This is a genomic window from Chitinophaga sp. 30R24, from assembly GCF_049056765.1.
In the GTDB taxonomy this organism is placed as follows: Bacteria; Bacteroidota; Bacteroidia; order Chitinophagales; family Chitinophagaceae; genus Chitinophaga.
This window is the reverse complement of record NZ_JBJGXX010000001.1, coordinates 230,686-1,153,431: the sequence shown is the minus strand read 5'-3', so window position 1 is coordinate 1,153,431 and position 922,746 is coordinate 230,686. Positions and strand designations below refer to the sequence as shown.

General features: G+C 43.9%; 760 protein-coding genes, 10 tRNA genes, 2 pseudogenes and 1 riboswitch (2 of these 773 cut by a window edge). Of the genes and pseudogenes, 389 read left to right on the top strand and 383 right to left on the bottom strand.

Going from position 1 to position 922,746, the window contains the following annotated elements; translation table 11 throughout:
• The 10 genes from ACDQ55_RS04835 to ACDQ55_RS04790 form a co-directional block, all read left to right on the top strand.
• Positions 1–315 carry the 3' portion of a DUF6600 domain-containing protein gene (locus tag ACDQ55_RS04835; RefSeq protein ID WP_420980031.1) on the top strand. Its footprint begins 654 nt before the window's first position, so the window shows 315 of its 969 coding nt (coding positions 655–969); the start codon falls outside the window, past its left edge; the stop codon is at positions 313–315.
• A 111-nt stretch (positions 316–426) separates the two neighbouring features.
• A complete protein-coding gene (gene trmB, locus ACDQ55_RS04830; RefSeq protein ID WP_420980030.1) occupies positions 427–1,134 on the top strand; it encodes a tRNA (guanosine(46)-N7)-methyltransferase TrmB in 708 nt (235 codons plus the stop codon).
• Positions 1,106–1,309 carry a DUF5522 domain-containing protein gene (locus ACDQ55_RS04825; RefSeq protein ID WP_420980029.1) on the top strand — a complete coding sequence of 68 codons (204 nt, stop codon included), beginning with the start codon at positions 1,106–1,108 and terminating at the stop codon, positions 1,307–1,309. Before trmB ends, ACDQ55_RS04825 begins: the two co-directional genes overlap by 29 nt.
• Positions 1,236–1,661, top strand: a complete 426-nt coding sequence (locus ACDQ55_RS04820) for an MGMT family protein (protein ID WP_420980028.1) — start codon at positions 1,236–1,238, stop codon at positions 1,659–1,661. The genes ACDQ55_RS04825 and ACDQ55_RS04820 overlap by 74 nt, the downstream gene beginning before the upstream one ends.
• 40 nt (positions 1,662–1,701) lie before the next feature.
• On the top strand, positions 1,702–2,145 hold the full coding sequence (locus ACDQ55_RS04815; RefSeq protein ID WP_420980027.1) for an IPExxxVDY family protein: 444 nt from the start codon (positions 1,702–1,704) through the stop codon (positions 2,143–2,145).
• 89 nt (positions 2,146–2,234) lie between these two features.
• Positions 2,235–2,465 (top strand): 4a-hydroxytetrahydrobiopterin dehydratase, encoded by a 231-nt coding sequence (locus ACDQ55_RS04810; protein WP_420980026.1) that lies wholly within the window; start codon positions 2,235–2,237, stop codon positions 2,463–2,465.
• Positions 2,466–2,486: 21 nt separating this feature from the next.
• Positions 2,487–4,568 (top strand): histidine kinase, encoded by a 2,082-nt coding sequence (locus ACDQ55_RS04805; protein WP_420980024.1) that lies wholly within the window; start codon positions 2,487–2,489, stop codon positions 4,566–4,568.
• A gap of 28 nt (positions 4,569–4,596) precedes the next feature.
• A complete protein-coding gene (locus ACDQ55_RS04800; protein WP_420980022.1) occupies positions 4,597–5,349 on the top strand; it encodes a LytR/AlgR family response regulator transcription factor in 753 nt (250 codons plus the stop codon).
• A 260-nt stretch (positions 5,350–5,609) separates the two neighbouring features.
• Complete coding sequence (locus ACDQ55_RS04795) at positions 5,610–6,236, top strand: TetR/AcrR family transcriptional regulator (protein WP_420980021.1); 627 nt, start codon at positions 5,610–5,612, stop codon at positions 6,234–6,236.
• Positions 6,237–6,309: 73 nt separating this feature from the next.
• The gene (locus ACDQ55_RS04790; protein ID WP_420980020.1) at positions 6,310–6,912 is read left to right on the top strand and encodes an outer membrane beta-barrel protein; all 603 of its coding nucleotides are present in this window, start codon (positions 6,310–6,312) and stop codon (positions 6,910–6,912) included.
• 153 nt (positions 6,913–7,065) lie between these two features.
• On the opposite strand, the gene rho is transcribed toward ACDQ55_RS04790, so the two are convergent.
• Positions 7,066–8,751 carry a transcription termination factor Rho gene (gene rho / locus ACDQ55_RS04785; RefSeq protein ID WP_420980432.1) on the bottom strand — a complete coding sequence of 562 codons (1,686 nt, stop codon included), beginning with the start codon at positions 8,749–8,751 and terminating at the stop codon, positions 7,066–7,068.
• 472 nt (positions 8,752–9,223) lie between these two features.
• Between rho and asnS the strand changes: the two genes are divergently transcribed.
• From asnS to chrA, 4 genes are all read left to right on the top strand, one after another.
• Positions 9,224–10,663 (top strand): asparagine--tRNA ligase, encoded by a 1,440-nt coding sequence (gene asnS, locus ACDQ55_RS04780; RefSeq protein WP_420980019.1) that lies wholly within the window; start codon positions 9,224–9,226, stop codon positions 10,661–10,663.
• Between the two features lie 203 nt (positions 10,664–10,866).
• On the top strand, positions 10,867–11,388 hold the full coding sequence (locus tag ACDQ55_RS04775) for an ExbD/TolR family protein (protein WP_420980017.1): 522 nt from the start codon (positions 10,867–10,869) through the stop codon (positions 11,386–11,388).
• A 134-nt stretch (positions 11,389–11,522) separates the two neighbouring features.
• Positions 11,523–12,479 (top strand): isopenicillin N synthase family dioxygenase, encoded by a 957-nt coding sequence (locus ACDQ55_RS04770; RefSeq protein WP_420980016.1) that lies wholly within the window; start codon positions 11,523–11,525, stop codon positions 12,477–12,479.
• Between the two features lie 331 nt (positions 12,480–12,810).
• Positions 12,811–14,004, top strand: a complete 1,194-nt coding sequence (chrA, locus tag ACDQ55_RS04765; protein WP_420980015.1) for a chromate efflux transporter — start codon at positions 12,811–12,813, stop codon at positions 14,002–14,004.
• On the opposite strand, the gene ACDQ55_RS04760 is transcribed toward chrA, so the two are convergent.
• The 4 genes from ACDQ55_RS04760 to ACDQ55_RS04745 all read right to left on the bottom strand — a co-directional run bounded on the left by ACDQ55_RS04760 (position 13,999) and on the right by ACDQ55_RS04745 (position 18,713).
• Positions 13,999–15,345, bottom strand: coding sequence for a sigma-54-dependent transcriptional regulator (locus ACDQ55_RS04760; protein ID WP_420980014.1), 1,347 nt, complete (start codon positions 15,343–15,345; stop codon positions 13,999–14,001). The genes chrA and ACDQ55_RS04760 overlap by 6 nt on opposite strands.
• A 58-nt stretch (positions 15,346–15,403) precedes the next feature.
• Positions 15,404–17,239 carry a DNA ligase D gene (gene ligD / locus ACDQ55_RS04755; protein ID WP_420980013.1) on the bottom strand — a complete coding sequence of 612 codons (1,836 nt, stop codon included), beginning with the start codon at positions 17,237–17,239 and terminating at the stop codon, positions 15,404–15,406.
• A 98-nt stretch (positions 17,240–17,337) separates the two neighbouring features.
• Positions 17,338–17,934: a DNA polymerase ligase N-terminal domain-containing protein gene (locus tag ACDQ55_RS04750; RefSeq protein WP_420980011.1), complete on the bottom strand. Its 597-nt coding sequence runs from the start codon at positions 17,932–17,934 to the stop codon at positions 17,338–17,340.
• A complete protein-coding gene (locus ACDQ55_RS04745) occupies positions 17,931–18,713 on the bottom strand; it encodes a Ku protein (protein WP_420980010.1) in 783 nt (260 codons plus the stop codon). Before ACDQ55_RS04745 ends, ACDQ55_RS04750 begins: the two co-directional genes overlap by 4 nt.
• A 126-nt stretch (positions 18,714–18,839) precedes the next feature.
• Between ACDQ55_RS04745 and ACDQ55_RS04740 the strand changes: the two genes are divergently transcribed.
• Complete coding sequence (locus ACDQ55_RS04740; protein WP_420980009.1) at positions 18,840–19,169, top strand: hypothetical protein; 330 nt, start codon at positions 18,840–18,842, stop codon at positions 19,167–19,169.
• 87 nt (positions 19,170–19,256) lie between these two features.
• Here the strand turns inward: ACDQ55_RS04740 and ACDQ55_RS04735 are convergent, their stop codons facing one another.
• Both ACDQ55_RS04735 and ACDQ55_RS04730 read right to left on the bottom strand, forming a co-directional pair.
• A complete protein-coding gene (locus ACDQ55_RS04735; RefSeq protein ID WP_420980008.1) occupies positions 19,257–19,808 on the bottom strand; it encodes a ferritin-like domain-containing protein in 552 nt (183 codons plus the stop codon).
• A 50-nt stretch (positions 19,809–19,858) separates the two neighbouring features.
• On the bottom strand, positions 19,859–20,050 hold the full coding sequence (locus ACDQ55_RS04730) for a hypothetical protein (RefSeq protein WP_420980007.1): 192 nt from the start codon (positions 20,048–20,050) through the stop codon (positions 19,859–19,861).
• A 312-nt stretch (positions 20,051–20,362) separates the two neighbouring features.
• Here ACDQ55_RS04730 and ACDQ55_RS04725 point away from each other — a divergent pair, with 312 nt between their 5' ends.
• Both ACDQ55_RS04725 and ACDQ55_RS04720 read left to right on the top strand, forming a co-directional pair.
• Entirely contained in the window at positions 20,363–21,802 is a 1,440-nt protein-coding gene (locus tag ACDQ55_RS04725) for a sensor histidine kinase (RefSeq protein ID WP_420980006.1), read from the top strand.
• Positions 21,803–21,862: 60 nt separating this feature from the next.
• Positions 21,863–23,302 (top strand): ATP-binding protein, encoded by a 1,440-nt coding sequence (locus ACDQ55_RS04720; RefSeq protein ID WP_420980005.1) that lies wholly within the window; start codon positions 21,863–21,865, stop codon positions 23,300–23,302.
• Between the two features lie 48 nt (positions 23,303–23,350).
• Here the strand turns inward: ACDQ55_RS04720 and ACDQ55_RS04715 are convergent, their stop codons facing one another.
• The 3 genes from ACDQ55_RS04715 to ACDQ55_RS04705 all read right to left on the bottom strand — a co-directional run bounded on the left by ACDQ55_RS04715 (position 23,351) and on the right by ACDQ55_RS04705 (position 27,500).
• Positions 23,351–24,784 (bottom strand): sigma-54-dependent transcriptional regulator, encoded by a 1,434-nt coding sequence (locus ACDQ55_RS04715; RefSeq protein WP_420980003.1) that lies wholly within the window; start codon positions 24,782–24,784, stop codon positions 23,351–23,353.
• Between the two features lie 69 nt (positions 24,785–24,853).
• Positions 24,854–25,279, bottom strand: coding sequence for a response regulator (locus ACDQ55_RS04710; protein ID WP_420980002.1), 426 nt, complete (start codon positions 25,277–25,279; stop codon positions 24,854–24,856).
• Positions 25,227–27,500 (bottom strand): glycosyltransferase, encoded by a 2,274-nt coding sequence (locus ACDQ55_RS04705; protein ID WP_420980001.1) that lies wholly within the window; start codon positions 27,498–27,500, stop codon positions 25,227–25,229. The genes ACDQ55_RS04710 and ACDQ55_RS04705 overlap by 53 nt, the downstream gene beginning before the upstream one ends.
• Positions 27,501–27,919: 419 nt before the next feature.
• Here ACDQ55_RS04705 and ACDQ55_RS04700 point away from each other — a divergent pair, with 419 nt between their 5' ends.
• Entirely contained in the window at positions 27,920–28,198 is a 279-nt protein-coding gene (locus ACDQ55_RS04700; protein ID WP_420979999.1) for a hypothetical protein, read from the top strand.
• 103 nt (positions 28,199–28,301) lie between these two features.
• Here ACDQ55_RS04700 and ACDQ55_RS04695 read toward each other — a convergent pair whose 3' ends face one another.
• From ACDQ55_RS04695 to ACDQ55_RS04670, 6 genes are all read right to left on the bottom strand, one after another.
• Positions 28,302–29,324, bottom strand: a complete 1,023-nt coding sequence (locus ACDQ55_RS04695; protein WP_420979998.1) for an NAD(P)H-dependent glycerol-3-phosphate dehydrogenase — start codon at positions 29,322–29,324, stop codon at positions 28,302–28,304.
• Between the two features lie 53 nt (positions 29,325–29,377).
• Entirely contained in the window at positions 29,378–30,757 is a 1,380-nt protein-coding gene (locus ACDQ55_RS04690; RefSeq protein WP_420979996.1) for an efflux RND transporter periplasmic adaptor subunit, read from the bottom strand.
• A 22-nt stretch (positions 30,758–30,779) separates the two neighbouring features.
• Entirely contained in the window at positions 30,780–32,213 is a 1,434-nt protein-coding gene (locus ACDQ55_RS04685; protein ID WP_420979995.1) for a TolC family protein, read from the bottom strand.
• 244 nt (positions 32,214–32,457) lie between these two features.
• Complete coding sequence (locus tag ACDQ55_RS04680; RefSeq protein WP_420979994.1) at positions 32,458–32,895, bottom strand: ABC transporter ATP-binding protein; 438 nt, start codon at positions 32,893–32,895, stop codon at positions 32,458–32,460.
• Between the two features lie 169 nt (positions 32,896–33,064).
• On the bottom strand, positions 33,065–33,754 hold the full coding sequence (locus ACDQ55_RS04675) for an ABC transporter ATP-binding protein (protein WP_420979993.1): 690 nt from the start codon (positions 33,752–33,754) through the stop codon (positions 33,065–33,067).
• A gap of 44 nt (positions 33,755–33,798) precedes the next feature.
• On the bottom strand, positions 33,799–35,046 hold the full coding sequence (locus tag ACDQ55_RS04670) for an efflux RND transporter periplasmic adaptor subunit (protein ID WP_420979992.1): 1,248 nt from the start codon (positions 35,044–35,046) through the stop codon (positions 33,799–33,801).
• A 218-nt stretch (positions 35,047–35,264) separates the two neighbouring features.
• Here ACDQ55_RS04670 and ACDQ55_RS04665 point away from each other — a divergent pair, with 218 nt between their 5' ends.
• The 5 genes from ACDQ55_RS04665 to ACDQ55_RS04645 all read left to right on the top strand — a co-directional run bounded on the left by ACDQ55_RS04665 (position 35,265) and on the right by ACDQ55_RS04645 (position 41,333).
• On the top strand, positions 35,265–36,620 hold the full coding sequence (locus tag ACDQ55_RS04665) for a sigma-54-dependent transcriptional regulator (protein WP_420979990.1): 1,356 nt from the start codon (positions 35,265–35,267) through the stop codon (positions 36,618–36,620).
• 9 nt (positions 36,621–36,629) lie between these two features.
• A complete protein-coding gene (locus ACDQ55_RS04660; protein ID WP_420979988.1) occupies positions 36,630–37,979 on the top strand; it encodes a sensor histidine kinase in 1,350 nt (449 codons plus the stop codon).
• Between the two features lie 71 nt (positions 37,980–38,050).
• Positions 38,051–38,728 (top strand): lysoplasmalogenase, encoded by a 678-nt coding sequence (locus tag ACDQ55_RS04655; protein ID WP_420979987.1) that lies wholly within the window; start codon positions 38,051–38,053, stop codon positions 38,726–38,728.
• A gap of 96 nt (positions 38,729–38,824) precedes the next feature.
• Positions 38,825–40,423 carry an L-aspartate oxidase gene (gene nadB / locus ACDQ55_RS04650; protein ID WP_420979986.1) on the top strand — a complete coding sequence of 533 codons (1,599 nt, stop codon included), beginning with the start codon at positions 38,825–38,827 and terminating at the stop codon, positions 40,421–40,423.
• 52 nt (positions 40,424–40,475) lie between these two features.
• Positions 40,476–41,333, top strand: a complete 858-nt coding sequence (locus ACDQ55_RS04645; protein ID WP_420979985.1) for a lysophospholipid acyltransferase family protein — start codon at positions 40,476–40,478, stop codon at positions 41,331–41,333.
• Positions 41,334–41,436: 103 nt separating this feature from the next.
• Here ACDQ55_RS04645 and ACDQ55_RS04640 read toward each other — a convergent pair whose 3' ends face one another.
• The 4 genes from ACDQ55_RS04640 to ACDQ55_RS04625 all read right to left on the bottom strand — a co-directional run bounded on the left by ACDQ55_RS04640 (position 41,437) and on the right by ACDQ55_RS04625 (position 44,899).
• Complete coding sequence (locus tag ACDQ55_RS04640) at positions 41,437–42,840, bottom strand: MBL fold metallo-hydrolase (protein WP_420979984.1); 1,404 nt, start codon at positions 42,838–42,840, stop codon at positions 41,437–41,439.
• A 133-nt stretch (positions 42,841–42,973) separates the two neighbouring features.
• On the bottom strand, positions 42,974–43,333 hold the full coding sequence (locus ACDQ55_RS04635; protein WP_012788619.1) for an ArsR/SmtB family transcription factor: 360 nt from the start codon (positions 43,331–43,333) through the stop codon (positions 42,974–42,976).
• Between the two features lie 214 nt (positions 43,334–43,547).
• Positions 43,548–44,225 carry a tRNA (adenosine(37)-N6)-threonylcarbamoyltransferase complex dimerization subunit type 1 TsaB gene (tsaB, locus tag ACDQ55_RS04630; RefSeq protein ID WP_420979983.1) on the bottom strand — a complete coding sequence of 226 codons (678 nt, stop codon included), beginning with the start codon at positions 44,223–44,225 and terminating at the stop codon, positions 43,548–43,550.
• 8 nt (positions 44,226–44,233) lie between these two features.
• The gene (locus ACDQ55_RS04625) at positions 44,234–44,899 is read right to left on the bottom strand and encodes a 3-hydroxyacyl-CoA dehydrogenase family protein (RefSeq protein WP_420979981.1); all 666 of its coding nucleotides are present in this window, start codon (positions 44,897–44,899) and stop codon (positions 44,234–44,236) included.
• An 82-nt stretch (positions 44,900–44,981) separates the two neighbouring features.
• On the opposite strand from ACDQ55_RS04625, the gene ACDQ55_RS04620 reads away from it, so the two are divergent.
• Entirely contained in the window at positions 44,982–45,362 is a 381-nt protein-coding gene (locus ACDQ55_RS04620; RefSeq protein WP_420979980.1) for a RidA family protein, read from the top strand.
• A 33-nt stretch (positions 45,363–45,395) separates the two neighbouring features.
• Here the strand turns inward: ACDQ55_RS04620 and ACDQ55_RS04615 are convergent, their stop codons facing one another.
• The 4 genes from ACDQ55_RS04615 to ACDQ55_RS04600 all read right to left on the bottom strand — a co-directional run bounded on the left by ACDQ55_RS04615 (position 45,396) and on the right by ACDQ55_RS04600 (position 50,424).
• Positions 45,396–47,078, bottom strand: coding sequence for a L,D-transpeptidase family protein (locus ACDQ55_RS04615; protein ID WP_420979978.1), 1,683 nt, complete (start codon positions 47,076–47,078; stop codon positions 45,396–45,398).
• A 186-nt stretch (positions 47,079–47,264) separates the two neighbouring features.
• Positions 47,265–48,815 (bottom strand): Rne/Rng family ribonuclease, encoded by a 1,551-nt coding sequence (locus tag ACDQ55_RS04610; protein WP_420979976.1) that lies wholly within the window; start codon positions 48,813–48,815, stop codon positions 47,265–47,267.
• Positions 48,816–49,269: 454 nt separating this feature from the next.
• Complete coding sequence (locus ACDQ55_RS04605; protein WP_420979974.1) at positions 49,270–50,112, bottom strand: tetratricopeptide repeat protein; 843 nt, start codon at positions 50,110–50,112, stop codon at positions 49,270–49,272.
• A gap of 24 nt (positions 50,113–50,136) precedes the next feature.
• Positions 50,137–50,424 carry an HU family DNA-binding protein gene (locus ACDQ55_RS04600; RefSeq protein WP_073084475.1) on the bottom strand — a complete coding sequence of 96 codons (288 nt, stop codon included), beginning with the start codon at positions 50,422–50,424 and terminating at the stop codon, positions 50,137–50,139.
• A 221-nt stretch (positions 50,425–50,645) separates the two neighbouring features.
• On the opposite strand from ACDQ55_RS04600, the gene mutY reads away from it, so the two are divergent.
• The 6 genes from mutY (at position 50,646) to ACDQ55_RS04570 (ending at position 56,609) form a co-directional block, all read left to right on the top strand.
• Positions 50,646–51,719, top strand: a complete 1,074-nt coding sequence (mutY, locus tag ACDQ55_RS04595; protein ID WP_420979973.1) for an A/G-specific adenine glycosylase — start codon at positions 50,646–50,648, stop codon at positions 51,717–51,719.
• Positions 51,720–51,916: 197 nt separating this feature from the next.
• The gene (locus ACDQ55_RS04590) at positions 51,917–52,375 is read left to right on the top strand and encodes a single-stranded DNA-binding protein (protein ID WP_420979971.1); all 459 of its coding nucleotides are present in this window, start codon (positions 51,917–51,919) and stop codon (positions 52,373–52,375) included.
• Positions 52,376–52,515: 140 nt separating this feature from the next.
• Positions 52,516–53,844 carry a gliding motility-associated protein GldE gene (gene gldE, locus ACDQ55_RS04585; protein WP_420979970.1) on the top strand — a complete coding sequence of 443 codons (1,329 nt, stop codon included), beginning with the start codon at positions 52,516–52,518 and terminating at the stop codon, positions 53,842–53,844.
• Positions 53,845–53,865: 21 nt separating this feature from the next.
• Positions 53,866–54,465 carry a hypothetical protein gene (locus ACDQ55_RS04580; RefSeq protein ID WP_420979969.1) on the top strand — a complete coding sequence of 200 codons (600 nt, stop codon included), beginning with the start codon at positions 53,866–53,868 and terminating at the stop codon, positions 54,463–54,465.
• Between the two features lie 69 nt (positions 54,466–54,534).
• On the top strand, positions 54,535–55,104 hold the full coding sequence (locus ACDQ55_RS04575; RefSeq protein WP_420979968.1) for a DUF3109 family protein: 570 nt from the start codon (positions 54,535–54,537) through the stop codon (positions 55,102–55,104).
• Between the two features lie 128 nt (positions 55,105–55,232).
• Complete coding sequence (locus ACDQ55_RS04570; RefSeq protein ID WP_420979967.1) at positions 55,233–56,609, top strand: LutB/LldF family L-lactate oxidation iron-sulfur protein; 1,377 nt, start codon at positions 55,233–55,235, stop codon at positions 56,607–56,609.
• A gap of 10 nt (positions 56,610–56,619) precedes the next feature.
• On the opposite strand, the gene ACDQ55_RS04565 is transcribed toward ACDQ55_RS04570, so the two are convergent.
• The 3 genes from ACDQ55_RS04565 to purH form a co-directional block, all read right to left on the bottom strand.
• The gene (locus tag ACDQ55_RS04565; protein ID WP_420979966.1) at positions 56,620–57,729 is read right to left on the bottom strand and encodes an energy transducer TonB; all 1,110 of its coding nucleotides are present in this window, start codon (positions 57,727–57,729) and stop codon (positions 56,620–56,622) included.
• Positions 57,722–58,300 carry an RNA polymerase sigma factor gene (locus tag ACDQ55_RS04560; RefSeq protein ID WP_420979965.1) on the bottom strand — a complete coding sequence of 193 codons (579 nt, stop codon included), beginning with the start codon at positions 58,298–58,300 and terminating at the stop codon, positions 57,722–57,724. The genes ACDQ55_RS04565 and ACDQ55_RS04560 overlap by 8 nt, the downstream gene beginning before the upstream one ends.
• 151 nt (positions 58,301–58,451) lie before the next feature.
• The gene (purH, locus tag ACDQ55_RS04555; protein WP_420979964.1) at positions 58,452–59,966 is read right to left on the bottom strand and encodes a bifunctional phosphoribosylaminoimidazolecarboxamide formyltransferase/IMP cyclohydrolase; all 1,515 of its coding nucleotides are present in this window, start codon (positions 59,964–59,966) and stop codon (positions 58,452–58,454) included.
• 214 nt (positions 59,967–60,180) lie between these two features.
• Here purH and ACDQ55_RS04550 point away from each other — a divergent pair, with 214 nt between their 5' ends.
• Positions 60,181–61,020 carry a hypothetical protein gene (locus ACDQ55_RS04550; protein ID WP_420979963.1) on the top strand — a complete coding sequence of 280 codons (840 nt, stop codon included), beginning with the start codon at positions 60,181–60,183 and terminating at the stop codon, positions 61,018–61,020.
• A gap of 127 nt (positions 61,021–61,147) precedes the next feature.
• On the opposite strand, the gene ACDQ55_RS04545 is transcribed toward ACDQ55_RS04550, so the two are convergent.
• The 4 genes from ACDQ55_RS04545 to ACDQ55_RS04530 all read right to left on the bottom strand — a co-directional run bounded on the left by ACDQ55_RS04545 (position 61,148) and on the right by ACDQ55_RS04530 (position 68,666).
• A complete protein-coding gene (locus ACDQ55_RS04545; protein WP_420979962.1) occupies positions 61,148–63,247 on the bottom strand; it encodes a ComEC/Rec2 family competence protein in 2,100 nt (699 codons plus the stop codon).
• 442 nt (positions 63,248–63,689) lie between these two features.
• Entirely contained in the window at positions 63,690–66,506 is a 2,817-nt protein-coding gene (gene carB, locus ACDQ55_RS04540) for a carbamoyl-phosphate synthase large subunit (protein ID WP_420979961.1), read from the bottom strand.
• A gap of 235 nt (positions 66,507–66,741) precedes the next feature.
• The gene (locus ACDQ55_RS04535) at positions 66,742–67,896 is read right to left on the bottom strand and encodes an MFS transporter (protein ID WP_420979960.1); all 1,155 of its coding nucleotides are present in this window, start codon (positions 67,894–67,896) and stop codon (positions 66,742–66,744) included.
• Positions 67,897–67,919: 23 nt separating this feature from the next.
• The gene (locus ACDQ55_RS04530) at positions 67,920–68,666 is read right to left on the bottom strand and encodes a DeoR/GlpR family DNA-binding transcription regulator (RefSeq protein WP_420979959.1); all 747 of its coding nucleotides are present in this window, start codon (positions 68,664–68,666) and stop codon (positions 67,920–67,922) included.
• Positions 68,667–68,748: 82 nt separating this feature from the next.
• Here ACDQ55_RS04530 and ACDQ55_RS04525 point away from each other — a divergent pair, with 82 nt between their 5' ends.
• Positions 68,749–69,285 (top strand): 5' nucleotidase, NT5C type, encoded by a 537-nt coding sequence (locus tag ACDQ55_RS04525; RefSeq protein WP_420979958.1) that lies wholly within the window; start codon positions 68,749–68,751, stop codon positions 69,283–69,285.
• A gap of 10 nt (positions 69,286–69,295) precedes the next feature.
• Here the strand turns inward: ACDQ55_RS04525 and ACDQ55_RS04520 are convergent, their stop codons facing one another.
• On the bottom strand, positions 69,296–69,835 hold the full coding sequence (locus tag ACDQ55_RS04520) for a helix-turn-helix domain-containing protein (protein ID WP_420979957.1): 540 nt from the start codon (positions 69,833–69,835) through the stop codon (positions 69,296–69,298).
• Between the two features lie 156 nt (positions 69,836–69,991).
• Positions 69,992–70,594 (bottom strand): helix-turn-helix domain-containing protein, encoded by a 603-nt coding sequence (locus ACDQ55_RS04515; RefSeq protein ID WP_420979956.1) that lies wholly within the window; start codon positions 70,592–70,594, stop codon positions 69,992–69,994.
• Between the two features lie 506 nt (positions 70,595–71,100).
• Here ACDQ55_RS04515 and ACDQ55_RS04510 point away from each other — a divergent pair.
• From ACDQ55_RS04510 to ACDQ55_RS04500, 3 genes are all read left to right on the top strand, one after another.
• A complete protein-coding gene (locus ACDQ55_RS04510) occupies positions 71,101–71,373 on the top strand; it encodes a hypothetical protein (RefSeq protein WP_420979955.1) in 273 nt (90 codons plus the stop codon).
• A gap of 448 nt (positions 71,374–71,821) precedes the next feature.
• Complete coding sequence (acs, locus tag ACDQ55_RS04505; protein ID WP_420979954.1) at positions 71,822–73,735, top strand: acetate--CoA ligase; 1,914 nt, start codon at positions 71,822–71,824, stop codon at positions 73,733–73,735.
• A gap of 79 nt (positions 73,736–73,814) precedes the next feature.
• On the top strand, positions 73,815–74,753 hold the full coding sequence (locus ACDQ55_RS04500; protein WP_420979953.1) for an alpha/beta hydrolase: 939 nt from the start codon (positions 73,815–73,817) through the stop codon (positions 74,751–74,753).
• 182 nt (positions 74,754–74,935) lie between these two features.
• On the opposite strand, the gene ACDQ55_RS04495 is transcribed toward ACDQ55_RS04500, so the two are convergent.
• The 6 genes from ACDQ55_RS04495 to ACDQ55_RS04470 form a co-directional block, all read right to left on the bottom strand.
• Positions 74,936–75,502 (bottom strand): L,D-transpeptidase family protein, encoded by a 567-nt coding sequence (locus ACDQ55_RS04495; RefSeq protein WP_420979952.1) that lies wholly within the window; start codon positions 75,500–75,502, stop codon positions 74,936–74,938.
• Positions 75,503–75,631: 129 nt separating this feature from the next.
• Positions 75,632–78,571, bottom strand: a complete 2,940-nt coding sequence (locus ACDQ55_RS04490) for a M16 family metallopeptidase (RefSeq protein ID WP_420979951.1) — start codon at positions 78,569–78,571, stop codon at positions 75,632–75,634.
• A 159-nt stretch (positions 78,572–78,730) separates the two neighbouring features.
• A complete protein-coding gene (locus tag ACDQ55_RS04485) occupies positions 78,731–79,066 on the bottom strand; it encodes a hypothetical protein (RefSeq protein ID WP_420979950.1) in 336 nt (111 codons plus the stop codon).
• A 26-nt stretch (positions 79,067–79,092) separates the two neighbouring features.
• A complete protein-coding gene (locus tag ACDQ55_RS04480; protein ID WP_420979949.1) occupies positions 79,093–80,028 on the bottom strand; it encodes an outer membrane beta-barrel protein in 936 nt (311 codons plus the stop codon).
• Positions 80,029–80,044: 16 nt separating this feature from the next.
• Positions 80,045–81,136 (bottom strand): hypothetical protein, encoded by a 1,092-nt coding sequence (locus ACDQ55_RS04475; RefSeq protein WP_420979948.1) that lies wholly within the window; start codon positions 81,134–81,136, stop codon positions 80,045–80,047.
• A gap of 41 nt (positions 81,137–81,177) precedes the next feature.
• Entirely contained in the window at positions 81,178–81,663 is a 486-nt protein-coding gene (locus ACDQ55_RS04470; protein WP_420979947.1) for an RNA polymerase sigma factor, read from the bottom strand.
• A gap of 377 nt (positions 81,664–82,040) precedes the next feature.
• Here ACDQ55_RS04470 and kbl point away from each other — a divergent pair, with 377 nt between their 5' ends.
• The 4 genes from kbl (at position 82,041) to ACDQ55_RS04450 (ending at position 86,375) form a co-directional block, all read left to right on the top strand.
• The gene (gene kbl, locus ACDQ55_RS04465) at positions 82,041–83,228 is read left to right on the top strand and encodes a glycine C-acetyltransferase (protein ID WP_420979946.1); all 1,188 of its coding nucleotides are present in this window, start codon (positions 82,041–82,043) and stop codon (positions 83,226–83,228) included.
• A gap of 183 nt (positions 83,229–83,411) precedes the next feature.
• Positions 83,412–84,221 carry a class D beta-lactamase gene (gene blaOXA, locus ACDQ55_RS04460; protein ID WP_420979945.1) on the top strand — a complete coding sequence of 270 codons (810 nt, stop codon included), beginning with the start codon at positions 83,412–83,414 and terminating at the stop codon, positions 84,219–84,221.
• A gap of 294 nt (positions 84,222–84,515) precedes the next feature.
• The gene (locus tag ACDQ55_RS04455) at positions 84,516–85,535 is read left to right on the top strand and encodes a VWA domain-containing protein (protein WP_420979944.1); all 1,020 of its coding nucleotides are present in this window, start codon (positions 84,516–84,518) and stop codon (positions 85,533–85,535) included.
• Between the two features lie 15 nt (positions 85,536–85,550).
• Positions 85,551–86,375: a tetratricopeptide repeat protein gene (locus ACDQ55_RS04450; protein WP_420979943.1), complete on the top strand. Its 825-nt coding sequence runs from the start codon at positions 85,551–85,553 to the stop codon at positions 86,373–86,375.
• A gap of 426 nt (positions 86,376–86,801) precedes the next feature.
• Here ACDQ55_RS04450 and ACDQ55_RS04445 read toward each other — a convergent pair whose 3' ends face one another.
• The 4 genes from ACDQ55_RS04445 to ACDQ55_RS04430 form a co-directional block, all read right to left on the bottom strand.
• Entirely contained in the window at positions 86,802–87,926 is a 1,125-nt protein-coding gene (locus ACDQ55_RS04445) for an efflux RND transporter periplasmic adaptor subunit (RefSeq protein ID WP_420979942.1), read from the bottom strand.
• A gap of 51 nt (positions 87,927–87,977) precedes the next feature.
• On the bottom strand, positions 87,978–91,220 hold the full coding sequence (locus ACDQ55_RS04440; RefSeq protein WP_420979940.1) for an efflux RND transporter permease subunit: 3,243 nt from the start codon (positions 91,218–91,220) through the stop codon (positions 87,978–87,980).
• A gap of 55 nt (positions 91,221–91,275) precedes the next feature.
• Entirely contained in the window at positions 91,276–92,691 is a 1,416-nt protein-coding gene (locus ACDQ55_RS04435) for a TolC family protein (RefSeq protein WP_420979939.1), read from the bottom strand.
• A 118-nt stretch (positions 92,692–92,809) separates the two neighbouring features.
• On the bottom strand, positions 92,810–93,670 hold the full coding sequence (locus ACDQ55_RS04430; RefSeq protein WP_420979938.1) for a helix-turn-helix domain-containing protein: 861 nt from the start codon (positions 93,668–93,670) through the stop codon (positions 92,810–92,812).
• A 174-nt stretch (positions 93,671–93,844) separates the two neighbouring features.
• Here ACDQ55_RS04430 and ispG point away from each other — a divergent pair, with 174 nt between their 5' ends.
• The 3 genes from ispG (at position 93,845) to ACDQ55_RS04415 (ending at position 97,235) form a co-directional block, all read left to right on the top strand.
• Positions 93,845–95,806, top strand: a complete 1,962-nt coding sequence (gene ispG, locus ACDQ55_RS04425) for a (E)-4-hydroxy-3-methylbut-2-enyl-diphosphate synthase (protein ID WP_420979937.1) — start codon at positions 93,845–93,847, stop codon at positions 95,804–95,806.
• A gap of 81 nt (positions 95,807–95,887) precedes the next feature.
• Entirely contained in the window at positions 95,888–96,184 is a 297-nt protein-coding gene (locus ACDQ55_RS04420; RefSeq protein WP_420979936.1) for a hypothetical protein, read from the top strand.
• Between the two features lie 157 nt (positions 96,185–96,341).
• Entirely contained in the window at positions 96,342–97,235 is an 894-nt protein-coding gene (locus ACDQ55_RS04415) for a LysR substrate-binding domain-containing protein (RefSeq protein ID WP_420979935.1), read from the top strand.
• Positions 97,236–97,253: 18 nt separating this feature from the next.
• On the opposite strand, the gene ACDQ55_RS04410 is transcribed toward ACDQ55_RS04415, so the two are convergent.
• The 6 genes from ACDQ55_RS04410 to ACDQ55_RS04385 all read right to left on the bottom strand — a co-directional run bounded on the left by ACDQ55_RS04410 (position 97,254) and on the right by ACDQ55_RS04385 (position 100,882).
• Positions 97,254–97,769, bottom strand: coding sequence for a GNAT family N-acetyltransferase (locus ACDQ55_RS04410; RefSeq protein WP_420979934.1), 516 nt, complete (start codon positions 97,767–97,769; stop codon positions 97,254–97,256).
• 15 nt (positions 97,770–97,784) lie between these two features.
• Positions 97,785–98,534, bottom strand: a complete 750-nt coding sequence (locus ACDQ55_RS04405; RefSeq protein ID WP_420979933.1) for a metal-dependent hydrolase — start codon at positions 98,532–98,534, stop codon at positions 97,785–97,787.
• 129 nt (positions 98,535–98,663) lie between these two features.
• Positions 98,664–99,155 carry a hypothetical protein gene (locus ACDQ55_RS04400; protein ID WP_420979932.1) on the bottom strand — a complete coding sequence of 164 codons (492 nt, stop codon included), beginning with the start codon at positions 99,153–99,155 and terminating at the stop codon, positions 98,664–98,666.
• Between the two features lie 120 nt (positions 99,156–99,275).
• Entirely contained in the window at positions 99,276–99,776 is a 501-nt protein-coding gene (locus ACDQ55_RS04395; protein ID WP_420979931.1) for a hypothetical protein, read from the bottom strand.
• A gap of 141 nt (positions 99,777–99,917) precedes the next feature.
• Positions 99,918–100,391 (bottom strand): hypothetical protein, encoded by a 474-nt coding sequence (locus ACDQ55_RS04390; RefSeq protein ID WP_420979930.1) that lies wholly within the window; start codon positions 100,389–100,391, stop codon positions 99,918–99,920.
• Positions 100,382–100,882, bottom strand: a complete 501-nt coding sequence (locus tag ACDQ55_RS04385) for an RNA polymerase sigma factor (RefSeq protein ID WP_420979928.1) — start codon at positions 100,880–100,882, stop codon at positions 100,382–100,384. The genes ACDQ55_RS04390 and ACDQ55_RS04385 overlap by 10 nt, the downstream gene beginning before the upstream one ends.
• Before the next feature lie 449 nt (positions 100,883–101,331).
• Here ACDQ55_RS04385 and ACDQ55_RS04380 point away from each other — a divergent pair, with 449 nt between their 5' ends.
• Together ACDQ55_RS04380 and ACDQ55_RS04375 are read left to right on the top strand one after the other, a co-directional pair.
• Positions 101,332–102,345 (top strand): lipid A-modifier LpxR family protein, encoded by a 1,014-nt coding sequence (locus ACDQ55_RS04380; RefSeq protein ID WP_420979927.1) that lies wholly within the window; start codon positions 101,332–101,334, stop codon positions 102,343–102,345.
• A 20-nt stretch (positions 102,346–102,365) separates the two neighbouring features.
• Positions 102,366–102,902 (top strand): hypothetical protein, encoded by a 537-nt coding sequence (locus ACDQ55_RS04375; protein ID WP_420979926.1) that lies wholly within the window; start codon positions 102,366–102,368, stop codon positions 102,900–102,902.
• Between the two features lie 19 nt (positions 102,903–102,921).
• Here ACDQ55_RS04375 and ACDQ55_RS04370 read toward each other — a convergent pair whose 3' ends face one another.
• Positions 102,922–103,383 (bottom strand): SRPBCC family protein, encoded by a 462-nt coding sequence (locus ACDQ55_RS04370; protein ID WP_420979925.1) that lies wholly within the window; start codon positions 103,381–103,383, stop codon positions 102,922–102,924.
• Positions 103,384–103,518: 135 nt separating this feature from the next.
• On the opposite strand from ACDQ55_RS04370, the gene ACDQ55_RS04365 reads away from it, so the two are divergent.
• Positions 103,519–105,003 carry an Ig-like domain-containing protein gene (locus ACDQ55_RS04365; RefSeq protein WP_420979924.1) on the top strand — a complete coding sequence of 495 codons (1,485 nt, stop codon included), beginning with the start codon at positions 103,519–103,521 and terminating at the stop codon, positions 105,001–105,003.
• Positions 105,004–105,065: 62 nt separating this feature from the next.
• Positions 105,066–105,683, top strand: a complete 618-nt coding sequence (gene recR, locus ACDQ55_RS04360; protein ID WP_420979923.1) for a recombination mediator RecR — start codon at positions 105,066–105,068, stop codon at positions 105,681–105,683.
• A gap of 84 nt (positions 105,684–105,767) precedes the next feature.
• Here recR and ACDQ55_RS04355 read toward each other — a convergent pair whose 3' ends face one another.
• Positions 105,768–105,992, bottom strand: coding sequence for a hypothetical protein (locus ACDQ55_RS04355; RefSeq protein ID WP_420979921.1), 225 nt, complete (start codon positions 105,990–105,992; stop codon positions 105,768–105,770).
• Between the two features lie 397 nt (positions 105,993–106,389).
• Between ACDQ55_RS04355 and ACDQ55_RS04350 the strand changes: the two genes are divergently transcribed.
• From ACDQ55_RS04350 to ACDQ55_RS04325, 6 genes are all read left to right on the top strand, one after another.
• Positions 106,390–107,406 carry a homocysteine S-methyltransferase family protein gene (locus tag ACDQ55_RS04350; RefSeq protein ID WP_420979919.1) on the top strand — a complete coding sequence of 339 codons (1,017 nt, stop codon included), beginning with the start codon at positions 106,390–106,392 and terminating at the stop codon, positions 107,404–107,406.
• Positions 107,407–107,451: 45 nt separating this feature from the next.
• Positions 107,452–110,223 carry a methionine synthase gene (gene metH / locus ACDQ55_RS04345; protein ID WP_420979918.1) on the top strand — a complete coding sequence of 924 codons (2,772 nt, stop codon included), beginning with the start codon at positions 107,452–107,454 and terminating at the stop codon, positions 110,221–110,223.
• 61 nt (positions 110,224–110,284) lie between these two features.
• Positions 110,285–111,049: an exodeoxyribonuclease III gene (locus tag ACDQ55_RS04340; protein WP_420979917.1), complete on the top strand. Its 765-nt coding sequence runs from the start codon at positions 110,285–110,287 to the stop codon at positions 111,047–111,049.
• A 150-nt stretch (positions 111,050–111,199) separates the two neighbouring features.
• Positions 111,200–111,502, top strand: coding sequence for a DUF4286 family protein (locus ACDQ55_RS04335; RefSeq protein ID WP_420979916.1), 303 nt, complete (start codon positions 111,200–111,202; stop codon positions 111,500–111,502).
• Positions 111,503–111,818: 316 nt separating this feature from the next.
• The gene (locus ACDQ55_RS04330) at positions 111,819–112,088 is read left to right on the top strand and encodes an HU family DNA-binding protein (protein ID WP_012788562.1); all 270 of its coding nucleotides are present in this window, start codon (positions 111,819–111,821) and stop codon (positions 112,086–112,088) included.
• Positions 112,089–112,237: 149 nt separating this feature from the next.
• Complete coding sequence (locus ACDQ55_RS04325; RefSeq protein WP_420979915.1) at positions 112,238–112,357, top strand: 30S ribosomal protein THX; 120 nt, start codon at positions 112,238–112,240, stop codon at positions 112,355–112,357.
• 106 nt (positions 112,358–112,463) lie between these two features.
• On the opposite strand, the gene pdxH is transcribed toward ACDQ55_RS04325, so the two are convergent.
• Positions 112,464–113,111 (bottom strand): pyridoxamine 5'-phosphate oxidase, encoded by a 648-nt coding sequence (pdxH, locus tag ACDQ55_RS04320; RefSeq protein ID WP_420979914.1) that lies wholly within the window; start codon positions 113,109–113,111, stop codon positions 112,464–112,466.
• Positions 113,112–113,197: 86 nt separating this feature from the next.
• Here pdxH and ACDQ55_RS04315 point away from each other — a divergent pair, with 86 nt between their 5' ends.
• A complete protein-coding gene (locus tag ACDQ55_RS04315; protein WP_420979913.1) occupies positions 113,198–114,316 on the top strand; it encodes a DUF3298 domain-containing protein in 1,119 nt (372 codons plus the stop codon).
• Between the two features lie 95 nt (positions 114,317–114,411).
• On the opposite strand, the gene pyrH is transcribed toward ACDQ55_RS04315, so the two are convergent.
• From pyrH to ACDQ55_RS04285, 6 genes are all read right to left on the bottom strand, one after another.
• Positions 114,412–115,125, bottom strand: coding sequence for a UMP kinase (gene pyrH, locus ACDQ55_RS04310; protein ID WP_420979912.1), 714 nt, complete (start codon positions 115,123–115,125; stop codon positions 114,412–114,414).
• Positions 115,126–115,324: 199 nt separating this feature from the next.
• Entirely contained in the window at positions 115,325–116,149 is an 825-nt protein-coding gene (gene tsf / locus ACDQ55_RS04305) for a translation elongation factor Ts (protein WP_420979911.1), read from the bottom strand.
• Between the two features lie 132 nt (positions 116,150–116,281).
• Positions 116,282–117,277: a 30S ribosomal protein S2 gene (gene rpsB, locus ACDQ55_RS04300; protein ID WP_420979910.1), complete on the bottom strand. Its 996-nt coding sequence runs from the start codon at positions 117,275–117,277 to the stop codon at positions 116,282–116,284.
• Between the two features lie 94 nt (positions 117,278–117,371).
• Positions 117,372–117,761, bottom strand: coding sequence for a 30S ribosomal protein S9 (rpsI, locus tag ACDQ55_RS04295; protein WP_420979909.1), 390 nt, complete (start codon positions 117,759–117,761; stop codon positions 117,372–117,374).
• 14 nt (positions 117,762–117,775) lie between these two features.
• Complete coding sequence (gene rplM / locus ACDQ55_RS04290; RefSeq protein ID WP_420979907.1) at positions 117,776–118,219, bottom strand: 50S ribosomal protein L13; 444 nt, start codon at positions 118,217–118,219, stop codon at positions 117,776–117,778.
• Positions 118,220–118,504: 285 nt separating this feature from the next.
• Complete coding sequence (locus ACDQ55_RS04285; protein WP_420979906.1) at positions 118,505–119,194, bottom strand: zinc metallopeptidase; 690 nt, start codon at positions 119,192–119,194, stop codon at positions 118,505–118,507.
• A gap of 559 nt (positions 119,195–119,753) precedes the next feature.
• Here ACDQ55_RS04285 and radA point away from each other — a divergent pair.
• The 6 genes from radA (at position 119,754) to ACDQ55_RS04255 (ending at position 125,962) form a co-directional block, all read left to right on the top strand.
• Positions 119,754–121,130 (top strand): DNA repair protein RadA, encoded by a 1,377-nt coding sequence (radA, locus tag ACDQ55_RS04280; protein WP_420979905.1) that lies wholly within the window; start codon positions 119,754–119,756, stop codon positions 121,128–121,130.
• Positions 121,131–121,145: 15 nt separating this feature from the next.
• Complete coding sequence (locus ACDQ55_RS04275) at positions 121,146–121,838, top strand: ComF family protein (RefSeq protein WP_420979903.1); 693 nt, start codon at positions 121,146–121,148, stop codon at positions 121,836–121,838.
• Positions 121,839–121,961: 123 nt separating this feature from the next.
• A complete protein-coding gene (locus ACDQ55_RS04270; RefSeq protein ID WP_420979902.1) occupies positions 121,962–122,483 on the top strand; it encodes a glutathione peroxidase in 522 nt (173 codons plus the stop codon).
• 114 nt (positions 122,484–122,597) lie between these two features.
• Positions 122,598–123,158, top strand: coding sequence for a hypothetical protein (locus tag ACDQ55_RS04265; protein ID WP_420979900.1), 561 nt, complete (start codon positions 122,598–122,600; stop codon positions 123,156–123,158).
• Between the two features lie 32 nt (positions 123,159–123,190).
• Positions 123,191–124,330, top strand: coding sequence for an ATP-binding protein (locus ACDQ55_RS04260; protein WP_420979898.1), 1,140 nt, complete (start codon positions 123,191–123,193; stop codon positions 124,328–124,330).
• A 147-nt stretch (positions 124,331–124,477) separates the two neighbouring features.
• On the top strand, positions 124,478–125,962 hold the full coding sequence (locus tag ACDQ55_RS04255; RefSeq protein WP_420979897.1) for a PSP1 domain-containing protein: 1,485 nt from the start codon (positions 124,478–124,480) through the stop codon (positions 125,960–125,962).
• Positions 125,963–126,155: 193 nt separating this feature from the next.
• Here the strand turns inward: ACDQ55_RS04255 and ACDQ55_RS04250 are convergent, their stop codons facing one another.
• From ACDQ55_RS04250 to lptB, 4 genes are all read right to left on the bottom strand, one after another.
• Complete coding sequence (locus tag ACDQ55_RS04250) at positions 126,156–127,208, bottom strand: nucleoid-associated protein (protein WP_420979896.1); 1,053 nt, start codon at positions 127,206–127,208, stop codon at positions 126,156–126,158.
• Positions 127,209–127,498: 290 nt separating this feature from the next.
• Complete coding sequence (gene fabG / locus ACDQ55_RS04245) at positions 127,499–128,248, bottom strand: 3-oxoacyl-[acyl-carrier-protein] reductase (protein WP_420979895.1); 750 nt, start codon at positions 128,246–128,248, stop codon at positions 127,499–127,501.
• A gap of 17 nt (positions 128,249–128,265) precedes the next feature.
• The gene (locus ACDQ55_RS04240) at positions 128,266–129,798 is read right to left on the bottom strand and encodes a GH3 auxin-responsive promoter family protein (protein WP_420979894.1); all 1,533 of its coding nucleotides are present in this window, start codon (positions 129,796–129,798) and stop codon (positions 128,266–128,268) included.
• A gap of 24 nt (positions 129,799–129,822) precedes the next feature.
• Positions 129,823–130,587 carry an LPS export ABC transporter ATP-binding protein gene (gene lptB / locus ACDQ55_RS04235; RefSeq protein WP_420979893.1) on the bottom strand — a complete coding sequence of 255 codons (765 nt, stop codon included), beginning with the start codon at positions 130,585–130,587 and terminating at the stop codon, positions 129,823–129,825.
• Between the two features lie 167 nt (positions 130,588–130,754).
• Between lptB and metF the strand changes: the two genes are divergently transcribed.
• Complete coding sequence (metF, locus tag ACDQ55_RS04230) at positions 130,755–131,708, top strand: methylenetetrahydrofolate reductase [NAD(P)H] (protein WP_420979892.1); 954 nt, start codon at positions 130,755–130,757, stop codon at positions 131,706–131,708.
• A gap of 274 nt (positions 131,709–131,982) precedes the next feature.
• On the opposite strand, the gene ACDQ55_RS04225 is transcribed toward metF, so the two are convergent.
• On the bottom strand, positions 131,983–132,666 hold the full coding sequence (locus ACDQ55_RS04225; protein ID WP_420979891.1) for an outer membrane beta-barrel protein: 684 nt from the start codon (positions 132,664–132,666) through the stop codon (positions 131,983–131,985).
• Positions 132,667–133,001: 335 nt separating this feature from the next.
• Positions 133,002–134,411: a thioredoxin-like domain-containing protein gene (locus ACDQ55_RS04220; protein ID WP_420979890.1), complete on the bottom strand. Its 1,410-nt coding sequence runs from the start codon at positions 134,409–134,411 to the stop codon at positions 133,002–133,004.
• 120 nt (positions 134,412–134,531) lie between these two features.
• Here ACDQ55_RS04220 and rlmD point away from each other — a divergent pair, with 120 nt between their 5' ends.
• The 10 genes from rlmD to ACDQ55_RS04170 all read left to right on the top strand — a co-directional run bounded on the left by rlmD (position 134,532) and on the right by ACDQ55_RS04170 (position 145,317).
• The gene (rlmD, locus tag ACDQ55_RS04215; RefSeq protein WP_420979889.1) at positions 134,532–135,947 is read left to right on the top strand and encodes a 23S rRNA (uracil(1939)-C(5))-methyltransferase RlmD; all 1,416 of its coding nucleotides are present in this window, start codon (positions 134,532–134,534) and stop codon (positions 135,945–135,947) included.
• A 7-nt stretch (positions 135,948–135,954) separates the two neighbouring features.
• Positions 135,955–136,779, top strand: coding sequence for a rhomboid family intramembrane serine protease (locus ACDQ55_RS04210; protein WP_420979888.1), 825 nt, complete (start codon positions 135,955–135,957; stop codon positions 136,777–136,779).
• Between the two features lie 46 nt (positions 136,780–136,825).
• A complete protein-coding gene (locus ACDQ55_RS04205) occupies positions 136,826–137,755 on the top strand; it encodes a rhomboid family intramembrane serine protease (RefSeq protein ID WP_420979887.1) in 930 nt (309 codons plus the stop codon).
• Positions 137,756–138,008: 253 nt separating this feature from the next.
• Positions 138,009–139,097: an endonuclease/exonuclease/phosphatase family protein gene (locus ACDQ55_RS04200; RefSeq protein WP_420979886.1), complete on the top strand. Its 1,089-nt coding sequence runs from the start codon at positions 138,009–138,011 to the stop codon at positions 139,095–139,097.
• A gap of 163 nt (positions 139,098–139,260) precedes the next feature.
• Positions 139,261–140,757 carry a cysteine--tRNA ligase gene (gene cysS, locus ACDQ55_RS04195; RefSeq protein WP_420979884.1) on the top strand — a complete coding sequence of 499 codons (1,497 nt, stop codon included), beginning with the start codon at positions 139,261–139,263 and terminating at the stop codon, positions 140,755–140,757.
• Positions 140,758–140,776: 19 nt separating this feature from the next.
• Positions 140,777–141,769: a M28 family peptidase gene (locus ACDQ55_RS04190; protein WP_420979883.1), complete on the top strand. Its 993-nt coding sequence runs from the start codon at positions 140,777–140,779 to the stop codon at positions 141,767–141,769.
• Between the two features lie 55 nt (positions 141,770–141,824).
• Positions 141,825–142,466 carry a DNA-3-methyladenine glycosylase family protein gene (locus tag ACDQ55_RS04185; protein ID WP_420979882.1) on the top strand — a complete coding sequence of 214 codons (642 nt, stop codon included), beginning with the start codon at positions 141,825–141,827 and terminating at the stop codon, positions 142,464–142,466.
• A 44-nt stretch (positions 142,467–142,510) separates the two neighbouring features.
• On the top strand, positions 142,511–143,128 hold the full coding sequence (locus ACDQ55_RS04180; protein ID WP_420979881.1) for an alpha-ketoglutarate-dependent dioxygenase AlkB family protein: 618 nt from the start codon (positions 142,511–142,513) through the stop codon (positions 143,126–143,128).
• 15 nt (positions 143,129–143,143) lie between these two features.
• The gene (locus tag ACDQ55_RS04175) at positions 143,144–144,040 is read left to right on the top strand and encodes a hypothetical protein (RefSeq protein WP_420979879.1); all 897 of its coding nucleotides are present in this window, start codon (positions 143,144–143,146) and stop codon (positions 144,038–144,040) included.
• Positions 144,041–144,144: 104 nt separating this feature from the next.
• On the top strand, positions 144,145–145,317 hold the full coding sequence (locus ACDQ55_RS04170; RefSeq protein WP_420979878.1) for an META domain-containing protein: 1,173 nt from the start codon (positions 144,145–144,147) through the stop codon (positions 145,315–145,317).
• A gap of 95 nt (positions 145,318–145,412) precedes the next feature.
• Here ACDQ55_RS04170 and ACDQ55_RS04165 read toward each other — a convergent pair whose 3' ends face one another.
• Entirely contained in the window at positions 145,413–145,760 is a 348-nt protein-coding gene (locus ACDQ55_RS04165; RefSeq protein WP_420979877.1) for an IPT/TIG domain-containing protein, read from the bottom strand.
• Positions 145,761–146,099: 339 nt separating this feature from the next.
• Positions 146,100–148,262 (bottom strand): S46 family peptidase, encoded by a 2,163-nt coding sequence (locus tag ACDQ55_RS04160; protein WP_420979875.1) that lies wholly within the window; start codon positions 148,260–148,262, stop codon positions 146,100–146,102.
• A gap of 201 nt (positions 148,263–148,463) precedes the next feature.
• On the opposite strand from ACDQ55_RS04160, the gene ACDQ55_RS04155 reads away from it, so the two are divergent.
• The 5 genes from ACDQ55_RS04155 (at position 148,464) to recA (ending at position 153,476) form a co-directional block, all read left to right on the top strand.
• Positions 148,464–148,901 (top strand): hypothetical protein, encoded by a 438-nt coding sequence (locus ACDQ55_RS04155; RefSeq protein ID WP_420979874.1) that lies wholly within the window; start codon positions 148,464–148,466, stop codon positions 148,899–148,901.
• A 90-nt stretch (positions 148,902–148,991) separates the two neighbouring features.
• Positions 148,992–149,597 (top strand): ribonuclease HII, encoded by a 606-nt coding sequence (locus ACDQ55_RS04150; protein WP_420979873.1) that lies wholly within the window; start codon positions 148,992–148,994, stop codon positions 149,595–149,597.
• 55 nt (positions 149,598–149,652) lie between these two features.
• A complete protein-coding gene (gene rpoN, locus ACDQ55_RS04145; protein ID WP_420979872.1) occupies positions 149,653–151,140 on the top strand; it encodes an RNA polymerase factor sigma-54 in 1,488 nt (495 codons plus the stop codon).
• 13 nt (positions 151,141–151,153) lie between these two features.
• The gene (locus ACDQ55_RS04140; RefSeq protein WP_420979871.1) at positions 151,154–151,849 is read left to right on the top strand and encodes a phosphatase PAP2 family protein; all 696 of its coding nucleotides are present in this window, start codon (positions 151,154–151,156) and stop codon (positions 151,847–151,849) included.
• Between the two features lie 616 nt (positions 151,850–152,465).
• On the top strand, positions 152,466–153,476 hold the full coding sequence (gene recA, locus ACDQ55_RS04135) for a recombinase RecA (RefSeq protein ID WP_420979870.1): 1,011 nt from the start codon (positions 152,466–152,468) through the stop codon (positions 153,474–153,476).
• A gap of 261 nt (positions 153,477–153,737) precedes the next feature.
• Here the strand turns inward: recA and typA are convergent, their stop codons facing one another.
• Positions 153,738–155,546, bottom strand: coding sequence for a translational GTPase TypA (gene typA / locus ACDQ55_RS04130; RefSeq protein WP_420979869.1), 1,809 nt, complete (start codon positions 155,544–155,546; stop codon positions 153,738–153,740).
• A gap of 347 nt (positions 155,547–155,893) precedes the next feature.
• On the opposite strand from typA, the gene ACDQ55_RS04125 reads away from it, so the two are divergent.
• On the top strand, positions 155,894–156,892 hold the full coding sequence (locus ACDQ55_RS04125) for an alpha/beta fold hydrolase (RefSeq protein ID WP_420979868.1): 999 nt from the start codon (positions 155,894–155,896) through the stop codon (positions 156,890–156,892).
• A gap of 6 nt (positions 156,893–156,898) precedes the next feature.
• Here ACDQ55_RS04125 and ACDQ55_RS04120 read toward each other — a convergent pair whose 3' ends face one another.
• Positions 156,899–159,130 carry a patatin-like phospholipase family protein gene (locus ACDQ55_RS04120; RefSeq protein WP_420979867.1) on the bottom strand — a complete coding sequence of 744 codons (2,232 nt, stop codon included), beginning with the start codon at positions 159,128–159,130 and terminating at the stop codon, positions 156,899–156,901.
• 68 nt (positions 159,131–159,198) lie between these two features.
• Complete coding sequence (locus ACDQ55_RS04115; RefSeq protein ID WP_420979865.1) at positions 159,199–160,254, bottom strand: COX15/CtaA family protein; 1,056 nt, start codon at positions 160,252–160,254, stop codon at positions 159,199–159,201.
• A 185-nt stretch (positions 160,255–160,439) separates the two neighbouring features.
• Between ACDQ55_RS04115 and ACDQ55_RS04110 the strand changes: the two genes are divergently transcribed.
• A complete protein-coding gene (locus tag ACDQ55_RS04110; RefSeq protein WP_420979864.1) occupies positions 160,440–160,892 on the top strand; it encodes a hypothetical protein in 453 nt (150 codons plus the stop codon).
• A gap of 95 nt (positions 160,893–160,987) precedes the next feature.
• Here the strand turns inward: ACDQ55_RS04110 and ACDQ55_RS04105 are convergent, their stop codons facing one another.
• The gene (locus ACDQ55_RS04105) at positions 160,988–163,966 is read right to left on the bottom strand and encodes a glycoside hydrolase family 3 N-terminal domain-containing protein (protein WP_420979863.1); all 2,979 of its coding nucleotides are present in this window, start codon (positions 163,964–163,966) and stop codon (positions 160,988–160,990) included.
• Positions 163,967–164,247: 281 nt separating this feature from the next.
• On the opposite strand from ACDQ55_RS04105, the gene ACDQ55_RS04100 reads away from it, so the two are divergent.
• The 3 genes from ACDQ55_RS04100 (at position 164,248) to ACDQ55_RS04090 (ending at position 166,771) form a co-directional block, all read left to right on the top strand.
• Positions 164,248–164,835 (top strand): adenylate kinase, encoded by a 588-nt coding sequence (locus ACDQ55_RS04100; RefSeq protein WP_420979862.1) that lies wholly within the window; start codon positions 164,248–164,250, stop codon positions 164,833–164,835.
• A gap of 144 nt (positions 164,836–164,979) precedes the next feature.
• Positions 164,980–166,005 (top strand): GTPase ObgE, encoded by a 1,026-nt coding sequence (obgE, locus tag ACDQ55_RS04095; protein ID WP_420979860.1) that lies wholly within the window; start codon positions 164,980–164,982, stop codon positions 166,003–166,005.
• 67 nt (positions 166,006–166,072) lie between these two features.
• Entirely contained in the window at positions 166,073–166,771 is a 699-nt protein-coding gene (locus ACDQ55_RS04090) for a hypothetical protein (protein ID WP_420979858.1), read from the top strand.
• Between the two features lie 29 nt (positions 166,772–166,800).
• Here ACDQ55_RS04090 and ACDQ55_RS04085 read toward each other — a convergent pair whose 3' ends face one another.
• From ACDQ55_RS04085 to ACDQ55_RS04075, 3 genes are all read right to left on the bottom strand, one after another.
• The gene (locus tag ACDQ55_RS04085; protein ID WP_420979856.1) at positions 166,801–167,346 is read right to left on the bottom strand and encodes a GNAT family N-acetyltransferase; all 546 of its coding nucleotides are present in this window, start codon (positions 167,344–167,346) and stop codon (positions 166,801–166,803) included.
• Positions 167,333–167,698, bottom strand: coding sequence for a DUF7674 family protein (locus ACDQ55_RS04080; RefSeq protein ID WP_420979855.1), 366 nt, complete (start codon positions 167,696–167,698; stop codon positions 167,333–167,335). Before ACDQ55_RS04080 ends, ACDQ55_RS04085 begins: the two co-directional genes overlap by 14 nt.
• A gap of 234 nt (positions 167,699–167,932) precedes the next feature.
• On the bottom strand, positions 167,933–168,235 hold the full coding sequence (locus ACDQ55_RS04075; protein ID WP_420979854.1) for a YbaB/EbfC family nucleoid-associated protein: 303 nt from the start codon (positions 168,233–168,235) through the stop codon (positions 167,933–167,935).
• A 166-nt stretch (positions 168,236–168,401) separates the two neighbouring features.
• On the opposite strand from ACDQ55_RS04075, the gene ACDQ55_RS04070 reads away from it, so the two are divergent.
• The 3 genes from ACDQ55_RS04070 (at position 168,402) to ACDQ55_RS04060 (ending at position 172,518) form a co-directional block, all read left to right on the top strand.
• Entirely contained in the window at positions 168,402–169,637 is a 1,236-nt protein-coding gene (locus ACDQ55_RS04070; protein WP_420979852.1) for an NAD(P)/FAD-dependent oxidoreductase, read from the top strand.
• A gap of 61 nt (positions 169,638–169,698) precedes the next feature.
• Positions 169,699–169,890, top strand: coding sequence for a DUF2891 family protein (locus ACDQ55_RS04065; protein ID WP_420979851.1), 192 nt, complete (start codon positions 169,699–169,701; stop codon positions 169,888–169,890).
• 69 nt (positions 169,891–169,959) lie between these two features.
• Positions 169,960–172,518 (top strand): DUF3857 domain-containing protein, encoded by a 2,559-nt coding sequence (locus ACDQ55_RS04060; protein WP_420979850.1) that lies wholly within the window; start codon positions 169,960–169,962, stop codon positions 172,516–172,518.
• Here the strand turns inward: ACDQ55_RS04060 and ACDQ55_RS04055 are convergent.
• From ACDQ55_RS04055 to ACDQ55_RS04045, 3 genes are all read right to left on the bottom strand, one after another.
• Complete coding sequence (locus ACDQ55_RS04055; protein WP_420979849.1) at positions 172,515–173,708, bottom strand: hypothetical protein; 1,194 nt, start codon at positions 173,706–173,708, stop codon at positions 172,515–172,517. The genes ACDQ55_RS04060 and ACDQ55_RS04055 overlap by 4 nt on opposite strands.
• A gap of 9 nt (positions 173,709–173,717) precedes the next feature.
• Positions 173,718–174,368 (bottom strand): ATP-binding cassette domain-containing protein, encoded by a 651-nt coding sequence (locus ACDQ55_RS04050; RefSeq protein WP_420979848.1) that lies wholly within the window; start codon positions 174,366–174,368, stop codon positions 173,718–173,720.
• 137 nt (positions 174,369–174,505) lie between these two features.
• The gene (locus ACDQ55_RS04045; RefSeq protein ID WP_420979847.1) at positions 174,506–176,269 is read right to left on the bottom strand and encodes a DUF4836 family protein; all 1,764 of its coding nucleotides are present in this window, start codon (positions 176,267–176,269) and stop codon (positions 174,506–174,508) included.
• 232 nt (positions 176,270–176,501) lie between these two features.
• Between ACDQ55_RS04045 and ACDQ55_RS04040 the strand changes: the two genes are divergently transcribed.
• A complete protein-coding gene (locus ACDQ55_RS04040) occupies positions 176,502–176,768 on the top strand; it encodes a YciI family protein (protein WP_420979846.1) in 267 nt (88 codons plus the stop codon).
• A gap of 51 nt (positions 176,769–176,819) precedes the next feature.
• Here the strand turns inward: ACDQ55_RS04040 and ACDQ55_RS04035 are convergent, their stop codons facing one another.
• The gene (locus ACDQ55_RS04035) at positions 176,820–177,836 is read right to left on the bottom strand and encodes an SRPBCC family protein (RefSeq protein WP_420979845.1); all 1,017 of its coding nucleotides are present in this window, start codon (positions 177,834–177,836) and stop codon (positions 176,820–176,822) included.
• Between the two features lie 89 nt (positions 177,837–177,925).
• Positions 177,926–178,411 carry a peptide-methionine (R)-S-oxide reductase MsrB gene (gene msrB / locus ACDQ55_RS04030; RefSeq protein WP_420979844.1) on the bottom strand — a complete coding sequence of 162 codons (486 nt, stop codon included), beginning with the start codon at positions 178,409–178,411 and terminating at the stop codon, positions 177,926–177,928.
• 324 nt (positions 178,412–178,735) lie between these two features.
• Between msrB and mutL the strand changes: the two genes are divergently transcribed.
• Positions 178,736–180,643, top strand: coding sequence for a DNA mismatch repair endonuclease MutL (gene mutL / locus ACDQ55_RS04025; protein ID WP_420979843.1), 1,908 nt, complete (start codon positions 178,736–178,738; stop codon positions 180,641–180,643).
• A gap of 81 nt (positions 180,644–180,724) precedes the next feature.
• Here the strand turns inward: mutL and ACDQ55_RS04020 are convergent, their stop codons facing one another.
• Complete coding sequence (locus tag ACDQ55_RS04020; RefSeq protein ID WP_420979841.1) at positions 180,725–182,197, bottom strand: gluconokinase; 1,473 nt, start codon at positions 182,195–182,197, stop codon at positions 180,725–180,727.
• An 82-nt stretch (positions 182,198–182,279) separates the two neighbouring features.
• Here ACDQ55_RS04020 and ACDQ55_RS04015 point away from each other — a divergent pair, with 82 nt between their 5' ends.
• From ACDQ55_RS04015 to ACDQ55_RS04005, 3 genes are all read left to right on the top strand, one after another.
• Positions 182,280–184,019 (top strand): GMC family oxidoreductase, encoded by a 1,740-nt coding sequence (locus ACDQ55_RS04015; RefSeq protein WP_420979840.1) that lies wholly within the window; start codon positions 182,280–182,282, stop codon positions 184,017–184,019.
• Between the two features lie 65 nt (positions 184,020–184,084).
• The gene (locus ACDQ55_RS04010) at positions 184,085–184,777 is read left to right on the top strand and encodes a gluconate 2-dehydrogenase subunit 3 family protein (RefSeq protein WP_420979839.1); all 693 of its coding nucleotides are present in this window, start codon (positions 184,085–184,087) and stop codon (positions 184,775–184,777) included.
• A 48-nt stretch (positions 184,778–184,825) separates the two neighbouring features.
• A complete protein-coding gene (locus tag ACDQ55_RS04005; protein ID WP_420979838.1) occupies positions 184,826–186,280 on the top strand; it encodes a Gfo/Idh/MocA family protein in 1,455 nt (484 codons plus the stop codon).
• Positions 186,281–186,431: 151 nt separating this feature from the next.
• Here ACDQ55_RS04005 and ACDQ55_RS04000 read toward each other — a convergent pair whose 3' ends face one another.
• Together ACDQ55_RS04000 and ACDQ55_RS03995 are read right to left on the bottom strand one after the other, a co-directional pair.
• The gene (locus ACDQ55_RS04000) at positions 186,432–188,177 is read right to left on the bottom strand and encodes a RagB/SusD family nutrient uptake outer membrane protein (protein WP_420979836.1); all 1,746 of its coding nucleotides are present in this window, start codon (positions 188,175–188,177) and stop codon (positions 186,432–186,434) included.
• A 10-nt stretch (positions 188,178–188,187) separates the two neighbouring features.
• Positions 188,188–191,256, bottom strand: a complete 3,069-nt coding sequence (locus ACDQ55_RS03995; RefSeq protein WP_420979834.1) for a SusC/RagA family TonB-linked outer membrane protein — start codon at positions 191,254–191,256, stop codon at positions 188,188–188,190.
• Between the two features lie 251 nt (positions 191,257–191,507).
• Between ACDQ55_RS03995 and ACDQ55_RS03990 the strand changes: the two genes are divergently transcribed.
• The gene (locus ACDQ55_RS03990) at positions 191,508–193,268 is read left to right on the top strand and encodes a hypothetical protein (protein WP_420979832.1); all 1,761 of its coding nucleotides are present in this window, start codon (positions 191,508–191,510) and stop codon (positions 193,266–193,268) included.
• Positions 193,269–193,372: 104 nt separating this feature from the next.
• On the top strand, positions 193,373–194,032 hold the full coding sequence (locus ACDQ55_RS03985) for a hypothetical protein (protein WP_420979831.1): 660 nt from the start codon (positions 193,373–193,375) through the stop codon (positions 194,030–194,032).
• Here ACDQ55_RS03985 and ACDQ55_RS03980 read toward each other — a convergent pair whose 3' ends face one another.
• The 3 genes from ACDQ55_RS03980 to ACDQ55_RS03970 all read right to left on the bottom strand — a co-directional run bounded on the left by ACDQ55_RS03980 (position 194,033) and on the right by ACDQ55_RS03970 (position 197,743).
• A complete protein-coding gene (locus tag ACDQ55_RS03980) occupies positions 194,033–195,325 on the bottom strand; it encodes a D-alanyl-D-alanine carboxypeptidase/D-alanyl-D-alanine-endopeptidase (protein WP_420979830.1) in 1,293 nt (430 codons plus the stop codon).
• A gap of 82 nt (positions 195,326–195,407) precedes the next feature.
• Positions 195,408–196,742, bottom strand: coding sequence for a Gfo/Idh/MocA family protein (locus ACDQ55_RS03975; RefSeq protein WP_420979829.1), 1,335 nt, complete (start codon positions 196,740–196,742; stop codon positions 195,408–195,410).
• 38 nt (positions 196,743–196,780) lie between these two features.
• Complete coding sequence (locus ACDQ55_RS03970; RefSeq protein ID WP_420979827.1) at positions 196,781–197,743, bottom strand: formylglycine-generating enzyme family protein; 963 nt, start codon at positions 197,741–197,743, stop codon at positions 196,781–196,783.
• Between the two features lie 156 nt (positions 197,744–197,899).
• Between ACDQ55_RS03970 and ACDQ55_RS03965 the strand changes: the two genes are divergently transcribed.
• The 4 genes from ACDQ55_RS03965 to ACDQ55_RS03950 all read left to right on the top strand — a co-directional run bounded on the left by ACDQ55_RS03965 (position 197,900) and on the right by ACDQ55_RS03950 (position 201,691).
• Entirely contained in the window at positions 197,900–198,868 is a 969-nt protein-coding gene (locus ACDQ55_RS03965; RefSeq protein WP_420979826.1) for a hydroxypyruvate isomerase family protein, read from the top strand.
• A 248-nt stretch (positions 198,869–199,116) separates the two neighbouring features.
• Positions 199,117–199,467: a phage holin family protein gene (locus ACDQ55_RS03960; RefSeq protein ID WP_420979825.1), complete on the top strand. Its 351-nt coding sequence runs from the start codon at positions 199,117–199,119 to the stop codon at positions 199,465–199,467.
• A gap of 36 nt (positions 199,468–199,503) precedes the next feature.
• The gene (locus tag ACDQ55_RS03955; protein WP_420979823.1) at positions 199,504–201,477 is read left to right on the top strand and encodes an alpha-ketoacid dehydrogenase subunit alpha/beta; all 1,974 of its coding nucleotides are present in this window, start codon (positions 199,504–199,506) and stop codon (positions 201,475–201,477) included.
• Positions 201,478–201,547: 70 nt separating this feature from the next.
• A complete protein-coding gene (locus tag ACDQ55_RS03950; RefSeq protein WP_420979822.1) occupies positions 201,548–201,691 on the top strand; it encodes a hypothetical protein in 144 nt (47 codons plus the stop codon).
• Between the two features lie 151 nt (positions 201,692–201,842).
• Here the strand turns inward: ACDQ55_RS03950 and ACDQ55_RS03945 are convergent, their stop codons facing one another.
• The 3 genes from ACDQ55_RS03945 to ACDQ55_RS03935 all read right to left on the bottom strand — a co-directional run bounded on the left by ACDQ55_RS03945 (position 201,843) and on the right by ACDQ55_RS03935 (position 203,706).
• Positions 201,843–202,385 carry an O-acetyl-ADP-ribose deacetylase gene (locus tag ACDQ55_RS03945; protein WP_420979820.1) on the bottom strand — a complete coding sequence of 181 codons (543 nt, stop codon included), beginning with the start codon at positions 202,383–202,385 and terminating at the stop codon, positions 201,843–201,845.
• Positions 202,386–202,388: 3 nt separating this feature from the next.
• Complete coding sequence (locus ACDQ55_RS03940) at positions 202,389–203,138, bottom strand: NYN domain-containing protein (protein ID WP_420979818.1); 750 nt, start codon at positions 203,136–203,138, stop codon at positions 202,389–202,391.
• Positions 203,139–203,235: 97 nt separating this feature from the next.
• The gene (locus ACDQ55_RS03935) at positions 203,236–203,706 is read right to left on the bottom strand and encodes a Dps family protein (RefSeq protein WP_420979816.1); all 471 of its coding nucleotides are present in this window, start codon (positions 203,704–203,706) and stop codon (positions 203,236–203,238) included.
• A gap of 173 nt (positions 203,707–203,879) precedes the next feature.
• On the opposite strand from ACDQ55_RS03935, the gene ACDQ55_RS03930 reads away from it, so the two are divergent.
• Positions 203,880–205,073: an MFS transporter gene (locus tag ACDQ55_RS03930; RefSeq protein ID WP_420979815.1), complete on the top strand. Its 1,194-nt coding sequence runs from the start codon at positions 203,880–203,882 to the stop codon at positions 205,071–205,073.
• On the opposite strand, the gene rmuC is transcribed toward ACDQ55_RS03930, so the two are convergent.
• From rmuC to ACDQ55_RS03910, 4 genes are all read right to left on the bottom strand, one after another.
• A complete protein-coding gene (gene rmuC / locus ACDQ55_RS03925) occupies positions 205,074–206,504 on the bottom strand; it encodes a DNA recombination protein RmuC (protein WP_420979814.1) in 1,431 nt (476 codons plus the stop codon).
• Positions 206,505–206,658: 154 nt separating this feature from the next.
• On the bottom strand, positions 206,659–207,735 hold the full coding sequence (locus ACDQ55_RS03920; RefSeq protein ID WP_420979813.1) for an iron-containing alcohol dehydrogenase family protein: 1,077 nt from the start codon (positions 207,733–207,735) through the stop codon (positions 206,659–206,661).
• Between the two features lie 21 nt (positions 207,736–207,756).
• On the bottom strand, positions 207,757–208,482 hold the full coding sequence (gene kdsB / locus ACDQ55_RS03915) for a 3-deoxy-manno-octulosonate cytidylyltransferase (RefSeq protein WP_420979812.1): 726 nt from the start codon (positions 208,480–208,482) through the stop codon (positions 207,757–207,759).
• Positions 208,483–208,522: 40 nt separating this feature from the next.
• Positions 208,523–209,713 carry a DegT/DnrJ/EryC1/StrS family aminotransferase gene (locus ACDQ55_RS03910; protein WP_420979811.1) on the bottom strand — a complete coding sequence of 397 codons (1,191 nt, stop codon included), beginning with the start codon at positions 209,711–209,713 and terminating at the stop codon, positions 208,523–208,525.
• A gap of 118 nt (positions 209,714–209,831) precedes the next feature.
• On the opposite strand from ACDQ55_RS03910, the gene ACDQ55_RS03905 reads away from it, so the two are divergent.
• Positions 209,832–210,260, top strand: coding sequence for a YybH family protein (locus ACDQ55_RS03905; protein ID WP_420979810.1), 429 nt, complete (start codon positions 209,832–209,834; stop codon positions 210,258–210,260).
• A gap of 154 nt (positions 210,261–210,414) precedes the next feature.
• Here the strand turns inward: ACDQ55_RS03905 and ACDQ55_RS03900 are convergent, their stop codons facing one another.
• Positions 210,415–210,624 carry a hypothetical protein gene (locus ACDQ55_RS03900; protein WP_420979809.1) on the bottom strand — a complete coding sequence of 70 codons (210 nt, stop codon included), beginning with the start codon at positions 210,622–210,624 and terminating at the stop codon, positions 210,415–210,417.
• Positions 210,625–211,010: 386 nt separating this feature from the next.
• On the opposite strand from ACDQ55_RS03900, the gene ACDQ55_RS03895 reads away from it, so the two are divergent.
• The gene (locus ACDQ55_RS03895; RefSeq protein WP_420979808.1) at positions 211,011–211,565 is read left to right on the top strand and encodes a CAP domain-containing protein; all 555 of its coding nucleotides are present in this window, start codon (positions 211,011–211,013) and stop codon (positions 211,563–211,565) included.
• Here the strand turns inward: ACDQ55_RS03895 and ACDQ55_RS03890 are convergent, their stop codons facing one another.
• Both ACDQ55_RS03890 and ACDQ55_RS03885 read right to left on the bottom strand, forming a co-directional pair.
• On the bottom strand, positions 211,566–211,871 hold the full coding sequence (locus ACDQ55_RS03890) for a hypothetical protein (protein WP_420979807.1): 306 nt from the start codon (positions 211,869–211,871) through the stop codon (positions 211,566–211,568).
• A 21-nt stretch (positions 211,872–211,892) separates the two neighbouring features.
• Positions 211,893–212,633 (bottom strand): glycoside hydrolase family 25 protein, encoded by a 741-nt coding sequence (locus ACDQ55_RS03885; RefSeq protein ID WP_420979805.1) that lies wholly within the window; start codon positions 212,631–212,633, stop codon positions 211,893–211,895.
• A gap of 130 nt (positions 212,634–212,763) precedes the next feature.
• Between ACDQ55_RS03885 and ACDQ55_RS03880 the strand changes: the two genes are divergently transcribed.
• Complete coding sequence (locus ACDQ55_RS03880) at positions 212,764–213,789, top strand: SPASM domain-containing protein (RefSeq protein WP_420979803.1); 1,026 nt, start codon at positions 212,764–212,766, stop codon at positions 213,787–213,789.
• A 108-nt stretch (positions 213,790–213,897) separates the two neighbouring features.
• On the opposite strand, the gene ACDQ55_RS03875 is transcribed toward ACDQ55_RS03880, so the two are convergent.
• Genes ACDQ55_RS03875 through ACDQ55_RS03865 form a run of 3 tightly spaced genes read right to left on the bottom strand, consistent with a single transcriptional unit; the run spans position 213,898 to position 214,939 of the window.
• A complete protein-coding gene (locus ACDQ55_RS03875; RefSeq protein WP_420979802.1) occupies positions 213,898–214,251 on the bottom strand; it encodes a hypothetical protein in 354 nt (117 codons plus the stop codon).
• Positions 214,252–214,271: 20 nt separating this feature from the next.
• Positions 214,272–214,721, bottom strand: a complete 450-nt coding sequence (locus ACDQ55_RS03870; protein WP_420979800.1) for a hypothetical protein — start codon at positions 214,719–214,721, stop codon at positions 214,272–214,274.
• Positions 214,722–214,744: 23 nt separating this feature from the next.
• A complete protein-coding gene (locus ACDQ55_RS03865; RefSeq protein ID WP_420979799.1) occupies positions 214,745–214,939 on the bottom strand; it encodes a hypothetical protein in 195 nt (64 codons plus the stop codon).
• Between the two features lie 215 nt (positions 214,940–215,154).
• On the opposite strand from ACDQ55_RS03865, the gene ACDQ55_RS03860 reads away from it, so the two are divergent.
• A complete protein-coding gene (locus ACDQ55_RS03860) occupies positions 215,155–216,186 on the top strand; it encodes an AI-2E family transporter (protein WP_420979798.1) in 1,032 nt (343 codons plus the stop codon).
• Positions 216,187–216,202: 16 nt separating this feature from the next.
• Here ACDQ55_RS03860 and nadD read toward each other — a convergent pair whose 3' ends face one another.
• From nadD to paaA, 5 genes are all read right to left on the bottom strand, one after another.
• Positions 216,203–216,772: a nicotinate (nicotinamide) nucleotide adenylyltransferase gene (gene nadD, locus ACDQ55_RS03855; RefSeq protein ID WP_420979797.1), complete on the bottom strand. Its 570-nt coding sequence runs from the start codon at positions 216,770–216,772 to the stop codon at positions 216,203–216,205.
• Between the two features lie 83 nt (positions 216,773–216,855).
• Positions 216,856–217,374 carry a 1,2-phenylacetyl-CoA epoxidase subunit PaaD gene (gene paaD / locus ACDQ55_RS03850; RefSeq protein ID WP_420979796.1) on the bottom strand — a complete coding sequence of 173 codons (519 nt, stop codon included), beginning with the start codon at positions 217,372–217,374 and terminating at the stop codon, positions 216,856–216,858.
• Entirely contained in the window at positions 217,349–218,116 is a 768-nt protein-coding gene (gene paaC, locus ACDQ55_RS03845) for a 1,2-phenylacetyl-CoA epoxidase subunit PaaC (protein WP_420979795.1), read from the bottom strand. Before paaC ends, paaD begins: the two co-directional genes overlap by 26 nt.
• Complete coding sequence (locus ACDQ55_RS03840; RefSeq protein WP_420979793.1) at positions 218,113–218,481, bottom strand: hypothetical protein; 369 nt, start codon at positions 218,479–218,481, stop codon at positions 218,113–218,115. Before ACDQ55_RS03840 ends, paaC begins: the two co-directional genes overlap by 4 nt.
• A 40-nt stretch (positions 218,482–218,521) precedes the next feature.
• The gene (paaA, locus tag ACDQ55_RS03835; RefSeq protein WP_420979792.1) at positions 218,522–219,523 is read right to left on the bottom strand and encodes a 1,2-phenylacetyl-CoA epoxidase subunit PaaA; all 1,002 of its coding nucleotides are present in this window, start codon (positions 219,521–219,523) and stop codon (positions 218,522–218,524) included.
• A gap of 184 nt (positions 219,524–219,707) precedes the next feature.
• Here paaA and ACDQ55_RS03830 point away from each other — a divergent pair, with 184 nt between their 5' ends.
• The gene (locus ACDQ55_RS03830; RefSeq protein WP_420979791.1) at positions 219,708–220,370 is read left to right on the top strand and encodes a DUF922 domain-containing protein; all 663 of its coding nucleotides are present in this window, start codon (positions 219,708–219,710) and stop codon (positions 220,368–220,370) included.
• 121 nt (positions 220,371–220,491) lie between these two features.
• Positions 220,492–221,934, top strand: a complete 1,443-nt coding sequence (locus ACDQ55_RS03825) for a S41 family peptidase (protein WP_420979790.1) — start codon at positions 220,492–220,494, stop codon at positions 221,932–221,934.
• 82 nt (positions 221,935–222,016) lie between these two features.
• Here ACDQ55_RS03825 and ACDQ55_RS03820 read toward each other — a convergent pair whose 3' ends face one another.
• From ACDQ55_RS03820 to ACDQ55_RS03805, 4 genes are all read right to left on the bottom strand, one after another.
• A complete protein-coding gene (locus ACDQ55_RS03820) occupies positions 222,017–222,940 on the bottom strand; it encodes a M28 family peptidase (protein ID WP_420979788.1) in 924 nt (307 codons plus the stop codon).
• A 49-nt stretch (positions 222,941–222,989) separates the two neighbouring features.
• Positions 222,990–225,119 carry a ferrous iron transport protein B gene (gene feoB / locus ACDQ55_RS03815; RefSeq protein WP_420979787.1) on the bottom strand — a complete coding sequence of 710 codons (2,130 nt, stop codon included), beginning with the start codon at positions 225,117–225,119 and terminating at the stop codon, positions 222,990–222,992.
• Positions 225,120–225,344: 225 nt separating this feature from the next.
• The gene (locus tag ACDQ55_RS03810; RefSeq protein ID WP_420979786.1) at positions 225,345–226,982 is read right to left on the bottom strand and encodes a PspC domain-containing protein; all 1,638 of its coding nucleotides are present in this window, start codon (positions 226,980–226,982) and stop codon (positions 225,345–225,347) included.
• A gap of 41 nt (positions 226,983–227,023) precedes the next feature.
• Positions 227,024–227,362, bottom strand: a complete 339-nt coding sequence (locus tag ACDQ55_RS03805; protein ID WP_420979784.1) for a PadR family transcriptional regulator — start codon at positions 227,360–227,362, stop codon at positions 227,024–227,026.
• A 353-nt stretch (positions 227,363–227,715) separates the two neighbouring features.
• On the opposite strand from ACDQ55_RS03805, the gene ACDQ55_RS03800 reads away from it, so the two are divergent.
• The 3 genes from ACDQ55_RS03800 (at position 227,716) to ACDQ55_RS03790 (ending at position 230,650) form a co-directional block, all read left to right on the top strand.
• Positions 227,716–228,015: a hypothetical protein gene (locus tag ACDQ55_RS03800; protein ID WP_420979782.1), complete on the top strand. Its 300-nt coding sequence runs from the start codon at positions 227,716–227,718 to the stop codon at positions 228,013–228,015.
• Positions 228,016–228,227: 212 nt separating this feature from the next.
• Positions 228,228–229,880 (top strand): SulP family inorganic anion transporter, encoded by a 1,653-nt coding sequence (locus tag ACDQ55_RS03795; protein WP_420979781.1) that lies wholly within the window; start codon positions 228,228–228,230, stop codon positions 229,878–229,880.
• 47 nt (positions 229,881–229,927) lie between these two features.
• Positions 229,928–230,650, top strand: a complete 723-nt coding sequence (locus ACDQ55_RS03790; RefSeq protein WP_420979779.1) for a carbonic anhydrase family protein — start codon at positions 229,928–229,930, stop codon at positions 230,648–230,650.
• Positions 230,651–230,807: 157 nt separating this feature from the next.
• Here ACDQ55_RS03790 and ACDQ55_RS03785 read toward each other — a convergent pair whose 3' ends face one another.
• The 3 genes from ACDQ55_RS03785 to ACDQ55_RS03775 form a co-directional block, all read right to left on the bottom strand.
• Positions 230,808–231,944, bottom strand: a complete 1,137-nt coding sequence (locus ACDQ55_RS03785; RefSeq protein ID WP_420979777.1) for a methionine aminotransferase — start codon at positions 231,942–231,944, stop codon at positions 230,808–230,810.
• A 99-nt stretch (positions 231,945–232,043) separates the two neighbouring features.
• Positions 232,044–233,135 carry a mannose-1-phosphate guanylyltransferase gene (locus ACDQ55_RS03780; protein ID WP_420979776.1) on the bottom strand — a complete coding sequence of 364 codons (1,092 nt, stop codon included), beginning with the start codon at positions 233,133–233,135 and terminating at the stop codon, positions 232,044–232,046.
• Position 233,136: 1 nt separating this feature from the next.
• A complete protein-coding gene (locus tag ACDQ55_RS03775; protein ID WP_420979774.1) occupies positions 233,137–234,111 on the bottom strand; it encodes a KpsF/GutQ family sugar-phosphate isomerase in 975 nt (324 codons plus the stop codon).
• 156 nt (positions 234,112–234,267) lie between these two features.
• Between ACDQ55_RS03775 and recQ the strand changes: the two genes are divergently transcribed.
• The 3 genes from recQ to ACDQ55_RS03760 all read left to right on the top strand — a co-directional run bounded on the left by recQ (position 234,268) and on the right by ACDQ55_RS03760 (position 237,429).
• Positions 234,268–236,469, top strand: coding sequence for a DNA helicase RecQ (gene recQ, locus ACDQ55_RS03770; protein WP_420979773.1), 2,202 nt, complete (start codon positions 234,268–234,270; stop codon positions 236,467–236,469).
• 36 nt (positions 236,470–236,505) lie between these two features.
• Entirely contained in the window at positions 236,506–237,273 is a 768-nt protein-coding gene (locus tag ACDQ55_RS03765; protein WP_420979772.1) for a DUF3050 domain-containing protein, read from the top strand.
• 83 nt (positions 237,274–237,356) lie between these two features.
• Positions 237,357–237,429: transfer RNA gene (locus ACDQ55_RS03760), tRNA-Phe, on the top strand.
• A gap of 331 nt (positions 237,430–237,760) precedes the next feature.
• Here ACDQ55_RS03760 and ACDQ55_RS03755 read toward each other — a convergent pair.
• The gene (locus tag ACDQ55_RS03755; protein WP_420979771.1) at positions 237,761–238,303 is read right to left on the bottom strand and encodes a hypothetical protein; all 543 of its coding nucleotides are present in this window, start codon (positions 238,301–238,303) and stop codon (positions 237,761–237,763) included.
• Between the two features lie 219 nt (positions 238,304–238,522).
• Between ACDQ55_RS03755 and cls the strand changes: the two genes are divergently transcribed.
• Positions 238,523–240,001, top strand: a complete 1,479-nt coding sequence (gene cls / locus ACDQ55_RS03750; protein ID WP_420979770.1) for a cardiolipin synthase — start codon at positions 238,523–238,525, stop codon at positions 239,999–240,001.
• Here cls and ACDQ55_RS03745 read toward each other — a convergent pair.
• The 3 genes from ACDQ55_RS03745 to ybeY form a co-directional block, all read right to left on the bottom strand.
• Complete coding sequence (locus ACDQ55_RS03745) at positions 239,998–240,429, bottom strand: hypothetical protein (RefSeq protein WP_420979769.1); 432 nt, start codon at positions 240,427–240,429, stop codon at positions 239,998–240,000. The genes cls and ACDQ55_RS03745 overlap by 4 nt on opposite strands.
• A gap of 1,038 nt (positions 240,430–241,467) precedes the next feature.
• A complete protein-coding gene (gene mnmG, locus ACDQ55_RS03740) occupies positions 241,468–243,336 on the bottom strand; it encodes a tRNA uridine-5-carboxymethylaminomethyl(34) synthesis enzyme MnmG (RefSeq protein ID WP_420979768.1) in 1,869 nt (622 codons plus the stop codon).
• Between the two features lie 1,199 nt (positions 243,337–244,535).
• Positions 244,536–244,967, bottom strand: a complete 432-nt coding sequence (gene ybeY / locus ACDQ55_RS03735) for an rRNA maturation RNase YbeY (protein WP_420979767.1) — start codon at positions 244,965–244,967, stop codon at positions 244,536–244,538.
• A gap of 165 nt (positions 244,968–245,132) precedes the next feature.
• Here ybeY and ACDQ55_RS03730 point away from each other — a divergent pair, with 165 nt between their 5' ends.
• On the top strand, positions 245,133–245,369 hold the full coding sequence (locus ACDQ55_RS03730) for a FeoA family protein (RefSeq protein WP_420979766.1): 237 nt from the start codon (positions 245,133–245,135) through the stop codon (positions 245,367–245,369).
• Between the two features lie 1,768 nt (positions 245,370–247,137).
• Here the strand turns inward: ACDQ55_RS03730 and nadA are convergent.
• Complete coding sequence (nadA, locus tag ACDQ55_RS03725) at positions 247,138–248,139, bottom strand: quinolinate synthase NadA (RefSeq protein ID WP_420980431.1); 1,002 nt, start codon at positions 248,137–248,139, stop codon at positions 247,138–247,140.
• Between the two features lie 771 nt (positions 248,140–248,910).
• On the opposite strand from nadA, the gene ACDQ55_RS03720 reads away from it, so the two are divergent.
• Complete coding sequence (locus ACDQ55_RS03720) at positions 248,911–250,998, top strand: SurA N-terminal domain-containing protein (RefSeq protein WP_420979765.1); 2,088 nt, start codon at positions 248,911–248,913, stop codon at positions 250,996–250,998.
• A 141-nt stretch (positions 250,999–251,139) separates the two neighbouring features.
• Positions 251,140–251,646 (top strand): DUF2480 family protein, encoded by a 507-nt coding sequence (locus ACDQ55_RS03715; protein ID WP_420979764.1) that lies wholly within the window; start codon positions 251,140–251,142, stop codon positions 251,644–251,646.
• Here the strand turns inward: ACDQ55_RS03715 and corA are convergent.
• Complete coding sequence (gene corA, locus ACDQ55_RS03710) at positions 251,643–252,749, bottom strand: magnesium/cobalt transporter CorA (RefSeq protein ID WP_420979763.1); 1,107 nt, start codon at positions 252,747–252,749, stop codon at positions 251,643–251,645. The two genes, ACDQ55_RS03715 and corA, sit on opposite strands and share 4 nt — an antisense overlap.
• A 551-nt stretch (positions 252,750–253,300) precedes the next feature.
• On the opposite strand from corA, the gene ACDQ55_RS03705 reads away from it, so the two are divergent.
• Positions 253,301–253,888, top strand: coding sequence for a type 1 glutamine amidotransferase domain-containing protein (locus ACDQ55_RS03705; protein WP_420979762.1), 588 nt, complete (start codon positions 253,301–253,303; stop codon positions 253,886–253,888).
• A 63-nt stretch (positions 253,889–253,951) separates the two neighbouring features.
• On the opposite strand, the gene ACDQ55_RS03700 is transcribed toward ACDQ55_RS03705, so the two are convergent.
• From ACDQ55_RS03700 to gltB, 6 genes are all read right to left on the bottom strand, one after another.
• Entirely contained in the window at positions 253,952–254,344 is a 393-nt protein-coding gene (locus ACDQ55_RS03700) for a septal ring lytic transglycosylase RlpA family protein (protein ID WP_420979761.1), read from the bottom strand.
• 146 nt (positions 254,345–254,490) lie between these two features.
• Positions 254,491–257,013: a BamA/TamA family outer membrane protein gene (locus tag ACDQ55_RS03695; protein WP_420979759.1), complete on the bottom strand. Its 2,523-nt coding sequence runs from the start codon at positions 257,011–257,013 to the stop codon at positions 254,491–254,493.
• The gene (locus tag ACDQ55_RS03690) at positions 256,997–262,078 is read right to left on the bottom strand and encodes a translocation/assembly module TamB domain-containing protein (protein ID WP_420979758.1); all 5,082 of its coding nucleotides are present in this window, start codon (positions 262,076–262,078) and stop codon (positions 256,997–256,999) included. The genes ACDQ55_RS03695 and ACDQ55_RS03690 overlap by 17 nt, the downstream gene beginning before the upstream one ends.
• A gap of 299 nt (positions 262,079–262,377) precedes the next feature.
• Entirely contained in the window at positions 262,378–262,998 is a 621-nt protein-coding gene (locus tag ACDQ55_RS03685) for a hypothetical protein (RefSeq protein ID WP_420979757.1), read from the bottom strand.
• 258 nt (positions 262,999–263,256) lie between these two features.
• Positions 263,257–264,732: a glutamate synthase subunit beta gene (locus ACDQ55_RS03680; RefSeq protein ID WP_420979756.1), complete on the bottom strand. Its 1,476-nt coding sequence runs from the start codon at positions 264,730–264,732 to the stop codon at positions 263,257–263,259.
• Between the two features lie 65 nt (positions 264,733–264,797).
• Positions 264,798–269,327 (bottom strand): glutamate synthase large subunit, encoded by a 4,530-nt coding sequence (gene gltB / locus ACDQ55_RS03675; protein ID WP_420979755.1) that lies wholly within the window; start codon positions 269,325–269,327, stop codon positions 264,798–264,800.
• A 365-nt stretch (positions 269,328–269,692) separates the two neighbouring features.
• Here gltB and ACDQ55_RS03670 point away from each other — a divergent pair, with 365 nt between their 5' ends.
• Positions 269,693–270,793, top strand: a complete 1,101-nt coding sequence (locus ACDQ55_RS03670) for a hypothetical protein (RefSeq protein ID WP_420979753.1) — start codon at positions 269,693–269,695, stop codon at positions 270,791–270,793.
• Between the two features lie 128 nt (positions 270,794–270,921).
• On the opposite strand, the gene ACDQ55_RS03665 is transcribed toward ACDQ55_RS03670, so the two are convergent.
• Entirely contained in the window at positions 270,922–272,463 is a 1,542-nt protein-coding gene (locus ACDQ55_RS03665; RefSeq protein WP_420979752.1) for a glycoside hydrolase family 10 protein, read from the bottom strand.
• Between the two features lie 268 nt (positions 272,464–272,731).
• Positions 272,732–273,184, bottom strand: coding sequence for a methylglyoxal synthase (locus ACDQ55_RS03660; protein ID WP_420979751.1), 453 nt, complete (start codon positions 273,182–273,184; stop codon positions 272,732–272,734).
• 242 nt (positions 273,185–273,426) lie between these two features.
• Between ACDQ55_RS03660 and ACDQ55_RS03655 the strand changes: the two genes are divergently transcribed.
• From ACDQ55_RS03655 to ACDQ55_RS03640, 4 genes are all read left to right on the top strand, one after another.
• Positions 273,427–274,023, top strand: coding sequence for a NifU family protein (locus tag ACDQ55_RS03655; protein WP_420979749.1), 597 nt, complete (start codon positions 273,427–273,429; stop codon positions 274,021–274,023).
• A 114-nt stretch (positions 274,024–274,137) separates the two neighbouring features.
• Positions 274,138–275,832, top strand: coding sequence for a PNGase F N-terminal domain-containing protein (locus ACDQ55_RS03650; RefSeq protein ID WP_420979748.1), 1,695 nt, complete (start codon positions 274,138–274,140; stop codon positions 275,830–275,832).
• Between the two features lie 17 nt (positions 275,833–275,849).
• A complete protein-coding gene (gene pnuC / locus ACDQ55_RS03645; protein WP_420979747.1) occupies positions 275,850–276,473 on the top strand; it encodes a nicotinamide riboside transporter PnuC in 624 nt (207 codons plus the stop codon).
• Positions 276,470–276,997, top strand: a complete 528-nt coding sequence (locus ACDQ55_RS03640) for an AAA family ATPase (protein ID WP_420979746.1) — start codon at positions 276,470–276,472, stop codon at positions 276,995–276,997. Before pnuC ends, ACDQ55_RS03640 begins: the two co-directional genes overlap by 4 nt.
• On the opposite strand, the gene mtgA is transcribed toward ACDQ55_RS03640, so the two are convergent.
• On the bottom strand, positions 276,998–277,714 hold the full coding sequence (mtgA, locus tag ACDQ55_RS03635; protein ID WP_420979745.1) for a monofunctional biosynthetic peptidoglycan transglycosylase: 717 nt from the start codon (positions 277,712–277,714) through the stop codon (positions 276,998–277,000). It lies immediately after the preceding gene.
• Between the two features lie 76 nt (positions 277,715–277,790).
• On the opposite strand from mtgA, the gene ACDQ55_RS03630 reads away from it, so the two are divergent.
• On the top strand, positions 277,791–278,408 hold the full coding sequence (locus ACDQ55_RS03630; protein ID WP_420979744.1) for an L-threonylcarbamoyladenylate synthase: 618 nt from the start codon (positions 277,791–277,793) through the stop codon (positions 278,406–278,408).
• Positions 278,409–278,413: 5 nt separating this feature from the next.
• Positions 278,414–278,785 (top strand): hypothetical protein, encoded by a 372-nt coding sequence (locus ACDQ55_RS03625; RefSeq protein WP_420979743.1) that lies wholly within the window; start codon positions 278,414–278,416, stop codon positions 278,783–278,785.
• Positions 278,786–278,921: 136 nt separating this feature from the next.
• Here the strand turns inward: ACDQ55_RS03625 and ACDQ55_RS03620 are convergent, their stop codons facing one another.
• From ACDQ55_RS03620 to polA, 3 genes are all read right to left on the bottom strand, one after another.
• Positions 278,922–280,067, bottom strand: coding sequence for an aminopeptidase C (locus ACDQ55_RS03620; RefSeq protein WP_420979742.1), 1,146 nt, complete (start codon positions 280,065–280,067; stop codon positions 278,922–278,924).
• A 107-nt stretch (positions 280,068–280,174) separates the two neighbouring features.
• Entirely contained in the window at positions 280,175–280,705 is a 531-nt protein-coding gene (locus ACDQ55_RS03615) for a GNAT family N-acetyltransferase (RefSeq protein ID WP_420979741.1), read from the bottom strand.
• A 132-nt stretch (positions 280,706–280,837) separates the two neighbouring features.
• Positions 280,838–283,651 (bottom strand): DNA polymerase I, encoded by a 2,814-nt coding sequence (polA, locus tag ACDQ55_RS03610; protein ID WP_420979739.1) that lies wholly within the window; start codon positions 283,649–283,651, stop codon positions 280,838–280,840.
• 96 nt (positions 283,652–283,747) lie between these two features.
• On the opposite strand from polA, the gene ACDQ55_RS03605 reads away from it, so the two are divergent.
• Positions 283,748–284,083, top strand: a complete 336-nt coding sequence (locus ACDQ55_RS03605; RefSeq protein WP_420979738.1) for an arsenate reductase family protein — start codon at positions 283,748–283,750, stop codon at positions 284,081–284,083.
• Positions 284,084–284,156: 73 nt separating this feature from the next.
• Here ACDQ55_RS03605 and ACDQ55_RS03600 read toward each other — a convergent pair whose 3' ends face one another.
• Positions 284,157–285,254, bottom strand: coding sequence for a glycosyltransferase (locus ACDQ55_RS03600; RefSeq protein WP_420979737.1), 1,098 nt, complete (start codon positions 285,252–285,254; stop codon positions 284,157–284,159).
• 464 nt (positions 285,255–285,718) lie between these two features.
• Here ACDQ55_RS03600 and ACDQ55_RS03595 point away from each other — a divergent pair, with 464 nt between their 5' ends.
• Together ACDQ55_RS03595 and ACDQ55_RS03590 are read left to right on the top strand one after the other, a co-directional pair.
• Positions 285,719–285,874, top strand: a complete 156-nt coding sequence (locus ACDQ55_RS03595; protein WP_420979736.1) for a hypothetical protein — start codon at positions 285,719–285,721, stop codon at positions 285,872–285,874.
• 117 nt (positions 285,875–285,991) lie between these two features.
• Positions 285,992–287,131 carry a formimidoylglutamase gene (locus ACDQ55_RS03590; protein ID WP_420979735.1) on the top strand — a complete coding sequence of 380 codons (1,140 nt, stop codon included), beginning with the start codon at positions 285,992–285,994 and terminating at the stop codon, positions 287,129–287,131.
• Positions 287,132–287,221: 90 nt separating this feature from the next.
• Here ACDQ55_RS03590 and ACDQ55_RS03585 read toward each other — a convergent pair whose 3' ends face one another.
• The 6 genes from ACDQ55_RS03585 to ACDQ55_RS03560 all read right to left on the bottom strand — a co-directional run bounded on the left by ACDQ55_RS03585 (position 287,222) and on the right by ACDQ55_RS03560 (position 293,035).
• Positions 287,222–287,623, bottom strand: a complete 402-nt coding sequence (locus ACDQ55_RS03585; protein WP_420979734.1) for a hypothetical protein — start codon at positions 287,621–287,623, stop codon at positions 287,222–287,224.
• A 56-nt stretch (positions 287,624–287,679) separates the two neighbouring features.
• Positions 287,680–288,081 (bottom strand): lysozyme inhibitor LprI family protein, encoded by a 402-nt coding sequence (locus ACDQ55_RS03580; RefSeq protein ID WP_420979732.1) that lies wholly within the window; start codon positions 288,079–288,081, stop codon positions 287,680–287,682.
• A 130-nt stretch (positions 288,082–288,211) separates the two neighbouring features.
• On the bottom strand, positions 288,212–289,492 hold the full coding sequence (locus ACDQ55_RS03575; protein ID WP_420979731.1) for a M16 family metallopeptidase: 1,281 nt from the start codon (positions 289,490–289,492) through the stop codon (positions 288,212–288,214).
• Positions 289,493–289,524: 32 nt separating this feature from the next.
• Positions 289,525–290,763, bottom strand: coding sequence for a M16 family metallopeptidase (locus ACDQ55_RS03570; RefSeq protein ID WP_420979729.1), 1,239 nt, complete (start codon positions 290,761–290,763; stop codon positions 289,525–289,527).
• A 111-nt stretch (positions 290,764–290,874) separates the two neighbouring features.
• Complete coding sequence (locus ACDQ55_RS03565) at positions 290,875–291,792, bottom strand: aspartyl protease family protein (RefSeq protein WP_420979728.1); 918 nt, start codon at positions 291,790–291,792, stop codon at positions 290,875–290,877.
• 13 nt (positions 291,793–291,805) lie between these two features.
• Positions 291,806–293,035, bottom strand: coding sequence for an aspartyl protease family protein (locus ACDQ55_RS03560; RefSeq protein WP_420979727.1), 1,230 nt, complete (start codon positions 293,033–293,035; stop codon positions 291,806–291,808).
• Between the two features lie 135 nt (positions 293,036–293,170).
• Between ACDQ55_RS03560 and mqnC the strand changes: the two genes are divergently transcribed.
• From mqnC to ACDQ55_RS03545, 3 genes are all read left to right on the top strand, one after another.
• A complete protein-coding gene (gene mqnC / locus ACDQ55_RS03555) occupies positions 293,171–294,295 on the top strand; it encodes a cyclic dehypoxanthinyl futalosine synthase (protein WP_420979726.1) in 1,125 nt (374 codons plus the stop codon).
• 204 nt (positions 294,296–294,499) lie between these two features.
• Positions 294,500–295,129, top strand: a complete 630-nt coding sequence (locus tag ACDQ55_RS03550; RefSeq protein ID WP_420979725.1) for a hypothetical protein — start codon at positions 294,500–294,502, stop codon at positions 295,127–295,129.
• Between the two features lie 185 nt (positions 295,130–295,314).
• On the top strand, positions 295,315–295,857 hold the full coding sequence (locus ACDQ55_RS03545) for a GNAT family N-acetyltransferase (protein WP_420979724.1): 543 nt from the start codon (positions 295,315–295,317) through the stop codon (positions 295,855–295,857).
• Here ACDQ55_RS03545 and ACDQ55_RS03540 read toward each other — a convergent pair.
• Positions 295,854–297,308, bottom strand: a complete 1,455-nt coding sequence (locus ACDQ55_RS03540) for an amino acid permease (RefSeq protein ID WP_420979722.1) — start codon at positions 297,306–297,308, stop codon at positions 295,854–295,856. The two genes, ACDQ55_RS03545 and ACDQ55_RS03540, sit on opposite strands and share 4 nt — an antisense overlap.
• Positions 297,309–297,361: 53 nt before the next feature.
• Entirely contained in the window at positions 297,362–298,255 is an 894-nt protein-coding gene (locus ACDQ55_RS03535) for a hydroxypyruvate isomerase family protein (RefSeq protein WP_420979720.1), read from the bottom strand.
• Positions 298,256–298,462: 207 nt separating this feature from the next.
• On the opposite strand from ACDQ55_RS03535, the gene ACDQ55_RS03530 reads away from it, so the two are divergent.
• Positions 298,463–298,762 carry a hypothetical protein gene (locus tag ACDQ55_RS03530; protein ID WP_420979719.1) on the top strand — a complete coding sequence of 100 codons (300 nt, stop codon included), beginning with the start codon at positions 298,463–298,465 and terminating at the stop codon, positions 298,760–298,762.
• 72 nt (positions 298,763–298,834) lie between these two features.
• Here ACDQ55_RS03530 and ACDQ55_RS03525 read toward each other — a convergent pair whose 3' ends face one another.
• Positions 298,835–301,741 carry a TonB-dependent receptor gene (locus tag ACDQ55_RS03525; RefSeq protein ID WP_420979718.1) on the bottom strand — a complete coding sequence of 969 codons (2,907 nt, stop codon included), beginning with the start codon at positions 301,739–301,741 and terminating at the stop codon, positions 298,835–298,837.
• Between the two features lie 45 nt (positions 301,742–301,786).
• Positions 301,787–302,575: a GLPGLI family protein gene (locus ACDQ55_RS03520; protein WP_420979717.1), complete on the bottom strand. Its 789-nt coding sequence runs from the start codon at positions 302,573–302,575 to the stop codon at positions 301,787–301,789.
• A 226-nt stretch (positions 302,576–302,801) separates the two neighbouring features.
• On the opposite strand from ACDQ55_RS03520, the gene ACDQ55_RS03515 reads away from it, so the two are divergent.
• From ACDQ55_RS03515 to ACDQ55_RS03495, 5 genes are all read left to right on the top strand, one after another.
• The gene (locus ACDQ55_RS03515) at positions 302,802–304,214 is read left to right on the top strand and encodes a sensor histidine kinase (protein WP_420979715.1); all 1,413 of its coding nucleotides are present in this window, start codon (positions 302,802–302,804) and stop codon (positions 304,212–304,214) included.
• Positions 304,215–304,234: 20 nt separating this feature from the next.
• The gene (locus ACDQ55_RS03510) at positions 304,235–304,921 is read left to right on the top strand and encodes a response regulator transcription factor (RefSeq protein ID WP_420979714.1); all 687 of its coding nucleotides are present in this window, start codon (positions 304,235–304,237) and stop codon (positions 304,919–304,921) included.
• Between the two features lie 403 nt (positions 304,922–305,324).
• Complete coding sequence (gene pheS / locus ACDQ55_RS03505) at positions 305,325–306,353, top strand: phenylalanine--tRNA ligase subunit alpha (protein ID WP_420979712.1); 1,029 nt, start codon at positions 305,325–305,327, stop codon at positions 306,351–306,353.
• A gap of 39 nt (positions 306,354–306,392) precedes the next feature.
• Positions 306,393–307,250, top strand: coding sequence for a 3-hydroxyacyl-CoA dehydrogenase NAD-binding domain-containing protein (locus ACDQ55_RS03500; RefSeq protein ID WP_420979711.1), 858 nt, complete (start codon positions 306,393–306,395; stop codon positions 307,248–307,250).
• Between the two features lie 24 nt (positions 307,251–307,274).
• A complete protein-coding gene (locus tag ACDQ55_RS03495; protein ID WP_420979710.1) occupies positions 307,275–308,252 on the top strand; it encodes an NAD-dependent epimerase/dehydratase family protein in 978 nt (325 codons plus the stop codon).
• Positions 308,253–308,289: 37 nt separating this feature from the next.
• Here the strand turns inward: ACDQ55_RS03495 and ACDQ55_RS03490 are convergent, their stop codons facing one another.
• The 11 genes from ACDQ55_RS03490 to ACDQ55_RS03440 form a co-directional block, all read right to left on the bottom strand.
• Positions 308,290–308,958 carry a hypothetical protein gene (locus ACDQ55_RS03490; RefSeq protein ID WP_420979709.1) on the bottom strand — a complete coding sequence of 223 codons (669 nt, stop codon included), beginning with the start codon at positions 308,956–308,958 and terminating at the stop codon, positions 308,290–308,292.
• A gap of 49 nt (positions 308,959–309,007) precedes the next feature.
• The gene (locus tag ACDQ55_RS03485; RefSeq protein WP_420979708.1) at positions 309,008–309,955 is read right to left on the bottom strand and encodes a UDP-3-O-(3-hydroxymyristoyl)glucosamine N-acyltransferase; all 948 of its coding nucleotides are present in this window, start codon (positions 309,953–309,955) and stop codon (positions 309,008–309,010) included.
• A 543-nt stretch (positions 309,956–310,498) separates the two neighbouring features.
• Entirely contained in the window at positions 310,499–311,542 is a 1,044-nt protein-coding gene (gene hemN, locus ACDQ55_RS03480; RefSeq protein ID WP_420980430.1) for an oxygen-independent coproporphyrinogen III oxidase, read from the bottom strand.
• Positions 311,469–311,855, bottom strand: coding sequence for a hypothetical protein (locus tag ACDQ55_RS03475; RefSeq protein ID WP_420979706.1), 387 nt, complete (start codon positions 311,853–311,855; stop codon positions 311,469–311,471). The genes hemN and ACDQ55_RS03475 overlap by 74 nt, the downstream gene beginning before the upstream one ends.
• A 9-nt stretch (positions 311,856–311,864) precedes the next feature.
• Positions 311,865–312,572, bottom strand: coding sequence for a sulfite exporter TauE/SafE family protein (locus tag ACDQ55_RS03470; protein WP_420979704.1), 708 nt, complete (start codon positions 312,570–312,572; stop codon positions 311,865–311,867).
• A 3-nt stretch (positions 312,573–312,575) separates the two neighbouring features.
• Positions 312,576–313,013, bottom strand: a complete 438-nt coding sequence (locus ACDQ55_RS03465; protein ID WP_420979702.1) for a FixH family protein — start codon at positions 313,011–313,013, stop codon at positions 312,576–312,578.
• Positions 313,014–313,043: 30 nt separating this feature from the next.
• Positions 313,044–313,802, bottom strand: coding sequence for a 4Fe-4S dicluster domain-containing protein (locus tag ACDQ55_RS03460; RefSeq protein WP_420979701.1), 759 nt, complete (start codon positions 313,800–313,802; stop codon positions 313,044–313,046).
• 272 nt (positions 313,803–314,074) lie between these two features.
• The gene (locus ACDQ55_RS03455) at positions 314,075–314,872 is read right to left on the bottom strand and encodes a cbb3-type cytochrome c oxidase subunit I (RefSeq protein ID WP_420979700.1); all 798 of its coding nucleotides are present in this window, start codon (positions 314,870–314,872) and stop codon (positions 314,075–314,077) included.
• Positions 314,856–316,049 (bottom strand): heavy metal translocating P-type ATPase, encoded by a 1,194-nt coding sequence (locus ACDQ55_RS03450; RefSeq protein ID WP_420979699.1) that lies wholly within the window; start codon positions 316,047–316,049, stop codon positions 314,856–314,858. The genes ACDQ55_RS03455 and ACDQ55_RS03450 overlap by 17 nt, the downstream gene beginning before the upstream one ends.
• Positions 316,043–316,444, bottom strand: coding sequence for a heavy metal translocating P-type ATPase metal-binding domain-containing protein (locus tag ACDQ55_RS03445; protein WP_420979697.1), 402 nt, complete (start codon positions 316,442–316,444; stop codon positions 316,043–316,045). Before ACDQ55_RS03445 ends, ACDQ55_RS03450 begins: the two co-directional genes overlap by 7 nt.
• 297 nt (positions 316,445–316,741) lie before the next feature.
• Positions 316,742–317,464 carry a Crp/Fnr family transcriptional regulator gene (locus ACDQ55_RS03440; RefSeq protein WP_420979696.1) on the bottom strand — a complete coding sequence of 241 codons (723 nt, stop codon included), beginning with the start codon at positions 317,462–317,464 and terminating at the stop codon, positions 316,742–316,744.
• 40 nt (positions 317,465–317,504) lie between these two features.
• Between ACDQ55_RS03440 and ACDQ55_RS03435 the strand changes: the two genes are divergently transcribed.
• From ACDQ55_RS03435 to ACDQ55_RS03410, 6 genes are all read left to right on the top strand, one after another.
• Positions 317,505–318,098, top strand: coding sequence for a pseudouridine synthase (locus ACDQ55_RS03435; RefSeq protein ID WP_420979695.1), 594 nt, complete (start codon positions 317,505–317,507; stop codon positions 318,096–318,098).
• 48 nt (positions 318,099–318,146) lie between these two features.
• A complete protein-coding gene (locus ACDQ55_RS03430; RefSeq protein ID WP_420979694.1) occupies positions 318,147–319,022 on the top strand; it encodes a YicC/YloC family endoribonuclease in 876 nt (291 codons plus the stop codon).
• Positions 319,023–319,038: 16 nt separating this feature from the next.
• A complete protein-coding gene (locus ACDQ55_RS03425; protein WP_420979693.1) occupies positions 319,039–319,527 on the top strand; it encodes a gliding motility lipoprotein GldH in 489 nt (162 codons plus the stop codon).
• Entirely contained in the window at positions 319,524–320,543 is a 1,020-nt protein-coding gene (locus ACDQ55_RS03420) for a sensor histidine kinase (protein ID WP_420979692.1), read from the top strand. Before ACDQ55_RS03425 ends, ACDQ55_RS03420 begins: the two co-directional genes overlap by 4 nt.
• A 63-nt stretch (positions 320,544–320,606) precedes the next feature.
• Complete coding sequence (locus tag ACDQ55_RS03415; protein WP_420979691.1) at positions 320,607–321,317, top strand: response regulator transcription factor; 711 nt, start codon at positions 320,607–320,609, stop codon at positions 321,315–321,317.
• A 198-nt stretch (positions 321,318–321,515) separates the two neighbouring features.
• Entirely contained in the window at positions 321,516–322,358 is an 843-nt protein-coding gene (locus tag ACDQ55_RS03410) for a sensor histidine kinase (protein ID WP_420979690.1), read from the top strand.
• Positions 322,359–322,393: 35 nt separating this feature from the next.
• Here ACDQ55_RS03410 and ACDQ55_RS03405 read toward each other — a convergent pair whose 3' ends face one another.
• The 3 genes from ACDQ55_RS03405 to ACDQ55_RS03395 form a co-directional block, all read right to left on the bottom strand.
• Positions 322,394–323,179, bottom strand: a complete 786-nt coding sequence (locus ACDQ55_RS03405; RefSeq protein ID WP_420979689.1) for a tetratricopeptide repeat protein — start codon at positions 323,177–323,179, stop codon at positions 322,394–322,396.
• Between the two features lie 19 nt (positions 323,180–323,198).
• Positions 323,199–325,133 (bottom strand): BatD family protein, encoded by a 1,935-nt coding sequence (locus ACDQ55_RS03400; RefSeq protein ID WP_420979687.1) that lies wholly within the window; start codon positions 325,131–325,133, stop codon positions 323,199–323,201.
• A 147-nt stretch (positions 325,134–325,280) separates the two neighbouring features.
• On the bottom strand, positions 325,281–325,997 hold the full coding sequence (locus tag ACDQ55_RS03395) for an SDR family oxidoreductase (protein ID WP_420979686.1): 717 nt from the start codon (positions 325,995–325,997) through the stop codon (positions 325,281–325,283).
• A 92-nt stretch (positions 325,998–326,089) separates the two neighbouring features.
• Between ACDQ55_RS03395 and ACDQ55_RS03390 the strand changes: the two genes are divergently transcribed.
• A complete protein-coding gene (locus tag ACDQ55_RS03390; protein ID WP_420979685.1) occupies positions 326,090–326,785 on the top strand; it encodes a YjjG family noncanonical pyrimidine nucleotidase in 696 nt (231 codons plus the stop codon).
• 83 nt (positions 326,786–326,868) lie between these two features.
• On the opposite strand, the gene ACDQ55_RS03385 is transcribed toward ACDQ55_RS03390, so the two are convergent.
• From ACDQ55_RS03385 to ACDQ55_RS03370, 4 genes are all read right to left on the bottom strand, one after another.
• The gene (locus ACDQ55_RS03385; protein WP_420979683.1) at positions 326,869–327,522 is read right to left on the bottom strand and encodes a phosphatidylserine decarboxylase family protein; all 654 of its coding nucleotides are present in this window, start codon (positions 327,520–327,522) and stop codon (positions 326,869–326,871) included.
• 89 nt (positions 327,523–327,611) lie between these two features.
• Positions 327,612–328,496, bottom strand: coding sequence for a phosphatidate cytidylyltransferase (locus ACDQ55_RS03380; RefSeq protein ID WP_420979682.1), 885 nt, complete (start codon positions 328,494–328,496; stop codon positions 327,612–327,614).
• A gap of 148 nt (positions 328,497–328,644) precedes the next feature.
• On the bottom strand, positions 328,645–328,893 hold the full coding sequence (locus ACDQ55_RS03375) for a DUF2007 domain-containing protein (protein WP_420979681.1): 249 nt from the start codon (positions 328,891–328,893) through the stop codon (positions 328,645–328,647).
• Positions 328,894–328,917: 24 nt separating this feature from the next.
• Entirely contained in the window at positions 328,918–329,871 is a 954-nt protein-coding gene (locus ACDQ55_RS03370; RefSeq protein ID WP_420979680.1) for a CPBP family intramembrane glutamic endopeptidase, read from the bottom strand.
• A 196-nt stretch (positions 329,872–330,067) separates the two neighbouring features.
• Here ACDQ55_RS03370 and dusB point away from each other — a divergent pair, with 196 nt between their 5' ends.
• Together dusB and ACDQ55_RS03360 are read left to right on the top strand one after the other, a co-directional pair.
• Complete coding sequence (gene dusB, locus ACDQ55_RS03365; RefSeq protein WP_420979678.1) at positions 330,068–331,135, top strand: tRNA dihydrouridine synthase DusB; 1,068 nt, start codon at positions 330,068–330,070, stop codon at positions 331,133–331,135.
• 43 nt (positions 331,136–331,178) lie between these two features.
• The gene (locus ACDQ55_RS03360) at positions 331,179–331,748 is read left to right on the top strand and encodes a helix-turn-helix domain-containing protein (RefSeq protein WP_420979676.1); all 570 of its coding nucleotides are present in this window, start codon (positions 331,179–331,181) and stop codon (positions 331,746–331,748) included.
• Between the two features lie 90 nt (positions 331,749–331,838).
• Here ACDQ55_RS03360 and ACDQ55_RS03355 read toward each other — a convergent pair whose 3' ends face one another.
• Complete coding sequence (locus ACDQ55_RS03355) at positions 331,839–335,114, bottom strand: DEAD/DEAH box helicase (protein ID WP_420979675.1); 3,276 nt, start codon at positions 335,112–335,114, stop codon at positions 331,839–331,841.
• Between the two features lie 87 nt (positions 335,115–335,201).
• On the opposite strand from ACDQ55_RS03355, the gene proC reads away from it, so the two are divergent.
• Positions 335,202–335,999 (top strand): pyrroline-5-carboxylate reductase, encoded by a 798-nt coding sequence (gene proC / locus ACDQ55_RS03350; RefSeq protein ID WP_420979674.1) that lies wholly within the window; start codon positions 335,202–335,204, stop codon positions 335,997–335,999.
• An 11-nt stretch (positions 336,000–336,010) separates the two neighbouring features.
• Here the strand turns inward: proC and ACDQ55_RS03345 are convergent, their stop codons facing one another.
• The 6 genes from ACDQ55_RS03345 to rimP form a co-directional block, all read right to left on the bottom strand.
• Positions 336,011–336,505 carry a SixA phosphatase family protein gene (locus tag ACDQ55_RS03345; RefSeq protein ID WP_420979672.1) on the bottom strand — a complete coding sequence of 165 codons (495 nt, stop codon included), beginning with the start codon at positions 336,503–336,505 and terminating at the stop codon, positions 336,011–336,013.
• Positions 336,506–336,847: 342 nt separating this feature from the next.
• On the bottom strand, positions 336,848–338,695 hold the full coding sequence (locus ACDQ55_RS03340; RefSeq protein ID WP_420979671.1) for an amidophosphoribosyltransferase: 1,848 nt from the start codon (positions 338,693–338,695) through the stop codon (positions 336,848–336,850).
• Between the two features lie 255 nt (positions 338,696–338,950).
• Entirely contained in the window at positions 338,951–340,333 is a 1,383-nt protein-coding gene (locus ACDQ55_RS03335; RefSeq protein ID WP_420979670.1) for a peptidylprolyl isomerase, read from the bottom strand.
• 166 nt (positions 340,334–340,499) lie between these two features.
• Positions 340,500–344,345, bottom strand: coding sequence for a translation initiation factor IF-2 (infB, locus tag ACDQ55_RS03330; RefSeq protein WP_420979668.1), 3,846 nt, complete (start codon positions 344,343–344,345; stop codon positions 340,500–340,502).
• The gene (gene nusA / locus ACDQ55_RS03325) at positions 344,332–345,579 is read right to left on the bottom strand and encodes a transcription termination factor NusA (RefSeq protein ID WP_420979666.1); all 1,248 of its coding nucleotides are present in this window, start codon (positions 345,577–345,579) and stop codon (positions 344,332–344,334) included. The genes infB and nusA overlap by 14 nt, the downstream gene beginning before the upstream one ends.
• A gap of 16 nt (positions 345,580–345,595) precedes the next feature.
• Entirely contained in the window at positions 345,596–346,060 is a 465-nt protein-coding gene (gene rimP / locus ACDQ55_RS03320) for a ribosome maturation factor RimP (RefSeq protein WP_420979665.1), read from the bottom strand.
• A 165-nt stretch (positions 346,061–346,225) separates the two neighbouring features.
• Here rimP and ACDQ55_RS03315 point away from each other — a divergent pair, with 165 nt between their 5' ends.
• From ACDQ55_RS03315 to ACDQ55_RS03305, 3 genes are all read left to right on the top strand, one after another.
• Positions 346,226–346,522 (top strand): DUF2752 domain-containing protein, encoded by a 297-nt coding sequence (locus tag ACDQ55_RS03315; protein WP_420979664.1) that lies wholly within the window; start codon positions 346,226–346,228, stop codon positions 346,520–346,522.
• A 10-nt stretch (positions 346,523–346,532) separates the two neighbouring features.
• Positions 346,533–346,883, top strand: a complete 351-nt coding sequence (locus ACDQ55_RS03310) for a TM2 domain-containing protein (RefSeq protein ID WP_420979663.1) — start codon at positions 346,533–346,535, stop codon at positions 346,881–346,883.
• Positions 346,884–346,965: 82 nt separating this feature from the next.
• On the top strand, positions 346,966–347,223 hold the full coding sequence (locus ACDQ55_RS03305; protein WP_420979661.1) for a DUF4834 family protein: 258 nt from the start codon (positions 346,966–346,968) through the stop codon (positions 347,221–347,223).
• 26 nt (positions 347,224–347,249) lie between these two features.
• Here ACDQ55_RS03305 and ACDQ55_RS03300 read toward each other — a convergent pair whose 3' ends face one another.
• Positions 347,250–347,873 (bottom strand): HAD family hydrolase, encoded by a 624-nt coding sequence (locus ACDQ55_RS03300; RefSeq protein WP_420979660.1) that lies wholly within the window; start codon positions 347,871–347,873, stop codon positions 347,250–347,252.
• 121 nt (positions 347,874–347,994) lie between these two features.
• On the opposite strand from ACDQ55_RS03300, the gene ACDQ55_RS03295 reads away from it, so the two are divergent.
• Positions 347,995–348,068 (top strand) — tRNA-Ile (locus tag ACDQ55_RS03295).
• A 520-nt stretch (positions 348,069–348,588) separates the two neighbouring features.
• The gene (locus ACDQ55_RS03290; RefSeq protein WP_420979659.1) at positions 348,589–349,434 is read left to right on the top strand and encodes a hypothetical protein; all 846 of its coding nucleotides are present in this window, start codon (positions 348,589–348,591) and stop codon (positions 349,432–349,434) included.
• Here ACDQ55_RS03290 and ACDQ55_RS03285 read toward each other — a convergent pair.
• The 10 genes from ACDQ55_RS03285 to ACDQ55_RS03240 all read right to left on the bottom strand — a co-directional run bounded on the left by ACDQ55_RS03285 (position 349,414) and on the right by ACDQ55_RS03240 (position 363,190).
• The gene (locus ACDQ55_RS03285; protein WP_420979658.1) at positions 349,414–350,076 is read right to left on the bottom strand and encodes a hypothetical protein; all 663 of its coding nucleotides are present in this window, start codon (positions 350,074–350,076) and stop codon (positions 349,414–349,416) included. The genes ACDQ55_RS03290 and ACDQ55_RS03285 overlap by 21 nt on opposite strands.
• A gap of 54 nt (positions 350,077–350,130) precedes the next feature.
• Positions 350,131–352,590: a TIM-barrel domain-containing protein gene (locus ACDQ55_RS03280; protein WP_420979657.1), complete on the bottom strand. Its 2,460-nt coding sequence runs from the start codon at positions 352,588–352,590 to the stop codon at positions 350,131–350,133.
• Positions 352,591–352,730: 140 nt separating this feature from the next.
• Complete coding sequence (locus ACDQ55_RS03275) at positions 352,731–354,287, bottom strand: RagB/SusD family nutrient uptake outer membrane protein (RefSeq protein WP_420979656.1); 1,557 nt, start codon at positions 354,285–354,287, stop codon at positions 352,731–352,733.
• 28 nt (positions 354,288–354,315) lie between these two features.
• Positions 354,316–357,267, bottom strand: a complete 2,952-nt coding sequence (locus tag ACDQ55_RS03270) for a SusC/RagA family TonB-linked outer membrane protein (protein WP_420979655.1) — start codon at positions 357,265–357,267, stop codon at positions 354,316–354,318.
• A 388-nt stretch (positions 357,268–357,655) separates the two neighbouring features.
• Positions 357,656–359,257, bottom strand: coding sequence for a DUF6377 domain-containing protein (locus tag ACDQ55_RS03265; protein WP_420979654.1), 1,602 nt, complete (start codon positions 359,255–359,257; stop codon positions 357,656–357,658).
• A 203-nt stretch (positions 359,258–359,460) separates the two neighbouring features.
• Positions 359,461–359,910 (bottom strand): copper resistance protein NlpE, encoded by a 450-nt coding sequence (locus ACDQ55_RS03260; RefSeq protein WP_420979653.1) that lies wholly within the window; start codon positions 359,908–359,910, stop codon positions 359,461–359,463.
• A gap of 33 nt (positions 359,911–359,943) precedes the next feature.
• Complete coding sequence (locus ACDQ55_RS03255; RefSeq protein ID WP_420979652.1) at positions 359,944–361,101, bottom strand: esterase-like activity of phytase family protein; 1,158 nt, start codon at positions 361,099–361,101, stop codon at positions 359,944–359,946.
• 103 nt (positions 361,102–361,204) lie between these two features.
• The gene (locus ACDQ55_RS03250; protein ID WP_420979651.1) at positions 361,205–362,041 is read right to left on the bottom strand and encodes a ferritin-like domain-containing protein; all 837 of its coding nucleotides are present in this window, start codon (positions 362,039–362,041) and stop codon (positions 361,205–361,207) included.
• Between the two features lie 54 nt (positions 362,042–362,095).
• Positions 362,096–362,809 carry a ferritin-like domain-containing protein gene (locus ACDQ55_RS03245; RefSeq protein WP_420979650.1) on the bottom strand — a complete coding sequence of 238 codons (714 nt, stop codon included), beginning with the start codon at positions 362,807–362,809 and terminating at the stop codon, positions 362,096–362,098.
• A 228-nt stretch (positions 362,810–363,037) separates the two neighbouring features.
• Positions 363,038–363,190, bottom strand: coding sequence for a lmo0937 family membrane protein (locus ACDQ55_RS03240; protein WP_420979649.1), 153 nt, complete (start codon positions 363,188–363,190; stop codon positions 363,038–363,040).
• 245 nt (positions 363,191–363,435) lie between these two features.
• Between ACDQ55_RS03240 and ACDQ55_RS03235 the strand changes: the two genes are divergently transcribed.
• Positions 363,436–363,897: a PA2169 family four-helix-bundle protein gene (locus ACDQ55_RS03235; protein WP_420979647.1), complete on the top strand. Its 462-nt coding sequence runs from the start codon at positions 363,436–363,438 to the stop codon at positions 363,895–363,897.
• Between the two features lie 414 nt (positions 363,898–364,311).
• Here the strand turns inward: ACDQ55_RS03235 and thiH are convergent, their stop codons facing one another.
• The 7 genes from thiH to thiS form a co-directional block, all read right to left on the bottom strand.
• Positions 364,312–365,430 (bottom strand): 2-iminoacetate synthase ThiH, encoded by a 1,119-nt coding sequence (gene thiH, locus ACDQ55_RS03230; RefSeq protein ID WP_420979646.1) that lies wholly within the window; start codon positions 365,428–365,430, stop codon positions 364,312–364,314.
• Between the two features lie 27 nt (positions 365,431–365,457).
• Entirely contained in the window at positions 365,458–366,231 is a 774-nt protein-coding gene (locus ACDQ55_RS03225) for a thiazole synthase (protein WP_420979645.1), read from the bottom strand.
• Complete coding sequence (locus tag ACDQ55_RS03220) at positions 366,219–366,875, bottom strand: thiamine phosphate synthase (RefSeq protein WP_420979644.1); 657 nt, start codon at positions 366,873–366,875, stop codon at positions 366,219–366,221. The genes ACDQ55_RS03225 and ACDQ55_RS03220 overlap by 13 nt, the downstream gene beginning before the upstream one ends.
• 32 nt (positions 366,876–366,907) lie before the next feature.
• On the bottom strand, positions 366,908–367,660 hold the full coding sequence (locus ACDQ55_RS03215; protein WP_420979642.1) for a hydroxymethylpyrimidine/phosphomethylpyrimidine kinase: 753 nt from the start codon (positions 367,658–367,660) through the stop codon (positions 366,908–366,910).
• Entirely contained in the window at positions 367,636–368,313 is a 678-nt protein-coding gene (locus tag ACDQ55_RS03210) for a thiamine phosphate synthase (RefSeq protein ID WP_420979641.1), read from the bottom strand. Before ACDQ55_RS03210 ends, ACDQ55_RS03215 begins: the two co-directional genes overlap by 25 nt.
• A complete protein-coding gene (thiC, locus tag ACDQ55_RS03205; protein ID WP_420979639.1) occupies positions 368,234–370,087 on the bottom strand; it encodes a phosphomethylpyrimidine synthase ThiC in 1,854 nt (617 codons plus the stop codon). Before thiC ends, ACDQ55_RS03210 begins: the two co-directional genes overlap by 80 nt.
• Before the next feature lie 84 nt (positions 370,088–370,171).
• Positions 370,172–370,375, bottom strand: coding sequence for a sulfur carrier protein ThiS (thiS, locus tag ACDQ55_RS03200; RefSeq protein WP_420979638.1), 204 nt, complete (start codon positions 370,373–370,375; stop codon positions 370,172–370,174).
• A gap of 52 nt (positions 370,376–370,427) precedes the next feature.
• Positions 370,428–370,531, bottom strand: a riboswitch (TPP riboswitch).
• Positions 370,532–370,570: 39 nt separating this feature from the next.
• Here thiS and ACDQ55_RS03195 point away from each other — a divergent pair.
• A complete protein-coding gene (locus ACDQ55_RS03195; protein WP_420979637.1) occupies positions 370,571–371,041 on the top strand; it encodes a lipocalin family protein in 471 nt (156 codons plus the stop codon).
• Positions 371,042–371,120: 79 nt separating this feature from the next.
• Here ACDQ55_RS03195 and ACDQ55_RS03190 read toward each other — a convergent pair whose 3' ends face one another.
• From ACDQ55_RS03190 to dnaN, 3 genes are all read right to left on the bottom strand, one after another.
• The gene (locus tag ACDQ55_RS03190) at positions 371,121–371,372 is read right to left on the bottom strand and encodes a hypothetical protein (protein WP_420979636.1); all 252 of its coding nucleotides are present in this window, start codon (positions 371,370–371,372) and stop codon (positions 371,121–371,123) included.
• 47 nt (positions 371,373–371,419) lie between these two features.
• On the bottom strand, positions 371,420–372,253 hold the full coding sequence (locus ACDQ55_RS03185) for a sterol desaturase family protein (RefSeq protein WP_420979635.1): 834 nt from the start codon (positions 372,251–372,253) through the stop codon (positions 371,420–371,422).
• A gap of 293 nt (positions 372,254–372,546) precedes the next feature.
• Positions 372,547–373,665, bottom strand: coding sequence for a DNA polymerase III subunit beta (gene dnaN / locus ACDQ55_RS03180; protein ID WP_420979634.1), 1,119 nt, complete (start codon positions 373,663–373,665; stop codon positions 372,547–372,549).
• Positions 373,666–374,049: 384 nt separating this feature from the next.
• Between dnaN and ACDQ55_RS03175 the strand changes: the two genes are divergently transcribed.
• The 6 genes from ACDQ55_RS03175 (at position 374,050) to ACDQ55_RS03150 (ending at position 382,524) form a co-directional block, all read left to right on the top strand.
• On the top strand, positions 374,050–375,309 hold the full coding sequence (locus ACDQ55_RS03175; RefSeq protein WP_420979633.1) for a pyridoxal phosphate-dependent aminotransferase: 1,260 nt from the start codon (positions 374,050–374,052) through the stop codon (positions 375,307–375,309).
• Between the two features lie 259 nt (positions 375,310–375,568).
• Entirely contained in the window at positions 375,569–376,174 is a 606-nt protein-coding gene (locus ACDQ55_RS03170; RefSeq protein WP_420979632.1) for a TetR/AcrR family transcriptional regulator, read from the top strand.
• Between the two features lie 15 nt (positions 376,175–376,189).
• A complete protein-coding gene (locus tag ACDQ55_RS03165; protein WP_420979631.1) occupies positions 376,190–376,801 on the top strand; it encodes a TetR/AcrR family transcriptional regulator in 612 nt (203 codons plus the stop codon).
• 24 nt (positions 376,802–376,825) lie between these two features.
• Positions 376,826–378,184, top strand: a complete 1,359-nt coding sequence (locus tag ACDQ55_RS03160) for a TolC family protein (RefSeq protein WP_420979630.1) — start codon at positions 376,826–376,828, stop codon at positions 378,182–378,184.
• Between the two features lie 47 nt (positions 378,185–378,231).
• The gene (locus ACDQ55_RS03155) at positions 378,232–379,302 is read left to right on the top strand and encodes an efflux RND transporter periplasmic adaptor subunit (RefSeq protein WP_420979629.1); all 1,071 of its coding nucleotides are present in this window, start codon (positions 378,232–378,234) and stop codon (positions 379,300–379,302) included.
• Positions 379,303–379,341: 39 nt separating this feature from the next.
• Positions 379,342–382,524 carry an efflux RND transporter permease subunit gene (locus tag ACDQ55_RS03150; protein WP_420979628.1) on the top strand — a complete coding sequence of 1,061 codons (3,183 nt, stop codon included), beginning with the start codon at positions 379,342–379,344 and terminating at the stop codon, positions 382,522–382,524.
• Positions 382,525–382,832: 308 nt separating this feature from the next.
• On the opposite strand, the gene ACDQ55_RS03145 is transcribed toward ACDQ55_RS03150, so the two are convergent.
• The 8 genes from ACDQ55_RS03145 to ACDQ55_RS03110 all read right to left on the bottom strand — a co-directional run bounded on the left by ACDQ55_RS03145 (position 382,833) and on the right by ACDQ55_RS03110 (position 388,855).
• On the bottom strand, positions 382,833–383,195 hold the full coding sequence (locus ACDQ55_RS03145; protein WP_420979627.1) for a hypothetical protein: 363 nt from the start codon (positions 383,193–383,195) through the stop codon (positions 382,833–382,835).
• Positions 383,189–383,404 (bottom strand): hypothetical protein, encoded by a 216-nt coding sequence (locus tag ACDQ55_RS03140; RefSeq protein ID WP_420979626.1) that lies wholly within the window; start codon positions 383,402–383,404, stop codon positions 383,189–383,191. The genes ACDQ55_RS03145 and ACDQ55_RS03140 overlap by 7 nt, the downstream gene beginning before the upstream one ends.
• Positions 383,405–383,510: 106 nt before the next feature.
• Entirely contained in the window at positions 383,511–384,926 is a 1,416-nt protein-coding gene (locus ACDQ55_RS03135) for a nicotinate phosphoribosyltransferase (protein WP_420979625.1), read from the bottom strand.
• 11 nt (positions 384,927–384,937) lie between these two features.
• Positions 384,938–385,849 carry an NUDIX domain-containing protein gene (locus ACDQ55_RS03130; protein ID WP_420979623.1) on the bottom strand — a complete coding sequence of 304 codons (912 nt, stop codon included), beginning with the start codon at positions 385,847–385,849 and terminating at the stop codon, positions 384,938–384,940.
• A 122-nt stretch (positions 385,850–385,971) separates the two neighbouring features.
• A complete protein-coding gene (locus ACDQ55_RS03125) occupies positions 385,972–386,658 on the bottom strand; it encodes an NUDIX hydrolase (RefSeq protein WP_420979622.1) in 687 nt (228 codons plus the stop codon).
• A gap of 12 nt (positions 386,659–386,670) precedes the next feature.
• Positions 386,671–387,081, bottom strand: a complete 411-nt coding sequence (locus ACDQ55_RS03120; RefSeq protein ID WP_420979621.1) for a hypothetical protein — start codon at positions 387,079–387,081, stop codon at positions 386,671–386,673.
• Positions 387,082–387,092: 11 nt separating this feature from the next.
• A complete protein-coding gene (locus ACDQ55_RS03115; protein ID WP_420979620.1) occupies positions 387,093–387,488 on the bottom strand; it encodes a nuclear transport factor 2 family protein in 396 nt (131 codons plus the stop codon).
• 92 nt (positions 387,489–387,580) lie between these two features.
• Positions 387,581–388,855 carry a M28 family peptidase gene (locus ACDQ55_RS03110; RefSeq protein WP_420979618.1) on the bottom strand — a complete coding sequence of 425 codons (1,275 nt, stop codon included), beginning with the start codon at positions 388,853–388,855 and terminating at the stop codon, positions 387,581–387,583.
• 196 nt (positions 388,856–389,051) lie between these two features.
• Here ACDQ55_RS03110 and gcvT point away from each other — a divergent pair, with 196 nt between their 5' ends.
• From gcvT to ACDQ55_RS03095, 3 genes are all read left to right on the top strand, one after another.
• Positions 389,052–390,140, top strand: coding sequence for a glycine cleavage system aminomethyltransferase GcvT (gene gcvT / locus ACDQ55_RS03105; RefSeq protein ID WP_420979616.1), 1,089 nt, complete (start codon positions 389,052–389,054; stop codon positions 390,138–390,140).
• A 139-nt stretch (positions 390,141–390,279) separates the two neighbouring features.
• Positions 390,280–390,753, top strand: coding sequence for an SRPBCC family protein (locus ACDQ55_RS03100; RefSeq protein ID WP_420979615.1), 474 nt, complete (start codon positions 390,280–390,282; stop codon positions 390,751–390,753).
• Between the two features lie 16 nt (positions 390,754–390,769).
• A complete protein-coding gene (locus tag ACDQ55_RS03095) occupies positions 390,770–391,492 on the top strand; it encodes a 2-phosphosulfolactate phosphatase (protein WP_420979614.1) in 723 nt (240 codons plus the stop codon).
• A 52-nt stretch (positions 391,493–391,544) separates the two neighbouring features.
• Here the strand turns inward: ACDQ55_RS03095 and ACDQ55_RS03090 are convergent, their stop codons facing one another.
• The gene (locus ACDQ55_RS03090; protein WP_420979613.1) at positions 391,545–391,922 is read right to left on the bottom strand and encodes a DoxX family protein; all 378 of its coding nucleotides are present in this window, start codon (positions 391,920–391,922) and stop codon (positions 391,545–391,547) included.
• 561 nt (positions 391,923–392,483) lie between these two features.
• Here ACDQ55_RS03090 and ACDQ55_RS03085 point away from each other — a divergent pair.
• Positions 392,484–396,221 carry an SNF2-related protein gene (locus tag ACDQ55_RS03085; protein ID WP_420979611.1) on the top strand — a complete coding sequence of 1,246 codons (3,738 nt, stop codon included), beginning with the start codon at positions 392,484–392,486 and terminating at the stop codon, positions 396,219–396,221.
• A gap of 96 nt (positions 396,222–396,317) precedes the next feature.
• On the opposite strand, the gene ACDQ55_RS03080 is transcribed toward ACDQ55_RS03085, so the two are convergent.
• Together ACDQ55_RS03080 and ACDQ55_RS03075 are read right to left on the bottom strand one after the other, a co-directional pair.
• Complete coding sequence (locus tag ACDQ55_RS03080) at positions 396,318–396,860, bottom strand: metalloprotease family protein (protein ID WP_420979610.1); 543 nt, start codon at positions 396,858–396,860, stop codon at positions 396,318–396,320.
• A 20-nt stretch (positions 396,861–396,880) separates the two neighbouring features.
• A complete protein-coding gene (locus ACDQ55_RS03075; protein WP_420979609.1) occupies positions 396,881–397,918 on the bottom strand; it encodes a tetratricopeptide repeat protein in 1,038 nt (345 codons plus the stop codon).
• Positions 397,919–398,143: 225 nt separating this feature from the next.
• Between ACDQ55_RS03075 and ACDQ55_RS03070 the strand changes: the two genes are divergently transcribed.
• The 7 genes from ACDQ55_RS03070 to ACDQ55_RS03040 all read left to right on the top strand — a co-directional run bounded on the left by ACDQ55_RS03070 (position 398,144) and on the right by ACDQ55_RS03040 (position 406,232).
• The gene (locus tag ACDQ55_RS03070) at positions 398,144–398,470 is read left to right on the top strand and encodes a DUF7674 family protein (RefSeq protein ID WP_420979608.1); all 327 of its coding nucleotides are present in this window, start codon (positions 398,144–398,146) and stop codon (positions 398,468–398,470) included.
• 111 nt (positions 398,471–398,581) lie between these two features.
• Entirely contained in the window at positions 398,582–398,659 is a 78-nt protein-coding gene (locus ACDQ55_RS03065; protein ID WP_420980429.1) for a potassium-transporting ATPase subunit F, read from the top strand.
• A gap of 54 nt (positions 398,660–398,713) precedes the next feature.
• Positions 398,714–400,426, top strand: coding sequence for a potassium-transporting ATPase subunit KdpA (gene kdpA, locus ACDQ55_RS03060; RefSeq protein WP_420979607.1), 1,713 nt, complete (start codon positions 398,714–398,716; stop codon positions 400,424–400,426).
• Between the two features lie 20 nt (positions 400,427–400,446).
• Positions 400,447–402,492, top strand: coding sequence for a potassium-transporting ATPase subunit KdpB (kdpB, locus tag ACDQ55_RS03055; RefSeq protein ID WP_420979605.1), 2,046 nt, complete (start codon positions 400,447–400,449; stop codon positions 402,490–402,492).
• A 27-nt stretch (positions 402,493–402,519) separates the two neighbouring features.
• Entirely contained in the window at positions 402,520–403,083 is a 564-nt protein-coding gene (gene kdpC / locus ACDQ55_RS03050) for a potassium-transporting ATPase subunit KdpC (RefSeq protein WP_420979604.1), read from the top strand.
• 327 nt (positions 403,084–403,410) lie between these two features.
• Entirely contained in the window at positions 403,411–404,535 is a 1,125-nt protein-coding gene (locus ACDQ55_RS03045) for a sensor protein KdpD (protein ID WP_420979602.1), read from the top strand.
• Positions 404,532–406,232 (top strand): ATP-binding protein, encoded by a 1,701-nt coding sequence (locus tag ACDQ55_RS03040; protein ID WP_420979600.1) that lies wholly within the window; start codon positions 404,532–404,534, stop codon positions 406,230–406,232. The genes ACDQ55_RS03045 and ACDQ55_RS03040 overlap by 4 nt, the downstream gene beginning before the upstream one ends.
• Positions 406,233–406,235: 3 nt before the next feature.
• Here the strand turns inward: ACDQ55_RS03040 and ACDQ55_RS03035 are convergent, their stop codons facing one another.
• Complete coding sequence (locus ACDQ55_RS03035; protein WP_420979598.1) at positions 406,236–409,184, bottom strand: PAS domain S-box protein; 2,949 nt, start codon at positions 409,182–409,184, stop codon at positions 406,236–406,238.
• A 271-nt stretch (positions 409,185–409,455) separates the two neighbouring features.
• Between ACDQ55_RS03035 and ACDQ55_RS03030 the strand changes: the two genes are divergently transcribed.
• The gene (locus ACDQ55_RS03030; RefSeq protein ID WP_420979597.1) at positions 409,456–410,160 is read left to right on the top strand and encodes a porin family protein; all 705 of its coding nucleotides are present in this window, start codon (positions 409,456–409,458) and stop codon (positions 410,158–410,160) included.
• Positions 410,161–410,248: 88 nt separating this feature from the next.
• Here the strand turns inward: ACDQ55_RS03030 and ACDQ55_RS03025 are convergent, their stop codons facing one another.
• Both ACDQ55_RS03025 and ACDQ55_RS03020 read right to left on the bottom strand, forming a co-directional pair.
• Positions 410,249–411,025, bottom strand: coding sequence for an enoyl-CoA hydratase-related protein (locus ACDQ55_RS03025; protein WP_420979596.1), 777 nt, complete (start codon positions 411,023–411,025; stop codon positions 410,249–410,251).
• Positions 411,026–411,092: 67 nt separating this feature from the next.
• Complete coding sequence (locus ACDQ55_RS03020) at positions 411,093–413,078, bottom strand: prolyl oligopeptidase family serine peptidase (RefSeq protein ID WP_420979595.1); 1,986 nt, start codon at positions 413,076–413,078, stop codon at positions 411,093–411,095.
• A gap of 207 nt (positions 413,079–413,285) precedes the next feature.
• Here ACDQ55_RS03020 and hflX point away from each other — a divergent pair, with 207 nt between their 5' ends.
• The 5 genes from hflX (at position 413,286) to ACDQ55_RS02995 (ending at position 416,991) form a co-directional block, all read left to right on the top strand.
• Complete coding sequence (gene hflX, locus ACDQ55_RS03015) at positions 413,286–414,476, top strand: GTPase HflX (RefSeq protein ID WP_420979594.1); 1,191 nt, start codon at positions 413,286–413,288, stop codon at positions 414,474–414,476.
• A complete protein-coding gene (locus tag ACDQ55_RS03010; RefSeq protein ID WP_420979593.1) occupies positions 414,476–414,817 on the top strand; it encodes a Rieske (2Fe-2S) protein in 342 nt (113 codons plus the stop codon). The genes hflX and ACDQ55_RS03010 overlap by 1 nt, the downstream gene beginning before the upstream one ends.
• Before the next feature lie 70 nt (positions 414,818–414,887).
• Positions 414,888–416,534 (top strand): ArnT family glycosyltransferase, encoded by a 1,647-nt coding sequence (locus tag ACDQ55_RS03005; protein ID WP_420979592.1) that lies wholly within the window; start codon positions 414,888–414,890, stop codon positions 416,532–416,534.
• A gap of 129 nt (positions 416,535–416,663) precedes the next feature.
• A tRNA-Asn gene (locus ACDQ55_RS03000) sits at positions 416,664–416,737 on the top strand.
• 180 nt (positions 416,738–416,917) lie between these two features.
• Positions 416,918–416,991: transfer RNA gene (locus ACDQ55_RS02995), tRNA-Asn, on the top strand.
• Positions 416,992–417,204: 213 nt separating this feature from the next.
• Here ACDQ55_RS02995 and ACDQ55_RS02990 read toward each other — a convergent pair.
• Complete coding sequence (locus ACDQ55_RS02990) at positions 417,205–417,612, bottom strand: hypothetical protein (protein WP_420979591.1); 408 nt, start codon at positions 417,610–417,612, stop codon at positions 417,205–417,207.
• A 124-nt stretch (positions 417,613–417,736) separates the two neighbouring features.
• Here ACDQ55_RS02990 and ACDQ55_RS02985 point away from each other — a divergent pair, with 124 nt between their 5' ends.
• From ACDQ55_RS02985 to ACDQ55_RS02970, 4 genes are all read left to right on the top strand, one after another.
• The gene (locus tag ACDQ55_RS02985) at positions 417,737–418,033 is read left to right on the top strand and encodes a helix-turn-helix domain-containing protein (protein ID WP_420979590.1); all 297 of its coding nucleotides are present in this window, start codon (positions 417,737–417,739) and stop codon (positions 418,031–418,033) included.
• 275 nt (positions 418,034–418,308) lie between these two features.
• On the top strand, positions 418,309–418,755 hold the full coding sequence (locus tag ACDQ55_RS02980; RefSeq protein WP_420979589.1) for a MauE/DoxX family redox-associated membrane protein: 447 nt from the start codon (positions 418,309–418,311) through the stop codon (positions 418,753–418,755).
• 10 nt (positions 418,756–418,765) lie between these two features.
• A complete protein-coding gene (locus ACDQ55_RS02975) occupies positions 418,766–419,815 on the top strand; it encodes a hypothetical protein (RefSeq protein ID WP_420979588.1) in 1,050 nt (349 codons plus the stop codon).
• 70 nt (positions 419,816–419,885) lie between these two features.
• Positions 419,886–420,158 carry a DUF6520 family protein gene (locus tag ACDQ55_RS02970; RefSeq protein ID WP_420979587.1) on the top strand — a complete coding sequence of 91 codons (273 nt, stop codon included), beginning with the start codon at positions 419,886–419,888 and terminating at the stop codon, positions 420,156–420,158.
• A gap of 418 nt (positions 420,159–420,576) precedes the next feature.
• Here the strand turns inward: ACDQ55_RS02970 and ACDQ55_RS02965 are convergent, their stop codons facing one another.
• Positions 420,577–420,966: a response regulator gene (locus ACDQ55_RS02965; RefSeq protein WP_420979585.1), complete on the bottom strand. Its 390-nt coding sequence runs from the start codon at positions 420,964–420,966 to the stop codon at positions 420,577–420,579.
• A 436-nt stretch (positions 420,967–421,402) separates the two neighbouring features.
• Here ACDQ55_RS02965 and ACDQ55_RS02960 point away from each other — a divergent pair, with 436 nt between their 5' ends.
• The 3 genes from ACDQ55_RS02960 (at position 421,403) to ACDQ55_RS02950 (ending at position 427,222) form a co-directional block, all read left to right on the top strand.
• On the top strand, positions 421,403–422,434 hold the full coding sequence (locus ACDQ55_RS02960) for an efflux RND transporter periplasmic adaptor subunit (protein ID WP_420979584.1): 1,032 nt from the start codon (positions 421,403–421,405) through the stop codon (positions 422,432–422,434).
• Positions 422,435–422,452: 18 nt separating this feature from the next.
• On the top strand, positions 422,453–426,796 hold the full coding sequence (locus ACDQ55_RS02955; RefSeq protein WP_420979583.1) for an efflux RND transporter permease subunit: 4,344 nt from the start codon (positions 422,453–422,455) through the stop codon (positions 426,794–426,796).
• A 72-nt stretch (positions 426,797–426,868) separates the two neighbouring features.
• Positions 426,869–427,222, top strand: a complete 354-nt coding sequence (locus ACDQ55_RS02950; protein WP_420979582.1) for a helix-turn-helix domain-containing protein — start codon at positions 426,869–426,871, stop codon at positions 427,220–427,222.
• Between the two features lie 111 nt (positions 427,223–427,333).
• On the opposite strand, the gene ACDQ55_RS02945 is transcribed toward ACDQ55_RS02950, so the two are convergent.
• Together ACDQ55_RS02945 and ACDQ55_RS02940 are read right to left on the bottom strand one after the other, a co-directional pair.
• Positions 427,334–428,851, bottom strand: coding sequence for a tyrosine-type recombinase/integrase (locus ACDQ55_RS02945; protein ID WP_420979580.1), 1,518 nt, complete (start codon positions 428,849–428,851; stop codon positions 427,334–427,336).
• 482 nt (positions 428,852–429,333) lie between these two features.
• Positions 429,334–429,600 (bottom strand): hypothetical protein, encoded by a 267-nt coding sequence (locus ACDQ55_RS02940; RefSeq protein ID WP_420979579.1) that lies wholly within the window; start codon positions 429,598–429,600, stop codon positions 429,334–429,336.
• Positions 429,601–429,727: 127 nt separating this feature from the next.
• Here ACDQ55_RS02940 and ACDQ55_RS02935 point away from each other — a divergent pair, with 127 nt between their 5' ends.
• From ACDQ55_RS02935 to ACDQ55_RS02920, 4 genes are all read left to right on the top strand, one after another.
• Positions 429,728–431,164 (top strand): hybrid sensor histidine kinase/response regulator, encoded by a 1,437-nt coding sequence (locus ACDQ55_RS02935; protein WP_420979577.1) that lies wholly within the window; start codon positions 429,728–429,730, stop codon positions 431,162–431,164.
• Positions 431,165–431,223: 59 nt separating this feature from the next.
• On the top strand, positions 431,224–432,129 hold the full coding sequence (locus ACDQ55_RS02930) for a UbiA family prenyltransferase (RefSeq protein WP_420979576.1): 906 nt from the start codon (positions 431,224–431,226) through the stop codon (positions 432,127–432,129).
• 311 nt (positions 432,130–432,440) lie between these two features.
• Positions 432,441–433,139, top strand: a complete 699-nt coding sequence (tmk, locus tag ACDQ55_RS02925; protein WP_420979574.1) for a dTMP kinase — start codon at positions 432,441–432,443, stop codon at positions 433,137–433,139.
• A 49-nt stretch (positions 433,140–433,188) separates the two neighbouring features.
• On the top strand, positions 433,189–434,370 hold the full coding sequence (locus ACDQ55_RS02920) for a glycoside hydrolase family 76 protein (protein WP_420979573.1): 1,182 nt from the start codon (positions 433,189–433,191) through the stop codon (positions 434,368–434,370).
• Between the two features lie 59 nt (positions 434,371–434,429).
• Here the strand turns inward: ACDQ55_RS02920 and recB are convergent, their stop codons facing one another.
• The 3 genes from recB to recD are packed head-to-tail and all read right to left on the bottom strand — an operon-like array spanning position 434,430 to position 442,917.
• Positions 434,430–437,927 carry an exodeoxyribonuclease V subunit beta gene (recB, locus tag ACDQ55_RS02915; RefSeq protein WP_420979572.1) on the bottom strand — a complete coding sequence of 1,166 codons (3,498 nt, stop codon included), beginning with the start codon at positions 437,925–437,927 and terminating at the stop codon, positions 434,430–434,432.
• Positions 437,858–441,067, bottom strand: coding sequence for an exodeoxyribonuclease V subunit gamma (recC, locus tag ACDQ55_RS02910; protein ID WP_420979569.1), 3,210 nt, complete (start codon positions 441,065–441,067; stop codon positions 437,858–437,860). The genes recB and recC overlap by 70 nt, the downstream gene beginning before the upstream one ends.
• Before the next feature lie 44 nt (positions 441,068–441,111).
• Positions 441,112–442,917 carry an exodeoxyribonuclease V subunit alpha gene (recD, locus tag ACDQ55_RS02905; RefSeq protein WP_420979568.1) on the bottom strand — a complete coding sequence of 602 codons (1,806 nt, stop codon included), beginning with the start codon at positions 442,915–442,917 and terminating at the stop codon, positions 441,112–441,114.
• A gap of 166 nt (positions 442,918–443,083) precedes the next feature.
• Here recD and ACDQ55_RS02900 point away from each other — a divergent pair, with 166 nt between their 5' ends.
• Complete coding sequence (locus tag ACDQ55_RS02900; RefSeq protein ID WP_420979567.1) at positions 443,084–443,272, top strand: hypothetical protein; 189 nt, start codon at positions 443,084–443,086, stop codon at positions 443,270–443,272.
• 95 nt (positions 443,273–443,367) lie between these two features.
• Positions 443,368–443,763, top strand: a complete 396-nt coding sequence (gene pth2 / locus ACDQ55_RS02895; protein WP_420979566.1) for an aminoacyl-tRNA hydrolase — start codon at positions 443,368–443,370, stop codon at positions 443,761–443,763.
• A 1-nt stretch (position 443,764) separates the two neighbouring features.
• Here the strand turns inward: pth2 and ACDQ55_RS02890 are convergent, their stop codons facing one another.
• The 3 genes from ACDQ55_RS02890 to ACDQ55_RS02880 all read right to left on the bottom strand — a co-directional run bounded on the left by ACDQ55_RS02890 (position 443,765) and on the right by ACDQ55_RS02880 (position 444,303).
• Entirely contained in the window at positions 443,765–443,974 is a 210-nt protein-coding gene (locus ACDQ55_RS02890; RefSeq protein ID WP_420979565.1) for a YwbE family protein, read from the bottom strand.
• Positions 443,975–444,149: 175 nt separating this feature from the next.
• Positions 444,150–444,221, bottom strand: a tRNA-His gene (locus tag ACDQ55_RS02885).
• Between the two features lie 9 nt (positions 444,222–444,230).
• Positions 444,231–444,303, bottom strand: a tRNA-Ile gene (locus ACDQ55_RS02880).
• 802 nt (positions 444,304–445,105) lie between these two features.
• Between ACDQ55_RS02880 and ACDQ55_RS02875 the strand changes: the two genes are divergently transcribed.
• From ACDQ55_RS02875 to ACDQ55_RS02865, 3 genes are all read left to right on the top strand, one after another.
• Entirely contained in the window at positions 445,106–445,486 is a 381-nt protein-coding gene (locus ACDQ55_RS02875) for a response regulator (RefSeq protein WP_420979564.1), read from the top strand.
• 7 nt (positions 445,487–445,493) lie between these two features.
• A complete protein-coding gene (locus ACDQ55_RS02870) occupies positions 445,494–445,823 on the top strand; it encodes a hypothetical protein (protein ID WP_420979563.1) in 330 nt (109 codons plus the stop codon).
• Between the two features lie 418 nt (positions 445,824–446,241).
• Positions 446,242–446,556 (top strand): winged helix-turn-helix domain-containing protein, encoded by a 315-nt coding sequence (locus ACDQ55_RS02865; protein WP_420979562.1) that lies wholly within the window; start codon positions 446,242–446,244, stop codon positions 446,554–446,556.
• 93 nt (positions 446,557–446,649) lie between these two features.
• On the opposite strand, the gene ACDQ55_RS02860 is transcribed toward ACDQ55_RS02865, so the two are convergent.
• Positions 446,650–446,928 carry a hypothetical protein gene (locus ACDQ55_RS02860; protein WP_420979561.1) on the bottom strand — a complete coding sequence of 93 codons (279 nt, stop codon included), beginning with the start codon at positions 446,926–446,928 and terminating at the stop codon, positions 446,650–446,652.
• A gap of 318 nt (positions 446,929–447,246) precedes the next feature.
• Between ACDQ55_RS02860 and ACDQ55_RS02855 the strand changes: the two genes are divergently transcribed.
• A complete protein-coding gene (locus ACDQ55_RS02855; protein ID WP_420979560.1) occupies positions 447,247–447,651 on the top strand; it encodes a hypothetical protein in 405 nt (134 codons plus the stop codon).
• Here ACDQ55_RS02855 and ACDQ55_RS02850 read toward each other — a convergent pair.
• Positions 447,628–449,466, bottom strand: coding sequence for an ABC transporter ATP-binding protein (locus tag ACDQ55_RS02850; RefSeq protein WP_420979558.1), 1,839 nt, complete (start codon positions 449,464–449,466; stop codon positions 447,628–447,630). The two genes, ACDQ55_RS02855 and ACDQ55_RS02850, sit on opposite strands and share 24 nt — an antisense overlap.
• Positions 449,467–449,829: 363 nt before the next feature.
• On the opposite strand from ACDQ55_RS02850, the gene ACDQ55_RS02845 reads away from it, so the two are divergent.
• Both ACDQ55_RS02845 and ACDQ55_RS02840 read left to right on the top strand, forming a co-directional pair.
• Positions 449,830–451,041, top strand: a complete 1,212-nt coding sequence (locus tag ACDQ55_RS02845) for a glycosyltransferase family 87 protein (RefSeq protein ID WP_420979557.1) — start codon at positions 449,830–449,832, stop codon at positions 451,039–451,041.
• A 64-nt stretch (positions 451,042–451,105) separates the two neighbouring features.
• Positions 451,106–453,394 carry a GH92 family glycosyl hydrolase gene (locus ACDQ55_RS02840; RefSeq protein WP_420979556.1) on the top strand — a complete coding sequence of 763 codons (2,289 nt, stop codon included), beginning with the start codon at positions 451,106–451,108 and terminating at the stop codon, positions 453,392–453,394.
• 75 nt (positions 453,395–453,469) lie between these two features.
• Here the strand turns inward: ACDQ55_RS02840 and ACDQ55_RS02835 are convergent, their stop codons facing one another.
• Positions 453,470–455,518: a M13 family metallopeptidase gene (locus ACDQ55_RS02835; protein WP_420979555.1), complete on the bottom strand. Its 2,049-nt coding sequence runs from the start codon at positions 455,516–455,518 to the stop codon at positions 453,470–453,472.
• Positions 455,519–455,914: 396 nt separating this feature from the next.
• Between ACDQ55_RS02835 and ACDQ55_RS02830 the strand changes: the two genes are divergently transcribed.
• Positions 455,915–456,172, top strand: coding sequence for a hypothetical protein (locus tag ACDQ55_RS02830; RefSeq protein WP_420979554.1), 258 nt, complete (start codon positions 455,915–455,917; stop codon positions 456,170–456,172).
• A 6-nt stretch (positions 456,173–456,178) separates the two neighbouring features.
• On the top strand, positions 456,179–456,430 hold the full coding sequence (locus ACDQ55_RS02825; protein WP_420979553.1) for a hypothetical protein: 252 nt from the start codon (positions 456,179–456,181) through the stop codon (positions 456,428–456,430).
• Between the two features lie 21 nt (positions 456,431–456,451).
• Here the strand turns inward: ACDQ55_RS02825 and ACDQ55_RS02820 are convergent, their stop codons facing one another.
• The 5 genes from ACDQ55_RS02820 to ACDQ55_RS02800 form a co-directional block, all read right to left on the bottom strand.
• The gene (locus ACDQ55_RS02820; RefSeq protein ID WP_420979551.1) at positions 456,452–458,347 is read right to left on the bottom strand and encodes a monovalent cation:proton antiporter-2 (CPA2) family protein; all 1,896 of its coding nucleotides are present in this window, start codon (positions 458,345–458,347) and stop codon (positions 456,452–456,454) included.
• Between the two features lies 1 nt (position 458,348).
• The gene (locus ACDQ55_RS02815) at positions 458,349–458,954 is read right to left on the bottom strand and encodes an NAD(P)H-dependent oxidoreductase (RefSeq protein WP_420979550.1); all 606 of its coding nucleotides are present in this window, start codon (positions 458,952–458,954) and stop codon (positions 458,349–458,351) included.
• An 88-nt stretch (positions 458,955–459,042) separates the two neighbouring features.
• Positions 459,043–460,893, bottom strand: a complete 1,851-nt coding sequence (locus ACDQ55_RS02810; protein WP_420979549.1) for a chloride channel protein — start codon at positions 460,891–460,893, stop codon at positions 459,043–459,045.
• A 16-nt stretch (positions 460,894–460,909) separates the two neighbouring features.
• Entirely contained in the window at positions 460,910–461,830 is a 921-nt protein-coding gene (locus ACDQ55_RS02805; RefSeq protein ID WP_420979547.1) for a transglutaminase domain-containing protein, read from the bottom strand.
• 21 nt (positions 461,831–461,851) lie between these two features.
• Positions 461,852–464,440 (bottom strand): hypothetical protein, encoded by a 2,589-nt coding sequence (locus ACDQ55_RS02800; RefSeq protein WP_420979546.1) that lies wholly within the window; start codon positions 464,438–464,440, stop codon positions 461,852–461,854.
• 622 nt (positions 464,441–465,062) lie between these two features.
• On the opposite strand from ACDQ55_RS02800, the gene ACDQ55_RS02795 reads away from it, so the two are divergent.
• The 3 genes from ACDQ55_RS02795 to ACDQ55_RS02785 all read left to right on the top strand — a co-directional run bounded on the left by ACDQ55_RS02795 (position 465,063) and on the right by ACDQ55_RS02785 (position 484,221).
• Complete coding sequence (locus tag ACDQ55_RS02795; RefSeq protein ID WP_420979544.1) at positions 465,063–481,001, top strand: gliding motility-associated C-terminal domain-containing protein; 15,939 nt, start codon at positions 465,063–465,065, stop codon at positions 480,999–481,001.
• 73 nt (positions 481,002–481,074) lie between these two features.
• Complete coding sequence (locus tag ACDQ55_RS02790; protein ID WP_420979543.1) at positions 481,075–482,082, top strand: PorP/SprF family type IX secretion system membrane protein; 1,008 nt, start codon at positions 481,075–481,077, stop codon at positions 482,080–482,082.
• 60 nt (positions 482,083–482,142) lie between these two features.
• Complete coding sequence (locus ACDQ55_RS02785) at positions 482,143–484,221, top strand: OmpA family protein (protein ID WP_420979542.1); 2,079 nt, start codon at positions 482,143–482,145, stop codon at positions 484,219–484,221.
• 233 nt (positions 484,222–484,454) lie between these two features.
• On the opposite strand, the gene ACDQ55_RS02780 is transcribed toward ACDQ55_RS02785, so the two are convergent.
• The gene (locus tag ACDQ55_RS02780; protein WP_420979541.1) at positions 484,455–484,625 is read right to left on the bottom strand and encodes a hypothetical protein; all 171 of its coding nucleotides are present in this window, start codon (positions 484,623–484,625) and stop codon (positions 484,455–484,457) included.
• A 144-nt stretch (positions 484,626–484,769) separates the two neighbouring features.
• On the opposite strand from ACDQ55_RS02780, the gene ACDQ55_RS02775 reads away from it, so the two are divergent.
• Positions 484,770–485,693: a PfkB family carbohydrate kinase gene (locus ACDQ55_RS02775; protein WP_420979540.1), complete on the top strand. Its 924-nt coding sequence runs from the start codon at positions 484,770–484,772 to the stop codon at positions 485,691–485,693.
• A gap of 99 nt (positions 485,694–485,792) precedes the next feature.
• On the opposite strand, the gene ACDQ55_RS02770 is transcribed toward ACDQ55_RS02775, so the two are convergent.
• Positions 485,793–486,584, bottom strand: a complete 792-nt coding sequence (locus ACDQ55_RS02770; RefSeq protein ID WP_420979539.1) for a S1/P1 nuclease — start codon at positions 486,582–486,584, stop codon at positions 485,793–485,795.
• A 101-nt stretch (positions 486,585–486,685) separates the two neighbouring features.
• On the opposite strand from ACDQ55_RS02770, the gene uvrB reads away from it, so the two are divergent.
• The 4 genes from uvrB (at position 486,686) to ACDQ55_RS02750 (ending at position 492,755) form a co-directional block, all read left to right on the top strand.
• Positions 486,686–488,740 (top strand): excinuclease ABC subunit UvrB, encoded by a 2,055-nt coding sequence (gene uvrB, locus ACDQ55_RS02765; RefSeq protein ID WP_420979538.1) that lies wholly within the window; start codon positions 486,686–486,688, stop codon positions 488,738–488,740.
• Positions 488,741–489,148: 408 nt separating this feature from the next.
• Complete coding sequence (locus ACDQ55_RS02760; RefSeq protein ID WP_420979536.1) at positions 489,149–490,543, top strand: ammonium transporter; 1,395 nt, start codon at positions 489,149–489,151, stop codon at positions 490,541–490,543.
• 307 nt (positions 490,544–490,850) lie between these two features.
• Positions 490,851–491,936, top strand: coding sequence for a porin (locus tag ACDQ55_RS02755; RefSeq protein WP_420979535.1), 1,086 nt, complete (start codon positions 490,851–490,853; stop codon positions 491,934–491,936).
• 159 nt (positions 491,937–492,095) lie between these two features.
• Positions 492,096–492,755: a DUF2461 domain-containing protein gene (locus ACDQ55_RS02750; protein ID WP_420979534.1), complete on the top strand. Its 660-nt coding sequence runs from the start codon at positions 492,096–492,098 to the stop codon at positions 492,753–492,755.
• Positions 492,756–492,903: 148 nt separating this feature from the next.
• On the opposite strand, the gene ACDQ55_RS02745 is transcribed toward ACDQ55_RS02750, so the two are convergent.
• Entirely contained in the window at positions 492,904–493,155 is a 252-nt protein-coding gene (locus ACDQ55_RS02745; RefSeq protein ID WP_145662617.1) for a hypothetical protein, read from the bottom strand.
• 319 nt (positions 493,156–493,474) lie between these two features.
• The gene (locus ACDQ55_RS02740; RefSeq protein WP_420979533.1) at positions 493,475–494,464 is read right to left on the bottom strand and encodes an aspartate-semialdehyde dehydrogenase; all 990 of its coding nucleotides are present in this window, start codon (positions 494,462–494,464) and stop codon (positions 493,475–493,477) included.
• A gap of 145 nt (positions 494,465–494,609) precedes the next feature.
• On the opposite strand from ACDQ55_RS02740, the gene ACDQ55_RS02735 reads away from it, so the two are divergent.
• From ACDQ55_RS02735 to ACDQ55_RS02725, 3 genes are all read left to right on the top strand, one after another.
• The gene (locus tag ACDQ55_RS02735) at positions 494,610–496,310 is read left to right on the top strand and encodes a hypothetical protein (RefSeq protein ID WP_420979532.1); all 1,701 of its coding nucleotides are present in this window, start codon (positions 494,610–494,612) and stop codon (positions 496,308–496,310) included.
• A 93-nt stretch (positions 496,311–496,403) separates the two neighbouring features.
• Entirely contained in the window at positions 496,404–497,081 is a 678-nt protein-coding gene (locus ACDQ55_RS02730; RefSeq protein ID WP_420979531.1) for a DUF5606 domain-containing protein, read from the top strand.
• 203 nt (positions 497,082–497,284) lie between these two features.
• Positions 497,285–499,006 (top strand): M3 family oligoendopeptidase, encoded by a 1,722-nt coding sequence (locus ACDQ55_RS02725; protein WP_420979530.1) that lies wholly within the window; start codon positions 497,285–497,287, stop codon positions 499,004–499,006.
• Between the two features lie 55 nt (positions 499,007–499,061).
• On the opposite strand, the gene ACDQ55_RS02720 is transcribed toward ACDQ55_RS02725, so the two are convergent.
• Positions 499,062–499,496, bottom strand: coding sequence for a Fur family transcriptional regulator (locus ACDQ55_RS02720; protein WP_420979529.1), 435 nt, complete (start codon positions 499,494–499,496; stop codon positions 499,062–499,064).
• Positions 499,497–499,509: 13 nt separating this feature from the next.
• Positions 499,510–500,136, bottom strand: coding sequence for an SCO family protein (locus ACDQ55_RS02715; RefSeq protein WP_420979528.1), 627 nt, complete (start codon positions 500,134–500,136; stop codon positions 499,510–499,512).
• A gap of 199 nt (positions 500,137–500,335) precedes the next feature.
• Between ACDQ55_RS02715 and ACDQ55_RS02710 the strand changes: the two genes are divergently transcribed.
• From ACDQ55_RS02710 to ACDQ55_RS02700, 3 genes and pseudogenes are all read left to right on the top strand, one after another.
• On the top strand, positions 500,336–500,770 hold the full coding sequence (locus ACDQ55_RS02710) for a MerC domain-containing protein (RefSeq protein WP_420979527.1): 435 nt from the start codon (positions 500,336–500,338) through the stop codon (positions 500,768–500,770).
• A gap of 35 nt (positions 500,771–500,805) precedes the next feature.
• Positions 500,806–500,964 (top strand): annotated as a pseudogene (locus tag ACDQ55_RS02705) (hypothetical protein); the annotation flags it as partial.
• A 125-nt stretch (positions 500,965–501,089) separates the two neighbouring features.
• A complete protein-coding gene (locus ACDQ55_RS02700) occupies positions 501,090–503,555 on the top strand; it encodes a TonB-dependent receptor (RefSeq protein ID WP_420979526.1) in 2,466 nt (821 codons plus the stop codon).
• A gap of 3 nt (positions 503,556–503,558) precedes the next feature.
• Here the strand turns inward: ACDQ55_RS02700 and ACDQ55_RS02695 are convergent, their stop codons facing one another.
• The 3 genes from ACDQ55_RS02695 to ACDQ55_RS02685 form a co-directional block, all read right to left on the bottom strand.
• Positions 503,559–504,227 carry a hypothetical protein gene (locus ACDQ55_RS02695; RefSeq protein WP_420979525.1) on the bottom strand — a complete coding sequence of 223 codons (669 nt, stop codon included), beginning with the start codon at positions 504,225–504,227 and terminating at the stop codon, positions 503,559–503,561.
• A 55-nt stretch (positions 504,228–504,282) separates the two neighbouring features.
• On the bottom strand, positions 504,283–504,852 hold the full coding sequence (gene purN, locus ACDQ55_RS02690) for a phosphoribosylglycinamide formyltransferase (RefSeq protein WP_420979524.1): 570 nt from the start codon (positions 504,850–504,852) through the stop codon (positions 504,283–504,285).
• 87 nt (positions 504,853–504,939) lie between these two features.
• Complete coding sequence (locus ACDQ55_RS02685; RefSeq protein ID WP_420979523.1) at positions 504,940–505,680, bottom strand: copper resistance protein NlpE N-terminal domain-containing protein; 741 nt, start codon at positions 505,678–505,680, stop codon at positions 504,940–504,942.
• 451 nt (positions 505,681–506,131) lie between these two features.
• Here ACDQ55_RS02685 and ACDQ55_RS02680 point away from each other — a divergent pair, with 451 nt between their 5' ends.
• From ACDQ55_RS02680 to ACDQ55_RS02605, 16 genes are all read left to right on the top strand, one after another.
• Positions 506,132–507,409, top strand: a complete 1,278-nt coding sequence (locus ACDQ55_RS02680; protein WP_420979522.1) for a c-type cytochrome — start codon at positions 506,132–506,134, stop codon at positions 507,407–507,409.
• Positions 507,410–507,478: 69 nt separating this feature from the next.
• On the top strand, positions 507,479–510,544 hold the full coding sequence (locus ACDQ55_RS02675) for a TAT-variant-translocated molybdopterin oxidoreductase (RefSeq protein WP_420979521.1): 3,066 nt from the start codon (positions 507,479–507,481) through the stop codon (positions 510,542–510,544).
• Between the two features lie 116 nt (positions 510,545–510,660).
• Positions 510,661–512,097: an NrfD/PsrC family molybdoenzyme membrane anchor subunit gene (gene nrfD, locus ACDQ55_RS02670; RefSeq protein WP_420979520.1), complete on the top strand. Its 1,437-nt coding sequence runs from the start codon at positions 510,661–510,663 to the stop codon at positions 512,095–512,097.
• A gap of 46 nt (positions 512,098–512,143) precedes the next feature.
• Positions 512,144–512,737 carry a DUF3341 domain-containing protein gene (locus tag ACDQ55_RS02665; protein ID WP_420979519.1) on the top strand — a complete coding sequence of 198 codons (594 nt, stop codon included), beginning with the start codon at positions 512,144–512,146 and terminating at the stop codon, positions 512,735–512,737.
• A gap of 83 nt (positions 512,738–512,820) precedes the next feature.
• Positions 512,821–513,420 (top strand): c-type cytochrome, encoded by a 600-nt coding sequence (locus tag ACDQ55_RS02660; RefSeq protein WP_420979518.1) that lies wholly within the window; start codon positions 512,821–512,823, stop codon positions 513,418–513,420.
• Positions 513,421–513,462: 42 nt separating this feature from the next.
• On the top strand, positions 513,463–514,662 hold the full coding sequence (locus tag ACDQ55_RS02655; protein ID WP_420979516.1) for a quinol:cytochrome C oxidoreductase: 1,200 nt from the start codon (positions 513,463–513,465) through the stop codon (positions 514,660–514,662).
• A gap of 63 nt (positions 514,663–514,725) precedes the next feature.
• Positions 514,726–515,772, top strand: a complete 1,047-nt coding sequence (locus ACDQ55_RS02650) for a cytochrome c oxidase subunit II (protein ID WP_420979515.1) — start codon at positions 514,726–514,728, stop codon at positions 515,770–515,772.
• A 117-nt stretch (positions 515,773–515,889) separates the two neighbouring features.
• Positions 515,890–517,701 carry a cytochrome c oxidase subunit I gene (locus ACDQ55_RS02645; protein ID WP_420979514.1) on the top strand — a complete coding sequence of 604 codons (1,812 nt, stop codon included), beginning with the start codon at positions 515,890–515,892 and terminating at the stop codon, positions 517,699–517,701.
• 113 nt (positions 517,702–517,814) lie between these two features.
• On the top strand, positions 517,815–518,729 hold the full coding sequence (gene cyoE, locus ACDQ55_RS02640) for a heme o synthase (protein ID WP_420979513.1): 915 nt from the start codon (positions 517,815–517,817) through the stop codon (positions 518,727–518,729).
• A 19-nt stretch (positions 518,730–518,748) separates the two neighbouring features.
• On the top strand, positions 518,749–519,315 hold the full coding sequence (locus ACDQ55_RS02635) for a cytochrome c oxidase subunit 3 (protein ID WP_420979512.1): 567 nt from the start codon (positions 518,749–518,751) through the stop codon (positions 519,313–519,315).
• 27 nt (positions 519,316–519,342) lie between these two features.
• Complete coding sequence (locus tag ACDQ55_RS02630; RefSeq protein ID WP_420979511.1) at positions 519,343–520,017, top strand: cytochrome c oxidase subunit 3; 675 nt, start codon at positions 519,343–519,345, stop codon at positions 520,015–520,017.
• A gap of 78 nt (positions 520,018–520,095) precedes the next feature.
• Positions 520,096–520,503, top strand: a complete 408-nt coding sequence (locus ACDQ55_RS02625) for a cytochrome C oxidase subunit IV family protein (protein WP_420979510.1) — start codon at positions 520,096–520,098, stop codon at positions 520,501–520,503.
• A gap of 75 nt (positions 520,504–520,578) precedes the next feature.
• Complete coding sequence (locus ACDQ55_RS02620) at positions 520,579–521,253, top strand: SCO family protein (protein WP_420979509.1); 675 nt, start codon at positions 520,579–520,581, stop codon at positions 521,251–521,253.
• Positions 521,254–521,328: 75 nt separating this feature from the next.
• Complete coding sequence (locus ACDQ55_RS02615; RefSeq protein ID WP_420979508.1) at positions 521,329–521,901, top strand: DUF420 domain-containing protein; 573 nt, start codon at positions 521,329–521,331, stop codon at positions 521,899–521,901.
• Between the two features lie 52 nt (positions 521,902–521,953).
• On the top strand, positions 521,954–522,166 hold the full coding sequence (locus ACDQ55_RS02610) for a hypothetical protein (protein ID WP_420979506.1): 213 nt from the start codon (positions 521,954–521,956) through the stop codon (positions 522,164–522,166).
• Positions 522,167–522,191: 25 nt separating this feature from the next.
• Positions 522,192–522,668: a GNAT family N-acetyltransferase gene (locus ACDQ55_RS02605; RefSeq protein ID WP_420979504.1), complete on the top strand. Its 477-nt coding sequence runs from the start codon at positions 522,192–522,194 to the stop codon at positions 522,666–522,668.
• Positions 522,669–522,678: 10 nt separating this feature from the next.
• Here the strand turns inward: ACDQ55_RS02605 and ACDQ55_RS02600 are convergent, their stop codons facing one another.
• From ACDQ55_RS02600 to ACDQ55_RS02590, 3 genes are all read right to left on the bottom strand, one after another.
• Positions 522,679–523,290, bottom strand: coding sequence for a MarR family winged helix-turn-helix transcriptional regulator (locus ACDQ55_RS02600; protein WP_420979503.1), 612 nt, complete (start codon positions 523,288–523,290; stop codon positions 522,679–522,681).
• Between the two features lie 104 nt (positions 523,291–523,394).
• Positions 523,395–523,652 (bottom strand): DUF2024 family protein, encoded by a 258-nt coding sequence (locus ACDQ55_RS02595; protein WP_420979501.1) that lies wholly within the window; start codon positions 523,650–523,652, stop codon positions 523,395–523,397.
• Positions 523,653–523,683: 31 nt separating this feature from the next.
• Positions 523,684–524,274 carry a protoglobin domain-containing protein gene (locus tag ACDQ55_RS02590; protein WP_420979499.1) on the bottom strand — a complete coding sequence of 197 codons (591 nt, stop codon included), beginning with the start codon at positions 524,272–524,274 and terminating at the stop codon, positions 523,684–523,686.
• Positions 524,275–524,462: 188 nt separating this feature from the next.
• On the opposite strand from ACDQ55_RS02590, the gene ACDQ55_RS02585 reads away from it, so the two are divergent.
• The gene (locus tag ACDQ55_RS02585; RefSeq protein WP_420979498.1) at positions 524,463–525,704 is read left to right on the top strand and encodes a chloride channel protein; all 1,242 of its coding nucleotides are present in this window, start codon (positions 524,463–524,465) and stop codon (positions 525,702–525,704) included.
• Positions 525,705–525,742: 38 nt separating this feature from the next.
• On the opposite strand, the gene ACDQ55_RS02580 is transcribed toward ACDQ55_RS02585, so the two are convergent.
• The 3 genes from ACDQ55_RS02580 to ACDQ55_RS02570 all read right to left on the bottom strand — a co-directional run bounded on the left by ACDQ55_RS02580 (position 525,743) and on the right by ACDQ55_RS02570 (position 528,293).
• Positions 525,743–526,069 (bottom strand): DMT family transporter, encoded by a 327-nt coding sequence (locus ACDQ55_RS02580; protein WP_420979497.1) that lies wholly within the window; start codon positions 526,067–526,069, stop codon positions 525,743–525,745.
• 232 nt (positions 526,070–526,301) lie between these two features.
• A complete protein-coding gene (gene meaB, locus ACDQ55_RS02575) occupies positions 526,302–527,204 on the bottom strand; it encodes a methylmalonyl Co-A mutase-associated GTPase MeaB (protein WP_420979496.1) in 903 nt (300 codons plus the stop codon).
• A 42-nt stretch (positions 527,205–527,246) separates the two neighbouring features.
• Complete coding sequence (locus ACDQ55_RS02570; RefSeq protein WP_420979495.1) at positions 527,247–528,293, bottom strand: glycosyltransferase family 4 protein; 1,047 nt, start codon at positions 528,291–528,293, stop codon at positions 527,247–527,249.
• A 161-nt stretch (positions 528,294–528,454) separates the two neighbouring features.
• Between ACDQ55_RS02570 and ACDQ55_RS02565 the strand changes: the two genes are divergently transcribed.
• The 5 genes from ACDQ55_RS02565 to ACDQ55_RS02545 all read left to right on the top strand — a co-directional run bounded on the left by ACDQ55_RS02565 (position 528,455) and on the right by ACDQ55_RS02545 (position 532,755).
• Positions 528,455–529,090, top strand: a complete 636-nt coding sequence (locus ACDQ55_RS02565) for an LON peptidase substrate-binding domain-containing protein (protein ID WP_420979493.1) — start codon at positions 528,455–528,457, stop codon at positions 529,088–529,090.
• Positions 529,091–529,254: 164 nt separating this feature from the next.
• Complete coding sequence (locus ACDQ55_RS02560; protein ID WP_420979492.1) at positions 529,255–530,550, top strand: hypothetical protein; 1,296 nt, start codon at positions 529,255–529,257, stop codon at positions 530,548–530,550.
• Positions 530,551–530,580: 30 nt separating this feature from the next.
• A complete protein-coding gene (lptC, locus tag ACDQ55_RS02555) occupies positions 530,581–531,144 on the top strand; it encodes an LPS export ABC transporter periplasmic protein LptC (RefSeq protein ID WP_420979490.1) in 564 nt (187 codons plus the stop codon).
• A gap of 227 nt (positions 531,145–531,371) precedes the next feature.
• Positions 531,372–532,358, top strand: coding sequence for a potassium channel beta subunit family protein (locus ACDQ55_RS02550; RefSeq protein ID WP_420979488.1), 987 nt, complete (start codon positions 531,372–531,374; stop codon positions 532,356–532,358).
• 58 nt (positions 532,359–532,416) lie between these two features.
• A complete protein-coding gene (locus ACDQ55_RS02545) occupies positions 532,417–532,755 on the top strand; it encodes a tRNA-binding protein (protein ID WP_420979487.1) in 339 nt (112 codons plus the stop codon).
• A gap of 665 nt (positions 532,756–533,420) precedes the next feature.
• Here the strand turns inward: ACDQ55_RS02545 and ACDQ55_RS02540 are convergent.
• Positions 533,421–535,568, bottom strand: a complete 2,148-nt coding sequence (locus ACDQ55_RS02540) for a S9 family peptidase (RefSeq protein WP_420979486.1) — start codon at positions 535,566–535,568, stop codon at positions 533,421–533,423.
• 294 nt (positions 535,569–535,862) lie between these two features.
• Between ACDQ55_RS02540 and lysS the strand changes: the two genes are divergently transcribed.
• From lysS to ACDQ55_RS02525, 3 genes are all read left to right on the top strand, one after another.
• Positions 535,863–537,377, top strand: a complete 1,515-nt coding sequence (gene lysS, locus ACDQ55_RS02535) for a lysine--tRNA ligase (protein WP_420979485.1) — start codon at positions 535,863–535,865, stop codon at positions 537,375–537,377.
• A gap of 235 nt (positions 537,378–537,612) precedes the next feature.
• Positions 537,613–538,446 (top strand): universal stress protein, encoded by an 834-nt coding sequence (locus tag ACDQ55_RS02530; RefSeq protein ID WP_420979484.1) that lies wholly within the window; start codon positions 537,613–537,615, stop codon positions 538,444–538,446.
• A gap of 38 nt (positions 538,447–538,484) precedes the next feature.
• The gene (locus ACDQ55_RS02525; RefSeq protein ID WP_420979483.1) at positions 538,485–539,240 is read left to right on the top strand and encodes a DUF4197 domain-containing protein; all 756 of its coding nucleotides are present in this window, start codon (positions 538,485–538,487) and stop codon (positions 539,238–539,240) included.
• An 80-nt stretch (positions 539,241–539,320) separates the two neighbouring features.
• Here ACDQ55_RS02525 and ACDQ55_RS02520 read toward each other — a convergent pair whose 3' ends face one another.
• Together ACDQ55_RS02520 and ACDQ55_RS02515 are read right to left on the bottom strand one after the other, a co-directional pair.
• A complete protein-coding gene (locus tag ACDQ55_RS02520) occupies positions 539,321–540,205 on the bottom strand; it encodes a flavin reductase family protein (RefSeq protein WP_420979482.1) in 885 nt (294 codons plus the stop codon).
• Between the two features lies 1 nt (position 540,206).
• Entirely contained in the window at positions 540,207–541,220 is a 1,014-nt protein-coding gene (locus tag ACDQ55_RS02515) for a fumarylacetoacetate hydrolase family protein (protein ID WP_420979481.1), read from the bottom strand.
• A 904-nt stretch (positions 541,221–542,124) separates the two neighbouring features.
• Between ACDQ55_RS02515 and ACDQ55_RS02510 the strand changes: the two genes are divergently transcribed.
• Positions 542,125–542,784: a sterol desaturase family protein gene (locus ACDQ55_RS02510; RefSeq protein WP_420979480.1), complete on the top strand. Its 660-nt coding sequence runs from the start codon at positions 542,125–542,127 to the stop codon at positions 542,782–542,784.
• Positions 542,785–542,839: 55 nt separating this feature from the next.
• On the opposite strand, the gene ACDQ55_RS02505 is transcribed toward ACDQ55_RS02510, so the two are convergent.
• The 6 genes from ACDQ55_RS02505 to ACDQ55_RS02480 form a co-directional block, all read right to left on the bottom strand.
• The gene (locus ACDQ55_RS02505) at positions 542,840–543,184 is read right to left on the bottom strand and encodes a hypothetical protein (protein WP_420979479.1); all 345 of its coding nucleotides are present in this window, start codon (positions 543,182–543,184) and stop codon (positions 542,840–542,842) included.
• Positions 543,184–544,125: a DUF6263 family protein gene (locus ACDQ55_RS02500; protein WP_420979478.1), complete on the bottom strand. Its 942-nt coding sequence runs from the start codon at positions 544,123–544,125 to the stop codon at positions 543,184–543,186. The genes ACDQ55_RS02505 and ACDQ55_RS02500 overlap by 1 nt, the downstream gene beginning before the upstream one ends.
• Positions 544,126–544,141: 16 nt before the next feature.
• Positions 544,142–544,915 (bottom strand): TIGR02757 family protein, encoded by a 774-nt coding sequence (locus ACDQ55_RS02495; protein ID WP_420979476.1) that lies wholly within the window; start codon positions 544,913–544,915, stop codon positions 544,142–544,144.
• Positions 544,916–545,060: 145 nt separating this feature from the next.
• Complete coding sequence (locus ACDQ55_RS02490; protein WP_420979475.1) at positions 545,061–546,200, bottom strand: cystathionine gamma-synthase; 1,140 nt, start codon at positions 546,198–546,200, stop codon at positions 545,061–545,063.
• Between the two features lie 355 nt (positions 546,201–546,555).
• Complete coding sequence (locus ACDQ55_RS02485; protein WP_420979474.1) at positions 546,556–547,161, bottom strand: DUF2911 domain-containing protein; 606 nt, start codon at positions 547,159–547,161, stop codon at positions 546,556–546,558.
• A 93-nt stretch (positions 547,162–547,254) separates the two neighbouring features.
• Complete coding sequence (locus ACDQ55_RS02480; protein ID WP_420979473.1) at positions 547,255–547,875, bottom strand: ACP phosphodiesterase; 621 nt, start codon at positions 547,873–547,875, stop codon at positions 547,255–547,257.
• A gap of 292 nt (positions 547,876–548,167) precedes the next feature.
• Here ACDQ55_RS02480 and ACDQ55_RS02475 point away from each other — a divergent pair, with 292 nt between their 5' ends.
• Positions 548,168–548,620, top strand: a complete 453-nt coding sequence (locus tag ACDQ55_RS02475) for a hypothetical protein (protein ID WP_420979472.1) — start codon at positions 548,168–548,170, stop codon at positions 548,618–548,620.
• Positions 548,621–548,772: 152 nt separating this feature from the next.
• Positions 548,773–549,747 carry a deoxyhypusine synthase family protein gene (locus tag ACDQ55_RS02470; RefSeq protein WP_420979471.1) on the top strand — a complete coding sequence of 325 codons (975 nt, stop codon included), beginning with the start codon at positions 548,773–548,775 and terminating at the stop codon, positions 549,745–549,747.
• A gap of 137 nt (positions 549,748–549,884) precedes the next feature.
• Here the strand turns inward: ACDQ55_RS02470 and hemW are convergent, their stop codons facing one another.
• Complete coding sequence (gene hemW / locus ACDQ55_RS02465; protein WP_420979469.1) at positions 549,885–551,009, bottom strand: radical SAM family heme chaperone HemW; 1,125 nt, start codon at positions 551,007–551,009, stop codon at positions 549,885–549,887.
• Positions 551,010–551,211: 202 nt separating this feature from the next.
• Between hemW and ACDQ55_RS02460 the strand changes: the two genes are divergently transcribed.
• From ACDQ55_RS02460 to ACDQ55_RS02425, 8 genes are all read left to right on the top strand, one after another.
• On the top strand, positions 551,212–552,354 hold the full coding sequence (locus ACDQ55_RS02460; RefSeq protein WP_420979467.1) for a DUF4271 domain-containing protein: 1,143 nt from the start codon (positions 551,212–551,214) through the stop codon (positions 552,352–552,354).
• Positions 552,355–552,515: 161 nt separating this feature from the next.
• Entirely contained in the window at positions 552,516–553,181 is a 666-nt protein-coding gene (locus ACDQ55_RS02455) for a uroporphyrinogen-III synthase (RefSeq protein ID WP_420979465.1), read from the top strand.
• Between the two features lie 258 nt (positions 553,182–553,439).
• Complete coding sequence (locus ACDQ55_RS02450) at positions 553,440–555,482, top strand: thioredoxin domain-containing protein (protein ID WP_420979464.1); 2,043 nt, start codon at positions 553,440–553,442, stop codon at positions 555,480–555,482.
• A 269-nt stretch (positions 555,483–555,751) separates the two neighbouring features.
• Positions 555,752–557,035 carry an SUMF1/EgtB/PvdO family nonheme iron enzyme gene (locus tag ACDQ55_RS02445; protein WP_420979463.1) on the top strand — a complete coding sequence of 428 codons (1,284 nt, stop codon included), beginning with the start codon at positions 555,752–555,754 and terminating at the stop codon, positions 557,033–557,035.
• A gap of 146 nt (positions 557,036–557,181) precedes the next feature.
• Complete coding sequence (gldL, locus tag ACDQ55_RS02440; RefSeq protein WP_420979461.1) at positions 557,182–557,925, top strand: gliding motility protein GldL; 744 nt, start codon at positions 557,182–557,184, stop codon at positions 557,923–557,925.
• A 56-nt stretch (positions 557,926–557,981) separates the two neighbouring features.
• Entirely contained in the window at positions 557,982–559,526 is a 1,545-nt protein-coding gene (gene gldM, locus ACDQ55_RS02435) for a gliding motility protein GldM (RefSeq protein ID WP_420979459.1), read from the top strand.
• A 20-nt stretch (positions 559,527–559,546) separates the two neighbouring features.
• Positions 559,547–560,551, top strand: a complete 1,005-nt coding sequence (gldN, locus tag ACDQ55_RS02430) for a gliding motility protein GldN (protein ID WP_420979457.1) — start codon at positions 559,547–559,549, stop codon at positions 560,549–560,551.
• A gap of 265 nt (positions 560,552–560,816) precedes the next feature.
• Positions 560,817–561,437: a DinB family protein gene (locus tag ACDQ55_RS02425; RefSeq protein ID WP_420979456.1), complete on the top strand. Its 621-nt coding sequence runs from the start codon at positions 560,817–560,819 to the stop codon at positions 561,435–561,437.
• Positions 561,438–561,443: 6 nt separating this feature from the next.
• Here the strand turns inward: ACDQ55_RS02425 and uvrC are convergent, their stop codons facing one another.
• The 3 genes from uvrC to gpmI all read right to left on the bottom strand — a co-directional run bounded on the left by uvrC (position 561,444) and on the right by gpmI (position 565,668).
• On the bottom strand, positions 561,444–563,261 hold the full coding sequence (gene uvrC / locus ACDQ55_RS02420) for an excinuclease ABC subunit UvrC (RefSeq protein ID WP_420979455.1): 1,818 nt from the start codon (positions 563,259–563,261) through the stop codon (positions 561,444–561,446).
• Between the two features lie 3 nt (positions 563,262–563,264).
• Complete coding sequence (locus tag ACDQ55_RS02415) at positions 563,265–563,849, bottom strand: hypothetical protein (protein ID WP_420979454.1); 585 nt, start codon at positions 563,847–563,849, stop codon at positions 563,265–563,267.
• Positions 563,850–564,141: 292 nt separating this feature from the next.
• Entirely contained in the window at positions 564,142–565,668 is a 1,527-nt protein-coding gene (gene gpmI / locus ACDQ55_RS02410) for a 2,3-bisphosphoglycerate-independent phosphoglycerate mutase (protein WP_420979453.1), read from the bottom strand.
• Positions 565,669–565,966: 298 nt separating this feature from the next.
• Here gpmI and ACDQ55_RS02405 point away from each other — a divergent pair, with 298 nt between their 5' ends.
• From ACDQ55_RS02405 to ACDQ55_RS02390, 4 genes are all read left to right on the top strand, one after another.
• On the top strand, positions 565,967–566,380 hold the full coding sequence (locus tag ACDQ55_RS02405; RefSeq protein ID WP_420979452.1) for a DUF4783 domain-containing protein: 414 nt from the start codon (positions 565,967–565,969) through the stop codon (positions 566,378–566,380).
• 147 nt (positions 566,381–566,527) lie between these two features.
• Positions 566,528–567,379, top strand: a complete 852-nt coding sequence (nadC, locus tag ACDQ55_RS02400) for a carboxylating nicotinate-nucleotide diphosphorylase (protein ID WP_420979451.1) — start codon at positions 566,528–566,530, stop codon at positions 567,377–567,379.
• Positions 567,380–567,390: 11 nt separating this feature from the next.
• Positions 567,391–568,272 (top strand): diacylglycerol/lipid kinase family protein, encoded by an 882-nt coding sequence (locus ACDQ55_RS02395; RefSeq protein WP_420979450.1) that lies wholly within the window; start codon positions 567,391–567,393, stop codon positions 568,270–568,272.
• A 20-nt stretch (positions 568,273–568,292) separates the two neighbouring features.
• The gene (locus ACDQ55_RS02390; RefSeq protein ID WP_420979449.1) at positions 568,293–568,631 is read left to right on the top strand and encodes a translation initiation factor; all 339 of its coding nucleotides are present in this window, start codon (positions 568,293–568,295) and stop codon (positions 568,629–568,631) included.
• A 63-nt stretch (positions 568,632–568,694) separates the two neighbouring features.
• Here the strand turns inward: ACDQ55_RS02390 and ACDQ55_RS02385 are convergent, their stop codons facing one another.
• The 3 genes from ACDQ55_RS02385 to ACDQ55_RS02375 all read right to left on the bottom strand — a co-directional run bounded on the left by ACDQ55_RS02385 (position 568,695) and on the right by ACDQ55_RS02375 (position 571,967).
• A complete protein-coding gene (locus ACDQ55_RS02385) occupies positions 568,695–569,687 on the bottom strand; it encodes an aldo/keto reductase (RefSeq protein WP_420979448.1) in 993 nt (330 codons plus the stop codon).
• Between the two features lie 86 nt (positions 569,688–569,773).
• Positions 569,774–570,709 (bottom strand): AraC family transcriptional regulator, encoded by a 936-nt coding sequence (locus ACDQ55_RS02380; RefSeq protein ID WP_420979447.1) that lies wholly within the window; start codon positions 570,707–570,709, stop codon positions 569,774–569,776.
• A gap of 511 nt (positions 570,710–571,220) precedes the next feature.
• The gene (locus ACDQ55_RS02375; protein ID WP_420979446.1) at positions 571,221–571,967 is read right to left on the bottom strand and encodes a biotin--[acetyl-CoA-carboxylase] ligase; all 747 of its coding nucleotides are present in this window, start codon (positions 571,965–571,967) and stop codon (positions 571,221–571,223) included.
• A 160-nt stretch (positions 571,968–572,127) separates the two neighbouring features.
• Here ACDQ55_RS02375 and rsfS point away from each other — a divergent pair, with 160 nt between their 5' ends.
• From rsfS to ACDQ55_RS02355, 4 genes are all read left to right on the top strand, one after another.
• Complete coding sequence (gene rsfS, locus ACDQ55_RS02370; RefSeq protein WP_420979445.1) at positions 572,128–572,532, top strand: ribosome silencing factor; 405 nt, start codon at positions 572,128–572,130, stop codon at positions 572,530–572,532.
• 76 nt (positions 572,533–572,608) lie between these two features.
• Positions 572,609–574,636 carry an ATP-dependent zinc metalloprotease FtsH gene (gene ftsH / locus ACDQ55_RS02365; RefSeq protein WP_420979444.1) on the top strand — a complete coding sequence of 676 codons (2,028 nt, stop codon included), beginning with the start codon at positions 572,609–572,611 and terminating at the stop codon, positions 574,634–574,636.
• 7 nt (positions 574,637–574,643) lie between these two features.
• The gene (locus tag ACDQ55_RS02360; RefSeq protein WP_420979443.1) at positions 574,644–575,279 is read left to right on the top strand and encodes a LutC/YkgG family protein; all 636 of its coding nucleotides are present in this window, start codon (positions 574,644–574,646) and stop codon (positions 575,277–575,279) included.
• A gap of 51 nt (positions 575,280–575,330) precedes the next feature.
• Positions 575,331–576,149: a UDP-2,3-diacylglucosamine diphosphatase gene (locus ACDQ55_RS02355; protein WP_420979442.1), complete on the top strand. Its 819-nt coding sequence runs from the start codon at positions 575,331–575,333 to the stop codon at positions 576,147–576,149.
• On the opposite strand, the gene recO is transcribed toward ACDQ55_RS02355, so the two are convergent.
• The gene (gene recO / locus ACDQ55_RS02350; protein WP_420979441.1) at positions 576,114–576,851 is read right to left on the bottom strand and encodes a DNA repair protein RecO; all 738 of its coding nucleotides are present in this window, start codon (positions 576,849–576,851) and stop codon (positions 576,114–576,116) included. The two genes, ACDQ55_RS02355 and recO, sit on opposite strands and share 36 nt — an antisense overlap.
• 234 nt (positions 576,852–577,085) lie before the next feature.
• Here recO and ACDQ55_RS02345 point away from each other — a divergent pair, with 234 nt between their 5' ends.
• The 6 genes from ACDQ55_RS02345 to ACDQ55_RS02320 all read left to right on the top strand — a co-directional run bounded on the left by ACDQ55_RS02345 (position 577,086) and on the right by ACDQ55_RS02320 (position 590,613).
• A complete protein-coding gene (locus ACDQ55_RS02345; protein ID WP_420979440.1) occupies positions 577,086–579,491 on the top strand; it encodes an efflux RND transporter permease subunit in 2,406 nt (801 codons plus the stop codon).
• Positions 579,492–579,827: 336 nt separating this feature from the next.
• Positions 579,828–580,517 carry an IS1595 family transposase gene (locus tag ACDQ55_RS02340; RefSeq protein WP_420979439.1) on the top strand — a complete coding sequence of 230 codons (690 nt, stop codon included), beginning with the start codon at positions 579,828–579,830 and terminating at the stop codon, positions 580,515–580,517.
• 484 nt (positions 580,518–581,001) lie between these two features.
• Entirely contained in the window at positions 581,002–584,094 is a 3,093-nt protein-coding gene (locus ACDQ55_RS02335) for a SusC/RagA family TonB-linked outer membrane protein (RefSeq protein ID WP_420979438.1), read from the top strand.
• A 32-nt stretch (positions 584,095–584,126) separates the two neighbouring features.
• Positions 584,127–585,539, top strand: a complete 1,413-nt coding sequence (locus ACDQ55_RS02330) for a RagB/SusD family nutrient uptake outer membrane protein (protein WP_420979437.1) — start codon at positions 584,127–584,129, stop codon at positions 585,537–585,539.
• 563 nt (positions 585,540–586,102) lie between these two features.
• The gene (locus ACDQ55_RS02325; RefSeq protein WP_420979436.1) at positions 586,103–589,183 is read left to right on the top strand and encodes a SusC/RagA family TonB-linked outer membrane protein; all 3,081 of its coding nucleotides are present in this window, start codon (positions 586,103–586,105) and stop codon (positions 589,181–589,183) included.
• A gap of 11 nt (positions 589,184–589,194) precedes the next feature.
• Positions 589,195–590,613, top strand: coding sequence for a SusD/RagB family nutrient-binding outer membrane lipoprotein (locus tag ACDQ55_RS02320; protein ID WP_420979435.1), 1,419 nt, complete (start codon positions 589,195–589,197; stop codon positions 590,611–590,613).
• Positions 590,614–590,828: 215 nt separating this feature from the next.
• Here ACDQ55_RS02320 and ACDQ55_RS02315 read toward each other — a convergent pair whose 3' ends face one another.
• Together ACDQ55_RS02315 and gatB are read right to left on the bottom strand one after the other, a co-directional pair.
• The gene (locus ACDQ55_RS02315; RefSeq protein ID WP_420979433.1) at positions 590,829–591,983 is read right to left on the bottom strand and encodes a redoxin domain-containing protein; all 1,155 of its coding nucleotides are present in this window, start codon (positions 591,981–591,983) and stop codon (positions 590,829–590,831) included.
• A gap of 66 nt (positions 591,984–592,049) precedes the next feature.
• A complete protein-coding gene (gene gatB / locus ACDQ55_RS02310) occupies positions 592,050–593,498 on the bottom strand; it encodes an Asp-tRNA(Asn)/Glu-tRNA(Gln) amidotransferase subunit GatB (RefSeq protein WP_420979432.1) in 1,449 nt (482 codons plus the stop codon).
• Between the two features lie 151 nt (positions 593,499–593,649).
• On the opposite strand from gatB, the gene ACDQ55_RS02305 reads away from it, so the two are divergent.
• Complete coding sequence (locus ACDQ55_RS02305) at positions 593,650–595,032, top strand: aldehyde dehydrogenase (protein ID WP_420979430.1); 1,383 nt, start codon at positions 593,650–593,652, stop codon at positions 595,030–595,032.
• A 92-nt stretch (positions 595,033–595,124) separates the two neighbouring features.
• Here the strand turns inward: ACDQ55_RS02305 and ACDQ55_RS02300 are convergent, their stop codons facing one another.
• Positions 595,125–596,171 (bottom strand): PDZ domain-containing protein, encoded by a 1,047-nt coding sequence (locus ACDQ55_RS02300; RefSeq protein ID WP_420979429.1) that lies wholly within the window; start codon positions 596,169–596,171, stop codon positions 595,125–595,127.
• 216 nt (positions 596,172–596,387) lie between these two features.
• The gene (gene alaS / locus ACDQ55_RS02295; protein WP_420979428.1) at positions 596,388–599,006 is read right to left on the bottom strand and encodes an alanine--tRNA ligase; all 2,619 of its coding nucleotides are present in this window, start codon (positions 599,004–599,006) and stop codon (positions 596,388–596,390) included.
• Between the two features lie 355 nt (positions 599,007–599,361).
• On the opposite strand from alaS, the gene ACDQ55_RS02290 reads away from it, so the two are divergent.
• The 3 genes from ACDQ55_RS02290 (at position 599,362) to ACDQ55_RS02280 (ending at position 601,515) form a co-directional block, all read left to right on the top strand.
• Positions 599,362–600,333: a peptidoglycan DD-metalloendopeptidase family protein gene (locus ACDQ55_RS02290; RefSeq protein ID WP_420979427.1), complete on the top strand. Its 972-nt coding sequence runs from the start codon at positions 599,362–599,364 to the stop codon at positions 600,331–600,333.
• A 185-nt stretch (positions 600,334–600,518) separates the two neighbouring features.
• Entirely contained in the window at positions 600,519–601,007 is a 489-nt protein-coding gene (locus ACDQ55_RS02285) for a MerR family transcriptional regulator (protein ID WP_420979426.1), read from the top strand.
• A gap of 10 nt (positions 601,008–601,017) precedes the next feature.
• On the top strand, positions 601,018–601,515 hold the full coding sequence (locus ACDQ55_RS02280) for a thioredoxin domain-containing protein (RefSeq protein ID WP_420979425.1): 498 nt from the start codon (positions 601,018–601,020) through the stop codon (positions 601,513–601,515).
• Between the two features lie 89 nt (positions 601,516–601,604).
• Here ACDQ55_RS02280 and ACDQ55_RS02275 read toward each other — a convergent pair whose 3' ends face one another.
• Both ACDQ55_RS02275 and ACDQ55_RS02270 read right to left on the bottom strand, forming a co-directional pair.
• Positions 601,605–602,717: a mechanosensitive ion channel family protein gene (locus tag ACDQ55_RS02275; RefSeq protein ID WP_420979424.1), complete on the bottom strand. Its 1,113-nt coding sequence runs from the start codon at positions 602,715–602,717 to the stop codon at positions 601,605–601,607.
• A gap of 9 nt (positions 602,718–602,726) precedes the next feature.
• Positions 602,727–603,872: an amidohydrolase family protein gene (locus ACDQ55_RS02270; protein ID WP_420979423.1), complete on the bottom strand. Its 1,146-nt coding sequence runs from the start codon at positions 603,870–603,872 to the stop codon at positions 602,727–602,729.
• Between the two features lie 98 nt (positions 603,873–603,970).
• Here ACDQ55_RS02270 and prfA point away from each other — a divergent pair, with 98 nt between their 5' ends.
• From prfA to ACDQ55_RS02255, 3 genes are all read left to right on the top strand, one after another.
• Positions 603,971–605,035 carry a peptide chain release factor 1 gene (prfA, locus tag ACDQ55_RS02265; RefSeq protein ID WP_420979422.1) on the top strand — a complete coding sequence of 355 codons (1,065 nt, stop codon included), beginning with the start codon at positions 603,971–603,973 and terminating at the stop codon, positions 605,033–605,035.
• A gap of 168 nt (positions 605,036–605,203) precedes the next feature.
• Positions 605,204–605,794: a hypothetical protein gene (locus ACDQ55_RS02260; RefSeq protein ID WP_420979421.1), complete on the top strand. Its 591-nt coding sequence runs from the start codon at positions 605,204–605,206 to the stop codon at positions 605,792–605,794.
• Between the two features lie 198 nt (positions 605,795–605,992).
• Positions 605,993–606,676, top strand: a complete 684-nt coding sequence (locus ACDQ55_RS02255) for an OmpA family protein (RefSeq protein WP_420979420.1) — start codon at positions 605,993–605,995, stop codon at positions 606,674–606,676.
• Between the two features lie 53 nt (positions 606,677–606,729).
• Here ACDQ55_RS02255 and ACDQ55_RS02250 read toward each other — a convergent pair whose 3' ends face one another.
• The 4 genes from ACDQ55_RS02250 to ACDQ55_RS02235 form a co-directional block, all read right to left on the bottom strand.
• Positions 606,730–607,116, bottom strand: a complete 387-nt coding sequence (locus ACDQ55_RS02250) for a VanZ family protein (protein WP_420979419.1) — start codon at positions 607,114–607,116, stop codon at positions 606,730–606,732.
• A gap of 102 nt (positions 607,117–607,218) precedes the next feature.
• The gene (gene gcvH, locus ACDQ55_RS02245) at positions 607,219–607,599 is read right to left on the bottom strand and encodes a glycine cleavage system protein GcvH (protein WP_420979418.1); all 381 of its coding nucleotides are present in this window, start codon (positions 607,597–607,599) and stop codon (positions 607,219–607,221) included.
• Between the two features lie 74 nt (positions 607,600–607,673).
• The gene (locus ACDQ55_RS02240; protein ID WP_420979417.1) at positions 607,674–608,336 is read right to left on the bottom strand and encodes a peptidylprolyl isomerase; all 663 of its coding nucleotides are present in this window, start codon (positions 608,334–608,336) and stop codon (positions 607,674–607,676) included.
• A gap of 9 nt (positions 608,337–608,345) precedes the next feature.
• Positions 608,346–608,687: a hypothetical protein gene (locus ACDQ55_RS02235; protein ID WP_420979416.1), complete on the bottom strand. Its 342-nt coding sequence runs from the start codon at positions 608,685–608,687 to the stop codon at positions 608,346–608,348.
• Positions 608,688–608,974: 287 nt separating this feature from the next.
• Here ACDQ55_RS02235 and ACDQ55_RS02230 point away from each other — a divergent pair, with 287 nt between their 5' ends.
• The 5 genes from ACDQ55_RS02230 to rsgA all read left to right on the top strand — a co-directional run bounded on the left by ACDQ55_RS02230 (position 608,975) and on the right by rsgA (position 613,938).
• A complete protein-coding gene (locus tag ACDQ55_RS02230) occupies positions 608,975–609,934 on the top strand; it encodes an AAA family ATPase (protein WP_420980427.1) in 960 nt (319 codons plus the stop codon).
• A gap of 40 nt (positions 609,935–609,974) precedes the next feature.
• Positions 609,975–610,841 carry a DUF58 domain-containing protein gene (locus ACDQ55_RS02225; RefSeq protein ID WP_420979415.1) on the top strand — a complete coding sequence of 289 codons (867 nt, stop codon included), beginning with the start codon at positions 609,975–609,977 and terminating at the stop codon, positions 610,839–610,841.
• A 24-nt stretch (positions 610,842–610,865) separates the two neighbouring features.
• Entirely contained in the window at positions 610,866–611,852 is a 987-nt protein-coding gene (locus ACDQ55_RS02220) for a hypothetical protein (protein WP_420979414.1), read from the top strand.
• A gap of 38 nt (positions 611,853–611,890) precedes the next feature.
• Positions 611,891–612,901, top strand: coding sequence for a vWA domain-containing protein (locus tag ACDQ55_RS02215; protein WP_420979413.1), 1,011 nt, complete (start codon positions 611,891–611,893; stop codon positions 612,899–612,901).
• A 101-nt stretch (positions 612,902–613,002) separates the two neighbouring features.
• On the top strand, positions 613,003–613,938 hold the full coding sequence (gene rsgA / locus ACDQ55_RS02210; RefSeq protein ID WP_420979412.1) for a ribosome small subunit-dependent GTPase A: 936 nt from the start codon (positions 613,003–613,005) through the stop codon (positions 613,936–613,938).
• 95 nt (positions 613,939–614,033) lie between these two features.
• Here the strand turns inward: rsgA and ACDQ55_RS02205 are convergent, their stop codons facing one another.
• Complete coding sequence (locus ACDQ55_RS02205; RefSeq protein ID WP_420979411.1) at positions 614,034–614,180, bottom strand: hypothetical protein; 147 nt, start codon at positions 614,178–614,180, stop codon at positions 614,034–614,036.
• Positions 614,181–614,386: 206 nt separating this feature from the next.
• Positions 614,387–614,923 (bottom strand): gamma carbonic anhydrase family protein, encoded by a 537-nt coding sequence (locus ACDQ55_RS02200; protein WP_420979410.1) that lies wholly within the window; start codon positions 614,921–614,923, stop codon positions 614,387–614,389.
• A 90-nt stretch (positions 614,924–615,013) separates the two neighbouring features.
• Here ACDQ55_RS02200 and ACDQ55_RS02195 point away from each other — a divergent pair, with 90 nt between their 5' ends.
• Positions 615,014–616,189, top strand: a complete 1,176-nt coding sequence (locus ACDQ55_RS02195; RefSeq protein WP_420979409.1) for an aspartate aminotransferase family protein — start codon at positions 615,014–615,016, stop codon at positions 616,187–616,189.
• A gap of 4 nt (positions 616,190–616,193) precedes the next feature.
• Here the strand turns inward: ACDQ55_RS02195 and ACDQ55_RS02190 are convergent, their stop codons facing one another.
• Positions 616,194–618,704: a DUF5686 family protein gene (locus ACDQ55_RS02190; protein WP_420979408.1), complete on the bottom strand. Its 2,511-nt coding sequence runs from the start codon at positions 618,702–618,704 to the stop codon at positions 616,194–616,196.
• Positions 618,705–618,838: 134 nt separating this feature from the next.
• Between ACDQ55_RS02190 and ACDQ55_RS02185 the strand changes: the two genes are divergently transcribed.
• The 5 genes from ACDQ55_RS02185 to ACDQ55_RS02165 all read left to right on the top strand — a co-directional run bounded on the left by ACDQ55_RS02185 (position 618,839) and on the right by ACDQ55_RS02165 (position 621,828).
• On the top strand, positions 618,839–619,477 hold the full coding sequence (locus ACDQ55_RS02185; RefSeq protein WP_420979407.1) for a hypothetical protein: 639 nt from the start codon (positions 618,839–618,841) through the stop codon (positions 619,475–619,477).
• Positions 619,478–619,485: 8 nt separating this feature from the next.
• Positions 619,486–619,782, top strand: a complete 297-nt coding sequence (locus ACDQ55_RS02180; RefSeq protein ID WP_420979406.1) for a winged helix-turn-helix domain-containing protein — start codon at positions 619,486–619,488, stop codon at positions 619,780–619,782.
• 53 nt (positions 619,783–619,835) lie between these two features.
• The gene (gene creD, locus ACDQ55_RS02175; protein ID WP_420979405.1) at positions 619,836–621,161 is read left to right on the top strand and encodes a cell envelope integrity protein CreD; all 1,326 of its coding nucleotides are present in this window, start codon (positions 619,836–619,838) and stop codon (positions 621,159–621,161) included.
• A 5-nt stretch (positions 621,162–621,166) separates the two neighbouring features.
• Positions 621,167–621,529 (top strand): diacylglycerol kinase family protein, encoded by a 363-nt coding sequence (locus tag ACDQ55_RS02170; protein ID WP_420979403.1) that lies wholly within the window; start codon positions 621,167–621,169, stop codon positions 621,527–621,529.
• A gap of 65 nt (positions 621,530–621,594) precedes the next feature.
• Positions 621,595–621,828, top strand: a complete 234-nt coding sequence (locus ACDQ55_RS02165; RefSeq protein ID WP_420980425.1) for a DUF1361 domain-containing protein — start codon at positions 621,595–621,597, stop codon at positions 621,826–621,828.
• A 78-nt stretch (positions 621,829–621,906) separates the two neighbouring features.
• Here the strand turns inward: ACDQ55_RS02165 and ACDQ55_RS02160 are convergent, their stop codons facing one another.
• Positions 621,907–625,326, bottom strand: a complete 3,420-nt coding sequence (locus ACDQ55_RS02160) for a hypothetical protein (protein WP_420979402.1) — start codon at positions 625,324–625,326, stop codon at positions 621,907–621,909.
• Between the two features lie 59 nt (positions 625,327–625,385).
• On the opposite strand from ACDQ55_RS02160, the gene ACDQ55_RS02155 reads away from it, so the two are divergent.
• The gene (locus ACDQ55_RS02155; protein WP_420979401.1) at positions 625,386–626,024 is read left to right on the top strand and encodes an MBL fold metallo-hydrolase; all 639 of its coding nucleotides are present in this window, start codon (positions 625,386–625,388) and stop codon (positions 626,022–626,024) included.
• A gap of 8 nt (positions 626,025–626,032) precedes the next feature.
• On the opposite strand, the gene ACDQ55_RS02150 is transcribed toward ACDQ55_RS02155, so the two are convergent.
• Together ACDQ55_RS02150 and arfB are read right to left on the bottom strand one after the other, a co-directional pair.
• A complete protein-coding gene (locus ACDQ55_RS02150; protein WP_420979400.1) occupies positions 626,033–627,571 on the bottom strand; it encodes a polysaccharide biosynthesis C-terminal domain-containing protein in 1,539 nt (512 codons plus the stop codon).
• A gap of 44 nt (positions 627,572–627,615) precedes the next feature.
• The gene (gene arfB / locus ACDQ55_RS02145; RefSeq protein ID WP_420979399.1) at positions 627,616–628,017 is read right to left on the bottom strand and encodes an alternative ribosome rescue aminoacyl-tRNA hydrolase ArfB; all 402 of its coding nucleotides are present in this window, start codon (positions 628,015–628,017) and stop codon (positions 627,616–627,618) included.
• Between the two features lie 162 nt (positions 628,018–628,179).
• Between arfB and dtd the strand changes: the two genes are divergently transcribed.
• The 4 genes from dtd to ACDQ55_RS02125 all read left to right on the top strand — a co-directional run bounded on the left by dtd (position 628,180) and on the right by ACDQ55_RS02125 (position 631,496).
• Complete coding sequence (gene dtd, locus ACDQ55_RS02140; RefSeq protein WP_420979398.1) at positions 628,180–628,632, top strand: D-aminoacyl-tRNA deacylase; 453 nt, start codon at positions 628,180–628,182, stop codon at positions 628,630–628,632.
• Positions 628,633–628,682: 50 nt separating this feature from the next.
• Positions 628,683–629,012 (top strand): nucleotide pyrophosphohydrolase, encoded by a 330-nt coding sequence (locus ACDQ55_RS02135; RefSeq protein ID WP_420979397.1) that lies wholly within the window; start codon positions 628,683–628,685, stop codon positions 629,010–629,012.
• Positions 629,013–629,058: 46 nt separating this feature from the next.
• Entirely contained in the window at positions 629,059–630,000 is a 942-nt protein-coding gene (locus ACDQ55_RS02130; RefSeq protein WP_420979396.1) for a YihY/virulence factor BrkB family protein, read from the top strand.
• Between the two features lie 68 nt (positions 630,001–630,068).
• Positions 630,069–631,496 carry a glycine--tRNA ligase gene (locus tag ACDQ55_RS02125; protein ID WP_420979395.1) on the top strand — a complete coding sequence of 476 codons (1,428 nt, stop codon included), beginning with the start codon at positions 630,069–630,071 and terminating at the stop codon, positions 631,494–631,496.
• Between the two features lie 153 nt (positions 631,497–631,649).
• Here the strand turns inward: ACDQ55_RS02125 and ACDQ55_RS02120 are convergent, their stop codons facing one another.
• Complete coding sequence (locus ACDQ55_RS02120; RefSeq protein WP_420979394.1) at positions 631,650–632,372, bottom strand: ferredoxin--NADP reductase; 723 nt, start codon at positions 632,370–632,372, stop codon at positions 631,650–631,652.
• A 136-nt stretch (positions 632,373–632,508) separates the two neighbouring features.
• Between ACDQ55_RS02120 and mfd the strand changes: the two genes are divergently transcribed.
• Both mfd and ACDQ55_RS02110 read left to right on the top strand, forming a co-directional pair.
• Positions 632,509–635,883 carry a transcription-repair coupling factor gene (gene mfd, locus ACDQ55_RS02115; RefSeq protein ID WP_420979393.1) on the top strand — a complete coding sequence of 1,125 codons (3,375 nt, stop codon included), beginning with the start codon at positions 632,509–632,511 and terminating at the stop codon, positions 635,881–635,883.
• Positions 635,884–636,076: 193 nt separating this feature from the next.
• Positions 636,077–636,784: an SIMPL domain-containing protein gene (locus tag ACDQ55_RS02110; RefSeq protein WP_420979392.1), complete on the top strand. Its 708-nt coding sequence runs from the start codon at positions 636,077–636,079 to the stop codon at positions 636,782–636,784.
• 69 nt (positions 636,785–636,853) lie between these two features.
• Here the strand turns inward: ACDQ55_RS02110 and ACDQ55_RS02105 are convergent, their stop codons facing one another.
• Positions 636,854–640,084, bottom strand: a complete 3,231-nt coding sequence (locus ACDQ55_RS02105; RefSeq protein WP_420979391.1) for a TonB-dependent receptor — start codon at positions 640,082–640,084, stop codon at positions 636,854–636,856.
• A 313-nt stretch (positions 640,085–640,397) separates the two neighbouring features.
• Complete coding sequence (locus ACDQ55_RS02100) at positions 640,398–640,850, bottom strand: hypothetical protein (protein WP_420979390.1); 453 nt, start codon at positions 640,848–640,850, stop codon at positions 640,398–640,400.
• A gap of 347 nt (positions 640,851–641,197) precedes the next feature.
• Between ACDQ55_RS02100 and ACDQ55_RS02095 the strand changes: the two genes are divergently transcribed.
• Positions 641,198–642,526, top strand: a complete 1,329-nt coding sequence (locus ACDQ55_RS02095; protein ID WP_420979389.1) for an AAA family ATPase — start codon at positions 641,198–641,200, stop codon at positions 642,524–642,526.
• Positions 642,527–642,529: 3 nt separating this feature from the next.
• Positions 642,530–643,750 (top strand): tetratricopeptide repeat protein, encoded by a 1,221-nt coding sequence (locus ACDQ55_RS02090; RefSeq protein ID WP_420979388.1) that lies wholly within the window; start codon positions 642,530–642,532, stop codon positions 643,748–643,750.
• 89 nt (positions 643,751–643,839) lie between these two features.
• Here the strand turns inward: ACDQ55_RS02090 and gyrB are convergent, their stop codons facing one another.
• Together gyrB and ACDQ55_RS02080 are read right to left on the bottom strand one after the other, a co-directional pair.
• A complete protein-coding gene (gene gyrB, locus ACDQ55_RS02085; protein WP_420979387.1) occupies positions 643,840–645,822 on the bottom strand; it encodes a DNA topoisomerase (ATP-hydrolyzing) subunit B in 1,983 nt (660 codons plus the stop codon).
• A gap of 125 nt (positions 645,823–645,947) precedes the next feature.
• Complete coding sequence (locus tag ACDQ55_RS02080; RefSeq protein WP_420979386.1) at positions 645,948–647,549, bottom strand: hypothetical protein; 1,602 nt, start codon at positions 647,547–647,549, stop codon at positions 645,948–645,950.
• A 214-nt stretch (positions 647,550–647,763) separates the two neighbouring features.
• Between ACDQ55_RS02080 and ACDQ55_RS02075 the strand changes: the two genes are divergently transcribed.
• Positions 647,764–648,726, top strand: coding sequence for a helix-turn-helix domain-containing protein (locus tag ACDQ55_RS02075; protein WP_420979385.1), 963 nt, complete (start codon positions 647,764–647,766; stop codon positions 648,724–648,726).
• A 615-nt stretch (positions 648,727–649,341) separates the two neighbouring features.
• Here the strand turns inward: ACDQ55_RS02075 and ACDQ55_RS02070 are convergent.
• Positions 649,342–649,809 (bottom strand): PepSY-like domain-containing protein, encoded by a 468-nt coding sequence (locus ACDQ55_RS02070; RefSeq protein WP_420979384.1) that lies wholly within the window; start codon positions 649,807–649,809, stop codon positions 649,342–649,344.
• Positions 649,810–650,062: 253 nt separating this feature from the next.
• On the opposite strand from ACDQ55_RS02070, the gene ileS reads away from it, so the two are divergent.
• Together ileS and ACDQ55_RS02060 are read left to right on the top strand one after the other, a co-directional pair.
• Positions 650,063–653,389: an isoleucine--tRNA ligase gene (ileS, locus tag ACDQ55_RS02065; RefSeq protein WP_420979383.1), complete on the top strand. Its 3,327-nt coding sequence runs from the start codon at positions 650,063–650,065 to the stop codon at positions 653,387–653,389.
• A gap of 6 nt (positions 653,390–653,395) precedes the next feature.
• Positions 653,396–654,433, top strand: coding sequence for a TraR/DksA C4-type zinc finger protein (locus ACDQ55_RS02060; protein WP_420979382.1), 1,038 nt, complete (start codon positions 653,396–653,398; stop codon positions 654,431–654,433).
• A 105-nt stretch (positions 654,434–654,538) separates the two neighbouring features.
• Here ACDQ55_RS02060 and ACDQ55_RS02055 read toward each other — a convergent pair whose 3' ends face one another.
• A complete protein-coding gene (locus tag ACDQ55_RS02055; protein WP_420979381.1) occupies positions 654,539–656,056 on the bottom strand; it encodes a glycosyltransferase in 1,518 nt (505 codons plus the stop codon).
• A gap of 205 nt (positions 656,057–656,261) precedes the next feature.
• Positions 656,262–658,094, bottom strand: a complete 1,833-nt coding sequence (locus ACDQ55_RS02050) for an ABC transporter ATP-binding protein (protein WP_420979380.1) — start codon at positions 658,092–658,094, stop codon at positions 656,262–656,264.
• Positions 658,095–658,300: 206 nt separating this feature from the next.
• On the opposite strand from ACDQ55_RS02050, the gene rbfA reads away from it, so the two are divergent.
• Both rbfA and ACDQ55_RS02040 read left to right on the top strand, forming a co-directional pair.
• Positions 658,301–658,681 carry a 30S ribosome-binding factor RbfA gene (gene rbfA, locus ACDQ55_RS02045; RefSeq protein WP_420979379.1) on the top strand — a complete coding sequence of 127 codons (381 nt, stop codon included), beginning with the start codon at positions 658,301–658,303 and terminating at the stop codon, positions 658,679–658,681.
• A gap of 17 nt (positions 658,682–658,698) precedes the next feature.
• Positions 658,699–659,922, top strand: a complete 1,224-nt coding sequence (locus ACDQ55_RS02040; RefSeq protein WP_420979378.1) for an FtsX-like permease family protein — start codon at positions 658,699–658,701, stop codon at positions 659,920–659,922.
• A gap of 95 nt (positions 659,923–660,017) precedes the next feature.
• On the opposite strand, the gene ACDQ55_RS02035 is transcribed toward ACDQ55_RS02040, so the two are convergent.
• Positions 660,018–660,854 carry a transketolase gene (locus ACDQ55_RS02035; protein WP_420979376.1) on the bottom strand — a complete coding sequence of 279 codons (837 nt, stop codon included), beginning with the start codon at positions 660,852–660,854 and terminating at the stop codon, positions 660,018–660,020.
• Between the two features lie 163 nt (positions 660,855–661,017).
• On the opposite strand from ACDQ55_RS02035, the gene ACDQ55_RS02030 reads away from it, so the two are divergent.
• A complete protein-coding gene (locus ACDQ55_RS02030; RefSeq protein ID WP_420979375.1) occupies positions 661,018–662,163 on the top strand; it encodes a glycosyltransferase family 4 protein in 1,146 nt (381 codons plus the stop codon).
• A 121-nt stretch (positions 662,164–662,284) separates the two neighbouring features.
• Positions 662,285–662,848 (top strand): ribosome recycling factor, encoded by a 564-nt coding sequence (frr, locus tag ACDQ55_RS02025; RefSeq protein WP_420979374.1) that lies wholly within the window; start codon positions 662,285–662,287, stop codon positions 662,846–662,848.
• Positions 662,849–662,930: 82 nt separating this feature from the next.
• Here frr and ACDQ55_RS02020 read toward each other — a convergent pair whose 3' ends face one another.
• Positions 662,931–663,806 (bottom strand): DMT family transporter, encoded by an 876-nt coding sequence (locus ACDQ55_RS02020; protein WP_420979372.1) that lies wholly within the window; start codon positions 663,804–663,806, stop codon positions 662,931–662,933.
• 117 nt (positions 663,807–663,923) lie between these two features.
• On the opposite strand from ACDQ55_RS02020, the gene ACDQ55_RS02015 reads away from it, so the two are divergent.
• From ACDQ55_RS02015 to ACDQ55_RS01960, 12 genes are all read left to right on the top strand, one after another.
• Complete coding sequence (locus ACDQ55_RS02015) at positions 663,924–664,670, top strand: PPK2 family polyphosphate kinase (protein WP_420979371.1); 747 nt, start codon at positions 663,924–663,926, stop codon at positions 664,668–664,670.
• Between the two features lie 77 nt (positions 664,671–664,747).
• Positions 664,748–665,161 carry a large conductance mechanosensitive channel protein MscL gene (mscL, locus tag ACDQ55_RS02010; protein ID WP_420979370.1) on the top strand — a complete coding sequence of 138 codons (414 nt, stop codon included), beginning with the start codon at positions 664,748–664,750 and terminating at the stop codon, positions 665,159–665,161.
• 116 nt (positions 665,162–665,277) lie between these two features.
• Positions 665,278–666,222 (top strand): DUF3078 domain-containing protein, encoded by a 945-nt coding sequence (locus ACDQ55_RS02005; protein WP_420979369.1) that lies wholly within the window; start codon positions 665,278–665,280, stop codon positions 666,220–666,222.
• A gap of 94 nt (positions 666,223–666,316) precedes the next feature.
• Complete coding sequence (locus ACDQ55_RS02000) at positions 666,317–667,111, top strand: segregation and condensation protein A (protein ID WP_420979368.1); 795 nt, start codon at positions 666,317–666,319, stop codon at positions 667,109–667,111.
• Entirely contained in the window at positions 667,104–668,012 is a 909-nt protein-coding gene (locus ACDQ55_RS01995; RefSeq protein WP_420979366.1) for a helix-turn-helix domain-containing protein, read from the top strand. The genes ACDQ55_RS02000 and ACDQ55_RS01995 overlap by 8 nt, the downstream gene beginning before the upstream one ends.
• A 125-nt stretch (positions 668,013–668,137) precedes the next feature.
• A complete protein-coding gene (locus tag ACDQ55_RS01990; RefSeq protein ID WP_420979364.1) occupies positions 668,138–669,010 on the top strand; it encodes a pirin family protein in 873 nt (290 codons plus the stop codon).
• Positions 669,011–669,055: 45 nt separating this feature from the next.
• A complete protein-coding gene (locus ACDQ55_RS01985; protein ID WP_420979363.1) occupies positions 669,056–669,580 on the top strand; it encodes a YceI family protein in 525 nt (174 codons plus the stop codon).
• Positions 669,581–669,657: 77 nt separating this feature from the next.
• Positions 669,658–670,287, top strand: a complete 630-nt coding sequence (locus tag ACDQ55_RS01980) for an NAD(P)H-dependent oxidoreductase (protein WP_420979362.1) — start codon at positions 669,658–669,660, stop codon at positions 670,285–670,287.
• Positions 670,288–670,445: 158 nt separating this feature from the next.
• The gene (locus tag ACDQ55_RS01975) at positions 670,446–670,856 is read left to right on the top strand and encodes an OsmC family protein (protein ID WP_420979361.1); all 411 of its coding nucleotides are present in this window, start codon (positions 670,446–670,448) and stop codon (positions 670,854–670,856) included.
• A gap of 140 nt (positions 670,857–670,996) precedes the next feature.
• Positions 670,997–671,704, top strand: coding sequence for a pirin family protein (locus ACDQ55_RS01970; RefSeq protein ID WP_420979360.1), 708 nt, complete (start codon positions 670,997–670,999; stop codon positions 671,702–671,704).
• Between the two features lie 81 nt (positions 671,705–671,785).
• The gene (locus ACDQ55_RS01965; protein WP_420979359.1) at positions 671,786–672,520 is read left to right on the top strand and encodes an HAD-IIB family hydrolase; all 735 of its coding nucleotides are present in this window, start codon (positions 671,786–671,788) and stop codon (positions 672,518–672,520) included.
• An 81-nt stretch (positions 672,521–672,601) separates the two neighbouring features.
• Positions 672,602–672,976, top strand: coding sequence for a hypothetical protein (locus tag ACDQ55_RS01960; RefSeq protein WP_420979357.1), 375 nt, complete (start codon positions 672,602–672,604; stop codon positions 672,974–672,976).
• 2 nt (positions 672,977–672,978) lie between these two features.
• Here ACDQ55_RS01960 and ACDQ55_RS01955 read toward each other — a convergent pair whose 3' ends face one another.
• The 3 genes from ACDQ55_RS01955 to dxs form a co-directional block, all read right to left on the bottom strand.
• Positions 672,979–674,103 carry a PAS domain-containing protein gene (locus tag ACDQ55_RS01955; protein ID WP_420979356.1) on the bottom strand — a complete coding sequence of 375 codons (1,125 nt, stop codon included), beginning with the start codon at positions 674,101–674,103 and terminating at the stop codon, positions 672,979–672,981.
• 117 nt (positions 674,104–674,220) lie between these two features.
• Complete coding sequence (locus ACDQ55_RS01950) at positions 674,221–675,267, bottom strand: flavin reductase family protein (protein ID WP_420979355.1); 1,047 nt, start codon at positions 675,265–675,267, stop codon at positions 674,221–674,223.
• Between the two features lie 68 nt (positions 675,268–675,335).
• The gene (gene dxs, locus ACDQ55_RS01945; protein ID WP_420979354.1) at positions 675,336–677,261 is read right to left on the bottom strand and encodes a 1-deoxy-D-xylulose-5-phosphate synthase; all 1,926 of its coding nucleotides are present in this window, start codon (positions 677,259–677,261) and stop codon (positions 675,336–675,338) included.
• 202 nt (positions 677,262–677,463) lie between these two features.
• Between dxs and ACDQ55_RS01940 the strand changes: the two genes are divergently transcribed.
• Both ACDQ55_RS01940 and ACDQ55_RS01935 read left to right on the top strand, forming a co-directional pair.
• A complete protein-coding gene (locus ACDQ55_RS01940; protein ID WP_420979353.1) occupies positions 677,464–678,501 on the top strand; it encodes a sensor histidine kinase in 1,038 nt (345 codons plus the stop codon).
• Between the two features lie 96 nt (positions 678,502–678,597).
• Positions 678,598–679,326, top strand: a complete 729-nt coding sequence (locus ACDQ55_RS01935) for a LytR/AlgR family response regulator transcription factor (RefSeq protein ID WP_420979352.1) — start codon at positions 678,598–678,600, stop codon at positions 679,324–679,326.
• 195 nt (positions 679,327–679,521) lie between these two features.
• Here the strand turns inward: ACDQ55_RS01935 and ACDQ55_RS01930 are convergent, their stop codons facing one another.
• Entirely contained in the window at positions 679,522–680,334 is an 813-nt protein-coding gene (locus ACDQ55_RS01930) for a geranylgeranylglyceryl/heptaprenylglyceryl phosphate synthase (protein ID WP_420979351.1), read from the bottom strand.
• 270 nt (positions 680,335–680,604) lie between these two features.
• Here ACDQ55_RS01930 and ACDQ55_RS01925 point away from each other — a divergent pair, with 270 nt between their 5' ends.
• From ACDQ55_RS01925 to ACDQ55_RS01915, 3 genes are all read left to right on the top strand, one after another.
• Positions 680,605–683,892, top strand: coding sequence for a vitamin B12-dependent ribonucleotide reductase (locus tag ACDQ55_RS01925; RefSeq protein WP_420979350.1), 3,288 nt, complete (start codon positions 680,605–680,607; stop codon positions 683,890–683,892).
• A 536-nt stretch (positions 683,893–684,428) separates the two neighbouring features.
• Complete coding sequence (locus ACDQ55_RS01920; protein WP_420979349.1) at positions 684,429–684,929, top strand: hypothetical protein; 501 nt, start codon at positions 684,429–684,431, stop codon at positions 684,927–684,929.
• 21 nt (positions 684,930–684,950) lie between these two features.
• A complete protein-coding gene (locus ACDQ55_RS01915; RefSeq protein WP_420979348.1) occupies positions 684,951–685,439 on the top strand; it encodes a YcxB family protein in 489 nt (162 codons plus the stop codon).
• A gap of 16 nt (positions 685,440–685,455) precedes the next feature.
• On the opposite strand, the gene ACDQ55_RS01910 is transcribed toward ACDQ55_RS01915, so the two are convergent.
• From ACDQ55_RS01910 to prs, 5 genes are all read right to left on the bottom strand, one after another.
• On the bottom strand, positions 685,456–686,172 hold the full coding sequence (locus tag ACDQ55_RS01910) for a DUF2490 domain-containing protein (RefSeq protein WP_420979347.1): 717 nt from the start codon (positions 686,170–686,172) through the stop codon (positions 685,456–685,458).
• A gap of 110 nt (positions 686,173–686,282) precedes the next feature.
• Positions 686,283–687,770, bottom strand: a complete 1,488-nt coding sequence (locus ACDQ55_RS01905; RefSeq protein WP_420979346.1) for a SusD/RagB family nutrient-binding outer membrane lipoprotein — start codon at positions 687,768–687,770, stop codon at positions 686,283–686,285.
• 11 nt (positions 687,771–687,781) lie between these two features.
• Positions 687,782–691,162 (bottom strand): SusC/RagA family TonB-linked outer membrane protein, encoded by a 3,381-nt coding sequence (locus tag ACDQ55_RS01900; protein ID WP_420979345.1) that lies wholly within the window; start codon positions 691,160–691,162, stop codon positions 687,782–687,784.
• 132 nt (positions 691,163–691,294) lie between these two features.
• Positions 691,295–691,738 carry a GNAT family N-acetyltransferase gene (locus tag ACDQ55_RS01895; RefSeq protein ID WP_420979344.1) on the bottom strand — a complete coding sequence of 148 codons (444 nt, stop codon included), beginning with the start codon at positions 691,736–691,738 and terminating at the stop codon, positions 691,295–691,297.
• A gap of 95 nt (positions 691,739–691,833) precedes the next feature.
• The gene (gene prs, locus ACDQ55_RS01890; protein ID WP_420979343.1) at positions 691,834–692,766 is read right to left on the bottom strand and encodes a ribose-phosphate diphosphokinase; all 933 of its coding nucleotides are present in this window, start codon (positions 692,764–692,766) and stop codon (positions 691,834–691,836) included.
• Between the two features lie 216 nt (positions 692,767–692,982).
• Here prs and ACDQ55_RS01885 point away from each other — a divergent pair, with 216 nt between their 5' ends.
• Positions 692,983–693,684: a carboxypeptidase-like regulatory domain-containing protein gene (locus ACDQ55_RS01885; RefSeq protein ID WP_420979342.1), complete on the top strand. Its 702-nt coding sequence runs from the start codon at positions 692,983–692,985 to the stop codon at positions 693,682–693,684.
• A gap of 165 nt (positions 693,685–693,849) precedes the next feature.
• Here the strand turns inward: ACDQ55_RS01885 and ACDQ55_RS01880 are convergent, their stop codons facing one another.
• The 3 genes from ACDQ55_RS01880 to ACDQ55_RS01870 all read right to left on the bottom strand — a co-directional run bounded on the left by ACDQ55_RS01880 (position 693,850) and on the right by ACDQ55_RS01870 (position 699,937).
• Positions 693,850–694,923 (bottom strand): hypothetical protein, encoded by a 1,074-nt coding sequence (locus tag ACDQ55_RS01880; RefSeq protein ID WP_420979341.1) that lies wholly within the window; start codon positions 694,921–694,923, stop codon positions 693,850–693,852.
• A gap of 3 nt (positions 694,924–694,926) precedes the next feature.
• Positions 694,927–697,938 carry a PAAR-like protein gene (locus tag ACDQ55_RS01875; protein WP_420979340.1) on the bottom strand — a complete coding sequence of 1,004 codons (3,012 nt, stop codon included), beginning with the start codon at positions 697,936–697,938 and terminating at the stop codon, positions 694,927–694,929.
• A 175-nt stretch (positions 697,939–698,113) separates the two neighbouring features.
• A complete protein-coding gene (locus ACDQ55_RS01870; protein ID WP_420979339.1) occupies positions 698,114–699,937 on the bottom strand; it encodes a type VI secretion system Vgr family protein in 1,824 nt (607 codons plus the stop codon).
• A 581-nt stretch (positions 699,938–700,518) separates the two neighbouring features.
• Here ACDQ55_RS01870 and ACDQ55_RS01865 point away from each other — a divergent pair.
• The 5 genes from ACDQ55_RS01865 (at position 700,519) to ACDQ55_RS01845 (ending at position 707,637) form a co-directional block, all read left to right on the top strand.
• Positions 700,519–701,427 (top strand): FecR family protein, encoded by a 909-nt coding sequence (locus ACDQ55_RS01865; protein WP_420979338.1) that lies wholly within the window; start codon positions 700,519–700,521, stop codon positions 701,425–701,427.
• 68 nt (positions 701,428–701,495) lie between these two features.
• Complete coding sequence (locus ACDQ55_RS01860; protein WP_420979336.1) at positions 701,496–704,675, top strand: TonB-dependent receptor domain-containing protein; 3,180 nt, start codon at positions 701,496–701,498, stop codon at positions 704,673–704,675.
• A gap of 68 nt (positions 704,676–704,743) precedes the next feature.
• A complete protein-coding gene (locus ACDQ55_RS01855; RefSeq protein WP_420979335.1) occupies positions 704,744–706,153 on the top strand; it encodes a hypothetical protein in 1,410 nt (469 codons plus the stop codon).
• 79 nt (positions 706,154–706,232) lie between these two features.
• Positions 706,233–707,012 carry a hypothetical protein gene (locus ACDQ55_RS01850; RefSeq protein WP_420979334.1) on the top strand — a complete coding sequence of 260 codons (780 nt, stop codon included), beginning with the start codon at positions 706,233–706,235 and terminating at the stop codon, positions 707,010–707,012.
• 10 nt (positions 707,013–707,022) lie between these two features.
• Entirely contained in the window at positions 707,023–707,637 is a 615-nt protein-coding gene (locus ACDQ55_RS01845; RefSeq protein WP_420979333.1) for a hypothetical protein, read from the top strand.
• A gap of 105 nt (positions 707,638–707,742) precedes the next feature.
• Here the strand turns inward: ACDQ55_RS01845 and ACDQ55_RS01840 are convergent, their stop codons facing one another.
• The 5 genes from ACDQ55_RS01840 to ACDQ55_RS01820 form a co-directional block, all read right to left on the bottom strand.
• Entirely contained in the window at positions 707,743–709,098 is a 1,356-nt protein-coding gene (locus ACDQ55_RS01840; RefSeq protein ID WP_420979332.1) for a S41 family peptidase, read from the bottom strand.
• 13 nt (positions 709,099–709,111) lie between these two features.
• Entirely contained in the window at positions 709,112–709,630 is a 519-nt protein-coding gene (locus ACDQ55_RS01835) for an RNA polymerase sigma-70 factor (RefSeq protein ID WP_420979331.1), read from the bottom strand.
• A gap of 195 nt (positions 709,631–709,825) precedes the next feature.
• A complete protein-coding gene (locus ACDQ55_RS01830; protein ID WP_420979330.1) occupies positions 709,826–711,160 on the bottom strand; it encodes a TolC family protein in 1,335 nt (444 codons plus the stop codon).
• 33 nt (positions 711,161–711,193) lie between these two features.
• Complete coding sequence (locus ACDQ55_RS01825) at positions 711,194–714,322, bottom strand: efflux RND transporter permease subunit (RefSeq protein WP_420979329.1); 3,129 nt, start codon at positions 714,320–714,322, stop codon at positions 711,194–711,196.
• A gap of 47 nt (positions 714,323–714,369) precedes the next feature.
• Positions 714,370–715,449, bottom strand: a complete 1,080-nt coding sequence (locus ACDQ55_RS01820; RefSeq protein WP_420979328.1) for an efflux RND transporter periplasmic adaptor subunit — start codon at positions 715,447–715,449, stop codon at positions 714,370–714,372.
• Between the two features lie 458 nt (positions 715,450–715,907).
• On the opposite strand from ACDQ55_RS01820, the gene ACDQ55_RS01815 reads away from it, so the two are divergent.
• The 3 genes from ACDQ55_RS01815 (at position 715,908) to rnc (ending at position 718,154) form a co-directional block, all read left to right on the top strand.
• Positions 715,908–716,144: an acyl carrier protein gene (locus ACDQ55_RS01815; protein WP_012788038.1), complete on the top strand. Its 237-nt coding sequence runs from the start codon at positions 715,908–715,910 to the stop codon at positions 716,142–716,144.
• Positions 716,145–716,167: 23 nt separating this feature from the next.
• Positions 716,168–717,421 carry a beta-ketoacyl-ACP synthase II gene (gene fabF / locus ACDQ55_RS01810; RefSeq protein WP_420979327.1) on the top strand — a complete coding sequence of 418 codons (1,254 nt, stop codon included), beginning with the start codon at positions 716,168–716,170 and terminating at the stop codon, positions 717,419–717,421.
• A gap of 82 nt (positions 717,422–717,503) precedes the next feature.
• Entirely contained in the window at positions 717,504–718,154 is a 651-nt protein-coding gene (gene rnc, locus ACDQ55_RS01805) for a ribonuclease III (protein ID WP_420979326.1), read from the top strand.
• 70 nt (positions 718,155–718,224) lie between these two features.
• On the opposite strand, the gene ACDQ55_RS01800 is transcribed toward rnc, so the two are convergent.
• From ACDQ55_RS01800 to ACDQ55_RS01770, 7 genes are all read right to left on the bottom strand, one after another.
• The gene (locus ACDQ55_RS01800) at positions 718,225–719,184 is read right to left on the bottom strand and encodes a helix-turn-helix transcriptional regulator (RefSeq protein WP_420979324.1); all 960 of its coding nucleotides are present in this window, start codon (positions 719,182–719,184) and stop codon (positions 718,225–718,227) included.
• A 302-nt stretch (positions 719,185–719,486) separates the two neighbouring features.
• A complete protein-coding gene (gene cydB, locus ACDQ55_RS01795; RefSeq protein ID WP_420979322.1) occupies positions 719,487–720,521 on the bottom strand; it encodes a cytochrome d ubiquinol oxidase subunit II in 1,035 nt (344 codons plus the stop codon).
• 4 nt (positions 720,522–720,525) lie between these two features.
• The gene (locus tag ACDQ55_RS01790) at positions 720,526–721,917 is read right to left on the bottom strand and encodes a cytochrome ubiquinol oxidase subunit I (RefSeq protein WP_420979321.1); all 1,392 of its coding nucleotides are present in this window, start codon (positions 721,915–721,917) and stop codon (positions 720,526–720,528) included.
• Between the two features lie 228 nt (positions 721,918–722,145).
• On the bottom strand, positions 722,146–725,535 hold the full coding sequence (locus ACDQ55_RS01785) for an ATP-binding protein (RefSeq protein ID WP_420979320.1): 3,390 nt from the start codon (positions 725,533–725,535) through the stop codon (positions 722,146–722,148).
• Positions 725,516–726,109: a DUF4194 domain-containing protein gene (locus ACDQ55_RS01780; protein ID WP_420979319.1), complete on the bottom strand. Its 594-nt coding sequence runs from the start codon at positions 726,107–726,109 to the stop codon at positions 725,516–725,518. The genes ACDQ55_RS01785 and ACDQ55_RS01780 overlap by 20 nt, the downstream gene beginning before the upstream one ends.
• 3 nt (positions 726,110–726,112) lie before the next feature.
• Positions 726,113–727,576, bottom strand: coding sequence for a DUF3375 domain-containing protein (locus ACDQ55_RS01775; RefSeq protein WP_420979318.1), 1,464 nt, complete (start codon positions 727,574–727,576; stop codon positions 726,113–726,115).
• A 52-nt stretch (positions 727,577–727,628) separates the two neighbouring features.
• On the bottom strand, positions 727,629–728,534 hold the full coding sequence (locus ACDQ55_RS01770; protein ID WP_420979317.1) for a bestrophin family protein: 906 nt from the start codon (positions 728,532–728,534) through the stop codon (positions 727,629–727,631).
• Positions 728,535–728,788: 254 nt separating this feature from the next.
• On the opposite strand from ACDQ55_RS01770, the gene ACDQ55_RS01765 reads away from it, so the two are divergent.
• Positions 728,789–729,406 (top strand): redoxin domain-containing protein, encoded by a 618-nt coding sequence (locus ACDQ55_RS01765; RefSeq protein WP_420979316.1) that lies wholly within the window; start codon positions 728,789–728,791, stop codon positions 729,404–729,406.
• A 14-nt stretch (positions 729,407–729,420) separates the two neighbouring features.
• Here the strand turns inward: ACDQ55_RS01765 and ACDQ55_RS01760 are convergent, their stop codons facing one another.
• Positions 729,421–730,020 (bottom strand): methyltransferase domain-containing protein, encoded by a 600-nt coding sequence (locus ACDQ55_RS01760; RefSeq protein ID WP_420979315.1) that lies wholly within the window; start codon positions 730,018–730,020, stop codon positions 729,421–729,423.
• Between the two features lie 602 nt (positions 730,021–730,622).
• Between ACDQ55_RS01760 and ACDQ55_RS01755 the strand changes: the two genes are divergently transcribed.
• Positions 730,623–731,315 carry a response regulator transcription factor gene (locus ACDQ55_RS01755; protein ID WP_420979314.1) on the top strand — a complete coding sequence of 231 codons (693 nt, stop codon included), beginning with the start codon at positions 730,623–730,625 and terminating at the stop codon, positions 731,313–731,315.
• Between the two features lie 162 nt (positions 731,316–731,477).
• The gene (gene tssD, locus ACDQ55_RS01750) at positions 731,478–731,867 is read left to right on the top strand and encodes a type VI secretion system tube protein TssD (protein WP_420979313.1); all 390 of its coding nucleotides are present in this window, start codon (positions 731,478–731,480) and stop codon (positions 731,865–731,867) included.
• A gap of 213 nt (positions 731,868–732,080) precedes the next feature.
• Here the strand turns inward: tssD and ACDQ55_RS01745 are convergent.
• From ACDQ55_RS01745 to ACDQ55_RS01730, 4 genes are all read right to left on the bottom strand, one after another.
• Positions 732,081–732,167 (bottom strand) — tRNA-Ser (locus tag ACDQ55_RS01745).
• 91 nt (positions 732,168–732,258) lie between these two features.
• Positions 732,259–732,951 carry an aquaporin Z gene (aqpZ, locus tag ACDQ55_RS01740; protein ID WP_420979312.1) on the bottom strand — a complete coding sequence of 231 codons (693 nt, stop codon included), beginning with the start codon at positions 732,949–732,951 and terminating at the stop codon, positions 732,259–732,261.
• 134 nt (positions 732,952–733,085) lie between these two features.
• Positions 733,086–734,138 carry an asparaginase gene (locus tag ACDQ55_RS01735; protein ID WP_420979311.1) on the bottom strand — a complete coding sequence of 351 codons (1,053 nt, stop codon included), beginning with the start codon at positions 734,136–734,138 and terminating at the stop codon, positions 733,086–733,088.
• 26 nt (positions 734,139–734,164) lie between these two features.
• Positions 734,165–734,935, bottom strand: coding sequence for a TatD family hydrolase (locus tag ACDQ55_RS01730; protein ID WP_420979310.1), 771 nt, complete (start codon positions 734,933–734,935; stop codon positions 734,165–734,167).
• Positions 734,936–735,031: 96 nt separating this feature from the next.
• Here ACDQ55_RS01730 and ACDQ55_RS01725 point away from each other — a divergent pair, with 96 nt between their 5' ends.
• Positions 735,032–735,934 (top strand): hypothetical protein, encoded by a 903-nt coding sequence (locus tag ACDQ55_RS01725; RefSeq protein ID WP_420979309.1) that lies wholly within the window; start codon positions 735,032–735,034, stop codon positions 735,932–735,934.
• 46 nt (positions 735,935–735,980) lie between these two features.
• Here the strand turns inward: ACDQ55_RS01725 and ACDQ55_RS01720 are convergent, their stop codons facing one another.
• Positions 735,981–736,604 carry a polysaccharide deacetylase family protein gene (locus ACDQ55_RS01720; RefSeq protein ID WP_420979308.1) on the bottom strand — a complete coding sequence of 208 codons (624 nt, stop codon included), beginning with the start codon at positions 736,602–736,604 and terminating at the stop codon, positions 735,981–735,983.
• Between the two features lie 122 nt (positions 736,605–736,726).
• Between ACDQ55_RS01720 and gltX the strand changes: the two genes are divergently transcribed.
• Entirely contained in the window at positions 736,727–738,256 is a 1,530-nt protein-coding gene (gltX, locus tag ACDQ55_RS01715) for a glutamate--tRNA ligase (protein WP_420979307.1), read from the top strand.
• A gap of 137 nt (positions 738,257–738,393) precedes the next feature.
• Here the strand turns inward: gltX and ACDQ55_RS01710 are convergent, their stop codons facing one another.
• A complete protein-coding gene (locus tag ACDQ55_RS01710; RefSeq protein WP_420979306.1) occupies positions 738,394–740,064 on the bottom strand; it encodes a glutamine--tRNA ligase/YqeY domain fusion protein in 1,671 nt (556 codons plus the stop codon).
• Between the two features lie 141 nt (positions 740,065–740,205).
• Here ACDQ55_RS01710 and ACDQ55_RS01705 point away from each other — a divergent pair, with 141 nt between their 5' ends.
• The 4 genes from ACDQ55_RS01705 (at position 740,206) to fumC (ending at position 743,895) form a co-directional block, all read left to right on the top strand.
• Positions 740,206–740,625 (top strand): cobalamin B12-binding domain-containing protein, encoded by a 420-nt coding sequence (locus tag ACDQ55_RS01705; protein ID WP_420979305.1) that lies wholly within the window; start codon positions 740,206–740,208, stop codon positions 740,623–740,625.
• Positions 740,626–740,713: 88 nt separating this feature from the next.
• Entirely contained in the window at positions 740,714–741,535 is an 822-nt protein-coding gene (locus ACDQ55_RS01700; protein WP_420979304.1) for a hypothetical protein, read from the top strand.
• Between the two features lie 127 nt (positions 741,536–741,662).
• Positions 741,663–742,439, top strand: a complete 777-nt coding sequence (locus ACDQ55_RS01695) for an enoyl-CoA hydratase/isomerase family protein (protein WP_420979302.1) — start codon at positions 741,663–741,665, stop codon at positions 742,437–742,439.
• A gap of 52 nt (positions 742,440–742,491) precedes the next feature.
• Positions 742,492–743,895 (top strand): class II fumarate hydratase, encoded by a 1,404-nt coding sequence (gene fumC / locus ACDQ55_RS01690; RefSeq protein WP_420979301.1) that lies wholly within the window; start codon positions 742,492–742,494, stop codon positions 743,893–743,895.
• 152 nt (positions 743,896–744,047) lie between these two features.
• Here the strand turns inward: fumC and ACDQ55_RS01685 are convergent, their stop codons facing one another.
• The 7 genes from ACDQ55_RS01685 to ACDQ55_RS01655 all read right to left on the bottom strand — a co-directional run bounded on the left by ACDQ55_RS01685 (position 744,048) and on the right by ACDQ55_RS01655 (position 755,313).
• The gene (locus ACDQ55_RS01685) at positions 744,048–746,915 is read right to left on the bottom strand and encodes a TonB-dependent receptor (protein ID WP_420979300.1); all 2,868 of its coding nucleotides are present in this window, start codon (positions 746,913–746,915) and stop codon (positions 744,048–744,050) included.
• 379 nt (positions 746,916–747,294) lie between these two features.
• A complete protein-coding gene (locus ACDQ55_RS01680; RefSeq protein WP_420979298.1) occupies positions 747,295–747,930 on the bottom strand; it encodes a lipoprotein signal peptidase in 636 nt (211 codons plus the stop codon).
• Positions 747,931–747,984: 54 nt separating this feature from the next.
• Positions 747,985–750,489, bottom strand: coding sequence for a bifunctional UDP-N-acetylmuramoyl-tripeptide:D-alanyl-D-alanine ligase/alanine racemase (locus ACDQ55_RS01675; protein WP_420979297.1), 2,505 nt, complete (start codon positions 750,487–750,489; stop codon positions 747,985–747,987).
• Between the two features lie 70 nt (positions 750,490–750,559).
• Complete coding sequence (locus ACDQ55_RS01670; protein WP_420979296.1) at positions 750,560–751,498, bottom strand: TerC/Alx family metal homeostasis membrane protein; 939 nt, start codon at positions 751,496–751,498, stop codon at positions 750,560–750,562.
• An 85-nt stretch (positions 751,499–751,583) separates the two neighbouring features.
• Complete coding sequence (gene gldG, locus ACDQ55_RS01665; RefSeq protein ID WP_420979294.1) at positions 751,584–753,287, bottom strand: gliding motility-associated ABC transporter substrate-binding protein GldG; 1,704 nt, start codon at positions 753,285–753,287, stop codon at positions 751,584–751,586.
• Positions 753,288–753,307: 20 nt separating this feature from the next.
• The gene (gldF, locus tag ACDQ55_RS01660; RefSeq protein WP_420979293.1) at positions 753,308–754,048 is read right to left on the bottom strand and encodes a gliding motility-associated ABC transporter permease subunit GldF; all 741 of its coding nucleotides are present in this window, start codon (positions 754,046–754,048) and stop codon (positions 753,308–753,310) included.
• Between the two features lie 59 nt (positions 754,049–754,107).
• Positions 754,108–755,313 carry an IscS subfamily cysteine desulfurase gene (locus tag ACDQ55_RS01655; protein WP_420979292.1) on the bottom strand — a complete coding sequence of 402 codons (1,206 nt, stop codon included), beginning with the start codon at positions 755,311–755,313 and terminating at the stop codon, positions 754,108–754,110.
• Positions 755,314–755,440: 127 nt separating this feature from the next.
• Between ACDQ55_RS01655 and mce the strand changes: the two genes are divergently transcribed.
• A complete protein-coding gene (gene mce, locus ACDQ55_RS01650) occupies positions 755,441–755,842 on the top strand; it encodes a methylmalonyl-CoA epimerase (protein WP_420979290.1) in 402 nt (133 codons plus the stop codon).
• 713 nt (positions 755,843–756,555) lie between these two features.
• Here the strand turns inward: mce and ACDQ55_RS01645 are convergent.
• Positions 756,556–757,836 (bottom strand): UDP-N-acetylmuramoyl-tripeptide--D-alanyl-D-alanine ligase, encoded by a 1,281-nt coding sequence (locus ACDQ55_RS01645; protein WP_420979289.1) that lies wholly within the window; start codon positions 757,834–757,836, stop codon positions 756,556–756,558.
• A 224-nt stretch (positions 757,837–758,060) separates the two neighbouring features.
• Here ACDQ55_RS01645 and ACDQ55_RS01640 point away from each other — a divergent pair, with 224 nt between their 5' ends.
• Both ACDQ55_RS01640 and apaG read left to right on the top strand, forming a co-directional pair.
• On the top strand, positions 758,061–758,387 hold the full coding sequence (locus tag ACDQ55_RS01640) for a DUF4157 domain-containing protein (RefSeq protein ID WP_420979288.1): 327 nt from the start codon (positions 758,061–758,063) through the stop codon (positions 758,385–758,387).
• A gap of 85 nt (positions 758,388–758,472) precedes the next feature.
• Complete coding sequence (gene apaG / locus ACDQ55_RS01635) at positions 758,473–758,859, top strand: Co2+/Mg2+ efflux protein ApaG (protein WP_143304535.1); 387 nt, start codon at positions 758,473–758,475, stop codon at positions 758,857–758,859.
• A 25-nt stretch (positions 758,860–758,884) separates the two neighbouring features.
• Here apaG and ACDQ55_RS01630 read toward each other — a convergent pair whose 3' ends face one another.
• A complete protein-coding gene (locus ACDQ55_RS01630; RefSeq protein WP_420979287.1) occupies positions 758,885–759,922 on the bottom strand; it encodes a hypothetical protein in 1,038 nt (345 codons plus the stop codon).
• A gap of 74 nt (positions 759,923–759,996) precedes the next feature.
• On the opposite strand from ACDQ55_RS01630, the gene ACDQ55_RS01625 reads away from it, so the two are divergent.
• From ACDQ55_RS01625 to ACDQ55_RS01600, 6 genes are all read left to right on the top strand, one after another.
• The gene (locus ACDQ55_RS01625) at positions 759,997–760,680 is read left to right on the top strand and encodes a porin family protein (protein ID WP_420979286.1); all 684 of its coding nucleotides are present in this window, start codon (positions 759,997–759,999) and stop codon (positions 760,678–760,680) included.
• Between the two features lie 65 nt (positions 760,681–760,745).
• Positions 760,746–762,413: an NAD+ synthase gene (locus tag ACDQ55_RS01620; RefSeq protein WP_420979285.1), complete on the top strand. Its 1,668-nt coding sequence runs from the start codon at positions 760,746–760,748 to the stop codon at positions 762,411–762,413.
• A 69-nt stretch (positions 762,414–762,482) separates the two neighbouring features.
• Entirely contained in the window at positions 762,483–763,751 is a 1,269-nt protein-coding gene (serS, locus tag ACDQ55_RS01615; protein ID WP_420979283.1) for a serine--tRNA ligase, read from the top strand.
• Between the two features lie 143 nt (positions 763,752–763,894).
• Positions 763,895–764,443, top strand: coding sequence for a GNAT family N-acetyltransferase (locus ACDQ55_RS01610; RefSeq protein WP_420979282.1), 549 nt, complete (start codon positions 763,895–763,897; stop codon positions 764,441–764,443).
• Positions 764,444–764,488: 45 nt separating this feature from the next.
• On the top strand, positions 764,489–765,574 hold the full coding sequence (locus tag ACDQ55_RS01605) for a ThiF family adenylyltransferase (RefSeq protein WP_420979280.1): 1,086 nt from the start codon (positions 764,489–764,491) through the stop codon (positions 765,572–765,574).
• Between the two features lie 2 nt (positions 765,575–765,576).
• The gene (locus tag ACDQ55_RS01600; protein ID WP_420979279.1) at positions 765,577–766,317 is read left to right on the top strand and encodes a sulfite exporter TauE/SafE family protein; all 741 of its coding nucleotides are present in this window, start codon (positions 765,577–765,579) and stop codon (positions 766,315–766,317) included.
• Between the two features lie 39 nt (positions 766,318–766,356).
• Here ACDQ55_RS01600 and moaA read toward each other — a convergent pair whose 3' ends face one another.
• Positions 766,357–767,325: a GTP 3',8-cyclase MoaA gene (gene moaA, locus ACDQ55_RS01595; protein WP_420979278.1), complete on the bottom strand. Its 969-nt coding sequence runs from the start codon at positions 767,323–767,325 to the stop codon at positions 766,357–766,359.
• Positions 767,326–767,373: 48 nt separating this feature from the next.
• Positions 767,374–767,697 (bottom strand): DUF7009 family protein, encoded by a 324-nt coding sequence (locus tag ACDQ55_RS01590; protein WP_420979276.1) that lies wholly within the window; start codon positions 767,695–767,697, stop codon positions 767,374–767,376.
• Positions 767,698–767,777: 80 nt separating this feature from the next.
• Between ACDQ55_RS01590 and ACDQ55_RS01585 the strand changes: the two genes are divergently transcribed.
• Positions 767,778–768,011 (top strand): MoaD/ThiS family protein, encoded by a 234-nt coding sequence (locus ACDQ55_RS01585; RefSeq protein WP_420979275.1) that lies wholly within the window; start codon positions 767,778–767,780, stop codon positions 768,009–768,011.
• A gap of 23 nt (positions 768,012–768,034) precedes the next feature.
• The gene (locus tag ACDQ55_RS01580) at positions 768,035–768,451 is read left to right on the top strand and encodes a molybdenum cofactor biosynthesis protein MoaE (RefSeq protein ID WP_420979274.1); all 417 of its coding nucleotides are present in this window, start codon (positions 768,035–768,037) and stop codon (positions 768,449–768,451) included.
• Here the strand turns inward: ACDQ55_RS01580 and ACDQ55_RS01575 are convergent.
• Both ACDQ55_RS01575 and moaC read right to left on the bottom strand, forming a co-directional pair.
• Positions 768,448–769,038, bottom strand: coding sequence for an NTP transferase domain-containing protein (locus ACDQ55_RS01575; protein WP_420979273.1), 591 nt, complete (start codon positions 769,036–769,038; stop codon positions 768,448–768,450). The genes ACDQ55_RS01580 and ACDQ55_RS01575 overlap by 4 nt on opposite strands.
• Positions 769,022–769,507: a cyclic pyranopterin monophosphate synthase MoaC gene (gene moaC / locus ACDQ55_RS01570; RefSeq protein WP_420979271.1), complete on the bottom strand. Its 486-nt coding sequence runs from the start codon at positions 769,505–769,507 to the stop codon at positions 769,022–769,024. The genes ACDQ55_RS01575 and moaC overlap by 17 nt, the downstream gene beginning before the upstream one ends.
• A gap of 46 nt (positions 769,508–769,553) precedes the next feature.
• Here moaC and ACDQ55_RS01565 point away from each other — a divergent pair, with 46 nt between their 5' ends.
• The 3 genes from ACDQ55_RS01565 (at position 769,554) to ACDQ55_RS01555 (ending at position 773,603) form a co-directional block, all read left to right on the top strand.
• The gene (locus tag ACDQ55_RS01565; RefSeq protein WP_420979270.1) at positions 769,554–770,762 is read left to right on the top strand and encodes a molybdopterin molybdotransferase MoeA; all 1,209 of its coding nucleotides are present in this window, start codon (positions 769,554–769,556) and stop codon (positions 770,760–770,762) included.
• A 149-nt stretch (positions 770,763–770,911) separates the two neighbouring features.
• Positions 770,912–772,360 carry a DUF1800 domain-containing protein gene (locus ACDQ55_RS01560; RefSeq protein WP_420979269.1) on the top strand — a complete coding sequence of 483 codons (1,449 nt, stop codon included), beginning with the start codon at positions 770,912–770,914 and terminating at the stop codon, positions 772,358–772,360.
• 37 nt (positions 772,361–772,397) lie between these two features.
• Positions 772,398–773,603 (top strand): DUF1501 domain-containing protein, encoded by a 1,206-nt coding sequence (locus tag ACDQ55_RS01555; protein ID WP_420979268.1) that lies wholly within the window; start codon positions 772,398–772,400, stop codon positions 773,601–773,603.
• 41 nt (positions 773,604–773,644) lie between these two features.
• Here ACDQ55_RS01555 and ACDQ55_RS01550 read toward each other — a convergent pair whose 3' ends face one another.
• The 3 genes from ACDQ55_RS01550 to ACDQ55_RS01540 form a co-directional block, all read right to left on the bottom strand.
• Positions 773,645–774,157 (bottom strand): hypothetical protein, encoded by a 513-nt coding sequence (locus ACDQ55_RS01550; protein WP_420979267.1) that lies wholly within the window; start codon positions 774,155–774,157, stop codon positions 773,645–773,647.
• 124 nt (positions 774,158–774,281) lie between these two features.
• Positions 774,282–776,330 (bottom strand): OPT family oligopeptide transporter, encoded by a 2,049-nt coding sequence (locus ACDQ55_RS01545; RefSeq protein WP_420979266.1) that lies wholly within the window; start codon positions 776,328–776,330, stop codon positions 774,282–774,284.
• 119 nt (positions 776,331–776,449) lie between these two features.
• The gene (locus ACDQ55_RS01540; RefSeq protein ID WP_420979265.1) at positions 776,450–778,165 is read right to left on the bottom strand and encodes a peptide MFS transporter; all 1,716 of its coding nucleotides are present in this window, start codon (positions 778,163–778,165) and stop codon (positions 776,450–776,452) included.
• 172 nt (positions 778,166–778,337) lie between these two features.
• On the opposite strand from ACDQ55_RS01540, the gene purD reads away from it, so the two are divergent.
• The 7 genes from purD (at position 778,338) to ACDQ55_RS01505 (ending at position 786,514) form a co-directional block, all read left to right on the top strand.
• Complete coding sequence (gene purD, locus ACDQ55_RS01535; RefSeq protein WP_420979264.1) at positions 778,338–779,615, top strand: phosphoribosylamine--glycine ligase; 1,278 nt, start codon at positions 778,338–778,340, stop codon at positions 779,613–779,615.
• Between the two features lie 297 nt (positions 779,616–779,912).
• A complete protein-coding gene (locus ACDQ55_RS01530) occupies positions 779,913–780,935 on the top strand; it encodes a rod shape-determining protein (protein WP_420979262.1) in 1,023 nt (340 codons plus the stop codon).
• Positions 780,936–781,016: 81 nt separating this feature from the next.
• Positions 781,017–781,904, top strand: a complete 888-nt coding sequence (mreC, locus tag ACDQ55_RS01525) for a rod shape-determining protein MreC (protein WP_420979261.1) — start codon at positions 781,017–781,019, stop codon at positions 781,902–781,904.
• Positions 781,901–782,410 (top strand): rod shape-determining protein MreD, encoded by a 510-nt coding sequence (locus ACDQ55_RS01520; RefSeq protein ID WP_420979260.1) that lies wholly within the window; start codon positions 781,901–781,903, stop codon positions 782,408–782,410. Before mreC ends, ACDQ55_RS01520 begins: the two co-directional genes overlap by 4 nt.
• A gap of 52 nt (positions 782,411–782,462) precedes the next feature.
• Positions 782,463–784,400, top strand: coding sequence for a penicillin-binding protein 2 (mrdA, locus tag ACDQ55_RS01515; RefSeq protein ID WP_420979259.1), 1,938 nt, complete (start codon positions 782,463–782,465; stop codon positions 784,398–784,400).
• Positions 784,401–784,430: 30 nt separating this feature from the next.
• On the top strand, positions 784,431–785,717 hold the full coding sequence (gene rodA / locus ACDQ55_RS01510) for a rod shape-determining protein RodA (RefSeq protein WP_420979258.1): 1,287 nt from the start codon (positions 784,431–784,433) through the stop codon (positions 785,715–785,717).
• Positions 785,718–785,767: 50 nt separating this feature from the next.
• Positions 785,768–786,514 (top strand): MBL fold metallo-hydrolase, encoded by a 747-nt coding sequence (locus tag ACDQ55_RS01505; protein WP_420979257.1) that lies wholly within the window; start codon positions 785,768–785,770, stop codon positions 786,512–786,514.
• A 96-nt stretch (positions 786,515–786,610) separates the two neighbouring features.
• Here the strand turns inward: ACDQ55_RS01505 and ACDQ55_RS01500 are convergent, their stop codons facing one another.
• The 8 genes from ACDQ55_RS01500 to ACDQ55_RS01465 all read right to left on the bottom strand — a co-directional run bounded on the left by ACDQ55_RS01500 (position 786,611) and on the right by ACDQ55_RS01465 (position 793,529).
• The gene (locus tag ACDQ55_RS01500; RefSeq protein WP_420979256.1) at positions 786,611–787,105 is read right to left on the bottom strand and encodes a hypothetical protein; all 495 of its coding nucleotides are present in this window, start codon (positions 787,103–787,105) and stop codon (positions 786,611–786,613) included.
• Positions 787,102–787,851 (bottom strand): hypothetical protein, encoded by a 750-nt coding sequence (locus ACDQ55_RS01495; protein WP_420979255.1) that lies wholly within the window; start codon positions 787,849–787,851, stop codon positions 787,102–787,104. Before ACDQ55_RS01495 ends, ACDQ55_RS01500 begins: the two co-directional genes overlap by 4 nt.
• Before the next feature lie 105 nt (positions 787,852–787,956).
• A complete protein-coding gene (locus ACDQ55_RS01490) occupies positions 787,957–788,508 on the bottom strand; it encodes an RNA polymerase sigma factor (protein WP_420979254.1) in 552 nt (183 codons plus the stop codon).
• Positions 788,509–788,718: 210 nt separating this feature from the next.
• Positions 788,719–789,681, bottom strand: coding sequence for a transketolase family protein (locus ACDQ55_RS01485; RefSeq protein ID WP_420979253.1), 963 nt, complete (start codon positions 789,679–789,681; stop codon positions 788,719–788,721).
• Positions 789,682–789,733: 52 nt separating this feature from the next.
• Positions 789,734–790,762, bottom strand: a complete 1,029-nt coding sequence (galE, locus tag ACDQ55_RS01480; protein ID WP_420979252.1) for a UDP-glucose 4-epimerase GalE — start codon at positions 790,760–790,762, stop codon at positions 789,734–789,736.
• A gap of 29 nt (positions 790,763–790,791) precedes the next feature.
• Complete coding sequence (gene rfbA, locus ACDQ55_RS01475; protein WP_420979251.1) at positions 790,792–791,664, bottom strand: glucose-1-phosphate thymidylyltransferase RfbA; 873 nt, start codon at positions 791,662–791,664, stop codon at positions 790,792–790,794.
• Positions 791,665–791,826: 162 nt separating this feature from the next.
• Positions 791,827–792,834, bottom strand: a complete 1,008-nt coding sequence (locus tag ACDQ55_RS01470) for an inorganic phosphate transporter (protein ID WP_420979250.1) — start codon at positions 792,832–792,834, stop codon at positions 791,827–791,829.
• A 44-nt stretch (positions 792,835–792,878) separates the two neighbouring features.
• The gene (locus tag ACDQ55_RS01465) at positions 792,879–793,529 is read right to left on the bottom strand and encodes a DUF47 domain-containing protein (RefSeq protein ID WP_420979249.1); all 651 of its coding nucleotides are present in this window, start codon (positions 793,527–793,529) and stop codon (positions 792,879–792,881) included.
• 183 nt (positions 793,530–793,712) lie between these two features.
• Between ACDQ55_RS01465 and ACDQ55_RS01460 the strand changes: the two genes are divergently transcribed.
• Positions 793,713–794,543, top strand: coding sequence for a UDP-2,3-diacylglucosamine diphosphatase (locus ACDQ55_RS01460; RefSeq protein ID WP_420979248.1), 831 nt, complete (start codon positions 793,713–793,715; stop codon positions 794,541–794,543).
• Positions 794,544–794,709: 166 nt separating this feature from the next.
• Positions 794,710–795,114 carry a hypothetical protein gene (locus ACDQ55_RS01455; RefSeq protein WP_420979246.1) on the top strand — a complete coding sequence of 135 codons (405 nt, stop codon included), beginning with the start codon at positions 794,710–794,712 and terminating at the stop codon, positions 795,112–795,114.
• Between the two features lie 302 nt (positions 795,115–795,416).
• On the opposite strand, the gene ACDQ55_RS01450 is transcribed toward ACDQ55_RS01455, so the two are convergent.
• Positions 795,417–795,695 carry a YHS domain-containing protein gene (locus tag ACDQ55_RS01450; protein WP_420979245.1) on the bottom strand — a complete coding sequence of 93 codons (279 nt, stop codon included), beginning with the start codon at positions 795,693–795,695 and terminating at the stop codon, positions 795,417–795,419.
• 35 nt (positions 795,696–795,730) lie between these two features.
• On the bottom strand, positions 795,731–797,791 hold the full coding sequence (locus tag ACDQ55_RS01445; protein WP_420979244.1) for a M13 family metallopeptidase: 2,061 nt from the start codon (positions 797,789–797,791) through the stop codon (positions 795,731–795,733).
• Between the two features lie 162 nt (positions 797,792–797,953).
• Here ACDQ55_RS01445 and ACDQ55_RS01440 point away from each other — a divergent pair, with 162 nt between their 5' ends.
• Positions 797,954–798,451, top strand: a complete 498-nt coding sequence (locus tag ACDQ55_RS01440; protein WP_420979243.1) for a hypothetical protein — start codon at positions 797,954–797,956, stop codon at positions 798,449–798,451.
• Positions 798,452–798,535: 84 nt separating this feature from the next.
• Entirely contained in the window at positions 798,536–799,792 is a 1,257-nt protein-coding gene (locus ACDQ55_RS01435) for a replication-associated recombination protein A (RefSeq protein ID WP_420979241.1), read from the top strand.
• Positions 799,793–799,851: 59 nt separating this feature from the next.
• Here ACDQ55_RS01435 and pbpC read toward each other — a convergent pair whose 3' ends face one another.
• On the bottom strand, positions 799,852–802,245 hold the full coding sequence (gene pbpC / locus ACDQ55_RS01430) for a penicillin-binding protein 1C (protein ID WP_420979240.1): 2,394 nt from the start codon (positions 802,243–802,245) through the stop codon (positions 799,852–799,854).
• Positions 802,246–802,569: 324 nt separating this feature from the next.
• Here pbpC and gap point away from each other — a divergent pair, with 324 nt between their 5' ends.
• Positions 802,570–803,574 (top strand): type I glyceraldehyde-3-phosphate dehydrogenase, encoded by a 1,005-nt coding sequence (gene gap, locus ACDQ55_RS01425; protein WP_420979238.1) that lies wholly within the window; start codon positions 802,570–802,572, stop codon positions 803,572–803,574.
• 76 nt (positions 803,575–803,650) lie between these two features.
• Here gap and ACDQ55_RS01420 read toward each other — a convergent pair whose 3' ends face one another.
• On the bottom strand, positions 803,651–809,242 hold the full coding sequence (locus ACDQ55_RS01420) for an alpha-2-macroglobulin family protein (RefSeq protein WP_420979237.1): 5,592 nt from the start codon (positions 809,240–809,242) through the stop codon (positions 803,651–803,653).
• 164 nt (positions 809,243–809,406) lie between these two features.
• Positions 809,407–810,903, bottom strand: coding sequence for an ATP-binding cassette domain-containing protein (locus ACDQ55_RS01415; protein ID WP_420979235.1), 1,497 nt, complete (start codon positions 810,901–810,903; stop codon positions 809,407–809,409).
• Positions 810,904–810,996: 93 nt separating this feature from the next.
• On the opposite strand from ACDQ55_RS01415, the gene ACDQ55_RS01410 reads away from it, so the two are divergent.
• Positions 810,997–811,437 (top strand): GNAT family N-acetyltransferase, encoded by a 441-nt coding sequence (locus ACDQ55_RS01410; RefSeq protein WP_420979234.1) that lies wholly within the window; start codon positions 810,997–810,999, stop codon positions 811,435–811,437.
• A 7-nt stretch (positions 811,438–811,444) separates the two neighbouring features.
• Here the strand turns inward: ACDQ55_RS01410 and ACDQ55_RS01405 are convergent, their stop codons facing one another.
• The 5 genes from ACDQ55_RS01405 to ACDQ55_RS01385 form a co-directional block, all read right to left on the bottom strand.
• The gene (locus tag ACDQ55_RS01405) at positions 811,445–812,281 is read right to left on the bottom strand and encodes a DUF6048 family protein (protein ID WP_420979232.1); all 837 of its coding nucleotides are present in this window, start codon (positions 812,279–812,281) and stop codon (positions 811,445–811,447) included.
• Positions 812,244–812,720, bottom strand: coding sequence for a DUF6452 family protein (locus ACDQ55_RS01400; protein WP_420979231.1), 477 nt, complete (start codon positions 812,718–812,720; stop codon positions 812,244–812,246). The genes ACDQ55_RS01405 and ACDQ55_RS01400 overlap by 38 nt, the downstream gene beginning before the upstream one ends.
• A gap of 26 nt (positions 812,721–812,746) precedes the next feature.
• The gene (uvrA, locus tag ACDQ55_RS01395; RefSeq protein WP_420979230.1) at positions 812,747–815,626 is read right to left on the bottom strand and encodes an excinuclease ABC subunit UvrA; all 2,880 of its coding nucleotides are present in this window, start codon (positions 815,624–815,626) and stop codon (positions 812,747–812,749) included.
• Positions 815,627–815,825: 199 nt separating this feature from the next.
• The gene (gene fabF, locus ACDQ55_RS01390; protein WP_420979228.1) at positions 815,826–817,085 is read right to left on the bottom strand and encodes a beta-ketoacyl-ACP synthase II; all 1,260 of its coding nucleotides are present in this window, start codon (positions 817,083–817,085) and stop codon (positions 815,826–815,828) included.
• A gap of 206 nt (positions 817,086–817,291) precedes the next feature.
• Positions 817,292–818,365, bottom strand: a complete 1,074-nt coding sequence (locus tag ACDQ55_RS01385) for a fatty acid desaturase (protein ID WP_420979227.1) — start codon at positions 818,363–818,365, stop codon at positions 817,292–817,294.
• Positions 818,366–818,640: 275 nt separating this feature from the next.
• Here ACDQ55_RS01385 and ACDQ55_RS01380 point away from each other — a divergent pair, with 275 nt between their 5' ends.
• The 3 genes from ACDQ55_RS01380 to ACDQ55_RS01370 all read left to right on the top strand — a co-directional run bounded on the left by ACDQ55_RS01380 (position 818,641) and on the right by ACDQ55_RS01370 (position 824,506).
• Positions 818,641–819,660, top strand: coding sequence for a LacI family DNA-binding transcriptional regulator (locus ACDQ55_RS01380; RefSeq protein ID WP_420979225.1), 1,020 nt, complete (start codon positions 818,641–818,643; stop codon positions 819,658–819,660).
• 216 nt (positions 819,661–819,876) lie between these two features.
• Positions 819,877–822,159: a GH92 family glycosyl hydrolase gene (locus tag ACDQ55_RS01375; protein ID WP_420979224.1), complete on the top strand. Its 2,283-nt coding sequence runs from the start codon at positions 819,877–819,879 to the stop codon at positions 822,157–822,159.
• 61 nt (positions 822,160–822,220) lie between these two features.
• Complete coding sequence (locus ACDQ55_RS01370) at positions 822,221–824,506, top strand: GH92 family glycosyl hydrolase (RefSeq protein WP_420979223.1); 2,286 nt, start codon at positions 822,221–822,223, stop codon at positions 824,504–824,506.
• Positions 824,507–824,663: 157 nt separating this feature from the next.
• Here ACDQ55_RS01370 and ACDQ55_RS01365 read toward each other — a convergent pair whose 3' ends face one another.
• From ACDQ55_RS01365 to ACDQ55_RS01340, 6 genes are all read right to left on the bottom strand, one after another.
• Positions 824,664–828,071 (bottom strand): ThuA domain-containing protein, encoded by a 3,408-nt coding sequence (locus tag ACDQ55_RS01365; protein WP_420979222.1) that lies wholly within the window; start codon positions 828,069–828,071, stop codon positions 824,664–824,666.
• A gap of 9 nt (positions 828,072–828,080) precedes the next feature.
• The gene (locus ACDQ55_RS01360) at positions 828,081–828,824 is read right to left on the bottom strand and encodes a ThuA domain-containing protein (protein ID WP_420979221.1); all 744 of its coding nucleotides are present in this window, start codon (positions 828,822–828,824) and stop codon (positions 828,081–828,083) included.
• A gap of 174 nt (positions 828,825–828,998) precedes the next feature.
• On the bottom strand, positions 828,999–829,409 hold the full coding sequence (locus ACDQ55_RS01355; RefSeq protein WP_420979220.1) for a c-type cytochrome: 411 nt from the start codon (positions 829,407–829,409) through the stop codon (positions 828,999–829,001).
• A gap of 63 nt (positions 829,410–829,472) precedes the next feature.
• Positions 829,473–830,528 (bottom strand): sugar phosphate isomerase/epimerase family protein, encoded by a 1,056-nt coding sequence (locus ACDQ55_RS01350; protein WP_420979219.1) that lies wholly within the window; start codon positions 830,526–830,528, stop codon positions 829,473–829,475.
• Positions 830,529–830,537: 9 nt separating this feature from the next.
• Positions 830,538–831,701: a Gfo/Idh/MocA family protein gene (locus tag ACDQ55_RS01345; RefSeq protein WP_420979218.1), complete on the bottom strand. Its 1,164-nt coding sequence runs from the start codon at positions 831,699–831,701 to the stop codon at positions 830,538–830,540.
• A 29-nt stretch (positions 831,702–831,730) separates the two neighbouring features.
• The gene (locus ACDQ55_RS01340; protein WP_420979217.1) at positions 831,731–833,011 is read right to left on the bottom strand and encodes an MFS transporter; all 1,281 of its coding nucleotides are present in this window, start codon (positions 833,009–833,011) and stop codon (positions 831,731–831,733) included.
• 641 nt (positions 833,012–833,652) lie between these two features.
• On the opposite strand from ACDQ55_RS01340, the gene secA reads away from it, so the two are divergent.
• From secA to ACDQ55_RS01320, 4 genes are all read left to right on the top strand, one after another.
• Entirely contained in the window at positions 833,653–836,985 is a 3,333-nt protein-coding gene (gene secA, locus ACDQ55_RS01335) for a preprotein translocase subunit SecA (RefSeq protein ID WP_420979216.1), read from the top strand.
• Between the two features lie 92 nt (positions 836,986–837,077).
• A complete protein-coding gene (deoC, locus tag ACDQ55_RS01330) occupies positions 837,078–837,743 on the top strand; it encodes a deoxyribose-phosphate aldolase (RefSeq protein WP_420979215.1) in 666 nt (221 codons plus the stop codon).
• A 28-nt stretch (positions 837,744–837,771) separates the two neighbouring features.
• Positions 837,772–838,212 carry an SPOR domain-containing protein gene (locus ACDQ55_RS01325; protein WP_420979214.1) on the top strand — a complete coding sequence of 147 codons (441 nt, stop codon included), beginning with the start codon at positions 837,772–837,774 and terminating at the stop codon, positions 838,210–838,212.
• Positions 838,196–839,371 (top strand): M20 metallopeptidase family protein, encoded by a 1,176-nt coding sequence (locus tag ACDQ55_RS01320; RefSeq protein ID WP_420979213.1) that lies wholly within the window; start codon positions 838,196–838,198, stop codon positions 839,369–839,371. The genes ACDQ55_RS01325 and ACDQ55_RS01320 overlap by 17 nt, the downstream gene beginning before the upstream one ends.
• Before the next feature lie 168 nt (positions 839,372–839,539).
• Here the strand turns inward: ACDQ55_RS01320 and glyA are convergent, their stop codons facing one another.
• Positions 839,540–840,820: a serine hydroxymethyltransferase gene (gene glyA, locus ACDQ55_RS01315; RefSeq protein ID WP_420979212.1), complete on the bottom strand. Its 1,281-nt coding sequence runs from the start codon at positions 840,818–840,820 to the stop codon at positions 839,540–839,542.
• A gap of 244 nt (positions 840,821–841,064) precedes the next feature.
• Between glyA and ACDQ55_RS01310 the strand changes: the two genes are divergently transcribed.
• Entirely contained in the window at positions 841,065–842,057 is a 993-nt protein-coding gene (locus ACDQ55_RS01310; protein WP_420979211.1) for a sugar phosphate nucleotidyltransferase, read from the top strand.
• An 18-nt stretch (positions 842,058–842,075) separates the two neighbouring features.
• Positions 842,076–843,011: an NAD(P)H-dependent flavin oxidoreductase gene (locus ACDQ55_RS01305; protein ID WP_420979210.1), complete on the top strand. Its 936-nt coding sequence runs from the start codon at positions 842,076–842,078 to the stop codon at positions 843,009–843,011.
• A 51-nt stretch (positions 843,012–843,062) separates the two neighbouring features.
• On the opposite strand, the gene ACDQ55_RS01300 is transcribed toward ACDQ55_RS01305, so the two are convergent.
• The 4 genes from ACDQ55_RS01300 to ACDQ55_RS01285 form a co-directional block, all read right to left on the bottom strand.
• On the bottom strand, positions 843,063–844,373 hold the full coding sequence (locus ACDQ55_RS01300; protein ID WP_420979209.1) for an ABC transporter permease: 1,311 nt from the start codon (positions 844,371–844,373) through the stop codon (positions 843,063–843,065).
• Positions 844,374–844,388: 15 nt separating this feature from the next.
• Positions 844,389–845,333 (bottom strand): ABC transporter ATP-binding protein, encoded by a 945-nt coding sequence (locus ACDQ55_RS01295; RefSeq protein WP_420979208.1) that lies wholly within the window; start codon positions 845,331–845,333, stop codon positions 844,389–844,391.
• A 55-nt stretch (positions 845,334–845,388) separates the two neighbouring features.
• Positions 845,389–846,948, bottom strand: a complete 1,560-nt coding sequence (locus ACDQ55_RS01290) for an NAD(P)/FAD-dependent oxidoreductase (protein ID WP_420979207.1) — start codon at positions 846,946–846,948, stop codon at positions 845,389–845,391.
• 232 nt (positions 846,949–847,180) lie between these two features.
• Positions 847,181–847,564: a DUF3127 domain-containing protein gene (locus ACDQ55_RS01285; protein ID WP_420979206.1), complete on the bottom strand. Its 384-nt coding sequence runs from the start codon at positions 847,562–847,564 to the stop codon at positions 847,181–847,183.
• Positions 847,565–848,113: 549 nt separating this feature from the next.
• On the opposite strand from ACDQ55_RS01285, the gene dnaA reads away from it, so the two are divergent.
• Both dnaA and ACDQ55_RS01275 read left to right on the top strand, forming a co-directional pair.
• A complete protein-coding gene (gene dnaA / locus ACDQ55_RS01280) occupies positions 848,114–849,547 on the top strand; it encodes a chromosomal replication initiator protein DnaA (protein ID WP_079469646.1) in 1,434 nt (477 codons plus the stop codon).
• Positions 849,548–849,725: 178 nt separating this feature from the next.
• Positions 849,726–849,814 (top strand) — tRNA-Ser (locus tag ACDQ55_RS01275).
• Positions 849,815–849,972: 158 nt separating this feature from the next.
• Here the strand turns inward: ACDQ55_RS01275 and ACDQ55_RS01270 are convergent.
• Complete coding sequence (locus ACDQ55_RS01270; protein WP_420979205.1) at positions 849,973–851,502, bottom strand: AAA family ATPase; 1,530 nt, start codon at positions 851,500–851,502, stop codon at positions 849,973–849,975.
• Between the two features lie 847 nt (positions 851,503–852,349).
• On the opposite strand from ACDQ55_RS01270, the gene ACDQ55_RS01265 reads away from it, so the two are divergent.
• The 8 genes from ACDQ55_RS01265 (at position 852,350) to ACDQ55_RS01230 (ending at position 864,915) form a co-directional block, all read left to right on the top strand.
• Entirely contained in the window at positions 852,350–852,946 is a 597-nt protein-coding gene (locus tag ACDQ55_RS01265) for an FMN-dependent NADH-azoreductase (RefSeq protein ID WP_420979204.1), read from the top strand.
• Between the two features lie 280 nt (positions 852,947–853,226).
• Positions 853,227–854,393 carry a redoxin family protein gene (locus ACDQ55_RS01260; protein ID WP_420979203.1) on the top strand — a complete coding sequence of 389 codons (1,167 nt, stop codon included), beginning with the start codon at positions 853,227–853,229 and terminating at the stop codon, positions 854,391–854,393.
• 191 nt (positions 854,394–854,584) lie between these two features.
• Complete coding sequence (locus ACDQ55_RS01255) at positions 854,585–856,207, top strand: tetratricopeptide repeat protein (protein WP_420979201.1); 1,623 nt, start codon at positions 854,585–854,587, stop codon at positions 856,205–856,207.
• Between the two features lie 415 nt (positions 856,208–856,622).
• Positions 856,623–859,355 carry a TonB-dependent receptor domain-containing protein gene (locus ACDQ55_RS01250; RefSeq protein ID WP_420979200.1) on the top strand — a complete coding sequence of 911 codons (2,733 nt, stop codon included), beginning with the start codon at positions 856,623–856,625 and terminating at the stop codon, positions 859,353–859,355.
• A gap of 38 nt (positions 859,356–859,393) precedes the next feature.
• Positions 859,394–860,704 carry a right-handed parallel beta-helix repeat-containing protein gene (locus ACDQ55_RS01245; protein WP_420979199.1) on the top strand — a complete coding sequence of 437 codons (1,311 nt, stop codon included), beginning with the start codon at positions 859,394–859,396 and terminating at the stop codon, positions 860,702–860,704.
• A gap of 10 nt (positions 860,705–860,714) precedes the next feature.
• Positions 860,715–862,004 carry a ComEC/Rec2 family competence protein gene (locus ACDQ55_RS01240; RefSeq protein WP_420979198.1) on the top strand — a complete coding sequence of 430 codons (1,290 nt, stop codon included), beginning with the start codon at positions 860,715–860,717 and terminating at the stop codon, positions 862,002–862,004.
• Between the two features lie 249 nt (positions 862,005–862,253).
• The gene (locus tag ACDQ55_RS01235; protein ID WP_420979197.1) at positions 862,254–864,653 is read left to right on the top strand and encodes an FtsX-like permease family protein; all 2,400 of its coding nucleotides are present in this window, start codon (positions 862,254–862,256) and stop codon (positions 864,651–864,653) included.
• 188 nt (positions 864,654–864,841) lie between these two features.
• Positions 864,842–864,915 (top strand) — tRNA-Pro (locus ACDQ55_RS01230).
• Between the two features lie 154 nt (positions 864,916–865,069).
• Here ACDQ55_RS01230 and ACDQ55_RS01225 read toward each other — a convergent pair.
• From ACDQ55_RS01225 to ACDQ55_RS01185, 9 genes are all read right to left on the bottom strand, one after another.
• The gene (locus ACDQ55_RS01225; protein WP_420979196.1) at positions 865,070–865,483 is read right to left on the bottom strand and encodes a BrxA/BrxB family bacilliredoxin; all 414 of its coding nucleotides are present in this window, start codon (positions 865,481–865,483) and stop codon (positions 865,070–865,072) included.
• 428 nt (positions 865,484–865,911) lie between these two features.
• Positions 865,912–867,363 carry a RagB/SusD family nutrient uptake outer membrane protein gene (locus ACDQ55_RS01220; RefSeq protein WP_420980423.1) on the bottom strand — a complete coding sequence of 484 codons (1,452 nt, stop codon included), beginning with the start codon at positions 867,361–867,363 and terminating at the stop codon, positions 865,912–865,914.
• 13 nt (positions 867,364–867,376) lie between these two features.
• Positions 867,377–868,489, bottom strand: coding sequence for a hypothetical protein (locus ACDQ55_RS01215; protein ID WP_420979195.1), 1,113 nt, complete (start codon positions 868,487–868,489; stop codon positions 867,377–867,379).
• Positions 868,490–868,961: 472 nt separating this feature from the next.
• Positions 868,962–870,104 (bottom strand): lactonase family protein, encoded by a 1,143-nt coding sequence (locus tag ACDQ55_RS01210; RefSeq protein ID WP_420979194.1) that lies wholly within the window; start codon positions 870,102–870,104, stop codon positions 868,962–868,964.
• A gap of 64 nt (positions 870,105–870,168) precedes the next feature.
• Positions 870,169–870,969 carry a helix-turn-helix domain-containing protein gene (locus ACDQ55_RS01205; RefSeq protein WP_420979193.1) on the bottom strand — a complete coding sequence of 267 codons (801 nt, stop codon included), beginning with the start codon at positions 870,967–870,969 and terminating at the stop codon, positions 870,169–870,171.
• 37 nt (positions 870,970–871,006) lie between these two features.
• Positions 871,007–871,669 carry an NAD-dependent epimerase/dehydratase family protein gene (locus ACDQ55_RS01200; RefSeq protein WP_420979191.1) on the bottom strand — a complete coding sequence of 221 codons (663 nt, stop codon included), beginning with the start codon at positions 871,667–871,669 and terminating at the stop codon, positions 871,007–871,009.
• A gap of 310 nt (positions 871,670–871,979) precedes the next feature.
• Positions 871,980–872,438 (bottom strand): hypothetical protein, encoded by a 459-nt coding sequence (locus tag ACDQ55_RS01195; RefSeq protein WP_420979190.1) that lies wholly within the window; start codon positions 872,436–872,438, stop codon positions 871,980–871,982.
• 16 nt (positions 872,439–872,454) lie between these two features.
• Entirely contained in the window at positions 872,455–873,909 is a 1,455-nt protein-coding gene (locus ACDQ55_RS01190; RefSeq protein WP_420979188.1) for a SusD/RagB family nutrient-binding outer membrane lipoprotein, read from the bottom strand.
• Positions 873,910–873,929: 20 nt separating this feature from the next.
• Positions 873,930–877,058, bottom strand: a complete 3,129-nt coding sequence (locus ACDQ55_RS01185) for a SusC/RagA family TonB-linked outer membrane protein (RefSeq protein WP_420979187.1) — start codon at positions 877,056–877,058, stop codon at positions 873,930–873,932.
• Positions 877,059–877,944: 886 nt separating this feature from the next.
• On the opposite strand from ACDQ55_RS01185, the gene ACDQ55_RS01180 reads away from it, so the two are divergent.
• From ACDQ55_RS01180 to ACDQ55_RS01165, 4 genes are all read left to right on the top strand, one after another.
• Positions 877,945–878,349, top strand: a complete 405-nt coding sequence (locus tag ACDQ55_RS01180; protein ID WP_420979186.1) for a VOC family protein — start codon at positions 877,945–877,947, stop codon at positions 878,347–878,349.
• 182 nt (positions 878,350–878,531) lie between these two features.
• Positions 878,532–879,032 (top strand): hypothetical protein, encoded by a 501-nt coding sequence (locus tag ACDQ55_RS01175; protein WP_420979185.1) that lies wholly within the window; start codon positions 878,532–878,534, stop codon positions 879,030–879,032.
• 1 nt (position 879,033) lies between these two features.
• Positions 879,034–879,846: an oxidoreductase gene (locus tag ACDQ55_RS01170; RefSeq protein ID WP_420979184.1), complete on the top strand. Its 813-nt coding sequence runs from the start codon at positions 879,034–879,036 to the stop codon at positions 879,844–879,846.
• A gap of 170 nt (positions 879,847–880,016) precedes the next feature.
• Positions 880,017–880,090, top strand: a tRNA-Pro gene (locus ACDQ55_RS01165).
• A 126-nt stretch (positions 880,091–880,216) separates the two neighbouring features.
• On the opposite strand, the gene ACDQ55_RS01160 is transcribed toward ACDQ55_RS01165, so the two are convergent.
• The 4 genes from ACDQ55_RS01160 to ACDQ55_RS01145 are packed head-to-tail and all read right to left on the bottom strand — an operon-like array spanning position 880,217 to position 885,736.
• The gene (locus ACDQ55_RS01160; protein WP_420980422.1) at positions 880,217–880,789 is read right to left on the bottom strand and encodes an SDR family oxidoreductase; all 573 of its coding nucleotides are present in this window, start codon (positions 880,787–880,789) and stop codon (positions 880,217–880,219) included.
• 27 nt (positions 880,790–880,816) lie between these two features.
• Positions 880,817–882,454 carry an Eco57I restriction-modification methylase domain-containing protein gene (locus ACDQ55_RS01155; RefSeq protein WP_420979183.1) on the bottom strand — a complete coding sequence of 546 codons (1,638 nt, stop codon included), beginning with the start codon at positions 882,452–882,454 and terminating at the stop codon, positions 880,817–880,819.
• Positions 882,441–885,428 (bottom strand): Eco57I restriction-modification methylase domain-containing protein, encoded by a 2,988-nt coding sequence (locus tag ACDQ55_RS01150; protein WP_420979182.1) that lies wholly within the window; start codon positions 885,426–885,428, stop codon positions 882,441–882,443. Before ACDQ55_RS01150 ends, ACDQ55_RS01155 begins: the two co-directional genes overlap by 14 nt.
• Positions 885,425–885,736 carry a helix-turn-helix domain-containing protein gene (locus tag ACDQ55_RS01145; protein WP_420979181.1) on the bottom strand — a complete coding sequence of 104 codons (312 nt, stop codon included), beginning with the start codon at positions 885,734–885,736 and terminating at the stop codon, positions 885,425–885,427. Before ACDQ55_RS01145 ends, ACDQ55_RS01150 begins: the two co-directional genes overlap by 4 nt.
• A 1,025-nt stretch (positions 885,737–886,761) precedes the next feature.
• Between ACDQ55_RS01145 and ACDQ55_RS01140 the strand changes: the two genes are divergently transcribed.
• The 4 genes from ACDQ55_RS01140 (at position 886,762) to ACDQ55_RS01125 (ending at position 893,084) form a co-directional block, all read left to right on the top strand.
• Positions 886,762–887,388 carry a helix-turn-helix domain-containing protein gene (locus tag ACDQ55_RS01140; RefSeq protein ID WP_420979180.1) on the top strand — a complete coding sequence of 209 codons (627 nt, stop codon included), beginning with the start codon at positions 886,762–886,764 and terminating at the stop codon, positions 887,386–887,388.
• Positions 887,389–887,576: 188 nt separating this feature from the next.
• Positions 887,577–890,885 (top strand): SusC/RagA family TonB-linked outer membrane protein, encoded by a 3,309-nt coding sequence (locus tag ACDQ55_RS01135; RefSeq protein WP_420979179.1) that lies wholly within the window; start codon positions 887,577–887,579, stop codon positions 890,883–890,885.
• Positions 890,886–890,902: 17 nt separating this feature from the next.
• The gene (locus ACDQ55_RS01130; RefSeq protein ID WP_420979178.1) at positions 890,903–892,492 is read left to right on the top strand and encodes a SusD/RagB family nutrient-binding outer membrane lipoprotein; all 1,590 of its coding nucleotides are present in this window, start codon (positions 890,903–890,905) and stop codon (positions 892,490–892,492) included.
• Between the two features lie 70 nt (positions 892,493–892,562).
• Positions 892,563–893,084 (top strand): DUF6886 family protein, encoded by a 522-nt coding sequence (locus tag ACDQ55_RS01125; protein ID WP_420979177.1) that lies wholly within the window; start codon positions 892,563–892,565, stop codon positions 893,082–893,084.
• 140 nt (positions 893,085–893,224) lie between these two features.
• Here ACDQ55_RS01125 and ACDQ55_RS01120 read toward each other — a convergent pair whose 3' ends face one another.
• The 13 genes from ACDQ55_RS01120 to ACDQ55_RS01060 form a co-directional block, all read right to left on the bottom strand.
• Complete coding sequence (locus tag ACDQ55_RS01120) at positions 893,225–893,689, bottom strand: hypothetical protein (protein WP_420979176.1); 465 nt, start codon at positions 893,687–893,689, stop codon at positions 893,225–893,227.
• Between the two features lie 204 nt (positions 893,690–893,893).
• Complete coding sequence (locus ACDQ55_RS01115; protein ID WP_420979175.1) at positions 893,894–894,859, bottom strand: phosphatidylinositol-specific phospholipase C; 966 nt, start codon at positions 894,857–894,859, stop codon at positions 893,894–893,896.
• A gap of 213 nt (positions 894,860–895,072) precedes the next feature.
• Positions 895,073–895,753 carry an ABC transporter ATP-binding protein gene (locus ACDQ55_RS01110; protein WP_420979174.1) on the bottom strand — a complete coding sequence of 227 codons (681 nt, stop codon included), beginning with the start codon at positions 895,751–895,753 and terminating at the stop codon, positions 895,073–895,075.
• Between the two features lie 10 nt (positions 895,754–895,763).
• Complete coding sequence (locus ACDQ55_RS01105) at positions 895,764–897,008, bottom strand: ABC transporter permease (RefSeq protein ID WP_420979173.1); 1,245 nt, start codon at positions 897,006–897,008, stop codon at positions 895,764–895,766.
• A gap of 2 nt (positions 897,009–897,010) precedes the next feature.
• A complete protein-coding gene (locus tag ACDQ55_RS01100; protein ID WP_420979172.1) occupies positions 897,011–898,108 on the bottom strand; it encodes an efflux RND transporter periplasmic adaptor subunit in 1,098 nt (365 codons plus the stop codon).
• Positions 898,109–898,112: 4 nt separating this feature from the next.
• The gene (locus ACDQ55_RS01095) at positions 898,113–899,423 is read right to left on the bottom strand and encodes a TolC family protein (RefSeq protein WP_420979171.1); all 1,311 of its coding nucleotides are present in this window, start codon (positions 899,421–899,423) and stop codon (positions 898,113–898,115) included.
• Between the two features lie 126 nt (positions 899,424–899,549).
• A complete protein-coding gene (locus ACDQ55_RS01090; protein WP_420979169.1) occupies positions 899,550–900,314 on the bottom strand; it encodes a LytR/AlgR family response regulator transcription factor in 765 nt (254 codons plus the stop codon).
• Positions 900,311–901,324 carry a sensor histidine kinase gene (locus tag ACDQ55_RS01085; RefSeq protein ID WP_420979168.1) on the bottom strand — a complete coding sequence of 338 codons (1,014 nt, stop codon included), beginning with the start codon at positions 901,322–901,324 and terminating at the stop codon, positions 900,311–900,313. Before ACDQ55_RS01085 ends, ACDQ55_RS01090 begins: the two co-directional genes overlap by 4 nt.
• Positions 901,325–901,587: 263 nt before the next feature.
• Entirely contained in the window at positions 901,588–902,685 is a 1,098-nt protein-coding gene (locus tag ACDQ55_RS01080; protein ID WP_420979167.1) for an acyltransferase family protein, read from the bottom strand.
• A gap of 111 nt (positions 902,686–902,796) precedes the next feature.
• Positions 902,797–903,441, bottom strand: coding sequence for an NAD(P)-dependent oxidoreductase (locus ACDQ55_RS01075; RefSeq protein WP_420979166.1), 645 nt, complete (start codon positions 903,439–903,441; stop codon positions 902,797–902,799).
• Between the two features lie 65 nt (positions 903,442–903,506).
• Positions 903,507–904,322 (bottom strand): DUF6597 domain-containing transcriptional factor, encoded by an 816-nt coding sequence (locus tag ACDQ55_RS01070; protein ID WP_420979164.1) that lies wholly within the window; start codon positions 904,320–904,322, stop codon positions 903,507–903,509.
• Positions 904,323–904,544: 222 nt separating this feature from the next.
• Positions 904,545–905,072 carry a DUF1697 domain-containing protein gene (locus tag ACDQ55_RS01065; protein WP_420979163.1) on the bottom strand — a complete coding sequence of 176 codons (528 nt, stop codon included), beginning with the start codon at positions 905,070–905,072 and terminating at the stop codon, positions 904,545–904,547.
• On the bottom strand, positions 905,069–905,827 hold the full coding sequence (locus ACDQ55_RS01060) for a DUF4184 family protein (RefSeq protein WP_420979161.1): 759 nt from the start codon (positions 905,825–905,827) through the stop codon (positions 905,069–905,071). Before ACDQ55_RS01060 ends, ACDQ55_RS01065 begins: the two co-directional genes overlap by 4 nt.
• 165 nt (positions 905,828–905,992) lie before the next feature.
• On the opposite strand from ACDQ55_RS01060, the gene ACDQ55_RS01055 reads away from it, so the two are divergent.
• Both ACDQ55_RS01055 and ACDQ55_RS01050 read left to right on the top strand, forming a co-directional pair.
• Positions 905,993–906,520, top strand: a complete 528-nt coding sequence (locus ACDQ55_RS01055) for a YceI family protein (protein ID WP_420979160.1) — start codon at positions 905,993–905,995, stop codon at positions 906,518–906,520.
• A gap of 116 nt (positions 906,521–906,636) precedes the next feature.
• Positions 906,637–907,911, top strand: coding sequence for a DEAD/DEAH box helicase (locus ACDQ55_RS01050; RefSeq protein WP_420979159.1), 1,275 nt, complete (start codon positions 906,637–906,639; stop codon positions 907,909–907,911).
• Positions 907,912–908,067: 156 nt separating this feature from the next.
• Here ACDQ55_RS01050 and ACDQ55_RS01045 read toward each other — a convergent pair whose 3' ends face one another.
• The 4 genes from ACDQ55_RS01045 to ACDQ55_RS01030 form a co-directional block, all read right to left on the bottom strand.
• Entirely contained in the window at positions 908,068–908,655 is a 588-nt protein-coding gene (locus tag ACDQ55_RS01045; RefSeq protein ID WP_420979157.1) for a YceI family protein, read from the bottom strand.
• 147 nt (positions 908,656–908,802) lie between these two features.
• The gene (locus ACDQ55_RS01040; RefSeq protein ID WP_420979155.1) at positions 908,803–909,255 is read right to left on the bottom strand and encodes a MarR family winged helix-turn-helix transcriptional regulator; all 453 of its coding nucleotides are present in this window, start codon (positions 909,253–909,255) and stop codon (positions 908,803–908,805) included.
• 237 nt (positions 909,256–909,492) lie between these two features.
• Positions 909,493–910,008 (bottom strand): DinB family protein, encoded by a 516-nt coding sequence (locus ACDQ55_RS01035; RefSeq protein ID WP_420979154.1) that lies wholly within the window; start codon positions 910,006–910,008, stop codon positions 909,493–909,495.
• 70 nt (positions 910,009–910,078) lie between these two features.
• Positions 910,079–910,453 (bottom strand): transmembrane 220 family protein, encoded by a 375-nt coding sequence (locus tag ACDQ55_RS01030; RefSeq protein ID WP_420979153.1) that lies wholly within the window; start codon positions 910,451–910,453, stop codon positions 910,079–910,081.
• An 822-nt stretch (positions 910,454–911,275) separates the two neighbouring features.
• Here ACDQ55_RS01030 and ACDQ55_RS01025 point away from each other — a divergent pair.
• The 8 genes and pseudogenes from ACDQ55_RS01025 (at position 911,276) to ACDQ55_RS00990 (ending at position 920,850) form a co-directional block, all read left to right on the top strand.
• Positions 911,276–912,175 (top strand): EboA domain-containing protein, encoded by a 900-nt coding sequence (locus ACDQ55_RS01025; protein WP_420979151.1) that lies wholly within the window; start codon positions 911,276–911,278, stop codon positions 912,173–912,175.
• A 25-nt stretch (positions 912,176–912,200) separates the two neighbouring features.
• Positions 912,201–913,187 carry a TatD family hydrolase gene (locus ACDQ55_RS01020; RefSeq protein WP_420979150.1) on the top strand — a complete coding sequence of 329 codons (987 nt, stop codon included), beginning with the start codon at positions 912,201–912,203 and terminating at the stop codon, positions 913,185–913,187.
• A gap of 96 nt (positions 913,188–913,283) precedes the next feature.
• Positions 913,284–914,162: a UbiA-like protein EboC gene (eboC, locus tag ACDQ55_RS01015; RefSeq protein WP_420979149.1), complete on the top strand. Its 879-nt coding sequence runs from the start codon at positions 913,284–913,286 to the stop codon at positions 914,160–914,162.
• 269 nt (positions 914,163–914,431) lie between these two features.
• Positions 914,432–915,589 (top strand): annotated as a pseudogene (locus ACDQ55_RS01010) (3-dehydroquinate synthase); the annotation flags it as partial.
• Positions 915,590–915,591: 2 nt separating this feature from the next.
• Entirely contained in the window at positions 915,592–916,803 is a 1,212-nt protein-coding gene (gene eboE, locus ACDQ55_RS01005; RefSeq protein ID WP_420979148.1) for a metabolite traffic protein EboE, read from the top strand.
• An 83-nt stretch (positions 916,804–916,886) separates the two neighbouring features.
• Positions 916,887–918,254 carry an alkaline phosphatase family protein gene (locus ACDQ55_RS01000; protein WP_420979146.1) on the top strand — a complete coding sequence of 456 codons (1,368 nt, stop codon included), beginning with the start codon at positions 916,887–916,889 and terminating at the stop codon, positions 918,252–918,254.
• Between the two features lie 196 nt (positions 918,255–918,450).
• Positions 918,451–919,788 carry a Gfo/Idh/MocA family protein gene (locus tag ACDQ55_RS00995; RefSeq protein ID WP_420979145.1) on the top strand — a complete coding sequence of 446 codons (1,338 nt, stop codon included), beginning with the start codon at positions 918,451–918,453 and terminating at the stop codon, positions 919,786–919,788.
• 279 nt (positions 919,789–920,067) lie between these two features.
• Positions 920,068–920,850, top strand: coding sequence for a sulfite exporter TauE/SafE family protein (locus ACDQ55_RS00990; protein WP_420979144.1), 783 nt, complete (start codon positions 920,068–920,070; stop codon positions 920,848–920,850).
• On the opposite strand, the gene ACDQ55_RS00985 is transcribed toward ACDQ55_RS00990, so the two are convergent.
• Together ACDQ55_RS00985 and ACDQ55_RS00980 are read right to left on the bottom strand one after the other, a co-directional pair.
• Positions 920,851–921,207: an MmcQ/YjbR family DNA-binding protein gene (locus ACDQ55_RS00985; RefSeq protein ID WP_420979142.1), complete on the bottom strand. Its 357-nt coding sequence runs from the start codon at positions 921,205–921,207 to the stop codon at positions 920,851–920,853. It lies immediately after the preceding gene.
• A 398-nt stretch (positions 921,208–921,605) separates the two neighbouring features.
• Positions 921,606–922,746 carry the 3' portion of a DUF885 domain-containing protein gene (locus tag ACDQ55_RS00980; RefSeq protein WP_420979140.1) on the bottom strand. Its footprint extends 641 nt past the window's final position, so the window shows 1,141 of its 1,782 coding nt (coding positions 642–1,782); the start codon falls outside the window, past its right edge; it ends in the stop codon at positions 921,606–921,608.

The window sequence follows — 922,746 nt, the reverse complement described above, 5'->3', positions numbered from 1 at the left end:
GTAGGAGATGTAGAAAAATTCACCAACCGGAAAATAGCGCCTTCTACGATTGTTCCCGTAAACAGTGCCGCTCAGGTAAAACATGAAGGCAATCAGATGAAAGTATACAAACCACAGGTCCAAAATCCCCAACCCCGAGAGTTCCGGCAGGTGCAGGTTCCTGAAGCGAAACCGGTACGGACTGATGATGAGTGGCCTAATGCGGAACGGAACACCCAGCGAAATAATATTGAACAACTACCCGTAATGCACACCAGCCCATCCGATATGGGCAGGGGCGGCGGTTTTGGCAGGGGCGGCGGAGGCCGGCATTAAAGCTATCCCCCCGGCAAATACCTTATAAATCCGGAAAGATGCTGCCATCCACCAGGGCAGCATCTTTTTTATCCATTTCCCATTCAAAAAATTCCAGCTATTTTTGCGGAAATGGGACAAAAAAAACTACAACGATTTGCTGAAATAGAAACCTTTCCGAATGTATTGATATACCCGGAAGGGATGCAGGGGAAATGGCATGAATTCTTTAAAAACGACCACCCTGTTACCTTAGAATTGGCCTGTGGCAAGGGAGATTATACGCTGGGGATGGCCCGGCTGTATGCCAATCAAAACTTCATAGGGGTAGACCTAAAAGGCAACCGTATCTGGAGAGGCGCTAAAACCGCCCTGGAAGAACCGCTGCCTAACGCCGCCTTCTTACGTACACAAATAGACAAGCTGAATAACTACTTTGCACCTGGAGAAATAAAGGACATCTGGATTACCTTCCCAGACCCGTTCCTCCGTAATTCCAAGTCGAAGAAAAGATTAACGCACCCTAAGTTCCTGCAACTATTCCAACCGCTGCTGGCGCCGGGAGCCACTATTAATCTGAAAACAGATTCTCCGCAATTATACGCATTCACCCAGGAAGTGATCAGCGCCGCCGGCTGCATCCTGGTGGAAGACATTCCCGACGTGTATGCTTTACCGGAAGTGCCGCCTTTACTGCAAATACAAACTTATTATGAAGGAATGCACCTGGCAGATGGCAGAACAATCCGCTACCTGAAATTCCAATTGCCCGCCGCTCCAATGGACTGGAAAAGCATAAAACTGCCTTCCGATGAAGCTACCGTTGGTGGAGAAGATTGATTTCTACTATAACGAGCAGGGACATATGGTATTTACTGAAAAATTCCATCTCGACCGGGGCTATTGTTGCGGCAATGGCTGTAAACACTGTCCGTTTCATTATGAAAAAGTACCTGAACCCAAAAGAGCTGCCCTCCTTGCCAAACGCAGAGAGGGAGAAAAAGGAAACCAGTAAACCGGTTTCCTTTTTCGAAACGGTATATAAAATAGCCCGCCGCATACCCCGCGGCAGGGTTACATCTTATGGCGCTATTGCAGATGCATCCGGCCTGAAAATTACCGGCCGAATGGTAGGCTGGGCCATGAACGCGGCCGGCAACGCCCAACCCGCTGTTCCTGCCCACCGCGTAGTAAACAGCAAAGGAGAACTAAGCGGGAAAAGCCATTTTGCCACCCCTACCCTGATGCAGGAACTATTGGAACAAGAAGGCATAATAGTGAAAGAAGATAAAATAGCCAATTTTAAATCCGTATTTTGGGATCCGGCAACCCCGTCTAAAAAGGATAGTAAAAAGAAAGGAGATTAAATTGCAACATCCTGGTTGAATATAACGTTACGTTTCTGTTATGACAATACTTAAGCTCAAGCTGGATCATGACCAACTGGTAGAAGACTTTTTTGAAAGCGCCCACCTGATCGGCATTGCATCCACAGCGCGGGACTATCAACTGGGCTGGCATATTAACCGCCAGCTGCACACCAATTTCCGGGTAAATAACTACCTGGAGATCTCCCTTTCCAAAAAAAACCGGTCTTTCCACTTCCCTGTATTCGAATTTCATGAACCTACCAATGCGGTAGTACATTATATCTATAACAACCACTGCCAAACCGAATACCTCCTCCCAGAGCTCAAACAGATAGATTTCCTCTGGATGGTCAAAGGAGATTACTACCAATCTGAGGATGTGAAAAAATTATTGGAAGAATTACGCCTTGTTCCGCTTATACAATTAGTATCTTTACTCGATATCAGAGAGATCAAAAATAAGATGAACCTTATTTTTTAGGACAGGCACTACTTTTAGCTGCAGCGGTATTATATTTTGACCAGATTCCAATGACAGACCCCAAAGTTTTACTTTTAAATTCCTGATTTATGTGGGAAGAAAGAAACAAGCAGCTTTACCGGGCATTTGAATTCAAAGATTTTCGGGATGCTTTTGCATTTATGACTAAAGTAGCAATGCTGGCGGAAAAAATGGACCACCATCCCAACTGGAGCAACGTGTATAATAAAGTGTACATACACCTCAGTACACACGATGCCGGGGATGTTATTACCACCAAAGATGAAGCAATGGCCCAGGCCATTGACAAATTGCTATAATTAATCTCTATAAATCACTTTGTGAAGCGCATTATTTTAATGCTGCTGTTGTATTGTTACACTGCAGAATCCTTTGCCACTACTGAACGTCCTTCGTCAGACACACTTGTTACCGATTCCGCCTTCGCACCGGTGAGCATGGATCTGCGTCCTTATATCAGTACACTGATCGATGATAAAAATTTTACTGTCACCCAGGTGAGCCAACTCCCTTTTACCCAACATCCCAACCTATTTCACGATAATCCTAAAAACAATGCCCAGATTAATAATTGCTGGCTAAAGCTCGTCGCAAAAAATGAAGGTAATAAGCCGCTTTCTTCCTTGCTCTTTGCCGGCTGGCACGACTTCATGTACTGGTATGTACAAACGCCGCTGCATACCCCTGAACTGGTAATACAAACCGGGTTAATGCTGGATAATGGCGGCGTAGAAAGATGGAACCATTATGCCTTTAATGTGCAGGTGCCACCAGGGCAAACACGTATCTATTATCTACATATCATTAATAAATCATATAACGAAAATGCCCTGATGCCAAGGCTATACAGCCCGGAAGCTTATGCTTTCTTCCGCGATAACCAACTGGATAATTACCGTAAAGAAGCCGTTATTATCCAGGTGTTACTCGGTATGCTCCTTGTTTTTTTCAGTATTTCAGTGATCAATTATATACAGTTACCAGATAAATCCTATATCTATTTTGCCGCCTATGTATTGGGCCTTATCCTTTTCTTTGCCCTGAGACTGGAGAGCAAACCTTACCAGCTGTCTTTTTTCCACCGCTGGCCCATGCTTAAATATTACTGGGATATTCCCGGACTGCTGTTCTGCTTTTACCTCATGTACCTCTTGTTCGGCAACACCTTCCTTAACCTGCGGGAGCGCTACCCCTTTATGAAACAAGTGTTTACATGGGTGGCTATGTTCGTGGGCGGGCTGATACTCTTATGCATGTACTACATTACTGCAGAACAATACCATCTGCCCACTATTATATATAGCTACGTGTATTTTGTAACGTTAGTGCCACTGCTGGCAGTATTTGTAGCACTGGCGCGCCGTTCCAGACACCACCCGTTAGTACGGTTCTTTTTGTACGGATCGGTGTGTTTATACCTGGCTTGTTTTGGTTCCTTTCTGATGCATGTTCGCCCACTGGGGCTATTGAGCGCACTTGGCGAACTGGCAGCGCCCACCCTCCTGTTAATTGGCGGCGTATTGCTGCAAGCCATGTTTTTCCTGGCCGGCCTGAGCTACCGCAATAAACTGGTACACCTGGAAAGAACACGTACCCAGGAACTGCTGATCAAACAATTAAACAAGAATAAAGAATTGCAACGTAAGCTCAATGAGCAGCTCGAAGAACTGGTAAAAGAACAAACCACCGAAATCCTACGGAAAAAACAGGAACTGGAAGAACAACGCAAAATACAGCTGGAAACAGAATACGATAAAAAGCTTACCGAAATTGAACTAAAAGCTATCCGCGCCCAAATTAATCCCCACTTCATTTTTAATTGCCTGAATTCCATACAGCTGTTTGTAATGCAACGCGATTATGAATTCGCCCAAAAATACCTCTCGGATTTTTCTTACCTGATCCGCAAAACTTTAGATTTTTCCCGGCGTAACTTTATATCGTTGGCGGATGAAATTACCTATCTCAATACCTATCTGGGACTGGAGAAAATGCGCTTCGAAAACAGGATGGAGTATGAAATTATAGTAGATCCGGTTATTGCCACCGCCGAATTGGAAATACCAGCCATGTTGCTACAGCCATATGTAGAAAATGCGGTAAAACACGGTATGACCAATCCCAAACAGCCTACCGGCCTGCTAACTATTTATTTTAATCAAGTAGCCGCCGATATGTTAGAATGTATTATTGCAGACAATGGCATTGGCATTGCACGCAGCAAATCACTGCGGATGCTGCCTAAGCATCATCAATCGTCTGGAATGGAAATCAGCCAGAACCGGGCGGAATTACTCAATAAAATGTATAACACAGAAATTCATATAGAAATTATAGACAGGTCGGCAGAAGACGAAGTGGATAGTGGCACCGTTGTAAAGATACTGATCCCTCAGTTGTAATTTTAGTATATCCGTTAATGTTAGCAGCATGATAAAGGCTATTATAATAGATGACGAAAGAAACAGCCGGGACATCATTGCCCTGATGCTGGAAAAGTATTGTCCGGAGATTACCATTGCCGCTACAGCTTCCGATTGTGCAGATGGTATTGAAAAGATCCGGCAACATCAACCCCACTTGGTTTTTCTTGATCTGGAAATGCCCGACGGCACCGGGTTCGACGTTTTGGGGGGCACCTTATCAGACACTCCTTTTGAAGCAGTTTTTGTGACCGCTTTTGAAAAGAAATTCCTCCATGTGATTCGTTTCAGCGATGTGGAATTAATCCTGAAGCCTATCGATAAAGAAAGCCTGTTGCAAGCCGTATCTCTTATTACCACCCGCATTAATGCCGGCGCCAACAACAATCGCTACCAGGTGCTGTTGGAAAACTTTAATAATAACAAGTCCCCGGGATGGAAACTGATCATTCCTGCTACTAACAAGGAAGAATATACGATTAACCTTACTGCTATTGAATACCTGGAAGCACAGGCAGAAAATTGTTTGTTTTGTTTAAACACCGGCATGCAAATTATAGCCAAACAATCTTTCCGGTATTATGCAGACCTCTTCTCATCTCTACACTTTTACCAGATCAATAATACCCAGATAATACAATTACCCAATATCAGCCGGTTAGATACCTCTGGAGGAAAAGTAATATTGAAAAGTGGGATAGTATTGGATATTACAGAGAGGAGACAACGCGACCTGCTGCACAAAATAACGCACAAATAAAGTAGTATTACCTATTGCCAGGCTAACCAATTTAACATTTTCAATTTTTATGCTGATCACCTTTCGATTTGTTTAAGATCGGGGGCTTTTTTTACGCATAGCGGTGCAATTATGATCTCTTTCTTTCTTTTCATGCTATTGCGCGAAGAATACGTAACAATTTCTTAACAAAAAAATTGGGAGAAATTACATTTGGTCGTACATTTGACCCGCAAAACAAAAAAGTCAGACAGTCAGATTTTTTATTTTGTACTACACCTATGGCAGAACAAGACCAGAAACGTACTATCATTCTGGAAGCAGCATTAAAGCGCTTCAAGCGGTATGGCCTGTCTAAAACTACCATGGAGGAAATAGCCAGGGATCTGGAAATATCGAAAGGCTCTTTGTATTATTATTTTTCCGACAAAGAATCCATATACATAGCGGTAGTGGAACGGATGATAACCGATTGTTTTTCTAACATGTCGGCATATGTGGAAGAAGCGCCATCAGTAGGCGATATCATTCACCGTTATCTGGAACTAAAAGAAAAAATGTTGCTGGAATATCATTTTCTCTTTGGGGTAAATGAATGGATCAAAGATGTTCCATCCAGCTTAATGCGCCAAACAATAGAGTTGCTGCAACAGGTAGAAATTTCTTTTCTCTCCGCTACCATTACTAAAGGGATCAACAACGGGGAACTTTGTAAGGATACAAATGCAGCACTAACTGCAGGGCTACTGGTAAACGTATTATTTGGTTTATGGGTAATATGGTGCAAGTGGCAGGCAGCAGGTTTCGACCCTCACGACCGGGAAGCGCTCAAATGCTTCATGGACCGGGAGGAACAGGTATTAACCATTTTCTTTAACGGCTTAAAATATCGACCAGGAATCAACTAAGAATTAGCTAAGATTGATGTAGAAGAATCAGTAAACAGGAATAGTTTTAATGAATATTTAAATTTAACGACAGATGAAAAAGTTGATTGTAATGGCCGCAGTAGCACTGTTCGGCGCACAAGTAGCAAAGGCTCAGTTTTCGAAAGGCGATGTAATTTTGGGTGGTAATCTGAATGTGCACACGCAGTCAGACAAGAACAAAGACACAGACGACAAAACAACTCACACCTCCTTTGGTATCAGCCCTAAAATAGGCATGGCATTGAATAGTAACTGGGTTATCGGCGTTTTCGCTGAATCAGCATTCGGTTCCGATAAAAAAGGCGGTATTAAAAACAAAACCCTCGATATTACTCCCGGCGTTTTTGCACGTAATTACCATATGATCGGACAAAGCAAATTTGCTTTCTTCGCTGAAGCCAACGCAGGTTACCACTTCGGTAACGACAAAGCAGACGGTACTAAAACCAACACTTACAATGGTTTTGCCGTTAACGTACTGCCAGGTATCACTTACTTCGTTACTAAGCACTTTATGCTAGAAGGCGCCTTCGGTGGCTTGAGCTACGCTTGGGATCAGAATAAAACCGAAGCAACTGGTGTTAAAGTAAATACCAGCAAGTTTGATTTCAATTTCCCTAAAAACTTTCAGATTGGCGTAAACTGGATTTTCTAAGCATCGGATGATGTTTTGTATAAGAAAGTTATAAGGTTAGATAGATTGGAAAATCCCGCTACAGTATAGTACCGTAGCGGGATTTTGGCGTTAATGATATATAAAAAAACCGTTCCATCATGGAACGGTTTTTTTATATATCATTAACTGATCTTAACTATTCATAGAGATTAGGAATTCTTCGTTATTCTTTGTACCACGCATATGTTGCAGCATGAAGTGCATAGATTCATCTGTGTTCATATCGCCCAGGTGATTACGCAAGATGTGGATACGTTTGAGTGAATCTTTATCAAGCAGCAGATCATCGCGACGGGTAGAGGAAGCAGAAACATCGATAGCCGGGAAGATGCGTTTGTTAGCCAGCTTGCGATCCAGCAGCAATTCCATGTTACCAGTACCTTTAAACTCTTCGAAGATCACCTCATCCATTTTAGAACCGGTATCTATCAACGCAGTAGCCAGAATAGTGAGGGAACCGCCATGTTCTATTTTACGGGCGGCACCAAAAAATTGTTTAGGTTTCTGCATCGCGTTAGCTTCCACACCACCACTCAATACCTTACCGGATGCAGGCGCCACGGTGTTGTGCGCTCTTGCCAAACGGGTAATGGAGTCTAGCAGGATGACTACATCATGTCCACATTCTACCAAACGTTTTGCTTTCTGCAAAGCAATGGCAGATACTTTCACATGTTTTTCTGCAGGCTCATCGAAAGTGGAAGCAATTACTTCCGCCTTTACGCTGCGTTCCATATCAGTTACCTCTTCCGGACGCTCATCAATAAGTACTACCATCAGATAAATTTCCGGATGGTTAGTAGCGATCGCATTAGCTACTTCTTTCAGCAACATGGTTTTACCTACCTTGGGTTGCGCAACGATCAGGCCGCGCTGTCCCTTACCGATAGGAGTAAACATATCCATGATACGGGTAGAGTAATTATTGGAAGTAGTGGTTAATCTCAATTTCTCGAAAGGAAACAGGGGAGTCAGATAATCGAATGGCACGCGATCGCGTACTTCTTCGGGCGACTTATTATTGATCGTTTCTACTTTCAACAGCGCAAAGTATTTCTCCCCTTCTTTTGGCGGGCGTACAGAGCCTTTTACAGTATCTCCGGTTTTCAGTCCGAAGAGTTTTATTTGGGAAGGAGATACATAAATATCATCTGGTGAACTGAGGTAGTTATAATCGGAAGAGCGAAGGAAACCATAACCATCGGGCATCATTTCCAATACACCTTCACTTACTATTACGCCATCAAATTCTATATTAAAAGCCGGTTCCTTTTTATTGCTGGGGAAGCGGTTCTTCTGTACTGCAGGAGCAACGGGTATTTCGCCGGGTACTACAAAATCATCATCTTCCAATTCTTCTTCTTCTACTGGCGGAATTACTACTACTTCTTCTTCCTCTTCTTCTGGTTCTTCATCTTCTGTGAAAGATGGAATAATGATATCGTCATCATCATCAAAAGTCAGGGAAGGAATGCTATCCAGGTCTATCTCAAAATCTTTCACTTTAGGTTTAGCAGCAGGCATCGGTGTGGTTTCTTCCTGATCATGATCTTTTGATTTACCGGTAGCTTTTTTTGCTGGTTTTTTGGCAGCTGGTTTCTCTTCATGTGCAGGCTCTTCAGCAACGTGATTAGCCTCTTCTTTCTTTACAGGTTTACGTTTGCGTGCTTTTTTCTCGTCTCCGTTGGCTTGGTTATCTTCTGAGGCTAGCACTGCTTGTTTATCAAGAATTTTGTAGATAAGGTCCTGTTTGTTCAGTTTTTTTGCATTGGGAACGTCCAGTTTCTCTGCAATATCAAGCAGCTCAGGAACGAGCATGTCGTTCAATTGTAAGATGTCGTACATCATCTGTGTTGTCAAATTTTAGAAGTGTTGTGAGGCGGGTACCACTGCATACCAACATACACCAATTACAAATAATTGTTTTTGAGTCAATAAATTTAATTTGATTATTAAATTTGATAGGGAATGTTGAGTTTAGGAACTGCTGATGAAGATGGAAAAATGAACTTAATCAGGCAGAATATACCGCAAGATTAAAACAAGTTTTACTATTATCCAAAAAAAATTAAGTCGCTATTTCCCCATCCTGGCCTGGAAAGACGTAATTTACCTGCTGCAAAATACTGGCAGCAAGGCATCCCAAAATCCCCTGAGAACTTCCTCCTGTCAATCATTTCCACCTTTTTAACATTTCATTTGCAATCAAACAGTCCAAAAACCCCATAAGCAGGGCTATATACTATGAAGATTAACACTTATTTTTGCAAACCTAAAAATTTATAAATATATGAGCCAAAGAGTGAAAGTCAAGCAAATCTTGTCCGATGACAAGACGCAATACGAAGTAACCGTTAAAGGTTGGGTGCGGTCGTTCCGCAACAATCAATTCATAGCGTTAAACGATGGCTCTACCAATAATAATTTACAGATAGTAATTGATACTGAAAATACGGATGCTGCGCTGCTGAAGCGTATTACCACCGGCGCCTCCATTAGCGCTACCGGCGAAATCATTCCTTCTCAAGGTAAGGGCCAACGTGTAGAATTAAAAGCGACCAGCCTGGAAATATTGGGCGACTGCGACCCGGAGAAATACCCACTGCAGTTAAAAAACAAACCCAGCCTGGAATACCTCCGTGAAATTGCGCACCTGCGCTTCCGGACCAATACTTTCGGCGCTATTTTCCGCTTAAGGCATGCCTTAGCATTCGCTATCCATAACTTCTTCAACAACCGCGGATTTGTGTACCTGCATACGCCTATTATCACTGCTTCTGATGCAGAAGGCGCTGGGGAAATGTTCCGGGTAACCACGCTGGACTTCAACAACCCGCCACGTACAGAAAGCGGCGAAATAGACTTCAAAGAAGATTTCTTCGGCAGATCTACCAACCTCACTGTTTCCGGACAACTAGAAGGTGAACTGGGCGCCATGGCATTTGGAGATGTTTATACTTTCGGCCCAACTTTCCGAGCTGAAAATTCCAACACAGCCAGACACCTCGCTGAATTCTGGATGATAGAACCTGAAATGGCCTTCTATGAACTGGAAGATAACATGGACCTCGCAGAAGCCTTCATCAAATATGTGGTTGGATATGCACTCGAACATAACCGCGAAGACCTCGATTTCCTGGCCAATCGCCTGGTAGAAGAAGAAAAACAAAAACCACAGCAGGAGCGTAGCGAAATGGGCCTCATAGAAAAACTGGAATTTGTGTTGCACAACGAATTTGTGCGTATCACATATACAGAAGCTATCGACATCCTGCTCAACAGCAAACCCAATAAGAGCAAGAAATTCCAATACCTGATCGAAGGATGGGGCGCTGATCTGCAAAGTGAACACGAACGCTACCTGGTAGAAAAACACTTTAAGAAGCCGGTAATCTTAACCGACTATCCTAAAGAGATCAAGTCTTTCTATATGAAACTCAACGACGACGGTAAAACCGTAAGGGCTATGGACATTCTCTTCCCTGGCATTGGTGAAATGGTAGGCGGCTCCCAGCGTGAAGAAAACTATGATAAGCTGATAAAGCGCATGGAAGAAATGCATGTACCCGCAGATGAACTGAGCTGGTACCTTGATACCCGCCGCTTTGGCACAGCACCACATGCCGGCTTTGGACTAGGCTTTGAGCGCTTAATGCTCTTTGTTACCGGCATGACCAACATCCGGGATGTAATTGCCTTCCCTAGAACGCCTAAGAGCGCGGAATTCTAATCCGAACTGATGTTAAAATTTTATACGAATACAAAGAGGGTGTATCAAAAGTATGATACACCCTCTTTGTATTCGGGTACCCTGGCCGTTTAAGCGATGCTCATAGACATCATGTTTGATACTTGTTATGGAAACTTCTTTTTACTGCATCTAACTAATTGAAAGCGCTTTCATCATTTTCGTTTAACCAAAACCGTTAAAAAATGGCTGAAATGAACACCTCCGCTCATCGTAGCGGCCATGGCACCTCCAGCAACAAAAAATCTACCCGTGTAGACATGACGCCCATGGTAGATCTGGGTTTTCTGCTGATCACTTTTTTTATGCTTACCACCACCATGACCCAACCCAAAACCATGAGCCTCATTATGCCACGGGAAGATGGCGACTCTATGTCGCTGCCAGCCAAAAAAGCGCTGACGGTAGTACTGGGACCCAATAATCGTATAGCATGGTATGAAGGTATCGGCGATGATCCTTCAGCGCCGCCACAGGTACATTATACCGGCTACGCCAACAACGAGGGCATCCGTGATATACTGATCCATAAGAAAAATGAAGTTGCCGAGGCCTTCCATCAAAACGATCTGATGGTACTCATTAAAGCCGATAAAAGGGCCAGCTATAAAAATGTGGTAGATATCATGGATGAAATGTTGATTAACCGCGTGGCACGCTATGCCCTGGTGGATATTAACCCAGCAGAAGAAGGATTTTTTAAATAACATGCAACATTTAGCCTTTAACCTTTTGCTATTATGAAGAAATGTGGCAGAAATTAACCGCTAAAAGCTAAAGGCTAAAACCTAAACGGCCTATTTTTGCTATCTTTAGCGCTCCAAAACAATAATATCGAAATATGGCAATTACCCACTCTATCCCCTCTGTGGATCTTGCAGACTTCACATCCGGAGATGCGGGACGAAAAGCAGCCTTTGTGCAGCAGTTAGGGAAAGCTTATGAAGAAGTTGGTTTTGTAGCGGTGAAGAATCATGGTATTCCAGATGAACTGATTGCGGACCTCTACAAATATGTACAACAATTTTTCGAGCTTCCTTTTGATGTAAAGCATGCATATGAAATTCCTGAATTGGCAGGCCAGCGCGGTTATACCTCTTTCGGTAAAGAGCACGCCAAAGGCTATGATGCGCCAGATTTGAAGGAGTTTTTCCAGTTTGGCCAAACGGTAGAAGATAATGATCCTATCAGCGCTGAATATCCAGATAATGTACAGGTAGCAGAGGTACCGGCATTCACACCTACTTTTTTTAAAGCCTTCCGCGGTTTTGAAAAATCAGGCAAGTACCTGCTACAAGCCATAGCCCTCTACCTGGGGCTGGAAGAAACCTACTTCGATGGAAAAATACATAACGGTAATTCCATCCTGAGAGCGATCCACTACCCTCCCATTACCCAGGAACCTAAATCAGCCATCAGAGCAGAACAACACGAAGATATTAACCTGATCACCTTACTGGTGGGCGCCTCTGCAGATGGCTTACAGATCCTAGACAAACAAAACTCCTGGGTACCGGTAACCTCCCTGCCAGAGCAGATTGTGGTAAACGTAGGGGATATGCTCCAACGTTTAACCAATAATCGTCTGAAGTCTACTACCCACAGAGTGGTGAATCCTCCCCGCGAAATGTGGAATACTTCCCGCTATTCTATTCCTTTCTTCCTTCATCCAAAATCTGATATGAAATTGGATGCCCTGGAAAGCTGCGTTACAGCAGAAAACCCGCTGGCTTATGAACCCATTACCGCCGGCGAATACCTGGATGAACGTTTGAGAGAGATAGGATTGAAAAAATAAGGCACGTTAAAAATAATTAAGTCCCGGTAACCGCAGTTACCGGGACTTTACAAATATCCTGCATGCCAGCAGCTTTCCTTAATGGGTTTTACTGATATGGTTATTCTTAAATCCGAACATACTACACTACATGTTGAGGGGAAATTAACCTGTCAATTAACGAACTGATCACAACGGATAAAAGGCCACATTCACTTTAATGGTTACCATTAATACAAGTATTGTGCCTTTATCATCTGCTGGATGGCCAATATTAGCAACATCGTTGTATTTTGTCAGGATATTTAATTATCTTATAAATTCGTCCAATCGTACATCACTAAATATCACCGTGCTTCTACGTCATATTCCTTTTTTAAAAGCTGTGCTATTACATAGCATTACTGCCTATGGTGGCCCACAAGGTCATCTGGCGATGATGATGAAAACGTTTGTGCAGCAACGTAAGGATGTTACAGAGCAGGAGTTGATGGAATACAATGCCTTCTGTCAGCTACTGCCAGGTGCGTCTTCTTCCCAAACCCTTACCCTTATTGGTTATAAACGAGGGGGTGTAGTACTGGCTATCATTACCTTACTGATCTGGATTTTCCCTGCCTGCCTGATTATGGGCTCCCTGAGCTTCCTATTGCAGTATTTTAACAAAAATGCACTGCAGACAGACATTTTCAAATACATACAACCAATGGCAGTAGGCTTTCTGGCCTATGGAGGTATCCGTGCTTTCCGTATCAGCGTCAGCAGCCTGGCCACTTTTACCATCATGGTGGTGTCTATGTTCACCTCCTTTTACCTGAAATCGCCCTGGACTTTTCCCGCCCTGATTATTCTGGGGGGGATTGTCTCCAATTTCAGTAACAAACGTATCCCGGATATAGCGGAGAAACCCCGCAAAATACAGTGGGGTAATATCTGGCTCTTTGCCTCTATATTCATTCTGGCCGGTTTCTTCTCAGAATTGGCCCGTACGCACGAGTGGATCACCCGGCGACCTTTTAACCTTTTTGAAAACTTTTACCGTTTCGGCAGCCTTGTTTTCGGTGGAGGCGATATCTTGATTGCGATGATGCTGGAACAATATGTAACCCGGGCCAAATCGCAATACCTTACAGCGGAAGAACTGCTTACGGGAGCCGGTATTATGCGGGCGCTTCCTGGTCCTACCTTCTCTATTTCTGCTTACGTAGGCGGAATGGCAATGCGCAACCTCGGTATAGGATACCAGTTTCTGGGATGCATATTGGCACCGGTCGCTATTTTCCTGCCCAGCCTGCTACTTGTGTTATTCTTTTTCCCTATCTGGAACAATCTTAAAAAATATGTGGTGATCTACCGTGCCCTGGAAGGCATTAACGCTGTGGTAGTAGGCATTATGTGGGCGGCCACATTCATCCTCTTTTTTGTAATTCCCACAACCTGGTATAATCTGCTGATTATGGCCGGTACCCTGGCGTTACTATGCCTTACCAAGATACCGTCTCCTATCATTGTACTGGCCTGCCTGTTGCTCGGCTGGCTGCTATAAGGCGGGGATATTATATTCTTTAATTTTATTATACAAGGTGGTCAAACCAATTCCCATCAATTCTGCTGCGCGAGTTTTATTGCCTTTTGCATGGGCCAATACACGGATAATGTGTTGCTTTTCCATATCCGCCAGGCGCAGGGATGTTGGTGCGTATGTATGACTTTGCTGCTGAAAATCCAGCGGTAATACGGCAGCATCCAGGATATCCGCATCCGTTAAAATGACCGCCCGTTCAATTACATTACGCAATTCCCTAATATTCCCTTTCCAGCTATGTTGTTGTAAGGCCTGTAGAAAAGCAGGCGTCATCCCTGTAATCCGCTTATTCATTTTAGGGGCTATATGCTGCACAAACCAGGCCGCCAGCAGGGTAATGTCTTTCTGGCGCTCATTGAGTGAAGGCAAGGCTATCTGGAAAGCCGATAACCGGTAGTACAGATCGGCCCGGAAGCGGCCCGCCACAATTTCTTCTTCCAACTGCCGGTTAGTGGCTGCAATAATGCGTACATCTGTTTGGGTGGGCCTAGATTCCCCCACTTTATAAAACTCCTGGGCTTCCAATACCCGTAATAATTTGGCCTGCAGCTCTATGGCCATTTCGCCGATTTCATCCAGGAAGATAGTACCCCCGCGGGCCTCTTCAAAAAAACCTTTCTTATCTTTCAGCGCGCCAGTGAATGCGCCTGCTATATGTCCAAATAATTCACTTTCCAGTATCTCTTTGCCAAAAGCGCTGCAATTAACTGCCACAAACGGTTGCTGCCGGCGCTGGCTACCCTGATGGATGGCATGTGCAAATACTTCCTTGCCCACCCCCGTTTCGCCCAAGAGCAACACCGTCACGCCCGAAGGAGCCACCTTCTCTGCCAGGGACACAGCAGCCCTTATTTCCGGCGATTCCCCGAGTATGCTGCCAAAGGTATACTTGCCGGCAATCTTTTTTTCTAGATCGCGGATACGATATTGCAAATGCGCCTTATCCATGGCTTTACTTACCAGGGGCAGTATACGGTTATTATCATCCCCCTTGGTAATATAATCGAAAGCGCTGTTTTTAATGGCCTGCACCCCATCGGCAATGTTGCCATAGGCCGTCAATACAATAGTTTCTGCTTCCGGATAGCGGATATGTATCTGCTGTACCAATTCCACCCCATTTCCATCGGGCAGCTTTACATCAGACAATATAACATGGATATCTTCTCTTTCCAGGATCTTCCATGCGGCTTTTATATTGCAGGCTTCATGGAGCGTATATCCTTCAAGGGTCAGCAAACGGCTTAATAGTTTCCTGAGCTGGTCCTCGTCATCGATGATTAAAATATGGCCTTTAGACATAGCCTTGCAAAGATAATGGTTCCTATCCCTCTATGGATGTGTTGACTTTTTGAAATGACTATGCCCCGTTCTCTATCATCCGGATCACCTGGCGTAAGTCATTTTTCACACTTCTGATATCCACCCATAAGTCGCCGTATTCGTTTATACGTTCCAGTGAGTTAAACATATTAAAATCGCTGATACGCAACTTTTCATTCACTTCTTTCCATAAAAGCGGCATAGACACTGTAGCCCCTGGCTTAGGTCTTACAGCATAAGGGGCTGCAATAGTTTGTCCCCGGCTGTTTTGTAAAAAATCGATATATACTTTTTTATTGCGTGATGCTTTCCCACGGACTATACTGGTGCTGTTGGGTAACTGTTCATTTACATGACGTGCAATATACTCCGCAAACAAACGTGTCGTATCGTAACCGTATCTGGCTCCTGTAGGAACATAAATATGCAAGCCGGTAGACCCGGAGGTTTTACAGAAAGAGGTGATCTTAAATTTATCCAACATCACTTTGATGTGCAATGCCGTTTCTACCACATACTTAAAATCAATATTTTCCGGGTCAAGGTCCAGTACTATAAAATCGGGCGCTTCCAACTTATTGAGCCGTGATAACCAAGGATTAATTTCGATACAGCCCAAATTTATCATGTATGCCAGGGTAGCTTCGTTGTTGCAGATTAGATAATCTACCTCTTTCCCGGTAGAATCTGCCAGTAATGGCACACTCTTAATCCAGGTGGGCGTTTGCTCCAGATCCAGGTCTTTCTGATAAAAAGAGGCCCCCTGGATACCGTTGGGAAAGCGATGTAACGACAGTGGCCGGTCTTTAAGTTGTGGCAACAGATATTGTGCTATGGATAAATAATAATTGATCAATTCCCCCTTTGTAATATGCTCTTGAGGCCAATAGACCTTTTGCTGATTGGTAAGTGCCACTTTTTTGTTGTTCAAGGTAATTGTACGTTCATTGGTTACCATATTGAGTTTTTTAGCAGTTTCAGGACGTACTTCCGTAGCCGGTTTATCTTCCCGTAAACCCAGGAAAATCGGCATTCTCAGGTGGTCATCACCGGTCCATTCCTGGAATTTCACTTCGCATATCAGTACTGGTTTTACCCAGGTAACCCGCGTATTGGTGGCTACTTTTTCCATAAATGGAGTTGTTTTCGTAACCAACGGTTGCAACCGGCTGTACAGGTCTGCAATTACTGTTTCATTGAGTCCGCCGCCACAATGCCCGATATATTTCAACTTTTTACCTTCATACATACCCAATACCAGTGCGCCTATTTTCTTCCTGCTACCACGCGGAGCGGTGTAACCACAGATCAGGGCTTCCTGTTCATTTACAATCTTTATCTTTAGCCAGGATAAGCTCCTTTTACCTTCTTCGTACAGGCTATCTGTTTTCTTGGCAATGATCCCTTCCCATTGCCGAACCTGAGCCTTCTTATAAAAGGCTTTCCCTTTCTTTAGTACATGTGCAGAAAAGCGGACAGAGGTTTCTCCCAATTGTTCAATCACATCTTTCAATAAGCTTTTACGTTCCAGTAAGGTTAACTGCTGCAATTCGTTACCGTTGAGATGCAGCAGATCGAAGGCCATATATACCAACTCGCCGCCGCCGGTATTGCGATACTGTTGCAGCGATTGGAAGGCCGACTTTCCCTTTTTATCCAGTACAACAATTTCTCCATCCAGTACCACAGTATGCCTACATTTCTCTACGGCCTTTACTATAGCGGGATAGTCAGTGTTAAAAGATTTTTCATTTCTGGAATATAAAATGGCCTCTCCCTTTGTTACTGCCGCAATAGCACGGAAGCCATCCCATTTTGTTTCAAACAACCAGTTATCATCATCGAAAGGCTCACTTACCAACGTGGCCAACATCGGTTTATAGATTTTTTTGGGGGGCCAGATGCTACGCTTACCCACAGATGGCAGGGCTGCTTTGCTGCTACGGGAATCCGGAGATGGCAGGGCGGGAATTATAATTTTTTTTTTGCCGTTGCTTTGGCAATAGCTTTTTCTGTTAGTCCTTGTGCTTTAACCCGATCCGGCGTGTAATCTTCACTGTTATACGTCCCTACCGCATATTTATCTTTGTGTTTAATGAGCAACCAGGCATTGTCTTCCCTTCCTTTCATTTTTACCAACGCGAATTCGCCTTTTAGTTTTTTACCTTTCAGCACTATTTTCAGGTCGCCGGTATTGAGCTCCCGTAGCGCTTCTTTATCAAAACTATTCCCTTCCGGATGCAATAATTCAAAAGTACCTTTGTCCCAGATGTACACCGTGCCTGCACCATAATTGCCAGCAGGAATGGTTCCTTCAAAATCTTTGTAATCATAAGGGTGATCTTCCACTTCCATGGCCAGTCTTTTATCTGCGTAACTCATGGAAGGCCCTTTGGGTACTGCCCAGCTTTTCAGCACACCATTTATTTCCAGCCTGAAATCATAGTGCAGCCGGGAAGCATGATGACGTTGCACCACAAAAATATGCTTTCCTGCTAAGGGCTTACCAGAAGCAGGTTCGGTTGTTTCTTCAAAATTCCTTTTCTGTTTATACTTAATCAGGCTCATAATGCACGCTTTTTAGTTGGTGTTTTCCCCAGACTGGCTTTCAGCTGATCAAAAAGATTATCGCTTTTAGTGTGTACCACGCGCATTTTTTTCGCCACTGGTTTCTTGCCACCGGCTTTAGCCTTAATGATCTTCATCAGCTCTGCATTGTACTCATCCTTATATTGGGTAACATCAAATTGTTCCGAATACTGTTTTACCAGTTCCATTGCCATATCCAGCTCCTTTTTTGCCAACTTCACCTGAGCAGGGAGGTGAAGGTCTTCCGTAGAACGGATCTCCTCTGCAAAGCGTAACTGCTGCAAGAGTAAATAATTATCCCGTGGCCTTATTACCGCCAAATGCTCCTGTGTACGCAACACAAAACGGCTTAGTCCTGCTTTACCCGTCTTCTCAAGGGTTTGCTGGAGAAGGATATAAGCCTTTTCGCCTCCTTTAGCGGGTTCAATAAAATAGGGCGCCTCAAAATAGATGTCATCAATTTCTGTTTCTTCTACAAAAGAGGTTATTTCTATGATCTTATTTTTTTGTGGACTGGCAGCTTCAAAATCCGCTTCATCCAACAACACATATTCATCATTATACAAATATCCTTTTACGATCTGATCCCAGGGCACTTCCCTGCCGGTATCTGCATTAACACGCTGGTACTTGATATGCGCCCCATCTTTACTATCTAACATATCAAGGTCTAACCGGCTATCCTGAGTAGCGCTATAAAGTTTTACAGGAATATTTACCAGTCCGAATCCTATCGCACCTGACCATATTGCTCGCATGATTAATAGTTTTGGTATTAAGAGAAAAAGTTAACACAAATAGTACCACTCTCTGAAAACATCGCGGCATAACTTTTGGTTTTGGGGGCTTAACTAAAACCATTTTTTATGGATAAACCAGGTGAAATGACAACTTTAACTCGGGTGCTGGAAAAACTACAAGAGAGAGGCTTTGATCATGAATTAAAAATGAGTGATCATGGTCGATTACAAAACAAAGACGCACAGAAGATCTATAATCCGGAAGACCTAACCATTATTAAAACCTATCGTTTTGAAGGAGAATCAGATCCATCAGACTCTTCTATTCTTTATGTGATGGAAGATCACGAAGGAAAAAAAGGCTATGTACTGGATGCCTACGGTGCTTATAGCTCTCATACAGAAGCTGGTTTCGATGAGTTTATTCAAAAAATAAAAGTAGAAGACCGGGAAGAGCAATTGATTTTTGGATAGCTTATTAGCAGAAAAGGGCTCCTGCCAATGCAGGAACCCTTGCAGTTTTCCATCAACAATATTATACTTTACAAACCTTCGTATTGTTTATTCCGCTGCAGCTTCTTCATTTACAGTAGACTCAGCTACATCTGTAAGCAAGCTGTCAGCGTTCTTTTCTTCAACTAAAGTTTGTGTTAAAATTTTCGCTATATCATTATGCCCCATTACACTAGCCAATGTCCGTAAACTTCCGTAGGCAGATATTTCGTAGTGTTCAATTTTCTGGGCAGAGATAATGATGCCGGCATCCCTTACCGACGAATCTGCATCGGTATCAGCTACTAGTTCCTGGCCTTCGGCAATCAGACCTTCCATAGCTTCACATTTCTTGGTTTGCGCTTTTTTACCTAGCATTTCGAATACTTGTTCCAACCTGGATACATGTTCTTTTGTTTCTTCCAGGTGGTTACCAATACATTCTCTTAATTCTTCAGCAGTAGCGGCCTTCTGCATTTTAGGCAGGGCTTTTACAAGATTTTTTTCCGCCCAGTAAATATCCTTGAGTTCTTCCATAAACAGGTCAAGGAATTTGGATTCGGGCATTTTTTCGTGGCCAGTCTTTCTGGCTGTGCTAGTGGATGTTCTGGTAGTAGGCATTGTTACAGATTTTTTTATGAAAGAAATGGTTAATTAATACTTTAAGCTTCCTATTCCTGGATAGCCTGCGGATCTGCAGGTTGCCGGGGTACTTCCCTTTCCGGCACTTCCCGTGGAACAGGCTCTACTTCCGGCTTGTCAGGCGGCGGTTGTATAGGAACCTGGGGCTCCTTTCCCGGCTCCTGTTTGTCTGGTGTAGACGGATCAGGAATAGGTTCTCTGTTTTTATCCGGAATACTCATATTGCGCTGTTTTATTGTTAAAGAACTGATAGTTAGTCATCCAAAGTTCATTCCAATGAACACCATTGCTTTATTATAAAAATTGTTATCCCTCTTGCTAACATAGACCTATAAGGGGTTAGGACAAACCGTCTTTATATGCTACCCCCTGTAAATACCCCCTATCCTGCCGCGTTCGTAATGCATGTAGAATTAAATAGTCATTTGTGGAATATGTTGCGCAGCAGCAATTAGCGCGTAAACCACTTTATTTTACGCGCTAATTCGTACATAAATAGTAAATTGAAATGCTTTACCATCCTGGTTATTCAGATGCATTTCTCAGTACAAAAAAAGATACGGTTAGGTTTTTTCATCGCTTTTACGGTTATCGTAACCGCTTCCGTTTTCTCCTACCTGGTAGCCAAGAACTTGTTGGACAACGCTGCCAGGCTTAATCATGCCATAGAAGTCTCCAAAAGGCTGGAAGTAATTACGCGACAACTCAAGGAAGCCGAAGCGGCCATCCGGGGGTATAATCTTACGAAAGACAGTACCTTTCTGAATCCCAGTATGCAGGAACGCAGTAACCGCATAGAAAGGGAATACCTATTGCTCCGGAAAATCACAGCAGACAATCCCAAACAACAACAACGCCTGGATACGATCCGCCAGTTATTAGCCGTTAAATACCAACAGCTGAAGGTAGCCGGTGATAAATCTACCCTGGTGAATCAGCTATCTTCTGTAAAAGAAGGGGAAAAGTCTATGGACCTCATCGACAACAAAGTGCGAGAAATGATCAGATTCGAAGAAGGACAGGTACAGGAAAAAACCGAGTTATTTCACTTCTTTGCGGTAATGTGGGTACCGATGATCTTTATTTCCTCACTGGTTGCCATATTAATTGGTATATATTCCTATGTTACCCTCAATAGGGAATTTAAATTACAACTACATATAGAAAGCAGGATGAGGTCTTACCAGAGAGACCTGCAGCAAAATATTTCCCTGCTAAACAAAACCAACGAAGAGCTGGAGCAGTTTGCCTATGTAGCCTCCCATGATCTGCAGGAGCCATTACGGAAGATCTCTACTTTCAGCGACCGGCTGCAAATGAAATATAAAGACCAACTTCCGGCAGACGCTACACAACTAATAGACCGTATGGTATCAGCCGTTTCGCGCATGCGCGTGCTGATCAACGATCTCCTTATTTTTTCACGGGCAGGCCGTATCACACCGGAAAGCATTACCCCGGTAAATATGAACAAGCTATTGCAGGAAGTACTCAGCGATCTCGAGGTAACGCTGGAGGAAAAAAATGTGCTGATAAATTACGACCAGTTACCAGTTATTGAAGGTAGCCACACCTCTTTCCATCAGTTGTTTCAGAATCTGCTGGCCAATTCCATTAAATTTGCCAGCTCCGACAGACGCCTGGAAATAAACATCCACCACCAGCTCCTCAATGGAAAAGAACTAGGTATAGTAAAAGAGAACCGTTGGAACGATGTATTCTCCCGTATTAGCCTGGCCGACAATGGGATTGGCTTCGAACAGGCCTACGCAGAACGTATTTTCCTCATTTTCCAACGGCTGCATGGCATCAGCGAATACTCCGGAACAGGCATAGGACTGGCTATCTGTAAAAAAATTGTAGACAGTCATAATGGTTTCATACAGGCGTATGGAGTACCCAACAAAGGCGCTACCTTCGTTATTATACTTCCACTGAAACAAAAACCTCAAACAGATGATCCAACCGCCTGAATAAAAGCCTAGCATTTTTATTGCGGAAACACCCTTTTTACAAATTCCTAAATAACACCCATGAGCGACCAACTGATACATATATTAGTGATAGATGATGATGAAGATGATTTTTTTCTGGTAACAGAGCTGCTTCATGATATCTCACCTGGACAATATGTATTGGAATGGGCACCTACCTTTCAGAAAGGCGTGGCCGCACTGGAAAAGAACATCTATGATGTATTTCTTGTAGATTACCGGCTGGGAGCCAACACCGGGATTGATATCCTCTACCGTATACAACAAATGCCCAGCCAACCGCCGGTAATTATGCTTACCGGTAAAGGCGACTATAATATAGACCGGGAAGCCATGCTGGCAGGCGCTTACGACTACCTCGTAAAAGGGGAGATCACGGCAGATCTGTTGGAAAGATCCATCCGCTACGCGCTGGATGAATACAATCATCGGCGGTCCATTGAAGAAAGCGAGAAAAAATACTACGGCATTTTTGAAAAGGCGCACGATCTGATCATATTGGCAGATGGCGACAAAAAGATCATTGACGCCAATCCTGCCGCCTTAAAAACACTACAATATAGCCAGGAAGAAATACTAACCCTGCACCTGGGCAACCTCTTCCTGTCTCAGGAACAAGGCGATCATTTTCTTAACAATATCGACCATAACAACCCTACTAATACCCGGGAATATGAATTTAAAACCGCCGATAATAAAAAACTGGTCGTACTGATCAATGCCGTTACGCTTGATGAAACGGAACAGATACTCCTTTGTGTAATTCAGGATATTACCGAGAAAAAAAGGGAGGAACAGGAAAAGCAGCACCAGGAAAAATTTGTAATCACCGGGCGCATAGCCAGAGTAATCGCCCACGAAGTAAGGAATCCGCTAACGAATATCCTGCTGGCCGTCAGCCAGTTTAAAGAAGAGGAGATTGTATCCACCAGTGAAGATACGCTCCTATTTACAGATATTATTGAACGGAACTGCACCCGTATTAACCAACTTATCACGGAACTGCTGCACAGCACCCGCATGATAGAACTACACATGGCACCACATGGCATCAATGAGTTGATAGAAAAAGCCTTACTATTGTCGCAAGACCGGCTGCAACTCAATGGGATCACGTTGAAAAAGAACCTGGTATCACCCGATATCATGGTTAATACAGATGAAGAAAAAGTGGTGATTGCCTTTTTAAATATCATTATCAATGCTATCGAAGCGATGACGCCAGGAAAAGGCATACTAACAATCACTACCACAAAAAGTCAGGACAAAGCTAAATTACTGATCAGTGATAACGGAGTAGGCATTGCAGAAGATAAGCTGGCCAGGTTATTCGATCCGTTCTATACCAATAAGGCCAAAGGCACCGGCCTGGGGCTAACTAGCACGCAAAACATCCTGCTAAACCACAAAGGCACTATACATATAGACAGCGAAACCGGTAAGGGGACGGTATTTACCATTGCCCTACCGGTTATTTAATACCTTGCTCAGTTTGTGTACGGGTTACAAATAAGCAAATGGTCAGTTTTAATAATTAATATTTAGCAAGCGTAATTTATTATACAAAGTTTTGCGGTCTATATTCAATACCTGTGCAGCTTTTGTTTTATTGTATTTCACCTCTTTCAGCACATTGATGATCTTATTATACTCTGCCTGCAGGGCTACTGTTTTAAGGTCATTGTCGTTAGACAAGATAGCCAGTTCTCCGGATATCTGTAGCTCTTCCGGTGCTTGGGAGAAAGACTCCTTCATTTCCAGCGGAAGTGCCAGCATCGTAATATCTTCCATTTCCGGCGTTAGCAAGCAGGCCCTTCTGATCACATTTTTGAGCTCACGGATATTTCCTGGCCAGCTGTACTGCTGGAAACATTCCCATACTTCGGGAGAAATTTTGCCGCAGGTTTTATCCAATTCCTTGGCGACCTGGTTTACAAAAGCTGTGGTAAACAGCGGCAAGTCTTCCCGGCGTTCCCGTAATGGCGGAATGTAAATAGTGAATTCATTCAGGCGGTGGAAGAGATCTTCCCGGAACTTACTGCGTTGCACAGATTCGGATAGTTTTTCGTTGGAAGCCACAATGATGCGTACATCAATAGGAATTTCCTTGAGGCTACCCACGCGGCGTATCACCTTCTCCTGTAACACGCGCAACAAAGCCACCTGTATATCGTAAGACAGGTTAGAGATTTCATCCAGGAAAAGCGTACCGCCCTGTGCCTGTTCGAATGCGCCTATCTTGGTATTAATAGCGCCGGTAAAAGAGCCTTTTTCGTGCCCAAACAACTCACTGGCGGCCAATTCTTTAGAAAGACTGCCACAATCCAGGGCTACAAAAGGCTGTTGATTACGCTTACTATGGTGGTGGATAAGGTGCGCTACAGATTCCTTGCCTGTACCGGTTTCACCGAAAATAATCACGCTATAATCAGTAGGTGCTACCAGCCTTATTTGCCGGAATAATTCCTTAGCGCCATCACTTTCACCATATACATATTTATCATTTTTATCGTTTTGGTTGCGCGACAAGAGCGTTTCCCTTACCTCCGGCTCACTGCCAGATTCAACGGGCCTCACTGCCTGCCTTTCCTGCTCTGCTTCTTTATGCGCAAATGCCTTATGTACCAGGTTTAAAATTTCATCTGGATATAATGGTTTGGAGAGATAATCATATGCCCCGTTCTTTACCATTTCCACGGCTACTCTTACATCTGTATAACCAGTAATAATGATGACTATGGTAGATGGATTAATCTGATGGATATCCTGCAACAGTTGTGCACCATCGGTATCTTTGAGTCTGTAATCACATAGTACAAGATCATAAGTTTTCTCTTTCATCATTTTGAGAGCGGCGCCACCAGTCATAGTAGTATCCACATCAAATCCATGTTTTCCGAGAAACTTACTCAGCAATGTACAAATATTAATTTCATCGTCTATAATCAGGATATTTTTCATACTTCTTTAATATGTGGTAATTGGCAACAGAATAGCTGGTTAAAATTACGGATTAAAAATAACAGGCACTTACTCGCTTTTGATATTATCTATCAATTCATCAACATGTTTTACGCTGAAAGGTTTAGCCAGGAAAAAAGCGGCTCCTGCTTTCAGTGCGGTTTGTTTCTCCATCGCATTATCATAAGCGCTAATGGTAATTACGGGCAATGTGGGGCATTTCTCCTTAATTACCGGCAAAGCTTCCAGTCCGGACCCATCGGGCAGATGGATATCGAGAAAAAGCAGGTCAGGCTGATGCTTAAGGATAGCCTGCATGCCTTCCCCTAGCTCATGCACATATTTCACAGCAAACCCATGTCTTACGAGGGTAAGTTGCAACAATCTGCATATGTCTGGCTCGTCATCGATGATCAGAATACTGGGACTTTTCTTTTTGTTGTCAGTTGAAGCCGAGTCTAACCGGCTCCAGGCTGTTTTGTTTCGTTGTAACATACTTATGCTTATTCCATTGTTCCATCAAAAGTCTGGCAATCAGGTAACACACGGTTGATTCGGCGCCTTGGTTCTGGTTAACGTTTGTTTTTTCTAGTCCGTCGTAGCAACCGTAGGTTAATGGATTATAAACAAGTTGTTTCAGGTGGTTATTCCCTAAATACCAACTAAATGCCAAACGCATTTTTTCCAGATACAAAGTATTTTTTGTGATATTATAAAACGTGTTTAATGCCAACATTGTATAGGCAACTTCTATAGATTGCTCTCCTCCATCTTCCGGCGCCTGTTCGGTATTTTTATGGTACCAGGTTTTATTGCTGATTACTTTCATATGGCTGTCGGTAAATGTTTTACTACAGAGGAAAGCCAGGCTGTCTTCGGCTGTCCTGCGATAAGCCTCTATACCGGTTACGTGATAGGCCATCATCATGGCTTCAGGTAGTACGGCATTACCATAAGTTAGGCAGGATTCATACCAATTCCATGTGCCGTCGGCTTCTTCCTGATAAAAAGCGTACAATTTTGTCGCCAGGTTTTGGAGCAGCTCTGCCGCTCTTCCTCCTTGTTTATAACTCAGGAAATAATACAGCCCTTTGATCGTGAACGCAATAGACCGGGGCGACTGCAGCGATTCCATCCAATTCATAGATTGCCTGAATAATGACAGGGCATCTTGTACAGCATCGAAAGAAAGGTTTCTATAGGAAGAGAGCGTATAGCCCAGGGCCCATACTGCGCGGCCATTGGCATCTTCCAGACTAACCTCCTCATTCATAGGGGTAAATTCCCCCTCAATATCTACATAATTGAGGAACTTACCGGATGGCTTTTGGCAATAACCTATAAAATCGATGTATTTACGGCACAAGGTATTAACGAAATTATTGGGTTTCAACTCGTTAATATACATGCACATGGCAATCAACGCGCGGGCGTTATCATCGAGGGTATAGCCATAATCCGGATCAGGCAGGTCGTGTTTTGAAAACTGTAGCATACCAAATTCATCAGTCATCCGATCTATATGATCAAGGTAGGGGGGTGGCAAATTTGGCATTAATTTGTCTTCTACCAGGGCTTCGCTGATCACGCTCATGTGGGCAATGGCTACGTTTTCCCAGATAGAAGGACGGGTTTTTTCGATAGCAGCAAGGCTCATTTTCCGGCGCATTTCGGGGTTGCCCAGCAATTGCAGGGCACTGGCAGCCAGTTGTTCCGGACTATTAAAATCGATCAGTACACCGGCTCCATCTTCCAGCATTTCGCGGGCTTGTACAAAAGAAGTTGAGATCACTGCACATCCGGCGCTCATAGCATATACAAATGTGCCGCTTACTGCCTGATGCGGATCTTTAGAAGTAAAAAGATAGATATCCGTGAGGGCCAGGTAATCTAACAGATTTTTCAGGGAAAGATAGCTGTTTACAAACCGTACATTGTTCTCCAATCCCAGTTCTTTTACCAGCTGTTCCAACGATTCCCGGTATTTTTCCCCTTCCCGTGAGAACACCACCGGATGGGTTTTTCCTAATACCAGGTATACTGCCTCAGGATATTGAGCTACAATATCCTTCATGGCGCGGATACCTGTTTCTATGCCTTTATTTTCACTCAGGAGCCCAAAGGTGCTAAGCACCAGTTTGCCTTCCAGATTATACTGTTTTTTGAGGGCAGGCATATCATCTACAATGTGCGCATGGGTACCATGCGGAATATGTACAATTTTTCCTTCGGGCACATGGTAAACCTTGCGCAGGAGGTCTGCCGATGAACGGGTCATCACAATTACCTTAGCAGCCAGTGCGCTGATAAGGCTTACCACCTTGGTGCATTTAATATCCGGATAAGGCAGTACGGTATGGAAGCGTACCACAAAAGGCTTATCCAGTAAAGAAAGCATTGCCAGGAGGTTGTGTCCGTATTCTCCACCATATAAACCAAATTCGTGTTCGAAACAAACCAGGTCTATTTTCTTATTATCGTTTATTTTTTGTGCGAACTCAATGCAATTATCAATATCAAATGGGTTCACAGTATAGTTTACAGGGGCTGATATTTGATTAGCTGGCTTTCCTGATTCCTGCAATGCTGCAATTTCAATATTCAGGTTGCCTGCAAAGTTCTTATTCAATGCATTCACCAGATCCTGTGCAAAAGTAGCAATACCACATTCACGGGGAGGGTAAGAAGTAACAAAAAGCAAGGTTCTAATCTTCATGGTAAAAATTTTATGCACTCAATTAACAAAGTCCTCAATTCCCTTGGCCGGGACATAGTACGTTTCAAATATCAATCCAATGCACCAGCAATGGCTTTTTCACCGGAAGCCCACGAAAAAAACGTAGACTTTTTTCCACAGTTATTACCCGGTGTCCACAGACCGGATATGAGAAAATAATTGCATTTACATTGCATTAACAATATATATAACCATAAATAATTATAATTGTATAACAATTCAGCTGGATAGAGGAATTATTTGGCACAAATAGCAATATTATATTAACAATTTAGGGTACAATAATGTTCTTTTGTCCATATCAGCTTATTTTAGCCGAAATAAGCAGCAATCACCAGCTAACATGTGATTCATACTAAACCGATATCTTTTTTCTCAATTTAAACCCAACTGGCGTTATGCGAAACATTGCATGCACTTTCAATGTAGATGGTGTCCCCACAAAAATCAATCTGCGGAAACTCCCCCGTCAAAGAAGATTTCAGGCAATTATCGACCGGAACATTACAGAGTATATTATTTCTGACGAGACGAATGAAATTGAATATTATGAGGGGCCTGTATTAAATGACTACCTTTTTTCACGTATTGCAACATTAATCAAGCAGTATTTCCCCAATGTAAGGGCTATTATGAAGATCGGAGAAGATAATTATGAAGATTACGATGATTTTTAGTCTTTTCCGCAAAAGTATCTGGCTGTAAAAAGTAAATTCAAAAAAGAAGAGAGCAAAAGATAATTCCTTTGCTCTCTTCTTTTTTGATAAAGATAAAATAGTATCAGATAAATGATTTCTCCAATGCCAGGAAAGCCTCTGCCGGCTGCTCCTGTTGCCATAAAATAGTATATACGGCCTGTGCAATAGGCATAAAAGCCCCTATATTGCGGTTCATCTCATACATACTTCTGCAGGCATAATACCCTTCTGCAATCATATTCAGCTCCAATTGCGCCGCCTTTACGCTATACCCTTTCCCTATCATATTGCCAAAGGTCCGGTTACGGCTATGCAAGGAATAACAAGTTACCAGCAGATCGCCGAGGTAAGCGCTGGCGCTGTAGTTATGTACCAACGGAGAGGTACCTGTAATAGCGGCTTGCAGCTCTTCATACTTTTCCAAGAAATGTTGCATCTCACGAAAACAGTTGGTAATGAATACACTGAGAAAGTTGTCTCCATATTCCAGGCCATGCGCAATACCTGCACCCAAAGCATAAATATTTTTAAGCACGGCAGCCAGTTGCACACCAACTACATCAGTATTCACTATGGTTTTCAGATAGCTGCTGGTAAACTTATCTGCAATATCCTGGGCATTTTTCAGGTTGCAACCGGAGAAAGTAAGGTACGATAACTTTTCATTGGCTACCTCTTCTGCATGGCAAGGGCCTGTAATCGTGAAATATTGCTCTACCGGCAAATGATATTGCTTATTCAGGTATGCGCCGATCAATGAATTGGTACCAGGCGCTAATCCTTTAATAGCAGAAATCACATTCTTATGCTGTAAGGCATCCGGTGGGAGCAAACGCAATACGTCTTCCAAGAAAGCAGAAGGCACAGACAATACCACCTCATCGCAGGCAGCTACCATTGCTGGTAGGTTATTGCTGAGCGACAGCAGATTAGTATCAAAATATACAGAAGTGAGATAATGCTTATTATGATGACGCAACTGCATATGTCGTATGGTTTCTTCATTCCTGATCCACCAATGTATATGCTGTCCGTTATCTGTAAGGATCTTTGCCAGCGCAGTGGCCCAACTGCCACTGCCAATTATACCGATGCTCTTGCTCACAATGTGAATTTTTACGCAATATAAGCAGAAAGCAGGTTGCAGTACGCTTTCCCTTACTTCTTCTCCCCTTCAAACAGGGAAGCCTTAGGCACTACCTTTACCTTTTTACTATTCCCTAACGTACGGGAAATAGCAGTATAGGGAGCGCTTACCACCTGGTCGCCGGCCTGTAATCCAGACAATACCTGAATCCAGGCTTCATCTTGTACGCCTGTTTTTACAGGTACCATCTTAACAGTACCATCCTGTTGCAATAAAAAAACTACTTCATTCAAATCTGCTTTAGTACTGGCAGAAGAGCCCGGAGTGGTATCATCCTGTTGCGGCTTCTTTTTGTCGCCAGACTTGGTAGAATCTGCATCGCGGGTACTTACCGCATTGATGGGGATAGCGAGTACATTATTTACATATCTGGTTTGTATATCTACGCTCGCACTCATACCCGGGCGAAAAGGATACGCACGGGTATTGCCTTTTATGAGTAAGTCCTGATAACTTTCCGGAAGAATACGAATATGTACAATATAGCTGGTTACCTGCTCTGCAGAAGAAGCACTGGTAACGCTAGCAGTAGCAGCTCCTTTGCTGGAACTTGCAATCTGTGTTACAATTCCTTTAAACTGCCGGTTATTATATGCATCCACTTCAATGAGGGCTGTGTCACCAAATTTTACTTTGGGAATATCATTCTCTCCAACGTCTACCTGTACTTCCATACCATTCATGTCTGCAATGCGCAGCATTTCAGTACCGGTCATCTGTGCGGTGCCCACTACCCTTTCCCCTTTCTTTACAGATAGCAGGGAAATAATACCACCCATAGGAGCAGCGATAGTAGTGCGGCTCAGATTTTTATTGGCTTCGTTTAAATTAGCCTGTGCACTAGCCACAGCAAATTTGTTCCCATTTATTTGTTGTACAGCGGCATTATAATCTGCCTGGGAAGCCAGGTAGGTTGCTTCAGACGTTTCAAATTCTGATTTAGAAATTACTTTCTGGGCGAGCAGTTCCTTGTTCCGCTCGTAAGCTGCTTTATTTTGATCCAGCCGCGCTTTGTAAGAGTTAAGGGAAGCCGCAGAATTGGCTAACTGCGCCTGGCTCTGACTCATAGAAGCCGCGGCTTTGTCTACCATCGACCCGTAAATATCTGCGTATATACGTGCCAGTACCTGTCCTCTTTTTACAGAATCGCCTTCCTGCACCAGCAGATCAGTAATTTCACCTGATACATCGGAACTTACCTTTACTTCTACTTCCGGGTAAATTTTTCCGCTGGCAGTTACCACTTCAATAATATTCCTGTTGGCAGCCTTGTCTACCGCCACTTTAATACCTTCATCTTTGCCAATTACGCCGGATGCCTTGAGCACCAACAATAAAATAACGAGTGAACCTATTATGCCTATGAGCCAATAAAATGTCTTTTTCTTCATAAAGCAGTTTATTTCGGAACCGCTACAACGATATCTTTTGATCTCTGTAGAATTCCAACAATTTCATTTTAAATATGTAATCGTATTGCGCTGAAACCTTGTCTATCTGCGCCCTGAATAATTTACTTTGGGTGGTAATATAATCAATTGTATTCATCAGTCCCAGATTAAAGCGTTTAGTCGCAAAATCATAGGCTTTCTGAGCGGCATCCACACCTTTACGGGAAGCGCTATATTTCTGCAATGCTGCTACAGCATTGGCATGTGCAGTGTAAATATCCTGTTTCAGCTTTTGGTTATCCAGATCCCTGGAGAGCTCCATATTCTGTACGTTTAAACGGGCTTTAGCCGTGTTAGCGCGTACTTGCCAGCCATTAAAGAGTGGAATGCCCAGGGTAATACCAACAGACTGTTTAAAATTCTGGTCTATCTGTTTGGAAAAAGGCATTTTGTAGTAATTCAAATAGTAGGGAGACAATGTAGTAACCGGTAAATCGGCATTCTCTACCACGCCAATGGTATCCTTCCGGAAAGCCAGATCTCCCGGGCTCTGGATGTTATTGGCATAAGAAGAACCTAAGCCCGCATTGAAAGACAATTTAGGATACAGTTGTGCGCGGGTAGCTTTATAATTACTTTCTGCAGATTGTATCCTCAATTGATCTGACTTTACCAGTGGATAAGTAGTTATGGCTACGCTATATACCATTTCTGGCGCCATTTCGCTTAGAGGAGCCAGTGATAAAGACCCAATATTATCCGGAATTTCTGGTTTGAGCGGAATATCAAATCCAAGATTGAGATAAGCTTTTAATTGCAGGATAGACAGTACCACGTTATTTTGAGCAGTTACCAAACTGGTACTGTCTTGTGCCAATTGTGCCTCCAGGTCGGCCTGATTGCTTTCCGGAACGGAACCGGCAATTACCAGCTTTTTGGTATTTTCCAGGTTGGAATTAGTTAACTCCACCTGCACCTGGTTCACTTTTACCTGTTCTGTATTTAAAAGTATCTGAAGAAAAGCAGTGGCTACATTGAAAGCCAGATCATTACGTGCTTTCTCCAATAAAAAGCTGTTAGACTCCAGGTCGTATTTATTAGCGGCAATCGTGTGCAGTCTGGAAAACCAGGTAAAAATATCTCCCCCAACAGACAAACCTCCGTCGGCAGTAAAAAAAGACTGGGTGATATAAGTATTGGTTTGGGGGCTGGGATTACGTCCTTGCTGGTACCCTGCATCCATAGAGGCGTTTACATTCGGGATCAGTCCCAAACGGCTTTGTTTCAGCGTTAGTTCCGCCAGCCGCCGTTGTATTTCCTGCTGTTTTACATTCAGATTATTTTGCAAGGCATAATCCACGCAACGTTGCAGGCTCCAGGTGTCCTGCGCTACCGTGGCTGTTATGTTAGCAAACAATAAGACCAGGATTACTCCTGCTATTCGGGATATTCTCATAACCTTCCAAAAATATATTAATTGTGAGGATACTTTCTCCCTCTTCTTGATAAAAGGCAAAAATTTAGTAGGTATGGCAGTATTACTCACCGGTTGAGCGTACAACATAATCTTTTTTTTACATAATTTTTAGCAGATCCGCGTTTACCCATAAATGTGTCCGTCGCGGATCTGGATGATACGGTTTCCGTACGTGGCGTTTATATCGGAATGAGTGACCTGCACAATGGTAATTTTATCTTGTTCATTTAGATGTTTGAAAAGCTGCATGATCACTTTTGCCTGATGAATGCAGGTTACCGGTAGGCTCATCGGCCACCCGGCTCTCTCTTTCCGATGAGGAAAGGCTCTTGTACAACAAAGGGGTTTCTATGTTTTCATATACCGTCAGCTCATCTATAAGGTGGTAAGCCTGAAAAACAAAACCGATAGCACCCCGATGCAATTGGGTACGTTTTTTCTCATTCATTTTATCTACCCGTTCCCCATCAAACAAATATTGCCCTTCGGAGGGCCCTTCCAGTAATCCCATAATATGCAGTAACGTAGATTTACCGGAGCCGGAAGGCCCCATAATGGATACAAATTCGCCTTCATCAATAGTGAGGTCTATATCTTTAAGGATATAATTTTTTCCGGATCCAATGGGGTAATGCCTTGAAACTTTCTGCAATTGTATCATGATCAATAAATTATTACAATAGTTGACTGACGTGCTGCATATCGTTACAGCAATATAGGGGATTATTCAGACTTAATAACCTTCTACAGGATATGTTAATATCACTAGCATACTTCTCACGGAAACGGATATACTTCCACTCGCGATAAAGCTTTTAAAGCGGCAACAATTATACGTGAAACTGCTCTTTAATATTTTCCGTTACTACCCGTCCATCGAACAGGTTAACAATGCGATGCGCGAAACCGGCATCATAAGGCGAGTGGGTTACCATAATAAGGGTAGTACCTGCATTATTCAGTTCCTGTAGTAATTTCATCACTTCTTCCCCATTGGAGGAATCGAGGTTGCCGGTAGGCTCATCGGCCAGTATCAGATTAGGCTTGGCTACTACTGCACGGGCAATGGCCACCCTTTGCTGCTGACCGCCCGAGAGCTGTTGCGGAAAGTGGTTACGGCGATGCATGATATTCATGCGCTCCAGCACTTCTTCCACTTTCCCTTTCCGCTCTGCAGCAGGTACTTTCAGATAAAGTAAAGGTAGTTCCACATTTTCAAAAACCGTAAGCTCGTCGATAAGGTTAAAGCTCTGGAACACAAATCCGATAGCCCCTTTTCTGAGCTGGGCGCGCTGTCTTTCGTTCATACGGGCTACTTCTTTACCCCAGAAGTGATACTCACCATCGGAGGGATTATCTAACAACCCTAGTATGTTGAGCAAGGTAGATTTACCACAGCCGGAAGGGCCCATAATGGCTACAAATTCTCCTTCCTGCACTTCCATGTTAATGCCGTTTAAGGCAGTGGTTTCTACCTCTTCTGTGGTGAACAGCTTTTGTAAGTTTACAGTACGTATCATAATGGATAATGAATTTTATTACTGGTTATAAAAACGAATGAACACTAAAAAGATAAAACATCTTTATTTCCAAAGTTGCTATAGGAAGAAGTTATCACCTGATCGCCCGGCTGCAAGCCATCCAATACTTCAAAATATAAAGGGTTTTTACGGCCCAGGGAGATATTCCGTTTAACAGCGCGGTTCCCACTCTTGTCTACTACATATACCCAGTTGCCGCCGGTGTCTGAAAAAAATCCGCCGAGTGGTAAAAGGATCGCTTCTGCAGACTTCCCCAATACCAGGCGGATAGGAGAAGACTGCCCACGGCGGATACCGTCAGGAGTATTCTTTTCAAAATTCAAGTCTGCCTGGAAACGGCCGTTTTTTACTTCAGGATACACTTTGGTCACTACCATACCGTACGTTTTTCCATCGAACTCAAATGAAGCTTTCAAACCGGCAAATACTTGCGACACATAGTGTTCGTCGATATCTGCCCGTAGTTTAAACCCATTCAGGTCATCTATTTGCCCGATATTCTGGCCGGCAGTAATACTAGACCCTACTTCCACATCAATAGAGGATAATTGCCCGGATAAAGGTGCACGTACGATCAGGCTGTTGAGGTTTTGCCGCATCAGCTCCAGGTTCTGCTGAGTACGAGCCAGGGTGCCTTCCAATTGTGAGATTTGCATCCTGGCGTTATCCTGCTGATATTTTTGTGATTGCAGTTGTATGTCTTTCTGCCTTAGCAGTCCTTCCAATTCAAATTTATTCTTGTTGAATTCCTGGCGGGCTACTATCTTTTCTTCCACCAGTTGTTTATTACGGTCGTACAGGTCCTGGGCGGCGGCTATTTTAGCATCGATGTCGGAAAGGGCTTGCTGCATAGCAAATTCCTGCTGCCGGATGTTTAACCGGGTGTTCTGCAATTCGTTCCTTAAACGGTAGATTTCTGTTTCATGGTTAACGAAGTCCATCATCATATGCTGGTTGTCTAACCGGAGAATAGAATCGCCGGCTTTTACCATACTGCCGCCTTCCAGGTATTTACGGCTTACATAGCCACCTTCAATAGCGTCCAGGCGAATAGTTTTCAAAGGCATTACTACGGCTGTTACGGCTATATATACGTCAAAGGTGCCCTTTTTAACAGTAGAAATGGAGATCTTATCTTTCTCCACATTAAGGGTAGCCCGGTGGTCTGCAAAGATCAAAGTATATGTCAGCAGCATAACCACCGCCACACCACCACCTATCATTATGATGCGCCTTTTATTCCAAAATTTCTTTTCTATTTTTCTATCCATATTATTAGCGAAAAGTTTGCTGACCAGGGGAAAGTCAATCCACATGCCAAAGGCCCAAAGTATTTACCATTAAGGAATTAGCAGAAAAATTACATTTAAAAAATGTCCCCTGCCGAACACGTGGTGTCCATTAACGGACACTTTTAAAAGCGCCTGAAATTAGCTGCAGGTTTGAGAAAATCTTTGTTTAATATTGTTGACCATTCACCTTATCGCATATGAGTACCATGCAACCCGCAAAGATTTTAATTGTAGATGATGATGTAGATGTATTACGTGCTGCCCGTTTATTGTTGAAGCGGCATTTTGAACAAATTGATGTTGAAAAGAACCCACAGAGAATACCTTACCTCGTTACCAACTTCGATTATGATGTGATCCTGCTGGACATGAACTTCACCCGCGATTTAAGCAGTGGCAAAGAAGGGTTTGAATGGCTCGACCGTATACTGGATATCAAACCGGAAACAGCTGTGGTATTATTTACTGCATATGGCGATGTAGAAATGGCGGTAAGGGCTATTAAAGCCGGGGCAACAGACTTTGTGTTAAAGCCCTGGGAAAATGAAAAGCTCCTGGCCACCATTCAAACAGCCTATAATAAACGTATTGCCAACCAGGATACATCCACCGTAACCACACCTCAACCAGGCAATGGCCAGATCATTGGAAAAAGCCCGGCTATGCTGACAGTATTTGATACCGTATCAAGGGTGGCGGCCACCGATGCCAACATCCTGATCCTTGGAGAAAATGGTACCGGTAAAGACATGCTGGCCAGGCAAATACACGCGCAATCAGACCGTAGCAACAAACCATTTGTAAGCGTAGACCTGGGCGCTATCATCGAAACCCTTTTTGAAAGTGAACTCTTTGGCCATGTAAAAGGCGCTTTCACTGATGCACGTGAAGACCGGTTTGGCCGTTTTGAAGAAGCCAACGGTGGCACCATCTTCCTGGATGAGATCGGGAATATTTCCATCCCCTTTCAGGCCAAGCTCCTTACTGTATTACAAAACAGGTCTGTTACCAAAGTAGGTTCCAACAAAAGTGTACCCATAAACGTTAGATTGATCTGCGCCACCAACCGCAATATCCAACACATGGCTACCCAACACCTATTCAGACAGGACCTGCTTTACCGTATCAATACCATCGAACTACATCTGCCGCCCCTCCGGGAACGGGGTGAGGATATTGTGCCCCTCGCAGAACATTTCATGCAACTATACCGCGATAAATACAAACGCCCGGTACAGCATATACACGAATCGCTTGTCACCCAATTGCAACGTTACAATTGGCCGGGTAACATCAGAGAACTACAACACGCTATTGAAAGAGCAGTGATTCTATCCCAGGGTAAAACGCTGCAACCTAAAGACGTTTTCGTAAAAAACATCCATACTACTACCGATCCAACAATGGATACCGGCTATAACCTGGAAGAAATGGAACGGAATGTTATCTCCCAGGCTATGAAAAAATGTAACGGCAATATCACCGAAACAGCCAAAGAACTAGGGCTGAGCCGTGCAGCGTTATACAGAAGATTGGAAAAATATAACATCTAGCCTCCGGGAATGCACCCCATGAACCGCTTCAGCGTCAATATCGGATTACGGGTTATTATGCTGACGATCAGCATAGGAGCCACCCTCTGGCTATACCTGCATACCATGCAACCTTTGTCGTTCCTGGCACTTCCGCTGGTATTAATACAATTGTATAGCCTTTACTATTATCTGAACAGGGTCAACAGAAAGCTAACCCTGTTCCTCGAATCTATCCGGTATGAAGATTTTTCTATCCGTTTCAGCGCCGATAATAAGCTGGGTAAAAGTTTTAGCATGCTCAACCATCAGTTTAACGAAGTATTGGAAGCTTTCCGGCAAACCAGGGCAGAAAAAGAGGCTAACCTAAAATATATTGATATCATTGTTCAACACATCAGTATCGGTGTATTATCATTTGATGCAGAAGGGAAAATAGAACTGATTAACCCGGCAGCCTTCCGGCTGATGGGCATTTACCGGCTACGCAACATTTATGAGTTAAAAACAGTACATCCCGGGCTGGCAGAGCTGTTAATAGAACTATCTTCCGGCCATAAAACCCTGTATGCCACCCGGCAGGAGCAGGAGCTCTCCATCCATGCAGCTACGGTACGCCTCCAGGGCCGTTTAATTAAGCTGATCTCTATACAAAATATCCATTCTGAGCTGCAGAAAAAAGAATTGGAGGCATGGCAGCACCTTACCAAAATACTGCGCCATGAAATCATGAATTCACTTACCCCCATTGTGTCGCTCATTAGTACCATGCAAGAAATCGTAGACCTCGACATCGCTCCAGGCACGCAACACCAGGAAGGCATCTCAGACTTACGGGAAGCCCTCCAAACCGTAGAAAGCCGAAGCAAAGGCATTATGAACTTCGTGAATGCTTATCGTGATTATACTACGCTTCCTCAACCACAATTTACCCGTGTAAATGTAAAAACGCTGATCAGCTCGGTTAACCAGCTATTCCAAGCAGATATGAAGCAGGCAGGCATACACTTTCAACTAGAGATAAATGTTGATAACCAGGAGATACATGCCGATAGTTCCCAATTGCAGATGGTACTGATCAACCTGGTTAAAAACGCTATGGATGCCCTCGAACAAGCACCGCAGCCACACATCAGTATGAAGTTGTACCTTAACAACGCCCAGCAGATCTGTATAGAAATAACAGATAACGGACCTGGCATCGACAGAGACGCGATGAACAGAATTTTCATCCCTTTCTTTACCACAAAAAAGAAAGGTTCCGGTATTGGTCTTAGCTTATCGCAACAGATCATACAAATGCATGGCGGCCAATTGAAAGTAATCAGCCCTGGTGTTAACGGCAACGGCACTACGTTTTATATTTTGCTGAACACCTAAAGCCAGATGAGTGTTAATCCCGTATATATGATCACGAATAAATATTATTTGGTACTACAATCCCTTTCCTCATGCTGCGAACCCGAAGCCTTCTTATTTACATACTCATATTACTGGCTGATATCCTATTGATAGTATTACACAGGGCAGATCTGCGTTATACAACCAAGCCTTTGCTAATGGTTCCATTAGTCGTATACGTATTGTATGCAAAAGTAAAGATGTCTTGGCCTTTCCGGTTATTCTTACTGCTCGCACTCTTTTTCTCTTCTATCGGAGACGATCTCTTGCTGCACGACAACTTGTTCCTCCCTGGCCTGGCCAGTTTCCTCTTCGCACAGATCATGTACCTCGTTTTTTTCCTGAAAATCAGGTTCAGCAATGTGCCTATACCTTCTTGTAAGTATCCGTTTATTTTCCTGAACGCTGCGGCTGTGATCGTTTTTATTCTTTTCTTGTTGCCCTATCTGGGCGCCTTAACACTCCCCGTGGTGATTTATGCAGTTATGCTTTCCATTATGGTACAAAGCACATTGCATGCGTTTCATTTCTGGCGGCAACAGGCAGGTTGGTATTGTGTTGCCGGCGCCACATTATTCCTCGCATCGGATACGCTCATTGCTATAGACAAATTCTACCATCCATTGCCAGGAGGCAACATCATTGTTATGCTTACCTATGGGCTGGCCCAATTAGGATTAGTATATGGTGGCATCTCCTATTTTCCACGGGCTAGAAACGTGAAGTAATGCTATACAAAAGGTTAGTGGATAAACAGCCTGCTTGGCACTATCGGTATCGATTTTGTTCCAGCAAAGCATTTTTAATGCTTATTTTTGCCCACTATGCAGCAAACAGATTTTCTTGTCATCGGTTCTGGGATTGCGGGGCTCACTTACGCGCTCAAGGTATCACAACAATGCCCGGATAAAAAGATTACCATCATTACCAAAAGCCGGGAGGATGAAACGAATACAAAGTATGCCCAAGGTGGAGTTGCAGTGGTAAATGACCTTGAAAACGACAGCTTCGAAAAGCACATAGAAGATACCCTTATTGCAGGCGACGGACTTTGTAACGAACAAATAGTAAAGATCGTTGTCACGGAAGGTCCGGAGCGGGTGAACGAGATCATAGAATGGGGCGCCAATTTCGATAAAAACCCAGATGGCGAATTTTCACTGGGCCGGGAAGGCGGACACTCTGTATTCCGTGTGATCCATCACAAAGACATAACCGGGCAGGAAATAGAACGGGCCTTGTTGGACGCCATTCACCGCCGGCCTAACATAGAGCTGATCACGCATTGTTTTGTTGTAGACCTGATCACCCAGCATCACCTGGGCTACCTGGTCACCAAATCCACTCCAGATATAGAATGCTATGGGGTATATGTACTCAATCTGTCTTCCAATAAAATAGAAAAGATACTGGCTAAAGTAACCTTACTGGCTACCGGAGGCAACGGGCAAGTGTACCGTAGCACCACCAACCCTGTTATTGCTACCGGCGACGGAGTAGCGATGGTATACCGGGCCAAAGGGCGTATAGAAAATATGGAGTTCATCCAATTCCACCCTACAGCGCTATACCAACCAGGTGTAAACCCTTCTTTCCTCATCACAGAAGCAGTAAGGGGTGATGGAGGTATCCTGCGCAATATTCATGGAGAAGATTTCATGCATAAATATGATCCCCGGCTGTCGCTGGCGCCACGCGATATTGTAGCCCGCGCGATAGACAGTGAAATGAAGATCACCGGTACAGAACATGTGTACCTCGACTGCCGGCATATGGATCTGGAGAAATTCATCCATCACTTTCCCAACATCTATGAAACCTGCAAAGCTGCCGGCATTGATATCAGTCAGCAAATGATCCCTGTAGCGCCGGCTGCACACTACAGTTGCGGAGGCATTAAAACCAACGAATGGGGCCAAACCTCCATCCGCCACTTGTACGCCTGCGGTGAATGTGCCAGCACAGGGCTGCATGGTGCCAACCGCCTCGCATCCAATTCACTGCTGGAAGCCATGGTATTTGCACACCGCTGCTTTATGGATGCTACCAGTAAAATAGACCTGCTGGAGTTTAAGGAAAATGTGCCCGATTGGGACGCTACCGGAACCACTGCACCCAAAGAAATGATCCTGATCACCCAGAGCCTTAAAGAGCTGAAACAGGTGATGAGCGATTATGTGGGCATTGTGAGAACCGATGTGCGTTTACAACGCGCACTCCGCCGCCTCGACATCCTTCATGAAGAAACAGAAGACCTGTACGAAAAAACGATGGTATCGCCACAGCTGTGCGAGCTGCGTAACCTAATCACGGCCGGCTACCTCATCGTAAAAGGCGCTTCGTTCCGGAAAGAAAGCAGGGGATTACATTACAATACAGACTATCCGTTCAAATCAGCGCTGGTACAAAACATTGTACTGTAGCTAACGGCTGTCTTTTCCTACCTTTGCGCAGGAAATATCAACAATAGGAAATATGTATTATCTGCTGCTTGCTTTTTGCTATAGCCTTTCCATATTGCCATTTCCGGTGCTGTATTTCATCAGCGATATATTTTACGTGCTGGTGTATTATGTGATCGGGTATCGCAGGAAAGTAGTGATGGAGAATATGACACAAGCCTTCCCGGATAAGTCAAAGGAAGAAATAACCATACTCGCTAAAAAATATTACCGTAATCTTACCGATATGATGGTGGAAACCATCAAACTGCTCACCATGAGCAAAGCCCAATTACAAAAACGCTTCCAGTGCGATCTTACGGTATTGCACCAACTCTATGCTGCAGGTAAAAGCTGCCAATTGCACTTGGGACATAACTTTAACTGGGAATGGGCTAACCTGTTCTGCATGCAGGGAGTACAATACCCGTTCCTGGTAGTATACATGCCGCTCACAAACAAGCCTGCCGACCGGATGTTCCGGCATTTCCGCGAAAAGTTTGGCACCATCCTGATACCCGCCAATGATATGGGACATAGCATGCGCGACTGGATGCAGCGGCAATACCTGATCGCCCTGGTGGCTGATCAGAATCCTGGTAAGCCTAAAACCTGCTTCTGGTATCCTTTCCTCAACAAAATGACGCCTTTTTATAAAGGCCCAGAAATGGGCGCCAAACGGGCCAATATACCTGTAGTATTTGTAGATATCCGAAAAGTCAAAAGAGGCCATTACCATGCTACCTTGCAGCTGGCATTCGAAAATCCGCAACAAGAGCCCAATGGCAAGATTACAGAGGCATTTGTGCACTTTCTGGAAAAGAACATCTACGAACAGCCCGAAGTATGGGTATGGAGCCACAGAAGATGGAAGCATCCATACAACGGATAAGGCTTCGCCCCACAAGTATTTGGTGGTAACCATGGATTAGCCCGCCAATAAAAAGGCTGCCTTCTTTCGAAGACAGCCTGCATATAGGTTACCACTGAACCGATTAGTTCAGTACTGTTTTTTCCTGTACCACCAGTAATCCTTCCTGGTCTTTCATTTTAGTGAATCCCCCTTCTACATTGCGCAGATTATGGATGCCTTCCTTTTTCATAAGAGAGCAAGCAATAATACTGCGATAGCCACCTTGGCAATGCACATAGATGTTATAATTATCCTCCATGTCTGCTAATTTTCCGGGGTCCATCATATCGCCGAGCGACAGGTTAACTGCATTTTTGATATGGCCGTCTGCAAATTCGATAGGCTTACGCACATCCATGATCACCAGATTAGGATCGTGTGGAATGTCCATTGCCAACTCATCTGCTTCTACGGTAATGATCATATCTTTAGCTTCCCCAGCAGCTTCCCAGGCAAGATAGCTGCCCTCAAGGTAACCCACTACGTTATCGAAACCTACACGGGCCATTCTTACTACAGTTTCCTCTTCTTGGCCGATAGGGGCAACCAGAATGATGTCCTGATCAAACGGCAGCAAGCTACCGGCCCATTCTGCAAAACGGCCTTCCAGGCCAATACTGATGGAACCTGGAACAAATCCGTCGCCAAATTCATTGGCCCTGCGGGTATCCAGGATGAGTGCACCTGCTTTAGCTTTCGCTTTAAATTCTGCCGGAGTAAGCGGTTTCATCGCTTTCTCCATGATGGCAGTCAGCGTATCGTAACCTTCTTTATTGATTTTGGCATTGATCGGGAAGTAAGAAGGCGGCGCAGACAGGCCATCAGTAACTGATGCAATAAATTTATCTTTATCAGTAGCCAATAAAGCGTAGTTCGTTGCTTTCTCTTCTCCGATTGTGCTATAGGTATTTGGGCCAAGATTTTTGCCACAAGCCGAACCCGGGCCATGTGCGGGATACACAGTTACCTGGTCTGGTAATGTTTTGATCTTGTTATTAAGCGAGTCAAAAAGATAGCCAGCCAGTTCTTCCTTGGTAAGATTACCGCTGAAAAGATCCGGACGTCCTACATCCCCTACAAATAACGTATCTCCGGTAAAGATAGCATAAGGCTGCTCTTTCTCATCCAGTAACAGATAACAGGAAGATTCCAGGGTATGACCTGGTGTATGCAACACTTTTAATGACACTGCACCAATAGCAAATACTTCATTGTCTTTGGCAATATAACTTTCAAAGCTGGTATCGGCATCCGGCCCATAAATGATTTTAGCTCCGGTGGCTGCTGCCAGTTCCAGGTGACCGGAAACAAAATCAGCGTGAAAATGCGTTTCAAAAATGTATTTAATAGTAGCGTTGCGTTCTTTCGCCAGATCAAGATAAACTTCAATATCACGTAACGGGTCTATTACCACAGCAACACCCTCAGATTCAATGAAGTAGGCTGCTTCTGACAAACAGTTGGTATACAATTGTTTTACGAACATGGTTTTTGATTTTTGCAAATTTACAACTTCTGGGCCTGTCGTACTTATGGATAAAATCTATATAAAAATAAAAAAGTAGCCGCATGGCTACTTTTTTATATAATCTCTTCCGTACGGATACGGAACCATACTTTTAACCAACAAGTTCTTCCACGAATTTCGCCACTTCAGCAATACGTTGCTTGTTAATGGTGTAGTGAATAAACTTACCATCTCTTTCTGTAATTACAATGCCAGCGCGCCGTAAAATGGCGAGATGTTGCGATGCTACCGATTGTTCCAGACGCAATTTCACATAAATCTCTGTCACGGTCATTTTTTTATGGTCTTCCAACAGCTTAATCATCTGCTGGCGCAGCTTATGGTTGATAGCACGAAGAACCATAGCAGCTTTTTTGACGGCAATGTAATCCAATTTGATCTGGTCTTTTTCATTGGTACCTCTAGAAATAATAAGAGTATTAGAAGAGGTAGTTAATAATGTTTTTTCCATCGCATAATAGTTTTAAAAAAATGATGAAATGAAAGGGATCAACGGACAGTACTCGCAAACAGTTAGACAACAATTGCGGTAATCGATTTATACAAAAATATAATATTTGTCACAATAAAAAAAATTTCCATACCTTATTTTATCATATATAATCCTAGGATACTTGCAAATTAGATGTAATTTGACAGTTGTATGACGAAATCAAACGTATGTGTTAGGGTTTTTGGGTCGAATAAAACGGTTTTATGTAAAATGGGCTAAAATAAGCCAGATCAACGAACATTCTTTTCTCGAATGCCAGCTCCGAAAGCGGTGCCATGTGAGCTGAACTTATTACATATTTCGCAAAAATAGCATTTTTATGTGAAGATAACATCAGTTCCCACTTAGGGCTACCATCTCCGAAAAAATAAATCTTTTTCTGGGCCAGTTTAGCGTCAAGCGAGGTAGCTTCCAGGATCATAGCTTGCGGAGACATAATTTCCTCTAAATGCGGCGTATACATTGCCATAAACACCTCCTGTCTGCGGGCATCCAACATAGGGCAATACCAGGCTTGTTCATCTTTCAGTTCAGCAACGAGTCCCTGTGCCATCATTTGCAGCGTAGAAATGGCCAACAGCGGCTTATCCCAGGCATAACACAACCCTTTGGCGGTTGCTACTCCCACACGTAAACCCGTGTACGAACCCGGGCCAGCGCTCACCGCAACTGCGTCTAGCGCTTCCGGCAATAGTTGGTGTTCTTTCAACAGTTGTTGTACAAACAAGATGATGCTGGCTGCGTGGTCTTGTTGCTTTTCATTAATCAGTGTCTGTAACACTTGCCCATCACGGGAAAGGCTTACAGAGCCAATGGTAGTTGCAGTATCTATATTCAGTATGAGTGCCATGAAAAAAATTAAATCGCTTCGTATGCTGTTTGTAAAGAAGCAGCTACTTCATACCTATCGTCGCCGGTAGCCAGATGCACTGCTTTTAATACTTCGTACACATGCCGTATCCCTATCAGCTCGCTCCATTCAAAGGGGCCGTACGGATAGTTAGTCCCCAGTTTCATGGAGATGTCGATATCTTCCCTGGAAGCGGTGCCTTCTGCTGCAGTAAGATAGGCTTCGTTGATGATCATACATACTACGCGGGGGGTTACCATACCGGCTACATCGGCCACCAGCGTATATTCCCAACCTAATTGATACATAATATTGTCCAATGCTTGCCGTTGTCCTTCATCCATCACCGTTACTTCTGTTACCGGCATATTCACAAATGCCGGTAAGAAATTAGCCCCCATAATGTTAAAGCCCTGCTCAAAGGCATAGTCATTCATGAGCTCCGACAAGGATGTTTTCACCATACCGGCCAGCACCGGAATACCTGGATTTTTAGCGTATATCCGGGCATGCTCCGGGCGATCGTCAAAAATAAGGTCCAGTACGAGGTCAAAGGCTTTCAGCGACAGCACTTCTTCCAAAGTAGTTCTCCATTGTATGTCATGATGCTTGGCGATTCCCTTCTGCTGCAATTCACCATATCTTTGCGCATCCGCTATTACCAGGATATTCATGTGTTAAATTTCGGCAAACCTAATAAAGAATCATTAATTATAGCGGCTGTGCATTTTCAATAATTAACTACTTTCGTTTCCTATGGAAAAGAAAATCATTAATACTACCCATGCGCCCGCTCCTATCGGGCCTTACAACCAATCCGTAAAAGCCGGCAATACCCTATATGTATCCGGTCAGATTCCTCTGGACCCAGTTTCCGGCGACCTGATCCAATCAGGTATCATAGATGAAACCCACCAGGCGATGAAAAACATCCAGGCTATCCTCACAGCAGCAGATATGAGCCTGGGTAATGTTGTAAAAACTACCATCTTCCTTACCGATATGAAAACCTTTCCGCAGGTAAATGAAGTATACGGCAGCTATTTCAGCAGCGATTACCCTGCCCGTGAAACCGTACAGGTAGCTGCTTTACCTAAAGGAGTAAACGTGGAGATCTCTGTGATTGCAGTAGATTGATGAAAAGGCTATGAGCTGCTAGCAGCTCATAGCTTACTTCTCTTCCCCCGTGGTTGTTCCAAACAAGGCCGCAGCCAGCTTTTGATCGTGCCCATATACATCGTCGCGAAAGTTCAAGCGCCCCTGGCTATCTACAAAAGCGGTGAAATACACAATAAATACCGGTACCTTATCCTTTATCGTTACATATTTTTCTTTGTCGGCATTCATTGCATCGTCGATCTTTTGTTCCGTCCAGGAGGGATCATCACGCAGCAACCATTCTGCCAGATGCTTAGGTTCCTGGATACGGATGCAGCCATGGCTGAATGAGCGTTTATTCTCCCCGAAAAGATAACGGGCGGGTGTATCGTGCAGGTAAATGTTATATTCATTGGGGAAAAGGAATTTCACTTTGCCCAATGAATTCTTACCACCCGGTTTTTGTCTGACGGTATACGGAAAATTCCCTCCCGAATACCTGCTGAAATTAATGGTCCCTGGGGCTACCGGTTTACCACTGGCGCCTACTATTTCCATATTCTGACGAGCCAGATAGGTGCTTCCTCCACGTCTTAATCCAGGCAACACTTCGTTCGTCAAAATGCCCGGAGGCACATTCCAATAAGGGCTGAATACTATATAGCGCAGCTCTTTGGTAAACACCACAGTGCTGGTACCTGGCTTCCCTACTACCACATTACAACTCCAAGCCAATTTCCCTTTCTCATACACATGCATCTTAAATTCCGGGATATTGACAACAATATAGTCGGTACTGGGCTCTATCGGCACCCAGCGCAAACGTTCCATGTTAAGCAGTACTTTCTGGATACGGTCTTGTATTGGGGTATTCAGGGCATCCAGCACATTTTTATTGATGATACCGTCTACCTTGATGCCCATCCTTGCCTGAAAACTTCGTATGGCAGTATCCAGCGCTACGCTAAAACGTCCGCTACTATCGTGGTTTGGCAGGTCGCCGAAAGCTTCCAGCTTACGTTTTACTTGTGCTATTACCGTAGCAGAATCCCCTTTTTTAAAGCTTTTTTGCGTTGTATAAATAGTATCCCAACGAAGCTCTGCTTCTATTGCCGCTAATTTCCTTAATTGCTGCCGCAACAATATATATTGGCGGTTTACCGGTTCATCCTCTTCAAAGGCATTATTTTTTTTGCCAACAATAGAATCCAGCAGGCTTTCCATATCTATTTTCTTACGGGGGATAAACCATTCCAGGTCTTTTGCAGAATCGGCAGTAAGGCCGCCCCATACTTTGTTACCATAAGCGAAAAACTGGGCAGTGAGTAACATTTCTATGTGGGGAATAGCGGTATCTCCGGGTTTCAAGCCGGTGTCGCTTACCAGCAGTGTATCGGTGAGCACTTGCAGATCTGGGGTGATCAGGCTACTATCCTTGATGCCATAAGCAGCATCGTTCTTCATCATATTAATAAAATTGCCGGCCTGTTCTGTGAGTCCGTCTTTGTTGATCCAGGCGTAGTGGAAATCCCGTTTGCGATAGAAGTTAAGGATATATTCATCGTAAGCATCGTAGGTTTTATGTGTTTGCAGGAAATTGATAACGTAATTACTATCGAGTGCCTGGTCAATATATGCCTGTTGGGTATAGTGTGTAGTATCTCTAACCTTCCTTTTCTTACGGGAGCCGCTTTGTTGATGGCAAGACGTAAAAATGATCAATGTTAGTAAGACCAATGTGGAGTAAAAACGCATGTTCATATTATGTAATGGATGTATTTATGATTAGCTAAATCAACATAAACAGTTATAGGGGGCGCAGGGCTATTATAGGGGTAAATGTATGAAATATATACACTACGGAAAATTACAGATACAGATCTTTATAAAAAGAAAAGCCCCTGAGCGGTGCTCAGGGGCTTTTAATATTTTCAGATGTGCCTATAATTTAATTTCTTCATCGTTGGCATCAAAGAAGCGATACTCGGTTAAGTGATAGTTGGAATCTGCTTTGATCTTTATCCATTTTTTATACTGGAAGTACCATTTCCATTGTTTGGAAACCAGGAACCCCTTAGTAAGATAAGCGTACAGAATAGGATGTACACGGATCATTAACCCTTTATGCTGATGGTTCAGCAGGTATTGCAGGTTTTTCTCTATGTCTTCGAGAATCAGCATGGAAGCGCCAATTTTTCCTGTTCCTCTGCAAGTAGGACAATCTTCCGCCACAGAAATAGTAATCTCAGGTTTTACCCGTTGGCGGGTAATTTGCATGAGGCCGAATTTCGATATCGGTAAGATGGTATGTTTTGCCCTGTCTTGCGCCATAAATTTCTCCATGGCTTCGAAGATGGCTTTTTTGTTTTCCGGCAGTTTCATATCAATGAAGTCAATGATAATGATTCCACCTAAGTCGCGGAGGCGAAGCTGCCGGGCAATTTCGGCGGCGGCTTCCAGGTTAGAGGCCAGGGCGTTTTGCTCCTGGTTGTTGCTGGAGCTTTTATAGCCGCTGTTCACGTCTACCACATGGAGGGCTTCCGTAGCTTCAATAATGAGGTATACGCCGCTGTCGAGGTTCACGGTTTTACCGAAAGAAGCCTTTACCTGGCGGGTAATGCCATAGTTATCGAAAATAGGAGATCCGTTATTATAATAGTTAACGATATCAGACTTTTCCGGCGCTATCTTTTGGATATACGTTTTGGTATCTGCGAATATATTTTTATCGTTAACCACTATGCGGTTAAAGCTCTCATTGAGCAGATCGCGTAATATACTGGTGGTTTTTGTTTGCTCGCTCAGGATCTTCTGCGGGGCTTGGGCTCCGCTGAGGTTGGTCTGGATATTTTTCCAGGTTTGAACGAGGGTAGTCAGATCCTCGTGTAATTCTGCTGTTTTCTTTCCTTCTGCAGCGGTGCGTACAATCACCCCAAAGTTGGGTGGTTTGATCGCTTCCACAATTTTTTGCAATCTTTTTCTTTCTTCGGAAGAGTGGATTTTTTTAGAAACCGCAACAATATCATTAAAGGGTGTTAACACTATAAATCTTCCGGGTAAAGAAATTTCGCAGCTAAGGCGTGGGCCTTTAGAAGAAATGGGTTCTTTCAGAATTTGTACGAGGATGTTAGGTTTACCGCCCAGTACATCCGTAATTTTACCGGTCTTTACTATTTCCGGCTCATTTTTAAATTTAGTGAAATCAAATCCATCGGGCGTTTTATCGCTGATGGCCATTGAAGTAAATTTAAGAATGGAGCGGATATAAGGGCTAAGATCCGTGTAATGTAAAAAGGCATCTTTTTCAAAGCCTACGTCGACAAATGCAGCGTTTAAGCCGGGTATCAGTTTTTTCACCTTACCCAGGTACAAATCACCTACTGCGAAGTTAGGATTGCCACTTTCGTGATGTAATTCTACTAGCTTCTTATCTTCCAGTAACGCAATTTCCACCCCTGTGGGAGCCGCATTTATAATAAGTTCCTTATTCAAGCGTCCAAAATTTTAACCTTTAAAACTTCACCTTTTATGCTATGCACACGGCTATTTAAGAACAGCTTACTGCATACCAAAACAATAGCTCACCATAAAGTTAGCGTATTCTTCACGTTAGTGATGATGGATTGCTTAAGGGTTCAGCGATCACTGCAGGTAATGTCCGGAGAATTCTATTGCGGGATCTATGGAAACAACCTGCATGACTATAGCAATTTAAGAAGTAAATGCTAGAATCATGCAGGATATATGAAAATTTTTATCCGACCACCGCCTCGGTAGCATACCTGATTAGTATAAATGGCGGGAAACTGGAGTAATTATTTCTTCTTACTTTTATGCCGGTTCTTTCTCAGTCTTTTTTTACGCTTGTGAGTAGCAATTTTATGTCTTTTTCTTTTCTTACCGCAAGGCATACGCTGATACGTTTTTAAATGATTGAAAAATAATATTATTGAATATTTTTGATATAGCTATCTATCTCTTTCTTCAGTTCGGGATCGGTCATGAACGATTTGCTTTTCTCAAACAGTTCGATCGCTTTCTGCTTATCTCCTTTGCTCCTATATGACTCTGCCAGTACAAACCATACTTTCGCATTATCAGGATGTGTCTTTACCACGCCTTCCAGTCGTTCTATAGCCTTATCGTATTGACCGGAGGTAATAGCAAGATTCGCCAAGGTAACCTGGGCATCTATATTATCCGGATGCGTTGCTACTACTTCTCTCAGTTTTGCCACACCTGTCATTGGCTCACCGGTGTTCATGTACACCATGGCCTGTGATATTTTAAGTGTGTCGTTTGCCGGATTTAGCTGTATTGCCTGATCAAATAAGGCAATGGCTTCTTCGGCTTCCCATTTTGCTACACGCGGATCATCTGTATGCTGCAAGTGGGCCAAAAATAAATTGGCTGCAAAGGTGAGGCTTTTTTCGGAATTTTCCAACTTAGCGGCTTCGCCAAGGTAATAGGCGGCTACGGGCAGCTGGTTTAGGCTGTCCCAAGTACTGTACAATTGGTGGTATGCCGCGATCTGCTGGGCTTTTACATCCCCGCGGACCACATTTGTTTCAACTGTATTAACCTGTAAAAGTTTATCAGCAGGAATTTTCCCCTTGGCTGCAGCTAGCAGTTCAGAGAAGGCAATAGGTTCTACATCCTGTCCACCCTGCATAGGGGCGGCAGATGACATAGGCTTCTTTTCTGACCGGGGCACAGTACGGCCAAAGGTGAATAATATCACCAATAGTGCTACCGCAGCACCCACCAGAAGAACTTGTGATTTTTGCATCGCCTAAATTATTAGGCTGCAAAACTAAGAACTTTTGAGCTTCTTTACCTCAGCAACAAATTCTTTTGAAGGTTTAAATGCCGGAATAAAGTGCTCGGGGATCTCCACAGCTACGTTCTTCTTGATGTTACGTCCAATTTTGGCGGCTCGTTTCTTGGTAATAAAGCTTCCAAACCCACGGATATAAATATGTTCTCCGTTAGCCAGTGCTTCTTTTACCTCTTTAAACATAGCCTCCAGTGTGACTAATACATCAACTTTGGGGATGCCGGTTTTTTCAGCAATGTTGTTAATTAAATCAGCTTTTCTCATATAAAAGCGAGAGGATTACTTTACTCTCAAAGTTAATTTAAAAATTCTAATTGCTGAATTTTAAGCAAATAAATTTTATCATTTTTTCTTATAAATGGTATTGGCAATAATTTATATTTATTTGCAGCCCGGAAAATGGGGGTATTTGTTGTACTTAATAGGGAAAAGTACAGCATTTGCCATATCAATATACTAAATAATTTTATTAAACTAATATATAAATGATCTCAGCCCCTCAATTTTTTACCGAAAAATTACTGGAATGGACCCGGGAAGCCAATACCCGCAACATGCCCTGGAAAGGGGAAAAAGATCCATATAAAATTTGGCTGTCTGAAATAATCCTGCAGCAAACCCGTGTAGAGCAAGGCTGGTCCTATTATGAGCGCTTCATTCGGCAGTATCCAACCGTTACTCAACTGGCAGCGGCCCCGGAAGAAGAAGTGTTCCGCCTATGGCAGGGATTGGGATATTACGCCCGCTGTAAAAATATGCTCTCGGCCGCCAGGGAAATCACCCAAACCTATAATGGCAGGTTCCCAGATCAATACCTCCAGATCAAAGCCCTCAAAGGCATAGGTTCTTATACAGCCGCTGCTATCGCCTCTTTCGCTTTTAACCTCCCTTACGCTGTGTTAGATGGCAACGTGTTCCGTGTACTATCCCGTTATTTCGGTATTGATACGCCAATAGACAGCACCGCCGGCAAAAAGGAATTCGACAAACTGGCCCAGGAACTCCTACCGGCCAATCTTTCAGCACGCTATAACCAAAGCATCATGGACTTTGGCGCCGTAGTATGCAAGCCGCGGCAACCGCTATGCGACGATTGCCCCCTGCAAAAAAAATGCGTAGCCTATCACCAACAACTCATTTCCCTGCTGCCCGTGAAAACAAAAAAGCTGCAGATTAAAAAAAGATATTTTAATTATCTCCTGGTTAATTACCAGCAAGGTACCTACATCCGGAAAAGAACCGCGAACGATATCTGGCAAAACCTCCACGAGTTCATACTTATAGAAACGGCAGGACCTACGGATATTACGGCACTGCAACAATCAGATGATTTTAAGAAGATCTTCGGAAAAACGCCTTTCGAAATAGACAGGGTATCGGCCCCTTTCAAGCAACAACTTACCCATCAAACCATCCATAGCCAATTTATTACACTGTTGGTACAACAAGCGCCAGCCCTCCCGGAATATACCCTGGTAGCGGCCAACCGCCTTCACCAATATGCCTTCCCGAAAACAATCACCACCTTCCTGGAAAGCAATCATTTACAATTATTTTGAATCAAACATATTGAAATAAAAAATATACATACCCCGCTAAACCACTTCAGTGAAAGTTGCTAATGCTAAAATCTGCCTTAACCGGCTGCCAGTAAGAAATTTTTCACTGTCGATTGGAAAAAAATATTAACTTTAAGAAGGTTGTTTATTTATTAAAAGAAGAACTTTTTAACAATAGACTAAAAAAACCTACAACTATGAGAGGTGTTAATAAAGTAATCCTGATAGGCAATTTGGGCAGAGATCCGGATGTACAGTTTCTGGAAGGGAATATTGCAGTGGCCAAATTCTCGCTGGCCACCACTGAAACATTTAAGGACAGAGCAGGCAAGCTCATTTCTCAAACAGAATGGCACACTGTAGTGCTATGGCGGGGACTGGCCGAATTGGCACAGAAATACCTCCACAAAGGCAGTCTTGTTTATATTGAAGGACGCTTGCGCACCCGTAGCTGGGAAGATAAGGAAGGCAATAAAAAATTTGCCACTGAAGTTGTAGGAGACAACCTGGTTATGCTGGACAAACGCATGGACCTCAACAACCAAGATCACCCCGTACCTCACCATAGCGGCACAGGTTCCGGCAGTGGAGATACTTATCCTGGCATGGAAATACCCCCTTCACTGAATGAACCGGCAGACGATTTGCCATTCTAGTAACAAAAATATTAAGTTTTGAACGTTGGTAATCCCATATAGGGACATTACTTATATTTGCGTGCAGGGAAAGGAATTCTATGAATGACTTTCCCCATTTTTGATTTTTTACATCAAAGTTGAACATCTTGGGTATCCTTTTGGCAAGCACCGTATCCTGTTTTTTACAAGCCAGCGCACCTATCGCCACCCCTAACGTGGTGGTGTTTCTGCTTGTTATTTTCATTCTGCTGCTGCTTACCTTCATTGTATCCGGAGCAGAAGTCGCTTTCTTTTCCTTAAACCATAAGGATCTAAATGTGCTAAAAACCCGTCAGAACGCTTCCGGAAAACTGATCACCAAACTACTGGAAAAACCCAAATCGCTGCTCGCCTCCCTGCAGATAGCCGGCATATTGCTGATGATCGCCTTTATTATGATCACCAACTATCTCATTACGCAGATGGAAGACTTGCAAACATTACCCGTTATTTCCCTGGTAGTACGCATTTCCGCTATCTGCCTGGTACTCCTTTTCTTCGGACAGATACTCCCCCGCGTGTGGGCAGCCCAAAACAATATCCGGTTCGCTACCTATTTCGCCTGGTTTGTGAGCATCATCCACGCTACCATGGAACCAGTAAGCGACTTCTTTGTAAGCCTCAGCGGCAGCATAGAAGCCCGCCTGTTTCACCGCGGCAGCGGCCCCGTTAACTACCAGGAAATTGATGAGGCCATCGAAATGAGCGTAGACCCTACCGCTTCCCAGGAAGAAAAAAATATTCTGAAAGGCATCCTCAAATTCGGTAACATCACTGTAAAACAGATTATGCGCGGCCGGTTAGACGTGAACGGCGTAGAATACGACAGCTCCTTCAATGATATTGTTAAAAAAGTAGCCGACCTGCACTACTCCCGCCTACCAGTTTATAAAGATAACCTGGACAGCATCGTGGGAGTAATCCATACCAAAGACCTGCTCCCCCACCTTGATAAAGGCAACAGCTTCGACTGGCATGAGGTAATGCGCCAGCCGTTCTTTGTACACGGACACAAACTCATTGAAGACCTGCTCTCTGAATTCCAGAGCCGCCGCATGCATTTTGCCGTAGTGGTAGACGAATTTGGCGGCACCTCCGGCATTGTTACCCTGGAAGATATCGTAGAAGAAGTGATCGGAGATATTAAAGATGAATTTGATGAAGAAGAATTCAACTTTACCAAAGTCGATAACTTTACCTATGTTTTTGAAGGCAAAACCATGCTGAACGATGTTTGCCGTATCATGAACATTCCGGGGGAAACGTTTGAACCGGTAAAAGGAGAAAGTGATTCCCTCGGCGGCCTTATCCTGGAGCTGGCCGGAAAATTTCCGGAAGACAATAGCGTTATTAATTATAATAATTATGATTTCACTGTGCTGGAGGTAAATAAAATGCGTATCCAGAAAGTACAGGTAACCATCAGGCCTGATGCCGCTGAAGTATAGCGCCTGCTAAATAAAAGAAAAATGCCGATTGTAAAAGGTAAGCTGCTTGTCATTATTTCCCTGCTTACGCTCCTGCTTGCCGCCTGTGAAAATGTTCCCACACCTAAGCCCAGAGGCTATTTCCTGGTAAAATTTCCGGAAAGGAAATATCGCACCTTTGATATGCCCGGCTACCCGTACACCTTCGAATATCCGGTGTATGCCAATATAGTAAAAGACACCTCCTTCTTTGGGGAAGCGCCGGAAAATCCCTACTGGATCAACGTAGATTTCCCCTCTCTCGACGGAAAAATCTATATGAGCTATAAGATCATTGGCCCGGCTAACTCATTCCGTAAACTGGTGGACGATGCCTTTAAAATGACTTATAAACACACCTACAAAGCCGAATACATTGATGAAAATACCATCCATACACCTAATCAGGTATATGGTACTTTTTATGAAGTAGGCGGCAATGCGGCCTCTTCCAAACAATTTTTTGCCTCAGACTCTACCCAGCACTTCCTTCGCGGGGCGCTCTACTTCGACGTTACGCCCAATGCCGACTCCCTGGCGCCAGTATATAAGTTCCTGGAGCAAGATATGTGGCATATGGTGGAAACCCTTCGCTGGAGATAAGCCAGTAATGCCGTAACTTTGTGGTCTAAATAAGACGCCTGAGTATACCAGGAAAAAGACCAATTTCCGATGATCATCATTGACGATAAATACATTAGTGACGAAGTAATTGAAGAGCAATTCGTATGCAACCTGTCGGCTTGCAAGGGCGCTTGTTGCGTAGCGGGTGATTGCGGCGCTCCGCTGGATAAAACAGAAGTAAAAACCCTAAAAAAGATCTATCCAAAAATCAAATCTTATCTCCGTGAAGATGGTATACAGGAAATAGAACATACTGGTACCAATACCATAGATGATGAATACGGATACGTAACACCGATTGTAAATAAAGGGATCTGTGCATACGCTACCATCGACGACCATGGCACTGTAAGCTGCGGCATCGAAAAGGCTTACAACGACGGTGTAGTGGATTTTAAAAAACCTATCTCCTGTCACCTGTACCCTATCCGCATCAAAAAATACGAATCGTTCGAAGCGGTTAACTACGATCGCTGGGACATCTGCAAACCTGCCTGTAAAAACGGAAAAGCACTGCAAGTACCAGTATACCGGTTCCTGAAAGATGCCCTGATCAGAAAATACGGCACGGAATTTTATGAAGTGCTGGATAAAATTGCCAGAAAACAACACCTTTAATGTTGGGAGATAGCTGTTTACTACTTGATTAGTGAACTATTTGGTACCTACCGGATGTTATTCTGTAGAACTAATAGCTAATTCCCAAACAATGCTTAACTATCTTTAATCAGGAATTTCGTTTGCTTATGCATCAATTAGCCTCTACATTTCTGGAAGAAAGCGAGAAAAAAGCGTCTGATCTGGGCCACCGGCAGACGATCAATTTCAATATAGGTAAATACAATACCGCCGTAAAAACCGGAAAACAACAATTTACGGATTTACCTATTGCGAGGGAAAGGGCCAAGAATATAAAATGGAGAGCTATTGAGCATCTGGATCACCACCTGGAAGAATTTGAACAAAACTTTACCCGCCGTGGAGGGAAAGTGATCTGGGCAGAAACGGCCGAACAAGTGCAACAAGAAATACTGGCCATCTGCAAAGCCAAACAATGCAAAAGCATTGTGAAAAGCAAATCCATGGCTACTGAAGAGGTGCACCTCAACGCCTTTATGGAAAGCAATGGCATTGAATGCGTGGAAACAGACCTTGGAGAATATATCCAGCAACTGGATGGAGAACCTCCTTACCATATAGTTACACCAGCCATGCATAAAAGCAAGGAAGATGTAGCCCGCCTGTTTGCAGAAAAACTGGGCACCGACCCCGGACTAACTCCGGAACAACTCACCCTGGTGGCCCGTGAAAAGCTCCGGCATAAATACCTGGATGCAGAAATCGGCATCACCGGCGCCAACTTTATCATTGCCGATACCGGCTCTATAGCCGTTACCGAAAACGAAGGTAATGCCCGTCTTACTACTGCATTTCCTAAAACACATATTGTACTGGTAGGCATCGAAAAAGTATTGCCTTCTATTACAGACCTGGGCCTTTTCTGGCCGCTGCTGGCTACCTATGGTACTGGTCAGCAGGTAACCGCATACAATAGCATTTTCAGCGGCCCCCGTCAGGAAGGAGAAACAGATGGCCCGGAAGAAATGTATGTGATCCTTATGGACAATGGCCGCAGCAACATTCTCCAGGACACAGTAGCCCGCGAAAGCCTTTACTGCATCCGCTGCGGCTCCTGCCTCAACGCCTGCCCCGTATATAAAAATATCGGCGGACACACCTACGCTGCTACCTATAGCGGCCCTATTGGCTCCGTTATCACACCTCACCTGAAAGGGATGGATTCGTATATGCATCTGAGTTTTGCCTCGTCCCTCTGCGGCAATTGCACAGAAGTATGCCCAGTACGCATTAATCTCCACGAACTATTGTTGCACAACCGTCAAAAAGCGGTAGAGGAAAATTTTACTTCCGGTGGGGAGAAATTCACCTGGTTTGTATGGAAACAGGGCTGCAGCAGCCGAAGGATGATGAATATGGCCGGAGGCAAAATGAAGAATTTCTTCTTTCGCAGGTTCTTTGCCAAAAGCTGGGGAGAAAACCGGGAACTGCCGGTTTTTGCAGCAAAATCCTTTAATCAGCAATGGAAGGAAAGAAATAAATAAACCCTCAGAACTATTTCGCAGAAAATTTCACCTTTACTTTTATTTTAGTGGGCTTCTTGTCTGAAGCAGGAAGCCACACCGGACCTTCTTTCACTACGCGGATGGCTTCCGCATCGCAAGCCTCATTGAGATGGTGGATCACCTTAAAATCCTCCAATTTCCCATCGGGCATTACGGTAAAGGATATACGCACTATACCGGCGTATTGGTTACCCGGGTTAGCGGTTTTAGTTTGCAGGTAACGCTCATATGCGGCCTCCCCTATAGCGGGCATAGGCGCCCGGTAAGGCATATCTATTTCCACATTATCCTTATCCACATTTACTCCTGCTACCTTGCCTTCCAACATATGTACTACCTGTAGGGAATCTGCACGGTAGCTAAACCGGTTACGGGTTTCATCGCGAAGCATTGCTGTTATTACCTGACTGTCTTTCAATGCAGGTAGGGACCTTTTTTCTATCCGGGAATATTTCTCCGGAGCTACTACAGTAAAACTATAATCATACCCATCATCGGCTGCTGTATCGGCAGTAACACCTTGCACAGGCTTCTTAGCGGCAAGCAATGGCGTTATTTTTTTCTCCGGTTCTGCCGGGGCAGACAATGCCGGTACGGGCTTAGGAACCGTTACCAGTTTTGCTTTCTCCTTTGGCTGTACAGCAGCAAGGGATGGCAGAGCGTTTTTATCTTCTTGATGAAAAGAAACCGTATCTACTGCTACAGGAGCAGAAAGGGGCAGCCTACTGGCAATAACAGGTTTTTTTTGTGTTTGATGAAGATACCATCCGGCAGAAAACATCAGTAATAAAATAGCTGCCACCGCCGCTATACGGTAATATAATGAGCGTACTTTTCCTTTCCGGGCAACAATAGCAACAATGGCCTCCTCTTCGGCAGAAGCCACCCTGGCAGCCAAACGGGCCGCCAGGTCGTCCTGATTAGCCCGCTGATCCGGCATAGCCTGTCCGTACCCTTCCAAGGCATCTGCCAGGAAAGGGTCGTCCAACGCCTGCTTTTCCAGCGTGTGCATGTTCTTATCCTCTAATTCACCTGTAAGGTACCTACGGATAAGACTAGCTAATTCTTCCGGTTTTATATGTGGCCGCTTGTCAGACATATTGTTCCATGCATATTTTCAGGTTGCGCTTACCGTTCTGTATATAACTTTTTACTTTATTCATTTCATAACCGGTGATAACGCTTACTTCCCTGTAGCTCTTCTCTTGCAAATAAAACAGCTCTACGCTTGTTTTTTGTTCTAACGGCAAGGTATCCAAACACTTCTCCATACTGCGGAGGTTTTCTTCCAGGATAGCACCGTCCCCATGATGCCCAATTTCTTCATTTTCCATAACGGGGTGGTCATCTATAGATACCTGTCTGGATTCTTTATTTTTCATGGCCCGGAGCTTCATTAAGCAATAGTTCCGGGCAAGCACATGGAGCCAGCTCTTAAAATTCTGAACTTCATATTGTTTGAGCTTGCCGATCAGCTCTTCAAAGATCTGCATCACCGCATCTTTACTGCCGTCTTCATCAAAATATTTAAGGCAAATTCCGTATACCAGGTTCATATACCGCTGGTAAAGGGCGGCGAGATAATCTAACTGGCCGGTAGTTTTATACGTTCCGATCAGCCAGGCATCATCTGCCTCCTGCATCATATTTTGCTGAATAAAAGACGACAAGCGGTTTACTGTTCCTTTAAAGTGTTATGAATTCATTTTCAATCAGACAATACTATCATTTTTTTTTGAATGTTGGTCTGCTAAAAAAGAAAGCACCGGGAAAATGAACCCAGTGCTTTACAAGAAGTTATTCTTTGGTTATGGCTAAAAGCTAGTGCCTGAAATGGCGCATACCTGTCATTACCATTACCATATCATGCTGTTTGCAGTATTCGATGGAATCGTTGTCTCTCACGGAGCCACCAGGCTGGATCACCGACGTAATACCATGCTCATGTGCAATGGTTACACAATCATTGAATGGGAAGAAAGCATCGGAAGCCATCACCGCACCTTTCAGGTCGAAATTAAACTGCCCTGCTTTTTCTATAGCATGGCGCAGTGCATCGATACGAGACGTTTGGCCGCAGCCTTTACCAATCAATTGTTTATCTCTTACCAAGGCAATAGCGTTGGATTTCAGGTGCTTACATACAATATTGGCAAATTCCAGGTCGCTTCTTTCTGCAGTGGTAGCCGGACGGGCGCCTACCTCATTCCATTCTTTATAGTTGCCATTATCGCTGTCTTGCAACAATACGCCGTTCAGTACATTCTTGAACATGTATTTGCTCTTCACCGGCTGCTTTTGTTCCAAAAGGATACGGTTTTTCTTTGCCTGCAGCACGGTTAATGCATCTGCGTCGAATCCTGGCGCAATGAGGATTTCAAAGAAGATTTCGCTGATAGACTCGGCAGTGGCTTTATCTATCACCTGGTTGGTAACGAGTACCCCACCAAAAGCGCTTTCTTTATCTCCTGCCAATGCGGCTTCCCAGGCTTCCTTCAGCGTATCGCGGGAAGCAATGCCACAAACATTGGTATGCTTGATTACAGCGAAAGTAGTAGCAGAAAACTCCTGGATTAGCTGACAGGCTGCATCTACGTCTACCAGATTATTAAAGGATAATTCCTTACCATGTAATTTATTAAAGATCTCATCCAAGTTACCATAATAAACCCCGCGCTGGTGTGGATTCTCTCCGTAGCGGTTTACCTGCCCTTCCTGTACAGACAGCTGGAAATAATCTCCGGGCTCATTATTCAGGAAATACTGGGAGATCGCTACGTCGTAGTTCGCACAGATTTCGAAAGCTTTAGCAGCAAAGCCCCTGCGCTCTTCAATAGTGGTAGCGCCATTATTTTCAGTTAATACCTTTTCCAGATCGGCGTACTGATTTTTGGAGGCCACAATCACTACATCTTTATAGTTCTTACCAGCCGCACGTATCAGGGAAACACCACCGATATCAATTTTCTCAATAATAGTTTGTTCTACTGTAGTGCTCTTCACCGTTTCCTCGAAAGGATACAGGTCTACGATCACCAGATCTATTTCCGGAATCTGGTATTCTTTTAATTGTTCCAGATCCTGCGGATTATCGCGACGGGCCAGGATGCCACCAAATACCTTCGGGTGCAGGGTTTTAACGCGTCCGCCTAAAATAGACGGGTAAGCGGTCAGGTCTTCCACAGCAACGCAGTTAACCCCCAGTTCCTCTATAAACTTCTGAGTACCACCGGTAGAATAAATTGTAACACCTTGCTCACCTAACTTTTTAACAATGTTCTCCAGGTTATCTTTATAGAAAACGGAGATCAAAGCGGATTTAATTTGCTTTTGCATGAATGGAAAACATTAGAAATTAATAACATAGGGTCCCTGATCCGGAACCGAAAAGAAGAGCAAAGTTAACATCTAACAATCATTTTTCCATTTTATACCCTACAAGGAACAAATATTTTGGGAGATAAAGCTGAAACTGCTAGTTTTACATTTGCTATTTTTTAGCTATAAAATTGCTTTGTAACCTGTTTCCCAGTTAAAAAATCATCCCTATATGAAAAGAAACGCATTATTGCTTCTCTTGATGCTATGCTCTTTTATAAACGCAAAAGCTCAAGAAGAAAACGGCGTGTATAAAAATGTACTGACTTATGCCAACAACGCTACGTTGGCAAATGGCATTAAGATCAAAACAAATTTACCTTTTACCAGTTGGTCCCAGATGCCTACTATTATCATTGAAGGATATACTTTGGGAAGTGCAAGGCCAATAGGGCTGGTCATCAGCTACTACATAGACGGCACATCCACACAGATGCTGGCCTCTTCTTTCGGAGCTTACACGCCGCCGCTATATCTTGCCAACGAAAACGGTAAGGTGGTCATCTTTATGGATAGCAAAGAATATTACTTACGCTTCGGATTAAGGGCCTTTGCAAAGGGCATGTCTCTGGATGTGGCGGCTAGCTATGATGGCTGGAGCGTTGCTGATGAGCCACTTACAGGTTCCAACAAAGTACAGATCAATTATATCAATCAATTCGGGGGAGCAGTATTGTTTGCCAACAATGGCATTTGGAATGAGCAAGGCAATGTAGGTATTGGCACTACAAATCCCGGTCAGCACAAACTGGCTGTAGAAGGCACCATCGGAGCACGGCGGATTAAAGTTACCCAAACCAATCCATGGCCGGATTATGTTTTCAGTGATAACTACTCACTTCCATCCCTGTATGAAACGGAACAATACATTAAAGCACACCAGCACTTGCCAGCCATGCCTTCTGCCAAAGAGGTAGCAACCAACGGGCTGGATCTGGGAGAAATGAACCGCCAACTACTGGAAAAAATGGAAGAGATGACCTTGCATATGATCAATATGCAAAAGAAATAGATGAGCTGGATAAAAAGCTACAGAATAACATTAAAGGAAAGTAATTCCCAACCAGTAACGGCAATAAACATACGTTTACATTGTTTCATCCGGGCCTAACGCGCGTCTGGCCCGGATGTATTAAGCACTACTGCAGCTCCTTCACAAAGGCGCCCTGCTCTCCTATTACATAATAAGGCTGCTTCATGGCTTTACAAGCTGCCTTCCATTTTTCTATCGTGCGAACATGGTTGCCGGCAGCGAAAATAAGTAACTGATAATCATAAAAGTCTGTCAGCCGTTTAATCTGTATGCGGGCATCATTAGTAATTAGTATATAATTCGTTTTCAGTTGGTGTAATGGCGCTATAGTAGGCAAAGCGCTGTCTATTATCAGCAGCCGCTTACCACCAAAACTGATACAACGGCCGTACTGTTGAAGGCCGGGTAACGTTGCCGCCTGTACACCCATTTCTTTTCTGGCCAATTGCAGGGTAGCGGCCCACGTAGATGCCCATACACTGTCGTTGCCTGTAAACTGCACCTTGTTGCCGGCTATTGCATCGATTGCCGTATATCCGGCAAGGTTATAAACAACCAGTTTGTGCTGGGCATGTATCAGCACACTGCGATACCCTGTTGCCATGATACAGCCCCATAAACAACCCAATGCCCATAAAGCGCCGGGGCGCCACTGCTCCATGCGCCATAAGGCGATACCTACAATAAAGCCATAAAGCAATACCGTTGGTAATAACGGGCAATGAATATCCCCAATCAGGGCATAGGGCAAAGTGCCGATCCATTTTACAGCGTTGTTCATCCCCATAATAAGGTACTTTAACCCAATGCCCATCCAGGTAGCAGGCCAGGGAAAGGGAGACAACAGCAACAGGATCACTTCTCCATAAATAACGACAGTAGATAAAGGCACCGCCACCAGGTTAGCCAACAGAAAGTAGGTGGGAAACTGGTGAAAGTAAAATAAGCTTACAGGCGTAGTTAATAGCTGGGCGGCCAGGGAAAGTGCCACCATTTGCCATAGCCAATCGCCCCACCTGCGGGAAGGTTCCCAGAGCTGGTAAATAGGATGATAAAACAGTAAGATACTCAATACAGCCAGGTATGATAATTGAAACCCAGCATCGAGCATCAGCGGAGGATTGTTCCATAACAGCACAGCAGCCGACGCAGCCAGCATGTTGAAGGTATTACTATGTCGGCCGGGTAATAAACGTACCAATGTAATGCCGGTAAACATAACGGCTGCACGAAGTACAGAGGCAGCCGCCCCTGTAAGGAGGGTAAATCCCCAAAGCACCAGCAAGATCACCGCTACTTTTACAAAATCTGCCCACCGTTTTGCCGGCAGCCATTTGAGCAGCCACAATAGTGTGCCGTATAATAACGCCAGGTGCATACCAGAAATAGCAATAACATGTACAATGCCGGTGTTACTATATCCCTGCACTACTTCGGGATCAAGATCCAAACGGTACCCTATTAACAAGGCTTCGGCCATACCGGCTTCAGCTCCCTTGCCTATATATCGCTTCAGAATATGCAAACAACCGTCACGAATCTTTAGCAATGTTTGCTCCCACTGCCAATAAGGAGAACGGGGAAGCAGATAGTAAGTTCCCTGCTGTAGGTACAATTGATGATACAATTGCTGGCTGGCACAATATTGCGCATAATCGAAGCTACCAGGATTTCCACCGTTTTTGATAGCGAAAGGCTTTTGACGGGTAATTATCCGGTCGCCATACCCAAGAGAAGGCATTGCGGCGCCTTTCGCCAGATAAAGCAATAAATGGCCTTTAACGGCCATCCATTGTCCATGATGATACAACGCTAACACTTTTGCCGTTGTTTTCCAGGAACGGCGTTTTTCCTCCAATGGTGATGCCAGCTGCAATAAATAGCTGCTGCTGTTTGTTGCTTCACCAGCAAAAAAACCGGGTTGATGCTGCTCATTGCTTTTGTGCCACAAAAAAGCCCCAATACTAATAAGCAGCAGATGTAAGCAAACGCCCGATATCCAGGCTCCCGAAAAGCGCCACTGTAAAGGTAATACACGAAAAATCGCCAGGCCGCACAAAGAGAGGATCAGGGCAAACGCCCATCCCGGAAGTGCCAGGGAAAAATAATATTGCAGGATCATGCCACTAAACAAAGGCACAACAATACGAAGCATCGGCGCACGCTTCCAGTACCTGGCAACAAACAAGGAGGATTCAAATAACATAAAGGGCTAACATTAGTTAGCTAACCTAACATTTAATATCAATCACGATGTTTTAGGATTGTTAAATAGCAGCATTTTTATGAATAATATCTGTATATGATATCTTGAAAACTTTCCATTCGGAAGCACAATTCAGGCAAAAAAGACGCTGAGTGCCTATTTAATAAAATATTACAAATCAATTATTAAAATATAATATATTTCCATATCTGTTATTGATTAGTTAACATCTCTTTTAAATATAATATTATTTGTAAACTGCATTACCGGTCACGCTATATGAATTGTATCAAGATTCAATAGTCGTGTCTTTAATGGTTATTTTGAGGGAAAAGAAGGAGCCTGATTTTTATCAGGCTCTGTTTATTTATAGCAATATCATTTCACATAAAAAAGCCCTCTAGTTCAATACTAGAGGGCTTTCCTGTCTTTTGTAAAAAATTTATTTACTCAGATACATGCTCTTTTCTTTGAACAGTTGTCTGAAATAAGGATCACGCAGATCTTTGATAAAGCGGATTGCCTCGCCGGTAGACTTCATTTCAGGGCCGAGCTCTTTGTTAACACCCGGAAATTTATTGAAAGAGAATACGGGTTCTTTAATTGCAAAACCAGTTAGTTTCTTTTCAATTTTGAAGTCCTGCAGCTTATTGGCACCTATCATTACTTTAGTAGCAATATTGAGATAAGGTACCTGGTAAGCTTTGGCAATAAATGGCGTGGTACGGGAAGCACGTGGGTTGGCTTCAATCACAAACACATTACCATCTTTAATTGCAAATTGTATATTAATAAGACCACGGATGTTTAATGCACGGGCAATCTTCTCGGCATAGTATTCCATAGTGGTTACTTCTATCGGAGAAAGATTAAAGGCAGGCAACAACGCATGGCTATCTCCACTGTGAATACCGGCTGGTTCAATGTGTTCCATTACGCCCATTACATGGAAGTCGGTACCATCAAAGATACCGTCTATTTCTGCTTCCTGGCAGCGGTCAAGGAAGTGGTCGATCAGGATTTTATTACCTGGCAGGTGTCTCAACAGACTCAATACAGATTCTTCCAGCTCCTCTTCGTTGATCACAATCCGCATACGCTGGCCGCCCAAAACATATGAAGGACGCACCAGTACAGGGTATCCTACTTCTTTGGCTACCTCAATGGCATCGTCTGTATTGTAGGCAGTACCATATTTAGGATAAGGAATACCCAATTCTTTCAGCATGTCGGAGAAACGGCCACGGTCTTCTGCAATATCCATATTATCGAAAGAGGTACCGATAATTTTCACCCCATTTGCTTCCAGGCGTTTGGCCAGTTTCAAGGCTGTTTGTCCGCCCAACTGTACAATCACGCCCTCTGGTTTCTCCAGTTCAATGATTTCCCAGAGATTTTCCCAGAACACCGGTTCAAAGTACAGTTTATCTGCCATATCAAAATCGGTAGATACTGTTTCGGGGTTACAGTTTACCATGATCGCTTCATACCCGCAATCTTGGATGGCTTGCAACCCGTGTGTGCAGCAATAATCGAACTCAATACCCTGACCAATCCTATTAGGACCGGAACCCAGCACAATGATTTTTTTCTTATCAGAAACCTCGCTTTCGTTTTCTGTATCGAAAGTAGAGTAGAAGTAAGGTGTTTTTGCTTCAAATTCCGCGCTGCAGGTATCCACCATTTTAAAGGTACGGGTAATGCCCAGCGCCTTACGTTTAGCGTATACTTCATCGTCATCGCAATCACCGAACAACACCGCCAGCTGTGCATCGGAGAAGCCCATTTTCTTGGCGTCTTTCAGCATTTCATCCGGAACGGTCTGGAGATCATATTCCAGCAGTTGTTTTTCCAGGTTTACGATATCTTGTATCTGATGCAGGAACCAACGGTCGATATAAGTTAACTGATGGATATGCTTTACTGATACGCCTGCCATCAAAGCATCTTTGATACGGAAGATACGGTCCCAGGTAGGGCGCTTTAATTTTTCGATCAGCTGCTCACTCTTGAGGAGGGATTTGCCATAGTAGCCCAGTCCCAGCGCATCGTTTTCGAGGCTCTGGCAAGCCTTCTGTAAGGCTTCCGGGAAAGTACGGCCAATGGCCATTACTTCACCTACAGATTTCATCTGAAGTCCTAAAGTATCGTCGGCGCCTTTAAACTTATCGAAGTTCCAGCGTGGCATTTTTACGATAACGTAATCCAATGCTGGTTCAAAGAAAGCAGAAGTTGTTTTGGTGATCTGATTCTCCAGTTCATCCAACGTATAGCCAATAGCCAGCTTAGCGGCAATTTTGGCGATCGGATAACCTGTAGCTTTAGAAGCGAGGGCAGAAGAACGGCTTACACGTGGGTTGATCTCGATGGCGATCAGCTCCTCATTTTCCGGATTGAGAGAGAACTGTACGTTACAACCGCCGGCGAAATTACCGAGGTCGCGCATCATCATCATTGCTTTGTTACGCATGTCCTGGAAAGCAGTATCGCTCAAGGTCATGGCCGGTGCCACAGTGATGGAGTCTCCGGTATGGATACCCATGGGGTCCAGATTCTCTACCGTACAGATAATAACTACGTTATCGTTTTTATCGCGCAGGAGTTCAAGCTCATATTCCTTCCATCCGAGCACGGCCTTTTCTACCAGTACCTCGTGGATCGGAGAGGCTTTCAAACCACGGTCCAGGGCTTCGTCCAGCTCATCTTTGCTGTGTACAAAGCCACCGCCGGTACCTCCCAGGGTAAAAGAAGGACGGATTACCAGCGGGAACCCGATTTCCTGTGCAAACTCTTTACCTTCCAGGAAAGAGTTGGCTGTTCTGGCAGGCGCCACCGGTATACCCAATTGGATCATCCACTGACGGAACTGTTCGCGGTCTTCCGCTTTATCAATGGCTTTAATATCTACTCCGATCAGGCGTACGTTGTTCTTTTCCCAGATACCCAGTTCATCCGCCTCTTTACAAAGGTTCAACGCTGTTTGTCCGCCCATGGTAGGCAATACGGCATCTATCTGGTTTTCTTCCAGAATCTGCTCAATGCTTTCCACGGTCAGTGGCAGCAAATAAACCTTATCGGCCATCATTGGATCCGTCATGATGGTGGCCGGGTTGGAATTAATCAAAATCACTTTAATTCCTTCTTCCCGCAGCGAACGTGCTGCCTGGGAACCAGAATAATCAAATTCGCAAGCCTGACCAATAATAATGGGTCCAGAACCGATAATGAGAACAGATTTGATAGATGAGTCTTTTGGCATTTTTGTAATCTATTGAAAATGAAAAACCAAATTGATTTTTCTGCCGTATGAGGGACCAAAAAAATCGTGCAAAGTTACGTGATTTGAGTATTATAACCAGCAATTAATTTTATTTACGTCCAGTTTTTTTGCAGAACGCATTAAATGTATTATCATTTATATATAATAAAAATGTTTATTTACTGGTATTTTATGAAGCGTACAGTATATCACCAGTTAACCGGTACACCCTTATTTATATTTTTATCCTGGAAGACATTACCGCAATAGCAGCTCCCATAATTGCAATCATGGCGAAAGCAGCCCCCAGGCTGGTAGCCTGCGCCACAAAGCCGATCAGCGGCGGGCCGAAAAGAAAGCCTAAATAACCGATAGTGGAAACAGTGGCAATAGCCATACCGGGAGGCAATACAGCAGACTTGCCAGCAGCGCTGTATACCAGCGGCACTACAGCAGACACGCCGGCTCCAACCAACATAAAACCCAATACCGAAGGAAGCAAATAAGGAAAAACAACGGCTGTCATTAACCCGGTAGCAGTTAGCACACCGCTTAACAACAACATTTTCTTGGGACCCAATCTGGTTGTGAAATGATCTGCTATAAAACGCCCGGAAGCCATAGTGCTCATAAACGCTGCATAACCGGCGCCTCCCAGGGCTTCTTTTACCTGTATCACCCGCCGGAAATACACTCCGCTCCAATCGAACATAGTCCCCTCACATATCATAGAGCACATCGCAATAATCCCCAGGGTGAACAAAAAGCCATCCGGCTTTCCGAATAACGATCGGGTGCTGTTTTCATTTGGCACCTTCGCTACAATGCGGTTCATCGTAAATAATATGATACTCCAGGCAATAGCTGTGATCAGCAGAAAATGATACAAGGGCGCTACATGTAATCCCGACATGGCAATACCGATGGCTGCTCCGGTAAAACCAGCTACGCTCCACAAACCATGAAAAGAGGCCATAATAGAACGGCTGTATATGGCTTCTACCCCTACAGCCTGCGTATTAACCGCCACATTGGCCAGATTGCCGAAAAAACCGAAGAAAAAGAGAAAGAGGATCAGTTCCCACGAAGTATGCGCCAAGCCAAGCACCGGTAACACCGCTGCATAAGCTACCGATGCCAGTACCAATACCTGTCTGCTGCCATACCGGGATATCAGTATCCCGGAAATAGGTAGAGAAATCACCGAACCTACCGGCAAGGCCAATAACACACTTCCTAACCCAGCATCATTCAAATGTAATGCCTGCTGGATATCCGGAATCCGGGAAGCCCAGCTGGAAAAACACAACCCAGTCAGAAAAAATAAAGCGCTTACGGCAATACGTATCGTTCGTTTATTCATTACCGCTATCGATAAATCCTGTAACATCTTCGTCAGATAAATTTAAATGGTCAGATTACCTGTATTCCCAGGTTGATATATGGTGTTAATAAAGGCAGGTCGGGGTTATCGGTAATAATTGTATCCAGTCCCGTAATATCGCATACTTTAAAAGGTTCTGCGGTGCCCATTTTATCGCTGGTGGCCAACGCTATGGTTTTATTGGCCGCTTGCACCATCACGCTTTTTACGTCTGCTTCTCCCAGATCCAGCCCGGTTACGCCGGCGTCGGGATGCAAACTGCAAATGCCCAGGAAACAAATATCAGCCCGTAACTTTTCCAGCATACGAATGGTATCCATACCTCCAGCCGTTTGTGAATCCTTTCCTATGAGTCCACCGGTAAAAATCACTTCTATAACAGGATGTTCTACCAATGTAGCTACTATGGGCACGCTGTTAGTAATAACAGTGATGTGCAGGTTGGGCGGAAAAAGCCTGGCCAGTGTGAGCGTGGAAGTTCCTCCGTCTAATATGATCGTTTGTCCGTTGTGGATATAATCCAACGCCTTACGGGCAATTCGTTTTTTATCGTCTTCGTGGTATTGTATACGCTCTTTAAATGAATACGGGTTAGGTGAATGCGGAATAGCCCCTCCCCTCACTTTAATCAGCTGGCCGTTTTGTGCCAGGGATTCCAGATCTCTCCGCACCGTATCTTCCGATACCTGCAGATCGCTGCTCAAATCTGCCTGTAACACTTTATGGTCTGTTTGCAGCTTTTTAAGAATGTAATCCAATCTTTCCTCTTTCAACATGGTTTGCCATTTTGTGCAATATTATGTAATAATATGCCATATTATGCAAACTATTGCATAAATTTGCATAAAACAGCAAAATATGGCAAGAATTGCAATCGACATGGACAATGTAATGGCCGACCTTACCCAACATTTGCTACGGGTATACGAGCAAACATATGGTGCAGTAATAGATCCGCAACAACTGAATAACGTACCTGAAGGCAGCGCCTTCCCGGAGGGAGTGGCTATCCAGCTGATGAACACCCCAGGATTTTTCAGGGGAATACCAGTAATGCCCGGCAGCCAGGAGGTAATTAAAGCCCTGGCAGAGCAACATGAAGTATTTGTAGTATCAGCCGCCACAGAATTCCCCTTATCCCTGGCAGAAAAACTCGCCTGGTTAAACGAACACTTTCCTTTTATCAGTTGGCGCAATATTGTTTTCTGCGGCTCCAAAACCATTGTGGAGGCAGATTACATGATCGACGACCACGATAAGAACCTACGTTATTTTAAAGGAACCAGGTTATTGTATTCTGCCCCTCATAACCTGATGATAACAGATTATAAACGGGTAAATAGCTGGGAGGAAGTAGCGGCCTGGTTTGCTGCCAACGAGGTAGCTACGGTATAAGCCCATCCTGTTACCTGGATTCGAGGACATGAAGCCTTTTTTCCAGCGCGTCTAACCTCCGCATATACTGCTGCACTTCCATGCATTTATCGAGATAGGCTTCTATCCAATTGGTATCCTGTTTAAGCTCCAAATACCCGGTAAAATGCTCTGGTAGCAGTTCCAGGCAGCGCTGCAGTTGTTGCAGTTGCATGTCATTGAACTGGGGGCAATCAAACCAATCGTACATTTCATTGATATGCAGCTGTAGCCGGTCGGCCAATTGCAGGGGTTTTATCCGGTGCTGCGCCAGGTAAAGCAGCAATAATTCTCCCTGGTGCAAGGAATCATGGTTCAGCGAATCCCACTGGTGAAAAGCGGTCATGGTAACCGGTACCGCGTCCAATAATTTCTCCAATTTATTTTTTTTGATGACTGCCTGGGAAAAATAGCGGTATAAGCCTTGCGGAGTAAGTCCGGCTTTCTTCGCGTATTGCAGGATCACGATTTCCTTTTGCCTTAATATCCGCCGCAACCTGGCGCCGGCATGTATATAATATGGGACTGACATCACACGAACTTGTTTTGGTGAGAAATGGGGTAATTGCTACATATACAAATGTAATAATTTTCAGTTCCAGCAAAAATTATTATATCAAAATAAAATACGGGGAGCTACTTTTAAAAACAGGGTATCATCAGTACTTATCTGTACCAATATTACATTTTAGTCATTTTTTTTGCGTGCTACAGTTGTCAGGTCTTTTTTTAGTTGGAAGATTTCATCTTTGAGGGCAGCATTGGTTTTCAGTACAAGGTTATGTTCTTCTAACAGCTTATAGTATTTCTCCCGTAATATCATCATTTCCTCACTATCTGTTTGACGGGCTTCCTGTACAACGCCGGGGTTCAGGAAATTATCTACGTTCATATCCAGGCCTTTAGCTACCCGGTCCAGTTCATCCGGCGAAAAGGTGCTTTTTTCGAACAGGTTGTACATTGTTCGCCGGCTCATATTGAGGCGGCCAGCCAGTTTACTTTTGTTCAATCCCTTTTCTGCAATGATATGCTGCAGGCGTTCGCCATGATGAATAACTTTACCATTGGTTAATTGCATAGCGCCATTCCATCTCATAAACTCTTCCGGGGTAATACCTATAAGCGTACAAAAACGTTCCATGGTAGCCCGTTTCATATCGCTCTTCCGTAAGTGATAATGAGCGATTTGGTTGGTAAAACCTGCCATGGTGGCAAAGTCTACTATTTTTATTTTTTTCTGCTTCAGTATCTGTTTTAACCGGTGTCCCATGTGTATCAGGCTCGACTGCATCCTTTATATTTTAGTGATGATGCTACATACAGGCAGTTCCTGTTGTAATACCGTATAAATTAGTAATTAATATTTCATTACAAGAATAAAAATATCAATTTAACGAAAAAAATATAAGTCTGGAAACGGCCATGATCAAAACTTCTGCATAACTAACAGTAAAGTATATACGTTGCGGCTGAAATGAGTGCTGTAATATTGATATGATAACAACAATATCAAACTGAAATGATCAGTAAAATAGTCGAACATTATTGTGTAATTAATACACAGTTATCATATTAATAAATAACAACAAGCAACAGTTTTGACACTCATGGAAAACAGCTACTGTAGCCTATTACAAAGCGTGGAAAACTTTTTTAAAAAAGTATTATTTTATTGATATAATTTACACAGCGATAAATATATTTGATTATAAAAAAACGAATAGTCAACTATGAAAGAAAAACCTCAAGGCTCATATTTTTTTATTGTTAACCATATTTTCAAATTAACCGTATTCGATGCATAAACAGCCAAATATTTTACTCCACATCCACACAATACTTTCCGGACTCCCGGTACTTTTCAGGGAGAAAGTTTGTGAAGAATGCAATTGGAGCACGCCCACGTTCTATCGTAAAATGAGGGAAAAAGACAGGCCCAGTACAAGTGAGGCCGGTAAAATGATCCCTGCACTCAGCAATGCAGAAAAACAAAAGATCCTTGCTATTATGGAAGAGGTATACACTTCCGGGGAGGCCGTCCTTGAAAAATACCGTAAGGCCTCCGAATAACCAGTGATCATGCTTTATAACTGCTTTGCCATTTGTCTCTTTATAGCCCGGAACCTTTATAAATAGAGACAATGTACCAATTACTCCTGGGACCGACTAAAAAGTAATTCATTTTTAGCCAGCCCCAGTGTTTTATAAGCCCATTAACTAAGTTTTTCTAAAGAAAAATTTAGTTAATGGGCTTATAATCTGCACATACGTCTATAGATAAAATACCTGCAGCAGCAACTTGAAACCGCGATCAATTACCCGCACCCAAAGCAGCAACTAACAACATATCGCAGCTATCACTGCTCGCCCACACTTTTTCTGGCGGGCAACATCCACAAACGCCACCTGCAACTGTAAAAAAGTACTGCAGATTTTCTCTACCTAAACCAACCGGTTTTCCTTAAATTTAAAGCCTGCTAAAAACGCTTGTACTTAACCAATAAACAATTACGGTGCTATGTCGTACCCATACCAGATCAAGAACATTGAAGAATACCAACAGGCTTATCGTCAAAGTGAAATAGACCCGGAAGGCTTCTGGGCTAATATAGCAGACCATTTTTACTGGCGCCGCAAATGGGACAAAGTATTAGAATGGAATTTTAAAGACCCGGACATCAAATGGTTTACAGGCGCTAAACTCAACATCACCGAAAACTGTTTAGACCGCCATCTGGGAACGCTCGGTAACACTCCCGCCATTATTTGGGAACCCAATGATCCGGAAGAACACCATCGCATCATTACCTACCGCGACCTGTATAATAAAGTGTGCCAATTTGCTAACGTATTGAAAAACAATGGCGTAAAAAAAGGAGACCGCGTTTGCATCTATATGGGCATGATTCCGGAACTGGCTATTGCCGTACTGGCCTGCGCCCGTATTGGTGCAGTGCATTCCGTAGTATTTGGCGGCTTTAGCGCCCAATCTATTGCAGACAGAATACAAGACGCCCAATGCAGCCTTGTCATCACCTGTGACGGCGCTTTCCGCGGTGCGAAAGACATTCCGCTAAAATCTGTAATAGACGATGCTTTGATGACCTGCCCCACTGTAAAAAAAGTAATTGTTTGTACCCGCACCCGCACTCCGGTTAGTATGCTGAAAGGCCGCGACCTGTGGTGGGAAGATGAGATCAAACAAGTAGAAACAATGGGCAACCCTCCCTGTCCGGCAGAAGAAATGGATGCGGAAGACCTCCTGTTCATCCTATACACTTCCGGTTCTACCGGCAAGCCTAAAGGCGTAGTACACACTTGTGCCGGATATATGGTGTATGCCAATTACACCTTCGTAAATACCTTCCAATACCAACCCGGTGAAGTATACTTCTGCACTGCCGATATAGGTTGGATCACCGGCCATAGCTACATTGCCTATGGCCCGCTCAGTGCCGGCGCTACAACACTTATGTTTGAAGGTATACCTACTTATCCCGACGCCGGAAGACTATGGGAAATTGTAGACAAATTCAGGGTAAATATTCTATATACCGCCCCTACTGCTATCCGCAGCTTAATGGGCTATGGCCTGGGGCCTGTTAACCATAAAGACCTCAGCTCCCTCCGGAAGCTGGGCAGCGTAGGCGAACCTATCAACGAAGAAGCCTGGCATTGGTTTAAGGATAACATCGGTAAAGGCAGATGCCCTATCGTAGATACCTGGTGGCAAACAGAAACCGGCGGTATTATGATTACACCTATTGCCGGCATCACACGGGAAAAACCAGGGTATGCCACACTTCCCCTGCCGGGAGTACAACCCGTACTGGTAGACGAAAACGGCAAAGAGCTAAAAGGCAACGGCGTAAGTGGGAACCTCTGCATCAAATTCCCCTGGCCGGGCATGATGCGCAGTACTTACGGAGACCACGACCGTTTCCGCAAAACTTATTTTGCTACCTACGAAAACCTGTACTTTACCGGCGATGGCTGCCTCAGAGATGAAGACGGTTACTATAGAATCACCGGACGGGTAGATGACGTACTCAACGTAAGCGGCCACCGTATTGGCACCGCCGAAGTGGAAAATGCCATCAACATGCACGCAGGTGTGGTGGAAAGTGCCGTAGTAGGATACCCCCACGACATCAAAGGCCAGGGCATTTATGCCTATGTGATCATGGAACGCGTTTCCCACGATCCGGAACTCACCAAAAAAGATATCTCTCAAACCGTTTCCCGCATTATAGGGCCTATTGCCAAGCCAGATAAAATACAATTTGTAAGCGGATTGCCTAAAACCCGTTCCGGCAAAATTATGCGCCGCATTTTGCGGAAAATCGCGGAAAATGAACTAGAAAATCTCGGCGATATCTCTACCCTGCTAGATCCTGCTGTTGTAGAGGAGATCAAAAGAGGAAAATTATAATAACAAATAACCAGGGCTTTAGAGCTTGCTGTCAACAGGTATCTCTAAAGCCCTTCTTTATTAGCCCACTACTATGCTTATGAAGCGCTTCTTGAAAAAAACCGCCTGTACCTGCCTCCTGCTTTTTCTCTTACTTAATATTATCGCAGCGTTCCATGCCTGGAAATTTACCCATTTCTACAACGACGGCAGACGCAACAAGTTACCTGAAGAGATGAGCACCTGGGAAAAGAGCCAGATTATTCTCTTAGGAGTGCGCATATCAAAATCGGCCACTACCACTCACCCTGCAGTGCCTTATGAAACAGTGCTGCTCACCACGCAAAATGGGCTTAAACTGGAAGGTTGGTGGATACCGGTAAATGCCGCTAAAGGCACTATTATCTTATTTCACGGATATAATGGCAACAAGGGCTCCCTCTTCCCGGAAGCAGACCGTTTCCGTTCATTGGGCTACAATACTTTTTTATTGGATTTCCGGGCTCATGGCAACAGCGAAGGCAATACCTGCAGCATAGGCTATAAAGAAGCGGAAGATGTAAAGCTGGCCTGGGATTACGTTCATCAAAAAACTACGCAGCCTATTATCCTTTGGGGAGTTAGTATGGGTGCTGCCGCTATTCTGAAAGCAGTACCCGAATATGGTCTTACTCCACAAAAGCTGATCCTGCAAAGCCCGTTTTCCACACTCACTGATGCGGTAAAAAGCAGGATGCGCGCCGTACATTTGCCCCCCACCCCTTTATCACAGCTCCTCACCTGCTGGGGCGGCATTGAATTGGGCTTCTGGGGCGCCGGGTTTAAGCCGGAAAGCTATGCCAGAAATATACAGATGCCCGTGTTGTATTTCTACGGCCAACATGATATCCGCGTAATGCCGCATGAAACACAGGAAGTTTTTTCGCACCTCAGTAGTGCGCATAAACAACTGTATATTTTTCCGGATGCCGGCCACCAATCGTTCTGTGGTATAGACGGCGACGCCTGGATGAAGAAAGTAGCTGCTTTCCTGCAATAAAAAAGCGCGGCCCATCCGAGTGGAGCGCGCTCTTCACAGGATCTGACCCGCCAATTTATATTTAAGTCATGGAACAGCAATTACCTTACTGCTCCACTAGATGCCGTACAATAGCTTTGGGCTACTAAATTACGGCAAATGGCTGCCATAAAGAATCACTGGCAACAAGCCATACAAAAATCTTACCTGCGGATCACTACCGGTGTACCTACTTTTATTATCTCATATAATTCGTTCACATCCGCATTTTTCATACTGATGCAACCCAAAGTCCAGTTAATCTTGCCTTCTATATAATTATCCCGGATACCGGAACTATATTCTACGCCATGAATGCCAATAGCCCCGCCAATGGTTGCTTGGGCAGCCACTACGCCACGCTCCTGCCGCTGGCGGAATTTCTGCCAGGATTCTTCATTGGGATAATCCAGCAACATAAATCGGCTCCAGTTTTTATCCACCCGCTTACTTAAGATATGAAAAGTGCCTTCAGGCGTTTTACGATCGCCCTCCATCTGTTTATCCGTTTGATCACGGTTACCAAATACCACTTTGTAGATTTTCCGCAACGTAACATCTTCATACACGTATAAACGGTAATCACTCTTATCTATTAATAGAAATATTTTATCCAGATCAACATTGGCAGTTGTCAGGCGTACATTATATAAATCTGGTTCCGCAATAAATCCGCTGAATGGCAGTACACACAAAACAGCCACCAACCAGTAAAAACAGTACTTCTTCATAGGAGTAAATAAATATGCACATAACGGTGATAAATATGTAAATATTGCACTCAGGTGAAAAGGTAAAAGACCTGAGCAGATATTATATATCCACCCAGGTCTTCTACCTGTAAAAGTATACGGGAAATATTAGTACCCGAAGATCTCTTCGAGGCTTAGTGTTTTCACGTCTCCATATTTTTTCAGCTCATCGGCGCTGACTTTTTTCTGAGAAGCCACAATGCAATAAGTATAAGGCTTGTTTGCCAGATACTGATCGTGGAATTTCTTCACATCATCAAAGCTCAAACGATCAATAGATTCATATACCTGTTTACGTATGTCTGTACTTAACCCCAGTTTTTGTGCAGCCAAATAACTGAAGATAATGCCATCATCAGTAATACGTTCTGTTTCGATATCCTGCTTCATGCCTTCTTTGGCTGTTTCTAACAATTTATCGGAACGAGGGATATCGTTCAGCAGCTCGTTCATGCCTTCGATAGCATCTTTCATTTTATCTGCCTGGCTGCCTACATAAGCAATAGCAGAGTAGCGTTCTCCTTTCTTATCAGGAGTAACATAATAAGCGTAAGTAGAATAAGCCAATGCTTTAGATTCACGGATAGTTTGGAAAACAACAGATCCCATACCACCTCCAAAATAACTGTTGAACAGGGTAACAATGGCTGTTTTATCTGCATCGTATACATCTGTATTTCTCAGCCAGTTTACTTCTGTTTGCACCATGTCGTAATCAGCAAAGAGCACCTGGCTTTTATTCTGGTTATCTTTCACAAAGGCAACTGCTGCCGGGGCAGTTTTAAAGGTAGCCGGGAGCGGGTGTACTTTGTTGATATCTGCTGCGGTAGTAGCCAGTGGCTGCGGGCCCCAATAGATGATGGTGTGCTTATAGGCAGGCAGTTCATGTAAGATGTTGGTCAGCTCTGTAGCAGTAATACCATCCATTTCGGCCTGGCTCAACTGGTTATTGAAGGGGTTTTTAGCACCATACATAGCATAGTTCACCACTCCTTTCATGATGGCAGACTTATTCAATTTGTTATCTGAACGAGCTTTCTGCATGCGGCCTTTCAATGCTTCCAACGCGGCTTCGTCTGGCTGGCAGTTAGCAATTACATGTTCAAACAAAGCAACAGCCTTATCAAAGTTTTCCTGTAACCCGCTAATAGAAATGGTCGTGTTTTCTGCGGTGGCGGATACACTGAAATTACAAGCTATATTGTAGAATTCTTTACTGATCTGCTCTGCTGTATACTTATTAGTACTCAGATATTGCAGGTACTGGGCGGCCAATGGCAACTTTTTATCGTTCCAGCTCCCCATATCAAAACGGTAGTACAAACGGAAAAGGGCGTTGTCTTTGTTTTGCACATACATCATTTCCGTGTTACCTACCGCGGTTTTCTGGATATCTTTTTCATAATCCAGCCACTGTGGCTTTACAGGCGTTGCCGGCATAGCCGCAATCTGTTTCAGGAAAGGAGATTGGGCCTCACGGTTTACTTCTACCGGAGTAATAGCAGGTTTTTCAACTTTCTGAATATTCTTATCTTCTCCTTTACGTTTGTAAACGATCACATAATTATTGTCCAGGTATTTATTGGCGTAGTCTACAATCTGCTTTTTGGTAACATTACCCATATCATCTACATAAGCCACATCGTAAGCCCAGTTTTGGCCACGGCTTTTAATAAAACCGTCCATCAGCGAGGTAGCGCGGTTGTTATTACTTTCAAGACCTTGCAGTTCGCTAAGTTTTGCGTTGTTAACAATCGCTTTTACAAGCGATTCATCAAACTCTCCTTTCTTCAGTATCTTAAGTTGGTCTAACAGCAGTACTTTCACATCTTCCAGGGTTTGGCCCTGTTTAGCTTTACCACTCATGGAGAAAATGGAATAATCTTTCAGGCTCATTACCCCAGCGCTCGCATTCAGTACCTTTTGTTGCTTATTAAGGTTTAGGTCTACTAACCCTGCCTTTCCATTTTGGAGAATAGACGCCATTACGCCCAATATAACATTGGATTTCGTATCCAGGGCTCCGGGCATTCTAAAAGCGATATCAACGCTTTCTGCATCAGGACCTAATACTTCTTTTACCACTGGCGATTTAATCGGTGACTCCGGAGCAGGTTTGTATTCCTTAACCGGTTTGGGCTTCATATAGCCAAATTTTTGATCAATTGCTTTGATCACATAATCCGGATCGAAGTCGCCAGCCATTACTACAGCCATATTATTCGGCACATAGTATTCATTATAAAAATTACGGATAGCTTTGAGGTTGGGGTTTTTAAGATGCTCTATGGTACCGATAGTAGACTGTTGTCCGTAGTTATGCGTAGGAAACAGTGCTGCGAGCATGGTTTCGTATACCTTACGGCCGTCGTTGTCCAGACCACGGTTCTTTTCTTCGTATACAGCTTCCAGTTCTGTATGGAATAAACGGAAAACGGGATCACGGAAGCGCTCTGCCTGTACGGTCAGGTATTTGTCGATCGCATTAGAAGGTATATCTTCTTCGTAGATAGTTTCCTCCACCCAGGTATGCGCATTCGTTCCCTGAGCGCCCATACCAGACATCAATTTATCGTACTCGTTGGCAATCGCATATTTAGCGGCTACCCCGGAAACACTGTCTATTTGATGGTACACAGCTTTACGGGCAGCAGGGTCTACTGTTTTATTGTACTTATCGTACAGGTCTGAGATCTGGTCCAGCAGGGGTTTTTCTGTTGCCCAGTTCAAGGTGCCATATTCCTGGGTGCCTTTAAACAGGAGATGTTCAAGATAGTGTGCCAGGCCGGTATGGTCTTTTGGATCATTGTCGCTTCCGGCGCGGGTACCAATCAATGTCTGGATACGGGGTTCCTTTTTGTTAACACTCAGCATTACAGTCAGTCCGTTTTTCAACGTGTAAAAACGTGCCTTCATGGGATCATTGGAAATATACCGGTAGGTATAGCCACCGGAGGTAGCTTCCTTCCACTGGTATTTATCCTGTGCTCCTGCCATTTGCAAAGAGCAGGCAAACAGGAATAGTAATACGACTCTTTTAAGACTCATACAAATAGTTGGTTTTTTTTAAATATTCTATCAAATATACCGGAAGTGGAAAATAAAAAAGTATAAAAAAATGAGAATTGTATGAACGGTAGGCACAAGGAGTTGGAGCCGGTTAGCAAACCGGCACTTGGTATGGGGTAACAACAAACAAGTCAGCAATCAGGGGGTATTTGTGTTTAGTTCCAGCATGTATTGTCCTCTTACAAGCGCACGGCTGTATAAGGCAGAATCAGTTTTATGCCTGGAGACCATGGCTACCTGTTGTTTTTTAGTTCGTTGAGTACCACTGGGTGAAGGAGTAGACATTTCATTTTCAAATGAGATATAATGCGCCGGTAATTTTGCCGGCAAAACCGTCACGGGCAATTGCGGTACCCCTTCAGACAATACATTGTTGGTTTTATTATCAGGGGTAACGCCTAGCAAACGTTTTTCACAGGAATGAATCCATGCAATACAACTAATACATGTCATCAACGCAACAAAGGAACGCATAAAAATAGTTTAGGACCAGCCAAAAATTAGAAACCGTTCAACCGTAAGCCGATAGAGAACGGGTACTGTTTTAACCCATAATCATGCAAGGGGGTAAGGGCAAAATTTGCATACAACTTCACCGGACCATATCCTAATTCACCTGTCAATCCAAACTTCCATTTATTTAGATTGAAATCATCTGTTTTCCTCACTTTGCCTCTTTCTTCGCTTACTTGCTTAGTTTTGGATTTGAGGAGATAACCACCAGAGACACCAAAACTCGCCTGGAACGCACGGCTCGGGCGGGCTGGGTTAGAATTAAAGTTAAGCATCACCGGTATTGATATATACTCGGCAAATAGCTTGTTCTTCGAAAAATCTACGGTATCTCGGATTATCTGTGTAGGATACCCGGGCAAATAGGTAATATTCCGGGCATACCTATAATTGTTCATCTCTAATCCCAAAGCATATAACAAGTTAAGTTTGTGTTTTGTTATATTGAGTCGCTGCTCAAATAACCAGATATTGAAATTGATTGATTTTCCGGTAATTAATTTGAATTCTGAAGGCGTTAACGGCGCACTGGCCTCCCTGGGGGCAAACGTAGCCAGTCCTACTGCCGTGTAGTCATATTGTTTAGACATTGCTCCAGGCATTCCATAATAAGAAGTATAATTAGGATAATAGCTGATAATGCTGGCGCCACCGTAATCACTGCGGTCAATAAAGTTATTAAAGCCCAGGTCTATTATAAACCATTTTGTTTGCAGGTTTTTTCTAAGCTTCTGTCGTGCGTAGGCTGTATCGTTATAAAATTTATAGCTGGTTCTGCCTTTATCATTCTTTCCTTTTATAATAATCAGCCCTTTGATCTGTATGGTATCTGAAGTTGATGAAGAATTTTTATCTGCTTTTTGTGCTTGCGCCCATTCGCCACATATAACCAGTAACAAAATGAGTAAAAGTTTATGCTTCATATGTTATGAACACGATTTATGATTTATTCCTTTTACGGGAAAAAAACTTGGCTACGTTGGTTACTTTATCCAATAATTTACTATCGCTTCCGCTTACCGACATGATCAATTCCCCATGAACGGAAGGCGCTGCAGCAGGCGTTGTGACTTTATTAGCACTAGCGTTACCAGAAACTGTTGAGCTCGTTGCTAATACTGCTTCTTTTTTCGCATCCGGATGAACAGTCGCCACATTCATATTTCCGGCCTGTTGTAAATGCTGCTCCACTACCTCTTCCATAGAATTCCGTTGTGGAGGTAATGATGGTATTACCGGCGTTTCGGTTTTTGAAGTTACCGCAGGCGCTATTAGCTGCTCATTAACTGGCATTATAGGGTCCGCATCGGCAGTTGGTACTGTGTTGGCCTTTGCCGGGAAACTGTTAGCAGGCGTAGTAGTTACTTCCTTACGGGCTGGTATTCCGGTGTTAGCAATTGCTCGTACCGTTGATCCGACAATAGTCTTTTGCTGAACAGATGAGCCAGGTATAACCACAGCAGGCGCCGGAGCGGAGGCAGCATGATGCGCTATAACTCCCAACGATACGCCAACTTTTGCTTTTTCCGGTAGCAACCAGATAATTAGACCGGCGATCACGGCAGCAGCGGCAGCACCCCATGCAATACGACGGTATGCCAGCTGGGATTGCCGGGCTGTACCTCTGTATAGCGAACTTTTATTGCCAAAGGTCAATGCAGGGTCTGGTGTTAACTTAGCAGCCTGTAACAGTGCTAGTTCCTTTTGAGCGTTGGGCTGTTGCTGTAAGTATTCCTGTAATATTTTTTCTTCCGCAGCCGTCAGCTCTCCGTCGATATAGCTGAGCATGAGCGTGTCGTAGTCTGCGGCAGTTTCAGATAATGTTGTTTTATATAAGATGGCCTTATTTTCAAATACAATCTTCTCATCCGGTATCAACTTTATTCCGTCCAGTAACTCCAGTTCTTGTCTGAACTGTGGGTGCTTTTGAAGAAAAAGTTCCAGGGATGCCAGCTCCGCTTCACTCAGTTCACCATCCAGGTAACTGAGGAAGTAAGATTCATAATTTGATATGTTAATATCTATCGACAATACTTTTATTTATAATTAATTCTTTAGCAATTATAAAAATATTATATAACATTTTCCATCTTTACAAGATAGTTCTTTAGGTGAATTCTGGCCCGGTGTAGGTACACTTTTACCTGAGAAGGGCTTAGCGACATCATTTCTCCTATTTCCTCGTAGGAGTAACCTTCATAATCCTTCAGGAGTATCAGCGAGCGTTGTACTTCACTAAGCCTGGATAAAGCTCTTTCTATCACCTCCTTCGCATTATGGATCTTATGATCCGCTACTTTCTCCTCTTCTTTAAACTGATCTACCAAAGTGATCCGCTTTACCTTACGTACATGATCTATCATATTGTGGTAGCCAACTGTGAACAGGTATGATTTTGCCTTTTCAAAAGGCACATCCTGGCAGTGCTTCCACAATATTTCGAATGAGTTCTGTACTACGTCTCTGGCATCTTCCGCATGCTCAAGATTCTTAACGATAAAGCGGAATAAATTGTCCGAATACAGATCCACGCATTTATTGTATTCCTTTTCGGTCATTCCGTGGTGCGGGATTTTTGCGCAAAGTTCCGACAAATACTTTAATACCAATCACTGCTACATCCATACTTATTGCCCACACCCTACTCTAAGGCCGGCTTTTTTCTTCCCACAGCGGCAGCAACACTATCATTTAATTGACCATCAATTCCTTACCTAGTATGTTATTTTTGCATTTTTATTTATTGAAGGAAGAGATCTTTTTTATCATGATATTTTTACCATCATGATATTATTATGACGGAGGATAACCAGTAAATGTTACACCTGGGTCAAACTTTTTGCATATCGGGCCATTGCTAGTTTATGCGTTACATAAACGTAATACATTTATTACCCATAACTTTGGTTAGTCCAAATTAAATATTGCAAATTTTATGAATGAGAAGTTTATAGCTCGTTTACGAGAGGAACTCGGCGATATCAACAAAGCCGGTCTGTATAAGAGAGAGCGCATTATCACATCTGAGCAGGGAGCAGAAATACAGGTTGGCGGCAAAACTGTACTTAACTTTTGTGCCAATAATTACCTCGGGCTGTCGTCTCATCCGGCCGTTATTAAAGCGGCCAAAGCAGCCATTGATACCCATGGCTATGGCATGAGCAGTGTTCGCTTTATTTGCGGTACACAGGATATTCACCGGGAACTGGAAGAAAAGATCTCCAAATTCCTGGGTACGGAAGATACTATTTTATATGTAGCAGCTTTTGATGCCAATGGTGGTGTATTTGAGCCGCTGTTTAACGAACAGGACGCCATTATTTCAGACGCCCTCAACCATGCTTCTATTATCGATGGTGTACGGCTTTGTAAAGCGCAACGCTTCCGTTATGAGCACAACAATATGGCCGACCTGGAAGCCAAGTTGCAGGAAACGAAAGACTGCCGCAGCCGCATTATTGTAACGGATGGCTCTTTCAGCATGGACGGCACTATTGCCCAGCTGGATAAAATTTGTGACCTGGCTGATAAATATAACGCTATTGTAATGTCCGACGAAAGCCACTCTTCCGGCTTTCTGGGCAAAACCGGCCGTGGAACACACGAATACCGTGGTGTTATGGGCCGGGTAGATATTATCACCGGTACCCTGGGCAAGGCGCTGGGCGGCGCCTCCGGAGGTTTTACCAGCGGATCTAAAGAGGTAATCGACATGCTGCGTCAGCGTAGCCGTCCTTACCTGTTCTCTAACTCCGTGGCTCCCAGCATAGTAGGCGCCTCTATCGCCGTATTGGATATGCTGAGCGAAACCACCGCCCTACGCGATAAACTGGAATACAACACTAAATATTTCCGTAGTAAAATGACGGAAGCTGGCTTCGATATCAAGCCCGGCGACCACCCAATTGTACCAGTAATGCTATACGACGCCGTATTAAGCGCCCAATTTGCGGATAAACTACTGGAAGAAGGTATCTATGTAATTGGCTTCTTCTTCCCTGTAGTACCTAAAGGCCAGGCCCGTATCCGGGTACAACTGAGTGCCGGCCACGAACAGGAACACTTGGACCGCGCCATCGCTGCCTTTACTAAAATTGGTAAAGAGCTGGGGGTTATTCAATAGTAGTTACCTAACATATGCTATATAGCGGATCTTAAGCCGTAACAGCGGGAAGTTCTCAATCGGGTTTGTATGAAAAAATCACTGTAAAACCTGTTCTTCACGCTGTTGCGGTGTAAGATCCGCTTTTATCTTTTATCTCTTTACTGCCTTTTGGCTACTTTTGCACCTCATAACCTAATCATTATGCTGATGAAACGATTTGGCTGGATGTTATTGGCAATAGGCCTGTCTCTCGCTGCCTGCGCACCGAATAATGTAAAAGAAGAAAAAAACTGGGAAAAATATTTCGCCCAATACAAGGTGGAAGGTACTTTCATGTTATTCAATAACAGCCAGGGCGAATTTAAGGTATACAACCTGGAAAGGGCTAAAAAACGCTTCCAGCCTGCCTCTACATTTAAAATCTTCAATACGCTGGTAGGCCTGCACACCGGCGTTATCAAAGATACCAGCATGGTTATTCCCTGGGATGGTGTTACCCGCCAGTTTCCTGCCTGGAACCAAAACCTTACCATGGCCCAGGCTTTCCGGCTTTCGGCAGTACCCTACTACCAGGAAGTAGCACGCCGTATTGGTCAACCTACCATGCAGTTATGGTTAGACTCTATCAAATACGGCAATATGAAAATCAGCCGTATAGATACTTTCTGGCTAGACAATTCCCTTCTTATTTCCCCGGATGAAGAACTGGGGTTTGTGAAAAAACTGTACTTCGACCAGTTACCTTTCGCTAAAACTACGATGAAAACAGTGCGGGAGGTAATGCTAATGGAGAAAACCCCTAAATATGAATTATATTACAAAACCGGCTGGGATGCCAATGATGTGAAAAAATTGGGCTGGGTTGTAGGCTGGATAGAAGAAAACAGACACCCAACCTTTTTTGTGCTAAATATTGAAACAGAAGATCCTAAAATAGATATTCCAAAAGTACGTATGGAAATACTAAGGGCTATTCTTACTGAGTCAGGCTATTTTAAGGGAGAAATGTAATATATAATGTACCGGATGCCGCTAACTGTCATCATCAGCTTGCCCGGCTCAATCGTATATCCCAATAAATTATTACGAGCAGGGGCTGTCTCTAAATTAGAGGCAGCCCCTGCTCGTTCCAGTACTAACGGCAACAAAAAACGCTGCTGTTAACCTTCACTTTATCCGCTACCCTGAGTAATCCGTTAAAAAAACTATAAATCCCCATCCCCGGGGCTTGCAATACGTGACAAAAAAATTATTTTTGATGACTTACCCGGTTTACTACCGGTAACGGATATATTATAAACAAGTATGTTACGATTTCAGCATAGCGAATATTTATGGGGACTCGTGCTCCTGTTAGTACTACAGGTGGCCTTCCTGGGCATATCCTGGTGGAAACGCCGCTCTATACGCCGCATAGGTGATCAAGCGCTGGTAGAAAAACTCTTCACCGGCTATTCCCGCAAACTGTTTGTGGTAAAGTTCCTGCTTATCTTTCTCGCTTTCTTCTTTGGCGTAATCGGACTGGCCAATCTGCAAAAGGGTAGCCGCATGGAGAAAATCACCCGCAAAGGAGTGGATGTAGTGGTAGCGCTGGATGTAAGTAAAAGTATGTTGGCTACCGACGTACAACCTAACCGCCTTACACGAGCCCGTCAGTTGATCAGTAAGCTGATGGACAAATTGGACAATGACCGCATTGGTCTGGTAGTATTTGCCGGCAATGCTTACCTCCAAATGCCGCTCACGGTAGATTACTCAGCCGCCAAAATGTATCTAAGTACTGTATCCCCTGATATGATCCCTACCCAAGGAACTGCTATTGGACAGGCCATCCAGGTATCAGATGATGCTTTCAATAAAAAAGAACGTAAACATAAGGCCCTGATTATTATTTCCGATGGGGAAGACCATGATGAAACCGCCATACAACGCACTAAAACGGCTTTCGATGATGGTGCTGTAACCAACACTATCGGGATAGGCTCAGCAAGTGGTTCCCCTCTTCCCGATCCGGAAACCGGCGGTTATAAAAAAGACAGGGAAGGCAATACCGTTATTTCCAAACTGAACGAAGCCGAGCTTAAATCCATTGCCGCCGCCGGTAAAGGCATCTATCAACATCTCGATAATAATACAGATGATGTGGTAAACACACTGGTTAACAAAATCGACAGCATGGAACAAAAAGAATTTGGGGAAAACGTATTTACAGACTATAACAGTTACTTTCAATACTTTCTGGGCGTATGCCTGGCACTACTGTTGATCGAATTTTTTATTCCGGAAGTAAAGATCAAACGTACTTCCGATACTACAGCAGCTTAATTATTATAATAGGTCATGAAAAGTGGTTTTATTAAATATGGTCTCATTACCGCGATAGCGCTGCTGGCTGCTGTCCAGGTGTTTGCGCAAAATGGTACCAACAAGTATATCCGGAAAGGAAATGAGCTGTACAGCAAGCAAAAATATTCCGATGCAGAAGCCAGCTATAAAAAAGCGCTGGAACAAAACGCCCAATCTGTTGTAGGCAGCTACAACCTGGGCAATTCACTCTACCAGCAGAAACGCTACGACGATGCACGGGCCCAATACGCCAACAGCCTTAAACTAGACGGCAAACCAGCTATCAAATCCGATGCAGATTATAACATCGGCAATACCTACATGGAAAGCAAAAAGTGGGAAGAAAGTATCAAATCCTATAAACAGGCATTGAAAATCAATCCTGCTGATGAAGATGCCCGTTATAACCTCGCCTATGCACAAACTATGCTAAAAAAACAACAAGGCGGAGGAGGAGGAAATAACGATAAAGACAAAAATAAGGATAAGGATAAAGACAAGAATAAGAACGATAAGAACGACAAAAACAAAGATCAGAACAAAGACCAGCAGAATAAAGACAATAAAGATCAGAATAAAGACCAAAACAAGGACCAGCAAAACAAAAATCAGAATAAGGATCAACAGAACAAAGACCAGGATAAAGGAAAAGACAAAGAAGACCAAGACCAGCAACAAAAACCGGAACCACAGCCCAGCAAAATGAGTAAACAAGAGGCAGAACGCTTGCTACAGGCCTTATCACAAGAAGAAAGGAAACTGCAGGATAAATCTAAAAAGGTAAAGGGGCAACCTGCACAAACAGAAAAAGACTGGTAAGCATAGTTACTTACTTAAAAGATAACGGGACTGTGCTTAATAGTACAGTCCCGGTTTTATTTATAGACTGCCTTGGCAACATTTAGTGAGGGTTCCCGATCCATCTAAGCAATAAGTGTAAGGCTCCACAACAAAAGGATTCCTTACAGATCAGATAATAAAAAACCGGAACAAGAGTATTCCGGCCATTTACCTAAACCTACAATTATTACGTGGCGTAACAATTCTCTTTACGGATAAAGGTTACAGGATATATTTAAAGCAACAGCGCTTCTTTATCCGAAGCGCTGTATCGCTCATTGATCCGGGAAGTATGTTTGCCTGCTATTGGTCACTCTTAATTTTACCGTATATTATCCAATTAACAGGTTCCTTCAACATGCTGATTAACGCTACCGCAAACAGCTTCCCACCTTTAAACACACATTATTTTGTGGCTGCCTGCAAGAGCGTGCCTTCTTTTATTTCATCACTGCCGTTCTGTACCAGCTGATCGTTATCTGACAGATCACCGAATATTTCTACCAGGCCATTTGATTCGTTCCCACATTTTATGGGTATCCACACCGCTTTGCTGTTGACTGCTTTGATCACAAACACTCTTTCTGAGTTGCTCACAATAGCTGATTTAGGCACTACATACACATCTTTTTTACCGGGTAGCGGCATTTGTACTTCTGCGTACATGCCCGGAAGCAGTTTTGCGGCTTTATTGGCTACGTCCATTTCCAATATTTCGGAGCGGAGCTTCACATCCAAACTACCGGCTATACGGTTCACTTTCGCAGTAAACGTATCACCAGGAAGTGATTTCACAGTAAACTGTACATCACTGGCATGGCGGGCGGCATCTGTATATATTTCGGGAACGGCAACGGATAAACGCAATTTCTGTTGTTCCTCCAGGCGGAATAAAGGTTTATCAGAACCTTTACCGGCGGGTCCTACGTAAGTACCGGGGTGCACGTTACGCTGACTGATAACTCCACTGAAAGGTGCACGGATTACGAGGTAGCCCAACATTTGCTGCACTTCATGGTAAGACGATCTGGAAGACAGCAATTCTGCGCTGTCGGCACTCATTTTTTCGAAGGCCATATCCAAATCATTAGGAGAAATAGTACCAGGCACCTTACTGGTTTTCAGCAAACGCTCATAAGTAGCCTTACTGGCGCGGTACATTGCTTCTTTGGTATGCAAACGGCTTTGAGCTTCCAGCAATTGGGTATTCATTTCAGGTGCATCCAGGGTCGCCAATACCTGACCTGCCACCACCTGGCTGCCCAGGTCTACATTAACCGCTTTAACGTAGCTATTTACTTTAGCATATAGGTCTGCAAATTGAAAGGGCTTTATTTCTCCGGGTAATTTGAGGGAAGCATCCAGTTGGCTTTTCTGTAGGTGGATAACTTTCACCTGCACGCGCTGGTCATCTGTACCAGCTTCATCGCTTGCTTCAGAATTATGGCAGGAAGCAAAGAATAAGCCTATCGGCAACAATGCGGCAGCCGTCATGGCCCTGTACGACAGACTGTATTTATATATGTTCATGATATTAAAATGTCGTTTAGTCATTAAAGTTATACATTAAAAAAGGCCTGTTTAAACATGTTTGGCGCCTGGTACATAAAACTGGCTGTTTACATCTTCCGGATCTAACGATACAGATTTCACAGATGATTTCTGTTGTACCCAGGAAAATATCAATGGTAAAATAAACAGCGAAGCAAAGGTACTGGCAATTAGCCCACCGATTACTGCGCGGCCCAGCGGAGCGGTTTGGTCGCCGGCTTCGCCCAAGCCAGATGCCATCGGAATCATACCCGCCACCATGGCTATACTTGTCATCAAAATTGGACGCAAACGTATAGAGGTACCTTCCAGCGCAGATTTACGGGAATCATTATTTTCCAGGCGTAGTTTCTCTGCATTTGTTATCAATAAAATAGCATTTGCCACAGACACTCCAACAGACATGATAATACCCATGTAAGACTGCAGGTTCAGTGTAGAACCAGTAAGGAGGAGCATCACTAAGGAACCGGCTAATACAGCAGGTATGGTAGAAGTAACTACCAGCGCTACCTTAAATGACTGGAAGTTGGCGGCCAGCAATAACAAAATCACAATAATAGCCACTAACAATCCAGACTGCAGGCTGTTCAGCGTTTCATCCAGCAGGTTCATCAAACCACGCTTCTCTACACTGATACCACGGGGTGGTTCACCAGCATTTTTAATCGCTTCCGCCACTGCTGCAGAGGCTTTACCCAAATCTTTCTTATAAATATTGGCGCCGATAGACACAATTCTCAATGCACCAATACGGTCGTATTCTCCCACAATCGTATCAGGCCGCAATGTGGCCACATCCCCCAGGGAGGGGCGGGATTTATCTTTACTAACAGGAATAGACGCCAGGTCATTAATGCTCGACATCTCATTTTCCGGTACAGCTACTTGTACAAAATAAGAAGTAGCATTCCTTTCATCGAGCCAGTTGTTCTTTTCAGTAAAGCGGCTGGAAGAAGTGGAAGCAGTCAGCGATTTGGCAATATCTGTTACACTCACCCCCAACTGGCCTGCCCTTTCCCGGTCTATATTGATACGGATGGCAGGGTAATCCATCGGCTGGTTAATCTGTATATCCCGCAGATAAGGGATCTTCTTCATTTCTGCCAATACCTTCTGTGCAAAAGGCACGCTTTCCTTCAGATTTTTACCCATCACCGCAATTTCGATGGGGGTAGAAGCTCCCTGGCTCATTACCTTATCCGTAAGATCTATCGGTTCAAAGCTCATCTTCACTTCCGGCATCTGTTCGTGTATTCGTTTCCGTAATTTCTCTTTAAACTCGTCCATATTCACCTTGTAATCTTCTTTCAGGTTCACCTGTAATACCGCTTCGTTGGGCGTAGCCATAAAGAGGTAGATGGGGTTGGTGGAATAAGAAGACGGATGGGTACCGATAAAGGAAGAGGTAATGTCAATGTTTTTGGCGCCTACCATTTCTTTCAGAATATCGGTAGATTTAATAAGCATGGCTTCCGTTCTTTCCAAACGGGTTCCGGTAGGCTTTTTCAAGCGCAACTGGAACTGTCCGTTGTTGAGCTTGGGTAAAATATCGCGCCCAATAATACTCATACAAAATCCTACAATCACCACCACACCAATAAAGTAAGCGCCGATCACCAGGCCCCGCCTTTTCATCAGTCCTTCCAGCCAGCCAATAAAGCGGAGCTTAAAGCGATCGAACCTGGAAATGTTTTTGGTATGCCTTTGTTCGTCTTTAATTTCTTTATCAATGTAACCAGCCGTTTTGTGCGGAGCATTACTGTGTACATGCGGATGACCATGCTGCTGGAATTTGTCTGCTTTTAATATCCAGTTAGACAAGATAGGCACCAATGTTTGTGACAGCAGGTAAGAGGCGATCATAGAGAACCCAATCGCCAGCGACAATGGCATAAACATCGCCCTGGGTACGCCCACCATGGTAAAGGATGGTGCAAAAACAGCCAGGATACACAAAAGAATCAACAGCTTAGGAAAGGCGATCTCCTGGCAGGCATGCCAGATAGCTTGTGCTTTGGGCTTACCCATTTCCAGATGCTGGTGTATATTTTCGATGGTTACCGTAGACTCGTCTACCAGGATACCAATGGCCAGCGCTAACCCGCTGAGGGTCATGATATTGATAGTTTGACCAAACAATTTCAGCAACATCACGCCTATAATGATAGACACCGGAATGGTAATAATAACAATATAGGCGCTACGACGATCACCCAGGAACAACAACACCATTAAGGCGGTAAGTACTGCACCAATCACCCCTTCGCTGATCAGGCTTTTTACAGCATTGATCACATATACGCTCTGGTCAAACACAAAAGATACTTTCACATCTTCCGGCAACAGCTTTTGGATATTGGGCAGGGCCTTTTTTAAGTTATTTACCACTGTCCAGGTGGAAGCATCGGCTGTTTTGATGATGGGAAGATATACAGAACGTTTGCCGTTGATCACTGCGTAGCTACTGGTAATATCCGCTGCATCTTCTACCTTAGCCACATCTTTCACAAATACGGTAGGCCCGTCACCCATTATCAATGGGATGCTTTCGAATTCCTTTACCGTACGTATAACGGTGTTAGCAGGTGTGAGATAGGTGATATCGCCAATACGCACGTTACCGGCAGGCGATATCTGGTTATTATCTTTGATGGCGGCTACTACCTGGTCTGCCGTAAGATGGTGGCTGCGCATCAGTTCCGGGTCTACATGAATAACAATGGTACGGGAGTTACCTCCAAAAGGTGCTGGGGAAGTAAGACCTGCAATACGGCTAAAAGATGGGCGCACAATGGTCATGGCCAAATCCTGCAGTTCATTATTGGAACGTGTAGGACTGCTCAGCGCCAATTGTCCGATAGGCAAAGTAGAGGCATCAAAGCGAATAATAAAAGGCGGTTGCGTACCGGCCGGCATTGAGGAAAATGCACGATTGGCCATCGCAGTTACTTCTGCCGCGGCTTGCGCCATATTAGTCCCTTCATAAAAAGAGATTTTAATCATGGTAAGCCCCTGTATATTCTTGGCCTCAATATCTTTTACACCTGTTACATACAGGAAAAGGTTCTGGTAGTTGGTCGCAATAAAGCCTTCCATCTGCTGAGGCGACATACCGCCATAGGGCTGCGACACATAGATCGCAGGCAGATTCAGGTCCGGAAAGATATCTATTTTAATATCCCGCGTTGATTTGATACCAAAAAACAATAGGCCCATCACAACCACGATGATGGCTATTGGTTTCTGTAATGCGGTTCTGATCAAGTTCATATAGTGCAGAGTTTAGTCGCTGAAGTATCCACTGCAGCAACTGTTAAGCTGTTGGTTATAATTGACTTAAAAACAATTGCAGATCACCTACGGTAGCCGCCTTGTACAAAATTGCCTGCCATACGCCGTTGTAGGCGATATCCCTGTCGGTTTCCGCACGGTTAATGTTATACAGGGCCTGCGACAAGTCTGCGATATTGGCTAACCCGTTTTCATACAAAGTGCTCTTCTGCAGGAAGGCATCACTGGCGGCTTTAAGCCCTACAGGCGCTTCCCGGTACTTCTTCACGGCATTGTCTATCTGTTGTTCCGATAATTGTAGCTGATGTTCCAAACGACTGTAGGTGAGATTGTATTCATTCTTCAACCCTTCCGTAGTATACTGTTGGCGGGCTACCTGAGAATGGGTGCGCCAGATATCCGTTACCGTCCAGGAAAGGTTTAAGCCGATTAGGTAATTGGATACCTGCGGTTTAACGCCCGTCCAATAGCCCCGGCCGAAATGATCTTTATTAGCAAAGCCGTAGTCGTGATCGAATCCGGATCCGCGGGTTTGCATCGTACCCATAAAGGAAAGACGAGGCATAATATTTTTGCTGAGGAGCTGCTGGTTAGCCTGGCTTACCGCAACACGGGAACTATAATATTTCAGCAAAGGCTGATCACGCAGGGAAATAGCATCTGGTGCAGATACTGTTTCCAGCAGTTGATTAGGTATTTTGGTAACGAAAGTAGTGTCGAGGAAGAAGTGCTGTGGAGACACATCCATCATTTCAGCAAGTTTATTGCTCTGTACCTCTTCATAGTTCACTGCATCTATTAGCGTAAGTTTCGCTTTGGATACTTCTGCATTGGCGATGGAGCTGTCTACACCTGCGCTGAGGCCATTGAGCGCCCTGGTAGTGATGATACGCTGCAGATCTTCCGCCCTTTTCAGGTTCGATTCCATTGCCCCTCTTAAACGTTGTGCGGCAAGAAGATTGAGATAGGCGCCGGCAATCCGTACCTGTTGTTCAAACTTTTCTTGCTCCAGGTCGGCCTGACTAAAATTCAGCTGCTCTTTGGCAACCGCCACTTTCGCGTGCTGGCGGCCAAAAGTTATTACATCCCAACTAACATTGGCAAGGTATAAGCCTCCAAAGGCGGCATTCCAGTTCTGTGAAGGCATAGCAGGTCCTGAAGCGCCGGTAGTCCAACCTTTATAACCCCACATAGGACCATTTTCTCCATTTACGGTTCCATAACTATTTTGAGCGGCAAGGTTCAGATCAGGTAAGTATTCTCTTTTAACTGCGCTGATGTTTTCTGTAGCTGCTTTAGCATAGTTTTCTTTTGCCTTGATAGACTGATAATTTTTCAGTCCTGTTTGCAATGCGTCCTGTAAGGTAAGTGGGTGCGATTGCCCCATCACTGCGGCCACACTGCACCCTGCTGTAACAACCAGCAAGGAAAGCGGTTTCCAGATGTTCATGTTTAAGTCTATATCTAATAGCGTCTAAAAAAAGCCGTTGGTAAGCCTGGCAAATATTGAACGCAAAGATAGACAGGTGTAAAGGAGCCTGTTAGGACAATTCAACTATTGACTTGTACTATTTGAACATCATATCCCGGAAGTCCTGGGGAGAAACACCCGTATTATTTTTAAAAAAACGGCTAAAGTAGGCAGGGTCTTCAAATCCGAGTTCATAGCAGATTTCTTTGACACTTTTATGACTAAAAGCAAGATTCCGTTTGGATTCCAGAATAATCCGGTCGTGCAATAATTCGGTAACGGTGCGGCCAGTGCTTTCTTTGGTAATCTCATTCAACCGCTTAGGGGTAAGGGCAAAAGCATTGGCATAAAAAGCCACCTGGTGTTCGGTACAGAAATGTTCTTCTAACAGACGACGGAGCTGCACTACGCGGGCATCGTGCGCATAGGGCATAGTAACCGCAGTATTGCGGTCTTTTTCCCGTTCTGCAAGCAGCATAAAAGCATTGAGATAATGCTTTACAATACCGCGGCCACAGGAAGGAGCGCTGCTTTTTTCCCGGCTCATTAAGTCTACCAGCCCGCGAAGCGACTCAGCAGTTTCATTACTAATACTGATGGGGCCGTATCCATGCCAATTATCAAAAAGATTGGTGAAATCGTAAAGTGTTTCTTTGTCGTGTTTGTTGGTGAAATAGAATTTTTCTGTGAAATACAGGAAAAAGCCCTCCCTTTCACAATCGAGCTGGTGCACCTGACCAGGCCGAAGCAGAAAAATCATGTTATCTTCTACCTTATACCACACGAAATCTACCATGTGCCTGCCTTTTGCCTTGGTAAACCACATGATTTGGAAATGATCGTGCCGGTGTGGCATATTGGTAAGCTCGTTGCTGTACTTACCCAAGGGTGCTACATTGAACTGCCCGTTAAAAGGCAATTGCTGATAAGGTATATCAGCGCTTTTATTGACTAACATAAAGTGTCGCGAATTTACAACTTTATCCCCTATTAATTGCCCCTGCATATTCCGTTCATGGAATTTAATGTAGCTTTAAGGCCGCAGTAGCAACCTTGTACCCATAACAATTTTGTAACTGACATTATACTGTACAGGTTTATTAACTTTGCTCTGCAGGAAAACAAAAAACGTATGCAGCTTTATTGCAACTCTCTGACAGAATACAAGCGTCTGGCCACGCTGGAAGTAAAGGTGGGAGATCTCATCATTGGTAATTTTAACCCGGTGCGTATCCAAACCATGACTACCACAGATACTATGGATACCGCCGCCACTGTGGCTCAAACCATCCGCTGCATTGAAGCCGGCGCCGAACTGGTACGCATTACCGCCCCCAGTAAAAAAGAAGCAGATAACCTGCTCGCTATTAAAACGGAACTCCGCAAACAGGGCTATACTACCCCTCTGGTAGCTGATATCCACTTCACCCCCAATGCCGCTGAGATAGCCGCCCGCATTGTGGAAAAAGTGCGTATTAACCCCGGAAATTATGTAGATAAAAAGAAATTTGAACAAATCGATTACACCGATAGCGAATACCAGGAAGAAATAGACCGTATCCGGGAACGTTTCACTCCCCTGGTAAGCATCTGCAAAGAATATGGCACCGCCATGCGTATTGGCACCAACCATGGTTCCCTGAGCGACCGCATTATGAGCCGCTATGGAGATACGCCTATGGGCATGGTGGAAAGCGCTATGGAATTTTTACGCATTGCAGAAGACCTTCACTACCGCAATATCGTGTTGAGCATGAAAGCCAGCAATCCACAGGTGATGGTACAGGCTTACCGGCTGTTGGTACAAACCATGCAGCAAGAACTAGGGCATTGCTACCCCCTTCATCTCGGCGTAACAGAAGCTGGCGACGGAGAAGATGGCCGCATTAAATCCGCCATCGGCATAGGCACCCTGCTGGAAGACGGGGTAGGCGATACCATCCGCGTATCCCTTACCGAAGATCCGGAGTTTGAATTGCCAGTATGTAAGGATATTGTGAAACGGTATACACACCGCAACGACTATACGACTATACCACCGGTAGCACAAGTGCCCTACTCTCCTTTCAACTATCAACGCAGAGAGAGTACGCCTGTAGAAAACACCGGCGACAAACAAGTACCGGTAGTAGTAGCAAACTATAGCCATTACACCCATCTGGAACCAACCGACTTATCTGCTATCGGATATACATACGATGCTCCCAGCGATAAATGGAACATTGGCGACGCCGCAGCTGATTATATCTACACCGGTAAGCAATTACCTGATTTTGCCTTGCCTGGCACCCTGCGTATAGTAACGGACGCAGATGTATGGCAATCCCTCCACCAGCAACAAGATATAGTACCTTACTTTGGTACCCGGCATTATATAACTGCCTGCCAGCAAGGCACTACTGCTCCTGTTAATTTTGTGCAACTGGACTGTAACCATCTTCACTCTGCCGACAACGAACAACTGTTGTTACAGCTCGCGAACCCGGATACTGCCACTAGTACCATTCTCGTGGCCACGGCTACCGGCAGTAATGCTATGGCCGCTATCCGGCGTTTATTCATCTTACTGCTGGATAAAAAAATCGCTGTGCCGGTCATTATCCAAAGTATTAGCCATCAGCCTTCGGCAGATGAACACCTGATACATCATGCCACCGAAGCCGGCGCTCTCCTATTAGACGGCTTTGGCGACGGTATCTGGTTAAGCAACGAGAAAGCGCAACGCAGTGAAGAAGCCACATTAAATAACATCGCCTTCGGTATCCTGCAAGCCACTCGTACCCGCATCTCCAAAACAGAATATATCTCCTGCCCTTCCTGCGGTCGTACCCTGTTCGACCTGCAAGAAACCACTGCCCGTATCCGCGCGGTTACGCATCACCTGAAAGGCGTTAAAATTGCCATTATGGGTTGCATCGTAAACGGTCCGGGAGAAATGGCGGATGCCGATTTTGGCTATGTTGGCAGCGGAGTAGGCAAGATCACACTTTATAAGGGTAAAGAGATCGTGAAGCGAGGCCTGAACAGCGATGTAGCGGTAAACGAACTCATTGACCTGATCCGCGAAAACGGTATGTGGGTAGATAAAAATTAATTTATTAAATATTACTTAAAACAGCGGTAACGACACGTTGATCCAGAAAAAAAGCTTAAATTTTCATAAAACAAAATCACTATGAAAAAGCTCCTCACTGGATTTTTGGCTTTGTTTATTGGCTTAACCGTAACAATGGCTCAAACTCCTGCCACCGCCCAAAAAGAAGCTAAAACCACCAAAACCCAAACCGAAAAGAAAGCGGAAAGTACTGCAGCTGCCCATACCAAGAAAAACGGCACTCCAGATAAGCGCTTTAAAGAAAATAAAACCAGCAACACTACAACGCCAGCAGCCGGACCTACCAAAAAAGATGGCACTCCTGACATGCGCTATAAATCCAACAACAAGGAAGCTGGTAAAAAGAAAAAGTCATAGTCTATCCAGGTAGGCTAAACGAGATAAATAATTCCTCACCACCGTACAGGCTTTACTGTACGGTGGTTTTATTTTCCCCCTTTGCGCATAGCCACTGCCCTACGCCACTGAAGCGTATATCCTCCATAATTGTAAGGTATTTTTGTATTTTTATAGTATGTTCGATTTCAGACTCCGGGTATTTCACACCGTCGCAAAACGCCTTAGCTTCACCAAGGCCGCCGAAGAATTATATATTTCGCAACCGGCAGTCACCAAACATATTCATGAACTGGAACAACAACTGGGAATGGCCTTGTTTGAAAGGATTGGCAACCGCATCAAATTAACCCGCGCCGGCCTGTTGGTAATGCACCATGCGGAGATCATCTTTACCGATTACCGCAACCTGGAGTACGATGTAAACCAATTAAAACATATGCAGGGCGGCCTACTGCCTATAGGTGCCAGCACTACCATTGCTCAATATTTGCTGCCTCCTTTACTGGCCAAGTTTAATCAGCGCTACCCGGATGTAAAAACATCGCTGACTAATGGCAATACCGAGCAAATTGAACAGGCCCTGTTCGAAAAAACCATACAGCTGGGCATTATAGAAGGTAGCTCCAAAAATCCTTTGCTGAAATATGTGGAGTTCGCGAAAGATGAAATTGTGTTGGTAGGCAACGTAAAACACCAATATGGCAACGGGGAACCACTCACCCCCGCCGACCTGAAAACCATTCCCCTGCTGATGCGGGAACATGGCTCCGGTACCCTGGAAGTAATTACAGAAGAGCTAAAACGATTAAAGCTGAAAATTTCTGACCTGAATGTAGCCATGTACATGGGCAGTACAGAAAGTATTAAATCCTACCTGCACCATTCCCCTTGCGCCGCTTTTATTTCCTTGCAGGCCATACAGCGGGAGTTGGAGCTGGGAGAATTTACTATTCTGCCGGTAAAGAATTTCAAACTGGTTAGGAAACTGCATTTCACCTACCTGCAAGGCTTACAGGACAAGCTTTGCCAGTTGTTCATCCGCTTTTCAAAACAACATATGGCAGAATAACGTTGAAATATATACGTTTTATAAACCTTGCGTATTCCGTAGTTGCCAATACAACATTTCCCCGGTAGTCTTTATTTCCTGCATCCCCAGGCGTCGCAATACTTTCTGTGAAGCCACATTGGTGACGTCACATTCCGCTACCAACCTCCTTACACCAGGCTGACAGAAGGCCCATGCAACCAAAGCTCCGGCAGCCTCCTGCATATATCCTTTGCTACGGAATACAGGCAATATCGTATAGCCTATTTCTACTGTCCCATTTTTATCCGGGCGGCCCTTAAAGCCCACATCCCCTATTACTTGCCGGTCTTCTTTGGAAACAATGATCCACAGCAGCCAGGGATAAGCCATGGGGTCATGTTGCAACAGTTCTATAAAGTAAGGCAATTGTTCTTTCAGCTCCGTTTGTGGCCACTCGTCCGGCACCCTGGCCTGCAAACTTTCCGCAGCATGAGGATGACGCAGGTATATTTCCGTAAGCAATGGCAAACGGCAAGGAAAAATCTGAAGGCGCGCGGTATCCAAAGACAGCATAAACCAAGACTTTAACTACCAATGCCCGGTGGTAACGATACTGGTATCTAGGGTTTCACCCGCCTTTAATGCATGTATTTCCAACCGGTCCAGGTCTTCTGTTAATACTTTCAGCTTCTCAGGCGTACCGGTTAACGTAGGCATGGTACCGTAATGGCAGGGAATTACATGCCTTACTTTCAGTAGGCGGATAGCAAAAGCCGCCTCCAATGGCCCCATAGTAAAACGGTCCCCTATGGGAAGAATAGCAATATCTGGCTCATAGATCTCGCCAATAAGGGCCATATCACCAAATACAGCAGTATCACCAGAGTAATACACCGAGATATCATCACTTAACCAAATAATATAACCATTGCACGCATGGGGGTAACCTATTTTTCCATCAGGGAGGTTAATGTGTGCAAAATGGAACGCGTTAGTCATGGTTACCTTCACATTCAGGATAGATGCTGTTCCTCCGGCGTTGAGCGGTTCAAAGGTATGTTCCGGCACACCTTGTTCCTGCAAGTAAAACCTTACAATAGGATTAGCAATTACTTTGGGAGAATGGGTCCGGATAATATCCACCATTTTTGCGTCTAGATGGTCGCGGTGACCATGTGTAATGAGAATAAGGTCTATTTGCTCCGGAATGGTGATACCGGCAGGTAAAGCCGGATTATTAGTATACCAGGGATCAATGAGGATAACGTGGCCTTCCGGGGTAGTGATCTGGAAACTGGCATGCGCCAGGAACTGAATTTGGGTATGCTGCTTACTCATATTCTGGTGCTTAATTAATACTATCTAAATATACTATTAATAGCAGAAAGCATAAAACTGTTAAAGCGAACAACCGCTTACCTAAGTGAGCAGCTATTCGCTTTAACAGTTTAATATCAATAAGTTGGTTTATCTTCTTTGCAGGGTGTAGATAATGGCTGCATTATTGCCTTCAAAATTTACAGTAGCCCTCCAGGTCATGATACTGCCAGCACCGGTGATTTCCATGCGGTATCCTTCGGTTACATTTTTAGCTTTATCGCCACTGTAAAGTTTTTTAAATCCAAACATGCTTACGCTACCTTGTTTCGTAAGCGACCAGGCAATCTTTTGGGTAACTGCATTACAACCATTGGCAGTGGAAGTAAGTGTATAAGAGCCGGCTGCGTAATTATCGGGGATCGCCCACTGACTGCCGATAAAACATTTTGCGTTAGCTTCATCAAACACAGTTACTTTGGCGTTATCTGGAATACCTTCGTACTTAATATCAGTTAAAACCCAGTTACCTTTTACAGCACTTTTATTGATGTTTTGCGTTACACCTTGTTTTGGGGAACAGGAAGTTGCTATCATAGCAACCAAAGCTAACAGTAACACTGCTAATGAAATTTTTCTCATGGGTAAATGAATTTGTGTGTTAAATACCATTAGTATCCAACACGCATGCTCGAAATATGGTTTTAAAATACCATGGCAAGTTCAGCATTTACAAGAAACGTACCAAATGAAAGTAAACCCTTAGTGGGCGGGATAAGTAAAAGCATTCACAGACGGAGCTTTTAAGTGAATGAGCACCTCTTCCAGTTGCGCTGCATGGTGATAAAAATACCAGGTGCTTGCTAACAAAACCATATTAAAGATAACGAGTACAATCACTACACAACGCCACCAAACGCTCACGCTAATACGACGATTCCAGAAAGGTTCTACGGGAATGTGCCAGGTGGTGCGGTTAGTATTCGTGTGCTCGTAGGAGTTATAGGAAGTCCAGGCACCATTCTGATGCCTGCCGGAACCGGGTTCAATACGTTGTAATATGCGATCCCGCAGTACCGCCGGCGGTGGTACCGCTTCATGCTGCAGCCGGTCTTCTATCTGGTATTCCCTCACCCTTATTTCCAGATCCAATAGGGGATGGCGTTTGCGTAGGAACAACAACTCTTCTTCCTGTTCTGGAGTCGTTAAGCCTAACAGATAGCGTTCTATGATGCCACTTTCAATATAGTTGGTGATATTCAAACCATTAGTTTTACACAAAACTAAGCAGATACAATGTATTAATATATGCTATATCATAAATACGTTTGGTTAACGGCACGTGGATTCTTAAAATGAGAAAATATTTTAAAATACTGCTTTTAGAGGATTTGCCGTTAAAACTCATCCCAGGTTTGGATGCCTTTGTTCCTGATGATATTGATGCGGAAGATAACTACCGTGTTGTTCTTTGGTTTGTTGGTATTTGAGATAATAGTAGATGGCTAGGAAAAGAAATACCTTAGACATGATAAAGAAAATGATAAAAAAGATTTTCCACCAGCGGTGAACGGTAATATGGTTACCATCTTTGGATTGAATGTTGATAAAAGTATAATTACTGGCCGGATCAGCATAGCCGCCACCGTTTTGCTCCCAGGTAACCTTTTGCAATATGCGGTCCCGGATTTCTTTTGGCGGCATAGCAGGCTCATCAAATGCAGCCCTTTCCAAACGGCGTTCTACATATTCCACCTCTGTATCCAATTCTGGATACAGCCTCCGCATGTGCTGGAGTTCTTCCACCTCTGCATCAGTAGCCAAACCCAAAACAAAGGATTCGATAATACCGCTCTCTATGTAAAATTTTAGTTCCAAGTATCTTTTAAGAATTGTCTGAAAGATTTCATCGCATCTCCCAGGATGTCATTTATTTCCGTCTCCGGTAAAGCCAGCAGACGAGCTATCGTTGTGATTGATAATCCTTTAAAGTAGCTAAGCCGAAATACTTGCTGTTGATCGGCCGGCAGCACAAGATAAAAGCGCTGCAACATTCCTTCTTCCTGTTTCATCAGCTCTGTACCGGTTAATGCAGTTTCAGGTATCGCTTCTTTGATGGCGAATTCCCGGGTTTTACGCATTAGCCAGGAAAACAAGGTACGGTAGCCCGAAGAATGGAACGTTCCAATATGTTGAAAAACCCAGGTAAATACTTTCACGATCACCTCATCCGCCCTTTCACGTATCGGCACTAATTGCAATACCATGTTGTAAAGGGCCCCGGCGTAGCGATCGTATAACAATTCCTTTGCCGCCGGATCACCTATCACTAACCGCTCAATGAGCACTTGCTCACTTATATGTGCCAAATCTCGCCGCAAAAGAAGTTGTGTACCAGGTTTAGTTTCAGAATGCTAATATAAAGAATAATAATATCTATGCGTCGTAACATTTATCAACACAAATAGCTAAAATGGACAACTATCCAAACAAGCCCGGTACTGTAAGGTCACCGTAACTATCCTAATCCCTTATGGCACAATCCTAACCACCTCTACCAACCAGTATAGCCATCAACGTTATTTAGGCTGCCTTCCAACAATTTATACCAATTATTTGTTGGGAGGTGTAGGCGCTGAAAGAAGAACTGAAGTTAGGAAATGACATTCCTTCTATTCTATTTTTTTTCTGCATGATAAATTTAGCAGCAACGCCCAAGGCATATGTCTTATACCTCGCTTCCGACAGCACAGCGGCATAGGCGGGCAAATGGACCTTACAACGTATTTTGATTTCAATCCCTCAATAACAAGGCTGTATGAAGATATTTATACTTTGCCTGCTCCTTTGCTTACCAGCAGCAGTCACCATTGCCCAGATCACACAGGATGCCACCCGACTGTTTCGCATCTATGAAGATGATGATTATTTTAATGTATGGGGGAAAGGCACCGACCGGGCCTATAGCAATGGTACGGCTTTTGGCTATCTCTATATGAAAGAGAAAAAATCCGTGCTTATTGATAAGTGGTTATTTCCTATTGCCGGAAACAATGCCACCAATGTATTTGAATGGGATCTGATGCAAATTATGATGACGCCCAGCAAAATTGCAGATACCAGCTACCAGCCCAAAGATTTTTATTATGCCGGAGCACTCTATGCTACCCATGGCGTTACCTCCTACGATCCTGTAAGAAAACGTAGCTTTCATTCGGAGATCGTATTTGGGGTAATGGGCCCTTGGGCATTAGCCAAACAAACACAGACCTTTGTCCATAAACTGATCGGCTATCAACCACCCAGGGGCTGGGAATACCAGGTACCTAACGCCCCTTTGCTGAACTACAACTTCATCTATGAAATAATGCTATGGAATCCCATTAAAAGCCTGGAAATCATCGGCAACGCCTCCGGTAAGGCCGGCACCATGATAACCAGCGCCGGGGCGTTGGTCTGCTTCCGGTATGGTTTGATAAACCCCTACTTTGGCAACATCGACCAAGCTATTGCTACCCACCGCAGGTTCCAATTGTATCTTTTAGCAAGGCCACAAATCAATTTTACCGCTTATAATGCCTTATTACAAGGTGGAATTTTCAAAAATACCAGCACCAACTATGAAGAACTGGCCGATGAACAGCAAACTTATATGCGTCACATCACCATTGGCCTAGATTATGGCTTTGGTATCACTATTAAACGTATGTCTATTAATTATACTCAAAAAACACAGACAGAATGGATGAGTGGAACCGGCAAACATTCCGTAGGAAATATTACCTTACTAATCCCTGTCTCCCGTAAAACTATTCCGGACTTCCGGCATTAAAGACTAAAAAACACTTACCCATGCACTTTTTTAAAACCATCCTGCTTCCTATTTGTACACTGGCCGTTGTTTCCTGCGCTAACCAAGGCAACAACGCTGCTAATGCTGCCAATACTGATACTGCCCTCAATATAGCGGCACCATCCGATAGCCAGCTGGACGTAACTCCACTTTCTGGCTATTTTGTAAAAAACACCATACAGGTAACCGATAGCCTCACCTTTTGGGTGATCAACAACCAGGCCTCCTTCGACAGTTTATTTGGTATGGCCCAAACCATGAACACTGTTATCGACAAACCCGATTTTGGCACACAACTCGTTGTAGCGGCTACTATGCCTCCTACTTACTATAACACCCAGATACAGTTGGCTTCCGCTACCTCAGACGACCTGGATAACGATGCCATCATGCATTTTGTAGCGGTCGCTAATCCGGATAAAAGCAGCGCTGCTATCGTTCCACTTTGGCTGGGCGCCGTTCCAAAAGCAGGCCAACGTGCCTTTAAACTATATACTGGCGACCAGCTCACCCAAACCATCACCATCCAACAGTAACCAAACTGCCGGATAACCGCTAGCCAAAAACCTTTTCTATAACAGCATAGCGGTAATTGAACAGCGTTTGCAGTTGCTTTTTTACAAACAGGCCATGGGCCAGTTTCCCCAGCCATCCAAAAGGAAGCTGATAATAAACGGTATCCGTCATTTTTACCCCTCCGGGCACTTCCTGGAAACGGTGTTCATGATGCCAGATACGGTAGGGACCTACCCGTTGCTCATCTACAAAATAATTAAGGTAGGATACATGCATGATTTCCGTCATCCACACCAACGGAATACCCAATACCGGCGACACCCTATAAGTAATGATCTGCCCGGGATATACCTGTCCCGTATAAGGAGGCGAGGTAACCCTAAAACGCATATAGGATGGCGTGATATGTTCTAGGTTACCAGGTGAGGAAAAGTAATTCCATACCTCTTCCAAACGGGCTGGAATAAACTGGGTACGCTGTAACGAATAAATACTAGCCATAAGCAATGAAGCTTTGGGAAAGAAAGCTGCTGGCACGAAGATATAAATGGTTAGTGGTTAATAGAAAAAACGCTTATATCTTCGCTTGGGGAGCTTTCTGTTTCTGTATTGTGCTTTCTGCTTTATCTTCGTTATATGAATCAATTTTTCAGGAGCTGGGTTTTCTGGCTGATGTTTATTATCATTTCCGTTTCATTTACGCGATGCGCCAACATTGTACCGCCCAGCGGTGGTCCGAGAGACAGTTTACCACCGGTATTACTACAGGTTACACCTGGCGATTCCAGCCTCCATTTTCATAGTAAAAAGGTCATCTTTATATTCGATGAATATGTAGAGCTGGATAATATCAACGATAAACTGATTGTATCGCCCACCATGAAGCGCACTCCCCTGGTGACGTCTAAACTGCATACCATTACCCTCGAAATAAAGGATACCCTGCAGCCCAATACTACCTATACCTTCAACATGGGAGATGCCGTTCGCGATATCAATGAACACAATATTGCGCAGGATTTCCAATATGTGGTATCTACCGGCGACTACCTGGATAGCCTCCAGGTATCCGGCCACCTGGTAGATGCAGAAACCGGGAAAGTAGACAGTAACGTAGCGGTAATGCTGTACCGGGACCTGAACGACTCTATCGTAACAAAAGAAAAACCGGTGTATTACACAAAAACCAAAGGGGATGGCTCCTTCCGGTTTAAGAATATTGCCTCCGGCACCTATAAGGTGTTCGCCCTGAAAGAGGAAGACAGGGACCTCCAATATAACCAGCCCACAGAGCTGATTGCCTTCGTGGATTCGCCATTGGTACTAAAAGACCGCAATGTACGGGATGTAAATATGATGCTGTTTATGGAAAACGACAGCACCATCAAAGCCCCGGAGGAGCCTGTAGATTCTACAGAGCTACTGCAACAACAGCTGGAAGAAGAAGAAAAGGATAAAGAAAAAGATAAGAAAAAACAGAAGCTGCCCAAGCTAACCATCACCGCTACGCTGGAAAATGGTATGCAAGAATTACCGGCGCCGCTGAAACTCACTTTTTCACTGCCACTCCGGAACCTGGACAGCGCCCGGACCCGGCTGGAGGAAGATAGCACCTATACGCCAGTTACCTTTACCAGCACGATGGATTCTACCCGTACCAAACTAGACATTGGATATACCTGGCAAGAGGGCACCCCCTACCGGTTCATTATCCCTAAAGATGCGCCCACAGATACCGCGGGCCAACAACTGGCCAAAGCAGATACAATCCGTTTTACCACCAAAAAGAAAAGCGACTACGCTATTTTTACGGTTACAGAACTGAATATCAGCGATAGCACCCGCGACGCCATTAATGATACGGCCATGCATTATGTAGTGCAACTTGTTCAGGATAAAACCGTTAAGTATTCCGGCACCATTGTAAACGGCAAATGGAGCCAACGCTATATTACTCCTGGCGATTATGAAATAAGATTACTGCTGGATGCGAACGGCAATGGAAAATGGGACCGGGGACAATACTTCGTTCAGCCTCAGAAACAGCCTGAACGGGTGATTGTTATAGAAAAAGTAAATCTAAAAGCTTTCTGGACGGTACCCAAGAAAATAAATATATAACACCACCACCTACAGCGGAAGCTTTACTATAGCCTCCGCTGTAATATTCCTAACTTTGCGACATGGTATTTTCTTCTGCACTGATAGAGAACGCGGTAAATGAGTTTGCAAAACTGCCGGGGATCGGAAAAAAAACGGCCCTGCGCCTGGTACTGCACCTGCTAAAGCAGGAGCCAACCCAGGTAGCGCAGTTTGGCGATGTGATAGCACGTATGCGGGAGCAGATACAATTCTGCCAGGTATGCCATAATGTATCTGATGCAACCATCTGCAGTATTTGTAGCAACCACTCCCGGCAAAAGCAGCTGGTATGCGTAGTAGAAAGCATCCGGGATGTAATGGCCATAGAGAATACACAACAATTCAACGGCTTATACCATGTGCTGGGCGGCATCATCTCTCCTATCGATGGCATTGGACCCGAACAACTGAATATCCCCTCCCTGGTAGAAAGGGTACAGCGCCACGGCGTGGAAGAAGTAATTATGGCGGTAAGCCCTACCATTGAAGGGGATACCACTATTTACTATCTCTCTAAAAGGTTAAAGGAGTTTCCCGTAAAAATTACAACAATAGCCCGCGGCATCGCTTTTGGCGGAGAACTGGAATATGCCGACGAAATGACGTTGGCCCGCTCCATCAGCAACCGGTTGCCCCTGGAAAGCTACATTAGTAAGTAACGATAAGCCTATAGACTAAATAAATACGGGTGCTCAACAGCACCCGTCTTCGTTTAACCTGTAATTCCACGTTATGAAAAATGTTCAGACAACGTCTTTGTTTAAACGGTCTGGAAATGTTGTATGGTTAGTTATTGATTCTTTTACCTTTTGTTCCTGCAACTCTCTCCACCGTTGCATTTCATACTTATTCAGGAAACATACCTTGAAAACTTCGGGCTGGTGTTCATTATTTTCCTGGGGTACTGGTTGTAAACCCAAACTAGCCAAATGCTGATGCAGGGTGTGGATATGCTCTGATATAGTCATGACTGACATAATTATTTTATTGTAATAAAGAATTGAGAAGAACTAATGAAGAAGCTGTTAATTGCAACAGCAATTACATAAAAAGTAAACGGAGGGCTGGTGGGTGGCCATAACCGGGTAATTCATTCTATTTCTCTCATTTTGTTGCATGATACCTTCTATTACCCTACAAATATAGTAGACTTTATAGACTTATTCCAAATTAAATTTAACAATATAATCAAAATCTATATTTTTTACTCATTATATAGACCCCTCTAAATGCCCTGTCTTTGTGCATAAAACAATAAAATACCTGGGAAAAGGTTATATTTGTGGGACTTTTACGGGGGTGGATTTGTTTATTGTTCGACCCCGTGTCTTTTCAAAACCGTAACTAATAAACACCTGAAACAACATGAAATCTTTACAAGACTGCGCCCAAGAGCGCATACTTATCATTGATGGTGCCATGGGCACCATGATTCAACGATATCAACTCCAGGAAGCTGACTACAGGGGCGCCCGCTTTGCTAACTATCCCAGCGATCTTAAAGGCAACAACGATCTCCTTAATCTTACACAGCCACATATCATTGAAGCCATCCACAAAGAATACCTGGAAGCCGGCGCAGATATTATTGAAACCAACACGTTCAGCAGCACCTCTATAGCCATGGCCGACTACAACATGCAGGAACTGGCCTATGAGTTAAACGTAGCGGCGGCAAAAATCGCTAAAAAGGCAACTGCCGAATATACTGCCCGCAATCCGGAAAAGCCCCGTTTTGTAGCAGGCGCAATCGGACCGATGAATAAAACTTTGTCGCTGTCGCCAGACGTAAACAATCCAGGCTTCCGCTCCGTTTATTTCGACGAAGTAGCCGCAGCTTACGAAGAACAGATCCGGGGCTTATATGATGGCGGCGTGGATATATTATTGATAGAAACCATTTTTGATACACTAAACTGTAAAGCAGCCATTTACGCTATCAAAAAGTTCTTCCGGACCATTGGCAAACCTGAATTGCCGGTCATGATTTCCGGCACCATTACGGATGCCTCCGGCAGAACCCTGAGCGGACAAACACTGGAAGCATTTTACATTTCCGTAATGCACGCCAATCCCTTTTCCATTGGCCTCAACTGTGCACTCGGCGGACAGCAAATGCGTCCTTATGTAGAAGAGCTTTCCAATATTGCCAGTTGTTATGTAAGCTGCTACCCCAATGCGGGCCTGCCCAATGCCTTTGGGGAATATGATGAAGAACCGGAAGATACTGCCTGCATCATCGAAGATTTTGCCAACTCAGGATTCGTGAACATTGTAGGCGGATGCTGTGGTACCACACCAGATCATATCAGACATATTGCAGATCATGTGAAACATATCAAACCACGTCTTAAACCAGTATTAGCCGACACACTGGCTTAATCCTGCCACGACGGGCTTTCTATTTAAATACCTCTAACAGCAACAATGAGCGAAACCATTACCAATAATATAGCTACTACCAATGATATTACCAGCATTGTCAGTGAAACGCCTAGGGTGATCAGGCCCTTTATGCGGCTGAGCGGTCTGGAACCATTAGTAGTAAGACCCGAAACCAATTTCCTTAACGTAGGAGAACGTACCAACGTAACCGGCTCCAAGAAATTTGCCCGCCTCATACGGGAAGGGCAATACGAAGAAGCCCTGTCTGTTGCCCGCCAACAGGTGGAAAACGGCGCACAAATCCTGGACGTGAACATGGACGATGCCCTGCTGGACGGAGAAGTAGCCATGTCTACCTTCCTGAACCTGCTGGCCGCCGAACCGGATATTTCCCGTATCCCCATCATGATAGATTCCAGTAAGTTTTCTGTTATTGAAGCAGGGCTTAAATGCGTGCAGGGTAAATGTATCGTGAACTCTATCAGCCTAAAAGAAGGTGAAGCCAAATTCATTGAACAAGCACATATCTGCAAAAGCTATGGCGCCGCAGTTGTGGTAATGGCTTTTGATGAATACGGCCAGGCCGACACAGAAGATAAAAGGGTGAATTTTAGTCACCGTGCCTATAAAATACTCACTGAAGTAGTGGGCTACGATCCGCAAGATATTATCTTCGATCCCAATATTTTTGCCATTGCTACGGGTATTGAAGAGCATAATAACTACGCGGTGGAATTCATTAATGCCACCCGCCGGATCAAGGAACTCATGCCCCTCGCCAAAATAAGCGGCGGAGTAAGTAACGTTTCTTTCTCCTTCCGCGGAAATGAAACCGTACGTGAAGCCATGCACTCTGTATTCCTTTATCATGCCATTAAAGCCGGTATGGATATGGGCATCGTGAATGCAGGTATGCTCCAGATCTACGACGATATTGAACCACAGCTCCGGGAACTCTGTGAGGATGCCATACTGAATAGAAGAGAGGATGCTACCGAAAGACTGATACAATTTGCGGATACCGTAAAGGCTAAAGGCAAAGTAATAGAAAAAGATGAAAGCTGGCGCCAGCGCACTGTGGAAGAACGGTTGAGCCACGCGCTGGTAAATGGTATCACAGAATATATTGATGAAGACACGGAAGAAGCCCGCCAGAAATACCCTCGGCCGCTGGATGTAATTGAAGGCCCACTGATGGCTGGCATGAACATAGTAGGCGACTTGTTTGGCAGTGGTAAAATGTTCCTCCCGCAGGTAGTGAAGAGCGCCCGCGTGATGAAAAAATCAGTAGCCATTCTCACTCCCTATATAGAAGAAGAAAAGCTGCGCTTACACGCTGAACAAGGCGGAGAAATAAAAGCAGCCGGTAAAATTTTGCTGGCTACCGTAAAAGGGGATGTACACGATATTGGTAAAAACATTGTGGGCGTAGTGTTAGCCTGCAATGGTTACGACATTATCGACCTGGGCGTGATGGTACCGGCTGAAAAAATACTACAGGCTGCCCGCCAGGAAAAAGTGGATATTATTGGCCTCAGTGGCCTGATCACCCCTAGCCTCGATGAAATGGTACACGTAGCCCGCGAACTGAAAAGACAGGATTTCAATATCCCCCTGATCATTGGTGGCGCCACCACATCCCGCACGCATACTGCCGTTAAAATTGCGCAGGAATATGCACATGGCGTAGTACATGTACTGGATGCCTCCCGCAGCGTAACCGTTACCAGCAGCTTGCTCAACAAAGCCCTTAAACGGGATTTTCTTGCCGGTATCCAGGAAGAATACCTAAAGCTCAACGAAGCGTTTAAAAATAAGAAACAAACCAAGCAATTCCTCCCGATTGCCACTGCACAAGAAAACATCACGGCCATCAACTGGGATGCTTTTATACCAGTAAAGCCCCGGACAACCGGCGTAAAGCAATTTAATCATTACGACCTGGGAGAAATTGCAAAATATATCGACTGGCAACCATTCTTCATCGCCTGGGAACTGCATGGCAAGTTCCCCCAGATCCTGACGGATGAAATAGTAGGCACGGAAGCTACCCGCCTGTTTCATGACGCACAGGAACTACTGAAAAAAGTGATCGAAGAAAAATGGTTAACCGCTAACGCAGTAATCGGCCTCTTTCCAGCCAACCGGGTAGCACCCGACTCTGTGATGGTAACGCCTGAGCAAGCTGATATAGCGCCAGTACAACTGGAATTCTTACGTCAACAGATAAAGAAAGCCCCCGGACAACCCAACCTGTCGCTTGCCGACTTTATTGCTCCCGCCACTTCCGGCAAAACTGATTACATAGGCGGCTTTGCAGTAACCACTGGTATTGGTATCGAAAAATGGCTGGATAAATTCAAAGCAGAACACGACGACTACAACAGCATTATGCTGAAAGCACTGGCCGACAGGCTGGCGGAAGCCTTTGCAGAACTAATGCACGAACGGGTACGCAAAGAATTCTGGGGGTATGCCGCTGATGAACACCTGAGCAATGAAGACCTCATCAAAGAAGCCTATGCAGGTATACGTCCGGCTCCCGGCTACCCTGCCTGCCCGGATCATACCGAAAAATATAAAATGTTCGACCTGCTGAATGCCACCGAAAATACCGGTATCACCCTTACAGAGTCGCTGGCCATGTACCCGGCTTCCAGCGTAAGCGGTTGGTATTTTGCCAACCCGGAAGCCAAATATTTTGGTCTGGGTAAAATAGAAAAAGACCAGGTAATAGACTATGCTGCCCGCAAAGGCTGGACAATAGAGGAAACAGAACAATGGCTGCGTCCTAACCTGGAATACGATATTTAATGAAGCGCCGGCAGCTGCTGATAAGTAAATACCAGTAGCTGCCAGCCAAAAGCTATAGTTAATGAGAATCATATCTTATAATGTGAATGGCCTGAGATCCGCTATGACTAAGGGTTTCACTGAATGGTTACAAACAGACCCCGCGGATATTATTTGCCTGCAAGAAATCAAAGCACATAAAGAAAACATCGACTTTCAACAATTTGAAAAACTGGGCTACGACCATTACTGGTATCCGGCACAAAAGAAAGGATATAGTGGCGTAGCCGTGCTTACCCGGATCAAGCCCGATTTTGTACAGTATGGCAATGGCCATGCACAAAGCGACCAGGAAGGACGGTTTATACGACTCGATTTCGGAGACATTACCTTAATCAATACTTACTTCCCTTCTGGCACCAGTGGCGAGCTGCGCCAAACCTACAAGTACCAATGGCTTGATGAATTTTATGTCTACTTACAGGAACTGAAAAAAACACATCCTAACCTGGTAGTATGCGGAGACTACAACATCTGTCATAAACCGATCGATATACATGATCCGGTAAGCAATAAGCATTCTACCGGCTTTTTACCAGAAGAAAGGGCCTGGATGGACCGTTTCTTTGAAAGCGGATTTGTAGACAGTTTCCGGCACTTTAATACTGATCCGCACCAATATAGCTGGTGGAGCTTCCGGGCCAATGCCAGGAACAATAACAAGGGCTGGCGTATCGATTATATCAACGTTACCTCTCCACTCCAGAGTAAGCTGCATCATGCAACTATATACCAGCAGGTAAAGCATTCCGACCATTGCCCGGTATTTGTGGAATTAACGGCCTGATTAGCCCATCTTTACAAAGCAAAGCCATAGTATTTCCAGGCGTTTCCTAAACACCTGGAAATACATTATACATGAGTAACCGTTAGTATAACAACAACAAACATAACCAGTGGCTGGGCCATCCATCCATCATTCAATTTTTCGAGGCATATGATCATATACAACGTAACTACCAAAATAGCCACAGAAGAGCATTTGAGATGGCTTCAATGGATGCGGGAAGAACATATTCCTGCCATGCTGGCAACCGGATTATTCAGCGACTACCGCATGAGCCGCTTACTGGAACAGGATGAGGAGGAAGGTCCTACTTATACAGTACAATATACTACAGAGTCATTAACCCACTACCAAACGTTCCTGGACCAGTACCAACAAGCGCTCCGGCAAAGGGGTTACGAGGTTTTCGGCGATCGTTTCATTGCCTTTAGTACCGTTATGGAGGTAGTATAAGTAAGGGGTCTTGACTAAACTTATCCACAGGAAATCCACTATTTTCAAGGCCTCCAGACCTTGGTACAATAGTTGATCCAAAGCTGCGTTTATAGTAAAAGGGCAATTAAACCGGCTACAGCACAGTGTTTCAAAGAATCTTGCTAAAGTTAAGTGCTTTAGCACGGAGATGTCAAATCAGCTGTAACCGTTACCAGTAGCGTTTTTCAGCCGATAAAATTTTCTATAAAAAAGTCGTGAAAAATTTGGTAATCTGATAAAACGCGCTATATTTGCTCACATCAAACATTTTTTCACTAGTTAAATCTTACTAACTATGAACAAAGCCGAATTAATCGACAAGCTTGCTAAAGATGCAGGCATTACCAAAACCCAAGCTAACGAAGCTCTGGATTCTTTCACCAAAGCTGTTGCTGATACCCTGAAAAAAGGTGGTAAAGTAACTTTGGTTGGTTTCGGTACTTTCTCCGTTTCCAAACGTGCTGCACGTAACGGTAGAAACCCACAAACCGGTCAGATCATCAAGATCAAGGCTAAGAAAGTTGCTAAATTCAAAGCTGGTAAAGCTTTATCCGACAAGCTCTAATCGTTTAGCACAACTTATTCAAGCAAGGAACAATTATGTTTCTTGCTTTTTTTTATACCAAAGGTTAGGCACTATTCTATTTCACCGATTTACAGTAGATTTGCAGCCTGATAACATCATAATTAACCAACAACAAACTTCAAATTATTATGGGTAGAGGAGATATCAAAACCAAGAAAGGTAAGATCTTCAGCGGTTCTTTCGGTAAAGTAAGATCTGCGAAAACCAGAAAGAAAGCTGCTGCGAAAGCGAACGCTCCAAAAGCATAAACCGCTTTAGCCTTTGGCTCTTCGCTTTATCAAAGCCAAGAGCCAAAAGCTAAGTGATGAGCCCGGATAAGCCAGTACCCCAAATACCGGGCAGCTATCAACGGCTTTACGGCGCTAACCGCTCTATCTTCCAGCTGCCTTCTGTGGTTAATGTATACAGTATGCGATCGTGTAAACGGCTGCTTCTTCCTTGCCAAAATTCAATTACTTGTGGCTTCACGATATATCCACCCCAATAATTGGGTCTTTGGGGGGCATTTCCCTTGTATTCCTTTTTTACCTGGTCTACCTGTTCCTCCAGGAAAGAACGGCCGGGAATCACCTTGCTTTGGGGCGAAGCGATAGCCCCTATCCTGCTTTCTAACGGACGGCTATCATAATACTCATTACTAACAGCTACCGGAGCCTTACAAACAGTGCCTTCTATACGTACCTGCCTCTCCAGTTCCCGCCAGAAAAACAACAGGGTTACATGTGGATTTAATGCTAATTCTTGTGCTTTACGGCTTTCATAGTTGGTAAAAAACAGGAAGCCTTCTTCATCAAAACTTTTCAGCAACACAATACGGGCAGATGGGTGCCCGTCTGGTGTACTGGTAGCCAGGGTCATAGCATTAGCTTCTTCTACTTCCCCGGTAATCGCATCTTGCCACCATTTACCAAATTGTAATAAGGGATAAGCAGCTACTTCACTTTCATCCAGGGAGGCCAGCCTATAATCCTTTCTTAGTTCCGCTATTTTCTGGTTCAACATGGTCAAATAATTTTATTGGTTCAAACAGGTTTTCAAAGGTATGGAAGGATAATAGTAATTTTGGCAGACCTGATATAAATCATACTATGAAAAAACTTTCATTATGGGCATTACTGATAACGATAACGTTGTTTTCCTGCCATCTCGGCCATGAAAAACAGCACAGCATCAGCGCAGACCACATCATAGTGCCATTGGTTTCCACTCCCCTATACTATACACAGTTAAAAGGTAAACTGGGTGATAAGGATATCACCATACAACTGCTGAAAACGGCTCCCAACCTGTTTCGTGGCTATTATTGCTACGATTCCACCGGGCAGCCGATTGCTTTATGGGGCACACTGGATTCCAGCCTGGTGAATCTCTATGAAGAAACCAACAATCAGGAAGACCGGTTGTTCAGCGGATACCTGTCGGATGATGGCATATTTAAAGGCGTATGGCATGGCAATGGTACCTCCTATCATTTTGAATTCCATACAGACCTCAAAAATGCCATCCCCTTAAAAGTATATTATGGCATAGACTCTGCCCAGCTACTGCCAGGCTATCCTAAATCACCCATCGGAACAGTTTCTAACAGCATTATATGGCCCGATTCCTTGGTAGATTCCACTACAGCACAATTCCTCATAGAGCAGATCACCGGTAACAGTCATCTGAACAATCCACAACAGTTCCTTAAAAGGGGAATTGATTCCTTTATACTCAGCTACCGGATAGCAGCCAAGGATGCCGACAGCAGCGAATTTAGTGATGCCAGCAGTACTACCTCCTGGAATTGGACTACAGACAATGACATGAAGGTAGTGTACAACACCTGGCCGCTACTCGTGATTGAAAAGTATGCCTACGACTTTACCGGCGGTGCACATGGCAATTGGAGCGCCACCTACAAAACCTTAGACCTGTCTAAGAAAAAAGTACTGACAACAGATGATATTTTTAAACCGGGTTACAAAGAAGCATTGAGCGCTTTATTGGACAAAGCGTTTAAATACAAATACCATATGAGTGAAGAAGAAGCGCTGGATCAGAATTTATTGGTAAAAAGCATTCCACCTAATGATAATTTCATTGTTACCAATAAAGGCATTGCCTTTAGCTATGTGCCTTATGAAATTGGCCCTTATGCCTTAGGTCAGGTAACCCTGTTTGTACCCTTCACAGCAATGAAAGGGATGGTAAAAAACAGCTACTAGCCAATAGCCAAAAGAGGCTGCCTCCGTTTTGTAAACGTTGGAGGCAGCCTCTTTTTGTATAATTTAATAAGTAATTACAAGCCTTGGTTAGTTGCTTAGCCTTTTACCAAAGTACCTACATTTTTTCCCATGATCACGTTCAGCAGGTTACCCTGACGGTTCATATCGAACACAATGATAGGCAGCTTATTTTCCTGGCAAAGGGTAAAAGCGGTCATATCCATCACGTTAAGACTTTTCTGGTATACTTCGGTGAAGGTAATGGTTTCATATCTGGTAGCTGTTTTGTCTTTTTCTGGATCGGCAGTATAGATACCATCTACACGGGTTCCTTTCAAGATAACATCTGCCTGGATTTCTATAGCGCGTAAAGAAGCGGCTGTATCGGTAGTAAAGTAAGGGTTACCGGTACCACCGCCAAATATTACCACCCTGCCTTTTTCAACGTGGCGGATAGCGCGGCGGCGTATATAAGGTTCTGCGATCTGTTCCATTTTAATAGCCGATTGCAACCTGGTATAAAGGCCTACTTTCTCTAATCCGCTCTGTAAGGCCATACCGTTTATCACGGTTGCCAACATTCCCATATAGTCTCCCTGTGCTCTTTCTATACCGGTATCGGCTTCATTCATGCCCCGGTAGATGTTTCCGCCACCGATAACGATGGCTACCTGTACACCCAGGTCGGTTACTGCTTTAATATCGTAGGCATACTGAGCTATCACCTTCGGATCAATACCATAATTTGCATCCCCCATGAGGGCCTCCCCGCTCAATTTGAGCAAAATACGCTTATACTTTGGCAACATGACGCTATAAAATATTGTAAGATTGTGATTTCTTAATCTGATTACGGTATTCTAATATACAACTTAAATACAGAAAGGAGGAAACGAGTGGAAAAATGCATTTTTCCGGCAGGATGCCTGTCCTGGTAAGTGTATGATTTAGATATGCGCAAAAAAAAGGAGAGAAACGATTTCTCTCCTTTTTTCAAATGTGTTGTGATTAACCTAAAGCGATCCGCTTAAAGCCAGATACTTTCAAGTCAGCATCTACAGATTTCAGGTAATCCGCTACAGACTTGTTATTGTCTTTTACGAATGCCTGTTGCAGCAAGGTGCTTTCTTTGAAGAATTTATTCACTTTACCGGCAGCGATTTTTTCAGCCATATCAGCTGGTTTACCTTCTGCTTTCACTTGTTCAACAGCGATTTCTTTTTCACGAGCAATCAGTTCTGTAGGAACGCTGTCTGCATCTACTGCAATTGGGCTCATTGCAGCGATCTGCATAGCGATATCTTTACCTACTTCTTCAGATACTGGTTTACTGAAAGCTACCAGTACGCCCATACGGTAGTTACCGTGGATGTAAGAAGTAACGCCACCTGCTTCAACAAATTCAAATTTATTGAGGGTGATTTTTTCACCGATTTTTGCTACCTGATCATTTACTTTATCAGCTACGGTAGCGCCATCCAGTTGAGCAGCGTTCAGCTCTTCAACAGTTTTGATACCATTAGACAGTGCCAAGTCAACGATTGCCTGTGCAAATTTGACAAAGTCTTCGTTTTTAGCCACGAAGTCAGTTTCGCAACCCAGACCTACGATAACACCGGATTTACCATCTGCTGCTGTTTTAGCGATGATAACACCTTCTTTAGTTTCGCGATCGGAGCGTAAAGCAGCTACTTTCTGACCTTTTTTGCGCAGGTAGTCTACTGCTTTTTCAAAATCACCATCGCTTTCTACCAGTGCCTTTCTGCAATCCATCATACCAGCACCTGTTTGCTGACGAAGTTTATTCACATCAGCCGCTGTAATTGTTGCCATGAGCTATAAATAATTTTTTGTTGTAAAATTTATTAACCTAATTTTTAGCTATTAGCCTTTAGCTGTTAATACCAGTTGGTATTAACAGCTAAAGGCTAATAGCTAAAAGCTTAATATTATTATTGTATTATATTATCTTCCGCCACCTGGTTTTCTTGGACCACTGCCACCAGCACCGGAGGTACGACGTTGACCGCCTGGTGCGCCACCGCCACGGTTTCCACCGCCGCTTCCACCACGGTTAGCGCCACCGGGACCACCTGGGCCACGGCCACCGCCACCACGGTTGTTAGCACTGCCGCCAGGACCGCCTGGGCCACGACCACCGCCGCCAGATTTACGGCCTCTTTCACGGTCTTCACCACCTTCAACTTCAAATTTGCGTGCCTTATCGTCTGCTTCTTCTTCCTCTTCTACCTCTTCAGATTTCTCTGTAGCTCTTTCAGACAGACCTTCAGCGATAGCTGCGCAGATGTAACTGGTAACGATCGCGATAGATTTAGTAGCATCGTCGTTGGCTGGGATAGCGAAATCTACCTTAGTAGGATCGGAGTTAGTATCCACCATACCGAAAGTAGTGATACCCAAACGCTTAGCTTCTGCCAATGCGATGTGCTCGTGGCTGATATCTACCATGAACAGTGCAGCAGGAACACGTGCCAGTTGAGCGATACCACCCAGCACTTTTTCCATTTTCTCTTTATCGCGGCTTAAAGTGAGACGTTCTTTCTTAGTGATGTTATCGAAAGTACCATCCTGCAGCATTTTTTCAATGCTCTGCATTTTCTTCACACTCTTACGGATGGTAGAGAAGTTGGTGAGCATACCACCTAACCACCTTTCAGTAACGAAAGGCATGTTGATGTTACGCGCAGCATCTGCTACGATTTCTTTCGCTTGCTTTTTAGTAGCAACGAACATGATCTTTTTACCGCTCTTAGCGATAGATTTCAGGGCAGCTGCTGCTTCCTGCAATCCTTCTACGGTTTTATTCAGATCGATGATATGAATACCTTTCTTTTCTGCGAAAATATAAGGCAGCATCTTAGGATTCCACTTTTTCTTCAGGTGGCCGAAGTGAACACCTGCCTCCAGTAACTGCTGCTGCAATGAGGTATTATTTTCCATGTTTATATTACTCAATTAAAAGGATCAAATAATGATTAGCTGTTAACAGCATCCGGTGATAAGACCGAGGCGCAAAGCCAATAGCTCAAAAATATTAGCGTTTAGAGAACTGGAAGCTTCTTCTTGCTTTCGCTTTACCTGGTTTCTTACGTTCAACACCTCTCGGATCACGTTTCAGCAAGCCAGCAGCCTTCAGTGCAGGACGGAACTCAATGTTCACTTCGCACAAAGCACGGGCAATACCCAGCTTAATGGCTTCTGCCTGACCTTTGATACCACCGCCCTGTGCATTCACTTTCACATCAAATTTATCCAGTGCTTCGATAGTTTTGAAAGGCAGCTCTACCTGGTTTTGCAGGTAGATCAGAGAAAAGTAGTTTTTATAGTCTTTGTCGTTAACTGTAATGTTACCGGTGCCTTTGCTGATATAAACGCGGGCAACAGCTTCTTTACGACGACCTATTGTATTTTTTTGCTTTTCCATGTATCAGAGAAAAATTAGAAAGTTAAAGGTTGTGGTTTCTGCGCAGCATGAGGATGTTCAGCACCAGCATATACAAATAATTTTTTGTACATCGCACGGCCCAGGCGGTTCTTAGGCAGCATACCTTTTACAGCCTTTTCGATCATCACTTCAGGACGGCGACGGATCAAATCCTTAGCCAACTCGATTCTCTGACCTCCAGGATAGCCTGTGTAGTGCATGTATTCTTTCTCCTGCATTTTGTTGCCGCTCAGCACAATTTTTTCAGCATTGATCACGATGATATAATCGCCGCAATCAGTATGAGGAGTATAGTAAGGCTTATTTTTACCTCTTAAGATAGCAGCCATCTTAGCAGCAACTCTTCCGAGCGTCAGGTTAGTAGCATCTACTATATGCCAATCGCGCTTTACGTAAGCGTCGTTAGCTGATTTAGTTTTGAAACTTAATGTATTCATTGTTGTATACGATAAAAAATTACGTCTTGTAAACAATTCCTCTTATGAGGAGTGCAAAGGTACACAGCCCAATCTAAATAACCATACATTTCGACGACTTTTTTACATAGCACCTTTGCAATTAATTGATTATCAATAAAAAATTTGGATGAAAGTTATTAACAGCGTAATCATAAAGGGTTGATAACTAATTTTTTTATCATATCCTGGCATTAAAAACCCCTTCCCGCATCGGCGAAAAGGGGGTGTTATATGATAAATTATTTTAATTAACCTGCTTATCTGTTAGTTTCTACGGTTACCGCCTAAATATATCATTATATATTGGAAGAGGGTGGCCAAGGAAGCCAGAGCGGCTACTACATAGGTCATTGCTGCCCACCAGAGGGCATTTTTTGCTTTGTCGTGTTCTGCAGGCTGCATTACCCGGCTACTATCCAACCAAGCCAGAGCCCGGCGGGAAGCATCGAATTCTACAGGTAAAGTGATCAGGGAGAACACAGTAGTAATACCGAAAAGGATAATACCGCCCAACAAGAGCTGAGGAAAAGTGTGGATCAATAAGATACCACCCAGCAGCACCCAGGAAACAATACTGGAGGAGAACTGCACAGCGGGCACCAACCTCGACCTGAGCCCCAGCCAAGGGTAAGCCTTGGCATGCTGTACCGCATGGCCGCATTCGTGGGCTGCCACAGCCGCCGCCGCTACATTGGCGCCATTATATACGTCCGGACTAAGATTAACCGTTTTGTTGGCAGGATTGTAGTGATCAGACAAAAAGCCATCAGCAGTTGTAACCTGCACGTCATAAATCTGGTTGTCGCGCAGCATCTTTTCTGCGATCTCTTTACCGGTAAAACCGGATGAAGTTGGTATTTTGCTAAAAGCCTCAAATTTGCTTGTAAGTATATAGCTTACAAGCATACTGATCCCCACAAATAAAAGTGATAAAAAAAGGATGCCTGGTGTCATAGTTTTACAAGATTATGTAGCCAAAGAACGCAAATACCTCACCAGTCCACCTATTTTAAGTCTCATTTAGCACTTCTCTGACAACACTGCCCGCCAAGTACAAAATATAAATTTAACACTGCCACTTTGTCTGCAAAAGTATTTCCAAGCTTTAAAAAGCGCCTGTTTGTCATTTAGAAAAACCATTCCCATTACGCCTTTTTCATATACAAAAATCATCAACATCATCCCTATTTATCAACATTTTACGAACGGCCAATGAAAGTAATATTGAACAAAAACAAGCGCTGAAACAAGCGATGGCAGCCACTTTGTTTGATCTGCCACCTTACTCAAAAGTTATTCACATCAATTAAATAAACTTTTTTATTCTGAAGCCATTTTGTAATTTAGACCTGAATTTAATGGGTTAGTAAGTAGAAAGAGTCAACGGAATCTTCCGTTTGGCTCTTTTCTCTTTTTATCTCTTTCCACCCACATTTACCCGTTCATTTTTATCATTTCTCTCCCCCTTAAGCATAAAACCATTTACTTTGTACGCATCCTGTTTATAAAATTTATGAGTAAAATAAGAACCGCTTTTTTCTGTCAGAACTGTGGATATGAATCAGCCAAATGGAATGGAAAATGTCCGAGCTGCGGAGAATGGAATACGTTTGTAGAGGAAAGAGTGCAAAAAGACCTCCCGCTGAAACAGCAAGACTGGAAAAATAACGATACTACCCCTGCACGCACACAAAAAATAATCAATCTTGCGGAAGTAGTTACCCGGGAAGAAGAAAGGATATTAACTCCCGACCATGAATTAAACCGTGTGCTGGGAGGCGGCATAGTAGCGGGTTCACTGGTATTGGTAGGTGGAGAGCCTGGCATTGGAAAATCTACACTGTTCCTCCAAAATGCTTTACAACTGAAGCATATCAAAACACTTTATATCAGCGGGGAAGAAAGCGAGCAACAAATAAAAATGCGGGCAGACCGCATCCGTAACACCAACGAACAATTTTATCTACTTACGGAAACCTCCACGCAAACTATTTTCCAGGAAATAAAAAAACTGCAGCCTCAACTGGTAATTGTAGATTCTATACAAACCCTGCATTCCCCTTTTATAGAATCTGCTCCAGGAAGCGTATCACAAATCCGGGAAACTACGGCTGAACTGCAACGCTTTGCAAAAGAAAGTAACATACCTGTTTTCCTTATTGGCCACATCACCAAAGATGGCTCCATTGCCGGCCCTAAAGTATTGGAACATATGGTAGATACAGTATTGCAATTTGAAGGCGACCAACATTATGCCTACCGGATATTACGCACTATCAAAAATAGGTTTGGCTCTACCGCGGAACTGGGCATTTATGAAATGACCGGCACCGGCCTTCGCCAGGTAACCAACCCTTCTGAAATACTGATCTCACAACGGGAAGACCTGCTCAGCGGAGTAGCTATTGCCGCCACGATGGAAGGCATGCGCCCTTTATTGGTAGAAGTACAAGCGTTGGTCACCCAATCCGTTTACGGTACCCCACAACGTACCGCAACCGGTTTTGACTTGCGCAGACTGCAATTGCTGCTGGCCGTGCTGGAAAAACGCGGTGGATTCCATTTCGGCGTAAAAGATGTTTTCCTCAATATTGCCGGCGGTATCCGGGTAGAAGATCCTGCTATTGACCTGGCCGTACTCTGCGCCTTGTTATCATCGTATGAAGATAACGCTATATCTCCCAAGATCTGTTTTTCAGGCGAGGTGGGACTAAGCGGTGAAATACGGGCAGTTAACCGCATTGAACAAAGAATAGCCGAAGCAGAAAAACTCGGCTTTGAGAAAATATTTATCTCCCGTTATAATAAAAAAGGAATTGATTTCAGTAAATTTCATATCGAAGTTATCGCGGTAGGAAGAGTAGAGGAAGTATATCAGCGATTGTTCTAATCCAATCATTGTTTCATGCTAACCAGTTTGTTTTCCCCACTCATTCATTTATTTTATCCGCATTGCTGTGAGCTATGTGGAACAGACTTGCACCAAACGGATGAATTATTATGTATCCGGTGTTATGAAGCCCTGCCGGCAACCGGTTTTCACCGGCATTCCAACAACCCGGTAGCCCGTATCTTTCATGGCAGAGCCGTTATACAGCAAGCCACAGCAGCCTTCTATTACCATCAATCCTCAGGCATACAGCAACTGATACACCGGTTTAAATACAAACAGCGCCCGGATATTGCTACCTGGCTTGGCAAACAGGTAGGGTACCAATTGCAGGAAATCGACTGGATATCTGACATCGATTTTCTGGCGCCGGTACCCTTGTTTCCCCGTAAGGAGCAACGGCGTGGCTATAACCAGGCAACCCTCCTGGCACAGGGCATTGCGCAGGTAATACCGCGGCCCGTACGTGCCAGCACGTTATACCGTCAACAATATACCGACACGCAAACCAGAAAAGGACGTATTGCCCGGTGGCAAAATGTGGCAATGGCCTTCCAAACACCAGGCAACTTCCCAGCCGGATCCCATGTATTATTGATAGATGATGTAATTACCACGGGCGCCACTACGGAAGCCTGTTGCAATGCCTTACTCAAAACCGGTGCCAAGGTAAGTGTTTGCTGCCTGGCATATGCTGCCAACTTTTAATAAACAGTTCCAGCCAGCTATGCTGCTGATTTTTTTGGTTGTTTTTCAAAGGGGAATATTAACTTTACAAGCAAGCCTTTCTCAAATGATAATTTTGATCATCCTTTAAAAAGCTATCATTATATGTTCCGTTTAGCAATTCTCTCTATTGTTATGCTCTTTACCGCCTCTCATCTCTATGATTTTAAGGTAGATGCCGTTGACGGAGGAAAGATCGACTTTTCCAAGTTCAAAGGAAAAAAAGTACTCATTGTAAATACGGCCTCTCTTTGTGGCAATACGCCACAATACGAAGGACTGGAAAAACTGTACAAAAAATACCAGGACAAACTGGTGATTGTAGGATTTCCTGCCAACAACTTCGGCTCCCAGGAACCTGGCAGCAATAAGGAAATACAGGAATTTTGCACCAAAAAATATGCTGTTACCTTTCCAATGGCCGCCAAAATCTCTGTAAAAGGCGCAGATATACACCCGCTGTATAAGTGGCTGCTGGAACAAAGCAAGGCCAAGCACCTGGAACCAGCTGAAGTAACCTGGAACTTCCAAAAATACCTGCTGGACGAAAAAGGGAACCTGGTAGCGGTTTTTTCACCCAAAACCCAACCTGAATCTGCCGAAGTGATTGCCGCTATTGAAAAATAGCCGTTGCTTTAAATCCTGTTGCCAACTTTGTGTTGTTAATAAATCTTTTTGCTGCCCTTTTATGCGTATATCCGTTTACGTAAGTATCCTGTTACTTTATACACCTAGCGCAACATGATGAAACATTACTACATCTTATCAGGGAAACTGCTGCCGCGTATTATAGCAGTTTCCTGTTTATTTTCAATACTGCTCTCCTGCCAGAACACCGTGGATACCCCTACCATGGGCTGTAGCGATATGGATATGACCACCACAATACAAAACAAGGCCAGAACCATGAACCTTACCAGCAGCATACTGTTCAGACAGCATTCCCGTAATGGAGGCGCCAAGTACCTGAGCATAGAAGCGGTATCTGATACTTTTAAAGTGATCCTCAACCTAGAGGATAGCAGGTTCGAAGATGATGCTGATCTTTCCAACGACAGTATTCATCTGGACACATTCTTGTTTTCCAGAACAGGCCCGCAAAAAGGAGGGCTCGTAGTCGGCGCCTGGAAAAATAGCTTCGGAGATTACGACTACCTTACCACAGATACTTCCAGCATCACCATCAAAAAAATCAACACTAAAAAGAAAACGATTTCCGGCAGCTTTTACTTTTTGGCAAACGACCGGAAGGTACTAGGGGAAGGCTCCTTTGAAAACGCCTGTTACCTATCCCTGCAATAGCTGAATCGCCTCCTTTTCATTATCTTGCACCCATGCTATTTTCTGATATTATAGGACAGGCGGAGGTGAAACAACAGCTTATTCAATCCGTTCAGCATAACCGGCTTAGCCATGCAATGATACTACTCGCTCCGGAAGGAGCAGGCGGTTTACCGCTGGGGTTGGCCTTTACCCAATACCTTGTTTGTGAAAACAAACAGGAAAAAGACGCTTGCGGGCAATGTGCCGCCTGCGTAAAGGCATCTCAGTTTATTCATCCGGATATACATTATTCCTATCCGGTAATTCCGAGAAAGGCAGGAGATAAACCGGTAAGCACAGACTACATCGGCGAATGGCGCGAATTTGTGACCACACACCCTTATGGCAATGCCTATGACTGGCTACAGTTTATCGGCGCGGAAAACAAACAGGGAAACATCACCGCATCTGAATGCCAGGATATTATCCATAAACTGAATCTAAAAAGTTTTGAGAGCGGGTATAAGATTCTCGTGATGTGGATGCCAGAGTATCTGGGCAATGAAGGGAACCGTCTTTTAAAGCTGATTGAAGAACCGCCTAAAAATACCCTCTTTATCCTGATCGCAGAAAACCAGGAACAGATACTGGCTACTATTTTATCCAGAACCCACCTGATAAAAGTGAATGCTTTGGCGAAGGAAGATATGGTACTGGCCCTGGAAACCAGGAATAACATACCAGCGGCCAAAGCTCAACAGGTAGCTACCATTACAGCCGGCAATTACCGTGAGGCCTTGTTCCTGTTGCAACATTCCGACGATGATTACCATGAGCTACTCCGGAACTGGCTCAATCACCTGTTCACCGGTAACCGTGTAGCCCTGCAGGAATGGATAGAAAACATTTCCAGCGCCAAAACCGGCCGGGAAAACCAAAAGCAATTCCTCCGGTATTTTATCAATTTGCTGGAACATACCATCCGCCTGCAATATCTTGATAAGACGTTGCTCGCCTTCTCTCTGGAAGAAATGGACTTTGCCGGCAAACTGGCCAAACTCGCTAACCTCGATCAGATGCAGGAAATTATGGAGATTTTGAATAACGCCAGTTATTACATAGAACGGAATGCCAATGGAAAAATGCTTTTTCATGCACTGTCCATCAAGTTGCAATATATATTTAAAAAGAAACCTTTACCAGTAATGTAATAAGCATTCGCCCCAATGGAGCTTATCAGCTCCTTTTCCCCTATCTTTGTTACTTCCGGCCTTTTGTTTTTCTGAAAGGAAAAACGTATTTTGAAGAACTGGAATAACCTGAAATGCTTATTTATAAAATTTAAACTAATTAATAATATGGCTTGTGCCGGATGTGGTACGGGTGTGGATGGGAAGCCGTCAGGATGCAAGAGTAATGGAGGATGCAGCACAGGAGGTTGTAACAGACTGAATGTTTTTGACTGGTTGTCCAATATTCCCCTTGGTGATAGCTTAGCACCATTTGACATTATAGAAGTAAGTTTTAACAATGGCAGTCGTAAAGACTTTTTCCGCAATGTTACCAAACAGCTCTTTGATAAAGGAGAAATGGTAACTGTAGAAGGTGTTAGCGGTTTTGACGTTGGCACGGTTAGCCTCACTGGCGAATTGGTAAAACTACAAATGAAAAAGCGACGAGCAGAAGATACACCCGAAGTAAAAAAAGTCTTACGCCGTTCAACTAACGATGATCTCCAGCGAATGATGGATAATAAGGCCCGTGAAAAGGAAGCCCTTATCAAATCAAGAGCCCTAGCCCGCAACCTGGGTCTGGAAATGAAGCTGGCAGAAGTAGAAATTCAGGCAGATGGCCGCAAAGCCACCTTCTTTTATACTGCTGATGATCGCGTTGATTTTAGAGAATTAATCAAAGTATATGCCTCCGAGTTTAGGGCTAAAGTAGAAATGCGCCAGATCGGAGCCCGGCAGGAAGCCGGAAAAGTAGGCGGTATCGGTAGTTGCGGCAGGGAACTATGTTGTTCTACCTGGCTATCTGACTTCAAAAGCGTAAACACCACCGCTGCCAGGTACCAGAATCTTTCCATTAACCAGGCAAAATTATCTGGCCAGTGCGGCCGCCTAAAATGCTGCCTGAACTATGAACTGGATACTTATCTGGATGCCTTAAAAGACTTCCCGGAAGATGCCGACACCATAGAAACAGCCGCCGGCGTTGCCCACCTCCAGAAAAGAGACATCTTCAAAAGCCTGATGTGGTATTCTTTTGAAGGCAGTAACAAACAATATCCGCTTACTATTGCCAGGGCCAAGGAAATCCGTCTGCTTAACAGACAGGGTGTTAAACCAGAAGACCTGAAACCAGTGGAAGTGGTAACTGCCAAACCTAAAGAAACAGATCTGGGATATGCAGATGTAGTGGGCCTTATCAGTCTGAAATCTCTCGAAAAAACAGTGCAGAAGCGCAAACAGAAAGATAAAGACAAACAAAAACAGCAGAAGGCGACAGAACAGAGACAAGCCCAGGGCCAACCAAAAAATGAAGCGCCCAAAGCAGCACAGAAACAAGACCGTCCACAGCAGCAGGAGCGCAAACCGAAACAGGAAAGCCGCCCACAACAGCAACAAAAACAACCTGGCAACCAGCCTAAACAAGGACGCGAACAACAAGGACGCCCCGAACAGCAACAACAGGCTGGCAACAGGCAACAAGGTCCTAAGCAACAAGGACAAGGCCCTTCTTCAGGACAAACAGGCCAGGGCAAACAGGATAAACGCCCACCTAGGCATAAGCACAAACCTCATCATCCTAACAAAAACAATAATCCTGAAAAGGACAAATAAATAAAAAAAGACAACCGTAACGGTTGTCTTTTTTTATGCCTCCTGGGCCAATATCGTATAAACTAAAAGGCCGCCCAGAAGAGGCAGCCTTTGTTAACAATTGGTTTTTGCTTATGAGAAAATTATTAAACACTTGATATATCTCTCTTCACAAAATCAACCTCACAAAGGCCTCCTCCTAAACCACACCTCCCTACGATTCGTTTTCGAACAATAGCTTATAGTAGTTCAGATTGGTGGATTCATCAAAACCACGTTCTATCATTTCGCGGTTGCCATGAATATATACATGAAAATTCTTATCCAATTTGAGTATGCTCTTAAATACTTTCTGCTGTTTCTTCACTGCAGGGGCAGATATCTCGAACTCGTCTGGAATATCTTGTTGAAAATGGTTCGCATATTCATTTCTATATTCCTTGAAAGAAGCAATGGCATCCGGGTGGCCCAATACTTCATTCGCAAAATCATCTAATTGGAATTGCTCTTTTTCTTTAAAATAAGCGGCAGATTTATTTAGCAGGTCTACCTGATCTACCCTGTTCATCTCATATTCCGTTGGTAGTTTATTATGTATAAATTGCTTACACATATCTACAGCGGTTTCTGTTTGATGGTAACTATCTTCACGGCGTTGCACCTGTAAAAATGCATCCTTCCAGTACACAGCCTCCGTTTGTTTACTGTTGCTGTCTATAATACTTACCTTAAAGCCTTCCGCTTCTTCTGTATTAAAAACAAGACAACCTTTATCCAACTTATTTATATTGATACCATCTTCATAGTTAACCTGATAGTTCTCGTCCGACAGAAATACTTTCAAATAGGTATCACGATTCTCTGACTTAAAAATGCCTATAGCCTCCACTTCTTCACCATCTACCTGGCAATTGCTAAAGTAGGCTATATAAAGCTCTCCTCCTTTTATTTTAGGATGGGTGGAATGTTTATATAGATGTTTGGCAATGTTTATCGACTGCTCCTGGAACTCATTTTGGTCAGTAAATATACGTCGACAATATTGAAATATTTCATTCAATTGCAGATCTGCATCATGGCGGAACCTGAAATACTCTGCTGTATTGGCAAAGGGCTGAATAAAATAAGTAAGCAGTAACTGGCTGATCGTTTCATCCTCCAGCTGCAAAGGCGCTTTTGAACAAAGCAGGGGCTCATCATTAGAGGAATTGCCTACCTTGTGAATAGTTAGCTGCGCCAAATCTTTAAACTCCGAAACATGGATCATGGGCGCAAAATTAATAAATTAGTTGACAGTCGGCAGAACTGCAGCAGCCGGTAATTACCACTCGATAATTTCACCTCAAAGTACCTGCTCTATCTTAATACACAAAAAAACAACGACCAGTCATTGATTTTAAAGTGCCGGGCAGTGCAAATATGAAAAAACAGTACCGGAAAAATGGAAAGAGCGTTTACTTAGGGCCACTAAAATACAAAGTGGCTGTATCTATACATCGATACAGCCACTTTATTATGTAGGCCAGGGATAATTAACCTTTCCTGGCTATTTTTATATTACATGCACAATCCGCCGCAGGTACTGATTGTTTGTCCGGTTACATAACCACTCAGGTCTGATGCCAGGAACAGGCTCACGTTAGCAATATCTTCCGGGGAACCAAAACGGCCCAGAGGAATCTGCTGGATATAATTAGCAGCGCCTTCTCCTTCCTTGAGATAGTGGGTCATATCTGTTTCTACAAAGCCTGGGGCTACTGCATTACAACGGATATTGCGGCTGCCCAGCTCTTGAGCAATGGATTTGGTAAATCCGATAATCCCTGCTTTAGAAGCGGCGTAGCTGCTCTGGCCAGCATTACCCATGATACCAATAACAGAGCTCATATTAATGATACTGCCACTTTTTGCTTTCATCATAGGCCGGATCACCTGTTTAGTCATGTTATACACGCTCTTCAGGTTCACATTCATTACTTCATCCCACTGGTCAGGGCTCATGCGCAGCAGCAGGTTATCTTTAGAAATACCTGCATTATTCACACAGATATCAATTTTTCCGAATTCTTTCAATACATCTGCTACCAATGTTTCACATTCCTCATAAACACCTGCATTGGATTTATAGGCTTTTGCTTTCACTCCCAACGCGGTAAGCTTAGCTTCCAGCGCTTGGGCTTTCTCATCTGAGCTCAAGTAAGTAAAAGCAATACTTGCCCCTTCTGCTGCAAATTTCAAGGCAATAGCTTCCCCGATACCACGGCTGGCGCCTGTTACAATAGCTACTTTGTTCTCCAGTAATTTCATGTTATAGTTGATAGGTTTTAAGCATTCATATTCTTCACGGCAAAATCCAGGATTTCTTCCAGGTATTTACGGTCGTTATTCAGCCGGGGAACTTTATGCTGCCCGCCCAGTTTGCCTTTGCTTTTCAAAAATTCACAAAATGTGCCTTCTGGTAATACATGCACTACCGGCATATGTAAAGCAATATCCTTATATCGTTTTGCCTCATAGTCTGAGTTGATAGCTTTCAGCGTACTATCCATTATTTCAGTAAAACGTTGTATACTGTCTGGCGACTGAGAAAATTCCACTACCCATTCGTGCCCACCATTGCCATGGTCGCTGAAATAAACTGGGGCGGCCGTATAGTCGTTCACTACAGCACCGGTAGCTTCACAGGCTTTAGCGACGGCTGTATCGGAATTTTCTACAATTACTTCTTCCCCAAAGGCATTGATAAATGATTTCGTTCTGCCACTTACTTTAATACGGTAAGGGATCAACGAAGTGAACTGAATAGTATCGCCTACCAGATAGCGCCATAATCCGCCATTGGTACTGATCACGAGGGCGTAGTTTTTACCCAACTCAACTTCCTGCAGTTGCAGGGTTTGCGGGTTTTCTTTATCCAATTCCTCCATGGGCATAAATTCATAAAAGATGCCATGGTTGAGGAATAGCAACAATCCGTCTTCGCCTATTACGTCTTGTGCAGCAAAAAAACCTTCGGAAGCATTATAAGTTTCCTGGTAGTGCATCAGGGGTTTGCGGATCAGTTTTTTAAACTGTTCGCGGTAAGGTGTAAAGCTTACCCCGCCATGCATATATAGCTCTATGTTAGGCCATACGTCTGCCAGGTTATCCGTACCCGTTAGTTCAAAGATCCGTTTAATAAGCACGATGGTCCAGGTAGGTACACCTGCAATAGAGGTCACGTTTTCGTGGATCACAGCATTGGCCATGCGCTCTATCTTTTCTTCCCATTCGTCCATTAACGCGATCTCAAGATCTGGTGTGCGGATCATATTACCATAAAACGGCATATTTTGCAACATTACCGCACTGAGGTCGCCGAAATAGGAATCGCTATTTTCCGACAGCTTATTTACCTGGTGGCTTCCACCAATCACTAACGATTTGCCGGTAAAAACATCAGAATCCGGGAAGTTATTATAATAAAGGGAAATAACATCCCGGCCGGAACGGTAGTGGCATTCGTCGAGGCTTTCTACTGTTACCGGAATAAACTTACTCTTATCGGCGGTAGTACCGCTCGATTTTGCAAACCACTTAATAGGCGTATTCCAGAGTACATTCTGCTGACCTTCCATTGTGCGCTGGATATAGGGCTTAATGGTGTCGTAAGTATGAATAGGAACGCGCTGCTTATATTCTTCTATCTTATAAATGTTGGAAAAGCCGTATTGCTTACCGAATTCGGTATACTGCGCGGCACTAATAAGGTTTTGGAATACCTGCTGCTGCACTTGCACAGGATATTGCATAAAATAAGCAATACGACCCATGCGCAATCTTGCCAGTTGTGATATTGCAGGACTTAAAATTCTCATATAGGATGCTGTAGAATGATTTTTTTATTGTTTTGCTGCTGCTTCGCTCAGGTAATCTTTACGGCGCAGAACGAAATTCTGGCCAAGATACACTTTTCTTACCTGTTCGTCCTCTGCCAGCTCTTCTGCCGAACCTGATTTGAGGATTTTGCCTTCAAACAATAAATACGCCCGGTCTGTAATGGAGAGCGTTTCTTGTACGTTATGATCAGTAATTAATATACCTATATTCTTGTATTTCAGCTTAGCTACAATAGATTGGATGTCTTCTACGGCAATAGGATCTATCCCGGCAAACGGCTCATCCAGTAGTATAAACTTGGGATCTACCGCCAGGGCGCGGGCAATTTCGGTACGGCGCCGTTCCCCTCCACTCAATACATCCCCTGGGCTTTTACGCACGTGGGTAAGCCTGAACTCTGACAACAAGCTTTCTAACTTTTCCTTTTGGGCTGCTTTTTTCAACTTTGTCATCTGCAGTACAGCGGCAATATTGTCTTCCACACTTAATTTCCGGAACACGGAAGGCTCCTGCGGAAGGTAGCCAATCCCCATCTGCGCCCGTTTAAACATGGGCAATTTGGTAATATTCTGGCCATCCAGGTACACATTGCCTTCATCCGGCTTAATAAGCCCCACTACCATATAGAACGAGGTGGTTTTACCCGCTCCGTTAGGGCCCAACAGCCCTACAATCTCCCCTTGGGATACTTCCACAGATACATGGTTTACTACCGTTCTGTTGCCATAACGCTTTACCAGCTGGTCTGTATGTATTCTTAGTGCCATATGATCAAACTTAGCAAAAATAAACAATTCATTCAGTTAGCCTAGTTATAGTTATCATAAGATTAAAATTGATCTGATTATAATAAGGGGATATCTTATTTTTGCCCGCATAATTTTCGCAGGAATCCGCTTACCTATAGCCATATTCCTTTAAGCTTATAATTATTATGAAAGTAACTGAACATATTGCCCAGGCTAAAGATACCCTGATTTCTTTTGAGATACTTCCCCCCCTGAAAGGGAAAAGCATAGAGTCTATCTACGACCACCTAGACCCCCTGATGGAATTTAAGCCTGCATTTATTAATGTTACTTACCACCGCAGCGAACACATGTTCAAGAAAAAGGCAGATGGCTCCTTTGAGAAGGTGGAAATCCGCAAACGCCCCGGTACAGTGGGAATTTGCGCTGCCATCATGAATCACTACACTGTAGATGCAGTACCTCACCTGATCTGTGGCGGTTTTAGCCGTGAAGAAACCGAAAATGCCTTAATAGACCTGAATTTCCTGGGAATAGACAACGTACTGGTTCTTCGTGGGGATGCTCCTAAGAATGAAACGTTCTTTGAGCCCGATCCACATGGTCATAGCTATGCCATAGAGCTACTGGACCAGGTAAAGCACATGAACAATGGTGTATACCTGGAAGACGATCTGCAAGGCGGAGTAAAAACCAACTTCTGTATCGGCGTGGCCGGTTATCCGGAAAAACATTTTGAGGCGCCGAACCTGCAAACAGACCTTTCCCACCTGAAACGTAAAGTGGAAAATGGAGCCGATTACATTGTAACACAAATGTTTTTCGATAACCAGAAGTTTTTCGATTTCGTGACCCGCTGCCGCGAAATGGGTATTACTGTTCCCATTGTTCCGGGCCTGAAACCCCTTACTTCCAGGAAGCAAATGACCATGTTACCCCGGATCTTCCATGTAGATATTCCAACCGATCTGTCTTCTGAAATCCTGAAATGCAAAACAGACAAGGAAGTAGAACAAGTGGGCACAGAATGGTTGATCGCACAATCCAAAGAATTAAAAGCATTTGGCGTGCCTGTGCTGCATTATTATACCCTGGGCAAACCCAAAGTGGTACGCGACGCCGTCGCCGCTATTATGTAACATATTCACCAATTTATTATATGTGAAAGGGAAGGACGAAAGTCTTTCCCTTTTTACTTTATTCCCATAAAAAATGCCATTACGTAGATACGTAGTGGCATATCCCTATAACTGTCACACTTTTAATTATAATTGTCCAATGATCGAGACCACTGCATTGTGGTGCCTTTCGAAAATAAGACGCGGTCAAAAACGTTATCCCCTATCCCCTTTTAAAAAATAAAAAAGACCGCCGGCAGGCAGTCTTCTCAGTATATTGATCAGTTCAGGGAATTTACCAGTCTTCGCGGTCAAATAGAAACCCTAATGTTATTCCCCAATAATTATTTTTTAACTTATTGTTGGATAATTTATTCATATCCAGTAGTCCTTGACTATAATGAAAATCAAGCGTCAGAAAAGACTTCAGCTCCAACCCTGCAATGAAGTTGATCCCCGCATCCCAACGCTGTAGCGACATATCAGTACCTAATACATTGGGAGACGAATCAAAATCCAGGTGCTGCGAGCTAGATTGTATCAACCTACCATCATTAAAAATTGATAATTTATAATCTGCACGTGTACAATAAGCTCCATAAGGACCGGCGCCTATAATCAGCTTTCCGAAAGACACGGGCTGTTTGTATACAAAGTTTACCGGCAGTTCGAGGTATTGTAATTTTAATTTACTAGCCCCGGAAGTAAATAAATTAAGGGGATGTGTTAAAGGATGATCCAATTCTGCACCCTTAACAAGATAGTTGACACCTATTTGAATATAGCCACTTGTAAATAAAGGGACATCCGCATAAGCACCTGCCTGCCAGTTATCCAGCCGGGCATTGGGGGAAATAGCATTGCCACCGGAAGATCCTAATCCAGCACTTGCAAAGCCGGCACGGATACCTAAACTTGCCTGGGCACAGGAGATAACAACAACAAAAAATGTTGGGAATAGGAGTGTAAAAAATTTCATCTGTGGTTTGGTAATAAAAGGATTATAAAATTTGCTATGTTGGTCATTTGGGGGAAAAATTCAGCATTTGCTCTAGCTGGTTACTATAACACTAAAGTAATAAAGGTTTTGATAAAAATAAAAACCACCCAAAATTACTAGATGGTTTTACGTTAATTTATATGAAACAGATCAACTATTACTTTTGCATCTCACTACAGAAAACGCCAAAAGAAGCAGGCATAAACCTGTGCATTATAAGTTTGGGAGGTAGCAACCACATTTAAACCGGTAAAGCACAACCTATCTCGTGTTCTATATGCGAGGAGCATATTCCACATTCTACACTCCTTATTCTACAATGTCGCCGCTACGTTTTTAGGGTCGGAGTGGTTCAGGAACTCTTGTAATTGTTCTACGGCCAACCTTTTAGCAACAATTTTCTTTTTATCATCAAGCAGGTAGATCATAGGCGTACTGTAAACGTCGTATAGCCTTCTGTAATTAGTAGCGGCCTGCGGATCTGTACCGTGTACCCAGCCATCGAGATGGTTGTCTTTAATAAACTGCAGCCACTGTTCGCGGGTACCCTCTGTTTTTATTCCTACCATAGCCACTCCTTTACTTTTCCAACTGGCCTTCCAGGCAGAATCTAACCGGGGCACTTCTATTTTACAATGCCCACAGGTAGGGTCCCAAAAAACCAATACTGTATATTTAGCTACCGTTTTATACAAAGACAGCATATTAGCAGAAGAATCCTTGAATTCCAGTGGGGCAGCCTGCTTACCTATCAGGTTGGGCGCCATGGTATAAGCCCGGTCTACAATCTTATTCAGTTGCTCATCGTTTAACCAGAAAGCTTCTCCCGGTACATAATATTTCTCTACCAGATGCACAAATACAGCATCCATACCCATGTAAGGAGATGTTTCATAATTATAGGTAAGCCACCACAGTACAAATTTGAACGCTTCTTTGCTTTTGCGGGTGCGGGCAATCACGGCATCACAATCGGCGATAATAGAATCGGGGTAAGCCGGCACCAGCTGGGCAAAGTATTTTTTTAACTTAGCTTCCAGAATCGGTGTTCTCACTAAACGGTCACTTTGCAGGTCTACTTCATCCCAGTAGTGTGCTTTAAAATAATGGTACCCAAAAGCAGAATCCGTATTATTAGCGGGCTCCGTAGGTACTTCCGGCTCTTTCATCGCCAAAAATATCGAACTGAGGATTGTTCCGGGATGTGCGGTAATAAAATTGGTACGGAAATCCTGTATTCTCTTCCCCAGATCTTGTTGTAAGGGCGCTACTTTAGCAGAGTCGGCTGCATTTTGCGCAGTACGCAATTGTTGCTGTATGTTCCTGCTCAGGGATTCTTGCTGGGCCAAAAATTTATTATAAGATAAAAACAGCTCATTATCAGCACTATTCTTATATATTGTTTTATTAATAAGATCTGAGGTGTCAATGCTTACACTAAAAATCTGTTGTTGGTCGATCAAGGTTTCCACATACTGCTGTTTTCCGGGCAATACCAACAGGTAAATGCCAGGCAACAGTTTTTCCTTGCCTTTTAACACCACTTCACCATCGGGCGTTACCATTGCAGAGTCTGCGAGATAGGTGGATTTCCCCATGTAATGGGCCAGGAAGAACTTGCCCCCGGTAAAATTTTTCAGTTTTATGGAAATCTGGTATCCCTGCGCCTGCAGTGAAAAATGACCTAAAAGGGCCGCTATCAGTAGTAAAGATAATTTACGCATATAATTTCGAAGGAATATGTAAATGTAAGCGGAAAAAAGGAAAAAAGGAAAGCGGTGTGGTAAACGGCAATTACATGAATTCCGATGTAGGATTCAGCATTTCCAATTACCTTTGCAGCCGTGAGGAAAAAAAACGTTGTCTTAGAAAATGTACCTGTTACTGCCTACGCGGCAGAAGGTAAGGCCCTGGCCCGGAGAGACGGGAAAGTTATATTTATTGAAGGCGGAGTAGTGCCCGGAGATGTAGTAGATGTTCGTCTTTCCAAGAATAAAAAAGACTGGGCAGAAGGAAAAGCTATCCATTTCCATAGCTTTTCCGACAAAAGAGTCACCCCTTTCTGCCAACATTTTGGCGTTTGCGGCGGTTGTAAATGGCAAATGCTGCCTTACAGCCAGCAACTGGAATATAAGCAACAACAGGTGGCCGACCACCTGCAACGGATAGGAAAGTTGGCATTGCCACCTATGGACCCTATCCTGGGCAGCATGCATACGGAATATTACCGTAATAAACTGGAGTTTACCTTCAGCAACAAAGCCTACCTTACCAATGAAGAAATCAAGGCCAATAACGGTGAAATACCTGTAAAGCCCGCTCTGGGCTTTCACGTACCTAAACTGTTCGATAAAGTTTTAAATATAGATACCTGCTACCTCATGCAGGAGCCGGCCAACCTGATCCGCAATACGATCCGTGAATATGCTATTTCCCATGAACTAACATTTTACGATATTCGTGCGCAACAGGGCTGGTTACGTAACCTGATCATCCGCCTTTGTACTACCGGGGAGATTATGGTAAACCTGGTGATACATCACGAAGACAAGGAAAACAGGGAAGCCTTGCTGGACCATCTGTTAAGAACAGTACCGGCCATTACTACGGCCTTGTATACCATTAATCCTAAAGGCAACGACTCTATCTTCGGCCTCGAACCAAAGGTATATTTCGGTAAAGGATACGCAGAAGAGAAACTGGAAGATTTCGTTTTTAAAATAGGCCCTAAGTCCTTTTTCCAAACAAATACATACCAGGGAGAGGTATTGTATAAGGTAACCAGGGAGTTTGCCGGCTTAACCGGGTCGGAAATTGTATACGACTTATATTGCGGCACCGGCAGCATTGGCATCTTTGTTTCCCGCAATGCCCGTAAGGTAGTGGGGATTGAGCTGATCAAGGAAGCTATCGACGACGCCCGGGAAAACGCGGCCCGCAATAACGTACAGAATGCAACGTTTTTTGCAGGCGATGTGGTCGATATTTGTGATGATGCTTTTTTTGCCCATCATGGCCAGCCAGACGTAATTATTACCGATCCTCCACGGGCAGGCATGCACGAAAAACTGGTGAATAAACTGCTGGAAATAGCAGCACCCAAAATTGTATATGTGAGCTGTAATCCGGCCACACAAGCCCGAGATTTAGCATTACTGGATGTACTTTACACTGTGGAAAAGGTACAACCAGTTGATATGTTTCCACACACACACCATATCGAAAATGTGGTGCTGTTGAAAAAAAGAGCTAATAACTAAGCAAAAAATGAACGAGTACAGGCCCGGAAAATTTCAATACCTGCCCATGGTGATCAAAAACCTGATGATCATCAATGGCCTGGTTTGGTTAGTGCAGGTAACGCTGCTCAAGAAATATGATTATGACTTAGGCCGTTTGTTTGCCCTGCATTACTGGGGGTCTGAGCTATTCAAACCCCATCAGTTTATTACGCACCTGTTTCTGCACGATCCGAAGAACATTACCCATGTACTCTTCAATATGTTTACCCTCTGGATGTTTGGCGCTACGCTGGAAAACATCTGGGGACCTAAGCGCTTTCTTATATTTTATCTGGTATGCGGCCTCGGGGCCGCCCTCTGCCACATGGGCGTACTTACCTATGAAAACATGAACCTGACAAAGTATGCACAGCACTTCCTGAACGACCCTACCTACAGTAATTTTGCACTATTAGATAGTAAATTTGACTTAGGTAATGGTATAGATAGTATGGAAAGCCTCAAGTATGCGCTGGCCAATAACGACCCCAGGGCTGTAGATATTGCCAAGCTTTACGTGAGGGATTATGTGCATCTTTATCGCAATGGCGCCACATTGGGGGCTTCCGGAGCTGTGTATGGTATTTTGTTTGCCTTCGGATATCTCTTTCCGAATACATATATGTACATCTACTTCCTGGTGCCGGTAAAAGCCAAGTACATCGTTGGCTTCCTTATCCTGGGCGAATTATGGTCCGGTATCCAGAATTCAGCAGGCGATAATGTGGCACACTTTGCACATTTGGGTGGCGCGCTCTTTGCTTACCTCCTCCTGCGAGGATGGAGTAGAAAGCGCTCAGATTTTTACTAATCCAACTGTATTAACCCGTAAATTTGTAACGTTAAATCTTTGTACCATGCATGCGTTGGAAAAAGAGAAATTGCCCCGCCTCTCTTTAGGAGAAGGAAGAAATATGGTAACACAACTAATAGTGGTGAACCTGACAATTTTTGTTTTCCTCTACTTCACTCTTGTTATTTACAAGATGGAAGGCGTTGGGGAGCCAAGATTCCATCAGGATATTATGTCTTGGCTCAGGCTTCCTGCAGATCCTTCCCTATTGCTGGTTCGGCCATGGACGCTTATCACCTCCCTATTTACACAAATCAGCGTGTGGCCTCTGTTTACAAATATGGTTTGGTTATGGTGCTTTGGTAGCATTATGCAGCAGTTGGCGGGCCACCAACGGATATTGCCCCTGTATCTTTTTGGCGGTATCTGCAGTAACCTTATTTATGTTGCCGGTATGCGGTTAATGCCCACTTTTCATACGCTGGCTGGCCACGAATACTTTTTGGGCGCTGCCGGCAGTGTAATGGCTATCGCCATTGGGGCTACCACCGTGGCCCCCCGTTACCGCATCTTCCCACTGCTGGGCGGCGGTATTCCCCTTTGGATGATCACCCTCCTCTTCGTAGGCCTCTCCACCGGCACCTTAATGACCTCTTCCACTTATGGCCATACTTACCTGCCCCTGCTGGCAGGAGGCGCTTTTGCCGGCTGGCTTTATATGTACCAATGGAAAAAAGGCCACGATTGGGGCGCAGGTTTCAACCGGGTTCTCTTCAAACTTACACATGTGTTTCATCCAACTTCCCAACAAGTGAATCCGGATGATTTTAGGAAAAAAACGGCTACCGATCTGGAACAACCTCCGTTTAGAAGAATTGGAAAAGTTCCCGAGCAACGGCTTAACGAAATTCTTGATAAAATTAATGAAAACGGGCTTTCTTCTTTATCTCCCGATGAACGGGAAACCCTGCTGAGAGCAAGCAAACCAGAATAAAAATATTCCAAAATAAAGCATACAGATTATAAGATAGCAAATAGGCTTTACTGTCAAAACCTATCTGCTATCTTATAATTTATTAACACTAATTACATTGTTCCCCATGCTCCGGCCACTTTTCAAATGCTTTGCCCGGTAATAGCCTGTCTGTCATTGAAAAATCACTAACTTTAATACTTCAACAAAGTAAGACACGGTGCGATTTCTAAGATTATTTACGAAAGGATTTTTTTTGATTATCAACCTCGTCGTGGTATTACTTTTTCTGGCAGCCTGTATAGCGCCATATATTTCACCCGCCTGGTTCTGGCCTATTAGTTTTATTACATTGGCTTTCCCCTTTTTGTTGGGCCTACTGGTGGTATTCCTGGTGGGATGGTTATTTTTCAATTATCGATATGCCCTGCTATCACTGATGGCCTTGTTGCTGGGCTGGAAACCGATCAGCGCTTTTGTGGCTTTTCACCTGCCAGCTGGTAATAAACCTGTTAACAACAGCAACAGCCTTACAGTAATGAGTTACAACGTAAGCCAATTCGGGCTTTATCGTGAAAAAGACAGTAAATACAACCGGCAGGCCATGTTTGCCATGATCCGGAAACAAGACCTGGACATTGCCTGCTTCCAAGATTTTTATACCTCAGAAAAGAAAAACGATTTCAACAACCGGGAGGATATTTCCCGTGAAATGTCGCTGCCCTACCGCTTTTTCTCCAGCGATTTTAACCGCAACGGCATGCAGCATTGGGGATCTATTATTTATTCCCGCTATCCCATTATTGCTTCCGATAAGGTAAAAATGAGCGTAGGCCCGCTTAGCGAAAGTTTGATCTATGCAGATATTATAAAGAATGACGATACTGTTCGTATCATCAATATGCACCTGGAATCGTACCGTTTTAATGAAAAAGACTATTCCGCTATCCGGAAAATCAAAAACCAGGAAGACACCGGCCTAAAAGCCACCAAAAGCATCGTGCAAAAAATGCGGGAAGCGTATATCCGCCGCAGTCAACAAGCCGATATTGTAGGAGATTTCATCCGGCAAAGCCCTTATCCGGTGATAGTATGCGGCGACTTCAATGATACACCTGCCTCCTATACTTATTTTACCATTAAGGGCAACCTCCAGGATGCCTTTTTACAAAAAGGTTTAGGAATAGGACGTACTTTTACCGGGCTGGCGCCTACCCTGCGTATTGATTATATTTTTGTAAGCGCCCATTTTAAGGTAAACAGCTTCCGGAAAATAAACTCTGATCTGTCGGACCATTACCCTGTAATTGCCAGCCTGAGCTTGTTGGGCAATAAAAGAACAGAAGTAGAAGTAAATAAATAACTATACCCATTATGAAATTATTTAATTTTTATATAGCTGACCGATGTTGTTCCCGAAGGATTACTGTACCAGGAAAACAATATTTATCTTTGCCATCCATCAATAAAAAATAAAATAAGGTGTCTGTTACGGCACAGCCGCAAGACATCTGTCATTACCGCATATGTCAGAACTCAGGATATACAATTCATTACACCGACAGAAAGAAGTATTTACACCATTGCACGCAGGCCATGCAGGCATGTATGTGTGCGGCCCTACCGTATCTGGAGAATCACATCTGGGTCATGCCCGCCCTTACATTACTTTCGATGTAGTATTCCGTTATTTAAAACACCTGGGCTATAAGGTGCGCTATGTACGCAACATCACCGATGCCGGCCACTTCGAAGAAGAAGGCCGTGCTGCGGAAGATAAGATTTCCAAATTTGCTGTACTGGAAAAGCTGGAGCCTATGGAACTGGTACAAAAATATACCAACTTGTACCATTGGGCCATGCACCAGTTCAATTGCCTGGAGCCCAGCATTGAGCCTACCGCTACCGGCCATATTATAGAGCAGATAGAGATGATCAAAACGATCATGGAAAAAGGTTACGCCTATGAAGTAGACGGTAGTGTATACTTCGACGTAAAAAAATATGCCGCCAGCTACGATTATGGTATTTTGAGCGGCCGGGTACTGGAAGACATGCTGGAAACCACCCGCGAACTGGAAGGACAGGATGAGAAACGTAATAAAGCCGATTTCGCCCTCTGGAAAAAGGCGCCGCCAGAACATATTATGCGCTGGCCCAGTCCCTGGGGAGAAGGTTTTCCTGGTTGGCATATAGAATGCTCTGCAATGAGCGCCAAATACCTGGGCGACCAGTTCGATATCCATGGCGGCGGCATGGACCTTCAGTTCCCACACCACGAGTGCGAAATCGCCCAAAGTGAAGTCGCCCATGGAGAAATGATGGCCCGTTACTGGATGCATAACAACATGATCACCATCAACGGCCGTAAAATGGGAAAAGCCTATGGCAATACCATTAAGCTCACTGAGATGTTTTCCGGTTCCAATCCACAGCTGGATAAGCCCTACAGCCCAATGACCATCCGTTTCTTTGTACTGCAAACACATTACCGCAGTACGCTGGACTTCTCCAATGAAGCCTTACAGGCAGCGGAAAAAGGACTGCAACGCCTCTGGGCAGCTTATGAAACGCTACAGAAGCTGAACTACGCCAGCAACGGGCAACCCATTAACGAAGAACTGGACCGGCAAGTACGTCAATGGTGCCAGGAATGTGCCGAATTCATGAACGATGACTTCAGCACGGCAAAAGTGCTCGCCAATCTGTTTGAACTCACTCCGGTGATCAATTCCCTCAAAGGCGGACAGATTAAAATACACGAAATCAGTGAAGATACTTTCCAACTGTTGCAAAGGACCTGGCAAACCTATCTGGTAGAAATATTGGGCATCCAGGAAGAAAGCGCTGGTGGAGACGACAATAAACTGGATGGTGTTTTACAAATGCTAATTGAAATGCGGAAAGAAGCAAAAAGCCGTAAGGACTATGCTACTTCCGACAAAATCCGGAACGAATTACTCTCTATCGGCATCCAGCTGAAAGACGAAAAAGACGGTACGGTTTCTTACAGTCTTCAATAACCAAATATTAAGGAAGATAATGCGTAAAGCAATCATCACTCTGACAGCGCTGGCCTTGATAGCCGGCGCCTGTCAGCAGAATACCAAAACAACAGACAACAGTAGCGACAGCACAGGGGAAAGCAAAGTCGCTAAAATAGAAGTGCCAGTACCTGCCTTCTCTACAGATTCCGCGTATGCCTATACCGCCAAACAGGTAAGTTTTGGCCCCCGTATCCCCAATACTCCTGCACAGGAAAAATGCGCCGACTGGTTAATTAGCAGCCTGCGCAAATGGGCAGACACGGTATACGTACAACGTACCACCGTTACTGGTCCTAAAGGCGAAAAACTTCCTTGTATCAACATTATCGCCAGCTTTAACCCAGCCGCCAAGCAACGGGTACTGTTGTTAGCCCATTGGGATACGCGCCCTTGGGCAGATGAAGATGCTTTCAATAAAAATGCAAAGCTGGATGGTGCAGACGATGGCGCCAGCGGCGTAGCCGTACTAATGGAAACCGCCCGGCAATTCCATCAACAAAAACCAGAAGCCGGCGTAGATATTTTGCTGGTAGATGTAGAAGATTACGGCTCCAAAACAGACGAATCCTCTTTCTGCCTGGGAACACAATACTGGGCCAAGCACCCACATGTTCCTGGGTATAAGGCCAATTATGGTATCCTGTTAGACATGGTGGGCGGCAGAGGCTCCCAGTTCTACATGGAAGGCTTTTCTAAACAATATGCCGCCACGCAAATGAAAATGTTCTGGGATGTTGCCAACCAATTAGGCTACTCCGATTTTTTCCGCTATGAAAACAATGGCGCTTATATTACAGATGATCATATCCCCGTAAATACAATCGCCAATATCCCCACATTCGATATAATTGCCCTGCAGCCGAACAACGATTTTGCCCCGCATTGGCATACTACCAATGATAACATGGATGTGATAGACCAGAAAACGTTACAGGCAGTAGGACAAACCCTGTTAAAGGTAATTTATACGCAACCGTTCGCTTACTGATAACATAGCCATTTCCGGAGCAACGGAAGATATGAAGTATGCTAAAAAGAAGTTTATGCCCAGATCTACCGCTACTCCGGAACCCGCTCCGGCCAGTTATATAACTCATCTCAGCAAGGACAAAAAGCTGAAAACGATTATCACTGGCCCGCTCCAGGAGCTAACAGCACAGAAAAATATCAGCCTTAAACTGATCCGCTCTATCATGAGCCAGCAATTATCCACAAAAGTATCTAGTGTTATCTACGCCCGTTTCCTGGAATTATACGGGGGCAAAGAGCCTACTGCCCAACAGATACTGGATACGCCCCCGCTTACCCTTCGTGGCATTGGGCTCTCTAATGCCAAGGTAACTTACGTACAAAACGTAGCCGCCTTCGTGATCGCGGAAAAACTAACAGACAGTAAGCTAAAAAAAATGAGCGACAGCGATATCATTACCTATCTTACCCAAATTAAAGGGGTAGGCCGCTGGACAGTAGAAATGCTGTTAATTGCTTACCTCGGTCGCGAAGATATATTTGCGATCGACGACTGGGGGCTGCAACAAGCGATGATTAAGCTGTATAAATTGAATAGGGAAGATAAAAAAGCCTTCCGGGAACAGCTACTATACATCTCCGCCCAATGGGCCCCTTACCGCACCCACGCTTCCCGCTACCTCTGGCAATGGAAAGACAATACGCCCGATCAATAGTTAATTGACATATACATTGCGTAGTGCCGCCATAAATTTGTGTTATGAATGTGCAGGGAAGCTTTTTTGATGACGGGAATGCAGCGAATATTCCACTACTAAACGGAGAGCTGTTTTTTTATCCGCAATTCTTCCAAATGGCGGAAAGTAACCATTTCATGCAGGTGTTAACAGATACCATTGCGTGGAAACAGGAATCTATGACCATATATGGCCGAAAGGTATTATTTCCCCGGTTAATGGCCTGGTATGGCAATACAGGAAGTAGCTACGGTTTTTCCGGTAACCGCTTTTCCCCGGAGCCTTGGACCCCCGAACTGTTGCAAATCCGTCAGCGTATTGCACCTGTTAGCAGCGCGCATTTCAACAGTGTATTGCTCAACCTTTACCGGAACGGCCAGGATTCAATGGGCTGGCATGCAGACGACGAACCGGAACTAGGTCCACATCCGGTGATTGCCTCGGTAAATTTTGGTGCTACCCGCCGCTTTCAGCTGCGATATAAAAGCAACCACCGGCTCAAATATGAACTGGCACTTACGCACGGCTCCTTACTTGTCATGAAAGGCTCTCTGCAGGAATACTGGGAACACCAGGTCCCCAAAACAACTAAAGTCAGCGCCGGGAGGATTAACCTCACCTTCCGATCTATCACCCCTTAAAGTGTACAAAATACTATGAAAAACCTTGTTTTATTAATTGGGAATGATATCAATAATATCTCCCGCGGACAAAGCTGGAAAGACTTACTGCAGGATATCATCACCTTCTGTCATGTAGGTGATTGTATTGAAATAGATGATAAAAAACCCTTTCCACTACTCTATGAACAAATCTTTTTAACCGCCAGCAAACAACAGAAAATAAGGGAAAAAGACTTAAAAGCTTTTATTGCAGTGAAAGCCGCCGAGATAAAAGCCAATGCTATACACAGCGCCATTAGGACCATGCAGCCCAAACATATCCTCACTACTAACTATGAATTTACATTGGAAGGCGGCACACCTATCGAAAACACAAGTATTATTAACGAAAAATTTTATAGCATTTTCCGGAGATATCAGGTAGATGATATCACGTACTGGCACATTCATGGCGACTGTCTGAACCCAATGAGTATCAACCTGGGCTTTGAACATTATGGAGGACAACTACAATTAATGCGTAACTACGTGGTAAGCGGCACTATCTATGCCTCTAAAGAAGTACCCAAACCGTCTCTGCTGCGACGTATACACGCCAGGCAAGTGTATTTTCATTCATGGATCGACCTGTTCTTCATCCAGGATATACACATCTTTGGCCTATCGCTCGATTTTGTAGAAACGGATCTGTGGTGGCTGCTGACTTACCGGGCCCGGCAGAAATTCCATCATAAAAATGTACCGGTTCCCAACAAAATATTTTACTATATCCCAGAGGAATTTGTGGTAAGTTCCAGATGCAAACTAGACCTACTGGAAGCCAATGATGTTATCGTGATCAGCTTCCCGGGTAAAGACAAAGAAGCTTACTATAATAGTATTATCCAACACATCAATAAAATGCAGCCATTAATGATGGAAAACCGGTGAACAGCGGACTGGCAGTGTTTTTGCAACTAAACCTGGTAGTAGCAGGAGCTAAATTTCATCGCTTCCGCTAACGTTAAAATAATGTTGTATTAAAACGCTGTTTTATGTTGTTGGAATTAGCATTCGCATTGGTAACTACCTTTGCCTCCCCCCTTCAAAACAAGCAACAGCCTGTTAAAATGCAGGTGATCTACGTAAAAGAAGCCAAAGAGCCCTGCACTGGCGTAACCTCCATGGAATGCCTACAGATAAAGGGAGTAAATGATACAGAGTGGTCGAATTTATATACTGGTATCAGTGGTTTTAAATATATTCCTGGTTACCGGTATAAACTCCAGGTACGTGTTACCACCGTTAAAAATCCTCCTGCAGATGCCGCTTCCGTGAAATACGCGCTGAATAAGATATTGGAGAAAAAGAAGGTAGCCGCCAGTAGCAGCAGCGCTTTCGATAAAAAGTGGGTGCTCACCAATATAAACGGCGCCAATATTTCAGATGGTAATATCTGGGTAGCCTTTGATGCCAATAATAAACGTATACACGGCAAAAGCGGCTGCAATAACATGATGGGCAACTATGTTATTGAAGGTAACCGCATTACTTTTTCTCAAACTGCCGGCACCATGATGGCTTGTCCGGATACGAAGGTAATGCAACAGGAAGCAGCCTTCATGAAACAGTTAGGCGATCACTCTTTTCAATATACCGTATCTGGCGCCACTGCGCGGCTGCTTTCCAATGGCAAAACAATACTACAGTTTCGCTTGGAACAAGACGATAACGACCCATCCGGAGCCGCTGCCCAATGGTCCGATATCAGCGACAAACGGTGGATACTCACCAGGCTGAATGATGCTACTGTTAGCAAATCCGGCGTGTGGATCGAATTCGACACCGACAAACAGCGCTATCAAGGCAAAGGCGGCTGCAATAATCTTTCCGGCACATATACTCTAAACGATAACACTCTTTCCTTTGCGCCCGCCGTAAGCACACGTATGGCTTGCCCCGATGCATCTATTATGCAACTGGAAAATAATTTCCTGCAACGCCTGGGCGGACACAGCTTCACCTACACTGTAGGTAAAGGGCTTGTAAACTTATTTGAAAATGGCATTCTGGTACTGCAATTTTCCCTCGAAGAAAAAGCCAGCGAAAACAACCAGGTGCTTGCACCTGATGACAGTGAGTGGGCCCTGATGGATAACAAAAATTGGAATAGCATCAATTCAAACGATATCATCTATCAACAATTTCTGCATCTAACTGGTATTTAACACCACACCTCGCCAGGTTACGATATTAAAAGTACTAAACAACGAAAGGGTATCTCAAACAATTGAGATACCCTTTCGTTGTTTAGTACTCGCTATTAGAAACTGGCTGCTACCAAACCTGTGTGGTAGGCAAACAACATAGCATTAGATGCATAAGCACCTACTTCAACTACTACGCGAACAGTACCCGCCTTTTGTACTGGTACCTGCACCAGCAAATAGTTGGCATCGGCATGCAGTACCTGTGCTGGCACATTACCAAAAGTTACCTTATTCTGATTGCTGTTTTCGCTGAAACCATGGCCCTTAATGAGCAGGTAATTACCTGCATTGCCTATTACTACAGTTTCTTCAGCGGCATTCTTTTTCGGTTCCGGGGTACAAGCCGTTATTGCTGCTACAAACAGCAAAAGGGCTACCACAAACATTTTACAACGTGTCATGATATTAATTGGTGCTTTTTTGGGGGGTCACAAACCCTATTATGAATAATTTACCGGGGTTAACACTATTGCACTGGCAACTCCTATTGGCAACAGCATATTTCGGTATTCAAACGGAGGCAAATTTACGATCTATTTTCTTTAAAAAAAAGATATAGGTTATCACATCAAAAGAATTATGGTATCACGTAAAATTTTATATAAATAAGCATTCCTTACTATTCTACATAGTTCATGCGGGCAACACGCAGTATAAAACGTATGTACATAAACGTTAAAAACAAAGAGGGAAACCACCTTCCGGCAGTTTCCCTCTTTAATTTAAAAACTTACTTACGGTTATTTCACCAGTTTCAGCTCGTCTATAATATTCTTTGCACCTCCCAGTTTCTCAATGCACCACAATACATAACGTACATCTACGCAAATAGTACGGTTATAGTCAGAATCGAACTGGATTTTATGGCTCAGTGCTTCGTAGTTGCCATCGAAAGCCAGGCCAATCAGTTCTCCATTAGCGTTGATCACCGGAGAACCGGAGTTGCCGCCAGTAATATCGTTGGTAGTAATAAAGCCCACTACAATATCATTGCGTTTAGCGTCTTTATACTGACCAAAGTCTTTCTTCTTATACAGGTCCAGATAATTTTCCGGCAAATCAAATTCATAATCACCAGGCACATATTTCTCTATCACACCTTTCATGGTAGTTACATAGTCGTAGTATACCGCATCGCGGGGAGAATATGGTTTCACCTGTCCGTAGGTAACACGCATAGTAAAATTAGCATCCGGATACCTATTAGCATTAGGGCTCATCTGCATAACGCCTTTCAGGTATTCGCGGCCCAGATCGTTGATTCTGGTGTTGAACTGGTTGTATAAAGGCAGGTATTTACCAATATAATTCTTAATAAATGCGCTGGCATAAGCAAAAGCAGGATCATTCTGCAAGGTTACTGCATCCGGATTCGCTATAAAGGCTTTCCATCTGGCATTATCAAAAATGATGGTATTAGCCATTAGATTAACAGACCAGAGACGGTAGGTATTATCATCGTCCAGGCTACCGTATTTCGCTTTGAGGGCATCGTAGAAAGCAGTGGGTTGTTGATCTTTAGGTATGTCTGTATAGAACATATGGCAGGTCGCTGCCAATATTTTCTGGTCGCTGGGTTTATTTTCTCCTTCCAGGAAAGCGGTACGGGCTTTGTCTGCTGCTTCTACTGCGTGTTGTAGGGCATCTTTAGCTGCGCCGGGGGTAACCAAAGCTTTCTCTACAGCAGAGAGCGTACCGGCAAAAGCGGCTACAGGCGAGCCCAGAATGCCTTCGTTCAGGTATACCCGTTGTTTGGCATAAGGCGACCAGGCTTTATATGTTGCTGCGTAGTCGCTCAGGATATGGGCAAACGCTGGTTTGTCCTGTGCCCATTTGGCAAAAGCAGCTTCCTGTTTTTGTTTATCGGCCAGCACACCGTGTTTTTCCAATTGTTTAGTTTCACCGTCAAAAAATTTCCAGTAATTAGCGATACCAGCATAGGAAGAGGCCAGCTGCAGTTTTACCGCAGGATCTTTCTTCATTTGCTCAAACATCGCTTTCAGCCTAACATCGCGGAGGTCTACCAGGGAAGGATTTTCTACAGAAGTTTTCAGCTGTATGCCATAAGAAGTTTCATAACGGTTGGTACCACCAGGATAGCCAAAGATCATCGCGTAATCATTTTCCTTTACCCCTTTGATAGACACGGGCAGGAAATGTTTAGGCTTTAAGGGCACGTTATCGGCTGCATAGGGAGCTGGTTTACCATCTTTGCCGGCATATACGCGAAAAACAGAGAAATCGCCGGTATGACGGGGCCATTCCCAGTTGTCGGTATCGCCGCCGAATTTACCCACACTTTCAGGCGGGGTACCCACCAGGCGAACATCTTTAAAGCGCTCATATACAAACAGCAGGTACTGGTTACCTTTGAACATAGGCACTACTTTCGCCTCGTAATCAGTGTTAGCTGTGGTTTTAGCAGCAATATCATTATAAACCTGTTGTTCCTTTTGTAAACGGGCAGCTCCATCGAGTCCTTTCAGCTCTTCCTCCACTTGTTTCGTTACATCCTCCACCCTTATCAGGAATTGAACAGACAGTTGGGAAGAGGCTATTTCTTCCTGTTTATTTTTAGCGTAAAAGCCATTTTTCAGGTAGTTATGCTCTACAGTACTGGCTGCAGCAATTGCTCCATAACCACAGTGGTGATTGGTGAATATCAATCCCTCATTGCTGACAATTTCACCTGTACATCCGCCTCCGAAAATAACAATGGCGTCTTTCAGGGATGCTTTATTAATACTGTACAACTGTTCCTTGGTCAACTTGAGTCCTTTTTTCACCATGTCGTTGTACGTTTGTTGCCCCAATAAATAAGGCAACCACATGCCCTCATCTGCTTTAGCCCATTTGATGCTGACACTAAAGAGTAAGAGCAAAACCAGTAATTTTTTTCTCATATTAAGTCAGGTTTTGTTTTAAGGACCTCAAACCTAGCTATTTTTTCGTTAATCGGTGGAGGAATACCGCAGGAAGGGACTTTATGTGATAAATATTTTTATGTGACCACAAATGAACAAAAAAACTGGAATATGTTTTGATAAAGGGGGACAGCCGGAAGGCTATGCCAACATTTTTAACGTAAGAAAAACTGTAATCTTATGAAAAAGTTATTGTTGCTCGCAGGTATCACTGCCTTTATGGCTTGCCACGAGACCAGAAAAGAGAAAGAAACGAAAACGGAGATCAAAGACAGTTTGCAGCAGGCCGGGGAAGCCATTAAGGCTGCCGCTAATAACACCGGCAATCTGCTGGATGAACAAAAGAAACAAACGGAAGACGCCATACAGGAACGGATAAAGGAGATCGACAGGGCTTCTGAAAAATTAAAAAAGAAAGGGGACAAAAAAAGTAAAGAAGCCCGTAAAAAGCTGGATGAGCTGAAAATAGAGATGAATGAAAAACTGGATGATGTAAAAAACAGTTCTTCCGACAAGTGGGATAGCACCAAGGCAACTACGGATGACTTGATGAAAAAATCGGATAAAGAATGGACAGCACTTAAACAAGATTTCAAGGATCTGTTCAAAAAAGATTAGAACAAATACTGCGGTATTTCCTCAAAATTCCGCAATCCTTGTTCCGTGAACTTTATTCTTGTAATTTTACCCGGCTTAATAAATTTGGATTTGCTACTTTCTTATTATCAGGAATTACTAGTAGAAGCTGGCTGCGATGAAGCCGGAAGAGGATGTCTGGCAGGCCCTGTGTTTGCAGCGGCAGTTATTTTACCGAAAAAGTTCAGACATCCATTGCTCAATGATTCGAAGCAGATGAAGCCCTCAGACCGGGAGAAGCTAAGAAAGGTAATAGAGAAAAAGGCGATATGCTATGCCGTAGCCAGTGTAGATAATATTGAAATAGACAAGATAAATATACTGAACGCTTCCTTCAAGGCCATGCATTTGGCCCTGGAGCAGTTGCAACAGCAGCCTGAATTCATTTTAGTAGATGGTAACCGTTTTCACACTTACGGCAATACGCCGCATGCGTGTATCGTACAGGGAGACGGCAAATACGCCTCCATTGCGGCGGCTTCCATACTGGCCAAAACCTATAGAGATGATTATATGCGGGAATTACATACCTCATATCCTCATTTCGGATGGGATCTGAATAAAGGATATCCAACAAAACAGCACCGGAATGCTTTAATGGAATTTGGCGACACGCCTTATCACCGGAAATCATTCCGCCTGTTGCCAGAACAAATGGAATTGGATTTTGACTTGTAGTAACAGGTAGCTAACAGCTTAAAAGCTTATTATTTTGCCCTGATAGGGAGTAATTATGTTAAAGCAGACACAACAGCAAAAATTATTACAGAAATTGTCACCCCAGCAAATTCAGCTCATGAAATTGCTGCAGGTACCTACTGTCAACCTCGAAGAACGAATCAAAGAAGAACTGGAAGAAAACCCCGCGCTGGAATACGGAGAAGAAGCCGGTGAAGACGAATTTAAAGAACAGGATGAATTTGAAAGCCCAGCAGAGGAGGAGGAATTTGAACCAGATGGCAGTGAAAACGAATATGATAATATAGACATTTCTGAATATGTAAATGAGGGAGATGACGAAGTAGCGGACTACAAGCTGCGTGATGATAATTACCCTGACCCAGATGAGAATAATAAAACCATTCCGATCCGGGTAGAAACTTCTTTCCATGAACATTTGCTCAGTCAACTAGGCATGCTGGAATTGGATGACCATCAGAATACCATTGCAGAGCATATTATAGGCAGTATAGATGATGATGGTTACCTGCGCAGAGAGGTAAGCTCTATGGTAGATGACCTGTCTTTTTCCCAGAATATTGAAACATCGGAAGAAGAGATTTATTCATTGATCAGGAAGATACAAGATTTTGATCCTGCCGGTGTATGCGCCACTGATCTCAAAGAATGCCTGTTACTGCAATTAAAGCGGAAATCCCAGGAAGATCCGGGGGTGCATAACGCTTACATGATCCTGGAGAATTATTTCGACGAATTTACCAAGAAGCATTACGAAAAAATACAGAAAGCGCTGGGCCTTACAGATGAAGGGCTAAAAGAAGCCATTACACAGATCATCAGGCTAACGCCCAAGCCCGGAGGCAACTTTGCCACGCTGAACAAAGCGGAGAGCTATGTACTGCCGGATTTCTTTATTATCAACAACGCCGGTAAACTGGAGCTTACCCTCAATTCCCGCAATGCACCAGACCTCCGTATTTCCGGCGGCTACCGTGAAATGCTGAAAGAATACGACCGGGGCGACAAAAAAGATAAACGGCAGAAAGAAGCCGTATTATTCATCAAACAGAAGATCGACGCGGCAAAATGGTTTATCGACGCCATCAAACAGCGGCAGCATACCCTATTATCTACCATGGAGTCTATCATGGATTACCAACGGGAGTTTTTCCTCACTGGAGACGAAACCACCATGAAGCCCATGATTCTAAAGGATATCGCAGACCGTACCCAGCTGGACATATCCACTGTAAGCCGGGTGGCTAACAGTAAATATGTGCAAACGGAGTTTGGCACCTTTAAACTGAAGTTCTTTTTCTCCGAATCCCTATCTACTGATAGCGGTGAAGAAGTATCTACACGAGAGGTAAAAAAAATCTTATCCGACCTGATAGAAGCCGAAAACAAGCGTAAGCCATTGAGCGATGAAAATCTAACAAAAATGCTACAGGACAAAGGTTATAACATTGCCCGCCGTACAGTAGCCAAATACAGGGAACAGCTGAATATACCAGTAGCCCGTTTACGTAAAGAATTATAAGCATTATACCATCATGCAAGCACATGCAATTTCAGACCGGAATGAGGATACGCCATCAATACCGGAATTTTCACCGATGACGAGATCCCTGGCACAGGTTATTTCTTATATCACGCATCCGTTGTTCCTTCCGCTGCTGGTAACTTTTCTGATCTTAAATTCCATTCCGGAATATATGGTAACGTTTAAATCGCTCAGTAAACGGTTTGCTTTCGACTCCTTATATTTCCGGGTAGGCATCACCTGCATTGGATTTCCGGCCCTAGTGCTGTTCCTCACCAGGGCCCTGAACCTGGTATCGTCGGTGTATATGAAAACCCAACGCGACAGGATCATTCCCTACTCTGCAATGATGATCTTTTATTTCTGGGCATTTTATACCTTCCAGCAAGAAGGTTTGGCGCCCAGGTTTTATACTGCATTTTTCCTGGGAGCGTTCCTCAGCATTTCCATTGCCTTTGTATCTAACGTATTTATCAAAACCAGCATGCATACAGTAGGCTGGGGTGGCGTAATAGGTTTTTTGCTATCACTGATGTGGGGCATGCATATGAATGTATCTATCCCGTTGGTGATCACTTTTTTTGTAGCGGCTTTAGTAGCTACTGCGCGTATGGTGCTGGGTGCACATACGCCCCGTGAAATTTATGCCGGGTTCCTGATAGGTATTCTCTGCCAACTGATCTCCTGCTGGATATTGGTGAAGTAATTAATAAGCTGTTTCTCCATTCAACGATTCCCGTTCCTAGCTGGTTATTCTGATGAATCAATTAAAACATCAGCAACCAGACAGGGAACAGGGAACGTGTAATAGAATGGCGATAAAAAATTTGGGGTTTACCAGGACCGCGCTTTCTCATTTCTCTCACACATGGATGCAAAGGCCGCCAGGCAAAAGGCTAACAAACAATCATAACAAACAATATCGGGAATTAACATCTACAACTAAACTTGACAATACAAAAGTCTGAATTTATTAAGTGATACTCAAGCGTATAAATACGCTTTTTAAAAAAGCAGTAGAATTCTCATTTTTTTACGGGGGATAATTTTTTTGGGGGTTTAACGTGTACGCATATTCAATGCGTAATGCGTTTGCATCTTTGTTATGCCATTGCGGGTTAACCTTAAAAACTTTAGAACGTATATAAGTAGTTGAAAGGAAATAGGAAACAATGGCAAACAAATACTATTTTATTTAGCATTTAAAAGAAATTGCTAAAATATTTAGGAAAATAAAAAATTAGATCATAACTTAGCAATCCAATTAATTTGCTTTCTGTTAGCGATCAGCTATCATTTAAATTTGTAAAAACAATAATTATATGTCTACAGCCAATGCAGAAAAATTGAAGGCACTACGCCTCACAATGGACAAGATTGAAAAGGATTTCGGTAAGGGATCTGTGATGATGATGGGTGAAAAAGCAGAAGCACCGATGGAAGTTATTTCTACGGGTTCTCTGGGTCTGGATATCGCACTTGGAGTAAATGGTTTACCAAAGGGTAGGATCATTGAGATATATGGACCAGAATCTTCCGGTAAAACAACCGTGGCTATACATACAATTGCGGAAGCGCAAAAAAAAGGTGGCATTTGCGCCATTATAGATGCGGAGCATGCTTTTGACAGCAGTTACGCAAAAAGACTGGGAGTAGATGTAGACTCTCTTTTAATATCACAGCCAGACCATGGTGAACAGGCATTGGAAATCGCAGATCGCCTGATCCTTTCCGGAGCAGTAGATGTAGTAGTGATTGACTCTGTAGCTGCCCTGGTGCCTAAAAGTGAACTGGAAGGCGAAATGGGTGAAAGCAAAATGGGCTTGCAAGCCCGTCTGATGTCACAGGCACTGCGTAAATTAACGGCTACCATTGCTAAAACCAATTGCTGCGCGATCTTTATCAACCAGCTGCGTGAAAAAATAGGCGTGATGTTCGGGAATCCGGAAACTACCACTGGTGGTAACGCCTTGAAGTTCTACGCTTCTGTAAGATTGGATATCCGCCGGCTGAGTCAGATCAAAGACGGAGATGAAGCCATCGGTAACCGGGTGAAAGTAAAAGTGGTGAAAAATAAAGTAGCCCCTCCATTCCGCCAGGCCGAATTCGATATCGTTTATGGCCACGGTATTTCCAAAACAGGAGAAATCATTGACATGGGCGTTGAATATGGAGTAATCCAGAAAAGCGGTAGCTGGTTCAGCTATGATACCAATAAATTAGGTCAGGGACGTGATGCAGTAAAACAACTGCTAACCGATAATCCTGAACTGTCAGCAGAAATTGAAGGGAAGATCAAAGTAAAGATTGCTGAAAAACAAGGAGCAGAGTAATCGCTACTATTACAATAAGACCATTGTATTTAGTATATACATAAAAGTTAGTTTTAGTTTTAGTAAGCATTGGGTTAGTATGCACATCCCTGCCTTTTCCTGGGCGGGGATTTTTATTTGTGTAAAATAAGCTCCGCGATAAATAATGTTCAACCCCTTCCCTGCTTGAGAGAAGTTTAGCCAATGGCTCAAAAACAACAACCGCCCCGGTAAACGGAGCGGTTGCAGCTTTTCACTAGTTTTTATCTTATAAAGCCATTATTAAGCTTCAGCTTTCATGCTTTTTGCAGATCTCTTACGTTCTTCTTCATCCAGGATGGTTTTACGCATACGGATAAAGTTAGGCGTAACCTCAATGCACTCATCATGTTGGATATACTCCATACATTCTTCCAGTGTCATCAGGATCTTAGGTGCAATGTTAGCAGCACCGTCTGTACCGCTGGCGCGCATGTTGGTAAGTTTCTTTCCTTCATTTGGATTCACTACCAGGTCGCCAGGTTTATTATTTTCACCGATGATCATACCCTTGTACACCTCTTCTCCTGGATCTACGAAGAAAGAACCTCTGTCTTGCAGTTTATCCAAAGAGTAAGCGGTAGTAGTACCGGCTTCTTTAGCAATCAACACACCATTGTTACGGCCAGGAATAGCACCCTTCCAAGGCTTATAGTCGTTAAAGCGGTGTGCCATTACAGCTTCACCAGCAGTAGCTGTCAGCATTTGTGTACGCAAACCGATCAAACCGCGGGAAGGAATTTCAAATTCCAAGTGCTGCATTTCTCCCTTAGTTTCCATGATCAGCATTTCCCCTTTACGACGGGTTACCAGGTCAATTACCTTGCTGGCATAATCTTGCGGAACATCTACTACCAGTATTTCGTATGGCTCGCTCTTTTTACCATCAATATGTTTCACGATTACCTGAGGCTGACCTACAGTTAACTCATAACCTTCACGACGCATCGTCTCAATCAATACTCCTAAGTGGAGAATACCACGACCATACACCAGGAAGCTATCAGCACTATCGGAATCTACTACACGCAGTGCCAGGTTCTTCTCAGTTTCCTTCATTAAACGGTCACGCAGGTGACGGGAAGTAACGAACTTACCATCTTTACCAAAGAACGGAGAGTTGTTAATACCAAACAACATGTTCATGGTAGGCTCATCTACGCTGATTACTGGCAATGCTTCCGGTTCTTCAGCATCTGCGATAGTATCGCCAATATTGAAACCTTCCACACCTACAACCGCACAAATATCGCCGGCAAATACCTTGGTTACTTTTCTCTTACCTAATGCTTCAAATACATATAGCTCACGTACTTTCTGCTTCTTGGCAGAACCATCTGCCTGCATAAGGGTAATCCACTGTCCTTCTTCGATAAAGGAACGGGTTACCTTACCTACAGCAATACGGCCCAGGAAAGAAGAATAATCCAATGAGGTGATCTGCAGCTGCAGGTTACCTTCCGGTGTTTTAGGCTCTGGAACATATTCCAGGATACCATCCATCAACGGCGTAATATCTTCACTAGGCTCCAATGAACTGTTGAACCAGCCATTTTTACCGGAACCATAAAAAGTAGGGAAGTTTAACTGATCTTCCGTAGCATCCAGGTTAAAGAACAGATCAAAAACAGCATCATGTACTTCGTCGGGACGGCAGTTTGCCTTATCTACCTTGTTGATTACAACAATAGGTTTCAGGTTCAACTGCAACGCTTTCTGCAACACAAAACGGGTTTGCGGCATAGGGCCTTCAAAAGCATCTACCAGCAGGATAACGCCATCCGCCATTTTCAATACCCTTTCCACTTCCCCGCCAAAGTCGGCGTGGCCTGGAGTATCAATTACATTGATCTTAGTTCCCTTATACTCAACAGATGCGTTTTTACTGAAGATGGTGATACCACGCTCTCTTTCAAGATCGTTATTATCCATGATCAGTTCGCCTGATTCCTGGTTTGCCCGGAATACGTTAGCCTGATGAAGAATTTTGTCAACCAAAGTAGTTTTACCATGGTCTACGTGTGCAATAATTGCGATATTACGAATGTTCATATACTTAAGTCTTTAGCTATCAGCCATTAACAAAATTACCGCTAATAGCTACAAAAAGAAGGCGCAAAGGTACGAAAACCTGGCGAGAAAGAGGGCTTCCCGTTTTAAATAAATGTAATCATTTAGTCAAGCCTCAATAACATGATACAATTAAATGAAAATCAATAACTTAATAGTCTGCTTTAACTTTAATGTCTACCTGATTACAAGCCATTGCTTAACAGCAGTGATAAACGATATTGTAAATAATTAAAAATCAATAATTTACAGGAAAATTTATTGATTTTAACACTTGTGGCTTCAATTTTGCGCCTCCCATCCATTTTTAATAGCATAATGCATCTATCATGAAAAAAATATTTTACCTACTGACCATCAGCTTCTTACTGATATACTATCCAACTATAGCACAACAAATGCCTATCCAGGATATTACTCTCACACAATATAAATATCCCTTCCCGGTACATTTTTTACAGCTGCAGGTGCAAGGTGAGCCTTTAAAAATGGCCTATATGGATGTACAGCCCTCCCATCCTAATGGTAAAACGGTAGTACTCCTTCATGGTAAGAACTTTAATGGGGCCTATTGGGACAGCACCGCTGCCGACCTTAGCAACAATGGCTACCGCGTTATCATACCAGACCAGATCGGCTTTGGAAAATCGACCAAGCCAGCACACTTCCAATATAGCTTCCAACAATTGGCCCTCAACACCAAAGCCTTACTGGATACCCTTCAGGTAACAAAAGCTGCTATTCTAGGACACTCCATGGGCGGCATGTTGGCAGTTCGTTTCGCATTGATGTATCCGGCAGTAACCGAAAAACTTATCCTCGAAAACCCAATCGGGTTGGAAGACTGGAAAGTGAAAGTACCTTACCAATCGGTAGACAAATGGTATCAGTCGGAACTGCAACAGAACTACGACAAGATTAAGCAATATATGATGGATAGCTACTATGCCGGCCAATGGACCCCCTCTTACGATAAATGGGCCCAACTCCTGGCCAGCTGGACCAGCAGCCCGGATTATTCCCTGGTAGCCTGGAATGCCGCACTCACCTACGATATGATCTTCACCCAACCTGTATTGTACGAATTTCCCAATATACAGGCTCCCACCCTGCTCATTATCGGCCAACGCGACCGCACCGCGCTGGGTAAAGCCAACGTACCGGAAGAAATACGTAAAACACTGGGGAATTATCCAGAATTAGGCAAACAGGCCGCCGCCAACATTCCTCATGCTAAACTGGTGCCTATTGAAGGCGTAGGACATCTCCCACATATCGAAGCCTATGCGAGATTTATTGCGCCATTATTGGAGTTCCTGAAACAATAACCCTTTTTATTGGGCCAATAATTTTACGACATAATCCAATGCGCTCTGGTTGCCAGGGTTATCCAACGCATGGGCTATATCCAATTTTTCACGGGAAGTAAGGTGCCACGACAAGGCCGCTGCCTTATCCTGCTTTTCTGGCACATACTGAAAGATAATCCGGTGGAATTTATCCGGAAAATAGCCTTCCATATAGTTAATGAGGTCGTCTTGATCGAAATCCTGCATAGAGCTCCAATGTTGCTGCATCGTAAACAGCGGCTCAAATAAGAGATCTCCAAGATCTTTCGATTTTTTGATCGCCGAAATATCATTCTTACGGGTATCACGGATCTGGATATATACTACACCGCTGGTGTTCTCATTAATCCATTTGCGGAAAGTATAAAGATAGCGCAAGGTAGTTTGCTGCCCGAAATTATCGCGGATACCTGCATCCATCACATCAATAATAGGATTACTGGGTAAATAGGCATTAGGTAATACATAAGGAAAAGTGGCGCACATGCGGATTGCACTCGTAATATGCAGGTCCATGGCATCCTGAGCAGCAAAATACTGAGCAAAGTCTACTCCATCAATATCCCTCACCTGGCGGGTAGGGTACAGATATTGCGGGCTGCACAGATAGCTAACCGGTTGAGGGGAAATAATTAACCGGCGACCATCTGTATTGATAGTGGCGCTCCAAACCAGCATAGGGATTTCGGCGTTTCTCTCCGGCTGCTGATAATCTTTCAGTGATTTAGCCAATACGCTGTCTGTATGCTCATTTAACTGGGTTTCGAAAGCATATCCCCTGTCTTTCGAATAATGGTTCTTCCCCACACTAAAGCTTCTCCAGGGCGTAATAAAGTCATTTACCGCCATTACGCTGAATACAGAGTTCAGCAAGTCTTGAGATACTTTATCGGCATAAATGCTATCCCATAAATTAATCCGTTTACCTTGCTGTTGCTCATAATATAATTCCCGGAAGTAAGTAGCTCCCAGCATCCCTCCGGAAGCGCCCGTCATAAACACAGTATGGCCCATTAACTGCCCTTTCAGCAAACTATCCAACCGTTGCAACACGTGGAAGCTCCAGGTAGCGGAGCGGCTACCTCCTCCGCTGAAATTCAATACAATTAAGGGAGGCTTTTTATTAACGGGGAATTTCGCTTTCCAGGAATTCAGTATTTGAATTGTTTGCTCCTTGTCTGCCTCATATTTCTCCTTGGTAAAAAATGCCTGCAATGCGGCTACACTATATTCCGGACGGCCTTTTTTCTCATAATAGTTCAATCCGTAGGCTTTATTCCGGTTATCCACCCAATCGTGTTCCACCATCCAGTTCAGTGCAAACAGCGTGATGAGCAAAAAAGGAATAGACCAGGTTTGTAACATATAGGAATATGCACCGGCCACGCCAATCAGGAAAGCAAAGAATATCAATACACTGGCGCCAGCAGGAATCCTGAAAACATCATAATCCATCATATAAGCCAAAATCACCAGGAAAATCAGCGCGCAGCCTACCGTGATCATTGCGGCAAAGTGATGTTGTTTCAGGATACTATCAAGATAATGCTTATTGTAATGGTCTACATTCCTAGCCCGGCGTATGCGCCAGGGAGTGGAAAAATAGTTATGCACAGGCAACGCGTTTTCATCCGGCTCCTGCGTTGGCTTCAGGATCATTCGCACAAAATTGCGGGGATTTCCAAAACGTTTTTCCAATCTTCGCCCAATATTTTTATCTGCATTAAAAAAATAGAAGAAACAGAAGAAAATAATAAATAATACACCACAGATATACCCTTCACCCAGTAACATAATGTCGGGGATACTACTCAATTGTTCATAACGCTGGTATTCCCATCCCCGGAAAAGCATGCTTAAAATAAACAATAAGGGAATGATGGCATTATTGAGGCAATATTTAAAGAAAGGTTGGGAAGTAGTAGCCAGGAACTTGAACCTGCCGGTATGCAAAATAAACGTAGTGATCTGCCAACTCATGATAAACATGCCGTTAGCCAGCCCCAGGATGGTGGTACTGTAGAAATTTACCTTACCCAGATATTCAGGCGCCAGGTACAAGGCGTCTCCCCCAAATACTTTCGCAAATCCACCGTTAATGGTACTGAAAAGGATCACCCAAAAAACGAGTAGCACCTGATACTTCCTAAAATGCAGGAGTAAAAGCTGTATAGGGAAAGAATAGTAAGTTTTTATCAGTAATAACTTCACCTTCATCAGACCGATTATTACAAATAAACCTACGGAAAATTTAGGGAATTATGAATTCAGTGGCGCTATTTAAATTAACGCGCGACGGATTTCCTTCCCTGGCTTAGAAACAAAGTCCAAATAAGCGACAATAACAGCAACATTCCCACAGCCTGGTGCAAAATACCAAAGGTGATAGGTATTTTCACCTGGCTGTTAAGCAGTGTGAGTACGCCCAGCAACACTTGCAGCAATACCAACAGCAGAGGCAGGTAACGGATGGCATGCAATAAGCTATTGGCCGGCGTTTTTGCGGCTTTCCACCACCAAATGGCAATCAGGATGGTGATGAGGTACGCCAGACCACGGTGTATAAACTGAATGGTAATAGGGTTATGGGCAATATCAGTTGCAAATCCACCCTGAACGAACATACCGGATGGCACCCAGGCACCGTTGATGTCTGGCCAGGTATTGGCTACCAACGCGGTATGCAAACCCGCCATGAAGGCGCCATATATCAACTGTACTACCAATAAAGCGAGTAACCATACATTCAACTTGCGCAAGGAAGGCACCGTTTGCACTTCTGCTGGCGGCACGCTCAACTTCATGGCAAACCAGAATACATAACATAGTAATACCAAAGCGGAAATAAAATGTACCGCCAGGCGGATATGGTTTACATACAGGTTTTCTTCATTCAGGCCACTTGCTACCATGATCCAGCCTATCAATCCCTGCAAGGCCCCCAGTACAAATAAGATGGCCATGGGCCTGATCATACTTTCATTAATCCTCTTCTTAACAATAAAATAGATGAAGGGAATAAGGAACACTACCCCCATTAACCGCGCCCAATCGCGGTGTAGCCATTCCCAGAAGAAAATGAACTTAAAATCCGATAAGGAGAAGTGATTATTAATGTATTTGTATTGAGCGATCTGTTTATATCCTTCAAACGCTTTTTCCCACGCCTGCTGATTCATTGGCGGGAAAGCCCCCAAGATTGGTTGCCACTCTGTAATAGATAAGCCGGAACCTGTTAAACGGGTAATTCCCCCCAGTAATACCTGAATGATCAACATGCCCACGCCAATATACAGCCAGATGGCCACGGGGCGGTTATTTTTTATTGTAACTGCTTCCATAAACGGTGCAAAAATAGGGAATGAACAGCGAACAAGTCCTTTAAATACTCACATTATTTTAACAAATGCGTAATGTTCAGTTAACCCGCCGATCGGAGCTTTGCCCTGTAATCAAAAGGCACCATTGTATTAGCTAATACCGCCCTCAAATTAAATTAAAGATGAATACCTTAAAAAACAATGTCATGAAACCAGTACACTTTGTTTCATTAGCACCCAAAACAATTTTATTAGTTTTCGTTACTTTCCTGGCTCCGGCTTTAAAATCAGCAGCACAGTCTAACTCATTTGTTTATAACGTAGAAAGGATGCTTAAGGAAGCCCCGATGAACATCACTCCGGCTACTTTCGATGTTAGCATCGCCCAGATGCAGAAAGATCAGTTACTATTTGAGCTGGCTGTAACAAATCCTGAAAACGATAAGCTTACCCTCTACATCAAAGACAACTTCAACAACACTTTGCTCCGTGAATCACTGCCATCCACACTGCGTTTTGTAGGCCGCTACAACCTCGCTTCCCTGGAAGATGGTAACTATACCTTCGAAATCAGAAACGGAAAAAACAAGTTAGCAGAGAAATCCATCGCCATCAAAACACAAACACAGGTCAACAGAAATGTATCTGTAATAGAATAAAGTAATTACCGGAGGCAAAGACCACATCCATCCTGAATTTACCTAGGTCCCTTGCGGGCTTTGCCTCCTTACCTTATTTTTATTGACTACACCGTTTACATAGTAGACTCATACACTGCTTCTAGCATTTTCTCCCGTGTATGCAGCGTAGTTAGTTTCGTATTAGCGCCACCGTTAGGATATACCCGGTTGCTCAGGAAAATAAATACGATGTTACTGACAGGATCAGCCCAAACACAAGTGCCCGTATAACCTGTATGTCCAAAAGTAGCTGCAGAGGCACTTTTGGCAGGATAAGGCTCTTTTCTGGCGGCATTGTCTTTATCCGGTTTATCAAAGCCCAGGCCCCGGCGGCTGATTTTACTGTTATAAGTAGTAAACAGCTCCACAGTTGCCGGTTTTATGTACTGCACACCATTGAAGCTGCCTTTATTCAGGAGCATCTGCATGATCACACCCAGGTCGTGGGCATTGGAAAAAAGACCAGCATGACCGGCTACACCGCCAAACATCGCAGCGCCGGGATCATGTACATCGCCACGCAATAGCTGCATCCGGAAGGTATATTCATGTTCGGTAGGCACAAGCTGTGGTAATGGGAAACGCTCTCTTGGCAAAAAACCAGTAGTTGCCAACCCTAAGGGGATGTAAAACGTTTCTCTTACATAGTCATTTAATTTTTTACCGGTTAATTGCTCTACCACTTTTCCTAGAAACAGGAAATCACAATCGCTATATACATATCCCTGGCGGGGCGACAATTTGCTCTCCAATATCTTCTTCCAAAGGGTATCTATGTAATTATGTTCTTCATAAAGCTGATCTGCTACCCGGATATCATACACTGCATCGGGTGTTTTATGGTAGATCACGGTATCGGGGTATCCATTCCGATACAACGTTTCCTTATAAAAAGGAATGAACGGCGTTAACCCAGCCTGATGCAATAGAATATCCCGTATGCGCAATCCTGCTTTATCAGTGCCTTGCACCATAGGAAGATATGTTCCTAGCGTAGCGTCCAGATTTAATTTCCCTTCGTCGTACAAGCGCATAACAGCCAATGTGGTAGCGCATACTTTGGTAACAGAAGCCAAATCATAAATAGATTCGGGCGTAACCGGTTCTGCCTTGTTATATTCATAATGTCCGAAACAGCGACTATACACTACTTTCCCGTTTTTCATAGCCAGCACCTGCGCACCAGGGGCAGCTCCCCTTGCAATCATATCATTAGCCAGTCCATCGATCTTCAGTAAAGCCTGTTCATTTAATCCTGCTTCTTTAAGTGTAGCTACCGGCAAAGCAGTATATTGATTCAGCTGATAAATGCCAGTGCCAGAAGGTAAATCACGACATACTGTAACCGGCAATTTGCCCGAAGGGGCCAGCTTCCCAAACAACAAGTCTGCGGCCACTCTCTGGGTAGTACTATCATCTTCATAAGCCGCTACCAGGCCAGGCGCATCACAGAAATACTGTATTGCGTAAGGATTGCCAAATACAACGGTAGCGGAAGGCATTTCAGCCTGTAACTGCCTTACAATGAGGCGTTGGGCCAAAGACAAGCCAAAGTTACCCGCCGGCCGCCGGCTATAGTTTTGCAAACTGATGATCACTGCTTTATAATCCCGTTGTATGCGGGATACAATAGGCGCAATCTGTTCTACAGACTGACGCGCTGTAAATACAAATACGTCTGTACCTGGTTTATACAACTTTACTGTTTCCAGGAAAGTGTTACTCGCATCTGCTCCTACAGCGATAACAGCCAACTTTTGCTGGGTCATGGCCGGAGAAAATGGAATCAGCTTTTTATCGTTGCGAACCAGGGTAATGGCCTGTTCTGCGATACGTTTTCTCAAAGCATCCGTACCCGCATTGAGGTCTGCTGTCAGATTACGGGTATCGATATGCTGTGGTTGCCACAAGCCCAGGTTATACTTAGCCCGCAATACTTTTTTCACACGCTCATCTACCTCTTGCTGGCTAATTCTACCTGCTTTTATTGCTTTTCTGATAGCCTCCACACTGCCGGCAGCCGTAGAAGGCAGAATCATCAGGTCGTTGCCTGCCAGCAGCGACTGTAAGGATTCCTGTCCCTTGGTATAAAACTTAGCAATACCTTTCATTTCCAATGCATCGGTTACAATCAATCCTTTAAAACCCATTTCATTTTTCAACAGTTTGGTAACGGCATTATAGGAAATAGAAGTAGGTGTATTCGGCTTTTTATCGATCGCTGGAATATATAAATGCCCGATCATTATGGATTGCACACCGGCAGCAATGGCCTGCCGAAAGGGGTATAACTCCAGGGAATCTAATTGCGCCCTGGATTTATTGATAGTGGGCAAGTCCAGGTGAGAGTCTACATTCGTATCCCCATGGCCTGGGAAGTGCTTGGCACAGGCCATAATCCCGGCATCTTGCATGCCTTTAATGGTAGCTACGCCCATACGGGCTACCTGGTATTTATTTTCTCCGAAAGAACGGTCGTTGATCACCGGATTGGCTGGATTGTTATTTACATCCATATCTGGCGCAAAGTCGATATGAATGCCCAACCGCCGGCATTGTTCCCCCATAAGCTTTCCGGCGTCATATGCCAGTGAAGGATCTTGCACTGCCCCTATCATCATATTTCTGGGCAGGGAGATAACGCTGTCGAGTCGCATGCCTAGTCCCCATTCGCCATCAATAGCCACTAACAGGGGCACTTTAGTGATAGACTGGTAATAGTTGGTAAGATAGGCTTGCCTTTCCGGTCCACCTTGGAAGAAGATCACACCGCCAACTTTATTTTCCTGTATATCCTTCACTACTGCGTTAACATGGTCCTGACCAAGATTGGAATGCGCCCGTATCATGATCAACTGCGCAATTCTTTCGTTGGGGCGAAGCGATTGAAACACGCTATCTGCCCATAGCGAGGCCTTATCCTGCTGGGGGGAGGGCGCCTGCTGGAGGGTTTCTTTTTTACGTTTATTATCCTTTACCCGTGGAGACGTAGAGTAAGCGCTCCCGGTCATTATCAACCCTATAAGTCCTGCAACCAATAATTCTTTCCTCATATCATAAATTTACAAATATTAAGCCGGAAAATCCAGTAGGGCTGGCTGAATATCAACTAATTACTGATAATAATCATATGATTTTGTTGAATCGAAAGTAATTTGTTAAATTAGGTAAGGCTGTTGAAGATATTTTAGGGAATCTCCTGAAAATTTGAATGACTTTTACTATTTTGTCAAAATATTTACATTTGATTTAATCAATTGTAATTTTAATCACCAATACATTCAACAGTTTCTTATATTTGCAATCTTGCGAGTAAAGTAGATTTTAATAAAACATGGTCAATCTCATTTTATTTGGCCCTCCCGGTAGCGGCAAGGGTACACAAAGTGCTAACATTATCCAGAAATACGGACTTATCCACCTTTCCACGGGCGATCTATTACGCAGTGAGATTGGCGATAAAACGCCATTAGGTATTGAAGCCAAGAAGTTTATGGATCAGGGACTGCTGGTTCCGGATGAAGTGGTGATTGGTATGATCAGTTCCAAACTGGAAGCTAATCTGGAGGCACGTGGTTTTATTTTCGACGGTTTTCCACGTACCACTGCCCAGGCTGAAGCGCTGGACAAACTACTCGCATTGAAGAAAACAGCGATCTCTGCCGTGCTTTCCCTGGAAGTACCGGAAGATGCGCTGGTAAAACGCTTACTGAACCGCGGCTTAACCTCCGGTCGTAGCGACGATGCTTCTGAAGAAGTAATCAAAGCACGCATTGTAGAATATCATAATAAAACTGCTCCTGTAGCCGACCATTACGCAAAGTTTGGCAAGTTCAAGAAAATAAAAGGCGACGGTACAGAAGAAGAAGTCTTCGACCTGTTGTCTAAAGAACTGGATGAATTGGTAGCAGAGAGAGTATAACTATACCTTCAACCTCTTTTAACGCAAAGATGGTGAGTTGGCAGCTTCCGGCACTTACTTCGTGCTAATTAGCTGAAACTTCACGATCTTTGCGTTTTGTTTTCCCGGATGTAAAGGAAATCCGGGTGTTTAAAATTGAGCATTGTGGAAAAAGCGAATTTCGTAGACTATATCCGTGTATTTTGCAAATCCGGTAAAGGTGGCGCAGGCAGTATGCACTTTATGCGTACCAAATTTAATGCACAAGCAGGCCCCGACGGAGGGGATGGCGGAAGAGGCGGACATGTGATTCTGAGAGGCAATTCTCAGCTATGGACCCTCCTGCACCTGCGCTGGCATAAAAACCTGCTTGCAGAAGATGGCGAAAATGGTAGTGGCGACAACTGTACCGGCCGTTTTGGCAAGGATATCATCATTGAAGTTCCACTGGGCACACAGGCCAGAGATGAAGAAACCGGTGAGGTGGAAGCTGAAATCCTGCACGATGGCCAGGAGGTGATCTGGCTGCCAGGCGGACAAGGAGGAAAAGGTAACGCCTTTTTTAAATCCCCCACCAACCAAACCCCCGAATATGCCCAGCCCGGCATGCCCGGATTGGAAGGCTGGAAAGTAGTAGAATTAAAGGTGTTAGCCGATGTAGGACTCGTTGGCTTTCCTAACGCCGGTAAATCTACCCTCCTCTCTACCATTACCGCTGCCAAACCCAAAGTGGCTGATTACGCCTTTACTACCCTTACCCCACAATTGGGCATGGTAGCTTATCGCGATAACAGGTCTTTCTGCGTGGCCGATCTTCCCGGTATCATTGAGGGTGCCCACGAAGGAAAAGGATTAGGCCACCGGTTTTTACGGCATATTGAAAGAAACGCCGTATTATTATTCCTTATTCCAGCTGATAGTGCGGATCATAAAAAAGATTTTGAGATATTAGTGAATGAGCTGGAACAATATAATCCCGAATTGCTGGATAAACAGTTTCTGCTGGCCATTAGCAAAAGCGATATGCTCGACGATGAACTGAAAACCGCCATCGCCGCAGAACTACCTGAAAATGTACCACATGTATTTATTTCATCTGTTACCAATCAGGGACTCTCAGAACTAAAGGATATCCTCTGGGAAGCCCTGAACAGAAAGGTAGACTCGCCTGGCATAGTAGACGCGGATTAAAACTGTTGCCAGATATAGGGGAAACTATTCCAACGCCAACGTTCGTTACAGTATTCCTGCATACTATATGAAAACACTTATTTGCTTTGCCGTTCTCTTGTTATGGCTATCAGCCTGCAAACATGCTGTATCCCCTGTAAAGGAAAAACCAGTACAGATAGACACGATGCAACTGATAGCCCCTCCGGCTACATCCGTGAAAATACCCTCCCAGGAAGTACATGTAACCAAACATGATTCCACTACCTATATCCGTTTTGGTGACTGTTACTTTTCCCTGGACTGGATTAATCCGGATGAACCACGCAATAATAATACAGCATATTGCCCGGATACCTTGTATTTCCGGCTCGACCATCTGCGTACCCTCGAAGGACAAAGGCTAGCCATCACTACCCCAACAACCATAAAAATAAAGGTATCGCAGCGATACGAAACCAGCGCACTCATTAACAATGAGCCTCTTCTTCACTGGAAGCATTACTGCTCTCCCTGGAAAGCACTGATACCGGAAGCGAGCAGTTTCTTTATCTGCCGTGCCTACTCCAACGCAGAAAGACACCGCTTTCCCATTACCCGTGTATATGACCTTCTCCAATATGTGAAAAAACAACACCTCTCCGGCATATTGCCACAGCTCTTACGGCTAAGCAACTTCCCTGCCCCACCTGTTCATATAGATATCAGCAGATATTACCTGAAACTGGAAGGGCTGCATAAACATCTCAATAAATTACTGGTTATCGATGTTGCTTTTAAAGGTTAATGGCATCGGTTGCTGGTAGCTTCATACGTTTATACAGTAGGCTGAAACAACATCGCTGTGCACAAACAATTCCTGTGATGCTTCGCTACCAATATAGGATAGTTAACACAGCTCTTACACCCTTCCCAAAATTGGGGGTCGCTGGGAATCTGATCGTAAGTTACCGGTTCAAATCCCAACCGGGTGTTTAGTTTCATTACCGGCAAGCCAGTGGTAATACTAACCAGCTTTGCCGCCGGGTACAGTAACCGGCTTAATTCAAAAATTTTTTGCTTAATGGCCGCAGCTACTTTCATTCCCCGGAAAGCAGGGGATACAATTAAGCCACTGTTGGATACAAAACGCTGCTGCTCCCAGGACTGTATATAAGAAAAGCCCGCCCAGATGCCGTTAGCCGTAAAAGCTATCACCGCTTTCCCCTCCAGGATTTTGGCACGGATAAAAGCCGGTTCTCTCTTTGCAATACCCGTTCCCCTGGCTTTAGCCGAGGCCTCCATCTCCGCTACTATAGGCAGCGCAAAATCAAGGTCTGCTGGGGTGGCTAACCTCACTACAAACTTCTTATCTGCTTCCATTCTCTGTTAATTGATGTTGTATATAAAGAGCATAAAGAACATCCGGTACCAGGGAATACATCCTCACCCGGCTTACGGCATCTACCAGCGGGATGTTGCTGATAGTTGGTAAAAACACACGGACAATCGCTTCACGTACAACTCCATTGCCCCGCTCGTATAATTTCCCCGCCACCTGCATGCATTTGCCGGCTACCTGGAAATTTTGCTCCCGGAGTTGCTTGTCGGTATATTCACTCAAACAGCTAACTGTGTCATATATATGAAATATAGCCGGGAACTGATGCAATGCTTTTCTTAATGCCGGAACAGCATCTTCTATACAGGCCGGCACTTCATACTGATTGATCATCTGCATAAATTTTTACACCTTACTCATGCCAAACGCTGTTCCATATTCCCTTCAGGGAATGTTAATATTAGTGAGGTAAAGGGTTAGCCATAAATTTCCAGGAAAAACAGCAGGTACAACAAAACGAAAAGCCTACAGATACTGAAGGGTATTTGCAGAAACGGAAAACAAGGGAAAAGTGATAAAGCCGAATATCACGCAAAGCAACCATGGTTGCTTTGCGTGATCAATAATTTATAGTAAACCACCAAGCATACCGCCCGCAGCATTTTTCATTTCAGACTCCCAGGAGTTTTCAGCATCTTTCAATGCACGGTTCAATGCGGAGATCAGCAGATCCTCCATTTCTTCTTTACTATCCGGTGTAAGGAGATGAGCCGCCACATCAATACTTTTCACCTGGCGGTTACCATCTACGGTTACTTTTACTGCACCATTACCGGCTTCGCCGGTTAACGTTACTGTAGCCAAACGCTCTTTTCCTTCCTGCATTTTTTGCTTGATCTGTGTCAGCTTCCCAAATAAATCCCCAAACATAGATTGTGTGTTTTTAAGAAGAGCAAATATAAGCGTTCCACTTACGGTGAAGAAATTTGTCTTTAGAAAAACGACTGACTATCAATCAAAAAGCATTATTTCTAAAATACCAAACGCTGCATGTAACTATTCCGTATCTTACTTTCAGGTAACAGCATCATCAATCATGGAAACAAAAGTTTGTATTATAGGCGCAGGTCCTGGTGGGGCTACCGCCGCCCTGCAATTGGCCCGGCTTGGCATTGAATGTATCGTAGTAGATAAAGCCGTTTTTCCCAGAGATAAAGTGTGTGGCGACGGATTAAGCGGAAAAGTGCTCACCCTTCTGGAGCGCATCGACAAAGGCATCGGAGAACGCCTGCAACAAGCCCTGTTTAAAGCCGACAGCTGGGGCATTACCTTTGTGGCCCCTAACCGCACCGGAATGGATATCCCCTACCGTATGAATTACCAACAAGACAAAAGCAATCCGAGAGGCTTTGTTTGCAAACGCATCGACTTCGATAATTTCCTGGTGGATGAAATGAAACGCTGCCCAGAAATACGTTTGTTTGAAGGTATTGCTATTGATAAATACGAACTCAAAAAAGATGGCTATCACCTATCCAGCAAAGATGGGAACTTCCAGATAAAAACCGAACTGGTGATTGTAGCCAATGGAGCCCACTCCAGCTTTACTAAAGAAGTAGCAGGTATTAAAATGGAACCGGCTCATTATGTAGCTGGTATCCGTGCTTACTACAAGGGCATCAACGGATTGCACACCGACAACTTCATTGAACTGCATTTTCTGAAAAACATGCTTCCCGGATACCTGTGGATATTTCCACTTCCCAATGGCGAAGCAAATGTAGGCGTAGGTATGCTTAGTAACTCTGCCCGCAACAATAAAATAAATCTGAAGCAACTCATGCTGGATACCCTTGCCACCGATCCTGTGATGAAAGAACGGTTTAAACATGCGAAATTGGTAGGTAATATAGATGGATATGGCCTTCCTCTAGGCAGCAAAAAAAGGAAACTGCATGGAGAACGTTACATGTTGGTAGGAGATGCGGCCTATCTCATCGATCCTTTTACCGGCGAAGGCATCGGCAATGCCCTCTACTCTGGCCGGATGGCCGCCCTACAGGCAGCAGCAGCCATCACCGCCAACAACTATTCAGATGCCTTCCTCGCTACTTATGACAAAGATGTATACCGCATCCTGGGCCCCGAACTTCAAATGAGCACCAAACTACAAAAACTGGTTAAATATCCCTGGCTGTTCAACCTGCTCATGAAGATAGGCTCCCGTAACAAACAGCTAAAAGACATCATGTCTTGCATGTTCCATGAAGTAGACCTCCGGAAAAAATTGGGACAACCTGTATTTTATGTAAAATTGTTATTTAACAGATAAACGATAAAATAACCATCCTGCAGGTAGCCCAAGTAAAAGACCATACAGAGGTCTCCATGGCTTGAACCTCAGTCGCACATGGTGCCTTGATGCTATTGCCGCTCATAGCGATCATAATCAGGCCGCTATTGAGCAACTGGCGCGCCAACACCGGGAAGCCAGCCTGCAACAGATTTTCAGTGGGAACTATGCCGGCGAGCATTGGCTGGCATCTTTTGCTGTATATATGTTAACTGTTGGAAAACAACCGTAATTTTATCCCCAGATTTAATATACCTATGCCTGACCTCAACGATGGTTCAGCATATCATCAAATGTTACTATGCTCCCTACGATAACCAGAATATTGACCTACTCGTTATCAATATTTTTATTGATTACCCTTTCGCTGATATCCCACGCGCAAAAGGTAAATATCGGCCCCTTACCAGACTGGCTGGTGCCTTATACACCCAACCTTACACTAAAGCCCAATGCCAAAAATGTGAGCGACGGTTATTACTTGCTTTTGTTGGAAGAACAACGGCAAGTAGAACTGAAATGCAATTATCAGCATTTTATCCGCCAGATCGTTTCAGAAGCCGGTATTCAGAACGGATCTGAAATCTCTGTAGACTTCGACCCACAATACGAAAAACTTACGTTTCATAAAATTGTGGTTCACCGGGATGGCAAGGAAATAAACCACTTGTCGGGAGCCAATTTTAAACTACTGCAAAAAGAACAAGACCTGTCGAGGTTTATTTATAGTGGTACCTATACTGCCTACCTGATCCTGGAAGATGTGAGAAAAGGCGATCAGATCGAATATGCCTATACGATTTCCGGCGACAATCCTATTTTCAACGGAAAGCTGGATAGCCGCATTTACTTTGTGTCTTACGATCCTATTGTAAACTATTATAAAAATCTGATTGTCAGCCCACAAAGAAATATCCGGTTTAAATTATTCAACAATGCAACCACACCTCTGCAAAAAAACTGGAAGGGTTTCACTGTATATGAATGGAACAAAGTAGATATCCGGGAAGCAGACAATACCAATTATGTGCCTTCCTGGTACAACCCTTTTACCAGAGTACAGGTAAGTGAATACAGCTCCTGGAAAGAGGTAGCCAAATGGGGCATGAAAATTAACGCTGCGCCCACTACCAGCACTGCATTGCAACAAAAAATTGCCACTCTAAAAAAAGCAGCTAAAGGCGACAAAGCCAGTTACCTGCTGCAAGCCTTGCACTTTGTACAAGACGATATCCGCTATATGGGCATCGAAATGGGGGAATACTCCCATCGCCCTAATACGCCGGATAAAGTACTGGCACAACGTTTCGGCGATTGCAAAGATAAAGCCCTGCTGCTCTGTACCCTCTTGCGGGCCAACGATATACCGGCCAATATGGCCTATGTGAACACCGACATGAAAGGCACAGTAAATGATATACTCCCTTCTCCCGGCGCATTCAACCATGTAATTGTACAAGTAGCCTTCAACAATAAAATATATTGGCTGGATGGTACTATGTCGTACCAAAGAGGTGGACTCGCCGATTTCTGTGAGCCGGAATACCAGCAAGCACTGGTTATAACAGATACTACCACCCAATTAACACCAATTATACCGGCCATCCGGGGCAAAACCATGATCCGTGAGCACTTTACCCTGCCAGACGATCAAAATAAGGATGGACGCCTGCAAGTAAACACCACCTATTTCCGTGACGACGCCGATGTCCAAAGGGCAGATCTGGCAGGAACCAGTATGAAAGAGAAGGAAAAATCTTATCTCAGTTACTACAAAAAACTCTATGGGGAAGTAGTGCAACAAGACTCTATCACCACACAGGACAGCGTGGTTAATAATACCCTACGGATAAATGAAAGCTACTTGATCCATCATCTCTGGAAAAAAGACAGTATCACGGATAAACTTAGTTTTACAGCCAATGCCCAGTCCTTTTATGATATACTCAACTATATCACAGATGATCAACGCAAAATACCCGTTTCATTGCGATATCCCTACGACCTCGACTACCAGATCATTATGGAAACGCCGATAGAATGGTCGCTGGATCAAACCCCAGTACACATTAGCAATGACTATTATACCTTTAACTATACCGCCGAAAAAAATGGCAAACAACTGATTCTCTCCTACCAGTTTAAAACGTTCAGCGACAACGTACCTGTAAAATTTATACCGCAATATGTAAAAGATTTAAAAAAAATGAATGAGATCAGTTCCCTGGATCTCAGTTGGAAACCGGATTACTCCTCTATCACACAGCATCCAGAAAGGAAGGGGAATTGGTTGGCCATCGTGCTTGCCCTGTTATTTGCGGCTATTTTTATCTATTTGTCTACTATTTACTACCGGTATTCCGTTTTATCGGTGAAAGATACTACAACACCAACGCCTATCGGCGGTGGGCTGGCCTTGCTGGCCATAGGACTTGTGTTTGCTCCTTTGGGAGAATTTGTGAACCTATGCCAGATGGAAGTATTCAGCTACACTTCCTGGCAAGTATTTTCTTCACGAAACGACCTGGGTAATGTTACACTGGTTCAACTTTTCGTGATTATGGAAATGATTTTTAACGTATTCCTCTTTATCTATAGCATTCTACTGGCGGTATTGTTCTTTAATAGAAGAGATACCTTCCCTTTCACCCTGGCTACTTATTATTTTATCTGCACCATTTTTATTTATGTAGATAATCGTATTAAAAGCTTTTATTTCGGTTCGCAGGAAGCAAACGGGTTCCTCAGTCTTAATTCCATTCTATGGCCGTTATTAAGAATGGCCATCTGGATTCCCTACCTATTGACATCCGAAAGAGGGAAAAATACGTTCGTTGTGCCTTACCGCAATAACCATTAAATATTATTTACATATTTCCTGACGGTAAGCAGGTTTACAATATATACCAGTACCAATATCACTATCGTACCGGCAAATACAGGTATGCCTGGCCAGGCACTTACCAGCATCTGATGCCTGGCTAATACTGAGGCAGCCCAATACTGCCCGGTGGCCAACAGCGCCAACGACAGGATGCCAATCACTATATAAACGGGCACAAACTGCTTAAGCAAGTAGCGTTGCAGCTGCGCAGGAGCAGCACCCAATATAACCAGCAACTGAATTTCCTGTTTGCAGGATGCAATCACTAATTGAATAAACATGCTGAAAACCAGCAAAGCAAAGAATAATAGTATTAGCCCAAAGAAACCAACTACCGACACAATGGTTTGTACAATTACACGGGTTTTGCTGAATTTCAGTTTATCTTGATTAGTGGTGTAGCCTTTATCTTCCAGATACTTTACTAGTTGAGGATTAGAAGGGTCTGGTGTTTTAATGATTACCCTGGAAGTACCGGCGGCTACACCGGGGCCATATCGCTGGTTGGCCCAAGCCATAAAAGAAGCCGGCACCAGGAAGGAAGAAATACGATCGGAAAAGCCTACCACATGTCCCATGTATTGGTCGGATACCTGATTATTGGAGATATTGACCTGCAAGGGCAAGGCCCTTACCGTTTCCTGGGAAATTTGTGGTAAAGCCTGGCTCAGTGAAAATCCAAAGTTATACAGGTTCAAAAAGTCGTTGGGAAGAATAATGGGGATGGTACGGTCTCCTACATGCCATTTCCAATCTTCATCCTTTACATCCAGAAAGCTATCTGGTACAGCTTCAAAGAACATATCGGTAGCGAAATGTAAATCTCCGGGCGCCTGAATCACAACTTTAAACTGGCTAGGCGTTACTCGTCCAAATGCCTGTACAAATGGTTGCTCTTTTATATCTGCTATATCTTCCGGGGTAAAAAAACTTTTATCTGCCTGCCCCATCATATCGTTGGTGATCTTTTTGTTGATCACGAGAAAATCTGCTGTTTCGTTCTGGTTTTGGGTGCTGTACAGCAGTTGGTTAAAGTTGGTATGGACTTGTATAGCGATTAGTATCAACAACATAGCGATGCCCAAACCGGCAGCAGCCATCAGGAAACGGGATTTACCCACCCCGGTTTGAATGATTTTCTTCAACAAGTCGAAAAAAGGGCGCATGAATCAACATTAAAGGTGATAATGTACATCATAGGGAAAATGATGATCGTTATCCAGGTCAGTTAAAATAAACCCCGCGTTGCGGGCTTTGCACTCATCAGCAATGAGTGCGGCTGCGCGTTGGGTATTGTCTTCATCCAGGTGGCTGAATGGCTCGTCCATAAGCAACCACTGAAATGGCTGTATCAGGGCGCGAATAATAGCTACCCGCTGCCGCTCACCATAGGAAAGCGTTTTGCCGCTTTGTTCCAGTATATGTGTTATGTTGAGCCGGGCCGCCATTTCATCTATCTTGCCAGCAGAAGCATAGGGTTTAGGCTGCATTACCCTTTTCAGTGCAATATTTTCCCGGGCAGTTAACTGCTCAAACAGCCGCAAGTCCTGGAAAACGATGCTAATATCCTGTTGCCGCAACTGCGCTATCTCATTTTTATTGTATGTCTGCCAGGAGCGGGCATTTATCTGAACATCCCCTGTATAATCGTAACGTATGTGATAGAGATAATGGATCAAGGTTGTTTTACCCGTGCCGGAAGGCGCTTTTATCTTCACAAAAGTGCCTGGCTTAAAAGTTACCTCCTGGTTCCATATATCCGAGGGCCGTTGCCGGAACTTATCCTGCAAAGGAATGGGCATGAGGTGATGTAACTGGATCTGCATATTGGCCATTGCTATTAACGAAACGAATATAACTAAAAAGAGATTGGATCAGAAGCCGGAACAGATAGCAGCATTACCGGCAATAAAAGAGTGTATATCAATGATATACACTCTTTTATTGCCGGTTGTATAACTTCTTATTGGGGAGCTACGGCAGTATCTACAGGCACGCCAAAGAGGCTATCTTCGTAAGCTTTGGTCTTAGCTTGTTTTTCTTTCACCATTTTAGCTGCTGCTGCGCTAAAATTGATCAATTGTACCAGACTATTCTGGTCTTTATTTTTAAAGGTAAGCACCGCTTCGGAATGTTGTATATCACCTCCATCTGCTTTACTGGTAATAATAAAGTCTTTAAACAGCTGCTTTACATCATGCAATATTTTTACCTGGTCAGTATCTACACCCTCTTCCGGAATATTAGCTGTCATTTTTTCCAGATCTATATAGCCGCCCAGCATAGTACCTTTTACCTTACTTTCCACACCATTGGGCAATTTGATATTACCCTTACCGGCAAGATATTGCTGGAGGAGAAGGCTATCGGAACCAAGGGTCACAAATTTATCGGTAACGGAAAGCGGAGGCAGGATAGCTGCTGCCATAGGGTTAACTATTATATAGCGATCTCCTTGCTTAGTAAACACCTCCTTAAACATAGGGGAAGACATTACCTTATCGATGGCATCTTTATTGCCTACTTTCATATTGAAGATCCATTTCAGGGAAGGTTTTTGGGTAAATTCCCCTGGCATGTACTCTTGTTTTTCAATAGTAAAATCAGATGCTACAAAGGTCAACTCGCCATCAAATGCGTTAAGGATATCGTCCATAGAAAGGCCAGACCTGCCGGTGATCATTATATTTACCAGCCCATCCATGCCGGTGGCTTTTATCAACTCTCCTATCAAATGAAAATCAAAAGCATAGGAAATAAAGCCTACTACATTCTCAGAAGGGTACTGCTTCAGCATATCCATGTTAATTTCCTTCTTACCATATTTTTTATAGATGGCCGCTACTTCCTTACCCATATAGGTGTCGCCATCAAAAATAACCTTGCCGTTTTCGAAATTAATGGTGCTGGTATAGCTTGTACCTTCCAATAATTTCTTCACATTAGCAGGTACCAAAGGCAGGGTGCCACTATTTAATACGGCATCGGCATTCACAAAAACACCGGCGTCGGCATCTTTTTTCAACAATTTGGCAAACGGTTCGATAGTAGTGGCGGTTTCTTCTTTTTTCAGGTGAAAGAGGTGATCCACTTCAGCTACCCATGTTTTGGCATCATCTTCTTTTGTCAAGAGGGCAACCGGCATTATACTGTCTGCCGGGGTGTTGGGATCAGAGCCACCTGGCGCCGGGAATCCAGAACCACCCGGATTTAAGCGGTCCAGATTACTGAGGTCCATAGGGTGCAGATAAATAACGGTAGATTTTGTCCATCCGATCACTGCTTGTTCCCTATTGTCCCAAATGTATTTAAAATCGTTTTGTGTTTGTTGAGAAAAATCTGTCACTGTTTTTTTCAGATAGGCCTCAAATTTGTCAGCATCTTTCAGATGACCCGTAATGCTTACATAAGATTTTTTCTCTGAGGGTTGTCCTTGCAGCACTACCGCTGCGAAGAAATGGCTTTGCAGATCGATACCTGAGTTTTCGGCATCTTTCCAGGCTTTCATTACTTCGTTGGCGGTATCCTTTTCTGCCGCATTAAACAACTTATCCATGGTAATCCCATTAGTAACCAGTTTGGTAGTAAGTTGCTTGGCATTGAGGTCTATCACTATGCTGGCAGTTTTAGGCACGTACCTGCTTTGATCGGGAGTTTTAGAGCAGGATGATAGGATAACCGCCATACTTACAGCAGCTAACAAAACTTTGGAAATTGTTCTTTTCATAAAAGCATATAAGAATTAAGAATTGATGCGGAGTTACACTGTTCAAACAATACGATTCCCACTATCGTGGTATTTCATTCGTGCAAAAGTACGTATATTTTTGTAGCATATATGTCTGATTTTTCCCTGGACAACAATACAATCATTCAATACTGATTAATAAGTTTATACCTTTGCTGCTAACTATGAAATTATTCTTAAATACCATAGAAAAACCATTATGTTCCTGATCATGCTACAATACATACGGCCCGTGGCGGCTGTAGAACATTACATGGAGGCGCATACCGCCTTTTTGCAAAAGCATTTAAACAGCGGCCGGTTCATATTATCGGGCAGAAGAAAGCCCAAATCGGGAGCTGTTATTGTTTGCAATGCATCCAGCCGTAAGGAAGTGGAAGAGATTATGAGCGAGGACCCGCTGGAGAAATATCAGTTGGCGCTATATGAGATCATAGAATTTGAGCCAACGAAGTATGCCAACACACTGGAGAAATAGTATTTCCGCCTTGTATGCCATGCCATCTGCTTACTCTTTTTTACTGCATCTTTATTTCATAAAGTAAATGACCTTCGTGAGCCATTTGCTGCTATCTCTTTCTTTGTCTGGATCGACTACATACATTTCAATGACGGGGGGCTCAATTTTCCTCCCCTTATCTGCAATAAACTTTTCAATGGCCACGTGTGCATTGGCTATTTTACTGTAAGGACCATAATAGTCTGCATAAGCGGCCTGAGCTGCTGGTAGAGTAATAATTTCGCACCCACGGGTGGGCTTGCTGCCTTCCGGTACGGGGATAGCTGCGGCCATATCTGTTTGCTGCTGTTGCACGTCCCAGGTAAAAAAGATACCGCAAGGCACGCCAGGCTGCAGATTAGCCTGCTGGGCTGCATTATAGATGCGTTCCAGATTAGAGCGGTAATAGTCGGCTATCCTGCTTATCGGTACTATTTTTCGTATAGCCACATACGTTGTAGCGGGAAAGTCCATTTCCCTTACGGCTACATCAATACCGTTCGGCGTTCCTGGCCCTTTTACCTCTGCTTCCGCCATACTTTTCAGATTGCTAAGTCCCTGATCAAAATCGCTTTGCATAGCGCCCTTCATGAAAAGGGTCATAACATTCTGCGGGCGTTTATAATACATATCGAAGCCCCACACTACCCTCGTTTTGCCGGCATCCTCGAAGAGGTGGAAATACACATCCGATTCTGCCGGGAAGGGAGTAATAAACGTGAGTTTCTGTATTACTGATTTAAAAGGCTCCAGGGCCAAGTGCTGCAATTTCCCTTCACCTATTTTACTACCTTTCCAGCTATCTGTGGCGCCCAGGGAGCCATCGTCACCGGAAATAGTAAACTTGGCGGTAGAATCCATCTCTTTCCAGGGACTCCACTCGTTAAATTTTTGAAATTTCACAATGTCATTCCAAACAATAGCCACAGGGGCTTCGATTTCTACAGTGCGCTCCACGTGTATATGGGTGGGCACAAAAAAGATCAGCGCAAGTGCTATAAACAGGATAATTCCTATAATCCAGGCGAGTGTTTTAAGTGCTTTCATGAGTGCGGGAGTTGTTGTTAATAAAAATACGTCTTTTTATTATGCAACTATCACACCGCATTGGCAATCAGGCAGAATATTGGCTACTGTTATTCCTTGTCACTGGCTTTACCTTGTTGGTAATGTTTGTCTGCTTCCTGTGCCTTTTCAAAATCCAGAATCACTGAGTTAATACAATAACGAAGTCCGGTTGGCGGCGGTCCATCGTTGAACACATGTCCGAGGTGAGATTTGCATCTTCCACAAAGTACCTCTGTCCGGTGCATACCATGGCTATTATCTGGCGCATAAATCACACTGGTTTTGGTAACTGGTTGAAAAAAACTCGGCCATCCACAGCTACTTTCAAATTTGGTATCGGAAACAAATAACAGGTTCCCGCAGGCAGCACAGTAATAGGTACCCTTTTCCTTATTATTCCAGTATTTTCCTGTAAAAGCCCATTCTGTTCCTTTTTCCCTGGCAATGTGGTAAACCTCTTCCGGTAGCACTTCTTTCCATTCTTCTTCTGTTAAATTCACCTTACTGGCATCTGTATGGGAGTAAATACCTCCCTTCTTTTTTCCATCTTCCATGATTTCTTTTTTTCACCTTTTTACGGGTAAGTACAGCGGGTAACCCCGATAGGGCTGCTCAAAATTATTTGATTCCATAAGTTCATATGTACAGTTTTGATTCGTTAACTTCTCGTTAACACTATCATTATGATTTCCTTCAGTTGCGTTATCCTAATTTTTTCTCTCTATTTAAATTACGTATGAACAAGCTTCATGGATTGTTATTTCTTGCAAATCAAGGGGCTATTTAACAAAACAGTTAGTTTTTTGTTTCAAACAGTCTGATAATCACCGATGAGCAACTGCATATAAATTGTTAACTTTACAGCAAAAGGCTAGTAAGTGGCGGATATCATCAATTTATTACCAGACAATATAGCGAACCAGATAGCTGCGGGAGAAGTGATACAAAGGCCGGCATCGGCAGTGAAGGAATTACTGGAAAATGCAGTGGATGCGGGTGCAACCGAAATTCAGCTGATCATCAGAGATGCAGGCAAGGAGTTAGTGCAGGTAATCGATAATGGCGGCGGTATGAGCGAAACAGACGCCCGGATGTGCTTCGAACGCCATGCTACTTCCAAAATACAATCTATAGAAGACCTCTTCCAGATCACCACCATGGGATTCCGGGGCGAAGCCCTGGCCTCCATTGCCGCCGTAGCTCAGGTGGAGCTCAAAACCAGGAAAAAAGGCAGCGAAGTGGGTACTTATGTGGAAATCGACAACAGCTTCGTAAAAAAGCAGGAACTTTGTCAAACTGCAGAAGGCACAAGCATCGCCATGAAAAACCTCTTCTTCAACGTGCCCGCCCGCAGAAACTTCCTCAAAAGCAATACAGCGGAAATGCGGCATATTGTAGATGAGTTTATCCGTGTGGCAATGGCCTTCCCACAACTGCAGTTCTCTCTCACCAACAATAACCAACAGCTGTTCCACCTGGAAAAAGGATCGCTCAAACAGCGTATCGTAGCCATTCTGGGGCAACATTATAACGCCCGCCTGGTGAGCGTAAAGGAAACTACCGACTACATGAATGTGTATGGATTTGTAGGAAAACCTGAAACCGCTAAAAAAACCAGGGGCGACCAGTTCTTCTTCGTGAATAACCGCTTTATTAAAAGCTCTTACCTGAATCATGCCGTCATGAACGCTTTCGCCGATATTATCCCGGCAGACAGCTTTCCCCTGTATGTGCTGTTCATTGATGTAAATCCCGAGCACGTAGACATCAACGTACACCCTACCAAACAGGAAATTAAGTTTGACGACGAAAAACTGATGTACGCCTTCATACAGTCGGCCGTGAAACATTCCCTCGCCCAATTTAGCATTACCGCTACACTCGACTTTGACCTGGACCCTAATATCCAGTCGCTCGATGCCGTGAGTAAACCATTTACGGCCCGCCAGCAGGAAGAATCTACACAAAGCCCCCTGTTTAAGTCTTTCACTCAGGCCAACCAGGCCCATATGATCGACAAAAGCAACCACAGCAGCAATTTGAAACACTGGAAAGACCTGTATGAGCCCAACAGCCATGATTCGCATGCAGGAAGCACTTTCTCCACTACGCCGGTACGGGAAACCCTACCCCCCGTTACCTACGAGGAAAACGAAGGACAACCTCATGCCACCGCCTCCGTCATCGATGAGCGCTGGCAAGATACCGCCAACGATCAGAAAGTGCCGGTACAGGTACACCAACAATATATTTTATCCCAGATCAAATCCGGGTTTATTTTAATAGATCAACAGGCCGCCCATGAAAGGATCTTGTACGAACGTTATCAACGCGCTTTACAGGAAACGCCAATGGCCACCCAGCAAAGCCTTTTCCCGCAAACCCTGCAGCTTCCTCCTGCAGATGCAGCCCTGATCAGTGAAATGCTCGCAGACTTGCAAACATTGGGATACGACCTGGAGCCTTTCGGAAACAATACCTTTATTGTGCGCGGCACCCCCGCCGATATCCGCAATGGCAACGACCAAGCGACTATCGAAAACTTGTTGGAACAATTCAAACATTTCAGCCATGAGCTAAAGGTGACCAAACGGGAACAACTGATCCGCTCCATGGCACGCAATAACGCCATCCCAGCGGGAAAAATATTGGCAGCCAGGGAAATGCAAAACATCATCGACGAATTGTTCGCCTGCAGTATGCCCAATATAGCACCAGGTGGCAAGTTCACCTTCATTTCTTTTAAACTAACCGACCTAGCCCGGATGTTTGAACGGGGAAATTAAAACGAGTAATCAATTGATTACCAAACCTTATATTATAATGGCTGACCGTTATTGCGGTCAGCCATCTTTTTAATCCCTACATCAATATGCTGTCATAAAAGACGCCAGCTGTTCGTATAGTTGCAGGAATCGCTGGTATTTTTCCTCATATTGCAGGTGCCGGATCTCATCCGGATAAAAAACCTGTTCCGCTTCCGGGATAGCCATGGGCGTAATATGGAGCCCCAACACCTCTGCCGCCAGTATAACGGCTCCCAAAGCAGAAGCGTCGCTGGCCTGCTGTAGATACATTGGTTGCCCAAAAATATCAGCCAGCAGTTGTATCCAGCCCGGCGCATTAGTAAATCCACCACTGACAGATATTTTACGCACCGGGCCCGCTGTTTCCTGTAAAGCCGTTTTAATACTGTATAGGGCAAAGCAGATGCCTTCCAACACCGCACGGGTAAAGTGGGCCGGCGTATGTTGTGGCTGTATGCCTATAAAAGCCGCACTGGCGGCACTATTCCATATTGGCGCCCGTTCTCCCAGTAAGTAAGGAAGACATAACAGCTTACCTGGCGAAGTTGCCAGCGCCTCCTGTACTAACCCGTTCAATGCCGTGAGCGGCTGTTGCAGGAAATCCCTGACCAGCCATTGCAATACAACCCCTCCATTGTTGGAAGCACCACCGGTAATATATACATTGTCGGTAAGTAAATACGTAAAAAGGCGTTGGTGCGCATCCGTGAGAGGACGGTTACCAGCCATCCTTACGGCTCCACTGGTGCCGATCGTGAGGGTGGCATGGCCTTCATCCATTGCGCCGCTACCCAGTTGGGCCAGGCAACCGTCGCTGGCGCCTACCACAAACGGTGTGTTGGCCGGAATTTCTAGCTCTGCGGCCATAGCAGGAGACAATCCGCTAATAACATAGCTGGCAGGCACCGGGCAGGATAACTGACCAGCCTTAACACCCGCCGCAGCCAACGCAGTTTTGCTCCATTGCAATGTATGCATATTAAACAACCCGGTAGCAGAAGCAATAGAATGATCAACAATATAGGTACCGAAAAAATGATGGAAAACATATTCCTTGATGCCAATAAATAAGGCAGCTTCCATAAAGAGCGCCGGTTGATGCTCCCGTAGCCAATGAATCTTGCAAAGCGGCGACATGGCATGTATAGGCGTTCCTGTTTGCCGGTATATTTCGCCACCTTCGGAGGAACTACGCAAGGCCTGGGCGCTGGATTCACTCCGGTTATCTGCCCATATCATGAAAGGCGTAAGGGCCACTCCATCCCTATTTACAGCCATTATGCTATGCATAGCACTACTGAAAGCAATAGCCAAAGGAGCATTTCCAGCCAACTTTGCCGCTTCCCGGATGGCATTCTTTACCGCCTCCAGTATGTCTTCCGGACGCTGTTCACTATACCCCGGCTGCGGATGCTGCGTAGTATACGACTGCTGAAAAACGGTTCGCACCCCGCCGTTCGCTTCTCGCAAAACCGATTTAGTGCTACTGGTGCCTATGTCGACACCGATAATACAGATTGTGTGATCACTCATATAAAAAACCTTCCTTTTTCCGCATTTAATTTATAGATTTAAAATCGGTGTTCTTACTTCATGTCAAAAATTTCCACGCAATATGGCTTTCGAAATCAAAAAACAAGGAAAGGTTTACGACGTTTGCATCGTTGGTTCCGGCGCCGGAGGGGGCATGGCCGCTAAAATCTTATCTGAAGCGGGCCTCAAGGTAGCACTTCTGGAAGCAGGGCCAAAATACGATCCGGCAGACCCAGAGCAGGTTACTCAATTAAAATGGTCCTATGAATCACCACGACGAGGCGCCAGCTCAACCCGCCCATTTGGCGATTTTGACGCATCCTATGGTGGATGGGACATCAACGGAGAACCTTACACGAAAAAGGATGGCACTGCATTCGACTGGTTCAGGTCCAGGATGTTAGGTGGCCGAACTAACCACTGGGGAAGGATATCGCTACGTTTTGGTCCCCGCGACTTTAAACACAAAAGCTACGATGGCCTAGGCGATGACTGGCCGATCACCTACGAAGAGGTAGCCCCGTATTACGACCGGGTAGATAAAATGATCGGCGTTTTCGGTTCTAAAGAGAACCTTCCTAATGAACCCGATGGCTTCTTCCTACCTCCTCCTAAACCCCGGTTGCACGAACTCATGGTAAAAAGAGCCGGCGATAAGCTAGGCATCCCTGTAATACCTTCCCGACTGTCTATCCTTACCCGCTCTGTAAATAAAGACCGTAGCCCTTGTTTTTTCTGCAGCCAGTGTAACCGTGGTTGTATGGTGTATGGCGACTTTTCCGCCTCTTCTGTGTTGGTAAAACCAGCCATGAAAAGCGGGCATGTAGACTTATATACCAATGCCATGGTGCGTGAAGTACTCACAGACAGCAGTGGTCTTGCCACCGGTGTTGCCTATATAGATAAAACAGACTTGCAGGAATATTCCGTAAACGCCCGGGTAGTAGTGCTTGCGGCTAGCGCCTGCGAATCTGCCCGTCTACTGCTGAATTCAAAATCAGCCAAACATCCCAACGGACTGGCTAATTCCAGTGGCGTAGTAGGTAAATACCTACACGACTCCACCGGCTCTTCAAGAGGTGCATGCTTACCCCAGTTAATGGACCGCAAACGATACAACGAAGATGGCGTAGGCGGTATGCACGTATACGTACCCTGGTGGGGTGATAATAAAAAGCTGGATTTCGCCCGCGGCTACCACATTGAACTAGGTGGCGGCATGCATATGCCTACTTATGGTTATGGTTTTAATATGGAAGTGATGAATGGCAAGCTTCCAGGCCCTGATGGGAAAGCAAAATCCGCAGGCGGTTACGGCGCTTCCCTGAAAGATGACTATCGCCGTTTCTTTGGCACCCAAATAGGTTTTGCCGGTAGAGGCGAATGTATCGCCCGGGAAGATAATTACTGCGAAATAGATCCTGCAGTAGTAGATAAATTTGGCATACCGGTGCTACGCTTCCATTATACCTGGAGCGACCACGAAATTAAACAAGCCAAACATATGCAGGATACCTTTGAACAACTGATCCATGAAATGGGCGGTATACCGCTTGGCCCCAAACCCGGCGCAGATACTAACTATGGACTGGAAAACCCTGGCCGCATCATCCACGAAGTAGGTACCACCCGCATGGGCGATGATCCCAATAAGTCTGTCTTAAATAAATATAACCAGGCACACGAAGTAAAGAACCTGTTTGTTGTAGACGGAGGCGCTTTTGTATCCCAGGCAGATAAAAACCCTACCTGGACCATCCTTGCACTGTCTATGCGGGCATCTGAATATATAGTAGATCAATTAAAAAAACAAAATATCTGATCCGGACCAGTTATTACCTTTAACGGCTGGTAGCTGGACATACCATCATCCGAAAATCAACTATCATGGATAGAAGAGAATCACTTAAAGCCCTCGCACTGGGAACGTTATCGGTAGGCACCATCCTGTCGGCAACGGGTTGTGAAGTAAAAAAGGATACTGGGGAGAAAAAAGAAGACACCGGCAAAGTAGCCGGCTATGGCCGTACGCCGGCCGAGGCCCTGCGCGATAAGGCCTTGATGGAGGAAAAATTTTTTACGCCGGAAGAAATGAAAACGATCACCATCCTGGCAGATATTATTATTCCGGCAGATGAACATTCTGGTAGCGCCAGCGATGCCGGCGTTCCGGCCTTCATAGAATTTATTGTAAAAGATATACCCGAGCATCAGCTCCCCATGCGGGGAGGCCTTCGCTGGCTGGACCTCCAATGTGCCAAACATTATAATAAGTCGTTTGCCGAATGCGATGAAAAACAGCGTATGGCCATTGTAGATACAATTGCCTGGCCAGAACAGGCTACGCCGGAGAACAGCCAGGGCGCAGCATTTTTCAACCGTATGCGCAACCTCGTAGCCACCGGTTTTTTCACCAGCAAAATGGGCATTAAAGACCTTGGCTATAAAGGCAATACACCCAATGAATGGGATGGCGTGCCTGCCGATGTGTTGCAGCAATACGGCTATGCCTATGATGAAAAAACATTGGCTACCTGTCTGAAAATTGAAGACCGGGGTAAACTGATGACCTGGGACTAACGTACTAACTTGCTATTTCATCATTTAAATCCAGAAAACTTAACATCAATGATTCCAGAAAAAAAGAGTGAGGGAGAAAACAGTGTATCCCGCAGGTCATTCCTGAGAAACGGCGCGCTTGCAGCAGCCGGTTTCATGATAGTTCCACGTCATGTATTAGGTAGAGGCTACGTTGCACCAAGTGATCGCCTGCGGGTAGCAGGTATCGGCGTAGGCGGTAAGGGCTTCAGCGATATATCTGAATTTGCCAAAGGCCCGGCCGATATTACTTTCCTATGCGATGTAGACACCCGTCGTGCAGCTGAAGCCGTGAAAAAATTCCCTAAAGCGAAGTTTTATACCGACTTCCGGGAAATGTTTGACAAGGAACATAAAAATTTTGATGCGGTATCTGTATCCACTCCGGACCACACCCACGCCGTTGCGGCCATGGGCGCTATGCAGCTGAATAAAGATGTATACGTACAAAAACCAATGACCCACGACATCTACGAAGCCCGTATGCTCACCCAGGCAGCCAATAAATACAAAGTGGTAAGCCAAATGGGTAACCAAGGCGCCTCCGGCGATGGTGTTCGCCAGTTAATGGAATGGTACAATGCCGGCATTATCGGTGATGTACATACGGTATATTGCTGGACAGACCGTCCTGTTTGGCCACAGGGTATTCCATGGCCTACTGCCAAACAAGATGTTCCTAAAGAACTTAACTGGGATCTTTGGTTAGGTACTGCCCCTAAAAAAGACTACGTAGATAACCTGGTGCCATTTAACTGGCGCGGTTGGTGGGATTATGGTACCGGCGCCATCGGCGATATGGGTTGCCATATTATAGAACCTCCTTTCCGTGTGCTCGGACTGGGATACCCTACTTCTGTGGAATGTAGCGTAGGTAGCGTATACGTAGGAGAGTTTAATCGTGGTTATTTCCCTGAAAGCTGTCCTCCTTCTTCCCATGTGATCATGAAATTCCCTGGTAAAAACGGCAAGGAAATTACCCTGCACTGGATGGATGGCGGTATTCAGCCAGAGCGTCCGGATGAACTGGGCCCTAACGAAGTAATGGGCGACGGCGGTAATGGTGCGCTGTTTATTGGCGATAAAGGTAAAATGATGTGTGGTACTTATGGTGTATCTCCTAAACTACTGCCTACCTCCCGCAACAGCGAAGTGAATGTGCCACAAACCATTGCCCGTGTACCAGAAGGTCACTACCAACAATGGGTAAATGCTGCTATTGCTGGCTATGGCAGCAAACAGCAAAAAACACTGAGCTCTCCTTTCGATCTCGCAGGTCCGCTTACCGAAAGCATCCTGATGGCTAACCTGGCTATCCGCAGCTACGATATCCGTAAACCAAGATCCAGTGGAAAAGGTTTCGACTATCCTGGCCGCTATATCAAGTTACTGTGGGATGGCAACAACATGAAAATTACCAACTTCGATGAAGCTAACCAATTCGTAAAACGTACTTACCGCGATGGTTGGTCACTCGGCGTATAACTGTATTTGTTAGTGCTGTACCGATAGCAACCAATGGAGGGTACCACCCATTTATTGTTATCAAACAGCTGTACAAGAAATTAAACGGCAGCGAAGACAAAAGATCTTCGCTGCCGTTTTAGTAATAAGCAGCCAATGTTACTACTTATGGTTAGTATCCATCCTGTTGCATCAACTTTGCGTTTTTCCTGATTTCACTGGCAGGAATCGGCAACAGGAAATTCTTTTCGGGAAACTGACGGTCTTGTATACTGTATACGTGATATGTAAATGGATGTCCGCTAATCTTAGACCCCAGCACTTCTATTCCCTGGGCATTTTCGTTAAACGCCGATATCGCCTCTGTTTTCCATCTGCGGGCATCAAAGAAACGATGCTCTTCATAAGCTAACTCATAACGTCTTTCATATTTTAGTATGGCCTTCAATGCGGGGCCCGATGCAACAGTTGTTGGCATGCCTGCACGTACGCGCACTTGGTTCAGCACGTCGCGGCCCTCGTTTTCCTGCCCGGCCCAAATACTGGCTTCGGCATAATTAAGCAACACTTCGGCATAACGGAAAAAGATCCAGTTCTGATCGCCCCGGAAAAATTGAGCATCCAGGTTGATGTCCATGAACTTACGCAAATAGTAGCCGGAAAATGTACCGTTCCAGTTTTCGATTGTACTGTTGCGGGTATCTAACCCCCAAACGCTGTCTTTTCCGTTAGCAGATTCATATTTTCCAGTCTGGATTATACCAACAGGATCAGTTACGGCGCCATCGGCCGGCCTCGGTTTCCATTTGGCGCCATCATATAATATAGTCGCATAAAAGCGGGGATCGCGGTTAGCATAAGGCGCTTGAGCCTGTGCTGCATTACTCCAGGAAAATGCCGAGCCGTCCCTCATTTGATAACCACTCACAAAATTCTCAATGGGCACATTACCTCCCCAATTATGATATCCATTAGGACCATTGTACAGATCGTGCGAAGTACCCAATAAAGATTTATCATATTGTTTTACAAAGATCAATTCCTTATTGTCTTTATCCAGGAACACACGTGCATAATTTTCTGCTGCAGAATCAGTAGGATGATATAGTTCATAGAAATGCAATTGGATTACCGAATCTGCCGCAGCCTTTGCCAACAGCATACGGGCAGTTTGGCCCGCTGTGGTGTAGCCCATCAATGGATTGGAAACGCCATTAAATAAATCACTGGCAGCATACAACAATATCCTCGACTTCAACGCCAGGGCTGCACCTTTGGTTGCCCTACCCTTACTGGCTACCGCATCATAAGCAAGCGGTAATGCCTTTGCAGCACTGTCACATTCATTCACAATAAAATTAACACAGGCTTCAAAAGTAGCCCTGGTTACATTCAATATCTCCCCCTCATCTCCTTTCACATTAAAGGTTTTGGTAATCAAGGGTACTCCACCATAGTATTTTACCAACATATGGTAATACCAGGCACGCATAAAATGTACTTCTCCTTTCATACGGGTACGCAGGCTTTCATCCGTCATAGGTACCCCATCTATTTTTTCCAGGAACATATTACAATTCCGGATCGCTTTATAATGAGCATCCCAACGGCTAAAATCACTCAACGCACCAATATCATCTGGCGTAATATTTCCCTGCACCACCAGGGAGGTGTTATAATCATGTATAAAACGGCTTTCATCGGTCATTGAAGAAAGCATTACTTCATTAAAACCCGGGCGCATCTGCACATATAGGTCATTCACAAATGCCTGTACCAGACCTGCATCTTTCCACACATCAGATTCTTCATATTCTGTAAGTGGTTTCTTTTCCAGGAAATCTTTATTGCAGGCGATAATGGCCGTACACAACAGAAAAATGCCCGCTATATATTTAAGTATCGTTGTTTTTCTCATGGTTGTTGAATTAAAAAGTAACTTTTACACCCACATTATAGATCTTGGTCTGTGGATAAAACTGGCCACTGCCACTGGGTGCTTCCGGATCAAAAATCTTCACTTTGTCGATCGTCAGCAGATTTTGCCCACTCACGTATACACGCAGGTTTTGCAACCCAACTTGTTTGCATAACCTCGCTGGTATGCTATATCCCAGATCGAGTGTTTTTAACCGCACATAGTTGGTGTTCCAGAACCAGAAGGTATTCTGGCGCCCCACCCAATACTCACGGTCACGGTCAAACGCCCTTGGCCAGGAAGCATTGGGGTTATCTTTCGTCCACCGGTCTTTCACATAAGCCATAGGAAAATTGCCAATCAGACCAGACTCTGTACGCAAATATTGGCTGGCTCCGGTGGCTCCCTGCCATAACATGGTGAAATCGAAGTTTTTATATTTAGCGCTCATGGTTAGCCCCAAAATCCAGGTAGGGTTCTCGGTGCGGTTTATACGGATGCGGTCCAGGTCATCAATAATATGATCTCCATTTACATCTGCAAAGATGATGTCCCCAGCCCTAGCGCCAGCCAGATGAGCGCTGTTTTTCACTTCATCATCATTTTTATAAATACCGATGGCTTTATAATATAAAGGAGCGTCTATTTGCTTTCCTGTGGATTGCTGCCAAACCGGTACGCCTGGCGTTTCGTCCCAGAAAAGTATCCTGTTTTGAGCATGTGTGATAGTACCCGTCACTTCATAATGAAATTTCCGGATATCATTTTTATGACCCAATCTTATTTCAAAGCCTTTATTCTCTACGCGGCCTATATTTTCCTGGGGAAGGGTCATACCTGTATAGGAAGGCATAGACAAGCTACGGCTTACCAAGATATTGGAACGGCGGGTCAGGAAATAATCGCCCTCAAAGGTTAGTTTATCTCCCAGCAGGGCTGCTTCTATACCAACGTCGTAGTTATTGGCAACTTCCCACGTTATGTCTGCATTAGGTGAGCGCAGTTGGTAAAGGCCTTTATTCAGATCGCCTCCAAACATTACCCCACCGCTGCTAAATCCATAAGTGCTCAGGTATTGGAAAGGGTCTATCAGGTCGTTGCCCATTTGCCCCCAGGCTGCGCGGATTTTAAAGTAATCCAGTGCGCGGATGTGCTGTTTCCAGAAATTTTCATTCGACAATACCCATCCAACAGATGCGCCAGGGAAAGCGCCCATACGACGGCCATGGGGAAAATTCTGGGAACCGTCGTAACGCATATTGAGATCGAACAGGTACGTTTCTTTAAAATTATAGGAAATACGGCCAAAGTAGTTACGGCGCACAAATTCGCTCCCGGTGCCGTTATTCGTTTTTTCCTTATCACCACCCAGATTGAGCTGATCCAACTTATCACTAATAAAATATTTGCGGTAGGCGCCCAGCGTATCAGCGTGTAATGAAGCTTGCTCGAAAGCGATAAAAGTGCTGAGATGATGCTTACCAAACGACCGGGCGTAGTTAATCTTAAAATTAAAAGTGGTTTGTCTTACTGTATTAAACTGTTCGGTGAGCTCCGGCGCACTTACCCCCCTGGAGCCAGGGTTGAGTTGATGAGTGGGGTCGTTTACGTCTGCCAGGGTATATAAGGTCCAGGGTTTGATGAACGATTTATAGAAATCAAAGTTTTGATCATAAGCAAAACTTCCATCTACCGACAAGCCCCGCACCCAGGGGATATTTATGATAGCCGACATATCGGTATTGATCACATAATTTTTTTCATTCGTATAACCAATCGCGTTAGTTCCTGTTACTACAGGATTATCTCCATACTCTATATCAGGGCCAGGCAAACCATTGGGCCAGATAGCATTTTCCGTGGGGCGGCCACGCATCAATGCACGAAAGATAGAGCCAGCGCTGCGGGGAGGGTAGCTCCTGTTTTCGAGGCGGCCGGCCAGGTTAAATTTCAAATGAATGTTATCATTTACGGCAGCATCCAGGTTAGCCCGCAGGTTCTGCTGTTTATAATTGGTAGCACTATTTTTATAAATACCATCTTGGTAAAGTGATCCCAAAGAGACATAGTAAGCCATTTTTTCTGTGCCCCCGCTCAATGCCAGGTCATGTCTGTTTTGTAGGGAAATATCTTTAATCGTTGCATCGTACCAATTTGTATTGGGATACAGCCATGGGTCAGAGCCATCGCCAAATTTTTTGATCTGCTCATCCGTATACCGGGGTACATCACCACCATACTCTAATATTTCATTGACCACCTTTGCATAAGTTTGTGCATCCGCCATTTCGGGCAGCCGGGTAGGCGTTACAAACGATTGGTTAAAACCATAACTCAACGTAGGTTTTCCCATTTTCCCGCGCTTGGTATTAATAAGAATAACGCCATTGGCTGCACGCGATCCGTAAATAGCAGCAGCAGCATCTTTAAGCACAGAAACGCTTTCTATATCGTTGGGGTTGATACGCTCAAAACCGGCGCGCGGAAAGCCATCAATCACGATTAGCGGGCTGCTGTTACCAAGTGTACTACGGCCACGGATAAAGATTTTTGAACCGTCATTGCCTGGTTCTCCACTACTGTTCACTGCAATAATGCCAGGAATCCGGCCTACCAAGGAATTGGAAATATTGACATTGGGCGACTCCTGCAGTTCTGCTCCTTTCACAGAAGATACGGCGCCGGTTTTGGTTACTTTTTTCTGAGTACCGTACCCAATAACTACATATTCGTCCAGTGTTTTCTGGTTTTCCTTCATCATTACATTAACAACAGCTTTACCATCTAACCGGACTTCCTGCGGTTCGAAACCTAGGTACTGAAATACCAGTATGGCGTCCTTTTTCACATCATTCAGCACATAGTTGCCTTTGTCGTCTGTGGAAGCACCCTTTTGGGTGTCTTTTACCCGCACAGTAACGCCAGGCAATAGATTGCCGTTGATGTCTTTCACTTTTCCCTTAACAGTCAAATTTCCTTGTTGCCAAATGCCGGGAATAGGGGCCCGCGCAGTAACAACATTGGTGTGGGTTGCAAAGAGGCATAGCAACAGCAATGCTTTTGCATAACGTGGATTCATACTACATGTGATTTTGGTTAAGAATGAAATATCTACAGTTTATCTTTTCATTGCGTGGTATACTTTAGTTTTTCATAACGCTACTAATAGTACAATGGTCTATGTAAGTTATCCAGAAAAGGGTTAATTATTTTCTAAAAATAAATGTATTGGCTACAATTATTTTAAAAATTTTATTGTGAAAAAAAGATAATTCATATTTGCTTGTAAATACATCTTCGTCAATTCTAATTTTAACGGCACCCTATTCTATGATCATTAAAAAATTATGGCTACCCTTACTTGCTATAGGCTTGTTTATGGCTTGCGACAAGGAGATGGCTACCACAGACAACCCACCGGTAATGAATAATGGCAATAAACCCGTTGCACCGGTTTCACCCGTTCCCCCCAAAGAAGTTAGCAGTAGCATACAGGGCATTATACTTGATGAAAACAATCTGCCGTTAGCCGGTGCACAGGTAGCGTATGGTAATACCACAGTCCCCAGCGCCGCCGATGGCAGCTTTCATATCAATAACGTGATGGTAAAAGAAGCGGCGGCAGTAGTAGCCGTACAAAAAAGTGGTTACTTCAACGGCTATCGTACTTTTCGTATATCCAATACCGGTAAGCTTCAATATGCTCAGATACAATTATTACCTAAAAAAGTAGCCGGTGTTTTCGATGCTGCCACCGGTGGCAACATCACTGCCAGCAATGCCCAATTCAGCTTCCAACCTCAACAGGTAATGGGCGCCGATAACAAACCCTATAACGGCAAGGTGTCATTAATTTATGCGCCAATTAATCCGGAAGCAAGCAATTTCAATGCTATTATACCTGGTGATCTGCGGGGTGTTAGCAACCGCAATACGCTGGTTGGCCTTAAATCCTATGGCATGATGGCTTTGGAAGTACAAGGGGAAAATGGAGAGCAACTCCACCTGGATACCAATAAGCTGGTTACTTTTAAAATGACTATTCCCGCTTCCCTGCGGAATAGCGCTCCAGCCAACATCCCTCTTTGGCATTTTGATGAAGCCTCCGGCCTGTGGAAAGAAGAAGGTAGTGCGCAGAAAATAGGTGATGGTTACGTAGGTACCGTCAAACATTTCTCATTCTGGAATTGCGATGTTTATTTCCCCCTTATCAACTTCAAAGTCACCCTGCAGGATGATAACGGCAATGCGCTAGCCAATATGCTCGTACTGATGAAAAGAAATGATGGCAGCATCACAAGCGGCTATACTAACCAGGATGGGTTGGTAAGTGGCGATATTCCCCAAGGCGAAACACTGACTTTACAGATAATGGACCAGTGCAACAACATTGCATACAATCGCAATGTAGGCCCTTACACCAACGATACCAACCTGGGCACCCTCCAAGTTAATATACCGGGAACGAGCAAAATTCAGTTCAGCGGCGCAGTCACTTCCTGCAATGGCTCTCCGTTGCAAAATGGCATCGTAAATATTAGCCTGAGCGGCATTGTTTACAGCACGCCAGTAGTAGCCGGAAAGTATAACATCAGTATACTCTATTGCCAGGGATATACGACGAATGCGATCATTAACGCAGTAGATGTCGTTGCCAACAAAATATCTACCACCACGCTGCCTGTAACCACCGGCGCCTATATCCAAGACCTCAGTGCCTGCGATGCCATTCAGCCTAGCACACTGAATTTTACTTATACAGGCCAGAACTATAATTTCAGCAGCCCAACAGACTCTGTGATATTATCACAGGCAAATTATCGTAGCCTGCTTTCTGCATCCAATGCAGATAAAAGCCTGGTATACAATATTTTTATGGATAGCGTATCGGTAGGTACCTATGCTACACAAATGGTGAATTTCAGAAACGGGAACCTTGTGTACAGTGGCTCCGGCTCCTATACCATTACGCAAAAGGGAACCCTGGGCGGTTACGTGGAAGGCTCCTTTAGTGCCAACCTGCGAATCGACAGCACCACCAATACTTCCTCCCCACTTACGGGAACGTTTAAAGTACGGGTTACCCAGTAACCGCTATCCGATAATATTATTAGAAAGCCATTAGCTGATTGCTAATGGCTTTTTTGCATAATTTTGCAGCATTCTCCGTTATAGGAATATATCAACCATATTTTATGAAGAAATACCCTTTTCTCATTACTATTAGTGTCCTGTTCATAATAACACAGCTCTCCTGCAGCAAGGAAATGAGCCAGGAAAACAACGGCTCACAGCCTCCTCCCGGCACCTGCGACTACGCTCCTTATACCGTAGGGTCCACTTTTTCTTATATTAATATCAATAACACCAACGATACAACACACTTTACCTTTACTGTTAGCGGGGATACTACCATTAATGGCATCGTCTACAAAAAAATGGGCAACGACAGCGTTTTTACCTGTTCTAACTGCGCATCCGGCGAATATACCCAGATAGCCAGCATCCTTACCTTTCAGGGCTATGAGGCCAACGACCTGCAGCTAACTTACCTGAAAGACAACGTAGTAGCCGGCACTTCCTGGAAAGATACCATCACGGTGAACAATGGCAGTGTATCTTCTACCGGTATACTGGAGTTCACCATTACTGCCACCGGCATGACCAAATCCGTTAATGGGGAAGATTATACAGATGTTATTGCTGTTCGTACAGACGCCTATGCCTTGGTATCAGATAATACCATCCCGGTAGGTACTCTCTTTACCAGCTATTACGGCAAAGGGATTGGCTTAATAGAAATGGACAAAGAAGAAGATACGACCCGGTTGGTTTCCTACGACCTGCAACCCTGATCAGTAATCTTTCCAGATGGCCGTTAATAGTTTTTCTATCGCTTTTCTCACACTAGTAGCAGACTCGTGGTGATTATTTACCAATACACTGAATACCAATGTTTTATTTTTCTTTGTTACCAGGTATCCACTCAACGCCACAATGCCGTTTAGGGTACCTGTTTTAGCATGTATAAACTGTTGTGGATAATAATTCCGTAAGGTGCCCTTTCCCCCGGTAGGTAAAATGTACCATAGCCGTTGGGTGGAATACTGCTGCTGCAAAAGGGTAAGCACAGTCACAAAATCGCGGGGCGTAAAGAGGTTGTACCGGGAAAGACCAGAACCGTCTTCCCATTGAGGTGGATGCGGCAATACTTTCAGATCACGGGCAAGCAAATACGAAATAATACGGGCGGTACTAATACTGTCCCACAGCATTGCCGAACTCATCATCAGCGTTTGCTCTGCAAAGAAATTATCACTTTCCTGCATCATGGGAATAAACAAAGAATCTACCGGTATACTGCGCAAAATACGGAATACCCCTTTAGGAGCGGTTACAGCGAGACCTATGTGCCTATGTAATGTATCTTCCAATCGCTCCCGCAGATCCAATATAGATCCGGTAATAAAAGGAATAGCTGCTGTTTGTACAGCGCTACTGCGGGGATTATATTTCAGGTAGAAATAATTATTTCGTTCATCCCTTTCCGTTATAAACTCCCGGAGGGTGTCATCTGTTATGGCATCCAGGTTGTAAAGACTAGGGATAATAATATTGCTGTCCTGGTGATGACGTATGTGCACCAGGTTGCCATACATAGGCCATTCACTGAGTTCAGGCTGATAGTCGTCTGCATAATCGTTCCATGCCCAGCCCGGTCCATAGCGTTTATTGGCATTAGCCACAGGAACCAGGTATATTTTTTTCTTTGTTTGTTGCAATAGCTGCAACAATGGTTGATAAGCATAATCAGGATGCAGAAAAGAAGGATCACCCATTCCTTTCACAAACAGGGCAGTATCATTTTCGTAATACCGGACAGCGGGCAGGGAATCACCCAATAGTTTCATGCCGGCGTAGAGCGCAAAAATCTTGGTATTGGAAGCGGGAGTAAAAAACTTGTCATCCTGGTATTGGTACCAATATTTACCAGTAGCAGGTTCGTAGATACAGATACCTACATGCGCCTGTTCTAGTGGTGCCTTATGGATGATTTCCGCGTCAGCCCATTTTTTTATGGCAACCTCCTGGGCAGCGGTAGGTAGCAACCAACATGCTAATATAATTACCGTCAGTAATCTCTTCATGTTATCTGATCATTTTGTTCCGGCCAATAGAGCGCCGGAACAAAATAACCAAATAAAAAAATATCACAACAACTAAATGCTATCAGCTAAAGTACTTTGTAATACCGGGTTTAGCGAATGCGTAGTTTCCGGAGGCATCTGGCAATACCGGCGGCTGGGCATCAAACGCATAGGTTTTAGGATGGATATCCAAGCCGGAGTTCAAGGCTACGTTCCAATCTATTACCTGGCCAGAATAAGTGGCCAGGCGGCCTATAATGGCTGTTAACGTGGTTTGGGCGCCTCTTTCCGCATCAGCGAATTTATACTCCCCTTTAGCAATAGCCGCAAACAGTTCGTCATGTTCTGTTTGATAAGGGTTGTTTTCATTCTTTTTCTTATCAAACTGGTACAATACTTTTCCTTTGTGGTCCACAATCTGTGCCCGGTCGCACAGGATACGGCCTTTGGTTCCCACAATTTCTTCATCTACTTTACTGGGAGCATCTTTCCAGTGGCGGCACTGGCTATTCATCACCACGCCATTAGCATACCGGTATTCTACGTAGTGATGGTCAAATATCTCACCATACTCTTTACCAGTGCGTACAGCTCGGCCACCCATTCCCTGGGCAGTAACGGGGGTAGCACCCATAAACCAATTACCAACATCAATATTATGGATATGCTGCTCTACAATATGATCACCACATAACCAGTTGAAGTAATACCAATTGCGCATCTGGTACTCCATTTCCGTGTATTCTGGTTTACGGGGTTTTACCCACAGTGCGCCCTGATTCCACCATACCTGGGCCGACAGTATATCGCCGATCATGCCGTCCTGGAAGCGCTTATACAACTCACGATAAGAGTTCTGGTAACGGCGTTGCAAGCCAACTACTACGTTCAATTTCTTGGTTTTAGCCACTGCAGCAGCCTCCAGTACCCGCTTGATACCGGCAGGATCGGTAGCTACCGGTTTTTCCATGAAGATATGTTTGCCTTGCTTAACAGCCTCTTCAAAATGAATAGGGCGGAAACCCGGTGGTGTAGCCAATATGACTACATCTGCCAGGGCGATGGCTTGTTTGTAAGCATCAAAGCCCAGAAACTTATTGCTTTCCGGTACATTTACCCTGTTGGCTTTATCTCCCAGCGCTTCTTTAATATTTTCATAGCTTTCTTTCAATCTGTCTGGGAAGGCATCGGCCATAGCCACCAGTTGAACATTTTCTTTGGTACTAAGCGCCTGGGTAGCAGCGCCGGTACCGCGCCCACCGCAACCGATCAGCGCAATTTTAATTACACCAGAAGCACCAGAAAAATAATTTGCCTTAGACAAGATCGGCATGGCCAGCAACCCACCAGCCAATAGGGTAGATTGTTTCATAAATTCGCGGCGGCCTTCCCCGTGGAATTTCTTTTCGTTGTCCATAAATGAATAAGATTTAGATTTTAGGAAGTAGAACCAGGCTATCGTGCCCCTTTATATTTAGCGATCGTCTCTTCAAAGAATTGTTCTGCCGCTTCCGGAGTAGGTTGTTTTACCGGCCTTACTATCCGGAAACCTACAAATGGCGCATCAGCATTCCACCAGGAGCTTTTAGGGATCTGTGGATCACGGCGGTTCCAGATCGGATCAGACTTTAAACGGGCAGCACTGCGTAACAACGGCGCTTCATCTTGATAACTTCCGCCTTTTAATAACCGCGGCGTTTTAGCTGTTGGCTGAGTCCAGGGGTCTTGATGATCTGCATTGGCCACCCCATTTTCGTCGTATTGGTCCAGCGTCCATTCTTCCACATTACCCAACATATCGTATAGCCCCCATGCGTTAGGTTTCAATTGTCCTACTTTGTGGTATTTCTGTTCACTGTTATCTTTATACCAAGCATATTCCTTTAGCTGTGCCGCAGTAGCACCAAACGGAAAAGCTGTGACAGTACCGGCCCTGCAAGCATACTCCCACTCTGCAGCAGTAGGCAACCGGTAAAATATGCCTGTTTTAATGTACAGCCATTTGCAATACATTAACGCGCCATACTGGCTCATACTATTGGCAGGAAATCCGCCTGCTTTACCCATTCCCAGTGTAAGGTCAATGTACGGTGGACTGGGGCGGGTCATGCCATCAGGTACGGGCGTTTTATCCTTTTCCGCATCCATATATATATCATACTCATCGAAAGTTACTTCTGTTGCGCCCATCCAAAAATCAGATAGCTGTACTTCTTTAGCGGGCCCTTCGTCATTGTTCCTTCCTTTTTCGTTCTCCGGACTTCCCAATATGAAGCTTCCACCCTTTATAGGCACCATTTTAAAACTAACATCGGTTCCTGGAATTTGCTGCGTATAGGCTTGGAATGCCTGTGTTTGCGCTACAACAACCTGGCTGAACAGTCCGCTCAGCAATAAGGTCATATACGGTTTAGTCATTAACGTGAATATAAGTGGGTGAATCTAAAAAAAACTATGTTGGATTGCAACATTTTTTTGATGAATGGAATAAATTGAAAATTCTCCACAATTGTTAGCATTTACTTATAAAAGCTATTAAATTTAATCTGTCACTATTACATTTAACCTAACGTTATGGAAAGAAGAAAATTCCTGAAAAATGGCGCCCTCGCTGGCATTTCTGCACTGGCAATTGGTGGTGTAGGCAACAACGCCCAGGCCTATACCCACAATAAGAACAATGAAAACAACCAGGCAGTGAACAATGGCAGCAGTAACGCAAATGGGAAAACATTTAACATGAACTATGCCCCACATGATGGTATGTTTAAGAACAGTGCCGGCAATGGCAATTTCCTGGACCAGATCAGATACATGTATGATCAGGGATTCCGCGCCATTGAAGATAATGGCATGCTGGGACGCCCTGCTGCAGAACAGTCTAAAATAGGTGAGTTACTCAGTAAGTTAGGAATACAAATGGGCGTTTTTGTAGTAGATACCGGCAATAACTGGAAAACCTCTCTTGCTACAGGCAAGCAGGAATTTACAGACGCTTTTATTAAAACCTGTAAAGACAGCGTAGAAACAGCCAAACGCTGTAATGCCAAATGGGCGACTGTTGTTCCCGGCTATTTTGAACGCAACTTGCCTATGGGTATACAAACCGCCCACGTGATTGATGCCTTGCGCAGAGGGGCCGAAATATTTGAACCACATGGGCTTATAATGGTACTGGAGCCATTAAGCGACAATCCCGACCTATTCCTCCGTACCGCCGAACAAAGCTTTGGAATTTGCAAAGCCGTTAACAGCCCTTCCTGCAAAATATTATACGATATCTACCACATGCAACGCAATACGGGTAACCTTATCCCTGTAATGGATATGTGCTGGGACGAAATTGCATATATACAGATCGGTGATAATCCAGGCCGAAAGGAACCTGGTACCGGCGAAATCAACTATAAGAACATCTTTAAGCACCTATACCAAAAAGGCTATAAAGGCATATTAGGCATGGAACACGGTATGGCCGGCCAGGGCAAAGAAGGCGAAGCAGCGCTGATCAATGCATACCGCGAAGCTGATAATTTTCTGTAAATCAACAGCTGCGTATAGGCGTTACTGATAAAATAACACTTTAACGCACACTCGCTTTATTATACCTTTCCAGAGCTAACCAGTTATTTTTTCTCACCCAACTGGTTAGCTCGCTAATTCATTATACCGCTACCCTGTTTAAAGTAATTCATTTCCTTGCTGAGATATAGCAGTGGCGAAAATCGCTCACCCCATTCGTCAACAAAAACCAAAATGTTTCGTTAACTTAACTAGTAAAATGATCTCCAATGGGCTCTTTCCTACTCCGCATACTTGTTAGCGCACTGGCCGCTATGATAACCGCTTTATTGCTAAAACCGGCAGTAAAAGTAGACAGCTTTATTACCGCACTGATACTGGCATTAGTATTATCACTATTGAATGCCCTGGTAAAACCCGTGCTGGTACTGCTCACGTTCCCAGTAACCATTATTACCCTGGGACTTTTCTTATTTGTTATCAATGCCCTGATTATTCTGCTGGCCGCTAAACTGGTGCCTGGCTTTAAAGTAGACGGCTTCTGGTGGGCCTTACTTTTCAGCATCGTGATGACGATCATCAACAGTATATTGATCAGTATTGCCGGCGGCAACGATTAAGGTTACCTTTACGGTGCTAATTCCCATATACGCATCATGAATTTTGACCGGACAAATTTAAACGACGCACAACTGCGGTCTTTCTACAAAGCCTTGGTATACCCACGGCTCATAGAAGAAAAAATGCTGTTGCTACTCCGACAGGGAAAAATAAGTAAATGGTTTTCGGGAATCGGCCAGGAAGCCATTGCCGTTGGCGCCACACTAGCCTTGGAAGCAGAAGAGTGGATAATGCCATTACACCGGAACCTCGGCGTATTTACCACCAGGGAAATGCCGCTGGATAAATTATTAATGCAATGGCAGGGCAGTGAAAATGGCTACAGTAAAGGACGGGAGCGTTCGTTTCACTTTGGCAGCCGTACCCACCATATCTGTGGTATGATCTCCCACCTGGGTCCGCAACTTTCTATTGCCGATGGCATTGCATTAGCACACCAGCTAAAAAAGGAACAAAAAATATCTCTGGCCTTTACCGGAGAAGGCGCCACCAGTGAAGGCGAATTCCATGAAGCATTGAACGTGGCTGCCGTATGGGGGCTTCCTGTTGTTTTCCTGATAGAAAACAATGGTTACGGGCTCAGCACACCTATAAGTGAACAATATCATTGCAACCAGCTTACAGACAAGGCTATCGGGTATGGCATGGAAGGGGTACAAATAGATGGCAACAACCTGCTGGAAGTATACCAAACTGTACGCACAGCCAGGGCTTATGCCATACAAGCGCAAAAACCCGTGCTCATAGAAGCTATTACGTTTCGTATGCGTGGCCATGAAGAGGCCAGCGGCATTAAATACGTGCCCCCCGCCCTGCTGGAAGAATGGGGCAAAAAGGATCCTATCTTGCAGTACGAAACTTTTTTATTGGAGTCCCATATTCTCTCTGCTGATGAAATAGCGACTGTGCGGGAAGAACTGAAACAGGAGATAGAAGCCCATGTAACCCGCGGATTGGCAGATCCACCTGTTACTGTCACTACTGTCGTTGAATTAAACGATATATACGCCCCTGCTCCTGCCATCATCCCTGCAAATGGCCCTTCTCAGGAACGCCGCTTTGTTGATGCTATTTCAGCCGGACTACGTCAATCCATGGAAAAATACCCGGAGCTTATTCTCATGGGCCAGGACATTGCAGCATATGGAGGTGCCTTTAAGATAACAGAAGGCTTCCTGGAGCAGTTCGGCAAAGACAGGGTACGCAATACGCCATTATGTGAAAGCGCCATTATAGGCACCGCTCTAGGCCTATCTATAGCCGGTTTTAAAAGTATGGTAGAAATGCAGTTCGCCGATTTTGTGACCTGTGGCTTTAATCAGATTGTGAATAATCTGGCGAAAATACACTACCGTTGGGGACAACCAGCAGATGTAGTGATCCGGATGCCCACAGGTGCAGGTGTTGGCGCCGGCCCTTTCCACTCCCAAAGCAACGAAGCCTGGTTTACCCATGTACCGGGACTAAAAATCGTATATCCGTCCTCCCCCGCAGATGCCAAAGGTTTACTGACAGCCGCCATTGCAGATCCTAACCCGGTGATGTATTTCGAGCATAAAGCATTGTACCGCAGCATCAGCGGACTGGTACCGGAAAACTATTATACCACCGAAATAGGCAAAGCTGCCCTCATACAACCCGGTGAAGACATCAGCATTATTACCTATGGCAGCGGTGTACATTGGGCATGGGAATATGCCCAAAAACATCCGGAATGGTCTATCGGCATACTAGACCTCCGTACCTTGTTCCCGCTAGACTATGCCGCCATTCAGGCAATAGTGGCAGCTACCGGCAAAGTGCTGGTGCTACATGAAGATACCCTTACTGGTGGCTTAGGAGCAGAAATCAGCGCCTGGATAGCAGAACACTGCTTCCTGCTATTGGACGCTCCCGTAATGCGGTGTGCCAGCCTGGACACACCTGTGCCCTTTTCCGGAGAACTGGAAAAAAATTTTCTCGCCAAATCAAGACTGGATAAGTGTATACAGCAATTAATAACATGGTAACAATAGCTTTGATTGGGAATATGACCTGAAAGTTTTAATTTGCACCCGGAATTAATTAAATCGTTATACTATGTTGATGAATCTTTTAACAGTAGTACATACCACTAACTTTTATAAAGTTGGTGACAGTATTGGTCATTTTCTGGCTCCTGTAGCTATTATAGTTTTTGCTGCTATGTTCCTGTATGCCTGGGTGAAGTACGCAAAACTCTAATTTCCGCTTTTTCACATCGCACTATAGAAGAAAAAGGCTTCCTTTATGAGGAAGCCTTTTTCTGTTTGTCGTTTTTATCCACATTGCCAACGGCAAGTTGTCTCATGGAAAAAGTGAGGAACATAACCGTTGAGGCAATACCGGATAAATATCATTCTTCCGGCCGGATGTATTGGTTGTAATATTGTTGGGTATAATGCAGGTTCTCTTCATCAAAGCATACCAGTATTACTTCTTCTATCTCGTCATGTTCATTGAGATAGTTCACAATAACATTCATAGCAATACTGGCAGCCAGTTTTTTAGGAAAATGATAGATGCCAGTACTAATATTAGGAAAAGCAATACTTTTTAAATGATGCCGGGTGGCCAATTCCAGGGAATGCTGGTAACAATTGGCCAACAATACTTCTTCATTTTTTTGGCCGCCATTCCACACAGGCCCTACAGTATGAATAACATGTTTTGCCGGCAACCGGCCAGCGGTAGTGATCACAGCCTCTCCTGTTTTACACCCACCCTGACGGGCAACAATAGCCCTGCAATCGGCCAATATATCCGGTCCACCTGCCCTATGGATGGCTCCATCCACACCACCACCACCTAATAAGGAGGAATTAGCAGCATTTACAATTGCAGCAGCAGCTACTTTGGTGATATCGCCATTGATGATACGAATCTTTCTATATGCCATTGGTTATACGGTTTTTACATACACCAGTTTCCCTGTTTTCTTTCCACTCTCCCTAATATCTATTTCAAAATTCGGAAAGCTTTTAAGCAACTGCAATAACTTATTAAAACCATAGTTACGGGAATCGAAGTCTGGTTGCTTTTTCAGCAGCAGATTACCCAATTCACCCAAATAGGCCCAGCCATCCTCATCTGCAATATCATTGATGCTGGTAGACAATAAGTTGAGTAACCGTTTATCGGCTTTGCTGATACTTTTTTGTTGCTCTTTAAGGGGTTTAGATTTATCGGTATCTGTTTTCCTTTCATGTACCTGTAATATTTCCAGGTAAATAAACTTATCGCAGGCTGCCCGGAAGGCGCTAGGCGTTTTCTGTTCACCCATACCATATACAATCATACCAGCCTCCCGCAAGCGGGTAGCTAACCTTGTAAAATCGCTATCGCTCGATACCAGGCAAAAGCCATCTACCCGGCCAGTATACAATATGTCCATTGCATCTATAATCATGGCCGAATCGGTGGCATTTTTCCCGGAAGTATAGCTATACTGCTGAATGGGTGTAATAGCATATTCCAGCAATACGCCCTTCCAACCTACTACGGTTGGCTTGGTCCAGTCGCCATATATCCTTTTAAAAGTAGGATTTCCATATTTGGCTATTTCCTCCAGCATGCCTTTTATATTATGATAAGGAATATTATCGGCATCTATCAGTACGGCGAAACGGAGATCTCTCGTTGTGTTGTCCATGGTTGTTCTGTTTTAACAGATGGTTGAAAACCAAAAACGTGTTGGTTACAGCATCTTTACTGTTCCCAACACGTCAATTACTTTTTTATCAATGTGTTTAACCGAGATAGGCACGGATCATCCAGGCCAGCTTAAGGTGCTTTTGCAGCATTTGGGTAGCAAAATCTGCAGCGCCTTTATCTTTATATTTATCGTCGAATTCATCAATGAGCCTGCGCAAGTTGCGAATAATAGTTTCATGATCTGCCAGTAATTCCTGCAGCTGTTTTTTCTGATCGTTGGAATATTCAGATTCCAGGAGATTAGTCAGTTCCAGTACATCTGCATAACGTCCCAGTGCAAAATGTCCCAGGGAACGGATATACTCTGCAACCAAATCACCAAACTCTTCCAGCTCCTCATACTGTTCCTCATAGAATATATGCATTTCATGGAAGTTGCTGCCTTCGATGTTCCAATGGCAATTCCTCGTTTTAGCATAGATCAGCAATTCGTCCGCCAATACCTTATTCAGCTCTAATGCTATCTGCTTTATGTTTTCTTCCAAAACCCCGATGTTTGCTTTCATATATCAGTGATTTTTTTTAATTATAATAAATTTACGATTTAGGGAGATAGATAAATATGATCATGGTTTAACAACCGGTTAATATAAACAGGTATCTCCTGGTTTTTGTTCATGTTTTGCGATAGCGCTATTTACTTTGCTAAAATTATACCATAGTTACTAATTTTGCGTACATGAACCAGCAGACAGACCGCATTTACCATCTTCATTTCATTCTACTTTGTCTTAGCAACGCACTTTTTTCTGCCAGTTTTAACATGATGATTCCGGAGTTACCTGCTTACCTTACCCGTATGGGCGGAGCAGATTACAAAGGGTATATTATTGGCTTGTTCACTTTGATGGCAGGGCTTTCCCGGCCTTTCAGCGGAAAACTTACAGATACTGTAGGACGTGTGCCGGTAATGATTTTCGGTTCATTGACCTGTGTGGTTTGCAGTTTGTCTTATCCTTTGATCAGCTCTGTGGGAGCTTTTCTACTACTCCGTTTCTTTCATGGTTTTTCCACTGGTTTCAAACCTACAGGTACTGCTGCCTATGTATCAGATATGGTGCCGGCTACGCGCCGTGGTGAAGCCATGGGGATGGTAGGATTATTCAGCACTATTGGAATGGCTATGGGGCCGGCCATTGGTGGCTACATAGCGGTGCGGTGGAATATCAACGTCATGTTCCAGCTTTCTGCTGTATTTGCCTTATTGTCTGTGGTCATCCTAATCGGTATGAAAGAAACGCTGGTAAACAGGCAACGTTTTCGTTTTGTATTGTTGAAAATTTATCCGAATGAAATTTTTGAGCCGTTGGTATGGTCTCCGGTGATCATCACTTTTCTCACATATTTCAGTTATGGCGCAGTATTAACTATTATACCTGATTTCAGTACTTTCTTGGGCATTAACAACAAAGGGCTGTTCTTTACATTTTTCACTGCCAGCTCTATTGGTATACGTTTGTTGGCCGGAAAAGTATCAGACCAATACGGGCGAGTGCCTATCCTTAAAGTTTCAGCCATTATGATGGCCGCTTCTATGGTGCTGATGGCTGCTACCACCAGCGGTACACTACTATTATTGGCAGCAGTGGTATATGGCGTTTCTGTAGGGCTGAACGCTCCTGCCGTTACCGCCTGGACAATAGACCTTGGCCGGCCAGAATACCGCGGCAGGGCTCTGGCCAGCATGTATATTGCTATGGAAGCTGGTATTGGGCTTGGGGCCTGGTTTTCGGCTTTTATTTACCGTAACCGCGCCAGTAATTTCCCGCTTACCTTCTATATATTTGCGGGTATTACGCTAATGGCTACCTTATATTTAAGCTTCATTTACAAACCGGCCAGTTCTAAACCGGCAACCATCCGTAAACGGTAGTTAATTCACCAACTCTTCTTCGTTGGCCGCATTGGCAGGAGGAATAACGGTTACCTGATCCTCTTCCGGCAACTCCCGTTCCGTCAATTCCCTGGACAATACTTTTTTATTGTCCAGCCCTAGTTTACGCATCTTTTCTGCGCGTCCTACCAGGTTACCATTACCGGTGGTTAATTTATTCATCGCACCCTCATAGGCATCCTGGCTACGTTTCAATTGTTCTCCTATCTTGCTCATATCTTCCGCAAAACCTACAAATTTGTCGTAGAGCGCGCTACCTTGCTTCACAATTTCTTCAGCATTTTTATTTTGCCGGTCTAGCCGCCACATGTTATCGATTACGCGTAAAGTGGCGAGCAGGGAAGGCACACTTACCAGAATAATACGCTTACGGAAAGCAAAATCATACAACTCTTCCTCCGGCTGCATAATAGCCAGCGCATAAGCTGGTTCTATGGGGATGAACAACATCACAAAATCAGTAGTGTTACGGTATAAGGTATGATAGGCCTTATCACTTAATTCCGTGATATGGTTTTTTACTGATTGCAGGTGCATTTTCAGTGCGTGCCGTTTATCTTCTTCATTAGTGGCACTACAATATTGTTCGTAAGCTTTCAGCGATACTTTAGAATCTATTACCAATTGCCGGTTTTCTGGTAAATGCAATACGAGGTCCGGCCTTCTCAACTGTCCGGCATCATCCCGCTGCGCGTCCTGCGTAAAGTAATGGACTCCTTTCTCCAAACCAGAGGCCTCCAATACCCGCTCCAGGATCATTTCCCCCCAATTACCCTGCTTTTTGGTATCAGCCTTTAAGGCATTAGTGAGGTTATTGGCTTCTTTAGATAACGTTTGATTCAGCAGCAACAGGCGCTGTAGCTCATTTTTAAGCTCTGTTCTTTGCTCGGTTTCAGCCACCAGCGATTGCTGTACACTGCTGCGGAAATTATCTATCTTTTCAGACAATGGTTTCAACACATCATCCATTTTTATCCGGTTCTGTTCCATGAAATTGCCTGAAATCCGCTGCAATAATTGTTGGGCCGTATTCTCAAATTGTATTTTAAAATCCTGCTGAACTTGCTGCAACCTTTCTTTCTCCCCATGCAGCTGCTGTACCAGGTATTTGTTCTGTTCTTCCAATCGCCCCTGCCCAGACATCAACACAGAAAACTCTTCATTGATACGCTCCAGCTGTTGTTGTTTCTCCCTTAACTCTATCACTTTATCATCCAGCATATTTTGCAGGTACTCCTGTTTAACCCCCAACTGGAGATTTCTCTCCTGCTGTGTTGCATAACTGGCCTGCAATGCATTGAGCTGCTGGCTATGTGTTGCCACCTCCTGTTGTTGTTGCTGTTTTGAGGCAAATAAAAGATACCCCAGCACCAATATGCCTACTCCCGAAATAATTAATAATATCAGCATGATCACATCTTGTCGTACAATAATAACTTTTCTCTACGCACTGAATCTGCGTTGCAGTATAATAATTTCCTGTATCCGCTAAATAACAGGGGGAGAAAAAATGTAGTGCCCCACATCTTTCTCCCCTAATATTTATCTTTAAGCCAACTATTTATTACAGGCGCTCGTACAGTTTCCGTAGTCTTTCGCGTGTCATGATCTCTTTCCAATCTTTGCCCAGGGCGTTTTCCCATAGTGGCGCCATACCCAATGACACATTAATCATGGTATCAAACTGTTCATCTGTAAGCCCCTGGGTAATACCTTGAGGAATAGTGATGTTGTGTTTTTTCACCATTTCCTTGAACTTGGTCACGCCTTCAGGATAAAACTCCTCCAGCTTATCGAACACGATACAATTACCGATGCCGTGCTTGGTACCCAGCAGGTAAGCCAATCCATAGCTCACGGCATGGGCCACGCCTACCTGAGAATAAGCAATGCTCATACCTCCGGCATAGGAAGCCATCATCAATTTTTCGTCGGCATCATCATCCCAGTTTTCTTTCTGCAGGAAAATTTCTTCGCAAAGCTCCTGGGCCTTTTCTCCATAAGACTTACTAAAAGCATTCAGGTAAGTACCCTGCAGCGACTCTACACAGTGGATGAAGCAATCCATGGCGGTATAGAAACGCTGGTTTACTTCTACCGTTTTAGTAAGGGAAGGGTCCAGCACAATCTGGTCAAAAGGGGTAAAATCGGAGTTCATACCCAACTTACGGGTAGGTCCTGTTAACACACAGGTACGGCTTACTTCTGCACCAGTACCGGAGATAGTGGGTATGCCCACCTTATATACGCCCGCTACCTTTACCAGGTCCCAACCCTGATAATCGGCAGAAGAACCCGGATTAGTCATCATTAACGCCACGGCCTTGGCCATGTCCATTACAGACCCTCCTCCGATACCGATAATACCGGATACAGTGCCAAACTCAGCTTTCAGCTCATCGCGGATCTGATCTACATATTTAGTTTTAGGTTCGTCCGTTACATCAATCACCACTATTTTATCCTTTCCCTGCAACGGTATACGTGACAAAAATTCCTGCTTGTCCTGGAAATACTCATCCACGAAGAAAATCATGGGAGCATCACCTGCACGTTTGGGGGCTAGTATTTCACCCAGCTGATCAAAACATCCGCTGCCGTAAACCACATAGTCCACCATTTTAAAGTTCCTGAATTTCATATATCCGTTTTTGTTAGACTGTTATAAAAGTTTAGCCGCCTTTTCTAAGTCTTCTGGCGTATCAATTTCTACTCCCATATAAGATGTCACTACCATCTTCATCGGGATACCGTTTTCCAGATAACGCAGACACTCAATTTTCTCTGCCGCTTCCAGAGGCGTTACCGGCATCTTTGTAAAATCAAGCAATGTTTGCTTGCGGAAAGCATAGATCCCGATATGTTCGTAATACACGGATTTAATTTCCTTGTTACGCGGATACGGTATCACCGAACGGGAAAAGAACAGGGCATTAAAATTTTTATCTACTGCCACTTTTACGTAGTTCGGGTCTTCAATGGAAGCCGGATCTTTCAGCTCCTGCATCAATGAGGCTACCTGTACTTTCGCACCCTCTTCCCCTTCAAATACCTTCAACAGCTTCTCCAATGGCCCTTTCTGTGTAAAAGGCTCGTCTCCCTGTACATTCACTACAATATCCACCTCCATTTCTTCCACAGCTTCGGCTATACGGTCGGTGCCACATTCGTGCTCCTTTTTGCTCATCACAGCTTTACCACCATTACTAACAATTTCATTGTAAATAAGATCGCTATCGGTCACCACCATTACGTCATCGAATACGCCGGTGTTCACGGCAGATTCATAAGTACGCAGGATCACTGTTTTATCACCCAGTTTTGCCATCATTTTACCAGGAAAACGGGTGGCGCTATAACGGGCAGGTATCAACGCTATTTTCTTCATGTATGCATCATTTATTATCTGTAAAAGACCTTTGTAGGAATTACAGTACGCTTTTCACCGCCATTACCAGCTTTTTTGCTTTCTCCTGTATTTCAGCGTCGCTCCAACCCAGGTTGATCGGGGTAGAAATATTTCTACCAATAATCGCATCAGAAGCAGGGAATTCTTTGGTTTTATATATGTCCATAGCCTGTTTCAGGCCGGGAGCGAATGGCGTTAATACAGCACCTTCTTTAAAATGGCTCCACTGGCGGATATAATGCCAATTGTTATCATAATAATAAAAAGCTGCCAGTCCGGCTGCTTTCATGGCCGCAGCGGCTTTGCTCGCCTGAGCGGCTTCCGGGAGGAAGAACGACAAGAAAGTAGCACTGTCGCCTGCTTCATCCGGTAAGCGGCGGAAGGTAACGCCAGGTACAGTAGCCAGGGCGTCTTTAAATATTTTTTTGGTTTTGCGCTGAATTTCCAGGAAGGTATCAAGCTTGCGGATCTGCGCCAATCCTACAGCAGCGTGCAGTTCGGAAATACGGTAGTTATAACCGATAAATGGATGAAGATCAGCCCCACGGTCTACGCCCAGATGATCATGTCCATGATCCGTATAACCGTCGCATTTAGTATAAATATCTTTGTTATTGGTAATAATAGCACCACCTTCTGCACAGGTAATCGTTTTTACGAAATCGAAAGAAAAAGTACCGGCATCTCCGATAGATCCCAGAGCTTTTCCTTTATAGCTAGCGCCGAACGACTGGCAGGCGTCTTCCAACAAGAAGAGCTGATGCTTTTTACAAATTGCCTGCAGGGCATCCAGGTCTGCCATCGCACCGCACATATGCACCGGCATCACTGCCTTGGTACGGGGGGTGATCGCTGCTTCCACGGCTTTAGGGTCCAGGGTTAGCGTATCATCTACATCTACCAGTACCGGGGTAGCACCTACGGAAAAAACAGATTCAAAACTGGCAACAAATGTAAAGGTGGGCATGATAATTTCATCGCCTGCCCCTATTCCCAGCGCCGCCATCGCAGTTGTTAAGGCTGCGGTGCCGCTGGAGGCCAGTTGAGCGTATTGTACATTCAGTTTATCGCAAATAGCCTGTTCCAGCTCCTTTGCTTTCCAGATGCCTTTACGCGGCCCATCGAATCCGTAACGCATCATAATGCCTGTTTCCAGCACATCGTTTACTTCTTTTCTTTCCTCGGCGCCAAATAGTTCATATCCGGGCATAAGCTGTTGATTTTTAAAATATAATTGAAAGAGATGATTTAAATTGATCGTGCAAAGTTACTATAATCAGGGTTGCGTTACATCGGAAAAACTGTTTATCTTTTGCTAAAAAAATAACATGCGTTTTATCTTGTATTTTACCTTGTTGATAGCCTTATCAGGCATACCTGCTGCTGCACAGCAAGGCGCGAAAGAAAAAGCTACTGCTCTCCTTGCCGTGCAAACAACGGCCTGGAATAAAGGCGACATCGACGGATTTATGCAAACCTATTGGCATTCCGACTCTTTACTGTTTATTGGCAAAAATGGCGTTACCCGGGGCTGGCAAGCTACCCTGGAACGTTATAAAAAATCCTATCCAGATACTGCCGCTATGGGCAAACTGGATTTTAAGTTATTGGAATTCAAACCACTGGCTACAGATGTTTGCCTGGTAGTGGGGCAATGGCATCTGCAACGCAGCATTGGCGACCAACAAGGCCATTTTAGCCTCATCCTGAAAAAAATAAAAGGAGAATGGAAAATCATCGCAGACCATAGCAGCTAAAAAAACCATCCTAAGAATAGGATGGCCGCTATACACCACAACATTAAAGAAGTCTGGAACTTCTTTATCTTACAAAATAATTAAAGAACAGGCTTTCATGTGATATGGTAAAATGTGATGATAGATGATTTTTATGATAAGATGAGGCAATCATTTATTTATGATGATGTTTTATGCTCTTGTGTTTTTGTCCGCTTTCTTCATTATCCCTGACAATCTTATTTTCTTTTTCCGGCTGCTCAGATAAATCCCCATGCAAAGGATTACGGGTAGTGCTTCCTTTATCCTGGTCCAGTATGTCTACCGGCTTTTTTGCCCGCTGTTGATAAGCTTTGGATGATTGTTCATTTGTTTGCTTTTTCATATAATGCACTGTTTTAAAAAGATGAATAATAAGGTGGCACATGGAAAGAATTGCAAACCCTATTCCACCCAAAAAACCGGGCATTTTGAGCCAAAATACGAACTGAGGCCGGGGTATCGGTTCCCCAAATGATTGATTAGCAGTAGAAAAGAATCCCTACTTTTTATACTGCAATCATATAGCGTTTGTGATTAACATTAGATTCACAAAAAACGTAACGAATTTCTCATATAACCGCTTTATCTTCGGGGCCTCAAATATGTTTTAACCCATAGCCACTGATCAACCAAGAGTAGTTTTAATCCAATTCCTCCTAAAGCCTGTATTAGTTTTAATCCAGTCCTGTTTAGAACCCGGTATCTGTTAACTATAACTTATTAGAAGATATGTCCGGGAAAATTTTCCGAATTGCCGCTGTATTGCAGGCAGCGATATTTTTATGCAGTTGCACCAAGTCATCCTTGGTTACCCCCATTACGGTTACACCTGTTGTTACGGCAACAGATACGGTGTATGTCCCTGAAAACAGCGTAGACCGCAGCACATTGCTGCAATTGGTAAATGGATTACGCAGCCACGGTTGCAATTGCGGCGGCATAGCCATGCCTCCCGTAGCCGCGCTTACCTGGAATGGGTTATTGGAAAAGGCTGCCTACAACCATAGTAAGGATATGGCCCTAAACAAATACTTCGACCACAACGGCCTGGATGGCTCTACACCGGGCGCCCGCCTAGACGCTGTTGGTTATCACTGGAATTTTTATGGGGAAAATATCGCCACAGGTAATATGGACGAACAAGCCGTAGTATTAGGCTGGTTAAACAGCCCCAAACATTGCCACAATATGATGGACCCTAATTTTACTGAAATAGGGGTAGGTCGCTACAACGAGTTGTGGACTATGGAACTGGGAAAAAGAAATGCAGTAGTGGCACAGTAATCAGGGAGCGCTCATTTTCTTACGCCACATCCGCCATACCAGGTAGATATAGCCACCCAACGATAGCACAAACCACGAGTAAAAAAATATCATACGGCCGGGAGTAGATGCTTCCGGCTCTGCAAAACCTAAGTAAAGGCCCAGGAACACATTGATTAACATCCAAAACAAACCTATAAAAATGGTTCTCATAATCCTGATCAGGAAATGAAATAGCTCATAATCCAGTTTGTTAGGATTATCCTCCTGCTCCGGCGCTTCAGGAGCAGTGTCCTGGTTGTCTGGTGTGTCTGGTAATGTTGCCATTGCTAAATGATATAAACAATACTAAGGTATGCACAGTTTTGCAAGTGCGACACTATCTCCTCTGAATACATCAAAATCTACAGTGGTACGGATACCGTTTACCCGACCCAGGTCACTGTGTTGCCAAAACAACCAGGATCTGTCGGACCGGGGCCGTTCTTTCTGGTAATAGTGTGCTACCCATAATGGATAACGGTCGAATTCATCCCCCAGGTATGTTTCATAAAAATGAATATTGGTGTAGATAATGGGCTTCACTTTATATACCTTCTCCATTTCTTCCAGCCAAATACGGGCCGTACTACGTATAACCGCCGGAGGTTGACCATTGCTCGTTTCTATATCCAGCACCGGGGGCAAGTCGCCCGACTGCAACTCTACCACATTATGAAAATTAATGGCCTGCTTCAATGGATCGCGGGTAGCATAAAAAAAATGGTAAGCTCCCCTGATCAAACCAGCTTTACCCGCCTGGTCCCAGTTTTGTTGGAAAAGTGCATCCTGCCGCGTAATACCTTCAGTCGCCTTTATAAAGGCAAAGACTATACGAATATCATCTACCTGCATCTGTTTTACTGCCTGCCAGTTAATGTCTTTCTGGAATTTGGAAACGTCTATCCCATGTATCTTATAATTAACCGGCATCTCTATGCCGAATTCCTCATACTTAACAAAAGTGATTTTTCTTTCTTCTTGCCTCCACCACAAATAAGCCACTATGGCTATAAATACTAATAATAATCCGATCCAAATGCTTTTCACGTTGCTTCAGTTAGTTGCAGGGTAAATTGGGTATATATACGCTATAAACGCAGACAGCGCTAATTTTTCAGCAAGTATAGGCTATAATTTGTTTAAAGACGCTACTTTTACAATGGTCAAGTGAATTTTTATGCCCGATTTTAACCTGAAGGATACCCTGAATCTGTTTTCCAAATTCACCCTACGCCGCGGTATAAACGCTGGCAAGGTGCTGGGAAGCTACTTTGTCAGTAAATGGACTGGTAAGCCCGTGCAATGGGGTTACCCTATTTCTATCTCTTTTGAGCCCACCACTTCCTGCAACCTCCGTTGCCCGGAATGTCCTAGTGGCCTTAGAGCGTTTACCCGGCCTACCGGTATGCTGGAACAGGATTTCTTCCGGAAAACCATCGACGAAATTTCCAAAGAGCTGCTGTACCTGATCTTTTATTTCCAGGGAGAGCCCTACCTGAACACCGGCTTTCTGGATATGGTAAAATACGCCTCTTCCAAAGGCCTATATACTGCCACCTCTACCAATGCACATTATCTCACTGATGCCAATGCCAAAAAAACTGTGGAAAGTGGATTAGACCGGCTGATCATTTCTATAGACGGTACTACCCAGGACGTATATACGCAATACCGTGTAGGCGGCCAACTAGACAAAGTGATACAAGGCGCCAAAAATATTGTGAAGTGGAAGAAAGCGCTCAACTCTTCCAAACCATTTGTTTTCTTTCAGTTCCTGGTGGTAAAGCCTAATGAACACCAGATAGAAGATATAAAAAAACTGGCAAAAGAGATTGGCGTAGACCAGGTGCGCTTTAAAACTGCCCAAGTATACGACTACGAAGAAGGTAACCGCCTGATTCCTACTATCGATAAATATTCCCGCTATCATCGCAACGAAGACGGCACCTACGCTATCAAGAATAAACTGAGCAACCATTGCTGGCGACTCTGGCATTCCCCCGTTGTTACCTGGGACGGACTCGTAGTGCCTTGCTGCTTCGATAAAGATGCACAACACCGGCTAGGCAACCTCAAACAGGAATCCTTTAAAGCCGTATGGCATAATAAAGAATATATCCGTTTCCGTAGCCAGATCCTGGAAACCCGTAAAAACATTGATATTTGTGCTAATTGCAGTGAAGGCACTAAAGTGTGGGGATAACCGGCGCTATTTACTCAGGGGCCATCTTTACATTGGAAGGCCCCTGCCTTAAACAGTAGATACAGTGATGCAGATGTGATCTCAATAGGGTACGGTACAAACTATAAATTATTTATTGTCTACTGGTGCTTTCTTCTTCCGCCGGCTTTTAGTAACCTTGTTAAAAAGATTGATTCCCAGTTGTACACCGATAAACTCCAAAGCTGTCATTAATGCCCCGGTAGCAAAATTTTTGAATTTACCGCTACCCCATGCTATTTTAGCTACATTCATCGCTACGTTGAACATACCGCTATGCTTGGTGCTACCTGGAATCACCGTATTCAATGCCATCTTTTTATAATTGCCCCTGAAATGGTCTACCCGGTTACCTAGTTCATTTTCCAATTGTTTGGAACGCGTTTTTAAGCGTGCTATTTCCAACTCCAGCGTTTCAAAGTTGGTCACTTTTATCTTACGCATGTGTAAACTTTTTGCATCGTTTAACCCATTGATGTGTTTTCGGTTGCTTCCTCATCGGGCACATAGGCCTCTCCCTGTGGCTCCTCATCTGTTTGATAACGAGCGTGTTCTTCCTTTTCTGTTATCTCATCTACTAATTCATTGATCAGCAAATTAGCCAGCGGCCTTTGTATCAACTGCTTCCGGAACAATAAGATAACCAGAAGCAATAATGCAAATAACCCCGCAGCGCAACTGAAACCAATAGTAAAGCTGTGTGTCATTTCACCGATCCAAAACCCTACTACCATTCCCAGAAACACAATTACAAAAAAGAACAACAGGAAGGCCATTGTCAGTGAGAAAAATAATCCCAATGCCTTTGATAGCTTTCCTGCTGCTTGGAGTTTGAGCAAATCCAACCGGGTTTCCAGGTATTCTTTGGCTACTCTTCCTGTTTGGTTAAAGTAGTTGCCGAAATTATCTTCCATGCAGATTAATTTATTCAGATGGATTATGCCAACTCATTCTCTAACGCATCTTCGAATTGCTCATTTCTTTTTCTCCATTTCTCTTTTAATTTTGCAGACTGGTCTTTGAGTTTTTCTACCAGCTCATCTTTCTTGTCTGAATTAAGGAAATAGCCAACTGCAACCCCCACGGCTGCACCTACAATAAATGAAACAACGGCTTTTGAACTTCTACTCATAATGAAGGGTTTTAAAAATGATTTAATCAGGTTTTCTTATTGGTATGTACGATTCAACAAACATTATTCCACAAATAGAAAATGACTAAAATTTCCTACGCAACCTACGCAATAAGAACAAGCGCTCCGCAATTTTGTTTAGTGTTCACAAAAGCATCACACGACCTAGCGGTCTGCTTTTTGACGTAACAATTCATTATACGATATTATGTACCATGAGCTACCTTGATAATGACCGTCTTAAACAAATTGCTTTCCTACTGCTTATACTGTTTCTGGGCGTGCTTCTTTTTATGGAGACATTTACCTACTTCCCGGGGTTTCTAGGTGCAATAACCCTATACGTTATTTGCCGGAAATGGATGTTTAACCTCGTAGAAGTAAGGAGCTGGAACAAAACATTGGCTGCCATCCTGTTAATGGTTTTATCTTTCCTTGTGATCTTACTGCCGGTAGGCATGTTAATTAATATGCTCACCACCAAGGTGGCTTATGCTGCCAGTCATTCTGCAGAAATGGTCGATAGCCTGAAACAAACCAGCGTAGATCTGGAAAAAGAGTTGGGATTCCGCCTTCTCACCACAGAAAGGTTACAGCAAATACAAGAAAGCATTACTGCTTTTGTTCCTGGCTTCCTCGGCGCTACTTTTACTACGCTTACCAACGTGGCGCTCCTCTACCTTATACTTTACTTTATGCTGGTAAGTGGCCGGCACATAGAAGCTTGCCTGTACGAATATATTCCATTGAAAGAGGAAAATGTAGCAAGATTGGGTAAGGAGTTCAACACACTGGTTATCGCCAATGCTGTGGGCATTCCCTTGATTGCAGTAGTACAAGGTATTGTATCCCTGATCGGATACCTGGTATTTGGCGTGCCCGAGCCTTTTTTCTGGTTTGTGGTTACCTGCTTTACTGCCATGCTGCCCGTTATTGGCGCCGCAGCGGTATATGTGCCCATGGGCGCTTACCTGCTGATCATTGGCGACACCTGGCAAGGACTGGCTATCCTCATCTATGGTTTTGGTATAGTGGGCACTTCCGATAACGTTGCCCGGCTATTGCTGGCCAAAAAAATTGCAGATGTACACCCACTGATCACCATTTTTGGTGTAATCGTTGGCGTTAGCCTGTTCGGATTCATCGGGCTTATCTTTGGCCCTCTCCTTATTTCCATGTTTATTCTGCTACTGGAAATTTATGGGAACGAATTTGTAGTAAAAAAAAGACAATCGCCACCCCAGTAATCATCCCCCGGAAAAATTAACGGTAGTAATTATTTTCTGCGATATAATTAATCACACCATCTGGCACCATATAACGTACGGATTTTCCTTCTTTTAGCCATTTGCGGATATCTGTAGCCGAAATATCCAGCATAGGCGCCTCCAGTATTTTGATATGGGCTCCCCAGGTATCTGTAATAGGATGTCCCGGACGACGGTATACGTAGATCGGATAGTTCCGGATAAGATGTTCAAAGTTTTTCCAGCGGGGCAGGTTCTGAAAGCTATCGCTTCCCATTATAATCGCAAATTCCTGTGTAGGGAACTTTTCTTTCAAATAAGCAAGTGTGTCTACAGTATAGGAAGGACGTGGCAGCGAAAATTCGATATTGCTGGCGCGCAAACGTACTTCATCTTTAATTGCCAGCTCCACCAGGTGAAAACGATCGTGTTCATTTAGCAAAGCAGACTGTGGTTTCAAAGGATTATGCGGGGAAACCACCAGCCATACTTTATCAAGATCTGTATTGTACGCTACATAATTGGCAATGATCAAATGCCCTGTGTGTATAGGATTAAAAGATCCAAAATACAAGCCTATTCTCATGGTTCGTCGTATAAATTGCCTATGGCGACATCAATTAATGCGTGTAAAAATAGGTATTTAATGCGGGAACAGGGCAATCGGGCTTATTCCAGGGGTTTAAACTGCTCAAATACCTGTCCACAGTGCTTACAAAAATGGATAGCCCTGCAAAGCGTGGCCCCAAATGGAGACCGCAGGTATGTTTCCTTACTACCACAATGCGGACAAGGTATTTCCGTGAGCACCTCCATAGTGAGCTCACCATTTATAACAGCGGGAGGCGCTATCTTATAGTTGCGGAGCTTTTCCCGGCCGGCATCCGTCATCCGGTTACTTTCCCAATGTTCTTGTTTATCCACTTCTACACTAACGACTATACCTAATTCCTGCTCAAGTATTGTTTTTATGTTCTGTTGGATATAGCTAACCGCCGGGCAAGCGGCAAATGTAGGGATCATCTTCACATGCACTTCTTCCTCTCCTATCTCTACTGCCGTGATCATGCCCAGATCTATTACGCTTAATACAGGAATTTCCGGGTCCATTACATGCGCCAGGGATTCATATACAGCTGCTATGGTGGTAGTGTCCGACATTTTACCAACTGGCCTCCGTGTCCACATTAAATACTTCGCCCATTTCATTTAACAACGGCTGCAGATATTCAGTATGCAACCCCCGTCGCCCGCCATATACCGGTACAATCGTGTCTGTAGCCGGCATTTTCAATCCTGTGGTGGCGAGTATGGAATAAATCCGGTCGAGCCAACGGTAATACAACGCTGTTTCGCCAGGGTATACTTTCCCGGAAACCAACATGTCTTCATCCTCATCCGGAGCTGCTTCAAAAATACCGGCCGCCAGCGCAATGGTATTGTTAAGGGCCAACTGCATCCGGAGATAACTTTCTTCTCCGGCACCGCTTAACTGTAAGATCCAGGCATTAGCATGCAGCGTATGATATTTCAGTTCTCCTTTTATCTTCTTACTGAGCAGCCGGAAAGGCTCAAAACTGCTATCCTGCAAACTTTCATAACGGATGGTTTCTGCCTGGTCGAAGAGGAAATGCCGCATTAGGCTGAAATCATATTCCCCATTGGGCATTTCTACCAGGTGCGACGATTTAAATGCTTTTTCCGGGCGCGTAAACGCAAAATGGTCTGCCTGTTCTCCACCCAACTCTTCCTGTAATATTTTGTACAAAGCCCAGGCATGACCTATTTTATCCTGCGCCATGGAAGAAAAGGCAATGTCTTCCTCCATCACAGGCCCCAACCCTGTCCACTCAGAGTTGCGATGACCCAATATCAGTTCATCATCTGCCATTTTAACGACCAGGTCTGTAAGAGCGGTGGTATGTGTCATTTGGATTGTTTGAATTTGTTGATCTTTTCCATCACCTTAAACCCGCTGGCGTCGCGGTAGTTCTTTTCAAGATTATTGGCAAACATGTCTTCATCTTCCACATCAAAAGCCAATATATCTGCACTTTTTACCACCCATAAGTTCACACATTTTTTGCGGCGGGCAAATTGTTCTTTTGCAAATACCAGGGCTAATGCAGCGTTAGGGGCATGCACACAGCCCACATGCTCATGGTGGGCGCCCCTCTTTTCCTGGTGAAATACTTCATATACATTCCAGTTTTCCCCTTCTTCTACTTTTATTACTTCGCCGGCTTCACCTAGTTTTAGCCTGTTTATCCGGGGATCTAATGAATCGTTAGACATGGATCATTAAGTCGTTTAAAAAATGAATGCGCTGTGCCTTTCAGGCTACTGGAAAAGCGCGTTTTTCTGTAATCGGTTGCATCAAGGCCTTACGTACCCAGCGCCCCTGTTCTTCCGCCCACTTACGCACCTGTAAACGTTCTGCATTACAGGGCCCTTCTCCGTTGATTACCCGGAAAAATTCATCCCAGTCGGGGTCTGTATATTCCCAACGACCGGTTATTTCATTTTTCATCAGGGCAGGATCTGGCAAGGTGAGCCCCAGTTCCCATATTTTTGGCACATACGCTTCCAGGAATTGGTTCCGCATATCATCGTTGCTGGCCATTTTCACCTTCCATCTCATTAGTTGTTCACTGTGGCTCGAACTTTTATCTGGCGGCCCAAAAAAGTGCATAATAGGTGGCCACCAACGGTTGAGGGCGTCTTGTAACATTGCTTTTTGTGCCGGCGTACCGATAGCCAGCTCAATAAAAGCATCATGCCCTTGTTTTAGGTGGAAACTTTCTTCATAGCAAATCCGCTCCAATGCCCGGCAATAAGGACCATAAGAACCCTTGGCGTTGGCCACCTGGTTCACAATGGCTGCAGCATCTATCAGGAAACCGATCACTGCCACATCCGCCCAGGTTTCGGCCGGGTAATTAAACACATTGGAATATTTGGATTTTCCACTGAGCAGGTCGTTAATCATCGCTTCGCGCGACTTGCCAAGGGTTTCTGCTGCGTTGTACAACAATTGGCCATGGCCTATTTCATCTTGTACTTTAGCTATAAGGGCCAGTTTACGCTTAAATCCGGGCGCCCTGGTAATCCAGGTGCCTTCCGGTAAAGCGCCAATAATTTCCGAGTGGGCATGTTGTTCTATGAGGCGTATGAGCTGCTTGCGATAAGCAGCTGGCATCCAGTCGCCGGGTTCTATTTTTTCTCCCCTGGTAATACGATCTTCAAAAGCCGCCAACTTTTCCGGATCTTCGGGTTGTTGATCGGCATCCAATGGCCTCTTATTGGGCTCTTCGAAAATATATCCACCGCCGTACATATGCGATTGTTTTGGTCTCTCGTAAATTACAGAAAAAAGACCGTTTCGGCAGGAAATCATTGTCAAAAAAGCAGGCAGGAAATGTTATAGAATCGCCAATTTTTATCCTATTGAAACATATGTAAGGCATTACCATTATTTTTAGAGATTATCAGTTATTTTTTAGAGATTATTTGTCTTACCAATGTTGTCGACTGTTGCTATATGGTATTTATTATTGCTGTCTCACAAGCATGCTCCTACCCGTTCTAATAAAACGGAAAAAAAGCATTATACTGTGATAGAACTGCATTTTGAAGAAAAAAAGGAAGCCTCTTCCCCGGAATCGGATACCCTGTTTTATCTGTCCAACCATCAACTACAATGGAACGACTTCAAAGCCAAACCTTCCCCTGCCGGATTTAGTGCTGCTGTATCCTATACGAGCTTTGCCTATGATGGCAATAGCGACCTGATCAATGATACCTTACACATTACCTTGCAGTTGCAGGTATTCTTTATTAAAAGCGCTTCCTGGGTAAGGCCTGATGCACGCGATAACTACACACTGGCCCACGAACAGCTACATTTTGATATTACCCGGCTGGTAGTAGAAAGATTTAAACAAAAATTGCGGCAAACAGCCCTCAACCGCGATGATTACGACAGCGTTATCCAATATCAATACCTCAAATCATTCCAGGAAATGAACCGCTTGCAATACAGATTTGACCAGGAAACCAATCATGGATTAAATGATGCCGAACAAATACGCTGGAGAGATAAAATAAGCGTAGGCCTGCGCAACAATGGCATTCTTCCTGAAGAATTGGGCATCGAAAGCACTCGTATACTACCGGGTCAATAACCTGTTTTTCATTATATTTATAAGATATGATCACACAGATTTAAACCTGTGTGATACAATGGCATCATTATCTTATAATGAAACGTATAACCCCTTTTTTTATCATGAAAAACTGAAATACATGCAAAAAAATTATCTCTACAAAACCCTGGTTATTTGTTTATTCCTTTTCATATTATTACCCGCTTGTAAAAAAAATGACGGTCCCGCCGGAAACAGTAACAATAACGCACAAGCGAAAAGCATTAACGACAGTATCTTTTTTATCACCAAAGATATTTATCTATGGACAGATGCACTTCCGGATTCCACCACCTTTAAGCCCAACAGCTTTTCTACTACCACCGCCATGTTCGATTCGCTCATCACTTATAAGAAAAATAGTTCCGGCGGTAATCTCGACAGATATAGCTTTCTGGATGACGGTTCTACTTCCAGAGCCCTGCAACAAGGTATAGTAGGTGATATGGGATTTGAAGTTGGCTGGGAAACCAATACCACCCTATATGTGGTATACGTATATCCCGGCTCACCGGCAGACCAGGCAGGTATTAAACGTGGCTGGCAGCTTACTGGTGTAAACGGTACCACCAGTTTTCAATATGGAAATGCCAGCAACAACCTGTTAAACCAGGCGTTGGGCGCCAGCAGCGCTTCTTTCTCCTTCCTGAAACCAGATAGCAGCAGCCAACAGATCACTTTAAGCGCTACCGATTATAAGCTGAACCCTGTGCTGTACTCCCATCTTTATGATTTTAACGGAACCAAGATCGGCTACTTTGTATTCAACAACTTTGTAGCATTGGAAGATGTACAATCACAGATCGATTCTATTTTCAATGCATTCAGCAAAGCCGGCGTACAACAAGTGATCATCGACCTGCGATATAACGGCGGCGGTATTGTACAAACCGCCGAATACCTGGCCAATTTACTTGTACCTGCCTCCAAAACCAACACTTTAATGTATACGCAAACGTATAACAATAATGTGCTGACCAATAATTACAGCGCCTACTTCAAAGGCATGAAGGCCGTACCTTACTATCCCACCACCAATTGGACAGACATCTTTTACAGTGAAGCCACTACCTATAAAAATACCAATTTCCAGAAAACAGGCGCCCTCAACCTAAGCAAGGTTAGCTTCCTGGTAACAGGTAATACCGTGTCTGCCAGTGAGCTATTATATAATGTGCTCAAACCTGCCATGACCACCAAACTGATTGGCCAAACTACTTATGGAAAGCCTGTAGGATTTATTAATATTACTTTCTCCCAGTATGATATGTACGCCGTTTGTTTCCAATCCCGCAATTCAGCCGGGGAAGGCGACTATTTCACTGGTTTAACGCCTGATATCAGTGAGTATGACGATTATACCTCCGATTGGGGCGACCTGCGTGATCCATTGTTGCACGCAGCACTTCTGGATATGGGTATTCCGGCCTCCTCACTGGGCCGTTCTGCCAAAGCATTCCTAAACAACCGGATCATCAGTACCCCTGCTAACCGGTTACAGGCAACCCGCTTCAAGGGCATGATCCAAACTTTTAAACGGTAATAAACCCTTTAATACCTTAAAAACACCGGGGTGGTATCTTTTTTAGATACCACCCCGGTGTTTATCTTAATGCCTTTACTCCCTACATTTTTCTGGCATTGCTATATTTATTTTCAGGCAAATCGTTGTCCAACTGCTTTACTACTGCTAATATTGCCTGTACCGACCTATAATAAAAAGAGTGATTAATACGTGCATACTTATCCGTTATATGGTGATAATCCGGATGGTCTTCTACACCGAAATAAAGAAAGGGAATCTGCTGTGCATAAAAAGCATACTGATCGCTTTGTTTAGTCCAATCTTCAATACCACTATCGTGCCCGGTGAGTAATTTTACGGTTACGCCATTCGCCACCGCATCAATGTATTTTTTCAGGTCTGGGAACTGATAGGTGCCACAGGCATACAATTCGTTTTTATCGTTGTGGGCAATCATATCCATATTCACATTCATTCTAATCTGCGTAAGTGGCACTGGTGGTTGTTGAACAAATGCTTTCGCGCCCTGCAGGCCTTCTTCCTCTCCGTCTAGTGCGGCAAAAATGAGTGTATAACGGGGCGGATGTTGTTTGAAATAAGTCGCCAGGGCCAGCAAGCCACCTACCCCGGAAGCATTGTCGTCGGCCCCGTTGAAGATAGAATCTTGCCCGTTGGCATTAGGCTTAATGCCCAGGTGATCGTAATGGGCAGAAATAACGATAACAGTGCTTAATTTACCTGGAATATAGCCGTACAAGTTAGTTCCCATGATACGCTTATCTCCCCCCTGGAAATAGAAAGGATATTCATAGGTATTATGATAAGGCGTAAGACCTATCTTTTTAAACCGGTCGATAATATAAAACTGGGCCATACGGTTACCCGGCGTACCCACTTTACGGCCTTCAAACTTGTCGTCGGAAAGGGTGCGGATATCCTTCATCAGTTGTGAGGAATCAATAGCAGATTGTGCTACTGCCGACATCGATAGCAATAGGCAGATACTGTAATAGAGCCATTTCATATACAATTGCATTTAAGGGTAACTACTATAGCTGCAATGTACAAAGATATTATTTGAAGATATGAAAGATGATGAAACTGCAGATATAGGCCAGTCCGGTCATATACAACAACTGCATAGCCGGATATTTCCAGGACTTGGTTTCCCGTTTCACAATGGCCATGGTACTCATACATTGCATGGCAAAAGCATAAAAGATCATTAGTGATAACCCTGCAGCTAATGTATATACCTGCGCCCCGTCTGGCCAGGTGGCAGACGACAGTTTTTCACGCAACGTAGCGTTATTGTTATTAGGATCTTCTCCCACACTATACAAGGTGGCCATGGTTCCTACAAATACTTCCCTGGCAGCAAAAGAGGTAATTAAAGCAATACCTATTTTCCAATCGAAGCCCAATGGGCGGATAACCGGTTCTATAGCATGACCGAGCACGCCGGCATAAGAGTTGGATAATTTGGCAGATTGAAACTGTTTATTCAGTTCGGCTACCTGCGGAGAATCGGCCGGTACTTGCGCCAGCAGCTGTTCATAATGCCGGTGCACTGGTTCCATCCTGCTGGCAGGCCCATAAGAAGCCAGGAACCAGAGAATCACCGAGATCACCACAATTACTTTACCGGCATCCTTTACAAATATTTTCGCCTTCTCTACCATGGTAGTACCCACATTCGCCCAACGTGGGGAACGGTATACCGGCAACTCCATAATAAAATAGCTTTTCTCCTTAATACGTACAAAAAGCTTCATGATCGCTGCGATACAAATAGCCATCACAAAACCCAGTAAGTAAAGCCCCATCATTACCAGACCCCGTAACCCTAATATACCAATATGTTTGTCGGGGATCACCAATGCAATCATCATGGTATAAATAGGTAACCTGGCCGAGCAACTCATTAAAGGCGTTACCATAATGGTGATCAACCTTTCTTTTTTATTCTCGATGGTACGGGTGGCCATGATAGCTGGTACCGCGCAGGCTACACCGCTGATCAGTGGCATCACCGATTTCCCATTTAGTCCCACCTGTCTCATCAAACGATCTGTAAGGAAGCTGATACGGGCCATATAGCCGGTATCTTCCAAAATAGTGATCAGGCCAAACAGGATCATGATCTGAGGTATAAATACTGCAAACCCGCTAACTCCGGCCAGGATACCATTGATAAAGAAATCGCTGACCTTATTGTCTGGCAAGGTGCTGCTTAACCAACCACTTAATGCCCCAAATCCTTTCTCAATCCAATCCATCGGATAAGAAGCCAGCCAGAAAATGCTCTGGAAAAGTAAAAACATTACCAACAACAGGATCACATATCCCCAGAAACGATGCAGCAGCAGATCATCTATTTTTTCGGAACGCAATTGTTTCTGCAGAGGATCGGTTTCCACCACGGTTGCCTTCATAATATGCTTGATGCGGGCATACCGCTGCATAATTTCTTCGGCCTGTATCTTCGTTTTGTTGAATTGATGTTGTTCCAGGGATTGACGTATCGCCACTTTCTGTTGTTTATCCAGGAAGGGCAGGTCTTCTGCATTCACGGCGATGTGCAAAGCGCCATAATCGCTTTTGCAGGACACTGTTTTCTTCACGTCATCAATCACCTCTTTGGCCAGTGCATTGTTATTGATAAAATCCCTGGGAGGAATGCTATAGTGGGAGCGCAGAGCCAGGTCTATCACTTTTTTGATCTCTGTGATCCCTTTATTCTTACGGGGATTAATAGATACCACCGGTACGCCCAACTCTCTTTCCAGCCCATCCAGGTCTATTTCCACCCCCTTTTTACGGGCAATGTCCAACATAGTCAGGGCAATAATAACCGGAATTTTCAGGTCTATGATCTGGGAACAAAAGAGTAGGTTCCGCTTTAGATTGGAGGCATCAGCCACGATAATCACCAGGCGGGGAACGTCTTCATTTTTCTGGTTAATCAGCACGTCATAGGTAACATATTCATCCGCACTTTTAGGATACAGGCTATAGGTTCCCGGCAAATCGATAATATTGGCAGCAAGGCCAGGCACTATCTGAGCTGTTCCGGTTTTCTTATCTACCGTTACTCCTGGAAAGTTGCCCACCTTTTGGTTTAAACCGGTGAGCGCATTAAAAAGGGAACTTTTGCCACTATTCGGATTTCCTACCAGCGCGATGTTTATGGGAGCCTGCATTCCTTATCTTATCCTATTTTTTAATATTAACTGCTGAATACGCAAAGTTAAACATTAATCGGCCTGTCGGATGATCATATCGGGAAATATCTGCCCATCGCACAAAATAATAAAATTTTTAATATATAATACAATCATAACAAATACAATAGCCGAATTCGGCTATTGTATTTGTTATGATGCTTTTTAATTTTATCATCTTTTTAACGATTGTAAAAAGATGGCTTATTCTCTGGACCCTTTGTAGTGGTATACTTCTTCGGTTTTGGAGGAATCTGATTTTTCGTGGGAAAGAATATGTTCGTTCTCTTCGGTAGTACCGGAGGGCGTCATTTTCAAGTTAATAGAACCATTCTCCTCATCATCGTCGTTATTATATTTGCTATGCCAGCTGATATCGAAATTGTGACGGGCTTCGGGGTCTATTTCAATGTTTTTACCGACCGGCACTTTAATAGTTACCCTTACATACTGACCGCGATATTTTGCGTGCAATGGTAACGCAAATCCTTCGGGCAAATATAACACAGAGTCTTGTTGATTAAGCGGGAAAACAATGTCATTTGCCATTTCGCGGGCCTGCTGGATAGTACGACCGCGAGAAAAACGGGCTATCTCCACAGCAAAACTATCGTTCGGGCTTTTCTCCAGTCTTACCTTTACATAATTGATAAGGGTGGTATCATCTGCGATCAATAAGTGGTCATCAAAGAAGCTCATATCCTCATTATCGCTCAGGATACCCGGGATTCTTTTGATAATCAGCTTTCCCTGGGAAGGTTGTTTTATGTCTACAGACGCCGTTACGATAGTGGATCTTCTGAAATCTTTTACCATGGATACCGTAATAATAGCAGCAAAAGCCAACCCGAGCAGCCACAGTAATGTAAGCGTATACCCTGCGTAGCGGCTAGTTTCTTTTACACCAGTTAACTTACGGATAATAAATATCACCAATGCTACTATGGGGATACCGATCAATAAACCCAGGGCGGGCCAAAACAAGATGTTTTGTAAAGGAGTGCCCAGGAAAAGATCTTTAATAGGGAAAAGGGCCGCGGAGGATACTGCAATGACTATACCTATTACCACCAGGCAAATAAGCATCACTACAGCGAAGAAATAAAAGAACCCTTTTGTAATCGCCACCAGCACCTGCACCAAACCTGTTCCCAGGTTTACAAAAAAGCGCTCGATATCGTTACCTACTTGCCTTCCGCGGCCCTGCGAAAAATTTCGGATATCTTCCTTTACATTTTTCATCTGGCCTTTCACGTTGTTCAGCTCTTCCTGGATAGTAGACCTGATATTGTTCAAGTCTACCCGTTCTCCTCTCATCTCGAGCTTTTCAGCAGTAGTATTGGCAGAAGGGGTAGCAATCCAGAGGATAAAATATACCAACACCCCGGAGCCGAAGCCTCCAATAGCCAGCAGCGCGAATATTATACGAAAAATAACCGGGTCTATATTGAAATAGGCGCCCAAACCGCTACATACGCCACTCAGCACTTTATTGTCTGGATCGCGGTACAAGCGTTTTCTGGGACGGGGGATATAATCTGTATCTGCCGTTTTTTGTTGTTGATTGGTGTCTGCACTCACCTCATCGAACTGTTCAGGAGTACCCATAGAAGCTTTTATCGCTATCACATCCTCGTCGGTAATGCAATGAGCACCTTTTTTTAATTTATCCTGGAACAATTCTGCGATGCGGCCTTCTATATCAGACACAATTTCATCTCCACCTTCCTCTTTAGAAAAATATTTTTTCAGACTGTCCAGATACTGGTTCAGTATCTCATAAGCACTATCCTCAATGGGGATAAGACGGCCCGACAAGTTTATGTTAATAATCTTTTTCATCTTGATCGTTGATTTAGGTTTTAGGTTTAGGTGTTGTTCTTTTACAAAGGGGTACTGTTTTGTGTAAGCTGATGCACTGCATTAGCCAATTCGTTCCAGGTGGTTTCCAGTTCCCGGTAAAAGGCTTCTCCTTTTTCCGTCATGGAAAAATATTTCCTTGGGGGGCCTGAGCTACTTTCTACCCAACGATAGGTGAGCAATTCTGCATTTTTTAACCTTGTTAATAAGGGATAAAGGGTACCCTCCAGAATGTCAAGCTTTGCTTCTTTCATCTTTTCAATAATGTCTGAAGGGTAAGCTTCTCCCTGCTTAATGACGGATAATATGCAAAACTCCAGCACGCCTTTCCTCATCTGAGATTGTGTGTTATCAATGTTCATGGCAAGTGAGCTTTTGTTTTTTAATCGTGGTTATTGATGCCAGTAAAGCTTTTCTTCAACTTTACCACACAAAAATATGAATTATTTACTACTATGCAATACACAATACCATACAAAGCAAAATAACTTGCTTTAAACATTACCTTTAAAGAACCAGATAAAAACCAATACTGTTAAGCCTTTTCAGCCTAAAATCATTCAAAATATCTATTTTTTAAAATGATAAACGGTTTCATTCAAGGATAAATGGTCAATTTCTTTTTTACTGTTAAAGTGCTTTAACATATTTTTAATGAGTTGGCAATACGATATATGATTTCCCTCATTTACATTTGTACGAGCATTATCTAACTATGAAGAAAGTTATCGGCATATTCCTGTTGGCACTCATGGTGTCTCAACTGCTTCCAATCAAGGAAGTAGGGAAGTTGCTGTTTAATAATCAGATCGTAGAAGAGCATCCGGTAGATGCCGGCGGAGACGGAGACATTACAAAAATTACGAAAGAAATAAAATTTTGTAAGCAGTTTGATGAATTACAATTTAACCCACTCCTGATCATCGGCATATTGCATAGCGAGTATATGGAAGATATACCCAGCAATCCTGCCCAGGAAATACACGCCCCTCCTCCCAACCTGCACATAGCATAATTTTCCTTGTAGTTGTTTTCTCAGCTACCAGGCTTCCCATTTATTTTATTTATCAATTGATTTATACTGCCAGGGCGTTGTATCCCGTATCCTTATACGTGTATCCATCCAGTCCGATGTAACAGTATGATCCTGTTTACATGATCACTTCCACGGTTGCAGCTGGTGCTGCTATCCGGAAGTGCGATCCCCCAACGAAAAAGCGATTTTTTATGAACAAGCAAACAACTTCTTTATTTTCTAATATAAAAGGCGATTTCTCCGCCGGCCTGGTAGTTTTTCTCATTGCCGTGCCCTTGTGCTTGGGTATTGCATTAGCTTCTGGCGCCCCTCTTTTTGCCGGTATGATTTCCGGTATCGTGGGTGGCCTGGTGATCGGCTTCTTGAGCAGCTCCCAATTAAGTGTAAGTGGCCCCGCAGCCGGACTTACCGCCGTGGTGCTGGTAGCCATTACCAAATTAGGCGCCTTCGATATATTTCTCTTGAGCGTAGTAATTGCCGGCGCCCTACAGCTGCTGCTGGGCACTATTAAAGCTGGTACCGTGGCTAATTACTTCCCATCTAACGTTATCACCGGGATGCTCACCGCCATTGGTATTATCATTATACTCAAGCAACTGCCGCATGCCTTTGGCTATGATGCGGATGCAGAAGGAGATAGCGCTTTTTTCCAAGTAGATGGCGATAATACTTTTAGTGCCTTGCTTTCTGCTATTAACCATATTAATCTGGGTGCTACACTGATCACTATTATTTCCATTTTCATTATTCTGTATTGGAGCAAAATCCCAAAACTCAACGTTGTGCCAGCGCCGCTGGTAGCCGTAATTACCGGAATACTGTTAAATACAGCTTTTTCCGGCAGTGCGTTGCTGGCACTGGGATCTAACCACCTGGTATCCCTTCCGGTACCCAGTAGCTTCAATGACTTTATTGGTCAGTTTACCTTCCCCCGTTTCAGTGAAATAGGCAACAAGGAAGTATGGATCACCGGGATTACTATTGCCATTGTAGCCTCGGTAGAAACCCTGCTGAACGTAGAAGCTACAGATAAATTAGACCCGTTGAAACGTTATACTTCTCCTAACCGGGAACTGAAAGCCCAAGGCGTAGGGAATATAGTAAGCGGCTTAATTGGTGGTTTGCCCATTACGTCCGTAATTGTACGTTCCAGCGCCAACATCAATGCCGGTGGTAAAACTAAAATGGCCTCCATGGTGCATGGCGCCCTATTACTGATATGTGCTGCCCTGATCCCGGCGTTGCTCAATAAAATCCCGCTCGCCACCCTGGCCGCAGTATTGTTGGTAACCGGTTATAAACTGTGCAAAATTTCCATCTTCAAAGAGATGTTTAAAAATGGTAAATACCAATGGATACCTTTCCTCGTAACCGTGATCGCCATTGTATTCACCGACCTGCTGATTGGCATTGCCCTGGGAATGGTAGTTAGCATCCTGGCTATTTTAAGGGGTAATATGAAAAGCTCTTACTATTTCCGCAAAGAAAAATACCATAACGGCGACAGCATAAGGCTGGAACTGGCCCAGGAAGTGTCTTTCTTAAACAAAGCCAGTATCCTGCTCACCCTGGATCATATACCCGAAAACATTACACTGGTAATAGACGCCCATAAAACGGCTTATATCGACTTTGATGTATTGCAAACCATCCGGGAATTTAAAGATATCAAGGCGCCACAAAAAAATATCAAAGTAATCCTGACAGGTTTTAAACCGGTGTATAACATACAAAATACACCCGACCTGAGTGCCGAAGAACAAACGAGGCTCAACTCACCACAAGTACATACTATTTCTTCCGGTAACCATGAAGTATTACTGAAAGAGCTACAGTTAAATTAATGCAAAGCATCTTCAACGACTGAATAACAACAGTTATGTAAGAACGGATGACCACGCTTTGTTTTAATCAGCTCATTTTTAAAATTTCAAAAATGACAATTATGAAAACATTGAATAAAATTTCTCAAGCTAATATATCACCCAGACAGGCACTCGAGTTACTCCAAGCCGGCAATAACCGTTTTGTGGATAACCTCCGCCTAAACCGCAACTTATTACAAATGGTGAATGATACACGTGACGGACAGTGGCCTATGGCGGCCGTTGTTAGCTGTATGGATTCCCGTACCTCTGCTGAGCTGATCTTTGACCAGGGACTGGGAGACATTTTCAGCATCCGTTTAGCCGGCGCAGTTATTTCAGATAACGTACTGGGCAGCCTGGAGTATGCCTGCAAAGTAGCCGGCTCAAAATTTATCGTTGTATTAGGACATACCAAATGCGGCGCAATAAAAGGCGCTTGCGATGCAGTAGAAATGGGCAATCTCACCGGCTTACTAAATAAGATCGCCCCGGCTGTATTTGCAGAAAAAGCCGTGAAGGAAGATCGTAGCTCCAACAATCCAACATTTGTAGAAGCAGTGAACCATATCCACACACAACGTTCGGTACAAGCGATTATGGAACAAAGTAATATTCTCCGTGACATGATATTGAAAGGAGAAGTGGGTATCATCGGCGCTACCTACGACGTGGAAACAGGCGTGGTTAACTTCCTGGAGCATACCCTTATTCTGGAAAGCAGGGAGCCGGCTGCCGTAGCAGTATAGTCATTGATCAATAAAAAACATCGCTTTTTCATAAAATAGCAGGGAAACACTACCAGCAAAAGGGAAGCGCTCAATAATCTGTTCAATCAGTTTTTTTAAAGGCAGCTGAGAAAACAATTATAGGGTGCTTCCCTTAAGCTATATAACCAATTGCTGATTAAATTTTACGGAGCCTTTCTGCAGCCTGCTCCAACGTGCTCTCTTTTTTAGCAAAGCAGAAACGGATTACATGATCATCTTTTCCATCTTCGTAGAAAGCAGAAACAGGTATCACCGCTACTCCAAATTCCTTAGTAAGACGGATGGCAAAATCTTTATCCCCTTCTTGTGAAATACGGTCATATTTCATCAATTGAAAATAACTTCCCTGACTGGCAAGCGGGCTAAAACGAGTGTCTTTCATTAGTTGCAGGAAATAATCTCTCTTATGCTGGTAAAATGCCGGCAACTCCAGGTAATGCGACGGTGTTTCCAGGAATTGCGCCAGGCCATATTGCATGGGCGTGTTCACAGAAAAACAAAGGTATTGATGCACTTTACGGTATTCTTTCATAAGACGTTCAGGAGCTATACAATAACCCATTTTCCAGCCTGTATTGTGAAACACTTTTCCAAATGAGAACGTAACAAAACTATTCCGGAAAATTGCCGGGTAACGCAACATGCTATGATGTTGTGCACCATCAAATACCAGATGCTCGTATACTTCGTCGGATAATACTAACAGATCAAACTCCGCCACAAGCTTTTCCAGCTCCTGTATGTCATTTTCCTGCAGGATGCTACCGGTAGGATTATGCGGCGTGTTGAGCATAATCATGCGGGTACGGGAGGTAATTTTATTACGCACCTCCTCCCAGTTGATCCGGTAATCCGGAAATGATAGCGGGATTAATACGGGCTTCCCTCCGTTTACCAGCACATTAGGAATATAACTATCGTATGCCGGTTCAAAAATAATGACTTCATCTCCCGGCTGTATACAGGTGGCAATGGCGGTAAAAATGGCGTAAGTGCCTCCTGGCGTAATGGTTATTTCAGTATCGGGGTTTACCGGCTGTCGGTAAATATGGTTAACCTTTTCTGCAATGGCGGTTCTGAGCTGAAGTAAACCCGGCATAGGCGCATATTGATTATGGCCTTGCTGCATAGCCTCGTTCACCATGGCCTTGAGATCGTCGCTGCAGTCATAATCAGGAAATCCCTGGGAAAGATTAATGGCTTTATGGGTAGCCGCCAGTCCAGACATGACGGTGAATATGGTAGTACCTACATTGGGCAGTTTGGAGATCATTTGGGTTGATTTTTTCTTTTACACAAGAAAGGCAAAGTACGCAAACTTGTTATTTCTGCATACTTTGCCTTCTCTATGTAGTAAATATGTGGGTAAAAATCAGAGGAATTTTTCTCCCTTATTACGCTTTATATCCGCCACATATTCCTTGATCTGTTGTTCATTTTCTTTCTTGCAGATGAGTAATACATCTTGCGTATCTATCACGATAAACTCATCTAATCCCTGGAGCAGTACCAGCTTTTCGTTCGGCACTTTTACCATGCATTTGGTGGCGTCTATTATCACCACATTCTTTCCTTGCACGGCGTTGCCAAGGTAATCTTTTTCCAGGTTTTCATAAGCAGAGGCCCAGGTACCCAGATCGCTCCAACCGAAGTTGGAGGGGATCACATACACATTCCCCGCTTTTTCCATGATACCATAATCGATAGAAATATTGGTACACTGAGGGTATACCTGCTCTATGGCTTCTTTTTCCTTTGGTGTATTCAGTACATCCGTAACATTTTCAAACAGCTCGTCCATTTCCGGGAGGAACTGTTTGAGCGCAGCCAGGATCGTTTTTACGTTCCATACGAAGATGCCTGCATTCCAGAGGAAATCGCCGCTTTGCAGGAATGTTTTAGCTAGTTCCAGGTTAGGCTTTTCGGTGAAGGTTTTTACCTGGTATACATTATCTGCCACATGTTGGGGCTCAAACTGTATATAACCGTAGCCCGTATCCGGGCGGGTTGGCTTAATTCCCAAGGTAACAAGGGCACTATTTTTCTGTACAAATAACAGCGCGTTTAAACAGGCGTTTGTAAAAGCCGGCCCGTCCAGGATCAGATGATCAGCAGGTGCGCAAATAATATTGGCCAGCGGATCTTGTTTATGTATTTTATGGGAGATATAAGCTACACAAGGCGCTGTATTTTTACGGGAGGGCTCGCTCACGATATTGGCAACAGGAAGCGCTGGCAGCTGTTCACTTACTTTACCCGTATACTGATGGTGGGTTACCACAAATATGTTTTCTGGGGGAATAAACTGTAAAAAACGCTCATATGTCCATTGCAGAAGCGTTTTCCCTGTATTCAGAATGTCCAGGAACTGCTTGGGATTGTCTGTGCGGCTGTGGGGCCAGAAGCGGCTGCCGATGCCCCCTGCCATAATTGCCACATAAAAATGGTTATTCAGCTGTGTCATTTTAAATAATTCCTTCTCTGATTAAATCATGTAAGTGAATAATACCTTGATATCGTATGCCGTCCATTACCAGCAATTGAGTAATATCATGCTGGCGCATCATTTCTAATGCATTGATTGCCAACTGATCCTGCTGGATCGTTTTCGGATATAGCGACATTATATCTTTTGCTGTTACTGCTGCTGTAGGAACATTTTTCTCCAGCATTCTGCGCAGGTCGCCATCCGTTATGATACCTTGCAAGATACCGTTTTCATCCAATACAGCGGTCACACCCAGCATTTTGGATGAAATTTCAACGATCACTTCCCTCAGGGAACTATCCAGTAACACTTGTGGCGCCTGATGTAATTTACTGAGATCGTTTACTTTCAGGTATAATTTTTTACCCAGCGCCCCGCCGGGGTGGAATTTAGCAAAATCGGCAGCAGTAAATCCGTGCCATTCTATCAGGCAAACGGCTAATGCATCCCCCATTACCAACTGAGCAGTGGTGCTGGTAGTGGGCGCCAGATTATTTGGGCAGGCTTCCTTACTAACGGAAGTATTGAGAACATAATCGGCTGCTGTACCTAAAAATGAATGAGGATTACCCACCATGGCAATTAAAGTGTTGCCAAAATTCTTCACTAGCGGCACTAACACTTTAATTTCTGCAGAAGTACCACTTTTGGAAATGCACATCACAATATCCTCTTCCCGGATCATACCCAGATCCCCATGGATCGCATCCGCTGCATGCATGAAAAGGGCAGGCGTGCCTGTAGAATTTAACGTGGCTACTATTTTTTGTGCAATAATGGCACTTTTACCGATCCCGGTTACTACCAATCGTCCTTCACATTGCGCAATACATTCCACCACCTTTTCAAAATCTGCATCTATAAACTGTTGCAAATCATTGATCGCTGATGCCTCCATCGCAATAGTACGCCTAGCTACCTGTCCGATATTAATAATTTGATTATTTTTCATGACGATTTACAAATTTATCATTTTTTAGTCAGCACTGATACGGTCGAGTAATTTATATTGATACTCCGGGCTTTTTTAAGTAACTTCGTGTCCCCTAAAAAACATATAAATATATTTCGTCATTTGTTGGTTCTTTAGAGTTTAAATTTGAATGCAATGGCTGTTGTAAAGGAACGTTTGATGGATGCATTACGCGAACACTTTGGGTTCGATTCCTTTAAAGGAAATCAGGAAAAAATTATAAATAGCATCCTGTCAGGCAAAGATACTTTTGTTATTATGCCAACTGGTGGAGGTAAATCACTATGCTACCAACTACCGGCTCTGATGAGTCCGGGGTGCGCGTTGATCGTATCACCCCTTATTGCGCTGATGAAAAACCAGGTAGACCTGGTAAGAGGCTACAGTAGTAAAGACAATGTAGCCCATTTTCTTAACTCGACTTTATCTAAGGCACAGATAAAAAAAGTGCGGGCAGACCTGATGGCAGAAAAAACCAAGCTACTCTATGTAGCTCCGGAAACGCTTACCAAACAGGAGAACCTCGACTTTTTTAAGGAGCTGCAAATCTCTTTTATTGCCGTAGATGAAGCGCATTGTATTTCTGAGTGGGGGCATGATTTCCGGCCGGAGTACCGCCGCCTGAAAGAAATGATCGACCAGATCAGCGATAAGCTGCCTATTATAGCACTTACCGCAACGGCAACTCCCAAAGTACAGAGCGATATCGTTAAAAATCTTGGGCTGAATAAGGCCAATATCTTTATTTCTTCTTTTAACCGGCCTAATCTCTACTACGAGATCCGGCCTAAGTGGAAAAAGGAACAAACTATTAAAGATATCGTTAAGTTTATCCATCAGCATAAGGGGAAAAGTGGTATTATCTACACCCTTAACCGTAAAACCACTGAGGAGCTGGCAGATATGCTGGTGGCCAACGGGATTAAAGCGGTGGCTTATCATGCCGGCCTGGACCCTACTACCAGGGCGCAGCGGCAAGATATGTTCCTGCATGAAGATACCGAAGTGATTGTAGCCACCATTGCTTTTGGTATGGGGATCGACAAGCCAGACGTCCGCTTTGTGATCCACTATAATATCCCCAAAAGCCTGGAAAACTACTACCAGGAAACTGGCCGTGCCGGAAGGGATGGATTGGAAGGCCACTGTATCTGCTACTATTCCCACAAAGATGTACAGAAACTGGAGCATCTGATGCGGGATAAATCGCTCAGCGAACGCGAAATGGGCGCCCAACTGATCAACGAAACCGTTGCTTATGCAGAAAGCGCCGTATGCCGCCGTAAAGTGATCCTGCACTATTTCGGAGAACACTACGAAACAGAAAATTGTGGTCAATGCGATAACTGCCGCAATCCTAAAGAAAAAATTGAGGTAAAGAACCGCGTGGTAATCATGCTCAAAGCCATCCAATCGCTGGAGGAACGTTTTGGCAGCGAATACGTAATCAATGTCATCACCGGAAAGGTAAGTCCGCAAATCACCACTTACCGCCACGACCAACTGGAAGTATTCGGGGAAGGAAAAGAATTTGATGCACACTTCTGGAACTCCCTAATGCGTCAAATGATGCTGGAAGGATTGATAGAAAAGGATATTGAGGAATATGGCCTGCTGAAAGTAACAGAAAAAGGCGCCAAATTCCTGAAGAAGCCCTACTCCATCATGGTGGCGCTCAATCATCAGTTTGATGAAGACGCCCAGGACGACGAAGAAGAAGCTGCGGCAGAAGCGCAGGCCTCAGCCGATCCTGTACTCTTTGAAATGCTGAAGGAGCTACGTAAAAAGGTATCCAAGGAAAAAAGCCTTCCTCCTTTTGTGATCTTTCTGGAAACATCCCTGGAAGACATGGCTACCCAATACCCTACCACTGTAGCCGAACTGGAAAAAATCCAGGGGGTCAGCAAGGGAAAAGCCGTTCGTTATGGCAAACAGTTCCTGGATATAATTACCCGGTACGTAGAGGAAAACAACATCACCAAACCGGATGATTTTGTGATGAAAAGTGTGGTGAATAAAAGCGGTATGAAAGTATTCATTATTCAGAACATCGATAAAAAAATACCACTGGAAACCATTGCCAAAAACAAGGAACTTTCTCTGTCGCAACTACTTGATGAAATGGAAACTATTGTTGCCAGTGGAACCAAACTAAATATCGATTATTGCCTGGACGAAGAACTGGACGATTATGCCCAGGATGAAATCATGGAGTATTTTAAAGGCTGCGAAACTTCCAGTCTCGCGCTGGCCCGGGAAGAGCTGATTGAAAATGATTATTCACTGGAGCAATTAAAACTGGTGCGCATCAAATTCCTGGTAGAATACGGCAATTAAACCGGGCTACCAGATCAAAAATACAAATACATTGAAATGAGTATCAAACAAGTACAGGAAACAATCGCCTCTACCCGTAATCAAGTGGTAGCGCACCCGCTGTATGCCTCCCTCCAAACACTGGATGATGTTCGTACTTTTATGCAGTACCACGTATATGCAGTATGGGACTTTATGTCGCTTCTGAAAGGCCTACAACAACAACTTACCTGCGTAAACGTACCCTGGATCCCAACTGGCAACGCCGCTACCCGTTACCTGATCAATGAAATTGTAACTGGTGAAGAAAGTGATGTGGACATGGACGGCAACCGCTGCAGCCACTATGAACTGTATCTCCGCGCCATGCAACAGGCAGGAGCCGATTACAGCCCAATAGAGGCGATTATAGCCGATGTGGAAGCCGGTAAGTCTATTGCGCAGATTTTGGAAACATCTCCCCTTCCTGAGGCTGTAAAGGGCTTTCTCGGCTTTACCTTTGATGTGATTGCCAGCGGCAAGCCACACATTATGGCAGCTGTCTTTACCTTTGGCAGGGAAGACCTTATTCCGGATATGTTCCTGGCATTAGTGAAAGACCTGGACCAGAAAATACCCGGCAAACTAAGCACATTCATTTACTACCTGGAACGCCACATCGAAGTTGATGGCGATCATCATAGCCAACTCGCCATGCAAATGGTAAATGAACTCTGTGGAAATGACGCCAAAAAATGGGAGGAAGCAGCTGAATATGCACGCCTGTCGTTGCATTGGAGGCATGAACTGTGGAGTGGTATCTTGGATGAAAAAGTAATTTTGTAACTTTTTTGAAAAAAAATTTTGCAATTACAAAGATTGTATTACTTTTGCAATCCCATCACGAGAGATGGCAATAAAAAACGGATGGTGCGGTAGCTCAGTTGGTAGAGCAAAGGACTGAAAATCCTTGTGTCGCCGGTTCGATCCCGGCTCACACCACAGAAAGAGATCACTTTTAGTGATCTCTTTTTTTTTGCCTAAACACCGCCTTTCCTATAGCCTGATACAATGAAGTTCACATCTCTAATACGCTCTCTCATAGCGTTTGGAAACACGTTAACGTTAGCAGCCAGGCTTGGGCTCCTTTTCGCCATCCAAAAATTTCAGGACCAGGCAATAATAGGTTTGGGCATTGTTAACCAATGCCCCGCGATAACATTTAGAGGTTAGATATTCACCCGGGGTGATAACTATGATAAAAAAAGTATTCTTATCCCTTACCAATAAATTAAGGGATATTACTTTGTTCATCATCCTTGCTTTGCACATCTCAGCTTAGCATGACCACCTTCTGCTCCAGCGCCTTCAAGATCACCTCTTTTACTTCTTCCACTCTTTCATTAAACCGTATAGGCGATAGCGTTACCAACCTTTCCAATATATGTATCCTACCCCGCTCTATCAATTGTTTAAAAAGGATTACATCCTGCTCCTTGATAATACTTTTATCATACCAACTGCTGGATAGCAGCAAGTAATGAATATCCCAACCAGACTGGTTGAAATACGCCAGTATATTCTTCACATCCCGGTTACTGTTATCAAAGGCCATACTGATTACCACAAGAAAATAAGCCTGTGTTTCCGTATGGTACTTCATTACATCCTTGATGCGGAGCAGATAATTGGCTGTTCGGTGATTGTGGTCTGAAATGTTGATCACAATAAATTTCTCTGCTCCGAAATAAGCGGTTGAAATAGGTTGCTTATAAGGGAAGAAATGCTTCCGGTGAAAAATCTGTTGTAAGGTTTTAGTTTTGCCTGTATGGGGGTAACCAACAATGACAAATAGTTTTCTTGGGTTAAAAATCATTCTCCAAAAAAACTAAAAAAAACGATGAAAGTGTTAATCAAACACAAACAGTCACCACTATACGATTATCGTTCTAGCCGGCACTCCCTCTCAACAAACGCTACAATAGTAGTTTTCTCAGGAAGCAACCTGTTGGCTGCTCTCCTGATCAGGAGTATAACCATTTAGGGACATATATGTTAATATATGTATCTTGTTTACTGCTAAATTTCTCCACAATTGGGAACAATTATCGGCTATCTTACAGGCACAGAATGGCATATTTATGTGAAAATAGGTTGCATTATTTTGCTGATACTGATCATGGTAGGTTTGAGCGCCACCATACTTTTGGAAAACCGTAATCCTATAAAAGCCGTCGCCTATATTTTAGTTTTGGTGTTTATCCCCGTGTTGGGTCTTATAGTGTATTATTACCTGGGTAGAGACCTACGCAAAAAACGAAGGTTTACCCTAAAAGGAAGTAAAGATGAAGTGTTATTTGCTAAGTACTGGGAACTGCAAAGACCTTTCATAGAACAAATGCAGGTAGAATTGCGGGAACAAGCCGGTAATAAACAGGAATTATCTGCCATGCTGCTGAATACCAGGCAATCTATATTAAGCAAAAATAACCAGGTACAATTACTCATCAATGGGGAAGAAAAATTTCCAGCGGTTTTCGACGCGCTCCGTGCTGCCAAACATCATATCCACATGGAATATTACATGGTTTCGGCAGATGACGTTGGTAACGAACTCACGGAAATATTGATTGAGAAATTACAGCAAGGCATACAGGTGAGGTTCTTATATGATGATATTGGTAGCGATCGCATCAAAGATATTCCCAGGCAATTAAAAGCGAATGGAGCCAGCGTATACCCCTTCGCTCCTGTATTAGTAGATTTTTATCTCAACGCTAACTACCGCAATCACCGTAAAATTATTGTAATAGATGGCCTCGTAGGCTTTGTTGGGGGAATTAACATGGATGAACGCTATACCAATAACGGCAAACACAACACTTACTGGCGGGATACTCATCTCAAAATAGAGGGAGATGCGGTAAATATCCTGCAACTACAGTTTCTGATGAGTTACCATTATTGCAGTAAAAAAGTGTTTCCCTTTGCCGAACCTTTTTTCCTGAAATCGGCCTTAACAGGCAATTGTTTTACTGATATTGTTGCCAGTGGTCCTGATTCAGAATGGCCTGTAGCCATGCAAAGTATCCTCATGGCGATTAATGTTGCCGAAAGAAGAATACGTATTACTAATCCTTATTTCATTCCTACAGAAGAGTTATTAACCGCCTTACAAATGGCCGCATTAGCAGGAAAAGACGTACAGCTGATCCTTCCCTATAAAGGAGATTCCTTTATAGTACAGCACGCCGCTCTTTCTTATCTGAAACCTTTATTAGCAGCAGGTATAAAGATTTTCTTCTACACACGTGGTTTTATACATGCAAAAACAATGATTATAGATGATAATCTGGCTTGGGTAAGTTCTGTAAACTTCGATAACCGCAGCTTTTACCTGAACTGCGAAATTGGTGCTTTGATTTATGATAAAGAAGTAGCTGCTAAATTAAATAACGCTTTTGAAGATGATCTTTTGTGCGCTATACCCGTACAGGAAACCCGGTGGAATAAGCGGAATGTAGCAAAGCGTTTCATGGATGCCGTTTGCAGACTGCTTACACCCTTACTTTAATCCCGGTCTTCGTCGCGGTCATCGTCTTCAAAATCCAGAAATTCACCGTTGTCATCTTCCAGATCTTCGTGGCGGTCGCCACCCAGGCTATAAATATTATTCTCTTCATCCTCTTTTCCGATAGCCTCATCACTATCATCCAGCTCTGCCCCTGGTATGTCGAGATCATCACCCACTTTATCTTCCCGCCAGGTTTCCTCCTGTTCCGTATCCTCCTTATCTAAACGCTTCTTTTCGTTGGCAGGTAATTCACTGTTATGGCGAAAAGAGCCTGTCACTTCATCCATGTTTATATCTACTTCCTTATCCCTATTCCGTTTATTCATAATGTCTTCCCCAGCCGGATATTCAGGATATCCTGGAAAACCTCTTCCTTTTTTTGTTTCCTTAGCAGCTGGCTTTCCTGGTTTTTTATGCTTGTTGCTCATAGTAAGAAACTTTTAATAAAATAGAAGGTCGAAAATGCCATGCCATAGGTAGTGGCCGGCATTGTATAATAAACATTATAAATATATAAAACACTTTGTTTAGGCAAACCAGGAAGGGATTTCAGGAAAATATTAACTTTTCTTCCAGTAAATATAATTGTAAAGCGGCACCAGCAGTATATAATTTACCTGTCCAAATTCCACCCCATGCAGTGGAATTTTTGCATACGGTCGTAACCCAGTTACCAAATGCCTTTTAGCGCTATGCGGCAATTCTCAATACCATCTTGCAGCACTATCTATTTGATATTTCCATTGTTCTATTTCTGAAAAACTTATGTCAAAAATAATATTAAATAATAATAATTTGTTACAAAAAAACACATCATTCACATCTATTATTTCACATTCGTATTTATTCTTTCAGAAATATTTCTTCGGGGGCTACTTATTAATATGAGCCATATTTATAGTCATTCACTGGAATTTTTTTTCATTTTCGTATAGTCATTATGGTTAAAATTGAAGCCTTTTAATTTATTTCACAATACGATATACTTAATGGATATAAATCTATTGCACCCATTCGTTGCATATTACATTATGTGTCTCTTGTTATGTTGTTAGGGAATTAATATTGCTCTCTATATCTAACTAAAATTTTATCAACCCCAATTGTTTAGTGCATCAACGGCGTCATAATAATGATCTTTTACTTGTGAAAATACTATCCAAGTCTTATGGCATTATGTATGCAACAGCAATTGTTTGTTTTACCTGTTATCGAAAATCAAATTTTTTATGCAGTGCGTAAAAATGTCTTTTTTAGCTAAAAAAAATGTAGTAGCGTTAAAATAGCAGTTTTTAGACCGATATAGCCCGTGTACCTCATTTATAATACTTATATCCATCCAATAAGAGATCAGCGAAATTTACTTTGTTTCTGAAAGGCGTTTTTTCTGCATTTTCTCATTTTTTAAATGAAAAACGGACAAACTGCATTTGCAATTTGTCCGTTTCTTTTTATAGGCAGAAAAACTATCTACCCATATATACCATCAGGATTTGTACATCACTTGGGTTCACGCCACTAATACGACTAGCTTGTCCTAAAGTATGCGGTCTGATTTTATTGAATTTCTGTCTGGCTTCATTAGAGAGAGAAACTAATTTGCTATAATCGAAATTAGATGGAATAACCAGGTCTTCCAGCTGACTCATTTTTTGTACGAGTTCATTTTCCTTTTCTATATATACATCATATTTGATCTGGATCTCAGCCTGTTCAAGAATATCCTTTCCGAAACCAGCCAGCGCATCACCAATGCTGGTCACTTGCTCTTTCATTGCAAAAATATCCAGCCCCGGGCGTAAAAGGATCTGATGAGCTTTCTGTTTTTGTGTTAAAGGAGCGGAAGATTTAGCTTCCAGCAAGCCACTAATTTCTTCTGGTTCTATAGAAAGTTCTTTCAGTATACGTTTTATTTGTTCTACCCCTTTCCTTTTCTCCTGCACTTTCTGCATTCTTTCTTCTGAGGCCAAACCTATTTTATAACTTCTCTCAGTTAAACGCAGATCTGCGTTATCCTGGCGAAGCAGCGTTCTAAATTCTGCTCTGGAAGTAAACATCCGGTAAGGCTCTTCTGTACCCTTATTGATTAAGTCATCGATAAGTACACCGATATAGGCTTCACTTCTTTTGAGTACAAAAGGTGCTTCTTCACGTGTTTTAAGGTGGGCGTTGATACCGGCCATAATACCCTGGCAGGCGGCTTCTTCATACCCTGTAGTACCATTTATCTGTCCGGCGAAGAAAAGGTTTTGTACATGTTTGGTTTCCAGCGAAAACTGTAATTGTGTTGGTGGGAAAAAATCATACTCGATAGCATATCCCGGGCGGAACATGCGGCAATTTTCAAATCCTGGTACCAGGCGTAGCGCTTTCATTTGTACTTCTTCCGGTAAGGAAGTAGAAAAGCCATTTACGTATATTTCTACGGTATCCCAACCTTCTGGCTCTACAAATAATTGGTGACGCTCCCTTTCAGCGAAGCGGTTTATTTTATCTTCAATACTTGGGCAATAACGGGGACCAGTACCTTGAATACGACCTTGAAACATAGGAGATCTGTCGAATCCTGTACGAAGCATATCATGTACAACATCGTTGGTATAAGTAATCCAACAGCTTCTTTGTTGGGCTGGTTTTATTCTTTCTATATCCAAATAAGAGAACCCTACAATTTCATCATCCCCTTTTTGCTCTTCCATTTTGGAATAGTCCAGGCTTCTGCCATCTATACGGGGAGGTGTTCCTGTTTTTAGGCGATCACTTTCAAATCCAAGAGCAACCAATTGTTCGGTAATGCCTGTAGCAGCCTTTTCTGCCACGCGGCCTCCTCCAAATTGTTTATCTCCAATATGAATAACCCCATTCAAGAAAGTACCATTGGTAAGCACCACTGCTTTAGCCTGGATCTCATGGCCCAAACCGGTGATAACACCATAACAACGGCCATCCTTCACCAATAATCCTTTTACCATATCCTGGTAAAAATCAACATTAGGCGTTTTTTCCAAAGCTTCTCTCCATTTCGCAGCAAAAAGCATACGATCGTTTTGAGTACGGGGACTCCACATGGCAGGTCCTTTGGATCTGTTCAGCATTCTAAACTGAATCATAGACTGGTCCGTTACAATGCCTGAATATCCTCCCAAGGCATCAATTTCCCTTACTATTTGCCCCTTGGCAATCCCCCCCATAGCAGGGTTGCAACTCATTTGGGCAATAGTTTGCATGTTCATGGTTACCAATAAAACTTTGGACCCCATATTGGCGGCTGCAGCTGCTGCCTCACATCCAGCATGTCCTGCACCTACTACAATGATATCGTATGATGGAAACATAATAATTTTAGAAAGTGCAAAATTACATAGAAGTAAGGAGATTGTTTGGATAAAGTGCAATGTTCCACGTGGAACATTGCACTTTACCTCTGCCGTTCTAATCTTTCTTCTAAAAAGAAGCTTTAATTTATTAATGTTACTGATGTTCCACGTGGAACATCAGTAACATTAATAAGATCGAAAATTATTCCTTTTCAATAGGCGCCCCTATTTTTTAGCTGCCTATTCCAAATCCAGCAATCTTTATTAAGTGCCAAGACCTAACCACATAAGTCATAGAAATACAAGAAATCGATATAGAAACCTTAGGTTTTGCATTCCTCCAGAAGAAGTAGAAAGAAGGGTATAAAAATGAATTGTTAAATTGATATAGTGTAATAGTGTAATAGTGCAATAGTGCAATAGTGTTATAAAGACCAAAAAGTATAAAGCCAAAGAACTAACGGGTTAAAAAATGATTAAAGGTGAAAACAAGCAAGATATAAAATGAATACTCTCGAAGAACAAAAGCCAATATATAGGCTTACCAAGCTCCAAAAAATATCCAAGATCCAAAACCCAATACGCAAAAGCATAAGTACGTATTTACAGTTACTTAGGGAATAATCTTTATCCATGCCATTCTTAAAATCCAATAATTACATTTTGCTACAATATTTACCCACTCAATGTTTCTTTATAAAACTAAAGCCTTATAAATACCTGGAAGTAAGAAAGATAGTCATCACGTGTTGGCTGGTTATACATAGATATATACATTCACAAAAGCTAGGATGACTTATAACAAACCATTTCACTACACATGAAATGCTTAAACACATCAAAGTATTACCTTATCCAAATCAGATGATTAATGATCGCCTTTCTCTAAACCTAAAATTAGGAATGGAGGATCACTGATGTGAGGAACAAGAGAGTATATCAACAGTAAATTAAGCGTTTAGGGACGATACATCTCCTCCATCAAAGCCAGGTTGAAAAAAGGCTGCCTGACCTCTTTGAGACGGCCTCATTAAAACGTTAACATTTCAATGGCCCACAAGCTAACTGCACTAAAAAGGCTTATTAATCGTCGGCAAAAGGCTTTCTGCTATTGTAAACTAAATTGGGAATAGGATTTGGCCTTGAAAAACAAAAGGGGATGCACTGATCCCCTCTAAATCAAACTCTTATATAAAATGTTCCACGTGGAACATTAATCAATCTATAACACCAAAGTATTTCTTCAGGTATTCATCTTCCTTACTTCTCATTAAGGCCGCGTCCTTTTTAGATTTATCTTTGAACCCACACAAATGAAGCGCACCATGAAAAATTACCCGGTGTAATTCCTGTTTCACTGGTACCTTAAACTTCTCTGCATTTTCTATAACCCGGTCTATACTAACATAAATTTCACCATCCGTAACCATTGGGTCTTCTCCCATTTCAAAAGTTACAATGTCTGTGTAGGTATCATGCTGTAAAAATTGCTTGTTTATCTCCAGCAGGTAGGCATCCGAGCAAAAAATATAGTGTAAACTGTTTAATCCCTGCCCTTCCTGCAAAAACAGATCCGCCAGGAATAATTTCAATTTCCGTTTCTCCTTTAAGTAATCCTTTACCTCGTGCGATGTAAACTGAATAGCCATTTATCCTCAAATAATTATGTGGATGTAAAAGTAAAGTGAAATTTTGGATTGAGGTGCCTTTCTTTTTGCATATTAACCATACAGGGGTACCTTTGTCCCATCATTCATAGTTAGTATGCATCCCATTTTGCTGGCACAAAGTTTAAACAGATTAACAAGCAGGAAATGAAAAAGGCCATAATAAAATTATCTTCCCTGACCACAGGTAAAAGCGCGGTGATCATCGAATTTGAAAAAGATGATCTTCATATTAAACTGATGGAAATGGGTTGCGTACCTGGTGAAACCGTAAAAGTTGAGAAAATCGCTCCCTTGGGGGATCCAATCTCTATCATGGTTGCAGGATATAATTTATCGCTTAGAAAAACAGAAGCAGATCATATCTGGGTAGAGGAAATATAAATTTCCTCTACTTTAAAAGTAGAATTCCGAAAAAATTTTCCACATTTTCCTCCAATTTCACTGCTATCTCAACTAAAAATTTAGAAAAAAATATTTATCCACATCTGAAAGCCTTTTCCAGCCTACATTCTGTGAAAGAATACAAAATTTGGTCTCACTAATTTTGTTCCCCGAAAATTATCCACATCCTGTCTCAAAAAATTTAAAAAATAAATATGATGACCCTATTTATTCACATAAAATATCATTTTTAAAAAAAATTTTGCCAAAATTCACATAAAGCAATCGTTGATAAAAATTTAGAAAAATCCACAATTTTTCACCTATATGGTCTATTTATCCACAGTTTTTTAGATAAAGAATCTTTTTTCAAAAAATAAAGCTCCGTCTTAGCTAAAATGTGTATAAAATGCCTACGTATAAAATTTTTTTATTTAAAGAAAGATATTTGCGCCAAGGAAGGCCTTGAGAATCTTATGCGCTACATTTTTCTAAGCTTACCCAAAGAAAAAATTTTTATCCAATTCTCAATACATTAGCTACCACCTCAAAAACGGGATAATATGTTATTCCTTACCTGATCCTGGAAAAACTACAACCATTACATTCTCAACGCATACATTAGGCGCTGAGAATGCTTTATATCATAAAATCAATCTTGTTACTTAGCTATTCTACCAAATATTTAATTCTCAACGCCTTAACAACAATCTGAGAATAGCCCAAAATACTACGAGTGTACACCAGCTCGATCTATTGTTCAAATATCCAATTCTCAACGCCTTGCATACCCGTTCACAAACGCCTAAAATAATATTCTCCGTAAAGGGAGATAAAAACAAAAAAATTAAATTCTCAGCGCCTTCACAATGAGCTGACGTTTAAATATTTAACAGGCATATACACAACCCATTCAAGAGTAATAAAATATCCGAATCTCAGCGCCTTCATAAAGCTGTGAGGTTTTAATAAAAAATGGATTTTCCAATCTTGGTGTGAAAAACAAAAAATATCACATTCTCAACACCTTCACTAGCCGCTGAGAATTGAATGGAATGAAGAGCCCTTCCCCTCCCCAAATACTGACTTAATTCTCAGCACACTACAAGTACGCTGAGAATTCAACAAAAGGTAAAATCATGTGGTAACCCCAGTAATTAAAAAAATATCGTATTCTCAACGCCTTTCTAAAATATTACTGCTGCAAATAGTTAGCACTGTCATAATTTGCCATTAATATGAGCTGGGCATACATGACCCTGGAAAAACCCTAAACGGCCGAAAAAGGGCCATTAAATGCTAAAAAGAAAAGGAGGAGCAAAAAAGGAGTCTCATAAGAATCTAATAGAAAATTAGATGCAAGGGTAACCACAGGAAAAAAATTATATTGAATTCTCAAAGGCTTCATTAAAAATCTCTTTACAAGCTAATACAACCATATCTCGACCAGGAAATCAAGAAGTAGTAAAATAATGCGTTCTCACGCTATTATTAGTTCGCTGAGAATTAAATATTTTCTAAAATGCTTACCTAACCCAAGGACAGTTTTTATTTTTCAATTCTCAGCCAGTTAAAAATGGATGAAGAGACGCTCTTCAAATGTTTTTCTAAAACCAGGGGGATTTATCAACAAAAGATAGTTGATAACAACGTAAACAACTGACAATTAATTAATTGCCTTAAAAGAAAAGGCCATGAGAATACGATATTCCCATGGCCTTTTATATATTTTAATAATCCAGATTGAACTGAAAATCAATCAATTATATCATAAACCAGCGCTTGCACTTATTGCTAGCATCCGTTCAATAGGCTTTTTAGCAGCCAATCTTAAACTCTCTTCCATGATAATTTCCGGTTGTTCATATTCCATGCAGAGATATAATTTTTCTAACGTATTCAATTTCATATGGGGACAATCATTACAAGCACAGGCATTGTTAGGAGGAGCGGGTATAAACGTTTTACCCGGATTTTCTTTTTGCATCTGGTGAAGAATACCTGTTTCAGTTACCACAATGTATTCTTGTGCATCATCCTTCTGGCTAAATTTTAATAACCCAGTAGTAGATCCAATGTAATCTGCTAAAGCTAATACGGCTGGTTCACATTCCGGGTGAGCGATTATTTTTGCTTTAGGATGACGGATCTTCAATTTGGTAATTTTTTCCAGGGAGAAAATTTCATGTACCATGCAGGCGCCATTCCATAAAACCATGTCTCTACCAGTTTTCTTTATTAAGTAAGATCCCAGGTTTCTGTCGGGTGCAAAAATAATAGGCTGATCCTTAGGAACACTCTCAATAATTTTTTCTGCATTAGAGCTGGTACAGATAATATCGCTGAGCGCTTTTATACCAGCGGAACAGTTGATATAAGAAATCACAATATGATCCGGATACTTATCTCTAAATTTTTTGAAAAGTTCGGGAGGAGCACTATCAGCCAAGGAACATCCTGCTTTCAGGTCGGGTAATAATACCTTTTTTTCCGGGCTAAGAATTTTTGCCGTTTCAGCCATAAAGTGCACGCCGGCAAAAACGATCATGTCTGCATTGGTTTGGGCAGCTTGTTGGCTAAGCCCCAAACTATCTCCAATATAATCTGCAATATCCTGAATATCGGGTTCCTGGTAATAGTGCGCCAGTACGATAGCATTTTTCTTTTTCTTCAAATTTTCGATCGCTTCGAATAAATCCAGGGAGGGATCGACTGATATATCCAAAAATCCGTTGTGTTGCAAATTTTTTTTCGCTTCAGCGATTTCCATAATCATAGCTATATACTTATTTAAATATTTAAAAGAAAAGCCCACTACTATTAGGGCTGTGAATATGTGGAAATAAAATTTCCGAGCGATGTACAAATGTAGTTGTTATTCCTTTTTACTACGCTTTCCACACGAAATTAACATGCTATTTCCGCGCCAATACTGCATTTTCCTATTTTCATCCACATACGTGGATATCGTTGTTGGTGAAAATCTTTTTCATTCACAGTGTATTAGGAAAATGTTAAAAGATGAGGTTTACTATCCACAATTCTTGTCTTCAGATTTTAAGGGTAAATTTAACTACAATAACAAAATTAGTTTTACCAATGCATAAAGGCACCTTTTCCCACCTTATTTTACGTTTTACAGGGGTTTTTACACATCAATTGTGGAAAAAAAACGACAAAGAATGAAAAATGGCCAAAATGCACACAGCGGGCAAAATGCCCCGTTTTATTCACATTTTCGTGTGGATTGTAAAAATCAGTTTTTCAACATTTGTGTATAACCTATTTTAGGCGTTGGGTGGCTGATTTTTGTTGAAAAGCAGCAGGGGCCTATATCTGATAGCGGTGGAATTCTGGAAAAATAAAAGTAGAGAATAGGGCGTACATGTGGAAAACCTGTGAATCCCAGATAATCGATGAAAGTGCTATAATGCCCTGAAACCCTTTGTAGTATTGAGTTTCCGAGAGAAAAATACTCTTTTGCAGTTACAGTTATTTTATTCTATTTTTGCTATCCTTAAAAATGTAGACTATATAATATATGTCAGTAATTCAGAAAATCAGGGACAAATATGCCGTCGTGATCGTTGTAGTGATTTGCCTGGCTATTGTTAGTTTCCTGTTGCAGGATGCCTTCTTTGGCAAAAGTTCTATGACCCGTCGCAGCACGAGCGTGGGTAAAGTAAATGGTGAAGACCTGGATTTATCAGAATACCAGCGTCGTATTCAGGAAGCTGAAAACACCGCACGTCAGCAAATGCCTAATATTGATGAGCAAACCCGTCAATATATTCGCGAACAGGTTTGGAACCAGTTTCTGAATGAAGAAATTATGCAGGCTCAATATAAGAAGTTGGGTATTGTAGTAACAGAAGCTGAAGTGGTTGACCAGATTAAAGGTAAAAACCCTAATCCGATAGTGGTGCAGCAATTTATGCGTGATGGCCAGTTCGACCGTAATGCGCTGCAACAAGCGATTTCTCAGGCCGGCAGCAATCCACAGATCCGTGAAGCCCTGCATCAGCTGGAAAGTTACATTGCTAAGTTCCAGGAACAACAGAAATACGTGACCCTCGTTAAGCAGGGCGTATACTTACCTAAATGGTTAGCAGAACAACAACAGAAGGATATCAGCCAAACCGCTAATATCTCTTATGTAAACGTACCTTATGCTACTATTGCAGATTCTACCGTTAAAGTAACTGTTGGTGAAATGGAACGGTTTATCCAGGCGCATAAACAATTATTCCAGGTAGACGAATCACGCAAAGTAGAATATGTATCTTTTGATGCAATCCCTTCTGCGGCAGATTCTGCTGCGGCGATCCAACAACTTGTAGCCATGAAGGAAGAGTTGGATACAACTAAGGACGTAGCTGGTTTTATTAACCGTAACTCAGATATTAAATATTACGACGGATACATTTCTAAGAATGAGGCAAAAGTCCCTCAAAAGGATTCTATCGTAAACTTGCCTGTAGGCGCTATATTCGGACCATATTATGATAATAACCTGATCGTATATGCGAAAATGGTGGATCGTAAAAATATGCCAGATAGCGTAAAAGTTCGTCACATTCTGATTGCTTCCGGCGCACAGGGCGGCTTACCAGACTCTATTGCTAAAAAACGTGCGGATAGTATTGAAGTAGCTGTAAAAGGCGGTGCCGATTTTAAAGCACTGGTAAATCAATTTTCCGATGATCCGGGTAGCAAACAAACCGGTGGAGAATATGAATTAACACCGTCTTCCCAGTTTGTACCTGAATTCAAAGATTTTGCCTTTGAAGGTGGCAAAGGCCAGGTGAAAGTGGTAAAAACCCAATTTGGTTACCATGTAATTGAAATCATGGACCAGAAAAACATCGGACCAGCTATTAAAGTAGCTTACCTCGGTAAATCTGTAGAACCAAGCAAGGAAACAAATAATGCAGCTTTCAGCGCTGCCAGCGACTTTGCTTCCAAGAGCCACAACGCCGCTGACTTTGAAAAAACAATTCAGGAAGAAAGGTTAAATAAAAGAATTGCAGACAACGTTCGTCCAATGGACTTCGTAACACCAGGTATCGGTCAGTCACGCGAACTGGTACGTTGGGCTTACGACGCCAAGAAGGGTGATGTAAGTAGCGTATTCACCTTTGATGATAAATACGTAGTAGCTGTATTGAGCAGCATTCGAAAAGAAGGTACTGCTCCGCTCGATGATGTAAGACCTCAGGTAGAAGCTGAAGTTAGAAAACAAAAGAAAGCAGAACAGATTATCGCAAAATTGCAATCACCAGCTTCTCTGGATGCAGCTATTAAAGCTACTAATCAACCAGCGCTGAAAGCGGAAGGCGTTAACTTTGCCACACCGTTTATCGCCTCTCTGGGCTTTGAACCACGTGTTGCAGGTGCTGCTTTCAATAAAAATTGGGGAACAGCGCATGTATCTGCTCCGATTGAAGGTAACGGTGGCGTATACATCATACAGGTAGATAGCTATGAGCCATCTGGTCAACCTGCTCAGGATGTTGCTTCCCAACAAGCAGCCTACGAACAAGGAGTTAAGTCCATGTTGGACCAACAACTGTTTGATGTGTTGAAAAAGAAGAGCGATGTAAAAGATACCCGTGGCAAATTCTTCTAAACCGCTACATTTTTAACTGACATAGATGAAGGGAAGCAGTAATGCTTCCCTTTTTCATTATCAGCACTTTATACAGTAATGAGGTCGTTATTTACATTCCTCCACCGATATTCGTAGATTTGTTTACTTAAATGAGGAAAAATGGAAGAGATTATTAATAAAGTAGCACAGAGTGGATTAGAAACCATTGACCTGGAAGATTATTATCCACAAGGAGAAATTGTTCTTTTCGATATAAAGGATTACCTGTTTATGGGCCTGATCCTGAAGGAAAAAGATTTCCGCGCAGCCATGCAATCGCACGATTGGGAACAATATCGTGGAAAAAACGTGGGGCTTATTTGCAGTGTAGACGCCGTTGTGCCATTATGGGCGTATATGTTGGTAATGACCAATTTGGAACCCCTAGTGGCTTATGCTGCATTTGGAGACATTGATTTTATACATAAAACGCTATATCTACATAACTTGAGTAAAATAGACGTAGCGGTATATGTCGATAAGCGGATTGTGATAAAAGGATGCGGGGATAAACGGGTTGGGGAAATTGCCTATGCTGAAATTACACGACTGCTTCGGCCGGTAGTAAAAAGTATTATGTATGGAGAACCCTGCTCTACCGTTCCTGTTTATAAAAAGAAAAGCTAAAACCAACCTCTTTTTTTAAATGTAAAAATCATTGCCAGTAGCAGTATTCCCATACCTCCTAAAGTATAATAATAACCGTTTCTGGTTTCTAGTTCCGGCATATAATGAAAGTTCATGCCGTAAATACCGGCTAAAAGTGTTGGCGGCGCCATCAAGGTAGTTACTACTGCCAGCACTTTCATTACTTCATTCATTTTCAGGTTGAGCTGGGTATGATACATTTCCTGAACATTTAATATCATATCACGGTAGTTGTCTGCCAGGTCATTGCATTGAATAATATGGTCGTATACGTCTTTAAAATATTTAGTAATACGGTCTTCCAGTAGTTCGCTGTCACTTTTAAGATAACCATTTACCAATTCCCTTACCGGCGAAATAGCCCTTTTGAATAAAAATACCTGCCGGCGTAAATAGTTGATGCGGGCCAAGGTACGGGTATCAGGTTTATGTTGTACCTGGTCTTCCATTAATTCAATTCTCTCTCCCAGTTTATCCATTACCACAAAATAATTATCTACTATTATATCCAATAGTGCATAACAGAGATAATCCGTACTGGAATTACGGATTTTGGAGCCTTTTATTAGCAGTCGGGCACGTACAGGATCAAACACATCCCTGTCGGGATCTTCCTGGAAAGAAATTACAAAGTTCTTTCCAAGTACAATGCTTATCTGCTCCTGTTCAATAGCGGAGGTTTCATTATTAAAATAGATCATAGGCAGTAAACAAAACAGGCGGTCATCTATTTCGTCCATCTTAGCCCGTTGTCCGATGCTTAAAATATCTTCTTCCAGTAACGGGTGTATCTGGAATTGTTGGCAAATCATATGTATCTCCTCTTTACGTAGCCCGTCAATATTAATCCAGCTTAGATGAGCAGATTCGGTATACTTAAATGTGTCTTCAATATTGTTTAATATTAATTCCGTACAACCATTACCGTTATATTCAAAAACGGTGATCCTGGTTTTTGTTGCAGGTTTACGAATGACTACTCCCTCTGCCGGATTGAAGTTCATAATACGCTCCCGCTTCATTTTAAACGGATTTAAAGCCTGTATTACATCGGGAATGGGCAATCTGTTTTTGAATCTCATACTTAACTGATGTTAACAATATTGATTAATCGAATTTAATAGAAAATTACTGTCTGCAAAAAGAATTATGCCCCAATTCAGGATGTGGAGAAAGTTTTATTTCTTCATCAAAATGTGTGGAATACTGGAAAATATATGCGTAATATAATTCCTATGGGGTATATAGGCTAGTTGAAACAAAATGATACTGATCAATTTAACCTGCTTAAGTACGCGGTATTGGTTTTGGATCAACTGCAACGGGTTGGCGACGTTTTATAAATTATATTGTTTGGAATGCAAATTACTTTTTAGGGACATTTAAAGAATGTAGATAGTTCGTTATCTACATCCAATGTATATACGAGCGCCACAAGTAAATAGCACGCGTAAAAAAGAAAATTTTGCAACGGTATGAGTAATAAATTATACACCTGCGAGGCGCACTGATCTGCTATAATAGAGTACTGTCTTAGCCGGATTTAGTAGGAATTGTTTTTGCAACATCGGCATGATCCGGCAAGGTATCTATTTGCCGAAGGTAAATTATTATAACACTAAAAACCATTCTTATGGAAAAACAACTGAAGGATAAGAAAGTCGCTATTGTAGTAGCTGATGGTTTTGAAGAAGTAGAACTTACCAAACCATTGGAAGCATTAGAGAATGCCGGTGCCACTGTAGATATTATATCGCCACAGGAAAAAACAGTAAGGGCTTGGGCTGAAACAGATTGGGGGAAAGACTATCCGGTAGATAAAAATATCCAGGATGTGGTAGCCGAGGATTACGATGCACTGGTATTACCAGGCGGCGTAATGAATCCGGATCATCTGCGAACCAATGACCGGGTGGTGTCTTTTGTAACCGGTTTTTTCGATGATAGTAAGCCGATAGCCGCTATTTGTCATGGGCCGTGGACATTGATAGAAACCGGTGAGTTAGATGGAAGAAAACTAACTTCTTTCCCATCTTTAAAAACGGATCTTCAAAATGCCGGCGCTTTATGGGTAGATGAAGAAGTAGTTACCGATAAAGGGTTAGTGACCAGCCGTACACCTAAAGATCTACCTGCGTTTTGTAAAAAGATGATTGAAGAAATAGCAGAGGGAAGGCATGATCAGCCTGCAAGGAAAGGTGGTGTACACCAACTTGGATAAAGTTATAAAAACAGGGGTATCGAAAATCCGGTACTCCTGTTTTTAGTATAGTTCCGGACGTTATTATTTTTTCTTTTTTGGCTTTTTATATTTCACTTCTACATTTGCCACGCCAGTACTTACCATGCCGATCTTAGAAGCAGCTTTATGAGAGAGGTCTATAATCCTTCCGGAAACAAAAGGGCCTCTGTCGTTGATACGTACTTTAACACGTTTTCCATTAGATACATTTATAACGGTAACGCGTGTACCAAAAGGGAGTGTTTTGTGCGCGGCAGTGAGCTGCCGCTGATGGAATGTTTCACCACTGGCGGTGCGTTTACCATCAAAAGAGTTCGCATAATAGGAGGCTTTGCCGGTTTCTGTGATTTTACGACTACAGGAAGTAGTGGCGCACAGCAGGAATATAAGGCATGGCCGGAGCCAACGCTGAGCTGGTACAGGGATAGTTTGCATAGAATAGATTTGATGATTATGATGTATGTAATTTGGTTAGCATAGTCAAATGGAATATTGGTTTTAGCAGGATAAAAGTAACCAAATTTCTACTGTTGAGTTATTGGCGAATACTATTGCAGCTGAACAGTGCAATAGTATAGTTGTTAGAATGGATAGCCGATTGCAATATTCAGTACCAGGTTCTTTTTGCGCCATTCAGGATCTCCGAAATCAATTTTATTGAATACCCAGCGCTCGTTCTCTGGCAGATAAGGGATACGTAATGGCATAGCCAGATCTAGGCGCACTACTACAATGGAGGCATCTATACGCAGACCCAGACCTGCTCCCACTGCTATTTCTTTGTAGAAAGAATTAAACTCAAACTTACTTCCCGGCTTGTCCGGCACATCTTTTTGCAACCAGATATTACCAGCATCAACAAAGGCGGCCATGTTAAATATGCTGGCCAGGTGAACGCGTAATTCTGTGTTGAATTCCAGCTTAATGTCTCCCGCTTCGTTGGCGAGTAGTGCAGAAGTGTCTACTGCAGGGTTATGGTAGGAACCTGGTCCCAGGGTGCGTGCCCGGAATGCTCTGATACTGCTGCTACCGCCAGTAAAAAATTGCTTTACAAAAGGGAGTGTGATAGAATTGCCGTATGGTAACCCGTAACCGATCAATAATCGGTTTACCCATTGTTTGCCGTTCCCTATTTTCCAGTAATGTCTACCCTCTATTGTAAATCTTTCGTATTGGGCGAATGAGTTTTTCAGGATGGTTTTTTCTCCGGTATCATTTTTAGGTACAAAAAGGCCTGCCAGGTTACCGGAGATATCCACATTGCCACTCAGATAAAAACTGTGTACACGGTTGGTTGGCTGTGTATTGTACGTAATTGTATAGTTGCTACCCAATATGAATTGTTTTTCAATGGCCGCACGCTGACTGGGGTCGTTAGTGAGTATACTGTCGTAGGCGGCGGTGGTTTTTGTGGGTAGTACGTAAGTAATGGAAATGGGCGCCAGCACATGGCTCAGGAAAAGTGTGCGTTGCCAGAGGTATTGCAACTGTAGCGTATAAGCATTTAAGTTATACAGGTCTTCACGGCTGTATAGTTCATAAGTGGCACTGATACGGGTTTTAGGTACATATGGGGTACGTATGTTCAGTCCTTTAAAAGGTGAAATAAACCGCGGAAATGTAACAGCCACTTCTGCTCCAAGTCCATAAGAATTAGAACCTCCGGTGCTGCTGTTACCGGTTTGCCATTCCATGCCTCCACGTAGGCCAATTTCCAGTAAAGCTGCAGAGTGCAGCCAGTTACGGTTTTTAGCGGTTACTTTTAGCTCAGATCCAATATAGCCGTTAGACTTAGAAGTCCCACGCAGTTCTGTTTGGAGGGAGCGTCTTTTATAGGGGGTCAGATAAAATTTGGCATCCAGCCAGCCGCTGTCCAGCGATATGCGGTTGTTGACCATAGCACGGTAATTACCAGCGCCAGAAGTATCTCTGGTATAAAGTGTATCACGGGTGAAATTACGTCCGGAGGAATCGGTGTTGTCTGATACCACATAACGACCAGGTTGGGTACTATCGGGCCGGTTAGGGGCTATTCTACCGGGCATATTAGGATTTCCCCCCAGTATATTGTGTGTGGAGGTATCTCGTATTGGGGTAAACTGTCCTTTTACAAATTTGAATACGCCTAGGTTGATCAGTCTTTGTAACGTAATGTTATGGGAACTTAAACGGTATAAGCTATCGGGGCGAAGAAAAACCGATCGGTCGAAGGCAGAAGATTTGAAGCGCTTTACAGGATCAACAATATAAATACCTTTATATTTTACAGGGGTACCCGATATAGAAAGGGAGTCATTATCCAGGGAATAGTCCGGAAAAAGGGTGATATCGTGCATGCGGTAAGGCCGTAGGGCCAGCAATGGGGTATTATCTTTTATTTTTACATATAGATCAACAGTGCCTTTGTTGGTGCTATCTATCTGTACCAGGAGGTAATCTGGTGTGAAGTAATAATATCCCTGTTCCTTTAATTTGGCGTGTATACGTTCCCGTTCAGCCTTTACCGAGTCTAACGAATATGGTGCTCCGGTTACTAAAGAAGAAGATGGCTTGGCATTGGCTACTGTTTTGCCAATAGCGCTGGTATCGGTTAAATAAGTAACGCTTTTAATAATATACCGGTGATTGGGGGTGGCGGTGTAATTAATGGAAGCTTTCTTTTTGCCAGCATATTTAGTGGCAGCAGCAACTGTTGCCTGGAAATAGCCATTATCTGCCAAATATTCTTCCAGTACATGGGAGGTATAATCTGGTTTGGTCTGACTAAGTAATACCGGGGGCTCCCCCCACTTTTTGCGTAGTAAATAATTGAGCCCTTTCTTTTTAGGTGCTTTACCGAGATTATATAGCCATAATTTAATGGGCATGCCTAAGAAGCGGCGGTTGGGCTTTGGCCGGATACGATTGTACATACCAGCCAACAGGGTGCTGTAATCGGCAGGTTTTTTCTTTGTAACGGTGTCGGTTATCCATTTCACGGTGCTGCCAGTATATAAACGATCGCCTTCCGGCACAGTGCGGGTAGTGCTACAGGAACTGATTACCAGGTAGGCAAAGCAGAGCAGTGTACAGTAAAAAATAATATGGCTATTTGCTATTCGCATCAGGTGTTGTCGTATTTATATCCTTTTTTTTCTTATTGCGCAGCTTTTCTTTTTTAGCCACAGGAGATTTTGATGGTTGCAGGATTTCCTTGAATTCGTCGTAGTCCACAACCAGGGCAAAGGCTACACCTGTTTCTACTACCTGCCCTTCAATGATTGTTTGGCTATCATTGCGTTGATATACTCTGATGCGGTATCTACCATCGCGGGAAAGTTTGTATTCAACCGAGATATCTCCTATCAGGGAACTGGCATTCTGGCTGGTGCTGCCTTGCAGTTGTACGTTGGAGCCAACGTTAACGGTTAAACGATCATTAAACAGACGTTTGGAGGCTCCTATGTTCAGATTAGTGCTTTCTAGGGCGGTACCGGTAGAATAATCTTCCTGATTTTGGAGGTTAAAGTTGAGGTCTACTCCTTTAATCAGGTTGCCGGCCAGGTTATTTAATTGTTGAGAAAGTATCTTGCTCACGCTATTAATTGCGGCCTGGCCAACAAAACCGCCACCGCTATCGCCTAGGGTGCTCATGGGATCGTCTGGTATAAAGCTGTTTAACACGAGCAATCCCATTACCTGCTTGTTGAGTTCTGATGGAATCTGATTAATCTGTTTCAGGCGGTTGTAGGGGGCTCCACTCAGTGTATTCCTGTCTTTTTCGGCGAGATCAAGCTGGAAGCTGATCTCTGGTTTTAAAATGCTTCCCTTGATCATCAGATATACCAGGAAAGGCATACGCTGTTTGTAGGTATTACGTTGTTCGGCAGTCATTCCTTGCAATTGATCAGCTACGAGGTCGTATGCCGGCGCATTTACGGTGTACTTGGCAGTGATGTCTACATCGGCATTCGTAGGATCTCCGTTAAAGGAAATGTAGCTGCCTTTTTCAATATCGAAAGAACGTTTGATGAGTTGGTTCAACGACATCTCGTATTTGCCTTCAGAGATTTCGTACCGGCCGGTCAGGCTCAATTTGCTGCTGGGGTCCAGGGTAGCGTTAAGGGTGGCAGTACCTTTCGCTTGTACATAGTCGCCATTCTGGGCATCTATAATAATTTTGATAGTAGATTCCGGGGAGATGTCGAGGTTACCGGAAAGGAACATGCCTTTAAGGCGGGTGGTCCTGTATTTTAAGCTATCCTGGCGGGCCAGCAGGGCAACATCCACCGGATTCGACATATCCACAAATTGAATAACCCCTTCCCTGTTGGCAAGTCCGGGCTCATCTTGCGGGAGTGTCATGGTTACTTTGGATTTATCGCGGAGTGTCACAGTGCCATCTATCCTTGGTAGGTCCAGTGTGCCTTGTATTTTAACCTTGCTATCGATGTAGGCCGGACCATAGATCCATTGATCCGGGTTTTGCTGGCCACCCAGCGCCATAAAGTTATCGGCAGTAACATTTAGGTTGAAACTATACCGGGTAAAATCTTTGGTATTAATACGGCCGTTTACGACCAATTTATTATTAGCGCTATCGGCTACTACGAGGTTATTTAGTTGGATACCGGTTTCATCGATCTGGATATCTTCGTCTGGTAGATGGAAGGTGCTGCCAATCATGGTAACGGTGCCAGTAGCTTTATTAAAGTGCAGGTTGCCTTTCACATGTGGCGCAGCAAGCTCGCCGGTAATGGTAAACTGACCGTTTGCGCTTCCGGACATTTTAGCGACGCTGCCCATGGTGAATGGTTCTATAGATGCCATATTCAGTTTATTAATATCTACCTGGGCATTAATAGTAGTATCGTAGGTACCGGCCACTTTTACATCGTTGCCGTTGCCGGATAAGTCGGCGGCAAGCCTGTATTGATCTGGCGCGTTGCTTTCCACATTTGCGGTGAGTGTGCCCAGTGGAGAGCGCTGTATTTTCAAGCTGTCTATTTTCAGGTTGGCATGTATCAACGGAGATTGGTTCCAGTTATGCACATTCGCGGTTGCATTCAACACCCCACTGGCCAGTAGGGTATCTGTGGCGAGTAAACCGGTGATGGTAGAGAGCTGGAAATCATGAACGTTAACAGTGAGCGCTGGAACGTCGCTGGTATCGGGTTGGGTAGCTACCTGTATAGATTGATCACTATAGGATAGTTTAATATTAGCTGTATCCGGTGCGCCATTCCTGATGCGTAGGATATTATTGTTGGCCACAGTCCATTGTTGTTTGTTGAGCAGTAGCCCTGGTTTAAGGGTTAGCTGCATGGCATTATTGTCAAGGAAGGTAACGATACCACCGAGTGAATATTTAGGTTTTCTTTTGATGTCATCCAGCACCAGGTTAAAATCCACAACGCCGGTATTAGCGGTAGCCTTCAGAAAGGTGTGGTACAACGGGAAAGTGGGGTGTGTCATTCGTGCCAGGGCCATGTAGGTTTGCATAGCGGAATCTGTTACCCGGGTAAATAGCTGCAGGCTATCGATATGAAGGGAATCGTAGTCTATTTTATCAAGGTTGGCCCTCGCCAACAGGAGGCTGCTGTCGCTGTTAAGGCGCCCACTGAACACTATTGGTACTTCCATTCGCAGGGAAGGAAGCAGTGGTTGCAGGCTTTTCGGCCATATGAGGCTGGCATCCCAGCTGAGAAACTGCCCTCCAGGAACTTGTATAATTCTTCCAGAATCAGCTGGCATCAATGGTTTATTGATAATATCAGCGAAGGCGGTACCTATTTTCGTATAATCAACATGTCCATGAGCATTTATCAGCCCAAAAGGACTTTGCAGGGTAATATATTGTTGTTGGTCATATCGGGCTACCAGGGAGATACTGTCCAACGAAACTACTTGTCCTTGTGTGGAGATCTGCCAGTTTGTTAAGAAGGCGTTTCCTTCTATGCGTTGTGGCTCAATGCTATGAAAGTTGGCGGCCAGGCTCCCTTTAAGTGTGAGTGGCTCGCTATACCAGTGGGTGGCATATAGATCTGCTTTAGCCAGATCCAGATTGGTTTTAAGGTCCTGGATGCTAGTATCTATGAGGCGGCCGCTTATATCAAAGGTCGCGGTGATATTACTGTCTGCGCTCTCTCCTTGTGCCTGGAAGTCGCCCCTGTTGATATTCGCATTGGCGGCAATATTGTGGTATATATAGCCATTGTAGGCGGCTTCATCCAGTTGAAAGTCGGTTTGTGCTATCATGGCTTCAGGCGTGTATCCCTGTCCGGTAACATTTATTTTCCCGGATATCCATCCGTAGGTAGTATCATATAACATTACGCCCGGATTGATACGGAGATATGGAACGTTGACAGTATAGCTGCTGTGGATGCTGTCTGTTATATTTACCAGTTTAGCGTTGATAGTGGCATTGGCGTAGTCGCTTTTCAGCTGCAGCCGGGCTACCAGATTTTTTAGGCTGCCGTTGAACATGCCGGTAATCATCATATGTTCCGGTAATCTGGGAGTATCGGGCAAGGTGCCGGCGGGTAGCCAGGCGCGTAATGGTTTATTGCCAGATTGAATGAACAGGGAAGGAAGATTGGCGCTCAGTTTATCTGGATCTGTTGCATGGAATACTTGTGCATTTTGGGTCTTTATCAGGTTGCCCGCGTGATCGTTGAGGTACAGTTGTTTGATATTAAGATTGGCCAGCGTGCCTTTTACAATAGCGTCGAGGGTAATTTCTTTTGTCCAGAGTGGGGCAAAGTATTTATTTTTCCGGGCGTCTGGTACAAACGGGAGCCATTCACCCAGCGTAATATGTACTGAATCGAGATTAGCCTCTAGCCCCAATAGATCTAGTTTATTGGAGAGATCGTTCCAGGAAGGTGTGGTTAAAACGAGCTGTTTCCGCAGGATGCTTTTATTGGTTTGTAGTAAGAAGTTTTGCAGTGCCAGGGTATGTGGTGTAAACAGTATATCCATATTGGCTTTGTGAATAGTAAACCCAGATTTGTCCCGGGCAGTAAGCGATTTCACACTGGCTACTATACTATCTGGCGTATACCGTATGTTATCAATTTTACTATTGAAACCGGTCAGCGATAAGTGATTATAATTAGGGTTGGGTCCAGCAGCTTTGGGAGCTGGTCCGCCGTTATCATATTTTACGGCCAGCTGGTTGAGATTTACTTCGTTGGCAAAAACCTGCCAGGTATTGGGTGTAGTATCAGTAGGTGTTGGTGGCGCCGTATTTTTACCGGCTACCATCAAAAACACACCATTTGTGTTGTTGATGGTCAGATCTCCTATTTGTATGGAGGTGGAATCCTGATCCAGGCTGCTGTTGCGTAAAAGTAAATCTCCAATGTGCCAGGCGGTGTTAATGCCCATGCCCTCGTGGGCATAGAGGAAGCTACTGTTATTGATCCGCAATTTTTTAAGTAACAGGTGGAGGGAGGTGCTGTTAGTGTCTGCGGGTGTAGGTGGTGGCGCGGCAGTAGTAATGGCTGGCGGAATATATTTTTGCCGGAAGAAGCCTTTCAGGCCGTCTAGTGTAATACCCCTGAAAGCATAGATGCCATCATCTACAAGCAGGTCGTCTGGATCTACATGCAGGCTATCCCAGATAAGTACAGCCTTCATGCCTCCTGGCGCATCTGCATAACTGAGCTTCACCTGGCGTAGTGAGATATTTTTCAGGCTAAGCTGAATGGTAGTGCCACTTTCCTGCGCAAGGGTATCCGGTGTGCTTTTAGGGTTTATGAAAGCATCTATAATAAACTGATAATTGAAAACGGAATCCCCTTCATGGCGATATACATTTACCAAAACAGTATCCCATTCCAGCTTATCTATTTTCAATTCATTGCTGATCAGCGATAAGAGGTTATAGTGTACTTTGAGGATGCCGGTATAAAAAAGGGCCTGATTGGCTGTATCGGCCACATATATATTCCTGAGTTCGAGGTATTGCCAGCCGCGTGCCCGCAAGTATCCCACCTGTACTTTAGTATGTAATTTCTTTCTGAGATAAGCTTCTCCCTGTTCCCGCAAATAGTTTTGCACGCCGTTCAGTTGTAGTAACAGCACCGCCATTACGGGCAAAAGTAGCACCGCAATAACAATCCATATAAGCCATCTCCACCAGGGACGGCTGCGTTTTTCTCCGGTTGCTGCTGGTTCTGTCACTATGATTATTCCTAATAGTAAATTACTGAATATAAACGCAAAAGCACGTTTATGGTTTACTTAACCGGTAGGATAGTATAACCGGGCCCGTATGTCTGTGGGTATAACAAAATCCATACCTTGGGGTACCGGTACTCAATCTTTTAGTGCAAGGATATATTAAATACGGTAACGAACATACTATTTGGGAAATCCAGGGTTACAAAGAAGTGAGTACTAAAATGCACAACCTGGGAAAACGGGAAAGCGGGTAACCATCAAAATATTAGTGGTATCCTTGGATACCTGCGTTGTAGCTTTTATTGTAAAAAAGGTTTATTCCGCTGGTTAAACCGGCAAATATAATTTTCCAGTAGTTCTTTCTTTTCTTTAGCTGTTCTGAAATCTACCAGTAGATCGTTGTCTTGCGGAAGGATATATTTTTTGAGGTTATAGGCCGAGAGCTCCAATATCTTGCCAGTAACGATGTTTACTACTTTGTGGATAACCATAGGGGCGCTGAGGCTATTTACCGTCATATCCGCCTGGTTGATATAGTTACGTGAAGGTTGCATGCCATGTAGTGTATAAAGGCAATAATATCCGGTGGCATCCAGCCTGTTCAGACCATTATCGTGAATGTATATATTTTTTCCATCGCAGTATCCCCAAAAATTCTTCACTTTATGTTCCTGGCCGGATTCGTCTCTGAATATCAGCTCATTGGGGTGAGCCAGCAAATAGGTTTGAGCGGCAAGGCTGCGGTTTTTGATGATTAGGTCGCCTTGTTCGGAAGGATTATTGGTCTGAAACTCCTCAAAGGTCCGGTACAATCCTTTTTTCAATTGTTGGGTTTCCAGAATAGGTACCTCTTTGAGGGTCTGTCCTGTTGCAACGATCGTGATCAGTAAAAAGCTCCAAAAACACAGCACTGTTTTCATAATTAACAAATGTATCGGCTTTGGTAAGAGGCAGCATGTAGAAATAGCTGAACCAGGGCTTTGTTTCTGCTGATGTTGGATTTATGTCTGTAAAATGTTGATAGATGGAAGCGTATTTGGCCTGGCATGGTTGGGCCGATATTTTAGTGGGCGCCGGGATCAAAATAAAAATATAGGCCGGGTAAAGACCCGGCCCGGCTGAAGGTTACAACAAAATCTAAACCTGCTTATGAGAAAGTTTTGATTAGTACAATTGCTTTATAATGCCATTGCCTGCAGAGAATGGTCTTTACTTTCCAGTTGGGAGCTGCCCATCAGGAATTCATCTACTTTTCTCGCGCATTCCCGGCCTTCACTTATTGCCCATACCACCAGTGATTGTCCGCGGCGCATATCACCGGCAGCAAATACTTTAGGAATAGATGTGAGGTAGTCTTTTTCTGTAGCTTTTACGTTACCGCGTTCATCTCTTTCTACTTCCAGCTGATCTAGTAAACCGGTATGCTGAGGGTGTATAAATCCCATTGCCAGCAAGGCCAGTTCGCAAGGTATATCCCTTTCTGAGCCGGTGATTTCGCTGAATTTAGCCGGTTTGCCATCAGCGCTGGCGGTCCATTCCAGGTCTACCAGGCGAAGGGCTTTCAGGTGGCCGTTTTCATCGCCTATAAAGGCTTTGGTAGCGATGGCCCATTTACGGTTGGCCCCTTCTTCGTGGGAAGAGGAGGTTTTCAATATCATAGGGTAGGTAGGCCAGGGCATGTATGGCGTACGTTCTCCCGGAGGTTTAGGAAGTAGCTCCAGTTGTGTAATACTAGCGGCGCCATGGCGGTTGCTGGTGCCTACGCAATCGGAACCGGTATCGCCACCACCTATCACCACTACATTTTTGTCGGTGGCCCATATATCGTTGCCAGCTACAGCTTTATTGCTTACCCGTTTGTTTTGCTGTTTCAGAAAATCCATTGCATAATGAACTCCTTTTAGTTCGCGGCCGGGAATATTGAGGTCGCGGGGAATAGTAGAGCCGCCCGCCAGTACTATCGCATTATACTCCCTTAACAGGTCGTTCGTACTAACGTTTACGCCTACATTGGCATTACATTGAAATACTACGCCTTCCTCTTCCATTATTTTTATGCGCCGGTCTACTACCCATTTTTCCAGTTTGAAGTCTGGGATGCCATAGCGTAGTAAGCCGCCTGGTGCATCATCGCGTTCAAATACGGTAACGGAATGACCGGCATAGTTGAGTTGTGCTGCTGCGGCCAGGCCTGCGGGGCCGGAGCCGATCACGGCTATTTTTTTACCGGTGCGTACACGGGGCGCTCTGGCCTGTACCAGGCCCTTATCAAAAGCTACTTCAATGATATGTTTCTCTATTTCTTCAATAGCTACCGGCGGTTGGTTAATACCTAGTACACAAGCGCTTTCACATGGCGCCGGGCAGATACGGCCGGTAAACTCCGGGAAATTATTGGTGGAGGTCAGCACATCGTACGCCTCTTTCCAATCCTGACGGTATACGGCATCATTGAATTCAGGTATTACATTGCCTAACGGACATCCGCTGTGGCAAAACGGCACACCACAGTTCATACAGCGGGCTGCCTGCTGATTTAATTTGTTATCCGGAAAGCGCTCCACAAATTCATTGTAGTGGCCAACCCTTTCCCGGGGATCTGCTTTCCCGGGGAGCTCTCGTGTGAATTCCAGGAATCCTGTAGGTTTACCCATGTTTTTCCTCCACAAGTCCCTTATCAGCAAGGGATATTTTGATGGTGAATGTTAAAGTTTACGTACTAGCGGCCTACTTGTTGGCCCTGCACTTTGCCTGATTTTATTACGGCTTTGTATTCTTTCGGGAATACTTTTACAAAGTGGCGCAGTTGATTTTCCCAGTCTTTCAGGATAAACTTGGCCACCGTGCTATTCGTATAGGCATGGTGTTTGGTGATCAGATCCTGCAACTGGTTCACATCTTCCTGATCCAGCGGATCGAGGTCGATCATGTCTCTGTTGCAATGGTTAGCGAACGTACCTTTTACGTCGTATACATAGGCAATACCACCACTCATGCCAGCACCAAAGTTGCGGCCGGTTTCACCCAATACCACTGCTTTTCCACCAGTCATGTATTCACAACCGTGGTCGCCCACCCCTTCTGTTACTACGGTAGCGCCGGAATTGCGGACGCAGAAGCGCTCACCCGCTTTTCCACGGATATAGGCTTCCCCGGAGGTAGCGCCATAGAAGCAAACGTTACCAGCAATAATATTTTCTTCTGCTTTAAAGCCTGCTTCTCCCTGTGGATACAGTACCAGTTTAGCGCCGGATAAGCCTTTCCCAAAGTAATCGTTAGCCTCTCCTTCCAGCTCCAGCGTTAACCCCTTTGTAGTAAAGGCACCGAAGCTTTGTCCGGCAGAACCGGTGAATTTGAAGTGCAGGGTATCTTCGGGCAATCCTTCGCTTTTATAACGTTTGGATATTTCGTTGGAAAGAATGGTTCCAATAGTCCGGTCGGTATTTTTTACTGTAAACTGCTGGTATACCCGAGTTTTCTTTTCGAGTGCAGGTTGGGCCACTTTGAGTAGTTGCCAGTCTAACACTTCGCTAATACCATGATCCTGCTCTTCCTGTTTGTATAGGCCTGTTTCGGCGGCAGCTTCTTCTTTGTATAAGATCGGGGAAAGATCCAGTTTCTGGGTTTTCCAGTGAGTAATATTATCACGCATCTGCAGGCATTCTACCTGGCCAACCATTTCGTTGATGGTGCGGAATCCCAGGTCTGCCATGATTTCGCGGAGCTCCTCCACCAGGTAGGTGAACAGGTTTACTACGTGTTGAGGGTCGCCGGTAAAGCGTTTACGCAGTTCCGGGTCTTGGGTGGCTACCCCTACGGGGCAGGTATTTACATGGCATTTACGCATCATGATACAACCTTCTACCACCAGGGCGGCAGTAGCTACGCCCCATTCTTCCGCGCCGAGTAAAGTAGCGATGGCAATATCACGACCAGTTTTTAACTGGCCATCTGTTTGCAGTACTACCCTGCTCCGGAGTTTATTTTTTACGAGTGTTTGGTGGGTTTCCGCCAAACCAAGTTCCCAGGGCAAGCCTGCGTGTTTGATAGAGCTTTCAGGAGAGGCGCCGGTGCCTCCGTCGTAACCGGAAACCAGTACCACGTCGGCGTGGGCTTTAGCTACACCGGCAGCAATAGTGCCTACGCCAGCTTTAGAAACCAATTTCACACTGATACGGGCGGCGCGGTTAGCGTTTTTCAGGTCATAAATCAGCTGGGCCAGGTCCTCAATAGAATAAATATCATGATGTGGCGGAGGAGAGATCAAACCTACACCTGGTGTAGCGTGCCTAACTTTAGCGATCCAATCGTCTACTTTGTGACCTGGTAGTTGCCCGCCTTCCCCTGGTTTTGCACCTTGAGCCATTTTGATTTGCAGCTCGTCGGCATTGGTGAGGTAGTAGCTGGTTACCCCAAAACGGGCGCTGGCAACCTGTTTGATGGCAGAGCGCATAGAGTCGCCATTTTCCAGCAGCTCATAACGCAGTTCATCTTCTCCCCCTTCACCCGTATTGCTTTTAGCGCCAATACGGTTCATGGCAATAGCCAATGTGGAGTGGGCTTCATGGGAAATAGACCCAAAGCTCATCGCTCCGGTGGCGAAACGTTTAAAGATGCTGGTAGCAGGTTCTACTTCATCGATAGAGATGGAAGGCCGGTTTTTCCGGAAGGAAAACAGGCTGCGTAGGGTAGCTGCTTTTTCGCTCTGATCATTTACTGCTTTAGAGTATTTTTTGAAAGCAGCGTAGTCACCCATACGGGTAGCCAGCTGCAGGTAGTGAATAGTAGTGGGATTAAAGAGATGGAATTCTCCTTTACGTTTCCACTGGTATACGCCACCTTCTGTTAAACGTTGCACAGGAGTTTCCTTCCTGCCATACCCCATCCAGTGTTTAGCCAGTGTTTCTCGGGCAATTTCATCAGGACCAAGGCCTTGTATACGGGAAACGGCGCCAGTGAAGTATTTATCTACAGTAGCCTGATTAATACCCAGTATTTCAAAGATTTGTGCACCCTGGTAAGATTGCAGGGTGGAAATGCCCATTTTGGAAAATACTTTCAATAGGCCATCACAAACCGCTTTAACGTAATTCTTTTTTAGTTTGTCTGCGTCCTGGTTGGTATCCAGTTTGCCATTCAGCTTCATATCACGGATGGTGCTGAGCGCCAGATATGGATTAATGGCGGTTACGCCAAAGCCCAGCAGGCAGGCAAAATGATGTACTTCCCACACGTCGCCAGCCTCTACGATTAACCCTACCTGACCACGATAACCTTTACGGATCAGGTGGTGGTGTACGGCAGATGCTGCTAACAGGGAAGGAATGGCAGCGTGTTCGGAGTCAATAGCGCGGTCGGACAGGATAATCACTTCAAATCCGTCTTCTACGGCATCAATGGCATAGCGGCACAAGCGTGCCAGGCCTTTTTCGAGGGAACCCGGTTTGCCATCGGCTTTGAAATAAGTATGCAGCGTTTTAGCCTGGAATAGGCCGGTATCCACACTGCGTATTTTTTCCAGTTCGTGATTGTTGAGGATCGGATGGCGTAATGCGATGGTGTGGCAGTGCAGTGGGTCTTCATCCAACAGATTACCATTGTTACCCACAAAAGTAGCCAGCGACATCACTAGTCTTTCCCTGATAGGATCGATAGGCGGGTTAGTTACCTGTGCAAACAATTGTTTGAAGTAGTTGCTCAGGTGTTGTGGTTGATTGCTGAGTACTGCCAGCGGAGTATCAGTTCCCATAGACCCTACGGGTTCTTTTCCGTCAAGGGCCATTGGAGCAATGATATGATCCAGGTCTTCGGTGCTATAACCGAAAGCGCGTTGGTATTTGAAGATCTGATCATGTTCCAGGTGGGAGAAGGTAACTCTTGGTTCCGGCAATTCTTCGAGGCGGATCTTATATTTATTCAGCCACTCGCCATATGGTTGCTGGGAGCAGATTTGTTTTTTCAATTCTTCATCTCCGATAATACGGCCCTGTTCCATGTCTACGATAAACATTTTACCGGGTTGGAGACGGCCTTTTTCTTTGATGTTTTTGGGATCAATGGGCAGTACGCCAGCTTCTGAGGCCATGATCACGCGATCGTCTTTGGTTACTACGAAGCGGCTGGGACGTAACCCGTTACGGTCCAGTGTAGCGCCAATAATTTTTCCGTCGGTGAAAGAAATGGAAGCAGGACCATCCCATGGTTCCATAAGGGAAGCATGATATTCGTAGAAAGCTTTCTTTTCTTCATCCATATCTTCATTATCATCCCAGGCTTCAGGTACCAGCATCATCATCACGTGCGGGAGGGAGCGGCCTGTCATGGTAAGGAGCTCTATTACGTTATCGAGGCTGGCAGAATCAGATTGACCATCTTCTGTGATCGGCAACAGCATCTCCATTTCTTCCTTCGTGAAATATTTAGAGACAAAGTCCCTTTCTCCGGAGCGGAGCCAGTTCAGGTTACCCTTAAGCGTATTGATTTCACCGTTATGGGCAATATACCGGTAAGGGTGCGCCAGTCTCCAGCTAGGGAAGGTGTTGGTGGCAAAACGGGAGTGGATGAGGGCAAAGGCAGATACCATTTTCTCATCGTTTAGATCTGAATAGTAGTGGCGTACCTGGTAGGTAGTTAGCTGGCCTTTGTATACAATGGTCTTATAAGAAAGAGAGGCGATATAGAACAGCGACTTTTCTTTAGGCACTGTATTACGGACTGTTTTAGAAACGTAGTTACGTAATACGAATAGTTTACGCTCAAAAACTTCCGGGTCGCTGATATGATAAGGACAGGCGATAAATACCTGTTCAATTTCGGGTTCTACAGAAAGCGCTGTTTCGCCGATACCATCCGGGCGTACAGGTACTTTCCGGTAACCGAGAATGTCGAGGCCCAGTTTTTCTGCGCTGCGCTGAAAGATCTCGCGGCATTCTTCGCGCCAGCGCGGCTCTTTAGGAAAAAAGACCATGCCCACACCGTATTTTCCAAATTCCGGTAAACGGATGCCTAATTTCAGGCATTCGTCGTAGAGGAACTCATGTGGGGTTTGAAACAGGATTCCTGCACCATCCCCTGTGTTTTGCTCACAGCCGCAGGCTCCGCGGTGTTCCATGTTTTCCAGCATGGTTAAAGCATCACGAATAATATGGTGAGACTTACGGCCCTTAATGTGGGCGGTAAATCCTGTTCCGCAGGCATCATGTTCAAATTCCGGACGGTATAAACCTTGCGTTTGCTTCACTTCATCCATTTTGGTTCAGATTTTTTTTCTTTGGCACACTTTTTCCTTTGACTTGCGCCGTGGCGATGGTGTACAATATAATTTGGGAACGGTTTAAAGATACTAAAGGAATGCTTCATTCTTTATATAAACTTTTGTTAGATGGATAAAATTTAGAAAAAAATAAAAAGATATGCTTATTTGTTGGAATTTTTGAAAAAATGAAAGCCCCCTTGGGCCAATTGCGGCCGTTAACGACAACGGCTTAAAAAGACCAACTTTTCCTGTCTGCTAAAACGTATTATAAGTATAAGAGATGCCGGTAGACAAAGGATATAGGTTTTTATTCTAATTTCGACGGCCATCCAGGTATAACATTCACGCCTATATTTTCTATGCCAGTTAAAATATTTATTATCACCTTGCTGCTCTCCATACAAGGAGCTGTAATGCCAATGATGGCGCAATCTAAAAATGAAGATCGTGTTACTCTTAGAAAGATCAGTCTGAAAGGACCCCTGGTTTTTAAACCGGAAGATCTGCCGCACCATTTCTCGGGTATCACCGTGGTAAACGCTTTATGGGATTCTACCCGCTTAGGCTTTGTGGAAGTTGGCTTATATAATAAGAAGGTACTTGCTGTACCAGAAAAAAATATGAGTGCCTATCTCCTGGATTATATAGATACTGCTTTGGCTACTGTATACGAGCCGGGCAAACCAGCAATGTTGTGGGTGGTGGAAGATGTAAGGATTGGAGAGCATACAGGAGACGCGGGCGAAAAAGCCTATGTCCGTTTAAAGGCAACAGCTTACCTTTCGGATGGCGAAATTTATAAAGAACTGATCTCCAGGGATATCGTGCATTATAACACGGGCTTGGATGTTACGCATAAGCATGGTAACAACTTAGCCAAAGCGATCCAAGAGCTATACCTTGCTGCGGATTCTGCCTTGTTGATATTACCCGTAGATGCTCCTATTTTGTCTTACAACGAATTAATGCTTAGGTATTTACAAAAGCGAGAAGTGCCGGCGTTAAAAGATAGTGTCTTAAATGAGGGTGTATATTATACGTTTGAAAGTTTTCTCCGGAATAAGCCAGACCGTGCACTAACGAAAGAAGAAAGTAAATCCCGTAGAAAAGTGCCCCTTATTCCCACAGACCTGCCTATGACAGAGAAAGCAGATGTTTGGGGCGTTGTGAAGAAGGGCATAGCGTATAAGTCCGTAAAAAAGGGAGATGTATTGAAAAGGGATGCTGTAGTTGCCCTGACAAAAAGGGGTTATGGTTATGTGTTGTCCAATTACCAGGCAGATTATCGACAGCAAAAAAATGAGAGGATGATGAACGCCATAGGCGCCGGAACAATAACTGCTTTTATGATGAACGGTGTTGTCAGAGAGTTGGCTTATGTGGATAACTTTCCTATACTGGAGTCGGCTAAAGCTGAAGCTACTGCGATCGATATGGAAACAGGCAACCTGATTTTCTGAGTAAAGTGAAATAAAGGTGCTGGAACGAAAAAAAAATAACTTACGTATATTCGTTAGCGTATAATGTACAACTCCTGGCTTCCAAACAACACATCATGTTTTAGAAGCCAGGAGTTGTATATTTATGGCTACTGCTCAAACAGGAACGCTATTTTCCCATTCTGTATATCCATCCGCAGGGGCTCACTTACGTAGCTCTCGTTCTGCATACGGTCTAATGCTGTTACTACGTAGGTATATAATTTGCCTTTCACATAAGTAGCGTCTTTAAACACCGGATCGGAAGATTGTGGTAATATTCTGATGATTTTCGTTGGGTCGCTTACGTTAATAGCTTCTGTTTTATCAAAGCGGTAAAGCACGTATTGTTTAGTGTGCCCGCTGGTGTCATTATCTGTCCAGTGGATTTCCAGTCCGTCGGGTCTTTCTATAGCATCAGCAAAAGAGGGCGCTTCCGGTGTTTCTTTAGGCAGCCAGGGCATAATAGGCCGTAAGGCGGGATATTTGAAGAGACGGTTACGGAGAATATCTTCAATGCCAAGCGGATTGCCGCGGAATGAGCTGACGCTATAAAAGATACTTCCTTGTATCGTATTGAGGGCGCGGGCTTCTTCTACCTGTGCAGGCAACTCGTTAGGGTTTTTCCACGCCGCGTTGCTACCAATGCGGTAAGCGCCGTGGCCTATGTATACATTTCGGCCATATCCGTGCTGGCCCCACCAATTTAATAATATTTCATAGTCGGCCAGCCGGTGTCCGCGTTCCCAGTAGATCTGTGGCGCAACGTAGTCTATCCAGCCGTTTTTTAACCACTTCAGGATATCTGCATAGAGGTCGTCGTAATTGGTTTGGCCGCCTTTAGTATAGGAACCTTCCAGGTCTTTATCTTTATTGCGCCATACGCCAAAGGGGCTGATACCGAATTTTACCCAGGGTTTTTCCGCCTTGATAGCTACGCTCAGCATTTGTATGATGGCATCTACGTTCGCCCGGCGCCAGTCATCTTTCATCATATTATTGCCGTACAGGCGATAAGAGTTGTTGTCCGGAAACTCTTTTCCAGGCACCCGGTAGGGGTAAAAATAATCATCGAAGTGAACGGCATCAATATCATAACGTTTCACCACGTCGCGTATCACATTGGTAACGTATTCCCTTACTTCAGGAATACCTGGGTCAAAGTATTTACGATTATCGTAAGTAAGGAACCATTGGGGTTTTAAGCGGGTAATGTGATTGGAGGCTACACTGCTGCGGCTCACATTGAAGACAGCGCGGTAAGGATTAAACCAGGCATGGAATTCCATGCCGCGTTTATGCGTTTCCTCAACCATGAACTGTAGGGGATCGTAATAAGGATTAGGTGGCTGGCCCTGTACGCCGGTAAGGTATTCAGACCAGGGTTCAAATGGCGAGGGATAGAACGCGTCTGTAGCTGGGCGTACCTGTACAACTACGGCATTCATGCCGTTTTGTTGCTGATGGTCCAGAATAGCGATGAATTCCTGTTTCTGTTGTTCTGTGCTCAATCCACGCCGGGATGGCCAGTCAATATTTTCTACTGTGGCGATCCATACTGCCCTTAGTTCACGTTTGGGGGGCAATTGCGCCTTCAGCTGTTGCACCAGGAACATGCACAGCATACAACCAACTATAAATTGCTTCAACATCTGCCTAACTTTACTTTTAACCTAAGATGCGAAAATAGCAAAAAGAGGGGCTGATACGATATAATTATGTGATTGTTATGAAGATAGACTTTTATTCCTGCGCTAACTTCACTTTAAATGCCGGCGATTGGTAATCTTCGGGTAAATAGTCTGCCGGAATTGTTGTTGCGCTACCATCCCTGTGCGCAATTCTCACCCCCGAAGTTGTTAAAGTTCGGAAAATTCTTGATTCCTCCTCTTATAAAGGCAGGAGAACGAACGGTTAAGGTTATACTTTTCTTTTGGTATACTGGCTATAATCTGGTAAAATAGCTTCGTACTCTTCATGCATGAGTGGAGAGGTAAGCAGAAAGTCTGCGGAAGCGCGGTTGCTGGCCATGGGAATATTCCAAACAACGCCCAGGCGGAGCAGTGCTTTAATATCCGGGTCGTGCGGCAAGGCTTCCATAGGGTCCCAGAAGAAAATGATCACATCCAGCTCTCCGGTGGCTATCAGGGCGCCTATTTGTTGATCGCCGCCCAGGGGGCCGCTCAGTAGCTTTCGCACAGATACGTCCAGCGCTTGTTCAATGAGCTGTCCGGTTGTACCGGTGGCATATAGCTCGTGGCGGCTCAATACCGTTTTATTATAGATGGCCCAGTCTATTAACTCGGCCTTTTTATGGTCGTGGGCAATTAGCGCAATCCTTTTGCGCGCTTTTATGACTTTCTTTGTTTGCATAGCTTATACAAAAATAATCAGTGGTCTGTAATATTTAAATGTGAATAAATATAATGTCTTTGGAGCTGTGAATCTTCTTTCTATATTATAGAGATATCGTATAACTATGCTGCTGTTAAACGATGGTGCTAGATATTGTTGCTAGTTATACCAGGATTGTTAATTTCGATGGTTAACCAACTGATGCATCCCATAAATCTGTTTGAAAAATCATTACCTTTGCACGAATAAATAGGGATAAAATGATTAAAACAGGAAATCCAATTATCAGCATATACACGGAAATGACACCTAACCCGGAAACCATGAAGTTTGTGGCCAACAAACTCCTGTATCCTGGTAAAAGTATTGATTTCCCGGATGAAGCCAGTGCCAAACCGTCTCCTTTAGCCATAGAACTGTTTAGCTTTCCTTTCATAAGGGGAGTATTTATCATGGCTAATTTTATTACGCTGACCAAAACAAGCGAAACCGACTGGAACGATATAATTCCTACCGTGAAGGCCTTCCTGAAAGAATACCTGGAAGACTCCCGTCCCGTAATCAATGAAGATGAGGTAGTAATCACTAAAGATTCTGCCAGCAATGAAGTAAGTGCAGATGATACAGACGTGGTAAAACGAATCAAGGAATTGCTTGAAAATTATGTAAAACCTGCTGTGGAAATGGATGGTGGTGCCATTCAGTTCAAAGATTATAACAGCGGTACCGTTACACTGATGTTGCAAGGTTCCTGCTCTGGCTGCCCTTCTTCTATGATTACGCTAAAAGCCGGCATTGAAGGCATGATGAAGCGTATGATCCCAGAAGTGAAAGAAGTAGTGGCAGAAGCTGAATAAGCCATAGTTGAGTGAATGATAGTGTTAAACGAAGCACAGTCTTTACGGCTGTGCTTTTTTTTAGCCAATAGTTAACAGCAATTACTTATAAGCTGCTCAAAAGGAATTACCCATATGAAAGGATTTATATTAATGTTTGTTGCTGCCCTGGCATTGCACCCGGCGCTGGCGCAGAAGAAAAAAACAGCAGACAGTGCATCGGCAGTGATTACCTATGGCTTTACCAGCAATGGGAAAGCCATCCCCGGCAATGAATTACAGCTTTTTATAGACCACGGGCAAGCACGCATTGCCCCGGGAGCTAACAAACAAAAAGAGCAACAATACCTGGAAACCCAAGGTGCTACTACCTTGCAGGTGCTACAATTGGCTGATGGAACAATATATACGCTTAAAAAACCTTTCGGGGAATACGCTACCCCTACCCTGTTACCGGATACGGCTACCATATTAGGCTTCGTGTGCAAGAAGGCCCGGTTGTTTATCCGTTCCAATACCATCGATGTATGGTACACCGATGCTTTGCCACTAAAAGGCACACCCAATATTACGATTGCACCAGGCTTGGGATTGGTACTTAAAATTGTGCGTAATGGGAATAGCGAAACCATTGCCAAACGTATCCAATACCGCAAAATAACTGCGGCAGAACTGAACTGGCCGCAGCATACCGGTACCCTGGTAGATGATGCTGCTTATCTGCGGCAGGTGATAGACAGCCGTTATACTACCCTGCCCGTTTTTAACCAGGAGCAGATCTGTTGGGGAAATAATGCTGCTAATCCCGACGGGGAACAGCTTAATCAAACATATCATTATGCAGGCGGCACTGTTGTCCTGAAAAAGATACAGCTGCCCGTCCCGCAAAAAGGACAAACCCTTTTTGCTACACTCACACAATATTCCAACGGGGATGCATACGATCGTACCGGTGCGGTATTTATAATCCCTACAGACAAAGCCACCTCGTTTCTGGATGGATTGGAAAAAGGCGTAGCTGCTTTGCCGGCTTTTACCGCCCGCAACGGACAGCCATATCATGGGATGGTGGCTACCGATAACTATCTGCCAGCCCTCGAGATATTAAGGTTCTTTACGCCATTTGGTGTGCACCATTTTAATGACCAGGTAAAGATAGCAGGCTATCACTGGGCCGATTCGGTAGTGTATAAACAGGATATCAGCGCTTTGCAATACCGTTTACAAGGAGAAGTATGGATAGGGGTATATATCGGGAATTATGATAAAGGAGGACATAAGATAAGTCTTAGCCTGCAGTATTATCCTGGGGATTCGGAAGACCAGGAGCCGGTGGCGCGCAATTGGGTACAGCCCATATTTAATACGACCAATATTATGGAAATGGCTGGTCAGGAGTATGCTACCCTCTTCGATAAAGACTCTTTAACAGTACGGGTAAATATTCCGGAAGGTGTTAAACACATACAGCTGCATTATACCACCACAGGTCATGGTGGCTGGGGTGGCGGAGATGAATTTAATCCAAAGCCCAATGAGCTCTTTGTAGATGGACAACGGGTATACCAGTTTACCCCCTGGAGGGTTGATTGTGCTACTTATCGCCTGTCTAATCCTGCTTCCGGTAATTTTGGTAATGGTTTATCATCGTCAGATCTAAGCCGGTCTAACTGGTGCCCAGGTACGCTTACGGCGCCGGTAACCATTGCGTTGCCAGACATTACTCCGGGTTGGCATACGATACAGGTGGCCATTCCACAAGGTAAGCCGGAAGGTAGCAGCCAGAGTTTCTGGAATGTATCCGGTACCTTAACAGGAGTGATAAAATAATTTTTCATCTTCGCATTATGAATGATCTATACCAGGGCTTTTTAGAGGGGCTGTATCAAATGACGTGGCTGGAAGGAATTGCAGTATTCTTCGCAGTGTTATCTGTGCTTTTTCAAAAGGAAAATAACATACTGGTGTACCCTACCGGGATTATCAGTACTGCCATATATACCTGGCTGTTATCACGGGAGCATTTTAAGCTTTATGCAGATGCTACACTGAACGCTTATTACCTGGTAATGAGCGTGTATGGCTGGGTGTATTGGGCGAAGAAGAGGCCACAGGAACCAGTGGTGCCTATTACGAGCAGCAATGGCAGGGAGCTGATCACCGCTGTATTAATATCGCTGGGGGGATGGGGGATCTTTTATTATTTGTTACGCCATTTTTCTGATTCTAATGTGCCCGTTATGGATGCCTTTGTATCTGCTACTGCTTGTGCAGGTATGTGGCTGCTGGCAAAGCGCAAGCTCGAAAACTGGATATTGCTGAATATTTCCAATCTGGTAGCTGTTCCGTTACTGTTTTATAAACACCTCTACCTTACCTCATTGCTGACCATCTTTTTATTTATCGTTGCCGTTTTCGGATATTTTAGCTGGAGAAAAGAAGTGCAGCAAAGCGAAATTACCCGTTTATGAAGAAAGTTGTTGTTATTGGGCCTGAGTCTACAGGTAAAAGTACCCTCAGCGAAAAGCTGGCTACACATTTCCATACGGTATGGACGCCGGAGTATGCCCGGGAATATATCGATCAGCTTAGCCGTCCTTATAATCAGCAAGACCTGCTGGAAATAGCAGCCGGACAAATTGCATTGGAACGTCAACAGGCATTACAAGCCAATAGGGTACTGATCTGTGATACCGATTTGTACGTGATCAAAGTATGGAGCGAGCATAAGTATGGCAATTGCGATCCCCGTATATTGAAACAGGTTGCCCAACAACATTGTGATCTTTATTTGCTCACTTATATAGACCTGCCTTGGGAGGAAGATCCACAGCGGGAGCATCCGGACCCGGCTATGCGGGAGCACTTTTATCAGATTTACCGGGACATTGTAACGAAATCAGGTGTATCCTGGGTAGATATCCGCGGTGGTTACGCCGAGCGTGAAGCCCAAGCCATTGCTGCTATAGAGGCATTGCTGGAACACCAACCGTGATTATTTTTTAGAGGAAATCAACGCTATAATATCGGGATCAGGCGCCAGGTTACGCATTTGCACCAGTATCTTACGCTGGCGGTAAATAGTGATCCTGGCCGGTGGTGTAATGGTATATTTTATAGGGTTAGGCAAGCAGGCTGCAATCATGGCAGATTCTTCCTGGTTAAGGCTGCTGGCACTTTTATGGAAGTTTGCCTGGGAAGCTGCTTCTACCCCAAATATGCCTTCTCCCATTTCCGCCACATTCAGGTATACTTCCAGAATCCGTTGCTTGCCCCATACTTTTTCAATCATAAAAGTGAAGTATACTTCCAGCCCTTTACGGAGCCAGCTGCGACCTTGCCAAAGAAAAACGTTTTTGGCCACTTGCTGACTAATGGTGCTCGCGCCTTTAATTTTTTTGCTTTGTTGATTATGCTTCATGGCCTTTTCGATCGACTTAAAATCGAAACCGTTATGATCCGTGAAGAGCTGGTCTTCACTAGCGATAACGGCCAGTTTAGTGTACTGGGATATGGCATCGTAACTAACCCAGGTTTTCCTTAGCTTTTTATCGGTTCCCCAGAGGCTGGCCCAGCTCGATATTTGAGTAATTGTAATGGGGGGATTTACCCATTTTAACAGAATGATATATGCAAATTGCGCTATTAATAAAACCAGCAATACTCTCTTCAATCTCCTCCACGTTCTTGGTATGATGCCTTTTAAGTTCATCGCGTAGGTTTAGAAAAATCGGGCTGAAAGGTAGGTTAAAAAGATGAAATTGAAACACAATCCGTAACTTTATAACATGCTGTTAAACGTACACCCAGAGAACCCGACCCCCCGCCATATCAAAACTATCATTGAGTGTTTGAAAAATGGCGGTATCATTATTTATCCTACTGATACGGTTTATGGTTTAGGTTGCGATATTACACAACACAAAGCCATTGAGCGTATAGCCCGGATAAAACAGGTAGATCCGAAAAAGGCTCATTTTTCTTTCATCTGCTATGACCTTAGTCATTTATCGGACTATGCAAAAAGTGTGGACACGCCCATATTCAGAATGCTGAAAAAGGCGTTGCCAGGGCCTTATACGTTTATTCTCCCTGCCAGCCGTTTGGTGCCCAAACTACTGAAAACGAAAAAAGATACCGTAGGTATCAGAGTGCCGGATAATAATATCTGCCGCACTATCGTGAAGGAATTGGGCAATCCCATTATGAGCACTACGCTTCCCATAGATCCCTACGTAGAAGAATATACGGACCCAGAGATCATTTATGAGAAGTTCGGTAACCAGGTAGATATTGTAGTGGACGGAGGTCCAGGAGGAATAGACTTCTCTACCGTAATAGATTGTACAGGAGTAGAACCGCTACTGATCCGTGAAGGCATAGGCAGTTTTGAAGAAGTTGTCTGAATGAGATGTGGAGATACGGATGGATATGGATCATAAGTGTTTTCTACACTACTAAAGCTGCTGCCCAGCAAGCTATTTTAAACCCCGGACTGTTATGGCCGGCAGGGCGCGTTTCCTTATCGTTTTCTACAGATGCTCGTGCTTCCTTGTTTTCTGGCTCCTCACCAGGCCAATACCTTCCTTATAACAGCATACTTCTCCCAGCAAAAGTAGCAGAAGCTGTTCCGGCTAATCAAATGGCGCCGGATGCTTGCTACCGCCAACACTTCGGTTTTTTCTGTAAACAGGAATGGGTATGGCAAAAACGAACCGGAGTGCCGGTAAAGATCCGCTTAGGTAATTATAGCTATGCCCAACAACAAGAAGGGAAGCATTGAGGTGTTGACACTCAATCACTTTACAGCAGGTATATGACAAAGTCAACTAATATTATTTGACGGAAGCAAATATATGATTAGCTCAATAAAAAGGGGTGGTATTCATAATACCACCCCTTTTTATGTAAAGGCATGATTACTTAATACCTAATTTTTTGGCTACATCAGCAGGTAACGCTTTTTTGTTGACCATGATGCAGGTGGTTTTATACGCGAAGTAAGGTTCAGAAGCGTAGAAATAACCCTGACCAGGATTACTGGTGCCCCAGGAATTTTTTACACGGAAGTATTTATTGCCATTCTGATCTTTTACCAGGCCAACAATGTGCATGCCGTGGTCGTCTTGTGTTTCGTAGTTATCGAATGCTTTTTGGCGGATTTCAGCAGTAATAGTTTTCTCTTTACCTGGTTCCAGGAAAGCATTTTTTGTTTCTTCCGGCGTCATATCAGACCAGTCTTTTTCCGGAACAATGGCCAGTCCTTCTTTGAAGTTGAAGCCTTTTTCGCTTACGTCTGCTGCCCATGCGATGGTATAGCCATTCATGATTGCATTTTCAGCAATATTGGTGAAGTCTGTCAGGTTTACGTTGTACACTTTTTCCCAATTCCAGTTGTCGGGCACTTCCAGCACAAACTGTGAATTGTAGGGATGGTGAGTGAAAGAAGAAATCAACACATAATCATCTGCATGAATACCCAGTTCTTTTGCAAAAGACTGCGGCGTATAGGATTTACCGTTATAATCGAATTTTTCGGGGGCAGCACCCATGTATGCGTCGAGTACGCCGTTGAAGGCTTTGGACCAATCGGGGTTAATTGTGCCCTGGGCTTCACCAATTTTGTTTACCAGGCCTTCCAGGAGACTTTCCATTTCGGCGTGGTTATACATTTTATCTTTGTTGCCATCATATATGCTTTGTGGAACCAGGCCATATTCACGGAGGCACAACAGGTCATCCGGGAAACCGCCACCTTCACCGAAGTTGGCTTTACCGTGCATGCGTACATAATTGGCTGCTTTTAGCGGATACATTTTACGTACCACAAACATTTCGCTAAGATTTAATCCTTTGTCTTTACCGTTGTGCAGTAATTCAGATTCAAAAAAAGATAAGCCTGAAAAGGACCAGCAAGTACCGGTGCGACCCTGGTTCTGTACATCACCCGCGTCCAGATTTTTTATCGTTGTAAACTGGTAACGGCTTCCTTCTACATTGGTACCGTTTTGTGCAAAAGCTCCCATGCTGCAAAGTAGGGCTGCACTTATCATCCATTTCTTCATGAGTGTTATGATTGGTTTAAAAAACAAGTATCAAAAATAAGGGAAAGGAGATACTTTCAGGATGAAAAGATGGATGAACGGAGTTGTCCGCAGGCTTTTCCGCCGGGTTATGAGGAGGCTTCCTGGTATTGTTCCCGTGTGATCTCCCACTCCCAGAGGTCTTCCCCGTCTTTGTTTTTAATGGCGCCTGCAAACCGCATTCCTGCTTTTTGTAATATTTTAACAGATGCATTGTATACTTCTTCTGTGTGGGCAATCACACGTTGTATATAGGAGTGGCCAAAGGCAAAGCGGATAAGCGCTGCTGCCATTTCTGTACCCAGTCCTTTTTCCCGGTAATCTGCGGTGATTTCATAACCCATTTCTACTATGCCGGCCTCACAGGGCTTACCTTTGAAGCCTCCGGCGCCTATCAGGCGCCTATCGGCACAATGTATAACCAGATAGAAAAACCAGCCCAGTATTGCCGGATCGTTGCGCAACTTATCATATGCTACTAAGACCATTTCAGGATATTCTGTCCAATTATCAGGAATAGCAATACCAAGCAGGTCGGCCAGTTGATCGTCGCCTTGTAATAACATTTCGAAATGCTCGAGGGTGCACGGCAACAATTGTAGCCGAGGTGTTTGGATCATATTTGAAACTAGTAAACTGTTTTGGGAAATACAATAGAGCTGGCAGCTATCTACAATTAGCTGTTTACTTTTAGTTATCAAGGCATTATGCCTCAAAAACTAAAAGCAAACAGCTAAAGCCCAGGTTGATTATCAGTGCGCTTCCAGCCAGGTATTGCCAGTGCCCAGCTCCGCTTCTATAGGAACTTCCAGTGGCAAGGCATTACGCATTAGGTTTAAGATCAGGGGTTTAACGATTTCTAATTCGGAGCGGTGCACATCAAACACCAATTCGTCATGTACTTGTAACAGCATCCGGGACTGCAGGTTGCTTTCCTTGAATGCTTTATGAATGGCAATCATGGCCAGTTTAATCATATCTGCTGCAGTGCCTTGTATGGGCATGTTTATGGCGTTCCTTTCTGCAAATCCACGTACTACGGCATTGGAAGAATTGATATCTTTTAACCATCTCTTTCTGCCAAGCAGCGTTTGTACGTAGCCCTTTTCCTGTGCAAACTGCACTTGATCATCCATATACTTACGGATAGACGGGTATTGCTGGAAGTAATTATCAATCAGTGTTTTAGCTTCTCCTCTTGGAATACCCAGGTTTTCAGACAACCCGAATGCGCTTACGCCATAGATGATACCAAAGTTGACGCTTTTTGCGTTGCGGCGCATTTCCGGTGTAACGGCATCCAATGCTACATTATACACTTTGGCGGCAGTAGCGGCATGGATATCTATACCTTCTTTAAAGGCAGCAGTCATTTCCTTATCTTCACTGATGGCCGCAATAATGCGTAATTCTATCTGTGAGTAGTCGGCAGACAGCAGGATATATTCTTCGTTGCGCGGAATAAATGCTTTGCGTATTTCGCGCCCTCTGGCCGTACGTATCGGAATGTTTTGCAGGTTAGGATTGTTAGAACTTAACCTGCCGGTTACAGCTACGGCCTGATTATAGGAGGTGTGTACCCGGTTGGTCCGCTTATTCAGCAATAACGGCAACGCATCAACGTAAGTTGATTTCAGTTTGCTCAGTTCCCGGAAAATAAGGATATCTTCTACAATTTTATGTTTGGAAGAAAGCTTCTGTAGCACATCTTCGCCTGTAGCATATTGCCCGGTGCGCGTTTTCTTTGCTTTAGGGTCTAGTTGTAGCTTCTCAAACAGCACTTCGCCCAATTGCTTAGGTGATGCCAGTTTAAACCGGACGCCTGCCTGTTCGTATACACTTTCTTCCGCCCTTTTTATTTCTACTTCCAGTTCCCGGGAATAATCGGCTAGAGCGTGAACATCCAGTGCAATGCCCTCAAATTCCATATCGGTCAATACTTTCACCAGCGGGTTTTCTATCTCATAAAAAACCTTATCCACGGCTTTGGCGGGCAACATGGGAGCAAATTTTTCTTTTAGCTGCAGGGTAACGTCGGCGTCTTCGGAAGCATATTCTTTGATCTTCTCGATTTCCACATCCCGCATATTGCCTTGCCCTTTTCCTTTTTTGCCGATCAGTGATTCGATGGCTACCGGCTCATAGTTCAGGTATTGCGCGCTCAATACATCCATGCTGCGGCGGCCTTCCGGTTCTATCAGGTAATGCGCCAACATGGTATCGAATACGGTGCTGGTTACATCCATGCCGTACCATTTCAGGATCAGCATATCAAACTTAATATTCTGGCCTATCAGTACAAGGTTGTTGTGTTGAAACAGCGGCTGAAATTCGTGGATAATAGCGCGGGCGGCTGCCTGATCGGCTGGCATGGGGATATAAAAAGCTGCTCCCTGTTTAAAGGCAAAGCTCATACCCACTATTTCAGCTTCATTGGCATCTGTACCGGTAGTTTCTGTATCAAAGGCTACTTCATTTTGTTGCAGTAATTGCTGCAGCAAGGCGGCTCTTTTTTCTGGCGTGTCTATTAGGTCGTATTGATGTGGAGTATTATGAATATTTTTATCTGCCAACAGGATATTGGTGGTTTCAGTTGCCTCTGTGATAACGGTTACTTCTGTTGTAACCACAGTGCCAAAGAGGTCTGTTTGCACTACCCGGGGTTTATTGGCTTCGGGACTTGCACCGCCAAAGCTGTCTCCCAGTACCCTTTTACCGAGCGATTTAAATTCCAGCTCCGTAAAAATATCGGTCAGTTTATTTTTATCGCATTCTTTTATGCAGAAATCTTCTTCATGAAAGGTAACTGGTACGTCTGTAATGATGGTGGCCAGTTCTTTAGAAAGCAATGCATTTTCACGGCCCGCTTTAATCTTCTCTCCCATTTTACCGCCGATCTTGTCTGCATTTTCCAGCACATTTTCAAGGGAGTGGTACTGGGCCAGCAGTTTCATGGCTGTTTTTTCACCAATGCCGGCAATGCCCGGGATGTTATCTACTGCATCCCCCATCAGCCCCAGGATATCTATTACCTGGTGCACATCGTTGATCTGCCATTTAGCGCAAACCTCTTTAGGGCCCATGATTTCTTCTTTGCTGCCCATGTAAGGAGGTTTGTAGATAAACACATTATCTCTTACCAGTTGACCATAATCTTTATCCGGTGTTACCATGTACACGGTATATCCTGCATCGGCGGCCTCCCAGGCGAGGGTGCCTATTACGTCATCCGCTTCATAGCCGTCTAGCTCTACTACAGGAATGTTAAATCCTTCTATGATACGTTTAATATCCGGCAAGGCATCCAGCAGATCTTCAGGGGCGTCTTCACGGTTGGCTTTATAATCGGTATAAGTAGTATGACGTTCGGTTGGCGCATGCGTGTCGAATGCAACGGCCATATGAGTAGGTTTCTCTTTATTGAGGAGATCCAATAAGGTGGTGGTAAATCCAAACTGGGCATTGGTATTCTTTCCTGCACTGGTGATGCGGGGATTCCTGATCAGGGCGTAATAAGCCCTGTAAATCAGCGCCATAGCGTCCAGTAAAAATAATTTTTTTTCCATTGCTAAACCTACAAGATTTAATTTGAATCTGCAAAATTAAGATAGTACTGCCATATAAGTTGAGGGTGTAACTTTAGGGCTGAAAAAAAAGAAAGAATGAATAAAATCTATCATTTGTCTACCTGCGGCACCTGTAAGAAGGTACTGGAAGAAATACAAGCAAAGGAAAGGGGATTTGTTTTGCAGGATATCAAAAAGGAAAAAATTACCCCGGAGCAGTTAGACGAAATGCATGCCCTGGCAGGCAGCTATGAAGCGCTGTTTAGTCGCAGGTCCCAGCAATACCGCCCTATGGGGTTACATGAAAAAACGCTTACAGAAATGGATTACTGCAATCTGATTTTGCAAGAATATTCTTTTCTGAAACGCCCTGTAGTGATCACTGAAAACAGGATATATATTGGCAGTGATGCCCGGCAGGCTACCAGCTAGCTGTATGATTGGCGGCCGTGTTTGTAATAAAGAGAAAGCAGGTGTCAAATTTTGATACCTGCTTTCTCTTTATTTATTTAAGGCTTTGTACGAGTTGTTGTACTACCTGTTTGTATTGATTCATGTCTTGCTCGTGCTGGAAAGAGCGGAACGGGAAACGGGATGCTTCTTCCAGGGCAGTTTGTAAATTGAAACGTTCCTGGGGCAAGGAATAAAAATAGCCTTTTTCCATTAGGTCTTCTCCCAGGTATACCTGTTCAGATTGGCCGGGAGTAGGTATCAGGATGGCTTTTTTGTTCAGTTTGGCAAGATCCATCAAGGTAGTATAACCAGAGCGGCTTAGTACCATGTCGGAGGCCAGCATTGCTTCATTTAACTCGCCTGCGTTCAGGTGGTTAACCTGTGTAACGCGTTCGCTTACAGCAGTATGTTGCGGTGTGCCGGGTTTTCCACTTACAATCAGTGCGGTGACCGGTAAGGACTTTATCTGATCGAGGATCAGTTTTTCCAGGTTGGATCGTTGTGGTTCCGGGCCTGAAATGAGTACTAGCAGGTCATATTTTTTTACCGGGTTGGCTTTAGGCTCAAAGCGGCTCAGGCAACCAATGTAGGTAACGTGGGCAGGCAATTGGGCCGGATGCGCCAGTTCTCCGGAAAGATTGTTAGGGCCTGCAAAATCGGGTACCCAGCAAGCGCTATATTTGTTAATGAAATGATAATTGATCTTTTGCAAAGTGCGCTCAATCCATCCGCCGAAGGGCGTTTTGATAAGGAGCTGATGGGTAATGAAAACGGTAGGTATTGTTTTATGGTACAGGCCGAAACGGTTATCTGAAATAACTGCATCAATCTGATAATCAGCAACAATCTTTTTAAGCCAGCGTTGTTCGTAGCGGACAGCCCGGTATATTTTGGGGATCTGCTGAATAATTTTCAGGCCAAAAAACTGCCCTTTTTGTGCGTACTGAATACGGTATCCGGGAAGTGGAAATATGGTCAGTTGTGGGAATTCCTGTTGCAGTAAGGCTGCATGTTTGCCTTCTGCAGCAATAAACACCTGGCAACCTGCGTTAAGCATTTCATGAATCAACGGAATATCCCGTGTGGCATGTCCAAGGCCCCAATCGAGGGGTACTATGAGAATTTTCCGAGACTTAAGAATTGTGGACAAATAATTTAATATTTTTTACGAATTTAGCTTAAATTACAAAAGCGCATTGTTAAGAAAAAGTAAACTATTAAGAAAGGATTTTAATTAATAGATAAGTATATTAAACTGCAGTATGAAAAGTATAAAATGGATCGTGATTTTCTTTCTTTGTGGATGTATGGTAATGGAAGGGTGTAAGATTATTAAGAAGAACGATTGCGGCTGTCCCACCATGAACAAAAAAAGGATGCACTAGTACATTATTCTGTTTGACAACTATTGACGAATTCAACAACGACTGACAAGTGAACTAACAATTTTTACCTTATCTTTTTGAACTATCCTTGATGCCTGGCCAAACAATATTTCGGGGAACAATCAAATTTTTTTTCATGAAACCTGTAGATAGAGATTTATTAATCCTGCTACACGAGGATAGGTACACGGAGCAGCAGATTCAATCTGCGGTTAGGCAAATCAGCGAAATGCTTTCGTTGATTGAAACGATGGATTACCTCTGTGCAGTGATGGAGGTGATGGATTGTAACAGGAGCCGGATCACGAGCAAACGTTCCGTGCTGGAAAAAGCAATTTCACGTAAGTCGCATAAGCCTTTCGAATTTATTATTCACAAGAACTAGTAGCCTTACTTCTACAAGATTCCCGTTATAGCAACTTTACCCAGCTTGCTTAACTGTCTGGTTTTGCTTTTTTTTAAATTCTTGTTGTACGTTTGCCATCAAACAAACCCATTAGTGATGGCAGATTTTTCGCACTTGCAGGACTTCTTGCGTCCTGTTTCTAAAGCATTGTTAAACGACGACCAGGAGTATGATCCTTTTCAGATTGGTGGCGTGATAGATGTATATGAAGAAGAGCGGCAACCTGATATTGAAACTGCGGATATCATTTTACTAGGTGTGGGAGAAGAAAGGGGTTGTTTCTCCGGTAAAACCAATACCGGCGGACCAGACGCTATACGACGTGAATTTTATCGCTTATATAACTGGCATCGGGATATCCGCCTCGCGGATATTGGCAATCTGTTGCCCGGCGCTTTCCTGGCAGATGCTTATGCCGCTATGAAAACGGTGGTAGCGGAACTACTTGCCGCTAATAAAACAGTGCTTATCCTGGGAGGATCGCACGATCTTACCTATCCCCAATATAAGGCTTACGCTTCTCAACAACTGATTATTGAGGCTACTGTAGCCGACGCACTGATTGATTTGAAAGAAGATTCCCGTGTGCGGAGCGAACGGTTTTTAATGGATATGCTAACGGAACAGCCTAATTTCCTCCGGCATTATAACCATATAGGCTTTCAAAGTTATTTTGTGCACCCGCGCATGTTGGAAACGTTAGATAAGCTACGCTTCGACTGTTACCGCTTGGGACGTATCCGGGAAAATATGGAAGAAGCCGAACCTGTATTACGGCATACAGACTTATTTAGCCTGGATATTAACATCATCCGGCATACTGATGCTCCCGCCAACAAGCTTTCACCCAATGGATTCAGTGGAGAAGAAGCCTGCTCGCTGACCAGGTATGCGGGAATGAGCAGCCGTCTTTCTTCTTTTGGTATTTACGGCTATAGCCCGGAAAAAGATAAAGATCACCTTACGGCCAGGCAAATTGCCCAAATGATGTGGTATTTTATGGATGGCCGCGCGGTAAAGAATAGGGAAGCATTGTTAGACGACCGGGACGCTTTTTGGGAGTTTCATATCGCTTTTTCTGATATTGAAACGGTATTTCTGAAAAGTAAGAAAACCGGCCGTTGGTGGATGCAATTACCCGACCAGGAGTTTGTGCCATGCACTTATAATGATTATTTGATGGCTAGTAATAGCGAAATGCCAGAACGTTGGTTGCGCCATCAAGAAAGACTTTAACAAGCAAACCGGTTATTTTGAGGCAGGATCTTTTGCCCGCACAAAATAACCGGTTGATATATAATATAAACAGGATAAAGCCTTTAGTCCCTATATACTCAGCAATTTAGTAAGCCGTTCTTTCAGGAAAGCGGCTTTGTTGTCGGTGGATATCATGTCATCGTCCAGTCCTTCCATGGTCCGTTTATGTATTTTCTCTACTCTTTCGTCTATCTTTTTAAAATATTCTTCTTTCTTTTCTTCCCAAAACCCTTGTTCCAGTTGCAGTTGGCGCTGTTTATCCGGGGCCAGGTTTGCATACAGGCGTTGAAGGGCCAGGTTTAATAAACTGTCTAATTGCCGGTAGTAAATAACGGCGCAATCGTACGGATGTTGGCTATTGCCAAGACATAGTTGGTATCGGTTTGCCAGTGTATCCAAAGCTGATGGCGATGTTTGAGCATACGCGTTGGTGCACAGGAAAACCGCCAGTGTCAGGATCAGGTTTCTCATAGGCGCTGTGTGAGCGCGCAAATATATGAAATATAATATTTTAAATTATGATAATATTAGTTATCCTCTTTATCTCCGATGGAACCTGTACAAACATCTCCCTGTGGAAGACCGCTGAGCCATACTCTTAACGCCTCGGAGCGTTGGTGCGTAAGTTCGGAGAGATAGTTAGCACGGCACATTGGAAATACGGAGCCATAAGTTTTAGCAGCGGCAGGGAACATGGTTTTTACCTGAGCATCGCGGAATTGCACCCAAAGGCGTTGTGCTTCTTTCAGATTTTGGATAAACGGTTTATTGGCAGCATAATCCTTCAAAATACTTTGATAGATATCATTCAGCTTCTTATCGGCGTCTTTATACTCCTGTGCTGCCTGTTTGTTCATTTCTGCCTGTGATTGTGCATAAGTAGCCATATTGCCGGCTATCAGCATAAAAGAAATGATAAATGATTTCATGTAGCTTGGGTTTTAAGAATTTACATGCCTATAACATAATAGTTTTCTTTCACGAATGCTTGTAGCCCTCCAAAAATAAAAAAGCTTCCGTTAACGGAAGCTTTTTTAACTAATTTGATTTGGCTAGCCCTTAAATCACCACCAGTTCATAAAAATCTCCTGGTGTAAAATACTGTTTGGCCAATTGTTGTAATTCTTCTGCAGTAATAGTTTTGATTGTATTGATATTATTGTAGAAATAATTTTCATCCAGTTCATTCAGGATTAGGTTCTTCCAGCGTTGTATCAGTTGGAAGGCACCGTCCAGGTCGCCCAGGATGGAACCGATCATATAGTTACGTACCAGGTCTAATTCTTCCTGTGGCACGGGTTCTTGTTGCAACCGGAGCAGCTCTTTGTATATTTCATCGATGGTGGCTTCGCAAACATCCCTGCCAGCTTCTGTTTGTATATTGAGGGCGCTAGTTTGGCGGAAATTATACAACTGGGAGTAAATACCATAAGTATATCCTTTTTCTTCCCGGATATTGCTCATGAGCCGGGATCCGAAGTATCCGCCCAGAATAGTATTCAGTACCAACATCTTAGGGAAATCCGGGTGGTATCGGTTGGGAAAATGACGGGCTACCCGCACAGCGCCTTGTACGCCATTTTCATCGTTGAACATCCGGAATTTTTTCTCTTCTGCCGCTTGGATGGGCAGATCCAGTTTTATCAGGTGGGTATCACCATTCCATTGGGTACCGCCGAAATACTTATTCAGTAAAGGGAGCATATTGGCAGGCAGGTTGCCCGCTACAAATATTTTACAGTTGTTGTAGGTATAATGCTTTTTATAGAATGCCAGGAGGCCTTCTGTATGCAAGGCATCATACGCGGTCATGCTACTTACCCGGCCATAAGGGTGGAAATCACCAAACAGGTATTTGTCGATAAACCGGTTAGCCACGAAGTCGCATTTCAGCAGGTTTACAGCAAGTTTTTGTTTCTGGTTTTGCTTATACAGGCTTAATTCTTCTTCCGGAAATATAGGATCCTGAATAACCTCTTGCAATATGGGCAACAGCACTTCTGCGTGTTTGCTAAGACAGTGCAGTGTGTAGGTAGCGTTTTCGTGATACGTGTTACGGTTCAGATAAGCGCCGTAATAATCAACGTTTTCACTGATTTCCCGGGCAGTATGTTTCCCGGTACCATTTCTCATGAGAAAATTGGTAGCGGTGGCCTCCAGGGTTTCGCTTTCGTACCAGCTGCCGGCAGGAAATACCAGTTCCAGTTGTAAGGTTTCCTGCTCTTCTGATTTCATTACGTATACGGGGATGCCGTTGTCCAGTTGAAACTGTTCATATGGCTTTAGCTTTATATCAAAATCCACCGCATCTTTAATGGGAGGGGCAATAATTCTGTTCATCTTTTCTTATTTAGGCGGTAATGGTCATATCGCTAGTTTGCAGCGTAATAGTAAATGGTATTGGAGTTTTTTTCGTCGAAAAGCAATTTCGCTTCCGCATGTACATCTTCTACTGTTACTACTTCATAATTTTCGAATTCCCGGTTCATTAAAGCAGCGTCTCCGAGCAGTTCGTAAAAAGCCAGGTTATTGGCCCTGTTCAGTAAACTCATGTCTTCAAAGGCGAGGAGGCTTTCTACACGGTTTTTTACTTTTTGGAGTTCCCTGTTGGAGATGCCTTCCTGTTGCAGTTTCTCTAATTCCTGTTGAATGCCTTTTTCTGCATCCTTCATTTTCACGCCTTTTACCAGTTTACCTTCTATCGTCAGCAGTCCTGCATCCAGGCTGCCAAAATGGTAACATTCGATATTACTGAAAAGTTTTTTCTCTTTTACCAGTACCTGGTGCAAGCGGGAGGAGGTGCCTCCGCCCAGGATGTCGGAAATAAGGTCTGCTGTATAATACCGTTTGTCTGTACGGGCATACATGTGGTAGCATTTATATAACGCGTCCAAGGGTACGTTCGCTTTTACTTCCAGTTTATGGGCAGCTGTTTGCGGTGGTTCCACAGGCAATTGCCGGTGGTATTTTTCTCCGGAAGGAATGTCGCCAAACCATTTTTCGGCGAGGGCCTTCACTTGTTCTACAGTTACCTTGCCGCCTACAGAAAGAATAGCGTTCACCGGGCGGTAATATTTGAAGAAGAATGCTTTTACATCTTCCAGCTTTGCCTGTTCGATATGAGACAATTCTTTGCCAATGGTCATCCACCGGTAAGGATGGGTGGTATAGGCCAGTTCCCGCATTTTATGCCATACATCGCCATAAGGCTTGTTGATATAATGTTCTTTGAATTCTTCAGAGACTACTTTGCGTTGCACATCGAGGCTTTTTTCATCGAAGGCCAACGAGAGCATACGGTCGCTTTCCAGCCAGAAAGCGGTTTCAATGTTTTCTGCCGGTAACTGTATGTAGTAGTTGGTAAGGTCGCTGGTGGTATAAGCATTATTCTCTCCTCCTGCCATTTGCAGGGGCTCATCATAAGAGGGAATATTTATAGAGCCGCCGAACATCAGGTGTTCGAACAAATGGGCAAAACCTGTTTGTGCAGGGTTTTCATCCCTGGCTCCTACGTCATAAAGCACATTTACTACCGCCATAGGAGTAGTATGGTCTTCATGTACAATTACTCTCAATCCGTTTGCCAGCGTAAATTTATTATAATGGATCATATCTGTTTATTAGTCTCAATAAAGTAAAAATAGGAAAAAGCCATAAGCTTTTAGCTTTTTGGCAATTTCATTTGTGGTAGATGTAATGGAAAAGGCAGGAGCAGCAGTTGGCTACTCTACGTAGATCTCCTTTTTACTGTAATTGATGGTCAGGGTGAAGTCTTTCCAGATATCATAGCCAATGCTGCCGGCTATTTCTGTGAATACGCCCAGGTCGTCTATATCCTTGCTGTAACTAACAGGGGTATGGTGGATGTTGTGTCCTCCTACTTCCAGTACAGGGATGGAGCTATTAATGTAGTATAGCACCTTTACCATGTCCTGTACCCGGTCGGTATTAATAGTGGGTAATAGGGTGTTCAGTTTGTACTTATCCACATAAGGCCAGTTGAAAAGGATGCCATAATCGCCGCCGGTGGTGATGTGGTAGTGTCCTGCCAGTTTCCGGCCGTCTCCCAGTTGTATGGTGGCATCTATAACGGGGGTGGTAAAGTTTAATTGAAAGTGCAGCAATCGCCCGGTATTGCCAATAGGGGTTTTGCCGGGCTTATATAATATTAGCTGTTGGTGCTGGTGATCAATTTTTACGATGAAAGATTTCATGAGGGCAACCCCTATAATGCCGTCTATGGGCCCATTAATGCTGAGGTCTTCCAGGCATGCCTTTACGTAAGGCATGCGTTGCCCCTGAAGGTATAGTGCGTTGATGGTAGCCAGCGGGGTTTTTACTATAGTATTGTTAATACCGCTCATATAGGCATTTTCTGCACTTTTCAAATGTAGTTTGTTAGCGGTGCCGCTATGTAATACGGTGGTTTCCGCACCACTGTCGAAAATAAAATGCAGGGTATCTGTACTGCCAGAAGCCAGTACAGGTATGATCACATGTTTGTCAATTAATTGAAATGGTATTATTGCTACTGGTTTACTGTCGTTTGATGCTTCCGTTGATGATATGCTGCGTTGTGCATGGGCATACATAATGGTACTACATACAAACATGGTTACTGTCCATAAAAAGCGCCACATGATACAAATAACGTCAAAGTATGCTTTTTATTGGCAATCTTTTAACCAATACTTCTCCATTTCTTTGTACCAGGCATACTGCTTTACTGCCGATATTCTTTAATAATTCCCTGAATAACTGGATATTGGGCCCCAGGTTATTGTTGATACCCAGAATAATATCTCCTTTCTGGAAACCTGTTTTTTCGGCTGGGGAGCCTTGGATAATATCGGTTACTTCTACCCTTCCGTTGATCAGGTAAATGATCAGGCCTGTGTAGGAGTAGTCAAACAGGTCTTTGAAATGGGTATTAGGAAGCAGGTAGATTTCTTTTCTGGCGTAGTTGAGGGTGATATTAAATCTTCTTAGCAGGTCGTTGCCGATCATGCCTCCAAGGAACGGATAGGCGGTAACGTTACTTTTATCATCAAAAATGTAGGTGGGCACGTTCCGGAAATAATAATTGCCGATCCGGAGTTCAGGCACAGTGGTGAGCGACATGGTCATTCTTCCCCCCAGTCCCTGGGCTTCTGTTTGTATGATTTTTTTGGTGCGCTTCCGCCTTTTCCTGGCGAGCACGCTACTATCATTTACAAACTGAGAAGAGAGCAGCAGGCACATACCGGCGCCAGTATCGAAGTAATAGCGGTTGCTGATGGTTCTTATGTTATTTTTCACAGGGGCCACAATCAATGGTATTTGTGTTAGGGTAGGCCGTACGAGCTGTCCGCCTTTGGGGTAATCAAAATAGCCTTTTGTGTAGATGAGAATTTCTTCCGTATCATAGTCTACGGTAACAATATACCGTTTCAAGAGGCTATAGCCAATAATTCCATCTACTTGTATGCCATATACCTGGCTAATGAGCTGATAGTCGTTGATATGGAAATCCAGGCTGTCTACCGTAAGGCCGGGTAATTTAAGGGAATGGTTCCGGGTATAGGATACCGGTTTAGAGCTGCCTAACCCTTTGATAATTAGGTCGGAAGGTTCAATTTTCAAATTCAATTTCAAGCAGGTGGCAGTATCCAATGAAATGCCGGCACTACCCGTATCCAGAATAAATTGCAGGGTATCTGAATGGTTGCCAACCTGTGCTTGTAGTATTACTACGCCTCCATAGTATTGTTTAAAATGAAAACGGGTAATCAATACCGCATCGGAAGTACTGTCGGCATTTAATGTGGCGTTCCCGCTTTGGGCGTTGGCAGCCCCGGTTACTGCAAAGAGCAGCATAACGTGTAACAGAATCGGTTTGAGCATATTTGAGGGGGTCGAGGGATATATAATTATAAATTTAACATTAAAAACGAGTTTGTATAGAATATTTTTATTACAATTCTTTTATTACCTAAATACTACCTTTGTTAAAGTTATTCCGGGATAGAAATATAGTACATGGAACTTCAGGATTTATACAAAAAGGCACAGCAATTCGAATTTCTGACAGCAGAGGAAGGCGTTTACCTCTTCGAAAATGCCCCGCTGGCAGAATTGATGGAAATAGCCAATGAGTTACGCAAGCAACAGGTACCGCATGGAAAGGTGACCTGGCAAATAGACAGGAACGTGAATACAACCAATGTGTGCACGGCTAACTGTAAGTTTTGTAATTTTTACCGTATTCCAGGGCATAAAGAGGCCTATATTACACCTATTGAAGAGTATAAGCACAAAATTGATGAAACACTGCGTTATGGTGGCGATCAATTATTGCTGCAGGGTGGTCATCATCCGGAATTGGGGCTCAGCTTTTATACAAACCTATTCAGGGAGCTAAAAAAGTTGTACCCAACCCTGAGATTGCATACGCTCGGTCCCCCCGAAGTAGCACATATTACCAAACTGGAAAAAAGCACGCACATAGAAGTGCTCAGGGCGCTGCAGGAAGCTGGTATGGATAGTCTTCCGGGCGCTGGTGCAGAAATACTGAACGACCGCGTACGCCGTCTTATCTCCAAAGGAAAATGTGGGGCACAGGAATGGCTTGATGTAATGCGTGCAGCACATCAGCTTAATATTGCCTCTTCCGCCACAATGATGTTTGGTCACGTAGAAACAATACTGGAGCGATTTGAACACCTGGTAGACATCCGTCAGGTTCAGAGCGAAAAACCAGAAGGGCACTATGGTTTCACCGCTTTTATCCCCTGGACGTTCCAGGATGTGGATACTTTGCTCGCCAGGATTCGTGGGGTGCATAACATGACCACCGCCGAAGAATATATCCGTATGATTGCATTGAGTCGTATTATGCTGCCCAATATTAAAAATATCCAGGCATCCTGGCTCACTGTAGGTAAGCAGGTTGCACAGCTTTGTTTGCATGCAGGTGCTAACGATTTCGGCTCTATTATGATAGAGGAAAATGTAGTGAGTGCTGCCGGCGCTCCGCACCGTTTCACGTACAAATCTATGCAAGAAGCGATCCGGGAAGCAGGTTTTGAACCACAGTTACGCACACAGCTTTATACTTTCAGGGAGCTGCCAGCCAGCATTGAAGAACAAGTGATTAATTACTAGCTTTTTTATACTTATTTAGGGAGGATATATCAGCTATGATATATCCTCTTTTCATTTTTACAGGTTACCGTTCCTTTCGCTAACCGCCTCATTAGCAAATATTTAACAAGTCCGAAAGAATTGTTAAAACTGGCTTTTTCATGTTACAAATTCGCTCTTCATACGTCTATATAAATAGAAACTAATCAAATTAAAGGAGGGAATATGAAAAAGCTTGGTCTCATCATAGTAGGATTGGTAATCATAGCCATGGCAGCTTGTACTAGCACTAAAGTTACGTCTTCATGGCGGGCAAACGGTGCTCAGCAGCTGCAAAAAGGTAATAAAATAATGGTGTTGGCTTTGGTACCTCAAAAAGACCGTACGCTGCGCGGCCAGATGGAAAATTATACTGTATCAGAACTGAGGAAAAAGGGATACAACGCCGTATCTGCTCTGCAAACATACGGACCTCAGGAATTTGGGAAAATGGGTGAAAAACAAGTGCTGCAACAATTGCAGGGAAGTGATGTGAGTCAGATCATGACTATTGTAATGATAGATAAAGGACGGGAAAAAACTTTTGTTCCCAACTACGGACCTTATGGTTACTATGGCTTCTGGCCTTATTATTCCATGTGGTATACTCAATGGTATAGTCCTGGCCCAGGTTACATTACCTACAATACCAAATACCAATGGGAGGGTAATTTGTACGACCTGAGAAGTGGACAGTTACTATATTCTGTACAATCACAATCATTTGATCCACCAACTACAGAAAGAATGGCAGTATTATATGCCCAGAAAGTGGTAAAAGATATGGCCAAACAACAATTGCTGGTGAAACGATAAATTATAAAAGTAAAGTTAAGCATAAAGAAAGTTAAGGATAAAGTTAAGCGGTAAATAGTGTTCAGAGATCTGGTTACCTGATTCCGGAAGAAGCTGCCCGGAAATAAGGTAACCGGATCTCTGTTTTATCTTGGGTTGGTTTTATCATCAAATCGGTGTAAGTTTAACCCCCTTTAAATCCAGCTATGTTCGAAGTAACCGTTAATGAGAATATATACCTGCGCCAACTACAAGTGCAGGATGCTCCACAGGTATATAAACAACTGGATGTATCAAGAAAGAGTCTCCGTAAGTTTTTACCTTGGGTAGACTATAACACCAATGAAGAACATTCCCTCCGGTTTATACAATTAATGCTCCGCAAGGCAGAAGAACAAGATGCAATTGCATTGGGTGTATGGTACCAGCAACAGTTTTGTGGTGTTATAGACCTGCATGATTGGGATCACCAGTTACAGAAAGCTGAAATCGGTTATTGGCTTGGAGAAGCCTTTCAGCGGAAAGGCATTGCCACCGAAGCCTGCAAAGGGTTGATTTCTTTTGCGTTTAAAAAATTGCACCTGAATAAAATAGAAATCCACTTTGTATTGCAGAATGAACGCAGTGGGCAGATACCGATCAAATTAGGATTTATCAAAGAAGGGATACTGCGCCACAGCGCTAAACTCCATGGACAATATGTGGATATGGTGATTATGGGTATGTTGCGGCAAGACTGGAAGTTTTAGTGCTGCAAACCTTTACGTACCCGGCTATGCTTTTTACCATAAAATTCATAGATCAGCATACCTATTGCCATCCATACAATCAGCCGTAACCAGGTGTCCCAAGGCAAGAACACCATCATTAACAGGCAGGTAAGGATGCCCATAATGGGTACAAATGGTACCCAAGGTGTACGGAATGCGCGTGGCGCATCCGGCATGGAATAGCGCATGATCCATACACCGGCGCATACAATAACAAAGGCCAGCAAGGTACCGATGCTGGTCATTTCTCCTACTACCCTGATAGGTACCAATGCTGCAAATAAGCTTACAAAAATGCAAAAGAGGATATTCGATTTCCATGGTGTACGGTAACGGGGATGTACATCAGAAAAGAGCTTGGGCAGCAAGCCATCTTTCGACATGGAGTAGAATACACGGGATTGGCCCCAGAGGTCTACCAGGATCACGGAAGTATAACCTACAATAATAGCCAGTATGATCATTTGTCCCAGCCATTTATAGGGCGTATGTGCAATAGCGATGGCTACTGGTGCAGCGCTATTCTTAAATGCCGTATAAGGAGCCAGTCCGGTGAGCACATATGCAAAAAGGATGAACAATATGGTACATACTATCAGGGAGCCTAAGATGCCGATGGGCATATTACGCCGGGGATTTTTAGTTTCCTGGGCAGCAGTGCTTACAATGTCGAAGCCCAGGTATACGAAGAAGATAACCCCTGCCCCTCTCAGAATGCCGGATACGCCATATTCACCGAAAACGCCTGTATTGGCTGGTATATAGGGTGTGAGGTTAGCCGGTTGTACATATTTCCAGCCCAGGGCTATAAAAACGAGTACTACGCCCACTTTCAGGGATACGACCACAGCGTTCCAAATTGCAGAGCCTTTGGTACCCCGCATCAGTATCACCGACATGAGTATAATGATAAGGGCAGCTGGTAGATTAAAATAGCCATGGGTTACTATGCCATTGGCAAGGGTAATAGTTTCGAAAGGTGAATGAGCAAATTGTGCAGGTACGTATATTTTGTATCCGGCAAGAAATTCTATCAGGTAATTAGACCAGCTGATGGCTACCGTAGCGGCACCTACAGAAAATTCCAGTACCAGGTCCCACCCGATAATCCAGGCAAGCCGTTCTCCCATTGTGGTGTAGGCGTAAGTATAGGCGCTGCCGGCTACTGGTATCATGGCAGCAAATTCGGCATAACAGAGGCCGGCAAAAGCGCATCCTATCCCGGCTATGATAAAGGAAAGAGTAATAGCCGGACCTGCATTATTGCCTGCTGCCGGTCCGGTTAAAGAAAATAAACCTGCGCCAATAATTACTCCCAGTCCTAGCATTAACAGTTGAAAACCGCTCAGTGTACGTTTGAGGGTATGTTTGTTTTCGCTGGCCGATTCTTCTAGCAACCAGGCTAAAGGCTTCTTATAGTATTGCTTCATGTTTTTATCCTACTGATTTTGTAGACTATCCGGCAAAAATAGGATAAAAACGGTTATGCAATGTCACAAATTCCGATAGCTTGTTTAAGAGAGGCGATTGGGTTGGGATGGGCTGGCACAAACTCTTGCGCCACATGGCCTGTGAAGCCGGTATCATAAATAGCTTTCATGATAGCCGGGTAATAAAGTTCCTGGGTGTCGTCGATTTCGTGCCGGCCGGGTACTCCACCGGTATGGTAGTGCGCAATATACTGCTGGTGGTCGCGGATGTTGCGGATGATATCTCCTTCCATAATCTGCATATGGTAAATATCGTAGAGGAGTTTAAAATTAGGAGAGCCCACAGATTTACACAATTCCACGCCCCAGGCGGTATGGTCGCATTGATAGTCAGGGTGATTGACTTTACTATTCAATAATTCCATGACGAGGTTCACTTTTTTCTTTTCAGCGTAACCAATAATGCGTTGTAACCCCTTGGTACAGTTTGCGATGCCTTGTTCATCGCTGAGGCCATTACGGTTACCAGAGAAACAGATCAGGTTGGAGAAACCGGCTTTGGCCGTTTCGTCGATGTAGTGCCTGAAATACTCTTCCAGTTTATCGTGGTGTGCCACATTGTTAAAGCCTTTGGTGATCCCCCATTCAGGGCCGTTGCTAGACACCATGGCAGTCATCATGCCGTGTTTTTGCAGGATGTTGAAATCTTTCGGATCTACCAGGTCAATAGAAGTAAGCCCTATTTCTTTAGCGGCCTTACAGAGGTCGTTTAGTGGCATATTATAGCACCAGGCGCATACAGAGTGGTTGATCTTGCCTTTCAATTTCTCATCTACTGTTTTTTCGTGGGCGGATACCCTGTTGGAAAGAGAGGTGAATGCGGAGGTGGATAAAGCCACGGTTGCAACTTTTTTGATCATATCGCGGCGCGAATTTTCCTGAGGCATAATTGGATTGCTTTAAAATATCAATGTAATGGAAATTATGTTTACTTACAAACGTAGTGGCCTTTTTGGGGTGAAATGTGTAGCTGGGATGGATTTTCATTTTTTGACAGCACTACCTGCTATTATACCGCATTATTATGGTAAATTGTGATTGATTTTATAAATTGGTAAGTAATTTGTTTTATGCATTGAAAAGAGGAGGTTGAAATGGAAAAAAAATATACCCCCAGTTTGTGGATCTGTATTTTGATGGACCTGATAGGCTGTGCGAGTTATGCAGTACCTGTATTAGGGGATGTCAGCGACTTTATATGGGCCCCAATTTCTGCTTTTGTTTTCTACCGTATGTTTGGCGGTACCCTTGGCACCTTTGGCAGCGTATTTAACTTCATGGAAGAATTATTCCCCGGCACAGATATTATTCCCACATTTACCCTTGCCTGGGTATTAAAACGCGTTTTGGCAGGCAGAAGGATGGCCAGTAAGGAAAGCGTTTCTTTCAAATGAATGGGTAACACTGGTAGAAAATAAAAAAGCTGTATCAAACGATACAGCTTTTTTATTTTCTACCAGTGAGCGTTAAAATCTTCCCTGACGGAATCCGCCGCCACTACCTCCACCGCCTCTGCCACCCGGAAAGCCCATTCTATTGCCGCCACGATCGCCGCGGTTGTTGGTATTTCCGAATTTATTGAGGAAATAAGTGAAGCTGATCATAAAATATTGTTGTAATACATTACTCTGGGTATCCTGTATATAGTTATCAGAAACGGTGCGGGATACGCTTACATACTGTCTCAGCAGATCGAAGCCTTGTAGTTTGATTAAACCTTGTTTCTTAGGGAATACGTACTTAGCAACATTAGCATTCCACATTGTAGAGGTGAGGTTGTAGCCTGCGGTACGACCCCGGCTCATGGTACAGGTAATATCGCTGCCTATCATGAAGCCCAGAGGTAGATTAATATTGAAGTTTGTATTCAGGTTGTAGTCAAAATACCGGGTATCTTTCTGACTGCTGTTCTGCGACGATTGTGTATAGTCGGTAGCGTTGTAGTTTACACTGCCGCCCAACGATAGGTCCAGTAACTCTTTGTAGGTATAGTTTACAGCTGCCGACTGCGCCAGCTGCAGGGTATTGGTATTACTGGTTAAACCGTTGCTTACTATTACATCGCGGGTGTAACCGATAGTGGTACCAGCGTTCAGATTTTGTCCTGGTGTTTTGGACAGCGGGATGGAATTGTACAGCATACCTTGTACGTTGAAGGCGCCATTTACGTTTACCGGCTTTACCGTTTGCTTACCGGTTTGCGGGTCCAGCCAGGTGGCGTTCACAATTTTATTCATGGTAAACCCACCGTTTACGGACGCAAACATACCGCGGAAGGTAATGTTGTTGAACTGATTGAAATTAATGTTCAACTTATTGTTGAAAGATGGTTTCAAATCAGGATTACCGAGTTGTATATACAACGGATTGCTGTTATCCGGTACCGGCGCCAATTGCTGTACGGAAGGTTGCTGAGTGCTTCCGTTGTAGTTAATGCGCAACCGCTTGTTTTTGGCAAACATGTAATTAAATGTTGCCTGTGGTGAAAGATTAATAGTATGCTGGCGGATAAGGCTATCCCTGCCGGTAAGGTAGGAATGGGTATTATTATCCAGGTTATTAAAGTGTACGTTTAATCCTACAGAGTAATCATACTTTAGCTTATCAGTACGGAAGGCCAATCCAGTTTGCTGGTTCAGCGTTTTATTGGTAAAGCTGTTGCTCAGGGAGTCGTTCATGATATTGTAGCTTCCCTTGGCATCATCGTAATCGAAAGTATACTTATCGCTGGTGCTGTTATAGGCGGTAAAGCCATAATTAGCCACCAGGTAATGTCCGGTCCATAACGGTTCTGTGTACGTTAAGGTAGCCCCTGCGTTCCGGCTGTCGGTATGGATAGAATTACGTTGGTTATAAGTATACAGGCTATCCGGATCAAAATAGTTGATCATGGATTTTACGATGTTTTCCTGCTGATTGCTGCTGTTGTTATAAGTAAGATTGAGGCTTAAGGTGCGGCCTAATGTTTTAAATTTCTTACGGAACAACAGGTTGCCGCCTATGTTCTGATTTGTGCCTTGCCCATCGTTGTAGATGGAGCCTTTATTGATGGTATCTCTCGCGTTATTAAGAGATATGTTATTTGTGATCGTATAGCTATTGCCGTTAGTAAGCGAAACGCTGGGTGTAAAAACCATAGACGTAAACGAATCTATAGTGTATTCCATACGCAAGGAGAAACGATTGTTGCTATTGTCTGTCTGTGAGCTGGAAACGGTATTATCGTAGTTGGTCAGCGAATTTTTGAGCGAATCTACTGTGAATGTTTGGCGGGCGCTTTTCTGTTCAACATCGTTTTTGGTGTTGTTAAAGAAGTAGCTGCCATAAATGACGAGATTTTTGCTAAAATCCTGGTTGAAATTGAGGCCGGCGTTCCAGTTACGGGTAATACCCGGATTGTTGCTGTTACCCAGGCTTTGTTGCGTCATCATTCCGCCTCCGCCTCCACCTCCGCGGCCTCCCCTATTTCCACCTCCACCTCCGCCTCCGGCAGAGCTGAAGCTCATCTGGTCTTGTTGGGTGTAGCCCATATTGTTGACGTTGTTGCCGCCGGCCAGCATTGATACTTGTTGGTTATCGCGGAAGCGGTTGAGGCTCATGGAAATACCAAATCTATCGTCTGTACCATATCCGGCAGTAGCGCGGCCGAACATACCTTTTTTCTTATCTTTCTTGATCGTAATATTAATAGCTTTTTCAGTCTGACCATCGTCTATTCCGGTGAATTGGGCCTGGTCAGATTTTTTATCAATCAACTGTACTTTATCAATGATATTGGCTGGTAGGTTTTTGGTGGCGAGTTTGGGGTCGTTGCTAAAGAACGGTTTGCCGTCTACCAATACTTTGGTAACGGTTTGTCCTTGTGCGGTAATATTGCCGTCTTTATCTACGGTTACGCCAGGTAGTTTTTTCAGCAGGTCTTCCACTACTGCGTTTTCCCTTGTTTTGAAGGCATCCGCGGTGAATTCGAGTGTGTCTTTTTTAACCACGATAGGTGGTTTTTCTTCAAGAATTTCTACAGCATTCAGGTTTACTCCTTTATGTTCCATGGCGATGTTGCCAAGTGCGAGTTGTTTCTTATCCTCGCCGATTTGCAGCAGTTTGTTGACGGTTTTATAGCCAAGAAAGCTGATATACAAGCGATAAGCTCCATCAGAGATGTTGGTGAGCTCAAAATTACCTTTATCGTCTGTTAAGGTACTGGTGGCAACGGAGGAATCTTTTGCATTAAGCAGCACTACCGTAGCTGCCGGCAGGGCTTCTTTAGTTGTTTGGTCTGTCAGCTGGCCTTTAATCTTTCCTTGTTGCGACTGAGCCTGGGCATGTAACATGCCCAAACTCAGCAGCAGCGCAAGCTGTATAAATAGTTTCATAAATAAAATTAACAGGAAAGGAGGAAGTTAGGATGAAATTTGCATTTATTGTTGCCGTGCACGTAATTTCTCCATTTCTTCTCTCATGATCTCTCTCATTTTTTCCTGGCTTACTTTTTCAGCACCGGCAGGAAGACTGAGATCTGTATCTGTAATAGGTTTCAGGTTTACGCTTTTCGCAATGAAAGAGCGTTTGCTACCTTCTGCAGACAATACTACAGCGTTGTTTTCGGGTAGTAATCCATTTATCGGAGCGAAGCTAAAAGGCAGTTCTGTAGTGTACCAAACAGTGTAGGTATCGTCCTTTAACTGGATAGTTGCCTTTTTACAGTTGTAGCCGGCTATTTTCTTTGTTTTGTCGGCCGACTTGCTATTATCGGTGAAGATGTAGTCTTCCTCTGTGTAATAGGTTTTCTTATCATCTCCGAAGGTGGTAAATACCTGTTCATATTTTTTATTAGCCAGGTCTACGTACTGGGCATTGTTGCCACGGCCGCCAAATCCGCCAAATCTTCCGCCGCCAGGTCTTCCACCTCCCCTGTTGTCGCCTTGTTGGTTACCTCCGTTTGCTCTTCCACGGCCACCGCCAAAGTCGGGGCGCTCGGTGGTAAGTTTTCCGACATTATTGCTAAACGTAAAGGTTTGATTGAATGTGATTACATCGGGGATTTGAGGCGCGTTATCGTCGCTGCCACGCTGGAAACCGCGCATACGTTCTGGATCGGTTTTAGCGGTTACTTCGTATTCGATAGTGCCTGATTGTTGGGCAAATACCGGCACGGAAGCGGAAATCAGTGTGCCTGCTGCTAATAATAAGCGGATAGTTTTATTCATACCTGTTGTTTTGTTAGCACAAAAGTCCTGCTTCGGCTTCATTTTTTGGGTTAAAAAGCTTTATTTACTGTTATTTACTGTTAAGGCCTGTCTGCAAGCGTTAATCTTCCTTATTTATTGTTAATTACTGTTAAGGGATTAGCAGGTATTAGAGCGGGAATAGATAGTTTTGTAAGGAAGCTTAAAATCTTTCATGCGACAAAGAATCCGAAATATCCTCATTCTCATGTCTGTCTGTATACTGGGCATATTTCTGTTCCAGGGGTACTGGCTGTACAATTCCTATAAACTCAGGGAGGAGCAATTCAATAAGGAGATCAATGAATCCTTAAGGATGGCCGTTTTCAACAAACAGTTCTCTGATGTGCGCCGGTATATCCGCTATTTCGGCAAGGATAAGGATTCGTTGAAATCACCGATGAAAGGGTTGGCCAACCAACTGGAGGAAATCGGTATCCCTAAAGGAAAGCATTTCAGGGGAGGACAACGGGAACACGACTTTTATCCCGGACCTCCGCCACCAGAAGCCCTCCATGGCGATTCGCCAGCCCGTATTTATGCGGATACACTGGCCCGGCAAATTTCAGAGTTCCTCATTACCAGTAACTTACACAACGATAGCGCCAACCTGATCAAGTTAGACTCTGTATTTAAAGTGGAATTAGCTAACCGGCAGATTGCCACTCCTTACGAGCTGGATACTTTCCACATCAATTACAGCGGCTTTGAAAGGGAAACATTCAGAGACAGTATCCGCCGGAGAGAACCGCGACAAACGTCAAAAATACCTTTTAACCCGGCCAGCAATCTTTTTGTACAGGCCACCTTCGATTCCCCTCTCCAGTTTATACTACAGAAGATGATCTGGACTTTACTTAGCTCCGTGTTGTTGTTGTTGCTCACCACGCTCTGCTTCATCTACATGCTGAGAACTATTCTCAAGCAAAAGAAGCTCTCAGAAGTTAAGAACGATTTTATCAATAACATGACGCATGAGCTGAAAACGCCTATATCTACCGTATCCGCTGCAGTGGAGGCATTACAGAACTTTAATGCGCTGAGCGACCAACGGAAAACGCAAACTTATCTGGACATATCCAAAAATGAACTGCAACGTTTATCGGACCTGGTGGAAAAAGTATTACATATTGCCGCAGAGGAAAAAGAAGATATTGAGCTTTTTAGGGAAGAAACTGATTTGAATGAAGTGATCGATAATATCCTCTCCAACCACCAATTAAAAGAGGGAAAACAGTTGCAAGTGCGCTATGATAATAATCTGGCCGGCAAACTGGCTTATGTGGATAAAACCCACTTGTCTAATGCCATCAATAACCTGGTGGATAATGCCATTAAGTATTCCGGCGACCAGGTGCAATTATACCTGCAAACCAGCCTGAATAATGGGGTGTTAAAGATTAAAGTGAAAGATAACGGCATTGGTATTCCCAAGGTATATCAGAGTAGTATTTTTGATAAATTCTTCCGGGTACCTACCGGTAACCTGCACAAGGTAAAGGGATTTGGTCTCGGATTAAGCTATGTGCAGAAAATAGTGGAAATGCACGGCGGCACCATACAAGTACACAGCGAGCCGGATAAAGGAAGTGAGTTTACCATTATTATTCCATCTGCTTAGCAATAAATTAAATAACTATTATGGCAAAAGTATTACTGATAGAAGATGAAGTACAGTTGGGACAGATTGTAAAAGACAGTCTTGAAATGAGGGGGTTCGAAATGTTGTATGCAGCTGATGGCAAGGAAGGGTTGCGCTTATACCAGCAAGAACACCCGGATGTGGTGGTATTGGATATTATGATGCCTAACCTGGATGGTTTTTCAGTGACCGCCGAAATCCGTAAGCAGGATAAACTTACCCCGATCATTTTCCTGACCGCCAAGTCCCAAACTGTAGATGTAGTGAAAGGATTTGAGTTGGGAGGAAATGATTACCTGAAGAAGCCTTTCAGTATGGATGAGTTGATTGTGCGTATTACCGCTTTGCTCAAGCGTTTTGGGGACACGCCTGCAGCGAAGGAAATAGAAGAAGGTGCTGTTTCTATTGGGCAGTATGTGTTTAATTACACGAAACAAACACTCGCCCGCAATAATATCACTGAGTTCCTATCGCACCGGGAAGCAGCCATTCTGCGCCGGTTATACGATAACAAGAATGAAGTAATGGAACGCAAGACCGTACTAATGGATCTTTGGGGAGATGATAACTTCTTTAATGCCCGGAGTATGGATGTATTCATTACCAAGCTTCGCAGGTACCTGAAAGACGATTCCCGGGTGCAGATCGTGAATATCCGTGGAGTGGGCTATAAATTGATCTTCTAGTACAGCTGATACCGGGGGCTATTGCCCTTTCCTGCCAGAGATCACTGATTTCAATGTTAAACGACGTTTCATATAAGTACTGTAAAGGTGTACATTCCCTGGGAATAATGTTGCCCCGATCTTAACCTATAGTGTTTACTATCGAGCGATTTGCATACGGCCTGCCATTATTGGTTACTTCATAGGCGTAGGATCAGTAGCATAATTAATTGAGTTTTTCGTGGTTACCAGTTATTTGCTTAATGGCAGTATCCTCTACAAAGGATTGACTAGCAATGGAGAAATGGTGCATGAAGTGGAAATCTGCGCCTGTATTAATCTATCAAAATATACATTATTTCCCTTAAATAAGTGAAGGGTTTAAACACAGCAGTTTATTCCTAAACGCTTATCTTTGTTCTTTATGGAACAGTTAGTACAGCAAATAGCAGCCTACAAGGAAGAAATAGCGGCATTTACGCCTGCAGGAGCGGCGGATCTGGAACAGTACCGCATTAAATTTTTGGGTACAAAAGGTATCGTGAAAGCCCTTTTCGGGGAAATGAAGCAGGTACCGAACGACCGCAAGAAAGAATTCGGCCAGATCTTAAACGAATTTAAACAACTTGCGGAATCCCGCTACGAGCAATTCAGTGATTTGAAAGATGCTAGTGGCGCAGATGCTGCTGATACCGACTATACCTTGCCAGCGGCTCCTCACCGATTAGGTACCCGTCATCCTATCAGCCTGGTGCGAAATAAAATCATCCGCATTTTTGAGCGCCTGGGCTTTACTATCGCGGAAGGTCCGGAAATAGAAGATGACTGGCATAACTTCACAGCGTTGAACCTTCCGGAAAACCATCCTGCCCGCGATATGCAGGATACTTTCTTTATCAGTAAGAACCCTGATTGGTTACTGCGTACACAAACGTCTTCTGCCCAGGTAAGGGTAATGGAAGAGGGTAAGTTACCCATCCGCATTATCAGCCCGGGAAGAGTATACCGTAATGAAACTATTTCTGCCCGTGCCCACTGTTTTTTTCATCAGGTGGAAGGGTTATATATAGATGAAAATGTGTCTTTTGCAGACCTCAAGCAAACGTTATATCACTTTGTAAAAGAGATGTTTGGAGAAAATACGGGTATCCGTTTCCGCCCTTCGTACTTCCCTTTTACAGAGCCCAGCGCAGAAATGGACATTGTATGTTTTATCTGCGGGGGTACAGGATGTTCTGTTTGCAAACATACCGGTTGGGTAGAAATTTTAGGTTGTGGTATGGTGCATCCCAAGGTGCTGGCCAATTGCGGTATAGACCCTGAAAAATATACTGGCTTTGCTTTTGGTATGGGTATAGAACGTATTACCATGCTGAAATACCAAATCAAGGACCTGCGGTTGTTCTCTGAAAACGATACCCGCTTCCTGGAACAGTTTGAGGGCGCCGTTTAGCTAACCGAAAGTGTTTTAGCCAAAAGATAAAATAACAAAATGGTGATTGAGTCTATTGCCGTATGCGGTGCTGGTACAATGGGCGCCGGCATTGCCCAGATTGCAGCTTACAGCGGATATCGCACTACCTTGTTTGATATCCGTCCGGATGGGCTGGAAAGGGCTAAAGCACAAATTGAGAAAAGCCTTACCGGCGCTGTAGAAAAAGGTAAACTGGCCGTAGCAGACAAAGAAAGCATCCTGCAGCGGATCAGTTTCACCGCTGCTATCAACGACTGTAAGGCCGATCTGATTATAGAAGCAATAGTAGAAAACTTGTCTGCTAAAACCAGCTTGTTTAATCAACTGGCAGAGATCAATACTGCTAAAACCATTTTTGCCACCAATACTTCTTCCCTTTCTGTTTCCACCATTGCCGCTGCAGTTACTGTACACCCGTCGAGGGTAGCAGGAATGCATTTTTTTAATCCAGCCCACCTGATGAAGCTGGTGGAAGTGGTGAGTGGTCGTGAAACGTCGCCGGAAGTGGCAGATGTCCTCTATGCGGTAGCAATGAGGATGGGCAAGGTGCCGGTGCGGGTGAAAGATGCGCCGGGTTTTATTGTAAACCGGGTTGCGCGTCTTTATTACCTGGAAGCCATGCATCTGGCTGCTGAGCATGTAGCCGATTTTAGTGCTATCGACCAGCTCCTGGAGAGTGTTGGCTTTAAAATGGGGCCCTTTGCCTTGATGGACCTGATAGGCAACGATGTAAACCTTGCTGTTACCCAATCGCTATATGATGCGTTTAATCATGCGCCCCGCTTTAAACCCAATACGTTACAGGAACAACGGGTAAAAGAAGGAAAGCTGGGACGTAAAACAGGATTGGGTTTTTACAAGTATGAACAACAATAGTTTCAGTAAAAGAATTTAGTCTTCATGATATTAGTAACCGGCGGTACAGGTTTTTTAGGTAGTTATTTAATTCGGGCATTGGTTGCTGCAGGGAAACCTGTAAGGGCCTTATACCGTCAACAACCTGCCCCACAGTTGCAGGATATTATGGATAAGATAGAGTGGGTGCCAGGCGACATATTGGATGTATGCGCTCTGGAAGATGCAATGGCCGGTGTTACCCAGGTGTATCACTGTGCCGCAGTGGTGTCTTTTCAGGCAAATGCTAAAGACCGCCTAATGAAGATCAATGTAGAAGGTACTGCCAATGTTGTGAATATGGCTCTTGACGCTGGTGTAGACAAGCTGCTTTATGTGAGCTCCGTAGCTGCTATTGGCAGGGCAAAAGAGGGCGCTGTTATTGATGAAACCGCTGAATGGGAAGACAGCCCGAATAACTCCCGTTACAGCGTTAGTAAATTCCAGGGAGAAATGGAAGTATGGAGAGGTATCGCCGAAGGGCTCGATGCAGTGATTGTAAACCCTTCCATTATTCTCGGTGCAGGTTTTTGGGACCATGGTTCCAGCGCCATACTAAAAAATGCCTGGAAAGAATTTCCTTATTACACAAAGGGAGTAAATGGCTTTGTAGATGTAGAAGATGTAGTGGAAGCGATGATCCGGTTAATGGACGGTAATATCGCAGGCGAGCGCTTTATTTTATCTGCCAACAATTGGGACTATCAGCAGCTGTTTACTACTATGGCCAGAGAATTAGGTAAAAAGCCACCGCATATTGCCGTAAAACCCTGGATGGCAGAGGTAGTATGGCGGGTAGAGAAGATAAAAGGAATGCTCTCTGGTAAGCATCCACTAGTAACCAAGGAAACTGCCCGTACAGCTCAAATGAAAATATACTATGAAAATAAAAAAGTATTGAATGCGCTGCCGGGATTCCATTTCCAGCCGCTGGAAAAGACCATCAGGCGTATTGCTGCTGCTTACCTGCAGGAGCGTGGATAATCATAAACACGTTATACAACATTAGTTTTCCGCCTTATCATAAAAGGGCCGCTATCGCCGCCGCCAGGGTTTTAGCCAGTTCGGTCCCTATTTCTTTGCTTACCCAGGCCCGGGGCGTGTTGCCCGGGATAACTGCTGCCACGGGTTGCCTGCGGTACTGAAATTCGTAACATACATTTTCATAAGAATTAACCTTACCAAAATGGTTATGTGCAGTAATGCGTATATCTGTACCGGCAGACCTTAGTACGCCGACAGGTTTGTTTTCGTTCAGTTCCAGATAGTGAGACGGTTTAAGAATCATTTCCCAGCGATTTAAAGGCTCATTTTTAGTGCCATTGATCAGGGTGTAGTGAAGTGTTGTGTTTCCGGGTAATCCGCTTAAATAAGGCGGTAAATCACGGTTAGAGAAGGCAATTGCGTTGGTGGTCATGGTTTGTACCAGTAGGTGTTCCCCATTTCCGGTCAAATAAAAGTTAAATGCATCTTTAGGGTCTTTGATGAAAGTGGTTTCGGCCAGGCCATTTTTTCTGGAGGAGGTGGTATATAAACCCAGGGAGAGGGTTTTTGCGGTTAGCCAGCCGTCTTTTATTTTAATGCTCCATTCCTGTTCATTTGTATACAGGGAAGATGTGGTTTGAGATTTTTTAGCAGTACTGCAACTCCAAAGCAGTAAAGAGAGGAAAACAGCGAATAAATACTTCATAAACGGAGCATTGGGCAGGAACCCAGACCGGGTTCCTGCTATCTGAAAATTACTTTGTTTCTTTAAGCATTTCCCATATTTCCGGAATGCGTTTGATCCAGGCGAGTTCTCTTCTTTTGGCTTTGGCATCTTCTGCAGGATAGCCGAAGTATACCTTGCCGCCTTCCAGGGAAGACGGTACGCCACTTTGTGCAAGTACAACAGCGCCTTTACCGATGGTAAGATCTTTATTAACACCTACTTGTCCCCAGAGGATAACGTTGTCTTCAATCTTCGCTTTACCGGCAATACCTACCTGTGCAGCAATCAGCACATTTCTGCCTACCACGGTGCCATGTCCGATGTGGATCATATTATCCAGTTTGGTACCACGTCCTATGATTGTATCGCCGCTTACACCCTTATCGATGGTACAGCCTGCGCCTATTTCTACATCATCTTCAACGATTACCCTGCCACAGCTTTCCAGTTTGTCGTATATCACTTCCCGGTCTGCCCTTTTCTTGAAGTAAAAAGCATCGGCGCCTAATACTGTACCTGCATGAATAATTACGTTATCACCGATCACGCTATGGTCATAAATTGTTACATTGGGATGTATAATACAGTTACGGCCTATACGCACATGATTGCCAATGAATACGTTGGGTTGAACAATAGTACCTTCTCCTATTACAGCGGTGTCGCTGATGGCCTTGGTAGCAGGTTCAAAAGGACGGAACCTTTTTACCAGTTTTACATAGGCGCTAAAGGGGTCATCAAGCACTAACAATGCTTTTCCTTCCGGGCAATCTACCTTCTTGTTGATGATGATAATAGTGGCTGCTGAGTTTAAGCTAACGTCATAATATTTCTCAAAGTCTACGAAGGAAATATCTCCGGGAGTTACTTTATGGATCTCGTTAAGACCAGTAGCCATTAATTGATTGTTGCCAACCAGCTCTGCGCCTATATATGCTGCTATTTCCGTTACTGCAACAAGTGCTTCGAACTTCATATGAACTGAATTATTGAATATAATTAAAGAGCAACAAAGGTAGTAAATCGGTGATTGCAACCATCAAAATATAGCAAGCAGACGATGATGTTTTGAAAATCCCAATCTGCTGTTATCCACAATTATTTTAGTGGTGTGAATAAATTTTTTTGTAAAATTTTTCTTTTGTGATGAAATTCTTTTTAATATTGTGTAGGGAATTTTGTTTCCCTGTACTTACTAACCCATTCACATAACAAGAAAGTCTGATTGTTCAAACGGTCAGACTTTTTTTATTGCCCCTGAAACGCTTGTGGGTAAAGCGTTACAGCCCATCGTTATTTCAAAAGACTATAAATCACTATCATAATTCTATTCTTTTTTTGTCCTTTTCAGGAAGGTACTGCACCAAAGATGCTACCCGCTATTTTTGTGATGTGGACCTAATAGGGAGTCTTAAATTTTAGATTTTTAAGCACCTGCTTTTAGCTTTTGAAAAAAGAGGCGCTAGTTGTCTTCGCTATCGTTTTTAAAAGCTAAAAGCGGTAGTTTGAACACCTATTCTTAGGTCGCGTTGCTAAACAATTGTGAATGTGGCACTTGTCGCCATAAGCGTGCATCAAAAGCTATGCATATGTTGCGAATAAACGGTCTGCCTTTGTCTGTTACCACCAGTTTTTGAGGGAGTATTTGTACTAGTCCGTCTTTCTCTGGTTCTTGCAGTCGCTGCAGGCTTTCTGTCACTGCATCGCATTGCGTATCTGCTTTGTTCCAGGTGGTTTCAAAGTTACACATCAGGTGATGTATGTGCCGTCTTAACAGTAGGTCTTCTTCACTGAGGATATGTCCTTTTACCACTGGAAATTCTCCCCTGCCCACTATCTCTTGGTAGGCGTTTATTTGTTTCTCGTTTTGTGCATAAGCGTACCAGCTGTCTCCTATGGAAGAGGCACCCAGTCCTACCAGCAAAGAAGTGTGTGAAACAGTATACCCCATGAAGTTACGGTGCAGCTTACCCTGATGAAAAGCTGTATGCAATGGCTCTCCCGGCAATGCAAAATGATCCATACCGATTTCAGTATAACCTTCACTGTTGAAGAGTGATTTACCCAGCTCATATAACTTCCTTTTCTCTTCATCTTTAGGAAGATCGGCTTCGGTATACCTGCGCCGTCCGGTACCCTTAATCCAGGGTACATGTGCATAGCTAAAAAAAGAGATCCTGTCTGGACGCAATTGCATAGTCTTGCTGATGGTATCTTGCATACCCGTTATTGTTTGCAGGGGAAGGCCATAAATAAGGTCGAAATTGATGGAGGTAAAGCCTGTTTGCCGGGCGTTTGCTACTACTTTCTGTACCATTTCAAATGTTTGCCGGCGGTTAATGATTTCCTGTACCTGTGGATCAAAATCCTGGATGCCCAAACTAATCCTACGGAAGCCCAGGTTGTACAGTGTAGTAAGGTGTTCCGGAGTAGTATTGCCAGGGTGGCCTTCAAAGCTCAAACAGGCATCAGGAAGTAAGTCGGAAGTACTATAAATACCTTTCAATAAGTAAGTTAGATGTTGGGCGCTGAAGAAAGTAGGTGTGCCTCCACCCAGGTGGATCTCGCGGATGCGTGGCCGGCCGCCGAAAGCAGCAACGTATAACTGCCATTCTTTTAATATCCAACATATAAGGCGCTTCTACCTGGTGGTTCACTGTGATATGTTTATTGCAACCACAGTAGGTACACATTTTCTCACAGAAAGGAAGATGGATATAAAGGCTGATACCGTCCTTGTCATTAAATTCCAGGAAGGATTTCTTGAGCAAGGCTTTCCAACGGCCGGTATGAAAGTTGTTTGCTTCCCAGTAGGGAACTGTAGGGTAGCTGGTGTACCGTGGAGCAGCAATGTTATATTTACGGATAAGACTCATGATAATAGTTTATGGTTTATGACAACAATTTTCAACAGCATTTTTGGGGTTGGTGAACATGTTAGGGCTGATATATGGAATGCCGAGGTTAAGGCCGCGAAGGATCAGCAGGATACCCATCAGGCATGCTAATGCAGGTGCTAGTTTGCGTATTTTGTTACGCAGGGAATAAGAGAACAGGTGCCCAAACCAGATAAGCGCCAGCATGGCGGGAAGTGTGCCTGCACCAAAGGCAATCATGAACAATATGCCTTTTATTACTGCCCCTGCAGATACTGCACCGGCTATACCCAGGTACACTATCCCGCATGGAAGGAGTCCATTCAAAAAGCCGATAAGATAAAGTCCTTCAAAGCGTTGTTGACGTAAGAAAGCGCCCAGGAGTTGTTTTATTTTGCCTGAAAGAAAATTTAACTGTCCTGCTTTTTTTACCCATGGGCAACCTGCATATTTGATAACCACAACTGTTACCAGCAACCTGCTGGTAAGCACCGATAACGATTGCTGTAATCCGCCCAGATAAAGTTGCTGTCCCAGCCATCCAAATATAAGCCCCAGTAGCGCATAAGCGCTGATACGGCCTATATTGTATAGTAAGACGCCGGCTAGTTTCCTGATACCGCTAAGTTGCTGCACCGGCAGTATTAAAGCAATAGGACCACACATGCCCACACAGTGAAAGCTACCGGCAAAGCCCAACATAAATGAAGTAATCATCGCTCAAAAAATATTTAATGGTTGTTCCTGATAAAAAGGTTGATTGTTCATCTGCCATTCTACTGTTGCTTTGTAGCGCCCTTTTATGAACAATAGGCGCTTAATTAACTGCCGGCCATTCTCATCGGGTTGTAGTGGCAGCAGTATATCTTTCCCGGAATCTGAAGGACGGTAGAAGGTAAGCTTACCGGTAATAAGCATGCCGTGTAGTTCGGGGGGCAATACTACCAGGATGCCGGTAGGAGTTTGCTGAATACTAATAGGCACGGATAGGCCGGCGGCATTTTTCCGGCCATCTATAACGTGCTGGTATTTAAGTTCTTCACCATAGTAATCAGACGTTACCATATCGATGTGGGTGCACATGCTCTTGGCGACCAATGTTAAGATCCCGGCGGCAAAAACAATAAATACAAGGATGATCCTATATCCCCAGTTCATAACATAAGGGTTTTAAAATTAATAGTCTGCTTATTGTACCGGGCCTAAAAAGGTGGTACGTAAACGGGTAATGCGTTGTTGATGCTCATATAGCCCGATGTATAAGGTAGATTTCCGCTGATATAACAGCGCTTTAGGCAGTACAATAAAGAAAGTGCCTTCCCCCTGCCCTTCTGGTCTCATATGGATTACCGGGTTGCCGATCATGTTGATGACGCCGTTTGCATTTTCCAGTTGCAGGGTGAGTGGAATGTCCTTATCTGTTTTGTTAATCAATTTAACACGGTATTGGTTTGCAATACTATCCGTGCCCCGTTCCTGGTAAAGTATACCTGCAATGCGCATAATGGTGCCGCTTACTGGCGGGCGGTTGCCCAGTATAAAACTGATGGTACTGAACAGCAACAGCAGCATAAAAGCGTATATAGCCAACCTGGGAGAAAAACGTAGTTGCTGTTTCCCAGCCATCCTGTTTTTAGCCGTATAACGTATTAGTCCTTTAGCGCGGCCGGTTTTTTCCATCATGAAATTGCAAGCATCTATACAAGCAGTGCAGTGGATACATTCCAGTTGAGTGCCATTTCTTATGTCTATTCCCGTAGGACAAACTTTTATGCATTGCCCGCAATCGATGCAATCACCATGGTGGATGTTTGAATCATTTTTACGGAACTTTTGGCGGGGTTCTCCCCGTTCGTCATCATAAGACACCAACAAGGAGTTTTTATCCAGTAGCACCCCTTGTAATCGGCCATAAGGGCAAAGAATAGTGCATATCTGTTCCCTCATAAAAGCAAATACACCATAGAATACGCCGGAAAAGAGTATGTTCGGATAAGGGAGCGGTAATGATTGCGCCTAATGCTTTGGAGCCTATGATATAGGAGAGCAATACATTGGCAATTAAAAATGACAATAAATAAAAGACCAGGTGCTTCCCTGTTTTGCGGATGAGTTTATTGATATTTCTGCAGCCTCATTGGCTACAAATGTGCCACTACGGACGGTTTTATATAGATTCACGAGCATCAATATTAACCCACTGATATATAACAAACCTCCTAATGCGCGTAGGCATACATCGGTACAATAGTCGTAATCGTTTCAAGGAATTGGTATTTCAGCTGTCCTTCTTCTGTAAATTGTTTCCACATCATACTTTGTGTGAAAGCGGCCCAATAGAGGGGAACCACATAAAATATGATGCCGAGGGCTCCTATCCAGAAGTGCGTATTCGCCCATTTATGGGAATATAAGGAGGTGCTGAACAAGCGTGGTATCAGCCAATACAAGATGCCAAATGTGAGGAATCCATTCCATCCCAGTGCGCCTACATGTACGTGAGCAATGGTCCAATCGGTATAATGGCTGATCGCATTCACATTTTTTAAAGAGAGCATGGGTCCTTCAAAAGTGGCCATACCATAGCAGGTAAGCGCTACTACAAAAAATTTCAGGATAGCGTCCTCCCTTACGCGGTCCCATGCACCCCGTAAGGTGAGGAAGCCATTCAGCATACCTCCCCAGGAAGGGGCAATCAGCATGATGCTAAAGGCGGTACCGAGCGATTGCGCCCATTCCGGCAGTGCGGTATAGAGGAGATGGTGTGGTCCTGCCCATATGTAAATAAAAATCAGCGACCAGAAGTGGATAATAGACCAACGATAAGAATAAACAGGCCGGGCGGCCGCTTTGGGCACAAAGTAATACATAAGTCCCAGGTAAGGTGTGGTGAGAAAGAAAGCTACAGCATTATGCCCATACCACCATTGTACCAATGCATCCTGTACGCCTGCATACCAGCTGTAGCTTTTAAACAGCGGTAGCGGGAATTCAAAGGAGTTAATGATATGCAACATGGCAATGGCTACCCAGGTGCCTATATAGAACCAAACTGCCTGTTTTACTGATTAGTGTGCCTGTTTTGTCGAATACAATATGGGTAGCGCCAGCCATGTTTTCGATAGCCTGTGCATTGCGCAGATATAGCTGGTGCCGGCTGAGGATGCGCAATATATGCCCGTTGGTAAAAGAAGAGGCCAGTAACAGTGCACAGGGACAAGCAACGATCAGGATAGCGGTAACGGCTGGCCATATCCGTGCGGGATTATGTATGCCCCACCAGGTGGCTGTAACAGCCGCAATGATCAATACAACCCAGGTAAAATAGCGACTAAGCAAATGAACAAAAGATATTTGTTCCGGTGCTTTATCTTTTAGCTCTTGCCGGTTCGATAAACTGGTCAGATAGCTTTGAGCTACTTCCTTAATGGTAAGTATTTCCAGATTGTCTTTCAGTTGACGCCCGCCGGCGTAAATGATTTCTCCTACCGACTTGCTGACAGGCACTGATTCGCCAGTCACGAAACTATAATCTATCAGTGCATTACCTTTTACAATAATGCCGTCTGCCGGCACCAGTTCATTATTGTGTATAAGAATGGTGTTGCCGGTTTGCAAGTTAGGTAAAGCAGTAGGAATTTCTTTTTTATCAATAATAACGTTAACGGTTATAGGAAAATAAGTGGTGTAATCGCGGTCGAAAGAGAGTTCATGATAGGTTTTGTCTTGCAATACCCTTCCGATGAGCATAAAGAAAACTATGCCGGTCATGGAATCGAAGTATCCGGAATGGCCGTTGCTTATTTCTGTGAGGCTTCTTATAAAAGTGACCAGTATCGCTAGTACAATAGGTACATCTATATTGAGGAGCCCTCGTTTTAAGCTGCTCCAGGCCGACCGGTAGAAGGCTTGTGCGCTGTACAGCAACACTGGCGAGGTGAGTACAAAGTTCATATGGTGGTTAAGCTGTTCGTCCAGGCCGCCATTGCCGGCAAAATAGTCGGGGAAACTGAGCAACATGATATTGCCGAAACAAAAGCCGGCAATGCCGAGTTGGTAAATAAGGGTACAGTTAGCGCCAGGCTTTTTATGCTGCAGGTTTTGCAGGCTGATATAGGGCTTATATCCTATGGAGGTGAGTATTTCCGCTACTTTTCTCAGCGAAGTGTGTTGTTGGGAGAAGATGATCAGCACCTCTTATTACTAAAGTTAACGATTAAACGCTGTATGCCAGGTTCCAGTTTATGGAGGTTTTCCAGTAGCCAAAGGCAAGAGCTGCAGTGGATTTGAGGGATATAGAAAGAAACATGAGTTTGCGTGTCATTACGGAACAGGATGAGTTGTTGCGTTATGCTTTCTTCGTCGAGGAAAGCAAACTTATCTTTCCGGATCTCTATACGTTGATTAATGCCCGGTTGATGAGTAAGGTCGTAATATTCACAAAGTTGATGTTGTTGCAGTAGTTCAAACACCAGTTTGCACCCGGTGCAACAGAAGTTTTTTTCTGCCAGGGTAATGTCAGTATTAATACAGGCTTCCCCACAGTGGTAACAGACAGTTTGGGCGTGTTTATAGGAGTAAATGGGCATTATTCGATGATTATATGGTATCGTTTACGCATAATTTATATTCATTCCAGAAGGGGTGGCAATTGGTAATTGCCGGAGTTTTTGCGAGTTCATGGAAATTAATGATGAAATATGCGAACATGGAGAAGATATTTTGTACGGTCGAAAAAGTATTAGCAGGTGTGGGATTGGGCAATGATATGTATCAAGGGAGAATATGATAAATATCAGGAGAGCGGATAAGGGGTTAGCTATTGGCTGCTGGGAGGAATGAGGAGCCGATGGATATTGCGTAATACTACCGGCTGTTTATTACTATTAATCTTGCAGGTTGGCTGTTCGGATAATTTCCGGCATGTCCAGCATACGGATCTTTTTACCTTCCAATTCTATCATGCCGTCTTTTTTGAATTCGGAGAGCAGGCGGATCGCAGACTCGGTGGCGGTGCCTACAAGGTTGGCTATTTCTTCGCGGGAAAGCCGGACGCTGAGGGTTTGACCATCTTCTTCAAGGCCATACGTTTCTTTGATAAAAAGCAGTGTTTCTGCCAAACGTTCCCTTACTGGTTTTTGGGCCAGATGGGTAATTTTTAGTTCTGCTTTCCGCAGTTCACTTGATAAGATGCGCATCATTTCAAAAGAGAGGGAGGCATCTTTTTGCAAGATATTGAGAAACAGATCTTTAGGTATAAAGCAGATAGAAGAGTCTTCGAGTGCGGTGGCAGTAGCGGTATATCTTTCATTGCTCAACAGCGCCTTATATCCCATAATATCGCCGTCGCGGATCAGCCGGATGATCTGTTCCCTGCCATCGTCGCCACTATGGGAGAGCTTGATTTTACCATCGTTTACGCAATATACGCCAAATGGGTAGGCGCCTTCATGGAAGATGACCTGTCCTTTCCTGTAAACAGCACAGACTTTAGCGGCTGAAATCTGTTCGAGATTACAGGCTTCCGCTTTGCAGAATATAGAGGAAAAGCGATCCTTACAGTGTTGGCATGAAGGATTGTGGAACGGTGTAGCCATATCAATTCGCAAAAGTACTAATTTACGGCTCTTTCACCAAAGGAATGCACTAGTGGCGCTTAATTATTATATTATTTATAAACCATATGAGGTATTAACCAGGTTTACTCCCGAAGGCAACAAAGCTTGTTTGGCAGATTTTTTTAAGGTGCCGACGGATGTATACCCAGTGGGCCGGCTAGATTATGATAGTGAGGGCTTACTGATCCTTACCAATGATAAGGCCCTGAATCAGCAGTTGTTACTGCCGCGGCATGCGCATGAACGGGAATATTGGGTGCAGGTAGATGGTGCCGTAACGGAGACTGCGGTAAAAGAGTTATCAGCAGGTGTAGATATTCATGTAGATGGAAAGCTGTACCATACCCGGCGTTGCAAAGCCAGTATTTTTCCGGAAGAGCCAGCCTTGCCTTCCCGCAACCCGCCTATCCGTTTCCGGAAAAGTATCCCGGCCCCCTGGTTGCGGATGGTTCTTCAGGAAGGGAAAAACCGGCAAGTAAGACGTATGACAGCTGCGGTAGGCTTTCCTACGTTGAGGCTTGTGCGTTATCGTATCGAAAACATTACCATTGAAGGCATGCAATCTGGAGAAATGAAGCAGCTGAGCCGTGAAGACATTTATCGGGGACTAAAGCTGAAAGCGTGAATGATTTTGGATTTTTTTAACTAGGTTTGTCACTTACAAATTTGTATTATGCTGAAATCAATGACCGGCTTCGGAAGGGCAGAAAGCACAAGAGGCGAAACCAGTATCGTAGTGGAGATCAAATCACTGAATGGAAAGCAGTTTGAGGTGAACCTGAAATTTTCTCCTTTGCTCAAGCCCTATGAGTTCGACATCCGCACCCTTATGCAGCAAACGCTGCAACGGGGCACCCTGGATGCAACGATCAATATACGCCAGAATGGTGCTACCCGGCCGGTTGTGATTAATACAGACCTCGCTAAATATTATTACCAATCCATTACCATGCTGGCCAATCAGCTGGAGCTGCCACAGGGCGATATGCTGAATGTGCTGATGAAACTGCCAGAGGTGGTAAGTCCGGCTACAGAACAGATTACAGAAGAAGAGTGGCAGGATGTAGCAGAGACCCTGAAGGAAGCCCTCACCGACCTGGATGATCATCGCGTGGATGAAGGACGTATGCTTGAAGCAGACCTGCAGCAACGTATAGATAACATTGATGCCTCCATGCAAAAGGTACGGGAGCTGGATCCGCTGCGTAAAGACCGGATCCGTCAGCGCCTGGAAGGCTTATTGGCTGAACATGTAGGTAAAGAAAACGTGGACAGCAACCGCCTGGAGCAAGAATTGATCTTCTACCTGGAAAAACTGGATATCTCCGAAGAACTGTCCCGCCTGGAAAACCACCTGCGTTATTTCAGGGAAATACTTAAAGATGCTGATGCTGCCAAAGGAAAGAAATTGGGATTTGTATTGCAGGAAATAGGACGCGAAATAAATACTACCGGCTCCAAAGCCAACGACGCCGGTATCCAACAATGGGTAGTGCTGATGAAGGACGAACTGGAGAAAGCCAAAGAACAAGTTTTAAACGTTTTATAGTAAGGTACAATACCGTATGAACAGACTATTCCTGGCAACAGCAGGACTTTTACTGCTGGCAGCAGCCTGCAAACCGCCCAAACTGGATACCTACGAGAAGAACCTGGAAATACCAGGCCATGAATGGAGTTATGACTATAAGCCGTCTTTTGAAGTAAAAATACAACCAGAAGATACATCCAGCCTGTATAATATTTGCGTAAATATCAGACATACGGATGCTTATCCCTACAGCAATATTTGGTTGTTGATAAGCACACAGTATCCCGGCGATAGTATACCTAAAGAACAACGGGTAGAACTACCATTGGCGGATGTAACAGGTAAATGGTCCGGTTCCGGCCTGGATGATATTTTTGAACATCGTATTTTTATCCAGCAGCGCGCAGTCTTTAATAAACCAGGTATCTATAAGTTTACGTTTGAGCAGAATATGCGGCAAAATCCGCTCCCCCATGTAATGAATGTTGGCTTGCGGATTGAGAAAGCCGGCACAAGGCCATGATGAAAAGAATTGTCAATAAAATGCAGGAAGGAACATCCGTTTCCTTCGTTTATTTTTTAGTACTGGCTTATACAATAGCCGCTCTGGTATGGTGGGGGATCCTGCTATTCCGGCAAAGTGAACAGATCAAGGGTTTTGAACTGCAAAACCTTAACCTGCGCATCGATAGCCAGACCCAACAGATGGCGCACCAGCTTGAGTTGCAGCGTATCAACAAGGAGGAAAGAATGCGCGCATTCAAATATGTGGGAGAAGGCATAACTTTCCTGGGTATTATCCTGCTCGGAGCGCTCTTTGTTTTCCGTGCTGTATGGAAGCATATGAAGCTTGGCCAGCAGCAGCAGAATTTTATGATGGCAGTGACCCACGAACTAAAGTCCCCTATCGCAGCAGCTAAACTTAACCTCGAGACTATCCGTAAACATAGGCTTGACGAAGAAAAACAGCTAAAGCTCATTAACAACACCATTCGTGAAACCAACAGGCTCGACCAGCTTTGTAATAACATTTTGCTGGCCGCCCAGTTAGAAACACATAAATATCAGCTCTTTAGAGAACCGCTGGACTTCTCCACCCTGATAGAAAACAGTATCCGGGACCTTGATAACAGGATTGGTACCCACCAGATCAAATCCGATATTTTACCCCATGTATGGATGGAAGGAGATAAGCTGACTTTACAGATCGTGTTGAGTAACCTGGTGGAAAATGCTGCTAAATATGCGCCTAAACACACTACTATCTATGTAAAGCTGTTTGAAAACAAAGAAGGCCTTAAACTGCAGGTGATAGACGAAGGCCCCGGCGTGCCTGATGAGGAGAAAAAACGGATATTCCTTAAGTTTTACCGGGTGGGCAATGAAAATACCCGCAAAGCCAAAGGATCGGGTCTCGGCCTTTTTCTCACTGCCAAAATAGTAGAGCAGCATGGTGGACATATTGATGTGAAAGATAATATGCCTAATGGTAGCTGCTTCGAAATAACCTGGTCTGAATATTCCGTGCAAACGGCGTAAATTAGATGACGGATTGAGGAATACCCAATATCCGGATTCGATGTAATAATCAAACAATAACACATGAAGGAAGCGACAAAGGCATCAATACTGCTGGTGGAAGATGAAGAAAATCTGCAGGAAGCACTGAAGCTGAACCTGGAACTGGAAGGCTATGAGGTGACCGCAGTGGACAATGGCACAGCTGCGCTGAAAGCAGTTAAAAACGAATATTTCGATCTCATTATACTGGATATTATGCTGCCTGAAATGGACGGGATAGCCGTTTGCGAAAATATCCGCATTCAGAACAACGAAATTCCTATTCTGTTTCTCAGCGCCAAAAACAGCAGCGCAGACCGCGTACTAGGCCTCAAAAAGGGTGGTGATGATTATATGACCAAGCCCTTTAACCTGGAAGAGCTCTTGCTGCGTGTAGAAAAGCTGATTGTGAAAAACAAGAAGATACAGGATAAAGACAGTGTTCCTAATGTATACCGCTTTGGTAACAATATGATCGATTTTGCTGCACAGGAATGTGTAGGAAAGGATGGTAAACACTACGAGTTGAGCAAGAAAGAAGCCATGCTGCTTAAGTTGCTTATCGAAAATAAAGGAGAGGTAGTAACCCGCGAAAAGATCCTGCAGGTGGTATGGGGATATAACGTATATCCTACTACCCGTACTATTGATAATTTTATCCTCAATTTCCGTAAATATTTTGAAGAAGATAGCCGCAATTCCCGCTATTTCCACTCTGTAAGAGGAGTAGGTTATAAATTTACAGAAGCATAGCTAATACTTGTCTGTAGCAGTGATATCATTGCACTGCTACAGATATATTTGTTTGTACCCCTGCCACTTTTCAGCCCATTCTCCCCGGTTTCCTTTAAAATTCTGCCTCATATTAAATCCCTCTTTCTATTGGTGTTGAATTGCCCGATATTTATTTTACTTAATTGTGAGAAGTTCCTTTTGATGTAAACCTGTTAAGTGGCCTACTATACTGAAATAGTTTTTGCTGCGCAGTGGCCATTCTGGCTGTTTTTTTTGTTAAGTCTCATTACCCTGGCCGTTTTTTTTGCCTTTAGGGAAAGAAAGATCAAAAGAGCTTCAGCGAAAAAAATTACCGAATACCATGCGTTGATTAACCTGGAGCTTTATGCTTTCCAGGCGCAGATGGACCCGCATTTTATATTTAACAGCCTCAATGCGATTCATCATTATATTCTCACCACCAGCACTGATATGGCATCGTTATACCTTACCCGGTTTTCCCGCTTGATGCGTTTGATGATTGGTAATTTTAACAAGGAATGGATCTCCCTGCAAGATGAACTGGATACGCTGGAATTATATATACAATTGGAACAATTGAGGTTTGAGGGGCAATTTACTTACCAGCTAAAGGTATGGCCTGAAGTAAATAAGCAGTTTACCCTGATCCCTCCACTTATTATCCAGCCTTATGTGCAATATGCGATCTGGCATCGGCTGTTGCTCAGGCCGCAGAAAAACGGTGGGCAGCTATTGATCACTATCGGAAAGGAAAAAGACCGCCTGTTTATACAATTGGAAGATAATGGAATTATGATTGCCGAAATGCTGGATGCTACTGGCGAACGACAGGCGAGCAGTATAGATATCGCAGCAGAAAGGTTGTACATGATGAGTGAAAAATATCGTTTGCAAGCCAGTATTAAAGCATGTCAGGTATATAATGCAGCACAACAGCCTATCTGCAATCGCCTCAATATCAGCATGCAATATGTAAATGCCAGCTGTTCCGCATATGGTGGTTATGGTGCTACCACTGCAGTTTGTTTCCCTGAATGAGGAAGGTGATATTGGAAGCTTGCCGGATAGAACAGTTATAACCGCTTAATATAAGCGCAGCTGATCCAACAGCTTTTGCCATCTGCCAGCTCTATTTTGCAAAAATCCTGCGTAGCATCGGAAATATGTACTTTCATGCCTTCCCCAACCTCAAAGGCATCTCTGCTGTTTTGATCGGGAGCGGTTTTAGCCCGGATATTATTGGTCATGATAATGCCGGATTGATGGTTGTTGCTGGCAAAATAGGCATCTGCAGCCATTATCAGGTATAATAAACAAAGTGTGCCCAAAGTATAATTGCACCAGCGTAAGTATTTGTTTTGCAGCCCGGGAAGGATGCTATTCAGGGTGATACCGCCCAGCAGCAGCCAGAAGAAAATAACGGCGCCTATTGCCCATCCGTTAGGTTTATGCAAATGCTGCAGCTGTACCCACCATTGCTGAAAAAATACCATCGGCAATTCGTCTGTAAAACCGGTTACTTTTTGGTTGGCCAAAGCCAGATTATGTTTTACGGCCTCATTGTTAGGAGACAACTGTAACGCTTTTTCGTAGTTATACACTGCCAACCCGGTTTTGCCTGTTTTTGAGTAGGCGTTGCCGGCATTAAAGTAAAGGGATGGCTGTTCATAGCCTTCATCCAGCAATTGCTGATACAGGTGTGCCGCCTCAGTATACTTACTCTGGTTAAAGAGTTGATTAGCCTCTTCGAAGCGCTGCTGTGGCTGATTTTGTGGCGCCTGCGCATTGCTGGCCGAAAAGGTCAGCAGTAGTAGTACAATGGCTATCAGCACCGGTTTTAGTTGTTTATAATACAGCATTTTCACGATTCGTTAATAGTTAATTCTTCAATGCATTCTCCAGATTACTGATAATGCTTACTGCCTGCTCATAAGTACCCTGCATTTTAAGATTGTCTTGTCTGGGTGCATATAAGGCTACTTCGCAATTATCTATCAGATTAAACAGTTCGTGCGTATTGTTGCCGTTGATCTGTTTGGCGCTCAGTTTGTCTTGTACCAGTTGTTTGCTGAGATCAGCCATGGGTATTTTCAGCTTGGAGCTGAGGTACCCCCAAACAGCGCGGGAAGTTTCTTCGTAAAACGCTTTGTCTTTTCCTTCTTTCAGATAGCGTGCGGCCAGCTCCAGCCTTTTCAGCGCTACTTTGTTGGCGTAGCGGTGTTTAAGCATGGCGGCGTTGGTGGTATTATAATCTTTACGGTGTTTGTAGAAGAGCAAGGCAACCACGATCAATGCAGGCAATAGCAGCAAGATGTAAAACCAGGGACTGAGAATGAACCAATGGTGGTTGCGGGTCCATTTAAGCAGGCCGGAATCGTTTTTTACCAGTTCATTTTTAGCCACTCCAAAGTCTTGCTTATCTTCTTTTACATGTTTACCCTGGTCAATATGAATATTGAACGCTTCCGCATGCAAAGTTTTATATGCATTGGTAGTGGGGTCGAAATAAGAGAATTCTACGGCAGGTATGATATGATCGCCGGCTTCCTTAGGCATTAGCGTATATTCGAAGGTGCGGCTACCGGAAAGCGGGTTACTGTTTTTTTCTATGTTGTCGGTTACTTTTGGATCGAATTGTTCGAATCCGCTAGGGATATCCAGTTTAGGCGTGTTTAACAGATTTACATTGCCTTGTCCGCTGATAGTGACTTTCAAGGTGAGGGCATCGTCGGTAGTTAACCTGGTTTTATCCACAGTAGCAGTCATGTTAAAATGGCCTACTGCCCCGTTGTAACTGGCCGGACGTCCATCTGTCGGAACCGGTTTTACATTGATCTTAACTGAAGCGCTCTGTATTTTGTAGGGTACATCCTCATACTCCAGTTCGGGCCGGTTAAAGAAGTCGTCGAAGAAGGGATCTTTGAATGCCGGGTCGTTGAAGAAATCCTCAAATGGATCTCTGCCCCTGTTGCCCCGTTTGTTGCTTACCATTTTTACCAGGCGTACCTGGTTGTCTACCTCTACAGGGTCCAGGTCCAGAGAGCCGGACTGGAGAGGGAACAACAGTGTTTTGCGGATAGTGAATACCTTATAAGGAATGCCGTTCAGCCTTTCCTCGGTAGCCTGTGGTGGGTTGGGAAGTTCTATGTCTTTAGAAGAAAATCCTTTGAAAGCAGGAACTTTGGTAACACTGGAATTAGTGGGCAGGCGCGTAAAGAGTTTATATGTGGCGGTTAACTGTTCTCCTTCATAAAGGCTGGTTTTATCTACCTCTACTTTCAGGAATATATTTTTCTTTAATTTTTCAGAGACATCTTCCCCTTTTTTCAGCACACCTTCAGGCAGGTCTTCTCCCCCTTGCCCATGGCGGGGTGGGAATCCGGAAGCGGAAGAAGGCGCCTGTTGCTGTTGGCTGCTACCTTTTCTTACTTCAATTAAAACAGGGTTCGACTTTACAATATTGCCATTTACGCGCGCCTGGGCGGGAGCAATAGTAAAGCTACCCACTCTCTTGGGTTGCAGTAAATAGCTCAATGCAACATATTCGGACCGCTTGCCATTGAAGATAGATTGCCCCTGCATTTGGGAAGGCCCTTGCAGTACCTCAAAATCTTTGAAGCTGGGTGGTGTAAAGCTGGTAACGTTTACTCCGTTTTCCAGCATAAACTGGATCTGGAATGGTTCATCCTGGCTCACAGCGTTATTGCTCACGGTAGTAGTAAAACGGAATTCCTGAGCAGAGGCACAAGTAACCAGTCCTAAACAGAATAAAATGGAGTAAACACACTTCCTTATGAAAAATTTGTACATCATAAATTATGTCAACAAATTTAACCAAAGCCGCGCTGGAAGCGCAGTAGGCCTCGTTAAAAGTTAGTTAAAACATTTAAACAATTTATTATTTGGGCAGTTTGTTGATTGGATTTTTTTCCGCAATTAGCCTCCCGAATAACTTAAAGGTTAAATGTCTCCAAGCATAGGCCGTAACAGTATTTCTTCCACCACGGTTTGGTGGGCAAGATTCCAGGCAGACCATACTACGTTGGCAATATCTTCTGGTGGCATCAAACGGCCGGGAGGCGCCTCAAAACCATCCCAAGACGCGGTTAAAGTAGGTCCCGGGCTTACAGAGGTCACTTTAATGTGGTGTTGCTGCAGCTCTTTCCGCAGATTTTTACTGAAACCCAACAGTGCATATTTGGTAATGCTATAAGAGCCACCGTTAGGATACGCTTTATAGCTGGCAGTAGAGCACATGTTAAAGATATGTCCTTTACGGTGTGGGATCATAAGGGGTAAAAGGGCGCGGGTAAGATGATAGGCGCTGTAAACATTGACCGCCATTAGCCTTTCCAATAAGCCATCTTCTTCCTGATGCAGGGCGCCGGGAATAAAAATGCCGGCATTATTCACCAGGATATCCACATGGGAAAATGTTTGCGTGATCTTGTCTGCAAAAGCCAGTACCTGTGTTTTTTCTCCCATATCCACTGTTTCGGCCAGCACTATTCCCTGGGGATTTTTTTCTTGCAGGGCAGCTGCGGTTGCCGCCAAGGTAGGGGCATGTCTTGCACAAATAGCGATATTAAAGCCTTCCTGGGCCAGTTTTTCTGCAATTGCCTTTCCTATGCCTTTGCTGGCGCCTGTGATCACGGCGTTCATGGTTATTTTATTCATCGCAGTAAAATAATGAATTTCCTTTGAATGAAGGATAGCTGTATGAACAGAAACAACTCCCTTCCCTGCGTATTTCGTACCTTTGCGGCGCTATGAAATATAAACATCTTTTCTTTGACCTGGATCATACGCTCTGGGACTTTGAAACAAATGAACAGGAAACCTTGCTGGAGCTATATAACAGCCATAACTTAGCAGATAGAGGAGTGCCATCTTTTGAGGCGTTTTCTGTTTCATATGTAGGGCACAATGAGCGGTTATGGGATCGTTTCCGTAAAGGATTTATTACTCGCAAGGATTTGCGCGACAAACGTTTCCGTTTAACCCTGCTGGACTTCAGGATTGGCGATGAAGTGCTGACCCAGCGTCTTTGCGAAGGGTTCCTGCAAATCCTACCTTACAAAAAGGCGTTATTTCCTCATACAAAGGAAACACTGGAATACCTGGCAGGAAAAGGGTACCCTATGCATATGATTACCAATGGTTTTGAAGAAACGCAGTTGCTGAAAATGAAAAATGCGGAGATCGACCATTATTTTACACATATTATTACTTCTGAAATGGCTGGCAGCCTGAAGCCTTACCGCGAAATCTTTGATTTTGCCATGGCAAAAGCCGGTACGAACGCATCAGAAAGTATTATGATCGGGGATGCTTTGGAGCTGGACATTAAAGGAGCACATAGCGTGGGAATGGACCAGGTGTATTTTAATCCGGCTAAGCCAGCGGTAGACTTCCAGCCTACTTACGTTATCAATGGCTTACATGAATTAAGGGATATCCTGTAATAGGACGGTACGTAATAAAAACAGCGAGAGGAGACATCATCCTCTTCGCTGTTTTTTTATATATAAAAAGTAAAAATCCGGGTTTACAATTTGGCGATTACAGACACGCCGCCTTTCACCACTTCTTCCAGTTTTACAGCTACTTCTGTGCCGATAGGCAGGTAAAGGTCTACGCGGGAGCCGAACTTAATAAAGCCCATTTCTTCATTTTGACTTACTTCCATGCCTGGTTTCAGGTAATTAACGATCCTGCGGGCCAGCGCACCGGCAATTTGTCTTACTAAGATATCGGTTTTGCCATTGCCTATTACTACAGAATGGCGTTCGTTTTCGGTAGAAGACTTAGGGTGCCAGGCTACCAGGTATTTGCCAGGATGGTACTGCGACAGTTTCACGATGCCGCTGATTGGGTTGCGGTTTACGTGTACATTGGCAGGGCTCATAAAAATAGATACCTGCAAGCGTTTATCCTTGAAATATTCCGGCTCATACACTTCTTCAATCACCACTACTTTACCATCGCAGGGGGAAATAACCAGATTGTTGCCTGTTGTATGTTGCCTGGAAGGAATACGGAAGAATGATACGATGAACAGGAAGAATACCAAGGAAATGATGGATACCGTCCAGCAAAGTGTGGGCGAATTGCCGAACCAATAAAATACTGCTCCGTTAATTAACGCCAGTACCAGGAATACAAGGGAAATGGTAGCAAATCCTTCACGATGGATCTTCATTGTTTTCTTATTAAGTGATGGTTTAGGTGTTTAATTGTAGTGCGAAGTTACTTTAATTCGATTTTTTTAGAATGCGAAAATTACATCTGTTAACGTATCATAAAAAATTGAACGTATATCCAGGCGAAGGGGGCCGCAAGGAGAAGGGAGTCGAACCGGTCGAGAAAGCCGCCATGTCCGGGCATAATTTTGCCGGAATCCTTTACCCCAGCCATTCTCTTCAGTTTAGATTCGATGAGGTCGCCGATGGTGCCAAAGATAGCTGCAATCAGGGATAATGCGATCCAATGTTGCTGTGCCAGGTATTCGCTACCCCAGAAATGGCCGTATATGCCGGCAGCGGCTACTGCGAGGATCATTCCCCCCACGGTGCCTTCTATGGTTTTTTTAGGGGAAATAGCAGGTGCAAAGGGAGTACGGCCAATAAGGGAGCCTACAATATAAGCCATGGTATCATTGATCCAGATAAAAATGATCAGGAGCAGGGGGATCAGCCAACCGGGAGCAGTGCCTACTTCGCCGGGCTTATAGGTAATATCGATGGCATGGAGGCGCAGGTAGATCAGCAGTCCGAAAGGGATGGTTACATACAGCAGGCCTATAGCGGAATAACCGATGTTTTTCAATTCAAAATTTTTGCTCATCAACACTTCTCCTAATGGCATTACCATGAGGAAAATGATGGTGATCCACCAGCCAATGAAGCCGGTAGGAATATGGGCAACGGCGAAGTTATTACCGGTAAAAGTGAGCAATATGGCTGCTCCGGAGATAGTGGCGCCCCATTGATGCCAGGAAGAGATCCCTGCATAGTCGGGGTCTATATGACGCAATAATTTAAAATATTCCTGCAGCGCCAGGCATCCGATCAAAAAAAACAGCAGAAAAAAGGAATAATCGGTCCATAAGATCCCTCCCAGCATTACTGCCACAAACACAAGCGCAGAGGCAGTGCGGGTAAAAAAAGTCTTCATTATGCTAATATCTGTTGCGCTATAAAATAAGCAGGTAAAAATCACTATCTGCTCTCTCCTATTGCTTTACGTAATTGAATGTATCCACAAAAGTGGATAAAAATACCCGATAGAGCAAATTCTCTTCGAATGCATAGTGCCTGAAAACTTACTCTTCCTCCAATTCGTTAGGATCGCCTGTAGGTAGGTTGTTATGTTGATGAACCAGGTTTTTGGCTGTTTCTTCTACCGAAGCGTGCACATATAATTCTACCTGTCCGGGTAAGGTAATGTTGTAAGAAGAAGATTGCCTGTTCAGTAATATGGCTTCTATTCCATTACCGAGTAGCATACCTTTTACAATTTCGGCTTCGAAAGGCTTGTCGCTTGAAAAAATTTTCACCCAATCCTTTTCCATAATTACAACTTTAATGTGTTATGATTATAAATTTTCATCCGTTCCTATATGGTTGATATCATCATCTTCCTTGTCTTTTTCCACTGGATCAATCATGGCCATGGGAGCTGACTTCTTGCTTAATGCCCAAAATAAACCAATTGTTACCGGAATGCTTAAAGCTACGTAATACCATTCAATATGGGTGTCCTTCATCGGATCATCTTTTACCATACCATGTTGGAACAGGTACAGCATTACCACTTGTAAGCCGTTGTTGAGTACGTGTGCGAAAATGCTTAACCATAGGTTTCCACTAACTACATAAATAGCGCCAAGGGCGAAACCGAGGATCAGTCGAGGCATAAAGCCGGTCATTTCCCCGTGTATAGCGCTGAACAGCACTGCTGTAATAAAGACGCCGACCCATATATTACGGGTACTTTTAATCAACAATCGTTGTAATATTCCACGAAAAAAGAATTCTTCCGCCATGGCAGGGATAATAGCAACGAGTAAGAGATTTATAATGAGATCTTTCAGGGTAGGCATTTTCAGCATAACGGTCAGCAATTTTTCTGCCATGGCTTCTGCATCTCTGGCTGCTTGGGAGATTGGCCAGGTTTGGTTCCATTCTCCGAGTTGATTAGCTAATGGCAGGCAGCCATACATAGCCAGTAAGGCGAGTATGATCTGCAGTGCGCTTGGTGCTGGTTTCAAGCCAAGGTAACTAACTGGGTAAGGTTGCCACAGGTAGGCGAAAAGCGCTGCCGGTACAAAGAAGGCAACAATGGTATACAGGAATTGTGTAATTTTCAGATAGCCGACGAGGTTAGGATCGGTAAACGTTCCATTTTGAATGGCTTCCAGACTTTGACCGGTTAGGGAAGGCGTAATAGCGGCCAGTCCTGTGAGGTATAAGGTGAAGAAACCAAAGAAAAAGCCAATGAAAGTTACGAGCTGTAAAAAGATGGAAGACTGCTTTAGATAACCGGTCATAACAAAATACTGTATTAATTTTTGCGTAAATTTACAGCGCGAAATTCAGTTTTGAAGTAAAGGAATCTATTTACTTACTGATCATCACAACAGCTAAAACAAGCTGTCACTGCAAAAAAATCCTGCTTGTAATAGAAATAGTATATAAAACATTAAAATAATAACTGTGGCCAAAATAGCTGTGGTTATATAAATTATGGTGAAGATAGGAAATATTGAATTAGGGGAATTCCCTTTATTGCTGGCGCCCATGGAAGACGTGAGCGACCCTCCTTTCCGTGCTGTGTGTAAAGATAACGGGGCCGATCTGATGTATACCGAGTTCATATCTTCGGAGGGGTTGATACGTGATGCCATCAAAAGCCGTCAGAAACTGGATATTTTTGAATATGAACGCCCGGTAGGGATACAAATCTTCGGTGGTGATGAAGAGTCTTTATCGCTGGCGGCACAGATTGTAGAAACGACAAATCCCGATTTGTTGGACATCAATTTTGGTTGTCCGGTTAAAAAGGTGGCTTGTAAAGGCGCTGGCGCCGGTATTCTGAAGGATATCCCTAAAATGGTAAAGCTTACTGCTGCGGTGGTAAAGGCAACCAAACTGCCTGTTACGATTAAAACCCGTCTTGGTTGGGATGAAGAAACCAAGAACATAGAAGAGGTAGCCGAAAGGTTGCAGGATGTGGGCATTCAGGCACTGACCATACATGGCCGTACCCGTACCCAGATGTATAAAGGTAGTGCAGACTGGACTTTGATTGGAAAGGTAAAAAACAACCCCCGTATCAAAATTCCTATCTTCGGTAACGGAGATATATGTACGCCAGAACAGGCCATAGCAGCCCGTCAGAAGTATGGTGTAGATGGCGTAATGATAGGCCGGGCGGCCATCGGTTATCCATGGATTTTCAGGGAGATCAAGCATTTTATGAGCACTGGCGAACATTTGCCCCTGCCAACTGTTTTGGAAAGAGTAGAGGTTTGTAAAAAGCATCTTCACCAATCCGTTTCCTGGAAAGGAGAAGTGGTGGGTATCCTGGAAATGCGTAGGCATTATACCAATTACCTCAAAGGATTGCCTCATATAAAAGAATTCAGGCAACAATTAGTAACTTACAATACATTAGCTGAAATTGAGGAAGTGTTAGACGCGGTGGTGTTACAATATAAAGATCATGTATTCGAAAGGGCCGTTTCCCAGTTGGCTGCACACGATTTTCTGCCGGCTGATGATAAAATGGCCGGTTGTAACGTTTACGGATAAACGGATAAACCCCAGAATATAAAAAATAAAAAATTACTTTCACATGACCACAATTAAAAATCTGAAAAATGAAGTCTGGAAGGACTTACAGATTAAAAACAAATCTGCCCTGCGTAAAAAGTACGCTGTATCTAATATGGGGAGAGTGATCAGTTATTATGAAAGTATTGAAGATGGTAAGCTGCTTACGGGATCTACCGTGGAAGGCTATACGGTGTTGAACGTGAAGCCCGCAGACACTTACCAGTCACTCTATCTGCACCGGGAGGTGGCTAAGATTTTTAACAAAAAGGGAGGAAGGGCACATAAGTATGTAATTCACCTTGATTACGATAAGAAAAATAATAAAGCATCCAATCTCAGATGGGCTACCAAAGAAGAAATGGAAGAGCATCAGCAAGGCAGTCCTGCCAAGCTGGCCTATAAGGAAAAGCAGCGTAACCGGGTAAAAGGATTGAAACTGAATGTTACAAAGGTGAAGAGTATTAAACGTCTGCTGAATAAACCCGGTAAGAAAACAATGAAACAGATTGCTGAACAGTTTGATATCAGCGAAATGCAGTTGTACCGTATTAAAAGCGGTGAAAACTGGGGGCATGTAACGTTGGATTAAAGCCTGGCTTACCAGGAGTGATCATATATGATGTTGTCTGAACTGTGGCCATACTAGGTAGTATGGCCATAGTTGTTCCTGTGAGTGGCGTTAAAGCGCTCCCTGTACCATCTCTTCCAATACCTTCCGGTAATGCGCACTTTCTTTTAGCACTGGTTCATAACCCAGCAGGATTATCTGCTTACGCGCGCGCGACATGGTAACAAGCAGTTTCCGGTCTACTTCTATTTGTTCGTTATCCAAACTAAATAAACCCAGGCTTTGCAGCGTATGTAATTGGGCGGTATGATATACCGCAAGGGATACAATGATCACGTCGTTCTCAGCTCCCTGAAAACGTTCCACTGTATCGATGTTAATATCTTGCAAATCTTTCTCTTCTGCAATCATTTCCCGTATCAAACTAATTTGGGTGCGCCAGGGTGTTACCACTCCTACTGTATTGCTATTAAAAGCGGTACCATAGTGTGTTTTCAAATGCTGAAGGATAGATACCACCCATTTGGCTTCCGTTTTATTCATTTTGGAGGTAGCTTCATAAGGGCTACCGATAAATATCTTTCTACCCAGCGACAGCACCCTTTCCCATCCCCTGTTTTCGCGGGCAGGATACAGTTGGAATGCGGCCAGCTGTTCAGGGCTGCCTACGCGTAGTTGCCCTGCATAGTAGTGGTTTACCAGTGAGGCAATGCTTTCATGCATCCTGAAATGGGTAGTGAGCATGCCGGCAGCATGGCGCCATCCCTGGCTTTTACAACGATGCATCAACCGTTCAAATATTGAGGTCCGCAAGTTAAAGAAACCTGCTTCCTGCAGGCTGGGTGCTTTTACCTGGCAATAGTAAGGCTCCTGGGCCACCACTGGCGGCAATTGGTTTTGGTCCCCAATCAGGATAAATTTACGGAAAGGCATCAATAGCCCCAGTAGCTGCGGTTCAGTAAGTTGAGAGGCTTCATCTACGATGAGGGTATCGGCAGGGATGCCCATCATTAGCAATTGTTCCAGCCGCGTAGCCATAGTAGCTACAGTGGCCACAAACACACGGTGACTGGTAATGTAGTTGCGAGCCTGGTCTAGGGAGCCACTCAGGCAATATTGTTTCAGGGTTTGGGAAGCTTCAGCATAACGGCCACCCATGCGCAAGTGCGGGATCTCCCGGTTTTTTAGTTTCTGGCAGATTTCTTCTACTGCTTTATTGGTAAAAGCTACAATCACCACGTGTCGACCTTGCTTTACCAGCTCCCCTGTTATCGTAGTGAGTAAGGCAGATGTTTTACCTGTGCCTGGAGGGCCTTGCAGCAGGTAATAATCTTCTGCTTCGAGGGCTTGTTGTACAATGTTTTCCTGATTGGTATTATGCATTACTGGCACCGGATGTGAAAGTGGGCGCCAACGCGGCATATGAAGTCCCAGTAGTATATCGGCCCTTTCCCGGTATTGGGGGGATAGGATATAAAATAGTGAAGCAGCAGCCATCCAGTAGTTGGAGTCGTAGATATCGTGCTCAATGATCCATTCGTTGAACTGCCGGAAAAAATCGAGGGTCATTTGCCGGTTGTTCAGGGAAAAGCTTAAATGTTCCCTGCCCAGGTCCTCTATTCTGCCTTTTAGGAGCTGTTGTTGTAAAGGCTGTAACCTGGCGCCGCTGCGAGGATATATGATAGCGGTATCTCCTTTACGGAAGTTGTGGTTAACGGGAACGACTATATCAAATAACACAGCGCTTTTTTCCGCGTCAAATTCCCGGAAGCGCAGACCTGGGATAATATTGAACCGCGACCGTTTTTCTTCTTCTTCCTGTAGCCACAGGGCCGCAAATCCATCTGCGTCTTCTTCCCGGCTCACTGCAGAGAACATGCCGCATTTTGCCTGCAGGAATTCGCGGATGGTAAAGGCGAGGAATTCGTGGTAGTATGCTTTGGCGATAGGCGGTGCTGTTTGCCAGGCTTGTTGGTAGGTTGAAAAATGTATGGCACTGAAAAGGGGCAAGCCCTGAGCCGCTGCCGCAGTAATAGCAGACAATACTTCAAACTCCCCTCCTGCCAGCCGTAGTAACATGGATACTACTTCATTCCGCAATAGCAGCAGGTCGTTCTCCGTTTGATGTGTACTGCTTACATCCCTTAGCGGATGCGTGGTTGCGGCAGAATACAGGATGGCGGAGCCGCCTTTGCGCTGACGGCCAAAGGCAGAACGTAGTAATAGGTTGTAGCCTACCACCTGCATTTCATGATTTTTCCAGGTGTTGTAGTCTGGGCATTTCCCACTTTTTAACTCAAATATTTCTTTGCGGTACTGATCCGCGTCATCTTCTGCCATTAGATCCAAACGCCCTTGCAGGCCGTATCTGGCAGAAAAAAAAGTAGGCTCTATCCTTACGGGCCTATCTCTGAATGTTTGTACAGATTGGTGCAGGTTGCCCCAATGGTATTGCCGGATGTCCCGGAACATTTCATTGATCTTTTCCCGGCCATAAGCGGCAGCCTGCAGTACATTTTCTGCTACTGCTTCTACAAAAGAGGTTTTAAAATCGATATCCTGGTTGCGTAGCATTTCGTCTAGTAGTGCATTTACCAGGTTTCCCCGGAATGCAGCAGGACTGGAGGGCTGTGGCGTTAGTTTTTTAACAAGATATAATAAGCGGTTAGGCCCTTTATGGGTGAAACATTCTGCCAGGTCGCTGATATCTATGAGTAGATCGGGCTCCAGCACTACCTGGCTTTCTGCGGTAGTGAGGTATTGCCCATTGGCATCCGGCTGGCAATTAAACACATGAATGGTATCGTAAGGACGGAGCAGCTGATGCAAAGACGTTATAGTAACTGATTCCAGTTGCTCCAATTGTATCTGGAAATCTTGTAGCTCATCATTTTTAACGTCCAGTAGCAAGGTATATTTTCCCTGGGTGTTGACGTTAAGTGGGCCTACTGCGGTTACCATGCATTTGATCAGGGCTGAGTGATCCCTTTGCGAAGGTTTCGCAGCCGATAGTTTTAGATCGCCGGCAGTAGTATAAAGGAGGGTGAGTGCTGTAGGAGGTGGTGTTTGAAACGCCCAGGCAACGGCTTCCGTGAGGGCTTTGATACAAAGTAGGTGTTCTATTTCCTGTAGTTGCAGGGAGGTGTTCTTAGTGAGTATTCGCAGGGCCGTGAGGGGTTGCCGTATCTCCGGTGGCACCACTTTGCGGTCGAAGAAAAAATGCATGCGGGCAAACAAGTTGCCAAAGGTACGGTATTCATTGCCGGTTAATTCCCGGAAAAGGATGTCCAGTATCTGTTTATATAGGCGGACCTTTTCTGCCGTACCGACTGTAAGGTGTGCTTCTTTTATTCTGGCGTAAAACGCGGTTGCTTTTTGTGATGCCATACCGCGCAAGATAATGAATCAGGATCGTTTGTATGACTGACTCATTTGTTATACCTTTCATAGGATTTATCGCGAAAACATATTTTTATGTCAGCCAAAAAAATTGCCATAATAGGTGGAGGAAATCTGGGGTCGGCCATTGCCCAGGGATTGCTGAAGAGTGGTTTTTCAAAGGCCGGTGATATTACGGTCACCAAACGTAATATCAGTACGCTTGTGGGCTTGCAGGATGCCGGAGTGCGGGTATTAACAGACAATGCTACCGCCATCCGTGAAGCCGAAGTGATTGTAGTGGCACTGAAGCCCTACAATGTACGGGAGGTGTTGCAAGAGTTCCAGGCATCTTTCGACCCGGCAAAGCACATTCTTATCAGCGTAGTAACAGGGGTAAGTATCAGCGACCTGGAACAAGTATTGCCTGGAATGCCGGTAGTGCGTGCCATGCCTAATACTGCTATTGCCATCCAGGAGGCGATTACTTGTATTGCCTATAAACATGCCACCGATGACCAGATCCGTTATATAAAAACGATGTTTGATCAACTCGGTGCTACTGTAAGCATCGACGAGAAACTGATGGATGCGGCCACCGTATTGGGTGCTTGTGGCATTGCCTTTGCCCTGCGTTTTATCCGCGCCAATATTCAGGGAGGTATTGAAATAGGGTTTGATGTAAGCACTGCCAGCCTTATTGCAGCGCAAACGGTAAAAGGAGCTGCAGAACTGTTGATCCGGGAAAATCGCCATCCGGAAGAAGAAATTGATAAAGTAACTACGCCTAAGGGTTGCACAATCGCAGGGCTAAACGAAATGGAACACCAGGGTTTTAGTTCTTCCCTCATAAAAGGCATTACTGCCTCCTACAATAAAATTGTAAAGGACTAAAAAGTGAAGGATTAGTCTTTGCGGGGATATTCGAAAAAGAGGAATTTTTTCTTAGCCAGGTCAAAATTTTTCCAGCTATCAGTATCTGCCTGTATACCAAAAATACCGGTAGTAGGTACATTATCTATCCTGATTTCTTCTGTTAGATAATTGGCGAAATCAGTAATGCCCGGGTTGTGCGCAAAGATGGCTACGGCATCGAAATCATCATCTATTTTAGTAATTACTTTTAGGAAGGTGGCTGCATAACAGAGATAGAGTTCTTCTTCCAGCAAGATGGCCTGTTTAGGGTACTTCCACTCGCTGGCCATCATCTTGGCCGTTGTTTTAGCACGTTTAGCGGGACTGGAAATAATTAATTCCGGCACCATTCCACGGGAAACGAGCCGTTGTGCCATCTCCGGAGCGTTTTGTTTCCCCCGTTTGTTCAGGGGCCGGTCAAAATCGTCCACATCTGGATCAGTCCAACTGGATTTAGCATGACGTATAAGCAGTAATGTTTTCATGGGCTGAAAACGGATAGTTAACGTTAACGAAAATACAGATTTTAAAGGAAGTTAACTTCTTAGAATTATACAGTTCAATGTGAATAGTGGATTTAAGACAAAATTAACATAAGGAAACATGTGGCTTATCGTCTTTGGGATGGCGGTGTTGCGTGTATTTATCCCTCAGAAGTTGATCCTGATAAGGGTTTTAAAAAGTGGTTAGGCCTTTCGAAGCCACAGGACTGGATATGTATTCACAGGCTGTAAAATAAAACAGGTTGTCTCTGTTTGAGAAACAACCTGTTTTATCTGTTACCTATGTTGGCCTAAATAAAACCGATCATAGGGTATATCATCTTATTAATATCCTCTTTCGTTTTTGCCTTCCATGTAGTTCATAAAGGCTTTATTTACCACCCGGTTACCGCCTGGTGTAGGGTAATCGCCGGTAAAGTACCAGTCGCCCAGGTTATTCGGACAAGCTTCATGAAGGCTTTCGATAGATTGATAGATTACTTCTATTTCAGTGCCGATGCCTTGGGGCGTTAGTATTTCTGCAATTTTCGCAGAGATCTGTTCCGGTGTAAAAGGTTTATAGATGTTCTTCACTACGTTTTGGGCGTGAAGGGTATTGGTGCGCTGTAATTCATTACAGAGGCCATAAGCTTCCTGCAGGATATGTTCTTTGCCATGATCTTTCAACAGGGCAATTGCTGCCTGGAAAGCTACAAAGTCGCCCATTTTACTCATGTCTATGCCATAGCAGTCCGGGTAGCGGATCTGAGGGGCGGAAGACACGATGATGATCTTTTTAGGGCCTAAGCGATCCAGCATTTTCACAATACTTTCTTTGAGGGTAGTACCGCGCACAATAGAATCGTCGATCACCACGAGGGAGTCGACACCGGGTCTTACAGTACCGTAAGTGATATCGTACACGTGTTGTACCATTTCGTTACGGCTGGAGTCTTCGGTGATGAACGTACGCATTTTCACGTCCTTGATCGCAATTTTATCGATCCGGATACGGCGGTTCACCATTTCGGAGAGTTTCTCCGGGTCTACCTCGTTCCCCCAGGAGAGTATACGTTCTATTTTGATTTTATTGAGATAATCTTCCAGTCCTTTCAGCAGGCCGTAGAAGGCTACTTCTGCGGTATTAGGAATAAAGGAGAAGATTGTATTACGCAGGTCGTTGTCGATTGCCTTTAATACGGTACCAGATAAGTTACGGCCCAGGGCAGTACGTTCCTTGTATATTTTTTCGTCGTTACCGCGGGAGAAATAGATCCTTTCGAAGCTGCAGGCTTTACGTTCTTTGGGTTCGAGGATCTGTTCTATAATGTATTCGCCGTTATTTCTTACAATAAGGGCATTACCGGGCATCAACTCCAGCACTTCATTCTCGCCCACATTAAAGGTAGTGCGGATAGCAGCTCTTTCAGAAGCGGCTACGATCACATCGTCGTTAATGTAATAATAGGAAGGGCGGATGCCGTGTGCATCACGGATTACGAAGGCGTCGCCGGAGCCAATCAGGCCGCAGGCATGATAGCCGCCGTCGAACATAGAAAACGACTGCTGCAAGATCTTTTTGATGTCGAGATCCTGGGTACCTTCTGCATCTTCTTTTACCAGGAAGTGGTGTACTACTTCCAGCATAGCGGCGAGATCGCTGTTTTTATGTACTTCGCCGGGCTCTGCCTGAGAAAATTTAAATAACTCATCGGCATTTACCAGGTTGAAGTTGCCTGCCATAGCCAGATTGCGGGCAGGAATAGTATTATAGCGTACGAAAGGATGGCAAAGCTCCGCATTATTTTTGCCTTGTGTGGCATAACGGAGGTGTCCCATCAGTAGTTCGCCGAGAAAGCGTACATGTCCTTTCATCAGGCCCGGATATTTGGTGATTTCCGGTTGATATTTTTCTATCTCCTGATATTCGTCGCGTATTTTACCGAAGATGTCCCCTATTGCCTGTGGGGCAGCACTACGCATGCGGTGCATGAAGGGAACGCCCGGTTCCGTATTTAGCTTAACGGTTGCCAGGCCGGCACCATCCTGTCCTCTGTTGTGTTGTTTTTCCATGAGCAGGTATAGTTTGTTGAGCCCATAGAAAACAGTCCCATATTTTTGTTGGTAGTAGGAAAACGGCTTTCTTAATCTTATAAATGCCAGACCGCATTCGTGTTTGATCGCATCACTCATGGCAGAAAATTGAAGACGCAAAGGTACGCCAAAAAAAGGGGAAAACAGAAAGTAAGATGCTTTAGCAGCAGGCTGTTATCAGTGATAACGTGCAGAAGACCGTAATGAGGATGCGTTTATCATTAGGGAGATTAAGGGGAGGCTACCTTTTATCCATCACAAAAATCACATTAAAAAAGCGGAGATAACAGCTTACCGCTTTATCTCCGCTTTTCCTGCCAGTTAGCTGTGCACAGCTAAAACTTGCCAATAACTTTATTGTTTTGCCAGGGATGCCATCCACTGGCTGATATGATTACAGTTTTTATATTCTTCATCCACGTGCACATAAAACGTCGGGATCTTTTCGATCAGCCATTTGTTGATGGCTTCTGCGCGTTTAATATCCAGGGTGCGTTGCTGAATGCGGGAGTAGTCGTCGGTCAGGTTTTCTCTGTGCGGCTGGGTGCGTGTTTTCAGGTAAACGATACGTACAGCGGTACGGCCGTTTTCGTCTGTAAACTGCATAGGAGCAGAGATTTGGCCTGGTTTGAGGGTATCCAGCATCAGTACGATATCTCTTTCTTCAGGATCATCGAGCTGGTCGATGGTGATGAAAGTGCTACCATCGCCGGTTTTAGACTGGAGCATGCCGTTATCGAACTTAGCGCTGGGAGCGTCACTGTATTTGGTTACCGCTTCAGAAAAGGTGATTTTACCTTTCAGGATCATGTTGCGGATAGAATCCAGTTTGAGGGTATTGGAGGCCAGGTCGGATTTGGTTACAGCGGGCCTTACCAGAATGTGTTGTACGGTAACGTTATCGCCGCTACGTTTCAGCATCATGATCAGGTGGTAGCCATGGATCCCTTTTACCGGGGAGGAGATTTCACCTTCTTTCAAGCGGAATGAAGCCGCCAGGAAGTCGGGGTCCCAGTTTTTATCGCTACGGTTTAATACGTAGATGCCTTTGTTATCTTTTACACCGGGATCTTCTGAGTAGAGCATCGCCAGTGAGCCGAAATCTGATTCTTTATTGACTACCCGTTTTTTGAAATCGAGGAGACGGTCTATTGCGTATTGGTCCATTTCGCGGGTAGCTTTTGGTTCCAATACGATGGTGCCTATTTCCATTTCGGATTCATAGAAATGGAGACTGTCTTTAGGAATAGCATCGTAGAAGCGTTTTACTTCCGACGGTGTTACTTTTACCGGGTCTATGATCTTGTTGCGCATAGCTTGTGCGAGCAAGCCTTCTTTGATAGGTTGGCGGAAACGTTCGCGAAGCTGATAGATGGAGTAGCCAGTAATTTCTTTCATTTTTTCCCTGCTACCGTACATCTGTTCGAAGTAGCGGATACGGTTTTCCATTTGTGCTTCAACATCTCCATCGCTTACAGGTAAGCTATCGCGTTCTGCCTGCAGCACCATTACTTTCTGGGAAATCAGCATTTCCAGGGTTTTACAGGCAGCATCCGGGATTAATGTTCCGTCCGGGGAATTGTGCTGCTGATCGCTGAGTGCGCCATCCATATCGGATTTGAGGATAATTTTATCTCCCACTACTCCGATAATTTTGTCTGCCACCAGTTTTTGCTGGGCCGTAGAAGTTTGCCAAAGCAGCAAGGCTCCTGCGGATAATGCTAAAAGTTTCTTCATACAAAAGCGGTAAAAACCAAAAATAGCCAATTAAAAGTCAGTAGCATAGGGAAAGTCGATGGATTTAACAAAAGTTTAGATAAGCCGCTGACTTTTAACTATTAGCTACTAATAAAAAAGCGGGGAAACACTTTCCCCGCTATCTATTTCAAGTTAAAAAATTTGTTTAGAGTGTTCTTTTTACTTCAACTTCTTCGAAACCTTCGATATGGTCGTTAGGTCTGAGGTCGCTATATCCACGGATACTCAAACCACATTCCATATTGGCGGCTACTTCCTTCACGTCATCTTTATAACGTTTGAGGGAGGCGAGTTCGCCGGTGAATACCACGATACCGTCGCGTACTACGTTGATACGGGTGTTTCTGGTCAGCTTGCCATCGGTAACGAAGCAACCTGCCACCGTAACTTTTTCGAATTTGTAGGTTTCGCGTACCTGTACATTGCACACCACTTTCTTTTCGATCTTCGGTTCCAACATACCTTCCATGGCACTCTTGATTTCATCGATCGCGTCGTAGATGATAGAGTAGTTACGGATTTCGATATTTTCTTTTTCGGCGAGTTTAGCAGCCTGAGAAGAAGGACGTACCTGGAATCCGAGGATGATCGCATCGGAGGCGGTAGCCAGCAATACGTCTGATTCTGTGATCTGACCTACTGCTTTGTGTACGATACTGATAACGATTTCTTCGGTAGATAGTTTTTGCAGGGAGTCGCTCAACGCTTCTACGGAACCATCAAAGTCGGCTTTAATGATGAGGTTGAGTTGTTTAAAGTTACCCAGTGCAAGACGGCGGCCGATTTCATCGAGGGTGATATGTTTCTTAGTACGGATACCTTGTTCACGAACGATTTGTGCTCTGCGGTTAGCCACTTCTTTGGCTTCAGATTCGTCTGAGTACATTTTGAACTTCTCACCGGCTTGTGGTGCACCATTTAAACCGAGCACCTGTACAGGCATAGATGGTCCTGCTTCGTCCATTTTCAGGCCGCGTTCGTTGAACATGGCTTTAATTTTACCGAAGAAGGAGCCAGACACGATGGTATCGCCTTGGCGGAGTGTACCATTTTGTACCAGCAGGGAGGCCACATAACCACGTCCTTTATCGAGGGTAGCTTCCACGATACTACCGGATGCTTCGCGGTCTGGGTTGGCTTTCAGTTCCAACAGTTCTGCTTCCAGCAATATTTTTTCGAGGAGTACGTCGATATTCAGGCCGCTTTTTGCGGATATTTCCTGGCTTTGATATTTACCGCCCCAGTCTTCTACCAGGAGGTTCATACCGGCCAGCTGTTCTTTAATTTTTTCTGGGTTGGAGCCTTCTTTATCCACTTTGTTGATGGCAAAAACCATTGGCAGGCCAGCTGCTTGAGAGTGGGAGATGGCTTCCCTTGTTTGCGGCATGATTGCATCGTCTGCAGCGATAACGATAACAGCGATATCTGCTGCTTTAGCACCACGGGCACGCATCGCGGTAAACGCTTCGTGACCGGGGGTATCGAGGAAGGTAATCTTCTTACCGCTGGCAGTAGTTACCTGGTAAGCACCAATATGTTGGGTGATACCACCTGCTTCACCTGCTACCACGTTTGCATTCCGGATATAGTCGAGCAAGGATGTTTTACCGTGGTCTACGTGTCCCATGATGGTAACGATTGGTGCACGGGGTGTTAAATCTGCCGGATCATCTACTTCATCATCTTCTTCATGTTCCTCTGCATCTTCCAGGCCGATGAATTCCACTTCATAGCCAAATTCACCTGCTACGAGTTCTATTACTTCCGCATCGAGACGTTGGTTGATAGACACCATGATGCCGAGGCCCATACATTTGGAGATTACTTCGGCGAAGCTTACATCCATAAGGTTAGCGAGTTCGCTTACAGAAACGAATTCTGTTACCTGGAGAATATTGTTTTGTTCTCCCTGGCCCATTTTCTGGCTAGCTCTTTCTTCGCGTTTTTCTCTACGGTGTTTGGCTTTTACATTTTTACCGCGGCCACCTCCGTGGAGTTTGGCCATGGTTTCCTTGATCTTATTCTGGATCTCGTTAGTATCGATTTCTTTTTCTTCAACAGTGCGTCTGTCTTCGCCGCGGTGATGGCCACCTTGACCAGGTCTGTTATGGTGGTTGCCACCTTGCCCCTGGCGGTTAAAGTTGCCGCCTTGGCCTTGCCGGTTACCGCCCTGACCTTGTCCGCCGCCGGGACGGTTATAACCGCCGCCGCCTTGCTGACCACCTGGTCTGTTACCACCTTGGCTTTGACCTTGTCCGCCACCGGGTCTATTATAGTTACCACCCTGGCCTTGGCCTTGTCCGGCAGGTCTGTTATAGTTGCCGCCGCCACCGGTTCCGGAATGGGTGCCACCACCACCTTGTTGGCGGTTGTGGTTATTGCGGTTATCGCCTTGGGGTCTGTTACCGCCGCCACCTTGTTGGTGTCCGCCGCGGTTGTCGCCGTGATAAGGACGGTTACCGCCTCCTGGTTGGTGCTGCCGGTGTTCGCCGGGAGCGCCGCCTTCTTTGCGATCGCCTTCCTTAAAATCTTTAGGCTGAACAGGTTCAGGTTTCTTTTCCACGATAATACGCTTGCGTTTGCGTTTTTCGTCCCTGTTAAAGTTATTTTTATTGTTATCGCGTCTGTCAGCTTGCACTGGCAGTTCGATTTTGCCGATTACTTTCGGGCCGGTTAATTTTTCGGCCTGTATGTTTTCGATAACAGCACCAGCTTGTTCGTCTGGGGCCGGAGTGGCCGGAGGCGGAGTTGGTGGTGTATTTTCGGCAGTAGCGGGCTTGCGATAATCTGTCTTTACGACTTGTTTAACAGGAATTTGCGCCGGTTCTTTGGCTGCAGCCGGTTTTGCCTCTTGTATTACTTCTTCCACTTTTTTAACTACAGGTTTATCTTCAACCGGTGCGGCTTTTTCCGTTTTTTCCGTTTTGTCTGTCGTATCGGTTTTATCTGTTTTCGCTACTATTTCAGCCGGTGCGGTGGTATCTGCTTTAGGTGCGTGTTCCATTTTCTCGGCTTTTTCGGCTTTTTCAGTTGGTTTTTCAACTGGGGCAGCCGTTGCTTCCGGCACAGGAGCAGGCGTAACCGGTTTTGGTTCCGGTTGTTTTTCTGCAACGGGAGGAGCGGGTGTAACGGGTTCCGGTTTTTCTTCTTTTACCGGAGGTTTCACTGCTTCGGGTTGCGGAGTGGCTATTTCTTCCTGTTCTGGTTTTTTAGCAATTGGTTTTTTATTTCGATTGAGCGCATCCAGGTCGATGGTTGTAATTACTTTAGGCCCATTTATTTTGGGCGCTTCAGTTTTTACCACGTCTGGTGCAGCTGGAGGAGGCGTAGCCGGTGCTTTTGGAACTTCCGCAACAGGGGGAGCTGTAACAACGGGTGGTTCGGGCTTCGGTTCAGCTTTTTCCACGGCGGGAGGCGGAGGGGTAACCACCGCCTGTGGTTGCGGTTCCTGTTTAGGGGTTACCTTCACAGGTTCCGGTTGAGGTTCAGGTTTTGTTTCCTGCTTAGGAGCTTCTGCCGTTGGGGCAGGTGCTACCTCATCTTTTTCTTTATTAGTATTCTTTTTAGCCGCCGCTTCCGCTTCCTCTTTCTCTTTCTTCTTCATTGTTTCTAACACGCTTCCTTTGGGCAGGGCTATCTGGTCGCTTTTACGCTTGTTAGCCTTGTCCTGCTGGAATTCCGACTGCAGTGCTGAGTACATAACAGCCGTGAGGCGGGCATTGGGAGAACCAAAGCCACCCATATCGAAGCCTTTATTGCTAAGGAAATCGATGAGGGTTTCCTTACCAATATTAAACTCTTTGGCTGCAGCCAGCAATCGTGGTGTGTTGTTTGTTGTTTCAGGCATATCGTATTTCGGGCCTCCCCTGTTTCCCGTTTCTTCCAAACGGGATGTTTTTTTACGTTTAAACAATAACTCGAAAAAATCAATTCCCTTTTTAATAAGGCCTTTACCTGGGAAGGGTTGTGGCTCGGCTTTATTCTTTGTCAAACTCTTCCTGTAATATTCTTCTTACATCCTGCACTGTCTCTTCTTCTAAATCAGAACGGCGTACCAGTTCTTCAACAGTCAGCTCTAATACGCTGCGGGCAGTGTCACAACCTATTCGCTTCAGTTCATCTATAATCCATCCTTCGATTTCATCTGAGAATTCTTCCAGATCGATATCAAATTCAGACTGTTCCTGAGCTTCGTCACGGAATACATCAATCTCATAACCAGTCAGTTCGCAGGCCAATTTGATGTTTACGCCTTTTTTACCGATGGCCAGTGATACCTGGTCAGGGTTAAGGTAAACGGAGGCGTATTTGTTTTCATTATCAACTTCCATGCGGCTAATTCGGGCGGGTGTTAAGGAACGCTGAATCAGTAGTTGGATGTTGGTCGTATAGTTAATAATGTCAATGTTTTCATTTCTGAGTTCGCGGACGATACCATGTATACGGCTACCTTTCATACCTACGCAGGCGCCTACCGGGTCAATACGGTCGTCGTAGGATTCTACGGCAACTTTGGCTCTTTCGCCTGGTTCACGAACAATTTTCTTGATAACAATAAGCCCGTCAAAGATCTCAGGCACCTCAATTTCCAGCAATTTAGCCAGGAAGGATGGATGTGTACGGGAAAGAATGATGAGTGGTGCATTATTCTTCATTTCCACTTTCTTTACCACCGCTCTTACATTCTCCCCTTTTTTGAAATAATCTGTGGGGATCTGTTCTGATTTAGGCAAAATTAACTCATTCCCTTCATCATCAAGCAATAAAACTTCTTTTTTCCAAACCTGGTACACTTCACCGTTTACAATTTCACCAGCTTTGTCTGCATATTTTTTTACCAGGATGTTCTTTTTCAGGTCTCCGATACGGGCAGATAAAGTCTGCTTAGCCGCCAGGATGGCCCTACGACCGAAATCCATGATTTCTACTTCTTCATATAAATCTTCGCCTACCTGATAATCTGGTTCTACCAGAATGGCTTCAGAGTAAGCGATCTGTGCATTATCATCTTCTACTTCTCCATCGGTAACGATGGTGCGACGGCGTAATATTTCGAGGTCACCTTTTTCGGTATTTACAATCACGTCAAAATTCTCATCTGAGCCATACTTTTTCCTCAGCAGTGTTTTGAACACATCTTCCAGGACCTTCATCAATGTAGGACGGTCAATGTTTTCCGCCTCCTTGAACTCGGTGAATGACTCAATCAGGTTAATACTAGCCATGTTTAGTTGTTATATTTTAAAACACGATGCACACCTTTGTGTGCTTTATTTCATTAAGTTTTAAATCAGTTGATTTTTTTTCTTTCTTTTTACCCACTTGTTCCTCAATGTTAATACTTTCTTCCGTTACGGATTGCAGGGTGCCTTCCTTTACGGAGCCATCCAGCAGGGTTACTTCTACTTTGCGTCCAATATTTTTGAGGTATTGTCTGTGCAGTTTGAGCGGTTCGTCTAGCCCCGGGGAAGATACTTCCAGGGAAAAATCGTTATTAGGGAACAGTTCTGCTGCCTCCAGCAAAGGATATAATTTACGGTTAAATGATACCAGAGTGGCTACTGGTACCCCTTTATCCCCGTCCAGAAAGAGCTTAATATTGTTAGTGGGCTTAATTCTGATGTCTACCAAAAAGTTGTCGGGATCATTTGTAAGCAGTCCTTCTGCTATTTCCCGGATAGTTTTTATCACTTGTTCGTTTGCCATACAAAAAACGCGAAGGGGACAATATCTCGTCCCCTTCGTTAGTATCATTTTTCCTCACACAAAATTAGGATTTTATTTTGATTGAAAAACTATTTTTTACCTTGTAGGCAAATATTCGTACAAGAAGCGCTCCCATCATTCATATAGTTTTTTAAAATATCTGATGTGCAAACTGGTTTTTGGCAAAAAATTAACATTGAACTGATGGTGTGGCCGCTGGGCCTAATCCTGCTCTATTATATAAACCCTAATGCAAAAGGCAACAGCCTATGTTTACTGAAAAGGGCAGGCCTCTCCTTTTGTCCGGGTTGTGGATTAGGGCATGGTATTCACTATTTTTTGCATGGGCAATGGGAGATGGCATTCCATCATCATTGGTTATCCCCCCTGGTAGTAGTGGTGTTAGGATACCGGATCGTACAACTGGCTATTTTGCAATATGCAGATTTTAAACACTCATAAATCCATTACCATGAACGATTTTTCATTTGTTACACTCCCTGGAATTGAAACGGAGGAAGTCCTTTGGCTGCAGGAACTTACTAAAGACTATAGTCTAGAAAATAAGCAACGCTTTCTGGAGGTATACCAATCCAAACGGAAAGACCCTCAAACTATTCTGATTTTTACCTTGATAGGATTTGTAGCTGTGGCAGGTATTCAACGCTTTCTCCTTAACCAGATTGCGATGGGCATTATCTATGTTTTTACATTAGGATTTTGTTTTATAGGTACAATTGTTGACGCGGTGAACTACCGGAAACTTACCTGGCAATACAATAAGAAAGAGGCTTTATCTACTGCTGCTTTGCTGGGTCTTTAGTTGAGATGGAAAGTTAAAGAAACCTTAAAATATCCTGATTTTCAAGGGCACGGAAAGGATATTCCGCTAACTTTGCGCTACTATGTTGAAGTTTTTGTTATCTATATTTATTGCATGGTTGCTTTATAAACTAGTGTTTGACTTGATCATTCCAGGGTATAAAGTTACTAAACAAGTGCGTAGGCAAATGAGCGATATGCAAGAGCATATGCGTCAGCAATATGAACAGCAACGGGGCGGACAACAAGAAAATCACCAGCAGTCATCTCCACCCCCACCACCTCCCAAGCAAGCAAACGTTGACAAAGGAGATTATATTGATTTTGAAGAAATAAAATAAAAAGGCCAGTTAAAGACTGGCTTTTTTTATACTGCTGGCCGGAATATATCCATGATTGTTTTAGGTGGCTGTAAATGTATAGTTTGTAATCCTGCTGCTTTGGCCCCTTCTATATTAGGCAGGGTATCGTCAATAAACAATGTATCTGCCGCGTTCAATCCATTTTCATCTAATACTATTTGGTAAGCTGCTTTGTCTGGCTTCCGGTGCCCCATCAGGTGAGAATAATAAGCCCTGTCGAAAAAGCTTCCTAAGGAAGGGATTCCCCTGCTTTCTTGCAGCAGTTTATTGAATGCTTCCAAGTGTATGGCATTGGTATTACTAAGCAAATAAATATTGTAATGCTGCCTTAATTGCTGCAATAACTGTAGCCGTTGTAAAGGGAAGTCCAACAACATGGCATTCCAGGCTGCCGTAATTTGTTGATCTGTTACGTTTTCCGGGATATGCTTATGCATTTCTGCCAGGAATTCTTCCGTAGAAATATGCCCTGTTTCCAGTTTGTTGAAGAGGTTGGAGCCGTGAAACTGGGAATATAGCTCATGGAAATTGTTTACGCCCAACGCTACAAATGCATTGTTAGTAAGCTGGTAGTCGATGTTAAGGATAACCCCCCCTAAATCGAAAATGATGTTTTTAATGCCTTTCATGAATACAAATTTATTAAAAGTGTAAGCGTAAGCAGTTGAAATAAATTTTTTTTAGGATAATTCAATAAAATAATTAATTTTGCCGTCCCTTGAAAAGGGGAAACTTTAGTTCTTCGGAACGGCTCCTATAGCTCAGTTGGTTAGAGCACCTGACTCATAATCAGGGGGTCCCAGGATCATGCCCTGGTGGGAGCACACTACATGAAAGGCTTTCGGCGGATTGACGCAGGAAGCCTTTTTCTTTTGGATACTATCCCCCAACGTTTCAACTTGATCCATTTTATCTTTCCAACGTTTTCACTGCTCCTATTTTCTGTAAGCGTTTTTTGTTGATTTCACCCCTATCTGTACCATTTTTTGTACTTCTTCTGCAGATGGCATATCTGGGTAGCAATATATTTTTCGATATCTTGTAAAGAAGGCAAGTGATCGTTGCTGTAGAATTATGAACGCTCTCTTTTACCGGATTAGATCTGGGGCTAGATAAGAATTGAATGGGGAACCAATAGAAAAATAACAGTATTTGTAACTTGAAAGCATATACGTTTATTAAGCGCCTTGATTATGTGCCGGTAATTTTAAGAGATAAATATTTTCCATGTAAGTATTCTTCTTGCATATAGCATAGCTATAATAATGAAAATCGTATAGGCATCTCCTTTATAAAACCATTGAACTAAATTATGGTAATTTTAAAGTCTTAATATTCTGTACCATGAAGTGGCCCTTTTTTCCCAATAAATATAAGCACACCTGGGTGCTAAAAAGAACAGTACCGGCAATATTGGGCTTGATTATTTTGGTAGCCGGGTATGTGATCATGATCAATAGAGGCGTTCCTCCTGGTAAAGCAATGGGCATTATGAATTTAACCCTGGCAGTGGCTATGATCGTATGTGTATTGTACCGTTATTTTTTTTCAGCTACCCAGCTGTACCCTGTTTCTGTTTATAATGCTGACTACTCTCCTGCCCGGCAATGGACAGAAACAGAACTGACTGATTTTTATTCCGGGCTGCAACAGGTGGTTGCTTGGACGGCTTTATTGGTTAAAGAGGGCGATATAGTACAAAATAGCTATGGGAAAGTATTCCGGCGAACCAACCCTGAGGTGAATGGCATAGTGGCTTTCGACCAAGAACAAGACCCGCCGGCATGGCGATTGAGTGAGGGAATTCCCAGTACTTACCGTACTTTACTGAAAGCTGCTCTGGAAGCGAGAAAAGAAGTACTGCCGGCACAACCGGCAGATGTATTGTGTAATGGAAGGCTGCTGGTGTTTTATCCAACAGTGTATACCACGGATATGCCATTGCCGGCAGAAAGCAAAAATTATCTTGATAACACCGGGGCGCCTCCCATAGACACCTGGTTTTATTTCAGGGAAGAAACATTAAGCTACGGTGAACTATATTGCTGGGTACCTTCTGTGTTTGAGCAGTTGATTGATGAGCTTATTTTAACCGGCTATGAGGCTTATTCATGGCTGGACGAAAAAAACTTGTCATTATATAAACAGGTAATCCTCCAGGGAGGAGACTCACTTGGTTTTTTGCGGTGACATTTTTTTAAATGTTTCTACCAAGGCAGAACTGTCTGTGCTGATAGTATCTATCCGTTGGCCATTCCATTTGAAATGGTAATAATCGTAAGACTCCAGTTCAGCAGCAGTAGTATCTTCCATATTCTCACTGTATTCATATTTTTCCAGGATGCCTCTCCAGCCGCTGTCTGGGGTATGGTATAGTAAGGAGGATTTGTTTAAAATATCTCCGGCATCGCCAAAAATTTCTGCGAGCTCTGTTTCAAAAGTAATTTTATTGTTTTGCTTATGCCAGGCAAACAACTTGATAGAAGTAGAGGAATATTCAGAAGGGGTGCGGGTGATAAGTCCAATCGTGTTGGCATCCAGGTTGAATTTATAGCAGGCGTAAAATTGACCGCCTTCTTGTTGGAATTCGGAAGGAAACAACCGTAGGAAAGTAGTGTCGAGTAATGCGCCCTCATATGCCCAGCCCTTTTCTGCTTCTTCCTCATACTGGGATTCTATGGATAAAGTATCCGCCTTTATCGGTTTATACTGTTTCAGTAAATCGCTTACTGATGCAGATGCAGTATCCTGTGAGCCCGGTGTGCTGGTGTTATTGGCAGCTTGGCAGGCAAATAAAAAAGTAGCCAGTAGTAATAAGGATAAATATTTCATTATCCAAATATAAAGAAGACCCCCCGGAAAATCCAAGGGGGCCGTTCTTTTTTATTATAAATCCACGTTAACGGCTTGATTAGTGTTTTCAAAGGTGGCTTCATGGATGAGACATTGTTCCGCCGGGATGGAAAACCCTTGTGGATCAAAGCGTGAAATTGGCGCCAGGAAGGAATAAGTTTTTGTTTGCACAGTTACCGGAGCGCCGTTTACCATTATACCTGGCAGTTGTTCAAACCCATGTAGCATCAGGCGGATTACCCGGAAGTGGGAAACATAGGCGCCATTCACCTTTTCCAGAGTAATCTTTTTATTGGCCGGGCTGTAAGTGATGATACGTTGGTAAAAGATCCCTTTTTCGTTGTTGAAGGTTTCTCCATCGTCTTCGTAATACATGAAAGTGTTTGGCGTATCCCCTTTATAGATGTGGAGCGACAAGGTATCTGTTGGTTTTTCGGCGGTAGATTGTAACTGTGATTGCATTGGAATGATGCTACCAGCTTTTACGTATACGGGCAGGGATTTCAGGCTCAGTGGCGTAATTACTTCCTGTTTGCCACTGGTGATGCTATCATTATAAAGGTTATACCATTTCCCTTCGGGGAAATAAATAGGTCCGAATTCTTTAGTACTCTCGAAAGGTGCTACCATAAATGCCTGGCCAAACTGATATTGATTCTGGTAGCGGGTATCGTATACATTAGGGTCGAAAGTGTTAGTAATGGCCAGCGTGCGCATAACAGGCATGCCAGTATGAGTTGCCTCATACATGGAGCTATAGAGGTATGGCAGGAGGCGGTAGCGAAGGTTGATGTAATTACGGGTAATTTCCAGCACTTCTTCGCCGTAGGCCCACGGTTCGGAAGATTTGGTATTGATGCCGGTATGGTTACGGAAATAAGGAATAAATGCGCCTATTTGCATCCAGCGGGCATATAAGCTAACGGTAGGGTTGCCGGTAAAGCCTCCTATGTCCATGCCGGCGAAGGGCATGCCACTGATACCCAGGCTGTTTAATAAGCGTACGCCCAGCAGCATATGGTCTTCTTCAGCGCGGTTATCGCCGGTCCATATGGCGCTGTAGCGCTGGGAGCCGGCATAGGCGGCCCGGGTTAGCAGGAAAGGGCGCTTTTGTAATCCATCCCTGGCGCCTTCATAGCTGGCGCGCGCCATTTGCAGACCATAAATATTGTGTGCTTGTAAGTGAGTAATGGGGTGTTCTTCGTAATTGAAGAGCACATTGCTGGGCATTTTTTGCCCCCAGGTAGCTATTTCGTTCATATCGTTCCATATACCACGCACACCTATACGCAGATAGGATTGCAGTTGTGCTTTCCACCATTCCCGTCCCCGGGCGCTCGTAAAATCCGGGAAATGGCACCAGCCGGGCCACACTTGGCCGGTATAGTTTTGGCCATCACTATATTTAATGAAGATGTCTTCTTTTTTCCCATTTTCGTAGGCCGCATAGCCGTTTTCTACTTTGATGCCTGGATCTACGATCACGGTTAATTTGAAGCCCATATGATCCAGTTGGCTGCTGAGTTGTTTAGGATCGGGGAAGCGTTCCTTGTTCCAGGTAAAAAGCTTATAGGCATCCATGTAGTGGATATCAAGGGTAATGCCATCTGCCGGGATCTTTTTCTCGCGCAGGGTTTGAGCAATACGCAACACCTCCGTATCGGGGTAGTAGCTATAGCGGTTTTGCTGATAGCCGAGACTCCACATCGGTGGCATGGGCATATATCCGGTGAGCTGTGCATAGGAGGCGATAATGTCTGTCATCCGATGATGATAGATAAAATAGTAGTTCATCTCCCCTCCTTTGGCGCCAAAGGAAGAAAAGCGGTTGTTGCTGGCGCCGAAGTTGAAATCACTCTGGAAAGTATTGTCGAAGAATATGCCGTAGTTAATCTGGTGATGTATGCCTATATAAAATGGGATAGTAGCATAAATAGGGTCTTGGTTGGCCGTATAGCCGAACTTATCGGAGTTCCAGTTCGTATAGCCTTCGCCTTTACGATCCAGGTTGCCTGTTTTTTCTCCCAGGCCAATAAACCTTTCACCATCCTGCATTTTTTTGTAGGTGGTTACCTCGTTGCCTACCCAGGATGTGGTGAGCCCTGTTTCATCTTCGTTGATCACTTCTCCGGATAGGGTGAGAAAATGGAGGGAGAATGGTTTTTTAGTAATGCGTAGTTGCAAGGAATCAGTAATGATATTGATTTCACTGCTGTTCTGATTGGTTTGTATTTTGGTAGGCGCCGGTGTGGATACTACCGCATAGGAAAAATCCGGGGTTAACGGATGTTGGTTTATCTTTACGCGGATAACCGCCGGACTATATACTATAATTTCTGCAAAAGCATTTTCTGCACTGATGTTGATCTGTTGGCCTGAAATGGTGACCTTATTGATATTCCCGATTTGTTTTACGGGCGTTTGTGCCCTTGCCGACAGGCAGCAGAGCATAAATAGCCAGCCGGTACGACTCAACAGCGCTTTCGTATCCATGTTGTAATTAATTTTCCGGGCAAAAAATTTCCTGCCGCATTTCCGGGCAATGCGTAACAGTTTATAAGAAGTAGTAGTAGCGTTTGCGGGTAAGATAGGACTCTTGTTTAAGGTCCTACCTTACCCGCAAAAAGTATTGATTAGTAGCCTGGGTTTTGTACCAGGTTTTTGTTGATGGCCAGGTCGCTGGTGGGAATAGGATACACCAAGTATTTGGGGTCATCGGCAGTTTTAAGTTGCCATGGGTCCAGGAATTTTCCGAAGCGGATCAGGTCTTGCCTTCTCCAGCCTTCCCAATAGAGTTCGCGGCCTCTTTCTTCGAGGAGATTGGTCAGGTTTAAGTCGGTGAATGCAGAGGCGCCGCGTGCAGTCCGGATCTGGTTTACGATGGGTAATCCGTCTGGAGCCTTGTTGGTTCTCAGGAGGGCTTCTGCTTTCATCAGCAATACGTCTGCATAGCGGAAGAATACGAAATCGTTGCTGGCTTCATTAGTGCTGGATGACAAAGAAGATGTTAGGAAATCCGGCGGATATTTCACCACGCGGATGCCGGCTACTTCTACTTCGTCGCCGGTAGCCTTTAATGCTACATCCCTTGTAAATACCAGTGGACGGCCTTTCCGGTCTAATAGTTGGTTGCCGTTTTTATCGTATTGCTGTCCTTCCAGGAAGCCCACTCTTAAACCAGTGAGTTCTGTGAGGTTAGCGTATGAGCTACCACGGCGAACATCGGTAGTTTCAAACTTATCATAAAAATCTGATAAGGTAGTGAAGCCATTCCAACCGCTTGGATTTTGGTTGTAGTGTAAGGTACACATCCAGCGGCAGTAAACGTTGTTGCCATTGTCTCCTCTGGCAGTGCTAATGCCGGGTCCATTTTGTTGTGTAAAGATATTTTCCCGGGAAATTACGTCATTGTCGCGTGCAAAGTTATCGAAGTATTTTTCGTTGATGCTGTACGCTCCTACTGCAGTGATCTGGTCTGCGAGGGTAATTACCTGTTGCATATCAGCAGCATCGAAAGCAGGTGCCTGGCGGTTGAGGAAAGTGCCTTTATTCAGGTACAATTTCATCAGTAGGAAACGTGCTGCATCCTTGTTAGCAATATAGGCTGGTGTAGCAGGTCTGTCGCCGAGATCGGGGAGTATGCTGTTCAGCTCTGAGATTAGGAAGTCGATGGCCTCGGCTGCTTTTAATACCTTGGGCGCTTCCAGCAGGTTGTCGCCGGGATTGCGGAAAGGCACCTGCCCGTAAAGGTCCAATACGGAGAACATGGATAACGCCCTGAGGAAGCGGGCTTCTGCTGCCTGCTCTTTAGTAGGGTGGAAAGACAGTACATTAGTGGCGCTGAATTCCTCGAGCAATAACCGGCTAAAGCTATTTTGTATATGCGCATGGTCGGGAGTCCAGGAGTGAGTATGCAAAGCGCGCCATACACCATTATCGTCCCAGTCTGTACCGCGGGTGGGGCCTACAGCTTCGTCGGTAGATATTTCAGACATGCCCCATACCTGGGAGAAGTCCTGGTAGGCCATCTGCAGGTTGTTGTATGCTGTTTGCAGTAATTGGTCTGCTTTGATGAGGGAATCCGATTGCTTATCGGTGAGCGTGGAACCCAGTTTTTCTTTCAGGCTACAAGCCGTAAATGTTACGCAGCCTGCAATAACCAAAGTGGTTTTAATTATATTGGAGATCATTGATTATCAGTTTTAAGTGAATTGAAGGTTATAAAGAGAACTGCAGCCCAAACATCACTGTTCTTGCGGTAGGGTATGGAGAATATTCCATTCCGAAAGAGCTCACACCATTCATGTTTTTATCCGTATTCACTTCAGGATCAAATCCGCTGTATTTCGTAATCACGAAGAGGTTCTGGCCAGTTATATATACTGCTGCATTTTTTAACACCTTACCTACGGTACCCAGATTATAGCTGAGTGTTACATTATCCAGTTTCAGGAAGTTTCCTTTTTCCAGGTAGCGGGAAGAGGCTGCATTGGAATTGGTAAGGGCTTCGCCGTTACCCAATAGGTTTTTAGGTATGTTGGCAGAACCGAGGTTACCGATTGGCAGTACGGTATTGGCAGTATTGTTATAGATTTCGTAACCAAAGGCGCCATGGGAGCTGGCAGATAATACCCATTTCTTGTAATTAACTGCAGTATTGATCCCCAGGATCACTTTAGGGTTAGGGTTACCCAGGTATTGTGGCGCGCCGTTATTGGCATATACGCTCATTCCTTTATCGTCGAAGCCCTGGAATACCGGTAGGTAGAAGGTGTTCAGCGGGTAGCCATTAGCCAAACGTTGTGCGTTGGCGTTAGATACGCCCTGGCCACTGATAGCGCCAGTGAGTACAGCCGGCCCGATATAGTTGTCCAGTTCATTTTTCAGGTAAGCGCCATTTACGCCCAGGGTCCAGGTCCAGTCTTTACTGCGGATGATATCTCCTTTCAGGGTTAGCTCCACGCCGGTATTCAGTACTTTTCCGGGTAGATTCACCCAGTAAGAGGAAGCGGGTGCCGGTTGGATGGCCGGGAAGCTGAACAACAGGTTAGAGGTATTTTTGATAAAGTAATCCACTGTTCCTGTTAATCTGTTTTTCAGGAACCCGAAGTCAACGCCAGCGTTAAATTGTTTGGAGTTTTCCCATTTCAGGTTCGGGTTGGGTACGTTGGTTAAACGGGCATTTCCGTTAGGGTCTATGCTATATTGCGCTTCTGCTGCACCGGCAGGGAATTCCTGGTTACCAGTTTCACCATAACCAATTCTGAGAGAGAGGTTGCTGAAAGCTGACTGGGTTTGCATGAATTGTTCGTTGCTGAGATTCCATTTACCTGCGAAAGAGGGGAAATAACCGTATTTGTTGTTCACTCCAAATTTGCTGGAACCGTCAGCCCTTAGGGTGGCTGTTAGTAAGTAGCGGTCTTTATAGTTCACGTTTACCCTGCCAAAGAAAGACTGTAGTTCGCTGGAAGGGTTACGGGAAGAGCTGATGGTGGTATTTACCTGCTTAGGTGCCTGGAGGATATCCGTATAATCGAGGGCGTTAGTAGGGAATCCTGTTCCGGCTACGTTTACATTGGCGTAGTCGAATTTTTGGTATTCATAACCAACCATCGCACCCAGACTGAAGGCTTTGGTGATTTGTTTATTGAAGCTCAGGGTGTTATTAAACAGCTGGGTATTTAACTCAGCTGTATTATACATAGCAGAGCCCAAGCCACTTACTTCTTTCAGGTTAATGAAAGAGGCCACAGAAGCGCGGCGTTGTCCTACCTGGTGATTTACGCTGTAGGTCATACGGTATTCCCAGTTATCATTGAATTTGAAGTATGGAGAAAGGCTGGCCAGTATATAGCTAACGGCGGCTTTGTCATTATAGGCATCAGACATTGCCAAAGGGTTTACCGCAGAGCCAATAGGCAGCTGGTTATAAGAGCCGTCGGCATTTCTTAGCGCCCTGGTGGGGTTCCATTGCAATGCCTGGCCAATGAGGCTACCTCTAAAATCGGCGTCGTTAGAAATGGGCGCCAGGTTTTCTACTGTTTGGGCGGCCATGATACTATAGTCGATACCCAGTTGTTTGCTTTCCAGGAATTTGCTCTGACCATTGAGGGTAGCGGTATACTTTTTAAGTCCGGTTTTTTGCACGATACCTTCCTGGTCTTGCAGGCCGAATGAAGCCCTGTACCGGCTGGTTTCATTGCCGCCGCTAATGGCCAGGCCTACGTTTTGGGTAACACCGGTCCTTAAAATGGAGCCCAGGCCATCAGCACTGGCGCCTTCATCGCCACTGGTAAGATTATATTGTTTAAGCGCTGCCCGGTATTCGTCTGCATTCAGCACATCCAGTTTTTTCATGATGTTGCTCATGCCAACAGCATAGTTTACATCTACCTGCGCGGGACCTGGCTCTCCTTTTTTAGTATTGATGATAATTACTCCATTAGCGCCGCGTGCACCATAAATAGCAGTGGCAGAGGCATCTTTCAATACATCCATAGAAACGATGTCGTTGGAGTTAATGAAGTTTAAGGGGTTGGCGTCGGGAGTTTGCCCCAGTCCGCCTACGTTGATAGAGGGACGGGCTACACGGCCATCCAGTGGTATACCATCTACTACGTAGAGGGGTTGGTTGCCCGTACGTACAGAAGATACACCCCTGATCCTTACGGTGGCTGCTGCACCAGGCGCACCACTGTTATTGAGGATCATGAGGCCGGATACCTTGCCCTGGATCAGTTGATCCGGTGCGGTAGTGATACCCTTGTTAAAATCTCCAGCCTTTACCTGTGAGATAGCGCCTGTGAGATCTTTTTTGCGGGTGGTACCATATCCTACTACCACCACATCGGTAAGGGTGGTGTTTTCTTGTACTAACTGTACATTTACGCTTGTTTTTCCGGCCAGGCTGATTACCTGTTGCGTATATCCTATAAAGCTCACAATCAGAGAGGTGGCATCTGTGGGTGCAGCCACTTTAAAATTACCATCTGTATCGGTAGTGGTGCCGATTTTGGTACCTTTTATCTGAACAGAGGCGCCGGGAATGGCAGTACCGCTTTTGTCGGTGATCTTTCCGGTAATGGTCTTGTTCTGGGCAATAACAAAGCTCTGTATGGCAAATAGGAGCGTGCACAGAAAAAGATGCTTGATGGATAGTGTTTTAAGCATAATGTGGATTTTTGAGCAGTTAAAGCTGTTCTGTTACCGTGGACTATATGTTTTTGTTAATGAATAAGTGAACGGAAATAAACCGTTGTTTGCAGAGGTTTACCCGGCAGTTTGGCAACGTGGATTTTTTCGTTTTTTGGTGGAATGATTAACTATTTCTTCTTCTTTAAATGGTTTTAGACGCTGATCGAGAATTTTGGTTTTAATTATCTACTGATAAATCAAAATAAGAGATCAATCAGCAGGGCAACAACTTTTACAGTTAAAATATAGAAAATAAAGCTTAAAATTCAAATAGGTAGATTATTATCGTGTTGATAATCAATGTGCTAATAATATATATAAATTATTTGTATATTAATGTAATGAAGTAGTTTTTCCGATATTTTTAGAGGGCTTTTATCTCCATGATCTGGTTTTCAAACTCTTCGCTCGGCACTAAAGCACGTTTTTTAATTTTGGTTTTATAAGCGTAAATGGTGTTAACTGAGTACTCCAGGATACGGGCAATTTTTTCGTTATCGGTGATCCCTATACGGATTAAGGCAAAGATCCGGAGATCGGTGTTAAGCAATTCATTCTCTTTTAATACCACCTGATTTGCTTCACTGAATAACGTGTTGAAGGCTTCTACGAAATGGGGGAATATTTTCAGGAATACCCGGTCGAAATTGGTGAATAATTCTTCCCGCTCCTGCCGGATATTGATGTTATTGACCAGGAATTTAAGCTCAGATGGTTTGTTGTCGGTTACTTTTTGTTCGAGTAACTGTTTCAGTTTTTCTATTTTGGCAATATAAGTAGCATTAATATTGAAGCAATAACCCACATATTCTTCTTTGATCTTATTTGCTTCCATTAATTGGTTATTGATTTCCTGTTGTTTCAGGTGAGCGGCCGTAATAATGCGTTGGGCGGCTTTCAGTTTGCGGACCTGCCGGAAAACAGTAACGGCCAGAACTACCAGGGCTATCAGTAGCAAGGTAACAATAGAAGCATATATCAATAAGGACCTGTTCCTGTCTTCGGCGGTATGTATCCTTTCGTGTTCAATAATAGGCAAGATGCTGCTTACCATAACTTTTCGTTGCCTGGCGCCATAAAATACGGCTTCAGCGATGGCCCTTTCTATGCAATGGGATGCATTTTTTATATCTCCCCGCTCAAACAACAGGGTAGCCAGGCTGTAACTGGCCATGGTTTCTTTGGTGGAAGAACGGATATCTGCAATTGCCGATCTGGCCATCAGTACGATGGCGGTATCTTTTTGGTGAACAGCTTCATAGATAGCACCTAGTGTACAGGCGGAAATGGCCAGTTCGCGGTAAGAAAGCCCCGGTTGGTTGAGATTGGGGTAAATGGCTAACGCCTCCCGGATATTTCCCATCTTGAATAGTTGTAAGCCCCGGTTGTACTTATATTTGAACGACGCTGGTGACATTAATTGCAGGGCAGAGTCTACATAGGCGCTGGCTTGCCGTATATATTCGGGGGTGTAATATTTATCCTGGTTGTAATCTGCCAGGTCGTAATATAACCGGCTTTTTATCAGGTAAAATTCCACTTTTATACTATCCGGTGCCTCATTGGCATTGATGGTATTTATAAAGGCTATGGTTTCAGTGAACATGCCAGATGATAGAATGATATACCCAAATTTGACCTGGGCATCTGTTACCAGGTTAGGTTGATGCAGTTGAATGGCCAGCTGCTCCAGCTGCCGGGCATAGGCGAAGGCGCTGTCGAAGTTAAAAACCTTGTATGCATGATAGAGTTGCTGACAAATGTAATACCTGGCGTCCGGGTTATTGGCAGTAGCGGTCCAACTACGTTTTAGGCTGTCGATGTCCTTTAGTTTGATAGCATCGTAGGCAGCTGATTTGGCCATTGCCAGGTTGAGTTCCTGCAACAGGCTGTCGGTGGAATTTTGGCCCCAAACGCTAACAGAGATCATAATACATACAACCAGAAAGCCCAGAATCCGATTCATAGAAATTTGAATGATAAAAAGTCAGAGGTCAACGCTAAATTTAAGTGACTTTTTTGATATAACACTGGCGGGTTACAAGTAAAATGAAGCTCCCCCAAAGCAGCGGGATATCAAACGTTTGATATCCCGCTGCTTTGGGGGATTTGATGGAGCCGGGAGTTTGTTTAAATGCTTTTTTCAGGGTTTCCCCTCACCTGTCGATACTATAATACCTTTTTCAGGGTATAATTAAGGTTGTTTTCAATTACTTTTTGTTCAGCGTCCAGCAGTTTTATTTCATTTTCGTTTACCTGCTGAAAGTAACGTTGAAGGTTTTTGTCTTTATCCGGATTCAATAGGATAATGGTCGCTGAAGGATTTGAAGTAGGGTTGTGGAGCACGGTAAAAATGCCTTCGCTGGGGAGGGTTTGGTTTTTACCCTCATAAGTTTCTTTTAATGTAAAATGATGGTTTGAATTGGGGGCTATTTGCAAAGCCAGCTCGGTTACAATGCCCTCGCAATCTCCACAGGGCAAGGTACCTGAATAGGTGACCCAGGTAGCCGTATCAGTAGCCATAGTGGTAGCGGTACTATCTGCAGCAGTGGATTTACCAGAATGCCGACAGGCCACCGCGAAGGCCACACATGCTAACAATAAAGGCAAGTGTTTCATACGCAGTTTTCTGTTTTTAACAACCCGGGTACATTATTGTTTTTGTGGGATGATCTCGAACAGGAAAAACTGGGTTTCTTCTTCCGCAGAAAAATTGTTGTCGGCAACAAATACCAGGCTTTGATGTCCATTGGGTAAAACAGGCCCATAGGTTATGCCTTCTATGTTATCTATATATTTGCCTAAACTGGCAAAGTCCAGCACCAGTTGTTTGGTAGCCGGTATAAAATGAGTATCTGTTTGTAATGCATTTACCTGGCTAATATCAGTGGCTTTGTTGAGGTTTGTCAGGAAAATCCGGATAGTGAAATTTTTTATACCAGTGGAAGAAGACCGTTCAATAGTTAATAACTGATGATCGGATAATACCATGATATCGGAGATGCCATTGATTTTGAATGCGTCTGCCGGATTGGGAGGATAAGCTACCGGTGACAGTTTATAAGCATATTGGGCTACCTGTTCATGGGTATTGCTGTTGAATTTGATGATGCGGGTAAAGGCGGTAGTGTCGTGCACATCGGCTCTTGGTCCGTCTTCATAGCGGGGTTCTTCCTGACTCACGTATAAGTATTGATAATCCGGCGTAAATCCAAGCCCTTCGAACACACCATTGCGACGGGGACCATTGTTTGTGGCTTGCATGCGGAACTGTGCCGGCAGGGCAAAAGAATCGAGGTACTGGCCATTGAGTTTTATTTCGTAAATACCGGGATTGGTTAGTACGGTATCTTTTTTATCTACTATCCGCTCCCCTTCGCTGGCCCATACCAGACAGTTCTTTTTAGCATTATATCTCATCGCTTCCGGGTCGGGTGTAAGTGTTGCATTGGTTTTACTGTTTGGGTAAGTAGTTCCGTTGGCCTGTAAGAGGGATGTTACTGTAATGAATTGTACGCTATCGAAGGAGTGGTTATTGAAATAGAGTCGCGCCGTATAGAACCGGGCCGGGTTGATGGCAGAGCGGTCGTCGCAGATTAGATAATATAAGCCGGTGGCTGGATTGTAATCGATACTGGACAATCCGCCTACTGTAGTGCCATTAAAAGATAGATTATAGGGTACAACATATTCTCCAATGTATTTCAGGGAGCCGAAATGCGGGCTAGCTGCAGGGATTTTATGGGTGGTACTGCAACTAAAAAGGAGCAACAACGTAGGAATAGCTAGTAAAATCAGGTGTTTTTTCATGCCGGCAAGTTAGGAAATCTCCTGCAATGCCAATAAGAAGGAGGCCAGCCCGGAAGAGCCGGCCTTTTCTCTATCTGACCAACTATATATTGATATAGCGTACTTAAGACTTTATAAATAACCCGGCTATCGGCAGTACCTGTGCCATGGTTAATGGTTCGTCGAATGCTTCTGAGGCATTATTGGCGCCTATATTATCCAGGGCGGAAATATCCACGCCTGCCTGCACGGTTAATTCTTCACCGGCATAAGATGGATCTACCGCTGTGGTAGCAATACCGCTTCTGTTAAGGGTGATCCATGGTTTCAGCGAGGCATCTGCACCCAGCGCGCCGATGGCTCTACGCATGGAACGTATATGCGAAGCGTGCCGGGCTTCTACAGAATGAATGCTCAATGCTGCCGTAAGTACGGTGGCATTGCCGGAAAGGTTGCCTGCCTGTCCTTTGTAAGCACGAACACCAGTATCTTCAAAGGTTTGGGCTACTGCCAGGAAGTAATTGTAATCGCTGAATACTGTTGGGAAAGTTCCGCCTGCCGTAAAATCGAATTGCGGACTGGGGTTAGCGCCTCCCATGTTACTGAGCACGTTTGTCAGGAAAGTTACGTGGGCGGCTTCATGGGTACTGATTACGGAAATGGCAGCTCTTGCAGCGCTATCAGTGATTAAACCGGCAGTGCCGAGGGCGGCGGCATAATACGCAGATTCAAGGTATTCGAGCGTAAGGGCATATTGCAATACCTGGGTAACAGTGGTACCTGTGCCTGTTTGTCCGTAAGCTTTATTAAACATGCTGCCCAATGCAAATGGTAGTGCTGCCAGTGCAATTTTACCACTGATGTTGGTAAACTGCTTCATGGCATTGCGGCGACTATCTAAGCGCTCATATACTTCGGGATCAATTTTTTCTATCTCCGTGAAAATATTTTGCAGATCCATATGATCATTTTTTAACAGTGAAATAAGGTGTCCTAATTATAATAGAGAGGGTAATTAATGGGGTAGTGTGCTGGTGTCGATCTGGGTAGTGATATAAGTTTTCGCAATAGCATATACTTGGGCAGGTGTGCGGGTTGTATCAAGCCCATTGGTATCTATCACATCACTGCCTGCAAAGGAACCAGGTGTAACCAAGTCTCTGATATAGGCCGCATGACGGGCTTCTACAGATACAATTTTCCCTGCCAGTCCAAGATAGGCGATACCGCTAGTGGTGGAAGAAATATATTGTGCGGCGCCGTTATAGGCAGAAACACCTAGGTCTTCAAATGCTTTGGCAGTGTTGAGCACGCTGGTGCGGCTGGTAAAATCGATGGAGCTGAAATTTACTGCCAGTCCGGGTATGGCGTTGGCGCCCAATGCTGTTTTGAAAAAGTCGCGGTGGCCAAGCTCATGGTTCCTGATATCGGTAAAGAAGGTTAATTCTGTGGGAGACATGCCATTGTAGGGAGTTAATACTACCTGGGTATAGAAGGCTGCTTCCAGTTGTTCGAGCGCATAAGCATAATTTAATACGGCTACGTCGCCTGTACCGAGGTTTACCCCCTTGTTGGGATTGTTGTCATGGTCCTTATGGCAGCTACTGGCAATACTACCCGCTGTTACCAGTGCAGAGCCTATCCCCAGGTATTTCAGGAAATTGCGGCGTTGCATATTAGGCATAACATCCCTTGCCTCCTCATGGGAGGTATTCTTCAAAATGTGCATAAGGTAAAGTTTACGTGAATAGACAAATATGCTGTTACTTAACAGCAGGGTTTCACAGATGCCGGCAGGTACGCTCGCGCAGACACCTGATGGTCATATACGGGGTCTTGTATAAACCGGTTTCAAAAAAGAAGTTTTTTTTCTGCATCTATAGATTAATGTAAAACTCCCTGTTTAATAAAGCTTGGCAGCCTATTAAACAGGGAGTAATAAGGTTAGATGGCAGGTTTATAAGGCTCTGCCTCTGATGATATTGATAAGTATGGCAATAATAGCCAATACGAGTAGCGCGTGTATTAATCCTCCGGCAGAATAAACGAAGAAGCCAAGTACCCATCCTATTATCAGAATTACGGCGATTATATAAAGAAGGCTATTCATGTTTTAAGGCTTTGATTCAAGGAGAGTACTAAAAAATGTATGCCAAAGGGGAATTACACTGTTTATAATAATCTTTTCATTGATGACTTTGCTCTGTTGTGGAAGCTTCTCCACCATACGGGAATAAATGGGACAGGGATTATGGGAGGGCGACCCTTGGAAATAATTGATGATGAAGGAGTTATTATTATGGAGGCATTTTTGAATAGCTTTCGGAGTGCTTTTAAAACTATAAAAATCTAACCATGTTACAACAACACGATGAAAACCTCATTACTATTTTGAGCGATCTCATTAAGATCAACAACGACCGGATTGCAGGATACCAGGATGCGATGGGTACTACCAATGACCCTGATGTGAAGGCGCTTTTTCAGCGTATGATAGATGACAGTACTGGTTATGTAAGGGAGTTGAACCTGGAGATGAAAACGCTGGGTACAGTGGACGAAAAGGATAGTGCTTTTGGTGGCAAGTTGTACCGGACTTGGTTGGCCATTAGAACAACTTTTGTATGTACAGATAAGCCTGCTTTATTTTCTGCTTGTGAGTATGGAGAGGATGCTGTACGACATATATATGCTGATGTTTTACATGCAAATATAAAAATGCCTTATCACGTTCACGAAATAATTGCTCATCAGCAAGCCTGTCTGAAAGAGTCGCATGATATTATTAAGAATTACCACAGTCTGGTAAATTCCTAGCATTTGTGCATTCGATATTTGTCTGTTCTTTTTGTTCAGGTTTGTCTGGAAACTGGTTGTTCAGTATCGCCATATTACATTTGAGTTCATGAGATTCCAATCATACTTATATTGATAAGTAATATGGCAACTACGGGATTTTCGGTACAGGGCTGCTTCTTCATCGTTTGAAGCAGCCCTTTTCTATATATGGGAAGGGAGGGAAAACCTGCACAATCTGCTACTGAACGCTTGTGAATCATTTTCTTTTGTTCATGCGGTTTTATAGCGTTCATTTTGTTCAGTTTCGTTTCTGTTATACTTCGTTATACTCTCTTTCTTATCTTTAGGGTGATTGAGAGAAGTATCTCTTGTATGTATTTTAACCTCCCCATGAAAAACAATAAATAACCAGGTGGCCTAACCAGCCACCTTCTATTCTTTTACTGTTTGCATAAAATGGTCCCAATCTTTCCATACAGGTTCATAGCCTTTATTCCGCAGCATTTGTGCAATTGTATCTGCACTCCGATCGTCAGATATTTCAAATTGTTCCAGTGATTGCGGATCTACCGTATAGCCGCCAGGGTTAGTTCTGGACCCAGCACTCATCGTGGTAATACCCAGGTGGATAACATTATCACGGAATATTTCTTCTTCCCGGGTAGAAATGCTTAGCTCTACCTCCTGGTTAAATAAGCGGTAAGCGCAGATGAGTTGAACCAACTCCCGGTCGTTCATCGCTACTTTGGGCGCCAGTCCGCCGGAAAAAGGCCGCAGCCGTGGAAACGAAATACTGTATTTCGTTTGCCAATATTGTTTTTCCAGATAAGCTAAGTGCATAGCGGTGAAAAAGCTGTCTGTTCTCCAGTCTTCCAATCCTATCAGGACACCTAGTCCGATTTTATGAATACCTGCCCGGCCCAATCTGTCGGGTGTTTCCAGGCGGTAGTCGAAGTTTGACTTCCGTCCTTTGGGGTGGTGCTTTCTATAATCTTCCCGGCAATAGGTTTCCTGGTATACCAATACGGCATGCAAGCCAAGGTCTATCAGTTCCCGGTAGTCCTGTTCATCCATTGGCTGTACTTCCATGGAAATGTTGGCAAAATGGGGGCGTAACAGGGGTAATATTTTTTTGAAGTAAGGAGTGCCTACTTCCTGGTGGGCTTCACCGGTTACCAGCAGCACATGCTCAAATCCCATTTCCTTAATAGCGGCGGTTTCCATCAATATTTCCGCAGCGCCCAGGGTTTTTCTCTTGATCTTATTATCGAGGCTAAAGCCGCAATAGGTACAGATATTCTGGCATTCATTGGAAAGGTACAATGGTATATATAATTGCATGGTATTGCCAAACCGTTGCCGGGTTAGCTGATGGCTGATGTTGGCCATTTCTCCCAGGTAAGGGATAGCTGCCGGCGATATGAGCGCCGCAAAATCGTCGAGCGAACGGTGTGGGCGTTGTAGTGCAAGCTCTACATCCCGGGCCGTTTTAGCATAAATGCTATCTGTTACCTCTTGCCAATCGTACTGGTCAAATATGCTTTTAAACATGAGTTTATCTTGAATAAGATGAAAAAATCAGGATTCTTCCAGGAAAGCGATCAATGGACTGGAAGCAATAGCTTGCTGGCTACTGGCGGCCAGTCCGGCTTCATAAGCCATGCGTCCTGCCTCTACTCCTGCTTTGAAGGCAGCAGCCATTTGCACCGGGTTTTTTGCCACGGCAATAGCCGTGTTAACTAATACCGCGCTGGCACCCATTTCCATGGCTTGCGCCGCATGCGAGGGCCTACCAATGCCAGCATCTACGATTACAGGTATATTGCTTTGTGCTATGATAATCTCCAGGAAGTCGAATGTTTTTAATCCTTTGTTGCTGCCAATAGGTGCGCCCAGTGGCATTACTGCTGCTGTTCCAGCCTCTTCCAGCCGCTTACATAGTACAGGGTCGGCATGAACATAAGGCAGTACTACAAAGCCCAGTTTTACCAGTTCGGTAGCGGCCAGCAGGGTTTCTACCGGGTCGGGCATCAGGTAGCGGGGATCGGGGTGTATTTCCAGTTTTACCCAGTTGGTTTCTAGTGCTTCCCGGGCCAGTTGGGCAGCATATACCGCTTCTTTGGCAGTGCGCACGCCGGAAGTATTGGGTAGCAGCTGTATGTGTGGATGGTTGAGATGGCGCAACATATCATCTGAGTGGTTGTCCATGTCTACCCGTTTAAGGGCTACAGTTACTAATTCGCTACCGGAAGCGAGTAAAGCGCTTTCCATTACGGTAGCAGAAGAGAATTTACCGGTGCCGGTAAATAGCCTGGATGAAAAAGGCTTGCCGGCTATTATTAATGGCTCCATGTAGCGTTGAGATTAAATTGTTCGTAAAGATTTCTTATGAGTTGCGTTTTATCGGTGGCCTGCGTGATCATTCCGCTGGCGGCGATTCCATGAATACCTGCTTCCACCAGCGCAGGAATGTCTTCCGGAAGTATCCCGCCGATTGCGATTACGGGAATGGATATATTCTTTTCTTTCAGCGCCTGCATCATGTGTTGGTAGCCGCTCAATCCTAGTATGGGGCTAAGATTTTGCTTGGTGTTAGTAAACCGGTATGGCCCTACGCCTACGTAATCTGCTCCATCCTGCGCATGTTGCAGGATATCTGTCAAGGTATTGGCAGTGCCGCCTATTATCATTTTGTTGCCGGCAATGGCCCTGGCGGCAGCCACTGTCATGTCTAGTTTGCCTACATGCACACCTTGGGCGCCTACTGTCACGGCAATATGTGGATGGTCGTTAATGATAAGTGTTGCCTGATACCTGTCGCAGATTTGTTTCGCAGCTTCGGCTACCTTTTGTATGGAGGCGGTTGTACCTTCTTTTATGCGCAATTGTATCCATTGGCAGCCGGCGTCACAAGCGGCCAGTATATTGTCGGTATGAGGCGCCTGTGAGATATAATGGATATGATTGATTTGATTAAGATGGTGCTCTTGCTGCATAAGCGGTAATATTTTGTGATTTGACATATTGGTCAATTATGGTGATATCCGGTTAAAGATGGGTGGCTGGCCAGTAATTTTTCTGTATATACTTTGCCGTTATAGCAGGCTTGGGGCAGTGTTTGCCCATTTGCTAGGGCGGCGGTGATAGCTGCGGATAATACACAGCCGGAGCCATGTTTGGGATATACAGTTGTTGTAGATGGCCGGAAAACATGCTGTTCCTCCTGGGTATATAAAGTATCTTGTCCCTGGTGGTGTTGATGATGACCGCCTTTCAATAATACTGCGCAGCTGTTTGCCAGTGTCCGGGCAGCTTGCTCGCCGTCTGTAAGACCGGTGAGCAGCAGGGCTTCGTCGTAGTTGGGCGTGAGCAGGTATATTTCCGGTAGTAGCTCCCGCCAAGCCTGTTGCTGTATATGATTGTGAAAGGCAAAGCCGGCAGAGGCTTTCAGCACAGGGTCTACAATAATGCGGATGCCAGGCGATAGCTGTTTCAATTGCCGTACCAGTTCCAGCAGGGAGGAAACATCTGCCATAATACTCACTTTGCAGTATTGTACGTTATTGCTGGCTAGCAAAGGTTTGGCTTGCGCGAGTATGTATGATAGCGGTATCCATTCTACCGATATGAATTGCGCCGGGGTTTGTATGGTGAGGGCTGTACAAATGCCTGCTCCTTGTACCCGGTGCTGTTCAAAGGTTTTAATGTCTGCTAGTAAACCAGCTCCCCCGCTGGGGTCCAGGCCGGCGAAACTCATCACGTAGGGTCGTTCCTGTTCCATAGCGATTGAATATGTTGATAGCTTTCCACGGCTTTTTCCGGCGTACGCCAGATAGCGCCCAGTAGCGCTGCGCCGTGGAAACGCCATTGTTTAATGAGGTGTATATTGTTATGATCTACCCCACCTAGGGCTAATATTTGCCCCTGTTGAGGCCAGGGCATTGCTGTTATGGCCTCTGCTGCAAATTTTCCGGTATAGCCAGGTTTGGAAATGCTGTCAAATACAGGGCTTAACAGCCAGGTATTAAAGCGTGTATCCATCTGGGATATATCTGTAGCGTGATGGATACCAGTACTGTTTTCTCGGAATGGTGTGGTGACAGCCTGTTCCTTTGTGTGCCCGCTCCAGTGCACGCCAGCTAGCTGGTAATCGGTGGCCAGCTGCGGTTGATCGCGTATTAGCAGTTGAGCATAGCAGGCCGGCGCGATGTTATCCAACAGTGTTTTATATTGCGCGGTATGCCAGTTGGGTTTGCGCAATATAATGCGATGGGCGCCAGCTGCCAGCAGCGACATGAGTATATCCGCTTCTCCGTATATGCTTTCGGGTGAGGAAATGATCCAGATCATGACATTACAGGTAAATATTTCCTCCCTGTTCAGCAAAGGCTGCGGCTTTTTCCTGCATACCGGTTGCCATGGCAGTAGCTTCATCGAGGCCTTTTTGTTCCGCAAATTCCCTTACTTCCTGTGTAATTTTCATGGAACAGAAGTTAGGACCGCACATAGAACAGAAGTGCGCAACTTTAGCTCCTTCGGCAGGTAAGGTTTCGTCGTGATAAGAACGGGCGGTCTCAGGGTCGAGCGATAAGTTAAACTGGTCTTCCCACCTGAATTCGAAACGGGCCTTGCTAAGGGCATTATCGCGGTATTGAGCGCCGGGGTGGCCTTTGGCCAGATCTGCAGCGTGGGCGGCTATTTTATAGGTGATCACACCCTGTCTTACGTCCTCCTTATTAGGCAGGCCGAGGTGTTCTTTCGGCGTTACGTAGCATAGCATCGCGGTGCCAAACCAGCCAATCATAGCAGCGCCTATACCAGAGGTAATATGATCATACCCCGGAGCAATATCGGTTGTTAAGGGGCCGAGGGTATAGAATGGCGCTTCATGGCAATGCTGCAGCTGCTTGTCCATATTGGCTTTGATAAGGTGCATAGGTACGTGGCCGGGGCCTTCTATCATTACCTGTACCTGGTGTTTCCAGGCTATTTTGGTTAGTTCGCCGAGGGTTTCCAGTTCTGCGAACTGTGCCGCGTCGTTAGCATCTGCAATGCTACCGGGGCGTAAGCCATCTCCGAGTGAAAAGGATACATCGTAGGCTTTCATGATTTCACAGATCTCTTCAAAATGTGTGTACAGGAAATTTTCCTGGTGATGCGCCAGGCACCATTTAGCCATGATGGAGCCGCCACGGGATACAATTCCTGTAGTGCGTTTGGCCGTGAGCGGTATATATCTTAACAGTACGCCGGCATGAATGGTAAAGTAATCCACGCCTTGTTCGGCTTGTTCTATGAGCGTGTCTCTGAATATTTCCCAGGTAAGGGCTTCTGCTTTTCCATTCACTTTTTCGAGTGCCTGGTAAATAGGTACAGTGCCAATAGGTACGGGAGAATTGCGCAGTATCCATTCCCGGGTTTCGTGGATATTTTTACCGGTGCTGAGGTCCATGATCGTATCTGCGCCCCAGCGGCAAGACCATACGGCCTTTTCTACTTCTTCTTCAATGCTGGAAGTAACGGCAGAGTTGCCGATATTGGCATTGATTTTCACGAGGAAGTTCCGGCCTATGATCATGGGTTCGCTTTCCGGATGATTGATATTGGCGGGGATAATGGCCCTGCCGGCAGCTACTTCCTGACGTACAAATTCTGGTGTAATGAAATTTACTGGTGTGTGTGCGTTGAAGCTATAACCTTTATGTTGTTGCCATAAGGCGTTGTTTTCCTGAAAGAGTTGTTCGGCGCATTGGTTTTCGCGGATAGCGATATATTCCATTTCCGGCGTAATAATTCCTTGCTGGGCGTAATAAAGCTGGGTAACGTTTTGTCTGGCTTTTGCCCGCAGTGGTTTGTTGGTATGGCTCATCAGGGGCATTTTGCCGCCTTCTTTCATGAGGTCTCTTACAAAAGGGCTGGAGTATTGTGGCAGTTGTTCCACGTTATTCCTGTCGCTGATCCATTCCTGCCGCAGGCGGGGTATACCGGTAGTAACGTCGATAGGAATGGCGGGATCTGAGAAGGGGCCGCTGGTATCGTAAACTACTACTGGCGGATTAGGAACGGAAGCGCCATTTTTGCCATGTAAGCGGGTATCCGTGAGTGATATTTTGCGCATGGCTACTTTAATAGGATGGATGCTCCCGTTTACATAAATTTTTTCTGACGCAGGAAATGGTGTGCGGCTAATGGCCGAGGGTTGTTGCATGACATGTTTTTTTAGAGACAAGAATAGCTTTTCCGTAATATTTACTACGGAACAGGGTATACGAAAAATAAAAAAGGCAACAGTTTAGCCGCCTTGTGTAGCGCGGATAATAGTGATATTATCAGCAGTGGATAGTGATTGCTTTTCCCAGGCGCTTTTAGGTATCACCTGATTGTTAACAGCTACGGCGATGCCTTTCTGGGCAGGGAGCTGAATAAACTGTAAGAGTGCAGCGATGGTTGTTCCTGGCTGCACCGCATAAAGTTTATTGTTTACATGGATTTCCATGGAAATTGGAATTTAAGTGAAACAATAAACTTTAAGGATGTGGAAAGATGAGAAAGGTTCAGTTACTTTTCCCTACGGCAGTATGAACTGCTTCAGGTACTGAGGGTATCATCTCAGTTTATCCGTTATATTGGATAAACACCCCTAAAGTGAGGTAAAAGTAAAGAAATAATCAGTAATTCGTAATTTTAAATCATGGTAAGAATTACTTTGATAGGTTTTTTGCTGCTGGCGATGGCATGTAATACCTCCAGGAAGGAAGAGGCAAAGGAAGCCTTGCAAGACGATAGTACTTTGGTTAATATCGCAGACAGCAGCAATGCCGGTATTACTGATAGCATTGTTGCTGTTGCGGATACATTGCATATAGATGCAGCCAAGCTCATAGGAAAATGGATGCAGCCTGTGGCTGGCCTGGATAAGGAAATGCAGGGCTTTCAACTAAAAAAGAATGGAATAGCCAGGTCCATTAATATGTATACGTTAGTATATGAAAAATGGGCGCTAACGCACGATACCTTGTTATTGTGGAATCACTCTGAAGGTGTTAAAGACACCTCTACCATCGTGGATACTACTATTATTAAAGCACTTAGTGATACTTCTCTGATATTGTTTCCTATAAAAGCAGCTGAAGGTTACGTGGAAAGATACCGGAAACAATAAAGTCACTATTTAGCAATAGAGAAGGGCGTTCCTTCGTAATTGCTAAATGCCTGCAGTTGGCCAATGGCTGGGTGGATACTCAGCTATAAATTCCCCAAAGTCCTACCAAACAGGCTACAACGGCCATGAATATACCGGCGGCAGCTAGTTGCATGTCATCAATATTTTTTCTTCCGATAAAGAGGGATACGATACCTATTACGATAGATATTGTGCCAGCAGCGATTGCATTTACTGGTATTTTCGTGATGAAGGCAAAGGCGGCTGACAGTACACCAATAATGAGCGCTGAGATACAGGTTGTTTTTGTTAAAGTGGTTGAGTGTTGCATATGTATTCGTGTTTTGAACGGGTGAAGGAATTATTGTTTATTTAAAGCTACTGTTGCTGACTGTTAACGTTTTCTCTGATCCCGCTGGCTTGTTCCCAGGGAACCTTTAGTAATACGCCTATTTCCCGGTACCGGTTGTCCTGGTATTCATCCAGTCCGTAGTGGATGGCCAATGTATCCGGCACTTTCACGAATGTGCGGAAGAGCCGGTCCCACAGGGAGAAAATATTAGCGTAATTGGCGTCTGTTTCTGGTTGATAATGGCTATGATGCACTTTGTGCATATCTGGTGATACAATGATCCAACTGAGCGTGTTATCAAGCCATTTGGGGAGATGTATATTAGCGTGATTAAACTGCGACATGAAGGCAGACAGACTTTGGTAGAACATAACCATCCAGAAGGGCACTCCCATGGTGAGAATAGCAACAACGAGGGCAATTACCCGGAACAGGCTTTCTACGGGGTGATGCCGCAAGGCGGTAGTTGCATCAATCTGCGTGTCTATGTGATGTATTTTATGAAATTGCCACATCCAGCCTACCTGGTGTTGTACCCAGTGTATGAGCCAGGTGCCGATTAAATCCAGCATTAGCAAGGCCAGTACTGTATGCAGCCAAAGAGGGAGGCGTACCAGGTAGAGCAATCCAAAATGGTTACCAGTGGTAAACCTGGATGCCCGTATGATCAGGAAGGCCAGTCCTGTATTAACGATAGTAGTAGTGAGGGTGAAAAACAGGTTGGCGCCGGCATGCCGGTAGCGATTACCATGAAACTGGAAGCGGGGGATTATCCCTTCTATCATCCATAACAATAACAGCCCGCCCACGAGAATGGCTGTGCGGTACACTGGTGGAATATGTTCGAAAAAGCTTACCATATGATGGTAAAGTATATATAGACTGTAAAAACACTGCGCTATAAGGTTCTTCTGTCCAGGCCAACAAAATCTTCATCGAGGATATGGGGTGATTACTTTCGTATAGGAATACCTGTCACGCAATTCCTCACAAAAATTACGATTATTTGGGGAATAAATAAAGTGCTCTTTTAGGCTATCGGCAAATAAAAAAGCAACCTCTTTGTAAGAGATTGCTTTATATATAAATATTAATATGCAGGTAATTGGCTTTTTCTAAAATTAATAGATCAGTATAGCCATTTCCTTTAGCATTAATTATTCAACATTAATGGCATTACCAGCATGAGAAGGTCTTCATGTTCTTCTTTTTCGGAAGGTCTGAGGATACCTGCTTTGGTGGCGGTGGCCAGGTCTACGGAGATTTCGTCGCCTTCTGCGGCGTTGAGCATTTCGATAAGGAATTTAGCGTTGAAGGCAATCTGCATATCATCGCCGGTATATTGGCAGTTCATGCGTTCATTACCTTCAAAGGAGAAGTCCACATCCTGGGCAGATAATTGCAGTTCGCTGCCGGTGATGCTGAGGGCTACCTGGTTGGTGCTTTTGTTGGCAAATACGCCTACCCTTTTCAGGGCGTTCTGGAAATCGCTTTTTACCACGGTGAGGCGGTAAGGATTGTCTTTTGGTATTACTACTTTATAGTCCGGGAACCGGGCATCGATAAGGCGGCAGATCATCTGGGCGCCGTCGTGCTGTACAAAGAAGTGGTTCTGGCTATAAGCAACTTTAATTTCGGAATCATTGTCTGGCAGGGCAGACTTCAGGAGGTTCAGCGGCTTTTTAGGCACGATGAAGTTGTCTGGTTTTGGGCATTTTACATCTGTTCTTACGTATTTCACGAGACGGTGCGCATCGGTAGCCACGAAGGTGAGGCTATCTGGCGCCAATTCGAAGAATACGCCGGTCATAGCAGGACGGAGATCGTCGTTGCTCACGGCGAACAGGGTTTTATTAATAGCGGTTACCAGGCCGGTGGCGGTCATGGTAAAGGAAGTAGTATCGTCTGCGGCTGGTTCTTTCGGGAAGTTCTCCGGATTTTCCCCCATCACCTTATACTTACCATTGTCGGAAGTGATCTCTACTGCATAGGAGTTCAGATCAATGTGAAAAGTAAGCGGCTGGTCGGGCAGATTTTTGAGAGAGTCCATCAGGATCTTTGCCGGGATGCAGATTCGTCCGCTTTCCTTGGCTTCCACCTCCAGCTTCACCCGCATAACAGTTTCCAGGTCAGTAGCAACTACAGTCAGTTCATTTTTGTCAATCAGGAAAAGAAAATCTTCCAGTATAGGCAATACTGTGTTGGAATTAATAACCCCGCTGATCTGTTGTAATTGTTTTAATAAAGTAGAGGAAGAAACAATAAATTTCATGGTTTATATAAGTTTGCTTATCATTATTTGTGATGGGTAACTACAGGATTCGTTGTCTGGTGAACATGTTACCTCGCATAAAAGGTCAAATGTACAGTAAAACAAAGATAGAATTTTTTGTTGCATGCCCTAATTTCATCACATCTTATACACTAAGATAAGGTGGTTTTACACAACGATTTATCTCGTTTCAAATATTTATTTTTAATATAATGCTAAACAGAAGGATTAAAAGCTCCGTCTTTCATTAGATAAGATGTAATATTATTCCCTATTTGTTAATGAATATGAAAAGAATTACCCTGTTCTTTTAAATTATCTTCAAATCGGTTACTTTTGCCGCGCGAAAATTTTATTCCAAAAACCAACAAAAAAAAGCAGGTTATGAAACTGTCTCATTTAGCCGAAACACTGATTGGATCCGAAATCATTAAGTTAGCAGCTGAAATAAAGGAGAAACAGGCCAAGGGAGAGAAGATATATAACTTCACCATTGGCGATTTTGACCCGAAGGTATTTCCTATCCCGGTTGAATTTGAACAGGAAATCATAACAGCCTATAAGGAGCACCTGACTAATTATCCTCCCGCTGATGGTATTCCGGAACTACGGCAAGCAGTGGGTGAATTTATAGCGGAACGTGAAGGGCTCTCCTATGACCCTGCCAAAGAAATCGTGATTTCCTGTGGTGGCCGTCCTATTATCTACGCTACTTTCAGAACCCTTGTAGACCGCGGCGAAAAGGTGGTATATGCTACTCCTTCCTGGAATAACAACCACTACGCTCACTTCCTGGAAGCAGAGCATGTGATACTGGAAACCACACCGGAAAACTTTTTCATGCCTACGGCAGAAGAATTGAAACCGCTCCTGAAAGGCGCTACCCTCCTGGCACTTTGCTCTCCACAAAACCCTACCGGTACTACCTTTGGTAAAAAACAGCTTGAAGATATCTGCGACCTGGTACTGGAAGAGAATAAAAGCAGGGGCGCCGACGAGAAGCCACTGTACGTTATGTTTGACCAAATGTACTGGGTGCTTACTTTTGGCGAAACTCACCATTATAACCCAGTTGCGCTCCGCCCGGAGATGAAGGAATACACTATTTTCATTGATGGTATGAGTAAAGCTTTTGCTGCTACTGGCGTAAGGGTAGGCTGGGCATTAGGCCCCGCTGCCGTTATCGGTAAGATGAAATCCATCCTTTCTCACGTAGGCGCCTGGAGCCCAATGGCAGAACAGAAAGCTGCTGCCCGCTATCTCGTGCAAAAAGAGAATGTAGATAAATACCTGCAACACTTTAAAGGTGAAATCGAAGAAAGATTGGTGAAAATCTATGAAGGCTTCGATAAACTGAACAAGGCAGGCCATCGCGTAGAAGCCATCGCTCCGCAGGCTGCTATCTACCTGACCATTAAATTTGACCTGGTAGGTAAAAAGAAGGCAGATGGTACTGTACTGGCCGATCAGGCAGCCGTTACTTCTTACATTCTGGATGAAGCTAAACTGGCCCTGGTGCCTTTCTATGCTTTCGGGGCTACTAAAAATTCGCCCTGGTACCGCCTCAGCGTTGGTACTTGCGTGAAAGAAGAAATACCTGCTATGTTGGAAAAACTGCAGACAGCCCTGGAAGAATTACAATAGTTGTCACTACCCAGAACAGGTGGAAGCGCCTGTTCTGCATTATACTTTCGTTAAAGCACAAAGCGGAACCGGTATTACCGGTTCCGCTTTGTGCTTTATGCCCGGTTTATCAAAAGATGCCTTAGCCAGGTTTCCCCTGCTTCTTTCTCCATTATTGTTAAAGAAATCAGAAAAATTATTTTTTAGCTGATCAATTCATGCTACTTATTCGAAAAAACTATCTACTTTTGACCTTGAAACTAAAAAAGTCAAAAAGTTAATGCAGGCAGAGACCAAAGACGAGATGAGGGATCGCATCCTGGAGGCCGCTCTGAAGCGTTTTACACATTATGGGGCTTCTAAAACAACGATGAATGAAATAGCAGATGATCTTCATTGCTCTAAAGCATCCTTGTATTATTACTTTCCTGATAAGAAAGCTATGCATCTGGCGGTACTGGAAAAGATTGCAGAAGCCTTTTATCAGGAGATGGAAAAGGAGGCCAAAGAGGTTACGTCTGCTGCTACAGCATTATATAATATTATAGATATCAGGAAGGTTTTTATCAGCAGGTTTTGCCGGTTGGAAATCTTCAAGATATTGAAAGATAATTCAGGGCTCATCCTGGAAGAAAAAAAGAAAGCCAAACAACGGGAAATCGATCTGCATACTACTATTATTAAAGCGGGTATTGCCTTGGGGGAATTTGACGTAAAAGACCCGCAGGAAACATCGGCACTTCTGGTAGAAGCTACCATGGGCCTGCGTTTTTCGGTGCCCGATCATATAAGTGATGAGACGGATCTTGATGACGAAATGTTTGCAGCAGTAATAGAGAAACAAAAGCATCTATTGAAAATATTTATAAGGGGGATAAAGGCATAAAAGCACAAAGGCATAATGGAGGTGAGAGAAAGGATATTGGAAACGGCTTTGAAAATGTTCCGGAGATATGGGGTGAAAGGTGTTACCATGTTTGATATAGCACGTGATTGCGGTATTTCAAAGAAAACAGTGTACGAGCATTTTGTGGATAAACAGGCATTGATAGATGAAGGGATGCAACAGTTGTTAAACGATCATACTGCCCATTTTCAGGAGTGCCAGCAAGCAACAGGAAATGCTATTGAAGAGTTGGTGTGTAACATGAAATATGTGACTAACCTGGCCAAAACGCTGAATCCCGTGATGTTGTACGAAATCCAGAAGTACCATCCGGGTACGTGGCGCAACATAGAAAGCTTTAAGGCCGATTGTATGTTGTATAATATCAAGGAGAATTTAAAAAGGGGAATGGCGGAAGGCTTATACCGTCAGCACCTTCATATAGATATTGTAGCACGTATGCGCCAGCTGCAGCTGGAGGCTGCATTTGACCTGGTTCAGTATCCATCGGATCAGTTTGAAATGCCCATAGTTATGGAACAGGTAACCGCCCACTTCATACGGGGTATTGCTACAACAAAGGGACATGAACTTGTAAACCAGTACCTACAAATAAAAGAAGAATAAAACTACTACGCTAACTAATTTTTTATGAAGCGACTAAAGTTAACGCTCATCCTCCTGGTGGGGATAGGGGTATACCATGGCTATGCCCAAACGCAGCTGACCTTACAGGAAGCATTGAAGTTTGCCTTAAATAACAACAAACAATTGGCAAAAACTAAAATGGACGAAGAAATGGGTAAGTTCAAGACCCAGGAAGTTCGTTCCCAAGCTTTACCCCAACTGAATGGTAATGCTTCCTATACAGATAACCTGAAGCTACAGCAGTCATTGATTCCAGGCCAGGTATTCGGCAAACCCGCTGATAGCTCTGTTCTGGTAGCATTTGGTGTAAAGTACAATGTTACAGCAGGCGCTGAGCTAAGCCAGCAGATCTTTAACCAGGCAGTATTTACGGGCCTTAAAGCTGCTAAATCCGGAGAGGAATACTATACTCTGCAAACCCAGCAATCGGAGGAAAATGTGATCTACGCGGTTACGCAGTTGTACTATCAGTTGTTGGTGACACAGGAAAAAATTACAACTGTAAACAGCAACATCGAAAAATTAACTGAGTTGGTGAATGCGACCAAATCGCAGTTCGACAATGGTTTGGCAAAGAAAATAGACCTGGACCGCATCAAGGTAAATCTCACTAACTACGTTACCCAACGTACACAGTTACTGAACCAGTATGCCATCCAGACTAATCTCCTTAAACGCCAGATGGGAATGCCTTTGCAGTCGGCCTTCACCTTGCCATCTGCTTCCCTGAAAGAAATTGAGCGCAAAGCTTCCGGCGTATTGCAATATGATGATATGAACCTTGCTAATAGAACGGAGTATAAAGTGTTGAAGAAGCAAGAGGAGCTGCAGAACTTCCAGAAGAAAGCCTATCAGGCAGAATATTATCCTTCCCTGTCGCTGTTTGGCCGCTATTCTTATAATGGTATGAGTAACCAGTGGTTGATGAAGAATGATCCTTCCTATATGACTACCTGGTTTAGCGCATCTGCTATTGGGCTGTCTTTGAAGGTTCCCATCTTTGATGGGTTTGGCCGCCGCTCTAAAGTAAGCCAGGCAAATGTGAGCATCCGTCAGATCAATAAACAACTGGAGGATACAGAGTTGGCGCTCAACACCGATTACGAGAATGCCAAGTTACAGGTACGCAGTAATCTGTCTACTATTACGATGCAAAAAGAAAATGTGGACCTGGCCAACGAAGTATACTATTCTACCCAGAATAACTACAAGCTTGGTCTTGCCGGTTTAACAGACTTGCTGAATGCAGAAACTTCCCTGACAGACGCGCAGAACAGTTATAATGAAGCCCTGCTGCAATACAAATTGGCAGAACTGGAAACCATTAAAAGCAAAGGAAGTTTGAGAGACCTTCTTAACTAATATGTATAAACGAAAATAAGCATAGAACACACAAACTATTTTTGCAGATGAAAAAGTTTATAATCTGGAGCCTGGTGACAATAGGTGCAGTAGTACTGATCTTATGGAAACTCAATGCCAATAAAAAAGCAAACGAGGCCAAAATCGAATTTGTAAAACAAAGTAATATCGGGGATATTCCGGTGTTGGTGCAGCAAGTGAGCCGCAACGATTTTTCACAGGGTTTCCTGGCCAATGGTAATTTTGCGCCTATCCGTGAGCTATCTTACCTCGCAGAAGCTGCCGGCCGTGTCACCAAACTGTTGGTAGATGAAGGCAGCGTGGTAAAACAGGGGCAACCTGTTGCTTACCTGGATGGTGAGATCGTAAACACCGATCTGGCATCTGCTAAGGTGAACCTCAATCAATTGAAAGTAGATAAGGAAAGATATGAAAGCGCTTTTCAGACAGGTGGTGTTACCCAGAAACAAATGGATGATGCCCGTTTGCAGTATGAAGTAGCCAAAACTAGGTATGAAGCAGCCAGTCGCCGTGTAAGTGATACTTATGTAAAAGCGCCTATCTCTGGTATCATCAACAAAAAATATATAGAACAAGGGGCTTACCTCTCCGTAGGCAATAAGATGTTCGATATTGTAGATGTGTCCCGCCTCAAGCTGGCGGTATCTGTTCCGGAAGGACAAGTAGTGAACTTGAAAAAGGGTCAGCAGGTGGAAGTTACATCCAACGTGTTTCCTGAAACAAAATACCAGGGCACCATCACTTTTATTGCCGCCAAAGGTGATAATTCCCTCAACTATCCGGTTGAAATGGAAGTAAATAATATTCCCGGCAAAGATCTGAAAGCCGGTATGTATGGTACCGCGCATTTCGTGAATCCGGCGGTAGATAAAACTATTTTCATTGCCCGTACAGCCTTTATTGGCGGTGTAAACAGTAATGAAATATATGTACTAGATGGTAAGGCAGCCAGGAAACGGAAAGTGGTAGCCGGCCGTATTGTAGGCGATCAGGTAGAAGTCAGAGAAGGCCTCAGTGAAGGCGAAACGGTGATCACCAGTGGCCAAATTAACCTGACAGAAGGAGCCACAGTATCGGTTCAAAACGACAATAAGTAAGCGGGAAATGTATCTGGTGTTTGACCAAATTTTTGCAACATGAAGATTACTGAAGTATCAATTAAGCGACCTACCATAGTGGTGGTGGTATTTACCATCCTCACGCTGTTGGGCGTGATGAGTTATAAATCGCTGAACTATGAGTTATTGCCCAAGTTCAGCTCCCCGGTGGTCACTATTGCTACAGTGTACCCCGGCGCCTCTCCCAATGAAGTAGAAAGTACTATTACCAAGAAGATTGAAGATGCGATTGCTTCTATGGAAAAGATCAAAAAGATCGTTTCCAAATCTTCTGAAAGCCTTTCTATTATTACCGTAGAGCTCAACAATGATGCGAACGTGGACCTTTCCCTGCAGGATGCGCAGCGTAAGGTAAATGCTATCCTCGCAGATCTGCCAGGAGATGCAAAACCACCGTCACTCAATAAATTCTCTATAGAAGACCTGCCTATCATGACTTTATCTGCCACTGCTAACATGGATGACGGAAAATTTTATGACCTGGTAGATAAAAAGCTACAGCCTTTATTATCACGTTTACCCGGCGTAGCCCAGGTATCGTTGGTTGGTGGCCAGGAAAGGGAAATCCAGGTGAATATAGACCCGAAGAAATTGCAGGCCTTTAATTTGTCTATTTTGCAGGTGCGGCAGTTGATTACCAATGCCAACCTTGATTTTCCTACCGGTAAGGTAAAAACCCGCGATGCGCAGATCCTGATCCGCTTGGCAGGTAAGTACAAAAATGTAGACCAACTGCGCAATCTGGTGCTGAAAACCACTACAAACGGAACACAAGTGCGTTTGGCAGATGTGGCAGATGTGCAGGATACCCAGAAAGATGCAGACCGCATTGCCCGTGTAAATGGCGTAAATGCGATTGCCTTGCAGGTGCAGAAGCAAACCGATGCTAATGCAGTAACGGTGAGCGAAGAAATGAAAAAGGCCATCAGCAGCATAGAGAAAGATTATGCTGCTAACGACCTGAAAATACTGGTGGCTAATGATTCTTCTGACTTTACCCTGGAATCTGCCGATTCCGTGATTCATGACCTTATCCTGGCGGTACTGCTGGTAGCGGCAGTAATGTTATTGTTCCTGCATAGTATACGTAGTGCCATCTTTGTAATGATCTCCATCCCTGCCTCCCTGGTAGCCACGTTTATTGGTATGAAGCTGATGGGCTTCTCCCTGAACCTGATGTCGCTGTTGGGGTTGTCGTTGGTAGTAGGTATACTGGTAGATGACGCGATTGTGGTGCTGGAAAATATTTACCGTCATATGGAGATGGGTAAAAACCGGGTGCGCGCTGCTTTTGATGGCGTAAAGGAGATAGGCTTTACCGTTACCTCTATTACCCTGGTGATTGTGGTGGTGTTTCTGCCTATCTCTCTCACCAACGAGCTGGTATCCAAGATCCTGCGCGAGTTTTGCGTAGTGGTAATGATTTCCACGATGCTCAGTTTGTTGTCGTCGTTTATGATTGTACCCCTGCTGTCTTCCCGCTTTGGTAGGCTGGAACATATTACCGGCAAGAATGCCTTCGAGAAATTTATCCTCTGGTTTGAGCATCAGTTGCAGCGTTTCACTGATTGGATGACCGATATCTTGAAATGGGCGTTACATCATAAGGCTGTTACCCTGATTGTTGCGATAGGATTGCTGTTTGCGTCCTTTATGCTGATTGGTAAGGGGTATATTGGTGGAGAGTTTATCCCTACCGGCGACCGTGGACAGTTTATTGTGATGCTGGAAATGCCGAAAGACGCTTCGGTAGAGCAAAGTAACCAGGCAACGCGTACAGCGGAAAAATACCTGGACAAAAAGCCGGAGATATCCCGCTTAATTACTACTGTAGGCCAGACCAGTGAGGATGGTTTTGGTAACGCCCAATCTACTGCCTATAAATCTGAAATCACCGTTATGCTCGTAGATCCCAAAAAACGTGCAGACGCTTCCGATATTTATGCAGCGAAGATCAAGAAAGAATTGAAGTCTATTTTACCTGGCGTAAAGGTAAAAACGACCAATGTAAGTATTCTGGGTATGGCTGAAAGGGCGCCGGTAGAATTGATTGTGATGGGTACAGAGCTGGATAGCGTAATGAAATTCGCCAATATAGCTAAGGATACCCTGAAAACCATTGCCGGTGCTACAGAAGTGAAACTGTCTGTAGAAGAAGGTAATCCTGAGATCAACGTACAGGTAGACCGTGATAAGATGGCTGCTTTGGGACTTACACTGGATGTAGTGGGCGGTACCATGCAAACTGCTTTCAGTGGAACTGCCGACGATTCTAAGGTGAAGTTCCGTCAGGGGGATTATGAATATGATATCAACATGCGTTTTGATGATTTCAACAGAAAGAATCTGGATGATGTATCCAATATACAATTCATGAATGATAAGGGCCAGCTGATCAAATTGTCGCAATTTGCTGTAGTTACTGAAGGCTCGGGCCCCAGCCATCTGGAAAGAAGGGATAAGAACACTTCTGTATCTGTACAAGCACAGGTAATGGGCCGGCCTGCCGGTACTGTTACCCAGGAGTTTGCCGCTAAGTTGACTCAAATGGGCAAGCCTACAGGTATCAGTTATGTGTTTGGCGGGGATGCAGAAAATCAGGGTGATTCCTTTGGTACACTGGGTGCCGCTTTGCTGATCTCTATTGTAATGGTATACCTGATCATGGTAGCCCTGTACGATAATTATATTTATCCGTTCGTAGTATTGTTTTCTATTCCTCTGGCGATTATCGGCGCCTTACTGGCGTTGGCGCTCACCAACAATACGCTGAATATCTTTACCATCCTGGGTATGATCATGCTGATCGGTTTGGTGGCGAAGAATGCGATCATCCTGGTAGACTTTACCAACCAGATGAAGGCGCAAGGCCAAACTACCTTCGAGGCACTGGTGCATGCCAATAATGCCCGTTTACGTCCTATCCTGATGACTACCATTGCTATGGTGATCGGTATGTTGCCGATTGCACTGGCAACCGGCGGGGTGGCTTCTACCAAGAATGGTTTGGCTTGGGTAATCATAGGCGGTTTGATCAGCTCTATGTTCCTAACGTTGATTGTAGTACCAGTGGTGTATATGATCGTAGATAAGATTATGGCGAAATTTGGCATTGGTAAGCTCTCTGCCAAACGTTATATCAGACAGCGGATGGTAGCTGCTTACGAAGAAGTGCCGTTAAATGAAATTCATACGAATTAAGATATGTTACTAACAGTGTAACAGTTGTAGGTTTAGGTAATAGCCGGAGTAATCCTACTCCGGCTTTCTTTTTCTTTGATATTAATAAGGAATTCTTTCCTTTTCACATTTTTATTTTCCTCTCTGTGAGTAGTTTTGATTTAAGTTGCCGGCGCTTTATTTTCTCGCCAGTAATAACATATGTGACACAGGAAAAGGAACAGGCGAAGGTACTCCATTATTGCACGGGCGCATCAGTTGTACCTTGCCCTCCAACCTGTTATTCACGATCCATTCATTACGGTAGGTATGGGAAAGATTGTCTAACCTTAACCCTGCTGCTTCCAGTGCATTTTTCCAATCGTTGTAGTTCCAGAAGCAGAAGGTTTCATGCATTTCACTGAGCCAGTTATCGTGATAATCTCATCCCAGGGCATGGGTTGTGTAAACTGTTGGGTTTCCGGGTCCCATTCTGCCGGTAATACATTGAATCCATGCGCCAGGTACATCTCTTTTACGGCGGTGGAGCAAACTACGAGTGTATTTACGGGGGTAAGGGCATGTACGCCTTCGCTGGAATGACGTATAGTCTTTACCGTATATTCAGCAAAATCTGGGATTACGCCTACGTCATCAATGCCATATACAAATACGGGCGTCTCCAGGGAATTTGAAAACTCTTGTATCACCATGGCGCGGAGGTAAAAGGTACAGGATTCCGTTTGGTGCCCAGGTGGTTGGCAGAGGTAACGGCGAAAATAACGCCTTCAATTTCCTGTGCCGGCATAGGCTCGCCATGCATGTTTGGTTCACCTTCCAGCCTGCATTTGATCAGGCGGTTCAGGTATTTGACTTGAATGTCCGTCAGCAGGTGGTGACGGCCGGGTATGAGTAAAAACATGCCATGAAATTATACATTTCATCCAAAGGGGCAAAGCAAAACACGCAGGGGAAATTGCTTGCGTGTTTTGTTGACCTGAGAGAGCTGCATTTGAAATAAACGTAGCTTACAAAGCTGCTTTTCCACGCACTTCATTGAAGGTGTATTCGCGTATCACATTTCCATTTTCGAACACGGTTTGGAGCATATTTGCAGTATCAGGTACGGTAGTTTCTTCTACTGTTTTAAATTGATTGTTTTCGTGGATGAGGCTTAGTTTACCGGATTTAGATTTTTTGAAAGAGGTACGTAAGTGACCATTGGCATCCAATTCTACCGGCATTTTATGTACATTAACGGCTTCCCCGTTTATGATGGCATAAGAGCATTTAAAGGCAAATTCCTGCGTGTCGCGGTTTACGCGTTGTAGTAAAGCGCCGCCCATGCCCAGCGCCAGGTTTTCAGCGCTTACGCCAGCCTGTTTTAATGCTTCGAAGATGCCGGGGATGGAAGAGTAACTGATACCATCGCCTTGTATAACACGTACTTGTGGCGGCAGCACTTTATAACCTTTTTCATTGGTAGTATAACCAAATTTATCCATCAGTATTTCAAATACCTTGAGGAGTGTATTTACCGGATCGCCGCTATCAGGGCGGATAACGAGCGTGCCCTTCCTTTTCAGGATCTGGTTTTTGAGCGCAGTGCCCCAGTATTCTTCACAAGCACGGAATATGTTGTAGGAGTCGGATACGCAGGCAATGACTCCGGTGGGGTAAGTATCCAGGATGTATTTGAAAATTTCCAGTTCTCCTTCTTCTCCCAGCAGGGTGCATACAGAGTGTTCTGTAGCAGGTAGAGAGAACCCCGGAGCAATAGGTGCATGGTAATATCTTTTGGCAAAAACGGAGGCTGGAAGGGTATCGCTGCCGGCAAAGTTGACCAGGTGGGCGCTACCGCCTATCCCTGCGCTTTCTGGTGAGCTGGCGCCCCGGAAACCAAAATCATTCAACACGAAGTTGATGCCGGCAAATGAAGCAACGCTGGCAGTGTCTTCATAATATTTTGTCACCACCTTTTTAATTTCCCGGGAGAGGGTGGCTACGGTAGAGGGATACCAGACTTGCATCAGGAGTGTTTCCAGGAAGTTAGGAAGCCAGAAGCATTCGGGATCTGTGTTTTCTATGGTCATCAGTACATTGCGCACAGGTACTACGGTGCCCTCGGGCACAGCTTTTATCCTTACCGGTAATCTGCCACCATGTTTAGTGATGATATACTCAAAGCGGCTACGGTCAAATACATCGTTGCGGCCAAATACTTCTACCAGCATTTTTTCTGCTTCGTCCAGTTTTTCTATAGTAAATACTTCTCCGCTCAGGTATTCTTTCAGGAAATATTGTAGGCCATAGAATACGGTTTCGTCAAATTTACCGCCACGACTTTCCAGGTAGGAATAGATATATTGGGTACCGGGGATATACAGTTTGTGGTGGGAATATTTGTAAGCATCGGCCAGTAGGATCAGGTTTTCCTTTGTCATATCTCAAAATTTTAGTCTTGTTGGATATATTTTTCAGTAAGTTTTGTAAGCAGTGGAATATGTGTATCATTGATTTCTCCTCTACCGATTAAATTAGGTATATCCGTTACCGCTACCCAGCGTAATTCGGCGAGGTCGTCGCCGGCTTGGGGTTCACCATATACCAGGTTTGTAGTGAACAGATTGGTAATGATTTTGTTTATTTCGGTGCGGTAGCGCCAGTCGTTTACCCGCAGTGATGTTACGTATTCCATAGGGGTAGTTTTTATAGGGCCACATTCTTCTTGCAATTCTCTGGCAGCGGCCATTTCAAAGCTTTCGTCTGTAGGGTCGGAGAAGCCGCCTGGCAGGCGCCAGTTATTTTCATTGGGCTTACGTCCGAGCAACAACTCTGTTTTATTATTCCGGAATACTGCAATGTCTACGGTTGCATACACGGAAGGGAACAGGTTATAAGTATTATAAATAATGCCGGCGCGGAATTCTTCCGTATCAAATACTTTATCTGATATGGCCTCCCGCATAGCGGTAGCATTGTAGTCTTTTATGGGAGGCAAAGCTGTTGTTTTGTATCTGCCGTTGTAAATGCCAATGAAGCTATCACGGCTGCCGTATAGCAAGAAGCCTTCGTGGGGGAAGTTGTTGTGCAGCAGTTCATCCAGTTTCTGAGACCATACCTGGTCGCTTTTCTGATCGCTTAGTGGCAGTACAACGATTTCCGGAAACTGTTGTTTGATCATCCGTTCACGTGTATAGTAATCGAGTGGATTTTTACGGCTTCCCCTTACTGGGCTTACTCCCAGTATGATAATCAGACGGTTGTGCTGTTGTTTTACCTGCCGTATTAGCTCCAGGTGGCCTTCGTGGAGGGAAGGTGTTTGGAACCTGGCTATAATTACTCCTGTGGGTTTGGCGTTTTGCATATCCGCTTATTTTGTGTAATTGTTACACAAATATATATGGGCATTTTTAGACCACAAAATATTTTTTGTAAAAAATACACAAAATAAGCGTCGGGGATATCGTAACTGATTGATAATATGTGTTATATCTCAAATGTCATGCCTTCTTTCTTCAACTTAAAATACCTTTCCTCATCGAAACTAAATAGTTTGGCAGGCCGGCCTTGGGATACCTGTTTCTGTTTTTCGTTGTGTGCAATCAGTATTCCCAGATGGTTGATCTTTTTCTGGAAGTTGCGCCGGTCTATTGAGCGGTCCAGCAGGGTTTCGTAAAGTTTTTCGAGGTCTGCGATGGGGAACTTTTTATCAAGTAATTCGAAGCCAATGGGTTCATAGCGGATCTTATTCCGCAGCCGTTGTACAGCCACTTTTATAATGGTAGCGTGGTCGAAGGCTAGGGTTGGAAGCTCTTTGATGTTGAACCAATTGGCGTCTTCCGCGTCGGAGCTGGCGGCCAGTTTAAAGTTGGTAGGATTTACCAGGCCAAAATAGGCGATAGATACTACCCTGCCCCGTGGGTCGCGGCCGGGCAAGCCAAAGGTATACAGTTGTTCCAGGTAGTTAATATTTACGCCTGCTTCCGTGAGCAGTTCGCGGGTAACGGCTTCTTCAAGCGATTCTTCGTCCAGTACAAAGCCACCGGGAAGCGCCCAGCTATGCAGGAAAGGCTCTATAGTACGTTTAATGAGCAGTACTACGATGCCTTCTTTGGGAATATATCCAAAAACTACCGCATCTACGGTTAATCTGATGTTCTGTATAATCGGCAAACTCTTATCGGATTATTTAGCTTGAATGTATTGTTCGATCTGGGCAGTACCCTTATGTAAATTTACGAACAAAGGATTTTTTTGCGGATCAAAAACGATGATAGTGTTTTGTTCCCATATATCTTGTGGTGTAGGCAGTTCTATCATCACTTCCTGTCCGTTGGTCCGGTGGAACAGCAGGCTGTCTTTGGCAGCAGGGTGTGCTTTAAATTGATGCTGGTCCAGGTAGTCGGTGATTTGTTTCCTGATATACAGTACAGAGTCGGTAAGTGAATCGCCGGCAGGTTTAAATTCACGGTATACGTAGCATTTCTCGTTGATTACGTCGTAGGCCGACCTGTCTGTGTGGTTTTCATTGTTACGGGAAGAATTACACGCAAAAAGCAGTGTGCCAGCAACTAGTAGAAATAATATCTTTTTCATGGTGATGTGCTTTAATGTTCATAGCAATCATAGTTACGCTGGCGGTAAATTTTGCCGTCCCGGAATTCTATGATGGTACAGATAAATGCTTTCATAATTTGTCCGCGGCGGAACTGGCCTGCATCCACACCTATCTCGCCGGTCCATTTGGCTTCTACCACCAGGGTATTGCCAGACTCTACTACTTTCAACACACTGAAGTGTTGTGATTTTAGGATGATCCTGTTGGTTGTCACGCTTTCCAGCATGATGTCGAAGTTCCTTTGTTTAATTTCATTCGAGAGTTGGTTTGGATATTCCGTCTGAATGATATTCGGATGAAAGATCCTGGCAAACTCCACGGGGTCTGCTGAAAAAGTTTCCAGCAGTTGAAAGTACCGGTATATAAGCGCCAGTTTCTCGTCCATTTAAATTAAAGGGATAAATTAAATTATCTGCGAAAATATATACATTTCGCAACTATATGTAATAAGCTTTTCATGTCTTAACGCTAATCCGCTTAATGGGAAAAGGCGAGTTTGTCTTTATTGTTGGTTTTATCGATCACATTGTACACCAGTTTCAACATACGGAGTGTCTCTTCATAATTGATGCTGTTATTCTTGTTGGTGAGTGTATTGAAGTAGAGTACGGGTATATTTTTTTGATAGAAAGCAGTATGGTCAGCAGTGCTGGTGTGGCTGGAGTCGTAAATGACCGGTAAGTCTTTGGATGCGGTTTGGTGAAGGATGTCTGTCCACCCGGAAGAAGTGCTGTCACCGCCTATTTGGAGAGGTTGACCTGGAGGCAATTGCCCGATGCCATCAAGGTTGATCATATAATTTACTTCAGAAAGGTTGATGGTGCTGTGGGTAGCATACCACGACGATCCATACTGGCCTTGTTCTTTACCGGAGAAAGCGATGACGAGATAGTTGTGATTATGCAGACGGGAGCCGGACAGCAGTCTGGCTAGTTCCAGCAAGGCAGCTATGCTACCGGCATTGTTTTCGGGTTTCGCGTTGGTTTCCTGTTCGGGGTAGTTATAGTGGGCGCCGATAATAATAGTTTTAGGCGCCTGGTTATTGATATAGCCGATTACGTTAGTGCCGGTACGTTTGGTCAGGTGGAAGGCTATTTCCAGGTTAATATGGAAGGTTGCTGCATCATCTGCCTCCAGTTTTTTACTGATATCGTTGCTTACCCAAACCGCTGGAATACTGGTGGCTGCAGTATGTTGTGTTATCCATTTGGTAACCTGTGCGGTTGTTTCCTGACCATTAAAAAAAATGACACCTGTGGCGCCAGCTTTTTCTGCTGCCTGCGTTTGATAAAGGTATTGTTCTAACATGGTTTGGGGGTTGCTGGTATCCATTTCAGCCACGTTGATGAACCAGATGTTATCTGGTTCGTTAACCCCGGGCGTGGCCTCTCCTTTTGCAGCTTTACTGGCGCTGAAGGGCAGTGGGATAAACTGTTTGCCAACCACCAGGGCTTCGTCGTTGAGGCTCATATGGGAGGAAGCGGCCGGTTCCCGGGTTTCTTTCACGGTAAACGGCTGTAAAAAACCATTATCGCCTTTGGGTGTAAGTCCTAATTGCTGCATTTGAGCGGAAAGGTAAGCTGTTGCTAATTGTTCACCGGGAGCGCCGGTATTATGGGCTTGCAGCGTGTCGCTGTTCAGGTAATCAATATGAAGTTGCAGGTTGCCGATTGTTTTCCTATCTTCTTTTCGCTGGGCATGGCTATGCATGGGAATAATAAAGAATGGTAACAGCCAGGTTATCTTTTTCACAGTGTTACTTTTTTGGGTGTGAAACAAAATTACGAATTACCCTTGTCCTATGGAGGAATTCTTTTTCTATCTCATTGTATTCTAGGTATTTATAATATATACACAAAGGTTCGTCTGAAAACAGTCATACGCGTTTTTCCGTTAGCCATTCCTAATTTCCAAATTGTTATTTTTGCTCCGTTTTTAAAAACATAGTATGAAGAACACGCCTTTTACAGAGAAACACATTGCGCTGGGGGCCAAGATGGCTGCCTTTGCGGGTTACAACATGCCTATTTCCTATACCGGTATTAACGATGAGCATCAGGCGGTGCGAACAAACGCCGGGGTGTTTGATGTAAGCCATATGGGCGAGTTTATTTTAAAGGGTGAAAATGCACTGGACCTGATCCAGCGCGTTACCAGCAACGATGCCTCAAAACTCACTGACGGAAAGGCCCAATACAGCTGTTTACCTAATGAGCAAGGCGGTATTGTAGACGATCTGCTGGTATATTGCCTTGAAGAAAATAAAACTTATATGTTGGTGGTAAATGCCAGCAATATCGAAAAGGACTGGAATTGGATCAGCGCTCACAATACGCAGGGAGTAGAAATGCACAATATTTCCGATAAAACCTGTTTGCTGGCTATTCAGGGTCCTAGTACCACCAGTTTGCTACAGCCGTTGACGGAAGTGGATATTGTCAACATGAAATATTACACTTTTGCCAAAGGCACTTTTGCGGGTGTGCCTAATGTGTTGATCAGTGCTACTGGTTATACAGGTGCAGGGGGCATTGAAATTTATTTTGAAGATACGGATGGTGCTGCTAACAAGATCTGGGACGCTATTTTTGAGATAGGAACACCTAAGGGACTGAAACCTATTGGTTTAGGCGCTCGCGATACGCTGCGTCTGGAAATGGGCTTCTGTCTTTATGGCAACGATATTGATGATACCACTTCTCCATTGGAAGCGGGTTTAGGCTGGATCACCAAGTTCACCAAACCGTTTACTTCCAGCGAGACCTTTGCTAAACAAAAAGCAGAAGGTGTTACTAAGAAATTAGTAGGCTTTGAAATGGTGGATAAAGGTATTCCCCGTCACGACTATGAAATTAAAGATGCAGCAGGTAAAGTAATTGGCCGTGTTACTTCTGGTACCCAATCGCCTTCTTTACAGAAAGCTATTGGTCTTGGATATGTAGAAACGCCATTTGCAGCGCTGGATACAGAAATTTTTATCAGCATAAGGGACAAGGCCTTGAAGGCAAAAGTGGTAAAAGTACCTTTCTTGGGCTAGGAATAGCGGGGTAAAGTCTTTAATTTTGTTGGCGTTTTCACGCATAGCGCACAGAAGCGCAAGGCATGCAAAGATGATGTGCTTTGCGCTTTTCGTGTTTTGTGGAGAGCCGGGAATTTGAATAATTATTACCATATCTATGCCTACTATTCATTTAACTACCGTTATCCATGCCCCGCTGGAAAGGGTTTTTGACCTCAGCAGGAGCATTACGCTGCACAAGCGGAGCATGTCGCATCGACAAGAAGAAGCGATACAGGGCCGTACCAATGGCCTGATTTCTTACAACGAAACAGTGACGTGGCGTGCTAAGCATTTGGGCAAAGTAAGGGAGCTTACCACCAAGGTTACCGCTATGCGCCAGAACGAGTATTTTAGTGATGAGATGACAGCCGGAGATTTTACCTATATGCATCATCAGCATTATTTTAAAGAGATCGGGAATGGCACGATAATGATCGATCTGATGGAGTTTGGTACCCCCTACGGATGGTTTGGAAGAGTATTTGAGAGGTTATACCTGCATAAATATATGATCAGGCTCCTGCAGGAGCATAATGATGCTATCAAGGACTTTGCAGAGACAGAAAAATGGAGGGTCATCCTTGATTAAAGTTAAAAGTAATTGAATGACAGCAAGTAACAAACCAAGTCTGGAAGTGTGTTTATCTCCGGCTTTATTACATCTGTATGATGTAAAGAACAGTATTGTAGTAATTATTGATGTGCTGCGTGCTACTTCTACTATTTGTACGGCTTTATATAATGGTGCATCCAGGGTAATTCCGGTGGCTAGTGTGGAAGAATGCGTAAATATTGGCCGTGCTATTGGTGGCATTACCGCTGGTGAGCGCGATGGAAAAATTGCAGATGGCCTCGTGCATGGTAATTCCCCTTTTGAATATTCGCGCGAGTTCATTGAAAATAAAACTTTGGTATTAACTACTACCAATGGTACTAAGCTATTGCATATGGCTAAGGATGCAGTGCAGATAATTACAGGTTCTTTTCCCAATATCAGTGCCGTTTGCGACTACCTGGTGGCACAACAACAAAATGTGATTTTGGGTTGCGCCGCCTGGAAAGACCGGGTGAATATGGAAGATACCCTTTTTGCCGGCGCCGTGGTAAGCCGTATTAAAGAACATTTTACGGTGAACTGTGATTCTGCTATTGCCGCGGAAACCCTGTATGGTGCTGCCAAGAACGATATGTATACTTTTATGAAGCAGGCCTCCCATTATCAGCGTCTGGCGAAATATGGGCTGGAAAAAGATATTCACTATTGCCTGACCCCCGATGGCGCCAATGTGCTGCCATTATTTAAAGATGGGGAATTGGTGGCAGTTTAAAATAAAAAAGGAGAAGCATTTGCTTCTCCTTTTCTTTATGGTGATTAGCTTTTTATGCTTGTGCGTACTTGCCTTTGTTGAGGGCAAAGAAGATCATTACCCAGCCCATAACAAGCGGATAGGATATTTCCGCGAAAGATGCACTGCTGGTGACCTTGAAGATAGTAGCCACTACCATGGTAAAGAATAACGCAATTGCCAGTGGTCTTACAAAGAATCCGGAAATGAGCGCAATACCTCCCAGGAGTTCAGCTAAGGTAGCCAGCAAACCCCAGGCGGTAGGCCAAAAATCAATGCCCAATGTTTTCAGTGTACCTCCCAGGAAGGTCCAGGTGGCTGGGCCGCCAACCAGTTTCATAATACCAAAAATAGTGAATAAAACGCCAATGCCTATACGGAAAATCAAAGAAGCCAGTTTGTTGTTGCTCATAGAATAATTGTTGTTTAAAAAAATGTACCGCAAAAGTAGGGCAGGTATTATTGTAAGTCGATGGATAAAAAGCGGTTTATATTGGACTTTTTTTTGCAAGAAGAACGGCGTCATGTACTTGTGTATTAGTATCTTATCATGGAAAAGCGAGTACAATGGATCACTATTATACATTATATATGTAGTGTCTGCGTGATTCGCCTATTGCCATTAGCTGGCAGTTTTATAAGCGACCATAAAAATATAGATCTGTAACTCTGGAGAGGAAACATCATACACCTTTGGGATACAGGAGGTGGTGAACTTTTCAACGGTATCCGGGTTGGAGTTTATAAATAGTTGATAAACAGTACTATATATTTAATAAAATGTATGTTGGGAAATAGCCGTTTATCTGCCATGGTAAACAAGTGGCGTTTAATGACATCTTAATGTTTTGACCGCGGGTTATTAGAAATTTTCTGCTTACTTTTGTGGATTGCCTTTTTATCAGCTATTAATTTTTTTTTGATATTTTTTAACCCTTTTGCTGGTAATAAAAAGTGGGCAACAACGTATAGTATGTCGCTACCCCATTTGCTAAAATATGTTTACAACAACGGCACTGATGAAGTGATCCGCAGGGGGAAGCGTATTTTTTCGACCGGGGGCGTTGAACTCATAGAGGCCGACCCGGTACTGAAAACAGCTACCTTCCGCGTAAAGAGCGACACGCATGCCAATTATTACCGTGTTTCCATCACCAAGTACGGAGATACTGCAGGTATGTCTATCCGGTGCCAGTGTCCTTACAACCTGGGGGATATCTGCCGCCATGAGGCCGCAGCCCTTTTCCAGCTGCAGGAAATGCTGGATAAAAACCAGTTCGAAAGCTTCGACACACAATTTGACCAGCAGCATACGCTGGTGAAAATGAAGTCTATCGACATTAAGACCATTAAGCTGCTTACTTCCGGCGCTATCCTGGCAGAAGCAGAAGAAATCGCCAAAAAACATCCGGCCCAGGTCACTTTGGCCAAGGATGAAAAGGTAGAAGCCACCCTCAGGCTGGATAACCAGGACTATCCGTTGATCATTCAGCGGAATGAAGAACGTTTCTTTGATACACATTGTATCTGTGACGAAACGGAACATGCGCTGTGTGTGCATAAAACTGCCCTGTTTCTACAGCTCCTGCAAAAACATGGTCCGTTTTACTTTGATACCCTGCGCAACTGGGATAAAGAAAAGAACAAGTTATTATCGTTGTATGGTTATTCCCTGTCGGACGACCTGGAAGGCAAGTTTACCTTCTCTTATACAGATGGCAAACCTTTCCTCCGTGTGCTGGACCCTTCTATCAAAAGAGTGGATGGCGCTACCAGCGGGCGGCAGCCAGTGGCAGCTGCACCCCCCCCGGAAGAAACCATTACCATTACCCAACGGCTGGCCGCCGTTTTTAATGGCAACGAAACCTTATACCCGTATTTTAAAATAGACCTGGTAAGTGGTGAAGTGAATGAAGAGCAAAATGCTTTTGTATCGCTGGCCAGTAAACTGGACCTGTCTAAATACGTGGACTTTTACCAATATAAAGAAAAGGACCGGGAACTGATTGCCCCTGTACGTAAACTGCAAGGCAATGAAGTTAGTAAGTTCCTCAGCAAAAATTCGCCGTTTGCCGGTATATGGGAAAATATTACGCACGAAAATGCGGAAGAATTACCTACCGAAACCAAGGAGTTAATGCTGGAATACCTGCATCCTAAATTGGCCAAACTGTTTCCTCAGCTGGCAGAACATGGGTTGGTATTTGAACTGCCCAACAGGCAGGCTTTCAAAACAAAAAACCTGAAGCTCCTGCAAATAGGGGCCGACCGGTTGAAGCTCCTCATTAAAACCGAAACAGGCGATACACATGTGGCCATCAATTGCTACGTATCTATTGAAGGGGAATTGATAAATGTGGCTGATAATGAATGGGATAGCCCATTGTTGTTTTTGTATAAACAAGTGCTCTACCTGTTTGAAAGCCCACAAGACGCCCTGCATGTAGAGCTGTTCAGGCAAAATGGCCAATTACGTATTCCTAATGCAGAATGGCCCACCTATCTTAAAGATTACCTGTTGCCATTAAGCCGGCAGTACGATATACAATTTGATAAAGGCCTGCTGGCCGAAGTAGATGACCTGGCGCCTGAACCACGGGTATTCCTCAAAGAACTGGGTGAAACATTTATCATTCAACCCGGCTTCGCTTATCGCGGACAAGAGGTGGAATGGAATGATGAAGCCCGGATCACTGTACAGGAAGGTAATAAAGTGTTGATCATTCACCGTAATAAGGAAGCGGAAGAAGCTTTTGTAAATAAGCTCCGCACCTTGCATACCAATTTTGCTCAACACGATAACCATAACTATTTTTACTTGCGGGCAAAAGAAGCCCTGAAAAATAATTGGTTCTTCCTTTTCTTTGATGCATTAAAGGAAATGAATGTGCGGGTATTTGGATTTGATTCCCTGCGCAACTTCAAATTCAATTCGCATAAGCCAGTTACTAATTTACAGATCAGTTCCGGCATCGATTGGTTCGATGCCCAGATCGAAGTGTTATACGGCGATCAGAAGGTAAGTATCAAGGATATTAAAAATGCGCTGGCTAATAAACAGAATTATGTTCAGCTGGCAGATGGCTCTCTGGGCCTGTTGCCGGAAGAATGGCTACGCAAATACTCCCTCCTGTTTAAAGTAGGGGAAGAAAAAGATAAAGGCCTTAAACTCAGTAAATATAATTTCAGCGTAATCGATGAGTTGTATGAGTTTATTGACGATGAAGCCGTAGTATTGGAATTGGAGCAGAAACGCAGAAAACTGCTGCAGTTCGATGAGATCAGGAACATTGAATTGCCTGAGAACCTGCAGGCAACCTTGCGCCCTTACCAGGAAAGCGGTTTTCAGTGGCTCAACTACCTCGACGACATCAAATGGGGCGGTATCCTGGCCGACGACATGGGTTTGGGTAAAACTATCCAGGCGCTTACTTTCCTGCAATACTATAAGAACAAGCACGTAGGAAAAACTTTGGCGCTCATCGTTTGCCCCACTACCCTGATCTATAACTGGGAAAACGAAATCAGGAAATTTACCCCGGATATCAGTCACCATATTCATCATGGCCCTACACGGTTAAAATCATCTGAAGAGCTGCTGAAGTACGATGCCATTGTTACCACCTATGGTACTTTGCGCAGTGATATTCAGCTATTGATGAAACTGGAGTTCGACTATGTGATCCTGGATGAATCGCAGGCGATTAAAAACCCACAATCGAAAGTAACCAAGGCTGCCCAGTTGCTGCAAACGAAGAACAGGCTGGCTTTGAGCGGTACGCCCATGCAAAATAATACCTTTGATATCTATGCCCAGATGAATTTCCTCAACCCAGGCATGCTGGGTAGTGTAGACTTTTTCCGCAACGAATTTGCTACACCTATCGATAAGTTCCAGGACGAGGAAAGAAAAGAACACCTGCGCAAGCTGATCTATCCGTTTATCTTACGCCGTACCAAAGAACAGGTGGCCAAAGACTTACCGGAAAAGATCGAAACCGTGATCTTCTGCGAAATGGATGCGGAACAACGGCATATTTATGATGCTTACCGCAATACCTACCGTTCCAAAATCCTAGGTGTAATTGAAGACCAGGGGATGGAACGTTCCCAGCTCACTATCTTGCAAGGGCTGATGAAGCTGCGGCAAATTTGTGACTCTCCGGCTATCCTGAATGATACGGAACAATATCCTAACCATTCTGTAAAGCTGCATGAGCTTACCCGTGAGATCTCCGAAAACATCGGCAACCACAAGGTGCTGATCTTTTCCCAGTTCCTTGGTATGCTGGGCTTGATCCGCGACCGGATGCAACATCTCAAAATTCCTTACGAATATTTCGATGGCAGCACTTCCACTGTAGATCGTGAGAAAGCAATACAGAACTTCCAGAACAACGAAGAGTGCCGTGTGTTCCTGATTTCCCTGAAAGCAGGTGGCGTAGGTTTAAACCTTACCGCAGCAGACTATGTGTATATCGTAGATCCATGGTGGAATCCCGCTGTGGAACAACAGGCAATTGACCGTACCCATCGTATCGGGCAAACGAAGAATATCTTTGCTTATCGTATGATCTGTAAGGATACCGTAGAGGAAAAGATTTTGCAGCTGCAGGAAAGAAAGAAATCTCTGGTAAAAGAAATTATTTCTGATGACAGTGGTTTTGTGAAGAAGCTGACCAAAGAAGATGTGTTGTACTTGTTTAGTTAAAAATAGGACTTTTAATAAAAGGGGTGATTTTCCAATAGAAAATCACCCCTTTTATATTTTCGGAAAAAATTGTTCCTGCAATAGACTGTTTTAAGTCTATGCAAAAAGACTGATGATATATTTGGGCAGGATGGTGCATATCAGGATACCATATCCCAGATCCAGCCAAAAAATGGAGCCGATAGTCCCCAGCATGATCAGTCCTGCTACCGGAACACTCAGGGCTTTCAACCACCAGGTGGAGTTTTCATCATGCCACAGGGTGTACCACATACTTTGTGCATCGCCGAGGCTAGGAAAGGCATGCATGGCGATGGAGATGCCGAGGTAAAGCAAAATGTAATCGAAAGGAGTGCCCGCATTGAACTGTAATACAGGGATGGCCGCGGGGAAAGCGATGATAAGCCCTAGCAGGGTATTCACAAAGAAAGGACCAATGCTGATCATCAGCTGTTGCGCAGGGTTCCGGGGGATTTCATGGATCACATATCCTAATGGGTTACCTACCTGGAAATATTTTACTTCAAAAATAGCAATGCCATATAGGCGGCAAAATAACTGGTGTGCAAATTCATGTACAATCACACCTGGGAAAGTAAGCACAGAAATAACCAGGCCTAAACCGGGAATAAAAAACATAATTGACTATTTAAAGAAGGTTAACGATAACTGTTTTTTCCACTCATCACATCGTCCAGTTCTGTCAGGAAGTCGGCTTCTGCATGGATGGCTTGTAGCTTTTGATATAGTTTATCCCGCTCGGAAGGCTTATTATTGAAGTGATAAGCCAACGCCAGCGCATGAATATTTATGGCATTTTCTGCATCTGTGTTATAAGCAGTTATCGCTTTTTCCAGTGCTTCTTTATCGTGGTGCTGTTTCAGCAGTATTTTTGCGATGCCAGCCTGGGCGTAGGAAGCATCTGCATTTTGTTCCAGAATAAGGCGATAGGTTTTTAATGCCTTGTCATATTCTTTTTCTTCCCGGTAGGTATTAGCCAATAGGGATAATCCAAGACGGAAATCGGGAGCTATGGAGGTTATCTGGCTTAAAACACTGTCTGCTTTCGGGTAGTTTTGATGTTGATAGGCATAAAGTCCCCAAAGGTAACCGGTGCATACATCTTCCGGATGTTGGCCATAATAGGTGCCCAATGCTTTTTCGTAGGCAGGAGTGGTATTATCCATGCTGTCCAGCACTGTATTAAAGGCAGTATCCTTCACACTAAAATAGTGAAGGGTTTCGAGAGCTGCAGTAGCTTGGGTAACCAGTTGTTCATCTTCAATCTTTTTATTTCTTACTATCTGCAGGATACTGTCTGCTTCCGTGAGATTATCATTGTAAATGCTGGCCATCAGATAGCGTATATTGGCATTGTCGTTATTAGGAAACTGTTGAAGCACCTGCTTTAACCATTGTTTCTCTTTTAGATAGTGGTGGCTCTTTTCTGCCTGTTTGGCCTTTTCATAGGCGATACCCGCTTTGAAATACTTCGGAAAATTGTACAAGGAAATGAGGAAGAGTACACCTACGCCAACTGCTGCCAGTTTCACGCTGTTTAAAACGGGATAGCGGCTGAGTTGCTTTCTGCAGTCACTACATAGTTGCGTATGATAGCCGGGTTCGGTGTTAGGATTGGCACACTGCTGGCAACCACTCTGGGAAGCGACAAGCGCTTCGCTGTTTGTTTCGTCCATAGATAAAGGGTAAGGTAAGGGTTAATAAATCTGCCTGCAAGGTAGATAAAATCGTTTTCACTTTTTGCATGTACCCTACCGTTTTTGCATGGTTAACGCGTTTTGTATAAAACAGTACGGGCTGTTTTTGCATTTAAAACATTGGTTTTTAAATATTTAAATAAACTAATTAAAAGGTTGGCATTTCACTGGCATCTACCTGTTTGTATCAAACAACTAATCTAGATGTTACCAGATTCAAAAGTTGCTCCCCTGATAAGGTTACAAATCCCCGAGATGACCTTTCAAACAGGTCTTGATATCAGTAAGGTGATCCACTCCTTTGCTGATTATACCGGATGCCTGATCCGTAATGAACAATTATCCGAAGTGAAACGTTGCTTCACCGTAGCGGGAGTATTATATCGTAATGGAAGCAATGTATTACGCAACGCTATCGAAAATGCGTTCCTGTATCCATTATCGCCATTTCTCTGCAGCAAACATGTGGCACTACTACCGTTATCACTGAAACACATCAGGATACAACAATTGCAAACAATAGCCATTTAAAATTTTTACTATGATCATGACCCTGTTCTTGGTGCTTGCGGGATTGGCCTGCTTCGCCCTGTTCTTTAAACTGGTAGACTATTTTGAAAAAATCTGAATAAAACGCCTGCCATGAATACACTCTTTATTTTATCGCTGTTGGTTTTCGGATATATGATATACGTATTACTGAAGCCCGAAAAATTTTAGCCGGAGTCTTATCCCGCAAGCCTATACGTAAAGCTTTATTAATTCATTAGTAAAATGATAACAGAAATTACAGGCGTTATAGCCACCTATGGCATTACGTTGTTACTAGCCTGGCCATTGTCGGGGTATATTGTAAAAGTATTCCGGGGGGATCGGACCTGGTCCGATTTCCTGCATCCCTTGGAGCGCCTCTTCTTTAAGATTTCCGGTATAAACCCCCATGAGGAGATGAACTGGAAGCAGCATATGAAGGCGATGCTCACCATTAATTTGGTATGGTTTGTTTACGCTTTTTTTGCCCTGATGTTCCAGGATAAGCTACCGTTGAATCCCGATGGTAACCCCGGACAATCAGCCGATCAGGCGTTCAATACCGCTATCAGTTTTGTGGCGAACTGTAACCTGCAACATTATTCCGGCGAAACCGGGGTTACCTATTTCACGCAGCTTTTTGTATTGGCCTTCCTGCAATTTGTGAGCGCCGCTACAGGTATTGCTGCCCTGATCGTGGTATTTAAGGCATTGAAAGAAAAAACAACTACCAGGTTGGGCAACTTCTGGGACATTTTCCTGAAAGCCATTACCCGCATCTTGTTGCCACTCAGTATAGTGATTGCCCTGATCTTTATTTTTAACGGTATGCCAGCCAGCTATGCTGGCAAAGACACCGTTGTAACCATGCAGGGCGATACAGTAAACGTTTCCCGTGGGCCAGCTGCTGGTTTTGTGGCGATCAAACATCTGGGTACTAATGGTGGTGGCTTCTTTGGCGCTAACTCCGCACATCCCCTGGAAAACCCTAACTACATTACCTGGATGACAGAGATGATAGCGCAGGTGGTGATACCTGTTGCGATGGTATTTGCGCTTGGATTGTTTATACAACGGAAGAAATTCGCCTATGTGATATTTGGCGTTATGACTATCGGGATGATCTGTTTGCTGATCCCTTCCATGCAGCAGGAAATGGCAGGCAACCCGGCTATTGCCCATATGGGCATACAACAGGCCACAGGAGCTATGGAAGGTAAAGAGGTGCGTTTTGGCGCCGCCGCTACAGGCTATTGGAGCACAGTGACTACCATTATTTCTACAGGATCTATATGTGGCTGGCATGACAGCACCATGCCACTCACCGGATTGATGGAGTTGCTGGGTATGATGCTGAACTGTTTTTATGGTGGTTGTGGGGCGGGTATTCTCAACTATTACATCTTCATCATTATATCGGTATTTATATCCGGGCTGATGGTAGGCCGTACGCCCGAATTTATGGGACATAAATTAGAGGCCAGGGAAGTAAAGATAGCCGCTATCGTTACCCTCTTGTCTCCCCTGCTGATCCTGGCAGGCACGGCATTATCGGCCTGGGTGGTGACACATCATCCGGATGCCCGTTGGGCGGTGAAACCATCTACCTGGCTTAATAATCCCGGCTATCATGGTTTCTCCGAGATGCTATATGAATATACTTCTTCCAATGCCAACAATGGCTCTGGTTTTGAAGGTTTGGGTGATAACAATATCTTCTGGAATGTGAGCACTGCTTTTGTAATGATCCTGGGAAGGTTTGTGCCCATTATAGGTCCTGTAGCTATTGCCGGGATGATGGCATCTAAGAAATATGTTCCTGAATCCGCAGGTACGCTAAGAACAGATTCACTCACTTTCGGTGTTATGACCTTTGCGGTGATCCTTATCCTCACAGCCTTGTCTTATTTCCCGGCGCTGGTGCTGGGCCCGATTGCAGAATATTTTTCCCTGTAATTATTTAATGAACGATTACCATGAAACAGAACAATAAATTGTTTCCGAGAGAACTGGTGATGGTAAGCCTCCAGCAGTCATTTGTGAAACTGCATCCTAAATGGATGATTAAAAATCCGGTGATGTTCACCGTGGAAATAGGCACAGCGGTGATGCTGATAGTAGCGTTGTATGCATTTGTTACCGGTAATAGGGATCAGGGCGGTGTAGCTTATAACTGGGCAGTGTTTATTGTATTGTTGTTAACCGTGTTGTTTGCCAATTTTGCAGAGGCTATTGCAGAAGCCCGTGGTAAAGCGCAGGCGGAAAGCCTGCGTAAAACGAGGGAAGAAACGCCTGCCAAAAAAATTGATTTGGTCGGTGAGATTTTTACCAATAAAATAAATGTTGTGTCTTCTTCTTCCTTGCGCAAAGGCAATATTTTTGTATGTGACCCGGGTGATATTATTCCTGCCGACGGAGAAATCATCGCCGGCGTGGCCAGCATCGATGAATCGGCCATTACCGGGGAAAGCGCGCCCGTAATCCGTGAAGCCGGTGGTGATAAGTCTAGTGTAGTAGGCGGCACCAAGGTATTATCTGATCATATTAAAGTGCGGGTAACCACCGAGCCGGGAGAATCTTTCCTGGATAAAATGATTGCGCTTGTAGAAGGCGCCAGCCGTCAGAAAACACCAAATGAAATTGCGCTCACCATTTTGCTGGCGAGTTTTACCCTGGTGTTCATTATTGTGTGCGTAACACTGAAACCTTTTGCAGACTATGCACAAACGCCGATCACTATTGCTGCATTTATTTCCCTGTTTGTATGCCTTATTCCTACTACTATTGGCGGCCTCTTATCTGCCATTGGTATAGCCGGTATGGATCGCGCCCTGCGTGCCAATGTGATCACTAAATCCGGGAAGGCTGTAGAAACGGCCGGAGATATAGATGTATTGTTGCTGGATAAAACCGGTACTATTACTATCGGTAACCGTAAGGCAACAAATTTTTATGCCGCCAATAACATTTCCAATGAGGATTTTATACGCCTTTGCGCTTTGAGCTCTTTATCGGACGAAACGCCGGAAGGTAGATCTATTGTAGAACTGGCGGGTAAAGATGTTACAAGCACTTTATCAATCGTTGGCGCCAGCCTGGTGAAGTTCACTGCCGAAACCCGTACCAGTGGAATCGATTTGCCCGATGGCAGGCATATCCGCAAAGGCGCTTACGACGCTATTAAACGCCTTGCCGAAAAAGAGGGCTTTGCTTTTCCTCAGGAAACATTAATCCGGGTAGAAGCTATTTCTAGAGATGGTGGTACGCCACTGGTAGTATCACTCAATGGTAAAGTACAGGGGGTAATAGAGTTGCAGGATATCATTAAGCCAGGCATCAGCGAACGTTTTGACCGCCTCCGTAAAATGGGTGTAAAAACGGTAATGGTAACCGGCGACAATCCGCTTACGGCCAAATACATTGCTACCAAAGCTGGTGTAGACGACTTCATTGCAGAAGCCAAGCCGGAAGATAAAATGAGCTATATCCGTAAAGAACAGCACGAAGGACGCCTCGTAGCCATGATGGGTGATGGCACTAATGATGCACCCGCCCTGGCTCAGGCCGATGTGGGCGTGGCCATGAATAGCGGTACACAGGCCGCCAAAGAAGCCGGTAATATGGTGGACCTCGATAACGACCCTACGAAATTGATCGAGATAGTGGAAATCGGCAAACAGTTACTCATGACCCGTGGTACGCTGACCACTTTCTCCATTGCCAACGATGTGGCTAAATATTTTGCTATTGTGCCCGCTCTGTTTGTGGCGTCGATCCCGGCTTTGCAGGGTATTAATATCATGAAGCTGCACAGCCCGGAAACGGCCATCCTGAGCGCGGTGATCTTTAATGCTGTGATTATTCCGTTGCTGATACCACTGGCCTTACGCGGCGTGGCTTACAGGCCTATAGGGGCCAGCGCCCTGCTGCGCCGTAACCTGTTGATTTATGGCGTAGGTGGCGTAATAGCGCCTTTCATCGGCATTAAATTGATAGATATGCTGGTAGCGTTTTTTATATAATTATAAATTGATAAAAATCTTTGAAAGATGATAAAATATCTCTGGCCATCTGTAAAACTTACTTTGTTGTTGGTAATCCTGTTGGGCGGATTATATCCCCTATTTCTGGCAGGGATAGCAAAGATGGCTCCTGGCAGGGGAAATGGCATAAAAGTGATGTACAACGGGCGGGTAGTGGGCTATGAAAATATCGCCCAGAAATTTTCGGCGGATAAATATTTTCAGCCCCGGCCATCTGTGGTAGACTATAATGCTGCTGGTTCCGGTGGTTCCAATAAGTCTGCCGGCAACCCGGATTATCTTAAAATTGTGCAAGAACGCATAGATACTTTCCTCGTGCATAACCCGGGCGTGAAGAAGGAAGATATTCCTGCGGAACTGGTAACCGCTTCTGCCAGCGGATTAGACCCCCACCTCACCCCTGCAGCCGCTTATATACAAGTGCCAAGGGTGGCTAAAGCAAGGAGCATTCCCGCGGATAAACTCAAGCAACTGATAGATGCCAACGCTAAACCTGCTGTGTTGGGCATATTGGGTGTAGCCACAGTAAATGTATTAAAGTTAAATATTGCGCTCGACGATCTTAAATAGTGTATTGTCCTGATTATTTGCCGGCCTGTGAATACCAAGGATCAAAAAAGTGGATGGTAACCCAACGCCCGCTTTGGAGACACAGGTTGCCTTTAAGCCTATGGATAAAATATCGTTGAACTGAAGCACTTATATTGGAAATGACCTGCCAGACAGTATACGGGGGGTGCGCTACTTTAGTGATGTTTATGGTATCTTTAGTATAACAGGTAAATGGATACTGATCGCCGGTTGGACTATGGGTGGCCAAGGGCATGAGAAATACGAGTACTGCCATTACCGCTTCGCTAGTGGTATACTTCTAACAGTAACGGATATAGTTTTTTTATGGACAATAAAGAACGATCCATTGCAGCTTTCCTTGAACAGGCTAACCGCGCTGGCAGGGGGCAATTTAAGATCTACATCGGTATGAGCGCCGGCGTGGGCAAAACCTTCCGTATGCTGGAAGACGCGCATGCTATGCTGAGGAACGGGGTAAATATACAGATCGGTTATATAGAAACACATGGGCGTGCGGAAACGTATGCCTTGCTGGAAGGGCTACCTCAAATACCCCGTAAGCAGGTTTTCTATAAGGGCAAAATGCTGGAAGAAATGGATCTTTCCACTATTTTGTTGTTAGTGCCAGATTGGGTGGTAGTAGATGAACTGGCCCATACCAATATCCCTGGCTCTAAAAACGAAAAGCGATGGCAGGATGTGGTAGACCTGTTGAATGCTGGTATTAATGTAATTTCTGCAGTAAACATACAGCACATAGAAAGTATTAACCAGGAGGTAAAATCTATTACTGGTATTGAAGTACAAGAGCGTATCCCAGACCTTGTGCTGCAGATGGCCAACGAAGTAGTAAATATAGATCTTACTGTAGATGAGCTGATCACGAGGTTAAAAGAAGGTAAAATTTACGACCGGTCGAAGGTGGAGAATGCTTTGAGTAATTTTTTTCAGGCAGATAAAATCCTGCAGCTGAGAGAACTGGCGCTGAAAGAGGTAGCCTCCCAGGTAGAAAGAAAGGTAGAAACAGAAATCCCACGCAGCATGCAGATGCGCCATGAAACCTTTCTTGCCTGTATTTCCTCTAACGACGAAGTTGCCCGGAAAGTGATCCGTAAAACTGCAAGGCTGGCTGCCTATTATCATGCAGACTGGTATGTGTTGTATGTGCAAACGCCCCGGGAGAGCGCCGATAAAATAGCCCTGGCTGTTCAACGGCACCTGATTAATAACCTGAAGCTGGCCACAGAACTAGGCGCAGAGGTATTACAGGAGCATAGCGCCAACGTGTCTGGCGCTATTATTCAGGTGGCTTTGGATAAACAGATTACGACTATTTGTATGGGAAAGCCGCATATCAGCCTTTTTCGTATCATTTTACGTACTAACCTGTTTAACCAATTGCTGAAAGTACTTTCCTCCAACGATATTGATATCATTATACTATCATGAGCAAGGTTAGATTAAAAACTAAAATTACGCTCGGTGTATTGTTCCTCTACACCATGTTACTGGTGGTGAGTATACTGGGCTATTACTATCTGAGCCGCCTGAACAAAAGAGCGAAGTTTATCCTGAAAGACAATTATGAGTCTCTCCAGTACGCTAAAAATATGCTGGTAGCGTTGGAAGACATGCCTGTAAACAGGCCGGCAGCGATGACAGTATTTTCCGAGAACTTGAAAAAGCAACAGGATAATGTAACGGAGAAGGGCGAAAAGGCGGCTACTTCTGAAGTAACCCGCACATTTGAATTATTGCGTAAGGATTCTACTACCAATGTAAGCGCCATTAAGAAAGGTATTTACACTATTATGGACCTCAATATGGCAGCTATTGTGGGGAAGAATGAAAAGGTGAAGAAAACCGCCGATAATGCCCTGTTGTACATTGCCATTATCAGTGGGGTCTGTTTTTTATTAGGTTTTACCTTCGTATATAATTTCCCGGGATACATTGCCAATCCTATCCATACCCTCACAGAGGCGATTAAAGACATTGCCGATAAGCAGTACAGCAAACGGTTGTATTTCCGCTCTGGTGATGAGTTCGGAGAATTGGCGACGGCTTTTAATACTATGGCCCAACGGCTGGATGAATATGAGCATAGTAGCTTGGCCCGTATTGTGTTTGAGAAACAACGGGCGGAAGCGGTGATCAGCAGTTTAAAGGATGCTACAATTGGATTTGATAATCATAACACCATCCTCTTTGCCAATACGGAAGCCTTACAGTTGCTCAACTTGCCGGAAAAGGCAGTGGTAGGCCAACCAGCTGAAGAAATAGCAAGGCTCAACGACCTGCTGAGATTTCTGATCAATAAAAAGGAGAACGCTCCCATTAAAATAATAGTAGATGGTAAAGAATGTTTTTTTACCCAGGAAAGCACGGATATCCGCCATAATGAAGCGCGTATAGGTTATGTAGTGGTACTTCGCAACATTACCAGTTTTAAAGAGCAAGATATTGCTAAAACCCATTTTATCGCTACTATTTCCCACGAGCTGAAAACGCCTTTAGCGGCATCAGATTTCAGTATAAAACTACTGGAAGATGAGCGTACCGGGTCGCTTAATCAGGAGCAGAAGGAACTGGTAGACAGTTTAAAACAAGATAATCGCCGGATGATTAAAATAGTGAGTGAGTTACTGGACCTGTCGCAAGTAGAAAGTGGTAATATCCAGTTGCAGCCACAACCGGTTGCAGCAGCTAATATTGTACAATATGCCCTGGATACGGTACAAAAACAGGCGGCACAGCGGGAGGTGACTATCCGTATAAATGTGCCGGCTACTTTGTCGCTGGTGCTGGCGGACGTAGAAAAATCGGCCTGGGTATTGGTGAACCTGCTTACTAATGCTATCCGCTATTCAGCCAAGGGCGCTATTATAGATCTAAGTGTAACGGACATGGGAACAGGGATGATTTCATTTGTAGTGCAGGATTACGGAAAGGGTATCCCTGCCGCATTCCGGGATAGGATTTTTGAGCGTTTTTTCCAAGTACCGGGCATGAAGGGCAACCAGGGTAATGGTTTAGGCCTGGCCATTTCAAAGGAGTTCATAGAAGCACAGGGCGGCGTAATTGGTGTAGAGAGTGAAGAAGGAAAGGGAAGCCGCTTTTACTTTACTTTACCGGTATCCAAATAGTAGTTAACATTGCTCAATATGTTCTTTTATCAGAGGAACATGTTGATAATAGATGTCCATTATTTCCCTGATCCTGGTAGGAATGCTATCCAGGTTTTCTGTAAGGCGCGCGTCGCGCTCAATGGTGTAAGCCATTTCTGAGGCATATTTCATGCCGGCTACATTCAGGTTAAATTTCATTTGATGGGCCAGCATATATAAGGGTTCCCATCGTTGCTCTTTTACCAGATAGTTCATTTCTGTAAACTTCTGGGGGATACTGTCCAGTAATTCTTCCAGTAGGATTTTTACATGGTCGCTTTCCCCAGACATCATATTATACACTGTATCGAGATTTAGGGGAGTACCGGTAACTATTTTTGCTGGCGGGGCTTTCTCGGTAGTTTCCGGCAGCGGTTCTCCCAGTTCTTTCAGTATCATGTGAAACAGGTCTTGTGGTTCAAATGGTTTGGAAATATAGTTGTTCATGCCAGCCAGGAGGCAACGTTCTTTTTCGCCTTTGATAGCTGAGGCGGTCATAGCGATAATACAGGTTTGTATGCCTTTTTGCCGTATTGCCTGGGTAGTTTGGTAGCCATCCATATCGGGCATTTGTATGTCCATGATAATGCAGTCATATAGTTTGTGGTCTAGCATTTCGAGGGCAGTATGGCCGTTGTTAACTACATCGGTTCTGGCGCCGGCGCCCCGCAGGGTATGGAACACCACTTGCTGGTTGATTTCGTTGTCTTCTACTACCAATATTGTTTTTCCTTGCAAGGGTTTGTCGGAGGAAAGCAGTAGTTCTTTTTCCGCTTTATTGGTAATAACCGCGTGGTTACGGATAAAGGGCAGTTCAAAATAAAAAGAGGCGCCTTCATTTAGCTGACTGTCTACCGTAATAAATCCATCTTGTAAGGTAATCAGTTCTTTAGTGATGGTTAGTCCCAGGCCGGTGCCACCGAATTTTCTGGCGTTATCAGCATGTGTTTGGGAGAAGCTTTGGAAGATCAGTTCATGTTGTTCCGGTGCAATGCCAATACCGGTGTCTGTGATTTCGAAGCCCAGGCGGATGGTAGCGCTGTCTGTACTTTCTCCAGCCAGCGACACTTTAAACAAGATCTTTCCTGAGGGGGTGAATTTAATGGCGTTTTCCACCAGGTTGGTTAGTATTTGTTTGAGCCTTATTTCGTCGCCGAGCAATCTGGTAGGAATGGCGTTATCTGTTTCATCAAAAAAGGCCAGTCCCTTTTGTTGCGCCTGTAATTTAAGTGGAAACAGGGTATTATCTATCACCTCAAACAGGTCGAATGGTTGTCGTTGTAAGTGTAATTTGCCTGCTTTTATCTTAGAGAAATCAAGAATTTCGTTGATAATAGACAGCAGGTGGTTGGCCGATCTTTTAATAGCGTTGGTATATTCCAGTTGGATGGGCGTTAATTCTTTCTGTTGCATGAGTAGGTTAGTCATGCCAATAATCCCGTTCATAGGCGTACGGATTTCATGGCTCATGTTGGCAAGGAACATATCTTGTGCATTAATGGCTTCTGTGGCGTGTTGATGCGCCTTTTCCATGGCTTGGATATAAACGGCTTTTTCTGTAAAGTCCTGTCCTATGCTGCATATGCCAATGAGTTCTTCTTCCTGGTTATAGAGAGGGAATTTGATGATCAGGAAATGGAAGGTTTGGTCGTTTACTGTAATGATATCTTCCTGTTTTACCCTGGCGCCGGTGGAGATCACTTCCTGGTCTAATTCTGCGTAACGGGTTACCCAGTCGCAATGGAGTGCTTCATCCCGTTTGCCGATAATATCTTTTTTAGGGATACCTATCATTTCTGAGAACCGGTTATTCACCACCAGATATTTTCCATCCAGGTTTTTAATGAACATCATGGAGGGCATATTGTCTAAAATAGCGTCCAGGCATTCCTGTAGATAATCTTGTTGATCGTCGTTGTTTTTCTTTTTGTCGATATCCCGTACAATACATTGGAAACCATTAATTGTGCCATCTTCGCTGTAGATAATGGTGGCGAGTTGTTCTACCCATCTTCTGGCGCCGGATTTGGTGATGATCTCGAATTCCTGGAAGGTATAGTCATCGCCGGTAGTGACCTGGTGGAGATAAAATTCTTCGAGTTTTTTCCAGGTGGCTTCCTTCAGGAATATAGAGAAGTGTTTGCCTACCAATTCGGTGTTGGTATAGCCGGTCATTTCCGCTGCCCGTTTGCTTACATAGGTAAATATGCCGTCTAATCCGGCTTTAAACAGTATAAGTTCTGTTTCTTCAGCCAGGCGCATAAAACATTGTTCCCTTTTATAGAGTTGGTTGGTCCTCGTTTTCAGTTTTTTGAACAGCCGGTAAATATAACGGGATTCTATCAGTATCAGGAGAAGGGTAAAAAGGCTGATCGTAATAGTTGTCCAAAAGGAGTACAGCGTATATTGGTTGTCTTTGGATATTCTTGTAATGAGGCTATTGCGTTTTACCTGGATGAAGCCCATAACAATCCACCGTAGGCGACTGCGTAATGCCTTGCTTTGTGAGGCTGTAATGAGTTGTTTGGCCAGGGCAGGTTGCTGGGCAGCAGCAAGTAATACCTGGCGGTTATAATCAATTTTTTGTTGTAAGATGGTATTGAGCTGTATCATTATTTGCCGGGTGGCCGTATCCCCGTTTTCGTTAGTCTGGATAACGTGCAGCAACTTTTTCATACTGTCTGGCAAAGTTGCATCGCTTGTAGAGAGGGTGGTTTTATCCAGCAGCAGCATTTCCCGGATATTATTCGTGTAGTTATTATCCAGTAATGCCAGGGTTCTTAGCCGGTCTATCTGTAAATTAGTATGTATCATCCATTCGGATGCGCTTTTGCTTCTTTTTTGTACCATCCATGCATAGTACACGAAGCCAATAAGCGCCATGGGTACTACGAGGACCAGCACCAGAACGGTATTTACGATTTTTTTCATGCGAAGTTTTTCAACGACTCTTTAATAGCATTGGCAGGGGTTATGTGGGAAATGATGGATTATTTATTCAAATTAGGATATTTTACGTCAATATTGTTGTTCATCTTGTTCAATTCTGAAGAGAAATGATGAAAAAGAATATCAATATCAATATGACTTTTTCGATAACTTTCGATAGTTTCGGAAATGATTTTGCAATATTTTAACCAGTTGTGTTTCAATCAATCCATTATATTTGCCTAATATTCTTTTTCCCAAGTATGTATAATATATGAAGAAAATACTTTTTACCCTTGGCTTTATAGCTGTATCTATCGGCGTTTTTGCTCAGGATGGCGGTTCTGCGATGAATAAGGCAGTGAACAAGGTAGTCCACTCCAACGACTTTTTGATGATACAGCTGGCCTATGATGGCTGGTCAGGCAAACCTGATAGTGTGCGCACTGGCTTGAACAGGGGTTTCAATGTAGCGCTGATGTACGACTTCCCTTTTAAGAAGTCTAAAATGAGCCTGGCGCCAGGTTTGGGTGTAAGCACCAGCGGCGTTTATTTGAAAGACCATTATATGGACATACAAGGAAAGCTGAATGCTAACCAGGCAACTTTTCCTTCTACTACCAATAAGAAGAATAAAATAGCGACCACTTATATAGAAATTCCGGTAGAATTGCGCTACCGTAGTGTTCCTGACAATGCTAACAAAGGCTTTAAAGCGGCAGTGGGTGTGAAAATAGGTGCGCTGGTAGATGCACATACCAAAGAAAAATATGTTGGCGCCAATGGCGACAAGAATATTGATAAAGACCAAAACAGGGGTTTCTTTAACCCTTGGCGTTTTTCAGGCACTGCCCGTGTAGGTTATGGTAATTTTTCCCTGTTTGGTGCTTACTCCATCAATACTTTGTTGAAAGACAATAACAACAATAATGTGGATATCCGGCCTTACCAGATTGGCATCTGCCTGAGTGGTTTGTAAAAGCTAGTAACGGTATTAATATAAAATTGATGGCCATGGTGTTTTATGCACCATGGCCATTTTGTTGAATGTTGTGTAGGGGTAAGTGTTAGGCGCCTTTGAAAGCAGGTTTTCTTTTTTCCACAAATGCCTGGATGCCTTCGGCATTATCGGCAGAGTTGCCGGCAATTTCCTGGCAATAGGCTTCGTATTCCAATACTTCGTCGAGGTGACTGGTCATGCCTTTTGTGAGCATTTTTTTCATGAGGGCGATGGCTTTCGTAGGCGCAGCAGCGTAGTAGGCCGCTTCTGCCTGTACAGTAGCATCCAGTTCTTTAGTGGGTACTACCTGGTTTACCAATCCCATTTGCAGCGCTTCGGTGGCGGTAACGGGGGTAGCTTTGGTGGCTAGTTCAAAGGCCCGGTGGTAGCCAATGGTACGTGGTAGGAAGTAGGAGGAGCCAGAATCCAGCACCAGGCCAATGTTTACAAATATTTCTATCATTGTGGCTTCTTCACTGGCAATAATGATATCACATGCCAGGGCAAGGGAGCATCCAGCGCCAGCAGCCACGCCGTTGAGGCGGCAAATAACCGGTTTAGGCATATTGCGGATGGCGCGTATAATGGGGTTGTAGCGTTTGTGCAATGATTCGCTGAGATTACGTTTGCCTGATCCCATCGCTGCTTTCAGGTCTTGGCCGCTACAGAAAGCTTTGCCGGCGCCTGTGAGCACCACTACCCTCACCGCTGCATCTTTTTCTGCCTGTTTTAAGGCGTCTTGCAGCTCATAGCTGAGGGGGTCATTAAAGGCATTGTATACTTCTGGTCTGTTTAAAGTGATGGTAGCAATACCATCCTGGATGTCCATTAATAAAGCTGCCATGATTGTTGAGGTGTTGAGTGCCGGGGTGCTGCTATCTGCCTCACCCCGGACGTGAATAATATCGTTATTACAGTGTTTCCTTCAGCCAGCTAAAGAATTCCCGTTGCCATACGATCGCATTTTGAGGTTTCAGCACCCAGTGGTTTTCTTCGGAGAAGTACAGGATTTTGCTTTTAATGCCTTTCAGCTGGGCCAGCTGGAACGCCTGGAGGCCTTGTTCAATGGGTACACGGAAATCGATACCACCCTGGATGATAAGAATAGGTGTATTCCATTTGTTAGCGTACTCGCTGGGATTAAAGTGTTTGTATGCGTTGGCATTAGCAGGGTCCCAGTAAGCGCCGATGTCCCAGTTGGCGAACCAAAGTTCTTCGGTAGTGCCATACCAGCTTTTCAGGTCAAAGAGGCCATCGTGTGCAATAAAGGTTTTAAAGCGGTTTTCGTGTACGCCTGCCAGCATGTATACGGAGTATCCACCATAGCTGGCGCCTACAGCACCCAGACGGTTTTTGTCTACATAACTTTCTTTGCTTACATCGTCTATGGCGCTCAGGTAGTCTTTAATGGGTTGTCCACCCCAGTCTTTGCTGATAGCGGCATTCCATTCCACCCCGTGGCCAGGCATCCCTCTTCGGTTGGGAGCTACTACAATATAACCTTGTGAAGCCATCAGCTGGAAGTTCCAACGGTAAGAATAGAATTGTGATAAGGCCGATTGAGGACCTCCTTGGCAATACAGCAGGGTAGGGTATTTTTTTGCCGGATCGAAGTCGGGTGGAAAGATTACCCAGGTGAGCATGTCTTTACCATCGGTGGTTTTTACCCAGTGTTTTTCCACTTTGCACATGCCTATTTTATCGTAGATAGGTTTGTTAACATTCGTAAGTGCTGTGACGGTTCCTTTTTGCAGGTCTACGGTAAACAGTTCGGCTGCATGGTTCATATCTGTGCGGGAAACCACCAGGATGTTGCCTGTTTGAGCCAGCATATCGTTGATATCAAAATCGCCGTTGGTTACCTGGTGTATATGCTTTTCCGTTGTTTGGGCAAGATCTTTCTGCAGGGTTATTTCCAGCAGTTGTTCAGTACCTTTTATAACAGCGAGGAAATAGATTTTTTTGCTGTCGTTGCTGAAGCGTACAGCCGAGGCGGTGCCGTCCCAGTTTTTGGTGAGATTGGTTTTTACGCCGGTAGCACGGTTGAGAATGATCACATCGTTTTTATCTGACTCGTAGCCATCGTGGGCCATGCTTAACCAAGTGAGGTATTTACCATCCGGGCTAAAGGCTGGTGCCATATCGTAGCCAGCCATCCCTTCCGAGAGGTTGCGGGTATTGCGGGTGGCGAGGTCGTATTCATAAATGTCTGTATTGGTGCTGAGGGCGTAATCTTTGCCGAATTTCTTTTTGCACACATACAGGATACTTTTACCGTCCTGGCTCCAGATCATATCTTCCGGTCCGCCGGAAGGCACCTGTGGGCAGTCGTACGGCTCATTAGCCATAATATCTACAGGTGTACCTACTTCCCCATTGTTATAGGTGGCATAGAACACATGTGAAAAGTTGCCGTCTTCCCAGGTATCCCAATGGCGGTAGTTGAGGTTGTCGTATATCTGCACATTGGATTTGGGTAGATCAGGATAATGATCTGCGCCGGAAATCTTTTTTATTTTTACTTCTTTCGAAAATAAAATATGCTGGCCATCAGGGGAAATGCGGATATTCTGCATACCGCCTTCTACATTGGTTTTTTGTATGGCATTGGACCCATCAGCACTCATTTCGTACCATTGGCCTTTCAGGGAGAAGCCAATTTTATTGCCGGGTAATATGGCTACGTCGCCTTCAGCTCCAGGTGTTTGAGTGAGCTGTACCGGTGTGCCGCCCCCTAACGGGATGGCATACAGGTTTTTCTCACTTTTATTTTCTGTTATATTTACCTGGGAAACCCCGTAAATAACAGTTTTGCCATCTGCGCTGATTGCTTCACCGCTCACCCGCCCTAATTGCCATAGCAATTCAGGCGTCATCTTATCCTGGGCTGTTGCCATAGTTGAAATTAATAGTCCTGTCAGTAAAAAAGGTTTATACATATATCGAAGGGTTGTTTTGGACCGGGTAAATGTAGGAAGAAATGAGGATTTTACGGGATCAGGCATAACTGACAAGCCAGGACAGCCTGAGCTCCGGGCAGCTATAAATCCGGGAGCGTGTAACCAGTAAATTCTCTGTAAATTTGCTTCAAATTCAGAAATAACTTGATTGAGAAAAAACAAGTCGTACAAAAAGAAGAAAGGGCTGTTATTGTTGGCGTTATCACCAAAGAACAGACAGAGCGCCAGGTAAATGAGTTCCTGGACGAGCTGGTATTCCTGGCAGAAACGGCAGGCGCCCAAACGGTTAAACGCTTTACCCAAAGATTGGCGCATCCAGACAGGGCCACCTTTGTAGGAAAGGGTAAACTGGAAGAAATTCATCAGTTTATTGCCGGCAGGGATATTTCACTGGTGATCTTCGACGATGAACTGACGGGGTCACAGATTGCCAATATCGAAAAGGTATTGAAGGTAAAAGTGATAGACCGTAGTGACCTTATCCTGGATATTTTTGCCCGCCGGGCCCGCACCGCACAAGCAAAAGTGCAGGTGGAGCTGGCGCAGTACCAATATATTTTACCCCGCCTGCGCGGTATGTGGAGCCACTTGGAAAGACAAGGAGGTGGTATAGGTAGCAGGGGGCCCGGGGAAACGGAGATTGAAACAGACCGTCGTATCGTAAAAGATAAGATAGCCCTCTTGCGTAAAAGGCTGGAGGAAATCGATAAGCAATCCCTCACCCAGCGTAAGGAACGTGGCGAGTTTATCCGGGTAGCCCTGGTGGGTTATACTAACGTAGGTAAAAGCACAATTATGAACCTGCTCAGCAAAAGCGAAGTATTTGCTGAAAATAAGCTGTTTGCTACGCTGGATACTACCACCCGTAAAGTGGTTTTTGAACAAACACCTTTCCTGCTCAGCGATACCGTAGGATTTATCCGTAAGCTGCCTCACCACCTGGTAGAAAGTTTTAAATCTACCCTGGATGAAGTAAGAGAAAGTGATATCCTGATCCATGTAATAGACATTTCCCATCCACAGTTCGAAGAACAGATAGAGGTGGTGAACCGCACGCTGCAGGAGTTAAAAGCGTTTGATAAGCCCATCATTATGATCTTTAACAAGATGGACCTTTACGAGGCCAATACCTTTGATCAGTGGTTGGAGCCGGCTATCAAGCAAGATATTCTGGACTCCCTGAAACGGAACTGGGAGATCAAAACACAAGGCAACTGCGTGTTTATTTCCGCCCTGGAAAGAAGAAACATCGAAGAGCTGCGTAAAACTATCCTGGATAAGGTGTCTCAACTCTATAAAGAACGTTTTCCCTATAAAACAGAATTTTTCTACTAATGGCCAAAGAACATGTCTGGTACAAACTGGAAGAAAGCTATTTACCATTGGTAGAAAATGAGATCCGGGTAATTACGGTAAATGGAAAAAAATTATGCTGCACCCTATATCAGGGGCAGCTTTTTGCTTTTGCATTCAAATGCCCACATGCGGGAGGGATTATGTCCGACGGCTTTATAGATGCTGCCGGTAATGTTGTTTGCCCGTTGCATCGCTATAAGTTCAGCCTGAAAAATGGTTACAACAGTAGCGGAGAGGGTTATTACCTGAAAACATACCCCATAGAACAACGGGCAGACGGGCCTTGGCTAGGAATGGAAAAGAGCGGCTGGCTTTGGTAGGGTAATTATTTTTCTGTTAAAAATAACGTGGGTAGTTGAAGTAACCGGGATATGCCTGTAACTTTTCGCCATGCTGACTTTCAAACCTACAACACGATCGTTTATTCTTACTGAGAAACAGGTATGGCTGTTCATTACTGTAACATTGGTATTATTACAGTTTAGCGCCCTGTTTGTGCCCATCCTGGAGCCAGATGGCGCTTTATACGCCGGGATTTCCAAAACAATGGTACTGAAACATGATTACTGGAATCTATACGCCGATGGTCATGAGTGGCTGGATAAACCGCATTTTCCTTTCTGGGTGGTCGCTTTTAGCTTTCAGCTTTTTGGTATCCACACTTGGTCTTATAAGCTACCCGCTATTCTTTTTTTGTTGATGGGGGCCTATTACACCTGGCGTTTTGCCTTTCATCTCTATGGCGAAAGGGTAGCCGGCTGGGCTGTTTGTATCTTATTAACAGCTGAGCACCTGGTTATTTCCAACAATGATGTAAGAGCAGAGCCCTATCTCACGGGTCTTATCATTGCAGCTGTATATCATTTTTACCGGAGGGGTATTTTGTTGGGCGCCTTGTTTACCGCGTGCGCTATCATGACTAAGGGCGTGTTTGCCCTGGTGCCTATTGGAGCCGCTATAGGCGGGCAATTACTATTTACCCGCAATTGGAAAGAATTGTTCCATGTACGATGGTTGCTGGCTTTCTTATTGATTGCTGTTTTCATTACGCCGGAGCTATATGCACTCTATCGCCAGTTTGATCTTCATCCGGAGAAAACCGTTTTTGGTACCACCCATGTTTCCGGTTTGCGGTTCTTTTTCTGGGACAGCCAGTTTGGCCGCTTTATGAATACCGGTCCGATAAAAGGTTCCGGCGACCCGTTTTTCTTTTTACATACGGTATTATGGGCGTTTCTTCCCTGGTCTGTGATGTTGTACACCGCGGTGGTTCTCTTCATAAAAAAATGGAAACAACAGCAGGAATATTATTGTATTTGCGCCTCCCTGGCTACCTTTCTGCTGTTCTCCCTCTCCCGCTTCCAGCTGCCGCATTACCTGAATATTATTTTTCCCTTCTTCGCTATTCTCACTGCGCGGTATATTTTATCGTTGCATACAGAGAAGGGCTTAAAGTTTTTCCGGGTTACCCAATATACAATCATTATTGTGGTGGCTATCGCCGGTATTGTGATAGACCTGCTCTACAAGCCTGCTATGCACTGTGCCTGGTTATTGCTTCCTGCCGCCCTGATCCTATTTTACTTATTGTTGCATTATTGGTTGGATAAATCTACCCGTGAGGCAGTGTTCTATCGCACCATCTGCATCAGCATTTTGCTGAATTTATATCTGAACACTATTTTGTATCCGGATATGATGCAGTATCAGAGTGGTAGTTCAGCCGCTTTTTATGCCAATACTGCCCTGCCGGGAAAGACAATCGGCTTTTATGCGGTGAATTCTTACGCGTTCGATTTTTATCTAAAAGCACCGGTAGCCCGTTACGACGCTGCTACATTGGTAACGCCGGCTATAATTTTTACTACGCCAGACGATGTAACGAAGTTGCAGCAACAAGGCTATACCTGTACCGTGATTAAATCCTTTCCGCATTTTTATGTAAGCAAACTGGATCTGCCATTTGTACGCAAAGCTACAAGAGCAGCCGCTTTGGGGGAAAGACAGTTGGTGTTAGTGAAAAAAGCTGTCCTTTGAAATGTGCTGTAGTAGCGGGTTTACACACTATAGCGAAAAATTTTTCAAAAAAAATGAAATAAGATTTTGCAAAAATGATTTTTTGCCTATTTTTGCAATCCCAAATCGCACACACGATACGGGAAACACTCCTCCTTAGCTCAGTTGGTTAGAGCATCTGACTGTTAATCAGAGGGTCGCTGGTTCAAGTCCAGCAGGGGGAGCACAAATAGACTGGTCTGCAGAAATGCAGACCTTTTTGTTTTTATCTGCTTCAAAAGGGCTTGGAATGGTATTTAGCCATTTTCAAAAATCCGCTATGAGGTGAGTATTAAAAAATTGATAACACTATTGATTTAGTCAAATATTTACTACATTTGCGCCCGGTTTAACCGTAATTACCTTCCTCCTTAGCTCAGTTGGTTAGAGCATCTGACTGTTAATCAGAGGGTCGCTGGTTCAAATCCAGCAGGGGGAGCAGATTGATTACCAACTAATTATAGCACTTACGGTTATGCGTAGGTGCTTTTTTTTTACATAAAATTTGCATAAATATTTATTTATCCACATCGTTTTTTTTCCTATCAAAACCCTAAAAAACTGCACACTTTTGTAAACACCTCTTTACATTACGCAAAAAAAAGCCGGACTAATATAGCCCGGCAGGTTTAGATATGGCTGAAAAATAGCGTTAGTTGATCTTCTTGTATTGATACTTTTCCTCTGTACCCATATATAGGCTCTTGTTATCCCCCGCAAGATGTAGTATGGTTTTTGCCATCGTAAGCTCGTGGTTGCTTTTGTCGTACTGGGCTGGCAGTTCCCACGTTGTCGTTTTTGAAGTATATACGCTCCTGTCTTGCTGCGGGGTTTCGGAAACTCCAGATTTTTTTACCAGATATTCACCTGATGCGGTGCGTGAGATGTTCACCGTATCTTTTATAACTGCCTTTGAGGTTGAATTGTTATTTGGGTTGCTGCTTTTAACCTCTCGTTGGTGAACATATGTACCTATTACGTCATTCACTTCGTCAATATCCGTTTGATTGTTACAAGCGACGATTAGACAAACAGAAGAGAACAAATAAATTCTTTTCATAGCAAAGTTTTAACGCTTCCTAAGATACAAATTTTTATCCAAAAAATGTATCTAATTATAGATGTACAATTGTACCCACGCAAATAGGGGTAAATTTTTTGATGCCTATTTCCGTAATTAGAGTATGGCGAGGAACAAGAAAACAAGGCGTAAAAGACCATTTGAACAACATACCGACTTAGAAGATTTTTTGATCGTATTAGGCATACACATTAAGACAACAAGGAAAAAAAACGGCTTTTCATCCTATGAAACATTTGCACATGATATAGAACTATCACGGGCAGCGATGGCCAGATATGAAAAGGGGCTATCTGATATGCGTATCAGCTCACTACTTAAAATTACGGACGGAATGGGCCTTACTTTAAAAGAGTTTTTCACGACCTTCGATCAAAGCACCGTAAAAAAAACAAAATAATATTCTTTCTTACTGGCAATATGGCTTTCTGCTATCGTGAGCAGAACGGACAACCATTGCCGAAAAAATGTCCTCAAAACATACCCCAACAAATAATTTTTATTAGCAACTTTAAGTAAGATAGATACAACGTTAATCACCGAAAGTCATTAGCACTAGCGATCACCTGTAGCGCCAACAATTTTAGCTTTTTCATTTTCTGCCGTTCTACCCCTTCTATCCGGGGAGGGGTGCATATCGGCAGCAATATTTTACCCTGTAAACCTTCTTCCCCCATGATAAAAAAAACACTCTTAGAAACGATTTGCTATACCTTCGTATTCCTCTTTGTTTATACTGCCATTTCTAAACTTTTAGATTATGAAAATTTTAAGGCCGTAATAGGGCAATCACCACTAATTACCAGATTTGCATCAGTATTGGCAATAGCAGTTCCGTTAGTTGAAATTATCGTATCGATTTTACTTGTGATAGCCCGTTACCAACGAATAGGACTATATTCATCTTTTACGCTCATGGTTTTATTCACTGCATATATTATCGTGCTGATTAGCCTTTCTGAAAAGGTGCCTTGCTCTTGTGGCGGTGTAATCTCAAAAATGACTTGGAAACAGCACATTTTTTTCAATCTTTTATTTGTGTTGCTGGCTTTAGTGGGTATGTGGTTACATAATAAACAAGATAATAGAACTGCCATACGTACAAAGTTTACCACCGCATAATTAACAATATATGAACCACCATCCTTTTCGGTTTGCCGCTATCTGCATTGTGGCATGTACAATTATAGTACTTATCTTATATGCTTTTGCTGATAAACCAAACGAAAAATTAAATGGCTTTAAACGCATTATTCGACATGAAGCACTTATCCCCGAAAAAAGTATAAATGTGCAATATTCCGGCTATTATTTTGCAGGAAGCACTGACCGATATGTATATCTGGGCAATTACACTGCGGCCCTCCACATGCTACGAATAGATCAGCGTACAATGGATACGGCTATCTTCAATCTACGCGTAGATAGTACAGAAAAAGCGATTTGGAAATATATGCGGCTCATGGTTGATTACCCCAAAATGTACATAGCAGAAGGCATAAGCCCATCGCTGTTTCAGGGAAATGTTGATTCTTTGTATCTCACGCGGTTTGCAGAAAAAAGCTGCTATTTTACCCATGCGCTGAATATCGCCCCTGCTACTTTTCTTGTACGAGGCGCGAACAATAGCGTATATCGTCTGCTAAAACTACAAACAGATACGCCATACATAATCCCCTATCCGGGTTTATTAATACCTCAAAGTGAGGGGCTTTTTTCCACCGATGGTACTATAATAAAGGATAAAATAACCGGAAAGATCGTATATGTTTATCAGTATAGAAATGAGTTTATATGCTTAGATAGCTGCTTAGAATCTTTATACACCGGTCATACAATTGATACCAACACAATAGCAAAAATACAGGTAGCAACAATAACTGAGCAAAACAAACGAATGTTCAAAGCACCTGCTGTACACGTAAACCGAACTGCTTATGCTTACAATGATCGGTTATATATTATTTCTGCATTACTTGCTGATAATGAACCGCGCAACGAAAGTAAAAAGCACAATGTAATGGACGTATATAGCCTAAGTAGCGGCATTTATCTGTATAGTAGTTATATTCCAAAGATCGATCACAAGAATACAGAAGCTATTTTAATTACCGGTAATACCCTATACGCAATAGCTGAAAATCATCTGTCACAATATAAAATGAACGCATTGCAGCAATAAACAGGACGTAGCCGAAAACCTGTATAATCCTAAGTAGGCACTATTCTTTACCAAATCAAATCTCTTTGTTATGAAAAAGTTCAAAGTAGTATTAACCGCCTCTTTATTCATGCTTGCTGTAGGAACAGCATTTGCCTCTCAGCGATTCTTTCCAACTACAGGTTACACTAACCTTACCATTGACCCTGCTCCTGGACAAACCGTTACTTGTCTGGCACAAAAAGATTGCGAAACTGATGGGCCAACCCAGTGCCAAATCGTTATCAATGGCACTGCTCATAACCTATATGGTTTGAATGGTGTTAACCAATGTATCGTTCCTCTTTTTGAACGCCAAAACTAAAGGCTAATAAAGGGGGTATCATGTTAATGAAAACATGATACCCCAATTTTTTAGTTGACGCCTAGAATCGCTAATATCTTACCCGTTTTCTCAATTGTGAGTTAATATAATCAAGGTTGGATATTCTAAAAGAGTAGCAAGTAAATTTTATAAAAAGGTAATTTTAACCCACAGGCATACATAGCAATCAGCACTCAATTGCACGAGAATATTTTTTTTGAATATACATCCGCACATCATCTGCCGTATAAAATATCTTATTCCAACGTTTACAAAAATCTCCGCAAATAGGGGCCACCGGGCATATATCCCTCCCTTTGTCTTTGACATATCGCCAAATCAAAAAACGTCTTACCTGAACGTTGCAAAAACCATTTTCCAAAAAGATAATTTTGTATTTCATATAATTATTACTGAATTAGGATAACTGTACTTTTTTTACTTGTGGTGCGTACTTTTCGAACAAAACTGACAATACGTCTTTCGTAACATGCGATGTATAGTATTCATTCACACCCGCATGTTCCGCCGCCTCCCTATCGGCAAGGAAAAGAGAACAAGTAAACACAATTATAGGAATATGTCGAATACTTTCGTTATTCCGAATGATTTCTATTAGAGTTTTTCTGTTGTCATTATCGCGCATCCTGAAATCTGTAAATATTAAATCCGGTAACGTTTCCTGTATTATTGTTAACGCCTCATCATTTTCAGACGTTATATAAATTTCGGCCTTAACAATTCGGTCAATAAGAATTTGAAGTATCTTTTGAGCAATTAAATCCTGCTCAATAATTAAAATTCTCATAAGCATGATTTGTGAAAGAAAAAATAATGGAGTTGCAACAAATATTTATACCTTTCTAAACAACAACTAAATTTAAGCGGGAAAAAATAGATAAACTTTAAGTAGTAGCTGAAATATTTAGCTTGTTAAAAAACTAAAAAAATGTATATTGCAATATACATTTTTTTGAAAGTTCAAAAAATTAATCCGGTCAAAATATTATTTGGCAATAACTCTTTTGGGGTTAACAAACAATGGATGAATACGCCTCGCTTATCTTGGTGGGGCGGTTTTTCATACATTATGTCTTAAAAAATCATTGGATAATCCCAAAAAAGTGATGGTGCTTGTTTATCACGCTTGTAAGCAGAAGTCCGGGGCTGATCGCCCCGGATTTTCTTTTCCCCTCGTAAACGTTTGTTATTGATATTTCAGAAACCAAAATCCAATAATTATAATGAGAAAAACACTTTTACAATTACTAATTTTTTACCCAGTATTCTCTGCTTCTTCTCCCTCTTGTAATCCTCCAATAGAAAAATCAAACCAAAGCAAAATTGTTCCGGTGGCTACGCTACTGGTTGCTTTAAAGGAGCAGGAAAATGAGCAAAAAAAATTCGATGGTGCTATTGTTCCTACCGCTTCGATTCCTTTAGGCTTCACTATTTCAGGCAGGGTTAAAAGTGTTCTGGTGAAAGAAGGCGATCATGTTAAAAAAGGACAATTACTTGCAGTGCTTGAAAATGATGAATATAGCAACATCCTCGAAAACGCCACAATAAATAGAAAAGAAGTTGAGGATAGATACAATCGAACAGAAATGCTTCATCAAAGCAATAGCATACCAGAAATAGATTACAAGCAGGCAAATTTTAATCTGGAAAAAGCAAAGAAAGCTGAACAAGCAGCAGCAATTCAGCTAAAAAAAAGTTACTTAAATGCACCGGAAGATGGGCTACTTAACATTCGTTCCATTGAACCGGGGAGTATTGTTGGCGGTGTGGGAAATATTGTTTTTAATCTTATACAATCGGGGAAATATTATGTTCAGGTAAATGTAACAGAATATGATCTACAGCATTTTTACATACAAAAAAAATGCTCGATTGAAATACCTGCACTATCTGCCAACGCAATTCCCGGAAAAGTAGTTACCATTAATCCATCAGTAAATATGAATACTTACACCGCTAAAATTATACTTGAAAAAGATATTCAAGAGTTGCAACCCGGGCTGATGGCAATAATTACCTTACATGACAATGCATCTAAACCTGAAATACTCATACCTGCATCAGCGGTTCATGTAAATAAGGATTCCCCTTTTGTACTTATTGCCGATAGGAATGTTGTTAAGAAAAAAAATATCGTTAGAGGCTCAATAAATGGGCAACAGGTAAGCATCAAAGCAGGATTGGCCGTTGGTGAAATGTTAATAATCGAAGGCCCGGATGATTTAACCGAAGGGCAAAAGATAAGTATTAAATAATGACCTCAAACCTTATCCATGAAAATGCACTTACCTAAATACGCTATACGAAATCAATTAATAATTCTGATTCTTTTTTTGGTAGCCGTTGCCTACGGTTTTTACTGTTTTCTTTATATGCCCCGCACCGAGGATCCTAATATCGTTATCAGGCAGGCGGCCATTATTACACCTTATGCCGGTGCGGATGAAATTACGGTGGAAAATGAAATCTCAAAAGAAGTAGAAAAGATTCTTTTTAGTTATGCCGAAGTCAAAAAGGAAAAGACCGTTACGGTTTCCAAGCCGGGGGTTTCATTTACCACCGTTGAGTTGAACAACAACGTAAAATCCCCCTCTTTGTTTTGGGCGCGCTTACAGCATGATCTTAACACTTCTTCAATTCGTGGTGCGGTTGTAAATACGGAGTTCGCGGATGTTACGGCCATCATGCTTAACATATCTTCCGATAAAAGGAGCTACGCCGAACTTGACGCTTGTATTGACAAACTGGAAGATCGGCTGAAAACCTTATCGGAAGTTACAAAGCTGCATCGTTACGGCGGGGTACAGCAAGAGATTAAAATAACCTTGATCCCGGGAAAATTAAAATCCTATCAAATTACCATATCCGATATTGTTATGGCGTTGCAGCAAAACAACATAACAGCATCATCTGGAAAGCTGGAAACGCTTTGCGCGGATATACCTCTTTACGTCAATGCGCGTTACAATACACAATCGGAAATAAGCAATCAGATCATCCGATCCCGCAGCGGCGAAACAGTGAGGCTCCGGGATATTGCGCGGGTTGAACGGAACTATAGGAAGCCCACCGCATTTATCCGAACCGAAGCGGAAAAGGCAATGATGCTCACCCTCTGCGTCCGGGATGGAAACAATGTTGTCGAATTTGGGAAAAAACTAAACAAGGAAATAGCGGCAGTACAGCGGTTGCTGCCTGATGATGTAAAAATAAATCCAATAGTAAGTCAACCCGATTTTGTGCGCTCTACCATCTGGCATTTTATACGCGAATTTGGTATCTCTATTGCGGCGGTGATCGGAGTTATCATGTTAATGCTTCCGCTTCGCGTTGCCTTAATTCCTGCGATTATTGCGCCCATTGCAATTATTATCACTTTTGCTATACTCCATCCGATAGGCATTGAAATTCATCAGGTGACCTTAGCAGCGTTAATAATTTGTCTAGGCATGGCGATTGATGATCCAATTGTAGTGGTTGACGCTTATCTGGAAAAGATTGATGCGGGAATGGCAAGAAGAAAAGCAGCATGGTTATCTGCTGAAAAATTATTTCCCTCGCTATTTGTAGCAACTCTTGCCATACTTTTTTCATTCTTCCCGTTAATGTTTACGCTCACCGGATTATCTAAGGAATTTATTGCTCCGCTGCCTATATGCGTTGCCATTATGCTTGCAGTTTCACTGCTATCGTCCATCACCATTACGCCAATACTATGTGCAAGATACATTCGTAAGGGTGTAGAACAGGAGGCAACTGAAACGGGAAAAGATACTTTAATGGGTAAAATACAGAAACAATTTGCCAGAATAATAAAACGGGCATTCGATTATCCCAAAACTACCGTTGCCATAGCAGTTTTCGTCGTGCTGATTTCATTAGTGGGTGGCCTGTTTGTCCGGCAGGAACTCTTCCCGTACTTTGATCGCAGGCAGTTCAACGTCCTTCTCCGGTTGCCTTCCAATGCTACATTAGAGCAAACAGCAATTGCATCCAAGCTGTTAAAGTCTATCATTAAAAAAGATGAAGAAGTGGAACGGGTAGATGAATTTATTGGGCAATCCTCGCCCCGCTACCAAACTACCTATGCACCGGAACCACCAGCGCAGAACTTCGCACAATTATTTATCACTACCACGAGTGAAGAAGCCACTAAATTATTAGCTAAAAAATATCTAAAAACGCTAACAGCATTGCTGCCTGGCGTAGAGGTACAAGTCCGGGAATTAAGTTTCAATCAAACCCCTGCTCCTGTTGAACTCCGGATTACAGGAGAGAATCTGGATACATTGAAAAACATTGCCAGCGCATTAAGGGGTATCGTAAAACGTGCAGATGGCACAAACTATATCCGAATCGACTACGGGCGCGACTACACGGCAATTGACCTGCAACCCCTATCGGAAGCTATGGCGAAATACGGTGTAACGAACGACAATATTATACAAACGGTGGCAACGGCAACAGACGGACTTCCTGTCATGACAAAGTGGGAAGGCAATAAACCCGTATCGGTTGCCCTATACCTAGACGATCAGGGGCAAACAGGTATGAATCGTTTGTTAGATATTCCGATTCCCGGTCAAAATATACAGGTTCCACTTCACGCGGTGGCTTCTTTGAACATTGCGCAGCACACGGGGCAGATCGTGCGGCGCAACGGCATTCGCACCCTCACGGTGATGGCAGAAGCCCAACAGGGCATCCCTGCGTCCGATATTATACGCGCATTACAAAAAGAACTGCAATCCTTTCCGCTACCTTACGGGTATCGTGTAGATTTTGGCGGAGAAGCAGAAGCTGTAAAAGAAAATATGCCGGGTATGATTACCGCCCTGTTATTGAGTTTTTTACTAATCTTCGCCACCGTTTTAATCTATTACAGAAGCATTAGACAGGCGCTCATCGTCTTATCTACATTTGTATGGAGTTTGCCCGGCGCACTGCTAGGATTACTACTCACCAACAATCCCTTTGGCTTCACGGGCTTCATGGGTTTAATCGCTTTGGTCGGGATTGTGATTCGCAATGGTATTATAAAGATTGACTACGCGAATCAACTAGTAAGAGAGGGAATGAGTATAAAGGATGCCGCAATGGCTTCCGCACTTCGGCGTATGCGCCCAATCTTTCTTACTTCTATCGTGACGGCCATCGGTGTAACTCCTATGGTCGTGGGGCGCTCTCCATTATGGTCACCGCTTGCATCCGTGTTGTGTTTCGGAACGCTGGCAAGTATGTTCATGACGCTATTGGTCATTCCAGTATTGTATTATCTGTTAATGAGCAAGAAAATAAAGAAGAAGCACTTATCAATAAGGGTAAGCCGCTCCGCAGTAACAATTGTTGTAACGGTTCTCATTATATGCACCTATTTTCAAGGAACAGCACAACAACGTATTTTATCGCTTAAAGACTGTAAAGAATTAGCTATGCAAAACAATCGGCAATTGTTAATCGGTTCCGCCCGTGTGCAAATGGCAGATGCACAAGCCGAAGAAGCTACAACAGCCGCACGTCCACAAATAGATGCGGGGGCAACTGGCTTTACCTTCGGCAATCCAATAAACGATATATTGCCGGGAAATGGGCTATATGTCAACGCCGGGGTAATGCTCCCCATTTACGCAGGTGGCCGGATAAGGAAGGCCAAAATCATTGCAGATGTCAATGCGCAGATCGCCAAAGAACAGTTTATCAATGATAAAGCCGAATTGTTACTACGGGTAGAGAAAGCCTACTGGTTAGTTATTGCTGCCAACGCTGCTCAATCACTGGCAGACAGCTTTGCTCTTCAATTACAGGAAATGCGAAAAGAGGCAGCAACAGCAGTTCAAGCGGGCTTTAAACAGGCTAATGACCTACTAAAAATAGACGCAGCCCTAGAGGATAACGTTCTGCTTAAATTGCAGGCCATCAACAATGCAGAAATAGCCCAAATGACATTAGCGCAATTAATTGGCATAAGAAGTAAGGAAATTTCCTTAGTTACAGAGGATATTGTCACAGCAAAACTCCAACCACTCCATGATATTGATGCCGCCATAAATAACCGGGCCATTATTCATGGCATGGACTATGCCCTTGATCTAACAAAACAGCAGCGCAAAATGCTGGAAGCAGAAAGAATGCCTACTTTGATAATAAATACCGGGGGGGTGTATTTTACAGGGAAAAGTATCGGAAGCATGTCTATTATTCCCCCGGTTCCTTTTGCCGCTTATTATGGCCTTATTTCGCTTAAAATCCCTATTTGGGATGCAGGTCGATTACGTAAGAAAATAAAAACGCAAGAACAGCGAATTTTTATCGCTGCTACGGAACTGGAGATAGAAAAAGAGCAGCTTGGAATTGCTATCCGGAAGGCCATCTTACACACAACGGAAGCAACTGCCCTTCTTTCAGCCGCAAAAGTTCGGTTAGCTCAAACGGAAGAAAATAAACGGATTACACAAAATCAATATGAAGCGGGCTTTATAACCCTAAAAGATTATCTACAAGCCCAGACAGAGCATCAGCGGGCACGTATAGCAATCATACAGGCTAAAACAGAAATAAATATACGCATGGCCGAACTACAATGCCTTAAAGGGGATACAGTAAATTCCAACCAATAGCCGGCCTGCAATATCGTTGCAGGGAAATAGCTTAATATAGTAGCTATTTCCCTGTAACCTTAAATCTGTGCTATGTCTGCCTATCATACAGATACAATGTTGATAATCTTACGAAAAATCGTACTGCTGCCCAACATTCAATATTTGAAATTATCCGCGCTTGCGCAAAAACATTATTTGTCTACCAAAACGATTGCCAGAAACTTTTCTGCTTGCTTTGATATACCACTTTCAAATTTGGCTCATGAACAGATCATGAAACAAGCTATTTGGCTACTTCTTACAACTGACAAAACAATTGAAAATATTTCGGATGAATTAGGATATTCAACTCGAAACAACTTTACACAGCAGTTTAAACGTGTGTATAGTCTTACCCCCGATGCACTACGCCGCTTAAAAAGGGCAACTAGATCAAATGCGTAGCATGAAGATCAACGTTTCAACAGGGTTGAAACATAGCTGGCTCCCGGTTATAACAACAACGCATCTACGTAGATACATATCTACGTAGATGCGTTGTTGTTATCGTTTTTTTCAGGATGCCTGTTCCAGCGGGGCCGCAAGGGAAGCGGCGATCTTCTGCGCGTAGTCCTTCTTGCGTTTGTCCGGTAGTCCTTTAATGTAGTTCTGCGCGGTCGCAAGGCTGGTCTGACCTAACGATTCCATCACGAACTCCGTGCTCTCCCCTGACCAAACGGCGTTGGATGCAAAGCTGTGCCGCGCTACGATGGTCGTAAGACGAGGCGGCAGGCCCAACTTTACGGCAATACGCTTCATCCAATTATTGACCAAACGGGTAAAATTCTGTACTCGCTTGCGAATTTCCCTATCCTCTGCCTGTGGCCCTAGCCCTGCCAAAATTGGAAATATGTAGCTGTTCGCTGTGCGTTTTTTGGTTCCCCAGCGGGCAATAATCTGTTGTATCTGGTCGCTCAATAAAATAATAATGGGGGGAATGTTCTTTTTCACATTGCGCACAATTTTTGCCCGGTATTTAATCACGATCAGGTCATCTTCGTAATTAGCTTCCCGCAGTAGGGCAATATCTTTCATATTGATGCCATTACTTAAAAACGTTAGCAACCAGAAATCTCGTGCCTGTTGCTCTTGCACACATTGGGGGTTATAATTGTAAATCAACCGAATGTCCTCAACTTCCAGCGCGCGCTTGTTATTATTACCTATTGGAATGGTGTAACCATCCCGGCTAAAGGGATACTCCATACTTTTTCCTCCCGGCTTTTTCATAGCACGTTTAAAAATATGCCGGATATTACGCAGGTAAATTCCGACAGTTGCAGCCGCATTGCCCCGGCTCTCCATCCAAAACTGATACGATTTTAAGAAATTAACGTTAATGAGGTCAACGGTAAAGCGGTTCGCATAGGATGCTAGAAACCTAAGCGCGGGAAGATATTCTGGCAGTATTGGAGTGGAAACATGGCCCCTTTTTCTTCCACTCCTGAACACATGGTAGGTCTGCAACTCCTGATATTGGAAAAATGCCAGTAGGCTATTGCAAGCGGTACGGTAGCCATCAATGGTGGATGCAGGGGCCTTGTCCTTTTCCAGTTCTTTAATCTTTTCCCATGCGATTTCGTTCATTAATGGCGGAGCCAGTACAATAACAGGTGCAAGGCACTCCTTTTTGTTATCGCTGGACACTTCCGCCATTGCCATTGGGGGAAGCGAAACAACAGGGGCCAGATTTGCCACTGTTGTTGGTGCTTCGATCTCTCCGGTATCGCCACTCTCGATGTAGCTGAAAAACTGGCGCTCAAATTCCTGCCAGCTAAAGGGGTTCAGTTGTTTCATTAACCTATCCGCCACCCGAAGGTGTTCATCCAATTTCTCCCGGACTTCCATTAAATCTTGTGGCAATTTTTTTCCAGTTAATAGCTGCTGGTATTGTTTTTTGGATACCGAAAGATTGAGGGCGCAATATTCCTGCTTGCCATTAATGGGGTAAAGTTGTAGCTTTAACGGGAAATTTCCTTTTGGTAATTTTTTGAGCTGATAGCGTGTGTCCTGGGTAATGCTTTTTCTTATCATGGGCTGCGTTTTTTGTTTGCATATTTTTGCATACAAAGTTCCCAAACCGGGGTCGTCTAATCAATAAAACAAAGGTTTTACAAAACACAGATCATTGATTTAGAATAAAATAAGAATATTGTTTTTTTATCATGTGAATTGCATCCGACTGTTAATCAGAGGGTCGCTGGTTCAAGTCCAGCAGGGGGAGCAAACAAAGCGTTACTCTTTTTATAAAAGATGGTAACGCTTTTCTTTTTATATCCAGGCATACTTGGTAAATTGATTACTGTCTTTTTTTGTTAACTGTACTTAATTTTATACTATTGAATATTAATAAGTTATAAATTATTTATTGATAACTTATCTTCTTTTTCATCAAAACCTCCTCTTTCTAGCGATTTTATATTATTTTTCAATCGTAAAGAATCGTCAGCTACAATTGTTTAAACTAGTATTGATTTTTAATTAAATCTATACCCCGGAAATAAATCAAAATAGCCTTATTCTGTTTTTAATGATGGTGGGAAACGCCGCTCTCCTATTGTCTTTGAAAACACTTCCTTATTTATTAACTCGACTATCCGCATGATTAAGTTATATCTTGCCCTCATCTCCTCTGGAACCAGGTTATCGAAAAATGAAATGGAGGTATCCACACTTTTATTAATTAACTCCCTTGCGTTTATTACTGGTAGTCTTTTATTGCTGATAGGATCTATTTTTTTCTTTTTAACTGACTCATATGCATTACTGATCGGTACAATCATAGAGAGTCTTTTTTTCGCTTTTGTTATTTTCTTAAATAGTAAAGGAAAATTTTTTTTCGCCAATATTTTTACCCTGTTCACACATTGTGTATTCGCGTTGTACTTCGCTTCGTTACTGGGAGAAACAATGCCAATAGTGGGTGTAGTATTGTTGTTATTTACGTTTCTGATCGGCGCCAGCCTTATTATCTACAGGAGTAACCAGATCCGAAATGTGATGCTGATCAGTACCTTGTTAATATTTGTAGCGGTTTTGCTGAATAATAACTATCATTTTATAAAGCCCATCAGCATGACGGTAGAAACAGCCTACATTGTGAATAAAGGTTGTTGGATCGGTATTATAGCGTTGATTGTTTTTGTAGTAAAATTCATCATTAAGCAGAACGATTATTTTTATACAGAAAAAGAGAAAGCCAACGAAGAAAAAGAAAAGGCCGTTGCCGAAGTGGCAGCAGCTAACCTCAATAAATCCCGTTACCTGGATGAAACTTCCCACGAATTAAGAACACCATTGAATACAATTGTTTCTTTGAGCGACACGCTGAAAGAAAAACTATCGGAGTGTAAAGCAGACCAGCAGTTATTGGAAGAGATCAACGTATTGAGCAGCGCCGCCAGGCTCTCCTATCAAATTGTGAACAATACGCTGGATTTCTCCAAACAGGAGATCGGGAAAGATATCAGGTCTGAAAAAATTGAATTTAATTTTTCTGATTTTCTTAGAGAAATTGCCAGCATTTATCACTTAAACGCGATCTGTTTTCACAAGAATATCCAGATTGTGAAAGAAAATATTCCTCCGTTTATTATTGAAGATAAACTGTCGCTTACCAAGATCATTAATAACCTGATCACGAATGCCATCAAATATTCTTCCGGCACCAATATTGAATTGGTAGTACAGGCAGAAAAAGAAACTATTTGCTTTGCTGTGATCAACGAAGGAGAAATTCCTCAACAGGAAATAGACACGATCTTTTTACCTTTTAACACCAATAAGAAATCAGTAGAGAGTACAGGTATTGGGTTAACCATCACTAAAAAACTGATAGAATTATTAGAAGGGGAAATCACCGTTACTTCCGCAGAAGGGAAAACTACTTTCCGGTTTAGGATCCCTCTGCGTATAGGATCAACCAATATGTTGTACCAGCAGGAACACAAAGATTATAATTTCGAGCATTGTAATATTTTAGTGATGGATGATGATCCTATGAACCTGATGGCGCTTACTTCTGCCCTAAAACTCAAAAATGGCGCTGTGCAGACGGCTACTAATGGGAAAGACGGATTAAAAATGATTTTAGAAGGACATTTCGACCTGGTAATTGCAGATCAGCATATGCCGTTTATGGGTGGCGACGAAGTGTTGGCCCGTATCAGGAACATGGAGCAGTATCGTACCCTTCCTTTTTTGATGATCACTGGTAATAACGACCCCGGCATCCACCAGCATTTAATGAGCATCGGCGCCAGTGGTAGTTTAGTGAAACCTGTTGCCAATCAACAGTTATACCAGGTTTTGGGCCAATATCTCCCCCAGCAGTGGACGGTGGCCTAAAAAATTTTGTTTTCGTTGGTTGAAATATTATATTGTTATAGCATAGAATTCTTTTATCTATGCTTTATCATTTCAAACACGCAACCGCCCTCACCTTTCATGAAATTAATCTCGTATGGAAATTTGTTGAAAATGACCTATGGGATACCATCGTTCCATGTCTGGTTACCTTCATCACGGCATTTTATTATTGTAAACTTCCGTTGAAAGCATTTCCAATTGCTTTTTTAATTGCCGTCATTTACACCTTCCTCTACATTCTGACCTTTTGCGTCACGAATCAATTGTATTCTGTAGAGGAAGACAGGCTCAATAAGCCTACCCGCCCTTTGGTAACAGGATTCGTTACCCTTCCGGAAGCGAAAAAACGATTGTTGATCTACAACATCCTTTTTATTGTTTCTGGCATTCTCTTTCATGTTTTTTTATTAGCCCTCGCCTGGATGATCATTACCTACATTCTTTGTAAGTATGGCTCTGCCCATTGGATCACTAAAAACCTTGTTTGTATTACAGCTGGCACCATTACGCTATTGGCCGCAGAATGGAAAATAGTTGGAGGCATAACAGGCGGTGTTTGGCAATTCATTATCATCCTTAGTTTCTGGGCTGGATTCGGATTGCCTGTTCAGGATATGAGAGACCAGGCAGGAGATAAAATCATGGGCAGGAAAACGCTTCCTTTGGCCATTGGTGATCTAAAAGCAAGGTATTTCTTATGCGCTTATTATTTCTCTGTCAGCCCCCTTTTGTTTGGCGCCGCTATTCTATCGCAGATAGACCTGAGCACCCTTTTCAGTAATACGCTGGTATTGGCTATTCTGGGTGTTCAAACGTGTTGGCACTGGGCTATTGGTGTAAGGCTCTTACTTAAGCGAACGCCCCAGGAAGATGATGCTACTTATCACTGGTTTGTGTACATGTTCATTATCGGCATTCCGTTGATATGTTTGTTCCGTAAGTAAATAGAATTGATAAGATTGTCTGTAATTATTTGCGCATTTAAAGATTGTTATGTTCTTCTTATTTAGTTGATAATTAAGTGAGTTAAATATTTTATTTGTTGACATGTTTATGTCTGCATGGCTTTGTATTGTGTATACTTACCTTTTTCCTTTTAGCGGAGAAGGCCACAGCGGGGTTAGAAGCATGCTTTTATTTTTCAGATTGGATTGTGGCTAACGGCAATGACTACTGCTTTGCCCTATCGGCCAACGTACTTGTGGGGAACTAACTTTATTTAGTTAATTTCGGCGTTGAAAATGCCGGTTAAATAATGAAAGCAAGCAGCAAATTTATAGCAGTAGAAGGATTGGATGGTGCTGGAAAGTCAACGCAAATAGCGCTTTTAACGGAATATCTCGCTTCCAGGAACGAAAAAACAAAGTTCGTACATTTTCCCCGGAGCAACCAGGGAGTGTTTGGAGAGCTGATCGCTAAATTTCTCCGGGGAGAATTCGGCGAGGTGAAAAATGTGCATCCACAATTAGTGGCGCTGTTATTTGCAGAAGACCGGAAAGAATTTGCCAGCACTATTTATCAATGGCTGGAAGAAGGTTATTTTGTGTTGGTAGACAGATATGTATTATCCAATATCGCTTTTCAATGTGCCAAATTATCTGCTGCCACAGAAAAACAATACCTGAGAAATTGGATATTGGATTTTGAATACCATTATAATAAGATACCCAAACCTGATTTCTCCATTTACCTTGATGTACCTTTTTCCTTCGTGGAAGCAGCGTTAGATAAGCGACGTGCCAACGAGAACAGAGATTACCTGCAAGGTAAAGATGACATTCATGAAAAGGACTACACGTTACAGCAGGCAGTAAAAAAAGAATATGATGCCTTGTTGGAAGCAGATAATAGTATTAACAGGATTGATTGCTTTAATGAAGCACAGCAAATGAGATCTGTTGCGGATATTCATGCAGAGATTGTGCAGTTGGTGAATAGCAGGATGGTATTATAATAACCGGGTGGGGATTGCTATATTTAGTTATCACTAAAATCTGAAAAGCATGAAAATTCCACATTGCGTAAAATCGCTTTCCCCTGGTGGGTATGTTGTCCCTCTTTTTTTTATCCTGGTTGTTATAGGCTGCCAGAAAAAAGCAATCAATGCTTCTCCCCAAAGTTCGTTGTATAATAAGAAGGCAGATATAATAACAGCCAATGCAGTACAACCCGTAAAATCGGAAGCATTGTTGGCCATGCAATGCTACAATAATGCATTTTATCATCAGTATGGTACCTACGGCCCTTCTTACAAAGCGTATTATTATTCAGACGTTACCCAGTCTGGCCGTATGGACTTCTGGCGACAGGCCGAGGCCATCGAAACGCTTATAGACGCATATACCATTAGCAACGATACAGACCTGAAAAACAAAATGGTATACCTCTATAATGGCATGCGCGATGCCTATGGGTTATTATGGTCGTCTAATAGCTATAATGATGATGTTATCTGGGGCGCATTGATGTGCATACGGGCCTTCCAGATTACCAACGATGGAGGTATGAAAGACATGGCGAAGAATAATTTTGATATGGTATGGTCTCGTGCCTGGGATACTAATCTGGGTGGCGGTCTTTGGTGGACCACCACCAATAATACCAAAAATGCCTGTGTAAATGCGCCTGCCGCTATTTGCGCCATGTATCTGTACCAGGCTACTGGTGATGCCAGTTACAAAACAAAGGCTCAGCAGATTGTAGACTGGATGGTCAGTAAATTATATGATGCCTCCACCGGTGAGGTAAAGGGTGCTATGAACGCTGCAGGTGCCATTACAGAGGGCGCCCGTACTTATACCCAAGGCACTTTTATCGGTGCTTGCAGTCTGTTGCATATAGCTTATCCAGGAGGTAACTATAAGAATATGGGAGCTAAAGCTATGGACTATACGAAAAATGTAATGTGCAACCCCGACGGTTTATTGCCCGATGAGTATGATACTGATGATTGCCAAGGCTTTAAAGCTATTTTTGCCCGTTGGGCCTGTAGGTTTGTACACGACCAAAGTTATCAGAGTACCTATGCCGCCTGGCTTAACTATAATGCTGCACAGGCTTGGGGCTACAGGAATTCTAACGGACTTATGTGGGGGCAATGGTGGCACAGAACGCCGGATAATTATGTTAATTCGTTTGAAACCACTTGCGGCATTGCGATGATGAATGGCGTATGGCTATTTTAAGTAGTATCGTTTCTTTTCATTTATGCGGGGAACGATGCTCTTTTTCGATCCCCGTTTTTTTATTTAGTAAGAATAGATTCTAATAATCTGATGGTGGCCAGTGGCGGTTTGGTGGTAAAAATTCCTTGTCCGTTGGTATTCCTCACGCCGCGTACAAAGCAATAAATAACGCCGCCAAATTGTGTTTCATAATTGAAGTTGGCGATCCGGCTTTCCAGGTATTTTTTTACGGCTACGGTATATATCAGGTATTGTAAATGGTAGTTGTTTTCGTTCATAGCGGCGGCCAGCCCGTCGTCGTTGTAATCGGCTACGTTATTTCCCAGGTAATTCGATTTCCAATCAAGGATATAGTACCGGTGCTGGTATTCAAAAAACAAATCTACTTTGCCATTCATGATGCCTTCCAATTCCTGTGAATGATATTCTGTAAAGCGTTTTACATTGATGTTCACGTTTTCGTCAGACAGTTCGTTCAGCAGGTTGGATTCAAATAAGGGAGCCGGAAAGTCGAATTCAAATTCGGTTAGCCGCTGATGCCGGCCTACAGACGAGAGTTGGAAGCTATGGCCATCAATGTGGATGGTAGTATACATTACCTGCTGCAGCATTTCGTGTAGGTGTTCCAGGTAGGCCTCCCTTTGTCCTGGTACGAACTTACGGATGGCTTCTTCGAGCCAATGTTCCCACTTGCTATTGTCGGAGAAGTGGATATTTTCAAAGATGAAGTGCAGCAGGTTACCGGTTTTAGCACCCCGGCGCAGTGTAGTGAAAATAAAATTATCGTAAGGGTCTGCTTGTTGAAACGACCGTAAACGTGGCCGCTGTGCTGGTTTGGCGGCCAGCATGGTATAGCTCATTTTGCGCCAGTTGGCTTCTTCCAGGTGAAAGGATACCGGCTCCCGGTTAGTTACCCTGTTTACCGGCGTTAATTGCTGCCGGTAGTTTTGTGCTGGTTTTTCAGGTGCAACGGAGAGCAACTCAATCAGTGACGGATCTGGTTGTGTGGCTTTAAGAGCATCAGTAAAAACAGACAGCGATGTATCTTTTGCTTTGAGGTTTTTAAAGATATAACATTTATATACTGCCCGGGTGATAGCCACGTAAATGAGGCGGCGGCGTTCCTGTTCCTGTTGTTGCAGGTAAGCTTCCATTTGCCCGTCTGACAGGCGTTTCTTTTCGGTGCCTACATACTCGCCGGTTTCCGGATTACGGAAGCTGATAAAGTCGATGTGTTTAGGTTCGGCCAGATCCAGGAAAGGCGCCAGTACAATTTTATATTCCAGTCCTTTACTTTTATGGATAGTGACAATGTTTACTGCTTCTTCGTCGCTTTCTACCCGCAAGGCATATTCGTCACCTTCTGTAGTCATACCGTCGATACCACGTTTGAGCCAGGAGATGAGGTCGCGCATAGAGAGGTTTTTACGGCTTTGCACCTGGTGCACCAGTTCGGTGATCTGGTAGAGATTCGTAATAATCCTTTCCCCGTTGGGAGTATGGTTGTCTAACAATACTTTGCGTACACCGAAGTCGGCAATGAACTCCATCAAGGCAGTATAGGCGCCATCCTGCAGCCACAGGTCATGATATTTGCCGAAGAGTTTCAGGGTTACTTCATCATCCAGTTGCAGGATGGTATGAGTATGAAACCCTGTAAAGGACGACAACAAAGCTTTGTTGATGTTCTGCCTGTCGGGTGTTTCCATGGCTTCCAGTAAATGCAGTACTTGTTGCGCTTCGTCGGTATTCAGTACTTTGTCGTCGTCGATGGTAACGGCCGGAATGCCTAGTTTTACCAATGCTTGTTTTACAGATTTACCTTCCTTGCCGGTACGTACCAGGATACCTATATCTGAAGGCGTAATAGCCCGGGAACCTTTATCCTGAATGATCTGGAAGGAGGTGTCCTGTAATAATTGTCCTATCTGAGCGGCAACGGCATCATATATTTTTTCTTTTGTTTCGCAGGAAATAATTGTGATGGGCACTTCCTTATGTTGGTGCCGGTAGAGGAAGCCTTTGTTATTTTCCGGTGGGCTTTCCACTTTACGGTATTCTATACTGTCTTGTTCCTTTCTGAAATCGAAGGTATCAAAGCCTGGTTCCGGGCGGAAGAAAAGGTTCATAGCATGGATCATATTTTCCGAAGAGCGGAAGTTGTGGTTCATGCTGTATAGGTGTTGCACCCCGTTGCGTGCATTGAAGTAAGTGAAAATGTCGGCTTTGCGCCAGGCATAAATACTTTGTTTAGGATCGCCGATGTAAAACAAGATGGTATTTTCACCAAAGGCTTTATCAAAGATTTCGAACTGTTGCCGGTCGGTATCTTGAAATTCATCTACAAACACGGCTTTGTACTTATGCTGTAATACTGCTACCAGTGCCGGGTTGTCTGTTTTTACCAGTGCCTGGTGCAGGTTGTTGATCAGATCGTCGTAGGTAAGCATGTTGCTACGCTCTTTATACAGCCGTACGCCGGTTTCTACTTCTTTAATGGCGATAGCATATAGCTGCCGCCGTATGTTCTTTACGACTTCTTCTGCGTTTTCGGCACTAGTCATTAGTGCTTCTATCTGCGGTAACAGATCGGCAAATATTTTAGTAAGGTATTTTGGCGGCGCCGGTTTCTTTAATGCTATTTGCAGCTCATTGATTAAAGCTTCCGGTGTAGCGATTAACGCTGGCCATCCTTTTTTAGCATAAGTATTGGCCTCACAGGCGGCTTTCAAAGGCGCTGCATGATCGGTAATATAAGTACACAGCGAGGCTATAATAATTTGTTGCTGTGCTTCCAGGGCCGATAGCTCCTGTAGCCAGGCATTTTGTTGGGTAGTGCTGATAGCATATACTTCTTCTTCCTGGAAGCCAAAATATTTTTTCCCCTTCAGGTGTTCTTGCAGGATCTGTAACATATGCGACCGCAGGTCTGTTTTGCTATCTTCATACCATACTTTCTCTAGTAAAGGCGCTTTGAGGGTGGTGACGTATTTCCGCCAGAATTTATTCAGTTCATCTTCTATAGTTGGCGTAATATCGGGCAATTTCTCTGCGCCAAACAGCTGATTGGTTTCGAAGGCAAATTCATTCAGGGTTTGCTGGCAAAATTTGTGGATGGTTAACACAGCTGTTTCATCCAGTAATAAAATAGCATCACGCAATTGTTGTTGTATGGGGTGTGGATTTTCCGGGTCAATTACGTTTAATACTGCATTCATGATATTATCGTCTGAAATGGCTTCTCCCCTGCTCACTTTATAAGCCTGGCGGATAAACTGACGGATGCGGTCTTCCAGTTCTGCCACAGCAGCATTGGTAAAGGTAACCATCAGTATTTCCTTGATAGACAGCTTTTGTTCCAATATTAGCCTCAGCACGAGTATAGCAATAGAGTAGGTTTTTCCGGTGCCCGCGCTGGCATCAATCAGGTTGCTGCCTTCAAGGGGAACGGTATCCGCTTCAAATGTGATATATTTATCTGTATCGATCATTTTCCTTTTTCCTTTTCGTAATAAGCCGGGAAAAGCGCTGGCAGTGGCGCCAGCAGCATTTCGCACAAATGCCGGAAGGTTTCCGGTACGCTTTCATCTTCAAAATATCCCTGGTGATATTCCTGTAGGATATATGGATCTGGGGTATGGTGGTCATTTGCCGTTACCTCTTTCTCTATCATTTTCTCAAAGTCTGCGGCATCCATCTCTGTAAAAGCATGTGGATTTATTTCAAAGCCGGGATAGAAAGGCATAATGCTTTGGAAACCGGCTTTATATGTTTTCACGAGGGTGGCTAAACGTAATTGGGCCTCTTCCTGCGTTAGCGCGATGGCCTGGAAGGCGTCTTGTTTGGCGGCGCCGGATATAAAGCACAGGTGTGCGATGCCTCCCGCAGCTACCCCTACCAAATAGCGTAAATAGGCTTCCACCAGGTATTTGGTTTCATGTTTAGACCACGACACCTGTACATAGGTATCGTCGAATACCTGGTTGATAGTACCTTTTAGCAGGATGTTCTCTATTTCCAGTGTTATATTCACCTGGGCAGGCGTTGCGTCTTTGGTAACGGCCTCGTATAGCGCCCGTACAGGAACAACCATATTTTCTATCTGGTGCAGCGCTACTTCCGCCATATTGCTAAGTGGCAGTTTACCTTTCTTTACCAGCGTGGATTGGAGGGTGTTATTACGGTCGGTCGTTACGGTCAGCAGTTTATTTTTAACAGACCATTGCTGTAGTTTATTGAGACGGAATATTTCCGTTTCTCCCAGCAGTAGCTGATCATCATTATAGTAAATGCCCAGTACCTTGTTATAATAAGCTTTGAACGGATTCCGGAAAAAGTTTACGAATTCATCGATGCTGATTTCCTCAAAGGAAGGGGGGGCAATTATTTTGTTGTTGACAATGACATTATGTTTTATCTGTGTAGGGGTATCCAGGTAGGTAAACAAGCGTTTATCCCCAAGCGCATATTTGCGGCTAAACCCTTGTAGGGGCTGCGGGGTTACCAGTATTTTACGGATGCCTTCTGCTTCAGGGATGCCGGCTTCTATATAATCCAGTAATTCATCTACCAATGCGGAGGGGGGCATATCGGTGTTGTTATTGGCATTTTTACCTACGTAACTGATGTACAGGTATTCTTTGGCAGACAATACTGTTTCCAGGAACAGGTGTTTATCATTTTCTTTCACGTTACGGTCGCCCCGTTGCCGCTGCTGCTCCATAATATTAAAACTGGATTGTTGATCCCGGCGTGGAAATTTATCGTAATTGAGGCCCATCAGTGCCACTACTTTAAAAGGAATACTACGCATCGGGATGAGAGAGCAGAAAGTAATGCCTCCATTTACAAACAATCCTGCCCGGGTATTGCCGGTGAGTGTTTTCAGGAAGCTATGGCTAAACACGTCAAAGGCTACCTGGTCGCCCATAAATTCGTGGAGCGCATTATAAGTGGTGAGCTCTTTCATCAGGTCTGTATAGTCTTCGTCTATTTCTTCCAGCGGTTCAAACACCAGGTTATGTAATACTCTTTCTGTATAGGCTACCCATTCTACAATGCTACGGGTGCGTTCTCTTTCGGCAATAGACGACATCAGCACTTCCGCAAAATGGCAGAAGCGGATGATTTCGTGTGCTTCGCTGCCTTCGAGAATATCCAGCGGAAAAAAGCCATCTTCCCCGGAACCATATTCTTCTTCCCCACTCATGCAAATACCATACATAATGCGTTTGATGCCATAGCGCCAGCTGACGAAGTGGGTTTCTTCCTTTTTGTTGCCGTTGATGCCGAACCGGATGTTGGCTGCTTCTACGATGCTGCGCAGATATACCGGGTTGGGCAGGTTAAAACGCTGACGGATATAGGAAAAGTCGAGCAGTTGCATAACCGCTTCCGCCTTGAAGTTTTCTGCTGTTATTTTCAGGATGGCCTGCAGGGCGTTAAAAAGATTATCGTTGTCGGTATAGCTTTCATCAGCAATAGTATACCGGAATTTATAAGGCGCATTGTTGAGCACTGCTTTTATATAGGGTGCATAGGCGTCTATATCGCTTACCATTACCACAATATCCCTTGGGGAAAGCGCTTCCTGCTTTTGGTCTATCAGGTATACGAGGTAGTTATACAGTACTTCCACTTCCCGGGCGATGGTATAGCAGGCATTGATGGTGAGTGAGCCGTCGGTGATGTCGTTGAGTGAAAGCGGGCTCCTGTTGGTGGTAGCGGCGGAGAAGATATCGTGTTGTATTTTATGTAGCAGGTTATCGGCTGCCGGTGCTACGATGCCTGTTTCTTCGTAGGCGTTAATAAAGGCGTCGTAGGCGAAGAAAAGGCCAAAGCTATCCTGGATGATCCTGCCCCAGCCGGTGAGCAGGGAGTTCCCGGCTTTGGCGTCTTGCAGGTCTTTGAGTCCTTTTTGCCGCCAGCGGGCAAGTTGTTTCTCGTTCCGGTCATCGAACCAGAAAACGGAAGGAGCCGGGTTGATGATGTGGAAATGTACATCAATGAATGCCGATAGTTCGTGTAAGATCTTTACGTGGTAAGCGGTGATAATAGATAGTCCGAATAGGTGGATGGCGGGCATTCTGGTGGTGAGGCCAGATTGCGTGCCTTTATGCTGCAGGGCATCCAGGATATAGTTACCTACGATGGTTTTATCTGGTAGTGCACCTCCTGATAGTTGTTTTACTTTTACCCATAGCCAGTGTTGCCAGCCGGCAGTGGCCATTCCTGGCGTATCTGTATGGGTCCACAACTGTATCATTTCCGGGCGGTATACCTGGTATTGGTCAAACAGGTCGGCAACTTTTTCTGATAGCGACATCCGTTTAAGATCGCTCTCGGGTCCGTTATTGATGTAGTAGTCGGCTACATGCGGGAATTTGGCAATAAATTCTTCCTGCCCGAGCAGCTTAAATACCAGCCAGCGGAGATTTTGTGGCGAAAGGACCTCTGTGTGTGGTCCTCCGAGAATGACGTATACCTGGTACAGCAGGTCGTTAGGTTTCAGGAAACGACAGTTGGCCGCAATACCCAAACGGTCTGCCAGCTGGAGTTTTAGCCAGTTGTTCATGCCTTCTGTTTGGGTAATAATATAGTGGGGCTGAAACACGCTGTTACCTGCCTGCTGCAGTTCCTGCGCCAGGCCAGACGATAAACTGTCCAGTGAATTAGATACTTTTAAAAACAATGCCATTACACTATCCTTTTATTTTTCCTGAGCGGCATTACATCCCTCGTTTATTTAATTTCCTGGAACCGGGTTGCAATGCCAGAAGCTCTTTCTACGAAGCGTTCGGCTGCCATCAGTATTACTTCCGGCGAACCTTGTACGTAGACTTTCGATTTGGCGCGGCTTACTGCGGTATACAACAATTCCCGCGTAAGAATAGGCACGTCGGTGGTATCCGGTAATATTACCAGTACTTCCCCGAATTCAGATCCCTGGCTTTTGTGGATGGTCATTGCAAAGGCAGTTTCTGCCTGGGTAAGGTACCCGGGGAGTACGGCTTTCAGTTGGCCGTTGCTGTCTTCGAACCAGGCCATGAGTGCTCCTTTTTCATCCGGGCGTATAATGCCGGTATCGCCGTTAAACAGTCCGTGTTCGTAATAGTTACGGGTGAGGATAATTGGGCGGTTTTCGTAAAAGGGCGTATGGGCGCTGATCAATCTTTTATCGTATAAGTATTTTTCTATTTGTTTGTTCACCGCATAGAGTCCTTGTGGTCCTTCCCTTACGGCGGTGAGTACACGTTGGGCATTGAGCAACCGGAGGGCCGTTGCAATGTCCTTTTCTGTGATAAAGGCCGCATAGCGGGCTATAAAGTCATTGAACAGCTGGGCATTAGACGTAGGGTCTATGATCACCTGTTCATCTGCCGAAGGCGGAAAAAAAGACCTGATCACGGGTACATTATTGGCAATAATGGCCTTACTGAATTTACCGATACCAGTATTGCCTGTGAACCGGTGGCTGTGTCTCAGCTCTACCAGGTGCTGGAACAGCGGGTGTTGGTGGTTGCTTTCCTGGGTAAGCGGTATGTGCTTTTGTTCATCCGCCATGAAGCTGTTGATAAAGCGGCGGCGCTCTGGGGTAAACAGGTTCAGGGTTCCCTGGGCCTGACAAAGGTCGCCAAATAAACTACCTGCTTCTACAGATGCCAGTTGGTCTTTATCGCCTAACAGTATAAGGCGGGTATGCGGATCGATGGCATCTAATAGTTTAGCGAATAAGGCTACATCTATCATGGAGCACTCATCGATGATTACTACATTGTAGTTGAGCGGGTGCTCCTTATTATGCTTAAAGTAAGGACTCCCACTGGTAGATTTCAGCAACCGGTGAATAGTAGCCGGTTGCAACAGCCGGAATTTATCGGTGATAGTGTTATCGGCGCCGATAGGTGTATTGCGCAGGCTTTCCGCCATCCGGGCGGCGGCTTTTCCGGTAGGTGCGGCCAACGCTACTTTCAATGCAGGATCGGTAGCATATAAGATGGCCAGGAGTTTGGCTACCGTAGTAGTTTTACCGGTACCTGGCCCGCCGGTGATGATGGTAAAGTTATGTAATACGCCGGTAATAGCAGCTGCTAGCTGCCAGTCGGCTGGCTCGTTGTTGGCAGTGGCAGTGGCCGTAGTGGCAAATAGTTGCCGGATAAGTGGCTGCTGGCTTTCCAGTAAGGCCATTCTTTCCGGTAACAGTTTTTTTTCTGCTGCCAGGAATTGTTGGATATGCTGCAGAAAAGCCGTTTCGTAGCGGAAATAACGTTGCAGGTATAGCCGGTCCTGGTAAATAACAAAGGGCTGTTTATCGTCGCCATGCCTACCTACCAACGGTATTTTTTCCAGGATGCTGTTGCTGGTTTCCAGCTTTTTGTAAGCTTCCGGGAGTTGTTCTTCTGCTTCTTTTATTTTGTCAAGATGAAGGCAGATATGCCCCTCGCTTCCTTTTTTAGATAACAGGTAAGCGTATGGTTTTAATGCTGGTATATCAAAATACTCAGCAAATTGTTGGTGTACATCATTCAGGGTGGGTATATATCGCATTCTTACCAGACACTTGAAAAGATTAAAGTACGATTTTTTTTGCTACGGCTGAAAAGCTGTATTTTAACGGAAACCTGTACCTGTTTGTATACTACGCCAAAGCAATTCCCAGTCACTGTTGTGTTAATAACAACTGCTTTTTATCCGTTAAATCCCAGGAGTAACCGTGGATAAAATCAGTCAGCAGAAAGCAAATGTTTTCCTGTTGGGAGCTTGTGCAAATTACGAATTACGTTTATTAAAACATGCAACAATTAATATTGAAGTGGGGATAGATATGGGCCTGGCTTATACTTATTCCGATTGGGCAGGCAGCGGCCAGGAGAGGTTTGGGCGGTTGTTTAATCTGCAATGAGTTGTAAATGAGTATATTATATTGTCCGGCATACGTTTGAACCTGGGTTATGTGATCTGGTAAATTGCGTAAATTAGCTGTTCAAACCATAAAATATGTCGTCCAGGATAGTAAAGCAGGTAATCGTGATGCGTAAGGACCTGAATATGCGCAAAGGAAAAATGATAGCCCAGGGAGCGCATGCGTCCATTGCGTTTCTTACAAAGCATGCTACCATAGAGGGGTATACTTTACAGACCCATTTGAGGAATCCGGAAGAAGTAACGGAGTGGTTAACCAAAGGATTTACCAAGATCTGTTTGTCGGTAGACTCAGAAGAGGATCTGGAGCGGGTATACCAGCAGGCGGTAGAGGATGGTCTGAATGCTACGTTGATAATAGATTCGGGGTTAACGGAGTTCGGCGGTACGCCTACTAAAACCTGTTGTGCGATAGGGCCTAATTTAAATGAAGCAATAGACCGTATCACCAAGGATTTAAAACTTTTATAGTCTAATCTTCCTCTCCTACTACATCAGTTGCTACTACACGGCCTATTTGACCGTCTTCCAGACGTACTTTAATACCGCGTGAATGAAAGGCGGCGGAAGTAAGAATGTCTTTTACAATGCCATAGGTTTTTTTGCCGTTACGCTGGTCTTTTTTCAGGATGATGGCTACTTCCAAGCCAGGGTAAATATCTTTTCTGTATTGTCCGTCCATATGCAGTATATGTTAAAAGAGTCAGCTGTAAAGCTAACCCTTTTCTCCTATTTATTTGGAAACGAAGATCTGCCGCAGTTGCTCTATCAGTGCTCCGTTTCCGCTTACACTAATATTGCTGATCTTTTCCGCTATCTTTTCTACGTACTCACAAAAGGGTTAAACAAAATAAAATGGGTGCTGGCGGGGATCGAACCCTGATCTTCCGGTTCACAGCCGGATATTCTACCATTAAACTACTAGCACCATGTATGTGTTGGCCCAACCGGATTCGAACCGGTAACCTGCTGCATATAAGGCAGATGCTCTAACCGTTGAGCTACGGGCCAGTTTTATTTTTAGCAAACAAGGTTAGGATTCCGATTTTACTATACTTGTTTGCATGAAGGGTCCGGTTGTATATAAACAGGCTGCTATAGCCTTTTATACACAAAAAAACCGATCGTTTTCGCGACCGGTTTTACTATAATAAACATAAATGATGCTTATGTTAGCAGACCTCCGGTCGTTTGAAATATTTGGTATAGGCATGGCCTATATGTAACAGGATATTGTTACGGTGAATACTATATACTATGTATTGGTAAGGCATTTATATGTGCGTTGTTTTCATTTTTCAGGGTATAAAAAAAGCCCCGCAATCTCTTGCGGGGCCTGTGTTATATCGAATTCGTTGGTTTAACTTATTCAGTAGCATAACATGCCCCGCCACGTGTATAGTCCCCTATCAGACTAAACCCGTTTTTATGTAATTGATGTATAATTGTGCGGTACATGTTTCTGTATTTTTTTAACACTGCAAAGATGAAACTATTTTTTTATAAAAAACAGTTTTAGTAAATATTTTTTTCTGACTAGATAACTGGCACCTACTATCAGTAATGTGTACACGTTATTGCAATAACGTTAATCAAACTTAAATAACCTCCTGTAATTTCCTTAAGGTACAGATATTAACTATCGATTAACCAAACCCAGCAATCCTTTTTGGATGAATAATCTCCTTATAATAAACAATGTTTCAAAGTAATAGTAAGCATCAAATTTTATTTATGTTTTAAGTGAATTGATAGGACCATACTTATTATTGCAATGTATTAATAACGGCATATTTAAAAACAACTTTAAAGTATGAAATATTCAATTCTTCATGTAGATGACGATGTAGTGTTTTGCCGTGTAGTAAAACAGGTGCTGAATAGGGATGGATTCAATGTGTGTAATGTGCATAATGGGAGTAATGCCTGGGATTTGTTGTCCACGATTAGCTTCGACTGCTATCTTTTGGACATATCTATGCCAGGTATGGATGGTATTTCCTTAGGACAACTGATCAGGGCCAGGTACCCATGGACGCCCATTGTGTTTTTTACAGGAGAGAACCCGGAGCAGATCTGGCAGGAGGTATATGGGCGAGGTGGTGGAACCGGACTAATTTCAAAGTATGCCAGTATGATGGGGCTGGCGCCTTTGTTGAACAAGCATATTATATCACATCATTCACTTAAATAGATGAAATATGAATAAAAGTCACCAGCTTTCTACTAATATTTTTTACGATCCGATGAGCCGTATTATTGAGCATAGGAGGGATAACGGTAAGCCGCCACTTTTCGAGCCAATACGTCTGATGCCTATGGAAAACCAGTTGTTTGAAATGTTGCATGAAAGATATCGTGAGGAATTGAGCCAGGAGGAAATTATGAAAGCACTGTGGAGGAAAATAAAACGGGGATCTTTGCGCGATTTGGTTTGTAAGTTGAACAGGAAGTTGAAGAAAACCGATTATCTGAAAGTTTACACTGTTAGGGCGAAGACATGTCGACTGGACCGGATGGTACAGCGTTAGTGTATTATTTGTTATCGTTAGGATGGTTGTTGTGCTTTGCTAGTGCTCCTCTTTTCTTATCATAAACGTTTACATGTAATTAACTATTTACATTTTATTAATACACTCGGTTCTTAAATTGAGTGCCAGACAGAATCTTGTTTAGATTCTGGATCACTTAGATCAGAAGTAAGTTACTTTGATCTATGAAGTATATTTTACCTTTCTTAATCAGCTATAAAGCAATAGTTGCAAAGTCGTGCCTACATATTTGTGGCAAATATTCGTATGTCCTTTACCTGTATAAATTCCCCGTTAGTTTTTCACGATGCAGCAAAGGGTAAATGAGGCTTATGCTTTAATGGTAAAAAAATACACATACTGGCGATAGAAGGTACCATTAGTGTGGCGCCAATTTTTGATTATATAAATACCACCTATGATTTATCCAATCGGAAAGTCGAGGTATAACTCTGACTCTCGTAGGTTTACTGCACCTGATGGGAAAGAGAAAAAGCTTACGCCTACCCAGGGCCGGTTATTTAAATGCCTGATTGAGAATAAAAATAAGACGGTGCCTAAAGCGACGTTGCTGGGTATATTGGGCCGGGAGGAGAACTGCAAAAAGGGTAATCATACTTTGTATGTATTTATTGGCCGGCTTAAGAAGGTGATTAAAGCGGATGGACATCTGGAAATAGATACTTCCTACGGGAAAGGCTATGGGCTAAAGGAGCATGAATGGGGGAAATAATATTTATTTTGTATGGTAAGTTTTACTAACTAATAATTTTTCATAAGTTTTAATGCTGTTTAGTGACCCTTTTTTCAATTGTTAACCCTATTTTTATTTATAACAGCAACCAATGAGCAGTATCGTGCTGTAGATCAGCAAATGAGTGATCCGGTAAATATAGGTATCTGTTTTATCATTACTATTTGGCCAGCCTATCGTAATAATAAAGGCAATGAAATGTGCCGGAAGTATGGCAATAAAGGGCATCAGCCAGATAATAGCGGAGGTTAAGGCGATGCGTACCGATAAATGCATAAATTGAATGCAGATCAACAAAGTGGTAAAATAAACAAGGTAAACGATTAATAATTCCAGGAAACGTTTTTTCATAGGGAGGTAATCATACCTTAAACTTAATAAATAAACATTGACCAGTTATCAGTCAGGCCAATGTTTATTTTCAGGACATTAGAATTTCCCCTGTCGGCTTATATAACAGGTATGTCTTCGTTTCCAATGCTTTTAAAGAAGATGACCTGTATAGCAACGGTAAAGACTATTTTAAGGAGGTAAGGCTCCTGCCGATTGAACGCCTATACGAATTGGTAAAAGAACATATTGCTGCATTTGCCTGAATCCCCATTTTTATTGACTAATAGATGTATCTGCCGTTGCAAATCCCCCTTATTCTCCCTATTTTTATCTAACATGTCCATCTACTGCTTACCTAATACGATCCACGAATTCAAGTCGCAGTTCGACTTGTTGTATCCCCGGCTTTGCCAGTTTGCTCATCGCATGACACCAGATAGTATTACCGCAGAAGTTATTGTGCAGGAAGCCTTTATTGCTTATTGGCCTAATCGCCATCAGCACGGCGATATAGAAAATTACCTGTATTTCCACGTAAGGAGCGCCTGTGGTAACTGTGGAGAGGCCGTAATAAAGGGTAGGCCTATCTATAATTCAGCTAAGGCTTGGAAGCGGGTAATGGCGAAGCTGCATACAGGTATTCCCTGGGTGAAATTGGTGATTACCCTGTTGACGGTGGTATTGGCGGCTATCTTGAAATGGTGGTACACTACGGCTTTACTTATACCCTGCCGCCTGTAATTCAAATAGTTCTGCATAGCGTCCTTGCTGAGCCAGTAACTCTTCATGGCTGCCAATTTCAATGAGTTTGCCTTGCTCTAATACGAGGATGCGGTTGGCCATGCGAACGGTAGAAAAGCGGTGAGATATTAATACAGCGGTTTTATCTTTAGTGAGGTCGGCGAAGCGGAGGAATACGTTGTATTCGGCGCGGGCATCGAGTGCGGAGGTGGGCTCATCAAGAATCAGCAGTTGTGCATCTTTCATGTAGGCCCGGGCCAGGGCAATTTTTTGCCATTCACCACCAGAGAGCTCTATCCCCTGGTTAAAGCGGCGGCCCAGCATCTGTTCGTAGCCCTGCGGCATTTTTTCGATCAACGGGGCGGCCAGGCTTTGGCGGGCGGCATCTGTTATAAGGGGCATGTTATGGCTTTGAGGGATATTACCTACTGCGATGTTCTGGGCTACCGTCATCTGGTAGCGCTGGAAATCCTGGAAGATAACGCCGATCTGTGTACGGAGATCTTTCAGGTCATATTCCCGGAGGTCAACGCCATCCAAGAGGATGCGGCCTTCTACTGGATCGTATAGGCGAGACAATAGTTTTACCAGGGTGGTTTTACCGGCCCCGTTCTCTCCTACCAGGGCCAGTTTTTCGCCGGCATGCAAGGTAAAGTTAAGGTGGCGGATGGCCCATTTTTCTGCATTCAGGTATTTAAATCCCACATCTTCGAAGGTAAATCCTTGTTGGATGGGCCTTGGAAATGGCTTTGGATGTGGAGGATTCACCATTTTAGGCGTTATCTCAAAAAAATCGAACAGATCGCGTAGATACAGGGCTCCCTGGGTGACGCTCGAAAACCGGATCAGGATACCCTGAAAGGTGGTGCGCAGTTGCCGGAAGGAACCGGCCAGGAAGGCGAGGTCGCCGATACTAAGTCTTCCATTGATGGTTTGCAGAATAATGATCACGTAGGCGGCATAATAGCCGGCGGCGCCTACTACGGCGAATATCGTACCCCAGAGGGAGTCTTTTACCTGCAGATTTTTTTTATCCTGATAAAACTTATTGGAGATAGTCTGGAAACGGTGGATGAGGAAGTTGGAGAGATTGAAAAGCTTTACCTCCTTGGCTGTTTCATCGCTGGCTCCCAGGTAGCGGATATAATCCAGTTCCCGTCGATCGGAAGTTTGGCCCCAGGCCAGTTTATAATACAGGTCGTTGAAATGTGATTCATTCAGGAAGGCAGGTATAACGGCTACCAGTAATAGGAGGATCAGCCAGGGATTGAAGAATATCAGGCCCGCAGCCAGGAATATGATGGTAATGATATCTTGTACCTGACTTAATACTTGGGCTAGCAAAATGGTTCTGCCAGTGGTTTGCTGGCGGGCGCGCTCCAGTTTATCGTAGAAAGTGGCGTCTTCAAACTGGTCGAGGTCCAGGATGGCAGCATGCTCCATGATCTTAACAGAGGTATGGTTGGCGAATAGGTCGCCCAGGAGGCCATCAAGTAAGGAAATAGCGCGGCCCAGGGCATCGGAGAGAATGGCGATGCCTAATTCCAGTCCCACCAACTGCCATAATAAGCTGCTGGATTGGGTAGTATGGTTGCTGAGATGTACTACCTGGTCTATAATCAACTTTCCAACATATAAGAGGGAAAGCGGCATAGCCGATTGTGCTACGCGCAGCAGGGTATTGGCGATTGTTAGGCCAGGACTGGTTTGCCATACCATCCGGAAAAAGGCTGGGAGGTTACGCAGTGCTGCCAGGCGTTCTTTAAAGGTTAGTTCTTCGCTTTTAGCCGGTCGTTTTCTTCCTATTGCACTCATGCGAGGAAGTTACGAAAACGGTGCCGACAAAAAAAGCGGGTGACCGGATCACTGATTTTATTTAAATTTGATAACATGTGAATTAAACCGGATCATGTCATGATTATCTTTCTCCTCTCTTTATTGGTTATCGTATGTTTATTGGTGGCAGCTGTGGTATACGCCATTAATGGACAGGCCAGGCAATGGGCCGAATCTGAAGATTAGGCTACATTATTATTGCAATTATTTATTCGTTGGGTATCGCCATCCTGCTTGGGAAAGGCTAGGCTTTGTGATAGTATTTGTCAAGATACTAGGGGGAATTTTATTTTATCGCGTTATATCTGTGTACTGTAGCATTTAATCAGTAATACTCTGAATATGCGTGAAAAAAAGAATGTGTTAATTTACCTGGCAGAAAAAGATTGGCTGATCATGAGCCTGTGGTTCGGTCTTGCTTTTTTAGGCGCCGTAATGGAAATTTCCAGAGGTAACATTAATAATTTCCTCATATTTAAAAATGTATTTTTTCACGTGTTGCATCAACAGCCATTGTATATTCCTTACCCCGCAACATATTTAGATGTAAACCTTTACGGACCTGTATTCAGTATGATGATTGCCCCTTTCGCAGGGTTAGATACCCACCTTGGAGCTCTTTTATGGGCTTTGGCTGGTGCGGCTATGCTATTTTATGCGATCCGGGAGCTGCCTCTCAACCGCTTGCAACAAAACATCATCCTGCTGCTATGCACCCAGGAAATGATGGGTGCAAGCGGTTGGTTTCAGCTGAATCAGTTTATCGGGGCTTTTATCATTCTTACTTTTACCAGTATTATTAAAGGAAGGGATTTGTGGGCGGCTTTTTTAATTGTATTAGGCACACTCACCAAGTTTTATGGCGTAGTTGGGTTGGCCTTCATCTTCTTTAGTGCTAATCCTAAACGGTTTATTGGTGGGCTTTTCCTTTGGGCGGCCGTATTGTTTGTATTGCCCATGGCTATTTCTTCCCCTCATTTTATTATCCAGTCATATTTCGATTGGTTTGCCGCTATTGTGCATAAGAACGAATTGAACGTGGGCAAGCTGGTCACTTTCCAGGATATTTCCGCGGGAGGTTTCATTAAGCGAGTGTTCTGCATCCCGGGGTTGAGTAATATGGCGGTATTGATACCTGCTATAATATTGTTTTTATTACAGTATACCCAGCTGAAATACCGTTATAATTCCCGTTATCGTTTATATATTTTATGTTCCACGCTTATGTTCCCGGTGCTGTTTAGCACCAGTTCGGAATCACCTACTTATATCATCGCTGTACCGGCTATCTGTATTTGGTACGTACTGCAGCCATTTAACCGGTTAAATAATACATTAATATTTTTTGGAATATTATTAGTAAGTTTCTCACATTCAGATATCTTAACACCTTGGTTTAGAAGCCATATTGCGGTGCCTTATGCCATCAAAGCCTTGCCCTGCTTAGTATTGTGGTTATGGTTAGCTTATGAAATTTTAACTCAGAAATTTTTGTTAAAAAAAGCACATTCTTCCGCACCTGCAAAGGAATTACAGCCTATTACCCATTCTTAAAAAAATAGTGAAAAAAGTAACATTCTGGCCGTAAATTGCTTCTTTATTAAAGGAGATTTTGTTTATGAACTCGGGATTTAAAATAGGTGGCGCATTTGCGCTTTCTGCTATGCTATTTCATGGCATGGAGGCAAATGCCCAGAAAAAAGTACCGGCACAGCCAGGATTTAGTGAAAGTAAGTCATTAGCTTCAGTTGATCCATACATTGGCTCCGGTGGCCATGGACACGTATTTGTAGGAGCCAGCGTGCCTTATGGCGCTGTGCAGGTAGGACCTACCAACATTGTAAAAGGATGGGATTGGTGCTCAGGGTATCATTATTCCGATAGTGTAGTGATCGGTTTTTCTCAAACGCACCTCAGTGGAACAGGTATTGGTGATCTGGGCGACGTGCTTATTATGCCTTATACGGGTAAAGTAAGAACCAACAAAGGCACACAGGATGATCCTACTTCCGGATATGGTTCCCACTATTCGCATAATCGCGAAACTGCCCGCCCAGGTTATTATGCTGTGCAGTTAGATGATTACAATATCAAAGCGGAATTGACTGCTTCTGAAAGGGTGGCTTTCCATAAATATACTTTCCCGAAAAACCAACCAGCCAACATTATCATCGATCTGAAAGAAGGGATAGGCTGGGATGCGCCAGTGGAAACGTATATTCGTCAGGTAGATGAATATACCCTGGAAGGTTACCGCTACTCCAAAGGTTGGGCAGCAGACCAACGTCTTTGGTTTGCTATCAGGTCTTCCGTGCCGGTGAAACAATTCCTGGTATTTAATGGCAACGCCAAGCAATCTGGTACGGAAGTAAAGGGGAAAGAAGCTAAAGGCGTCATCTCCTTCGATAAATCGCCTGGCCAGGTAATGCTGAAAGTAGGTATTTCACCTGTGAGCAGCGAAAATGCCCTAGCTAATATCGATGCCGAAATTCCAGGTTGGGATTTCGCTAAAACAGTTAATAATGCCAATGCTAAGTGGGATAAGGAACTGTCTAAAGTAAACATTGAAACAAAAGACCAGGTAGCCCGCCGTGTATTCTACACTGCACTATATCATACTATGATAGCGCCTGCCCTGTTCAATGACCACAATGGCAGCTACCGCGGTACCGATAAAAAGGAATATCCTAACCCGGGATTTGATAACTACACTGTTTTCTCTTTGTGGGATATTTACCGTTCCTGCGCGCCATTGAGCACTATTCTGCATCCGGAAAAAGTAGATGCCTTTGTGAATTCTATGCTGACTATTTATAAGCAGCAAGGTAAACTGCCGGTATGGCCTTTGATGGGCAACGAAACCGATTGTATGGTGGGTTATCATGCCGTACCTTCTATTGTAGACGCCTATCTGAAAGGATTTAAAGGCTTTAGCCCGGAAGAAGCTTTCGAAGCAATGAAAGTAACATCCAACCGCGACGATCTGGGCCTGAAATACGTAAAGGAACTGGGTTATATCCCAGCGGATAAAGAATATGAGTCCGTGTCTAAAGCAATGGAATATGCCATCGACGACTGGTGTATTGCAGCCATGGCTAAAAAATTGGGTAAAACAGACGATTACGAATACTATAAAAAACGCGCCGGCTATTATAAAAACTATTTCGACAGCACTATCCGCTTTGTACGCCCCCGTATGAGCGATGGCAGTTTTAAAACACCTTATGATCCGTTCAACTCTATTCATGAGAAAGGCGACTTCACAGAAGGTAACGGCTGGCAATATACCTGGCTGGTACCACAGGATGTGGAAGGCCTGATTAAGCTCATGGGAGGCGACGAAGCCTTTACCCGTAAGCTCGACAGCCTGTTTACTGCCAAAGGCGATATGGGTGCAGAAGCATCTAATGACATCTCTGGCTTGATAGGGATGTATGCGCATGGTAATGAGCCAAGTCACCACGTTACTTATATGTACCCATTTGCCGGTTACCAATGGAAAACAGCTGAAAAGGTAAGACAGGTAATGAAAGAGTTCTATTTCGATCAACCGGGAGGACTGGCAGGTAACGAAGATTGCGGCGCAATGTCTTCCTGGTACGTATTCTCTTCACTGGGTTTCTATCCGGAAAATCCAGCCAGCGGGGTCTATGTATTAGGCAGCCCACTGTTCGATAAATCGACTATCAATGTAGGTGGCGGTAAAACCTTTACCGTACAGGCTATCGGCAATAGTGCCGCTAACATCTACATACAAAGCGTTACCCTTAACGGTAAGCCATATACTAAGAGCTTTATCACCCATCAGGATGTAATAAAAGGTGGTATTCTGGAGATTAAAATGGGAAACAAGCCAAATTATGCATTTGGCCAGCTGCCGGCAGACAGGCCAAGCAATGAACTGTAAGAATACTGAACAATTATAAAGAAGCGAGAGGGTGTATCATAAATTTGATACACCCTCTTTTATTGAATTAGATGATTACCATATTTTAACACGCACACTGTCTGCTCTGTACATCCCATCTCCTGGATTTACACCATACACTTCATAGAATGCGTTTACGTCGCTGAAGGGGCCGTTCACCCTGAATTTAGCAGGGGAATGCACATCGGTGAGCACGGCGTTGGCGAGTGCCTCTTTCTTGGTATGTTGCAACCATCCTAGGGCATACCCCATGAAGAAGCGTTGGGCAGGGGTGTAGCCGGCTATTTTCTCTCCTTTTTTATATTGGGCTGTTTGCTGGAAAGCGTCCCAGCCGAGCAAGATGCCTCCGAGGTCGGCGATGTTTTCTCCCAAGGTAGCTTTTCCGTTGATGTGTAAGGAATCTACTACCACATAGCTGTTGAATTGTTTTACCATTACTGCTGCACGGTCATTGAATTTCTTTTCATCTTCTTTGGTCCACCAGCTTTTCAGGTTACCGTCTGCATCAAATTGACGGCCTTCATCGTCGAAGCCATGGGTAATTTCATGGCCGATGGTGGAGGCGCCGGCATAGCCGTATACGATGGCATCGTCCAGTTCTTCATCGCGTTTACCGGGTACAGTGAATATGCCTGCTGGCAGTACGATTTCGTTGTTGCTGGGATTATAGTAGGCATTATAGGTTTGCGGAGTCATGTCCCATTCTGTGCGGTCTACTGGTTTGCCAAGTTTGTTGATTTGGTATTGATGCCACCATTGTTTGGCGGCGCGTGCGTTTTCGTAGTAGGATTGGTTTTTGATGTCCATTGCAGAAAAGTCTTTCCACTTGTCGGGATAGCCTACTTTTTTGGTGATCCTGGACAATTTATACAGCGCTTTTTGTTTGGTGCTGTCGCTCATCCAGTCGAGTTTTTCGATGCGTGTTTTCAAGGCGCCGCGGATATCTTCTACAAGCTCTTCATATCTTTTTTTTGCGGTGGCATTAAAGAACTCTTTTACGAACAATTGGCCAAGCGCCTCGCCTATAGCGTCTTCCTCGGCTTTCAGTACGCGTTTCCAGCGTGGCTTTTGTTGGTCCTGACCGCGGATAAGTCTGGAGTAGAATGCGAAATCAGTGTTCGCGATGGTGTCGCTCAGGTAAGGAGCTGCGCCGTCTATCAGCCGCCACTTCAAGTAATTTTTCCATGTTTCCAGGGGCTGTGACTTGATAGCGTTGCTGAGTGCTGTATAGAATTCAGGTTGGCCTACAATTACAGTATCTGCGTATTTACTGATACCTTGTTGTTGCAGGAAGCTAATCCAGTTTACATTACTGGCAATTTTATTGAGTTGGGTGATCGCCATTTTATGGTAGTTGGCTTCCGGATCGCGTAAGGCTTCTAGTTTACGGCTGGATTTGGCCAACAGGGTTTCCAGTTGGAAGATGCTGGCAGCGGCCTTTTTAGCGGCGGCGCTGTCGAGTCCTGTAAACTGTAGCATTTTGGCGATGTGGCTGGGATAAGCTTCCCTTATTTGCGTAGTGCGTTGGTCGGTATTGAAGTAATAGTCGCGGTTAGGCAGCCCCAGGCCTCCTTGACCTAATTGTACGGCGATGGCTTCACTGTTCTTGGCGTCTTGTCCGATATAGAGATCGCACATGGCATTGGTGCTGATCTGTGTTTTCGCAGCAAATTGTATTAACTGTTGAGTGTTGCTGATGGTATCAACTGCTTTCAGGTCTGCTATGATAGGTTGTATACCGTTGGCATTGAGGCGAACTGAGTCTAATCCGCTTTTCCAGAAAGCGGCAATTTTTTTAGAAGTGGGGTCAGCAGAATTGTCTGCTGCTTTTTCGTTGATGGTACGCAGGCGTTTATAGAGCTCTTCTTGTACGAGGTTACCAATGCCCCAGGAACTGTATGCCGGTGGAATGGGATTCCGTTTTATCCAGCCGCCATTGGCAAAATCAAAATAATCCTGAACAGGACTCACTGTACTATCTACATTGGCGGCTACGGCATCCGGCGACGCTGTTTGGGCATTAGTGCGCTGCTGTCCTTGATTACAGGCGGTAAAGCAAGCTATGGCAGCTACCGCTGCTCCACTAAGGAGTAAATGCTTCATAAGTGATGTGAAATTTTAATAAAAGAAAGGTAATTAATTTTTTACCAGCCTTGTTACTGAAATAAGCTACATAAGGTATTGGCTATATTTTATTACTATATGATCAATCAATTAAAACCCCGGTCATATTTTAGTTATAGATATTTTAGATGTATTGCTATTCTTGTCATGATTTTCATGAATAAGTATCTCATTTTTACGCAATTGCTCTTTTTTCTAAAGGACTTAACATGGGTGTCCATTGGCAATTGTAACAATTTTACACCGTACAGCGTTATATCATCCGTGATCTTGAGAATTATCTACCTGAACAATAGTTGATAAGCAATGAGTGACAGAGAGAGGTTGGTGCCCTAATGGCGGAAACAGATTTATTATCCCCCAAAAATCCCCCACATGAAAAAAATAGCGATAGTATTGGTGTTGGCAGGAGTGATTTTAGCTATCTTAGCGCAGTATGCCTTAACCAACGACTGGATGTGGTTTAGAATTTTTCACACCCTTGGATTCATAGGCTACATATTTATCATCAGCGGTCTTGCTTCTTTCTCCCTGTGGTTGATACAGCTGTTTTCACGTGAAGAGAAAACCGGGATAGAAGGTTACTATCAGCAGCAGGAAGATGATGCTGAAGCGAATACTGCACAACGGTAATAGTATATGTCAGACGTTTTTACGCTTAAATTCGAGTACAAGGGTCAACCTCATATTCTGGAAGTGCATATCATGAACCAGCAGTATAAAACGGTGTTCAAGGTAATGATAGAAGAACATGAAATCATTTTCGAGCCGGATGAAGAAGGTTATGTACGGGCGGTGTCCAGTCAACCGATGCACGATCATTTAAAGCAGATAGATATCGGGTTGCTGCATCATGTGGCAGAGTTGATCGTCCATCATATTCAAGGTTAATACCATGCCATCGTTTTTATATTAATTTTCCTCCTTTTTTTCTCTCCGGATCTCATCGCGTAATGTTTCCGGGTCCCAACCCAGCCCTTCGTCCATCCAGGTTTTGATGCGATCGGAGGAGATGAGTTTTTCCATTTCGTCGATACGTTCCTTCATGGAGCTGATGTATTGTTTTTTATCATCGCGGAGGGCAGACAGGCCTTTAAGGGTGCGTTCGTCTTGCCGGAAAAAAGTACGTGCGGCGCGTTCGCTATGGTAGGCCCTAGAGCCTAGCATGCGCATGGCATCTACACCCATGCGTAGAGAGGTGTCTACTGTTTCGCGGTAAATGTGTAATACGCCAAGGTCCATTAGTTCAAAAGCATCTTGGTTAGCGGTAGCCCTTACCAATAATTGGAGATGAGGGAAATAACGCTGAGCTATTTTCACTACCTCGCGGGTTTGGTCTGGTTGGGCGGCGGCAATGATCATTACTTTTGCGTCGGCGGCGCCGGCCGCCGCCAGGAGGTCGTACCGGGAAGCATCCCCATAATATACTTTAATGCCCATGTTGCGCAGGGCATCTACACGGTCGGAGTCTAGATCGAGGATTGTGGCTTTAATGCCGTTTGCCCGTAGAAAGCGGCCTGTCATGCTGCCAAAGCGGCCGAAGCCTACTACTATTACCGGATTCTTTTCATTGATCTCATCAGCTTCCCTCTCTGCTGTATGTGTTTCTGGTTGGGTAAAGTGGGGCTGTACCACTTTTTCATACAATAGCATCAACAATGGCGTAAACGCCATGCTGATAGCCACTACGGCGGTCATCATAGCGGTCATGTCTGCATTGAGGATATGTGTTTGACTGGTGAACGACAATAACACAAAAGCGAATTCCCCAATATCGGATAAAGCGAATGCGAAAAGCAGATTTTGGTCGGTACTTATCTTAAATATCTTTCCCAACAATAATAATATCAGCGCTTTCACGATCATAATAGCTATTACCAATCCCAATATTACCCAGGGTTGTGTAAGGATCAGCTTAAAATCTATAGAAGCTCCCACGGCAATAAAAAATAGGCCCAGCAATAACCCTTTAAACGGTTCTATATCACTTTCCAGCTCATGCCGGTATTCGCTATTGGCTAATACTACTCCGCCCAGGAAGGCGCCGAGGGCAGAACTTAATCCTACAAGGTTCATCAGTACAGCAATGGCTACTACCATTAGTAACGCGGTGGCGGTAAACATTTCCCTCACCCGGGTACTAGCAATAATCCGCATCAGCGGACGCACCAGGTACCTGCCTCCTACAATAATAGCCATCACAGCGCCCAATACCATCAGTGTTTGGCCCCATCCGGGTAAGTTGTCTCTCAGTGTATACGTTTGTGTGGTAGCGATCGCAGAAGGCTGGCCAGCCAGCAACGGAAAAATAGCCAGCATGGGGATCACGGCGATATCCTGGAACAGCAGTACCGAAAAGGCGCTCTGCCCTGCCGCGGTATCCATCCAACCTTTTTCATTCAGTGTTTGCAACACAATGGCAGTAGAAGAAAGGGAAAAAACCATTCCCAGCGCCATGGAAGTATTAAGGGGCTGTCCTAACCAGAAGGCGATACCGCCTATCACCAAAGTGCTTAATACTACCTGGAGGCCGCCGAGTCCGAGTATGGAAGACCTTAACCGCCATAACAATTTCGGCTCCAGCTCCATGCCTATCAGGAACAACATCATCACCACGCCAAACTCAGCAAAATGCATGATGTCTTCCCCTTCCCTTCCTATAAAACCTAATACAGACGGGCCTATGATCACACCTGCTATCAGGTAGCCTAGTACGGCGCCTAATCCCAGTTTTTTAGCAACGGGCACGCATATAATGGCCGCTGCCAGGTATACCATCGCTTGAAATAACAAAGAATGTTGATTCATATTATTGGGTTTGTGCAGGTAGTTCAAGGATTTGATGGAGGTACTGCAAATTGGGTAATGGGGTGGGATCAAAGCTTTTGTCTCTTAGCCGTTCCAGTACTTTTTTCAGTTGCATTGCTTCTTTTTTTATATCTGAAATATCTTCCCGGTGCACGCCAAAAATCACATAGGGCGCGGTATAGTGCATGTTGCATAGCTGGGCTGTTTGCTGGAAAGGCAGCAGGAACTCGTGTATGGAGTGGCCATGATGCCCTTCTGGACGATAAGACAGCTCCTGCCCGCCGGCACTGATGATATTACCAAAGTATTTGCCCTGTAAGGCTTTGCCAGTATGGCCATATGCCCAGCCATGTTCCAGTACCAGGTCTATCCATTGTTTAATGATAGCCGGGCCACTATACCAGTAAAAAGGATGTTGCAGTAATATAATATCGTGTTGTTCCAGCAGTTGTTGTTCGCGGGGAATATCTATATCCAGCGACGGATATTGCTCATACAGATCGTTGAAGGTAACGCCGGGCATACCTTTGATTTCACGGAGCAATGCCACGTGTACCCGCGATTTTTCCAGGGCAGGATGCGCAAAATTTATCAGGACTTTGGCCATTATCGCATATTCGTATATGGGAATTTAGGTGTTTTGGACTAAAAACCTCATACCCATTTCAATAAATGCGCCAGGTAAGAAAATGTTTTTATCCTTCAGAATATTCCTGTAATAATAACCTGTATTTATTAAGAATGCTGGATTTGGAGATAAAGCCGATCAGCCGTTTGTCTTGTACTACCGGTAGGTTCCAGACATGGGTTTCATCAAACTTTTTGATCACGAGGTTAATGTTATCGTTTAAATGAACTACTGCCAGTGGCGCCTGCATTAACTTTTTCACGGTTACTTTGTCGTACAGGTCGGGGTTAAACATAATGGGGCGGATATCATCCAGCATGATAATGCCCTCAAATAGCTGTTGCTGGTTGATCACAGCGATCACGTTCCGGCTACCTTCTTTTACCAGTTCTATTACCTGCCGGAGATTGGCGTCGATGCAGATCGATTGTATATCTTTCTCTATTAGATCGTCCATTTTCAGCAATAACAGGATGTTTTTGTCGTGTGCACGGGTAAATATTTTCCCATCTTTTGCGAGTTCTTTGATTTCCGGAGAAATAGGGGAAAACCATTTCGCCATTAGGAAGGAGATTGTGGATACGATCATCAGGGGGATAAACAGGTCGTATCCTGAACTGGACTCGGCGATAAGGAAAATGGCAGTAAGGGGAGCGTACAATACACCGGCCATTACGCCGGCCATGCCCACAATCACCAGGTTGGTGATTGGAATATCAGTAATGCCTATTGTTTGGCAGCACATGGCAAAGAAGAAGCCCAGGAAGCCACCGGAAAACAGGGAGGGGGCGAAATTACCGCCATTGCCCCCGCTTTGGATGGTAATGGAAGCAGCAAATGCTTTCAATAAACATACACATCCGGCAAAAACCAGGATCATCCAGCTTTGGAGGGGCAAATACCGGAAGAAGCTATTTTGAAGAATAGCCTGGTGATTGCCGTTTGCCAATGATTTTACGCTGTTGTAACCTTCACCGAATAAGGGCGGCAATAATATGCAAAGGATGGATACTAATAGTCCGCCTAATATGGCCCGTTGTAAGGCCGTCCATTTTAAGCCATGAAAGAAATGTTCTACTTTTTGCGATACCACTACGTAGTACCGGGCATATAATCCACTTAACAGGCCGAGGGCAATATAATAGGGCAGATTATGATAATTGAAAGCTGTCCGGGATTCGAAGTGAAAAAGCACTTCTTCCTGCAGGATGATCTTGGAGAGAAGGCTGCCACATACCGCTGCCACAATGAGGGGCATGAAGTCGGAAAACACTACGCCTGTAAGTAAAATCTCAAAGGCAAACATCATTCCCGCAATGGGCGCATTAAAAGCGGCTGCAATACCGGCAGTAGCGCCGGCGGCCAAAAGTAAGGTCCGCTCTTTATAACCCAGGTTATAGGTGCGGGCGTAGTTAGCACCTAAAGCGGCGCCGGTTACGGCGATAGGACTTTCCAGTCCGGCAGAGCCTCCTAAACCTACAGTTACCGCACTTTGTAAAATCTGGGAGTACATTTTTACTGGCGGAATAAGGCTGGAGTTCTGGGCTATTTCGTGTAGGATAGCGGGAATCCCTTTCCTGGACTGTCCTCTGAAAAACCAGATCACGATCAGGGTAGTTAATACAATACCTAGGAAAGGAAATACTATATAAAAAATGATTTGGGTGCTGAAGTGTACTTTATCGGTGATCACATAGTGGATGTAGTGTACTAATATTTTTAATATTACTCCGGCCAACCCTGCGGAACAGCCCACTATAATACCTGATAGCAGCAGGAACTGATTGCGGTTCATTTTATTATGTAGCCAATGAAGAATTAATTCATAGCTCCGGGCACTTTTTAAGCTATACTGTTCGAAGTCTTTTTTAAATCGAAAAAAGCTATGGTACTTCCGCAGGCGATTAAATTGGCTCATTTAGCAAATTTAAGGATCAGAGCTCAATCAGGGCATAAACTTTATCGTTCATATAGGGGCCACCGGGTTGCCGGGCGGTGTAGTCCAGGTTAATCCAGTATTCTCCTTTGAGCTCGTGATAATAGATTTCTTTCACCACAGGTTTGGGAAATAGGGTGATGATGGCTTGTTTCATGATTTCAAAATCATTGCGGTCGCCGCAATAGAGTTCCGGATAGGCATGCCCTTTCACCAGTACAATACGGCAACGGGCACCGATAGATTGCAGACAGGAGGTCATTAATAGGGAGTGATCGTCGCAGTCGCCACCCAGGCCATTTTGTATGGTTTCCTGCGGGGTAGCAAAGTATTCGTCGCGGCGGGAGTCCAATACATACTTAAAATGGCTGTTAATGTACCGGAACAGGGATAGGAAGCGGGTTATTTTACCATATTTATAGAAATACTCGTCGTAATAATCCAGGGAGTGCTTTACGGAGAAGTTGCGGACAACCGAATCCTGGAAATTGATTTTTTCCCGCATGCCCCTTACGGTTTTATCGCGGTAGCTTTCTACCCTTCTGGGATATAAGCTGAGGATATCCAGTTGTTTACTGTCTTTAGCGCCCAGGTTTCCCTGCACCATGCTTTTATAATCATTGAGCACATTGCTGAGGGTATAGCGATCGGTATACTTGTTAAAGATCATGATCCCGCATATCAGCAGGAAAACAGGGATAATCAATGGTCTGAATATCCAACGGATTAGGAGGAGGAGAAGAAAGCCCGCCAACACCGCCACGAGGAGGTCTACATGCCAACCATTGGCTACCAATGGAGGAATAAACCGGTTGATATATGGCGACAATAGTGATAAAGTCAACAGACTCAATAAGTTGAACAATATCCGGTATGTCAGGGTATATTTGCTTTCGTCGATGGCCATTATGCTACGCAATAAAGCAAATTTATGTCATAATCACCTTGCAAAGTTGGAAACGGCTTGTTTAAATGAGGTACTTTTTCTGATAAGTTCTATTTGTTGCGCAGTGTCGTTTTTTTGTTTGTCCATGTCCAGCTGTTGATAGATTTTATTCAACAGGCCGAAGTTCATCAGTGCCAGCACTTTAAAATCCAGTTTCTGGGCATTTTCCACGGCGGTTTCGGCTACCCGGATGGCTTTATTGAAATCGTGTTCTTTAAAGTAGATGCCAGCGTAGAGTAGTTTTTGGATAGATTCCATGTATTTTCCACCGAAATAGTCGGTCGAATAATTTTTGATGACCTGGTCTGTATGGCGGCAAATGCGCGCAGCTGGTTCTGTTTGACCTAGTCCGAGATATGCTTGGGCCTGCCAGCAAAGTAATTGCATGCGCAAGGAATCTGTTTTGCGGTGTTGCAGAAAGGGGTACGTTTCAAAGATGCGGGTGGTAAAAGTGAGGAGGTGTTCATAATCGCCTAGTAGGGTGAACACAATCCCCATATTACGGAACACAATCTCCTGTGGTTCGGAGATAGTTTTTTTGCCTGCGTTAGTCCAGTGGCGGAAATAATTATAGATTTTTTCCCGGATATCTTCATTGACGATGCCAAATTTCAGGAATTCATAAATGAAGAGTTGTATTTCATAGGGAGTTACCCATAATTCTTCTTCCAGTTCTTCCGGCGCGTATATCTTTTTGATACTATTGAGCTCAATTTCACATTGTTCTGCATCCAGTTGCAGTAACGCCATTGCAAAGAGCTTACTCCTTATTTTGAGTTTATCTTCTCTTGCTTCTGCCAGTCCTAATAAGGCAGTAAGCACTTTGCGTTTCCTGAAGTGAATGAATTCATCTCCAATGAAAGGGCTGATAGGATTCTTTTTAAAGAAGCCTGCTGGAAAAATTGATTTAAGTTCGCCCTGGTTGTTGCCATCATGCTGATAGTGCAGTACCAGGTACTCGAGGAGGTGGGATTTTTCTATATTGGATAATGGTAAATGCAACATTTTAATGATGCCATCTATCTGTGCATGATTAATGGCATAGCGGAGTAGCCATCTGAATACGCCGATTCTGTAGGGCGATTGGGGCAGGTGCTCAAGGATGGCGGTAAGCAGTTGCTCGTTGATTTCCTGGCCGTTCATTTTGAGGTAGTGCATCGCCACAAAGTATTCGAGCAGCATGGTATGGGCAAACCGCACCTTCACATTGAACATGATTTCCTGGCTCAGATTTTCCTCCACCAGGATGTTGTCTGCCAATAATTCTTTATAGGCAGGGAAGAGATCTGCATTTTGGGAGAGTAGTAAACTCTTATCAGCGTAAATACCGGTTCTACCCAGGTCCAGCAGGGCAAGTAATTTTTCGATGATCTTTATTTTGAAAGAATTACTCTGGGAATTGAATACCCTGTTTTGGATGAAGCGGGAAACGATTTCGAAGAGGCTGAGGTGTTCATCTACGAAGGTTTGGTCTGGGCCGCTGTTCAGCTGACAAAATAGTTGGAGGTAATATGGATACCTTAATTTTTGCAGAAAATTCTCAGAAAAGAGCCTTACTGTGGCAGGATCGAATTGGTGATTATATAATATGGACTTTACTTCCTGTTCTGTAAGCCGTGGCATGTTGATATTGGTTTCTTCGTCCATTTCAGCACCAAGGTACCAGTAGCGGCGGAATGCCGGGTATTGTTGGGAGTGTTGGAATATTTCGGACCAGGTACTGCTGCGGATAGAAAGGATCACTTTTACCCAGGGGTACAAGTCGTTGGAGTATACGAAATCTTCCAGTTTGGAGTAGAGAAGGCGTAGTTTTTCCCCAGCTACTGCAATTTCATCAAATCCGTCTATTATTAATATAAGGCGTCCGCCCTTTTTATCGAAGTGGTGGGAAAAGTATTCCCTGAAATTTTCTCCATTCCCAAGGTTCATTTGGTTGTCGAGCCAGGTGGAAAGGGAGAAGCCTTTAAGGAGCAGGCTACCGGCGGCATGTGCGTGAATAAACCAGCATACGTCTTGCTTGAAGCGGGCTTCTTTACCAAACCAGCAATGTTCGGCCAGGTGCACAAGCGACAATGATTTTCCCCAACCGGAAGGGGCTATCAGTGCGGTAGCAGCATAGTCGCTTTCGAGGAATTTTTCGATATGTGCATTACAAAAAGGTCTGTGTACGGTGTAAGGGAAAGCGATACCAGAGCGATTTTTGAGGGTAAGCATGGTATAATGGGAAACGGCATCTGCTTTTGTTTTCAGATCCGTCCATTTACTATTATCCAATGCCGCCGCTGTATTGGTTGGCTTAGAGGTGGAATTCAGTTTCCGGTAATGATGTTGCTGAAAATCTTCCCAGTCTTTATATTGACAATATTGTGAAAGTGTGTTCAGGGTATACCTGGAGAAACTGTGTTGAGCCACAGCAAATCCGAACACCCGTTTGAGCGTAGTTTCACTCACCAGTTTCGTGGTGTCATCCAATATGGACTGAGAGAGATGTTTGCAATCTCCTGGCAACATGACTTCAACACCAAACCTGCGTAAAACCTCGTTTTGCAGGGTAATGATAAAGTCATAGGATAGATCAATCATAGGGGACAATAAATGGATTTTCGAATTGTCGGTACTTGTTTAAGTACGAATGCTATTTGTGTTTAGATTTAGCGAAAATCGAATGAATAAAATGAACAAGGAATATTAAATCGAATTACATATATTATATTAAATAATAAGTTTGTCTTTGTTGATTAATTGTTAGATGAATATCATATATAAATATGAGAAAAACAATGCAATATTACCGCATGGCGAATATTTATATTTTATTCATTTTATAGTGAAAAACAAGATAGGACCTTGTAAAATATTTAAGAATATTCTTTATATTTTTTTTATTATTTAAATTCTTCGCTTCTCCTGAATAAGAATCATCTTTTATTAGAATGTATGAAAATGAACAAAATGAACAGAACGGTATCAATTTGAATGAATTGAACTTTTATTCAGGAATGAATAAAAAGAGCTTTTAATAAACCACCCCTTACTGGTACTTTCGTTGCTGTCTTATGACACCCTTTTAAAAAACACGCAAGGAAGTATACGTTTTAGATCAACCAGTATTCTTTCCCAAGATATCCTAACCTGCCTGCCTTCCCTTTGGAGTTTTGTTGTATTGCAACGAAACAGAACAATTTTTATTCAAATATTTGATGCTATGCATTCAAAAGCTACTCCTAATAGCCCTTTTACTGCTCATTTTTGTTTTCCTCACCCATCAGGGAAGGCTATGGCCAAACCCAGTATGGCCTGGTTCTGGAATAATGCAGGTACTGTAGCCTGGAAAAGCCTTCTTCTGCTGTTATTATTATTTAGTATAGGCATTAGCGATATTCAGGCGCAATCTTATACTACCCGGGTATACGCTAATGGGCTCGACTCTGCCAGGGTAACTGGTATTTGCGCTGGTTGCGACGTGCAGGGAGCCAGTTTGATAGTTGACGCGGGAGCCAATGCATTGAATACGTATGGGGTTATTAACGCGGTAGTATCGGTAAATGCCAGTGTTAGTATTGATATTAAATTCCCTACGGGAAGCCTTCCTACCAAGGGTACTACGTCAATTATCAAAGTGGGTTCGGGCTCGGCGCTTTCTCTAAGCCTGCTGGGCGGAATTACGGTACAAGCCTTTAATGGTGTAACCGCTGCCGGTCCTTCTACGGATATTTCCAATGCAATAGCGAACTTACTCGCTGTTAATAATCAGACGGAGGTATATGTACCCTCTACCAGTGGTACTGGCACTTATGACCGGGTAAGGATAACCGTTCAGGCGCCGGCGGTAGGACTGTTACAAACGCTTAGAGTATATAGCGCTTACTACAATACACCGGCAGTTACGCCTCCACCTATAGCTTGCGATACTTACGTGGATGTCCTTACAGGGGTCGCGAGTACGCTTGGAGCCCCTCTTGGGGCGGTCGGATCAGTCACTAACCCGTTAAATGCAGTAGATGGTAACCTGTCTACTTTTGCTGTTTTAAATGCTACCGCTGCAGCTGCAGCCTATGTACAGGAAAATGTGATCTTCCCCGGCTTATCCAAAGCCGGTGATTCTGTGAGAATCACTGTTTCTCAATCAGGGTCCCTACTGAGTGTTGCCTTGCTGAACGCTCTTACCTTTGTTACTTATAATGGGCAAACGATAGTAGACTCAATCCCCGCTAACAGTAACTTCCTGGTGCTTAACCTGTTTTCTGGCGGCACCGGCCCCCAAACTTATTCCTTTCAAAGCTCCGGACAGTTCGATCATGTGCAGGTGAGATACGGAGCATTGCTGAATGCACTCGGATCTGTGAATGTGCATGAAATACAACGTATCAGCCCCAGCCCTACTCCGGTTAATGGAACATTGAAAACTACCTGCTTAAATACACCGATTACATTACGTGTCAGCAACCCCGATAATGTAAACCTTAACTATACCTGGTATGATTCTACCCAAACCACTGTATTAAGTACCGCCGATTCGCTTGTATTGCAAGGTGCGCAGGTGGCTACCGCTGGTACTTTCAGGTATTATGTTTCAGCAACAAGAAAAGCTTGTACAACAGAATCAGCAAAAGCACTGGTAACTGTAGTGGTGGCAAATTCTTCCACCGCTGCGGATATTACGGTGCCAGCCACCACGTTGGCCTGCCCTAGTGATACCGTGCGTATCACGCCTACCTCCACTGTTGCCACGAATAACCCCGTATTCAGGTGGTATAAGAATGCTGATAAAACAGGTCCGATCACCAATGGACAGGTAGACGGAAGTATCACCTATGGTATAGATTCTACTGGTACATTAAGTATTACCGGTCTTACTGTAGGTTCATACACTTATTATGTAAGTGTAAGCGACAGCAATCATTGTGAAAACGGAGCTGGTGCATTGAAATCTGCTGCGATAACAGTAAGTACTGCTCCTGCACCAGCTGTAGTGGTATCAGACATCAGTGCTACTACTGGTTTGCCGGTTACACTTACTGCCCAACCGGTTACTGGTGCCACCATCGTTTGGTATAGCGATACTACGATGACTGCTATCGGTTCCGGAACTACGTTGCAAGTAGGACCTTTCAATAATCCTGGTACCTATACTTATTATGCAGGTGTGCGGCTTACTGGTGGATGTGAATCTTATAGGGTACCGGTGGTGATTACGGTAACAGGTCCGGTAACTGGTGTAGGATGTGATATGCCTACCAGTCAGGTAACCGGTACTACCCTGGGTTGCATACTCTGTAGCGTTTCTGATCCTACTTATGATATTGATACAATTAGCACCAACTACACCCAGTTGAATATTCCGGTTGGGTTGTTGGGAGGTAGTGTATATCAACAACTGATATTCCCTACTGCAGGATTGGCAACAGATAGTATACGCCTCGATCTGGGCTCGTCTGTACCTGTTGTTAATGTGAGTTTGTTGGGCGGGGTCATTATCACTGTAGCCAACGGTAATACGGTAATAAGAAGGGACACGGTCTCCCAAATACAGGCCCTGCGCCTTTTAAGTAGTACCCGCTATACGGTTACTATTCCTGCTACTGCTGCATACGACCGCGTACAGGTACTCCTTACGGGAGTGGCTAACCTGCTCAACTCCCTGCAGATATATGGGGTGAGGGCAGTTAACGCCAATCCAACCATTAACCCGAATGGTTTTACTACTTGCGTTGGCTCTCCGGCTACGCTTTCTGTAACGCCAGCGCCATCCACTACGGTACAATGGTTTGCTGATTCTACCTCTACCACTGTTTTGAGCAGTCAAAATACTTATACTACCGGTAACCTGCTTACTCCGGGTACCGTTAAGTATTATGTACAGGTGATCGGTTCCAATAATTGTCCTAATCCAGACCGGATACCGGTGCTGGTAACCGTGAACCCATTAGGTACCGCGGCAGACATCACCCTGCCTGATACTACCGTTGCTTGCGGTAGCGCTTCGGCAGTGGTAACGCCTACTGCCACCGGTGTAACCACCCCGGTATTTAAATGGTATACAGACGCCAACAAAACAACGCCTATCACTAATGGCGGCACAATAGGTAGTGCCACCTTCGCAATAGACACTACCGGTAAACTCACCGTTACAGGTTTACTGCCAGGCAACTATACTTATTATGTAAGCGTATCTGGCGCTAACCGTTGTGAAAATGCAGCGGGCAGCCTCAAAGCAGCTAACATAAAAGTAACTGTTGCACCGGCGCCGCCTACCCTGGTACAAAGCTATACCGTTACCACCGGCCTGCCATTAACATTAGTGGCCGCTCCTGCATCCGGTGCTACAGTAGTATGGTACAGTGATACTACGAAAGCATCTATCGGTAGTGGTAATTCTATTACCCTGCCGCCATTCAGCACGCCAGGCACTTACCAATACTTCGCCGGCGACAGCCTGCCAGGTGGTTGTTTGTCATACCGCTTGCTGGTAACCGTAACCGTTACCGGTCCTGTAAGTGGCGTGGGATGTAATATGCCTACCAGCCAGGTAACTGGTACAACGCTGGGTTGCATCCTGTGCAGCGTATCTAACCCAACATATGATATTGACACCGTAAATACCAACTATACCCAATTGAATATTCCGCTTGGATTGCTGGGAGGTAGCGTGTATCAACAACTGATATTCCCTACTACAGGGTTGGCAACAGACAGCATTCGCTTCGATCTGGGCTCGTCTGCACCTATTGCTAATATAGGCTTGTTAGGTGGTGCTATCATCACCGTGGCCAATGGTAATACGGTAATAAGAAGAGATACCCTTTCTCAAATACTGACCTTGCGCCTTTTAAGTAGTACTCGCTATACGGTTACTATTCCTGCTACTGCTGCATACGACCGCGTACAGGTACTCCTTACCGGAGTAGTTAACTTGCTTAACACCTTGCAGATATATGGTGTGAGGGCAATCAATGCTAACCCAACTATTACTCCGAATGGTTTTACTACTTGCGTTGGTTCTCCAGCTACGCTTTCTGTAACGCCAGCGCCATCCACTACGGTACAATGGTTTGCAGATTCTACCTCTACTACTGTTTTGAGCAGTCAAAATACTTATACTACTGGTAACCTGCTTACTCCGGGTACCGTTAAATATTATGTACAGGTGATCGGTTCCAATGGTTGTCCTAATCCAGACCGGATACCGGTGCTGGTAACCGTGAACCCATTAGGTACCGCAGCAGACATCACCCTGCCTGATACTACCGTTACTTGCGGCAGCACTTCAGCAGTGTTAACGCCTACTGCCACCGGTGTAACCACCCCGGTATTTAAATGGTATACAGACGCCAACAAAACAACGCCTATCACTAATAGCGGCACAATAGGTAGTGCCACCTTCGCAATAGACACTACCGGTAAACTCACCGTTACAGGTTTACTGCCAGGCAACTATACTTATTATGTAAGCGTATCTGGTGCTAACCGTTGTGAAAATGCAGCGGGCAGCCTCAAAGCAGCTAACATAAAAGTAACTACTGCGCCGGCGCCGCCTACCCTGGTACAAAACTATACCGTTACCACCGGCTTGCCATTAACATTAGTGGCCGCTCCTGTATCCGGTGCTACAGTGGTATGGTACAGTGATACTACGCAAGCATCTATCGGTAGTGGTAATTCTATTACCCTGCCGCCATTCAGCACGCCAGGCACTTACCAATACTTCGCCGGCGACAGCCTGCCAGGTGGTTGTTTGTCATACCGCTTGCTGGTAACCGTAACTGTAACCGGTCCGGTTGTAACTAACAGTTGTAATGTACCTACCAGTCAGGTAACCGGTACAACGCTGGGTTGCATCCTGTGTAGCGTATCTAACCCAACATATGATATTGACACCGTAAATACCAACTATACCCAATTGAATATTCCGCTTGGCCTGTTGGGTGGCTCTGTTTATCAACAGTTAATCTTCCCGGCCGTTGGTGCTGCAACAGACAGTATCCGTCTGGATCTGGGCACACCTTCAACGCTGGTAGATCTCAGCCTGTTAGGAGGAACGGTGATCACCGTATATAATGGTGCTACTGTTGTAAGCACCCAGACAATTTCCCAACTGCTCACATTAAGATTGCTGAACGGTACCCGCTTTATTGCTACTGTGGCTGCGGGCGGTGCTTATGATCGTGTGGAGGTGAAGCTCACTGGTGTCGCTAACCTGCTGAACGCACTCGATATCTATGGTGTGCGTGCTGTAGGTCCTAATCCAACTATTACTGCTAATTCGGTAACTGTTTGTGCCGGCTTGCCAGCAACCTTAACGGCTACGCCATCTAGCGGTACTTCCGTACAGTGGTTTGCAGATTCCACTGGCGGTGTATCCCTGAGCAACCAAGCTACTTATACTACTGATACCCTGAGAACACCAGGTACTTATAATTATTACGTGCAGGTGATAGACGCGAATAATTGCGCTAATCCTGAACGTATACCTGTAACAGTGACTGTAAATCCGTTGAGCACTCCGGCAACTATTACTTTACCGGATACCACTATTACTTGTGGTAGTGCGGCGGCTGTACTCACTCCAACGGCTACTGGTGTAAATGCACCGGTATTCAACTGGTATGCAGACGCTAATAAAACAATGCCTATCATTAATGGCGGTACTATTGGTAGTGCTACCTTTACCATCAACGCTAGCACTGGTCAATTGAGTGTTACAGGTCTTACACCGGGTAACTATACTTATTATGTAAGTGTGTCCGGCAGCAATTATTGTGATAATGCAGCTGGTAACCTGAAAGCCGCTACTATTAAAGTAACTACCACACCGGCGCCACCAACCCTGGTGCAGGATTATACAGTAACTACAGGTTTACCACTTACTTTGGTGGCTGCTCCAATTTCTGGCGCTACAGTGGTATGGTATAGCGACACTACTCAGGCGCCTATCGCAACAGGTGATTCCATCATCCTGCCGCCATTCAATATGCCAGGCACCTATCAATACTTCGCTGGCGACAGCCTGCCAGGTGGTTGCTTGTCATACCGCTTGCTGATCACCGTAACCGTAACCGGTCCGGTTGTGCCCAATAGTTGTAATGTACCTACCAGTCAGGTAACCGGTACAACACTGGGTTGCATCCTGTGTAGCGTATCTAACCCAACATATGATATTGACACTGTAAATACCAACTATACCCAATTGAATATTCCGCTTGGCCTGTTGGGTGGCTCTGTTTATCAACAGTTAATCTTCCCGGCTGTTGGCGCTGCAACAGACAGTATCCGTCTGGATCTGGGCACACCTTCAACGCTGGCAGATCTCAGCCTGTTAGGTGGAACGGTGATTACTGTATATAATGGTGCTACTGTTGTAAACACCCAGACAATTTCCCAACTGCTTACATTAAGATTGCTGAACGGTACCCGCTTTATTGCTACTGTGGCTGCGGGTGGTGCTTATGATCGTGTGGAAGTGAAGCTCACTGGTGTAGCTAACCTGCTGAACGCACTCGATATTTACAGCGTACGGGCGGTGGCGCCTAACCCAACGCTCAGCGCGAATAATACTACTATATGCGCAGGTCAGCCAGCGGTATTAACAGCTACTCCGTCTAGCGGTACTACCGTACGTTGGTATGCTGATTCTACTACAGTGGCTATCCTGAGTACTCAGAATACTTATACTACGGATACACTCAGAATACCAGGAACCTTCACTTACTACGTGCAGGCGGTAGATGCCAATGATTGTGCTAACCCAGATCGTATACCTGTAGTAGTAACGGTAAACCCAGTAGGCACACCTGATAACATTACGTTGCCAGATACTACCCTTGCTTGCTCTAGCGGTCAGGTGGTATTAACGCCGGTAGCAACAGGGGTTACTGCTCCGGTATTTAAATGGTATAAAGACATCAATAAAACAACTGCTATTACAAATGGCCTCGTAGAAGGACCGGTAACATATGCAGTAGATACTACTACTGGTAAGCTCACCATCACTGGTTTAGCTGTAGGTAACTATACTTATTACGTAAGCGTGGCCGGTAGCAATCTGTGTGAAAACGGAGCTGGTGCCCTTAAGGCTGCTAACGTACGTGTAGTAGCTGCTCCTGCGCCACCAGTGGTAACTGGCGATGTAATTGTTCAAACAGGTGCATTGGCAACGCTGAAAGCGGCCCATGTGAATGGCGCTACTATTATATGGTACGGTACTGCCAATGACAGTATTGGTAGTGGCGATAGCATACAGGTAGGACCATTCATCAATCCAGGTACTTATACTTACTATGCTGCCGTGAGGATCACCGGTGCTTGCGAATCTACTCGCGAGCAGGTTAATGTGGTGGTAATTGGTAATCCTATACTGAATCCGCAGTGTAATATGCCTACCAGTGAAATTGCCGGTACTACCCTGGGTTGTATCTTATGTAGTGTAATTGATCCTAATGATGATATCGATAGTTCCAGCACCGATTATACCCGGTTGAATATACCTTTGGGTATATTAGGCGGATCTGTTTACCAACAGCTTATCTTCCCGAACGCTGGTAGTGCAAATGATAGCATCAGGTTGACGCTGGGTACCCCGGTAGGCCTGGCTGATGTAAGCCTCCTGGGTGGTACATTGATTTCCTTGTACAATAATAACACCCTTGTAAAAGTAGATACCCTGGCTAGCCTGTTCACGTTACGTGCACTTGGAGGTCAGCAGTTTACTGCTACTATCGCTGCCCCAGCAGCTTACGACCGTGTGGAAGTAAGACTTACAGGTGTATTGAACCTGCTCAATTCACTGGATATTTATGGAGCACGGATCTTCTATCCAAATCCGGTGATCACTACTACAAATGCCAGCGTATGTATTAATCAACCGGCTACGCTCTCTGTAACACCGGCTGCTGGTACTTCTGTACGCTGGTACGCTGATTCTACTAGCACTACTGTGTTAAGTACGCAAAACACATATACTACCGATACGCTGAGAACAGCCGGAATAGTAACCTACTACGTATCAGTGGTGGGTGGTGCTAATTGTGCTAATCCAGATCGTATACCGGTATCTGTAAATGTTGCACCGGCTCCGCCAGTTCCTGGTGCGCCAACTACAGTTAACATTTGTCCTGGTGCCGATGCTTCACTGCAAGTATCCAACCCAGACCATAACTATACTTATCGCTGGTACAATGTACCTACTGGTGGTAGCCCATTGAATACTGATAGTGGATTTGTATTTACCGTACCTGCGGTAACCCACGATACCACCTTCTATGTAGAGGTAGTAAGCAGTTGTGGTGCGGTTTCACCAAGACAAGCCATTAGCGTGGTGGTATCTTCTTCGCTGAGCGCGCCTACGGTTACGCCAAATCCGGCTAATGTGCCGATTGGAGCGCAAGCGGTACTGACTGCTACTTCTAACACAGCTAATGCAATATTCCATTGGTATGGTAGTCAAACAGGTAATGATAGTCTGTTTACAGGAGCTACTTATACACCACCTACCAGCAACACCCAAACATCTGTTACTTATTGGGTAGATGCTAGCTTAACCGGCGGTACTACTTGTACATCTATCAGAGTACCGGTAGTGGTAAATTATACTAATGTGCCTCCTGGTCCGGTGCCATGTGAAGGAGCTACCTCACAAACTATTGGTGGTGGCGGATTGCTGATATTGGGCGATGTGTACAACCCTGATCTCGCGGTAGATAATAACACTAATACTGCTTCCTCCCTGGTAATCGATCTGGGAGCATTGAATGCAGAGGTATGGGAAAGAGCTAAATTCAACGGTATATCTTCCCTGGGTGATACCGTAAGAGTATTGTTATCTAACCCTAGCCAATTGTTGTCTGCATCATTGTTGGGCAGCGTACAGATCACTGCTTATAATGGTAATACACCAGGTGATTCAGTAGTTGTTAATAACCCGCTCGTTAAACTCACATTCCTGAATAACAATAGCCAGGCATTGGTAGAATTTGTACCAACTAACTTGTTCGATGCAGTGGAGGTGAAACTGAAATCAGGTATTCTGGGTGCCTTGTCAGAGGTAGACTTCAACTATGCACAACGCGCGTTGGTAGCACCAAAAGTGGTAGCATCACAGGTAACTGTTTGCGCGGGCAACACAGCTACCCTGCAAGTGCAAGATCCGGCTGCAGGTGTAACCTACCGCTGGTATAATAGCCAGGGTGTATACCTTACCGGTAAAGACGGTGTTAGCTTTACTACTGGTATACTTACCATGGATACTACCTTCTATGTAGAAGCTTCCAGAAACGGCTGTCAAAGCACTGCACGTACCGAGGTAGATATAATCGTAATTACTGCACCAGTTGCACCAGCTGTTCAGGCTACTAACGTAGAAGTATGCGCTGGTTCAGATGCAGTACTCGCAGTAGCTAATCCGCTGAAAGGCTATAGCTATACCTGGTATAATGTAGCTGTTGGCGGTAGCCCGCTGAATACCGATAGCGGATTTACTTACACAGTGACGAATGTAACTGGTCGGATGATATACTATGTGGAAGCGAAAAGCGATAGTTGTAACACAGTTTCTACTACTAGAACTGCTGATACGGTGAACGTAGCCGCTGCTCTGATGCCGCCAACAGTAACGCCAATGGTAGATTCTGTAGCGGTAAATCAACAACCGGTATTCCAGGCACAGGCAGCAACAGCCAATGCCGAATTCTATTGGTTCAGTAGCCAAACCAGCACGGATACCCTCTTCAAGGGAGCTACCTTTGCGCCGCCGGCTCCAACAACGCTCGGAACTACTACCTATTGGGTAGAAGCTGCCCTGCCTGGTGGTGCTACATGTAAATCTGAAAGGGTTGCCGTGAAGGTAGTAGCCGTTAATTTGCCGCCAGACATGGTACCATGCGAAGGAGCTACTAGTGAAACGATTAGTGGATCTGGTCTGCTGATCTCTGGTAATGTTTATAATCCAGAACTGGCAGTAGATAATAATATTAATACCGCGGCTTCTCTGGTCATTAACCTTGGAGTGCTCAATGCCTCTGTAGCAGAGAAGGTCATCTTCAATGGAATATCTACTCCAGGCGATACCGTAAGAGTAATGTTGTCTAACCCAAGTCAAATACTGTCTGCAACCCTACTGGGTAGTGTTCAGTTAACGACTTATAATGGCAACACTCCGGGCGATTCCTTACTCGTATCTAACCCACTCTTGCATATTGATTTGCTCAGTGGTGGTAACCGTGCTATCCTGTCGTTCGTTCCAACTCAACCATTTGATGGTGTGGAAGTGAAACTGAAGTCAGGTATTGTGTCGGCGCTTACTCAAATAGATTTCAACTATGCACAGCGTGTAATCGTACAGCCGACCGTACAAGTGAATAATGCACAGGTATGTAAAGGCAGCCAGGCAGTTCTCAGTGTTATAAACCCTGCTCCTGGAATTACCTATAGTTGGTTCAATAGCCAGGGTAATCACCTGATCGACAGCGTGGCATATGTAACACCAACTACTCTCGATTCTGGCGTTTATAAATACTATGTGGTGGCCAGCAGGAATAATTGTAATAGCGCGGCTTCTGCGCTGGTTACTGTAACTGTTCTTAATGTACCGCCAGTACCGGTTCCAACAGGAAACGACACAACTACAATTTGTGCGAATACATCAGTAACCCTTAGCGTAAATGCAGTGTCTGGTGTACAATACAATTGGTACGATGCGGCTACCGGAGGAACTAAACTGGTAACAAATAGCAATCAATACACGACACCGGCTAACCTCACAGCAGGTACTTACACCTTCTATGTAGAAGCGGTGAATGGCAATAACTGTACTAATGACAGTGGCCGTACGAAACTGGTACTCATTGTAAATACAGGCTCAACAGCATCAGATATCATCATCTCTGATACCACCATCTGTCAGGGTAGTGTGTTGGTGCTGACGCCAAGAAGCACTACTGTACAGAACCCTGTATTTAAATGGTATACTAACCCAGATAAGACAGGCCAGATCACAGCAGGAGTAAGTCCATCGGGAGTATTAACTGTTTCCGATTTGCCAGCCGGCACTTACACTTATTATGTGAGTGTAAGTGATGCAGGTAGATGTGAAAACACCGCTGGTAATCTGAAAGCAGTGAGGGTGACCGTAACTGATCATGCAACAGCGTCAGATATTATCGTTCGGGATACTACGATCTGCGCAGGCAACAAGGTAACGCTCACCGCTAGTACGACTACGGTAACAAATCCAGTCTTCAAATGGTATCAGGATGCAGGCCTCACTACTTTGCTTGCTACCGGACCATCTTATACTACACCGGTCCTGACAGTTAATACTTCTTATTACGTAACCGTAGAAGGAGATAACAAGTGTGCTAACTCTTCAGCAGATGCGAAAGTGGTCACTGTAACTGTTCTTGGGGTACCTCCATTACCGGTTCCAACAGGTGGCGACACAACTACCACTTGTGTGAATACATCAGTAACCCTTAGCGTAAATGCAGTGCCTGGTGTACAATACAATTGGTACGATGCGGCTACCGGAGGAACTAAACTGGTAACAAACAGTAATCAATACGCGACACCGGTTAACCTCACAGTAGGTACTTACACCTTCTATGTAGAAGCGGTGAATGGCAATAACTGTACTAATGACAGTGGCCGTACGAAACTGGTACTCATTGTAAATACAGGCTCAACAGCATCAGATATCATCATCTCTGATACCACCATCTGTCAGGGTAGTGTGTTGGTGCTGACGCCAAGAAGCACCACTGTACAGAACCCTGTATTTAAATGGTATACTAACCCAGATAAGACAGGTCAGATCACAGCAGGAGTAAGTCCATCGGGAGTATTAACTGTTTCCGATTTGTCAGCTGGCACCTACACTTATTATGTGAGTGTAAGTAATGAAGGCAGATGTGAAAACAGCGCTGGCAATCTGAAAGCAGTGAGGGTGACCGTAACTGATCATGCAACAGCGTCAGATATTATCGTTCGGGATACTACGATCTGTGCAGGCAGCATGGTAACGCTCACCGCTAGTACGACCACGGTAACAAATCCAGTCTTCAAATGGTACCAGGATGCAGGCCTCACTACCCTGCTTGCTACCGGACCATCTTATACTACACCGGTCCTGACAGTTAATACTTCTTATTACGTAACCGTAGAAGGAGATAACAAGTGTGCTAACTCTCCAGCAGATGCGAAAGTGGTCACTGTAACTGTTCTTGGGGTACCTCCATTACCGGTTCCAACAGGTGGCGACACAACTACCACTTGTGTGAATACATCAGTAACCCTTAGCGTAAATGCAGTGCCTGGTGTACAATACAATTGGTACGATGCGGCTACCGGAGGAACTAAATTGGTAACCAACAGCAATCAATACACGACACCGGCTAACCTCACAGCAGGTACTTACACCTTCTATGTAGAAGCGGTGAATGGCAATAACTGTACTAATGACAGTGGCCGTACGAAACTGGTACTCATTGTAAATACAGGCTCAACAGCATCAGATATCATCATCTCTGATACCACCATCTGTCAGGGTAGTGCGTTAGTGTTGACGCCAAGAAGCACCACTGTACAGAACCCTGTATTTAAATGGTACACTAACCCAGATAAGACAGGTCAGATTACAGCAGGAGTAAGTCCATCGGGAGTATTAACTGTTTACGACTTGCCAGCCGGTACCTACACTTATTATGTGAGTGTAAGTAATGCCGGTAGATGTGAAAACACCGCTGGCAATCTGAAAGCAGTGAGGGTGACCGTAACCGACCATGCAACGGCGTCAGATATTATCGTTCGCGATACTACGATCTGCGCAGGCAGCATGGTAACGCTTACCGCTAGTACCACTACGGTAACTAATCCAGTCTTCAAATGGTATCAGGATGCAAGCCTCACTACCTTGCTTGCTACGGGACCATCTTATACTACACCGGTCATAACAACTAATACTTCTTATTACGTGACCGTAGAAGGGGATAACAAGTGTGCTAACTCTCCAGCAGATGCGAAAGTGGTCACTGTGAGTGTGAGCAGTGTGCCAGTACCAATTGTGGCAGGTGACCCGATCAGTATCTGTGTGGGTGATGCAACTACTCTGACCGTACAGAATGCAGAACCAGGAGTGACTTATCATTGGTACAACGTAGCTACAGGTGGTACGTCGCTGTTTACTGGTCCAGTATATCACGTAACAGGTCTTACCGCCTCTACTGATTTCTATGTGGAAGCTAGTCTGGGTGGATGTGTAAGTACTACTAGAGCTAAGATTTCCATAGGTGTGGGTGAAGCGCCAGTACCGATCGTAGAAGCTACAGATGTAACTATCTGTCAGGGTACAAAAGCTGTACTGAAAGTGATTTCTTCTGTGAATGACATCACTTATAAATGGTACACAATGGCTACCGGCGGCGCCGCTATATTTACAGGTCCTATTTTCACCACCGATGTGATTAATGCAAATACTACCTTCTATGTAGAGGCTATCGGTGATACTTCGAAATGTGGCAAGCCATCTGCCCGTGCTATGGTGAATGTAAATGTGGTACCAGTGCCGGCAGCTCCTGAATTAGTGAGTAATAATGTGACAGTTTGTCAAGGACAGGATGCTTCCCTGGCGATTAAGAATCCAGTGGCAGGTGCTACTTATCAATGGTTCGACGCCGCAGGTAATCAAGTAAATGAAGGTCCGGTATTCAACATCATTGCGCCGGATGCTACTGTTACGTATTATGTACAGGTGGTAATAAATGGTGGTTGCTCAAGCGCTAGCAAGACAGGTGGCACCGTAACGGTGAATAGCGTACCGGCAACGCCAGTAGTAGCTGCTTCTGCCTTGTCTGTTTGTCCTGGAGGCAGTGTCACCCTTTCTATCACGGGGCCTCTTCCTGGTGTTACCTATCGTTGGTATGACGCGCCTACCGGCGGCAACCTCCTTGGTACCGGTATTAGCTTTATCACTGGACCATTGAGCAGCAATACAGACTTCTATGCAGAAGGCAGCAATGGTAACTGTGCTAGTGCAGTAAGAGCGAAGATTTCCATCGGTGTAGGGCAAATGCCAACACCAACTGTAGAATCTGATAACGTAACTGTTTGTATGGGCAGCACAGCTACCTTCCGCATCACTTCTGCGACCAATGGTATTACCTATACCTGGTACGATGCAGCTACCGGTGGTAATGTGGTAGGCAGTGGCCCTGTATTCACTACTGGCGCCTTGAATACTACGATGAACTTCTGGGTAGAAGCAACTGGAGATGTATCACAGTGTGGTAATACATCCAACAGGTTAAAAGTAACAGCTACAGTGGTGGTTGCACCAAATGCACCGGATGTAGTAGCATCTTCCCTGAGAACTTGCGCAGGTAGTGGTGTAACAGTTGCGGTGAATACAATTATCCCTGGTGTTATCTATCAGTGGTACGACGCTCCTACCGGAGGTTCACTGCTTGCTACTGGCGCTGTATACAATGTGCCTGTAATAACACAGAATACTACTTACTACGTACAAGCTAACATGGGAAGCTGCTCCAGCTCTACCAGAACAGCTGTAACCGTAAATGTAGACCAGGCTCCACCAATACCAACGGTTGATGCAAATAATATGGAGACATGCGTAGGTGGTACGGTAACGTTCAGTGTAACATCTCCAGATCCTACATTGGCTTATCGCTGGTATAATGCGCCATCTAACGGACTCCTCCTGGCTACAGGCACCTCCTTCACTACCGGAGCTTTGGCACAAACAACCAGTTACTATCTGGTAGCCCTGAATAACTCCGGATGTAGCAGCGCTGCCATCAGTGTAACCGCTACCATCGTAAATAATATAGCACAGCCACAGGTTGATCCGATCACGATCTGTAGTGGTACAGCAGGTGTGCTGACTGTGAAGAACAAAACAGCTGGTGTAATCTATAATTGGTATACTGTGCCTAGTAGTGGTAGTATTGTGTTTACGGGTTCCGATTTCACCATCAACCCAACCGCCAGCACTATCTATTATGTTGAATCATCTACTAGTGGTGGTTGTGTGAGCAGCAGCAGAACTCAGGTGGTAGTAACAGTGAACACTGCTCCGGCAGCACCGGCTGTAGCAAATGCTACCCTGCAAACCTGCCCAGGTCAGACAGTAACACTGAATGCCTTGAATCCGGACGTTACGCTTACTTATAATTGGTATACTACTGCAATAGGTGGTGGTACGCCGGTAGCAACAGGTGCTTCTTATCAAACGCCTCCGATCAATGCAAATCAGATGTATTACCTGGAAGCAGTGAACAGTACTGGCTGCGCCAGTGCAACACGTACAGCAGTAAGTGTGATAACAACAACAGCGCCGGCTCAACCAACAGTAACCGGTAATGATAATGTTTGCCCAGGTAAAACAGATGTCCTGATGGCTACTTCCACTACGCCGGATGTAGACTTCCGTTGGTATATCACTGCAACCGGTGGGGCACCGGTACAAACCGGCGCTACGTTTGTTACACCGCCGTTGAGCGCTACTACTACTTATTATGTAGAAGCATTTACCAGCAATGGTTGTGTAAATGTGGGCAACAGAACAGCAGTAGTAATAAATCTGGCACAACCGCTGCCAACGCCGAATGTTACCGTAGATAACACTACTGCTACTACTATCACCTTCCGTTGGGACCCTGTTACAGGCGCACAACGTTACGAGGTGTCTGTAGATAATGGTGAAACATTTATACCACCTAGTTCTGGTCCTAACGGCACCACACATACGGTTACCAATTTGCAGCCTAACCAGGCAGTTACTATACAGGTAAGGGCTATTGGAGCATCTGATTGTGAAACCAGTGCAACGGGATCAGTAGCAGGTAGAACAGAGAATCCACAAGGCAATAATATCTATGTGCCGAACCTCTTCAGCCCGAATGGGGATGGTGTGAATGACATCGAGTATGTATATGGAACAGCCATAGCACAACTTGAATTCAGGATTTACAACCAGTGGGGTCAGGTAGTGTTCTCTTCCAAGGATCAGCATACAGGATGGGATGGTACTATGAATGGCAGAAGACAACCGGTAGGGGTATACGTATACATTCTGAAAGCGACTATGCAGGATGGTACAGTAATCACCAAGAAAGGTAACATCACACTGATGCGATAAGATTAAATCAGAAAAATTAGAACCGGGGTGCCACGGCATCCCGGTTTATTACAAAAAGTTAAAAAATGTTCCTATGAAAAGGATTTTTATAGTTGCAATACTTTTATGGAGCAGTTTGTTGCCCAGGACATCTGTAGCTCAGGTTGATCCACACTTTTCACAATATTACGCCTATCCATTATGGCTTAATCCAGCGCTTACCGGCATTATGGACGGCGATTTCAGGATCAGCGGCGATTATCGTAACCAGTGGGCCAATTATGGCAAGGCATATTCAACTGCAGGTGTTTCTGTAGATGCAGCTACTAATAAAAATATCGGTGTAGGCCTGAACGTAATAAATCAATCGGCTGGGGATGCCGGATACAATTATTTCACTGCCATGGCTAGTGTATCCTATAGCGGTGTTAAATTTGGCCGTGCCAAAACGAGCCAGTTGGTATTTGGTATTAATGCAGGCTTACTCGACAGAAGATTGGACCCGGCAAAATTTCAGACAGGTAACCAATGGACACCTGTATTTGGATTTGACCCAACAATATTTAATGGTGAAAATGTAAGTAAAACGCATTCTACACAATTCGATGCGGGCGCCGGAGCTGTGTTTTTTGACGGTAACCCTAATCATATGTTTAATCCGTTTTTAGGATTTGCCGCACAACACCTTACACGTCCTAACGATCCTTTTTCTGCGGATGGTTATGAAACCAAATTACCGGTGCGCTATCTGATTCATGGTGGTACCAGAATTAAGATAAACGATTTAATAAGTCTTACGCCTACCGGTATATATATGCATCAGGGAAATGCCCATGAAACAGTAGCAGGCATATATGCACAGTTTACTGTAAATCCGGAATTTGATTTCCTGATTGGCGGTAACTATCGCTTTAACGACGCAGCCATACCTTTTGCCGGCTTTCATTTTAACAATTTTGTACTGGGTCTTAGCTATGATGCCAATACCTCTAGCATGCACCGTTTAGTAACTGGTAGCCAGGCTTTTGAAGTATCACTTTCTTTTATCAGCCGCAAAAGGAGAGTGTTGAATGAAGAATATTTTATTTGTCCAAGATTATAATCAGGGAAAGCAATCAGAATGGAGGAAAAAACTTATACAGAAAAAAGAAATGGAACCCTCATGAAGAAAATTACACTCTGTTGGCTGGTAATTTTTACAGGAATTATAAACTCCATCAATGCCCAGTATGTTTATGATTATAAACATACTGCCGACATCTATTACAATGCCAAGGATTATTATTCTGCTGCACAGTATTACAATAAAGCATTGGGAACGTTTAAAATTAAACCAGAACAGGTATTACCTTACACTATTGCCGGCGCCGCTCCCCCAAGTGGTAAAATGAAGGATTATCAGCAGGTGGTTGCCCGCCTGGCCGAATCTTACCGACTTTATTATGACTATACCAATGCAGAAACCTGGTACGCGCAACTTGTAGGATTTAATAATCCTCTTTATCCACAAGCCCGCTACTGGTATGCTGTTTGTTTGCGGTACAATGGAAAATACCAGCAGGCATTAGAGGAATTCCAAAAATTCAAACAAAGCTATACCGCTGCCGACGATCTGTCTGTAAGAACGCCATTGGAAATAGCCAACTGCGAATTCGCATTAGAAGAAGATAATAAACAACCAAGGTTCACCATTGTAAAAACAGGTGGCAATGTGAACGAAGGTGGTGCTAACTATGCTCCTGTTATATTGGACGCGAGTACCTTAATGTATACTTCTTCCCGTTCCGAAAATCCCCCGTTGCCGCCGACAACAACAACTACTACTACCACGACAAAACAACCTGACAAAAAGAAGCCTTCCAAAAGTGGTACTCCTTTCGTAAATGCACTCTATACCGCAACCGGAAGAGATAATTCTTTTGACAACAGCCAGAAAGTGCAGATCCCGACTGCCAAAGGGTACGATCAGGGCGTGGCGGCTGTTAGCCCTGATGGCAATTCGCTGTACCTTACCCGTTGGATGATGAAAGATGGTGTGAAACAATCTGCTATCTGTTTAAGTACTAAACTGAATGGTGTATGGTCGGAACCTAAAGTATTGGGCGATAATGTAAACGCGCCTGGGTATAATTCTATGCAACCTTATATTACTGCTGATGGAAAGTACCTCTTGTTTGCTTCCAATAGGCCTGGTGGTATGGGTAAAAATGACCTGTGGTATTGTATCATGACTGATGGGGTGCCTGGTGGCGCCCGGAATATGGGAACGGCTATTAATACAAAGGATGAAGAACAAGCTCCTTTCTATGATGCAGAAAGGAATCTGCTGGTGTTTAGCACAGACGGCCGTGTAGGTCTTGGTGGACTCGACTTTTTCTCCAGTGAAGGCGATTTTGGTAGCTGGTCTACACCGGTTAACATGGGTAAGCCACTTAATTCTCCTAAAGACGATATTTATTATACCGCCTTGGATAACGCTCATCCATTTGCTGCCGGATTTATCAGCTCCGACAGGGAATCTGTTTGTTGTTTAGAAGTTTTTGGTATTACCCGTATTAGTAAAATAGCCAGTGGGCTTATCTTGGATTGCGATACGCGGCAACCCCTGCAAGGTGCTACTGTTAGCTTGGTTGATACTATAAGAAGGAAAACAGTCAGAAAACAAACATTGGGCCCTTCCGGTAGGTATAGTTTCGAAGTAGATCCTAAACACTACTATAAGATCATCATTGAAAAGGAAAATTATTTCACCAAAACATTCTCTTTTAATACAAATGACCTGGAAAGGGTTGACTCTTTGGATAATCCCACCCTTTGCCTGAGACACTATGAGATAGAAAAACCAATCATACTAAATAATATCTACTACGATTTTAACAAGGCTACTTTGCGGAATGAGTCTAAGATCGTATTGGATACAGTGGTAGATATCCTGAAAGATAATCCAAGGCTCACGATCGAAATGAGTGCACATACGGATAGTATCGGTTCCGTGAAGTACAACGAAAAATTGTCTCAGGCCCGTGCCCAGTCTTGTGTAAATTACCTGATCAGTAGAGGAATCTCACCAAGTAGGTTGATTGCTAAAGGTTATGGTAAATCCAGACCTATCGCACCTAATTCGTTGCCTAATCATAAAGATAATCCGGCAGGCCGTCAGCTTAACCGTAGAACAGAATTCAAAGTGTTGAGAAGACAAGTAGAGGTAAAACCGGAATATGAGGATAGCAGCACGCAATAATGTCTCTTTGGCCCGGCTTTGGCCGGGTACTTCCATATCCTGCAATAACCATTCTAACGCTGGCCCATTGGCCAGCGTTTTTTTATCGATATTAAATATACTTCAGGACTATATTTTTTATCGCATTATTTATCATCGTTAGTTTAGTTAGGATAGCATATGGATATGCAGATGTTGAAAGTTTAGAGCCGTTTTTTGGGATCTTCCATACCACTATTGTGTAGTGTATCCGGTTATTGGGTGCTGTAAGGTTGGTGGTGGCCCCGTTTTTTAATGGAGTTGGCATCCGTATACCCTTGCTGATTAACTGTTTTGCCACGTGGTATTTTCAGCTGGGTGTTGGCTATTGGACTTAAACTTAAATTGGGGCTAGTAGGAGTTGTTTTGGGAAGGTATTTCGGCATCTGCTGCGGTTATTGTGGCTCTCCTGTTATTTCGCCAGGGTAATTATAAGGGGGTAAAGATTTCACTTCCGGCTTTATGCATAAGTAGTTACCTTTGCGAGGTTTTGTATTAAACTTTAACATAATAAAATTAGTAAAAATAGCATGTCACTCACGGTCGTAGGTACAATGGCTTTCGATGAACTCGAGACACCCTTTGGCAAATCAGGTAGAATTATTGGTGGCTCGGCCACATATATAGCATGGGCCGCTTCAAATTTTGTGCAGCCTATTAACCAGGTGTCTATTGTGGGGGCAGATTTTCCGCAATCCGAACTGGATGCATTGAAAGCTAAAGGAGTAGCGCTGGATGGTGTGCAGATAAAACAGGATGGGAAAACATTCTATTGGTCCGGTAAGTACCATATGGATATGAATACCCGCGACTCACTAGTTACAGAGTTGAATGTGTTAGCTGATTTTCAACCAGTTATTCCTGAAAATTATCAAGGTAGTGAATTTCTCATCCTGGGTAACCTTACTCCCCTGGTACAAATGAGTGTACTGGAGCAGATGAAAGTGCGTCCTAAGCTGATCGTGATGGATACTATGAACTTCTGGATGGAAGTAGCGATGGATGACCTGCTGAAAGTGTTGACGAAAGTAGATGTGCTGATGGTAAACGATGGAGAAGCCCGTCAGTTGAGTGGTGAGTATTCGTTAGTAAAGGCAGCCCGTAAGATTCTGGGTATGGGACCGCGTTACCTGATCATCAAGAAAGGAGAGCATGGCGCGCTGTTATTCCACGATAACCATGTATTTTTTGCACCGGCTATGCCATTGGATGATGTATACGATCCAACAGGCGCCGGAGATACTTTTGCAGGTGGTTTTATTGGTTACCTGGCTAAAACGAAAGATATCTCTTTCGAAAATATGAAAACAGCGATTATTGTAGGTTCTGCCATGGCTTCTTTCTGCGTGGAAAGATTTGGAACAGAACGTATTAGAGAAGTAACGCATGATGATATCACTGCACGTATTGACCAATTTGTGCAACTGGTAAATTTCGATATTGACTTGGTATAGCTAATCATTACTAGTTGCTAATTTCTAAATAAAAAGGTTGTCCCATCATTGATGAGGCAACCTTTTTATTTAGGTCTGATGGAGATAGAGTGCTAACCACTACTGGTAAATGCCATTCAATATGGCAGCCAGTCTTAATCCTCCTTTCAGCAATTGCTGGTTGAGATCTTTTACGAATATATAATTATAGCGATAGCTGAGTTTCGAATCAGGTTGGGTATAAGCATAGATCCGGTCGGAAACCAGGTGGGAATCATACATCCAATCGGCAATAGAACCGCTCTGGATGGTTTTGATTTCGGCTGGAGTAGCCACATCCAGCCATTTGGTATATTCTGTATAGCTTAGCTGTTGGTAGTCGATGAGTTGTTCGTCCCATACCCGGTGCAGGTTAGACGGTTTGTCGAACCACATTACACTGAACTTATTGCCTCCCATGTCTTCATCCCGGCCTACGTGCAATGGTTGATGCATATCTCCCATTAAATGGATCAGAAAAGAAAGTGCAAATACCTGTTTGTCTTTGGCCAGGGAAGGAGTTCTCAGATCCTTGATCATCGCTTGTGTTTCGGTGTAGAGGTTCTGGCCGTGGGCTACTGCCAGCAGCTCATCAAATTTGGCTTTATCGACGTTGGCAGGAAAGTCGAGATAGTGCCAGGAGCTGGTATGATCGTACTGGTGGGTAGTATCGGATTTGATGAAGTCGGGCCAGTTGGCAACCATAGCCATCGATTCGCGTCCCAGGATGTTGGCCACAGCTTTGCGTGCTTGTGGTGTGAGGTGCAGCCAGGCTATTTCTGCGACGATACGGTGACCATTAGGTCCCCATGCAAAAACGCTGACAGGTAGCAGGAAGGCCACGAGCAGGCCTATTAAAATTTTTTTTCTCATAAGGATCGTTGTATAAATAACAAAAGTAAAGCATCTTTTTTAACACTTTTACTTTCTCATTCTTTAGTATTTTTACAGTTACTGCTCAAACAAAGTTTTCTATGTCTTTTAATATACAAGCTCCGTACGCTCCCGCTGGTGACCAGCCGGAAGCGATAAAACAATTAACCGAAGGCATCAATGATGGCGAACCCTTTCAAACCCTGCTAGGGGTAACTGGTTCTGGAAAAACCTTTACTGTAGCCAATGTGATACAGCAGGTACAACGTCCTACGCTGGTGCTTACACACAATAAGACGCTGGTAGCACAGCTTTATGGCGAACTCCGGCAATTTTTCCCTGATAATGCGGTAGAGTATTATGTGTCTTACTATGATTATTACCAACCTGAGGCATATATGCCGGTTAGTGATACTTATATAGAAAAAGACCTGGCGATCAACGAAGAGTTGGATAAACTACGGCTAAAAGCTACTTCCAACCTGCTCTCAGGCAGAAGGGATATTATTGTAGTAGCGAGCGTTTCCTGCATTTATGGTATCGGTAACCCTACTGAGTACGAAAATGGGATTATCCGGATACAGCGGGGACAAACAATCAGCCGCAACTTACTATTGCATGGGTTGGTAAATTCACTTTATAGCCGTACCACTGGCGATTTTAACCGTGGTAATTTCCGGGTAAAGGGAGATACATTGGATATTAATTTGCCTTATGTGGATTATGGTTATCGCATTACTTTCTTTGGCGATGAGATAGAAGAGATAGAAACCATAGATGTACAGAACAGTAAGCGCATTACTGTAGTAGAAAATGCTGCGATATTTCCTGCTAATATGTACCTGGCGCCAAAAGACATGATGCAGCAGATCATATATGAAATACAAGACGAGCTGAAAGCCCAGGTAGAATATTTTAAAGCCAATGGTAAGCTGATAGAAGCGCAACGTTTATCTGAAAGGGTAAATTATGATTTGGAAATGATCCGTGAACTGGGATATTGCAATGGGATAGAAAATTATTCCCGTTTCCTGGACCGCCGTAAGCCTGGTGCAAGGCCCTTCTGTTTGTTGGATTATTTCCCGAAAGATTTTCTGTTGGTGATAGATGAAAGCCATGTAACCATTCCACAGATAGGTGCTATGTATGGGGGCGACCGTTCCCGTAAGCTGAACCTGGTGGAATATGGTTTCCGCCTGCCTTCTGCCTTGGATAACCGCCCGCTCAATTTCTATGAGTTTGAGAATATGTTGAACCAAACCATTTTTGTGAGCGCCACACCGGGCGATTATGAGCTAAAGAAAACAGAAGGGGTGGTGGTAGAACAGGTGGTACGACCTACAGGTCTTTTGGAGCCACCGATCGAAATACGCCCTAGTGTTAATCAGGTAGACGATTTATTGGATGAAATAGATAAGCGGGTATTGAAAGGTGACCGTGTATTGGTAACAACCCTTACCAAGCGGATGGCCGAAGAAATGGACAAATACCTGGGTAGGATTAATATTAAATCGCGTTATATCCATTCGGAAGTAGATACACTGGAACGTATTGAAATATTGCGTGACCTGCGTTTGGGTAATATAGATGTATTGGTAGGAGTAAACCTGCTAAGGGAAGGATTGGATTTACCCGAGGTATCATTGGTGGCTATCCTGGATGCCGATAAGGAAGGTTTCCTGCGGGATGAGCGCTCCTTAACGCAAACAGCCGGACGTGCTGCACGTAACGTAGACGGGTTGGTGATCTTTTACGCCGATAAGATCACCGATAGTATGCAGCGTACTATCGACGAAACCAACCGCCGCCGCGAGAAACAGGTGGCTTTTAATATTGCACATCATATTACGCCTAAAACGGTCCGTAAGAGCAAAGAGCAGATTATGGGACAAACGTCTGTATTGGAAATCAAGCACTTCGATGAAAATTCACCGATGGCTATCCGGGATGACGTGCAATTGGTTGCGGAAGATGCCATGGCTTATGCTAGGTCTTCTGCAGCTACAGTGAAAACTATTCCTCAGATGGAAAAATCCATAGCAAAGGTGAAAAAGGATATGGAAAAGGCAGCCCGCGACCTGGATTTTATGGAGGCAGCCCGTTTAAGAGACCAAATGTTTGCTTTAGAGCGCGAATTGTTAGAAATGAAGCAATAAAATTGGAGTAATTTTTAGAACATTATATGTATTTATTTATAATGTAATAATTTCTTTTTCTATTTATAGTTATTGTTTATGTAATGTATATTATTATTGTTTAACACGTATTTGTGTAATATGCTCTCTCTTTACAGTAACACAAGTATCTGTTAAATTTTAAAATTGTTAACCATTCCTTAATTATTGTATAAATAGTTGATAATCAGCTTTTTGTATTTAAATTTACAAGCTCTTCTCCTTCATATATCCAGGAAAAACATAATTAATATTAATAATTAATTTAATATAATTGGTTTAATCCTAAATATTGGCCTACTTATTCAAATATTTCTATTTTTATTGGGTTCTATTTGATGTTTTAAATTTCAGAACTACTTTTATTTAAGAAATTTAAAACTGAACGCTATGAAGAAAATATCATTTCAGGACTATCTACCTTTTATTTTTCTTACGATAGTTGCAATTATTGGAATTTTTATCCCTTCTCTTCCGAGTTTTGCTGATACCAGTAAATATAATTCCGCTGATATTGCCTGGATACTGGTTGCCTCTTCTCTCGTGTTTCTGATGACTCCCGGTTTATCTTTCTTTTATGGAGGTATGGTAAACAAAAAGAATATCATTTCTACCATGATGCAAAGTTTCATCGCTACCGGGGTAATTAGTATAGTATGGTTGGCTGTTGGATTCAGCCTGGCGTTTGGTAAATCTTACTATGGTATAATAGGTGATCCCAGTACCTTCTTTATGTTCCAAAATGTAAGCTCAAGTGGTCCGTGGGGTCTTGCACCCACTATCCCGCTCTTGTTGTTTGCACTCTTCCAGATGAAGTTTGCAATCATCACACCGGCGCTGGTAGTAGGTGCAGTTGCAGAAAGGATTCGCTTTACTTCTTATGTACTCTTCATGTTGTTATTCAGCGTATTGGTATATGCGCCTATTGCACACTGGACCTGGCATCCCGATGGTATTTTGTTTAAGTTAGGCGTTCTTGATTTCGCAGGTGGAACAGTAGTGCATATTTCAGCAGGTTGTGCTGCCTTGGCTGGTGCATTGGTATTGAAAAGAAGAAAAGATCATATTGAAAAGAAAGAACTGCAGCCTGCCAATATCCCCTTTGTATTATTGGGCACCGGTTTGCTCTGGTTCGGCTGGTTCGGTTTTAATGCCGGTTCTGCCTTGAGCGCAAGCGCACTCGCTGTTTCTGCTTTTGCTACTACTAATACCGCTACTGCTGCTGCCGGTTTATCATGGGTATTTTTTGATGTGATCCGCGGCAGGAAGCCTTCCGTTCTTGGATTCTGCATCGGTGCAGTAGTTGGTCTGGTAGCTATCACGCCAGCCGCGGGTTTTGTGGCCATTCCACAAAGTATTTTCATCGGATTTATTGCGGCCATCATCTCTAATGTGGCTGTACATTGGAAATCAAAAACCAGCATAGATGATACCCTGGATGTATTCCCTTGCCATGGCTTAGGCGGTATGGTGGGTATGTTGCTCACTGGTATCTTCGCTACCAAAGCTGTAAATGAAGGTGGAGCTAACGGTTGGTTCTACGGTAATTTTGAGCTTTTCAAAAACCAGGTACTGGGCTTGTTACTGGTAGTGAGCTATAGCTTTGTAGTATCCTACGGTATCTTTAAACTCATCAACTTTATTCACCCGCTGCGTGTATCTGAAGAAGAAGAAGCACTGGGTCTGGATGCTTCCCAGCACAACGAAGAATATCATCCTTCCCTTATCAGCGTATCAGGCAATGGTATCCTGAAGGAGGAAGAAGATCAACTGGTGCATTCCTGAAACAGCTGCCTTTCATAGGCCTGTTCTACAAGTAAACGTTCTTTGAATACCATTTTATCAACCTTTATCTTTATCAACTTTATTAAGCATATCCTTTATGTTGTAAGAACCTGGAATGGGTAATTGGTAACCAAACTTGCTGTAAATAAGTGAAACCCGTACCAATCGTGGGTTACCAGTTACCCCATTCCTGCCTATTAAATGCCGAAATGTAGCACCACATAGCACGCATACATCCCCCCAAAACAATCGATCCACAGGAAAGGCCGTATTAATACTTACTATTTTATCAACCAAATTTATAAGTATGAAAAGCATGTTAACGACCTTATTTGCTATGGGTAGCACCCTTGTTGCTTTCTCTCAATCCACAACAGATACTATATCTGCGCCAGCCTTCAAATTATCAGGATCTGCGGACGTATACTATAAATACAATCTTAACGGTAACAATACTGATAATAAAACCAGTTTTACTAACGCTCATAACTCCTTCGAATTAGGCATGATATCGTTGAGAGTAGAACATGGCTTTAAAAGAGGAAGTATCGTGGCCGACTTGGGCTTTGGTAAAAGGGCCGGCGAATTTTCTTACAACGATCAGCCTGGCTCTACCAACGGATTATCTATGGCGATCAAACAATTATATGTAGCCTATCAGCTCGCCGAAAAAATAAAAGTAAGCCTAGGTAGTTTTGCTACACATATTGGCTATGAACTGGTAGATGCCTATCAGAACAGGAACTACAGCATGAGCTATATGTTCAGTTACGGTCCTTTCTTCAATACCGGCGTAAAAGCAGATATTGCTTTCACTCCTTACTTAAGCGCCATGATAGGGGTATTTAATCCTACCGATTTAAAATCTGTTTCCCTCAACAGCCATAAGTACATCGGTGCACAATTGGGCTTCACTCCCATCGAAATGCCACTTAAACTATACCTGAACTACCTCGAAGGAAAAGATACTTTCGGCATACAAAATCACCAGGTGGATTTTGTAGCCACTTATCAAATCAACAAAGTATTGGGTTTGGGCTATAATGCTACCTATAGCGCTTATATTGATACCCGGGCGCCTAAAAGCACCCGTGAAAATGCCGATTGGTGGGGAAATGCACTTTATGTGAACCTCGATTTTACAGATCGCTTTGGGCTCACTGTTCGCGGTGAATATTTCAGTGACAAAGATGGCGTGAAAGTATTCAGTGCTTTCCCTGGAGGAGGCAACGTAGTAGCGGCTACCCTTACCTTCGGCTACAAGGCAGGACATCTTACTATTATGCCGGAGTTCCGGCTGGACAAGGCTGCTGTAAGCCTTTTTAATAAATCTTCCGGCCAGCCCACTACAACTACTTCAAATGTGCTGTTAGCTGCCACCTATCATTTCTAAGCATCTGCTTATTGGCAGTTGGCTACCAGCAGGTGATTACCTGATGCTAAAGGTTAGGTGGCTGCTCTATATTGATCAGCTTGCAAGAGGTTGGTTAGGGAGGCTACTAGCCGCTAAGCGCTAACAGGATTTGTATTATCTTGGTATCAAAAAAAAAGAATGTTGCAGCCGTCCACGTTGAAGTTTCTAAAGTCACTCAGGTCGAATAATAATAAAGTATGGTTCGATGAACATAAAGCCGAATATCTGGCCGCAAAAGCCGATTTTGAAGGTATGGTTCAGCAGCTGATTGATGGCTTGTCGAAGCAAGATATTTCTCTGCAGGGGTTACAGGTAAAGGATTGTGTTTTTCGGATTTACAAAGATGTTCGGTTTGCCAAAGATAAAACGCCATACAAAACTCACCTGGGGGCTTTCTTTCAGGCTGGAGGGAAAAAGTCGAACCTGGCGGGCTACTATTTCCATCTTGAACCCGGAGGCCATAGTATGGCTGGCGGTGGTATCTGGATGCCTGCTGCGCCGGAGTTAAAGAAACTAAGGCAAGAAATTGATTATAATTTCGAAGCGTTTGAACAGTTGATTTCTGGTAAGGAATTTATTAAACACTTTGGGAAAGTGGAAGGAGAGGCACTCAAAAACGCTCCACAGGGATATCAGCCAGATCATCCGGCCATTGCTTACCTGAAGCTGAAAAGTTTGATCGTATCGCATCCATTTACAGATGAAGCTTGTATGCAATCTTCCATTGTAAAGGAGATCCTGAAAACATTTAGTCTGATGCAGCCATTGATCCAATTTATTAACCGGGCAATGGACTAATCATAAAATGGTTTATTAGTTGAACGGAAAATTGTTTTGTTATAGGATGCTTTATAAATAATGTGGCTGTTATCAGTTTGTTCCTGTTCTGCCATCCATCTAAAATAATGATCCGATAACTAATAAACCATTCCCTGACATACCAGGATTAATTTTTGTGAATCAGAAATTCGAAGGGACGAGCCTTACGATTTTTTAACAAATTTTCTTTGTCCGTACGCGCATGTGCGAAACGCTGATTGTAAACGTTTGCTACCTCAATAATCGGTATAATTCCATCCAGTGTATCCTGCTGATCAACGATATTCATGATCCTGGATACCTGTGAAGAGAAATTAGAGCTCCACTCTTCGGTGAACTTGTGCATTAACAAAAGTTCGCGATTGGTGTTGGTTTTCATAGGACTTAAAGGGTGTTTTCTGATTAGAAAATAACGAAAAATACCGGCATCTCTCTAAAATTGGACGACTCTTTTGTTCCAAAGAGTTTTAGTTGGCATAGGATTACTACTTCCAAAATTGGATTTTATCCCGCACAAATCAATACTACTTCCGTGTAATTTTTATGCTTTTTGTGTTATGCTTTTATGAATTAAGTAAAAAAGAGCAAGCGATAATGTGCTTGCTCTTAATTAGTTATAAATATATTTTCGTATAGTCATGTCCGGTGCTACGCTTATTGAGCGATTCATCACACAATTACATAACACAACAGTATGATTACAGCCAGTTTTTAGCGCTGAGGTATTCTGCAATTTGGATGGCATTGGTAGCTGCACCCTTACGCAGATTATCTGCTACAATCCACATATTCACAGTTTTGGGCTGTGTTTCATCACGACGGATGCGGCCAACAAATACTTCGTCTTTATCGTGTGCATCTTTCGGCATTGGGTATTGTGCTTTGGAAGGATCATCCACTACTATTACACCTGGAGTGTTTTCCAGTAGGGTGCGCAGTGCTGCTACTTCGTATTCGTTTTCGAACTCAATGTTCACAGATTCGCTATGGCCGCCCATCACTGGAATACGTACAGTAGTTGCCGTTACCAGGATGTTATCATCTCCCATGATCTTTTTAGTCTCATTCACCATCTTCATTTCTTCTTTCGTATAGCCGTTGTCAAGAAATGTGTCTATCTGTGGGATCACGTTCAGGTCAATTGGGTAAGCATAAGCCATTTCTCCGTTAATACCTTGCCTTTCATTCATTAGCTGTGTAACAGCTTTTACGCCAGTACCGGTTACAGACTGATAGGTAGATACCACTACCCTTTTAATTTTATATTGTTCGTGCAAGGGTTTCAGCACCAATACCATCTGTATGGTAGAACAGTTAGGATTGGCAATGATCTTGTCTTCCTGGGTAATAGCATCGCCATTTACTTCCGGTACTACCAGTTTTTTGGTAGGGTCCATTCTCCAGGCGCTGGAATTATCAATAACAGTAATACCTGCCGCCGCAAATTTAGGCGCCCACTCCAGGGAAGTGTTACCACCGGCAGAAAAGATCGCTACATTAGGCTGCATGGAAATAGCCGTATCTGCACTTACCACCTTCCAGGTTTTGCCCTTAAATGTTACTTCCTTACCTACAGACTTCTCAGAAGCCACTGGAATCAATTCAGTAACGGGAAAATTCCTTTCCGTTAACACCTGTAACATTTTTGAGCCTACCAGTCCGGTAGCTCCAACTACGGCAACTTTCATTTTGCTTACATTTTTAATTTGGAAACTCAAAATTAATATAACGCTCACTCTTTTCATAGCACTGAGCATTTTTTTATTGTTTACAAGGCGTTAACAGTATGCAATTGCATACTTCCTATATTCGGATATTTTAATCCTGTTAGCTATGCGCTTACCCATTGTTTGTTTTTGCCTGCTGCTGCAGGCCCTGGCCGGGTTTTCCCAAATGCCGGCGATATATGATGTGATTATTCATGAGGTGATGCCTAAGCCTACTCCTGTACTCGGCCTGCCTCCTAATGAATATATTGAATTAAAAAATATAAGTGCGGTTCCTGTACAGCTAAAGAACTGGCATTTAATGGTTAACAAGCGGGAGGTTACATTGCCTGCCTATTTATTGCAGCCAGATAGTTTGCTGTTGTTATGCGCTGCTGCAGTTGCAGATAGCTATCCTATTGCTAATGTATTAGGGGTAGATCATTTTCCGCCTTTGGCAGACGACAGTGCTATGATAGTACTGTATAGCCCGTTGCATCAGGTAATACACGCCCTGGCCTACAACCAGCATTGGTATGGTAGCCATAAAGGGGGTGTTAGTTTGGAAATGATTAATGCGTTGTTGCCCTGCAGTGGTAAAAGTAACTGGACCAGTAGTACCGCTTCTGCCGGCGGTACGCCCGGAAAGCCCAATGCCGCGTCGGCAGTTATTACCGATCCTACGCTGCCAGACTTGTTGTATGTTGCCATCATAGACAGCCTGCACCTGATGCTACAATTCAGCAAAACGTTAGACAGCGCCCTGGCGGCAGATCCGGGGCATTATCAGCTCTCTGGAGGTTTGCAGATAAGGCGAGTGGTGGTGCCTCCTCCCTTGTTTAACAATGTGCAATTGCAACTGTCTGCTGCAATAATGCCGCAGCAAGCTTATACACTCAATGCAACAGGAGTGGCGGATTGTTATGGTGCTGTGAGTGGCCTGTACAACGCTGCTACCTTTGGATGGCCTGCCAAGCCGGAGCCTGGGGACGTGCTGTTCAGTGAGATTTTGTTTTATCCTCCTCCGGGAGTGCCAGAATTCATAGAATTGTACAATAACAGCTTTAAAGTGATTGACTTGAAAAGCCTGCGTGTTTGCGCTGTAAAAACAAATGGTAGCTGGGGGCCGGTTAAGCAACTGGCTACCATAAGCCGCCTGCTGATGCCAGGGCAATGGCTAGCCCTTACCACTGATGCAGCGATGTTATGTAATTGTTATAATTGCCTGGCGCCGGAAAGCATACTGGAGGTGAGTGGCCTACCTTCCATGCCCATGGAGGAAGGTAGGTTATTGTTGATGCGGGACGATAGTATGCAATTGGATGAATTGCACTATACAGCCCAAATGCATTTTCCACTGTTCAGCGAATTACGGGGTATCTCACTGGAAAGGCTGCAGTATCAACTTCCTACCTCAGATGGGCATAACTGGCATTCTGCCGCTGCCACAGTAGGGTATGCCACTCCAGGATGGAAAAATTCCCAGCGCTGGCCTGCAGCAGGGGATTCCCTGAATATTGTACTTTCTCCGGCGGTATTTTCTCCCAATGGAGATGGGGTAGATGATAAGGTGCGCCTTTCCTGGCAACTGCCAGCTCCCGGCTATATGGCAAATGTTACTATTTTTGATATACAGGGTGGGGCAGTCCGCTACCTTGCCCGTAACATGTTGATAGGAAATACCGGTTTTTTATCCTGGGATGGAATTGGAGAAAATGCAGTAGTTTTAGCATCAGGTATTTATATATTTTTTGTTGAAATATTTAATGCTGCTGGAGAAGTGAAACATTGGAAACATTCAGTGGTCATGGCACGGAAGTTGGAATGACGGTCAACCCATTGGCAGCCTTTTTCCAGGCTAAAAATAGCCGTGGGCAATCTATTATAATTATTTATATTTGCGCTTCCTAAAAATTTGAACATGCAGTACAGAGAAATTGTTGCAGTAACCGGATTGGGCGGTTTGTTTCAGTTAGTAGCCAGTAAACAAGATGGCGCCATCGTAAGGTCACTGGAAGATAAAAGCACAAGGTTTGTATCTTCCCGCGTGCATAATTTTACTCCACTGGAAAGTATTGAAGTATTCACTACGGGCGAAAACGTAAACCTGGCAGAAGTATTCAAAGCCATGGATGAAAAAGCAGCGGCATTTCCCCCTGTAGCAGGTAAAGCAGATAACAATGCTATCAAAGCTTATTTCAAGAACGTATTCCCTGAATTCGATGAAGACAGAGTGTATGTGAGTGATATGAAGAAGATGGTAAAATGGTTTGGTATCCTCAAAGCAAACGATTTGTTGAAATTTGAGGAAATCCTGGCTGAGGATGAAGGTGAAGTGGAAGAAGTGGTGGAAGTAGTAGAAGAAGCCCCTGCTCCTGAGAAAAAGAAAAAAGCTGCACCGGCTGAAACAGAGGCCGCAGCAGAAGAAAAGCCTAAAAAGCCACGTGCTAAAAAGGCTGTAGAAAAAGAAGATGGCGAAGAAGGTGCAGAAGAAAAAGCACCTAAGAAAACTAGAGCTAAGAAAGAAGAAGCGCCGGCCGCAGAAGGTGAAGAACCTAAAAAAGCTGCTAAGCCACGTAAGAAGAAAACAGAAGAATAAGGGATACTCCGGTACTACCCTCGCAGGATAGTTAATACAGGCCTCTACCTGGCAATATTGCCAGGTAGAGGCCTGTTGGCGTTTAAGGGCCGTCCTAATTATTGTTACTTTTATTTTTATCCTGTATTATCTTAAAAATGCCTAAATTCCTAAATTGCCAGATATTTCATCAGAATAGAAAAAATTAAAATATAACAGACAGGATGAACAATTTAAGTGCAGATATAAAAAAACTTCCCCGTCATTTTCTTCCAGAAAAATTTAAAGTGACCAATTGGGAAACCCTGCAGCCTTACTTCGAAACGCTGCAACAAAGAGAGATTAATAATGTAACTGATCTGGAACAATGGTTGAGAGATATCAGTGAGTTGGAAGCTGTTATCAGTGAAGATGCCTGCTGGCGCCAGATCCGTATGACATGTGATATAACCAATAAGGAATTGGAAGAAGCATTCACTTATTTTTGTATGGAAATACAGCCTCAGCTGCAACCTTATGCTGATGCGCTGAACAAAAAATTGTTAGACAGCCCCTACCTGAAAGATTTAGACCAGGAGCTTTATAAAACATACCTCCGTAGCGTAAAAAAACAAGTGAAATTATTCCGCGAGGAAAATGTGCCTATCCAGGCAGAATTGAGCGTAATGGCCCAGCAATACGGAACTATAGCCGGTAAAATGACCATCGCGATAAAAGGCCAGGAATATACCCTGCAACAGGCCGCTAAGTTCCTGGAAAACAGCGACCGGGCTCTTCGCGAAGAAGTGTTTACGAAAACGGCTACCCGTCGGCTGGAAGATCGTGAAGCCCTAGATAACCTGTATACAGCCTTGGTACAAAAGCGTGACCAGGTAGCCAAAAATGCCGGCTTCAGTAATTATCGCGATTATAAATTTGATGAATTGGGCCGCTTCGATTATAATAAAGAAGACGTATTTCAATTCCATGAGGCTATCAAAGCGCATATTGTACCGCTGACCCAGCAAATACTCGAAAAACAAAAGGCCAAGCTGCAATTGGATACCCTGAAACCATGGGACACAGAAGCAGAACCAGCAGGCGTAAAACCATTGGAGCCTTTTCATACCGGGGAAGAACTGGTGAATAAGGCTATTGCTACGTTTGATGAACTGGGCCCCTTTTTTGGCGATTGCCTGCGGGTAATGAAACAAATGAACCGGTTAGACCTGGAAAGTCGTAAAGGTAAAGCACCCGGAGGCTATAACTGCCCATTGGCAGAAACCGGTGTACCTTTCATTTTTATGAATGCTGCCGGCCAAATGAAAGACCTCACCACGATGGTACATGAAGGTGGCCATGCTGTACATTCGTTCCTGAGTCATCATCTCCCACTTAGCGCATTTAAAGAATACCCTATGGAGATTGCCGAAGTGGCCAGTATGAGTATGGAATTGTTTACCATGGACCATTGGAATATTTTCTTTGACGATGCTGAACAGCTGCGCCGTGCACAGCTCCTGCAATTGGAACGTGCGATCACTATATTCCCTTGGATTGCGACCATCGATAAGTTCCAGCATTGGGTATATGAGTATCCGCAACATACTGTAGCAGAACGTACTGCCAAATGGCTGGAAATCCTGACAGAATTTTCTCCGGCAGTGGTAGATTGGGCAGGACAGGAAGATTACCGTGAAATCACCTGGCAGAAACAATTGCACTTGTTTGAAGTGCCTTTCTATTACATTGAGTATGGTATAGCGCAACTGGGGGCCATTGCCATGTGGAAACAATATAAAGAAAATAAACAGCAGGCCTTAAACAACTATGTACAAGCTTTGAGCCTGGGTAATACTAAAACATTACCAGAACTGTATAAAGCGGCAGGAATTAAATTTGATTTTTCTCCGGCTTATGTGAAGGAGCTCGCCGATTTTGTGAAGACAGAAATAGAGAAGCTATAAACAGCAAATCTGCCTGGTTATCCAATCTGGGATAACCAGGCAATTGTATAGTATATTATTTACAAGACTTACAGACCCCGCTTACTACTACTTCTACATTGTGCGCGGCATATCCTTTGGGTAATTGTATCTGTGGCACATCTGTATCATCCAAACAAATGGTATTACCACATTCTTCACACTTGAAGTGAATATGATGATCGTGATGATGATGTTCTGAACACTCCGATTTGCATAATGCATATCTCACAGAAGTATCTGTAGTAGGTATTTTATGTATGATGCCCTTGTCGAGGAATGTTTGTAAAGTACGGTATACGGTAACCCGGTCAAACGACTGGCCCGCCAGTTTCTCAAAATCGCTATGCTCCAATGCACCGTTACTCTTCATAAACAGTTCCAGAATTTTAGTCCTGGTTTCTGTTACGCTTAGCTTGCTATCACGCAAGATACTGCCGATTCTCTCTGTTATTTGTTGTTTGGTGCCCATGATGAAAAAACGTTTATTCTTCCATTAATCGGTCTATGTCGTTTATTAGTTTGTCTATATCCTGTTTTTTAGTGCCTTCATATAGTCCGCGGATTTGCCCTTCTTTATCTACCAGTGCAAACCATTGAGTATGTACAAAGTCATCTTCACCGGTATAAGTGCCATCGTCTACCAGGTAACCCTGGCGGGCAAGCCGGTAAAGTTGCCTTTTATCGCCGGTAAGGAACCACCAGTTTTTGGCATCTGCTCCATGTTTGGCCGCATATGCTTTTAAAACAGGTACACTGTCGTGCTCAGGGTCTACTGTATGGGAAAGGATCAGAAAATTAGGCTTGTCTTTATACCTGGCATATACTTTATCCATGTTGGCATTCATCTTCGGACAAATACCTGTGCAGGTGGTAAAAAAGTACTCTGCTACGTAGACCTTTCCGTTTACATCCGCTTTCGTTTTCGTATGGCCGTCCTGATCGGTGAAAGAAAAACCAGGCACCGTATGTCCGGGCGTTCCCAGAATAGGCAACCGCTCTTTCCCTACGAAAGAACCGGTTTCTCCTTTAATAACATAGCCGGCATATCCCAGGAAACCCGCGCTAAGCAACACAAAGAACACAATCAATAGTATATTTTTCTTCGACATAGGTAAGATCCTATTTTATTCAGTATACAAAGGTAGCATATAGTTAACAGATGCCGAATCGTGCAGTTATATAGACTATTTTTTAACACATTTACAACAGTTTACAGGTAGTGAAATTATTTATCTGTTTGTTATAGTAATTTTAATTTGCAACATTGTTGCAAAAATGTAATTTCGCCCGGATCAGTCTTTTTAAAATATGGGAGAGAAATTTATCAGGAAGATGAACCTGGATGCGCTGGGCATAGGTGCTTCCTTAGTATGCGCCCTGCATTGCGCAGCCTTACCGTTGTTATTAACCATTTTGCCATTATTGGGGTGGCACCTAACGGAAATGCCTTTGCTGGAATATGGTCTGTTGGTCTTCTCTTTTCTGGTTGGAACTATTTCTCTGGGCCGTGGTTATTTCCGGCTCCATCGGCGCGTAGGACCATTGTTACTTTTTATCCTTGGTTTTACGCTATTGCTCACCGGGCATTTTTTGCTTGCAGGTAAGGATTGGGAACTGTTTACTACTATTCTGATAGGCGCTATCAGTGTAACTGGGGCGCATATATGGAATATACGGAGTGGTAAGCCTGAAACCCCAACAGATCACTGCCTGATAAAACAAGACGCTGTTAGATTGCCCTAACAACTCGTTGATAGGAAAAATTACCTGGATTCCCCGGTGCAGGGAAAACTACTTTACTTACTCATGTGCTCCGCAACATGAGTAGGGTGAATATCGATGCGCAATTGGTAAGGAATGAAAACAGTTTGCATAAAACAGAAGAGCGGCTGGCGGAAATTTTAAAAATCCATTTCCATATATTTAGACAAGACTAAAAAATAATTTAGATGAGTATTTAAATGAAACATAATTTTACTGAAAATTAACAGCTCGGAGGTGTAAAATTTATTACTATCCCGGGAACCCTCGTGCTGTGTTTAAATCCTACATTTTTAAACGCATGAAACAATTATCTGTATTACTATTATTGAAAATCATATTTGTCTCGTCAGTTTTTGCGCAGCAAGGAGCTATAAAGGGTATTGTCGTGAATCAGGACGGCAAACCGGTACAATTTGCCAATATAGCTATTCCACAACTACAGGTGGGCGCTACGGCCGATCAACAAGGAGCTTTCGCAATGAATCATATTACCCCTGGTATGTATGAAATAAAGGTTTACATGTTGGGTTATCAGTCGCTAAAAATGAAAAAGACCATTGTGGCTGGGGAGGCTACTGTATTGAATATCATGTTGGAAGAAGATCTTTCTAAACTTAATGAGGTAGTGGTAACAGGCGTATCCCGGGCAACAGAGATGCGTAAAAATCCTATACCCATTGCCGTTATAGGCAAAAGGGAAATGAATATGAACGTGAATAACAACCTGATTGATGCCATTGTACAGGGAATACCCGGCGTGAGTGCCGTAACCACAGGTCCTAACATTTCCAAACCTTTTATCCGGGGATTGGGCTATAACAGGGTGCTTACCCTCTTCGATGGTGTAAGGCAGGAAGGGCAACAATGGGGAGATGAACATGGTATTGAAATAGATCAATATGGTATTTCCCGGGCGGAAGTAGTGAAAGGGCCAGCCAGCCTTACTTACGGTTCAGATGCGCTGGCTGGCGTAATCAATATGATCCCGGATATTCCTCAGTTGCCGTCCGGAAAATGGCAAGGTAGCTTTACCAGTGATTATCATGGCAATAACGGTATGATTGGTAATTCACTAGGATTGGCTTACCGGCAAAACAACTGGAAGTTTGTGTTGCGTGGCACTTCCAGGTTAGCGCATAATTACCGGAATAAAATTGATGGACTAGTATATGGTACCGCTTTCCGTGAGTATAACTTTTCTGGGTTGGCAAGAACAGATCAATCTTGGGGGCACTCGCAAATTGGCGTCACATGGTACGATAATATCCAGGAAATACCAGATGGTAGCCGCGATTCCCTTACCCGTAGATTTACCAGGCAGGTGCGAGAGGTAGACGATATCAAAGACCGGCCTATTGTATCTAACAAAGCGTTGCGTAGCTATTCTCTTAATCCTTTGCATCAGCATATACAGCACTACCGTGTGTATAATCACACTAAATGGAACCTGGGAAATGGAGACCTGAATGCGATGATCGGCTTACAACAAAGTATACGTCGGGAATATAACCACCCGGAAGTGCCATCCCAGCCTGGTTTATATGTGGTGCTCAATACGCTGAACTACGATATGCGCTACAATTTCCCTGTTATAAATGGCTGGGAAACCACAGCTGGTATAAATGGTATGTATCAATCTAACAAAAGTAAAAATGCTACAGATTTTCCCATCCCTGATTACTATTTGTTTGATATAGGCGGATTTCTGTTTGCAAAGAGAACTTTCGGAAAAGTAGACGTATCTGGCGGTATCCGTTATGATAGCCGTTTTATCCGCTGGAATGATTTCTATGTAGCTCCCAATCCCCATAATGGTTTTGAACAGCATATAAAAGGAGCCGATACAGCCGGTGCGGAGCTGCAATTCCCGGCGTTCAGTCATCACTACACGGGTATTTCTGGTAGTTTGGGTGCTACCTGGAATATTAGTGAGCGGGTATTGGTAAAGGCTAATATAGCCCGTGGTTACCGCGCCCCCAATATCACCGAAATGGGTTCCAATGGGTTAGATCCCGGCGCCCACATCGTATACCTGGGCAACCGCAGTTTTAAACCGGAATTCTCTTTGCAGGAAGACATTGGTCTGCAGGCCTGGCTGCCGGATGCCGACATTAGCCTGGAACTGTTTAACAACAATATCGAAAACTATATTTACCAGGCAAAACTGTTTGATGATGCTGGTAACCCAGTGATAATTGTTCCTGGCAATACAACTTACCGGTACCAACAATCGGCTGCCAGACTATATGGTGGCGAAGTAAGTGTAAACTTGCATCCCCGTAATATTGCTTGGTTAACGATGAATAGTAGCCTGGCCTATACGCAAGGTCGTAATCGCAATCAGGAACTGATAGCAAAGTATGGGGATGAGGCCCGTTATTTACCATTTATCCCGCCGGCGCATATACGTAGTGGGCTAAAGGCAACGGCACAGCGTAATTTTGGCGTGTTCTCTAAAGTATATGTTCGCCTGGAAGCTGATGTTGCTGGTGCCCAAGCCCATTTCTATGGTGTGGATGATACAGAAACTTTTACCGCAGGATATACGCTTTTCAACGTTGGAGCTGGTTCCGTGATCACTAATAAAAAAGGTAGAACGGTATGTGAAGTTTTCCTGCAACTGGATAATATAGCCAATGTGGCCTGGCAGGCGAATATGAACCGGTTGAAATACTTTGAATACTATGCAGCGTCTCCCAATGGCCGCCTAGGTATTTATAATATGGGAAGGAACTTTAGTGCCAAGATGGTAGTGCCCTTTTAGGGTTTACCACAGCTTCAGGCCCATTTTAATGCCGATCTGCAAGCTGGGCAAAACGCTTACCATTTTCCCTTTGTTGAGGGTTACGTCACTATTATCGAAATGGAAGGTATTGTATTGGTAGATCTTACTGCGGATGCCAAGGCCCATATAAGGATCGAGGATGAATTTATCCTTTTTGAACTGTCTGCCTATTAAAAGTTGCAAGCCTATTACGCTTTTGTCGCCCGAATCGGTATAGGTAGCATTATTAAAGGTATTTTTTTCGTTGGGGTAAAATACTTTCTTAAAAAAAACAATGGGCTCAAAGTAGGTGCCTGCTGCTCTGCTGGCAGGCACCGGCTCCCTGGAAAAAAGGTACCAGCGCATGCCGGCGCGAAATCCCAGGCCCCTGCCGTCTACAAATTGTGCTGTGCTGATGTCGGGTTTCTTTTGTCTGATATCTATTTTTTTAGCGAGGATATAATCCGGATAATCTGTATAAATGCCGCTAACACCTACTTCAAGGCTCATTTTATCGGATATTTCCTGTTCCAGATAAATATCCAGTTCATTGATCAATGTAACAGGGTTTACCTTGAGATAGGCGTTTCTGCCAATTTTCGTGGCTTCCTGTGCAAAGGATAAGACAGTGATGGAGCAAAGGAGCGATAATAATAGCAATGTCTTTTTCATACGGTTGTAAGGGTTAGACTGGCTTTTAAGCGCTTATTCCAGGCAACAACAGTAGCTATAAACCGGACAATAATCGTTCCACAATTACAGGAAACCATTGGTGTTCCAATGCCTGTACTTTTTGGGCTACTGTTTCCGGGGTATCGTCTGGAGTAATGATACACCGTTCCTGGAGGATCATTTCGCCGTCATCATATTTTTCATTTACATAATGGATGGTAATACCACTTTCCTTTTCCCCGGCGGCTACTACTGCTTCATGTATAAAATGCCCGTACATGCCTTTTCCGCCATATTTAGGCAACAGTGCCGGGTGAATGTTAATAATACGGTTAGGGAATGCCTGCACAAGATTGGCCGGTATTTTCCATAAAAAGCCAGCCAATACCACGAGGTCTGTCTGTTGCTCTTTTAATAATTGTACATATTTATCTGAGTGAAAAAATCCTTCCCGCTCTATGAGAATACTGGGGATTCCTTCGTGTGCTGCAATAGCTAATACCCCTGCACCGGGTTTGTTGCAAACAATGAGTGCTACCCGGGCTTTATCCGATCCTCTGAAATGATCTATAATTTTCTGCGCGTTGCTACCTGCTCCTGATGCGAATATGGCGATATTTTTCAAAATCTCTGTCTGTGTTTAAGGATGCAAAAATAGACAATTTAGCAGATGCAGAGAAATGGGCGCCCGGGAGTATCTTTTAGCGGTGAGCTATTGTCCTATATATTCCCCACATCCCTGGTAGTTTTTATCTTTTACCTGTACTTGTACCGTATTAGGACGCATCAGGCCACTTATATCATCGGAGCACATAATGTTCCGGATGCTGATAGTAATATCTGGAGTGGTGTATACCTTAAGGGTATCGGTATTAGGTTGGGGTGCAGGCAGGGCTACCTGCAGGCTATCGCCGTTAGTAGCATGGAAGTAGATCATTTTATGGTCTAGGTCTAGTCGCCAACCAGGCTGGTTGCCATTGGCGGTAAACCGGATGCCGGCTTTGGCTTTTTCTGCCAGCATTGGCCGGCGGTCGCCTACTGCTATGGCTTTTAGTTCAAAGTTGCTGGCCAGTACGCCTTCTATACGTTTGCCATTGGGGTCTAAGAGGAGGAGTTTACCTTCGGAGGCCAGGAAGGAGCTGCTGTCTGTTTTCTTTTTCAACATTACGGTAGAATCGCTGGTTTGTTGCCAGGTGCCGGATGCCACGGTGGCGATATCCTGTCCCCTACCCTGGTAAGCCACCAGCTCGCTGAATGTGTGGTCGTCGTAGAGGCTTACCTGATAATCCATTCCTGGGCAATCGGCGCAAGGCAAGGTGCCCTGGTAGGTGCCAGTAAGCTGGGTGGCAGAATGGCCGGTATTATTTGAGTTGTCGTTTGCCAGACTATTGGAGCGATGATTGCAAGCTGCCATGGCGATCATTAGAAGAGGGAGGAGGGTACTTTTTTTCATGGGAATTAAGTTTTTAATAAGCAGATTGAACATTCTGGTCCGCTGGCAGGTTATTTATTGGTAAAAATAACAACTCTCCCAGAAATTAATTACGCTGACTGTATTATATTATGTAATGTGCGCCAGGATATAGGGGACTACTATCCGTTTTTTATCAACATATATTTTAATTATATCCCCCGAAACCTTCCTCCACCTTATGATGTAGACAAGTATCCACAGTGGAATTAAACTTTCAGTCAAAATAATAAGTTTTGAAAGATTCTGTAAGCGATTCGTATAGATGAGCCAGTATCAAGAGTTACAGATCATTTTTTGTTTAAAAACAGGATAAAAAAAGCCATTTTATAAGACAATAAATTTTTTTAATTGTTGGTAAATTGTCAACATTCTGTCTTATTTTTGCTGGCACTTTTAAGAAACTTTAGGTCAAATCTAAACTATATAGGCTGTGTATCGTCGTGTTTCCATTCTTTTGCGCAAGCATTTTGTGAGTGTGCTTATTCTATGCGCTAGTATAGTAATTCCGTTTTCTTCCGTTAAGGCTGCTGCGGATCCAGCGAAGGGTAAAGCATTATTTCAGACCAATTGCGCTTCATGTCATAATGTCCATAAGAGGCTGACAGGTCCTGCATTGGCAGGAGTAGAAGATCGCTGGCCCGATAAGAAATTATTGCACCAGTGGATTCATAACTCCCCTGCAGTGTTGGCGTCTGGCGACAAATATGCCAATGATCTCTTCAATGAGTACAACAAAACCCAGATGACTACTTTCCCTCAGTTAAGTGATGGGGATATTGAAGACATCCTGGCTTATGTGAGTGTTGAAGCAAAAAATACCGGAGCTTCTACTGCCTCAACGAATCCTGCTGCTCCAGCAGCGGAAGGCGAAAAAGGCAGCGACAACAGTTTACTGTTCGGTATCATTACCCTGGTTCTTGCGGTAGTAGCACTGATCCTCATGCAGATCAACAGCAACCTGAATAAGCTGGCTGGCGATAAAGAGGGCGTTCCTACTCCTGATCCGGTTCCTTTCTACAAAAACAAAGCTTACCTGGCCCTGGTTATCCTGGTGCTCTTCATGGTAGGTGGTTATTTTACTATTAATGGTGCTGTTGGCTTGGGTCGTCAAAAAGACTATATGCCAGTGCAACCGATCTTCTACAGCCACAAAGTGCACGCTGGCATCAACCAGATCAACTGTTTGTATTGCCACGCTGGTGCTGAGAAGAGCAAGTATGCTATGATTCCTTCCGAAAATATCTGTATGAACTGTCACAAGGCCATTAACTCTTACTCTGGCCCTGAACTGGTAACTGCAGAAGGAAAAAGAATCGATGGTACTGCTGAAATCGCGAAATTATACGATTACGTGGGTTGGGATGCTAAGGCAGGTAAATACACCAAGCCTGGCAAACCTATCGAATGGACCAAGATCCACAACCTGCCAGACCATGTTTACTTTAACCACTCTCAACACGTAGTGGCTGGTCAACAACAGTGTCAAACTTGCCACGGTGCAATCACCGAAATGGATGAGGTACATCAGTTTGCTGACCTGTCTATGGGTTGGTGCATTAACTGTCACCGTACTACGAAAGTGCAGTTTGCCGATAACAACTATTACAGCATCTTCGAAAAGCTTCATCAGGATATTAAAGATAAGAAGATCGATAGCGTAACGGTTGAAATGGTAGGTGGTACAGAATGTCAAAAATGTCACTACTAGGATGGATTTAGAGAGATTTTCTCTTGATCAGAAGATACAAATTTTATAAACGTAACTCGTTAATATAACATGGAGCAAAAAAAGTATTGGAAAGGCTTGGAGGAGTTGCACAATACCGATGCGCATCAGGAAATTGTGAAGAACGAATTCAGTGAAGAATTGCCCTTCGAAAGTGAAGGCCTGTTGAATGCTACTACCCCCCGCAGGGATTTTCTGAAATATCTGGGGTTCACCACCGCAGCTGCCGCTATTGCTGCCAGCTGTGAAACACCAGTGAAGAAAGCTATTCCGTATGTAAACAAACCGGAAGAAATCACCCCGGGCGTGTCTAACTACTATGCTTCTTCTTACGCTATTGATGGCGAATATGTGCCTGTAGTGGTGAAAACCCGCGAAGGCCGCCCCATCAAAATGGAAGGAAATACGTTATCATCTATTACACAGGGTGCTACTTCGGCCAAAGTACAAGGCGCTGTATTGAGCCTGTATGATACTGCCCGTCTCCGTTTCCCTACTATTGGCGGTAACGAAACCACCTGGGCGGAACTAGACAAACAGGTAACTACAGCATTGGCCGGTTTGGGCGGTGCTCCTGTGGTGTTAGTAAGCCCTACTTTACTCAGCCCTTCTACTAAAAAAGTAATCGGCGAGTTTCTGGCTAAATATCCTAACTCACGCCATGTAGTATACGATGCTGTTTCTTACGCTGGTATGCTGCAGGCTAATGAAGCTTCTTACGGTAAAAGAGTGATCCCTGCTTATCACTTCGAAAACGCTAAAGCGATCGTGAGCCTGGGCGCCGACTTTATCGGTACCTGGTTAAACCCGGTTGAATACTCCCGCCAGTATGCACAAACCCGTAAGATCAATGCTCAGAAACCGGAGATGTCAAAATCCTTCGCTTTCGAAAGCACAATGAGCCTTACCGGTGCAAACGCGGATGAAAGATATACACACAAACCTTCAGAAACCGGCGCTGTAGCGCTGGCCCTCCTGGCGGCTGTAGGCGGTAGCGTATCTGCTCCTGCCATCGCAGACAAACGCCTCGCTGACGGTATCCAGAAAGCGGCAAAAGAACTGAAAGCTAACACCGGTAAAGCACTGGTAGTAAGCGGTTCTAATGATGTAAACGTACAGATCATTGTAAACGCCATCAACAATATCATTGGCGCTAACGGTACTACCATCGACTTCGCTTCTCCTTCTAACTACCGTCAGGGTATCGATAGCGATATGACCAAACTGGTAAGCGATATGAACGCAGGCAGCATCGGTGCTGTACTGGTTTATGGCGCTAACCCTGCCTACGACTACTTTGCATCTCAGCAATTCGTAGAAGGTCTGAAAAAAGTGAAACTCGCGGTTTCCTTCAACGACAGAAATGACGAAACTACCGAACTGTGTAAATATGTAGCGCCTGACCATCACTTCCTGGAAACATGGAACGATGCAGAAGGTAGAACAGGTTACTTCAGCTTTGGCCAGCCTACCATCCTGCCGCTGTTTAAAACACGTGCAGTTCAGGATACTTTGCTCACCTGGACCGGTAATACTACCGCTTGGGCAGACTACCTGAAAAATGAGTGGGTTAGCAAATTAGGCGGACAGGAAGCATGGGATAAAGCACTGCAAGATGGTGTTGTAGAACCTGCTACTGCTCCTGCATTAGGTGGTGCAACCTTCTCCGGCGACGTAGCCGGCGCTGCTGCTAAAATCAATAGCGCTAAGAAAGGTGGTAAATACGAAGTAGTACTTTACGAAAAAGTGGCTATCGGTAGCGGCAGATTATCCAACAACCCTTGGTTACAGGAAATGCCCGACCCAATTACCCGCGCTACCTGGGATAACTACGCTTGCGTATCCAATACACTGGCTAAATCTTTCTCTACTCAATTAGGTGACGATTATGAAATCAACGTTGAGAAGAAAGTACTGAAAATAAAAACCAATGGTAAGGAAATCACTTTACCACTCCTGATCGTTCCGGGTATACACCCAGAAGTGATTGCTATCGCTGTAGGTTACGGCCGCAGCGAAAAAGTGGGTAAAGCAGCCGGCGGTATCGGCCAGAATGCTTATCCACTGGTAAGCTACAATGGTCAAACTTTTGATTACTTCTCTGTAGATGCAACTGTGGAAGCTACCGGTACTAACTATCCAGTGGCTTTAACACAAACACATAATAGCTACGAAGGTCGTCCGATCGTTAAAGAAACTACCCTGGAAGAGTTCATCAAGAACCCTAAGGAAGTAAACGAAGACAGACTGGAACTGAAGAAATTTGGTCCAGACTATCGTAAAGACGCTACCCTGTATCCTAACTACAGCTACCCTGGTATTAAATGGGGCATGTCCATCGATCTGAACACTTGCTTCGGTTGTGGTGCTTGTACCATTGCCTGCCAGGCAGAAAACAACGTTTCTGTTGTAGGTAAAGAGGAAGTAGCGAAAGCACACGAAATGCACTGGATTCGTATCGACCGTTACTTTAGCGGAGATGAAAACAATCCGGAAGTAGTGTTCCAACCAATGCTGTGCCAGCACTGCGATAACGCTCCTTGCGAAAACGTTTGTCCGGTAGGTGCTACCAACCATAGCTCTGAAGGTATTAACCAGATGGCTTACAACCGTTGCATCGGTACCCGTTACTGCGCTAACAACTGTCCTTATAAAGTACGTCGCCTCAACTGGAGAGACTGGAATGGTGCTGATAGCTTCGAAAACAACCTCTATGATGTAGCCGACATGAACGATAGCCTCACCCGTATGGTGCTGAACCCAGATGTAGTGGTTCGTAGCCGTGGTGTGATGGAAAAATGTTCTTTCTGCGTACAACGTTTGCAGGAAGCTAAACTGGATGCGAAGAAAGCTGGCCACCCAATGAAGGACGGTGCTGCTAAAACCGCTTGCCAGCAAGCTTGTGGCGCTGACGCTATCGTATTTGGTAACATTAACGATAAGAACAGCGAAATTTATAAGGTTCGTAACGAGCAACAAGCAGACAGGTTATACTATGTGTTGGAAGAAACACACGTACTGCCTTCTATCAACTATCTCGCTAAGATCAGAAACAAAGATGCCGCTCCAGGTGCAGAAAAAGAAGCTGCCCATCACGAGGAAGCGCATCATGCGTAATGATCTTAACAGGTAATCGTTAAGAACAAAAAGACAGAAAGAAGTTACAGAATCTGAGATCATAACAAAAGACAAGAGCTAGTAGCTAGAAGCTAGCAGCTAAAAGCTTATAGAATATGCATTTAAAATACGAATCCACACTGAGAGAACCTTTAGTAGACGGGGTTAAGGATTATCACCAGATAACGGAAGATATCATTAGTCCCATTGAAGGGAAGCCTGGTAAACTGTGGTATGTAGGCTTTTTTATATCCCTGGCACTGTTGGGCTTTGGCGCTTTTTCAGTGTTTTGGCAGATCTATTTCGGTGTCGGAGTATGGAATCTGAATAAGACCATTGGTTGGGGTTGGGATATTACCAACTTCGTATGGTGGGTAGGTATCGGTCACGCCGGTACGCTGATCTCCGCCATCCTCCTCTTGTTCCGCCAGGGTTGGCGTACAGGGGTGAACCGAGCGGCAGAAGCGATGACCATCTTCGCGGTAATGTGCGCCGGCCAGTTCCCGATCATCCACATGGGTCGTGTATGGATGGCTTTCTTTATCTTGCCTTATCCTAACACCCGCGGTCCGGTATGGGTTAACTTTAACTCTCCGCTCCTCTGGGACGTATTTGCGATCTCTACGTACTTCACTGTATCACTGTTGTTCTGGTACTCTGGTCTGATCCCAGATTTTGCTACCATCCGCGACAGGGCTAAAACTAAATTACGTAAGTTATTATATGGTGTGGCTTCCTTCGGTTGGACCGGTTCTACAAAGCACTGGCAACGTCATGAAGCGCTCTCCCTGGTACTGGCAGGTTTATCTACCCCGTTGGTACTCTCTGTACACACCATCGTATCTTTCGACTTTGCTACTTCTGTAATTCCAGGTTGGCATACTACCATCTTCCCTCCCTACTTCGTAGCGGGTGCGATCTTCTCCGGATTTGCGATGGTACAAACACTGCTGATCATTACACGTAAAGTATTACACCTGGAAGAATACATTACCCTGGGCCACATGGAAGCCATGAACAAGGTAATTGTATTAACCGGTTCTGTAGTAGGTTGCGCATATCTTACCGAGTTATTTATGGCATGGTACGGCGCTAACCCATACGAATTCGCTACTTTCTTCAAATACCGTGCTGCTGGTCCGCTGGGTTGGTCTTACTGGATCATGATGACCTGTAACGTAATCACTCCGCAGGTGTTTTGGTTCCGCAAAATGAGAAGAAACGTGATGGTGACTTTCGTAATGTCTATCATTGTAAACATCGGTATGTGGTTCGAACGTTTCGTAATCATCTGTACTTCACTGTACCGCGATTACCTGCCTTCCAGCTGGTCATACTACCGTCCGGCTTGGCCTGAAGTAGGTTTCTACATGGGTACATTCGGTTTGTTCTTTACCTGCTTCTTCCTGTTCGCTAAATATTTCCCGGTAATCGCGGTAGCTGAGATCAAGTCTATCCTGAAAACCTCTGGTGAAAGCTTCAAGGAGCAAATGGAAGTTTACGAAGAGCAAAGTGCAGAAACATTTGCACATGAAGTTGCACACGCACACTAAAAGACGAATTAAGAACTAATTACCTGGAATTTGAATTTTTAAATATATGGCTGTTAAAAAATTTGTTGTAGGCTTGTTTGACGATGAGGCAGTATTGTTTCCGGCAGTAAAGAAAGTACGCACTGCAGGGTACAAATTGCACGATGTATACACTCCTTTTCCTGTTCACGGCCTCGATCATGCAATGGGTTTAAGAGAAACCAGTCTGCACACAGCCGGTTTCATATATGGTATCACTGGTACTACTACAGCTTTATCCTTCATGAGTTGGGTATTTAACGTAGACTGGCCGCTGAACATAGGTGGTAAACCACATTTCCCGTTACCTGCTTTCATTCCTATCACTTTTGAGCTGACCGTATTATTTGCGGCAGTGGGCATGGTAATGACCTTTTGCTGGCTCTGCCAGATCATGCCTGGGGTAAAGAAGCATATTTTCCATCCAAGACAAACAGACGATAAGTTTGTAATGGTAATTGAGGTAACAGAAAAGGCTAACGCAGAAGAAGTGAAAAGCTTCCTCGCTGCTGCAGGTGCACAGGATATCAATGAGCAAAAGGCTGAAGCAGGATGGTGGTTCGGAAGGTTTGATAAGGACGATGAGCCTTATCTCCGTAAGATTCAGACCGCAAACGCTTAATTATAATAACAGCTAAAATATACAGTTGCGACATTAGGATTTGAGCAAGCAAGAACTAATGAAAGCTAGATAAATAATTTCTGATGAAAAGGACTTCCAACATATTGATTGTAGCCGCATTGGCAACTGGAGCTTTCCTGGCAGCCTGTAATAGAGGGGAGCATAACAGAAAGCCCGGCAGGATTTATATGCCAGACATGTATGAATCCCGTGCGTACGAATTTTATAGTGCTCGTTTGTCAGGCCTGAAGCCAGTGGAAGGAACAGTAAAAAGAGGTGAACTTTTGCCATACCATCTGAAAGAATCAGATACGGCGCTGGCTAATCTGGTGAAGAATCCATTAACTATTACGCCTGCTGATATCAAAGAAGGCGGACGTTTATTTAATATCTACTGCGGTATCTGCCATGGTACTGCCTTAGATGGTAATGGCCCTTTGTATAGGGATGGTAATGGTCCGTTCTCTGCAAAGCCTGCCGACCTGGTAGCCGGTGCAAAAGCTGGTTATTCAGAAGGCCGCTTGTTCCATGTAATGACTTATGGTTATAACCTGATGGGTAGCTACGCTAGCCAACTCAACAGAGAACAACGTTGGATAATTGCGGCTTATATCAAGAGTAAACAGCCAGGTGCAGCTGCAGTAGCTGCCGCTCCTGCGAATGATAGCACTGCAGTTAAATAAATGAGTAAACTGAATTTCAATCAAGTATTTTAATATACAGTAATGAAAGACCAATTTGTAGTACCGGCAAGATTAAAAAAGACCAGCTTCGTGTTAATGGGCGTGGGCTTGCTGACGTTATTGATCGGATTAATTGCGTTCCATGGTGAGACACGGTTTTGGGCCGGTCTGTTGCAAAACAGCAGCTTCTTTTTGCTGATTACATTGGCGAGCACCTTCTTTATCGCTGCTACTACCCTGGCACATGGTGGCTGGCAGATCGCTTTCCGCCGTGTACCTGAAGCTATTTCAATGGCAGTGCCTTATCTGGCCGCCATCCTGTTTGTAATAGTAATGATCTTGGTATTTGGTGGCCGTGAGGATATTTACCATTGGGTAAATGCACACCACGTAGCAGAGGATAAAATATTGTCCTGGAAATCTGCTTTCCTCAACAAAGGATTTTTTACTATCGCTACTATCTTAACACTGGGCCTCTGGATATTTTTTACCCTGAAGCTCCGTAGAATGTCTATCGAAGAAGACGGTTGGGACCTGCGTCCTGAAACCGGCCGTAAAATACTCTGGAGAAATACCGTGGTAGCTGGTGGCTTCCTCGTAGTATTTACCCTCAGCGTAGGTTCTACTACCCCATGGATCTGGTTGATGAGCATCGACGCTCATTGGTTCTCTACCATGTACTCCTGGTATACCTTCGCCAGCACCTGGGTTTCTGGTCTGTCCCTGATCGCGCTGTTCGTAGTATACATGAAAAAACAAGGTTATCTGACTTATGTAACAGAAGAACACCTGCACGACTTGGGTAAATTCATGTTTGCATTCAGTATCTTCTGGACTTACCTCTGGTTCTCCCAGTATATGCTGATCTGGTACGCCAACATGCCGGAAGAAACAGAATACTTCCAGCCACGTGTTTGGGGCCAGTGGAGACCAATTTTCTTCCTGAACCTCCTGATCAACTTTATTACGCCGCTGTTGTTCCTGATGAAAAGGGACACTAAACGTAACTATACTGCTGTAGTATTCATCGCTATCGTGATCATCTTCGGTCACTGGCTGGATTTCTGGCAGATGGTATATCCAGGAACAGTTAAAGACCTGGTATTCCCTTGGTATGAATTCGGACTCGGACTCGGTTTTGTTGGACTGATCATCTTCCTGGTTGCCAATGCGCTCACTAAAGCGCCGCTGGTTCCAAAGAACCATCCTTACCTGAAAGAAAGTATCATTCACCACACCTGATCAGGTGATCATGGAGATTAGGCAAAAGAAAAGCATTAGATAACTTAATTATTTCATATAGCAATGTCAGGATTTTTAGCAGTCTTAGTTGTTGTTCTCATATTCATAGTCATCTTCCAGATTGCGAAGGCGAGCGAATATGTGTCCATATTGAAGGGAGAAAAGAAAGCGCGCGAGCAAAATAACCGTATTAATGGTTTCCTGCTGATTGCATTCCTGGTGCTGGGGCTTGTAGGAGTGTACTGGTGTAACGATTTGCTGAAAGGCAAAATCCTGGGTGAATCCGCTTCAGAGCAAGGAAGAGGCGTAGATACGCTCATTTATGTAACATTGGGCATCACTGGTGTGGTGTTTGTCATCACTCAGGTACTTTTATTCTGGTTTGCATTCAAATACCAGGAAAAAGAAGGTAGAACAGCATTTTATTTCCCGCATAATAATAAGCTGGAAGTGATCTGGACCGTTATCCCTGCCATCGCCTTAACTGTGCTGGTAGCCTTCGGTCTGAAACACTGGTTCCAACTCACTTCAGATGCTCCTGCTGATGCAGCTGTGGTAGAAATAACCGGTAAACAGTTCAACTGGATATTCCGCTATCCTGGTAAGGATGGTCAACTGGGCCGTCGCGATTTCAACAAGATCGATCCTGCTGCAGGTAATGAACTGGGTTTGGACTGGAACGACCCACTGAACAAAGACGACTTTATGCCTACTGAACTGCATTTGGTAGTAGGTAAGCCAGTTAAATTAATTATCGGTTCCCGCGATGTTATCCATGATGTGGGTTTACCCCACTTCCGTATGAAAATGGATGCGGTTCCAGGTATCCCTACCACCCTGTGGTTTACTCCTAAGTATACCACTGCGGAAATGAAAACAAAAACCGGTAACCCGGATTTCACATATGAGATTTCATGTGATCAGATGTGTGGTAGCGGTCACTACTCCATGAGAGGCGTGATAGTTGTGGAAACTCAGGAAGAATATGATGCCTGGGCGGCCAGCCAAAAATCAACGTATAGCCTGACACATACCGATGCTGTAGCGCCTGCTCCAGCTGAAGGTGGTGCCAAAGCAGATAGCACACAAAAAACAGTGGCGGCTAATTAAGCTAAACTGTAATTTTGTGTAGAAGAATTATTGACGGAGTACAATTAAAAACAATAAAGACAAACTGACAAACGACGATACTTCCCGGGCGTTAGTTTATAATAAACCGAACCGATTATGAGTAACGAAGCAACATTGCACAGTCAACAGGAGGTAATGCACGGAGCGCATGATCATCATGATCATGAGCACCATCATGAAGATAGTTTCATCTCGAAATATATCTTCAGCATGGATCACAAAATGATCGCCAAACAATTCCTGGTTACAGGTATTATTTGGGCTATCATTGGTGCCTTCTTCTCTGTTCTGTTCCGTTTGCAACTTGGTTTCCCGGATGCTACCTTTCCTTGGTTGGAAAGTATCCTGGGACATTGGGCTAAAGGTGGCCGTATTACACCAGAAGCTTACTATGCACTGGTAACCATGCACGGTACAATCCTCGTATTCTTTGTATTAACAGCCGGCCTGAGCGGTACTTTCTCTAACCTGCTTATTCCTTTGCAGGTAGGTGCCCGTGATATGGCCTCTCCTTTCATGAACTGTTTGAGCTATTGGTTCTTCTTCCTAGCCAGCATGGTAATGGTAGCTTCTCTGTTTGTACAAACTGGCCCTGCATCTGGTGGTTGGACTATGTACCCTCCATTGAGTGCACTGGGCGACGCTTCTATCGGTTCTAAAGTAGGGGTGGATTTATGGTTAACCAGTATGGCCCTGTTCGTTGTTTCTCAGCTGCTGGGTGGTTTGAACTATATCTCTACCATTTTGAACATGCGTACCAAAGGTATGGCAATGACCAAAATGCCTTTAACCATCTGGTCGTTCTTCTTTACTGCTATATTGGGTGTATTGTCTTTCCCTGTATTGTTGTCAGGTTTCATCCTGCTGCTGATGGATCGCCACGCTGGTACCAGCTTCTACCTGTCCGATATCTTTATCGCTGGTAAAGCCCTGGCTAATGAAGGTGGTAGCGCTATCCTCTATCAACATTTATTCTGGTTCTTAGGTCACCCTGAGGTATATATCATCATCCTCCCAGCCATGGGTATGGTATCTGAAGTGTTGGCGGTTAACTCCCGCAAACCGATCTTCGGTTATCTCGCGATGGTGGGTTCCATGTTTGCGATTGTGATCCTGGCTTTCTTGGTTTGGGCGCACCATATGTTCGTAACTGGTCTGAATCCTTTCCTGGGTGCATTCTTCGTACTCTTAACCTTATTGATCGCGGTACCGTCTGCTATCAAGGTGTTTAACTGGATTACAACTATCTGGAAGGGTAATATTCACTTTACACCTGCTTCCCTGTTCGCTATCGGTTTTGTGAGCACTTTCATCTCCGGTGGTTTAACAGGTATCTGGTTGGGTAACTCTTCTATTGATATTCACTTGCATGATACCATGTTTGTAATCGCTCACTTCCATATTGTAATGGGTGTGTCTGCTTTCTTTGGTATGTTCGCCGGTATTTATCACTGGTTCCCTAAAATGTTTGGCCGTTTCATGAATAACACTATCGGTTATATCCACTTCTGGGTAACTATGGTAGGTGCTTACTTCATCTTCTGGCCAATGCACTATGAAGGGTTGGCTGGTATGCCAAGAAGATACTATGATGTATCTAACTGGGCTTCCTTCAAACAATTTGGTGGTTTGAATGAGTTTATTACTATCGTAGTAATCCTCGTATTTGCAGTACAATTGCTGTTCGTATTCAACTTCTTCTACAGCATGTTCAAGGGTAGAAAGATGACTTCTCTGAACCCATGGCATGCCACTTCCCTGGAATGGACTACACCTATCCACCCCGGACACGGTAACTGGCCTGGTGAAATTCCTGAAGTACACCGTTGGGCTTACGACTACAGTAAAGATGGAAGAGATTTCATCCCGCAAACAGAACCTATTGGTCCTGACGAGGCAGCTCATTAATATATTTTACAGTATTCCGGCAGGAAGATTCTTTTTCAAGGGTAAAAATCTTCCTTCCGGGATTTTGTTCACTGTGATGTTTGTAAATTTGTTCCGGATTTTAAAACCGGAATGTGGCTAAGAAAAAAATGTTGCAAGAAAACTCCATAAAATTGTCGTCATCATATGCAGTAGCTAGCAAGGTGAAGGATTATTCTCAACTGATGAAGTTTAACCTCACCTTTATGGTGGTGTTTTCATCTGTGGTGGGTTACCTGTTGGTGCCGGAAGTGGAGTTTCATTTGGTAAAAGTTCTTTTATTATTTGCCGGTGGGTTGCTGATCTCCGGATCTGCCAATACCATCAACCAGATATGGGAGAAGAATACAGACAAACTGATGGCCCGTACTGCCGTACGTCCACTGCCCGCAGGGCGGATGAATGATGGCGAGGCGGTGATGCTGGCAGTGGTAACCGGAATTGCAGGTTTCCTGATCATGGGGCTCTGCTTTAATTGGTTAAGTGCTGTACTGAGCCTGATATCCCTGGTGTTATACGGTTTTGTATACACACCCTGGAAGAAATGGAATTCACTGTCTGTATTAGTAGGTGCTATTCCTGGTGCTATGCCTCCATTAATCGGTTGGGCGGCAGGCGCCGATCATCTCAGCGAAGGCGGCTGGTCTTTATTCGCTATCCAGTTCCTGTGGCAGTTTCCGCATTTTTGGGCTATTGCCTGGATTGCCTACAAAGACTATCTGAGGGCTGGTTTTAAAATGTTACCCGGCAGCGGTGAGCCTAACAAGTACACAGCCCTTCAGGCTGCTATGTACACCTTGTTGCTTATCCCCGCAGGCGTAGCGCCCTATCTGTTGAAAATAACCGGTAGCATTTCTGCAATAGTAGCTATTCTGGCAGGTATATTTTTCCTGTACAGAGCTATTAACCTATACAGAAAGAACGATGTACCCGCAGCCAGAAAGCTGATGTTCGGATCTTATATTTATCTGACCATTGTTCAGCTGGCACAATTGCTGGACAAGGCTTAAAATAGAAATTGGAGGAGTGATGGATACTATGACATTAGAACAGCGTAAGAAAATACATCCGCATAAATATTCCCTATGGATTGCTATGGGGAGTATCACTATGATGTTTATCGGATTTACCAGCGCTTACATTGTTAAGAGATCACAGGCAAACTGGCTGGCTTTTGAATTGCCGCATATTTTCTGGTTATCCACAGCTGTTATTTTAACCAGTAGCTTTACTATTCATCTGGCTTTAAAGCAATTTAAAGAGAGGAATATGCAACGCTACAAACAGCTGATCACCCTCACCGCTATCTTGGGCGTAGTGTTTGCTGCTTGCCAATGGATCGGTTTTACACAGCTTAAATCTGTGGGACTGCCCCTTAATGGGCCTGTTTCCGCTTCTTTTATTTATGTTATTGTAGGGGTGCACATGCTGCACGTACTGGGTGGAGTAGTAGCGCTACTGATCATGTTTGGCAGGGCCTACAGAACCCGTGTACGTACCTACAGCGCAGTACCCATCGAAGTAGCCGCTACTTACTGGCATTTCGTGGACGTATTGTGGATTTACCTGTTAATTTTTTTAAGTATCGCCAGATAAACTTTGTAAAATTTTATAAAACTAACAATGGATACAGCAGTTACAGCGAAGAAAAAATGGTGGGCCGGAGGATATTCTCCCTTTAATGTGAGCTATGGCAAGTTGATGATGTGGTACTTCCTGATGTCAGATGCGTTCACTTTTGGCGCATTATTGATAGCATATGGTACCATCCGGTTTTCCAGCCCATCCTGGCCTGATCCGAATGAAGTGTTCCGCTCCTTCCCTGGCATGGGCCATGCCAATTTGCCGTTGATGTTTGTGAGCTTAATGACCTTCATCCTCATCATGAGTTCTGTAACCATGGTACTGGCGGTACATGCTGGTCACATGAGAGATAGAAAAGCAGTAGCCAAATGGCTTACCTGGACTATCATTGGCGGTATCGCCTTCTTAAGCTGTCAGGCATGGGAATGGACACACCTCCACAGCGAAGGCGCTTGGTGGGGTCGTAACCCTTTCCCAAATGTAGACGGCACACTGGCTTCTACCAATTTTACTAACTTCTTCTTTACCATCACCGGCTTCCACGGATTACACGTAACTTCCGGTGTAATACTGAACATCGTTATCCTCGCTAACGTACTGAAAGGTACCTACGAGCAGAGAGGACACTATGAAATGGTAGAAAAAGTAGGCCTGTATTGGCACTTTGTAGACCTGGTTTGGGTATTCGTATTCACTTGCTTCTACCTGCTCTAAGCAAAAGCAAGCAACTTATACAAGGTTGGTTATTGATTATTTGGAATCTGATTTTCGAATTTATTTAATTTAATAGTAATGGAACATACACATACCGCGGCGGAACCTGAAACTGCTCATGCCGATTCAACTACCAAAGCTATCTGGAAAACGTTCTGGATCTTGCTGTGTATTACAATTGTAGAAGTAGGTTTTGCATTTTTACACCTGGAATACGCATTTCTTCCAAGGGTAGCCCTCAATGCATTCTTTGTTCTTGCCACCTTCTTAAAGGCTTTCTTTATCGTGGCTGAATTTATGCACTTGGGCCATGAAATCAAGAACCTGGTTATGACTGTCTTGATTCCTTTACTCTTGTTCGTATGGTTTATCATCGCTTTCCTCTATGAAGGTAATTCCTGGAAGAACATGCGTAAAGACCTGAAACCAGGCACTCCCGTGGAAACACCGAAAGTAGCGCCTGCAGAAAAGCCAGGACATTATTAATATTATCATTTAAATCATCAGGTTATCTCTCGCAGGGCGTTATTAGGAGTTTCGTTGGCTATATTGGTGCCACTTTTGGGTTATCTCATTGTAGATCACTATGGGAAAAATGTGATACCAGTACCCGGATACTATATCCCTGAAAAAATTGATACGATCAGCGAAAACGGTAAAGTTACCTACGATACCGTTTTCCATCAGATCAGAGACTTCCACCTTACCAACCAGTTAGGACAAGAAGTTAGCCTGAAGGACATGGAAGGAAAAGTATTGCTGGTCGACTTCTTTTTTACCTCCTGCCCTAGTATCTGTCCTACGTTGACCAAGAACCTGAGATTGATTCAGAGCGCTTACATAAAGAATGATTCTTTATTACAGATTCTCTCTTTTTCAGTAGATCCGGAAAGGGATACGGTAGACAAGCTACGTAAATACGCATACGATTACCAGATAAATCCTGATAATTGGTGGTTGCTGACCGGTAGTAAAAAGGAAATCTATGATCTCGCCAGAAATGATTTCTTTGTTTCAGTAACAAAGGGAGATGGTGGGCCAGACGATTTCATACACACCGAAAAGCTGGTGTTGATAGATAAAAACAGAAATATCAGAGGGTATTACAACGGACTAGATTCCAATGCCATTAAGCAGTGCGCCAGCGATATCGCTACCTTGCACCTGGCAAAAGACAGACATCGGCCCGGATTCCTGGATTTCCTCAAGAAGCTGTTTTCAGTAGATAATAAGTGATTTTTGATCGTATAGTAAAGGTGAATAAGGAAAAGGTGTTCACCTTTCTTTATTCACCTTTACATTTATAGTGGTATGGAATTTAAAAATAGAAATCTCAATACAACAATTACCATCGTTTCTGTGGCTATTCCGGCAATAGTAACATTGTTGTTCTTTCTTCCGAAGCCGGATATGCATCCGGGCTTTGACGTACGGATTCTCCCGCTGTTTCATGCTATCCTGAATTCTGCCACGGCGGTACTGTTATTGGCCAGTTTATATCTCGTTAAAAATGGATATGTGCAGGCTCATAAGAATATCAACCTGGTTGCAGTGGCCCTTTCTGCCGTATTCCTGGTTTCTTATGTAACTTATCATGCGCTGGCCCCGGAAACCCGTTTTGGTGACCTGGACCATAATGACGTACTGGATGCCGGAGAGCGGGTTATATTGGGTAACGTACGCTATCTTTATTATTTCTTATTGTTAACACATATTGTACTGGCTGGTGTGATAGTACCACTGGTGCTCTTTACCCTGTTGCGTGGTTTTCAGAACGATATCCCCCGTCACCGTAAAATTGCCCGTATCACCTGGCCGCTCTGGTTTTATGTGGCTGTAACAGGTGTGATCGTGTACATTATGATCTCTCCGTATTATAAATAATCGAATTTTTTAGGGGAGATAGCCTAATTTTGTGTGATCAAACGATGTGATTATGAAAAAGGCAGCTTTGTTTTTGCTGACAGGAATTTTGCTGATGAGCGGGCCAGTAATGGCTCAATGTTCCCTGTGTACCAAAACAGCACAACAGCTGGGTGAAGGCCCTGCAAAAGGGCTGAATAACGGTATCCTGATGTTGGCTTTAACTCCGTTGGGAATTATTGGCTTCCTGGCTTTCCGCTGGTGGAGGAGCAATAAGGAAGCCTGATCATTGCGCACAACCCAAAAAGATTATGATAACCTACAGAAAGGCGGATATAACGGATATCCCGCAGTTAGTACATTTACGGCTGCAGTTTCTGAAAGAAATTTACCCCACTAAGGCTGATATTTCCCATGATACCGTGTTGACCGAACAACTCAGTGGGTACCTGGCAGAACATCTTCCCAATAAAGATTTTGTAAACTGGTTTGCTGAATCCGATAACAAGGTAGTGGCCAGTGCAGGCATAGTTTTTTATAACCAGCCGCCACTGTACCACAATCTTGAAGGTAAGGTGGCCTATATCCTTAATGTATATACGCTTCCGTTGTTCCGTAGGAAAGGCATCGCCAAAATATTGTTGCACAAGATTCTGGAGGAGGCGAAACAACGAAATACCGGTAAGGTAAGCTTACATACCAGTAATGAAGGCCGCCTGTTGTATGAGCAATTAGGTTTTGTGGCGGGTGATAATGAAATGACCTGCCAGCTACCGCGCATACAATAATTCCTTGTTTTTACTCTTCTTCCCGAAGTTCAAATACCGGACAATCTACCCTTAACCCGCCGTTGTTGAGCGATGTTTTTAGCAGGTTGCAATAATGTCCTTTTTTCTCTGTGTAAAATTGGCAATTAAAACACATCGGCTGGGTGGAAATAATTTCTTGTTGATTGAGCTGGTAGATAAGCTGCATCAACTGCTCTAGTAACCCTGTCTGATCTTTTGCCGGAAATTGTTCTACTGTCTCCTGTAATGGATCTGCAAATTTTTCTACTTTTTTTGCAATGGCCCTGCCCTCTTTTACCAGATGTAAAGTATGACTGCGCGTGTCTGTAGGACTCGCTTTACGGGTCAGGTAATTCTTTTGCTCTAAAGATTTAACTGCATCGCTGATAGTCGCTTTCGTCATGTTAAAGTACGAAGCTAAAGTAGTGACGGTACGTTTTTCCTCCGGGTAGTGTAATAAAAAGGTAAGTACCTGAATTTGTATGGGACTAAGTCCATACTGTGTTGCCTCCTGCCATAGTAGTACGCGAAAGGCTTCTGATAATCGCTCCAGGGAGGCCACTACTTTACTAGATGTGTTTTCTGCCTGCTGTGCGGGGCTGAATGTGGAAACTTTCCCCATATTTTCTTGCTGTCCTTAATAGTTAATTACGGCGGCAAGGTACAATATAAATATATGGCATGAAATAGCATATTAGTGACATTCCGGAGCGCCTGAGACGTTTTTTAACAACCTTCCAGTTCATGTATATAATATCCTTGCTGCTTGATTTGGACCTCCCACCTGGGTATGGTTTCAGTAATATGGCAAAACCGGCAATTTTTATGAGATAGAGACAGCCCCTCGGTCTTCTTTGACTGAAGATAGGTATTTCCATACTTTAATACATGTTCAAAACTGGTTGCTTTGTTAACAATAATATCAAAATGCAAATACCCCCCTTCCTTTTTTTTTACGTATGTATCAAAAACAGCTACTTCCATAGTATATATTTTGGGTAACTAACGTAAATGGTTATACTGGATTTTTATCTTGCTGCGATGTACCGGGATATGACCAGAGTAATGTACTGAAGCTAACGGCCTTAAACCATGCCTGCTGCATCCGTGCTATGTCGTTATCTGAATGCCCGGAGGCAGCTAGATAAGACCTGCCGGCCTCTGTTACCGGATAAATAAAGATGGATAAATAACGAAGATAAACAGCAGGTAACGGCGCTATCTCTTGAGGATTATCCGGTTGCTGTAATTGTGGAGTAACACGTTCTTCAAATTGTCGCCAGGTATGCCCTTCTTGCCTTGTACACAGGTCGTATATCCATTTCCGGAAATGAGGCTGTAATGATTGCAAGTAGGTAAGATCGTGCGCACCACTCCCATCCTTGCTGAAATAATGGGAGAGATAATTGTTCTGTAGCATATGATTGTACCAACTATCCAGTATGGTCTCCGTATGCACTGCCAAGATATTGCCCGCCATCGCCAGGTATTGTTCGTCTTCATGAGTAAACAATAGCATTCTTTTTAATCTGACTAAAGTGTGTACATCTGGTGTGATTCCGGGATACTCCGTGCTTGCTGTGCCTTCCTGCATAGCCTCTTTCATACATATTAATTTAGGTTTCCTGTGGGGTGCATAATTCAGCAAATATAGTAAGGCTTCCTAACCTGAAAAAATTAATATGTAACGTATATTCATAAACGTTAGTATTTAATATATTATTAAAAATACATTTGTGATTGTGCGTGGAACTATATAGCTTTGATTATCTGCATGCTAACTACCCCTTTTTTATGAGAAATAGGTGTTATGATATAAATAAAAACGGACTTACCCCGGTAACGGCGTCTTTCAGCGCGCCGGCAATACCAGAAACCTTTAGTTTATCTCGTATTGGCTATCTTTCTGTGATAGCCATTGTGATAGCTGTTATTAGCATAGCAGCCAGCAGTGGAATTGCCTGGGTTATAGCGGTTTTCAGCACAGCAATAAACCGTGCTACAGATGGAGGGTATATCTTATTACCGGTGGTTGGTGCCCTGTTGCTCACCGCTTTGCTCCGGTACGCCTCCCCTTTTTTTAATGCCCTGGGCCTTACGTTGGCTATCACTACCGGCGCACCGTTGGGTGCAGAAAGCCCGGCTATGTGGTGGAATAGTGCATTGGGAGTTTGGATAGGCCAACGTTTACGTTGCAACGAAGGAGAGATATATACCCTATATGTGGCTGGTATTTGTGCTACCCTGACTTTTTTATTTGGTGCACCGGTAGCAGCAGTATTTATCGCATTGGAACTACTGCTACCCGAATGGACCCTGGCGGGTATACTGCCCGTGGCAACAGCTGTGGCTACTGCTTTTGTTGGGTATTATATTGTTTGGGGGCCAGCTTCACTTTATAACATACCGGAAGGCACTGCTGTAGGGCTAACAGACATGCCTATATATCTTAGTATTGGTTTGCTGATTGGCCTGATGGGAGCATTGGCCATAAAATTATCTTCCATAATGGAAAAGTGGTTTGGAAAGCTACCTATTAAAAACAGATGGTATTTATTGCTGGTGCCACTGATGGTGGGTTTGGCTGGCAATAGGTTTCCGCAGATAAATAGTGCAGGAGCGGCGTATGTCGATGACCTCTTACATGCACAGGTTACTTTATATTTACTGTTTACGCTCGGCATTATAAAATTTCTGGTATGGTTATGTTTTTCCAGTGCTTATAAAACCGGCACGGGTATTACGCCTTTACTAATCACGGGCGGTGCGATGAGTTTATTAGTGGGAGTTACTATACAATTGTTGTTTCCTCATGTTATAATTAATGCTAGTATGATCGTGCTGGCGGGAATGGTAGCAATGTTGGCGGGCACTTCCCGGGCCTTACTGGCGGCCATTTGTTTGGCAATAGAGATAACGCATGGGGTAAGCGCATGGATGCCCTTGTGCACAGCAGGTATAACAGCTTACGGTATTTCTTTGCTCCTGATAAAACGGCAGCAATTACACCGCAAGGCGGTAATAACTATTAAATGAATGTGAAAGGCTGGCCTTTCGTGTAGCTCATTCCGTTATTAATTGTGGCTGGATACAAATTTGAGCCCCGCAATTGAGCCAATCAGCAGAATAAGGAAAAAAATCCGCCAGAAAGCAGCTGGTTCCTTAAAGAAAATCATCCCTGCAATAGCGGTGCCTGCAGCGCCGATACCGGTCCATACCGCATACGAAGTGCCTATAGGTAGCCCGCTATTGATGGCTTTATTAAGAAAAAGAAAGCTTAAGCTGATACAAGCAAAAAAACTGATAGAAGGCCAGAGTTTCGAGAAGTTTTCAGAATACTTTAATGAAATAGTAAAACCTATTTCAAATAATCCGCCAATGACAAGGAATAACCAAGGCATAAAATTGAATTTAAAATGTAAAAATAAGTAAGGCTAAAAATGGGCTGGAAATACCCAATCCCTGTGGTATCAGAGACCGTAGTTAAAGACTGCGTAGGTGATTGATATGCCAAATGAATGAAAACGCATGCCACGAAGGTAACAAAAAAATTAACCGGTTTTTGAGGGCTATATTTGCTTGCTAATGTGTGTGCGCTGCAGATGCTATAGTTTTTGATCCGGTAACAGGGAATTAGCTTTTTGTACTGATATAACGGTAAAGATTAAACGTACGTTGTGTTGTTAGTTGTTGTATTTCCTGTTGTAATTGTAGTTTGGTAATATCTTTCATACGCCGGTGCTGGATCAGTTGCCAGGCTTTTTCTGCCAATAGGAATACCTGTTTTTGCGGTTGATGGGAGGCTATTTTATCGTGCCGGGATATTGCGTCTATAATTTCGTGTATTCCCTCCTGTTGGGTAGCTACCGATTTGATCACTGGGATTTCCCAATCATTTTGTTGTTTGCTATGTGCTAATAGCCGTAGGTTCTTCACGAAGCTGTCGGCACTTTCGCGGTCGGCTTTATTTACAATAAAAATGTCGGCAATTTCCATCAGGCCTGCTTTCATTGTTTGTATCTCATCGCCTGCTTCCGGTACTACTACTACTACAGTAGTGTCTGCTATGCCGGCAATTTCCACTTCACTTTGCCCTACCCCTACTGTTTCTATGAAGAGGTAGTCGAAGTGGGCAGCACGCATGAGGTCGCTCACTTCCATGATTTTAGGGCTTAAACCGCCCAGTGCCCCCCTGCTGGCCATAGAGCGGATAAATACTTTGGGATGGTTAAAATGTTCGCTCATCCGTATCCTATCGCCCAACAAGGCGCCAAAATTAAACGGGGAAGAAGGGTCAACGGCAATGATGGCAATACTTTTCTGTTGTAGCAGCAGTTGTCCGATTAAGGCATTTACCAGGGTGCTTTTGCCGGCGCCCGGCGGCCCCGTAATACCCACTACTTTGGTGGGAGAGCCAGATGGTAATTGCTCCAGCAGTTGTTCGTAGCCAGTTGCTTCATTTTCAACAATAGAAATGCAACGGGCCAGCGACCGGATACTTCCATTTAACAATTCCGATAAATACTGCTGGTACATCTGCTACGGTTGTTTTAGGAACAAAAATAAGTGTATCCTGCTTTAAGCGATCAGAGAGCGGTAAATTTCAAGGTATTGCCGGGCAATATCCGACCAACAAAAGCTCCTGGCATGTTGCCGGATTGCATCGGCTGGCTGGGTGGTAGCATAGGCGGCCATTCCCTCGGTAAATACCGTTCGCATGTGCGCTGGTTCAAAGTTGTTGAAGTAATAGGCGTAAGAGCCCCCAATTTCCGGTAAACTGGTTTTGTTAGACAAGAATACGGGTTTACCATAATGCATAGCTTCTATTACCGGTATACCAAAGCCTTCTGCGATAGATGGAAATACAAAGGCCGCACAGTTTTTAAGGTACCAGTATTTATGCTCATCATTAATAGGCCCCAGTATCTTCACTTGGTTATATACCCCTTGTTGCGCAGCTTCCTGTAATATTTGCCTTTGGTAAGAAGTATTTACATTACCGGCCAGCACCAATTCATAATCCGTGCCCTTTAACAAGGCAGGGATAACGTGAAAATTCTTTTTAGGTAATATAGTGCCAATAGAAAATAGAAAAGGCCGTTCCGGGTGGTAAATAGGGCTGGAGAACGAAGGGAACTCTGTTACATCACAGCCGTTATAAATAACACTAATGGGCTTGTTGCCGGTATTGAGGTGACGCAGCACGTCATTTTTTACGTAATGGGATATTGTGACCAGGTGGTCGGCTTTATTGATCAGCCGCTGCATGCCAGATAAAAGCCGCTGCCTCCAGAAACGGTTCGTATTGGCATATAAGAAATTCAGGTCATGTATAGTGAGTACCCGCTTAAATTTATCAGACCCGGGAAAATAACCTGAAAACTGGTGGGTGGTATGCCATATGTGTATATTCTTTTTAAAAGGCACCCACAGTTTATGCCATTGTTTTTGATCATAATGTGGATGTTGTTCAAAAGAAGCATCCCTTTGGGCAGGCAGATAAAAATAAAGCTCTTCCGAAGGAGCAAGATGATTAGTCATTGCCTTGCCAAGTTCCTTGCAATAGGTATACAGACCTGTGTTGGGATATTTCATTCTTTCACAGTCCAGCACGAATCTTGGCATAACTAAAAAGATTTATAGGATATATCCAAATATAGCTAAATGTCTAAGCGAAGATATTATAAGTTTTTACGAAAATCGGATAAATGTACGAAGTACGCTTTTGGGAATTTCCTACCCCATTCGTATATTGTTTACCAGCCTAATTTTTAGTATTATTACTGATGACAAATTTTATTTCCATATTTCCGCTCGGCATTGTTGTATACCCAGGAGAACAATTGAATTTGCATGTTTTCGAACCTCGTTATAAACAGCTGATTGCTAATTGTTTATCCGAAAATAAGCCATTCGGTATTCCTGTAGTAATAAATAACAAAATAATGGAATATGGAATATTGATGCAGATAAAACATGTAGAAAAGGTATACGATAATGGAGAGATGGATATTATCACGGTAGGAGACAGTGTATTCAGGATATTAGAACAGGTAGAAGAGATCCCAGGGAAAATGTATAGCGGCGCTATTGTTAATTATCCGGATAATAATGGTAAACCACCTGCCAAGCTATTGAAGGAAGTGTTGCATGGTATAAGAGAGCTGCATACTTTTTTGCAGATCCATAAATCTTTCAGGAAAGAAGACAGCAAACTTGTTTCCTACGATCTGGCGCATCATGCCGGTTTATCGCTGGAAGAGGAATATGAACTGTTGCAGTTGTTTTATGAATCGCAACGGCTGGAATATTTGAAGCGGCACCTGAATAAGGTTATTCCTATGATGGCGGAAATGGAGCGGCTCAAGGAACGGGTGATGTTAAACGGTCATTTCAGGAATCTTTCTACAGATAATTTGTAAGGTAAATCCTTTATAGTAGCATATCTTCAGATATTAGTGCCGGAACTTTAACGTGCATTTAACAGGTGGTTTTTTGGTTTTTTTTGCTTCCCGCTTTAAAAAATAGATATTTGCAAACCCATATTCCCACTGTAATAAGGGTTTAAACTCAATTCTGTATTTAAATGCATTGGACAAAAGTTAGTATGCTTTGCCTTTTGGGAGCCTGTTTCCTGCTGGCAAATAAAGCAATCGCTCAGGACAATTCACCATATTCCCGCTACGGATTAGGAGATCTGAACAACAACCAAAACACGGTAAACCGTGGTATGGGAGGTGTTTCCCAGGCTTATAGCGATCCGCAATCCGTTAACTTTATCAACCCTGCCAGTTATTCCAGCTTGTTGCTTACTACTTTCGACGTAGGCGTAGAAGGTGGGGCTAGGAGCATTACAGAAAACGGGGCCAAATTCAGTTCAGCATTCGGTACGCTTTCTTACTTGCAACTGGGTGTGCCAATTATCAAAAATAAGTGGGGGCTCAATCTTGGATTACGCCCGGTAACCAGGGTTTCTTATAATGTGCAAACCGGTACTAATGGTACCTTCTTCGATACTACCAAATATCCGCTGATCAACCGCTATGAAGGTAGTGGCGGACTTTACCAGTTATATGTAGGAACGGGTGTGCGTTTCGGCAATTTTAGCATAGGTGCTAATCTCGGATACCTCTTTGGTAATGTGGAAAACAATACCCGTTTAATTTTCCCTGATCCCAATATTTATCCTTCCCACCGGATGTTCCAGACCACCTATAACAGCTTTTTCTACAAGCTGGGGGTGCAGTACAGGGCCAAGATAAATACTGATATGGACCTTACCTTTGGTGCTACCGGAAGTTTCCAGCAGGATATGAAGGCAAGACAGGAAACATTGTATGAAACCTTGTTGTACGATGCGGCTTCCAATACCTATACTAACCAGGATACCGTTTCTTATACTAAAAGCGCAAGGGGAACAGTAGTATATCCTGCCGATTTTGGCGGTGGTATTATGCTCCGTAAATACGATAAATGGTCGGTAGGGATAGATTTTAACACTACCCAGTGGGAAAACTACCGGAACTTCGGCAGTAAAGACTCGCTGCAGAATTCCTGGAAATTATCTGTAGGCGGACAGTTTGTACCCAATGCTATGGCCTTGAACGGTTATTGGAACCGGGTGGCATACCGTTTTGGTGCTTACTACGGGCTCGATTACCTGAAATTGAACGGAAAAGATATGCCTATCTTGGGATTTACAGTGGGTGCGGGGTTACCCGTACGCCGTATGCCGTATTCCAACCAATATAGCCTGATCAACGTGGCATTTGAAGTGGCTCACCGTGGTAACAATGAAACAGTGCTCAAAGAAAATGTATACCGTGTGTCTTTAGGCTTTACGCTGAGCGATAAATGGTTTATTAAACGTAAATACGAATAGCCTGAAAGCTTTCCGTATCTTCACAGCATTATGCCGATGATCAGAAGTACCATCTTATTTTTTATAATGGCTATTGCCGTTTGTGGTTGCGAAAACGATATACAAACTGTAATGGATCTGAATTCTAATAAAGCTGCCACAGAACACGGCGAAGATATTGTAGTGATTTACAGTCAGGGTGGCCGGGTAAATGCCAAAATGATGGCCCCTACCATGGAGCGTACGTTGGATAAGCCGCCAACTACCCTATTCAATAACGGTGTTAAAGTGTTCATGTACAATGATACCCTGGGCCTGGAAAGCACGCTCGTGGCTAAAAAGGGTAAGTACATCGAAGAACAGCCGAACGAAAATTATGTATATCTGTCCGACAGTGTGGTGGTAATGAACAAGAAAGGAGAACAGTTAACCACTAATGAATTGAATTGGGACCCGAAGAAAAGGATCTTTTATTCTACGAAAGAGGTATTTATAAAAACACCTACCGACTCTTTACACGGTTGGGGACTGGAAGCCAATGAAGATTTCTCTGAGAAAAAGATATTAAAGGTAAGCGGCCCTATTACCATGCAAGACAGCACTGCTATCAATTAATCTACCTAACGTAAATTTATATACGAAAGAACCCCACCTGCAGAGGTGGGGTTCTTTCGCTTTAACCTATTTTTTAACCTAAAATTTAGGATGACAAGGACCAATAATTATGCCAGTTTATAATTATTATCTACTATCTGTGTTCTTTTATAACATTTAGATAAGATCATTGTTATCATTTCTATCCTGTTGTTATTTCATCTTATCACTACATAAACCTCGAAATAATGGAGTATAGAAGATTAGGGCGGACAGGCCTGCAACTTAGCGTGCTTGCTTTTGGTAGTTGGGTAACTTTCTTCAAGCAGATCGATGATACTTTAGTAGATCGGTTGATGGGCATTGCTTACGATGATGGCATTAATTTCTTTGATAACGCAGAAGCCTATGCGTTGGGTGAATCAGAGAAAATGATGGGGAGGATATTGAAAAAGAAAAATTGGCAGCGCAGTTCCTATGTGGTTTCCAGCAAGGTGTTTTTTGGCGCATATAAAGATAAAAAGCCCAATCAGATGGGACTAAGCCGTAAGCATATTACAGAAGCCTGCCACGAAGCATTGCAACGTTTCCAGTTGGATTACCTGGATCTTTATTTCTGTCACCGGCCAGATAAGGATACGCCTGTAGAAGAAGTGGTTTGGACCATGAATATCCTGCTGCAACAGGGCAAGATATTGTACTGGGGCACTTCAGAATGGAGTGCACAGGCAATTATGGAAGCGCATATGGTAGCCAGGGAAAATCATTTAATAGGTCCTGCAATGGAACAACCGGAGTATAATCTTTTTAATCGGGATAAAATTGAGAAAGAATATCTCAACATATTCAGGGACATTGGATTAGGTACTACCATCTGGAGCCCGCTGGCTTCAGGATTGCTTACTGGTAAATACAATAGTGGCATACCGGAAGGCTCCCGTTTGGGATTGGAAGGTTTTGAATGGTTAAAAGACAAAACCCTGGCCCAGGAAAAAATTGAAAAAGTAAAGCGGTTAGAGAAAGTAGCCCAGCAATTGAATACCTCCCTGGCTACCCTCTCCATCGCCTGGTGCATTCGCAATCCAAATGTAACTACCGCCATTCTGGGCGCTACCAAAGAGGCGCAGTTGATGGAAAACTTGAAGGCCATTGGCTGCTATCCTGCTCTCACATTAGATGTAATGGAAGAGATAGACCTGATTATGGGAACTGCTCCAGAACAAGATCCCTTTTAAAAAGCTTGCATTTCAGGCCGGCGTTTGTTATATTAGATGAAATGAAAGCAAAGCAAGTATGGAAATTATCAATTGGCCGGATTTTGAAAAAGTAGAAATAAGAGCAGGTACTATTCTGGAAGCAAACGATTTTCCTCAGGCGCGTAATCCTTCTTATCAGCTGGTTATCGATTTTGGTCCGGAACTGGGTATTAAAAAATCATCTGCACAAATCACTAAACTATATCAGAAAGAGGAGTTAATAGGAAAGCAGATCGTAGCAGTGGTAAATTTCCCACCTAAACAGATTGCTAATTTCATGTCTGAATGCCTTGTGCTGGGTGTAGTAGGCGATCATAAAGAAGTTACGCTGTTGCAACCAGATAAGACCGTTATAAATGGGCAGCGTATTGCGTGATAAATACATAATATGTTATATATCATCTAATTATAAATAATAAATATAATAAATACTAATATTTAATAATATTATTATAATAATAATATAACAAGACATTAACCATTATCATCTGTTTACGAACAATAATATATCGTTCACGGAAATGAAGCCTCAGGCTAAATTCCCCGGTATATCTTTGTTATAGGTTTTTCATAGGATATGGTTAAAATTATTACAAGGGCGGTATTCTTACCACCCTTTTTTTATTTAATATCCCCATTAAAGCAGCGCCATCCGGCTAAAATAGATGTTTAAACATTGTTTTTATTGATAATCAACTAATTGTATAAATAAAATCATATTTTATCTTATCATGAAGTGTTTGAAGGCCTAATACGTTCACCTTCTCTTTTAATACGTTTACCGGATAAATTACATCATTCACTAGAATGGGTTGGCAGGATTCATAAAAATCTTTCACCTTTGATGTAGGTTTTTCAATAAAGATATGGTTAAAATTTTTCGGGGCTGTAGTCTTGCAGCCCTGTTTCTTTTTCTAGACTAGCCATATTTCCTCCCTTTTCTTTTTATTTTCCATTTCTTACATAAAAAATTTACGGCTTGACAAACAGTTACCAAGCGTAAGCTGTTTATCAAGCCGTATTGGCTATTGCCTTTGAAATTTATTGCTGGAATTGCTGAGGATAGGGTTGGCCCAGTAAATTATGATAAATGAACCGGTAAGATTCCCCGGTAGAATGAACGTTCTTTAAACCACCCCATCCGTGGCGTTCGCCAGGATAGAGCATTAGTTCGAAGTGCTTATTCAGATTTTCCAATTTGTCTACCAGCTGAATACAGTTTTGCAGGTGTACATTATCGTCCATGGTGCCATGTGTAATGCGGATCAGCCCCTTGTACTTGTCGGCATATGTCATTACAGTAGTAGCTTTATATCCTTCTGGGTTTTCGGCCGGCGTATCCATATAGCGTTCGGTGTAATGGCTGTCGTACAGCTGCCAGTCGGTTACGGCAAAATTGGCCATTCCGAAGTTAAATACATCTGCGCCATAGGTAAGGGCCATGCAGGTCATATAGCCGCCGAAGCTGCCGCCGGTCATGCAGATCTTACTGCTGTCGGCCCAAGGCTGCGACCGGAGCCATTTGGCTGCATCTATATAATCTTCTATTTCATGGATGCCCAACTGGCGGTGGATGTAGTTCATTCCCATCTTACCTAACTGGCCGCTGCTGCGGTTATCGATAGCTACCTGTATTACGCCTTCCTGTGCCCACCATTGTTGTACATTGGTAAATTTCCAGGTATCGTATACTGTACCAGCGTTAGGCCCGCCGTAGATGCTGATAAGGATAGGGTATTTTTTGCCGGCTTCCATATGCAGTGGCATGGTGATGGTAAGCGGTAATACCAGCCCGTCGCGGGTGGTATATGTTTTTAGTGCTGTTTGTGCTACATTATACTGGTCAAATTCACTTCCACGGCTATCGCCCAACTCGCGGATCACCTTTCCGTTATTATCTGCCAGCGCCATTTTAGCGGGTGTTTGCAGATTGGAGTAGGTGGTAATGAAGTATTTACCGCCTGGAGCAAGCTTGATAACATTGTTATAATCTCCGTGGGTAAGCCGGGTAATGGCGCCGTTTTTCATGCTTACTTTATATAGGTCGAATCGGGTAGAGGCCTCTTTTCTGGCAGTGAAGTACACTTCCTGGTTTTTATCATCGATATACTGTACTTCTTTTACGGTCCAGTTGCCGGAGGTCAGTTGTTTTTTCAGGGAGCCATCCATGTTGTACAGGTATAAATGTGACCAGCCGGTTTTATCGCTCTGTAGCAGGAAGCCCTGATTGTTTTTCAGGAAAGGCACGGCATCAAACCAATCGATCCAGGTTTTTTGTTTCTCGTCGTAGATCTCTTTTTTGGCGCCGCTTTGTGGTTGGATGCTGTATATTTTCAGGTTGTCCTGTCCGCGGTTCATCCACTGTATCCACAGTTGCTGGCTATCATCTGTCCAGAAAGGGGTGCCAAAGTATTGGTCGTCGTTTTCATTGAAATCTGCCCAAACAGTGGCGCCGCCAGTAACAGGTACCACGCCGAGCTTAACAGCGGGATTAGGGTCGCCGGCTTTGGGATAGCGGGTGTTTTCCAGGTAGCCGTGTTGGCCTTTTTCGCTATAGATAGGGAATACAGGCACTTTGCTGTCGTTGAAGTGCATATAGGCGATCCTGCGGCTGTCGGGGCTCCACCAGAAGGCCCGGTAGTGCGTAGGGCGACCCAGTATCTCTTCATAGTACACCCAGCTGGCCCAACCATTGTAAACCACGTCTGATCCGTCGTTGGTATAACGGGTCTCCCTTTTGGTGGCTACCTCTACACTGTAGAGATCGTTATTGCGAGTAAAGGCTACATACTTCCCGTCGGGCGAGAGAGTAGGATTTTTTTCTTCGGCGGCATCGTTAGTTAAGCGGATGCTGCTGCCATCGGCTGCTTTATAGAATACGTCTTTCTCCTTTATTTCCACGCTGGGGCCATCTACCGGAGCAGTATAAATAGTGGCTTTGCCGGTGCGGGCATCTACTTTCCAGGCCTGGAGATGGCCATCATTCCCAGTGCGCATTTCCAGGTAATGTTCTTCATCGGCCCATTCCCGGATCTGGGGAAGTGGTTGGGTGATGTGGGGCGTTTTGCCTTTAAATGCTTGTTCAAAGGTAAAGTCCTGTTTTTGTTGCGCCTGGAGGCAGGGAGCTGTCAGCAATAGCAATGCTACTACGCTGATGGTGGTTGGCTTAAACCATTGTTCGCTTCTCATAATGAATATCTGTCAGGTGATTTGTTTGCTGTGCAGGGCTTGTAACCCTAGCGGGCGAAAATAAGCATAAGTCTGCAAAGCTGCTAGCGTTTAGCTTTTTCTGCCGCCTGTATGCTACCTGCCGCCATTTACGGAAGATTTCCCTGCGTCTGCTAAACTAGCCTGTAAATAGCAGTGGAAGCAGTTACCTTTAAGCTGGTTTTCATAGGATATGGTCAAAAAATAAGAGGGCTGTAGTCTTACAGCCCTTTTTACTATTTTTGCACTCCATTTAGTGTATTTACAACTTACTTCATGACACAATTATCTGAGCAAGAGATTATACGCCGGGAAAAATTAGAAGAGCTGCATAAATTAGGTATAGACCCCTACCCTGCAGCAGAATACCCGGTGAATGATACTTCCGTGAACATAAAAACCAATTATTCGGAAGCAACAAAAGAACAATTCCAGGAAGTATGCCTGGCTGGTCGTATCATGAGTGTTCGTGATATGGGTAAAGCGGCATTTGCCGTGATACAGGACAGCGTAGGCCGTATACAGGTATATATCCGCAGGGATGATATCTGCCCTGGCGAAGACAAAACACTGTACGACGTTGTATTCAAGAAACTATTGGATATCAGCGATATAATTGGTGTGAAAGGGTATGCTTTCATTACCAAAACCGGTGAAACTTCTGTTCATGCGAAAGAAATCACCATTTTGTCTAAATCCCTCCGTCCCTTGCCTGTAGTAAAGGCCAAGGAAGGAGAAGTATTTGATGAAGTTACCGATCCGGAATTTAAATACCGTCAGCGTTATGTGGACCTGGTGATTAATCCGGAAGTGAAAGAGGTGTTCATTAAGCGCACCAAAATCATGCAAACCATCCGGGATTTTTATAACAACCTGGGCTATCTGGAGGTAGAAACCCCCATTCTACAGCCTATTCCCGGTGGTGCTACCGCCCGTCCGTTTACTACGCACCACAATGCGCTGGATATTCCACTGTACTTGCGTATTGCTAACGAGTTATACCTGAAACGCCTGATTGTAGGCGGTTTTGAAGGAGTATACGAGTTTGCGAAAGACTTCCGTAACGAAGGTATGGACCGTACCCATAACCCCGAATTTACGGTGATGGAAATGTACGCGGCTTATAAAGACTACGAATGGATGATGCGTACCACGGAAGCCCTGTTGGAAAAAGTGGCGATTACCCTGCATGGCACAACAGTGGTACAGGTGGGTGATCAGAGCATCGACTTTAAAGCACCATTCCGCCGGGTAAGTATGTACGATGCCATCAAGGAGCACACCGGTTTCGATATTGCCAATATGGAAGAAGCAGCGCTCCGCGAAGTGTGCGAACAGTTGGGCATACACGTAGATGCGAAATTTGGTAAGGCTAAACTGATTGATGAGATATTTGGAGAGAAATGCGAAGGTCATTATATCCAGCCTACTTTCATCACCGACTATCCGGTAGAAATGAGCCCGCTTACTAAAAAACACCGTAGTAAAGCTGGCCTGGTAGAACGTTTTGAGCTGATGGCCAATGGTAAGGAAATTGCCAACGCCTATAGCGAATTAAATGATCCTATCGATCAGCGTGAAAGGTTCGAAGAACAAGTGAAACTGATGGAACGTGGCGATGATGAGGCAATGTATATTGATTACGATTTCTTACGCGCACTGGAATATGGCATGCCGCCTACTTCCGGTATCGGTATTGGAATAGATCGCTTAACCATGCTCATGACCAATCAACCATCTATACAGGACGTACTGTTCTTCCCACAGATGAAGCCAGAACAGAAAGTATAGGTATAAATAGTTTTTCCTTAATTTTAATAAGTATTGTAGCGAAAACGGATGCGGATAAACGTAGCTGTTTTCGCTATTTTTTTAAAATCATCTTTATATCCAAACAAAATCAGGGAGATCAACGTAATCAGTACGTCCGGAAAAAGAAATTATGTTGGTTGGCCAGAAAGTGGCATCAATTTTTCATAAGCAATCATATACCGGTATTTAATCATTGTATCTAAAAATTAGCCATATGAAAACGATTTTAGTACCCACTGATTTTTCCGATACTGCTTACAATGCGGCGATTTACGCTATCTCCCTGGCAAAAACAATAGGCGTTTCCCGTATTGTATTGTATCATGCGTATGAGCTGATTGTTCCTATTCCGGATATGCCTTCCATGATCCCCATGGTGAACCCCGACGATCTGAGAGATGCCAGCCTGGAAGGATTGGAGAAGATGAAGAGCGAGCTAAGCGACCTGGTACCATCGGATGTTACGTTGGTAACCCGTGCGGATAATACTTTGCTGTCGGCTACGATACAAGACGTAAGCAAGAACGAAGAAGCAGACCTGATTGTAATGGGCATTACCGGTGGCAGCAAGCTGGAAGAAATATTGGTAGGCTCCCATACTGTGGATGTAGCCAAGGTGTCTACTACCCCCGTATTGATTGTGCCACCACAGGCAAAGTTTAAGCCGGTACGTAATATCGTTTTTGCCACCGATCTGAAAGAAGTGGTGGAAACTACGCCTATCGACCATTTACAACAGCTGTTAACACTTTTCAATGCAGAAGTACAGGTGATCAATATTGATCATAAAAATAAGAATTTTGCACCCAACACCACTTTTGAAACATTGATGCTGGATGCGATGCTGGAAAAATTTAATCCGGTATACCACTTTATTGATAACACCGATGTAGTGGAAGGAATTATGAATTTTGCAGATGAAAGCCAGGCGGATCTTATTCTTACTATTCCCAAAAAACATGGGTTGTTTGAGGGACTTTTTAAGCGTAGCCGGACTTCCAGGTTGGCTTACCAAACCCATATACCACTGTTGACATTACACGAATAATTTTTATTTTTACCATATATCAACGTTCAAAAAATACTATGCTTAAACGATCATTATTAGTACTGCTGGGCTGTTTTTCCCTGCAGGTTACCCAGGCCCAGTTACTGAAGAAGCTTACCCAGAAACTGGAATCTACTGCCAAAAAAGATACTACCAAGAGTAGCAGCACTACTGCTCTTGCCAGTCTTACTCAGTCCGACGCCGGCTCTGCTATCAAGGAAGCGCTGTCTAAAGGTGTATCAGCAGGTATTGCGAAATTGAATAAAACCGATGGTTTTTTTGGAAGTGATGTATATAAGCTGTTATTACCTGCGGATGCTGTTAAAATTAGCAATACGCTGCGTGCTATAGGCTTAGGCAGTCAGGTGGATAAAGCTATCCTGCAAATCAACCGCTCTGCAGAACAGGCGGTAGGCGCCGCGGCGCCTATTTTTGTGGATGCAATCAAGCAAATGACGTTAACAGATGCGGTGAACCTGGTAAAAGGTGGCAGTACCTCTGCTACGGATTATTTTAAAGATAAAACTACTACCCAGCTGAAAGCGGCGTTTTCTCCGGTAGTGAAAAAAACATTGGATAGCACCAGCGCTACCCATTATTATGCAGATATTGTAAATTCCTACAATAAACTGCCTACCACCGCTAGTAAGGTGAATCCAGATTTGCAGGATTATGTAACTACAGCAGCAGTAAACGCTTTGTTCGACCAGATCGGTAAAGAAGAAACAGCTATTCGCGCTGATCCGGCTGCCAGAACTACTGATCTGTTAAAGAAAGTATTCGGTGCTAAATAAGCGATTAGTTATTCGGTGCTAAATAAAAAATGCAGCGGTGCCTTACTAAGGCGCCGCTGCATTTTTTTAGTTGCTGCTAATTAATAACTGGCTGCCAGCAATACTTGCCAGGCGGCGTGTACATTACCGGTATCCAGCAGCAGTTTGGCGTAACGGTGCAGTTCATTTTCCATTTCTTCCGGTGTTACACTGTAATATTGAATAATATTTTTGAGATGATTATCTTCAAAGGAGGCGTCAATAAAGGGCATTTCGTGTACGTTGCCTAATTGTCCCAGGTTGTTGCCGGTAAGAATACGACTGTGGCGGATGGCTACCGGTAAGGCATCTACGCCGATGCCGAGTTGGGTATTAGGTTTGGCCACTTCAAATACGGCGCTGCCGGAAGCCCGGCAGTAATAGTCGCCTCCCATGCGGGCTACGAGGTCTATTTTATGCGGGTCTATTTTACCATGGGCATCCAGTATGTTTTCCTGGATATGCAGCATTACCGGCTCACAGATCACCAGGTTGCCGGCGCCCCCACCCTGTCCTGTTTCAATGATCTGTTTTACTACACATTCCAGCTGTACAGGGCTTTCTTTGACCCGGAAGGGCTGTACCTTTTCAGATTTTACTGGTGTAAATCCGGCCTTTTCAAATTCACTGACTCCGGCGGGATACTCACAACTGGCCAAGGAGGCTTGTTGCACCATATTGTAGGTAACTACGTTGATCACCACTTCCTTAGTGGCATATACATTCTCCAGTGTATGCTTCACCGTATTATCCCTTACCCGCCGGGAGGGAGAAAATATCAGTGTGGGCGGATTGGAGCCGAATACGTTAAAAAAGCTGAAAGGTGATAAATTGGGCTGTCCATCTTTATCGATGGTGCTGGCAAAGCATATTGGGCGGGGTGATACAGCACCCAGCAGGTAAGCATGCAGCTCACTGGTCTTTATCTGCGTAGGATCTATCTGCATATTATGCTTTTTTCTTGAGCGCAAGGATAGAGAAATCACTGTCTTCGTGAACAATGGTATTAGTCAGCGTGCCCAGGCCGGTTACTTCCATTTCTACCACATCGTTTGGCTGCAGCCATTGTTCGGTATATTCAGGATCATTCAGTTTGCCGGTACCGTTCAGTTCGAGGAAGCAGCCGGTGCCTACTGTGCCGCTGCCTATTACATCGCCGGGTAATATATTAGCGCCATAGGCACAGCGTTCTACGATTTCAGCAAAGGTCCAGTCCATATCACTCATATTGCCTTCGCTTACCTGGATGCCATTTACTTTACAGGTCATTTTCAGGTTGTAGTTTTTACCGGTATGGCCTGGTTGGGTGGGGGTAAGATGGTCCTCTAATTCGTCTGGCGTTACCAGTATAGGGCCTATTACAGTACTGAAATCTTTGCCTTTGGCGGGTCCGAGGTTAAGCAGCATTTCTTCCATTTGCAGGGTACGGGCGCTCATGTCGTTCATGATCATGAAGCCGCCGATATAGTCGTCTGCTTCCGCTGCGGAGATATTGCGGCCAAATTTACAGATCACGATGGCCACTTCCAGTTCAAAATCCAGTTTATGGAAATGGTCGGGCATGCATTGGATATTGCCAGGGCCTTGTATGGCGTTATGGTTGGTGAAATAGAAGATGGGGTATTGATCAAATTCCGGGATCATAGGCACTTTGCGGTTGCGGCGGGCAGCGGCTACATGCTGACGGAAAGCATATCCATCGCGGCAGGAAGTGGGCGATGGCACAGGCGCCATCAGTTGTACGCTTGATACCGGAATGCCGGAAGCTGAGCCGGGATGTTTGCCTGATTTCAACAAGGCGTCTGCTTGTTTGGCAATGTCTATCACGTCTTCCCACATCATCAGGAACATGCTCATATTGTTAGGCAGGTCTGGGTGCAGTTCCTGTGTATTGTAAAGCAATCCGTTTACCAATATGGCCAGTTGGTCTGCTTCTTCGTGTAAATAGCTTACTAGTTTCATGTTTTAATGGTTGTTCTGGTTGTATGGAGGTCAAATATAAGCATGGGCATTTAAATTATAGGGTAGGAATTTAAAGGTTGCCGGCAGGCTAATTAACTGGTAGGTTATGGTATGCTGCAGTTTGATCACAGTCATAAGGTTTATATTGGTAGCGGTTACCTCGATAAAGATGAAAAGATAATAAGCTGATGTTCTTGCTGATAAACTTTGCCAGGCAGCATCACCTGCCGCCGGCTAGGTTGCAGCCTGTGCTGTTTCCCGCTACGGTATTGACTTTCAGTATTTTAATATCACTAAATCTGCTCATCGTTTTTTATACGGGTATATGCCGCAGTATCCTTTATAAAACCAACTGGGTAGGTATGGCGCGGCGGGGTATCCGGATAGCTTTATCAAATTCTTTTTTTAACAAATTGGCAGAACATTCTTCCGGGGATATACGTATTTAGTAAGATAGGACGGTTTTATGGCGTCCTCACCGGCGCCGCGTATATTGTTGACTTTGAATATAAAATCGAATTTATGCTAACAACGAATATCTATGTTAACAGCGATGGTATTTTGAATCAAAATAATGATGAATATGAACATGCCAGCTATCCTTTTTTCAAGGAGTTAGATGGAATTATTTACAAATATAAAGTGCAGCGAACGAAGGAGTATAAGCCCGGTCTGCAGGGATTTCAGGATTGTTTACAACGATAGGTAATATGAGTGATACATAGATATAATTTATAGCCTTATAATCTGAACAAAATAATATCTGAACATTGTATTTTTGCGTTTCCAAAGGTGGCCATATCTAGTTAATTCTTCGTATCATTTTTTGGTAGGGCTGCCAAGGTTTAGTTTATAAGGAAGGTTTTATTCATATCCCGTAGCTACACTCTAAAATTTCGGAGTTATGAAGTTTGAAAAGATTAAGAACAAAGGACAGGCAAGATTATTTGAGAGCCAGTATTTAGAGATGCTTACCAAAACGCATCCATTAGTGATCTGGGGAATGTATTTACCGATCATTGGTTATATGCTTTATTATAGCCACAATTATTTAGGTTTTACCATCGGCACAGTAGCAGTTATATTCATTGGAGCCATGCTTTTTTGGTCGCTTTTTGAATACATCATGCATCGTTTTATCTTTCATCTAGCCAGCGATAATCCTAAAGTACAACGGATTGTTTATGTAATGCATGGCAACCATCATGAATATCCACGCGATAAACAGCGTTTGTTTATGCCACCGGTACCAAGTTTGATACTTGCTTCGGTTATTTTTGGTGCCCAATATATATTCCTGCGTCAGATCACATTCATGTTTTTTCCTGGTTTTCTGTTGGGGTATTTGATCTATGGTAGCATGCATTATGCTATTCATGCATGGAACCCGCCATTTAAATTTATGAAGGCTTTATGGCGCAACCATCATTTGCATCACTACAAGAGCGACGACAAAGGTTTCGGTGTAAGTTCCTCTTTGTGGGACCATATTTTCGGTACGTTCTTTAATCTTGAGAAAGAGAAAGAAGACAAGGAGAAAGTGAAGGAATTAATGTTTAAGTAGTTTATTTTTCCGCTATCTGTTTACCTATTACATGGGTAGCCGATAGCGGAAAAATTCACCATCTTTCTTCATCATCTGGCAAATTATCTTGTTTATAGTTGGCCCGGGAGATGATCTTCTGCAGTTGTCTTTCTATGATCAGGGCCGCGATAGAGCGGTAGGGATCTTCTTTGCTGGTAACTGCATTTTCAAGTATCCCTTTTACTTTATGTTCCGCTACATCGGTGCGGTACAGCAGAAATATAAATTGCTGAAAATTTTCACTGATCAGTATTTCCAGTTTTTTAGCCAATATTTCTTCCAGTAATTCATAACTGATATTAGCCGGTACACTAATGTCGAAGTGTTCCTGTGTCCAGGTGGCTGTTTCTTGCAGGTATTGTGCTGGAAGAGAGGTCATTATTTCATTTGTTTTATTTTATAGGAAGCGTTGGTCACCACTTTCACAGGAACTTTCAGGTCTTGTTTGATATGTTTGGCTTTATTGGCCTTATAGGTATAAACGCCAGACATGTCTGTATTTTGTACGCAGATACTGGGCAATCCACTGCTGCGGTTAATCAGGTAGTTGGAGGTAGTATTACCGCCAATTTCTGCAGTCGCTTTAATATCGTCGTCGAGGGTGAGCATTTGCACTTTGTCTGTTTTTATTTTGGCAGTGCCACCGATTTTAGCTGTTTGTGCGTCCCAGGTTTGCAGGTTCCAATATAGGTCTACGTTACCCACTAAGCCGCCGCGTAAAGGCACGCTTTCTTCCCACTGGGTACCTGTTTTAATGCCGTGGGCAGGATACATGATCAGCAGTTGTTCCAGCCATCCCTGGAAAGCAGCGGTGCCGAACTGGTCTTTCATTAATTTTTTATATGCCTCCTGTTCGTCTTGTTTTAGCGAGCTGAAAGCGTTGGCAGCATTGTCTAGCAAGTTATCAAGTCCATCTACTTTGTTGATGATGCCGGAAGACTGCAGCTCTACAGAGAAAGGCTGGTCCAGCAGTTTTTTGAGGCCTGCCTGGAAGGGTTCCTTATCATTGCTCACTTTAGCATCAACGTAGATATTCTGGTTTTTAGCGTTGAAGTTGAATTTCAGGTCTTTGTAACGAAAAGTGAGAATAGCTTTCCCTGGTTCTACAGCGGTAACTTCTATGGCAATGAGGTTGTTGTAGTCGCGGGTGGTGCGTTGTACTACTTCATTTACCGTCATGTAGGTTTCACTTTTGCTTTTTTGTTCCAGTTCGTAGAGTTCTCCTTTATTGAAGTGATAGTTGAGGTCTACATATTCCTGTGCTTCAGCAGAAAAAGCGCCAGCGAGCAGCATTGTTGTCAGTCCCAGAAATCTTTTCATTACTATTTTTATTTGATCAAACATATTTTTCAATCACGCCTAGTCCGAACAATGCGAAATCGTATTTGGCCGGATCATCGGGGTCAAGTTTTTTGAGCTGATGGGTGAGGGCCGTTGCCGTTTTCCAATCAGCTTTGGCTTCCGGTATTAGCTCCAGTCTGGCGGCCACTCTGCTTACATGTACATCCATTGGGCAAACCAGCTGAGCGGGCGATATATGTTGCCAAAGACCAAAATCCACGCCATTTTCGTCGTGCCGTACCATCCAGCGTAAATACATATTCAGTCTTTTGCAGGCGGAATTTTTTGCAGGTGTAGCAATGTGTTTGCCGGTTCTTTCGGGATGCTCCAGTGCGAAAAACACTTTCCTGAATCCAATCAGCGCTTTCTCTACATTTTCATCTTTGGGTTTAATATGCGCACTAAAGGCAAATTCCAGCGAGGTTACATTGGTGTAGTAATGCTGGAGGAATTCTACGAAGTATAACAGATCCAGTCCGTTAAAGGTCCGGTGGCAGAAAGAAAGTAATTTCATACGGTCCTTAGGCTGGTGATTACGGATGAAATCATACGGAGCATCGTCCATCATTTTCAATAGTGCGGTGCACTTGTTGATAATGCTGGTACGGTTTCCCCAGGCCAATATGGCTGCAAAGAGACCGGAGATCTCAATATCCTGCAATACGCTGAACCGGTGCGGTATGCAAATAGGATCATTTGCAATAAAATCGGGGTGATTATAGTATGCTGCCTTAGCATCTAAAAATTCCCTTAGTTTCTGGATCTTCATAAATTAAGTCACAAATGGCCGGCTAGCCAATAGCTTCAGGCGACTGGAAGCTATTGGCTATTTCCAACCGGATATGGTCAGGGAAATAAATACAATACGCGCTGGTAAAGATAATTTTTAACAGATAAGAATTAAAATCTATTACTTAACTAAGCGCTTTTGCTAGATCATCGGTTAAATCGCCGGCATCTTCGATGCCAACGCTTAGCCGGATCAGGGAATCGGCAAGGCCGTTTTTGATCCTTTCTTCACGGGGAATCGAGGCATGGGTCATGCTGGCAGGATGGCCAATCAATGACTCTACGCCGCCCAGCGACTCAGCCAGGGAAAAAAGGTGTGTATTGCAGAGGGTACGGTTGGCTGCTTCGATACTATCGTCTTTTAGTGTGAAGGAGATCATGCCGCCGAAGCCCCGCATTTGTTGTTGGGCTACGGTATGATTAGGATGGTCGGTAAATCCGGGCCAGTATACCTTATCTACTTTTGGATGGTTGCGCAGGAAATGAGCGATGATTTCCCCGTTTTCACAATGGCGTTGCATCCTTACATGTAAAGTTTTAATGCCGCGCAGTACCAGGAAGCAATCCTGAGGGCCGGGTACAGCCCCGCAACTGTTCTGGATGAAGTATAGCTGTTTGGCCAGTTCTTCATTTTTCACGATAAGGGCTCCATGTACTACATCGCTGTGGCCGCCCAGGTACTTGGTGGCGGAATGCAGTACAATATCGGCTCCCAGATCCAGCGGATTTTGCAGGTAAGGGGAAGCGAAGGTATTATCTACGCAGAGTATCACTTCACTGGCGCGGGCTATTTGTGCGCAGGCGGCGATATCTATGATCTTCAGCAGCGGATTGGTAGGGGTTTCCAGCCATATCATCTTGGTTTGTGGGGTAATATGGGGTTCAATGTTGCGGGGATCAGACATGTCTGCAAATTTGAACCGGATGCCGTAGCGCTCAAATACTTTTGTGAAAATGCGGTAAGTACCCCCATACAGATCGTTAGTGGCGATCACCTCGTCGCCGGGGCTCAATAATTTCATGACGCTATCGGTGGCTGCCATCCCACTGCCAAAAGAAATGCCATGCGTACCGTTCTCTATGGCTGCCAATGCGTTTTGCAGGGCGTCGCGGGTTGGGTTCTGGGTACGGGCGTATTCATACCCTTGATGTACCCCCGGGGCGCTCTGTACATAGGTAGAGGTCTGGAAAATAGGCGTCATAATGGCGCCTGTGGATGGATCGGGCGCTACACCTGCGTGTATGAGTTTGGTACCCAGCTTCATGTCTTAAATATTTTTAAAATGAATAATTTCTGCGGTTACCAAATATACTTTAGTTTTTGTGATTGGGCAGGGTACCCGGAACAGGGAGGAATACTTACGTTTTTATTATAATATTAAAATATGATCGTATAAATCATAACGCTCACGAACATTTTTATATCGTTCACCAATTTACATCCTACAATTAAAAGTAATCAGATTACATTCGTTTTAGGTTTTTCATAGGATATGGTTAAAATTCTTAAGGCGGTATTCTTACCGCTTTTTCTTTTTATAATCACACTTTACTATAAAACGAAAGAGGCGAAAACATGCTTTCCGCCTCTTTCGTTTATTCTCAATATGTTATGATCTTTTATTTCTTTTTTGCCGTACTGTTGCTTACCGCATCGGTCCATTTGATCGGCAAGCTTACACTTACTTTATCCCAGGCGATGATAAGGTTAGCTCCTGGGTCTCCTTTTTCAAATATCATGGTAAACGCATCTACTGGTGTATCGAGCGATAAAACAGGGAGCGCGGTTCTTACTACATCTTTTTGCTGATCATATTTAAAGGCGCCCCATACGTCTGTGTCTTTGTTCAGGATGATGGTCCATGTTTTTTCTGTTGGAATAGCATAGAGCGTATAACGGCCTTTCGGGATATTTTTTCCGGCGATGATAACCGGTCTGAAAAATTCAATCTCAGTAGCTTCGTTGGCGCCCAGCCGCCATATTTTTCCATATTCCTCCAGGTTACCAAAGATTTGTCTGCCTTTGGTTTGTGGCCGGCTGTAAATCACCCTGGCTATTAGCGTACCTGGTTCTCCTTTTACTTTTACGGCGTAGGGATACATGACAGGGTAATAGGCCATATCCATAGGGCTGGCATCGAGCGGTGGTAATTTCTTATCCTGTGCAATAGCGTGTAAAGATAGTAGGCCTGCTGCAAAGGCAAATAGGAGCACTTTTTTCATCATCCGGAAAAGCTTTATTTCTTTTAAATCAATTGGCGGCAAACCTACTTTTTTTTATGGAACCAGAAAAGAAGCATGGTTGCTTTTAACAAGCTGTTAGCGGTTTTCCGGATGCAATAAGCTTTCTACATGTGCTTGTAGTTGGGGGAAGAATTCTTGGTAGCAAGTACGCAAATCATCGTAATGCTCCATAAACACGGCAAAAATAAGCGGGCTGTCGCTTTTAAGGTATTGAGCTCTGCGTGCTACGCCCCGGATAGCCTTGAAGGTGCCGTCGGTGGTATGATAGTTATATAACCAGTCGTACTCCTCCATGTAACGGAACATTTGCATAAACGCCGGAGGCAATAATACGGCGCGCTCGTTGATCTCCTGGTAAACGTAATGGGCAAATGAATATAAGGAATCGTTGGTAAAACGCGTTGGGTCGGTGGCCAGGAAATGATCGTATATGAGATCGGTAAATACGCCGCTGTAAAGGCCGCAGGACAAACGGAAAAACTGCTTGGCCCTGTTGGTAACAGGGTGCTGGTCGGTGAATGTGTCGATGGCCCGGTGTATCCGGATTCCTTCCTGTATACCTTGACTGTAAAGAGCCAGGTTTTTACGCCCCTTTACAAAATCTGCAATGAGGTTGCCAGTTACCAGCTCCGGTTGCCGGAAAGATAAATAAGCATGGGCCAGGTGATTCATGCCATTAAGGTACGTATTATTCATCTTCCCGGAATCTCCCCAACTATATATCAGTGACTGATACTCATCCAGTTTAACTTTTTCTTAACTTTCGCCGGTGCAACGTTGGCAAAGTGGCACCAACAGTCAGGCTATGGCTACTCTGAAAATGGATTTGCCCTCTACTGGCCAGGCGAATGTTCAATGGCGGATACCCCAACTATTCATGTGCTTCCACTAGTAAAGTAACCCTTGTTCTCCCCTTATTATCACAGTAGTTTTGAATTGTTCGAGCAGAAAACTATCCAATCATTCATTCAATATAATTTTTTCCGCCATGAAAAAACTTATTTTATTATTAGGTGCTATATTAGTGCTGAGTGTTAATACCCTCTTCGCAAGGAACTATGAAACAGCTGTAAGTAAAAAACTTTATAATTCGTTTACAGAAACATTTACAGGCGCTACTGATGTGAAGTGGTATACGGAAGATAACCATACGTTCACCGCTAAGTTTACTATGAGTAATGCCAAGGTAACTGCTTTCTTTAAGGAAGACGGCACCTTGTTAGCCACTTCCCGTTACCTGCAACCTGAACAGCTACCGCTGAAGGTGGCGGCTAAGCTCAATAAAAAATACCCCGGTCAACGTGTATACTGCATTGTGGAATATGCTTCTTCCGATAATATCCTCTATTTTATTACCCTGGAAGGCACCAACATATGGACCGTTGTTAAAAGTGATGAGAGTGGCAGCATGCAAACTTATAGCTGTCTCAAAAAAGCATAGTTTTAGTAGTGTTAAAAATACAAGGCTCATAGCATCTGCTATGGGCCTTTTGTTTTATCCACCGCTACGTGCCCCCACAGAAAATTATCTTAACTTTGCCACCTGTTAAGGCTTTATAAGCCAGACTGTTAATGTATAAATGATTAAACGACATGAACAAGGGACCCGTTTCTCAATTTATCCTGCACCATTACCGCCACTTTAATGCTGCTGCATTGGTGGATGCTGCCAAAGGATATGAAACACACTTGCTGGAAGGCGGTAAAATGATGGTGACATTGGCCGGTGCGATGAGTACGGCTGAATTGGGCATTTCTTTCGCGGAAATGATCCGTCAGGGTAAAGTGGATATCATCTCCTGTACCGGCGCCAACCTGGAAGAAGATATCATGAACCTGGTAGCACATACACACTATAAGAGAGTGCCTAACTATCGTGATCTGAGTCCTCAGGAAGAGTGGGATCTGTTGGAACAAGGTTTTAACCGCGTTACCGATACCTGTATTCCGGAAGAAGAAGCTTTCCGCCGTATCCAGAAACATATTTATAAAATATGGAAAGATGCGGAAGAAAGCGGTGAGCGCTATTTCCCACATGAATATATGTATAAACTGCTCCTGAGCGGCGTAATGCAGGAACATTACGAAATTGATCCCAAAAATAGCTGGATGTTGGCCGCTGCGGAGAAAAATATTCCTATCATTGTTCCAGGTTGGGAAGATAGCACTATGGGTAATATCTTCGCTTCTTACTGCATCAAAGGCGACCTGAAAACGTCTACCATGAAGAGCGGTATCGAATACATGATCTTCCTGTCTGACTGGTACCGGAACAATTCTGCTGGTAAAGGAGTAGGATTCTTCCAGATTGGTGGCGGTATTGCCGGCGATTTCCCGATTTGCGTAGTGCCTATGATGTACCAGGATCTGGAATGGACAGATGTGCCTTTCTGGGGCTATTTCTGCCAGATTTCAGACTCTACTACTTCCTATGGTTCCTACTCTGGCGCCGTTCCTAACGAAAAGATCACCTGGGGTAAATTAGATATCCATACGCCTAAGTTTATCGTAGAATCAGATGCTACCATCGTAGCGCCGTTGATGTTTGCGTATATCCTTGGTTGGTAAGGTAAGATATAATCATTGAGAAAAGGCCGTATCAAAAATTTGATGCGGCCTTTTTCATTCGGTTCCCTGATGGCGCAAAATGTTATTCGCATCATTCCAAGCCCCTTCACTTTATGTTGCGCTGCCCGCTTTCGGTTTTAAATAAACAGGTCGCCGGCAATCCCGTCTGCAAATAGCTTCCCTGCTTTGGTAAGCCTTAATGTTTCCCCTAGCCGTTCCATCCTTCCAATTGCGATAAAGGGCTGGCTGTGCGCAATGAGGTGTATGGCGAAGGAGGTGCCAAACCTTTCTGCCACCCATTCCAGGTTAGTGCCGGCAGCTGTACGCAAAGACGTCATCACATATTCATTGAACTGCATATCAACGGTAAGTGATTCTATCTCAAATGGCACTTTACCGGCAGCGATACTTTTGATATACTGGGCGTTATTGGCTACGTTCCATTGCCGCGACAGGCCATTGAAGGAGTGGGCCGAAGGTCCCAGGCCCAGGTAGGATTTGCCTTGCCAATAGCTGCTGTTGTGTTTGGAATGCCATCCGGGAAGCGCGAAGTTAGAAATCTCGTAATGCTCATAGCCAGCTGCTTCCGCCCAGCTTACCAGCAGCTCGAAATGCCGGGCAGCCTTATCAGGATCGGTAGGTGCCATTTGCTTTTTCCGGATGAAGTGGTCCAGGGCAGTGCCTGGTTCCACAGTGAGGGCGTAGCAGGATAAATGAGGAATGCCCAGCGCTATCGCCTGTTTTACATTATGTTCCCAGCCTTCGTTTGTGAGGGTGGGGCCGCCATAAATAAGATCAATGGTAATGTTCCGGAATCCAGCTGCCTGTGCCTGTTGTATGCAGGCCAGTGCTTGTGCACTATTATGCGCCCGGTTCATCCAGATAAGGTCTGCTTCAAAGAAAGACTGTACGCCGATGCTTAAACGGTTAACGCCGGCTGCCTGCAACATTGCCAGTTTTTCCGGGTTAAGGTCATCCGGATTAGCTTCCAGCGTGATTTCTGCATCGGCGGCCACCTGAAAAGTGGCTCGCAGGTGTGCCAGCAGGGATTGTAGTTCTGTGTCTTCCAGCAAGCTGGGTGTGCCACCGCCAAAATAAATGGTGTGTATGGGCTGTTGGGCCAGATAATCTTTTTGAAGGCTGATCTCCTGCAAAATACTTGCTACCATGGCGCCCTGTTGGGAGCGGGAAGTAGAAAAGTGGAAATTGCAGTAATAGCAAGCCTGTTTACAAAAAGGAATATGTAAGTAAATTCCGGACATCGCGTTTTTCTGAGTCGTTTGCCATTGCCCGTTTTACCGGTCAACTATGGACTATTTTAATATCTTTGCAACATCAAAATTACGTTGCAGTTTTGTTTTGTGAACAGGACGGTGTTAATTGCTGCTAATTCCTCTATTGTGGGAAGTAAACGTTATTATTTGAAGAACCGATTTTAAAAGTCATTGCAAAAATATTTTCCTGGTGCGAAACTGGTTATTGCTGTTATTTACTTTAGGTTATCTGCCTATCCTGGCTCAAACAACAGATTCCTCCGCGGTGAAAGTGCCTGCTATACACAAGCCGGCTGTGGTGCATACTGCTGGCGATACTACCCGGCCAAAGATGCATACTGCGCCTGTGAAAAGGGATTCCAATCATACCGCTTTTGTAAGGAGGGATAGTACCCGGGGAGCTTGGGTAAAACGCGATACTGCCCATGCTGCTTTCAAACGCGACAGTACCCGCGTGGGCTTTATCCAACCTGCCATACCTGCCAGAAAAGATTCAGGCAACCTGGCAGCAGATACTTCCCGGCATAAGGCAGACAGCCTGGCTGTGGCAGCAATGCCTAAAATAAAACCAGTAACAGACTACGACCTTTACATGAAAAAGTTGTTGCAGGAGAATATGTTTTTGAAGCCGGGCCGGCCCCGCTTTGTAGACATTAATCCTGCCAGGCCCTTCCGGAACATGGATTGGCTGATATACCTGGTGGCGGGGGTAGTATTGTTGCTGAGTATTATCCGTTTATCTTACCGTAAATATTTTTCAGACTTGTTCAGGGCTTTCTTTAATCCCACCCTTAGCCAGCGACAGCTGAAGGACCAGTTATCTCAATCGCCTTTCCCTAATATGTTGCTGAACGTTTTCTTTGCGATAGCGCTGGGGGTGTACCTTTATCTGGTGTTGTACCGGCAGCAGGTATTTCCGCAGGCAGAGCCCTGGTTGTTGATTCCCGGCCTGGTGGTATTGGTGGCGGTAGCATATAGCTTTAAATATACGATGTTACGGTTTTGCGGATGGCTGTTTGGCAATTCAGAGCTGGCGGATGCTTATGTTTTCATTTTGTACCTGATCAATAAGGTATTGGGGGTGTTGCTGGTGCCTTTTGTAGTAATTATTGCCTTCTGTAAGCCTGAAATTGCCCGTACTTTCCTATATATATCGCTGTTTTTTATTGCGTTACTCGTTATATACAGGTACATTAGATCTTATTCACTGGTTAAACAATACCTATCTTTCAGTAAATTGCATTTTTTTCTTTACCTTTGCGCATTCGAAGTAGCACCCGTTTTAATATTAACCAAGGTGCTGCAGAATATCTGGTTAACTGGTAATCCCTGATTATCGCCTATTGTTAACACAAGAGCAAAAAACGTATGATAAAAGGCGGGCCAAAAAAAGATTTGCAAGGTAAACAAATTCAGTCAATCCTAATTTCTCAACCTAAGCCTGAAACAGAAAAGTCACCCTACTTTGATCTGGCCAAAAAGTTCAATGTAAAATTGGATTTTTTCCCATTCATTCGGGTGGAAGGTTTGCCAGCGAAGGAGTTCAGGAAGCAGAAGATCGACATCCTCAGTTTTACGGCGGTGATCTTTACCAGCCGCAATGCCGTGGATCACTTTTTCCGGATTTGTGAAGAAATGAAGATTAAGGTGTCGCAGGATTGCAAATACTTTTGTATTACAGAAGCAGTTGCATTATATCTGCAAAAGTTCATTCTTTATCGTAAGCGGAAAGTATTTTATGGGGCCGACGGTTCTACAAAAGGCTTACTGGAAGTAATGAACAAGCACCGGGACAATGAGAAATTTTTGTTCCCCAGTTCCGATAGCCAGAAAAAGGATATTGAGGAATGGTTGAAAGCAAACAAGTGCGAATACGCCACTGCTACGCTTTACAAAACAGTATCTACTGATGTGAAGGAAGTATTGGCGGCTACTAACTACGATATGATCGTGTTTTTTAGCCCTTCTGGTGTGAAATCGTTGTTTGAGAACATGCCTGAATTTGAACAGAACGGTACGCATATTGGTGCATTCGGACCTACCACCTCTGCAGCGGTAGAAGAAGCAGGATTGAGGCTGGATGTAAAAGCTCCACTTCCACAGGCGCCTTCTATGGTGGCGGCACTGGAACAGTACCTTACTACATTAACAAAGAAGTAAGCAGCACACACTGCAAAATAGTATTGAGCAGGGTTCACCTAAGGTGGCCCTGCTTTTTTATGGCCGTAAGGAAGTGCTGGCAGTTGGTGGATAACCTTCACGCTTTCATGCTACATACTCCTGGCAATGATTAGCAACCGGTTGCTAAACGCTTTCTCACACTTTTATCCCACAAAAAATTTCTTCATAATCCTGAAAAAATAAAATTTCTTTGTAACGGAATTATATCCATCATTATTTATTGCCTAATGGAAACCCATGAACAAGCTTATCAGTGAAACGAGTCCGTATTTGTTGCAGCATGCGCATAATCCTGTGAATTGGTATCCATGGGGAGATGAGGCCTTGCAGCGCGCTTTACAGGAAGACAAGCCTATATTAGTGAGCATTGGTTATGCGGCTTGCCATTGGTGTCATGTAATGGAAAGGGAGAGTTTTGAAAATGAGGCTACGGCAGCCATCATGAATGAGCATTTCATTAATATTAAAATAGACCGGGAAGAAAGACCAGACCTGGACCATATTTATATGGATGCCCTGCAGGCTATGACCGGCGCTGGCGGATGGCCGCTCAATATGTTTCTCACCCCGGATAAGAAACCGTTTTATGGCGGTACCTATTTTCCTCCGGTGAAGGCGCACAACCGTCCTTCATGGACAGATGTGCTGTTGTCGTTGGCAGATGCGTTTAAGCAAAAGCGGGAGGATATCGAAACCCAGGCAGACAACCTGGTGCAACATATCCACCAGTCAGGGCAATTTGGGTTACAGTCGGGGCTGAAGGTAGATGTTCCTTTCGAAGAACTGTTTACCAAAGTGCAGTGCGACACTATCTGTGAAAATATTCTTAAACAGGCGGACACCCTTTGGGGAGGCTTTGGCAGAGCGCCTAAATTTCCTCAAACCTTTACTATTGGCTGGCTGCTGCGTTACCATCATGCCTACCGGCATCCGGAAGCTTTGCAGCAGGCCTTATTGTCGCTCGACAAAATGTTACAGGGAGGGTTGTATGATCAGTTAGGTGGCGGTTTTGCCAGGTATTCCACCGATGAGAGATGGCTGGCTCCTCATTTTGAGAAGATGCTGTACGACAATGCTTTGTTGATAGATGTGCTTTGTGATGCCTACCAACTCACCCGCAACGATATATACGTGCAAACAATCAGGGACACCTTATCTTTTATTACCCGTGAAATGACTGCCCCTGGAGGAGGTTTCTATGCCGCGCTGGATGCTGATTCCGAAGGTGTGGAAGGTAAATTCTATACCTGGAGCAAAGCGGAGATTCATCATATCTTAGGAGAACAGGCCAAAATTTTCTGTGAATATTACGATGTAAGCGAAGAAGGAAACTGGGAAGAACAAAATATACTTTGGGTGCAACAACCTTTGCAGCAATTTGCGGCAGAAAAGGGATATGATCCTGCTATATTGGGCGCTATGCTGAAAGGTTGCCGTGAAAAATTACTGGCTGTGAGAGCCAACCGGGTGCGGCCTGCACTCGATGATAAGATTTTGTTGGGATGGAATGCTTTGATGGTGCATGCCTGTTGCCGGGCCTATGCTGCCTTGGGAGATGAAGGGTACCGGCAGTTAGCGATACAAAACATGGAGTTTTGCTTGTCGCATTTCCCTCAGGGGGAAGAAGGAGCATTTTATCATACCTGGAAGAACGGTCAGTCGAAGTACCCGGCTTTCTTGGATGATTATGCGTACTTGATCCGGGCAATGATTGCCTTACAGGAAATTACCGGAGATATCGGCTGGTTGTACAAAGCGCGCGATATAGCTACGTTTGTGACGGGTTATTTCAGTGATGAGCACCAGTTGTTCTTTTACTATACGATTGAGGGACAGGAAGATGTGATTGTACGGAAAAAGGAAATTTATGACGGGGCTATACCTAGCGGAAATGCGGTGATGATGCAGAACCTTTGGTATCTCTCTGTTGTTTTTGATCGTAAAGATTGGGCAAACAGGTGTGTGAATGCCGTTTCCAGTATTGCACAAACAGCGGTACGCTACCCTACTTCATTTGGCGTGTGGGCCAGCCAGTTGTTACAGTTTGTAAAAGGTACCCCGGAATTAGCGATAGTAGGTGAAAATTTTAAAGCCAGAATGAATGAAGCGGGTAATTGGTTTATTCCTTTCAGGATTTTAACCGGCTCAGAAAAAAATATTCCTGGCATTCCTCTGTTAACAGATAGAGCTAAAGAAAATGAGACTTTGGTGTACTTATGCAAAGATTATCATTGTATTAAGCCTGTCTTTTATATACAAGAAATAATTAATTTAATATAATAATTATGTAACTTGCCCCTGATAAGGGGGGCCTAACATTTAATAAATGTTATTGCGTTTATATAATAAAACGTTAAAAAGTGCGTTTAAACTAGATACAGAGCGACGATAGGGCGAATTGAAAAAGTTGGATAAAAAGTCACTACGGATTAAAATTAATTATTACATTTGCTATCTTTCATATAAACAAAGCGGGTGAATTATGATAATTGTGTTCCCTTGTATACAGGCAAATCACACCAGGCTGGTTAATAGAAAAACATATTCTGATGAAAGCTACCCTTATGAAGCTTAACTATGTAAAAGGTCTGTTGGCAATTTTGCTGGTTTCCCTGCTGGCCAGCTGTGGCGGTAGTAAAACCCCTAAAAATGCACAAGGGCAATTAATTGGCGTAAGCCCTAGACCGAAGTACACTCCCCCTGTACCTTATGGGATGGTATACGTACCACCTGGAACTTTTCACATGGGTCCGAGCGACGAGGATGTAAACTATGCATTCACGGCGCGTAACAAATCCATTTCCATTTCCGGCTTCTACATGGATGCTACGGAAATTACGAACAATGAGTATCGTCAGTTTGTACAGTGGGTGCAAGACTCTATTGCGCACATTTTACTGGGACATGTTAAATCCGACGACGGGCATGATATCATTGACTGGAAGCAGAAGATTAACTATAAGGATAAAGCGACTGTAGAGAAGCTCGACGCCCTGGTATATTCTGAAGCAGACCGGTTATATGGCCGTAAGGATATTGACGTGGGCAAACTGGTGTACCATCAGGAAACTTTTAACTGGGACAAGGCTAAGCTGCGTGAGAATTACGGCAAGCCTCGCTCTACCTTCATTGTGAAGAAAGACGTTCCTATTTATCCTGATACACTCTGTTGGATCAGGGATTTCTCATACGCCTATAACGAGCCGATGACACGTATGTACTTCTGGCATCCGGCGTTTGATAATTATCCGGTAGTAGGAGTAAACTGGCACCAGGCTACTGCTTTCTGCGAATGGAGAAGTAAGTTCTGGGAAGACTACCGTGCCAGCAAGAAGCTGTTTACGGAAGATAAATTCCAGCTGCCTTCCGAAGCACAATGGGAATATGCTGCGCGCGGTGGTAGGGAACAAACTCCTTATCCTTGGGGAGGTTACTATATCCGTAACAAGAAAGGATGTTTGCTGGCTAACTTCAAGCCCGGCCGTGGTAACTATCCGGAAGACGGTGGTTTCTATACCGTGCGTGCAGATGCTTACTGGCCAAACGATTACGGCCTGTATTGCATGGCTGGTAACGTAGCCGAATGGACTGCGGATATCTACTATGAAAATGCTTATTCCTTCACTTCCGACATGAACCCATATTTAAGAATGGATGTACCAGATGATGCCCCGTTGAAAATGAAACGTAAGGCTATCAGAGGCGGATCATGGAAAGATATAGGACATTTCCTGCAAACAGGAACCAGAACATATGAATATCAGGACAGTGCAAAATCTTACGTAGGTTTCAGATGTACCATTGCCCTGAGCAGAAGAGCAAAACACAAATAGTAAAACAAAATGAGTAATAGCCTGTATTTATAACTATCAAAGAAAACCTTTGTATTATGTACACTATTATTGGCAAATCAGTGAGAATTAACTATTCCATACAGACTTTAACTAACACTTTAACCAGTAAATTTTAACCTATGGCTATGAATCCTAACAAAGCTAAATGGCTGAACTTTTTCGTATGTGTTGCTGCTTCCGTGGTAATTATCGGTGCATTATTTAAACTGCAACACTGGCATGGAGCGGATATCGCTTTGATTTTAGGTCTGAGCACAGAAGCGCTCATCTTCTTTGTATATGCTTTCGTTCCGGATTCTGGTGCATCTCATGCAGAAGGTGGAGCACCAGTAGTAGTAGCAAGCAGTCCTGCAGTAGCTGGTCTGGATAAAATGCTCCAGGAAGCAGACATTACTCCTGCTAATTTGCAACGTTTGAGCGAAAACTTCCAGAAACTGGGTACCACTGTTGATAAAATGAGAGATATCAGCGATGTAGTAGCAGCCACCGGAGATTATACACAAAAAACAAGAGAAGCTGCCAGCGCTATCGGTAATGTAGCTAGTGCTTACACTACTGCCGCTGCTGCCGTTTCTTCCTTCAACAGCGCATCAGAATCAACTAAGGATTTTCACGTACAGATGCAGGGTATGACCAAGAACTTGGCTTCTCTCAATGCTATCTACGAACTGGAACTCCAGGATACTAATAACCACCTGAAAGCAATGAATAAATTCTACAGCAATCTGCAGAATGCTTCTACTGCTATGAGTGGTAGCATTGAAGACGCTAAGAAAACACAAGAACAAATCACTTTGCTCGCTAAAAACCTCAGCAACCTGAATGCTATTTATGGTAACATGCTGAGCGCTATGCATGGTGGAAAATAGGATACTGCTAATAGTTGCTGGAATTAACACATATTAATTAAATCTGAAAACAAACTATGGCACTACCTAAAGATCCTAGGCAGAAGATGATCAACATCATGTACCTGGTCTTGACGGCCATGCTGGCGTTGAACGTCTCTGCTGAAATATTGAACGCATTTAATATCGTAAACAACTCTATCTCCAATTCCAACAAATCACTGACAGAGAAAAATAACTTTATCTACGGTCAGTTTGATGAACAAATGAAGGAAAAGGCTGCCGAAGTAGCTCCTTTTAAGGCAAAGGCAGACCAGGTGAAGAAGTTGTCTGCCAGTATGTACGATTATATTGAATCGTTAAAGTCTACTATCATCACAGAAAGTGGTGGTACAGACGAAAATGGCGAAATCAAATCTAAATCCGATCTCGACGCACCTTCTCGCGTGATGGAGAATAACAAAAAGGGTCCTGAACTGGAAGCCAAGCTCCAGGAGCTGCGTACCCAGTTGCTCTCTTTCGTGGATGATCCTAAAACAAAAGTACAGATTGAGAAAACTTTACCACTGAAAATTGAAATCGGTAAGGGCGGAGACGCTCACGGTAGCGGGGCACAAAAAACCTGGACTACTTATCATTTCAACATGGTGCCTACTATTGCGGCGGTAACCATCTTGGGTAAATTCCAAAACGATATCAAAAACTCAGAAGCTGCAGTTATCGATTACCTGTTTGGCCGTATTGAAGCGACTAAATTCAAATTCGATAAAATAAGACCATTCGTTTCCCTGAATTCCAAGAACCTGATGGAAGGACAGACCTTAACGGCTAATATCGCAGTAGGTGCTTACAGCACTTCTGTGAATCCTACTATCGTGGTAAATGGTCAAACAATAGAAGCGCATGACGGTCTGGGTACAATCAATATTCCTGCTTCTGGCATCGGTGAAAAAACCATTTCCGGTACTATTACTTTACCTAGCCCAACTGGTGGCGCTCCTGAATCTTATCCCTTTACAGAAAGTTATAATGTAGGTGCTTCAACCACCTCCATCTCCGCAGATAAAATGAACGTGCTGTATATCGGCCTGCAGAACCCTATCTCTATCTCTGCTGCCGGCGTACCTGCTGAACAAGTGTCTGCTTCCATTACTGGTGGAAATATCACCAAACATGGTTCAGGTGAATATATCGTTACTGTAAGCCAGCCAGGTAAAGCTGTTATCAATGTAGTAGCTAACATCGATGGTAAAACCAAATCACTTGGCCAGAAGGAATTCCGCGTAAAACGTGTTCCTGATCCAGTGCTGAAAGTAGGTGTTAACAAAGGCGGTAGCATGAAAGCAGCCGACTTTAAAGTACAGGGTGGTTTACGTGCAGATCTGGAAGATTTCGAATTTGAAGGCGTAAAATATGAAGTGATCGGTTACCGTGTTGGTATCTCTTCCAAAGGTAAAGAATACCAGGAAGGTGATGCAACCTCCGCTTATTTCCCAGGCAGCGTAGCTGCTTCTATCCGTTCTCTGCGTCCAGGTGATGAAGTATACTTCGAAAACGTGAAAGTGAAAGGTCCGGATAACGTGGTTCGTTCTATGCCGAGTACTATATTTAAATTAAACTAACGGTCATTAATTACTGAATTATGCGAGCAGTAATATTTAACAGAATTGGTTGGTGCACTTTATTGCTGGTAATGCTGGCAACGGCTGCCGAGGCGCAACGCCGCGGAGGCACTACGCGCCGCAGAACAGGCACTACAGCTACTCCCCCTGCAGATGATGCATCGGTAGTAAACCCGGCTACCGGGAACGCTGTTACGCCTCCCCCTGCTCCTCAAGCCACTGCCCCTTTGGTAGATACCCCACGCAAATCTTTGCGTGTAGACGGTGTGGTGGAAAGGAACCTCGCAAGAGATCGTACGCCGATCGACTACGACTACATCCGCGAAGATGATAGGTTTTGGGAAAAACGCGTATGGCAGGTAATCGATATCAGGGAAAAAATGAACCTCCCCTTCCAATATAACGTGGAAGATGAGAATGGTACCAATCAGCTGTTTATTAATATTCTGCTGGATGCAATCAAGAATAAAGAGGTAGAAGCGTTTAGCCCTATCGATGATCGTTTCACTACTGTAATGCCCTTTGCCGAAATCCAGAATAAACTCAGCGGTGAGGAAAGAACAGTACGCAGTATAGATCCTGTAACCGGCGAAGAGAAAATGGTGACCACCCGCGACGACTTTGATCCACGTACCATTAAACAGTACAAGATTAAAGAAGTATGGGTGATCGATAAAGAAGCTTCCGCCCTGAAAGTACGCATACTCGGTATCGCTCCAATGGTATCCCGTATTAACGAAGATGGTAGCATCCGTGCTTCTATTCCTTTGTTCTGGGTATATTATCCTGATTGCCGCGCTATCCTGGCTAAACACGATGTGTATAACCAAAATAACGATGCGTCTACAATCAGTTGGGAAGATCTGTTTGAAATGCGCTTTTTCGGCAGCTATATTGTGAAGGAAAACAATACCTACAACCGTGAGATCAAGGATTATATTAAAGACGGTGTGATGCGCCTCCTCGAAGGCCAGGCAATCAAAGACCGCATCTTTAATAAAGAGCAGGATCTCTGGGAGTACTAGTATTTAAGCATAAAATACCATAGTATAAAAAGAAAGCAGCGGATGACCCACCGGTCATCCGCTGCTTTCTTTTTATACTATGGATATGTTGCTCTAACTTCTGCATGCTACCGTTATTATTGTCTCCAATCTCTACCTGGGCATCGCCCAGCTACTTTCAGTAAACTACTGAGTATGATAAAACGATAAACTATTGATCTGTACGAAGATTTTCTGTTCGCACTTCTACTAGCTTTGTTCTAAATATTAATTAATACTGATAGCAATGCCCCTACCTTTCGTGAGCACTAATAAATTATTACGTCATTTGTTGGAACAGATGTCTGTTGTCCGGGATCAAACAACAAAATATATAAATGAAAAAACAACCTCCGAGTGGCAATGGTCGCCTGGTACCGGAACCTGGAGCGCCATACAGTGTCTGGAGCATCTGAATACCTATGGGAGGTATTATTTGCCGGCATTGGAGAAAACCATTTCTGCGGCAGAAAATGCCGGCAGCCGCCCCTACGCTGAGTTTAGCAGCAGTTTTCTGGGCGCCTATTTTACCCGGTTAATGTTACCCGGTAATCAAGGGCAGCTCCGTTTCCGGATGAAATCGCCCTGGAAGCACCTGCCCTCTACACAGCCAGCGGTAGCAGATGTATTAGCTGAATTCCTATTGCAACAGGAAAGGATGGAAAAATTGCTACGCCGTGCATATGCCGCTAATATCCAGGATTACAAAGTGCCTACTTCCTTGTTTAGCCTAGTCCGCTTATCTGTAGGAGATACATTTGGTTTTCTGGTAGCACATATACAACGTCATCTGCTACAGGTGGAAAAGGCGCTGGCTGGTAACGAATTGCCGGCACACGGAATGAGCAGTACCCTTATGGTTTGGTAGCCTCATTTATTGGGTGGCGGTATCGTTATGAAAATGTGCCCAGATCAGTTTGGCCTTGGCTGCGCCTACTTCTTTGGTAAGATCTTCCTGTGACAGCAGTTTTATTTTAGCTACCGAACGGAATGTTTTAAGTAGTTGGGTGGCAGTATTCTGCCCAATACCTTTGATGCTTTCCAACTCGTTTTTAAAAGTGCCTTTACTGCGTTTCTGGCGGTGGAAAGTGATACCGAAGCGGTGTACTTCATCGCGGACCCGGCGTATCAGTTTCAGGCTTTCGCTGTGGTAAGGCAGTTTAATACTTTCGGAATCGCCTGGGAAGAATATTTCCTCTTCGTTTTTGGCTAGGCCAACTACGGTCATGCTACCGATGAGGTCTAGCGCGCGGATGCTTTCCATAGCGGCGCCCAGCTGCCCTTTGCCCCCATCTATAATCACTAGTTGCGGCAAAGGCTGTTGTTCTGCTAGTAAACGGCTGTATCGCCGGTATACGATTTCTTTCATGGAAGCGAAATCGTTGATGCCTTCTACTGTTTTAATGTTGAAATGACGGTAATCTTTCTTGGAAGCTGTACCATCTTTAAATACCACGCAGGCTGCTACGGGGTAACTACCCTGGAAGTTGGAGTTATCGAAGCATTCGATGTGTTCTGGCAATACCGGTAGTTCCAGATCGGCCTGCAGTTGGTACAGTACCTGTTTCTTTTCCATGTCTGATTTGCCTTCCAGGTGCAGTATCTTCTTGCGGTATAACTCTTCCTTGAAGTAGTTAACGTTCTTTTCTGATAAATCGAGCAGCTTCTTTTTATCTCCCCCTTTGGGAACGGTAACTGTGACATTACTTTCCGGGTATTCCAACGGAAGGGGAACCACTATTTCATTGGTAATGCTTTTAAATGCCTCGCGCAGGTAAGCAATGGCGTATGCCAGTACTTCTTCATCACTTTCTTCCAATTGTTTTTCCAGCGTTACCGTTTTGGTATCTGCTATAGTACCATTTAGTATCCGCAGATAGTTTACGTAGGCATGATTGCCCTCGCTGATAATGGAAAATACATCTACATTGCCCATACGGGTATTTACAATCGTAGATTTTGCGGAATAGGTTTCCAGGCTTTCAATTTTCTTACGCATGATCTCAGCCTTTTCAAATTCCATTTTTGCAACATGTTCCTGCATCTGCTCTTTAAATAGGTTTACCACTGGCGTTAGGTTACCTTTCAACACATTTTTTACCTGTTGTAATCCTTCCCGGTAATCTTCCTGTGTTTGCAGGCCTTCACAGGGGCCTTTGCAGTTGCCTAAGTGGTATTCCAGGCATACTTTGAATTTGCCTTTGCGTATATTTTCTTCTGTTAGGTTTAGGTTGCAGGTACGTAATGGTATATTATACTTGATTACATCCAAGATTTCGCGGACCCGGCCTACAGAAGTGAATGGCCCCAGGTAGTCTGACCCGTCTTTAATGACATTGCGGGTGAAGAATACACGGGGAAAAGATTCGTGTTTGATAACGATATAAGGATAGGTTTTATCATCTTTCAGGCTAATGTTGTACTTGGGCCTGAACTGTTTGATCAGTGAGTTTTCGAGCAGGAAAGCATCCTGTTCGGAATCTACAATGGTGAACTCTATATGGTGTATATGTTCTACCAGTTTGCGGGTTTTGTAGTTGTCATGATTTTTTACAAAATAGGAGCTAACCCTTTTCCGCAAACTTTTAGCCTTACCTACGTAAAGCAATGTGCCAGCTTCGTCGTAGTATTTATAAATACCGGCATCAGACGGTATGGTATGTGATATCTTTTGAAATGCTGCTGCTGTCATGTTTTACATTCCTGTTTTGGGCGCTATCGTTGCGTTCACTTCCAGCTCTTTCGGCGTTAGGAAAGCTATTTTTTGATAGGTAGTGATCCGAACCTGTTTGTTTCGTTGATAGAACAGGTCCTGACGGAATTCATATATCAGGTTGCTGGTATATGAGTGTATGTTTATTTGTTGGATCTGGCCCTGTTGATCCAGTTCCATAGTAATGGCCGAAGGATTGGTTTGTTTACCTTTCGACTGATAGATAATAGATTTTTTACCGGAAAACGGATCATACAAACTGGAGGTATCGTATTCTTCCCTTAGGGATGGGTTGTTAAGATCCACGTCTGCAAAGGGTTTAAGCAGATTGTTTATAGCGGTGCTGTCTGCGCCTGTAATGGTGCTGGTATCCTGTTGCCCGTTCAGGGTCACCGATTTAAACAAAGTGACGTTACTCTGGCGGATACGTGTACCCTCCTGGCCGAAATAATCGGGCAGCCGTATAAATTTGTCTTGCCCCAATGGTATTGATGGTTTATTTGCCAGGTTACAGGCCATTAAGCCAATTATGGTAAACAACACAGTTACTTGCCTGTACTTTTTCATGTTGTAAAATTAATACTTAAATGTGGGTCATAAAAAATGCGCCGTAAAAACGGCGCATCGATGCATGAGCAAATCTGTCGAGAGCACTAAAAATATGTAAATCAGTTTATTGGACTGATGTGTTTTATGGGATTGATAAGTAAAACGGCAGCCAATAACTAAATGTTACAGGTGCCGGAAAGATTTTTGGGGTATTGCCAGCAAAAAGGAGAGCGAAGAGAATGACAAATACAATTGTCATCCTCTTCGCTCATTAATATTTGTTAGCCAATGGCTATTGGCGGGTATTTATTCAGTTAACCAGTACGTTACCGGTCATTTCTTTTGGAATGTCTAATCCCATAAAGTGCAGGATGGTTGGGGCAATATCGCCGAGTTTACCATCTTTTACCGGGCCACTGAAATCTTTATTGATGATAAAGAAAGGTACCAGGTTTAGGGAGTGAGCGGTGTTAGGTGTGCCGTCGGGATTTACCATGTAATCGGCATTGCCATGGTCTGCTGTCAGGAATACGGTATAATCGCTGGCTAGTGCGGCAGTTACCACGCGTTCTACGCAATGGTCTACTGTTTCCACGGCTTTTACAACTGCTTCAAACACACCGGTATGGCCCACCATGTCGGCGTTGGCAAAATTGAGGGCAATAAAGTCGGCTGCCTTGTTTTCCAATTCAGGTACAATAATATCAGCTAACTCGTTGGCGCTCATTTCCGGTTGCAGGTCGTAAGTGGCTACTTTAGGGGAAGCCGCCATGAGTCTGCGTTCTCCGTTAAATTCTTTTTCACGTCCGCCGGAAAAGAAGAAAGAAACGTGTGGGTATTTCTCTGTTTCCGCGATCCTGATCTGGGAATAACCGTCTTTTTCCAATACCTCTCCCAATGTCATATTGAGATTATCATTTTCGAAGATGACATGTACGTTTTTATAGGTACGGTCATATTCGGTCATGGTGGTATAGTACAGGGGCAGCGGTTTCATCTCAAAATCCGGGAATGCTTCCTGGGTAAGTACCTGGGTAATTTCGCGGCATCTGTCTGTACGGAAGTTAAAGCAGAGTATGGCGTCATCGTCCTGGATGGTTGTCAGTGGCTGTTGCTGTGCATCTGTTACAATGATGGGTTTAATAAATTCGTCGGTAACTCCTTCGGCGTAAGATGCTTTTATGGCGGTGAGGAAGTCTTGGGTAGGCGTGCCTTTGCCATTAACCAGGGCATCATAGGCCAATTTCACGCGTTCCCAGCGTTTGTCGCGGTCCATGGCGTAGTAACGGCCGGTGATGGTAGCAATTTTACCGGTAGTTTTTTTCAGGTGGGCGGAAAGGTTTTCCAGGAATCCCAGGCCGCTTTTAGGATCTGTATCCCTGCCATCTGTGAAGGCATGGATAAATACTTTTTCCAGGCCATGTGCCTGGGCAATAGTGGTTAATGCTTTCAGGTGTTCAATATGTGAGTGTACGCCGCCATCGCTCACCAGGCCAATCAGATGCAACGCTTTATTATTATTTTTAGCATGAGCCAGGGTATCCAGTAATACCGGGTTTTGGGCTAATTCGCCTTCCCGGATGGCTACATTGATTCTTTGCAGCTCCTGGTATACGATTCTACCAGCGCCAATATTAAGGTGGCCTACTTCAGAGTTGCCCATTTGCCCGTCTGGCAATCCCACTGCTTCCCCGCAGGTAACTAGGCGGCTGTTAGGGTATTGCTTATATAAACTGCTTACAAAAGGTGTTTTTGCGTGTGCAATGGCATCGGCTGTAGGAACTTTACCTTCGCCCCATCCGTCCATAATTACGAGAATGGCTCTTTTCTTTTCCATATCCTATCTGGTTATAATAGTTTAATATAAATTCACTCGAAAGGGTGAAAGTACTTATAAAGGGTTTAAATATTTTACAAAAATAAAGCGAAACGTAAAATTAATAACGGATGCTGGCAGACAAGGGCATGGGTCTATATTAATTTATACTTTAAAAAATAAATATTAAATAAAGTTAATAAATTAGAAATTCATAGCTACCACGATAATGTGATTTTATTGATTTGCAGTAGCTTTGGCATAGTTTTGGCTTTTAATTTGAGTTCTAAGAATCACATTTTTAATAAAATAACTGACAATGAAGAAGCTTTTGATGGTGCTGGGGATTATGTTGTTGGGAGGTACTTATACAGCATTTGCGCTATCGGCGAAAACCACCATTATATTAGTTGCCGGGCCTTTTGAAGATGTGGTGAGTGCTATTAAACAGGGTGACGTAAACGGTTTATCCCGTTACTTCGACAATAATGTAGAAATTAATATTTCAGGAAAATCTAATTCCTACAGTAAAGCCCAGGCGGAAATTATTTTAAAGGATTTTTTTTCCAAAAACCCCGTTAAATCATTTGAACTGATACACCAGGGTGGTGATAATTCCCGCTTTGGTATTGGCAATATGGGTACTGCTAATGGCCCGTACAGGGTATCATTCTTTCTCCAGAAGAAAGGGGGGTCTATGGTGTTAAATGAGCTCCGGTTCGAGAATAAATAAACGATCTCAACATAAAATAATTGGAAAACCCGTAGGTGCCCCGCAATTTATTGCGGGGCACTTTTTATTTTTGATAAAATTTAGCGGCCGCACCCGAAGCAGCAAACCGGATAAAGACCGTGAAGCAATTAAAAATACCCTTTAGTTATGTTAGCAACAGCAGCGTTGAACGCGTTTATCAGTAGCGCATTGGCAGAAGATATCGGTAGCGGAGATCATTCCACTATGGCTTGCATTCCTCCTACGGCAAAAGGGAAGGCCGTGCTTAAAATAAAGGAAGATGGTATCCTGGCAGGTATGGAAGTGGCTGCTGCCATTTTTCAATGGCTCGATCAGTTTACGGTGTTTACCCCCTATAAAAAGGATGGTGATGTGATGAAGGCAGGTGAGGTAGCTTTTGAAGTGGAAGCAACCGTACATACCTTGCTGATGGGAGAAAGACTGGTACTTAACTGTATGCAGCGTATGAGCGGTATTGCTACCCTCACCCACCAGTACGTAGAAAAAATAAAAGGGTATCATACCCGGATACTTGATACCCGCAAAACCACTCCTAATTTCAGAATGCTGGAAAAGGAAGCTGTTCGTATAGGCGGTGGCGTGAATCACCGTATGGGGTTATATGATATGGTGATGTTGAAAGACAATCATATTGATTTTGCCGGAGGGATCACCAATGCAGTCACTGAAACAGTGGCCTATCTGGAAGCGCAGCAGTTGCCACTGAAAATAGAAGTGGAAACGCGCAACCTGAACGATGTAAGAGAAGTACTCGCAGTAGGGCATGTAAACAGGATCATGTTAGACAACTTTGCTCCTGCCGATATTGTTACTGCAATGGCGTTGATCAATGGTCGTATAGAAACAGAAGCTTCCGGTGGCATTACACTGGCTAACCTGGAAGCATATGCGAAAACAGGGGTGGATTATATTTCTGTAGGCGCTATTATACACCACGCGGTGAGCCTGGATCTGAGCCTGAAGGCAGTTATACTATAAAACAATTTTTTTTGAAGAAGATATTATTTATCATCAACCGCAAAGCGGGCACAGACCGTGAAAAACACCTGGAAGCAGCGATCAGCAGGTATCTGCCGGCAAGTGAGTATGAGGTGAGCTCCGTGTACCTGTCTTACCTGGGCCATGGAACAGACCTGGCAAAGGAAGCCGTTAAAAACGGGGTACATACTGTAGTAGCAGTAGGCGGTGATGGCTCGATCAACGAAATTGCTAAAGGACTGGTAGGTAGTGATACCGCAATGGCCATTTTACCGTTGGGTAGCGGTAATGGCTTGGCCCGCGCATTGAAAATCCCATTAAATATCAGGAAAGCCTTGCGGTTGATTGTAAACAACCACCAACGCGCCATTGATGTAGGCTATGCAAATGAACATCTGTTCCTGAGCAATGCCGGCGTAGGTTTCGATGCCTTGATTGCAGAACAGTTCAGGCATAAAACAAAACGTGGCCTGATGGGATATGCTAAACTGGTGCTTAAGAGCTTTAATAGTTACACGCCTGCCAACTACCGGATAGATATAGATGGGAAGTTATTGGAAACGCAGGCTTTTCTGCTAACTGTGGCCAACGGCAATCAGTTTGGGTACGAATTTAAGCTGGCGTCCAATGCCAACGTATTCGACGGGTTGCTTGATATTTGTGTGATGCCACCGGTAGGCATCCTGGGCCTACTGCCGGTTAGTATTTTTTCACTTGTGGGGAATATTGATAAAACCCGTTATATGAAACATTATGACGGAAAAAATATCACGATCCGCAGTCAGGAGCTGAAATACTTGCAGGTAGACGGAGATGCTGTGCCATTGCAGGAAAAGGGCGTAGTTCATATACGTGTACAACCACAGGCTATTAAAGTAGTGGTAAAAGATTAACCTTTAAACTTATTAGAGAAATGTCGAAAAAGAAAAATACACCGGGCAATGGGATTGTATATTCTACAGATCCCAACTTTTCCTTTGAACAGGAGCCAGAAGAGGCTATTGCAACATTAGCTCCTGCTGAGCAGGTGTTGAGAGTAGTATTAGACAAAAAGCAAAGGGCGGGTAAAGTGGTCACCTTGGTAACCGGTTTTGTGGGTAAAGCAGAAGACCTGGAAAAACTGGGTAAAGACCTCAAAACCAAATGCGGTACCGGCGGCAGTGCGAAAGATGGTGAGATATTGATCCAGGGTGATTATAAAGAAAAAGTGGTGAAATGGTTACTGGATTGGGGCTATAAAAAAACGAAATAATTAAAACAGCCCGGTATGCATACCGGGCTGTTTGTTGCTTTGCTGGGCAATATTATTTTATGCTTACCTATTGATTAGCTGCATACTGTAGGGGGTATACCGTTCGCCGGCCACTGTATGTTTACGTAAAATTTCATCTATTGCAGTAATATCTGCTGCAGATAACCTGATGTCTACGGCGGCAGCATTTTCCTGTAAATATTTTCTGCGTTTGGTGCCTGGAATAGGCAGGATATCTAATCCTTGTGCGAGTAGCCATGCCAGTGATAACTGTGCGGGTGTGATTCCTTTCCCCTTTGCAAAAGCTTCGAGAGCAGTAACGGTTTGCAGGTTCTGCTCAAAGTTTTCTCCCTGGAAACGTGGCAGGGTTCTACGGAAATCGCCCTCGCTCAGGCTGTTGGTATCGTGAATAGCGCCAGTAGAAAGGCCTCTCCCCAACGGGCTGTAAGCTACCAGGCTAATGCCTAGTTCGCGGGTTGTAGAGAGGATGTCGTGCTCTACATCGCGGGTAAACAGGGAGTATTCTGTTTGCAGGGCGGTAATAGGATGTTCTGCGTGCGCTTTCCAGATAGAAGCAACGCTGGCTTCGGAGAGGCCAAGATAGCGCACTTTTCCTTCTTTTACCAGTTCGGCCATTGCGCCAACAGTGTCTTCTACCGGTACTTTATCGTCTATACGATGTGCATAATAAAGGTCTATCACATCTACCTTCAGTCTTTTTAAGCTGGCCTCACAGGCTTCTTTTACATATTCCGGAGAGCCGTCGATACCGGTGGTGCCATCAGGATAAAATCTGAATCCGAATTTGGTAGCCAGAAATACTTTGTTTCTATGGGCAGCCAATGTTTCCGAGAGCAGTTTTTCGTTGGCGCCCTGGCCATACATATCGGCAGTATCCCAGAAATTAATGCCTAATTCGAGTGCGAGCTCCAGTGTAGCAATAGATTCCTGGTCGTCAAAATCTTTACCACTGCCGTATGCAAACGACATGCCCATACAACCCAATCCTATTGCTGAAACTGACTCATTGGTTTTTCCAAGTTTTCTGTACTGCATATGGAGATTTTTTAGAGATACAAAAATATGTATAGGTAAGGACGGCAGATTGTAGCGAACAAAGTATTAATTGTTAAAATCAAAGTTTATTGCACGCGGTACATGTGAGGGGCAATGCCACTATGATTTTTGAAAAAGTGGGTAAAGTTGCCTGGGTCTTCAAAGCCAAGGCACCACGCTATTTCAGCGATCTGCCAATCGGTATGGATCAGTAGCAGTCGTGCTTCCAGCAACATACGCTGACGTATATGTTCGCTCACTGTGCGGCCGGTAGACTGTTTTATACAAGCATTCAGATGATTAGGATGCGTATTGAGCACTTGTGCAAACTCTTTCGCTGTTTTTAGTTTCATCTGATGGTGCGGCTGCTCTATAGGAAACTGTTTTTCCAGTTTGTCGATAAATCGGTTGGCCAGCATCTGTGCAGCATTAAGTGCTCTGGGCGCCTGAGTTGGTGCAGATAGCCGCTTACCTTCCAGCATAATCAGTTTCAGATAGATCAATAAAGCTTCCTGTTTAAAGGCTGCATCGTCGTGATACTCCCGCATCAGTTGCCTGAAAATAGATTGGAGGTAATTGCATTGCTCGTTAGTAAGTGTAAATACAGCTTTTGATCCTAGCTGCCAAAGTGGGTGTTGTAGCAGGTTTTCCTGGTGATCGGGCATTGTGTCGAACAGCAGGTCGGTAAACAAACAATAGTAACCTTCCTGCTCTTTTGAAGTAGCTCTCCAGGTTTTTAATTCAAAAGGATTGATGAACATTAAAGTAGGACCATTAATTTCATACTGATCATCTCCCATTGTAAAGATGCCAGTGCCTTTCGTAAAGAAGCTGATTTTGTAATAATCCCGTCTGGTAGCCCTTACTTCATCCTGGCAAGGATGGTCCGATCTCTCATGTACAGCGAAGCTGCCACGCAATGGTACTTTGGGGACCATTGCTATGCGCGTATACAGTAGGAGTTCGTCGTTGAAGTCATTCGATTTTTTCTGCCCAATGGAAGCATTTTTTTGTGTAGACATATCCAAATTTAAACAATTCAAAATGATAAACACCGCCAGACGCTGTGTACAATGTTAAGTTTTAAGCGAAGATGTACCGCTGAAACCCTTGCTGCATCAGGGTGATAAAATTTAATGAAACATTGTTGCAATTAGTTTTTTGATTAAGTAGAAAAAAATTCACAATTTGTTAACGACTTTATCAACCAAAATCTTGTTATCGTCAAGCCTTTGATGATGGCTATGTAGAGCCTCCTGCCACATGCCCGGGAAGAACAAGAGATAATAATTTTCAGAACGGAAATACCAGTTGGGTGTTTCCGTTTTTTATTGCATTTACACGCTTAGCTATTATGGGCACTATTTTGTTATTGTTGAGACAACCGGTCTTGTTTTTTGATGATCAACAAAGGGTAATGGTGTGGCCTTGTTTTATCGGCTACAGGATGAGCCGCTGGAAAAATGCGAGTTGTTGCAGGTTCCTTGAAAAGTGATAGCTGTTTGTTAGCGGGCTTGGCAACAGTTGATGTATTTAAGGTCGGGGGATAATAAATTCCACTTCTCCGAAATTGAGTTGAAGGATTGTACCGTCTTTTTCCAAGCAGAGGCGTCCATCGGGTAGCACATCCCGGATGGTCCCTTGAAAAATGTCGCCGTCTTTGCGGTAGAGGCCGGGTTGTTGCCAGCGAAAGAGGCGGGTGGTATATTCCTCCTTAATAGCCTCATAATTGGCTGCTTGTAACTGCTGCATTCTTTGATCCAGGCAGTGGCAGAGTTCCTGGGCTATTTGAACGGCTTCGCGGTGTTTGCCGGTGATCTGTTTCAGGGAAACGGCGTTTGGCAATGCTGGCGGAAAGGCAGCCTGATTAATGTTGAGTCCGATACCTATAATGGCATATTGCCAGATATTACCGCGCAGTACGTTTTCTATGAGGATGCCGCCTGCCTTTCTGTCACGCCAGTAAATATCGTTTGGCCACTTTATTACGGTTTCGTCGCCGGCATACGAAGTAAAGCAGTCGTTGGCGGCAAGGGCAACCGTCATGCTGAGCATAAATTGTCTGGAAAGCGGTAATGTGGCTGGTTGCAGGGCAACGGTGAGGGCGCTGATATCGCCGGGTTGCGCCAGCCATTGTTTTCCCCGGGTACCTTTTCCTGCAGTTTGGTTGCTGGTAAACCAGGCTGTGCCGGATGTTACCTGACCGGAATTTACCTGCTCCATGGCATAGTTATTGGTGCTGTCTACTTCGTTCAATATATAAAACGGACGTCCTATCATATGAATCTTTTTTAGTCTGTATATCTGGCCCGAAAAGTAATTCATTTTATTATTTTATTAACAATATCTGGGACCCCGCGGGCGATATTAAACATGTTATATTACTGCTTGTTTAGTAACTTTGACAATTAAAGATTATTTTTAACAAAAACGAGATTTATTGGCACCCTTAACCGTTCTGAGCACAAGAAAGAAGGCGCAGCAACGCCTGACCAGAGAAAGTGAAATTTTTACCACCATCATTAAGGCCATACAGGATAAGAAGGGGGAAAATATCGTATCCCTGGATCTACGCCAGATTCCTGAAGCCGTGGCCGATTTCTTTATATTATGTGAAGCCAATTCCGGCACCCAGGTGAAAGCCATTGCTGATTATGTGGCAGAGGAAGTAGAGAAACTTACATCGGAGGAACCATATAAGCACGAAGGATTTAGTTCACAGCAATGGGTACTGGTGGATTATGTGAACGTTGTTGTGCACATTTTTCAGCCGGAAAACCGAAAGTTCTATAATCTGGAAGAAATGTGGAGTGACGCCGATAGGATGGATCACCACGAAGACTGACTATAACAGTTGTTTTAGAATTTAATTATTCATATTATTCTGATTGCAATAAATATCCGTAAAGGAGCGTAAGATTATGGAAAAAGGAGGCAATAACTTCAACAAGGGTTCAGAGAAATCACCTAAGAAAGGACCGAAGTTCAATATATACTGGGTTTACGCCTTTATTGGTGTGGCCTTGCTCGCTATGAACTTTTTTGATTTCAGATCTTCTACCAAAGAGATCAGTTTCCAGGAATTTCAGGTGAATTATCTGAAACCCGGTGATGTAGACAGGTTGGTAGTTGTAAATAAGAAGTATGTAGAGGTCTACATTAAACAGGATTCTCTGAAAGAGGCGAAATTTAATGCAGTTAGTAAAGGGAAGTTAGGTGGAGAAAATCCCGGTCCTCATTACCGTTTTACAATAGGTAGTGAAGAAAGCTTCAAAAAAGACATTGATAAGGCACAGGAAGGCGTACCTGTTGAAAATCAGGTAAAGATTTCTTACGATGAGCGTCAGAGCTGGTTTGAGCCCATCTTCCAATTGCTGTTGCCGATCATCCTCATCATCGGTTTATGGATACTGCTGATGCGCAAAATGGGTGGGCCTGCTGGTGGCAGCGGTGGCCCGGGCGGCATCTTCAATATTGGTAAATCCAAAGCTACCCTGTTCGATAAAGGCACCCGTGTAAATATTACTTTCAACGATGTAGCCGGTTTGGACGAAGCAAAGGTAGAAGTAATGGAAATTGTGGATTTCCTAAAAAATCCTAAAAAATACACCGCCCTGGGAGGTAAAATCCCTAAAGGAGCTTTACTGGTAGGTCCTCCGGGAACCGGTAAAACCTTACTGGCCAAAGCGATGGCAGGTGAAGCGCAGGTACCTTTCTTCTCCATGTCGGGTTCCGATTTTGTGGAACTGTTCGTTGGGGTGGGCGCGAGCCGTGTACGCGACCTGTTTAAACAGGCCAGGGAAAAAGCACCCTGCATCATATTTATAGATGAAATCGACGCTATCGGCCGTGCAAGAGGTAAGAATGTAATGATGAGCAACGATGAGCGTGAAAATACCCTCAACCAGCTCCTGGTAGAAATGGATGGTTTTGGAACAGACAGCGGTATCATTATCCTGGCAGCCACTAACCGCCCTGATGTACTGGATAGCGCACTACTCCGCCCGGGCCGCTTCGACCGTCAGATCTCTATCGATAAACCAGACCTGGCCGGAAGAGAAACCATTTTTGAAGTGCACCTGAAGCCCATCAAAACATCTCCTAACCTGGATGTGAAGAAACTTGCGTCCATGACTCCGGGATTTGCCGGCGCCGATATTGCCAACGTATGTAACGAAGCAGCCCTTATCGCCGCCCGTAAAGGCAAAACACAGGTGGAAATGGAAGACTTCAATGATGCCATCGACCGTGTAATAGGTGGATTGGAAAAGAAGAACAAGATCATCTCTCCGGAAGAAAAAGAAGTGATTGCCTACCACGAAGCCGGTCACGCTATCTGCGGCTGGTTCCTGGAACATGCTAACCCGCTGGTGAAAGTAACGATCGTTCCCCGCGGCGTGGCTGCACTGGGATATGCACAATATCTTCCTAAAGAACAATACTTGTATAATACCGAGCAGTTGCTCGACGATATCTGCATGACCCTGGGTGGTCGCGCAGTAGAAGAGCTCGTATTCGGCAAGATCTCTACCGGCGCACAAAACGACTTGCAGGTAATTACCCGCATGGCCTATGCAATGGTAACCGTTTACGGTATGAACGAAAAAGTAGGTAATGTATCTTTTTACGATCCAAACAGCGATCAGGCTTTCACCAAACCTTACTCTGAAGAAACATCCAAGATGATTGATGAAGAAGTAAGAAAACTGATTGAAACAGCCTATATAAGAACTAAAAACCTGCTCACCGAAAAAATGGAACAGGTGAAAGTGCTGGCACAGGAACTGTTGAAGAAAGAAGTGTTGTACCAAGCAGATCTGGAAAGACTGATCGGTAAGCGCCCTTTCGATTTACATAAAGACCACTTAGTGAATAAAGAAGGTATGAGTACTGATGGTGTACATCCGTCAGACATCATCAATCCTTCTCCTTCACCAGCAAATGCGTAATAGCAATATGAAGATTTCTCCTGCTAAGGAAAATATTCTGAAGAGAGTACGGAATGCATTAAGTCAACCGGTACAGTTGCCCTTCCCCAATTCGGAGGGCAACTCTTCTGTTTTCAGAACGGAGAATGAGAGCCTCGAATTAAAATTTGCAGAAGAATTTACCAAATTACAGGGAAAATTTGTTTTCTGTACCGGGAAGGTAGAGCTGATGGATAGCTTACGGACGCTTTGCGAAAATAAGGACTGGCATAATGTATTCTGTCAGACACCCGCATTGCTCAAAACTATCCATCAGGAGGAGTTACCGGCCCTCAACCAGGGAAGCATACATGAAGCAGATGCCGCGATCACCGACTGCGAATATCTGGTGGCCCGCACTGGCACAGTAGTGCTTAGTGCAGCTCAGCCCAGCGGCAGAACAGTACCGGTATATGCACCTGTACACATTATGGTGGCTTATACCCACCAATTGGTGTTTGACTTGAAAGATGCGCTCAACAAGCTGAAAGACAAATATGGTAACGATCTTCCGTCTGCGATATCTTTCGCAACAGGTCCCAGCCGTACAGCCGACATTGAAAAAACACTGGTAGTGGGCATTCATGGCCCTAAAGAAGTATACGTATTTTTAGTTGATGAATGAAAATAGCTGTTGGCTTTTAGCGACTAAAGGCCAACAGCTTTCTACAATACAATGAATATTCACTTACCCGCCAATAAGAAAGTATATTTTGCCTCTGATTTCCATTTGGGCGCTCCTAATGCCGCCGCCAGCAGGGAGCGTGAGAAGCTGATTCTGCAATGGCTCGACCAGGTAGAGCAGGATGCGCAACACATTTTTCTGGTAGGTGATATTTTTGATTTCTGGTTTGAATACAAACATGTTATCCCCAAAGGATATACCCGTATATTAGGTAAGCTGGCTAATTTAAGCGATAAAGGAATCGGGATTTCTGTATTTATCGGTAATCATGATATGTGGATGGACGGCTATTTTGAAGAAGAGCTGAATATCCCTGTTTACTATGAGCCTCAAACCTATACCATCGGTAATAAAAGATTTTATATCGGTCATGGTGATGGTTTAGGGCCTGGCGATCATGGTTACAAGATGCTGAAGAAAGTATTCCGTAATCCTTTTTGCCGTTGGCTTTTTTCCATTATCCACCCGGCCTGGGGGATCTCTTTGGCTAATTATTTCAGTCAAAAAAGCCGTTCTGCTACCGGCCAGGAACTAGAACATTTTCTGGGAGTGGAAAATGAATGGCTGGCTATCTACAGCAAAGAAGTATTGCAGCAGGAGCATTTCGATTATTTCATTTATGGACACCGGCATCTGCCTTTGGATATCCGCTTGAATGACCGGAGCCGTTACATTAACCTGGGTGATTGGCTGAATTATTTTTCCTATGCGGTATTTGATGGGACTACCGTAGCATTGAAATTTTTTACTGAGGCGGGTGAAAATGCTGCCAGGTCAGGCATCCAGGATCTCGTGCAGGATAGGCGGTGAGTGCATCTCCGTAAAATCAGGTAAGTGGAGCTGGAAGAAATCCAGGTAGGCGTATAACAGTTTCCTTCTTTTTTCTTTATTCATAGATATGGCCGCCAGGTGTTGTACTGCTGTGCATCGGAACAATTGGTCGGTCAACTCGCTATATACCGGGTCTAGGTGATTGATGTGATGCGGTGGCAAATCGGTATAGGTACCTTCCTGCAGATCGAGGTAAGGTGTATATTCGGAGAAGTGCCCATTGAGCCGGAACCCCAGGAATTCCCCTACTTTTAAGGTAAAATATAACGGCAGGTTAGCGACGACCGCTATCTCTGAAATATCCAGCAGTTGCAAGGTGCTTTCTGTGAAGTAATAGAGATCTAGGTGTTGCTCAGGTTGCTTCAGGCACTTCTGCAACAGTTCAATAATGTACAGGGCTACCGTATTTTTTACTACATTTAATTGAACGGTATGGTAAATATGCCCCAGTTTAAACTCCGAGATACGTTGCAGGTTTTTGATCTCGTTATGATAAACGACCAGCTCCAGAATATTGCCCGGTTGCAATAGGTTTCCTTTGGCCGCTTTGGGCTTTGAAGAACGGGCGCCGTTTACAATATAGGATTGCAGACCAAAAAGTTCTGTAAAAATACTCACAATCAGGCTGGTGTCTCCATATTTAACGGCGCGTAATACGATGCCGCGGGATTTATGAAGCAAGATGGTATGTTTAGTTTAAATTGACATTTGGTTTTCAGCTATTAGCTCTCCCTAATGGCTAGCTGCCAGAGGCTAATAGATAAAGGTCAAAGTTAGTGAATTAAGCAGCACGGCTAATGGTTAAAAGTGTATAGCGGATGGCTGATCGTTAAAAGGGGCCAGCTCATCGCTATCTGCTACCAGCTAATAGCTATTTTAATTACCTTTACGCCCATTACTAAAAAGGGAATCCTTATGTGGCAACGTTTAGCAGGCTTTGTGCTAAAATATCGATTATTGCTTCTTTTTTTGCTGCTCGCCGGTACAGGCGTGATGGGGTATTTTGCCAGTAAGGTACAAATGTCTTATGATTACGTGGCTACCATTCCGCACGATAATCCTAAATTTCTTGAATACCAGAAGTTTAAGGAGAAATTTGGGGCAGATGGGAATGTACTGATGCTGGCCGTACAGACGGATAAATTTTTCCAGGTAGATTTTTTCAAGGACTATGTTCAATTGAATAAAGACCTGAAAAATGTTTTTGCGGTAGAAAATATCATGAGTGTGCCGCTTGCGGTAAATCTGGTAAAAAATGACAGTACCCAGAAACTGGAAGCGAATTTACTTTTCCAGGGCGATCTTACCAATCAAACGGTAATCGACAGTTTATCGAAAGTGTTTAATACGCTGTTGTTTTACAAGGGGCTTTTGTACAATCCAGACACGCATGCTTACCTGATGGCGATTTATGTGAACAAGGATGTATTTAATTCTCCCAAACGTACTGTGGTAGTGGCAGAGATTACCAAGTTGGCAAAAGCATTTGAAGCGAAGCAGCATACAGAGGTATACCTGAGCGGGTTACCTCTTATTCGTACAGCCATGGCCGTTAAAGTGGCCGACGAGCTGAAGCTCTTCCTGAAAATATCCTTTTTGTTGACTGGATTGATATTATTCCTGTTTTTCCGTTCGTTTGGAGCAGTATTGATGTCCATGATCGTAGTAGCGATTGGGGTAATATGGTCTGTTGCCACTATTGTGCTAATGGGTTATAAAATAACCTTGCTTACAGGGTTGATTCCTTCGCTGATTGTAGTGATAGGTATTCCCAACTGTGTTTACTTCCTGGGTAAATACCATACAGAATATGCCAAGGATGGTGATAAAGTGCGTGCGTTGGTGCACATGATACAGCGGATGGGGATTGTAACCTTGTTTACCAACCTCACTGCTGCTATTGGCTTTGGGGTATTCTGCTTTACCAACAGCGCTATTTTGAAGGAGTTTGGCGTAGTAGCCGGATTGAATATCATGTTTATTTTCCTGATCTCCTTTATTTTTCTGCCTGCTGTACTGAGTTACTTACCGGCGCCTAAAAGCAAGCATACCACTTATCTGGATAATAGATTTTTTGGCGCGATCCTCAACTTCTTAATCACATTGGTATTTAAGTACCGGCCATGGGTATACGGTATAAGTGGGGGGTTATTGTTGTTGGCTGTGATAGGTATGGGCCGGTTACAGTCTGTAGGTTATATGCTGGATGATATTCCGCATACCGATAAGCTGTATACAGACCTGAAATTCCTGGAAACCAATTTCAAGGGAGTAATGCCGTTGGAAATAGCAGTAGATACCAAACGGAAGAACGGGGTAATTAGTCTGCAAACGTTGAATAAGCTGGATGAGCTGACGCAGCTTATTGCAGCTCAGCCAGATTTTGGCCGTCCATTATCGGTTGTGGAAGGGATTAAGTTTGCCAAACAGGCTTATTATAACGGCGACAGTGCTAACTATGCGATACCTAACCAATTTGACCTGGGCTTTTTGGCGCCTTATCTGCGTATGAAAGGTGACAACAAAGCGTCCAGCAGCGCCTCTACGTTTGCCAAGCTGGTATCTTCCTTTATGGATAGTACAAAGCAGGTGGCCAGACTGAGTGTAAACATGAAGGATGTAGGTTCCCAGAAGCTGCCGTTATTGTTAGATGCGCTGCAACCAAAGGTGACTGCTATTTTTGATACTGCTCATTATAAGGTAACCTTTACCGGAACCAGTGTGATTTTCCAGGAAGGTACCCGCTTTATCATTAATGGGTTGATGGAAAGTATTATCCTGGCGTTTGTATTGATCCTTGTTTGTATGCTATACCTGTTCCGTTCCTGGAGGATGTTGATTATATCGTTGATACCCAATGTAATTCCGTTGGCAGTAACAGCGGGTGTAATGGGTTGGGTGGGCGTGCCATTGAAGCCTTCTACCGTTTTGGTGTTTAGCGTGGCATTAGGTATAGCCATTGACGTTACTATCCGTTTTCTGGTGAACTTTAAGCAGGAGCTGCCCCGTCATGACCTTGATATCAGCGCAACCGTAAAGCAAACCATACATGAAACCGGGTTGAGTATTATTTATACCTCGGCTATTTTGTTTGCCGGTTTTATGATCTTTAGTTTTTCCGAATTCGGAGGTACGAAAGCGTTAGGCTGGTTAACCTCTCTTACCTTGGTAGTGGCGATGGTGACTAACCTGACGATATTACCCGCGTTGTTGTTGTGGATGGAAAAGGCTTTGTTGCAGAAAGCGAAAAAGAAAGAGTTGTGGAAAGCGTTAGATGAAGAGGAAGACATTGATATAGCGGAATTAGGTATCCGCGATTAGAGATGCTTAAATATTGAATATTGAAATGGCTGCATGGGTATCCGATGCAGCCATTTTCTTTTGTTTGACCCTTGTTTTTCCCCGCAGCCGTATGTATTGGCAAAGTTGCCTGTTGCTGAAAAAAATAAAAACAGTTTTTGGAGAATTGGGAATTGCACTGCAGTATAGTCCCCTGCTTGTTTTTCGGGTATATAGCTAAGCTAAATTGGACAAAAAAATGTATTGAAATAATCTAGTGGGAGGCACTCAAATATCCTTTTCACCGCTTGTAAAAAAAGGGGGGATATTATAATGAAAAAGTATGAGGTTTATAATGCCATTCTAACCACATAGTTCATGAAAAATAAGTACTTAAAGGGCGCTCATTTATCTGAGCGTAAATTTAAGGAGATCTTGCGGCTATTTGCCGATGATCTCACTGCGACGCAGATTGCACAAATCAGCGGTGTCAGCAGGGTAACTATTAATAGCTACCTGAAAAAGCTCAGACATCAGATTGCCCGCTTTTGTGAAACCCAGCATCCAGTGCCGGTACCGGTTTTAAACTACGACAGCCGGCCGGCCGCCCCCACTCCCGACCACGACAGCGACACGCTGGTGGCCGTAAAACCAGAAATAGACCGGATTGTAAAACCAGTTATTTTTGGTATCTGCAGAACCTCAGACAGGTTGCATACAGAAATCCTTCCAGATGTAAGCCGTTCCATGATCCATGCTGCCACGAGAGGGCGTTCCGTATTGGAATCGCAGGCAGGAGCAGATCGTTTGCGTCGCTTTAACGGATTGGTAGACCTAGGGCAGTACCGTTTGTACCGGCTTAACCAGGCCTCCGATACGCATCAGATAGATGATGTAGATGCTTTCTGGGGGTTAACCAAGCATCGTTTGGCCAAATTTAAAGGGTTGAACCGCAACACTGCTTATTTGCATTTGAAAGAATGTGAATACCGGTTCAATCATCGCAACGATGATCTTTTTTCGGTGTTGTTGGAATTGTTAAAAAACTATCCACTCACCCTTTCCTGACAAGATATTAGCCCCATTTCGGTGGGGCTGTATAAATCTTAATTTAGATTTTGGTTGATGAGTACAGGTGGCATTCTTGCCGCTTGTTTTATTTTCATGCCATTATGAATTGTGTTTATTGTTTATAAGTTAACAATAAGTTAAAAAAATGTTATCCAACTGTTATTGGCAATTTTTAAAGTTTAATGTTTTGTTAATAAAGTTTATATTTGAAGCCAGGTTGAAAATTTGCTAAGGAAACTGCTTATGAGAAAGAAGTTAATTACTTCTAATTGCGTTTTATTGAATAAATCGCAATAGTTGTAGTTAATATTTACAATTGTCAATGTTTTTGTACATGTATCATTGCCAACTTGCCAACATCTAAAAGTATCCATTTTACATTTTCGGCAACCAAAAATTTAAACGGAACCAAATGAATTAAGGCTTATTAGCCTTGATAGTTGATTATTATTTTTTAAGGTTAAGGAACAAAATCATGCTTATGAGGAAAGTTTTATTTCTCCTCTTGTCCGTGCTATTCCTGGGCGGGCAGGTCTATGCGCAAAGCCGCACTGTAACGGGGAGAGTGACTGATGCCAGAGATGGCTCAGCAATTCCTGGTGCCAACGTACAAATTAAAGGTACTTCCAGGGGAACCGTAACCACTCCCGAAGGCTCTTTCACATTGCAGGTCGATGACAAGGCCACATTGATTGTATCTTTCATTGGGTTTGAGACAAAGGAGATCCCTGTTGGCAACACGGCTACTGTTAACATCAAATTGAAAACTGATGCCAAAGGTTTGGAAGAAGTAGTAGTAACAGGTTACACGGTAGAAAAGAAGGTGGGTTCAACCATCGCAGCTTCTTCTATCAGCGGTGCCAAAATCAACAACGTAGCATTGCCTGATGTAAATCAGATGCTGCAAGGTAATGCTCCGGGTGTAGCGGTATCTACCAACTCCGGACAACCAGGTGCTAAAACAGAAGTAAGAATCCGTGGTATCGGTTCCATTTCTGCCAGTACTTCTCCACTGTATGTAGTAGATGGTGTGATCGTTTCTTCTGGTGATTTCACCCAAAACACACCTACACAAGATGTTATTGCTAACATCGATCCGGCCGACATTGAAAACGTAACTGTCCTGAAAGATGCGGCAGCTACTGCCTTGTATGGTTCCCGTGGTTCCAATGGCGTGATCGTTATCACTACTAAAACTGGTAAAAGAGGACAAAGCAGGATTAACTTCAACGCTAAGTATGGTTTCCAGAACCTGGCGCATGAGATCCCAATGATGAACTCTACAGAATTGCTCGCCTATCAGCGCGAAGCCATGAAGAATGCAGTGAACAAAGATGGTACGCCTCTTTTTAAACCAGAGGAGATTCTGGCTAACCGTCCTGATAAACTGGCTAACATCAACACCAACTGGATGGACGAAGCTTTCCGTACCGGTACTACACAAGCTTATGGTATCAATGCCAGCGGTGGTTCTGATAAAACTCAGTTCTATGCTTCCGGCGATTACTTCAAACAACAGGGTACCCTGATTGGTTCTGACTTCAGCCGTTACAATGGCCGTTTGAACGTAGACCATAAATTCAATGATAAATTTGACCTGAGCGTAAAAATGAGCGGCTCCTATACCGACCAAAGAAGCGCCAGTGCAGGTAATAATTACTCTTCTCCGCTGATGGGTGCCCTGGCTAACGTGCCGTTTATCCCTTCCCGTGATGAGAATGGTAATCCATACAATGGTTATACAGCCGGACAGCCTGGTACCACTACCTGGGCAGGTTTCGCCGATATTCCTTCCAGCTACCGTCCGGTGCTGCGTGGTGGTAACTTCCTGTCTACTGTAGAGAACAACTACAGCAGAAGCAACAATACCCAAACAGTGTTCAACGCGGCTTTAGGTTATAACATTATTGATGGGCTGCGCTTTGTAATTAAAGGTAACGCTGAGCTCACCAACATCCGTGAGAAACAATGGACTTCTCCATTCTCTTATGATGGCCGTAACTACAATGGTTACCTGTACAACGTAAACACTAACATGGGTCTGTACACTACCCAACAGTTACTGACTTATAATTTTTCTATCCACAAAGACCATAATTTCCGCTTACTGGCTGGTAACGAGTATTCTTTCCAGAATCGTGTGTGGAATTATAGTGCAAAAAGTGGTTTCCCAAGCCAACAGTCACAAGTGCCTGATGCAGGTGCTAACATGTTCGACATGGCCGGCGACGAATCTTCTTACGCTTTCCAAGGTTTGTTGAGTAAAGTTGACTACGATTATAAATCAAAATATTTCCTGAGCGGTAGCTACAGAAGAGATGGTTCTTCCCGTTTCCCTAAAGACAACCGTTATGGTAACTTCTATTCTGTAGGTGCTGCATGGCGCATTACAGAAGAGAACTTTGCTAAAAGTTGGGGTTGGTTGAACGATCTGAAACTGCGTTCCAGCTATGGTATCATGGGTAATGCAGAAGGTCTGGGAGATTATCCTTATCAGCCTTTATACAGCCTGAATGGTTCTTACAATGGTAACTCTGTTGCTTACCTGAACCAACCTGGTAACCCGCTTCTGAGCTGGGAAAAACAAAACCTGTACGACATTGGCCTGGACTTCAGCGTACTGAACAAGCGTGTATACGGTAGCGTAGGGTTCTATGACAAACGTTCTTCTGCTTTGTTGCTGAAAAAACCATTGTCTATGACCACTGGTTTCGACGTAATGAACATGAACGTTGGTAAGATGATGAACCAGGGCTATGAAGTAACGTTGGGCGGTATTCCGATCAGCACTAAAAACTTCACCTGGACTTCCGACCTGAACTTTGCTACCCTGCGTAATAAAGTATTGTCTCTCGGTGGTGATGAATCTATTCCTGCTGGTTCCCGTCAGAAAATTGAAGTGGGTATGCCATTTGGTTCTTGGTATATGCCAGTATGGGCAGGTGTAGATCCTCAGACAGGTTCCGCTATGTGGGAAACAGCTGATGGTAAAACAACTACCGACTATAATTTAGCTGCGAGAAAATATGTAGGCCAGGCGTTGCCTAAGATTACTGGCGGTTTCACCAACAAATTCCAGTACAAATCTTTCGACCTGACTGCATTCTTCACTTTCAGCTGGGGTAACAAAGCTTACAACTATAACCGTTCCTTCCTGGAAAGCGATGGTAACAACACTACCGGTAACCAGGCTAAAGACGCTGCAGACCACTGGCAAAAACCAGGCGATATTTCTGACAGACCTAAGGTTATTTGGGGTAACGGTTCTAACTCCAACGCTACTTCCACCCGTTATTTGGAAGATATCTCCTACTTCAGGCTCAGAAACCTGGCACTGGGTTATAACCTGCCAAAGAGCACACTGGAAAGACTTAAGCTGCAGGGTTTAAGAGTATTTGCACAGGCTGAAAACTTATTCACCCTGACTAAATACAAAGGCTATGATCCGGATATGAGCACTAACCCAATTGCTCCTACCAGCACAGCTTCTCCTGCTACAACTAATGCGGGTATTGATTTTTACCGTTATCCTACTTCTCGGATTATTACGTTTGGTGTGAGTGTGGGACTGTAAATGAAGTGAAAACAAAAAATCTTAGTTTAATTATGAAATATTCAAAACTCTCCATATTAGCATTGGCTACGGTTGGTCTGTTTTCTGCCTGCACTAAGCTGGATCAGAACCCGCAGTCATCATTAAATGACTCAGACGCGGTAACAGAAGGTAATGCACGCATACTGGCCAATGGTGTGTATCAGCGTATGAAAGCGTTGGAATATTACGGACGTGATTTTATGATCGTATCAGACCTGGGTGGTAATGATATGAAGATCACTTCCCAGAACTCCAACCGGTTCATCACAGAATTCCAGATGAACTACACGCCGTTGCTCGCACCACAAACAAATACGTGGTTGAATGTTTTCAGGGTAATTACCCAGGCAAACGTTCTGATCAATAAGCTGCCGCAAACCGGTAACACCGCTACTATTATCGGTGAGGCTTACTTTATGCGCGCACTGGCTGATTTTGACCTGATGAGAAGGTACACCAGGCCATATACTAATGTAGACGCGAAGCCTAATGATCCTAATTCCGGTATTCCGGTGATCAGTACTGTAATAGATAATCCAGCTACTTACAAAGCTACCCGTAATACATTGGAAGAATCTTACAACGCAGTGATTAGCGATCTGAAAGTAGCGCAACAAACCGCTCCGGATGCTCAATCTGGTTCGTCTGCTATTTTCACTGCTTCTAAAGATGCGGCTACCGCTTTACTGACTCGTGTTTACCTGTACAAAGGCCAGTGGCAGCAGGTAATCGACGAAGCGTCTAAACTGTTGGACGGCAACAAATATCCATTATATGAAGCTTCGGCTGTAGCAGGGGCTTTTAACCTGGATGCGCCAGGGTCTGAAGAAATCTTCTCTGTGCGTTTTGTGAATACTGATGGCGGTGGTGCCAGTAACTTCGGTTATATGTATGTACCAGCTGCTTCGGGTGGTTATGGAGATATCCGTTTAACGGCTGCTTTCATGGACTTACTCGATGATAAAGATGTACGTAAAGGCCATGTGTCAACCCTGGATGGTAGCAACTACTTGGTGAAATTCTCTGGTAACAAAGCTACTGGTCAAGTTGGGCTGGTAAACGTAAAAGTGCTGAGAATCAGTGAAGTGCTGCTTAGCCGTGCAGAAGCCTATGCAGAACTGAATAATTTCCAGAAAGCAACAGATGATGTAAACGCGCTGAGAGCAAAACGTGGGCTTGATCCATTTACTGATGTCGCTAACATCAAAGCGGAAATCATTAAACAGAGAAGACTGGAATTGGTAGGTGAAGGTTTTAGTATGTCTGACCTGTTCCGTAAAAACGGCGTACGTAATATTACTGATGCTAATGCCTTGAGCACCCGGGTAACTCAGCCTAACGATTTCCGTGTGGCGTACCCAATCCCTCAAAGCGAAATTGATGCGAACAGCAAGATGGTCCAGAATCCTGGTTATTCTAAGTAATATTTATTTTGTATAATATTAAAAAGGTGTCTCAACTTTTGAGACACCTTTTTTGTTATAATCCTATATAAGAACAACCAAGCACATTAAATTGATACCTGTAGTGTGGATAATTAAAAAAGATTATCGTTATCTGTTTTATATCTTAAATTTCCTATATTGTGGTTATATTTAAGGTATATTTAACACTCAAGTACAAACCATTATTTTTTCGGAGACACCAAAATGTTTATAGTAGAATAAACCATTGCTTAATTCTACAGTCCAATGAACAGCCATATTATAGCTGACTTAAATATGATAAATACATTATAGCGCTTTGCTAGGATAAATAAATAAAATATTTATTTCTAAGATCATGCTTAAGCCTGGAATCGATGTTAGCTAAGGATTTCTAACTAAAGGAGCTATTGTTTTAAGAAGGAACTATTGTAAAGAGAGAAGAGAAGGGAACGCACCTGCGTGATGCTATGTAGATGTTTGGAAACCCGTGCCAGGTTGCATTGTCCCCCCAAAAATTAATTATAACGTTAACTATCAAACTCAATCAAATCTGAATGCTTATGAAAAGAGGCTTACTCTTATGGTTATTCATAGCCATCAGTGTTGTGCAGGTATTTGCGCAAAACAAAACTGTCAGTGGTAAGGTAACAGATGCTAAAGACGGCTCTGGCATTCCCGGTGTCTCTGTTGGCGTTAAAGGAACCGGGAAAGGCACCCTGACGACTAGTGATGGCACCTATAAATTGGAAGTGCCTGCGGGTTCCACGCTTGTTTTTTCCTTTATCGGCTATGCTTCCAAAGAAATACAAGTGGGACCGGAAGGCACGATCAATGTAAGTTTGGGCGCTGATAATAAAGACCTCAGCGAAGTAGTAGTAACAGCTTTAGGTATTAAACGTGAAAAACGGACCCTCGGCTATACGACCCAGGAAGTGAAGGGAGACGATATTGTGCAAAGCAAGGAAGTAAACTTCCTGAATGGGTTGCAAGGTAAAGTAGCCGGTGTGCAGATCAATAATACGAGTGGTACACCTGGTGCTAGTACACGTATCGTGATCCGTGGCGGCGCTTCTTTAACAGGTAACAACCAGCCTTTATTTGTAGTAGATGGGGTGCCCATCAGCAATGACCAGATCGGCGCCGGTACATCAGATGATGACCCCATACTGGCGGGTGGTACTACTCCCAACAGAGGTATTGATATTGACCCTAATATTATTGAGTCTGTGAATATCCTGCGCGGCGCTTCTGCTACGGCCCTGTATGGTTCTAGAGCAGCTGGCGGCGCCATAATCATTACAACTAAAAACGGCTCCGGAGCAAAAGCTAAAGGAATAAATATTACGGTGGCTTCCAGCGTGAATATTGATAAGGTAATTCTTCCTGAGTTCCAGGGGGAATGGGCACAAGGAACTCGTGGTGTATTTTATGATGGCGTTACCAGGAAAACCTCTCAATCATGGGGCCCTAAAATGGATACCCTCAAGATCAATGGTGCACCGGCGCCAAGGTATAATCCCCGCAGACAGTTCTTTAAAACCGGTACTACCCTGGATAATGGACTTAGCCTGACCGGTACTACTGAGAAGTCCAACTATCTGGTATCGTACTCTTCTCTAAGGCAGGAAGGGGTTACTAGAAGTACAGACTTTTACCGGAACTCTTTCTATGCTAATTTTACCAGTCATCTTACAGAACAGTTTACTGTAACAACGGGTATCAACTATATCGACTCCCGTAACGACCGTTTATTGGAAGGTAACGGAGATGGTGGTACCTCTTACCTATCTGTATTATATAATACGCCGGTCAGTTATGATCTCCTGCCTTATCTGGATGATGTAGGTAATCAGCGCATGTTCCGTGTAAATACCAATAACCCTTTTTGGACTGCAGTGAATACAGGATTACGGTTGGATGTGGCCCGCTTCATTCCCAATGTAAGCCTGGTATATAATCCGCTTACCTGGTTAACATTAACGGAACGTATAGGGGCAGACGTATATAGTGATAACCGTAAATTTTTTGAGGCAGTAGGTTCATTTGGTGCATATTCCAACGGCCGTGTTTTTGATCAGGTGATCAATAGCAAACAGATTAACCACGACTTTTATGCTACCGGCAGAAAGACCTGGGATAAGTTTGACCTCACTGTAATGGTTGGTAATAATATTATTTCTGAACACCACACTAACCTGATCACAACTGGTATTGGTCTTTCTGTACCAGGTTTCTATGATATAACCAATGGGGAGTCTATCAGTTCCTCAAAACTTTATTACGACAGAAGGAGGGTGAGTGTTTATGGCCAGGCTATTCTGGAATATAACAGGATGTTGTCATTAACTTTAACCGGAAGAAATGACTGGTCTTCTTCTTTGCCTCCTGGAAACAATTCCTACTTCTATCCTTCTATAACCGGCGCCTGGGTATTCTCCCAATTGAAACCGTTCCAAGAAAGCAAGATCCTTTCTTTCGGTAAAGTGAGAGTGGCATATACTTCTATCGGAAATGATGCCCCTCCTTACAGCACCAATACGCTATACCATAAAACCCTAGTAGGAGACGGTGTACGTGGTACGCTGATACTTCCCCTCAGTGGCGTAAATGCTTTTTCTTTGGACAATGTACTTGGAAACCCAGATCTGAAGCCAGAGAGAATCAAAGAATTTGAAGTAGGTGCAGAAACCAAATGGTTCAATAACCGTTTGGGAGTAGAAGCCAGCTACTATCATAAAGTAAGTACAAACCTGATCTATAATACAACTGTTTCTGCCGGATCTGGATTTAATACGGCGATTATCAATGCGGGTAAATTCACTAACAAAGGTGTGGAAGTAACCGTTAATGCTACTCCGGTGCAAAGCAAGAATTTCAGTTGGAATTTATCTGCTAACTATTCCCGTAACAAGGGTTTGATTAATTATCTTTCTCCAGGCGTAACCGCTATACAGATTGGAGGTTTCACCACACCAGGTATATATCTGCTGGCCGGACAGTCTTACGGTACGATAGAAGGCTCCCGTTATCAAAGAAATGCACAGGGTAAGCTGCTGATTGATGATGATGGATATCCTATCCAGGATGACGGTAGCTCTTTCCCGATTGGTAACATCCAACCCAGTTGGATAGGTGGTATTACTAATACCCTGTCTTATAAAGGTATTGATCTGTCGTTTACTTTCGATTGCCGTATAGGGGGTCAGGTGATCAACTTCGATGAATACTATATGACTTATTATGGTACCAGCAGCCTTACTAAAAACAGGGATGGCTCTACGATCATTAATGGTATTCGGGCAAGTGATGGGAAGCAGAATACTACACCTATCAAAACAGATCAAACCTACTGGCAGGCATGGGGCAACACTTATGAGAACCTGATCCAGGATGCAACTTTCGTAAAACTGAGAAACGTTACATTGGCTTATAATTTCCCAAAACCGTGGTTAAAACGTACCTGGATTAAAGGAGCAACACTTTCTGTGGCAGGACGTAACCTGTGGATACATGCACCACACTTTACCGGGTCAGATCCTGAACTGAGTACTTATGGCTCAGGTAGTAACGCAGGTGGCTTCTACAACTATGTTTCTCCAAGCACCAGATCTTATAACGTAACTGCGAAGTTAATTTTCTAAACTGAGTAACGATGAGTAAAAAGATAATAATAGCTATACTAACCGGAAGCATATTCCTGAGTGGTACCGGTTGTAAAAAGTTCTTGGACGTTAATACAGATCCTTCCGGTGCAGTAGCGGTAAACGATCCTCTCTTGCTTTCCGGTATTGAAATTGTTAATGCCTTTAATATTGCCGGGGGATACCCCGCCAGAACGGCAGCCTTCTGGACACAGCAATTGGCTTATAACCAGGCGCCTCCTGAATGGGATACTTATAGGGTAACAGCCCCCGATGTTGATAATACCTGGTCTTTTGATCTTTATCCTGCTTGCCTGGAAAACCTGAAGAAACTGGAAGCCCAGGCAACTGCACAAGGCCATACCCATTTTGCGGGAGTCGCTAAAGTATTGATTGCTTTTGACATTGCTGTAGCTACTGATCTCTGGAACGATGTGCCTTATTCACAGGCCTTTCAAGGTTCCGAAAATCTCACGCCGAAGTACGATACCCAGGAAAGTATTTACAATAGCATTAATACATTGCTGAGCGATGCAATCACTTTATTAACTGGTCCGGATAATAGTATTGTACAACCAGATGCTAAAGACCTTGTTTATGGTGGTGATATCAGCAAATGGACAAAGTTTGCTTACCTCTTGCAAGCACGTTTTGCTCTCCGTTTAACATATGCACCTAACCACCAGGCAGTTACCCAGGCACAGGCAGCCCTGGCAGCAGCAGCAAAAAGTTTTACCAGCGCTGCTGATAATGCTGGTGTTCAATTTGCCGCTACCGCCGGCAGCGAAGCCCCCTGGTACCAATTCGTTAACAACTGGGGAAGTATTATGGTGTCATCTACCATGATCAATAGGCTGGTATCTACCAACGACCCACGTTTAACAGTATATGCAGATCCTAATGCTGTGGGTAACTATGTGGGCCGTGTGATAGGTGCAGATCCAGACCAAACCGACAGTATTTCCGGTTTGGGCGATTTCTGGGGAGATAACCCGGCGCAAACCGTCTTCTACGGTACCTATGATGAGGTGCTGTTTATTCAGGCAGAAGCCACTTACCTGACCAGCGGCTTTGCAGCTGCACAGCCTATCCTTACCCAGGCGGTAAAGGCGGCCATGCAACGTGTAGGCATCGATCCCAATGGTGCGGATGTAGCAGCTTATCTGGCTGCTAATTGTACACTCACCGCTTCCAATGCCTATGAGGTAATTATGACTCAAAAATATCTGGCTAATTTCCTCTCACTGGAATCTTATAACGACTGGCGCAGAACTAATTTCCCAACGCTTACTGTAGTAGAGAATCCTTACTTAGGACTTACCTCTATTCCTCGCAGATGGGTTTATCCAGCGTCTGAAAACCAAACAAACCCTCAGCCTGAGCAACCAGGCAGCTTAACAGGCCGTGTTTGGTGGGATACATTACAATAGTGTTAAAAGTTAAAGTATAAAAAACGGTTGTTCCAATTGGAGCAACCGTTTTTGTTTTTACGCTAATTACTATAACTAGCTCATGGTTGTTATTGTATCGGGTGCTATTTCTTTAGTTCAGGCGGCTTTTGAGATAGCGTTTTTTTGTTAGGTTGCCGAATAAAAATAGGGTGTATCAAAGTATGATACACCCTATTTTTATTGTAACAAGTCGCTTATTTCAGTATTTCTTGCAGTTTTGCTTCCAGGGCTTCCCCTCTCAGGTTAGTAGCAATTATTTTACCCTGAGGGTCCAGTAAGAAGTTAGTAGGAATGGCATTGATGCCAAATAAAGGCACTACTGCAGAATCCCAAAATTTAAGATCACTTACGTGATTCCAGGTAAGGCCGTCTGCTTTTATAGCTTCCTGCCATTGGTCTTTGGTTTTATCCAGGGATACGCCCAGAATAGTGAAGTTTTTATCCTTGAATTGTTGGTAAGCTTTTACTACGTTAGGATTTTCCTGCCGGCAAGGTCTGCACCAGCTAGCCCAGAAGTCTACCAGTACATATTTACCACGGAAAGAGCTAAGACTGATCATTTTACCGGAAGGGTCAGGTAAAGTAAAGTCTGGTGCTATTTGTCCTACTTTCACAGCGGAAGGTTCTTCCCCACCGGCAGCATCGGCTGCGCCCTGTTGTTGTCTTTTTTCCAGTTCTGCCACCTTATTGGTCATGCTTTTCACCAGTGTATTTTTAGGAAAGCGGTTGGTAAGGTTAGCGAGTACTTGTTTGTGATTAAGTATTTCTTGTGCATCTGTAACCTGGCTGATGGCAAATACGGCATTGGCCGGATTTTTAGTTTTGTCTGCCAGGATGAAGAAGTTGTTTTCAAAATCTTTTTCTTTCTTTTGCAGGGCTACCAGTTGTGGCTGGAATGCGCTGTCTGGCAGGGAGCCGTGCAGGCTATCGAGCCTGCGCATGTCGTTGGTCAGCTCAATAGATTGTTTGCTGACCTCTTTCATAAAATCCTGCAGTTCTGAAGTGGCTTCAGAACCAGAGATTTTCAGGTCGTCCAGCTTGTCCAGATCGCCGTCTATTTTCATATCGCCGGCATCCAGTGCCAGTAATATAAATTTGCCATTATCAAAGCGTATGCGGTAGAGTCCTTGTTCTGCTACCATGCCTTTCAAGGTAAATTTGCCGCTGGCGTCTTTTACGTTGGTAGAATCTACCACTTTTATATTATCCAGGGTGAGTTCTTCCAGTACTACAGTGCCTAAAGGAAGATTGATCAGGTGGCCATCTATTTTAAATTCGCCTTTTTCAGTTTGCCCGGTGCATCCTGCCAGGAAAATTCCGGCGCAAATCCATAATAAGTATTTTTTCATGCTGTTATTTTTTGGACATTCGTCTTACCTATGCTACTCAATATAGCATAATTATCTGCAACGCCTTTATCCTTTCAGTTTTTCTGCCAGTAGTTCGTTGGTCAGGCGTGGATCAGCCTTGCCTTTGGATAGTTTCATTACTTCTCCTACGAACAGCGACATCAATCCTTTTTTGCCACCTTTGAAAGCGGCTACCTTATCGGGATATTTGGCCAGTACTTCATCGATGATTAGTGAAAGGTTATCTGCATTGTTGTCTTGTATCAGATTCAGTTTGGTGGCTATTTCCAGTGGATCGCCGGGGTTAGCGGCCATTTCCGGCAATATCCGGGAGGAAGCTATAGAGAAGCTTACTTTACCGGCATCCGTTAATGCGATCAGGCTGGCGAGTGCCGTTGGTGTAACCGGGAATTGTGTGATTGTTGCAGTATTTTCATTTAGCCAGGATTTCACAGGGCCGAGTAACCAGTTGGCAGCTGCTTTGTATTGTGAAGTAACGGCAATCAGGCTTTCATAATAATCGGCGGTAGCTTTATCGTCGCAGATCACGCGCGCGTCGTATTCTGGTAAGCCCAATTCTGTAGTATATTTTTGGATGAGTGCTTCCGGCAGGGCGGGTAATGTGGCCCGGATGTCTTCAATGAAAGCGTCGGACAGCTTGAAGGGAGCTAGGTCTGGTTCTGGGAAATAGCGGTAGTCGTTAGCTTCTTCTTTAGAGCGTAGCGAAAAGGAGCTGCCATTGGTGGCGTCGAAACTACGGGTTTCCTGTACTAAGGAGCCGCCGGCTTCAATCAGGTCTATTTGTCTTTTTACTTCATTATCTATGGCCCGCTTTACGTTGCGGATAGAGTTCATGTTTTTTACTTCTACCTTGGTGCCCAGGGTGGTGATGCCTTTAAGGCGTACAGAAATATTGGCGTCGCAGCGCATGCTGCCTTCTTCCATATTACCATCGCATACTTCCAGGTAGCGTACCAAGCGTCGCAATTCGGTGAGGTAAGCATAAGCTTCCTCGCTGTTGTGTATATCCGGCTCCGTTACAATTTCCACTAGTGGAACGCCGGCGCGGTTATAGTCTATATAGCTGTTGGCCGGGTCCTGATCGTGCAGGAGCTTACCGGCATCTTCTTCCAGGTGGATGCGGTTCAGCTTTATGGCGCGGGCGCCTGCATCAGTGGTAATAGTAACATAACCACCCTTGCAAATGGGCGCTGTATGTTGCGAAACCTGGTATCCCTTTGGAAGGTCGGGATAGAAATAATTTTTTCTCGCGAAATAATTATTCTTTTCTATTTCACAATGGCAGGCTAGGCCTAGTTTAATGGCATATTCGGCGGCTTTACGGTTCATGCGTGGCAGTGTGCCTGGGTGCGCCAGCGTAATAGGGCTGATATGCGTATTGGGAGCGCCGCCGAAGGCTGCGCTGTCGCTGCAGAATAGTTTACTCTCGGTAAGTAGCTGGGCGTGAACTTCCAGCCCGATCACTGTTTCATATTTGCTATATATATCGCTCATATTCCATACTGATTCCCACAAATATATTCAAATAATGCCGTGATTTTTGGCTAATTGGCGTTCACCAATTGCTTTTAAAAAGTTAAAGCTTATAGTGAACCGCCAAGAAATCCCTAAATTGGGATATATAGTATTTGAAAAATTATTCCATATGATCAGCAAAGCCCTGGCAAGTCAGCTTTATCGGGCGCAACAGGAGTATTTCCATTCCGGCGTCACACTTTCTTATACTTTCCGGAAGAAACAGTTGAAACGGTTGTTGAAAGGAATAAAGAAATTTGAAGACCAGATTATAGCGGCATTGTATGCCGATCTGCACAAACACCCTATGGAGGCTTATGGCAGCGAAATAGGCTTTCTCTATGAAGAAATCAATTACATACTGGAGGAACTGAAAAAATGGATGGAGCCGGAGGTGGTAAGTTCTCCTTTTGTTACCTATCCAAGTAGCAGCCGGGTACATAAGCAGCCTTTGGGTCTCACCCTTATTATCGGGCCCTGGAACTATCCGTTTATGCTAGTGATAAGCCCTTTACTGGGAGCGATTGCAGGTGGAAACTGCGCCATTGTAAAGCCTTCGGAATTGGCGCCACATACTGCTGCCGTTACGGCCGCTCTCATAAAAGATACCTTCGATCCTGCTTATGTTACCGTAGTAGAAGGAGATGGGACTACCATTATCCCTACCTTGATGGATTTCCGGTTCGATCATGTATTTTTTACTGGTAGTATACCAGTGGGTAAAAAGATCATGGAGATGGCGATACCACATCTCACTCCTGTTACACTGGAGCTGGGAGGTAAATCACCCTGTGTGGTAGATGAAAAAACAGATATAACAGTGGCGGCTAAACGAATTGTATGGGGCAAGTTCTGGAATGCGGGCCAAACCTGTGTAGCACCCGATTATATACTGGTACACCAACGTGTAAAAGAAGAACTGGTAGCCGCGCTGAAAGCCGCGATCATAGCGTTTTACGGTAACAATCCTGCCCAGAGTGAAGATTATGCCCGTATCATTAATACCAAAAGATTCGATACCATAGCGGCTTATCTGAAAGAAGGCCATATCCTGCATGGTGGCCAAACCAACCGGGAGCAATTGTACATCGCTCCTACTTTGATGGATGAGGTGGAATGGCAGGACCCTGTGATGCAGGAAGAGATCTTTGGCCCGGTGCTGCCTATACTTACTTTTGCGGACCTGTCACAAGCGGTGGCTACTATTCGGGAGCAACCCTCTCCTTTGTCTTTATACATCTTTACAAGCGATAAAAAAACAGAGCGGTTATTGACCGAACAGGTGCGTTTTGGTGGTGGGTGCGTAAACAATACGTTGGTGCATTTTACCAATCCGGAGCTGCCCTTTGGAGGAGTAGGAAATAGTGGCATAGGAAGGTATCATGGAAAATACAGTTTCGATACTTTCACACACTTGAAAGGTATGCTAAAAACAGCTACCTGGTTGGATGTACCTATTAAATACCCGCCGTATAACAACAAGTTGAGGTTAATGAAAAAGGTAATGAAATAAGGGATCAGTAGCATAGCAAATGAAACCCCGCTAACAGACTCAGTGTCAGCAGGGTTTTCTCTCAATTGTAACTATAATGAAGATGAATTGTTTTACAGGCTGGCTTTATTCAGCTGTTTCGGGATTTTTATGGTTAGCGTCTGCGCAGTGCCATTGCGTTTAACCATAGCAGTGATATCACTTTTACTATGTTGCTGGCGATATGTCCGGGCCAGGTCTGTTGCAGATTTAATGGTGGCGCCGCCGAGGTCGGTAACAATATCCTCTTTTTGGAATCCTGCCTTTTCTGCAGGAGAACCGGAGGTAATATCAATTACAACAGCTCCTTCTTCGTTTTCGGTATCCTGCACCTGCAGGCCAAGTTTCACGCTATTGCTTTCCTGGTTAAACCAGTTATTGCCGAATCCCTGGCGGCCACGTGGGTACGGTGATGGGAAAGCGAAGCTGTGTGGTCCGTTAGGCAAGGTGGAAAGTGGTGGATATATCCCCCAGCCTTCTTCTCCTTCATTATTTAAATTTAACTGTTTCCTTTCGTCGAGGGTAACCAATACTTTATTGGTTTTTGAATTGCGTATATAACTTACTGTTACTTTATCGTTAGGTTGGTGCTTACCAATCACTTCAAACAGTTCTGCCGGTTCATTTACTTTATCGTTATCAATAGCAGTAATAACATCCCCGGGTTTAATGCCTGCTTTATCGGCCGGCGTGCCTTTGGCGACTGTTTTCACAGTAACGCCGGTAGCGGCTTTCTTTTCGGTGATTACTCCTAACACGGCTTTATTAAGGTTGGGAGCAGCGTCGTTACCCGCTTCATCGTTATTGAATACATTGAAGTTGTCGTGGGGAGCATTGTTATTAAAGCTGAAAGTGTTACCATCCCGGGGCGTAATTTTTCTGCGGACAACTGAAAGATCGGGGTCATTGTACTGGTCTAGTTTCTTACCATTTACAAGGATGTCCCCATCTTTGATTTCTACAGTTACTTTACCGTCTTTGTCGCTTTTATGTTTGATGACAATTTCATCAAACTCCCCTAATTGGCTTTTAGGATTGTTGTTGGGTGTTTGCGCCAACACTGCGCCAGTGGCGAAGCATGAAAAGCCCGCTAATGTGAAGATTTGCAGTAACCTGGTCATATTGCTAAGCTGTTTATTGAATAAATTTAAACTAATGCGGCAAAATTAAAGGGGTAGGCCGCAAAGAAAAAGTTAAACCTGTATGGTAGGGGTGGGCTCTTTGCATTTTACCTTTTTGTTAACGTAGTGTGTAGCTTCCGTTGGTGTATATACGAATAGCGGGTGCGCCAAAGTTTGGTACACCCGCTATTCTATGTTGTTATCTAGTAGTTTATTTTATCCGGCTATCAGTTTTCTGACGGCAGTTACTACCTGGTCTAGCTTATCCGTTTCCTGGCCGCCGGCAGTTGCGAAGTTCTTCTGGCCGCCGCCGCCGCCTTTGATCAGGGGCGCCACATGTTCTTTAATGATTTTGGGCGCTTCCCAGCCTTGGGCTGTCACCAGTTTTTCGTCGATACTCAGGGCTACGCTGGCTTTGCCTCCGATGTTGGCTACAAATAGCAGTACATGTTCCGGAATATCTTTTAATTGGAAGGCGAGTTGTTTTAAACCTTCTGCATTACTTACGCTAACTACCTGTCCGAGGAACTGAACACCGTTGACGTTTTCTACCTGGTTACGTAAGCTGGCAGCCAGAGCGCGCACTTTCTCCAGTTCTAGTGCTTCCAGTTGTTTTTCGAGGGTGGTTTTGTCCTGTAGAAGGGTTTCTATGGATTTAACCAGTTCCTTGGGATTTTTTAGGGCTATCTTTATTTCTTTCAGTTGTTGGAGTTGCTCATTCACGAAAGCTTCAGCCTTGGTGCCGGTTACCGCTTCCACGCGGCGAACGCCTGCCGCTACGGCTCCTTCCGAAACAAATTTAAATTGGCCCAGTTCACCGGTAGCGCCTACGTGGGTACCACCGCATAATTCCACGCTGTAAGTAGGGTCTATAATTACCACGCGTACCACGTCGCCATATTTTTCGCCAAAAAGGGCCATAGCGCCTAGTTTTAGGGCTTCTTCCTTAGGCAGTTCGCGAATTACCACCGGGGTGTTTTCCCGGATCTTGTCGTTTACGATGGCTTCTATCTGTGCGAGTTCCTCATCGGTAACTTTAGCAAAGTGGGAGAAGTCGAAGCGTAGCGCATCAGCATTTACCAGGGAGCCTTTCTGTGCCACATGAGTGCCCAGCACCTGCCGGAGGGCGGCATGCAGCAAGTGGGTAGCAGAGTGATGCCGTGCGGTATTATGGCGTTTATCTTTTGCTACGGCGGCTTTTACCACTGTTGTTGGTACAGCAGGCAGTTTATCCGCGAAGTGGATGGTCAGGTTATTTTCTTTTTTGGTATCCGTTACATGGATTACTTCTTCGCCGAAATGGAGGGTGCCGGTATCGCCCACTTGTCCGCCGCTTTCCGCGTAGAAAGGCGTTTGGCCCAGTACCAACTGGAACTGTTCTTTTCCTTTAGCCTTTACGGTACGGTATTTCAGCAGTTTGGTGGTGCTTTCCAGTTGTTCGTAGCCTACAAATACGGAGTTGGGTGTTTCGTCCAGTATTATCCAGTCGCCGGTATCCAGTTCTGTAGCAGCGCGGGAGCGGTCTTTTTGTTCCTGCATAGCTGTTTTAAAGCCTGGTTCATCTACAGTAAAGTTATTTTCTGCAGCAATCAGGCTGGTAAGGTCGTATGGAAAACCGTAGGTGTCATATAATTCGAAGGCAGTTCTGCCATCTATAGTTTTAGCAGTAGCTTGTTGGATGAAATCTTCTATCCGGCGGATGCCGCTTTCCAGGGTGCGGAGGAAGTTATTTTCTTCTTCAAAAACTACTTTCTTCACAAAGTCTACTTGCTGCTGCAGTTCGGGGAATACATGGGAAAACTGCGCTGCGAGTACAGGAACCAGGTCGTGTAATAAAGGTTTCTTTATATCCAGGAAAGAGAAGTAGTAACGAACAGCCCTGCGCAGGATGCGACGGATCACATAGCCGGCGCCGGTATTGGAAGGCAGCTGGCCATCTGCTATAGTAAAGGAAATAGCGCGGATATGGTCGGCAATTACGCGGAAGGATACATCTTTCTTATCGTCTGTGCCGGTATATTTTTTACCGCTAAGTTCTTCTGTAACATGGATGGTACCCATGAAGAGGTCTGTATCGTAGTTGGAGGTTTTGTTCTGTAATACCCTTACCAGACGTTCGAGGCCCATGCCGGTATCTACGTGTTGGGCAGGCAATGGCTCCAGTGATTTATCCTTCATGCGGTTAAACTGCATGAATACGTTGTTCCAGATTTCGATTACCTGGGGATGATCGGCGTTTACCAAAGTTTTGCCGTCTACCAGTTTCCTTTCTTCTTCCGGCCGGCAGTCGACATGAATTTCGGAGCAGGGGCCACAAGGGCCGGTGTCGCCCATTTCCCAGAAATTATCTTTTTTATTGCCCAGCAGGATACGGTCTTCCGCAATATGTTCTTTCCAGAAGTTATAGGCTTCTTCGTCCTTAGGGAGATTTTCTTTTGTATCTCCTTGAAAGACAGTTACATATAATTTATCTTTAGGCAGTTTGTATACTTCTGTGAGCAATTCCCAGCTCCAGGCGATGGCTTCTTTCTTAAAATAGTCGCCAAAGCTCCAGTTACCGAGCATTTCAAACATGGTATGGTGGTAAGTATCAATACCCACCTCTTCCAGGTCGTTGTGTTTACCGCTTACCCGCAGGCATTTTTGCGTATCTGCAGCCCTTTTATAAGGGGGCACCCGGTTGCCCAGGAAATAGTCCTTGAATTGGTTCATGCCCGCATTGGTGAACATCAGGGTGGGGTCGTTCTTAATAACGATGGGAGCAGAAGGGACGATCTGGTGGCCTTTCGACGCAAAAAAGTCCAGGAATTGCTGTCTTATTTCGGATGCTGTCATAAATATTTAGACAAATTAGTATGTATTTTTTAACTTATAACGGCGTTTCAGCCAGCTTTGGGCTTATTGTTGTGTTTCAAGCCCTTATAAAGTAGTTAGAAAATTGACATTCAAAAGGTTGATGTTTTAATCTAATTACAGTAGGTTTGTGCGCCTTATTTTCCCGCCGTATTTAAGGGAGTGCAAAAATATCGAAACCTGTATGATTATGCAAAACAGGTTGTGTTACCGGCAAAAATAAGTGATGTGGGAAAAGAAATGCCAACGAAGCCATCCATAAGTTTGAAGTCCTGAGAAAATAAATCAGTTGTCATAGCGTTACTGTGCACTATGGCGCATAAAGTACACCCGGTGCATGAAGAAGGTTAAATATTTTTACAACACCCAAACATTAAAATACGAGAAGCTCGTAGTATCCCTGCGAGTAAAAGTCCTGCGGATATTGGGATTTGTGTCGGCAGCCATTGTTACCGGGGCTATTTTCCTGTCTATTGCCTACCGCCTGGTGGACTCCCCCAAGGAAAAGTCGCTTCGCCGCGACTTGGAAGGCATGAAGGAAAAATACGATGCGCTGCAAGGACGTATGAAAGAAGTAAAAGGTAAACTGGCGGAGCTGGAAGACCGCGATAATGAAATTTACCGGGTTATCTTCGAAGCCTCCCCTATTCCGGACAGCACCCGCTTGGGTAAAATTAACCGCGACGAGGAAGCAGCCCAGCTGCAATCTTTCGCCAGCAGCGAAATCATTGCGTCTACCGCTATTTTGCTGAAAGAGCTCACCAACAGGGTAAAAGCCCAGGAAACCTCTTACATAGAAATCGATAAAATGGTGAAGAATAAACAGCAGATGCTGGCTTCTATTCCCGCTATACAACCTGTTTCGAATAAAGACCTTAAACATATTGCTTCCGGGTTTGGCTATCGTATAGACCCGATCTATAAAACCATGAAATATCATGCGGGGCTCGACTTTGCTGCCCCCAGCGGTACGCCTATCTATGCTACCGGCGATGGTACGGTAGAAGAAGCCAGCATGAGCGACGTAGGGTACGGTAACCATGTGGTAGTACGACATGGATATGGTTATAAAACTTTATATGGCCACATGATCCGTATGAAAGTGAAAGCCGGTCAGTCGGTGAAGCGCGGCGATGTGGTAGGCTGGGTAGGTAGTACCGGTAAGTCTACAGGTCCCCACTGTCACTATGAAGTGATCAAAAACGGGGAAAAGGTGGATCCGGTATACTATTTCTTTACAGACCTTACTGCCGAACAGTTTGACCGTATGGTAAAATTGGCCAGATCTGGCAACCAGTCGTTTGACTAATAGTTATCCGGTGCTTTTGCATCTCCTGGCCATTGGCTTGGGGTTTTTGCAGAATCGTTGCCAAAAAACTAGTTGTTAAAAGCTGAAAGCTATATGCTAAAAGCTTAACTTCATCTCGTAAAAGATATTTGTCACCCTCGTTTTTTACTACGATGCATCAGCTAGACCTTTTTTCCACATCTGGAATGCCGCATCCGGTTGAAGTTGCGGCAACAGCACCAGCTAAAGTAAAGAAAGTAAAGGACCACAGCAAGAAAGCCGCCATAGCGCCCACTGTGTCTGGGAGAAAACGGGGACGTAAATCATTGAAAGAGTTATCGGAGGACCCGGATCTGATTATGGAACTGGATAAATTGGCATTGGATAAGCAGTACTATTCCATTAGTGAAGTGGCGGCCATGTTTAAGGTAAACACTTCCCTGATCCGCTATTGGGAAAATGAATTTGATATACTGCAACCCAAAAAGAATCGTAAGGGAGACCGCCTTTTCCGGCAGGAAGACATCCATCACCTCAAATTGATATATCATTTACTCCGCGAAAGAAAGTATACGATTGAAGGCGCCAAACAGAAATTGAAAGAAGACCATAAATTGGCCGCCCGCAATTTTGAAATGGTACAGGCTTTGCTTAAAGTGCGGGGTTTCTTAACAGAATTGAAAGATCAATTATAAAAACATCATTATGCGATTGAAAACATTACTATTAGGTGGTGGCCTGTTATTCTCTTCCCTGGCCTGGGCGCAGAATAGCAAGGTATTAAAAGGTAAGATAGATATGAAAACCCTGATGAACGATACTGCTACAACGTGGTTTTATAAAGGGGTGAACAACTATCAGCCGAATGATAACATGCTCAATTATATTAAAACCAACCGCTCTAACTTCAATATGGTGGTGGTAATGGGCACCTGGGATGAAGCCAGCCGTGAAGTAGTGCCTGCCCTCTATAAAATAATGATCACCGGTGGCAGCCCCGATGAACAGATCGTTATGTTTGCAGCCGATCAACATTTACAAACAGATGCGCCAGTAGATTATAAAGTAAAGAAATTACCTACTATCATCGTTTTCAGAGAAGGTAAAGAAGAAGGTCGCATTGTTGGTACTCCTAAGGAGTCTGTAGAAGCTGATCTTTCCCGCATTTTGCTGAATAGTAGCAAGAAAGGGAATAAAGAGTAAAGGGGGACAGGATTCCTGATTAAAATAAATAGATGAGCGTTGTATGATTAACTGGCTATCACCAGTTAATCATACAACGCTCGCTGGTTTTATATGGCGCTGCCTTCTTCCATTTTTACAGTAACGTTGGTAGAAGTAGTGGGTAACTTCAGGTTTCTGGCTTCGAGCAACCTTATCAACGAGAGGTTTACGCTTTCGCGTAACGCTGCATATGGTGCGCCGTCTATGATATAGGTATTGAAAATGATTTGTATAACGTAAGTATCCTTGGTGAAATCGTGCAGGTTAACGGTGAAGTTATCCAGGATATTGGCATTGTTTTTCAGCAACTGCCGTACATCCTGTAAAAACAGCAAGAGGGTTTCTGCCGGGGTTTCGGTATCTAGCTCTAGTTTCAGGGATATCCGTTGTTGGGTGCGCAAGGTCAGGTTATCCAATATGCTGTCTACCATTTTTTTATTAGGTACCGTTACATAGGTTTTTTCCAGGGTACGTATACGGGTACTGCGCAATCCTATTTTTTCTACAGCGCCTTGCCAGGAGTCTACCTTAACGGTATCCCCTACCCGGAATGGCTTGTCGAAAAAGATAATGAAAGAACCGATCAGGTTCTCAATGCTCTCTTTAGCGGCCAACGCCAGGGCTGCCGCACCAATACCAAGGCCCGCAATGATTTTTTCCACCAACCCCACGCCAAACAGGATACGGATAAAAGCAATGCCCCCCATGATCAGCACAATAGCCTTGAAAAAATCGCGGAAGAAGATCACAAACTGGTTATCTGTTTTATCTTCTGTGAGATCGGCTTTCTTTTCCAACACCAATGCTATAAAGTCTATCAGGCGCAGCATGATCCATATAATGCTCATACTCAGCGATAAGCTCAGTAACGTTTTGGTAACATCCTGCAGGGTTGCTTTATTGTATACATGTACATTCAATATATGAGGAAAGGTAAACCGGTCTATCGTCAGCATGAAAGTGATCAACAGGAAGAAAAATTCCAGTGGACGAAGCAACAGGGTTACAAAATTTTTCTCTTCTATTTGGGGTGACCAGCTTTTTACCAGCCGGAACAAGATGGCGGCCAACCCCTTAGACACATATCGTTTGATAAAGGTTACAAATAGCAAAACACTGATCAATATCAGGTAGTCTTGCACAGGGTTGTCTAAAATGATTTGATTCAGAAAGTTGTACATATATATGGACTAAATAATTCTTTTGCTATCCTGGTTAATCAATATTACACCTGGTTTAGCACCGGTGTGAAAGCTGCCATAGGTATCTTGAATTCCCAGGAATTTTGCGCCATTAAAAGTAGCCCATTGCAGGATTTCTTCCAACGGAATTTCAGGAAAATGTTGCTGGATGGTTTTTATTTCTTCCCAGATGGATAAGTGATGATTAGAAGCCAGGCTGTCGGTACCCAGTGTGATCAGGCATTGCTGCGCGCGGAGCAGTGGAATGTTGGGTAACCGGTTTTCTATGTACATATTGGCGTTAGGGCATAGGCACCACCATGTTTCCAGTGGTTGTTGCTGTGCAAACTGTATATCTGCAATGCTGGTAAAGGTATTATGTACCAATAGCATGCGGTTATGGGAGAAATAGGGCAGATAGGCTTCCAGGCTATTGGTATGGGTAGGTTGTATCCCACTGCTGTCCATGCCGAAATGGGCGTAAAACTGCAGGAAGTCACCGGTTTTTTGCTGGTATAGCTCGTTTTCCGCTGCGGTTTCCTGATTGTGGATGCTCAGTGGGGTATTGTGCGGAGTGGCTGCCAGTAAGCGAAACAGGGTTGGGCTTACAGAATAGGGTGCATGCGGCACTATAGAGCATTGGTGATGCGAGTTGTTGATATCCCGGAAAGCCTTTAATACCTCCATGCTGTATTGATACCGGCTGGCCGCCCCAGCGTCGGCAACGCCCATGCATTCCACAAAAGAGTGGTAATACATTTTTCCCTGTTGTTTTTTTTCCAGGGTGGTGGTATTATTGCAGATATCGCCTACGGCAGATACGCCGGCTTCCCACATTGCTTGCTCTGCCTGGTTTATGAGGGCGTCGTAATCATCAACTGGCTGGTTCCTTAGCTGCATCACCTGGGTAAGGAAGGCTGGTAACCCGGTATTTTCCGCAATCACCCCTTTCATATGAGACAGTTCCAGATGGCAATGGGTATTAACAAAACCAGGGCATAAGATGCCGTCTAGTTCCTGTATGTCTCCGTTTGCCGCAGCAGTGGTTACAATGTCTGCCACAGTGCCGTCTGGGCTTAATATCAATACTTTATCCGGTCCTAATAGCCTGGTACCATCAAATATATCTTTTCCCTTTAATTTGATCTGTTTCAATTACCTGCTGTTTAATTAAGTTAATGGTTTAATTTTGCAACCCGATTGGCAGTATTTCTTTCCGGTTGGGAAAGGGTACTCAAAAGTCAAATATAATTATGATAGACAAACTGGAAGCTATTAAAGGTCGTTTCGAACAGGTATCAATGGCGTTAACCAATCCGGAAGTTGTTAGTGACAACAAGAAGTTTGGTCAGCTCAGCAAAGAATACCGTCAGTTAGAGAAGATCGTAAAGGCGTACGACGCCTACCGTAAATTACTGGACAATATTGCATTTAATAAAGAGGTGCTGGACAGTGGCGATGAAGAAATGCGCGAGCTGGCCAAAGCTGAGACGGAAGAACTGCAGGAAGAAAAATTAAGGTTAGAAGAAGAGATCCGCAACTTGCTGATACCTAAAGACCCGCAAGACGAAAAGAATGCGATCCTGGAGATCCGGGCGGGTACTGGCGGAGACGAAGCCAGCCTTTTTGCCGGCGACCTTTTCCGTATGTATCTCCGCTTCTGCGAGCTGAGAGGCTGGTCTACATCTTTATTAAGTGAAAACGCAGGTTCCGCCGGTGGTTATAAAGAAATTGTGCTGGAAGTAAACGGCGACGATGTATATGGTACGCTCAAATTTGAATCCGGTGTGCACCGTGTACAACGGGTACCTGCTACAGAGGCGTCTGGCCGTGTACATACTTCGGCGGCTACCGTAGCAGTATTGCCGGAAGCAGAAGAAGTAGACGTAGATGTAAGGGAAGCAGACATTAAAATGGATACATTCCGCTCTTCCGGTGCGGGTGGCCAGCACGTAAACAAAACCGAATCGGCGGTAAGGCTTACGCACATTCCTACCGGTGTGGTAGTAGAATGTCAGGAAGGCCGCAGTCAGCACTCCAACCGTGAAATTGCCATGAAGATGCTGCGTACCCGCATTTACGAAGCGGCAGTGCGCAAACATGAAGACGCCATCGCTTCCCAGCGTAAGAGTCTCGTGTCTACCGGCGACCGTTCCGCTAAGATCCGTACTTATAACTACCCGCAAGGACGTGTAACGGATCACCGTATTGGTATGACCGTTTACAATATGGATGCTTTTATGAACGGAGACATCAAAGAAATGATCGATGCCCTGCAGTTTGCAGAGAACGCAGAGAAACTGAAACAAGGCAGTTAATTACCACTATTATATTTACAGACACATCCGGTGCTGGTTTTTCCTGGCCGGATGTGTTCACAGCGCATTTTTTATTCTTCAAATTGTTCTATTTTTAATAAGCCATATCCAGGAGGATGGTGGCGTTGTCATAAACTGAATCCTTTCTTCCCCTAAATCATCTCCAAAATGTTAGAACAATTAATGGACCTCGTCCGAGAACATGCACAGGGAGCTGTGGTGAATAATCCTGCTATCCCCAATGATCAAAATGAAGCGGTGATGGGTGCGGCTGCCACCTCTATTACTACAGGGTTGCAGCAGGAGCTGGCCAGTGGTAATGCTGCTGGGGTACTTTCTTTGCTGGGTGCTGGCGGTAATACGGCTGGTGAAACCGGTAATAGCATCGTGAATAATATTTCCAATAATTTTATTGGCACCTTGCTGGAGAAATTTAACCTGGATAAAGGCGCTGCGCAGCAATTGGCTACTTCGTTGATTCCAACGGTGATGGGCGCGTTGGTGCATAAAACCAACGATGCTTCCAATAATAATTTTAGCCTCGATGGCATCATCAATTCCCTTACTGGCGGATCGGCTCAGGGCATCAATCTACAGGGTATCCTGGGCAAGCTGTCTGGCGGCCTCGATAAAAATGGCGATGGGCATGTGGACCTGGAAGACCTGAAAAGTTTATTATCTAATGGAGCTCAACAACAGCAGCAACAACAAAACAACAACGATAGTATCGGCGGATTCCTGAAGAATTTATTAGGATGATCTTTATCTGGTTATAGCATTTATATATGTATTTTGTAGTGTATGTAATATTGATTATGATTTTTTGATAAATTTTATCATGTTATAATCAATTGATTATACTCTAAAAGTAGAATTGGCAATATATTTGATAACAAAATTTTCAATTAATTTTGCCAACGGAATTAATGCTTAAAACCTTTCAAGTCTAAAATTATTATGATGAAAAAACTCAATGTTCTGGTAGCAATGGTCTTGTCTGTAACCATGTTGTTCAGTTGTAAAACCTGGCAGAGTATGGACAATACCAAAAAGGGAGCCGCCATTGGTGTTGGTGGTGGTGCTGCTGCCGGTGCTGTAATAGGTAAAGTAGCGGGCAATACTGCTTTGGGAGCAATCCTGGGTGCTGCATTAGGTGGCGCTGGTGGTGCTTTGATTGGTAAGAAGATGGATAAACAGGCGCAGGAAATTAAAACAGAAGTGCCTAATGCTACCGTAGAACGTGTAGGTGAAGGTATCAACGTAACTTTTGACGCAGGTGTATTATTTGGTTTCGATAAATCAGACCTGTCTCCGGAAGCACAGCAAAACATTCGGCAACTGTCTATTATCCTGAACAAGTATCCTGATACCTATGTGCGTGTAGAAGGCCATACCGATGATAAAGGAACCGATGAGTATAATATGGCATTATCTGAAAGAAGAACAAAGACCGTGGTTGCTTTTCTGCAAAAACAAGGTATTGCAGCAGACCGTATACAAGGTTTTTGGTTTGGTAAATCACAGCCTAAAGTGCCTAATACTTCAGATGCTAACCGCGCATTGAACCGCCGTTGTGAATTCTCGATTTTTGCGAATGATAAGATGAAAGCAGACGCGAAGAAAGAAGCAGGTCAGCAATAAAAGATACTTATATTCTTAGCAGATATGTTCCCCTCTGGTTACAGGGGGGAATTTTATTTTTTGCTAAAAAAATAATAGCGGATCAGTTTAAATGCCCATACGCCGGCAATGGCGCCAAGGGTGTCTGCCAGGGCGTCGTACAGATCAAAGCTACGGTCTACTGCCCAGTATTTTTGGATGAACTCAATGGCTAGTCCGTAGCTGGCTGCCACTATGATCAATAGTGTGAGGGTAAGCGGTGAAATGTATTTTTTTTGCCAGAAGATGCCCAGGCTGAGCAACAATACGATACCGCCAAATAATCCGAAGTGAACAACTTTGTCGAAATGCACCTGTTCCAGAAAAGAGTTGGAAGGAATATCTTTTCCTGGCATAGTGCATAGCACAAGAATCAGGATGATCCAAAGTATCGCAGGAATATAATATCTAATAGCTTTCATCTTCCTAATTGTACTTATTATCAGTAATAAAGGACAACAGGCCTGCCATTTTCATGCGTAGCCTATTGTCCTTTATGTTATAAAAGAGGTATATGAGCGAAATTATTCACCAACGAGTGCCTGGTAAGCAGCAGCATCCAACAGCGCTTCTACATCGGCAGGATTGTTAACGGTTACCTTCACCATCCAGCCTTCTCCATATGGGTCTTGGTTTACCAGTTCAGGAGAGCCTTCCAGTTCAGGATTTATTTCACTTACAGTGCCAGCAACGGGCATAAACAGGTCCGATACTGTTTTTACTGCTTCTACAGTACCAAATACTTCTTCTGCTTCGATGGTTTTGCTCAGGGAAGTGATATCCACAAAAACGATATCGCCTAATTCACGCTGTGCAAATTCAGTGATACCAATGGTGGCCACGTTACCTTCTAATAAAATCCATTCGTGATCCTTTGTGTAACGCAGATTGGACGGAAAATTCATATCAAGTTTGATTTTGAGCCGTAAAAATACAGAAACTAATTATGAAATGGGCAAATTGCTACCATATTACTGTTTTAAAAGAATAGCCATTTTCTAATAATGCTGATCTTCATGGGAATGTCTTCCAGTGGCCGGTCCTGTTTATCTGTGCGTACAGCCGCAATCTTATCAATCACTTCCATGCCTTTGATCACCTGGCCAAATACGGTATAGCTTTGGTCGAGATGTGGACTGCCGCCTAGGGTTTTGTATATGTTACGTTGATCTACCGGTATTTTACGGCCTTTTAGCCTTGTTTTTTCCAGTGCGTCCAGTTGCTCGTCTGTAAATACCTTTCCTTGTACGATATAGAACTGGCAGCCGGAAGATGCTTTGTCGGGCCGGTCTTCCCTGGCTGCTGCCAATGCGCCTTTGCGATGAAACAGGTCTAACTGGAATTCTGCCGGAATTGTATAGCCTACATCGCCATTGCCCAGTGTATCTCCGGGATGGGCATGTTTGGAATCAGGATCGCCTCCTTGTATCATGAAGTTCCTGATAACCCGGTGGAAGAGTGTACTATCATAGAAGTGGCGCCTGGCCAGTTTCAGGAAGTTATCGCGATGCTTAGGCGTTTGGTCGTACAGCTTCACTACCATTGTGCCGTAAGGTGTTATCACTTTTACTTTCCGGTTTTGGGCTTGGGTAAATGTGGCACAGCACAGTAATAGTACACAGAGGAGTAACAGTTGCTTCATACTTATTTTTTAAATATCGGCGCGGTCTTCAAAGTAGGCAATAATGTGTTCTTTCAGGAATTGTTCCTGTTCTTGCATCTCCATTTTAGGTACCGGCTGCAGTTCTTTAAAATGAGGCCATCCGTCTTGATCATAACCTGCTGCTTCGTAATAGCCGCTTTGGCTTAACAAAGTGCATACGGCGATGTGCATCAGGTCTTGTTTCTGTTCTTTAGTATATTTTTTCTTTGTAAGATTGTTTAATTCATTGATGCCGATGAGGAGCAGAATGGCTTCCATATTAGGTGTTTTGCCAAATCTGCCGGTAAGCATATCCTCTACCGGTTTCCAACGCTGCTCAAGATCTTCCATAATATTTATTTCCTGGTGAATGTAAAATGCTTTTCCGTTTTCAAGTCTTGCAAAGGTACGTTATAGTGAAAAATATTATATAATTAGATGGAGCTTTATTAATTTAGGCAGCGCTGTAAAATGAATATTTAACCAAGATTGGCCGCAGTGGCAAGTTTAACAGCATTTTAACGGGCTGTTCACATAGTGATAAGTTTTATTTGACAAGAGAATGTTTATTTTAGCACACCTGAAAAATTATTAGCATGGAAAATACATCGTCCGACATCCGGCAACTGAATGAGAAGATTCACCAGGCTAGTGCCTTCGTGGACCTGCTCACAATGGAGTTAGGTAAAGTAATTGTGGGTCAGCGTTATATGGTGGAAAGATTGCTCATCGGTTTGCTGGCACAAGGCCACGTACTGCTGGAAGGCGTACCCGGTTTGGCAAAAACCCTGTCTATTAAATCCCTGTCGTCTGCGATCAACGCAAAGTTTAGTCGCATACAGTTTACACCTGATCTCTTGCCTGCGGATGTAATAGGTACCATGATCTATAACCAGCAAAAGAATGAATTTGTGGTGCGTAGAGGACCTATCTTCGCCAACTTTATCCTGGCAGATGAGATCAACCGTGCCCCGGCGAAAGTACAAAGCGCCTTGCTGGAAGCCATGCAGGAAAGACAGATCACTATTGGCGATAGTACTTTTAAATTGGATGAGCCATTCCTGGTACTGGCTACCCAAAATCCAATAGAGCAGGAAGGTACTTATACCTTGCCTGAAGCGCAGGTAGACCGTTTTATGCTGAAAGTAGTAATAGGCTACCCTACCAAAGAAGAAGAAAAAATGATCATCCGCCAGAACCTGAACCCGGAAGCGACTACACCAATACGCCCCATCATTCAGCCTTCAGATATACTGGAAGCCCGTAAGCTGGTACGTGAAGTGTATATGGATGAAAAAATCGAAAAATATATCCTGGATATTGTTTTTGCTACCCGTACTCCGGAAGAATATAAACTCAATAAACTGAAACCGCTGATCGCATATGGAGGCTCTCCCAGAGCTAGTATCAACCTGGCCTGGGCCGCTAAAGCTTATGCTTTCATGAAACGCCGCGGTTACGTTATTCCGGAAGATGTGCGCAATATATGCTTCGATGTAATGCGCCACCGCGTAGGCATCACTTACGAGGCAGAAGCAGAAAATGTAACCAGCGAAAATATACTGAGTGAAATCCTGAATGCGGTAGAAGTACCGTGAGCCACTAGCAGCTAGCTGCCTCAATTTTAATACACCTCTTATGGATACGGCTGAAATATTAAAAAAGGTAAGACAAATAGAGATCAAGACGAAAGGGCTTACCAACCATATTTTTGCGGGCGAATACCATAGCGCTTTCAAAGGAAGGGGTATGTCGTTTAGCGAAGTAAGGGACTATCATTTTGGGGATGATGTGAGGTCTATCGACTGGAATGTAACAGCACGGTTCAATCACCCTTTTATAAAGGTATTTGAAGAGGAAAGGGAACTAACGGTAATGCTGCTGGTAGATATGAGCGAAAGCTCCTCTTTCGGTACCAAAAAACAGGATAAACGGGAGCTAATCACGGAACTTTGCGCCGTGCTTGCCTTTTCCGCTATTAAAAACAATGATAAGGTAGGGGTGATCTTTTTCAGCGACGGTATGGAAAAGTATATTCCGCCTAAAAAAGGAAAATCGCATATCCTGTTCATTATCCGTGAGCTACTCTCTTTTACGCCTAAACGAAAAGGAACTAATATTAAAGAAACCCTGCGTTTCTTTAACAATGCTACTAAAAAACGCAGTATTGTTTTCCTGATGAGCGATTTCTTATCCAGTAATTATCAGGATGCGTTGAACATTGCGGCCAAACGTCATGATGTGGTAGGCGTACAGGTATACGATCAGCGCGATAAAGATTTGCCGCCGGTAGGATTAATACAGGTAGCAGATGCTGAAACAGGCGCCACCCAATGGATAGATACGAACGATCGCCGGGTAAGACAGTATTATGAACAACAATTCCTGCAACATGCGCAATATTGCAAAAATGCGTTCTTGAAAAGCGGGGCCGAACTGGTGAGTGTGCGCACAGACGAAGACTATGTGAAAGTGCTGCAAACATTCTTCCTGAACAGGGCATAAGTTATAAAGAAGAGCAAGTTAATCATGTATAAACCACAAGTGATAAGGCGTATATTTTTAGGTTGCTTACTGGGGTTATTATATCCTTTCAGCCTGCTGGCACAACAGGCGGTTAATGTAACCGCAAAAGCTGATACAGCCAGTATCCGCATCGGTGAGCAAATAAAATTCCAGCTAACTGCTACCCTTACAGCGGAACAGTTCAAAGACGCCAACTTTAAAATATTATTCCCGGTATTACCGGATTCCCTGGACCATTTTGAGGTAGTATCCCGTACTTCCCTTGATACGGTGATTAACCAGAATGCCCATGTGCTGCATCAAACTTATATCCTTACCAGCTTTGATTCCGGCCATTGGGAAATTCCCCCCATGAAATTTGAAGTGTTCGGCGCTGCCCGCCAGATACCGGATTCGGCGTTTACATTACCTATTGGGATAGATGTAAACACAGTGACGGTAGATACAACCAAAGCATTTAAGCCCATTAAATCTGTACAGGGGGTAACCTGGAGCATCTGGGACTATTGGCTGTATATGGTCATTGGCGCTGTAATCGTTTTAGCGGCATTGGGACTGTGGTGGTATTTCCGTTCCAGGCCCAAGAAAGTACCTGTTATAAAAACACCTACTGTTACGCCTTACGAAATAGCGTTGCAAGAGTTAAAAGTGTTGAAAGAAGAAAAGCTATGGCAGCAGGGAGATATTAAACAGTATTATACCCGGCTTACCGATATTTTGCGTACCTATTTTGAGCATCAGTTTGGTATTGCCGCTCTGGAGCAAACCAGTGAAGAGCTGCTGCAAAATATTAAACCGGTCACTAAGCTGAATCAGCAAAGGGATAAGCTCCGTAGCCTGCTGGCGATTGCCGACCTGGCAAAATTTGCCAAATTACAGCCTACGCCAGATGAGCATGAGGGTTGTATGCAGAAAGCGGAAGAAATTCTGGAATGGACCAGGCCTAAAACTGAGCCGGCAGAAGGGACCGCATCTGCATCAGCGCAATAAAAAGCATAAAAGTCAGCTGGATTTTAATTAGAAAATTGATGGATTTCTCAACATGGAAAAATATTGAATTTGCCTACCCGGCCTTTCTGTGGCTATTGCTACTGGTGCCTGTATTGATATACTGGTACGCTTTCCGCCGCAATAAGCGGAAGAGCGTAATGATGATTTCTTCACTGGAAGGGCTCAAAGGCCTGCCGGTATCCTGGAAGGTCCGTTTCCGGCCCCTTCTGCCGGCACTGCGGATTTTAGCGGTGGTGGCACTCATCGTAGCATTGGCGCGCCCTCAAACGTCTAATACTTCTGAGAGCATAGACAGTGAGGGTATTGATATTGTGATGGCGATCGATATATCTGGTAGTATGCTGGCCGAAGACCTGCAGCCTAACCGTTTGGAGGCAGCTAAAAGAGTGGCCATGGATTTTGTGGATAAACGTATCAGCGACCGTATGGGTCTTGTGGTGTTTTCTGGCGAAAGCTTTACACTATGCCCCATCACCACCGATCATGCAGTATTGAAAAACCAGATCATGTCTATTAGAAGCGGTATGTTGCAGGATGGCACCGCTATTGGTATGGGGTTGGCTACTTCGGTAGACCGTTTGCGCGACAGCCATGCCAAAAGCAAGGTGATTATCCTGCTTACAGACGGGGTTAATAACGTGGGGCTGATAGATCCTCTCACTGCGCTTGAAATTACCAAAGCATTCAAGATACGCGTATATACTATTGGGGTGGGCACTATTGGCAAAGCTCCTTTTCCCATGCCAATGGCCGACGGAAGTGTGCAGATGGTGATGCAGGACGTGCAGATAGATGAGCCGCTGATGAAGAAAATATCCAAGGAAACTGGCGGAAAGTACTTCCGCGCTACTAATACAAACGACCTGAAAAGTATCTATAACGAAATTGACCAACTGGAAAAGACCAAGGTGGAAATTACCTCCTATAAGCGATTTGCAGAGCATTTCTTTCCCCTGGCTATGATAGCGCTGGCGTGCATATTGCTCGAAGTGGTATTGCGTTACAGCCTTTTCAAAAGCCTGCCTTAGGCGCCTGGTTTCGTCTTGCTCTGCAAAATCAACCCAATGTAGAGCAAGACAAAATCCGAAATTCCTCCTACCTTTGGTATTCTTCAAAATATCAAAAAGTATTGCAAGCAACAGTATATAAATCAACGGGAAGCTGGTATGTGGTGAAAACGGCCACAGGTGAAACATTCCAGGCAAGGATAAAAGGTATTTTCAAGAAAGATGAAGATATTACTTCTACGAACCCTATTGCCGTAGGTGATGTTGTGGAAATTGTGGCTGATGATAGCGACGCCAATGCAAAAAATGCCATGATAACGGAAATCGGCGCCCGCAAGAATTATATCGTACGCAGCTCTCCACACGGAAAGAACAAAAAACATATTGTTGCCGCTAACCTGGACCAGGCGGTATTGGTTTGTACCGTAAAGGAGCCTCGCACCTCGCAGGGGTTTATAGATAGGTTTCTGGTAACCGCAGCAGCGTATCATATTCCGGTAGTATTGTTGTTCAACAAGGTGGATATCTATAAGGAGAAAGAATTGGAGCGGTTTGAGGAGCTGGAAGCCCTGTATAGTAATATCGGGTACGATGTGCTATTGATATCTGCAGCCCGTAATGAAGGGATCGACGAAGTGAGGGCTTTGTTGCAGCATAAAACCACGTTGATGTCTGGGCATTCCGGTGTGGGTAAGTCTACGCTTATTAACTTGCTGATGCCTGGTTTGGACCTGAAAACCAAAGCGGTGAGCGGTTGGAGTGGAAAGGGCTTGCATACCACTACTTTTGCAGAGATGTTCGACCTGCCTTTTGGCGGTTGCCTGATAGATACTCCCGGTGTAAGGGAATTTGGTATCGTAGATATTCCCAAAGCAGAATTATCGCACTATTTCCTGGAAATGCTACCCTATATCCCTCAGTGCCAGTTTAATAACTGTTTGCATATCAATGAGCCAGGTTGTGCGGTAAAAGCAGCTGTGGAAGAAGGGGCAATTGATCCTGACAGATATGTGAGCTACGCTACTATACTGGAAACGATTGAGGAAGAGCAATATTAATACTGGCTTTTGGCAGTTTAGGCCAATTCCATCTATTTAGAGCCCTGCCGGCTTTAATGGGGGCGTATCGGGCCGCGTATATTGCGGTTTCCGGATTAGCCTTTTCCTGGCTTATTTAATTCGTCGATTACTTTTTCTGCACCCCAGTTACGTCTGGGTTGCGGGCAGCCTTTCTTTTGGGTACGGCAGGCAGTACATAACAGGCTAATGAGTAAAAAGGTGATAGCAGCAGTGCGGCGCATAAGTAATATTTTAAAATAAACGCATTTGTTTACCCGCCTTACGGTTATGCTGCTTAACCTCTTTCGTATAATAATTAGTGGACGGACATCCTGTTTTCTGCGATGAACAGCTTGTAAACAGGATGCAGCCCAATATGAGCAGGCATAAAACTATTTTCATAGGGAGGGAGTTTGCCTGCAATATAATAATAAATTTTTATAACATATTATGGTTCTTTTACCTCTTCTGCTTCCTGGTACCAGGAAGCGTACATGCCATAGTTTTTAGAAATGCGGTTGATCTCTCCTTTGATCAGGGCCATATCAATATCCTTTATTTTTTTTGCAGGAACACCGGCGTAGATAGTGCCTGGTTCTACATGTGTGCCACTTAGCACCACAGCGCCGGCGGCAATAATACTGTTGCTGCTGATGTGGGCATTGTCCATTACGATAGAACCCATGCCTATCAGTACATTATCGTCTACCTTGCAACCATGTAAAATGGCATTGTGTCCAATGGACACATTGTTACCTACAATGGTTTTGGTTTTTTGGTAAGTGCAATGAATAACGGCGCCATCCTGGATATTTACGTTATCGCCGATGTGGATACTGTTTACATCACCACGCACTACTGCGTTGAACCATACTGTACATCCTTTACCGATTACTACGTCTCCTACAATAGTGGCGTTAGGAGCTACAAAGCAATCATCAGGAATCTGAGGGGTTTTTCCTTTGAGTGGAATGATGTGGGCCATATTTATCTGTTTTAGTGCTTATATGGCAAATATAACAATTACTAATTAGCAGTTGTTTTCTAACTTCGCAAACAACAGAGCAGAAGAGATATGAACAACAGGCAACTTTTTTTGCAGCATGTGGCGCAAACTTCAGACGCCCCATTGGCATTGGAAATCGTGAAAGCATCTGGCATGTACATGTGGGATGTAAATGATAAACGTTATCTCGATCTGATCGCGGGGATTAGCGTATGTAATATAGGACATTGTCATCCGGCAGTGGTGAAGGCAATACAGGAACAGTCGCAGCAATATATGCACTTGCTGGTATATGGCGAATTTGTGCAGTCGCCACAGGTAGCATTTGCTACATTGCTTACCCAACACCTTCCTGAACAATTAAATAGCGTATACTTTACCAACTCCGGTGCAGAAGCGGTAGAAGGCGCTATGAAGCTCGCCAAGCGATATACTGGTAGAACAGAGATCGCCGCATTTAACCGCAGCTATCATGGATCTACGCAAGGCGCATTGAGCATCCTGGGAGATGAATATTGGCGCAATGCTTACCGGCCTTTACTGCCAGGCATACAACACCTGGAGTACAATAATTTTGATTCGCTGGAGCTGATTACCCGTAAAACGGCAGCCGTAATAGCCGAAAGCGTACAGGGAGAAGGTGGGGTGATAGTGCCACAACGGGAATGGTTACACGCTTTACGTGAAAAATGCACTGCTACCGGTACCTTGCTCATACTTGATGAAATTCAGTGCGGCTTTGGCCGGAATGGTTCGCTGTGGGCGTTTGAGCAATTTGGGATTACACCGGATATATTGCTATTGGGCAAGGCTCTGGGAGGAGGGATGCCCCTTGGAGCGTTTATTGCTTCACGTGAAGTAATGTGGACGCTCACGAATAACCCTGTATTAGGGCATATCACTACTTTTGGCGGCCATCCGGTAAGTTGTGCGGCAGGACTTGCGGCTTTTAAGGTTTTGTTGGATCAGGATCTGGTAAAAGATGTGAAAGCAAAAGAGCAGCTTTTCCTGCAGCAACTGCAACATCCGGCCATTAAATCGGTTCGTTCCCTTGGGCTGATGATCGCCGTAGAGTTTGAGAATTTTGCCATCAATAAAAAGGTGATCGACCGTTGTATTGAACGTGGTGTGCTCACCGACTGGTTCCTTTTTGCTGCCGAATGCATGCGGATTGCACCTCCATTGGTGATTACACCGGAGGAAATTAAATGGGCTTGTGAGGTGATAGTAGCATCTAGCTACTAGTGCTTTAAAATTGTAGCTTGAAGCTGCCGAATATGCCAAAACGCTTATTTGCCGGCTCTCCGGGAGTAACGTCGGGAGTTACCCGCCAGATAAAATCTACGCGCAGGAACTTGAAGATATTTTCGATACCAGTACCCAGCTCCAGGTAGGGATTACCTTGCAAGGTTTTGAAGGGATAACCGTTATTCAGGTTGAGCGCTTTATTGCTTTCAGACAAAGAACCTATTACTCCTTTGGCTGTCCAGAACTGGCGCCATTTCAGCTTTTTGATCAGGGGGATATAACCGAATATACCATTACCAATGGTATGTTCTACGTTGAAGCCTATGTATTGGTCGCTGATGAACTCGAAACGGTTCATCATGTTAAACGCATATTTGTTATAATAATAGATCTCGTTGCCGGGATGTACTTCCAGTGAAGTATAAGGTAGGGTGCCAAAAATTTTGCCACCAAAAACGTTATAGTAGAAGGAACCGAAAGGAGGTACCTTAACGTAGTCGGATACGCTGAGGGATACCTTTTTATATTGCTGCCCGCTGTTGATGATGCCTGGAATACCTATTGCCATTTTCAGTTCTGTGATTGGGTATTTACTACCCAGGCTAACGCGGTAGTAATTGCCTTCCAGAAATTGTTCTTGAAATGCATAGCGTAGTTTCAGCTCCACTTCCATGCTGGTAAGCGGGTCGCGGTTGTCCACATCTTTTGGATAATATGCTACCGTAGGTAAAGGTGCATAGGGCCTATCCTCTTTATATGCAATAGATAGCTGATGGGAGAATCCGCTATAATATTCTTTGAAAAATTCCAATCGCTTTTCATCTACCATGAGAAACTTTTGCGGTACGCCTTTTTTACGGATAGCAAGGGTAAAAATGTTATCGGTTCCTACTTCATCGTAGTAATGGGTGCCATTGTCGAGGTCCTTTGTAAAAGAGCCATAAAGGTACATGCGGGGATGTCGTTTCAGGAGCCATAAAGCAGACATCTTCCCCTTGTACACATGATCGCCAAAACCATATGCCAGGTAGCCATACAGGTACAGGTTTTTATTGAATTGCGGCGTAGTGCCTAGGTCTAACCGTAGCCGGAAGCCCTCCAGCCTGTTTTGGGAAAACAGGTAGTAGTAAGGTCCCCATTCGATGGGACCAATAGGTTTATAGCCAGTGGCCAGAAAGCGGATGGTATTGGAATAGGTTTTGAAGAGCGGCATTTTTTGGAGGGTATCCACCATTTTGTAGATGCCTTCTTCATTTTTGCTGAGATCTTCTGGGCGGTTATCGGTCCAGAAAGCTTCTTTCCGCCTGCGGGCGCTGTCGAGCACCACTATATTTTCGGGGTATCTTTTGTCGCCGAAGATGTTGGTAGCGGCAGTATCGTTGATGATTACATCGTTGTAAGTAGTAGTTTTCCTGCCAATGAAATCCAGGGTTTTGCCCGGCTTGGGACTGGGTGCCCAGAAATCAGCTATAAATTTATCCTTATAGATGAACCAGGTGCTGTCTGGTAATTGGCGGAATTCCTGTATCAGGCTTATTTTGCGTACAAAATTGATATTGGCGTCTTTAGGTACAGACAGGGTGGTTTTTTGAACGGCATAGGTGGTATCGTGTACCCAGAGGTCGCCCACAAAGGTGTTTTCTCCTTTACGTTTAGGCGTAAAGTTTAGTTTTATAAACCTTTGTCCATTGATATACTGTGTGTCTGCAATGGAATAGTCGTAATAAAAAGCCCCGTTATGATGGATGGGGCTTACAAATTGTTTGTCGAATACCGGGATGAAGTTATCGTAGATATTCACATTTTGATACATGCCGCCCAGGAATTTTGTTACGCTTTCATTGTCGATGCCAGAAGTACGGGCCGCCTTAATAATTTCTTTGGTTTTACGGGGGCTCGACTGAAAATAATAATCCGACAAGGATTCTGTGAGGAAGATGGGCAGAAAGGGTTTGTCTTCAGAGGTACTGTCTATATTGTCCAGGATAAAGGCAAAAGGTTTGGTGAACCGGTTTTTGCCCAGTTTCTCTTTATTGAGATTCATCATATCCAGTTCCAGCTTATTATATACCTCGTATTTATAATTGTCCAGACGGTTATAATTGTTCTCTGGCTTATGTTTAATGATTTGTTTGAGGAGAATGAGTGCGAAGTTTACATTGGCTTTTATCTCATATATTTTAAGGGAAACATCCGACCGGGTTACTTCAAAATTGATCGTTTGTTCCTTTAACATCCTATTAACAGGCATTTTCAGGATATTATACCCCATTACCCGCACCAGGAGGGAATCTGATGGGATGACGTTTAGTTCGAACAGGTACTTACCATCTGCATTGCTGACCATACCTGTTTGGGTATGTACAAACTGAAGAGTGGCGAAAGGGATGATTTCCTGTGAGTGGGCATCTCTGACCACCCCACCGACTTTATATTGCTGTTGTGCCATCAATCCCGAACACCATACACTTACGCCGATGATTATTGCTAATATTCTTTTCCAGCCAATCATAATCTGAGAACAATATTATATTATTTATCGCTATTCTGGGAAGATGATATCCTCAAGGTAAGGTAGTTATAAGAAGAAATTATATTTTGATATTTAAATTTTTCTGATAACTTTGTACTGCAAAGTACTTTTTTATGATAGACCAGCAACATTTGCAAGCACTAACAGACATTAAGCGGCTCATGGAGCGGAGTAGTCGTTTTATTTCCCTAAGTGGGTTAAGTGGCATATTTGCCGGCATGAGTGGGTTGGGAGGTGCATTGATAGCGCATAACTGGCTCACGGAATATTATGACAGATGGAATGTTAGCGGGGTATATAGCCATACGGATTTCATCACATTAAAATACCGCCTGATTTTGTTGGGGTGTTGTGTAATGACAGCGGCGCTAATAGGCGGTTCTTTTTTCACCTGGAGGAAGGCACGGAAAAACAACTTGCCTATCTGGGGCCTGACAGCCCGCAAGGTGTTAATTAACATTGCTATTCCATTAGGAGCAGGAGGCGCCTTCATCGCGGGGTTGCTGTACAACCATCTGGAATCACTGGTGGCCCCCACCTGCCTAGTATTTTATGGTTTGTCGCTGATCAATGCCAGTAAATATACGCTCAATGACGTGCGGTACCTGGGCATTTGTGAAACCGTTCTGGGAATAGTTAATCTTTTCTATTTGCGTAAAGGCCTTTATTTTTGGGGCATAGGATTTGGCGTGCTACATATCGTTTATGGTGTGCTGATGTGGTGGAAGTATGAAAGGAAAAGCGCTATTTAATCAATAACATGAACCCGATAGGTAACTTAAATAAGATATTTGAAAGCCGGATACGCCTCGGTGTGATGAGTGTATTGATGGTTAATGAGGAAGTGAACTTCAATGACCTGAAACAGATGCTGGAAGTAACAGATGGTAACCTGGCCTCACATCTCAGTACCCTGGAGGAAAACGGCTATCTCAAAGTGCATAAAGGTTTTATTGGCCGTAAAACCAATACTACCTATGCGATCACAGCCGCCGGGGAAAAGGCATTTAAAGGGCATCTCGCCGCCCTGGAACACATGATCAAGTTTACGAAGTAATTTTTTTTGTCTTTTAACTTTGTATTGCAAAGTGCTTTTTAAAATAAAAAAATATGGAACCTATTACACATGAGCCCCGTTCTTTCTTTGATCGATACGCGTACGCGATTAAAGGAGCGCTGATTATTATACTGACTTTAGTTTTGCTGATCCCCACCAACCTGATACAAAACCTGATATGGGAACGTCGCGACAGGCAGGAAGGGGCTATCAAAGACATTGGTAACCGTTGGGGAAATGAACAAAATATTACAGGTCCGGTGCTGGCCATTCCTTGCAAAGCTCCTACAGGAGAACTAACCTATGCTTATCTTTTGCCGGAGCAGTTGAAGGTGAACGGTGAATTGTTGCCGGAAAAACTGCACCAGGGTATTTTTAATGTGGCTGTGTATAACGCCAGGCTGCAGCTGAGCGGCACTTTTAATGGTGATGCCATTGCGTTGCTGAATCTCCCTCCTTCCGCCTTAGATTGGGAACATGCGTCGCTGCTGATAGGCCTCAGCGATTTGCACGGCATCAACAACCAGGTACAAATGACCTGGAACGGCAAAAATTACCTGTTCAACCCGGGGGTAGTGAGCACCGACCTGTTTAATAATGGTGTCCAGGTTCCTGTAGTCCTTTACCCGGGAGATACAGGCGCTTTACGGGGGAATTTTTCTTTGGAACTTAATGTCAGAGGATCGGGCCGGATCAGCTTCTCCCCCATTGGTAAAACCACCCAGGTGAGCATTCATTCCAGTTGGAAAGATCCGGCTTTCGATGAGGCCTTTCCTCCCCAAAATCGCAAGGTAGATAGCAAAGGCTTTACTGCAGGCTGGCAGGTGCAGCACCTGAACAGAAGTTTCCCCCAAAGTTGGATCGGTAAAAAATTTAATATCCATACAGCAGACTTTGGCATCAAATTGTTAATACCTATGGAAAGTTACCAGATGACCCTGCGTGCTGTGAAATATGCTTTACTGATCATCGGGCTTACCTTTTTTATTTTTTATTTTATCGAGTTATCCCAACGCCGTGCCTTTCATCCATTGCAGTATATGCTGATCGGTTTAGCCCTTTGTATCTTTTATATTCTGCTTATCTCTGTTTCAGAACAAATTAACTTTATGATGGCTTATATCATTGCTAGTATTCTTACCATCGGGCTTATTACAGTTTATACCGCAACGGCTTTTAAAAGCGCCCGTATTGCTGCAGGCATAGGAGGAGCCCTTACCTTGCTCTACGGATTTATTTATGTGATCATCAGTGCGGAAGATCAGGCCTTGTTGATGGGAAGCCTGGGGCTCTTTATTATCCTGGCGGTGGTCATGTATCTCAGCACAATTATTAAATGGGAGCATACGTCTAAAAACAAAACTATTCATCAATCATAAAAATTATGCGAAACGTTTATATCCGCAACCGGTTGGCCAGCTTTGGATATGCTTTTAATGGAATTGCCGCTTTTCTGCGCAGCGAACCCCATGCAAGGGTACATGCCGTTGCTACTGTGGTAGTAATAGCTGCCGGTTGCTGGTATAAGTTGGCAACGCCGGAATGGATATGGGTGATATTTGCCATAGCACTGGTATGGATCACAGAAATGCTGAATACCGTTATTGAGAAAATAATGGATCATCTCTCGCCTGGGCTGCATCCTAAAGTAAAGTTTATTAAAGATGTGGCGGCGGGAGCCGTGTTGATAGCCGCTATAGCAGCCGCTATTGTTGGGGCTGTTGTATTTATTCCCTATATATTTTAATCATCATCATATGCACTTGAAAAGATCGCTTTGGTTATTGCGGCACCGGGTTAGCCGTTCCCGGCATTTGTATAGCTTGTATGCTGCTGTGCGGCATGGGGGTGTATATTGGCCGGTATTTGCGGTATAACAGCTGGGACATTATAAAAGATCCGTTAACGCTGTTGGTGGATGTAAAGAATATTTTCTTGCATCCGTGGGACAACCGCCATGCCTGGGCGTTTACCATATGCATGGGTGTGTTTCTTAGCTTGATGTATCCGATGGTAAAGACCTACAAGAAGCTTTCAGAGAATTAGTAAGATAGTTTTTTCCTTATAACAACATGGCCTGGTTAGTAACTAACCAGGCCATGTTGTTTATCAATAAGAGGATGATTAGAAATCTACTCCCATACCGAAATACCAGATCGGGTTTCCTCTGAAGAAGGCGATAGCAGGCCATCCTGCATCTACGCGGAGGAAGTAACCGGCAATTGTAGTGCGGGCGCCGAAGCCATAACCGCCTACAAACGGCCCAAGGAAACCTTCTTTTATACGGGTGCTTACACCGCTTACATCTGTATAGGTGGTGTAATTGGCATCCTTAAAGTTCAGGCTCTTGTTCCAGGCGGTACCTATATCTATAAAGGAGGTTACCTGGAAGTTGCGCAGGAACGCAGAGTTGATCGGTTTATCAATGAAGGTGGCGAACACCGGTAAGCGAAGTTCTGTATTCAGCACCATGGCATTGTTACCATTGCGGGCATTTTGTTTATAGCCACGCAGGTTTTCGGTTAAGGTCTGGAAAGCATAGTTTTCTTTCAGGTTAATCGGGTTATTGAGATTAATCTGCGGATTTAACCAGTTATCTACTCCACCCAGGTAATATAGCAGTTTACGGGTGCCCCACGACATATCCATGGCGAAACGGGTGGCCCAGATAAAGTTGCGGTATATTTTCTCGTAGTGGCGGATGTCTACCCCCATGTTGTAAGTAAACCGGCCGCTGGCCGCAGCACTGGATTGCGGATTAAACAACTCATTCAGGCCACCATTGGTGAGCTGGGAATTGAGTTCTCCATAGATCTTATAACGGGTGCCATTCCAGATATTGATAGCTGGATTAATGGTATTGTCGTATACATATTCCAGGCGGCCGAGAGCGTATGTTTCCTTGAAATCAGACATGGCCAGCACTTCTTTATTTACGGCCTGGATTACCAACCTGTCTGTCCGGATACCGGCAGATAAGCGGATGCTCCTTACCTGGTCAAATGGATACTTGATTTCTCCCTGGTAAATGTTGGTGATCAATTTGGTAGGTACAAAGGCAGAGTCATAACCATTTCTGTCTGGAATCGGGAAGCCACTGCTCTTATCTACCTTGCGGTAATAAGTGAATTTATAGTCGAACCGTTTCTTCAGGTAGTTAGCTGTGAAGAAGTATTCAGATCCTTGCAAGGAAGACGGGATACGGAAGCCTCCGTTAAATTTCAAGTCTTCAAATAGATCGCTCACGCCTATACGTATTAAGCCGTTTACCGGGTCAGTAAGGCGGATAGGGCCGCTTGGCGGACCTGTGAATGGTTGATACTTGTTAATCAACACGGAGTTGTCTAATTGCAGGATCAAGTAGTCGGAGGCAAATTTAAATCTATAAGGTATCAGCCTCGATTTTTTCAGGATCTGTTCATCTTCTTTCCGCTTCTCAAATAGCGCAGGTTCTTTGGTGGCGCTGGCAGTTACCGCTCTGCTGCTGGTATCGGCCGGCTCATTGCCAAATTCGTTCTGGAAGAAATTAGTATGCGTGGTAGTATCTTTTACCACCGGCGCCAGGTAAGTAGGTAAACCTAAACGCAGGCTGTCTGCATGCATCTGGGCTCTTCTGAAATTAGTAGGGCGGGCGTTAATATTCCTTTTCTTTAACGCTACTGTATCTACTTTTAATTTCATAAGACGTTTTATATCAGCATATTGTACTACCTCTGATACTTCTCCTTTTTCTCCGGAAATCCTTGTTTCCTGTATACCGTAAGGGTAATTGGAAATAGGGAAGGAATAGGTAGAATCTTTCGTGAGCATTACTGCTTCCACAGAATCCGGGGCATTAGTACCGTAAGCTGCCAAAGCAGAATCCAGTTCTTCCGGATCAGGATTATGGAGGATCTCTGAGCCAATGTAGTATAGCGAGTCTATGCCGTCGGCCTGTGATTTGAAGAAGCCGGCATAACGGTTACGGATACCGTTAGCGTCAGAAACGAAGGTAAAATGTGTGGTATTATACTGCATGGGCAGTCTGGCGTTACCGTACGACAGGTCAGTTAGTTGAGTGATCTGTTTTTCGGAGCTCTTGTTCCAGTTATCGACCATGAAGATGTTGTACGGCGTTTTCAGCAGTGAGGTATCGCTTCCTCTTCCTTTAGGCGAAGGCCTGTTGGAGGCGTAAATGATACCACTTTTGCCAGGAAAGGCAGCAAATGAAGGGTCGAGGTCGTCATATACGTCGTTGGTGATCTGGTCTGTTTTGGAGTTGCTGATGTTGTAAGTAAAAATATCAGTATGCCCATTTTTAACAGCAGACAGTAACAGTGTATTTTCCTGTACCGGCATGTATTTGAAGTCGATTACCCGGTCGAACTGCGGCAGTTCCTGGCGTATAGTCGTCCGGGTAACCAGGTCGTAGATCATCAGTTTTGTTTTGCCTTCATGTTCATAAATAAGCGCCAGGCGGTTACCCTTGGTATTCCATGCCATTTGCGGGTAGTTAGGATCTACGGAGTTAGCCAGTTGCATTACACCACTGTGCAACAACACTTTAGGCTTGTTCCATCCCAGTTGTATTTGTACCCGGTATACGCCTTTTTTAAATTCTACTACTGCGTAAGAATTGTTTTTAGGATTGGCGTTAAAACGGTAGAAATCTGATTTCTGGTTTACTTCCTGGGCTACAATAGTGCGGCCTTTGGCAGATGTTTTTCTGCGGCGGTTATCTTCCTGGAACCTTTTCTGGTAAAACACGAAGAAGTCCTGGGTCGCTTTTTTCGGGGTTTGGTTCAGCACTTGTTCAAATCCCTTTTTCAGGCCGCGGTTAATACGGGTAATATACATCAGGTAAGGCACTGCGTCTTTACCGTATTTGCTTTCCACGTAATACCAGAAGGCATTGCCAGCCAGGAGGCTATGATCGTAAGCCAGTTGGTTGAAGTTTTTGTACTTGCCAGACATGAGGATCAGTTTCAGTTCCTCATCTTGTGTAGCGGTCCAGTTTTCGGCTGCATAGGCGATAAAGCCGTCTGTAAACCATTTGGGGAAGTCGATCAGGGCGGCATTACCGGCAAATTCGCCGATGTCTTCACCGAAAAGCAGGGTTTCCAGCATGATACGGGCAATACCCTGGCGTATCAGGCGGCGAAGGTTTTCATGGTTGCCATCAAAATAAACGATCATTTTGTTGCCTACCAGTTTGGTGACGCCTCCCGTATTTTGCCAATCCACGCCGATACCAATATTGGATTGCTTCATTTCCCCGAAAGAGTTATATACCACAATATTAATACGCTGACGGGGGTTGGTTTCCATGAATTGCTCCAACTGAGGTAGCTCCTTTTCAGCGATCTGGGCTACATACTTTCCAAGTTCCAGGCCATTCTGGCTGAAGTAGGTGTTGAAGTGGCGGCTTTGATAATATCTCCACTTAAAATTCTTATACTGTACACGATTTTGGCCGAATTCCACTGTATTAGTCTGAGCTTGCGATTCTATCGTTCCAAGTAATAGGGCACCGTAGAAGAATAACCTGGTAATAAATCTGTTCATACAGAAAGTATTGATAATATTGTGATCTTTTAAAATTAGATTAAAAAAATCGGGTTACAATGATTGAAATAAAACAATTCACTTTTGGTCCACTACAAGAAAACACCTTCCTGCTTATTAACGGAAAAAAGGAATGTATAATTATAGACCCAGGATGTTATTTTCAGGACGAAAGAAAAGAATTATTACAATATATACAAACGCATGAGTTAAATGTTATAAGATTATTGAATACGCACTGTCACTTTGATCATATCTTCGGTAATAAGCTGGTATTGGATACTTACCACGTACGCCCGGAGTTTCATGAGCTGGAACAACCGGTACTGGATCGTTCTCAACAGGCGGCAGCGATGTATAACATTCCTTTTGAACCCTCTCCCAATGCAGGCCGCTATCTGATGGATGGAGAAAAAATTTTATTTGGCACAGATGAACTAACGGTGTTGCTTACCCCAGGACATTCTCCAGGAAGTGTGGCTTTTTATTGTGCCGGGCAACAGTTCGTGATTGGCGGCGATACCTTGTTTTACCAGAGCATTGGCCGTACAGACCTGCCCGGTGGTAACCACGCTACCCTATTGCAGAGCATCCGGGAAAAGCTGTTTGTACTGCCAGACGAGGTAAGGGTATTACCCGGACATGGGCCGGCTACCAGCATTGGCTTCGAAAAAAGGACCAATCCTTTTCTGCAATAAGCCTTCTCTTACGACCGGATAAACCGTCCGATGAATGGCAGTCGGGCAAATTCCTTTTTTTCCATCTGGAAGATAAACCAGGCATAGGCTACAAATAACGCAGTAGCTACTGCGAGTGGAAGTGGTTTGAACGCGTAGATGTCTTTAGGTGATAGAAATCTGACATTGAGCCAGTTGAACAAATAATAGGTAATAACAGCCAGGCCTATATAGGTTACCAGTTTAGGCAGATGGTACGGGATAGGGTAGTACTTCTGTCCCAGGATATAGCAGATGGCCATTTGTATGAAATAGCATACCATAGTAGCCAGCGCGGCTCCATAGTATCCCATTACAGGTATCCACCAGTAATTGAGCAGGAAGGCCAGCAGTGCGGTAATAATGGTGATAATGGCACCGGTTTTGGTGCGGTCGGTAAGCTTAAACCAGATCGTTAGGTTGTAATAGATGCCCAGGAACATGTTGGCCAGCAATAGCACGGGTACGATACGCATGCCCTGGTAATAGAAAGGCACCCGCAGAAAAGCTTTCCAGATGTTGAGGTACAGGCTTACAAACAGGAACATGAAGCAGAGCAGGATCACAAATAATTTCATGATACGGGCGTATATTTTCCCAGGGTCGGCACTTTCGGCCTGTTTGAAGAAAAAGGGCTCTGCTCCTAACCGGAATGCCTGTATGAACATGGTGATCAGGATGGCCAGTTTGTAATTGGCGCTATAGAGGGCAATGATTTCTTTTTTGGCTTCCATGTTATTGCCAGGCAGGAACTGCGGTAGAAACCAGGCCCGGTCAAACGTTTCATTTACCATACCGGCCATGCCTACGATAATGAGGGGCAGTGCGTAATGCATCATCTGCTTCCAGAGAAGGGCGTCGAACTTCCATTCTATTTTACGGATTTGCGGCAGGAATAAGACCAATGTGATGGCGCTGCCCAGCATGTTGCTCAGGTAAATATACCCGGTTTGTCCGCTACCGGCTTGCGCATTGGGCAGCCAGTGGTGACCGGAGGCGTATAACTTTGGACAGATCACCAGGAAAAATATATTAAAAAAGATAGTGGTAACGATACCTGCTATACGAATAGCGGCATACTTTACCGGCCGGCCTTCCATCCGCAATTGGGCAAAGGGAATGGCGGAGAGGGCATCGAAGGCCATCAATAGAATAATATAAGTATAATATGATGGGTGTCCCGTTAATCCGGCCAGGTCTCCAGCATAGGAATTAATAACGGGCGTCCGCAAAAACAGCAGTAATACCGTGATAATAAGGGTAGATAGTAACAGGGAAATAGTAGAGGTGCCCAGTATATGCGATTCATTTTCCTTTTTGGCAAAGCGAAAAAACGCTGTTTCCATCCCATAGGTGAGCACAATATTGGCAAACGGAATATAGGCGTATACGTTGGACATTTCCCCGAAAGAGGCCCGGGTTAATATCGTCAGATAGAAAGGGGTAAGGAAATAATTGAGCAGTTTGCTCATTATATTACTCAAACCATAATACACCGTTTGTCCTGCCAGTTTTTTGATACTACTCAATTCCTAAAAAATTTTACTGCAAAATACGAATTACAGGTTACCAATTATTCATAATCTCCCCTTCTGCGCTGTTGCTTTTTGTCCGACAAACGTTTTTTAGACTCCATCCTTCTTTCCCGGACAGCTTTAGATGGCCTGGTGGGCACTCTCTTTTTACGGGGGATTAAAGATTTGGTAATCAATTCATTCATGCGGGCTACCACCATTTGTTTGTTCCCTAATTGAGTGCGCTCCGTTTGCGATTTCACCAGCAACATTCCATCCGCATTGATGCGGTTGGCCAGCTTTTCGGTGAGCACCATTTTTTGTTCGGGGGTGAGCAGGGAGGATGTCATGATATGGAAATAGCCTTCTACCATGGTTTCTACCTTATTCACATTTTGCCCGCCACTACCGCCGCTGCGGGCCGTACGGAAAGTAATTTCAGGGGTTATATCAATATTCATATATATGTTTATTTATAATATAATAAGTGATTTAGGGTAGGCAAGTTATTAAAACTAGAGGAATATGGCTTTTTCTCCGGATGCTTACCAATGTATGGGCAGATATTATCCATGCCTAGATTCAACCGATTTATTTAATTTACCGTCGTTAAAAGAATTTGCATGAAGGTAGTTATTCAACGGGTTAGCGCTGCATCTGTTGCTGTAGACGGCGCTATAACGGGAGAGATCCAACAAGGATTGCTGATGTTGCTGGGAATAGAAGATATAGATACAATAGAAGATATTCAATGGTTGAGTGCCAAGATAGTGAATCTTCGTATTTTCAATGACGACAATGGTGTGATGAATGTATCTGTTAAAGATATACATGGCGACATACTGTTAGTGAGCCAGTTTACATTGCACGCATCTACGAAAAAAGGGAATCGTCCTTCGTACATACGTGCCAGTAAGCCAGAGATAGCTATTCCTTTGTATGAAAAAATGATCACCCAACTGGAACAGGATATGGGCACTACCATTCAAAGAGGCATTTTTGGCGCCGATATGAAGGTGAGCCTAGTGAACGACGGTCCTGTTACCATTATTATCGACTCCCATAACCGGGAATAGTGACAAGATTGGAGCCTTTATTTTTCATTTTTATTATTAAAAACTAATTCATGACCATTCAGGAAGCCCAGGAAAAAATTGATAGTTGGATCAACACTACAGGAGTGCGCTATTTCAGTGAACTTACCAATATGGCTATACTTACAGAAGAAGTAGGAGAAGTGGCCCGTATTATGGCCCGCAAGTATGGTGATCAGTCGGCTAAGGAGAGCGATAACAAAATGCTGTTGGCAGATGAGCTGGCTGATGTGATGTGGGTACTGCTCTGTATTGCTAATCAAACAGGTATCGATATGACTGTGGCGTTAGAAAAGAACTTTGAAAAGAAAAATATCCGCGACGCACAGCGGCATCATAATAACCCCAAGTTAAAATCCTGATACGGTACGCATGTTTTTTGCATACTGTATTTAAAACCCCATTGCTATGAATAAACAGGGTGAACTGTACAAGGTTTGGCAAGTGTTAAAGCAGTCTGGTAGCGCATTTATAGACGGTAAAGTGCTTAAGCTCAGCGCTGCGCTGGCCTACTATACTATTTTTTCTGTTGCCCCCATGCTTATTATCATCATCTTTTTCTGTGATCTTTTCCTGGGAAAAGATGCAATTGAAGGGAATATCTATGGTCAAATACGCGGATTGGTAGGCAGTGAGGCCGCTTTGCAGATCCAGTCTATGATCAAGAATGCCTCCCTCTCTGGCGACATGAATTGGGCTACCATTGCAGGTTTTATCACCCTGATCATTGGTGCTACTGGTGTATTCGCAGAAGTACAGGATTCTATTAATTTTATCTGGGGATTAAAATCCAAACCCCAGAAAAATGGGTTGCTGCGGATGCTACTGAACCGGCTCCTTTCCTTTTCCTTAGTGGTAAGTATGGGATTTATCCTGTTGGTGTCGCTGGCGGTAAATGGTTTGATGGAGTTGTTCTCCCATATTATTACCAGTATGCTTCCCAGCAAGATCACTTCTGGCATCCTGTTTTCCCTGGCCGATTTCGTAGTGCCTTTTCTGGTAATCACCACCTTGTTTGCCATTATCTTTAAGGTGCTGCCAGATGCCCGTATCAGCTGGAAAGATGTACGGGTGGGCGCTATTACCACTGCTATACTTTTTATGGCGGGGAAATTCGCTATCGGCTACTACCTGGGGACCAGTAAGGTGAGCTCTACTTATGGGGCTGCCGGTTCTATTGTAATTATATTACTCTGGGTATACTATTCCGCCGCTATTTTGTACTTCGGGGCCGTATTTACCCGCGTCTACCTGCAATATTCCGGGGCAAAAATATATCCTAACGACTATGCCGTATGGGTGAAGCAGGTAGAAATTCCCCATGAGCCGGAAATTATAGAAGAGGGATAAATAATCGCTTATATAGTAATTAATAATTGCATACATATTTTCAAAATTGGCCTTTATCTTTGCGCCCTATGTCTACAGATCAGAATAAATTCCAGGCGATTATATCGCATTGTAAAGAATACGGTTTTGTTTTTCCGTCCAGCGAAATATACGATGGGCTCAGTGCGGTATATGATTACGGTCAGTACGGTGCAGAGTTGAAGAAAAACATTAAGGACTATTGGTGGAAGAGCATGACCCAGCTGCACGAAAATATCGTGGGGATTGATGCTGCCATTTTTATGCATCCTACTACCTGGAAAGCCTCCGGGCACGTAGATAATTTCAGCGATCCGATGATCGACAACAAGGATAGCAACAAACGCTACCGTGTAGATCATCTCATTGAAGGATATGCAGATACCTTATCCCCTGAAGCCAGCGAACCCCTCCTGGCTCAGATGGATGAATTGCTGAAAGAAAATGACTTCGCCGGACTTAAAACATTAATAGAAAGTAATAATATAAAATGCAGCGTTAGCGGCACCTCCAACTGGACAGAAGTACGTCAGTTTAACCTGATGTTCTCTACCCAACTGGGCAGCGTAACTGACGAAGCCAGCGAAATATACCTGCGTCCGGAAACTGCACAGGGTATTTTTGTGAATTTCCTTAACGTGCAGAAAACCGGCAGGATGAAAGTGCCTTTCGGTATTGCTCAGATAGGTAAGGCTTTCCGGAATGAAATTGTAGCCCGTCAGTTCATTTTCCGTATGCGCGAATTTGAGCAGATGGAAATGCAGTTCTTTGTACGCCCTGGCACACAAAAGGAATGGTACGAGAAATGGAAGGAAGAGCGGATGCAGTGGCACCTGAGCCTGGGCGTTGATCCAGCTAAATACCACTTCAAAGACCACATCAAACTGGCGCACTACGCAGATGCTGCAGTGGATATTGAGTACGAATTCCCATTCGGCTTCAAAGAAGTGGAGGGTATTCATTCCCGTACTGATTTCGACCTGAAGCAACACCAGGAATACAGCAAAAAGAAGATTCAGTACTTCGATACGGAAATTAACCAGAACTATGTGCCTTATGTAATAGAAACCTCTATTGGTTTGGACCGTATGTTCCTGCTTACTATCTGTAATGCTTATGCAGAAGAAGACCTGAGTACGCCTGAAAAACAGGACAGCCGTGTGGTATTGCGCTTACCGGCTAAGCTGGCGCCGATCAAACTGGCTGTTTTTCCACTCACTAAGAAAGACGGTTTGCCAGAACTGGCCCGTGAGCTGATGGATGACTGCAAACAGGCTTTCTATTGCTTCTACGAAGAAAAGGACGCCATCGGAAAACGTTACCGCCGCCAGGATGCCATCGGTACGCCTTTCTGCGTTACCATCGATCACCAGACCAAGGAAGATGGCACGGTAACCATCCGCTACCGCGACAGCATGGAGCAGGAACGCATCCCACTGTCTACAGTAAAACAACTCGTATTAAATAAAATTATCTAGTAGCTCATAAGCGGCTGCTACCGTTTAATAAGTACAATTTATCGCTTAGGCTTTACGCGTACTTATAGCAGTAGCAGCCCTTTTTGTTTTTCCCCGGGTTTCTTTTGCGCAAATGATAGCGCGGTTTGCCGGAATGGAGTATATGGGGGTAAGTTAACCATAGAGCTCTTGGTGTATATCATGCCGGTTGTAGCCCAGCGCTTGTATGCGTTGTTTGGCTTCGTCGATCATGGCTTTCCAGCCGCACAGAAAAAAGTAGGCAGGGCGTTGTTCTCCCTGCAGGAGCTCTTCATATACTTTGTGTACATATCCTTTTTGCCCGTTCCAGTTTTCTTCCCGTGATAGGGTGGGAATGTAATGGAAGCCAGGCATTGTGTTGGCCAATTGCTGCATTTCCTGAGCATATAGGAGGTCTTGCTGGTAGCGGCATCCAAAAATAAGATGAATAGGTGGGTGCGGCAGATGGTGCTCGTGGATATAATGCGCCATAGAGCGGAATGGTGCAATACCGGTACCGGTGCAAATGAAGAATAGTTCCTTATCTAACGGTTCTGGTAATACGAAAATTCCCTGCGGTCCTCTTAACAACAATTCGCTGCCTTCCTTTATTTCGTTGAACAGGTAAGTGCTGCCGGCTCCACCCTCCAATAATACGATCACCAGTTCAAATACATTGCTGCCATCCGGATGGGAAGCAATAGAGTAACTACGCCAGCGTTTGTTTTTTTTCTCGTGGATAGGGAGGTCCAGGGTCACAAATTGCCCTGGCTTAAAATCGAACCTCTCCATTTCAGGGACCTGAATCCAGAAACGGCGCGTATTGTAGGTTTCGTTTACCAGCTTTGTAACTATGCCAGTATGCCATAGGTCCAGCATGGAAATTTGAGTTTGGTCTTATTGAATATAAAGAAAATCCGGCATTTTACTATTTTAATATTTGATAGGATGCTTTTTCAATTAGCCCTTTTAAGCGATAGCCATTAAGTAAAATCTTCGTACCTTTGCATTCTTCATGAATTTACAGGCTGTATTACAATTATTTCAACGTGATGCTCGCTTGCAGTTGCTGGTGAAGGGGGTACAATCACCCACTCCACAATACTTTCAGCTTTCTTCCATTAGTGGGAGCGCAATAAATTTTGTGGCAGTAAGCACCTGGGCACATGCAGATGCGAATCATCTCTTTATCCTCAACGATAAAGAGGAGGCAGCCTATTTTCATAATGATCTGGAGCAACTTAGCCAGGCGCTCGATATTTTCTATTTCCCCGACTCTTTTAAGAAGATAGGTCAGTTCCATGAGATCAACAGCAGCCATAGCATGCTGCGCACAGAAGCGCTCATGAAATTTTCCGGAGACAGTATCCGGAAAAAGATATTGGTTACCTACCCGGAAGCCCTGTGGGAAAAAGTAGCCGGTAACCAGGCTTTCAATGCTAACATGGTGCAATTGAAAGTGGGGGATGTGCTCAAAGTGGATTCCCTCCTGGAACAATTGGTAGAGTGGGGATTTCATGCTACAGATTTTGTATATGAGCCCGGACAGTACGCTGTAAGGGGGGGGATTCTCGACATTTATTCCTTCGGCAACGAAAAACCATACCGTATCGAATTATTTGGAGAAGATATAGATTCCATCCGCTTGTTTGATCCGGAGTCGCAGTTGAGTGAACGTAAGCTTACCCAGGTAGCGCTGATCGCCAACATGGATACCCATGGAGCCGACCGTAGTAATAAAACGCCGCTTGCCGAATTCCTGCCTGCTAATACCGTGGTATGGATCAAAGATCCATCCTATGTAGCGGGCGTAATAGCGCAGCTAGAACAACGCCTGGATGATTTCCTGCAAAGCGGGCAAAAAGTACGGGTAGATGAAGATGAAGAAATGGTGCTGAAAGAGGATGACTTTGTGAAAGCAGCACCACTCATGGAACAGTTGCTACAAAGGTCTACCATCGTTTTTGGCAATAAAGACTGGCTAGCGGAAAATGGCCGCCAGCCACAATTAATCGCTTTCGATACCCAGGAGCAACCGGTATTTAACCGGCAGTTTGATCTGTTGATCAAAGATCTGGGCAAACATAACAGCAGTAAATATGCTTTGTTTATCTTCTCAGACAACCCACGTCAACTGGAGCGTTTGCGGAGTATATTCGAAGATCTCAAAGCCGATTTCGTCTTCTATCCTATTCCTGTGGCCATCAGCAATGGTTTTATAGACCATTCGTTGAAATTAGCATGTTATACTGATCACCAGATCTTCCAGCGTTTCCACAAGTACAAGGTAAAACAAGCCTATAACAAGAATAAGGCAATTACCATGAAAACCTTGCGGGAGTTGCAAGCGGGCGATTATGTAACACATATCGATCATGGCGTAGGGATGTACAGTGGTTTGCAGAAAATTGAAGTGGGTGGTAAAATGCAGGAAGCAATCCGCATTATTTACAAAAACAACGATCTGTTGTATGTAAATATCAACTCCCTGCACAAGATCAGCAAATATACCGGTAAAGAAGGGATAGAGCCCAGGGTGAATAAACTGGGCAGTGATGCCTGGGATAAGCTCAAGGAAAAAGCCAAAACGCAGGTAAAGGATATTGCCAAAGACCTGATACAGCTGTACGCCATCCGTAAGGCACAGCAAGGTTTTGCGCATACCCCCGATACTTATCTGCAAACAGAGCTGGAAGCTTCTTTCCTGTATGAAGATACCCCCGATCAGAGCAAGGCTACTGCAGATGTAAAACGAGATATGGAGTCGCCTGCACCGATGGATAGGCTGGTATGTGGCGACGTAGGCTTCGGGAAAACGGAAGTAGCTATCCGGGCTGCCTTCAAATCTGTAGTGGATGGCAAACAGGCTGCCGTATTAGTACCTACTACTATTCTCGCTTTCCAGCACTATAAAACGTTTGCAGATCGTCTGAAAGATTTTCCCTGTACAGTAGATTATCTCAACAGGTTTAAATCTTCCAAGGATAAAAAAGACACGCTGAAACGCCTTGAGGAAGGAAAAATCGATATTATTATTGGTACGCATGCTTTGTTGGGTAAAGAGGTGAAGTTTAAAGACCTGGGCGTGCTCGTGGTAGATGAAGAACAGAAATTTGGTGTTTCTGCCAAAGAAAAGCTCAAATCCTTAAAACATAACGTAGATACCCTTACGCTAACGGCAACGCCTATTCCAAGAACGTTACAGTTCTCCCTGATGGGCGCCCGTGATCTCTCTGTGATCAATACGCCGCCGCCTAACCGTCAGCCGATTGAAACAGAAGTGCAGGTATTTAACCAGGACATAATCCGCGACGCTATCTACTTTGAGGCTGAAAGAGGCGGGCAGGTATATTTTGTGCATAACCGGGTAAAAGGATTACAGGAAATGGCCGGCCTGATACAGGGTCTCTGCCCCGACCTGTCTATTGCTACTGCTCATGGCCAAATGGAAGGCCATCAGCTGGAGGAAGTGATTATGGATTTCATTGACCGCAAGTACGATGTACTGGTATGTACCAATATCGTGGAAAGTGGTGTGGATATCCCTAATGCCAATACCATCATCATCAATAATGCCCACCATTTCGGATTAAGCGATCTGCACCAGTTGCGCGGGCGCGTAGGCCGCAGCAATAAAAAAGCTTTCTGTTATCTGTTGGCGCCGCCAATGAGCACCCTCCCTGCCGACAGCCGTAAACGCTTGCAAACGCTGGAGCAACATAGTGAATTGGGTAGCGGTTTCCAGATCGCTATGCGCGACCTGGATATTCGTGGCGCCGGTAACCTGCTGGGTGGTGAACAAAGCGGTTTCATGGCGGAAATAGGCTTCGATATGTACCAGAAGATATTGGACGAAGCCATCCGCGAACTGAAACAAAACGAATTCCGCGAGTTGTTTAAAGACCAGTTAGAGCAGAAAAAAGATTTCGTAAGCGACTGTACAATCGATACCGACCTGGAAATATTGATCCCGGATACCTATGTAGAAAGTATACAGGAACGTTTAAACCTTTATCAGGAATTGGACAATATCACGGAAGAAGGCAGGCTGCAAGCCTTTGCTGATGAACTGGCAGATCGCTTCGGTCCATTGCCGGAACCCGTGAAAGACCTGCTAACCACTATCCGTTGCCGTTGGATGGCCATCCAGCTGGGCTTCGAAAAAATGATGCTGAAAGAAGAAACCCTGCGTTGCTATTTCATTAATAATCCCGATTCCCCCTATTTTGAATCCCCTACGTTTAATCACATATTAACGTATATACAAACCCGTACCAATAACGCCAAACTGAAACAGGTTGGCAAAAACTTTATGTTGGTGGCTTCCCGTATCCGCAACATGAATGACCTGTACGACTTCCTTAAGGCAATGACCGATAGCCGCAAGTAATTCACCTTGTAACATAAACTAAATCGATTACATTCGTTTCACGCGTAACGTGAAGGGGCCTGTCTGCTGTGTTTGACGGCATTAACAAAATTTTAAAACATCCCGGTATGGAATCATCTTTCATCCAGGCATCCTGAAAGCATACATAAATAGATAAACATCATTATTCAACAATAGTAAAACGCTATCACACATGAAAAAGGTAATATTATTGGCCGCAGGATTATTATTTGCATTAGGCACTTTTGCACAACAGGAGGATAAGAAACCTGTGAGAAAAATTGAGGTGAATGGTTCGGCAGAAATGGAAATTACTCCCGATGAAATTTATCTGGATATTTCTTTACGTGAATATCTGAAAGGTAAAACAAAGGTAGACATTGGTACATTGGAAAGGCAATTGCAGAAAGCAGTAGCGGAAGCTGGCATTCCGAAGAGCGATCTTACTGTTGAAAATGTATACGCTAATAACTTCGAGATCATACGTAAGAAAAAAGAACCACAGGAATTTATGGCGCGTAAACAATACCGCCTCAAATTGAACCGGTTGGATAAAGTAAATGATATACTGGGTGCAGTGGATGCGGAAGGGATAGAGAATACCCGTATATCTTCTTATACCTCCAGTAAAATGGAAACTTACCGCAAAGAAGTAAAGATAAAAGCATTGCAGGCAGCAAAAGCAAAAGCAGAATACCTGTTAGGAGCCATTGGCAACCAGTTGGATGGTGTTATTGAGATCCAGGAAATTAATACAGATAATTATAGTGATGCGGTACGTCCGGCAATGATGTTTAATATGGCGGCCAGATCTGTTGGCAACGGTGATGGTACGGAGGATATTGATTTCAAAACGATTAAGATCCGTGCAGAAGTGAGGGCAGTATTTGGGATTAAATGACCATAAAGTTTAAGGCATAAAAAGAGGTTGTTCACAATGAACAACCTCTTTTTTTATTGGCAAGTCTGATTAGAAGCTATATCTCAGACCCAGTTGCATTTGATGACGGGATGCAAAGAAGTCTTTTGAATATGGAATGCTTGGTTGAGCAAAGGTATAAGTAGGATAGTTGTTAACTACTTTACCGGTAGGTTTCAGACCAACACTCGCTGTAGAGTTGAAAGTGTTAGGTGAGAAGTACTGGATACCCCAGTTCTTGTCCAGCAGGTTAGTCAGGTTCACGATATCATAAGTAAGTGTGATAGTGTGTAATTTTTTACCTGCTTTGAAATTGAAGTCTTCGCTGAAACGGAAGTCGGCTTGTGTATTCCAAGGAGTACGGCCACCATTACGTTGAGTGAAGTCGCCTTTACGGCTGCTCAGGTATTTATCACTGTTTACATAGTTCATGAAAGCAGTAGCCTGTTGAGCAGCGGTTTGTCCACCAGCAACATCAGTGAAGAAGTTAGTCGCTTCAGCCACATCTTTTGGAATGTAAACAAGGCTCAACTGTTGAGGAGTACCTTGGATGGTAGCGTTTACGAAACCATAGGTGAATGGTACACCGGAAGAGGTATTAAAGAACACAGAGAAGTTAGAAACCCATTTGCCTTTAGAACCCCAGTCTTGTTTGTAGTTAACGGTAGCTACTATACGATGACGGATATCGAAGTTAGAGTAAGCCAGTCCTGGATTGTTAGGGTTCAGGGCCTGGTTCAGCTGCCAGTTAGATTCCATAGAGTTGCGGATACCATTGGTAACATCTTTAGACTGTCCGTAGGTATACGCAGCCATTGCATTCAGGCCAAATGGGAATACTTTGGAGATCTGACCGGTGATGCTGTAGCGGTAACCTTGATCGGTATTAGATAAGAGGTACGCGTTGGTGAACAGCGAGTTGATCTTAGCACCGCTGTAGATCGGCTGTTGGTGATTCACATCGTAAGCATAGTAAGTAGGATTGTCTACCAGGTTCACCTGTTGGAATTTCAGATCTTTGATCACTTTGGTATAGATACCTTCGATAGTGAATTTCCATTGGTTTTTGGTGATATAATCCAGCGCCAGGCTGCTTCTCCATGCTTGTGGCATTTTGAAGTTGTTGTCGATCATATCTACCTGGGTAGCACCGGCAGAATTTTTTACATTCACACCATTCTGGCCTGCAAAGTCTGCGATACCATTAGGTGAAGGTTTAGCAGCAGGCAGTGGTGCGTTTACAAACGGAGTGCTTGATTTCTGATCGTAAGCACCGTAAGTAACACCATTATTATAATAAGCATAACCTAACCATGCGAAAGGAATACGGCTGGTGAATAAACCTGTTCCACCACGCAGTACCAGGCTGTTATCGCCTTTGATGTCGTAGTTGAAACCAATACGCGGAGAGATCTGCATATTATTCAGGAAGTCGTTTTTGATATCCTTAGGTTTGGTATAAGTGTAAGTAGTACCGTAGTTAGGATCTACAGGTGCTTTACTGGTTTTATCGCTCAAAGGTTGTTTGTTAGGAATACCAGCGTAGTCTAAACGAATACCAGGTGTAATCCTGAAGCGATCGCTGAGTTGGATTTCATCTTGTCCGTACAGGCTGAGCAGGTTTACTTTAAACTGCGCAGGCGGATTAGCCATGATGTAGTCGCGGGAGTTGTTGGTGTAGTTATAGTTACCGCGTACACGTGCAGGGTTGTTGTTGAGGAAATCTTCGATGCTGTTATAGTCTAAACGGCCATTCCAAGAGTTCACAAAACCGTAGGTAATGTTATAGAACTCGTTATGTGTACCTAAAGTGATGGTATGGTTGCCTTTGAACAGGGTAACGTTATCAGTTACTTCAAAGGTTTTTTGTTTCATGTTGAAGATACTGGCTTCACGGTCGGTACCCAGGAAGATAGTGGAACCCGGAGCTCTACCAGCGATCTGGATCTGTGGTGCAGCTGGATCAGACAGTGGGTCTCTGTAATCGTGGATATCAGAGTAACCCAGGATTAAGCTGTTAGATAAAGACCTGTTAAAGTTGCTTTTCAATTCAGCAACAGTAGAAGTCTGGTTATTTACCTGTTTGAAGTCGATGCCTTTGAAACGGAAGTTCTGTTGGTCGCGTTCCAGGTTGGTAGCTTCGGAGGTAATAGTGTTGTTACGTACAGACAGTTGGTGCTTATCGTTGATATGCCAGTCTAAACGGTTAAAGAATTTGTTGGAATTAGAATAGATGCTGGTGTTGCCGGCAGTACCGGGATCTACGCCATAGCTTTTCATTACAGCAGTAATGTCGGCTGCATCTTTTTCTGATAAGATACCACCATTATCAGCAGAACCAGCGGCAAGGATTACCGGGTCTACACGACGGGTGATTTCTTCATTTGTGAAGAAGAATAATTTGTTTTTGATGATAGGGAAACCTAAGCGAACGCCGGTTTGGTATTCATGGAAATCGCTAGGCAGTTTAGAACCGTCACCAGCATTGTTTTTACCAACGAGAGAAGCATTACGGCCAAAACCATAGATAGAACCGTGTACTTCGTTGCTACCGCTGCGAGTTACTGCGTTGATACTACCGCCGAGGAAGTTACCCACTTTTACATCATATGGAGCGAGTAATACCTGGATGTCCTGGATCGCATCAACAGAGATCGGATTGGTACGGGTGCTGCTACCAGGCTGACCGCTGGAGTTGCTTTGACCACCGAGGGAAGGGCTGAAGCCGATCGCATCGTTGTTGATTGCACCATCTACGGTTACGTTGTTGTAACGGTAGTTAGTACCCAGGAAGGAGTTATTGTTGCTTTGCGGAGTAATCTTGGTTAAATCTTGCAGGCTACGGCTCAGGGACGGAATAGTTTTGATTTGTTCCTGACCTACCCTGGTACCGCCGGCTTTACCGCCACCCTGGTTACCGGTGATTACCACTTCACTCAATGCAGTGGATTCTTCTTCCAGTTTAAAGTTAAAGTTAGTAGTACCCAGACCGAGATTTACATCGGATTTGGTTTCTTTTTTATACCCTACAAAAGATACGGTGATGGTGTAGTTGCCGCCGGGGTTGAGGTTGGGGATAATATAACGTCCGTCGGTGTTGGTTTGCGTACCAGATTTTGCTCCGGTGCCATTATTTACTACTACTACCGTTACACCAGGAACAGCCTGGCCGGTTTTATCGGATACTTTACCCGATACAACAGCGGTGGTTACTTGCGCCTGCGCGTTGTTGTAAAAAATGATTACGAGAAAGCTAATTAATAGCGAAAAGAATGATTTCATAAACTGTGTGTAAGTATTTACGGGTGCAAAGGAAGTGGTCTAAAGCAACCAGAATGTTAACAGATCATTACGGAATTGTTAAGGAGGGCATAAAGTAAGCTTAAAAAGTGTATTTCGACGTTTTTAGGGTTAAAATAGTATCGTTTTTAGGGGAGTTATTTTACTTTAATGTTAATAATAATAAAAAAATGGCTTACAATATTTGTATTACTTTAATGTAAACAATAAATAATATAATGTAACCTTAACGTATATACGTAAAAAACCCTGCCTTTAAAGGCAGGGTGCTTTGAATAGCATCTGAATGGTGCTTTTAATAAATTTCAACTTTGAAAGTTCCGTCCGTTAAAGGTTTTTCAATCTCACCATTTGTTACTATACCAGAGAATGTTCCCTCTGCATATTTACTATTGATGCCTGTGATATTTACTTTGAGATGCTTGCCCACATAGCCAGGTTCTTTTTGCTGAATGCTCATGAGCGACATTTCCGCATCTTCAAAGGTGCCGGTACGAATGGAGTCTGGAAAAGTGATCATTAACTCCATATGATAATTGAAGTTGTTGGTTACCCCATCCAATACCAGGGTTTTCTGTCCGGTATAAACAGTATCTGTAATATATGCTTCTGTGGCATTAGCATGATACGTCACCGTGTCTAGTTTAAAAGAAAAGGTGCTGATAGTTTTAACGTCATTTTTTGTGGCATTACAGGCGCCCAGGCCCATTGCAGCGATAATGGCTACCAATAATAATTTGATACGCATAGTAAAGTATTTTTGTAGTATGCCATTTTTGTTGAAGAATAACCAGTGCCGGCCGCTATGGTGGCGGCCAGCAATAATTCTAGTTTAACATAGGATACTGGTTAGGTCTCTTGGCATAGGGATAATATGAATGCAATATATATATTTAATTACAAATTAAATATAATGTACATTGATAAATTACTAATTTATTGCTTTTAGCAAAACAAGATTACTTGGGCCAGTGCATTACTGCCTGCCTATTGGACTATTCAACAACCCGGAGGATTGAAATACTATAATTAACAATTCTTTTGTACCTGAATTACGTATTATTACGGGGTTACTGAACAAATTAAAAGCACATTATGTCATCGGAAGTAATAAAGCAGTTACAGGAAGCGGTGCAGTTTTCACCAGAGAATGTGCCTTTACGTATGCACCTGGCACAAGTACTGTTGCAGGATTATGAATATATAGCAGCAGAAGAGCAATACCGGAAAGTATTGGAACTATCAGCCAATCACACTGCTGCCCAACTAGGATTGGCCCGTACCTTTTATTATCAGCAAAAATATTCGGCTGCCATTGTAGTATTGGAACAGTTGGAACACCGGGAGCCAGATCATTTTGATGCTTTATTACTGCATTGCCGCATTCTGGTAAAGGAACAATCCCTTTCCCTTGCGAAAGAAATATATCAGCACTTATTACAATTGAATTCAGGCTTCCGCGATGAGGCGCTCGATAGCCTTTTTCGTGTTGCCCAACAGCAGCCAACCCCTTCTTACAATATGGATGAAGAGGAAGCCGAAACGGAAAACTTGTTTCTGTTGGAAAAGCCGGATATTAATTTTTCGGATGTGGGTGGTATGGAAAGAGAAAAACAGGAAATTGACCTGAAGATCATCAAGCCCTTACAATTTCCGGATCTGTATAAAGCTTATGATAAAAAAGCAGGTGGCGGTATTTTGTTATATGGCCCTCCGGGTTGCGGCAAAACTTACCTCGCCAAAGCTACAGCCGGACAAATACAAGCAGAATTCATCAATGTAGGCATCCAGGATGTGTTGGATATGTGGGTAGGCGCCAGTGAGAAAAACCTGCATAGCCTCTTCGAGATGGCCCGCCAGAGCAGGCCTTGCGTGCTCTTCTTCGATGAAGTAGATGCCCTGGGCGCTAACCGTAATTCGCTCCGTAATTCCGGTGCCGCACATATTATTAATCAGTTCCTGGCAGAAATGGATGGTATTGCCACCAATAATGAGAATATCCTTATTATGGGCGCCACTAATGCTCCCTGGAGCCTGGACCCTGCGTTCCGCCGCCCCGGCCGTTTCGACCGGATTATTTTTGTGGCGCCACCAGATGCAACTGGCAGGGAAGAAATATTGCAACTACAGCTACGCAACAAGCCTGTGGCAGATGTTAATTATAATGCCCTGGCCAAAGCCACAGCCGGTTTTTCCGGCGCCGATCTTAAAGCGGTGATAGATATGGCTACAGAAGAAAAATTGCTGGAAGCGCTGCAAAAAGGAACACCGCAACCTATTACACAAAAAGAATTATTGAAAGCCGCAAAAACACATAAACCAACTACCAAAGAATGGTTTAATACAGCCCGTAACTATGCGCTGTACTCCAATGAAACGGGGCTTTATGATGATGTTTTGAAATACCTGGAAATTAAGAAATAAACTATGGCTGTATTACTTCAGCGTGCCCGGATACTTATCCACCAAGGCCGTTATGAGGATGCCTTTACTGCACTTCGTCAGCATTTAAGCCAATACGCACATGATACAGATGCCCTTTTTCTGCTGGCTATCTGTTATCTGGAAACCAACAGTATAGAAGAAGCATCGGAGGTGGTAGCCAATACCATTGGCTTGGCCCCTTACGACGACCGTTTTCTGTACCTGCAGTCAAAGATCTTCTTCCTGCGCAAGCAGTATAATGACGCCATCAACGCCATTGCCGGTGCGGTGGCCATTAATCCGCAGCAATCAGACTATTTTGGCACCTGGGCACAGATACTGCTGTTTAAAAAAGATTATGCGGGCGCACTGCAAAAAACGGAAGAAGGACTGGCTATTAATCCGGAAGATGAATTTTGTTTGAATCTGCGTTCTAATGCCCTGTTTAACCTGGGTAAAAAGGAAGCCGCTTTTTCCCACTTGCATGAAGCTCTGGAACATAATCCGGAAAATGCCTATACCCACGCTAATTTAGGGTGGAAATGGCTGGAAACGGGCGAGCACCGCAAAGCCCTGGAACATTTCCGGGAAGCGCTGAAATTAGATCCCAATAACGACTGGGCCAGGAACGGTATGGTACAGGCAATGAAAGCAAAATATTGGTTGTATCGTCAGTTCCTCAACTATGCTTTTTTTATGGGCCGGCAAAAGGCAATGACCCAATGGATCATCATTATTGCCGTTTTTGTGTTAACGCAGATTGCCAGCAGGGTATATTTTCCGGTGTATGTGCTTTTGGCACTACTGGCTGTATCTACCTGGTTAATAGTGCCAGTCAGTAACTTGTTCCTGCGCTTAAACCCCTATGGCAGATATGCCCTCAGCGCAGAACAGGTACAGGTATCCAACGCTGTGGGTATATTGTTAAGCGTCGCTTTATTGGCAGGCATTACCTGGTGGATCACCGGTATAGCGGGTTTGCTGGCTTTGTGTATAGCGGCAGCCGTTATGCTCCTGCCCTCTTCCGCATTGTATGTGGCCAGGGGGCGGAAGAGCCGGAGAATAGTGAGATGGTATGTAGGCAGTTTGGCAGCTATCGGCTTACTAGGCGTGATTTGGGCCTTTATGTATGGTGATCCTTTTAATATATTCCTCACCATTATGCTGATCGGTGTTTTTCTCTTTCAGATATTGGCGAACTATATGCTTTCTAAAGAAGACTAAAAAGTATATTGATCATAAGCACTAACAAAAAAGGAGGTACCAGATCTGGTACCTCCTTTTTTGAATATAACTTCAACGTATATACGTAATTAAGCATCAATTTTGGCATACTTCGCATGCGATTCAATGAAGGCCCTGCGTGGAGGTACTTCATCGCCCATTAGCATGCTGAATACGCGGTCTGCTTCTGCGGCGCTTTCTATGGTTACCTGTTTCAGTGTACGGAATTCAGGGTTCATGGTAGTATCCCACAGTTGTTCTGCGTTCATTTCTCCCAAACCTTTATAACGCTGGATGGTTACGCTGTCTTCCTTTCCGCCGGCTGCCAGTTTGGTGGTAGCTTCTTTGCGTTGTTCTTCAGTCCAGGCATAGATCTGTTCTTTACCTTTTTTCACCAGGTATAATGGTGGTTGTGCAATGTATACATAACCTTGTTCTACCATCGCTTTCATGTAACGGAAAATGAAGGTGAGGATCAGGGTGGCGATATGGCTACCATCCACGTCCGCATCCGTCATAATAATCAGCTTATGGTAGCGTAGTTTGGAGAGGTTGAGTGCTTTGTCATCTTCTTCTGTACCGATAGTTACCCCCAGTGCGGTGAAGATATTTTTGATCTCGTTATCTTCATAGATCTTATGCTCCATGGCTTTTTCCACGTTCAGGATCTTACCGCGCAACGGAAGGATCGCCTGAAAGTTACGGTTACGGCCTTGTTTGGCGGTACCACCTGCGGAGTCTCCTTCTACCAGGTACAGTTCACATTTTGTAGGATCATTATCAGAGCAGTCGGCCAGTTTACCAGGTAAGCCGCTGCCGGTCATTACGCTCTTGCGTTGTACCAGTTGACGGGCTTTACGGGCCGCTTCGCGGGCCTGTGCTGCCAGTACTACCTTATTGATCACTGTTTTAGCTTCGCGGGGATTTTCTTCCAGGTAAGCATCCAGTACGGCGGCTACAGAACTGTCTACCACGCCCATAACATCTGAGTTACCGAGTTTGGTTTTAGTTTGCCCTTCAAACTGGGGCTCTGGTACTTTTACGCTGATAATAGCGCTCAATCCTTCGCGGAAGTCATCTCCGGTAACTTCTACCTTTGATTTTTCAAACAGTTTATTCTTATCACCATAAGATTTAAATACACGGGTAATAGCACGGCGGAAACCAGCTACGTGTGTACCTCCTTCAATGGTGTTGATATTATTTACATAGGAGAAAATGTTCTCGCTGAATGCGTCGTTGTAAACCAAAGCCACTTCCACAGCTACATTGGAAGCGGGATCATGTGTTTCTACATAAATTGGGTTGGGTAACAGCGGATTACGGCGCCCGTTTTTGTCCAGCATCTGGATAAATTCCCGGATACCGCCTTCACTGTAAAAAGTTTCCATGAAGATGTTGCCTGCTTCATCTTTTTCACGTTCATCTGATAACGTGATCTTGATTTTGCGGTTCAAGTAGGCCAGTTCACGTAAACGGCCAGCCAGGATCTCCCGGTTATAGGTAGTTTCCTTGAAAATTTCACCATCAGGTTTAAAGTGAACCGTGGTACCTGTAACTGCACTGTTTCCGATTTCTCTTACGGCATACTGTGGAACACCACGATGGTACTCCTGTTCAAACAGTTTTCCTTCCCGTTCTACAGTTACATACAACCGGTCGCTCAGTGCGTTTACGCAACTTACGCCCACCCCGTGCAAACCGCCGGATACCTTATAGGTATTTTTGTCAAATTTACCACCTGCGTGAAGTACTGTCATGACTACCTCCAGTGCAGAACGTCCTTCCTTAGGAATGATGCCGGTAGGAATACCACGGCCATCATCCTTTACACGGATGGAGTTGTCTTCCAGGATGGTTACTTCAATATTTTTGCAGTACCCGGCCAGTGCCTCATCGATAGAGTTATCTACCACCTCATATACCAGATGGTGTAGCCCTTTGACGCCAATATCGCCGATATACATGGCCGGACGCTTACGAACAGCTTCCAGACCTTCCAATATCTGAATACTCCCCGCATCATATCCATTGCTGCTGGGGCTGGGTGCTTGCACTAATTCTTCGCTCATATGTTGGTGTAAAATCTATTAGAAATAAAATCGGTAGACAATCACGCAAAAATACGAAAAATAAGCCTTATTTCCACAAAAGAAAGCTGGTTTTTAAGAGGTATGGATAGGGTATTTCCAAGGGGCTATAATGCCCTTGCGCCGGCAATGTCTTTTACTCCTTCAAATAAAGTTTTCCATACCAGGTTGAAAAACGATTTTTGGATGTCGCGTTCGTAGGTGACGTTGGCAATACGTGCTTTTTCACCTTTTAGAGGATTAGAACTATTGATTATCATTGTATTAGCTACCAAGCTGATGAATCCCTTGCGGGTAAATTCTTTGTGCTTGCTATCTTGTTTGAGTATGGCAATCCGGAGGTTTTGATACAACATTTTTACTTTTCCACTGGCCTTCCATTCGTCGCCCTTTATATTAAAGGTGAGGTCCTGGATGTTGCAGGAGCGGATTTCTATTTTTCCCAGCGGCTGGGTAACTACGTTCAGATCCTTGCCGTTCATATTCTTTAATTGTCCGGAAACGGCAAATTTGCCGGATTTGTCGTTCAGGCTAAAGTCGAAATGGGCAGTGAGTTTTCCGCTTTGCATAAAAATGGCATCACAGTTAACCGTCGTATGCCCCTTTTGGGCTATCATACTGTCTATGTTCGTAATATTATTGAAAAGGCCGTGTATATGACTGAACCTGACTGTGCCGGTTTGTTCTGTTTCCGGGTTCAGTTCAGTATAGGCTAGATCCACATTACTGCCGGCAAGGGTATCTATATTAATGGGGATATTCAGTTGTTGTAACAGCTGATGGGGATACTGCCCTAACTTATTGCCTGGTGGCATTGGCAGCATGCGGTTACGATATATTTGTATTTTTCCGCTCCGGATATCTACCCGTTGTGCCCATATTTGTTGTTGCTGCAGCAGTAACCGTGGGTTCAGGTCACGGATACTGATGTTGTTAAATTGCACTTCATATAAGTCTTTTTGTATCCCCGTTTTCTGCTGAAAATCAGGCCTGCTGTACCGGGGTTGTACTTGAAATTGTCCAATATGAAAGGTGTGCAGGGCGGCATCGTACCGGATGTCTTTTATATTGACCCAATATAGGCTGTCCCGGGTCCGGATTACGTAATCTTTCATGCTCAATTCATAATTGCGGGCATACAAAAAACGACTAGGGTCATTTATCGACAGGGAGTCGATTAGAAAATTATTTACCCTTATGTTGAGGCGATGGAATTGGTGTATAACCCGTGAGGAGTCTTTGTGGGTAAAAATATATTTAAAATTGGTGCTGTCCAGCAGCAGGTGCCCGATAAAAATTGATTTCAGTTTGGAAGAAATGTGTTGATAGGCTGTTTGTGGCAAACTGGTATCAATTACGGTAGCATTTTGCTCCATAATGATATTTGAGCCGCTTACCTTTAGGAAACCCATCTGCAGGTTTTTCCCTCTGAACAGCTGCCAGGGTTTAAAATATTTAATCTCTAAGCGGTCTAACGCAATGGTATAGAGGTTAGAAGGGGCTTTTTGCTGCGCCAGTAACCGGTGGTATACGGCAGTATCTACCACCATACTCGCCTTTTCCAGGGTAACGCTGCCAGCAAGTACGTTTAGCCGGAGATCCTGGAATTTTACTGTATAAAGACTGTCGGACAGGTCGCAAACGTATCCCTGCAGTTCCCTTTTCAATAGTTTATTCCAATGGTGGTTAAGATACAGGCCAGTACCCACTATGAGTAGGATTAGTATCCCCAAAGTGACTGATACGATCTTAAAAAATTGCCGAATATTGAACCCTTTTTTTACCATCTCTATAGCATAAACGAAATTTGTACCAGGATGTTTTAGGCCTATTTCCCCGTAGGCAAAAAAAAGCTATATGTTAGGAATGCTTTGTAACTATATTGTCAAAACCTGTTTGTATAAAAAATGAATCGCTAAATTTGTGAATTCTATAACAGAGAGGCTTTTAAAAACAGGTAAAGTGAAAGAAATACAGGAAATATTGTCGTTAGCCATTCCGCAACCCGCGATGAGCGACCAGCTTCGGTTGGCGGAGCAGGATACTGTATCAGTACCCGATTGTCTTGATTTTTCTTTGCAGCGTTTTGTATACGAAAAACCGTTGCCGGTAGAAGATGTAGCAATGGTAATTTACCAACCGGCCAAAAGAGGCCAGTCGGCAGCCATAGAGCTTCGCTACTGCGTAGCGGGCAGTAAGTACTGTAAGAGCCCTTCCTGTACAGATCAGCTTTGCGCTGAAGGCAATAAGGAGGCCTGTAAAGATAAGGTGCCTTCTGTAGACCTGATCACGGTTAGGTTCCAGCCTGCATTTATCCAGTCGCTGCAGAAAGGTACAACCACTTTTTCCCTGTTCGAAAATCAATCCCGTAAGCCTTTCGTGAAAACCATCCAACCTTGTACTAAATCCAAGTCTGTGTTGGAAACCATGGTGCATCACGATTATGAAGGCATCCTTAAAAACATATTCCTGCAAAGCCGTGCGCTGGACCTGCTGTTATACAGTTCTGATCAGTTCATGCAAAACGACACCGACGAGCGTTATGGCTGCCGTTTCCTTACCCATCTGGAAGACCGTGAAAAGATAGAAAATGCCCGGAGCATTCTTCTAGAACAGCTGGATTCTCCTATTACCATCCGCGATCTGGCCCGCAGAGTGGCGATGAACGAATGTTACCTGAAAAAGGGTTTCAAAGCCATGTATGGTACTACTATCTATGATTATTTCCAGAAAGAAAGGATGGAAAAGGCTAAGGGGCTGCTCTATGAAAAAGGAATGTCTGTTTCCGAAGTGGCTATACTAATGGGGTATTCCTGCATTTCCCACTTCTCTACCGCTTTCAAAAAACATACTGGCCTGAAACCCTGTGAGTTACTGTTAAGGTAATTTTTAGGTTTACCGGTGCGTTTGTGAGTATATTTTCATATAATAATATGTATCAAATTACAAAGCAACTACTTGTGAAGGTGACCGGTTATTTTCCTTTTTCGATCAATAGTTTTCCCGAATTGAAAAGTGGAAAATAAATAAAGGGTGTTTCTTTGTATCACGATAGGCAAATATCTATTTGCGTTTCCAATAAGCTTCCTTATCAGATTTGACCATGGGAAGAAGCTCAACTGGCAAAAAGTAAGTAAAGCCATTATAACACTTGCATGGATATCAAACACCATTGAATGAAATGCATTGTCAGAAAAGTTTCTAACCAAATTTTATTAAGTCGTTCGCATCTGCGGACGACTTTTTAGTTTTAGGGTGAAGTTATTGGAATAAGGTTTCGTAACCGGTTGTTGATGATTATGGCTTTTGGCGGTAAATGAATCATCAAACTAATATATAAAAATGTGTTATAACAAATAAAAGTATTAAAATTCCACAATTTGTATATATGATGTAAATTAAATGCAACACATCTATCATGTTTAAGGCATTAAAAAACCCCGCCCAAAAGAGCAGGGTCTGTCCTATTTATCCCTATACCTATGAAATACGTGTGTTATGTTATTCAGTGATGGTACCAGCTTCATTCACTAGCACTGATTTTTCCGTACCGTTATCCTGAATAGTTACTTTGTAGTATGCAGCTACATCAGACCGCTCAATTTTCCATCCATCTTTTATAGTGGCTTCCGGATATTTTGTTTTCAGTGTTCCAGCTACTGATTCCGGTAATGTTTGAGCGCTATACTCACTTCTTGTGGCAATCCATTTGCCAGCTGCATCATACTCAGCGATTGTATTGATATTATCTTTCTGGAAGCTTGCTGTCCAATATCCTGCACTTGTCTTGGTCCACTTAGCAGCTGTTGTTCCTGCAAAATTCTGATCAAAAGAACTTCTGACAGCTTCAGGTGCTTGCACCTGTTTTGTTACTGTAGGTTGTGTTTTTTTAATTGATTTTTTTTGCTGTGCAAAAGTTATGCCGGAAGTGAATAGAACCGCGCAAAAAATTAACGTCAACTTTTTCATATTCGATATGGTTTTTCCGTTGGGTTAAATTAAATACTAGGTTTTTCTAATTCTTCCTGGCTAAAAGCTAAAACAGTGCCAAAAACACAAATTTATATTTCTTTATTGTAAAGTAAGAAAAAAACAATAAGAAATATGAAAAAAGCGCTGTTTTTACCAAACTTGTCCCTTTAGGAGCCAGCGTATTTTCGTAACTTCGCACAATTTTAATCAATTATTGTCTAAATAACATCAAAGGGCGGGGAATTGTTTTATGTCCAGCAAATATCAGGAATATAACCAGTTGAATTTACCTCAGATAGAGAAAGATATACTCCAACACTGGGAGGAGCATCAGGCTTTTGAAAAAAGTGTAGCCGTACGCGATGGCGCCACCCCTTTCGTGTTTTACGAAGGTCCCCCGAGTGCCAACGGTTTGCCGGGCATTCACCACGTCATTTCACGTACCCTGAAAGATCTGGTATGCCGTTATAAAACCATGCGCGGGTTCCAGGTAAAACGTAAAGGTGGATGGGATACACACGGCCTGCCGGTAGAACTGGGCGTAGAAAAAACATTGGGCATCACCAAAAAAGACATTGGTACCAAGATCTCCATTGCTGATTACAATGAAACCTGCCGAACAGAAGTACTGAAATATAAGGATAAGTGGGACGACCTTACCCGTCAAATGGGTTACTGGGTAGACTTGAAGAATCCTTATATCACATTTGAAAATAATTATATCGAAACCTTATGGTGGGCGTTACAAACGCTCTACAAGAAAGGTTTATTATATAAAAGCGTTAGTATACAGCCCTATTCACCGGCTGCGGGTACCGGCCTTAGTTCTGCAGAATTAAACCAGCCAGGTACTTATAAGAACGTAAAAGACACTACGATTGTAGCCATGTTTAAGGCGGTACAAACAGACCTTTCACAGTTCCTGTTTGACGCTGCTGGTTCAACAGACGTATTTTTCCTGGCCTGGACCACTACTCCATGGACATTGCCTTCCAATCTGGGGCTTACTGTAGGCGCCAATATTGAATATGTATTGGTGAAAACATTTAATCAATATACCCATTTGCCGGTGAATGTAGTAATGGCAAAAGTGTTGCTGGGTAAATATTTCAAGGCAGAAGGGGAAAACGCTGATTTTGATGCGTATAAAGAAGGAGATAAGGTGATCCCCTGGAAAATACTTGCCAGTTTTAAAGGCAGCCAGTTGGAAAACATCCGCTACGAGCAGTTATTACCTTATGCACAGCCAGAAGAAGGTGATCCGTTCCGCGTTATCCTGGGCGATTTTGTTACTACTGAAGATGGTACCGGTATCGTACATACGGCGCCGGCCTTTGGTGCAGATGATAACCGGGTAGGTAAAAAGAATGGTATCGGTATCTTAACCCTGGTAGACCGGGAAGGTAAATTTACCGATAATGTAGGCGAGTTTTCCGGCAGATTCGTAAAGAACTACAAAGATGATCCTGAATATAAGGATGTAGACGTGGATATTGCCGTGAAACTGAAGAAAGAGAACAGGGCCTTTAAGGTAGAAAAATACGAACATACCTATCCACATTGCTGGCGTACCGATAAACCGGTATTATATTATCCGCTGGATGCCTGGTTCATCAAAACTACTGCGATGAAAGACAGGATGGTGGAGCTCAATAAAACCATCAACTGGAAACCTGCATTTACCGGCACAGGCCGTTTTGGCAACTGGTTGGAAAATATGGTGGATTGGAACCTCAGCCGTAGTCGTTACTGGGGTACGCCTTTGCCAATTTGGCGGACGGAAGACGGTGCGGAAGAAAAATGTATCGGCGGTATTGAAGAGCTGAATGCAGAAATCCGTAAGGCGAGCGAGGTGCTGGGTGGTGATGTGAATAAATCTTACCTGCATGAAGGTATCCTGGACCTGCATAAACCTTATGTAGATGATATTATTCTGGTAAGTGAGTCTGGCAAGCCTATGCGCCGTGAGCCGGATCTGGTAGACGTATGGTTTGATAGTGGCGCCATGCCTTATGCACAATGGCACTATCCGTTTGAGAACAAGGACCTGATAGACAAAGGAGAGGCTTTCCCGGCTGATTTTATTGCAGAAGGTGTAGATCAAACCCGTGGCTGGTTTTATACCCTGCATGTGCTGGGAGTAATGCTTTTCGATAAAGTGGCTTATAAGAACGTGGTTTCCAATGGATTAGTATTGGATAGCAACGGTAATAAAATGAGTAAGCGCCTGGGTAATGTGGTAAATCCGTTCGAAACAATTGCTGCTTACGGAGCAGACGCCACCAGATGGTATCTCATTACCAATGCTTCTCCATGGGACAGCTTAAAATTTGATGTAAAAGGTATAGGCGAAGCGCAACGTAAGCTGTTTGGCACCTTGTACAACACCTATAATTTCTTTGCGATGTATGCCAACCTGGACAATTTCACTTTCCAGGAGGCCTATATTCCATTGGAAGAACGCCCTGAAATTGACCGTTGGATCATTTCTGTGCTGAACACGCTGGTTAAAGATGTTACCAGCAGTTTCGATGATTATGAGCCTACCCAGGCAGGTAGGGCTGTGGAGCGTTTTGTGGATGAGCAGTTGAGCAACTGGTACGTTCGTTTATGCCGTCGCCGGTTCTGGAAAGGAGAGTACGAGCATGATAAGATTAGTGCTTACCAGACTTTATATGAATGTTTGGAAAAAATTACACAATTGATGGCCCCGGTTTCCCCATTTTTCACCGATTGGTTATTTAACAACCTCAACCGGGTAAGTGGACGCAATAAGGCTGAGTCTATCCACCATACTGATTTTCCAGTGGTGAATGAGGCTGCTATAGATGCTGATCTGGAAGAAAGAATGCAACTGGCCCAGGATATTTCCTCCTTGGTATTATCCTTGCGTAAAAAGGTGAACATTAAAGTACGTCAACCGTTGCAAAAGATCCTGATTCCGGTAACTAACAACCGGATGAAAGAGCAGATTGAAAAGGTGGCCGATTTGATAAAAAGTGAAGTAAATGTCAAAGGGATTGATTATCTTACGGAAACGGCTGGTTTTATCAAGAAAAAGATTAAGCCAAACTTCAAGTCGCTGGGTGGCAAAATGGGAGCAAAGATGAAAGCTGTAGCTGCCGCTATCGGCGGGTTTACAGAAGCAGATATTGCCACCATAGAACAAGACGGACACTTTAATCTGGTTGTGGACGAAGAGCAGTTGCAAATACAACTCTCTGATGTTGAGGTTATTTCTGAAGATATTCCAGGATGGACAGTGGCTAATAAAGGCGCTTTGACGGTAGCGCTTGATATTACTATTACACCACAATTGCAAGATGAAGGAAACGCCAGGGAGCTGGTGAACCGTATCCAAAAAATCCGGAAAGATAGCGACTTTGCTTTAACAGATAGAATTAACGTGAAGATAGAAAGTGTGGAAGCCCTCAAGTCTGCCATTATTAACTATAATGATTATATTTGCACGGAAATTTTGGCAGATAGCCTGGAATTAGTGGAGCAATTACATGATGGTACAGAAATAGAGGTAAACGACCTTACATTTAATGTATTAGTTAACAAAAAAAGCTAATCCCCCATGGCAACAAAAAAGAAGGTTGCTAGTAAAACAATTCAAAAGGCAGCTCCGGCTAAAAAGACTTTATCAAAGACACTTATAGCACAGAAAGCTGCCCAGACTGTTCCGGTTAAAAAAGCTGCGCCTGCTCCTAAAAAGGCAGCCCCCAAGGTAGCCCCCGCAAAAGCAGCTCCCAAAGCAGCCCTTAAACCAGCAGCCGGAAAAGCCGTGGTAGCTAAAACTACTGCTAAAGTCGCTCCCGCGCCAACAGCAGTAAAAAAGGAGTCAGTTATAAAAAACAGTAAAACATTATCCGTCAAGAACGTTGCTGTACCTGCAAAATCGACCGTTAAAAAAGAGCCTGCTGTAAAGCAGCAAGTGGTTACGAAAAGTGTTTCCGCTGAAAAAGAGAAACCATTTATTTCTAAGTCAGAAGAAAAAGAACTTAAAACGATGGCAGTAAAGAAAGCAGATACTAAGGTAGAAGCTGCTAAGGAGAAAGAATCCAAAAAAGTAGCAGCTGAAAAGCCTGTTGTTAAGGCTGAAAAATCAGTTAAGGCGGAAAAATCAGAAAAATCTGAAAAACCCGAAAAAACCGAGAAGAAAGGCGGAAAAGCTACTTTGGTAACTTATCAGCCCGAATTCACCAAGTCTGTGCTGGACCAACCCGCCCAGCCCACCGGACCTGTTTATAGGTATAGTGATACTGACCTGCAGGAATTCAGAGAACTGATCCAGAAAAAACTGGAATCAGCTAAGAAAGAACTCATCTATCTGCAAGGTTTAATCACCCGTAAAGACGAAGCCGGTACGGATGACACTGAAAATAAATACATGAGCATGGAAGATGGCAGCGGCTCTCAGGAAAGAGAACAACTCAACCAGATGGCTAGTCGTCAGATCCAGTTCATTGATCACCTGGAAAAAGCAATGGTGCGTATCGAAAACAAAACCTATGGTATTTGCCGTGTAACCGGTAAACTCATAGATAAGGCACGCCTCAGAGCTGTTCCTCATGCTACCTTAAGCATTGAAGCCAAATTGGCAAAAAGTAAATAAGCGCAGCAGGCGTAAATGTATACAGGCCTGGAAGTAACTATCCGGGTAGGCAAGAAGCCAAAGAAAAGGCACAGCGGTATTTCCGCTGTGCCTTTCTTTTGATAGCTAACTAGTGGTTGTTTTGTTCTTATTGCGCAACTGGCGCATGGCGAAATAGAGTAGCCCCGCACCTGCAAGCCCTACCAAACTTCCTACTCCAATATTACGGGCCTGCTTTTTACTGATAGGGGGTAGTTTAAACTTTTTAGGACTGGCCTGGGCAATATCCAACAAAGGCGCCAGTGAAAGTCCGCTGATGATTTTGTCTGCGATCTTTTCTATAGCCTCTCCCCGGTACAACGGGCAAAAAGCAACCCCTACACCAGCTTCTATTAGTAATCGCTGATCGTGTTGCCCGTCGCCTACATAAATAATATTTTGTGTATTAATCTGGTATTGCTGCGCAATATAGGGGAATACATGGCTTTTACTGTATTTACCATACTTGTTGCTGCTCATAAAGTAGTCGGCTATAGAGAAATCGCCTGTTGACACGCTATGAACGAGCTGTAGTTTGTTGGCAAAAGCGAAATCCATTCCCAGCTTGTTTTTAATATGCTGTGCCACTGTACTATAGCCATCTGTAATAAGTCCGCAGGCATAGCCCCTCTTCCTGAGCTCACGCACTATTTCACGGATACCAGGTACTAACGGAATAGCATCTGCTACTTCCAGTAATTCTGCGATATTGCGGCCTTCAAAGAGCGTAGCACTTAGTTGCATGGTGGTCATTTCATCGTGGTTCGCGTCCCGTATTTTTTGCAGTGCCTCTTCCCGGTTAAAGGCCATAGCTGCCCATTGCAGGTAGGGCTGAGTAAATACCGCATGGTCCAGGTTGAAGATGACCATCTTCTGTAATTTATCAATAGATTCCAGGATGGCATATTCCATCTGTTCTCTTATCAGGTTGATGTTGCCAAGTGTTTCCAGGTTTTCTTGCGGAATGTTTTCCGCTTTGCGTAAAATGGTGCGTGATACTTCCCTCGACATTTTACTCAACTGTTCCCAGGTTTGCATGGCATTTTCTACCTTGCCGATATTAGCTTCCGTGATGCGGGCGCCTAACAGGTGCATATCTATCAGTAAGCCTATATCTACTCCGTAATCATTTTCGAAATGTACCTTGGCCAAAAATGACTTGCGTGCGGCAATCATGCCGCTAAGTGGCTGCTGATAGTGGGCCAGATCCGGATAAAGAATGCTCAGCAGCGGTTTGGCCACCAATTGGGTGACCCTGCCCGCTTGCCTTTGGAAATAGGACTTGACGAAGTCTGCTTCGTCTTTTTCGATAGGAAGTGTAAGTAGCTCAACAATATTGTCGGGATAAGTGAGTATGTCTCCATCTACATAAGCAATAATATCATATTTAGCAGCCATCATGCCTTCCCGCATAGAAATACCTTTTCCGCGCTGGCTGCTGGTAATCACCCTCACTTGTTCTTTCATGGCTTCTTCCACTGTATTGTCAGTGGAGTTATCATCCACTACGATGATCTCAATTTTCCGGGAAGTTTTTTTAATGGTTTTGATAACCTGGCGTATGGTAGCACCTTCATTTAATACAGGAATTACGATAGAAATCATAGACGTTCGCTATGTTAAAATGTTAAGAAATAAGTGCTGCAAAGAGCTGGCGTTGGCATTATCAGAGAACAAGTATAACAAAAAATATACCCATTCCTGTTATTTTAACGTTACTTAACATAGCGGAAACACTGCAGTAGAAGGCCGTTATATGCTACTACGTACTTTTTGAAAAAATCGTGTGCTTTTTTTAGTTAGGATTCCATTATTTAAATTCCTGCATTTCTACCAGTTTTTGGTAGATGCCATTTTGTTGTAGCAATTGTTCATGTGTACCGCGTTCTTTAATAGTTCCCTGGTCCATCACAATAATTTCATGGGCATATTGTATCGTGCTTAGGCGATGTGCAATTACAATAGTGGTACGGTTCTTCATTAATTTATCCAGCGCATCCTGTACCAGTTTTTCAGATGCTGTATCCAATGCAGAAGTGGCTTCGTCCAATATTAGGATAGGAGGATTTTTAAAGATCGCTCTGGCAATGGTAAGGCGTTGACGCTGTCCGCCACTGAGTTTCAGCCCACGGTCGCCAATATAAGTGTCGTAACCATTTTCCAGTTTTTCGATAAACTCATGCGCATTGGACATTTTAGCTGCTGCTATAATGGCTATTCTGTCGGCGTTAGGTTGCCCAAAGGCGATGTTATTGAATACGGTATCATTAAAGAGGATGGCTTCCTGTGATACCATGCCAATCAAGCTGCGGAGGTCGTGCAATTGGAGATGGCGTATATCGTTACCGTCTATACGAACAGTACCTTTGTCTACGTCATAGAAGCGGGGCAGTATATCGGCCATAGTAGATTTTCCGGCGCCGCTGCGGCCTACGAGAGCAATCATCTGGCCTTTTTTTACGGTCAGTTGGATATCTTTCAGTACATATTGCTGTTCGTATTTAAAAGACACATTATCGTATTCAATCTGGTGATTGAACTTCTTGATGCTTTGGGCATCTGTTTTTTCCTGGATGTTCACGGCTGCATCCAATACGTTAAAGATTCTTTCACTGGCCACAATACCTTTTTGCATAGTGGTAATAGCGGTAGAGATGTTTTTGGCCGGTTGCATGATCTGTGAGTAGAACACCAGGTAGGTCATGAAAGTAGCGCCTGTTAGCAGTTCGCTGCCATTAAGTACTAAGGAGCCTCCGTATATAACCAGTATAACGATAACGATTACACCGAGTATCTCTGAAATGGGAGATGCCAGTTCGCGCTGGTTGTAAATAGAACGGGTTACTTTTAGAAAGTGATGGTCTACTTCACCAAACTTTTTACGCATAAACCGTTCGGCAGTGAATGATTGTATGATCCTTATGCCACTGAGGGTTTCTTCTGTTACATTCAGGATTTTGCCTAGTAATTCCTGGCTGGACCAGCTTTTCTGTTTTAATTTTTTGGAAACGTAAGAGATCAGTAGGCCTGATACAGGAAAGAAAATAATGGTGAACAAGGTGAGTTTTACAGACAGGTAAAATAGGGCGCTAAAGTATCCCAGGATGATAAAAGGATCCCGCATTAATATCTGCATGGCGTTTACCACGTTGCTTTCAATTTCCTGCACATCGTTGGTCATGGTGGAAAGAAGGTCTCCTTTTTTCTGCTGGTTGTAGAAACTGAGGGATTGCAAGGTAAACTGTTCATACAGCCGGGTCCGTAGCCGTGAGAGCATGGTCATTTTAAGGCGAACCATTACGCGGGCACTCATGTAGCGGCCAAAATTGGCAATAGTGATACAAACCCCGATAACAGCGCAAACGAAATACAAGGCGCTTTGTTTGGAACCGCTGCTCCGGATAAAATGGTAGAAATAGTAATTGAACAGGTCTATGAAATAGTTGACAGACAGGGAAAAGGGAGGGTGTGGTAGCACTGGCGGCATTTCGCCTACCTGGTTAAAGATGACGGATAGCAATGGAATGAGCATGGCAAAATTAACCATGCCAAAGAGAATGCCAATGAAAGTGTATATTATATATTCCGGAATATAATGATGTAAAGGAGTGGCAAATTTAAGTAAGCGGTTGAACGTCTTCATTCCTGGTACTTTTAACAATCTGATAAACCAGGGGCAAAAATAGGATAATTACCATATGCGGGGGCGCAAATGCCGGGTTTCTTTCGGGGGAAATGGTTATTTTCGCATTTGATAGGCTGACCACAGCCAGCCAGAGATAGGTTGCTGTGCTGTAAAAAGGCTTAATTGTACACCAGCCATTTTACTAATGTTTAAAATTGAATGAGATGCAGGAAACTAAAAGGCAGAAACAAATAGGACAACTGGTGCAGGAAGAACTCAGTGGTATTTTTCAGCGCATGGGGTTTAACGTGGTAGACGGAGGAATGATATCTGTAGCCGCTGTAAAAATGACGCCCGATCTGCTGGAAGCCAAGGTGTATCTGAGCATGTTTAAAATAAGCGCTCCTACTGAAATGCTGGAACGCATCAAGGAAAGAATGGGAGAAATAAAAAAGGCGCTAGGAATTGGGTTGGGCAAACAGCTGCGCCGCATTCCTGAGCTGAGCTTCTTCCTGGATGATACCTTAGATTACGTGTTCAAAATGGAAGAGTTGTTCAAAAAGATCAAGGAAGATGATGCAAATATAAAGGACGGCAAAAAATAGTCCTTAATTTATACAACATGGTTTGGCAATTTGCTTCCCGTTACTTCCGGGCTAAAAAATCAACCAATGCTATCAATATTATCGCCTGGGTAAGCGTGGTGGCTATTGCAGTAGGAGCTGGCGCCCTCATTGTGATATTGAGTGTGTTTAATGGCTTTGAGGGATTGGTGAAATCCCTTTATTCCTCTTTTTACCCTTCAATAAAGATAGCGCCTTCCAGCGGCAAAACGATGTTACTCTCCCCTGCCCGGTTAGAGGAGATAGCTGCTGTGCCTGGTGTGGCGCACTATTCGGCGGTTGTAGAAGAAAAAGCAGTATTGCGCTATGGCGATGAGCCAACGATTGCAGTATTGAAAGGAGTAGACAGCAGTTACAACAATGTAGCAGGCGTAAAAAGCAATATTGTAAGAGGGCGTTTCGATACTGGCGATAGTGTGGCTTACCGGGCTGTACTGGGCGTAGAGCTTGAAGGCGCCCTGGGTGTAGATGTGGTACATAGCATCGCTCCCGTTACCGTATACCTTCCCCGCAGAAATGTAAATGCTTTTGTAACGCCGGAAGACGCCCTGAACAGTGGGGTATTATATCCGGCGGGTACTTTTGCCATTCAACAGGAGTTCAACAGTAAATATGTGATCACTAACATTGAGTTCCTGCGGAAGCTGCTGGAATTGAAGCCAGATGAAATGTCTGCGTTGGAGGTGAGCACACGGTATGGGACAAACGAAAATGAGTTAAAGGGAAAACTGGAACAGTTGTTGGGGCAAGGGTATAAAGTGCAAACCCGGTATGAACAGAATCAATCGCTGTATGCTATTATGCAAACAGAAAAATGGGCGGTATATATCATACTCAGTTTTATCATGATCATTGCCGCTTTCAACATGATAGGTTCGTTGTATATGCTGGTCATTGAAAAGGAGAAGGATATTACGATTCTAAAAGCAATGGGGGCACGCCAATCGTTGATCATGCGGATCTTTTTGGCGGAGGGGCTTATTATTGCCGGTATAGGTGCCGCGCTTGGCTTTGCTTTAGCAATTATTTTCTGTTTGTTACAACAGCGCTTTGGATTAATAAAATTAGAGGGCACCTCCTTTCTCGTGGATGCTTATCCGGTAAGTATGCATTGGGTAGATTTTTTACTGGTGTTTATCACTATCCTGATTATTGGGTTGGCTGCCAGCTGGTATCCAGCCAGAAGGGCAGCTATAGAGGGTGTTTCGCTAAATGCCACTTGATCTGGCTGCTAGATAACTAATCGCTAAAAAGAGGCTATCTCCTATGTTTGCAAAAACAGGAAATAGCCTCTTTTTAAGCTTATGTAAACTAGTTGCTAGTAGTCTCCGAGTGTTTCCGGCAGTTGTGCTAATGCTTTAGCCAGCTGTTCGTCGCTTGGTGCGATACCGTGCCATTCGTGGTGTCCTTCCATGAAGTCAACGCCTTGTCCCATTACTGTTTTCATCATAATGGCGATCGGTTTGCCCTGGCCAGTAAGTCCTTTAGCTTTTTCGAGCGTAGCTACAACATCGTCCATATCGTTACCATTCATATGTAGTACCAGCCAGCCGAATACCTCGAATTTAGCGCCTACATCACCGAGCCCTGCTACATCGTCGGTAGTACCGTCTATCTGTTGGCCATTGAGGTCTACAGTAATGATGAGGTTATCTACTTTATGGTGTGGGGCAAACATCACTGATTCCCAGATTTGTCCTTCCTCGAGTTCGCCATCACCATGTAAAGAGAATACCAAATTTTTATCGTTGTTCAGTTTTTTAGCAAGTGCAGCGCCGATAGCCACACTCATACCCTGACCTAATGAGCCGGAAGCAATGCGCACACCAGGTAAATGCTCATGAGTAGTTGGATGACCTTGCAGGCGGGAGTTTAGCTTACGGAAAGTGCTTAGTTCCTGAACGGGAAAGTAACCAGAACGGGCTAATGCGCTATAGAATACCGGAGAGATATGACCGTTAGAAAGGAAAAACAGATCCTGGTTTTTACCATCCATATCAAATGGCGTAGGCTGATGATCCATTACCTTGAAGTATAATGCAGTCAAGAAGTCCGCGCAACCTAAAGAGCCCCCGGGATGTCCGCTTTGTACCCCGTGTACCATCCGTACAATATCTCGTCTGATTTGGGTAGCAATATCTTTGAGCTGTGGCATGATAGTTGTTGATTTTGTGCCGCAAAGCTAACAGAATTTAGTAGAATTTGTGGCGGTTGAACGTTTTTTTTTGCGGCTTCAAAGTATTAAAAAACTTGATTTTTTTCATCTTTCTTTTCATATTTCATTGAAATTAATATCTTTGTATAATCAAGCCCCACTAATGGAGAATGTATTAATTGCTACCGTCCTAAGTTTTGTTGTTACCTATTTTTCTATTCCAATACTGATCAGGGTGGCGGAATTAAAACATTTATACGACGAGCCGGACGAACGAAAAACACATAAACAGCGTATACCTACGCTTGGAGGAATCGGCTTTTTCTCTGGTTTCATTATTGCAACGGCGATCTGTGTCCCCGCGATGGCCAATTCACCATTCCAATATATGATGGCAGCATTCTTTATTATTTTCATGGTAGGCATGAAAGATGATATCGTAGGGCTGTCGCCGTTAAAGAAGTTGATTGGACAGCTTGCTGCATCTTTTGCAATCATCTATCTAGGTAATTTGCAAATTACCAGTATGTATGGTTTCATGGGTATTTATGCGCTTCCTTCCAATGTAAGTTTGATGATCACCTATTTTACATTTATTGTTGTGATCAATGCTTTTAATCTGATCGATGGTGTAGATGGACACGCGGGTAGTATAGGCTTACTCGTGAGTGCGGTATTGGGAGCGTATTTTCTGCACGTGGGTGAAATTACCTATGCTGTAATTGGTTTCGCTTTGGCAGGTGGTTTGGCAAGCTTCCTTATCTATAATATTTCTCCTGCCCGTATCTTTATGGGCGACACAGGTTCTTTACTGATAGGTTTGGTAAATGCAGTGCTTATTCTTAAGTTCATCGATGTAGCTGGTAACCCTGCAGGAAAAATGCCGGTGTCTGCAACACCAGCAGTAGCATTTGCTATTCTCATTGTTCCTTTATTCGATACGTTACGTGTGTTCGCTGTCCGTATGTTACAAGGAAGATCTCCTTTTTCTGCCGACAGAAATCATATCCATCACTATCTGCTTGATCTTAAATTGAACCATCGGCAAACTACACTAGTGTCTGTAGCCATCAATTCTACTTATATCCTGGGCGCCTTTATATTGCAAGGCTTGGGAGTTACCTGGTTATTATTGGTAGTAATAGGCTCAGCTACCTTTTTTACCGGAATGTTATACTTGGCCAGAAGGAAGAAACTGGCGTTGAATGCAATTCCAGAACCTGTTATGCAACCCGCTCCGGCTACTTCAGACAAAGAAACCGCTAAAATCCTGCGTGTTACTACGAAGGGTGTGCTACAGGATAAGTAATTTTACAAGAAATATAGTTGGTAAAAGCTGGCTCAGCCGCTTTTATGTGGCGATATTCCAGGGCGTACTTTGATGATTAAAAGAAAACCTGTAGGTTTGCACGCACTTAACTATTTATGTTATGCAAGATGATCTAACGCTTATCATTGATGAGGCAGCGGACTCGATGAAAAAAGCAATCGGGCACCTGGAACTGGAACTTACAAAAATCAGAGCAGGAAAAGCTAATCCGCAAATACTGGACGGCATTTACGTAGACTATTACGGTGCGCCTACCGCCCTTAACCAGGTAGCGAATGTAAGTGTTGCTGATGCCCGTACCCTGACTATACAGCCTTGGGAGAAAAATATGCTGCAGCCCATCGAAAGGGCCATCATCGCCTCTAATATTGGTCTTAATCCACAGAACGACGGGGTAATTATCCGGTTATTCCTCCCTCCTCTCACTGAAGAACGCAGGCGCGAATTTGTGAAAAGAGTTAACAATGAAGGGGAACAGGCGAAAGTAGCTGTGCGGAATATCCGCCGGGATGCGATTGAAGGAGTAAAAAAATTACAGAAAGACGGATTGAGTGAAGATTCTGCCAAAGATGCAGAAGCAGAGATCCAACAACTCACCGACAAATATATTGTGCTGGTAGATAAACATTGCGAGACGAAAGAAAAAGAAATTATGGCGATATAAATTGCCATCCAGCAAACAAAAAGCGGAGATATCGTAGATATCTCCGCTTTTTTAGTATATAACACTGGATAAAGTTACCTGGTTAACGCTTGTTCGATTGGTTCACCAGGTATACTCCAACCAAAATAACCCCCATACTCAATACTTGTACCCAGGTAATTGGTTCTTGGGCTAATAATCCCCAGCCTACCGCTACTAACGGAATGGCATAAGCTACCATGGATGCCAGTACAGACCCCGCCCTTTTGATCAACAGAAAAAACAATACGGCCGCTATACCAGTACCCATTACCCCCAACACCAGGCCCGCTCCTAAAGAACGCCATGGTGCATTGGATTGGGTAAATTGGGGAAAGAAATTACTGCACAACAGAATGGGAAAGGTAACCACGGCACAGAAGAACATCGCAATGGCCCCCAATTGAATAGAAGGGAATCCTTTGAGCTGGTGATGCACCAGGCTGATGTTGATGCCATAACTAACCGTAGCCAGGATGACCAGTAAGGCATAAGACCAGTGACCATTGTTACTGATACCCTTCGATGTAAATAAGAAAATAACCCCTGTGAGTCCTATAAAGATGCCCGTTAATTGTTCCTTTTTAAAGGGACTTTGAAAAAGGATAATACCAGATAATAGTGCCATCAGCGGTGTAAGCGCATTAAGGATGCCAGCAAGAGAACTGTCTAATGCTGTTTCTGCCAAACAGAAAAGAAAAGCGGGAATGCCATTGCCTAATATCCCTGAAAGGGCAATCAGCGGAAGTTTGTTTTTAGGGGTTTCCCGTAAAGCTTTTGGTAAGAAAGGTAATAACGCAATACCTGCCGCTACCAGTCTTAAGCTAGCAACCTGGTAAGAAGAAAAGGACTCCAATCCTATTTTCATCAGTATAAAAGAGCTGCCCCAGGTGAGAGATAACAACAAAAAAACTCCCCAGTGGGCGAAACGTTGGTGCATAGTCTTATTTTTCTGCTGCAAAGGTGCAGGTATCAATGTTATTCAGCAAAATATAAATGATGTTATTGCAACACTTCTGAATTGATTTCGTTAAATTTATTCATAAGAATGCATGATATGGGTAAGATCAAATTGTCGGATATCAGCACTTCAGCCCCCAAAAAGCTGGATAAGGATAAAGTAAAGCATGAAACCCTGGAGATCCTCGATGAACTAAATGAACTGCAAAATCTGTTATATGCAGCGCATAAACACAGCATATTACTGGTAGTGCAGGGAATGGATGCCAGCGGTAAAGATGGCCTTATTAAAAATGTTACCGGTACTTTAAATCCGCAGGGCTGCACGGTTCATTCTTTTAAAACACCCAGCGAGGTGGAGTCGGATCACGATTTTCTATGGCGCATACATTTACATGCCCCACCCAAAGGGATGATACAGGTGTTTAACCGCTCGCACTATGAAGATATACTTATTCAACGGGTGCATAAATGGATCGATGAAAAAATGGTATACAAACGGATGGAAGCGATCAATGATTTCGAAAAATTGCTGACCGTTCATAACAATACCCATATCATTAAATGTTATCTGCATGTATCCCGCGAGGCCCAGCAACAACGCTTGGTAGAACGCACGGAAGACCCCCGGAAAATGTGGAAGTACAACAAAAAAGACCTGGCCGAAGCAAAGCTGTGGGATGCATATATGGAGGCATACGAAGACGCTATCAATCATTGTAACGATGTTCCCTGGTTGATTGTGCCGGCCGATCAAAACTGGTACAAAGAATATTTAGTTGCACTAACGTTAAGGGATACACTAAAATCACTCAAAATGAAATATCCCCGTTTAGAGAAATAATTCATTAATAATTAACCTGTTCCGGGATTATATTTTATTTTCGTTTACTTATTTAACCAATAAAAAAACCTTGCATTATGTCGTTCATCAAAGAGTTTAAAGAGTTTGCCATGAAAGGCAATGTAATGGATCTTGCTGTGGGTGTTATCATTGGCGGTGCTTTTGGAAAGATTGTTACATCTCTGGTAGACAATATTCTGATGCCTCTTATAGGGCTGTTTACACAAGGAAAAAACTTTAATGACTATTTTATAGAGCTAGATAAGAGTAAGGGAGACGCGCAAACACTGGCAGATGCTAAAGCAAAAGGCATCGCGGTATTTGCTTATGGCGCTTTTATTCAGAGCGTGATTGATTTTCTGATTATTGCCTTTTGTATTTTCCTCCTGGTGAAATTCATGAATAAACTAACCAGAAGGAAAGATGAAGGCCCTGCGCTTACTACAGAGCAATTGCTGACACAAATCCGTGACGAATTAAAGAAAAAATAATTACAGCTTCGTGTATCCCTTATGGGGCTGGCCAAAAGCTAAAGTGGATCTGCCTGTATCCGATAGTCTTTTAGCCGGCCCTTGCTATATGTATACTCACCTTAAACAACAATTTGATGAAAAAATTTACTTTGTCCATTGCATGCTGTTTGTTAATGGTTACGGCATTGCATGCGCAAAACGACTGGATGAAGACTTCAAGAGAAGAAGCGGATGCTAAGATTAAAAAAGATCCTGCCGACACCATACCTAAACTATGGAGAAAGGGAATGACGATTAATGTGAATATCAACCAGGGTTCCTTGACCAATTGGGCGGCAGGTGGAGATAGGTTTTCATTCGCCATTGGCTCTAACCTCTATGCCTGGGCATTTTATAACAAAGGAAGACGTTCCTGGGACAATGTGGCTGATCTGGCATATGGCTTTATCAGTTCTACCAGCTTGGGCAGCCGCAAAAGCGACGACCGGATAGACCTTACCACTAAATATGGTTACGATATCGGCAGGCACTGGTATCTCAGCGGACTGATAAACCTGCGCACACAATTCGCCAATGGTTTCCTGTATTCTTCCGATGCTCCCAAACAATTGTCATCTAAATTTTTCTCCCCGGCATATGTGTTGGTATCGCCTGGTTTCGATTATAAACCCAATAATTCGTTTTCACTATTCCTTTCTCCTGCCACATCCCGTTTGGTGTTTGTGACAGATGATTATTTGTCTAAACAAGGAGCCTATGGTGTGGATACCGGCGCACATTTTAGATATGAAATCGGCGCTTACCTGTCTGCCAACTACATAAAAACTTTCGCTAAGAATATGGCCTATAAAGGCCGGCTGGATCTGTTTTCTGATTACAGGCATAATCCGCAGAATGTAGACGTGTTTTTTACTAACGCATTGGAACTGAAAGTGAACCGGTGGATATCCGCCTTGTTGACCGTAGATATGATTTATGATGACGATGTAAAAGTATTTGAAAATGAAAAAACAGGTATAATGGGGCCCCGATTGCAAGTAAAGCAGGTAATAGGGGTAGGTTTTGCCGCTAAGTTCTGATTCGCCGGATTTTTGTTAATTTTGGTATCGCACAGGGTAAGACAATGGATGGCCTTGTGCGATATTTTTTTTAAAACATCATTAAACGTATTACGTGAGCGAGCAAGCACCGGTTTATAAGATCAAATTACCGCAATTTGAAGGTCCCTTTGACCTGTTGCTGTTCTTCATTGAACGTGATGAGCTGGATATTTACAATATTCCTATCAATAGGCTAACACAGGATTTCCTGGATTATATCCATGAAATAGAATCATTGAATATTGAGTTGGCAAGCGAATTCATTCTTTTTGTATCTACTTTGATGCGCATTAAGGCAAAAATGCTCTTGCCTCGCAAGGAATTGGATGAACAGGGCAATGAAATTGACCCGCGGATGGAATTGATAGACAAGATTTTAGAATATAAACGCTATAAATTGGCAGCAGCAGAGCTGGCTGAAATGGAAGCAGATCGCATGCTGCAGGTTAAAAGGGGAAATATCGCCAAAGAATTGGCTGAAATCGGTGAAATCACCAGTGAAGGTACCGAAGTACAGACCCTTACCCTGTTTAAGCTCGCCAAAACATTTGAGAAGGTATTGCAGCGCATCAAGGAGCGCGACAATAAACCCCAGCACGTAGTGTACAAATACGACTACACTATGGAAGGTTCCCGCATGTATATGGAAGAGCTGGCGAGGGCAGAAAGAACGTTATCTTTCGAAAAGATATTTGATCATTGTAAAGACAGGGTGCATGCTATTTTCCTGTTCCTCAGCATGTTGGAACTGGTACAAATGAAGCACATGGGCATTATGGTAGGAGAAGGCAGAAATAATTTTATTATTGAATACATTGATCCTTCCAACAGGGAGGAAGAACCCGCAGGAGTTTTAATAGATGGCTGATAAACGTGAAAATATAGGCATAGTTTCTTTACCGGAATATACACATGTAGATCCCGACTTTGTGGTGTCTGGCCTTTGTGAGCTGGGCGATAGTTTTTTTGACCAGATCGGAGTACCGCACCGGCACGACTTTTACACCATTTACTGGATTAAAAGTGGAAAGCTGCTGCATACCATTGATGCTGTAACCCATGAAGTAGAAAATAATACGCTTTTTTTTATTGCCCCCGGACAGGTACATAATCTGCAGGCAACAGAAAGAATTGAAGGCTATATGATCGCCTTCCGTGACGCTTTTATGTGTCTTAAAGACCAGTCGCAGATATCGGGTATTAACTCAGGCCTGTTCTTCAATAATCAATTTAGCAGCGTTATACACCTTAACAATAACCAGGAAAGCGATATAGAGGCCATTGTGCATTTGATGATGAAAGAGCTGACGTTTCGTGAGCCGGAATATGAAATGGCCTTACATGGCCTGCTGCGTTATTTTTTGGTGCTGGCATCCCGGATTAAGGGAGAAACCCTGGCTATTAGCCCGGAACAGCACGCTATGCATAACAGCTCCATTTTCCTGAAATTTAAGAACCTGATAGAAGAAAAGTACCAGGAACTCAAAACAGTATCCGATTATGCCAGGCTCCTCCATATAAAACCGGTATTACTGAATGAAATCAGTAAGCAATTGTCTGGTATTACTGCCGGAGAGCATATCCGTAACCGGGTGATCCTGGAAGCGCAACGTTATCTGTACAATACAGACCTTACGGCCAAAGAAATTGCCTATAAGCTGGGTTTCGATGATCCGCATTATTTCAGCCGCTTTTTCAAGAAGTATACCAACCAGAGCCCTTCTGAGTTTAAAGAAGCTGCCCGTACTTCCATTGGGCCTTCAGCTTGATTTTAATAAGTGCACATACCGGGGTTTTCTCACTCCAGAAAAAAAAGTCCATCACTAGCAGTGTTTTATCCATTTTAAATGGTGTTGTAACATTTATTTTTGCACTGTCTTAGGAGGCAAAATATATGAATAAGCAAAAACATGTAAGCCAGATAGTGATCGCTGCCGCTCCCCACATGGTAGGCGACGGTTTCCGGGTACAAAGTACCTTACCCGGTGGCACCCGTTCTGAAAACAACCGGATCAGCCCGTTTATTATGATGGATTATGCCGCTCCCAACTATATTCCACCTAGCGTAAGGCCGCGTGGTGTTGGAGAGCATCCGCATAAAGGCTTTGAAACTGTAACTATTGTATACCAGGGAGAGCTGGAACACCGTGATTCTACTGGAAGCCAGGGGCAACTGTATCCGGGCGATGTGCAATGGATGACCGCCGCTGGAGGTATTTTACATGAAGAAAAATATAGTGAAGCATTTACAAAAACAGGTGGAAAGGCAGAATTTGCCCAGTTGTGGGTAAATCTTCCAAAAGCTTTCAAAAACAACCCGCCTGCTTATCAGAACCTTACCAAAGCAGCTATCCCGGTAGTGAAGGTAAGCGATGAGAGCTACATAAGGGTAATTGCAGGTGAGCATAATGGCGTTAAAGGCGCAGCCAGCACTTTTTCACCGGTAAACGTGCTGGACGTCCGTTTAAAAAAAGAGGACAGCGTTACTTTGGAAGTGCCTGAGCACTTTAACACAGTAGTAGTTGTGTTTCAGGGAGAGGCCAGCATCAATGGCCAACCCGTAAAAGGCGTACAAACCGCCCTATTCGAGCAGGAAGGCACAACGATCGTGATAACTGCCCTGGAGGATACTTCCCTCCTGCTGCTGAGCGGAGAGCCAATCAATGAGCCTATTTTCGCTTATGGTCCTTTTGTAATGAATACAGAAGAAGAAATCAGAACCGCTATCGATGATTACAACAGCGGAAAAATGGGCTATTTAAATTGAGTTAATATTCTTCATTAATAAATAATACTAAAAACAATAAATTATATGACAACCTGGAAAATTGATCCCGCACACAGTGATGTACAATTTAAAGTAAAGCATCTGATGATTACAACCGTAACAGGTCAGTTTGCAAAATTTGATGGTACTATGGAAAGCGCTAATGGCGATTTCGCTGATGCTAAAGTAACTTTTGAAGCAGATATCAACAGTATTTCTACTCAGAATGCACAACGCGACCAACACCTGCTGGCTGCTGATTTCTTTGAAGTAGAAAAATACCCTAAACTGGTTTTTGTTTCTAAAGAAGTAAAGAAAATTGACGCAGAAAACTACAAACTGATCGGTGATTTAACGATCCGCGACAATACCCGTCCGGTAGAACTGAATGTAGAGTACGGTGGTGAAGTAGTAGATCCATATGGCCAAACTAAAGCAGGATTTGAGTTAACTGGTAAGATCAACCGTAAAGATTTCGGTTTAACTTTCCACGCTACAACAGAAACCGGTGGTTTGCTGCTGAGCGACGAAGTGAAATTGCTGGCTAGCGTGCAGATGATCAAACAATAACAAAAAACATTAATGGAGCAGGCCAGGCATTACACATGACATGGAGGTATAAGGGGCCTGCTCCGTAAAATAGGATAATGGATATTCTCAATAAACTGGAATGGCGTTATGCCGTTAAGAAATTTAATCCAGCTAAGAAATTAAGTGAAGCGCAGCTGGATAAACTGATTGCCGCAACCAGACTGTCGGCATCAGCTTATGGCTTACAGCCATATAAAATACTGGTTATCGAAAACCCGGCTGTACGTGAACAACTGAGAGCGGCTTCCTATAATCAACCACAGATTACAGATGCTTCCCAGTTAGTAGTTTTTGCCAGGTATGCTCATCTGAGCGAATCTCACGTAGATGATTATACGAATAATATAGCGGCAACGCGTAATATAGCTCATTCAGAATTAGACGGTTTTGCAGGTGTGATGAAAGGCACTGTGAACCAGTTAAGTGAAGAAGGCGCAGCAGTATGGACCTCTAAGCAGGCTTATCTTGCACTGGGTACCTTGCTCACTGCCGCTGCAGTGGAAGGCATTGATGCCTGTCCTATGGAAGGCTTCGACGCTGCTGCATATGACGAAATTTTAGGACTCAAAGAAAAAGGGTTGGCTGCAGTAGTGATTGCTGCAATAGGTTTCAGAGCAGAAGAAGATGTGTTTCAACATGCAAAGAAAGTACGCAAGCCAATGGACGAATTAATAGAAATGATTTAGGGATCAATGGCCAGGACCATGTTCGGGGCTGCCTCATTATATGAGGCAGCCCTTTTTGTATTTGCCTCTCAGAGGCTTCGCTGCTTTAATTTCCCGATTAATTTGTAATTTGAGGCCTCTGCACTGATTTTTCTAACTAGAAAAAATAAAAAATTAACATGAAAAGATTTGCAACTGCCAATTGGCAAGGTACCGGTAAAGAAGGTAAAGGGACTTTAACTACCCAGTCTACCGTATTAAATGAAACCCAGTACTCTTTCAGCAGCCGTTTTGAAGACGGTATTGGCACTAACCCTGAAGAACTGATTGCCGCTGCACATGCTGGTTGCTTTACTATGAAGCTGAGTTTTGTGATCACTGGCGCTGGTTTTACTCCAGGCAGCATTGATACCAAATGCACTATTACGCTTGAAAACGGTGCAATTACCTCCAGCCACCTGGAAGTAAAAGCTAGCGTACCAGGACTGGATGCCGATAAGTTTGCTGAATTTGTAAAAGATGCAGAAGCAAATTGTCCGGTAAGTAAAGTACTGAATGCTGCGATCACATCGGCAGCAACCCTGGTGTAAATCAGCTGATATACATTTTTGAAAATACGGATCGGCATAAGGCTGGTCCGTATTTTTTTGTCCATGTTTTTCAACGGATCATCCATTCCCGGCCCCTGCCTTTATGGCGATATTTGTATCATTAAAATAAAGGAGTTGTTATGAAAAAAATCATTCATTGTGCAAATACCAGGGGATATGCCAATCATGGTTGGTTAAAGAGTCATCATACATTTAGTTTTGCCAGTTACTACGATCCGGAAAGGATTCATTTTGGCGCGCTCCGCGTACTGAATGATGACCAAGTAAAAGGCGGAATGGGTTTTGGCGCCCACCCCCACGATAATATGGAAATTGTGTCTATTGTGTTGGATGGCTCGCTGGAGCACCGTGATAATACAGGTAAGCAAGAAGTAATCCGTAAGAACGATATACAGGTAATGAGTGCAGGTACAGGTGTTGTGCATTCAGAATTCAATGCTTCGAAAACTGACGATGTTAGCTTTCTGCAGATATGGGTGATACCTAATGAAAGAAACGTAACACCCCGCTACGATCAGCAGACATTTGACCCTGCCGGTCGGGAAAATAGGCTACAGGTGTTGATTTCGCCAGACAAGTCGGCCCTCTGGCTGCACCAGGATGCCTGGTTTTCGCTGGGTAAATTCGACGCCGGAAAAACGCTGGATATCACCCCTAAATTTCAAGGCGCCGGCAGTTACCTGTTTGTGCTCAGCGGAGAATTGAATGTTGCCGGTGAAGTGCTGCATACCCGTGATGCAATTGGATTATCGGATTATGATAGTGCTACTATTGAAGTCATTAAACCGGCAGAGTTTTTGTTGATAGATGTACCAATGTTACAATAATTATACGCGATATATACTAACCCGTTAAGCAAAAAAGATCGGCTGTAAGGCTGATCTTTTTTGCTTACTTTTAAAAACATTATGGAACAACCTATGTTATTGGCTACCGATCTGGATGGCACTTTTTTAGGAGGTACTGCCGAAGATAAAGCACAACTTTATACCTTATTGCATCAGCAAAAGAATATACAGCTGGTATTTGTAACCGGTAGGGGCGTACGTAGCGTGCTCACGCTGTTGGAAGATACTGCTTTACCCCGGCCAGCTTATATTATCTGTGATGTAGGCGCTACCGTAACGCACCTGGCTTCTATGACGGCAGTAGAACCAGTGCAATCTCTGATTGCTGCCCGTTGGGCAGGGGATACTATCCGTGAAAAGTTGAAAGCCGTAAAAGGTTTGTTGCATCAAGAGGCTGAGCAACAATACCGTTGTTCCTATTTTTATGACGAAGGCACAGATATTACGGGCGCCAGGCAGATAGCTGATTCGCTGCAGTGCGACTTGCTTTTGTCGGCAGGTAAATACCTGGATATATTGCCAAGGGGCGTTAATAAAGGGTTTACGTTGCAGCAATTATTACAGGTATTGTCTTTGCCGCACCGGCAGGTATTGGTAGCCGGCGATTCCATGAACGATTACACTTTGTATACCAGTGGGTTTAAAGGCGTGGTAGTGGGTAATTCGGAGCCCGAATTAAGCAGGCTTACTACCGGTATGCCACATGTACTACAGGCAAAGCGATCTGGTGCCGGTGGTATATTGGAAGCAATGGCCTTTTTTCCGGAGTTTGCTGGCTACCTGCAAAAATTGTAACTTAGGTTAGCAAAGGGATATTGACAGTAACGTTGGGTTTGATGAGTAATTTTTTTCATCGTCATTGTAAATCTATACACCATGGAAACGACCTCTCCCTCCGAAGAATTGCAGCAACTGAACTCCTGGAAAGAAGAAGTGAATGAAGTAAGAGATGAAGTAAAATTAATGCGTGAGCGATTGGAGCAAATAGAACTTAGTAAGGCTTCCAAAGATATTATGACCCAGGTAGAGCGTTTTGAGAACCGTTTGTTGCGCCAGCAGGAAGTTGCAGATGAAATGCATCACGATATTAAGCAGTGTGCAAAAAGCATATCACCGGCATCGGCAATGATAGTCCACAACGATAGGCCGGTAGATAATTTTCATGCCATACAGCGCCGTATGGAAACCTTCCAGGAATTATTTGTTGCGTTGAAAGATGACTTCAACCACTTTATGCCAGCCAATGTATAATCTCATTGTAACTGTTTCACTTTATGCTCTATTTTATGGATGATGTTATCCAGCTGTTGTGTGGATTCATATAACCATTCCATAAGTTGTGAGTTAAGATGGCTGTCCTGGTTGCTTTTGTCGAACAGGTCAGTAATACTGAGTATAGACACTACCGGCCGGCGGATTTCATGCGAATTGATCCAGGCAATTTCTTTCAGGGTTTTATTTTGTTCTTCCAGTAGCCGGGCTTGTTTCACATGTTTGTCGATATCATGTATGATGCCTATCATTCTTAGGGGTACATTGTTTTCGTACATAATGAAGGCGCGGTCTATCACATATTTATAGCAACCATCTGCACACCGGAAACGGTATTCTTCCGACCAGAAATTAGAACGGGCAGCTATACTTTTTTCCAGGGAGCCCATTATTCTTCTGTAATCTGCCGCATGTATGTTTTCTTGCCACCACTGTACCAGGTCGGTATCGGGGCTGTTATTGTGCCGGAACAGGTCTGACAGGCCGTGATTCCAGGTAACGCTGTTGGTGAGCAAATCTTTATCGTATACGGCGTCGTTGGTGGCCTGGGCCAGTAATTCATACCGCTTGCCGAGTTCTTGTGCTTGCCGGGCAGCCTTTACCTGTGCGTCTACATCCTTCGACATAATAAACCGTGCTGTTTTACCATAATAAACAGCTGGCAACGAATATATTTCCACAAAGAAATTATGGCCATCTTTTTTATGGTGTTGCCAGATACCGCTGTATTCGGCATCCATTGTATAATGTTCAGTAGTGTTTTCTATGAGCAATGAAATATCTTCCTGGTTATGGATATCTTTTATGGTCATGTTCAGGAATTCTTTTCTGCTGTAGCCATATTTCCTGATAGCGGCATTATTAACGGATAAAAAGCGCATGGTATCTTTTTCATAGATCCACATGGGAATCGGATATTCATTAAACAGTTGTTCGAACTGTAAAGAACGTTTACGGAACCAAGAACTGGAAATGAGTACCAACAAGCATGCAACCACCAACAATAATAGCGTGCCGGTGATCCATAGGGCGTACTCAGCAGGAAGTTTAATCAGTAAATAACTGTTAATTGAGATCACTACAAACAACAGTATTATACTCATCATTTTTAGCGGGGCATTCTGCATCACATGGGATTTAGTGAAAATTTAACGAATTTTTCAGCAATGCAAAAATTCTATTCAAATTGAATTGATAGGCAAATAATTGTATATTACTATTAGTTAAAATTCTAGTATTACCTCCTCACTTACTGGGTATCCAACACAGGTGAGTACCAGGCCTTCGGCAAGTTCTTTATCGGTGAGCACTTCATTTACGGGCATCCATACTTTTCCGCTTACACATAGCGCAGTACAGGAGCCGCATACGCCACCCTTGCAACTATAAGGCAGCAGTACATTATTTTGGAGGGCGTTGTTCAGAATGGTTTCATCGCCAGGCACCTGTAGTTGATATTCCTCGTTTTTGAGGCGTATGAATACTTTTTTGAGATGATGGTCTGTGGGAAGGGGAGTTTTTGCGATCCGGATATCGGTATTTACCACAAAATTTTCTTTGTGGAGCTGCGTTTCCCTGAAACCCATAAAGGTGAGAGTGAGCAGGATGGTACGCATATAATCCGGCGGGCCGCAAAGGAAAAACTGTGCATCCTGTGGCTGGTAGTGCAAGTGCGTTTTTACCAGTTGTTCCAGCAGTAGGTTATTGAGCCTTCTGTAGGTGTGGTGGTTATCGGGGTCATTACTAAACAGGAAGATGCATTGCAATTGTAGTGGATATTGCTCCTGCCATTGTTGTAGTTGTTGGTAAAAGATAGCATTTTCCGGTGTGCTGTTGCTGTAGATAAGCTTTACGTGCGCTTCCGGGTCTTGTGTGAGGAGCTGTTTCAGCAAGGAAAAAATGGGCGTAATACCGCTTCCTGCCGCCAGCAGAAATAGATCTTTTTTACCACCTTGCCGGTCTTCATAGGTAAAGCGACCAGAAGGTTCCAGTGCGGTAACCAGTTCTCCTTTTTTCCAGGTACGGATGATATGCCGGGATATTTCGCCATTTTCTTTTTCGCGGATGGTAACCGACATAAATGGATCTACACCAGGAGTAGAGCTAAAGGAATAAGAGCGCCGGTATTCTTTGTTATGGAGAGTGATGAGGAAGGTCAGGAACTGCCCGGGAAGATATGCAAGTGGCGTATGGGTAGTGTTTTCCAGTTGATAGGTATATGTACCGCTGGTTTCGCGTATGATATCGGTGATCCTGAACTGAAAGTACATGACAGAAAAGTAAAGTGGCTGACCAAAAGTTAGCAGTGGTTTAGTCAGCCACTAATATCTAGATGTAATTAAATAGTAACAGTAATTTTTTCGCGCAGCATATCCCGGGTAGCCTGGGCGATGCCGGCAGCATCGAAGCCGCATTCACGGTATAGTTCTTCCGGTTTGCCATGTTCCACGATTCTGTCGGGGATGCCTAACCGTTTTACGGTAGCCCTGTAATTATTGGATGCCATGAACTCTATCACTGCGCTGCCGAAGCCGCCTACAATGGTACCATCTTCTACCGTGATCACTTTGTCGAACGACTGGAAGATTTCGTGTAACAGGGCTTCATCGAGAGGTTTTACAAAGCGCATATCATAGTGGGCAGGTTGCAGGCCATCTCCGAGCAGTTCTTTGCAGGCTTCTGTTACGAAGTTACCGGCATGTCCGAGGGAGAGGATCGCAATGTCTTTACCGTCGCGGATTTTACGGCCGGTACCTACTTTAATGGCTTTAAATGGCATGCGCCATTCGGGCATAACGCCCTGGCCACGTGGGTAGCGGATGACATAAGGCGTATCATTTTCCGGCAGTTGTGCGCTATACATCAGGTTCCGCAATTCTTCTTCGTTCATGGGGGAGCTGATGATCACATTGGGGATACTGCGCATATAGGCAATATCGTAGGCGCCATGGTGGGTAGGTCCGTCTTCTCCCACCAGTCCGGCTCTATCGAGGCAGAATATTACCGGCAGTTTTTGGATGGCCACATCATGTACTGCCTGATCAAAAGCGCGTTGGAAGAAGGAAGAATAGATAGTACAGAACACGCGCATGCCCTGGGTGGCCATACCGGCAGACAGGGTAACGGCATGTTGCTCACAGATACCTACATCGAATGCCCTTTGTGGCATCTTTTCCATCATGAATTTGAGGGAGGAGCCGGAGGGCATGGCGGGAGTGATACCGATGATTTTATCGTTTTGTTCAGCGAGCTCAATAATAGTATGCCCGAAAACGTCCTGGTATTTAGGTGGTTGCGGGCTGGTGACCGGTTTTTTGAATATTTCGCCGGTAATTTTATCGAATAATCCTGGTGCGTGCCAGGTGGTTTGGTCCTTTTCTGCGAGGGCATAGCCTTTACCTTTAGTGGTAACGATATGCAGCAGCTTAGGGCCGGGGATATCCTTCAGGTCTTGCAGGGTATCGGCGAGCTTTACGATATTATGGCCATCGATAGGGCCAAAATAGCGCATTTGCAGTGCTTCGAAGAGGTTACTGGATTTAGAAACCACTCCTTTGAGACTGGCTTCCAGTTTAGAGGCCATGTCCCGGGTAAATTTTTTGCCTACCGGTAGTTTACCCAGCAGGTTCCACACATCGTCGCGCACCTTGTTATAGGTGGGGGAAGTGGTGATGTCTGTCAGGTATTCTTTGAGTGCACCCACATTTGGATCTATGGACATGCAGTTATCGTTGAGGATGATCAGCACATTGGCTCCGGCAACACCGGCGTGGTTCAGCGCTTCGAAGGCCATACCGGCTGTCATGGCACCATCGCCGATAACGGCGATATGCTGACGGTCGAATTCTCCTTTGTAATGGGAAGCCATGGCCATACCCAATGCGGCGGAAATAGAAGTAGACGAGTGCCCAACCCCGAAAGTATCGTAACGGCTTTCATCCCTTTTAGGGAATCCGCTGATCCCTTTGTATTTCCTGTTGGTAGGAAATGCTTCCCGGCGACCGGTCAGTATTTTGTGGCCATAAGCCTGGTGGCCTACGTCCCATACCAGTTGGTCGTAAGGGGTATTGAAAACATAATGCAAAGCGACTGTTAGTTCCACCACTCCCAGGCTGGCCGCAAAATGGCCACCATGAACACTCACTACATCAATAATGTATTGACGTAGCTCTTCACACACCTGGTGAAGCTGTTCTTTATTCAGCTTGCGCAAATCAGCGGGATATTCTATCTGGCTTAACAGTTGACCTGCCTTTATATTCATAATAGCTCAGGGTTTATATGAAGTAACAAAATTACATAAAAATAAGTGGTAAATCCGGATCTGGCAACAGGAAAATGAGTGCCATTCGGCCGCAGTGATCTGCCATTTACGGTTTTGATTCACCATTTATAACATTTAGGTTTAAACGCGCAGTGTGGAAGGGTATTTTTGGAATATAGGTGAAGTTTACTAATTTGATTGAATGTTTAAAAGGATAAACAAATATTGGTGGTGCCAGATTTTGGGTTGGTTGGTATATTTTGTGTTGAACTGCTTCTACTACAACACGATGGACAGATCGGGGTTTAAACTGTCGGATGCTGTTAACCTTTTAATATTCATTGTTTTAGGTATATTATCTACACACTTATTCCGTACTTTGATCAATAAACGGAATTGGGTAGTATATACGATGGAAAGGCAAATATTACTGTTTTTTGCCATGGTAGCCGGTACGGCGCTCACCTTGTATATTAGCTATTATTCATTGATGTACTTCATCTTCGACTATACCCGGCGGGATCTTATCACCGGTGTTATCAAAGATCTGGTATCAGATTTTGTACTTTCCTTTGTATGGTGGATGATCTATTATATCTGGCATTATATTGAGCGTAACAGGAGCGCCCAGGTAGATCAGCTAAAGTTGGAAACCACTGTAAAGGAGCTGGAACTGAAAACGATCAAAGCCCAATTGAACCCTCATTTTATTTTTAATGCGCTGAATAGTATCCGGGCATTGATAGATGAAAACCCGCAGCGGGCAAGAACGGCTATCACCGAGCTGTCTAATATTTTGCGGAGCTCTATGCAAACAGAGAAAGCGGAAACAGTGAGCCTGGAAAATGAATTAAATATAGTAAAGGATTACCTTGCATTAGAACATATCCGTTTTGAGGAACGTTTGAATGTAAAATATGAAATTGACCCGGATACACTAGAGTTGCAGGTGCCTCCGATGATGTTGCAAACATTAGTGGAAAATGCTATTAAACACGGTATTTCCCGCATTATTATGGGAGGATCGGTGTATATTAATTCCTCTCTGAAAGGCATGCAGCACGTTATTACCATCGAAAATACCGGACAATTAATAGAAAATGGTACCAAAGGCAATGGTTTCGGACTACAAAGCACCAGACAAAGGCTGAGCTTGTTGTTTGGCAACCGGGCATCCTTTGAAATCAGGAATAAAGATGAACAAACAGTGGAGGCTACCGTTATTATGCCTTTACTCTGATCACACTTGTTATAGAAACGGCTATATCCTGAAGATGATGGGCTATAGTAATTGTTTAAATCAAATTCAAATCATCAACCAAACTTCATATTGCCAATGAAAAAAGCATTGATAATAGATGATGAACGCCTGGCCAGAAGTGAGCTGAAAAAATTACTGGCGGATCACCCGGAAATAGTGGTGGTAGGAGAAGCTGTGAACGCGAAGGATGGTATAGAAAAAATAGAATCACTGCATCCTGACTTACTCTTCCTGGATATCCAAATGCCGGATAAAACGGGTTTCGACCTGTTGGCAGAGCTGGAGAAGTCGCCACAGGTGATTTTTACCACTGCATACGACGAGTATGCGTTAAAGGCGTTTGAATATAATGCGCTGGATTATTTGTTGAAGCCCATAGAGCCTAAGCGCCTGGCAGATGCTATCCATAAGTTGCATCAGCAAGATGAGAAAGACCGTATCGCAGCCACAGGTGGCATACGTTCCTTGTTGTCTGAGAACGACCAGGTTTTTGTAAAAGACGGAGACCGTTGCTGGTTTGTAAAATTGCAGGAGATCCGTCTTTTTGAAAGCGTAGGCAACTATGCCCGTGTGTATTTTGAAACGAATAAGCCATTGATCTTAAAATCGTTAAATGCACTTGAAGAACGGCTCGACGAGCGGACATTTTTCCGGGCTAACCGTAAGCATATTGTGAATCTCCGGATGATTGAGAAGATTGATACCTATTTTAATGGAGGGTTGTTGCTAGAAATGCGGGGCGGGGAAAAAATTGAAGTGAGCCGCCGGCAGGCTGTGAAATTTAAGGAAATGATGAGCTTGTAAGTGATCAGCACATCATCGCTGATATGATTGAGCTTGCCATTAAAAGCGGTTGACCTTGTGAGGGCTGTGCGGATAGTTGTTAGCAGCTATTCGCTGTCAGCTAAAAAGCAATAGCTGTTAATTATTCGTCTTTTCAGACACCTAATTAACAGCTATTGCTTTTTATATTATAGTATTATTAGTTGAAAGCTGGCGCTATATGCTTACTGCAGCAACAGAGTGTACAGCATCTGCCAGTTCTTTGATAAGAGAGAGATCTTTTTCTATGGCATTACCCACCACCAGGATATCGGCGCCAGCCTTGCAGTTGAGGTAAGCTTTTTCGGCATCCCGGATACCGCCGCCTACAATGATAGGGACTTGTACCTGGCTGGCCACCCGGCTGATCATACTTTCTGTGATTGGCACCCGGGCACCGCTGCCGGCGTCCATATAAATTACTTTCATCCCCAGCATTTCACCGGCTATAGCAGTACACATTGCTATATCTGCTTTGTCTGCCGGAATGGGAGTAGTATTGCTGATATATGATACGGTAGTGGGCGCACCACCATCAATTACCATATACCCTGTTGAAATTACTTCTAATCCGCTTTTTTTAACAGCTACTGCTGAAACTACGTGCTGGCCTATCAGTAATTCCGGGTTTCTTCCGGAGATAACAGACAGGTATAGCAACGCATCTGCATATTTAGATACCTGGGAAGGACTACCGGGAAATAACACAACAGGAATATTACAGCTAGCTTTTAGCTGTTGTACGCATTCATCAAGATGGTCGGAAATTACCAAACTACCTCCAAGGAAGATGTAATCAACTTTGGCAGCAGTGCATTTTTCTGCTAGCTCAATGATGCCGGCAGGAGTTACCTTATCCGGATCAATTAAAACCGCGAATGCTTTTTCCTTTTTAGCCTTTCTTTCGATGAACGAAGTGTATATATTATTGTACATCAATAGCGCATTGTTCCGGTTGTCGCAAATGTATAATTTTTTTGTTAATAACACACATTGATAAATAAATATGAATTCAATTCATTTTCTATGAATGAACTTTGTGATACTTATCTTACCAGGCCTGCTACAAATGCAAAGAATTTGTTAACGTCAAATTTTGAGCCGGATTTCTTATGGGGTATAACAATTAGGCCGGCAAACTGTTTGCTCAATTTTCCACAACCTGTGCAAAATAAAAGCAGGTTAAGCGCTATTTAAGAATTAACTTTAGAATACTCCGCATTACTAACTCATTTGTATCACCTAAGAAAAGTTATGGGCATGAAAAATTCAGTCAACGTGAATGGGCTTGCGTTCTCCCGTCATTTTACCAAGGAAGGTGTGAATCCTTACGATCAGTTTACATATGAGCTGCGTTCCTCCATTATCCGGAATCCGGGTGGCGACGTAGTATTTGAAACAAATAATGTAGAAGTGCCATCAGGATGGTCGCAAATTGCAACAGATATCCTGGCCCAGAAATATTTCCGTAAAGCCGGGGTGCCACAGCAAGATGGTAGCCTGGGGCGGGAAACATCCGTAAAGCAGGTAGTACATCGCATGGCCAATTGCTGGCGGGCCTGGGGTGAAAAATATGGATATTTTGCTACAGCATCCGATGCAAAAATTTTTTATGAAGAACTGGTTTTTTGTATGCTCAACCAATCGTGTGTACCAAATTCACCACAATGGTTCAACACTGGACTATACGAAAGTTATGGTATACAGGGAAAACCCCAAGGGCATTATTATGTAGAACAACGTACCGGAAAACTGGAGGAATCTACTTCCGCCTATGAGCGCCCGCAACCCCATGCCTGTTTTATCCTGAGCGTAAAAGACGATCTGGTAAATGAGGGAGGCATCATGGATCTTTGGATGCGGGAAGCACGCATCTTTAAATATGGTTCGGGAGTAGGCACCAACTACTCTGCTATCCGTGGGGAAGGAGAGCAATTAAGTGGAGGCGGAACTTCCAGCGGCTTAATGAGTTTTCTGAAGATAGGCGACCGGGCCGCCGGCGCTATCAAATCCGGCGGTACTACCAGGCGGGCAGCTAAAATGGTGTGTTTAGACCTGGATCATCCGGAAATTATGGAATTTGTGAATTGGAAGGTAGAAGAAGAGAAAAAAGTAGCAGCCCTTATAGCGGCCGGTTACTCTTCAGATTATGAAGGCGAAGCTTACCGGACGGTATCCGGTCAGAATTCCAATAATTCAGTTCGTATTCCTAATTCTTTTTTTCATGCCCTGGAAAGTAATGGCGATTGGGAGCTGAAAGCGCGTACTACCGGTAAAGCCATTAAAACAGTAAAGGCGAAGGAATTATGGGACCAGATTACTTACGCCGCCTGGCGTTGTGCCGACCCAGGTACGCAATACGATACTACTATCAATGAATGGCATACCTGTCCGCAAGGAGGACATATTAACGCTTCCAATCCCTGTTCAGAATACATGTTCCTGGATAATACCGCCTGTAACCTGGCATCAGTGAATCTGCGCCGCTTTTTTGATGATGAAAAGAATTTATTTGATGTAACAGGATTTGAATATACCGTGAGGCTATGGACTGTGGTATTGGAAATTTCTGTGCTAATGGCGCAATTTCCTTCCAGGGAAGTAGCGCAGCTTAGTTATGATTACCGTACCCTGGGGTTGGGGTATGCCAATCTGGGCTCTATGTTGATGGTAAGCGGCATTGCTTACGATAGTGAAGAAGCAAGAGGGGTGGCCGGGGCAATTTCGGCTATCATGACTGGTGTTGCTTATAGCACATCCGCAGAAATGGCAGCCCATCTGGGGCCATTTTCCAGGTATGCCGACAACCGGGAAGATATGCTCCGGGTGATGAGAAACCACCGTGCCGCGGCTTATGATGCAGTAGAAGCATACGACGGATTGGAAATAAGGCCTAAGGGCATAGATGCGCGATATTGCGCCGACTATTTGTTAAAAGCAGCGACAAAAGCCTGGGATGAGGCAGTGCAATTGGGAGAGGAATATGGTTACCGTAATGCCCAGGCTACTGTGATCGCTCCTACCGGTACAATTGGCCTGGTAATGGACTGTGATACTACAGGCGTAGAGCCGGATTTTGCTTTGGTGAAATTTAAAAAATTATCTGGTGGCGGATATTTTAAGATCATCAATCAATCTATACCTACTGCGTTACATAATTTAGGATATACTCCCCACGAAATAAATGCAATAGTAGATTATGCCAGAGGTACCGGCAGCTTTGCCGGCGCCCCGTATATTAATCATCAGTCGCTGAGTGAAAAGGGGTTTATCGGGGAAGAGCTTAAAAAGCTGGATGCAGCTGTTATTTCCTCTTTCGATATTTCTTTTGTTTTCAATGTATATACCTTAGGTGAAGAGTGCCTGCAACGGTTAGGATTTAAAGCGGAAGAATATTTTAATCTCGAATTCAGCCTGTTGCATGCCCTGAATTTTACTGATGATCAAATTGATGCTGCCAATGATTATGTGTGCGGCACTATGACAGTAGAAGGAGCGCCTTATTTGAAGGAGGCTGATCTGGCTGTATTTGATTGCGCCAATAAATGTGGAAAGCATGGAGAGCGTTACATACATCCACATGGTCATATAAAGATGATGGCAGCAGTACAACCCTTTATTTCAGGGGCAATTTCCAAAACCATCAATTTGCCGCATGAGGCAGCTGTGGAAGCAATTGCAGATGCCTATAAATTGAGCTGGCAATTGGGCTTAAAAGCATGTGCTTTATATCGTGACGGTAGTAAGCTGAGTCAGCCTTTGAGTAATAAAAGCGATAAAAAGAAGAAAGAAGGAACTGGTACAGCGCCGGCAGCTACCGATCTTAACCAATTGAGCGTTGACGAACTGTTGGGAGAAGTTAATAAACGGATGCAGGCTAGCAGTGATACCACTTTAAAGCGGCAATTATCCAGGATTGTAGAAAGGCAATCATTACCTTCCAAACGGGGTGGCTTTACTCAAAAAGCCAACGTAGGAGGACAGGTGATATTTGTGCGCACCGGTGAGTATAAAGATGGCACATTGGGTGAGATATTTATAGATTTAGCTAAAGAGGGCTCTACCCTTCGCAGCCTGATGAACTGTTTTGCCATTGCAGTGTCTGTGGGTTTACAATACGGTGTGCCGCTGGAAGAGTTTGTAGATAAGTTTATATTCACCCGGTTTGAGCCGGCAGGTGTAGTAGACCATCCGAACATTAAATCTGCTACTTCTTTGATAGATTATATTTTCCGGGTGTTGGGCTATGAATATTTAGGACGTACAGACTTAGTACATGTATTGGATAAGCCAGGGAATACAGGAGAGGAAGATGTGGAAGATAATACACAGATACCTGGTTGGTCTGCAACGTCAAGTCAGGCAGCCCAACCGGCGCCTCGTAGAGTTCAGGCGGCTAGCGTATTTCAGCAAGAAAGTAATACCCAGGATTACATGAAAAGTATGCAAAGCGATGCCCCTACCTGTACTACTTGCGGGCATATAACTGTGCGTTCAGGGACTTGTTATAAATGTCTGAATTGCGGCACCAGCATGGGTTGTAGCTGATCAATGTTGCAACTTCTTGTTAATGATATGTTATTGTGCCTCTAAAATTTCAAAGAAAAATAACATGCCCTTACCTTTGTATTCAAATAGGGTTTTCATAGGATAGTAACAAATTGAGGGCGCTTTTCTAGGCGCCCTTACTTTTTTTAAAAAACTCGCTTAATACCCCTTTTATTCTTCTTGTAAATAGTTGGCATTTTTCTTCGCTGCTATTTTTTCCGTTTGATATTTTTTTATAAAAATCGATTTTATTTGATCTTTTGAAAATTTGATATATCAAATTTGAAATATTTCAAATATTTATACTTTCGTCCACCTCACGATATAATTTTATTATATTTGTTATTGTATTAATTTTTATTATGGTTACTGTCCTATGAAAAACCAAATATTCCTACACCGCATGACTCTTCATGCACTGTAAATGACTCTCGAAAGCAATGGTTCGTCCATTGCTTTTGTTTTTATATATTTTTTCAGCTACTAGAAATCTCGAAATATAATTGTATTTTTAAACTCGAAAATTTTGATACCTTATGAAAAAGCTGTTGTTAATGCTGTTGGTAGTTTTGGCCGCAGCCGCATCAGCAAATGCCAGCACTGGTTTCAAGAACGGGGATAATAATGGGGATAAAAACGGAGATAATAACGATAACCGTAATAATTCCAAAAACACGAACAACGCCAAACCTGTCCGGGTAGAGGAGTTTGTGTTAATGTTTCCACGGGTAGAAACAATGGAAAAAGTGGATGAAGCAGAGTTGGAGAAAGCTATTGTGGATCTGTACAAATGGTATTTACAAAACGAGACCAAATTAAATACAAACGACTTTCTGAAAGGAAGTGGTAAAGAGTTGGCTTTCCCTTTTAAGGTAGATCCAAAAACTTTACAACAATATTTTCTGTTCATCAGGAAAAATTTTCCAGGCTTTGGGGAAGACGATCTGTCGAATTTAAAACGCAGCCGGAAAAAAGAAGCACCTGTTACTGTGCGTGATGAAATGGATAACCCCATGTCAATTTCAGTTAACAGATAAAAATCGTTTTGCCAGGCGATAATGCATTTAGAGTTCAGTTACCATAAGGGAGATGTGTTGCATGCGTTGCGTTATCATTTTATGCAAAGGGGAGAGATAAAGGTCTTCCGCAATACGCTTATTATTCTATTACTGGCCACCTTAACCGGTTATTTTTATCGTGTTGTTACCACAGGTGCCTTAACCGGTATTGTTATCATGATATTAGTGCTGACCTGGGTATTCTGGTATTTGCTCCCGCTGGCTATTTACAATAAAGCGGCTACTTTTAAAGACGATATACACCTGTCTTACTCAGAAGAAGGCCTATTAATTTCTACCCGTTATAGCCATCGTCAGCGGAGTATTAGCTGGCAGCAATTCTCCCGGGTGGTAGAAACGAAAAAATTCTTCTTCCTTTACCGCGACAAGAAAACTTTCTTCCTTATTCCTACCAATGCTTTTGAATCAAAAGAAGCTTATCAGGATTTTATCGCGATGTTGAAAGTAAAGTTCAGCAATTACCGGTAACCCTTCATTTACCAGCCTATAGAATAATAGTTTGAAATACGCTGAAATGTAGGATATGGTTCATCGTTTTGGCGCCGGATGGAGCTTGCACCAATTGGTTCATATAGCCTATATCTGCTTTCAGGTTAGTGTTGAACTGGTAGCCAAATGCTGTCAGGAAGCGGTTTTGATCAAAAAACAGGTTATTGATATTATTTCCCCACAGATTCAGCAAAATCTCGTCTTGCAGTGCTACATAAAAGGGGGTAGTTTGTTTTTTATGTTTGATACCTATCTGGGTACGGTTAAAATACCGCAGGCGGTTACCATATTTCCAATCGCCGATGGCATGTACGTCTCCAGCTTTCGATGGCTGGGCCACCCATCTTTGTTCCAGCCTTACGCGATGGGTCATATCTATTTTTTTCTCTTTATGTATATATTGTTCAAAGAGGCGCTGTTCTGGCAGCCAGGTGTTGCTGGTATTGTTATAGGTAGGTACAAAAGCATAGCCTAGCAAGATGTGATCCTGTTTGGTAAGGGAGTATTGTAGTCCACCCCTTAAGAGTAACTGCCCTTTATTGCTGATGCCATCCCTGATACGTCCTTGTATATCGAAAGGGATAGCCCATTTGCTATTCAGTTTTGCGGTGCCGAAGTAGGTATACCAATTTTGATAAGCGTGTGTAATATCCTGTGCCAATGCCATATGGGTACTTGCCAAAAAAGCAAGTGCCAACAGTACTTTCCTCATAATTGTTGAATATAGGTAGGGCTAAAGGTAAATAAATCAGGAGAAAAAAAGAAGGCGCCTGCAGACGCAGGCGCCGATAGATTGTTGTTTAGCTATAGTTGATTGTTGTATCAAAACTTATTGTACCATAATTTGGTGCCTTTCAGGTCGCCTCCTACTGCAGTCGCAGCTTCATCGTAGCTTACTTTGTTCTGGGTTTGCTCGATAACCGGGTAAGTGAGGCGATAAGGTACTTCGGCCACACTGCGGTCCAGGCTGCCGGATTTAGGCAAAATGAACAGCGGCTCCCCGCCTGGCTTTTTGAATTGCAGCCGGGTTCTTTCAAACCATGCTTGAAAACCTTGTAGGTAAAGCGCCAGCCACTTCTGTGTGCCGATCACGTTTTTCCAGTCAGCGGCCTCATAAGGCACCTGGTCTAAATATGCCTGTATCGTGTTTTCATTAATATTAGTAGCACCAGACAGATCGCGCCAATAGGTAATAGAAGCTCTTACGCCATTATTATAATGGGTTGCGGCATTTCCTACGTTCATCCCGCGGGCAGCTGCTTCTGCGAGAATAAATTCCACTTCTGGATAGCCCATGAGGATGCCTGGCATGGTAGCGCTGTATACCTGCTTGCCGGGTTGAGAATAGTGGCTTTCAGACAGGTGAAGTGGGTCTGAAGTGCTCAATCCGTAGATTAACCCTCTGATAACGCCATCTTCTGCGGCAGGCCGGGCGTATATAGGCAGGCGTGGGTCGTTGATGCTTTGCATATAGTCTACCAGGGTAGTGCTTACAGCGTAATCTATCAACGCACGATCTGCATCATTGTAAGGAAATCTATTAGGCACGGTAGATAAGTACTGGAACTGGGCAGACTCCTTGTTGCTGCTGATAGCATACTGATAATGGGCTTCAATGATTTCTTTGGCTTTATCCGGATGGGCATCTGCCATACGGATCGCGATGCGTAGCATCAGCGAGTGGGCCAGTCTTCTCCAGCTTTCCACATCTCCATTGTAAATAATATCGCCGGTGTTATAGCTGGTTTGAGAAGCATCAAGAATAGTAATTTGCGCCTGTAATATGTCGAGCAGGGAATTGTAGATCGCCTGTGCATCATCATATTTAGGGGTGATGTTGCTTGTATTCTGGAAGGCTTGTGAATAAGGCACGTTGCCATAAGTATCCGCCAGCATCTCGAAGATCCAGGCTGTCATGATCTGTGCAATGGCATTCTGATTGGCTACACCAGGCTGGCCTTGTTTTGCCTGGTTCATCAGTATAATTTCGTTCAGGTTATGTAAAGATATCCTGTACAGATTGTTCCAGAAAGTGGTATTGTTTCCTTCATCCAGCTGGTATTGACTGTCGGCTACACGGGAATTGGCAGACCAATATTGGGCGTAGTGCATGCCTATAAAGCCGTTTTGCAAGTTGCTGTACAACACATCCATCGCGGATTTTTGTGCACCTGTGAGCAAAAATTGTGGTTCTGTGGTGGTTGGTTTAGTTGGATCACGGCTCATATCATCCAGCTTTTTACAACCCATAAAACCTAAGGAGACGATCAACAGCAGAACAGCACTATATTTCAGAGTCATTTTAGTCATCTTCATAAAATTTAGAATGATACATTCAGGTTAATACCGTAAGAGCGAAGCGATGGCAATGCCCCCCCTTCAATACCCTGGATATTAGAGGCAGAGTTGAGAATGTTGGATGGGTCTACATTGGGTGCATTGGATTTCATCAGCCAAAGGTTACGGCCATAGAGTGATACGCGTACGTTCTGCGCGCCTATCTTCTTGTACCAATACTCTGGCAGGTTGTAACCTATTTTTGCTTCCCTCAGGTAAATATAACTGGCATCGTACAGGTTAGCGGCGCTGATCACATTACCACCGTTGTAGTTGAAGTGGTCTTGTGCAGAGATCCGGGTAGTGTTTGGTTTGCCGTCTGCTGTTATGCCTGGTACTACAATACCTGTTTCCCGGATGTTGTTAGCCACTGTACTTTCAAGCAAGCCGGATTTTTCTCCATATAAGTTAGTATAGGAAAAGAAGTTGCCGCCATGTTGGAAATCTACCAGGGCCGACAGGTAGAAGCCTTTATAGGAGAAAGTATTGGTAATACCACCTACGTAATCGGGATAGGCGTTACCGATATTTTTAATACCTGTTGGCACGTAACGACCGAGGGAATCAACCAGTTTCTGTCCGTTTACATAAGTGTAGTCGGTGCCGCGTATTGTTCCCAGTGGCTCTCCTACTTCGGCAATCACAGATACTTTTTGTGTGCGGCGATCGGTGCCGATGGTCAGGATCGGTAAATCAACATTGTATTGATCTACATGTAGGTTGAGCAGCTTATTGCGGTTGAACGCAATGTTGGCATTGATATCCCAGCGGAAACCATTTCTCAGGCGTATAGGGTTCAGGTTGAGTCCTATTTCAACACCTTTGTTTTCCACGCTGCCACCATTTACATAAGCACCGGTATAACCGCTGGGCGCTGAAATGGGCAGGGTAATAATCTGGTCTTTGGTAATACGTTTGTAGTAAGTAAGATCCAGTCCTAAGTGGTTATCCAGGAACTTTAGTTCTATACCTGTTTCCACTTCGGTAGTCCGTTCTGGTTTCAGGTGCTGGTTTTTATAGGTAGCATTGTATTGGGAAACCGGGTTGGTACCGAAAGGAGGAATATAATCCAGGGTATTGAAAGTATAATAAGGATCTGCATCATTTCCTACTGCAGCAATACTACCTCTTATTTTACCAAAGGTGAGCCACTTCCATTCTTTCAGCAGGTCTGAAAATATAAAGGAAAGGGAAGCTGAGGGATAAAAATACTGGTTATTGCCTTTTTGCAGGGTGGAGGTCCAGTCGCTACGGCCGGTGAGGTCGAGGAACAGGAGGTTTTTATAGCCCAGGTTAGCAGTAGCAAAAGCGGAGTTGATCTGCTTTTCGTAGTATTCGTCGGTAGGCAGGGCTGTTTGCATGGAGTTATTCAGGTTATAAACATCCTTCATGATAAATCCGCCCTGTGTACTGCCACCGGTAACCGTCCAGAGGCGATGCATAACATTACCGCCTACGGAGGCATTGAACAGGAAGTTGGGACCAAAACGCTTTTTGATATCTGCAGTTACCTGGTAGTTCATTTCCCGGGAGGTACGTATACGTTTGGTGTAGGTACCTGGCAAGTAATCTTGTGCGGTTCTTTCCTGTTCCAGCGTATTATAATCGTCCATGAATACACGGCCGGTAAAAGTGAGCCATTGGGTAGCGTCGATATCTACGCCAGCATAGCCGTATAGCCTATTACGGGAGTCTGTTTCATAGTCCATGTATCGGTTCCAGTAGGGGCCATTGCTGGAGGAGATACTGGGGTCGTTCCATGCGCGGCGGTTCCAGGTAATTTGGGAACCGTCGTCATATTTATATCTTTTTTCCATGTCGATGTCAAGTTGGCGTTGACCATACATGGTAAATTGCAAGGTTGGGTTAGGGCCGGTAAAACCGGTACCGGGCCGGCCTTTTACCTGCAGGGAGGTATAGTTAACAGCTGCCAGGGCCCTCACGCCTTTAGTAACTTCGTAGTTGCCATTTACAGAGAGGTTATTCCGTTTATTAGTAGCATTGGGTAATACGAAGGTTTGGTCCATGTTGCCATAAGACAAGCGGAAGCTTCCTTTATCATTGCTGCCAGCCAGGGCGATGTTATTGGTGAGGGTAAAGCCTGTTCGGTAAAAATCTTTTACATTGTTAGGATGTGCAATCCAGGCATCTGTTTGCCCAAAGTAAGGATTATTTTTATTTTTATCCCATGACCAGTAGGGGCGTATGGTTTGACCTAGCAGTTTAGGGCCCCAGGACTCATCTGCTGCATATATGGGCAGGAGGTCGTATCTTCCTTTACCGTTATTATCGTTGTAAGTAGCGCTTTGTTCATTCAGGAATCCTTCCGGGTGTTGGTTATAGTAGAGTGTATCAAACCTTCCGCCGCTACCGCCACCATATTCGTTCTGGTATTTAGGTAATACGGCTACCTGGTCTATTTGTGCATTGAGGCTGTAAGTAACCCCGATACCTTTTTCAGTGTTAGGGCGTTTTTTAGTAGTGATGAGCAGTACGCCATTAGCGCCCCGGCTTCCATAGAGCGCGGTTGCTGCTGCGCCTTTCAGCACAGAAATATTTTCAATGTCTTCCGGATTAATATCTTGTAACGGGCTACCATAATCGTAGCCGCCACCGCCATTCTGTTGGCCGCCTTGGTTGGTTACGCTGTTCATCATAGGTACGCCGTCTATTACGAAGAAGGCATTGTTGTCGCCCAGGATAGATTTCACCCCGCGGATGGTGATCTTAGAAGAACCACCCATGGAGCCCGTGTTGGTATTTACCTGCAGCCCCGGTACTTTACCGGAAAGCGCATTTACAAAGTTTACTTCCTTCGCTTCCTGTACGGTGCTGCCGCTTACTTCCTGTATGGCATAACCTATGGAGCGGGGATTCTTTTTAATGCCGAGGGCAGTAACGACCACTTCTCCCAAAATTTTTTTAGTAGCGTCAGAAGGTACCATCGTGATATTCAGTGGACCTCTTTTTTCGATAGGAATCGTTTGTTCGCCAAAGGTGGGCGCGGTCACTAATATGGTATCTTTTACAGCCGCTTTGATAGTATAAGTGCCGTTAGGATCTGCTTGTGCATTGATTTTAGCCGTTTTATTACGGATGACGGCGCCGGGAATAGGTGTGCCTTTATCATCTTTTATGGTACCAGTGAGCGGAAACCTGTTGACTTCATTTTGGGCGATAGCCGGGAGGATCAGGGCAGTATCCTCTTTAGGCCGGGTGGTAGGTTTAATCACTACTGGCACAGTAGTATCAGCCTGCAATAAGTTGGCAGAAGGAAACCCTTTGGGTGTTGCGTATGCGCTGCTGGCAATAGAGCCGAAAAAGGCATAGCACAGCCCCGACCAGGCTAGTACATGGCTTCTCATTGTATAGTGAAAGATTTGGTTACAAAATTTTTGGACAGGCTTACTATGCTGTCTATTGTTATATTGCTTTTCCATCAATATAACAATACAATCAAAAGCGCTTCTACAATGGGATGCAGAAGAAAAAAATATTTATTTCAGGTTTTTCCTCATTTCGTAGTGAGGGATGCCCACTTCTATAAACTCCTCTCCACAGGTTTCGTATCCCAGCTTCTGATAGAAGCCAGTAGCCACTTTGCGGGCATGTAGGGTTAATACGTTAAATCCATTTTCGTGTGCATATTGTTCTGCAAATGATACAATATCTCTTCCAATACCTTTTCCCTGCATATCGGGAGATACTGCCATTTGTCTTAGCTGTACAATGTTTTCGTTGACGGGTGTAAGTATGCAACAGCCGGCAATTGCTGTATGCGCTGTTGTTATGAAGGCGCCGATCAATACGTCATTCATTTCCTGTTGAAGCTGTTCTTCGGTAAAGCTTAATCCCAGCGGCTTGCGAAGCACTTCACTACGTAGGTCTACCATTGCATGGTAATCGCAACTACCGTATTCGAGTATACGAAATTCCAACATTGCTTTTTTGAATTTGTGTTTTGCAAGTTAAATAAATTGCCTGGAAGGCAGGATACGCTGAGTGTTTGGATGACAAATGGCTTGCCAACAGGAGATCAGGAATGCTGACTTTGAAGGTAATGTACAATGAGTTGATCTACAGATTTTACCTGTAACATGTCATCGTGTATAGTAAGTGCATTGGGATGGGTATCTGTGCAGATCACTTTTTTAATTAGGCCGCTGTTTTTTATTTTTTCGAAACCATTCCCGGCAAAGATGCCGTGGGTGGTAATGACACAGATTTCATGGGCGCCAGCATCATGATAAGCTGCGGCGGCATGGATCAGAGAGCCGCCAGTACGGATCATGTCATCGTAAATAATAACGGTTTTATCTTTTACATCGGCACTGATAGCGGTAATCGCTGTTTCTTCACCGGAGATACGGCGTTTAAATACGAAGGCGGCTGGTACATGGAGATCATTGGCGAGCGATTCCACCCATTTGGCCCTGCCAGCATCAGTGCTGGCGAGTACAAACGGCTTTCCCCCAGCCAATTCCATAGCAGCATCCTTTACAAAATCTTTTGCGTACAAGTGTACAGGGCGAACATCATTTTCGAAATACCAGGTGATCCCATCTACGTGAAGATCTATCATCACAATGCGATTGCCTCGGGAAGTATTGGGTAGGGAGGAAAACAGTACAGCGCGGGTTTTTGCCTTTACAATTTCCCCATATTTCACCGCTCTCTCCATGGTAGAATAGCCAAAGAAGGGAATAACAATGGTGAGGGAATAGGCGCCTAATTGTATGCATCCACTGGCCAAGTCATATAATTCAAGGGTTTCCTTATCGTCTATAGTACCACCAAGTAGTATCACCTCTTTGTTGCTTACATTACTCAATATCCGGTGGTAATGCTCCCCATCGGGGAAATCACGAATGTCTAATTCTCCATTTTCCCAGGCTGTGCCCGGAAAAGAAAGTATCCTGTTTTTAAGGTATTGGTAGTGCTGAGTAGCGAAAATGATCTTTTGTGGCATAACTTTGATAGGATGAGCCAATGAATATCGTAAAAATAAGCGATTGAATGGATATTTATAACGTTGATAATTAATAATTTTGTGTTTGAGCTCTGTCACCTTTCCCGTTTTTTAACTTTTCATTTGCGGGTGGAACATTAAATTTGAAGGATTAGTATATTCATGATTCGTTTTACAGCATATATCGGAGCACTGTTTTTATTCTTTTTCATTAGCATGCAGGAAGCTTTCGCACAAGTGCGCATGTCCGGTATGGTGGCGGATGAGGAAACCAAAACGGGTTTACCTTTTGTTTCTATTATCAATAAAAGGACAATGACGGGCACAATGAGTAATGAAAGTGGCCGTTTCTACATGGAGGCATTACCAGGAGATACCCTGGAGTTCTCTATGCTCAGCTATACTACCAAATTGCTGATCATGCCTGCTATGTCTACCTCCCAGGAAGTATATCTGCAAAAGCGCTTATTTGAACTACAAGGAGTGAATATAAAAGGGAAGAACTATCATAATGATTCTATGGCTATGCGCGACGAATACGGGAGGTATTTTGACTACCATAAGCCAAAGGCAATGGATGTGTTGAAAACGCTGCCTGCTAACCCTGTTACTGCTTTATCTTATCTTGTTCCCAGCAAAACACGTAAGCGGAAAGAGCAATTCCATGAACAATTACTTTATTGGGAGAAGGAAAAATTTATCGACTACCGCTACTCTCCTGAATTAGTAGGTAAAATGACCAAGTTACAAAGTCCTGAACTGGATTCTTTTATGTATAAATACAGACCTGGATATCAATTTCTCAATACTGCTTCTGATTATGATCTGCTGTTATATATTAAGCAATCATTTGAGGAGTATCAAAAGCAGAAAGTGGACAAAAAGCCGGTGACCGCTGTTGTACCGGCAGGCCAATAAGTGATTGATAGCAGTTCGCTATTAGTCCGATATGCTTTGATGTTGTTACCCGATGATCTTTTCTTGTTCTTCTGCAATCTTTTTTATGGCTCCCGTTTATCTATTTAGCTAATAGATAGCTAGTTTTAATGTTGCGCTATTCCATTTTTCTGCTTTGTATTCATCTTAGTTACCTGGCTCCAGTTCTTGTTTCAAGGCAGGTAATGAGAAGTAATGCTGTTGTTGGAGAAAGGTAGCCAGTCCTGTATCGGCATTTAATTGGTTGTTTAATACGGTAGCGGCTGGCCATATACCAGGATTGGCCGGGGCCCATTTGGTGTAAAGCGATAAATAGGTATTGGAGATATAAGCCAGTATTTTTCTTTTTTCATTCATCTGAAATAGGTGAAAAGGATGGTTACGGTAGTGTCCAGGCGCTTCCGGATTAAATAAGGCATAGGCGTAGTCTTCCAAGCCCAGTAATAGCCGGTTATTGTTTACTTGTGTATGGGCTGCTACCCATTGTAACAACGCTTCTTTTATATCCAGGTTGCCTGTTGCTTCCTTTTTAAAAATGATTTCTCCTACCGTAGATAAGTTGGCTTCGTCCATATATTCGTAATCGTACATAACGAGGTCGTTTATTTGGGGTACTTGCGTGTAACCGAAAGTAACTACCAATGTTTTAAGGAAGGCTGTATCTTCATGTAGCAGCCAGGCCAGGTCGGATTGACTGTTGTTGAACAAAAATTTATTTCTCGCCACCAACGCCGGATGAATGGTTATTTTATATTGGTTACTATCGGTGAATTGAAGGTAATCTCCCAGCAGTGGCAGATAGGTTATGAACTTGTATGACTGGGCAATGAAAAGATTCTCTTTTGTGTAGTCGAATTCATCTTGTTTATCACTATCATTTGCAAAAATGGTGTAACATTTATTGCGCAGTTTTACGAATGGGCATTGATCATAGAAAATATCCCCGAAGATGTTGCGTATTTTTTTGTTGAAAGCGGTATCGTCCAAGGCGATGAAATGATTATCCTTTAAGCCCTGGGCAATAACAGGCAGTGCTAATTCCAGGTCTTTTACCGTGTATTGGTATGCCGGATGATTATTATCACCGGGTTCCATATTTGCCTGTAATGCCAGGTGTGTTTTAATGGCTGCGATGTCCATATTTATTGCAGATTGATATTTATTTGATGGCTGACAACAGATCAGCGTGCTGGTAACGATGATGACGGTAGGTATCTTCATGATTTATCGTATTCCAATATGAAAATGGTCTGTATGTAGTGCGGTGGCTACACCTGTTGTATTTTTAATATTGATTTTATAAGCATAATTTTTGGTGAATCCCCATTTGCCGGCTATTCGCAATAAATTCTCCAATACGATAATAAATTCCTGTTCTGAAGCGTAGGCGCTTTGAGCTTCTTTCCAATACACTGGCCCTGCTTTATTGGTGCTACCCGGATACCTGATATCAATATCGTTGCCATTGATATGTCCTTTATGCCCCAGGTTACTTTTATCACTGGCAGATATATCGTTGAAGTATAGCGTGTTATTGAATCCATTGGCTGGTAAGGAGTAGAAGAATCCAAACAGCGGTGCTGCTACGCCAGGATCGATGTAGTTATCCTGAATTCCTTCGCGTTTTCCATATCTGCCCCAGTTGGGGCCTGTTTCAGGGAATGGCAGTAAATGATGATCATTTTTAAGTAACAGGAAGGACTGGGCGAGCTTCCCTGAGGTATATACATCGTACCGGTATTGATTGCTATCCCTATTGATTTGTACAAAGCGGTAGTTAAAGGTATCTGTATGGATCACATATTTGTTGATGCTGCCAGCCGGTACTTTTCCCAACCGGCATTCCTTTACCCGGAAAACAAGGGCTGTATTGGTTGTAAACAGGTGTTTTTTTTGTTCATAATTGCTTTTGTCTGCCGCTTTAGTTTCGGCGCCGATCTTTTTGCTGATTTTCATTGTTACTTCAGTGTTGCCATTGGCGGCAAGTTGTAGTCCTTTATATTGCCAGAAGGTCATCGAGGAAAGTACAGCTATCTTTATATTGGTACCAACAAGGTCTGGTGTTTGCAGGATGTTTGCATTTTCTTTGAGCGTATATTTATTGGCGTGGGTGTATGCTTCCCTTCCGGTAAGTTGTATCAGTCCTCTTCCCCGGAAATTCCATCCATCTTCAGGAAGTATATTGCCCAGCACTTTTCCTTTTGCTGTATTAGGACCATATACATAATTGGCAATATATTGCTGGTGGAGTATACTCACGCCTGGAAGAAGAGGCTGTTTGTGCGCTCTCCCCCATTCCCTAGCTTTTATGTTGCCCTCAGCAGTTCTGAAAGGAGGGAAATATTTAGCAAGGTCTTCCCAGTACCAGTTAAAGCTTTCTCCATTTCGTATACGCATCGCCGTTCCAGTTTCTACTGCTGCCTGCGCAAAAAAATGTGCCTTATTCCAGCAGGTGTTCATGCCGGTGAGCGCCATATATTGGTTGTAGGTAGCGGCTACTGTTTGCAGGTTGGTATATGAAGCATCCGTAAAAATATTGGCTAGCTGAGCGGCAGTAATAGCTTTACTACAGGCCGGACAGGCTGCCGGTGGTATATCCTTTCTCCATGGTTCACCTACTACTACCGGAGCATTGGTGGGCATTAATTTATTCAGTAAGCCATTTATCTTGCCCGATAATTTAATATGCCGGTAGTAGCTTAATTGATGTGGGTTCCAGCTATTGTTGTCCGATATATCTGCGGGGAAAAGAAATTTTCCAGCAGAAGTTTTTATCAATAGGTAAAAACAACGCAGCAGGCTATCATTCAATAGGTGGCCCGATTTCAGTTGTTGGGTATCTATAAGGGTGGTTGCGCTTTCCTGCTCATCAATCATTAATTTTTTGCTCATGCAGAGATGGTCTTTTTCTCTTAGTTTGTTTTCCCATATTTCCAGCTGCAATGTTTCACCACTTAGGTTACAGGTATAGATGCATACTTTAATCTGTTCGCCATATTGATATACTTTAATGGCTGGATGTTGCTGCTGATCGAGGCATAACAGGCGTACTACCGACTGTTGTGCGTTTATACGTAATAGTTGTCCGGTTTCTGCAGCCCGTTGTGCGCTGGTTTTTCGTGGAAACAAGTAAGCATTATTGCCAATCGTTATTGTTTTTACGTCAGCAAAATCAATACTGCTGCTATTGGAGGCTATAACGAATAGTATATGAAAGGTGCTCCATTCGAAAGCAGTGGCCGTTAATAAAGGTTTCAGGCTGTTGGTGGAAATGGTTATTTTTAATTTCCCCTCACGATTAAAACTGGCTATTCCTATGTCTTTCACGTGAAAAAAACGATTGGCTACGTTTCTTAGCAGGAGGTGCAAATGTACCGTTTCATTGGCGGCGTCTGGGCTGAATATTAGCATGGTGGCCTGCTCTTGCCAGCCTGCCCGGGGTTTAAAAGTTTCTTCCCTGGTAGTGAAGCACCAACGTAAAATAATAGCTGCCGTTACCTGAATGGTTAATGATTGCTTGGATTGTCCCATTTGTGCGCTGATGGTGTAAGTGCCTTCCTTTGTAAAGCTGGCATTCTCCCACTGATCAAGGCCTGGTCCAAAGGGTATCCAGGTAATGGGGCCGTCTAATGCTTCGTTGTAAGGCCTGGATGTTTTTATGGATAAGGTATATTGTTTTCCAGTGATCCATCGGGTAGGCGCTAATATAGCGAGTATTTCATTATTTGTGATCGCTATAGGATGAATGCTGGGCATAGGCATATCTTCTTTCTGTTGATCTGAGCATGCATCATTTGCTGTATCCTTGCTGGTATCTCCTTCATTATTATAGATGGCAGGATTGGCAACTTCTTCCGGATCATGGCTTGTTATGTTTCCGGAATAGGCCGGTTGTTGACCATGTTGGAGAATCTGGATACAAGGACTGCCAGCTATGGCGCATATCGCCGTACTGTCTTCTGTTAATATCTTGCTGCCGCTGGAAAGCGTGATATTAGGCAAATAAGTTTGCCATTGCACCACTGTTGGGGTACAGGCGCTGTGTAAGAGGGTGCAATACCCAAAACCGCCTGGTAAAAATGGATTGCCTATTTCATTGGTGCCAGCGACCTGCTTCCTGCTACCGATATGATCATTCATATATTCGTGTGGGTTAGCTACCTGCAGACGATTGTTGATATTACCGAAATTGCATTTGCATAGCGCGCCATGTACTACAAAATGCTGATCTGCCATTTTTGATTTTTTTAATAGTGTTGTTGGATGTTGCTATTCCGGAATATCACGCCCGTTTGCTTACCATTAATGACCACTGATTTTCTTGAATGCAGCAGGAGTTTGTTTGTGCTGTAGCAATGAACACATTTGCCTATAGCGGTATATTTTTTACAGATGATCTGTATTTGCCCTGCTAACATATTTTTGATTTTTCTCCGCTTTGGATACAAACTGATTCATTGGCACTGAGGTGTAGGTCTTCCTGGCTGCTGTAGATATGGATATCTTCTGCCTGTTTATCTATTTCTTTTGCTTGTAGGTGTATATTTTCTGTGGCTATTTTGGTGATATTGGTAGCCGTAAGCTGGTAATCGTTCAGGGCGTACTGATGTAGGCTGTCGCCGGCGCTATGGTATAGGTCCATTCCTGCCGTATGGTGCATATGCAGACCTGCCTGGAGATGAATGTTTTCTGTTGCCTGCAGGTTGATGTTACGGGCGGTTAGCTTTATGGTTTCGGGCGCCGAGAGGGTGATGTTATGCTGCTGGGTATCGATGATAATGTTATTCCCTCCTTTGTCGGCAATAATAATGTTCTCCTGGCCGGTAGTATCGTCTAGCCGGATAATATGCCCGCTGCGGGTTTTGATGGCTTTTATATTATTCATATCATCGCCGAAGGAACTGGTAGCCTGACCATTATAGGTACAGCCAGTTGCATAGGGAGCTTCGGGATGCCCATTTTCAAAATGGACCCATACTTCTTCTCCTATCTCAGGAATAAAGTAAAATCCTTTCTCCTGGCCAGCGTGGGGCTGATGTAATCTTATCCAGGGGGTACGGCCCTTTTGCCAGTGAAACCGTACCCGTATACGACCCAGCCCCTTGGGGTCATGGTTGTCTGTTACAATGGCGGATTGTGCTTCACATACCGGTATTGACGATAGGTTGATAACGGGAATGGCTACATCTGCGGGGATGCCTTCAAAGGTATTGTAATAGTCGCCATTACTATTGCAATGGTGTATCAGGGAGGTCAGCATAAATTCGCCATAGTCGGTGCTAAAAGGCGCTGTATCTTGTATGCTTACCAGATCGCCTATTTGTAAGCCTGTATTACGGCTATTGCCTTTTATAGCTGCCATCCCGGCTATATGGCTTTGCTGGCAACGCCGGGCCAGTATTGTTAATGTTGCCGGGGCATCACTATTGAATACGTAAGGAACTTTGTAGGTGGCTGCCTGTGGAAAATATTTATTGCTAATGGCTTGTACATACGGCGTATAGGCATTCCTGGAAGGAACCTGTTGTTGGCTGCAATCTTCCGACAAGCTCTGTTGTTGCCGGTATTCGGTAACAAATAGTTGTTGCTTTGCCGGCAGCAGATTACAACAAACCTGATAATCTACCAGGTCTTCCTGATGCCTGAGTGCTGTTTTTCTGGGAGTGTACCTGCCAAATATAAGCTGTTGGCCATTGTAGAAGAAATGTTCTCCATAACGTTGCGATAGACGGTGTAAGAAATCGAAGCCAGTTTCTTTGTATTGTACAATATATTTTAGCGGGGATGTTAATATAGGATTTATTTGAGGGGGATTGGCAAACGGGTAACCATTTTTGATCACTTCTGATACAATGGCCGATAAAGGTAATTGCTCAAACGACTGCATATGCGGTTGGCCGGCCAGCAAAATAGTAGGACTATTGCCACGGAGTATACAACTTCCGTTATACCCATTTTTTTCTTTACCGGCGCTAGTACCGGTGATAAGGCCATTAAATAACAATGGTTTGTAATGGTTGTTTGTTTCCGCCGGCCGGATATAAATGCTGATTTCCTTGCCCAATAAAGATTTGCCGGCAGCCACCGGATTGGGGCCATAGTGTGATAGCCAGTCGTACCCAATGCACAATTCAAATTCATGATGCATTTTGACGGATTGTTTTAGTTGCAGGGAATGAAATTGTTCGAGCTGTTGTTCTCCAATGGAGATAGTTGTTCTCGTATATAAAGACATGGTTAATGATTGATATGGTTGTAGAATATTAGATTGAGTAATTAACCCGTGTTGGTAACAAACAATGATCTAATTTATGTATTTAATTTTGAATGATAAAAAAATAATTAGTTATACTAACAAAAATTTTGGCATTAGGAAACGTAGTTTCCTAATGCCAAAATGCTAATTTAACAATCAACAAAATTTTGTAGTTGCCAGGTATCCGATTACCACTGGCATTGTTAATGAAGTTGAATCTGCCTGGAAATTAAAAAGGAGACATTATATATTGATGCGATAAAAGGCAATTCCTAAAAGCGCTATTGTAATATCCACTGTCGCTTATATAAGAATGCCATAGTGTTGTTAAAGGATTTTATCGTTGGGCCGTAAGTGTAACATATAAAATTGTTGGTTGAAAATAAGCATGATAAATGGTTGTATGAATTGATTATCAATATATTTTATGATTTTAAAGCTATTATGCATCTTTATTGAAGGCCATTTGTTGCCACCTGTATTTATTACCAAATTGTTAACTCCGTTTTTGGAATAGGAAGACGGTTTATTTGAAACGTACTCTTTGTGTAATCAGGGATATGGACAAACAGTTACTAGAAAAATATTTTAAAGGGCAATGCACGGAGCAGGAAGCTGCTCATGCAGAGGCCTGGCTTTCTCAGGCTGATACCACCCTGTTGGATGAATGGATGATGGAGAACTGGGATGCAGCCAACAAAAAGCCAGCTACTTATCGTATTTGGTACAGTGTAGCCGCCGCCGCTATATTAGGAATCATCGCTACAGTTTCTTTGCTATGGCAACATCAGCCTATGGGCAGGCAATTAGCTATACAATGGGATACTTTATCGAATAATGGTAACAACACCCGTTTATATACTATGCCGGATGGTACGGAAGTATGGTTAAGCCCGCATACCGTGGTTATTTTTCAGGATAGTTATAATAAACAAACCCGGGAACTGTGGTTAAAAGGAGAGGGTTACTTTAATGTAGTACCGGATAAACTAAAACCTTTTAAAGTGCATACCGGGGAACTAACTACTACTGTACTGGGCACTGCTTTTAACATTGCTACAGCAAATAAAGCAGACGGTAGCATACAGATAAGTCTGGTACAGGGTAAAATATCAGTCACCCAAAAAGACCAGTTTACCAAAGTATTATTGCCCGGAGAAATGCTATCATATGCTAGTGGCAGTGCACCTTTGATATCCCCTTTCCCTGCGCAGGAAGTGTTAGATTGGAAGAATGGGAAAATATATTTTGATAATGCCACATTGGCCGATGCATTAACCAAACTGCAGCAACGCTACGGATGTAAAATGATATTGATAGATCAGGAGATGAGGTATAAAAAGATATCCGGCGTATTTAAAATGGAATTGTCACCTGAAAAAATATTATCTGCCCTGGCCTATGTGCATAACCTGAGCTATAAACGTATAAACGATAGCACATACCAGATCACTGGCGTCCGGAAATAATTTAAATCCATAAAAGTTCAATAATCAATATGCAAAAATCTATACACAGATTTTGTACAGGGAGTCGTATGCCTTATAAAATGGTATCCCTGTTGATATTAATAGCAGGATGCCTGCCGTTTGTTTTATCTGCACAGTCTTATAAATCACTTACAGACAAAGTGCAGCTATCTGCCGGAAAAACCGATGCAGCTACTGTGGTGAAGTCATTACAACAACAAACATCTTATACCTTTATCTACGATCCGGAATACCTGAAGCGCTGTGCTTTTACTGCGGTGAAATTTGAGAATGCACCATTAAGTACCGTATTGCAATACCTGGATAATAACACACCTGTAGATATAGAATTAACGAATAACAGCACCATTGCCGTACGCAAAGGCAATGCGGAGAAGCCTGCCAGCCGCAATAACGGACGCGTTACCGGAAAAGTGGTAGATGCTAAAAACGAGCCATTACCTGGCGTTAGTATTCAGGTAGAAGGCGGACAAGGTACTATTTCCAATGTAGATGGTACTTACGAGCTGTTGCTCTCTCCGGGAAAATATACACTTATCTTTTCTTACGTTACTTTTGAAAGCCGCAAGGTAACTGATGTAGTGGTAAGTAATTCCGGTGTTACACCACTCAGCGTTGTGATGAAAAGCAATCATTCACAATTGAAAGAAGTAACAGTAACGGGCACTTATAAAAAGACTTCTATAGAAGGTTTGTATGCCCTGCAAAAGAATAGTGCAGCCATCTCCGATGGTATCAGCGCAGATCTGATTGCACGTACGCCGGATAAAAATGTGGGAGAAGTATTAAAACGCGTAACAGGTTTAGCTACATTAGACAACAAGTATGTGGTTGTGCGTGGCTTAAGCGAAAGGTACAACCAGGCGGTATTGAATGGCCAGGTTATGCCCAGCACAGAGTTGAACAGAAAAAATTTCAGCTTTGATATCATTCCGTCCAACATTATTGAAAATATCACCGTAATAAAAACCCTTACACCAGATCACAGCGCCGAATTTGGTGGTGGTTTGGTAGAAGTAAACACCCTGGATATTCCTACTGACAATTTTTTTAACATCAGTGTAGGCGGAAGCTATAACGATAAAACTACCGGTAAAACTTTTTTGTCGCTTCCCTTGGAAGGAAAAGAATACTTCGGGCAGGTATCTGATCATCGTAAACTGTTGGGAAGCCTGAACTGGAAAGATAAGGCTGATATTGTAACTGCTTTTGATACTTATAAGAACAGCGGAAAGAATTTCAGCAACAACTGGGGCGTTACCAGCTTTAAAGCTCAACCTTCACAGAACTACCAGCTCTCTGTAGGCAGGGTATTGCCTCAGCGAGGAAAAGGACAGTTTGGTTTTGTATTGGCAGGTAACTACCGTAATACATTGGCTACACAAGACATAGTGATGAGCAGGGCTGGTTTTGAAGGCGATAGTACTAAAGGATATGCTTCTTATCATGGTCAGCGCTACACGTTTACCACTAACCTGGGAGGCATTGTGGGCGTAGGATATAGAGATGATCGTAACAGTGTAAGCTTTCAAAGCATTTATCAACGTACGCTGGACCAAAACCTGATATCTGGTATAGGTCAATACACCAGCTATGGAGACGCTTACGCCTATTTTGATCTGGTGTCTGCTACCACTTTATGGCAGAATCAATTAAAGGGAGAGCATTCACTGAGCAAAAAGGGATTAAAACTGAAATGGCTGGGAAGCTATATACAGCTCGACAGGCAACGTCCGGATAATCATATCCTGGCTGGTAACTACATGCAGGGTAATCCGGATGAACTGAATAACTACAACATTATAAGAGGATTGGCCATTAATGTTACAGGAGGCTCATTGCGTACCTGGAACCGTGCAAAGGAAGATAACTATACCTGGGACCTTGCTTTATCACAGCCATTTAATTTTAATGCAGGCAGTGTACAGTTTAATAATACTTTCAAACTGGGTTATGCCGGTTGGAGTAAAGACCGTCTCTTCTACGTGTTCAATACCAGCAATGGATTTACTTCTAATGGTAATTACCTCCCCATTGCCACCGCTTTTACCCCAACATATGATGTAACTACCAACCGTGAAATATTTGGAGATAATTACCATAAACAAGCTGCTCTGCATGCCTTCTATGGAATGTTGGACGACAAGATCGGACAGAAATTCAGATTGGTATGGGGCGTACGCGGAGAGTATTATAATTTGAACAATGTTAATGCTGCATTGGATTCGCTGGCTTCCACCATTAATAAAGGCAGGGCAGGAAATAACCAGCTGGATTTCTCTGCACTGAGGAACCGGGAACCTAATCTCCGTCTTTTTCCTTCTGCTAACCTGACGTATAGCATCAATAATACCATGAATCTGCGTTTAGCTTATGCAGAAAGTATTATCCGCCCAGACCTGCGTGAGCTGAGTGCGCAAAGAGAGTATGATTTTGAGTTGGGTGGTACCTATTACAGCAGTTATGTAACTTCTACTACCATTAAGCATTATGATTTGCGGTATGAGTGGTATCCTGCTCCCGGTGAGATGATATCGGCTTCAGCTTTTTACAAGCGTTTGGCAAATCCCATGGAAATCTATAAAGAAGCAAACAATGAATTTACATTAAAGAATAATAAACTGGCAAAGAACTATGGTGTAGAATTAGAATTGCGTAAATCGCTGCGGTTCACTAATCTGCCGGTATTAAAGAACATTACTTTATCGGGTAACTTCACTTATCTGGATTCCCGCGTGATACCTATGATCACTGGTTTTAATGGTGTTGATCCCAATAACCCCAAAAAAATAGTTATCACGGAGAATTTATTGCCGGAAGAAAAAAGACCTCAGGTAGGCGCCAGCAATTATATCGTGAATGCCGGATTGTTCTATGATACCAAACCGTTTTCCTTCAACCTGGCCTATAACTATGTTACTAACAGAATGTATCTGGCCAATGAGATCTATGCCAATTCTACCTTTGAACGCCCCTTGGAATCACTGGATGCGCAGTTGGCCATACACTTGCTGAAAGGTAAAGGAGAACTGCGTTTCAACGTTGCCAATTTGTTGAATAGTTATGCTGTAACGTACATCAACCGGTTTGACAACGATCCGGAAGTATACACTGGAAAAAAGAAGCCTACTACCAAGCAGTTACTTTACCAGCCGGCTACAGATGCTATCGACTATAAGGCCGTACCTGGCCGTACCTACAGCATCACTGCCAGTTATAAGTTTTAAACAAGTGCACTATTGTTATAAATCCTGATCAGGAAATCCCGTTTTTAAACCACAAAACAAAACAAAAAATGAAAAGAAAACCCTTTGGATTAGCCCTTTTATTAGCTACCGTTGCAGGTGCGTCTATGATGACTTCCTGCAAAAAGGACAATCAGAAGAAAGATATTAGCCGTCCGGTTTCAGCCAGCGGTGCAGTGCCTTTTTCTTCTACCCTGGTAGGTGTATTAGGTACAAACCATGGTACTGCAGATACTATCCTGCTGACCAACGGTATTACCTGGCACCTGAACGGACTGGTGTATGTAGATTCTGCTGACGTATTAATTATTGAACCAGGTACTACTATCGTGGGTGATCTGAGCGCAGATCCATCAGTTGCTGGTGGTGGATTGATCATCACTAAAAATGCAAAAATTCTGGCTGACGGTACACCCGCCAATCCAATTGTATTTACATCTGCAGCTGCCGTTAAAACTCCTGGCGACTGGTCTGGTGTAGTATTATTGGGTAATGCTCCTACCAACGTTCCTACTACTACCCGTGTAGAAGGTGTAACTAGCGTATCACCTGCTGATGCTACTTTTGGTGGTAATAATCCTGCTGATAACTCTGGTATTCTGCGTTTCGTACGTATTGAATATGCTGGTTTCGCTCTTTCCCTCAATAACGAATTGAATGGTTTGACATTGGCTGGTGTTGGTAACGGTACCATCATTGATTACGTAGAAGTATTCAAAGCTAATGATGATGCTTTCGAATGGTTCGGTGGAACTGTAAATGCTTCCCACCTGTTGGCTATCGATGCTTATGATGATATGTTCGATACCGATAATGGTTATAGCGGTACTATTTCTTACGCTTTAGGTTTGTCTGATACTACCCGTGCTGACCAAAGCCAGTCTAATGGTTTTGAAAGCGATAACAACGCTTCTGGTACTACAGCAACTCCTAACACACACGCTAAGTACAACAACATCACCATCGTAGGTTTACCTAATTACAACAAAGCTGCTCAGACTTATTCTGTACCTGGTGGTCTGATCGGTACTTATGGCCGTGCTGCTCACCTGAGAAGAAATACTGAATTCGAAATCAAGAAATCTATCTTCATTGGTTTCAATTATGGTTTGAGCTTCGATATCACTGCTGGTTCTACTTACGATAAATTTATCGGCGGTATCTCTAACGCTAGCGGTAACTATGTACAGGCTTATACCTATCCATATGCTACCGAATTAAGCGGCGTATTTACTGGTATTACTGCTCCTGCTGGTAACTTTGGTTACACTGGTACACTGACTAATCCAAACGTTGCCCAGATCAGTCTGTTAGCTCCGTTTAACCGTACCAGTGTTGGTGCTGCTAACTTTATTACTAACGTTGGTTCTGCTGCAGATAATGCAAATGCAGGTGCTTTCCCTGGTGGAATTGACTGGACTATCGTAAATGGTAGCTATAGCTGGACAAGGTATAAATAATCTTTAAAGAAGAACAACAACGTGTAAGGATTTCCTTACACGTTGTTGCCATCAAGTGTATTCAATATAAATATTAAACATGCAAAAAAGAATTTTACTTTTCCTGTACACTGTTGTTTTATTTTTTTCAGCCTGTAAAAAAGGAGATTTACCGGAAGAATATTATTTCGGAAAAGTACAGGTAAGTGGTAAAGGGTTTCAAGATTCTCCAGACCTGGATATATTTTTTTCCGGAAAAAAAATTGGTACGCTGAATACTTCTAAGGCGAGTGAGCCTTTTTTAAATATCACTGTGCCTGCCAGCAATACTCCCGCCAAATTAAGCGCATACATCGCCAATACTACTACCCTTGTAGCAGATTCAATGATCACTGTGGATAAAAACAGTAATAAAAACTTTCGCCTTATTTATTCCGAATCCCTTGGATTAAAAGGCTTTTTAACTACCACTACAGTAGCGCCAGATTCAACTAAGCTACAGTTCCTTTATAATGTGAATAAATCATTTAATCCTTACCCGGAAGTAGACCTCTACATATACACCGGTAAGGGGCGTCCGCTTACCCTAACGGAAGTAACAGTGGTGAAGGGATTAAAAAGAGGCGTGTTGGATAGCAGAAGTATCATGTTGCCTTGTTTGGATGAAAATGGTGCAGGATTCGCTTATTATTTTAAGTTGAAAGATGTGAAGACGGGCGAATTTATTGTGCTTCCTACCAATTTCCAAATGGGCGCATATCTTCTTATAAATACTAACGATACAGAGACATACGGAGCGTACAGCGTGATCAACATCAACGATGCTGAAGGTGACACAGCAGATGATAACTACATAGAAGCATTGCAAATAGTTTTATAAGATTATTCCGATGAAGCCTGTAATAAAAGAGATACTTTGCTGTTTAGTAAGTTTGTTACTCTTTTCTGCTTGCAGAAAGGATACTCCTTTATTGCCGCAGGCTTCCATAAAACTGGAAACAATTCCCCTGTCTGATACGTTGCCTCATATTATTGCCATGAACACCTTGCTTACAGGCAATCATCCCTGGTACATAAAAGGTTGGACATATGTAAATAATGAAGCGTCGTTGCGTATAGAGCCAGGAGCGATTATAAATATTTCGCCCGGGGAACAATATGAGAGTGGTGGCTTGGTTGTAACCCGTGGCGCTTTTATCTATGCTGCCGGAACAGATCAGATGCCGGTAACATTTAATATAAGAGGGGCAGGCAATATTATCTTACTTGGTAAAGCGCCTGTTGGTAAACCATACCACTTGCTGGATAATACTGAATTGCCGGTATTAAACAGCTTGGCCTATGGTGGTGATAATAGTGAAGATAGTTCGGGAGTAATGCAGCATGTGGTTATTTATTCCGGTAATAAGGGACTAATGCTGTTAGGTACTGGCAGTAAAACCTTTTTGGAAGATGTGCTGCAACTGCCGAATAAAATTAAAATGAACTGCCCCCATCTCCCTTAGCGTATTTTTCGACATGGAACCCTATTTGTTAACTAACCAAACTCCAGGCACATTGTTTTCACAATGTGCTTTTTTATTAATAGGATATATAATTCATTCGTCCCACTAATGAGGTAAAATAACAGCATCACTTTTGCCCTCTGTTACATAATACTTTTTCAAGGGCATATGGTTTGCTGCCATAATGGTACGGCTGTTACCGTTAATGAGCGATAAGGCTTTGGCAATCAATGGGTCTTGTGTATCGCCTATGGCAGCAATGGGGAGTGTATCTATTTCATCGGCAGTATATTGGGGCGCAATACCTTGTTCATAACCACCCTCTCCTTTCGCATTGTATAACCGCCAGCTAATCGGATGCAGTATCCAGGAGATCCGCCCCCGGCCATCTTGTATGTTAATAGCGCCTTTGTCTTTTCCGTAGGTGGTAGCGCCTATCTGTACCACTTTCGTATATGGTTTTAGGTTATTGATGGTTAACTCTGCAGCTGAAATGGTTTCATGACTGGTAAGAATAAATACACGGGAAAGTCCTAACATAGCAGGTTGTACGCTGTTGAAGGGGATGGGCGCTCCGCTTTCCGGATAGGCCATTGCTGTATTGAAGCTCAATTGTTGTGTTCCTTGTGTTTTATTGCCTTTATATTGTATAAATAGCTGGTTACTGGTAACGCCAGGCGCTATCAGGGCTGTTAGCACTGCGGCGGCCGCCACACTACCACCAGTATTATAGCGCATGTCGAGTATTAATTCTGTAGTGCCTTGTGCTTTGAATGTTTGAAAAGCGCTGATTAAGGCGCTGTTGAAATCATCCTTGAAAGCATTATAAAATAAGTAAGCGATTTTTTTATTGTTACTGTTGATGATTTGCTGTGCATAGATGGGGTTTTCGGAAGTCACTCCCAATAATACGGTTACTGGCGTTGCTTCTATTACTGCACTATTGTTGATAGTGGCCGGCGTAAAAATCCCTTGTCCATCTTTCAGTACTTGATCGGCCAGACTGGCAGCATTGGCGGCTGTTAATGGCATACCATTAATGCGTGTGAAGTAACTGCCCCTTACAAATCCGGCTTTAGCGGCATTGGAGCCAGGAATAACGAGGGTTACCACGCCTATAGTTCCTCCAGGCGCCGATGGCCATTCTACTACGCTATAGTTGAAACCATAGTTATACAGCATATACCTGGGCATGGTAGAGAAGTTACCGGGATTATATACCAGAGAGAAAGGGTCGGCTGCATTTTTAATGCTTTGGAAGTACGCCCTGGTTTCCAGGTCAGTATTGGATTGGGTGGGCAACTCCTCGCTCCATAGATAGTAATAGCGCATACTGTCCAGTATCCATTTATTAATTTCTGTTTGGGTAACAGGACCGGTAGGTATCGGATTGGGAGCTGGTTGGTCTTTTTTGCTACAGGAAAATAAAAGCAGGGCAAAGCCAAGGTGGTAGTAACGCATAAGAAAAACAGGATTATTCGAAATGAGTAAGTAGTTCCTTACGGATATATTGAAGGGCGGCAGTCAGGTGATTTTTTACAGTAGCTGGCGATATAGATAATTGTTGGCCTATTTCTTTGTGGCTGAATCCGTGTTCGCGGCTTAACAAATATACATTGCGCCGTTGTTCTGGCATTTGTGCCACTACTTTATGTAGCTGTGTATTAAACTCTTTATGGTTAAAGTGTTTTTCACTGCTGGTATCAATATCCATTTGCTGTGCGGCGCCAGATTGGGAAAGCGCTTTCCGTTCCCGGTACAGTTTACGGGTTTCATCGATAACAAGGTTTTTTACATACACAAACAGTAACGGAAAAACATCTTGTCCTTCCCTTACCTGGTGCATATTTTCCCAGAGGCGTATAAAGCATTGCTGGGTAATTTCCTGTGCCCTTGCAGCATCTTCCGTGAGCCTGAATGCAAACCGGTATACTTTTGCATTGTTTGCCTCGAATATTTTTTTAAAAAGTACAGTTTGAGGGCTATCAGACATAGTTCGCAGGTTGTGGCCATATAAATATAGGGAGTGAATGTTACAGGAATGTTAAGAAAGCAGAGCGCAGTTGGCCGCAGACTGTTAGTGGGAGTGAGAGATGGGTGTAACATAATTGAAGCGAATAAGTTAGACGCAATTTTAAGTTTGTCTTACTTATTCGCTTCGGTAAACTATTAGCGATTAGTTAATAAACTATTTCAACAGCGCTCCGTTCAGGCGTCCGAGTTCTGTTTCTGCCAGCTTAGTATTATAACGTGCTTGTATAAGGCGGTAGAAAGAATCTTCCAGGCTTTGTTGCGCTATTTTTACTTCCAGGATGGTAGAAACGCCTTGTTTAAAACGTTCTAATGCTACCATTGCATTTTCCCTTGCGAGGTCGTTGGTTTCTTCTTCCAATGCCACTTGTTTTTTGTAGTACTCGTAATCTTTGAAGGCATTGTTTAAAGAGAGATCTACCTGTGATTTCAGATTATCCAATGTAATATTCTGATAGTCGAAATCTATTTTCGCATTTTGTACCTGCCGTTTCACATTAAATCCGTTGAAGATCGGGATTGCAGCGGTGAAGCCATAATTGAACACGCCATTGCGACTAAAACGTGGGCTAAAGGCGTTAGAAGCAGCATTGGAAGTATTGCGGTTATAGTTATATGCAGAATTAAAAGAGACTACCGGGAAATAATCTGCTTTACGTTCTTTGATAGTAAGGGCAGATATATTTATATTTTGTTGCTGTACTTTTATGGTAGTATTATTATTGGCAATATTCTGTTGCAGGGTTGCAAAAGACAACTCATTATTTAACGGAATAGAATCTGCCACATCATAACCGATGGCGCCGGCCGGCACCGCCATTAATTGGTTGAGCAGCGATTTGCTTTCCTCAATCAGCGTTTGCTGGCGGATGTACAATGCTTTTTGCGCGTTGAGGTCTACTTTAGATTGAAGTAGGTCTGTTTTAGGCGCCAGGCCGGTGCTGAATTTGGCATCCGATAATTTAACCCTTTCTTCAGAAATAGACATCTGTTCAGAGAGGGCTTTCAATTGTTGTTTTTGTTGTACAATATTATAATAGCCACCAATAATACCAGCAATGGAATTTTGGATCTGGTCTTTAATGGCCAGCTCGCCAAGGTCGCGGATAGAGGCCAGCTTATTCCGGGTAGCAAACATCTTCAGACCATCAAATAACGTCCAGCCTAGCGTTACGTTACCGGTAACGTTATTGCCTTTGATACCACTGGTATCCCGGGAGGTGCCGTTCACAAATTCCTGTTTAGTGGAAGTACGGTTCCAGGTGGTGCCAGCCGCACCATTGAGCGTAGGTACAAATGCGAAATTAGCATAGGCGTAGTCGTTAGCAGACAGCTCTGCGGCATTCCTGGCAAGGCGGATGTCGTAGTTATTTTTAAGCGCTACGTCTATTGCCTGTTCCAGGGTAAGCACCTGTTGTTGCGCATTGGCAGCAAAGGCACCTGCCAGCAGTGTTAGCAGGAAAGAAAAACATTTCGTGATATATCTTTTCATAAATATCTTAATCTTGGTCATGATAAACAGCGATCAGGCATGTGCGGTGGCAATAATGGCTTCCTGATCGTTACCTTCTTCCTCGTCCTCACTATTTCCTTGTTTACCTCTGCGTGAAAGGAAGGTATACATGGCCGGAATTACGTATAAGGTTAATACCAGGGAGAATATAATTCCGCCCACAATTACGATACCCAGCGGGATGCGGCTGGTGGCGGCAGCGCCGAGCGACAAGGCAATCGGTAATGCGCCGAGTGCCATGGCAAGACTGGTCATCAAAATCGGCCGGAGGCGCAATGAGGACGCGTTGATTACTGCATCTGCTTTTTCCATACCCGTGTCGCGTTGGTGATTGGCAAATTCTACGATGAGGATACCATTTTTTGTTACCAAACCTATCAGCATAATTACACCGATCTGGGAGAAGATATTCCAGGTTTGATTAAACACCCACAGGGATAAGAGGGCGCCAGCAAAGGCCAGCGGCACAGTAAGCATAATGATCAGCGGATCTATCCAGCTTTCGAATTGCGCGGCCAATACCAGGTAGATCAGCACGAGGGCCAGGCCCAGCGCAAACATTGTATTGGAGCCACTTTCGGCATAATCACGGGAAGCGCCGGATAAAGCAGTATTGAAAGAGTCGTTCAGTACATTTTCTTTCTGCAGCTTATTGTAGATCCGGTACATTTCATTGATACCATCGCCGATAGTACGGCCAGGCGCCAGGCCGGCAGAAACGGTAGCGGATTTATAGCGATTAAAGTGATAGATAATCGGTGGACTGGTTTCTTCTTCAATACTTACCACGTTGTCGAGCTGTATGGCTTCTCCACGGGAGTTGCGCACATATAGGTTCTGGAGGTCCATCGGATCATCGCGGTCTGCGCGGAATACCTGCCCCATTACCTGGTATTGCTTACCATTCCGGATAAAATAGCCATAACGAAGGTTACTTAATGCCAGCTGTAATGTTTGTGAGATATCCTGTACGGAAACGCCTAACTGGGTGGCTTTGTCGCGATTAATATGTATACGCAGTTCTGGTTTGTTAAATTTCAGGTCTACGTCTGTACCCTGGAAAACAGCACTGTTGCTGACTTCCTCCATAAATTTAGGCAATACAGCAGAGAGGGAGTCGAAGTTGATATGTTCCAGTACGAAGGATACAGGCAAGCCGCTTTTACGTCCTACTTGTATGGTTTGTTGTTCAATGGCAAACACTTTTCCTTCGGGGAATTTGTTCATGTTACGGTTCACCATGTTCACAATATCTTTCTGTGAACGCTTGCGGTTGTTTGGCTCAGTGAGCGTTACGTTGGCGAAAGCTGTATTTACGGCGCCGGAGCCGCTATTGGAAGAAGCAGTTACAGAGAGAACGATTTCTTTTTCCGGAATAGAGTCCAGCATAAATTTGGTGAGCCGGTCTACATAGCTGTCCATATAATCAAAGGAAGTACCTTCGGGAGCAGTTACCGACAGGCGGAAGGCGCTACGGTCTTCCAATGGCGCCAACTCGGACTGTAATGTTTTGAACAGGAAATAGATCATCACCAGACAGCCCATGATAATGAATCCGGCTACCCAACGGAAACGCATAAATGCTTCCAGGGAATTTTTATATCCGTCTTCCATCCAGCGGAAGAAAGATTCAGTTTTAAGGTAAAACCAGGAGTGGGTATGGGTTTTGCGTCCCAGTTTTACGTTTAGTACAGGCGTTAGCGTGAGTGATACGAAGGCAGAGATGAGTACCGCACCAGCTACTACAATACCGAATTCCCGGAATAGCTGTCCTACGAAGCCTTGCAGGAAGATAATTGGCAGGAATACGAATGCCAGCGTAATAGAGGTGGCAATTACCGCAAAGAATATTTCTTCTGATCCCTCCCGCGCTGCTCTCATGCGGGGCATGCCGGCTTCGATCTTTTTATAAATATTTTCTGTTACCACAATACCATCATCTACCACTAGCCCGGTAGCGAGTACAATTGCCAGCAGGGTAAGGATATTAATGGTAAAGCCACAGGCATACATAATAAAGAAGGCGCCGATCAGTGAAACGGGGATATCGATGAGGGGCCGTAGTGCCATTAACCAGTCGCGGAAGAACAGGTACACAATAATAATTACAAGTACTAATGCTACGATCAGGGTTTCTTCCACTTCATCAATTGATTTCTTGATAAAGCGGGTGTTATCCATCGCGATATTTACCGTATAGTCTTCCGGGATGTCTTTTTTCAGTTGATTGAACCTTTTATAGAATTCATCGGCAATGGCTACATAATTGGAGCCGGGTTGCGGAATGAGTGCCAGCGCAATCATAGGACTGCCGGATTCTTTCAGTATGGTTTCTTCGTTTTCGGGTCCCAATACCGCCTGGCCTATATCGCGGATACGTATTTCGCTGCCGTTGATATTTTTGATGATCAGGTTATTGAAATCATCTTCCGACTCCAGCCTGCCAAAAGTACGTACTGTAAAGTCGGTAGCATTACCGGCAATTTTACCGGAAGGCAGTTCCACGTTTTCCCGTGCAAGGGCTGCCTGTACGTCGCCTGGTGTAAGGCTGTAGGAAGATAATTTAGCGGGGTCCATCCAGATGCGCATCGCGTAGCGTTTTTCCCCCCATATCTGGATGGCGCTTACGCCGGGAATGGTTTGTAATTTTTCCAGGAGCACATTGGTGCCATATTCCGTTACTTCCAGCTGATTGCGGGTATGGCTTTGCACCGTCATGGAGATAATGGCGTCTGAGTTGGCATCTTGTTTAGACACTACCGGCGGTGCATCAATATCAGGCGGCAAGCTGCGCAGGGCCTGGGATACTTTGTCGCGTACATCGTTGGTAGCGCCTTCCAGGTCTTGTCCCAGTTCAAATTCTACGGTAATGTTACTGCTTCCCTGGCTACTGCTGGAAGAGATGTTTTTGATCCCTGCAATACCATTGATCTGTTTTTCCAATGGTTCGGTGATCTGTGTTTCAATGATATCTGAGTTGGCGCCGGCATAGGACGTGCGCACATTTACAATAGGCGGGTCAATCGCCGGGAAATCCCTTACCCCCAGAAATGTAAAGCCTACCAGACCGAATATCACGATAATGATATTCATTACGATAGCAAATACAGGGCGTTTGAGAGATAATGAAGGTAAACTCATGGTAAATATTTTCGGATTTGAATATGCAGGGATGCATACCCAAATTGTTATTGTATTTTATTATACTTCAATGGCATACCTGGTTTCAACTGGAGGATACCGGTGGTAATAACGGTATCGCCAGGTTGTAATCCATTGGTGATTTGCACTGTACTTTCTGTGCGGAGGCCTGTTTCTACTACTACAAACTTTGCTTTACCCTCGCTGGCAACGATCACATTTTTGTTCCGGGTGCCTGGAATAACGGCCTGGGAAGGGATCATCATGGCATCCGGGAGGTCTTTAAGTATAATTTTTACTTTGGCAAAAGATCCCGGGAACAGTACGCTGCTGCTATTGGGAACAATGGCGCGCAATTTCACTGTACGGGTGGTAAGGTCTATTTTTGGATCGATGGCATAGATGCTACCTTTATATTCTTTATTGTCGCCGGCTACATAGAAATTTACCTGATCGCCGTTTTTAATGGCATTGCGATATTTTTCTGCTACCGCGAAATCCATTTTCAGGGGATCTATTTGTTGGAGCGTAGTGATCACGGAGGCAGAAGACATGATAGCGCCTTCGCTTACGTTCCGGAGACCCAGTTTCCCACTGAAGGGAGCGCGGAGCTCTGTTTTCTGGAGTTGGGTTTGGGTATATTCCATATCTGCCTGGTAAGCGCTTACCTGGTTACGGGTAACATCTACATCCTGTTGGCTGATACCATTTATTTTGAGCAGGTTTTCCTGGCGTTCGAGTGTAGTTTTGGCCAGTTGTTGCTGCAATTTCAGCTTTTGTAATTGCGCTTTCAGGTCTTCATCGTATAATTTTACGAGGAGATCGCCTTTACGGACGCTGGTACCTTCCTTAAAATAAAGGTGCGTGATGCGGCCATTGATTTCCGGTTTAACTTCCACTTCCTCATTGCTTTGGAGTGTACCGCTTGCTTCAATGGTTTGGTCGAGCTGGGAAGTTTTTACCACCCAGGCATCTGTAAGCAGGGTTTTGCTTCCGCCTTTTCGGCCGGGAGCGGCAGGTTCTCCTTCCGCTTTATTGACGGCAATTTTCTTGTAAATGAGAAATATTACAGTACCGGCTGCGGCCAATAATACTATTGAGCGAATGGTCTTTTTGGTGATGGCCATATTCTTTGTATATATTTTTCTGAGTGTTTTGTGTATAGGTATATCTGCGGCGTAGAAATAAGGTAATGTAAAAAGTACCCTATCCCATAAGCCGAACAAATTTAAGCATTGACGGGGCTGGTTGCTCCGAATGACTGTTAATTAGCGTTAATAGTTTAGATAAGTGGTGAAAATGGCGGTTGAATGGAGATATTTATCGATTTATATATTTTACTGGGAGGGAATGGCTTTCTTGACCTTAAAAACCCGACTTTTGTGCTAAAATATGCAAATCTGTAAACCGACCAATATCAAAATTATATAAATTCTTTTATTAACAAAGCTGTGAATATGTTTACTGTATTGGGTTTGGTGGGATTGTCCCCCTCGACATACCTTTAAAATTTGGTCTATCTGTTGGCAATTCAATAAAAATTATATTTTTGCAGTCAAGTTTTAAACCAAAAACACTTAAAATTATGTCAGACATTGCATCAAGAGTTAAAAAGATCATCATTGACAAATTGGGCGTTGACGAAGCCGAGGTAACTCCTGAAGCCAGCTTCACCAACGACTTAGGCGCTGACTCTTTGGATACGGTAGAACTGATTATGGAATTCGAAAAAGAATTCAACATCTCCATTCCTGACGAACAAGCTGAAACTATTACTACTGTTGGCCAGGCAGTTGCTTACCTGGAAGAACATGTAAAATAATCCTACTAATCAGAATTGTTTTAATGCAACCAAGACGAGTTGTCGTTACAGGTTTAGGCGCTCTTACACCGCTCGGCAATACCGTTGCCGATTTCTGGCAAGGTTTGACGAACGGTGTATCCGGCGCGGATTATATCAAGCAATTTGACGCTTCCAAGTTCAAAACCCGTTTTGCTTGTGAACTGAAAAATTTTGATCCTGCTAACTACCTGGACAAAAAGGAGGCCCGTAAGATGGACCCCTTTACCCAAACGGCTGTAATTGCCGCAGATCAGGCAATACTAGATGCCAATATTAATAAAGATAAGGTCAATGCCGACCGAGTTGGAGTAATATGGGGTACTGGTGTTGGAGGTATGATCAATTTTAGTCGTGAGCTGAAAGAATTTCATACTGGGGATGGTACTCCCCGTTTTAGTCCTTTTTTGATTCCCAGGCTTATTCTTGATATTGCTGCCGGATATATTTCTATCCGTCATGGTTTCAGGGGGCCTAACTTTTCTGTTGTATCGGCTTGTGCTTCTGCTACCAATGCGATAATAGAGGCCATGTACAGTATCCGTTACGGTAAAACAGATATGGTGATCACCGGAGGATCAGAAAATGTGATCAACGAGCCTTGTGTAGGTGGATTTAACGCCATGAAGGCTTTATCAGAAAGGAATGATGACCCTAAAACTGCTTCCCGGCCTTTTGACCTTGACCGTGATGGTTTTGTGATGGGGGAAGGAGCAGGTGCGCTGGTGCTAGAATCTTTAGAACATGCACTGGAGAGAGGGGCCAAGATATATGCAGAGCTAGCCGGCGGCGGCGCTACCGCAGATGCATATCACATTACAGCACCACACCCGGAAGGCTTAGGTGCTTTAAATGTAATGCGTAATGCTTTGGCAGATGCCGAAATGCAGGCCAGCGAAATTGATTACATCAACGTTCACGGTACTTCCACTCCGTTGGGAGATATTGCCGAAGTAAAAGCCATTCAGCACGTTTTTGAAGAGCATGCATATCAATTAAATATCAGCTCTACAAAATCTATGACAGGTCACTTACTCGGGGCTGCCGGCGCCGTTGAATCCATAGCCGTAATTATGTCTATCATCGATGGCATAGTTCCTCCTACGATCAACCACTTTACTGACGACCCGCAGTTAGACCCGAAACTGAATTTTACTTTCAATATCGCACAGAAAAGAGAAGTACGCGCTGCATTATCCAATACCTTTGGGTTTGGAGGGCATAATGCCTCCGTTATTTTCAAAAAATTTGTTCCTTGATCTTGATTGTGTGAATTTACTGCCAGGTTTTTTATATCGACTTGTTTCCAAAAAACGGCACTTATATAAAGAGCTGCATAACTTGCTAGGATTTCCTCCCGGTAACTTTGCCCTTTATGAAGTGGCCTTGAGCCATCGTTCCAGTAAAGAAAAATTCCTGGAAAGCAACGAAAGGCTGGAATACCTCGGTGACGCCATTCTCGGCGCCATTGTGGGGGATTATCTCTTTAAAAAATACCCTTACAAAACAGAAGGGTATTTAACCGAGATGCGATCAAAGATCGTAAACCGCCAGCAGCTAAATGATATCGCTATCAAAATGGGCTTGCGTAAACTCACCATCTACGATAAATACAACAGCTTTCTCAAAATAAGCCAGATATTCGGTAATACCCTGGAAGCCCTTGTAGGCGCCGTTTATCTGGATCGCGGGTACAACAAAACCCAACAGTTTGTACACAAACGTATCATTATGCCTTACATTGATATGGAACTGCTGGAAACCGTGGAAATGAATCATAAAAACAAACTTTACGGCTGGGCCAACAAAAATGGCAAAACCCTCGAATTTGAACTGCTCGAAGAACAGATGGACAACGGCCGGCGTATTTTTACCGTTGGCGCGGTGGTAGACGGGGAGCTCATCTGCAGCGGTAAAGCCTTTAATAAAAAAGATGCCAGCCAGATCGCTGCACAACAAGCTATTATACAACTGGGCCTCAGCGATGGCTGATAAGAGGACGCTTGACTTCTCCTTTAAAATTTCAGCCCTTACCTCAGGCACGTATAAACGAAATAAAAAATCAGGTATAGTGCTGATATAATGTTGTTGCCAAATCTACCATCATGGTTTTAAGTTCTTGAGGCTGAATCACTTCTGCACGATTACCGAACATGGTTAGCCAGCGGGCAAAATAGTCGAGGGAGGACTGAAGAAAGGTTAATTCTGTTTTATCGCCGTTTACTTTCTCTTCCATAAGGCCAAAATAGTATTTCTGTTCTCGGGCATAGCGTACTACTTCATTGTCCAAGGTTATTTTTACGAGAAAGGTTTTTTCTTTGGTATTATTCCGCTGTTGTTCCAGGTATTCCTGAAGGGAGATATGTTTGTTTTTCCGATAAGTGTCTGATAGTAAGCTGAGTTTACGTATCCGGTCTATCCGGAAATCACGGTAGCCTTGCCGAAGCCGGCAGAAGGCGATCAGATGCCAATGGTGCCCCAGGTGGAAAATGCCGATCGGCTCCACTTCCCGGCGGGTGGCTACTTCATCTTGCAGGGAAAAATATTCCATACTAATCACTTGCGTCATACCCAGCGCTTGCTGGATATCCGTGAGAAAGCGGTTAGGGAACTGGTCGTTAGTGGTATGGGGGTGATAGCGTAAAACGGCGATATGCTCTTCCAGTGATTCCAGGTAATCTTTTTCAGCGCCCCGGAGCACGGAACGTATTTTTTCCATTGCGAGGCTGAATTGTCTTCTGTTGCTGAGATCGCTGAATTGCTCCATCAGTTTCTCTCCTGTTAATAAGGCAGCAGCCTCTTCCCGGGAAAACATGACGGGAGGCAGATGATAACCTTCCACGATATAATAACCCGTGCCAGCTTCTGCGCCAATAGGTACGCCAGCTTCCTGAAGGGCTTTTACATCACGGTATACCGTTCTCAAACTGATATTGAAGCGGTCCGCAATTTCGGCGGCCTTTACTACCTTTTTGCCTTGTAATTGTATAAGGATGGCGGTTAAACGGTCAATACGGTTCATGAAAAAGTTGGATTCTGGATGCTAATTTCGGCTGCTGAAAATTATTTTCAGATTTTTTTTTATTTCGTTTAAACTTTAATCAAAGTGCATGGTCTTAAATATGTACATCTCCTGATAACATAGAGAATATGATGAAAATTGATAAACGGTGATTTTCGGGAGATCTTAAAGACAATGCTACAGTACAGAATATAGGTTAAATGGTAAGTCCCTGCAATTTTTTGCGGGGACCTGTTTTTTTAGCTGGTGGTAGTAAAGAGCCCCGCATCGTTAATGCAAAGAAAGTGTTTAGTTATTTACTGCTAATAGCTCATTTCGTTCAGCTTCACTTTACCACGGAATGTCCAAAAAAGAAAAGTAGTATACCCAATTACCATAGGAGTGCCAATGGCAGCAATCACCAACATAATCTTTAATGATTTTGCAGAAGAAGCTGCCTCGTAGATACTGATACTATAAGCTGGATCTATATTAGAAATAACAATATTTGGGTATAATCCAAGGGCAAATAGGATCAGTAAACAGGCTGTAATAATGCAAGAATAGAGGAAGGCGGTATAATACCGGCGGGCGTCAATATTTCTCTTTATATTCAGTACGATGAGTACTGCCAGCATGGGTAGTAAAAATAATTCCGGATGGGATTTAAATTGATGTGTCATATGGGGTACATAAATAAGTGTAGCCATAGACGTTAATATGAAGCAGAGAATAAAAAATCTGCTGCAATTGTTTACGATAACAGTAAGCTTTGCATATAGCCGGTTCTCTGTTTTCATGACCAGGTAAATGGAGCCGTGCAGCATAAACAACGACAGGGTGGTAATAGCAATTAATATAGCATACGGATTAAAGAAGGTAAGCAGGTTACCTGTAAAGTCATGCGTTTTATTAATAGGTAAACCATGGATGAGGTTTCCCAGTATCAAACCGAGCAATAGTGTAATACCGGTACTGGAAATGGTGTAACTAATATCCCACATTTTGCGCCACCATTTCCAGGGTTCCTTACTTCTGAATTCTATGGAGATGGCACGAAAAATAAGTGCTACGAGGAATAGCATAAAAGGTATATAGAAGGTAGACAATATCTCGCCATATACTAACGGAAAGCCTGCAAATAGTGCACCACCGGCAATTACCAGCCATACTTCATTGCCATCCCATACAGGACCTATGGCATTGAGCACCAGGCGCCTGCTTTCTTCCTTATTAAAAAAAAGATGTAATGCCCCTGCTCCCAGGTCGAAGCCATCGAGTACGCCATAACCGGTAATTAATCCGCCAATAACTAAAAACCACCAGGTAGGAAGATCCAGTCCGAGAATTGTTTCCATGCTGTTATAATTTTGTGGGGTGATAAGTAAGATTATCCTTGTAATATCCTTCGTATTCTGTGTCTGCGTCGTCTGATATATCCGGTCCATGCTGTATTTTCCGTGTCAGCAGATATATGAACAGGGCAAACAGCAACATATACACCAGTGTAAATAATACGAGTGAAAACACCACCTCGTCTGCTGTTACCTTGTGGGACAGGGCATCGGAAGTGCGGAGCAGTTTGTATACGACCCAGGGTTGCCGGCCTACTTCCGCAGTATACCAACCTACCTGGTTGGCAATTTGCGGCAGTAATACTGCCCACGTGAAAATCATCATCAGCCAGCGTTGGTTGAAGAGTTTTTTTCTCCATAAAAGTACCAGGGCCAGAAGGGTAAGGGCGATCAGTATCATGCCGATAGAGATCATCAGGTGGTACATCTGGAAAACAAAGTTCACCGCCTGGGGCCTGTCGGCGGGAGGCGTAGCGTTCAGGCCTTCTACCGGTGCAGAAAAGCTGCCATGGGTAAGGAAAGAAAGGCCTCCAGGGATCTTGATGCCCGAGGTTTTTTCTTGTTTATTATCTACCCAACCTACCAGGTACATAGGTGCTACTGCTGAACTATCATAATGGCCCTCCATGGCGGCCAGCTTGGTAGGTTGGTATTTACTGACATAATGTGCAGACCGGTGACCGGTAAAGAGCTGCAATAGCGCAGCGATCACGGCTACGCTTAACCCTACTTTGAACATGGTTTGTGCATGGATTACAAAACGTTTTTTTAGCACATACCAGGCGGCCACACTCATCACCAGGAAAGAACCTGCCAGAAAGGCGCCGATAATTACATGGGAGAAACGGTCTACAGAAGAAGGATTCAGGATCATGGCCCAAAAGTCTGTTACTACAGCACGGGCCTGCAGGTCGTGCCCTTCAATGCGGAAGCCTGTTGGCGTTTGCTGCCAGGAATTGGCAATTACAATCCATAAGGCGGAAAAAATGGAGCCTAAGGCTACCATACAGGTAGAAAAGAAATGTACGCCTTTATTAACGCGGTTCCAGCCAAACAACAATACACCCAGGAAAGCGGATTCCATCGCAAAGGCAAAGATGCCTTCTGCTGCCAGCGCACTGCCAAAGATATCCCCTACATAGTGGGAATAGGTGGCCCAGTTGGTCCCGAATTCAAATTCCATGATAATTCCTGTGGCTACGCCAATGCCAAATATCAGGGCAAAAATCTTGATCCAGTAGCGGGTAATATCCTTATAAAGGGCCAGGCCGGTTTTAAGGTACAGCCCTTCCATAATGACCAAACAGAGCCCTAACCCTATGCTCAGAGGAGGGTAGATGTAATGGAATGCAATTGTGAATGCAAATTGTATCCTGGATAGTATTTCTACAGAAGGCATAATGATGAATTATTGATGCAAAGGTAGCAGGTGATGGTATCCATGAAACTGATGTTTGTCATGTATTGATAAAAATATAATGCATTCATCGCCTTAACAAGTTAATAACCCATTTATCAACTAGTTTTCACTATCTTGAAACAATAATTTAGTGTAATGGTTTACTTGGTATAACGTCCTGCCACATTGTGCAGGACGTTTATATTTTTACCAGATCAACTTCCTTCCTTAAGACATCACTGCCATCGACTCAAATTCCTTCTTTCTGTCGCGGTATTCTTCCATTGTAAAGTTATATACTACAGAATCGCGTTTATTTTTATTGGCTACAAAGTGGCAGGCATGGATATATGGTTCAGCGATATTCAGTTTATCCAGTGGCGTTACTACCAGTAACTGCAGGTTTAGCTGGCCGCAATATTCCATGAGGTAATGGCTTTTTTCAGGGTCCAGTTTACTGAATGCTTCATCTACTGTAATAAAGCGCAGGCTGCGGTGTTGCCGGTTAGCCTCGTTGATGCCGAACTGGTAGGCAATGGCTGCTCCCAGAATGGTGTAGGTGAACTGGGCTTTCTCTCCGCCGGAGAGGCTGGCGGTATCTTCGTAATATTTGAAGGCGCGGTTGTCTGCAAGGTAGAATTCTTTCGCGCCGAAGTCCAACCAATTGCGTACATCTGTTACCTTGCGCCGCCAAGCTTCATTCTGTTGTAATTCATCGATCAGTAATTTGATGTTTTCGAACAGTTGATCGCCATAGGCATTATCTTTCTCCATATGGTATTTATAGGAGTCCGGTACTGCGTTGCTGAGTTTTTCTTTGAAGTTCCGGATTTCTATGTCGCGTACGTGGCGGCATTCCAATTGCAGGTAGGTATCTGGGTTTTTATTGAAGGTGATGTTGCGTAAAGGTTCGTTCAGGTCTTCCATCACTTCACGGATAAGGTCTTCCTGTCCGTATATCCATGCACGATAGTTAGTGATCGCATTGAGCATACTGGTGTCCATATATTTACGGAAGCGTTCCTTATGTTCAATCAGTCGCTGGTATTTGATTCGTTCGTACAGGGAGGTGAATTCATCCAGGTATTTTACGTGTGGCTGGAGGTCTGTAACGTCGCCTAACCAATCTGGGAACGTATCGTGAATAGCTTTTGGAGGCATTACAAAAGCAGCCAGTTGGCGGGTAATTTCTGCTTCCTTATCGGCGGATTGCCGGATGGCTTCATTGAGGGAGGTTTTCAGGCTTTCATCTGCTTTTTTACGATGGGCAGCCAGTTGTACCGCTGTTTCGGCTGTTTCGGTGATGGCCAGGTCCGATAGGTATTCTATAGCGCGTTGCTGCGCGTTGTCGTCCAGTATATTCACCCGTAGTTGTTTAACATAGCGTAGCTTTTCGCCGGCTTTATCGTCTAAACGGCCTTTCTCCTGCAAGATTCTTTCTTTCTCCTGCTCTTTGGCTGCAATCAGGGCAGCGGCGTCATCGAGCTGTTCGCAGATCACCTGGTACTTATCGCTGGTTTGCAGTAACAGGGTCTTTTCCCTGGAGAAGGATTCAATGACTTCGGCATGTAATTGCCAGCTGATCTCTGCATAGTTGCGCAAAGACAGGAAAGCGCTGAGGAAGGAATGATTACCGGCAATGCCTTTGCGGGCAGTTTCCAACTGGGCAATGCTATGTTGCAGCAGTGCAATGTTGGCATTGCATTCGTCCTGTTCTTCTTTCAACAGGCGGAGTTTATTCTTATTATTCCAGCCCAGTACGTAGTTGTTCTTTTGGGAGCGGTTGGGACGGTCGTCTTTTTCGTGACGTGTAGCCTGCCGCGTTAGTCCATTAGAAGTAACTGCTTTCCTGGCCTGGTTAAATACCTTCATGTCGTCGGTACAGGTATAATCGAACTGGTCCAGCAGTTGTTCCATCAGCCATTCCTTAAACTCCGTACCTGGCTTGAGGTCTATCTTCTGCAACAGGCTTTCCTGTTCGGTAGGCATGCGGAGCATGGTATAGGAGCGGTTTTCGACCTTATGGTATACCAGCCGCGTTTGTAGGTTGTTTTCGTTGATATAACGGTTGATATCCGTGATATACCCTTCGGGTACCAGCAGGCGTAGTGCAAAGTTGTGGAGCACTTTTTCGATGGCATTTTCCCAGTGGCCTTCTTTATCTTTTACCTTGATCAGCTCTCCGGCAAAAGGAAGGTCATCTTCTGCAATATCCAGCATATCAGTTAATTGTTGCCGGATGCGTATCAGTTCGTAGGGAATATTATTTTTCCGGTTGAGGAAGGAATCTATTTCTTCTTCCAGTTTGGTGGCCTGGGTTCTTTCGGCAGTCAGGCTACTTTTGTGATGGAAGATTTCTTCCTGTAAGGAATCCAGTTGTTTATCGAGGTTGCCCAGTTGTTTTTCTGCCTGGGCAATGTTTTCATGGAACTGTTGTTCATCGGGTGTACCCGTGAGTTGCAGGCGTTCGGCGAGTTTGTTATACTCGTCCATTTTATTGCGTTTTGCTTCCAGCGATTTTTGTTCGTAGTGAATGGTTTTTTCGATGGAGCGGAGTTGTTCATCTACGCTGTTGTTGGCTTTTTGCGCAATCAGCTCATCTTTGCGGAGCTGCAGCGATTTTAATTGCTCGTTAACAGCAATCAGGGTGCTGGCAGTAACTTCCTGTTCTTGTTGCAGGGCATGCAGTTCTTTTTCCAGGATATCTTTTTCCTGTTTGTTGAACCAGGTTGGCAGGGTATCTTGTAGGGACTGCAGTTCCCGGTTTTTTTCCTGTATCGCCAGCCAGGAGCTGCGATTTTCGATGATAGGTTCCAGCATTTTCAGCTGGGTTTCATCTTTCTGTATGGCGCGATGGCTGGTGAGCAGGCTATCGTAGTTTTCACGCAATTTCAGAAATTCGTTTTCGCTGTCTGTTTCTTCCAGCATTTGACCGCGGATAAAGGTATTGAGATCGCCCAATACTTTGATGCCCACGGTTTGGTTAAAGAGCGACAAGGCTTTTTCACTTCTCAGGCCGAAGATGTTACTGAATAAGGCTGCGTACTCCTTGAAGCTATCGGTAATTTCTGTTTTTGGAAATTCTACGCGTAGCTTCTTTTTCCAGTCACCTTTCAAATCAAACTTACCATTGCCGAAGTGGTCGTTGATATTGAGTTTATGGGGTGATACAATGTATTGGCGTTTCATTTCGCCGGCATACCATCTTACTTGCACCAAAGTGATCTGGTGCATAGTAGCAGCGTTGTAGAAGTACGCCAGTAATACGGAGTAAGGATTGGTTTCCTTGTGCCGGAGCTGGTCTGTTTTGGATTGTTGGGACTCTTCAGAGAATGTTTTACCGTAGTATCCCCAGAAATAGGATTCTTCTCCCCTGTCGCGGCGTTGTTCTGTACCGGACGATTGGTTGTAGAACCTTTTGCCGGCTGGTACCAGCAGGGTAAGGAGGGCATCTATCAGGGTAGTTTTTCCGCTTCCGTTGGCGCCGGTGAGCAAAGAAGTATTACCGTTGGTATTGATGCGATATATTTTGTTGTGAAAGGTACCCCAGTTGTATATTTCAAAATATTGCAACCGGAATCCACTTTCTTTTGAGTCGCTATTGAACAGGGTGGACATGCAGTTTTAATTTTGATTTTATTTCTTCCAGTTTTTCGTTATTCACCAATGCTTTGATGATCCTTTTTACCTCGTATTGATGCAGTTCCTTGTTGGTAGCGTCTTCCCGGGTAGTTTTCAGTATGCCTACGTTGAGCAGGCTATTGATAGGTTTATTGAGATCTTTGAGCAATTTGGATTTATTGTGCCGTTCTTTGAAGAAGAGGGCGAGCCTTTCCTTGATCTCTTTTTGGGTTAGGAAAAGGCGGGTACCATTGCCTTTCAGGTCAAATTCGTCTAGTGCTTCCCGTAGTACAATGCAAAGCAGGGTGGCTTCGTAGGTAAGCCTTGTTTTGCGCATCAGCCGGGGTAGTGGTTTGTCGCTGCTACTGTCGTCTGTTTCTGGTTGTACGATGCGGGCAAATCCGTCGGACTCGCTGATGACCAGTTGCAATCCTGTTTGCTGTAGGTATTTGCTGAGCTCTGTTTGCCATCCCAGCAGGTCTTTCCAATAAGATTTGTCTTCTTCGTATATGGGTCCCTGCATCAGTTTCAGGAACACGTGTGCAAAGGGGGATATATTTTTCTCGGCCATAATTTAGTTTTGAGCATTAGTGAACAGCACCATGGGCATATTGATAGTGCGGTTGCCCAGCATTACCGGGTCTGGGGTTTCCAGGATAATGTGGTGGGAAGACTGGCTGGCGATAGAGAAATAGGTGATCAGTTCTGTGAGGCCTTTTTCGGCGCCATATACTTCCACCAGCTCTTTCAGGCTTACCTGTTTTTTATTTTCCAGTTGGGCAGTAATGCGGTTTTCGAGCAATGCGCGGTCTATATTGAAGTGGTTAAATAATGCGTTGAGATCGGTATCGGAGAAGTCGGAACCGCCGATGCCTTCAGGGAATTCCACCTGTACGTTCGGTTTTTTCTCGTCGGCCATGTCCCAGCGGTCCAGCAGATCCAGTTCCGGATCGCTTTCAAGGGTGATAAAAAATTCTTCACCAGGCGGGGCATCGAGAGTTTGGAAGGCCATTTGCCTGATTTCGTTGATGAGCTCCATGGCTTTGCGGCGGTCGGTGAGATTAGTTTCACTGAGTACGCGGCTTAATTTATCGCTTAGTTTTTTATTGGCGTCAATTACTTTTTTTCCGGAAGCATGGAGGAATTGTTTGAGCTTTTTCAGGAAGCGGTCGTTTTTGTGTTCAATGTTCCGTTCTTCCAGTAGCTCGTAGAGTTTTTCTATGAGCTCCCGCATTTCATCCTGTTTATTTTCATCCATCAGGAACTGCCAGAAGGAATAGAAACTTTTTCCCTGGTCTTTTTGCCGCAGGGCTTCGAAGGCATCCAGGGTATAGGCTAGCAGGGCGCCTTTGGCGATATCCCTTTCACTTTGCTTACGGTATATTTCCTGGGTAATCTGTTCAAAATTCTGTTCTACTTCCTTGAAATCGCTTAGCAGCTCGCGCGACATCCGGTTTACATCGTAAAAGCGTTCTTTGATCTGGGTATCATCAAATACCTGTACTTTTCCCGTGAGCGTGATCGCTTTTATTTCCTGTTCAATTTCAAATTTCTTTCTTTCCAGTTCCTGTATCCTTTGTTTGGGATCTTTATTGCTTTGGTCTATCAGCTCTTTGAGCTTAGAGAAGATATCTTTGAAACGGCTTTCTGTGCCCACAAACTCACGTTTTTGGAGCGTGGATACCCAGTGCATCACTTTTTCCATATCGCTGCTTAGCTCATGTATATCTACGCCATCGTCGTCGGGGTATTTACGTAGGAAACCTTTATTGCTCCATTGCTCGATATATTTCCGGGCTTTTTCATCGTCGTTGTCCAGGAGGCTGCCTGCATCAATTTCGTCGTCTGTTGCCCGGTAACCGGTAACGCCCAGGTAGTCAGACAAGCGGGTTACCAGTTCCACATTGGGAATGGTAGTATGGTTTTTTTCCTTGAAGGTGTAATGAAAAAATGACAGCATCATTGGCGCGCTACGTGCCCGGAGTATTTTGAGTGTTACAGACTGGGCATATAGATTACATAATTGGTCATACGTCATAGTGTAAAAATAAGGAAATAATGAATAGTAGTGCGTACTTACGGCGTTGCTGTTACATGATATATAATCCATCCATCCGGGGTTGTACCGGTGTGGGCACGGGTTCGTCGCCCAGCATTTCAATAACATTGATTTCTATGTTACGGGAGATGTGATCCAGCGGGATGGCCATGGGCTGAAAATGAAAGGGGTTCATGAGGGTGATGCCATTCAAGTGGGAGGTATGGAATATAAATCCAAACATCCAGCCGAAGGGAATGGACCAGGCGCCAATGGATTCTACCGACGTAAGCGTGTTCATAATTACATAAATCCAGATGAACATCTGGGTAAAAAATACATAACTGGTAGGAAATACGGTGTTCTTGATTCGCTCCGACTGGCCCATGCTGTCGCAATGCTTTACTATGAGCTGGTTTAGCTCGAGGAAACGGAATCCGTCTATAGTGCCGGCATCGCGGAGCAATTGCAGGTCGCGGGTTTGCATGGTGAGGATGGCGTTAGGGATATTGCTTTCTTTTTGCGCGTCTATGATTTCCTCCTGGGTAAGGTAGCGGGTATAATAATCGTCGGGCCGTTTGCGTAGGGAAGTTTTAAGGGCGTAGATAAATGCCAGGTGGCGGTATATCATATGGCGGACCAATGCTATCAGCACCGGATCGGTAGTGGTATTATAATAAAGCATACTGCGGGCCCACGACCGGGAATCATTTACCAGTGAGCCCCATATTTTACGGGCTTCCCACCAGCGGTCATAGGCCTGGCTGTTGGTAAAGCCGATAAAAAAAGCGAGGGAAGTACCCAATACACTGGTTAGGGCCAGGGGAACGGCTACCTGCGCCTTTAACCAGTAAGTGTCGAGGAAATATACTACTGTACAGCATCCCAGCAGCATAAGGTCTACCTTCCAGGTGTAGAAAAAGATCTGACTGATTGGTAATGAGTGTTTCAGTAGCATAAGATATACTAGTTATTTTAATTATATGAAATGATACTGCATTGCATATCAACAATAACGGGGATACGGATTTATTGTTTAACCAGAGAGCTGCCCTTGGGGTTTTAGTATGAATGCGATTTATACCAGATTCTATTAGTCTATAAATTTAGTAGGGTAATTGATAAAATCTCTCTATATTTGCTTTATCAGACAACAAAGTATTTACCAACCTATAACATTGGCTTTTTTGCAACCATTAAAAAAGTTTAATTATGTCAACATTATACAGATATGCCGACTTCCTGACCAGTCCTATACCAGAAAATTTTCCTAGTCCGGTTACTAATAGAGAGAAGATCAATCCAATAGTGGCGGATAGTTTCTTTCCTGAGTTTTTTATCGAGGAATCGCAGGTGATCACTGGTGGGCCATTATTTCCGCAGCTCAAGCAGGGTGCTTCTTTAAACACTTTAACGGAGCGGCCGTTGGTGATCGCTTTTTATTCTTGGCATTGGAATGCCTATGGCGATCGCTTGCTGGAGCAGCTAAAGAACAGTTATGCGGCCATAGAAGGGGCTGGAGCGCGTTTGTTGGTATTGTCTAGTGAAGATAAGCAGCATTTTGCCCGCGTTCATCCGGAAGCATTGCCCTTTGATGTAGTATATGATGCGCAGCACCGCATTGCCCGGAAGGTGGGCATTTATAGAGAATCTGATCCGATCTGGGGCCGTGTATCCGGAGTGGATGCAGATGTGCCGGTGGCGGCTATATACCTGGTAACACCTTCGCGGGAAGTAAGCTATGCGTTTATCGACTTGTATTTGCAAGAAACTTTCTCTGCAGCCGGTTTGCTGGAGCTTATTGGTAAGAAGTTGGCTATCAGCGCCTGAAGGCAAGGGATAGCCTATCTTCTGATCCACATTTTCAGCATCAGGTCGGCTGAAGCATCCACTATCTGAAAACACGGAGGCACTTCATCTTCCAGGCTGTGGAAGGTAACCAGCCGGGTGCCGCTTGCGGTTTTTTCCAGCTCCCGGAATAAGTACCGGCAGTAGTAATTGTATATAGAAGTAGCAAATTCCACCTGGTTGTCTATGTGATCTTCGTCTGTGAGGTTTTCAAAGAAAGCATTATAGAAATAAAACCCATCAAACCCGGACAGATCTATCTGGGTAAAGTTTCCATGCATAAAGCAGGCGTTATGTGCCTGGGTAGCTGCTTTAGCTTCCAGGGCATATTTGTGCAGCTCCAGACGTTGTTCTATTCCATAAAATGTGGATTCCGGGAAGAAGCGGGCGCCCACCAGGCAAAATTTACCTACACCGCTGCCAATGTCCAGGACCTTTTTCCCTGGTTGATGGGCAAGAAAACGGGCAGCTGTTTTGGCGATGCTCAGCGGTGTCCAGTGCCGTCTTGAAAGTTGCTGTATCTTTTCCGGATACAACCAGTCGAAAGCGGCATCATTTACGTAGCAATTGGGCTTTAAGTAAGTTGAATTTTGCATGGAGCTGCAAAGGTACGTATTTACCGTAAGCCTTGCTACAGAAAAGTCTGGATCGGCTATAAAACGATAGTTGTAGGAAGTACTGGTACCGGGTATCTGCTCAGGGTACCGGTAGGGAATACCGCTAGTTGGGTCAGATAATCATATGAATAAAATTGCCAACAATTGTGTTCGTTTATTCGTTAAAGTTATAGTATTTTATGCGGATTTACTTCGTCAAATTGCTTGACTATTTTAGGATGATTTACACCTGGATTTCGATTGCATGAATGGCGTGAGAGCCGCGTTGTGTAAGAGGTACACGAAGTTGTTGAATATTTTTAGAAAGTAAAATAGGAAGCAAAAAAATACCCACATTTAGGTATTTGATTACCTTGTGCTTTCACCTATATTTGCAGTAACGATTGACGTCTAAATTTTTTTCTATATAAAAAGTCATCCGCCTGATTTTATCAGTCACTGTATTTTCTATCCCCAAAAAAGGGTCTCTTCTCCGGAAATGGGACCCTTCCTTATTTTTACCTACCTTTGTTTTCCAGAGCATCTAATAGTATCAACCATCACACAGAAGAGCATTCCTATACAAGATTTATTTCAGGTACATGATTGAGCACACTGAATTTAATAATACAGGGTCCGGCCTCGACGAAAAGCTGAACGCTTTAAGGGCGTTGGAAGAAGAGCTTCCGGTAGTTGTTATAGTGATGAATGTGTTGAAGAATTATGTGGAGTATATGTCGCCGCGGGGATGTAGCTACCTGGGAGTTACGCCGGAAGCACTCCGTGAGCTGGGCTCCCGTTATTATGAAACTTTCTTTAATCCACACGACGTAGTAGATTATCTGCCCAAGGTTATTGCCATGTTGGATGCTCCGCCGGAGGCTAATATGGTGGTTACCTTTTTTCAACAGGTAAAAACCGCTACTTCCCGCAATTGGCTATGGCATCTGGGTACCTCCCGTGTATTTGTGCGCGATGGCGCCGGTCGCCCTACTCATATTATTACCTGTGCTACCCCTATCGATCCGTTATGTCATGTTACCAGTAAAGTAAATCGCCTGCTGGAAGAAAATAACTTTCTGCGGAGGAACCAGCATATCTTCACCTCCCTTACGAAACGGGAAAAGGAAATCCTCCGTCTCATGGCCCTGGGATGCAGCGCGGCGGAAATTGCCCAACAAACCAGCATCTCAGAAAAAACGGCCGTTACCCATCGCCGGAATATTAAGGCAAAAATAGGCGCCCAATCCAGTTATGATCTCACCAGTTTTGCCCAGGCATTTGATCTTATTTAAGTATCTATTATAGATAGCTTCAAAATCTTAACCGTATGGCATAGCCGTACAGAAAAATGGCTGCAAATTTTCTGCATATAGGCAGAAAGGTGTATTTTCATGCTGTAACCATATTTTTGACGTCTCTTGCGCCTTGCAATGGGCTTTGTTAACCAATTAACCATGTCTTTTAAAGCCGTTCTCAACATCGATGGAGAAGAAATGAATATCCTCGAATGCAGTTTTTCATTTACCCAAAACACAGATCATAATGGTAAGCCCGCGGCCCGTCCTCAAGGGGGCACTATTCACCTGCTGATCGAATCTGCGGGGGAAACCAGTTTGTTCGACTGGATGATCTCCAATACACAAACTAAAAATGGCAGCATTACTTTTTTCCGGCGGGATGCTATGTCCAGGTTGAAAGAATTAAAATTTACAGATGCCTATTGTGTAGCATACAAAGAATCGTTCAACGCTTCTAATGAACAACCGCTGCAAATTCAACTTACTTTGTCTTCCCGGGAAGTGAAGCTAAATAATTCCACTTATCAGAATCCATGGCCTGCATAGCCGGAAAACGGGCTGGTACAGTTTTGTCTTTGCCAGCCCGCTTTTCTTTGATGATTGTTTTTAAAATGAAGGATCTATGTTGATCCGGCATTTCTCTATTAGCTGGCCAGAGCTGGGGCTGTTAAAATCCTTACCTATAGCAGATAAAAGAATATTAATCTCTTTAAAACAAAAAAGCCCTGATAACTTTCGTTACCAGAGCTTTAAAGCTTGCGGAGAAGAAGGGATTCGAACCCTTGATAGGCTTTCACCTATACACACTTTCCAGGCGTGCCAGTTCAACCACTCCTGCACTTCTCCATGATTATCTTTTGCTGAATTTAGCGGAAGGGTTGATTTTCCAATTCAGGGTTGCAAAGATAATCCTTTAGTTTGTATTTCAAAGAAAAACTTAATTTTTATCGTATAATTTCCAGATGCCCCCGCCTAAAAGACCACCTACAATGGGACCTACAATAAACACCCAAAGATGGGACAGCGCCTCTCCGCCTACGAAAATAGCCGGGCCAATGCTGCGGGCGGGGTTTACGGATACACCGGTAATGGGGATACCTACAATGTGGATGAGGGTGAGGCTGAGGCCAATGGCCAGGCCCGCGAATTTGCCGTTAGCGTTGTTTTTGCTGGTACTGCCATGTACTACTACCAGAAAAAGGGCAGTGAACACAATTTCTGCTACCAGGCCGCTGATCAGTGAGTAATGGTCCGGCGAGCCATCTTCTACACCATCGGCTCCCAGCCCATTGGCGGCCAGGCTATAATCGGGGTTCCCTTGTGCAATAAAGTAAAGCAAGGCAGAAGCTATGATAGCTCCTAATATCTGGGCTACAATATAGGCACCGGTGTCTTTGGCGGATATTTTACCGGTAGACCATAAGGAGATCGTAATAGCAGGGTTCAGATGACAACCGGAAATATGGCCTACTGCATAGGCCATGGCGACTACTGACAATCCAAATGCAAAAGCAATACCCAGGAATCCAACATGCGCTCCGGCTATTACTGCTGCGCCAGTGCCCATAAATACCAATACAAAAGTCCCAAAGCATTCTGCAATAAATTTCTGCGATAAAGCAACTGTCATAGCGAGATGAATTTTGTGGTGATGAGAATCAGGGGGGTGATTTTTGGTGTTCTCTAAATTTACCGCAAATATTCAAGATAAAAAAAACGGGAGGTATTTTCATACTTCCCGTTTTTTTCGCTTATGTATAGAGGTTAGTATATTTCAATAGGTGTAAGCTCCCCTCTTAGTGGGGTTTCTATGAGTTTTTTCGCTGCTGCTATAGATACTCCTTGACCCAATACAAACATGAGTTTCGTGACGGCTGCTTCAAAGGTCATATCATGCCCGCTTACTACGCCTATTTCCACCAGGTGTTGGCTAGTTTCATATTTTCCTAATTCTACGGAGCCGCCGTCGCATTGGGTGATGTCTACCACAATAGCGCCTTTATCGATCACCTTTTTGATGCTTTCTATAAACCAGGGCTGGGTGTTTGTATTACCGCTACCAAAGGTTTCCATGATCACTCCTTTCAGGCCAGGCACGCTCAGCGTAGCTTCTACAGCTCTACGGGTAATGCCGGGGAATAATTTAAGTACAGTGATATTTGTTTCCAGTTCTTTATGCACTTTCAACGGTTGTGCAGGTGCAGGTAGTATGAACTGATGTTTGAACTTAATATCGATGCCAGCTTCTGCCAATTGCGGATAGTTCATTGTATAGAAGGCTTCAAACTTCTCTGCATTGTACTTTTTGGAGCGGTTGCCCCTGAACAGGGAAAAGTCGAAGTAGATGCATACCTCTGGTACCATGGATACGGTGGTGCCGGTGTGTCGGCTGCAGGCAATTTCCATGGCCGTAATGATGTTTTCCTTGGCATCTGTACGTATTTTTCCGATGGGAAGTTGGGAGCCGGTAAGGATAACCGGTTTCGACAGGTTTTCGAGCATAAAGCTCAGGGCGGAAGCTGTGAAAGCCATGGTATCGGAGCCGTGCAGGATCACAAAACCATCGTAGCGGTCATACCTGTCTTCAATGATACTGGCCAGTTCCACCCATATCTCCGGCTGCATATCTGATGAATCTATAGGCGGATTAAATGCATATACATAAAAATCAATGCCCATCCGGTAAAGCTCCGGTAAATTGTTCCTTATCTCATTGAATCCTATTGGACGTAGTGCTTTGGTTTTATCGTCATAGATCATACCCACTGTTCCGCCCGTGTAAATTATCAGTATTTTACTCATTGTGCTCGTAGCCATTGCCTACAAAGGTATTCACTAAACAGTTAGAGCATTTTAAATAATTTCCGGGCATTGCTGCTTGTAATGGCTGCTACTTCTTCAATTTTTAGATTTTTTATATCTGCTACCTTTTCTCCTGCCAGCGGAAGGTAGGCACTTTCATTACGTTTGCCCCTGTATGGTACCGGTGCCAGGTAGGGTGCATCTGTTTCCAATACAATATGCGCCAGGTCTATTTCTTCCAGTAGTTTGTCCAGTCCGGATTTCTTGAAGGTTACTACACCGCCTATGCCCAGATAAAAGCCGAGGTCTATGATTTCTCTGGCTTCCTCCAATGTGCCGGAAAAGCAGTGAAATACACCACTTAAACGTCCATCCTGTAATGCTTTTACTTCGTCGATACTTTCCCGTGTGGCCTCCCTGCTGTGGATGGATACAGGCAGCCCGTATTCTCTCGCCAACTGCAACTGTTCCCGGAATGCTTGGTATTGTTGGGTGAGTAAGGATTTATCCCAGTAAAAATCCAGTCCTATTTCTCCGATGGCTTTAAACGGGCGCTGTTGTAACCATTTTTTTACCAGGTCCAGTTGGGTGCTTACCTGAGCGGTTACATAACAAGGGTGTATGCCCATCATGGCAAACATGTTTTCGGGGTATTTGGCTTCCAGCGCCAGCATGTTTTCGATGGTGTTTTCATCTATGTTGGGCAGCAACAGTTGATCCACGCCCGCTGCGATGGCTCTTGTTACCATCTCGTCCCGGTCGGCTTCAAATTCTTCTGAATATAAATGGGTGTGGGTGTCTATCCAGCGCATGTTAATTTTATTTTTTTAAATTTGTAATTATTTTAATATTTTGGACGTTATACAAAGGTAAAGACCGAAAAACCTAATTGCTAAAAAACCTTAACTATGAAAAGCTATTTCAGTACAAACCGCGTGTTGGCTTGGACCATTGCAAGTGTGGCCGTTGTCTCTGTTTTCTTCGCCTGCAAAAAAGATGTCACGAAAGATGATGTTGTTAACAATCTGCCTGATAACAGTGCTTTCGCAGCAGCGCAGCATCAAACGGTTGTAAGCAGCATGTATGCCGACTTGTACGAAACAGTATCTACAGAAGCCGTTTCACAGGGGCTCGATAAAGCTGCCCGGGTAGGAAACGTGCCTAACGACCTTGCAAAAGACCCTGTATCCTGTCCTTCTACGGAGCTTTTGGATGCTACAGATAACAAATGGCCTAAAAGGGTGGTAATAGATTTTGGCACATCTTGCCTCGACAGGTTTGGGGTGTACAGAAGCGGTGTGTTGAATGTAACATTCAGCGGTCCGTTGTTCAATGCTGCTTCTACAGTTACCGTAGAGCCCAGCAATTTTAAACGCAATGGTATTCCTGTAGAAGGAAAATATATCATCACAAACGCTACCTGGTCTGCTACTGCTGGCGTAGCTTATACTGCTGAGGTTGTGAATGGTAAAGTAAAGCTGGCTGATACCCTCGTGGTAAATTATATCAGCAAAAGAACCGTTAAACAAACGGCTGGTGGCGAAACGCCCGCCAATGCAGCAGATGATGTGTATAGTGTAACCGGTACTGAAACACTGTCTTATGAAAAAGGTGGTTTAATCCCCGACGTTACTGCCAGCTTTGAAACACAGACTCCTATTGTTAAACAGTGGATCTGCCCACGTCCCAGCCAGGGAAAGCTGAAGGTAACAGTGAACAGGATAACTGGTGTAATCGATTATGGAAACGGCAAGTGTGATGATCCTATTACGATTACCATAGGTGGTAAAGCAAAACAATTAAATCCCTGATAACAGTGATCCGGAAATTTTACCCAGGGGTAAAATTTCCGGATGTTTATACGATAGCAGTTACTTCAAACTTTTGTTTTTTGCAAAACTCCAATACCCGCGGTAAAGCATATTCCAGCCGCTCCCAGGCTTTTGTGCTATCGTGAAAAACGACAATAGCGCCAGGTTGTAATTTAAAAACAACATTCTGCACACAGGCTTCCCCGTTAATCAGCGTATCAAAATCTCCGCTCAGGATATCCCACATAATAATTTTCGCGCCAGGTATCTTTTTCTTGATCTGACGGATCTGGAAAGGTGTAATCCTGCCATAGGGAGGCCGGAATAAAGGAGATGAAATATATTTAGCCGCTTCCAGCACATTTTCAATATATTTTTCTGTACCGGTTTTCCAGCCATTGAGATGGTTGTGGGTATGATTACCAATGCTATGTCCTGCTTCCAGTATCTGCTGGTAGATGGCAGGATATGCTACTACATTTTTACCGATACAAAAGAAAGTAGCCTTGGCATTGTATTTAGCCAATTGCTCCAGCACAAACGGAGTAGCCTGTGGATGGGGGCCGTCGTCGAAAGTGAGATACACTTTATTGCCCACAGGCGATAAATTCCAGATGCAACTCTTATACAGGGCTTTTAGGATGCCGGGTGTTTTGGTAAGATAGAACATATGGTGCAGATGCTTTCACCCGCAATATACTTAATGTGACTATGCGTGCTACGACATTAAAGAAAATTAATCTGCCCGGGTAGCTCCGTTAACTAAAGGCTAAATCCTTATCTTTGCTGCCTATGGAACACAAAAAAGTAAGAGTGCGCTTTGCGCCCAGTCCAACGGGCGGCCTACACCTGGGAGGTGTGCGCACTGTATTGTTCAACTATTTGTTTGCGAAACAGCATAAAGGTGAATTTGTACTGCGTATTGAAGATACAGATCAAACCCGCTATGTGCCAGGGGCAGAAGAATATATTAATGAATGTTTGCGTTGGTGCGGTTTAAATCCGGATGAAAGTCCTGAGCTGGGAGGCCCATTCGCACCTTACCGGCAGAGCGAGCGTAAAGCTTTGTACCGGCAGTATGCAGAGCAACTGGTAAAATCCGGTCATGCTTATTATGCGTTTGACACCACAGAAGAACTGGATAATATGCGTCAGCGGCTGAGAAGCCCGGAAAATCCCTCTCCGCAATACAATCATGAGTTGAGGAAGCAAATGCGCAATTCCTTTACCCTCTCCGATGAAGAAGTACAGGAACTGCTGGTGAAAAATACGCCACATGTGATCCGTATTAATATGCCTGCCAATGAAGACCTTTCTTTTGTAGATATGGTAAGAGGAGAAGTTACTTTTCAGACTTCTTTGGTAGATGATAAAGTTTTGCTGAAGGCCGACGGTATGCCTACTTATCACTTAGCGGTGGTAGTAGACGATTACCTGATGAAGATTACCCATGCTTTCAGGGGTGAAGAATGGCTGCCCTCTGCGCCTGTTCATCTCCTGCTCTGGAAATACCTGGGCTGGGAAGCACATATGCCGCAATGGGCCCACCTGCCACTCATCCTCAAGCCAGATGGTAACGGTAAGCTCAGCAAACGTGATGGCGATCGTTTAGGCTTCCCGGTATATGCTATGAACTGGGCAGATCCTAACACCGGCGACCTTACCAAAGGTTTCCGTGAAAGAGGTTTCCTGCCGGAGGCATTCGTCAACATGCTGGCTATGTTAGGTTGGAACGATGGTAGTGAGCAGGAAATATTTTCTATGGAGCAGCTCATTGAGAAATTCTCGATGGACAGGGTTCATAAAGCCGGTGCTAAATTCGATTTTGAAAAAGCGAAATGGTTTAATCATCAGTATATCCATCATAAAGACAACGAAAGCCTGGCGGTTCTTTTCCAACCCGTATTACAGGAAAAAGGGATCGACGCTTACCCTGCTTATGTAGCTATGGTAGCAGGCCTCGTAAAAGAACGTTGCTACTTTGTGAACGAAATATGGGATCATGGCTTCTTCTTTTTCCAGCAACCGGAAGGCTATGATGAGGCTGCGGTAAAACCCAAATGGAATGCCGACAAAGAGGCTTTCTTTGAAGCCTGGTCTGCTCAGCTGGGAACGCTCAGCACTGCTAACGCCGCTGAACTGGAAACTGCTTTTAAAGCCCTTGCCACAGAGCGGAACCTGAAAATGGGAGATGTACAGTTGCCTTTCCGTATCATGCTTACCGGTGGTAAATTTGGCCCTCCGGTATTTGATATCGTAGCTACCCTCGGCATCGCCGAAACACAAGCCAGAATTGCAAAAGGATTGGCTGCATTTAAATAGTATTGTTACAAGTTCAATAACATATGGAAACCGTCTTCCTACTCGGGAGACGGTTTCTTTCATTTTTAGCTTGTATAACTATATTAAAAAAGCCGGACAACTTGATGGTCCGGCTTTTTAATATATGTTGATAGACGTTATTTGCCTTTGGCGCTTTCTTTGGCCCAGGTATCCTTCAGGGTAACGGTCCTGTTAAACACTACTTTTTCTGGTGTGCTGTCTGGATCTACTGTAAAATATCCTTTGCGCAGGAATTGGAAACGCTCTCCGGGTTTAGCTTGCAGTAAGCCTGGTTCTACATAGGCTTCTTTAATTACCTGTAAAGAGTCTGGGTTGATGAAGGATTTAAAATCGCCTTCTTCTGCATTGGGATTCTCTGAAGTGAATAAGCGGTCGTAGATGCGTACTTCGGCGGTAGCGGCATGGGCAGCGCTTACCCAGTGAATGGTACCCTTAACGGTTAGGCCGCTTTGGTCGCCGCCACTCTTACTTTCCGGAAGGTAAGTGGCGTAGATGGTGGTGATATTGCCATCTGCATCTTTTTCCACATGTTCTCCTTTAATGATATAGGCATTCTTCAAACGTACCAGAAGTCCGGGGCCCAGGCGGAAGAATTTTTTTGGCGGATTTTCCATGAAGTCTTCCCGCTCTATATACAGGGTATTGCTGAAATGCAAGGTACGGGAGCCCGCGTTTGGATCTTCCGGGTTATTGTCGGCAGTCATTTCTTCGACCTGTCCTTCCGGATAGTTGGTGATCACGAGTTTAACAGGGTCCAGAACGGCCATTACACGGTTAGCGGTTCTGTTCAGTTCTTCGCGGATACAGAATTCCAGCAGGCCCAGTTCAATGATATGATCGCGTTTCTGAACGCCAACTCTTTCACACAGCATGCGGATACTGGCCGGTGTATAGCCTCTGCGGCGCAGGCCACTGATAGTAGGCATGCGGGGATCGTCCCACCCGCTTACAAAACCTTCCTCTACCAGGAGCTTTAATTTGCGCTTGCTCATGACCGTATAGGTAATGTTTAAACGGGCAAATTCGTACTGATGACTAGGGAATATTTCCAGTTCTTTGATAAACCAGTCGTACAGTGGGCGGTGAGGAATGAACTCGAGCGTACAGATGGAATGGGTGATGGCTTCGATGCTATCACTCTGGCCATGGGCAAAATCGTACATAGGGTATATGCACCATTTGTTGCCGGTACGGTGATGATGGGCATGTTTAATGCGGTACATCAGCGGGTCACGCATATGCATATTGGGAGATGCCAGGTCTATTTTGGCGCGGAGGGTTTTTTCTCCATCTTTGAATTCTCCTTTGCGCATGCGCTCAAAAAGGTCGAGGTTTTCGGCAACAGAACGGCTCCGGGCAGGTGTAGGAGTGCCGGGAGTGGTTGGCGTACCTTTACTGGCAGCTATTTCTTCCGCAGTAGCATCTTCTACATAGGCCAATCCTTTGTTGATCAGTTGTACAGCAAATGCATACATCTGTTCAAAATAGTCGGAAGCATATAACTCTTTTTCCCACTCAAATCCCAGCCAGCGGATATCTTCTTTAATGGAGTCCACATATTCTGTGTCTTCTGTTACCGGGTTGGTATCATCAAAGCGGAGATTGGTTTTGCCATTGTATTTTTTAGCCAATCCAAAGTTCAGGACAATGGATTTAGCGTGACCTATATGTAAATAGCCATTAGGTTCTGGCGGGAAACGGGTTAGTACCCGGCCGTCATTTACGCCATCAGCTATATCTGCTTCTACAATTTGTTCTATAAAATTGAGAGACCTTTCTTCGCTCATATTGATTTTTATCTTGGTCTGCAAATGTAATAAAATAGCGCTTAGCTTTTCTATTAGCGGCCAGCTTTTAGCTTTCGCGCCCCAAAAGCAGAAAGCTAGCGGCTAATCGTTATATTTACGTTTCACAATTATTTGAAAGGTATGGTAAACCCGTTAAACCGCCCTGTTCGTGTATTAGTGGCTAAAGTAGGTCTGGATGGCCACGACCGTGGCGCCAAAGTTATTGCGGCCGCCCTAAGAGATGCCGGTATGGAGGTGATTTACACCGGTTTGCGGCAAACTCCCGAAATGGTGGTGAATGCTGCCCTGCAGGAAGACGTGGATGCCATCGGGATCAGCATCCTCTCTGGCGCCCATATGACGGTTTTTCCTAAGGTTATAGCCCAGATGAAAGAAAAGGGGATGAATGATGTGTTGCTTACTGGCGGGGGCATCATTCCCGACGCCGATATGGAAACACTGCAGGAAATGGGGGTAGGGAAACTCTTTCCCCCTGGCACCAATACTAAAGATATTGCTGAATATATCACCGGCTGGGTAGCCACCCACAGGAATTTTTAAAAAAGTTATCAGGATCGCCGTAACATTTTTTTCTCCGGGTCGTCTTTAGGTGAAAATAATCCACCAAATCTAAAAACCACACACCCGTATGATTAAAAATAAGTTATGCCTGCTTTCCCTGTTACTGTTGCTGTGTTGCTGTAGTGTATTTGCCCAGGAGAAAAGAGACACCGCCCCTGCACCCTCTGCTGATACTACTTCTTATAATTTTTCTATCATTTTTGGTAAATACCCCAAGCACCGGGAAGAAGTATACGTTACTGAAGGTGGAGAAGTGGCGCTATTGTCTTTCGCTTCTATGAAAGAAAATGGAGAGCACCTGCGGAATATCCCGCGTTTTACGCTCTTTTTTAATCTCGGTACCAACTTTAATAAGGATGTAAGCAAGAATCTGGGATTCTTTACTGGTATCAATCTTAAAAATATCGGTTTAATTTCCAAACCATACGATTCCCTGAAACTGAAACAACGTGTATACACAATTGGTATCCCGCTGGGTTTCAAACTGGGGGATGTTACTAATGGCAGCTATTTTTTCTTTGCCGGGGGTGAAATTGATATGGCGATCAACTACAAGGAGAAAGTATTTGTAAACGGTGACAAGGTGCATAAATTCAATGAATGGTTCAGTGACCGCACTCCCCTGCTGATGCCGTCAATATTTGCCGGGTTCCGTGTAAATCCTGGTTTCGGGCTGAAAGTGCAATATTATCCGCAAAACTTTTTCAACAAGGAGTTTAAAACAACAGATAAAGGCAACACGGTATATCCTTACAAAACAACGGAAGCTAACCTGATATTCGTTACGTTGGGATATAACTTTAATGGAGTAAACTACTTTAAAGTAAAGAAGAAAAGACATTACATGAAAATGAAGAACGGAAAGGCGGAGTTAGAGGTGAATTATTAGTTATTAGCTGCCCGCTATGAGCAGCCTAATAACTTGTTTGTTTACCAATCTGACTAGTAGCGGCTTCACCAGGCTGATTAGTTAGGTTATTGAATATTGCTTAATATTGGTAACTAAACTTCAGCTCATGTTTCAAACGATTAACACGCAACTTGAGAATAATATCCTGATCATTACCATTAATCGTCCGGATAAAATGAATGCGCTCAATCACCAGGTATTGGCAGAGTTGGCATTAGCGATAGATGATGTGCATGGTCGCAATAACATTAAAGCCGCCATCATTACGGGCGCTGGTGAAAAGGCATTTGTGGCAGGAGCGGATATCAGTGAGTTTCTCACTTTATCTCCTAAGCAGGGAGAGGAGCTGGCTAAAAAAGGACATGTGATTTTTCAGCGTATAGAAACCAGCCATAAGCCGATTATTGCTGCTGTGAATGGTTTTGCCCTGGGTGGTGGATGTGAGTTGGCGATGGCTTGCCATTTCCGGTTGGCGAGCAATAAGGCCCGTTTTGGTCAGCCGGAAGTGGGTTTGGGGCTTATTCCCGGATATGGCGGCACCCAACGGCTTACACAATTAGTAGGCAAGGGCAGAGCGCTGGAACTGATGCTTACCGGCGACATGATTAGTGCCGACGAAGCCCTGGCCTGGGGATTAGTGAACCATGTAGTACAACCCGAAGAATTGCTGCCTAAAGCAATCGCTATTCTACAAAAAATACAAACAAAAGCTCCCCTGGCGGTAACCCGTATTATTAAATGTGCAAATGCAGCACTGGATAAAGACCAGGATGGCTTTGAACTGGAAACGCAGGAATTCGGGGCCTGCTTCGAAACCAAAGACTTGCAGGAAGGCGCAACTGCTTTTCTACAAAAAAGACCACCGAATTTTACGGGAGAATAGCTTGTTGCCCTATCCGTAAAACTGTACTTTTGTAGCCTTAAAAGTTCAAATCATGGAATTCAGAATAGAGAAAGACACAATGGGAGAGGTGAAAGTGCCTGTAAATGCCTATTATGGCGCTCAAACACAGCGCTCCATTGAAAATTTCAAGATTGCCCAGGATATCAATAAAATGCCGAAGGAAATTATTAAGGCATTCGCTTACCTGAAGAAAGCCGCTGCGATCACTAACCTGGAAGCAGGGGTATTGCCCAAGGAAAAAAGTGATCTGATTGGTCAGGTATGCGACGAAATCCTGGCAGGTAAACTGGATGATCAGTTTCCACTGGTAGTATGGCAAACAGGTTCCGGCACCCAGTCTAATATGAATGTAAATGAAGTAGTAGCTTACCGTGCGCATGTTATTCATGGTGGACAGTTGACCGACAAAGAAAAGTTCGTTCATCCGAACGATGATGTGAACAAATCACAGTCTTCTAACGATACTTTCCCTACAGCCATGCATATTGCAGCCTATAAGATGCTCCAGGAAGTAACCATTCCCGGTATTAAAAAGCTGCGCGATACATTGCAACAGAAGGCGGAAGCCTATAAAAATGTGGTAAAAATTGGCCGCACCCATTTTATGGATGCTACCCCGCTCACCCTTGGCCAGGAAATCAGCGGCTACGTAGCACAGCTGAACCACGGTTTAAAAGCCATTGACAATTCGCTGGCGCACCTGAGTGAACTGGCTCTGGGCGGTACTGCTGTAGGTACAGGTATTAATACACCTAAAGGGTATTCGGAAAATGTGGCAAAGAATATAGCCCTGTTAACCGGACTGCCGTTTATTACCGCTGAAAATAAATTTGAAGCACTGGCAGCCCACGACGCAATTGTAGAAGCCCATGGCGCACTGAAAACAGTAGCTGTAAGCCTGATGAAGATTGCTAACGATGTGCGTATGCTGAGCTCTGGCCCACGCGCAGGTATCGGTGAGATCCATATTCCAGACAACGAGCCGGGTTCTTCTATTATGCCAGGTAAGGTAAACCCTACTCAGTGTGAAGCGCTCACCATGATTGCAGCCCAGGTAATGGGTAATGATGTGGCGATAAGCATTGGCGGATCTAACGGGCATTTTGAATTAAATGTGTTCAAACCCGTAATGATCTTCAATTTCCTCCATTCTGCCCGCCTGATCGGTGATGGTTGTGTAAGCTTTAATGATAAATGTGCAGAAGGTATTGAACCAATTGAAGCTAATATCAACAAACATGTGGAAAATTCCCTGATGCTGGTTACTGCCCTGAATACCAAAATTGGTTACTACAAGGCTGCAGAGATTGCACAGAAAGCACATAAAGAAGGTACCACCCTTAAAGAAATGGCAGTGAAGCTGGGTTATGTAACGCCTGCTGAATTCGATGAGTGGGTAGTACCTGCACAAATGGTTGGAGAGATCAAGATCTAACGGTGATAGCTCTCAGATCAATCAATAACATTTAGCTGTTATTTTTTAATAGAAGCAGCGGAGAACAGAAGGGTGATACCTTCCATTCTCCGCTGCTTTTTTATAACTGGCCGCTAAAATCTATCAGCGTTATATTCCTCTTTTTAGCCGGGTTATTTACTGCCCCGGTGAAATACGTTATCATATGTTACAGAGAGGTAATACAATCCGCGGATAGTTGGACCTCCTACATATTGGAAATAAGGGGTATTCAGGATATTAGAAGCGCCCAGCTTAAAGGAAGTATTGATCTTAGGCACCCGGTAAGTAACCTGCGCATCTACTGTGCTATATGAAGGTACATCACCATTACCGAAGAGGTTCTGCCAGTAGAAGGTGTTCTGCCAGTGCCAAACTACGTTGAAACCAATATTTTTATATACGTTGCGGTTACCTACACTTACATTGGTAAACCAGTCAGGCGTATTGAAGCCTGGTACCAGCGCATCGTCTTTGGTTTTATCTTGTACCAGCTTGTTATAATTGGCATTACCGCTTACCGTGTAGCCTTTATACAGGTCGTAGGTAACTGCCAGTGCCAGGCCGTAGTTGCTTACGGTAGATTTACTGTTGGTCCATACACGGTACCGGTCTTGCAGCGACTTATCCAGCATTTGGTTTAATACGTTTTGGTCGGGAGCATTAACATTACCGGTTTTAGGCACCACGGTTTCGATCTGACCGATGAAGTGTTTGTAAGAGCTATAGTAGCCATCCAGGTCAATAAAGAGTTTATTATCCAGTAGTATTGCTTTATAGCCTGCCTCAAGTGCATTGATCTGTTCTGGTACAATAGGATCGAGGTTGGCTACTTTGAGGATACCGGCATTCTTAGCTGCCGCTACATCTTTACTAACGTGTTCCGCATTGATGGTTTTGTTTACAGCCGTGCCAAACGCATCTACAGTACTGGTCAGGAAGGAGTTCTTAAAGTATCCAAGACCTTGTTCTATGAAGGCCAAACCGCCTACGCGTCTTACCTGTCCGTTGTTTACAAAGGAGTAAGCTTCAAACAGGGATGGGAAGCGGAAGCCATTTTGCCAGGAAACCCGGAAGTTATGTTTGTCTTTGATACTATACACAGCGGCTATACGTGGATTCGCTTTACCGCTGAATTGTTCATTCTTATCGTAACGCAGGGAGCCGGTTAGTTTTAGGGCATCATTGAAGAATGTTTTACTGATCTGTGCGAAACCGCCTGCTTTACCGTACCAAATGGGTTTTCCACCGGGTTGGTTGCGTTTATCTGCTGGGAGGGAGAAGTCAACGAAGTTGTTGCCGTCGGGAATAATTTCGTAAGTGCGATAATCAGCACCTACCAACACGTCTGCAAAGTGGATGTATTTACGCAGGTTCCAGGTGCCTTCGGTATGATAGAAACGGCTTTTCTGGAGCAAAGCGGCGCCACCACTGGTGTTGTCAGGATTTTTTGAAGTAGGGTATATATCCCAGTCGTTGATGCTTTTTATTTTTGCTACCTGTGCATCGAAAGCAGGTGTGCCGGGTGTCCATCTACCATTGTCGGCATAGGCGCGTGCAGCCTGGTGGGCAGCTACCAGGTCTTTACCGGCAGTGAGGGCGTCGTTGAGGCCTTTGGTATAATCTGTTTGCCATTGTTTATCTGGCTTGAAGGATTTTTCAAGATTATCCGCCAAAGGGTTCATGTTATAAGAGTCTCCGGTATTTTCGATAGAGATATAAGACCTAACGGTAAAATCGGGGTGTACCAATTCTAATTTGGCATTTTGTACGGTAACGCCTCTGAGGCCGATACGGTTACCGCGTTGAAAGAAACCATCCATTTCACCATAACGGTAGGCGGCAGACAGTTCTATTTTGTGTGGTAAGCGGAAGTTAAAAGAGAAATCTGCTTTCTTATTTTTAACAGTGAAATCGCCCACCAGGTCTTTTTCCCAGTAGCCGGTACGGTGTACGTTATAGGCACGGCCATCTTTATCGATGATCTGGAGGTTGGAGTTATCCCCATATTTATTCCAGGCATCGTTGGCGATGTTGTTAGGACCGCTCAGCTGTGGAAAATCTGGATTGGCTTTAGGCTGTGGGTTAAAGTCGGTATGATTATCGGCATACCAGTCGGTACCCTGCATATAGCTCAGGTTTACTTTCCAGGCAAACCAGGAAGAATAGGATTGTGCATAGCGTACTGCCGTTTCCGTTAATAATTTAGCGCCGCCATCGTCTCCAATGTGGTTTACCGCTACTTTTTGATAGAAGCTCACGCCTTGGTACTGGAAGGGGTTTTTGGTGAGAAGATTCGACATGCCATTGATCGCATTCATTCCATATAGGGCGGAAGAGGCGCCTGGCGTTACTTCCACGCTGGAGATATCCAGCTCCGTAGGGCCGATGGCGTTACCTAACGGTACGCCAAGGGTAGCGGCCTGGTTATCTACGCCATCTACCAACTGCATAAAGCGGAAGTTATTAGGCACGTTGAAACCACGGGTGTTGAATACTTTAAAAGTAAGGCCGGCTGTGGTCATTTGTACGCCTTTCAGGTTACCAATGGCATCGTAAAAGGTAGAGGAAGGGGTTTCCTTTAGCGCCCGGATGTCGAGCTTTTCGATGGCTACCGGGGAGCGGAGCAATTTCTCCTGCTGGCGGGAAGCCGATACTACCACTTCATTTACCAGCAGGGATTGTGTATACAACTGGATCGCCAGTTTACTGCTGCTGTTTTTCACTTCAAATTCCTGGGGTTGATAACCAATGAGGCGGATAACCAGTTTTAATGGGAATTTGGCATTGGTGGCTACTTCAAAACGGCCGGTGGTATCTGTTTGTGTACCGAAGGAAGTACCCTTGATCTGTACAGAGGCGCCTTTAAGAGGGGCGCCATGGTCGTCGGTAATCTTGCCTTGTATTACATAAGCACCATTGAGCTGTGCTTGTACAAGCACGGGACTGAATACCAATATTACGAAAAGGTATTTCGCCAGTATAGGTAAGAACTTTTGCATAGTGATATTAACATTATAGATTCTGGAATGATAAAATGATAAGGGGAAGTGGAACTATGCCGTGCCTCAACATCGGGGTGTAAAAAATATAATCATATAGCCTATAGAATTAGTAGACAAATATAATCCGGGTATTTTTGATTTCAAAACAAACGGGCGTATTTGTGATGGAAATGGCAGTGGGCGACTGTAAAGTAGCTTGCAGTGGGTAATTTAACTAGTTGATAATTAATTTATTATAATGGCCTGTTTTTGCTGTAAATTTTTTCGGGAAGATGATAGCCCATGGCGTGTATAGGTAAGGGTTAATCCGATAACGGCATAAATAAGGCAGTGCCAACTGTTATGGCACTGCCTTTATGTTTAAAGAAATTTGTTATTATAAACTATGCTCTATCACATTAGCGTGCGTATGTTTTCCGAAAAAACGTTTTTGGAACAACAGTATGGCAATAACGCCGGTAGAGATAGCAGCATCTGCTACGTTAAATACCGGACGGAAAAACACGAAATAATCGCCGCCTTTAAATGGTACCCATTTAGGCAAATAACCTTCATAGATGGGGAAATACAGCATGTCTACCACCCTGCCGTGCAGGAAGCCGCCATATCCGCCACCGGCAGGCATAAACTTAGCCACTTCATAGCCAACGCTATCGTTGAAGATCAGGCCATAGAACATGCTGTCGATCAGGTTACCAGCAGCTCCCGCCAGGATCAGCGATCCGCAGATCAACAGGCCGATGCTATACTTTTCTTTTACCAGTTTTTTCATGTACACAAATCCTACTACTACGGCTATCAAACGGAACAGGGTAAGTAAGATCTTACCAAAGTCGCCTCCAAATTTCAGCCCGTATGCCATGCCTTCATTTTCTATAAAGTGGATACGGAACCAATTGGGGATGATCACAAATTCCTCTTGCATAAATAGGTGCGTTTTGATCCAGAATTTAAGTGTCTGGTCAATGAGGAGGATCAGGATAACGATGAATACTACGTGACGATATTTCAACTGATATTAAAGTTTTATCAAAAATAATAGTTTATTTCAATGCCTGCAATATCATTATTCCTGGAAATATACCCTTTTTACCCGCTGTGAAATTCCTGTTAATATTTCATAGGGAATGGTGTTAGCCCAGGCAGACAGTTCTTGTACGGATAAATCTTCCCCGAAAACAATCACTTCATCTCCCTCCATAATATCGGGAATATGGGTTACATCCAGCATCAGCATATCCATGGCAACAACGCCTACTACAGGCGCCAATTTGTTGCGGATCAGCATTTTACCCACGCCCATGCTAAGCCTGCGGGGGTAACCATCGGCATAACCGATGCGCACGGTAGCGGTAACGGACGGCCCTTTGGCCTCCCATTTGGCGCCATACCCCACGGTATCGCCGGCTTGTAAGTGCTTTAATTGCGCTACGGTGGTTTTTAGGGTACTTACGTTGCGTAATTGATCCTGGATATCACGACTGCTATCTATACCATACATGCCAATGCCCAGTCGCACCATATCCAACTGTAAGTCTGGATGGCGGCTGATAGCAGCGCTGTTGGCGATATGCCGGATTACGGTATATCCGAGTGATTTTTGCAATTCGTGGCTCATTTCATAGAACAGCCGTCCTTGTTGCTGGGTAAGTGCGTCCTTTTCCGGATCTTCGCTGGCTGCGAGGTGGCTGAAAATGGACTGTACCTTCAACAATGGGCTGTCTGTGAGTACCTGGGCCAATGCCGGGATTTCGCTTTTTACAAAGCCCAGCCGGTGCATGCCGGTATCCAACTTAATATGGATGGGGAATGCTGCTTTGCCGGTAGCGGTTACTTCTTCCATAAACTGCAGCAATATCTGCATGGAATAAATTTCAGGTTCCAGGTGCCAATGCAAAATGCTATCAAAACTGGCCGGTTCTGGGTTCATGACCATAATCGGCATGGTAATGCCGGCTCTTCTCAGTTCCACACCTTCATCTGCATAGGCTACGGCGAGGTAATCCACGCCATGGAATTGCAACAGGTTCGCAATTTCGAAGCTGCCGCTTCCATAAGAAAATGCTTTCACCATTGCCATCAGTTTGGTATCAGGCTTTAACATCGACTGATACAGCTTTACATTATGGGAGACGGCGGTCAGGTTGATTTCCAGAATGGTTTGATGTGCTTTTTGTTCCAGTACTTTCCCGATGCGTTCGAACTGAAATATACGGGCTCCCTTTACTAAAACGGTTTCGTTCTGGAAATCATCAGCATTGAATTGCTGGATATATTCATCGGTAGTGGTAAAAAACTGTGTTTTTAGCCCTTCTATCTGCTGAAAGCTTTTTTTCTCGCGTCCAATGTTTTTACCAATAGCAATCAATTTATTGATCCCTTTTTTCTGCAGCAGCTCAGCTACTTCTTCATACAAGGTAGCGTCGCTTTTACCGCTTTGCAGGATATCGCTCAATATTACGGTGCGGGTAGCATGTTGTTGTTGCTGGTGTAAAAAGTCCAACGCAATGGTTAGAGAGCCTAAATCCAGGTTGTAACTGTCGTTGATAACAGAACAGTTATTAATGCCCTGTTTTAATTCCAGCCGCATGGCAATATTGCTCAGCTGATCCATCCGCTGTTGGATCACTTCCTGTTCTTTGCCCAGATATAGCATTAGGGCTACACAGTGGATGGCATTTTCGATAGAGCCTTCGTCTACAAATGGAATGCTGAAGTGCAGCGGTTCTTGTTTGTAGAGCGCATCTATCCGGGTATGGTTATCCTGTTTGTCTACGTGGGTGATACGCAGGTCTGCATCGGTTTTGCGTGACCAGGAAAACAATTCCGGCCCGCCTTCCTGGTTTTCCTTTTTACCTACCTGGTTATGGAACGCTAATACGCATTCATTCAGGGCCAGGTAATCTTTGCAGTAAATGAGGATATCGCTTTTGGCAAATAGTACCAGTTTTTCGTTGATCTTCTGACGGATATTTAAAAAACCTTCGCTATGGGCCTCGCCAATATTACTGAAGATGCCAATAGTAGGGCGCATGATCTTTTCCAGGTTCACCATTTCCCCTGGCTGGGAGATCCCCGCTTCAAAGATAGCCAGTTGGTGTTCCGGCTTCATCTGCCATACAGATAATGGCACTCCAATCTGGGAATTGTAGCTTTTAGGACTACGAACAATGTTATAATCTTTTTCCAGCAGTTGGTACAACCATTCTTTTACAATGGTTTTGCCATTACTGCCAGTAATACCAATAACAGGGATATGGAACTGTTGACGGTGAAAAGCCACCAGCGCATGTAATGCCTGCAAGGTGTCTTTTACCAGGATAAAATTGGCTTTAGGATATTTTTCCAGTGGTACAGGCTCACTCACAATAAAATTACTCACCCCTTTACGGTACAGCTCTTCTATATATTGGTGGGCATTCCGGCGAGGGCTTACCAGCGGAATAAACAACGACGTTTCCGGGAAGCTTAACTTCCGGCTATCCAATAAAAGATGGTCAATCTCAGAAAATCCGGTCTCTTGCAACAATTCTCCTTTCAAAGTCTTGTTGATGCTTGCTGCGTTATACACGTTTATCAGGTTTGAATAATCACTTAGCAGTAGCAAGATGTTATTTGCTCCCTGCTCTTTACTTCACTGTTTATCCGGTAATCCTTTTTTGATGATAAAGAGAATAGAGGATGGAACTTCCAAGACATAGCAAAATCACTAACAGTGAGACGTATACCGGTAAGTGAATATTGTACTTTTCCAGGAAAAATTCTGCCAGCATCTTCAGGCCGATAAAAATAAGTACAATGGCTATGCCTTTGGGAAGATATTCAAATTTATCTACCGCTCCCCTCAGTAAAAAGAATAGAGACCTCAGTCCCAGTACCGCAAATATGTTAGATGTATATACCACCATGGGATCACGCGATATGGCAAATACAGCCGGAATGGAATCTAATGCAAATATAATGTCCGTTACGGCCAGCATGACCACTACCAGCGATAAAGTGGTAAGATACGTTTTATTGTTTTTACGGATAAAAAAACGACCGTTAGGTGCTGCTGTTGTTATCCGCAAGTATTTGTTCATAAAACGATATACGGGGTTTGCGTCAGGTTTAAATTCATTTTCCGCTTTGGTATGAAACATTTGAAAACCTGTATAAACAAGGAATGCCCCGAATATATATAAAATCCATTCAAATCTGTGGATAAGCGCCATGCCCACGCTAATAAAAATAGCTCTTAATACGAGTGCCATTAATATGCCTACTAGCAATACCCGTGAATAAGATTCTTCTTTTATTTTAAAAAAACCAAAGATGAGAATAAATACAAAGATGTTATCCATCGAAAGCGACTTCTCCATCAGGTAAGCACTCATAAAGTCGATGGCCGGCTGAGCCCCATCTTCGAACCATATGAATCCAAAAAACAGCAAAGACAAGCCTACCCAGAAAATGTTTTGCCACAAGGCAATTTTAATGGAGGTTTTCTTGTTTTTTTTGCTGAATAAACCAAGATCAAAAACCAAAGCTCCCCCTATCACCATAAAAAAAATGAGATAGGTCAACTGGGTGTTGTCCATGAAACTGGTTTTTATGAGCAGCAAAGATAAGCTTTTCGTTTTTAGCAGCTAGCGGCTAATCTATTGAATGCCCCCGGCTGCTAAATTAAAGTCCATATTTTCTTTGACGCACAAACTGGAATACCATGGCAAATAATAGCACCAGTCCGATTGGTAGCAGAAAGCAGATAGCTTGCCATTTGGTTTTTTCCTGTTTTATTTTTTCGGTGTCCAGGAGGCGCAGGGTAATTTCTTTATTGCGTGCTTCCATAATCCCTCCATTACCGCTCAGGTATTCCAAGCAGTTTAGGAAAAATTCTTTATTGGCAAAGGCGAAGCCTGGGTTAAATTCGTTAATGCCCATCTGCAATGGGCCTTCTTTGCGCGATACTGCATTGGCAATAAGGTCGCCATCGCTCACAACAATCATTTTGTTTACGGTATCGGTGGCTTCACGGAAAGGTTTGCCAGAGGCGCGTTGCAGTTCATTTACTGCTGCTGGGTCTTGCCGGTTGTGGAATAATGAAGTGAATTTTCCTTCCAGCAAAACAGCGGCGGGCAGGTGTTGCTGCCGGTATTCACGTGGATTGGGCTGTGCTTTTACTACATCCCAGCTTATTTCTGCCGGAATACGGTTGGTGCGGCTATTTCCGGAAGAGGTCAGTAAAACGGTTTTCCGGATGGCATCGTTTTTAATCGTATCTATCGCACTTACAAAACGGCTTAATACCATATCCAGATTTTTTACAATAGGATGCGCTTTCGTTGGCATAAGCAGCGGAAAATAAGGGAAAGGAACGGGCTGTATCTGTGGCCGGTTGCCTACGTTGCCTACTACGAGCGGTACTGCATCGCTTTGCATATCCATGATCAGGTCTTGGTTAATACGCACGCCGTACCGGAACAACAGGTCTTCTAGGTTCAGGCCCCGGTCAAATGCAAAGAAGGCAGGTCTGTCGTGCAAGCTATCCATACTGGCGGTAGACTCATCGATAAACCATAATATTTTGCCTCCGTTCATGACATATTGATCTATTTTAAATTTATCGGCATCGCTGAAGGCCTGCGATGGTTTAGTGAACAGGATTACGTCAAAGTCGCGTGGTATCCACGGGGTGGTTTGCAGGGTGAGGGTATCCAGCTCGTAGTTGCTTTGCAAGGTATTGAGGGCGTCGTATACTTCGGCGCCCAGCGATTCTCCATGCCCCATCATGTAACCCACCAATGGTTTTTGTTTTTCCGTGAGTTTGTTGATCGCGTCTGCAAACTGGTATTCCAGCAAGGCTTCCGAGCTGTTCATCGTTTGCATGGGATCTTGCCCACCCTGGTTTTTCAACAGGTTTACGCCGATGGTTTTGCCTTTGTAATGCAGTAGGGCGCCTGGAAAAATGAGCTTTTCCGCATAACCGTCGTTGGCATCTTGCTGTACTTTCATATTAAAGGGCATAATGCCTTGCGCCGTTAATTCTCCCAGGAATTTCATCCGGGCAGAATCGCTCATTCCCTGACCGGGATTGATAAAATTGAAACGGATATTTTGCTGGCCATATTCCCGGAATTCTTCCAGCAGTTCGGTGGTGGATTGTGCCAATTGCCGGAAGCTGGCAGGATAATCGCCTTTCAGAAAAACATCTATTTCTACCGGGCTGTTGAGCTGGCGCAACAACTGCTTGGTATTGCTGGTGAGGGTGTATCTTTTTTCTGCTGTAAGATCCCATCTGCCATGCAAATGAGCCGCTGCTATATTCATGCAGGTGAGTACCAGGATAACTGCTATTGCACGCTGCAGGTATTTTTTTCGTGTAGCCATAACATTTAGATCAGGTAATGTTACCCGTTTTGCCAGAGTTTTCTATGGAGGGATAATTTAGTAAGATAGAGCATCAGACCTATAATGCTGATAAAATAGATCATATCACGACTATCTATCACACCCCGGCTGATAGAGGTATAATGGAATTTGATGCCGGCCATTTGCAGGTAGTAATCTGCACTACCGGTAAAAGCAGGTATTTTGCTGAGGGCATCAAACCCATTGTACAATATAAAGCAGGTAAAAAGTGAGATCAGTAGGGAAATCATGGCGTTGTTGGTGAGCGACGACGACCAGATGCCGGTAGCGGTGAATGTAGCTCCCAGCATCAGCAAGCCGATGTAAGACCCAATAATGCTGCCGTTGTCTATTTGTTGGGCATCTACGCTTAAATACCGGACCGCAAAATAATAAACCAGGGTAGGCAACAGGGAGATAGCTACAATGAGCATGCTCGCCCAGAACTTACCCAGAACGATCTGCCAGCCGGTAAGTGGTTTGGTACTTAAGAGCTCCATGGTACCGGTTTTGAATTCATCGGCAAAGCTGCGCATAGTAATGGCAGGAATGAGCAGCAGATAAATAAGCGGCGCCAGGTTGAACAGTGGGTCCAGGTTGGCATAGCCGGTATCTAGCAGACTGGTTTCCGGAAAAACGAAGAGTAATAACCCATTTGCCAGCAAAAAAAGAATGATGGCCACATAGCCTGTAACACTGCTGAAAAACTGGTTTATCTCTTTCTTAAAGATGGCTAGCATGAACAGTTAGTAAGGATTAGGATTGTAAAAACACAAATATAACTATTTCACTATCAGCTTTAGGCGATAGTGTCGAGGTCTACGCCATCTTTATACATTTCCCAGATGGGGCTTGTACTTCGCAGGTTATTAACCGCTTCGGTGATGATGTGGATGGCATAATCAATTTGCTCGTTGGTGGTAAATCGCCCCAGGCCAAACCGTAAGGATGCATGCGCCTGGTCATCGCTGATACCCATTGCTTTCAGCACGTAGCTGGGCGCCAGTGAGGCAGAGGTGCAGGCAGATCCGGTAGAGAGGGCCACCATTTTATTGAAGCTCATTATAAGGGCTTCTCCTTCCACATATTTAAACGATACATTACAGGTATGTGGTAAACGGGGTGCATCGCCACCATTTAAATAGGATTGTTCCAGTGCCAGCAATGCTTTTTCGAGCCGGTTGCGCATGGGCAGTATACGCTGGGTGTCGGTTGCTGTTTCTGCCGCACATAGTTCGCAGGATTTACCCAAGCCTACAATGCCTGGCACATTAAGGGTACCGGAGCGCATCCCTCTTTCATGGCCGCCGCCGTCGATTTGGGCAACGAGCTTTACCCGCGGCGCGCGCCGGCGTACATACAGCGCGCCCACGCCTTTGGGACCATATATTTTATGGGCACTGAGGGTTAGCAGGTCTATCCCGTCGGTATTTACGTTAACCGGGATCTTACCTACTGCCTGGGTAGCATCGGTCATAAAAAGTACTTCATGCTTTCTGGCAATATCGCTAATGGCTTTTATGGGTTGTATCACGCCAGTTTCGTTATTGGCATACATGATACTGATCAGGATTGTTTGGGGAGTGATGGCGGCCTCTAATGTACTTAGGTTTATCAGCCCCTCCTGGTTTACCGGTAGCCAGGTAATGCTGGCGCCCAGTTTTTCCAGGTGCTTGCAGGTATCCAATACTGCTTTGTGTTCGGTAACGGCAGTAATAATATGGCGGCCTTTGCTGGCATACATCTCATACACGCCTTTAATGGCCAGGTTTACTGCCTCGGTAGCGCCGGAGGTAAATACAATTTCTTTAGGGTCTGCTCCTATCAGTTGGGCTACCTGTTCCCGGGCATAGTCTACAGCTTCTTCTGCCGCCCATCCAAACGGATGGCTCCGGCTGGCGGCATTCCCATATATTTCAGTGAAATAGGGCAGCATCGCTGTTACCACCCTGGGATCACAGGGTGTAGTGGCGTTGTTGTCCAGGTAAACAGGCAACTGTAACATAGCATTCTATTTATATTAAAATCCGGTCCAAACAAATTTACAACATAAGTTCTATTTTTACCGGGTTAAGCATATTTCAGAAAGCAGCAGGGATCAAGCATTCCACTGTCCTTAAACCAAATTGATCATGCTCAGGGTAGAACATATCGGCATTGCCGTAAATGCGCTGTCGGATTCCATTCCATTATTCGAAAAGCTATTAAATACACCTTGTTATAAGCAGGAAGAGGTGAGCAGCGAACAGGTGCAAACAGCTTTTTTTAAGCAGGGAGAAACCAAAATAGAACTATTGGAGGCTACCGGCCCGGAAAGCGCTATCGCTAAGTTCCTGGAAAAGAAGGGAGAAGGTATGCATCATATCGCTTTTGAGGTGGATAACATCTACGAAGAAATGGAAAGATTGCAACAGGAAGGATTCGTTTTATTACAGCAAACCCCCAAAAAAGGGGCAGACAATAAACTGATTTGTTTCCTGCATCCTAAGCACAGTAAAGGAGTTTTAATCGAAATTTGCCAAGAGATCAAGTAAGCATTTGCTTATATATGTTAAATATAAACAATAAGATTTTTTTTAACTTTTTTTCCAATTTAGCAATCCAAAGAAATTAAGCTGTCGTAAGTAATTATGTAACACCCGAAAAAAAGGCAAAAAAATAAAGGACTAAGTTTTTTTGAAAATTTTTGAACAATTTCATTTTCTATTACGTTATCTCTATAAACACACAAACAAAAACATCAATACTCAAAATATTAAAAAACTTAAGCTGTATAAATATTGAAAGTTTAAGTTTTAACGATTACTCTAAAGTTGGCATAGGTTATGAACACCTGCGGGTTTTTTAGCTTGCAGGTCTTTTTTTAAAGCCATTCCCATCCTTAAAAGGATATACTGCCATCTCAGGACTTTTATTTGATCAGTACATCATTATTTCACCCATCTTATTAGGGCGTATCTTATTCATTATTACCCGTTTAATTATTTTAACCGCTATTGTTCTTTATATATAAAGAATATCTTCTTCTATAAGCCAAAGTTTGTCATTAAAATAAGGGAAATCTACACTGCAAGGGGAGATGGGTAATGCCGGTTTTTCTGAAGATGAGGGTAAGATTAAAATGCTAAGGGTATTCCAATAAAAGATAATATTGTGATTCGACGGACCTGATGCGAATATAATGCAGTATTTGGCAATACTCTTTGCACCAGGCCCATTTTCTATAGCGATCAATTTTATAGCAAAATCAGGCTAATACTTTCTCCATTCCCGTGCTCCTGGAGCCTTTTATGAGGATATGCGTATCCTGGAACTGTTGTTGTTTAAACCATTTTCCGGCAGTTACGGCGTCTTCCAGGAAAATGTAAGGATGGCTTACCTTGCCAAAATCTCCTCCTACCAGTACAACAGCATCCCAGTGGGTACGTTCCAGTAAACTAACGAGCGCCTGGTGTTCATTAACACTGTCTGCTCCCAGTTCCATCATAGCGCCGAGGAGCAATACTTTTTTATGTGCTTGAATACCAGCAAAATTTTCGATGGCTGCTTTCATACTGGAAGGATTGGCATTGTAAGCATCCATGATAATGGTATTGCTATTTTGCTGTATTACCTGTGAGCGGTTATTGGAAGGTGCATAGTGGGCGATTGCCGGTGCAATGGCTGGCTCTGGTACGCCAAAGTGACTAGCCACAGCTACGGCAGCCATTACATTCGGGAAATTATAGGCCCCTACCAATTGTGTTTGAATAAATCCTACCTGGCTATTGCCTCTTACTTCTACTGCGAGAAAGGCGCTGTCGGTGATGGCTTCCCCCACATAATCTGCTTCCTGACTACCATAGGTAACCATCTGCTGAATGCCCTTTGCCATATTTATCAGGTAGTCGTAATCGTTGCAAACGAATACGGTACCATTATTGGCGCGCAGAAAATCGTATAGCTCTCCCTTAGCTTTCTTTACACCTTCTTCACTGCCAAAGCCTTCCAGGTGGGCTTTACCTATGTTGGTAATAATCCCATGGGTGGGTAGGGCTATTTTGCAGTAACTGGCAATTTCTTGTTGATGGTTGGCCCCCATTTCTATTACGGCGATCTGCGCATCTGTTGGTATACGTAAAATAGTTAGCGGTACCCCTATATGGTTGTTTAAATTACCTACGGTGGCGTAGGTTTTCAGTCCGGCAGACAAAGCGGTATTGATCAATTCCTTCGTAGTGGTTTTACCGTTAGTGCCGGTAATAGCCAGGAAAGGAATATTTAATTGTTTCCGGTGCCATAAAGCCAGTTGTTGCAAAGTGTCTAACACATTGTCTGTCAGTATCATTTTTTCGGGTACGGTATAGTAAGCGGCTTCGTCTACTATAGCAAAGGCAGCCCCCATTTCCAACGCTTTGGCGGCAAATTCATTACCATTGAAGTGATCCCCTTTCAATGCAAAGAAGATGTCGTTAGGCTTCAGGTTACGGGTATCTGTTTGTACGGAGCGATATTGCTCATAGATACTATATATTGCTTCGATATTCACAGTTGATGGTTTGATGCAAAAATAAGCGGTTCGGAATGTAATATAGCAGATTTTTCTCCTGCTGTAAAGGCGGATCTTTATACCATTAAGAAGAATAAATGATGAAAAAGAGGTAAACCTGCTCTCCCTTTTAGAGGTGGGTGCAGGTTATAAATAAAGAGGGTGGTGCTCCTTTCTGCAGAGATTCAATATTTCCCGTAGATTTACGTTATTCAGGAAGAAGATTGGAAAAAATAACATGCTGTATCAAGGAAGGTTCATGGCTGGCCCGGATCGCTGCCCGTTTTATGCGGGTACAATCTATCGCCATGGTTTTAGGACGTACCATCCATTTGTATGGAGCGTCCAGGGAACGCTTTTTGTCTGATGTTGCCTGGATGCGGCATGAAGCTTGTCATGTGAAACAATACCAGCGCCTGGGATTTTTAGGATTTTTGCGGGAATATTTGGCTGAATACGTTCGCAAGGGGTATTATAACAACGCGCTGGAGGTGGCGGCGAGGGCCTCGGAGGAAGATCCTGCTATATTGGATGATATAGAAATTATTTAAAACGTTTCGTTAAAGTGGAGAACGCCGCAGATTTTTTCCAGCCACTGGTTTTATTTTTCTTATTTTTACGTTAAAGGTTGATTTTATGGTTAAGAAGGTAACAGAGGGCATCACCATCAGCGTGGAAACATTCTACCAGCCGGATTATTCTAATCCTATTGGAAGCGAATTCATGTTTGCTTACCGTATTACCATTGAGAATAATAACACTTTTCCTATAAAACTGCTCCGCCGGCATTGGTATATCATTGATTCCAATGGAACTCACCGGGAAGTAGAAGGAGAAGGTGTGGTAGGTGTACAACCACTGCTGGCGCCGGGTGAAACATACCAATACGTTTCAGGTTCCAATCTCCGGACAGAGATAGGCAAAATGTATGGTACTTATCAAATGGAAAATCAACTGGATAAGAAACTCCTGGAAGTGAAAATTCCGGAATTCCAGATGGTAGTTCCTTTCAAACTGAATTGATCCGTCTTCGTTTTAGCCTGTAATCTTATCGGGGCCTATATTTTGCGGCTTTGAAAATTTCTGTCACATCCTTTGATTCCATCAATTGCTGCAAGGAAACTTCCTTGTGTTCTTTCATGTATTTTTTTATGATCTGCCAACCAACAAAATTGGCCATTTTACCCGGGGAGCCTTCGGGCATGCCTTGCGTGGTAGGACCATCGCCAATAAAGTGATTGAGCTGCTGCCAGTCTGTTGAATACAGCAGGTTGTTCTGCACAAAAAATTGCCAGATCATTTGTTCATTATCATAGCACCAGTCCAGCTGGTCTTTCGTATAACCGAGTTTGATAGTATCCGGGGTGCTGGGCAATACTTTGTCAAGGAAATATTGTTGTTTGCCGGCTTCTATCATGAGCGTTACCAGGTTCTGGTTTTTCTTTGCCGGCGGGAATAGTTCCTGCTGGATTACCTGCATACAATTAGTGGTAATATATTCTGGAGCAAACCGGTGTATCATATAAGCCGGGTAATCCGGGATTTGGGCATAAGGGGGAAAATCTTCTCCCATATACATATCCAGTCCAATGCCCAGTATAGAATCTATAGTGATAGCACCATAATTGGCGATGCCTGAAATAAAGGTGACCACTTTAGGGGGACGAAAAGAAGGGATGTAGTATTTGATATACCGGAAGCACTGCGCCAGATCGGCTTTCAGTTTGCTGCCGTCGCCGTATTTAATGGCAATAGCTTTTTCCAGTTGCCGGAAATCCGGTGTGGTAAGAAACAGGTGCAATTGCTGCTGTATGGCCATACTGCTGTCGGAATAGGCGCCAAGGTTCATAATATCCGTTACATACAGGGGCAGGAAAACTGGATATTGGGCATGCAGTTTTTCCAGGCCGGGTTGTACGTGACTGGTATCGATGGTGAACAAGACTGAGTCGAAACGCGACAGGCTAACGGCCATGGGTATATGACTTACATCCGGCGCCTTATTGCCGGATTGGCACGCGGTTAAGTTCAATAGGGCCAACAGGCCACCTATCAGCAGGGTATTTTTAATAATGTAACTTTGCATCACTCTTAAAACTTATCTAAGGTAAAATTATTATTTACCTTGTATTATAAATTTTTTAAGAACCAGTATCATCTATGAAGAGGATCATCTTTTTGTTGGCGGTTGTAGGAATGGCGAAAACGGGTGTAGGACAATACCGGTATGGCTCTTTCGGGAGCCAGGTAAGGTTGGGATTTACCCTCAATCCATTGGTGTCGGTACTAAAGCCACAGGAGTTGGGGGTAACCCGGAACAGCGCCAAAGCCGGATTGGATTTTGGCCTCATGGCCGATTTTAGCCTGAATGAACGGGGAACCTATGCGCTGGCATCAGGATTCCAGGTGCTACTGGCTGGCAGTAAGCTGAAATATGATGCAGGTAAAGGATTAAGCGATTACAAGCCTAATCCGGCGGAATATAATATGAAGCTGACCTATATTGAAATTCCATTGGCATTGAAGCTGAAAACACAGCCGCATGATGCTATTGGCTGGTGGGGACAATTTGGTACCTATGTGGATTTTCCGGTAAGCGGCCGCGCAGACATCGTGTCTATGAACCAAACATACGACCGGGTGAATATACTGCCGCAGTTAAACCGCATTAATGTGGGCATGTTGCTGGGTGCAGGCCTGGAATATCCTTTAGGCGGCAATCTGACTGGTTTGGCCGGCATTACCTACCAGAATGGTTTCGTAGATGTTACCCGCAATGGAAAATGGAATGATGGAAGGGTAAATATGAATAGCTTTGCACTCCGGCTGGGCATATACTTCTAGCTTTTAGAAGCTGGCAGTTGCTTGCCAGCGCTGAATGTATGAGGTTTTAAATAAGATATTTTTTTATGAAGATTATACTGGCACAACAGAACTATCATATAGGCAATTTTGAGCACAATACGGCGAAAATTATAGCGGGCATCCATGCTGCCAAAGCGCAGGGCGCCGACCTGGTAGTGTTTTCTGAGCTATGTGTATGCGGTTATCCGCCCAGGGACTTCCTGGAATTTGAAGATTTCATTGCTCAATGCTATCATGCAATAGATGTGATTAAAGCACATACCCAGGATATTGCTGTATTAGTAGGTAGTCCGGCGCGTAATCCGCAACGGGAAGGCAAAGACCTTTTTAATGCTGCCTGGTTTTTATATGAGGGAGAGGTTAAACAGGTAGTGCATAAAACACTTTTGCCTACTTATGATGTATTCGACGAATACCGTTATTTTGAGCCCTCTTACGAATGGAATATTATTCCATTTAAAGGTAAAAAGCTTGCCGTTACCGTCTGTGAAGATATCTGGAACCTGGGAGATAACCCCCTGTACCGTATTTGCCCGATGGACCAGCTGATAGCCCAGGAGCCGGATGTAATGATTAACCTTTCCGCTTCTCCGTTTGATTATGATCACGACGAAGACCGTAAGGAAATCATTTTGTCTAATGTGCTCAAGTATAAGATACCCCTGTACTATTGCAATACGGTGGGATCACAAACGGAAATAGTATTCGATGGAGGTTCGCTGATCTACGATGCGCAGGGAAATATTGTAAAGGAGTTACCTTATTTCCAGGAGGCCATGGATGGCATAGCGTTGGAAAAACTGACCGGCAACGAGCTGCCGGTGGTTAAACCTACCGACTATACGCCGCTCACGGCATTAGATTTTGAGCACAACATAGACCGCATTTACGATGCCCTGGTATTAGGTATTCGTGATTACTTCGGGAAGATGGGTTTTACCAAAGCCATTCTGGGGTCTTCCGGTGGTATAGACAGCGCCGTTACCCTGGCTATCGCCTGCGATGCGCTGGGAAAAGAAAATGTAAGGGCGATACTGATGCCTTCTCCATATTCTACCAGTCATTCTGTAGAGGATGCCGTAGCCTTATCCCAAAACTTGGATAGCCCTTACGATATTATCCGTATCAATGATATTTATGAAACTTTTCTGAACACGCTGGAACCTTTCTTTAAAGGGTTGCCTTTTAATGTGGCGGAAGAAAATACACAATCCCGTATCCGGGGCAACCTGCTGATGGGATTATCCAATAAATTCGGTTATATTCTGCTCAACACTTCCAATAAAAGTGAGCTGTCTACCGGCTACGGCACTCTTTACGGCGACATGGCTGGCGGATTATCTGTTTTAGGGGATGTGTATAAGATGCAGGTATATTCCCTGGCAAGGTATATTAACCGGCACAAAGAGATTATACCGGCGAATATTATTGAAAAAGCGCCGTCTGCAGAGCTGCGCCCTAACCAGAAAGACAGCGACAGCCTACCGGATTACGTTGTTCTCGACCGGATATTGTATCAATATATAGAACGCCGGCAGGGGCCGCGTGAAATAGTGGCTCAGGGATTTGACTCGGCATTGGTTTCGCGGGCCTTAAAGATGGTGAACACCAATGAATATAAGCGCAATCAATTCTGTCCTATTATCAGGGTATCTTCCAAAGCTTTTGGCGTGGGCCGCCGGGTACCGATAGTAGGAAAATATTTGTCGTAGGCTTGGTGCCCGCTAAAGCAAGCACCAAGCCGCTATTTTAATATATTTGCTAAAATTTGATTATACAACATGTTACAAGTACCGTTTATACGTCAAAATAAAGCATTCGTTCTTGAGCGTCTGGCTGTAAAAAATTTTAAAGAGACGCACCTCGTGGATGAAGTACTGGCTCTGGACGACAAGCGTAAGAAATTAACCCTGGAATACGACGAAACACAGGCCCAGGTTAACAGTTTATCTAAAGAAATCGGTAAGCTGATGGCGCAGGGAAAGAAAGAAGAGGGCGAAGCGCAACGTGCTGCTGTAGCTGCTTTAAAAGACCGATTGGGTCCTGTAAACGAAGAACTGAATGCTACTGAAAAAATACTGCACGATACCCTGGTGAAGTTGCCTAACCTACCAGCTGGCCTGGTGCCCCGCGGTAATTCTCCGGAAGAAAATGAGGAAGTGCGTAAAGGCGGTAAAATTCCGGAACTCTATGATGGCGCTGTTCCTCACTGGGACCTGGCCAAACAATATGATCTTATTGATTTTGAACTGGGTAATAAAATCACAGGTAGTGGTTTTCCGGTGTATAAAAATAAAGGTGCCCGTTTACAACGCGCTATGATCCAGTACTTTCTGGATTATAATATCAGCAAAGGATATACAGAGTATGCCCCTCCTTACCTGGTAAACGAAACCTCTGCCTATGGTACCGGCCAGTTGCCGGATAAAGAAGGCCAGATGTACCATTGTACAGAAGATAACCTTTATCTGATTCCTACTGCGGAAGTGCCGGTAACCAATATTTACCGCGATGAAATTGTAAAGGATACCGACCTGCCCATCAAGATGACGGCCTATACTCCTTGCTTCCGCCGCGAAGCAGGTTCCTACGGTAAGGATGTACGTGGCCTGAACCGTGTACACCAATTCGACAAAGTGGAGCTGGTGCAACTGGTGCACCCGGAGGTATCTTACGCTGCGCTGGATGAAATGGTAGCCCACGTAGAAGAGTTGCTGAACCAATTGGAACTGCCTTACCGCATTCTTCGTTTATGCGGTGGTGATATGAGTTTTACTTCTGCACTTACCTACGATTTTGAAGTATATAGCGCTGCCCAGCAAAAGTGGCTGGAAGTAAGCTCTGTCAGCAATTTTGAAGCTTACCAGACCAACCGCATGAAGATCCGGTTCAAAGAAAATAATGGCAAGCCGCAGCTGGTGCATTCCCTGAATGGTAGCTCTTTGGCCTTGCCCCGTATATTGGCCTGCATCCTGGAAAATAACCAGACTGCGGAAGGTATCCAGATACCCACCGTTTTGCAGAGCTATTTCGGCAGCCATATCATATAAAGGTGTTGCTCGCAAAGCAGTAGCAGAAACATATAAAAGCGGCAAAGTACCTGAACGGATGTAGCATCTGCTCAGGTACTTTGCAGTTTGGCCCCTGCTGCCACAGACATCAAACATTGTTCTGCGCACTTTTAATGCATTTTATGAAACACTTTCTTCCCAATGGCGACGAACTTATTATCCGCCTTCCTGTGCCTGAAGATGCGGCTGCTTTACTGGCCAGCTTTCAACGCCTGACCCGTGAAACAGATTTCCTGCTCTTTACCCATTCCGAATCGTTAGAACTGGATATCGACTCGGAGGAGGATTATATACAATCTTACCTGGATAACCCCCAGCAACTCTTACTGGTGGCTATCGTAAAAAACTGCATCATTGGCTCCCTCAATGTAAACCATAGCGGCTTGCATAAAAAAAAGCATACTGCTGAAATGGGTATTGCAGTAGAAAGCGCCTGGAATAATATGGGCATAGGCCGCCGGCTGATAACCGCTATGCTGCGTTGGGCAGAAGGGCAACCAGACCTGCATATCATCAGTTTACAAGTTTTTTCTACCAACGAAAAAGCCATGCAATTATACCGCAACTTTGGCTTTATGGAGTGTGGCCGCCTGCCGCAGGGCATATTGCAAAATGGTGGCCATTATACAGACCTGGTAACTATGTATAAACAATTGAAGCCGCTGTTATAATATCTCCCGAATACGATTAATTTTAAGGTCTAAAATTAAATCAGCATGGATCGATATGACCGTCAGACCCGGTTAGAAGGATTTGGCAAAGAGAAGCAGGCAATGCTGCAACAGGCAAAGGTGCTGGTAATAGGCGCCGGGGGATTGGGAGTACCCGTTTTGCAATATCTCACCGCTATGGGCGTTGGTTGTATTGGTATTGTTGAGCATGATACGGTTTCCGTTACTAACCTGCAACGGCAGGTGCTATACCGTACAGCGGATCAAGGCGCCTCTAAATTAAAGGTAGCCGCCCAACGGCTGCAACTATTGAATCCCGATGTTACTTTTAACTTATACGATACTTGGTTAACCACGGAGAATGCTCTTGATATTATCAGCAACTACGATGTAGTGGTGGATTGTTCCGATAATTTTGGTACCCGTTATCTCGTTAATGATGCCTGCGTAATAACCGGTAAACCATTGGTATACGGGGCTATTTATAAGTATGAAGGGCAGGTTAGTGTATTCAATTACCAGGAAGGGGCTACTTACCGTTGTATTTTCCCGGAACGGCCGGAAAGCGGGGAAATGCTGAACTGTAACGACATGGGCGTATTGGGCGTATTACCAGGGATTATAGGCAGTTACCAGGCCAACGAAACGGTAAAGGTAATCACCGGTATTGGTACGCCGTTACGGAACCAGCTCCTTACCATCGACACATTGCATAATACTCACCATATTTTTAATATTACCCCATTAGCCGCCAACCGTCAGCTAATGGCCCTGCAGGCAGACTACCAACAATCCGTTTGTGAAATAACAGGCGTGCAATCCTTGTCAGTGCAACAATTGCAAGAATGGTTGCAGCATGATACCCACTTTATGTTGTTGGATGTAAGGGAGCACGACGAATGGAATATCTGTCACATTCCGCAATCAGTACACATTCCTATGGGGCAAGTGTTGCAGCAAACGGGCGCGTTGCCGGCCAATACGCCGATAGCCGTACTTTGTCATCATGGCATGCGTAGCCGTGCTGTTGCAGAACGTTTGTCTGCATTGGGTTTTAATAAGGTATATAACATAGAGGGTGGTATTCATGCCTGGGCACGTGCAATTGATGATCAGATGCAAACTTACTAACCGTGATAATATCACTCTGTATTTTTTTCTTTCTGGTAGCGCTGGTTTATTCTGCTGCTGGTTTTGGTGGAGGTTCCAGTTACCTGGCCATCCTGGCGCTCTGGCAGGTAGATTTTCAGCTGATGAAATCTACTGCTCTGTTATGTAATGTAGCCGTAGTCGTTAGTGGGGTATACCATTTTTATAAAAGTGGGCATCTGCCTACGAAAAAGGCGTGGCAGCTGTCGCTGATCAGTGTGCCGCTGGCTTTCCTGGGAGGCTATTGGCCCTTAAAGCAAGCTACTTTTTTCCTCTTGCTAGGTATTGCGCTTACCCTGGCAGCCTTGTTGATGTGCTATCGCCTGTTTATTGAAAAAGAGGAACCGGTTATTCCGGTAGATAGAGGTAATGGGTTGGTATATAGAATTATTGGCGGTGCAATAGGTTTGCTGTCGGGCATGACCGGTATTGGCGGTGGTATTTACCTGTCGCCGGTGCTGCGCCTGGGTAAATATGATACGGCTAAAAATATTGCGGGATTGAGCAGCTTTTTTATTCTGGTGAACTCCATTGCGGGCTTATGTGGCCAGGCTGCCAAGCATGCGGTTATATTTGATGTAAAATTTGTTGGCCCATTACTAATAGTCGTTGTGGCAGGAGGCCAGCTAGGGGCCCGTTTAAGTGCTGGTGTACTGAAGCCCAGGTGGGTAGCAGGAGCTACTGCTGCGTTAATATTATATGCCGGTGTGCGTATGTTGCTATAATAGCAGTATCATCAGTTGCCGGCGAATGAGGGAAATTACTTACCCTCCTATTACCGACATGCTTTCCATATTTTTTCCGGTACGGTGCAGGGCAGCTTCTACGCCATTGATGAAACGGGCTTGTATGGCCGCTGTTATGGCGGGCAATAGTGGTTGCCCCTGTTGGAGTATTGTTTTCACGTTGAGCGCATCATTGCCATAGAGGCAGGTTTTTACACTACCAGTGGCGGATATACGTAATCGGTTGCAGGTGCCGCAGAAAGTACGGCTATACGCCGGTATTACCCCGATATTGCCCTGGTGGCCTGGAATATGGTAGTTAAGTGAGGTAGAATGAGGGGCATCCGTAATTTTTTGCAGTGGATAGGTGGCGCCAATTACCGACAGGATATGCTGATAGTTCCAGGTGATGCCCGAAAACGTGTGGCCTTGCCCGTTAAAGGGCATTTCTTCTATAAACCTCACCGACAAAGTATGATGGCGAGTTAAGGCGGTAAAATCAACCAGTTCATCTGTATTTACATTTTCCATCACTACAGTATTGATCTTTACCTGCATGTTGTGTTGTAAAAGGCTTTGCAGTGTATCCATTACCGTATGAAACTTGTTACGGCGGGTAATCTCCAGGAAGCGCGTTTCCTGTAGCGTATCCAGGCTCAGATTAATATGTGTGATGCCCATTTGCTGCAGTGCGGGAATGTAAGAACGCGTTAGCAGGCCATTGGTAGTAATGGCAATTTCCTCTATGCCGGGTATCGCTTTTATTTTTTCCAGTAACGGTAGTAGGCCGGGGCGGAGAAAAGGTTCACCTCCTGTGATCCGGACCCTGGAAACGCCTGCTGCTGCCAGCGTTTGTAGCAGAAATAATATCTCCCCGTCGGTAAGTAGTGTTTGGTGCGGTACAAAATGCATGTTTTCAGGCATACAATAAGTGCAGCGCAGGTTGCACCGGTCAGTTACCGATATCCTTACATAGTTAATAATCCGGTGATGTGCATCTATGAGCATCCTGATCAGTGGTTTTTGCCGGATGAATGGCCGTTGTTTTCACTTTTATCAATCATCATCAACGCATTTGAAATCTTTTTCTATTAATATGGTTAGCTCCGACCCATCGCTGTTATGCAGGATCTGTTCGAAGCCTACTTGATCCGGTTTATACCAGGCTTCCAGCACAGGGTTGGGTAACAGCAGATGAATGCCGTTGTCCTGTTCTATTTTTATGACCGGATCTGTGATATCCTTCCCTCTCAGGCAAAAGTGGAGAATGCCCGCGCCGATATGAGTGGAGGATTCTACTTTACCCGTATTTACCAATAGCTCCAAATCTGTTTTATCCAGGCGGTAACGTATGCTGTTGCCTCTTATCCGTATTTTCATAAAAAATGATTTACTGACCTACTAAAATTACTACTTTTTTATCGGGCTATATTGTAGATTTAACCAACAATTTAATCAGGATGGGGATACTATTGTTTGGAGTAGCCAAAGACATTGCCGGAGCGCCAGTATTGGAAAAACCGTTGCACGTTACTGATGTGGCGGGATTAAAAGCCTGGCTGTACGAACAATACCCTGCACTATTACAGCTCAAGTCTATAATGGTAGCTGTTAACAAGGCTTATGCCGTAGATGCACAAGTTATTGATCATCAGGATGAAATTGCTATAATTCCGCCTGTAAGCGGTGGTTAAACGCCTCCGGATATTAGTTCCGTATGATGGAAGTACTTATAAAAATCAAGGATATGATTGCGGTACAGGAAGCGCTGGATTTTATTCAATCGCCGGAATGCGGTGGTGAGGTGATTTTTACTGGCACAGTGCGCAATCATACCAAACAACGGGAAGTCACTAAGTTGGTTTATGAATGTTACGAAACCATGGCTGTATCAGAAATGCACAAAATTGCTGAGCAGGTGAGGGAAAGATGGACAGTACAGAAGCTGGTAATGTTGCATGCCGTTGGTGAAAAATTTCCTGGAGATATCGCTGTGGTAATTGCTGTAGCGGCAACGCACAGAGGTGTTGCTTTTGATGCCTGTGAGTATGTGATAGACACCCTTAAAGAAACGGTTCCCATCTGGAAAAAGGAGTTTTTCGCAGATGGAGAGGTGATTTGGCCTCATCCTTAAAAATGTTTCATTGCTGCTGCTTTTTCTTCCGGGGTATTGGCATTGAATTGCTCCGGGAAAAATGGATTTTCCAGTAAGGCAATATCTGTGTTCAGCAGGGTTTTACGTGGACAATTTTTTCCTTCCATTACGTTTTGTTGCAACGCCTTTAGTCCTGCAGGTTCCCATATGGTAATCAGGGGTTCTGGTAATTTGTTTGCCGGGCTTATAAACGTGGTAGCGGCCCGGAGAGTATTGCGCTGTTGTATCAGCAGGCCCAGGCTGTTGGGGCTAAGGAAGGGCAGGTCGCAGGCAATAACTAACCAGGCCGTATCTGGTTGCAGGGCATGGGCGCTGAGCAGGCCGGCAGAAGGTCCGCGGTAAGGCAGGGTATCTGGTATCAGAAGTGGGTAGTTAAAATGTGATTGCTGTTCTGCCCTGCATGAAACGTACACTTCCTGTAGAAAAGATTGCAGTAAATTGACGAGGTATTGCCATTGGGGCATGCCATGATAAGCAATGTCGCTTTTTTCTTCCTGCATACGTGTGCTGAAGCCACCACAGAGCACTAATCCTTTTAAGGGAGGAATGTTAGCGGGAATAGTCATGTTTACCACCTGTTTTACTAATTAGTTTTGTTGCTTTGATGATCATATCTTGTGTAAGCGCTTTACACATATCATAGATGGTGAGGGCAGCTATGCTGGCGCCGGTAAGGGCTTCCATTTCCACGCCTGTTTTGCCGTTGGTTTTCACTGTGCAGCGGATAACAGCTTCTTCTCCTTCCAGTTGTATCTGTATATCACAACCATCGAGGAATAAGGTGTGGCATAGCGGGATCAGCTCCGGTGTTTTTTTAGCGGCCATGATACCGGCTATAATAGCTGTTTGAAATACGCCGCCTTTACGGGTTTGAATGTCCTGGCCCTGGAACTGGTCGCGTACTGGTTGCGGCAGATATACCCGGCTTTCGGCCACGGCTATACGATATGTGTCCTGTTTATCACTGATGTCTACCATCGAAGGTTGGCCACTTTCATTCAGGTGGGTAAAATCGCTACTTGATTCATTGGGCATAAAAGCATAAATTTAATAAGTTCACCTGCTACAAAAATAATTCAAAATGACGTTGACTGTTGCTGCTGCATTTGAGGCCGTACTACAAACTGCCCGGGACTTGGGTACAGAAATCATTCCATTTGAAGCTGCTACCGGCCGCATCTTACGGGAGCCTGTGCTGGCCGACAGGCCTTTCCCTCCATACGACCGTGTAATGATGGATGGTATTGCCATTAATTACGATAGCTATGCCCGTGGGCAGCATGTTTTTGGCGTGGAAGACCTACAGGCTGCCGGTATGCCGCAGTTACAGCTGTCTAATACAGCTAATTGCATCGAAGTAATGACTGGCGCTATTCTTCCAGAGCTGACAGACACAGTGATCCCATATGAACAACTGGCATTAACAGAGAGTGATGATTTCCGGCGTTTTACTGTACATACGGTAGTAAAGCAGGGGCAACATATACACCGGTTAGGCTCGGATGTAAACGCCGGCGCCGCATTGCTCGACAGCGGAACGCTTATCGGGCCAGCCGAAGCAGGAATATTGGCTGCAGTGGGGAAAACCCAGGTGCTTGTCAGCAAATTACCGCGGGTGGCCGTTATTGCTACGGGCAATGAGCTGGTACCTGTACATGCTATACCGGAAGCTCATCAGGTACGTATTTCCAATGTTTATAGCCTCCTGGCCTCTTTGCAACAGCTGGGTATTTCGGCACGCTACATCCATCTAAACGATGATGAGTCGGAAATGAAAGAACAGTTGGCGTTATTGCTATCCGAAACGGATGTCTGGATCAGTTCCGGCGCCGTTAGCGCCGGGAAATTCGATTATCTGCCAGCCGTATTACAGCAGTTGGGTATGCAACAGATATTCCATAAAGTGCAACAACGCCCCGGAGGGCCTTTTCTGTTTGGTACTTTCGAACAGGGGCCGGTAGTATTTGCCTTGCCCGGTAATCCGGTATCAGGGTTTATGTGCTTTTACCGCTATGTGCAACCCTGGATACGGGCCGCCATGGGAGCAGTGCCGTCTCCACCTTGCTATGCACAGCTATCTGAAAAAGTGATTTTTGAAACAGCGTTAGAATATTACCTGCCTGTAAAATTAGTATCCCGGCCAGATGGTACCCTTACAGCCACTCCCCAACCCTATCAGGGTTCCGGCGACCTGGCCAGTTTATTGAAGGCAGACGCTTTCCTGGTATTGCCATTGGAAGAAAAAGTTTTTGAGAGAGGAAGCTGTTATCCGGTATGGCTGTTCCGTTGACCAGACTGTATTACTTTCACGGATATATTGAAAAAACAATCATAAATGACGGGCTCGTATACACAGAGTTAACACCATTATAATATTGGATCCATAATTTGTGTTAAACCTGGTAAGCATTTAATAGTCTTACCCAAAATATATATTATATGGCTGTAGTTGCCCATAAGATTCAGTTGCAACATCTCGCCTGGCGTGCTGGCTTTGGAGAACCGCTTCCCGTTATTTCATCATGGGAAGATAAAAAGAGAAAAGAGATTGTAAATAAAGTATTGATAGGACATGCCAAATCATCCCTTACCTCTGTAGATGTAGTATCGGCAGGAGATCTTCCCGATTACCAAAAGCGTCGGAATATGACAGCCGAAGAAAGGAAGAATCTGCGGGAAGTGAATACCCAAGGTATCAAGGACCTGAATTTGAACTGGATCAATTCGATGATCAAGAGCGATCACCCACTGCGCGAAAAAATGAGTCTTTTTTGGCATGGGCACTTCGCCTGCCGCACACAGAACGTTTTGTTTAACCAACAATTGCTGGCAGAAATACGCAACAATGCCCTGGGCAATTTTGGGGATCTGCTCAGCGCCGTATCCAAAACGCCGGCCATGCTGCAGTTCCTGAACAACCAGCAAAACCGTAAACAGCATCCAAATGAAAATTTTGCCCGGGAAGTAATGGAATTATTTACCATGGGCCGGGGCAATTACTCAGAACAAGATGTAAAGGAGGCTGCCAGGGCTTTTACGGGTTGGGGATTTAATGAGGAAGGAATATTTACTTTCCGCAAAAAACAACACGACGATGGTATAAAAAATATCCTTGGAAAGCAGGGTAGTTTTAACGGTGACGATGTTTTGAGAATTTTGCTGGATCAAAAGCAAACCGCCCGCTTTATTACCACCAAGATTTATAAATATTTTGTAGACGAAACGCCTGATGAAGGCCGTATTAGTGAACTGGCAGATAAGTTTTATCATTCGGGTTACCATATACAGTCGCTGATGCGTGAAATCTTTATGTCGGACTGGTTTTACGACAGCCGTATTGTTGGTAACCGTATTAAATCGCCGATAGAGTTGTTGGTAGGTATCCGCCGCACCATTCCCATGACCTTTGAGAAGGAAGAAGTGATGTTGCTATTTCAACGGGTACTGGGGCAATTGTTGTTTTATCCGCCTAATGTGGCTGGCTGGCCCGGTGGACGCAATTGGATAGATAGTTCCAGCCTGATGTTCCGCCTCCGGGTACCCCAGGTAATCTTGTATTCGCAGGCATTTAATATCATTCCCAAGGAACTAACGCCGGAAATGGGAGAAGGAAACAATTATAAAATGACCCTGCAGATCAACGATTTTCTAAAAAGGCAATTTGCTAAAAAAGTAAATGCACAGATCAACTGGGACCCTTATATACAGGGGTATAGCGGAGTTACAAGAGAAAATTTGGCTAACGAGATTGCCGGTGTGTTGTTGCAGCAAACTAACAATATTAGCCAGCAGCTATTGGAGAAATACGCTGATGCCAGCAGTCGTGAAAACTATATTAAAACGGTGACCATTGATGTGATGAGCACCCCGGAATACCAGCTATGCTAGCTGCACTAATTACAAACAGCTTCCAAACATTTGTGCTATGTTAATTTTAAACCGACGCCGCTTTTTACAGGTAGGTTCCCTGGCTTCAGCTGCCGTGATGATGCCGAAGTTTTTGAAAGCCCTGGAGAGAGGCCACCTGGCCCCTCCGGGAAATAAAGTGCTCGTGGTCATACAACTGTCTGGCGGGAATGATGGTTTAAATACCATTATCCCTTACCGAAATGATATTTATTACCGGGAGCGCCCTGTATTGGGTATAAAACGGGAAGCCGCTTTATCGTTAAATGATGAATTAGGTATACACCCTGCATTGAAAGGACTGAAGGCCTTGTATGATGATGGCTCCCTGGGTATCTTGAATAACGTAGGGTATCCCAACCCCGACCGTTCCCACTTCCGGTCTATGGATATCTGGCACTCTGCCAGTAACGCCGATCAATATTGGGGGGATGGTTGGATAGGCCGTTACCTGGATGCTCAATGCAAAGGTTGCGACCGGCCTACGCAAGCACTGGAAATGGACGATACTTTAAGTCTTGCGTTGAAAGGCGATAGCAATAAAGGATTAGCAGTAACTGATCCTAAACGGCTTTTCGGAACCAGCAATGATCAATATTTTAAAGACATTTTACGGCAGCATACCGGCGATGATGAGCACCATAGCAATGTAGATTACCTATATAAGACCATGGGGGAAACCATTTCTTCTGCGGCCTATATACAACAGCAGTTTAAAACCTACCAGTCAACAGAAGCATATCCCAATACAGACCTGGGCAAGAACCTGCGGACTATTGCCAACCTGATTATGTCTGATATCAACACCAAAGTATATTATGTGTCGCATGGCAGTTTTGATACCCATGTGAATCAACAAGACCAGCAGGCCCGCCTGTTTGGGCAGCTGAGCGATGCACTGACTGTATTTACCGGTGATTTGAAAAAGAATAACCGTTTCCAGGATGTAGTAGTCATGACGTTTTCAGAATTTGGGCGGAGAGTGAGCCAGAATGCCAGTGGTGGAACTGATCATGGTACGGCCAATAACATGTTCCTGATCGGCGGAGGTTTAAAGCAACCTGGTTTGATCAATGACGGTCCGGATTTATTGCATTTGAAAGACGGAGACCTACAGTTCCAGGTAGACTTTAAAAGCGTATATGCCACACTGTTGCATAAGTGGCTAGGGGCAGACGATAAAGCTGTATTGAAAAGTGAATATCCGTTGATGAACTTTGTATAGTTGCCAGTTAATAGCAGCTAGCCGCTAACGGCTGGCTGCTATTATTGACCTACCTGAGTAATAATTGCCCTGAAAGCTCCATCTTTTACAATTCTTGGTCCACCTATCCCTGTAAGATCATACAAAGGGCCAGAAAAAGTACCTTCTACGGCTATATTGTCGATGCGTGTAATAGTAATATAAAAATTGCCGTAACTATTGGAGCTGAGCGAAGTGGGCAGCATGCTGTTTAGTACCATTTGCATGCTATTACCCTTTTGGGTAGCTGCGTATACGCCGGGGGTAAACGGTAATGCCGGTGTTGCCAGTGTAAAAGTGATCACATCTCCGTTATAACTCTGGCCGGTTATTTCCATCCTGGGATAGTCGTTATCAGGATTTTCATCAGAAAAATTGGGTACATAAATGATGCCTTTAGGATTTTCTGAGAGATAGATATAGTTATCTAGCTTCATAGAGATGAATTTCCGTTGGCGGCTATCGTCTTTATCCTTTTCACAGGATATGCTCAATAGTACAATGGCACTGAGTAGTATGGGAACAAATATACGCATAGGTGATATTATAATCAGTTAATTATTGCGCAGCTAAATTAAACATTTAAAATATAAAAAAGGATGCCGGCAAGGGATAGTTACATCCTGTTGCCGGCATCACGGTATTTAAATATTTTGGTAATTATGCTTTGCGCGCTGTGCGGTACAGGTACCAGCCCATAAACGCAAAAAAGGCGCAGCCTATTATATAGTAGCCTCCTTGTCCGAGGATATTTGTTAATGCATCTTGATTATTTAGCCGGGCTAATATGGCTGCTGAGCCGTCGAATCCGGCCAGGATAGCAATAATCACGCCTGCCACTGCTCCGCCGGCTACTAAGCCGGTAGCAAAGAGATTGCCTTTGCCCAGTTCATCCTCTTCAGGAGAGGTATGCTTGTTATCTTTCTTCTGCTTATAATCTACAATGCCGCGGATAGCACCACCGGCAAAAATAGGTAAGGTGGTAGACAGTGGTAGGTAAGCGCCTACTGCAAAAGACAAGGAGTTTACCCCACAAAGTTCCATTGTGATAGACAGGAATACCCCCACCAGCACAAATTGCCAGTCGAGATTAAAAGAGAGGATGCCCTTAGCCAGTGTAGCCATTAGCGTGCCTTGTGGTGCAGGATAGTAAGCACTGCCGATTGCATGGTCTTTTACTCCGTGCAGCACCATGTCTGCTGTAGGTTTATCCAGGAACTTCACTGTTAAGCCAATTACTACAGAAGATACAATAGCGCCTATGAACAGTGCCAGCTGCTGGTACATGGGGGTAGCGCCTACAATGTAGCCAGACTTCAGGTCTTGGGAAGTGCCACCTGCATTGGCGGCAGCGATACAGATCATGCCGCCTACCACCAGCGCCATTGGTTCATACAGCTTGCCGGTCCAACCCACAGCAATAAATACCAGGCAGGTGCCCATCAGAGTGGCGATGGTCATCCCGGAAATAGGGTTGTTGGAAGAGCCTATCAGGCCCACGATACGGCTGGACACCGTTACGAAAAAGGCGCCAAATATTACTACGAGTAGCCCTACCAGTAATTTTTTGCCGATAGAATCGCCTGGTAATTGCGGCAGAAATGCCATTAGGAGAATCAGTGCCAGGCTACCAAATAATACTACTTTCAGGCTAAGATCTTTTTCCGTTCTGGGTATCTCTCTTTTGTTACCGGCATTATCGGCACCACCCTTAATGGCGCCAATGCTGCCTTTGAAAGAAGAGATGATGGTTGGAATGGTTTTCAGCAAGGTGATGAAACCGCCGGCAGCTACGGCGCCGGCGCCGATTTGTCTTACGTACGCATAATATACGGCGGAAGAATAGTCGGCGAAGGTATGTGTTACCGGGTTCCAGTCGCCTTGTCCGCCAGCTGTTTGCAGGTTGGCAAGGTAGCCGATCTTTACCAGTTGTGTGGCTATAGTATCGCCTGGCAGCAGGGAAGCCAGGAGGGGAATAAGGGCCAGCCAGGATAGTACGCCCCCGGCAACGAGTACGCCGGCAATGCGGGGACCAATAATGTATCCTACACCCAGGTATTCGGGGGTGATGTCTCCGCTGATTTTAGCGGATGGAAAAAACTTACTGGCCTGTTTGGTCATATATTCCGGCGTTTCTGCAATAACATGCAGAATTTTTTGCAGGATAGCATAGGCAAAGGCAAAGCCCAGTCCATAGAACGCTGTTTTGGCAAAGTCGCCCCCTTTCTCTCCGGCTATCAGCACATCTCCGCAGGCTGTGCCTTCGGGGTAAGGAAGGGTATCGTGTTCTTTTACGATCAGTGATTTTCTAAGTGGAATCATCATGAGCGTACCGAGTATACCGCCAAAGATGGCCAGTATCAGGATGGTGATATAATTAAAATATTTATCGCCTCCTCCATTGCTCAGGAACAGGAATCCGGGTAAGGTAAATACCACGCCGGCAGCAATAGATTCGCCTGCTGAGCCGGTAGTTTGTATAATATTGTTTTCCAGGATGGTAGTCCCAAAAAATTTCCTCCCTAAAGTAATCGCAATAACGGCGATAGGGATAGAAGCAGAAACTGTGAGGCCGGCTTTGAGGGCGAGATATACAGTAGCCGCGCCGAAAATGATACCGAAGATACAGCCCAATAAAATGGATTTGAGCGTAAATTCCTTCATCCGTACGCTAGCAGGTATAAAGGGTTTGAAGTGGTTGTCAGACATAAATTAGGATTACAGGTACTCAATATAAGGAAAAAGCCTAAAGCAATTGTAGCGAAGACATAAGCGAGGTGTATTCGCTTATGTCTTCGCTACAATTGATGTATGCTTTTAGTATGATTTTATCTTACGCCATGCATCCATTTTTTCAGGAAGCCGGAGGAGAGGAACAGCAGTACGGCTGCAGTACCTGGGAGGATCACAAACACCATGAAGAATTCATAGAGGTTGTGGATCGTAAATCCTGCGAAAGTAGGATAGTGTACAGGCAGTTTCAGTTCGTGCAGCTTATCTAGTTGCTGGGCGGTAGCGGTAATGGTGCCGTCGAGGATACCTTTCAGGTCGATACCATTGTCGGTAGCGATCTTATATTTATCGAGGGTTGGCGGCAACAGGGCGCCGAGGGTGCCTGCGAGGGCATAACCAGCGGCATTAGCCAGGAACCATACTCCCATCAGCAGGGAAGAGAAGCGGTGAGGTGCCAGTTTTGCCACAAGGGAAAGGCCTATCGGAGATAAGCACAGTTCTCCCAGGGTATGGAACAGGTACATTAGGATCAACCAGCTTACACCCAGCTTTTCGTTAGGGCCGAGTGCTTTCATTTGTATGGCGATAATGAAAAAGCCTAATGCCAGTAAAGCCAGGCCAATAGATTGTTTTACAGGTGATATAGGTTCCAGTTTGCGTTGGCTTAATTTCAGCCATAAGAAGCTGAAAGGCAGTGCAAAAATGATAATGAAAATAGAATTGGCATTCTGTACAAAACTAGGTGGCATATCCCAGCCCAGGAGGCGACGGTCTGTCTGATAATCAGCTATGAAGGTAAGGGAGGAACCGGCTTGCTCAAAGCATGCCCAGAAGAAGATCACAAAGAAGGCCACAAAATAGATCACAATGATCCTTTGTCTTTCTACACGGGTAATAGATTTATCAGTGAGGATCAATACCGCGAGACTGATACCTGCTGCATATATAAAGGGATACAACCAGGATTTGATCGGATTGGGATCGAGGGAGAGGAAATGGATACCGAAGAACAGTACCACCATCAGTACCAGTACACCTAAAATAGAGCCAGTGGTGAATTTAGCTTTCTCAGCTTCGCCGCTTGCGCTGGCAGCTGAAGGCTTGCTAAAATCAGGCTTAGCGCCGATAGCTTTACCTTCGGGAGTTACCACGTACTTATCTTTCAGGAAGAAAAACAATACTGTACCCAGGAACATAGCCAGGCTGGCAGCCAGGAAGCCCCATTTGAAGGCGCTTACCATTCTTACACCATTAAAATCTACTTTATCACCCAGGATAGGACAGATGAGCATACCCAGGAAGGCGCCCATGTTGATGCCCATGTAGAAGATAGTGAAGGCAGAATCCAGGCGGCTGTCGTTTTTTGGATAGAGCTGGCCCACCATGGAGGAGATATTAGGCTTGAAAAAGCCGTTGCCCAGTATGATCACAAACAGGGCTGACCATACCATGAGTTTGGCAGTTTCCACATTGTTAGCATACATTGTGGCGCTGATCACCATGAGAAGCTGTCCTATTCCCATCACAAAGCCCCCTAGTAAAATACAGTTTCTGTTACCGAGGTAACGGTCGGAAATATATCCGCCCAGCATAGGTGTAAGGTAGCAAAGGCCTAAAAAGCCGCCATAGATATAGGAAGCATCTGCTTCGGAGAAAGCTAATGCATTTACCAGGAAGAGCGTTAACAACGCCCGCATACCATAAAAATTGAACCGTTCCCACATTTCCGTGGCAAATAATACTGAGAGTCCCTTAGGGTGACCTTTTTGCGAGGCAACAGGCAACTCTTGTGCAACAGCGGTTTGCATCATAAATTGGTTAGTTTTAGCAATAGTTGTTTCAGATTTCGAGAACCTCTAAATGCGGCAAGATAAATAAAATCGGTTATCTCTGTAAAAAAATGCGTTAAATGCTCATTTTTTGCGCTTTTTTAAACTTTCTTTGCACTTTCTTTCGCATTCTGCATTTTATTAGGCAATTCATATGAACATATTATTACTTGGAAGTGGTGGTCGGGAACACGCACTGGCCCTGAAAATGTCTCAAAGTACCCTCTGTGGGCAATTATTTATAGCGCCGGGCAATGCCGGTACTGCCCAATGCGGCCAGAATGTCAACATGGGAGTCAGTGATTTTGATAAGATTAAAGCTTTTTGCCTCGATAATGCCATAGATCTTGTAGTACCTGGTTCTGAAGAGGCCCTGGTGAACGGGATTTATGATTTTTTTAAGAAAGACGCCGCCCTGCAGCATATCCCGGTGATGGGACCTTCCCAGGAAGGGGCGCAGCTGGAAGGTAGTAAGGCATACGCCAAGCTTTTCATGGAGCGGCATGGGATTCCTACGGCTGCCTACCGGGAATTTAATGTACATAGTTATGATGAAGGAGTGGCTTATCTTCAGCAGCACTCCTTACCAATTGTATTAAAAGCCGATGGATTAGCGGCTGGCAAGGGAGTGGTAATAGCTACCACTTATGAAGAGGCGGTAGAAGAATTTGAACAGATGATTAAATCCGCTAAATTCGGGGACGCTAGTAAAGTGGTAGTGATAGAAGAATTCCTGGCTGGAATAGAGCTGTCTGTATTTGCCATCACTGATGGGCATACTTACCAGATCTTGCCCGAAGCGAAAGACTATAAGCGCATCGGAGAGGGCGATCAGGGGTTGAATACCGGCGGTATGGGCGCCGTATCTCCCGTTCCGTTTGCAGACCAGGCTTTTATGGAAAAGGTGGAAGAGCAGATCATCCGCCCTACCATAGCAGGATTGTCGGCAGAAGGGATTATTTATAACGGATTTGTCTTTTTTGGCTTGATTAATGTTGGAGGAGAACCTTTTGTGATCGAATATAACTGTCGTATGGGAGATCCGGAAACAGAAGTGGTGATGCCTCGTTTAAAGAACGACCTGTTGGAGCTGTTCAATGCTGTTATTGCAGGTCAACTGGCAGAACAAACGATTTACGCCGATGAGCGTGCAGCAGCTACGGTAATGCTGGTATCCAAAGGATACCCCGAAGCATATAACAAGAATAAGGTAATCACCGGTATTCCGGCGCCTACGCGCGATCAGATGGTATTTCACGCTGGCACCCGCCAGGAAGGAAATGAAGTGCTCACCAATGGTGGCCGTGTATTGGCTGTTACTTCGCTGGCAGCCAACCTCTCTATGGCACTGGCTCATTCTGTACAAACAGCAGAGCAGGTTAATTTTGAGGGCAAGGTATACCGTCGTGATATCGGGTACGAATTTGTGTAGTGGTTATCCATTAGCTGCCGGCAGCTAATGGATAAAGTTAATAGCCAGTAGGAGGTCTGGGTAAAGAACAATTGAAAAGCGAGACTGTAAGCGCATAATTTAGGCACGGGAACACTAAAAAAACGGAGCATTTCCGTTTGTATGGTCAGCGCATAAAGAGAGCAGTTACGCTGTCGTTTGCACAACAAATAAGTTTTTTTAATAATTAGGAGTATTATTGCAAGAATATCCATTTTTTGCATCGTATATTCGTTGGAATTATTCATTTTTGCATTCTAATTTTTGACCGTATCAACAATGGGATTTTTTAATTTATTAACGCAGGAAATCGCGATTGATCTTGGTACAGCGAACACGCTGATAATTCATAATGACCAGGTGGTAGTGGACGAGCCTTCCATTGTAGCGATCGAACGGGCTAGTGGCAAAATTGTGGCCGTGGGAAAGAAGGCCATGATGATGCACGAAAAAACACACGAATATCTTCGTACCATACGTCCCCTGAAAGATGGCGTGATAGCGGATTTTAATGCCGCTGAGGGCATGATCAGGGAACTCATAAAAATGATTTACCCAAAGAAACCGTTGTTTGCTCCTAGCTGGCGCATGGTGATTTGCATTCCTTCCAGTATTACGGAAGTGGAAAAAAGAGCTGTACGTGACTCCGCTGAGCAGGCCGGTGCCAAAGAGGTATATCTGATCCATGAGCCTATGGCTGCTGCCTTAGGTATTGGTATCGATGTAGAGGAACCAGTAGGTAACATGATCATCGATATTGGGGGTGGTACCACCGGTATTTCGGTGATCGCTCTGGCTGGTATTGTGTGCGACCAGAGTATCCGTATCGCTGGTGACGAGTTTACCGCCGATATCATGGAAGCATTACGCCGGTACCATAGCCTGCTGATCGGTGAAAGGACCGCAGAACAGATCAAGATACATATCGGATCTGCCCTGAAAGAACTAGACAACCCACCAGACGATATTCCTGTAAACGGACGAGATCTGGTTACTGGTATCCCCAAACAGATCATGGTATCTTACCAGGAAATCGCGGAAGCCCTCGATAAGTCTATCTTTAAGATCGAAGAAGCTATTCTGAAAGCCTTGGAAACCACACCTCCGGAACTGGCTTCAGATATTTACCGGAGAGGATTGTATTTGACCGGCGGTGGCGCTCTGCTGCGTGGTCTGGACAAACGCCTTACTCAAAAAATCAAGCTGCCGGTGCATGTAGCGGACGATCCGTTACGTGCGGTAGTTAGAGGAACCGGTATTGCCCTCAAGCATGTAGGTAAATACCCCTTCCTGATGCAATAAATTCATTTTGGCCTTACGGACCTTTAGCTCTACGGAACTAAAGGTCCGTAAATGCCTGAATCTCAAAATCACTGCGCGCTTGTGCGAAATCTAATCATTTTCTTAAGGCGATATTTTAACTTCTTCTTATTTCTGCTGTTGGAAGTGATTTGTTTGGTGTTCGTGTTCCAGCACAACAACTTTCAGCGGGCAGCCTACTTGAGCTCTGCCAACGATATCAGCGGTAAGTTATACGACAAGTATAGTAATGTACAGTATTACTTTCACCTCAAATCTACTAATGATAGCCTGGTGAATGAGAATATGCGCTTGCACAATGCCTTACGCAGCAGCTACGACAGCATGATCACCTCTAATGGTATCAAAACGGATACACTCCGCCAATATAGCGATGATACCATGCACCGCGTGATCAGTACCCAGATCCGCCGCTATGAGTATTTCGCCGCCAAAGTGATCAACAATTCTATTAATAAGCCTATCAACTATATTACTATTCACCGTGGCAGCCTGCAGGGCATCCGTCCAAATATGGGCGTTATCAGCAGTAGCGGCGTGGTGGGCGTGGTGAGAAGCGTAAGCGACAACTACGCTGTGGTGCTTTCTATGCTTTCTAAGTCGAACTCCGTATCCATCAGCGCCCGTCTCGGACAGAGCAAGGAAATGGGGTCGGTACACTGGGATGGCGAAGACGCAGGCTACGCGCTCATGAAAGACGTGCCTAAAAGCGCCAAAGTACATAAAGGTGATACCATAGTCACCAGCGGTTTCTCTGCGCTGTTCCCTGAAAATATTCCGATCGGCTATGTAGAAAACATTGCCGTGGGCGATAAAGCGAGCACTGCATACACGATCCGGTTGAAATTGGCCACCAATTTCTTTAACCTCCAATACGTATATGTGATAGAAAACCTGTTGAAAGACGAACAACAACGATTGGAAGATTCAACGTATAAGTTGATTAAATGAGTATACTGTTAAGAAATATCATCCGCTTTGTACTCCTGTTGCTGATACAGGTGTTTGTGCTCAATGAAATATTGCTGCACCAGTTGGTCAGCCCCTATTTGTACATGCTTTTTATTCTGGCGCTGCCCTTTAATCTGCCTCGCCCTGCACTGATGTTGCTGGGGCTGCTGATGGGGCTTTCCCTGGATATGTTTATGAATACCCCCGGCATGCATGCCGCTGCCTGCGTATTTATTGCTTATCTGCGTCCGTTTGTCATCAACGTCCTATCGCCACAGGGAGGTTTTGAAACAACCCAGAAAACACCTTCCATGACCAGTATGGGGGTGTCTCAATTCCTTATCTATGCCGCTATCCTGGTGTTCCTGCACCATGCTGTATTTTTTACATTGGAAGTATTTGGAACGGGTAATCCATTGTATCTCATCATGAAGATTGTATTTTCTACACTGGCCAGCTTATTCCTGATTGTACTGTATGAATTGTTGTTCTTCTCGAAGAAATAATTTATGCTTTTTAACGTAGGTTTGTAAAATAAAATAGTCCGTCCTTAATAGCATGTCAGTATTTAATCAGCCCAGGAAGAGAGTTATACAGATGATTATACTTGGGATGGTTTTACTGATCATCACCAGGTTATTCTTTCTGCAGATAGTGGAAAAGAAATATGCCAAGCTAGCGGATGCCAACGCTGTGCTACGCAAGGTAATATATCCCAGCCGGGGCATTATCTACGACCGGCAAAACCGGAGTATTCTCGGTAACGATGTATTATATGACCTCGTAGTAACGCCCGCCAGCGCAAAGAATATTGATACTGCCTATCTCTGTAAGATCTTACAAATAGATAAGGAAGAATTCAAGAAACGTATTTTAAACGCTATCGTAAAAAATGGCCGCGTAAGGCAATCTGTTTTTGCTCCCCTGCTGGCACCGGAAGTTTTCGGGCAGCTGCAGGAGAGTATGTACCTTTTCCAGCCCGGTTTTGAATTGGTACCCCGGCAGATCAGGTCTTATCCTTATGCTGCCGCTTCTAATATACTTGGGTATATTGCGGAAATATCCCCGGCGATGTTGAAAGATACGGCCAACTACGGCGCTTACAGCTCAGGGGACTATATCGGGTTTACCGGCCTGGAGAAAACATATGAACCGGTGCTGATGGGGCAGCGGGGCATACAATACCTCATCAAGGATAACCTTAACAGGCCACAGGGCTCATACGAAAACGGGGAATTCGACAGTGCGGCGGTAGCAGGTAAAAACCTGCGGCTTTACCTTGACGTTGAATTACAAATCCTGGGAGAGCAGCTCATGAAGGGCAAAATGGGTAGTATTGTAGCCATAGACCCGCAAACCGGTGGTATCCTGGCTATGGTGAGCAGCCCAAGCTTTGACCCTAACTTACTAACAGGCCCTTACCGTAGCGCTAACTTCAACAAGCTGTATACCGATACCACTAAGCCACTTTTTAACCGCGCCATCCAGGCAACTTATCCGCCTGGCTCTACTTTTAAGCCGATGATTGCATTAGTGGGACTGGATGAGGGCGTTATTACTCCGAGCTTTGGTTATCCTTGTGGCGGCGCCTATTATGGTTGCTCCAGACCTATTAAGTGTGAGCACCATGATCCGGGGCATGCGGCTAACCTGCGGCTGGCCTTATCGCACTCCTGTAACTCGTATTTTTCGCATGTATACCGGCTGAGCGTGGATGCTGCGAAATTTGGGGGTATCCGGGTAGGAGGTATGCAGAAGTGGGCCGACTACATGAATAATTTTGGCTTCGGCCATAAAATCGGGATCGATATCCCCAGCGAAGGCCGGGGGCTGGTGCCGGATAAAAAATATTATGATGCTAGATACAAGGGGAGCTGGAATTCCTGTACTTCTGTATTTCTGGGTATCGGACAGGGTGAGCTGTTGCTAACTCCACTACAGATGGCCAATGCTATGTGTATTGTGGCTAACCGTGGCTCCTATTATATCCCGCATTTTGTGGCCAGTATCGATAACGATAATACCCACATGCTGGATAAATACAAAGTAAGACACGACGTAGCGCATATCTCCGATTCTGCCTACAGCGCCGTAATCCATGGTATGACCGATGTGGTGGAAAATGGTACCGGCCGGGTGGCTCAGATAGACGGTATTACCATTGGAGGTAAAACCGGTACTGCGGAAAACTACGGTATTATCAACGGCGTAAGGACCAAACTAAAAAACCATGCCTTGTTTGTGGCCTTTGCCCCTGCCGAAAAACCGCGTATTGCTATTGCTGTTATCGTAGAAAATTCGGGTTTTGGAGCTAAATACGCCGCCCCTATTGCCAGTCTGATGATGGAGAAATATTTAAGAGACAGTATCTCTACCCAACGTCAGCCGCTGTTGAAATCAGTAATGGAAACAGTAACGATAGAGCCAGCTATGTTGGCGAAATCTCACCTGGATTCATTGAACAGTAATGCTATAGTAAAAAAGAAAAAGCCTTAACCAATCATCGAATAAACCGATTTAATACCAATGAACCGCTCGCAAGCCAAACTAACACAAGGTATCGACTGGCCAATAGTAGGCCTGTACCTCGCATTGGTGATTATAGGCATTATGTCCATATTTGCTGCGGAATACAGGGGAGATGACAATATTTGGCAAGATATCCTCCATCCAAGTAAGAACTATACCCGCCAGTTGATCTGGTTTGGAATATCGTTGGTGCTGGCAGCTATCATTTGGCTTACAGACAGTAAATTCTTTACGGCTACTGCCAACTTGATGTACCTGGGTGGATTATTGTTATTATTGCTGGTATTGGGGATAGGAAAAGATGTAAAAGGGTCGCACTCGTGGCTGGTAGTGGGAGGATTTCAGTTTCAACCGGCCGAACTCACGAAGTTATGTACCAATCTGGCCCTGGCCAAGTACTTGTCGTCGCAGGAAACCGATTTTACGAAATTACGATCGCGGCTTATCGCGGCATCCCTTGCCCTGATACCTGCGGGTATTATCATATTACAGGACGAAACGGGGTTAGCGCTGGTATATTTTTCCTTTTTCCTGGTGATGTACCGGGAAGGTTTGCCAGGTGTATTACTGGTCATTGCCTTTTCAGGAATTGTGTTGGTGCTCTCTGCCCTTTTAGTAGATAAAACAGTACTGTTTATCATATTTACGGTGGTCACCGCATTGGTCATCTATTTCAGCCGGCGGGAAATCAAGCGAAAGCGATCCAGGCTTGCCATTATCTTGGGGGTGTATGCTTTTTGTGCCTTGTTTGTGATGTTTATTGTGCCTTTTGCCTTTACTAAAGTATTAAAGGATTACCAGGTACGCCGTATTGAAGTAATGCTGGGCAAGGAAAATGATCCCAAAGCCACTTACAATACCCGTCAAAGTATGATTGCCATTGGTTCCGGTGGTTTTTGGGGCAAAGGTTATCTGAAAGGTACCCAAACCCGTTACGATTTTGTGCCTGAACAAAGTACTGATTTTATATTCTGTACTGTAGGAGAAGATTTTGGCTTCTTCGGCAGTGTCTTGTTTTTAGCCATCTATGTGGCCTTGCTCTTCCGGATCATTTTTGTGGCAGAGCGACAGCGATCGACCTTTACCCGGGTATATGCTTATGGGGTGGCCAGTATTATCTTCTTCCACCTGGCCATCAATATTTCTATGACAATCGGTCTTGCTCCTGTGATCGGTATTCCTCTTCCATTGGTGAGTTACGGTGGTTCCTCCCTAATGACCTTTACCATGTTGGTATTTATCCTGCTTAGGCTGGATGCCGACCGGCAGATGGTGCTGAGGTAATAGGGTAGGGGTGCTGCAAGAATTTCGCTGTTATAGGCTAACTTTGCGGCATGGCACGTATCATTCCATTATCAGAAGGGTCATTCACCGTAGACGGGACCAAGAAATTCCTTCCTTTTAAACAGGGAACAGACAGCATGCAGGATCGTTCGCATGGCTCATTGCTTGTAGAAATACAGCCGTTCCTGGTCATTACAGACCGGGATTATATCTTATTTGATACCGGTTTGGGGTTTCGTAACCAGGATGGGGTATTACAGATCCATCAACACCTTATAGACCATGGCATTAACCCAATGGAGATCACTAAGGTGATGATGAGTCATTTGCATAAAGACCACTCCGGTGGGGTTTCCGCTGCAGATATGGTAACAGGGGAGCGTACCCTTACTTTTCCGGGGGCTACTTACTATGTGAATAATGAAGAAATGGAGTATGCCCTGGAACATTCCGGCAAATCTTACTTGGCAGAAGATATTATTTTACTGCAACAGCGCGATAATGTAGTGTTTACCTCTGGTAATGGCACTATAGATGGGTATATCCAATACGAATTAACCGGTGGCCATTGTCCTTATCATCAGGTGTTTTTAGTAGACGATGGAGAAGATAAGGTGTTTTTTGGGGGGGATGTAGCGCCGCAGCTTTCCCAAATGAAAAACCGGTTTATTGCCAAATACGACTATGATGGTAAGCGTAGTATGGAACTACGGCAAGCATTCCTGGAGCGCGGTAAAAAGGAAGACTGGACTTTCCTTTTCTATCATGATACCAAAGATCCTTTTATCCGGTTTTAAATAGCCACGCATGGAGTATGGATAACATTACAGTGGGTGCATTATAAATTAGTGAGTGCCTATTAGCCTGTAGCTGTTAGTTATAGGCTAATAGTTTTATGGTCTTCTTCTTGGGCCACCACCTTGTCCCATTTTACTCATCCGTTGGCTATTGAGGTGGTTGATCATGATATTCCGGAATTCTCTTTCACTTTTAAATACCATGCCTGCTTTTCTGGCGGGTAGTACTTTTTGGAATTCGATACTATAGCGGGATTTTATGTCCAGCATTTGTTTTTCGTACTTCAATTCCTTGTCCATATTTTTCCGGGCAGCGTCGTCGTCATCTTCATTGGATATTTTATCCAGGTCTTTTTTGTCGTGGCGTTCTGCAATCAGTTGTTCTACTTCATGTGTGTAGTTGTTGTATACTGGCCAGAATTTCTGGGCTTCATCAGGAGTAAGTTCCAGTTTTTTAGCGAGGTATTGTATCTTGATGGCCTTTATCTTTTCTGCTGCGTCATTGGACAGGGGCTGTTGAGCGCTGCTTGTACCGGAGGTAGCAAGCAGTACAAACATCGCAATCCATATAAAGCTAAAACGTTTCATCATTTCTTTTCAGGTAACACTTCCTTCGATAAATCGGTTTGTTGCAGGTATTTTTCTATAGCTTCCAGCGGCACAGCTTCGTTAAGCTGGCTTTGTACTGGCGCTGCATCTATCGTGTAAGATGCGGTCAGGAAAGCATCATTATCGAAAGGGTCAGTGTGGGTTTGCAGGTAATCAACTATATCTTGTTCTTCCAGGCCTTCCAGTTGCCGTTCTATATTGTTACGATGGTTGTTTTTATCATTAACAATAAACAACAATGCGCTGCCGCCAATGAAGGTAATAAGGCAGGCTGCCACGGACCATTTTATCCAGGCAGTTATCTTATTATTCCGGTATGCCACCCGCAATGGTATGGCTTGGGTAGGTGATGCTATGGGTAAGGACTCAAAATAACCATCGGGTACTGTAAAAGGCGTCTGTCTGGGCATGTTAGCCAGAAAGGGAGACAGGGATGCCAGTTCTGCGGCAACAGGATTGGTGATGATATTGTTGGTAGCTTCAGCTGTTTCATTTTTGATCCGTTGCATAATGGTTGCAGGGAGTTCATCGAAATAGCCGGAAGGAATGCTATGGGCAACGCGAGCAGGCAGAGAGGAACGGAGTTCCTGCAATTGAATTTGCAACAGAATAGCAGCCGGAAGTTGGTCGAAGTAGCCTACGGGTACCGTAAACGGTACACTTGCAGGCCAGTTAACATCTGGCGCTATTTGTTTTAATTCATTTGCTATGTTGGTCTGCTTGTTCATAACTGTTTTTTAGACAGTGCCAGCATGTAATAGTTTAATGTGATTTTAATGTTTCAAGAAATTTCTTTAAAAATTACTTAAAATAAATATTTGTAAAATCTGGCACTAACCTTTTCTGATGAATTCCTCTATTTTCTTCACTGCATGATGGTAAGACGCTTTCAAGGCTCCTTCAGACGTATCCAATACTTTGCTCATTTCTTCGTACGGCATTTCATCATAATAACGCAGGTTAAACACGAGCCGCTGTTTGTCTGGTAAACTTAGAATGGCGTTTTGTAGTTTCCATTCCAGTTTATTAGGATCGAATTGTGGGTCTGCCCTGAGCTTATTGCTTAGGCCGCTTTCAACTTCAGAGAGGGAAACCGCTGTTTTACGTTTTTGCTGTTCCAGGAAGGTCAGGCTTTCGTTGGTAGCGATTTTATACATCCAGGTATACAATTGTGCATCTTCCCGGAAGTTCTCCAGGTTTTTCCAGACTTTTATAAATACATTTTGTAATACATCATTAGCATCGTCATGATCCACTACCATTCTGCGAATGTGCCAGTAGAGCCTTTCCTGGTACTTTCGGATAATAAGGGTAAACCCTTTTTCCTTTGTATCAGGCGCGCGGTATAATGCCATTAATGTTTTATCGTCCTGTGAAACGGCCATAGGTTAAATGGTTCTAAACAGGTTTTAATTAGATGAATATAAATAAAAACCCGTTCATGAGACGATCTTATTCTTCCAAAGTTTAAATATGGTTAATATGATTCTGGTGATGGGGCAAATATCAATGGCGATATCGCTATTGATACCGCCATTTTATATTTTACAGAAGATGATTAGCTGCGCTATTCACCGGTCCGTCAAAAAGCATATTTATCCTTTCTTGCGTTGCAGGGCTTTTTCTGCAGCGGTTACAATGTGTGCAGCATCCAGGCCGTATTTGGTCAGCAGTTCTACTGGTTTGCCGCTTTCGCCGAAGGTATCGTTGGTGCCTACGTATTCGATAGGCACGGGAATGTGGCGTGCAGCAACCTGTGCAACGCTGTCGCCCAGGCCACCGAGTACGTTATGTTCTTCGGCAGTAACTGCGCAACCCGTTTTCTTCAGGGAGGCGATAATGGCAGCTTCATCAAGCGGTTTAATAGTGTGGATGTTGATGATTTCTACACTATAGCCTTTTTCTTCCAAGATTTTACCTGCTTCGATAGCGATCCATACCATATGACCGCAAGCGAATAAGGTAATATCGGTTCCTTCGTGCAGGATTTGGGCCTTACCTACTTCAAATTTTTGGTCTTCTGCTGTGAAATTAGGCCATTTCGGACGGCCGAAACGGAGATATACCGGGCCCTCGTAATCTGCTATAGCGATGGTAGCCGCTTTGGTTTGGTTAAAATCGCAAGGCACAATTACCGTCATGCCTGGCAGCATTTTCATCATACCAATATCTTCCAGGATCTGGTGGGTGGCGCCATCTTCACCTAGGGTAAGACCTGCGTGGGAAGCGCATATTTTTACGTTTTTATTAGAGTAAACGATCGATTGACGGATCTGGTCGTATACCCTGCCGGTAGAGAAGTTGGCGAAAGTGGTGGTATATGGGATTTTTCCGCCTATGGTGAGGCCTGCAGCAATGCCCATCATGTTGGCTTCTGCAATACCTACTTGTACAAAACGGTCAGGAAATTCTTTAATAAAGGCATTCAGTTTCATGGAACCGAGTAAGTCGGCAGTAAGTGCTACTACGTTAGGATTTCTGCGGCCTGCTTCCAGGATACCTTCTCCAAACCCGCCACGGGTTTCTTTTTCATTCAGTGGCTGAATATCTTTTACCATTGTGGTTGTTTTAAAATTGAAGCGTAAATGTAAATATTAAAAGGCGACGATCCTAGTTGCTCAACACTTTATTACGAAGACCCACTTCCCACTGCCAGGCGGTGCGCATGCTATCTTCTATACTGATTTTAGGTTCCCAGTTGAGCTTGGTTTTGGCCTTGCTGTTGTTGGCATAAATAGCGATCACGTCGCCTTCGCGGCGGGGGCCGGTAGTATAGTTCAGTTTAATGCCCGAGATCTTTTCGAATGCTTTAATGGCTTCCAGTACAGTAACCCCATTCCCCGTACCCAGGTTAAATACTTCGCAATTGCTTTCATTGCGTTGTTCTATCAGGTATTGAAGCGCTTTCGTATGCGCGTTGGCGATATCCATTACGTGGATATAATCCCTTACACAGGAGCCATCGCGGGTATCATAGTCGGTACCAAAAACGGTCATTTTAGGAATTTTCCCTATAGCCGTTTGTGTGATAACGGGTACCAGGTTATCTGGTTTGCCCAGTGGCAGTTCGCCAATGAGGGCGGAAGGATGCGCGCCTACCGGGTTGAAATAACGCAGCAGAATAGATTGGGTATCGTTTACCCGGCTATAATCTTCAATAATTTGTTCGCCCATCTGTTTAGTGCGGGCATATGGCGATTGCGCTTCACCAAGTGGTGTTTCTTCCACTACCGGCAGTGCTTTGGTATTACCGTATACAGAGCAGGAAGAAGAGAAAACCAGGTTAGGCACATTATATTCCTTTACGCATTTTAGCACATTAACGAGGGAAGTCAGGTTATTCTGAAAATACATCAACGGTTCGTTTACGGATTCGCCTACTGCTTTCAGGGCAGCAAAGTGAATCACCCCAACGATATCCCTGTTTTCATGAAATACCGCATTGGTATCTTCGAGGTTACAGAGGTCCACTTTGTAATTGCGCACCCTTTTCCCGGTAATTTTTTCTATACCATCTAATAATTGCGTGCTGCTTCTGATGTTGCTGTCAACAGACACTACATCAAATCCATTATTGATCAGATCTACAATAGTATGTGCGCCGATGTAGCCACAACCACCCGTAACAAGAACCTTCATGATATTCAGATTTACGTTTATTTGTTATGTCAGAGCATTTTTTGTTTGAGTATTGTTTCGAGATAGGCCCCGTAGCCGCTTTTCAATAGAGGTTTGGCCAACTCTTTCAGTTGATCGGCATTGATAAAGCCTTTGCGGTAGGCAATTTCTTCGATACAGGCAATTTTTATCCCCTGCCTTTCTTCAATAACCTGTACAAACTGGGAGGCTTGCATCAGAGAATCGAAGGTGCCGGTATCCAGCCAGGCAGTTCCGCGTGGTAAGATAGAAACTTTTAGCTTGCCGCGCTTCAAATATTCCTTATTTACATCTGTAATTTCATATTCACCGCGTGCACTAGGCGCCAGGTTTTTCGCAATTTCCACTACGGAGTTGTCGTAGAAATAGAGGCCTGGCACAGCGAAGTTTGATTTAGGCTGGGCTGGTTTTTCTTCTATAGACAGTACTGTCATATCGTCGCCGAATTCCACTACGCCATATCTTTCGGGGTCGGATACCTGGTAAGCATATACGATACCGCCATCAGGAGAAGCGTTGTTAGAGAGTTGGGTGCCCAACCCGGCGCCATAAAAGATGTTATCTCCCAGTACCAGCGCCACGCTATCCTGGCCAATAAATGTTTCACCGATTACAAAAGCCTGTGCGAGGCCATTGGGATTAGGTTGTTCGGCATAGCTTAGGTTCAACCCTAATTGTTCACCGTTCCCAAATAAACGTTGGAAGGCAGGAAGGTCATGAGGTGTAGAAATGATCAGGATATCCTTAATTCCTGCCAGCATCAGGGTAGACAGTGGGTAATAGATCATTGGTTTATCATACACCGGCATTATTTGTTTGCTGATGGCATAAGTAATGGGGTGTAAGCGGGTGCCGGAGCCGCCGGCCAGGATAATTCCTTTCATTACAAGATCAATTTTTTTTGATGGTCACTAACTTATCTTTTCTTATTCAGTAAAAGAAAACCGCACAAAAATAGCGGCTCTCTTTTAAATGGCATCTTTTTTTTATAAAAAAAGCTCTCCGTTACGCGCGGAGAGCTTTTGGATATCGGAATGTGCTTGTAGTTAGATGAACATATTTACCAGGAAATAGGTGCAGGCAGCCAGAATACCACTGATAGGGATGGTTAGCAGCCAGGCCCACAGGAGGGAAACGGTAACGCCCCAACGTACAGCGGATAATCTTTTAGTAGCGCCTACTCCCATAATTGCACCGGTAATAACGTGAGTAGTACTGGCGGGAATACCCAGGCGTTCAGTAAGGAAGAGGGTAATGGCGCCGGCAGTTTCTGCAGCTACGCCTTCCAGGGGAGTTACCTTGGTAATACGGGTTCCCATGGTTTTAACGATTTTCCAACCTCCGCTCATTGTACCGAGCGCGATACAGGTAAAGCAGGCCAGTGGTACCCAATCTGGCATTGCCTTCAGATTTTTGATATAACCGGCAGATACCATGGCGGCGGCAATGATTCCCATTACTTTCTGGGCATCGTTGCTACCATGTCCGAGGCTCAATGCAGCGGAAGAAACCAACTGGAGGCGTTTGAACCAACTTTCCGCCCGGTACGGGTTAGCCCTGCGGCATATATTTACGATGATCAGGGTGATCACGAAAGCGACCAGCATACCGATCAGTGGAGCCAATACAATGAAGTATACAGTTGGCAATACTTTAGTAAAGTTGATCACTGCCAGGTTGCCATTAGCAGCAGTAACCGCTGCTCCGATAAACCCTCCTATAAGGGTATGGGAGGAGCTGGACGGGATGCCGAGCCACCAGGTAAACAAGTTCCAGGAAATGGCTGCAACAAGACCGCAGAAAATTACTTTCAGTGTAATAAACTGTTCAAATACAGAGTTGGCAATAGAGTTAGCTACTTTAAACTCTCCGATGAGGTATTTGGCAATAAAAAAGGCCACAAAGTTGAATACTGCGGCCCAGAGCACAGCCTGGAAAGGCGTCAGTACCTTGGTAGATACAATGGTAGCGATAGAGTTGGCAGCATCGTGAAAACCATTGATATAATCAAAGATAAAGGCCAGTATGATAATAATTATTAATAATAAAGTCATGACTTAGGGAGAATTATATACGTTCAGTACTTGTATTCCCCTTATCAGGAGTACTTGATAATAATGGTTTCTATTACGTTGGCGCAGTCTTCGCATTTATCGGTAGCAATTTCCAGCGCCTGATAGATCTCACGCATTTTAATCAGTTCTGCTGCATTTTGCTCTGTATCGAACAGGTCAGCGATAGCCATATCGTAGATATCATCTGCATGGTTTTCCAGGCTGTTGATTTTTACGCAGGCGTCGGTAATAACACGCATGTTCTGCATATTGCGCAGCTCCGGAATTGCTTTAGCAAGTTCTAATACGCCGAGGTGTATTAATTCTGCCAGTTTACGGATGCTATCGTTGATATAATGGACTTTGTAGAGGTCCATTCTTTTAGCGGAACCGTGGATGTAATCTGCTACATCATCCAATGTAGCGGCCAGGTAGTGAATGTCTTCCCGGTCAAATGGCGTGATAAAATTCTGTCCGAGTTCTACGAATATGCGGTGAGTATAATCGTCATTTTTGTGTTCCAGGCGTTCTATAAGATGCACTTTGTCTTTTCTTACAGACAGATCAGTAGTTGCCACCAGTTCATTCAGCACAGTCGCCATCTCTACTAGATTGGAAGCAACATCCTCAAATAAAGAGTAAAATACCCGGTCTTTCGGCATGAATAGTTTAACAAAAGAATTGAAGCCTCCCATACGTTTGAGTTTAAAAATTTGCCGCAAAAATAGCTTTCAGAAAGCTATCCAGCCAGCTCATTACTCGAATTAATAATTCCTTAACACTGTATTAATATAAAAGTAATATAGCGATTTTTCCTTTGCATAAGAAATTACACTCATTAACAGGCTGCCTACAACCTGTACATACACAAATTGGTGATGTCAGATAAACGATCATTAGATATAGCCGTTATCTCAGATGTACATCTGGGTATTTACGGTTGCCATGCCAAAGAGCTGATTCAGTACCTGGATAGCATCGATCCGCGCATCCTGATACTGAATGGGGATATTATCGATATCTGGCAATTCAGCAAGCGCTACTTTCCGAAGGCGCATACCAAAGTAATCCGTAAAATACTGAAGATGATTGGTAAGGGTACCGAAGTGTATTACCTAACCGGTAACCACGACGAGGCTCTCCGTAAATACGCCGGCTTCGAGCTGAGCAACTTCAGGATTGATAACAAGCTGGTGCTGGAAGTAGATGGTAAAAGACATTGGTTTTTCCATGGCGACGTGTACGACGTAACCATGAAAAACTCTAAATGGCTCGCCAAACTGGGCGGTAAAGGCTACGATCTGCTGATTATCATCAATCGCCTGGTAAACCATATCCTGGAAAGATTTGGCAGGGAAAAGATGTCTTTTTCCAAAAAAGTGAAACAAGGGGTTAAGCAGGCGGTAAAATTTATTTCTGATTTTGAACAAACTGTAGCGGAAATTGCTATAGATAAGGGCTTTGATATTGTTTGCTGTGGACATATTCATCAACCGCTGATCAAGGAAATAGGAGTAGGGGATAAAACCGTTACTTACCTTAACTCCGGCGATTGGGTAGAAAGCCTTACTGCGCTGGAGTATACAAATCAGCAATGGGCGCTGTACCAACATCCGCTCACCAAAACTAAAGTTGTATTGGCGGAAGATGATGAAGACCCGGCTGGCGATCTGGATATTACCCGGATTATTACTTTTCCTGGTACCTGAGTGCTAAGTCATCTAGCTGTAATTGCATGTAATTATATTTAAATATAATTTTCACAAAACCATAACAAGTGCTTAATATTAAATTAAAGGTAGACTTCTAAGTTTGCTACATTAATAATCAACTGTGTCGATTTTGGCGCATGTGTAAAAGTAGAAAAACAGCTAGATGAAAGTTTTGAAGTTGCATCCTTTAATGACTATCTCCCTATTGCAAATGCAAATACAGCGTTTGCTCTTTTGTAATGTGGCAGTATATGTTCGCAATTCGCTGGCAAATACGTTTGATACATTAAAAGAAGCCGGTTTTGAGGAAGATATGCTGGTGGAGTTTCCAATCGATGAAACATTGAGCCTGCGCGAATTTGAAGAAGAGGTGGAAGAGCGGTTTAATTTTTCGCTGGAGCTTTGTAATAAAGATAACAAGCCTTTTATGAACAAAAGTCAGCATTTATTCCAGTTGTCCAGAACTGTAGCGCCCGACAGGAGAGAAGAGCGTAATTACCAGTTGGACATCTCACTGGATATGCTGATGAACAATAACCGGCAGTCGCCACACCAAAACCTGTGGTAAGTTCATTTATTCCTTTACTTTTTGTGTGTTACTGTACCTATTCCATCCTTAACGTGCTGGTAGTATTAGCTTAATGTGATATTAACATCTTGCCAGTATATTTACTTTGTTAGCATTTACCCATCCTTCTTTTTTACGTTTTAACTTCTGCCATTAGATTATTTTGGAGTAGGACTATTTGAGCCTGCATCCAGAAAAGGGCTTTTTAAAACTGTATTTTACAATCTAGATATCATAAACTATTTACAGCAACGCCCAGGTTTTCACCCGGGCGTTTACTTATGGTAGGATGCGTTTATAACTTATTTATTTTTATTCAGCTTAGCCATATATTTCTCTGGTGCTTTTTCGAATACCGATTTACAGGTAGGTGAACAGAAATGCAAGGTATCCCCTTTGTATACAGTCCACTCGTTGTAGCTGGTATCGTAAGGCATTTCGCATACCGGATCAGGCAGCATACCATTTACTACAGTGGTTGCTGCTGTGGCAGCCTTTTCCGCTGATGTATCAGCAGGTTTTGGCTGTTGGGCACAGGCGAAAAGAAATATAGCGTTACAGGTGATGAATAAATATCTCATTGCAAATTTTTTGCGAAGGTAGTTATAAAAGCTTTTTACCAGATCACTACTCTTTCCGACTCAGGTAACACCATTTTGCTACCAGGTGCGCAGCCCCATGCAGCTTGGAACTCGGCTAAATGCGGCAGTGGGCCGTTAATACGGAATCTTGCCGGAGAGTGTGGATCGGTTTGGATCTGGTTGCGGAGGGCGGCGTCGGTGATATTGCCGTGCCATACCTGCGCCCAGCCAAGGAAGAAACGTTGCTGCCAGGTGAAACCATCGATAGGTTGGGGTTCGCTTTTTCCTTGAAGCGATTTCTCCAGCGCATGGTAAGCCAGCGTTAAACCACCCAGGTCGGCTACATTTTCGCCAATGGTTAAAGCGCCATTTACCTTAAAGCCAGGTAATGCTTCCAGGCTACTGAAATAATTGATGTAACGTTTGGTTAGTTTATCGAAGTTTTCACGGTCGGATTTGGTCCACCAGTTTTTCAGGTTGCCTTCTGCATCAAATTGGGATCCCTCGTCATCGAAACCATGGGTAAATTCGTGGCCTATCACGGCAATGATGCCTCCATAGTTGATGGCATCATCTGCATAAGGGTTGTAGAAAGGAGGCTGTAAGATGCCGGCAGGGAATACTACTTCATTATTTAATGGATTGTAATAAGCATTCACAGTTTGAGGTGTCATGCCCCATTCGGTTTTATCTACAGGTTTACCGATCTTATCCACATTTTCTTTGTGTTCATACAAGCTGGCTGCGATAACGTTTTCCAGCAGTTTGTCTTTTTCAATGTTGATGGAAGAATAATCTTTCCATTTGTCAGGATAACCGATCTTATAAGTAAAAGAAGCCAGCTTTTTATGTGCCATGGCTTTGGTAGAATCGCCCATCCAAGTGAGCTTATCGATTCTTTCTCCGTATACCTTGCGCACGTTTTCGATCATTTCTGATACCTTTTGTTTGCTGCTTTCCGGGAAGTATTTTTTAGCAAACAGCTTGCCCAGCGGCATTCCCAGTTTATTGTCTGTAGAGCGGATAGCGCGCTCGGTACGTGTTTTCTGGGCTTTTTTACCGGTCATAACGGTGCCATAGAAATGGAAGTTTTCTGTATCTATAGCCTCTGGCAGGTAACCGGCAAATTGTGTGAGGAGTTGCCACTTGGTATATGTTTTCAGCGTTTCCAGCGGAGTTGCTTTCAGGAGAGCGTTTGCTTTGGTCAGGTACTCTTTGTTCTGGAGTACAATGGTATCTGTTTTAATATCCTGTTTGGCGGCGAAGTTATCCCAATCGAAATCCGGCGCCAGTTTTTTCAGATCACTAAAGGCGGATCTGTTATAAGTTTTAACCGGATCGCGTAACTCAACATTGCTTAATTGGATGTTGGCGAGTTTAGTTTCGAAGTCCAGAATGGTTTTACCTGCATTGGCTTCAGGGAATTTAGCCAGTGCAAACATTTTATCTACATGGCTTACAAATTCGTTGCGTACGTTTTTGGTAGCGGAATCCTGTCTTTCATAATAGCTTTTTTCACCCAGGCTCAGTCCACCCTGACCTTGGTACAGCACATTCATCTTGCTGTTTTTGGCATCTGCTTCGGCGCCAAAGCCGGTAAAAGTAGATACTCCTATTTTTTGCAGTTCTCCGTTTACGCTGGCCCAATCGGCGAGGGTTTTAATACCGTTAATTTTATCCAGATAGGGTTGAAGTGGGGAGATGCCGCGTTGTTCGATGGTAGCGGTATCCAGGTAGGAGGTGTAGTAATCTGCGATCTGTTGTGCTTCCGTTCCTTTTTTGAGGTCTTTTTCGCTGGTAATGTCTGCAATGATTCCTTTGAGGCGAACTTCCTTATTCTCCTTATCCAGAATATTGAAAGCGCCCCAGCGGCTTTCTGTAGATGGTATAGGATTATTCTTTTTCCAATTACCATTGACGTAATTGTCGAAATCGTCACAAGCTTTGTAAGAGGAGTCAATGTCGGCGAGATTAAAAGCCGGTACTTTGGTGGTGTCTGTTTCCACTGCCTGTCGCGAGGAACTGTTGGAGTTACAGGCTGCAAAAGTTACCATGGCAGCCAGTAACGGAAGTTTTACCGCATTGGTTTTATTCATATATAAAACAGGTTTAGTCTTTAAAGTTATGGAAAAGGACTCATCCGGCGTAAAAGGATTTTAACGTTTTTATAAGCGGTAATGGCTGTTAATCCCACCGCAGGCAAAATCACTGAATCTCTAAATAATTAGGTAGGTTTGTGTTACGAAAATATGTTGTTGATGAATTTCAGGTTTATAGTGTACAGAATAACCACCGGTTTGGCCCTATTTGTTTCAGGGCTGTTCTCTTTTACATTGTTCTCTAGTGTATTAGTATTAGGCGTGAACATAGGAGTAATTATTTTCCTGCTGTTACAAGTCGCCTGTTTCATTCACAGTGTTTATTCATTATATCTTCAGCGTAGCTTGCAAGCGCCTGAAATTCCTCTTAAAGAAGGCACTCCCGGCGCTATACGTGTATTTGGCGGACTTGGGCTTGTGTTTGGCCTGCTCCTGATCTTTTGCGGGCTTACAGCCTTGATGGCCACGCCGCAGCAATTACAGGAGGCATTGCAACAGTACCCTGAGGAAAACCGGAACACTATCCAGCTGTCGTTGTTGAAACCGATAGGTATCTTGTGCTTAGCAATGGGAGGATTATTTGCGGCCAACATCACGATGTCTTTCCGTTTTCTGCGTGAGTGGCAGCAACGGGACAACCAATCAAAAGAAGAATAAGGAAATTGCCGGCAGGGCAAGTGCCCTTTGGGTACAGGGTACCCAGCTCATTAACCCGGGCAATAAACCATAAACAAGTGTAGTATGCAACCATTAGCAGAGCGGTTAAGGCCGGTAACGTTAGATGAACTTGTGGGGCAAGAGCATCTTACCGGTAAAGACAGTATTTTAAGAAAAGCCATAGAAAAGGGCATGATCCCTTCCATGATTTTGTGGGGACCGCCGGGAGTAGGTAAAACTACGATCGCCAACATCATTGCCCATACCTTGCAAGTGCCTTTTTATACCTTGAGTGCCATTTCTGCCGGCGTAAAAGAAGTCAGGGAAGTGATAGAGATGGCCAGGCGCCAGCAACATGCTGTACTGTTCATCGATGAAATTCACCGTTTTAATAAATCCCAACAGGATGCCTTGTTAGGAGCGGTAGAAAAAGGGATTATCACACTTATAGGCGCCACTACGGAGAATCCTTCTTTTGAGGTAAATGCAGCGGTATTGTCACGTAGCCAGGTATACGTATTAAAGCCACTTGGCAATGAGGAACTGATGCAACTCCTGCAACAGGCCATGGAGCGCGATGAATGGCTGCTTAGCAAAAATATTACCCTGCAGGAAACCACTGCCCTGTTCAATATTTCCGGTGGAGATGCCCGTAAATTGCTTAACCTGTTTGAGCTGGTAGTAACTACCTTGCAGGAAGACCCGATAGTGATTACGGATCAAAAAGTAATGGATATTGCCCAGCAACGGGTAGCGATTTACGATAAAAGTGGAGAGCAGCACTATGATATTATTTCGGCATTTATTAAATCTATACGGGGCAGCGATCCTAATGCTGCCGTGTATTGGCTGGCTAGGATGATAGAAGGTGGTGAAGATGTAAAATTTATTGCCCGCAGGTTGGTGATACTTGCTTCGGAAGATATTGGCAATGCCAATCCTAACGCCCTGCTACTGGCTACCAACTGTTTCCAGGCGGTAAACCTTATTGGTTATCCGGAATCCAGGATTATCCTGTCGCAATGCGTTACGTACCTGGCTTCTTCTGCTAAGAGCAATGCCGCTTATATGGCTATTAATAACGCTCAGTCGGTGGTCGCTAAAACCGGCGATCTGCCTGTGCCTATGCATATCAGAAACGCCCCTACGAAAATGATGAAAGAAATGGGTTATCATAAAGGTTATGCTTATGCACACGACTATGAAAATAACTTTGTGTTGCAGGAGTTTTTACCAGATGCTATCAAAGGAACAACGTTTTATGACCCAGGAAAAAATCCGAGGGAAGAGGAACTGAGAAAGTACCTGAAAAATTTATGGCGCGACAAATATGGATACTGATCCAGCTGATGAGCGGGAAGCTTTTGGGAGGATGTTTATGCGCTAAAGCTCTTCGCTCATCAATTGTATTTTTCTTTTGTTAATATCTCAAATGTTTGTTCAATCCTTTCTCCATTTTCATCTACTAATGTAATAGTGTGTTTGCCTACTGGCGGATGCAGGGCCATTTGATGGAACTCCGTAGTAACGCCAACGTAATTATTGTCCAGGTGCCAGAATATTTTGGCGTTGCTGTTGCTGTGGGTGGCCGTAAAAATGGTTTGGCCGGGTTGCCCGTCCAATTCGATGGGTACATATATATGGGCGCCGGGCCTTGGATAAATGAGTTCCATCGGTGCTTTATCCTGGCCAAGGGAAGCAAGGCATTCCGGTTTGTAGGGAGGTAAGGGTTGATAGTAATTTTTACTGCGGTAGTAGAATTCCTGGGAGGGTGGCAATATGAACCAGGATTTGTGTTGCATTAATTGTGGCGATTCACAACTTTCTGTTACCCGCCATTGCCCGGTCCTGTCCAGATGAACCAATTGGTGATAAGGACATACGCCAGCCCTGGTGCCGGCGGCAGGTACATAAATGGTATCTTTTTCATCGCATAGGTCACTGGCTCTGAAGCCGCTTTTACGGCATACTTCTACTTTTTTCATTTGTGTATAAGGGGTATTGAACCAGCCATTGGTGTGCAGCAACCGGAAAACGTCGAACAGAATGGGAGCTGCGGTAGCTACGCCGATCAGGCCTGGACGCCCTTCGCCATCGGCATTGCCCACCCATACCCCTACTACATATTGTGGTGTTACGCCAATGGCCCATCCGTCGCGGAAGCCAAAGCTGGTACCGGTTTTCCAGGCGATGCGTTGAGACGAAGAGAATTGTTGCCATAGCAGCTCTTCTCCAGGACGCATTACTTCTGTCATAGCCTGAAAAGCGTACCAGATAGCGCCGGCATCCAGCAGTCCTTCTTTACTGGGTTTATACCTGGAGGGGCGTTGTATATCCTGCCGGTAGTTGGGCGCATGGATATCGTCCATATCGTATTTGCCGTTGTATTGGTCTAGGTGGAGCAGGGTGCGGGCCATACTGGCATACATGCCGCACATTTCCCATAGCGTAGTTTCGCCTCCACCCAGTATCAGGGAAAGGCCATAGTGGTCTGCTGGCTTATTAAGGGTGGTAATGCCCAGTTTTTGCAGTAATAGATGAAAGCGTTCATATCGGTATTGTTGCAGCATGCGTACTGCCGGTATGTTCAACGATCTGGCCAATGCGCGTGAGGCTGGCACTGCGCCGTCGTAGCCCAGATCGAAGTTCTGAGGCGAATAGCCGGCGATCTGGGTAGGGATGTCGGGGATAAGGGTATTCGGCAATATAAGTCCATCGTTGAGCATGGCAGCGTACAGTACGGGTTTAAGGGTACTGCCCGGACTTCTCCTGGCCTGTATAATATCCACGTGGCTTTCTAGCTCGGGCTCGGCCGGATTATAAATATTGCCTACATAGGCCAGTGTGTTGCCGGTTTCTACATCCAGTACCAGCACTGCTGCATTGTTGATGCCATTGGCTTTATAAGTGGTATGGTACCTTTCTGCAATGGCTGTGGCATTACGTTGCAGGTCGCCTATCACGGTCGACCGGATGCGGGTGGGAGTATTTGAAGGCTGTTGCCTGTAGTTGCGTCGGAAGAGGTCTAACAAATGGGGGGCTTCTTGTGGCAGCGGTAATGGCTGATCAGGCAAGGGCTCCATTTTGGCCAGCTGGCAGGTGATACTGTCGATGGTATGTTGATGATAGAGTTTGTTGAGTAGTTGATTACGTTTATTCAATAACGTTACCCTGTTCCTGCCGGGATGCACCAGTGCCGGGCTATTGGGCAGTACGGCCAGCGCTGCCATTTCTCCCCACGACAACAGGTCTGCTTTCCGGCCGTAATAGCGCCAGGCGGCAGCTTCTAAACCTACTACATTACCTCCGAATGGCGCGTTGGCGGCGTATAGGGCGAGGATTTTCTTTTTGGAGGCCGCCAACTCAAGCCTGGTGGCCAGTATGGCTTCTGCCATTTTTTGCCATACATTACGTGGTTGGTTACGCGCCAGGCGGATCACCTGCATGGTGATGGTGCTGCCTCCGCTCACCACTTTCCGGCCCCGCAGGTTTTGATTTACTGCGCGGGCAACTGCCAGCGGATCTACACCTAAGTGATAGTAGAAGCGTTTGTCTTCATAGGCGACAATGCACTTTGCAAATTTTTCCGGTACATGCGGATTATAAGGGAAACGCCATTGCCCATCGGACGCAATGCCGGCATTCAGTAAATCGCCATTACTGTCTTCCAGTACAAAGGAAGTGGGACTGGTAAAAAGTTGGCGGGGCAAACAGCAGTACCAGGCTATCAATAGTATACCCAGTCCTGTTAGCCACCACTTCTTTTTTATGCACCATTGTTTAATGCGCTTCATAAGATCAAAGATAGCGTTAAGGCCATCTACATATACCTTTTATTTTGATGCTACCGGTTGCCTGATTTTAATTATTTGTAATTACCCAGTTTCCGTTACAGGTGAAATTATAGTCCCTATCCTGCTTGTAAATTTATTTTGTACTGATTGGTAAAATATGTATCTTCATGTAGTTGTTATTTCCCTTGCATTTGTATTATTTGTACCCAATAGTTATTTCATGTAATAAGACAGGGGTATGACCATTCGGGTAGTTTACCGCGAGATTTTCTCTTTAAGCAGGAAGGTGGCGGCATTTCTAAATACATCACTAAAAAAATTTTTATGCCCAACATTAAAATTGCTATTAATGGATTTGGAAGGATAGGTAGATTGTTTTTCAGGAAAATATATAATCAACCCGGTGTAGAAGTGGTAGCGGTAAATGATTTAACCAGCCCTGTTGTACTAGCACATCTGTTGAAATATGATACGGCCCAGGGTAGGTTGGAGGTTACTGTGGAGGCTACTGCCGATGCGATTGTGGTAGATGGCAAAGAGATTAAGATATATGCTGAGAAGAACCCTGCAGCCCTTCCCTGGAAGCAGCACCAGGTAGACGTTGTGTTGGAAAGTACCGGTTTCTTTGCAGATAAGGAGAAGGCCGCCGCACACCTGGAAGCGGGCGCCCGTAAAGTGGTGATATCTGCGCCGGCTTCCGGTGAGCTGAAAACCATTGTATACAATGTAAACCATGAAATATTGGATGGTTCAGAAAGTATTATCAGCTGTGCTTCCTGTACCACCAATTGTTTGGCACCAATGGCGCAGGTATTGGATGAGCAATTTGGTATTGTAAACGGGTTGATGACCACCATACACGCCTATACGAATGATCAGAACATACAGGATGCTCCGCATGCCAAAGGCGATTTACGCCGTGCGAGGGCTGCTGCGCAAAACATTATACCTACCACTACGGGCGCAGCCAAGGCTATCGGATTGGTGCTACCTGGCCTAAAAGGTAAGCTGGATGGCACTTCCCAGCGGGTGCCTGTAATAGCCGGTTCATTAACAGAGTTAACGGTAACCCTTCGTGAAAAAGTAACCGTCAACGAAATAAATGCTGCTATGCTGGCTGTTACTAATGAAAGCTTTGGGTATACTACAGATGAAATAGTGAGCAGCGATGTGATAGGTATGTCTTATGGCGCTCTTTTCGACGCTACGCAAACGAAGGTATTGTCTGCCGGTGAGCAGCAGCTGGTGCGGGTAGTAAGCTGGTACGATAATGAAATGAGCTATGTTTCACAGCTGGTGCGTACTGTGAAATACTTTGCTGATAAGTAAATTAATTTCTTCATCATAAAAAAGGCATAAAGAGGATTCCCCCTTTATGCCTTTTTTATGATGAAGAAATGCCTGGTTATTGTTTGGTGACTTCTACCCACTTGCCTGGCTGGAAAGCATGTATGGTATTGTCGTACATTGCTTCACAGGAAACAGCGGGCAGGTAGAAACGGCCCAGGTAAGCTGCGTTTAGCAATATATTATAAGTGCGTTTCTTGTTTTCTTCTATGTTGAAGTAAGTATATACCCTGTCGTCGCGTATATCCATATACGTGGCAGGTGATGAATGGAAGGCACTATCGTTTTCCATCAGGCGGGTATTCAGTATTTCCCAGCCGGAAGGGAAGATCTGCGAAAGCGCCATTTGCTCGTAATAACCGCGTTTGCCGGGATTGGTAATGGTAACGGTTGCCATAAAATCGCTACCCTGGCGTAGGTTAACCGGGTCCAGTGGCTTGCCGTCGCGGGTGCTATAGCTTACCTGCATACCTAATACATCCGGATTATTGCTGGCAACCGGCTCTTGTCCGGCTTCAGGCTGACCTTGCAGGATGAGGCGCACATACAGCAGGTTTTGTCCGTTGTTTTGCAGGCTGATATTGCCGCTGTTGCCATTAAAGGTAACAGGTATCTGCGATAGGTAAGATTGGCCATTTACGGTGCCTTTAACGCCGTTTAAGGTATAAGTAAAGGACATTTTGCTACCGCCTTTATTATTACCACAGAATTCAGCAATGGCAATTAATGAATAGGCAGTTGTTTGCGTGCTGTACCATTGGTCGTTTTGTGAAAGCTGGGCAGCAATTTGTTTTACCAGGTCGTTGGCCCGGTTACGTTGGCCCAGGATGGTTAAGGTTTCCAGGATCATAGCTTTATCGCGCAGATCGGAACCGAAGGTACCCCCTAACTGATTATAAGGTTTTACATCCGTACTCAAGCCCTGTACGAGTGAATTGGCTATTTCCGGCTGGCCGGAGAGTTTATAAGCTGCTGCCAGCCGCCATTTGGCCGGAGCAGATAAGTATTTAAATTCTTTCAGCCTGTTCATTGCGCCGAGCTCCGGTACTTTAGCTAGCGCCAGCAAGTACAGGCGATAAGCCTGGGTAAGGTCGCCGCCGTTGAAATTGAGTGTGCTGGGCGCCCAGGTAGCAGCTTTGTTACGCTGGTATTTTTTCCATTGGTCCAGTATGCCTGGCGGCAAAGTATAACCGTGTGTTTGGGCTGCCAACAGGAAGTGCCCGCCATAGTTGGTGCCCCATTCATCGGAGTTGTTTTCTCCCGGCCAGTAGCTGAAACCACCATCGGAGGTCTGGAAACTTTTGAACCGGCTGATACCTGCTTTTACGTTATGGTCTATTTCTGCCAGCTGGCTTTCTTTCAGGTCCATCAGTTGGTTGAGCACCAGTTGAGGAAATACGCCGGAAGTAGTTTGCTCAATACATCCGTAGGGATAATTGATCAGAAACGACAACCGTTTGCCCAGGTTAAGGGCCGGAATGGTGGATACTTCCAGTGTGCCGGTGTTGGTACCTGCCATGCCTACCGGGTTATAGGCAGCTTGCCAGCTCTTACTGCCTTCCAGGGTATATTCAATAATATTGGTGATATATGGGTTAGGATTCCTTACGATTAATTCTATATCGTCTTCCGCTTTTTCTGCACCGCTGGTAGCAGTTACTTTTATTTTAGCGACGCCTGTTTGTGGCTTTACCTTTACATCGAAGTATACCAGTTGCTCTCCAGGTTGTGGGAAAGTGACGGTTTTTGTCCGGTCTCCTACTATTTCCAGTAGTGGGCTGGTGCTGAGTGTTACACTGGCGCTACGCACATTAGGTTCCAGGCCAAAAACGGTGACTGGTAGCTGTATGGTTTCAGATGGGCCGAGTACACGCGGGGCTGTTGTGAGCAGCATCAACGGCTTTTTGATGGCGACCGTTTTTTCGGTAAAACCATAAGCGCCATCCTGGCCTGCTACTACCATTGCTTTTACTGAGCCGATGTAGGGCGGTAGTTTAAATTTGTGGGTTTGTTTTTGACCGGCTTTCAGGTAAAACGGTCCCATATATTTTACTACTGGCTTAAAACGGTTTGCTTTGGCATTGCCGGCATTTTTATTCAGTCCTTCATCCCCGCCAATACTCAGAATACGGTCCATATCTGCTCCCCAGGCGCCGATTACGAAGTCGAAGAGGTCCCAGGTTTTTACGCCCAGTGCCTCGCGGGCATAGAACGAGCTATGTGGATCTGGTGTTTTGAAGCGGGTAAGGTCCAACAATCCTTCATCTACGATGGCAATGGTATAAGTCATGGGTTTGCCGTTGCTTTCACTTACCGTGATGCTGGCATCTGTTTCCGGTTTTAGTTTATCCGGCATGGTGATCACGGGTTTGAGGATGGTGCCGGGATCTTCTACCGCAATGGGAATAGTGCCGTACATACGGATGGGCAGATCATTGAGCGTTTGCGAATGAGGTTGTAGCAGGCTAACGTTCACGTATATATTGGGCGTCATATTTTTTTCCGCCTTGAACTTGAAAGTGGTTTGTCCTTGTTTGGTAGTAACCCAGTAAGTTTTCAGTACTTTACTACCGGATTCTACGCTGATCAACCCGCGGCCGCCTGCGCTGCTAGGAATCGTGAGCGTAATTTCGTCACCCGCTTTATACTGTTGTTTATCGGAAGTAAATACCAGCATAGAAGCTTCTGCCGGGTTATCTTTCTGCATGCGTTCCGCCCATCCGGGCCAGTCTACGTACACGGCTTTGCCAGCTGTGTGACCGCTTTCCAGGTCTTTTACCCGGATCAGGTACCGGCCCCAGTCGGGAGAGTTGATCTGGAGTGTCCAGGTGCCCTTACCATTTTGCAGGGTAACAGTTTCTTTGCTGAGCAGTTGGTTATAACTGTCTTGCGTGAAGTTCGAGTAGTCGTCTTGGTCGCCTTGGTCCCACCACCATCTCCACTTGATTTTATATAATTCTACCTGTACCTGGTGGCTGCCACTGGTGAGTTTGCCGTTGTCATCTACGTTTACCAGATCAATGGTATGTTGTTTGTCGGTGAGCAACATACCGGTGGTGCGGTCGCCAGCAGGGATACGCAGCCCTGCATAGGAGGTAAATGGGTTGTAGGGCATAGAGAAGTGATCTATGCTGAAATCGCCGCCGGGTTCAAATACTTTTACCTCGAAGTTGGTTTTCAGTTGTCCTGGGGCCAATTTCCCCAATTGCAGTGCCGCATTTATGGAGGCGCTGCCATTATCGTTTAGTGGTCCTTCAAAAATAGTTTTATTTTCTGCTTCGAAGTGGGTAACCGGGTCATCGAAAGCATAGTCTGGGAAGCCTTTGAAGCTGGTGGTTTGCTGTACCAGGGATACATCCACTTTGGCTTTCAGGTGTTGGGCTGTAGCGCCAAACAGCCACATGGCAGATAGGTTGCCGGTGGCGTTGCCTTTGGATAGCGAAGTATTGGTGCCAAAGTCCATTTTTATTTTAAGCCGGTTAGGTTTTACGGTTTCTATGCGCACATTTTTTTGGAAGGTGGCTCCTCCCACTTTTACCTTGGCTATCCAGTTGCCGGTAGGATCATCTGCTGTAGTGGTGGTAGCGAAACTATAAAATCCGTTCAGGCCATCGTGTTCATTGATGCGTTTATATAATTGCCCTTTCGGATTGTATAATTCGAGCGTAACCGGATGCTCTGGTGGCAGTTTCTGGCCTTTATCCTCCAATATGAAAGTGAGGTAAATAGAGTCGCCAGGGCGCCATACGCCCCGTTCTCCATAGAGGAATCCTTTGATGCCATTTTGTACCTCTTCTCCTTTTACATCGAACCTGCTGAGTGGCAGGGAGCTGCCGTCATCCAGTTTGAGGTATCCTCTTTCATTTCCTTTTTTGGCGATGAGCAGGTAGGGTTTGCGTTTCAGGTCGAAGGAGGCAAGGCCTTCGCCATCACTTTTTGTGTTAAAGATCACCTGGTTCTGGTAGTCGAGCAGCTCAAGGTCTACGCCTATCATTGGTTTGGTGTCGCGTATATCGGTAACGGCAATGAGCATACTGTTATCATTACCTCTTTTGGCGATCAGGCCAATATTGGAAGATAGTACGTTACGGGACGCCCATTTATCTTTGTTGTAATAGGAATTGGAGCAGGCATCGTTGCGGCGGTCCCAGTTATATCCGTAAGGGTAATAGTTATCGTAGCGTTGCCAGAAAGCGTCGTCGTCATCAATTTTTTCTCCGCCGTCATAATCGCTTTCGTCATCTTCTCCTGTTTCATTGGAGACCTGGTTGCCGTTTTGGGTAGTATCGGCAGCGCAGGTAGTGATGGCATATTCTTTCCGGAAGCCAATGGTAATGCGGTAGATAGCGCCGGGCTCTGTACGCAGCATTTTGTCGAGGTCGAGAAAGAAGCGGTTTTTCTTATGGAGGTTAACAGATTTATCGGTGTCCAGCCGGATGGTTTTTTCAACTACCGGCTTACCTACGCGGCGCAATTCTTGTTCTCCGTTCAGGTCGTTGCGTTGCAGGTACTGCGGCACATTGTTTTCGTAAATTTTGATGATGGTAACGTCTACTGCATTCAGGTTGATGGCTTCAAAGGGCATTACCAGTTTGTTGCTTTCTGGCAGGATCACGCCTTTGCCGGGAATATTCACTGTGGGCAGGGTGTTTTCAAAATTCACATTGGCGCTGAAGGTATGCCCCAGGCGTTTATCCGTGACGTTTATTACACCTTCGTTTACAATTACATTGTAACTGCCTTCCAATCTGGTGGGTGCATATACGCTTACTTCGCTACCGTCTATGGTATAACGTAGGTCGCTTTGTCCGCTGATGCCGATGAGACCTTCGAGGGTTTGGGCCATGCTAATGGGGTCGGAGAACTGTACGAGCAAGTGTTGTTCCGGATCGGACAAGGCTTTTACATTCAATACTTTAAAATCACCAATGGCGGGTACCTCCAGGGTGGCTTTACCGCTATTGCTCACTTTCAGCGGGGCGCCATCCCAGTTAAGTTCCAGGTTACGGGCAATATTGCTCCTGGTAATGTTGCTGACGGTGAACCTGGACGTGCGTTCCGCGGTGTTATGCTGCCAGGTAACGGGTAACTGTTGACCAGCATAGTTTACCTGTAATAATTTTTCTATAGTCTGGGGATCTTCCACATCGGCAGTATATACGGCGCCGGTAGTAGTCATTTGATTTAGACTATTATTACTGCTGGCTTTGAGGCCATAATTTTCTATGGAAAAAGAGGGCTTGATGATCTTAAATTCAAAATCAAAAGAGGTTAACTCTTTAGGAACGTCCGTTATCTTGCCCAGTTTAAAAGTGGCCTGGTAGGTTTTTCCGGCCTGTAGGTTTTCATCGGGCCTGAATTCAATGGTAGTAGCATCAATCCAGTAGGATTTACCTTTTATAGATGGAGAAAATTCGAATACTTCTTTTTCCAGGGGTTCGTTCTGGGTATGTGTTACGTTTACCTGCCCGGCCAGTTGCACGCGGATGGCGCTTTGCTTGCTGATAATACCGGCAGTATATGCTTCAATATACCGGGCAAAGTCGGGATTCATTTCTTTACGGGTACTGCGGCAACCACTTACCAGTACCAGGGTACTCAAGAACATCATGAGGGTTGCTACAGCGAATAGCCGTTTCGTTAGGTGCATGAGGATACTTTAAACTTGATTATCAGTGATAAATAAATGCAATTAGGCTGTTCATAACTACTTATTACTTACAGGGCGCTAACAATTACTCACAAGTAGTTATATGTAATATATAGAACGCGAATGTCGGGAAAAAAGGAATGTGATAAATGCAATTTTTCGTCTTATCCTATTCTACCCTGGTTTAACCGCAGGAATTTATCTACGCAATCCGGTAGTTCTTCTTCGTAATGCGTAACAAAAATGAGCGTTACAGGCATATGGGTGCATAGTTGTTCTATTACGTTTTTGAAATGTAGTTTTTGTTGGGCATCCAATCCCTGGCAAGGCTCATCAAAAATGAGCAAGGGTGGATTTTTTACCAATGCCCTGGCCAGCAGGGTAAGGCGTTGGGTGCTTTCGGATACTTGTTTAAATGGCGTGCTTTCATGGGAAGAGATATGGAGGATCTCCATCCAGTTGCGGGCGATTTGCATTTGCGCGGCAGAAACGGGGCGTGTAGCGCCTATTACATCGTGGAAGCCGGAACATATTACCTGAAGGCAATGGTCGCGGGAGGTAAAGTATTGGTGCAGTTCGGGCGATACGAAGCCGATCTTTTTCTTGATGTCCCAGATACTTTCCCCGGTGCCGCGTCTACGGTCGAACAACCATAGTTTGTTGGCATATGCCTGGGGGTTATCTCCATTAACGAGGCTAAGCAAGGTGGATTTTCCTGCACCATTGGGGCCAAGAAGCGCCCATTTTTCATTAGGTTTTACAGTCCAGTTAATGTTACTGAGGATAGTATTTTCTCCGTATTTCACCTGTATATCTTCCATGCGTATAATGGTATCGAAGGTGGGGTTACCGCCTTGCTTTACCAGGTCTGCGATCTTACTGCCAGCTATTTCAGGTAAGGAGGCGCCGGGAGCAGCAAAAGCAGGTAGCGGTAGCTGCATAAATTCACTGCGTGTATACTTCCCTGTTATAGTGCCATTGTCGAGGGTGAGTATATGGGTAATATGTTCGGGGATCTCACGGGGAGAAGTAGAAAGCAGCACGGTGGTACCGGCACTGATGATTTCATTGATCATCTGGCTAAAATCTTTACGCGCTTGTACATCCAATCCTATATAGGGATTGTCTAGCATCAGGAGTTGCGGGTGCTGCAACAGGGCGCGGGCAATCATTATCCGGCGTGTTTCCCCGTTCGATAATTTGATGAGCCGTTTTTCCATCAGCGGGGCGATGCGCAGTGGCTGTAACAGTGCCGGCACCTCGTTGAGCTCCAGGTATTCCATTACGGTAGGCGAATTGTCCGCATCCATGCTATTGAAACGCTGCTGATAATAAAAGTCGGTGGTAGTATTGGAAAGGTCGCGGAAAGTGTGGTGATGCCCCACGAAAGACATCAGGCTACGATAATTGAACCAGGGATCGGTAATGGTATGTGTATGGCGCCATTCTTCGTAAAAATGGTAGTGTATGCTGCCATTGATTACATTGAATTTGCCGAGGATAGTATTCATTAGTGCGGTTTTTCCTGCGCCGCTTGGGCCTATAACAGCCCATTGTTCTCCTTTGTTGATCTGCCAGTTAAGGGCGTGGAATAATGTTTTATCAAGATACCGTACAGTAGTATGTTCCAGGGAGAGGAAGGGTGTTTGCTGGTCTGTCATGGTTAAGCCGATTGGTCTAAATATTCATCTGTCGGGGGATAAAATTAGCAGTATTATTGAAAGCATCTGTTAAATTTACACCAAAATGAGGATATGAACTGGAACATAAAGACATTCAACGAGTTAACGACAACTGAATTATATCACTTGCTGCATTTGCGCAGTGAGATCTTTGTAGTGGAGCAACGTTGTGTTTACCAGGATATAGACTATGCAGACCAGCAGGCTTATCATTTGATGGGCACAGATGAAGCGGGCAATTTGTTGGCCTACACCCGTATATTTGCTCCGGGTATTAAGTATGCGGAAGCTTCCATAGGCAGGGTGATCACGTCTCCCAAAGCAAGGGGGAAAGGTGTTGGAAGAGAATTGATGGAATGCTCTATCGCCCAATTGGAGCGGCTTTTCGGCAAGGTGCCTATTAAAATATCCGCCCAGCAATATTTACAACGCTTTTATGTTTCACTGGGATTCCAGCCGGTTAGCGATATGTACCTGGAAGATGGGATTCCTCACATAGATATGATTAAATGATTTGATTTTATTTGCGGGGTATCTTTTTCTTTGGATTTTCTACAATCAGTTTATGTTCCCGTATACGGTAGAAAGGAATAACGTAGGAGACCGTGTATTGTACATCAAATACCGCTCTCTTAGAGCCGTTGCCAAAGCCGGGAATGACTAATGGACTCATGATATCGGTAGTAACGGAATTCACCAATATGCGTTCCCGTAGGTTCCAGCCCATGAAAAAATTTTTCAGTACTTCTGCTTTCAACCCTATGACCAGTTCTACCCAGTGGGCATTAGCATTTGTTTTGGGAATGCTGCCATGAAAATCCTCCCCCCAGTAGCTATTCTTCGTAGTATAAGTAGGTACAGAATAATTAAAATGGGAGAAGCCATAGCGGATGCCCCCGTAGAACATATTTTTTTCAGCGGGATATTGTCTTTTCAGGAAGTTATAATCTAAGCCCAGCGTTACGAACATGCCATTGCCTTGGTAGGTATAACTGCTGTCGCTATACGGTGTATTGGCATATCCTCCTTCGAAGGCTGCATATAAGTCACTGCTGATGCGGGCATCAGCAACGAAAGTGATTTCTTTTCTATAAGGGTAGTAGATGGCAGACACGATACGGCTTAAATCTACGCCAAAGCGGAAACCACCGGGAAGATGCCAGACGCTGTCCCGGGTAACAGGGCCGGTTACAGGTTGGTGGAGGGTATCCGTATTCACAGCTTTACGTAAGATATCGGCGTTTCTGGCCTGGCGGATAGTATCTGTTTTCGTGGCTGCTGGCTTATTTTGGGCAGAAGCAGCCATGCAGAGCAGCATACTACTGATTAAAGAAAAACAAAGTAAGATGCGTGTCATTACTGCTAATTACGGACTTATTATTAATCAGAACGGAGTCAATGGTGTTTCTGGTGGCGATTACGGTATCCAGGGTAAAGTAGGTACCAAATCCACAGCCTGCCGATATAAAATGTTGCTGGCGTGTATACCTGAGCGTGATCGTGTCTGCCACCAGGGCGGAGTCCACTTTCAGGTAAAACTGGCTGCTATCAGCTTTGGGAGACAGCTGTAAGAACAGGTCGCCCAGTGGCTGGCTTTTGTAAATAGAATCCCTGCCTAAGGCGAATGCGGTTACTTTAGGCATAATGGTATCCCTGACTACTCCGGCGCTGTCGCGTTTGAAGTGCACATGGAGGTCGTTGCTTAAAGTTTGGTCGCAAACCTTTGTTTCATTTTCGCAGGCGATGATGCCTGCGAAAATGAAACAGGTGAGTAATATCTGGTAAATGGTTTTCATCTTTTGTATAAACAGTCGGCAAGATATTAAATTCCCAGCTCCTTTTTTAGGAACTTGGCAGTATGGCTGTCTTTACAGGTACTTACCTGCTCCGGTGTGCCGGTGCAGAGGATAGTGCCGCCTCCTGAGCCGCCTTCCGGCCCCAGGTCTGTAATATAATCTGCCATTTTTATCACGTCGAGGTTATGTTCAATCACCAGTACTGTATTGCCCCGGTCTACCAGTTTGTTGAGCACATTCAGGAGTAGTTGTATATCCTGGAAATGGAGGCCGGTGGTAGGTTCGTCGAGGATATAGATTGTTTTTCCGGTATCTTTTTTGGATAATTCGGTGGCGAGTTTTACCCTTTGGGCTTCTCCTCCGGATAGGGTGAGGGCCGATTGTCCGAGAGTAATATAGCCAAGTCCTACGTCTTGCAAGGTTTTGATTTTCCGGTAGATCCAGGGTACTGGTTGGAAGAATTCCACGGCTTCATCTACGGTCATATCCAGTACATCGGAAATGGATTTGCCTTTATACCGGATTTCCAGTGTTTCGCGGTTATAACGGCGGCCATTACACTTTTCGCAGTGTACGTATACGTCTGGCAGGAAGTTCATTTCTATTACGCGCATGCCGCCGCCTTCACACACATCACAGCGGCCTGTTTTCACATTAAATGAAAAACGGCCGGCATTATATCCCCTGATCTTGGCTTCCGGTACGGAGGCGAACAGGGTCCTGATATCGGTAAAAAATCCGCAATAGGTGGCCGGGTTGCTGCGAGGTGTTCTGCCAATGGGCGACTGATCTATTTCAATCACCTTATCTATAAACTCCAGTCCCTTGATGCTTTTATAGGGCATAGGTACAGTTTTGGAGTCGTATGCGTGTTTAGACAGGATGGGATATAATGTTTCATTGATCAGGGTAGATTTACCACTGCCGGAAACGCCGGTAACACAAATGAAAGTGCCCAGGGGCAGTTTCAGGGTTACATTTTTCAGGTTGTTACCGGAGGCGCCTTTTAGTTCCAGGAAGTTGCCATTGCCTTTGCGGCGTTGGGCCGGCACATCTGGTACAGTTTTGCCACTTAGATAGCCAGCGGTAGGCGTTTTCAGTTTCAGGATCTCTTTAGGTGTTCCTTGGGCAATGATGTTGCCGCCATGTATGCCTGCGCCGGGGCCTATATCTACCAGGTGGTCTGCATGTAGCATGATGTCTTTGTCGTGTTCCACAACGATCACGGTGTTACCCATGTCTTTTAGGTTCCGGAGCGCGTCTATCAATTGCATATTATCGCGTTGATGGAGGCCGATGCTGGGTTCGTCCAGGATATAGGTGATCCCCATCAGTTGGGAACCTATTTGCGTGGCAAGGCGGATACGTTGAGATTCCCCCCCGCTGAGGGTCCGGGTGGGCCGGTTCAGGGTAAGGTAGTTAAGCCCAACGTTCAAGAGGAACTGCAGGCGTTCCCGGATTTCTTTTAAAATGTCTTTAGCAATAACATTTTGTTTTTTCTCCAGGCGGTCTTCAATGTTACCAAACCAGCTGAGTAGTTTATCCAGGTCCATATTTCCAAGCTCGGAAATATTTTTACCATCAACTTTAAAGAAAAGGCTTTCTTTTTTCAGGCGGGCGCCATTACATTCAGGACAGGTGCTTAGTTGCATAAAGCCTTCCGCCCAATTGCGCACATGATCAGAAGAGGTATCATTAAAATATCTCCTCACCATATTTACCACGCCTTCATACTCGGTAGCATATTCGGTAGGCGCACTTTTTTCTCCGTAGTCCATATCTACTTCCAGTTTACCGTTTTCATCGCCAAACAGCAATACGTTCAGCGCTTTTTGCGGGATATCGGCAATAGGAGCAGAGAGGGAGAATTTATATTTTTTAGCGAGTTGTTGTACCTGCTTATAAGTAAAGGTATCACGGGCTTCCCCCAGTGGTTTCAGGCCGCCGTCGGCGATAGATACACTATAATCAGGGATTACCTCGTCCATATTGATCTGGTAAATAGTGCCAAGGCCTTTACAGCGGGGGCAGGCGCCATAGGGAGAGTTAAAGGAGAAGGTATTTGGACTGGGCTCTTCGTAAGAAAGGCCGGTGTCTTCACACATCAGTTGTTTGCTGTATTGGCTCACCTTATTGGTTTCATGGTCCATTACAAACAGTAATCCTTTTCCCATGGTGAGCGCTTTTTGTACGCTCTGGCTAATGCGGGTGCGGGCATCTTCCTGTACCTGTATGCGATCTATTACCAGCTCGATATCGTGTATCTTATAACGGTCTACCTGCATCCTTTCTTTCAGGTCCTGTATTTCGCCATCTACCCTTACTTTCAGGTAGCCTTGCTTGCGTACTTGCTCAAACAGTTCCCGGTAGTGGCCTTTTCGTCCGCGTACGAGGGGTGCAAGGATAGCCAGTTTACGATTTTTATAGTGTTTGAACAGGTGTGCCAGGATTTCTTCTTCAGAAAAACGGGTCATGGGTTTGTTGGTATGATAGGAGTAGGCGGTACCGGCGCGTGCGTATAACAGGCGCAGGAAGTCGTATATCTCCGTGATGGTACCAACGGTAGACCGGGGATTTTTATTGGTAGTTTTTTGCTCTATAGAGATAACGGGCGAAAGACCGGTGATTTTATCCACCTGGGGCCTTTCCATATCTCCTATGAACTGCCGGGCATAGGCAGAAAAGCTCTCCATGTAGCGGCGTTGTCCTTCTGCGTATATCGTATCAAAAGCCAGGGATGATTTACCGCTGCCGCTGATACCGGTGATGACAACCAGCTTATTTTTGGGCAACTCCAGGTCCAGGTTCTTCAAATTATGCTCCCGTGCGCCAAAAATGGCTATCTTTTCCTCTACTGTGGCTTGCGCAACGGTGGTTTCGGGTACATTCTCTTTTTTCTTTGCCATAATATTAAACTACTAAGCTACTGCAAATTTAGCTATTCGTCTTTAGCTTTCCCTGATTAGCAATATGGGGATGTAGTAGGGGGCTTATTTACCGGGCTTTTTAGCAGAAAAAGGATAGATGGTGTTTATTTATAATAAAAACAGCGGAAATAGCTAGGCTATCTCCGCTGTACTTTTACCTGTAGCTGGTCGCTATAGGTTATTTATACTTTTTGAATACTACGATCGCATTGTGTCCGCCGAAGCCGAAAGTATTGCTCATCGCAATATTTACAGTACGGTGTTGTGCTTTACCCAGGGTAAGGTTCAGGTTAGTAGGAATACCTTCGCCCAGTTCAGCAGTATTGATGGTAGGCGGAATGATATCTTCCTGTGTAGCTTTAATACAGGCAATCGCTTCAATAGCGCCGGCTGCGCCCAGCAGGTGGCCGGTCATGGATTTGGTAGCGCTGATATTCAGTTTCTCAGCATGATCACCGAAAGCGGTTACAATGGCTTTTAGTTCACTTAGATCTCCTACCGGTGTGGAGGTGGTATGGGAGTTGATATAGTCCACGTCGGTAGTAGTGATGCCAGCATCTTCCAGCGCCTGTTCCATCCCCAGTCTGGCGCCCAGTCCTTCCGGATGGGTAGCCGTGAGGTGGTAGGCATCGCAGGTCATGGCGCCGCCAATCATTTCGCCATAGATTTTAGCGCCTCTGGCGATGGCATGTTCATATTCTTCCAGGATGATAGCGCCGGCGCCTTCACCCATCACAAATCCGTCGCGTTCTGCGTCGAATGGGCGGGAAGCATGTGTAGGATCTTCATTGCGGGTAGATAATGCTTTAAGGGCGTTGAAACCGGCAATACCTGCACGGGTAACCGGAGCTTCGGAGCCGCCGGCAACAATTACATTGGCCTTACCCAGGCGAATGTAATTGAACGCATCTACAAGTGCGCTGGTAGAAGAAGCGCAAGCAGAAACAGTACAGAAGTTAACGCCCATGAAACCGTATTTCATGGCTATCTGACCTGCTGCAATGTCGCATATCAGTTTCGGAATAAAGAACGGGTTGAATTTAGGAACAAAGTTAGCCGCAGCGAATTCCACGATCTGCTCTTCGAACGTCAGCATGCCGCCGTTGCCGGAAGCCCAGATAACGCCAATTTTGGTCTTGTCAATTCCTTCGTTGTTAAGACCAGCATCCAACACTGCTTCCTGGGCAGCTGCCATAGCGTACTGTGTGAAAGCATCCATTTTACGGGCTTCCTTCTTTTCCATATACTTTTCTACATCGAAATTTTTAACTTCACAGGCGAATTTGGTTTTGAATTCTGTGGTGTCAAATTTCGTAATGGGACCGGCGCCACTCACGCCCGCCTTCATATTGTTCCAAAATGTATTTACATCATTCCCGATAGGTGTTAATGCTCCCAATCCGGTAACCACAACCCTTTTCAGTGTAACAGTACGCATATTTTTTACTTTAATAAAAAAAGTTAGAGCGCAAATTTAGTTACTTATTGTTATGAATAAGCATATTCATTAAGATAATATAGCATAACTTGTAAGATTTTATGTTCCGCCCCGGTACAAACACGTTTTTCTACCTGCCCCAAGCGGTATCTGACAGTTCTCTTACTTTTTTAGATTATTTCCCCGGTTTTTTATTGGTGGGAAGATCAGGCGGCGGCTACAGCTTCGGGCATAGACAAAGTAGTGATCCGGCGGGTACGTTGTTTCAGAAAGGAAATTATTTCCGCATCTGTTTGGAAACGGCCCCCAATATTTACGAAATGTTTGGCCAGCAAGTCATAGCGTTTACCCATCAGATAGGCCCAAACATGTAAAAAGTGTATACTGTCGAAAACAATGGCGTCGTTGCTGATGTATTCGTCCAGCGTTTTACGGAAGTATATGGGATGCTCGGTCCAGTGCATGCTGGGTTTTAAGTGATGGCTGATATGATAGCCGTCGTTCCAGCATTTATGGTTATATTTTGTATTGATGCAGGTGATGCTGTTTTTATAGGAATTATCCGGTTCTTCCGGACAAATAAAGGCATGTTGCGCCCAGTTGCCCACCATCATAATAATACGGGAAATAATAAATGGTAATATAAATACGACGAAGGTGGCCGGGAAGTTAATAAAGGATAAACCTATGCAGGCCCCGATAAAAAGCATTTCTCCCCTGACCAGTTTTATCATCAGCTTATTCCTTTTTTTACGGATATGGTACCGGGCCGTATCATAAACGCCAAAAGTCACAAAATTCCAGAGGTAATGCAGGAACCCGCGGAAGGAGTCCCGTTGGTAAGCCATGGTGCTGCTATCATCTTCCGGCATATTGTTTTCGGGGTGGTGCATGCCTATATGGTGGGAATAGTAGGATTCCGGCGTTTGTCCGAAAAGCGGACCAATGGCCCAGGGCAAGTAATTATTCCATAATTGGTATTTTTTTTCGAAGAAGGTGCGGTGGCTGGTGCAGTGCAACATGAGACCGAATGGGCCTTTGAAGGTAACGTTGTTCAGGAACTGATATGCGATAGCAGCTCCCCACCATATCCAGGAATTGATACCCGGGATATACATCAGGATAGCCAGCGGCCAGAGTGTGCAGGTGATCTTGATTGTCAGGTATACAAATGGGAGATCCCGTTCGTCCTTTATCCATTTTTTAAAAAGGCGATCCAATACAGTTTCGTGCGAAGGTTTATTATAAACCGGATCTGTAAGTTGAGAAAGATGCTTCATAAAAATATGCGAATTAGCTACAGCCGGGGTGTTGTTGGCAATAGTAGGTTGTTGGCAAAGGAGCCGGTAAAGTTATATAACGTATGTCTGAAGGATATATTATTCCGGGCTAGTGATTGAAGATAGTCATTTTTTCTTGTATGGGATGGAATTACGGGTATTTTTGTAATTTCCATGTTCATGTGCAACTGCCCGGGGCCCGGATGCCATCGGAGTGTGTAAAAGAAGATGTCTCTTTAATTCCAGGAGCATGATGCCAAAACCAATCATTATACATGAAGAGATTAACCCTTAAAGATGTAGCAAAGTTGGCCGGGGTAGCCCCATCCACTGTTTCATTTGTATTGAATGGAAAGGGGAAGCAAATGAGGATACGCGACGAAGTGGCCAGCAGGATCATGCAGGTAGCCAAAAAATCGGGGTACGAGCCTCACCGCATGGCAGTAAATCTTCGCACGGGCCAGTCGAAAACGCTTGGATTGATCGTAGAAAGTATTTCCGGAAGTTTTTTTGCCAGCCTGGCAAAAACCATAGAAACAGAAGCTGAGAAGCGAGGCTATAATGTAGTATACTGCAGTACAGAGAATAATGCCCAGAAAGGGGGAGAGCTGATCCGGATGCTGGGCCGCCAGATGGTAGACGGATACCTGATCACGCCGGCGCCGGGTATGGAAAAGGAAATACAGCAATTGGTGCAGCAGCATAAACCGGTGGTGTTGATGGACAGTTATTTTCCCGGTATTAAAACCTCTTATGTGCTGGTGAATAATTTCGATGGGGTATATCAGGGAATGCAACAATTGATCAGCAAGGGTATTACCCGGATTGCCTTTGTAATGGTAGATGTAAAGCTGATACAGATAGAAGAGCGCCTGCGGGGCTATGTAACCGCCTTAAAAGACCACAAGATTCCTGTCAGGAAAAAATATATCCTGCAGTTGCAATACCACCGCCAGCGGGAAGAATCCTTGCAGGAACTGCAGGCATTTATAGCCTCTCATCCCGAACTGGACGCCATCTTTTTTTCTACCAACTACCTCGGGATACTGGGATTGGAGGCTATTGCCCGGATAGGACTGAAAATGCCGGAAGATCTTGCGGTAGTATGCTTCGATGATCATGATATATTCCGGTTATACCCTCCGGGTATATCTGTAATAGAACAGCCTGTTGAAAGTATTGCCAAAACGGCCATAGACCTGCTGATGCAGCAATTAGACAAAAACAGCGGCCCGATAAAGAAAAGTGGGGTGGAATTACCCGGTAAATTTATTCTGAGAGGATCTGTAAAGTGAGGCGCTCACTTGCAAAAAAAGCGTTAAATAATTCATATGATGGAAAAATAATCCTACTTTTAAGAATTAGCTTTTATATAACAGGGAAAGGATTCGATGAATCTTTTTTTTCTGTACCTGTGCTAAATCGATTTTGTTAAAATTTCAGGCTAACTTCACGCATCTTTGCGTGTTAAATTGCAAGGGCATCATTTTTAGTTGTTATAAAATCTTATCATGAAAAAAGTTGGACTGTTAGCAGCGGCATTATTATGCTTGCAAGGCGTCTATAGCCAGACAGTGAATACCGTTACGGAACCGGCAGATTGGGTAAATACGTTAATGGGTACAGACTCTAAAGTAAGTTTGTCGAATGGCAACACCTATCCCGCCATTGCCCTTCCCTGGGGAATGAATTTCTGGATGCCGCAAACCAATACCATGGGTAATGGTTGGGCATATCAATATACCGCTGATAAAATCAGGGGATTCAAACAAACACACCAACCTTCTCCCTGGATCAATGATTATGGTCAATTTGCTATAATGCCTGTTACCGGCACTGTTAAATTTGATCAGCATAAAAGAGCCAGCTGGTTTTCCCATAAAACAGAAGTTGCCCGTCCTTACTATTATAGCGTATACCTGGCCGACCCGGATGTAACCACCGAAATTACGCCTACTGAAAGAGCAGCACAATTACGATTCACCTATCCGGCTACCGACAGCGCTTTCCTGGTAATAGATGCCATGGATCATGGTTCCTATATTAAGATAATACCAGCAGAAAAGAAGATCATCGGATATACTACTAAAAATAGCGGTGGTGTACCTGCTAATTTTAAAAACTATTTCATTATTACTTTCGATAAGCCTTTCACCGTGGCAGATACCTGGCACGACTCCGTACTGGTAAAAGGCCAGCTGGAATTACAAGCCAATCATACTGGCGCGGTAGTAGGATTTAAAACAAAGAAAGGAGAAAAGGTGAGTATCAAAACCGCTTCTTCCTTTATCAGCTTTGAACAAGCCGAATTAAACCTGAAAAGAGAAATTGGCCAGGATGATTTTGACGCTACTTGCAAAAAGGCCAAAGAAGTATGGAATAAGGAGCTGGGCAGACTGGCGGTAGAAGGTGGCAGCAGTGAACAGGTAACTACCTTTTACTCTTCCCTGTACCGTGTATTGCTGTTCCCCCGCAAGTTCTATGAGATTAATGAAAAGAATGAAGTAGTACACTATAGCCCTTACAATGGCCAGGTATTACCAGGTTATATGTTTACCGACAACGGTTTCTGGGATACCTTCCGTGCTGTACATCCTTTCTTTACTTTAATGTATCCTACGCTCAGTTCACATATTATGGAAGGCCTGGCCAATGCTTACAAGGAAAGTGGCTGGTTGCCTGAGTGGGCTAGCCCAGGTCATCGCGACTGCATGGTGGGTTCCAATTCTGCTTCCCTGATTGCTGATGCCTACCTGAAAGGTATCCGTGGTTACGACATCAACACACTGTATGAAGCGATACTGAAAAATACCGAGAATGAAGGTCCAATGAGCTCTGTAGGCCGCCTGGGTGTAAAATATTACAATACCCTGGGATATGTACCTTACGATGTTAATATCAACGAAAATGCTGCCCGTACCCTGGAATATGCATACGACGATTTCACCATCTTCCAACTGGCAAAGGCATTGAACCGGCCTAAAAAAGAAATTGCGCTCTTTGAGAAACGTTCACAGAACTACCGCAATCTCTTTGATCCGGAAACAAAACTGATGCGCGGAAAAAACAAAGATGGTAAATTCCAGACCCCTTTCAATCCGTTTAAATGGGGAGATGCTTTTACAGAAGGCAACAGCTGGCACTATACCTGGTCTGTTTTCCACGATATCCAGGGCTTGTCTAACCTGATGGGTGGCCGGCAGCAGTTTGCGCAGATGCTAGACTCTGTGTTTAACATGCCTCCAATATTCGATGAAAGCTATTATCGCTCTGTCATCCATGAGATCCGTGAAATGCAGATCATGAACATGGGACAATATGCACATGGTAATCAGCCTATCCAGCATATGATCTATTTATACAATTATGCCGGCGAGCCTTGGAAAACCCAATATTGGGTACGCCAGGTGATGGGCCGTTTGTATAAAGGTACACCTGATGGCTATTGCGGAGATGAAGATAATGGTCAGACCAGCGCCTGGTACGTATTCTCAGCAATGGGCTTCTACCCAGTATGCCCTGGTACGCAACAATATGTATTGGGTACTCCCCTGTTTGCCAAATTAACCATGACCCTGGAAGATGGTAAGAAAATGGTGATCAATGCACCAGGCAACAGTGAGAAGAACCTGTACGTACAAAGTGCTGCCTTGAATGGACAGCCATATGGTAATAACTGGATCAGCCACCAGGACCTGCAGCAAGGCGGTACCCTGGAATTTAAAATGGGTGCAACTCCTGAAACATCAAGAGGTACAGCTCCTACTGCTTACCCCTATTCTTATAGCCACTAGCTATCTGCTGCCAGCCATTAGTCTTCCACGGCTAATGGCTGATTCAAAATCTTCAACCACCATGAGCAAACAACTACTTTTACCTATACTTTTTTGTGCCGCCGTAACGGTGCATGCACAGGAAAATGTTTTACAATATGTAAAACCCATTACCGGGACCCAAAAAATGGGACACACCTATCCCGGCGCCACGGTTCCTTTTGGAATGGTGCAATTGAGCCCCGATACTGATACCATCCCTTATGAAATGGATGGAAAATATAATCCGGACGTATATAAGTATTGCGCCGGTTACCAATATGAAGACAAAACCATTGTAGGGTTTAGCCATACACATTTTAGCGGTACTGGCCACTCCGATCTGGGTGATTTTCTGATTATGCCCACAGTGGGCAAGCTGCAGTTAAACCCCGGTACTGCAGACCATCCGGAAAATGGCTACCGTTCCGCTTATTCCCATAGCACCGAGGTGGCAGAGCCCGCCTATTATAAAGTACAACTGGAAGATGATAACATCCTCGCTGAGCTGACCGCTACCAACCGGGTAGGATTTCACCAGTATACTTTCCCCGCTACCGATCAGGCACATATTATCCTGGACATGATGTCCGGTATTTATAACTATGATAATAAAAATGTTTGGACGTTTATCCGGGTAGAGAATGATACCTTGATAACAGGTTTCCGGCAAACTAACGGTTGGGCACGTACGAGAATAGAATATTTCGCTATGGTGTTTTCCAAACCATTTGTACAATATGGGCATCAGAATTACACAAAAGATGTGTATAAAGGCTTTTGGAGAAAATTTGACCAGTCAAAGAATTTCCCTGAAATGGCTGGCAAACAGATCCGCGCTTACTTCGACTTTAAAACGGTTCCCGGCGAAAAAATAAAAATCAAGTTTGCTTTATCTCCCGTAAGTACCGAGGGTGCACTCAAAAACCTCCGTGCAGAAGTACCCGGATGGGATTTTGAACAGGTGAAGCGTGACGGACAAGCGTTGTGGACTAAAGAACTAAATAAGATACATATTGAGTCTGGCAATAAGGAAGAAAAAGAAAACTTCTATACCGCGATGTACCACGCCTTCATTAATCCTACTACTTACATGGATGTGGATGGCTCATACCGTGGGCTGGACATGAACATTCATCAAGCTAACGGATATACGAATTATACTACTTTCTCCTTGTGGGACACGTATCGTGCTCTGCATCCGTTGTTTAATGTAATACAGCCTAAACGCAATGGAGACATGGTGCAATCTATGCTGAACCACTATGAGCAAAGTGCGCAGCATATGCTGCCTATCTGGGCCCATTACGCCAATGAAAATTGGTGCATGACCGGTTACCACAGTGTGGCAGTGATAGCAGATGCCATCATGAAAGGCAATGTACCTTTTGATGCCGATAAAGCTCTTGACGCCTGTGTTACTACCGCTCGCCACCGTACCTATGATGGATTGGGATATTATATAGATAAAGGATATGTGCCGGAAGATAAAAACGGCGCTTCTGTTTCTAAAACCCTGGAATATGCATACGACGACTGGTGTATTGCACAGGTAGCGAAAAAGCTGGGTAAAACAGCGATCTACGATGAGTTCATCAAGCGTTCGCAGAACTACAGGAATGTATACGACAGTAATATCGGATTTATGCGTCCTAAGCTGGATGATGGCACATTCAAAGCCAGCTTTGATGCACTGCAAACGCATGACCAGGGCTTTATTGAAGGAAATGCCTGGAACTACAGCTTATATGTGCCGCATAATCCGGATGAAATGATTGCCCTGATGGGAGGTAAAAAGCAATTTACCGCACATCTGGACTCCTTGTTCACGATGGAACTGCCGGATAAATACTTTGCAGAAACAGAAGATATTACCCGTGATGGCATCATCGGCAATTATGTACATGGCAACGAACCTTCCCACCATGTAGCCTACCTGTATAACTGGACCGGTTATCCGTGGAAAACCCAGGAGCGGGTGCGCATGATTCTCAAGAAAATGTACCATCCCGGCCCTGATGGCTTAGGTGGTAATGACGATTGTGGCCAGATGAGTGCCTGGTATATTTTTACCACTTTAGGATTTTATCCGGTATGTCCTGGTTCCGACCAGTATTCCCTGGGCAGCCCGGCTGTTGATAAGGCTACCTTGCAGTTGGAAAACGGGAAAACATTTGTGGTGGATGTGAAAAATCAAAGTGATAAGAATGTGTATGTACAGAAAGTATTATTAAACGGTACTCCGTTGGATCGCCTGTATATTACACATGCAGATATTATGAATGGAGGAACGCTCACGTTCTTTATGGGCGCCAAACCCAAGAAGTAACGATCATTGATGTATGTGAAAGAAAGCCGTCTCCGGATAAAGGGGACGGCTTTCTTTATTGTATACGCCATTAAAAAGGATACCGGTTTCATTGTCAACCCATTAAAAAAGCGGCCGCCCGGTTACCGGGACGGCCGCTTTTACCATTTTACTTTCGTTATGAATTCAATGTAAACGATACAATACCCAGTTGTATTTTCTGACTGGCATCGGTAGGTTTGAAACGGAAGTATAAGTTGTGTTGCTTGCCGTCTGCTACCGGTGTGAAATTGATATTTACTTTAGTAGGTGTTTTAGCTGGAGCGCCTGGTCCGATGATAACTTCACCCAAAGGAGCGCCGTTTTCATTGTCGAGGAAGGCTTCCACTACATAGCCCTGCTGCTGTGGTTCTACCACGAGGTAGGTGAGCGCTATCGTTTTCACTTCTGTAAGATCCAGCTTATTGTAGCTTACCCAGCTGGTGTTGTTGCCAGGTATCAGGAACTTCATGTTGTCTGCTGTGAATACAGATACGCCATCTGCTTTACTATAATCGGTACCAGGCAATACAGGACTGACCAGTTCTGCAGTAGCGCTGCCGGTAATGGGCCTGATGCCGGGGCCACCCTTATCGGTATAGCTGGCCAGCATGTATAATACGCCATTATCTTTTGCTTCTTGTCCCATGGTGGGGTTAATACTGCTGCTAACAGGCAGGGAAGCCGCTTTAGGCGCATTACCACCAATAGAATAGATATATTCCACCAGTTGTTTGGCTTCGCCAAGGGAGAGGCCTGGATGGGCAGACATAGCTGTTTCGCCCCATACACCACCACCGCCATTGATGATTTTTTTAGCTAATTTTTCAGGTGCAGCAGGATCATCTTTGTATTTTTCGGTTACCTGTTTGAAAGATGGACCGATGGATTTTTCGTCTGCTTTATGACAGGTTTTACAATCGGATACTTCCATGATGTTTTTACCGGCAATAGCGCCCGTAATAATCTGGTGACCCTGTGGTGCAGCCGCTTTATCACGACCCTGGATATAATCTGCTTTTACAAAGATATTGTTGATATCCAGTTTGCCATCGGCAGAATTACCATCTTCCTTGTCGCTGATGTTAACAGTATAGCGTATCTGTTTGCCAGGGAAATAGAACATTTTATTGCCGGCAATATCAATGCTTACCTGCGGCGTTTCATTGCCTGCATAGAGTTCTATCGACTTGCTCTTGGTTTTGGCGCCTTTATCGTCTGCTACTTCTACAAATGCCTGGTATTCGCCAGGAGTGGTGTAGGTGTATTCTACAGTGGGTTCGGTAGTTTCTTTTTTGGTGCCATTGCCAAAGTTCCAGAGATAGGTGATTTTATCTCCATCAGGATCTACGGCGCCTTCTGCGCTTAGCTTCACTTTAAAAGGCAAGCCACCGGTAAGGCGGTCTACATGTATGTTCGCTTTAGGTGCGCGGTTGCCGCCATTGTAATCGATACGGGCCAGGCCGGCGTCTACATTTTTACTGAACCATCCGTTACCGTATTCCAGTACATACAGGCGGCCATCAGGTCCCATTTCCATATCGATGGGGGCATTCAGCTTGGTGCCAGGTATGAACTTTTCCATTTTGGAGAAGTTCCCGTTTTTATCCATGGTAACGGCCATGATCCAGCCGCGTATCCAGTCATAAATAAACAGTTTACCATTGTAGTAATCAGGGAAACGTGTTTCTTTCGGATAGAATTCGCTGTAATAAACAGGGCCAGCTTCTGCGTTACGGCCGCCGGTACCTACAATAGGAAACTCATCTGATTTACCATAAGGGTACCAGATAAAGGCTGGCGTAGCAGGAGGAAGCTCCCTCAAACCGGTATTGTTGCGGGAATCATTGATGGGTTTTAACGGATCGAAATAAGGGCCGCTTTCACCGGTTTCGTAATTATATTGGCGGTAAGGTTTATTGTTGGCAATAAACATTGGGTAGCCAAAATTGCCGGGTTGCCTGGCTTGGTTAATTTCGTCATATCCTCTTGGTCCGCGGGTAGAGTCGTCGTTGTTAGCGTCCGGGCCTACTTCTCCCCAGTATACATAGCCAGTTTTCTGGTCTACAGTCATCCTGTAAGGATTACGGGTTCCCATGGCATAAATTTCAGGGCGGGCGCCCTTAGTGCCTTTAGGGAACAGGTTACCTTCAGGAATGGTGTAAGAGCCATTTGCTGCTACTTTAATGCGCAGGATCTTACCACGCAGGTCGTTGGTGTTAGCAGAACCGCGGCGATCATCATATTGCAGGTGACCGGGGCGGTCGTCTGTTGGGCCGAAGCCTTTACTAACATATTTCTGTCCGGGTTCGTCGAATGGCGTGGTGTTGTCACCGGTAGAGATATACAACAGGCCTCCGGGTCCGAATGCGATAGAACCGCCGGTATGGCAGCAAATATCACGCTGGGAGTAGAATTGCAGGATCACTTTTTCGGAAGACATATCCAGCTTGTTGTTTTCAAATTTGAAACGGGACAAGCGGTTTACGGAGGTGTCTACCGGAGAATACATGGCGTAGATGTAGTGGTTGTTTTTGAAGTCGGGATCTGCGGCGAGGCCGAGGAAACCTTCTTCTGCGTTTACATGTGGTACATCGGTATGATGGTATACGTTCAGGAGGCCTACCTGCGACAGTTTTTTCTCGGCACTATTATATAGCATCAGTTCTCCGCGGCGTTGTGCCACCAGGATGTCGAGGTTAGGAAGTATAGTCATTTCCGTTGGCTCAAAGAATTCGCCGGATACCAGTACATTTTTGGTGAACCGGTCTTCTTCCGGTACACGCAGGGTAGTTGCCTGGCTATAGTCTAGCACCAGGTTTTTACCGATGGCATATTTAATACCTCCAGCCAGGTGTTTCAGGAACAGGCTGTCGGAATAAGATTCTTCTGTGTGGCCTAATCCTGTATAAAAAGCGCGGCCGCCATCATAGTTGTGGTACCAGCTGATAGGATGTTTATTGCCCATAGTACCACCTTCATAAGTTTTTTCGTCTAATTGCAGCAGCACAGTGGTGGTGGTGTCCACATTTCTGTAATTATACCACTCGTCGGTATGCTCCCATTTTTCGGGCAGTCCCTCAGTTGCGGAAAATGATTTTTCAACTACGTCAACTATAGCTTTATGTACTCCGGGAGGATGGTTCTGGAACCATGCGCCGGCGAGGTGGTTATACCAGCCCCATTCATATTCTGTATCGGCTGCTGCGTGTACGCCTACGTAACCGCCACCGGCCTGTATATATCTTTCGAAATCAGCTTCCTGATAGTTATTAAGCACATCGCCGGTAGTGTTCAGGAAGATCACAGCAGCGTATTGCTGCAGGGTGTCTTCGTTGAATTTAGCGGCATCAGTGGTGGTGTCTACATCGAATCCGTTTTCCTGACCTAATTGTTGCACGGCAGTGATGCCGGCAGGGATGGAACCGTGGTGGAATCCTGCGGTTTTGGTAAAAACCAGCACTTTAGGTTTCCCCGGGCGGGTTTTGCTACAGGCCACTATACCGATAAGGGCTAGCAGCATTACTATTCTGATGGTATGTTTCATTACTACGTTTTAATTTTTGGATTTCCAGTTGCCGATGGCATACTCAATACCGCCCAGCAAGTGTTTCAGGTATACGGGATCCTGGTAAGATTCTTTTACGTGGCCCATTTCGGTATAAAAAGCGCGTCCTCCTTCAAAATCGTGATACCAGCACATCGGGTGGTTTTCCCCATTTTTGCCGCCGGTGTAGCTGCTTTCATCAATTTTGATCAGCACATGTACGTCTGGATTGAGGTCTTTGAAATTATACCATTCATCTTTACGCACCCATTCGTCGGGCAAGTCTTTAGTAGCAGGGTGATTGTGGTCTACTACTTTCAGGGTAGCCTGTTGTTGGTTAGGGTGGCTGAGGAACCATGCGCCAGCGAGTTTATTGTACCATGGCCATCCGTATTCTGTATCCGTTGCCGCGTGGATGCCCATCCATGCGCCGCCGTGGTGGATATAGTTTTCAAAAGCTACTTGTTGTGCGCTGTCGAGTACATCTCCGGTAGTGCAGCTGAAAATAACAGCGGCGTATTTTTTCAGGTTAGCAGGTGTAAAAGCGCTGGCATCTTCGGTGGTATCTACCTCAAATCCGTTTTCTTTACCCAATTGTATAATGGCTAGTTTAGAAGCTGGTATACAGTCGTGGCGGAATCCTTTTGTTTTAGAGAATACCAATACCCTTTTTACTTTGGGTTTGTGTTTGGCCTGCACGGCAAAAGTACCGGTCAGGAGTAAGATGGCAATAAACGCGGTTAGTGCTTTCATTTGATTACGTGGGAATTTAATAAAATGAACTAATCAGATAAAGCAAAAAGCATAAAGCCATGGCAATGGAGATCAGTGATCATCTTTGTACTGCAATAGCTTTATGCTTTTAATGCTAAGCTTTAATTATGTAAAGAGCTACCGGCGAGTGCTGGCAAGCGTCAACGTCCGCCATTATTTTAATGATAAGATATAGTTTACCATTTCTTTCGCATCTTCTTTAGATACATTTGGGTGAGGCAGCATGGCTACTTCTCCCCAGTTACCGGAACCACCTTTAATGATCTTATCGGCCAGTTTATCTACATTTTCCGGTGTGTTGGGGTATTTGCCTGCAATGTCTTTAAAAGCGGGACCTACTACCTTGATTTCTTCTTTATGACAGGTTTTACAGTCGCTTTCTGCAATCAATGTTTCTCCTTTGCTAACAGGTTTATTGGCATTGGGAGACACCATGGAATTATCTGCTGCTGGGCTTTCCTGCGTGCTAGCGCTGTTAGCAGTTTCTGTTTTTTTACTTTCTCCTCCGCAGGCAGCAAAGAATATAGCACTTAATACAAGCGTCGCCAGATATCTCTTTCTCATTTTGTTGATTATTTAATTTGTTATTGTTTACTTACGATCAGTGTATGGAGGATTGAAATAACATCAAATACCTAAGATTCTTTTATTGAAGGCTTCGTCTGTGCCGGCACCGGCGAAGTCGTCGAAAGCTTTTTCCGTTACGCGGATGATGTGATTTTTAATAAAAGGAGCGCCTTCTCTGGCACCATCTTCCGGATGTTTGATACAGCATTCCCATTCCATTACTGCCCAACCGGAATAGTTGTATTGGGCCATTTTACTGAAGATGGATTTGAAGTCTACCTGTCCGTCGCCGAGGGAGCGGAAACGTCCGGGGCGGTCTATCCAGGATTGGTATCCGCCGTATACGCCGGAGCGGCCGGTAGGATTAAATTCTGCGTCTTTCACATGGAACGCTTTGATCCTTTCGTGGTAGATATCGATGTACTCCAGATAATCGAGGCATTGTAACAGCAAATGGCTCGGATCATAGAGCAGGTTAGCGCGGGTATGGTTGCCGGTGGCTTCGAGGAAGCGTTCAAAGGTAATACCATCGTGGAGGTCTTCTCCTGGGTGGATTTCGTAGCATACGTCTACGCCATTGGCATCAAACTCATTGAGGATCGGCAGCCAGCGTTTGGCCAGTTCAGCGAAACCGGTTTCTACCATTCCGGCGGGGCGTTGAGGCCATGGGTACATGGCAGGCGCCCATAATAATGCGCCGCTGAAAGTGGCGTGGGCGTTGAGACCCAGATTACGGCTGGCTTTAGCAGCATATTTAAGCTGGTTAACAGCCCATTCTGTGCGTGCGTGAATGTTATTGTGGTATTGTGCGGGGGCAAATCCGTCGAACATTTCTGAGAATGCTGGGTTTACTGCTACCAGCTGCCCTTGCAGGTGAGTGCTTAGTTCGGTGATTTCCAGCCCGGCTTCATGGATAATGCCTTTGAACTCATCTGCATAGGTTTTGCTTTCGGCGGCCTTTTGCAGGTCTATCAGGCGGGTATCCCAGGTAGGGATTTGCACTCCTTTGAAACCAATGGAGGCAGCCCATTCGCAGATAGATTTCAGATTATTGAAAGGAGCTTCTTCTCCCATGAACTGCGCCAGGAATATACCAGGTCCTTTAATTGTTTTCATAAGCTGTTCCTAGATTTCGAAGTTAGTCCATTTAGCATCGCTCTGAGAAGAGCGCACTACATTATCAATAAAAGCCATACCGCGTACGCCTTCGTTTACGCCTGGGAAATCCAGGGATTCCGGAGAGGCTTGTACGCCATTTATTTTAGCGGATAAGGTTTGTGCGAAGTTACGGTACAGGTTGCCGAATGCTTCGAGGTAGCCTTCCGGATGGCCGCCCGGGGTACGGGTGTTATGTGTCATGTAGCTGGACTCGTACGTGTAGCCACTACCTGCGCGGTAAATTTCTGTAGGCTTGTCTTGCCATTTTACCAGGAGGGTGTTAGGCTCTTGTTGCGCCCATTCGATACCGCCTTTTTCTCCATATACACGGATTTTGAGCGCGTTTTCTTCACCGGCGGCCACCTGCGATGCCATCAGCACACCGGCAGCGCCGTTGTCGAAGCGGAGCAGTACCGCGCCATCGTCATCCAGTGCGCGGCCAGGTACCATAATTTGCAGGTCGGCGCAAAGTTTCTCGATCTGGGCGCCGCTAATATATTCTGCCAGGTTGGCTGCGTGTGTACCAATATCTCCCATGCAACCGCTTTTACCTGATTTTTTTGGATCTGTTCTCCATGCAGCTTGTGCATTGCCTTCCCGCTCGCTAAGTTTACTGAGCCATCCCTGAGGATATTCTACCCATACTTTACGGATCTTGCCGAAGGCGCCGTCTTTTACCATCTGTCTGGCTTGTTTTACCATCGGATAGCCGGTGTAGGTATGTGTAAGCAACAATGTTAAGCCGGTAGCTTCTACTTTTGCCTTTAATTGTTTAGCCTCTTCCAGTGAAAAGGTGATTGGCTTTTCTATAACTACGTTAAAGCCCTTGTCGAGGGCCAGCATGGCTGGTTCGAAGTGGGCGAAGTTGGGTGTAACGATGGTTACAAAATCCAACCGTTTGTCTGCCGGCATAGCGGCTTCTTTTTCCAGCATGGTTTTGTAATCGAGGTAAGTACGTTCCGGATCAAGGAACAGTATTTTACCTGATTCTACAGCTACATCGTTATGAACGCTGAGGGCCCCTGCTACCAGTTCAATCAGCCCGTCCATATTGGCGGCAATACGGTGAATTGCACCAATGAAGGCGTCTTTACCGCCTCCGATCATTCCCATTCTTAGTTTCCGTGTCATATTTACTTTACAATTATCGGTTTTATATTTTACACTATTTGAACTTGTGCGCTTGTTTTTTTACGGCTGCGCATATAAATGAAAAGGCCTATAAATGCTACCATCAGGATAAGTGGAATTACCAGGGTGGCATTAATAATTTCCGGTCCGGCTACGGCTGTTGCCTGTGCATAAGCCTGTGCTTCCGGTGTACCAGCTGCTGCAGAGCGGTAAGCATCGAGCGAAACGCCGGCAGGCAGTTGTTTAACGATAATACTATCATAAAAACCTCCCATAAAAACCATGTACACAGAAACGGCAAACATACCGGCTCCCCCCATCAAATTCATACCCAGTGCGCCCGATTCAGGAATGTTTTCTGATACAAAACCCAGCATAGTTGGCCAGAAATAGGTAACGCCCATTCCAAATATAAAGGCGGCTGCAAATATCATATTGCCAGATGTATGGGAAAGTAAATATAATCCCAAAGCAGATAAAATCGCAGAAATAAGTAAAACTCCTGTAGGAGACATCCGGTGTACCACCGGCCCGGCTACGCCTCTTCCTAGTACCTGTACGCCTGCGGTGAGGGCGAGAATCAGGATGGAATTTTCTGTAACGTTTTTTAATAATACATCAATCCATTGCCCGGTGAACAGCTCTGTGATGGCGGTGCCAAACATCAGGATGAACATACAGATAAACAGCGGGCTTAATACAGAACGGTACATCTGGGAGGTGGAAACACCGGCAGCTACGCGCTCTGTAACCGGAAAGTCCAGTTTGGTGAAAAGATATCCGTAAGCAAGGGTAGGGATCAACATAGCGCTGATTTGTATTTCCCTGCTGATGTGTATTTTCTCCAAGCCAAATACTAATAGGGTGCCTATTACAATGCCCCCTGGAAACCATAGGTGAAAATGGTTAAGCTTGGTGGTTTTATTATTAGGGAAGATAGTAGCCACTAAGGGGTTACAGGCTGCTTCCACAGTACCGTTGGCCATGCCGATAAATAGGGTGGAAATAAATAAAGACCAGAAGCCGGTGGCGGTCATGGTCAGAATAATTCCCAATAGGTGCAGCAGGAAGGCAACCAGCAACAATCTTTTCATCCCTATAGCATCTACAATGAAACCGCCTATTACCACGGCGAGCGGAAAGCCCCAGAAAGCGGTGCTGGTAATAATGCCAAGCTCGCTGGCATTCAAATGGAAATCAACGCCAAAACTGCTGATCATGCCAGCGCGGATACCAAATGATAAAGAAGTTACCAGTAATGCAATGCAACTGGCGATAAATAATTTTTGTGGCTGGATCGTATTTGCCATAAACGTGGATTTTGGTAAAAAGTTGAAAACTTTTATTAAGCCTTTAAATTTATAAAAAGTATTTTCATATTTCTATCTTTTTGTATGGGCGATGGGCATTTTTTCAGCAAATTTTCTTCTATGGCTGTAGCTGGCTGCCTGAGCAGTGAACTGGCTGTTTCAGCACCTAATTTGGACGGCTGTATTTTATGATAAACGGTTGAGGTATGGTAGGAACAGGCAATGGCAATCGTGGGTGAGCACCTTTTATGACAATTTGGTGGAAAATAAAAAAAAAGAGGCTGACAGAATATAGCAGTAGCCACCCCTCAAGTAAGCGCCCCTGCTTTTTTTTAATATCAACATAATGTTAATTTGATTGGCAGAAATTGCAAAATCACCCCAAGATCCCCCTTAAAAACCCGAATTTATTCCTACTTTTACAGGCCTTGCCGGTGAATTGTAAGAACTGACACCTTGACAGTTTATCCTTGCAAGCACAATATTTGCGTAACCTGGATGCCGTCTATCCAACTGACTAAGCCCGCAGCCTTAGCGCCATAGGCTGATAAGCAGGAAATTATCAACTGACGAACAATTCAGCCTAGATGGGTTGGGTTACAATAAATAAACAAATCGTAATTCGTAATTAAACATTTAACATGTTAGGTTTTTTATCAAAGCTATTTGGAGGGAATAAATCAGAAAGGGACATTAAGTCCATCTCTCCTGTGGTGCGGCAGATTAATGAGGAGTACGAAAAACTGCAATCCCTGCCTATCGATGAGCTGCGCCACAAAACGCAGGATTTCCGCGCACGCATCGCTCAACATCTTGCCGCTATTGATAAGGAAATAGCGGGAAAGCAGGCTGTGGCTGATATAGAGGAAGATGTAACTGCAAAAGACACAATATACCAGGAAATAGATATTCTGAAAAAAGACCGTGATAAGCAACTGGAAGTAGTTCTCAAAGAATTGTTGCCAGAAGCATTTGCGGTAGTAAAAGAAACAGCCCGGCGTTTAGCGAATAATCCTTCCATTACTGTTACGGCTACAGACCTGGACCGTATGCTGGCAGTAAAAAATGATTATGTAAGCATAGATGGCGATAAAGCTACCTGGAAAAACAGCTGGAATGCTGCCGGCAACCTGGTAACCTGGAATATGGTGCATTATGATGTACAGCTGATCGGCGGTACTGTATTGCATCAGGGTAAAATTTCGGAAATGGCAACAGGTGAAGGTAAAACCCTGGTATCTACCCTGCCTGCTTATCTGAACGCATTAGCCGGACAAGGCGTACACATTGTAACCGTGAACGATTACCTGGCCCGCCGCGACTCTGAATGGAACGGCCCTCTGTTCGAATTCCTCGGTATCACCGTAGATTGTATCGATAAACACCAATCTAATACTGCTGCCCGCCGTAATGCTTACCTGGCAGATATTACCTATGGTACCAACAACGAATTCGGCTTTGACTACCTCCGTGATAACATGGTACATAGCCCGGATGAAATGGTACAGCGTAAGCACCACTATGCCATGGTAGATGAGGTGGATAGCGTATTGGTAGATGATGCCCGTACTCCCCTGATCATTTCCGGCCCTATCCCCCGTGGAGAGGAACAGGAATTCCATGTATTAAAGCCACGTATCGAATACCTGGTGGAAATGCAGAAGAAATCCGTTAACCAATACCTGCTGGAAGCCAAGAAATTGATTGCAGAAGGTAAAGATGATCCTAAAACCGGTGGTTTGGCACTGATGCGTGCTTACAGAGGGTTACCGAAAAACGGTGCACTGATCAAATACCTCAGCGAACCAGGTAACAGGGTATTATTACAAAAAGCAGAGAACTACTACCTGGCAGACCAGCAACGTGAAATGCCAAAAGTAGATGAAGGATTGTTCTTTGTAATCGAAGAAAAACAAAACAGCGTAGATCTAACTGATAAAGGTATTCACCTGATCACACAAGGTGGTGAAGACGCTAATTTCTTTGTATTGCCGGATGTAGGGTCTGAATTGGCAGAAATTGAAAAACTGTCAGTTTCTCCTGAAGAGAAACTGCAGCGCAAGGATGTATTGCTGCAGGACTTTGCCGCAAAGTCAGATCGTATCCATTCCGTACAGCAATTACTGAAAGCCTACACTTTATTTGATAAAGATGTGGAATATGTGGTAATGGATGGTAAAGTGAAGATCGTAGATGAGCAAACCGGCCGTATCCTCGATGGACGCCGCTACTCCGATGGTTTGCACCAGGCGATCGAAGCCAAAGAAAATGTGAAAGTGGAAGCTGCCACACAAACATTTGCCACAATCACCTTGCAGAACTATTTCCGTATGTACCACAAACTGGCTGGTATGACCGGTACGGCTTCTACCGAAGCCGGTGAGTTCTGGGAAATTTATAAACTGGATGTGGTAACTATCCCTACCAACCTCCCGATTTCCCGTGTAGATGCGGAAGACCTGGTATATAAAACCAAGCGTGATAAATACAAGGCTGTTATCGAAGAAGTGAAGCAATTACAGGCAAAAGGCCGCCCGGTACTGGTAGGTACTACTTCTGTAGAAGTATCTGAGTTACTGAGTAAGATGCTTACTTTCGAAAAAGTACCGCATAATGTATTGAATGCGAAACAACATGCCCGTGAAGCGCAAATCGTTGCGGAAGCAGGTTTGCCCGGTGCGGTAACCATTGCTACCAACATGGCGGGCCGTGGTACGGATATTAAACTCGGACCCGGCGTAAAAGAAGCCGGGGGTTTGGCTATTATCGGTACGGAAAGGCATGAAAGCCGTCGTGTAGACAGGCAGTTACGCGGTCGTGCCGGTCGTCAGGGTGATCCTGGAACTTCCCAGTTCTTTGTTTCCCTGGAAGATGACCTGATGCGCATGTTCGGCTCCGAACGTATCGCCGGCCTCATGGACCGTATGGGATACAAAGAAGGAGAAGTGATCCAGCATAGCATGATCACCCGTTCCATTGAAAGAGCACAGAAGAAAGTAGAAGAAAATAACTTCGGTATCCGTAAACGTTTGCTGGAATATGATGACGTGATGAACAAACAACGCACCGTGATCTACTCTAAACGTAACCATGCGCTGTTTGGCGAACGCCTCGCCATTGATATTGATAACGCCTTCTTTGATGTGGCAGAAAGTATTGTTACTACACACAGAGAGAGTGGAGATTATGAAGCATTTAAGATGGATGCTATCATGAACTTCTCTATCGATACCAGTATCGGCAGCGACGAGCTGGCAAAGGGAGATATTCCTAACCTGGCCTCCAAGCTGTACCATGAAGGAAAACAAAATTACATCCGTAAGGTGAACGACCTGATGGGTAAAACTTTCCCAACAATTGAGCGTATTCATCAGCAACAAGGACATCAGATCGACAATATCTCTATTCCGTTTACCGACGGTAAAAAAGGGATCAATGTGCTGGCTAACCTGCAAAAGGTAGTTGATACCAAAGGTGCTGAAACCATGAACGCCCTGGAACGCAGCATTACCCTGGCCTTGATAGATGAAGCCTGGAAAGAGCACCTGCGCGCTATGGACGATCTGAAACAATCTGTACAGAGTGCCGTATACGAACAAAAAGATCCACTGCTGATCTATAAGTTTGAAGCATTTAACCTGTTCAAACAGATGGATGGTGAAACCAGCCGCGATATCGTTTCCTTCCTCACCAAATGCTTCATTCCAGTGAGCAACCGTGCACAGGAAGAGCTGGAAGCCACACCGGAAATCCGTGAAGGATACGAAGAGAAAACAGACATGAGCCGCCTGCGCGCTTCTCATGAAGATCTGGTAGACAACAACGGTCATCAGGCCAGCGCACCGAACTTACAAACAGCTGAAGAAGTGAAAGCAGAGCCGGTTCGTCATCAGGGTCCGCAGATAGGTCGTAATGATCTCTGCCCTTGTGGTAGCGGTAAAAAATACAAACAATGTCATGGTAAAAACGCATAAGCGGGATTTTACCTGAAAAATGATAATCAAAACGGATTACGGTAACGTAATCCGTTTTGCATTAATTTCGCCTCGTAATCAGTAATTGAAAGATGGAAATTAACCGTTATATAGATCATACTGTATTGAAGCCTACCACTACATTGGAAGACATTAAGCAACTGTGTATGCAATGTGTGGAATACAATTTTGCTGCTGCCTGCGTGCCGCCTTTATATGTAAAACTGGCTAAACAGTTTCTGGGAGCTACCGATACAAAAATTGCTACCGTAATTGGCTTTCCTTTTGGCTATTCTGCCATAGAAGCAAAGGTGGCCGAAACCGTGTTGGCCATTGTGGATGGCGCCGATGAGCTGGATGTAGTGATCAATATTTCCGCGATTAAAAACAACGATTGGGAGTACTTGGAAAAGGAGATCGCCAATTTGATGTATCTCATCCGGGAAAAGAAAAAAGTAGTAAAGATCATTATTGAAAGTGGCATATTATTGGAGGAAGAGATCGTTAAGTGTTGTCAGCTTTACAGCAAGTATGGTGTTGACTTCATGAAAACATCTACTGGTTATGCAGAAAAAGGGGCTACTCTGGAAGCCGTAAAATTGATGAGGGCCAATTTACCGGATAATATACAAATCAAAGCTTCCGGTGGTATTCGTACCTTCGCTTTTGCCAAAGAGTTGATAGAGGCAGGGGCTACCCGTATAGGCGCCAGTGCCAGCGTGAATATTGTGAAAGAAAGCAAGGGAGCGCAATCCTAATTATTCATACTTAATTATAACTGTATTCATGCAAAAGTTATTTATCCTGGTTTGCTGTTTGTTAGGGAGCAGTTGGGCCATGGCGCAAGACAATGCAACGGCATCCAATGGAACGGTCAATGTAGTGAAAGATAGTCGTGTAGATGTGTTGATCAAAAAGCAGATCTACATTAATACCCTCGCCATCCGTAACCAATCGGGTTTTCGCGTACAGGTGATTTCCACCAACAAGCGTGCAGACGCTAATGAGGCCAAAGCTAAGGTAATGCAGCTTTTTGCAGACTACCGTACCTATCTTGATTATCAGGCACCCTATTTTAAAGTGCGCGTAGGCGATTTCAAAACCCGTGAAGAAGCTACTGAGCTACGGGACAAATTATCCGACCTGTTTTCAGGCGGCGTATTTGTAGTACCAGCCATTATTAACGTGACACCGGACAAAGAACTATCGAATGAAGAACCGTATTAAAGAGCTGGCAAAGGCTTATGCGCCTGAATTCACTGCCATCAGAAGGCATTTACATGCTCATCCTGAGCTTTCTTTTCAGGAGTTTGCCACTACAGCGTTTATACAGCAGCAATTAACTGCCTGGGGCGTTCCTTTCCAGGCTGGTATTGCAGGCACTGGTATTATTGCCCTGATCGAAGGCCAGAACCCCGCTGCTAAAACTATTGCATTGCGGGCCGATATGGATGCCTTGCCCATCACCGAAGCTAACGATGTAGTTTATAAATCTACTCATCCGGGAGTGATGCATGCTTGTGGGCATGATGTACATACTTCTTGTGTATTGGGAGCCACCAAGATCTTGCATGAGTTAAAAGACGAACTGCAAGGTACCATCAAGATCCTGTTTCAGCCGGGTGAAGAGAAACATCCTGGCGGCGCGAGTATTATGATTGAAGAGGGCGCATTGGAAAATCCCCGTCCAGATGCTATCCTGGGCTTACATGTGCACCCGTCGCTGGAAGTAGGGCATGTTGGGTTTCATGCCGGAAAATATATGGCCAGTGCCGATGAAATATATATTACTGTAAAAGGCAAAGGCGGACATGCCGCACAACCTCATCTTACGGTAGATACCATTTTGGTAGCTTCCCAACTGGTGGTAAGCCTGCAACAAATTATTTCCCGTAACAATAATCCGTTTTCCCCATCGGTATTATCTATCTGCGCTTTTAACGGAGGCTTTACTACCAATGTGATTCCGAGTGAAGTAAAATTGATGGGTACTTTCCGGGCGATGGATGAAACCTGGCGGTTCAAGGCGCATGAATTGATCCGCCAGCAGGCCGTAGGTATTGCTGCTGCGCTGGGTGCTGAAATAGATATTGAAATATTGGTAGGGTATCCTACGTTGTACAATAATGAGGCGATTACCAACAAGGCCCGTGATTTTGCGACTGATTATCTGGGAGAGGCTTATGTGGGAGAAACAGAGGTACGTATGGGAGCAGAAGACTTTGCCTATTACTCACAGGTAGTTCCCGCCTGCTTTTTTAGATTAGGTACAGGTAATGCTGCCAAAGGTATTACTTCCGGTGTGCATACACCTACTTTTGATGTGGATGAACACGCTATTGAAATCGGTATCGGTACAATGGCTTACCTGGCAACACAGTTTTAAATGTCATCATCTTTTAAGATAGTAACGTCCCGGCGAATGCCGGGACGTTTTTTTATGTAGGGTATAAAAACGTATATGCGTTGAAGTTATTTATACAGATAAAAAAACGGTTGTATCCATCTGGACACAACCGTTATAAAAGATATATTATGCCGGTGCGGGCAGAAATTATCCCAACTCCGGATACAGCGGAAACTGTTGCATAAATGTATTTACTTCACCTCTTACTTTGAGGATCAGGGCTTCGTTGTCGGCGTCCATCAGGAGTTGATCGATCCAGTCTACGATCTGATCCATGTGACCTTCTTTCAGGCCGCGTGTGGTGATAGCGGGAACGCCTATACGTATACCGGAGGTGATGAAGGCAGATTTATCGTCGAATGGCACCATGTTTTTATTGGCAGTGATGTCGGCTTTTACGAGTGTTTGTTCTGCTTTTTTGCCAGAGATATTTTTATTGCGGAGGTCTATCAGCATCAGGTGGTTGTCGGTGCCACCGGAGATGATTTCATAGCCTTTGCCCACAAAGCTTTTTGCCATTGCCTGGGCATTTGTCAGGATCTGTTTGGCGTATACATCGTATTCGTCGGACAGAATTTCGAAGAAAGATACTGCTTTAGCAGCGATCACGTGTTCGAGCGGGCCACCTTGGATACCTGGGAACACCGCTGTATCGATGAGGGAGCTCATCATGCGGGTTTCACCTTTTGGCGTTTTCAGGCCAAATGGGTTTTCGAAGTCTGCGCCCATCATGATCATACCGCCACGGGGTCCGCGCAGTGTTTTGTGGGTAGTAGTAGTTACGAAATGGCAGTAAGCGAAAGGAGATTTCAGCAATCCTTTGGCGATCAGTCCTGCAGGATGTGCAATGTCTGCCAATACGAAAGCGCCTACCTGGTCTGCAATTTCGCGGATACGTTTGTAATCCCAGTCGCGGCTATATGCAGAAGCCCCACAAACGATCAGTTTGGGTTTTTCGCGCAGGGCGATTTCTTCCATTTTATCGTATTCTACCAAGCCTGTTTCTTTGTTAACGCCATAGAAATGAGGTTGATAGAGCTTACCGGAGTAATTTACAGAGGAGCCATGGGTGAGGTGACCGCCCATGCTCAAGTCCAGGCCCAGGATTTTGTCGCCAGGCTGGAGGATGGCCAGCATTACGGCGGCATTGGCTTGTGCGCCGGAGTGAGGCTGTACATTCACATAATTGGCACCAAATATTTGTTTAGCCCTGTCTATAGCCAATTGTTCGCTCTGGTCTACAATTTCGCAACCGGCATAATACCTTCTGCCAGGATAGCCTTCGGCATATTTATTCGTCATCACATTCCCCATTGCCTGCATTACCTGTAAGCTGGTAAAGTTCTCAGATGCGATCAGTTCAATGCCATGGCGCTGACGCTCCAATTCCTGGCCGATTAAATCAAATATTTGCTGGTCTCTTTGCATGTTGCCTAAAATTTGACGCAAAAATAAATTAAAGCCAGATCAATTGCAATGAGTTTTGAGATTCAATTATTTCCGGTGAAATAAGACCTTTTACCGGCTTTAACAGCACCGTTCTGGTAGTAGGGATACCATAGGCCAACCCTCAGTCCTATCGATCGGAAAATCCCTAAATCCTATATTTGTCCTATTTTCGCAACATTCGAGGAGCATTAGCTATAATACTAAATCCTAACTACAACAACTGATGAAGGCAATTATACCAGTGGCAGGGGCGGGCACCAAGCTACGTCCACATACATACACGCAACCTAAAGCATTAATACCTTTAGCAGGCAGAACCATACTGAGCATTATTGTAGATCAATTGGTAGCAGCCGGCATCACGGAATTTGTATTTGTGGTAGGCTACCTGGGTGAAAAGATCCAGCATTATGTAGAAAAGAAATACCCGCAGCTGACCTGTCATTTTGTGCAGCAAAATAGCAGGGAAGGGACCGGGCACGCCCTGTTGCTTACCCGGGAGGCCGTAAACAACGATGAAATACTGATTGTATTGGGCGATACTATTGTAGAATGCGATTTCAAAGAGGTCATTGCTTCTCCCTATTCTATGCTGGGGCTCAAAAAAGTAGATGATCCGCGCAATTTTGGGGTAGCAGAGCTGGACGAACAGGGCCGGGTAACCCGTGTAGTGGAAAAGCCGCAGATCCCCAAATCCAACCTGGCGCTGGTAGGCTTCTACAAGATCAAAGAAACGAAACAGCTATATGAATGTTTGCAAAGCAATGTCGACAATAAAGTAAAATCGCATGATGAATTTCAACTCACCGATGCATTGGAATGTATGATAGAGCACGGCGTACAGTTCAATGGCTTCAAAGTGTCTAATTGGTTTGATTGCGGCCGTAAAGACACTTTGCTGGAAACGAATGCCACCTTACTTAAAAAATATAAACTGGCTAATAACCCGGTATTACCTTACGATAATACCATCATTATCCCTCCGGTAAGCATTGGGGAAGGTTGTAATATCAAACATTCCATTATTGGGCCTAATGTAGCAGTAGGAGATAATACCGTGATTAGTTATTCTATTGTAAAAGATTCTATTATCGGTTCTTTCAGCAACCTGTACGAAGTGGTGTTGAAGTCTTCACTTATTGGCAGTGATGCTAATATCCGCGGTTTAAGCCAAAGCCTGAACATAGGTGATAACACCGAAATTGACCTCGGCTAATAGCCGTTAATTGCTAACATGGTATCTTCTTTATTCAATATACAGTACCCTATTATCCAGGCGGGCATGATATGGGCAAGCGGCTGGCGTTTAGCCAGCGCCGTGAGCAATGCCGGCGGGCTGGGGCTGATAGGCTCCGGCAGTATGTATCCGGATATATTGAGGGAACATATTCAAAAATGCCGGCAAGCGACCAACAAGCCTTTTGGCGTAAATGTGCCTTTGTTGTACCCGGATATTGACCAGTTGATAAATATTATTTTGGAAGAAAAGGTACCGATCGTATTTACTTCTGCTGGTAATCCGAAGACCTGGACACCGGTGCTGAAAGCGGCTGGCATTAAAGTAGTACACGTAGTATCCAGTGCAGCTTTTGCGTTGAAGAGTGAGGCCGCCGGCGTAGATGCCGTAGTAGCAGAGGGCTTTGAAGCCGGTGGGCATAACGGGCGGGAAGAAACGACCACTATGGTGTTGGTTCCGGCAGTATGTGAACAAGTGAGCATTCCCGTGATCGCCGCTGGCGGTATTGGTTCGGGTAAGGCGATGGCAGCGGCTTTTGCTTTAGGGGCTTCCGGCGTACAGGTAGGCAGCCGCTTTGTAGCTACTCCCGAAGCATCTTCCCATATTAACTTTAAACAGGCAGTGGTAAATGCCAGGGAAGGAGATACGATGCTAAGTTTAAAAAAGTTGGCTCCCGTGCGTTTGATCAAAAATAATTTCTACCAGGCAGTACAGGCCGCAGAAGATAACGGCGCGGATGTGACGGCGTTAAAAAATTTATTGGGCCGCGCCCGTGCTAAAGCTGGTATGTTTGAAGGAAACCTGGAAGAGGGGGAGTTGGAAATAGGTCAGGTAAGCGCCCTGATACATCGTATACAACCTGCTGCCTCTGTGGTGGAAGAAATCTGGACTGAGTTCCGGTTCACCGTGCAACGCTTGCATCAACTTAAGTGATAAAGGCCGGGCTGTTTTACCATCTATTGGTAAAAACAGCCCGGAAATAATTTATTGTTTTCTTATTACCCACTTCACCGCTTCTTTCAGCGTAATTTTTTTACCATACATCAGTATACCGGTGCGGTATATTCTGCCAGCAGCCCAGGTGGTAATGATAAATCCGCCTATGAGGCAAATAAAGGATAGTCCGAGTTGCCAGTAGGGTACTGTACCGGGAACTCCATAAGGCAGGCGGGCCATCATAACCATCGGAGAAGTAAAAGGGATGATACTGCCCCATACCGCCAGTGGGCTGCCTGGGTCCTGAACGGCCTTCATCATAATGATAATGCCTATAATGATGGGTACAGTAATAGGGATGGTTAGCTGTTGTATATCACTCACATCTTCATTGGCGAGACTGCCCACTGCTGCGTATAAAGAAGAATAAAAAAGATAGCCTCCCAGAAAATACAGCACAAAGCAGGGGATAAGGAGGTTCCATTGGATGTTGCCTACCACTTCTTTTATTTTTTGCACCATTTCAGCGGCGGCAGCTTCGTTGCCCTGGGCCATCGCGCCGCCTTGTGAGGCCGCTTGCAGGCTTTCCGGAGAAACAAATAAAGGAATAATGGAGTATATAACGGTAACCAATATACCCCAGATGAGAAATTGCAGTAGTCCTACTGCTGCGATGCCCACAATTTTACCCATCATCAGCTGGAAAGGCTTTACACTGGAAACCATCACTTCAGCAATGCGGTTTACTTTTTCTTCCATCACTCCTCTCATTACGGAGGTGCCAAATAACAACAGGATAACGTAGATAATAAAACCACTGGCATAGCCAACACCGTAGGCCACCCAGGAATTACCTTTTTTCTCGTCTTTTCCGCTCTTAAAAGTTACTTCTACATTGGATTTAATGGCGCTTAACTTGGAAGCATCCAGTCCTTGCAGTTCCATCCGCTTTTGCTCAATAATATCGTTGATATCTTTATTGATGCTGCTCTCCAGTAATATGCTGGTTTGTCCGCTGCTATAGTATTCGAAGCCACCGGGCCGGTTAATATCAAATGCCGGGATATACAGTACGCCTCCGTAACCGGATGTTTCATAGTTAGTTTTCAGGCTGTCGAAGTTTTGGTCTGGCAGGTATTTAAAGTATACTTCTTTTGTGTCGGGGAATTTATTGTTGAATAAGCCGCTTTTGTCCACTACAGCGATGCGTTTGTGTTCGCTGGAGGATATGGAAAACAAAATAGGCACAATAATAATGGCAGCAAAAGCGAGGGGTACCAGTAAGGTAGTGATCAGGAAAGATTTTTTACGGACGCGGGTAAAAAATTCTCTTTTTATAATCAGGCCAATTTTTTTCATAAACGATTAAAATGATCAGGTGAGCGGCATAGTAGCTACATGGGCAGCTTTATTTTCCGTTTGTTGTACCTGGGTGATAAATACATCATTGATAGAAGGGAGGATTTCTTCAAAATAGGTGACCGGAATATCCTGGCGGATAAAGTGCAGCAGAATATCGTTAGTACTGCTATCTTCATTCATTTTTACGGTGAAAGATTTATCATGTACTTCCACGATAGAGAAGTGCCAGGTATTCATTTGGGCATGGTTAGGCATTTGACCCAGTCCGATGCGGAAAAGTCCCTGTTTAAAGTCTTGTTGTATTTGTTTTACGCTGCCATCCAGTATTTTATGGCCTTTATTGACCAACATGATACGGTCGCATATTTCTTCTACCTGTTCCATACGGTGGGTAGAAAAGATGATGGTAGTGCCCTGGTCGCGCAGGTGAAAGATTTCTTGTTTGATCAGGTTGGAGTTGATAGGGTCTAGGCCGGAAAAGGGTTCATCCAGTATCAGTAGTTTAGGTTGATGGAGGATAGTGGAAATGAATTGGACTTTTTGCTGCATGCCTTTGCTGAGCTCATCTACTTTTTTATTAAACCAGGAGTTGATATCGAATTTATCGAACCAGTATTTTATTTTCTCCGTGGCTTCTTTCCTGTTCATTCCTTTTAGCTGGGCGAGGTACAGGGTTTGTTCGCCCACCATCATTTTTTTATATAAGCCTCTTTCTTCGGGCATATATCCGATGTATTGCACATCGTTTTCGGGGTCAAATTTTTTTCCGTTAAAGAGAATTTGGCCTTCATCAGGATAAAAGATGCCCGTGATCATACGGAGCAGGGTAGTTTTACCCGCTCCATTGGGACCCAGCAGGCCGAAAATGCTGCCTTCCGGGATATCAAAGCTTATGTTGTCCACTGCTTTGTGGGTATCATAATACTTTTTCAGCTGTTTAACTTCGAGTAGGTTCATGCCGAAAAATACTGATTAATCAGCAATAAATAATTATAATATCTGGAAGGAATTTTTAGTGTAGTTGATCGGCAATGATAGCAGCAATCCGTTCTCCATCCATAGCGGCGGAAACGATGCCGCCTGCGTATCCGGCGCCTTCTGCGCAGGGATAGAGGCCAGTCACCTGTGGGTGTTCAAGTGTGTTTGGGTGGCGTGGAATGCGTACCGGTGAAGATGTGCGGGATTCGGTGGCTACGAGTACCGCATTTTCTGTATAATATCCTTTCATTTTGCGGCCAAATGCTTTGAATGCTCCGGCGAGGCGTTGATGTACAGTAGCGGGTAAAACGCTGCGCAGGTCGGCGCTGTGCAGGCCGGGTACATAAGAGCATTCGGGGAGGGATACGGATATTTTTTTATTAACAAAGTCGGTCATGCGTTGTGCCGGCGCTACAAAGTGGCCCCCGCCGGCATGGAAAGCCTGTTGTTCCACTGCTTGTTGGAAGTACATGGCGGCGAGCGGTCCGTGTTGAGCGAAAGGGACAAAATCGGATTCGTCTACGGTAACCACCATGCCGGAATTGGCAAAGGGGTTATTGCGTTTAGAAGGCGACCAGCCGTTTACCACCAGTTCTCCCGGATCGGTGGCGGCGGGTGCTATGATACCACCTGGGCACATGCAGAAAGAGAAAACGCCGCGGCCTTCTACTTGTTCTACGAGGCTATAGCTTGCCGGCGGTAAATATTCACCGCGGGTGGTGCAATGGTATTGGGCGCTGTCGATCAGTTCTTGAGGGTGTTCTACCCGCACGCCGAGGGCGAATGGTTTTGCTTCCAGCAGTATATTTTGCTGGTGCAGCATTTTGAAAATATCCCGGGCAGAATGGCCGGTAGCGAGAATGAGGCGTGGTGCATCGAAGCGGTCGCCGGTTGCTGTTTTTACGCCGGTAACGGCGCCATCTTTCAATAGGATGGAAGTGATCTTTTGTCCGAAATGCACTTCACCGCCGCTGTTGATAATTTGTTCGCGCATGGCGGTGATGATATGTGGCAATTTATTGGTGCCGATATGCGGGTGTGCGTCGATCATTATTTTTTCTTCGGCGCCGAAGTGAACAAATATGTTCAGTATGCGGTTAATATCTCCGCGTTTATTAGACCGGGTGTATAGTTTGCCGTCTGAATAAGTGCCAGCACCGCCTTCGCCAAAGCAGTAGTTTGATTCAGGGTTTACAATGCCGGTTTTATTGAGGGCAGCCAGATCGCGGCGTCGAGCGCGGACGTCTTTTCCGCGTTCCAGTATAATGGGTTTCACACCAGCTTCTATGAGTCGCAGTGCCGCAAACAGGCCTGCGGGTCCAGCGCCTGCAATCAATACCCTGGGGGCGTTGAGCGGCAGGGAATGGTATGCCAGAGGTGGATGTTGTCTTTCTATAAATGGTTCATTGATGAATACTTGTATGGTAAGTATAAAGTATATTTGTCTGGAACGCGCATCTATAGAGCGTTTGAGCAGGTTAAATCCCGTGATGTGATCGTGTTTGATACTCAGTGCAGCAGCGGCGTGCTGTATAATATGTGTATGAGAGGCGGCATCTGCCGGTAATAATTTGAGTGATACTTGTTGAATCATGGCACGGTACGGTTAGGTGTTTATCCTAAAAAGTAAATGCAAAGGTACGTTATTGCATGGGCATTTTATGCGATAGGCATTGCCTAGTTCATTGAAAGGCCATAACTAAGCATAAAAAATGCAGCGAAGAAGAAGTACAAGGGTACTTTATCTTCGCTGCAAAAAATTATTCAGCAATTAACGGGTAGTTGCGGATAGGCTTGGGCGTATGTAGCAACCGGTTAATTAGCTACTAGAACGGCAGATCATCACCAGCGTCGCCGCTGGTTGGCATCTGTGGTGTATTGTAGTTAGGTTGCATATCTGCACCTGGAGCAGGAGCCGCCATTACAGATTCCATGCGCCATGCGTCGAGATTAGTGATGTAATTTACTTTGCCATCTTTCTCCCACCTGGTGCCTTTGATATTGAAATAAACTTTAACGTTTTCACCCTCATTAAACCGGTCTACAATACCAGTGCGGTCTTGTACCGACTGAAACTTAATATAGTTGTTGATAACACGGCCATTGATGTCATCAGACTTCTCAATAACGAACTCTCTTGTTTTAAAAGTTTCGCTACGTTGTACCGTGTTGTACTTCACAATCAGCTTTCCGGTAATTTCAAAACTCATAGAAAAATTTTTTTAAATTCAGAAGGATCAAAGATAAGGTATTCGACTTAGTGCGGACAAATATTTTTTAATAAAACCCTGCGCGCGATATAAAAAAATAGTTTCATAATTGCTAGCCATAAAGACATTTTTTTAAATGGAGATACTAACATAGTTTTGCACCCTCTCTAAAAAAAGTGTGAATATCTCATCCTTAAAAGTGAACGATTTTTTTTGAGAGCAGGACTACAATATTATTTTATCAGGTATATATCCATATTTATAATAAAAAGGAGAATGGAAAAGATAAATATACTGTTAATCAATGAGGTTTATAGTAGCGAAAACCTTGTCACGTGTGGGTTTCAAAGGCCCGACAGTAGTGGAAAAGAGAGATTAGCTACACTGTAATCAGGATAATATAAACAAGGGTAGATAAATTTTTTTTTTCAACATTTTCTACAGATATTCGTCGTCCTGTCTGAAAATTTTTCAACGTCCTGGTTGGGGAATTTTAAATTCGAGAACTAAGCATCCTTAATTAAGAAACAACTAATTTTTTTTATCTCAATGAATAAAACTTGCGAACAAGTTTGGGAAAAGTGTCTTAATATAATTAGGGATATCGTAGAATGGCAGCCGTTTAAGACGTGGTTTGAACCAATAAAACCCATTAAACTTGAAAACAATGTTTTAACCATCCAGGTCCCCAGCCAATTCTTTTATGAATACCTTGAGGAGCATTATGTGGGATTGTTAGGAAAAACTATTAAAAGAGAATTAGGTAAAGAAGCCAGGTTGGAGTATCGCATTGTAGTAGAGAATGGTACGCCACATCAACATCCCAGAACTGTAAACATGCCTACGCAGTTTACCAAGCCTCAGAAAGATAATGAAGTAGATTTTCCGCTAACGATTCACAATCCGGTTAAAAATCCCTTTGTTATTCCTGGTATTAAAAGAGTACAGATCGACTCGCAGCTCAATCCCAACTATACGTTCGACGCGTATGTGGAGGGTGATAGCAACCGTGTAGCAAGGCGGGCGGGGAAAACTGTAGCAGAAAAACCAGGAGGCACTTCGTTTAATCCGCTTGTAATATACGGTGGCGTGGGATTGGGGAAAACCCATCTAGCGCAAGCTGTAGGTAATGATGTAAAACGTATACATCCTAATAAAGCGGTGTTATATGTAAGCGCAGAAAAATTTATCAATCAGTTTATAGATCATTCTAAGAATAATATTATCAACGATTTCATCCACTTTTATCAGTTGATAGACGTGTTAATTGTAGATGATATACAATTCTTTGCCCGTGCAGAAAAAACACAGGATGCATTCTTCGCCATCTTCAACCATCTGCATCAATCTGGTAAGCAACTCATATTAACATCCGATAAGGCGCCTAAAGATCTGGATGGTGTACAGGAAAGATTGTTGAGCCGTTTCCGTTGGGGGTTGAGTGCGGATATACAGATCCCTGATTTTGAAACCAGGATGGAAATCCTGGAAATGAAAATGCGGAATGATGGACTGGAGATGCCAAAAGAAGTAGTGAAGTATGTGGCATATAATATACAAACCAATGTGCGTGAACTGGAAGGTGCGCTCATTTCTTTGCTGGCACAGTCTTCCCTGAACCGTAAAGAGATAGACCTGGAACTGGCGAAACGTGTATTGAAGTCTTTTGTAAAAACTTCTTCGAAAGAAATTACTATCGAGAGCATTCAGAAAATGGTCTGCGAATACTTTGATGTGCCTTATGATAAACTGTTGCAGAAAACACGTAAACGCGAAATTGTGCAGGCACGACAAATTACCATGTATCTCGCTAAATCATTTACCAAAAATTCTTTAAAAACTATCGGTGAACATTTTGGGGGCCGTGATCACACTACAGTGATCCATAGTTGCCAAACCGTGAAAGACTTGATGGATACGGATAACAATTTCCGCGACAGTGTTATTGAACTGCAACAGAAAGTACAATTGGCTGCTATGTAAAGCCATGCTTTAGCCCTGATAACCTATTTTAAAAATGCCGTGCAGTGATGTACGGCATTTTTATTTTTATCCTCAAACGCAATGCTGCAGCTGTTTTCAAAAAAAAATAAAAAAAAATAGAAATGCTTTTGGAGAAATTAAAACTTTTCCTATTTTTGCAACCCATTCAGAAAGGAACGGAGAGATGCCTGAGTGGCCGAAAGGAACGGTTTGCTAAACCGTCGTACGGGTTAAACTGTACCGAGGGTTCGAATCCCTCTCTCTCCGCAAGCTTTAAAAGCCTTCAAATCGTAAGATTTGGAGGCTTTTGCGTTTTAGGTATATCTTGGTCATCCCTAAATTTAAGGGATCCGGGGGAGCTTAAATTCAGGGAGAAAATAAAAATTTAAGAATCCAGAATCAGGTTGCAAGTCATTCGTGCAAAATCATTTAACTTCTTTAATCAAAAATTCTTCAACAAATCGCTTCTCTGAAGAGAAATTAATACCAATAGCTATTTTCTTTCTATCTTCTAATTGATAAGGACGCAAATAACCTTTCTCAAAAATCTGATCAAGAGCCGCCTGCGCGGTTCCATTCAATTTTAACTCTATAGCAAAAATATATTGTTCAGTAAACACCAGTACATCGCATCTACCTGTAGAACTATGTACCTCGCTACGTACATCAAGACCTAGGCGCTTAAAGGATAGATGTACGATGATATGAAAGATTGATTCACTTTCAGCCTTCCAATGATCATAAGGAATGGTGGAGACAATTACATTCATTACTTTGATCATTTGAGGCATATTATTATTTTTCAATGCCTTTCCCAAATCATATGTAATCGCCATTGAGTCGTTGCCTGGAAATACATTTCGATAAGCACTCAGCAGCGCATCTGTCAAACTTTCTTCTACCTCCTTATTGGGATAGCCAAGCTCATATAATCTTGTTTCTTCATCATAATTTTTAATGGTCAGATACCCTGTCTGGAACAAAACCGGTAATGAAGCAATGTGCTCAACATTGAAACTGCTCAAAGCATTTTCTCCAATTCGTAAATTTTCTAGTTCAAATTCTCGGTTATGTCTCATCAGATTCACTAACCAGGTTGGTGTTCCCGTTTGAAACCAAAAATTTTGAATCCGACCCGATCCCATATAACTCAGCACAGAAAATGGATTGTATACTTTACTGGTACCGTCCCATGAATATCCGTTATACCATTCTTTTAATTTCTGCAAAATATCAGCCTGTCTTTGCTGAAGAACATTTATTTCTTCTTTAAAATCTGACTCAAGCTCTTGCTGGGTGATACCCATCAATGTAGCATAATGGGGATTAAGCGTAATATCATACAGGTTATTCAGATCAGAGAATATACTGACCTTGGAAAACCTGCTTACCCCGGTAATTAGCAACAAACGAATATATTGATCCGCATCCTTTAATACAGAATAAAAACTCTTAAATACCGATCGGTTTTCCTCTACTTTCTCTAAATCCTCCAGGTAATCGGTAATAGGTTTATCATATTCGTCAATCAGGATCACAACTCTTCCATTGGCAGAAGCCTTACGGATCAGTTCTTCAAACCTTCCTTTTAAATGGCTGGCTTCCAGTTCCAGGCCCAGACCTTTTGCCAAAACGACCATTTCCATGTTGAGCGCCTCATACAATCCTAATTTTTGATAATCAAGCTTACTTAGCCGTAAGTGTATCACCGGATGCTTTTGTCCCCAATTCCATTGATCATGGATCCAAAGACCTTCAAATAGGTCCTTATTGCCGCTGAAAATCTCCTTGATGGTAGACAATAATAGGGATTTACCAAAACGTCTGGGGCGACTCAGAAAATAGTATTTCCCTGAATCTATTAATTTATGTACTAGTTGGGTTTTGTCGATATATAAATACCCTCCGTTCCTTATTTCTCCAAAATCCTGTAAGCCTATTGGATACTTTCTCATAAAATCAAAGATAAAATAAAATCTATGACAAAGCCCTGTTACACGCCCTAAGTCAGCACAACAGCTAAGTGGTCCTTATTTTCCAATTTGTACCAAGCCTGTTGACAGAAAAGCAAATGACAATAGGCATGCATCGCTATATGAAATATATAATTAAATACATATGCAATAATTAAATATATCGCTTAAAATAAGCTCCCATGCCGACAATATTTCTTACGTATTTCCAAGAATACCATCTACCTGTAATATATCCAATATGTTAGCCACATTATCATCCTGGACATCATTTTCCCAAACGCAAATTCACGTATCAAATTCACCCCGCTCTGGCAATGCAGGAATCCGCATCCCGGACAGGTATGCAGCAAGCATAGCAATGAATTTCACTAATAAATGCGCGAATTTTAGATAAACCCTCCGTAAACTGGTTCGAACTTCGTCCCCTGTCCCCTTTCTTTTTATAAGCAAAAATTGCCAACTGTCAGATTAAATCACCACTACTTCACTTATTTATGCCGGAAGGGTTGTGGAATGTAGTACCATGTAAATTTTATTTGTACTTTGCTCCTCCAAAGCAGTTTTAAGTGCTGCATGCAAAATAATAAAATGATCAACTTAAGTTACATCGCTCAATTCATCTCTCCTCGGCTTTTTCCGGAGTAGTCCCTCTTTGCAGATTATTCACCCACCTGGTGAATAAAAAACTGCCTGTCCCATTCCGGGGCAGGTGTATTGCATCATTCCATTCTCTGTATTTCGCGTCCTGATTTTCTGTAACGTTCATCCAGAGGTGTTCTGTTATGGTTAATGATATGTATATGTACGCTATTAAACAACATCTAAAATGAAAATATTAAGAATAACATCCAGCCCCCGTAAGGAATACTCTAAAAGTATTAAGCTCGGTGCGGCCATTATCGAAAAGCTACTTGCTGCCCATCCTGGTGCCAGCGTCAAACATAAAGACCTGACCGCATCACCATTTCCTCATTTGGAAGAAGTACATCTTAAGGGATTTTATACGCCTGTTGAATACCGTTTACCAGGCTATGATGAAGCCGTTCGTCATTCCGACGAAGCTATTGCTGAGATCAAAGAAGCCGATGTGCTGGTGATAGAGGCGCCGTTGTATAATTTGACCATATCATCCACGCTGAAAGCATGGATAGACCATATCGTCCGCAATGATATTACTTTCAGGCATACGCCCGATGGAGATGTAGGACTTTTAACCGGCAAGAAAGTGTATGTGGCAGTAACTGCCGGATACATTTACTCCGAAGGCCCAGGTAAAGCCAAAGATTTTGTAAGACCTTTGTTACAGGCAATTCTCGGTATGTTAGGTATCACAGATGTTACTTTTATAATGGCAGAAGGTCTTAGCGTTCCGGGGGTAAAAGAAACAGCTTTCCAAAAAGCACTGGATAGCATTAAAATTTAATGTTATCCAATTGCTACAATAGAAATAGATCAGTATGGGGGGACAAATCACATCAATATGGTTTGCCCCCTTTTTATTTGAGCCTGTATTGCTTGTTGATTACCAGATTAGCTGAATGAATTTTGTTTTACCAATAAGATTAACCAATTTTACTGATGTTCCATCGGTTAATATCAGGTGAGAGTCTTGTGAGTTTAACCGGAAATTTTGGTGCTGTGTTTGATACAGCAAGCTAACGGAGCAGTATCCACGAATGTAAAACAAGCCATAAATTCAAAAAATGAAGAATTATTTTTTACTACTGTTATGTTTGGTTGGTATAATAAAAAGTGAGGCTCAAAACAGAGGTTTCAGCGTAACAGCAAAGATTAGCAACCCGCAGCAATATACATTGGCTTTAGTTTATTACTCGTCGAATACAATGATTATTGATACGAATGCAGTTGTGCGAGATGGAGCATATATTTTCAAAGGCAATGTGGATGCACCTGTGTTGGCCAATTTGATTATTAGGGGAGCAGATGCATTATCTATCAAAACAAAGGAAGGAATAATTCCCGGACCTTCCCTTACATTTTTCCTTTTGAACGATGATATTAAAATTACTGGAGCTGCTGATAAAATTTATATGTCTGCAGTTGAAGGAGGATTGCCCAATAAAGAATGGGCGGGTATTCGTGCCGAAGAAAATAAATGGGAAGATGAAATTTGGCAGTTGATGAAGCGCGTATATGAAAATGGAACGCCTGGAAGCGACTCCATTGAAATGAAAAAATTGATTCAGGTAAAATCTGAGCAAGACAGACGGTTGAATACCCTCCATCAGCAGTTTATTGAAAACAATCCGAGTTCCATTGTAAGTGCCTATTTTCTTGCCGGCATGGTAAACACGTTGAATGTAACAGCATTGAAATCTGCTTACGGAAAATTAGGTGATGACAGCAAGCACACCTTGTTTGGGCAGATGATCGAAAAGAAAATTGCGGCTATGGATGCTTCTTCAACCGGGATGCAAGCCATTGCGATTGATAAAAAAGATAGTTACGGCAACCCAGTAAATCTACAGACTTTAAAAGGCAAATATGTATTGTTGGATTTCTGGGGAAGCTGGTGCGCGCCATGCAGGCAAAGCCATCCCTATTTGACAGCGTTATATGCAAAATATCATAGCAGGGGTTTGGAAATACTAGGTATAGCACAGGAGCAGAGCACAACTTTAAGTGAATGCCGAACCGAGTGGTTAAATGCCATTCAAAAAGATAAGTTGGTGTGGCCACAAGTATTAAATAATGAAGAGAGTGACAAGTTTAATGCAGTTGCGGCTTACGGCATTACAGCATTCCCGACTAAAATCCTTTTGGATAAGGACGGAAAAATTGTAGCACGATTTATAGGTACGGAACATGAACAATTAGACGATGTATTGAAAAACATCTTCAATAAATGAATTTGTAATATGTGGTACTTATCATTTAATCTGGCAACACTTATTAATTATAAGTGTCACATATAGGCTATTATGCAAGTTGTTGAGAAATGCATTACATCTTTGATTCCTTAACATTTTGTTCATATTCGGAGGCATACGATAACACTTACTTTTGCACTTGCAAGTTGTGGTGTTATACAATTGAATGAATGAATAGATTGCTGTGCTTTTTTTTCTGCTTGGCCTTCCCCGGAGTATTAGCTGCACAAGAAGTCCGGACAATTACTGCAGAAGAAACAACTAAATTATTAAAGGTTAAGCCTGATTCTGCCTTCTTTTATATTAAAAATGCGCTGACATTAGCATTGAATAATAAGGATGAAAAAAAGGTAGCTATCTGTTATCAACAGATCGGCAAGGTATTCTACACCCAAAGCGATTACCTGCATGCCCTGGACTATTACTTCAAAGCCGATAAAATACTCCGGACACAAAATGATCCCCTTCCCTTTGGCGAAAACTTAATCAGAATAGGGGAAACTTACTACTATTCGAAAAAGAGGAATGAAGCGCTGCCAGTTTTTAATGAAGCCCTGGCCGTTTTTCAGAAGGCACATTATAAATCCGGTATTGCACAAACCTATGCGTGGATTGGGCAAGCTTATAATAAAAAAGGCGCCTATGATCAGGCATTAAAATACCAACAACTGGCGTTGGAGCTGTATCTCCAGCTAAACGATACTTCCGGCATTGCAAAGGTGTACGAGAATATAGGCAGCAATTTTGAAGATACGGAAGACTATCAACAGGCGCTCAGGTATTTCGAATTATCCCTCACCTTAAATCATTCCCAAAACGACCGGGTAGATGAAACGGAGATCCTGAACAATATCGGAGATATTTACCGGAAAACAGGTCATTATGAAGAAGCCCTTATCGCTACAAAAAAGGCAGAAAAGCTGGCAGCAGAACTAAAAGACCAGTTCCAGCTCAGAAGCGCATATCATGACCTGGCTAAAAATTATCATTTAATGGGGCAAAACGATAGTGCCTTCTATTATAGTGAGCTAGACAGGAAGATTTACCTGGAGATATATGAAGAAGCCAAAGACAAACAAATGGCCCTCTTACAAGTACAATTTAATGTAGATAAGAAAGACAATGAAATTATAAAACTGGAGAAAGATAAGCAGTTGAACCGGTTGCTGGCTATTGCCACCTTATTGGCCATTGCTTTGCTTACTTTCTTGGGACTTAGCATTTTCAGCAAACAAAGAACTAAAATAAAGCACGAACAGGAGCTCAACGATAAGAATAAAAAGCTGCATGCTATGGAAAAGAATGTGATAGAAATAGAGCTGCAGCATAAATTATCGGAAGAAAGGAACTTAAAAGATCTACTGGAACTAAAAAATAAAGAGCTTACCAGTCATACGCTACACCTGATCAAGAAGGATCAGTTATTAGAAGAACTAAAGAATAAGTTGACCACACTGGTGAAAGAGGATAAGAGGGACCAGCGTAAAGAATTAAAGCAACTGGTTGGTATACTCAACGATGGTAGCCAGCAAGATAAGAACTGGGATGATTTCAAGGTGGTGTTTGAACAGGTACATGAGCATTTCTTTGATCGCTTAAGAACGTATTGTAATACACTAACGGCCTACGATCTTCGTTTGGTCGCTTTATTAAAGATTAACCTAAGCCCTGCAGATATTGCTAGTTTTTTGGGGATTTCCCCGGATAGTTTAAGGGTATCCCGTTACCGTTTACGCCGTAAGCTTAATTTGAAAGAAGGTGAAAACCTGGTTGCTTTTATACAACAGATTTAAGTCTATTATTTTAAAAATACTGGTCTGCAGGCAGCTGATGTTAGGTATAACTGAGGCTTTATGATCTCTTTTTTAGGCTTCTTTTGCCAGGATAGTTGTTTTTACAGAAAGGGTGTTAACGTAAGCTTAATGTCAATTGTTTCTATCCTATTTAATTGTTTTTCAATATTTTATATTGATGTAACGCGTAATTGTTGCCTTCCAGTTAACGCCTGGTAACAGGGCTGTATATATCTTGTAATGGGGTAAGCAGGAAGAATGGGATTTTTTTAATCAAGATTTGCAGCGGCTAACGAAAAAACTGGCCAGACGAATGATGAACTTTTGCTTTACCTACAAATTTCTGGAGAGAAGCATAGCATGTCTGCTGATATGTATATGCTGTTTTGCGCAATCAGCTTTATCGCAAACAAATGTGAAGGGGGCTCAATTTACCGGAACCGTTAAAGATGCTGGTACCATGGAGCCGGTTATTGGAGCCCTCATTGCCGTACATGGAGAAGGGGAGCTGAAAGGTAGGATTTACAGGACCACCACTGATTTTAATGGCAGTTTTGTGGTAGATAAATTACATCCTGGTCGTTATACCGCCAAGGTACAGTATATGGGCTATCAGGTTTCGGAAACCACTTTTGCGATTAATGGTCAGGGTGAAAACGTAAACCAGGCTTTTTTACTGAAAACAAGCCATCAGCGCTTAAATGAGGTAGTGGTGAATGCCAAACAAGATGGCGGTTCTGCACATGTGGCCCGGAAAATAGAAAAGAATGCAGACCAGATCATGAATGTGGTATCAGCAAAAGCGATTGAGGTATCACCAGATATCACTGTGGCCAATGTGATACAACGGGTGTCTGGTGTTTCCCTGGAACGCAGTAATAATGGAGATGGACGGTTTGCTATTATCCGTGGAATGGATAAAAGATATACTTATACGTTAATCAATGGTATCAAAGTGCCCAGCCCGGATAATAAAAACAGGTACGTACCATTGGATATTTTTCCTGCTGAACTAATGGAAAGGATAGAGGTTAATAAAACCCTTACTCCTAATATGGAAGCCGATGCTATTGGTGGTAGTATCAACCTGGTGATGAAGAATGCGCCAGACCGGTTCCTGATCTCCGCCAATGCAGGATCTGGTTACAGCCAGTATTTTTTTGACCATTCCTTTATGAAATTCGATAAAGGAGCCATCAATGATAAGTCACCTCTTGATTTAAATGGGCCAGGCTACAACGCTACCAGCAACGATTTTTCCAGGGGCAACCTGGATTTCAAGAAATCTACCGCTGCTCCGTATGGTATTTTCGGGCTTACATTAGGCGACCGTTTTTTGCACCATAAGCTTGGCGTATTGGTAGGTGGTTCTTACCAACATACCAGCAGGGGATCAGAAAATACCTTTTTCAAAACAATGACTTCCATCAAAAATACCCCGCTTTTGCAAGATATTATTGCCAGGAATTTGTCTAGTAATCTCACCCGGAGTGCGGTACATACCAAAATAGATTATCAGCTGAATAGTAAAAATGAGATCAGCTTATATGGTTTGTATACTAATCTCCAGAATGTTGAATCCAGGATTTCTTCTGATACCTCTTTAACTTCTACCAGAACAGGCCCTGGCACCGGTAAAGTTACTACGTTGTCCAGATCCAGGTACCAGACCCAGTATATCGCTAATGTTAGCTTGCAGGGTAAGCACAATTTACTGCCTGCTTTGAGCATAGACTGGACCGGAAGCTATGCTAAAGCTGGATCGAAATTGCCGGATTGGGTGGAGTTAAATACTTTTAGCGCAGCATCTATAGAAAATGGAGCACCTTATGTAAGTCCGGCTACATTGCAGCCTTTCAACAGGATCTGGCAGCATAATACAGATAAAGATCTTTCCGGTTATTTGAATGTGCATTACAAACCAATGGTAATGGGAAAACGCGCAGATTTTTCTGTTGGGGGACTGTATCGCCATAAAACCAGGGAAAACTACTTTAATACCTATACTCTGGAGCCTGTGAAAACCGGTAATCCGGCTACTTTCCCTGTATTTGAAAACATTTATCATGCACAATATAAAGTAGCAAATCCTAATGGTAATATTGATAATGCCTTAAATTATAATTCTTCCGAAGATATTTTGGCATATTATGCCCAGCTTAAATTTGATATAGACCGGTTGCAAGTGATTGGTGGCGCCAGGGTAGAAGAAACTAAACAAGCCTTTGATACCCGGCAGTCGGATCTCTTCCAGGGAAAAACCGGAAAATTAACCTATACCGACCTGTTGCCAAGCATTCATCTGAAATATCAGCTGCAAGCTGATCAGCAATTAAGGCTGTCTGTTTATACAGCAATAGCCAGACCTAACTATTTCGATCTTATCCCTTATGTGGTTACTGCAACCGACAATTTTGATGAGGCAGGAAACCCTAATCTCAAGCACACTACTTCCACCAATTTTGATCTCCGTTATGAGTGGTTCCCGAAAGTGATAGACCAGTTTGTTGCTGGTGTATTCTATAAAGATATCCACCGTCCGATTGAGTTTATGGTGAATGACAAAGGACAGATCCAGCCAATGAATCTGGGGAATGCTACCAACAAAGGATTGGAATTGGTAGGGGTGAAGTATTTCAGGCAATTCGGTGTATCAGCCAATTATACTTTTACGCTTTCTTCTATAAAAGCAACAGGCGTTAAAAATAACTATAATCCGATCACCAATACTTTAAATACACCTAACCAGTTAATTGTACCGGTTGAACGGCCATTGCAAGGGCAGTCTAAGCACATTGCCAACCTAACAGTATTTTACAAACAGCCGAAAGCGGGATTAGACCTTCAACTGGCATCTGTATATACCGGTAGCAGGATTGTACAGGTATCACAGTTTGCCGATCTGGATTACTGGCAAAGAGGAAATGTACAACTGGATTTTTCTGCTGAGAAAAAATTGTCTGAGAAATTTGGGGTATACATCAAATTACAAAACCTGCTCAATAACCCATCTATCGTAGAGATCCGTTCTCCATACACCACACCGGTAAACGGATCCGTACCATTGCAGAAAGAGAACCATAACCTGATCGTTCAAAAAGATATTTACGGACAATCTTTCCTTTTTGGTTTAAGATACCGGCCATAAACGATATCAATAATTTATACCCTCTAAAACAGCGCATAATGAACCATAAAAACTATATAAAAAGCTTGTTGCCTTTATTGCTGGTATTACTGGCATTACAGGCATGTATAAAGAAAGATGAGAAATTAGTTTTATCACCTCCGCGTATTGAATTACCGCTGGCAGTATTAAACGATACGCTGAAAGGCACCGTAAAAGGGATACTTGAGCCAGATAAAACCTATTATGTACCTGCGGATGTATTTGTGAATAAAGGAGATACCTTATATATTCCTTCGGGAGTTAAGTTGGTGATCCTGGGTGATGGTACTCCTCAAAACAGCCCAAGTTTCTTTATTAATGGTACACTGATATCAGATGGTACTAAACAGGCGCCTAACTGGTTTACAGTGCCGGAAGATAAAAAGAAGGCGATGCCTGATGGTGGCATATGGGGTGGTATTGTAGCAGATGATGCACAGAACATTATTATCAGATGGACGCATATAGAATACCCTGGCGCTCCTTGGGGAAGTTATAAAACGCCTTCGGCTGATATTTCTCCTACACACCAGGGTATTATTTGCTTGGGTGAAACCAATTTTATACTGGAAGACTCCTGGTTATCGTATACGCAGGATGATGCCTGCTATGTGCGCAATGCAAAGGTCAATATTGTAGGGAATACTTTTGAAAGCATTGGTACCACAAAGGGAATGGCGGTGAGTGTAAAATATGGCGCACGCGGAGATATTGCTTACAATGTAGTGGTGAATGCCTTTAACTCCGGTATTAAAAGTCAGTCGCTTTCCGGCGCTCCGAGCCAGTCTGTTGTAAATGTGTTCAACAATACCGTTATCAACTGTGGCTTCCTGAATCCAACCTATACTGCCGGCGGAGGTATTTCTTTTGAAAAGCTGGTAGCTGGTACGGCATTCAATAATATTATTGCCAACAATAAAATCGGGATGAGAATCCTGGATGGCGCTTCTGCTGTAGACGAGGCTAACTTTAGTTATGGTTATAACCTTTACTACGGTAACGATGCTTCCATTACCGCTAACTTTTTCCCGGATCTGAAAGGCTTTTCTGCTAAACCACAAACAGGGGATATTTATTCTGCCACCCCTATGGCAAATGACCCTTTATTTGTGAACCTGAAGGGTAGCTTAATCACACCTACTTTCCCGGCGATATATGAGGGCATAGATCTGCATTTGCAGGCTAATTCTCCTGCACTGGGCAAAGGGTTGGTAACGATCCCTAAGGTGCCTATGTACGTTGCATCTAAAAATTTCCCTGCCAGGATTGTGGCGCCCAATAAAGACATGGGAGCTTATCCTTCTGATGGCAGCGGTAATCAACACTAAACTGTATCTCATGCGTTTTTCATTACATCGTGTATTACTTGCCGTTAGTATATGCTGTGCCGTTGTATTCATGGCGGCGCCGGCATCCGGACAAAAATTATCCTCTTTTCCTGAATGGGAAGAGGGTTATCTGGATATACATTTTATTAACACTGGTTGTGGTAATTCCTCTTTCCTGGTTTTCCCGGACGGCTCCACGATGTTGGTAGACGCAGGAGATAAGGATCCGGATGGGCTCACCAAAAATGCGCCCTGGAAAGTAACAGCTCCCTATCCAGACAATTCACTTTCTACCGGACAGTGGATAATGAACTATATCAGGCAGGTAAGGCCCCGGAATGGAGGCCCGGGCATCGATTACGCCGTAGTTACCCACTTTCATGGCGATCACTATGGTGTAGTATCCAAGCATTCTAAGCAGTCGGCTCATGGATATTACTTGTCAGGTATTTCGGAAGTAGGTGATGGAATGCCTTTTGGCCTACTATTAGACAGAGGCTATCCCGATTATAATTTTCCGGTAGACCTTAAAACGAAAAATAAAGAGGAAGGCACCAGTTTCCTGAACTATCTGGCATTCATTAAATACCATCAGGCGCATACGCATTTGAAAGTGGAGATGCTGAAACCTGGTACTACAAACCAGGTACGTTTGGTGCATACACCTGAAAAATATCCTGATTTCCTGGTGCGCGGTATTAAAGTAAACGGTGAATGCTGGACTGGTGAGGAAGCACAGGTGCAAACGTTATTTAATGCAGATTCCGTGAACCAGGCGAAAGGAAGTTTTACAGAAAATGCTTTAAGCCTGGCGATGAAACTTTCCTATGGAAAATTCGATTACTTTATAGGAGGAGATAATACCGGCTTACAAGGATATGGATGGCCTAGATGGGCAGATACAGAAACGCCGATAGCCAAAGTAGTAGGAAAAGTAGAAGCGTTAACGTTAAACCATCATGGCAATAGAGATGGCACCAATGAAAATTTTCTCCGCACCCTGCAGCCACAAGTGATTGTAGAACAAACCTGGCGATCCGATCATCCGGGCCAGGAGGTGTTGTACCGGCTTATTGCGGATAATTTGTATAAAGGGCCCAAGGATATTTTTGCTACCAATATCCAGGAAGAAACAAAGGTGGTATTGGGGGCGCCTTTAATAAATGGGTATAAAAGTCTTTTTGGGCATATAATGATAAGGGTATTACCAGGTGGAAATGAGTTTTATGTGTACGTCCTCGAAAATGAAGGTAAAGCCATTAAGGTCAGCCATCAATATGGCCCTTATTTTTCAAATTAAGTAAGATGTTTTCCTGTAATTGATTACTACAGGAGCCGTAAACTGTGAGCCTTGTTGCCTTAGCTGGTAGCAAGGCTTTTTTATTTTAATAAAGGCAGGTTTATCTTTAACGTGTAACCATTACCGGACAATAGTGTATCATAATCGAACAAATGAAATGAATTTATATATGTATTTATTTGTTATTAAAGTATTGAATTGATGGCATTTAATTAGACGACGGCTACGAAAGTTTAAATTCAATGGTTTATGTTTAGGAGTTATCTTAAAACTGCGATCCGTAACCTGAGCAGGAATAAATTATTCTCAGGGCTTAATATACTGGGTTTGGCTACTGGCATGACTTGTAGTATTCTTATCTTTTTATGGGTACAAGATGAACTGAGTTTCGACAGGTTTAATAAAGATGCCACCCATATATACCGGCTTACCGGTGCAGTGGCTGATATCCATGCCGCCGTAGTGCCGGTTCCTATTGCGGCGGCTATGAGGAGTATTCCTGCTGTAAAAAATAGCACATGCATTTCTTCTCTGGCGAGTATGGTCACCATCGGTAATAAGAAGTTTGATGAGCGGAACATGTTTTATGCAGATGTAAATTTTCTGCGCATATTTAGCTTTCCGGTACTGCTGGGCGACACTACAAATTTGCTGAGTAAACCCAATGAGGTGGTGATAACGGAGAGCAGTGCCAGGAAATATTTCGGCAGCCCTGAAAATGCGATGGGGAAAACATTGCATGTAGATAATGATAGCAAAGGCAATGATTTGTTAGTAACCGCTGTATTAAAGGATATTCCGCATCAGTCGCACCTGCAATTTACTGCGTTGCTTCCCATACAGCTGTATGAAAGAACAATTTATTTGCCAGGAGCCTGGAGCAACTTTGACGTATATGCTTACCTGCAGATAGACGACCACTTTAAAGGAACTAAGGCAAATGTGGCGGTATTGGAGCAACAGGTAAATCAGATATACCAGCAACGCAACGCTACTGACACTAAAGGAGTGATTACTGTACAGCCCTTAACAAACATACACTTGTATTCTCCCGGGCTGATGCTCAATGTAGCAGGTACAGGAAGTATTCAACATGTACGGATTTTCTCAGTGGTCGCTATTTTTATACTACTGATCGCCGGCATTAACTTTGTGAACCTGTCTACTGCTTTATCTGGTCAGCGGGCCAAAGAAGTAGGATTGCGTAAAACAGTAGGCGCCATGCGCTCGCAGCTGGTATTGCAGTTTTTGTGTGAGGCGTTGATATTGTCAATAATTTCACTGATCATCGGGTTGGTGACAGCTGCTTTGTTATTGCCCTTGTTTAATGATTTATCATCTAAAACGATCACTCTTTCTGCCATTACGCCTAAAATGCTGTGGAGCTGTTTAGGTATTGCCTTAGTAGTGGGATTATTGTCTGGTAGTTATCCGGCAATTTACTTGTCGTCTTTTAATCCTGTGAAGGTATTGAAAGGTGTAAAAATGCTGCATGGTAATAAAACCTTTTTCCGTAATGGGCTGATTGTAGTGCAGTTTTCTATTGCGGTAGTGTTGATGGTAAGCACCATTGTGGTGTATCAGCAACTGCAATTTATCCGCCATATGGATATTGGGTACAATAAGGAAAACTTATTATACGTGCCTATTATCCGGTTAGGGGACCTACAGCGCAACCAGGAGTCAGTGAAATCTCAGATGGGCCAATATGCCGACATCGGGAAATATACATTTGTCAGCCATTTACCCACAGATATGGCTACGGGTACTACCAGTATCACTTGGGATGGTAAAGATCCTGCCTTTAAGCCGGTTTTCCCACAGATGTGGGTAGATGAAAATTTTGTGGAAACATTTGGGATACATTTAAAAGCAGGGCGTTTTTTCCGTAAAGACGCTCCCGCAGACGAAATAAGTTACGTGGTAAACGAAGCCGCATTAAAAGTAATGGGAATGGATGTAGCCACAGCAGTGGGAAAATCAATAACCATGGACTTCGACAAAAAAGGGCAAATTATTGGCGTGGTAAAGGACTTTAATTTTAAACCCGTACAACAGGTGATTCAGCCGTTGATTATCCGGAATGGTAGTTCCGGGAATTTTAGAGGGAACACCGGATACGTTGTGTTGCGCACATCGCCAGCTCACATGCAGCATGTATTGGGTATCATGAAACAGATCTATCAGCAGATATATACAGACTTCCCGTTTTCTTTTGGTTTTATAGATGAAGACTTGTTGAGGTTGTACATTGCAGAACAGCGGATGGGGAAGTTGTTTAATATTTTCGCTGTTTTATCAGTGATCGTTTCTTGTTTGGGGCTCTTTGGTCTTACTACGTTTGCCACACAAAAGCGTATCCGTGAAATTGGGGTGAGAAAAGTACTAGGCGCCAGCGTAGCTGGTATTGTGGGCTTATTATCGAAAGATTTCGTGAGGCTGGTATTATTAGCTTTGCTGATTGCTTTTCCTATCGCCTGGTGGGTAATGACACTGTGGTTGCAGGGGTTTGCTTTTCACATTGGCATGGAGTGGTGGTATTTTGGTATTGCCGGTATTATTGCTTTGGTGATCTCCTTTATAACGATCAGTTATCAATCCATTAAGGCGGCCAAGGCTAATCCGGTTAAGAGTTTGCGGGCAGAATGATCATTTTGGGGGGATGTGAAATATTTTAATACCTGCGCTGGTAGCCTGTTTGAGATTTTTTTTTTGTGAATTTTGTGGAAAGAATTTGTTTTTATGTAAAATAATTTCCTACATTTGCACTCCGCAATTGAAGCAAGGGAAGCCACAAGGGTTACTAAAAAGCTGAGATAGCGACTAAGTTGGGATTTCGGGGCGTAGCGTAGCCCGGTATCGCGCCTGCTTTGGGAGCAGGAGGTCGCAGGTTCGAATCCTGCCGCCCCGACTGAAAAGGACAAGATGGAATTATTTCCGTCTTGTCCTTTTTTTTGTCTTCTAAGTCCACGAACTGCCCCGGTTTATAGCTACTTCGTAAGTTGCTATAAGCATTTATCAGGGATGGAATTTTTCGGAGTACCTATCAGGTGAAATATCTTGATTTAACAATGTTCATCAAAAGCAGCTATTAAATCACTAGCAAGCGCGCGAGCATCCCGGTTTTCAATTCTGTGTTTGGGAATAAAGTAGACCAGCTCGTTATCTTTAAAAAATGCAATGGAAGGAGAGGATGGTGGGATATCAGCTATGTAGCCACGCAAGCGGGCAGTAGCCTCTAGGTCTTGTCCTGCGAATACACTTGCAATTCTATCCGGTTTTTTGGAATATTCCAGTGCCATTTTGACTCCCGGACGGGCCGAGCCAGCGGCACACCCACAAACGCTGTTAACTACTATCATAGTAGTACCGCTCTGGTTCATTATGTTATCAACATCTTCAGGACTAACTAGCTCCTGAATACCAACCTCTGTTAATTCGTCTCTGAAGGGTTTTACTAATAAAGGGGAATAAGGCATAAAATGCTATTTTGAGGTGAAGAAATATTGCTGAAAACTTCTGACTTTAAACAACTCTGCTATAAAATTGTTCGAAATGTGTTCAGTCGCCCCGGCTTATAAAAAAGCCCTACCGTTTCTTACTGTAGGGCTTTTTATTGCCTGTGTCCCGTCCTGAAATAGTGATACAAAAAGTTAAGCTATGGACCGGGTAATTTCTCATTAAACAAACATGTAAATGAGGAATTGGTATCAGCTGCCAGCCATTACATTTTACTGTTTATCCCAGGGTAAGGATAATAAATCCGCTATCAAAGGTGCGATAGCCGTTATTTTCATAACCGGAATGAATTTGCCAGCCTGAATGCCAGCGCCGTAGGCAACGAAGCCTGTTTGTATTTCCTTGAAATCTGGGAAATAGCCGTGTGTTCCTCCTTTGGCAGATTTTATTACCAGTGGGCATTTTGTTCCAATGCTGGATTTAATACGATTTCATTATACGGAATGGGATATACGTACTTATAAGCCTCCCATTTTCTCGATATATTATCGAGCCATATCAGGTTTCCTTTGGTGCCTTCTGATAATTTGGACTGATCATCGTCGATGAGAAAATAATATACGCCAGGCACTTTGGTAGCTGGTGTTTTCTTTACAAATGCTACATCTGGTTTGCCATCTTCATTTAAATCTATCGGATCATCTATTTTGGGTACATAAAGTCCGATGTAGGATTTCTCCAGGAGTGTACCTGCATTCCATCTCATCAGGTCATAGAAACGGAATCCTTCGAGTACCAGTTCTATGCTTCTTTCTCTCCTGATCTCCAGTAAAACAGGATCGGTGATATCAGAAAAGTATTGTTGCATTAAATATGGATCTGCTGTTGTTGGCATAGCTGTGTTGGTAATACCTGCCCGTTGTCTTAATAATTTGATGGTAAGATTCCAGTCAGCCGCAGTAAAAGTCTGTAATTCTGCTTTAGCTTTAGCTTCGTTTAATAATACTTCAGCGTACCGGATTATTGGAATAGAGTTATAGTTCTCTGCTACACCATCTGTTCCCTTGCTATCAAGGGTGAATTTCAATGGTTGATAACCGGTATAACTATAGGTGAAGTCAGGAGGAGCAGGTTGCCCTTCCCGGGTGTAATCGCCCATTCTGATTGTTTGTTGCAAACGCAGATCCCTGTTCTTTACTTCTTGCTGAAAGGGAATATTATTATATTCGTCCTGATCAGTAAACCTGCTGCCATCGATGTTAAGATAGGTATTGGCGAAGGTTTTGGTTAAACTTATTCTGTTGCCATAAGTTGCACTCGTGTAAAACCAGTTCGCATCATTGAATACACGTAAACTCTTGTTGCAAACATATACCAGTATTATTTCATTATTCAATGGGGTTTCACTGATGAATAAATTACGGTAGTTCAACTTTGTATCCCCGCTGGTATTTAAAGTGTACTTCCCACTTGTTCTTACTGCTGCTGCTGCATTTGCAGCCTCTTGCAACCATTTAGTATAGGTGCCCAGGTTCAATTCTGGATGATATTTACGAAAGGTGCCTTCAAATAAACACACTTTTGATTTAAAGGCTAACGCTACCCATTGTGTTATCTGTGAGCAGGAATTGTCTTTTGTATTGCGGATATTTTCACAGGCAAAGTTCAGATCAGCTAATACACTGTCCATTACCAGGGTTCTTTTATCTCTGGGTTTATATAGTTCCGGATCGCCTATGTTTAATGTTTTGTTGTACCATGGCACATCACCAAAGCGTTTTATTTTCTCAAAGTAGATAAATGCCCTGAAAAAACGAGCTATTCCTTCATAGTGTTTTTTGGCTTCAGTAGGGATTTTGGCCTGCCCGAAATGCTCCAGAAAATAGTTTTCATTTTCAATAATTTAATAGTCATTAGAATGTTACATTAATACCTACTGTATAGGATTTTAACATGGGATATGACATGCCGTTACCAGCGCCAGGGCTTAATTCCGGATCTGCGCCTTCGATTACTTCAGGATCCATGGTACGCATGAGGCGATAAATAGGAGACCAGGTCCAGAGGTTTTGTCCGGTGAAAAAGATTCTTGCATTTTTCATGTGTACACGGGAAGCCCAGGCTGATGGAACGTTATATCCTACAGTGATATTTTTTAAACGGATATAGGCAACATTTTGCACATATTTTGATTGAAGTACGGTGAGTTCTGCATTTGAGTTCAATGCAGTATATCCCCTGAATCTTGGAAAGTATGCGTCTGGATGCTGTTCTGACCAGCGATTATTCAATATGGCAGTTGGCATCCAGCTATAAGGACGATTATATTGTCCCCAGAAAAGAGAAGCATCTGTACCAGGCCACCATTGTCTTTTTCCCACACCTTGGAAGAAGAAATTCACGAAGAAATTATTCCAGTTGGCGCCGCCAGTGAATCCAAATGAATAACGTTCCTTATAATTATAATTCAAACGAAAGAAACTGCCTAGTGTTCTCCATTCATTACCACCACCTGTAAGTGTGTAGTTAAGTCCATTGAGCAGCGAGAAATCGGGCAAACTGGAATTGATTAGTCCGTTGCGCTGATAATAGCGTGCTTTAAATAACTGATGCTCGTAATTATAACCGAGCAATATTTTGAAATAGTGTTGTCCTAAATGTTCTTCGTAATCTGCATATAAATTAGCACCGGTATAAGTGGTTTTACCATTACTTTCATTCATCTTGCTTTCGCCTCTCTGCAGTATTATGTCTGGTGCTTTGCTATAAGGAACAGGTGTATATAATCTGCTCTCAACACTATCGGTATAGGCAAAAGTGAAGTCACCGTTTACATGCAATTTGTTTTTCAGGAAGGTGGCGTAAAAGCATGAGGTATTGCGGATCAGCTGTTCATTTATATTTGAATAGTTATTATCGGAGATGAAGCTGCCAAATACAATAGCTGCATTCTCAGTGAGTGTGCCATCAGGGTTCTTCAGCATGGCAATGGGTACGCCTTTAGTAGGGTTGTATTTAATCAACAAGGAAAAGTTGCTTTTATTAGAAGAAGCCTATATGAGAGTAGTGGATAACAAAGGTCAAATAGTAAAGAGCGAATTATTTGACCTGATAGAGGATTTTAGCATTAAAGATAATTTACTGTCTATACAAACAAGCAAAGAAAATATAGTTGTTGAATTGACCTAAAACAACAATGCCACAGTTTTGTAGTGTCTCCAAAAGTTTGGACAAAAAGATTAATAATTTAAGCGACTTTATTTGAGAGTGTAAAATAAACTACTCCTGTTTTTGAATTTTATTTGTCTCTGTATACCCCCATGGCTTAAGCACTATAGTTTTTGAGTAAAATCATAAAAAATTAGCAGATAATATAAGTCTCCTAATTTCCTGGTATTGCAAAAAAATCCCGCTGTGAAAGCGGGATTTTTTTGTTTTTATAAGTTGATTATAACTGGTATCACTTGTAATATCTATTGTTAGGTTTGATGATTATAGTTATGGTATCCATTGTACACATACCGGGCTGCCCACCTGAATACGTTTTCCCGTATCTGTTAGTAGTCCTGTGTTTTTATTAACTTGAAAAATAACGACATCATCGCTGTTTTGATTTGCTGCCAGCAAGAAATTACCTGAAGGGTCAAAATTGAAGTTGCGTGGTGTGATACCTAGCGTAGACTGAAATCCTATGTTAGTTAATTCGCCTGTAGTATTATCTCTTTTAAAAATAGCAATGGAGTTGGCGTCGCCACGGTTAGAGGCATACAAAAAGCGGCCATCCGGAGAAAGGTGGATGTCTGCCGACCCAATAGTGCCTTTATAATCTGCGGGATGACTGGAAATTGTTTGTACTATTTTGAATTGTCCGTTATGGTAAGCGTACACAGTTACCTCCCCGCTTAATTCTGCTATGAGATAGGCAAATTTTCCGCTTGCGTCAAACGTCATATGACGAGGGCCGCTGCCTGGCTTTACTTTTACGAAGGATGGTTGGGCAGGAGTAAGGTTTCCTGTAGAAGTATTAAAGTGGTACACCATAATTTGGTCGGTGCCGAGATCGTTTACAAATAGATATTTACCATCAGGTGAAAAGATAGTAGCATGGGCATGCGGTTTTTCTTGTCTTTGTGCATTCGGTCCCTTTCCTTCATCTTGTTTTATATCAACTGCATTACCGATTTTTCCGGTTTTATCAACCGGGTATACCAGGTAGTTGCCAGTGTAGTAATTGGCTACTGCAATAAATTTACCATTTGGGTTCACTGCCACATAGCAGGGGGATTGGCCAGCAGTAGGCTGACTATTGACCTGGGAAAGAGATCCATTTTTTTTATCAAATGAGAGAGCGGTAACAGTGCCTGGGCCGTTATTCTCATTCACTGCATATACACTTTTTTTATCTGGAGATATGGCAAGGAAAGAAGGGTTGGAAGCTGCAATATTATTAACAGCTGTAGCTTCTCCTGTAGAGGTATTAAACCGATAAACGTATATGCCTTTGCTTTTACCGCTATTGGTGTAGGTGCCTAATAGTAGGTAGGGATCTGCAGCAGAAGATGCCTTTTGGGCATGGAGGGGGGCAAACGGCAGCAAAGCAAGTGTTGCAAGCATGCTTATATAAACTAATGTAGTTTTCATGCGTGGTAAATGTTTAAAATTGAATATCAATTTTAATAAAAATAAACAAAAAAGTAAAGGACTGTTATTGGTAGGTCCTTTTTAATTGGTTGGGGGAAATGCCATACCTTTTTTTAAATGCATAAGAAAAGTGTGAGAGATCTTCAAAACCTACTTCCAGGTACACATCGGATGGTTTTTCTCCTTTCTTCTCAATAAGGAACCTGGCTTCCTGTAGTCTTTTTTCCAACAGCCATCGCCCGGGAGAGGTGTTGAAAATTTTTTCGAAATCCCTTTTAAAGGTCGTCAGGCTTCTTCCTGTTAGATAGCTAAAGTGCTTCATGCTCACATTAAACCGGTAATTCTGGTTCATAAAGGACTCCAGGTCTATTTTACCTGGATCGCCAAAGTCAAATAATATATTTTTAAAATCAGGGTTTATTTTTAGTAAGAGGAGTATTATTTCTTTTTTCTTTAAAGAGATAAAGTGATCATATTCATTGCCGGTTAAAGGCAGGTAAGGCGTAAGCGACTGTATGTAAGCATTAAGTAAAGGATGGGCCGGAAGTTTGATGACAGCCTCTTTGCTTAACACGTTATTGGCAGTATAGTTATATTCCTTACTGAAACTTCTTAGGAAATCCTGGTTAAAGAAAATTGAAATAGCCGTAAACGGCCCATTAACAGAAGGTTGTTTAATATATTTAGCCAAATGGTTTCTTTTGGCAAATCCATAGTCTCCGGATTGTATATGATATTCTTTGTTCCCGTCATAAATAGTTATGGCGCCGGTCACTATGTACATAAAAATGTGGTCAGGAATAAACTGTTCATTAGAAATAGTTGGTGTAATATGACAAGAAGCAGGTAGCTTAGACGATTCCATCACTTTGATTTGTATATAAAAATACTAAACTGTAGACTTACGCTTTAGCAAGTAGCTTGATGTCTTTTATTTCCAGTATTGGTTGTGCATAACCCTTTAATACGCTGTTAATCATCGCCAGCCCTACTTCCTGCATGGTGCTAACCTGGTTAGGGAAGAGTGCGTGCAACACCGGATATAAGCGTCCGATAAATTTATAGTAGCCTTTTACATTACGCTGACCAGAGCTAGGTTTCATAAAGCCGGGCCGGAAATGGTACACTTTTTTGAATGGTAGGCGGGAGAGGGCATTTTCAGTTTTGCCCTTTATCCGGGCCCACATGATTTTTCCTTTTTCAGTGCTGTCTGTAAGGCTACCGGATATATAGGCAAATATCATGGTGGGTTGTAGCTTGGCTAGTACGTTGGCGAAGTGCAACGTGGTATCGTAAGTAATATAACTGTATTCCGCTTCTTTCATTCCCACAGAGCTTATTCCTGCACAATAAAAGCAGGCATTATAGCCGGTTAATTGATCGGCAATGCTATCCAGGTTAAAAAAATCAGGCACAATACATTCTTTCAGTTTAGGATGTTGTATACTATATGGCCGGCGGTTTATCATGAGTACTTCTTTTACATCCGGGTGCTCGAGGCATGCAAGCAGTACCCCTTCTCCTACCAGGCCGGTAGCGCCTGTAATGATTACTTTTATTTCCATAGATGACTTCCTTTGATTGGTATAGCTGCAAAGCTCAATAGAAAATCAGACAATTCCTTTGTTGAAAAGCCCGAAGTCGCTTTGTTAAAAAGCTCATTTTTGCTTTTAGTACGGTGGTAATATGTCTGCAAATGCAATATTCTTTTTCTGTTTGTGAATAAGGAAGCTGTAACGTTCCTTCAAACAAAAGGATTTTGTGCCTGTATTTGTTTAGTTAACAGGGTAACAACAAGAAAGATATTACGGAATAAAACAGAAAAGCCGTCTTCCAAACAGGAGACGGCTTTTCTGCTATGTTGTGAACAGCTTATTAGCGAAGTATATTCACCTTAATGACTTCTGATGCTGGGCTTATTTGCCCGATCACCAGGTTGTATTTATTAGGGCCTACACTGCTTAATTTCAATGTTGCCTTTAAGGTGTCTACTCCAGCAGGTACTGAATTGGCTGGAATAGAAACAGTGGTGGTGGTGGTCAGGAGGTTCCGTGGTAATACAATGCTACCGGTATTGGAAAGTCCGCCGCCTAATTCATAGGTGATGGTAATATCCTGTTGTTTAGCAGTTCTTACCTGTACGCCTACTGAAAAACTTGCGCCTTGTTTAACGTTGACATCTTTTTTTGAACTTAGTTCTACATAAGATGAAACGGTGTTTGAAAAATTATAGTCATCTCCTGAGCTGTAAGATTTCTTGCAGGAAGCGAAGCCGATGGCTATTGCCGCCATTGCCACCAGGCAGGAATATTTCGTTATTAATAGTTTTTTCATAATTACTTTTTACAGATTAAAGATCGAACCACATTTTGTCGCTGTATAAAGGAGCTGGCTTAGGGATATTGATATTTGCAGAAATTTCATCCGGTGCAAATCCCCAGCGTCTGATCAGTCCTCCGCTAGGAGCCTGTGGTGGTACTGTTAATGCGGGTACTTCCTGGCCGTCGGGGCCAGATCTTCTCCACTGGGTAAATCCTTCGAGTGGTCTGTCCATCAGGTCTATCCATTGTTGTAAATGGATTTCAGCTACAGGATCAGCGATAGTAGTAAGATCCGCTAATTGTGAACTCATGTAAGTCTGGATGTCTGCAGGATCAGCTTCATAAAACGTCATGGCAGTGGTAAGGGCTTGCTTGTACAGTGTTTGTGCCTTTGCCAGGTCTTTGGTTACGCCGAGTCCGCGGGCATAAGCTTCTGCCTGTAAAAACAGTATTTCCTGATAGCTGCACAGTAAATCCGGAGCATCGGCTCTCTGCAGGTATGAACTGATATAAGAGTCGTTTTCATCGGCTTCCTGATCGGTGCCAACGCCACGGTACTGACCATCAGCGCCAGGTTCGAAATATTGTGGAATACGAGGATCGTTCTTAGGCAACATATAATCGATCACCGCTTTATTTGCCAGGAACATATTATTCTCACCTCCGTTCAATTCATTTATCAGTCTGTATTTAGGATTATTCCTGGCGGCATCTTTACCGTAAGGGAATTTCCAGGCTTCCGCAGCACTGGCGATCATCGCTTCGGGTTTAGCCAGCAATGTGCCGATGGCGGCTGCTTTAGATGGGTCTGCATCTACCATGAGCATCAGGGTCCTGAACTTCAGTGAAGTAGCCAGCTTTTTCCATTTGGCAATATCGCCGTTATAGAAAAGATCGTAATCCTTGATGATCAGGTTAGGCTGGCTCTCATCGAACTGTGCTACTGCTTCATCAAGTAATTTGATAACATTTTCCAGTACATCCTTTTGCTTATCATAATGAGGATAAGGGAAATTTGCATTCCAGGCTTCGGAATAAGGTACATCGCCATACAGGGTAGTGGCTTCATATACCAGTTCTGCCAGTACAATTTTACATTGTGCAATAGCATTATTATTTACCGGAGTGCTAGACAGGGCAGTTTTAATTGCCAGTTGCAGGTTATTGCCACTGGTATTATAATATCCTTTCCACACGTTACCCAGAGAATAGGTACTGATATCGTAATCGTTTATTTGCCCCCAACCAAAAGAGCCGCCGGTAGCAATGGCCTGCGACATGAAAGCCAATGGTAACCATCCGTCACCGCTACAGCGGGTTTCGGAATAGGCGGTAATAGCGTATCCGAACAATAATTTAGGTTCTACTTTAGTAGCCTTTGTTGGATCGGTGTTAATATCCAGGTATTTTTTACAGCCAACACCCATGACGAGTAAGGCAGCGGTTAAGCTATAGGTGAATATTTTTTGCTTGAATAATTTCATAAAATTTCTTTTGGTTTCAATTAGAATGATGCACGCAGATTTATACCCCATGATCTTGTACTAGGTACACTGTTGAATTCAACACCTTCTCCTACCACTGAGCTGTTGGCGCCAAAGAAGTTCAATTCAGGATCGATATGAGGCACGTGAGACTTGATCAGCCATACATTACGTGCTTCCAGACCCAGTTCCAGTCCTTTGATCACTTTTTGGTTGCCAAGCAACTTAGCTGGCAGCGCATAGCCTAAACGTACTTCACGCAGTTTGGCGAAGGAGGCGTCGAATACGTTGCCCTCTGTATTACCAACAGCAGCATAATTGCTCCAGAAATCCTGCATGCTTTGTACTGGTGTAGCGTTCGGGGTAGACTTGCCGCTGCCGTCTACATTTACACCTTTATCTATGAAGCGGTTTTCCCTGTTGGCGCCAGTTTCCGCTGCCAGGCCAGAACCTCTCAGGCTGGCTACTGTACCGGAATACATTACACCACCCTGACGGATGTCGATCAGGAAGCTTAAACTGAAACCTTTATAGTTGAAATTATTATTGATACCCATAGTCCAGTCTGGATAGATATCACCCAACCGGGTAACGTCGCCAGCTAAACGAAGACCATTTTTAGGGTCAATGATTACATTGCCATCTTTGTCGCGTTGCCATCCTTTACCGTATAATCCGAAGGTTTCTCCTTTATGAGCAGAAACGCTCAGGTTGCTCCAGCCGGAAGACATGTTATATAAATCCAGTCCTGGGTACAGTTCTTCCACCACTTGTTTGTTTTTGGCGAAGTTTACATTCATAGACCAGGTAAAGTTTCTGGATTTTAATGGTACCAGGTTCAAAGCTGCTTCCAGCCCCTTGTTTCTTACCCTTCCGATATTGGTGTTGTTGGCAAAATATCCGGTAGAGGTAGGAACAGTGATGGCAACAATCTGTTGCTTGGTAACGGTGTTATAATAGGTAAAGTTTAAGCCTATACGATTTTTCAAGAAACTCAGGTCTGTACCGAGTTCAAAAGTATTGATCTTCTGCGGTTTTAAGTTAGCCAACGGCAGGGTTCTTGGGCCTGTGAAAGCAGTGCTGATAGGGCCAAATGGGAATACTGTTGGTTGGCTTGGGAAAAACTGAACGAAGATGCTGGTTGCCGGAGTATAGGCAAAATCCAATTGGTAAGGTCTTTCATCGCTACCTACGCTAGCCCAGCTGGCACGTACTTTACCGGAAGTCAACCAGCTCCATTCTTTAGTAAATTCAGAGAACAGGAAGCTGCTGCTTACAGAAGGATAGAAGTAAGAATGGTTGTTGACAGGTAAAGTAGAAGACCAGTCGTTACGGCCGGTTACATCCAGGAACAGGTAATCTTTGTAGCTTAAGCTCAGATCTCCATAAACGCCCACCAAACGTTGTTGTGTAAAGGCGTTAGACGGTGTTTTCGTAGCAGCGTTATCGTAAGAGTATAATTTATCGATAGTCAGATTTTGTGCGGTTACGCTTGTTCCTCTGTACAATCTGTCGTTAACGTTGTGTCCGGCCAGTAATTTTACTCCCAGGTCCTGGAAGAAAGTTTTCTGGGCGGAGATCATAAAGTCGTTGTTGATCTGGCGGTAGAACAGGTCGGCAGTAGTAAAGGAGCCTCCGGTAAAGGTGCTACCTTTGCGGATAATCCCCAGTCTTTTTTCTGTATAGATATCACCACCAGCGTTATCAGAGATAGTTAACCAAGGCAATGGTTTAAGATCCATAACAACGTTTCCGGTAATACGGTCTATATCATTAGAGTTCCTATTATAGTTCATGATCCAGAATGGGTTGTTACCAACCGATTTATCGGAACTCAGGAAAATTTGTTCTCCGGTAATAGGATCTTCGAAGTGATTTCTCAGTTTGTTAATGTCGGCGTTCCTTGGTAAGCTAAAGATAGCTCCGGTAAGGATATTAGGGTTATTGGAGCTTTGGCTCGGACGTCCGTCTACCTTAGTTTTAGAATAACTTACTGCAACACGGGAGCTCAGGATTTTATTGATCTGGTGGCCAGTATTTAAAGACACCACATATTTATTCAGGCTGCTTTGAGGGATCGCACCGGTTTGATTGGTGCTGGTTAAGCTCAGTCTATAATCCGACTTATCGCTACCGCCAGATACTGCTACGTTGTTGATATAGCTTACACCTGTTTGGAAGAAGTCTTTTACGTTATCAGGATAAGCTTGCAAGGTAACATCATCGCCCATAAAGTCTTTTACTTTCACATCTGTTACGTCACTCATCTTAGGTCCCCATCCATTTAATGATTTGGTATTGTACTGGCCTAAGCTACCTTGTGCATATTCATTTTGGAGGTCAGGAAACCTCAGGATATTATCGAAACGTACGGAAGAGTTTACGGTTACAGAAACGGGCGAGCTCATCTTACCTCTCTTGGTAGTGATGATGACAGCGCCATTTTTTGCACGGGCACCATACAATGCTGTAGCAGCCGGTCCTTTCAGTACGGAAATGTCTTCTACATCATCTGAGTTGATATCGCCGGCCCTGTTACCATAGTCAACGCCATCTCCAGTGGTACCACCTGCGGTGGCATTGTTATAGATTGGCATTCCATCTACAACAAATATAGGCTGGTTGTCTCCATTGATGGAGTTAGCGCCTCTGATGATAATTTTGGCGGAACCGCCAAGGGTACCAGATTGGTTATTAACGCGCACGCCGGCAATTTTACCTGCCAGTGCGTTCACCATATTGGTTTCGCGTGCTTTTACAATCTCGCTGCCTTTTAAAGTACTTACTTCATAACCCAGTGATTTCTGCGATCTGGTAATGCACAATGCAGTAACTATTACCTCGTTCAGCTGTTTGTTGTCTTTTCCCAACGCTACGTTAATAGTGTTCTCGTCTCCTATTTTCACTTCTTTAGGTGCATAGCCTATGAAGGTGAATACAAGGGTGGCTTCTGACGGAACATTCAGCGTGTAAGTACCGCTGGCATTTGTCAGGGAGCCTTTCAAGGAACCCTTAATGATAACGGAAACGCCCGGCAAAAGGGAGCCGTCTTTGGCATCGGTGACCTTACCCGTAATCGTTCGGGTTTGTGCGAACGCGTGCAAGGCGCTCATGGCCATAAAAAGGCCCAGGAGTAATCCTCTTTTCATAAGCAATTTAATTTTGGTAATTACTATTCTTTAAATGATCATACAGAATTTGTGTATCTATAACTTATAGGCTATTTAAGACCAGCAGCAAATCAATGGGAAATAATAAACTTCCCGTTTTTATTGGCAGGTAATACAGAGTTTAACAATGTTGTAACGCTTCATTGTGAGGAACATAATCAGGCGGCACATTTCATAGGGCTCCTTTACAAATTAGACATAGGCGATCTACAAACGATATCATCTCTATTAGCAAAAGTGTTAAAGCATGGGCAAACTACTGTGGATTAATTAATAACAAGATTTTAGGTTTTGTAATTTTGGTAGATGTCAACATCCCACTATCAGGATCATACATAAATCATATGCATACCCCCCAGCATACCCCGGCCTCTAAAATTAGAAATTATCCTTAAAAAGTTAAAGAAAAATTAAAAAAATGAATCACATGATAAGTTTATGAGATATTTTATAAGATCGTAACATATGGTAGCTGCCTGTTATGATTGCTTTACGGGGGAGTCATAAACTGATGCACAATAATAATATAGTGGAAGGCCTCACTGCCTTGTATCATATTTGAAGCCTGTATAAGCGATGTATAATAATGTGTTGTGCGATTAAAAAGCTAGTCTATTTAAGATGATTTAGCGGCTTATTATTTTTAATAGTCCTTATCGGGAGCCGTTTCAAAGTTTTGGATAAAATTTAAAATTGCCATCGGCATTAGTAGAAGGTTTGAAAACAGATTTGATAATGTCCTAAAATAGATTGAGATTTCTTGAAAGGTTGTGTATAAGAAACATTTAATTGGCATTAAATATTCTTTGATATATTAATTGTTAATATAATATATAATTTCTTTAATTCTACAATACATTTAAATATGAAAAAAGTAACGGGTCTTGGCGGCGTATTTTTTAAATGCGATAATCCGCAAGGTATGAATGAATGGTACGCCAAAAACCTTGGATTGGCTACCAGTGAATACGGAACAAAGTTTGAGTGGCGGCAGGCCGATAATCCGTCGAAAAAAGGGTCCACAGTTTGGAGCACGTTTCCGCAGGATACCGAATATTTCAATCCATCAGCCAAGCCATTTATGATTAATTACCGGGTGGAAAATATCGTTGTGCTGGTAGATGAACTAAAAAAGAACAACGTAACCGTGATTGATGAGATTGCGGAATATGAATATGGCAAATTCGTCCATGTGCTCGATCCAGAAGGGAACATTATTGAGCTTTGGGAACCCAAAGATGATTTGGAGCAAGATAACGTGGCAGGGTAAACTATATTTCATATAGAGATAATCCCCTTAAAATTTGGCCTTTATGCTCTCGCACAACACGTTATAGTAATTTCTCATGATCGGCTTGATCCTTTCAGCAAAGTAAAGTTGAGCCCCTGAACAAAAAGCATATTCATTTGTCATGGTATTTTTATGCTGTTATATTAAAACGGCGATTACGCATGATTACATACATTCATCAATATTACCTGGCAGAAAAGGGTACTGCTATGATTGGGATTATACTGGGTATATTATTCCTGGTTATTGCCTTGTTGTTATGGAAATTATCTCCTGATAATCCATTAACGAAGGGGTTGATCACCGGTTTATTGGTATCAGGTCTTTTACAACTTGTGCTTACTGGTTCTTACACAGTGGTATTAAGCCGGAAGATAGCCGGTTTATCGCAGTTGCAGGTACAAACGGATCGTGTGCTGCAAGAAACGGAGATCAGCAGGATGAAGAAGGTATTTGCCTCTACGTATCCTATGGCCCTGGCTATGGACACTGTTTTTATTGTGATGGGATTGCTCCTGGTATTTATTACTTCTTCCCCATTTTGGAAAGGAATTGGGTTGAGTTTGATGGCATTGGGTACGGTGGCGCACATAGGAGAAGCGTTTTCTATGCAGAAGAATGCTGCTTATCAACAAAAAATAACTGCTTTAAAATTTCAATAACATGAGCAATGTTGTATTAATTACTGGCGCCTCTTCCGGAATAGGCAAAGCAACAGCAGCGTTGCTGGCTAAAAGTGGCTATACTGTTTATGGGGCTGCCAGAAGGGTGGAAGGCATGAACGACTTGTTGCCGCTAGGTGTAAAGCCCATTGCCATGGATGTATCAGTGGATACTTCTATTGTAGAAGGGGTAAACCATATCTTGAAGGAGGAAGGGCGTATAGACCTGCTCGTGAATAATGCGGGCTTTGGGTTATACGGCGCCGTAGAGGAAGTAAGTATGCAGGATGCCCGGTATCAGCTAGAAGTGAATGTGATAGGTTTAGCAAGGCTTATCCAATTGGTGCTGCCAGGTATGCGGCGGCAGCATGCTGGTAAAATTGTGAATATTACTTCTGTAGGTGGTAAAATAGTAAGTCCGTTTGGCGCCTGGTATCATGTTAGCAAGTTTGGTGTAGAAGCCTTAAGTGATGCCTTACGATTAGAAGTAGCTTCTTTGGGAATAGACGTGATTGTGATAGAACCAGGTGGGGTGAAAACAGAGTGGGGAGACATTGCTATGCAAAACCTGGAACGTACTTCTTCCAAAGGCCCTTATGCCAACAAAGCAAATAAGATGGTGGCTTTGGCGCAAAAGTTTGCCAACCGTAATGCTGAACCTTCTTTGATAGCCCAGCTGATATTAAAGGCAGTTACCGTTGCAAAGCCGAAAACCCGGTATCACGCCGGGTTTATGGCAGGTACAGTATTGTTTGCCAAAAAATGGTTGTCTGACAGGCAATTCGATAAAATGATATTAAGCCAGTTAAAGTAATAGTTATAGCCGTATTTCAAACAGACTGGAGAAACAACGTTTATCATGTGCCGGTAATTAAATTGGAAGAAGTGATGGAGATGAACAGCTATATTTTAGCGCTTCAAAAAAAATTTGTGTTTATGTATTTTAATTTCCTACATTTGCATCCCGCTACAGAAAGTCGGACACGGGGCGTAGCGTAGCCCGGTATCGCGCCTGCTTTGGGAGCAGGAGGTCGCAGGTTCGAATCCTGCCGCCCCGACGAAAAAATAAAACCCGCTCCAAGAGCGGGTTTTATTTTTTGCCTCAAATCACCTGTTTGATAGTGATCGAATAGCCAATGACTTCTGGGTGCGAATACAAAAAAGAATTTATAATTCTCGACATTTTATCTGGTCTGCCCAAGAGGTCTTAATACAAGGTCATTTACATTAATATTTCCAGCCTGACTTATCGCATAAATTACTGCATCTGCAATCGCCTCTGCTTCCATTACAGGTGCGGCAGTGTTATTACTCAAATACAATTCATTTATTTTGGGACTTGTAATGGAACCTGTAAGTTCAGACTTTGTTGCACCAGGATAGATTGTTGTAACCTTGATATATTGTGCTACTTCTTGGCGTAGGGTATCCATGATCGCCCGAACCGCATATTTAGTGCCACAATAGACACCAATTCCAGGATTGGTTCTGATACCGGCTATAGAAGAAGTAGCTAAAATATGACCGCCTTTTCTTTCCAGCATATGTGGAAGTACGGCGTTAATACCATACAACACCCCCTTAATATTAACATCGATCATTTTATCCCACTCGTCTACCAAACCTTCCTCAAAGAAAGATAATGGCATAATACCGGCATTATTCCAAAATACGTCAATATGGCCAAACTCGGTAATAGCCCTTTTAACTAGCCGGTCCAGGTCACTGCGCTTGCTAACATCGGTTACTTCATATATTGCATTATTAAGATGATTTATTCTATCTTAACTACCGGCCGGATCTGTTTTTGGGGCCATTATACCTCTATTAAGTCTTCTGGCTGATAATTTTCTCCAAATACTATCAGCGAGCTTTATCTCTTTATCTGTAAATCCATATCCTTTTTTTAATATATGTTCATTTGTAATCTTTAAAATCTGATCAATGCTTTCTTTATCCCTCATCATTTTATCAATAGTAGCAAGTAATTCAGCATTTTCGATTTGATAAGGTAAAAGTATCTTTTCCACTTCACTTGGCATTAGTTCTAAAACCCCACCACCATGACTTCGTCCGCAAACTTCTGAAAATGCAAGAGAAAGGGAGTTATAATAGCTGGCTGTGAATGCTTTAATATCCGTATTCTGTTTTAAAAATACGCGGTGCATTGTATCTGTTGTATAAGCTTTAGCTTCATTGATGATAAGTCGTGGATATAAATTGTTTCTTCGAATAAATAACGCATCAGATATTTTTATTGAAGGCACAACGAACCAATCATCCCGAATACCTGTTTTATAGCCTTTATTAACTCCCATAGATTCCCCAAATTCTATATAAGAGTTTGCTCCCTTATTTCCATTAAGTTCTTTTTTGGAAGGAAATACTAATAAATGAGCTTTGGCTTTGGATTCCCTATTTAGTTTCCAATCTCCTTTTGTGAAAATCACACTGTTGACCTGAACACTTCTACCAACCATTGGCTTAGCAAATTCCTGTAAGTTATATGTTTCAACTACTGTCAAAGGAATGGTAAAGTAATCATTAGCACCTGTTGTAATCCCTACTTCTACGTTTGCATAACTTCCAATCGTGGGAACGTTTCGCTTTGTGGCTATTTTTTCAAGAAAGTCGATCTCCTCTTGATCCATGAAATAATATGTCCACTTATTGGATCTAAAGTCAATTTGTTTGGATGGGCTTTTTAATCTATTTACATCTAATTTTTCCAAATCAGAAGCGTCTTTTAACTCCAAATGTTCAATTAAATGAGAGCTGCTATCATTTTTTTCGCAAAGCAATAAGACAACTTCTTGTTGAATATCCGGAAATACTAACTTTTCAAATGAAATAATATTAATCTTATTATAAAAGTGAGCTAAGAACTCACGCAGTTGTTGAGCATAAGATACCTGTAAAAGTTCAGCAGGGATCACAAAACCGATCTTCCCCATTGCTTTAAGTAATAAGCTTGAACCTACTACAAACGAAACCCAGGCATTTGTAAGCTTAGAATATTTTAATTTCGCCCGATTAAATATTTTAGTTGCTTCTGCTTGCTGTGCTTCATCAAAATATTGATATCGTATATAGGGGGGATTGCCTACAACTAAATCGAAACGTTGCGCGGTTTCATTACAATAAAGATGAAAATCAATATTAATTACTGATTTTTTGTTGAGATTTATTTTATCTGCCTTATTGGCTTCAATTTCATCAAATTCTATTGCAGTAACAGTCTTAAATTTATAGTTATTCTTCTTTAGTTGTTCGAGGAAAATGCCGTCTCCACAACTTGGTTCTAAAATTTCATAATTCGAGCTTCCGTTTATACCCCATTTTAAAATAAATGCAGCAATAGCTTCTGGTGTATAAAAGCCCCCTCTTAACTTTTCAGCTGTGGCGTTCTCAATTAGCTTCATATAAATCTTTAATTAATGGGATTAATAAATCGTCATTGCCTAAGTTGTATAATTGTGCTAAGAGTTTATCTAACGCTAGCTTTCCTCTAACAAATTGACCTTGAAGTGGAGTTTGTGCCCTTTTGTTTCCTACATTGGCATCAATTTGAGCACAGATATTGATAAGATCTTTTTGAGTCTCTACAATACTATCATGTAATGCTTTTTCTTTGGAATTGGCGAAGTTAATTTTACGGATCGGTAAGTTTTTTAACACTTTCGTTCCTCTGGCGATATAACCACTACGGAAAACCTCACCTCTTAAATAGATAATCCACTCGGTATATTTAGAATTTAAAATTGCCTGAATATAGTAGATCGAATAAGGGTTGCCTTTTGATAAATAAATACTACAATAACCTGCGGTTCCTCCTGCGGTATGCAATGTTTTGGAAAAGTCTAAAGGGTATTTTTCACCAGTAGACATTACACCGATAACAATTTTTTCGGAAATATTTCCAAGCTCTAAGTATTGACTTCGACCGAAACGATACCACTCTTCATCTGTTTTAGGAACAGGTTTAATATCTCTTTTTTGGAGTCTTGATTTTTTGTTAAGAAGGTATTGGTATGCGAACGGATATTGGGCTTTTAATTCTTGAACAGGTATAAATTCTACTTTCCCTGCTACCAGATGGTAAGGAAATATAACAAGTGTATTAGGTCTTAGTGTTCTATAGGTGTTTAATTTATCTTCTCCCTTTTTTCTTGATGTTTCGTAATATGGCTGAACAATTTCCTTTTCAATTTTATATGTTATGCCTTCTTTTTCAAAATAAATATAAAGTTTATTTTCTTTGATCGGCTTGATTACAAAAACGTCATTTGCGCTAGTCTGAATGCCATTATTAATGTTCTTTTCCCCAACAATATCTTCCAGGTTATCGCTTTGTTCTAATATTTTATTATATGTATCCTTTAAATATGGTGGTACTAAAAACCAAAGTTCATTTGATAGTTCTGAAATATCAATTACATCAGTCACAATATTTTTAAAATTCCGGATTTTCCATTCCGTTAGATTTTTAACCTCCGTATAAGAAAACTTATCTTGTTTGTTTTTTGAAAGAATTAAAATACTCGTATAAGTGGTTTTGTCTGCAAAAATTTGATTTGCACCAAATGATACGATCGAATGTAAATATCCCTTACTTGCTAATTCCTCCCTTAAATTTCTGCCAGCGCCAACCTTGGTAAATTTACCGGGAACTATATATCCTAAAATTCCGTCTTTATTTAAAAGATTAACCCCTTGTTCTATAAAAAGAAAATATTTATCAAATTGTTTATACGCAGAAATAAAGTTGCTCTTATAAAGTGGTAACTCAAGTGGAGTAATATTTTTCATATCCTCCGATTTCATATAAGGTGGATTACCTACAATAACGTCAAATTTTATCTTTGAAAAATCAAAAGGATTAATAATTACCTGATCTTTTGTGTCCATCACCTGTTTAGGGGCCAGTAAACTATTGCCATAAAAAATATTATTAGCTAAGTCAGGCAATACAGGCTTGCTTTTGTTGGTTGAATTTACATCTTCATCTTCTAACAATTTAAGCAGTAAGCCAAACTTAGTCGCTTCTACGGCATTGTAGTCCTTATCAACTCCAAATATACAATTCAGTAAAAGCTCTCGTTTTATATTGAATGGAAGTTTGTAAGTATTGATATTTGTCTGAATTAATTTTGACTTGTTTGTCTTTAAATAATAGTCAATTAACTTATCATTGAGTAATTGGAATAGTTCTAAAAGAAATGCACCCGATCCGCAGGAAATATCTGCAAATTTTAGGGTTAGTATCTCCTTGTCTGTTTTACCTTCGCATTTAGATGAAGCTGTATTTCTTAGAATATCATTAATAATAAAAGTTGGGGTAGTTATAATATCCCTATCTGCATTTTCCGGCTTTTTAACCAATACGATTAAACCATTTTGTACAACTAACTGTTCGGAAAGGAAAATCTCATAAATACTTCCTAAAACCTCCGATGAAAATACAGAAAATGAGTAGGGACTTTCTGGATAATACAATTGCCTAATAATCGTCCAAAAAATCGAACTCACATTTTCAATTATCTTGTCTTTTAAGAGTTGTTCAAACAGCCCAGAATTATACCGTTTGTCTGCTTGTTCAAATTTTTTGATAAGTGCATTAAAATCATTTGTGTTCGCACATTTTAAAAGTGTTTGATAATCTTCTAAATTTCGATCTTCACAAACACGCAAGAATAGAATCCTATTCAAATAGCTTTGTACAGTATCATTTAACCGTTGTTCACCAATGGTTGGATCATATTTATATATTTCGGCACCTAATAATTTTCGCCATTCGTTTATCTGATTTAAGAAAAGATTATCAACGGAATATTGATTTAATTTGGCCTCAATACCTTGCCACTCTACTTCAAAAGCCCCTGAATAAACAGCCTCCCGCCCCAAAAAGCTCTTGATTTCCTCGAATTTGTCTTCGTATTCAGTATAATGATATTTTCTAACTAAGGCTTTTTGAAAATTGTCTTCCTGTTCAACCTTTACAGATGTGTCATAAATTATAAGATATTCAAAATTTGAAAGAACTGATATTTTCAGTTTGGCAGTAAACCCATACCGTCTAATTTGCTTCGCAGTATCATTATCCGATTCAATTGAAACGCAAGGCTTTTTAGCCTCTATAAAAAATTTTCTTTCAGAATATAATCGGAACGTATAATCGGGTTTTTTAGCGTGATCGGAGGCATTCACTTTTAACGGTTCTTCTAGAATGACTTCTCTTTCATTTGTCGGCCTACTTGCATTATTCTTTATATCCCAGCCAAGCAACTCGAAAAGAGGGTCTAAAAAATCACTGCGCAATAATGTCTCATTATATTTGGAGGTCAGGTAAAAATCCCTGTCCGCTTCATATTTTTCTAAGAGTTGCTTAATCGTCATTTCTTTTTGTTCGATTTTAAATATTTAACTCTTTTCTCGGCAACTTTCAGCGCTTTTTCGCCAAGATCTTCATCTTGAATTTCATGCAATATTTTATCGCTAAGAAATAGTACTAATAGTTCTTCCGCATTATACTTGTAGATATCTGCAAGTTTCAATACTACCTCTTTTGTAAGTTTGCGTTCACCTCGCTCCATTTTACTCAAAATAGCTACATCCATATCCATAATTATAGATACTTTCCGTAATGGGAGATGTTGTTGCTCTCTTAATTGCCTGAGTTTTTCACCAATAGTCTCTGTTGACATATATGTTGTTGACAATAAGTGTCAAAAGTAATAATTCCTATTAATTACTCTCACTTTAGGCTGAAATATTTTTCAACATTTTAAGGCGGTAGTCATTAAGCTATTCAATTACTGAATAAGCCTTTTCCTGTTATTCTCAATCTATAATTGGTACAATATGCTTGACAGTTTCTATTCGGTCGCCCCAAATGATTCTTCAATCTACTGTTTATGATGCTGTATTGGTGCTTTAGCATGGGCAATGGATGGCCTATTACTGTCCGGCTACCGCCTAACCTTGTTCATTTCCAATTGTTGTTTAATGCTTCAAATCCTGTTGATCTTGCCAAAGAAAAGCCGCCCTCGCTGTCCTTTCTCTCTTTTAGTAATCCCCAGGGGCAAGACTTTTCTTCAACTGCTATATGATCGCATAAGCTTTAAAATTCCCAATCATAATAATTAATTATCATTTCTTGTAACTACCTCAATTATTAAAATCCCGGTAACATTACTATCATAAATTAGAGTATTAACTCCCTTCATGTATGCTGAGCATTATAATTTTATCTTGCGTCAACCTTCAAGTTTGTATAGCTATTTATTTATTTAACATCCTGAAACCTAAAGATAATTTTGAGAAAGTCCTCAATGCCTTTCTCATCATGCTGTTTATTCACCTGGCGATAAAGCTGTTCCTGCTTGTTGTATTAAAAAGCAATTTCCTTTATAATAACAACTCAACCGGTTTTGGGGTGTCATATGGACCATTATTATACCTTACCACGCTTCTTTATATAGCCCCAACTATCCGGCTTCGGACCATGGTGCTACATATGGCTCCTTTACCATTATTTACATCTATTTTTTTAATCAACAGCGCCGGGTATCTGAGAGGCGTTATCGCTCCCAATATCATTTATGCATATTCATTTGTTTATCAGCTATTTAGTGCTGCATCGCTGCTTATTTATCCTTTGGTTTCCTGGCGTTTGTTAAACAAGCATGTATCCTTCAATATTCCGCAGTCGGGTCATAAATTAAGGCTGTTGAAATCCATTATCCGCATCATGTTTACTGGTATCTTGTTGGGACTTTCTTGTATTGCCACCTATTTTATAAAAACAGGAAGATGGGATATTAACCCATGGATAATGCCCTATATCTGTTTCATATTGCTTCTTGTGCTGATTCTCCGGTATAAGATAGAAACGATATCGGCTTTCCAAAAGGCTCCGGAAATAGTGAAACCTGAGGAAGCCAGCAACGTTTCCCCTGACAAGCATTACAAAAAATCAGCGCTCGACGAACAGATGATGGATACCTATGAAGCCAGCATTAAAATATTCATGGAAAAAAGTAAAATATATCTTGAGCCTGAAATTTCTCTGGAAGACCTTTCTGAAAGAGCTAAAATCCCTAAGCACCATATCACACAATTATTAAATGAGCGCTTAAACAAGAATTTCTACACTTTTATTAATGAATACAGGATACAGGAAGCTGTTGCAAAACTGAATGACCCCTCCCTGGATATAAATATTTTATCGTTGGCCTATAATTGTGGGTTTAACTCAAAATCTTCTTTCAATAATTATTTCAAAAAAATAACGGGTCTTACCCCTTCCCTGTATCGCAAAAAGGTACAACAAAACATTCCGGTAACAATTCAGTAAGAATTACGTAACAAGGATTATATTTTATAACTTATTGATTATAAACCCTATAAAGTCGATCATTTGTACGTGCCACATGGCTTGTACTTATTGCAGACCTTCCCATCTGGCGCTGTCGTAATAGTTTAACAGCCGGCTCATTTTTGTGGCTGGTACCTATTCAACTATTACCTAAATCAAAAACGAAAATGAGATTATTTACTTTAAGCAGGGTGTTTATCTCGCTATGGATAGCCCTTGTGCTAATCGCGGGCAATGCCATTGCGCAGGAAAAAATAGTAAAAGGGAAAGTATCGGGCGTTGATGGAGCCGGTATCCCTGGTGTAAGCGTACGTGAAAAAGGAAAATCCGGTGGTGTTTTCACTAGTGCAGGTGGAGATTTTTCCATCCAGACTATTGGCTCTTCTCCCGTACTTGTTTTCTCTTATGTAGGCTATTTGTCCCAGGAGGTAAATACAGGGAGCGAATCTACCCTTGCTGTTACATTAAGGGAAGATACCAAACACCTCGATGAAATAGTGGTAACAGCTATGGGCATCAGAAAAGAAGCAAAAAGGCTCGGTTACTCTGTACAAGAAGTAAAAGGGGCTGATCTGGTGAAAGCCCGCGATGCCAATCCGATCAATTCACTTACAGGTAAGGTGGCTGGCCTTACTGTAGGAGCCAATCCAGAAATGCTGGGACGTCCTGAAATTGTACTCAGAGGTAGCAAAGACCTGCTATTTGTGGTTGATGGAGTACCCATTAACTCCGATACCTGGAATATCAATCCAGACGATATTGAGTCTTACTCCGTGCTGAAAGGCGCTAATGCCGCTGCCCTATATGGTTTCAGAGGTATTAATGGCGCTATTGTGATCACTACCAAACGCGGTACGAAAAACTCAAAAGGCTGGCAGGTAGATGTGAATAGCAGCACTATGCTGGAAAAAGGTTTCCTGGCCCTGCCAAAGATCCAGGAAGAATACGGTAGGGGAACAACTTTTAAATATAGCTACGGAGATCAGTTATATGACAACGGTCAACGTTTGCCAGAATGGGGCCCGCGCTTTGAAGGGCAGATGATAAAACAATATGACAGTCCATACGATCCGGTTACACACGTGAGAACTGCTACAGCATGGACGGCACGTGGAAAAGGCAACTTCGAAAAATTTATGGAAGATGGGCTGATTAATACCAATAACATCTCCCTCGCTACTGCTACAGACCGGTCTGATATCAGGATCTCTATGTCTAACATGAACCAGAAAGGTATGAACCCCAACACCAAATTACATACCTATGCCCTGGCACTCAATGCTGGATATAAAATCACAGATAAACTGAAAGTTGAAGCCAGCGCCAATATCAATAAACAATATTCACCTAATCTCCCGGATGTAAACTATGGTCCTAACTCCTACATTTACATGTTCCAGGTATATGGTTCGGCCGACTATGACATTAACGATTTAAAAGATATTTACAAAGGCCCCCAAGGCGTACCTAACCTGATGCCTTATGCACAGGAATATGGACGTGAAAACAGCGCCTGGTTTATGGCGAAAAAATGGTTACGCTCCCATGATAAAACCGACATCAACGGATATGTAAAAGCCACGTACAAATTCAATGATGCATTAGGCCTGAGCCTCCGTTCACAGATTACTACTTGGGACCAGTTAAGAACAGAACAGGTGCCTGCCGGTACTAACTTAAATACCTACACGCCATGGTACTACTTTGGTTGGTATGGTGATTATCGCGAAGACCGCAGAAGTCTTTTTGAAAATAATACTGATCTGATCCTGAACTTCGATAAAAAAGTGGGAAGGTTTAATGTTGCTGCACTGGCTGGCGGTAGCATGAGGTCATTTAATTATAATTCTTTGTGGGCAACTACCAAGGCGCTGGCTATTCCTAACGTATATGTACTAACTAACTCAAAAGAGCAATACTCTTCTTACTCTTGGGATTCTAAGATGCAGGTATACAGTGGTTTCTACTCCTTTGATATCACTTACGACCGGTACCTAACCTTATCACATACTGGGCGTTTGGACAATGTTTCAACATTGGCAAAAGGTTATAATACCTTCTATTATCCTTCTGTTTCCCTGAGTTCAGTGATCAGTGATTATGCTAACTTGCCTAACGTTATTTCCCTGCTCAAAGTACGTGGTTCTTATGCTAACGTAAAAGGAGCACTTACCTCTCCAACTGCTGCTTCCGCTTTCACACAAGTTACAGGTAAAAGCATTAACGGCGGTTTGTTAGGATATGGCACAGATTTGTATACTTCCTACGATGGACCTACCTATGCCAACCAGATGGCATATAGCCTGGCTAACTATTATAATAACCAACCTTCCGCAGATTTTTCCAGCACAATCAGCAATCCTACACTGAAGCCTTTCAGCGTATCTTCCTATGAAGCTGGAGTAGATCTGAGACTGTTTGGTAACAGATTAGGAGCCGACTTTACCTATTTTACAAGCTTAAATGGACCGCAGATCTTTGCATTGGGCGTAGCGCCTTCTACTGGTTTTAGCGCACACAATGTAAACGCTATCACTTCTAAGAAGAATGGCTTTGAAATTGCGCTTACTGCTGCTCCGTTGAGAAGCTCCAAAGGGCTGAACTGGGACCTGTCTTTGAACTATGCCACTTACAAAGAAACGCTCAATGATATCTATGGCAATGAACAGGCAGTGACCCTGAATAACCATAATTACAAAAAAGGAGAAAGACTGGATGCCATTTATGGTCCTGGATTTGTACGGGATGGTTCCGGAAATATCGTATATAGCGGTGGCTTGCCATTAAGAGCGCCTTCTGATATTGGCAACAACGTTTTGTTGGGATATGCTAACCCCGACTTCTCTTTCGGTTTCAGTAACCGTTTTTCTTACCGGAATTTTTCATTCAGCTTCCAGATCGATGGACGTATTGGTGGTAAAATCTACAATGAGGTATATAAAGATGGTATGAATGGTGGAACTTCCTGGGAAAGTGCCAACGGCGACTTTGGTGCTGCCAGGCTGGCCGACTGGCAATCAACTAATAATGGTACAGTAGCTCCTACTGGACATTATACTGCTCCAGGCGTAAAAATTATTTCCGGTACTCCTCGTTATGAAGGCGGTAAAATCACCAACCTGAAAGAGATTCAGTTTGGACCTAATGATGTGCCTACTACCGTTCAGAATTTCATTTCATCTGGTATTGGTAACGTAAATGAATACTGGATGACCGACCGCTCTTTTGCCAAATTGCGTGAAGTAAGCCTGGGATATAGCCTCCCGGCAAAATTACTTAACAATAACAAGTTCATAAAAGGCGCCACTTTTTCACTGGTAGGCAGAAATCTTTTATACTGGGCTAAACGCAAAGATATAGACCTCGACCAGTTTGCTTCCGGATACAACGATACAGACCGGTCATTAGGTAATGGCGGTATCCTGCAAAGCATGACAGCCAGAAGGATGGGCTTTAACATCAACCTTAGTTTCTAATTATTCAAATCATTTGTATGAAGATTTCTTTTCAATATATTACCATTGCGTTGCTGGTAACGTTGTCTGTTATTAGTGGTTGCCAGAAAGGGGATTTACTTTCCAATCCCAATGTTTCTGCCGAGAATTCTACTGTACCAGTATCATTATTGCTCAATCACCTCTCTGCTAACCTGATGAGGGAAGAAGAACCAGTAGTTTCTACCGTATACAGGTATAATCAGAATATTGTTTCCAATTATTCCTATTACTTCGGTAGTAATACCTATAACTGGTCCAATACCAGTCATACCTACGATATGATCCGGTATTGCAACCAGCTGGAAACACAGGCTGCAAAACAGTATGGCAATACCACCAATGTTTACTTTGCTTTGAGCAAATTTTTCAGGGCATATGCGTACATCTGGCTTTCCCAGCGTGTTGGCGATATTCCAATGTCCGACGCTGGTAATATCAACAAGCTCACGCCTGTTTATGACAAACAGCACGATGTGTATAAAAATTGCCTTGCCATGCTGGATACTGCGAATACCATGCTGGGTAGCCTGATCTCATCTGCAAACGCTGCTACTAAAGTGGATGCCACCGGTGATGTATTCGGACTCACTTACCTGCAATGGCGTAAAGTGATCAATACTTACAAATTACGTGTGTTGATTAGTATGAGTAAAAGAGCCGATGATAATGCAGACCTGAACATCAAACAACAGTTTGCTACCATCATCGGAGATCCGGTGAAATACCCCATAATGGCCGCTAATGATGACAATATGGTGTACCGTTACACAACGATCACTTTATATCCTCCTAACCGTTCCGGAAGTGCGCCATACAATAACTGTGAAAATATCAATCAAACCTTTTTCAATGTAACGGCTGCTTACCACGATCCTCGCGTATTTGCGCTTACAATTCCTGCGCCTGCCCAATTATCAGCAGGTAAACAAGTAAGCGATTTTACCGCTTATGTTGGCGAAGACAATTCCAAATCACAGGGTCTTATGTCTAACTTTTCTTCCGATGGAAAATACTCTTCCCTAAGCTACAACCGGTATATGTCTTCTTCTTCAGGAGCCAATGCAGAACCTTATATCCTGATGGGTTATGCAGAAATGTGTTTCAATATTGCAGAAGCGGCATACAGAGGCTGGATTACTAGCGAAGATGTGTCTAACTGGTATCTGAAAGGCATTAAGGCATCTATGGATTGGTATGGCTTAAAACAAGGACAGACGGTTACGATTGGTAATGTGGATGGTTCACTCTCCAATATGGGAACGGCTTTGGTTGATATTAATGCTTTTCTGGCTGATCCTAACGTTGCCTACGATCCGTCAAAAGGTTTAACACAGATACTTACCCAGAAATACGTAGCGTTCTTTATGAACTCCGGATTTGAAGCCTATTACAACTGGCGTAGAACTGGTATTCCAGCTTTCAGCCAAGGTGGTGTAGGCGTTGGAACAGCTAATAATATGATTCCGCTCCGGTGGGAATATCCACAGGATGAAATCACTTACAATCCGATCAATTATAATGCGGCGATAAACAGCCAGTATGGAGGAAGTGATGATGTAAATGGAAAAATGTGGCTGATTAAATAATCTTTTAGTTTATTAAAGATGGCAAACCATTATGGTTTGCCATCTTTAATTCAATACACTTTAATACCATATGGAAAAGCTTTACCATATCAGCGAAGATCCGAAAATCAAAATATTTGAACCCCGGCCGGCCTCTTATTACCCGGAACATATTCTCCGGAAAGCGGTATTTGCCATATCCGGGCAATTGCTGCATAACTACCTGCTCCCCAGGGATTGCCCAAGAGTTACTTTCTATGCAGGACCAGGAACTGCAGAAACAGATAAAGCAAGGTTTCTGGGCAACAGTACTGCCGCATATATTGTGGCGGTGGAATCGGCCTGGCTACGGGATATTCAACAAGCCATCATCTATTGCTATGAACTTCCGGCTGATACCTTTTCACTTTTTGACAAATGCGCAGGTTACTATGTATCCCAATTGTCGGTAGTGCCTATATCTGTTCGGCCTATTTATAATGTAATGGAAGAAATGCTTAAAAGAAATGTTGAATTGCGGTTTATGCCATCGATCACAGGGCTGGCAAATGCGGTAAAACAATCCACGTTGAACTTTTCATTGATCAGGATGCAGCATGTAAAAAAAGTATGAGTGCATTAGGGTTGATGCCGTGCTATCAAAATATAAAAACCAACTGAATTTGTTTGTACTTTCTTCCCATATTTAGTGAAATATTCCCTGCTGAAATAAAGCATGGGAATTGAACATCTCTCTATTAGCGATAGTAAAATTTAGCTTTGTGGTATCAGGCTTGAAAGGTTGGCGCCTTTCCGCTTCTTTAAATCTTCGAGGTTGTAGTAGTAATTAAGTCCAACGAGCCCGGTTCCATTCATGGCAGCTCTGGTTTCCCCTATAATACAGCCGTTGTCTAACAATAGAAATCCGCTGTCGTAAGTCATATCAGGATACCATAGAATATTAGTGATTTTCCGGTTTTTTATGTATCTGGATTTCCTACTGATTGATATGGTTCCATTGTTAGTAGCGGTTTCATCTGTTAGATCAGGAATGATCGTTACTGCCTCTTTTTCCAGCTCCTTTTCCCAAATATGCGGAGTTTTCCCGGATGGAATATCAACGATGATACTATTGTCTAATTCAATAAAGCATTCGCCTCTATCGAGTCCGTAGTTCTCGTATGCTATAATGCCATAGATATTAGTAATACGTTTTCCGATAAGATGTTTGAGTTCCATGTTGGGGTAGTTAAGTACTTCATCATTATCTGATAAATTCAATTTCTTCTCATTCGTTTAACGGCAATATCAATATACCATGCAGGGTTGCCGACAGTCATAAAGATAAAATATTGTAGTGCAACTATACTTCTGTAAACAGCAGAACGCCTTCCATTCCGGAAGGCGTTCTGCACTAAATATTGTTCTATACAAACGGATCTCTTAGAAGTTGGTGTTGATGATCAGTGTGTTTCTGTCAGCAGCAGCAAAGTCCATAGGGATAATACCAAATCTACCGTGTGTGTTGTTGTTGAAATAGGTATTGAGCTGTGGATTGATAGCATTAGAAACAGTAGTAATGCTAGGGATGCTGAAGATCAGTGATTTGTAACCGCTGGTAAAGTTAATGTACAATACAGATGGGTTACCGTTTTTAGCTTCTGTAAACAGGTTGGTGATACCATTCCATTTACCGTTGTTGTCAGGAACAACATATTGATCCTGTACACGTACAGTGCTGTTAGGATTGTTCATAGTGAAGGTAGTATTGTCTGCCCAGTTAGTGGCTTCGATACCTTTAGGTGTGTTGGAAGCACCAAATCTTCTTACCAGTACAATTTTACCTCTTACCTGACCTAAAGTAGGAACGGTATTGTCTAAATACCATTTAGAAGGTTGTTGTTGTGTGTAAGTGTCAAAAGTTTGTTCGAAAGAACGGGTGTTGTTGGTAGGATCGTATTCTTCCTTTACACTCATTACGATGGTTTCAGTTGGATTAGCTGCCAAGAAGTCGTAGCAAGCAGTTAATACATCTGTGAAGTTCATGTTCTGATAAATAGAACCGTGGTGGATAGCAAAAGCGTCTCCAATGTGGCGGCATCTGATATCCAGGAAACGTGTACCTGCATCCAGTTGTTGACGGATAGTAAGATCTTGGCATTTAGCAGTACCTCCAATTGGTTCTACACGTGCGCCGCTGTCGTGAGTGCCGGGAATAGACAGGGTAGTGAGGCTGGTGTTGTCTGCAATGGCGCCCATCCATCCGTTGAGGGATACGCTCAATGCTGCTGTAGCCAGACTGCTTTTTCCTGATTCAATACGGCCGCCATCAATTGGGCTTACCATGTCTTTTTTGCAACCAAATAAGGTCAATGCCGCTAAAGCCAGGCCAAGGGTTTGTTGTTTCATAGTAGAAATATTTATACTATAAAAATACGCATCAAATATTATGATAATTTATGTGCTGGGTGAATTAATGATTAGATAATAATGAGTGATTTTTATCGATTAAATTTTCGTATAGGATAAACCGTTAATACTCTGTGAGTAGCGATGGATAAGCCTGTTGTGTATTACGGAATCTTTACTAAATTATTAAACAATCTTTACGGGATTTTACTATCATCCATGCGAAATAATATGTCCATCCATCATTTCTATGATCCGGTCGCTTTTATGGGCAAAATCATTATCGTGGGTAACAGTAATAATGGTTTTATGTTCTTCTTCTGCCAGCTGCCTGAAAATGTCGAATACTACCGCTGTATTCCGGCTGTCGAGATTACCGGTAGGCTCGTCGCCCATGATGATAGCAGGATTATTGATTAGCGCCCGGGCAATGGCTACACGTTGTTGCTGTCCTCCTGAAATTTTGGAGGCAGGCTTTCTAGCCTGGTCTTCTACGCCCAGCATTTTTAGTTTTTCGTAGGCAGTATATTCAATCTCTTCGCGGGAAAATTTTCCTAGGCGCATGGCGGGTATCATTACGTTCTTTAAACAACTGAAATCCGGCAACAAATAGTGGAACTGGAATACAAAGCCCAGGTGTTCATTCCGGAAGGCAGCCAACGCATTCTGTTTATTCCCGGTTACCGCTTGCCCGTTCAGGTGCAGTGCGCCTTCGTAATTGGTATCCATGGTAGACAGGATGTAGAGCAGGGTAGATTTCCCGCAACCCGACTTCCCTGTAATAGATACGAACTCTCCCTGGCGTACTTCAAAACTGATATTTTCCAACGCCTGGAATTTCTCTGGCGTATAGAAGTATTTATTGATGCTTTCTGCTTTTAATGCGATGTTCATGGATTTAAGATTAGCCACGGATAATTTGTACGGGATCTACTTTAGACGCTTTGGCGGCAGGTATATACCCGGCCATAAAAGCGGTGATCATACCAAACAGGGCGCCCTGCACATAATGCTTTAATTCAAAGGCCACTGGCAGATAAGTAACGCTGCCCAGTCCTATATATATATGCGATACTCCCAGAGAGATCAGCCACCCAAAGAATAGTCCTGTAATGGAACCAATTACACCGATAAATAATGCCTGCCGGATAAAAATACCTGTTACCTGTGCCCCCTGAAATCCAGTAGCTTTAAGAATAGCTATTTCTTTTATCTTCTCATAGATCACCATGTTCAGGATATTATAAATACCAAAACCTGCCACTATCAGGATGGTAATCACTACGGAGTTGGCTATTACATCCCTGATCATTTTCCCGGCCAGCGATTGCTGGTTACTGCTTTGCCAGGTGTCTACCGTATAGCCGGTTTGGGCCTGTATGCTACTGGCAGATATTGCACTTTTGTTATGGTCTTTTATATTGATGTAAATATCTGTGATATAGCTTCTGTCTTTCTGTAACAACTGTTGGGCAATAGGAAGATTGACGTATGTTTTGGTTTCGTCTATACCTTTAACAGTGGTTTTGAAAACACCTGTTATCTGCAGTCTTTTAGATACGCCGTTGGATGCGGTGAGCATCAGGTAATCTCCTTTATTCAGGTTGAGTTTGTCTGATAGCCCTGCTCCGATAATGATTCCCTGGGGATTATCCTGCAGCTCTTTCACGGTGCCGGAAACCATGGTGGAGGTAATATCGAACATTTTGCCCTGTTCCAGGATATTTACGCCATACGCATTACCATTTTCCTGCGCGTTGCCATTGGCGTAGATAACATTAGCGCTCACCTGTTTACTCATTGCCGTGATTTCTGGCCACTGTTGTAGCTGGCGGATCACTCCATCCGGATTATTGATACGGTTGTCGCTATACACCAATTGGGGATTGCTGATCAGGTTAATGGACTGATTGCCGACATATTTATTCAACATGTCATTGGTGCTCATGATATTATCTTTGTACAAACGAAGGTGGGGGGTACTGTTTAGCATAATTTTTTCAGACCAATTGTTGGTACCGGTGATCAGGGAATTCATGAAAATATACATGCTGATACCAAAGGTAACGCCCAACGCGGCTACAATCGTTTGTTTAGGACGCGCTTTCAGGTAGGTAAGCGCAATCTCTGTATTAATCCCTTTTCTCATGATCAGTATGCTTTAATTAATTGATCGGTGGTACTAACGCCCTTCAGCACCTCCACCCAATCGGTGGAAACGATCCCGGTTTGTATGGCAATGGTATCTCTTCGTTTGTCCCGGATCATCACTACTTTGTTATCGGGCCGTAGGCAGGCACGGGGAATTAACAGGGCTTTGTCTTTGTGGGCTACAATGATATTGGCTTGTAGCAGCGTACCGTTAATTAATCCCGGTGGAATACTGTCGAAGGTGGCTTCTACTTTGTAAGACTGACTGGCATCGTCGAACTGTGGATATATTTTAGAGACATTGGCTGTATAGGTGGTGCCTTTCTGAGTATTTAATTCTACTAATACTTTCTGATGTAGCTGTACTTTCGTAATACTGGTTTCGTCGATATTCATTACTACCATCATGTCGGCATTGCCCATGGTGGCTACAGCCTCTCCTTTTTTTACCAGGTCGCCGGCTTTTTTCAGCAGAGAATAAATGGTGTAGTTACCGGGGGAAGAGAGGTTGTAGTAATTGGTGTTGGCAATGGCGGTTTCCTGTTGGCTACGGCTGTTTACCACTGTTTGTTGCAGATTTAATTTGGTGGCGGCGATGTTCTGGGTAATGCCGGCCACATTGTTCACGGCGTTTTCATAGGCCAGCTGGGCATTGTCTACATCTACTTTAGCAACCGAATGGGTAGTATACAGGCGTTGCATCCTTTCGTTTTGTGCTTTGTTGGTTTGCATGGTTTGCTGAGCAGAGATTAACTGCGCCTGTAGTTGCTGTAGCACAGCCGAGTTAGCGGCTGCCTGCTGCTGTGAAATCTGCAGGTTTTCGGTAGCGGCGCGTTGTTGGATCATAGAGGTGGTATTGTCTTGTTTGAAGAGGATCTGCCCGGCTTTTACTTCGTCTCCTTCTGTTACCATTACTTGCCTGATGTAGCCGTCGTAAAACGCGGTGAGTGTAAATTGATGAACAGATTCTATGTGTCCGGGTGCAAATACGGCTTCTGTAACCGGTGCAATGGTGGCAGTGGCATGGTATTCTTTTTTTCCTTTGCAGGAAGTGATGGGCAATAAGGTGAAAATGGCGACAGTTATTTTTGTTTTCATCTGATTAGAATTGTTTTTGGCGGATTTGTAAGTTATAATCCTGAATAAAATAATCGCTCATGTTTTGCAGATATTCGTTTTGATCAGTGATCAGATCTGAAAACACTTTCAGGCGATCGTCCAGAGAAATAATACCTTCATCCAACTGTTGGGCGGCATGTTTGTCGTTGCGTTGGTATAAAGTAAGGATCTTTTTGGCACGCATAAAGGCATCTAAGGAGCTGCGGTAGTTGATCAGGAGATTCTCATTATTGATATCTGCCTGCAATCTGGCATCATCGTATAGTTTTTGTTTGTTACCCAGATCGGTCTTATTTTTTTGTACCTGGTAGTGCCGGGTATTGCCGGAAAAAATGGGTACAGACAGGCGCAGTCCCCAGTATTGCTGGGGCGTAGTATTGCTGTTGTTGAACTTTAAAAAGTTGTTACCCAATATTTGTGTACTGTATTGATAGAAAGCAGACAGCGTGGGGGCATAAGCTGCCTTAGACGATTTCCAGGTATTCTCCGAAAGCTTTAATTGCGTATAGGCCACCCCTACATTGGGATCTTCTGCAAATACAGGGGCCTCTGTGCTTTGTGTTTTTTCTGCCATTTTTTCGGTGATGGCAATACTGTCACGGATATTGAGCAGCAGTTTGAGGTTGTTGAGTTGCACCAGCTTATTCTGTATGGCTACTTCGAGGTTCTTGGCGGCTTTCTGTTTGTTAATCAGGGCGGTGTTCACGGTTACTTCACTGATCAGCCCATCCTTGAACTTATTATTGGAAAGGTCATAAATGATGGAGGTTGTTTTTACATTGTCTTGGGAGAGCTTTTCGGCTTCTTCCAGGAGGATGTAGGAATAATAGGCATTGGCCAGTTTGGTGTACAGGTCCGATTTTGTTTTGGCTATATGCTGTGTGGCCAGTTCATTATTGAGCCTGGCTGCTTTAATATTGAACCAGTCTTGGGTATTGAGCAGATCCATTTGGGCTGCCAGGGCGCCATTATAAATGAATCTGGTGCCAAAGGCTACTGCGGTAAATGTTCCCGGAGGTGCTGCAGGATTAAACAGGGTAGCAGGTATTAAGGTCGACTGTATCTTTATGTTGTCGGTAAAGCCTCCGTTGGCCGTAATGGTGGGTATAATGGCCCCATATGCCTGTTTTACATTGTAGGCGGCTATTAATTTATCCCCGGTGGCTGTTTGAAGTTGGACGCTGTGCTGGTCGGCATAGTGCCATATCTCTTCCAGAGAAGCAAAACTGGTTTGTGCGTGAACAAAGTGGCTGCTTAGGCAAATGCCCAGGAGCAATAAATAATTCTTTTTCATAAATGATGGGAAGCGGTATTAGTTGTCATTCATCAAAATTTATTGGATAGGCAAAATTGATGGTTGGCAGTGCCATAAATAAAAGAAATCTATGTTAAGCAGGCAAATAATTAAGGGAACCGGGCATTAGGCCCCTTCCAGCCATTGCAGAAATGAGGAAGACTTGGCCTTACTCACTACAATGGCTTCCGGGGTGTTTACGATAAGCTTAACACCCAGTTTACGGGCAAAATACCGCTCTATATTGGCGATGGCGTGCCGGTTAACCAGAAATTGCCGGTTTGCCCTGTAAAATAGCGCCGGATCAAGCATTTTCTCTGTTTCATCGAGCGTGCCGGAAATAAAATATTGTTGATGCGTAAGGGTGGTAACGTTAACCAGTGCTTTATCCAGGTAAAAGAAAGCAATGTCTTTTACTGGTACAGGGATTATTTTTTCTTTTTGATTAACCAGTAAAGCGTTTTTATAATTATATTTTAACTGTTGTAAAAGCGGTTGCAGGGAAGATGGCGATGGGTCTTTGTCAAAAATGGCTTTCAGGGAATGGAATTTATTCAATGCCCTGACCACTTTTTCTCTGGTTACAGGTTTTAATAAGTAGCTCACCGCGTTGGTATCAAAAGCTTCCATCAGGTATTCATCGAAAGCGGTACAAAAGATCACCGGGCTTTTTACTTTCACCTGTTGGAATATCTGGAAACAGATACCATCTGCCAACTGGATGTCGGAAAAAATAAGGTCTGGAGCTGGATTTTCTGTCAGCCATTTGATTGTTTGTTCCACCGAATCCAGGATGGCGGCCACTTTAATATCGGGTTCTGCATCTTCCAGGATGGCGGCCAGTTCCCTGGCAGCTTTGGCCTCATCTTCTATGATCAACACTTGTGTCATACTACAGGTAATTTAACTGTAAATATTTGTGTGTTCTTTTCGATAATCATCTCTTTTCCAAAAAGCAGTTGATAACGCTGCATCACATTATTCAGCCCCGTGCCTGTAGACGTTAATATGGATGCCCGGGGTTGAAAATTATTCTGTACCACCAGATAATTTTTCCCTTCGTTGAAGATATTAATTTTCAGCTTCCGGGAAGTGGCGGCAATATTATGTTTCACGGCATTTTCTATCAATAGTTGCAGGGTGAGCGGAGGGATGCTGCTGGAGAGTAAGTCCTGATCGATGTTAATATTGATGTCGATCGCATTTTCCAGCCTTGTTTTGATGATATACAGGTAAGATTCCACAAAGGTTAGTTCCTGTTTCAGGGTAGCCGTATTCATCTCCTTATACTGCAATACATAACGGTATACATTGGCCAGTTCTGAGATAAATACTTTGGCATTTTCTTCCTGAGTAAGGGTGCTAAGGGTATTTAAGGTATTGAATAGAAAATGTGGGCTTAATTGCTCCTTTAAAGAAGATAAGGATGCTTCCAGATTGGCTTGTTTCAGTTGCGCAATTTCTATGATATGCCGCTGTTTCTCCAACAACACACGCAAGTAATTCACAATCAGGAAAAATAGCCCGCTGATGACAAAGCCCCGGAAAAGTAAGATCTCATCTTTTTTGCCTGGAGGCAGATCCTGGAATAATAATGTTTTATCAGTAATTAAAGAAAATAAGCGGTCGAAGATAAGTTGGCACGCTGCTACGGCTACTACTGCTAATAACGCCATCCCGAAACGCCTAGCACGACTTCCCTGGATGCCCCATTTTTTTCTTTGCTTCAGCAGGAAAATATGTGCTTCCCAACAAAAAAGGCAATAAAGAAAATTATATACAATGGTAACTGCTACGAGGTTCCATGGGATCACATCCAGTTTGAGTAAACGGGAGGAAGTGCCTATAAATGAAATGCCCAGGGAAATAACGCAGCCTACTATCCAGTATTGTTTTTTCACCCTGTAAAAATAACGAATAAAGCAGGCGTGCCGTCGGCCAACCAGGGAAATGGACAAATATGGAGATGAACCCGGCAGAATGTGACCTTTAAAAGAAAGAAATGTGCCGGCTCTTAGAACTAACGTAAGTATATCATCAGCTAAATGAGGTGTTTAAGGCGCATATGGCCCCGGTTTGGCGTAACTCAAAAAGCGCCGTATAAGCGGCGCTTTCTAAGGCTCGGGTAATTCGCCCGGGTATTTTCCCAGGCGCCCGATATCAATCATGGCATAGCAACGTGAGCAGGTTGTACAAGCGGCTTGAAATGGATGTTTTGTAAAAACGGCCGTTCTGCATACTTATAGAATAGCAGTCCCGCGCCTATCCCCAAGGCCATATGTACAAATATGGAAAGATCCGGGTTCCAGAAAAATCCGGTTTTTATGTAAAGTGCTGATAAAAGATAGAAAACGGTATAAAATACCAGGTATATAGCAAATGAGGTATTTCCCAGTAAAAGAAAGAAGCGGTTGTTCCACAGCCGTTGTAATAACGCTTTTTGCTCCAGGAAAATACTTCCGGCTAATACAAAAGCACAGGGAAGCCCCCATAGAAAAGTTCTTTTAAGGTGTTTTTCTGGTGATATCTGAATGCCTGTTTCGGAGATATCACCATACCCATGTAATATATTATAAAGATAACCGGCGAGGCCTAATAGGAGTAAGAGTCCGGCTACGGGCGCAGTTATTTTTACATGGCGGTATAACCAATAGATGATTACGCCAAACAGGAATTCAAGCATAATGGGGTTCAGGTAGAATTGCAGCCTGAAATCTTTAGCATGCAAGAAGTAGCCGCCCAACACTAGGGCTGGAATGATGAGCAACAAAGCCAGTATTTTGTTTTTAACTTTCAGCAGGATAAGCGCGTAAAATAGCAGATAAAACCACCATATAAAACTGAGTGGCCAACCTGTGATCAGGGCGTGGGCCAATTCTTGCTGAGAATTCAGGATAGGGATAATTAGTAGTGTTTCTTTTAGGTTATTCAACAATGCTGTAACGGGATATACTTTGTCGATCAGGCAAAAAGCAACAATATATATGGTAGTGGCGGTATAGTACAATGGATTAATCCTTAAAAAGCGTTTTTTAAGGAACAGCCATCCGTCTCTTTTACCGGTATAGACGTTGGTGGTATAGCAAGTGATAAATCCGGTTATTACAAAGAGAAGATCGATACCAATAGCGCCAAAGTTGGGGAGGTAGTGGAATTTTTGTTGGTGAGAGACAGAAAATGCCATTTGTACGTCTATCGCATATGCATATAAGACTAAAAGTATAGCGATAGCGCGTAAAAATTGTATGCTGTTAATCTTCATAAATGGGATACTGATTGAGGGTAATAATTGTTGTAATGCCGGATTTCAATGGTAATACCAAGTTAATGATCCCTGCTGTAATTACGCCTCAGTCAGTATCCCAAAAATGTTTTAGTAGGAGAGACCCGGTGTTTTGTGGAGAAACGTTTTGTCCGTTAATTGTTTCAGCATAAAATCGGCTACGTCTGCCCGTGATACTTTTACGGCGATATCCGGATCTGTGGCGGCAAATCCATAGCGATACCGGCCGGTAAGTGCACCATCTGTTAAATTCCCAGGTCGTACAATCACCCAATCGAGGGAGCTGTTTTTTATAAATTGTTCTTGCAGTGCATGGTCGGCAAATCCCTTTTTTAATAGCAGTGGCACAATGATACGTTTAAAAATAAACGGTGTTCTGCGCAGGGTGGCTTTACTATCGCCATATCCAAGAGACGTTTGGCAGATAAAGCGTTTAATACCTGTTTTTTCCATGGCACGGATAATATGGTGGGTGCCGGTAGACCTTACTGTGCCGGTTTTGCTGGCTGGCCTGCCAAGGGCAGATAATACGGCGTCGTGCCCAGGCATTACTTTTTCAACACTTTTGTAATCCATTACATCGCCTTGTATAATAGTAAGCCGCGGGTGCTGTATGGTCATCTTCACAGGAGTGCGTACAAAGGCGGTAATGGTATGTCCTTGCTGTAGCGCCTGTGCAACCAGCTGCTGCCCTGTGCCGCCGGTAGCGCCGAAAATAAGTAGTTGCATCATCATCGAAATTTTATGACCCAAAATTAGGAGGATGCGGCGCCCGGAAATAGAACAAAACCGACAAAGGATTATTTCGTGATGAGTGGGAAATTAGCTACTACTTCATTTGATTTTTTCTGATACTGGTTGGGAGAAAAACCGGCGAATTCTTTAAATACGCGGATATAATGCGATTGGTCTGCGTAATCGTTTTCAAAGGCGATATCCGACAATTTATTATAATGGCTGTTCCTCAGTTGCGTAAGCGAATGTTGGAACCGGCAAATACGGGAAAATAATTTGGGGGAGATGCCTACTCCTTGTTTAAACCTGCGCTCAAAACTTCTTTCGGTGACTTGTAACTGCTGCTGTAATGTTTTTAAGGCAATACTTCCTTTCGACGCCATGATCTCAGATAAGGCGAGTTGTGTAAGTGGATCTGCAGTGTGGCAGTTCTTTTGCAGTTGCCGTCCCAGGAAGGTGGCGATTACTCCTATTTTGGCAGTTAAAGAAGTAGCATGCGCTAATTGTACAGATAGTTGAAATGTTTTGCTGTAAGGCAACGTATCGAGGTCCATGCAGGCATCCGTCAACTCATCGGCAGGTAAGCCAAATACTGTTTTCAACGCATGCGGGTAACAACAAACGCCTATGGTGCAGATTGTGCCTATTAATTGCAGTTCTGTATAACGGGTGGTTTGGCCGTAAAGCAATAGATCCGGTAACTGTTTGTCTTCCTGATAAAAGGTACCTTTATCTGACTGTTGGAAAATTAACCCCGGACAGCCATCAGCCACTGGCCCAAATACCTGCGGTAGCGGGTTCGGCCCATCGCTTTCCAATGTCCAGAAATATCTGACATGGTGCTGGAGGTATGCCGGTGGTGGTATTTCCTGATATCTCATTTTACCCGTTGTGGATGAAGTGGAAAGGTAAGATTTTTTGCCGAGTATGATGATCTACTAGCCGATGCCTATGACAAAAGGATGTTGTTGTTTTGATGTCACGTATGGATAAACACTGGAACAAACCTTAGCCCAACTTAAATCTTAGTGCTGCGTTGACCTGTTTTTCCGCTCCGTATATCCGGTGTCCTTGTTTGTCTGTTTCGGTTATAGTCTGGCAGCTTACCAGATGACTTTGTTCACCGTGGCCCAGTTGCGGGTGGTGCAGGGAATGCCCAGTTTTTTTTCCAGTTTTATAATCACATCGAGCGGCTTTTTTTCCAGTTTTTTATTGATCATCGTATATACTTCACGTTTACCCAGGTATAGCGTTTCCGCATTGGACTGTAATTCGCTGATCACTTTTTCCGCTTGGGAGGTGGGTGTAGAAAGAAACGTAATATATATCTGGCGTTCCTTGTCTGGTATAACTCCAGGGAAAGGCGATTGTTGGACCACGGTTTCCAGTGCTGATACCGACCGGATAATAGTGGGTACTTCAAAGCCATAAGCGGCCTGTAACAGCTTTTCTATTTTATGGGCCAAGGTAGTATCATTGCTGTTGGCAGAGGAAAACATAACATTCCCGCTTTGAATATAAGTAGTTACCTCTTTGAAGCCCGCAGTTTCCAATTGCTGGCGCAGATCTTCCATTTTAATGGTTCTTTTTCCAACATTAACGGCCCTGAGGAAAGCAACATACTTGGTCATATAGTGTCGGTTTTGCTGTGTGGATTTTTATTGCGGTACCAGGCGGCGGTAATTACCAAACCATAAAATATCCCGCCTAGGGCAGTGGCGAGGTAATCTAACCGTTTTGTATCAATATGATGGAAATATTCATTTGCCCATAGTATAACCGCACTCAACAGGGCTGTTATTAACCAGAAGCGGATTTTTTGCCGCTTCTCTATAGGCCGATGGTTGGAGGTCATTGGTATTTTCATGAAAAAATAAAAGAGGATCAGTAGTCCAACAAGGGAGGTAAGATATTGCATGAGGTACCACATTGGCATAGGGTGCTGAAAAACGGTGATGTTTTGCTGCAATGCCGGTATCTGGCATACAAACCAACCACCCTCATGGGTAAACCCGTCCAGGAAAAAGTGGGTGAGTACCCCCAGTAGCATGGAAAATATAGTGATGAGATAGTGTTTCCGGAAGTAACGGTTCCAATTAAACGGGCGGAACAGTTGTAGCCTGTTGCCGGCCCATGTGGGGAGATAACTTATTAACACTGGTTTTACCAGCTGATGATACAGAAAGGCCAGTAACAGGGCTAACGGAATATCATATACGAAAATCCCCCACCAGGTATGTCCATCACTGAAATAGGGATTTAGGAAGACGAAGTAAAAGAAATCTGGTACCATGCTGCCAATGATTAGCCCGGTAGCAGAAAAGTATTTACGGAACGAGTAGGTGAACGGGAGTACAATAGCGGCATGTGAAATAGTAAACGGCATCTTCTTATGGTTATGGTTATAAATTTAATTTATTTATAATAATGAGGGCTTTTAAAGAAATGTTAAGGTTAAAATCGTCCACCATTTCCGGCAAAATGTCCAACATTTTTTAATGTTACAACATGTACTTTTATTGGGTTCTTAGAAAACAAAAAACAATGCGCTATGACTAACTGGAAAATTGATGAATCACACAGCGAGATAGGATTCAAAGTTAAACATCTTATGATTACAAATGTGAGTGGTTATTTTACTCGTTTCACCGGAAGTATTCAAACAGACAGTGACGATTTTCATGATGCCACTATTTCTTTTGAAGCCGCTGCAGATAGCATCGACACCCAAAACAAACAAAGGGATGAGCATTTACGCAATGGTGATTTTTTCGATGCTGCCACCCATCCCAAAATCAGTTTCGTGTCTAAAAAAGTACGCAAAATCGACGAAGAGAAGTACAAATTGCTGGGCGATCTGACAATTAAGGGGGAAACACATCCCATTGAGCTGGATGTAGTGCATTCCGGCGTTACTATTGACCCTTATGGCCAAACTAAGGCAGGATTTGCTTTAAAAGGCCGTCTTCACCGTGCCGACTATGGCCTGCGTTGGAATGCCTCCACAGAAGCAGGTGGTATCGTGCTCAGCGATGAAGTGAAGCTGAATATGGAGATCCAACTGGTAAAAGAGAATTAAGCAATAGATATACTGGTATTATAGCGGGTAATCCGGCTGAATTGTGCCCGGAATATCCGCTATAGTAGTTTTATGCCTGGTCCTTTCGTTATCTTTGTGCTTTCCAACAGCAGCACATGAAATTTGAACAATATAATATCTCTTCTGAAATAAAGGAAAGTCTGGAAGAAATGGGCTTTAAAAAGCCAACAGATATACAATTCAAAGCCATTCCTTCTATTTTAAAGGGAGACGATGTAATGGCCATCGCCCAAACTGGTACGGGCAAAACAGCCGCTTTTGCCATTCCTATTCTGCATCGTTTGCAGCAACAGGACCGTAAATACCGGAAAAGTCCATATGAAGTAAAATGCTTGGTAATGGTACCTACCCGGGAGCTGGCTATCCAGATTGCGGAAGTGTTTCAGTCGATTGCTCAATATACTGAACTACGGATACTGGCGCTGGTAGGTGGTGTAGAACAGGCGCCCCAGATTAAAATGTTGGAAAAGGGCGTAGATGTGCTGATCGCTACACCCGGACGGATGTTTGACCAGATCAACCAGGGGCATATAGATCTGAGCCAGGTAAAAACCCTGGTGCTGGATGAGGCCGACCACATGTTGGATCTTGGGTTTATCCGGGATATCCGGGATGTGATTAAACATATTCCCCGCGAACATCAAACCCTCTTCTTTTCTGCGACGCTCAACAAGGATATTAAAGACCTGGCTTATTCTGTAGTAAATAATCCTATCCGTATCCAGATTTCTCCTAAAGATCCGGTATCCAAAAATGTAAGCCATGCAGTGGCCTACGTGGAAATGGATGATAAACGCTTTTTTCTGGAAAGGTTGATCAAGGAATTTCCTGAAAGTAAAATATTGGTATTTGTACGTACAAAGGTCCGTGCAGAGCGTGTAGTGGCTGCTATGGCCCGTGTGGGTATCCAGTCACTAAGTATGCACGGGGGCAAGGAACAAGACGATCGCCTCAGTGTAATGGACGAGTTCAAAAAAGGGGAGATCAAGGTATTGGTTACTACCGATGTGAATGCACGTGGTATTGATATCCCCAATGTAGACTATGTGGTTAATTACGATTTGCCGGATGTGCCGGAAAACTACGTACACCGTGTAGGTCGTACCGGCCGTGGTGTACAGAAAGGACAGGCTGTTTCTTTCTGCAGTACGGAAGAAAAACCTGTGCTGGAAGAGATACAGCGGTTCCTGGGTAAGGAGGTTAGTGAGATGAAGATCGATAAAAATGATTATCGCGAAACGATCAGCTTTTCAGAAGACGTTCCGAACGATAACTGGCAGCTGCTGTTAGATGAACATAACAAAGAACTGGCAGCGCTGAAAAAGAAGGGCAAGAAAAGTGGGGGCAGTGAAAAGAAGAAAAAGAAATAAAGTAATTATTTATATAGTTCAAAGGCTATTTCATAACAGGAATAGCCTTTTTTATGACGTTTCCTGCCCGGGAATACTAACAATTGTATCTAATAAAGCAGCCCCGCATTAGCGGGGCTGCCCTCAAACACTATTCTAAATCTCTAAATCTATAAACTATTGCTTTACGGCTTCTACGTTCACGGTGATATCTACAGTAGGCGCTACTGCATACACGCCGGAAGGTAATTTATCTGCATACTTAACGCCAAAATCAAGACGGTTGATAGTGGTTTTAGCAGTGAAGCCTGCTCTTCTCAGACCCCATGGATCTTTAATTACACCATTGTAGGTAACGTCGAAGGTTACACGTTTGGTAGTGTTGCGGATAGTCAGGTCTGCCAGCAGTTTGTATTGGTCACCGGAAACTTTTTTCAAGGAAACACTTTTCAGCGTCATAGTAGGATAAGTAGCTGCATCAAAAAAGTCATCGGATTTCAGATGGCCATCACGTTGATCAACACCGGTAGAAATGCTGTTTACATCTACAGTGAAATCTATTTTAGCATCCTGGAAGTTGGTGCTGTCGGCGGTTTCAATGGTGCCGTTAAATTTGTTGAAGTGGCCTTGTATATAACTCAGGCCAAGGTGTTTTACGCCAAAGATAACGCTGGTGTGTGCTGGATCTACATTCCATTTTACCTGTGCGAAAGAAGCCACGCTGGCCAGTGCCAGGATAGCGGTGAAGAGGAAACCTTTTTTCATGATTGTTGTATTAACGGTTTTATTTAGCTAATTGACGATCTATAGACCAGCGTCCGGCGCCCTTAAATAACGATGCCACGCAGATACCGATTATCAGGAGGGGGTATTCAAAACCTTCGCAACCTGATTGCCTGCCGGGGCAAAAAATCAATCCCGAAGTTTATCCAGGAGATTGCTTAATAAAGCAGCTTCTTCCTTCGTGATTTTTTTAGCCATGGTATAATGATTGGCTTCTATTATAGGATCCAGTTCATTCAGCAGTACCAGGCCTTTTTCGGTAATCTCAATCTCTACTTTTCGGCGGTTGGAATCGCATTGTTTGCGGGTTAGCAGGCTTTTTAAACGTAATTTTTCTACTAACCTGGTGGCATTGCTCATCTTATCCATCATGCGCTCCTGTATATCCAGCAGGTTCAACGGCTGAGGTTTGCTCCCGCGGAGTATCCTTAATACGTTGTACTGCTGACTGGACAGGTCATATTTTTTCAGCGTATGATTGGTGAGCACCTCAAGCCAACTACCAGTAAATATGATATTCAGCATGGCTTTCTGGTACTCATCTTTGAATCTCAGCTGTTTTAATTCCTCTTCCAGTTTCATAATTACACTTACAACTATTGTCTATACAACAAATGTAGTCGTATTTTTCTTTTTGTCAAATTTTTTGAGAAAAAGAGGAGAGAAGGCATCAGGGATCAGAAAAGAAATAGGCTGGGAGCCGTATATACGGCTATAACAATTACAGTATAAATACCGCGATTATCTCCTGTAATCCGGGCAGTATTTTACTGCCCGGATTTGTGCGGCAAACGCTAAAAGAGGAACACATAAAAATGATTATGCTGATAAGTATTTTTCCCGGATAATATTTAAGTGATGTTGCTGATGACCAACGATGATAAATCCAAGTCCCAATACAGACATTTCGTTTTTCCAGCTGATGCCGGTGCGGAGCAGCGCTTCTTCTGTGAAGCTATTAAACAGCGCGAGAGTAGCCCGGCGAACGGCGATCAGTTCATCCAATACTTCGGTCACACTTCTGTGGTCTACAGGCGCATTGGCTGCATAGATATCCTGGTCCATGGTTGGTGGCACCTGGTGGTCTTTGCGTGCAAATAGCATGGCCCGGTAGGTAAATACGCGTTCAGTATCAGTAATGTGTTGTAATACGTTTTTGACGGTCCATTTTCCGGGGGCATAGGCATAGTTGCCTAAGGGCTCCAACTGTTGGGTATTTAATGTGAGCAGGTCTGTTAGGGATCGTTCCAGTAAAGCTTTCAGCTCAACATCTGGTAGCGGGGAAATATAACGGTGATAATACCCCGGATCGGGATGAATAGCATTTTTTTTCATGAACGGAAATTGTAAAAAGAAAATGGCGTATATCTATGCCATGTTGACAATGCGTCAACACGGCATAGGTTTATGCTTTTTTAACTTTGGAATAAATGTAGTTCATTCCTAAGGCGGCAATGCAAATGAACAAGCCAAAGAATTCCCTTGTTTCTTCAATCCAGGGTTTGGTGGCCTTCATGGTTTCTGCCAGGTTTTCTGCGTGATGTTTGGTAAACCAGTCTTCTACGCCATTCTGATCAAAAAATTTGTAGGTGGCATATGCGAGGTATATCAGCATACCGGCAACGTACCATTTGCGGTAAAACTTTCTTTTTGCAGCGAGCCAGCAAAAGAGGGCAGCATAAAGATAGATAGGCATCCATACATAAGGATCAGGATCATTGTACTGTAAGCCTGCAAATAAAATAAACATCAGGCAGAGAACAATATTCAAAAATTTCATGACGCAAAAATTAGGGTTTAAACATACATAAAAGAATTTCAAAAGTATATTTCCGGGCTTATTTTCTTCTTGGGGGCATCTATATATTGGCGGTAATGCTGGTCGCAGCACCTTTCCATCCGGTTGTATACTATTTATTGTAATTAAACATAATGTGTTTAATGGTAATTCCTGATCTGCGTTTATTTATCCGTGTAAGAGCAACTAATTAAACTTTGTGTATCCTGGATAGTCCATAAAAGGGAAAAAAGTGCATTGTTAGTATAAGGTAGGGAACTAGAAAAGTATGCGAAAATAGTAGCGTTACCAGACTATCACCAACCAGACCTGAAAGAGTATCAGTCGGTTATAATATGAACGTGTAATTTTCAGTGTTAAACGCAACGTAAAAATCAGTTGTTTATTTGGAATAAAAGCAGAAATATGTATCTTACAGCCCGTATTGCGTAGCGGTACATATATTTTAGTTTTATACTAGGTTACAGCTTATAGAGAGGACATAAAATAAGCATTATGTTGATCTTTAATGTACATTTGATTTAGACCATCGTTTTTCCCACTATACACCTTATTGCACCGAGTTTTATCGTCAGAAACATGGTGATGGAAGATATCCTGATGCATAATCAGGTTTTAGAATGGCGGAAGGAGAGGCAGTAATGCCTCTCTTTTATTATCTATATCCCCAGCATTCAACTTTTATGTAAATGGTTCGATATTGATTTTTTACCATCTATCATAAAAAATCAATAGAATTCTGAAAATACCATTAATAGAGGTTAATTTTATTCTGAAATATGTATTATTGGTTTTAAACAGGATATGTCAGTGGCTGAATTTGTATACGACCAGGATAAAGTGAGCCAGTTGCTTGGAAAGATTATCAGGAATAACGGTAGCGAACGTGCAAATACCTGGCTGCAACAACGTTTGCAGGTCCAACAAGAAACCGGTGCAATTCCACAGTTCAATCAGACTTTTACAGCTATTCCACGTTTCACAGGAAAAGAAATCATCAAACTCTTACCGGAAGAAAGTGAACAGTTGCAACAATTGTTGCCTTCACTATTCGTATATGGTTGGACGTTAGATAGGCTTTCGAGGGTATGGTGGTTGCTTCAATTGCCGGTTACCGATAAGTCCTTGTATATAGGCACGCTGGAAAATCTGTTTAATGCGGCAGAAATGAACGAATTAGCTGCCTTGTACAGCGCCTTGCCGCTATTGCCATGGCCGGAAGAATGGGTAGCCCGCACTTCCGAAGGGATCAGGTCTAATATTGGTATTGTACAGGAAGCAATTATGCTGCAAAATGCTTACCCGGCACAATACCTTCCCGAACCAGCCTGGAACCAGCTAGTGATGAAAGCCATCTTTACGGATAAACCACTTCATCTTATCATAGGGCTAGACGAACGCGCCAATGTTGCATTGGCTAATATCCTGACGGATTTTGCCCACGAAAGATGGGCAGCGGGAAGAACAGCAGATTCTATGCAGTGGCGGTTGCTGGTGAAGTTTGTGGATGAAGGGAACTTTGCAGACATTACCCGTATCTGGCATTCGCTGAACAGTGTAGAGCATGCGGCGGCGGCAATGGTATGCGCACAGTGTAATTATGTACCCGCCAAAGCTTTGCTGGCACAATCGCCTGCCATAGCAGCAGATATACAGGAAGGACGGCTTTCCTGGGAAACAATTGCCGACAGCATTAAAAAATAATTTATCACCTGAAAATTGAGTTGATATGTGCGGAATTCATGACTTAACAGAAAAAGACCTTCAGCCATTAACATTAGTCCCTGCTTATCTTGATAAAATAAAAGGCATGCGTTTTTTTGATCCGCATGTACATATGACCTCCCGTACTACAGACGATTATCAGGCAATGGCCGATGCCGGGGTAGTGGCTATTATTGAACCTGCCTTTTGGTTAGGGCAGCCAAGAACAGGAATAGATTCTTTCCGCGATTATTTTAGCAGCCTATTGGGGTGGGAACGTTTTCGTTCTTCCCAGTTTGGCATTAAACATTATTGCACAATTGGCCTCAATTCAAAAGAAGCTAATAATGAAAAACTCGCGGAAGCTGTTATGGAGATCCTGCCGCAGTTTATTTATAAGGAAGGTGTAGTAGGTGTAGGGGAAATCGGATTTGATGACCAAACCCCCCTGGAAGAGAAATATTACCGTGCTCAATTGGAGCTGGCTAAAGAAGCCGGTTTGCCCGTACAGATCCATACCCCCCACCGCGATAAGAAGAAAGGTACCCAGCGTAGTATGGATATTGCATTGGAACATGGCCTGCCTCCTCACATGATCATTGTAGACCACAACAACGAAGAAACGGTAAAAGAAGTACTTGACCGTGGTTTCTGGGCAGCATTTACCATCTATCCCTTTACTAAAATGGGGAATGAGCGCATGGTAGAAGTTGTGAAACAGTATGGCAGTGAGCGTATTATGATAAATTCAGCGGCAGACTGGGGGATTAGTGATCCGTTGGCCGTTCCTAAAACCGCTGCTTTAATGCACGAAAGTGGTATTGACTTGAATGACATTCATTTGGTAACTTACACCAATGCTGTTAAAGCCTTTGCACAGAGCGGACAAATCAATGAAGCAGATTTTGATTTGGCTGGAAATATAGACCAGCGCGAGAAATTTAATGGAAGTTCTGTACTGCGTGGAGGACAACAGCCTCGAATTGATAAAAATACGACCATCATCCGGTAAAGGCCAAACAGGTTCATTCCTGCTGGCAATGAACCATGAAAACCTATTTACACGGTGAATTATATTGTTAGCAAATTGATTGGATATCTTCGCTTGATGCGACCAGCCAATATTATTACTGCTGTTGCAGATATATTGGCTGGTGTAGCCATCTCAGGTTATTTTATAAATGTAGCACTCCATACCGATGCACTGGATCTCTGCCTGCCGGTAGTTTGTCTTTGCCTGTCTACTATTGGGTTATACGGGGGAGGCGTTGTGTTTAACGACGTATTCGATGCGGCCCTGGATAGTACCGAACGTCCGGAAAGGCCTATCCCCAGTGGTGTTATTTCTAAATCACAAGCCATTATATTAGGTACTTACCTGCTCCTGGTAGGTATATTGGCTGCTTTCGCCGTAGGACGGATAACCGGTTATGCCGGCTGGCTTTCTATCAGCGTTGCTGTTAGTGCTCTTATATATGATAAATGGGGAAAACATCATGCTTTTCTGGGTCCTATTAACATGGGCTTGTGCCGCGGGCTAAACCTGCTGCTAGGTATCAGCATCGTTCCGGACGCTTTATATACTTATTGGTGGATGGGTATTATCCCTATTGTATATATCGCTGCGGTGACCAACATCAGCAGGGGAGAAGTACATGGGGGCAGCGTAAGAAGTTTGCGCTTCACTGCTGTCTGTTATGCCGCTGTTTATATCACCATGGCCGTTTTGGCCTGGTTGCACCACCACTTGTTTACTGCATTGCCCTTCATCCTGCTTTTTGCAGTAATGATCAACCGCCCATTGTTCAAAGCTATGAACGATCCTTCCGGACCTAATATTGGGAAGGCAGTGAAAGGTGGCATCATTGCGCTGGTTGTCATGAATGCCGCCTGGGCAGCCGCATTCGCAACACTGCCCTTTGCGCTTGCCGTATTGTTGCTGTTACCACTGTCTATAGTATTAGGTAAGTTATTTGCTGTAACATGATGCTGGCAGCTGGCAGTTTGCAATTCCTCGTTTGATGGTTTCCTGTACCAGGTGCTAAGGGCCGCGTATAACTACGCAATCCGTAAAATCAATGGTTTCTACTGTAGGTAACACCAGATAAAACAGATTTCTTTGCCATAAAAATAATCCAGCTGGCTAACCCCAAAAAGTAGGCTCCGGTTTCCGGGGCCTTATTCTTTGTAAAAAAAACATTTTTTCTATGTACTTTTAAAGGCTATAGTTTTTTTAAGTCAGATGATGCGGAATTAGCCATGGAATATATTCAACAAAATTTCAATGTCAACTTCTCTTACGGAGTTTTCTTCAGCAGTAATTTATTTGATCCTGCAAATACCACTTTAGCTTCTTTTCTGGAGTCTAATGCAGCTGAAACCTATGTTAAAAAATTGCTGGTCATTCTTGATGGTGGCGTAGCGGCGCACCACCCGCAGCTTACCCAACAGATCAGTGCTTATTTACAACAGGTGCGCGGTTTTCAGCTGGCGCCGGAAATTATTACCATCAGCGGTGGAGAGAGCGTAAAGAATGATCTCCCTTTGCTTTTTAGTTTGGTAGACGCTATTGATAAGTATGGTATCGACCGCCACTCCTACGTTATCGGGATAGGAGGAGGTTCTTTGCTGGACCTGGTTGGATTTGCTGCCGCAATTTCCCACCGGGGCGTAAAGCATATCCGGATACCTACAACCGTGTTATCGCAAAACGATTCAGGCGTAGGGGTTAAAAATGGTGTAAATTATAAAGGGAAGAAAAACTTTTTGGGTTCTTTTGCACCACCAGCGGCTGTATTTAACGACTCTATATTTTTAACCACCCTTGATCCGCGTGATTGGCGCTCAGGCATGGCAGAAGCGGTGAAAGTGGCATTGATTAAAGATGCCGCCTTCTTTAAACGTATTGAAGATACAGCCATAGCCATTACAGCCGGAGATATGCCTGCCATGGAAGAACTGATTTATCGTTGCGCAGCATTACATATACAACATATTGGCGGCGCCGGAGATCCATTCGAAAGCGGTTCCAGCCGCCCGCTAGACTTTGGCCACTGGAGCGCCCATAAACTGGAACAGCTAACCAATTTTACATTGCGCCATGGGGAAGCAGTTGCAATTGGTATTGCATTGGATAGCGTATATTCGTTCCTGTTAGGATGGCTTCCCGAAGCAGATATGCAACGTATCCTTACCACGTTAAAAAATATGCAGTTGCCTATATGGCATCCTTTACTGGAAATGCAGGCAGAACAGCCTTCTCCGGTGATTGTAGGACTGGAGGAATTCCGGGAGCACCTCGGCGGCCGGTTAACGATATCCTTGTTGCGTGCCATTGGTAAAGGAGAGGAAGTCCATCACATGGACCTTTCCCTGTTATACCAGGCAGTAGATATCTGCAAAAACAATCAATAACAATGAAAATAGCTAACGGACATCTTTCATATTGTACAAATATCCATCCCGGTGAAACCTGGACGGATCATTTTGCACAGCTTAAAAAATATATACCAGCCGTTAAGCAGCAGGTATCTCCCGACCAGCCATTTGGCATTGGTTTGCGTTTGGCCAATGTTGCCAGTCTGGAGCTGAGTAAGGAAGAAAACCTGAAAGATTTTCAGCAGTGGTTGGAAGCAGAAAACTGCTATGTATTTACGATGAATGGCTTTCCCTATGGCGGTTTTCACCATGTGGTAGTGAAAGATCAGGTACATGCACCCGACTGGACTACTGCCGACCGTGTAGCCTATACGATCCGTTTGTTCAGGATATTGGCAGCGCTATTGCCTCCCGGTTTAGAAGGAGGTATTTCTACTAATCCATTGGGATATAAATACTGGTGCAATCAAAATGAGGCAGAACAGCACGCCTATACGGAAAGTGCTACTTTGAATATGTTGCCGGTACTGGAACAACTGGTACGGATACACCGTAGCGGCGGTCCTTTAATGCACCTGGATATAGAACCGGAGCCAGATGGTGTGATGGAAAACACCAGCGAGTATATCCACTGGTATTTCAACCATTTATTACGCCTGGGCGTTCCTTTTATCAAAGATAAATTTGAGGTAGATAACGACGAAGCTGCTGTTATCATTAAAGCGCATATCCAGTTATGTTATGATGTTTGTCATTTTGCACTGGTATATGAATCGCCCCGCCAGGTATTGGAACGTTTGCAGCATCATGGCCTTAAAGTGGGTAAGCTGCAGATCAGCGCGGCATTGAAAGCTTCCCTGCCGGCAGATGTAGACGCCCGTAAAGAAGTGATCGAGGCATTCCGGAAGTTTAATGAACCTGTTTACTTGCATCAGGTAATTGCTAAAAAGCAGGATGGTTCGTATATCCATTACCCGGATTTGCCAGAAGCGTTGGCCGATGAACATAATCAGGATGTAATAGAATGGCGTTCGCATTTTCACGTGCCGGTGTTTCTGGAGCGTTTTGGCGTATTAGCGTCTACCCAGGAAGACATTAAAGCCGTGCTGGCCCTGCAAAAAGAGCAGCCCTTTACCGCGCATATGGAAGCCGAAACGTATACCTGGGATGTATTGCCACCTGCATTGAAACAAGAAATGTCGTTGTCTGTTTCCAGAGAACTGGAATGGATTCTGGGAGCCAGCCGTTAACAGATAATGGTGGCTAACAGCTACTTGGAATTGTCCATATGTAATTATAGCTTTATGCCGGAATAGTAACGGCGATTGAATCTATGAGAAAGACAGTAGTAATTGACGTAGTAGGGCTCTCCTCCTCTTTGCTGGAGCACCTGCCTTTTTTGAAGGCTTATACACAGCAGCACCACATGGCTACCGTGATGCCTATGTTGCCCGCAGTAACCACGGCTGTGCAAAGTACATATCTTACCGGCGAATGGCCAAGTGAGCATGGTATTGTGGGTAATGGTTGGTACGACAGAACTGATGCGGAAGTGAAGTTCTGGAAGCAATCTAACCGTTTGGTGGATGCTCCCAAGATCTGGGACCGCGCAAGAAAGCTCGATCCTTCTTTTACCTGTTCGCAAATGTGCTGGTGGTATAATATGTACGCCAACGTAGATTACTCGCTAACACCAAGGCCTAATTATCTTTCTGACGGCCGTAAAGTGCCGGACTGCTATACTACTCCTTCTTCATTGAGAGATCTGTTGACCGATAAATTAGGAAAGTTCCCATTGTTCAATTATTGGGGACCTACTGCCAACATCAAATCTACCCAATGGATTGCCGACGCTACTATTATCACCGACGGGTTATACAATCCTACCCTTACTTTCGTGTATTTGCCGCATCTTGATTATTGCCTGCAGAAATTTGGGCAGGATCCGGTGCGCAATGCCAAAGAGCTCAGTGAAATAGACCAGGTCTGCAAACAATTGATTACTTATTACCAGCAGCAGAATTGCCAACCGATTGTATTGTCTGAATATGGCATCACCAATGTAAATAATCCGGTACATCTTAACCGGATATTGCGGCAGGAAGGTTTGCTGGCACTACGTATAGAAAACGGCCTGGAACTGCTGGATGCAGGTGCATCCAAAGCATTTGCCGTAGCAGATCACCAAGTGGCACATATTTATATCAATGATCCCTCCTGTTACAAGAAAGTACGCACCATCCTTGAAAACGTACCGGGCGTTCAATTGGTCCTGGACCGGGAAGGAAAACGTCAACATCATCTTCATCATAGCCGTAGCGGTGAATTAATCGCCGTAGCAGATGCCAAGAGTTGGTTTACGTACTATTATTGGCTGGACGACAATAAAGCGCCCGACTTTGCCCGTATCGTAGATATTTTCCGTAAGCCAGGCTATGATCCTGTGGAAATGTTTATGAATCCCGCAGATCCGTTCATTAAATTGAAAGCTGCGACCAAGCTGCTGAAGAAAAAGTTAGGCTTCCGCTACCTGATGGATGTTATTCCACTGGATGCTACCTTGATAAAAGGCTCTCATGGCCGCCTGGAAGATGATCCTGCATATCATCCATTGGTGGTTAGCCCGCAGCCCATTCCTACATCGCAGTTGCAGGCCACTGACGTTTATGGCGTTATATGGGAACAGCTCACCGGTAATTAATCAAGTACTACACCACATCACATAGGAAAAGCCAGGTATTATCCTGGCTTTTCGTTTTTTTGTAACAGCATAGGCGTGTTCATTCATCAAAAAAGCTATAAATCCCTGATTTATTTTTCTACATTCATGCAACCGATTGCGGTTGCAGCCAAAATTATCCACATTACGTTAAAACATGTAAAATATTACATTCGTTATGAAAAGAAGAGACTTTCTAAAAACCAGTAGCATGGCCGGTTTGGGAGCAGGATTAACTATTCTTAACTTTCCTGTTTTTGGAAAAAATGCCCCTAGTAATAAACTGGTACTAGGTGTAATGGGTGTTAACTCCAGGGGTAACTGGTTGGCACAATGTGCGGCTAAACTGCCGGGCGCCGAAATAGGATATATATGTGATGTAGAAGATGGTGCTATTGCCAAAGGATTGAAGGCCGTAGCAGGAGCACAAGACCGCAAGCCTACCGTTATCAAGGACATACGGAAATTATTGGAGCGTAAAGACTTTGACGCGCTGCTGATAGCGGCGCCAGACCACTGGCATGCCCCCGCGGCCATCATGGCTACTGCGGCAGGGAAGCATGTATATGTGGAAAAGCCTTGCGCTCATAATCCGCATGAAGGCGAATTGTTGCTGGCAGCAGCGAAAAAATACAACCGTTTGGTGCAGATGGGTAATCAGCGCCGTTCCTGGCCCAATTTGCAGCAGGCGGCAAAAGAAGTGAAAGAACAACAGGTACTGGGAAAAGTATACTATGGAAGGGGATGGTATGTTAACGACCGTCAGCCTATTGGTGTTGGTAAGCAAGTACCGGTGCCGGATACACTGGATTGGGATTTATGGCAAGGGCCTGCCCCTCGTCGCGATTACCTGGATAATATTGTGCATTATAATTGGCATTGGCGCTGGCATTGGGGTACCTCCGAAACCTGCAACAATGCTACCCATGAACTGGACTGCCTGCGTTGGTTCATGGACGTAGAATTCCCTACCAAGGTAACTGCTGCCGGCGGCCGGTATGCCTATCCCAAAGATGATTGGGAAACTCCGGATACCCAAACGCTTAATTTCGAATTTGAAGGCGGTAAAGCGATTACCTGGGAAGGACGTAGCTGCAGCCCTTTTAACCTGGAAGGCAGTGGCCGCGGTTTTGCATTGTTTGGCGAGTATGGAAGCCTTTATAATTCCGGCGGCGACAGTTATAAACTCATAGACCCCAAAGGAAAGGTGATAAAGGAGGTAAAGCAGGCGGCTAACCAGGAACAGCGTGTAACTAATACGGTTAGCCCTGCTGGCGAATTCTACGATGCTATTCATATTAATAACTTCCTGGAAAGTATCCGTGGGAATACGAAGCTTAATTCAGAAGTGAACGAAGGTTACCGGAGTATTTTGCTTTGCCTGTTAGGTAATATTGCCCAACGTACAGGCAGGATATTGCATACAGACCCTACCAACGGGCATATCATCAATGATAAAGACGCGATGACACTGTGGGAAAGAGCCTATGAAAAAGGATGGGCGCCTGTGGTGTAAAGAGAAAATGCCGGGAGCGGGAGATCCTACTCCCGGTATTTTTTACGGATGGCATTCGCATGTCTGGCTATTGTTTTGTGATGACCCAAATTGCCCCAATCCGTTCCCCCTATTGAGTATATAGACTAGCAATAAATATAATAACTTGTTATCTCCCATAACTTTTAGTTATGGGTATTATTTGTCCGGGTAATGAGGTTCCCCTATTTTTGGCCTACCTGTAATTTTTTATAACCAACCACACAACCACGAAGTTGCACGTTCCGGAGGGATGATTGAATGGAGTTTTTACAACAATCTCAGTACCTGTCAGTATTATTGATAGGATTAATAGTAGGCTATTTGTCTGGTTTATTAGGGAAGGGAGGCAGTGCTATCAGCACACCTGCTTTGCAGATATTTGCCGGCGTTAATCCTTTTTTTGCACTGGCATCGCCTTTACCGGCGTCTATTACCAGTACCTTGTCTGCCACGGCGGTATATAGCCGTGAGAAGCTGTTTAATAAGCGTGTGATCCTGCTGGGGGCGCTAATGGGCGTTCCGGCAACTATTTTGGGGTCTTGGCTGAGCAGCTACCTGCCAGGGAAAGCGCTGATGATCATGACTGCCTTGTTTATTATGTCTACCGGCTGTACGCTGATGTATTCTTTTATAAGGGGTAAGGCAGTGTTGGAAGTGCGGGTGGAAAGTAAAGACGTACCGGCTGGTAAGCTGGTGGCAGCCGCCTTATTTATAGGGTTCTTATCTGGATTACTTGCTAATGCCGGGGGAATTTTATTCAGCTCTTTCTTTATAAAAAAATTGAAAATGCCTATTAAGCAGGCTTTGGCCTGTGCGGTGGTGTTATCCGCTGTATTGTCAGTGCCCGGCGCGTTAACGCATTGGTGGTTGGGGCATATCGACTGGAATATTGCATTATTGCTGTCGCTCACTGCATTCCCGGCTTCTTACCTGGGAGCTAAAACCGCTGTAAAAATGAAGACTCCTGCTTTGGAAAAATTATTTGCACTCACCCTTATCGTATTTGGCTTATACGATATCTTCTTTACTATCTGGAAATAATCACGCGTGCGCTTTCATTTTATGGATCACTTCCTGTTCGTAAGGTGGCAAGGAACTTACAATCAGTTCGTAGGCATTATGCAGGAAATCGTCTAGTTCAGGTTCTGTTAGAGTATCTTCTTCTTTTAATTGTACCCAGTGGTAACGAGCCAGATGGGGGGCCGGTACAATGCCTGGTCTGCTGATCAATTGGTGAAATTGTGATTGACTGCATTTAAAAGATACCCAATGAGGAGGTTCCAGGGAAACCATGCAGAATAATTTTTCGCCTACATAAAAGCGTATTTCGTTGTCCCACTTCTTTTCAGTGATGACTGCAGGAAAAGACCCGCATAAATTGAGGGTGTGATCAAACATAGCAGCAGGTTTTTAAAGAATAATATATGACGTTGTCTTTTTAAACAACTTATTATTTCAATTTTTACAGGCACACACTAACATATTAAAATATAAAGCATGTGTGGTTAACGTAAATCTAAGCTGAAAATAGTGAATGAAACTGCAACATAAAAATAGGAAATAAAACGCAAAATCGAATTGTTAAAATCCGTTAATGTTCCGTGAAGGATTTCCTATGCTCAAACCTGGCTTAGTTTTCAGCGATAAATACTCTTTTTATTAATGAAAATTTAATCCATGCTTCTAAGTTCCGTTACCCTGCTGCGTTAACGTTGACATTGCTTATTGTTCAGGACCTGCAAGCCCCCTGCTTTATACATTGGGAACAGGTATAAAGCAAGGGGATAAAATATTTTTTATTGTTGCGCAGCAGCCCAGCGCACCATTTTTTCTTCCAGAATGGAAAGGGGCACACAACCATCTTTCAGCAGTTCATCATGGAAAGACGACAACACAAATTTGTTGCCTAGCTCGCTCGTGTATTTAGTGCGCAGCCCACGTATTTTGAGTTCTCCAATTTTGTACGACAGGGCTTGTGCAGGTATGGCCATATAGCGTTCAATTTCGGAGGTAGCCTCCTGTTGGGATACGGGTTCATTGTCCATCATGTACTTAATGGCTTGTTCCCTTGTCCAGCCTTTGGCGTGTAAGCCTACATCCACAACTAAACGGATAGCACGGTGGATTTCGTCGGAAAGGCGGCCAAAATACATGTAGGGATTGGTGTAGAGGCCAAGTTCCTTACCGAGGCTTTCGCAATAGAGGGCATATCCTTCGCCATAGGCGCCTATCCAGGAGAAGCGGCGGAATTTAGGTAGGGAATCGTTCTCTTGTTGCAGGGAGATCTGGAAGTGATGGCCGGGAATGGCTTCGTGCAGGAACAGGCACTCCATACCGGTATAGGGAAAGGTAGTGGCGTTTAGGATGGGTACATAAAAGACGCCTGGCCGGGTAGCGTCTGCGCTTCCCTGTATATATTCTGCAGATGCAGATGCGGCCCGGTAGGCTTCCGTTTGCCGGATTTCAAATTTTGTTTTAGGAAGATGCCCATACATCTTTTTTACGCCTGGCATAATCTTGTTTTCAATCGCCTTGAATGAATCGAGGATAGCTGCAGGGGTTTTAAAGATGCGCAGGCTTTTATTGGTGCGCATGTACGCAAAAAAGGCTGGTACGTCGCCCTGGAAGCCGGTACTGTTTTTTACCGTTTCCATTTCGCTGCGTATGCGGCTAACTTCTTTTTCACCCAGTTGGTAGATTTCTTCGGGTGTAAGCAGGGTGGTTGTCCAGCTTTTTATGAGGTAGGCATAATAAGCCTTCCCGTCCGGAATGCCTTCAATACCGCTGCTATTACGGGCTTTGGGCAGGTATTCCGTTTGCATGAAGGCTCCCAGCTTGCTGTAAGCAGGCAAGATATATTTTTCAATGGCAGCAGTATAATCTTGTACCAGACTAGCTTTGGTAGCGCTGTCAACACTGGCTGGCAGCATTTTCAGG

Bases quoted from the DNA above. Each gene is read 5' to 3' on its own strand.
- trmB (WP_420980030.1), top strand. From the start codon at position 427: ATGGGACAAAAAAAACTACAACGATTTGCTGAAATAGAAACCTTTCCG.
- ACDQ55_RS04825 (WP_420980029.1), top strand. From the start codon at position 1,106: ATGAAGCTACCGTTGGTGGAGAAGATTGATTTCTACTATAACGAGCAG.
- ACDQ55_RS04820 (WP_420980028.1), top strand. From the start codon at position 1,236: ATGAAAAAGTACCTGAACCCAAAAGAGCTGCCCTCCTTGCCAAACGCA.
- ACDQ55_RS04815 (WP_420980027.1), top strand. From the start codon at position 1,702: ATGACAATACTTAAGCTCAAGCTGGATCATGACCAACTGGTAGAAGAC.
- ACDQ55_RS04810 (WP_420980026.1), top strand. From the start codon at position 2,235: ATGTGGGAAGAAAGAAACAAGCAGCTTTACCGGGCATTTGAATTCAAA.
- ACDQ55_RS04800 (WP_420980022.1), top strand. From the start codon at position 4,597: ATGATAAAGGCTATTATAATAGATGACGAAAGAAACAGCCGGGACATC.
- ACDQ55_RS04795 (WP_420980021.1), top strand. From the start codon at position 5,610: ATGGCAGAACAAGACCAGAAACGTACTATCATTCTGGAAGCAGCATTA.
- ACDQ55_RS04790 (WP_420980020.1), top strand. From the start codon at position 6,310: ATGAAAAAGTTGATTGTAATGGCCGCAGTAGCACTGTTCGGCGCACAA.
- rho (WP_420980432.1), bottom strand. From the start codon at position 8,751: ATGCTCGTTCCTGAGCTGCTTGATATTGCAGAGAAACTGGACGTTCCC.
- asnS (WP_420980019.1), top strand. From the start codon at position 9,224: ATGAGCCAAAGAGTGAAAGTCAAGCAAATCTTGTCCGATGACAAGACG.
- ACDQ55_RS04775 (WP_420980017.1), top strand. From the start codon at position 10,867: ATGGCTGAAATGAACACCTCCGCTCATCGTAGCGGCCATGGCACCTCC.
- ACDQ55_RS04770 (WP_420980016.1), top strand. From the start codon at position 11,523: ATGGCAATTACCCACTCTATCCCCTCTGTGGATCTTGCAGACTTCACA.
- ACDQ55_RS04760 (WP_420980014.1), bottom strand. From the start codon at position 15,345: ATGTCTAAAGGCCATATTTTAATCATCGATGACGAGGACCAGCTCAGG.
- ligD (WP_420980013.1), bottom strand. From the start codon at position 17,239: ATGTTGGCCACGTTGGTAAGTGAGCCTTTCGATGATGATAACTGGTTG.
- ACDQ55_RS04750 (WP_420980011.1), bottom strand. From the start codon at position 17,934: ATGAGCCTGATTAAGTATAAACAGAAAAGGAATTTTGAAGAAACAACC.
- ACDQ55_RS04745 (WP_420980010.1), bottom strand. From the start codon at position 18,713: ATGCGAGCAATATGGTCAGGTGCGATAGGATTCGGACTGGTAAATATT.
- ACDQ55_RS04740 (WP_420980009.1), top strand. From the start codon at position 18,840: ATGACAACTTTAACTCGGGTGCTGGAAAAACTACAAGAGAGAGGCTTT.
- ACDQ55_RS04735 (WP_420980008.1), bottom strand. From the start codon at position 19,808: ATGCCTACTACCAGAACATCCACTAGCACAGCCAGAAAGACTGGCCAC.
- ACDQ55_RS04730 (WP_420980007.1), bottom strand. From the start codon at position 20,050: ATGAGTATTCCGGATAAAAACAGAGAACCTATTCCTGATCCGTCTACA.
- ACDQ55_RS04725 (WP_420980006.1), top strand. From the start codon at position 20,363: ATGCATTTCTCAGTACAAAAAAAGATACGGTTAGGTTTTTTCATCGCT.
- ACDQ55_RS04720 (WP_420980005.1), top strand. From the start codon at position 21,863: ATGAGCGACCAACTGATACATATATTAGTGATAGATGATGATGAAGAT.
- ACDQ55_RS04715 (WP_420980003.1), bottom strand. From the start codon at position 24,784: ATGAAAAATATCCTGATTATAGACGATGAAATTAATATTTGTACATTG.
- ACDQ55_RS04710 (WP_420980002.1), bottom strand. From the start codon at position 25,279: ATGTTACAACGAAACAAAACAGCCTGGAGCCGGTTAGACTCGGCTTCA.
- ACDQ55_RS04705 (WP_420980001.1), bottom strand. From the start codon at position 27,500: ATGAAGATTAGAACCTTGCTTTTTGTTACTTCTTACCCTCCCCGTGAA.
- ACDQ55_RS04700 (WP_420979999.1), top strand. From the start codon at position 27,920: ATGCGAAACATTGCATGCACTTTCAATGTAGATGGTGTCCCCACAAAA.
- ACDQ55_RS04690 (WP_420979996.1), bottom strand. From the start codon at position 30,757: ATGAAGAAAAAGACATTTTATTGGCTCATAGGCATAATAGGTTCACTC.
- ACDQ55_RS04685 (WP_420979995.1), bottom strand. From the start codon at position 32,213: ATGAGAATATCCCGAATAGCAGGAGTAATCCTGGTCTTATTGTTTGCT.
- ACDQ55_RS04680 (WP_420979994.1), bottom strand. From the start codon at position 32,895: ATGATACAATTGCAGAAAGTTTCAAGGCATTACCCCATTGGATCCGGA.
- ACDQ55_RS04675 (WP_420979993.1), bottom strand. From the start codon at position 33,754: ATGATACGTACTGTAAACTTACAAAAGCTGTTCACCACAGAAGAGGTA.
- ACDQ55_RS04670 (WP_420979992.1), bottom strand. From the start codon at position 35,046: ATGGATAGAAAAATAGAAAAGAAATTTTGGAATAAAAGGCGCATCATA.
- ACDQ55_RS04665 (WP_420979990.1), top strand. From the start codon at position 35,265: ATGAGTACCATGCAACCCGCAAAGATTTTAATTGTAGATGATGATGTA.
- ACDQ55_RS04660 (WP_420979988.1), top strand. From the start codon at position 36,630: ATGCACCCCATGAACCGCTTCAGCGTCAATATCGGATTACGGGTTATT.
- ACDQ55_RS04655 (WP_420979987.1), top strand. From the start codon at position 38,051: ATGCTGCGAACCCGAAGCCTTCTTATTTACATACTCATATTACTGGCT.
- nadB (WP_420979986.1), top strand. From the start codon at position 38,825: ATGCAGCAAACAGATTTTCTTGTCATCGGTTCTGGGATTGCGGGGCTC.
- ACDQ55_RS04645 (WP_420979985.1), top strand. From the start codon at position 40,476: ATGTATTATCTGCTGCTTGCTTTTTGCTATAGCCTTTCCATATTGCCA.
- ACDQ55_RS04640 (WP_420979984.1), bottom strand. From the start codon at position 42,840: ATGTTCGTAAAACAATTGTATACCAACTGTTTGTCAGAAGCAGCCTAC.
- ACDQ55_RS04635 (WP_012788619.1), bottom strand. From the start codon at position 43,333: ATGGAAAAAACATTATTAACTACCTCTTCTAATACTCTTATTATTTCT.
- tsaB (WP_420979983.1), bottom strand. From the start codon at position 44,225: ATGGCACTCATACTGAATATAGATACTGCAACTACCATTGGCTCTGTA.
- ACDQ55_RS04625 (WP_420979981.1), bottom strand. From the start codon at position 44,899: ATGAATATCCTGGTAATAGCGGATGCGCAAAGATATGGTGAATTGCAG.
- ACDQ55_RS04620 (WP_420979980.1), top strand. From the start codon at position 44,982: ATGGAAAAGAAAATCATTAATACTACCCATGCGCCCGCTCCTATCGGG.
- ACDQ55_RS04615 (WP_420979978.1), bottom strand. From the start codon at position 47,078: ATGCGTTTTTACTCCACATTGGTCTTACTAACATTGATCATTTTTACG.
- ACDQ55_RS04605 (WP_420979974.1), bottom strand. From the start codon at position 50,112: ATGCAAAAATCACAAGTTCTTCTGGTGGGTGCTGCGGTAGCACTATTG.
- ACDQ55_RS04600 (WP_073084475.1), bottom strand. From the start codon at position 50,424: ATGAGAAAAGCTGATTTAATTAACAACATTGCTGAAAAAACCGGCATC.
- mutY (WP_420979973.1), top strand. From the start codon at position 50,646: ATGATCTCAGCCCCTCAATTTTTTACCGAAAAATTACTGGAATGGACC.
- ACDQ55_RS04590 (WP_420979971.1), top strand. From the start codon at position 51,917: ATGAGAGGTGTTAATAAAGTAATCCTGATAGGCAATTTGGGCAGAGAT.
- ACDQ55_RS04580 (WP_420979969.1), top strand. From the start codon at position 53,866: ATGCCGATTGTAAAAGGTAAGCTGCTTGTCATTATTTCCCTGCTTACG.
- ACDQ55_RS04575 (WP_420979968.1), top strand. From the start codon at position 54,535: ATGATCATCATTGACGATAAATACATTAGTGACGAAGTAATTGAAGAG.
- ACDQ55_RS04570 (WP_420979967.1), top strand. From the start codon at position 55,233: ATGCATCAATTAGCCTCTACATTTCTGGAAGAAAGCGAGAAAAAAGCG.
- ACDQ55_RS04565 (WP_420979966.1), bottom strand. From the start codon at position 57,729: ATGTCTGACAAGCGGCCACATATAAAACCGGAAGAATTAGCTAGTCTT.
- purH (WP_420979964.1), bottom strand. From the start codon at position 59,966: ATGCAAAAGCAAATTAAATCCGCTTTGATCTCCGTTTTCTATAAAGAT.
- ACDQ55_RS04550 (WP_420979963.1), top strand. From the start codon at position 60,181: ATGAAAAGAAACGCATTATTGCTTCTCTTGATGCTATGCTCTTTTATA.
- ACDQ55_RS04545 (WP_420979962.1), bottom strand. From the start codon at position 63,247: ATGTTATTTGAATCCTCCTTGTTTGTTGCCAGGTACTGGAAGCGTGCG.
- carB (WP_420979961.1), bottom strand. From the start codon at position 66,506: ATGCCAAAAGACTCATCTATCAAATCTGTTCTCATTATCGGTTCTGGA.
- ACDQ55_RS04535 (WP_420979960.1), bottom strand. From the start codon at position 67,896: ATGTTACAGGATTTATCGATAGCGGTAATGAATAAACGAACGATACGT.
- ACDQ55_RS04530 (WP_420979959.1), bottom strand. From the start codon at position 68,666: ATGTTGAAAGAGGAAAGATTGGATTACATTCTTAAAAAGCTGCAAACA.
- ACDQ55_RS04525 (WP_420979958.1), top strand. From the start codon at position 68,749: ATGGCAAGAATTGCAATCGACATGGACAATGTAATGGCCGACCTTACC.
- ACDQ55_RS04520 (WP_420979957.1), bottom strand. From the start codon at position 69,835: ATGTCAGTCCCATATTATATACATGCCGGCGCCAGGTTGCGGCGGATA.
- ACDQ55_RS04515 (WP_420979956.1), bottom strand. From the start codon at position 70,594: ATGCAGTCGAGCCTGATACACATGGGACACCGGTTAAAACAGATACTG.
- ACDQ55_RS04510 (WP_420979955.1), top strand. From the start codon at position 71,101: ATGCATAAACAGCCAAATATTTTACTCCACATCCACACAATACTTTCC.
- acs (WP_420979954.1), top strand. From the start codon at position 71,822: ATGTCGTACCCATACCAGATCAAGAACATTGAAGAATACCAACAGGCT.
- ACDQ55_RS04500 (WP_420979953.1), top strand. From the start codon at position 73,815: ATGAAGCGCTTCTTGAAAAAAACCGCCTGTACCTGCCTCCTGCTTTTT.
- ACDQ55_RS04495 (WP_420979952.1), bottom strand. From the start codon at position 75,502: ATGAAGAAGTACTGTTTTTACTGGTTGGTGGCTGTTTTGTGTGTACTG.
- ACDQ55_RS04490 (WP_420979951.1), bottom strand. From the start codon at position 78,571: ATGAGTCTTAAAAGAGTCGTATTACTATTCCTGTTTGCCTGCTCTTTG.
- ACDQ55_RS04485 (WP_420979950.1), bottom strand. From the start codon at position 79,066: ATGCGTTCCTTTGTTGCGTTGATGACATGTATTAGTTGTATTGCATGG.
- ACDQ55_RS04480 (WP_420979949.1), bottom strand. From the start codon at position 80,028: ATGAAGCATAAACTTTTACTCATTTTGTTACTGGTTATATGTGGCGAA.
- ACDQ55_RS04470 (WP_420979947.1), bottom strand. From the start codon at position 81,663: ATGACCGAAAAGGAATACAATAAATGCGTGGATCTGTATTCGGACAAT.
- kbl (WP_420979946.1), top strand. From the start codon at position 82,041: ATGAATGAGAAGTTTATAGCTCGTTTACGAGAGGAACTCGGCGATATC.
- blaOXA (WP_420979945.1), top strand. From the start codon at position 83,412: ATGCTGATGAAACGATTTGGCTGGATGTTATTGGCAATAGGCCTGTCT.
- ACDQ55_RS04455 (WP_420979944.1), top strand. From the start codon at position 84,516: ATGTTACGATTTCAGCATAGCGAATATTTATGGGGACTCGTGCTCCTG.
- ACDQ55_RS04450 (WP_420979943.1), top strand. From the start codon at position 85,551: ATGAAAAGTGGTTTTATTAAATATGGTCTCATTACCGCGATAGCGCTG.
- ACDQ55_RS04445 (WP_420979942.1), bottom strand. From the start codon at position 87,926: ATGAACATATATAAATACAGTCTGTCGTACAGGGCCATGACGGCTGCC.
- ACDQ55_RS04440 (WP_420979940.1), bottom strand. From the start codon at position 91,220: ATGAACTTGATCAGAACCGCATTACAGAAACCAATAGCCATCATCGTG.
- ACDQ55_RS04435 (WP_420979939.1), bottom strand. From the start codon at position 92,691: ATGAACATCTGGAAACCGCTTTCCTTGCTGGTTGTTACAGCAGGGTGC.
- ACDQ55_RS04430 (WP_420979938.1), bottom strand. From the start codon at position 93,670: ATGTTAGTCAATAAAAGCGCTGATATACCTTATCAGCAATTGCCTTTT.
- ispG (WP_420979937.1), top strand. From the start codon at position 93,845: ATGCAGCTTTATTGCAACTCTCTGACAGAATACAAGCGTCTGGCCACG.
- ACDQ55_RS04420 (WP_420979936.1), top strand. From the start codon at position 95,888: ATGAAAAAGCTCCTCACTGGATTTTTGGCTTTGTTTATTGGCTTAACC.
- ACDQ55_RS04415 (WP_420979935.1), top strand. From the start codon at position 96,342: ATGTTCGATTTCAGACTCCGGGTATTTCACACCGTCGCAAAACGCCTT.
- ACDQ55_RS04410 (WP_420979934.1), bottom strand. From the start codon at position 97,769: ATGCTGTCTTTGGATACCGCGCGCCTTCAGATTTTTCCTTGCCGTTTG.
- ACDQ55_RS04405 (WP_420979933.1), bottom strand. From the start codon at position 98,534: ATGAGTAAGCAGCATACCCAAATTCAGTTCCTGGCGCATGCCAGTTTC.
- ACDQ55_RS04400 (WP_420979932.1), bottom strand. From the start codon at position 99,155: ATGAGAAAAATTTCATTAGCAGTGTTACTGTTAGCTTTGGTTGCTATG.
- ACDQ55_RS04380 (WP_420979927.1), top strand. From the start codon at position 101,332: ATGAAGATATTTATACTTTGCCTGCTCCTTTGCTTACCAGCAGCAGTC.
- ACDQ55_RS04375 (WP_420979926.1), top strand. From the start codon at position 102,366: ATGCACTTTTTTAAAACCATCCTGCTTCCTATTTGTACACTGGCCGTT.
- ACDQ55_RS04370 (WP_420979925.1), bottom strand. From the start codon at position 103,383: ATGGCTAGTATTTATTCGTTACAGCGTACCCAGTTTATTCCAGCCCGT.
- ACDQ55_RS04365 (WP_420979924.1), top strand. From the start codon at position 103,519: ATGAATCAATTTTTCAGGAGCTGGGTTTTCTGGCTGATGTTTATTATC.
- recR (WP_420979923.1), top strand. From the start codon at position 105,066: ATGGTATTTTCTTCTGCACTGATAGAGAACGCGGTAAATGAGTTTGCA.
- ACDQ55_RS04355 (WP_420979921.1), bottom strand. From the start codon at position 105,992: ATGACTATATCAGAGCATATCCACACCCTGCATCAGCATTTGGCTAGT.
- ACDQ55_RS04350 (WP_420979919.1), top strand. From the start codon at position 106,390: ATGAAATCTTTACAAGACTGCGCCCAAGAGCGCATACTTATCATTGAT.
- metH (WP_420979918.1), top strand. From the start codon at position 107,452: ATGAGCGAAACCATTACCAATAATATAGCTACTACCAATGATATTACC.
- ACDQ55_RS04340 (WP_420979917.1), top strand. From the start codon at position 110,285: ATGAGAATCATATCTTATAATGTGAATGGCCTGAGATCCGCTATGACT.
- ACDQ55_RS04335 (WP_420979916.1), top strand. From the start codon at position 111,200: ATGATCATATACAACGTAACTACCAAAATAGCCACAGAAGAGCATTTG.
- ACDQ55_RS04330 (WP_012788562.1), top strand. From the start codon at position 111,819: ATGAACAAAGCCGAATTAATCGACAAGCTTGCTAAAGATGCAGGCATT.
- ACDQ55_RS04325 (WP_420979915.1), top strand. From the start codon at position 112,238: ATGGGTAGAGGAGATATCAAAACCAAGAAAGGTAAGATCTTCAGCGGT.
- pdxH (WP_420979914.1), bottom strand. From the start codon at position 113,111: ATGTTGAACCAGAAAATAGCGGAACTAAGAAAGGATTATAGGCTGGCC.
- ACDQ55_RS04315 (WP_420979913.1), top strand. From the start codon at position 113,198: ATGAAAAAACTTTCATTATGGGCATTACTGATAACGATAACGTTGTTT.
- pyrH (WP_420979912.1), bottom strand. From the start codon at position 115,125: ATGTTGCCAAAGTATAAGCGTATTTTGCTCAAATTGAGCGGGGAGGCC.
- tsf (WP_420979911.1), bottom strand. From the start codon at position 116,149: ATGGCAACAATTACAGCGGCTGATGTGAATAAACTTCGTCAGCAAACA.
- rpsB (WP_420979910.1), bottom strand. From the start codon at position 117,277: ATGGAAAATAATACCTCATTGCAGCAGCAGTTACTGGAGGCAGGTGTT.
- rpsI (WP_420979909.1), bottom strand. From the start codon at position 117,761: ATGGAAAAGCAAAAAAATACAATAGGTCGTCGTAAAGAAGCTGTTGCC.
- rplM (WP_420979907.1), bottom strand. From the start codon at position 118,219: ATGAATACATTAAGTTTCAAAACTAAATCAGCTAACGACGCTTACGTA.
- ACDQ55_RS04285 (WP_420979906.1), bottom strand. From the start codon at position 119,194: ATGACACCAGGCATCCTTTTTTTATCACTTTTATTTGTGGGGATCAGT.
- radA (WP_420979905.1), top strand. From the start codon at position 119,754: ATGAGTAAAATAAGAACCGCTTTTTTCTGTCAGAACTGTGGATATGAA.
- ACDQ55_RS04275 (WP_420979903.1), top strand. From the start codon at position 121,146: ATGCTAACCAGTTTGTTTTCCCCACTCATTCATTTATTTTATCCGCAT.
- ACDQ55_RS04270 (WP_420979902.1), top strand. From the start codon at position 121,962: ATGTTCCGTTTAGCAATTCTCTCTATTGTTATGCTCTTTACCGCCTCT.
- ACDQ55_RS04265 (WP_420979900.1), top strand. From the start codon at position 122,598: ATGATGAAACATTACTACATCTTATCAGGGAAACTGCTGCCGCGTATT.
- ACDQ55_RS04260 (WP_420979898.1), top strand. From the start codon at position 123,191: ATGCTATTTTCTGATATTATAGGACAGGCGGAGGTGAAACAACAGCTT.
- ACDQ55_RS04255 (WP_420979897.1), top strand. From the start codon at position 124,478: ATGGCTTGTGCCGGATGTGGTACGGGTGTGGATGGGAAGCCGTCAGGA.
- ACDQ55_RS04250 (WP_420979896.1), bottom strand. From the start codon at position 127,208: ATGATCCATGTTTCGGAGTTTAAAGATTTGGCGCAGCTAACTATTCAC.
- fabG (WP_420979895.1), bottom strand. From the start codon at position 128,248: ATGAAATTACTGGAGAACAAAGTAGCTATTGTAACAGGCGCCAGCCGT.
- ACDQ55_RS04240 (WP_420979894.1), bottom strand. From the start codon at position 129,798: ATGAGAATTTTAAGTCCTGCAATATCACAACTGGCAAGATTGCGCATG.
- lptB (WP_420979893.1), bottom strand. From the start codon at position 130,587: ATGGCACTAAGAATACATACAGACCAGCTGGTAAAGCGTTATGGCAAC.
- metF (WP_420979892.1), top strand. From the start codon at position 130,755: ATGAAAGTAACTGAACATATTGCCCAGGCTAAAGATACCCTGATTTCT.
- ACDQ55_RS04225 (WP_420979891.1), bottom strand. From the start codon at position 132,666: ATGAAATTTTTTACACTCCTATTCCCAACATTTTTTGTTGTTGTTATC.
- ACDQ55_RS04220 (WP_420979890.1), bottom strand. From the start codon at position 134,411: ATGCGTAAATTATCTTTACTACTGATAGCGGCCCTTTTAGGTCATTTT.
- ACDQ55_RS04210 (WP_420979888.1), top strand. From the start codon at position 135,955: ATGAACGAGTACAGGCCCGGAAAATTTCAATACCTGCCCATGGTGATC.
- ACDQ55_RS04205 (WP_420979887.1), top strand. From the start codon at position 136,826: ATGCATGCGTTGGAAAAAGAGAAATTGCCCCGCCTCTCTTTAGGAGAA.
- cysS (WP_420979884.1), top strand. From the start codon at position 139,261: ATGTCAGAACTCAGGATATACAATTCATTACACCGACAGAAAGAAGTA.
- ACDQ55_RS04190 (WP_420979883.1), top strand. From the start codon at position 140,777: ATGCGTAAAGCAATCATCACTCTGACAGCGCTGGCCTTGATAGCCGGC.
- ACDQ55_RS04185 (WP_420979882.1), top strand. From the start codon at position 141,825: ATGCCCAGATCTACCGCTACTCCGGAACCCGCTCCGGCCAGTTATATA.
- ACDQ55_RS04180 (WP_420979881.1), top strand. From the start codon at position 142,511: ATGAATGTGCAGGGAAGCTTTTTTGATGACGGGAATGCAGCGAATATT.
- ACDQ55_RS04175 (WP_420979879.1), top strand. From the start codon at position 143,144: ATGAAAAACCTTGTTTTATTAATTGGGAATGATATCAATAATATCTCC.
- ACDQ55_RS04170 (WP_420979878.1), top strand. From the start codon at position 144,145: ATGTTGTTGGAATTAGCATTCGCATTGGTAACTACCTTTGCCTCCCCC.
- ACDQ55_RS04165 (WP_420979877.1), bottom strand. From the start codon at position 145,760: ATGACACGTTGTAAAATGTTTGTGGTAGCCCTTTTGCTGTTTGTAGCA.
- ACDQ55_RS04160 (WP_420979875.1), bottom strand. From the start codon at position 148,262: ATGAGAAAAAAATTACTGGTTTTGCTCTTACTCTTTAGTGTCAGCATC.
- ACDQ55_RS04155 (WP_420979874.1), top strand. From the start codon at position 148,464: ATGAAAAAGTTATTGTTGCTCGCAGGTATCACTGCCTTTATGGCTTGC.
- rpoN (WP_420979872.1), top strand. From the start codon at position 149,653: ATGTTAAAGCAGACACAACAGCAAAAATTATTACAGAAATTGTCACCC.
- ACDQ55_RS04140 (WP_420979871.1), top strand. From the start codon at position 151,154: ATGCAAGCACATGCAATTTCAGACCGGAATGAGGATACGCCATCAATA.
- recA (WP_420979870.1), top strand. From the start codon at position 152,466: ATGTCTACAGCCAATGCAGAAAAATTGAAGGCACTACGCCTCACAATG.
- typA (WP_420979869.1), bottom strand. From the start codon at position 155,546: ATGAACATTCGTAATATCGCAATTATTGCACACGTAGACCATGGTAAA.
- ACDQ55_RS04125 (WP_420979868.1), top strand. From the start codon at position 155,894: ATGAAAAAAATATTTTACCTACTGACCATCAGCTTCTTACTGATATAC.
- ACDQ55_RS04120 (WP_420979867.1), bottom strand. From the start codon at position 159,130: ATGAAGGTGAAGTTATTACTGATAAAAACTTACTATTCTTTCCCTATA.
- ACDQ55_RS04115 (WP_420979865.1), bottom strand. From the start codon at position 160,254: ATGGAAGCAGTTACAATAAAAAATAACCGCCCCGTGGCCATCTGGCTG.
- ACDQ55_RS04110 (WP_420979864.1), top strand. From the start codon at position 160,440: ATGAAACCAGTACACTTTGTTTCATTAGCACCCAAAACAATTTTATTA.
- ACDQ55_RS04105 (WP_420979863.1), bottom strand. From the start codon at position 163,966: ATGAGGAAAGAATTATTGGTTGCAGGACTTATAGGGTTGATAATGACC.
- ACDQ55_RS04100 (WP_420979862.1), top strand. From the start codon at position 164,248: ATGGTCAATCTCATTTTATTTGGCCCTCCCGGTAGCGGCAAGGGTACA.
- ACDQ55_RS04090 (WP_420979858.1), top strand. From the start codon at position 166,073: ATGAAAACACTTATTTGCTTTGCCGTTCTCTTGTTATGGCTATCAGCC.
- ACDQ55_RS04085 (WP_420979856.1), bottom strand. From the start codon at position 167,346: ATGGAAGCAGATAAGAAGTTTGTAGTGAGGTTAGCCACCCCAGCAGAC.
- ACDQ55_RS04080 (WP_420979855.1), bottom strand. From the start codon at position 167,698: ATGATCAATCAGTATGAAGTGCCGGCCTGTATAGAAGATGCTGTTCCG.
- ACDQ55_RS04075 (WP_420979854.1), bottom strand. From the start codon at position 168,235: ATGTTTGGGGATTTATTTGGGAAGCTGACACAGATCAAGCAAAAAATG.
- ACDQ55_RS04070 (WP_420979852.1), top strand. From the start codon at position 168,402: ATGGAAACAAAAGTTTGTATTATAGGCGCAGGTCCTGGTGGGGCTACC.
- ACDQ55_RS04060 (WP_420979850.1), top strand. From the start codon at position 169,960: ATGCTCCCTACGATAACCAGAATATTGACCTACTCGTTATCAATATTT.
- ACDQ55_RS04055 (WP_420979849.1), bottom strand. From the start codon at position 173,708: ATGCGCCCTTTTTTCGACTTGTTGAAGAAAATCATTCAAACCGGGGTG.
- ACDQ55_RS04050 (WP_420979848.1), bottom strand. From the start codon at position 174,368: ATGCAGATCCAGTTACATCACCTCATGCCCATTCCTTTGCAGGATAAG.
- ACDQ55_RS04045 (WP_420979847.1), bottom strand. From the start codon at position 176,269: ATGAAAAGAACAATTTCCAAAGTTTTGTTAGCTGCTGTAAGTATGGCG.
- ACDQ55_RS04040 (WP_420979846.1), top strand. From the start codon at position 176,502: ATGCTACAATACATACGGCCCGTGGCGGCTGTAGAACATTACATGGAG.
- ACDQ55_RS04035 (WP_420979845.1), bottom strand. From the start codon at position 177,836: ATGAAAGCACTTAAAACACTCGCCTGGATTATAGGAATTATCCTGTTT.
- msrB (WP_420979844.1), bottom strand. From the start codon at position 178,411: ATGGAAGATGGAAAAAAGAAGGGAGGTATTTACTCCCATACAGATGCC.
- ACDQ55_RS04020 (WP_420979841.1), bottom strand. From the start codon at position 182,197: ATGAGTGATCACACAATCTGTATTATCGGTGTCGACATAGGCACCAGT.
- ACDQ55_RS04015 (WP_420979840.1), top strand. From the start codon at position 182,280: ATGGCTTTCGAAATCAAAAAACAAGGAAAGGTTTACGACGTTTGCATC.
- ACDQ55_RS04010 (WP_420979839.1), top strand. From the start codon at position 184,085: ATGGATAGAAGAGAATCACTTAAAGCCCTCGCACTGGGAACGTTATCG.
- ACDQ55_RS04005 (WP_420979838.1), top strand. From the start codon at position 184,826: ATGATTCCAGAAAAAAAGAGTGAGGGAGAAAACAGTGTATCCCGCAGG.
- ACDQ55_RS04000 (WP_420979836.1), bottom strand. From the start codon at position 188,177: ATGAGAAAAACAACGATACTTAAATATATAGCGGGCATTTTTCTGTTG.
- ACDQ55_RS03995 (WP_420979834.1), bottom strand. From the start codon at position 191,256: ATGAATCCACGTTATGCAAAAGCATTGCTGTTGCTATGCCTCTTTGCA.
- ACDQ55_RS03990 (WP_420979832.1), top strand. From the start codon at position 191,508: ATGATCATTAAAAAATTATGGCTACCCTTACTTGCTATAGGCTTGTTT.
- ACDQ55_RS03985 (WP_420979831.1), top strand. From the start codon at position 193,373: ATGAAGAAATACCCTTTTCTCATTACTATTAGTGTCCTGTTCATAATA.
- ACDQ55_RS03980 (WP_420979830.1), bottom strand. From the start codon at position 195,325: ATGAAGAGATTACTGACGGTAATTATATTAGCATGTTGGTTGCTACCT.
- ACDQ55_RS03975 (WP_420979829.1), bottom strand. From the start codon at position 196,742: ATGGACAACGAAAAGAAATTCCACGGGGAAGGCCGCCGCGAATTTATG.
- ACDQ55_RS03970 (WP_420979827.1), bottom strand. From the start codon at position 197,743: ATGACTAAACCGTATATGACCTTATTGCTGAGCGGACTGTTCAGCCAG.
- ACDQ55_RS03965 (WP_420979826.1), top strand. From the start codon at position 197,900: ATGGAAAGAAGAAAATTCCTGAAAAATGGCGCCCTCGCTGGCATTTCT.
- ACDQ55_RS03960 (WP_420979825.1), top strand. From the start codon at position 199,117: ATGGGCTCTTTCCTACTCCGCATACTTGTTAGCGCACTGGCCGCTATG.
- ACDQ55_RS03955 (WP_420979823.1), top strand. From the start codon at position 199,504: ATGAATTTTGACCGGACAAATTTAAACGACGCACAACTGCGGTCTTTC.
- ACDQ55_RS03950 (WP_420979822.1), top strand. From the start codon at position 201,548: ATGTTGATGAATCTTTTAACAGTAGTACATACCACTAACTTTTATAAA.
- ACDQ55_RS03945 (WP_420979820.1), bottom strand. From the start codon at position 202,385: ATGGCATATAGAAAGATTCGTATCATCAATGGCGATATCACCAAAGTA.
- ACDQ55_RS03940 (WP_420979818.1), bottom strand. From the start codon at position 203,138: ATGGACAACACAACGAGAGATCTCCGTTTCGCCGTACTGATAGATGCC.
- ACDQ55_RS03935 (WP_420979816.1), bottom strand. From the start codon at position 203,706: ATGAAAGCAAACATCGGGGTTTTGGAAGAAAACATAAAGCAGATAGCA.
- ACDQ55_RS03930 (WP_420979815.1), top strand. From the start codon at position 203,880: ATGAACCAGCAGACAGACCGCATTTACCATCTTCATTTCATTCTACTT.
- rmuC (WP_420979814.1), bottom strand. From the start codon at position 206,504: ATGCTGATATTATTAATTATTTCGGGAGTAGGCATATTGGTGCTGGGG.
- ACDQ55_RS03920 (WP_420979813.1), bottom strand. From the start codon at position 207,735: ATGAAATTCAGGAACTTTAAAATGGTGGACTATGTGGTTTACGGCAGC.
- kdsB (WP_420979812.1), bottom strand. From the start codon at position 208,482: ATGAAGAAAATAGCGTTGATACCTGCCCGTTATAGCGCCACCCGTTTT.
- ACDQ55_RS03910 (WP_420979811.1), bottom strand. From the start codon at position 209,713: ATGCCCGGATATGAACTATTTGGCGCCGAGGAAAGAAAAGAAGTAAAC.
- ACDQ55_RS03905 (WP_420979810.1), top strand. From the start codon at position 209,832: ATGCGTTTTATCTTGTATTTTACCTTGTTGATAGCCTTATCAGGCATA.
- ACDQ55_RS03900 (WP_420979809.1), bottom strand. From the start codon at position 210,624: ATGAAAAAGCAAACAAATGAACAATCATCCAAAGCTTATCAACAGCGG.
- ACDQ55_RS03895 (WP_420979808.1), top strand. From the start codon at position 211,011: ATGTCCGGGAAAATTTTCCGAATTGCCGCTGTATTGCAGGCAGCGATA.
- ACDQ55_RS03890 (WP_420979807.1), bottom strand. From the start codon at position 211,871: ATGGCAACATTACCAGACACACCAGACAACCAGGACACTGCTCCTGAA.
- ACDQ55_RS03880 (WP_420979803.1), top strand. From the start codon at position 212,764: ATGCCCGATTTTAACCTGAAGGATACCCTGAATCTGTTTTCCAAATTC.
- ACDQ55_RS03875 (WP_420979802.1), bottom strand. From the start codon at position 214,251: ATGCGTAAGATAAAAGTGACCAACTTTGAAACGCTGGAGTTGGAAATA.
- ACDQ55_RS03870 (WP_420979800.1), bottom strand. From the start codon at position 214,721: ATGGAAGATAATTTCGGCAACTACTTTAACCAAACAGGAAGAGTAGCC.
- ACDQ55_RS03865 (WP_420979799.1), bottom strand. From the start codon at position 214,939: ATGAGTAGAAGTTCAAAAGCCGTTGTTTCATTTATTGTAGGTGCAGCC.
- ACDQ55_RS03860 (WP_420979798.1), top strand. From the start codon at position 215,155: ATGAGCTACCTTGATAATGACCGTCTTAAACAAATTGCTTTCCTACTG.
- nadD (WP_420979797.1), bottom strand. From the start codon at position 216,772: ATGAGAATAGGCTTGTATTTTGGATCTTTTAATCCTATACACACAGGG.
- paaD (WP_420979796.1), bottom strand. From the start codon at position 217,374: ATGTGGACACGGAGGCCAGTTGGTAAAATGTCGGACACTACCACCATA.
- paaC (WP_420979795.1), bottom strand. From the start codon at position 218,116: ATGACACATACCACCGCTCTTACAGACCTGGTCGTTAAAATGGCAGAT.
- ACDQ55_RS03840 (WP_420979793.1), bottom strand. From the start codon at position 218,481: ATGTCTAACGATTCATTAGATCCCCGGATAAACAGGCTAAAACTAGGT.
- paaA (WP_420979792.1), bottom strand. From the start codon at position 219,523: ATGTACGGCGGTGGATATATTTTCGAAGAGCCCAATAAGAGGCCATTG.
- ACDQ55_RS03830 (WP_420979791.1), top strand. From the start codon at position 219,708: ATGTTGTCGACTGTTGCTATATGGTATTTATTATTGCTGTCTCACAAG.
- ACDQ55_RS03825 (WP_420979790.1), top strand. From the start codon at position 220,492: ATGCAAAAAAATTATCTCTACAAAACCCTGGTTATTTGTTTATTCCTT.
- ACDQ55_RS03820 (WP_420979788.1), bottom strand. From the start codon at position 222,940: ATGAAATGGCTCTATTACAGTATCTGCCTATTGCTATCGATGTCGGCA.
- feoB (WP_420979787.1), bottom strand. From the start codon at position 225,119: ATGCAGGCTCCCATAAACATCGCGCTGGTAGGAAATCCGAATAGTGGC.
- ACDQ55_RS03810 (WP_420979786.1), bottom strand. From the start codon at position 226,982: ATGAAAAAGATTATTAACATAAACTTGTCGGGCCGTCTTATCCCCATT.
- ACDQ55_RS03805 (WP_420979784.1), bottom strand. From the start codon at position 227,362: ATGAACATTGATAACACACAATCTCAGATGAGGAAAGGCGTGCTGGAG.
- ACDQ55_RS03800 (WP_420979782.1), top strand. From the start codon at position 227,716: ATGAAGAAAGTTATCGGCATATTCCTGTTGGCACTCATGGTGTCTCAA.
- ACDQ55_RS03795 (WP_420979781.1), top strand. From the start codon at position 228,228: ATGAACAAGCAAACAACTTCTTTATTTTCTAATATAAAAGGCGATTTC.
- ACDQ55_RS03790 (WP_420979779.1), top strand. From the start codon at position 229,928: ATGACCACGCTTTGTTTTAATCAGCTCATTTTTAAAATTTCAAAAATG.
- ACDQ55_RS03785 (WP_420979777.1), bottom strand. From the start codon at position 231,944: ATGATCTCCAAACTGCCCAATGTAGGTACTACCATATTCACCGTCATG.
- ACDQ55_RS03780 (WP_420979776.1), bottom strand. From the start codon at position 233,135: ATGACACAGCTGAATAACCATTTTTATGTGGCAATTATGGCAGGGGGC.
- ACDQ55_RS03775 (WP_420979774.1), bottom strand. From the start codon at position 234,111: ATGAAAAATAATCAAATTATTAATATCGGACAGGTAGCTAGGCGTACT.
- recQ (WP_420979773.1), top strand. From the start codon at position 234,268: ATGGCTGTTGTAAAGGAACGTTTGATGGATGCATTACGCGAACACTTT.
- ACDQ55_RS03765 (WP_420979772.1), top strand. From the start codon at position 236,506: ATGAGTATCAAACAAGTACAGGAAACAATCGCCTCTACCCGTAATCAA.
- ACDQ55_RS03755 (WP_420979771.1), bottom strand. From the start codon at position 238,303: ATGATTTTTAACCCAAGAAAACTATTTGTCATTGTTGGTTACCCCCAT.
- ACDQ55_RS03745 (WP_420979769.1), bottom strand. From the start codon at position 240,429: ATGAGCAACAAGCATAAAAAACCAGGAAAGCCAGCTGCTAAGGAAACA.
- mnmG (WP_420979768.1), bottom strand. From the start codon at position 243,336: ATGTTTCCATCATACGATATCATTGTAGTAGGTGCAGGACATGCTGGA.
- ybeY (WP_420979767.1), bottom strand. From the start codon at position 244,967: ATGGCTATTCAGTTTACATCGCACGAGGTAAAGGATTACTTAAAGGAG.
- ACDQ55_RS03730 (WP_420979766.1), top strand. From the start codon at position 245,133: ATGAAAAAGGCCATAATAAAATTATCTTCCCTGACCACAGGTAAAAGC.
- nadA (WP_420980431.1), bottom strand. From the start codon at position 248,139: ATGGAAATCGCTGAAGCGAAAAAAAATTTGCAACACAACGGATTTTTG.
- ACDQ55_RS03720 (WP_420979765.1), top strand. From the start codon at position 248,911: ATGTCAGTAATTCAGAAAATCAGGGACAAATATGCCGTCGTGATCGTT.
- ACDQ55_RS03715 (WP_420979764.1), top strand. From the start codon at position 251,140: ATGGAAGAGATTATTAATAAAGTAGCACAGAGTGGATTAGAAACCATT.
- corA (WP_420979763.1), bottom strand. From the start codon at position 252,749: ATGAGATTCAAAAACAGATTGCCCATTCCCGATGTAATACAGGCTTTA.
- ACDQ55_RS03705 (WP_420979762.1), top strand. From the start codon at position 253,301: ATGGAAAAACAACTGAAGGATAAGAAAGTCGCTATTGTAGTAGCTGAT.
- ACDQ55_RS03700 (WP_420979761.1), bottom strand. From the start codon at position 254,344: ATGCAAACTATCCCTGTACCAGCTCAGCGTTGGCTCCGGCCATGCCTT.
- ACDQ55_RS03695 (WP_420979759.1), bottom strand. From the start codon at position 257,013: ATGCGAATAGCAAATAGCCATATTATTTTTTACTGTACACTGCTCTGC.
- ACDQ55_RS03685 (WP_420979757.1), bottom strand. From the start codon at position 262,998: ATGAAAACAGTGCTGTGTTTTTGGAGCTTTTTACTGATCACGATCGTT.
- ACDQ55_RS03680 (WP_420979756.1), bottom strand. From the start codon at position 264,732: ATGGGTAAACCTACAGGATTCCTGGAATTCACACGAGAGCTCCCCGGG.
- gltB (WP_420979755.1), bottom strand. From the start codon at position 269,327: ATGGATGAAGTGAAGCAAACGCAAGGTTTATACCGTCCGGAATTTGAA.
- ACDQ55_RS03670 (WP_420979753.1), top strand. From the start codon at position 269,693: ATGCCAGTTAAAATATTTATTATCACCTTGCTGCTCTCCATACAAGGA.
- ACDQ55_RS03665 (WP_420979752.1), bottom strand. From the start codon at position 272,463: ATGTTGAAGCAATTTATAGTTGGTTGTATGCTGTGCATGTTCCTGGTG.
- ACDQ55_RS03660 (WP_420979751.1), bottom strand. From the start codon at position 273,184: ATGCAAACAAAGAAAGTCATAAAAGCGCGCAAAAGGATTGCGCTAATT.
- ACDQ55_RS03655 (WP_420979749.1), top strand. From the start codon at position 273,427: ATGATTAAAACAGGAAATCCAATTATCAGCATATACACGGAAATGACA.
- ACDQ55_RS03650 (WP_420979748.1), top strand. From the start codon at position 274,138: ATGAAAGGATTTATATTAATGTTTGTTGCTGCCCTGGCATTGCACCCG.
- pnuC (WP_420979747.1), top strand. From the start codon at position 275,850: ATGAATGATCTATACCAGGGCTTTTTAGAGGGGCTGTATCAAATGACG.
- ACDQ55_RS03640 (WP_420979746.1), top strand. From the start codon at position 276,470: ATGAAGAAAGTTGTTGTTATTGGGCCTGAGTCTACAGGTAAAAGTACC.
- mtgA (WP_420979745.1), bottom strand. From the start codon at position 277,714: ATGAACTTAAAAGGCATCATACCAAGAACGTGGAGGAGATTGAAGAGA.
- ACDQ55_RS03630 (WP_420979744.1), top strand. From the start codon at position 277,791: ATGCTGTTAAACGTACACCCAGAGAACCCGACCCCCCGCCATATCAAA.
- ACDQ55_RS03625 (WP_420979743.1), top strand. From the start codon at position 278,414: ATGTGGAGATACGGATGGATATGGATCATAAGTGTTTTCTACACTACT.
- ACDQ55_RS03620 (WP_420979742.1), bottom strand. From the start codon at position 280,067: ATGAAGAAATGGATGATAAGTGCAGCCCTACTTTGCAGCATGGGAGCT.
- ACDQ55_RS03615 (WP_420979741.1), bottom strand. From the start codon at position 280,705: ATGATCCAAACACCTCGGCTACAATTGTTGCCGTGCACCCTCGAGCAT.
- polA (WP_420979739.1), bottom strand. From the start codon at position 283,651: ATGGAAAAAAAATTATTTTTACTGGACGCTATGGCGCTGATTTACAGG.
- ACDQ55_RS03605 (WP_420979738.1), top strand. From the start codon at position 283,748: ATGAATAAAATCTATCATTTGTCTACCTGCGGCACCTGTAAGAAGGTA.
- ACDQ55_RS03595 (WP_420979736.1), top strand. From the start codon at position 285,719: ATGCTTTCGTTGATTGAAACGATGGATTACCTCTGTGCAGTGATGGAG.
- ACDQ55_RS03590 (WP_420979735.1), top strand. From the start codon at position 285,992: ATGGCAGATTTTTCGCACTTGCAGGACTTCTTGCGTCCTGTTTCTAAA.
- ACDQ55_RS03585 (WP_420979734.1), bottom strand. From the start codon at position 287,623: ATGAGAAACCTGATCCTGACACTGGCGGTTTTCCTGTGCACCAACGCG.
- ACDQ55_RS03580 (WP_420979732.1), bottom strand. From the start codon at position 288,081: ATGAAATCATTTATCATTTCTTTTATGCTGATAGCCGGCAATATGGCT.
- ACDQ55_RS03575 (WP_420979731.1), bottom strand. From the start codon at position 289,492: ATGAACAGAATTATTGCCCCTCCCATTAAAGATGCGGTGGATTTTGAT.
- ACDQ55_RS03570 (WP_420979729.1), bottom strand. From the start codon at position 290,763: ATGATCCATTATAATAAATTTACGCTGGCAAACGGATTGAGAGTAATT.
- ACDQ55_RS03565 (WP_420979728.1), bottom strand. From the start codon at position 291,792: ATGTGGCGCTTTTTATGGACAGTAACCATGTTTGTATGTAGTACCATT.
- ACDQ55_RS03560 (WP_420979727.1), bottom strand. From the start codon at position 293,035: ATGCTCAAACCGATTCTGTTACACGTTATGCTGCTCTTTGCAGTAACC.
- mqnC (WP_420979726.1), top strand. From the start codon at position 293,171: ATGGAACTTCAGGATTTATACAAAAAGGCACAGCAATTCGAATTTCTG.
- ACDQ55_RS03550 (WP_420979725.1), top strand. From the start codon at position 294,500: ATGAAAAAGCTTGGTCTCATCATAGTAGGATTGGTAATCATAGCCATG.
- ACDQ55_RS03545 (WP_420979724.1), top strand. From the start codon at position 295,315: ATGTTCGAAGTAACCGTTAATGAGAATATATACCTGCGCCAACTACAA.
- ACDQ55_RS03540 (WP_420979722.1), bottom strand. From the start codon at position 297,308: ATGAAGCAATACTATAAGAAGCCTTTAGCCTGGTTGCTAGAAGAATCG.
- ACDQ55_RS03535 (WP_420979720.1), bottom strand. From the start codon at position 298,255: ATGCCTCAGGAAAATTCGCGCCGCGATATGATCAAAAAAGTTGCAACC.
- ACDQ55_RS03530 (WP_420979719.1), top strand. From the start codon at position 298,463: ATGGAAAAAAAATATACCCCCAGTTTGTGGATCTGTATTTTGATGGAC.
- ACDQ55_RS03525 (WP_420979718.1), bottom strand. From the start codon at position 301,741: ATGAAACTATTTATACAGCTTGCGCTGCTGCTGAGTTTGGGCATGTTA.
- ACDQ55_RS03520 (WP_420979717.1), bottom strand. From the start codon at position 302,575: ATGAATAAAACTATCCGCTTATTATTAGCAGCAGGCACACTGATTTCC.
- ACDQ55_RS03515 (WP_420979715.1), top strand. From the start codon at position 302,802: ATGTCTGTCTGTATACTGGGCATATTTCTGTTCCAGGGGTACTGGCTG.
- ACDQ55_RS03510 (WP_420979714.1), top strand. From the start codon at position 304,235: ATGGCAAAAGTATTACTGATAGAAGATGAAGTACAGTTGGGACAGATT.
- pheS (WP_420979712.1), top strand. From the start codon at position 305,325: ATGGAACAGTTAGTACAGCAAATAGCAGCCTACAAGGAAGAAATAGCG.
- ACDQ55_RS03500 (WP_420979711.1), top strand. From the start codon at position 306,393: ATGGTGATTGAGTCTATTGCCGTATGCGGTGCTGGTACAATGGGCGCC.
- ACDQ55_RS03495 (WP_420979710.1), top strand. From the start codon at position 307,275: ATGATATTAGTAACCGGCGGTACAGGTTTTTTAGGTAGTTATTTAATT.
- ACDQ55_RS03490 (WP_420979709.1), bottom strand. From the start codon at position 308,958: ATGAAGTATTTATTCGCTGTTTTCCTCTCTTTACTGCTTTGGAGTTGC.
- ACDQ55_RS03485 (WP_420979708.1), bottom strand. From the start codon at position 309,955: ATGAAGTTCGAAGCACTTGTTGCAGTAACGGAAATAGCAGCATATATA.
- ACDQ55_RS03475 (WP_420979706.1), bottom strand. From the start codon at position 311,855: ATGAGTCTTATCCGTAAATATAACATTGCTGCTCCACGGTACACCAGC.
- ACDQ55_RS03470 (WP_420979704.1), bottom strand. From the start codon at position 312,572: ATGATTACTTCATTTATGTTGGGCTTTGCCGGTAGCTTTCACTGTGTG.
- ACDQ55_RS03465 (WP_420979702.1), bottom strand. From the start codon at position 313,013: ATGAACTGGGGATATAGGATCATCCTTGTATTTATTGTTTTTGCCGCC.
- ACDQ55_RS03460 (WP_420979701.1), bottom strand. From the start codon at position 313,802: ATGAGGGAACAGATATGCACTATTCTTTGCCCTTATGGCCGATTACAA.
- ACDQ55_RS03455 (WP_420979700.1), bottom strand. From the start codon at position 314,872: ATGTTGCATATCATTAACTCCTTTGAATTCCCGCTACCGCTGTTTAAA.
- ACDQ55_RS03445 (WP_420979697.1), bottom strand. From the start codon at position 316,444: ATGCCCATTTACTCCTATAAACACGCCCAAACTGTCTGTTACCACTGT.
- ACDQ55_RS03430 (WP_420979694.1), top strand. From the start codon at position 318,147: ATGCTGAAATCAATGACCGGCTTCGGAAGGGCAGAAAGCACAAGAGGC.
- ACDQ55_RS03425 (WP_420979693.1), top strand. From the start codon at position 319,039: ATGAACAGACTATTCCTGGCAACAGCAGGACTTTTACTGCTGGCAGCA.
- ACDQ55_RS03420 (WP_420979692.1), top strand. From the start codon at position 319,524: ATGATGAAAAGAATTGTCAATAAAATGCAGGAAGGAACATCCGTTTCC.
- ACDQ55_RS03415 (WP_420979691.1), top strand. From the start codon at position 320,607: ATGAAGGAAGCGACAAAGGCATCAATACTGCTGGTGGAAGATGAAGAA.
- ACDQ55_RS03405 (WP_420979689.1), bottom strand. From the start codon at position 323,179: ATGCTGTATTATAAACAACTAAAACCGGTGCTGATAGCCATTGTACTA.
- ACDQ55_RS03400 (WP_420979687.1), bottom strand. From the start codon at position 325,133: ATGATGTACAAATTTTTCATAAGGAAGTGTGTTTACTCCATTTTATTC.
- ACDQ55_RS03395 (WP_420979686.1), bottom strand. From the start codon at position 325,997: ATGAATAAAATAACCATGAACGCCGTGATCACAGGCGCCAGCAAAGGC.
- ACDQ55_RS03390 (WP_420979685.1), top strand. From the start codon at position 326,090: ATGAAATATAAACATCTTTTCTTTGACCTGGATCATACGCTCTGGGAC.
- ACDQ55_RS03385 (WP_420979683.1), bottom strand. From the start codon at position 327,522: ATGAAGATCCATCGTGAAGGATTTGCTACCATTTCCCTTGTATTCCTG.
- ACDQ55_RS03380 (WP_420979682.1), bottom strand. From the start codon at position 328,496: ATGAAGACTTTTTTTACCCGCACTGCCTCTGCGCTTGTGTTTGTGGCA.
- ACDQ55_RS03375 (WP_420979681.1), bottom strand. From the start codon at position 328,893: ATGGAAAAGGATTGGGTGAAAATTTTTTCAAGCGACAAGCCTTTCGAA.
- ACDQ55_RS03370 (WP_420979680.1), bottom strand. From the start codon at position 329,871: ATGACCGGTTATCTAAAGCAGTCTTCCATCTTTTTACAGCTCGTAACT.
- dusB (WP_420979678.1), top strand. From the start codon at position 330,068: ATGGTGAAGATAGGAAATATTGAATTAGGGGAATTCCCTTTATTGCTG.
- ACDQ55_RS03360 (WP_420979676.1), top strand. From the start codon at position 331,179: ATGACCACAATTAAAAATCTGAAAAATGAAGTCTGGAAGGACTTACAG.
- ACDQ55_RS03355 (WP_420979675.1), bottom strand. From the start codon at position 335,114: ATGGCATCACAAAAAGCAACCGCGTTTTACGCCAGAATAAAAGAAGCA.
- proC (WP_420979674.1), top strand. From the start codon at position 335,202: ATGTCAGCCAAAAAAATTGCCATAATAGGTGGAGGAAATCTGGGGTCG.
- ACDQ55_RS03345 (WP_420979672.1), bottom strand. From the start codon at position 336,505: ATGAAAACATTACTGCTTATACGTCATGCTAAATCCAGTTGGACTGAT.
- ACDQ55_RS03340 (WP_420979671.1), bottom strand. From the start codon at position 338,695: ATGAGTGATGCGATCAAACACGAATGCGGTCTGGCATTTATAAGATTA.
- ACDQ55_RS03335 (WP_420979670.1), bottom strand. From the start codon at position 340,333: ATGAAGAAACTTTTAGCATTATCCGCAGGAGCCTTGCTGCTTTGGCAA.
- nusA (WP_420979666.1), bottom strand. From the start codon at position 345,579: ATGGCTAGTATTAACCTGATTGAGTCATTCACCGAGTTCAAGGAGGCG.
- rimP (WP_420979665.1), bottom strand. From the start codon at position 346,060: ATGGCAAACGAACAAGTGATAAAAACTATCCGGGAAATAGCAGAAGGA.
- ACDQ55_RS03310 (WP_420979663.1), top strand. From the start codon at position 346,533: ATGAACGATTTTTCATTTGTTACACTCCCTGGAATTGAAACGGAGGAA.
- ACDQ55_RS03305 (WP_420979661.1), top strand. From the start codon at position 346,966: ATGTTGAAGTTTTTGTTATCTATATTTATTGCATGGTTGCTTTATAAA.
- ACDQ55_RS03300 (WP_420979660.1), bottom strand. From the start codon at position 347,873: ATGAAAGGCATTAAAAACATCATTTTCGATTTAGGGGGGGTTATCCTT.
- ACDQ55_RS03290 (WP_420979659.1), top strand. From the start codon at position 348,589: ATGAAGTGGCCCTTTTTTCCCAATAAATATAAGCACACCTGGGTGCTA.
- ACDQ55_RS03285 (WP_420979658.1), bottom strand. From the start codon at position 350,076: ATGAAATATTTATCCTTATTACTACTGGCTACTTTTTTATTTGCCTGC.
- ACDQ55_RS03280 (WP_420979657.1), bottom strand. From the start codon at position 352,590: ATGGATACGAAAGCGCTGTTGAGTCGTACCGGCTGGCTATTTATGCTC.
- ACDQ55_RS03275 (WP_420979656.1), bottom strand. From the start codon at position 354,287: ATGATCTCCAATATAATTAAAACCACTTTGGTTATTGCAGGCTGCGTA.
- ACDQ55_RS03270 (WP_420979655.1), bottom strand. From the start codon at position 357,267: ATGCTTAAAACACTATCCATCAAGCATCTTTTTCTGTGCACGCTCCTA.
- ACDQ55_RS03265 (WP_420979654.1), bottom strand. From the start codon at position 359,257: ATGAATCGGATTCTGGGCTTTCTGGTTGTATGTATTATGATCTCTGTT.
- ACDQ55_RS03260 (WP_420979653.1), bottom strand. From the start codon at position 359,910: ATGAAACACTTGCCTTTATTGTTAGCATGTGTGGCCTTCGCGGTGGCC.
- ACDQ55_RS03255 (WP_420979652.1), bottom strand. From the start codon at position 361,101: ATGAAAAAACACCTGATTTTACTAGCTATTCCTACGTTGTTGCTCCTT.
- ACDQ55_RS03250 (WP_420979651.1), bottom strand. From the start codon at position 362,041: ATGGATCTGCAAAATATTTTCACGGAGATAGAAAAAATTGATCCCGAA.
- ACDQ55_RS03245 (WP_420979650.1), bottom strand. From the start codon at position 362,809: ATGCACATTTTGAAGAATACCTCCCATGAGGAGGCAAGGGATGTTATG.
- ACDQ55_RS03240 (WP_420979649.1), bottom strand. From the start codon at position 363,190: ATGAATAGCCTTCTTTATATAATCGCCGTAATTCTGATAATAGGATGG.
- ACDQ55_RS03235 (WP_420979647.1), top strand. From the start codon at position 363,436: ATGTTACAACAACACGATGAAAACCTCATTACTATTTTGAGCGATCTC.
- thiH (WP_420979646.1), bottom strand. From the start codon at position 365,430: ATGTTTAAAAGCATATTTGACCAGTACGATTGGCAAGAGGTAACAGAT.
- ACDQ55_RS03225 (WP_420979645.1), bottom strand. From the start codon at position 366,231: ATGGAGCCATTAATAATAGCCGGCAAGCCTTTTTCATCCAGGCTATTT.
- ACDQ55_RS03220 (WP_420979644.1), bottom strand. From the start codon at position 366,875: ATGCAGCAAGAGCACCATCTTAATCAAATCAATCATATCCATTATATC.
- ACDQ55_RS03215 (WP_420979642.1), bottom strand. From the start codon at position 367,660: ATGGAACAGGAACGACCCTACGTGATGAGTTTCGCCGGCCTGGACCCC.
- ACDQ55_RS03210 (WP_420979641.1), bottom strand. From the start codon at position 368,313: ATGAAGCTACTGCCATGGCAACCGGTATGCAGGAAAAAGCCGCAGCCT.
- thiC (WP_420979639.1), bottom strand. From the start codon at position 370,087: ATGCAACAACCCTCGGCCATTAGCCGCACACCATTTCCTGCGTCAGAA.
- thiS (WP_420979638.1), bottom strand. From the start codon at position 370,375: ATGGAAATCCATGTAAACAATAAACTTTATGCGGTGCAGCCAGGAACA.
- ACDQ55_RS03195 (WP_420979637.1), top strand. From the start codon at position 370,571: ATGGTAAGAATTACTTTGATAGGTTTTTTGCTGCTGGCGATGGCATGT.
- ACDQ55_RS03190 (WP_420979636.1), bottom strand. From the start codon at position 371,372: ATGCAACACTCAACCACTTTAACAAAAACAACCTGTATCTCAGCGCTC.
- ACDQ55_RS03185 (WP_420979635.1), bottom strand. From the start codon at position 372,253: ATGGTAAGCTTTTTCGAACATATTCCACCAGTGTACCGCACAGCCATT.
- dnaN (WP_420979634.1), bottom strand. From the start codon at position 373,665: ATGAAATTTATTGTTTCTTCCTCTACTTTATTAAAACAATTACAACAG.
- ACDQ55_RS03175 (WP_420979633.1), top strand. From the start codon at position 374,050: ATGAAACTGTCTCATTTAGCCGAAACACTGATTGGATCCGAAATCATT.
- ACDQ55_RS03170 (WP_420979632.1), top strand. From the start codon at position 375,569: ATGCAGGCAGAGACCAAAGACGAGATGAGGGATCGCATCCTGGAGGCC.
- ACDQ55_RS03165 (WP_420979631.1), top strand. From the start codon at position 376,190: ATGGAGGTGAGAGAAAGGATATTGGAAACGGCTTTGAAAATGTTCCGG.
- ACDQ55_RS03160 (WP_420979630.1), top strand. From the start codon at position 376,826: ATGAAGCGACTAAAGTTAACGCTCATCCTCCTGGTGGGGATAGGGGTA.
- ACDQ55_RS03155 (WP_420979629.1), top strand. From the start codon at position 378,232: ATGAAAAAGTTTATAATCTGGAGCCTGGTGACAATAGGTGCAGTAGTA.
- ACDQ55_RS03150 (WP_420979628.1), top strand. From the start codon at position 379,342: ATGAAGATTACTGAAGTATCAATTAAGCGACCTACCATAGTGGTGGTG.
- ACDQ55_RS03145 (WP_420979627.1), bottom strand. From the start codon at position 383,195: ATGGTGATACAAGAGTTTTCAAATTCCCTGGAGACGCCCGTATTTGTA.
- ACDQ55_RS03140 (WP_420979626.1), bottom strand. From the start codon at position 383,404: ATGTTTTTACTCATACCCGGCCGTCACCACCTGCTGACGGACATTCAA.
- ACDQ55_RS03135 (WP_420979625.1), bottom strand. From the start codon at position 384,926: ATGACAAAGGAAAACCTGATCCTACTGGCCGATGCTTACAAATATTCC.
- ACDQ55_RS03130 (WP_420979623.1), bottom strand. From the start codon at position 385,849: ATGCAAAACGCCAAACCCACAGGAGTAATTATAGCCAGGTTCCAAACA.
- ACDQ55_RS03120 (WP_420979621.1), bottom strand. From the start codon at position 387,081: ATGAAAAAGATATTATTTCTACTAGTTGCTGGCACACTGCTTTTTGCG.
- ACDQ55_RS03115 (WP_420979620.1), bottom strand. From the start codon at position 387,488: ATGGACGAGAAACTGGCGCTTATATACCGGTACTTTCAACTGCTGGAA.
- gcvT (WP_420979616.1), top strand. From the start codon at position 389,052: ATGAAGAACACGCCTTTTACAGAGAAACACATTGCGCTGGGGGCCAAG.
- ACDQ55_RS03100 (WP_420979615.1), top strand. From the start codon at position 390,280: ATGCCTACTATTCATTTAACTACCGTTATCCATGCCCCGCTGGAAAGG.
- ACDQ55_RS03095 (WP_420979614.1), top strand. From the start codon at position 390,770: ATGACAGCAAGTAACAAACCAAGTCTGGAAGTGTGTTTATCTCCGGCT.
- ACDQ55_RS03090 (WP_420979613.1), bottom strand. From the start codon at position 391,922: ATGAGCAACAACAAACTGGCTTCTTTGATTTTCCGTATAGGCATTGGC.
- ACDQ55_RS03085 (WP_420979611.1), top strand. From the start codon at position 392,484: ATGTCGCTACCCCATTTGCTAAAATATGTTTACAACAACGGCACTGAT.
- ACDQ55_RS03080 (WP_420979610.1), bottom strand. From the start codon at position 396,860: ATGTTTTTTATTCCCGGTTTAGGCCTGGTTATTTCTGTGCTTACTTTC.
- ACDQ55_RS03075 (WP_420979609.1), bottom strand. From the start codon at position 397,918: ATGGACGAAACAAACAGCGAAGCGCTTGTCGCTTCCCAGAGTGGTTGC.
- ACDQ55_RS03070 (WP_420979608.1), top strand. From the start codon at position 398,144: ATGTTACCAGATTCAAAAGTTGCTCCCCTGATAAGGTTACAAATCCCC.
- ACDQ55_RS03065 (WP_420980429.1), top strand. From the start codon at position 398,582: ATGAATACACTCTTTATTTTATCGCTGTTGGTTTTCGGATATATGATA.
- kdpA (WP_420979607.1), top strand. From the start codon at position 398,714: ATGATAACAGAAATTACAGGCGTTATAGCCACCTATGGCATTACGTTG.
- kdpB (WP_420979605.1), top strand. From the start codon at position 400,447: ATGAAACAGAACAATAAATTGTTTCCGAGAGAACTGGTGATGGTAAGC.
- kdpC (WP_420979604.1), top strand. From the start codon at position 402,520: ATGATAAAATATCTCTGGCCATCTGTAAAACTTACTTTGTTGTTGGTA.
- ACDQ55_RS03045 (WP_420979602.1), top strand. From the start codon at position 403,411: ATGGACAATAAAGAACGATCCATTGCAGCTTTCCTTGAACAGGCTAAC.
- ACDQ55_RS03040 (WP_420979600.1), top strand. From the start codon at position 404,532: ATGAGCAAGGTTAGATTAAAAACTAAAATTACGCTCGGTGTATTGTTC.
- ACDQ55_RS03035 (WP_420979598.1), bottom strand. From the start codon at position 409,184: ATGAAAAAAATCGTAAATACCGTTCTGGTGCTGGTCCTCGTAGTACCC.
- ACDQ55_RS03030 (WP_420979597.1), top strand. From the start codon at position 409,456: ATGAAGAAAATACTTTTTACCCTTGGCTTTATAGCTGTATCTATCGGC.
- ACDQ55_RS03025 (WP_420979596.1), bottom strand. From the start codon at position 411,025: ATGGCAGCTTTATTAATGGACATCCAGGATGGTATTGCTACCATCACT.
- ACDQ55_RS03020 (WP_420979595.1), bottom strand. From the start codon at position 413,078: ATGGCAACAGCCCAGGATAAGATGACGCCTGAATTGCTATGGCAATTA.
- ACDQ55_RS03010 (WP_420979593.1), top strand. From the start codon at position 414,476: ATGGCCAAAGAACATGTCTGGTACAAACTGGAAGAAAGCTATTTACCA.
- ACDQ55_RS03005 (WP_420979592.1), top strand. From the start codon at position 414,888: ATGCTGACTTTCAAACCTACAACACGATCGTTTATTCTTACTGAGAAA.
- ACDQ55_RS02990 (WP_420979591.1), bottom strand. From the start codon at position 417,612: ATGAAAAGAATTTATTTGTTCTCTTCTGTTTGTCTAATCGTCGCTTGT.
- ACDQ55_RS02985 (WP_420979590.1), top strand. From the start codon at position 417,737: ATGGCGAGGAACAAGAAAACAAGGCGTAAAAGACCATTTGAACAACAT.
- ACDQ55_RS02980 (WP_420979589.1), top strand. From the start codon at position 418,309: ATGATAAAAAAAACACTCTTAGAAACGATTTGCTATACCTTCGTATTC.
- ACDQ55_RS02975 (WP_420979588.1), top strand. From the start codon at position 418,766: ATGAACCACCATCCTTTTCGGTTTGCCGCTATCTGCATTGTGGCATGT.
- ACDQ55_RS02970 (WP_420979587.1), top strand. From the start codon at position 419,886: ATGAAAAAGTTCAAAGTAGTATTAACCGCCTCTTTATTCATGCTTGCT.
- ACDQ55_RS02965 (WP_420979585.1), bottom strand. From the start codon at position 420,966: ATGAGAATTTTAATTATTGAGCAGGATTTAATTGCTCAAAAGATACTT.
- ACDQ55_RS02960 (WP_420979584.1), top strand. From the start codon at position 421,403: ATGAGAAAAACACTTTTACAATTACTAATTTTTTACCCAGTATTCTCT.
- ACDQ55_RS02955 (WP_420979583.1), top strand. From the start codon at position 422,453: ATGAAAATGCACTTACCTAAATACGCTATACGAAATCAATTAATAATT.
- ACDQ55_RS02950 (WP_420979582.1), top strand. From the start codon at position 426,869: ATGTCTGCCTATCATACAGATACAATGTTGATAATCTTACGAAAAATC.
- ACDQ55_RS02945 (WP_420979580.1), bottom strand. From the start codon at position 428,851: ATGATAAGAAAAAGCATTACCCAGGACACACGCTATCAGCTCAAAAAA.
- ACDQ55_RS02940 (WP_420979579.1), bottom strand. From the start codon at position 429,600: ATGATTGTACCGATCAGTAATGCATATGAGTCAGTTAAAAAGAAAAAA.
- ACDQ55_RS02935 (WP_420979577.1), top strand. From the start codon at position 429,728: ATGCCAATAGTGGGTGTAGTATTGTTGTTATTTACGTTTCTGATCGGC.
- ACDQ55_RS02930 (WP_420979576.1), top strand. From the start codon at position 431,224: ATGCTTTATCATTTCAAACACGCAACCGCCCTCACCTTTCATGAAATT.
- tmk (WP_420979574.1), top strand. From the start codon at position 432,441: ATGAAAGCAAGCAGCAAATTTATAGCAGTAGAAGGATTGGATGGTGCT.
- ACDQ55_RS02920 (WP_420979573.1), top strand. From the start codon at position 433,189: ATGAAAATTCCACATTGCGTAAAATCGCTTTCCCCTGGTGGGTATGTT.
- recC (WP_420979569.1), bottom strand. From the start codon at position 441,067: ATGGCATTGTTTTTAAAAGTATCTAATTCACTGGACAGTTTATCGTCT.
- recD (WP_420979568.1), bottom strand. From the start codon at position 442,917: ATGCGATATATACCCACCCTGAATGATGTACACCAACAATTTGCTGAG.
- pth2 (WP_420979566.1), top strand. From the start codon at position 443,368: ATGTCGTCCAGGATAGTAAAGCAGGTAATCGTGATGCGTAAGGACCTG.
- ACDQ55_RS02890 (WP_420979565.1), bottom strand. From the start codon at position 443,974: ATGGACGGACAATACAGAAAAGATATTTACCCTGGCTTGGAAGTAGCC.
- ACDQ55_RS02875 (WP_420979564.1), top strand. From the start codon at position 445,106: ATGAAATATTCAATTCTTCATGTAGATGACGATGTAGTGTTTTGCCGT.
- ACDQ55_RS02870 (WP_420979563.1), top strand. From the start codon at position 445,494: ATGAATAAAAGTCACCAGCTTTCTACTAATATTTTTTACGATCCGATG.
- ACDQ55_RS02865 (WP_420979562.1), top strand. From the start codon at position 446,242: ATGATTTATCCAATCGGAAAGTCGAGGTATAACTCTGACTCTCGTAGG.
- ACDQ55_RS02860 (WP_420979561.1), bottom strand. From the start codon at position 446,928: ATGAAAAAACGTTTCCTGGAATTATTAATCGTTTACCTTGTTTATTTT.
- ACDQ55_RS02855 (WP_420979560.1), top strand. From the start codon at position 447,247: ATGTCCATCTACTGCTTACCTAATACGATCCACGAATTCAAGTCGCAG.
- ACDQ55_RS02850 (WP_420979558.1), bottom strand. From the start codon at position 449,466: ATGAGTGCAATAGGAAGAAAACGACCGGCTAAAAGCGAAGAACTAACC.
- ACDQ55_RS02845 (WP_420979557.1), top strand. From the start codon at position 449,830: ATGCGTGAAAAAAAGAATGTGTTAATTTACCTGGCAGAAAAAGATTGG.
- ACDQ55_RS02840 (WP_420979556.1), top strand. From the start codon at position 451,106: ATGAACTCGGGATTTAAAATAGGTGGCGCATTTGCGCTTTCTGCTATG.
- ACDQ55_RS02835 (WP_420979555.1), bottom strand. From the start codon at position 455,518: ATGAAGCATTTACTCCTTAGTGGAGCAGCGGTAGCTGCCATAGCTTGC.
- ACDQ55_RS02830 (WP_420979554.1), top strand. From the start codon at position 455,915: ATGAAAAAAATAGCGATAGTATTGGTGTTGGCAGGAGTGATTTTAGCT.
- ACDQ55_RS02825 (WP_420979553.1), top strand. From the start codon at position 456,179: ATGTCAGACGTTTTTACGCTTAAATTCGAGTACAAGGGTCAACCTCAT.
- ACDQ55_RS02820 (WP_420979551.1), bottom strand. From the start codon at position 458,347: ATGAATCAACATTCTTTGTTATTTCAAGCGATGGTATACCTGGCAGCG.
- ACDQ55_RS02815 (WP_420979550.1), bottom strand. From the start codon at position 458,954: ATGGCCAAAGTCCTGATAAATTTTGCGCATCCTGCCCTGGAAAAATCG.
- ACDQ55_RS02810 (WP_420979549.1), bottom strand. From the start codon at position 460,893: ATGAGCCAATTTAATCGCCTGCGGAAGTACCATAGCTTTTTTCGATTT.
- ACDQ55_RS02800 (WP_420979546.1), bottom strand. From the start codon at position 464,440: ATGATTGATCTATCCTATGACTTTATCATTACCCTGCAAAACGAGGTT.
- ACDQ55_RS02795 (WP_420979544.1), top strand. From the start codon at position 465,063: ATGCATTCAAAAGCTACTCCTAATAGCCCTTTTACTGCTCATTTTTGT.
- ACDQ55_RS02790 (WP_420979543.1), top strand. From the start codon at position 481,075: ATGAAAAGGATTTTTATAGTTGCAATACTTTTATGGAGCAGTTTGTTG.
- ACDQ55_RS02785 (WP_420979542.1), top strand. From the start codon at position 482,143: ATGAAGAAAATTACACTCTGTTGGCTGGTAATTTTTACAGGAATTATA.
- ACDQ55_RS02780 (WP_420979541.1), bottom strand. From the start codon at position 484,625: ATGCCGAAATACCTTCCCAAAACAACTCCTACTAGCCCCAATTTAAGT.
- ACDQ55_RS02775 (WP_420979540.1), top strand. From the start codon at position 484,770: ATGTCACTCACGGTCGTAGGTACAATGGCTTTCGATGAACTCGAGACA.
- ACDQ55_RS02770 (WP_420979539.1), bottom strand. From the start codon at position 486,584: ATGAGAAAAAAAATTTTAATAGGCCTGCTCGTGGCCTTCCTGCTACCT.
- uvrB (WP_420979538.1), top strand. From the start codon at position 486,686: ATGTCTTTTAATATACAAGCTCCGTACGCTCCCGCTGGTGACCAGCCG.
- ACDQ55_RS02760 (WP_420979536.1), top strand. From the start codon at position 489,149: ATGAAGAAAATATCATTTCAGGACTATCTACCTTTTATTTTTCTTACG.
- ACDQ55_RS02755 (WP_420979535.1), top strand. From the start codon at position 490,851: ATGAAAAGCATGTTAACGACCTTATTTGCTATGGGTAGCACCCTTGTT.
- ACDQ55_RS02750 (WP_420979534.1), top strand. From the start codon at position 492,096: ATGTTGCAGCCGTCCACGTTGAAGTTTCTAAAGTCACTCAGGTCGAAT.
- ACDQ55_RS02745 (WP_145662617.1), bottom strand. From the start codon at position 493,155: ATGAAAACCAACACCAATCGCGAACTTTTGTTAATGCACAAGTTCACC.
- ACDQ55_RS02740 (WP_420979533.1), bottom strand. From the start codon at position 494,464: ATGAAAGTTGCCGTAGTTGGAGCTACCGGACTGGTAGGCTCAAAAATG.
- ACDQ55_RS02735 (WP_420979532.1), top strand. From the start codon at position 494,610: ATGCGCTTACCCATTGTTTGTTTTTGCCTGCTGCTGCAGGCCCTGGCC.
- ACDQ55_RS02730 (WP_420979531.1), top strand. From the start codon at position 496,404: ATGCAGTACAGAGAAATTGTTGCAGTAACCGGATTGGGCGGTTTGTTT.
- ACDQ55_RS02725 (WP_420979530.1), top strand. From the start codon at position 497,285: ATGAACAATTTAAGTGCAGATATAAAAAAACTTCCCCGTCATTTTCTT.
- ACDQ55_RS02720 (WP_420979529.1), bottom strand. From the start codon at position 499,496: ATGGGCACCAAACAACAAATAACAGAGAGAATCGGCAGTATCTTGCGT.
- ACDQ55_RS02715 (WP_420979528.1), bottom strand. From the start codon at position 500,136: ATGTCGAAGAAAAATATACTATTGATTGTGTTCTTTGTGTTGCTTAGC.
- ACDQ55_RS02710 (WP_420979527.1), top strand. From the start codon at position 500,336: ATGGGAGAGAAATTTATCAGGAAGATGAACCTGGATGCGCTGGGCATA.
- ACDQ55_RS02700 (WP_420979526.1), top strand. From the start codon at position 501,090: ATGAAACAATTATCTGTATTACTATTATTGAAAATCATATTTGTCTCG.
- ACDQ55_RS02695 (WP_420979525.1), bottom strand. From the start codon at position 504,227: ATGAAAAAGACATTGCTATTATTATCGCTCCTTTGCTCCATCACTGTC.
- ACDQ55_RS02685 (WP_420979523.1), bottom strand. From the start codon at position 505,680: ATGAAAAAAAGTACCCTCCTCCCTCTTCTAATGATCGCCATGGCAGCT.
- ACDQ55_RS02675 (WP_420979521.1), top strand. From the start codon at position 507,479: ATGGAGCAAAAAAAGTATTGGAAAGGCTTGGAGGAGTTGCACAATACC.
- nrfD (WP_420979520.1), top strand. From the start codon at position 510,661: ATGCATTTAAAATACGAATCCACACTGAGAGAACCTTTAGTAGACGGG.
- ACDQ55_RS02665 (WP_420979519.1), top strand. From the start codon at position 512,144: ATGGCTGTTAAAAAATTTGTTGTAGGCTTGTTTGACGATGAGGCAGTA.
- ACDQ55_RS02660 (WP_420979518.1), top strand. From the start codon at position 512,821: ATGAAAAGGACTTCCAACATATTGATTGTAGCCGCATTGGCAACTGGA.
- ACDQ55_RS02655 (WP_420979516.1), top strand. From the start codon at position 513,463: ATGAAAGACCAATTTGTAGTACCGGCAAGATTAAAAAAGACCAGCTTC.
- ACDQ55_RS02650 (WP_420979515.1), top strand. From the start codon at position 514,726: ATGTCAGGATTTTTAGCAGTCTTAGTTGTTGTTCTCATATTCATAGTC.
- ACDQ55_RS02645 (WP_420979514.1), top strand. From the start codon at position 515,890: ATGAGTAACGAAGCAACATTGCACAGTCAACAGGAGGTAATGCACGGA.
- ACDQ55_RS02635 (WP_420979512.1), top strand. From the start codon at position 518,749: ATGGATACTATGACATTAGAACAGCGTAAGAAAATACATCCGCATAAA.
- ACDQ55_RS02630 (WP_420979511.1), top strand. From the start codon at position 519,343: ATGGATACAGCAGTTACAGCGAAGAAAAAATGGTGGGCCGGAGGATAT.
- ACDQ55_RS02625 (WP_420979510.1), top strand. From the start codon at position 520,096: ATGGAACATACACATACCGCGGCGGAACCTGAAACTGCTCATGCCGAT.
- ACDQ55_RS02615 (WP_420979508.1), top strand. From the start codon at position 521,329: ATGGAATTTAAAAATAGAAATCTCAATACAACAATTACCATCGTTTCT.
- ACDQ55_RS02610 (WP_420979506.1), top strand. From the start codon at position 521,954: ATGAAAAAGGCAGCTTTGTTTTTGCTGACAGGAATTTTGCTGATGAGC.
- ACDQ55_RS02605 (WP_420979504.1), top strand. From the start codon at position 522,192: ATGATAACCTACAGAAAGGCGGATATAACGGATATCCCGCAGTTAGTA.
- ACDQ55_RS02600 (WP_420979503.1), bottom strand. From the start codon at position 523,290: ATGGGGAAAGTTTCCACATTCAGCCCCGCACAGCAGGCAGAAAACACA.
- ACDQ55_RS02595 (WP_420979501.1), bottom strand. From the start codon at position 523,652: ATGGAAGTAGCTGTTTTTGATACATACGTAAAAAAAAAGGAAGGGGGG.
- ACDQ55_RS02590 (WP_420979499.1), bottom strand. From the start codon at position 524,274: ATGAAAGAGGCTATGCAGGAAGGCACAGCAAGCACGGAGTATCCCGGA.
- ACDQ55_RS02585 (WP_420979498.1), top strand. From the start codon at position 524,463: ATGAGAAATAGGTGTTATGATATAAATAAAAACGGACTTACCCCGGTA.
- ACDQ55_RS02580 (WP_420979497.1), bottom strand. From the start codon at position 526,069: ATGCCTTGGTTATTCCTTGTCATTGGCGGATTATTTGAAATAGGTTTT.
- meaB (WP_420979496.1), bottom strand. From the start codon at position 527,204: ATGTACCAGCAGTATTTATCGGAATTGTTAAATGGAAGTATCCGGTCG.
- ACDQ55_RS02570 (WP_420979495.1), bottom strand. From the start codon at position 528,293: ATGCCAAGATTCGTGCTGGACTGTGAAAGAATGAAATATCCCAACACA.
- ACDQ55_RS02565 (WP_420979493.1), top strand. From the start codon at position 528,455: ATGACAAATTTTATTTCCATATTTCCGCTCGGCATTGTTGTATACCCA.
- ACDQ55_RS02560 (WP_420979492.1), top strand. From the start codon at position 529,255: ATGCATTGGACAAAAGTTAGTATGCTTTGCCTTTTGGGAGCCTGTTTC.
- lptC (WP_420979490.1), top strand. From the start codon at position 530,581: ATGCCGATGATCAGAAGTACCATCTTATTTTTTATAATGGCTATTGCC.
- ACDQ55_RS02550 (WP_420979488.1), top strand. From the start codon at position 531,372: ATGGAGTATAGAAGATTAGGGCGGACAGGCCTGCAACTTAGCGTGCTT.
- ACDQ55_RS02545 (WP_420979487.1), top strand. From the start codon at position 532,417: ATGGAAATTATCAATTGGCCGGATTTTGAAAAAGTAGAAATAAGAGCA.
- ACDQ55_RS02540 (WP_420979486.1), bottom strand. From the start codon at position 535,568: ATGAGAAGCGAACAATGGTTTAAGCCAACCACCATCAGCGTAGTAGCA.
- lysS (WP_420979485.1), top strand. From the start codon at position 535,863: ATGACACAATTATCTGAGCAAGAGATTATACGCCGGGAAAAATTAGAA.
- ACDQ55_RS02530 (WP_420979484.1), top strand. From the start codon at position 537,613: ATGAAAACGATTTTAGTACCCACTGATTTTTCCGATACTGCTTACAAT.
- ACDQ55_RS02525 (WP_420979483.1), top strand. From the start codon at position 538,485: ATGCTTAAACGATCATTATTAGTACTGCTGGGCTGTTTTTCCCTGCAG.
- ACDQ55_RS02520 (WP_420979482.1), bottom strand. From the start codon at position 540,205: ATGCAGATAGATCCTACGCAGATAAAGACCAGTGAGCTGCATGCTTAC.
- ACDQ55_RS02515 (WP_420979481.1), bottom strand. From the start codon at position 541,220: ATGAAACTAGTAAGCTATTTACACGAAGAAGCAGACCAACTGGCCATA.
- ACDQ55_RS02510 (WP_420979480.1), top strand. From the start codon at position 542,125: ATGAAGTTTGAAAAGATTAAGAACAAAGGACAGGCAAGATTATTTGAG.
- ACDQ55_RS02505 (WP_420979479.1), bottom strand. From the start codon at position 543,184: ATGACCTCTCTTCCAGCACAATACCTGCAAGAAACAGCCACCTGGACA.
- ACDQ55_RS02500 (WP_420979478.1), bottom strand. From the start codon at position 544,125: ATGAAAAGATTTCTGGGACTGACAACAATGCTGCTCGCTGGCGCTTTT.
- ACDQ55_RS02495 (WP_420979476.1), bottom strand. From the start codon at position 544,915: ATGAAGATCCAGAAACTAAGGGAATTTTTAGATGCTAAGGCAGCATAC.
- ACDQ55_RS02490 (WP_420979475.1), bottom strand. From the start codon at position 546,200: ATGAAGCTGGGTACCAAACTCATACACGCAGGTGTAGCGCCCGATCCA.
- ACDQ55_RS02485 (WP_420979474.1), bottom strand. From the start codon at position 547,161: ATGATGAAAAAAGTGCTCCTATTTGCCTTTGCAGCAGGCCTACTATCT.
- ACDQ55_RS02480 (WP_420979473.1), bottom strand. From the start codon at position 547,875: ATGAATAATACGTACCTTAATGGCATGAATCACCTGGCCCATGCTTAT.
- ACDQ55_RS02475 (WP_420979472.1), top strand. From the start codon at position 548,168: ATGAAAAAACTTATTTTATTATTAGGTGCTATATTAGTGCTGAGTGTT.
- ACDQ55_RS02470 (WP_420979471.1), top strand. From the start codon at position 548,773: ATGAACAAGGGACCCGTTTCTCAATTTATCCTGCACCATTACCGCCAC.
- hemW (WP_420979469.1), bottom strand. From the start codon at position 551,009: ATGTCCGGAATTTACTTACATATTCCTTTTTGTAAACAGGCTTGCTAT.
- ACDQ55_RS02450 (WP_420979464.1), top strand. From the start codon at position 553,440: ATGAACAAGCTTATCAGTGAAACGAGTCCGTATTTGTTGCAGCATGCG.
- ACDQ55_RS02445 (WP_420979463.1), top strand. From the start codon at position 555,752: ATGAAAGCTACCCTTATGAAGCTTAACTATGTAAAAGGTCTGTTGGCA.
- gldL (WP_420979461.1), top strand. From the start codon at position 557,182: ATGAATCCTAACAAAGCTAAATGGCTGAACTTTTTCGTATGTGTTGCT.
- gldM (WP_420979459.1), top strand. From the start codon at position 557,982: ATGGCACTACCTAAAGATCCTAGGCAGAAGATGATCAACATCATGTAC.
- gldN (WP_420979457.1), top strand. From the start codon at position 559,547: ATGCGAGCAGTAATATTTAACAGAATTGGTTGGTGCACTTTATTGCTG.
- ACDQ55_RS02425 (WP_420979456.1), top strand. From the start codon at position 560,817: ATGCCCCTACCTTTCGTGAGCACTAATAAATTATTACGTCATTTGTTG.
- uvrC (WP_420979455.1), bottom strand. From the start codon at position 563,261: ATGACAGCAGCAGCATTTCAAAAGATATCACATACCATACCGTCTGAT.
- ACDQ55_RS02415 (WP_420979454.1), bottom strand. From the start codon at position 563,849: ATGAAAAAGTACAGGCAAGTAACTGTGTTGTTTACCATAATTGGCTTA.
- gpmI (WP_420979453.1), bottom strand. From the start codon at position 565,668: ATGGAAAAGAAAAGAGCCATTCTCGTAATTATGGACGGATGGGGCGAA.
- ACDQ55_RS02405 (WP_420979452.1), top strand. From the start codon at position 565,967: ATGAAGAAGCTTTTGATGGTGCTGGGGATTATGTTGTTGGGAGGTACT.
- nadC (WP_420979451.1), top strand. From the start codon at position 566,528: ATGTTAGCAACAGCAGCGTTGAACGCGTTTATCAGTAGCGCATTGGCA.
- ACDQ55_RS02390 (WP_420979449.1), top strand. From the start codon at position 568,293: ATGTCGAAAAAGAAAAATACACCGGGCAATGGGATTGTATATTCTACA.
- ACDQ55_RS02385 (WP_420979448.1), bottom strand. From the start codon at position 569,687: ATGCAGTACAGAAAACTTGGAAAAACCAATGAGTCAGTTTCAGCAATA.
- ACDQ55_RS02380 (WP_420979447.1), bottom strand. From the start codon at position 570,709: ATGTCTACACAAAAAAATGCTTCCATTGGGCAGAAAAAATCGAATGAC.
- ACDQ55_RS02375 (WP_420979446.1), bottom strand. From the start codon at position 571,967: ATGATAGGACGTCCGTTTTATATATTGAACGAAGTAGACAGCACCAAT.
- ftsH (WP_420979444.1), top strand. From the start codon at position 572,609: ATGGAAAAAGGAGGCAATAACTTCAACAAGGGTTCAGAGAAATCACCT.
- ACDQ55_RS02360 (WP_420979443.1), top strand. From the start codon at position 574,644: ATGAAGATTTCTCCTGCTAAGGAAAATATTCTGAAGAGAGTACGGAAT.
- ACDQ55_RS02355 (WP_420979442.1), top strand. From the start codon at position 575,331: ATGAATATTCACTTACCCGCCAATAAGAAAGTATATTTTGCCTCTGAT.
- ACDQ55_RS02345 (WP_420979440.1), top strand. From the start codon at position 577,086: ATGTGGCAACGTTTAGCAGGCTTTGTGCTAAAATATCGATTATTGCTT.
- ACDQ55_RS02340 (WP_420979439.1), top strand. From the start codon at position 579,828: ATGAAAAATAAGTACTTAAAGGGCGCTCATTTATCTGAGCGTAAATTT.
- ACDQ55_RS02335 (WP_420979438.1), top strand. From the start codon at position 581,002: ATGAGGAAAGTTTTATTTCTCCTCTTGTCCGTGCTATTCCTGGGCGGG.
- ACDQ55_RS02330 (WP_420979437.1), top strand. From the start codon at position 584,127: ATGAAATATTCAAAACTCTCCATATTAGCATTGGCTACGGTTGGTCTG.
- ACDQ55_RS02325 (WP_420979436.1), top strand. From the start codon at position 586,103: ATGAAAAGAGGCTTACTCTTATGGTTATTCATAGCCATCAGTGTTGTG.
- ACDQ55_RS02320 (WP_420979435.1), top strand. From the start codon at position 589,195: ATGAGTAAAAAGATAATAATAGCTATACTAACCGGAAGCATATTCCTG.
- ACDQ55_RS02315 (WP_420979433.1), bottom strand. From the start codon at position 591,983: ATGAAAAAATACTTATTATGGATTTGCGCCGGAATTTTCCTGGCAGGA.
- gatB (WP_420979432.1), bottom strand. From the start codon at position 593,498: ATGAGCGATATATATAGCAAATATGAAACAGTGATCGGGCTGGAAGTT.
- ACDQ55_RS02305 (WP_420979430.1), top strand. From the start codon at position 593,650: ATGATCAGCAAAGCCCTGGCAAGTCAGCTTTATCGGGCGCAACAGGAG.
- ACDQ55_RS02300 (WP_420979429.1), bottom strand. From the start codon at position 596,171: ATGACCAGGTTACTGCAAATCTTCACATTAGCGGGCTTTTCATGCTTC.
- alaS (WP_420979428.1), bottom strand. From the start codon at position 599,006: ATGACAGCATCCGAAATAAGACAGCAATTCCTGGACTTTTTTGCGTCG.
- ACDQ55_RS02290 (WP_420979427.1), top strand. From the start codon at position 599,362: ATGAAGAAGGTTAAATATTTTTACAACACCCAAACATTAAAATACGAG.
- ACDQ55_RS02285 (WP_420979426.1), top strand. From the start codon at position 600,519: ATGCCGCATCCGGTTGAAGTTGCGGCAACAGCACCAGCTAAAGTAAAG.
- ACDQ55_RS02280 (WP_420979425.1), top strand. From the start codon at position 601,018: ATGCGATTGAAAACATTACTATTAGGTGGTGGCCTGTTATTCTCTTCC.
- ACDQ55_RS02275 (WP_420979424.1), bottom strand. From the start codon at position 602,717: ATGTACAACTTTCTGAATCAAATCATTTTAGACAACCCTGTGCAAGAC.
- prfA (WP_420979422.1), top strand. From the start codon at position 603,971: ATGATAGACAAACTGGAAGCTATTAAAGGTCGTTTCGAACAGGTATCA.
- ACDQ55_RS02260 (WP_420979421.1), top strand. From the start codon at position 605,204: ATGTTAGAACAATTAATGGACCTCGTCCGAGAACATGCACAGGGAGCT.
- ACDQ55_RS02255 (WP_420979420.1), top strand. From the start codon at position 605,993: ATGATGAAAAAACTCAATGTTCTGGTAGCAATGGTCTTGTCTGTAACC.
- ACDQ55_RS02250 (WP_420979419.1), bottom strand. From the start codon at position 607,116: ATGAAAGCTATTAGATATTATATTCCTGCGATACTTTGGATCATCCTG.
- gcvH (WP_420979418.1), bottom strand. From the start codon at position 607,599: ATGAATTTTCCGTCCAATCTGCGTTACACAAAGGATCACGAATGGATT.
- ACDQ55_RS02240 (WP_420979417.1), bottom strand. From the start codon at position 608,336: ATGAAGCAACTGTTACTCCTCTGTGTACTATTACTGTGCTGTGCCACA.
- ACDQ55_RS02235 (WP_420979416.1), bottom strand. From the start codon at position 608,687: ATGGAAGATCTTGAGCAGCGTTGGAAACCGGTAGAGGATATGCTTACC.
- ACDQ55_RS02225 (WP_420979415.1), top strand. From the start codon at position 609,975: ATGGATACGGCTGAAATATTAAAAAAGGTAAGACAAATAGAGATCAAG.
- ACDQ55_RS02220 (WP_420979414.1), top strand. From the start codon at position 610,866: ATGTATAAACCACAAGTGATAAGGCGTATATTTTTAGGTTGCTTACTG.
- ACDQ55_RS02215 (WP_420979413.1), top strand. From the start codon at position 611,891: ATGGATTTCTCAACATGGAAAAATATTGAATTTGCCTACCCGGCCTTT.
- ACDQ55_RS02205 (WP_420979411.1), bottom strand. From the start codon at position 614,180: ATGCGCCGCACTGCTGCTATCACCTTTTTACTCATTAGCCTGTTATGT.
- ACDQ55_RS02200 (WP_420979410.1), bottom strand. From the start codon at position 614,923: ATGGCCCACATCATTCCACTCAAAGGAAAAACCCCTCAGATTCCTGAT.
- ACDQ55_RS02195 (WP_420979409.1), top strand. From the start codon at position 615,014: ATGAACAACAGGCAACTTTTTTTGCAGCATGTGGCGCAAACTTCAGAC.
- ACDQ55_RS02190 (WP_420979408.1), bottom strand. From the start codon at position 618,704: ATGATTGGCTGGAAAAGAATATTAGCAATAATCATCGGCGTAAGTGTA.
- ACDQ55_RS02185 (WP_420979407.1), top strand. From the start codon at position 618,839: ATGATAGACCAGCAACATTTGCAAGCACTAACAGACATTAAGCGGCTC.
- ACDQ55_RS02180 (WP_420979406.1), top strand. From the start codon at position 619,486: ATGAACCCGATAGGTAACTTAAATAAGATATTTGAAAGCCGGATACGC.
- creD (WP_420979405.1), top strand. From the start codon at position 619,836: ATGGAACCTATTACACATGAGCCCCGTTCTTTCTTTGATCGATACGCG.
- ACDQ55_RS02170 (WP_420979403.1), top strand. From the start codon at position 621,167: ATGCGAAACGTTTATATCCGCAACCGGTTGGCCAGCTTTGGATATGCT.
- ACDQ55_RS02160 (WP_420979402.1), bottom strand. From the start codon at position 625,326: ATGAACAGATTTATTACCAGGTTATTCTTCTACGGTGCCCTATTACTT.
- ACDQ55_RS02155 (WP_420979401.1), top strand. From the start codon at position 625,386: ATGATTGAAATAAAACAATTCACTTTTGGTCCACTACAAGAAAACACC.
- arfB (WP_420979399.1), bottom strand. From the start codon at position 628,017: ATGAATATTGATATAACCCCTGAAATTACTTTCCGTACGGCCCGCAGC.
- dtd (WP_420979398.1), top strand. From the start codon at position 628,180: ATGAAGGTAGTTATTCAACGGGTTAGCGCTGCATCTGTTGCTGTAGAC.
- ACDQ55_RS02135 (WP_420979397.1), top strand. From the start codon at position 628,683: ATGACCATTCAGGAAGCCCAGGAAAAAATTGATAGTTGGATCAACACT.
- ACDQ55_RS02130 (WP_420979396.1), top strand. From the start codon at position 629,059: ATGAATAAACAGGGTGAACTGTACAAGGTTTGGCAAGTGTTAAAGCAG.
- ACDQ55_RS02125 (WP_420979395.1), top strand. From the start codon at position 630,069: ATGTCTACAGATCAGAATAAATTCCAGGCGATTATATCGCATTGTAAA.
- ACDQ55_RS02120 (WP_420979394.1), bottom strand. From the start codon at position 632,372: ATGCTGGACCTATGGCATACTGGCATAGTTACAAAGCTGGTAAACGAA.
- mfd (WP_420979393.1), top strand. From the start codon at position 632,509: ATGAATTTACAGGCTGTATTACAATTATTTCAACGTGATGCTCGCTTG.
- ACDQ55_RS02110 (WP_420979392.1), top strand. From the start codon at position 636,077: ATGAAAAAGGTAATATTATTGGCCGCAGGATTATTATTTGCATTAGGC.
- ACDQ55_RS02105 (WP_420979391.1), bottom strand. From the start codon at position 640,084: ATGAAATCATTCTTTTCGCTATTAATTAGCTTTCTCGTAATCATTTTT.
- ACDQ55_RS02100 (WP_420979390.1), bottom strand. From the start codon at position 640,850: ATGCGTATCAAATTATTATTGGTAGCCATTATCGCTGCAATGGGCCTG.
- ACDQ55_RS02095 (WP_420979389.1), top strand. From the start codon at position 641,198: ATGTCATCGGAAGTAATAAAGCAGTTACAGGAAGCGGTGCAGTTTTCA.
- ACDQ55_RS02090 (WP_420979388.1), top strand. From the start codon at position 642,530: ATGGCTGTATTACTTCAGCGTGCCCGGATACTTATCCACCAAGGCCGT.
- gyrB (WP_420979387.1), bottom strand. From the start codon at position 645,822: ATGAGCGAAGAATTAGTGCAAGCACCCAGCCCCAGCAGCAATGGATAT.
- ACDQ55_RS02070 (WP_420979384.1), bottom strand. From the start codon at position 649,809: ATGAAAAAGTTGACGTTAATTTTTTGCGCGGTTCTATTCACTTCCGGC.
- ileS (WP_420979383.1), top strand. From the start codon at position 650,063: ATGTCCAGCAAATATCAGGAATATAACCAGTTGAATTTACCTCAGATA.
- ACDQ55_RS02060 (WP_420979382.1), top strand. From the start codon at position 653,396: ATGGCAACAAAAAAGAAGGTTGCTAGTAAAACAATTCAAAAGGCAGCT.
- ACDQ55_RS02055 (WP_420979381.1), bottom strand. From the start codon at position 656,056: ATGATTTCTATCGTAATTCCTGTATTAAATGAAGGTGCTACCATACGC.
- ACDQ55_RS02050 (WP_420979380.1), bottom strand. From the start codon at position 658,094: ATGAAGACGTTCAACCGCTTACTTAAATTTGCCACTCCTTTACATCAT.
- rbfA (WP_420979379.1), top strand. From the start codon at position 658,301: ATGCAGGAAACTAAAAGGCAGAAACAAATAGGACAACTGGTGCAGGAA.
- ACDQ55_RS02040 (WP_420979378.1), top strand. From the start codon at position 658,699: ATGGTTTGGCAATTTGCTTCCCGTTACTTCCGGGCTAAAAAATCAACC.
- ACDQ55_RS02035 (WP_420979376.1), bottom strand. From the start codon at position 660,854: ATGCCACAGCTCAAAGATATTGCTACCCAAATCAGACGAGATATTGTA.
- ACDQ55_RS02030 (WP_420979375.1), top strand. From the start codon at position 661,018: ATGGAGAATGTATTAATTGCTACCGTCCTAAGTTTTGTTGTTACCTAT.
- frr (WP_420979374.1), top strand. From the start codon at position 662,285: ATGCAAGATGATCTAACGCTTATCATTGATGAGGCAGCGGACTCGATG.
- ACDQ55_RS02020 (WP_420979372.1), bottom strand. From the start codon at position 663,806: ATGCACCAACGTTTCGCCCACTGGGGAGTTTTTTTGTTGTTATCTCTC.
- ACDQ55_RS02015 (WP_420979371.1), top strand. From the start codon at position 663,924: ATGGGTAAGATCAAATTGTCGGATATCAGCACTTCAGCCCCCAAAAAG.
- mscL (WP_420979370.1), top strand. From the start codon at position 664,748: ATGTCGTTCATCAAAGAGTTTAAAGAGTTTGCCATGAAAGGCAATGTA.
- ACDQ55_RS02005 (WP_420979369.1), top strand. From the start codon at position 665,278: ATGAAAAAATTTACTTTGTCCATTGCATGCTGTTTGTTAATGGTTACG.
- ACDQ55_RS01995 (WP_420979366.1), top strand. From the start codon at position 667,104: ATGGCTGATAAACGTGAAAATATAGGCATAGTTTCTTTACCGGAATAT.
- ACDQ55_RS01990 (WP_420979364.1), top strand. From the start codon at position 668,138: ATGAATAAGCAAAAACATGTAAGCCAGATAGTGATCGCTGCCGCTCCC.
- ACDQ55_RS01985 (WP_420979363.1), top strand. From the start codon at position 669,056: ATGACAACCTGGAAAATTGATCCCGCACACAGTGATGTACAATTTAAA.
- ACDQ55_RS01980 (WP_420979362.1), top strand. From the start codon at position 669,658: ATGGATATTCTCAATAAACTGGAATGGCGTTATGCCGTTAAGAAATTT.
- ACDQ55_RS01975 (WP_420979361.1), top strand. From the start codon at position 670,446: ATGAAAAGATTTGCAACTGCCAATTGGCAAGGTACCGGTAAAGAAGGT.
- ACDQ55_RS01970 (WP_420979360.1), top strand. From the start codon at position 670,997: ATGAAAAAAATCATTCATTGTGCAAATACCAGGGGATATGCCAATCAT.
- ACDQ55_RS01965 (WP_420979359.1), top strand. From the start codon at position 671,786: ATGGAACAACCTATGTTATTGGCTACCGATCTGGATGGCACTTTTTTA.
- ACDQ55_RS01960 (WP_420979357.1), top strand. From the start codon at position 672,602: ATGGAAACGACCTCTCCCTCCGAAGAATTGCAGCAACTGAACTCCTGG.
- ACDQ55_RS01955 (WP_420979356.1), bottom strand. From the start codon at position 674,103: ATGATGAGTATAATACTGTTGTTTGTAGTGATCTCAATTAACAGTTAT.
- ACDQ55_RS01950 (WP_420979355.1), bottom strand. From the start codon at position 675,267: ATGTACTTTCAGTTCAGGATCACCGATATCATACGCGAAACCAGCGGT.
- dxs (WP_420979354.1), bottom strand. From the start codon at position 677,261: ATGAATATAAAGGCAGGTCAACTGTTAAGCCAGATAGAATATCCCGCT.
- ACDQ55_RS01940 (WP_420979353.1), top strand. From the start codon at position 677,464: ATGTTTAAAAGGATAAACAAATATTGGTGGTGCCAGATTTTGGGTTGG.
- ACDQ55_RS01935 (WP_420979352.1), top strand. From the start codon at position 678,598: ATGAAAAAAGCATTGATAATAGATGATGAACGCCTGGCCAGAAGTGAG.
- ACDQ55_RS01925 (WP_420979350.1), top strand. From the start codon at position 680,605: ATGAAAAATTCAGTCAACGTGAATGGGCTTGCGTTCTCCCGTCATTTT.
- ACDQ55_RS01920 (WP_420979349.1), top strand. From the start codon at position 684,429: ATGAAAAAGCTGTTGTTAATGCTGTTGGTAGTTTTGGCCGCAGCCGCA.
- ACDQ55_RS01915 (WP_420979348.1), top strand. From the start codon at position 684,951: ATGCATTTAGAGTTCAGTTACCATAAGGGAGATGTGTTGCATGCGTTG.
- ACDQ55_RS01910 (WP_420979347.1), bottom strand. From the start codon at position 686,172: ATGAGGAAAGTACTGTTGGCACTTGCTTTTTTGGCAAGTACCCATATG.
- ACDQ55_RS01905 (WP_420979346.1), bottom strand. From the start codon at position 687,770: ATGACTAAAATGACTCTGAAATATAGTGCTGTTCTGCTGTTGATCGTC.
- ACDQ55_RS01900 (WP_420979345.1), bottom strand. From the start codon at position 691,162: ATGAGAAGCCATGTACTAGCCTGGTCGGGGCTGTGCTATGCCTTTTTC.
- ACDQ55_RS01895 (WP_420979344.1), bottom strand. From the start codon at position 691,738: ATGTTGGAATTTCGTATACTCGAATACGGTAGTTGCGATTACCATGCA.
- prs (WP_420979343.1), bottom strand. From the start codon at position 692,766: ATGCCACAAAAGATCATTTTCGCTACTCAGCACTACCAATACCTTAAA.
- ACDQ55_RS01885 (WP_420979342.1), top strand. From the start codon at position 692,983: ATGCAGGAAGCTTTCGCACAAGTGCGCATGTCCGGTATGGTGGCGGAT.
- ACDQ55_RS01880 (WP_420979341.1), bottom strand. From the start codon at position 694,923: ATGAAGATACCTACCGTCATCATCGTTACCAGCACGCTGATCTGTTGT.
- ACDQ55_RS01875 (WP_420979340.1), bottom strand. From the start codon at position 697,938: ATGGCAGATCAGCATTTTGTAGTACATGGCGCGCTATGCAAATGCAAT.
- ACDQ55_RS01870 (WP_420979339.1), bottom strand. From the start codon at position 699,937: ATGTCTTTATATACGAGAACAACTATCTCCATTGGAGAACAACAGCTC.
- ACDQ55_RS01865 (WP_420979338.1), top strand. From the start codon at position 700,519: ATGGACAAACAGTTACTAGAAAAATATTTTAAAGGGCAATGCACGGAG.
- ACDQ55_RS01860 (WP_420979336.1), top strand. From the start codon at position 701,496: ATGCCTTATAAAATGGTATCCCTGTTGATATTAATAGCAGGATGCCTG.
- ACDQ55_RS01855 (WP_420979335.1), top strand. From the start codon at position 704,744: ATGAAAAGAAAACCCTTTGGATTAGCCCTTTTATTAGCTACCGTTGCA.
- ACDQ55_RS01850 (WP_420979334.1), top strand. From the start codon at position 706,233: ATGCAAAAAAGAATTTTACTTTTCCTGTACACTGTTGTTTTATTTTTT.
- ACDQ55_RS01845 (WP_420979333.1), top strand. From the start codon at position 707,023: ATGAAGCCTGTAATAAAAGAGATACTTTGCTGTTTAGTAAGTTTGTTA.
- ACDQ55_RS01840 (WP_420979332.1), bottom strand. From the start codon at position 709,098: ATGCGTTACTACCACCTTGGCTTTGCCCTGCTTTTATTTTCCTGTAGC.
- ACDQ55_RS01835 (WP_420979331.1), bottom strand. From the start codon at position 709,630: ATGTCTGATAGCCCTCAAACTGTACTTTTTAAAAAAATATTCGAGGCA.
- ACDQ55_RS01830 (WP_420979330.1), bottom strand. From the start codon at position 711,160: ATGAAAAGATATATCACGAAATGTTTTTCTTTCCTGCTAACACTGCTG.
- ACDQ55_RS01825 (WP_420979329.1), bottom strand. From the start codon at position 714,322: ATGAGTTTACCTTCATTATCTCTCAAACGCCCTGTATTTGCTATCGTA.
- ACDQ55_RS01820 (WP_420979328.1), bottom strand. From the start codon at position 715,449: ATGGCCATCACCAAAAAGACCATTCGCTCAATAGTATTATTGGCCGCA.
- ACDQ55_RS01815 (WP_012788038.1), top strand. From the start codon at position 715,908: ATGTCAGACATTGCATCAAGAGTTAAAAAGATCATCATTGACAAATTG.
- fabF (WP_420979327.1), top strand. From the start codon at position 716,168: ATGCAACCAAGACGAGTTGTCGTTACAGGTTTAGGCGCTCTTACACCG.
- ACDQ55_RS01800 (WP_420979324.1), bottom strand. From the start codon at position 719,184: ATGAACCGTATTGACCGTTTAACCGCCATCCTTATACAATTACAAGGC.
- cydB (WP_420979322.1), bottom strand. From the start codon at position 720,521: ATGGAAACAATTCTCGGACTGGATCTTCCTACCTGGTGGTTTTTAGTT.
- ACDQ55_RS01790 (WP_420979321.1), bottom strand. From the start codon at position 721,917: ATGCCTTCTGTAGAAATACTATCCAGGATACAATTTGCATTCACAATT.
- ACDQ55_RS01785 (WP_420979320.1), bottom strand. From the start codon at position 725,535: ATGTCCACCCTGTTCAATAGCGACTCAAAAGAAAGTGGATTCCGGTTG.
- ACDQ55_RS01780 (WP_420979319.1), bottom strand. From the start codon at position 726,109: ATGGCCGAGAAAAATATATCCCCCTTTGCACACGTGTTCCTGAAACTG.
- ACDQ55_RS01775 (WP_420979318.1), bottom strand. From the start codon at position 727,576: ATGACGTATGACCAATTATGTAATCTATATGCCCAGTCTGTAACACTC.
- ACDQ55_RS01770 (WP_420979317.1), bottom strand. From the start codon at position 728,534: ATGCTACTGAAACACTCATTACCAATCAGTCAGATCTTTTTCTACACC.
- ACDQ55_RS01765 (WP_420979316.1), top strand. From the start codon at position 728,789: ATGTCAACATTATACAGATATGCCGACTTCCTGACCAGTCCTATACCA.
- ACDQ55_RS01760 (WP_420979315.1), bottom strand. From the start codon at position 730,020: ATGCAAAATTCAACTTACTTAAAGCCCAATTGCTACGTAAATGATGCC.
- ACDQ55_RS01755 (WP_420979314.1), top strand. From the start codon at position 730,623: ATGATTGAGCACACTGAATTTAATAATACAGGGTCCGGCCTCGACGAA.
- tssD (WP_420979313.1), top strand. From the start codon at position 731,478: ATGTCTTTTAAAGCCGTTCTCAACATCGATGGAGAAGAAATGAATATC.
- aqpZ (WP_420979312.1), bottom strand. From the start codon at position 732,951: ATGACAGTTGCTTTATCGCAGAAATTTATTGCAGAATGCTTTGGGACT.
- ACDQ55_RS01735 (WP_420979311.1), bottom strand. From the start codon at position 734,138: ATGGCTACGAGCACAATGAGTAAAATACTGATAATTTACACGGGCGGA.
- ACDQ55_RS01730 (WP_420979310.1), bottom strand. From the start codon at position 734,935: ATGCGCTGGATAGACACCCACACCCATTTATATTCAGAAGAATTTGAA.
- ACDQ55_RS01725 (WP_420979309.1), top strand. From the start codon at position 735,032: ATGAAAAGCTATTTCAGTACAAACCGCGTGTTGGCTTGGACCATTGCA.
- ACDQ55_RS01720 (WP_420979308.1), bottom strand. From the start codon at position 736,604: ATGTTCTATCTTACCAAAACACCCGGCATCCTAAAAGCCCTGTATAAG.
- gltX (WP_420979307.1), top strand. From the start codon at position 736,727: ATGGAACACAAAAAAGTAAGAGTGCGCTTTGCGCCCAGTCCAACGGGC.
- ACDQ55_RS01710 (WP_420979306.1), bottom strand. From the start codon at position 740,064: ATGAGCGAAGAAAGGTCTCTCAATTTTATAGAACAAATTGTAGAAGCA.
- ACDQ55_RS01705 (WP_420979305.1), top strand. From the start codon at position 740,206: ATGGTAAACCCGTTAAACCGCCCTGTTCGTGTATTAGTGGCTAAAGTA.
- ACDQ55_RS01700 (WP_420979304.1), top strand. From the start codon at position 740,714: ATGATTAAAAATAAGTTATGCCTGCTTTCCCTGTTACTGTTGCTGTGT.
- ACDQ55_RS01695 (WP_420979302.1), top strand. From the start codon at position 741,663: ATGTTTCAAACGATTAACACGCAACTTGAGAATAATATCCTGATCATT.
- fumC (WP_420979301.1), top strand. From the start codon at position 742,492: ATGGAATTCAGAATAGAGAAAGACACAATGGGAGAGGTGAAAGTGCCT.
- ACDQ55_RS01685 (WP_420979300.1), bottom strand. From the start codon at position 746,915: ATGCAAAAGTTCTTACCTATACTGGCGAAATACCTTTTCGTAATATTG.
- ACDQ55_RS01670 (WP_420979296.1), bottom strand. From the start codon at position 751,498: ATGGACAACACCCAGTTGACCTATCTCATTTTTTTTATGGTGATAGGG.
- gldG (WP_420979294.1), bottom strand. From the start codon at position 753,287: ATGGCTACACGAAAAAAATACCTGCAGCGTGCAATAGCAGTTATCCTG.
- gldF (WP_420979293.1), bottom strand. From the start codon at position 754,048: ATGCTAGCCATCTTTAAGAAAGAGATAAACCAGTTTTTCAGCAGTGTT.
- ACDQ55_RS01655 (WP_420979292.1), bottom strand. From the start codon at position 755,313: ATGTTACAGTTGCCTGTTTACCTGGACAACAACGCCACTACACCCTGT.
- mce (WP_420979290.1), top strand. From the start codon at position 755,441: ATGCTCAGGGTAGAACATATCGGCATTGCCGTAAATGCGCTGTCGGAT.
- apaG (WP_143304535.1), top strand. From the start codon at position 758,473: ATGGTTAAGAAGGTAACAGAGGGCATCACCATCAGCGTGGAAACATTC.
- ACDQ55_RS01630 (WP_420979287.1), bottom strand. From the start codon at position 759,922: ATGCAAAGTTACATTATTAAAAATACCCTGCTGATAGGTGGCCTGTTG.
- ACDQ55_RS01625 (WP_420979286.1), top strand. From the start codon at position 759,997: ATGAAGAGGATCATCTTTTTGTTGGCGGTTGTAGGAATGGCGAAAACG.
- ACDQ55_RS01620 (WP_420979285.1), top strand. From the start codon at position 760,746: ATGAAGATTATACTGGCACAACAGAACTATCATATAGGCAATTTTGAG.
- serS (WP_420979283.1), top strand. From the start codon at position 762,483: ATGTTACAAGTACCGTTTATACGTCAAAATAAAGCATTCGTTCTTGAG.
- ACDQ55_RS01610 (WP_420979282.1), top strand. From the start codon at position 763,895: ATGAAACACTTTCTTCCCAATGGCGACGAACTTATTATCCGCCTTCCT.
- ACDQ55_RS01605 (WP_420979280.1), top strand. From the start codon at position 764,489: ATGGATCGATATGACCGTCAGACCCGGTTAGAAGGATTTGGCAAAGAG.
- moaA (WP_420979278.1), bottom strand. From the start codon at position 767,325: ATGCTCATAGATGCACATCACCGGATTATTAACTATGTAAGGATATCG.
- ACDQ55_RS01590 (WP_420979276.1), bottom strand. From the start codon at position 767,697: ATGAAAATACGGATAAGAGGCAACAGCATACGTTACCGCCTGGATAAA.
- ACDQ55_RS01585 (WP_420979275.1), top strand. From the start codon at position 767,778: ATGGGGATACTATTGTTTGGAGTAGCCAAAGACATTGCCGGAGCGCCA.
- ACDQ55_RS01580 (WP_420979274.1), top strand. From the start codon at position 768,035: ATGATGGAAGTACTTATAAAAATCAAGGATATGATTGCGGTACAGGAA.
- ACDQ55_RS01575 (WP_420979273.1), bottom strand. From the start codon at position 769,038: ATGACTATTCCCGCTAACATTCCTCCCTTAAAAGGATTAGTGCTCTGT.
- moaC (WP_420979271.1), bottom strand. From the start codon at position 769,507: ATGCCCAATGAATCAAGTAGCGATTTTACCCACCTGAATGAAAGTGGC.
- ACDQ55_RS01565 (WP_420979270.1), top strand. From the start codon at position 769,554: ATGACGTTGACTGTTGCTGCTGCATTTGAGGCCGTACTACAAACTGCC.
- ACDQ55_RS01560 (WP_420979269.1), top strand. From the start codon at position 770,912: ATGGCTGTAGTTGCCCATAAGATTCAGTTGCAACATCTCGCCTGGCGT.
- ACDQ55_RS01555 (WP_420979268.1), top strand. From the start codon at position 772,398: ATGTTAATTTTAAACCGACGCCGCTTTTTACAGGTAGGTTCCCTGGCT.
- ACDQ55_RS01550 (WP_420979267.1), bottom strand. From the start codon at position 774,157: ATGCGTATATTTGTTCCCATACTACTCAGTGCCATTGTACTATTGAGC.
- ACDQ55_RS01545 (WP_420979266.1), bottom strand. From the start codon at position 776,330: ATGTCTGACAACCACTTCAAACCCTTTATACCTGCTAGCGTACGGATG.
- ACDQ55_RS01540 (WP_420979265.1), bottom strand. From the start codon at position 778,165: ATGATGCAAACCGCTGTTGCACAAGAGTTGCCTGTTGCCTCGCAAAAA.
- purD (WP_420979264.1), top strand. From the start codon at position 778,338: ATGAACATATTATTACTTGGAAGTGGTGGTCGGGAACACGCACTGGCC.
- ACDQ55_RS01530 (WP_420979262.1), top strand. From the start codon at position 779,913: ATGGGATTTTTTAATTTATTAACGCAGGAAATCGCGATTGATCTTGGT.
- ACDQ55_RS01520 (WP_420979260.1), top strand. From the start codon at position 781,901: ATGAGTATACTGTTAAGAAATATCATCCGCTTTGTACTCCTGTTGCTG.
- mrdA (WP_420979259.1), top strand. From the start codon at position 782,463: ATGTCAGTATTTAATCAGCCCAGGAAGAGAGTTATACAGATGATTATA.
- rodA (WP_420979258.1), top strand. From the start codon at position 784,431: ATGAACCGCTCGCAAGCCAAACTAACACAAGGTATCGACTGGCCAATA.
- ACDQ55_RS01505 (WP_420979257.1), top strand. From the start codon at position 785,768: ATGGCACGTATCATTCCATTATCAGAAGGGTCATTCACCGTAGACGGG.
- ACDQ55_RS01500 (WP_420979256.1), bottom strand. From the start codon at position 787,105: ATGATGAAACGTTTTAGCTTTATATGGATTGCGATGTTTGTACTGCTT.
- ACDQ55_RS01495 (WP_420979255.1), bottom strand. From the start codon at position 787,851: ATGAACAAGCAGACCAACATAGCAAATGAATTAAAACAAATAGCGCCA.
- ACDQ55_RS01490 (WP_420979254.1), bottom strand. From the start codon at position 788,508: ATGGCCGTTTCACAGGACGATAAAACATTAATGGCATTATACCGCGCG.
- ACDQ55_RS01485 (WP_420979253.1), bottom strand. From the start codon at position 789,681: ATGGTAAAAGATATTCAGCCACTGAATGAAAAAGAAACCCGTGGCGGG.
- galE (WP_420979252.1), bottom strand. From the start codon at position 790,762: ATGAAGGTTCTTGTTACGGGTGGTTGTGGCTACATCGGCGCACATACT.
- rfbA (WP_420979251.1), bottom strand. From the start codon at position 791,664: ATGAAAGGAATTATCCTGGCCGGCGGCTCCGGCACCCGCTTACACCCC.
- ACDQ55_RS01470 (WP_420979250.1), bottom strand. From the start codon at position 792,834: ATGACTTTATTATTAATAATTATTATCATACTGGCCTTTATCTTTGAT.
- ACDQ55_RS01465 (WP_420979249.1), bottom strand. From the start codon at position 793,529: ATGGGAGGCTTCAATTCTTTTGTTAAACTATTCATGCCGAAAGACCGG.
- ACDQ55_RS01460 (WP_420979248.1), top strand. From the start codon at position 793,713: ATGTCAGATAAACGATCATTAGATATAGCCGTTATCTCAGATGTACAT.
- ACDQ55_RS01455 (WP_420979246.1), top strand. From the start codon at position 794,710: ATGAAAGTTTTGAAGTTGCATCCTTTAATGACTATCTCCCTATTGCAA.
- ACDQ55_RS01450 (WP_420979245.1), bottom strand. From the start codon at position 795,695: ATGAGATATTTATTCATCACCTGTAACGCTATATTTCTTTTCGCCTGT.
- ACDQ55_RS01445 (WP_420979244.1), bottom strand. From the start codon at position 797,791: ATGAATAAAACCAATGCGGTAAAACTTCCGTTACTGGCTGCCATGGTA.
- ACDQ55_RS01440 (WP_420979243.1), top strand. From the start codon at position 797,954: ATGAATTTCAGGTTTATAGTGTACAGAATAACCACCGGTTTGGCCCTA.
- ACDQ55_RS01435 (WP_420979241.1), top strand. From the start codon at position 798,536: ATGCAACCATTAGCAGAGCGGTTAAGGCCGGTAACGTTAGATGAACTT.
- pbpC (WP_420979240.1), bottom strand. From the start codon at position 802,245: ATGAAGCGCATTAAACAATGGTGCATAAAAAAGAAGTGGTGGCTAACA.
- gap (WP_420979238.1), top strand. From the start codon at position 802,570: ATGCCCAACATTAAAATTGCTATTAATGGATTTGGAAGGATAGGTAGA.
- ACDQ55_RS01420 (WP_420979237.1), bottom strand. From the start codon at position 809,242: ATGCACCTAACGAAACGGCTATTCGCTGTAGCAACCCTCATGATGTTC.
- ACDQ55_RS01415 (WP_420979235.1), bottom strand. From the start codon at position 810,903: ATGACAGACCAGCAAACACCCTTCCTCTCCCTGGAACATACTACTGTA.
- ACDQ55_RS01410 (WP_420979234.1), top strand. From the start codon at position 810,997: ATGAACTGGAACATAAAGACATTCAACGAGTTAACGACAACTGAATTA.
- ACDQ55_RS01405 (WP_420979232.1), bottom strand. From the start codon at position 812,281: ATGACACGCATCTTACTTTGTTTTTCTTTAATCAGTAGTATGCTGCTC.
- ACDQ55_RS01400 (WP_420979231.1), bottom strand. From the start codon at position 812,720: ATGAAAACCATTTACCAGATATTACTCACCTGTTTCATTTTCGCAGGC.
- uvrA (WP_420979230.1), bottom strand. From the start codon at position 815,626: ATGGCAAAGAAAAAAGAGAATGTACCCGAAACCACCGTTGCGCAAGCC.
- fabF (WP_420979228.1), bottom strand. From the start codon at position 817,085: ATGCGTACTGTTACACTGAAAAGGGTTGTGGTTACCGGATTGGGAGCA.
- ACDQ55_RS01385 (WP_420979227.1), bottom strand. From the start codon at position 818,365: ATGAAGCATCTTTCTCAACTTACAGATCCGGTTTATAATAAACCTTCG.
- ACDQ55_RS01380 (WP_420979225.1), top strand. From the start codon at position 818,641: ATGAAGAGATTAACCCTTAAAGATGTAGCAAAGTTGGCCGGGGTAGCC.
- ACDQ55_RS01375 (WP_420979224.1), top strand. From the start codon at position 819,877: ATGAAAAAAGTTGGACTGTTAGCAGCGGCATTATTATGCTTGCAAGGC.
- ACDQ55_RS01370 (WP_420979223.1), top strand. From the start codon at position 822,221: ATGAGCAAACAACTACTTTTACCTATACTTTTTTGTGCCGCCGTAACG.
- ACDQ55_RS01365 (WP_420979222.1), bottom strand. From the start codon at position 828,071: ATGAAACATACCATCAGAATAGTAATGCTGCTAGCCCTTATCGGTATA.
- ACDQ55_RS01360 (WP_420979221.1), bottom strand. From the start codon at position 828,824: ATGAAAGCACTAACCGCGTTTATTGCCATCTTACTCCTGACCGGTACT.
- ACDQ55_RS01355 (WP_420979220.1), bottom strand. From the start codon at position 829,409: ATGAGAAAGAGATATCTGGCGACGCTTGTATTAAGTGCTATATTCTTT.
- ACDQ55_RS01350 (WP_420979219.1), bottom strand. From the start codon at position 830,528: ATGAAAACAATTAAAGGACCTGGTATATTCCTGGCGCAGTTCATGGGA.
- ACDQ55_RS01345 (WP_420979218.1), bottom strand. From the start codon at position 831,701: ATGACACGGAAACTAAGAATGGGAATGATCGGAGGCGGTAAAGACGCC.
- ACDQ55_RS01340 (WP_420979217.1), bottom strand. From the start codon at position 833,011: ATGGCAAATACGATCCAGCCACAAAAATTATTTATCGCCAGTTGCATT.
- secA (WP_420979216.1), top strand. From the start codon at position 833,653: ATGTTAGGTTTTTTATCAAAGCTATTTGGAGGGAATAAATCAGAAAGG.
- deoC (WP_420979215.1), top strand. From the start codon at position 837,078: ATGGAAATTAACCGTTATATAGATCATACTGTATTGAAGCCTACCACT.
- ACDQ55_RS01325 (WP_420979214.1), top strand. From the start codon at position 837,772: ATGCAAAAGTTATTTATCCTGGTTTGCTGTTTGTTAGGGAGCAGTTGG.
- ACDQ55_RS01320 (WP_420979213.1), top strand. From the start codon at position 838,196: ATGAAGAACCGTATTAAAGAGCTGGCAAAGGCTTATGCGCCTGAATTC.
- glyA (WP_420979212.1), bottom strand. From the start codon at position 840,820: ATGCAAAGAGACCAGCAAATATTTGATTTAATCGGCCAGGAATTGGAG.
- ACDQ55_RS01310 (WP_420979211.1), top strand. From the start codon at position 841,065: ATGAAGGCAATTATACCAGTGGCAGGGGCGGGCACCAAGCTACGTCCA.
- ACDQ55_RS01305 (WP_420979210.1), top strand. From the start codon at position 842,076: ATGGTATCTTCTTTATTCAATATACAGTACCCTATTATCCAGGCGGGC.
- ACDQ55_RS01300 (WP_420979209.1), bottom strand. From the start codon at position 844,373: ATGAAAAAAATTGGCCTGATTATAAAAAGAGAATTTTTTACCCGCGTC.
- ACDQ55_RS01295 (WP_420979208.1), bottom strand. From the start codon at position 845,333: ATGAACCTACTCGAAGTTAAACAGCTGAAAAAGTATTATGATACCCAC.
- ACDQ55_RS01290 (WP_420979207.1), bottom strand. From the start codon at position 846,948: ATGATTCAACAAGTATCACTCAAATTATTACCGGCAGATGCCGCCTCT.
- ACDQ55_RS01285 (WP_420979206.1), bottom strand. From the start codon at position 847,564: ATGAGTTTTGAAATTACCGGAAAGCTGATTGTGAAGTACAACACGGTA.
- dnaA (WP_079469646.1), top strand. From the start codon at position 848,114: ATGAATAAAACTTGCGAACAAGTTTGGGAAAAGTGTCTTAATATAATT.
- ACDQ55_RS01270 (WP_420979205.1), bottom strand. From the start codon at position 851,502: ATGAGAAAGTATCCAATAGGCTTACAGGATTTTGGAGAAATAAGGAAC.
- ACDQ55_RS01265 (WP_420979204.1), top strand. From the start codon at position 852,350: ATGAAAATATTAAGAATAACATCCAGCCCCCGTAAGGAATACTCTAAA.
- ACDQ55_RS01260 (WP_420979203.1), top strand. From the start codon at position 853,227: ATGAAGAATTATTTTTTACTACTGTTATGTTTGGTTGGTATAATAAAA.
- ACDQ55_RS01255 (WP_420979201.1), top strand. From the start codon at position 854,585: ATGAATAGATTGCTGTGCTTTTTTTTCTGCTTGGCCTTCCCCGGAGTA.
- ACDQ55_RS01245 (WP_420979199.1), top strand. From the start codon at position 859,394: ATGAACCATAAAAACTATATAAAAAGCTTGTTGCCTTTATTGCTGGTA.
- ACDQ55_RS01240 (WP_420979198.1), top strand. From the start codon at position 860,715: ATGCGTTTTTCATTACATCGTGTATTACTTGCCGTTAGTATATGCTGT.
- ACDQ55_RS01235 (WP_420979197.1), top strand. From the start codon at position 862,254: ATGTTTAGGAGTTATCTTAAAACTGCGATCCGTAACCTGAGCAGGAAT.
- ACDQ55_RS01225 (WP_420979196.1), bottom strand. From the start codon at position 865,483: ATGCCTTATTCCCCTTTATTAGTAAAACCCTTCAGAGACGAATTAACA.
- ACDQ55_RS01210 (WP_420979194.1), bottom strand. From the start codon at position 870,104: ATGAAAACTACATTAGTTTATATAAGCATGCTTGCAACACTTGCTTTG.
- ACDQ55_RS01205 (WP_420979193.1), bottom strand. From the start codon at position 870,969: ATGGAATCGTCTAAGCTACCTGCTTCTTGTCATATTACACCAACTATT.
- ACDQ55_RS01200 (WP_420979191.1), bottom strand. From the start codon at position 871,669: ATGGAAATAAAAGTAATCATTACAGGCGCTACCGGCCTGGTAGGAGAA.
- ACDQ55_RS01195 (WP_420979190.1), bottom strand. From the start codon at position 872,438: ATGAAAAAACTATTAATAACGAAATATTCCTGCCTGGTGGCAATGGCG.
- ACDQ55_RS01190 (WP_420979188.1), bottom strand. From the start codon at position 873,909: ATGAAATTATTCAAGCAAAAAATATTCACCTATAGCTTAACCGCTGCC.
- ACDQ55_RS01185 (WP_420979187.1), bottom strand. From the start codon at position 877,058: ATGAAAAGAGGATTACTCCTGGGCCTTTTTATGGCCATGAGCGCCTTG.
- ACDQ55_RS01180 (WP_420979186.1), top strand. From the start codon at position 877,945: ATGAAAAAAGTAACGGGTCTTGGCGGCGTATTTTTTAAATGCGATAAT.
- ACDQ55_RS01175 (WP_420979185.1), top strand. From the start codon at position 878,532: ATGATTACATACATTCATCAATATTACCTGGCAGAAAAGGGTACTGCT.
- ACDQ55_RS01170 (WP_420979184.1), top strand. From the start codon at position 879,034: ATGAGCAATGTTGTATTAATTACTGGCGCCTCTTCCGGAATAGGCAAA.
- ACDQ55_RS01155 (WP_420979183.1), bottom strand. From the start codon at position 882,454: ATGAAGCTAATTGAGAACGCCACAGCTGAAAAGTTAAGAGGGGGCTTT.
- ACDQ55_RS01150 (WP_420979182.1), bottom strand. From the start codon at position 885,428: ATGACGATTAAGCAACTCTTAGAAAAATATGAAGCGGACAGGGATTTT.
- ACDQ55_RS01145 (WP_420979181.1), bottom strand. From the start codon at position 885,736: ATGTCAACAGAGACTATTGGTGAAAAACTCAGGCAATTAAGAGAGCAA.
- ACDQ55_RS01135 (WP_420979179.1), top strand. From the start codon at position 887,577: ATGAGATTATTTACTTTAAGCAGGGTGTTTATCTCGCTATGGATAGCC.
- ACDQ55_RS01130 (WP_420979178.1), top strand. From the start codon at position 890,903: ATGAAGATTTCTTTTCAATATATTACCATTGCGTTGCTGGTAACGTTG.
- ACDQ55_RS01125 (WP_420979177.1), top strand. From the start codon at position 892,563: ATGGAAAAGCTTTACCATATCAGCGAAGATCCGAAAATCAAAATATTT.
- ACDQ55_RS01120 (WP_420979176.1), bottom strand. From the start codon at position 893,689: ATGGAACTCAAACATCTTATCGGAAAACGTATTACTAATATCTATGGC.
- ACDQ55_RS01115 (WP_420979175.1), bottom strand. From the start codon at position 894,859: ATGAAACAACAAACCCTTGGCCTGGCTTTAGCGGCATTGACCTTATTT.
- ACDQ55_RS01110 (WP_420979174.1), bottom strand. From the start codon at position 895,753: ATGAACATCGCATTAAAAGCAGAAAGCATCAATAAATACTTCTATACG.
- ACDQ55_RS01105 (WP_420979173.1), bottom strand. From the start codon at position 897,008: ATGAGAAAAGGGATTAATACAGAGATTGCGCTTACCTACCTGAAAGCG.
- ACDQ55_RS01100 (WP_420979172.1), bottom strand. From the start codon at position 898,108: ATGAAAACAAAAATAACTGTCGCCATTTTCACCTTATTGCCCATCACT.
- ACDQ55_RS01095 (WP_420979171.1), bottom strand. From the start codon at position 899,423: ATGAAAAAGAATTATTTATTGCTCCTGGGCATTTGCCTAAGCAGCCAC.
- ACDQ55_RS01090 (WP_420979169.1), bottom strand. From the start codon at position 900,314: ATGACACAAGTGTTGATCATAGAAGATGAGGCCAAAGCTGCCAGGGAA.
- ACDQ55_RS01080 (WP_420979167.1), bottom strand. From the start codon at position 902,685: ATGAAGATTAACAGCATACAATTTTTACGCGCTATCGCTATACTTTTA.
- ACDQ55_RS01075 (WP_420979166.1), bottom strand. From the start codon at position 903,441: ATGATGATGCAACTACTTATTTTCGGCGCTACCGGCGGCACAGGGCAG.
- ACDQ55_RS01070 (WP_420979164.1), bottom strand. From the start codon at position 904,322: ATGAGATATCAGGAAATACCACCACCGGCATACCTCCAGCACCATGTC.
- ACDQ55_RS01065 (WP_420979163.1), bottom strand. From the start codon at position 905,072: ATGACCAAGTATGTTGCTTTCCTCAGGGCCGTTAATGTTGGAAAAAGA.
- ACDQ55_RS01060 (WP_420979161.1), bottom strand. From the start codon at position 905,827: ATGCCGTTTACTATTTCACATGCCGCTATTGTACTCCCGTTCACCTAC.
- ACDQ55_RS01055 (WP_420979160.1), top strand. From the start codon at position 905,993: ATGACTAACTGGAAAATTGATGAATCACACAGCGAGATAGGATTCAAA.
- ACDQ55_RS01050 (WP_420979159.1), top strand. From the start codon at position 906,637: ATGAAATTTGAACAATATAATATCTCTTCTGAAATAAAGGAAAGTCTG.
- ACDQ55_RS01045 (WP_420979157.1), bottom strand. From the start codon at position 908,655: ATGAAAAAAGGTTTCCTCTTCACCGCTATCCTGGCACTGGCCAGCGTG.
- ACDQ55_RS01040 (WP_420979155.1), bottom strand. From the start codon at position 909,255: ATGAAACTGGAAGAGGAATTAAAACAGCTGAGATTCAAAGATGAGTAC.
- ACDQ55_RS01035 (WP_420979154.1), bottom strand. From the start codon at position 910,008: ATGAAAAAAAATGCTATTCATCCCGATCCGGGGTATTATCACCGTTAT.
- ACDQ55_RS01030 (WP_420979153.1), bottom strand. From the start codon at position 910,453: ATGAAATTTTTGAATATTGTTCTCTGCCTGATGTTTATTTTATTTGCA.
- ACDQ55_RS01025 (WP_420979151.1), top strand. From the start codon at position 911,276: ATGTCAGTGGCTGAATTTGTATACGACCAGGATAAAGTGAGCCAGTTG.
- ACDQ55_RS01020 (WP_420979150.1), top strand. From the start codon at position 912,201: ATGTGCGGAATTCATGACTTAACAGAAAAAGACCTTCAGCCATTAACA.
- eboC (WP_420979149.1), top strand. From the start codon at position 913,284: ATGCGACCAGCCAATATTATTACTGCTGTTGCAGATATATTGGCTGGT.
- eboE (WP_420979148.1), top strand. From the start codon at position 915,592: ATGAAAATAGCTAACGGACATCTTTCATATTGTACAAATATCCATCCC.
- ACDQ55_RS01000 (WP_420979146.1), top strand. From the start codon at position 916,887: ATGAGAAAGACAGTAGTAATTGACGTAGTAGGGCTCTCCTCCTCTTTG.
- ACDQ55_RS00995 (WP_420979145.1), top strand. From the start codon at position 918,451: ATGAAAAGAAGAGACTTTCTAAAAACCAGTAGCATGGCCGGTTTGGGA.
- ACDQ55_RS00990 (WP_420979144.1), top strand. From the start codon at position 920,068: ATGGAGTTTTTACAACAATCTCAGTACCTGTCAGTATTATTGATAGGA.
- ACDQ55_RS00985 (WP_420979142.1), bottom strand. From the start codon at position 921,207: ATGTTTGATCACACCCTCAATTTATGCGGGTCTTTTCCTGCAGTCATC.